Consider the following 922746-nt stretch of genomic DNA (forward strand, 5'->3'; position numbering starts at 1 on the left):
CGCGTCTGATCGGGTCGGCTGCGAGAGGCAGTGCCGGATAACAGCCAGTTTGCGTCGTCGGGTTCGGTTGCTCAGATAACCAAAATGGCGAATACGCATAAAGCCTTTGGGCAGAATATGCTTCAGGAACCGCCGCACGAACTCTTGTCCCTCCAGCCATTGGGTCTTGATCCGGGAGTCATCGCGGTAATCCTTATATCGGAACAAGATCCGGTCACCATCCATAGACAATAAACGCCCATTACTGATGGCGATTCGGTGCGTGTAGCGAGCCAGATAATCCACCACACTATCAGCCTGGTTCAGGCAGTGCCGGGTGTAGACAACCCACTCTTGTTGCATCAGGCCGTTGAGCACGTCATCAACTTCACCACTTCGGGTAACCCGGTGCAGGTCTCCGGCGTTCTCAGAGGTTCTCAGCAACGACACCATTCGCCCGCGAAAACGCCGGGATAAGGCCCGCACTGGGAATAGGTAGTCGTTTTTGGTTTTGTGCCAGTCGCCGGTGTCGGTCAACACCCCGCCGGGAACCAGGCAGTGCACGTGAACATGACGACTCAGGTTCTGCCCCCAGGTGTGAAGCACCGCTGTCATGCCCAGCTCGCCGCCAAGGTGCCGGGTGTTGCGCCCAAACTGGCTGAGCGTATCCCACGCCGCTGCGAACAAGCAGCGATAGATCACCTCGGGATGGATCTGAACCCAGCCGTTCAAGGTATGGGGTAGCGTAAACACCAGATGGAAGTAAGGCACCGGCAACAACAGGGATCGCTGCCGTGCGCTCCATTGTTCCGTCGCACGCCCCTGACATTGCGGGCAATGCCGATCCCGGCAGCCGTAATAGCAGATAGAACGGGCCTCGCAATGATCACAACGCATCTCCATACCGCCCATGCGGGCGGTTCGGCAAGCCGTTAGCCGAGCGCAGACCTTGCGACGGTGACTGTCCAATGACTGACCCGGAAGGAATCGTTGCAGAATACTCTGGACGCTCAGTGTGGCTGTCATCCTGCACCTCCGAGACCCGCGATCAGGTCTGCAGGACCACGGTTCTGAGGTGTTGCCCCTGGCAACCAATGCAAATAACGCTGGGTACTGCGCAGATCGCTATGACCCAGGAGTCGTTGCAACTCATGGAGAGGAACGCCCTGTTCTAACTGATGGGTGGCATAGGCGTGGCGCAGGGCATGAATACCTCCGCACTTCTGAATGCCGCTGACGCGCTTGGCCTGGTGGTACACCTTCTGGGGTGTGGTGATATGAAGATGCTTGTCTGGCAGCAATTCACTGGGAAATAGCCAGGGCATGGGTCGACAGGTCCGCCAATACTGACGAAGCACCTGGAGCAATCCGGGGGCCAGGGGCACCATCCGGTCCTTGGCTCCCTTACCTTGAGCAACTCGAAGCAGGTGACGCTCACCATCAACATCCTTCACCTGCAACGCCACCGCTTCACTGACGCGCAAACCGCAACCGTAGGTGATGGACAGTAAGGCACGATGCTTGGGGTTGGAGACCGCGGACAGTATACGAGCGACCTCCTGTCGGGTCAGCAGTTCCGGAATGCGCTGAGGGCGCTTGGGTAAGACCAGTGTCACATCGAAGTGCGCCCAGTGCAGCACCTGCAAATACAGAAATCGAATGCCATGCAAATAGACGCGACAACTGGCCGGTGACAGGGAACGCTCCTGAACCAGATAGTTGAAATAGGCTTGTAAGTCATCGACCTTCAGCTGATCGGGCGAACGCCGATAATAACGGGCCAGCGCAGTGACGACATACAGATAGCTGTGCTGGGTTCGGGGGGAAAAGCCATGTTGGCACATGGCCTGGATCATGGTCTGACGTAGGGGTGTCATGACGGATTCTCCTCTTCTGAATAGCCCACTTGGGCTAATCAAAAGTATCCGTCAGTCCTCCCAGCTTCGCAGGAAATGTGCGGGCGAAATCGCTACCGCGAAGCGGTTTAGTTCAACAAGGATTGGATAGCATGACGACTCTATCTTTTATGCCTCTGAAACAAGGGGCTGTGGTGGATTCCGGGCATCGTTTTGATGCCAGTCGCCACTGGGCCGCCTCCCTCACACTGGGGTTCTGTGCCCGCGCAGACGGTGATGTCAGCATCACCCGCATGACGACAGCTCGCCACTATGGCCCCCTGCGGGTTCAACGGCCGTTTTATCCTGAAGGACGTGATGGCTGCTGCCACGTTTATCTTTTACACCCGCCAGGCGGCGTAGCCAGTGGGGATTCGCTCAATATAGATGTCAATGTCGGGGAGGGGGCTCACACCCTGTTAACTACACCCGCCGCGAACAAACTTTATAGAGCCGACAGCAACGGTGTCGCCTGGAGCCAGCACACCCAGCTTAAAGTGGCTAATGGTGGGACGTTGGAGTGGCTGCCCCAGGAAACTCTGGCTTTTGATGGCTCCCGAGGTGAGCAAACTCTCATTATTGATCTGCAAGACAACGCCAAATGCCTGGGCTGGGAGATTCTCGGCCTTGGTCGCCCGGCGAGCGAATTGCCGTTTGCAAGCGGCTATCTGGAGCAAGGCTTTAAACTCACCCGAAATGGCCGGCCGCTGTGGCTGGAACGCCAACGCATTGATCCTGGCCATCCGCGGTTTACCGGCAAATGGGGCCAAGGCGGCGCCACGGTTCACGCCACCATGTGGGCGGTAGGGCTGAGCGATCCTGAAGAAGCTGTTCAAGCGCTGCGAGAGCACATGCAGGCGTCCAGTCACTGGGCTGTTACCTGTCGTCGCGGAGTGATTTTGCTGCGCTATCTGGGCACTGAACGTAATCAGGTGTGGGATCTGTTTCAGCAGGCGCGGGATCTGCTCCGGCCGCGCCTTACAGGCCACAAGGCTATTGTACCGAGGATCTGGCTGACCTGACTGCTCATGCTGAAGCTGTCGTACGGGTACAGGCCACTAACACAATAATATCGACAACAACGGAGTTAGTGATGGAATTAGCACCAAGAGATAAAGACAAACTGCTGCTGTTCACCGCTGGCCTGCTCGCTGAACGCCGTAAGGAAAAAGGCCTCAAATTAAACTACCCGGAATCAGTCGCGCTGATCAGTTGCGCCATTATGGAAGGTGCCCGCGAAGGTCGTACTGTGGCGGATATGATGAGTGCCGGCCGCGAAATACTGACCCGTGACGATGTGATGGAAGGCGTTGCCGAGATGGTTCAGTCCGTTCAGGTAGAAGCAACCTTCCCCGACGGTACCAAACTGGTCACCGTCCATAACCCCATTGTGTGAGGAGGCACGCCATGATTCCTGGTGAATATCAGTTGAAGAGCGAAGACATTGAGCTGTGCGTGGGGCGGGAAAGTATTTCTATGAGCGTCGCCAACACCGGCGACCGCCCAATACAGGTCGGCTCCCATTATCACTTTGCAGAAACCAACCCCGCTTTACGTCTGGACCGAAAAAAAGCATACGGCTATCGCCTCGCCATCGCAGCGGGTACAGCGATTCGTTTTGAACCTGGCCAGACCCGCGAAGTGACATTGATACCCTATGTAGGTTTGCGCCGCATCTACGGTTTTCGTGGCGAAGTGATGGGCCCTTTGGATAAGAACCCGAACGAGGGAGCAAAATCATGAAGATTTCCCGGCAAGCTTATTCAGACATGTACGGCCCTACCACCGGCGACCGTATTCGCCTGGGTGATACGGAGCTGTGGATCGAAATCGAAAAGGATCACACCCATTACGGCGAAGAGGTGATGTTCGGTGGCGGAAAGGTTATTCGCGATGGCATGGGCCAAAGCCAGCGCTGTGATGATGCCGTAATGGATACGGTGATCACCAATGCGATTGTTATTGATTGGTGGGGCATAGTTAAGGCCGATGTGGGGCTGAAAAACGGTCGCATTGCCGCCATCGGCAAAGCCGGTAACCCCGACATCCAGCCCGATATTGACATAGTTATTGGTGCCGGCACTGAAATCATCGCCGGAGAAGGCCAGATACTTACCGCGGGCGCTGTCGACACTCACGTTCACTATATTTGCCCGCAGCAGGTTGATGAGGCCTTGATGAGCGGTCTTACCACCATGATTGGCGGCGGTACCGGGCCGGCAACGGGTTCCGTTGCGACCACCCACACTCCTGGCCCATGGCACTTGGGTAAAATGATGCAGGCGGTGGATGACCTGCCTATCAATATAGGTTTTCTCGGTAAAGGCAGCGCCAGTACGCCAGAAGCGCTGGAGCAGCAGGTGAAAGCCGGAGCCATGAGCCTGAAAATCCATGAGGATTGGGGCGCTGCGCCGGCCTCGATCAGCAATGCACTGGATGTAGCGGATCGCTACGATATACAGATTGCCATCCATGCCGACAGCCTGAACGAGTCCGGTTTTGTCGAGGACACCCTGGCTGCCTTCAAAGACCGTTGTATTCACACTTACCACACAGAAGGTGCAGGCGGTGGCCACGCGCCCGACATTATCGTTGCCTGCAGCCTGCCTAACGTGCTGCCGTCGTCTACCAACCCGACCCGGCCATATACCATCAACACTGTTGATGAGCATCTCGACATGTTGATGGAGTGCCATAACCTGGACCCCAACATCCCGGAAGACGTGGCTTTTGCGGATTCCCGTATTCGTCGTGAAACCATCGCCGCTGAAGACATTCTCCACGACATCGGCGTGATCTCCATGATCTCGTCAGACTCCCAGGCCATGGGTCGCATTGGTGAAGTGGTCTGCCGCACCTGGCAAACCGCCCACAAAATGCGGGTTCAGCGAGGCTTGCTGCCGGAGGATCAGGAACGCGGTACCGATAATTTTCGAGTGAAGCGTTATATCGCCAAATACACCATCAACCCAGCCATTACTCACGGTGTTGGCCATGAGGTTGGCTCTGTGGAAGTGGGTAAGTTGGCGGACCTTGTGCTTTGGAAACCCGCCTTCTTCGGCGTTAAGCCATCGATCATCCTCAAGGGTGGCATGATTGCAGGCGCGGCCATGGGCGATCCCAACGCTGCCATCTCCACGCCACAACCCGTGCATTACCGGCGCATGTTTGGGGCTTTGGGCAGGGCGGCCGCAGCCACCCGAATGACCTTTGTAAGCCAGGCGGCAATGAACACAGGGCTGGAAGAAAAACTGGGTCTGAAGAGCCCGCTGGTGGCTGTTAAAAACGTCCGCCAGATGCGCAAGAGCGATATGAAGTTGAATAGCGCCTACCCAAAACTGACGGTTGATCCGCAAACTTATGAAGTTCATGCAGACGGCGAGTTACTGACCTGTGAACCCCTCACAGAAGTGCCACTGGCTCAGCGCTATCACCTGTTTTAACCGTTTGTAAGGACATCAAAATGCTTGAGTTAACACAAAGGCTGGATGGCAGTTCTGAAGGAGAGATCTACGACACTCTGACCCTGCCATACGAATTACGCATCCGGGGTCGGTTACGGGCCAAGACCGATAAGGGGCGCGACGTGGGATTGTTCCTTGATCGTGGTCCTGTGCTGCGTCATGGAGATCTGTTGCGCTCCAGTGGTGGCGAGACAGTTCGTGTTTGTGCTGCTGATGAGTCGGTCACAACCGCCTATATTGAAAATGGATTGCCTTTGGCGCGTCTGTGCTACCACCTTGGCAACCGCCATGTAACGCTTGCCTTGGGTGTTGAGGCAGACGGGCGCCACTGGGTCAGGTTTCCGCCAGATCACGTGCTGGAAGAGCTGGCCCAGCTGTTGGGGGCAAGCCTGGAGCACCATCTGGCGCCCTTTGATCCTGAGTCCGGTGCTTATGCCCATGCGGGGCGCGAGCACTCACATGGTCACGGGCACTCCCATAGCCATTCTCACCGTCACGACCATTCCCATGGTCATAGCCATGATGAAGAGCATAACCATGCACACTGACAGCCAGCCCACCGTGCCGAGCGACTTGGCGTTGCTTGGGTTGATGCAACTGGTCAGCCCGGCTTTACCTATAGGAGCTTTTGCCTGGTCGCAAGGCCTGGAAAGCGCCTTTGAAATGGGTTGGGTTCGAAACGAAGAGGAGTTGGGCGAGTGGTTGGAAGGCGTTCTTGAGGATGGCTTGAGCCGGTGCGAGTTGCCGGTGCTATGCAGGCTACACAACTGTTGGGCCAAGGGTGATAGCCGCGGACTTGCATACTGGAACGATTGGTTGAATGCCAGCCGGGAAACCGCCGAATTGAGTGACGAAGGAACGCGGTTAGGGCTGGCATTGCTTCGCCTGCTGACCAGTTTGAAGCTTGAGCCGCAGGCTGACCAGCTGCCGGAAGAGCCGGATTACGTGACGGTGTTTGCCTGGACGGCTTTCCAGCGACAAGTGCCAGTGCGCCATAGCATGCTCGGGTTTGTGTGGGGGTGGCTTGAAAATCAGCTCGCCGTTGCCTGTAAGGCAATGCCTTTGGGGCACACTGCAGCGCAACGCCTGAACGAACAGCTACGCCCGAAACTGGTGGCGGCGGTTGAAAGCGCACTGTCGCTACCTGACCAACAAATGGGCCCCATTCTGCCAGGGCTGGCGCTTGGCAGTGCCCAGCATGAAACCCAATATTCAAGACTATTCCGAAGCTGATTGCTTTGAGTACACAGAGGGACAAACAACGATGAAACATTGTTTACGAGTAGGCGTTGGTGGGCCGGTAGGTTCCGGAAAAACGGCCCTGTTGCGGCAGCTGTGCAGTGCTTTGAAAGATCACTACGACATAGCGGTAGTCACCAACGACATCTACACCCGTGAAGATGCCGACTTCCTGCTGAAACACGAGGCGCTGCCTGCAGACCGTATTTTGGGGGTAGAAACCGGGGGGTGCCCGCACACGGCTATCCGTGAAGATGCGTCCATGAACCTGGCGGCCATTGATGACCTACAGGCGCGCCATCCAAATCTGGAGCTTGTATTGGTGGAATCTGGTGGCGACAACCTCGCAGCTACGTTCAGCCCGGAGCTGTCGGATTTGACCCTGTACGTTATCGATGTTGCGGCTGGCGACAAAATTCCACGCAAAGGCGGCCCCGGCATCACGAAGTCAGACCTGCTGATCATCAACAAGATCGACATCGCTGAATACGTACATGCTTCGCTGGATGTGATGGAGCGGGATTCCAGAAAAATGCGAGGTGATCGTCCCTTCGTATTCACCAATCTGTACGACGGTGTTGGCCTTGAAGAGATAATCAGCTTCATTCTGAAACAGGGCATGCTGCCCGAACGTCGACCTGAAAAACTCACCGATACCGCCTGAGTGCACACAAGCCTGACAATAAACGCAGAGAATAGACGGAGAGTACTATGACCAGAATAACCAAGTTGCTGATGACCGTTGGCTTGATGTTGACTGCTACCCTCGCTGTGGCGCACACGGGTGAGGCTAACCACACCCATAGCGGTTTTCTCAGCGGATTGTTGCACCCGATGTTGGGCATAGACCATTTGTTGGCCATGGCCGCCATTGGTTTCTGGAGCGTTCGACAGAACCGGGTCATGAAAAACGCAATACCGTTATTTGTAGTGGGAGGCATGGTGTTGGGCGCAGCTATCGCCTGGGGTGGTGTTAGCCTGGTGGGTGTGGAAACCGGCATTGCCATGTCGGTGCTCCTGGCCGGAGTGCTGATTGCCACCATGGCAAAACTGCCAACGGCTGTCGGGGGCGCTTTGGTTGCTCTGTTCATGATCACCCACGGTTATGCGCACGGCACTGAAATGGCTGCAGGCTCCAGTTTGGTGGCATACATGGCCGGCTTCGTTGTGGCTACTCTGGCGATTACCTTTGTGGGGCGTGGTTTGGGAACCTTGATGTTGAAGGCCGATAACCGTGTTACCCGTGCATTGGGTGGAGTGGTTGCTGTTGTAGGCGGTGTTTTGGCTGCAGGCTGATGTCTTTGGATAGTTAAAGCATTCCAGCCACACTAAAAAGCCCGCCGGGGATATCCTCGGCGGGCTTTTTTTGTCTGCGGTTTAGCTGGGCGCTTTAAGGGTTCTTGATGTATGCGCCTTTGCGCAGGTAGAACCACCAGTTAACGACCAGGCACAAAGCGTAGAACACTGCGAACCCGTACATAGCCACTTCCGGAGTGCCCGCCTGAATCTGCTGACCTAGCAGCTTGGGCGCAATAAAGGCACCGTAGGCGGCTATGGCGCTGGTCCAGCCAAGTACCGGGCCCTTCTGCTGCTGGTTAAAGATATAACCAATGCTGCGGAAGGTAGAGCCGTTGCCGATGCCGCTGGCCGCGAACATCACAATGAACAGGATCAGGAACAGGGCAAAGTAGCTGTTGGGGTCGGTGGAGTTGTAGGCCAGCATCATCACATAGCCAGTCGCTACAGAGGCCACCACCATTACCACCGAGATGATCTGGGTAACGATAGAGCCACCGAACTTGTCGGAAATCCAGCCACCTACAGGGCGAATCAGAGCGCCTACAAAGGGTCCCATCCAGGCCCAGGTCAGTGCGCTCGGTGCATTCGGGTTAACAACGCGGGTTACAGTGCCGTCGGCAGCCACTTCCATCATGTTGCCGAAGATAACGCCTATAGACAGTGGCAGCGCAGCAGAGAAGCCAATGAACGAGCCAAAGGTCAGAATGTACAGCACGGTCATCGACCAGGTGTGCTTGTTGCTGAAAATGGCAAACTGGTTCTTGATGTTGGGCTTGATGTCGCCGGGGATCAGACGCAGAAGAACCACAGTCAGAATGATGGTTAGCGGCAGGGCCAGCCACATGTTCATTACTGTGAGGGCCCAGACACCGATTACCGAGGTGAGAATGCCCACACCGTAGAGACCAAGTATTTTGCTGAAGGCAGACACAGGGTTGCCCGGGTTAGGGGTAACGACCTTGAGGTTGTTCATGCCAAACCAGCCGGCAAAGGCCAGGGGAATGAGGAATACCAGCCAGATAAAGCCGGCGTTCTGGATCCAGGTGTCGGTGCCGGCTTCAATACGGCCGATGAGGGTTCCGCTTGGACTTTGCAGTTGCATAGGGTCGCCGGCCAGGACTCCGAATATGCCGACTGTCATCACCAAAGGGATCAGAACCTGCATGGTGGTAACGCCAAAGTTACCGAGGCCCGCATTCATGCCAAGACCATAGCCTTGCTTGCTTTTGGGGTAGAAGGAGCTGATGTTGCTCATAGAGCAGGCAAAGTTGCCGCCACCGATGCCCGAGAGCAGGGCAAGAGCCTGGAACACGATGAATGGAGTATCGGGATTCATCAGTGCAATACCGGTGCCCGCAGCGGGTATCATGAGCAGCGCAGTGGTCAGAAAGATGGTGTTGCGGCCACCGGCAATCTTGATCATGAACGATGCCGGGATCCGCAGAGTAGCACCGGACAAGCCGGCAATCGCCGAAAGAGTGAAAAGCTGTTCAATGGTGAAGTCAAAGCCCAGGTTTTTCATCTGGGTTGTGATCATTCCCCACATCAGCCAGACGGCAAAGCCCATCAACAGACTGGGTATGGATATCCACAGGTTACGGGAGGCAATACGTTTGCCTTCCTTTTCCCAGAATTCATCATTTTCGACATCCCAGTGCTCGATGTCGGCGTTGGTTTTAGCCATAAGAATACTCCTCGGTTAGCCTGCCCGGTGCCGCATGGGGCGCGGTTTGCGGGCTTCTTGTTACCATTGTGCAAAGTGATGCACCTGACTAATCATGATATTAGTCAAGGAAAAAAATTTGGCAGCGAGGTGTGCCGGGACGCTTGATGCCCGATGCTGGAATTGGCGTTATTAATCTATATAAATCATGTGGATACAGCGGTGATATCACCAAGTAGGTAGCCATTTCGGGCAAAAGCGCAGGAGAGGTAGCCATTCATTTCCTGCGGTTTTTGGAATGTTTTGCAAGAAACAGGAGCCTGAGGGTGATCCATAGATAAGCCAGCGCCCAAGTGCCGGCAGATAGCCAAAGCAGTGTTGGCGCACTAAAGGGGGAGCTGCCTGCAATAAAGCGGCTAATGGCGGCGATAGCCAGAAGTGCCGCAATAGGGAAAACCTCGCTGGCGGGCGGCGGTTTTCGGTGGCTTCTTTGCCAGGCCAGCCGAAGCATTATGCTTGTAGACAAGGTTCCCAGTGCCCCAATAGTAATCAGGTGCAGGGCGGCTGCTGGCAACCAGCCCTGCATGAGAGCAATGCCTGTGCATAGAGCGCCAATGGCTAGCCACATGTAACCCAGGGCCAAAACCAGTAAATCAGCGCGTTCAAGGCAGTGCCAAAGCTTCCAGCGCAAGGTGCGAATGGCGATCAGCGCGGCAGCAGCAATGAGCAAACTGCCGGTTAGCAGATTTGCGGCTGGAAATGCCATGAGAAAAATGGAACTCCCTAGTACGAGGATTAATAAACCCTCAATTCGCGGTTGAACCCGCGCTTCCAGAGGTATGCCCTTTTTCTCCAAGGTGCCTGCAACCGCTGGTGCAATGAGTCGCCCTCCCATGAAGGTCATTAACAACAGCAGCCCAACAATGGCGGATTGCATAAGCGGGATTGGGCCAGGTAACCAGGCCGCGATCGGGGAATACAGGGAGGAAGAAAACCAGAATGCGAGCGCCAGCAGGCAGATCAGCAGAATCAGCGGCCCGACCATTTTGTTTCGCCATTTTTTCGCAGCGCTGAAGCGAGGCACCACGTGCCAGGCAAGCAATAGAGCGAATGCAGGGCCCAAAATCTCAGCCAGAAGGCTGTGAGGCTGGAAAATCCAGCTCAGCCTTGCAGCCAACCACAGACCAAACAGCGGATAAAGCAGAGTGGCAGACTGTGGACCCAGTGTGTAACCCGCAACCAGCGCCAGAGCAAAGCCGAAAATTAATTCATGGCCATGCCCGGAACCAAGCAATCCAGCGGGCCAGCCAGTACCTGACCAAACTGCCCACACAGTCAGCGGAACGGCAAGTGCAGCCAGTAAGCTTGCCGCCGGGAAAAACAACCAGAAGGCCTGAGACTTGTGTTTTCGTATGTTAGTTGAGTTGTTCAAGGTCATCCCGGCTAATTGACGGTTCAGGGAAAGGCGCCTAAAAAGAATAAGTAAAAGCCATCATAATATTGCAAAAGCTGTCCCGTGAGGCAACTCCGCCCACTCGAGAGCAAGGAGGTTCACCATGAATGTTTCAAACCTGTTAAAACTCCCGTTTTCCAGCAATGGGGGGTGGGCTGAACTTCAGGATAGGCAGATCTCCATACCAGTTCTTGCCTGGTTTGTTGTTGTGCCCATGTCGCTCATACCGCCTGTGATGTTGTATTACGCTGGCACTCACTACGGCAACGACTTCATTGCCGGCTTCGGAGACAAGGAATGGCGCTTTATTACCACCATTCTCTTTCTGGCGGAGCTACTGACGTTTTTTGTGATGGGCTGGCTGATACACAGTGTGGTTGAAGGTCATAAGCTGGAAATCAGTTACAACGACGCCTATTTGCTTGCGGCGATTGCGCCCTTGCCACTATGGCTATCGTCACTGGCGCTACTTGTGCCTGTGGTTATGGTTAGTGTGCTGGCGGTGCTGGTTGCAATGGCACTGTCCTGCACCCTTGTGTATCAGGGCATGAGATCCTTGTGCCACCGCAGTCCTGGCGATGTTATCAGTATGTCCGTTGCCTACACCGTAATGGCAGCGTCCCTGCTGGCATGGGGAGTATTGATGGCGCTGGTTTGGGCATATTGATTCAGTCGCGGTAAATCATTTGGCCTGTGGGGCTGTAAAAAGCCCCGCGTGGTCAACAAACTTTCCTCGTGCTCCATTTATCATTTCGTGCTTCATGGTGTCGGGAATCGACATCTTCTCGACGTTTTGCGGATTAACGGCAACCCCGATCAGTTCGCCCTTGGCAAGGAACTGCCCGGTCTTCGCATTTCGAAACTCCGTGGTTAGCTCAAACGACGTGTTGCCCACATGGGTGACGTTGACTGATATTTCCAAGGTGTCGCGATAGCGAGCCGGAGCCTGCCATTCAATGGTCAGCTTGACCACCTGATAGTCAAAACTGCTCTCCAGATCTGGCAACTCAGCGCCCACAATGTACAGGAACTCAGTGGCTGCCAGTTCAATGTAATCCCCGTAGCGGGCATTGAAAACCACAAGCTGAGCGTCGCATTCGCTATACCGAACCTGCATGAAATACCTGAACGGCTTGTCTTCAGAAGGCTTTTGCTCAGGTGTCTCCAGTGTTTTTGTCATTGTCGCTTTCCTTGTTCCTGCAAAAATGTGCTTACCAGGTATCGATCATCGGCCTGCGCCGGCCCTGCCTTGGCCCCGCTTTCTTCGCAGACTTGAGCCCCCGAATAATCCAGCTTCGGGTTTCGAGGGGGTCAATTACCGCGTCAATTTCCAGCGATACCGCCATGCTCAGGGCTTTACCCTGCTCATAGTGCTTGGCGACCAGCTTATCAAATAGAGCTTTTTGCGCGGCCTCGTCGCCAGCCTTCGCAAGTTCATTCTTGTACCCCAGGCGTACTGCACCTTCCAGCCCCATGCCTCCAAACTCCCCGGTGGGCCAAGCCACGGTGAAGAAAGGGTTGTGGAAGGAGCCTGCGGCCATGCCCATAGCGCCAAGCCCATAGCCTTTGCGCAGCACAACGGTGAACAGGGGAATCTGCAGGCTGGCTGCCGTCACAAACAGGCGGCTGGTATGACGAACCAGTCCGGATTTCTCGGCCTCTGGCCCGACCATGAAGCCCGGGGTGTCGCACAAGCTCACCAGTGGCACATCGAAGGCATCGCACAGCTGCATAAACCGTGCGGCTTTGTCTGAACCATTGGCATCAATGGCGCCGCCAAGGTGTCTTGGGTCGTTGGCCATGATTCCCACGGGCCTGCCTTCAATGCGGGCAAAGGCCGTGACCATGCCGGAGGCGAAGTCTGGCCTTAGCTCAAGGTAGCTGTCGGTATCGGCCAGGGTGCGAATCAATGCACGAATGTCGTAGGAGCGCAGGCGGTTTTCCGGAATGCTTGAACGTAACAGGCGTTGGTCGTCGCATTGCCAATCAGCGGTGGCTCCCTGGAAATAGGACATGAGCTTGCGGGCTACCTGAGCGGCCTCTTGCTCGTTCTCTACCAGACAATCCACCACACCGTTGGCCACCTGCACAGACATGGGGCCAACATCCTCTGGCGCAAATACACCCAGGCCACCACCTTCAATCATTGCCGGGCCTGCCATGCCCAGGCTCGCGTTGCGGGTGGCGATAAGCAAGTCACTGGAACCGGCGAATACCGCGTTCCCGGCAAAGCAGCGGCCAGACACTATGGCAATGCGTGGCGCCAAAGCGCTTAACCTTGCGTATTGCAGAAAGCTGGGTGTGTGCAGGCCAGCGATCAGGGTTGCGTCATCGGTATCACCGGGTCGTCCGCCACCACCTTCTGTGAAGAAAATGACCGGCAGATGTTGCTCTTCCGCCACATGCAGAATCCGGTCAGTCTTGCGGTGGTTCATGGTGCCTTGGGTACCGGCAAGCACAGTGTAATCGTACGCCAGCACCGCACAGCGAGCCTGGTCTTCGCTGAAACTGTCACCGTTCACCGCGCCCACGCCCGTTACCAAACCGTCGGCCGGTGTGGATTGCATCAACTCCTCTGCTGACCGACGCTTGCGCTGGGCGGCGAAGGTGAGGGCACCGTATTCCATGAAACTGCCCGGGTCGCAGATATTGGCAACGTTTTCCCGTGCCGATAGCATGCCCCGCTTGTGGCGCTTGGCCATTACTTCCGGGCGGGCTTCATCCTGAGTCAACCGGTGACGCTCAAAGGACTCTGCCAGATCCGGGCGTATGTGGTTCAGGTCGACCGCTTTCTCGGTCGTTTCTGTGTTTTGGGTTCCCTCGCCAGGTTCGATATAGGCAATTGCCTGACCTTCGCTCACGTAGTCGCCATGTTCAAGTGGAAGGCTATGAACACTGCCTGAAACAGACGCTTGTATCTCATGCTCCATTTTCATGGCTTCAATAATGGCGAGGGTTTGGCCTTTGTGTACGTTTTCCCCTACCGCCACCAGAGATTTGATTAACTGCCCTTGCATGGGAGCTGAGGCAGCCTCTGTACCTTCCGGCGCCTCTGTTCCGGGCGTGGTGCTCTCGGTTTTTTGTGCCGGCCCAGTGGAGGAAAACAGGCGAGGATGCTCCTGCTCGCACTTGGCAACCAGCGCCGCCATCTGGTCGTCCACATAACGGGTATACACGCGGTTATCCGCAACATCGGATTGGGACAGCAAAGCCTGCAAGAAACTGATGTTTGTTCTGACACCTTCAACCCGGAACTGGCACAGTGCCCGGTAGGCTTTTCTTACCGATTGGGCGTAATCCTGTGAGCGGCTGTGCACGATAACCTTGGCTAACAGGGAGTCGAAATTAGGGTTGGTGGTGTACCCGTTGTAGCCGTAGGTGTCGACCCGAACACCCGGGCCGCCGGGTGGTTCGAATACGCTCAGCGTGCCGCCGCTTGGGCGGGTAACTCCGCTGGCGTCCAGGGACTCCATGTTGATACGACACTGAATGGCAAATCCGTTTGGTGCAGGGATATCGGCTTGTTGTAGCTGAAGACTCTGGAGGCTGGCTCCGCCAAGCACAGCAATCTGCGCCTGAACCAGATCAATTCCGGTGATTTCTTCGGTAATGGTGTGTTCTACCTGAAGCCTGGGGTTGGCCTCCATGAAGTAGAAGTCAGAGCCGTTTGCGTCCACCAGAAATTCAAAGGTACCAAGGCCTGCGTAGTTTGCTTCCTGTGCCAGGCGTAAAGCCGCTTCCAGAAGTCGATTTCGGGTGGCTTCGGAAAGCGTGGGGCTTGGAGCAATTTCAATCAGCTTCTGGTTGCGCCGCTGCAGGCTGCACTCACGCTCCCATAGGTGTACGGCGTTTCCAAGGCCATCGCCCAACACCTGCACTTCGATATGGCGGGCCCGCTCAATGAGTTGTTCAACGTACAGATCGTCGTCGCCGAAAGCGGCTTTGGCTTCACGGGCACAGGCGTGGAAATTGGCTTCAATATCATCGCCGGGCTGAACAATGCGCATGCCCCGGCCACCGCCGCCGGATATGGCTTTGATCACAGCTGAGGCATTGCCATTTTGGTTGGCAATGAACGCTTTAACCTCCTCGAGAGAGGTGCGGCCTTGAGTGCCGGGTGTAATGGGCACGCCACAACTCTGGGCAAGGTGCCGTGCTGCTGCCTTATCCCCAAGCTGTTCAAGCGTGCTGGCATCCGGGCCGATAAACGTAATGCCTTGTTGCACGCAGCGGCGGGCCAGTTCCGGATTCTCGCTCAAAAAGCCATACCCAGGGTGCAGGGCATCGGCTCCTGCCTCAATCGCGGCTGCTATGATCGCCTCAATATCCAGATAGGCTCTAGCACCTTTACCGGGCAGCTTGATAGCCTGATTCGCATGCTGGATATGCAGGGATTCGCTGTCGTCTTCAGAGTAGACAGCAACACACTCCAGCCCCATGTCCCCGGCTGCTCTGGCGATTCGAATGGCGACTTCGCCACGGTTGGCGATCAGTAGCTTGTTGAATTTCACTCACGCACCTTTTTGTTCTGATTGCTTTGTTCTGTGATTACCCGTTGACCCGCGGTTGTCTGGGCTTTGAGATAATCGACATAAATGAATGTGGATTCAATGCATCAGAAGAGTAGCACGCTTATTAATCGCTGCCATCATGTAGCGTAAGGAAGTACACCAAAATAAATGGCACTGAAATGACAGGCACTGCCGCCGATTACGAACAGGTGCCAAACCGCATGCATATAGGGAATGCGATCGGCCAGGTAAAAGGCAACACCAGCGGTGTAAACAATGCCGCCAGCAATAGTGAGGGTTAGTGCGGTTTCGTTCAGGCTTGCCACCAGATCTGAGGAGGCAAACGTGATGAGCCAACCCATGGCGATGTAGATGCCCACCCGTACCAGCTTGAAGCGATTGGCAAAGATGACTTTCAAGACCACGCCGGTAATGGCCAGCGACCATATTATTGCAAACAGTGTCCAGCCGACGGTTCCGCGCATGTTTACCAGAAGAAATGGGGTATAGGTGCCCGCAATCAGCAGGAAAATGGCGCAGTGGTCGAGGGTTTTGAAGGCTTTTTTCAGCTCAGGCCGGCGTGCGCCATGGTATAGGGCGGAGGCCATATACAATAGAATCAAGGATGCGCCGAATATGCTGAAGCTGACAATTTTCCAGGTGTCGTGTAACTGCGTGGCGCCAATGATCAGTGCGATGGTGCCTATGACGCTGAGCAATGCGCCAATACTGTGAGTGGCGCTGTTCAGCCATTCCTCTATTCGTTTATGGGCAGGTTGGCAGGGGAGTTGTGGCGTATTCATTGGGGCAAAGTCCGTGTTGTATCGTCGCAACACGGTACTTCAGCGTACACCTGTACGCAATGACTGACGGTAGCGGTTTTGTGAGCTGGCCGTCAGTACTTTATGGCACCGGTTTTAAGCCGGGAGAAGGTTGCAGGTACAACGCCCAGCCATGAGGCAAGCTGGTTGTCTGGCACGCGCTTTACCAGCTCCGGGTACTCTTCGAGTAGTAATTGATAGCGCTCTTTGGCCGACATGGTGTGCTTGCGGAACTCCCGCATGCTGGCAAGCTCTGCCAGTTCTTCTGTGAGTGCCATTGCGAACTTTGGCCAGATTCCGTCACCGTGAGAGTGAATTGCAGCTCGGAAAGCTGCAAAGTCGGCGACCCATACGGTGGCTGGTGTGACAGTGGTGAGGCAAAGGGTGTTGCGCACTGTGCGACTGCGGCCAAACACAGGCCAGACCATATCGCCTTCAGTAAAAAAGTGGTGTATCGCTACCTTGCCACTGGGCGCTTCTCTGAACAGGCGCATGATGCCGTGCTGAATCAGGTATACGTTGGCCCAAGGGGTGTCGTGCTTTTCCATTTGTGCTTCGGCGTCGACTCGGCGCTGATGAAACAATCGCGTGAGGTCACTCAAAAACCTGGCCTCAGGGGTGTCCTGCTTTTCGGTTACACGTATCCCGAACACTCGGCTCAGACCGTTGAGCAAGGCCGTTGACTGCGGCGCTGTCCCGTACTGAACGATGTCTGGATTACTTTCTCCAAGCATGCAGGGGGAGGAGGACAGTTTTGGATTTGTGTTGCGGATCATTGCGTAGTCGCCATTGGAATATGTGTCAATTATCCTAACAGAGAGAGGCTACAGGAAATGACTTAAATCATTAAGGCTTTTTCATTCACTCGATAAGCAAGCCTCTCGGGGTGACACCCTGTTACCGCAAATCCACTACTTTACTGGCAGCCGACCTGTCTGTCGTCAGTATCTACTATAATAGGCATGATCGATTGCACTGCACCGGTTGATTGTCGAACCTCCGAAAGGCGTTGGAAATATGAAAAAGCTCCCCCTCAAGATCAAGCTGTATGCTCTGGTCATTGGCTTGCTGCTGCTAATGGGTATCAGCATGGTGATGACTGCGCAGTTGTCACTCCGTCAAATGGAGAACCGCCTGGCCCTGGAAACCGGCACACTGGTGCAGGGGATAGTAATGGACCGCCTGTTAGCAACGGCAGGTGAGTATGGCGAGCAGGTGAGTGGCAAGTTCAATTCAGCGTTCAAAGTGCCGGGGGTGGTGAGAAACATAATCGAGGAAAATATAGCGGCGGATAACTCCGACCGGATCAGCCGCAGTGCACTGTCTGATGCCGTGCGTTCGGTGCTGATTGCAGAGGAGGACCTGAGCACAATCTACGCCCAGTTTGAGCCTGACGGGTACGATGGCCAGGATCGCTATTTCACCGGGGGGGTTGAGGAGCACAGTACAGATATAGGCACATTGGAAATCTACTATTTTCGTGACCGTATGGGGGATATCAAGCTTGAGCAGGTTGATGATCCCAACGAGAAGTATGACGACACATTGAACGAGTTTGGCTTGCGTGAAGCAGAGTGGTATTTCTGCCCGATGGAAACGAAGTCCAGCTGCATTATGGAGCCATACAATTACCAGATCGAAGACGGCTACACCAAGCTCGTCACCACGCTGGTGGTGCCCGTGATGGCAGGCGGCAACTTTGCCGGTGTTGTGGGTGTAGATATCAATCTTGATACATTGCAGGAAACTGTGAAAACAGTAAGTGAGCAGCTTTACGGTGGGCAGTCGCGAGTCACTCTGCTGAGCGAGAGGGGCCTGATAGTGGCAGCGAGCCATTATGGCAATGCTCTGGCCAGGCCTCTGGCGGAGGTAATGCCCGGGTTGGCGGGGGAAATGGCCGAGTTGCACCGCACGGATGGTCGTTATGATGATGGCGAAACCTTGGCCGTTTCTTACCCGGTTCGGGTCGCCGATACTGGCAAAGAGTGGTCTTTGCTGATCGAGCTGCCAAGAGCTGCAGCATTGGCAGAACTCACAGAGATCACCGCACTGCTCTCAGCTGAGGTTTCAGCAACAGCCCAACGACAGTTGCTGGTGGGCATTGTCGTATCAGTATTATCGGTATTGATGCTGATCGTGATGGTGCGCTCGGTAACCCGGCCGTTGGATGAAATTCGTGACCGGATGAATAACCTCAGCAGTGCCGAAGGTGACCTCACCCATGAGCTTGATATTGATACCCATGCTGAATTGATTGAGCTTGCCAGCGGCTTTAATGCCTTCACTTCGCGCCTGCGGGAGATGATCAATGATCTGAAGGCCGTGAATGCTCGTGTGCATCAGCAGGCATCAGATGTTGGTACTGTTGCACGGGAGACAGAGGAAAATACCGAACGGCAACACCGTGAGGTGGATAGCGTGGTTGCTGCAATGAATGAAATGTCAGCAGCGGCCAGTGAGGTTGCGGGCTTTGCCAGTGAGTCTGCCGAAAACGCCCGCCAGGCTCGGGATGGAATTGGCTTTACTCAGGCTACGCTTGGTTCTGCCGTTGAGGGGGTTAGTGCCCTGGCCAGCGATATGGGCGAGGCCAGTGAGGCGATTGGCCATGTTGCCAATCGCAGTGATGAGATTAACCGTATTCTTGAAGTGATTCGGGGCATTGCTGAACAGACTAACCTCTTGGCACTTAATGCCGCCATTGAGGCTGCCCGGGCTGGCGAGCAAGGCCGGGGATTTGCTGTGGTAGCAGATGAAGTCCGCACCCTGGCATCACGTACCCGGGAGTCAACCGATGAAATCAGCCAGATGATTGAGGGTCTGCAGCAGGAGGTACGCCAGACAGTCTCGGTCATCGATGCTGGTGTTGACCGCGCCAGCATGGCCGTCGATGGGACCCGTGAGGCAGGCCACTCGCTGGCAGCCGTAGTCGATCGTATTGGAACCATCGTGGAACATGTTACCCAGGTGGCGACTGCAGCCGAAGAGCAAAGTTCGGTCAGCGAGGAAATTAACCGCAATCTGACGGCCATTGGTGATGCAGCCAGCGATCTGCGCGAGCTCGCCCATCAGGCGCGGAGCAGCGGCGAGTCCCTTGATGAAGAAGTTAAAATACTCGATAGCGAACTGAGCCGGCTGAAAACCTGAGCCGGCTCAGCTGATGCCTCTAACCTAGTGGCTGGTGCCTTCCTCGTAGTTGATTTTGTTCCATACGTTGTACTTTCCCGATGGCTTGTTCATCGGGATTCGCTTTTCTTCCTCCAGGGTTTCGGCGTCATAGACAATAACGGCTCCGTCTTCGTCCCAGATGCTCAGCAGCAGTTTTTTACCGTAGCGGTCGAACTCAACATGTGCCGCTACTTTGCCGGGAGCTGGCTGGAGGGTTTTTACGATCTCCAGAGTTTGTTTGTCGATCACATGAACTTTGTCTTTGTTTGGCCCGAAGAAGACGTCTACCCATGCGTAGCGTGAGTTTTCGTGGCTGCGCATGAAGAAGCCGGGGCCTGCCGTTTCCAGAGTTTTGATTACCTTCCAGGTGTCCATGTCGATGATGGAAACAGCGCTGGAGCGGAAGTGCGGAGTGGCCATTACCCGGGTGCCCTGATAGTCCCAGGTAATGCCGGAGCCCAAGTGAGGCATGCCAGGCAGGGGCAGGTCGGCGGTGGTTTTGCCGGTGTCCATGTTGATTACCAAACCGTGCTTGCCATCGCGGGCTGCACCAATGAGATGCTGGTAACCCGGGTCGAAGAAAAAGTCATCAAGCCAGGTATCGGTTTGCATTCTGCGCACTTTGGCTTTGTCGTTTTCTACGGTGATCTCCCAGGCTTCCGGAATGTCTTTCAGCGCAGCGATAAAGCTATTCCGGGGTGGAGCGGCGTAAACGGCGCTTACCCGAGAGCTTTCTTTTGCATCGTTCTCAACGGGGATGATTTCCAGCAGGTCAAGGTTGTCTGCATCGAACAGCACCAGCGTGTGGGGCAGGTAGTTGGCCGCCATTATGTGGCCACCATCAGCGGAGACAGCAATGTTACGCATGTTGATGCCAGCGCGGATTTCTGCGACTACTTTGAGGTTGTAGAGGTCGTATTTGGTAATCCAGCCATCCCGTGAGCCGAAGTATACATAGCGGCCATCGGGGCTGTACTTTGGGCCACCGTGCAGGGCATAGCGGCTGGCAAAACGATGGATGGGTTCCATGCTATCGCCGTCGAGCAGAGTCACGTGGTGGTCGCCGATCTCCACTACGAGGAACAGGTTCATCATGTCGGCTTCATAAGCCGGCTTGTCAGGGAGCGAGCCCGCCGGGTGAGGCAGCAGGTGGCTGGCGGCAATTTCGCTTTTGCCCCATACGGGCTCCTGCTCTGGTGGCTGATAGATATATTCAGCCAGAGCGGTAATGGATTCCTCGTTCAGCACGTCGGCGAACCCAAGCATTTGAGTGGCGGGCCGGCCGTTGCGAATGGCGTCCTCAGCCTGGTCTTTTTTCAGGCGAGAGAGATTGTCCGGCAGCAAGGCCGGGCCCATGCCGCCAAGTCTGTCGCTGCCATGGCAGCTTGCGCAGTGTTGTTGATACAGGGCTTCTGTTGTCTGTTCGCTTGTGTTTGCGTTAGTCAAGGGCGAGGCCAGCAGGCCTGCAGTCAGCATCAGGGTTTTCAGAGTCTGTTGCATCGAGTTTCCAGTTTGGAGCATTGGTAATGTCTTCAGGCCCGTTTCGTTTATGCTGGCCGCTGCGTAGCGGTGGCAGCGGCCGAACCAACTAACGCGCTGTTCCAGCCTGCCTGGCCCGGTTGTGCGAGCTTTTCTGCCAGCTGCACAACCTCGCCAACAATAATCAGCGTGGGCGGCTGAAAGCCTTCCATTTTGATGGTTTCTTCCAGGTTTTTAAGCGTGGTCACGGTCATGTGCTGTTGCGGGGTTGTGCCACGTTCCACCAGAGCCACAGGGCATTCTCCGGACAGGCCGTTGGCCATCAACTCGCGCACAATGGTGGGTGCGTTATGCAGGCCCATGTAGAACACGCGAGTCTGGTTTGGTGCCGCCAGAACCTTCCAGTTCAGATCCAGAGCATGGTCCGCTTTGCGGTGGCCAGTTACGAATGTGACGCTTTGAGCGTAGTCCCGATGTGTGAGAGGAATGCCACAGTATGAGGCACAGCCGGCTGCAGAGGTAATGCCCGGCACAACCAGAAAATCTATGTCGTTATCCACCAGAAACTCGGCTTCTTCACCGCCGCGGCCAAAGATATACGGGTCGCCGCCTTTCAGTCGTACAACGCGGCGTTGCTTTACCGCCAGCTGCACCAGAAGTTCGTTGGTATCTTCCTGGGCAACGTAGTGGCAGCCGCTGGCTTTACCCACGTGGATTCGCTCGGCGGCCGGGTTAACCAGTTCCATAATCTGTGGCGACACCAGTCGGTCGTAAACGATGGCGTCGGCCTGCTGGATCAGCATCAGGGCTCTGAGGGTCAGCAGACCGGGATCGCCCGGGCCGGCACCTACAATGGCGACCTCACCGGCTCGGAAGGGCTGTTCCGCCAGCTGGAATTCCACCAGGCACTTCTTTCTCTGGCTGATTGTCATGCTGCGTTCCTTACAGATTGTTGACTGGAATTTCGACCACCGGGGTGGCGACGCGCCTGGGCATATCAATTATTCCAATCTCTTCATTGGTGAGGTAACAGCCGGGGTCTTCCTCCCAGAAATCACCGGAAACGTTGTAGGCCCTTACCCGGGTGTTGCCGTTACAGATGGCGAGATACTTGCACTCTGCACAACGACCTTTCACTGGTCTTGGTTTTTGCCGGAAGCCCAGCATTAATTCGTCGCTGGCCTCGGACCAGATTCGCGAAAAAGGTTTCTCACGTACATTGCCCAGGTTGTAGTCCCACCAGAAGGTGTCCGGATGCACCACACCCAGGTTGTCTATGTTGGAAACGTTCTGGCCTGAGGAATTACCACCCCAGTTAACCAGCCGCTGTTCCAGAGCGGGTACCTGATCAGGATAGTGTTCAGCCGCCCACTGGAGCAGGAAAGGGCCGTCGGCATCGTTGTTGCCGGTTACGTATTCCCGCTCGATACCGCGCTTCAATTCGTCGTGGCAGTGGTTGAACAGCAGGTTCATGGCATCACGGGTCATGTCATACCAGGCATCGCGCTTGCGGTTACGACCGCCCCGGCCGGAGTAGTTCAGGTGCGAGAGATAGAACTTGTCGATGTCGTGCTCGTCCAGCATTTTGAGCATGTCTGGCAGCTGAACGGCGTTATCCTGTGTGAGAGTGAAACGCAGGCCTACTTTGATGCCAACATCCTTGCACAGCTTGACGGCCTTCATGGAGGCGGCGAATGCGCCTTTTTTCTGGCGGAATTCGTCGTGAGTTTCTTCCAGGCCATCAATGCTAATGCCCACGTAATCGTAGCCGGCATCAGCAATCTGCTGAATGTTGTCCTCGGTAATCAGAGTGCCGTTGCTGGACAGGCCTACGTAAAAGCCCATGTCTTTAGCCCGGCGTGAAATGTCGAAAATATCGGGGCGCATCAGAGGTTCGCCCCCTGAAAGGATTAACACCGGAACGCCAAAGGACTTGAGGTCGTCCATAACGGTATAGACCTCATCAGTGCTCAGCTCTCCCTTGAAGTCGATATCCGCAGAGATCGAATAGCAGTGCTTGCAGGTGAGATTGCAGCGGCGGATCAGATTCCAGATCACCACGGGGCCGGAGGGCTTGGGGATGGCTCTCACCGGGGCCGGATTCATCAGGCTTTTGATGTAGCGGGTCATTCTGAACATGGTGCTTCCCCTTGCGTTATTTGCGCAGCCGCAGGCCGGTTTTTTTCAGGATGGCCGAGCTGTAAAGAATGGTGTGCTGGCGGCAGTCATCGCCCAGCACGGCACGAATTTGTGCGGCTTTGTCTTCCACCTCTTCCCGTGTGGTGCCGTGCACCATGGCAAACAGGTTGAATGACCAGTAAGGCAGGTGGCGTGGCCTGCGGTAACAATGGCTCACGAAAGGTAGTTCACCAACGGCAGTGCCGAGTTCTGCAATGCGGTCATCCGCAACGTCCCACACCGTCATGCCGTTGTAGCGATAACCCAGGCGATAGTGATCAGGCACTGCAGCGACACGGCGTATTACGCCGGCCTGTTGCATAGCCTGAAAGCGAGCAAGTACCTCGTCGGCATCCATGTCCAGTTGCTTGCCCAATTCAGCCCAGGGATCGGAGACCAGAGGCAGGCCGGCTTGAGTGGCGAGGATCAGCTCGCGGTCGCGTTCGGATATTGCAAAGCCGTTTGGTGCTGCGGCTTCAGACAGGGAAGTGGAGGTGGACATGGAACTCCTGCTCCTTTGGCATGTTGTAAACCGGGTGGCCGGTTGTGTCTTCTATGGCGCTGATGGTGCTGGCAATGGCGCTTTGGGTTTCGGTTGCCAGTACGAACCACATGTTCAGGTCGTGCTCACGGCGGTAGTTGTGGGCCACCTCATCAAAGCTGTTTACCTGCTCGGTAACCCGCTCAAAATCCGCTTCTGGAATGCGCATGGCGGCCAGTGTGAGTGCGCCGCCCATTTCGCCAGCGTGGAACATGGGGCCAAAGCGAGTCAGTACGCCGTCAGAAAGTAGTTTTTTTACCGTATCGAGGATTTGTTGCTCGCTGAGTTTCAGCTCATCTGCAACGGCTGCAAAAGGGTTGCGAACAAGTGGTAAGCCGTGCTGTAAACGGTTGATCAGAACTTTTTCAATCGGGGTCAGGTCTGCAACCGGGGCCTGGCGCCGGGATTCAGTCGTGGCTGACATAACGACCTCCTCGCTGGCGGTAGGCTTTGTTGCTGAACAACACCGCATATTGAATGTGCTGAAGGTTGTGGCCAGCAATCAGACTGTCCAGTTGTGCCAGCACGCGTTCACGGTTGGTGCCGTGAATCATGCAGAACAGATTGTAGGGCCAGTCCGGGAGTCGCCTTGGGCGTTGATAGCACAGGGTGATAAAAGGCACGTCGGCCATGGCTTTACCCAACGCCTGCACTTGCTCGTCAGGGATGTCCCAGACCACCATGGCATTTGCGGTGTAGCCCAGGGTGCGGTGCTTCACGACCAGCCCCAAGCGTTTGATCAGACCATTGCTTTGCCATTGGGTAATGGCATCCATCACTTCCTGTTCGGAAAGGCCGGTGCGCTCTGCAAGGACGCGATAGGGGCGAGGTACAAGTGGTAGCCCCTGTTCGAGTTGCTGCCTGAGCCGCAGTAGTCCCCAGGCGCTAACTTTGGTCGCGTCTGAATCCGGGGAGTCCATGGGCAGGTAATCGGCCGAAAAAAGTTGGCTCATGACAAGGCCTCCCAGTCGATATCGAAGCCCAGGTCAATGTGGTAACCCTCAACCATGGGTAGGCGAAGCATGGGCAATTTCAATTCCTTTTCCAGTTCGTCGAGATGCTCTTCCAGAAGCTCGTTATCCGGTGCAGTCATGACAAACCAGAGGTTGTAGGTGTGCTCCCGGGCGTAATTGTGATTCACCCCGGGAGCACGATTTATGCGGGCGGCCACCAGGTCCATTTGCTCCTCAGGAGCCGCCACGGCAGCCAGCAGGCTTGCGCCCGCCTGGCTGTGTTCAAACACCGGACCGACCCGGCTGAGCACCTTTTGATCCTGGAGGGCAGACAGCCGCTGGATTACCTCCTCTTCGGTCAGGCCCAGGGTTCGGCCCATTTCCTCGTAGGGGCGTTCACAGACTGGCAGGCTACGCTGGTAGCTGTCGATCAATTGTCTGTCTGCCGCATCCAGTCTCATCATTGTGCTCCTTCAGGCCGGGGCCGGGATCAGTACACGTCGTGCTGAGTGTTGTAAGTATTAAACTTACCGGTCGGGGTGACCATGTAGTCGCCCTTGATAACCTTCTTCAGCTTGCGTGTTTTGTCATCGACTACAACAATCGCGGAGTTCTTGTCCTGGGTATTCCAGACAGAGAACCAGACTTCGTCGCCCGCCCTGTTGTATTCCGGCTGTACCACACGCTTGGGACCTTCACCCAGTTCAGCCCATTCGGCAATCGGCAGCACTTTGTAGCCCGCATCAAAGTTGTTGATGTCGAATACGGCGATGCTCTGGCTTACAGATTCCGCCGGGTTCAGGGCAGTGTCTACCCACAGGTTGGTGGACTTCGGATGGGTTTTCACAAACAGTGAGCCGCCGCCCTGGCCATTAACGGTGCGAACTACTTTCCAGGCTTTGTCGGGGTGGCCTTCGGGGTCGGTACCGATCATCTGGATGGTTGGATCACCCAGGTGGGACGTTGCCCAGACAGGACCGTGGTCCGGGTCTACAAAGTTGGCGCCACGGCCCGGGTGAGGAATCTTACCCACATCGATAAGCGCTTCAAGGTTACGGTCCTTGGCATCAACAACCGCAATTTTGTCGGAGTTGTTAGCTGCCGTCATGAAGTAACGCATGCTGGCATCCCAGCCGCCATCGTGCAGGAATTGTGCGGCATCAATGGAGGTGATGCTCATGTTGTCCAGATCTTCGTAGTTGGCCAGCAAAATTTTGCCGGTTTCTTTTACGTTGATGATGAACTCCGGGTGCTCGTGGGAAGCCACGATGGCGGCAACTCGTGGCTCAGGATGATATTCCTGCTCGCCTACGGTCATGCCCCGGGTGCTTACAATTTTCTTGGGCTCCAGGGTGTTGCCATCCATGATCACGAACTGCGGCGGCCAGTAAGTGCCTGCAATAGCAAGCTTGTCTTCCCAGCCCTTGTACTTGGAGGTTTCAACAGAGCGTGCCTCCATGCCCACTTTAATTTTGGCAACGGTTTGTGGCTCTTCCATCCACAGGTCGATCATGTTGATCAGAGCGTCACGACCAATAACCATTACATAGCGGCCTGAGGCAGACATCCGGGAGATGTGTACCGCGTAACCGGTATCGATGATTTTTACGATTTCCTTGGAGTCGCCGTCGATCAGCGCAATCTGGCCGGCATCACGCAAGGTAACGCTGAAGATGTTCTCCAGGTCCAGATCGTTCATCTGCTTCTTGGGGCGATCCTCTGGTGGCACGATCACTTCCCAGGTTTTCTTCATGTCAGCCAGGCTGAATTCGGGAGGCATGGGTGGCTCGTGCATGATGTACTTGGCCATCAGTTCCACGGTTGCTTCGTCAAAGTCACCCGAGGTCAGCCAGTTCGGCATGCCGGCAGGGGAGCCGTAGCTGATGAACGCTTTCAGGTAATCGATTCCGCGCTCCTGGGTGATATCGGGAGTCAGCGGCTTGCCGGTGGCGCCTTTACGCAGCACACCGTGGCAACCAGCGCAGCGCTCGAAGTAGATCTGCTTGGCTTGTTCAAATTCTGCGTCAGAAAGATCCGGGGCCCCGGGTGTACGGACTGTCTTCGCAGACGCCGCGTCGATAGGGCTGGCGGTTCCTTCGTAGGCGGTTACAGCAGGATCGGGATTCTTTGGGGCGGCGTTTGCGGACATCACGCCGAAAGACGCTACAGCCACGGCAATTGCCAGTGGTTTCAGAAATGGGTTGGTTGCTCTCATCAGGGTCTCTCCTTGGATTTAAGAGTAGTGCTAGGTTTCTCTTCTTTACTCCGATGAACATTGATTTAAGTCAGGCCGTTTTAAAATATCCAGTGAGTACCCACCCATGGGTATAACCAAAGAGTGGTTGTGGAGGGAGCTGTTTTTAACCAATATCAAAGATGTGTTTGAGAAGCGGCACCACCATATTAAAAGCCCGCTACAGATTCATGGGAGAGCACAAGTTGTGAAGGGTTCCAAAACAAGGAATGCCAGGCGACATAACGGATTCAAAGGTGTATTTTTCATGATACTTTGCGCGCCGTTGTCGCTGCCGGCAGGAACTTTGCCAAAGTCGATGTCCGATGTGGCGGAGCTTGAAAACTTTGTGATTCAGGATTGTGGCTCCTGCCATGGGTTGGCTCTTAAAGGAGGATTGGGCCCGCCGCTACGCCCTGAAAATCTTGACCACCTTCCAGAGGCAGCCATCGCGGCAATAATCCGTGAAGGCATCCCTGGCACGGCCATGCCGCCCTGGAAACCACTCCTCACGCCTGCCGATATTGAATGGATCAGTCATCAGTTAAAGACCGGTAAACTGGTCTCGCCCTGACAATTTGTTTGGAGGAATAGCCCGATGCTATGGATAACCCGCTGTGCGAAGCGCGTGTTTTTACTGTCATTTTTGGCGATGCTGGTGAGTGGTTGCCAGGTTTTTTCCGGCTCTGAGGAGACGGGTGACGGTTTGATGGGTACCGGCGATCTGGGCCTGATTATCGAGCGCGCCACCGGCTCATTGCTGGTTGTAAACACCACCAGTCACAGCGTGATCAATCGTATCGAAGGGCTGGGGGATCTCTCCCATGCATCAGTGGTGTATTCGCGGGATGCTCGTTACGGCTTCGTGTTTGGCCGCGACGGTGGTCTCACCAAAGTGGACCTGCTCACTCAGTCCATTGTTGGCCGGGTCATCCAGTCCGGTAACAGCATTGGTGGCGCTATCTCACAGGATGGTCGATACGTTGCCGTGTCGAATTACGAGCCGGGTGGAGTAAAGGTTTTTGACAGCAAAACCCTGGAGCTGGTGGCTGATATCCCTGCTACCTACACCCGGCAAAATGGTGAAGCCGCCCAATCAAAAACGGTCGGGTTGGTAGATGCACCGGGTAATCGTTTTGTGTTCAGCCTGTTCGATGCGGGAGAAATCTGGATTCTGGACATGCCGGATGGCGCTGAAAACAGCAAGCCTGAAGTGACCCGTTTCGATGCCGGAAAAGCCCCTTACGATTCCATGATCACGCCAGATGGGCGCTTTTACATTGCGGGGCTGTTTGGAGAAGACGGCCTGTCCATGTTGGACCTGTGGGATACCGATGCCGGTGTGACTGAGATCTTGCCCAATTACGGTAAAGGCGAACAACAGCTTCCTGTGTACAAAATGCCTCACCTTGAAGGCTGGACGGTGGCTGATGGGCGGGCGTTCGTACCGGCAGTCGGTCATCACCAGGTGCTGGTGGCGGATATGAACGATTGGTCGCTGGTGGATAAAATCCCGGTGCAGGGACAGCCGGTTTTTGTAATGGCCAGCCCCGATAATCGCAGAATATGGGTGAGTTTTGCGCACCCGAAAAACGATGTGGTTCAGGTAATTGATTCCCAGACCCGGAAAATAATCCGCACACTGGAGCCGGGCAAGGCAGTGCTTCACATGGAGTTTACCCCGAGGGGAGAGGAAGTCTGGGTGTCGTCCAGAGACAGTAACCGGGTAACGGTATACAGCACCCACACATTGGAGCCTGTTGCCGAACTGGAAGCACAAAAGCCCAGTGGGATTTTCTTTACCAGCAGAGCCCATGTGCTTGGATTATAGGCGCACAGGAGCTGTCGCGTTTACGGCGCTTCTGCTCGCCATGCCTGTGGCCCAGGCGGCAAGAGAGGCGCGGGTGGTGCTGACGATTGATTCGGTTACCCAGGTAACAGACGTTGCGCGCTACCGCCTTGGCCAGCATCTGGCTAAGCAGGGATGCCAGGCCGATATTCGTTTTAACCGCGACCCCGATAAAGCAGCACTGGTGTTCAGCTTGTCCGGCGAAGGCAATCCGGGGGCAGCTGCACTAATCGCAAACAACCGCGATGGCGACTGGGCCAGGCCGGTCTGGATTACGCGCAAAACCGCAGGTGTTCGGTCGATTTCTGAGCTAAAGGATCGGGACTTGGCCACGGTTGCGGGGGAGGATCCTTTTGCATCGAAACTGCCGCTTGCCGCCCTGGGAGCTGCCGGAATATATCCGCCGCAAGAGAAGATCTACGAAGCTGGGAATTACAGTTCAGCGCTGAGCTTGCTGTTGCATAACAACACCCATGCAGCGGTGTCCGAAGCAGGGTTTGCCGGGCAGTTTCTTACCAGCCGGGATCTCGAGATTCTCTGGCTCGGCAGCCCGGTAAAAACAGTGGGCTGGTATCGGGGTAAAGGTTGGAGTGAGCAGGCACAGAACTGTGAAGAGGCCCTCAGCCGGCTGAGTCGAACGGATGACAAACAGGCGTTTTCGGTTTTTCCTGAATGGGTTCATGGCTTTGCCAGAACCGACAATCAGTAACAGAGGATTGTGATACATGACGTTTTACCAGCCAGTTGGTAATGAAATAGAGTTGTTCCAGGCGGCAGCCGACAACGGTTTGCCGGTTCTGATCAAAGGCCCCACAGGCTGCGGTAAAACCCGGTTTGTTCGCTACATGGCGGAGAAGCTTAACCGGCCGGTTTATACCGTAGCCTGCCACGACGACCTGACCGCAGCCGACCTGGTCGGGCGGCACCTGATCGGCCCTGAAGGCACCTATTGGCAAGACGGCCCCCTGACTCGAGCCGTTCGTGAAGGCGGCATTTGTTACCTCGATGAAGTGGTTGAAGCCCGAAAGGACACTACAGTCGTTCTGCACCCGCTGGCGGATGACCGCCGGGAATTGCCCATAGAGCGCACCGGGGAACTGCTCACCGCAGCACCCGGCTTTATGCTGGTGGTCTCTTACAACCCGGGTTATCAGAGCCTGCTCAAAGGCATGAAGCCCAGCACGCGTCAGAGATTCGTGTCCTTGCGATTTGATTACCCCGCAGAAGAGGCGGAACAAACCATCGTGGCGGAAGAGTCTGGATGCGACCGCGATCTTGCCAAACAGCTCGTGAGCCTCGCCACAGCCCTGCGCAACCTTAAGGATCACGATCTCGAAGAGGCCGCATCAACCCGGCTGCTGATACACACAGCCTTATTGATACGCGCTGGCCTGCCAGCGGCAGAAGCATGCCGTGCAGGCATGATCGAACCATTGTCAGACGACGAAGCAACAGTTATTTCATTGATGGAGGTGGTATATGCAGTATTCGGGCGCCCGGAAGAAACCCGCTAGCGGGGCGGTTGTACCTGTAGTCTGGTATTTGCTGAACTTGTTGGCAACGCCGGTTATAGGTTTCCTGGTTTTGCTCTGGCTGTTTCTTAACAGTTCAGGAACAAATGAACTTCGCAGGGCTCATACCCGTGCGGCTATGTTCATGTCGCTGCTTGGCTTTATTCTGATCAGCTCCGGGATAGTTATTAGCTGGGTTTTCATTGGCGATGTGGGCCACTTCGGTACCTTTGCTCTGGTATGGGCAATCGCGCTTCACACAGGGTTTGTATTGTGGGGGATGATTTCTCTGGCACAGGCTATGTCTGAGAAGATGCCTTACTTTCCCGCCAAGTGGCTCTAGTCTGATAGATGGGAGGTAGCCCCGGGGCAGAGGCCCTCCCAAAACACGCTGTGAATACGTCCGTGTACGCTTGCCTCCGCCATCCCTGGCTCCGCACAGTTTGGGAGGGCCTCTGCCCCGGAGCTTATCGGGCTATTGCGGTGCCTGCCTTCTTCTTTATGGGGTGTTAGGTTTTTCTGGGATTATGTGATGGTATGAAATCCCGCAACCGCAACAATGACCACCGGCGCCCAGGACTGGGCAATCAGTCTCCAGCCGCGCGGTGCATGCTTCATTTCCATGAAGTGATCTACCAGCAACATGGCTTTCACAATCACCATTCCAAAAACCAGCCAGGCCAGAAACTCGGGGCCTATACCAGCCTTTAGAGCAATCACCGGCAAGGCCGTGCAAATCATCAGTGCAAAATAGACAGTCAGCATCCCAAGCCCTCCCTAGGCCAGTACGTAAATCATCGGAAACAACACCAGCCACACCAGATCCACCATGTGCCAGTATGAAGCACCGGACTCCATGCCATTCATATCCGAACCGTCGTAGTCACCGTTGCCGACTTTAACCGCTAGAACAACCAGAATGACCTGCCCCAGAATGACGTGCATGAAGTGAAAAAACGTCAGAAAAAAGTAGAACATGAAGAAAGTATCTGTACCCAGGTTATAGCCTTGGCTGTACAGGTTCACGTACTCGTACATTTTGCCCACGGTGTAAATGCAGGAAACTGCAACAGCAAGCCAAAGCCGCCATTGAGTTCCAGATCGCCTGTGGCGAAGTTGATGAACAGCGGTTGCGACGAAATAGCTGGCGGTAATCAGCGCAGCGGTATTCAGCAGCCCAACTAGAGGATGCAGAACTTCGCGGCCAGCGTGAAACGTCGCCGGGTCCATGCTACGTGCAACCGCAAAACCGATGAACATGATGCCGAATACCGCCAGTTCGGCGAAAATAAAGATCCACACCGCTATGTCACCAGGAAGTTGGCGAGTATTGGGGTCTGGAGAAAGGTTCTGGTTCGTCATATTGCTCATGTCGCTCTTATCATTGCGTCAGGTTCAGATAGAGTTTAGGAAGCTGCAATTGCAACTGTGCCGGGTCGCGGATGACTACGAAGTTGCTGCTGCCGAATACATAGGGCAGGTATTCGCTGGCCTCGTCATCAATGGTGACGCAGAAGGGGGTCAGCCCGGCTCTTTGCGCTTCCTGCACCGCCATGCGTGTATCTTCCACGCCGTAACGCCCTTCGTAGATGTCCAGATCGTTAGGCTTGCCATCGGTCAGCAGCAACAGGATTTTCTGATGCTCATGGCGCGTCTCCAGTAGTTTGGTAGCCTGGCGAATGGCGGCGCCCATGCGGGTATAGAACCCCGGTTCCAATGCCTGAATACGGCCCCGAATGGTGCTGGTATAGGGCTCGTCAAAGCTTTTCAGATGGTGGAATCGCACATGGTCGCGACGCCGGGATGAAAACGCGAACAGCGCAAAGGGGTCGCGACTTGCCTGTAAGGCTTCACTGAGCAGTTGCAGGCCGTCACGGGCAACGTCGATAACGCGCTGCTGGTTGTTAATGTAGGTTTCGGTCGAGAGCGATATGTCTGCCAGTACCAGACAGGCAAGGTCGCGCTGGCTTTGCTGGCAGCGGCGGAACAGCTTTTGATCGATAATGCCTTGGCCGCGCCGGTGTTGCACTTCCCTCTCTAGGCAAGCATCAAGATCCAGTTCATCTCCGTCCAATTGCCGTTTTTGCCATTGCTTGAGTGGCTTCAGGGCGCTGAATTGGCGCTGTAGGCGCTTTGCTGGCCGGCGTAATGCTTCGGGAAGCTCCGCAGGTACCGCGTCCTTGGCTAACAAGGGCTGGAGACAGCAGAAGGCTTCACGATAGCTTTGGCTTCGCCAGTCCCATTCCGGCAGGTGAATGCCAGGGCCGAGGCGCAAATCGTCGTGTTCTTCCGAGGGCAAATCCAGATCAAACTTGATCGCAGACGAGGCTTCTTTGCGGTCGTTGGATACGGAAATCATGTCCATATCATTGGCAACGGCTTCGGCATCTTCTTCGTCGGTATCGTCGCCTGCCCGGTCAACCGGTATAAATTCAGTCCAGGAGAACAGGCTTTCCAGCCGGAAAATCATCAGGCCCTGGTCGCGGTCAAAAGCCTCTACCCGCTCTGCCTGCTTGCGCTTGTTCTTTTTGGTAAGGCCGCCCGGGCTGGATTGAGTGTCCTCATCTCCGGTTACCTGACCGCTGGCTTTTCCTTGTTCCAGAGCCGGGTACAACCAGAGGATAACAGGCCAGGGGTCGGTGTCGGCAGATGGCAGGGCAGGGACACTGCCCGGGTGAATCAGTGCCTGGCAGATAGCCTGTTCGCGGATGGCTTCCGGATCAGTCAGGCTGTCCGGGTCAGGGCGCCAGTACAGAACGTGTTTGACCAGACGCTGGTATACATTTTCCAGGCCTGGCCAACGTGAGAGAACATCCTGTACCAGAGCCTGGTTTCCGGTAAACCAATCACTGTCCGCCGGGGGCGGGGTGGCCGCAAGCGCAGCCAGCCAGATATAGAGATCCCGGTTTAACTGCTTCGATGGGAAGCGTGCAACTTTTTCAGGCAGGCGCAGGTTTTGGTCGTCCCGCCATGCCAGTTCAAATTTACGATGTGTTCCTGCAAGCTTGTGCAAAAATTTACGGCGCAGGCGAAAGTGCCGGGGCTCTGCGGTCACCAGGCTTAACGCCGGATCGCCTCCAAAGGCACGGAACACAATGCCCAAACTGCGGGCTTCGTCTTTCAGGTAAACGGCGTGCTCGGGGAATTCCCCCAGAGCCTGGCGAGTAATGTACTCATGCCATTTGTAGCCGACCCACTCTTCCATTTCGAGTTCCTTTTAGGCCCGCGTGCTGACAGGTTTGCTGTCGCGTCGGGGGGCGGTGGTTAATTGGCGAACAGGAATCAGAATTGTTTGCCGGCTGGGCTCGCCTGGCTGCCATTGCAGCAGACTGCCCTCCGGATTATTTTTTTGCACCTCACGGCAAGCGCTCACGCATTGCAGGCACTGGGTGCAGGAGAATTTTGCGCGCTTGTGGCTGCGGGTGGGCAGCCGCATGGGGCAGGCTTCGTCGCAGGCCTTGGTGCAGTCGCGACAGGCCGCGGCGCGGGTAGTATCAAAAGTAACCAACTGCCCACGACCGTGAGTCATCCAGGCAATACTCTGTACCACACCGAAGGCGCAGCCATATTTGCAAAACAGATGGCGCGCGAACAGGAAATCCAGGGTAAACACCAGGGTTGCTATGGCCAGAAAAATAGCGGGGTAAAACGCCAGATTACCTGTCACCAGGTCTGTATATAATGGAATGGGCGGCAGCAGGTAAGAAAGCATCGCCAAAGCCCAGGAGAAGCCAATCAGGCCGCACACCAGCGTTAGGCCAGCCCAATGTATAACCTTGCCACGACGGCCTTTTTTTAAGGCTTCCCAGAGTGTCGGGCGGCCGGTAATGCGGGTCATCAAGTCGTTGATGGTTTCCACCACAGAAAAATGTGGGCACAGCCAACCGCAGTAAATACGGCCCCATTTCCAGGCAACCCAAAGCACAAGGGGAACCAGAACAAGAATGGGGAGGATAAACCACAGTAGAACCTGGCTGGCGACGTCCGCAGGCGAACTTTGCGCCACCCAGTCGAGATTCAGATTGAACGAAAGCGGAAAGCCAAGCACTACAAATCGGGCTTCCGTTAAGTCGTAGCGAAAAATGTTCAGAACCGGTGCCAGCAGGAACAGCCCAAAAAACGCAGCGCGAGTGATCAGGCGCTTGTTCTGGAGTGTGTCTTTGGGGTTTGCTTGCTGCACGGTCACAGGTCAGTTCCAGGGTAGACAGGGCCGGAAACAAGTTCCGGCCCTGTGGGTTAGACGGACGCTGATTTACGCGTCCTGAATGGCAGCGCCTCGAACTTCTTCGTCAAAAGACGCTTGTCCCTTGATAAAGAAACTACCGAAGTACACCACCAGACCGGCCATGAAGAAGCAGCCGGCAATCATACGCGCCCAGTAGAAGAGTGCGATGTTGTCCTGGGTAGCCATGAATGACAGGGCTTCGCCGCTATCCGGTATGCGTTGCAACCAGATTTGCAGGATGCCGGCACCGGTCAGGAACAGGGTGATGAACACCATGGAGATGGTCATCAGCCAGAAGCCCCACATTTCCACAACCTGGGCAGTATTGCTGTTGCCGTATGGTCGGCCGCGCATGATCGGCACAGCGTAGGAAATGATGGTAAGCACAATCATCACATAGGCGCCGTAGAAGGCCATGTGGCCGTGGGCCGCTGTTAGCTGGGTACCGTGGGTGTAATAGTTGATCGGTGCCAGTGTGTGCAGGAAGCCCCATACGCCTGCGCCGAGGAATGCCATTACCGCAGTACCCATGGCCCAGAGAATGGCTGCCTTGTTTGGGTGATTACGCTTGCGCCGGTTAATCATGGTGAAGGCAAACAGCACCATCATGAAGAACGGCAGGGGTTCCAGAGCGGAGAACACAGAGCCCAACCACAACCAGTATTCAGGTGGCCCAATCCAGAAGAAGTGGTGACCTGTGCCGATGATGCCGGTAATCAGCGCCATGGCAATGATCACGTACAGCCACTTCTCGATGACTTCCCGGTCTACCCCGGTGAGTTTGATCAGTACGTAAGCCAGAATGGCTGCCATGATCAATTCCCACACGCCTTCAACCCACAGGTGTACCACAAACCACCAGAAGTACTTGTCTGTGGTCAGGTTGCTTGGGTTGTAGAAGGAGAAGAGCCAGAGTACTGCCAAACCAATCAGGCCTGTAATCAACACAATGTTGACCACGGTTTTACGGCCTTTCAGGGCAGTCATCATGATATTGAACAGGAACCCGACCACCACCAGGGCTATGCCTACCTTGGTAATCGTTGGCTGCTCAAGGAACTCCCGGCCCATGGTTGGCAACAGCTTGTTCATGGTGATGTCTGCCAAAGTGGCGTAATCCACAAACAGATAACCAAGAATGGTCAGCGTGCCGGCAACGGCAAACACCCAGAACAGAATCCAGGCAAGCAGCGGGCTGTAAAGCTCGGTTTGTGCTTCTTCCGGCACCAGGTAGTAGGTTGCCCCCATAAAACCGAACAGCAACCACACAATCAGCAGGTTGGTGTGAACCATCCGCGCAACGTTGAAAGGGATTTCCGGAAACAGGAAATCGCCCACCACATATTGCATGCCCAGCACCAGACCGAACACGATCTGACCGGCGAAGAGTACCAAAGCAAAGATGAAGTAGGGCATGGCGACCCGTTGAGACTCGTATTTCATGTTTTCTCCCTTACCCTTCGATGTTGGGTGGCCAGCCGTTGTCGTCGATCTTGGATGTCCACTCGAGGAACGAGGACAGATCGTTGATTTCCTGGTCGGTCAGTTTGAAATTGGGCATTTGCCGGCGACCGGGTATGTTGGTGGGCATAGCGTTCATCCAGGCATTCATGTATGCCTTGAAGACTTCGCTATCAGCCGCGCCACGACGGTCAAATACGTTGGCAAGTTCCGGTGCAAAGTACGCACCTTCACCCATGAGGGAGTGGCAGCCGACGCAGTTGTTGTTTTCCCAGACGTGTTTGCCTCTTACAACCTCTTCGGTAAGTTGATCCCTGTTATCCCTTTCGGGCATTGCCCGCGATTGGGTGTCAAAAGTCAGAACCAGAAACAAAAGGATGAAGAATGTACTTCCTCCCAGATATATGTTTCTGGCCATGCTTTTGGTAAAGCGTTCGGCCATTGGTCTCTCTCCTTGGTCGTTGTGGAATACCTGACTGCCTTACTAGGATATAAAGATGTATTAGCAATGCTGTTGATGATTATCAATCATGGCTGAAAATCACACTACTGTGCAGGGGAGTTACCTCCTGAGGGGTAGGTGATAGACTGCCCAACCTGTTTTTTTTGAACCCGAATGCCCGGAGCCTTTATGGCCGCAGCACTGGCGCTGTTTATCAAGCTTATTCCGCTTTATGTCACCGTTGCCCTTGGTTGGGTGGCCGGCCGTTATCTGGAGGCGAGCGGCAAACATATTGCGGGCATCATGCTCTACATTGTTACGCCTTCTGTGGTTTTCTCCGGCGTGATGGCGGCACCGCTTTCGCCCGAAGTGATCTTTCTGCCGTTTTTGGTGTTCGGATTTGCGTCGGTACTGGCGCTTGCCCATTTAAAACTGGCGCGGCGGGTATTGACTGATGGCAGTGCCGGCATGATTCCCCTGTGTGTTGCCTCGGGGAATACGGGGTACTTTGGTGTGCCGGTCGCGCTGCTGTTGTTCGGGGAAGAAGGGCTGGCGATTTATATTGTGTGCATGCTGGGCGTCACCCTGTTTGAAAGTTCGGTGGGGTATTACCTGGCCGCACGGGGCCGGCATGACCTGAAAGATTCTCTTTTGCGAGTTGCCAAACTGCCTTCGGTATACGCCTTTTTGGCGGCTGTACTGCTTAACCTTTCGGATGTCGGTATTCCTGAGGTGTTCGTGCCGCTGTTCGATAACCTGCGCGGCGCCTACAGCATACTGGGCATGATGATTATTGGCATGAGCATCAGCAGCTTCCGGGGGCTGGCTGGTAATATACGGTTTACTGCCCTGGCATTTTTCGGCAAGTTTGTAGCCTGGCCATTATTGGCAACGGTGTTCTGGTGGCTGGACTCCCAGTTTTTGGGCGTTTACGAACCGGCAGTGCACAAGGCGATATTTCTGATCTCCATTACGCCGATAGCAGCCAACACCGTTGTTATAGCTACCTTGTTGGACACTTCTCCGAGGCAAGCAGCAGGCACGGTTATGCTATCGACGCTTTTTGCGCTGGTGTTTATCCCGGTGATGATTTCGCTGGCGTTCTGAACAGCATCTCCGCCAGGATCGACAGCAGGCCTGCAATGGCACCGGTGAGCGCACCAAGCCAGTGCGCCTGGAGAATCACACGTCCACCGATTAAGGGATTTACCATTTCTTGTGTGTAGAAGGTGTCCTCCAACGCCAGTTTCAACACTACAAACCCCAGCACCAACAGGCTCCACCGCTGCTCTGAGCGCAGGTTAAAGAGCGCTGTAAATACCAATAACCCGTGCAGACACCCCGAAAAGCCCCGATACCAGAGCAGATCCGGCGCCAGCCACACAAGACCAAGGGATATAACAAGCGGCGAGACAAGCAAATAACCAACCCACTCAATCAAAGGTGGGTGGCGCTTGAACAGCAAGCAGATGACCATCAACCCGGAGAGGTTAAGTGCCAGGTGCCCAATACCAAGATGAACCCAGTGGCCGGTTGCCAGCCTCCAGTATTCGGTGCTAGAGAGACCGCTGCGAGACCACTCGAACAATGTTGGCGGCAAACATGCGCTTGCACCCAGCACGAAGGCCAGCACTACAAAGCGCCGCCAGCAGGGGAGCGGCAGAATTCGGGACACAGTTGTCATATACACATAACGTTACGCAACCTTCATAGCAGGTCAATCGAGTATTGGTTAAATTCCTGATGATCCTTTCAAAACCGGGTTTTACCATGTCTATCAAGTTTATACCTATTGTTGCGTCCGCTATTTTTATGGCGTTCTTGCCTGTGATGTCATCGGCCGCCCAGTCTGAAATCGTCCAATCTGTCTGGATTGATGGCCACAGCTATGACGCACAACTGGATAGAAACCTGCGCTTTGGTGCCACTGAAGGTGAGCACTACGAAGGCCGCTTCCCTGAAGACCCGGACAGCTGGGTGCGTATTTCCCGACTGGATAGCGGCTGGGAAGGTTTGGCCTATGCGTTCGGGCGTATGCATACCATTGGCGGCAATGAAAAGCCTGCTACGTTCAGCTTCAGTCAGATTGGTGAACTCCCGCAATGCGGTATGGACCATCTTCATGGCCAGTCACTGATTACGCCTGAAAGCCTGATCGGCCCTGCAATGGCTCAAGCCGTATCTGCCAACTACGATACGCTTTGTGCGGACAAGGTTGATGGTGTCTGCCTGATGCTGGAACTAGAGCTGGCGTTTGATCTGCAGTTTCAGGAGCGCTTTGCCAAGCCGAGCGAGCAGGCCGGGGCCATCATGAATATGGTGGAGGGCTTCTATAAGGATCAGTTCGGAATTGTGTTTGATACCTTGTCACTGACGTTTCTCGATAATGCCCAGGACGATGTGTTCAGCAAAACAACAGTAGCGGAAGATTTGCTCTCGGATGTCAGCGACAAACGCGATGCTGGTGCCCTTGATTTTCTGAAAAGTGACCGGTCCATTTTCCACTTTGTCAGTGGCAGGGACTTCAATGGTGGCACCGCCGGGATGGCTTGGGTTGGCTCGCTCTGCGGTACCGGACGCTATGCAACCGGTGTTACCAATGCATTTGACAGCAACGCCATCACCGCGCTGGTGGTTGCCCACGAAATTGGCCATAACCTCGGTGCAAGGCATGATGGCCAGGATGGAGAAGGCGCGGCGTGCCAGTCCGGCCAGTACATTATGGGCCCGAGCATCAGTGCCAATGCGAACAGTTTTTCACGCTGCTCATACGATTCCGTGACCCGGAAAATCTCCACACTGGGAGCTATTGAACGGTGCTTTAATTTCCCGGCCGATGTGTCACTTTTGGCAGTCGGTGGTAACCCGTCAGAAGTCGCTCAGAAAGCCCCGTTCCAGGCAAACTTCCGGATTGACTATCAGGATGCAGGCATTGAAAAGGCGGACCGCATTGCCGTTGGTGGCGTGATTGGAGAGGGTAATGGTCGCCTGATCGGGGTCAGCCTCGGCAGGACTGCGTGCACTTTAACGGGGTCGACCGACAAGGCTGACGGCTTCAGTTGCCCCGAGGCGGCAGCAAAGACAGGTCTCACGCTAAGCGTTCAAGCCGAAGCCGGTACCAGCACTACATTCGACCTGCTGCAGAGCGTAACGCTGATAAGCGACAGTGGCGAAGTGAAAGACATTCTGCCGCAGAACAATGAACTGGTGACCCGGATTGTGCTTGCCGAAGTTGAGCCCCGTGCGCCTGAAGAGCCAGGCAATGAAGGCACTCAGCCTTCAGCGCCAGATGTGCCAGCGAGTAGCAGTTCGAGATCTGACAGTGGCGGCGGTGGCGCTATCAGCCTGGCCTGGTTGCTGATGGGCGTGATTGCAGTGGCCGCTCGTCGGAGGCGCTTTATATGATGCGGGGGCTGCAAGGGAAAACGCGCTGCCTGTGGGCGCTCCTGCTGAGTTTAGTGCTTGTAGGGTGCGGCACAACTGTGCCCGACGCCCCTGCCGGAAATACAACAAACGGACCAGAAACCCTTGATCAGGCTCAGGCGCTTTGGAGCGACAAAGGCATCGCTGATTATCAGGTTACGATTCAGAAAACCTGCTTCTGCCCGGTGGATCTGCTTCAGCCCATCCGCGTCACCGTTGTCGACGGCGAGATGGTTGATTTAAAAGGTCTTGAGCAGCCTATCCGGGATCAGAGCCAGTTTGATGCCAGCCGGCTGACTATCGCCGGACTATTCGAATTCATCGAACGGTCGGAGCAGCGGGGCGTTCACAAGCTGAACGTAGATTACGACGCCCGTTACGGTTTTCCACTGCGCATCGATTACGACGGGCACGAAATGATTGCCGATGACGAGTACCAGTACGAACTATCGGACTTCCAGGCTAGCGCGCCCCGCTGAAGCTTGTTTCGAATCAGCAATGTCTTGCCGGGCATGGCGCGTTACGCTAACCCCGGCGGTTATCGCCAAAGTACCCATAATGGCGGCCACAACAAGATCCGGCCAGGCGCTGGCGGTGCCAAACACACCCAGCGCGGCGGCCATAACAGCCAGGTTGCTGATGGCATCGTTTCTGCTGCATAGCCATACCGAGCGCATATCAGAATCACCATCCCGGAATTTGAAAAGTATTAATGCAACGCAGAGGTTGGCGACCAAAGCCAGCAGGCCAATAGACCCCATGGTAAAGGGTTCGGGGATGGTTCCTTGTTGCACCACCCAAAGCGCGCGTACCCAGACAACCGTGCCGAACAAGGCCATGGTAATGCCCTTGACCAAAGCCGCGCGACCCCGCCAGAGCATGCCCATGGAAAGAACAGAAAGCGAAAGAATATAGTTGGCGCTATCGCCAAAGAAGTCGATGGCGTCTGCCATCAATGACACAGAACCCGATTGCAGGCTGGCAACACCTTCCACGAAAAACATGGCGAGATTCACCCACAGAGCAATCCAGAGTGCCCGACGAAAGCCGGGGGCTGGGGATTTCAGTTCTGGTCCGGAGCAGCTGCATGCCATAAACACCTCCATTGATAGGCAGGCTTGTATTGAAAGCCCTGTAGTTACTACAGGGTCAACCCCCTTGCGGCAGCTTTTACGGAATCTCAGGTTTTGCCGGGCCTGTGGGTTCCGGGCACATGGTTCTCATGGTCGGCCCGCTCTTTGCGCGGCACGTCCAGTTCGGTGCTACTGAGCCCTCCCATAATTCCGCACTCCTGAACAGTGCCGGCATCCGAGCAGGCTTTTTGAAGTTGCTGCAAGGTTTTCTCAAGGTTAGACAGTTCCTTCAAACGCTCCCGAACATGGCTGAGGTGGCTGGCCAGAAGCGAATCCACTTGTTGGCAATCTGCCTCGGGGTTTTCAGAAAGCCGGATCAGTTCACGAATCTCGTCCTGGGCCATATCAAGATTGCGGCAGCGCTTTATGAACAGGAGGCGGTCCAGATGTGCGGTACGATAAGCACGGTAGCCGCTGGGGTCCCGCTCCGGTTTCGGCAGCAGACCGATTTTTTCGTAGTACCGGATGGTTTCCACGGCAACAGATGAGTGTTTGGATATCTCACCGATCTTCATTGTTTTGGCACTTCCTGATTATTATTGACGTGGTGCGTGACGGGGTGGCTCTGTAATCGTTATGGTAAAAGACAACCCTATCATTTGTGAACTTTCACAGGGAGGCTTACCTTGCTGGAGCGGCTGCAACGCTTGCTTGGATTGCAGACAATACCTGGCGTGTTTTTTACGTCCGCAGGGGTGGCTGCATTGTTTGTTGCGCTTGCCATACCGTTTGACCAGGCCGTTGCGAACACCTTCGGAACCCTGACTGGCTGGGTTGCGCAAAACCTTGGCTGGTTCTACATACTCTCGGTTACCTCGCTTTTACTGTTTCTGCTCGGGCTGGCGGTTAGCCGCTATGGTTCTATTCGCCTGGGCGCTGATGATTCCCGGCCGGACTACTCCAACCTCACCTGGTTCACCATGCTGTTTGCTGCAGGCATAGGCACCATTCTGATGTTCTGGGGCGTGGCCGAGCCGGTTTCCCACTTCGCCAAACCGCCGTTCGAGGGAGTGATTGCTGGCAGTGAGCGCGCAGCCAGCGACGCCATGACCATAGCTCTGTATCACTTCGGCCTGCACACCTGGACCATATTCGCCATGCCCGGCCTGGCGATTGCGTACTTTGCCTACCGGCACAACCTGCCCATGCGTATCAGCAGCTTGTTCTACCCATTGTTGGGCGACCGGATATACGGGCCCCTGGGTTGGACGGTGGATGTGATTGCGGTGCTGGGTACCTTGTTTGGTGTGGCGACGTCTCTTGGGCTTGGCACCTTGCAGCTCAACAGCGGTTTGTCCTACCTGTTTGGCACACCTTCCACAGGATGGGTTCAGGTGCTGCTGATTACAGTGATTACCAGCATCGCCGCCACCTCTGTGGCGCTGGGTCTGGACAAGGGGGTGCGCCGTTTATCCCAGATCAACATTGTGTTGGCTTTGCTGCTTGTTTTGTTTGTGCTGGTGGTGGGGCCTACGGTATTCATTGCGGAGGGTATGGTTCAGAGCATTGGTGACTACTTTGATGCCTTACCCTGGCTCGCGTTCTGGACGCAAACCTTCGCCGAATCCGACTGGCAGCGGCAGTGGACTCTGTTTTATTGGGCCTGGACGATTACCTGGGCACCTTATGTGGGCATTTTTATTGCCCGGATTTCCCGGGGCAGAACCATTCGCGAGTTTGTGGCCGGCGTACTCTTCGCACCAACCATTTTTACCCTGGTGTGGTTCGGGGTGTTTGGCCTCTCTGCCATAAACGTAGAAATGAGCGGTGAGGTGGGATTGTACGAGCAGGTACAACAAGACCCATCTGTGGCCATATTCGCCTTCCTCGAAGCTTTTCCACTGGCGGAACTTGCCTCGTTATTGAGTATCATCATTATCGTTATTTTCTTCACCACCTCATCAGATTCGGCGTCTCTGGTGATTGACATGCTCACGCGTAGAGAGGATCAGCCCTCTTTGGTGCGCCAAAGGATTTTCTGGGCCGCAGCCCAAGGTGTGATTGCCGCAACCCTGCTGTTGGCCGGCGGCCTGGATGCGCTGCAGAATGTAATTACCTCGTTGGGGCTGCCGTTCTGTGTGTTGCTTATTTTTATGGCTGTGTCGCTATTCCGGGCTTTGAGAGCCGATCATCGCGGATATTCCGTGAGTGAACTTGTGCAGGGGCGTGTTTTCCCGGAAGTGGAAGGCACTGCTGTGCGAAAAGAGGAGGGTCAGAATGTACCGTAAAATACTGTTGGCCATTGACTATGAAGACGATGGCGAAGGCAAGCGGGCTCTGGAAGAGGGCGTCAGGTTGATGGGTGAAGACAGTGAGCTGCACCTGGCAACCATATTCAACCCGGGTGGTGCTGGCTTTTTTCCCCATGTAACCACAGATGCTCCGGAAGATCGGGAAAACGAGGTGAGGGAGAGTCTCAGCCTCTTGGCACGCAAGTACCTGCCCATGAAGCACAGCGCCAGCCTGCACGTTGTGGCCGGTACGCCGGGTGAGAAATTGTTGGCGCTGGCGGCAAATATTGGTGCTGACCTGATTGTTCTGGTGTCCAAAGGCGCCAGTAGCCGCTGGCCGATGCGCCGGGCTACGGTTGAATATGTTGCGGTTAACGCATGCTGCGCGGTACTTATCCTTCCGTCTCTGATAAAAGCGCCGGAAGAGGCCGAAGATAAGACCTGAGCCGGTTCACGTCTTATCCGGTTTTTGGTGGCTTAACACCCCGAAGCGTTCGGGCAGCCGGTAACCGCGCGCTCCCATTGAATGGTCACATGCTGGATATTGAAGTCGTGATTCAGCATGTGAGTGGCCTGTTTGATCACCTGATCGTCATCTGCGGAGTCGGGCTTTATCAGGTGCACGGTCAACGCGTTTTCTGTGGTGCTGAGTGCCCAGATATGCAGGTGATGGGCTGATTCCACGCCGGGCAGAGCCTGCAGCTTCTCAAGTACCTCAGCCGGATTGATACTCTTGGGTACGGCGTCTACGGCAAGGCTCAGGGAGTCTTTCAGTAACCGCCAGGTGCCGATAAAAATCACAACAGCAATAACCAGACTGACCACGGGATCAATCCAGCGCACATCGGTGAACAGAATAACCACCCCGGCAATCACCACACCTGCCGACACCAGCGTATCCGCTGCCATGTGCAGGAATGCACCCCGAATGTTCAGGTCGCCTTCCTGGCCCTTGAGAAACAGCAACATGGTCACGCCGTTAATCAGCACGCCGATGCTGGCCACAATAATGATGGTCAGGCCTGCCACTTCGGCGGGCTCGTTGAACCGGCGAATGGCTTCCCAGGCGATGCCACCAACGGCGGCGATCAGAAACAGGGCGTTGAATAGCGCGGCCAGAATGGTGGTTTTCTTGAGGCCATAAGTATTGCGGTCTGTGGCTTTGCGGCTGGCCAGCCAGCTGGCAACCCAGGCCATAACCAGCCCCAGAACGTCACTCAGGTTATGACCTGCATCGGCGAGCAGAGCCAGAGAGCCCGACAGCACACCGTAAACGGCTTCAATGATCACGAACCCGAGGTTGAGAACGACCGCTATGGCAAACGCCCGGTTGTGGGTGTCAAAGTGGTCTGCATGGCTGTGACCGTGACTATGGCTATGATTGTGCATAAGCGGGCTCTGAACCAATGAAGTGGATTTGTGTCAGTAAAAACCCTGTAGCTAATACAGGGTCAAGCCACATTGGAACGGCTTTTGTATATTTGGTCAATATGGCGTTAACTGATCGGCGGCAATCACAGGATTCTGAATAGCCAAAGGATTGTTTATGGATCGCTTGAGTGAACATGTGGCAGCACCCTCGGTACTGATCTTTGACTGGCATGGGACTCTGGTAGACACCCACGATGCCATGTTCAGCGCGATGGAAGACATGCTGCCGCAACTGGAAGAATTGGGGCTGGTGGACCAACTGCTACCGGAAGAGCAGTGCCGCACTGAAGACGATGCCCGGCTGGTGCGCTACATTCGCATATTCCGGCGTTTGCACCCGCGTATTCTGGCTGAGCGGCGCGTATCGAGAACGGATATTTTCAATGCGATTTTTGGCGACAATACAGCGGCCAAACTGATAGCCCACCAGGCCTACAACCAGGCGTACCGGCGCTATTTCGGGCAGGTTCGGCCGTTTCAGCCGGGTGCTTACGAATACCTGTCGGCACTGAAAGCCATGGGCATCCGTTTGGCCGTGGCCACCAACCGAAACCGGGAATTCTTCGATAAGGAGCTGAAAACCGTTGACGAGGGGCGTTGGCAGGATCTGTTTGAGGTGGCAGTGTGTGCTGACGATGTTACGGAATACAAACCTGACCCCCAGGTGATTCACTCCATACTGGAACAAATGAACCTCCCGGCAAACGGGCGTGCCTGGTATGTGGGCGATAGCTACGTGGATATGCTGACTGCACACCGTGCCGGGATTTCCGGCGTTTTTTATAACGGTGCCCAATGGGAGGCGAACCGTATTCGAAGCTGGTTTACCCGCCGGGACGAGCCCGTGGCGGTTCTGGACAGTTTTGAAGAATTGATGGATCTGCTGGCGCTGATTGAGCGGGATGAACCTGAGCAATTCCTGCAACTGCCAGCAGAAGTGCGGCCGGCTCCCTTCCCGCCACCGGAGCGCCCGGAACCCCGCATAGAGCCAGACTGGCACCCCGCAGTGGTCAAGCTTATACGGCCCGAAGTGATCCTTTTTGATTGGCATGCCACTCTAGTGGACACCCTCGATGCCATGTACCACGCAGTGGATGACATGTTCCCGGATTTTCACAAGCTCGGGTTGATGGAGCGCATGGTCGCCCCTGAAGACAGTAAAACACCAGAAGATGCGCGATTGGTGGCCTATGTGCGCGAGTTTGCCAAACTTCACCCCAAGGTAAAGGCCGACCGCAAGATCTCCCGTACGGATATTTTTGAAGTGCTCTTCGGTGACGATCAGGAAGCAAAGCAGATCGCTCACAAGGCGTTCAATCACCATTACCGCAATCACTACGGCACCGTAAAAGCCTTTGAGGCTAAAGTGCGGGCAGTGCTGGAAGGTTTGCGCCGCCTGAACATTCAGGTGGGCGTGATTACCAATCGGGACCGGGAGTTTTTCGAGCACGAACTGGCGGCTGTTGAGGATACCGGCTGGGTGGAGCTGTTTGATGTGGACGTTTGCGGCGATGACACGCCCCTGCGCAAACCCCACCCGGATCAGCTCTTGCTGGCGGTGCAAAAGCTGGATTACCCGCCCGACCCCAGCGTCTGGTACGTGGGTGACAGCACCACCGATGTGATTGCCGCCAAACGTGCGGGCATGACTTCCGTATTTTTCAACGGCGCCCAGTGGGATTTGCCTTGGCTGAACCGCATATTCCCGGGTACCCACAAGCACCCGGACAAGCCGGATGTGGTGGTAAATGATTTCTCGGAGTTCTGGGCGCTGGTTTTGGCGTGCGAAGTTGGGCCGCCTTGATGCCTCGGCTTAAAGCTCTTCAATGTGCTTTAGCAGGTAATCGGCCCGTTTGAGCAGGGCTTCTCGCTTTTCCGGTTTCTGTTTATCCCAATTGCGGTACATCATGCCCATACGCGGATTACCCTCGAAATCCGCCCGGTGCCGATCGATGAAATGCCAATACAGGGAATTGAATGGGCAGGCGTCGGGCTCGGTGCTTTTACTGACCTTGTAGTGGCAATTGGCACAGTGGTCAGACATGCGTTGAATGTACTTGCCGCTGGCGGCGTAGGGTTTTGAGCCAAGGTAGCCACCGTCGGCATGCATCACCATGCCCAGTACGTTGGGCAACTCTACCCAGTCATACGCATCCGCATAGACGGCCAGGTACCAGTCGCAGATTTCATCCGGCGTTATGCCTGCCAGCAGTGCGAAGTTGCCGGTCACCATCAGTCTCTGGATGTGATGGGCGTAGGCGTTGCGCCGGGTTGCATCTATGGCCTTGTGCATGCAGCGCATTTTTGTCTCGCCGGTCCAGTAAAACCAGGGCAGGGCGCGGGTGTTACCAAGGCGGTTTTCCTGCGCGTAGCCGGGCATGTGCAGCCAATAGATTCCCCGAACGAACTCGCGCCAGCCAAGAATCTGGCGGATAAAGCCCTCTACTGCATTGATTGGTGCTTGCCCGGCGTACCAGGCTCTTGCGGCGGCTTCGCATACAGCAAGAGGATCGAGCAGACCGCAGTTGATGTAGGGCGAGAGAATCGAGTGGAATAACCAGTCCTCGGTGTCAGACATGGCATCCTGGTAATCGCCAAAGCAGGGCAGGGCGAACTCGATAAAGTAATTCAGGGCTTCCTGCGCATCCTCTGGCGTGACCGCAAAGTGAAAACCCTCGGTGACTCCAAAGTGGTCGGGGAAGTGCTGCTCCACCAGATCAATTACCTCCCGGGTTATGGCATCCGGCTCTATTCTGAAGGGCGCGGGCGCGGGTGGTTTGCCGGTCCATTTGCGCCGGTTGTCGGCATCGAAGTTCCAGTTGCCGCCTTCCGGTTTGCCGTCTGGATTCATCAACAGCCCGGTCTTGCGGCGCATTTCCCGGTAAAAGAACTCCATGCGTAACTGTTTGCGACCTTCGGCCCAGTCTGCGAACTCGTGTTTGCTGGCAATAAAACGTGTGTCGGCGCGGATCTCCACCGGCACGCCGAGGCGCTCCTGCCACTGGCTGATCTGCTCATGCAAGCGCCATTCGCCGCATTCGGTTGTGATTATCTTGTCCGGGCGCAAATCTTCAAGCAGGGAAGACACAACACCTTCAAGGCTTTGATGTTGGTTGTCCGGATGATAGTGCTGGTAATGAATCTGCCAGCCGTCTTGCTCCAGCCGCTTTGCGAAATGGCGCATGGCACTGAACAGCAGAACCAGTTTCTTCTTGTGGTGATTGGTGTAACTGGCCTCTTCGTGAACCTCTGCCATCACAAGGGTGTCGCAGTTCGGATCAGCCCCTTCAAGGGCGCTGATATCGTTTGCCAGCTGATCACCAAGAATCAGAATGAGGTTGGCCATGAGGTTATGCGCTCCGGTTTTTGGCTTGTTTTCCCTGAAAGTCGCTGGGACTGTTAACCCATAGTAGGTAGCCAGAATACGCACTAGGCACAAGGGTGGTTCAGGTTCCAAGCTGTTAAAATCCAGTCTACGGTCGACCAATAGTCGTCGAAATGACTCGCATCAAGATGCGCTCAGCCTGCCTCGCCTAGAATGCGTCGCTCTCCGGCTGGCACCACACATCACAGGCTTAGAGCTTTTATTATGACTTCCAGACCCGCACCGAAAACTGCTGAATCCACCCTTCCGGAATTCATGTGGGATGATGCGCTGATCAAGCGTTACGATCTCAGTGGTCCGCGCTATACATCGTATCCGACGGCTGTGGAGTTTGATCAGAATTACCCGGTTGAGCAGATGATAGAAGCGGCCGCTCGCAGCAAGGCCAGCAACCGACCGCTGTCGCTGTACACGCACCTGCCATTTTGTGCGCACCTTTGTTACTACTGCGCCTGCAACAAGGTGATTACCAAGAAGCGTGACAAGGCCATGCCCTATGTTGAGCGTGTTCTTAAAGAAGCGGCGATGCAGTCGAAGCTGTTTGGTGCGGATCGCCCGGTAAAGCAGCTGCACTGGGGTGGTGGAACACCCACATTTTTACCCAGGGATGTGATGCAGGAACTGATGGGTGGGTACGCAGAGCTATTCAATCTGCAAAGCGGTGCCGAGCACGATTACAGTGTGGAAATTGACCCGCGTGAGGTGGATCAGGACACCCTGCCAACCCTTTGGGAGCTTGGCTTTAACCGAATCAGTCTCGGGGTTCAGGATGTCAATCCGGAGGTTCAGAAGGCGGTTAATCGCATACAGCCCCGGGAAATGACCGAGGCGGTGTTGAAGGAAGCCCGGCGCCTTGGCTTCGGTTCCATTAACCTGGATCTGATCTACGGTTTGCCTCACCAGACTCCGGAAAGCTTTTCAGAAACCCTGGAAGCGGTGCTCGAAATGTCGCCAGACAGGCTGTCTGTGTTCAGTTACGCGCACCTGCCAGATCGTTTTTATCCGCAAACCCGAATCAAGGGCGATACGCTGCCAACGCCCCAGCAAAAGCTGACTATATTGCACAATACCATCAACCGCCTGCTTGAGGCTGGTTACGAATACATCGGCATGGATCACTTTGCCAAGCCGGACGACAGCCTGGCGGTGGCTCAGCGTGCCGGCCGGTTGCACAGGAACTTCCAGGGTTACACCACCCACTCGGACTGCGATCTGGTTTCTCTGGGGGTGTCGGCCATCGGTCAGACAGACGATGCCTACTTCCAGAACAACCACGATCTGCCTGCCTGGGAAGCGTCTATCGATGCTGGCCAACTGGCGATCACCAAGGGCGTGAACCTGAGCCGTGACGATCGTTTGCGGCGTTGGGTGATTGGGCAACTGATTTGCCAGTTCCGCCTGGATCGCCAACAGTTTGCTGCTGAGTGGCAGGAGGATTTTGACAGTTATTTTGCGGATGAACTTGCCCGCCTGAGGCCGATGATTGTCGATGAGCTCATTGGCGATAATGGTCAGATTTTGCAGGTAGAGCCTGCCGGCCGTCTGTTGATTCGCGCCATCTGCCAGATTTTTGATCTGTACCGCAAAGAGGGCGCGAGCCAGCGGTTTTCCCGCATCATCTGATTTTTTTGATTTGCACCACCCCGGGGCCGTTCTGCGCCCCGGTGAAATTGTTATGACCTCTAAACACTGGACTCTTTCCTGTATATCGAGTAACTTCTAGTGCTTCCTTTCAGATGAAACGCTCTGGATTAAAGGCTTTGCGCTTGTAGTAATTCTTTTGTGACCCTCCTTTCTGGTCTAAAAACAGCCGCCGCCAGATCAATTCAGGGCAGAAGAGGCTGTAATTGCAATGACGACTAAACAAATTTCAAAGCTCTATATTCACTTCCGCTTTCTTTAGCGACCCTCATGCCTTGGCGAATTAGCATCGCCGCTGTTCGCTGACACCCCATGGTGTTCTCGTAATTTCCATTTTCCGCGCTTTGCGGTCTTTCTGAATGCTTGTGCCCCAAGTAATCGAATGCGTGTGTTCGCACACTGTTCAGCTGGCACTGCGGTAGTAAAGAGGTTTTGGTTTGAACGAAAGTGGCTTTGTTCAGTTCTCAATACTGACAATCATGATTTTGCTGGTCAGCTTTTATGGCGGCACCTATCTGCTCACCCTGCTGATTCGCAAAAAAGAAGAAGATACTTCCGGCTTTATGGTTGCGGGCCATAACGTAGGTTTTGGCATGGGCGCTGCCAGTATGACTGCAACATGGATATGGGCAGCATCCTTCTATGCGGCGGCAACCTCGGGCTACACCTATGGTGTGTCCGGGCCGATACATTACGGCTTTTGGGGCGCGTTGATGATTCTGTTCATCTACCCGTTTGGCCGGCGTTTCCGCAAGCTGGCGCCTAATGGCCATACTCTTGGTGAGCTCATTCATGCCCGCCATGGATCGTCCAGCCAATTGATCCTGGCCGGCTCCAACATTCTGGGCAGTATTATCAGCCTGATGGTGAACTTCACCGCTGCGGGCGCTTTGGTATCAGTGCTTTCGCCTCTGTCGTTCCAGACGGGCGTGGTGGTTGCCGGGGTTGGCGTGCTCAGCTACACACTCACATCAGGCTTCCGGGCCTCCGTGTTTACAGACTTTGCACAGCTTGTCGCGTTGATGGCTATTACCGTGGTGATCATTCCCGCCGTACTGTTTGCTGTTGGCGGGCCATCCGCAATGGTCGATGGCATGAAGAACCTGACGAATCAGCAGGCTGACTTCTTTTCTGTCGATGCGATTATGAATCAGGGCGCGCCTTTCTTTGTGGCGGTGCTTGCCTATGCCATTGGTAACCAGACCATCTCCCAGCGCTTGTTTGCGGTGCGGGAAAAGCACATCAAGCGCACCTTTGTTACCGCAACACTTGGCTACGGAGCCATCGTTATCGGCCTTGGCATGATTGGGTTGATGGCATTAACGGTCGGAGTGGAGCCGGTAAACGGCAACATGAACAACCTGATTCCGCAGATGGTGTCCACCTACTTGCCGCCGGTATTCGTTGGACTGTTCTTTGTGTTGGTGATTGGAGCCTTGTCGTCCACCGCCGATTCGGATTTGTCTGCCTTGTCGACCATTGTGATGGCCGATATTTATGGCAAAAACATCGCCGGGGATAATCCCAATCCTAAAACAATGCTGCTGATTGGTCGCTCCACCATGATTGTGGCAACCGTGGCCGGTTTGATTTTCGCCAGCTTTTCACTGGATATTCTGGTGATGCTGGTGTTCGTTGGTGCGCTTTGGGGTGCCATTGTATTCCCGGTCATTATCAGCTGCTACTGGGACAGGGTAACCAACGCGGCATTTACATGGTCGGTTGTTGTCGCCATGGCCCTGTTCTGCATCGCCCGCTTTCAGCTGCTGGAAATGACCGGAGCGACGGTACTCTTCTTTGAAATATTGGCCTCGGTTGGCGGCGCGGTTGTGTTCGGGCTGATGGCGTTTGGCTTCTTTGGCCGCGTGGTGGGCCTGGTTGTCGGGGCTGTCTCCGGCGTGATCTTGCTGATCTATGCAACAGGCTTTCTGCGGGATTACATGGTTCTTACGGCGTCCCTGACAGCCTACGGTGCCAGCGCCATCGTATGCACCGCAATGACATTACGTAATAAAGAGAGATTTGATTTTGACCTGATCAAGCAGCGCGTTGGCAGCTATGACGCGCCTGCTGCTGAAGAAGAAAATGAATCCACAATGATCCCACAAGGAGCACGTTCATGAGTGAACTCGTCTATGGAACTTATATTCTGGTTTGGCCGGCACTGACCCTGGGAGTACTGGCCGTGATTTGCAGTGCGGTTATCAAAGATGCCGTGCATGCCCGCAAGTCTGATCGTAATGTGGTTTGACCTGAGAATCGCGGGAGCTTGAGGGCTCCCGCTTTTGTTTATCTGGCCTTTACCCCCTCAGGCCACTGAAACCTTGAACTCATTGGCCAGATCCTGAAGTTGCCGGGCCAGTCGAGCCTGTTCGCCGGTAACATGGGATATTTCCTGGGAGCCGGTAAGTGTGAGTATGGCTACCTCGCTGACGGCTTCCATGCTACCTGCCAGCTCGCGGGTAACGGCAACCTGCTCTTCTGATGCAGCGGCTATTTGTGTGGCCATACCGGATATGTTGTTAACATCGCTGAGAATGGCGGCAAATGCACGTTCCAGCTCCGAAGATTGCTCGCTGGTTTCATGGGCCAGTTTATGACTGGTAGTAATAGATCTGCTGGCATTTTCGGTGATCACCCTGAAACCGTTCACAATGTCTTCAATCTGTGTAGTAGAATCGTGAGTTTGGCGAGCCAGTGTTCGAACCTCATCTGCCACTACAGCAAATCCCCGCCCGTGCTCGCCTGCTCGGGCAGCCTCAATGGCGGCATTCAAGGCCAGTAAGTTAGTCTGATCTGCGACCTTTCGGATAACATCCACAACCTCCACAATGCTGCTGCTCCTGTTCTCCAGCTCTTCTATAACATCGTTTACATCATTAACAGAGCTGGCCAGCGAACGAATGCGGCTTACACTGCCTTTTAGCACTTCTTCCCCGGTTCGGCTTTGATCCATGACGTTGGTGGCGGCATCTGCTACTTGCTGGGTATTCTGGGAGATTTGCTCAGAGGTGGCAGACATTTCTTCAGTGGCGGCGGCAACCTGCTCAATCTGCTCCTGTTGAGTCTTGGTTTGCATGGCATTCTGATTAGCGGTTGAGCTGGTTTCCTCGGTGGCTGTTGCAAGCTGCACACTGGCCTTGTCGATATGCTGAAGAGCGCTGCCAAATCTGCTGAAAAGTTCGTTAATTGCCCTCCCGATGTTGCCCACTTCATCTTTGCTCGAAATGTGTATTTTCTGAGTCAGGTCCTTGTTGTCCATGGCAAACCGAACACCTTCGAGGAGGCTGTTGACCTGCCGGTTAATCACACTGACCATCAGCAATATCAGAGCAAAAACGATAATAATTGCGGCCGCTGCGATAGCTGATTCCACAACCAGCTGATTTCGGGCATTTGCTGCAGCAGCCTCTGCTGCAGAAAAGGTTCGCTCCAGCAGGGTCTTGCGGAATTCGTTGAGGTTGCCCAGTCGGTCAGTTGTGATATCGAACCACTCTGCAGAATCCAGGGCATACATGCCCGAGGGGCTACTGAACAGCGTGTCCCGTTTCTCTTGCAGGTTGCGGCTCTCTTCGGAAGATGGAAGGTTGTTTAATGCCGTCAGCAGCTCGGGCTCGGATATAAGCATAGCGCCTGCTTCCCGCACAAAAGCTTCCTGATGGCCCTCAAACCCCGCAATTCTCTGAATGGAAGGAAGGTCAAAGTCGCCGCTACTTATGAGTGCTGCACCAGTTGCCCGCTCTTTACCTGCTGCTTCCGCAGCTTCGGCCAAAGCATAGTATGCATTGATGTCGCGGGTGAGCGCCGGGTCAGTTGAGCGGGAAATAATCAGTGGGATCCTGCTAATCAACCCATTAATCAGTTGAGTGTACTGCTGGCCGGCTTCGAGCCCGCTCAGGGAGCCCCTGTCGACCTGATTGCGAAGGCTCGCAAGGCCAGTCAGCCCCTGTGCTACATCCTGAATACTGCTGGTGAGTTCAGCCTCAAAGCTGACTTCCTGCTGGAGGGTCGCAAGCCCTGAGTTGTAGCCAGCTCTGCGCTCGTCTGTTTCTCTGCGCTGGCTTGTCAGTTCCTGCAAAGCGCGCTTGGCGGCATCGCTGTCTGAGCCGGCCGAAAGCACAACGGCAGAGCGCCCACGTTCTTTCTGAAGCGATTCAATCAAAGGGTCGCCGATATCCGCGAGCTGGACCAGGGAGCGTAGTTGACGCATATCGCTCAGTTGCCCGGCATTCAGTGCGATGCTGTCGATCGCAAAATAGATGATTACCAGTAAGGCAGGCACTACTAGCGTGGTGAGCTTACCTCGCATGGACAAGTTGTTGATGATGTTTTTCATCGGGATCACCCTTGTGTGTGAATGGCGCCTATTGTGATCAAGTGTAGTCGCTCTCACCATTGGCGATACGAGGTATTTTGGGGGTAGGTATATGCAGGTAACTCTATGTTTTTTAATGTTAAGTGCCAGATATCACGAAGGAATATCCGGCAATACGTAATGGTGCGTGGAGTACCTCTTGGTGAGTAGGCGCAGTGGTCGTTCCGGGTATCTTTGATTCTGCTGATAAAGGTCAATGCCCCGGAAGTCCCTCCCGCGTATGGTCTTTGCAAACTTTACAGGGGGAGTGTCCATGGAACTTGTTTGTCCGGCCGGTAGCTTGCCGGCATTGAAAGCAGCGATGGATAACGGCGCCGATGCGGTGTATCTCGGGTTCAAAGACAGCACCAATGCCCGCCAGTTTGCAGGACTCAACTTTAACGACAAGCGTGCAGGTGAGGGGATTGAGTACGCCCACAGCAAAGGCGCGAGAGTGTTCTGTGCCATCAACACCTACCCGCAGCCGGACGGCTGGGAAACCTGGAAGTTTGCCGTTGACCGTGCTGCCGCCTTGGGCGTGGATGCGATTATCCTGGCCGATATGGGGCTGTTGGAGTATGCCGCCAACAAACACCCGCAGGTACACCGGCACCTTTCGGTGCAGGGCTCGGCCACCAGTTACGAGGCCCTGCGCTTCTATAAGGACAATTTTGATATCCGCCGCGCCGTGTTGCCTCGCGTGCTGTCTATAGATCAGGTACGCGGTGTCGCAAAACACAGCCCGGTAGAGCTGGAAGTGTTTGCCTTTGGCAGCTTGTGCATCATGGCAGAGGGGCGGTGCTACCTGTCCTCCTACCTTACCGACGAATCCCCTAATACCCGTGGTGCCTGCTCACCGGCCAAGGCTGTGCGCTGGCAGGAAACCCCGAACGGTCTGGAATCCCGTCTTAACGACGTGCTGATTGATCGCTATGGCAAAGGCGAATCTGCGGGCTACCCAACATTGTGCAAAGGTCGTTTTGAGGTGGAGGGCAGCGTTTACCATGCTATTGAGGAGCCGGTTAGCCTTAATACCCTGGATTTGCTGCCAGAGCTGAAAAAGCTGGGCGTCAGTGCAGTGAAAATTGAAGGCCGCCAGCGTAGCCCGTCTTATATTGCGGACGTAGCTCGCACCTGGCGACAAGCGCTGGACAGGCTGGGCTCGGGCAATGGGGACTTCCATGTGGACCCCGCCTGGAATAGCACCTTGGCGGGTTTGTCGGAAGGTGGCTTGACCACCATCGGCGCCTACCACCGCAAATGGAAATAAGGCTGAGCAACCCATGATGAAACTTTCTCTGGGCCCGATCCTCTGGTTCTGGTCCAAGCAGTCCGTGTTTGATTTTTACGCCAATGCCGCTGAATGGCCGGTTGATACTGTGTACCTGGGGGAAACCGTCTGTTCCCGCCGCCGCGAGCTGAGGCTGGCTGATTGGCTGGAGATTGCCGGTGTGCTCAAGGAGTCTGGTAAGCAAGTGGTGCTTTCTACACAAACCCTGATCGAATCGGAGGCAGACCTGCGGGCGTTGCGCAAAATTTGTAGCCAGCAGGACTATCTGATCGAGGCAAACGATCAAAGTGCACTGCAACTGGCCACCCAGAACAATCTGCCGTTTGTGACCGGCCCTTCGATGAACATCTACAACAGCGCAACCCTTAAGCTATTGGCAAAGCAGGGGCTGAAGGGGTGGAGCTTGCCCGTCGAGTTGGGCCAGGACACCTTGCAGCAATTGATTGCCGAGCTAAAAGCGGAAGGGCTGGATTTGCCCGCGGAAGTCTTTGCCTGGGGCTTTCTGCCTCTGGCCTGGTCATCCCGCTGCTTTACTGCCAGGCACTACAATCTGCCTAAAGATAATTGCGAATTTCGCTGTCTGCAGCACCCGGATGGGTTGGAGTTGCGCTCCCGGGAATCCCAGGAGCTGTTTCGCCTGAACGGGACCTCCACCTTGTCTGGCTCGCGCTACGACCTGATGCGGGAAATGCCGGGCATGGAGCGAATGGGTGTGGCGACTGTGCGTCTGAGCCCGGAACACGAGGGTATGGAAGAGGTTGTTCGCCGTTTTGATCAGGTTCGCCGCGGAGAGATACCCGCGACCGACCCATTACAGCTGGTAGAAGCGCCACCTTGTAATGGGTACTGGTACGGCAAGCCAGGCATGGACCAGGTCTCATCCTCCAGCCTTTAACGATAAGGGGTAGATCATTTGAGCGTCAGATTGACCAAGTTCAGCCACGGTGCTGGCTGCGGCTGCAAGATTGCCCCCGATGTACTTGACCGGATTCTTCACACCAAGGTTCCGGAGCGGCCCGATGCCCGGCTGCTGGTGGGTAACGAGAGTCGGGATGATGCAGCTGTTGCGGATATTGGTAATGGCACAGGGATTATCAGCACCACGGATTTCTTTATGCCTGTGGTGGATGAGCCCTACGATTTTGGCCGCATTGCCGCTGCCAATGCCATCAGCGACGTTTACGCCATGGGAGGGCGCCCGATCATGGCCATTGCCATTTTAGGGTGGCCGGTGGCCACATTGGCACCGGAGATTGCCGGGCAGGTGATCGACGGCGCTCGAGCCGTCTGTGCCGAGGCCGGCATCACCCTGGCGGGAGGTCATAGCATCGACTCGCCGGAGCCTATCTTCGGGCTTGCGGTGACCGGGCAGGTGGCCACAAACCGCATTATTCGCAACAACACGGCTCAAACAGGGGATTTGTTGTACCTCACCAAGCCCCTGGGTGTGGGCATTCTGACCAGCGCCTTGAAGAAGGAGCGGATTACTCCGGCGGATTTGGCCACAGCCGTTGAAACCATGGCGACCCTGAACAAAGCCGGCGAGGTTTTTGCGGAGCTGGCTGGCGTAAGCGCGATGACCGATGTCACAGGGTTCGGGCTTGCCGGTCACTTGTTGGAAGTTTGCCGTGGCAGCAACCTGTGCGCTCGTATCAATCGCAAGGCGGTACCGGTTCTGCCGAATGTACAGCGCTACATTGAAGAGGGTTGTATCCCGGGCGGCACCTATCGCAATGCTGCGGCCTTTGCCGGGGAAATTGCCGACATGGCCGATGCAGACACCCTGATATTCTGTGACCCTCAAACCAGTGGTGGGCTGCTTGTTACTGTGGCCCCGGCGGAGTCACCGGCTTTTGAGAGTCGTGCCCGGGATCTGGGTTTGACGCTAATGCCCATAGGGGAGTTGCATGCAGCGGGCGCTCAGGAACAAACGATAGCGATTAGTGAGTAGTGAGTAGCCAGAAAGCTATTCACTAATCACCGGCCCAAATAGCCGCCTTTCCCAATCCTCAACCTTGCCGGTTTCCAGCCGTTTTTGTGCCAGCCCGCGCAGGTTAGGGGTGAGCTGTTTCAGCTCAGCCATGTCTTTCAGGGCCGTTCGCTCCAGTGTGGAATCGTACAGCAGCGATAGTATCCGGCTCAGAGGCCATTCGGGGTTTGGCCGTTGGTCGAGAGTCAGGGTGTCACCCCGGTGAATGATCCCTGGCTGCAATACCCGGTAATACCACCCGGTTCTCAGGCTGCTTTGCAGTCGCTGGGACATATCCGGAATGCCAAAGCGCAGATTCAGTCGCCAGCAGGGCTGACGCGGCTGGGATACCTGAACAATAGCCTCCCCAATCCTGAAAACATCGCCGGAACAGACATCGGTTTCGGTAAACCCTTCGGTGACAAGGTTTTCACCAAAGGCACCCGGTTGGCAATGTCCGGAAGCGGGCTCAGGAAGCAACTGCCGTAACCGGTTGTAGTGTTCTGATGCAAAGTGATGCAAGGCCTTTTCCGGCCCGCCATGGTGGTGTTTGTCACCTTGGTGGTCGTCGCTCAGGCCGTTTGTATTGAGGTAGGCCGAGCCAACTTCTTGCTTGTAGATACCGCTGAGGGTGGCGGTATCGGCCAATGTCTTGAGGCTGCCGATTCGGAGCTGTCGGATCACAACACTTTTTTCCATTTGGGTTCTCCAAAATCTCCCGAATCGGAATCACATCACCAGATTGACAGCATGGCGCCGCTACCCAAAATCAGTGAGCCTCCCACCTCAGCCACAATCAATGCCACCATAAAGCCGTGGACGATCCAGGACGGTAAGTTTATGGCTCCCAGTCGGTGGGGCTTGCGTAGCTGGTTACTGGTATCCCGCAGAAAACCATGGATGATATAGGTGCCAATAGCAAAGGCAAAAAAGCCCAATGCGCACACGGCGGCCAGTGTGTTCAGCCAATCCGGGTACACACTGTGGCTGGCAAGCCAACCCAGTAACATGGCCGCGAAGCTGTACATGAGGGAGCTGCGGTGGGCTATGTCCACATACCGGGGCGCTGCGGCCTTCGGACTATTGGCCATGCACCAGTATTTCCAGATGCCTGTCAGTAGCCCTGTCATAAAGAATACAAAGGCCGCTGTAAGGCTGAGTTTTTCAGCCAGGGTCATTATTTGAATGTTGTCCATCCGTGCGCTCACTGTGTGAATCCGTGCAGGATTCTGTGTTTAGGTTCTGTGTGTCTGTTGTTGAACCATCGCACAGGGTCGCATGGGTTTGATATGGCTCCAGTAACAGAGGGCGTCAGAATAAATGCAACTTCGGGAGTTTGAAATCCCACTCCAGGCTGTCCAGCAGATTTTTCAGCCCCAGGCCCAATTCAGTATCACCCTCAACTACCAAGCGTCTTTGAAAGAATAGTTGGTCAGGGTCTTGCCGGCGCTCCGCGAGGGTTTTGAAAGCCAGAAGGGAGCCTCTTATGGTAGCTTCGCCCGGGCCGTCCAGTACCCGGAGCCTGCCCGCCCAGTACCCGATGGTAATCCCGGGGTGGCCGCCATTTACTTCCAGGCGGATACGGCGACCTTCAAAATCGTCAAATTCACCATCTGCAATGGCCTCAGCAAAAAAACGATTCAGAGGTGCTTCGGCAACCAGTTGCTTTATGGGAATCGGGATCGAGCGATCAATGGCGCCGAGCAAGGGAAATGGCGATGGGAGATATTCAGAAAGCAATGCCAGAGAATCGCTGATCAGTGGTTTGGGAGGGAGGGGCAGGGTAATAGACACGGGCAGGGCCATAATCAACTCCGGGCAGTGAATTCAGACTGCCCAGAGTAACCAAAATGCACCGTGTTTGATTTGATATAGCTCAGCCCTTGTGCAGACCTTCTTCTACGGCCCATACGGCGACCTCTACCCGGGAGCGCAGACTGAGCTTTTTAAGCAGGTGCTTTACGTGCACTTTTACCGTGCCGTCACTGATATCCAGTTTGCGGCCAATCATCTTGTTGGAAAGGCCTTCTGCGATAAGCCGAAGAATGTCCTTTTCCCGGGGGGTCAGGCTGTCGAAGTCCGGGCGCGAGGCCTGTTGGGGCTTGTTGGAGCGCAGGGCCTCAGCAAGCAGTGTGGTCAGCCTGTCGCTGATGACCATCTTCCCCAAGGCCGCCTGGCGCAACTGGGCAATCATGTCTTCCGGTTCCATGTCTTTCAGAAGGTAGCCGTCGGCACCGGCACGCAGAGCAGCGACTACGTCATCTTCCTGGTCAGACACCGTAAACATCACGATGCGCGAGCTCACATTCAGTTCCCGCAGTTTTTTCAGGGCGTCAATGCCGCTTACTTCCGGCATGTTGAGGTCCATCAGAATCAAGTCGGGTTCGAGCTCGGTTGCCAGCTGTATGCCGTCGGCGGCATTGCTCGCCTCGCCGGCTACTACCATGTCCCCTTCCATTTCGACGAGCTGTTTGATGCCTTGGCGCAACAATGGGTGGTCGTCGATCAGCAATATGCTGGCGGGTGTGTCTGACGCTACATCGGGCATGGTACTTCGCTTCCTCTCTCTTGATTGCATGGCGGCTCATGTGAATTGCCGCTTTTTTTTGATATTCAGGCGCTCGGTGCTTCGGTGGGAATCAGGTGCCGGCTTTTCGGAACGAATGTCAGGATTACCTCAACGCCACCGCTTTCGTGGTTTTGTACCACAACCTGCCCCCCGAGAGTACGGGCACGGTCCTGCATGATGATCAGCCCGTAATGGTTGACTGGCTGACCGTCCTCCGGCAAGCCCTTACCATTGTCTCGTATTTTTGCCTTTACCTGGGGCGACTCAAATAGTATGTCCACGCTAACTTCTGTGGCGTCTGCATGTTTAACCGCGTTGGCCAGGCCCTCACGCACAATTTGCAGTGTGTGTATTTCCTCGTTGGGCGACAGGGCTTGGGGAGGTAGATTGTAATTCAACCCTACGGGTTTCCCCAAACGCGTTGAAAACTCCTCAATGGTTTTGCGCAGAGCTGTGAGTAGATCGGGGGTGTCCAGCTTTAGCCGGAAGGTGGCCAGCAATTCCCTTAGCTGGCGATAGGCACTGTTCAGCCCCGTGCTCAGCTCGTCCAGAATGGCCTCGTGGGCGTTTTTCTGGTCGCCCTCAATGTTCAGCCTGCGCATGCGGGCTACCTGCATTTTCAGATAGGACAGCGATTGTGCCAAAGAATCGTGGAGCTCCCGGGCGATGACGGTGCGCTCCTCGGCCAGTGTGAGCTGTTGCTCTTCGTTAATCTGACGTTCAAGGAAAATGGCGGTTGCCAGTTGGTCGCTAAGCGTTTCCAGCAGGCGCCGAGCGGTGTCCGAAAGCCCGGTTTCTACAGGGTACCACACCTCCAAAGTGCCGAGGAGTTTGCCGGGTGTACGTATGGGCAATAGCAACCTGCGCCCATCGTTATCTTCTATCGGAAGCTCGTCGTAGATTTCCGGTGTAACCAGACAAGCGTTGCAGTGGTGGTCACGGCAATAGAAAGGGCGGTCTGTTGAGGCGGTAGTAACAACCTGCACAGGCTCTGCAGCTTCTTTGTCGTGAAGGTAAAGCCGAATTGGTCCTATATCCAGGAGCTGTTCCAGCTCTTGCAACATGGGCACTGCGCCGCTGCACAGATCATGGTTGGCAAACAGGTTGCGGCTGGCAGTATGGAGCAATTGGAGGGCCGCATGGCTTTTTTCCAGTTCATCGGTTTTGCTGCGAGCGCGCTCTTCAAGTTCATAATAGGTGAGGGCGAGTTCGCTGCTCATCTGATCAAACGCGCTGCCCAGCTGTGCCAGTTCGTCGCTTCCCTTCATGTTGGCCTTCTGGGTGAAGTCTTGCTCACCAACAGCCCCCGCAATGTTCACCAGCTTGCGCAGGGGTTTAAGCACTCTGTTACGCAGGTCAACAAACAGGGCAACAATAATGAGGATGGAAAAGGCCAGGCTGATGATCTGGATAAGGTGTAACAGGCCAATTCGCGCTTCGGTGCGTCGTTCAAGCATGCTGACGAGTTGGTTTACGGAGCTTACATAGGTTTCCGTAGCCAGAAGCATCTCGGCGCTCACAGGTGCCCCCTGTGGGTGTGCTTCCAGGCCGGGGCGCAGGGTTTGCTCCCAATAGCTGCGGATGGTTTGATACTGTTTTGCCAGAGGGTGATCTTCAGCAGCAGGAATAGAGCGAACGATATTGCGGTCGTTAAGGCCGAGTTCGTACCGGGATGTCAGGCTCTGAATGCTGTTTTCGCTGGCTTCGCCTTCGCCCGGGCTGGCAACGTGAGACAACAGCCGGAACGCACCCATACGCAGAGCGCCCGCCAGATTAATAGCAGTTGCGTTCCCTTCGATGCTTTTTGAAACCGCCAGCGTCGTAGCCATGCTGACAATAGAGGTCAGCACAACAGCGCACACTACGATAGCAATCCGGTTAACAAGAGGGCTTCTGGATTTCATTCAGTCTCATCTTGACAGTCGCCGGGCTTGAATACCTCCTTGAGGATAGTCAATTACCCCAATGGTTGGTATCCCATCATAGTCTTTGACCTGTCTCAGGGCAAAAGCTGACACTGAAAGACGGTGTGAATAGTGGCTCAAAAAGGCGCTGTAGGATGGGGTCAGAGGCGGATCAGGAAGACGGACGGCTGGCATCACTTGCCGTTGTTTTGCCGCTTGCAGTAACAGGCTTTGTTATTGCGGCTGGCTGCTGGACGCTGTTTGCGGTGGCTGGAATACATCTGAGAGCCGAACTCAGCCTTGGCAATCTTCAGTTTGGCCTGCTGCTCGCCATGCCAATGGCGGTTAGCGCTTTGCTTGCCGTACCCGCTGGGCTCGCCGCCCGGAAATTTGGTGCCCGGCGCATAATGCTTATTTGTCTTGCCGGGCTTGCGGCCTGCATGGTGGTTTTGCTTACCACAAATACCTTCATTGGTTATCTGCTTGCGGCGGGTGGGCTGGGGCTTGCCGGTGGGTTCTACAGTGCCGGGCTGCAGTTTGTAACCAGCAACTGCCAGCCCATGAGGCTTGGCCTTGTCCTGGGGGTGTTTGGTGCTGGCGTTACCGGTGCCGGGTTTACCTATTACCTCGTGCCCCTTTTTCATGATGCCTTCTCCTGGCATGGCGTTCCTCTGGCTTATCTGATTGTGCTCGTGTTAGTGCTGGCTCTGTTGCTATTGCTTACCGATCCGGAGGACGCGGCTGCAGATCCGCAAACAGAAACCTCCCTGAAAGTGTTGTTCCGGTACCTCAATCAGCAGGGGATGTGGCAGCTGGTCGCCTATTTTGGTGTGGTAGCCGGAAGTTTTTTTGCGTTGGCTTTGTGGCTTCCGGATTACCTTTCCTCACAGTTTGGGCTTCAGGCCGGGTCGGGTGCCAGGCTGGCGCAGTGGTTCATCATACCGGGGGCTCTGGCGCAGATTCTGGGCGGGGGGCTGTCTGATCGCTATGGCAGCCCTAACGTTATTAGCCGGTCGCTCTTTATTGGCCTGGTAGCACTGGTGGTGTTGTCTTACCCGCCCATGACGCTATTCATTCGAGGTGTGGAGGCAACCATCAGGGTTGAGTTTGCGCTACCCATGAATATTGAAAGAATCTTTGTGGTGGTGCTCGGAGTGGCGCTTGGAAGTGCCATGGGCAGTTTGCAGAGAATGGTGATTATTGAGAGTCGCCAGAATGCTGCATTTGTTGCCGGATTACTGCTGGTCGGCGCCTGCTCAGTGGCTTTTTTGTTGCCGGTTATTTTTGGTGCGGTGAACCACTGGTTGGGGGTTCGCAGTGCCGTATTCATGATCGTGTTTGTTCTGCTTTGTGTTTGCCAATTCATGTTTGCCCGCTTTAACCGCCGCCACGAACGTAACGCACTTCTCCATCCGGGGATATAGCAGCTATACCTCCTCGGTGGTAGAGCAGGGTTATGTAGTAGTAACCACGCAGATTTCAGGGTTTTTCTCCCACACAATGGTTCCAATTCGGAAAAACGATCCGCAGACGGGTTGATGGAGAGAGAGACCATGAGTCATTTGATCGATAAGCTGAGCTACTTCAGTAAAAAGCGCGAGTCCTTCGCGAACGGCCACGGCGAAACCCACGACGTAAACCGCGACTGGGAAGACAGCTACCGCCAACGTTGGCAGCACGATAAAATCGTTCGCTCCACCCACGGCGTAAACTGCACAGGCTCCTGTAGCTGGAAGATCTACGTCAAGAATGGATTGGTGACCTGGGAAACCCAGCAAACCGACTACCCCCGCACCCGTCCGGACCTGCCTAACCATGAGCCCCGTGGTTGCCCTCGTGGTGCCAGTTATTCCTGGTACATGTACAGCGCTAACCGTCTGAAGTACCCACTGATGCGCAAGCATCTGATGAAGCTTTGGCGTGCGGCACGCATGCAGTTCAATGACCCGGTTGAAGCCTGGGCGTCCATTGTTGAAGACCCGAAAAAAACTGCAGAGTACAAACCCCGTCGTGGTATGGGCGGATTTGTGCGTTCCAGCTGGGACGAAGTTAACGAACTGATTGGCGCAGCAAACGTTTACACGGCCAAGAAGGTTGGCCCGGATCGTATTATTGGCTTCTCTCCAATTCCTGCCATGTCGATGGTTTCCTACGCGGCCGGTAGTCGTTATCTGTCGATGATCGGCGGCGTGTGTTTGAGTTTCTATGACTGGTACTGCGATTTGCCGCCGGCTTCTCCGCAAGTGTGGGGTGAGCAGACCGACGTTCCTGAATCTGCAGACTGGTACAACTCGGGCTACATCATTGCCTGGGGTTCCAACGTGCCTCAAACCCGTACTCCGGACGCCCACTTCTTTACCGAAGTGCGCTACAAGGGCACCAAAACTGTTGCCATTACTCCGGATTACGCCGAAGTCTCCAAGCTGTCTGATGAGTGGCTGAATCCCAAGCAGGGTACAGATGCGGCTCTGGGTATAGCTATGGGGCATGTCATCCTCAAAGAGTTCCACCTCGACAACCCCAGTGAGTATTTCACCGATTACGTGCGTCGCTACACCGACATGCCGTACCTGGTAAAGCTCGACAAAATGGAAGATGGCCGTTACGTACCTGGCCGGTTCCTGCGCGCCAGTGATCTGGTGGGTGGTCTGGGTGAAGAGAACAACCCCGAGTGGAAAACCATTGCCATTGATGAAGCCAGCAACCAGCTGACCGCGCCTAACGGCTCTATCGGCTATCGCTGGGGCGAAAAGGGCAAGTGGAACCTGAAGCAAACTGCCAAAACTGAAGATGTCAGCCTGCAACTGTCCCTGGTTGAAAAGCATGACGAAGTGGTTGATGTAGCTTTCCCGTACTTTGGCGGCATCAAGCATGACCACTTCAAGTCCGTTGAAATCAGCGACACTCTGACTCACAAGTTGGGTAGCCGCAAAATAGAGTTGGCCGATGGTGGCGAAGCTCTCGTGGTTACCGTGTACGACCTGATGATGGCCAACTACGGCATCAGCCGTGGCTTGGGCGAAGACGACGGCGCAACCTCCTACGATGAAATCAAGCCGTACACTCCGGCCTGGCAGGAGAAGATCACCGGCGTACCCGCTGAAAAAGTGATTCGTATTGCCCGTGAATTTGGTGAGAACGCCCATAAAACCAAAGGCCGTTCCATGATCATTGTTGGTGCCGGTATGAACCACTGGTATCACATGGACATGAACTACCGCGCGCTAATCAACATGTTGGTTATGTGTGGCTGTATCGGCCAGAGCGGTGGTGGCTGGGCTCACTACGTAGGCCAGGAAAAGCTGCGCCCGCAGACTGGCTGGCAGCCGCTGGCATTTGGTCTGGATTGGCAGCGTCCACCACGTCAGATGAACGGTACCTCGTTCTTCTACGCCCATTCCGGGCAGTGGCGCTACGAGAAGCTGGATGTGAGCGAGATTCTGTCGCCTCTGGCCGACAAGTCCAAGTTCGGTGGAAGCCTGATCGACTACAACGTGCGTGCCGAGCGCATGGGGTGGTTGCCATCTGCGCCACAGCTTAATCGCAACCCGCTGACCATAGCAGCAGAAGCTGAAAAAGCCGGTATGGATGTGCCTGCCTACGTGACGCAGTCCATGAAGGACGGTTCACTGGCCTTTGCATCGGAAGATCCGGAAGCGCCTGAGAACCACCCGCGCAACATGTTTATCTGGCGCTCCAACCTGCTGGGCTCTTCCGGTAAGGGTCACGAGTACATGCTCAAGTACCTGCTGGGTACCACCAGTGGGCTGCAGGGCAAAGATCTCGGACACAATGGCGGCATGAAGCCAGAGGAAGTGAAGTGGCGTGACGAGGCTCCTGAAGGCAAGCTGGACCTGTTGGTTACACTCGACTTCCGCATGTCTACCACCTGCCTGTATTCAGACATAGTTCTGCCTACCGCTACCTGGTACGAAAAGAACGATCTGAACACATCAGATATGCACCCGTTCATCCACCCGCTGACCGCTGCGACCGATCCCGCGTGGGAATCCCGCAGTGACTGGGAAATCTACAAAGGCATCGCCAAGTCCTTCTCCAAGGCGGCGGAAGGCCATCTGGGTGTTGAGAAAGACGTGGTTACCCTGCCGCTGATGCACGATGCCGCAGCCGAGCTGGGCCAGCCGTTCGATGTTAAAGACTGGAAAAAAGGCGAGTGTGAGCTGATTCCGGGCAAAACAGCGCCGAGTTTCATCACCGTGGAGCGGGATTACCCGAATACCTACGCGCGCTTTACCTCCCTTGGGCCTTTGATGGACAAGCTGGGTAACGGCGGTAAGGGGATTAACTGGAACACCGAAAAAGAAGTGAAGTTCCTGGGTGAGCTGAACTACAAGCACATCGACGGAGCGAACGCAGGCCGTCCGAAAATTGAAAGTGCCATTGATGCAGCAGAAGTGATTCTGACGCTGGCTCCGGAAACCAACGGCCATGTGGCGGTTAAAGCCTGGGCTGCGTTGTCGGAGTTTACCGGTCTGGACCACAGCCACCTGGCGGTGGGCAAGGAGCACGAGGCGATTCGTTTCCGCGACATAGTCGCTCAGCCGCGCAAGATCATCTCCAGCCCCACATGGTCTGGTCTGGAAGACGATCACGTGTCCTACAACGCTGGTTACACCAACGTGCATGAGCTGATCCCCTGGCGCACGCTGACAGGCCGTCAGCAGTTCTACCTGGATCACGAGTGGATGCGTGCCTTTGGTGAAAGCTTGCTGGTGTACCGTCCGCCCATCAATACCAAAGCGGCTGCACCTCTGCTGAATGCCAAGCCTAACGGCAACCCTGAGAAAGCGTTGAACTTCCTGACGCCGCACCAGAAGTGGGGCATTCACAGCACATACAGCGATAACCTGATGATGCTTACCCTGTCTCGCGGTGGCCCCATTGTGTGGCTGAGTGAAGACGATGCCCGCGATGTGGGTGTGGAAGACAACGACTGGGTAGAAGTGTTCAACGCCAACGGTGCTATTGCAGCCCGGGCGGTGGTGAGCCAGCGGGTTATGCCGGGCATGATGATGATGTACCACGCTCAGGAGCGGATTGTGAACATTCCGGGCTCTGAAGTTACCGGTACCCGCGGCGGTATCCACAACTCAGTAACCCGGGCCTGCCCGAAGCCCACTCATATGATTGGTGGCTACGCGCAGTTCTCTTACGGCTTTAACTACTACGGAACCGTGGGTTCCAACCGCGACGAGTTTGTGGTGGTGCGCAAAATGAAAAACGTTGATTGGCTTGACGGCGAAGGCAACGACACTGTTCAGGAGGCTGTAAAATGAAGATCCGTTCCCAAGTAGGCATGGTGCTGAACCTGGACAAGTGCATCGGTTGCCATACCTGTTCAGTGACTTGTAAAAACGTGTGGACCAGTCGTGAAGGCATGGAATACGCCTGGTTCAACAACGTAGAAACCAAACCCGGCATTGGTTACCCGAAAGAGTGGGAAAACCAGGACAAGTGGAAAGGCGGCTGGATGCGTGATGCCAGTGGCAAAATCCGCCCGCGCATTGGCGGTAAGTTCCGGGTACTGGCGAACATTTTCGCTAACCCGGACCTGCCGGAAATTGACGATTACTACGAGCCGTTTGATTTCGATTATCAGCACCTGCACACCGCAGGCGACAGCAAGCACCAGCCGGTTGCACGGCCACGTTCGCTGATCTCCGGCAAGCGCATGCAGAAAATCGAGTGGGGCCCGAACTGGGAAGAAATCCTGGGTACTGAATTTGCCAAGCGTCGTAAGGATAAAAACTTCGACCAGATTCAAGCCGACATTTACGGTCAGTTTGAAAGCACATTCATGATGTATCTGCCGCGTCTGTGCGAGCACTGTCTGAACCCTACCTGTGTGGCAAGCTGCCCAAGTGGCGCTATCTACAAGCGGGAAGAAGACGGCATCGTACTGATCGATCAGGACAAGTGCCGTGGCTGGCGGATGTGTGTATCCGGCTGCCCGTACAAGAAGATCTACTTCAACTGGAAAACCGGTAAGTCTGAAAAGTGCATTTTCTGCTACCCGCGGATTGAAGCTGGTATGCCGACCGTGTGCTCCGAGACCTGCGTAGGCCGTATTCGCTACCTGGGTGTGCTGCTTTACGATGCCGACCGCATTGAAGAAGTGGCCAGCACTCCGGGCGAGCATGAGCTTTACGAAAAGCAGCTTGAGATCTTCCTGGATCCGAACGATCCGAAAGTCATTGAGCAGGCCACGAAAGACGGCATACCAATGAACGTAATCCAGGCGGCTCAGCGCAGCCCGGTATACAAGATGGCAGTGGACTGGAAGCTGGCTCTGCCACTGCACCCGGAATACCGCACTCTGCCGATGGTTTGGTACGTTCCGCCACTAAGCCCGATCCAGTCTGCAGCTGAAGCTGGCAAGGTTGAGTTTGACGGCATACTGCCGAAGATCGAAAGCCTGCGTATCCCGGTGAAGTATCTGGCCAACCTGCTTACCGCGGGTGACGAGAAGCCGATAGTGCGTGCGCTCAAGCGCATCATGGCCATGCGCCTGTACAAGCGCGCAGAAACCGTCGATGGCGTTGAAGATCTGCGTGCATTGGAGGAGGTCGGCCTGACCAAGGCTCAAGCCGATGAAATGTACCGTTATCTGGCTATTGCGGATTACGAGGACCGTTTCGTGATTCCCACCAGCCATCGTGAACTGGCGAAGGAAGCCTTCCCGGATGCACACGGTGAGCGCGGTGGTTGCGGCTTCAGCTTCGGCGACGGTTGCAGCGGTGGTGACAGTGAATTCAGCATGTTTGGTGGTCGTAAAAACACTACCTCCATGGTGCAGAAGCTGACCACGGTGAAGCAAGTCGACCCCAAACAGCTGCAGAAGTAAGGAGGCCGCATGAAATTATTGAAAGTACTGGCACGAATTCTGGAGTATCCCTCCGCTGAACTTCAGGCCTCCAAAGACGCCATGGTTGCTGCTGTCCTGGAGGACAGCAGGCTGCCACGGAAAAACAAGGAGCAATTGCTCGAGTGTATTGACCGCTTGTGTGAGGGTAATCTGCTGGACCTTGAAGAAGCCTATACGGGCACCTTCGATAAGGGCCGCGCCACCTCGCTGTTGTTGTTTGAGCACGTGCACGGAGAATCCCGTGACCGTGGCCAGGCGATGGTTGATCTGATGGAGCAATATCGCGCCAACGGGCTGGAAATCGATGCCAAGGAATTGCCGGATTACCTTCCGCTGTTTCTGGAGTATCTGTCGACGCGGCCTTGGGAAGAAATCCAGAACTGGCTGGAAGACATCCACCACATTCTGGGTCTTCTGGGCGAACGTCTGTATCAGCGCGAAAGTATGTATCACGTAGCCATGGACTCGTTGCTGGAACTGTCCGGACGTAAAACAGACCGTCAGGAACTGGCACAACTCGTGGCCTCGGAAGAGCGTGACGATACAGCGGAAGCGCTGGACAAGGTCTGGGAAGAAGAAATGGTGAAGTTTGTGGATGACCAGGGCAGTTCCTGCAATACAGGTGGTGTTGTTGGCCAGCGCCGCCGTGAGATGGAGCAGACCCAAACCATTCACCTCAGTGATCATCTGATGACGGATGTAACGCCCGCTCAGGCGCGTGCTGCCGCGAGAGACGCCTGAAGGCGCAAGAGGAGACCAAGATGATGTCTTATCTGAATACACTGCTTTTCGGAATTTATCCGTACATCGCTCTGGTAGTGATGGTTGTAGGTACCTGGGCGCGGTATGACCACGGCCAGTTCACCTGGAAGGCTCACTCCACCCAGATGTTGAGCAAGAAAAACATGGTAATGGCCAGCGTGCTATTCCACGTGGGCATATTGGTGATTTTCTTTGGCCACCTGGTTGGCCTGTTAACTCCGCACTTTATGTACGAGCCGTTCATGACCGCAGGCACCAAACAGGTGTTGGCAATTGTGGTTGGCGGTATTGCAGGTGTGATGTGCCTGGTAGGGGGCGCCATGCTGGCCTATCGCCGGCTGACCGATCCCAGGGTCAAGGCCAGCAGTACCTTCGCTGACAACATGATCATCATCATACTGGTCGTTCAGGTTGTGCTGGGTTTGTTGACTATCTTCCCGACACTGGGCCACCTTGATGGCGGCACCATGCTGCAACTGGCAGGCTGGGCGCAGGCAATATTCACCTTCCAGGGTGGCGCTGCAGACTACGTGGCTGGCGTACATTGGATTTACAAGCTTCATATGTTCCTGGGCTTGACGATCTTTGTACTCTTCCCGTTCACCCGTCTGGTGCACATGTTGAGTGTGCCGCTGGAGTACTTCGGCCGGAAATACCAGGTTGTGCGCAAGCGGGCGTAAGAGATAAAGCGCTTCCTCTCCCCTCTCCCCTCGCGGGAGAGGGGCTGGGGGAGAGGGGGTAGCCCCACTGAAAACATATACGGAGACCTACCATGCAACTTATCCCCACCGGTGAACCCGAAAAACCCAGAAACCAGTTTCCGCCAGTGTATGTGGGTGAAACCCTGATATCTGAAGAGGATATTGCCAGGGAAATGCAGCACCACCCGGCAGAAGAAGTTGCCGAAGCCTGGCACGAAGCTGCCAAGAGTCTTGTTATTCGCGAACTTCTGTTACAGCAGGCCCAAACGCTGAAGCTACCAGAAGAGCTGGATGAAGAGGCCATGATTGCCCGGGTGCTGGAGCAGGAACTGGATGTGCCGGAACCCAGCGAAGCCGACTGTGAGCGCTTCCATGCAGCCAATCCCGGGCGCTTCCGTAGCCCGACCCTGATGGCAGTGAGCCACATACTGCTGGCTGCAGCGCCGGACGATGTGCAGGAGCGTATGCGTCAGGAAGAAATCGGGCAGCAGTTACTGACTTCGCTGATCGAAGGCCGCGCCCAGTTTGCGCCGCTGGCCAAGCAGTACTCTGCGTGTGAATCCCGTCACCAGGGTGGTAGCCTCGGGCAGATAAGCAAGGGGCAGACCGTAGAAGAGTTTGAGCGGCCAGTACTGACGCTCAAAGAGGGCCTGAACCCGGAATTGATCGAAAGCCGGTACGGCTGGCACATTGTGAGAGTCGATCAACGTATTGATGGCGAACAGCTGCCGTACGAGCATGTAAAACCGCAAATTCGTCAGTACCTCAGTGAAAGTGTGACCCGCCGTGCGTTTCGCCAGTATTTGCAGGTTCTGGCCGTCGAGACTGGCGTTGAGGGTGTGGACCTTGAGCTGCCTGACTCACCCTTGATGCAGTAATTAAAAACATGAACACGGGCGTTTTTCTGGAAAATAGGTAGCAATGCGAAATATTGCGTTAAGTCAATTATTGCCAAGTATCCGTGATACTACCCCCATGGGGGGAGCGATTTTTCAGGAGTATCCTCCTATTATCTAAAACATGATTTTGAATGCATGATTTGAAAGGGGATAAATCAATGATAGCTGCGCAATCTGCACAAACCCGCTACGCCAAACCTGTTGTGTTGGCGGTCAATGAGTTCACCAGCGGTGAAAGTGGACTGCAGCCAATGCGCAGCCACGCCCTGTTTAACACGCTCAGCGACGAAGACTTTGAAAATCTCGTACTGCAATCCCGCCGCCTTCGCCTGGGGCACCACCAACTGCTTTACCGGCAGGATATGCCGGCCCACCATTTCTTCTTTGTGGTATCCGGGCGCTTGCGCTTGTATCGGCTGGATTCCTCCGGCATTGACCGCACTCTTGACAGCATTGCCCCTGGCGACTGCTTTGCAGAAGTGATGATTTATGCCGATCCGGCCCGCTATGCCTGCTACGCTGAGGCATTGAAATCCAGTGAAGTTCTGATGATTCCGGTGAAAGCCTATCAGGACCTGCTTGAGAGCAAGCCGGAGTATGCCAATGCAGCCCTGCGTCACTACGCCAAGCGCGCTGTTTCCCGGTTTCACGATCTTGAGATTATGACGGTTCAAAACGCCCGTGATCGTTTGATCCGATACCTGATCGACTTGCTGCCCAATGGTGTTTCCGAGGGGGGAGAGGTGGAATTGCCTTTGCCAAAGTGTCTGGTTGCGTCCAGGCTTGCCATGCAACCGGAAACCTTTTCGCGGATTTTGGCAGATTTGAAGTCCAACGGACTGGTGCGCGTAAACCGGAGCAAACTGTTTATCTCCGACCCCAAGCGATTGATCGAAATCAGTCAGTAGAAAATCGAAAGGATATTGTCTTCATGATTAGCAGTTACAGTGATTTGATCAAAACAGCAAAAAGCGAACACGAGCCCCAGCGCCTTTTGTTTGTTTTTTGTCGGGCGGAACTGCCAGATGATGCATCTGCAGACGAAAAAGCCGCGTTCGAGCGAGGCGAGGGCGGCGCGCTTACGCCTGTTATCTGCGTAGACAAAGCACTGGAAGAGGTTTTGGAGTTTGCAGCACTGGTTGAAGAGTCGGAAGGCACGGGCCAGTCATGGGACGTGGTATTCGTTGCGGCCATGTCGGGCAGAGGGGGCACACCTCCATCTACCGATGAAGCCCAGCAGCCACTGACCATGATGGTTGAGTCTATTCGTTTGGGACATGTCAGCAATTACCTTCCGTTGGATAAGAGTGGGAACGCGGTTAGCCTCGGTTGATCTGACTCGTTGTTTTCCCATTCATTGCAAACAGTATCCATAAAGAGGTATTTGTTTTATCTGACAATCACTTAGGCTGTTTGATTCAGGCATAAGTGATTCGTTGGTTTCGTCGGGAGCTTGTTTTGAACGTTATTTTCCGCAGTGTCTTTTGTTTCTTTGTCCTGTTTCTGGCGACCATGCCGATGGCTCAGGCCGAGCCGCTCAGCCAGTATGAGCCAATCTCCGGTCGACAGGTCATCCAAGCGGCCTTCCCCGAAGTAACCCGGTTTGAACCACGGGAAGGCAACCGAGCCATTCAAGAGCTGTACGCCGATGACGAGCTGAAAGGTTATGCCTATCAGTCTCTTGATTTTGTCCAGACTCCTGCCTATTCCGGCAAGCCACTCAATGCCATGGTGGTGCTGGATACCGAAGGCACTATCCGCTTTGCCAAAGTGATTCACCATGATGAGCCCATACTTCTTGTGGGTATTCCCGAAAGCAAAATGCACGCTTTTACCGATCAGTACACCGGCTTGAAGGCAGATCAGCGGGTCACTGTTGGTGGCACCTCTACTGAGCGCAAGATTGCTGTTGATGGCCTATCCGGTGCCACAGTAACGGTTATGGTAATCAACGAAGTCATAATGCGAACTGCCCATCGGGTGGGTGTCGAGCTTGGGCTTGTAGAAGGCAGTGGCACCAAGCGTCCGCCAACGGCCGAGGTTATCAAAGACGGTTTTGTGCCTCGCACTTGGGAAGAGTTGACCGGCGACGGCTCAATTCGCCGCATGTTGCTCAGCAAGGGTCAGGTAGATGACTCCTTCAAGGGCACCGAGGCGGAAGGCGTTGAAATTGCAGCTCCTGGTGAGCGTGATGAGCCGCTGATTGATCTGTATGCGACCTACCTGGATACACCTGTAATTGGCCGGAACCTGCTGGGCGAAAAACAGTATGACTGGTTGATGTCTGAGTTGAAGGAAGGCGAGCAGGCGATTGCCGTAATGGCTAACGGCGAGTATTCCTTCAAGGGTTCAGGCTATGTGCGCGGGGGTATATTCGACCGCGTTCAGATTCGTCAGTACGGCGATACCTTCAACTTCCGCGACCTCGACTTTTTCCGCCTCAGCGATGTTTACGCAGCGGGCATGCCCAGCTTCAAGGAAATGGCGATTTTCATTATTCGCCAGCAGCACAACTTTGACCCGGGCGCGCCCTGGACTCTGGAGCTGACTGTAAAGCGTCAGACGGGCCCTCTGGACAGTGAGTTTCAGGTCTTTCCACTCGAATTCCAGCTGCCGGACCAGTATTACACCCGTGCAGAGCCTGTCCTTACCGAAGAGGAATGGCTGGAGTCTCAGCCACTGTGGGTTCAGGTTTGGTATCAGCGCCAGTTCCAGGTAATCGTTCTGGGCATCGGAATTGGTGTGCTGTTACTGATTCTGTTCTTCCAGGACTGGCTGGTGAAAAAGCCAAAGATCACCCGTTGGATTCGCCACGCATTTCTTACCTACACCCTGTTCTTCATTGGTTGGTATGCGCTGGGCCAGTTGTCCATCGTTAACGTGTTGGCGTTTGTGCACAGTCTGGTCAGCGGCTTCACCTGGGAAACCTTCCTGATTGATCCGATTATCTTTGTGCTCTGGGCTGCCGTGGCTGGCATCGTGCTGCTATGGGGACGTGCTGTTTATTGCGGTTGGCTGTGCCCATTCGGAGCCTTGCAGGAACTGATCAACGAGATTGCACGGTTCTTGAAAATACCTCAGTACACCGTGCCCTGGCCCATCCATGAGCGCTTGTGGGCGTTGAAGTACATCATTCTGCTGGTGCTGTTCGGGGTGTCTCTGGACTCCCTGGCGACGGCTGAGAAAATGGCAGAGATCGAACCCTTCAAAACTGCGATCACCCTGCATTTTGATCGTAGCTGGCCCTTCGTGACTTACGCGCTGCTCCTGCTGGTGGTGAATATTTTCACCCGCAAGGTCTTCTGCCGCTATATGTGTCCGCTGGGAGCTGCGCTTGCACTGCCAACCAAGTTGCGCGTTTTCGACTGGCTGAAGCGTCGTAAGGAATGTGGCAACCCCTGCCAGCTGTGTGCCAAGGAATGTGAAGTTCAGGCTATTCATCCTGACGGCACCATCAACTATCAGGAATGTCATTACTGTCTGGATTGCCAGATGACTTATTTCGATGACCATAAATGTCCTCCGCTTATCGTTAAGCGTCGTGGCAAGCGTCGTGGTCATAACGCACCGGGCCACCCGGAGGGAATTCCAGTGGTGCAGGTGACGTAGCAGTGTAAAACCAAAAAAAAGAGAAACAGAAATAGAACCGCCATTACCAATAACGGAGTTCAATGCTATGAAAAAGAAAGATGAGTTAGGAACCGAGGTTGCCGAAAATGGCGAAAGTGGGCTAAGCCGTCGCCGTTTCCTGGGAGCGACTGCACTGGCTGGTGCAGTGGGTGCTGCTGGCCTGGGTGGCGCTGTAATGACTCGTGAGTCTTTTGCTGCTGCAGCGAAGGAAGCCCAGAACAAGATCCACGTTGGGCCAGGCGAGCTGGACGAATACTACGGATTCTGGAGCGGTGGTCACCAGGGCGAGGTTCGTGTTCTTGGCGTTCCCTCCATGCGTGAAATCATGCGGATCCCCGTATTCAACGTTGATTCAGCTACAGGCTGGGGTATCACCAACGAAAGTAAGGATATTCTGGGCCGCGACAAAACCTACCTGAACGGCGATTGTCACCACCCGCACGTTTCCATGACCGACGGTCGTTACGATGGCAAATACCTGTTCATCAACGATAAAGCCAACACTCGTGTAGCGCGTATCCGTCTGGATATCATGAAGTGCGACAAGATTACTCACATTCCGAACGTGCAGGCTATTCACGGTTTGCGCCTGCAGAAAGTGCCGCACACCAAGTATGTGTTCTGCAACGCAGAATATATGATTCCGCATCCCAACGATGGTAGCGATTTCTCCATGGAGAACAGCTACACCATGTTTAACGCACTGGATGCGGAAACCATGGAAGTCGCCTGGCAGGTAATTGTAGACGGCAACCTGGACAACACCGACGCCGATTACACTGGCAAATATGCGGCTTCTACCTGCTATAACTCCGAGAAAGCCACGGATCTGGCCGGTACCATGCGTAACGACCGCGACTGGGTAGTTGTGTTCAACATTGAACGCATTGAGGAAGCCGTCAAGAATGGCGATTTCAAGACCCTGGGCGACTCTAAAGTTCCAGTGGTTGATGGCCGTGGCAAATCCAGGCTGACCCGTTACATTCCTGTGCCAAAGAATCCGCACGGCGTTAACACCTCACCAGATGGCAAGTACTTCATTGCCGCCGGTAAGTTGTCGCCAACCTGCTCGGTGATTGCCATCGACAAGCTGGACGATGTGTTTGATGACAAGATTGAACTTCGTGACGTGATTGTTGCCGAGCCAGAGTTGGGTCTTGGGCCTCTGCATACTACCTACGATGGCCGTGGTAACGCATACACCACGCTATTTATCGACAGTCAGGTAGCCAAGTGGAACATTGCAGATGCCATCAAGCACTACAATGGTGAAAAGGTGAACTACCTGCGCCAGAAGCTGGATGTGCATTATCAGCCAGGCCATAACCATGCGTCTCTGACGGAATCCCGCGATGCCGATGGCAAGTGGCTGGTTGTGTTGTCGAAGTTCTCGAAGGACCGTTTCCTGCCGGTTGGCCCTCTGCACCCGGAGAACGATCAGTTGATCGATATTTCTGGCGAGGAAATGAAGCTGGTTCACGATGGTCCTGCGTTCGCAGAGCCACACGACTGTATTCTGGTTCGTCGTGATCAGATCAAGACCAAGAAGGTATACACTCGCGACGATCCGTATTTCGCCGGTGCTCGTGCTCAGGCAGAGAAAGATGGCGTTACGCTGGAGTCTGACAACAAGGTGATTCGCGACGGTAACAAGGTTCGCGTATACATGACGTCGGTTGCACCTATGTTTGGCTTGAATGAGTTCAAGGTAAAACAGGGCGACGAGGTGACTGTGTATGTTACCAACCAGGATACCATTGAGGATGTGACTCACGGTTTCTGTATGGTAAACCACGGCGTGAGCATGGAGATCAGCCCTCAGCAGACGTCTTCGGTGACCTTTGTTGCGGATAGACCGGGCGTTCATTGGTACTACTGCAACTGGTTCTGTCACGCTCTGCACATGGAGATGACTGGCCGGATGTTGGTAGAGAAGGCCTGATTTAGCTATGAAATCCGGGGCCCTGTGACGGGCTCCGGTTTTTCTGACTTTGGAGTAGCAAGACACTGGAAGAGCGCTTTTCAAAACACGCTGTGGATACGTCCGTGTACGCTTGGCTGCGCCCTTTAGCGCTAATGCTCCTGCGTCGCGCTAAAGGTCCTGGGCAAGCCGTCCATGGCTTGCCCGTGAAGTGCTTCGCACTCCACCCATGGCTCCGCACAGTTTTGAAAAGCGCTCTTCCAGTCCCTTGCCCGAATTTGGCAGTCGCTCTTAGTTCGAGAACTTATTTAATGCACCACAATTTGCGTTTAGGGGTGGCCCTGACAGTCGCCGTGCTATCGCTGACCGCGCAGGCTGATATTCAGCAACAGCTGGATGCTCTGCAGCCTGGCGCTACCTTTGAACTCCCTTCTGAAATCCTTCCCCCTATGGCCATTCGGGTGCCGGGGGTGACTGTGGCTTGCCGCCCGGAAACACTGATTGATGGTGGCGGTGCGGGCAATGCGGTGGTGATTGAGGCAGAGGATGTAACCCTTTCAGGGTGCCGTATCCGTAACTGGGGTACGGACTTGAACCAACTTAATGCAGGCGTTTTCGTAAAGCGAGAGGCCCGTGGCGCGACGGTGGAGAACAGCGATCTGCAGGGTACGGCGTTTGGTATCTGGCTGGATGCGGCGCCAGATGCGACGGTGAGGAACAATACGATTTGTGGCGATGCGAGAGTTCGCCCGAACGATCGGGGTAATGGTATCCATCTGTTCAATACCACCGGTGCGCTGATTGAAGGTAATGATATTCGCCAGACCCGGGATGCGATTTATATTGAGACGGCGAACAAGAACAGGATTCGCAATAACACCATGGCGGATTTGCGTTACGGGATTCACTACATGTATTCCATGGACAACCTCCTGGAAGGCAATGTGACCCAAGGCACTCGAACCGGTTATGCGTTGATGCAGAGTAAGCGTCTAACGGTGATCAATAACCGTTCCGAGAACGATGAGAGTTACGGCATTCTGATGAACTTTATTACCCAGTCGGTGCTGCGGGGGAATGTGGTTTCAGGGGTGTCTCAAGGCCAGACTGCCGGGGTGTCAGTTTCCGGGGCAGAGGGTAAGGCCGTTTTCATTTATAACTCTTTGTACAATACCTTCGAAAATAATGTGTTTCGGGACAGCGGTGTAGGCATTCACCTGACCGCAGGCTCGGAAGACAATCACGTTTTCCGTAATGCGTTTATCAACAATCAGCGCCAGGTCAAATATGTAGCGCTGCGCACCCAGGAGTGGTCGAAGGACGGTGTGGGCAATTTCTGGAGTGATTACCTGGGCTGGGATCGTAACCAGGATGGCATTGGTGATGTGCCTTATGAGCCCAACGATAATGTTGATCGTCTGTTATGGACCTACCCTGAAGCAAAAATCCTGATGTTCAGTCCAGCGGTGGATACGCTGCGTTGGGTTCAGGAAGCGTTTCCTGTTGTTAAGGCCGCGGGTGTCAAAGATTCTCACCCCTTGATGAGCCCCCCAAAATTGTTGGAGCCGGAGTCCTGATGAGCTGTTTTCGTCTTGAGAATGTGAGCTACCGGTATGATAAAGCGCTGGTGCTGAATGGCGTTGATCTGCGCCTTGAGCCCGGAGAGATCCTCGGGTTGTTTGGCCACAATGGCGCTGGCAAAACCACCAGCATCAAGCTGATTCTGGGGTTGATGACGCCGTCCCAAGGTAAGGTATCTGTGCTTGGTGGCGAAGCGGGCGATCCTAAAATCAGCCAGTACATCGGCTACTTGCCTGAAAATGTCATGTTCTACCCGCAGCTGACTGGTCGCGAAATCCTGGCGCATTTTGCACGCCTGAAAGGCGCTAATCTGCGCCAGGTTCCTGAGTTGCTGGGGCAGGTGGGGTTGGATGATGCCATGGATGCACGGGTCAAAACCTATTCCAAAGGCATGCGCCAGCGCCTGGGCCTTGCTCAGGCTTTGCTTGGAAAGCCGCGTCTGCTGATGCTGGATGAACCTACGGTAGGCCTCGACCCTATTGCTACCGCTGACCTTTACCGTTTGTTGCGCACGCTGCGGGATGATGGAACGGGCATTGTTTTGTGCTCCCACGTACTTCCGGGTGTAGAGCCTTATATTGATAGGGCCGCGATTCTGACCGATGGCAGTCTGAAGGCGGCGGGAGACCTTGCTTCACTGCGCAGGCAGGCCAACATGGCCACAACGCTGTCTATTGAGCCCGAAGGCACTGTGGCAGCGCTGGAAACGGTTGTGAATGATGCCAAGGCTTCTGCGGGGTTGATGATGCGACACGAAAATGGGCGGCTTCACGTGGATGTTCGGCCCGCCGAGAAGATGGACTTGGTGAAAGCGTTAATGGAATCGGGCCAGGTGCGTGATCTGGGTATTTACGAGCCGACTCTGGAGGATGTGTACGTGCACTTTATCGGGTCTGGTGGCCTTGCTCATCGAGGAGGCGCCCAATGAACAGCATTTGGACCATTGCGCGTAAAGAGTTAAGCGACAGCCTGCGCAACCGTTGGCTGATCGCCATTGCATTAGTGTTTGCTACCCTTGCGGTGGGCATTGCCTGGTTTGGTGCAGCGGCTTCCGGGCAGGTGGGTTATGCGTCTACCCCTGCAACCATCGCCAGCCTGGCGAGCCTGGGTATCTTCCTGATCCCGCTCATTGCTCTGTTACTCGCCTACGACGCCATTGTGGGTGAGGAAGAGGGCGGCACGCTTCTGTTGTTGATGACCTACCCACTAAGCCGTGGGCAGCTGTTGTTCGGTAAGTTTCTGGGGCACGGGCTGACATTGGCTCTGGCTACCTTGATAGGGTTTGGCGTAGCGGGTGTTGCCATTGCCATACTGGTAAAAGACGTTGCCGTTGGTGCGCTGGCTGTCGCCATGCTGCGCTTTATTATTTCTACCACTCTGCTGGGTTGGAGCTTCATTGCGCTGGCGTATGTGGTTAGTGTGCGGGTCAGTGAGAAGCCCATTGCCGCTGGATTGGCCTTGGCGATCTGGTTCTTTTTTGTGCTTATTTTCGATTTATTGTTGCTGGGCATGCTGGTCGCCAGCCAGGGCGAGTTCAACCCGGAGTTGTTGCCATGGCTTCTGCTGCTCAACCCGACCGACATATACCGTTTGCTGAACATAGTTACTTTTAGTGATAGCACTCAGCTTAGCGGTGTTCTTAGTCTTGGCTCTGATTTGCCCATTGGCCCGAACGGGCTTTGGCTGGCACTGGTTCTTTGGTTTGTTATTCCTTTAGCCGGCGCCTGGGCACTGTTCCGTGGCCGCCGTATCTGATTCACGTAACCACACTATGGCTAAAACACTATGGAGAGCTCCATGAAGTTTGCTCAATTAAAATCCCTGCCGTTATTGTTGATGTTCGCATTGCTTTTGGTGGGATGCTCGGGCGAAGCAGATAAGGTTGTCGAAAAGCCTGCGCCAGTGCACATTGAATCCGGTGACGAGTGCCACGTATGCGGCATGGCTATAACCCGTTTCCCAGGGCCCAAGGGCGAGGTTATTACCGAGAAAGAGCAAACCGTTCACAAGTTCTGCTCCACTCGCGACATGTTTGCCTGGGTACTGCAGCCAGAGAACGTTATGCGCAAGCATACTCTCTACGTTCACGACATGAGCCAAACCGAATGGGCCAGCCCTGACGACACGGCGTTGATCGATGCCCGTGAAGCGGTTTACGTAATTGGTTCAGAACGCAAAGGTGCCATGGGCCAGACTATGGCGTCCTTCTCTACAGAGGCGGCCGCCCATGATTTCATGAAGGAATACGGTGGTGAAATGCTGCGCTACGACGCAATCACCCTCGAGCATCTCAATACTGAGATGCCCATGGGTGATATGCACGGTGACATGCATAGCGATATGCATGGGGAGATGAAGCACTAAGGCCTAAGGCCGGACTTTTCTCCAAAGAGCCCGTCCTACAATCCTCACCTTGTCCCGGGTCGCCATTCTGCCAAGGTTGGTTTTTACCACGCCTTTGGTGAACCGGGTCGATTTGGAATAGTCGATGCGCACGTCTACAAGAACCGGCCGCCCGGCGGCCGACTTCAGCAGTGCGATCTCCAGGCTGTCAGAAGTATCCTCATTTCCCGCCATTGAAACAAACTCCACGCCAACGGCTTTGGCAAATGCCTCGTAGTCCATTGCGCCAAGTACAGTGCAGGTCTTCTGGTTGTACGGAATTTGCTGTGCCTGGGCGATTTGCGACAACTCGCCATCGTTGAACACAAAAATCATCACTCCGACGCCAAGGCGCGCAGCGGTTACCAGTTCCATGCCAGTCATCAGTAAAGCCCCGTCGCCTACAATGCCGACTACCTGGCGCTTTGGGTTTGCCAGCTTTGCACCGATAGCACCAGGAACGCAGTAGCCCATGGCGTTGAAATCGCTGGGAGACATGTAGTTCCGTGCGCCCAATATGGGCAATAGCTCGGCCACCAGGAAGGTATGGTTACCATCGTCGGCGACGACAATTGCATCGTCATCAAGGCGTTCGCGCAGGTGGCTGAAAAACAGCTCCGGGTTTACCCGGTCGCCGCTGTCGTGGTCCCGCCACTCTTTCTTGTAGGCGGCTTTGTCTTGGGCAATCTGCTCGCGAATTCCTGTGTTGGCTGCAGTGGGCTGCAAGATTTTTACCGCTTTCAGAAGCGCGGGCAGTGTAACCCTCGCATCTCCCTCGATGGTATGGCTGGCCGGGTAGTTGGCGCTGAATACCTCAGGGTTGATGTCCATGTGAACCAGGGTTTCTGGCGGGTTAATGCCATAGCTTCCGGTGGGGATTTCCGAGAACCGGGTTCCTATAGCTAACAGGCAATCTATCTTTGCGAAAGCATTGGTTGCTGCGGGAACCGCGTAATTACCCATGCCCATCCCGGTGTGCAGAGGGTGGTTGCCCGGGAAGGCGCTAAGGCCCTGAAGGGTTGTTGAAACGGGTGCATCCAGCAGTTCTGCCAGCTCGATCAGCTCAGCCTGTGCATCAACCGAACCCCAACCTGCGAAAATTCCCGGTTGCTTTGCTTGCACCAGTGCCTGGGCTGCTGCATCAACCAGCGACTGCTCTGGCTGCTTTGGTTCGGGTGGCGCCTTGTAAAGAGGCATGTCATCCACGTCGCCCAAAAAATTGCTTATGTTGACCGGGATTTCGATAAAGACCGGCCCGGGCTCGCCGCCCATGGCTATGTCGTAGGCTTCGTAAAGGGTAGGGATGATTTCCCGGTGGCTGGCAATGCGCCAGGTCTTTTTGGTGATCGGTTTGAGCAGAGCGTGCTGATCCATCTCATGGAGTTGGTATCTGTGTCCGGATTCTGAATGGATTCCACCGGAAATGATCATCATGGGGATGCCATCGATACCCGCTTCACCAATGCCGCTGGCAGCGTGGGTAACACCTGCCGCCGGTACGATCAGCATGGTGCCAAGTTCGGCACCGGTGCGGCTGATGGCATCGGCCATGAAGGCTCCACCACACTCATGGGTGACAAGGGTTGGCTCAATGCTTTCTGAGCGGTTCAGTTCATCATAGATTTCGGTGGTGTGAACGCCTGGGATGCCGAATGTGCGACGTATGCCGAGCTGTTCCAACGCATGGCGAACGAGAGTCGCGCCAGTTTTCTTCATGGGTATGCCCTGATAATTATTATTGTGGGTTAGCAGTGCTTTGCATGGTTTGGCGGGGAGCGTGACTAATACCGGAGGGGATCACCCTCCGGTCATATTCATGAAGCGCAGGATCTGCACATCGCCGTTGCTGGAGAAGTGATGACGCTCCGGCTTCAGGTCCATGGAGTCTATGATGGTTTGCCGCAGTTTGTCATCGGTCACCGGGTGGCCCCGAAGTACCCGGCGAAGGTCTACAGAATGCTCGTTACCCAGGCATAGAAGTAATCGGCCTTCAACGGTTACCCGCACCCGATTGCAAGTGGAGCAAAAGTTGTGGGAGTGGGGCGAAATGAAGCCTACCTTGATTGGGCTGTCTGACATTCGGTAATAGCGAGCGGGGCCGCCTGAGTCTTCAGGGGTTGGCATCAGGTCGTGGTGTTGGCGAACAATGTCGCGCACCTCATCACTGGTGCACAGTGCCTGCCCGCGATCGTGCTCGGAAATCTCGCCCAAAGGCATTTCTTCGATAAAGGTAATGTCGACGTTTTTCTTCCGGGCAAACTCGATCAAATCCGGAACTTCGTGATCATTCCCGCCTTTCATTACAACGGTGTTCAGCTTGATGCCTTTAAAGCCGGCGTCTTTTGCAGCGTCTATGCCCTCCAGTACCCGCGACAGTTTGCCGGTGCGCGTAATGCTTGCGAATTTTTCCGGGTCCAGAGAGTCCAGGCTGATATTCAGTCGCTTCAGGCCCGCTTTGCGCAGAGGTTCTGCCATGGTGGGCAGCTGGCTGCCATTGGTGGTCATGGCGAAATCACGCAGGCCGTAGGTGCCTATCTCCCGAACCAGCTCAATAATGTCTTTGCGAACCAGAGGCTCGCCACCTGTAAGACGGATTTTTTCCGTGCCCAGGGATACAAATGTTTTGGCAACCCGGGCAATCTCCTCAAGCGTCAGAACCTGTTGCCGGGGGAGAAAAGTCATCTCCTCTGCCATGCAATAAACGCAGCGGAAGTCGCAGCGGTCGGTAACGGACAGGCGTACGTAGTTGACGGTTCTGCCAAAACGGTCTGTCAGCTTGCTGTTGGGCATTGGTTTCTTTCCTGTAACTGCTGAATGCGCTTACGGATTGAGTATAGCTCCAGTATCGCAGAATCAAACCCCTAATCAGATACCCCTCGCGGGGTAAGCCTGGCAGCTCAGTTTAATGGCAAGCATTGTGCGGGTCTTTTTGATCCGGTCAGAAAATGATTGATTTTTGACCGTAACATTACTATAAAATACATGTTAATGGCTGGCGGCGTAAGCCAGAAAATATTTTGCTGGGGGATAGAATGGAAAAACTGCTGTTTCGAGCCAATAGTGCGATGGTGTGGTCTCTGATTGGGTTGGTTGCCACAGTCTTGATGGCGTATCCGCTGGCAGGCCGGTTTCCCATGATGATTCAAGTCCTGGCCCATGTGGGGACCTTGTTGTTTGCCGTTGGTATCAAAATATCCTACGTCGCACGGCTCGTGTTTTTAAGCCGCTTGGGGAGACCTGTTCACTGATTAGCGATAGAATAGGTGAAAGATTGAACAGTGCTGAGGGTCCCGCTATGACCGTGCGATCCGGAAAGACCGGTTTCAGGGTTCTTGCGTACATATCCATAGGGTTAGCCGCAATCGGGGTGGTCTTGCCATTGTTGCCGACCACGCCCTTTGTGCTGCTGGCGGCCTTTTTTGCGAGCAAGGGCTCCCCCGCTTTTGCCAGCTGGCTTGAAGAGCATCCGTCTTTTGGTCCTGCTATCAGGGATTGGCGCCGGAATAGGGTTATACCCTTAAGGGCCAAAGTTCTCGCATGTGGCATGATGTTGCTGAGCTGGGGAATTTTGTTCGCGATGGGCGCTGCCACTGTGGTTTTGGCCATCTCGGGAACTTTCCTCGCGGGTGTAGCGTCTTATTTGCTTACCAGACCCTCGTACTGACCGCTTTCACAGAATAACCGGAGTGTTGAATGCACATTACCCGTTACACCGATTACTCGCTTCGCGTGTTGATTTATCTTACGGTGCAGGGTGATCGCCTGACAACGATCCAGGAAATTGCAGACAGCTACGACATTTCCAAAAACCATCTGATGAAGGTCGTGCACCAGCTTAACAAGAAGGGTTACATTGAAACGGTGCGTGGGAAAAAAGGTGGTATGAGATTGCACAGGGCGCCTGAAGACATCAACGTGGGTGTGCTGGTGCGTGACACAGAGCATGACCTCAGTCTTGTTGAGTGTTACTCCTCTAAAAACACCTGCAAAATCTCCCCGGTTTGTGGTCTTAAACCCATATTTGGGGAGGCCTTGCAGGCGTTCCTCTCGGTGCTCGATAAGTACACGCTGAAAGACATCATGAATGAGCAGCATCAACCGCAATTATTAAGACTGCTTCAGATCGCCTGATATCCCCTTTTTGCTTTTCCATTCCCGGCCTGTTTCAGGCCGGTTGGCTCTCAAGCCTCATGCGCAAACGGTCCGGTAACGAGTACTTCAGTATTCTTTTTACGACCGTGCCGTATTGGTGCCTGAAACTACCGGTGTTGTAGCGGATGCCATGCTTGCGGCAGACGCTCTGAACCCTTTCGGAAACCTCGGGGTACCGGTGTGCTGGCAGGTCCGGGAAAACGTGATGCTCTATCTGATAACTCAAGTGCCCGCTAAGCAGGTGTATAAGTTTGTTGCCGGTGAAGTTTGACGAGCCGGTAAGCTGGCGCAGATACCAGTGCCCCTTGCTTTCATTCTCGCAGTCTTTCTCATCAAAGGTTTCAGCGTCCTCCGTAAAGTGGCCGCAGAAAATCACCGTGGACGACCACAGATTGCGCATCAGGTTGGCGCCAAGGTTTCCGGCCAGCACGATGGGCGCCACAGGAAAGGTAATGAGCGGAAAGAACACATAATCCTTGAAGGCTTGACGCCCACCTTTGTGAAGCGCGTCTTTCAAAAACGGAAGCTTGTCGCGCAGGCGAATCTCGCCGCGCCTTACCCGCTCAAACTCCAGTTCATGCAAGCCAACGCCCCACTGGAAGAACACGCTGAGCATCACATAGCTTAAAAACTGCAGGCTGTGGGCCGGATGCCATTGTTCGTCATCACTCAGGCGCAGCAGTGCATAGCCGTAGTCCCGATCCTTGCCGATGATGTTGGTGTAGGTGTGGTGTTCGTAATTGTGCGTGCGGCGCCAGGAGTCGGATGAACAGGCGGTGTCCCACTCGTAGGTTTGAGAATGCAGAGAGGGGTCGTTTATCCAGTCATACTGGCCGTGCATCACGTTATGGCCAATTTCCATGTTCTCTATGATTTTGGAAAGGCCCAGCGAGACCGTTGCCGCCACAAAAACGGGTGGGATAAAACCGAACGGCATCATTACCCGGCCACCCACTTCGAGGGCGCGGTGCAAGCGAATTACGCGGCGAATGTAATTGGCGTCACGCTCTCCCAGATCCGCGACGATTTCATCGCGGATGCTGTTCAGATCTTGTGCCAATTCCTGGAGCTGGTCTTCGGTCATCTGTGACATGGGGTTGCTCCTTAAATCTCGATGGTGACAGGGCCATGGGGGATGGATATGCAAAGCTGAACGCTCTCTTCCCCTGGCCCGGAAGCCTTGCCTGTGAGCCGGTTAATCACTGTGCCGCTGGTTTTGCGGCAGCTGCATTGGTGGCATATGCCCATACGACAGCCGTGGCGGGGCGAAAGACCGGACGCCTCTGCGATTTCCAGAAGACTGGCGTCGCCCTCAGAACTGGCTTCCAGATTGCTCTTTCCAAACTGAACCTTGCCGCCAAGAACCTGGTTCGCAAGGTCGGCATTCAGTGCCGGCGCTGCGGTGGAAAAAAAGGTGCTGTGGATGTCTTTTTTGCGTATGCCATGCTCGTGCAATTGCTTGTTGGCCAGGTCCATCAGTCCCTTGGGGCCGCACAGGTAGACCTGCCTTGCTTTGAGCCCGGGCACAGTGCTCAGGTCCTGGCTTTTTAAGTACCGGGGTTTGTCGCTTTCATCCGTCGCGATGATTCTCAAAGTCAGCGCGCTGTAGCGGCGTTCAAGAGCATGCAAACGCTCGGCGGCAATGATGTCCTGCTGGGTGCGCACGAAATAGAGCAGAGTGACCGGTGCCCGGAAATCCTGAGCTGCCATAGTTTCCAGATGGCTTAAAACGGGCGTAATCCCGCTACCGCCGGCAATAAAGAGCACAGGCTGCGGGGGTTCTGGCAGCAGGAAATCGCCGAAGGCCTCGCCCAGTCCCAGCACCTGACCCTCACTCAGGTTGTCGTGCAGCCAGTTGGTTACCAGGCCGCCCGGCAGACGTTTGATGGTCAAGGTGACAAGCCCTTGTTTGGCCCACAACTCCGGAGAACTTGAAAGACTGAAGGTGCGGGTGCGCTGAACGCCATCAATCTCAACGCAAATGTTTACGTGTTGGCCCGCTTGAAAACCCGCCCAGCGTGCGGCAGGTTTCAGTGTAAATGTGCGGGTATCAGAGGTTTCCTGAATTACTTGCTCAACCCTTGCGAGGGTTTGCCCCTGCACCAGCATGGGGTTGAGTGTCTCAAGCAATGGATCGAAGAAGGCAGCCGGATCATTCCGGTTAAAAAGCTGCCTTCCTAGCCAGTGCAGAGCTCGTGTTTGGGGAATTCTTGCCGGCATGATGCTTTCTCCTTATGCGGCCTGACTAATGTGTACACTTGTTTACATGTTGTGTACGACTGTACACATGGACTTTCGGGCGCACAATGGAGATGGTTTCTTTGGCGCAATATGACAAGTATCCGGTGTTTTAAAGTCCTCGTCTGTGTACACTTGTGACTTGGACTCAATGATAACGGCAGTATGGGCAGGTGATGTCGGAACGAAAAAGGCGCAAGCCCGGTGAAACCCGTGACAAGCTGATGAGTGCGGTGCTTACATTGGTGGGCAAGGGCAGGCATTTTGCCAGTCTTGGTATTCGTGAGGTGACCCGCCAGGCTGGCGTGGTGCCCACATCTTTTTACCGGCACTTCCGCAATATGGACGATCTCGGGCTGCAGCTGGTTGATGAGCTTGGACTAGTCCTGCGCCGAATGATGCGGGAGGCGCGGGAAAACGTGCTTCAGGCGGACAAGCTGATTGAAGAGTCGGTGGGGATTTTTGTCAGTCACGCCCAGGCAAACCGCAGCTTTTTTCTGTTTATGGCGCAGGGGCTAGCCGGTGAAAGTCGGGCTATTCAGGACGGTATTCGCAGTGAAATGCGGTATTTTGCCAGTGAGCTGGCGAACGATTTGCGGCGTCTGAAAATGGCGGATCATCTTTCAGATGGCGATCTGGATATGACCTGTGATCTGGTAGTTCGCAGTGTGGCCTTCAGCCTTACAGATCTGATCGGTGTGTCGGCAGAAGACGAGTATCAGGTAGAGCAAATAAGGAAGCGAACATGCCGCTTCCTTCAGCTTATCTTTGTGGGTGCGGCCCACTGGAACAACCCGCAGCCCTGAACACAGGGCTGCCTGCGGTCAAGGCTTCGTGCTTTTGCTGACCCGTGCTTTTTTCGGTTTGCGCTTGGGCGGAAGAATCAACTTCTCCAGTTCATCCAAAGCTTCTCCTGTGTACACCGCAAGCTTCTGCATGCTGGGCAGGGTATCCCGGCATCCGGTAAACCCGAAGTTCAACGATCCCGCGTAGCTCAGGCAGGTAATGTTCAGTGCGCCGCCATGGGCAATCAACGAAACCGGATACATGGCTTCCAGTTTGGCACCCTCGTAATACAAGGGTTCCTGAGGGCCGGGTACGTTCGAGATGGTAACGTTGAACACTGGGCGCATACGGCCGCCAAGGCCTGATAGAAGCTGCAGAATATAAGGCGACATCAGCAGCATGGTGTACTGGGTGAGGGCGCTCTTTGGCAGCTTTTGCAGGTGTTCTTTTGCTTGATGGGTGGATGTCTTGATGTTCTGCAAACGAGTAAGTGGATCGGATTCGTTTGTGGCCAGAGATGCGATCATAAAGCTGATTGCCGTGCCCGTGCCCTGATCATCTGCAGGCCGTATGTTTACGGGAATGCCTGCTGTAAGAGCGGTATTTGGCAGATCACCCTGCTCCATCAGAAAGCGCCGAAGTGCCGTGCCGCATAGATAAAGAACGATGTCGTTCAGGGATGACTTGGATATGTGGGCCAGATCTTTCAGGCGGTCAAGCTGGTAGTGCTGCGTGGCGAAGCGACGCTGGCCTGTTACCCGGTGGTTGATCTTGGATACCGGCCCGGCAAAGGGTGCAGTAAGGCCGGTCTCCGGGTGGCGAGCAGACTGCATGAGACGGTTACCCGCACGCAGCAGCGTGGGTGCCATATCAGCCTGCAGTTTGACCGCCCCCAATGCCTGAGAAAAAATGGCGGGAACACTTTGCCTGGTCTCGCTCTTGCGGGGTTTGAGCCTTTCTGGCCGCATAGCCCAAGGCGGCAACATGCCTCGCTCACCAGGGTCTTTGCTCAAAACCCGCTGGAGTAAACGCACGCCACTGATACCATCAATCATTGAGTGGTGCATTTTGGTGTAAAGCGCAAAGCGGTTGTTTTCCAAACCTTCAATAACGTGGCATTCCCAGAGCGGGCGAGCGAAATCAAGAGGGTTGGAGTGCAGGCGCGATACCAGAACGCCGAGTTCCCTTTCGCCGCCAGGTTTTGGCAGGGCTGAGTGGCGTACGTGGTAGTCAAGATCGAGATTCTTATCGCGTATCCAGGCCGGTGCAATTAGCCGGCCGATCGCGCCTGACCAGGCAAGTTTTGTACACCAGGGGGGCGCAATTTCCCCGGTTTCCTTCATGCTGCGCACCATATCGCGAAGGAAGGTGTCAGGAGCACCCTCCGGTAGCGAAAAGATCAGCATGTTACCGACATGCATTGGTGTGTCTTCAGACTCTACAGCGAGCCACGAGGCATCCAGTGTTCCCAGGCGTTTCATTCCTTGCGCACCTCTGCCCAATTGGGGGCTTGAAAGTTGGACTTTGAAAAGTTGGACTTTTAGTTGTTGCTTGCAAGTATACGGGTTGCAGACCCTACAGACGATCACCTGGATGAAAAAAAGTAAGAATGGATCACAAGCTGTTCGAGGCTTTTGTTACATTCATGCTCCCGAAAGTGAAACGCTTGTGATAGGTTCACAGTATTGGATTAATAAAAACAACAACATCGGAGGCGCTGTGGAATCCAGCCCCCTTATCTCAGCCGGACTGCCAATCGCTCTGTTTATTATTATGATCGGTATAGGCATGACCCTCACCCTTCGTGATTTTCGCCAGGTGGCCGTTTACCCCAAAGGCATGGTTGTGGGCACAGTCGCGCAGATTGTATTAATGCCCATTATTGCCTTTGCGTTGGCGTCATTACTGGCACTGCCGCCCGCCATCGCGGTGGGGTTGATTATTATTGCCGCCTGCCCCGGTGGAACCACCTCCAACCTGTTTGTACTGCTTGCCCGGGGTAATATCGCCCTCTCCATTGTGCTGACCGTCAGCGCCAGCCTGATTACCATTATTACTCTGCCACTGATCACCAATATGGCTCTTCAGTTTTACATGGGTACCGAAGAGGACATTACGCTGCCGGTAGGGAAAACCATTGGCATGCTGGTTGGTATTGTTCTGTTGCCGGTGGCGATAGGTATGCTGGTGCGTTCTCGCAAACCTGAAGTGGCGCGCAAGGCAGAGAGTATTGTGAGTGTGTTTGGCGGCATTGTGCTGGCGGTGCTGATTGTGGCGCTTGTCTACGGAACGCGGGATCAGATCTGGAAGCTGCTGGCGCAAGCGGGACCGGCAACGCTGTTGCTGAACGGGGCGGGCATTTTTATCGGTTTGCTCGCCGGCCGTGCAGCCAGCCTGACGCAGCGGGAATCCCTGGCGGTGGCGGTGGAACTGGGAGTTAAGAATGGAACGATTGGCCTGATGGTCACGCTCACTCTGCTGGAGTCCAGCACTATGTCCATTCCGGCAGCGGTCTACGGCGTGCTCATGTTCCCGATCGGATTTTTGCTGGCTATGTATGGTCGGCGCGTTATCCCCAAAACCACGGCGGGCCTTGGGGAGTAGGAGCTGCCGGCGCTCCCTCGCCGGCGATGATCAGGTAATTACTTCCGGCCGTCTTTATCTATTTTGGTAGGCTCCAGACTGCCATTGCGGAAATCGATTTCCAACTCATACCCGTCGGCATTATCACCTTCCACTTCAATATCGCCTTTGGCGTTGATGCTGATTTCCTCAATCCGGCTCATGCCCTGATTCATACTGGCATCAATGTAATCAGATACTTCGGCGGCAGACAGGCCCCAGGGGCCATCTGTACGCTTGCGGCGCTCTTCTTTTTTAATGGTGCCATCGCTGCTTACATCCAGCTCGACAAACCACTCCCCATCTACCCAGCCTTCGATTTCCATGCTGCCATCATCGTTGCGGTCATCTTCCAGTTCAATGCTGTGAAAGTGGGAAATACCATAGTCTGAACCGATCTGGATGGCGCGTTTGGCGTCGTCAATGGTTCCGGATGCAAAGGCCAGTGGTGCGGCAACAAGGCTGGCGGCAAGTACAGATGCGATAAGTTTTTTCATAGTGTTACTCCTGACTCGTTGGTTGCAATGTGTCTTTCAATCGTCTTTTCAGTGCTTGTGGCAATGCGCCCGAGGCAAGCTGGCTGATGCAGGGCTTCCTGAGCGTTGAGTGCATCTTAAGTAACGCCTGCTTGCAGGAGGGTGAGTGTTTCGTTCATGGTTCATTCATGTTGGCTCTGACAGAATGAACCCATGAAAAAACTGCCCTGCTATCTTCTGAAGCTGATCATCCCCACCGCTGCGTTTATTGTTGCGGCGTTTGCCATTGCCTTGTGCCTGACCCTTCCCATGCCAGCCTCCGCAGATGAAGACTGGCGCAAACTCCATGAAGAGGTGCAGGCCGGCCGCATAAAGCCCTTGGGTGATATTCTGGACAGCCTGCTGCGCGACTGGGATGGCCAGGTGATTGATGTGGAGTTTGAGGAAGACGATGGCCGGCGGATCTACGAAATCGAACTGCTGGGCACACAAGGCCAGGTGGTGGAGTTTGAAGTGGACGCAGTAACCGGTGAGCTGATCGGCATTGAGGGCAAAAACATCAAGGGAATGAAGCGCCAATGAAAATTTTACTGGTAGAGGATGATCAACCGCTGGCACAGGGGCTTGCCGCTTCACTTGAGGATGCCGGCTTGCTGGTGGAGATCGCAGGAGACGGCCGTACCGCGGATTTTCTGATCACTACCGAGCGCTACGACGCAGTGATTCTGGATCTCGGGCTACCCGATGGCAACGGCGCTCAATGGTTGTCCGGATGGCGCGAACAGGGCATTGAGTTGCCGGTTCTGATTCTGACCGCGCGTGAACGCTGGTCAGACAAAGCCGCAGGTTTTTCTGCGGGCGCCGATGACTACGTCACCAAACCGTTTGAAACGGCCGAAATCCTGTTCCGGTTGCGAGCCCTGGTGCGCCGGGCCCATGGCCACGCCCACCCGGTTATCCGCATAGGAGATATTTCTCTGGATACACACAGTGCACAGGTTACCCGTGCCGGAATGCCGGTATCCCTGACGGCTCAGGAATTCCGGCTGCTTTCCCATCTTGTACATGCCGCGCCTCGCGTGGTCAGCCGTGCGGAGTTAACCGAGCATGTGTATGACGGCGACACAGAGCCTGATTCCAATGTGATTGATGTTCAAGTCAGCCGCCTGCGGCGAAAACTGGGCAGCCGGAGTATTGAAACCTTGCGCGGCCAGGGCTACCGGATGGTTTCGGATAACACGGCATCATGATATCGGCAGACAAGCTGCGCCGTCTTCCAATAGCCACACGAATGCTGGCGTCGGCACTGGTGCTGACTGTGCTGATACTGCCGGCTGCCGGCGCTCTGTTGTCGTGGAATTTCAGGGAGGCGGTGAATACCGCCTTCAATGAACGACTTGAAAGCCTGCTCAATGTGGTCATTGCCGGCGTCAGTTATGATGTTCGGCAAGACACTCTGGTGACCAACAGACAGCTGGGTGATTCCCGTTTTGATCGTGTGTTTTCGGGCTGGTACTGGCAAGTGCGTGATGAGGGTGAGCGGGTGCTTACTTCCCGCTCGCTATGGGATCAACGGCTGGCCATTTCTCATGAGCCTGGCATGGCCTTTCGAACCATCATCGGGCCCAGAGATAAACAGCTCCGGTTGCTGGAGCGCGATATACGCCTTCCCAACCTTGATGAGGTTTTACATGTGCAGGTGGCCGCCAGCCTGGATGAAGTCGAAGCACAGGTTGCGAGGTTTCAGACCTTACTGTGGTTGTCGTTGGCGACACTGGGCGGTCTTCTTATTGTGCTGACCGGATTGCAGATCCGCTGGGGACTGGCGCCTCTGCGCCGGATTGAACAAAGCCTGAAAGCGGTAGAACAGGGTCGCCAACCAGCCATTGAGACGAACCTGCCCAGAGAGTTGGCACGGCTGGCGGACGCGATCAATACCGTGCTGGATAGAGATCAGCGCCTGATGGAGCGGGGTAGAACAGCTGCCGGTAATCTGGCTCACGCCCTGAAAACTCCGGTCGCGGTACTGGGCACTCTGGCAGAGCGCTTGCCCCAGGAGCAGCAACAGGCCATGGCTGCGGAACTTAAACGCCTGGATGAGGCTGTAAGGCACCATCTTGCCCGTGCTTCCGCAGCAGGGCCGGTCGCACTGGGAGCGGAACAGGAACTCATTGTCGTACTCAAGCCCGTGGTTGAGGGTGTTCGGCGCCTAGCGGGCAGGCGCGGCCTGGAGTTTCATAGCGAGTTGAACTCAGGGCTCAGGGTGCGGATTGATGCCCAGGACTTGCAGGAAATTGTCGGAAATCTGCTGGAAAATGCGATCAACTGGGCTAAAAGTTTCATAAATTTGACCGGCACCGTTGAAGGGGGCTGGCTGGTGCTCAGCGTTTCAGACGACGGGCCTGGCATGTCTCCGGAAACCCGCCAGCAGGCTCTGAGCCGTGGTGGCAAGCTGGATGAAGCAAAGTCCGGTTCCGGGCTGGGGCTATCGATAGTTACTGAATTGGTGGAGTTGCACGGCGGCGAGCTCCGGCTGGATGACAGCCCCGAAGGCGGCTTGCGAGCCGAAGTGATTCTGCCCCTGGCCCAGCTGCGCTCAGGGGGTTAACGGCGGCGGGTGCGGGCAATGGTACTCATCTAATACCCTACCTTCGTCGACACTTTCGAGATGCACATCAAAGCCCCAGAGCCTGTGTGCATGCCGCAGCACCTCTTCTGTATCTTTGCCCAGAGGCACTCTGTCCACCGGCACATGCCTGAGCATCAGTGAGCGGTCGCCCCGTAAATCCACGTTCCACACCTGAATATTGGGTTCCCGGTAACTGAGGTTGTACTGGCGTGCCAGTTTCTCCCGCAATTCCCGGTAGCCTGGCTCGTCGTGAATGGCCGTTACCTTGTAGTTGTCTTCCATATCGTCATCCTCAATGGCAAACAGCCTCAAGTCCCGCATCACTTTGGGCGAAAGGAACTGCTGGATAAAACTCTCATCCTTGAAGTTGGCCATGGCAAAGTGCAGGGTTTTCACCCAGTCCGTGCCGGCGATGTCGGGGAACCATTCGCGATCCTCATGGGTGGGTGTTTCGCAGATTCGGCGCAGATCGGTGAAGATCGAAAAGCCAAGAGTGTAAGGGTTGATGCCGGAGTACCAGGGGCTATTGAATGGTGGCTGGTACACCACCGCTGTGTGGCTCTGCAGGAACTCCAGCATGAAGCCATCGGTTACCAGACCTTTCTCGTACATTCTGTTCAGCAAGGTGTAATGCCAGAAGGTAGCCCAGCCTTCGTTCATCACCTGGGTCTGGCGCTGTGGATAGAAGTACTGAGCCAGCTTGCGCACAATCCGGATAATCTCCCGTTGCCAGGTTTCCAGTAGCGGGGCATTTTTCTCGATGAAGTACAGCAGGTTTTCCTGAGGCTCCTCCGGGTAGCGTTTTTTGCGCTTTACCGGGTCTTCATCCTCGCTCATTTTTGGAATGGTGCGCCACAGATCATTCACCCTCCGTTGCAGGTATTCTTCCCGCTCTTCCTGGCGCTGGGCTTCCCTGGCGGCAGAAATGGGTGCAGGTCGCTTGTAACGGTCAACGCCGTGGTTCATTAACGCGTGGCAGGAATCCAGTATTTGCTCAACTGCATCCACGCCATAGCGCTCTTCGCATTCGGATACATAATTCCGGGCAAACACCAGGTAATCAATAATGGCACTGGCGTCTGTCCAGGTGCGGAACAGGTAATTGCCTTTGAAGAAGGAGTTGTGGCCATAGCAGGCATGGGCGATGACCAGTGCCTGCATGGGCAGAGTGTTTTCTTCCATCAGGTAGGCAATGCAGGGGTTGGAGTTGATGACTATTTCATAGGCCAGCCCCATCTGCCCGCGCTGGTAGCCTTTGGAGGTGCTGAGAAACTGCTTGCCGAAGGACCAATGATTGTAGCCAACCGGCATGCCAACCGAGCTGTAGGCATCCATCATTTGCTCGGCGCTGATTACTTCAACCTGATTGGGGTAGGTGTCCAGGCCGAACTCGGCAGCGCACTTGGCGATTTCTTCATCGTACTGCCGAATCAGATCGAAGGTCCATTCCGAGCCAGTGGAGATGGGCTTGCGAGTGGCCGGGCTGTCATTGCCTGGCGCATTGGGGCGGTCTATTGCATCGCTCATGCCGCTTTCCTCTCAAACAACCGACGGAAAACCGGGTAGATCTCGCTCGGGTCGGCAATTTGCTGCTGGGCAAAGCTCCCCGGAAATTGCTCCTGTACCCGCTCGTATTCGTGCCAGAGCATCTGGTGATCCTGGGGCGTAATCTCCACATAGGCAAAGTACTGCACCAGGGGCAGAATGCGGTCAGTTAAAAGCTTGCCGCAGATGGGGGAGTCGTCGTTCCAGTTGTCGCCATCGGAGGCCTGGGCTGCATAGATATTCCACTCTGCAGGCGAGTAGCGGGAGTCGATGATCTTGTGCATCAACTTCAAAGCACTGGATACAATGGTGCCACCGGTTTCCCGGGAATAGAAAAACTCCTCTTCATCCACTTCCTTGGCGCTGGTGTGGTGGCGGATAAACACCACATCGATTTTCTTGTAGTTCTTTTTCAGGAACAGGTACAGAAGGATGAAAAACCGTTTGGCGGTATCCTTGTGCATCTGGGTCATGGAACCGGACACATCCATCAGGCAGAACATGACGGCGCTGGTGGCCGGTTTGTGCTGCTTCAGGTGCTGTCGGTAGCGCAGGTCGATTTCATCAATGAAGGGGATGCGTTTTACATTGGCTTTCAGCCGGGCAATTTCGTCCTCAAGCACCCGGATTTGATCATCGTGGCTGAAGGCTGCATCCAGATCGGCAGGCGCGCTTTTGAGGTCCGCGAGTTGGGCCTCAAGTTCACGAATTTTCTTCTTGCGTGCGCCACCCAGACCCAACCGGCGAGCATGGGCACCGCGCAGTGACCGGATAACGTCGAGCTTGGCGGGTACGCCTTGGGTGCTGAACCCGGAACGCACATAATTGAAGGACTCGGTATCCTTGAGCTGCTTTCGGACAAGGTTCGGGAGTTCCAGATCATCGAAAAGGAAGTTCAGAAACTCGTCCTGGGTAATCTGGAAGGCAAATTCATCCATGCCTTCGCCATCTGGGCTGGCATTGCCTTGCCCCTGACCCTGGCCGCCACCACCTTCGGGCTTGGGCAACAGGTCTCCCGTTACAAAATCCCGGTTGCCCGGGTGAACCATCTCGCGATGACCACCCTGGCCGTGATGAAACACCGGCTCATCAATGTCCCGCGTGGGAATACTGACGCTCTCCCCCCGTTCTATGTCGGTGATTGAGCGCCGGTGCACCGCATCCGAAACCGCCTTCTTGATGTGATGCCGGTAGCGGCGCAAAAACCGCTCCCGGTTCACCGCACTCTTGTTCTTGCCATTCAGTCGTCGGTCGACAATGTGGGTCATACCCATAATTCACACTCCACTTACACGTTCGGGGCAAAAGCTGCAGGCCGGTTGTGCCCGGCCATACTGCCCTGCTAGTGCGACTTGCGAACTCGCAGGTACCATTCTGCAAGCAGGCGCACCTGCTTCTCGGTGTAGCCCCGATCGACCATACGTTCGACGAACTGCTTGTGCTTGCTCTGATCCTCCTGGCTGGCTTTGGGATTGAATGAAATAACCGGCAGCAGGTCTTCGGTGTTGGAGAACATCTTCTTCTCGATCACGCTGCGGAGTTTTTCATAACTGAGCCAGGACGGGTTCTCACCCTGATTATTGGCTCGTGCCCGCAGCACAAAGTTGACCACCTCGTTGCGGAAATCCTTTGGGTTGCTGATGCCCGCCGGCTTTTCGATTTTTTCCAGTTCCTCGTTGATAGAAGAGCGGTCGAGAATTTCACCGGTTTCAGGATCCCGGAACTCCTGATCCTGAATCCACAGGTCGGCATAGGTTACATAGCGGTCGAAAAGGTTCTGGCCGTATTCGCTGTAGCTTTCCAGATAAGCGGTCTGGATTTCCTTACCGATAAACTGAACGTAGTGGGGAGCCAGGAATTCCTTGATGAAGCGCAGGTAGCGCTCCTGAACTTCTGGCGCAAATTGCTCCTGTTCAATCTGCTTCTCAATTACATACAGCAGATGAACCGGGTTGGCGGCCACTTCGGTGGTGTCAAAGTTGAACACCTTGGAGAGAATCTTGAACGCAAACCGGGTAGAGAGGCCGTCCATGCCTTCGTTTACGCCTGCAGCATCCCGGTATTCCTGAATGGATTTGGCTTTGGGGTCTGTGTCTTTAATGTTCTGGCCATCGTAAACCCGCATCTTGGAGAAGATGCTGGAGTTCTCCGGCTCCTTGATGCGGGAGAACACAGAGAACTGCGCCAGCATGTCCAGAGTATCCGGTGCGCAGGGCGAGCCGGCAAGGGAACTGTTTTTCAGCAGCTTCTTGTAGATCTCCACTTCTTCCGTAACCCGCACACAGTAAGGCACCTTGACGATATACACCCGGTCAAGAAACGCCTCGTTGTGCTTGTTGTTGCGGAAGGTTTGCCACTCCGACTCGTTGGAGTGAGCCAGAATAACGCCATCGAATGGCACCGAACCCATGCCTTCGGTGGTGTTGTAGTTGCCCTCCTGAGTTGCGGTTAACAGTGGGTGCAGTACTTTGATGGGCGCTTTGAACATCTCCACAAATTCCATCAGCCCCTGGTTGGCTTTGCACAAGCCGCCACTGAAGCTGTAGGCATCGGGATCATCCTGGGAGTAATCCTCCAGCATGCGGATGTTCACCTTGCCCACCAGGGCAGAAATGTCCTGGTTGTTGTCGTCTCCCGGTTCGGTTTTGGATACGCCAATCTGGTCCAGCACAGAAGGGTATTTCTTTACCACGCGGAACTTACTGATATCGCCGCCAAACTCGTGCAGGCGTTTCACTGCCCAGGGGGACATGATGTTCTTGGTGTAGCGTGTTGGGATCCCGTACTCTTCTTCCAGGATGGCCGCGTCTTCTGCCGGATCAAAAAGCCCCAGGGGGGATTCGTTTACCGGGGAGCCTTTGATGGCGTAGAAGGGCACCTTCTGCATCAGGTATTTGAGCTTTTCCGCCAGTGATGATTTACCGCCACCAACCGGTCCCAGCAGGTAAAGGATCTGTTTCTTTTCTTCCAGGCCCTGAGCTGCGTGCCGGTAGAACGACACGATGTTTTCTACGGCTTCTTCCATGCCATAGAATTCGGAAAACTCCGGGTATCGCTTGATGATTTTGTTGGAAAAGATGCGCGACAGACGTGGGTCGCGGGACGTATCGACAAACTCAGGTTCGCCGATGGCGATCAGTAGTCGTTCTGCGGCCGATGCATAGGCCGTTGGGTCTTTCTTGCAGATCTCGAGATATTCCTCGAGGCTGTATTCTTCTTCCTGGGTGCTCTCATACCGGTTTTTAAACTGCTGCAGTATGCTCATGGGTAGCCCCTCGCTCGCGGTTCTTTAGCTTCTAATGCACGCAATATCCCCGTTGGGTTTACGGTCGCCATGGTGGCGATTCGTTTTGGTTATGGGTGGCTGGAATCATCCGTTCTGGCCGGCCGCGATCTGTGTCGGGTTTCGGCCTGCTCTGTCTGAGCTTAGTCCACGGTCACGAGGTTGGACAGGGAGCAAATGGTTAAGGTTCATTAAATTATGTTATTGCCATGGCCTCAGCCTCAGCGTTTGGTAAGCTGGAAAACACTCTCCGTAGCGCTGGCAAGGCCTTTGCGTTTGGTGAATGGATTGTCGCTGGCAAGAGTGTTGGTAAGAACACGCTTGATGTCATAGTCAGCGCTGTAGAGCTCGTGAACTTCATCGTCGCTAACGTTGAATGGCGGCCCGGTGATTTTTGCGTTGTAGTCCAGAGTAATGAGCAGAATGCGTGTGCCGTCGGGGATGACGGCCGTAAGATGATCCACATAAGGCTTGCGCATCGACTGGGGCAAGGCGATCAAGGCGGCGCGGTCATATACCAGATGTATGTGTCGCAGATCATCTGGCACCAGTTGAAAGAAATCACCGCACCAGAGTTGCAGGCTGCCGTGCTCGAAGGTGGTAAATGGCTCGCTTGGGTGCACCATGGCTTTCTCGCCAGCCTCAGCAAAGAAATCCTTGCAGGCGATTTCGCTCAGCTCCACGCCGATGACCGGGTGCCCGCGATCATGTAGCCACCACATATCGTGAGCTTTGCCGCACAAGGGCACCAAAACACCCTCTGTGCCGCCGCCAGAGAGTTCGGGCCAATGGTCGTACAGGTATTTGTTGACGGAACCTTCGTGGAAGCCGATTTCTTTTTTGCTCCAGCGTTCGTGCCAAAAGTCATGTTCCATGGTTGCTGCTCCCTTACTTGGACGTTTGATTCAGTCTACCCTAATCTTTGCGCATATTGACGAAGGACAAACCTATGAAAGCCGTGTTTCTTGATGCCACTACGCTTGGCAACGATGTCGATTTGACCCCCATTGAGCAGGTTGCCGGCGGCATAGTGAAACATGCCGCGACAGCGCCGGGTGAAGTGCTTGAGCGAATTAGGGGCTTCGATACGGTGCTGGTGAACAAGGTGGTACTTACCCGGGCGCATATCGAACAATGCCCGGAGCTGAAAACCATTGCTGTTGTAGCTACCGGGCTGAACAACGTTGACCTGAAGGCGGCAAAAGATCACGGCGTTCGGGTGCTGAATGTCACGAATTACGGGCGCTCAACCGTGGCGCAGCACACCATGGCACTGATGCTGGCGCTGGCAACACGCCTGCTGGATTATGACCGGGATGTGAGGGCAGGGCGCTGGGGCAAAAGCGACATGTTTTGCCTGATGGATCACCCGATCCTGGAACTGGAAGGCCGAACCCTCGGTATTATTGGCTATGGCGATCTGGGCCAAGGCGTTGCTGAGCGGGCCAAAGCCTTTGGTATGAAAATATTACTCGGTGCCAGGCCCGGGCAGCCGGCGGGGGAGACAGATGGCTACCCGCGGATTCCCCTCGATGAATTGCTGTCGCAAGTAGACGTGCTCTCGTTGCACTGCCTGCTCACCGACGAAACCCGAAATTTGATTGGCGCTCGAGAGTTGCAGATGATGAAGCCCGATGCCCTGCTGATTAATACCAGCCGCGGAGGTTTGGTGGATGAACAGGCGCTGGCCGATGCACTTCGTAATGGCGTGATCGGCGGCGCCGGGTTTGATGTGCTGACAGAGGAGCCGCCACAAAATGGTAATCCCTTACTCGCCGATGGAATTCCGAATCTGATTGTTACACCGCACTCGGCTTGGGCCAGTCGCGAAGCGCGGCAGCGGATTGTGGAAATTACCGCGCATAATCTTGCATCGGTTTCTTGAAGGATCATAAGGCGGGGGAGCAACAGAGAGTGGCAGGGGATATGGTTTGCAGGGTATGACGGTTTGATAAAACCTTGGTGTGCAGTTTTTGTAGTTGTTGCGGCGGCCATGCTTTCAGGGTGTTCGACAGCGCAGCATCGCGACCAGCTAGCCTTGTTCAACTCAGCCTATGCTGCCGGGGACTACGACTCTGCACTGAAGGCGGTGAGCTTTAGCCAACCCGAAAACAAGCCAGTTGATTCCGGGGCGCACCTGCTCGAATTGCTGCATCAGGGCGAAATGTACCGTTTGACTGATCGCAACAGTGAGTCTGTGAAGGCTTATGATCTGGCTGAAGACGGAATGAAAAACCTCGACACGGCGGGACTGTTTGAAAACACCGTGGAAGGCTTGATGGCCGTGATGGTTAACGACTCCGAGCGCGACTACAAAGCGCTGATGTCTGAGGCGGTTCTCGTCAACACATACAAAGCACTGGCGTTCCTGGCTGAGGGCAACAATGACTATGCCAGAGTGGAATTTAACAGAGCCAATGATCGTACCCGGCGCGCCGTTGAATTTTTTCGCAAGGAAATCGCGGAGCAGCAAGCCGTTCTGAAAAGTGAGGCTCAGAGCGGCAACAGAAAAGCCTCTATGGTGCAAAGCAGTCTCGGGAGCAGGGAATTCCAGTCAGCAGTCCATAATCGCTACGGTTCATCGTCGACCTGGTCTGTGTTCCCTGAATTTATTGTACCCGCAAGCACTTGGCTACACGGCATCTATTTTCTGGCCAATGCCGAAGGCGGTGCTGACTATGAGCGTGCCGCCACCTCACTCAAGCGGGTGGCAGAAATGAGCCCGCAAAGCGCGGCGCTGCGGGCTGATGCAGACTTGGCAACCGGCCTTGCCTCCGGCACTCAGAACCTTGCAGCCTTGCCATCACAGGTGTGGGTTGTGTATGAAAACGGGTTGGGCCCGGTTTTGAGAGAGTCGCGCCTTGATGTGCCTCTGATATTGCTTCATGGCAACCAGCAAGTACCGGCCTATTTTGGAATTGCGTTGCCTGAATACGCCGAACGTCCCGCTATACCCGGTAGTATTGGTGTGTCAAACGCCTCTGGCCAAGTGGCAACAACGGAACGAATCTCGGATATGGGCAAGGTGTTTCGTACTGAAATGAAAGAGCGCTTTCCGGGGGTGTTGGCCCGGGCCGTTACATCGGCGATTGGCAAGGCAGTTCTTCAAAAGGAAGCCGCTGATCAGTTCGGCCCGATAGGCCAGCTTTTCGCGACCGTATTGACTGTTGCAACAACCCAGGCGGATCTGCGCAGTTGGCAAGCCCTGCCTAACCATTGGCAGGCTGCTCGCATCGACCGCCCGGACGATGGGCACCTGACACTGCTGGGTCATCGGGGTGAGGTGTTGGGTAACCTGGACGTTCCACAACAGCCCTTCACCCTGGTGTATGTTAAACGACCGACCGCTCAGGCACCGGCAACAGTGATAATCATGGATTTGCAGGGTAAAACGAATGCGACTTTTGCACGCTTTCCCGAGTAGCATGAACCTTCACGGGTTTCACAGATCAAGTAATCAATACACCAGAAAAGCAGGATGTTCGTTATGAAATCGTTATTCTTGGCCAGCTTGCTGGTTCTTGGTTTGGTGGGCTGCGCTTCTCAGCCAGAAACCAACACTACAATGATCGACCGTCAGGAGCTGAGGGTCGATCCTGAAGTGGTCTATGCCGCAGACGTAACAGAACTCTTCAAATCGAGACTGACACTGCCTGATGGCAGCAGCCTCCTGCAGGTGCAGTTTGCTGTGGAAGCGAGATCAGATACAGAGCTGGCTTGGAAGGTTACCTGGTTCGATGACCTTGGCAGGGTGGTGAAGGGTGTTGGCGAGAGCTACCGCCAGGCGACGTTGCTAACTGGCCAGCCCCGCTATTTTAAAGCGACCGCTCCGCATTCCCGAGCCACCAGTTTCCAGTTACATCTTCGTGAACCTAAATAAGAAGGAAAGCCCAATGTTGATACGTGCCCTTGCCATTTCTGTCGGTATTGCTGTTCTGGCCGGCTGTGCCGCGCCCACCCGCTATATTGACCCGGCTGCAGACGATGGTCCTGTGGCAATGACCATGGATTACCGGGACTTTGAAAAAGCGGCAACCGACGCTGTAGAAGATATGCTTTCCAGCGGTGCCGTGAACAACCCGGACGGCAGCCGTTACATCATGGTGGTAAGCCGCATAACCAACGACACCATGCAGCGCATTGATACCGACCAGCTCACCAAGAAAATCCGCGTATCACTGCTGCGCTCAGGCAAGGTTGTGACTACCACCGCTGTTGGTCTCAACGGTGCTGAAGATGAAATGAATATGAAGGCGCGAGAGCTGCGAGATTCCGAGGAGTTTGATCAATCTGCCGTGCAGCGCAAAGGCACGCTCCAGGCGCCCGACCTGAGCCTTTCAGGAAAGATTCTCCAGCGTAATCACAAGGTAGGAAAAGAACAACAGGTTGAGTATTACATCCAGCTGTCTTTGACAGAGCTGGCATCCGGCCTGGCCATTTGGGAAGGTGAAACCCCTATCATCAAACGGGGGTCTGACAAGTCGGTTACCTGGTAAAAGCAGGCGGGGGTGCCCGCCTGCTTTAAGCTCAGAACTGGTAGCCAACGCTTAAAGAGGTACCGATCTGGGTCATGCCCAGTTCAATTTCCTGGCCGGGGCCCATGGGGTTATCGCCCCGGACGTTTTTACGTGGTGAGTAAAATGCCATGCCGGACACTTCCAGGCTTTCGCTGAAGTGATGGGTGAAGCCGCCGGTGAAGTGCCACTCCTGAACGCCCGGTGCAAGGATATTAAATAGTACTTCCTCATCGGGAATCGGTTGTTTGCCGTAGCTGACACCGGCGCGCCAGGTTTGAGCTGCGTCTTGCTGCCACTGCCACCCCAGTTTGACGATGGTCATGTCGTCCCAGCCAAAGCCGGCACCCTGATCGTCACCCAGTTGAGCTTGCATCAGATTAGGCATCATCGGGTTGCCGACGCTGTTGATGTCGCTGTAACGGATGTGCTGAACATCCAGCAGAAGCCAGTGGTTTTGAATGCCAGACCATGCAACGCCTGCGTTGAACATTTGTGGAATATCGAAACCACCTTGCTCGGCAAACAGGCCTTCGTATTTGCTGAACTCTTCCATTTCGATAATCGTGCGCCAGCTAGCCCCAGCGCGAAGAGTTTCTGTTACTTGCCCCTGCCAGCCAATTTGAAGGCCATAGCCCCAGGCATCATCGGTGCCGTTGTTGGTTAATGCGTTCGGGTTGGAGGAGAAGCCCGAAAAATTGCGCAAACCTTCGGCCTTGAAGCGCTGGTAGGCAATCAGTGGTGAAATGCCCAAAGCTTGCCCTTCAGAGAACTCCCAGGACCAGGTGGGCGCAATGAAAACCTGCTCCAGATTTACTCCGGTTTTACCCCCTCCAAACGTCCCGCCATTATCACCAGAGTATTCGGTGTTCATGCCGCCATTGGCAAATATAGACAGACCCAGGCTGTGGCCGTTGTCCAGATCACGGTTATAGCCGAAGTGAGGAATGAAAAAGGCTTTGTTCTCACTGGATACAGCACCTGGCGCCAGATAGAAGGTCTGCGCTGTATTGGGGGCACCACCTTCAACTGTGTAGCTCCGGCGAGGAGAGAAAATTTCCAGCCCACCGTCTGATCTGCTGCCAACAAACGCCATGCCTGCCGGGTTGGTCGCCGCTGCCAGGCTGTCTTGTGATAACGCCGAACCTGCGCCTGCCATACCAGCGCTGATGGTTCCGTAGCCATGGCTGAAGTAGCCGTTGGTTGCGAGAACGGTGGTTGGGAGAGTTGCGAGAGCTATAGCTCCTAAAGCAGATTTGATGCGCATGTAAAGACCCGGTTGGTTAAGCGACATATCTAAGGTAGGCGTCTTTTTACAGAATTGTTGTTATAAGGGGAGGTGAAAAATGATGATATGGTTATATCGAATTGAGTGCCTCGCAAAAAGCTGTTAATCAGTCATACTTGAGCGGTATCGGATATCTAGCTGATAATCTGAACAAAACAGGAACAACAGGATCTAAAGTGGCCTCCTTCCAATTCAAAGAACGACTCCAGGCAGCAGAGACATGGATTCTTGCAAACCCGAATCCGCCGCAAACCTGGCCCTGGACCCTGTTATACAAGGCCGGGCGTTCCATTTATGCCCTCATACGTGATGTCGTCAACGGCCAGTTAACCCTGCACGCCATGAGCCTGGTATACACCACACTGCTGAGTATTGTGCCGCTGTTGGCGTTGAGTTTTTCGGTGCTGAAAGCGCTTGGTGTGCATCAGCGCATGGAGCCTTTCCTGTTTCAGTTTTTTCAGCCTATGGGGCCTGAAGGCGTTGAAATGGCAGAGCGCATACTGGGCTTCGTAGACAACATGAAGGTGGGAGTGCTGGGCTCTGTGGGTCTTGCGTTACTGGTGTACACCGTGGTGTCGCTGGTTCAGAAAATAGAGCGGTCATTCAACATGATCTGGCGGGTGCCAGAGATGCGCTCCGTGGCCCAGAGGTTCAGTAACTACCTGAGCGTTATCATGGTTGGGCCTCTGTTAATGGTATCGGCTATTGGCGTAAGTGCGACGATTTTTTCTTCGTCTTTTGTGCAGACGCTGATTGCCATTGAGCCATTTGGCTCAGTGATTCTTGTGCTCAGCCGCTTTACGCCGTTCTTTCTTGTGGTGGGCGCCTTCACCTTTGTATACGTGTTTATGCCCAATACCCGCGTAAAGCTGCGGTATGCGTTTATTGGTGGTCTGGTTGCCGGGGTTTCCTGGCAGGCTGGCGGAATGCTGTTTGCGTCGTTTGTCGCAGGCTCAGCCAAGTATGCCGCAATATATTCCAGCTTTGCGATCGGCATTATCATGCTGACCTGGATATACCTGAACTGGATGATTCTGCTTTTGGGCGCCAGCCTCGCGTTCTATTTGCAAAACCCGGGTTCGGTTGCCAAGCGCAGTCATGTTCAACTGTCTCCAGAGCTTCAGGAAAAAATTGCTTTGGCCATGATGTGGCTGGTGGCTCGCCCCTTCAGTGAGGGCAGTACAGCACCGCAGCAGGAGGTTCTGGAGCAATCCTTACGAGTGCCAGGAGAAGTTACGCGAGGAGTAAGTGACAAGCTGATTCGTGCCGGCATACTCACGCTTGCCGGCCGCCAGGGTGATCAGTTGGTGCCGGGGCGGGCGCTGGATCTTATTACGGTGGGAGATGTGCTGAAGGCCGTTCGCCACGACGAGGATCGCGTGGTGGACCGGCTGCCTCCGGTGTTCCCCCCTGAGTTGCTCAAAGGAGAGCGGGAGAATGAATCTACTACGTTTGCCGCCTTGCTGAAAAATGCCCCTGGCGCAGAGGCTAACCGCGAGCGCCAGCGCTGAGAGCGGCCTTCAAAGCTACCCGTACGCGGCCTGTCTGTTCTGTATCAAGGCTTACGATTTTCTCGAGGTCTTCCTCGGGCAGGTTGCGCTGGTGGGCATGACGTAATACTTCTCGGCTGCCTATCACCATGCCATCCACCAGGGTTGTACCTTCCCGAGCGGGCGCCGGGCGTTCTGCAGACATAAGGTACGCATGGTATTTGGGCGGAAGCCCCCACTCACTGGCAATCACCTGCGAAGCCACCCACTGATAGCGTGCCAGAGCTGTGCGAACCAGTACCACGTTTGGCTCTCCAGCCCCAGGCTGAGCCTTGCATATCTGCTGAAGCTCTCTACGGAGGGTGATATAGGATAATGCCGGTAGCAGGCCGACGGTGAAGCAGGCGCTTGCGTCCTCCCCACGAAGCTTTGCTATAAATTCTGCTGCACGGGCACACGTAAGGCCCCATTGCCAGGCACGCTGGGCAAACAGTGCTTCCCGGCTATTTCGGGCTGCCATCATAGGGCGCATAACAGCTGCTGAAATCACATTCCGGATGCCATCAATACCAAGGATGAACACGGCCTGGTCGACAGACTCAATGGTGTGATCGCCGGTGCGGAAATAAGGGCTGTTGGCAATCTGCAGTATCTGATTGGTTAAAGAGGGGTCTCCCAGAATAATCTGGCTCAGCTTCTGCCGATCGCCAGACTCGTCCGAGAGGGCTCTCATAAGCATGGGGAGCGTCATGGGCTGCCGTGGCAGCTCTTCCATCTTTTTGTTCGTGAGGCGGTGTTCCAGCTCTTGCAAGGCGCGTTCAGATAATGACTGCTCATCCCGTAGCCTTGCGGGGCCGGTGTCGAGTAACCAGCAGAAGAGATTTTCTTCAAGCTGCATTGTCAGGCTTTGTGCGTCTTCGGCTGATTCGGCAGGCTCAGTAGTTTTCGCAGGATTGAACAGTCGCGCCTCAGGAGCCGGAGGAGGTGAGGGTTGCTCAGTTTTAAAAAAATCTGCTACCCAGGAAAAAAAGCCTGGCATCCGTTGCCTCCGAATGAATCAGTCGTGAAACTGTACGTGCCTGTAACTTGCAGTATAGGGGGCCGTCGCTGCATTGCACAGGCTAAACCTTTGCTGCCAGTAAACTATTTACACCAGCGCTCCACCGAATACAAAAATGAGCTGGCAGACACCTGCCGCACACCCTAGCATTGCGCCTACAAGAATCAGCTTGATTTCATCTTCCTGGAAGCAGGGGCGAAGCAAATCCTGAAACTCCTCGGAGGAGAGGGCAATCATTCGCTCCACCATAATTGCTTCAACAGCACGGGCACGGTCAGTCTCAAACATCGGGTTGCTGAAAGATGTTTTTGATATTTCAATAGCCTTTTCGCCCACCTGGTTTTTCAGAGTAGCAAAACCGGTTGGACCAAAAGCCATTTGGGTCAGAGCTTTGCCCATGCCAGCGGTTTCATCAACCAGCGGCTTGATATGCTTTTTAACCATATTGCGGGCGCGATCACCTTTTGGGCCCTCCATTATGGCTTCAATGATATTGCCAACCGTTAGAATCTCGTGAGTGATAATGTGGCAGAAAGAATGGGCCACCTCAGGTTGCCGCTTGAGGAACAGCCCCTGAATCTTGAAAGGGCCGACCTTTTTGGCATGCAGAGGCCGGAAGATCACGTTCAGGGCGATCCAGTTGGTGGCCCAGCCCACCATCAAGCCGAAGAAAGGCAGTACCCACCAGCTTTGATAAAAGTACCAGACAGCCATCTGAATAAGGCCGAACAGGAAGCCGAAATAGAGACCGGAATTCACAATAAAGCGAAACTCTGCGTCGCCACACTCCAGGAAAATGCGGTTCAGCAATTGCTTGTCGGCCGTCAGTTTCTCAATGGTCATGGTTTTGATATCAAGCAGGTCTTCTACGTTGTTGGCGATATCGTCGACCAGGTTGTCTACCAGTTGCGGTGCAGATTTGCGCACCCGGTCGTAGACCATTTTCCGGGCAGAAGCGGGGAGGTTTTCCCAGAACGTCGGGTACTCCCGCAGCATCATTTCGTCCACATACTCTTCGATGCGGGGCTCTACCGATTGGACAATATGAGCCGCGAGTATTTTAGGGTCAATCTGTTCAAAAATCTCCCGCACGGTGCCGATTTTGGAAATAGTGGCGTCTACGGCGATGGCGGCCATTTTACCGGCTTTGGAGGGAATGATGCCCTGCCAGCCCAGCAGAGGGGGCTTGCCAACAAACTCTAGCGGAAAGAAGGTCATTTTGATGGCAAGCCAGTTAGTGATCCAGCCAATCAGGGCAGCAATAATGGGAATACTGAGGTATTGCCAGAATTCGGGGTTGCTAAACAGGTTTGTCATCCGGAGGTTGCACTCGCTTTTTTGTTTATGTCTGCGGGCAGAAGCATGTTTGGAAGGTGCGCGGCTGTCAATGACCTGAGAGCCCTCCCGGGATGGCGGAATGATCTAGCCTGCCATGTCACCCCATAACCACTGACACAAAGCCATGGCGGCAACGGGTGCGGTTTCTGTTCTCAGCACTCTCGGACCGAGAGCCACAGGCAAAAACCCTTCCTTCTCCGCTTGGGCAATTTCATCGGCGGTGAGACCGCCCTCGGGCCCAATCATCAAGGCTACGCTGTCAGGCTTGGCCATAGAGCTCAGTGATTGTTCAGTGCGGTGGTGCAGCACCAGCCGCAAATCGCAGCTACGACTGTGCTCCAGCCATTGCGCTACGGTCATAACCGGCAGGATTTCCGGTATACGAGCACGACCGCATTGTTCGGCAGCGCTTATGGCAATTGACTGCCATTGGCGCAAACGCTTGTCTTCCCGGTCGCCTTTAAGCTTTACCTCACAGCGCTCAGTAGTGAGCGGCACGATTCGGGATACGCCCATTTCTACCGCTTTTTGAATGGCATAATCCATGCGGTCACCCTTCGACAAAGTCTGACCAAGGGTGATTAACAGGGGGGATTCAGTAAGGTTGGCTTCGGGCGCAGCGACTAGCACTTCAACACGCTTCTTGCTCGCTTCCGTAATAGTGGCAGGGTAATCCTGGCCATCCCCGTTGAAGAGTCTCAAAGCTTGCCCTGGCTGCATGCGCAGCACCCGGCCGACATGCTGGGCAGCGTTCTCATCCAGATCTGCATGAGAGCCTTCGCTCAAAGGCGAGTCGGTATAAATTCTGGGGATGCGCATGTGTGTACCTTGATCAGTCCCTAACAGCTATATCGATACCTTCGGTCGCAACCTGGGCCAGATGGCGTATCTGATCTTCAGTAATGACGTAAGGCGGCATGAAGTAAACCACATTACCCAGGGGGCGAAGCAAGGCCTGGCGGGTGAGAGAGTGCTGATACACACGAACACCCCGGCGCTCCTGCCAGGGGAAGGGTGTTTTCGAGGCTCTGTCTTTCACCATCTCAATTGCCAGAGTCATTCCGTGCTGGCGGATATCCCCAACATTCGGGTGATCAGCCAGGTGAGCTACGGAATCAGCCATGCAAGCCGAAAGTCTGCGGTTGTTCTCAATCACGTTATCATCCCGGAAGATGCCCAGAGTGGCCAGTGCCACGGCGCAGCCGATGGGGTTGCCGGTGTAGCTGTGGCTGTGCAGAAAGGCCTTCAGGGTTTCGTAATCATCGTAAAAGGCGTTGTAAACCGTATCGGTGGTCAGCACAACGGAGAGTGGCAGATAACCAGCCGTCAGGCCTTTGGAAAGGCACATGAAATCCGGGGTGATGCCAGATTGCTCACAGGCAAACATGGTGCCGGTGCGGCCAAAGCCCACCGCAATTTCATCTGCAATCAAATGCACGCCGTAGCGGTCACAGGCTTCACGTAGCTTAGTGTGGTAAATCGGATGGTGCATGCGCATGCCGCCGGCGCACTGGATCAGCGGTTCCACCACAACGGCACAGATTTCTTCGTGCTTTTCTTCCAGCAGTTTTTCCATGGCTTCAAACTGACGCAGGGCATAGGCCTCGTCGGTTTCGCCTTCTTCCTTGTTGTAGGCGTCGGGTGAGGACGCGGTCAGCACTTCCATCAGCAATGGCTGATAGGTGTCCTTGTACAAAGCCACGTCGCCCAGTGCCAAGGCACCCAGGGTTTCACCGTGATAACTGTTGCTCAAATTCACAAAATTCTTTTTGCCGGGTTTTCCCAGGTTCTTCCAGTAATGGAAGCTCATCTTGAGCGCAGCCTCGATGGCCGATGATCCGTTGTCAGCGTAGAAGCATTTGTTCAGCCCTTCGGGGGTTACTTCGATAAGCTGTTCAGACAAATTGACCACAGGCTCGTGGGTAAAGCCCGCCAGAATGACATGCTCCAGCTCATTGATTTGCTTGTTGATGGCTGCGTTTATTCTGGGGTTCGCATGGCCGAAGAGGTTAACCCACCAGGAGCTGACTGCGTCGATAAACCGGTTGTTTTCAAAGTCCTCCAGCCAAACACCTTCGCCTCGTTTGATGGGCACCAGGGGCAAGGTTTCGTGGTCTTTCATCTGTGTGCAGGGGTGCCATACAGATTTGAGGCCGCGGGCGACGAGGTCGGCATTGCGCATAGAGAGTCTCCGGTAAGGCGATGGTTCTGAACTGTTAATGTGGCGGCTGTTAACCTCGGGTGATAATACAGTTAACAGCGGCGACTGACTACTATGCCAATACCCATCGACCGGATGGCCAATGCACCCACCTGGCTGCCCCCTGACAATTCCTGCACAATAAAACAGAGGCGCATATACGATGGAAGTTCAACTGACCCACCCCTACCAGGCCGGCATTGAGCGAGTGCTTGGGGCTTTCTTTAACGAGGATCATATCCTTGAGAAAAACGCTTTGTTGGGCTCCCGTAATGTGCGTGTCGCAGAGTTGGAAAAAGGCGAGACTACGGCAAAGCTGGTTATTGAACGGCAGATGACAACTTCCATGGAGGTGCCAGGTTTTCTTTCCCACTTCCACCGTGAATGGAACCAGGTGCGGCAAGAAGAGCACTGGTTTCGTAAAAGTGACGGCGAATGGCATTGCGAATTTCGTGTGCACATTGAAGGCGTGCCGGCAAAAATCAAAGGCATGATGAGGCTGGAAGGCTCAGATGATGCCTGTACCAATCATGTGACCCTGAGTGTGCGCTGCGATGTGCCGCTGGTGGGTAAGAAGATCGCAGCATTTCTGAGAGACGACTCACACGCCAAAATAGAGCGTGAGTATGCAACCATACTACAGCTGCTATAATGCCCTCTCACGGATGAATACAACGCAATGGATGCGACATGAGCAAAGCAGTTGTTCTTCTCGGAGACTTGGGTTCTGATCACCAGGGCTTCCCGCCTACGCCGGTGCTTGCCGGCTCCCCCGATGTACTGATTGATGGCAAACCAGTTGCCCGAGTGGGCGATCCGCTGGCGCCACACTCCAAACCGAAACATCCTCCACACCCCCGCGCCATTGCTGCGGGGTCTGGCACTGTGCTGATCAATGGCATTCCCGCGGCAGTGACTGGTGGTGCTATTACCTGTGGCGGCGTGACGATTGGGTCCGGGTCGGTGATTATTGGCAGCTAATACAGGTTCGGAGTGCTCAAAGGTTTTCTGTAACGCTCACAACTAAGCCCTCATGTTCGAGGGCTTAGTTGGTGTAGAGCTAATAAAAACGCCTTTGCTGTCAGCGCACCAGCACCCTGGAGAGAAACGCCTGAGTCCGTTCGTTCTGGGGGTTATCAAACACGTCGTCTGGCTTGCCTTCTTCCACAATCTGGCCTTCGTGAATGTAGATCACGCGGTCGGCCACTTCGCGGGCGAAACCCATTTCGTGAGTGACCACCATCATGGTCATGCCTTCTTTTGCCAGTTCACGCATTACGTCGAGCACTTCACCGATCATTTCCGGGTCCAGCGCCGAGGTGGGCTCGTCGAACAGCATCAGGCGTGGTTCCATGGCCAAGGCGCGGGCGATAGCAACTCGCTGTTGCTGACCACCGGAGAGGTGGCTGGGGAATTTGTCAGCCTGGCTGCCAATGCCCACACGTTCCAGTAGGCGCTCAGCTGTAGCGTTGGCAACCACCTCAGATATGTTCTTTACTTTCTGGGGGGCCAGCATGATGTTCTTCTTCACTGTGAGGTGAGGGAACAGGTTGAACTGCTGGAACACCATGCCCACTTCTTTACGGATTTCTGCAAGAACCTGCTGATTGCCGCCTTTCGGAGCAAGCGCCTGGCCGTCTACTTCCAGGTGGCCGGATTCAAACTCTTCAAGGCCATTCACGCAGCGGATGAGCGTGGATTTGCCGGAACCACTGGCGCCGATAATGACCACCACTTCGCCTTGCTCTACTGATAAGTCGATATCTTTAAGGACATGCAGCTTGCCGAAGTACTTGTTCATGCCCTTCATTTGCACAATATGATTCATGGGTCAGGTTCCTTCAGACAGAGGCCAGTCCGCGCCGTTCAACCAGGCGGAGAATCAGGGACAGCGAGAGGGTGATGGCCAGATACATAATCGCGACCACAAAATACACCTCAAAGGCAGTGAAGGTGCTGGCAATGTACACCTGGCCCTGACGAACAAGTTCGCCCACGCCAATAACCGAGAACAAGGAAGTGTCCTTGATGCTCACAATGGCCTGGTTTCCAAGCGGCGGAATCATGCGCCGGAAGGCTTGTGGCCAGATGATTGACCAGAATGTCTGAGTGCGGGACAAGCCCAGAGAAAGCCCGGCTTCTGCCTGGCCTTTGTCGATGGACTGAACGCCACCGCGTACCACTTCAGAAATGTAAGCGCCCGAGTTCAGCGCAATCGCAGCAATGCCCGCAGTAAGAGGATCGATAGGGCCTCCGATCAGATCTGGCAGGCCGTAAAAAATAAACAGAACCTGAACAAGAATCGGGGTGCCTCGGAAGATTTCGATATAGGCCGTTGCGGGCCATTTCAGAAACCATTTTTTATTGATGCTCAGCAAGCCAAAAATGATGCCCAAGGCAAAGCCGATCAACAGGCCGCCAAAGGAAATCATTAAAGTGTAGGGAACCCCCTTGAGAAGGAAGGGAATAGAATTGATGGCTGCTTGCCAGTCGAATTGGAACTGGGAATCCACAGTGTGCGTCTCCGCAGGGGTTGGGGTCAGAAGTCGCCGGAGCACTTAGCCCCGGCGCTACACATCAAAGAGCCTGGCGGCCCTTTAGCCTTTACTTGCCTTCCGGCATTGGGCCAAACCACTTTTCGTAAATGGTTTTGTAGGTTCCGTCTTCTTTCATTGAAGCGAGGGCCTCGTTAACCGCACCCACCCACTTGCTACCGTCTTTCAGCGCTATGCCGTACTGCTGGCCTTCGTACAGTTTGCCAACGGTTTTAACTTTGCCTTTACCCTTGGTGCTGGCGAAGTAGCCAACGTTCGGGGCGTCGTAGAACACTGCGTCTACCGCACCAGACATCAGTGCCATATACATATCTGAGCTGCCCGGATAGGGGGTAACGCCGTTGTTCTTATCCAGATTTTTCTTCAGGAAGTCGTAACTGGTGCTGCCAATCTTGGAACCGATTTTCAGGCCTTCAAGGTCGGTGATTTCTTTTACTTTATCGTTGTTCTGACGAACCAGAATCCGCAAACCGGAGTCATAGTAAGGGTCGGAGAAATCAACGATCTTTTCACGCTCGTCGGTAATGGTAATGCCGGCTATGGCGATATCCACGTTGCCTGTTTGCAAGGCAGGAATTATGCCGTTGAAGTCCATGGTGTTGAGCTTGTAATCAAAGCCCGCACGCTTGGAGACTTCAGCAATAATTTCCATGTCAAAACCGATCATTTCACCGGTTTCCTGGTCCAGCATCTCAAACGGAACAAAACTGGGGTCGGTAGCCACTCGCAAGGTTTCAGCGCTTAGGGTGCTAGCTGCGATGGTAAGGGCCAGGCCTGTACCCAGAGTTTTCAGCCATTTCGTGCTCATGCTTTCTCCTTTCGTTCTTATTGGGGCTCCATTTGCCGGATAAGGCAAGCCGGAAGGTTCACTGTTGATGACCGTGCCGCCCGGGGAGCATTAGTGGAACTGCATCACGTACACTCTAGACTATGACTCAGGTGAACGCCGGAAATCAAATGCTTGGGGAGGAAAACTCCCTCTCCGCGAACGGGAGAGGGGTGGAGCGAAAGGTGGGCGGGAAACCTCAGAAAGAGATTCTCTCCCGCTCACTGATACCCAGATTTTTCCAGATACTGATGCTTGGCTCAGCCTGGTTCAGGGTATAGAAGTGCAACCCCGGGGCGCCGGCTTTCAACAGCTTCTCGCACATATCTGTGATCACTTCCTCACCGAACTTGCGGATGCTGGCAGTGTCGTCGCCATAGGCTTCAAGCTGCTTGCGAATCCAGCGCGGAATTTCAGCGCCGCACATATCAGAGAAACGCACCAGGCTTGAGAAATTCACGATGGGCATAATGCCGGGTACCACAGGAATGGTAACTCCGAGCTTTTCCAGCCGATCGATGAAGTAGAAATAGCTCTCCGGGTTGAAGAAGTACTGAGTAATGGCGCTGTTGGCGCCAGCCTCTACCTTGCGGGCAAAGTTCTTCAGATCTTCTTCAGCATTTCGTGCCTGCGGATGAAACTCCGGGTAGGCCGCTACTTCCAGGTTGAAGTGATCACCGCTGTGCTCACGGATAAACTCAACCAACTCGTTGGCGTAGCGCATCTCGCCGGATGCACCCATACCGGAAGGCATGTCACCCCGAAGGGCGACAATCCGGTTGATGCCGTTCTCTTTATACACATCCAGCAGTTCCGCAATTTCTGCCCGCGTACCACCGACGCAGGAGAGATGTGGTGCTGTTGAAATGCCCTGCTTGTGCAGGTCGAGCACGGTTTCAATGGTGCGGTCCCGGGTGGAACCGCCCGCACCGAAGGTGACCGAGAAAAAGTCCGGATTCACCTCTGCTAGTTGATCGCGAACAACCTGAAGCTTTTCCTTGCCCAAGTCGGTCTTGGGCGGGAAAAACTCAAAGCTGAAGCGGCGTTTGAATTGTTTCTGGGATTGCATCTTGTTACCCGATTAGTACTTGTAGCTTTCTGGCTTGTACGGGCCTTCGACCGGTACACCAATGTACTGCGCCTGCTCCGGAGTCATCTTGGTGATTACGCCACCAAAGCCTTCAACCATGGCGAGGGCAACTTCTTCGTCCAGCTTCTTCGGCAGAACCTGAACATAGATGCCTTTAGTGCGGGCCTCTTCCGGCAGGTCTGCGAACTTGCGCTCGAACAGGTACATCTGCGCCAGAACCTGGTTGGCAAAAGAGCCATCCATGATGCGTGAAGGGTGGCCCGTCGCGTTGCCCAGGTTTACCAGGCGGCCTTCGGAGAGCAGAATCAGGTGGTCGTTTACAGCCTTGTCACGGTAGATCACGTGAACCTGAGGCTTAACTTCGTCCCATTCCCAGTTCTTGCGCATGAACGCAGTATCGATTTCGTTATCGAAGTGACCGATGTTGCACACAACCGCGCCGGACTTCAGAGCCTTGAGCATGTGTGCATCGCACACGTTCATGTTGCCCGTGGTGGTTACCAGAATGTCGGTGTTTTGCAGCAGGGCTTTGTCGACACCTGCTTCGGTGCCGGTGTTAATGCCGTTGATGTACGGGGAAACAACCTCGTAGCCATCCATACAAGCCTGCATGGCGCAGATGGGATCAGCTTCAGTTACCTTAACGATCATGCCTTCCTGACGCAGTGAAGCAGCAGAGCCTTTGCCCACATCGCCGTAACCGATTACCAGCGCCTTTTTGCCGGCCAGCAGGTGGTCAGTACCACGCTTGATGGCATCGTTCAGGCTGTGGCGGCAGCCATACTTGTTGTCGTTCTTGGACTTGGTAACGGCATCGTTCACGTTAATGGCCGGAACTTTCAAGGTGCCGTCGCGCAGCATTTCCTGCAGACGGTGTACGCCAGTGGTGGTTTCTTCGGTAACACCGTGGCAGTTGGCCAGGATTTCCGGATATTTTTCATGGAGCAGAGCAGTCAGGTCGCCGCCGTCGTCCAGAATCATGTTGGGTTCCCAGCCTTCTACGTCGGCACCGATGGTGCGCTCAAGGCACCATTCGTATTCTTCGTCGGTCTCGCCTTTCCAGGCAAACACAGGGATGTTCTGGGCAGCAATGGCTGCAGCCGCCTGATCCTGTGTGGAGAAGATGTTGCATGATGACCAGCGAACGCCAGCGCCCAGCTCGATCAGTGTTTCGATCAGCACGGCTGTCTGGATGGTCATGTGGATGCAGCCCATGATGTTGGCGCCTTTCAGCGGCTGCTCAGCTTTGTACTTTTCGCGCAGAGCCATCAGGGCTGGCATTTCGCCTTCGGCAATTTTGATTTCTTTGCGGCCCCAATCGGCCAGGTTGATATCGCGGACTTTGTAGTCGTTGAAGCTGCTCATTGGTGTTCTCCAGTCAGTTCGGTTTAGGCGCATGAAAAGATTCATACGCCTGAAAATTGTTTAGATACCAGCAGCGTCTTTAAGAGCTGCTGCGCGATCTGTCTTTTCCCACGGGAAGGTGGTGAACGTCTTGCCCGCAACAGTTACTTCTTCCGGTTCGCGACCGAAGTGGCCGTAGGCTGCGGTAGCCCGGTACATGGGGTGCAGCAGGTCTAGCATGTTGGTGATGGCATAAGGACGCAGATCGAAGTGCTGGCGTACCAGTTCGATGATCTTGTCGTCGCCGATTTTGCCGGTGCCGAAGGTGTTTACGGAGATAGACGTTGGCTGTGCCACGCCGATGGCGTAGGACACCTGAATCTCACACTTGTCGGCCAAGCCGGCGGCGACGATGTTTTTGGCAACGTAGCGGCCAGCGTAAGCGGCAGAGCGATCAACCTTCGAGGGGTCTTTGCCGGAGAAGGCGCCGCCACCGTGGCGGGCCATGCCACCGTAGGTGTCTACGATGATCTTACGGCCGGTCAGGCCGCAGTCGCCAACCGGGCCACCGATAACGAATTTGCCAGTCGGGTTGATGTGGAATTGGGTGCCTTTGTGCAGCAATTCTGCAGGCAGCACGTTCTTTACGATCAATTCCATTACGGCTTCTTTCAGATCCGCCTGGCTAACGTCCGGGTCGTGCTGGGTTGAGAGAACAACCGCATCAATACCCACCACCTTGCCGTTTTCGTAGCGGCAGGTTACCTGGCTCTTTGCATCCGGGCGCAGCCAAGGCAACACGCCGTTTTTGCGGGCTTCGGCCTGGCGTTCTACCAAACGGTGAGCAAAGGTGATCGGTGCAGGCATCAGCACTTCGGTTTCGTTGCTGGCGTAGCCAAACATCAGACCCTGGTCGCCCGCGCCCTGATCTTCCGGCTTCTGGCGGTCAACGCCCTGGGCGATATCAACAGACTGTTTGCCGATGATGTTGATGATGCCGCAGGTGTCGGCGTCGAAGCCTACGTCTGAGGAGGTGTAGCCGATGTCTTTGATTACGCCACGAACCAGGTCTTCCAGATCAACCCAGGCGCTTGTGGTGATTTCACCGCCTACGATCGCAACGCCGGTTTTTACCATCGTCTCGCACGCAACGCGGGCGTGAGGATCTTCTATAAGAATAGAATCCAGAACCGCATCGGAGATTTGGTCGGCCAGTTTATCCGGGTGGCCTTCAGAGACCGATTCGGAGGTGAAGATGTTGTAGTCAGACATAGCGTTGCTCCTTTGTGAGCGTTTCGAAATCTTGCCGGTGGCCGCTGCAGGGGCCGGCTGAGTTATTTGTTTTGGTTCGAGGTGTAGGTACTACTACTTACACCAATATCAAAGTTTTTTGATATTCCGTGCCAGAGGCCGGAATCTCAGGGTTTGATGCGTATTCGCTTATCGCAGCGGTAACTGGGTTTTCCAGAATTCCCTCACCTGAATCTGGAAGCCGTTTCGTAAGCCGATAAAAAGCTGCTCACCGGCCTTCAAGCCTGCTGCGGTAGCCCATGCGGTCAGCTCTTCTGGCTCGAAACCAAGCCACAGGTCGCCGCAGTTTTCTTTTGCCCAAATCTGATCGTGCCGGCACAGGTCGCTGATCATCAGACAGCCGCCGTTATTCATCAGGGCTGCCGCATCCAGAAAAATGTCTGCCGGGCTGGGTACGTGGTGCAGCACCATGTTGGCCACTACAAGATCAAACGCATCCCCTCGAGCTAACAATGTGTCGGTAACACCTTCAATCAAATCAATATTGTTCAAATGCTCGTCAATGCAGGTGCGCGTTGCCTTGGCGAGCATGTCCCGGCTGTTATCCAGGGCCACAACGTGGTCACACAGCTCCGACAGCACCGGCAGAAAGCCGCCTTCGCCGGGGCCGATTTCCAAGGCTGTTTGCCAGTGTTTCTTCTTCGTCCGCTTGCGGATCATGTCTGCTACAGGCACGGCATACAGGTCGAACGCGGCAATCAGCTCCTGCTGCTCCCGGAACTGCTCCGAATGCCGCGAAAAGAACGCCTGTGACTGGTCTGCTCGCTGATCACGAATGGACTCAATTTTCTCCTGCAGCTGCGCGGGTAAAGGCGCGCGGTCTACTGCTTCAAAAATCTGACGAATGGTCAGGTCTGTTGGCTTGTCGTTGTCCAGATGCAGCGGGCGACGGTAAAAAATCGCGTTGCCTTCACGCTGCGGCTCAACCAGGCCGGCCTTATGCATCACCTTCAGGTGATGGCTCATGCCGGATTGGCGCATATCGAACAGCTGGCTCAACTCCAGCACACCAAATGTGTCCCGGCGCAGCACTCGCAGTATCTCCAGCCGCAACGGGTCGCCGCTTGCCTTGAAGATCGGGGCAAGAACGTCCACGGAGGATATTTGGTGAGAGTGCGTGCTTAAAGTTGTCATGGTTGCGGAGTGTAAGGGGGTTGGGGCGCTCAATCAATAGGCATATCAAAATTTTTTGATATAGATTTATCATTCTTTGAAATCAGTCTCTTTCGGTAATTCCCAACCGAATAACCCGAGATAAGGCGTACGCCGATTTGCCCCGGCACACCCTAATCGGCGAAAATACGCGCCTTATTTTTAAGCAGCTTTTTATTGCCCTTTGAAAAGCACTGGTTTGTTACTTACTTCCTTGAAAAACATTGGAGAAACGTAAATGCCCTCTCGTAAAGATCTCGCCAACGCCGTTCGCGCGCTGAGCATGGATGCGGTTCAGAAAGCCAAATCCGGCCACCCGGGAGCGCCCATGGGTATGGCGGATATCGCCGAGGTGCTGTGGAACGATTACTTGAGCCACAACCCGGCTAATCCTGAGTGGGCCAACCGCGACCGCTTTGTGCTCTCCAACGGCCATGGCTCCATGCTGCAGTATTCACTGTTGCACCTGAGCGGTTACGACGTTTCTATTGAAGACATCAAAAACTTCCGGCAGCTGCACTCTAAAACTCCAGGCCACCCGGAATATGGTTACACCCCGGGCGTAGAAACCACCACCGGCCCACTGGGGCAGGGCCTGGCCAACGCTGTAGGCTTCGCGCTAGCAGAGAAAACCCTCGCAGCACAGTTCAACCGCCCTGGCCATAATGTTGTTGACCACTACACCTACACCTTTGTGGGCGATGGCTGCCTGATGGAAGGTATTTCTCACGAAGTTGCCTCGCTGGCCGGAACCCTGGGCCTTGGCAAGCTGATCTGCATCTACGACGACAATGGCATATCCATTGATGGCAAAGTTGATGGCTGGTTCACCGACAACACGCCGGCACGTTTCGCAGCCTACGGCTGGCAGGTACTTGCGGGTGTTGATGGCCACGATGCCGATGCCATCAGCTCCGCCATGGAAGTGGCTCGCTCCACTACCGACAGGCCTACGCTGATTTGCTGCAAAACCGTTATCGGTTTTGGTTCCCCCAACAAGCAGGGCAGCGAATCTTCCCACGGCGCGCCTCTGGGTGACGACGAAATTGCACTGACCCGCGAAGCACTGGGCTGGGCTCACGGGCCGTTTGAAGTTCCAGCTGATATCTACGCTGCATGGGACGCCAAAGAAAAAGGCGCCAAGGCTGAAAGCGACTGGAATAAAACTTTCGCAGCCTATGAAAAAGCCGAGCCAGAGCTGGCGGCCGAGCTGAAGCGCCGCATGGCGGGTGATCTGCCAGCCGACTTCTCTGAAAAAGCCCAGGCGTACATTCAGGAATGTCAGGACAAGAGCGAAACCATTGCCAGCCGTAAGGCTTCCCTGAACACCCTGAACGCATACGGCCCAATGCTGCCGGAACTGCTGGGCGGCTCTGCCGACCTGGCTGGCTCTAACCTCACTATCTGGGGCGGCACTAAAGGTGTCACTAAAGAAGACGCCAGCGGCAACTACATCTATTACGGCGTTCGCGAGTTCGGCATGGCGGCCATCATGAACGGTGTTGCCCTGCACGGTGGCTTCGTGCCCTACGGCGCAACCTTCCTGATCTTCATGGAATACTGCCGCAACGCCGTGCGCATGGCCGCACTGATGAAGCAGCGCGCCATCTATGTATTCACCCACGACTCCATCGGTCTTGGCGAAGACGGCCCAACACACCAGCCGATCGAGCAGCTGGCCAGCCTGCGCACCACGCCGAACATGAGCACCTGGCGCCCGGCCGACGCAGTAGAATCTGCCGTAGCCTGGAAAGCCGCTCTTGAGCGTAAAGATGGCCCCAGTGCTTTGATCTTCTCCCGTCAGAACCTGCCAGCTCAGGCTCGTGATGCGCAGCAGTTGGCAGACGTAGCCAAGGGCGCTTACGTGCTGTCTGACAGCGAAGGCACCCCGGATCTCATCTTCATCGCTACTGGCTCTGAAGTAGGCCTGGCGCAAGATGCTGCAGCCAAACTGCGTGAGCAGGGCAAAAAGGTACGTGTTGTTTCCATGCCATCTACCGATGTATTCGATGCCCAGAGCGCCGAGTACAAGCAACAGGTGCTGCCACTGGAAGTGACCAACCGCATTGCTATCGAAGCTGCGATTGCGGATTACTGGTACAAGTATGTTGGCCTGGACGGTCGCATTGTGGGCATGACCACCTTCGGTGAATCGGCACCCGCCGGCGAGCTGTTCAAGGAGTTCGGCTTTACCGTAGAGAACATCCTGGAAGTGTCTGCAGAGCTGCTGGACGCCTGATGACAGACTCCGTGCCCTTTCGTATTGCGATCAACGGGTATGGCCGTATTGGCCAGTGCGTGTTGCGTGCCCTGTACGAAAACGGTTTTCGCGATCACCTGCAGGTGGTCGCGATTAACGAGCTTTCTGATATCGACACCATTGCACATCTGACCCGCTACGATTCCACCCATGGCCGGTTTACCGGAAGCCTGGCAGTGCAGGGGCAGGATTTGATCATGAACGGTGATCCTATCCGCATACTGCGCCATGCAGACCCAGCAGAACTGCCTTGGAAAGAGCTGGATATCGATCTGGTGCTGGAGTGCTCTGGTTCCTATTCAGACCGGGCGACGGCTGAATTGCACCTTCAGGCAGGTGCCAAGCGGCTGCTATTCTCCCAGCCAGCAGAGTCAGACGTCGACCGCACCGTGGTTTTTGGCATTAACGAAATGGAAATCACCGCAGACGACCGCATAGTGGCCGCAGGTTCCTGCACCACCAACTGCCTGGTACCGGTGATAACCGTATTGGATAAAGCCTTTGGCGTGGAGCAGGGCAGCACCACCACCATTCACGCCGCCATGAACGACCAGCCGGTGATAGATGCCTACCACCAGCAGGATTTGCGGCTTACCCGCAGCGCGTTGCACAACATAGTGCCGGTGGATACCGGGCTGGCGCGGGGCGTAGAGCGCCTGCTTCCGCACATGGAAGGCCGCTTCAGCTCTGTGGCCTTGCGCGTGCCCACCATGAACGTGTCTGCCATCGACATGGTGTTCAACGTGCGCGAAGCCACCGACGTACCCTCGGTAAACCGTGTATTGAAGGATGCCGCCGATGGCCCCCTGAAAGGCATCCTCGGGCACACCGACGAATTGCTGGCCAGCTCCGACTTCAACCATGATTCCCACTCCGGTGTAGTAGATGGCGGCCAAACCCGCGTAACCCGGGGCACCATGGTGAAAGTGTTATGCTGGTTTGATAACGAATGGGGATTTGCCAGCCGCATGCTGGATGTAAGCCAAAGCTGGCTGTCCCGGCTTTAAACTCTTTGCCAATTAATTGAATTAACGGAACCCAGATCATGGCCATTAAGAAAATGACCGACCTGAACCTCGCTGGCAAGCGGGTTCTGATCCGCGAAGACCTCAACGTGCCGGTAAAGAACGGCGTGATTTCCAGCGATGCCCGCATCCGCGCCTCCCTGCCCACCATCAAGGCAGCCAGAGACGCTGGCGCCAAAGTGATGGTGATGTCGCACCTGGGCCGCCCGGAAGAAGGCGTGTACGACGAAGCCTCCTCCCTCAAGCCAGTTGCAGACCACCTCACCAAAGCCCTGGGCCAGGAAGTACGCCTGATTAAAAATTACCTCGGCGGAGTTGAAGTGGCCGACGGCGAAGTGGTTCTGTTTGAAAACGTACGCTTCAACAAAGGCGAAAAGAAAGACGACGAAACCCTGGCCAAGCAATACGCGGCCCTGTGTGATGTTTACGTGATGGACGCCTTCGGCACAGCCCACCGCGCCCAGGCATCCACCCACGGTGTTGCACGCTTTGCACCGGAAGCCTGTGCTGGCCCATTGCTGGCGGCAGAGCTGGAAGCCCTGGGCAAAGCCCTGGATAACCCGGCCAAGCCTGTAGTCGCGATAGTTGGTGGCGCAAAAGTATCCACCAAGCTCGACGTACTCAACGCGCTGGAAAAAGTGTGTGACCAGATCATCGTAGGTGGCGGTATTGCCAACACCTTCCTGGCCGCAGCCGGCCACCCGGTAGGCAAATCCCTGTGCGAGCACGACCTGCTGGATACCGCCAGAGACATAGCTTCCCGCGTTAACATCCCGCTGCCGGTAGACGTAGTGGTTGCCAGTGAGTTTTCTGAAAACGCCACTGCAACCATCCGGAACATCGCAGACGTTACCGAAGACGACATGATTCTCGATGCTGGCCCGCAAACCGCTGCTCAGTTCGCCGAGTTGCTCAAGAACGCCAAAACCATTCTGTGGAATGGCCCGGTAGGCGTGTTCGAGTTTGAGCAGTTTGGAAACGGCACCAAAACCCTGGCCGAAGCCATCGCCGAAAGCGATGCCTTCTCACTGGCCGGTGGCGGAGACACAGTGGCTGCCGTTGACAAATACGGCATAGCTGACAAGATCTCGTATATTTCCACCGGTGGTGGCGCCTTCCTGGAGTTTGTGGAAGGCAAAGTGCTGCCAGCCGTAGCCGTACTGGAAGAGCGCGGCGCGTAAAAAGTTCTGACCAGATTTCAAACTAATGTGTAACTAAGGAGACAACCAAATGGCCCTGATTTCGCTGCGGCAACTGCTGGATCACGCCGCCGAGCACGGTTACGGTGTGCCAGCCTTTAACGTAAACAACCTGGAACAGATGCGCGCCATCATGGAAGCCGCCGACAAAACCGATTCCCCGGTTATTGTTCAGGCCTCTGCCGGTGCCCGCAAATATGCCGGAGCCCCCTTCCTGCGCCACCTGATCCTTGCGGCTATTGAAGAATGGCCACACATCCCGGTGGTAATGCATCAGGACCACGGCACCAGCCCCGCAGTGTGCCAGCGCTCCATTCAGCTGGGCTTCAGCTCCGTAATGATGGACGGCTCACTGGGTGAAGACGGCAAAACCCCTATGGATTACGACTACAACGTAGACGTAACCCGCCGCACCGTAGAAATGGCCCACGCCTGTGGCGTTTCTGTAGAAGGCGAGCTGGGTTGCCTTGGCTCTCTGGAAACCGGCCAGGCCGGTGAAGAAGACGGCATCGGCGCCGAAGGCACCCTGGACATGGATCAGATGCTCACCGACCCGGAAGAAGCCGCCGACTTCGTGAAGAAAACCCACGTAGACGCACTGGCCATTGCCATCGGCACCAGCCACGGCGCCTACAAGTTCACCCGCCCACCCACGGGCGACATTCTGGCCATCAACCAGATCAAAGCCATCCACGCCCGCATTCCAGATACCCACCTGGTAATGCACGGCTCCAGCTCCGTACCCCAGGAGTGGCTGAAAGTAATCAACGAATTCGGTGGCGAGATTCCCGAAACCTACGGTGTACCGGTTGAGGAAATTGTAGAAGGCATCAAGCACGGTGTGCGTAAAGTAAACATCGACACCGACCTGCGCCTTGCAAGCACCGGCGCAGTACGCCGCTTCATGGCCCAGAACCCAGCCGAATTCGACCCACGCAAATTCCTGCAGGCCACCATGGTTGCCATGACAGACATCTGCGTAGCTCGTTACGAAGCCTTCGGCTGTGCTGGTCAGGCCAGCAAGATCAAGCCCGTCAACCTGGAGCTGATGTATCAGCGCTATGAGTCTGGTGAGCTGGACCCGAAAGTTAAGTAAGCTGCTTTGAAACAGCCCCGGGTGTCTTGCCTGGGGCTGTGCTATACCCTCCAGACCCCCTCTCGTTAACACCCGCATTCTAGAATTAACTAAATTTTGCAAAAGCCGAAGGTAAATTGCCGCGATATAGTCTAATGTAACCAGCTATTCGTAATGGACGCGCTTGCTAGTTAAGGATAACGGCCGATGACCTCTTTAGTACGACTCCAGATTCTCGATTTCAATTCCGGGTACTTCGCCTCATTTAAGCCTATTGGGCACAGCTATGTCTGTGGCTGCTGCACTGCTGTTTGAAAGAAAACTTAGAGCGGCTATATGAATCAGCAGTCGAGTGTGAAGAAGTGGCTTCATCTACAACACGCACTTGTCTTAATAATCTCGATGCTAAAATGCCTTAATCCCAGAAGCTGGCAATAAATTAGGTGTTTGGTAGCGAAGTTGCGTTAAATATTATCTTTTAGTTTATGAGGCTTTCTGCTGTTTATCGAAAATGAAATGTAATTGCTTTGTTTTCTATGTTCTACACGTCATGTACAACGAAAAAAATCATCAACCATAAACTCATAAAGGAGTTGAAATGAGCAGTAAAGCAATAGAGAAGTTTGGATCAGCTTACGAATATGCAGGATTTTGGGTCAGGGTTGGAGCATCATTGATTGACGGGATTATTATTTTATGTATTACAGTTCCCATTTTGTACATGATTTACGGGGACTCATATTTCTATTCTGATGATTTTATATTGGGTGGCGCTGATTTTTTAGTATCCTATGTGCTGCCTTTTGTCGCGACAGTGTTGTTTTGGGTGTATAAGTCAGCAACGCCAGGAAAAATGGCGGTAAAAGCTATTGTCGTTGATGCTCGGACTGGAAATAGCCCTACAGCTCAACAGTCGGTTATTCGCTATATTGGATATGTTGTTTCTACCATTCCTTTATTTTTGGGTTTGTTCTGGGTGGCCTGGGATAGCAAGAAGCAGGGTTGGCACGACAAAATGGCAGGTACCGTCGTGATCCGCCCAAAGAACAGAGGCGTTCAAAGTGTTGAGTTTACAGAAAGCTAAGAACTAGCTTATATCAATCAAGCCGGGATGGAGCATATTAGCTGCGATTCCTTTTGGTAGAAGACATACCGCAACCATCGGACTTTGCCCTGATATTGAGAACGTAATATCGAATGTGCACCTACCACCAGCCAACAGTACGCCCCACTGTCGCCTGGCCAATAAAACCGGGGGCATAAAAAGGGAATTTAAATGAACTGGTATCTGGAAGTCTTGAAAAAATACGCCGTATTCAACGGCAGAGCGAGAAGATCGGAATATTGGTGGTTTGTCTTGTTCAATATCATCATCAGTCTTGCTCTTGGAGCAATTGATGGGGTTACTGGAACATTTAGCCAAGCAGCCGGGTTGGGCTTGCTTGGCGGGCTATACACACTGGCCGTATTGCTCCCCAGCCTAGCGGTAACCGTGCGCAGGCTTCATGACACTGGCCGGAGTGGCTGGTGGTTTCTGATTATGTTTGTTCCGCTTATCGGTGCAATCGTGCTACTGGTGTTTATGCTTCTGGACAGTAAACCTGGGCAAAACCAGTACGGCGCGAATCCAAAGGCGGTAACCGCCTGATAGTGCAGTTCAGGGGCGGGTGCGCGCATGTGCACCCGTCCTCTGAACAGTCAAAGGGGGAATTATGGAGTTAGCGGTTTTAATCGCGACCGGCTTGCTGGTCGCGGCTACCTTATTACCGTTGTCGCGCCATCCCCATTGGTTTGTAAGGGGAATGGATTTCCCCCGCCTGCAGCTTGCGGTCATCGCAGCAGTATTAATCCTGATTCAAGTCCTGCTCCTGGATCATGCAAAAGCGCAGACCTGGATTCTTGTGAGTGCCACAGCGGTTTGTCTGGCTTGGCAGCTGTGGTGGGTGCTGCCATATACCGTTTTCTGGCGAGCGGAAGTTAAAGCAGAAAAATCCCCCAGCCCGGATCGCAAACTAAGTATTCTCACGGCCAATGTACTAACACCCAACAAGCAAGCCGATGCCTTGCTGCGGTTGGTCAACCAATACAAACCGGATGTACTGGTAACGTTGGAGTCTGACGCCTGGTGGCAGGGTCATCTCGATACCCTGCAACAGGACATGCCCTACAGCATGAAATGTCCTCTGGATAACCTGTACGGCATGCATGTGTACTCCCGCTTGTAGCTTGATGAAACAGAAATATCCTACCTCGTTGAAGAGGGCATCCCTTCAATGCACGCCTTGCTCAAGCTGCGAACGGGCGACCAGGTGCGTGTGCATTTTCTTCATCCTGCGCCACCAAGCCCCACTGAGAATCCCGAATCCGCCGAACGGGATGCCGAGCTGGTGATTGTTGCCCGAACCATCGTAGACAGCGACCAGCCTGTAATCGTGACAGGGGATCTTAACGACGTGGCCTGGTCAGCGACCACACGTTTGTTTCGCAAGCTCAGCGGGCTGCTGGACCCGCGGGTAGGGCGCGGCATGTTCAACACCTTTCACGCCAAATACCTGTTTCTTCGCTGGCCACTGGATCACCTGTTCCATAGTCACCATTTCACCGTGAGTTCGATCAAGCGCTTGCCCTACTTTGGTTCAGATCATTTTGGGCTGTTCACAGAGTTGTCGTTCCGCCCTGTGCGGGGTAAAGATCAGGAAGGGGTGAGGGCCGATGCTGATGACGAGTCCTGGGCTAACTCTATTGCTGACGAACAGGATGTCGATTCGAAGGATGTACCTGCGCCGGGTGAATAGACAATAATACGATTCCTGCTGTTGGTGCGCCCTGGAGGCTTCCGGCGCTTGTCATTAGGAGCACTCGAAAGTGAATCAACCCAAAAACATTGATTCCGTAGTTGAGCTGCAAGGCGACCTTGCACGCAAACACAAAGCCTATGTGCCCACTGAGGCGGAAGCAACCAAAGCGTTGGTCGCTCAGGATTTCGAAACCCTGCAGAAAAACGGCTATGTGATTATCGAAGGGTTGCTCAGTGATTCAGAACTGGAATCAATCCGTGCGGAAGCCTCGCCGCTGCTGAATAAGCCCGGCCGCAATAATTTTGAGGGTGTGAAAACACAGCGGGTTTACAATGTTCTGGAGCAAACCCGGGTTATTGATTCCCTTGCCGTTCACCCGAGAATTACCGGCCTTCTGAATCGGCTTTTTCAGCCAAACTATCTGCTTAGCCAGGCTCAAATCATCAATATCTTGCCTGGAGAAGCCGCCCAACCGCTGCATTATGATGATGGCTTCTATCCCATACCCCGCCCACGCAAGCCCCTTGGTGCCGCTACGGTATGGGCGATTGATGAGTTCACAGAAGATAATGGTGCAACGGTTCTCATCCCGGAAAGCCATCTGCTTGGCCAGGAGATAGTCACCGATCGCAGCAAAACCATTCCAGCCGTTATGCCTGCGGGGTCGGTTGTTTTCTTTCTCGGTACAACTTGGCACGGTGGGGGTAGCAACCAGTCAGCATCATCACGCCTGGCGGTTACGTGCCAGTACTGCGAGCCATGGCTTCGCCCGCAGGAAAATTTCTTTCTGGAATTAAGCCAGGAAACCTTGGCCGCCATTCCTGAACAGCTACTGAGTATGGTTGGCTATTCGATTCATCCGCCTTTTATGGGCATGGTGAATGGTATGCATCCCAAGCGTACTTTGAGTGGTAAGACAAAAGGCAGCTAACACAGCGCTTTGTCTTATTCCTGCAACAGCCCCGTCATTTTCCTTCCGTATGCTGCCCTCTCGATTTGAGCAGCAACGGAGAGTGAAGCATGAGCAAGCAGTTCCTTTACGTGATGATGCTGGCGGCCATTGCCGGCCTCGCCGGGTGTAACAGCGATTCAAACAGCGGCGGTGTTGATTCACCAATAATCAAACCAGACCCGACGCCTGATCCGGAGCCAGATCCAGAGCCGGAACCCAATCCTAAAGTGTTGTTGGAGGAAAACTTTGAAGCCGTGGCCGACGGCAAGCTGCCCGAAGGTTGGGTAGCCATGAGCGGCACGGAGGATATGTTTTACACCAACAATGGCAGCCTGTTTGTAGACGGTCGGGGAAACAACTACACCCCCGTCAGCCTGAAATTGCCCGAGACGCTTCAGGATAAAAGCAACTACCGCATTGATGTTGTGTTTACGATTCAGGAAGCAAACACCAACACTCGCTGGGTTGGTTTCCAGTATCGCGTAGGCATGGGTGTCGAGCCCTACTATCAAATGGCGATTCGCCAGAAAGCCACTGCTGAAAACGGTACAGAGCATGCGCTACGCAACCAGGGCGAGTGGGCGATTGTAGACAAACAACGGTATTCAGAAAACATTGCGTCGGACCAGATGTACACCGCCACAATCGTTGCCCATGGCGATCGGGTTCAGCACTTCCTGAATGGGCAGTTGATGCAGGATTCTGAATTGGACAGCCAGTTTGCCCAAGGGGGTGTGGCTTTCCAGGCGGCCGGTAGTCTTCTTCGGGTTGATGAAGTGACCGTGACCGAGCAATTAACAGCACTGCCGCCATTGTCGCCGATGGCTGAAGTAGCAGAGCTGGATACTGGCGCTTCCATGGCTCCGAGCATTGCTACCGCAGTGCCGACCCTGGCTGAACTGGCGCTAGAGCCGTCCCTCCCGATTTTCTTGAAGCTCGACGACCAGTTGATGCTGACGACCGAAGACGGCGGCAGTTTGGGATATTTGGACAGCCTTCTTGAAGGTGAGCAGTTCAACGCGCTGCCGATGTTTTATGTGACCTCTCAGACCGCCGTGGATGCGCTGGTTCCTGTGGTAGAGAAGCATCAGCTGTTCGACATCACCTTGGTATCAAACAGTGCAGAGCTTTTGCGGGATGCACGGGTAAAAATGCCGATGATTCGCGCGGCGATGGATTTCACGGGTGCGGGCCTGACAACGGCTCCGGCAGATCTTTTGAGCATCACGCAGGAAACCAATCGGGCTAAAGCCAAGATTGCGATACTGCCGGCGCCTCTGCTGGATAAAGCCTCTGTGATATACCTTCAGAACCGTCTGGTATCTGTTTGGGGCAGTCTGGTAGCGCCAACCAACGAGCAAACCACTGACGTGCTATTGGCCGGTGTGAATGGCTTGGTGACGGATACACCCGAGCAGGCCCAAGAGTTCCTGGCCAAACTGCCGGAAAACACCCTGTTGAGAAAGCCGCTGATCGTGGGTCACCGAGGTGTGCCATCACTGGTGGCAGAAAACACCGTGGCTGGCGCTGTGAAAGCCGCCGAGTTGGGAGCGGATGCGGTTGAATCCGATATCTACCTCACCAAGGACAACCACATTGTCGTGATACACGATGGCACCGTGGATAGGACCACCGACGGCACAGGGCCGGTTGAGGAAAAAACGCTGGATGAACTGAAAGCGCTGACGGTGGAAGGCGCACACGATGTGCCGACAATGGACGAGTTCTTTACTGCCTTGAAAGGTAAAGAGGTGGTTCACTTCATCGAGATAAAGAGCGGCAAGCTTGAGATAGTGGAGTACCTGAAGCAGGCAATCGATCGCAATGACGTTTGGGACCAGGTTATCGTAATTTCATTCAACTCCGATCAGTTGCTGAAGTTGCAAGAAGTGATGCCCGGCGTCTCCGGTGGTTTCCTGACCGGCTTTGCTACCGACAGCAATATGACGAAAAACCTGCGCCAGATCCTGAAAGCGACGCAGCTGTATTCGTCTACGTTCAACCCTTCCTATAAAAACCTGTCGCCGTCGGTTATGGAGGCTTCCAGGCACCGTGGCACAACTTTCTGGCCCTGGACGTTCCGGGATCAAACCGAGGCAGAAAGCTACTACCTTGCGGGCACCCATGGCATGACGACGGATTACGCCCAGTGGTTTAGTGATTACCCCGTAAGCGTTGATCCGGTGGTGGGTAACATTAATGTAGCAGCCAATGTTGGCGTGGCAGTGGATGTGACCCTGACCACGCAGCTGGGTGAAACTCAGGCGGCTGAAGCAAATCGCTTCATTGTGCTGACCAGCTCGGTGGACTACACCAACGATGGTGCTTCGCTTATGTTTACAGCGCCCGGCACGGCGACCCTTCTTCCCGTGTATGAATACACGCTGGGCAACGGAGCGGCTTATCGCGTGATTGGCGCGCGTGTGGCAGTAACCATCAACTAAAATGAGTCTTGGGTAGCACCAAGCGATTTTTACTACCTTAAAGGCACGGGGCATACTCCCCGTGCCTTTTTTGTTGGCTTGAGCAAGGCTTGTCAGGCAACCGGCCGCTTTCTCTTTAGTTCCCGGGTCGATTGGCGTTACGCTATTCCTGTGTGGCAAGAAAAAGGCAGCTAACCAATGGTGAAATTAAAGTATGAGCAATGAACAAACGAATAACCCTCTGCACGGCATTACGCTGGAGCAAGTCGTAACACGGCTGCAAGAACATTATGGCTGGGACGGGCTGGCTCAGCGGATCAACATCAATTGCTTCAAAAGCGATCCTTCGATTAAGTCATCGCTGAAGTTTTTGCGCAAAACCCAGTGGGCCAGGGATAAGGTTGAGGGTTTGTATATTTCAACGTTTGCTTGAGGCTGGCGCCGCGAAGGCATACGTTATTCGTTATCAGGTATATGTCATGTCGAAAAAAGTAGTCATGTTTGAGTACGAGAAAGAAACTAAAAACAGTGTGCGCTATAAGGAGGTACCTGATGAAGGCACGGCTCCTATTGTGGGCACTTTGTATGTGCAGAAATGGTTCGCGGGCAGCAGTAAGACGATTGAGATAACGATTGATAAAAAGGACTAGTACGGCACAGATTCAGGCCAACCAAGGTTCTTTGCAATAGGCTTAAGGGGGGCAAGCCGTGAAAGAGACCGGTAAAATCAACTATGTGGAAATGCCGTCACGAGACCTTGACGCCACAAAGAAATTTTTTGGTGATGCATTCGGGTGGGCGTTTATCGACTATGGCCCTGAGTACGTTGCAATTCAGAACGCGGGTCTGGATGGCGGATTCTTTAAATCAGACCATGTGGCGACGACCAGCAACGGAAGTGTGTTGGTGGTTCTTTATAGTAGCGATCTGGAAGCTACGCTCGAAAAAGTGAAGCAGGCTGGAGGGAAGGTTGTTCTGGATATTTTCACTTTCCCCGGTGGTCGCCGTTTTCATTTTAGTGATCCGAGTGGCAATGAATATGCCGTTTGGTCAGAGCCAGGTGCTTAACAAGTCCGAGCGAGTCGGTAACGCTAAGAAAACAATAACACACCTTTTTGATGGCCCGGAACTGGCCGTTTATGAATAAGCGCAAGGAGCGAAATATGAAAAATGAAATGGTTTATGCCATGACTGAGAGCTTTGAGGGCCATGCCCAGAAGACTGAAAATGGCGTTGAGTACTGGCTGGCCAGGGATCTCCAGCAACTGCTAGGTTATAGCGAGTGGCGTAATTTTTTGTCCACTATCACCAAGGCAAAAACGGCCTGTGAAATATCAGGGCATGATATCGGTAACCATTTTGTTGACGTCAACAAAATGGTCGAACTAGGCTCAGGTAGCCAGCGTGAGATAAATGACATCATGCTGACTCGCTACGCCTGTTATCTGATCGCCCAGAATGGCGATCCCAGAAAGCAGGAAATTGCCTTCGCACAAACCTACTTCGCCATGCAAACCCGCAAGGCCGAGCAAATCGAGCAGCGCCTGCTGGAAGCCGAGCGTGTCTCAGCCCGCAAGAAACTGTCCGCAACAGAAAAAGAGTTATCCTATGTGATCTACGAACAAACCGGAGGCAACCAGAACTTCGCCCTGATCCGCAGCAAGGGTGATACTGCTCTGTTCGGTAAAAATACCAAATCCATGAAAGCCCATTGGCAGGTGCCGGATAACCGCCCGCTGGCAGATTTTGCGCCTACTATTATCCTGAAGGCCAAAGACTTCGCCACCGAGATCACAATTCACAACGCCCGCGAAAAGGCCATGAGTCGCGAACCGGAGATCTCGCAAGAGCACGTTACCAACAATGAGGCTGTGCGCCAGACCCTGCTCAGCCGAGGCATTCGCCCGGAAGCCCTGCCACCAGGGGAAGATGTAAAAAAGGTTGAGCGACGTCTGACATCGGCCCAAAAGAAAGCGATTAAAAACCCCGACGGGCTGGAGGAAGAGTAAGCATTGAAAAACACAGCTAAATTATCGGAGTGCAGGAAATACCGTTTCGCCCTGTGGCGAACATGGGATGAATCGAAACCCTATGTGATGTTTGTTGGGCTCAACCCATCCACTGCGGATGAGACAACTGACGACCCAACACTAATCCGATGCATCAACTATGCGAAAGCATGGGGTTTTGGTGGTGTGTGCATGGCCAACATTTTTGCGTTTCGTGCCACTGCGCCAAATGATATGAAGGCCGCAAAGGATCCGATAGGCTCTGAGAATAACGAGTGGCTAATAAAGCTGTCTGGCGATGCGGGTTTGGTTGTGGCTGCGTGGGGAAATGATGGTTCATTTCTGGGCCGTTCTGATCAGGTGAAGGGGCTTCTGCCGAACCTGCACTGTTTGAAGTTGAACAAGTCAGGTGAGCCAGCGCACCCGCTGTATCAAAAAGCGGATAGAAAGCCCGTGCCAATGAGTGATTAAAAACCGCGATTTATAGCGGTTCTCCGAGGAGATGTGACTTTGCGCTTGCGAATACTGTCTGATTTGCACGTTGAGTGTTTTCAGGAAGGTCGTGAACTGCCTGAGGTGGCTGCGGATGTGGTTATCCTGGCCGGTGATATCCACCGCACAACGGAAGGCCTGGCGTGGGCGGCAGAGCGGTTTGGTGAGCAGGAGATTATCTACGTTGCGGGTAATCATGAGTTCTACGGAACCAGCATGCCCGAGGCCCGTGAAGCATTGCGTGCCGAAGCCCAGCGACTAGGGATTCACCTGCTAGATAACGATACGGTAGATATTGATGGCGTGCGGTTTCACGGCACCACACTATGGACAGATTTTGCTTTGTATTCTGGTCAACCTAACGATGATCCAGTGGGCACCCGTCAGCGCGCCCAGGCGTTCATGCCGGATTTTCGAATTATCCAGCAGCCAGCAGGTGAGGTGTTTACGGTTGATGAGAGCCAGAGGTTGCATGCCGAAGCCATCGCCTGGCTTGAGGCAGAATTAAGCGAGCCTGTGCCCGGGCCGCGAGTGGTGGTTAGCCACCATGCACCCTTGCCAGAGTGTATACCGCCCAAGTACCAGGGCGACTCCCTGTCGCCAGCTTTTGCTTCGAACTTGCGGGCGCTGATGGGGAGGATGGATCTGTGGGTTCACGGCCATGTTCATGAGCCCGTTGATTTGCAGGTTGAAGGTACCCGCGTATTCGCCAACCCGGGAGCTTATCCCAGAGAATATGACCCACCGCTGTTTGCTGCAGACAGAATTATCGAGGTGTGAGTGCATAACCGGTCTTATGGCATCACGGCTTTGATTTATGCCATTCAACTATTCCCATAAACCAGTATCATGAATGCTTCATTTAAAGGTTGAGTGAATATCATGACAGCAGATTTGAATAGTCGGCACGGATTGAACCCTGCGCACAGTGAATTGGTAGAGGCGTGCAAAGTTATTGAGCCATGCAAAGCCCTCGATATGGGCTGCTCCAACGGGCGTAACGCCTTATACCTGAGCCAGCTTGGTTTTGATGTGACGGCCGTGGACAACAACCCTGGCGCTATCAGCATGCTGCAGCAAATTGTCAGCAAAGAGGGGATCGCCAATGTTGAGGCGAGGGTATACGACATCAATAACGCCGAGCTTGGGGCGGATTATGGGCTGATTGCCTGCACTGTCACCTTGATGTTTCTCGATCCGGCCCGTGTGGGTGCAGTGATTGCTGACATGCAGAAGCGCACTCTGCCCGGTGGCTATAATCTGATTGTTTGCGCCATGAATACCCCGGAATACCCATGTCCCGTTCCCTTCCCGTTTACCCTTGAGTCGGGGCAGCTGAGAACAGCTTATGAGGGATGGGAGCTGGTTAAGTACAACGAGGATCTGGGCACCATGCATAATGGTGCCCAGTTGCAGTTTGCTACCATGTTGGCGCGGAAACCTGGTTAGATGCAGTGATCGCTTATCAAAAACAACTGCTCATGATAGTTGCCACTGGCTGGATCTCGGCCGCAGGCGCCAATGACGCTTGTCTGGCGTCTGCCCAGTCTGACCTGGAGCGTCTGTACTGCGAGGTTGTCGAACTTGGAGGCGGTGCAGGGCTTCCTTCTATGGTGGATTTCAAACGCAATGACCCAAAGGTGCAGGCGCTGTTGTTACGGCAGCCTGCCAAGCGTTTGAGCCTTACACTGCCTGAGGTTTCGGCCGGGCGTGAATCTGAATCCAAGCCCGCACGCAAGCCAGCGGCGGCCGAACCGCAGCGGGAACCGGCGAAGGAGTCCGTCTCTGAACCGTCGGTTGCCCAAGGCTTGGCGGATTGCCAATTGAGGGGAGAGCTGATTCAGTGCCCGAATACGGCATTCAAGTTAGCAGGAAATCGCACGCTGGCATCACTGGAAGATGGTGTTCTGGAGCCGGGTAACCGCCTGGGAATCGTGCCTTTCAACGGCGCCCGTAGTGATGATGAGGCCGTGCGATCCTACCTTTCAACAGCTTATGATCGTTACATCCCCAAAATGCTGGCCATTGGTCTTGGCGCAAACACCATGAGCTTCACGGCATTTCATAACGCCTTTCACACCCTTGAAAGCGGCGGCGTGGATTTCTCCGAGCGTATGGAGAAGACCTACGAGTTGCTCAAGCAGGATCGAAAAACTTTGGGCGTGAAAGCTCGCTATCACGATGAACTGCCTGAAAACCTGGCTCAGTGTGTGACCATCGATCGCAGTATCATTGTGTGTGACAACGTCGGGACCAACTGGGTGTTTGTTCGCACAAAGTAGAGCGTGGTTTACAGCTTTTTGTAGCGCCGTTCTGGCCGGCCGATGCTGCCATAGCTGACTTCGGCCACAACGGTGCCTGTGCCTGTCATGTATTCCAGATAACGCCTGGCAGTTGTGCGGGATGCGCCCATGGCGTTGCCCACTTCTTCAGCGCTCCAGGGCTTGCCGCCGGCAATCAATTCGCGAATCTTGTCCAGGGTTATAACATCAATGCCTTTTGGCAGGCGGTGATTGTGATCCTGGTTTGTGTCGCCGGAATTGCGAGGGAGTATGGCGTCTACTTCATCCTGCCCCAGGTGTTTTAGTGCGGACAGGCGCGCAAGATGGTCGCGAAACCGGTTGATGGCTTCTTCCAGGCGCTCGAATACCAGTGGCTTCAGAATGTAGTCAAACACGCCCCCGCGCAGGGCAGTGCGTAGTGTTTCCACTTCTTTGGCGGCGGTGATCAGAATGATATCGGTGCTGTTGTCGCTGGCGCGCAGTTCGCGCAATAAATCCAGCCCGCTGCCGTCGGGAAAATACACGTCCAGCAATATCAAATCAGGTTGCAGCACTTCAGCCTGTTCCCGGGCATCGGCCAGGGTATGGGCTATGCCGCACAGCTCCACCTGATCCAGGCGCTGAACAAAGCGGCGCTGGATTTCTGCAATCTGGCGGTCGTCTTCGGCGATCAGCAGTCGGATGGGGGGCACGATGGGCTCCTGCCTGTTGGTTTTTTGGGTAAGTATAGAGTGAAGCGACTGCCACCAGCCACGCTCAGGTTTTCCACCGTAATCGAGCCGCCCCAGCTATCCAGAAACTTGCGTACCAAATGTAGCCCAAATCCGTGCTCATGGCCGGCTTTGCTGGTTACGCCCTTCTCGAAAATCTGGTTTTGCAGTTCCGGTGCGACACCGGGGCCTTGATCCTCCACTTCAAAAATCAGCTCCTGGCCAAGATCTGTCATAGACAACTGTACTCTGCCGTTTGGGCCAGTGTGGCGGCGGGTGGCTTCCAGTGCGTTATCAATCAGGTTGCCAAGTACGCTGACCAGCTGATCGCGGGGCAGGTTGTCTGGCAGGTCGGTCATCTGGCTGTCCGGGTCTATGTCCAGATGCAGGCCCATTTCCCGCGCCCGGTTATGTTTGCCCAGCAGGCAGCCGGCAATGATGGGGTCTGGTACGGCCTCCAGCAGCAGGTGAATCAACGCCTGATGACTACTCACTTCGCTGCCGATAAGCCCCAGCGCATCGTTGTAGGCGCCCAGTTGAATCAATCCGGCAATGGTGTGCAGTTTGTTGGAGTATTCGTGCGTCTGGCTACGCAGAGTGTCGGCGTATTGCTGGATGTGGGTGAGTTGCTGGCTAACGTGGTCCAGCTCGTTGCGCAGGCGGAAGCTGGCCACTACCCCGATAATGTCGTCGCCCTGGCGCATGGGCAGTCTGTTGACCACCATCTGCTTGTTGCGAAGCCATACCTCGCGATCGAAATCCGGTATGCCACTGCTCAATACCGACATCAGGTCGCTTTCGGGGAGTATGTCCAGAATGGGGCGGCCGGCTACGGGCGTGTCCTCATCCAGGCCCAGGGTGGTCAGTGCGGCCAGGTTAACGGTGGTTATAATGCCGTCGCGATTGATGGCAATAATGCCCTCACGCACCGATTGCAGTGTGGCATCCCGCTCCTGGAACAGGCCGGCAATTTCTTCCGGCTCCAAACCAAAAATTGCACGCTTGAAGCGGCTGGCAATCACCACCGCCGCGAGAATACTTATCAGCAACACCACGCCTAGTACGCCGTACAGTATGAAGTTGTAGTGCTGCACAGTGGCCTCTACCTGGGCCACGCTGTACCCCACTGACACTATCCCGATGATGGCGCCATTAGTGGGGTCAAGTACCGGGGCTTTGCCGCGCATGGACTCGCCCAGATTCCCCATGGCGCGGGCAATATAGCCTTCGCCCTCCACCAGGGCCTTGTGGCCGTAGTCGCCATCATCGTCGGCCATGGAGTGGCCAATGCGGGCGGGGGAAGGGTGGGCCAGACGGATGGCATCGTGGTCGCCAATAACAATAAACAGGGCTTCGTTGGTGGTGGCAAGCGTGTGGGTGAGGGTGTTCAGGTCTTCAACGTTGCGTTGCTGAATGCCGTTGATAATCGCAGGGCTTGCGGCGATGGTTTTAGCCACCATCAAGGCGCGCTGGCCAATCTCGTTATACAGGGATTCGCTGAGGTAGTAGCCGGCAAACAGCCCAATAAGCAAGGTTTGCAACACGCTCACCAGGCCCAGGGTGAGAATCATGCGGGTTTTGAGCTTTGTGCGTCGCTTTGCAGGCATAGGCTTTATTCAGAGTCGTCTATTGGCGGCAGGGTTCAGGGTAAATCACCCTAACGGGCTTTGCCCGTGAACTTTATGAACAAAAAGCACAGTAGTTTTTTTAAGTGAGTTACGCTCGCAAACTTCAGCAAATACGGATTGCCTTCTAGTCTGTTTATTGAAACAACAACGAGGTGATCAATATGTTTTTCAAAACAACAATAGCATTTGCAGCAGCGGCTGCGTTCAGTATGTCTGCCATGGCCTGGGAGCCCAGCGGAAAAGTTGAGTGTCTGGCACCGGCTGACCCCGGCGGCGGTTGGGATTTTACCTGCCGCAGTGTGGGTAAGGTTATGCAGGAGCTGGACCTGGTAAGTGGTTCAGTACAAACCGTGAACATGGCGGGCGCAGGTGGCGGTGTTGCTTATGCCCACACCGTAAGTAAGCGTAAAAACGACGACAAACTGATTGTTGCGGCCTCTACCGCTACTACCACCCGGCTGGCTCAAAAGCAGTTCCCGGGGATGGATGCCTCCATGGTTAAGTGGGTTGGCGCTTTGGGCGCAGACTACGGCATTATCGCGGTAAGCAAAAACTCAAAATATGAAAACCTGAACCAGCTGATGGATGCGGTGAAAGAGAATCCGCGATCAGTCAAATTCGCTGGCGGCAGTGCCCGTGGCGGCTGGGATCACCTCAAGGTGCTCATAGCAGCAAAGGCTGCAGGTGCTGAGAAACTGCCTTCTATTCCTTACCTGTCGTACAACAACGGTGGCGAAGCCATGACACAAGTGGTTGGCGGCCAGGTGGACGCATTCACGGGTGACGTATCCGAAGCCACTGGCTTTATGGAATCCGGTGATTTGCGCGTGCTGGCGGTGCTGTCAGAAGAGCGCCTGCCGGGCAAGTTCGGCGACATTCCTACCGCTCGTGAGCAGGGCATTGATGCCCTCGGCCCTAACTGGCGCGGATTTTACATGCCAAAAGACACCTCCGCAGAAGCGCAGCAGTATTGGGTAGACGCAGTCGACACCCTTTACGCCAGCGATGAGTGGAAGGCGGTCATGAAAAATAACGGCTTGATTTCATTCCACCCGAAAGCCGGTGAGTTTGAAAGCTTTGTAACCAACCAGGTGCAGGACATTGAAACCCTGTCCCGGGAAATTGGTCTACTGAAATGACTGGCCTGGGCGACCGTATTCTGGGCTTGTGCCTGTTGGTGCTGGCGGTTGCCTATGGCTGGGTGGCGCAACAGTGGCCTGAACCCTTCGGTGGTACCGAGGGGGTAGGGCCGGAAACCTTCCCCACCATGCTGGCCGTTGTGCTGGTGGTGGGGAGCCTGTACCTGATGATCAAGCCGGATGCCGATACCCAGTGGCCTGTTGGGAAAACAGCCCTGGAGTTGGTGGTTTCGATCATTGTGCTGGTGGTTTACGCGCTGCTGCTTGAGCCATTGGGCTTTGTTATCTCCACTACCCTGGCGGTTGGCACTTTGAGCTGGCGCATGGGGGCACCTGCTAAATCAGCGTTTGCAATTGGGCTGCTCAGTGCCGTTGTGGTGTTCGGGTTGTTTAACTATGGCTTGTCTCTGAGCCTGCCCACTGGCTTGCTGGGAGGCTTTTAACCATGGAAACACTTGGCTTTCTGATGGACGGGTTTGCGGTGGCGTTAACGCCGTACAACCTGATGTTTGCGCTCTTTGGTGCCTTCGTGGGCACCCTGATTGGCTGCCTGCCAGGCCTGGGCCCGGCGAATGGTGTGGCCATTCTGATACCTCTTGCCTTTACCTTGGGCTTGCCGCCTGAAACGGCAATGATTCTGCTCACATCGGTTTATGCGGGTGCCATGTACGGCGGCCGGATTTCATCGATCCTGCTGAATATCCCGGGCGATGAGCCAGCCATGATGACCTGCCTTGATGGCTACCCCATGGCGAAAAAAGGCCGTGCGGCAGATGCCTTGGCAATCTCGGCGATTGCCTCCTTTGCGGGCAGTCTGATCGGGACCTTGGGGCTGATCATGCTGGCGCCAGTGCTGGCGCGCTTTGCGCTGACCTTTGGGCCGGCGGAATACTTCGCGCTGTTCTTGCTCGCCTTCGCTACGCTGGGAGGCATAACCGGCAAGAACCCGATGAAGACGGTGATTGCAGCTGCGCTGGGCATCATGATTTCCACAGTGGGAATCGATATCTCTACCGGCACCCAGAGGTACACCGGGGGCGTGCTGGAGCTGTATGAGGGCATCGATTTCATTTTGGCGATTGTGGGTCTGTTTGCCATATCCGAGCTTCTGTTTTTTGTAGAAGCACGCATGGGCAAAGGCCGTAGCAAAGTGAATATGGGCAAGCTGACGCTGACCTTCAAAGAGATTGTATCGACAATTCCCACTCAGCTGCGTGGTGGTGTGCTCGGCTTTATTGCCGGAGTTCTGCCAGGCGCGGGGGCCTCATTGGGAAGCTTTATAAGCTACACCCTTGAGAAGTCGGTGCTCGGCAAAAAAGGCCGCTTTGGAGAAGGTGATATTCGTGGTGTAGTGGCGCCGGAAGCCGGTAACAATGGTGCCGCGTCGGGTGCCTTGGTACCCATGCTAACCTTGGGTGTACCCGGAAGTGGTACTACAGCAGTATTGCTGGCGATGTTGATTTCCCTCAATATTACGCCTGGGCCTCTGATGTTCACCCAGAATGCGGATATTGTGTGGGGTGTAATCGCCGCACTGCTGATTGGTAACGTATTGCTGCTGATACTGAACATTCCGATGATCGGAGTGTTTGTAAGGCTGCTGTCCGTACCGCCTATGTACCTGCTGCCAATCGTCACCATGGTGGCGTTTGTAGGTATCTACTCCATCAGCCACAGCACCTTTGATCTGTACTTCATGATTCTGTTTGGTGTTGGCGGTTATGTTCTGCGAAAGCTGGAAATTCCTTTGGTTCCCATTATTCTGGGCCTGTTGTTAGGGCCCGAAATGGAAAAGAACCTGGGCCATGCGCTGATTCTGTCTGACGGTGATTGGACCACACTCTGGTCGAGCCCCCTGTCGATAGGATTGTGGCTGGTAGCCGGACTTGGTTTGGTGTTGCCGACATTGGTTGGGCCGATTCTGCGCCGCCGCATGCGCAATGCGATAAAGGAAGGGCCTGTTAGCGATTAAGCGCCAAGGTCAGCCGTTTCGGCGGGTATTATGAAAGATGTGCACCGGGCTTTGCCCGGTGTTTTTATTTATCGAAGCACAGGAAGTTATGTCAGACTTTTCTCTAATCCAGTATGCCCTGGTCGCACTGATTTTTATCTGGAGCGGGTTCGTGCGCTCTGGCCTGGGCTTTGGCGGAGCGGTGCTGTCGCTGCCGTTCCTGTTGCTGGTGAAAGACGACCCGCTAATCTTCCTGCCCATCATTGCGGTGCACCTGCTGTTTTTCTCATCTTTGACCATCTGGATGAACAATCGCAAAAGTCGCACCGGCAAAACCGGTGATGGTAGCCAAAAGCTGACCGGGTTCGGGCCAGATGCAGCCGCAAAAGCACCCGAAGGCACGGTTGATTGGTCCTACCTCTGGCGGATGCTGGGCATCATGCTGGTGCCCAAATTGATTGGCGTGTTCGGCCTGTTTACGCTGCCCCCACATGTACTGAGCGCGATTATTTTCGTCATTGTCGCGATCTACTCTGTGTCGTACATCATCAACCGACCTTTCCGCAGCAGAAGTAAAACCGTGGATGTGATCTTGCTGATGGCCGGTGGTTATATCAGCGGCACCTCGCTGATCGGTGCACCGCTGATTATTGCAGTTGCGTCCCAGCACGTTGCGCGGGAGAAGCTGCGAGATACCTTGTTTGGCCTGTGGTTTATTCTGGTGTTGATCAAGCTGGCGGCATTCATCTGGGTTGGGCTTGATCTGCAGTTAATCCACCACCTTTGGTTACTGCCGTGTGCTGCGGTGGGGCATGTGATCGGGCTACGTTTTCACGAGCGTATTCTGAAGGCGGAAACACCGGTGTTTTTCCGCATGCTGGGGGTGGTGCTGTTGGTGGTCAGTAGTGTGGGTATGGTTAGCGCGTTTTTGTGATGCCCAAGGCGTCAACGTTAATCAGGCCATTGCCAGGCTGGTGCGTCCAATAACCCCTGGCCCACAACAACCGTTTCACCCAGTTCCTTGTTCAGGGCAATCGAGTTGCAGTCACCATCCCTTTCCAGCGTTGCCACTAACCGTGGTGCGTGGGAAACCACCCAAACCTGAGTCTCCCGCGAGGCGCGGATAATCAATCTGCCCAGTGCGGGAAGCAGGTCCGGGTGCAGGCTGGTTTCCGGCTCGTTCAGCACCAACAGGGAAGGGGGCCGGGGTGTAAGCAATGCAGCTACCAACAGAAGGTAGCGCAGCGTTCCGTCAGAAAGTTCTGCCTGGTTCAGCGGCCGCAACAGACCATCCTGCAGGAACTCCAGAACAAAGCGATTACCTGAGCCTGCAGAAAAGTTTATCGTGGCTCCGGGAAACGCATCCTCAATCGCGTGATACAACGCCTGGCGGTCGCCTATCTCATGGATGGTTCGCAGGGCGGCAACCAGGCTATGGCCATCATGGTCGAGCACGGGGGTTCGCGTGCCTATCTGTGGCGTACGAATGGCGGACTGGGGATCAGTTCTGAACTGATCGTAGAAGCGCCAGTTGCGGATAGTTTGTCGCACCGCGTGCACTTCTGGCACAGCCACCGGGTCGCTGATTTCGTTGAGGATGCTTTCATAAGAATTGAGGTGGGCGTTATACACCTCCCATTTTCGGCCGGAGCGTACTTTTACTACAGGCCCAACGCGGTCGATCAGGCAGCTGCTGGGCCGGCACACATCGCCCACCCAAATGCATTCACGCTTTATTTCCGGGTCGAACTGAAACATGGACGGGTCTTGGTAGCCGGCAAAACCCTGTGGTGCTGGCATTCCCAATGATATGGCATAACTGAACTCTTCACCCGCAAAGCCCAGTCTCAGGCGTGAGTTGTGTTTTCGTGCAGAGCCTTGAACAGGTGCGGAGCCTTCTCTCATGGCGCTGGTAAAGTTGTCAGGCCCGGCCCAGAAGGTGTATTCCAGCCCGCCTTCCTGTGCGATCGACGAAATCAGGTTTCCTTTCGCTGCTTCTGCAAGCAAACGCAGCGATTTGTACAGGTTGGATTTGCCGCAACCGTTTGCGCCCGTAACCACATTAAGGCCCGCCAAAGGCGCAACAATGCCCTTCAGGCTGCGGTAGTTTGATACTGCGAATGCATTGATCATGCTCACGAGCTCATCCCCTTTCGCCCCAGCTTTTCCAGCGCCATTAGCGTATCTGTGTATTTCACCAGCCGGTTCAAATAGTCCGGTGACAGCCTCTGCATTTCAGCCATTGCCAGGCTCACCAGGCGGTGGGCATTCATGGGGCCGGCATCTTCAGGAGCCTGTTCGATGGCGTGGCGAACACGGTCCTGGAGGGCTTGCTCGCCACGGTCCGCCGATGCTCTGGTCATGGCTTTAAGTGGCTGACGGGGATTGGCGGCTGCAGCGCGCTGGGGCGCTTCTGAGCCTTCTTCGGGCGCTCCAAACACCAGCTGTTCAAGCGTCGACCGGGGTTGTGTTTGAGGTGCACTCTGGGTTTGATTGAGCTTGTCCAGCAGAGCTGAGAGCGGCGAAGGGGCAAGGGTTTCAATGGCTTGTGTCGACTGCTGGGGTACTTCGAATCGTGTTTTGTAGTCGGCGACTGCCTGTTCCAGCTTCTGCCAGTGTGGGGTGTGCTGCAGGCCTTTTGCTTCCAGACGCAGTGCCAGAGCTTCAAGATAGCGAAAGCCAACCGGGTTCATCTGGTCGGCTCCGGAGTTTCGAAGGTCTTCCAGTTGTGGGTGCATGGCCTTGGCTTCAGCTATCGCATTCATCCGTTGCCAGCCTCCGCTTCAGCGTTTGCAGGTGCTTGAGGCGCCAGAGGTACGGTGCTGATTTCTACCCGCCGATTCTGAGCACGGGATTCTGCATCAATATTGGGCACCGCCGGATGGTGCGGGCCAAAGGCGGCGGCGAATACCCGGTCGTTGGGCAGGCCAAGTTCTATTAATGTTCGGGTGACTGTGAGTGCCCTTTGTGCAGACAGCCCCCAGTTGTCCTGGTACCGGTTGCCGCTGTGCATGGGCAGGTCATCGGTGAAGCCGCTGATCATCAGCAGTTCCTGGTGCTGAGTCAGATAGGTTTGCAGCGGGGTAATGAGGGCTTCCAATACTTCCACACCGTCGGCTTGCAGCTGATCCGAGTTCAGCTCAAACAGCACGTTGCCACTGATGCCGATGCGGCCATTGTGAAAGGTCACCAGGCCTTTGGTGAGCGGATCTTCCAGTGCTTGCTCCAGGGCAATGCGTCGCTGTTCTTCGGCTTCCCGCTTGGCTTTTTCTTCCTCAAGGGATTGGCTGAGTTCCAGTTGAACGCCAATCACCCACACCAGTATCAGCACCAGAATACCCACCAGTGCAGCCATCAGGTCTGAGAATATTGCCCAGATAGGAGTGGACTGCTGTTCACCGTCTTCCAGATATTCCATCAACTGGCTCCGCTGGTCTCGGTGTGATTTGCGATCAGAGCCGAAGCCGCATCAATCACATCTTTCTGGGAACTCACAGAGAGGTCGATGACTTCTCGGGCCTGGGCAACGTAATACGCCAGTTGTTCATCGTGGCGCTTGCCGGCTCCATCCAGTGCTTTCTGAATGTTGGCCAGGCTTTCCTGAAGCTGAGTGTTAGACGCGCTGAACAGCTCCACTGCGGCAAGGAAGGATTCGCTGAGGGCGCCGACTTCCTGGCTGCTGCCGGTGATGTCTTCGCCCAGTTTGCCGAGTTGCTGGCTTTGTTCCTGAATCAGCACATTGAAGCGTTCACTTATGCCTGTGAGGGTTTCACCTGCGCCGCTGATAAGAGAATCCACCGCCTCGCGCTGACTGTCTGCATTGTTGCGCTGGGATTCCAGAAGGCTGTCCAGCTCCTGAACCAGCCGCTGACGCTCTTCCAGCAGCTGGTTTTCCCGTTCGCTGTTGCGGGCCATTTCGCCTTGCAGTTGCGAGATCACCCGTGCGGCGGCTTTGGGGGTTTCCGACGCGGTTTCTATCAGGCGGGTCATGGGGGCTTCCAGGCCTGCGCCCAATTCGGTCAGGTGTTTGGTGACGGTTGCTTCCAGCTGGGCCAGGCGTTCATTGGCCGCGTCGCCTCGGGTTGCTTCTTGCTCATGCAGTTGAGAAAGCTGCTCGCTGATACGGGTGATGAGAGCATCCAGGCCTTGTTGCTGATTGGTGGTAAGCTTGGCGCTTTCTTCACGGAAGTGGGATTGGTATTCCTGCAAGGTATTCTGCAGAGCTTTGCTGTGTTCAGCCGAGGCTTGTTGCTGAGCCAGAAGATTTTGCTGCCAGTTATTACCTGCTTCCTGTGTGGTTTTCTGGAAGCTATCTGTGAGTTCAGCAAGCTGCTGCTCGGTGGTGGCAGACCAGTCTTCCTGGAGCTTTCCGGCGCTGGACTGCAGAGTTGTCATGGCTTCGGTAACGATCGGCTCTATGCGCTCAGCGGCCAGGCGGCTGCTCGATTCCAGAGCTTTCTCAAGAGACTCGGCCACAGACGTTGCCAGGGTCTGGTAGTGACCGCCAACGGTGGTGTGGAACTCTTGCTGATTTCGGGTAAGGGATTGCTCAAGCTGCTGCCCTAGCTGCTCCATGCGGGCGGTCATGGATTCCATGGCAGTTGCCAGTTGGGGCAGGGCTTCTGCTTGGGATTCCAGTGCTTTGAACGCCTGTTGGCGCTGATAGTCTGTCGACAGGTGGTGTAACCGCTGGCGCAGAGTCTTATCCAGCTGGCGGGATACCTGTAAGAGTTCCCGGCGGCTGAGGGTGGAGGCCAGCCCCAACATTGCGGACGCTGCCACACCGGCAATGGAGGTGCCGAAGGCCAAGCTCAGCCCGGCAATCGGGGCGGCCAGAGCGCTGCGAATCACACTGAGTTCGGTGCTGCCATCCAATGCAGATGCCGCGCCGCTCAAGGTCACAATCATGCCGGCAAAGGTGCCTAGCAGGCCAAGCATAACCAATAGGCCAACCAGGTAGGGCGTAAACTGCGGGCTTGGCAGTGCAGCAAAATGCCCATCAATGCGCCTCTGTACTGCAAACTGAACTTGCTCCGGCAGGCCGGAGAGCCAGCTTGTCAGTTGCTCGCGGCTTTCCGGTGTGGTGCCCAGCTTCTGTTGCAGTTTTCGGGTTGTGCTCCGGAACCCCATCAACTCAACAAACCCCAGCGTGTAGACCGCCGCAATGATGACCGTTACGGACAGCGCCAGCAGGTCAGAGCCTAAAAAGCGCTGGCCAATCCAGGCCGTTACCGCCAGGCCTATGGCAAAAGCGAAAAAGAAGAAAAGTCTGCTCATGGAGAATCCATTACCTCGTTGTGGCAGGCCTCAAGTAATCCCAGTACTGGCTCCAGCCGAACATCCAGTTCAGCGAGTAAAAGATTCTGCGCTTCTTCGCAGTAACGGTGGAGCCAATCATCCGGCGCAATGCCGGTTTCGTGGGAGGGATCAGAGGTTGTTTGTTCTGCGGGAGACAGCGCGTGAAATCGCTGCTCCAATACTTTGGAAATATGAGAGAAACACTGGCTGGTGTACCCGGTCATTGCCTGGTCGAAGGTTGAATCCAGCTCTGCCAGCCTGGCCAGATTCTGGTTGTGATCCTTCATCGCTTTTCGGGTTTTGTCGCGAAGCTGACGGCTGGCGGCGATCACTCTGCGTTGCAGGGTTAGCCAGCTATTCAAATACAGTTCAAAATCCACATTATCCGTTGGCTCAATTTCATCGCCGTACTTGGAGATTTTTCGAACGAGTGCTGTGCGAGTGGTGGCCAGTTCCTTAATGATTCGTTCAAAAGCTGGCCCTTGATCCATGCCCGGATGGCGGGTTCGAAAAGCAATCGCGGAATCCAGAACAAGGGTGTCTGAAAGCCCAAACAGTCGCCCCAGTCGTTCGCCACAACAGGGCAGCGGGCCGTCAGCAAGCGGCGCCCCGGATTGGGCTAGCAGCTGCAGCAGCCTTGGTGGTGAAACCCCGGCAGAATGTGAGGGTGATTGAGTCATCAAATAATCGCGCACAGGTTGGGTAACAGGAAAATCCCGGGCTTTCTGGGGCGACTATTCTAAAGGGTATGGGAGGTGATTGATAATGACTGAATTGCCAGAAATATATGCCCGAACAGACTATGCCCGGGCATATATGCAGTGCTAACCGATCAGCGCTTGGCCATCAGTGCTTCAAGTTCATCGGCGCCGCCAACCAGCTGGCCGTCGATAAATACTTGCGGGGTTGTGCCTTTGCCGGTCACTGCCTGCAGGGTGCTGTAAGACAAGCCGCCACTGCCCAGCTTGATCTCTTCATACTTGTAACCCTTGCTCTGTAGCAGCGATTTGGCGCGCGTACAGTGCGGGCACCCGGGCTTTGTGAATACTGTTACCCGTGCCGGCAGGGTTGCATCCGGCTTGATGTAGTTGAGCATTGTGTCGGCATCGGACACTTCAAACGGGTCGCCAGGCCTGTCTGGCTCTATGAACATCTTTTCAATGGTGCCGTCTTTCACCAGCATGGAATAGCGCCAGCTGCGGTCACCAAACCCGATGGCGCTTTTGCTGACCAGCATGCCCATCTCACGGGAGAAGTCGCCGTTGCCGTCTGGAATGAATTCGATGTTGTCGGCGTGCTGGTCTTCAGCCCATGCCTGCATGACGAATGGGTCGTTCACCGACAGGCAAATTACACGATCTACGCCCAGCGTTTTGAATACCGGTGCCAGTTCGTTGTATCGCGGTAAATGAGTGCTTGAACAGGTTGGTGTAAACGCGCCCGGCAAGGCGAACACAATCACCGTTTGTCCGTTGAATAACTCGTCGCTGGTTACCGATGTCCACTCGTTATCACGACGAATGGGAAACGTAACCTGGGGGACTTTTTTACCTTCCGATGAACTTAACATTTAAAACTCCTTGGAGTTCGTGGGTTATTTGTTCGAAAGGGAAACTGTATCGCAATCAAACCTTTCTGGACACAGGAGATTGCCAGAGCCAAGTATAAAGTCGAGAGCCCCTTCGTAAGTCAGTTCAGCCCATACTGCCGGGGCCGTTCAAACCGGTAAAATCCTTCCTCTTCTTCCCGGGCGATGGTCGGCGCAGCCATTCCGAAGTGCTTCTCGCGCAATTCGTTGAGTGCTGTTTTGAGCGCTTCCCCAGACAGGCGCTGGTTTAGAGCGTCCCGTTCGGTGGTGTAGACTTCGCCCTTCTGCCATTTGTCTTCCCGGACCTGATCCTGTTCGGCCATCCGTGCCACGGCGCCTTCGGAAAAGCCTAGTTGGAGTCTGAGGCTGTTAATGGCTTGCTGGCGTTGGTTCGGGGGCAAGTTTTTGAGTTTGGTTTGCACGCTTTCCAGGCTGAAAAGAGCATGCCCCAAGGCGCCAGAACCTGCGAACTGGAAACCCAGGTCTCCGCCGTAAACCTCTTCTGCATTGGTTTTCAACTGGTGTGCCAGCTCTGTTAGCTGCAGTTCACTGGCTTCATTCAGGTGTGTCATTTTTTGCTGGAAGACCTGTGACTTCTCTTCCAGATAGGACTTTTCTTCCCCCCATATCTGGCTTGCTATAGCCCCGAAGAGGGCTTCCCGCTGTTGCCAGAGCTCCATTTCCTGTTGAAAAACAGGGAGTGCATGCAGGCGCAGCTCGTTGTTATCCAGCCACGTGTTATAGCGGTCGAGGTTGGCCATGAGGGCTATGATTTGGTTATGTAGTTCTGGAAATGCCGTTTCTATCGCACGCTCAAACAGTTGGGCGCCAGCGTTGGGGTACTGTTCCAGCAAGGCTCGTCGTTCGTTATACAAACGAGCTTGAGTGGCGGGCTCGGCTATGGAGTCTCCATAACTTTCCAGATATTGCACAGCCAATTTTATAGCCAACTGTGATGAATCTTTTGCCGCGGGATCTTCAAGTGAGTGTTCTGAGTTGGCGCTGTGTCCGGTTCCATTCGTTATCTGATGCACCTGTTCATCTGATTGATGAAGGAGCATGTAGCCACCGATTGCACCAACGGCGACGATGACGGTAAGAAGGCCATAGCGTGTCTTTGAGCTCATTGTTTTGCCTTTGAAGCATGGTGGCCGCGAATGCGGCCACCAAATTCCAGTTACTGTTAGAGCAGAGGTTGAAGCTTGGGCCAGATCAGATCTGCAATTTTTGTTGAACCGCTGTCTGCGGGGTGAATGCCGTCGAAAATAATGTCTTTGTCACTGATGACCGGGCGGGTATCAACAAAGGTGCAGTCGAGCACGGAGTTCTTGCACGCACGGGCCAGAGTGGCATTGCCGTAATCGATGGCTTCTTTCATGTCTTTCAGGCGGAATAGCCCGTTTTTGGTGTAGTAGTACCCTACAAAAATGCCCTTCCGGACACCGGCTGCCGCCATTTCATTTAGGAAATCTACGCCTTCAACGTAAGTGTTATCAATAATGTCGATACACTTCTGGCTCAGTCTTCCGAAGCGATACCACGGCGTTTTGCAGCTGTTCGAGTTGAACATGATCGCGGGGATCAGAAGGTCGTTACCGCCGCCATCACCTACCACTATGTCGATGTTCGGGTCGTCAGAGACCGCCTCGCGAAACTGGTTAGGAATGGAAGGTGCAATCAGCTCTCCGCTAAGCTCGGCACCAGATACGGTGTAGCGTCGGAAGGTTTCACCTGCTTTTGATTCAAGCTGATTCTGTATCTCGCCAGACAGGGCGAAGATTGAGTCACCAACAAAAACCACCTGGTTGTTGTCTGCATCCGTCACCTTGTCGTTGCTGAGCAGGTAGCCCAACTCACTGCAGCCGGTGAATAGAAACGCGACACAGACCACAACGGCAGCCCGAAGATGGGCGGCGCGGCTTGGTACCGAGACTGCGGCTCGTTTTTTAATATTGTTATCCATTATTGCAACTCCGTTTGTAAGGGAAGTACTTTTTTCTTTTGGTACTGCAATATGGATAGTGGCTTGTAGTGGGGGTTTATAGAAACGGAAAAACGCGGTTTGGCTTGTCCTAAGCGGCCAGTTGCAAGCCACTGTGAGCGGGGTCACATTGGATTCCAAACGGACTATTAACCTTTGTGTAAAAGGCGGTGGTGGTCAGCCTGCAATTGAGCCGGGGTGACCACCACTTCAAGGCTTTTTAAGACAATATAACCAAATGGTTTGGCAGTTCATCTTTCTGGTGGGTGGCAGGTACCTTGGCTTTCAGGTGCTTTCCACAGTCTTCAATGCAGGAAATGAAGCCCGTCAGTGTCTCGCCCTGTTTTACTTGCTTGGTGAATGCCGCAATGATGTCTTCCCAGGCGTCGTTGCCTATTCTTTCCGATATGCCCCGATCTACCAGAATCTCAACGTAGCGCTCGGCTTCAGAGACGAAAATCAGCATGCCAGTGGCGCCTGCGGTGTGGTGCAGGTTCTGTTCCAGAAACTGACGCCGGGCCAGGTTTGACGCACGCCAATAGCCTACGGATCGGGGGATCAGCCGCCTGTTGATACCGGGTATCCGGAACACCAGACTGAGCAGGGCAAACACGCCCCATTGGCTGAGGAGGAGTACATCTGCCGACAGCCAGCTGGTAAGGTAATTAATAATACCGGGCACCAAAAGCGCAATGATCCCGGCCCAGAGCAGGGGGATATATGCGTAATTGTCGGCCTGGGCGGTTAGCACCGTTACCACTTCTGCGTCGGTTTCACGCTCAACTGCGGTGATAGCGGCCGCCACTTGTTCCTGTTCCTGCTTGCTTAGTAATGTCATGGGGTATCACTGTTTGTTGGGTTGAAGGTTGCCTTTCCGATGCGTGCTTGATCGCTACCAGCCACCAGATGCCCCTCCGCCGCCGAAGCCTCCGCCCCCGCCGCCAAAACCACCTCCACCGAAACCGCCACCACGGCCACCCATGCTGGCGCCTAGCAGTGCACCACCTACCAGAGCTGCGCCTGAACGGCCGCCTTGGCCGCGGCCACCACCCATGAAGAAAATGACAGCCATAATGAATAGGAAAAACATCAACACCGTTTTCGGGTTGGGTTTTTCCTGGGGGCCGCTTCCGGTTCTGGCCGGCGCAGCCAGGGGCTCGCCGCCAAGAACTTGCACCATGGCGGCAGCGCCATTGGCAATGCCTTGTTCGAACTGACCTTGCTTGAAATCGGGGGCGATTATCCGGTTGATAATGGTGGCTGAAGCCGCATCAGTAAGTCGTCCTTCAAGGCCATAGCCCACTTCTATCCGAATCCTGCGTTCCTGCTTGGCAACGATCAGCAGAGCGCCATTGTCCTCACCTTGCTGGCCTATGCCCCAGTGACGGCCTAGCTGGTAGCCATAGTCTTCTATGCCAAAACCCTGAAGATCCGGCACGGTGACGACCACAACCTGCTCTGTGGTGCTTTGCTCGTGGGCCTCAAGCATTTGGGCTATCCGGCTTTCGGTAGCCGGGCTCAGCAGTTCCGCCTTATCCACCACTCGGCCTGTCAGTTCCGGAAATTCTGGTGCAGATTGTGCCAGAGCCGCTGATATCGGCAATATGATCAGGGCCAGTATGACCACAACGGGGCGGATAAAGGCGTAAGGCAAAGAGTGCCGCGAAGAGAATTGCATTTAAAACGTCACCTTGGGCGCTTCGTGGGCATTGTCGGCCGTAGCCTTGAAGTTTTCACGCACCTCCATTTCGCTATAGAGAATGCTGTGCCAGATTTTACCGGGGAAGGTCCGAATCTCGGTGTTGTAGCGCTCTACCGATTGGATGAAATCACGCCGGGCTACAGCGATGCGGTTTTCGGTGCCTTCAAGCTGCGACTGCAGCGCGAGAAAGTTCTGGTTCGATTTCAAATCCGGATAACGCTCAGAAACCGCCATTAACCGGCTCAGTGCGCTGCTAAGCTCGCCTTGTGCTTGTTGAAATTGCTGAAGCTTTTGAGGGTCGTTCAGGATGCTTTCATCAACTTGAATGGATGTTGCCTTGGAGCGCGCCTCAATAACCGCCGTGAGAGTTTCCTTCTCCTGAGCAGCAAAGCCTTTCACTGTTTCCACCAGGTTAGGTACCAGATCTGCCCGGCGTTGATACTGGTTTTCAACCTGCGACCAGGCGGACTTAACTTTTTCATCGTAGGTGGGAATGTTGTTGATGCCGCAGCCGGTTAGCAGAAACGCCAGCATGAGCAAGGTTATGAGTTGCCGCATCGAACGCATGGGTGTGTATGTTGGCTGTGTTTGCATGGTGTAAGAGTTCCCTGATGATGACCAATGCCCCCGAACCAAGGGCTGTTAATGGTAGAAAGGGTCTCACACTCAGCCATTTCAAAACAGCCTGCTAGACTATCAATACTGATATCCGGTTGGCTGTTTAAGATCATACTGGTTGAGAGCTGGGTAGCCATTGAGCCATCTTCCTTCTTTCGTTTGTTCCGCGTATGTTGGAGCGAAATGTATCTGCCGGTCAGCTGGCCGGTAAAGGCGCACCGGGTTCATCCCAGGCATTGATATAAGGAAGGGTGCCATGCAAGGGGTAAGCTGCCCGCATAAAGTTATAACTCCGGGCTTGCAGGAAATTTACAAACGCACTGTTAACCAGATTGGCTGGGTGGTCATCGCCATCGCTGCTTTGGTTGTGGTGTCGTGGGTTTTCGATATTGAGGCAGGAAAACGCATACTGCCGGCCTTTGAGTCCATGAAGTTTAATACCGCACTTTGCTTTCTCGCCTGTGGACTGATTTTTCAATGTAAAGCGATCTTTGGCCGCGCCTCGCGCGGAGACTACATTGTTGCTCTGCTGGCGGTTTTTATACTCCTGATATCGGGGGTGACGCTTCTCGAATATCTAATGGGATGGCAACTGGGCATCGATGAGGTTCTGGTTAAAGACCCTGAAACGCCGCCTGGCGAATGGCCCGGGCGCATGTCTGCTGCCACCGCATTATGCTTCAGTGTGATAGGTGTCGCCTGGCTGGCTACAGTGCTAACGGTTCGCTACGCCACGCTGATTTTGCAGACCCTGGCGCTGGCGGTAATCATGGTCAGTGGAGCAGTGCTGGTCGGCTATGCTTTTGGTGTGCAAAAGTTCAGACTCTTTATTTTCTCCACCATGGCCTTGCACACATCTTTGCTGTTAGTGCTCTGCGGTGCCGGCATGCTGTTCGCCCGGCCAGATGATGGCCTGGTGCGTTCTGTCACAAGTTCCTACATTGGTGGGCGGTCTCTGCGCCGGCTAATGCCGTTCATTATCGTCACACCGGTAATAACCGGCTGGCTAAGCATGCAGGGAGTAGTGGCGGACTACTATTCGCCTGCGTTCGGCTTCGCACTGAGTAGTCTCTCCAGCATTCTGGTGCTTGGCTTTATTGGCTGGCGTGGGGCGGAAGCCCTGAACCGCGAAGAAGCACGATTTCGCTCGACTATAGATGCATCTCCTGTAGCCACGATCATGATCGATGACAGTGGCATCATCCAAATGGCCAACAAGCTTGCGCACACTCTGTTCCTCTACCCGGCAGGCGAGCTATTAGGCCGGTCAGTAGAACAGTTGGTTCCTGAAGAGGCTCGTAAGGGACATGAGGGGTATCGCCATGACTACGAGCGCAGACCCGAGGCGCGAATGATGGGGGCGGGTCGAGATCTGTTTGCTCTGCGCAAGGATGGCACAGAGTTCCCGGCTGAAATTGCGTTGAACCCTGTGCAAACGGCTGATGGGCGCTATGTATTGGCTGCGATTGTTGATATCACTGAGCGAGTGGAGGCCAAGCGTAAGCTTTTGCGCCTGAACCGCATCCACAAAGTTCTTAGCGGAATCAACACACTGATCGTGCGTGTTGAAAGCTGTGATGCACTCTATGAAGAAGCTACACGCATTACCGTTGAAGAGGGTGATTTGCCAGCCGCACTTGTAGTGCAGCAAGACAGGGTAACGGGCAGATGCGACATTCTGTATGCGCACGCCGCCGATAAACGGCTTCAGGCGCGGCGGTTGTCTAACTTTGAGATCAATACCATTAGCGAATGCCTGAATAATCATCGGGTCGCTATTCGTAGTGATGTGGCAGAGCATTGCGACAGTGTTGATTGTGACGGGCTGGCTGGCCTTGGTGTGCGGGCGTTGGGAGCCTTCCCGTTGACAGCCAGGGATAGTGCTCAAGGCGTGGCGTTAGTGCTTTATCGGGATGAGCCGTTTTCTTTTGATGAAGTGGAAATGAAACTTCTTCATGAGGTTGCGGGTGATATCGCATTCGCGATCAACAACCTGGAAAAAAGTCGGCAACTGGAGTACCTGACACACTTCGATAGTGTGACGGCTCTTCCGAACCGTCTTTTGCTGACCGATCGATTGCAACAAGCCCAGTTTCAGGCCGATAGCCATCAGGGCATGCTTAGTATTTTGTATGTAAACATCGACCGCTTTAAACAGATCAATGACAGCCTTGGGCACACTGGCGGTGATGATGTGCTTCGGGAAGTAGCGAAACGGATAGGCGAATGCGTTAGCAAGGCCGATACCGTATCCCGCTGGGGTGCTGATGAGTTTATCGTTTTGCTACCAGGCCAGAGTGCCGCAGAGGTATCGGATGTTGCTAAATGCATAGTGGGTGAGTTGCACTCAGTTATCGTGATGGACGAGGGCCGGGAACTCTTTGTCTCATGCAGTATGGGCATTGCAGAATACCCGCGTAGCGGGACGGATATGGATGCGGTAATCAATAGCGCCCGAAGTGCCATGGTGGCTATCAAGGCACAAGGTGGCAATGATTATCAGCACTTCGACCCCGTGAGCGACAATACCTCCGGTGATGGGCTGGCGCTGGAAACATCATTAAGGCATGCCTTGGACCGTAACCAGTTCTTGCTGCATTATCAGCAGCAGATTGATATTGCCACCGGGCAGGTTGTGGGACTGGAAGCCCTTCTGCGCTGGAATCACCCGACCGAAGGCATGATAGCTCCAGACCGCTTTATCCCTCTGGCTGAGAAAACAGGGCTAATTGTTCCTGTTGGTGAGTGGGTGTTGCGGGAAGCCTGCCGTCAGGGAGCCGCTGGCCCCGGATTGAAAATGGCGGTGAATCTCTCCGCCCGGCAGTTTCACCAGAAAAACCTCGTGGGTGTTATCAAACAGATCCTGGAAGAAACCGGCATGCAGCCGGCAAACCTGGAATTGGAGATCACCGAGAGCGCTCTTCTATACGACGTAGAGTCGGCCATAGAGATAATGACAGAGCTGGCTGGTTTGGGGCTGAGCATTTCCCTGGATGATTTTGGTACGGGGTACTCAAGCCTGAGTTATCTCAAACGCTTCCCTATAGATACCCTCAAGATTGACAAGTCCTTTATTGCCGAAGTAACAACAGATCCAGGCAGCAAAGTGATCGTTAACACCATCATCGCCATGGCTCATGCACTGGAGCTCAAAGTTATTGCTGAAGGTGTGGAAACCGAGGAGCAGTTGGCACTGCTGTATGAGCGTGGCTGCGACCAGGCCCAAGGCTACCTGTTTGCCAGGCCGTTGCCATACGATGAGGCGATAAACGCAGGGCGGTCTTGAAAGAAATGCCCTCAAGCCTGGATTTAAGATTTCATCCGGGGCTCCGGGAAATAGACCAGGGGGCTAAAGATGCGTATTCCGCACCATCCTGGGTAGGCCACCATAGCCGCCACGCCTTCGGGTTTGTCTGGGGTGTTGCTCGTGATCAGAGGCTGTGGTTCAGTCGACTCTGTGAGAGGGGCATACTCATTTGTCACGACAGATAGAACCGCCGAATAGCATCCAGCAATCGGTCGACATCCTGGCGGTTCACATCCAGGTGCGTCACGAAGCGAATGGGGCTGCCTGCCGTGATCAGAATGTTCTGTTTAGCCAGGAAGTCACGCAGTTGCTCGGCTCTGTTGGATCGGCAGCGGGCGTAGACGATATTGGTCTGGGTGCTCGCGGGGTTGATCTCCAGCTGCGGGATTCCGGCAAGTCCTGCGCTGAGGTATTCGGCGTTTTCGTGATCGTCAAACAGCCGCTGTGGTCCTTTTTCCAGAGCAATTCGAGCGGCAGCGGCTAGTATGCCCGCCTGGCGCATGCCGCCACCCACCATTTTACGCAGCCGGGTTGCCCGTTCAATAAAGGCTTTTGAACCCAGCAGCAACGAACCAACAGGCGCGCCCAGCCCTTTTGAGAGGCAAACACTGACCGAATCATAGTGTCTGGTTATCTCGGTGACATCACAGTTGGATTTCACCGCAGCATTGAACACTCGGGCGCCGTCCAGGTGCAGCAACAGATTATGGTCGTCGCAAAAGGTGCGGGCCTGGCGCTGATAGTCCAGCGACAACACTTTGCCACCAATGGTGTTTTCCAGTGAGAGCAGGCGGGTAGAAGCGAAATGGATGTCGTCGGCCTTGATGGCGGCCCTGGCTTTTTCGAGGTTGATGCTGCCGTCGGGCTCGTTTTCGATGGGTTGCGGTTGAACGCTGCCAAGCACGGCAGCGCCACCGCCTTCATAACGATAGTTGTGCGCAGACTGACCGCAAAGGTATTCATCGCCCCGGCCGCAATGGCTCATGATCGCGAGCAGATTGGCCTGGGTGCCGGTGGCGGTAAACAGTGCTGATTCGAAGCCCAGCCGTTCGGCGGCATAGGCCTGTAAGCTGTTAACGGTTGGGTCGTCACCATAGACGTCGTCGCCCACCTCGGCGCTCGCCATGGCTTCGCGCATTTCAGAGGTAGGGCGGGTAACGGTATCGCTACGGAAATCGATCATGAGGGCGCCTTTGCTACGGCTTGGGTGACGACGGGAAAGCGCGGATAGTTTTTCCTTCTGGCGTGCTCAATAGCAATTCGCCGTGATCGCCAAAGCGCGCCTGGTTCACATTCATCAGCAGCTTCAAGAAAGATTCTTCCTGATTCATCAGCGCCGGTGCACAGGCCATTCGGGTCGATGCCATGTTGTCGCCAACAGTCAATGTGGATCCGTTGAGTTGGTATTCGCCGCTGTAACGATTGCAGGATGAACTGCCGCCCACCCGATTGTCTTCCATGAATATAATGCTGACACGGGAGCTGTCGATAATGCCGTTGCCGCCAATGTCCTCAACAATCCACTCGCCGCCACGGACCAGATTGTCCGTTGTCACATCACTATCGGCGGCCTCTGGTGTATTTGCGCAGGCACTTAGAATAATTGCGGAGCTGACGGCACTAGCGGCTAGAAAATTTTTTAATTTCATTAGATTGCCCTGTCTTTGGATGAACTTGATGGCACCATATTATCGTGCTGGCCAAGCTTATGGTGAATTCTTGCCAAACCGTCATAAGCGGCCTTGTTTCAGACCATTCTTGTGAATACGTTCAGGCGCACAGTATATCGCTAGACACTTTGTTTTTTTGACACCCCATAACCACTGCGCTAATTTCAAGATTCTATTAAATGGGCAGCAATTACATGGGCGATTCTCCTCAATCACAGCTGGAAGCTGAAAGAGAAAAGAACAGATTGCTGTCTGACATTGTTAACGCGATTCCAGAGCCTATCCTAGCCAAAGATTGGGATGGCAACTTTGTTTTTGTAAACAGTTATGTAGCCAAGCTGTATGGCACCACTCCAGAAGAAATGATTGGTAAAGAGGACTCTTTTTTTACCGGTAACAAGGAGCAGGGCAAGTTTTTCAAAGAGAATGTCCAGAGCGTTATGCGGCGCTTTGAGCCTGAAACTGTTTATGAAGACTCTACTGATAGCAATACCGGCGAAATCCGTCATTTCCAGTCTCTGAAAATCCCTTTCAAAAACAGCAATGGTGAGCTGAACATTGCTGTTATTGCGCAAGACATCACCGAAATAACCGAATTAAAAAACCTGGCTGAGTTTAACTCCAAGCGGCTGGAGCATGTATTAGCGGTCTCCCGGGAAGGAATGTGGGACTGGAACACGAAAACCAACGAGGTGTTGTTCAGCGAAGGCTGGGAAAAAATAACAGGTGTTCATCGTTCAAAAGCTTCATTTTCAGACTTCATGGCCCGTGTAGTTGAAGAAGATAAACAACGCGTTGCTGACGCGCTTCAGGCGCTGTTAGAGAATAACATCCCTTACGATATCGAGTTTCGATTCAAGCGCCCCGATGGCGAGGTGATATGGCTCTGGGACCGCGGAAGCATTGTAGAGTGTGATGAAGACGGTAAGCCTTTACTGCTGGTTGGCATTATTCAGGATGTTACCCAACAAAAGATAGATCAAGCCAAAATAGAATCACTGGCATTTTATGACCCGCTTACCAAGCTTCCAAACCGTGCTCTTTTGAGTGACAGGTTGGGCTTGGCACTTGATCGCTGCAAGCGCTCCGGAAAATGTGGGGCAGTATTTTTTGTAGATCTGGATAACTTTAAAAATCTGAATGACACCTATGGGCACCAGGCGGGGGATGATTTGCTGGTGGTGCTGGGGGCCAGGCTCAACGCCTTGGTGCGTGGCGATGATACGGTTGCCAGGTTTGGCGGTGATGAATTTGTGATTGTTCTGAATGATCTGGACACTGATCCGCGTAAGGCAGCGATAAAAGCAAAACTCATTGCCCAGGATATTCGATCTTCTATTGGTAAAAACGTCAGCATCAAACTGAATAATAACCGCCCCGCAATTGAATACTCAGTTACAGCAAGTATCGGGATCACCATTTTTGAGCCAGATCTGAGGCAGGCTTCCGAGCTGCTGCAGTTAGCTGATCTGGCTCTGTACCAGGCCAAGAGCAGTGGTCGTGATGACTATGCAGTGTTTGATCCGGTCATACAGGGCGAAATTGAAAAGACTGTGCGCTTGGAAAAAGAGTTGCGGCACTCGTTGATTCAGGGTGATTTTGTTTTGCACTATCAGCCTCAGTTCGACGTAGACCAACATCTGGTAGCTGCTGAGGCTCTGATTCGTTGGGTTCATCCCGAACGCGGGTTGCTCGGCCCGATAGAGTTTATCTCTGTCGTTGAAGGCTCGAACCTCATTACACCGATGGGTGAATGGGTGCTGACAGAAGCATGCAGGCAGCTAAAGGAATGGGAATCCGATTCACGATATCAACATTTGCGCGTATCTATTAACACCAGCGCCAAGCAGGTCTGGTCTGGGGATTTCGTATCGAATGTGAAAAGGATTGTTTCAGATTCCGGTATTGATCGCTCCAAGCTGAGGTTGGAAATTACCGAGACGGTTTTGCTGGGTGACACCAGCGACGTCATCGGAAAGCTCAATGAGTTGGTAGACTTCGGATTGTCGTTCTCGCTGGATGATTTTGGGACCGGCTATTCATCTCCGAGTTACCTCAAGCACCTGCCCATCAGCGAACTGAAGGTTGACCACTCTTTCACACGAGGCTTGCTTGATGATGAGATGGATCTGGTTATGGTTAAATCCATCATCGGTTTAGGCCAGAATTTTGGTATTAGTGTTGTGGCTGAGGGTGTAGAAAAAGAAGCTCACCTGGATGTGCTCAAAGGATTGGGCTGTGACCTCTATCAAGGATACTATTTCAGTCATCCTGTCCCGGTTTCAGAGTTCGTTGCTCTTTTTGATGGTAAGCCCTGGACCCATAGCATCGACTGGTCGCAGTAGTTGCTGGAGTCGGTGCTTATGCTGGTTATAATGGCGTACTTTTAACCATTGCAGAGAACCCTATGCCAATTGAAAAGAACCAGGTGGTCTTGTTTCACTACAGTGTTAGTGATGAGCAGGGCAATATTGTAGAAAGCTCCCGTGACGGTCAGCCAAACGCCTACCTGCATGGCCATGGTGGAATTATCCAAGGCTTGGAAGAGGCTTTGGAAGGCCGCGAGGCTGGCGATACCTTCAGCGTTACCATCCCTCCTGAAAAAGCCTATGGGCCGCGTAAGGCCGATGCCATTCAGCGGGTACCGGTCAAGCATTTGATCGGAGCCAAGCGCTGGAAAAAGGGCATGGTCGCCCAGGTGCAAACCGAGCAGGGCCGGCGCCATGTGGTTGTCGCCAAGGTCGGCCTCAAGTTTGCCGATGTGGACACAAACCATCCGATGGCGGGTAAAACCCTTACCTTTGATATCGAAATCATCGAGGTACGCGCTGCTGATCCGGAAGAGTTAGCGCACGGCCACGCCCATGGCCCCGGCGGCCATCACTGACGGGTTCGGCCAGTCGCTTTGCCTGGAGCGGGAAATGATTAAGCCTAGCTGTTACAGCTGCCGGAAGAGGTTTGAGCCAGCTGCGCTCAGGGTTTCATACTCGAAAAACTACTGCGAGAGTTGCGGCGTGGGCCTTTTTGGTGGGGATTACTTCACGTTTACCGAAAAACCTGCCCCAACTACCCGGAAAAGTATGGAAGTGCATACCATCGTGCTTCTTTTGGTGGTTGCAGGTTTGTGCGCGTGGTTTTTGGGGCGCTGAATCTGTCCCGTTTTTTTAGATTTTCAGTCTCACCAGTCGGTAACGTGTAGTGTTTAAAAGGTTAAGGCAAGCCGTGTATCCAGTCTTCGTGTTTTTCCTCTTTGTACTTGTTGCGAGCCCCGGTTATGCACAAATCTATAAATGGGTGGATGAAAACGGGAAGGTTCATTTCAGCGATCGAAAAGACCACCGCATTGAGCAGGAAGAGGTTAGGGTTAAGCCTGGCGTGTCGAAATGGTCGCGCTTTGATATCGACATTAAGACCGTAAATGTTGAACTGACTGACGAGGAGAATCAGCAGATTGTTGATGGTGTAAACAATGTTTACGAGTTTTTTGATCGCGTTATGTCCTTTGATATGTACAGGACAGTGCCAGTCAATATCCTGATTTTCAAAGGTAAGGCTGAATACCAGAACTACCTGATTCAAAACAACAGGGGCAACTCGATTGCCTCGTATGGCCTGTATATACCCTCTGAACACCAGATTGTAGTCTATATACGGGAAGACAGGAGTTTCACCTTCAAGACCATCAAACACGAGGTGAGTCATGCGGTTGTCGACACCATCATTCCCTATGCGCCAGCCTGGTTAAATGAGGGGCTCGCTGAGCAGATGGAAATGCTGGAGAGGGATGGCTCAGGTTTGTATTTTGAGCGTCACCCGGAAAACCAGTGGGTTGTTGCCCGAGCCCGTGAACAGGGCCGCCTGGCAGATATTGAGCAGTTTTTGAAACTGCCCAGCGACAAGTGGCGGCATTCAGATGCGTCTGGAAGCGGCAGTCTCAGGGCTCAGTCGGGCCAGTTTGTCTACTTCCTGCTCTCGACACCTACCAGGCGTAACTTTGTAGTGCGGCTGATGCACAACTTCAACAGGGGGGATCGCACCCTTTCCTACTACCTTGTGGATGACAATTACCTCGGTGGTGTAAACATGCTGAGTTCGGATTGGAACCGGTGGTTGTTTGACCAGGGTGAATGGAATATCAGGCTTTAGTCTTCTGCTGTTATTGCTGAGTTTTAGGCATTATTCGGGTCTGGTTGCGGCTTTTTGTCGCTTTAGCTCGTAGTTTTTTGAAGGAGTCTTTGATTATGAGCAGTATTCCTACTGCCTTACAGGATATGGCGGCCCCGGACGGGGTTTGCTACGGCTGCGGGAGTGCCCACCCTGACGGCCTCAAGCTTAAGAGCTATTGGCACGAGGATGGCGTTCACGTGGTGTGCACGCACACGCCGGACCCGAAATTCAACGGTTGGCCGGAACTTGTTTATGGTGGTTTTCTGGCCATGCTTGTGGACTGTCATTCCAACTGGACGGCTATGGCCCATCACTATCGTGCCGAGGGCCGTGAGCCGGGCAGCCTGCCCCGTGTTGATTGCGTTACTGGCAAACTCGGTCTTACCTTTATCAAACCAACTCCAATGGGCGTGGAGTTAACCCTCAAAGCGAGAGTGGAGGGCGAGGTGGGCCGCAAGAGCCGAGTGATTTGTGAGATCTGGGCAGGTGACACCCTTACGGTGAGTGCGGATTCGATTTTTGTTCGGGTAGACTCTGAGCAATTGCAATCTCAGGCTCACGGTCGCGCTTAAAGATATTGGGGGCAGGTTAAAGTGAATGCTCCTTTTCAGCTGCGGTCGTACCAGCAGGAAGCCGTTGATGCCACCTTGAGGCATTTTCGGAAGTCTGATGAATCTGCCGTTATTGTGCTGCCAACCGGTGCGGGTAAAAGCCTGGTTATCGCCGAGTTGGCCCGCCTTGCCCGGCGTAGAATTCTGGTTTTGACTCATGTGAAAGAGCTTGTTGAGCAGAATCACGCCAAATACCAGAGTTACGGGTTAACGGGCGGTATCTTCTCCGCCGGGCTGAAGCGCAAGGAAAACTTGCACCAGGTCACCTTCGCCAGTGTGCAGTCCGTATCGGCCAACCTGGATCAGTTCAGAAATGAATACTCACTGATCATCATCGATGAGTGCCATCGGGTTAGCGATGATGACAGCAGTCAATATCAAACAATTATCGACCTGCTACGACAACAGAACACGTCCCTTAAAGTACTTGGGCTGACCGCCACACCCTATCGCTTGGCCATGGGCTGGATCTATCGCTATCACTACCGGGGCTTTGTTCGCAGTGAGCAGGATAAGCCTTTTGTGCATTGCATCTACGAACTGCCGTTGAGCTATATGATTAACCGTGGGTATCTCACCAAACCCCAGTTGGTTGATGCGGCGGTAACCCAATACGATTTCTCCACCTTGTCTCAGAACCGCTTCGGCGAGTACGCGGAGAAAGACGTTAATCAACTGTTGAGCAAACATCAGCGCGTAACCCGCGCCATTATCGAGCAGGTAATGGAGCTGGCTGCTGAGCGCAAGGCAGTGATGATCTTTGCGGCAACGGTGGATCATGCAAAGGAAATCACCGGCTATCTCCCGGAGCAGCAAACGGCTTTGATTACAGGCGCTACCGATCAGGATGAACGGGATTCCCTGATTCAGCGCTTCAAGCAGCAGCAGTTAAAGTATCTGGTGAATGTCTCCGTTCTCACCACCGGCTTTGATGCGCCCCATGTGGACTTTATTGCCATTCTTCGTCCTACCCAGTCGGTGAGTTTGTATCAGCAGATTGTGGGGCGCGGTCTTCGTCTGGACGAGGGTAAGCAGAATTGCCTGGTGATAGATTACGCCGGCAATAATATGAATCTCCATCATCCGGAAGTGGGGGAGAAGAAACCGAATCCCGATAGCGAGCCAGTGCAGGTATTCTGCCCTGGCTGCGGGTTTGCCAATGTTTTCTGGGGTAAAACAGACAGTGACGGCCATGTGATCGAGCACTACGGCCGCCGTTGTCAGGGGTTGCTGGAGCCAGCAGAAGAGGATGAGCCTGGAGTGCGGAACGGACGCCCTGAACAGTGCGACTACAGGTTCCGTTTCAAGGAATGCCCACACTGCAACGCCGAAAATGATATTGCGGCTCGCAATTGTCACCACTGCAAAAAAGCCATTATCGACCCGGACGATCAGCTAAAAGATGCCCTGAAACTGAAAGATGCCATGGTGATTCGTTGCGCTGGAATCACCATGAGTGGCGCGGGCACCAAACTGAAAATCACCTATCACAGCGAAGACGGGGAAGAGCTTAGCGAGTCGTTTGATTTCAGCAAGCCGGCGCAACGTAGCGTCTTTAACAGGCTGTTTGGCCGGCGTTTAGCGAATGGCCAAGCTCCACGCGAGTTTGGCAGGATTGATGAGGTGCTTGAGATGCAGGCTTTGATGCCTGCACCGGATTTCGTTATTGCCCGCAAACAGAAGCACTTCTGGCAGGTGCAGGAGCGGATCTTTGATTATCAGGGGGGCTATCGCAAGGCGTACTAGGCGCAGAACCCAAGGGCCTATTCCTCATAAATCATCTTGCGGGTCATGCCGCCGTCGATCACGAAGTTCTGGCCCGTCACAAAGCCGGCTTCGGGTGAGATAAGGTAAGCCACCATGGCCGCTACGTCGTCGGGTGTGCCGACGCGGCCGCTGGGGTGCTGATTATGGTCAGAGGCCGATAGGGGCTGTGTCCGGATCCGCGATTCCCGCATTACTGACCATTGCGTGCCCACCCCATTTCACGGCTTCGGCCTCTGCATCCCGGTCCAACACTACAACGCGCCAGCCCTTGTTCAGGAAGTAGGCGGCGATACCCTTGCCAATGCCTTGGGCACCGCCGGTTACGAGGATGACCGGGAGTTGCTGTGTCATGTGTCTTGTTTCCTTGCGATCAGAAATTGGAACTACTGTTGGTGATATCGGCAGACGCTGTTTGGGGTATCCTCTTTGAGCTATGCTGCGGCCCGGCGCGCTGATCGCCACGCAGATTCTTCGACATAAAACGGGCTGAAAAGGTGATGAGTAATGATTAATACCAAGATATACAAGTCCGTCCATAGCTTGGCTGAAAAGCTGATGGAAGCCGACAAAAACGATGATAAAGCTACTTTTGATTCGCTCTATGCAGAACTGAAATCTGTATGCACCGATAACGAAAATACCGATAAAGACCACCCGGAACAATGGGAAACGCTTGCCGACTTTACAGAAGACTTGGAAGAAGCTTTGGCAGGCTACGACAAGGCCATGGAAAAAGCCGTGGCAATCAAGGCAAAAGATCATATGTCGTCGATCGCATTTTCCATGGCCACCTTGCAAATTGAATTGGGCCAAACGGATGCCGCTATCAAAAACCTTCAGGAGGCAAAAGTTAACGCGAATAAAATTGACGATAAGGAACTTAAAGCAGACATAGATAATCTGCTTGAAACGCTCCGGGTTGACGAATAACTAAAGTAGACCCGATTTGATCATGCCGAATGAGTGGTGCATTGAACCGAAAATCGCACATTCCCGAATGATAAAGGAAAAGGTACGCTGAGGTTCTACTAAACAGGCCTCCCTTTTTATCTTCAGGACGATATTTTTTATGTTAGGTACATTTAGCCTGGTAACCCCAACCGAGATTCTGTTTGGGCGTGGTTTCATCGACCAGTTGAACGACAGGGCAGCAAAGCTTGGTTCGCGAGCATTGATTGTTCATGGCAAAAACCCGGGCAGGCTCTCGGTGGTGTTTAAGTCACTCACGTCTATCGATATCGTCCAGACGCTGACCATTGAAAAAGAGCCTGATTTGAACACTCTTACGGCCGCCATTGACCAAGGTAAATCACTGGGGGTTGATCTGGTGCTGGGGATTGGTGGTGGTTCGGTCATGGATTCAGCAAAGGTGCTTGCGGCCATGCTGCCAAGCCACACGGATCTGTTAAGCCATCTGGAGGTGGTGGGAAGCGGGCTGCCTTTATCCGCCAGGCGCCTGCCGTTGATACTTGTGCCAACCACCTCGGGCACCGGCGCAGAGGTAACTCGAAATGCGGTTATCGACGTGGTCGAGGCCCAGCGTAAGGTGAGCCTGAGGGATAACCAGTTGCTCCCGGATCTTGCGCTGGTAGACCCGGCGCTCACCGATAATTGCCCCAAACAAGTTAGCCTTTACTCAGGTTTGGATGCGGTCACCCAGGTTATTGAGCCCTACCTTTCATCACGATCAAATCTGTTCACCGATATGTTGTGCAAAGAGGCGATTCCGAAGGGGCTTCTTGCTTTGAAGCAACTGATGGAAGGGGAGTCCAAAGGCGCTCGTGATGCTTTGGCTCAGGTAAGTCTCTTTGGTGGGCTCGCTCTTGCGAACTCCGGGTTGGGAGTTGTGCATGGCATTGCTGGCCCGCTAGGCAGTTTGTGCGGTGCACCCCACGGAGCCATCTGCGGTGCTCTATTGCCTGCGGGCATTGCAGCGAACCGCGATAACGTAGTCGAGGCTGGTCATAAAGCTCGTGTCGATGACGTAATTCGCTGGATTGCTGAAGTGTTTGAGGTATCGGAAGGTCAGGCTCTGCAGTATTTTCGTGAGTGGATTGCTCAGAATGGCTTGCCGGGACTGGCGTCTATTGGTGTGACGGAAGAGCACATACTCTCAGCGACACAAGCTGCCGTCGGAGCCTCGTCCATGAAGGCCAATCCTGTTGTGCTACCAACAGAAATCATAGAAAACGTGATGCGTCAGTCGCTTTAGGAGCAAACCGCCCAGGCTCAAAATCCAGCTTCAGCAACTCCTGAAGCATGCTGTAGCTAAGGCCCCAGATACAGTAATCCTGATACCGACAGCAGGGCATTTTTACGGTGCCAAGCGGGGTGCGCCAAGGGAGTTTGCTTTGATTTTCTTTGGCGGCGAGGTATTTGAGGGATATCCACACCATCTGTGCCACTTCGTGATTAGGCGACTCTGTTTGCGGTCCCTGCCACTCGTAAACATAGGGGGTGACGATCATTGGCCGCCAGCGGCTGTGCTGGCGGGTAATCAGGTCTGACAGTCTGAATTGAAAGCGACCGTGATTGGCCAGATCGACACCGGTTTCTTCCAGGGTTTCCCGTTCGGCCGCCGCCCTTGGCGATGGGTCTGCCGGTTCCATACGGCCCCCGGGAAAGGCCATGTCGCCAGACCAGGGATCTCCCTTCCGGCGGGCCCGCTGGATGAACAACAGCTCCGTTTCACCGTCTTCAGTTTGCCGGTAAATCAAAGCAACGGACGCTCGCGCAAGGCGGCGTCTGAAAGGGATCTTTTGGGGGCGGAGGGTCAATGATCGATTCCACAACGCCCTCAGTCGTAGCAAGGTTAGCTACTCAGCTTGCAGGCGCCCAAAGACTCTGCAGCTGCCCCAGCAATGAAGACCCAACGCCTTGGTCCCCCAGGAAGCCCATAACTATTGGAACAAATTGCTGAATCATGGCGCTGTCCATGCCCAGGGCTGAGAAGGCCGATTGCACCCCGTCCATAGATGAAATACCAGAGAGCAGCCCTTGGCTCATGCCGCCAGCCCCGAGCAAGCTGGTTAGCCCCGGCGCCTTGTTTGTGATAGCGCTCATGGCGTCAGCACCCAGATCATTTTTCGCCAGTTGCAGTAAAGCACTGGTGCCGCCAACAGCTTGAGTTTCAGTGACACCGAGTTGGTCTTCCAGCAGCCCGAGCAGTTGCTGCGCTTCAGCACTGGCTTCGTTGGTGGCGGACAGTGCCTGGGTGCCACTGGCAATGGTGTCGTTCAGGCTGAAAGCGCCAGCGGTCGGTGCTAGCAGGTAGATGCTGGAAACAAAAAGGAATTTTTTCAGGATGTCGTTCATTGTCGGGGCCTGTGGAGAGTGTACTTCAAATGTCTGTTTTTATATTGGGGTGAAGGGGCAGAATAAAAGTGCCGCACTAAAAGACAGATCTACTTTTCCCGGTTGGCTATCCAGAAAACCGGGCATTGATTCTTCACTAGATCTGCCCTTTTGCATAATGCAAACTTACAGCCCTTAATCCATGCAGCAGGAGACCGGTAATGTCTGAGTTATCACTCAAAGAACAGCTAAGCAACGCAGTAAAAGACGCAATGCGAAATAAGGACAAAACTCGGCTCGTTACGCTGCGTATGGCACAAGCCGCAATCAAGCAGATTGAAATTGATGAGCGCCGCGATCTGAATGACGACGACGTTCTGAAGGTGTTGGATAAAATGCTCAAGCAGCGCCGCGACTCTGCCAGTCAATACGATAACGCCGGCCGCAAGGAGTTGGGTGACATCGAACGAGCGGAAATGGCGATCATCGAGGAATTCATGCCGGTTGCTCTTACTGAGGATGAGCTGGATGAGCTGATCCGTGAGGCAATCAGCTCGGTCGATGCCAAAGGCATGCAAGACATGGGTTCAGTGATGGGTGCGCTGCGCCCTCAAGTAGTCGGCCGTGTTGATATGGGCCACTTGGGTAAAAAGGTGAGGGCGGCGCTGGGGGCTTAACTTTCCGTCAGGCGAAGTCGTATTCTCCGCCCTTTTCAAGGGCAGCCTGGTAAGCCGGCCTGGCGTGCATGCGCTCAACCCAGGCAGTGATGTGAGGCCGGTTCTTGCCTGTGATTCCTCTGGCGACTGAGGCTTCCAGTGGAAAACTCATCTGGATATCTGCGGCGCTGAGTTCATTCCCAAGAAACCAGACGTTTTTCGCCAGGTGGGCTTCAACAAAGTCCAGGTGAGTTTTAATCATGGGGCCGATGAAAACCTCATTGGTTTTATCGGCAATGCCTTTTGCCACAGGTTTGATAAAAAATGGCATAGGACTGGTTTTTACCTTTTCAAAAACCAGTCGCATCACCAGTGGTGGCATCAGTGAGCCTTCGGCGTAATGCATCCAGTAGGTGTAATCCAGCCACGCCTGACCGCCGGTTTCTGGCAGCATGGTGTCTTTACCATAGGTGTGTGCCAGATACTCAATAATAGCGCCAGACTCCGCCACCACCAGGTTGCCGTCAGTGATCACCGGTGATTTACCCAGCGGGTGTATTTTTTTGAGGCTTGCCGGCGCCAACATGGTTTTGGCATCACGCACGTAGCGCTGGATCTCGTAAGGCACTCCCAGTTCTTCCAGCATCCAGAGAATGCGTTGTGAACGAGAGTTGTTGAGGTGGTGGACTGTGATCATGGGGAAACTCCGTTAGCTTCAAGCGATAGGCAGGTTAACAGAGTAGTCTGTATATACGTTTTTGGATCACCCCTGCTGTGTAAAAGTCTAGACTCGGTTACGCATGGCCAATAGGTGGCTTTTGAGATCTTTGATAATCTCGGGCACTTTCAGAGGGAGTAGCTTTCTGATGCCTTTGAAAAGATACATAAAAACATTTGCCCGTTTGTACCAGAGCACCCGCTGAATCTTCTTTTTCATCGGGTGGTAGCCTTCCATGTAAAGCTCTTGCACATGTTTGGCATTGTTGGTGAGGCTGTAACCGCTTAAATCCAGCGGCACCACAATGTCCGCCTTTTTAAGTTGCTCGCGAGTATTAAAGTCGATCGCAATATTGATGGCGTTGCTGATCACATCGAAGGTGTCTTCCGGCTTCTGGTACTGGCTGACATGGCTCAGATCAATGGCCACGGTGATACCCGCGCCCATTTTGGCCAAAGGAGAAATCGGAACGTTTTCAACCAGCCCACCGTCTACCAGAATCCGTCCACCTACTTCCATTGGAACAAACAAGCCTGGTACGGCCATGGACGCACAAACAGCGTCTGCCAGATTTCCTGACCTGAATATCAACTGCTTGCCGGTTTCGATATCCGTTGCACAGATTGCGAGAGGGATATTGGCGTCTTCAATGAGGCAGTCCCCCAGATCCCGCTCGATCATCTCGCGAATGGCTTGCGTACTGAACAGACCTCCGCGTTCAAAGGTAAAGTTCAGGATCTTTGAAAGATTTAGCGTTGAACCAATGGAAAGTATGGATTCCACCGGGCGACCAAAGGCGTAATAGCTGGCAACCAGGGCACCTACACTGGTACCTGAAATGCAGTGAATCCGGATGCCCTCTTCTTCAAACGCTTTCAGAACACCAATGTGAGCAATGCCTTTGGCAGCGCCGCCCCCGAGAGCCAGGCCGATACGGGTGTTAAAGGGGTTGAGCTTCATGCAGGGGGCCTGTTGAGATGTTCGTTCGGATTAGATTCTAACAGACTTAACCGGGCGTTCAGCAACGGCCAAACTGGACAGTGCCAGGATCAAATGAGCATTATGGTGTAAGTATGAGTTTTTCTACCACTTTTGGGCTTTTGGCTGGCTCAGACAATTGACAGGACCCCGCTATGAAAAAAATGAGCATCGATATCATTTCCGACATCGCTTGTCCCTGGTGTGCCATTGGCTATGCTCGCCTGGAGCGCGCCATGGGCCAGTTGGCACCAGAGTATGAGTTTGAGGTTCAGTGGCGCGCATTTGAATTGAACCCGGATAGCAGCGGAGATGGTGAGCCCATTTTGCCGGCGCTCGCCCGTAAGTATGGGCGGAGCGAAGATGAGTTGCGCGCCACTCAGAACCAGATGATGACGGTCGCGAAGGATCTTGGCCTTAACTTTGAGAAGATTCAGGAACGCCTGGTTTGCAATACTTTTGATGCCCATCGGCTAGTGAAATGGGCGGGTGAGCAGGGACAGCACACGGGTATGAAGAAGGCACTGTTCGAAGCTTATTTTGGCAGGGCAGAGAATGTGACTGATCACGACGTTCTCCTCAAATGTGTTGAGGCACTTGGGCTGGACGTGACGGAAGCCAGGAAGGTGCTCGATTCAGAACAATACGCCCGAGTTGTGCGCGAGGAAGAAGCCAGGTATCAGAAGGCGGGTGTTTCAGCTGTGCCTGCGTACATTATCAATGGCCAATACCTTATCTCAGGCGCCCAAGAGCCAGACACTCTGGTGCAGGCGCTGCAGGAAATTGGCACCTCGACCGAGTGACGCAAAGCCCGCTCAGCGCGGGCCGCGGACCAGATAGCTCAGTGGGTGCAGTACCAGCCAGACCAGCAAGGCAACACCCAAGGCTGCGGCTATGAGTGCGAGCCAGTCAACAATTGAGGTCACGAAGCCCAGTTGCGAGTGTGTCAGCATCGGCAACCACCAAACCGCTGAAAGGCCTGCCAGCAATGCGACGATCATGGCAGGCTTACAATGGTGAGCTTTGGTTCGGTAGCTGCGTAATCTGGCAACTAACTGAACCGCTATCAGTACCGCCAGGATAATCAGTATTAGCGCCACAAAGGGTTGGATGGCGTGTGACAGAACAGCGAAAATGCCAGCAAGCGAAAATGACATGATTGATCTCCTTAAACACGGCCTTCGAGCATGGCGTAGTAAGCTGGCTGCAGCAGGTAGTCTTTAAGCACCCAGGCTGACCAGGATTCTTCTTTCGGATCGATGAACGAGAAAGAAGGTAGAAATTCCATGTTGTTGTCGTAGCCAAACTCCACAAGCATCGCTTTGCCTATGTCGGTAATCAGCGGGCATGAGGTATAGCCGTTATGGCGTGCGTTCAGCGGCTTTTCCTGCAGATACGCCACAATATTCGCCTCTACTACGGGTGCCTGTGCTTTAACGCTTGCCGCAGTTTTGTTGATCGGGGCGCCTATTACATCGCCTATGCCAAACACCTCCGGGTAGCGGTTGTGTTGCAGGGTGTGGATGTCGGTATCAAGCCACTCACCCTTAAAAGCACCTTCCTGGGCAATCAGGTCGCTGTCTTTCACGAAGTCAGGTGCGCTCATGGGTGGCACGACATGGATGAAGTCATAATCCCGCACCTCGGTATCGCCATTCGGGGAAGTGAATTCAGCTTTTTTCGCCCCTGCGTCGATGGCCGTGAGGTGCTGTAAATGATGGCGGGTTATGTTTTCCTGATCGAAGCGTTGCTTCAGGAAATCGTTGATCCAGGGCTGGCTGAACATACCGCCGCCGCCGGTGAAGTAGTCCAGATCAAAACGCTCACGGGTGCTTTCCGCTTTGATTCGGGAAAGGGTCGTAAACGTCATCTTGATGGGAGCACCCGCGCATTTAATGGCAGTTTGGGGCGAGGTAAATATACCTTGGCCACCACCTTGTGCCAGCCAGGTATCAATAGCCTTGCGGGTACGGCCTGCGGCATCAAGGCTGGCGTAGACGCAGCCTATGCCATTTCTGCCAACTAGCTTGGGTGACATTCCATCTATCAACTGGTAGTTGAGTTGCAATCCCGTTGCTACCACGAGTACGTCGTATTCCAGGGTACTGGAATCAGCAAGAGTTATGCGACGCAGATCAGCGTTGATGCCCGCCGCCTGCCCCTTTACCCAGTCGACTCCGGTGGGAAGAAACTGGGCATTAGGTTTTAGTGTTCGTTCGGCTTCCCAAACGCCAGACGCGACAAGCGTCCAGCCAGGCTGGTAGTTATGCAGGTCACTGGGTTCCACAACAGTGATAGTGGCACCGCTCAGGCGCCGGGAGAGGCGGTTGGCCATGCTCAAACCGGCGGCTCCGCTACCCAGGATGACAATGCGGGCCCGAGTTGAAATGGTGTTGGCGAATACGCTGGAGAGCGGTAAAAGACTCGCAGCACCAGCACCCAACCCTAGTTTGAGCAGTTGGCGGCGCCCAGGGCTTGGAGGGGGTAACTGAAGACGGGACATGGAAACCTCCAGCGATAGATTGTTGTCTTCTCAACCTATCACAAGGGGCTGGAACTAAACGCTCATCAGGCTGCGGCAAATTGTCTCATGGCATGAGCGGAGGTGAAGAGAGCAGAGCAGAGCAGAGCAGGCGGCTTTCAGCCTGGCTTTAGGGTTTTCGTGAGGAAGTCTTCAAACGCTCTGACGGGCAGCGGGCGGGAGAAGAGATAACCCTGCCCGTAGTCACACCCAATTTCCAGCAACAGTTGGCGCTGCGCCTGGGTTTCGACGCCTTCTGCGATGACGTTCAGGCCGAGCCTGTGAGCCATAATGACTATGGCCTCTGAAAGCACCAGATCATTTTGATCCGTTTCAAGGTTTTGAATAAAAGACTGATCAATCTTGAGGTAATCGATGTCAAACCGCTTCAGGTAGGACAGCGCAGAGTAGCCAACGCCAAAGTCATCGATGGCCACTTGTATCCCTGCATCCCGGAAGCGGAGTAGCTTTTCTTTAACGTCATCACTGGCATTCAGTAGCAGGCCTTCGGTGATTTCCATGCTCAGGTGTTTTGCATCCAGCTCGAGTGTTTTCAGGTAATCCAGCCAGTCTGAGATGTTCAGGGCGTTACTTTGAAACTGTATCGGTGACATGTTCACGGACACCTGAATACCGGTACCGAACAAATCACACCAGCGCTTTGCCTGGAAGCCAGCTTCCCGAAATACCCAGTCGCCGATCCCGACGATTAATCCGGTCTCTTCCGCCAATGGGATAAACTCGGCCGGGCTAATCATTCCGTGTTTCGGGTGATTCCAGCGAATCAGAGCTTCTGCCCTGCTGGCCTTGCCCGTTGCGAGATCAACGATGGGCTGGAAATGAAGTTCGAACTGCCCGTTTTCGACAGCCGAGCGCATGTCATTGATTAGCAACAGCCGCTTTCGAGCTTCATCGTGCAGGGACTGTGTGAAATAACTCAGGCGGTTTCGCCCTGATGTTTTCGAAGCATACATGGCCTGATCGGCGTTACTGATTAGCTGATCAACATTTGAAGCGTCGTCGGGGCAAAAGGTAATGCCAATGCTGGCCTGGACATAGATGGACTCTCCATTGAAGGTGTATGGCTCCGCCAGCGCACTGATGATTTGCTCGGCCACTTTTTCGCCATCGGTCGTGTTTGTGAGCCGGGGAAGGATAACAGTGAACTCGTCGCCGCCCATGCGGGCCACGGTATCTGAGTCTCTCACACAATCGCTGATACGCCCTGCGGCTTTTATCAGCAGTTGGTCGCCCACCGGGTGTCCCAGGGAATCATTAACATCTTTGAAACGGTCAAGATCAATAAACAATAATGCCAGCAGTGAACCGTGGCTTAGAGAGGCCCGGATTTCCTGTTCCAGTCGATCCTGAAACATGTAGCGGTTGGGCAGGTTGGTCAGGAAGTCGTAGTTTGCCTGGCGCCAAACCAGTTCGTCGGTGCGAACCTTGTCGGTTATATCAGAACCCATAATGACATGACGCTGGATATCACCTTTGTCATTGTGAATCACACTTACAGTGAGCCACGAGGGAAAGGCTTCGCCGTTTTTACGACGATTCCAGACCTCACCCTGCCAAAAGCCTTTCAGGGCGACATTTTCCCATATGGTCTGGTAGAAATCGGCGCTGTGACGACCGGAATGAAGAACAGATGTGTCTCTACCTCGAAGGTCGTCAAAGGTGTAACCGGTTATCCGGGTAAACGCGGGGTTGAGTGCCGTAATCCTGTTGCTGGCATCGGTAACCAGTAGAGCTTCTGCCGTGTTTTTGTAGATGGATGAGGCAAGGTGGAGTTCTTCTTCTGCATGAAACCTCTCGATGGCAATACTGACCAGATTTGCCGCCCTCTCAATCAGTACAATTTCCTGTTCATCAGGGGTGCTCGGTTGAGTGCGATAAATGGCAAAAGTGCCTAAGACCTTGCCTGATGACGAATGAATGGGCTCCGACCAGCAGGATTCCAGCCCAGCTGAGGCCGCCAGATCTTTAAAGTTTGCCCAGTAAGGGTGGGAGGCGATGTTTTCGACAACAACGCGCTCTCCCGTATAGGCTGCGGTTCCGCAGGACCCAACGCCCATGCCGATCTCAACGCCACTGATAGCCTTGGAGAAAAAGCCCGGCAAGCTCGGGGCAGAGCCACTCAGGAGGTGTTTTCCTTCGTCGTCCATGAGAAGAATCGAGCACATGGAATTGGAGAGAATGGATTCGGCTGATGCAATAACCTGCGCCAGAATTTCTTCCAAAGAGCCGCCTTTGGCAACCAGTTCCGGGGTTTCCTGCCGCATTTGTTCGCGGCGCTCTGCCATCTTCCGGGATGTGATGTCTTCGATGAGCGACACCACGTATGCAAAGCTGTGGTCAGTATTTCGAATAGCGCGCAAGGAAAGATGAGTGTCGATGGAGTTACCGGATTTATGGATAAACCGTCTTTCAACCGATCGCTCATCCACTGTGCCGTCAATCAGTTGCTGATACTGAGCCTGGCCAATTTCCAGGTCTTCAGGATGAATCAGGTCAGTCCACTTTGCCGTCAGAAGCTCCTGTTCTGTATAGCCGAGCATGTCACACAGCGCCTGATTTACTTCTATCCAGCCTCTATCCGGGCTGGTAGTCGCCATCCCGAACATTGAACGTTCGAAATATGCCCGGAAATGTTGTTCACTGATACGGAGCGCTTCCACCGCATCGCGGCGCTGCCTTTCCCGATCAAGGTTGCCGAGAGCGAAGGTGATGTCGCGGGCAAGTTCGTTGAATAGATCAGTGATTTCGTCGTCAAAAAAGTCTTTTGCAAGGTGATAAACCGTAAACACTGCAAAAGGTTTTTCATTCCTCTGGATGGGGAAGCTGCCGCTGCTACCCCAGCGATGATGGCCTGAATGTTCGAGCGAGAATGCTGATCCCGGGTTGTTCGCCCAGTCATTGGTTACTACGGAGTGATTGTTGCAATAAGCGGCTGCTGAAGGGTCGGGGGGGCTGATGTGCCTGGTTGTACTGAAGTGTTCAAACTCTCCGGATAATCCGTTTCGGCACCATAGCTTTCTACCGGGACAATGCGCTTTGATTCCGGATCATAAACCCCAATCCAGGCCATGCTTATGCCGGCGAAATCGACAGCCGATCTGCAGGCGAGCGGGAACAGCTCTTCCTCGCCACCCATTCGATTGATGGCCTGGTTCATTTCACTCAGAGCCCGGTATAAACCAGTCAGTCTGTAAATGTGCGCATTCTCCGATGCGCCCACGGTCACATTGCTTGTGTCCGGGCGTGTGTTTTCTGGATTGGCCTCGTTATCCGGTGGTGTAGTCAAAGGGCTACTCGCTGTGGCCAGGACTTGATCATTAGTCGTTTCAAGAGTGTTCAGTCTTTTTGTGCAAAGTTCAAGATAATTGCAGGGTAAATTATTATTGTATTTTGGCAGCACGCAAGAGCGTGCTGCAGATTCTCGCTGAGTGGTGCAATAATCGAGACATCAGACAGATAAAGGCGGCTACCCCATGACAGATACAAGGCAGATTGCCGGTCTCGCACCGGATCGACTTCTCAATATTGAGCGCCACCTCGACCGCCGCTATATCCAGCCCGGCAAGTTGCCAGGGGCGCTGACACTGGTAGCCCGAAGGGGAGAGGTGGCCTATGTAAAGCCCCAGGGGCTGATGGATGTGGAGCGTAACAAGCCAGTCTGTCGGGATACTATTTTCCGCATTTACTCCATGACCAAGCCGATTACGTCTATCGCCATGATGCAGCTTTATGAGCAAGGGCGATTTTTGCTGGACGATCCAGTGCACAAGTACATTCCAGCCTGGAAGAATCGGCGAGTTTATAAAAGCGGCGTCTATCCTCATTTTTTGACTGTGCCCGCAACCAGCACCATGACGATTCGCGATCTTTTTACCCATATGTCTGGCCTGACTTACGGGTTTATGAATCGCACTAACGTGGATGCCGCCTATCGCGAGCTGGGGCTTGATGGCAGTCGGGATCTGACAATGGAAGCCCTGGTCAATCAACTGGCAGAACTCCCTCTTGAATTCTCGCCGGGCACTGCCTGGAACTATTCCGTCAGCACCGATGTGCTGGGCTATCTGGTGCAGTTGCTGGCGGATCAGCCTTTTGATGAGTACCTGCGCGAGAATGTTCTTGATCCCTTGGACATGCCCGATACGGGCTTTCACGTGCGTGACAATCAGCTTGATCGATTTGCTGCCTGCTACCAGTTCCAGCCAGGTGACCAACTCAAACTGCAGGACGATCCGGAAACATCGCCTTTCAGGCGTGAGGGACGGCTTCTGTCTGGCGGTGGTGGGCTGGTTTCCACCATTGATGATTATTTCCATTTTGCCCAAGCCCTTTGTCAGGGTGGGGAGTTCCGGGGGCGGCGGATTATTGGTCGCAAAACCCTGGAGTTCATGCGCAGCAACCACCTGCCGGGCAATCAGGACCTGCCAAGCTTTGCCGTCGGCTCGTTCAGCGAAGCACCTTATGCCGGAACGGGTTTTGGTCTTGGCTTTTCGGTAAAAACCGATGTCGCAAAGTCCCATGCAAACGGATCGGTCGGCGAATTCGGCTGGGGTGGATTGGCGAGCACCAGCTTTTTTGTAGACCCGGTTGAAGAGTTGGTGATGATTTTCATGACGCAACTGATCCCCTCATCGACCTACCCAATCCGGCAGGAGTTGCGGGCGATGGTAAATGGAGCGCTGGTATGATTAGCAGAGGAGTCAAGGCCCCGGAATTAACCGTGGCCGGCTGGCTGAATACAGACGAACCCTTGCAGCTGGAAAAATTGCGGGGGCAGGTGGTTGTGCTGCATGCGTTCCAGATGCTGTGCCCGGGCTGTGTGACCCACGGCCTGCCACAAGCCGCCGCGATTCATGAACTGTATCGCAGTGATGAAGTACAGGTGATTGGCCTGCATTCAGTGTTCGAGCATCACCATGTGATGACGCCCGATGCGCTCAAGGTGTTTGTTCACGAGTATCGACTGAAATTTCCCATAGCCATTGATTTGCCGTCAGACTCGGGGCCTGTTCCTGTGATGATGCAAAAGCTCAACCTGCAGGGCACACCGTCGCTGGTGTTGATTGATAAGGACGGCACTATCCGCTTTACTCAGCTGGGACGGGTAAATGATATGCAGGTGGGTAATATGATTGGGCGGCTGTTGGCATAAGAGTGGTCGCAGTGAACCATGGAGATGGTATGAAAGCTGGTGTAAATGCTGTGATCAAAACAGAAAAGCTGCCCATCAAATTGTGGCTTGATGAAGGCCAGATGGAGGAGGGTGCGCTGGAACAGGCACGCAACCTTGCCAACCTGCCTTTTGCCTTCAGTCATATTGCCATTATGCCCGACACTCACCAAGGGTATGGCATGCCGATTGGTGCCGTTCTTGCCACTTAGGGCGCCATCATACCCAACGCTGTTGGTGTCGATATCGGCTGTGGTATGTGCGCTTTACGAACCAGCCTGACAGATATCGCAACAGACGACCTGAAAGAGGTCATCAAAATCATCCGCGATACCGTACCCGTGGGCTTCAATCATCACACTGAGCGCCAAGACGAAGCCTGGATGCCCGAGAGAAAGGGCGAGCTTCCCATTGTCGCACAAGAGTACGAAAGCGCCTTGTATCAGATTGGCACTCTGGGAAGCGGCAACCACTTCATAGAAATACAGAAGGGATCGGATGGCTATATCTGGATTATGGTCCACTCCGGCTCTCGCAACCTCGGTTTCACAGTCGCCAATCATTACGACGATGTGGCGCAGCGCCTGAATCGGGACGCTGGCGAGGATGTATCCCGGGGCTTGGCCTTCCTCCCGGAATCATCAGAGTATTTTGATCTGTATTGGCGCGAAATGAACTACTGCCTTGAATTTGCGCTTGCCAACAGAAAACTCATGATGGAGCGGGTCGAGGCAGCTTTCATGGAGGTTCTGCCCGAGGTGGAGTTTGCCGATTTCATCAACAAGCCCCATAACTTCGCTTCTGAAGAAGAACACTTTGGTGAGACAGTTATCGTGCACCGCAAAGGTGCGACACGGGCCCGAAAAGGCGAGTGGGGCATGATTCCGGGATCGCAGGGCACCCGTTCGTTTCTGGTAAAAGGCAAAGGGGAGCCAATGTCCTTCGAATCCTGCTCCCATGGCGCTGGCAGAATCATGAGTCGGTCACAAGCCCGCAAAACGCTTGATCTGAAAGAGGAAGTAAAGGCCCTCAAGGATCGCGGGATCTTGCATGCTATTCGCAATCGTAAAGATCTGGATGAGGCGCCTGGTTCATATAAGGATATTGATGAAGTGATGAGAAATCAGACCGGCCTTGTTGAAGTGCAAATCGAACTGCGCCCATTGGCGGTCGTCAAAGGTTAGCTCCCCTTTTCAGCAGCACCTGACTGGTCATGGATAATACCGACGCGACATTTACCTCCGTCTGCTATATTGAAGTAACTGGCTCTTGTTAATTAAGTTACTGAAAATTGGGAGATTAAGATGGATCGACTAAAAGGTAAGGTCGCTATTGTTACTGGTGCAGCCCAAGGAATGGGAGCGTCCCACGCCCGTGTTTTTATAAGAGAGGGCGCAAGAGTTGTTTTGACCGATTTGAATGAAGACAAGGGGCAGGCCCTCGCATCGGAACTGGGCAAAAATGCTCTGTTCGTGAAGCAGAATGTAACCAGCGAGTCGGATTGGGCAGAGGTTGTCAGAGCAACCGAGGAACACTTTGGACCAGTTGATATCCTGGTGAATAATGCCGGCATAACAATGGCGAAATCCCTTTTGGATACATCTCTGGAAGATTACCGCCGCATTCTGGATATTAACCAGGTATCTGTGTTCTTGGGGATGAAAATGGTTGTTCCCTCAATGCAAAAGGCAGGCGGTGGCTCTATCGTCAATGTGTCTTCAATAAATGGTTTGGTGGGCGGAGCCATTGGTTATACGGATTCCAAGTTTGCTGTCCGTGGTATGACTAAAGCTGCTGCCCTGGAGTGCGCATCCTTTGGAATCAGAGTGAATTCTGTGCACCCGGGCGTAATTGAAACTCCGATGATTATGCAGGGCGATACAAAAGCGGCTGTTGAAGAATTTGCGAAGTCTATTCCCTTAAAACGCTTGGCCAAGTCTGAAGAAGTCTCAAGCCTGGTACTGTATTTGGCATCAGATGAGTCAAGCTACTCCACAGGCTCTGAGTTTGTAGTGGATGGCGGGGTAACCGCTCAGTAAAGATCCGAATGGATTGTTCGAACTGGTACGGGCGACCCCGCCCGGCCAGCGTTTTGAACTTGCAGGAGGTTTTTATATGTACTACGTAGACATGCCAAGCGCCAAGGAAATTGGTGATCTCAACCTGGTTCGCACTGATGCGGCCATCTCGATTTACCTGCCGACCACGCCGCTCAGTCGTGAAGTTGAAGCCAGCCGAATCAATCTCGGCAACCTGGTGAAAAAAGCGTTGGGTCAACTGGAAGCCAAAGGCCTTGATAAGCGACGCATTGCGCTGTTACAGGAACAGTTTGACGATTTGGCGGCCGATCTGGATTTCTGGAGCCATCAGGCAAACAGTCTGGCGATTCTCGCTACGCCGGAGTCACTGCATACCTACCGGATGGCCAACAAGCTAAAAGATATCGTTGAGGTATCTGATCGTTTCCATCTAAAGCCATTGCTGCGCGCGGTTACTTTCCCGCATACGGCACATATCCTCGCCCTTTCCGAGAATGCGGTGAGACTGATCGAAGTGTCAGCAGACTTACCGGCGAGAGAAGTTACCGTGGCGGACATGCCGGAAGATCTCACAGCCGTAGTGGGTGATGCGACCATCAAGAATTACACAGGTACCGGACACAGGCATGGCGCCCAGGAGCACGGCTCTTATCTGGCGCGCTATGTGCGCAGGATTAACAGTGTGTTGCGCCCCGTGCTTATGCGCTCGGACCGTCCGCTCATTCTGGCCGCTGCAAAACCGCTGGAGGCACTGTTTCGCTCTTTGAGTGCCATTCCGGCCCTGCCTGATGCCATTGCTGGTAACCCTGAACACTTGAGCAATGCGGAGTTGGCAGCAGCTGCAAGGCCAGTATTGGATGCCCACTATGCAGGTCAGATAAAGGATTTCCACCGCTTGTTTGAGGAGCGTGCCGGGCAGAACCGATCAACCACGGACATCTCCGATGCAGCCCGGTTGGCAACGTTTGGTGGAATCGACCGTTTGCTCATTGATATCGACAGTGTGGTCGATGGCTTTGTTGATGATGAAACCGGTGAAGTTGATTTTGGCTCTCACGAAGACGCCACCAGCTATGGGATAATTGACGAAATTGCTGGCCGGGCACTTCGTTCAGGTGCCAAGGTGATGGCAGTGCGTAAGGACGATATTCCGGGCCGCCACGATCTGGCGGTAATTTCACGCTATCCGATTTGATGTTTTTATGAAGGATGTTTCGACAACCCGGGTTGCAGCGTTGCAGGTAGACACTCGCATAGGTGACACGCAGTACAACCTGACACGCTGTAAGGCCTTGGTTGAAGAGGCCTGCCAGGCTGGAGCCCAGTGGATTGCATTGCCGGAGTTCTTTAATACCGGCGTGTCCTGGCAGCCCTCACTTGTTAGCGCAATTGAGGGTGAAAACGGCCCCTCTGCACACTTACTGCAAACTCTTTCCTCCCGGCACAACCTTGTGCTGGGAGGTTCTTTTTTGTGTCGGCTAAAGGATGGCAGTGTACGCAACCGATACCAGTGTTATAACCGCGGTGAGCTAGTCGGGTATCACGACAAGGATTATCCAACCATGTGGGAGAGCGCCTTTTACGAAGGCGGTGATGCCGGAGATACTGGTGAGCTTGGTGTAATCGATGGTGTTCGAGTAGGCACGGCCGTGTGTTGGGAGTTTTTGCGTACAGCAACCTCCAGGCGTTTGCGAGGCAAGGTGGACGCCATCATTGGTGGCTCCCATTGGTGGAGCATTCCTGAAAACTGGCCGATCATCTATTCATGGCTGGAGCCAGCCAATCGTGAGAATAGCCTGAAAACAGTGCAAGACACCGCTCGCCTTGTGGGGGCGCCGGTTATTCATGGGTCGCACTGTAACGACTTCAGCTGCCCCATGCCGGGGTTACCCTTAACTTATCGCGGGCATCTCGAAGGCCAGGCCGCCGTTATTGATGGCCATGGCAAGCTTATTGCCCACCGAACATACGAGCAAGGCCCGGGGGTTGTGCTAGCTGACATCTGTATGCAGGCAGTTGAGCCTGCGGAGCCAGTACCTGATCGCTTCTGGTTGCGTCGGCGTGGGCTGATCCCGGCATTTTCATGGCATCTGCACGGAATGCTGGGGCGCCGCTGGTACCGGCAGCACGTTAAAGGCGGGCAACCCCATTCCTGACAACCTTTCCCCCTACGCTGCCTATCAGAAAGCACTGGCTTCCGGATTTAAAAACGACCCTGCCCAGGACCGGGCCGCCGTGAGTTTGCAGCGCTGCTATGAGCAGTTGCAGGCAGGTGAGCCCAATATTCTGGGTGTGTATCTTTGGGGGCCGGTGGGGCGCGGCAAAACCTGGTTGATGGATCGCTTCTATCAGGCCTTAACCGTGCCTGCCCGGAGGCAGCACTTCCACCATTTTATGCGCTGGGTGCATCAGCGCCTGTTTCAGTTGACCGGGCAGGAGGATCCTCTTCGTCTGCTCGCACAGGAATTGGCTGAAGAAACCCGGGTATTGTGCTTTGACGAGCTGTTTGTCAGCGATATAGGTGATGCGGTGTTGCTTGGAGGTCTGTTTCAGCATCTCTTTGCGCAAGGTTTGGTGCTGGTGGCTACGTCCAACCAGCCGCCCGACGATTTGTATAAGGATGGCTTTAACCGTGAGCGCTTGCTGCCTGCCATTGAGGCAATCAAGAAGCATGTGCAGGTGCTGAGTGTTGACGGAGGTGAAGACCACCGCCTCCATCCCGGAGAACTTCAGCAACGCTATTGGGTTAACCAGCCCCAGGCTCTGGAAGCGGCATTCATGGAGTTGCTGGGTGAGAATGAGCCGCCCATCAAAGAGCCTGTTGTTCTTGGGCACCGCGAGATCGAGGTAGTGCTGCGCAGTGAGCATCTGTTGTGGTGTCGTTATGACGATCTGTGCGAAGAGAAACTGGCATCCCAGGATTTTATCGATCTGTGTGATCGGTTCTCCCACGTCTTTTTAAGTGAGGTTCCACAGCTCGCCGGAGGCACTCTGCAAGCCGCCATTGCTCGTGGCACCGAAGATGGTGTAACCCAGGTAACGGCTGGGGATCGCAAGCTGGCTGCACTAACGCACCAGGATGATGGTGCACGACGATTCATCGCTTTGGTCGACGAATGTTACGACCGGGGCGTTCCGCTGTATCTTGATGCTGCTGTGCCTTTGGAGGAACTCTATAGCCAAGGGGCGCTCGCTTTTCCGTTCCGGCGCACATTGAGTCGCCTGACAGAAATGCAGCTGGAGCGTTTTGGCCAGTGAGGGAAATCTGCCAGACTGTGTTAAATTTAAAGACACAACAAAACGCATAACTGCCAACCTCCTCGGAACGCAAATAGTCATGCTCAGCGGTAGCCCATGAGAAAGAAAAGCGATAAAGGGCAAAGCGCCAGTCCGGTTGCTATGGCGAGCGACCAATATCTAAAAATTGTTGTGGACAGCACGCCCAATATGATGGGCTATTGGGGCGCTGATCTACGCTGCCGCTATGCCAATAATGCCTTCAGCGAGTGGTATGGAATACCGCCAAACGACGTGATTGGCATGCGCTTTCAGGATTTGGTCAGCGAGCAGCTGTATGCGCTGAATGAACCTCATATCCGATCCGTACTGGCTGGCCAACCCCAGCGTTTTGAGCGCACCCTCAAGAAGGCAGATGGCAGCCTTGGCCATATCATTGGCCACTATATTCCTGATTTTGATGGCGCGGGCGAGGTTAAAGGATTTTCCATTCAGGCCAGTGAAGTCACGGTACTCAAGGAGGTTGAGGCGAAACTCAAACTGGCAGCCTGTGTGTTCGAGAGCATGCCGGATGGGGTCCTGATTACTGATGTGCATGGAACCATCTTGTCTGTAAACCCGGGTTTTATTGAAATTACGGGCTATACAGCTGAAGAAGCTGTTGGCCAGACGCCTCACATTCTGCAGTCAAAACGTCACGACCAGGCCTTTTATGCCGCCATGTGGGAGGCGATAAAGGCAGATGGACGCTGGCATGGGGAAGTATGGAATCGCCGCAAAGATGGCGAGCTTTACCTGCAGCGCATGACGATTAGCATGGTGCCCGATACAACTGGTGAACCCATACGCTATGTGTCTGTATTCAGTGACATTACTGCGCTTTGGCGCAAAGATGAGCACATCAAACATCTGGCTTTTCACGACGCCTTGACAGACCTGCCGAATCGCACGTTGCTGATAGATCGAATCGATCAAAAGCTACTCCATGCTGAAAGGGACAAGAACCATTTTGCGTTGATGTTTCTGGATCTTGACGGGTTTAAGCTGGTTAACGATCAGCTTGGGCACAACGCGGGCGACGACCTGTTAAAAGATGTCGCCAAAAAGCTGCTTGCGCTGGTCCGTAGGTCCGATACCGTGGCCCGTGTTGGCGGTGATGAGTTCATATTTATCCTCAACAGCCCACAGCAAGAAAGTGAAATCTCCGATGTTGCCAGCCGGATTGTCAGCTCAATCAGTGCACCGATAGAGGTTCAAGGAAAGACATTCCAGATAGGTGTGTCCATAGGGGTTGCCATTTTCCCTGCGGATGGCCACACGGCTATAGATCTCATCAGAAATGCCGATACCGCCATGTATGCCGCCAAAAGCATGGGCAGGAACAATATTCGTTTCTTTTCCATGGGCTGATCGAACGAGCTTTTACTCCTATGACCTTATATTTCATTCAGGCATTTATCTATCTCCTGGCAGCCGTAATCGCAGTGCCATTAGCAAAACGCTTTGGTTTGGGGTCGGTACTGGGTTATCTGGTTGCTGGCGTGATGATTGGTCCGGTTATGGGGCTCGTGGGGCAGGAAACCAGCACCATTCAGCATTTTGCCGAATTTGGCGTTGTGATGATGTTGTTCCTGATTGGAATGGAGATTGACCCAAAGGCACTTTGGGCCATGAGAGTGCGCCTTTTGGGGCTTGGCGGTCTGCAGGTGCTACTGACGGCAGCAGCTGGCATGGCTGTGGCCTGGTGGCTTGGGCTTCCTTGGCAGACAGCGTTGACGGTGGGTCTTATTTTCTCAGTGTCGTCGACAGCCATTGTGCTGCAAACCCTCGAAGAGAAGGGTTTGTCGAAGACCGAAGGTGGGCGCAATGCTTTTTCAGTATTGCTGTTCCAGGACATTGCGGTAATTCCCATGCTGGCCTTGATCCCGCTTCTGGCGTTGTCCGGCCTGAAGGGTGATACCGGCACTTCGTTGGACACTGATGCTGGCCTTAGCCTGGTGGCTGGGTTGCCGGGCTGGGCGCATGCTCTGGTTGTTGTGGCTGCCGTTGCTGCGGTTATTGTTGGCGGTTACTACCTGAGCCGCCCGCTATTTCGTTATGTGGTGAAGTCCGGGATGCGTGAGGTGTTCACCGCCACGGCATTGATGCTGGTTATTGGTATTGCGGCACTCATGAGTGTTGTAAACCTCTCGCCGGCCCTGGGTGCCTTTCTGGCTGGAGTGGTGCTGGCCAATAGCGAGTTTCGCCATGAGCTGGAAGCCAATATCGAACCGTTCAAGGGCTTGTTGCTGGGTCTGTTCTTTATCACTGTGGGAGCAGGAATCAACTTCGAAGTGTTAGCTGCAGAATGGGGCACCGTTGTTTCTCTGGGCGTGGCCGTAATTGCCATCAAGGCACTTATCCTGCTTCTGCTTGCACAAATATTCGGAATTCGCAGCAGCAACGGCTGGTTGTTTACGCTCGGGTTGGCGCAGGCGGGTGAATTCGGGTTTGTGTTACTCACCTATAGCGTGCAAAACCATGTGATTCCGCCAGATATTTCTCAGGTTCTCTCGCTGGTAGTTGCGCTTTCCATGTTCCTTACGCCCTTGCTGTTTATCGTGTACGACCGCATTGTACTGCCACGGTACAGACGCTCCAGTAACAATGAACAGGACGCAGACACCATAGATGAGCAAGCTCCTGTGATTGTGGCCGGGGTAGGGCGGTTCGGGCAGATTGTCTGCCGGTTGCTGCGGGCTAACAATGTTCCCATTGTGGTGCTCGATCACGAACTTGAACAGATTGAAAATGTTCGCCAGATCAACATGAAGAGTTTTTTTGGCGATGCCAGTCGCCCGGATTTGCTGGAAAAAGCCGGTATCGAACAGGCGCGCTTGTTAGTGGTGGCAATTGATGACAGGGATCGCGCGGTGCAGATGGTAGAGCATGTAAAAAAGTATTTCCCGGGAGTCTGGGTGCTGGCCCGCGCTTTTGATCGCGGCCACGGATATCAGCTTCGGGTAGCGGGTGCTGATGATGTGATGAGCGAGACTTACTATTCTGCTCTGGAGCTTGGTGGTCATGCTCTTACGGCTATGGGGGTGCACCCGATGCGAGCCAAGCAGATGACCTGGGCATTTGTGGAAAATGAAAAGGCCCACGAAGCTGAGTTATTTGAGGCATGGAAAGAAATCGAGCAGGGGATTAACTTCAGCCCGCGCTACGGTGAGTTGTTCATGAAGCTTGAAGAGGCGTTAAGCAATACCATGCACCGGGATTGGCAGGCGCCAAAGCCTGAGGATGTCCCGGTCTGGGTCCCGCCTGAACATCACTGATTAACGCTTGAAGCTTTGGCCTATTTGGGCCGGTGCATCTGAAACTTGTTCGCAGCGCCAACGGTAAAGTAGTCTGCTGGCCCTCCGCCACGCATGACCGGTTCTGCGGCAGCGGTATCGTAAATACCATTTATCAGCAGATGCTGTGCGATATGCACGCCGACCACTTCACCGAATACCATCCAGGTTTCGACTTTTTCGCCATCGACACCGGCAAGCTGAACCACCTGAGTGACCCGGCATTCAAGAGATACCGGGCTTTCTGCCACACGAGGCACCGAGATAATCCTGGAAGGCTTTGGCGTGAGGCCGGAAAGCGCAAACTCATCCACTTCCGGCCCGACAGCCGCGCAGCTCTGGTTCATGGCTTCGCTTAGCTGAAGGGTAACCAGGTTCCAGCAAAACTCGCGGGTATCTTCAGCATTACGGACAGAGTCCTTGTAACCGATGCTGGAAAAACCGACGATGGGCGGATGGTAGTTGAAGGCGTTGAAAAAGCTGTAGGGTGCAAGATTTAGCACTCCATCACGGCTCCTGGACGATATCCAGCCTATGGGGCGCGGTGCTACCAGAGCGTTGAATGGGTCATGAGCAAGGCCGTGCCCGTTAGATGGTTCGTAGAAGTGAATTTTATCGGGCATAAAATGCTCCTGAGAAATGGCATGCCGGTAATATACGCTCACTGCCGCATGCTTGCGAAACCTGACAATACACATCACCAAAGGAACCTTCGTGATGTCCTCTTCCACATCCGATTTCAATCGGTTGCCCGCCCTTGTCGCGATTGCTATCGGGATTGCAATCTGGTTTATCCCAACGCCGGAAGGCGTTTCGGCTCAGGGCTGGCTTATGCTGGCCATATTTGTAGCAACGATTGCAGCCATTATCGGCAAGGCCATGCCTATTGGCGCCATTTCAATTGTTGCAATTACGGTCGTGGCCGTTAGCGGCGTTACCAGCGACAACCCCGGCACGTCGATGCGCAATGCCTTGGGCAGCTTCAGTAATTCGCTGATCTGGTTGATAGCCATAGCCATCATGATTTCCCGGGGGTTGATAAAAACCGGGTTGGGCGAGCGTATTGGCTACTATTTTATTGCCGTTTTTGGCAAAAGAACCCTTGGTATTGGTTACGGACTGGCCCTTTCGGAATTGGTGATCGCACCGGTTACGCCCAGCAATACCGCAAGGGGGGGCGCGATTATTCACCCGATCATGTTGTCCATTGCTCAGAGCTATGGCTGTACGCCAGACAAGGAAAATACCAATAAGATTGGCAAGTACCTGGCATTGGTCAATTACCACGGCAATCCCATCACTTCCGCAATGTTTATTACTGCTACTGCGCCCAACCCGCTGACGGTCAAGTTGATTGCCGATGCTACCGGTTCTGCAATCAGCCTGAGCTGGACAACCTGGGCGCTGGCCATGTTGCTGCCTGGCCTCGTCGCCATCGCGTTAATGCCCCTGGTTATCTATCTGATGTACCCTCCAGAGATCAAGGCCACTCCCGACGCAGTCAGTTTCGCCCGGGAGCGCTTGGCGAGGCTCGGTAAATTGACCCGCGATGAAGGCATAATGCTGGGGGTTTTTGTTATTTTGCTGTTGCTGTGGGCAGACATACCGGCCTTGATTTTCGGTGCCGCGTTCAAGCTGAACGCAACCACCACTGCTTTCGTGGGGCTGTCGATTCTTTTGGTCACCGGCGTATTGAACTGGAAGGATGCGCTATCTGAAAAGAGCGCCTGGGATACGCTGGTCTGGTTTGGTGCTTTGGTGATGATGGCCACCCAGTTGAACGAACTGGGTGTTATTGCGTGGTTCTCTGAGGAAATTCAGGAGGGCATAGTCAGCACCGGCCTGGCTTGGCCGGCCTCTACCGCGATTCTGGTTCTGGTGTTTCTGTATTCCCACTACTTTTTTGCCAGCACCACGGCTCATATCACTGCCATGATGGGGGCCTTTCTGGTGGTTGGCCTGGGCCTCGGCGCGCCGCCCATGGCCTTTGTTCTGATGATGGCTGCTACTTCCTCCATCATGATGACCCTGACCCATTACGCTACTGGTACATCACCGGTTATATTCGGTTCCGGTTATGTGAGCCTGAGCGAATGGTGGAAAGCCGGGTTCGTAATGAGCCTGGTGAATCTGACCATCTGGGTGGTGGTTGGCGGGCTTTGGTGGAAACTGCTGGGGTACTGGTGAGTTGGCTACAATGAAATTTCCGATCGTTACCGTAACCCTGGTTTCAGCAGCGCTGCTATTCGTTTTGTGGGATCAAACCCGCGAGCAACCACAAGCTGTTGATGCCAGCCGGTTTACCAACCTTCAGGCGAATCCCGTAAAACTCAGCACAACCGTGGATTGGCTGATTACCCAGCTGCCTTCGCTGTGTGAGCAAGCGACAGGCAAGGCTGAGGGAACTGACGCCAACGCCAGCTGTGTTAAGCAGGCAAAAACACGCACCTCAACATGCCGGCGTAGCATTTACGACGGCTTTCCGAGCGTTGTAGCGTCAGAGGCCGCTTTTCGGGATGTGTCGATTACGCTGATTAACTGCCTTGTTCAGGATGCGTCACCTTAGCACCACCGGCACTCGGTGGTATCCACCCACTGGCGCCACTTCCCGTTCTGGTGGCTCGCCTGGCACCAAATCTATTGCCTGTACTGATGTGAGTATGGTTTGCAGCGCGATGCGCAATTCCCAGGTCGCTAGCAGTCTGCCTGGGCACACGTGCTTGCCGGCTCCATAGAGCAGGTTATTTGCTGCGTTGCCTTGAGGATCAAACCGGCTGTTGTCGAAGACAGATTCATCGCGGTTGGCGGAGGTCCAGTTCAGTTTTACCCGGGCGCCGGCGGGGATATCCCGGCCACCGATATGAACGGGGCAGGTGGTTACTCTCCGGTTGGATACAAACGGGTTGTCGAGGCGAAGTATTTCATCGATGATCGCTTCTGCTTCTGTATTGGAAGCTCCTCGTATCCTCTCAACAAGATCGGGTTGTTGGGCCAGGTGGGCGATGAGTACGCCAACACACAGAGCGATCGAACCCAGATCTCCGCCTGTCCAGTTGCGCAGAATTGATACCAGTTCTGGCTCTGTCAGTGGGCGCCCATTTACCGTCTCGCGGCACAATCTTGTAGTCAGATCGTCCGGGGCGCTTGCACCGGCAGCACGCCGCGGCTGGATAACCGAACGAATAATCTCATCAAACTGTTCGGCTACTTCTGCCATTAATGTATTGTCGCCAGAGCGGGTAGCGGCATGGTTTTCCTTCATCCAGGCCAGCAGTTTTGGTTCCAGTTCTGCAGGCCATCCCAGCCAGGCGCACTGGGCACGAACGGCAAACACGGCACCTATGTCATTTACGGCGTCCAGCACTTTACCTTTGGGCAGCTCTGCTACCAACTGATGTGCGACGCGTGTGAAAACCGGAACGAATGGCTCCACCGCTTCCCGGGTAAGATATCGCTCGATCACGTTTCGGTAGAGCGTGTGTTCCTCTCCATCAAGCCCGTTCGGAACTTGCAGGTAGCGAGACACCTGGCTGGAAAATCGCTCATGATCCAGAGCAGCGGCCAAAACGTCGGCATGCCTTAGCAGCACCCATTCGCCTTTGATGTTTCGCACGACAGGATGTTTGGGGCGCAGTTCATCGGTGTAGGCCCTCAAATCACGGCCAGCTGCGGACAAATCATCCGGCATGTGGTCTGTCATATTGACTCCTTTTCCATCAACAATAGCTTGCCTGATCAGCATACCCGCAATTGCTCAAATCAAAAATGCGAAAGGACAAGAGCAGCCAGGCGCTGCGCCAATTGCAGGAAACCTGCGTGGGCTAACGGCCAAAATTATCACTGTGTTTGCAGGAGTGACTTCAGTGCCAATACAGCCGCTTTGATTTCGCACTCGCTGGCGCTGGCAAAGCCCATCACCAGACCGCTTCTCGTGTCCTCCCCGATAAAATGAACGCTCAAGGGTGTGCTGCCAAACCCTTTGGCTCTGAGTTGTTGGCTGATGTCGGCGTCGTCGAAGTCGCCCTCCAGAACCAGGTGCATGCCGGCACTCTCCGCTACAGGCGTTACCAACCCATCCAGTTGCTCTAGCACAAGCTTTTGGAAGTACGTCCATTTCTCCTTGTAGAGCTGCCGCATGCGGCGCAGGTGGCGGGTGAACTGCCCGCTTGTAATGAATTCCGCAATGGTCGCCTGGGTGAGCAGCGGTGTTTCACCGCCGGTAACCCGTTTGGCCCACAGGAACGCCTCCACCATGGATTCGGGCACAACCAGATAGCCAACTCGCAAGCCGGGAAGCAGGGTTTTACTGAAGCTGCCAACGTACAAAACGGGGGTGTTGTCGAAGAGCCCCTGAATGGCGGCGAAGGGTTTGTTGTGGAAGTGGAATTCGCTGTCGTAGTCGTCTTCTACAATCCAGGTCTGATTACACTGTGCCCACTGAACCAGGGCCATACGCTGCGCAATATCCAGAATTCCGCCCATGGGATATTGGTGGGTAGGTGTGCAAAACAACAATTTGGCTGAGCCCATATCCGCAAGTGCCTCCACATCCAGCACCTGGCCTTTCAAGGGCACGGGCAATAACGGATTGCCATAACGCCCCAGGGCATAACGGGCGCCGCGATAGCCTGGGTTCTCACAGAAAACGCGGTCACCAACTTGAAGCAGTACATCTGCAATCAAAGACAGTGCCTGCTGCGCACCGTTGGTAATGATGATTTGATGCTCATGGCAGCGCACCCCGCGAGACTCCCGCACATAGTCTGCGACAGCTTGCCTCAGAGGTTGGTAGCCTTGAATGCAGTCGTACCCTCTGAGCAGTCTGCGGCTTTCCTGATGATGCAGGATCCGGTTCCAGCTGCGGATCGGGAAGGCGTCCAGATCTGGCAGGCCCGGCTGGAAGGGCAGGTTGGCGTCTTCCCCTAGTCGCATACTGTGTCTCGGCACGATGGGTAGCGGTGGCAACGGCTCAGCATTGCATGGTAAGTGCGAGACCGCCTGGTCGGGCTTGTTCAGGCTGGCGCGGATGTCATCGTTAACGAACACCCCTTTGCCCGGACGGCTCAGCAGAAAGCCTTCTGATTTAAGCTGGTCGTAAACCGCATTCACGGTGTTTCTGCTCACCCCGATATCTGTTGCCAGCTGCCTGCTTGATGGCAGTTGGCTGCCGGGAAGGTAGCGCTGGTCTATGATGCGTTGGGACAGTTGTCGATAGAGCTGTTGTTGCAACGGTGTGGCTGAATCCAGCTGAATATCGTTTATCACTTTAACTGGCCCTATTGAAAATCATAATGTGGATCTTTTGATGGTATCAGATGTTTTCTTTAATAGCGGGGTACTTAACGAAAGGAACCTGTGATGTCTTTGAAGGAAACCGACCCAGCCGCAATGTCTTCCCTTTCCTGTTGCCCGCGCAGCCGGGTGAAGCGCGCTACGAAACGTGCGAGCTATGAGCGCTCGGAAGCTTACGCTCTGATCGACCGCTTAAAGACGGCCCATGTTGGGTTTGTGGAGGAGGGGGAGCCCAGAATTATCCCGCTTACGGCCTGGCGCCTGGGGGATGATCTTTATCTCCATAGCTTGAACGGTGGTCGCTTGTGCAAGCAGCTGGAATCCGGTGCGCAGCTTTGTATTTCGTTTGCGGTAACCGAGGAGTGGGTGATGAGTAAATCGGCCTATCACCATAGCGCAAACTACTCATCGCTGGTGCTGTTCGGAAAGGCCCGGCGAGTGCTGGATGAGGCGGCATTCGACGAGGCGTTCAAGGCTATTATCAACCAGCTTTCGCCGGGGCGATGGGATCAGGTTCGCGCGCCCAGTGTTAAAGAGCGTAAAGCCACCGCGCTGTTTCGTGTGCCCATTGAAGAGGGAGCTTTCAAAAGCCGAACCGGTGGGCCTAACGAGGAGCCGGAAGATATGGCGCTGCCTGTATGGCATGGCACGCAGGCGGTTTAAGTTTCAGTATTTCTCTAATCCGCTATATAACCTGTCTTGCAAGCATGCTAAAAGATGGCCGTCTCGGTGGCGGCCTTGCTCAAGAGCGAATAGCCCCTCTATTAATTCATCAGGGTTTCAGCATGTCTGACAAGTTTTTCTTCAAAGGCCGGCAGGATGCACGGCAGCATCATACGGCCTATGGCGGCTTCAAAACCAACGCCAGTCAAAAAAGCGGAAGCAAGAAGTTTCCTCTGCAGCTGGTTGTAACCAGCGAGGCGCGCAAGCAAGAGGTTGAGGCGCTGGTGGCAGAAGCGCAGCTGCATGCGAACATTACCATCGATTCCCGCGAAGGTGCTGTCGAATCCATAGCCGAGCTTACCGCTATCCTGAATAAGGGTGGTACCGTAACTCAGCCCAAGATGCCGTCTCGGAATGATCCCTGCAGTTGCGGCAGTGGGAAAAAGTTCAAAAAGTGCTGTGCCTGATACACAGATAACTTTAGCTACCGAAAAAGGAGTGCCCATGCTTATTTGTGGTGTTGAGCTCAGTGGAAGCGACGCCGTTGTGTGTTTGCTGAGTCTGGATGGTGGGCAGTTCACCCTGCCTGAGAGCAATGTTCGCAGGATCACCCTGAAGAAGAACCACACTCGCAGGGATCTGCAGGAATTTCAGGCGTCTTTTGCGAAATTTCTGGCAGAGCACGATGTGAAAAAAGTGGCTATCAAAGAGCGCATGCCCAAAGGCAAGTTTGCCGGTGGTGCCATCAGTTTCAAAATGGAAGCGGCTCTTCAGTTGATGCCAGAGGCGGATGTTGAGGTGGAACTGCTTTCATCTGCAACCATCAAAGCGACACTGTCTGCCAAGCCGATGCCCATTCCTTTTGCAGCGACGGGATTGAAGGTGTTCCAGGAAGCCGCATTTGTTGCGGCTTATGTAGGGCATCTGGCGAAGTAACCAGGTTCTTTATACTTCGCCGGATGCTTCAGGCAATTACTGTGCAGTTGTAACGTACTTCAGAATCTCGACCACCTGCTCGGGAGTTTGCGCCCACGCCATGGCGGATGCGTCTACTTCTTTCAGCGGGTGAATAATGTCGTCGTTGTGAAGAGTAACGTAGGGCGTGCCCATAGCCGCGCAGAAGCCGGCATCAAAGGCTGCGTTCCATTGCTTGTACTTGTCACCAAAACGAATCACTGCCAAATCGCATTGTTCCAACAGGGTTTTGGTGCGAATGCCGTTTACCTTGGATGACTGGTGATCACGCCAGAATGCCACTTCCGGCTTGCCCAGCATGTCGCCGGCTGCATCGCTGGCTTCGTGGTTGGTAACAGGCGCAGTAAATTCCACCGGCAACCCGGCAGCTTCTGCCCCAGCCTGAATTTGTTCACGCCAATCAGTGTGAATTTCGCCAGAGAGATACACAGTCCAGATCATGGAGTTCTCCTAAGTAAAATGGGTAGGGGTGGGTTTGAATCTGCGAGACCCTATCATAGCCCAGCGCTCTACAGAATCTCAGCCCGGTTAATCCCTATCGTCATCGGTTACTTTCGCCAGCTCGGCTCGGGTCTTCAGCCGCCCCTCGCGGCGAATCTCGGCGTTCTCAAAACGCTGTCGCTGTTTAGCGGTTTCCGGAATAACGGCAGGAACATCTGCGGGCCTGTCGTTCTCGTCGAGGGCTACGAAGGTGAAAAAGGCAGAGAGGATATGTCGTGTTTCGCCGGTGTAACTGTTCTCCGCCACAACCTTGGCGCCGATTTCCATAGATGAGCCCCAACTGCGATTCAGAGCTAAACTGAACAGCAAGGTATCGTTGCCTTTCGCCGGGGCGCGGAAGTGGATGGAGTCCACCGCTGCGGTCACACAAACACAGGTTGAATGACGCTCGGCAACCACCAGAGCCAGGCGGTCGCATTTTGCCATGATCATTCCGCCGAATACGGTTTCGTGGGAGTTCATGTCATTGGGGAAAACCTTGTACACGTGCTTCTCAATGGCAGAAGCAGATACGGGCTTGGATGGCTTGTCAGGCATAAGATCCTTTCTCGATAATGGTATTAAGCTAAGGTTTATAGTGAGGCTATTCATAAGGGTACTACACCCTCTACGAAAGCGCGGGGCTGAGCTTGTATTTCCAGCGTTTGCGCCAATCATATATAACCAGAGAACAACGTTTAATCAGATGCGAGGAGTTCAATGGACTTCAAAGACTATTACGCCGTGCTTGGTGTGAGCGAGTCTGCCTCCCCCGAGGAAATCAAAAAATCCTACCGGAAACTGGCCCGGAAATATCACCCGGATGTCAGTAAAGAAGACAACGCCGACGAGAAGTTCAAAGATCTTGGCGAAGCCTACGAAGTACTGAAAGACCCGGAAAAGCGCGCGGAGTACGACCAGCTGCGAAAATACGGCGCGCAGGCCGATGGCTCTTTCCAGCCACCTCCCGGTTGGCAGAGTGCCTCGGGGTTTGGTGGTGGTGGATACACTGATGCCGACTCCCGACAGTTCAGCGATTTTTTTGAGCAGATGTTTGGCGGTGGGCCTGGCCCTGGTGCTGGAGGTTTCCGGCAGAACATGCGCATGCGTGGTGAGGACGTTCATGCACGGTTGGCGCTGTTCCTTGAGGAAGTGTTTAATGGAACCGAAAAGCAGGTTTCCTTTGCAGTGCATGAAGCCGACGAGCATGGCCGTGTTATAGCGCGACAGAAAACACTGAATGTAAAAATCCCCGCCGGAATGCGCGAAGGGCAGCATTTGCGCCTGAAAGGCCAAGGGTCCCCTGGCTTTGGTGGTGCAGCACCTGGTGACTTGCTGATAGAGATTGAATTGGCTCCGCACCCACTGTTCAGCGTTGAGGGGCGGGATGTTGTTGTAACTGTGCCGGTGGCACCATGGGAAGCGGCGCTCGGTGCTACAATCACTGTGCCCACTGTAGGCTCAAAGGTGAATGTGAAAGTGCCCAAGGGAACCTCCTCGGGGCGAAAGCTCCGCCTGAAAGGCAAGGGGCTGCCAGGCAAGCATCCGGGCGATCAGATTATTATTCTGCAGATTGTGATACCGGAACAGCATTCTGCAGAGGCTGAAAAGCTATACGAGCAGCTTGCCGAGGCGGAAAAAGCATTCAACCCACGCAGCAAACTCCATCTGTGAAGGGGAGAGTAAAGGATGAGTGATAGAAGCAGTATTCTGACTGTTGAAGTAATGGACTCCGATGGCAGCACCTTTACCCTTCACGAAGTGTGCGAGCGAGGTGAGTGTCACGCTGAGTTTGTCATCAAACTGGTGAGCTACGGCATTATTGCGCCGGTGGAGCCAGCGGCAGAGGCGCGCCAATGGCTGTTTGATGTGGCGGCACTCGCCCGGCTGCATAAAGCCAGGCGTTTGCAGCGTGATCTGAAGATGAACCTGCCGGGCCTTGCGATGTCACTGGAACTCCTTGATGAGGTTCAGGAGATGCGACGCGAAGTAGAGCGCCTCAGCCGACAGTTGCAGCAGCTGACGGAGGAATAGTGTGGCGCGTTTATAAACTCTGGATTACCGGTTTTCGTCGAGAGCCCTGATCTCGGCGTAAATCCTTTCTGCCTCCTCTGTCAGGGTGCCATGGCTCCTTAAGTCCCCATTGCGCTGCGCATGCAGCGCTTTGGTCAACTTGGCTTCATACGCTTTCTGCAGCTTTTTCCTCGGATCACCTTTTAAAAAACCCAGCATTTTCCCGTCTCGCTTTTCTGGTTCGTGGTCATAACTTTACGCAGATTCTGTCTGAAAGTTCATAAATTATCCGTGTCTGTTGCTGGACAAAATTGATTAGTGGGATTAAATTCCCAATTATAAATTTGGGAAAATAATCCCATTAATTGATTGGGCGATTGAAAATTGATTGCCAGAGCCTATAAGCAGCCCGGAGAAGTACGATGAAACACAACTTATTAGCGACCGCCGTAAAGTTAGCTCTGACCGGAGCCCTCGCGGGCTCACTTGCAGCCTGCGGTGGTAGCTCAGGCGGCTCGGATTCTGCCGGCGTATCATCCGGCACCAGTGTTGGCCCGGTTTCCGGCTTTGGAAGCGTATTCGTAAATGGAACAAAGTTCAGTACCGATGGCACTGTTAAGAGCAATGACGGCATTGAGCGTGAAGATCAGCTAGAGAAGGGCATGATCCTGAAAGTTCGGGGTGATTGGAGCGGCCATGGTGAGGGTAAAGCAAGAACTGTCTCCTACGATGACACCTTGCGTGGACCGGTTACCTCTATGACCTGGGATGCTGCTAGTCGCACAGGTAAAATCGTAATGCTTGGTCAGACGGTCGTTGTGGATGGCCGCACGGTATTTCGGGGCGCAACGCCGGGCTTTCTGGAAAGTAACGCCACCGGGTATCGGGTTCGCATTAGTGGCTGGCGCACCGCAGAAGGTGAATTCCGCGCAAGTTTTGTGGGCGCAAGGGCCGATGGTGTGGAATTTGATGGCGCCAATGATGTTGAAATAGAAGGGGTTGTGAAAGATCTCGATACATCTGCTCAAACCTTCACCATCAACGGCTTTTTAATCGACTACGAGCGTGCGAAGCCGGAAGACGGTTTCGCTTTGGAAGATCTGGCCAACGGCATGGTTGTGGAAGTAGAAGGTGCCTTATCTGCTGATAATAAAACGCTTCTGGCAACTGAAATTAGTGATGAAAGCGATTGGCTTGGCGGTGAAGATGACGACGTAGAGATTTCCGGTGAACTTTATGACTACGACGAAGCAGGCCAGCTGTTCTACATCAACGGCGTGTTGGTGCAGATAACCACCAACGCCGAGTTTGACGATATTCGCAAATCCGACCTGAAAAACGGTGTGCACGTGGAGGTTGAGGGCGAGTACCGCGATGGCGTTTTGTATGCTGAGGAAATCGAAGGCCAGGAAGCAGATGTTGAGCTTGAAGGTTTTGTTGAGTCCATCGATCTTGAGAATGAAACACTCATGGTCAGTGGGGTGAAGGTTCAGCTCACCACCAGCACTCTGATCGACGAAGGCGATGACAACGAACGGCGCAGTCGGGTTCGGGATATTCAAAGCTTCAAGGCAGGGGATTTTCTGGAAGTGGAAGGCTACCAGCGCAGCGACGATGGCGGCTATCTGGAAGCAGTGAGCGTGAAGTATGAAAGTGGAGACCCAAGTGGCTGCGCAGAACTGGAAGCCCGTGTCTCTGTGACTGATCCGGGTTCAATCCGCGTTATGAACCTGGAAATTCTACCAGGCGCATACAGCCTTGCTGGTTTGGATCTCGATGAAGAGGTTGAGCTTGAGTATTGCCCAACAGGCGCTGGCGAGTACGATTTGAGCGGCAGCCCTGAGCAGTAGGTCCCCAACTGTGTTTCTGGCTATTAGCGCCAATATGGGAATATAATCCCAACCATGAGCGAGTCCAATACCAACCCATTGCACCAGGCCCTGTTCCGCATTCTGCGACCTCTTGCGAGGTTGCTGCTGCGGAACGGAATTCCATTTGGTGAGTTCGCCGAGCTGGTCAAGCGAGCCTATGTGGAAGCGGCACTGGAGGACTTCCCCGGTGATCGGCGCAAACCTACCGACTCCGGGGCGGCTGTTATGACGGGGTTGACGCGCAAAGAAGTTAAGCGCCAGCGAGAGATTCTTGCGGGCCAGCACATAGGAAAATCCGACGTGCTGCACGCTAATCGTGCTTCTCGCGTTGTGTCTGGCTGGGTGCACGATGCTCTATTTCAGAGTCCTTCCGGAGAGCCAGCTATACTTACCTTTGACGGGGCGTTGAGTTTCAGCGAACTGGCAAAAAAGTACAGTGGAGATATGCCGCCACGTTCTGTACTGGATGAGCTGTTAAGGGTTGGTGTGGTGTCTGTAGATAGCGATACCGGTAAGCTCGCACTGATGAAAAGAGCCTATGTGCCCGCTGGAGATAGCCAGGAAATGCTCCAGATCTTTGGTGAGGATGTATCAGATCTTATAGCGACAATAGACCATAACCTGGTCTGCGATGCTGGCAGGCAGCGGCCGTTGTTCCAGCGCACACTGACGTATAACAACATTCCACCGGAAGTTATGGAAGCGTGGCGCAGCCACGCGGCGGAGCAATCCCAGAAACTGCTGGAGCAGTTGGACTCCTGGCTGGGGCCAAAAGACCGGGATGTCACGGGCAGCCAGACGGCCGCCTCACCCCAGGATTCTTACAGAACGGGCATCAGTATTTTCTATTTCGAAGAAGCTACTGCTGCAGAAACATCCCCACTCGGCTCCAAAAGAGAGAAAGTACTATGAAATCCGGCAGCCAGCCAAAGTTTGTGAGTCGCTGGGAACCTACCGAGCTTGCCAGCACCCTGTTGTCTGCTCCAAGCCGCGAAGTTGTTAGACATTGGATCAGTGAGATTGGGTTTCTTGATGAAAACCTGCACCCGGTTCTTTTGTCGATGAATGATCAGAAAGAACCGTCGTTGGACCAGCTTGTCCAGGCGGTTAATCCCGGTTTTTCCACTTCTGTGGTTCTAAACGAACTGCTGCGCAAAGGCGTGGTTGAGCAGTTGGAGAACGGGCAAATCTTGCTAAGGCGCAGCACCTATATACACGATGTGCCCAGCTTTGAGGTTTCACCCGGGGTTAGGCGCCGAAAGCACAGATCCGACGGCAGCGCGGGACGCCGGCACAGCGATGATTTTTGATTTGGGGACCCAAAATATGATGCCGCGGGCCTATCCTACATGGTGAGCACAATGAAACTGATATCCCGAAAACGTCCTTTGACTGCACTCGCGACGGTCCTGCTTCTAGGCCTTTTTTCAGCCTGTGGTGGTGAATCTCAGGTAGCAGATGGGGGCATTCGTGGCACCGGGTCGAGCGTGGGACCGGTATCGGGGTTTGGCAGTGTTTTTGTGAATGGGGTCGAGTTTTTTACGGATTCAATTCTTAACGAGAAAGTAGAAAGTAACGATGGGATTGATACAGAAGGCGATCTCAACGAAGGCATGATTCTCCGAATCGAAGGGCAGTGGCGCATCGACGGCACCGGTGCAGCGGATTCCATGGAGTATGACGACACCTTGCGCGGTGACCTGTCCAACTTGGTCCGTGGCGCGCCTGGAGAGCCAGTCAGGTTTGAAATATACGGACAACAAGTTGTCGCAGACAGGCAAACCGTCTTGAAAGGAAGGACGCTTGCAACCTTGGCCAACAATGATTTTGTACGAGTCAGTGCCTGGCGGCAGCCAGATGGCAGATACCGTGCCAGCTATATTGGCTTCAACCCAGTGTTTTACGGTGCTGACCCTATAGAACTCGAAGGCCCGGTTGATGCGGGTTCTGTTGAAGCTGACCAGTTCACTATGAACGGTGCTGTGATCAAGTTTGGTGATGACAGCTTTGCGGAAGGAATATCAGCTGAAGATCTGAAGCCTGGTGCCTATTTTGAAGTGGAAGGGTACAAAGAGTTGGCGGGAGGCGCGATTGTCGCGACACGAATCCAGCTTGATGATTTCCGCCGCTATCGCCCGGTAGGTGAAGATATTGAGATAGCCGGTCCTGTGTCATCAGATTACAACAGAACCGACAATACGTTCGGACTGAACGGTTTGACGATCCAGGTAACGAGCGCTACAGAGCTGGATGATATAACTCTCGATGACCTCAAGGCTGGCTTGCTTGTGCAAGTTGAAGGCGAGTTTGTTTCGGGTGATCTGGTTCGGGCCACGGAGATCGAAGTCCGGGATGGCGATGCGGAAGTCTCCGGGACTATAACGGCCAATGATGTAAATGTGGGCCAGGACAGCCTCACTGTGGGTGGCGTGCGTGTTCAAATAACCTCAAGGACCATCATTACCGATGACAGTTCTGGCGACAGATTAACGATCTACAAACTTTTGGGACCTGATGCTGATCACGGTGCACAGTTTGTAGAGGTTGAGGTGACAGGTCTCCAAAAAAAGGATGATCAAGGTGCGGTGTATATTGAGGCCTTGCAGATAGAGAGAGAACTCTCGGACGAGCCGGGTTTAGAATATGAGCTTGAAGGTACGCTGGCTGCACTGGCTAAAAAAGACCTCTCCACTTCGATCATAACCGTTCTGGGTGTGCGAATAGAGGTAGATAGTGACATATTGCCTTATGAGAATTTGGAGGAGTACCTGCGAGAGAATGTGTCGGTTTTGCTCGAAGTAGAGTACATAAGAAACGACCTTGACCAGTACGAAGCGCTCAGTGTGGAGCTGGATTGATACCGACCAGCTTAACCCTCTGCAACAAATCCCTGCATAAAGAAGTCCCCCTTTGTCGCGTGCTTTGCTACAACTAGTATAAAGAAGCATTCAGATTACAAAAAGAACAGTTACCCCGATTGCCGGGGTAGCAGGTTGGGGGATTGTTTTATGGCCTCTCGTTTCCTGAAAAACCTGATCTCCAGCAGGTTGTTTCGGCCAGTTTTTATTGTGCTCGTGTTTGCCGGTCTGGCTCAGGTTTTTATCAGTCAATGGCTGATCACAGACCAGGTTGAACGCTTGATAAGCACTGCCAGTTCAGCACTTGAAGCCAGCAGCGATCAGCTCAGCGAGTCCTTTGGAACTACCCGCGATGATGTTCGGCTGCGCTTGCAAACCATGCGTGAGGAAAGTGTCAGGGAGCTGGCTGAAGAGCTTACGCTCAAGCAAAGCCAGCAGCAGGAGCGCGTGGCCGAGAATGTTCGCACTGCGGTTATGGCAGAAGCGCAAGGGTTGGCAGACGTGCTGGCGGCGGTCGCTGCACCCTTGATCTGGGACAGGGATATTCCGCGGTTGACCGATCTTGTGGAACTGGCAGACGCACGGGAGTCTGTGCTCTTCGCGATCTATTTTGATCAGTACGGTGAGCGCCTGACCCGCTACGTTGACCGTACTGACGAGCGGGTGCTCGCGTTGATGGAACAAGGGGAAGGGGGCGGCGCGGCCAATAGGGTGCTGGACGCTGCAAGCCGTGACTCGAATGTTGTCATTATAACGGCAGATATCAAGCCAAAAGGCTCATCAATTGGGCAGCTGAAGATCGGGTTGTCACTGGATGGTATTAATCGCGACCTGACGGATTTAAAAGAAGAGTTCAGTGCCGCCCTTGCGAGCAGTATTGATGCGTCAAGGCAAACCCTTGAAACTGAAACCGATCAGGTTAATCAGCGCCTTCAGCAACAGCTGACAGAAATTGGAGCTGCAACTCAATCTCATATCAGCAAGACAGTTGATGCCCTCCGCCTCGAAGCGGCAGGCTTGTCGTCGAGCCTTTCATGGGTTGCTGTTAGCTCCATGGTTATTCTTTTGATTTTGGTGGCAGCGGTCCTTGGAGGTAGTGTGTTGCCCAGGGTTCTGCGCCTGAATTCGGCCATCCGCGGCATTGCCGATGGCGAGGCGGATCTCACTCGGCGGGTTAACCTGAAAGGCAATGATGAGCTGACGGAGATGGCTCGAGGTGTTAATCAGTTTATCACCCGCATTCAGGGGCTGGTTACCGATGTTAAAAACTCTGCTGAGAACGCTGCCGGGAAAGCCCGGGCACAGGGTGAGGTCAGCCGGGATGCGGTTGCCGCAGTCAGTACACAGCAGCAGGAAGTTGTGGACGTATCAGAAACCATGGCGGCCATGTCCCACAGCATTGGAGGTGTTGCACAGAACATTCAGGAAGTGGCTGGCGCAGTGCAAAGTGTTAGCACAGAGAGTGATGCAACCGCGGCTATCTCGCGGGATGTCCTGAAGCGCCTCGATGATGTCGTGCTCAATGTACAGAAGGCCGTAGAAGCGGTCAGTGCACTGGATAAACAAAGTACACAAATTACCTCGGTTTTGTCGGTAATCGGAGCTATTGCAGAGCAGACAAACTTGCTGGCGCTTAACGCGGCGATAGAGGCTGCCAGAGCAGGCGAGTCCGGCCGTGGGTTTGCCGTTGTTGCTGATGAAGTAAGAACCCTGGCAAGCCGCACACAGGCTTCCACCACCGAGATTGAAGCCATCATTGCGCAACTGCAACTGGGCAGCAAACAGGCTGTTTCGGTGATTGGCACCGTATCAGAGGAGGTTGTGGAATCGTCTGCAGAGTTCCGCCGTGCAGATGAGCATTTTGAACAGATCAATCAGTTGCTCAGCAGCTTGCAGAAGCAAGCATTGAGCATTGCCTCGGTGGCCGAGCAAGAAGGCCGGCAGGCACAAAGGGTAAGTGTAAGCGTTGAAGGTATTGCGCACTCGGCTGAGGTGACCGTGGAGGCCATCCAGCGTTCAGATAAGGCCAGCCATGAAATCAGTGAGCTGCTGGTGGCTCTTCAGCGCAATGCATCCCAGTTCCGTGTTTAACGGAACCGGGGCATTTGCAGTGATACCTTAAGTGCAAAGCCGCGCACGGGCACTCTGATATTCCTGCTTCAACTTTGATACCAGAGCCTCCACGCTGACCACATCGTTAATCTGGCTCACACCTTGGCCGGCGGACCAAACGGTCTTCCAGGCTTTGGCTTCATCATCCATTGGTTTCAGTTTTTCACCGTAATTGATTTCGCCCGCCTGGTTTAGTTGGGCCATATCGAATCCGGCAGCTTCCAGACTTTGCCTCATGAAACTGGCAGGAACGCCAGATACCGCTGGCGTATGAATGATGTCACTGGATTCAGATTCGATAATCATGTTGCGGTAGGCATCTTCCGCTCGGGATTCAGTGGTGTTGATAAAACGCGTGCCCATATAGGCCAGGTCTGCACCCAAGGCTTGAGCTGCCAAAATATCTTCACCATGGGTGAGCCCGCCAGCCAGCAAAATAGTGCCATCAAACACTTCGCGGATTTCGTGAACCAGCACAAACGGGTTGATTGTGCCCGCATGCCCGCCAGCGCCGGCGGATACGGCAATAACACCGTCCACGCCGGCCTCGGCTGCTTTGCGAGCATGCTTTTGGTTGGTTACATCGTGGAACACTACACCACCATAGCTATGCACGGCTTCTACCACCTGGCTGGCGGCCCCTAGTGACGTAATGATGATGGGCACCTGATGCTTGACGCAAAGTTCCAGATCTGCCAGCCAGCGGGGGTTGGAGCGATGTACGATCAGGTTGACAGCATAAGGCGCAATATTGGCTTCCGGGTGTGCTTCTTTCAGTTTGCCAAGACCCTCGTTCATCTTGATCAGCCACTCTTCAAAGCCTTCACTTGTGCGCTGGTTCAGGGCCGGGAAGCTCCCAACAATGCCCTCCCGACAGCATGCAAGTGCCAACTCAGGTCCAGAAATAAGAAACATGGGAGCTGCAATCAGTGGCAAGCTTAAAGAATCTGCGCGAAAGGCTGGAAGTGGCATGAGATCTCCTTAATTTGTATTGGAACTTATGTAGGATATAGAGGATCTTAGCCTGCCTGAGCGATTGTGGGAATGTTCGCCTGCTAACAATTATCAGGTTACCTCTGCAAAATAAAAGGAGTCAAAAATGGGTGAAGCAAAACGTCGTAAAGAAACCGGTGCACCGCCACCCCGGCAAGCCCAGTCGAAAAAACCTCTGGTGATCGTGGTGAGCGTGTTGGTTCTCGCTGCTATTGTTATCGGCGCTTTTTTCCTGACCGCCGCCCCGACACCCTCATCTGATGAGTTGCCGGTTGCCGCACCAAATGCAGAGGCCTTCCCGGCGGACCTGGACCAGTACGGTGTTTCCGTTGGTGCTGCCGAGGCGCCAGTGGTTGTGCGGGAGTTTGCAGATTACCAATGCCCGGCTTGTGGCCTTTTTGCCTCAGCCAGCAAGCGCTTGAAGCAGGAATATGTAGAGGCAGGGAAAGTTCGCTTCGTGTATTTCGATCTGCCCTTGCAACAGCACCAGAATGCATTCCCGGCAGCGCAGGCTGCCCGCTGTGCTGGCGACCAAGGTGCATATTGGGAAATGCACGAACGCCTTTATGGTTCGCAAACGGAATGGAGTGGGTCGAATGACCCGGTCGCCACATTTACCCGTTACGGCAAGGATTTGGGCCTGGAGGAACGTCGCTTTCGCCGCTGCATGACCACAGAACTGCACAGAGAAGCTGTTGAAGCCAGCCGTCGTGTTGCCATGCAGTTGCAGGTGACAAGCACGCCAACCGTTCTTGTGGATAACATTCGCCTTACCCGTCCGGGTTGGGGCCAGCTTTCGGCGATTGTTGAGCGTGAGCTCTCCAGCGCTGGAAAGTAACTGCCTATGCTGGCTTCGGCCAGCCCTGACTTGAACAAAAGCCTGAGTGGGTTAGAATCTGCGCCCTCTCTGGCTTTAACCTTCCAGATAAAACAAACCGATGCTCCGGATTTACGATCCGGCCTGCAGGAGATATCCCCATGAGCAACAGCGTTGTTGTGTGCGCGCTCTATAAGTTCGCCGTTCTGAATGATTACAAAACCCTTCGCCAACCACTGCTGGATATCATGCAGTCCAACGGTGTGCACGGCACCTTGTTGCTGGCCCGTGAAGGCATCAACGGCACCATTGCCGGGAGCCGAAGCGGGATCGATGCCGTACAGGCATGGTTGAACGCGGATGAACGTTTTGATGGAATTGATTACAAAGAGTCCTTCGTAGATATCCAGCCATTCAAACGTACCAAGGTGAAACTCAAAAAAGAGATTGTCACCATGGGCGTCGATGGTATTGACCCCAAGCGCATTGTGGGTACTTACGTTGAGCCCGCGGAATGGAACGCGTTGATCTCAGACCCGGACGTGCTTCTTGTTGATACCCGTAACCAGTACGAAGTTGAAATTGGCACCTTCGAGCACGCCATTAACCCCGCCACGGATACGTTTCGTGAATTTCCCGAATACGTAAAACAAAACCTCGACCCTGCGAAACATAAAAAAGTCGCCATGTTCTGTACCGGCGGCATTCGTTGTGAAAAGTCCACGGCTTACCTGAGAGAGCAAGGCTTTGAAGAGGTTTATCACCTTAAAGGCGGCATCCTGAAGTATCTGGAAGAAGTGCCAGAAGAGCAGAGCCTGTGGAAAGGTGAATGTTTTGTATTTGACGACAGGGTTACGGTCAATCATCGTTTGGAGCGCGGCGGCTATGACCAGTGTCATGCCTGCCGGCGGCCAATCACCGAGGCTGATAAGGAACACCCGAGCTATGCGCAGGGTGTGAGCTGCCATAGGTGTATTGATTCCCTGAGTGAAGAGCAGAAGGCGCGCTTCGCGGAGCGAGAGCTTCAGATGCGACTGGCCGAGGCCCGGGGAGAGGCACATGTGGGTGGAGATGCCGCCCGTGTTATTGCTGAACGTAAAGCGCGCAAGAAATCAGAACGTGAGCGCCAGGCCCAAAAAAGCTTGAAAGGTGAGCGTCAGAACGCCCCCGCTCGTTAATATTAGTTCATGCGCTTGAACCGACTATTCAAGGAGCTTTCATGAGTTTTAAGAAAACCGTTGCCATCATCGCCATCACAGCTGCACCACTGGCCTACGGCCAGGATGCCAAAAACTGGGAAGGCGAGGCAGAGCTCGGTGTACTTATGACTTCTGGTAATACTGAAGAAACCAATATTAACGGGCGCCTGGGGCTCGTGCATGAGGTAGTAGACTGGCGCAATATTGCTGATTTCAGTTCCAACTACTCTGAATCTCAAAATGACACCACCGGCGCCGATCAAACCACAGCCGAGAAGTATAAAGCGGCTCTGGAAACCAACTATAAGTTTGATGAAAGCCAGTATTGGTTTCTGCGCGGCACATACGAGAAAGACCGCTTTTCAGGGTATGATTTTGAATCCACCGCTACCACCGGTTATGGAAACCGTATTTGGCAGCGGGGCGAACGCTCGTTCCTTGATCTCTCAGCGGGTGCTGGTTACCGCTACAACAAGCTGGAAGTCGTGAATTCTGACGGTGAAGATGTTGAAAAAGAAGCGATTGCGCGGCTTGCGGCCCAATTCAACTACGCCCTTTCAGAAAATGCGTTGTTTCATCAGAAGCTGAGTACGGAAATCGGATTAGATGAGAACAACGTGATCAGTCAGTCAGAGACCGCCATCAAGGCTAACCTGGTGGGTAACCTGTCGATGAAGGCAGCCTATCGGTGGAAGCATGTTTCTCACCCCCCAGCGGGTGCAGAGTCCACGGATACCGAAACTGCGATCACCTTGCTCTACGGTTTCTGAGGCTGGCCCCGCCTGTGCTACACCTTGTTTCTGAGCCCCAGCTCATCCGGGTAGGGGCTCAGGTACTGCTGCAGTAACAGGTAATCGGCCGGTTCCCTGCGCTGCGCCATTCTCAGCAGTGTCATGGGGACAATGAGCGGCACTTCGCCGCGACCGTAGGCTTCAATTTGCTCGATCAGAACCTTGCGATCCTCGCCCTCCATTGCATCCCTCAGATACCCCATCAGGTGCTGCATCACGTTTATATGTGAGCCGCGACTTACTTTTCGGGTCATGGCTTCCATAAAGCCCTGGATATAGCGGTTGGCAATAGTTTCCAAAGCATCTGATTTAAGGTCGCTCAACATGGGACCGAGTTGCCGGTAGATCTTTTCCGAGTGCGCAAGTAGCTGGAACTTGTGGCGGGTATGGAACTCGATCAGCGCTTTTGCGGTGAGGTTTTCGCCGGCAACATTTTGCATCCAGTCGTCATAGGCAAATACCCGCTCAATGAAGTTTTCCCGCAGCGCGTCATCATTCAGCCGGCCTTCTTCTTCAACTGGCATCAGCGGGTATGCGCGCATCAGTGCTTCGGCGAACATTCCTTGCCCATCACGTCGCACTACCTGGCCTTCCGGGTTGTGAACTTTGATGCGCGCCATGCCGCAGCTAGGGGATTTGGCCATCAGAATGTAACCGCGCAAATTGGCCAGTTCTGGCATGATCCCGCTGGTGAAGTCCTGCATGGCACCGGTGTGGTCAGCAGTGCCTTTGGTTTCTGTCAGGCGCATGCCTTCCGGGTATTCGCGCAGATGAATGGCGGGGCGGGGGACACCCAGGCCAGCCTCCAGTTCAGGACAAATTGGACGGAAATCAAAATGCCGTGACAGCACCTCAGTGCAATAGCGGGAATGCTTGTGGCCACCATCATGACGGACTTCTTTGCCTAACAGGCACGTGCTGATACCTACAGGGATGCCGCTCATGCATTTCTCCGTTTTAGTTGACGCTTCTCGCTGACTGCCAAAGTGGTAGCGTAGATCTCGCGAACATTCGAGGCAAATTGTTCAACGGAAAAGTCTTTCGAAAATGCCAGAGCTTGCTCTGAAAGAGTGTTTCTCAATTCCTCATCCTCCAGCAATTGTTTTACCTGAGCACACCATAGATCTTGCCTTTCGGGAGTTTTGAAGCCATTTATACCGTGTCGCACAACGTCGTCGATACCACTGGAACGCACCGCAACCACAGGCAAACCAGCAGCCATAGCCTCCAGAATGACCATGCCCTGAGTTTCAGATTTGGAGGCAAACAAAAAGGCGTCACCCAAACGATACCACGTTGCCATTTTCTCCGGCGGCACGGCACCAACCAAAGTGATCTGATCTTCCAGTCCCAGTTCTTGAATTTTGTTTTGCAGGCGCTCTTTTTGGTGGCCTTCGCCGATCATCAGAAAGTGAAAGGGTTTGGTCGACTCCTGATGTAGCCTGCCGATGGATTCGATCATGAAATCGATGTTTTTCTCGTTCGATAATCGCGACACGCTGATGAAAACCGTTTCGTTTTTAAGGTTCAGAGCCTGTCGGAGTTCTGTGATCTCCTCATCCGCTACCGCTTGAAACCGGGTGTACTCAATGCCCGTAGGCTGCACAAAGGTGGGTGTTTTCACCCCAATCATCCGCAGATACTCCTCAGTGGAATAGGTGGGTACGATAACGCCATCGCATTTATTGGCGAAGCGTTTGATAAGAGCGTGAGATATCAGGTTGCGGAAAATAAGCCCCGGCAAGGGTACGAAGTGGGCGTAGTGCTCAAGCCGGGTGTGGTAGGTATAAATGGCTGGCACCTTAAGACGGCGCGCCATGAATAACCCGAGCGAGCCCAGCCAGAAAGGGTGGTGCAGGTGGATTATATCTGGATGAAAGGCGCGCACACGTTTGCGGATACGACCAAGAAATATGTTTGCCAGGCGGAACTCCCGCTTCTCCCCCATGGCAAGCAATGAAGGTACCCGCAGCGTATGTTCTTCTACAGCGGGTTGATCTTTGTAACGCGGTGCGACTACCAGAAGCTTGTCGCCAAGCTGCTCCAGCCCCTTTTTTAGTCGTGCAATGGAAATAGGCACACCGCCGATGAAGGGTAGATAGTTATTGGTGAACATGGCCACCCTTAATGGTTTGTTCAGCCAGGGAGTGGGGTCCAGGTTGTAGTCGGGGTAGTAGTCCTTGCCAATGAAAATCATGGCGTAGAGTTTGATGGTGATGGCGGCAAACACTGCCACTATAAGAATGAAATTAAGGTAGCCGGCATAGAACAGTGAATACACAAAGAACCAGAGGCTTTCGAGCTGTTTGAGTATAGGGTGCTGGCCAACTTCCAGTTTCCGGAGCGTGTGGCTGACTTCGCCCGCAGGGCTGACGCTGACGTGCACGTAGTGATAAAAGCTGGTGTTGTTGTTCAGTATTAAGCCACCGGCTCCCCCTGTGGTGACGAACAGCGTGTTGCCCAACTGTTTTTCTGAATACAGCGAGAGGTTGGAGGAGAACACGAATTTAATGTTGTGTTTTTCAACCATCTTCAGGAGTGCATCCCTGAACTCCGGCGGCTGAAGATAATCTTCGGGCTGATCGAGCAAGACATCTTCTTCGGGCTTTAATAGCGGGTGACCAATAAACAGGATTCGTGCCTTTGAGGCGTCTTGGTTCAGGAGGTCTTCCAGCCAACGCACCTGCCATTCCCAGGGTGTCTTTCCAGTGCTGTCGAGAAAGATAAGCCGGCTGTTGCCCACCTGAATGCTATAGAAGTGCGGACCAAAGTGGTCATAAAAACGGAAGCTGCCAAAGTTGTTGAATTCATGGGCGCCGAATGTGAGGAGGTAGGGAATGTCGAGATGGCTGAGACTTCCATAGAGCGCGCGATACTTGTCCTCGCCGCCGCCGCTTACTGCGTTGCCGGCAGAAACCAGAAAGTCCGTTCCCGAGGCGTTTAGCTCCGGAATAATGCGATCTTCGAAAACCCCGACAGAGTTGTTGATGTTTCCCAGCACAGCAAAACTGAAGGCTTGGTCGGTTGTGACTTTGCGCTGAATATGTTCCACCTGGGTAGTATGCACGCCCGCAAAATCTTCCAGAAATACGTTCAGGTAGGTTTTGTAACCCAAGAGAAGAATGACGGTCAGCAGGCAGAGATAGAATAGTAACTTGAGTGGATTTCGAAACATTATCCGGATTTCCTGCGGCGTTTAATGAGTTCTTTTTGCAGCACGGCCAGGCCGATGAACATGCCGAGATAGATAGTCAGCAGGCGCCAACTCACAATAACCAGAATCAGATGGTTTCCTGAGAGAATGCCGCTGAAGAAACTTCCGAATACACCTTCTGAAACGCCCGATGCGCCCGGGGTTGGTGAGAAATACATTATAAATGTTGTCACAACCAGCAGCCCCAGCGACATCAGGTAGTCGACATCGTAACCCAGGCTATGAATCAGCAGAGCAGGGAAACTGAACAGGCTCAGCAGGAATATGGCTGTAAATAGAACGGAAAGCATTACAAAGAGCGGCCTGCCCTGGAGGTAGTCACCAAAGCTGTGGGAAAAGCGCAGCATCTCTCGCTTAGCCTTGAACTGCCAGTGCATATGGCGGGTATCGGTTAAGAGTTTCCAGCGGTTAAGAGCCCTGAGTAGTCCGCTGAGCGGCCCGATAAGCCAGCGTGTTCGGAACAGCAAAATGACGAAAAAGCCCAGATATATAAGGATGAATATTGCTAATGCCAGACCCAGATCACCCGTGATGCTCTGGCCGTTAAATGCATCCAGAGTCAGCAGAAAGACAGGCGTTAGGGAGAAAATGAAAAGCACTGCCAGCACGGTTCTGATGGTGGTTGCAGCCGTGGCTCTGCCTACCGGCACCCCATGGCGATGCAGATACCATATCTGAGCGAAGCCACCACCGGTGGCCATAGGCGTGACGTTGGAAAAGAGCAAGTTGATAAAAACCAGACGGAAAATAACGGGAAAGGATAAATCGTGGCCGAGCGCACGCAGCGTGAAATGCAAACGTAAGCCATCAGAAACGAAATATACCAGCATCAACCCAGTGAGTGCGGTCAGCGTTTGTGGTGCAATCAACCGGGTATCGAAACTGATGTTCTGCCCTGCGAACTGATCGTACACAGCGAAAAGCCCTGCCGCCGTGAGCGCGATGAAGAGCAGGCTGAACAGTGCGAGGCGTTTTGCAGAAGCTGGATGCTGATCGTTGGTATTAATGTGGTCGTTCATGGACTGCCCGTCAAAGATGGACGGGCAGTTTACAAGACTCTAGTGACCGTAAACCATCATGGTGGTATCTGTAATGGCGAAATCGGTGAAACTAACGCTGCCAATACTGGCCTGGCCCACTTTGAATATGGGCATGTCGATATCAGCCCGGAATTCGACGTCGTGAATCGAAAGGCCGTCTTTTCCAGTAGCGGCGCTGGTGCCCCGGGAGATTTTTGCCGTTGCGCTCGCCATTCCGAAGTGGCCCAGCGTGTCGTTGCCGCGCCGGTTATGAATTTGCAGGCCTTCAATTCTCACGGCTGCAAAGTTAAACAGGAAGATTAAATCCGCTGCTTCCCAGTTCAGGCTGCCGTTGGTTACTTCAAAGTGGGTGTCCAGTTGTAATTCCGCTCCGGATACTTGGTTGCCATTGGCCAGAGTGCGGGTAGTAGCACTATCGTTTCGGATAACCAGATCTGTAGGGCCTACATAGCCTTGCAGTAATACATCAGAAAACAGAGTGGCAGAGCCCTCTGTGCCAGTGGTTGTGAGGCTTCCTACGGCGAGCTCAAAATCTATCGCTTGAAGGTAGTCGGTCAGGCTGGTTTCGGCGCCGTAGTTGGTTGCACCCAAGTGAATAACCAGATCGCCGCTATTGAATTGCTTGCCAAACTCGCCGTTTACGGAATATTTCGCCAAAGCATCTGCTACATCGGGATCGCTGGTACTAAGGAGCCCGGCATTTGCCCGGCGTGCTATCTCTGAGAAGCCGTGCTCAAGAACTTCACCTGTGCCAGCAATATCCACTGTTAGCTTCAGGTTATCCAGTGTGGTGTCGTTGTGCCCGGAAAGTCGCATGTTGTTCACACTCAGTGTGCCTTCATCCGTCCACGACAGGCGATCAATGTTGATTTTGGTTTCCAGCTCAATGGTAATGCCGGCCTGGCCTGATACACCCGACAGTGTGCTGTCATCCAATGGCTGAAATTCGGCCATGGCAGTAGAGGGTAGGGAAAGTGCAAGCACCCAGAATGAAAGCGCTGTTGATCGCGTGGTGCGGCGACAGGTGTGCGGATGAATCATGACGGCCCCGGCTTCATGGTTTGATTTGTTGTTGTTAGCAGGGAGTCTTTCTCAGACTCCCGGGCCGCAGGGGACAGCATAACCAATGCAGCGGGAATAAAGTTTTGTTACATGTTGTTACGATAAGTGGGGGGCAGCGATATGTCTGTGCGTTTGGTCACAGTTGGTGGGTTAGCTTGGAGTATGGACAGCCCAGCAGACAGGCCTATTCAAAACACGCTGTGAATACCTCCCTGTACGCTCGGCTCCGCCATCCATGGCTCCGCACGGTTTTGAATAGGCCTGCCTGCTGAACTGCCGCCTCTAACTGGAGCTCAGGGCCCTTTGAATCATTACTTTCTGGTGCTCCGCAAACTCCCGAATAAGAGTTTGAGCCTGCTCCACATCCCGCGCTAGAACAGCCTGCGGGAGGCGGGTGAAAAAGTGGCTTGTCTGGGTTAAACCGTGGCGATAACGTTCGGCACTCAAATAGTACGCGCGACTGACCGCTGGCTTGAAGTTTGAAAGAGCCTCAGTGAGATACGTGTTGCCTACTAAATCACAGCAAGCCTCCATCACCTCAAAGCTGGCTTCCACCACTGCCGTAATGTCTGCCGAGGGCGCTCGCATTTGCTCCACCGCTTGAGTAACCACGGCCAGTACTCGCTCCCGGTCACTTTCTTGCCAGCGTTCGCACAGCCGTGCCGCAAGCATCATTAGCAAATGCATGTAAACGTCGTATAGCTCAGACGCATGATTAGCATCAAGCTTCGAGGCAGATGCGCCTTTTCTGGGGGTGATTTCTACAAGGTGCCAGCGCTCAAGGGTATACAGAGCCTCTTTCACGGACGCGCGGCTGACTTTTAGCTCAGTAGCCAGTGTGGCCTCCTGGATGCGCTTACCAGGCTGGATCTGCCCGGTCATGATGCGCTCTGCCAGGTAGTTGGCAATCTGCTCCGCCAGAGTATTAGGCACCTTGAAATCCATACAGGTTCTCTTACCACAATCTGAAGGCTGGCAGTCCGGAAACAGACACGAAACCAGCGGGATAGGTTATGGGCGCAAGTTTAACATAGCTTGAACGCCGCTTTTCATCTGCGTTGCAGGATAACCACCCCTTGAAATTGTGCAGAAGAGGACACAGATATAGCCCTTGAATTTTCGATAGCTAAAAAGGGAAGCCCCATGCCCAAGCACTTTGAACAAGCCCCCGGATTATATGAAGAGCCCGTTCCGGAAACGGAAGGCTACGTATTTAACCAAACCATGCTGCGCATCAAAGATCCAGAGCGCTCAATGGACTTCTATACCCGTGTGCTGGGAATGCGGTTGGTGCGTAAGCTCGATTTCCCGGAAATGAAGTTTACGCTCTATTTTCTTGCCTACCTTGATGACCGCCAAGCCAACTATGTGCCTGCAGACGATGGGCATCGAACCACTTACACGTTCGGGCGCGAGGCGATGCTGGAGTTGACCCACAATTGGGGAACTGAAAACGACGCGGACTTTGCCTACCACAACGGCAACGATCAGCCGCAGGGTTTTGGCCACATTGGTATTGCAGTGCCAGACGTCTACGCGGCAGCCGAGCGCTTCGAGAAGTTGGGGGTTGATTTCGTCAAGAAGCCCGACGATGGCAAGATGAAAGGCCTGGCCTTTATCAAGGACCCCGATGGCTACTGGATTGAGATTCTGCAGCCCAACATGCTGGAGAAACAGCGCAAGAACAACTGATCAGGCTGAAGTGCCGGTGTCGTCGTTCGTGACGGCACCGGATTTCCCGCCATAGCGCGAAGCCACAATCACCGCGGCGGTGAGTATGAACGCGCCTGCAATGCCAACCGGCCCCAGAACCTCTTCCAGAAAGATCCACGCGAGCAAGGCGACAAACAAAGGTTCCAGCGTAACGATGATGCTGGAAAGTGTGGCCGGAGTTGTTTTCATGCCGGCAAAGAAGCTCACATAGCCGATGCAGGTGGGTACAATCCCGATAACCGCAACCATCAGCCAATGCCGCAGTTTCAGTTCTTCAAGCCCTTCAAAGCCACCGCTGAGCAGCACCAAGGGCAGCAGAATGAGCGCTGCTGTGAAAAAGCATATAAATGCCGTGGTGAAAACTGGCGTGCCAGTGGAGCTGTATCGGCTTGTAAGCGTGAAACCGGTGTACACAAGCGCTGCCAGAAGCGCCATGAGAATACCCGCAAGACGCAGAGTACCGCTGGTATCCATGTCGCTGATCACCAGCATGAAGGTGCCGATCACTGCGGTGATCAACGCCATAATGGTGATCAGGCTTGGTTTTTCTCCCAGTAAGGGCGCAGCTAATAATGCGACCAGTATCGGGGGCAGACACAGGGCTATCAGTGTGGCGATACCTGCGCCGGTGAGATCCACGGCCAGTAGGTAGCTGCCCTGGTAAATGGCCTGGAAGAGCCCGAGTGCTGCCAGTGGCGCGAGGGACTTCAGACTTAATTGCCGCAGTGAACTGCCTGGAGCATTGGGGCCGATTTTATGAAGCTGTCGCTGCTCCCTGCGCATCAGCATCCAGAAAAACGGCAATGCCACAGCCAGCCTGAGAAAGGCCAGGGTGGTGGCTTGTAGGTCGGTCTCGGTGAACAGGAATTTGGCGACGATTCCCGTGGTCGCCCAGAGCAGGGCAGCCAGGGCGATTAACAGGGCACCTCGAATCATTCTATAACCAGCACAATAAGTTCTTTGGGGCCGTGAACACCGTAAGCCAGAGTTTGCTCAATGTCAGCGGTTTTGGATGGCCCGGAGACTAGCAGAGCGTTTGTGGGCATGCCAGCTGCCCAGTTCTGAGCGAGCATCGCCTCATGGAAGGTTGTGTAGAGTTCTGAGGCTTCCAGTACTGCAATATGGATAGGCGGCACCAGGCTCATCAAGCGGGGTTCGTCCGGTGTTGGCCACAGGATCAATGTTCCCGTTTCGGCAATTCCGCCCCGGGTGGACGTGATGCCTGCATCGACTTCGTTGAACAGGTGGGGCTGCCAGCTTTCGATGGGTTCGTCGTAAATCAGAAGCTCTGGCAAATAATCCTGCTTCGATTCACGCAGTGCCCGACCAATCTGGTGTTCTGCCGGGATCAGCAGATTGCGCACTCCACGAGAGGAAAGCGCACTGGCAAGCTGGGCTATCCAGGAGTCCTGTGTGCACCTGAGTACTTCACCATGTACGGATTCAATGGTTTTCTGAAACTGATCGATTCGCTCAGGCACTGATGATGCCGGTTGTCGCATGACTGAGAAGTCACACTCTGGAACACTCAGTTCGCCCCCGCTACGGTTACGGTTACGCAGGCGTTGTAAAATGGTGTCTCGGGAGCTCATTCACCGCGCTCCTTCATTCTTTCATGGAGAGTTTTGTTGGCGAGCTTTGGGGCTGTGCGATATTTTGTCCAATCGCCAAGCTTTCCGGGTTGCAGTTTGCGCAGGCGCGCAGCCACAGCTGTGCCGAACCGATAAACGCCAGGCCGTGCATGCATCCAGCTCCAGCCTTTCCATATCAATGCTTCCAGAGTGCCGCGTTTTGCGCCATGGCCGCGCACTTTGGCGGGGTTCAGTTTGTCGCCATCTACAGATTCCTGGCGCAGTCGTACCAGTAAATCCGGGATCGGAATCTTAACCGGGCACACTTCACCGCAGGCACCACACAGGCTTGAAGCCGTTGGTAGGTGCCTGCCTTCATCCAGGCCAATCAGATGCGGCATCAGAATCTTGCCGATGGGGCCGGGGTAGGTGGTGCCATAAGTATGACCACCCACGCGGGTATATACCGGGCAGTGGTTCATGCAGGCGCCGCAGCGAATGCAACGCAGGGTGTCCAGTAGCTGATCATCCTGATAGATAGTTGAGCGGCCGTTATCCACCAGTACGAGGTGAACTTCTTCCGGGCCGTCCAGCTCATCTGGCTTGCGCGGGCCGGAGATCATATTGAAGTAGGTGGTGATGTGTTGCCCGGTAGCGGACCGGGTTAGCAGGGCGAGTAGTGGAACCACGTCTTCCAGGTTGCCCACGACTTTCTCTATGCCAGTAACGGCAATGTGACATGGCGGTACCGTGGTGGTCATGCGGCCGTTGCCTTCATTCTCCACCAGGCAAAGGGTGCCGGTTTCGGCCACCGCGAAATTAACGCCAGACACGCCCACATCGGCATTCATAAACTTTTCACGCAACTGCTGGCGGGCGCTGGCGGTGAGATATTCCACATCATTGGAAAGGTCGGTGCCGGTTTTCTCATGCATCAGCTCGGAAATTTCACCGGTGTTCTTGTGAATCGCAGGCATGATGATATGAGAGGGTGTTTCGTCGGCAAGCTGAACAATATATTCACCCAGATCCGATTCCAGGGCTTCAATACCGCGCTCTTCGAGGTAATGATTAAGCTCCATCTCCTCGGACACCATGGATTTGCCTTTGATCACCGTCTTGGCGTTTCTGGCGACACAGATATTGCGCACAATCCGGCAGGCTTCGTCGCTATCAATGGCCCAGTGCACTTTGACGCCGTTTTCGGTGAGCTTTGCCTCAAGTTGTTCAAGCAGGTCAGGCAGGTTGGCCAGTGCCCTTAGGCGGATGTTGGCGCCAAGCTCTCTCAGGGCTTCCAGATCCATGCCCTCAAAGGCATTTTTACGCTTGCTGATTAACCCATCCATCGCCTTACGGAAGTTCTGGCGAATTTTAGGGTCGGCAATCGCTGCACGGGCTCGGGGGTGAAATTCTTTCACATCAATGTGATGTGAGTTTTCTGAAGGCGTTTGGCTCATGACTTGCCCCCTTTGCCCGAGTCTGTGCGTTCCCAAAGAAAACTCAAAATATGTTGGCCAGCCAGGGGCTTGCGATTCTTCTCTGCGTACCCGGCAATATTCATAAGGCAGCCACAATCCGTTGTCACAAACTCACTTGCGCCTGTATCGGTGAGGGTGTCTACCTTCTCGCTGACCATGGCCCCGGAAATTTCCGGGTGGCGCACGGCAAAGGTGCCACCAAAACCACAGCACTCTTCTGCCCGCACCTGCTCAACCAGGTTTACGTTGGAGAGCTGACCAAGAAGCTTTGGCCCAACCTCCGCAATACCCATCTCCCGACGAGCCGAGCAGGACGTATGCATGGCAAGGGTAGTGGGTTGGCCTAAGTCCCGGAGCTTTATGTGACAAACGTTCAAAAGGAAATCCGTCAGCTCCCAGGTTCTGGCGGCAATTTCAGAAGCTTTCGCCTCCTGGCCGGTGTGCTTGAACAGGTCTGGGTAATGCTTTCGAATCATTCCGCCACAGGACCCGGAGGGTACAACGATGGGCCAGTTTTCCGGGAATAGATCGAGCTGAGCTTTGGCGACTACCCGAGCCTCATCATGGTACCCGGAAGTGTACGCCGGTTGGCCGCAGCAGGTTTGATCTTCGGGAAAGCAGACCTTGATGCCTTCACGCTCGAGCAATTGTATGCCGGCCATTCCCGCGTCCGGGTAGAACATGTCTATCAGGCAGGTTGCGTAAAAATAGACGTGGGTTGGTTTTGGCGGGTATACCTTGATGGGATCTACCATGACGTGCCACTCGAGCTGGTTAGCGTTGTTGTTATCCAGCAATCATAGAGTGGTGGCCGGGCCCTTGCCAGACGACTTTTGTGTAAGCAGATATTGAGGGGAGAGCGGGGGGTGAACAAACGGCGGCTGAAGGCCGCCGTCTGGAACGCTATAGCGCGGAGCTTACTTTACAGTTAACCGCTCAGCGTTCTTTTCAACAGTGCGTGCGCCAATGCCTTTAACCTTGGACAGTTCCTCTGGTGTTTGGAACGGGCCGTTGGTGTCACGATACGCAACTATGGCTTCGGCCTTGCTTGCGCCAATACCGTCGAGGCTGGCGAGAGTTGCTGCGTCTGCGCTATTGATGTTAATAGTTGGCTGGTCTGCATAGGCAAATCCGGTTGCCAGGCTGAACAACAGTACGAGTGTGGCGAAAAAAGAGGTGTGCTTCATGCAAATGACTCCTGAGAATAACGAGTGTTGTTATGAATGTGAGTCAGGGTGCAATGCAGCAAAAGCAGGTGTTCTGGCTTATTACGGGGAAAGATTAAAGTGCGAAGAAAGTTGGGATAAATTGCTTTAAAAGTGCAGTGCACGGACAAGGACTACATTCCATGTAATCCTCTGTACCGTGGCTGACCCCCGCCTGTTCCTTCAGGCTGCACTCTTCCTGAGCGCTTCATCCCTGGTCGTCCTTGAAAGCCCCTATCCTTTGGGCAGTTCCAAATCCTTTTGACCGTTCAATATCCCTTTGATCGTCCCAAATCCATTTGGGCGCTCCAACTCCGTGGAGTACTCATTCCCTGTGCCAACGTTCCTTGCTGGCTTGTCATCCCTGACACTGCCTATTGTAGCGAGGAGGTATTTGTGGGCCACGGGAGATTGGCTCATTGGCTTGTGAGACATTTCCTACAGGGCGCGTAGGTTCGAGCCATATTGAGGAAAACGATATGTTATAGCGAGTGCCCCAAAAGCCCCAGAACGCCAAGAGTAATCAGATAGCCTGCAACGATATAGTTGAGCAAACGGGGAAATACCAGAACGCCAATGCCTGCCCCTAAACTGATGAGCGGGGCGAGTTCCAGGTGAATGGTCATAACTGTCCTCAATAACTATTTTTTAAAGAATGAAAGAAATCCACCGGCGGCGATCAGCGCGGCACCACCGATGAGATACCACATGGTGTCGTCAGTAAAACGCCCGGTAAGCGTTTCACTTATCTGGTCGCCAACAGATTGGGTTGATTGATAACCAAAAAACAGCAGCGCGATGCCTACTACGAGCAAAACGATACCAACGAGTTTCGAACTTCCCATGTCATTATCCTTATCTGTGTGAGTTTCTGACTCGTGCTGAAAGCTTGGCACCGAATGTTTACATCAGCAACTCTCGCCGAGAGTGTTCGTGTAGGCGGAGATTTTAAATAGACTTGTGAATTATGTAATCATGGCGAACAGGTTTTTTTATCAACCATTTCGGAGTAAACAGCAATGTCTGACAGAACTATCTGGATTACCGGCGCATCCTCAGGCATTGGCGAGGCGCTGGCTGCCCGATTTGCACAGGAGGGTGCCAACCTTGTGCTTTCTGCTCGTCGTGAAAGTGAGTTAGCTCGAGTAGCGCAGCGTTGCCGAAATAAAGGCTTAAGCGCTGATCAGGTTCTGGTTCTACCTCTGGATGTCACAGATTGGGATGCCTTACCAGGTGCGGTACAAACAGTGCTCGACCAGTTTGGCCAAATTGACCTGTTGATCAACAATGCCGGTGTATCCCAGCGTTCGCTGTGTGTGGATACAGATATGTCGGTATACCGCCAGTTGCTGGACGTGGACGTGTTGGGGCAGAGTGCTCTTACCAAGGCGGTGTTGCCTCACATGCTTGCGCGTGGTGCCGGCCATATTGCTGTAACAGCCAGTGTGGCTGGCAAGGTTGGTGCACCTCTGCGCACTGGCTATTGCGCCGCCAAGCATGCAGTTATGGGCTTCTTCGACTCTTTACGGACAGAAGTAGAAGGCCAGGGCATTCATATTTCCACAATCGTGCCTGGCTTTATCCGAACGGACATTGCCCGCAGTGCGCTGGACGGTGATGGCAAAACCTCAGATATGGAAGATGAAGATATCATCAATGGTATGGATGTGACCGACTGTGCTGAGGTGGTGGTTAAGGGCTTGAACAGCAAAAAACGTGAGATCGCGGTAGGTAAAGGCAAGGAAATGGCGGCCCTCTGGGTCAAGCGGCTCTCGCCGGAGCTGTTGTTCCGGCTTGCCAGAGCGCCCAGGTAGCCGCCTCGCAAACTGCGCAGTTCTAAAACAGCCCCATCTGGGGCTGTTTTTCATTGAACCGGACGGCTTCTAATCCGTCCACACGCTCGCTTAAAAGCTCTGTCCATAGTTCGGTGAGGGCAAGCGCGTCGCCAATATCCGGCATGTGCAGGAAAAACCATGGGCGCCGATTATCCTCAATCCATGTGGCTACGCGCTCAACCCAGGGCGCCAGAAAACGGCGGTTGGCTTCCAGGTTCGGGTGACCGATGTAGCGAATGACCGGTGCTGCATCGCCGGGAAGCAGGTGCACAGGCACTTGGGGTTTCTTGCGTTGGGCTTCAATTGTGATGTCGTTATCCGGCACCGCTGAAAATAGTGCCCGGGTATCCATACACACCCGCGCGATGTTGCGCTCACGAAGACCCCGGTTTAGTGCTTTTTCGGCCTCGCCCTTGCTGAAAAACGCACTATGCCTCACTTCTACGGCGCACCTTAACGGGGCAGGGAGTGCATCAATAAATTGCCAGAGATTATTCAGGTGCATTGGGCCAAAGGCGGCTGGAAGTTGCAGTAGAAAAGGGCCGAGCACATCTTCCAGTGGCGCAACAATGTTCAGGAAGTCTCGCATGTCTGCGTCTCCGCCAGATAACAGCCGGTCGTGGGTGATGGCGCGGGGAAATTTGAGCAGAAAGCGAAAGTCGTCTGGCACCTGAAAACGCCATTGCTGGCATTGTTCCTGACTGGGTGTCGCGTAAAAGGTTGTATTGCCCTCAACACAGTTAAATACTTGGCTGTAACGGCGCAGCGGGCTCGTATCTGGCGGCAGCAGACTGTTCCAGGCGGTGTGTTGCCACTGAGGGCAGCCAAGGAAGTAGGGGAGTGCCATTGTCAGTGGTTCCGGGGGCTAAGGCTTGAAAGTTGCCTTATAGCTTACCGTATCCGGATTGGCGATGCCGCCTGCCGCTCAGCGCAGCCACCAAAAGGCTCAAGGCACGGAACAGCACCATCAGCACTGGCGCCAGCAACCATAGCAGCCAGCTGCCGATATAGAGCGCAGGGATCAGTAGCAGCAACCAACCGGCGAACTGAACGGCCAATACCGGGTACCCGAGTACATCCGCCACACCTGCCAATAGGTCATTTATCAGACTGGGGTGGGTAATAACGAGGTAGCCCGCACCGACAGCCAGGGGCCATTTGGCATACCGGGCGCTGTTTAGCACCATTTTCCCGCTGCGGGTAACCCGTGCGGCCAAAGCGGCGGAGCGAGTGCCCCGGCTTGCACTCTTTGTGGTGACGGCTGCAACACGGCCAGCCTGGAGCACTTTGACTGCACTGGCAAAGATCAGCATGTCCACCGAAGCCCACCCAACGTCGCTGGCTGTGATCTCAGTTCCAGAGCGGTAGTTTCGCTCCAGATCACGAATGCCGCTGGCAAAAAACTGATTCAGCCCTTCAAGCACCCTTTCGGTGCCTATCCATTGAGTCTTGCCTTGGTTATCGACAATAAACTGGCCAAGAAAATCGTGGCCTTCACTTTCAATAAAGTTGACGGCATACCAGCCTCGTTCTTCCGGCGTGAGATCTTTGCGCTCGTTGGATGCTTGGGTGTCGGGCTCCGGTAACTCTTTTGGTGCCGGAGTGCCGGCAAAGTAGCGTTTGGCAGCCTGGTACTGACGAGATGCTTTATTGATCCATTCAATGGTGCTGATGGGCTGGCTTACAAAGTGCTGAATGGGGGGCAAAACATCTTCACCGTAGCGCCGCAGAATATCCCTGAACCCCTGCTCTTCAGCGTAAAGCGGAAACAGGTTCCGAGCCATCTCAGGGTAGCGCATGAAGGCAGCCTGAGCCTTTAAAAGCAGGAGAGGGTCATCGGACATATCCAGCAGTATTGCCTGAATCTCAACTGTTTCCTGATCAATGCCGGGAAAGTCGCCGAGTACGTCTGCGGCATGAAGGTTAATCAGCTTATGCTCAATGGGCACAGGCTTGGCGATAGTGGTAAAAATCGCCGCCATAAGCAGAGCCATTGCAAAAATCAGGAGCAGTTTTTTCAAAGAATCTCTCGCGGGCTTCGGATGTTTATACCTACCAGTCTAGCGTGAACTCAGAGAGTTGGATTTGCTGCTTATCTGCTATCGTAATCAGAATGCTACCGCGCTGATGCCAACTTCCGGATTTAGTGTAAATGACTAGAATGAAATCGTTTGTGCTGCCAACACTTGCGCTGGTGATATTGTCGACCAGTTTCTGGTACAGCTCTGGCTGGCTGCAGCTCTGTGCTGGCCTGGCGCTATTTCTGTTTGGTATGCAATGCCTTGAAGAAGGCTTGAAGGAGCTTGCGGGGGGGCGGCTGGAACAGCTTCTGGAACGCAGCACGGCTACCCCGTTCAAAGGTTTGATGTTCGGTGTGGGCGGCACGATGATTCTGCAATCCACCACCTTGATGTCCCTCTTGACCATTGCCTTCATTAGTACCGGGCTGATTCATCTGGCGGGTGGTATCTCCATTCTTCTGGGTATTAATCTGGGAACCAGCGGAGGCATCTGGCTGCTTGCTGCAGCGGGCCAGAACTTCAGTCTGAGCCCTCTGGCATTGCCGTTGCTGGTATTTGGCGTGCTCGCCGGCTTCAGCTCCCCGAAAGGCAAGGCATTTGGCCGCATCGTGTTGGGCATTGCCTTTATCTTTCTGGGTATCGACCAGATCAAAAACGGGTTCAGCGAATTTGGCGGTGCTATTGATTTTGCCGGCTCCGTAGACAGCAGCTTTCTCGTTCAGCTCAGCTTTGTTGCGATCGGCTTGCTGTTAACGGCCGTTTTGCAGTCCAGTCACGCTACCTTAATGCTGGTTCTGGCTGCGCTGGCAGGCGGGCAGATAGAGCTTTGGCAGGGTATTGCTATCGCAATTGGTGGCAACATTGGCAGTAGCGTGACCACTGCCATTGTGGGTTGGCTGGGGGGCAATCGCAGTGGCCAGCGGCTTGCCTTGGTGCATGCCTTGTTCAATATCCTAACAGGCGTGGTTACCTTCCTGCTTTTGTCGCCACTCACCTGGCTATCCCAAATGCTGATGGCCGTGTTTGGCGCTGGAGAAAATACGCTCTTGCAACTGGCCATGTTTCAGACCCTGTTCAACGTAATTGGTGTGCTGCTGTTCTGGCCTTGGCAAAAACAGCTGGAGCGCGGGTTGCGCAGAGTATTGCCTGACAAGGCAGAGCCAGCAGTTTTGATTACCGATGCTACCACTGGCCCGCGCAACCCTGTGGAACAGCGGGAACTGCCTGAAAGCCACGCACGCTACCTGAACGAAGCCGCGCTGGCCTCTGTTGATACGGCCTCCCGGGCGGTAGTCCAGGAATTGCAGCACCTTGGGCGACTTAGCCTTGAGGTGATCTGCCATGCGCTGTACCAGCCTGTAGAGCAATTGATCTCCCGCGAAGTGGATGAGGCGCGCTTGGATGCGAGGCCGGATGAGTCTGAGGGGCTGGATACCGAGGACCTTTATCGGCGCCATATCAAAGTGGTCTATTCCGATCTGCTGGGTTTTATGAGCCGGCTGGACACCACGAAAGAAGAGGAGCACCAGCAATTCTGGATGACCTGCCAGATGACAGCTCTACAGCTGGTAGATGTAGTGAAAGATGCAAAGGCACTGCAGAAAAACCTAGGTCGATATCTGCGCGATGAGCGCTCGCTTGCGCACGAACATTACATGGAACTGCGCCGGCACCTGTTGTGGGTGTTAAGGCAGGTGCGTGAGGTCAGCAGGCTGGAGGTTCCTGATGAAGTTTGGCGCAACCGGTTGGACTGGGTGGATAGCGAAGCCGCAAAGTTTGATGCTGGTTTTCGGCACAGAATTTTCACGGATGTGCGCAAAGGCCAGCTCAATAACCTGCAAGCCAGCTCGCTCATGCACGACCTTGGCTATTCCGTACGCATAACGCAAAGCTTCCGAAACGTGTTGCAGTTGGGGCTTGCGGATGGGAATGAGCTGCTGCGGGAAGTGCGCAGGCTGGGCAATGATGATGATTTGCCGCTTATCAGGATGTAAGCGGCTATCGTGCAGGATTTTACAGTAATTTGACGGTATAATTCTGCGCGCAGTTTGAGCGCCCCAAGGTAGGGGCGCTGCATGCCAAACCTCAACGCTTAAAAAGGAAGATATCGTTGAAGACTCTGAATGTAATCAAATACGTTTTTGCCATTGTTGGTGCCGCCATGCTGGTCGGCGCCTTTGCTTTGTACACCAACACCACATCATTTTTGGAACGTTCCGAAACCGCACAGGGCACCGTCGTTGAGCTAATACGCTCGCGCTCCAGTGACTCCACCAGTTACTTCCCTGTTGTTCAATTCAGGGCCGCCGGCGGTCGCGAAATTGAGTTTCAGTCTAACTCGGGTTCTAACCCGCCTTCATACAACCGGGGCGAACAGGTAACCGTGTTTTATGAGCCTGCTAACCCTGAAGACGCCATGATCGATGGATTCTTCTCTCTGTGGGGTGCCGCTTTAATCATTGGTGGCATAGGCTCAGTGTTCGGGCTGATTGGCGTTGGAATAATCGCTTTTGGCGTGATGAAAAGCCGCTCAAAAGCCTATCTTCAGAAAAACGGTGTCCAGATCCACGCGTCGCTTCAAGGGGTAGAGCAAAACACCAGTCTGACGGTAAATGGCCGCAATCCGTTCAGGATTGTATGCCAGTGGCAGCACCCGCAAACTCGTGAACTTCATGTGTTTCGTAGCGATAATTTATGGTTTGATCCGACCGATCACGTTGACCAGGAGAAAGTTCCGGTGTTGGTAGACGAAGGCAATTTGAAGAAGTATTGGGTGGACACTTCGTTTTTGCCTAAGTTGGCGGGGTGATTAGGAAGGGATTTATTTGTCGGGCGCCCTGCGAGTGATTGCGGGGCAAGTCATTGCAAGGAGCATCCATGCGGTACGTTTTACTTTTTGTCGCAATAGTTCTGACTTCAGGCTGTACATCGGTGACCAGCGAGACATTGAGCGAATTCGAGATAAATGCGATACAGGCCCGTGTTGAGGAGCGCCATCCGGATTTGTCGCGGTCACAGCAAAAGGCTGTCACAGACTTAGTGGTTCGCGCCTTGGATAACATGGTTTTTGTTGAGGGTGGAAGTTTTATGATGGGCGAGTTTGGCTGGCCCTGTGAACCTGCCTCTGAACAGTTATGCAATATTGATATCTGGCCCCACAATGACTATCTCCACAAAGTGACCCTCGACGACTATTACCTTTCAAAATACGAAACAAGCTTGGGTGACTTCGACTTGTACCGGGAAGTCATGGGCCGTGAGCCTTATGCGCCCGAGCTGCGTGCTCGCGAGGATCGGCAACATTTGTTTCAATCCAATTTGCCTGCCTGGACCAAGACTTGGCAAGAAGCCAAAGACTATTGCTTGTGGATAGGGAAGTTGGCTGAACGATCTGTTTCTTTGCCGACTGAAGCTCAGTGGGAATTCGCTGCCCGAAATAGGGGCGAGAAGGTTCGCTTTGCTACAAATAATGGCGAGTGGCTTCCTGGAGAGAATGCTCCCCCTAACGATGGGATGCGGCGTCTGTATCCTGTGGATAGTTTTCCGCCAAACCCGTTGGGTATACACCACATGACATCTAATAGCGCCGAGTGGGTTGGTGATTGGTATTCGGAAACCTATTATGAAAGTAGTCCAGAGCTAAATCCATCAGGCCCAAAAATAGGGGAGAAAAAGGTTATTCGCTCAGGAGGTTATCGCACTGGAGCCTCTAGCAAGACGACTATCCTCAGAGATAGCCGTCCTCCAATTGGATCAAACTATTACGAAGCCCAAGGTTTTAGGTGTGGGCTTCGTTAGGCTAGATACTGATCCTGACTTTTCTGGAGCATCGCGATGCGCGTAACTAGACGCTCGGATTTCTGATGAATGGGTATTGGCGTCCATGCCAGTTTCAATGACTTTTTTGTAGGCTTGACTGCTAAGTCAGTCATTATCCATTTGTGGAACTGAGAAAGTTGGTTGTCCGAGAGCCCGTCGTCCAATATTGACGAGAGCTTTCTCAAGCTATTCATCGGATTTACTTTTTTTCCGTCCTCTGACATGTGTTCGAGCGTTTCGAAAAATTTGCGCCAAGTAGCGATTTGTGAAACTAGGATCAGGAGGGCCTTTTCTTGATCCTCTTCCCAACTGTCGATAAAAGTATCGCAGAGTGTCGACATCATCATCCCTAAGGTTTCCGGTGGAAGTTGATGATATGGCAAACCGTTAAACGTCATATCTTCTAAATAATCCTTGTTTTTTGCTTCTTTTAGAATCTGAGAAGCGAGCTTTTCAGCAGCAGATTTTTTATTCGCACGTGCTGCCCAAATTCGCGAGAAATCTTCTACAGGACTAACCAATAAATCGGTTATAGTTTTTGTTTGATCGGAAAGAGCCAAGAATAGCGATTGCGCCCACTGTGTGAAGAGTTCAGCTTGAATATTGGATAAAAAGTGATAATCCGCTTCCGCTAATACTTCGAAAACAGTTTTCGCAAGAGTCCAAACCTTGTCAGCTCCTATTTCTGATCCAAAAGAGCCGCTGGCACCGGGGCCGAATACCAAGCGCCCTTTGCAGATAAGAATTATTTTGTTTTGCTCTGCTCTGAGTTGAAAATCAAAGCCTGCCCCAGCGCCAAGCGCCAGAGTTCCACCAGCTGATATCTTGAATAAGTCCTTCCAGTCAGCATTGTTTTTATACCGTTCACTGGGGTGCACCCAGCTAAACATCCCGCCCACTGAGCCCCCAGCTTCCGCGCCGGCAAAGGCGTTGCCTGTTACGGCAAGGCCCGCGGTCGGGCTAGCTTCTATTTTTTTCTTGTCAGACAGCAGGAACGAGGCGGCGCCCGTAGAAAGCCTGGCGCTTGCTTCGCCACTCACTCTTCCGCCAGCGAAACAATTCAGGGTAATCTCACCAGAGAATCGAAAGGCCCCAAAGGCCATGTCCGTCAGCTCACCGTTTCGGTTTTTATAGGTGAATCGGCAGTCCCAACCATTCTCATGTGGGACAAATACCTCGGCAAGTTTCACCTCGGCTTCCAGCAGCGCCATAGACGCGCTCGCTTTGGTGCCTATATCGATCTCCCCGGTGCTGAGATCGAAGGCATTTACACCGGCGCTTGCCTGCATTGCAAAGCGCATGAGATGTGCTTCAGCGCTGACTTGGAAATTATTTTCGACAGGGCTTTCGTCATCGTCGCCGGATGACCACGTCAGTTTCGAGTGTTCTTCGCCGAGTAAATAGTGCTGGTCGCTGGTTTCTGCAAATGTTATCTCGATGTTACCCACAAGACTTTTCGCTGCATCTGCAGAAATGCCTTCTAAAATTTGGCCGGCTAGAATAGAGCCTGTCCCAGATTTGTTTTTCAGTGCATTAGCTATAGCGCGGGTTTTCTTAACGTACCGAACCGACGCGTAAGTTGTCACCAGCCTTTGATACGCTTCTCGCCGAATGTAATGCCATCGTCCGGGGCGGCTGACGATCATCACTTCAATTACACCGGTTTCGTTGCGCGTACTTCGGCTTGCTTCAAAACCATAGTCATTGGTGTTTCCATGGGAGGCTAGAAAATCCGATGACTTTACTCCGTTACCCTTCACCCCACTGGAGGCGCTACCTTCCTCAAGTTGACTTACTAAAAAGCGCCGCTCTTCGCGCAGCATGGCCAAGCGCTTCTCTTTGGCCGTAGTTTCAACTTCTTCCCGCTTCTGCGCATCGTCGCTGATATAGGACATCAAGTAGTCAGAATCGTAATCGTTGTACCACTTGATTTGTTCATCTATCGCAGCAATTTGTGAGCTGATCTGTGAAGCTTTGTTTGCATTATCGCCTTCGCGTTCATCGGGAGATGGCGCGATTACGCCCATTTTTTCGGCTTTTTGCATCCACCGACGTTTGGGGCTCTTCTCACTAGACTGTGGGTCATGGTGAGCGTTTTGAGCTTCTTTAAACTCTGCCATTAGCCCATCAACGAGTTCGACTTCTTGTAAAAGTTCTTTAGCCGCACTCTCTGGCAGGGCTACGCACCATTCGTCATCACTTGCTCCTGTGACGTGAATGATTTCGGTGTACTCTACTGAGCACTCCGTGCAACTGGCTTGGCCTTTGGATTTATTATTGGTGGAGCGAGGTGCGCGCATGGCTTTAGAGCCATTTACCTTAGCTGAATCCCCATTCGCAGGGATTTTTAGCTCCCAGCCAATCTGAATGTGATCCTTGTTGGTGATCTGTGGATTGATGGCCTGCAGTTCTGCAATAGATGTTTGATGCTGCACAGCAATGGCAGAGAGAGTGTCTCCGCTTTGGACTCTATAGGTTGTTTGCATAAACGCTCTCCATAACACTCTCCATCAAGCTTTCCATAGCAACCAGGCGATCCGTAGTGAGGAGCTCTTCATTGGAAAATACAGTGTGAACGGGCTCGGTAAGATAGAACTCTTTCCCGTATTGAATGGCCATTCTCAGCCAGCGTTCCAGTAGCTCCGCATTAGCAAAGCCAGCGTTCTGTGCAGTATGCAGGGTATCGAAAACCCAACGTTCAGGTGCTTTGGGCTCAGGCAGAGAGTCAGTGTAGTAGGTGGCATACCCGCATGCCTCGCCAGCGAGCCAGTAAAGCTCTGAGCCCTGCAGTTCGAGTTGCGAAACCAATGCCTCCTCAAGGCCGATTTCCATGCTGCTGGCGCCTTTTTTTGGCATTGCTTGGCGCCAGTTATGGGCGTCATGCCACCACCAATGAGTGCCAGCGGATAGCAATTTTTGGGACCTTTGATCGGCCAGAACACACAGCAGTGGGCCAAACATTCGGGGTTCATGGAACCGCAGAAGCTGCCCGGACCCGGGGTTGGATTCTGTTAACCAGTGAGATAGGTGTTCACGGAGCTCATCCACAGGGATATCCGATTTAAACACGATACCTTGCGACGAGGATTCAAGCCGGGAGCTCAGCTGCGCGCGAAAACTCGCGGCGTTTCTGAGATCCACAAGTACCGGGCCATTGTCCCATTCGGCCTGCCAATTGGTGCCTTCGAAGAGACTCCACCACTGGATCGGCTCATTTGTCATGCCCGCATAAATCTCCTCAAGAAGCTTGTCTGAGCTTGCGAGATCCAATACAGCGAAATCATAGTCGCTGGGTTTGGCGGCCCGTGGGGCTCTAGTTTCAAGTGTGTTGATGTAGTGCGCAGCGTCCATGCTCATCAAACTCGCAAGCAGTTACAGTTAATGCCCCTTCCCGGGCACCTTGTTTCAATAACGGTGCTTTGCCGCTATTCGCAGAAGCCAATGACCACCGAGGCTCTTCAGATGCATTTGTCCGCTGAGATGTCTCCGCTAAAGGGTTAGTCGCATTATCTGGTTGCGTATGATCCGCAATTATCGCCGGCTTTTGGGGTTTCTTAGCCCCAGCCGAACTCCCACTCCCCGGCCCACCCCCAGAATTAATCCTAACCAACGGCCCCGAAATCGTCACACCACTAGGATCCACCTTCACAAAGCTCCCGCCGGCCTTGAGCGTCACTTCCGCCCCCGCCTCGATAACAATCTTCATCCCCGCTTTGTGATGAATCTCATTCCCCGCTTCCACAAGCTGGGCTTTGCCGAGTTTGCTGTGGTGGCTGCCGTTAACGGTGAGGCTGTAGTCGCCGCCGATCCTTTCCCGGTGTTCTCCGTCTACCGTTGAGTGGTCGTTGGCTTTCACCTGGCTGAAGCGATCGTTTTCGACCGTCAGGTGGCTGTCGTTTTTGATGACTTCGGTGCGGTTGTTTTCGGTGAGCAGGTCCAGGTCTTTTTGAGCGTGGACGTAGATCTGCTCTTTATCTGCTTCATCTTCAAACCGCAGTTCGTTGCTGCCTTCGCCCTTGTGGGTCTGGGTTTTCAGGGTGGTGCGGGTTTTATGCTCGGGCAGCGAGTAGGGCGATGTATTGGTGGCGTGGTGTGTCCGTCCCGTGATGATGGGCTGATCCGGGTCACCATCCAGGAAGGAGACGATCACTTCGTGGCCGATTCTTGGCAGGGCCATGAACCCATATTGCCCACCGGCCCAGCCCTGGCTTACGCGCAGCCAGGCGCTGCTGTGTTCGTTATTTTCGGAGTAGCGATCCCAGGGGAAGCGTACTTTTACCCGCCCGTATTCATCACAGTGGATTTCCTCCCCTTCAGGGCCGGTGACTATGGCTATCTGCGGGCCGTCCATCAGCGGGCGGTGTTCGCACAATGGCCGCCAGGTTTTGCTGGCGGGAACAGCACTGAACAGGTTGTGGTAGGTGGTTGGTCCGGTGCCACCTTCTTCTGCCAGTGCCTGGGGCTGTTGGCCGGTGTGTGTGACGGCGGTCAGCAGCCAGTCGCGGTTTAGTCTGGCGCTGTCGTGGTTGGTGAGCTCCACTTTGGCACCGCAGGTGAAATCCGGGCGATTGCTTTCGCCATTGGCTGTGTTGGCGTCGTTTCTGAGGGCGTCCAGCTTTGCCTCGGTAAAGGGCTGGCCGCTGGCATCGGCCTTGAATCGCCCCGGGTAATCGAAGTGCTGGTAATCCTGCCGTTGGTTCTCAGCGGAAGCCGCGCTTTCGTGCATCAGCCCATAGGCGGGGTTTTTGAAGGTGTAGTCTTTGGTGGCTACCGAGGCGGCACGAACCCGCTCTTCGTAGCGGAACCGGAACACGGCGGGTTGTTTGGTGCTGCCGCCGGCTTTGCCGTTGTATTCGGCAGGCTGCAGCCTTGGTGCGTCGCCGTGGTGGTCGGCAATCATCAGGCCGGACTGTTCTGTTCCATCCACGCTTCCGTGTTGGTAGCGGTAGTGCCAGCCTTCTTCGGCGGCCAGGCGTTCGATAAAGGCCAGGTCGCTTTCCCGGTGCTGTACACAGTATTCCCGTTCCTGGGGGGCGCGCTTGAGAACAAGTACCGAGTCTACAATGCCTCGTTCCTCCAGCAGGGTGCGCACGATGGTGTCTGTGGTTTGGGTCTGGAAAATGCGGCTGTTGTGCATTAAGCCCAAGCGCCACAGGGGCGGCTGGATAATCAGTTCGTAGCAAGTGCGGCGATGGCCAGTGTCGCCCCGGGCAAACTCGTTTACCACACCTGTGAAGCGGCGTAGGGGCATGCTGTCCTGCCAAACCATCAGATCTATGGATTGCTCCAGAACTTCTGTAGCCTGGAGGTCAGGGTCAGCGCTTGCCAATATCAGGCGGCCATGAAAAAGCTTCGATAACCCTTCGGTAAGCGCAAAGCTGACAACAGAAAATACGTCTGGGGGAAGCTCACCGACACGCACGGTGAACTGCAATCCGTTTGCCTGAGGCATATCTTCAATCCTTGAAGGTATGTTTATCTGGAGATAAATGTGAGCCGAAACTTACCAGTGCTAGCCTTTAAAATCCAGTAACCAAGCTACGCTTTCACACAAACAAAGATCGCATTCCCCGAAGTGCCATCCCAGGGCACGATCTTTTCATAGTCGTGCTCAAGAATATGCACATCAAAGTTAGGCTTTAGAATATTCTCCAGCTCTTCGAAATTCACTGCCACCATAGGATGCTCGTCGTCCCATGATTGAGTGACGCTGCCGGTGGCTTTCGTGATGCTCAGCTTGAGGCCTTGCTTATCGCCTTCGCCACGGTAATGCCATGCAGAGCTGAAGGAGAACAGGCTGTCCCCCTGAGTAACGGTATGCCGCTCAAATAATCTGTTATCAATCTTGTCTTTATCAACGGAATTGAAGCAAAACACGCCACCGGGTTTTAAAGCTCGATGTGCACTGGCAATGCATTGCTTCAGGTTTTCGATGTCACCGCTGTAGTGGATGGAGTACAAGAAGCAGGTGATCAAATCCAGCGGTTCATCCACCTGAAAGTCGCACATATCCCCTAATGAAAATTGGGCCTCGGGGCACCGGGCCTTCGCTTGCTCCAACATGGGCTGGTTTATATCCAGACCATTGCTTTGATACCCGAAGTCAATGAAGTGGCGCACGTGGGGCCCGGTTCCGCAGGCCAGGTCCAGATGAGTGTTGCCGTCATTCCCAAACAGCTGATGCAACCTGCGCACGCCGTGGCTTTGGGCGTGGTAGTTAATATCCGCACACATCAGGTCGTAATAGGCGGATAAATCGGTATACAGGTAATTGGAGGACATGGCGGCCTGATGGTATTAGAAGCTATTAGCTGGAACAGTGTGTGGCGGCGCATCGTAAACCAATCTGCTGTGTTTGCGAAGCGGATAAATGGGTGGCTTGGAGCTAGCTCGCCTCCGTAGCTTCCAGCCTTGGATTTCGGGGGTAATAACGTTCTGGTAACCGCTCGATGTAAGGGAAAAAGCGCGCGTCTTTGTATGGCATTTTCATAAAGCCGGATACGCCCAGCCCGGTAATCTGATCCACGGCGGCAAGGATTTCATCCAGCCGTTGGCGGAATTCATCTTCCTTCTCCGGATCCAGCAGTCGGTACTGGCTGTGGATTTTGAGGTGAAGTGGTAAGGCCTCAAAGATAATCATGCCGGTATGGCGGATGCTATTGAGTGCTTCGAGGGATTTGATGATGGGGTCGGGTAATACAAGAAATTCCTCCGGATCTGGCCCGTCCTCAAAGTAGGAGTGTATTCGTGAGCGATCTTCCACTTCCGGGGCCGAGCTTACCTGATACGGAAGCCGCATTTTTGGTGGCGCTATGAAGGGTTGGTCCTGTTCTTCCCGCTCAATATGCAAAGTGTCCCGGGCGTTGAACAGACAGCTTTTGAAGATGCCTTGGCGATAGATAGCCTGAGCCAGGTTCACCATGTTGTTCACAGCAGTGGTAAAGGATGTGCGTAGCTCAGGGTCGTGCAGGTTCAGGGAAGTATCGACGTAAACGCCGTCGGGCTCCCAGCGAACTGCGAGCCCGCCCTCTACCGGATAACGGCCCAACCGGCTGACAGCGGCCAGGAAAGCTTTTTCAGTGTCCCCCATGCCTTGCATGAAGTTTTTGTAGTAGCGATCCAACTGTACGTCGTCTACATCACTCAGCGACTGGTCCGAACCCTCTTGGCGCAAGAAAGCCTTTCGGGAGCTGTAAACTACGGTGTCGATTTCTCGATCTGAAATACGTGTCCAGATGGGCACCAATGGCGTAGGAGGCGGTTCCGGTAAATCAATCATCACTGTGCGCGCCATACGCGGCATCTCGTTCAGGTAATGATCGCCGGCTCGCATGCGCATGGCTGGATCCGGGTCCAGCATCCCATCGAGCATGCGGGCAAATTCCATGGGTAAGCCAAGAGATGTTGCGGGTATGGCCAGATGGCCAAAGCGGCAAGACTGCCCAGAGGCCAGAGCATAAAGCGTGGCCGCCGCGCCTTGTTCATCAAATCGTGGTGATGAGAGCCCGCCGTAGAGTTGCTCTTCACCAATAAAGTACACATCGCCCAAACGGGCATTGGTTTGTTGCAGGTTGTCGGACATCAGCTCCATTACGCTGGGGCTGAGGAACTGCTGGTTAGCATCCAGTTGAGCGAAGACCGAGGAGCCCCAGTCGATCAGGGCGATGTTCTCGGTTTCTGCATCAAACACCAGATTGGACGGTTTGATATCTCCGTGCACAATTGGGCGCCTCCCGCTATCGGTTTCACGTCGCAGATTGCGCAGAATGTCGGCTAATTGATCGGCAATGCGGATGATCAGGCGCGGGCTCAGGCGGCCTTGCCGGAGAGAGACCTCTTCCAGATTAAAGCCCGGTGCGCGCTCCATCACCAGAATCGGTTGGCTGCCAGCGCGGTGGTAGGCAACCAGGGCGGGCACCCGGGGGTGCTCCACCTGTTCCAGAATATAGGCTTCGTCTTCCAGCCGGTCATGCAGGTGCTGGGGTAGGGTGATGCGGGTGAACTTGAATACATGCTCAAGGTCCCGCGCACCCTCCAGCGGCAACCGGCCGGCAAAGACAAAGCCAAAGGCGCCCTTGCCAATCATTGCTATGTCCGCGTAGCCCATTTGCCTGAGCTGATCTGTGCACAGCTCAACCCAGTTTTTCAGCTTCTTGGCATCGTCGTGACTGAGCAGATAAATCGACTGCTCTTCCGGGATGTAGAATTGCTGAAGCTGGGCCTGTTGCGGCATCGGCAATGATTGGTTCGGCGGCGCCATACCTGTCAGCTCATGTGCAGAAGCATGGATTGTGGTGACTCCAGATAGCTTTTCCACAGGTTATTGAAACGGGCAATGGTGCCGCCATCAATAATGCGGTGGTCGCCCGCCCAGCTGACGGTCATGATGGAGCGTTCTACCACTTGCCCATTGGTATCAAATCTTGGCAGTTTCTGGGTGCGCCCCAAAGCCACGATTGCCACTTCCGGAGCATTGATAATGGGTGAGGCGTAAGTGCCGCCCAGTGCACCAATGTTGGAAATGGTAATGGTGCCGCCTTTGAGATCCGCCTGGCTAACCCTGCCTTCTCTGGCAGATTCGGTGAGGCGGGTGACTTCGTCGGCTATCTCCAGCAGAGTGAGCTGGCCCACGTTTTTCACGTTGGGTACGAGCAGTCCTATTTTGCTGTCCACGGCCATGCCGATGTTGCACTGTGGCTGGTAGTGGATTTCGGTTACATCCTCATTGATCTGGCTATTGAGTATTGGATACTCACGAACGGCCAGTGCAATAGCCTTCATGATGAACGGCATGAGCGTGAGGCGGGAACCACGTGCTTCGGCTTCTGGCTTGAGCTGCTGGCGCAGGGCGAGCAATTCCGTCACATCAATGTCTTCACTGAAGTTGAAGTGGGGAATGGTGGAGGCCGATGCCACCATGCGTTTGGCCATGACAGCCTGCATGCCTTTGATGGGCTCTATGCGGACTTCCTGGTTTTGCGCTTCAGCTCTTGGACTACTGCCTGCTGAGACGAATGAGCCGCCGGATGCAGGTTGCTCCAAATGGGACAGCACATCGGCTTTGAGTACGCGGCCATCCTTGCCCGATCCCTGAATATTCTCCAACGCCAGGTCGTTCTCGCGAACCAAGCGGCGCACCGCTGGGCTGGCGGGCGTCCGCTCACCGTCTTTCCGCGCTGAAGGAGCGGCTGAGGCGACAGTTTCGGCGCGATCAGGGCTTTTCTCAGGTTCCGCTTGCCTGGCCTCTGGTTCGGCGTGTTTGCCTTCGTCGCTGGCTTTGGGTTGTTCTCCCGAAGCTTCACCGCTTTCATCCACCAGTTCAAACAGCGGCGCATGCACCTTGGCTATATCGCCTTCCTTCCAGTACAGGCGTGTTACCCGCCCTGCATAGGGGGCAGGTATTTCCACCAGCGCCTTGTCGGTCATTACTTCTGCAACCGGCTGATCTTCTTCGATCAGATCGCCTTCACTTACCAGCCATTTGACCAGCTCACATTCCACGATACCTTCGCCGATATCGGGCAGTATAAAATCGCTCATAATTGTTCTCCTGTCCGGATATCTGCTTAGAATTCGACGCTTTCCCGAATGGCCTCATAGACCTTCAGGTGGTTGGGGAAGTGCTCTTTTTCGAGCACCAGCGGGAAGGGGGTGTCCATCCCGGTCACCCGAGCGATCGGCGATTCCAGATAGAGGAAGCAGCGTTCCTGAATGGTGGCGGCAATCTCGCCCGCAAAACCACCCGTAAGCGGCGCTTCGTGAGTGATCACCAGGCGCCCGGTTTTAAGCACCGATTCGGCAACGGTGTCCACATCCCAGGGCAGGATGGTGCGCAAATCAATCACTTCGCAGGAGAAGCCGTCTTTTTCTGCCATTTCGACGGCTTTATCGATGACTTCCATTTGAGCACCCCAGCCCAATACCGTTACATCGGTGCCTTCCTTGAGAACTTCGGCTTCGCCCAGTGGTAATTGGTATTCCCCCTCAGGCACCTCGCCAACAGAGGCTCGATACAAGCGTTTTGGCTCAAAGAAGATCGTCGGGTTGGGGTCATTGATGGAGGCCAGCAACAGCCCTTTCGCTTGGTGCGGGTTGCGTGGCACCACAATCTTCAAGCCTGGAGTGTGGGCGAAGTAGGCTTCTGGTGACTGGGAGTGGTACAAGCCGCCGGCAATTCCGCCGCCGTAGGGCGTGCGAATGGTCATGTTGCCCACATTGAACAGGTTGCCCGAGCGGTACCGGAACTTGGCGGACTCGTTAACAATCTGATCAAAGGCCGGGAATATGTAATCGGCGAACTGAATCTCGGCTACCGGGAAGGAGCCCTGAGCGGCCAGCCCGTTGGCGAAGCCGATAATGCCTTGCTCCACCAGAGGCGTGTTGAAGCAGCGATCTTTACCGTATTTCTGTTGCAGGTTGCTGGTGGCCCGGAAAACACCGCCAAAGACACCCACATCTTCACCAAAGCACAACACCTTGTCGTTCGCAGCCATCGCCAGATCAAGGGCGTCGTTGATGGCTTGTAGCATGTTCATTTTAGCCATGTTATGCCCCTCCCTGAACGTGGATAGCCGACTTGGGATACTCATCGGGATATTTGCGAATGTGTGCCTTCAGTTTTTCAAACTGCGCGTTCAGCAGCGGGGGCACTTCGTCGTAAACATCCGTTACCAGGGTTTCCAAAGGAGGAGGGGGGAGCTTTTGGGCTCGCTTCATGGTTTCCAGCACTTCACGGCGCATACGTTCCTGCAGCTCTTTTTCTTCGCTCTCGCTCCACCATTTTTTCCTGGTGAGCCAGTTTTGCATGCGCAAGATAGGATCTTTTTCACGCCACACGGCCTCTTCATCTTTGCTGCGGTAGCCGGAGGGATCATCGGATGAGGAATGCGCCGCCAGGCGATAGGTCATGGCTTCGATGAGTACCGGGCGGTTCTCTTCCACGGCCAGTTTGCGGGCGGCTTCGGTGGCCTGATAAACGGCCAGTATGTCGTTGCCGTCGACACGAATGGTATCCATTTTATAGCCGAACCCACGAGGCGCTATGCCGTCGGCGGCAAACTGTTCATTCGCGGGGGTGGAAATGGCGTAACCATTGTTACGGCAGAAGAAAATAGCGGGCACACGGTGTACGGCGGCCATGTTAAGGCCCGCGTGGAAGTCGCCTTCCGAAGCTGCGCCCTCACCAAAGTAAACAATGGTGCAATGGCCGTCGCCGGCCATTTTCTGGCCATAGGCATAGCCGGTTGCCTGGGGGATCTGAGTGGCAAGGGGGGATGAAACAGTCATGTAATTGAGTTTGCTGGAACCATAATGAACCGGCATCTGGCGGCCTTTGCCGTAGTCCCGCTCATTACCGAACAGCTGGTTCATGAACTCATCAATAGTGAAGCCGCGATAGGCCAAAGCACCTTGCTCACGGTACTGGGCCATGATCATGTCAGCGTCGTTCAGGGCCGCAGCGCTGCCGATAACGGAAGCCTCTTCACCGGTGCATTGCATGTAGAAGCTTAGGCGGCCTTGTCGTTGGGCGCCCAGCATGCGTTCATCCAGAATGCGGGTGGTGACCATGGCGCGGTAAATTCGTAGCGCTTTGTCTTTGTCGATGACAGGCGCTTTGCTGCCTTTGTAGAGCGAGCCGTCCTGTTTCAGGAGTTTGAGTGTCGGAATGTGATATTCCGAGCCGTCTGTAAAGACAGGGGTGTAAACGGATTTGTACTTTGTTGTTGTCATAATCCTCTTCCTGGGGTGATGGCTTGAGGAACAAAATGCCCCTTGTGGGGGCCTCGTTAAGTTATGGAGCCTTGTTCTATTTGCCGGTGATTTTCCAGAGTATAGAACGCATTGAGCAACCCTGCCGGTGTTGCAATATGGCTCTTATTGCCAGTTCGCCCGGTTTGGATAAAACCGGATTAAACAGGACAAAGTTGACCTTAACGTAAAGTGCGAGCTTTGGGTAGTGTCCTTTACGGGTGAGCTATTGCTTCAGAGAAGTTAGACTGCACACTGCACCAGCGACTCGCGCTGCACCAGATGGAAACTTCGAAAGGATAAAGGGATTTGGAAGCAATGCTCATTTTGCTTGGCGTGGGCCTGGCACTGTTCATACCCGTGGGCTCTGTTCTGGGCTTCATGGCTTTTCAGCAGCGGAATGCACACTCTGCACGCATTGAATCCCTGGGTCAGGAGGTCTCGGAGCTGCGCCGGGAAATTGAGATTCTCCGAAGCTCTGGTGGATCAAATAAGCAACAGCCAGACGGTCCTCTGCCTGCAGCCGAAGGCTTGGCCTATGTCCAGCCGCCGGCGCCAGAGCCTGCACCGGTTCCTGTTGCAGCGAAGACTGAATGGGCCGAAGAGCCTGGCGTTGAGGCAGGTGATTGGCTGGATTCAGTTGCACCGGGTCGTGATTATTCAGGCATCAAAAAGGCCCTGAAAGAAAACTGGATGGTCTGGCTGGGTGGCCTGAGTGTGGCTCTGGCGGGGATATTCATGGTCAGCCACTCCATCAGCGCCGGGCTGATTGGCCCTGTACAGCAACTGTTGCTCGCTCTGGTTACGGGCCTTGCCCTGCACGCAGGCGCGGAATACCTGCGCAGGCGGCACATGAGCACAGATCAGGTGTTTGCCGCCTTGGCGGGCGGGGGCAGTATCACGCTATACGCCGCATTGCTTGCCGGTGTTCACCACTACCAGCTAATCAGCCCGGTTGTCGGGTTAATCCTGCTTGCGGCTGTGTCTCTGGCTACCATGGCTTTGGCTCTGGTGCATGGCCCACTGCTAGCCATTATGGGGCTGAGTGGCGCCTATATCGTGCCTTTGCTTATTGGTGGCGAGGACGGCAGCGTCGCCTTTGTGCTCTCGTACAGCTTTCTGATTACGATCAGTTCGCTGCTATTAATGCGTTACGTTTTCCGTGATTGGCTCTGGTACGCCACACTGGCCGGTGCCTTGCTTTGGTGGGCAGCCACCGTGGCTGCAGCCCCTGCTGAGTTGGCAACGGCGATGTATTTGGCCGCCTTGTTTGTTGCTTTTGCATTCTTGCCGGGCGAAGAGCAGGCCGCACCTTCACGTTTGCGTGAGGCGCTTCTACCGCTGTTGGCGATTTGGGGTATTTCGATTGCACATCAATCTGTTGATAACCCGTCGTTGTGGAGTTGGCTGCTCATTCTGCCGGTCGCATCCCTGATTCCTCAGAGCCGGGGTACGCTGTGGTTTTTGCCTTGGGGTGCCGTGTTAGCCAGTGCTGCCGGTTGGCTGCTGTATATGGGCCGAATGGAGGGCGATCTGTTTTTCCTGATGCAGATTCCCCTGGCGCAGCAAGCGGGTTTTGTCAGCTACCTGATTGCCGCTGCCATCACCACCACTGGTTTGGGCCTCTGGCTGTGGGGGCGCTATGCCGACCAGCGGCGATGGGCCTCGTTAACCCTGCTTTCGCCGCTGGTATGGCTGGTGCTTGGCTGGCTGTTGCTGCAAGGCTATGGCGAAACATCGGTTGTGTGGGCGGTCGCCACCTTGGTACTTGGCGCAGTTTACGGCGTTCTGGCCTGGCGTATGGAAGGGCTGGCTCGCTATGGGAACGGCGTGGTCTGGGCCTTGATGGCGGCGCACGTCAGTTACTCACTGGCCACAGTGATGGCCTTCCGTGAAGCATCACTCACCCTGGCCTTATCGGTTCAGTTCGTCAGCCTTACCTGGCTGGCTCGGCGCTATCAGATGCCGGAGCTGTACCTGTTACTGAAGGGCGTATTGGCGCTGGTGGTTGCGCGGCTCACTTTCAATCCATGGATACAAGGTTACGATGCCAGCGTGCACTGGACGCTATGGACCTATGGTGGTGCTACATTGCTGGCGGCGGTTGCTACCAGGCTTTCAGAGAAAGGCCATTCGATTCGCCCCTGGCTGGAAGGCGCAACCCTGCACTTGCTGGTGCTGTTCCTGGGCGCGGAGTTGCGTTACTGGCTGTACGATGGCGACATTTTTGTTCACGAATACAGCTTGATCGAAGCAACCATGAATACGCTGCTTTGGGGCGCGCTCAGTGTGACTTATGCTTTCCGGGCAAAGTCCAGTCAGTCATTGGCCTGGCTCTACCGGTTGTTCTCATGGGTTCTGCTGGCGCTCTCCGCCCTCAGCTACCTCATGCTGCTCACTTTGCATAACCCCTGGTGGAGTGGCAGTTTCATTGGCAGCACGCCCATCTTCAATATGCTGTTACCTGCTTTTGGTGGCCCGGTACTGCTGGCTCTTGTTATCAGCCGGTTCCCGCAGATTGCACCCAAGCTCTGGTCAATGTGTGTCGCAGGGGCAGGGTTTCTTTTATTCACTGCTCTGGAAATTCGCCAGCTCTGGCAGGGTAGCGATATGGCCTTGTGGCATGGCATGACCGAGGGCGAGCTGTATACCTATTCGGTAGTCGGCATGCTTTACGCCATAGTGGCAATCCTCTACTCCACTGTTTATTCCGCAAAAAGCACCCATATCATCTTGTACAAGGTGGGCATGGCTTTGCTGGGGATTGTGATCGGCAAGATTTTCCTGATCGATATGGCCGGCCTGCAAGGGTTCTGGCGAGTTGCGGCCTTTATGGGTTTGGGGCTCGCTCTCTTGGGCCTTGCATGGATGTACCGAAAAGCTCAGGGAGTTAACCCTGAGCCTGATTCATTAAACAGAGATTCAGATTTATGAATAGCGAAGAGCTAGCCAGCGTACTCGAAATGGATGGTGAAGAGAGATACGACTACTTCCTGAGCGAAGTATTGGAAGAGCGGGAGATCTGGATACTCGTTAATTCGGAGAGCCGCTTCCTGTCCATAGTGTCGGAGGATGACGGTGTAGCACATTTGCCGGTTTGGCCCAGCTCCGAATTTGCCGTTGAATATGCCAAGGGCGCAGATGGTTTGACCCCGAAAAGTATCTCGCTGCCAGATTTCTTCAAGAAATGGGTACCTGGATTATCGAAAGACGGCCTGCAAGTGGGCGTATTCCCGGGGGCCGATAAAACTCTGTGGATAACAGAAGCAGATGAGCTGAAAAAAGACCTGCAAGATGAACTGTCCAGTTTCTGATGTATAGATAGCCAAACTGACATTATAAGTGTGATGAGGTGAATGCATGACTGACGATCTTAAACATGTTGTTTGTCCACATTGCGACAAGTTGAACCGTGTGCCGGCTGAGCGGCTGGCATCTGGCGGTAACTGTGGAGCCTGCAAGCAGCCATTATGGCCGGGCGAAGTGCTTGAGCTGACGGGGCAAAATTTTGCTCCCCACACCGGGCGCAGCGATGTGCCTGTACTGGTAGATTTCTGGGCAAGTTGGTGTGGCCCCTGCAAAATGATGGCACCCCAGTTTGAGCAGGCGGCTCAGGGCTGGAAGGGCAAAGTACGTTTTGCCAAGCTCAATACCGAAGAGCACCCGGCACCGGCAGGTCAGTACAATATTCGCAGCATCCCTACCTTGATACTGTTCCGCAATGGCCGCGAGCTTGCACGGCAAAGTGGTGCAATGAACCAGGGCCAGATTGATCAGTGGTTGAAGAGTAACGGTTGCTGAAGATGGGTGGCAGCATGAGGGTGATTGATAGTGAAGACGCACTGGTAGAGCTTGTTAATACGAGTTCTGCAGCCCTTGTGCTGTACGGTGGTGCAAGCTGTGGCGTGTGCCAGTCGGTGAAACCACAGCTGGAGCGCATGGCCAGGGAGGAATTTCCTGAGCTGATTATGGCGTATGTAGATTGCCAGGCGTCTGCACCAGTGTGTGCCTCGCGGGGCATTTTTTCACTGCCAGTCATTCACCTCTGGTTTCAGGGGCAACGCTTCGCCGAGTTTTCCAGAGTCTTCTCTATGGGCGATGTGCGTTCGGCGTTAGAGCGTCCATATTGTTTGACGATTCAACAAGATATCGCTGAGCAGTAAATGATCTGATCAGTTAACGGTCATGTTTGTCGAACGCCCGTTTTAACTGGCCTGAGCAGGCTTGTCCCGCGCCTTTTCACAAAGTTATCCACAGATTTTGTGGGTATACTTAAAACTATGTCAGCTTCTCGGTAAATGACTGCGTTCATTTGAATTCAGAGGGGCTCTTATGGATGTTATTGGCCGCTCGGACACAGTCGCCAAAAGGGTCTATGCTGATTTTGATTACCAGAAATCGGCTTGGATTTACGACCGGAGCCAACTCAAGGTGCGCCGTATCGAAGCGCATGGCCATTATTACCTGCCCCAGACAGGAAGAAACTACATATGACATCGGATCAGTCCTGGAAAGAAAAATATTTTCATGAGCTGGAGTCTGTAAAGCATAGAGAAGAGCGCTGGAAGATCGAGCGCAATGCACTTGAGCGCATGCTGGTGTGCATCAGCCTGGCCTCTGAAGGACAGACGCAGGAGCTGGATCGCTTGCTTGCCAGAGTCCGATCTGACCTCCTCAAGAACAGCGTTGATGTAACTATCTGGGAAGATTTGCAGGCACAGATCGATCGTCAGGTTGCTCAGTTGGATGCTGCTGCTCCCCGTACTTCCAGAAACCGCAGCGAGCCATCTACCGGAACTGCCACTGAAGTAGAAAATAGGCAGCGACTTTTGATCGCCCGGCGTGTTGGACATCTGATTGGTCAGCTGCTCAGCCAGGTTTCTTTAGAGGCGGAAGCAGAGACGCATGCAAGGAATTTGCAAAGATCGCTTCTGACCAGTGACAGCTGGGAAGAGTTGAGGGAAGGGCTAAACCAGGTGGCAGATCTGGTGATAGCAGCAGTCACCCGTGGCCAGCGCGAATTCGAGAGCTTCCTGAAGCGTCTGGATGAGCGACTCGAGGCGCTGAAGCAGCATTTTTCGGTTCAGTCGAGTGCTCAAACCGGCCGTCAGGCAGCTGCAGAAGCCCTTGAGCGGGAAATTCGTGAAGAGATCGAGCTGGTTAGCCGGCATATCGAAGCCAGTGATGATCTGCAGGAATTGAAAGATTCAGTTGGCCGCCATCTGGAAGGTATCGGCATGGTAGTTAGTCGGTTCCAGGCTCAGGAATCCGAACGGGAAAAAGCGCTATCCCAAGAGCTGGCGGCAATGCGTGAGAAGGTGGCTCTGATGGAGGCCTACTCGGGTCAGATGCAGGGCCAGGTTCGTAAGGAACGCGAGCGTGCCATGACGGACCAGCTTACCCAACTTCCCAATCGTGAAGCATGGCGAGAAAGGATGGCCTTTGAGCTGAATCGCTGGCAGCGCTATCAGTATCCACTGACACTCAGCATTCTTGATATAGATTTGTTCAAACGCGTGAACGACTCATATGGCCACAAGGCTGGCGACAAAGTGCTTCAGGTCGTAGCCCGGGAGATAAAAAAACGCGTGCGCACCACCGATTTTGCGGCCCGCTTTGGTGGCGAGGAGTTTGTCGTACTGTTTCCGGAAACGCTTCCCGACGAGGCACATGCTGTGCTGGATAAAATTCGAGCCCATGTCAGTGCTTTGCCATTTCATTTTGGCGGGGAGCGGCTGACGATTACGTTCTCTGGTGGTCTGGCGGGCTTTGGCCCCGATGATACCGAAGAAATGGTGTTTAACCGAGCCGACCGGGCACTCTATCTTGCCAAGGATAGTGGCCGGAATTGCATCAAGGTCGGCTAGCTAAGGAGTATTTTATGGGCGTACTGCTAACAATACTTGCCGTTTTGTTCATTGCGTTGATTATTATTCTGCCTTTGGTCGAGAAATATGCGCCAAAAGACGAAACGGGAAACTATGGCAACATAACGCGTTTTATCTTTCCGCTGGTGGCGCTCTTGATCGTTGCCCAAATGGTTCGGTACTACTTTTCCTGAGAGCATTTTTGGGCCCGGCCTCGTCAGTCTTCTTTACACATTCTTCAAAGCCAGTTGGGCCGATAGGGCGCAAGTCCTCGCCTCTACCAGAGAATTAATCTTCCGGAACGAATATCGCATGCATCAATGCAGGATCAGCCTGAAAGGATGCACGACTCATGAGCCAGTTCCACCCCATTATCTACGTTCGTGGCTACGCCATGACCGCCAGCGAAATTGCCGATACCGTTTCCATGCCCTATATGGGCTTCAATCTGGGCGCGACCAAAGTGCGTCAATCCTGGGACGGAAGTATTTATAAACAGGTCTTCGAATCGCCCATGATGCGCCTGATGAAAGACTACGGCTACACAGATGCGTTTTCCGATGGTGCCGAGGTCGACCGCGACATCACGCCTAAAACCGTTGTTATATACCGCTACTACGATCAGGCAGACCGGGATTTCGGCGAAGGAAAGCCACTTTCAATTCCCGCGGCAGCTCTGCAATTGGGTGATTTGATTCTGAATATCCGCGACCAGCTATGCGGCGACGATATGGATCGCCGGGCAGAGTTCCGGGTGAATCTGGTGGCGCACTCCATGGGTGGCCTGGTGTGTCGGTGTCTTTTACAGAATGGTGGAATCAGCAGCCCGGCCGTTCGGCAGATAGTGGACAAGGTGTTTACCTATGCCACCCCGCACAATGGTATTGAAATGGCCGGTATCAACGTGCCGGCGTTTCTCGGGCTTTGGGATATCAACAACTTCAACCGGTCAGTCATGGCAGACTATCTTGGGTTTGACGGCAAGCCTTCCAGAGTGGATTCCCTGGATGGCAAATTCGATCCGGACCGGTTTTTCTGCCTGGTGGGAACAAACCAGCAAGACTATGGTGCCGCCAAAGGCGTGTCCAAGTGGCTTGCGGGCAAGATGAGCGATGGGCTGGTTGCGATCGAGAATGCGGCCGTTCAGGGTGCGCCCAGAGCTTTTGTATATCGCAGCCACAGCGGCCCCTACGGCATTGTTAACTCCGAAGACGGCTATCAGAACCTGGTACGCTTTCTGTTTGGTGATGTGCGCGTAGACGGGGTGATGAATGTGGAATCCTTGCCACTGCCGCCTTCGGTAGAAAAGGCCAGAAAAGAAGGTCGTCGGGTTCGCGCCTCCTATTATTTTGAAGCGACTGTTTCCCCCCGGGGCGCTCGCAGTTTTAGGCTTACAGAAAGGCGTAAAGAAACCTTCAGCGCAGTATTGCGAAAATTCGACGAGATGATGAAACCAAAGCGGGCAGGGCTGGACTCTGCGCGTTCTCCAATGCTGTTCTCCGCATTTCTCGATAGTTCAAAAATTACGGTTGATCGGGGTCGAACCATGGTGATGACTGTCGAGCTTGCCGTTTCTGCCACCGATTATTTTGTAGATGGAGCCCCTTGGACAGAGCACCGGGTGGAAGGGGAATACCTGTATCGGGATACACTCACGTTGAAAATGACGCCCACTGAAGACGGATGGAATCTGCGTTATGTCACCACGGATGAACAGTGGAGCGAGCGCGGTGGCAGTAAGGCCGAGCAGGATGGTGACAACTATCTGATCCCCCTGGCGTCAAAGAAGGGTTTCAAGGCCCAATTGCAGGTGAAACTCCGGCGTAGAAGCTGACAAATCAGACAAGAAACGGGTTCCTGGTGAATAATGATTTGTGGCTGCAGGCATAAGCTGGCAAAGTTCTGCGAAATCAGACCTATCTCCACCAAGAGGAAACGCCGGTGACCGACCTAGTAAGCTACTCACTCAATGACGGTGTTGCGACCGTAGTACTCAACAACGGCAAGGTGAATGCCCTGAGCCATGAAGTGTTTGAACAGTTGCACAAAGCTCTCGATCAGGCAGAACAGGATAAAGCAGTGGTTATCCTGACCGGGCAACCTGGTATTTTCTCCGGCGGCTACGATCTGAAAGAAATGCAAAAGGGCATGAAGGAAGCCGCTGCCCTGGTGACTGTTGGCTCAAAGTTCACCCGCCGTCTGGCCGCATTTCCGTATCCGATTATCGGAGCATGCAGCGGCCATGCACTTGCAAAAGCAGCGTTTGTTCTGCTCTCTGTAGATTACCGTGTAGGTGTTGAGGGCAGTTTCAAGCTGGGACTGAACGAAGTGGCTATCGGCATGACCATGCACAATGCAGGTATCGAGATTGCCCGCCACCGTCTGGCGCCAGCACATTTTTACCGGTCGGTGATCAATGCAGAAATATACAGCCCTGAAGGCGCTGTAGTTGCAGGATACCTGGATGAAGTGGTTGCTCCGGAACAGCTTATGAGCCGAGCGAATGAACTCGCCCAGGGCTTCCGTAAACTGAACATGAGAGCCCACGCCCAAACCAAGGTGAAAACCAAAGCGGGTTATCTTGAGTTGCTGGATCGCAGCATCGAGATGGATGCGCAGAGTCTCGGCCTTAACGGTTAAACCGCCAATCTTGCGGGGCTAGCTCGGGGCCAGCTCTCCAGGATCCACTCTGTAGAAGTCCCGAAGCAGATCATACACTGCCGGCTGTTGTTCTTTCAGGTGTTGCGGTTGCTGATAGAAGGTTTCTGTCAGCACAGCAAAGAACTCAGCCGGCTTTGTTGCGCCATAAGGATCGAGCCAACTTGTGCTCCGATGCATGAGCGAGTGCCTTAGGTTGTTAAAGGCAGTGGTCATAATCTCCTGCCATTCTTTTGCTTGCTCGCCACCAAGAGGCGGAGCGCCGTCTGCAGAGCCATCCAGGTAATCAAGCTGGTGGGCAAATTCGTGAAGAATTACATTGTGCTCGCTGCCCGCACGCATAGCCCCGCTTTCACACTCTGACCAAGCTAACACTACCTGGCCTAGTGAGGATGCTTCTCCGGCCCTGATCTGATCGCTCACGCCAACCACCATGCCATCACGCTCGGATGCCTGCACCCGGTATACATCCGGGTATACAAGGATGCTGCGAACGTCATCAAAATCCCCATATGAGCGCTTCACCGTGAGAAGGCATGCGTGCCCGGCAATGGCTACCCGAACGCGATCGTCTATTTCAAATCCGTCGCATCCGTAAAAGTTCTTTTCTGCGATGAAGAGCTGAACCTGATCCCTTAGAGTTTTCTGCAGCGGTGTTGGCAATTGGCGATACAGGGGTACCGTTGTTTGGAGGTGTTTTCGCCAGGCTTTTGGGAAGGGCTGTTTCAGCTCTCTTTCACGTCGCCAGGTGCGGTAGAAGAACAGATAGAAAACAGCCAGTGCAATGAGAGCTGCGGAGAATAGTGCAAATACAGATGCTGACGACATGTTCTTAAGCTCGCTTCGTGCGTATGTGCCGGCTGTTTGCTGTAATCTCAAACCATTCGTGTTTGGCAGAGCAAATTCAGGCTGCGGAGAAATCATCACGTTGCTAGCATACGCTAGTTGGCTGATAGCTTGAATCGCACCTATCATCAGACACTTGATTGCAAAAAAACGATGGCAGAGCAGCAGCAATAGGGATGACATGCTTCACGAGATGAGTATTGGTGGGATGTTGTTTAGTCCGTTTGTGGTGCTGGTGCCTTTTGCGTTTGTTATGGCGGCCATCACCCGGGGCGTTTTGCACTATACAGGCCTGCGCACCTACATCTGGAAGAAAGCCTGGTTCGACGTGGCAACGTTCGTCTGCTGGTTGGCTGCTATTGTTTATCTGTTTGCGAATTAAAGGGCTCTCATGGGAAGGCTAGGGCGTATAGGACTGACATTGCTTGTGGTGGCTGCGGCGGTTGTTGCCGGAACCTGGGTATGGGATCACTATCTCTATTCGCCCTGGACACGGGACGGGCGAATTCGCGCAGACGTCATCACGATCGCTCCCGATGTGTCGGGCTGGGTAACCGAGTTGAGCGTTAAAAATAACCGACTTGTGAATAAGGGTGACCCTCTGTTCACAATTGACGACACTCGTTACCGGGCAAAATTTGCCGAGAGCAATGCGCGGCTTGCTCAAGAGCGTACGGGTTGGGACTTGGCCAGGCATCAGTATGAGCGCCGGCAGCGCATGGCTGACCTTCAGTCTATCAGTGAGGAAAGTCTTGAGGCTTATCGTATTCGTGCCGAGGCGGCGAAGGCCAGCTACCAGCTTGCACAAGCGGAACTTGATACGGCCAGAATCGACTTGGAGCGAACACAAGTGCTGGCGCCGGAAAGCGGTATCGTGAATAACCTCAGCCTGCGGCGAGGCAACTATGTGGCCCGGGGGGAGGCGGTTTTATCGCTTATCAACAATGACTCCTTTTATGTGACAGGGTATTTTGAAGAGACCAAGTTGCAGCAAGTGCATGTTGGGCAAAAGGCCCGAATTACTCTGCTTTCTGGCGGGGAAAAGCTGAGTGGTGAAGTGGTCAGCATTACCCGCGGAATTGCAGATTCAAACACCACCAGCGACAGCCTTATGTTGCCGAAAGTGCAGGCAGCGTTTAACTGGGTGCGGCTGGCTCAGCGTATACCTGTTGATATTGCACTTGACCCATTCCCTGACAATCTCAATATCAGTGCGGGCATGACGGTTTCCATCTATCTGGAAACAGACACGGAAAACACTCCGGAAGAAGAGTAGCAACGTGGCATCCCTGGCGCTCCCACAACTTGCGACACAACTCTTTACCCCAAACCGGCGCACGGTGATATTCGCCCTGAAAGGGGTCATATCCATGGCGCTGGCGTTGTTTGTATCCATGTATTTGCAGCTTGATCGGCCCTACTGGGCGGTGGTGTCTGCTGTCTTTCTGCAGATTCGCCCCGAGAGCGGATTGGTGATTGAAAAAGCCCTGTGCCAGATTTCCGGATCAGTGGTCGGTGGCGGCGCGGGGATTTTAATACTGGCGCTGTTTATGCCATACCCGTTGCTGGCGCTTGCGTGCCTCACTCTCTGGATAGGCCTCAACTCTGCAGCCTCGTCTATGGTGCATAACGCCAACTTTATCTACGCCTTTGCCATGTCGGGAATGACGGCTGGCCTTGTTGTAATTATGGTTGTGGCGGACCCCAATGCGAACGATGGCCGTGCGGTCTTTGATATTGCCCAGTCCCGTATCAGCGAAATCAGCGTGGGGGCCCTCTGTGCCATGTTGGTCAGCCGGCTGTTGTGGCCGGTCACAGTCAAGGAAAGCCTTCGAAATCACGCCCGGAATGTCATCAACAAAACGCTTGAATACCTCTCGCTGGAGCTGGACCCTAAGAGTACCCATGAACAGCGCCACCAGCATGCGGATGAGATTCTGGAAACGCTGATTGTACTGAACGATGACTCCAGTGCAGTGGCCTATGAAGGGCCCGAAGGGCCGGGACGCAGCCGGGCAGCACATCTGTTAGTTAACAAGGTGATGTCGCTGCTTGCGGTCACACAGATAATGGGGCGCTTTCCCCGCAACCATCCGGAACTGGTTTCGCCCGCGTTTGGTGTACTGCTCAAGGATATGCGGATGTTGTTCATTGCTATTGCAGAGGCGCCCAGTTACGAAGAATCCTACAACCAGGCTCAGGAACTCAGGCGCGCGCTTCTGGAGCACAAGGCGGCCTATGTAAACGAATCTGCCATCGTTATACGCCTCACCCAAACCGCAGTGGAATTGGTGGCGGACCTGGTTATGGTACTGCGAGCGTATAATGCGCTGGAAAATCGCGACCAGACACTGCTCAAAGCGTCCAAGCTGAAAACCCACAGGGATCCCCTGATAGGCGTAGTAAATGGCTTCAGGACAGCTGTGGTGTTCGCAATTGGGGCAGGGGTGTGGATGAGCACAGGTAGCCCTGCAGCCATAATGCTGATGATCATGCCGGTTGTGTTTTCTATTGTGTTTGCCCGGTTTTCACTGGCGGTGTTGATTAACATGCTGCGGCGCCTGTTACTCAGTGTGGTGGTGGCGATTCCCGTGGCACTGGTTTATGGGTTGGGGTTGCTTGCCAAAAGCAGTGGGGATTTCGAGATATTGGTGCTGGTGCTTGCCGGCCCATTTTTCATCGGCCTGCTTGCCCTTGCCGAACGCCCGACCCTGCCTTATGGCTTAGGCATTTGTATCCCCTTCACGCTTATTGTTCAGCCTGGCAACCACATGGCATTCAATGCCGATGCAGCCACCAGCAATGCTCTGGGGCTGTTTGTGGGAATCAGCATTCTCTACTGGGTGTTCAAGCTGATCACCCCGTTGGATGGGCAGTTCATGCAGCGGCGATTGCTGAAAGCAACCGCCCGCGACCTGACCAGCATTGATTATCAAAATCGGCCGGAGAACTGGCTTAACGGGCGTATGGGGGAGCGCCTGTTGCGGTTAGCCAATTACGATCAAGGGTCGGGTAACCCCAGTCGCCATATGACAGACCTGGGCTTCACCGGTCTGAACATAGGCCACATGTCCATTCGCCTGAGGAGGCGCATCGAGAACCATCGAAGTGCCGAGGTAGATGCGAAACTCGCCGAGTGGCAGCAGGTACTTGCAGATACCTACCTTGTGAGTTCCCAAGGAAAAAAGAACCCCCGGTTCAGAGAGGTGAGTGCGGAACTGTTGGCGGCGATCCACTCGGCCAGGGAACCCGATGCACAAACGTCAACCGTTGAGGGCATGTTCGAGCGTATAGCGCTGACCTTTGAACGAACCGCCAAAGGTATTGCCGAAACCAAAAGCCAGAGTGTTTAGCCATCCGATGAAGGAGTGCTGCCGTGTCACGGTCAGAACAGTTTGCCAGCGATAATTACAGTGGTGTTTGTCCGCAGGCATGGAAGGCCATGGAAGCGGCAAACCGGGTAGACGAACCAGCCTACGGTGAGGACAGTTGGACACAGCGGGCGGCCGATGGTTTGCGATCTTTGTTTGATACAGATTGCGATGTCTACTTTGTATTTAACGGTACGGCTGCCAACTCGTTGGCATTGGCGTCCATAGGGCAATCCTTCCATAGCGTGATCTGCCATGAGTTGGCGCATATTGAAACTGATGAGTGCGGCGGGCCGGAATACGCCTCCAATGGTGCCAAGCTATTACTGGGGCAGGGCGAAAACGGAAAGCTGACCCCCGAAAGCATTGAGCACCTGGTGACCAAACGCACAGACATTCACTACCCCAAACCCAAGGCACTAAGCCTCACTCAGGCAACGGAAGTGGGCACAATCTACACCCCGGATGAGCTTCGGGAGATCCGCATGCTGGCGGATCAATACAAGCTGAATATCCACATGGACGGTGCACGCTTTGCGAATGCGGTGGCGGCGCTGGATGTGCATCCGTCAGAAATCACCTGGAAGGTGGGTGTTGATGTGCTGTGTTTCTCCGGGACCAAGAATGGTTTGGCCCTTGGCGAAGCGGTGGTTTTCTTTAACAAGGCACTGGCCGAGGACTTTGAATGGCGCTGCAAGCAGGCAGGGCAGCTGGCCTCCAAAATGCGGTATATCTCTGCGCCCTGGTGTGGTTTGCTGGAGAACAACGTGTGGCTGGACAATGCCCGCCATGCGAATGCCAGTGCGAAAAGGCTGGCTGACGGGCTGGCGGGGTTGCCGGGCATCAAGCTCCGCTACCCACGGCAAATAAATGCTGTTTTTGTAGAAATGCCCGAGCCTTTGCAGGCGGCTTTGCGGGCAAAAGGGTGGCGCTTCTACAACTTTATCGGAGGTTGTGCTCGTCTCATGTGTTCCTGGGCCACTACCCCGGCAGTGGTTGATCAGTTTCTGGCGGATGTGCGGCAACTGCAGGCGTAGGTCTGTGGTTTACCCGCCGGACGATTTCCACCACAATCGGCGCCATCCCCGATAAGGAGCTCATACTATGCTGTACTCATCAACCTCACCCAAGGCGATCTGATGAGAGCCCTCTTTAATAAATATCTGAATTCCTCACTCATTCTTCGCGTAAGCATAGCGCTGGTGCTGGGCGTGGCCGTGGGCCTGATCGGTGGCCAGCAAGCAGCTGATTGGCTGGCGCCTTTCGGGGAGCTTCTGCTGCGTCTGCTCAAGTTTCTTATTGTGCCTATCGTACTGTTCACGCTTATGGTTGGCATCAATCAAGCCAATATTGGCAGCATGGGCCGGGTTGGGCGGAAGCTGTTCGGGTTTTACGTGATGACTTCAGCCTTGGCCATTGTGGTCGGTTTGGTGGTGGCAACTCTGCTTGAGCCGGGAAGCGGCATTGCTCTGGACGAAAACGCTGAAGTAAACGTACCGGACAACCCCGGGTTTGTGAGTGTGCTGCTGAGAATTGTGCCCGACAATATTTTTACGGCGTTCACCGAGCTGAACCTTTTGGGAATCATCTTCACTGCCATTGTGTTTGGCATTGCGCTCCTGAAGCTGCGAGAGAGTGAGGCACATGCAGAGCTTGGCGAGCATCTTTATAAAGTTGTTGAAGGGCTTAACGAGATCACTTTGAAGGTCATGGCTGGCGTACTTCAGTACGTCCCCATCGGTGTATTCGCGATTGTAGCCAAGACGGCGGGTGAGCAGGGTATATCTACCATATTGGCTCTGGGCGATATGGTGATGGTGCTTTATATTGCGCTGGCTGTGCATCTGGTTGTTTACTGCATTTTGATGCGGTTTTATGGCGTGGGTATTCGCGAGTTTTTCCGGGCAGCTCGCACACCTATGGCTACGGCGTTCGCCACTCAGAGCAGTTCCGGTACGCTACCACTGACGCTGGATGCTGCAAGACGTCTGGGCATACCCAAGCGAATTTACGGTTTCAGTCTGCCGCTGGGTGCCACCATAAATATGGATGGGGCAGCAATCCGTATCGCGATTTCTGCGGTGTTTGCGGCCAATGTGGTTGGTATTCCTCTGGATCTGGTGACCATGGCTGAAATAGTGTTCATTGGCACGCTTACGTCTATTGGTACAGCGGGAGTTCCCGGCGCAGGCATCGTAATGATTGCCACAGTTTTTGCCCAAGTGGGTTTGCCAATTGAAACTGTCGCACTCCTGGTATCCATTGATGCGCTGGTTGGCATGGGCGCGACCGGGCTGAACGTGACCGGAGATCTGGTTGGAACGGCAATTGTTGCCCGTAGTGAAAACAAATACCAGGGTGATCCAGCTTCTTCAGGAAAGGAATCTGCTGCCTGAGCAAGGTCGGACCTGTTGATGTGATAGAGTACCTTTCAGGCTTTCTTTATGACTGGAGGGCACTTATGAGTAAGTCGCAAAGTAAACTGATTGTTTTCTATGACGGCTCATGTCCCGTTTGTGTCAGGGATCGACGCTGGTATGAAAAGCTGGCAGGAAGAACCGGAGACTCAGTTGAATGGCTGGATATCACCGGCCGTGATGAGGAACTACGCCAGCAGGGGGTAGACCCCTACAAGGCGCTCCGCGAGCTGCATGTAAAAGATGATCAGGGTGAAATTCACCGTGAGATGGATGCCTACATACTGCTTATGTCGCGAGTTTTTTTGCTGAAACCTTTGGCATGGCTAATTTCCTTACCCTTGATCCGGCCTACGCTGGCGAGGCTGTATCATTCATGGGTTGGGCGTCGCCTTGGTGAGCGCGCCTGAATCCATTTCAGAGGTTTTTATGGCTCGCTTTGAGTTGCTAGGCACTGCAATTATTCCCGGTAAGGGCACCCAGTTGCGGCTACTGCAGCGCAACGATGAATTCTCTATCCGCATTGCCGGCACAAGCGGTGAGCTGATGAACACTCGCTTGCACGGTTCTGAAGATGCTTTGGCAACTCTGGCCTGTGAGCGTATTACAGACCATCCCGCACCAAAAGTGCTTATAGGCGGGCTTGGTATGGGCTTCACCCTCGCAGCGGCCTTGCAGTCGCTGGGTGACGCCGCAGAAGTCACCGTTGCCGAACTGGTGCCGGAGGTAGAGCAGTGGAATCTTGGCCCTTTGGGCAGCGCTTCTGGGTATCCGCTCAAAGACCCTCGTGCCAAGGTGCATATTGGTGATGTGGTGCAGCTTATCAAGGCTTCACCTGCCAGTTACGATGCCATCTTGCTGGATATCGACAATGGCCCTGAGGGATTGACGCAAAAAGAAAATGACTGGTTGTATTCAGCAGCTGGCATTGCCGCAGCACAAGAAGCACTGCGGCCGGAGGGAATTCTGGCTTATTGGTCAGCCGGGCAGGACCCTGCATTTACCGAGCGCCTGAAGCGCGCCGGGCTTTCGGCAGAGGCAGTAACCGTGCGCGCCCACCGTCCTGGCAAAGGCGCAAAGCATGTTATCTGGCTTGCCTGGTGAATGACTGGACGACGAGAACTAGTCCTCGTCGTCCAGTTGCATGCGCTCTAATCGATCTCTTTCTTCTTCTTTGGCGGCTTCAATTACAGCCATAAGCTCTTCTACATCAGCGCTGGCGGTGTCGTGCTCGAAGCATCCCGTCAGTTTGCTGTCGGGCTGCAAATCTCCACGCTCGTAAAGCGCCCAGATTTCTTTGCCATAATCGGTCACAAGCAGATCGGGGGCGAACTTGGCAAAATAGCGGCGCATGTTATCTACATCCCGCTCCAGCATGCGCTCGGCGTTGTTGTTGCCTGCTGCGTTAACCGCCTGGGGAAGATCAATAATCACCGGGCCATTACTGTCGACCAGCACGTTGAATTCTGACAGGTCACCGTGGATAAGCCCGGCACTCAGCATCCGCACAATCTCTTCAATAATCCGGCCGTGGTAGTCCCTTGCTTCTTCCGCAGTGAGGGTTACGTCGTCCAGTCGTGGAGCCGCTTTGCCGTCAGCATCGGCAATCAGTTCCATCAGCAACACGCCGTCTACAAAGCCTTTTGGTTCCGGAACGCGCACGCCGGCTTCCGCAAGCCGGTACAGGGCATCCACTTCGGCGTTAAGCCATGCGTCTTCCTGTTCTTTCTGGCCGTAGCGTGTCTTTTTGCTCATGGCCCGTGCCCGGCGGGTGTTGCGCACCTTTCTGCCTTCCTGATACTCAACGGCCTGCTTGAAGCTTCGCTTTTTTGCTTCCTTGAATACCTTGGCACAGCGCACTTCCTCGCCACACCGCACCACGTAAACCTGTGCCTCTTTCCCGCTCATAAGCTGGTAAAGCACTTCGTCCACCAGGCCGTCGTCGACCAAGGGTTGCAATCTCTTGGGTACTTTCATAACACCTTTCAGTTTAGCCGTCAGCGTGCCGACCATGCGCGGTGCGTTGGCCTGAAGACAGGCCAGAGCAAAGATGCTGGTCACAATGGTGCATAGCTTACATCAAATTGCTATTTCTTATAGGAATCTGGTTGTAGCCTCAAGAAGCTTTTAGCTGAATGGCCTATAGTATCGGCTTGCCCTGTATCGGCAGGGCACGTCTGAGGGTAGAATTACCGGGTGTAAAGCACGCCGGCTTTTGCCCGGTATGGATGCGTTTCGAGATTGTTTTGGAGCTTTAAAAGATGCCTAGAGCAAGTGAAATCAAGAAAAACTCTGCAGTTGAATACGAAGGTCGGGTTTATTTCGTCAAGGATATTGAGCGCTCTGTTCCGCAGGGCCGTGCTGGCGGCAGTCTCTACCGCATGCGTATGTACGATGTGGTAACAGGTAACAAGATCGACGAGACGTTCAAAGACAGCGACATGCTGAACCTTGCTGACCTTGTGCGCAGGCCAGCTACCTTTTCCTATTCCGATGGCGATGAATATGTCTTCATGGATAGCGAAGACTTTACCCAGTACAGCCTGAACCGGGAAGCCATTGCTGATGAACTGCTGTATATCGATGAAGACACTCAGGGAATCATGGTGATTCTGGTGAGTGAAGCGCCGGTAGCTCTGGCTTTGCCGCCAATTGTTGAAATGGATATCGAGGAAACAGATCCCTCAGTTAAAGGTGGATCAGCCACGGCTCGTACCAAGCCAGCAAGAATGGCAACGGGCCTGGTTGTCCAGGTTCCTGAGCATATCTCCACGGGCGATCGCATCAAGATCAACGTGGAAGAGCGGAAGTTTTTGAGCCGCGCTTAAGCACTTCAGCAGGCCGGCAAAAGATGCCGGCCTGTTTTCTTATTGCCCCGAAGCCTCATAAAAAGCCCGGCTTTTTGCGTAAACGGGCGCCATATCCACCATCACAAATCCCGCCACCGGCTCATACAGAGAAAACCTATAGTTTTCTCCCAGGGGCAGGCTTGCCCAATACTCGAAAATACCACTTTTGCGCTGATCGATGTCTGGAAAACTGGCATGCTCAAAGTATCCGGATTCGGTCATTTGGTAGGTGATTTCGACCGGCGCCTGGGAAGCAATAAGCGTGTACCTCTGCAAACCCGGGTAGATTGCAGCAGCGGTGATTAAACCTGACAGGATAGCGAGTCCGAGATGCTCTGCCCGCGGCGCACCTTTCCCTAGCCGAATACCCAAAGCTCCCGCCAGAAGACCACCAGCAACGAAGGGCCAGATTGGCATGTCCCCGACAACCAGATAGTTGGTTAGCATCAGGTAGTCGACGAGTGCGTATGCGCCCAGACCAGCTAATAAAGCCATCTGTATCACCATGCCTTTGTGCTGCATTAAATTGAAATGGCCAGCCAGTGGCCCGGTACTTTCTGCGGGGGTTGATGTGAAGCTGACGCCTTTCGCTGCCAGGGAGAGAGCCTGAACAAGAGGCGCCTCAATAAGCAGCGCCTCTACCTTGGTTCGGGATTTTCCAAAGACAGAACCAAAGCCCATGCGGTGATCCGGACCACCCTCTATCAAAAAGTTATAAGGCTGCAGGCGGTAGGTTTTTTCGCGGGTGACGATGCTAAGTCTCGATTGTTGAATTGCCTGGCCAATGTTCCGGATTCCCGTAACGGGCGTCAGCTCCACGCTTTCGATGGCGCCTAATAGAATGCGGTGGGTGCCAGTGGTCAGCCCCATAAAGCCAAGACCGGTTAGCTTGGGTATATGAATAGCCAGGCTCTCGTTATTCAGAATCAAGCGAACTCTGCGATTGGCCAGCATGGCGATACATACTACGCCAAGTACCAGGCCGAAGAGCTGCACCTCAATATCGACCTCACCCTCTGCGTTCAGGTATAGCTGGGTAAGGTCTAATTCACTGGGGTTTGGGAGATTCAGCACTACGAAGGCGGTCGCCAGAAAAGCCAGAACAAGCCCTGCAATGATGATGGGAATGCCGTTCTTGATAATGCCGGCGGAATACCGGAAGCGTTGTGTCGCCATCGATTGCTATCATCCCTGAATCGTAAATTGGACCGTTATAATAAACAGTAATCTGATTGAAAACCGAGATGTTTTTCCCTTAAGCGAGGGAGCCAGCTTGATGCTATGGTATGGGTATATTTCATTCGGAGCTGCAATCAGATATGCCAATATCGGTAGGCGCGAAACATTACGTTCTGATGCTGATTCCCAGCCTGCTGGGCGATATTGAAAAGCTGGGGCTGCGTAGAATTATCCGCACTTCTGACTTCTCGGAGCAGAAGGTCACGGCTCTTTATTTCGAGTTTGTGTCCATCAAACGGGTTCTTCCCGATAACCCCGAATCCATTGAACCCGCCATTTGGGAGCACTTGCTCCACTGCGTGCGGGTGATGAGTTCACTGGTAAATCTGGCCACAACTGAAGATCTGGAGCGAGCCCGGGAAATGGCGGTTCGCCGATATTACCCCCACGCCAAAGAGAAGCTGAAAAACGAATACGAACAGATGCGAAGCGAAGGCAAGGTGGACTTCCGGCTTGCCGGCATACTGCGACAGGGCGATTTGCCAGAAAACTCCGGGCAGGTGTGCATGGAGGCAATCAGGCGTGAGCGGCAGCAGCGTGTCGAATCCATAAAATGCCTTGGCGTAGAGCATTTAACCTACAACGAAGCCTTTGTTGTGGAATCTGCCAAGGCCCACGTAATGTCTCGAATCGACGAAGCTCCTGAAGATTTCGGTACTCTCGATTTGGTTATCCGCCTTCTGGATCTATTGCGGCTGGTGCTTGTTCTCGAGTCTCGCTCGCCTGGTGGCGCCAGCGCCGTATCCTCCAACTTTACAGTGGGGAACATAGTGCTGGGTATTGGTAATGCGATGTATCGCGGTGAGCTGGGCCTGACAGTGTCGGCGCTGGGCTTGGCCAGGGTCAACAAGTAGGACGCTCAGAGCCCGGCATCCTTCACATTCTCCATCACCACAAAGGTGCTGGTTTGCAGCACATGGGGCAGGGCTGAAATTTGTTCTCCCAATACCTGCCGGTACTCCGCCATGTTGCGTGTACGCACCTTCATCAGGTAATCAAAGTTGGCAGCAATCATGTGGCATTGCTCAATGGCGGCTATTTTTTTTACGGCGGTATTGAACGCCTTTAACGCCTCACTGCTGGTGTCGTTCAGCGTAACCTGAGCGAAGGCGATATGGCTTTGCCCCAGCTTGGTCTGGTTCACCAGCACGGTGTAGCCAGTAATGAACCCCTGCTCTTCAAGCCGCCGCATGCGTACCTGACATGGGGTTTTGGATAAGCCTACTTTCGACGCAAGCTCTGTAACCGTAATTCGCGCATTCTTCTGCAGCTCACGAATGATGGAATGATCTATTCGATCCAGCTCGTTCATGTTGTTCTGTCCTGTACAAGCGTAAATCCGCGACTTTTGGGCAAGTCTCGAACAAGGGCACTATGCTGTAGGCTATAAATGCCATATGCCGCAAGGGTTTTGGGTAGTTTTAAACTGGTGTGCATGGTCGATTCGGCTGAAATTGTAATTCATGGCAGAGAATTAATACATTTATGAAGGTCAATATGGCCATATTGGCGGGTCTTTACGGCGCTTACAGTCAAACAGTCTATGCTGTTGTCGGTAGAATGCGGTAAAGACAAACAACTGAGAGGGTACAACTATGATATCGCAGCAATCATTGGCTCCCGAGCTAGCCAACTGCCGGCAGGCGGTTCGCGACTACTATCTCGAGGACGAGTACAAAGTCATCCACGAGATGATTGCTGACGCTCAGTTGTCTGAAGCCGATCGCAAAATGATTTCTGCCCGTGCGGCTGATTTGGTACGCAGTGTTCGTAAGAGCGCGAAATCCACCATCATGGAAAAGTTCCTTGCGGAATACGGCCTCACTACCAAAGAGGGTGTAGCCCTTATGTGTCTGGCAGAGGCGCTGTTACGGGTGCCGGACAACACAACCATTAATGCGCTTATTGAAGACAAGATTACCTCTGGCAACTGGGGCGCTCATGTAGGTAAAGCCACCTCGGCATTTATTAACTCCACTACTGTTGCGCTGTTGATGACCAGTAACCTGCTGAAGGATTCTGATCGACATACGGTGGGCGACACTCTGCGCAAGTTGGTCAAGCGGCTAGGTGAACCGGTTGTTCGGACGGTTGCCGGCCAGGCCATGAAGGAAATGGGGCGCCAGTTTGTGTTGGGTCGCGACATTGAAGAAGCTCAGAGCGAAGCGGAATCCTACATGGCGAAGGGGTACACCTACTCCTACGACATGCTTGGTGAGGCCGCGCGTACAGACGCCGATGCCCGTCGCTACTACGAATCATACTCACGAGCCATCGATAGCATTGCCAAAAACTGTAAAGGCGATGTGCGTAAAAACCCCGGTATCTCGGTCAAGCTTTCTGCGCTGCTGGCCCGTTACGAATATGGCCAAAAAGAGCGGGTAATGAATGAGCTGGTTCCCCGTGCCTTGGAGTTGGCCAAAAAGGCGGCCGCAGCCAACATGGGCTTTAATATTGATGCTGAGGAACAGGACAGGCTGGACCTTTCTCTGGATGTTATTGAAGCAATAATGTCTGATCCCACGCTGGCAAATTGGGAAGGCTTTGGTGTTGTGGTTCAAGCTTTTGCCAAACGAGCTGCCCACACGCTTGATTGGTTATATGCACTCTCTGAAAAACTTGATCGCCGCATCATGGTGCGTTTGGTGAAAGGCGCCTACTGGGATGCGGAAATCAAGCGTGCCCAGGTGATGGGCCTGACGGATTTCCCCGTGTTCACACGTAAAGCTTGCAGTGACGTTGCCTACATTGCCTGCGCCAAAAAACTGGTGGGAATGAGTGACCGCATTTATTCGCAGTTCGCTACCCATAACGCCCACTCTGTGTCGGCTGTTCGTGAGTTGGCCAGCTCGGCGGGTCTTAAGAACTATGAGTTCCAGCGCCTGCACGGCATGGGTGAATCTCTGCACAACCAGGTTCTCAGCGAAAGTGGCGTGCCCTGCAGAATCTATGCGCCGGTAGGCAAACACAGCGATCTGCTCGCTTATCTCGTGCGCCGGCTTCTTGAGAATGGCGCAAACAGCTCCTTTGTTAACCAGATTGTAGATACCAGCATTACCCCCGAAGAAATTGCGAGGGACCCGATTGATGTGGTCCAGAAGCTTGGGAAAAATCTGTCCAGCCAGGCAATTTTACGCCCAACGGAATTGTTCGGAGCCAAACGTCGCAACTCAAAAGGTTGGGATATAACCGACCCGGTGACCGTTGCCCGTATTAATGACGGTCGCGGAGCATTCCGCACCCATCTATGGGTGGGTGGCCCGCTGATTGCGGCTGACACTACTGGCACAGAGGTGCTGGAGGTCAAAAACCCGGCTAACCCGGAAGATCTGGTTGGGCACATTACCCATGCCAATGAGGCTGATGTTAACGCTGCCATTGCAGCGGCTGAGCAAGGCTTTACTGGTTGGTCGGCCACATCTGCGGAAGATCGCGCTGCGTGTGTGCGCAAAGTAGGTGACTTGCTGGAAGAAAACGCGCACGAACTGTTTGCGCTGACGACCCGGGAAGCCGGTAAATCATTGCTGGATGGTGTTGCTGAAATTCGCGAGGCAGTGGATTTTGCTCAGTTCTACGCTAACGAGGGACTTCGCAATAAAGATAATGGCGAAGCTCGTGGCATTATTTGCTGCATCTCGCCCTGGAACTTCCCTGTGGCCATCTTCGCAGGGCAGGTTCTTGCAAACCTGGCGGCAGGTAACGTAGTCGTTGCCAAACCAGCGGAGCAAACATCGCTGTTGGCGGTTCGTGTGGTTGAAATGATGTACGAAGCCGGCATTCCAAGAGATGCTATTCAGCTTCTTCCTGGCACGGGTGCTACCGTGGGTACGGCCCTCACGTCTGATTCCAGAGTTGCAGGCGTCTGCTTTACTGGTTCCACTGCAACCGCGCAGCGCATCAATAAAGTGATGACGGAAAACATGGCGCCGGACGCACCGCTGGTGGCGGAAACCGGAGGCCTTAACGCCATGATTGTGGATTCAACAGCGCTGCCGGAACAGGTGGTTCGTGATGTTCTGGCATCGTCGTTCCAGAGTGCTGGCCAGCGCTGCTCCGCACTGCGCATGCTGTATGTGCAGAAGGACATAGCCGACAACCTGCTGGAGATGCTCTACGGCGCTATGGAAGAATTGGGTATAGGCGATCCCTGGGCGCTTTCTACCGATGTAGGGCCGGTTATTGATGAGGCTGCCCGCAAGAAAATTATAGATCACTGCGATAAATTTGAGCGCGAAGGCCGCATGCTGAAAAAACTTCCGGTGCCTGAAAAGGGCCTGTATGTTTCACCGGCTGTGCTCAGAGTCAGCGGGATCGAAGAGCTTGAAGAAGAAATCTTCGGTCCGATCCTGCACGTGGCTACATTTGAAGCCAAAGATATCGACAAGGTTGTCGATGCCATAAACGCCAAAGGCTATGGGCTGACATTTGGCATCCACAGCCGGGTTGATAACCGTGTTGATCAGATTGTCGCGCGCATCAAGGTTGGCAATACCTACGTTAACCGTAACCAGATTGGCGCAATTGTTGGCTCCCAGCCATTTGGGGGCGAAGGTCTTTCCGGAACCGGCCCCAAAGCCGGCGGTCCACAGTACGTTCGACGCTTCCTGAAAGGTGCCAATGTTGAACGCCCGGCAGAGCCAGGTGCGAAAACCATTGATGGTAAGAAACTGGATGGTCTGGTCAGCAGTCTGGGCAAGCTTTCCGTTGCTGCTCCGAAAGCCAGAATTGAGGCCATGGAACCCATTTTCGGTAAGTTGCCAGAGCCTCTGGATGCCTACCCGGAAGAGCTGCCAGGGCCAACCGGGGAGCTTAACCGCCTTTCCAATCACGCCCGTGGAACCGTTCTGTGTTTGGGGCCAGACAAGGAAACGGCATTGGCACAAGCTGCCATGGCACTGTCACAGGGCAACAAGGTGGTGGTCATTGCCCCAGGTGTTGAAGATGTTGTGGCTCGTGCCGCTCCGGCCGGGTTGCCGTTAGTGGGCGTTGACGGGCTTCTGGATCCGGAAGTGCTGGTAAACGCTGTTGGCTTTGAGGCGGTTGTGAGCTGTGCCAATCAGGCTCTGTTGCGCAAGTATCGCCAGGCTCTGGCCAAGCGCGATGGCGCATTGATCCCTCTGATCACCGAGCACACACTCGATCAGCGTTTTGTGATTGAGCGTCACCTTTGCGTGGATACAACCGCAGCCGGTGGCAACGCCAGCCTGATTGCGGCGTCTGAGTAAACTCAGGATGGGGCCGGAAGCTCTCAGGGAGGGGGCTTCCGGTGATCTGATCAATTACTGGCATAGCGCTCGCGTAATATGCCGACCCGCTCAACGTAAGCCTTGGTTTCAGCATAGGGAGGAACCCCTCCGTAACGGCTTACGGCACCTGGGCCGGCATTATATGCCGCAGTGGCTAACCTGGTATCACCCTTAAAGCGTTCCAACATTTTTGCGAGGTAGGTAACACCACCGCGGATGTTATCTGCTGCCACCATGGCATTCTGCACGCCCACCTCCAGAGCTGTGCCTGGCATCAATTGCATAAGCCCTTGGGCACCCACGGGTGAGATTGCCTTTTCATTGAACGCAGACTCCGCATGAATCACCGCACGCACCAGTGCCGGGTCAACACCATATTCTTTAGCAGCTGTTTTGATTTCTGTTTCGTAGCGACCAGCGAACAGTGGGGTAGTGCGCCAGTTCACATGAGAATCCGGGTCGCAGGCGTAGCAGTGGAACCTGATAACATCGAAATCTGCCACTGAAGGCCGGGTACTGGTGTAGGCAACGACGCCATTGTCGTCTGTGTAGCGGAATACAGTTTCGCTTTTGCTTGAAGCTCGCCCGGGGCTGTTACTTTTTACGTTGGTAAACTCAACTCTTCCATCCGGATGCACAATACGCTTGATGGAGTCTGCTGCAACGGGTGCAGAGAGCCAGATTAAAGCGATAAGTGCGGGTAGGATGCATTGTTTGGGGCTTATCATCAGCTGCTCACGGAAAGCGTAATCAGTAATCTTACTGTTCGTTATATTAAATCAGGCAGATTAAAGATTATACGGCGCTACCGGGCAGAAATGATATTAAGTCTTGTCGGTGAAATGTTACCGGAAGAGGCAGAAAGCCCGGGCGTGCTGCAGTTGCCCGGGCCGAAACTCTGATCAGATTCATCCGGAATGCTAGATCTTTGGTCCCCGCCCGCGAACAGCATTGGCAACAAGAGAGATCACCAGAAGTATGAGAAAGATAAAGAACAGAATTTTTGCAATACCTGCCGCTGTACCCGCGATACCCCCAAAACCAAGGACACCGGCAATAATGGCTATGGTGAGACAGATTACAGCCCAATAAAGCATAATCATTCCTCTTTGTTTGGCTTCCACTTAAAAGTGACACAGGTTTGGGGGAGGCACAAATATCAAGCAGCGGCAGAATCCTTTCTGTGTGCTTTTTACCTATATTTTCCGGGTTCAAAGTTATGTTTTTATTGATTTAAACAGGGTTTGTTGCCGGCTCATTAAGCTTTTATAAGATAAGCTGGCCGTCGGGATATTGTTATGGTGGCGCTACTGCTATTCTTTATGAACCGGGTCCTGGAGTAATTTATGACTTTGAAACACAGTGTCGGTGCTTTGCTTGTTACAGCTTCCTTTATGCTTGTGGGGCCTCTCCATGCTGAACCAGCAGATTCAACCGTTGATGAGCTCAAGCGAGAAACCCGGGAGCTTGGCGAAACGCTACAGAAATATGGTGCCGACCAGAAGGACCAAGCGGAAGACTCCATAAATCGAGCACTGACTGCGCTCGACGAACGAATTGCAGAACTGGAGGAAGAGCTTTCAGAAAACTGGGACGACATGAGCAGCGTCGCGCGCGAACGCTCACAGGAGAGTTTGGCCTCCTTGCGTGAGCAGCGTGAGCGGGTGCAAGCCTGGTATAACGAACTCAAAGCCAGTTCGGCATCGGCATGGGAGCGAGCTAAAAAAGGTTTCTCCGATGCCTATGATGCACTTTCCGAGCAGTGGAGTGAAACTGAGCGGGATTTGACCCTTGATCAGGAAAAACGTAATCAAAGCATCTGACCACTAAACCAGACAAGGAAATACCATGCCATTTTCTCCAGACACTATTGCCGAGCTAAATCTGTTGTCGCAGTTTGAATCCTCTTCTGGGCAGGCTGGAATCAAGGTTCACAAAAGCGGTGCCTCACCCGAGACCGTGCAGGCAGCGGAGCGTCTGTTTGCCAAAGGCCTGATAACGCGGGATGACGGAGGCTACCTCACTCCTATGGGTAGTGAGGCAGTCGAGCTGACACAGAAACTGCAGTCTATCCTCACGACATAACCGCCTCTGGCTGATCCCTCAATGCCACCTGTAATGGTGGCATTGCTGGGTGCCTGTATCTGTTTTGTATACGAACCAGGCTCTAGACTGAACGTTGTTCCAGATACCTGACCCCGGCAGCTGTTTATGCGCTCTTTCTTTTATTCGTTTTTTGTACCTGCCCTGTTTGTTTGGCTGTGGAGCACGGGCTTTATCGGCGCAAAATACGGCCTGCCCTATGCCGAGCCGTTCACCCTCCTGCTTATCCGCATGCTTCTCACTCTGGGTTTGCTTATGGTGCTGGCAGGCCTCCTCAAAGCCCGCTGGCCTGGCTGGCGCTCGGCTGGGCACCTTGCTGTTACAGGTCTGCTGGTCCACGGCTGCTATCTTGGCGGTGTGTACTATGCCATTCAGGATGGTATGCCCTCCGGAATAGTGTCGCTGGTGGTGGGTTTGCAGCCGCTGGTTACCGCGGGTGTCGCGGTTTTTGTATTGAAAGAAGCCATTTCATGGCGGCAGTGGCTGGGTTTGGGGCTTGGCTTGGTGGGTGTCACTCTGGTTTTGCTGGAAAAGTTTGGCGGAGCAGGCAACCCGGGAGCAGCATTTCCATTGTGGACACTGATATGGGCCCTGCTGGCGTTGGCCGGAATTTCACTGGGTACGGTGTATCAGAAACGCCACGGCACTGGTGCAGACTTGGTGACTGGCACCCTCATTCAATACGGCGCCGCAGCCTTGTTTTTTGCCGCTGGCGCGCTGCTTCTGGAAACCCGTGAAGTAGTCTGGTCGTTGCAACTCCAACTTTCTATGGCCTGGCTGGTTTTGGGGGTTTCTATTGGCGCGATTCTGCTTTTGATGTGGTTGATTCGCCAGGGTGCTGCTTCCCAGGTGGCAAGCCTGTTCTATCTCGTGCCCCCGGTAACCGCTCTGGAAGCCTTTTGGCTGTTTGATGAGCGCCTGGGCGTATTGGCCATTACCGGAGGAATCATTTCCATTACGGGCGTTGCTCTGGTGGTTTCGCAGAAACGCCCCGGTTAAGGGGCGCTCTGACGGGGCCTAGGTGCACCGGTTATGCCGTTTGTCCGCTTATAACGCGGAGTACCTGAATTATCTCGCTTTTATTCAGGTATTTGGGCACGGCGTAGGTTCCGTGAGCTTCTTTCATGGCAGCTTGCGCCATGACGTTAAAGTGCTTCTCATCAATACCCTTCACCTCACGGGCTATGGGCAAGGTTGCAAGTAGCGTATTAACACGCTGGATCAACTTGTCGGTTGCCAGTGAATCTTCCTCTGCATCTGTGGCAAGGCCACACAGTCTGGCCAATTTTGCCATCCGGGTTTTTGCGCTGTGCCTGTTTACCTCAAGAATGTGCGGTAGAACAATGGCGTTGGCCCGGCCGTGAGGAACGCCATATTGGGTACCAAGCTGGTGAGCAATGGCGTGCACGTAGCCCAGACCCGTTTTGTTCAGTGCCATGCCACCGTAGTTTGCAGCCAGAGCCATGGCGTCACGGGCTTCGTAGTCTTGTCCGTTTTCGCAGGCCTTTTCCAGGTATTTGAATACGAGTTTCACGCCGGCACCGGAGTACAGCTCGGTTTCAGGTGATGAGAAATCACTGATCCAGGATTCCAGGCAGTGGGTTAGCGCATCAATGCCCGTGTCTGCGGTTACCGACTTGGGCATGCCGGCCATGATTTCGGGATCCAGCGCGGCCGCCAAAGGGACCACCTTTGGCTCGATCACGAGATGTTTTACGTGAGTGGTTTCATCCGATATAACCGCCCCTATAGTGACTTCTGAGCCGGTACCTGCGGTAGTGGGAATAACAAATAGTGGCAGAGATGACTTTCGAGCTTTGAGAATGCCAACCAGCTCTCTGGGTGTTTTGTTGTTCGTGGCTGCCAGTGCCATCACTTTTGCAGCGTCAATAGAAGAACCTCCCCCAATAGCCAATACAGCGTCACAGCCATTTTGCTGAAGTACTTCCAGACCCTGTTCTACAACCAGAAATCCCGGGTCTGGTGTTACACCGCTGAACACAACCGTTTTAATCCCCAGCTTGTTCAGGTGCTCCTCAATTGGACTGATAACGCCAAGCTGAAAGAGCACGTCATCTGTCACAAGCAGAACCCGCTTGAAGTCGAAGTGCGCCATGTGATCAGCCAGCCTTAGCCGGGATTGCGCCCCCAGAAACATGTTGGGAGTCTGGCTTGGAATGAGTTTTGTTATTAGCTTCAGGGCTGCAAGTTGCGCTTTGGAGCGCACTGGCGTGATCAGGTCTGTAATCATTGCAGGTTTCCGGATAGTGATGTTTAGTTCAGTGGCTAACTATAGTCGGACAATATAGCAGTTGGAAGAAGTTCCTGTGTCCGTATGGTAACGACCACAATGGCATGTATGAGGTATCTTTGGTGGTTTAAGGTTTCAGGAGCTTTTTGATGTTGTTAAAGCGAGTGTGATGCTATGACTCATTGGCTGGTAGCAAATCCTGGCGCAGGCAATGGCCAGAAAGGGCGGGAGTTCTGGCGTGAAAGGCTTGCGAGCGCAGGTATTACAGGCCCGGAGTGTTGTGATCTTCAGGATAAGAGTTGGACTGCGCAGGTACAACCTGGCGACATAGTGATGGTGGCCGGAGGTGATGGATCAGTTAATGCCGTTGCCCAGATATGCCTGGAACACAAAGCAGTGCTTGCGGTGTTGCCGTCTGGTACAGCCAATGATTTCGCCCGAAACCTGGCCCTGCCGGAAGACCCTGCCGCTGTGTGTGAGCTTGTTCAGCGAGGGGTCACGCAAAAAGTGGATGTGGCAGAATTTGGAGATGGGATTTTTCTCAATGTCGCGCACATTGGCCTGGGAACGGTAGCAGCCCGGGAAGCGGAAGGTGCAGCCAAAAAATTCTTTGGTCGTTTCAGCTATGGCGTGGCTTTGTTGAAGCAGGTGAGTGCCAAGCGCGGTTTTCATGCGGAAATATCATGCGACAAGGCGTTTGTGCGGGGTCGCTGGTTGTCGATTGCTGTGTCCAGCGGCGCATTTTTTGGGGGCGGGAATGAGATTCCGCAAGCAACAGCGGATGACGGGCTACTTGATATTATTGCGGTGAAGCCACGCCCTTTGCTGCAGTTGCTGCTTACCTTCCTGCTGGTGCGACTGAGTGGAAAGTCTCCTGATCGCACCAGCACGGTGGTGCACCTGAAGGGCAAGCGCTGCGATATTTATACGTCAAAACCGAAAATCGTTACGGTGGACGGAGATGAAGCGGGAAAAACACCGCTTCACGTTGTATGTCGTAAACACTGTCTCCGGGTGATCGGCGCATCCGTAGTGCGTACAGGTGAGGCTGGAAAAGTTGCGAGCGGGGGTGTAAATGGCTCGTAAATCACTCTCGAAGCGACTGTTTCGTAGCGTTGCATGGGTATTGGTTACGCTGGTACTGCTGTTTCTGTCGGTGCTGCTCTTGTTCCGGTATGTGAATCCACCCACCTCGGCGTTCATGCTTGGTTACAGCTTTGCTCATCCGCACAAAGAAGTGCAGCAGCAATGGGTTAGTTTTTCGGACATCTCGCCCTGGATGCCACTTGCGGTGGTGGCCAGCGAGGATCAGCGGTTTCCCGATCATTGGGGTGTTGATTTTGTCGCGATTCGCAAAGCCTTGGCTGAGTATCATGCAGGTGACGGGCTCAGGGGCGCCAGTACCATCACACAGCAAACCGCAAAAAACCTGTTTCTATGGAATGGCCGAAGTTTTGTCCGTAAAACTCTGGAGGCCGGGCTTGCACTCGCGGTTGACGGGCTTTGGCCAAAGCGCCGAATTCTTGAGGTGTATTTGAATATAGCCGAGTTTGGTCCCGGAATTTACGGCGTTGAGGCTGCGAGCAAGGCGTATTTCGGTATATCTGCCCGGCAGTTATCGGCCAGCCAGTCTGCACGGCTGGCTGCCATTTTGCCTAATCCGAAAGTGTTGAGTGTGACCTCGCCGTCGCCCTATGTGCGGGATCGTATTTTCTGGATTAGGGGGCAAATGGATCAGCTATCCGGGCTACACTACCTGAAGGATTTGTAGAGCATTCGCAAAATAAAGAGAACTTTATGAAAGTGTTATTGCTGGGTGCCACCGGATTGACCGGTGGATTGGTTCTCACTGGCCTTTTGGCCCGTGACGAGGTTGAACTGGTGGTAGTGCCTGTTCGGAAAGCGCTGGAATCTGTTCACGGCAAGCTGCAGCAGCAGGAAATGGATTTTGACCGCATGGCAGACCATGCTGAGCTTTTTAAGGTGGATGTCATTATCTGTTGCCTGGGCACGACCATTAAAAAGGCAGGCTCTCAGGAACAATTCAGAAAGGTAGATTACGATTACTGCCTGGAAGCAGCTGAACTTGGGCGTGCAGGTGGTGCTGGTGCGTTCATCTTGATGTCTGCTATTGGATCGTCATCTTCTTCAACAATTTTCTACAACCGGGTTAAAGGCGAACTGGAAGATGCAGTGAAAGGCCTTGGTTACCCTTATTTGTCGATATATCACCCTAGCCTGCTGCTGGGCGACAGGCCGGATCACCGTTTGGGAGAAGCCATAGGTGCCAAGGCTATGCCGCTGATTAACCGCATGTTGTTGGGGCCGTTGGAAAAGTACCGGGCAATCGAGGCACAAACCGTTGCATCTGCCATGGTTAACGAGGCCTGCAGCCTGGCTGCCAAACCGGTTGCCGAGCAGGTTGTTCAGGTTCGCCAGTATGAGGATATTGTTGCGCTGGCAGGCGCCTCAGCCCAGGGTGACATCCAGGAACATCATCACCACAAAACCGATTAGCAGTGCGAAGGTGGTCTGGGCCTTGTAGCGGCTTCGATGGGTTTCGGGAATGATTTCGTTGCTGATAATGAACAGCATGGCACCGGCGGCGAAACCCAGAGTCCAGGGCATTATCGGTTCTGCCAGCGACACCAGTGCAGCACCGAACAGACCACCGATAGGTTCGGCCAATCCTGTTAAAAGAGCGATAGTAAAGGCGCGAACTCGCGAGTATTGGATGGCAATCAGCGAAAATGCAACGGCAAGGCCTTCCGGAATATTCTGAATGCCAATGCCCAGTGCCAGGACATAACCGTTGCGCACATCGCCCCCTGCAAAACCAACACCTACCGCCATGCCTTCGGGAAAGTTGTGCAACGTAATAGCGATAATGAACAACCATATTCGGCGAATATGGGCTGCATCAGGCCCCTCTGGCCCGAGATTAAAATGCTCATGGGGCAAGTTCTGGTGGAGGTAGTACAGAGCTCCAGCACCCGAAAGAACGCCGAATATTACAAGCAGTGCAGCCGCCCATGTTGAGCCCAGCAGCACTTCTCCGTATTCCAGCCCGGGGATCAACAATGAAAAAACGGAGGCCGCGAGCATTACGCCTGCAGCACCCGCCAGCATGCAGTCCTGCAGGCGGGTAGAGAGATCTTTAACGAAGAATACAGCCAGGGCTCCGATGCCGGTTGCCAGCCCCGCTAATAAGCTGGCCAGTGCACCAAGCCAAACGATGTTGATATCGGCAGTCATGAAAACCGGATGCTCCGGGCCAGTGCTATGCCTTGTGAACCTCGTTTGAAATTAGTCAAATCATCAGTCCGTTTCGTAGTTGGGGTTTTTCGACCGCGACAGTGTGGGTTCACAGCCAACAATTTGCCTCGCCTGCCTGTGTGCATGGAGATACCAGCGTTGCCCGGGTTTGGTAAAGGTATTCCGGGTTATCTGAAAATCGGTTGTTTCCATGGTGGCGGGTATTGGCGAGCCATCGGCGTGACGATATACACAGCTCACGCTGAGGGTGGCGGGTTCAGCCGTTGGTAATTCTATGAAGCCATCATCCCGAATCTTTGGCGTATTGCCGTCCACGCTGATGATTTTAAGGCAAGGGCCGTAGTGAACCCTGCCGTGCTCCTTCAGGTATTCGCTCAGGCAGTGCTGGGCACTCAGTAAAACCCTACTATGGCTTACTGCTCCCGTGCTTTCGGGCATGCTCTTACTTTTTTGACCGGCAGCCGGGCTTGCATCTGGCAATGACTGGCATCCAGCCAACACAAGAAAACAGGCCAGCAAAAGCGTGACGACAGGCTTCATTGATACTCCTTGTTGCATTGAACAAATGGAATTGTTCGGGAACAAGGGCTTAGTTTAGCTTAGCTATCCCGCTGGTACACGGGTGGATATTTCAGCTTTTAAATCCCGGCATTGGTGCTTTCGAAGATCTTGTCGGCAGATGCCGCAACAAATCCGCTGTAAAGGGTGCCGTTGGGCTTCTTGTAACGAAGTGCGAACTCATAGAAGCAGCTGGGAATCGTCATTTCACGGTCGCTGAACTGAACAGGAACCCGGTCGGCCATTGTGGATGACTGTTCAAGCAACTCTTCAGGAGAACCCTTCACTTCACCACCGGCCGCATTCACTGCAAAACCCTTGTCCTTCAGGAGCTGGTTAATATCAGTAACTGTTTCAAAGTTAGTCAGGTGGTTAACACTTACCGTGAAGTGATTTGCCCGGTAACCCCAGGCCCCGAGCCAGGCTGCATATTCGCTCTCTTCGAGCAGTTGGCGGTAAGTGCTGGAATCCAGATCCCAATGCCGCCCTGAGTACAGAAAGTTGTCTGCCGTAACCTTATCGTCTGTTATCCCGTCCACCAGCTGTGAGGCAATAGCCTGAAGTTCTGGTGAGCACTGCTCTGTCAGCAACTCTGAAATAAACACCTTCGGAGCTTCGGGGTCTGCGTGCTCGTAATGCCGGGCATAAAGCTTCTTGCCTTCGAAGTGGTATTCGCCGCCTTCCCGGTACCCTAAGGCCAGGAAATGCGCTGCGAGAGTATCCAGCCCAACTGGCTTCAGGTTGAAGGTTCTCAGGGCGATATGATCATTGATGATTGCTTGGCCTTCTTCGGCACCCAGAATGCGGTGGATCTTCGCGGCCGATGGTGTGACAGCTCTATAGTCCTGCCAGAGATTTTCGAACAAGGCGTTGCGATCAGTATGCATAGCTTAACTCCGTAGCCGTAATTCTGTTTCGTGCCGTCGACGTCGCATGGTTTAAAGGCAAAATGCGCGAGAGGTCGCCGTTCTCAAGGCAAAGTTTGGTCGCCAGCGAGCGGGAAATAATCTGTGTATCTGAATACTCGGACACCTCGGATGTGACGGTTGCCCGAAAATTTGCTGTTTCTGTATTTGCAATCAGCGTTGGTTCGTTGTGGCGGTGGTTGGTGCGGCCAAATGGCGTATTTGTCCCTGCCAGATAATCATCCACCCTTACGCTGTGTGCAGAGGAAGACCTGACGCTTCGTATCTCTGCCAGGGCACATTCCACGGTTGGACCCGCATCAAACAGGTCTATCAACCCTTTGTGCTTGAAACCCTCTGCCTCCAGTATCTGTAAGGCTGGCCGGGTGTTGTTGTGTACCTGGCTAAGTACAGCTCGGGCCTCCGGGCTCATAAGGCAGGTATAGAGAGGGTGAGAGGGCATCAGTTCATCAATAAAATCTGTGTAGCCCGCACCAATAAGCTGGGTTGCCTGGCTAAACTCCATGTCCACAAAGTGCGCTTTTAGCCAGTCCCAGAAGGGGGAGCGACCGGCAGCATCAGAAACCCCGCGCATTTCGGCAATGACCTTGTGCGAGAAGCGCTCCGGGTGAAGAGCCATAAACAGAAAGCGCACCCGGGAGAGCAGTTTGCCCGCATTGGCCCGGCGAAACTCAGGGCGCAAATAAAGAGAGCAAATCTCGGAATAGCCTGTGTAGTGGTTGCAGCGGGTGAGGGTTTCCACACTCTTGCGAACATCAAGGTCCCGTGAGTGATGGGTTACTGTGTTGCGCCGGAAGTGGTAAAGCGGCTGGGTATGCCCGGTGTTTGCCTCAATACCACTGGTGCCGAGGATGTCGCCAGTGGCCTCATCTTCCAGTACAAACAGGTAGTGCTCATCACCAGGGTTATGCACGTCACGCTCGAAGCTTGCTATGGAGTGGGCAATTTTTTGTGACAAAGCGTCCCTGTTTGGCATTAGGGATGTAAACCCCGGGCCAGACTCTTCGGCTATCTGGTAGAGCGTATCCAGATCTTTGTCTGCAATTGGGCGAATAATCATGGGCTGAAACCTGGCGTTGTTTCGAAACAGTATGCATTTGGACTTTGCCGGTTTGTAGGTGCATTTTGTCCGGAATGAGCTATGCTCTTGTCAAAATAACGCGATCGGTTATCAAAATGATCAATAGCAAAGACCAAAAACTGCTTATGCTGCTTCGCCAGAATGCCCGAGTCAGCATCACAGACCTGGCGAAGGCTTTACAGTTGTCCCGCTCAACGGTGCAAAGCCGGATCTCCCGGTTAGAAGCCAGTGGCGTGATAGCTGGGTATGCGGTGCAACTGGGGGGCGCGTTTTCTTCCAGCCAAGTGGAAGCCCATGTGTCTATCAAGGTGGCTCAAAAATTAACGGCGCGAACGAACAAGGCTCTTGAGGGCATTAGCCAGGTGTCGCAGTTGTTTTCGGTTAGCGGAGAATACGATCTCATAGCAATCGTTCAGGCTCAGTCTCTTGAGGAGCTGAGCGCAGTGTTGGACGAGATTGGCAATCTCGATGGGGTTGAGCGCACTAACTCAGCCGTGGTGCTGGAAACCCGCTTCCGGCGTTAGGCGCATTTCACAACCTTTGGGATAGTGGGTTTTCAGGCGCCCAGCATCCCTGCGAAAGCACTGTAGAGGAAAGCGGCTGAGCCAAGAAGGATAAGTCCCCAAGCAGGAAAGATCAGGATAGAGCGATTCGTTGACTGCCTCATGGCGGTCTCCTCTGAGGGGTAGAGTTCGATAAGCTTCGATTTTCACTTTAGACCAATCTTGACGAATGTCACACAAAAAATAACCAGCTTCGTTGGCGCGAAACAGAGTATGGGGTGGATTTAGTCAATAAGGCGGGTATTTAATGCCATTGAGCTCTCGCCAAATACCGCTAATATTTGTGAATTCCAGTGGAAGTGCATTAGAGTGAATCCTAATTCACATGTTGGGCGGAATTCGTCACCGATAACAATAATCAGGAGTTTTTCATGGCAGTGGATCCCCGCAAGCTGACTTCTTTGCACTGTTTGTACTATTGGGCCGAGAAAAGCCCGGAACGGACATACCTCACTCAGCCCTATCCCGATGGGACTGTTGAGGATATTAACTGGAAACAGGCTGCGGACCAGGTTTCACGCATGGCCGCCCATCTCAACAGCCTTGAACTCCCTGAGCGCAGTAATATTGCCGTCCTCGGCAAAAACAGTGCGCACTGGATATTGTCGGATCTCGCTATTTGGGCCGCCGGGCATGTTTCAGTGCCGTTGTATCCCACGCTTAATGGGGACGCTGCTGCCTATGTTCTTGAACACTCAAAGGCAAAATTGCTGTTCCTGGGGAAGCTGGATGGCACCGCAGATGGCTGGAACGATATAAAAGGGCACATTCCTTCTGATCTCCCAATCATCTCCCTGCCTATGTCGCCGCGGGATGATACGCCCAAGTGGATTGACGTCATTGCCAGGCACGAGCCAGCGGCACCAAAGTTACCGAGCCAGGATGCACTTGCTACGATTGTTTACACCTCGGGCAGTACTGGCCGCCCTAAAGGAGTAATGCATAATTTTGGATCCATGATGTCTGTGGCCGACGGTTTGCAGCAGATGTTCACGGTGACCTCTGAGGATCGAATGCTGTCATACCTTCCGTTGGCTCACGTGGCGGAGCGAGCGGCGGTTGAAACGCAATCCCTGTATTTTGGCTTTCATACCTATTTCGCCGATAACCTGGACACCTTTCAGCAGGATCTTCAGCGTGCCCGGCCAACACTGTTCTTCTCTGTGCCGCGGCTGTGGATGAAGTTTTATCTTGGGGTGAATGCCAAACTGCCTCCCAAAAAGCAAAAGCTGTTATTCAGCATCCCGTTTGTGCGTTCCGTTGTGAAAAAGAAGGTGCTTAAACAGTTGGGGCTGGATCATTGCCGGGCTGCACTGACGGGGGCAGCACCTTTGTCGGAAGAGATTATTTTGTGGTATCGCAACCTTGGTCTGGAGTTGCTTGAAGTTTATGGTATGACAGAAAATTTCGGATACTCCCATGCCAGTCGGCCCGGACGAGCCAGGATAGGTTGGGTAGGCGAGGCCAATCCGGGTGTTGAGCACCGCATTGGCGAAGGGGGTGAACTGGAGGTGAAAAGCCCGGGAATGATGATGGGCTACTACCAAAACGAAGAGAAAACCCGCGAGGATGTTACCGCTGATGGTTTTCTCAAAACCGGTGATATGGGTGAGATTGATGCAAGCGGCTATCTGAAAATTACCGGCCGGGTAAAAGACCTGTTCAAAACCTCAAAAGGTAAATACGTTGTGCCGGTTCCTATCGAGAACCGGTTTAACCATCCTTCGGTGGAAGTAGTCTGTGTAGCCGGTGCCAACCAGCCTCAACCTTGCCTGATGATACTTCTGTCAGAGGACGTTCGGGAGGCGCTTTCAAATGGAATGGACCGGGCAGAGCTTGAGCAGGAGTTGCTGAAAGAACTGGGCGCAGTAAACGAAGAATGCGAAGCCCACGAAAAAATATCCTTCGTTGTGGTTGTGAAGGAGCCTTGGACCATGGAGAACGGAATGCTCACGCCAACCATGAAGATCAAGCGGAACGTAATCGAGGACACTTACAACCGCAAAATGGACAGTTGGTTTGAGCAGAAAAGGAAAGTGGTTTGGGAATTATGATCGGGTAATGCAAAACGCCGGTGGCTCTGGAATCAGCACCACCGGCGTTTTCAGTTTGGCTACTTGCTTCAGAGCTGCGCTATATGGTGCAGCTCTTTACGTTGGCCTGACTGGAATTAGTGACCGCCTTGCATCTGAACGATATCGGGCGTTGCTTCTGCAGCCTTACGGTTGAATGACCGCAGCTTGCGGCTCATGAACTGGACCGCCATCTTCGCTGCCGCACGTGTGTGTTGGCTTCTCACTTCAGCACCATTGTGGAGGATGCTGGATGGTAGCGGTTTAACGGTTGCCATATGTCTTTGTGCCATAGCGACTTCCTCCTTTTGGTGAGTTGCTATTTGTGATTGGTTAAAAACTATTAACCTGAATTTACATTGAATTGTAAGGGTATTTTTTTGCAGCGTAAATACGTTAAACTCCGTACTCATGTTGCAAATATGCAGTAGCTATGGACTGGGATTATCTTCGATATATACACGCTCTGGCAATAGGCGGAACCCTCGCGAAGGCCGGAGAATTACTGGGCGTGCATCAAACTACCGTTTTGCGCCGACTCGACCAGATGGAAGAGACGTTGGGCGTACAGTTTTTTGAGCGCAACCGGGATGGGCTTCAGCTGACACCAGTGGGGGAAACCGCTTTCCGTAATGCGGAAAAACTGTCAGTAGAAATGGAAAATCTTGAGCGCAAGCTGGTTGGACAGGATGCCGCGCCTGTGGGCAAAGTACGGCTGGCGGCGGAAGACACGATGATGAGCGAGTTGCTCGGGTCGGTTCTGGCTGAACTGGTGCGTGAGTTTCCCGACATTGAACTGGAAGTGCTCACCGATAACGACGTTACTAATCTTACCCACAGGGAAGCAGATCTCACCCTGCGTCCCGAGAACAAACCCCAGGCAACACTGGAGGGTGAGCGCATAGCGGCCATTGAATCGGCGGTATACGGCTCTGCCAGTTATTGTCGGCGCCACCGTAATATGGATATTGAAAACCAGCCAGAAGACTGCCTCTGGATTATTCCGGATGACACCTTTAGCCACCTGGCAACCGGTCGGTGGTACCGCAAGCACCTTAAGCATGCCACGTCGGTCATCCGCTGCAATAGCTTGCACGCCATGCATGCGCTGGCGCGGTCAGGCGCTGGTCTTGCAGTTTTGCCCTGTTATTTGGGGGAAGGCACCAAAGAGCTTCGCCGTTTGTCAGATCCGCTGGAAGGCGAAAGTGTCGACCTGTGGGTGCACGTAAGCCAGGACACTCAGCAAATGGCGAGAATTCGAATTGTGAAAGAGTTTCTGGTGGACAGGCTGCGAGCTCAGGCCTCGGCAATCGAGTTCAACCCGACACCCTGATCACCGGAGCGTTTGCGCTCAGCCACAGAATGGCCAGAACTGGTACCAGCGCCAGCACTGGAACTCCTTTTCGCAGGATTTGAGTTGGTTGTCGTACCGGAAAGCCCTTGACTGCACCCGAGATGCCAAGGCTGTAATAGACGGCTTGCGGGCAAACGTTTTGCGGGCGTAGCCGCCGCGGCCTTCGTGGTATGCCAGGTAGAGCAGGCGTGGACTATGGAAGGGGATGCCGAGCTGCCGATGGGAGAGGTGGTTGTACCATCCCACAAAATCCAGCGCGTACTCCATATCAGTCCGTACGGTAAACAAACCATCGCCATTGGCGGCAAGGTATTCACCCCAAGCCGGGTCCAGGGCCTGCGCGTAACCATAGGCGGTGGTTGGCCGGGTCCAGGGAATGAAGCCCCACAAGCGAGTTCTGGGTGGCCGGGCGTGGCTGCGGAACGATGACTCGTAGTACACGAAAGCCATCTGGGTAGCGATGGGGGTTCCCCAGCGTTCCTGGGAGTCCTTTGCGTAGTCGTACCAAACCGTATGCTCACGAAAGATCTCGCACAGATCGTTCGGGTTCACGGGAGGTTCCGGGGCGAGCAAGCTGAAACGCAGTGTTGCCCAGGTGCCGATGATCAAGCCCAGAACCGGAAGCCCGTACCATTTCACGCGAGATCGCCACCGATCACGACGTGTCTGGCGCTTTCTTTTGCGTGTGCGTGACCGCGTCCAGAGCTTTCCTACCAAACTGTCATCTCCGGAACCCATGGATTGCTTGCTCAGGGGAGGGTGTGCGTGTCATAAACGCAGCATCCACCAAACAGGATGATAGTTAAATGAAGCTTGGTACCCTAGTTAAACCTCTTTTAATCACCGGCCTGATTATCGCTGGCCCTGCCATGGCCGCGCCCAGTGCGCAGCAGGTGCTGGCAGCATCGCCTGTCGATGACATTGTTGAACGCTACCCGGCCATGATGAGCGAAGGCATTCGCGAAGGCTTGAAGCGCAGCCCGCAGCTGCCTCCCATGGTTGCTGACACCATTGGATACGTTGTCAGCAACAGCTTTCGTGCGGCGGATATAGAGCAGCAAATAGTGAAAAACCTGGAGCGCGACCTCTCCGGGAAGCAGCTTGAAGCAGTGGAAGGCTGGTACAAGACACCGGTGGCCCGGAAAATCTCGGCTGTGGAAATTGCAGCTTCAGACCCGGCTGCCTGGCAACAGATGCAGGCCAAGGCTGCGGAGCTTGGTAAAAAGTACAAAGGCACGGATCGTGCCCGGATGTTCGAGCGCTTTGATCGGGCAGCCCGCGCAACCGAAAGTGCTGTAGACACCACCATTGCCGTGCAGCTTGGATTGGCAACGGCCATGGCTGCGTTCAGCCCTGACTCAGCAAACTACGATGAGCTTAAACGGAAGATAGAGAACCAGCGCAATGCTATAAGGGGTGTGGTTGAACAGCAGATATACGACAGCTATTTGCACACTTATGAAAAAATAAGCATGCAGGAGATGGGGCTGTATATCGACTTTCTGGAAAGCGGGCCGGGTTCTGCATTTTCAAAAACCGTCACCCAGAGTATCCAGCAGGCTATTACCGATCCGATTGAGTCTATCGGCAACCAGATGGCGAGATTTCTCGCTCCGCAAAAGTAAAGACCGCATGGGAGAGGCTGGCTCCGAAAGTATTCAGGAGCCAGCTTGCAGGCATTCCGGGTTGCTTAGCTGCGGCTGGTTACTTCCAACAGGTGGTAGCCAAACTGGGTCTTGACCGGCCCAAGAACCTTGTTGATTTCACCGCTGAACACAACCTTGTCGAACTCCGGAACCATCTGGCCTGGGCCAAATGAACCCAAGTCGCCGCCGTTACGGCCAGACGGGCAAGAAGAGTGCTGTTTCGCTACTTCCGCGAAATCCTTGCCACCTTCAATTTCTTTCTTCAGCTCTTCGCATTTCGCTTCGCTGTCTACCAGAATGTGGCGTGCAGTTGCCTGTGTCATGAAAACGTTCCTTAAATAAAATGAATGGGTAACTCTGAAAAGGAATGCTGCCTTTCCCCCGCGCTCTAGGCAAGCCCTTTTTATGCGTGTTTCTGCGGCCTCACGGTTACCATCGCAAACCTGTACAATGCCGGCTTTATTTAGCCGGTGCTGCGCTGGCCCTTACTTCTATAGGTTTGTTTCTTGATCTCTACTGCCAATATCACCATGCAATTCGGGGCTAAGCCCCTATTTGAAAATGTTTCCGCAAAGTTCGGTAACGGCAACCGCTATGGCTTGATCGGGGCCAACGGCTGCGGTAAATCCACCCTGATGAAGATTCTCGGTGGTGACCTGGAACCGTCTGCCGGCCAGGTTATGCTGGAGCCGAATGTTCGTCTGGGTAAGCTGAGGCAGGATCAGTTTGCCTACGAGACCTGCTCCGTCATGGACACAGTCATCATGGGCCATGAAGAACTGTGGAACGTCAAAAAAGAGCGTGACCGCATCTATTCGCTGGCCGAGATGAGCGAAGAAGACGGTATGGCGGTGGCGGATCTGGAAGTTCAGTTCGCGGAAATGGACGGCTACACCGCCGAATCCCGCGCCGGTGAACTGCTTTTGGGACTGGATATTCCACTGGAACAGCACGAAGGGCCGATGAGCAGCCTGGCCCCTGGCTGGAAGCTACGAGTATTGCTGGCCCAGGCTCTGTTTTCTGACCCAGACGTGCTGTTGCTGGACGAGCCCACCAACCACCTGGACATTAACACCATCCGCTGGCTGGAAAACATTCTGGTGGCTCGCAGCAGCACCATGATCATCATTTCTCACGACCGTCACTTCCTGAACAGCGTGTGCACCCACATGGCCGACCTGGACTATGGCGAGTTGAGGCTGTTCCCGGGCAACTACGATGAATACATGACCGCGGCCACTCAGGCTCGCGAGCGCATGCTATCGGATAACGCGAAGAAGAAAGCACAGATTGCGGAACTGCAGCAGTTCGTTAGCCGCTTCTCTGCCAACGCATCCAAAGCAAAGCAGGCCACTTCCCGCGCCCGTCAGATCGACAAGATTCAGTTGGATGAAGTAAAGCCTTCAAGCCGCGTTAGTCCGTTTATCCGTTTTGAACAGGGCAAAAAGCTGCATCGCCAGGCAGTCACCATCCGGGATCTGACCAAAGGTTTTGATGGCAATACGCTATTCAACAAGCTGAACCTGCAAGTAGAAGCCGGCGAGCGCGTGGCCATCATTGGCCCTAACGGTATTGGTAAAACCACTTTGTTGCAGTGCCTTGCAGGTGCTTACGAGCCGGACAGCGGCGAAGTGAAATGGACGGACAGCGCCGAAGTGGGTTATTACGCCCAGGACCATACGGATGATTTTGCTGACGACGACACCCTGTCGGAATGGATGGCGCAGTGGACTACCGGTGGCGAGCAGCTGGTTCGTGGCACTCTCGGGCGCATGCTGTTCTCTGGAGACGACATTGGTAAGTCGGTGCGGGTGATTTCCGGTGGTGAGCAGGGGCGCATGCTGTTCGGCAAGCTGATTCTGCAAAAGCCCAACGTAATGCTGCTGGATGAGCCCACTAACCACCTGGATATGGAGTCTATCGAGGCGCTAAACCTCGCGCTGGAGAACTATCCCGGTACACTGATTTTCGTGAGCCACGACCGTGAATTTGTGTCTTCCTTGGCCACTCGGATTATTGAGTTGACGCCTGAGGGGATTACGGACTTTAGTGGGACTTATGATGATTATCTTCGTAGCCAAGGTCATCTTTAAAAACTACTGATACTGCGGGGGCTGGGCAGACGGGCAGGGCGGGCCAAAAAACGCTGTGGATACGTCCGTGTACGCTTGGCTCCGCCCTTTAGCGCTTATTGCTCCTGCGTCGCGCTAAAGGTCCTGGGCAAGCCGTCCATGGCTTGCCCGTGAAGTGCTTCGCACTCCACCCATGGCTCCGCACATTTTTGGCCCGCCCTGCCCGTCTACCCGATCTGAACTTTACAGGTTGGATCAACAACAAGAGGAATTTTGTGTGAGCGAAGGAACCGTAATTCAGGCGACCCGGAAATGGGTCGAAGATGTTGTTGTTGGTTACAACCTATGCCCGTTTGCCAAGCGCGAGCTGGTCAGGGATCGGGTTCGGTTTGTGGTATCCGAGGCTGATAACGAGGACTCACTCCTCCAGGCCCTGCAAACAGAACTCCTGCGTTTGGACGATGAGCCGGAAATTGAAACCACTCTTCTTATTCATCCTCACGTACTGCAGGACTTTGCGGACTACAACGAATTTTTGGGTGCTGCAGACGGGTTACTGACCTATCTGGATATGGAAGGCATCTACCAGATCGCCAGCTTCCACCCGGAATATCAGTTTGCAGGCACTGAATCGAATGATGCAGAGAACTACACCAACAGATCTCCGTACCCCATGCTTCACCTGTTGCGCGAAGCTAGCCTGGAATCTGCGATTGATAACCATCCGGATGTGGATGGCATACCGCCGCGAAATATCGAACTGATGAACCAACTCGGCGCACAAAAAATGCGGGATATCCTTGCAGGCTGTTTGAAAGCGCAAGATAAAATCGCGGACTAGATAACGAATTGGCGGTCTCCCCTCTATAAAGGCGCTGTAAGGAATACAGGGGAGTAGATCAATAAGCCAGTGGGAACCCCCTCCCAAAAATGTGCGGAGCCATGGATGGCGGAGCCAAGCGTACATGGACGTATTCACAGCGTTTTTTGGGAGGGGGTTCCCACTGGCGTTTGCACTAAACTGCCAAATCAGTGCAAGTCTGAGCCAAGCACCCAGTCAAGATAAAAAGAGGCACCAAAGTGGCAAGACTGTTCGAGCAAATCGATAGCCAACCCTCCGAAATCGGCGAAATCACACTCCGCCGCCGCCGCATCCCCGCACTGGGTGATCGAGATATCTACGAAGTAAAACTCGGCGAAGAATTTCTCATGTCCAGCATGTTTGTAGACGCCGAAGTCGCACTCTCAGACCTCGGGCTGAACGAAATCGAAGGGGATAACCTCAGCGTCGTCGTAGGCGGCTTAGGGCTTGGATATACCGCCGTAGCTGCACTCAAACATGAGCGAGTAGGGGAACTGCTGATTGTTGAATACCTCGAGCCAGTCATCCGTTGGCATCAGCAAGAATACGTGCCCCTTGGGAAGGACATCAACGCCGATGCTCGCAGTCGATACATCCACGGAAGCTTCTTTGACCTCGCCATTGCCGAACCTGCAAGCGGTGGCTTCGATCCCCAAGCGCCCGGCAAAGAATTTGATGCGATACTTCTGGATATCGACCACTCGCCCCGCGCGCTGCTGAATGCCTCCAACGCCAGCTTCTACACCACCGAAAATATCAGCCTGATGGCCAGGCAACTCAAACCTCGTGGTATCTTTGCCATGTGGTCCAATGAAGGCGAAGACGTCGTATTCATGGACGTGTTGCGAGAAGTATTCACCGACGTTGCCTGCCATGTGGTGAGCTTCTACAACCCGTTCCAGAACAGAGAGTCGTTCAACACCGTATACGTGGCCCGCAAACCGGGCTGAATCAGCCGGCGAGTGTAAAGGAGAGCGTCTGCCAATGAGGACCTACCGAACCCGACCCTTCAGCTCGAACCAACGCCTCCCGGATCTTGAAACGCCGCCGGTTTTACATGAGCCGGAACAGGCCGGTGAGTTGTTGGCAGAGTTTATTCATTGCCACCCCAGGCTGATGATTTTGACTGGGGCTGGCGTAAGCACAGATTCCGGCATTCCCGATTACCGCGATGGCGACGGAGCCTGGAAGCGCAAGCAACCAGTTCAGCACCGTGAGTTCATGGAAAGCTATGAAACTCGCCAGCGTTATTGGGGGCGTAGCTTGATTGGCTGGCCGGTGATCCGCAATGCAAAGCCTAACCCCTCCCACTTCCATATCGCAGAGCTGGAAATGCGCAATCATTCCAGCCTCGTGGTCACCCAGAATGTAGACCGCCTGCATCAAAAAGCCGGTACACAGGGCGTAAGCGATTTGCATGGCCGTGCCGATGAAGTGCTTTGTATGAGCTGTGGCTACCGGTGCTCCCGGGAAGAAGTACACGAACGCTGCGCTGAGCTTAATCCGACCTTTCAAGACTACAAAGCGGAAGCTGCTCCAGATGGCGATGCCGATTTGAACGTGGATTTCTCCGGTTTTCGCCTCGCAGATTGTCCAAGGTGCAGCGGTATACTCAAACCAGATGTCGTGTTTTTTGGTGACTTTGTACCGAAGCAAAGAGTGGATTTGGCGAAGGATACGCTCAAGGCGAGTGATGGATTGCTGGTGATTGGATCTTCGTTGATGGTCTATTCCGGGTTTCGCTTTTGCCGCTACGCCAAAGAGTTGGGCAAACCGATAGCCACCCTGAATCTCGGCAGGACACGAGCAGAAGCATTGGCGGAACTGAAACTGAATGCAAGAATCGGGGAGACCCTCAGGGCCTCCCTTGATCACCTATAAGATCAGACGTTGCTTACGCACCCACCAGGTTGTAAACAAACACTGTTCCCACAGCCACCGGCGTAATGAAACGCACAGTAATGAACCACAGATTGAACATGGGCTTGGAGAGCGCCAGCTCCTCTTCCATGGCCTTGCGAGACATGATCCAGCCAGCAAATACCGCAACCAGCAAGCCACCCAAAGGCAACATAATGTTGGCTGTGAAGAAGTCCAGCAGGTCAAAGATCGTTTTGCCCTCCAACATGGTGATCCATCCCAAAGGCGCAAAGCCTGACCACAGGTTAAGGGAAAGGATCGATGCAATGCCCAGAGCCCAGCACACAAAGCCTGCACCCAGCGCACTGGTGGTGCGGTTCATGCCTTTTTGTTCTTCCAGCCACTCCACAATGGGCTCCAGTAGCGAAATGCCTGAAGTCCAAGCGGCAAAGATCAGCAGTATAAAGAACAGGGTTCCGAACAGGCTGCCCATAGGCATTTGACCAAAGGCCAGCGGCAGAGTCTGGAAGATCAGGCCTGGGCCAGCGCCCGGCTCGAGGCCGTTGGCGAAAACAATCGGGAAAATAGCCAGTCCAGCCAGCAATGCCACGCCGGTATCGATAATACACACGGCAATGGATGTTTTGGCGATGGAAATGTCTTTTGGCAGGTAAGAGCCGTAAGCCATCATTACTGCCATACCCAGGCTTAGAGTAAAGAAAGCGTGCCCCAGTGCTACCAGTACACCGGCGGTAGTGAGTTTGGAAAAGTCTGGTTGAAACAGGAAGCTTACCGCCCGCCCAAACTCGCCTGTGGTCATGGCATAGCCAACAACGGCAAGCAGCAGAAGGAAGAGGGCAGGCATCAGAATGCTGACAGCCCGTTCAAGCCCGGCGCGAACGCCCTTGGCCACCACAAGCACCACCAGGGCCATGAACAGTGAGTGCCACATTAGCAGTGTTATTGGGTCTGCCAGAAGGCTGGAAAAAAGCTCGCCAATGGCCTCTGCCGATTGGCCGGTGAATTGCCCGCTGGCGGCAGAGCCTACATAGGATACTGCCCAGCCTCCAATCACAGAATAAAACGAAAGAATCAGGAAACCGGCAATAACACCGATTGCACCAACGGCTCGCCAGGAAGGGTTAATCCCTTGCTGTTTGGCGATCTGTTTGAGGCTGTTCACCGGGCTTCGGCCACCACGCCGGCCAATTAGCACCTCAGCCATCATAATTGGAAGGCCTATGGCTGCGATGCACAGCAGATAAACCAATACGAACGCGCCACCGCCGTTTTCACCGGTGACATACGGGAATTTCCAGATGTTACCCAGGCCTACGGCAGAGCCCGTGGCCGCGAGAATAAAAGCAAACCGTGAAGACCAGAGCCCACGGCCGGCGTTCGATCCTTCCGTTGCCGCAGAGCTGGGTGCGTTTGATACAGACATGATTGTCTCCTGCCAGATACTTGTTTTTGTTTGGAAGATCCGGGGCCTGGAGTAGCTCAAGGCCCCGTGAAAATATGTCTATGATTATTCAGCGCCGGCTAGCTGTTCGCTCTGTGCTTGAGCTGCGCCTGCGCGTTTCCGGAAGCGTTCCTCTGCCAGAGTGTTGGCAACTGTTCCGGTTGGAATACCGCTGCTATCAGAGCGTTTGAATATCTCTGAAAGAGTTCGGCCGATGCCTTCAACATGTGCGCGCACTTCTTCTGAGGTGCCCCCGGTGCGCTCATAAAACACATCGATAATGCCGCCCGCATTGATCACGAAATCCGGTGCGTAGAGGATGTTTCGGTCTTTCACAGCCTGGTCGTGATCCGGGCGCTGCAGCAGATTGTTGGCGGCTCCTGCAATCACCGTTGCTTTCAGGCGGGGGATACTGTCGTCGTTCAACACAGCACCCATGGCGCAGGGCGCGATTACATCGACCGGCAGGAATAGAATGTCCTCGGCGCTTGCAGCATGGGCACCGAGTTCACCTACGGCACGCTGCATGTTTTCTTGGTGAATGTCATACACCCAAAGCTCTGCACCGGCCTCTTTCAAATGTTGAGCCAGGCGGAAACCCACGTTGCCCACACCTTGAATGGCAACCTTCAAGCCTGCCAGGTCCTCACGGCCGAGCTTATGTTTTACCGCAGCCTTCAGGCCAACAAATACCCCATAGGCTGTAGTTGGAGAAGGGTCACCGTTGCTGGGCTGGCCATCAAATCCCATGTGCTCAACAATGCCGGCAACATGTTTGGTATGCCGTGCCATGACCTTGAGATCGGGCACGCTGGTGCCAGAATCTTCGGCGGCAATGTATTGGCCACCAAGCCCTTCCAGATGTTTGCCCATGGCTTCCAGTAAGGCTTCACTTTTTTGCTTGCGCGGGTCGCCAATAATGACGGATTTGCCGCCGCCGAGATCAAGATTGGCAAGCGCAGACTTGTAAGTCATGCCCCGCGAAAGGCGCAGCACATCACGCAGTGCTTCTTCATCACTGGCATAGGGAAACATCCTGCAACCGCCAAGAGCTGGGCCGCGGGAGGTGTTGTGTATGGCAACAATGGCTTTGAGCCCGGTTTCGGGATCGCAGAAAAAAGACAGATGTTCGTGGTTATCAAATTCGGGATGGCTGAATACAGTCATTGGATCACCTCTCTTCCTTGGCCCGAGTGGGCGTTATGCTGCGGAAATAAAAGGCGATTATCTTAACAGGTAGGAACAAATGTGCACTGCACAAGACGTCTCGAAGACGTGCTGATATTAGCATGTTGAAATCCTCTCCACCTGGCCGGATCTCGGCGGCAGTGGCAGTGTTGTTTTTGTCGTCCAGCTTGTGGCCGGCGTTTTGATTTCAGTTGCTCGAAATTCCCATTGGGGATAGCCCTTGTGGGGTCGAGCTAGATGTAACCTAATCGGTGTAAACGAGGAGGTCAATTGTAAAAATAGCATTGCGTGCAGATATTGGCATTTGGGTATTAGTTGCATTTGTAAAACTTGTTGGCAGATCAATAACTCACGTCTGCGGAAACTACTGATACGCGTGAGAAGGAAATTTCCTTAGCTTGCTTAGATGAAAACAGAGCAATATTCCTACCAGTTCCAACCCGCGAAGGTTCGCTCCGAACTTATTCGGATGTTCCCTATTTCGCTGTTTGTGGTGGCATTCGGTGCGGCATTTGGCCTTGCTGCAGTGCAAAAGGGATTGGGCCCCATCGAATCATTGCTGATGAGCACTATGGTTTTCGCCGGTGCCTCGCAGTTCGCTGCGATCGATATGTGGGGTGCTGAAGTTTCCGTTATTCCCGTCATGATCGTAGTGTTCGCCATCAACTCCCGCCATTTGTTGATGGGCGCCTCGCTCTACCCCATGTTGAAAGATGTATCCCCGGCAAAGCGCTATGGGATTTTGCTGCTCCTCACCGATGCCAACTGGGCTGTATCTGCTCAGGAATACCAAAGCGGCAGGCGTAACCTTGAGGTGATTCTTGGAGGCGGCCTTGTGCTTTGGCTCGCCTGGATTGTTGGCACTTGGCTAGGTGTTTATTTTGGAGGGCTTTTGCAGGATCCGAAAAGCCTGGGTATGGACATGGTGTTGGGCTGTTTTCTGTTGGCAATGGCGCTGGGAGGTAAAAAGAACCCCCGCGTGCTGGTGGCCTGGACGCTGGCAGCCGTTGCTTCACTTGTAGCTTGGAAATGGCTGCCGGCCAACACCCATGTGGTCGCTGGTGCTCTCGCTGGTGGTGTCGTAGGGTACTTTTGGCTTGAAAAAAAGCCGGGAGATGAGCCTGATGGGGAGGAGCCAGCATGACCATCGAAACTACCACAGGCGGTGTTCTTGTACTGATCCTGATGATGACGGTGGTTACCCTGGCAACCCGCTTCGGGGGCGTGTTTATCATGTCCTTTGTGCGGATAAGCCCCCGTATTGAAAGCTTCATCAATACCATGGCCAGTTCGGTACTCATCGCCATTATTGTTCCCATGGCGTTTGGTGGTGATGCGGGCGCAATTGCGGCGCTGTCGGTTACTGCCATTACCGTGCTTCTTCTCAAAAAGCCGCTGCCAGCAATTGCTGCGGGTATTCTTGCGGCAGCTATAGTGCGGTATATGTTTTAGGTTTTAATAAGGTAGCCTGCAAAATAGTAGTTTGCGCAAAAATTACTCAAGTTCAGTTTGTCTCAGCCGATAGGCGGTTAGATAAACAAAGAACTCAGAGGTAAACCGGCGCCATGATCGTATCCAGTCAAATTTCCTTTCTTCAGGGAAACTCCCGTCAGGAAACGGCGTTCAGCCAGAGCCAGCTACGGATTAACCAGCAACCCCTATCCAGCAATTCTGCAGAAGGGCAGGGAGGGGGCAGGCAGCTCAACATCACGCGCGATGCGGCTTACCGCTACAACAGCCAGGAGCGTCTCGGGTTTACGAGTTCCAGCGCCGTTACCGGTGGTGATCGTAATGCGGTTTACTCCAGTGCCGAATTGGTGGAGAAAACCACAGACTTATTCCTCCGTGGTCAGCAGGCCATCAGTGTTGGCCGTGCTGCCCTGAGTGGTGATTCTGCGGCACAGACAAGCGGCAGCGTGACTGTTGAGGCGAACCGCTACATGTTCTATTCGCAAAGTGAAACCCGGTCGTTTGCTTCTAGCGGAAGCATTTCGCTGGAGAACGGCGAAACTATCGATTTCACGCTGTCACTCCGCCAGTCGCAATCCCGAACCTATGAATATTCTGAAAGCTTGCGGATCGAAGAGCGGCCAATGACTGACCCGCTGGTGATCAATTTCGGCAGTACCACCGCACAGCTCACCGATACTTTGTTCGAGTTCGATATGGAAGGAAACGGGAAAACTGCGCAGTTCGCTACCCTCGGCAGTGGCAGTGGTTATCTTGTGTTCGACCGGAATGGTAACGGCGAAGTGGATGATGGTACGGAGTTGTTTGGACCACAAAGTGGTTCCGGCTTCAGCGAACTTGCCAAGTTTGATGACGACGGCAACCAGTGGATTGATGCCAACGACGAAGTGTTTTCGTCTCTGTCTGTATGGGTACAAGCCGCCGATGGCTCCCAGGCCTTGAAGTCTCTTGCGGAAGTGGGCGTGCAAGCGTTGTACGTGGGCAGTGCGGAAGACAGTTTTACCCTTACGAACCGGCAGGGGATTCCCTTGGGGCAGATACAGGCTTCAGGCATTTACCTGACAACGGATGGGGAAGTGCGCACACTCGAAGAACTTACCCTGGCTGAGCAGAATACTGCAGAGATACCTTCTGCAGTTCAGCGCATTAACAGTAGCGGCGACGCTGTAGCAGGTGGCGAAGGGGTTGGCGAAATTGGCGGGCTCGCGGGTGCCCGGATTGAAGCCATTCGTGGCGCTCTGGAAAAGCTCAATGAGATCCGGGAAAAGCAAAGAAGCTTTATCGAAGAGACCAGGAATTTAGGGAAATCCGACTCACCTCTGGACGAGTACATGAGCATCATTGATCGGCTGCGCATGGAGTTGCTGAACAGCCAGAATGAGAAGCAGCAGGCGGCAAGCCGGTACCTGGAGTTTGCCAAGCCCTGATCTGGCGTGGGTGTTACTTCTTGCGTTTGTGGTTGAACGTGTTGGGATTGCTTGGTAGCTGGATTTTCGGATTAACCTGTTTAAGAGCGTTGTATAAGTTTTTTCGGGAAAAGGGGTAGTTCATGCACAGTTGGTGGACCTCCCCGTTTTCCATGCGCACGTTTATGTTGGTCATATAACCTGATCCGATATTCAGCTTGTGCTCGATAGCTACAATATCTCGAGGACTGATTCTGAAACACCACTCCCTGAAAGCAGGGTGGTGGCTATAGAACTCCTTTTCCGTTACGTAGATTTCGAATTTGTCCCTTCTTTTCAGCAGCCAGGCCAGAATTACGGCCAACACGATTGCCACAGCAACAGCTCCTTTCTCAACCACATCGTATATTTTTTCGAAGTCTGGCTGGTCTCTGAAGAAGTGTTGAAACAGATAAAGAATGACGGGTATCGCCAGTATATTGAGCGCAACGCTTATGGCTTGTCGGGTTTGGCTTTTTTTGTAGTGAAATAGCATGGGCGAGTCTCGTTGTTACCGTTTAAAAGCAGTTTTCCTGACTGGAACGAACATTAACCTTCAAGTCAAAAGTTATGGGCCACTAATTCACGGAGATTTTCCGTTATCGATGAGTGTCACATGCAAATGGCTGTCAATCAGTCAACAAGCCTTCCCAGGTTACTTCGCCAGTAATGACATCGACAAAAGCCTGTGCGCTGAACCCCGCCGGATAAAGGGTTCGCGGCTCTGGTTCGGTTTCCGTATCCAGTGGCTGGAGGTAATGCTTCTGGTCTTTCAGTGCGAACTCCAGGACTTCACGGGATACGATCCGGAAATTATCTATCGACTCACCATCGCATTCGATCGAGGTATCAACGATCCAGGAATGAAGCGTAAGCTCACGATCAGTTGAAGGCAATTTCAGTGCCTCTTTTAGTGATGCATCAGGATGCCGCAGCAGTATCGTCTCCAGTGCATGTCGCTTGCGCCTCAGCTGTCTGGCGGCCTTACGTAGGGTGTTGGTCCGATGCATCCATACTTCATGTTTTGAAGAGCGGATGAATCCGGACTTTACTTCGAGCAACAGGATCACGCCGTCAAGGTGGCAAATCAGATCTATTTCACCTGCATCATCACCGTTTCTAACGGGTGGCTGGTATCCCACCACCACGCTAAAACCTTGGCTGCGTAGTGCCTCTGCCAAACGATTTTCAACACGTGCAGTTTCGTTGCGCAGTTCCGGCCTGCGGACACCAACCCGGCGCAGTGTGTTGATGGCGGCAACCAGATTGTTTTGCTGACCTACAACCCAGGGAAACTGAAAGCTGTAACGACCTATTTTGTGAAACGGCTGTTCATGTAGCTTCGGAGCGGGGGCATGGGGGTTACTTTTCATCTGAGCCGAAAGTTGGCGTAGATCTACAGTCCAGAACGCGAGAATCGCTTTAGCCGCCGCTGGGCTACCTTTTGGAAGCGCACGACTAACTGTCCAGCTACGTATCCGCCTGATTTTCTCAGGGAGTTCTGACCAGGTCATGGGGAAACGGTTTTCACCTGCGAGCATCCCTTCAAAAGCCAGAGCCCCTAGTGCGGAAATAGTAGAATCTGTGTGACTGCGAAAGCGGCGGTAAGGTTCTAAAAACGATGCTGAAAAAAAGGCGGAAGATAATTCACTGGCCAGCAAAACCTGGTGCAAGTCCACCTCAGCTCCATCTTCAAGCGCTATCTTGTCGCTAAAACCAAAGACAGTCTGCATGATAAGCCTTCCGCGAATAGCCTTGATCCAGGCCAGTTGGTTGGCTTCATGGTTTTCAGGATTGCCAATGGCTGATCCAGCCATTCCACTGGCGACAAACTCATCAACAGCCCTGCGTAACCAGTAATGCCATAGCAGCAGTGTTTTTTCTTCTGTTTGTTGCCAACGACAAGCGTTATCAGGATAGGCTCTGAATGTCACAGGATGACCAGGCTTCCATTGATACTGCACTTCGTTATCGAAACTGAAGGCGTCAACAGTGGCCTCATAATCGAGCCGTTCTTTCATTGCTGAGACAAGGACAGCTACGGATTCCAGATTAGTAATGCATTTCTCTTTTGATGCAGCCCCAGGAAAAAGCAAAGGAGAGAGGTGGTGTTTGAGGGACTTGCCAAGCGTTTTCTCCGTCAACTGAAAGTCGCGCTCACTGCAGTGCAGCAATTTGAGATGAATAATGCGCTCGTAAACAGCCCACTCCTGCTGTGTATCGTGGTCACCTTTATCCAGTGATGAGTAAGCCAGAATGCTGAGATAGGAAAGCAAATCGAGCAGGGAGAGAGGCTTCAAGCGCTTTTCAGCTTCCTCTATCAGTTGGTCGAAAGGTTCGAACTGCTTCAGCAATAGGTCGCACACGCTGAAGAAGTCGCTCCAGTCAGGCCCAGATGTGGAACTCTTCAAGTGATTTAGAACCTTGGAGTCAGTCCGGGTGAACAGCTTTGAGTGCCGGATTGCCCAGCGCAATATTTCAGGATTGCTTTGTGCAAGGTGGTCAAGCAGAGAGTTGTCGATCTCATCCAGCACCCACAGTACTTGAGACAGCCCAACACTTGGGAGTTTTGCGTCTTTCAATACTGAGGGGTGCCACCAGAAATCCAAGCATAAAAGCGCTGCAGCCCGCTCGCGCCTGGAATATTTGCCTGCGGGCTTACCATCCAGGAAGTCATGTAAGCATTCATCTGCAGATGCTGCGTTACCCAGTGTTGCCGCGTAGAACGACCATCGTGCTTCATAATAAGGCGTGCAAGGGGAGGCATCCATCATGCGTGGGGCGAATCCGTAATCTGCTTTGGGCACAGGTTGGGCCAGTGAGTTTTTTGAACTGTACCATCGTTTTGCCTCTCGTCGCAGTAGATCCCTTCCCCCCTCCCCACCCCCCCCCTCGCGTCCAGGCTTGCTGAGTAGCCCACCTGCTGCACGGCATTTAGAAAGACCCAGCGAGAAAGTCAGTGACTCAACGTCGCCGTTGTTGGCACCTGAGTCACTGCGGCGTATCACTCAGACGAGGGTTGTCAGATGTGTATCGCTTTAATGTGGAATAGCAGCAGCTGAATTGTTGATCTGGCAATCATTTTTCTGAACGGGCGATAGTTTCAGATTGTGGCATTTAGCGTTTCCCGCTATTGTCACGCCTGAATTATTAACAAATGTTTACGCTGCGGAGCCTGCCCGGACATGCTTGATTACATTGCACTCGGCATCCTGATTTTTGCCGCCATTACCGTTTTTTACGGCATCATCGTAATTCACGATATCCCCTATGACATAGCTGAAAAGCGACGCCACCCCCACGCCGATGCCATTCATGTAGCCGGGTGGATCAGCTTGTTAACACTGCATATTATTTGGCCCTTTTTGTGGATATGGGCAACTCTCTACAGAGAGGACAGGGGCTGGGGCTTTAACAAGCATGCGGGGGTAGTGCAGCCCGAACCGGAAACCGATAAAGACAGCACAACGGATGCATCCATTGCCGAGATCAAAGCTCAAATGTCCAAATTGAGCGTTCAAGTTGCGCAGTTACAGCAAACTGTTAACCAGTTGGCGGGAGATGAAGGCTAATGGATCTTTTATTAATTCTTACCTATACCGCGCTGTGCATTGCCATTTTCAAGATATTCAAAATCCCGTTGAATAAGTGGACGGTGCCTACTGCGGTTCTGGGTGGTGTTGTTTTGATTGGCGGGCTGATATTCAGCATGAATTACAACCACCCGTTTTCTGAAACAAGCCGCGACTACTTTGTCACTACGCCAATCGTACCAACGGTTAGTGGCCGGGTAATCGAAGTCAAAGTTCAGGGTGGGGTGAAGGTAAACAAAGACGACGTGCTTTTCGTGATCGATCCGGAGCCCTTTCAGTTCAAGGTTGATTCGATACGCGCACAATTGAAATCTGCAAGGATTGATCAGAAACGTGCGTTGGAGTTGGTGAAGCGTGGCGCCGGCAGTCAGCGGGCAGCTGATCTGGCCACTGCGCAAGCAGATACACTGCAAGCCCAGCTCGCCGAGGCAGAGTTTAATCTAAGCGAGACCGTTGTGCGGGCACCAACTGACGGCTACGTAGCGCAGTTGGCCCTGAGGCCCGGAATGATGGCAGTCTCTCTGCCATTGCGGCCTGTAATGGTATTTGTGCATGCTGAAGATCTGTACTTTGTTGGCTGGTATCGCCAGAACAGCTTGTTGCGCCTGCAGGCGGGCAATGAGGCAGAAGTGGCCCTGAACGGTCTGCCCGGTCAGGTGTTTACGGGGAGAGTGAAAAGCGTTTTGCCCGCACTGGCAGAGGGCCAGATTCAGGCAAGCGGTAACTTGATCAACCCGCTGGCGGCTATTTTTCCGGGGCGCATACCCGTATTGATTGAAATTACAGATCCGGATTTTCAGCAATATGTGGGCACTGTGCCAGGTGGCGCCTTTGGGCAAAGCGCGGTTTATACCGATCATTTTCACCATGTGGCAATCATGCGGAAAATATTGTTGCGAATGTCGTCCTGGGTTAACTACTTGTTCCCCTTCCATTAGACTTCTGTTGGCTAACCCGTGTCGCTTGAAATGATGTTCTATCAGGCGGCATTGGCGCCTTCAATATCGGGTTTCAGTTTTTCATATAGTGCTGAATCTCCTTGAATACACGGTCCATAAACTGTTGATCGAGGGGTAACAGGTGCCCGCTTTCAGGCAGTATGCTCAGTGAGGCATCGGGTATTTGCTGAGCCATGTGCTGCGCGAACTCCACAGGGACAAAGGTATCTTTCCCTCCCTGGTAGATGTGCACCGGCACCTGAATGTTTGTCAGGCTGAAAGGCCAGGCAGCCCACTGCACTTCGAGATCCTGAATCACACCTTTCACGCCCTGTACCAGCGCTTCCTGCTGGTTGCGGACAAAGAGTTCAGAGCGCGTCTTGTCATTAAGTAAGGCCTGATCTGCAGGGGCCATCTCGGCTTCTGCCACAGCCATATAAACGCCAGGTAAAGTCAGGTCCGCCCAACGGGCTACTTTGAGTGCCTGTTTGAACAATACGGGATGCTCTTCTGACAGCTTAGGGCCATGCAATCCGTATTCGCTCATTGCCTGTCGGGCTTTATTGTACTCGCCGAAGTTGGTATACCCGGATATCGAGATAGCAAATCGAACACGCCGGGGTAAATAGTAGGCGGTCGCCAACACAGGCGGGCCGCCGCTGGACCAGCCCATTAAGCCAAACCCATCCAGCCCCTTTTCATCTGCAAGTTTTTCGATATCCGCAGCAAAGTCCAGCAGGCCATAATCCGGGACAAAGCTGGATGCCCCGATTCCAGGTCGGTCCATAACAATCAAGCGGATCCCGTAATCTTTGGCTTTGGCATCCAAAAACAGCAATTCCAGGCGTGAGCCCGGGTTTCCGTGGGCATAAAATACGGGAAAGCCCTGCGGGTCTCCGCGCTCAAGCCATGCAACACGGCGCGTGTTCCAGATTGAAAACCGGGGGGCTCCGTCATCGGGCTGTTGCACTTCCATGACCACCCGATCAGCCTTTGTGGATGCGCAACCGGGTAGCACTACCCACAACGGCATTGAAACCAATAGAAACAGTATCCGGGACACACTGATTACCTCGTATAGACCAGCCTTTATTGTAGTTGTTGCGGAGTCGTTCTGCTTTCTGCTTTCTGCTTCGCAGGTATTTGTTACTGACAACCGCTGTCGTATTGCCGGTACGGTAGCGCCGTTTTAGCCTCCTCGAAATACCCCATAACCTGCTCTGCTTCCTCTCGGGTAAATGCATCAATGGCGTCACGAAAGCCCGGATGTGCGATTCCGTGCCATGAGTGGGTGATCACTGGCTCGAACCCCCGTACCAGTTTGTGCTCCCCTTGCGCACCTGCATCAAAGGTTTTCAGGCCCAGCTTGATGGCCAGTTCAATGCCCTGGTAATAACAGGTCTCAAAATGCAGATGGTTGTATTCCTCCAGGCAGCCCCAGTAACGGCCGTAGAGCGTATCCTGGCCGGTTAGAAACAAGGCACCCGCAATCATCTCTCGGTCTTTTATCGCCATGATCACATGCAGGTGCTCAGGCATGGTTTCACGCATCTGCTCAAAGAACTGCCGGGTAAGGTAAGGCTGCTGCCCACGTTTCAGGTAGGTGGCCTGATAGAAAACATAAAAGGCAGCAAGAACCTGGTCAGATATGTCCTGGCTATGAAATCTTGCGAAGGTGATGCTCTGCTCGGCCACCTGGCGGCGTTCCTTACGGATGGATTTACGTTTTCGGGAGGTGAGTTTGCCCAGAAAGTCGTCAAAGCATGCATAGCCGTTGTTGTGCCAATGGAACTGGCAGCCTATGCGGTGCAGCTGAGTTTCGTGCTGGAGTAGTTGCTGGTCTTGTGCGTTCGGAAACAACAGGTGCCAGGAGTGAGCGCCAAGTTTGGCTATGAGTGTGTCAAGAAGGTCGTGAATACCTTGGGCATAGAGAGCACTGCGCAGATGTGGGTCAAGGAGTAACCGTGGCCCTTGGGACGGTGTAAATGGAACAGCGATCAGGAGTTTCGGATAATAGCTCATGCCGTAGCGTCGGTACGCATCGGCCCAGGCCCAGTCAAACACGTACTCGCCCATGGAGTGGGTTTTCAGGTATGCGGGCGCGACTCCGGCAATGTCACCATTCATCCGGAATACGAGATGGCAAGGCTTCCAGCCAGTTTTTTCGCTGGTGCACTGGGAGGCTTCCAGTGCCTCAAAAAACTCATACCGGAGGAACGGGTTATTGGTGCCTGCCAGCCGCGCCCAGGTTTCTCTGGGGATGTCGGACAGGGCGTGACTGGCCTCAAGTGTTATAGAAGAAACTGCAGGTTCTGACATGGTTGGGGCGTACTCCTTGATCGCTCCCGATACCTTACGCCAAAACCCGGCTTGTGATCACTTCTTAGGGTTATCGCAGCGCTTTTTCATCTTGTCCTGCATTTTCTTCATGCGTTTTTCGTTCTTCTGGCGATTTTCCTCATGAATTTCGTTCCAGATTACGCGCTGCTCGTCGGTTAGCTTCAGGCGTTCAGCCATGGCTTCGCGCCGCTCGGCCATCTCAGCCAGCCGTTCTGCATGGTTGAAGCGCCCTTTGCCTTCGCGCATGTTTTCGCACATTTCAGTCATGTCCCGCTGATTACCGCGTTGGCCATCACCGTAGTTTCCGGATGAGTTGCTCGCCATCAAAGCCGGGCTGGCGGCAAAAAGAGCGGAGGCCAGAATGCTGGCGGCGATGATAGATGATTTACGTTTGCTCATGATGATTCCTCACATGGTTGGCCGCGTTGCGGCAGAAGGTTGATTCATTAACCGCTATGGTACGGCATGGCTTGGTAAACGAGCGTCAATGCTATGTAAAGGTTCTGCAAAGGAACCTGAGCCTGAGACGGCAGGCCTCGGGGGGCGTGTTAGACTTCGGCTAATATATCTTGTCCTGATTGAATTGGCTGAACCGGGTAGAGAAGAGCGATGCAGAACAGAGTGCTGTTGGTAGAAGATGACGACGAACTTCGTGAGCTGCTTGCCCGCTATTTGAGCGGTCAGGGGTTCACTGTGCGTGAGGCCGCCAATGGTAAGGACGGCTTGACGCTGGCGCTTGGGCAGCACTGCGATATTGTTGTGCTGGATATTATGCTACCGGATATCAGTGGGCTGGAGGTGCTGCGAGAGCTGCGCTCTCAAACGCACCTGCCAGTGGTGTTGCTGACGGCCCGCGGTGATGAGACAGACCGGATTGTCGGGTTTGAGGTGGGTGCCGATGATTACATTCCCAAACCCTGTAACCCCCGTGAGCTTGTGGCCCGGCTTCATGCCATTCTGCGCCGGGTTGCCTGGGATCAGAAGGCCGGCGTTAAGGCAGAACAGAATTATGGTGATTTGCGCCTTGAATCGGATCACCGACGCATTTACCAGAACGATGAGCCCCTTGATCTAACGGCCACCGAGTACGAAATTCTGCAGGTGTTGCTGGCTCATGCTGGCAGTGTAGTGCGCAAGACAGACCTTATGCAGTGGGCGCTGGGGCGTCGCCTCGAAGCTTTCGACCGGACACTGGATATGCACATCAGCAATCTACGCAAGAAACTGGGCAGTGATGATCCTCCCCGGATAGAGACGGTGCGTGGTCTCGGCTACAGCTATCGGGTGGTCGAATGAAACGTCGGCTTATGGTGCCTTTGTTCTGGCGGATCTTTTTGCTGATCTGGCTGGCCATGGCTGTAACAGTGGTTGTGAGCAACCTGGCTTCTCGCGTGTTGCTGGATCGTGAGAGGGCAGCCATTGAGCGGCAACTTGAGTTGCGGGACCTTGGGCTTGAGGTGTCTGCCATACAGGAAGCCCGCGGGCGCCGGGAAGCCCACCGGTTTCTGCGCGCACAGGGCGATGAGCTTGGCCTGCACCTTATGATGATCAGCGCGGGCGACGACAACCGTTTGCCCTCGGCCATTCGCTCACGCATGGAATCAGGTTGGTATCGACAGAAACCCGCAATCGTAGACGTTGGCAACGGGGACAGGCTGATTGCCTGGCCGAAAATGCATGAAGAGGGGTGGCTGGAGCCGCGGGTTTTCCGGTTTTTGGAAATGGGCCTCGCGTTCATTCTGATTACCCTCGCTTGCTGGTTAATTGCCCGTTTTGTGTCGCGGCCAATGCGGCATATGGAATCTACAGCTCAGGCCATTGCCGGTGGCAACACTGAATTAAGGGTGGATGAACACATCGCAGCCCGGCGGGACGAAGTGGGCCAGTTGGCGACGGCGTTTAATGCCATGACGGATCAGCTTTGCACCCTGCTGGATCGGCAGAAGCATCTTTTAAGGGATATTTCCCATGACTTGCGAACGCCACTGGCGCGCCAGCGGATAGCTATTGAGTTGGCAAGCGAAGGCGGTGTCGAGGAAGAGCTGATGGCCAGTATCCTGCGCCAAAACGAGCGCCTGGATACTATGACCGGTCAAATACTGACGCTGTACCGGGTTACAGAACAGGGGGGTAGCATCGCGCGGGAGCCGTTGCGTCCGGTGGACCTTCTGAATCAGGTTTTGCGGGATTCGGCCGATTATGCCGAGCATCATCGCGTGGCGTGCAAGCTGGATTCAATGCCAGAAAGCACCGGGGTGACTGTGCTGGGTGATGCCGGTCTGTTACAGCGGGCATTTGACAACATTCTGCAGAACGCTCTGGATTACACCCCTCCGGGCAAGAATGTTCATGTGGCTTTGGGCTTGTCGGCAGGCTGGATAAGCCTGACGATTGAGGATGAGGGGCCGGGTGTTGCAGAAGACATTCTCGAGCACCTGTTTGAGCCGTTTTTTCGCGCGGACAAATCCAGGGGAGGCCAGGGATGGGGGTTGGGGCTGGCAATTGCCAAAGACATAATTCTTGCCCATGACGGCGAAATTACCGCACATAATAGTGAGCGTGGCGGTTTGCAGGTTGTTGCTCGCTTGCCCGTATTTGCGGCGGATTAATCAAAACACAGGCAGCTCCATGAAAAAAGATTATCCCGTTCCTGCTGGCTACCTAGAGCGCGAAACGGAAATCAAAAAAAGCCGCTTTATTGCCCGGATTGCGCCTGTGGCTTCCCGGGATGAAGTGAAGACCTGGCTGGAGAAAGCGCACCAGGATCACCCCGATGCCCGTCACATCTGCTGGGCTTATCAGATAGGCCGTCCGGGTTCTGCAGCAGAAGCCGCCATGAATGATGACGGCGAGCCTTCCGGTACCGCAGGCAAGCCGATCCTGAGCGTGATACAGCACAAGGATATGGGTGACGTGCTGGTTATGGTGATACGGTATTTTGGTGGCATAAAACTCGGCGCAGGAGGCCTTGTTAGGGCCTATGCGGGAGCCGCTGAGAGTGTGCTCTCCGAAGTGGGCAGGGTCTTTCACAAGCCGGTCAGGCCGGTTAACGTTGTCATGGGCTTTGCGGATGAACAGCCGCTTCGGCACTGGTGTGATGTCAATTCTGTGGAACTGGGCGCGGTTACCTATGGTGCATCTGTGACCGCGCGGGTCCTTGTTCCGGAAGATCAGGCTGATGCCTTCAGCGCCTTTTGTGATGCGCATAAACTGGATTACAGTTTCGAAACATGAATCGGCAAAAAATGCATCGGACAAGTGTCTTGCGCGTATACTGACACCAGGATTCCAAGAAACTAGGGGGTAAACAATGGCTCGTATTCTGGTGGCAGCACTGGTGACACTGTTAATAACCGGGTGTGCCAGTAATGTGGTGACTGATTACAACTCAGCCGCGGTATTTGGCAATTATTCAACCTGGGCTTTCATGCCCGATACCGGTAAAACGTCATTTATTTCACTCGATGGAAGCCGTGTGCAGAATGCAGTTGAGCGAGAGTTGAATATTAAATCCATGCGCAAGGTGGCGGAGCCGGAAGCAGATCTTCTGGTTAGCTGGCGGATTGTGGAAGAGGACCGCCTTGAGCAATCTGGCGTGGGTGTGGGTTTAGGCTTTGGTACTGGTAACTTTGGCTGGGGAATTTCGTCACCACCACCGGTGCGTGAAGTAAAAGAAGGCAAGCTGGTGGTTGAATTGGTAGATACAAGTTCGAAGGAGGTTGTCTGGCGTGCATCCAGCCGTCGTTACCTCAATGAACAGCAGTCCCCTGAAAAGCGCGGAAAACTCATTGATGAAGTGGTTGCCGAGATGTTCACCAAGTATCCTCCTGATCTGGACTAAAATATACAGGGCGCCTATGGAGGCAAAAGCTTCAAGGGCCCGGGCATAGGGAGGACAAATGGCAAAGCAATCAACAGGCGGGCTGGTATTTTCAACCGAGCAGGGGCGGATGTGCCCTGAATGCCGTAACCCGGTTTCGGACTGTACTTGCCGTCAGGCTCAGCGCCCTGAAGGTGATGGCGTTGTAAGGGTGAGTCGTGAAACCAAAGGGCGCAAAGGCAAAGGTGTTACTCTGGTTACCGGTATCCCCATGGATGACAAAGACCTTAAAGCCTACGCAAAGGTGCTTAAAGCCAAGTGTGGCACTGGCGGCACCGTTAAAGACGGCGTAGTAGAGATTCAGGGTGATCATCGCGATTTGCTTGTGCCCCTTCTGGAACAGAAAGGCTGGGTTGTTAAACGTTCAGGTGGCTAACCGGAGAATGGCATGCACATAGTGGTTTTAGGCGCAGGTGTTGTTGGTATAACTACTGCCTGGTTTCTGCAGAAGCAGGGGCATCAGGTAACGGTGATAGACCGGCAGAGCCAGGCAGGGCTTGAAACCAGTTATGCAAACGGTGGGCAAATCTCCGTTTCCCACGCTGAGCCTTGGGCGAATCCCTCGGCGCCTTTAAAGGTACTGAGATGGCTGTTTAAAGCCGATGCGCCTCTCTTGTTTCGGCCAAGGATGGATCCAGCACAATGGCGCTGGGCGCTGTCTTTTCTGACTGAGTGCACTTCTGCAAAAGCGGCCCATAATATTCGCCAGATGGTGAATCTTGGTACCTACAGCCGGAGCCAGCTTCAGGCTTTGCGCCAGGAGCAGGGGCTTGAGTATGATCAGGTCACGAAAGGCATACTGCACTTTTATACCAATCAGGCGGAATTTGATGGGGCCCTCGAACCAACGCGTATCATGCGAGAACTGGGGTGTGATCGGCAGGTTATCGATGCAAAGAAAGCCGTAGAGATTGAACCGGGGCTCAAGCACATACAGGACCAAATAGCGGGCGCAACCTACACGCTGGAAGATGAATCTGGTGACGCGCGCAAGTTTACTCAAGGACTGGCCGAGCGATGCCGGGAAGTGGGCGTTGAATTCTGCTATCACACCGACATTCTTGGATTTGAACGAATGGGAGAGCGTATTCTCGGAGTTCATGTGCTGAAAGACGGTCACCACCAGACCATGAGGGCAGATGCCTATGTTCTGAGCTTGGGAAGTTTCAGTGCAGTGCTTGCTCGCCAGCTTGGGTTGAGCTTGAACATTTATCCCGCGAAAGGCTATTCCATAACTGTACCGGTGAAAAACGAAGAGGCTGCCTTCAGTGTGAGCCTCACTGATGACGAGTACAAGCTGGTATATTCACGCCTCGGTGACCGCATTCGCGTTGCGGGAACTGCCGAACTGAGCGGTTATACCCGCACCCTTAATTACACACGCTGCCGTGCAATTGTGCGAAGAACCGCAGAGATAATGCCCGAAGCCGGTTACTGGGATCAGGCTGAGTTCTGGACAGGTCTGCGGCCAGCAACACCCTCCAATGTGCCCTATGTGGGCAAAAGCCACTTCGCCAATTTGTATTTGAATACCGGCCACGGCACCTTGGGCTGGACTCATTCCTGTGGCTCGGCGGCCGCACTGGCAGATATTGTTGATGGCCGGAAGCCAGAAGTGGACTTCAGCTTTTCAGGGGTTTAGCGTTTCTTTCTGACGTATAGAACCTTGTTAACCCGGGCGACCAGTTCGCCCTTCTCATCAATAATATCTACATCCCACTGGGGGAGAAATTTGTCGCCACCTGAAGTGGCAGTGCGAATTTCCTCCAGGCGCTCGTCTGTCAGCTCAAAGTGCGCTGTTACCTTGCCTTTACCGGGGCGAATAAAATCGATGCAGGCTGATTTATCCCAAACTATGTAGTCTTTCCCCAGGTTGTTCATCAACAGCAACATATACATGGGATCGACCATGCTGTAGAGCGAACCACCAAAGTGCGTGCCCACGTAGTTGGTGTTGTACCAATGCAGATTCATCTCTACTGATGCTGTGCGGTAGTCATCCGCAATGTGAGTTACTTTGACCCCGGCGCCCGCATAGGGGCCGTATACGTTCATTATTTTACGCACGCCATTTGGGCTGGAAATCCAGTTGCGGAGCTTCGACATCATGATGCTAGAACTCTGTTTTAAGCGGTAAGTTGAGAACGAGTTAAGGCAGGGGATTATACGGAGAAAAACAAAAATGGCCCGCAGGAAAACCTGGCGGGCCATTTGGATCTTGAATCAGATTACTGCAGTTGATCGCGAATCAGTTTTTTGTTGATCTTGCCAACACTGGTTTTTGGTATGTCTTCAACAAAATCCATCTGCTCGGGTATTGCCCACTTGTTGATTTCACCGCTCTCAACATGTTTCTGCAGGTGACTCTGAATATCTTTCAGGGTTGCCTGTACACCTGGCTTCAAGGTGATGAGTGCGTAGGGCCGCTCCCCCCACTTCTCATCCGGAATGCCAACAACGGCAGCCCCAGCCACAGCCGGGTGTTGGCTGATGAGGCTTTCCAGATCGAGGGAAGACAACCATTCACCGCCTGTTTTAATCACATCCTTGATGCGATCCTTGATGGTGAGCGTGTTGTTCGGCTCCATGGAAGCAACGTCTCCCGTATGCAGCCAGCCGCCTTTCCACAGTTCTTCGCCTTTGACAGGCTCTTTAAAGTAGCTCTGGGTAAGCCAGGGAGCCCGGGCAACTATCTCACCTTGGGCGATGCCATCGTGGGCCACCGGGTTGCCCTTAGGGTCAACAATTTCCAGTTCCACCATGGGAACGGCAATACCTGTTTTAATCCGCTTGGCTGTTTGCTGCTCCAGTGGCAGTTCAAGGTCTTCTGGCTTCAGGTGGGTTGCGCTGAGAAGAGGGCAGGTTTCGGACATGCCATAGCCGGTGTACATGCGAATACCCAGCTTGGCCGCTGCATCGCACAAACCCTTGGTCATTGCGCTGCCACCAATCAATACCTGCCAGTTACTCAGGTCTGCTGTTTTGATGGATTCTGTGGCCATCAGCATTTGCATAATAGTTGGAACACAATGGGAGAAAGACACCTTGTGCTCTTTGATCAGATCAACCAACAGTTCTGGCTCATAGCGGCCAGGGTATACCTGCTTGATGCCCATCATGGTGGCAGCGTAAGGAACGCCCCAGGCGTGAACATGGAACATGGGGGTTACCGGCATATAAACAGACGAGGAGCGCATCAGTGGCGCTTCGTCGTAGGCGGCAAGCGTTCCGGTCATTGCCAGAGTATGGAGCACCAGTTGCCGGTGGCTAAAGAAAACACCCTTGGGGTTACCGGTAGTGCCAGAGGTGTAAAAGGTGGTTGCTACGCTGTTCTCATCGAAATCCGGGAAGTCGAACTCTGTGGCCGCGCTGGCTAACAGTGCTTCATATTCGCCAGCGGTGTCGAGTTTTGTGGATTTGGCCGTTTTTTCATCGCTAAGCTGGATGTAGGTCTTAACGGTCGTGATTTCGCTTTGTAACCCTTCCAGAATTGGCAGGAAGTCATCATGCACCAAAACCACATCGTCCTCTGCGTGGTTCATTGTGTAAACAATCTGATCGGGGGACAAACGCACGTTGATGGTGTGCAGGATGGCGCCGATCATGGGAATGGCAAAAAAACATTCAAGATAGCGAGGTGTGTCCCAGTCCATAACCGCTACGGTATCACCTGGTTTTACGCCCGCATCGGTGAGGACATTGGCCAAGCGATTAATGCGTTCGACAAGGTCTGTGTAGGTGTACTTGCTATGGTTGGCGTACACAATTTCCTGGTCAGGCGAGTACCTTGGTCCTGAAAGCAGTAACTGCTTAATCAGAAGCGGGTATTGATAGGCATTTTCAGCAGCAGGTAAAACTCGTGTCTTTGCCATATGTCGAATCCTTTTTCCCTGTTTTTAGTGTTGTCTGAGAAGTTGGGTCAATCTGACATAAATTATTAAAAATCGGAAGCTTACAAGGGTTTTCAAGCTCTGTGCTTATTGCTCCCAGGGTTTGCCCTCTGTGCCCTCCATTGTCTTAACGCCTATGTGCATCGCAGCTTTAGCCAGCATGTTGGCGCTAACCGGGGCCGTCATAAACAAAAACACAGTAATCAGAACTTCTGAAATGCCAATGCCCTCGCCAATGGCTGTGAAGTAGATAACCGAGCTGAGCATGATAGCGCCAACGCCCACCGTGGTGGCCTTGGTTGGTCCGTGTAGCCGGGTGTAAAAGTCTGGTAGCCGTGCCAGGCCAATTGCGCCGATCAGAGTGAAAACACCACCGAAAAGCAGCAAGGCCGAGATAGCATATTCTGCAAAAGGGCTCATAAATTATCTCCGGTTTTACTCAATTACGCTGCCACGCTTGAGGTATTTGGCCATGGCTACGGTGCTGACAAACCCCATAACCGCGATCAGCAAAGCAGACTCAAGGTACATGCGGGTGCTCAGAGTGATGCCCAGCAGGATAATCAAGGCAATGGCGTTGATATAGAGCGTATCAATCGCCAGCACGCGATCCGGCTCATCTGGCCCTATGACCAAACGGTACACGTTAAGCAGCGCGGCCAGGGTCACCATGGCGATGGTCAGGTACAGGGCAGTAGTGATCATTTGAACATCTCCATCAGCGGCTTTTCGTAGCTGTTGTAAATGGCGTCAATAACCTCCTGATCACTACCTGCGTCCAGCGCATGGATCAGCAGCGTCTGGTTGTCATCGCTGACGTCTGCGCTGACTGTTCCGGGAGTGAGTGAAATCGTACTGGCAAGAATGGATATGGCCAGTGGGTGATCAAGCGTCAGGGGATAGCTGATAAAAGCCGGTCTTGGCGTGCGGGGGCTGAGAATCAGCCAGGCCACAGAAAAACTCGCCACCACAATATCCTTCAGAACACGCAGAATGTAACCCGGCATGCGCCAGGTTTTCACAAACGCCGGGCGTTCCGGCCAGAATCCGTGAGTTATCTGGGGAATTATCCAGGCCAGAATAAGGCCCAGCACAACACTGCCGCCGGATACGCCATCGCTGAGTATCTGCCAGGTGATGAACAGAATCAGGCTCAGCCAGGGTTGAGGAAAGCTTAGGCGATCAAACATCAGTTTATCTCCCCCACCAATGGGTTCTGAGGAATATGCACAGGCGTCTGCAGGATGTTGATATAGCCCTGATTATCGTACACCTGCTCTGCAGTCGCGCGAGTGAAGTCGCTCAGGGGACCCGCTAAAACCACGATCAGCATTGTAAGGCAGGTCAGGATGCCGGTAGAGATAGCAACTCTGTTGTTCATGGGTTCCGGGGTTTCCAGATGGCCATCTATATTCCACCAGAAAACGATACTGCCCGCACGGCTGTAAGCAATAAGCGTTAGGAAACCACCAATCAGCAACACACCCCATAGCCAAGCCATTTCTGCACCGGGCTCTACAGATTGAAGGATCAGCAGCTTGCCGAAAAAGCCACTCAAAGGCGGTAGGCCGGCAGCGGCTACAGCACCGATAAGGAACAGCACACTCAGGAAGGTTCTGTGGTGCATTTTGGGTGCAGTCACTATGCTGTCACCTGCCGCGCCTCTTTGGCTTGCGACCAGTTCGGACACAAGAAAAAGGGCGGCAACCGTCCAGGTTGTGCTCACCAGATAGAATAGAGCGGCTGAGAGCCCAGCTTCAGAGCCCAGGGCGATGGGGGCAAGCAAAGTCCCTACGGAAATAATCACCTGCCAGGCGACCAGTGTTTTCAGATTGTCAGCGCCTAAAGCACCAATGACACCCATGCTCAAGGTAACCAGTGCCAGAGGGAAGAGCCAGTCCATGCCAAGGTTGGCAAGTTCGCCGGCATCATCCCCGAACATCAGCGGGTAAATTCTTACAATGGCGTAAATGCCCACCTTGGTCATGACAGCAAAAAGGGCTGCGACGGGGGCCGTTGCTCTGGCGTAAGCTTTTGGCAACCAGAAACACAATGGAAGGATGGCTGCTTTCAGGCCGAAAACAACCAGCAACATCATGCCACCGGCCTTCACAAGGTTCAGGTTGTTGCCCGTCACCTGTGGGATTTTTACCGCCAGATCCGCCATGTTCAAAGTGCCGGTTACACTGTAAATCATACCTACGCTGATCAGGAACAGGGCAGAACCGGCCAGGTTCAGAACAACGTAATGAAGCCCGGCCACTGTGCGCGAGGAGCCTCCGCCGTGCATGAGCAATCCGTAGGAGGCAATCAGCAGAACCTCAAAGGCAACAAACAGGTTGAATAGATCGCCGGTGAGAAAGGCAATGTTCAGGCCCATCAACTGGAACAGAAACAATCCATGGAACTGGCGGTTGCCTTCATCTGCGCCGCCGCTCGCGTAAATGTGGCAGAACAGGCCGAGAACCGCGGTTAGCACCAGCATCAAGGCTGCCAACCTGTCGAGCACCAGAACTATGCCGAAGGGTGGCTGCCAGTTGCCGAATGCATAAACGCGGTAGCTGCCATCGGTGGCAAGCGCCAACAAAACAACTGCGGAAACAAGCATTAACACTGTCGTGGCAATGGCCAAGGTGCGGCGCAAGCTGATAGGGGCATAGCCCATAAATACTTGCAGAATACCGCCGAGCAGAGGAATCAGAATAGGAGCGATAAGCCAGTGAGTCATTTACCGCTTACCTCTTGCTCAAGTTTTGAAGGTGGTGGGGCAGTCTCGCGCCGACCATCTACATGGTCGTTTTCGTTGTCTGCCAGATTGCGCAGTGACAAAACAACCAGAAACGCAGTCATGGCAAAGCCAATGACGATGGCCGTGAGCACCAGTGCCTGTGGTAAAGGGTCTGAATAGCTCGCGGCTGTTCCGATGACGGGTTGCTGGCCTGTGGCGAGCCGCCCGGAGGCGAACAGGAACAGGTTTACACCATAGGAGAGCAGTGTCAGCCCCATGATCACAGGGAAGGTGCGAGCGCGAAGCAGCAGGTAGACGCCCGAAGTCGTTAAGGCACCGATGGCCAGTGCAAATAACAGTTCCATTACGCGCCCTCCATTTTGCTTTTAATGGCTGAGTGAGGCGACAGCCGACCGATGCTGACCAGGGCCAGCAAGGTTGCGCCAATCACTGCCAGATAAACACCCAGATCAAACACCAAGGCTGAGGCAACTTCGAATTTGCCCACCACAGGCCAGTTGATATAGCCAAATGTAGTGGTCAGGAACGGATAGCCAAACGCCAGGCTGCCGGCACCCGCTATGGTGGCAAACAGTAAACCGAGGCCAATTACGTTGTGGTATCTGAATGGAATGCGATCCTCGGTCCACACCATGCCGCTGGCTATATACTGGAGAATTAGCGCTACGGAGGTAATAAGACCAGCAATAAAGCCGCCCCCAGGCAGGTTGTGCCCACGCAGGAAGATATAGGCAGACACCATCAGCGCCAGCGGCAGCATGGGACGGGCCACTTGCCGCAACATCAGCGGGTAGTGATCCCGTGTCCAGGCATGCCCCAACCCGTCTCCCGGAGGGGGAGTCAGTGCTGTGTTTTTCAACATGGCGTAGATGCCGAGCGCCGCAATAGCCAGCACCGTAATCTCGCCCAAGGTATCGAAGCCACGGAAGTCGACCAGGATTACGTTAACGACGTTGGTTCCACCACCGCCGGGTTTGCTGTTCTCCAGGAAGAACTCTGAAATGGAGCTGAAGGGCTGAGTCAGCATGGTCAGGGTGATCAGGGTCATGCCGGTACCTGCAGCCAGTGCAATCAGGATATCGCGGATGCGCTGGCCTTTAGAGCTTTCAATGGGGGTCCAGGAGGGCATGTAGTATAGCGCCAGCATCAGCAGGACAATGGTCACAACCTCCACAGAGAGCTGCGTCATGGCCAGATCTGGTGCGGAGAAGCGTGCAAACCCCAAGGCCACAACCAGGCCTACCACGCTCAGGAGTACGAGTGCGTAAAAGCGTTCCCGGTGCCAGGTTGCTGTTGCCAGGGCGGATACGATCAGCACGCTGGCGGCAGTGCCCGTGGGCCAATCCACAGGGCTAAGCCCATTCTCGCCAATATAAAAGCCATTCTCCGCAAGCGGCATTATGGCTACCGCAATAACGCTGACCACCAGAAGCAGGGCATAGCGTTGCAATGAGCCGTTTTCAAGCCACCCGGTAAAGCTATGAGCCATGTCTTCAATCTTCGAGACCACAAACTCGAATACCGCCTTGCCATCGACTTCCCGAAGCTGAGCATGGAAGTCGAAAAAGCGCTGGCGCTGGGTGTACATCAGCAGGCCACCAAAGAAAGCGAGGAAACTCATCAGCAGTGGCAGGTTAAAGCCATGAAGGATCGCCAGTTGATAGTCTGGTACTTCACCGCCAAGGGTTGCTGAAGCTGCGGAATACAGCAGAGGCCCAACGGAGATAGTCGGGAACACACCAACCATGATGCAGGCAAACACAAGAATCTCCACTGGGAACTTCATGTAGCGGGGAGGCTCGTGGGGCGGGAATTTGGGTAGATCTACCGGCTTACCGTTGAAGAATACGTCGTGGACAAAGCGGGCCGAATAGGCAACGGCAAAAATACCCGCCAGGGTTGCAACAATCGGTGGCACCCAGGCCCAGAGGCCAGGCAGGTTGAGCTGCAGGGACTCGGCAAAGAACATTTCCTTACTGAGGAAACCGTTCAGCAAAGGAACACCCGCCATGGAAGAGGCTGCCACCATGGCGAGGGTGGCGGTATGGGGCATATAACGCCAAAGCCCGTTGATTCGCCGCATATCGCGGGTGCCTGTTTCATGGTCGATGATACCTGCGGCCATGAACAGCGAAGCCTTGAAGGTGGCATGGTTGATTACATGGAATATAGCGGCAACCGCAGCCAGTTGAGTGCCCATGCCCAACAGCAGCGTAATCAGGCCCAGATGACTAACTGTTGAATAGGCAAGCAAGCCTTTCAAATCGTGTTTGAACATGGCGATATAAGCGCCAAGAAGCAATGTGGCCATGCCGGTGAAACTGACCATATAGAACCATTGCTCGGTTCCCGCCAAAGCCGGATACAGGCGCGCCATCAGGAAGATGCCCGCTTTTACCATGGTGGCCGAATGCAGGTAAGCAGAGATAGGTGTGGGCGCCTGCATGGCATGAGGCAACCAGAAATGAAACGGGAACTGGGCAGATTTGGTAAAAGCGCCAAGCAAAACCAGAGTCAGGGCTACGGGATACAGCGAATGGGATTTGATGAGATCGCCTGCGGCAAGCACATCATCCAGTTCAAAACTGCCAACAATATTGCCGATAAGCAGAATGCCGGCCAGCAGGGCCAACCCGCCGCCGCCGGTTATCGCCAGAGCCATCCGGGCACCACGCCGAGCATCCTGCTTATGGGTCCAGAAGCTGATCAGCAGGAAAGAGGTCAGGCTGGTGAGTTCCCAGAAGATCAGCATCAACAGCAGGTTGCCAGAAAGCACAATGCCCAGCATGGAACCTTTGAAGCACAGAAGCAGGGAGTAGAACTTGGCTACGTTCTCCTTGGCGCTCAGGTAATAGTGCGAGTAGATGATAACCAGCAGGCCGATGATCAGTATCAGCAGTGCGAACAGAAGCGCAAGACCATCAAGGCGAAAGCTGAAGGAGAGCCCGAGTGCCGGCAGCCACTCGTATGTGTGAAGCACCGTGCCACCTGCTGAAAGAACAGACCAGTGGGGGAACAGTGCCGCCAGCGCAATCAGTGCCGGGACGGATGATGCTATTGCGATAGCCGTTCGCCCGCCCTGGGCAAATAAGGGCGCCGCAATGGCCCCCAGAAACGGCAGTAATACAACTAGCGGTAGCGACATCGCAGCCTCGTTAGCGATTTTCTTTTTATGAATGAAATTGGTTTATGAGCTTGAGTCTAGACGCCCATCGGTCACCCTGCACAGGTCGCATGGAGGCGATGTGGTTGGGCAGCGGGAGTTGGATCAGCGAAAGGCTGGTGGATCCGGGAAGTAGGGTAAACGCCCACGATGCCGCGCGATGTCAGCGGTGAGAGGGGGGCGATTGGTCTGCTTGCAGCCGACGGACCTTGCGGTCATGGTTGCTCCGTTAGTAAAACCTGGCCATTGATAATACGTGCCCGGGCTCGCAGGTCAAGTCGACTTGTGATCAATCAATTGGAGTCTGGATGCTTTTATGTGACGTGGAGGGACACAGTCAGACCCTGTTTTGCGATCTTTATTTGCCAAAGAAACGTTATTTGGCGGATTTGAGCGCGTTGAAAATGGCTTCGGCCTCCGCCTCCAGAACCATGCTGCGCAAGCTATCGCCCTGATGGGACGCCTTCTCGATCTGTGCAAGCTTCATGGTGTACAGCCTGCTGAGAACTTCAGTCCGGGTTTGTTGAGCCGGTGCGTTCATGGCGCGTTTCTCCCACATGACACCTGTCAGTATAGTTTACGGAAACACTCGGCCGGTGGCCGCTTGAGTCATCTGATGCATAACCTGGGCCAAGCAGTCAGCACACTATCTGCCGAATCGGGACCGGTAGGCACCAGGAGCCAGCCCGGTTTGTTTGCGAAACAGACGGCTGAACGAGCTGACATCTTCGTAGCCCACCAGCCGGGTAATGTCCTCCACAGGCAAGCGAGAGTTTTCCAGATGGCTGCGGGCAGCCTCTAGTCTTATAGATTGCAGGTAGCTTTTGGGCGTTTCGCCGGTGGCTACCTTGAATCGCCGCATCAGCGAGCGGGTAGTCAGGCCACTGAAAGCGGCAAGGGACTGCAGGTTAATGTCTTCGCCGTAGTTTTCCTCCAGCCAGCTTTGCAGTTTGAGGATTACTGAGTCTGAATGGTAACGCTTGGCTTGAAGTGCGCTATAGGGTGCCTGGCTGTTACGCCCGGCATCGATCACAAACGCCTTCGCCAGTTCCCGGGCGACCTGAGCGCCTGCGCGACGCTCTATAAGGTGCACACCCAAATCCCACCAAGCCATGCCACCACCTGCACAGGCAATGTGGCCATCTACTGTTACGAGCTTTTCGGGGTTCAGATTTACTTGCGGGTAGCTCTGGCGAAACCTGTCACTGAAGCCCCAGTGGGTGGTGGCCTCTTTATTGTTGAGCAAGCCCGCCTCAGCCAGCAGAAAAGCCCCGGTGCAGTTACTCGCTAACTGAACCTGCCCGGCGCTATTCGGGTTCGGGACACTGAACTGGCCAAGCCAGGTAACCAGTTCCGGATTTGACGCCAGCACCTGATCAATCGGTGCACCGATGGTCGGCACGATCACCAGATCGGCACTCTCTGCATCCAGATCTTCCCAACTTCCATCCGAAACCAAAGTGATGCCGTTAATACACCGGCAGTGATCGCCGTTGCGCGTTAGTAGCTGAGTAGTGAAGTGTGGTTCAGGTTGCTCACCATGAATCCGCGCCCAGGTAACGCCAGCCAAGCGAAATAAATCGATCACACCTGTGATGGCACTGGCTAAAGCACCATCAAATCCAATAATTGAAACCTTTTGCACGAATTCTCCCGGCCGAACGACTGAGTCAGGGCGAAGCAGTACCACCATCACCCGGGAGCCAAAGCTCATAGGTATTTGGCAGTATTGGCCATGATTATGTCATAAATGCCGGTTCCCAGAAAAACCCGGTTGTGAGAGCCTGTACACAATTAAAGAAATGCTCCAGCCAATTACCAGGAAGCTGCATAAATGACCGACACTCTGATAGATCGCCGCGATCTGGCGTTCCAACTCTACGAAGTTCTCGATACCGAAAGCCTGCTCAGCCGCGACCGGTTCAACGAGCACAACCGCGATACCTTCGATGCCGTTATCGAAACCGCCGATAAAATGGCCAGAGAGAAGTTTGCCAATCACAACAGCGCGGCTGACAAAGACGAGCCAAAGTTCGTTAATGGCCAGGTGGAAATGCTGCCTGAAGTAAAAGAGGCCTTCGATGCCTACGCCGAAGCCGGGTTTATTGCGGGGCGCTACGATTACGAGCTGGGCGGCATGCAGCTCCCTGAAACCGTTATGGCCGCCTGTAACGGTTTCTTCACAGCCGCTAACCCGGGTACGGCAGGTTATCCGTTCCTGACCACAGCCGCTGCAAACCTTATCCGCGTGTTTGGCAACGAATCACAGAAAGCCAGTTTCCTGCCCAACATGCTCAGCGGCCGTTATAGCGGAACCATGGCTCTGACCGAACCCCATGCCGGGTCGTCGCTGGCGGACATTCGCACGTCAGCCACGCCAACGGACGATGGCCATTACCTGATCAAAGGCGCAAAAATCTATATATCCGGTGGTGAGCAAAGCATCACTGAGAACATCGTTCACATGGTGCTCGCCAAAATCAAAGGCGCACCGGCCGGAGTAAAAGGCATTTCCCTGTTTATCGTTCCCAAGTTCCGGGTAGATAGTGAAGGTAATCCCGCCGACCGCAATGGCGTAAGCCTGGCAGGCCTGATACATAAACTCGGGTACCGAGGCACTACTTCTACGGCGCTTAGTTTTGGTGACGATGCGCCTTGCCACGGTTATCTGGTGGGTGAACCCCATCAGGGTCTGAAGTACATGTTTCAGATGATGAACGAAGCCCGCGTAGGTGTAGGCTTTGGTGCAGCGGTGATTGGCTATCGTGGTTACATGCACAGCCTGGAATACGCCAAGGACCGTCTGCAGGGCCGCAAGGCTTCTGAAAAGAACCCGGAAAGCCCGCAAGTGCCGATTATTGATCACGCAGATGTGCGCCGTATGCTGCTGGCCCAGAAAGCCTATAGCGAAGGTGCAGTCGCACTTTGCCTGTATGGCGCGCGTCTGATGGACGATCAGCACACCCACCCGGATGAACAGAAGCGTATTGAAGCTGGCAAGTTGCTCGACTTACTCACGCCGGTCATCAAAACCTGGCCCTCCGAACATGGCCCGAAGGCTAACGACCTGGCGATTCAGGTCTACGGCGGTGCCGGTTACACCCGCGAGTACCCGGTGGAACAGTGCTGGCGCGACAATCGCCTGAACCCGATCCACGAAGGCACCACTGGCATTCAAGGGCTGGACTTATTGGGCCGTAAGATCTGGCAAGACCAAAGCCATGGCTTGCAGTTGCTGATGCAGGAAATGCAGGTCGACTTGGAAGCCGCGACCACCGATCGCTGTCAACAATGGGCGCTGTCGTTAAGCGAAACATTGCAGCAGGCAGTCAAGGTTACTCAAAGCCTGGGTAAGTCCCTGATGAGTGGCGAAGTGGACAAAACCCTTGCTAATGTCTCCTGCTATTTGCACCTGTTCGGTCACATCATCGTGGCCTGGATGTGGTTGCGTCAGGCTAATGCTGCGGCACAAGCGCTGGCTTCTGCTAACAGCGACGACGAGCGGAATTTCTACCAGGGCAAATTGCAGGCCGCTCAGTACTTCTTCCACTGGGAACTGCCGACGGTGGCTCAGGACTTGGTGCTGTTGCGGAATATGGATGACACTTGCCTCAATATGAAAGCGGAGTGGTTCTAGGTTTCGGTGTCCGCACCACCCATCTAAGCGCCAAGCTATTGAAGTACGCTGCCAAGAGCTCTTGAACTACTTATAAATGGTGATACTTATGTCTTTGGTTAAGGTAACGAAGAAAAATCACATCCTGCTCATAGGGCTAAACCGCCCCGAAAAAATGAACGCCATGAACCGCGCCATGTACCACGAAATCGCTGCGGCTTATTACCAGTTGGAGCACGACGACGATTTGAGAGTGGGGCTGATGTATGCCGAAGGCGATCACTTCACCAGCGGCCTGCAGCTGGATGATTGGGCAGGTGTGTTTTCAAACGGTGAGGGAATAGAACCGGCTGATGGTGAGCTGGATCCGTTCCATATAACCGGCGACGGCCTCAGCAAACCCGTGGTGTTCGCTGCCCAGGGCATTTGTTTTACCTGCGGTGTGGAAATGATGCTGAACACAGACGTTCGCGTAGCAGCGAAAGGAACCCGCTTTGCTCAGTTGGAAGTCAAACGCGGCATCTTCGCCTGCGGTGGCGCGACTATCCGCCTGCAACGGGAAATCGGGTGGGGCAACGCTCAGCGTTATTTGCTCACCGGTGATGAATGGACCGCCGAACAAGCTTACGAGTGGGGCTTGATACAGGAACTGGTTGAGCCGGGCGAGCAGTTCAACGCTGCACTGGCAATCGCCGAGAAGATCGCCAGTGCTGCGCCTCTGGGTGTGCGCGGCAGCCTGAAATCCTCCAAAATCGCCGTAAGCGAAGGCGAGGAAGCAGCAAAACAGCGCTTGTTCCCGGATCTGCAACCAGTCATGGCCAGCGAGGATGTGAAAGAAGGTATTCAGTCTTTCCTCGAACGGCGAGATGCAGTGTTCAAAGGAAAATAAGGCAGATAGCAGGGGCTTGAAGCTGCCGGTGGGCTCTGTCTCCCAAGACTGTCGGCAGCATGGATGCTGCCGTCAAGCGTACAGGGATGTATTCACAGCGTGTCTTGGGAGACAGAGCCCACCGGCGGCCCACTCCAGAGTCTGAAAACTAGGCAGCCTTCTCCGAAGCCGAACCAGAAGCTTCCTCCCGCCGCGCCGCAGCCTTGGCAGCCACCTCAGCAGCATAATCCGCATACTTGGTCATCAACTCCGACTTACGATCCGGGTCCCAGTTGATCTTGCCCAGATCACCCTCGTAGTGATCGATCACCCGCTTATCCATGGTCTCGTACCACCACTGCGGCACATAAGCCGGCATTAGCATCGATGCATAGCCACCAGGTAACTGCGGAGCATTCTCGAAGTGACGCAAAGCCTGATAACTGCGCTGTGGGTGAGCGTGGTGATCAGAGTGACGCTGCAACTGATACAAGAACAGGTTCGTCACAATGTGATTACTGTTCCAGCTGTGCTCCGGCTGAGTGCGCACATACTTCCCATTCTTGTCTTTCTGACGCAGCAACCCGTAGTGCTCAATGTAGTTCACACTCTCCAACAAGCTCGCACCATAAACTGCCTGAGCCGCAAGAAACGGAACCGCACGAGGGCCACACAGCAAAGTTGTTGCACCAAAGAAACCCGCGCTCATGGCCCAGCCCTGCAGTAACTCGTTGTCCAGAGACCAGAAGCTCTTATTTTTGCGAGCCAGACGCGCCTTCTCAATCTCCACCGCAGACTTCATGCCGCCCAACACCGTGCGCGGCAAAAACTTCCAGAAACTCTCACCCATGCGGCTGCTCGCAGGGTCTTCCGGCGTTGCCACGCGCTTGTGGTGGCCAAAATTATGCTCAACCACAAAATGCGTATAGCCCGTGGGTGCCAGCGCGGCCATAGCCATCAGCTTGTTGAGCTTATTGGATTTGTGGCCCAACTCGTGCGCGGTGTTAATGCCAACACCATTGATTGCGCCTACTGTCAGAGTCAGGCCGATCTTGTCCTCTATGGGCGTCTTCTTGCGGCTGGCAAGCCAGGCGCCCATAACAGTCATTGCATATTGGGTAGGGATAAATGCCTTAACAATACGGTTGTAATACTTGTCTTGCTCCAGCGAACTGACCGCTGATTCGGGTGGGTTACTCTGGTCCTCACCTATGGCGCGATCCAGCGCGGGAATAACTCCATGTACCAACGCCGGCCCTGTCCAAGCCAGAAACTTGAGCTTTTTAGGTGCTATCGCATAGCCGGTTAGGGCGGCCAGGCCTATGCCGGGCAGAGCAGGGCCCAGTAGCCAGAGATAGCGCTTTGGGTCTTTCCACTTTCCAGCGTCAGGGGTTTTGACATTCATGGTGTTTCTCCGTTGCGGTGCATATGCCTTAAATTTATGTCGGACAATGTTGCAATGCAACAAAGTGGCGTGATGAATGGGAGGTTGGCCCAGAATGACAATGTGCGCTGCAGGCAAGTCGCCAGGCCAAGGACGGATTCCTCACACCGTTTGGGAGTGGTTGCTTAAACAAAGAGTAATCAGCAGGTAATTGTGTGGCGCCGGTCATGGCCGTACTCTGTGCAGGGTTACAAATGTTTACCAACAGAGGGATATGTTATGAATAAATTTACTCTCAGCGCTCTTCTTATGTTTTTGACTTTAGGTCTGGCTGCCTGCAGTTCCGATGACAACGAAGGAGCTGATTTTGAGAAGGCCGCGGACAACGCTGGAGAAATTGTGGAAGACGCGGGCAATTCTGTGGAAGAGACCTATGAAGAAGCTACGGGTCAGGATGAAGGCGTAATCGGCGAAATGAAGGAAGGTGCCGAGAATGTCGGTGATGAAATGGGTGAAGCCGCAGAAGAAGCTGGCGATGCCATGGAAGAAGGCTATGACGACATGACTAAGTAATCATGTCTCAACTCTGGCGCGTAACACCTGCGCCGGAGTGTTTCAGCCAAAGCTCATCAGAACCGTTAGTCTTTGTCAGAAAAGATTAACGGTTCTGTCGTTTTACTGTCTCCGCATTGTCATCTGCCCCACCGACACTGTCCTCTCGATAACCCCCGTTTGTTGTACACAGCGAGAGACTGAGAGAGACAAAATATGGCCAAGCACGACCTTGATTCCAATTACCTGGATCCCGACTACGAACCCGTTGTAAACCACTCAGGCAACAGCGCATTCCAGGACGTACTGGCTGCACGTATGCAGAGACGCACATTGATGAAAGGCGGTGTTGGCGCGGCACTGGCCAGCATTATGGGTTTCGGGATTGCGGGTTGTGGAAGTGACAGCGATAGCGATGACCGCAGCAATGGGGGCAATGGAAGTGCAGGCCCGGGTGAAGGCAGTGCAACGGAATTGGGCTTCGCAGCGATACCCGTTTCCTCAGCAAACAAGGTTGTAGTGCCAGCCGGCTACTCCACCAAAGCCTTTTTGCCCTGGGGCACACCAATCACCGGCTCTTATCCTGCATTTCGGGCAGACGCGTCCAACTCCGGAGCGGATCAGGAACAACAAGTAGGCATGCATCACGATGGCCTGCACTTTTTCCCGATTGATTTTAAGACTGGCGGTAACTCTTCCGATGAAGGGCTGCTGGTGATGAACCATGAGTACATAAATCAGGCTGCCCTTCACCCCGATGGCCCCACCTATAACGCAAATGGAATGCGACCTGCCGATGAGGTACGCAAGGAAGTGGCTGCTCACGGTGTCTCGGTGGTTCATATCAAAAAAGACAGCACAGGTGACTGGGACATAGTCTTCGGAAGCCCCTTCAACCGCCGGGTTACGGGCAACACCGAGATGGATATTCGTGGCCCTCTTCGGGGCTACCAGAAGCTCTCGACCCGTTTCAGCAAGAACGGCACCCAAACCCGGGGCACGCTGAACAACTGCTCTATGGGCCCGACACCTTGGGGAACCTATCTGGCAGCAGAGGAAAACTGGCACGGCTATTTCGCCAATAGCTCCCAAACCAAGCCTCGGGAACAGACCCGCCATGGCGTTGGTGGTGCAAGCCGCTACGATTGGGAGTTTGCTGAGGGCGGGGATGATCAATACGTGCGCTTCAACATTACCCCCACGGCCCAAAGTGCTGAAGACGATTATCGCAACGAAGCCAACACCTATGGCTACATGGTAGAAATTGACCCATTCACGCCGGAGAGCAAGCCCCAGAAGCGCACTGCCCTTGGCCGTTTCGGCCATGAAGGTGTGATCTTTGCGCCGGTAGAGGAAGGTAAGCCGGTTGTGTGCTACTCCGGTGATGATTCCCGCTTCGAGTACATCTACAAGTTTGTATCTTCGCGGCCCTACTATGCAGCAACCGCCAGTGGCTACTTGCTGGATGAGGGAACTCTGTACGTTGCGCGTTATAACGAAGACGGCTCTGGCGATTGGCTGCCTTTGTCACTTGACGATGCAGGCTTCGCGGCCAGTGTTGAGGCAGCGCAAGGCTCGTTGGTTGGAAATGTCCAGTTTGACGGATTCGAGAACCAGGCAGATGTGCTCCTGAATACCCGGCTCGCAGCCGATATTGCCGGTGCGACGCCAATGGATCGCCCGGAGTGGGGAGCGGTAGATCCTAATACAGGTGAGGTCTATTTCACCCTGACCAATAACTCCCGGCGCACTGAGGAGCAGGTAAACGCTGCGAACCCCAGGGCAGAAAACCGCTCCGGTCATATCATTCGCTGGCGTGAAGGCGGTGATGATTTTGCTGCAACAGAGTTCCAGTGGGATATTTTCGTGTTTGCCGGAGAGCAGGGGACAGAAACGGTTGTCGATGGAGATGTCGCTGTGTCACTGACCGATGACAATATCTTCAACAGCCCGGATGGCTTGTGGTTTGACTACAATGGCCGCCTCTGGATTCAAACCGATGGTTCCGACGCCCCGCCGTATCAGAACAACATGATGCTGGCGGCTAACCCTGAAACCCGTGATATCCGTCGTTTCTTCGTGGGCCCGCAAGGTTGCGAGGTGACCGGGGTTGTAACTACGCCGGATGTTAAAACCATGTTCGTGAACATTCAGCATCCAGCCAGGGACTGGCCCTTCGGTAACGAAGGCGATCACCCACGGGATGCGACCGTAATAGTGGTCCGTGATGATAAGGGCGTGATTGGCGCCTGAGCTGTATAGAGTCAGGTAAAACCGAAAACCTGATCGCCTGAGCAAAAAGGCGCATCGGGTTTTCGGTTTTTTCGTTTAAGAAATGCTCAATGTGGCCGATGCCTTAATCAACTAAACTAGACCGAACTATGAGTTATCAAACCGTTTCAATTCCTTAGACTCTAAATTGGCCGGATAACTGTGTACCTATCAGAAATAATAACAACGTCGAGGTTTTTATGGGGTTGCTTGATCGTGCAGCGGTATTTTGGGGGGTCGCAATCGCCATTATTCTTGCGGTTGTCAGTGTTTTGGTGGCGCCCTTGTTAGGTCTGGATCCTGCATCTCTCTCTATAGGGCTGGTTGTCGGCCTTGTTGCCGCCACTGCCTATCTGGTTGTGCGGGTTTTGGCTCCAGTGGATCGCGGTTTGGAAGGCCTGAACAAGGGAGCTCTGGAAGAGAATCACCCGGTGAGAGCCCGGTGTGAGCAACTGCTTGCTAATGCTCAAACAGGCAGGACTTTGGCGCAAGCCCTTTCTGGTAATGCTGATAAAAACGCGATCTCTGCCGCGCAAGTATCTTACGCGGCCGACCAGCTCAAATTGCGACTGGATTTGCAGGTGCAGGAAACCGCACAGATGGCAGAGTATGCCGGTCAGATTACTGAAACGGTAAGAGAGTCTTCGCAGCAGGCTACAGAAGCGGCCACTATGGCGCTGCAAAATCGTGAAGCCAGCACGGAAGGGCGTCAAGCGCTCACCAGTGCTATCGATAGCATACGCCTGGTGCATCAGCAGTCCGGTGAAAACCTGCGTCTGATTCAGGAGCTGAACGACAAGTCCAACAAAATTCAGGGCGTAACCAGCACTATTCAAGGCATCGCGGAACAGACTAACTTGCTGGCACTCAACGCAGCCATTGAAGCGGCTCGTGCGGGCGATCAGGGACGTGGCTTTGCGGTGGTTGCGGATGAAGTCCGTCAATTAGCTGGTCGCACAGCTCAGGCGACGGGCGAAGTAGCGGAAACGCTGCAGGAAATCCGTTCCGATACAGCTTTAATTGTCACCCGTATAGAAAATCTTGCCCGCAGCGTTGAAGAGGGATTGGTGTCTGTGGAAAGTGTTGGCGAGCGGCTGGATCAGATACGCGATCAGTCCGATCGGGTTCAACAGCAGATTGCCCGTATTGCAGAGATAGATCAGAACAACGAACTCAGCCTGGGTCATGTATTCACGGCTATTGAAACCGTTCGTGATCAGATCTCTGAAAGTGACACCAGCGTTGCTTCGCTTGCAGAGCAGGCTGCAACACTGATGGAGCTTGCGGAAGTCGCCAATGCAGCGTTTGCGATGAATAGTGATTCCAGCTACCACAGGTTCTTCTACGACCAGGCCCGCGCTGGTGCCAGTCAGATCGGCCAGATTTTTGAGCAAGCGGTACGTGATGGCAAGCTGACAGAAAATGCTCTGTTTGATTCGGCGAGAAAGCCGATCCCTGGCACTCAACCTGCAAAGTATTCAAGCAGCTTCGATGCCTTTACCGATCAGTTTTTGCCACAGGTGCAGGAAGCGGTGAAGAGTTCCCATCCCGCATTGGTGTTTGCGATTGCTGCGGCCCCGGATGGCTATGTGCCTACCCATAATCGTGAGTTTGCTCATGCACCTACCGGAGATGCAGCTACGGATTTGATGCGCAGCCGCAGCAAGCGACTATTTAACGACCGCACAGGAATACGCTGTGGCAGCCATACCGAAGACATGCTGCTGCAAACCTACCGGCGCGACACTGGCGAAGTCATGCACGATCTTTCTGTTCCGGTATACGTGAACGGGCGGCACTGGGGCGGATTCCGGCTTGGGTACCGTCCGGATAATCACTGATCCAATGAGCGTCAAATCGGTTCCGGCGCCTGTGATAAGCTTTCAGTTCATATCGATAAAGGAGAAGTGCCTTGGCTGACCCGGAATATATTCCTGCTGGTGAAGATGAGCTGGCGCGCCGATCGGATCCCGCACGCAATCTTGCGGTGGTTGTTTACATCCTTCAGGGGTTGTCGTTTTTTCTGGGGGGTATCACCGGTTTGGTGGGCGTCATTATCAATTACGTGAAGCTCGATGATGTTCGTAACACCTGGGTGGAGCCGCATTTCCGCTGGCAGATCAGAACCTTCTGGCTGGGCTTGTTGTGGACAGTTATTGGAGTGGTGACCAGCTTTATTATTGTCGGCTGGTTTATTCTTATGGGTACCGCCATTTGGGTGATATTTCGCATCGTGAAAGGTGCCCTGGCACTGAATGACGGCAAGGCACCCATCTAGCGATTTTTCGTGAACGACCAAGCGGCTGGTGTATCAGCCGCTGGTTACCTCTTTCAGACGAATTGCACTCAGGGTTCCGGCCAGCCCCATCAACCCAAGCACTACGATCACTGCAGCGTTGGAAATCAGCGACAAGAGTGCGGTTAGTCCTCCGGTAGCAAGCAGCAAAAACCCGATCACGGTATTGCTCACAGCCGTGTAGTCTGTGCGTTTGTTGCCTCCAGCCATATCCACCAAATAGGTTTTCCGGCCCAGTCTCACGCCTGCGTGGGCAATGCTGAGTGCGAAAAATGCCACCGGGTAAAACCAGCCGTTGCCTACACCAGTGCCTGCAAACATGGCAGTTAGCCCTACGGACAAGCACACAGCACTGGCGATTGCCGCACCACGAATCATCACCCGTCGGCTGGAGGTGTCTGCCATCCACCCCCAGAAACTGGCGGATACGGAGCTGGCCAGGCTGCTTGCCAGAAGGAACACGCCAAGCATTAAACCTGTATCCGATTCTTTTTGAGCCAGCACCACAAAATAGGGCGATGCCAGAGCCGAGCACAGCAAGAGAGCGCGGGTAATCACAAAGTTACGGAAGGGCGCGTCATCCCTCAGTAATGACAAGCTTTTGAACGCTTCGGTAAGGGCGTTACCACCACCGTCGGTTTCACCTTCGTGCTCTTCAACGCCTGCAAACAGAATTCCCGCAATCACCCAGAGCGCAGCTGCCAGCAAAAGTAGCAGACTATAAAATGCGATGGTCGGGTCGCCCTGATCCCTGAACAAAATCACCGTCAACAGAACCGTCGCTGTGCCACCGATAGTGGCTGCAAGGCCGGAGAGCCTGCCTCTGCGGGTTTTCGGAATGCACTTTCCCTGAACATCTTTCATGGCCACGGAGCAGAACCCCCGAGACAGGGAGAATACAATCAGCGCAGCGACAATGCCGCCGCCGGCTGTATAGCCCTCAAGAAACCAGACGCAAGCAGCCATGGCAGTCACGCTGATGGCCTGTCCAAAGCTGCCAAGTGTCCAGAACCATTTGCGCACCGGTTTGCGGCGAACCCAAGCTGCAATCATCATTTGGGGAACCATAGAGCCTGATTCCCGAATGGGAACGAGCCAGGCCACCAGAGCCGGCGCGCCAATGGCGCTCATTAGCCAGGCAAGCACGGTTTTCGGGCTGATTAACAAGTCGCCCAGCTTGGTCAGTACGTTGGCTGCCAGAATCAGGAAGAAGTTGCGTGGCACCACATTGCAGGCTTCGGCTGGGATGTCTTTGCATACCCGGGCGTCTTCTTCGTTGGCGATCAGGCTGTATAGCCGGTCGACAGGTCGTTCGAAGAGCCCGTTACCTGTCTGGTCGCCCGCGTTGGAAGAGGAGTTTTTCTGAATTGGTGTTTGTTGCTGGGACAAGCCGCTGCCCTCCGTAAAATGGATAGCCAAGGATACCAGCCGGGCCGGCACCCCAGTACCCCGGAATGCAGATTAGCGATGGTTCATACCAGATGATGATCCCACTGAACCGGCATGCTGGCAATTTCTTCCGCCGGTTTTCCCTTGCCCATGCGAACCAGCTTGCCGCGGCCTGAAGATACTAAAAAGTCTCCCCCGGCCAAAGCTTCAACACCGGCACAGTCCGGGATGGCAGCCTTTTCAATTACTTTCCCGGAGCGACTGTTGAAGATTAACGCTGTCCCACCTATCGGGGAGGCGATGGCAACCAGGTCGTTTTCAGGGTGAGCCACTATGCTGGCGATGTAATTACCCAGCTCCCGGTGAGTGGCCGCACCAAAGTCGATCTCTTCGTAGCGTCCGTTGCGGTAACGCGCAACCAGTGGCGGCAGCTCATGAGCTGGCCCCTGATATTGGTAGGCGGCATAAACAGTGCCGTCTTGAGCAACATCCACATGCCGGGTACTGAGTTGATGGTGTGACGGCTGGAACCGGGCGAGAATGTCGCCGGAGAGCCTGTCCATCATCAACAGCGCTGGCTTCATAGTGGGCAGGTTGAGCTTGATGCGGTCGTAATCCGGGTGGGTAAGAATGCCGCCCAACCCAACGACCAGTGTTTGGCCGTCCGGGTGCATAGTGATCTGATGCGGGCCTATGCCGTTCAGCTCAAAGGTATCCACCCGTCGATAATGTTGATGGCTATCGTAAACTGCGATAATGCCCTCTCCGGGCTCATAGCGGTTAACGGGAGCGTACAAATAACGACCGTCTGGTGAGAATACACCATGGCCTACAAAATGCTCGCCTTTGGCCGCTTCAATGCGGTGCAGCCGATCGCCTGATTCGCTATTGAAAACATAGAAAGCCCAGCCTGGCCGACGCTCAAAGAACACCACTTGTGCGGTATTCGGTCGGTTACAGCCACTGTGGCAGCGAGAGCCTACCGGGGATTGCCATAGCATCTTGCCATCTGGCGCTATGGCGCTTACCGCAAAACGGTTGTCTTGCAGACCTATAGCGCCGGTGTATTGCTGAGGGCTCTGGTTACCCGCTTTGCGGGGCAGCAGGGTGCAGCCGGAAAGGCTGATGGCAGCGCTACCAGTGAGGGCGGATTTAATGAAGCTTCGGCGAGTCAGTTCAGGCATGGACCTCTCCTCAGTCTCCGTCGCTGGAATTAAAGCCACGCACCACGCCAAGCTCAACGGCTGCACGGTCATTTACCAGTGACGTCAGCTGAGTGATGTCGATATATAGGCTTTGCAGCAATTTGTATCCGTTATCGTCAGCCAGTAAGGGTGCCATCGGGCGGTCGAGTTCCGGAAAGTTAGCCAGCACTTCGTCGAACTGCTGTGCGATCTGCTCGGCGAGATCGGGCTGTTTCCGATCTGTGAGGAGTTTAGAGAAGGCTGGCAGGAAACTCTGTTTGAGTCCCTGAACACTGGCGCCCATGGCAGCAAGGCTGGCTTCGCTTCGCCAGGCATCGGCGCTGTAAACTGAGCGTTTACCGTTACCGCGCAGGCCCATTGGCGTAGCCAGGCGCCGCTCCTCAAGAATCTCCAGCCCGGCCATGGCAGAGCGTATAGTTGTATCTGTGTACTGATCACTGCCAAGGTAGTTGCTCTGAAAACCCTGCCAGTCATTTGCCAAGGATTGGCCGTTGTCGGCGATATGTCGGGTTACTGCAAGCAATAGTTTACAGCTGCGCCCGGCTGGCAGTGCTTCTTCGCCGTTAGCGAAGGCCTGGTCGTACAGCAAATACTCCGCCATTGGGAAGCCCTGCACGGCGACGCCGGATTCACTGACTTTTTCAGGTGTGATCGGCGCTTCGTCTTTAAGCAGGTAGGAAGCCTTGCGGGCCACGAGGTTTTTCGGATCCGGCCAGAACTGGAATTGCCAGGCGCGATTTCCCTGCTCTACCGGGCCAAAATCCACAAAACGAACCTGTTGCCAGGCCAGAAATGCCTCCAGCCAGGCCTGCTTTGTCTGCTCAAGCCCTTCCGGCGAGGGGGCCTGACAATAGCTCGCCGCCTGGCTGGACAGAGCTTGGCCTTGTGTCGCCAGGTTCTGATAACCCGTGAGAACGTCGCTGTGCCATTGCTTTCGGTATTCAATAGTTTGGCTATCTGCATTATTGGCCGTTGCCGCCGCCAGCGGAGAAACGGCCACCGATGAGGCGAGTAAGAAGGTCAGTGCCAGTCGCGTCATGTCGGGCTCCATTATAGAGAAGTCAGAAAATCGATCAGTGCCTGTCGGTCTTCGGCGCTGAACCCGGTGTAAAGCGCCACCGCCGGAGCCGCTTCTCCTCCGTGCCACAGGATGGCCTCTTCCAGAGTGCGCGCTCGGCCATCATGTAAAAAGCCGGCTTGCGGATTAACGATTTGCGCCAGACCAATGCCCCAGAGTGGCTGTGTGCGCCATTCGTTGCCGTTTGCCAGAAACTCATCGCGGCCATCGGCAAGGGCAGGGCCCATATCGTGCAGCAGCATGTCGGTATAGGGCCAGATAGTCTGCTTGCTCAAATCAGGGCGTTCCGGGTCTGTTCCTGTGACATGTCGGGGGGTGTGACACCCGGCGCATCCGGTTTCGTTAAATAGCTGCGCACCCTTCTGGACTGCGGGATCTTCCATGTTGCGTCGAGCGGGTACGGCCAGGCTCTTTGCATAGAAGGTGACAAAGTTTGCGATCTTGTCGCTCACTTCCGGCTGGCCACCGTCGGGAAAGCGGTCACATTCCTGTTCAGGCGTGCAGTCAGTAGATGGCTTCAGGCTGGAAGTTAGCCCCATATCGCCGGCAAAGGCGCCCATGCTTTGCTGGTGTACATTGGGCTCGGCTGCTTTCCAGCCAAAACGGCCGGGCACTGTCTGTTTGGTTTCCAGATCCCACACCAGATTAAGCTTGCCGGAAATGCCATCGCCATTCTCATCCTGCGGGTCGGCCAGGGCTTCCAGGTCGGCGATCGGAATCGCTTCGAGCAGCCCCATGCCAATCATAGGCGGCGCGACCCGAGGGGAAATCAGAAGATCTTCGGGCAGAGGACCGTAGTTGGGGTTCTCTATCCGGTAAACCGGCTCTCTCAGATCCACTATGGTGCCGTCAGCCAAGGTCTTTGTTACCGGGTTCCATGTAAGCACCATATCGGCTTCAGGCTTTGCACCGGGCAGGGCAGCGGTTTGCAGTTGGCTGCCGTACACCGGCGCCGGCTTAAAACCCTGGGTAAGCAGAATATCTGCGTCTACTCCCGGGTCGGCTGGAACCGCCAGGCGCAAGAACAGGGACACAGCTGTTTCATCAGCAGCGGGCGGGTGGCCGCGACCATCTTTGATATGGCAGCCTTGGCAGGAGTTGGTGTTGAATAAAGGGCCTAGTCCATCCCGCGCGGTGGTGCTGGCCGGCGCTTCAACCCAGGGGTTACGGAAAAAGCTGTTACCAACGCTGAAGTCCAGGCGCTTGGTCATGGAAAGATTGCCTTGGGGTAGGGAGTAGGCGTTGGTGTCGAACTGCTCAACCGTGCCATCGCCGCCGGTATTGGGGGAGTCCTGCAACGGAAAGCCCGCATGGGAGGCGGCGTGAATGGGTAGGCCGATACCGAAAATCAGCAGCCCCGTGATGAGTTGTGTTCTGGTCATTAATTTGTTCCACATAATTGAATAAGCCATGGAAAATCCGCTCTTCTCAAAGCGGGCTTTCCATGGCTATATCGTGTTCCTTGATAACCCGGGGCCGCGCTCGCCCCCGGGTATCGTTTTCTTTCCTGTTTACTTTCAGAAAGAGTGGCCTGCGTCGTCTGGCGAAAGAGCTTCAAGGCCAAGCTGCCGAGCTGCTTGCTCAATGGAGCCGGTTTGCTCTACCAATGCCATAATCGCGCCATTCACAATGCTTGCTCCTTCTGCATTTCCTGGTGCAATCATCATATCAAAGGGCATGGGGTTCTGGCTTGATTCGGCCTTGGCCTTCATCATTCCCAGTGCGCTCATGGATGCCTCAAGCTGGGCATTCAGGCGGGCGTCCAGGTCAGGGTTGGTTTGCGCTACCAGATCGGACAACGAAGGGCCAGATACCAGACTGCCGTCTACACGACGGTAGTTGCCGGTATAGACGTTCTGAATGCCCTGGCCATTATAGTAGTGGGAGTTGTGGGTGTTATCACTGAAGCAGTCGTGCTCGTCTTCGTATGAGTTAGCTTCAAGGGCCACCTTCATGCGCTCACCAGCCAGCTCACCCAGGGACAGAGAGCCCATGCCGAACAGCATTTTTTGCACGCCTTCGTCGGCATCCGCGGCCATAAGCTGGCTGCGATAATTGTCAGAGGCACCTGGTGCCCACTGTGCAACCATCCACTCCAGATCAGACACCAGAAGGTCGGTTACCGCGTCGAGGTATTCACCCCGGCGGTCGCAGTTGCCGTTGGTGCAGTCGGCACCGGCTGCATAATCAGTTACTGGCCGCTCGCCACTGCCAGGATCAAATCCGTGCAGATCTTGTCCCCACAACAAAAATTCAATGGCGTGATAGCCGGTGGCCACGTTTGCTTCCGAACCACCAATCTCATTCAGGTTAGCAAGCAGCTCTGGCGTGAGGTTTGTTACATCGAGGGTTTCGCCGCCAACATTGATGCTTTTGCTGCCAATAATATTGGCGGTTGCGCCAGCATTGCCGAGCTCATATTGGTAATCGTCGGCCTGAACGTAGTCGATCAGCCCTTCATCCAGAGGCCAGGCGTTCAGTTGGCCTTCCCAGTCATCCACAATCGCGTTGCCGAAGCGGAACACTTCTGTTTGCTGGTAGGGCACACGAGCTGCGAGCCAAGCTTCCTTGGCCGCTTTCATGTTGGCTTCAGTAGGGTCGGAAATTAATCGGTCGGTAGCCTTGTTCAGTGCCTTGGCAGTAATCAGGGCGTCTTCATATCCGGCATGCGCTACGTCGGCATAGTGCTCTACAACCGACATTTTGGTGGCTGGTTGGGAGTCTGCTGCCTCTGGTGAGGTGGTGTTGGCGCAGCCAGCACCTGTTGTGGCGGCAACAGCGAGCGCAAGAGTGGCCGGTCGAAAAAGTGTCTTCATTGAGGACTCCGGGATTTTAGAAATGAGCATGGTAATAGGAGTTATTATCGTTCGCAATTATGTTTGTTGAGGCTTTTCAGCGCAAGAGTGTTCTGGCGTTTTTTAGCGTGGCCTGGTCAAAAAAAGCGTGATATCAAATTTTAATGATAATCATTTGCAAATACGATTTGTGATGCTAGATTCTGATTTGAACGTGCTCTTATATCAGGGGAAAAAGTATGAGCGGATCAGTGGTTAGGCTAGCAGGCTCTTCAAAGAGTGTTTTCTCAGCGTGGCAGTCGCTTCGTAAGTCGGTTGATAAAACCAGCGTTGTCGCTGGGCAACCTGAGAGCTGCGGTTCTGGCCAGCCACCTCCCAACACTAGCCGTTCTGGCTGACATCCGGCTGCACCGCGCCGCTTCTTCTGTCTTGCTTGGCTCGAGAGCGCTTTTTCCAGCGCTCTCTTGCACTGGGAGTGCGCGCTCGGGCTTAATAGCTTCTGTTTATCGGGAGCTGATTTATGTTGAGTTATCTTCACGCCTTTCATGCCGGGAACTTTGCTGATGTTCAGAAGCACGGGGCGTTAACACTTGCCCTGTCTATGATGCAGGCGAAGCCTTCCGCTATTGCTTGTTTTGATACCCACGCTGGTAGCGCCATTTATGACCTCAAGAGCGACCGCGCACGGAAAACTGCGGAAGCGGACCTGGGCGTACAAAAATTGTGGGCAAGCCGGAACAGCTTATCTTCCGGAGATTGGCAGTCGGTTTTGAAAGTGTTGTCCCGGTTCAATGCGGGAGAGGGGGCGTTAACGGTTTATCCCGGCTCCCCAGCCTGGTTTCGCCAGTTTTTGCGCCCTGGCGATTCGCTGACAGCATTTGAGCTACACCCCACGGAAAGTAGCCAACTCGCCGGTTGGGCCGCTGACCAAAATGTTCGGGTGATGCATGAAGATGGTCTGAAAGGGCTGTTGAGGCAATTGCCGCCGGCACAACCCAGGCTGATGGCTTTGATTGATCCCTCCTATGAAATCAAATCCGAATATTCCGATGTTGCTGCGACGCTGCAGAAAGCATGGCAGAAGTGCCGACACGGTGTTTATCTTGTGTGGTATCCCGTGCTTACCAGTGGTCTGCAAGCTACTTTGAAGCAAGCTGTGAAAGACAGCCCACTGCGCAAAGTCTGGTGCAGTGAAGTACACCTGAAAACACCCCCGGAGCGAGGCATGACAGGTTCCGGCATGCTGGTTGTTAATCCACCATGGGGGTTTGAAGACCGTTTTTCTGCCATGATTGAGGATATTGCAGGCGAGTCTGCGCTGGGCCTTTCCCACGAACACGGCTGGTTGGTGCCTGAATAAGCAGGTTAGCCGCTGGTCATGCAGGAGCTGTTTTTTTGAAGGATACAATCAACGATAAATCGGCGGACACTTGTCTTCCTGGAGGATTAATTTCCGCTGATCAATGGACATTGCCTCAAACATCGGTGCGGCGTTCACTAAAAGACGCTATTCAGTATGCCCTCTCTCAACTGCAGGCCGGGGTTTCACAAGCTGAAGATCCGTTTGAAAGCATGGACGATCTGCCAGAACTGTCCGGTATTCAAAAAAAGCGATTGGCTCCGGAGCCGGATTATGGCCGTCAGGCAGAAGCTATAGCCAGCGGCGTGCAACAAGCGCGTTCCGAGGGCTCTCTGAGTCGGGAAGTTGTGTGCCTGGTGGCACCCCCTTTTTCTGGTTTGCAGCAGTCGCTCGCCCGGTTTGAAGAACTCGCAGAGCCTGGGTTACTTGATGGAAGTGGTGAAAAATGGCGCATCATTGGGCCGCCGGATACCCTGTCATTTAGTGCCAAGGAAGCCTGTGATTGGTGGGATGAACAGGATCTGTCGACCCCATGGGTAATTACGGAGCTTGCGGATTTCTGGCTGCGGAGTTTGTCAGGGCTGGTTCTGGTGAAGGAGTTGTTTCGCAGAATTGCCATTGGTGAAACAGGCGCAGGCATTTTGGGTTGCTCAAGTTGGTGTTGGCGATACTGGGGACAATATCTTGAGAACGCCCAGATGTCGCCCTGGACTCCCGCGCCCATGGACGCCGAGCGCCTTGGCGTCTGGTTTACTTATCTGGCTTCGGGAAAAGGCAGGTCTGAGATAGTTGCAAGAATGACCGGCGATGGCCTCTACGTGCTGCCTTTGGCTGAAAAAGACAAAACTAAAAGCAATAAAAAACGCAAATACAGTTCTTTCTTGCGCGACCTGGCCGCTACATCACGCGGTAATCCCGGTGTGGCTTTGGCAATCTGGCAGAGATCCCTGCGGGCCAAGCCGGATGACGAGGCGAAGCTGGATGAGGCTGATGAAAAAACTGAAAAACAGAGCCGGGCTGCGGATTGCTGGGTTGTTCCGCTAGGTAAGCTAAGCCTGCCAAGCATGCCCCAAAGCAAGGAGAGTGTGACCGGGTTTATTCTGCATGGATTGTTGTTGCACAACGGTCTTGATATGTCCTCCCTGGAGTTGGTTACCGGTGTGTCCACCTACGAATTGAGTTTGGTGTTATCACGGTTAAAGCGTGCAGAGTTGGCGGCCTGTGATGAGACTGATGGGCGCTGGCAAGTCACAGCTATCGGGTATCCCACCGTCAGGCGGCATTTGCAGGGTTGGGGTTTTCCGCTTGATCAATTCTAGGAGTTGTTATGATCGATGATCTTGGAATCAAGTCTGCTTTTGCCTCTATAACCAGTCAGGCGCTGTTAAAGGCGTTACTCGTTATCATTATTGCGTCTCTTGTCATAGTGGCGGTGCAGAAGGTGCTTCCCCGGGTTGCAGAGAAGCTGGGTGGTAAACCGCGCCTATACCTTTTGGCTTCTGTTCCTTTACTCAGATTGCTGATTATTTTCGCCACGATCACGGTTGTAGTTCCGATTTTGGTAGAACCGTCGTTCGAAAATATGGTGGCTATTTTCGGGGCGCTTGCCCTGGCGCTTGGCTTTGCTTTCAAGGATTACGCCAACAGCCTGATCGCCGGTATTGTTACTTTGTACGAAATGCCTTACCGGCCAGGTGACTGGATTGAGGTCGATGGCCAATACGGCGTAGTACGAGCCATCAATACGCGGGCTGCCGAGATTGTTACACCTGACGATACGGTAGTGATCATTCCTCACAATAAGCTGTGGAATTCCCTGATTGCCAACGGAAACGACGGCACAGATAACCTGATGTGCACGGCAGACTTTTATCTGGAGGCTAATCATGATGTCAGTCAGGTTCGTGATTTGCTTCGGGATGTAGCGTTTACCAGCCCGCGAACCAAAACCTGGCAGCCAGTGCTGGTGATTGTGTTTAATAAGCCTTGGGGCATGCACTACCGGGTGAAGGCCTACCCGTTTGATCCTAAAGAGCAGTTCCAGTTTGTATCCGAGCTTACAGCTCGAGGTTCTGCAGAGCTGGCACGGCAAAATGTGAAATTTGTCTCTGTGCCGGTTGTGGCAGATTGAGTTGAGGCATGGTGGCTAGGCAAATCAAAAAGCCCCGCTTGGCGGGGCTAAACTGACGAACAGTTTGTCTGGATTTGACCCGCGCTTACATCAGCGCGTCAACACGGTTACGGATCTTTGGCTCGCTGCTGTAGGCGGTTGCAATGGCATTATAGGTTGGGATATCCATTCCTGAATCCTCAATGACCGATACCATTTGATCGTTAGCTTCCATCTGCAGTTTCTGAGCTTCCTGCTGGGAGTCCGCTGATTCAATTTTGTCTATGTACTCTTCACGCACTTCTGAAATGCCTTCCTGCGCTTCAATAAACTTTTTCAGCTCGGCGTCGTTGTAATGGGTGTTCTGCGTACCTGCAGCTGCAGGGTTTGAGTAACCTTCTGAGCCTCCGGTGGCTACAGGGTTCTGCTCAGCCATTGTGGGCGCTGCTGCCAGTAGGGCAATGGATGCGGTAATGGATACGAGTAGCTTGTTCATATTCATAATCGACTTCTCCTGTTTGATTTGCGTTCACCAAAGACATATCAAGCCTCGTGCCAGTTTCTGTATATTTTATTTATTGTTTATAAATCATAGGTTTATAGTTTTCTGTGGTTAATCCTGCGTAATGAAGGTTGAGACGAAATGTCACATGTGGCAGAAGAGTGTGGCATTTATGTAGTTGGAGCTTGAATGAAACCGTCTCTCAGAAGCGCCGGCCAAGTATTTGGGTCAATACAACTCACCCTGGTGTTGAGCATTGTCGTCCCCTTGCTGGTCATCAGTGGCCTTGCCATATATCTAGGGTTTGGGGCTGTAGAAAAAGCTCTGAACGACCGCTTGCAGGAAGATCTGGAGCTGGTGGCCCGAGCTGCCAGCGGCCCCCTTTCCCGAGCCATGCAGGAAAACGATGAGTTGGTTATAGGCGACTCTCTGAGATCAATATTCCGGATTGGTCGCGTGTCCGGTGCATCGGTTTTCGATAAAGGCGGAGCCCGGATTGCCAGTCTCGGCCTGGCAGATACAGATGTAGGGAACAGCGCCAGCGCTGAGCAGGTCATTAACAGTGGCGAGCTTGGCGGGGCCTTTCGGCGGGTAGATGGGCAATCTGTATTCTCGCACTTTACGCCTCTGGTGGCCGACGATGGCCGAATACAGGGGTTGCTGCAAATCACCCGCAAGCGTAGTGATTTTCATGAGTTGCTGGCCTCAAGCCGCCTTTGGGCTGTGTCTATCTGGTCTGCGCTTGCGATAACAATCATCCTGGTGGTTGTGCTTGGGCACTATGGAACCGTCGGCCGCCATGTCAGTCGCCTGTTAAGCGCTATGAGTGAGCTGGCACCCGGCAACTGGCAGTTTGACGCGGAACCATCTGGCCCCCGCGAGCTGCGGCAGATATATGGTGGTGTTCGGGACATGGGCCAGCGCATGGCTCGGGCAGAAGAGGAAATACAGCAGCGTGTGATCACAGAGCGTCAACTTGCCGAGCGCCTGGAATATCAGGAAAAGATTGCCATGATCGGGCGAGTGGCGGGCGGGGTTGCCCACGAGCTTGGCGCACCCTTGAACGTGATTCAGGGGCGCGCAAACATTCTGGCTCGCCATGACCTCACGGATGAACAGCGACGGCAACTGGATGATATCGGTTACCAGGTGGGGCGAATGACCACCATCATTCAGCAGCTTTTGGATTGCTTCCGCCATGTGCCGGATTCAAGGCGGCCGATCAGCCTCAATGCTGTCCTCAAAGATGTACTGGACCGCGCCGGTGAAGATGAGAAGTGCCATGGGAAGCGCCTGCTAAGCCGAGGGCTTGAAGTGGGTGCCTGGATCAGGGCAGAACCTGTGAGGTTGGAGTTGGCCTGTTTGAATGTAGTGCGCAACGCCTGCCAGGCTGCTCGCGCTGAGGTGGCTTTGTCGCTGCACCGTTATGATAGCGAGTGGGAGGTGCGGGTTGAGGATGATGGACCAGGCATAGCCACTGAGAAAAGAGACGCAGTGTTTGAACCGTTTTACAGTACCCGGCCGGCTGGGGAAGGCACGGGGCTTGGGCTGGCGATGGTCAGCAGTATTCTTAAAGAGCACAGTGGCCGGATTGAAATCGGAAACAGTGAATCGGGAGGATGCAGAATGAGCCTGTACTGGCCAGTGGAGACGGGGGTATGAGCCAATTCAAAGCAAGGATTTTGCTCCTGGAAGACGACGCCAGCCTGGGGCTGTTATTGAGTGAGGAGCTTGCGCTGGATGGCTATAGCGTGAGCCGCGCCGGAACAGTAAGTGAAGCTTGCGGAATGCTCAGTGCAGAAACACCCGACCTGGTGGTATCAGATCTGCGCCTGCCAGATGGCGATGGGCTGGAGCTACTCAAGGCAGCTCAGGCTGAAGGTCTCAGCTTGCCCTTTATTATCATTACAGCTTTCGGGACAGTTGATCAGGCCGTTGAGGCATTGCAAGCAGGCGCAGACGATTTTCTCACCAAGCCTTTATCTACTGATCATCTGCGCCTGAAAATACGGCGATTACTCACGCAGGCCGATCTCACAAAACAGCTGAAGCAGTTTCTTGCACACAGTAACACCGATGAATCCCTCGGCCTGATTGGTGAGCATGAAAGCATGGTGCGGCTTAGGTCTGAAATTCGCCAGATTGCCCGCAGTGATGCTGCGGTTTTGATATGCGGCGAAAGCGGAACCGGCAAGGAACTGGTGGCGAGGGCCATTCACCGTGTCAGCGAGCGGAACGCCAAGCCTTTTGTGGCGGTGAATTGTGCGGGTATACCGGCAGAGCTCATGGAAAGTGAGTTTTTCGGCCACGAGGCCGGTGCCTTTACCGGGGCGCGCCAGGCTCGGAAAGGTCTGTTTACAGAGGCTCACGGTGGCACTTTGTTGCTGGATGAGATTGGCGAGATGCCTCTGGCCTTGCAGGCAAAGCTATTGCGTGTGTTGCAGGAAGGCATGGTAAAACCGGTGGGCTCGGATCAGGAAGAGCCCGTGGATGTACGAATTCTGGCCGCCACCCACGTGGATCTGTTGAAAGCTGTGAGTGAGGGAAGCTTCCGGGAAGACCTCTATTATCGGTTGGAGACTCTGAGCCTGCGCATTCCGGCGTTGCGTGAGCGAGGTGATGATGTTGACCTGCTTGCAATGCACTTTCTCCGTGAAGCTGCCCGCCGACATCAGCGCGGATTTCTGAAGCTCAGCCAGGTAAGCTCCCGCACTCTTATGGATTACCCGTTTCCGGGCAATGTCCGTGAACTGGCCAGTGCGATCGAGAGGGCGGTGACCTTCTGTGAAGGCGACACCATCCAGCCCGATCATCTGCCAGAACGAGTCCGCAAACGCCAGGGGATTGCCACCACCTCACAGGCCGCGCTTAGCGTCGACAGCATTTCGCAATGGCCAACACTCGACGCCCTCCAGCAAGATTATGTAACTGAGGTGATGAAGGCGGTGGGAGGCAACAAACGCCGAGCTGCTCAAATTCTGGGTATAAACCGGCGCACCTTGTACAGATGGCTGGCGGCAGGTGAACCGGGCCTTGAAGCAAGCGATGAGAGCGGCGCGGTGAGAAGTGGCGCAAAAATACCGAAAGGAGATGTGCAGTGAAAGATCAGAAAACAGCCATGATGTACGGGCTGGGCACTGTGTTGCTCTGGTCTACCGTTGCCACAGCATTCAAACTGGCCTTGGCAGACTTGGCACCCGTGCAAATGTTGCTGGTTGCTTGCTCGGCGTCTGTGGTGGTTATGGCGATCATCCTGATGTTGCAAAAGCGCTGGCATCTGGTGTTTTCGTTACAGAAAAAACAATACATACAATCGTTTGGCATGGGGCTGATAAACCCTTGTTTGTATTATTTCTTTCTTTTTGGCGCATTTGACCGGCTGCCCGCGCAAGAAGCTCAGCCGTTAAATTACACTTGGGCGCTGGTTTTGGCATATTTGTCAGTGCCGTTTCTGGGCCATCGCCTGCGCAGGCTGGATATAGTCGCGGGCCTGGTGTGCTATGCGGGCGTTGTGGTGATTGCCACCCGTGGGGCTGTTACCACTTTGAGTTTCTCAGACCCAATCGGGGTTGCTCTGGCCATAGGCAGCACTCTTGTGTGGGCGTCCTATTGGATTATTGCTACCCGAGATACCCGGGACCCTGTGGTTGGTCTGTTCCTCAACTTTCTGTTCGGGCTCCCTGTTATAGCTTTGATCTGTTGGTGGACAGAAGGACTGTCCCTGCCGGTTTCCGGTTCTCTGGTTGCGGCCCTGTACGTGGGCATATTCGAGATGGGCATCGCCTTCGTGCTTTGGTCTTACGCCATGAAAAAGGCAGAAAACACCTCCAGAGTGAGTAACCTGATCTTTATTTCGCCGTTTCTGTCACTGGTATTCATCTATTTTATTCTGGGCGAACAGATTCTGCCGTCCACATATATTGGCCTGGTGTTGATTATGGCGGGTCTTTGGCTACAGCAAAAAAAAGTGAAAGAGCGAGAGCAGGGGCTGGCAGATGGCCAATGACTGGTTTGTCTATATGGTGCGCACGGCCCGCGGCGCGCTCTATACGGGCATAACCACAGATGTGCCTCGTCGCTTTGCCGAACACCAGGCCGGTGCGCCAAAAGGCGCGAGGAGCCTGAGAGGCAAAGGTCCGCTGGAGTTGGTGCTCAGCTTGCCAGCGGGTGATCGCAGCCGGGCATCCAAGCTGGAGTGGCACATTAAACAGTGGCCAAGGCAGCGTAAGGAGGCGCTCGTTCAGGGTAAGGTCAGTCTGCCAGATGCGCTTTGATATGCTTGCCAGCGGCCTGCACTGCAGCGGAGGCTCGTTTTAGCTGGCCGCTATGCACCTGGAATACGTGCCAGAGGCTGTTGAACACCTCAAACTGGGTAACTACTCCCGCATTCCTTGCAGCATCAGCCAAGCGTTCCGCATCGTTGAGCAGAATTTCCTGACTACCAGCCTGTATCAGCAGAGGGGGTAAGCCCTCAAAGTTACCAAAAACCGGGGATATAAGAGGGTTGGTCAAGGGCTCTTGTCCGGCGTATAGCCTGGCTGCTTTTTCTGTCCAGCGTGCCTGAAGTACAGGTTCGCATTCAGGGGAATACAGGTTTTTTTGGGTCAAATCTGTCCAGGGTGAAAAAACCGTAATTGAAGAGGGGAGCGGTTGATTACTTTCACGCAGACGCATGGCCAAGGCGATAGCGAGTCCGCCGCCGGCTGAATCGCCTGCTATGGCAATCTGCCCAGGTGAATACCCTTCGGTAATCAACGCCTGCCAGGCCGCTTCTGCATCGTCCAACGCTGCAGGGTATGGGTTCTCAGGAGCAAGCCGGTATTCTGGTGCAACCACCATACAGCCAGTGGCTTTGGCCAGGTGTCCGGTAAGGCCCTTGTGAGTGGTTGCAGAGCCGATAATATAACCGCCGCCGTGCAGGTACAGCACTGCGCCACGAGTGACTTTTCCGACAGAGCTTCTGATTGTTGAGAGCCCTGCCAGAGTGCCTGTCTGAAAGCGGCAGTCACGAGGTGGAACAGAGGTTCGGTAGGCTTGGCTAATCAAAGTACGCTGAACTGAAACCGGAATCGCCGGGTGAAGGGCTGGCCTGACCAAACGAGTCACGGTTTGGCGGAGCGCGGTCTCAATTAGGTGTTGCAACATCTGTGTTATACCCCCGCTATGGGTTAGGATTGTGCATCATAATTCGTATTATCTATTCATGACAGGCGTTTAACTCTACGTGTACTGGAAAACAGATACCATAGAAATACCAGACTGGGATCGCAGCTCTCTTTTAAAGAGGCTGGAGCCTTTTGATCCGGGTGGGCGGGAAGAACTCAGTGACGAGATGGTGGCCTACTGCCGCTTTTATGGCCTTGATCTCTGGGTAGAGCACCCCGAAGTTGCCTACCATCAAGGCTATGTGACGGCCGGCGAGCATGAAGTTATGGTGCACTATTTCCGGCTGCCGGAGTCTCAGGCAAAACGGGGTACAGTATTCATTCTGCACGGCTATTTTGATCACGTTGGTTTATATAGCCAGTTGATTGATCGCTGCCTTGGGGCCGGATTTGATGTGCTGACCTATGATCAGCCGGGGCATGGGCTTTCCAGTGGCACACCTGCAGCTATCGGCAGTTTTCTGGAATATCAGGGGGTTTTGTCAGAAGTTCTGGCCCATGTCAGGGATAAAATCCGCGGGCCCTGGTTTGCGGTCGGGCAGAGTACGGGAGGGGCCATATTGATTGACTATCTTCTGTCTAACCACCACTCCACAGAGACATCGGAGTTCCGAAAGGTGGTTTTGTTGGCGCCCCTGGTGCGTCCTGCCGGATGGCTTGGCGCCAAAGTGCTGCACACGCTGGTTAAGCCATTTATGACCCGGTGGCAGCGTGTATTTGCAGCGAATAGCGGTAATACCCGCTTTTTACGCTTTCTGCGTGAGCATGACCCGCTGCAGGCAAGGGCCGTTCACGTTGATTGGGTGAGCGCGCTACGAACATGGATACCGCACATTGAATCGGCTCGCCCGGTGAACTTTCCGGTTACGGTTGTTCAGGGCGAAAAAGATCAGACCGTAGACTGGCAACACAATCTGAGAATCATCCGCAACAAGTTTGCAGCGGTTGAGGAAGTGAGAATAGCCGACGGGCGTCATCATTTGGTGAACGAAGCCAAAGATCTTCAGGCAACCGTGTTCAATACAATTATTGATACGTTTGAGCATTCAGCAGCAGGCGCTCCTGATAGCTTCTGAGGCCATAAGGAAAGGGCTCTGGAGTATGAAAAATTCTCGCTGAGAAGCGTCTGTAAAAAAATCGCGACAGGAGATATGTATGAAAAAAACGATGCTTGCACTAGCAGTGACCACCATGGGCCTTGCCGGCTGCATGACATATGACCCTTACACCGATGAAGAAAAAACCTCGAATGCCACCAAAGGTAGCATTGTTGGGGCCATCGGCGGAGCTGCAATAGGCGCTGCAACCTCAAGCAAAAGCGACCGCGGCAAGGGTGCGTTGATTGGTGCAGCAGGCGGAGCCGCGGTTGGTGGTGGTATTGGCTATTATATGGATCGACAGGAAGCAGAGCTGAGGCACAAGCTGAAAGGCACCGGCGTTCGGGTTGTTCGCAACGGCGATCAGATTGAATTGGTGATGCCCGGTAACATTACCTTTGAGCTGAACCAGACGTCTATCCGCCCTGGCTTTACCGACACTCTTGAATCTGTGGCTCTGGTTTTAAAAGAGTTCGATAAAACCACTATTCAGATAGAGGGTCACACGGACAGCACTGGCGGAGATAGCTACAACCAGCTGCTCAGTGAGCGCCGCGCCGGTTCTGTACGGGATTTCTTGCTGAATCAGGGTATTCAGCCCAATCGTACCCGCGCAGTGGGCTATGGTGAGCGTTACCCTATTGCATCCAATGACACGGCAGCTGGTCGAGAGCAAAACCGTCGTGTAGAGCTGACTCTGGTTCCGCGGCAGTAATCAGCTAGTGGCAAGAGTTCCGGTTTATCCGGGCATAAAAAAACCGGAGCACTTGCTCCGGTTTTTTTATGCTGGTGCCTGTTAGAACAGCACGCGGGCACGAATGGTGCCTTTAACCTGGAGCAGTTTCTCCAGGGCTAGTTCTCCGTAGGCCTTGTCTACGTCAATAACCACGTAACCTATGTCTTCTTTGGTCTGCAGATACTGCCCGCAAACGTTAATGTCGTTGTCGGAGAATACCTGGTTGATTTCAGACATAACGCCTGGCACGTTCTCGTGAATGTGCAGCAAACGATGCTGGTTCGGGTGTGACGGCAGCGCAACTTCCGGGAAGTTAACAGACGACACTGAGGTGCCGTTATCGCTGTACATTGCCAGCTTCTCAGCCACTTCACGACCAATGTTTTCCTGAGCCTCGATGGTGGAGCCACCTACGTGCGGAGTAAGAATTACGTTGTCGAACTCGCGCAGCGGGGAAACAAATTCCTCGTCGTTCGATTTGGGCTCAACCGGGAAAACGTCAACTGCTGCACCCAGCAACTTGCCGCTTCTCAGGGAGTCGGCAAGCGCATCAATATCAACAACCGTACCCCTTGAGGCGTTCATCAGGATAGAGCCAGGCTTCATTTGCGCCAGTTGCTCGGCCTTGAACATATACTTGGTGGCCGGCGTTTCAGGAACGTGCAGGCTTACAACATCGGAAATGTTGAGCAGTTCTTGCAAACTGCCTACTTGAGTGGCGTTACCAATAGGCAGCTTGGAAACCACATCATAGAAGTAAACATCCATACCCAAGCCTTCAGCCAGAACGCTGAACTGGGTACCTATGTTGCCGTAACCGATGATGCCCAGCTTTTTGCCGCGAATTTCGTAGCTGTCCTTTGCTGACTTCTGCCACTCACCGCGATGCGCCTTGGCGCTCTTTTCGGGTACGCCGCGGAGCAGGAGAATAGCCTGCGCCAGAACCAGTTCAGCAACACTGCGAGTGTTGGAAAAAGGTGCGTTGAAAACCGCAATGCCACGACGGGTAGCCGCTTGCAGGTCTACCTGGTTGGTACCAATACAGAAACAACCCACAGCAACCAGTTTCTTGGCTGCTTCAAAAACCTTGGCAGTCAACTGGGTGCGCGAGCGAAGGCCTACAAAGTGCGCATCGGCAATCTTCTCAATCAGGTCTTCCTCGGCCAGAGAGTGACTGAGGTACTCAATGTTGGTGTAACCTGCAGCATTCAGGGTATCCAGTGCGGACTGGTGCACGCCTTCCAGCAGCAGAATTCGGATTTTGCTCTTTTCGAGAGACGTCGTTGACATGGGCTTTGCTTCCGAACCTTTCGTGGCATGAAATCACCTGCAGCCAGTGATCGTCGGGGCTGGCTCACAGAACAGGAGCGGTATGATACCATAAAAGCAACTTTTCACAGCGCGCCGGTTCGTCTGGATCAACTGAACTGAAAACTATTTATTCTGCATGACCGGCCCAACCCTGACGAGACTGAAGCATTCATGAACTCTGAACAGATCATTGCCTCCCTGAAAGAGCTGTTAGCCACCGGTGACGCACCCGGTAAGATTTTGACTGACCCGGCTGATCTGGAGAGTTACGGCAAGGATTGGACGCGTATATACGCGCCGAATCCCATAGCTATTGCTCTCCCGAAAACCACAGAACAGGTTCAAGCGTTGGTGAAGTTTGCCAACGAAAACCGCATTGCGCTGGTTCCGTCTGGTGGGCGGACTGGCTTGAGTGCTGGTGCGGTAGCTGCCAATGGGGAAGTGGTTGTTGCCTTCGATAACATGAATCAGATCCTGGACTTCAGTGCCAGCGACCGACTGGTTCGTTGCCAGGCAGGTGTTGTAACGGAGCAACTGCAGAATTTTGCTGAAGAGAACAATCTTTACTACCCGGTGGATTTTGCATCAGCGGGCTCCAGCCAGCTTGGCGGTAACATCTCTACCAACGCAGGCGGCATAAAGGTTATCCGCTATGGCATGAGTCGCGACTGGGTTGCTGGGCTGAAAGTGGTCACAGGCAAGGGTGATATCCTCGAGCTAAACAAGGATCTGGAAAAGAACAACACAGGCTACGATCTGCGCCATTTGTTCATCGGCGCCGAAGGCACGTTGGGCTTTATTACTGAAGCCACCATGAAGCTAACGCGCCAGCCCGACAACCTCACTGTGCTGGTGCTTGGGCTTAACGACCTGGGTAACACCATGGACGTGCTCAAAGCTTTCCAGGGTGGGCTGGATCTGACGGCTTATGAGTTTTTCTCCCACGAAGCCATGGGGCACGTTTTGGCCCACGGCCAAGTGCAGGCGCCGTTTGAAACCGAAGCACCTTATTATGCATTGCTGGAATTTGAAGCCACTTCGGATCAGGTAATGGACGACGCCATGAGCCTGTTTGAGCAGTGCATGGAAAACGGCTGGGTACTGGACGGCGTCATCAGCCAGAGCGAAACCCAGGCTCAGAACCTATGGCAGCTACGTGAGCGCATTTCTGAATCCATAGCACCACGCACCCCATACAAGAACGACATTTCGGTAGTGGTTTCAAAAGTGCCGGAATTCCTGCAGGAAATTGACGCATTAGTGGCGGAGCAGTATCCGGACTTTGAAATCATCTGGTTCGGCCATATTGGCGATGGCAACCTGCACCTCAACATCCTGAAGCCTGAAGACATGGCAAAAGAAGACTTCTTTGAAAAATGCCAGCAGGTGAACAAGTGGGTATTTGAAATCGTCGAAAAATACCAGGGCAGCGTCTCCGCCGAACACGGCGTAGGCATGACCAAAAAGCCCTACCTGCAATACACCCGCAGCGAGGCGGAGATTGCGTACCTGAGAGGGATCAAGCAGGTGTTCGACCCTAACGGCATCATTAACCCCGGCAAGATATTCGACTAATGCAACGGCATATCGTAGTTCTCACCGGCGCTGGCATCAGCGCCGAAAGTGGTCTCTCCACCTTCCGCGATAACGGCGGGCTATGGGAGCAGCACAGCGTATACGATGTTGCCACCCCCGAAGCCTTCGCCCGAAACAAGGAATTGGTACTGCGCTTCTACAACGAACGCCGCCGCCAACTCGCCAAGGTTCAGCCAAACCGCGCCCACACATTGCTGGGTGAGCTGGAACAGCGTCACCGGGTAACCATCGTCACCCAAAACGTAGATGACCTGCACGAACGCGGTGGCTCCAGCAACGTAATTCACCTCCATGGCGAACTCACCAAAGCCCGCAGCTCGGTTAATCCGGACCTGGTTTACGACATAGGCTACCGTGACATAGAACTTGGCGAGACCTGTGAATATGGGGAGCAACTACGCCCGCACATCGTCTGGTTCGGCGAAGACGTCCCCATGCTACAAGCAGCGGCTGACATAGTTCGCACCGCAGACGACCTGCTGATCGTCGGTACATCACTACAGGTATACCCGGCTGCAGGACTGATTCACGAAGTGGAACGAGACGTGCCGATTACGGTGGTAGATCCCGGCGAAACCGCAGGAGTTTCCCGTGCAAGGGTTATCAGAAAAGGTGCAGGAGAGGGCGTTGCAGAATGGGCAGCGAACTTTTTAGCCAGATAAGCAAGGGGAGCGTCAGCCTTCGACGTGTTGAGAGGTACGGCTGAGGGAACTCCAGGGTACAGCAGGCTTTGGCGGCATGTGACTCCCAAAACTGTGCGGAGCCATGGATGGCGGAGCCAAGCGTACACGGATGTATTCACAGCGTGTTTTGGGAGCCGTATCCCGCCAAGGCCGTCAGCACCAGATTAACCGGCTAGGGTGAGGGCGGCTCGGCAAGATACTTACGAAGCTCCTCCCCAAAAGCCGCCTGAACCCCCAGGCGCTTCAGCATCCAATAATGCCCCGCAATCATCCGATCAATAAAAATACTCTCAACCGGCGGCTTGAACGAATCCAGATACTTGAACACTGTACTCGTCTTCGCCGCCACACTCTTGTGAATACTCGACTCACCAAAATCATAAGGCTGCTCGGAATCAAACGGCACCACAAGAATATCCCGCCACATCGCGTAGTAGGCTTCATCAATAGCCGGCTGGCTCCCAACCCGCGCACCCAAATCAATCAGATAAGAATCCAGCGCCTTATAGTCCTCAGCCAGCGCCGCCGTAACCGCATTACGGTAAGCTTCAACAATCTCCGGCTTCAGCTTCTTAACACAGCCAAAATCGTACATCACAACGCTGCCATCCGGCCGATAGGCAAAATTCCCCGCGTGTGGATCGCCATGAATGCACTGAAAGCGGAATAACTGATCCGCCATGATCTTAAACATACGATGGCCTATCAGATTGATCGTAGCCTGATCATAGCGCTCCGGGGTCACCTCACTCACATGATCGCCTTCCTCCAGAATCAGAGTAAGTACATGGCGGGTTGAGTGACTGGGAATTACGGAAGGAATAACCACCCACGGATCGTTTTTGTGAAACTCGCGGAACAGCGCAATATTGCGGGCCTCATTCTCATAATCCAGCTCTTCCCGCAGACGCTCGCGAATCTCTTTGAACAACTGATCGACCGACTCTTTCGGCATTTTCAGCAGACCGCCAAGCTTCAGCGCCAGCCGAAGTTGTTTCAGGTCTGAATCGCAGGATTCGTCCACGCCCGGGTACTGCACCTTCACAATCACATCCGTGCCGTCATGCAGGCGGGCTCGATGCACCTGGCCAATGGAGGCTGCAGCGTAGGGCTTTTCCTGAAGGTACTCAAACAACTCGCCAACCGGCTTGCCCAGTTCGGTCTCTATCTGTTCAAGGATAATCTCAAACGGCATGGGGGGCGCTTCTTTCTGCAGTTTCTGAAGCGCATCAGAGAACTCACGGGGCAGGAAATCCTGGGTCTGGGAGGCAATTTGCCCCACCTTCATGGCGGCACCTTTCATTTCACCGAGCGTGTCGGTAATGCGGTTGGCCATGCGGGTGTAGCTTTCACTGCGGGCACCTTCGTCGTTTTCGCCGCTGAACAGACTGCGTGCTTTCTGGCCGGCATACTGACCCGCCACCGAGGCAGTCATGCCAGCAAGTTTGAAGAAACGACCACTGCGTGAGGTAACCGGTTTTTTTGCCATGCCTGACTATACGTACTCTTTATAAAGAAAGATTGTGTCAGCCAACGTTAACCACTTTGGTGGAAACGGACAACTGATCTTCCAGTTGTAGCGCCAGTGTTTGCCCTGAGCGTAAAGGACCAACGCCCTTGGGTGTTCCCGTCAGCACTACGTCGCCGGGCAGTAGCGTGAAGTGACGGCTTATATGGGCAATCAGCGGAATGATCGGGAACAGCATGTCCCGGGAGTCACCGCTTTGCTGGCGCTGCTCGTCAATATTCAGACTGAAGGTGATGTGGTCGTTGCGGAAGAGGTCTGCCGCTACAAAAGGAGACAGAGGGCAGGCGCCATCAAAAGCTTTGGCTCGTTCCCAAGGGTGTCCTTTTTCTTTAAGCTGGTTTTGCAGATCCCGAAGGGTCAAATCCAGTGCCAGACCATAACCGAGAATGGCCGCCTGGGCTTCGCTGGCAGATGCATTGGTCAAGGGTTTGCCGATCAGCACCGCCAATTCAGTTTCGAAGTGCACCTCGCCATGACTGGCCGGGAATTCAAGAGGGCGTGTGACATGGGCTGCCGAGGTGGCGGGTTTGATGAACAACAGGGGTTCAGAAGGCACCGGGTTATTGAGTTCTTTCGCGTGCTCCGCGTAATTGCGGCCAACGCAAACAATCTTACCCAATGGCAGGTGCACCGGAGTGCCGTCTTTCCAGTGGTGCTGATAAGAATCCATGACGACCTCCCGGTGCTCTTGCAAAAATAGGGGCTAAGTCTCTATTCGCCCTCAAACGAGCATACAGTATAGACCTTGAGGCCCTCTTCCTGCAGCTTGGCAGATCCGCCAAGATCGGGTAAGTCGATCATGGCAGCCACTTCGATAATTTCAGCACCAATACGGCGAATCAACCTGCTGGCGGCGAGCATGGTGCCACCGGTGGCGATCAGATCGTCCACCAGTATCACTTTGTCACCGGGTTTGAACGCATCCTGGTGTAGCTCAACTGAAGCGGTTCCATATTCCAGCTCGTAGTCTTCCACCAGGGTGTCGAACGGCAGTTTGCCTTTCTTGCGTACCAGTACCAATGAGGCGTTTAGTTCATACGCTAACGCCGAACCGATGATGAATCCGCGGGCATCCACCGCAGCCACAGCATCAATATCGTGGCCATGGTAGCGGTGTACGAACGCATCAATCAGCTTTCGGAATGCAGTTTTATCCTGCAGAACCGTGGTTATATCCCGGAAGTCGACGCCGGGCTTTGGCCAGTTTGGCACTGTGCGGATGGCTTGCTTGATGCTTTGGGCAAAGTAATCCATAAAAAGTCAGGCTCTCATACTGGGCGCAGTTTAACCTGCGTCCAGAAACATGAATTTCAGGATGAAAACAAAAGAGATCACAATAACGCTCACATTCAGGTCAGACCAGCGTCCACTCAGAGCCTTGATCACTGCGTAAGTAATAAAGCCTAGCGCAATGCCGTTAGCGATTGAGAATGTCAGCGGCATTACCAGAGCGGTAACCACAGCTGGCGCTGCATCAGTGATGTCGTCCCAGTCTATCAGCTTGAGGCCGCCGGTCATCAGCACAGCAACGTAAAGCAGTGCGGGTGCTGTGGCATAGGCCGGAATAATGCTCGCGATGGGTGCCAGCAGCAGACACGCCAGAAACAGCAGCGCCACAACCACAGCAGTCAGGCCGGTGCGCCCACCCGCAGAAATACCTGCAGTGGACTCAATGTAACTGGTGGTGGTTGAGGTGCCGAGGGCGGCGCCAGACATGGTTGCGACAGAGTCCGACATAAGGGCACGGCCCAGGCGCGGTAGCTTGCCATCTTTATCCAACAGGCCGCCGCGCTGTGCTGCACCGATCAGCGTGCCCGACGTATCGAACAGATCGACAAACAGGAAAGCGAACACAATGCTGATCATGCCAACGTTCAACGCGCCTGCGATGTCCATTTTCATGAACGTGGGTGCAAGGCTTGGTGGGGCGGAGACAAAGCCATTGTATTCCACCATACCGAGCATCATCGCAATGGCAGTGACCGCAATAATGCCAATCATCACCGAACCGGTTATGCGGCGGAATGAAAGTGCACAGATCAGGACAAAACCGCCAAAAAACAGAAGGCTCTCGGCAGACTTCAGTTCGCCCAAACCAACCAGAGTGGCGGGGTGGTCTACCACGATGCCAGCATTCTTGAGAGCGATCAGTGCCAGGAAGAAACCGATACCGGCTGAAATCCCGAAGCGCAAGGACAGGGGAATGCTGTTGATGATCCATTCGCGGATTTTGAAAATACTCAACAGGAAGAAGATCAGGCCGGAGAGGAACACCGCACCCAGTGCGACTTCCCAGCTATACCCGAGACTGCCTACAACAGTGAAGGCGAAAAAGGCGTTCAGCCCCATGCCCGGAGCCAGGGCAATCGGGTAGTTTGCCCACAGGCCCATGATCAGGGTGCCGATAGCAGCTGCGAGACAGGTTGCTACAAATACCGCACCATAATCCATTCCGGTGGTGGACAGCATGTCCGGGTTGACCACGATAATGTACGCCATGGTCAGGAAGGTGGTGATGCCCGCTACCAGTTCTTTACGAACGTTGGTGCCGTGGGCCTGAAGTTGGAACAGTCGTTCGAGCATGACGGGTGTCTGCCTCTCAGGATGCCAGTGAGTAGGGTGTGGGAGTCTGTTAAGAGCGAAAAACAGTCGATAATCGAAAAAACATGCGTGAAAAAACGGTAATCTTACCGGTTGAGGGTTGCCACGCCAAGTGATGATTAGAGGGCCCGTGATTACAGGCTCTGGCTATCAACTTTGTACAGGATCTCGCTGCAAGCGGATATCGAAACGCACTGCCGCCATCCGGACAATAACGATAAACAGCAAGCCAATGGTCAGTGACAGCGTTTCGCTTGCAAGAGCCCACTGGCACAGGAAATAAAGCCAGCAGCCGGCAAACGAAATAGACGCGTAGATTTGATCTTTACGGAAAATAAAGGGCACCTCATTACAGAGAGTGTCGCGCAGTGCACCCCCAAAGGTGCCAGTCATTACCCCGAGCAATGAAGCGATAAACCATGAGTGCCCCAGATCGAGAGCCAGCTGCGCTCCCAGTATCGAGAAAGTGCCAAGCCCGATGGCGTCTGGAAACACGATCCAGGACTCGCGAATACGTTCTGAACGCTTCCAGTAGCTGAATACAATTGCCATGGCAAGAATCAGGATGGGCTGCTCTTCGTGCTTGATCCAGTAAACCGGATGGTTGTCCATGATGAGATCGCGCAGGGTGCCGCCGCCCAGGGCGGTGATAAATCCGATGGTAAACACCCCGACTGGATCCATATTTTTGGACCTGGCAACGACCATGCCTGAGATGGCAAAGGCGATAATTCCAATCATTTCAAGCAGGTAGATTATATCTGGCATGATGAGCCCTGAGAGGAGGCCGGGTGGTTTTAAAATAGTTCGAGTCAGGAACGCGAAGGATAGCGGAAAACCATAAGTGATTCATCTTCAGGCCAGCGTCTTTGGTATACAGGGTATAAGCTGTGTTTATTGTGATGGATAAAGGTTCTTTATTTGCTTCATGGCGAGAGTCTGTTTAGCTTGGCGTCATTCAATAAAAACAGGTTTCATCAAAAGGAGTCCCCCATGAAAGCAATTCTCTGTAAAGAATATGGCCCAGCGGATACCTTGGTTATTGAAGATGTTCCCAGCCCGGAAGCCAAAGGCCGTGGTGTTAAGGTTCGAGTGCAAGCGGCGGGGCTCAATTTTCCTGACACGCTTATTATCGAGGGCAAATACCAGCTCAAGCCCACCATGCCGTTTTCCCCGGGCGGAGAGTTGTCGGGTGAAGTGATTGCGGTGGGAGATAAGGTAACCCGCTTCAAGGTTGGTGACAGGGTTGCTGGCCTCACGGGCTATGGTGCTTTTGCTGAAGAAGTTATTGTGCCTGAGCATAACTTGTTGCCAATCCCGGAAGGTATGAGCGACGAGAAAGCCGCTGGCTTCACCATGGTGTATGGCACGTCTTATTACGCTCTCAAACAGCGCGCAAACATCCAGCCAGGCGAAACCCTTCTGGTTCTGGGTGCCAGCGGAGGCGTAGGCCTGGCCACTGTGGAATTGGGTAAGGCGATGGGTGCACGTGTGATTGCGGCTGCCAGTTCAGCGGAGAAGCTGGAAGTGGCTAAGGCGGCGGGTGCGGATGAGTTGATCAACTACACCGAAGAGTCTCTGAAAGACGCTGTAAAGCGTCTGACCAGCAGCAAGGGCGTGGATGTGATCTACGATCCGGTTGGTGGTGATTTCACCGAGCAGGCTCTGAGAGCCATGGCCTGGAACGGTCGCCACCTGATCATCGGCTTCGCTGCCGGCGATATTCCCAAAATCCCTGCGAATCTGACGCTGTTGAAGGGTTGTTCGGTTGTTGGGGTGTTCTGGGGCAGCTTTACCCAGCGCGAGCCGGAGGCGAGTGCCCAGAACATGATGGAGTTGATGAAGCTCTATGCTGAAGGCAAAATCGATCCAAAGATCAGTGAAGTCTTCGAGTTTGAGGATTATGCCAAGGCATTGGGTGCTCTGTCTGAGCGGCGGGCTACCGGGAAGGTAGTGCTTAAGGTTGGCTCTTGAGTTGCCTGGGCGCTAAGGACTATTGCACCAAACTCTGAAAGCCATGCAGGACGGGTCTTCCCAAAAATGTAGAGGGCCAAGGACGGCCCGAAACAAGTGCACACGGATGTGCTCGTAGCGGATTTTGGGAAGACCCGTCCTGCATGGCTAACCCCGATCTAAAAGGCTAGGGCCGTAACCAGCAGGCCACAAAACGGTCAGAAACTAAACTGCCCACCATCAATATCCGCTACCAGTTCGGGAGTCAGCAGCGTGTAGCGCTCAGTTTTAGGAAGCCACGCATAAATCGCTTCATCTGAACGGTTCAGCGCATAGCCGGCCTTTTGAATATCCACTTTGCGGTACTTGAAGGTGCCCGTTTTCTCGATAGCATCAGTCACCCGCACGAATACCGGAACCGCATAAGCAGGCAGGTTTGCTCGCATATAGTCCAGCAACTTGTTGATATCGAAGCTGGACTTGTCCGGAACCAGAGTCACCATGCCGGCCTTGCCGTTGGTTTTCGGGATTTCCACACCATAGACAATGGCTTCTTCCACCATGCCAGAGCCATCGATGATGTTTTCCACCTCGTTGGTCGAAACGTTCTCGCCTTTCCAGCGGAAGGTGTCTCCCATTCGATCCACAAATTGTAGATGCCCACAACCAATCGACTTCAGAACATCACCCGTGTTGAACCAGGAATCGCCTTTTTTGAATGCATCCCGAATAAGGGATTTTTCGGTGGCTTCTTTCTGGGTGTAGCCTTCAAACGTCCATTTCTTTGTATTCTCACCGATAAGCAGGCCTGGTTGGCCTTTTTCGGCTTCTTCCAGTGTTCCCTTCTCGTTGCGAATCGGGTCGCGGGTGCCATCGTGGAATTTCACCAGTTTGTACGGCGCAGTAGACAGGCCGACGGTGTTATCCAGATTGAAGAAGTTACTGAAGCCGATGTTGCCTTCACTGGAGGCGTAGAGTTCCGACACGGTTTCAATGCCAAAACGGTCTTTGAACTCATTCCATATGGAAGGCCGTAAACCATTGCCCAGCATTTTGGTCAGGCGGTGGTTGCGATCCTGATCACTTGGCGGGTGATTCAGCAAGTAGCGGCAGAGTTCGCCAATGTAGCCGAAGGCTGTAGCATCATAGCGGCGCACGTCGTCCCAGAAGGCGCTGGCTGAAAACTTGCGGCGCAGGGCGAAGGCGGAGCCGCCTGCCAGGGCGGCACTCCAGCACACCACCAGACCAGTACCATGGTACAAGGGCAGGGTGCAGTAGAAGACGTCGTCCGGCGTCATTGAAAGCGCCATCATTCCAAAGCCGCCGTACGCTTTCACGAACTTGGTGTGCGATCCGGGTGCGGCCTTGGGCAGGCCGGTTGTACCGGAGGTAAACAGGTAAATGGCTGTATCTCCGGTTCTGGGTGGGTCGCTCAGCTCCGGGTTGTTGCTGTTAAAGGTGCTCACCTGCTGTGCCATGTTGGCGTAGCCAGTGGGCGCATCACCGAAGGCATTGAGGGTATTGGTGTCAGCAAGGAACAGATGGGGCGCGGGGTGATCAAACTGAACGCCTGCTTTGATGTCATCAAATGCAGGCACCAACTCTTCACCAACCACAATCATTTTCGGTTTGATCAGATTGATGCTGTGTTCCAGCACCTTTCCTCTTTGGGAGGAGTTCAGCATGGCACAGGCAACGCCAATCTTGGCTGCGCCTGTGACTACTGCCAGAATTTCCGGGCGATTCTCCAGGAAAACTGCAATTGAATCGCCCTTGCTCAACCCCTGAGCCAGAAAGTAAGCCGCGATGCGGTTGGACCAGGCGTTGAACTCGCCCCAGGTGGTGCTGCGGTCCTCAAACAACACTGCCGGCCTATCGCGATGCTTTTCGGCATTTTTTTCAACGAGAGTTCCGAGGGTGAGAGGTTTGCTCGCATCCTTCACTGAGTAGTAGTAATAGCCTTTGGCAATTGCCGGGAGTCGTTTGAAGACTCCCGGCAGGCTGCGCATTAGATCCATCCCAGTAATTTTATCTTGGCTCATGGTCTTTCCGTCAGGTGTTATTATAAGTTTGGGCTAGTCCAGGTAGAGGTCTGGCAACAACGGCTTGTCGTTGGCCTCATAACGGTAGCCTTCAAAATCGGTTACGCCGTCCTGGCGCAGCACGTCTTCGTCGATCAGGTTTTGCCCTGTCATCTCTTCAATAGAGTGATTCAGGATGCTAACCGCAGCATCTGCCATGATCTCGGGAGTCCGGCCTTGGGCCATCATTTGCGCTCCGCCCGCTTCATGCTCAATGGCCGCGGTCGAGATAAGCGTTTTCGGCCAAAGCGTGTTAACGGCTATACCGTAGCGTTTGAATTCCTGAGCCATACCGATGCTGATCATGGTCATGGCATATTTTGTAGAGGTGTATGGCCCAAACTGAGCAAACCACTTTGGGTCAAGGTTCAGCGGCGGTGACATGCTAAGAATGTGGGCACGCCTGGATTTTTTTAGCCAGGGTAGAGCGGCCTGACTGCATGCAAGCACAGCACGGGCATTCACTTGGTGCAAGAGATCGAAGCGGCTTACCTTCAGGTTTTCTACACCAGTCAGGCGAATGGCGCCGGCGTTGTTGATCAGGGCGTCAATGCCGCCAAAGTGTTCAGCAGCTTCATCTATACGCTGCTTGATCTGATCTTCATCGCGTACGTCGAGTACCAACGGCAGTGCCTGGCCACCGGCTGCACGAACTTCTTCGGCTACGGTGTGGATGGTGCCTGGTAGCTTGGGATGAGGTGTGTCTGACTTTGCAGCAATAACAACGTTCGCGCCCTGGCGTGCACAGGCAAGGGCGATGGCACGGCCGATGCCCCGGCTGGCGCCGGTAATAAATACGGTTTGGTTTTTCAATGTGTTCACTGTTTGCTCTCCTGTTCGGATGCTTCGCCGGTGGTCACTTCCACCAACAATTGATTACGCTTAACCTGATCACCTTTGGTGGTCAGCACCTGAGCAACGACACCGTCACAATCGGCTTTGACCGGGTGTTCCATCTTCATGGCTTCCAATATAACCAGGGTGTCGCCCTGACTAACGGCTTGGCCAGGCTCTACCAGGACGTCGATAATGGCACCGTCCATTGAGGCCTGAATGCGCCCACTACCGGCACCATTCGCACCTGCCGCAGGCTGGTGAGTGAGATCAGTGACCGACCACGACTCTCCGAACGCCTGCAAATATAGGGAATCCCCGTCGCGGTGATATTGGCAACGCTGACGAATGCCGTTGTCGATAATGCATAAGATGCCATTTTTCATGCTGGTAACGACTAGCTCATGTCTTTGGTCGCCCAGGCGGCAGGACAGGTTGTTACCGCTACTCTGCACCAGCAGTTCTAGCGCTTCGTCACCGACGGCCAACTTCATTGGTGTGTTAGTGGCGGGTGCGTTGCTCCAGGCTTTGGCTCCGGATACATCGTGCGCCAATACGCAAGCTGCAATGGCAAGCTGGCGGATGTTCAGCTTCACTGGCTGCAGTGAGGGATCGTTACTGAATGCCCGCTGCAGGAATGCCGTAGTTGCTTCACCAGCACCAAAGGTGCTGTCAGCAATGATGCGGCCGAGGAAATACCGGTTGGTGGTGACGCCAAATACGGTTGTATCTTCCAGGGCGCGAATCAGGCGGCGGCGTGCTTCGTCGCGGTTTTCACCCCAGGCGATGACTTTTGCCAGCATGGGGTCGTAGTGCGGCGTAACTTCATCGCCGGAGCGCACGCCTGTGTCATACCGCAGGCCTTCGCCTTCTGCAGGCTGAAAAACATGCAGGGGGCCCGTCTGCGGCGTGAAACCGTTGGATGGGTCTTCCGCGTACAGCCTGACTTCGATGGCGTGGCCGTTCAATTTGATGTCATTCTGAGCCAGCGGCAAGGGCAGGCCTTCGGCAACGGTAAGCTGCCAGGCGACCAGATCCTGCCCGGTGATCAGTTCTGTAACCGGGTGCTCTACCTGCAGGCGGGTGTTCATTTCCAGGAAGTAGAAGTTACGGTCTTTATCGACGAGGAATTCGACGGTGCCTGCGCCTTCGTAATTACAGGCCAGCGCCGCTTTAACGGCAGCTTCGCCCATGGCGGCCCGGAGTTCCGGGGTCACGAAGGGGGAGGGTGCTTCTTCAACGACTTTCTGGTGGCGACGCTGTACGGAGCAGTCCCGCTCGCCGAGGTATACGGCATTGCCGTGCTGGTCGGCGAACACCTGAATTTCTACGTGGCGGGGTTCGATTACTGCTCTTTCGAGTATGAGTTCGTCATCGCCGAAGGCTTGCTTGGATTCGGAACGTGCCCGTTTGATGTTGTCGGCCAGTTCGGATTCGCTGTGCACCAGGCGCATGCCTCGGCCACCGCCGCCGGCAGAGGCTTTAATCATCAGCGGATAGCCGATGTCGGCTGCGGCAGCAATGAGTTCGTCGTCGCTGGCGTTGTCGCCTTCATATCCTGGAACAACCGGCACGCCGGCTTTTTGCATGGCGATTTTAGAGCGTCGCTTGCTGCCCATGAGTTCGATGGCGGCCGCCGGGGGGCCTACGAATACGATGCCAGCTTCTTTACAGGCTTCTGAAAAGCCTGAGTTCTCGGAGAGAAAACCGTAACCCGGGTGGATGCAGTCGGCGCCTGTTTTGCGGGCGGCATCGAGTATGGCGTCGGCGTTCAGGTAAGACGCGGATACTTGGGCCGGCCCTATGCAAACGGCTTCGTCTGCCAGTTCGGTGTGCATGGCATTGGCGTCAGCCTCGGAGTATACGGCGACGGTGCGGTATCCGAGGGCTTTGGCGGTGCGAATAACGCGTACTGCGATTTCGCCCCGGTTGGCTATCAGTAACTTTTTTAGCATTGTGCTGGTCTCTTGATTTCGTGCCAGTTCGCGCTTGGGTGCGGGGGAGTTTTCAGAAAACCGCTACGAGCACATCCATGTGCGCTTGTTTCGGGCCATCCATGGCCCTCTACATTTTCTGAAAACTCCCCCGCACCCAAGCGCTCCCTCATCATTCGGTCGTGTCTGCCCAAGCTGGTGGACGCTTCTGCATGAATGCCATAGTGCCTTCGTTGCCTTCACCGCCTCTAACGGCTGCGGCGAACATTTCGGCCGCGCTGTCGAGTAACCCGCTCATGGATTCGTGCCCAACCCGGTGAAGCAGGGCTTTGGTTTGAGCTGTAGCGTTTGGCGCACAGTTGCGAACGCGCTCAATAGCGTGAGCCAGCATGTCTTCCAGCTCGACGTCTGATGATGCGACCTGGTGAACAATGCCCAGTGCGCAGGCTTCTTCAGCGCCGATTCTCAAGCCGAGTAGGGAAAGTCGGCGAGCCTGGGTAAGGCCGATTCTTTCTACTACAAACGGGGCAATTTGCGCCGGGAGGATGCCGAGGGAGGTTTCCGGCATGCCGAATTTGGCTGTGGGTCCTGCAATAGCAACGTCGGATACACAGGCCAGACCAAATCCGCCGCCCATTACCGCACCTTCGGTGATGGCGATGACGACTTTGGAGGATTCGTTCACTTGCTGAATCATCGCCCCAAAGGCGCGGTTCAGAACATAGAAGGGATCAGCCTCGCCTTCGCCGGTTTTCTGGCTGCGGGCACCGGCCAGGTCTTTGATGTCACCGCCAGCGCAGAAGTGGCCGCCGGAACCGCGGATGACCACGGCGCGGATGCTGGAATCAGATTCTACTTCGGTAAAGATTGTGGACAGCTCTGCCACCATTTGCAGGCTCATGGCATTCCGGGAGTCTGGTCGGTTGATGGTGACGTGCAGGGCTGGCCCCTGTTTTTCCAGAAGTAGTGTTTCGCAATGAGGCAAGGTTTCCATAAAACGACTCCACGAACATTATTTTGGGGCCGGTAGCCCGGTTGAACTCTTCAGGACCGTTGAGGGCCAGGGATGGCCCGATCGAGCCCTACAGGGACATACCACGGGTGTGTCCTGAAGAGTTCAACCCGGCTGCCGGTCAGGCGCCAGATTTCAGCCTTTGCGCTTGCCAGGCAAGGTGCCCATAAATTTGCAAATGATTCCCAGCATGATTTCATCGGCACCGCCGCCGATAGACACCAGACGAACATCACGGAATGCACGGGATGCCGGGTTGTCCCACATGAAGCCGTTGCCCCCCCAGTACTGCAGGCAGCTGTCGGTCACTTCACGGCCCAGGCGGCCGGCCTTCAGCTTGGCCATGGAGGCGAGTTTGGTTACTTCTTTGCCTTCAATGTGCAGCTCGCAGGCTTTGTACGTCAGGGCGCGCAGGGCCTCTACTTCTGTCTGCAGCTCGGCCAGGCGGAAGTGAATAACCTGGTTGTCGATCAGTGGCGTTCCGAAGGTTTTGCGCTCGCGGCAGTATTCAATGGTCTGGTCGATGCAGTTTTCCAACGCTTTGATAACGTTGGCGGCGCCCCACATGCGTTCTTCCTGGAACTGGAGCATCTGCATCATGAAGCCAGTGCCCTCGGCGCCAATGCGGTTACGCTGGGGAACACGAACATCGTCAAAGAAGATCTGGGCAGTTTCCGAGGAGCGCATACCCAGCTTGTTCAGGTGCGGGCTCATGGTAATGCCCGGGGAATTCATGGGTACGATGATCAGTGATTTGTTCTTGTGCGGTTTGTCGTCGCTGGTGTTGGCCAGCAAGCAAATGAAATCCGCCTGGGGGCTGTTGGTGATCCACATTTTGGAGCCGTTGATGATGTAATCATCGCCGTCTTTCTTGGCTGTGGTTTTCAGGCCAGCCACGTCAGAACCAGCACCTACTTCACTGACGCCAATGCAGCCGATCATGTCGCCGGTAATGGCCGGAGCCAGAAAGCTGCGCTTCAGTTCGTCTGAGCCAAAGCGGGCGATTGCAGGTGTGCACATGTCGGTCTGCACACCAATTGCCAGAGGTACGCCGCCACAGTTGGCCATGCCCAGCTCTTCCGCGGCAACCAGGTTGTAGCTGTAATCCAGCCCCATGCCGCCGTATTCCTCAGGCTTCTGAATACCCAGAAGACCAAGGTCACCCAATTTCTTGAATATTTCCCGAATGGGGAAGTGGCCGGCCTCTTCCCACTCGTCGCAATGTGGGTTGATTTCCTTTTGCACGAAATCGCGGACGGTTTTTCTCAGAGCTTCGTGTTCGGCTGTAAATTTCACGGTGTTATTCTCCTGCTGTTTTTTGGTTCGTGCTTTCGTTCGTTTGAAGCACGTTTTCTATCTTTTGATTACCAGTATGTCGTCAGTCTGGATTAGCGCCCGATCAGAGCCGCGCTACGCCAAAGGTGTTGGGCCGGAGCTGGCGCGCATCGGCTTCCCGGAACATGTCGAGTACCAGTGCCACCACTCTGCGGGTATCCCGTGGATCAATCAGGCCGTCATCCCATAAGCGGGCTGTACCGAACAGGGCTGTTGAACCATCTTCCAGTTTTTTGGCAGTGGCTTGCTCCAGGAAATCGAGGGTTTTGGGATCGGGCTCTATGCCGCTGCGGCGTTGTTTGTCTTCCGCAACAATGCGCATCACCTTGCCAGCCTGGGCTGGGCCCATAACGGCGGTTCGGCTGTTGGGCCAGGCGAAGATAAAGCGGGGATCAAGGCCGCGACCACACATGGCGTAGTTGCCGGCACCGTAGGAGCCGCCGATCACCACGGCGACTTTAGGCACGCGGCAGTTGGCAACAGCCTGAATCATTTTCGACCCATGCTTGATGATGCCGTTTTGTTCGGAGTGTGTGCCCACCATGAAGCCAGTGGTGTTATGCAAAAACAGCAGCGGTGTGCCTGCCTGATCGCACAACTGAATGAACTGTGCCGCCTTGGCACTGCCGGCTGGAGTGATCGGGCCGTTGTTGCCAATGATTCCGACAGCGTGTCCTTCTATGCGGATGGTGCCGCATACTGTCTGGCTGTCGAATTCATTTTTGAAGTCCATAAACCTGGAGCCGTCACCAATGCGCGCCAGAATCTCACGCACGTCGTAGGGCTTTTTGGAGTCTGAGGGGATAACGCCTAGCAGCTCTTCTGCAGGATAAAGAGGTTCATCCCATGTCAGCTCGCGCTTTGGCGGGAGATGTTCGTTCCAGGGCAGGGCTTCCAGGATATTCCGGGCCTGACGGATGCCGTCTGCGTCGTCTTCAGCCAGGTATTCAGCTGTTCCTGCGACCTGTGCGTGCATTTCTGCACCACCAAGCTCTTCGTCATCTGCTATTTCACCGGTTGCAGCTTTTAGCAACGGAGGGCCGGCCAGGAACATTTTGGCCTTACCGCGGATAGCAATTACATAATCAGATAAGCCAGGCTGGTAGGCGCCGCCGGCAGTGGCGTTGCCGTGTACTACGGTGACCTGAGGAATGCCAGCAGCGGACATGCGGGCTTGGTTGGCGAAGCCCCGTGCGCCCTGCACAAAGATATCCGTAGCGTAGTTCAGGTTGGCGCCACCGCTCTCGGAAAGTGAGACAACCGGCAGTTTGTTCTCTTTCGCGATCTGCTGCAGGCGCAGGGTTTTATCCAGGCCTGCTGGCGTAATAGTGCCACCTTTGATGGCGCTGTTGCTGGCGAGAATCAGGCAGCGGATACCGCTAACGGTCCCTATGCCTGCAATGATGCCGCCGCCAGCCATGCTGCCGTCCTTGTCATCGTGCATTTTGTAGCCGGCCAGAGAACACAGCTCCAGGAACGGTGTGCCGCGATCCAGCAAGCGGTTGATGCGATCCCGGGGCAGGAGTTTTCCGCGCTTGGTAAACTTTTCCCGTGCTGCTTCTGCCAGGTCGAGAACTTTTTGTTCTACATCACGGAAGGTCCGGATGTGTTCTTCCATAGCCTCGGTGTTACCACGGAATTCATCCGATTGCGGGTTAACGCTGGTTTCCAGTGTTTGCATAAACGTATCCTCAATCCTCGCTGAGCACTTTGGGCGTTACAGCCCGGTGGAAGCCATTGAAGGGCTCATTGTTTTTTGCTTTGGGCAGGGGCCATATCCGGGAACCTTGGGATGCCGCACCGTCTATACGCAGGCAGTCGCCGCTGATGAAGGAGGCGCCGGGGCTCAGCAGGAAGCAGATTGCCGCACTGATTTCAGATTCAGTACCCATCCGCTTGATGGGGACATTATCGCCAAGGCTGCGAATCCATTGCTTCATGTGTTCGGGATAGTTATCCATGCCGCTGGAAGCGATCCAGCCTGGTGCTACCGCATTCACCCGAACGCCAGAGGTGCCCCATTCCACGGCGGCTGTCTGGGTGAAGTTCACCATGCCAGCCCGTGCTGCACCTGAGTGCCCCATGCCGGGCATGCCGCCCCACATATCTGCCACAATGTTTACGATGGAACCGCCGGTCTTTGATAGCGCCTGGGTGTAGGCCTCTCGCGCCATCAAAAAGCCGCCAGTAAGGTTAGTGCGAACAACTGTTTCCCAGCCTTTCTGGTTGATTCCTGCCAGAGGAGAGGGGAACTGGCCGCCAGCGTTATTGACTACGCCGTTTAGGCCGCCATGCTCTTCAATAATCGCTTTTACCGTGGCTTTAACGGATTCTTCTTCACGGATGTCGCACACGTGAGCTGAGGCAATGCCACCGTCTTCAAGTATCTCTGCTTTTACAGCTTCAACTTTTTCGACTTTGCGCCCGACAAGCGCCACTTTGGCGCCCAGAGATGCGAGTTCGTGGGCCGTGCAGCGGCCGATGCCGGAACCGCCACCTGTTACGATAAAAGTCTGGCCCTTGAATAGGTCTGGGCGGAAAACCGATTGATAGCTCATAACTCCAAATCCTTCTTAACTGTTCAGGAGGCCGCTAGACCGGCAGGAACGGGCACCGGAAATTCCAGCAACTGCTGAGCAAACGCTTTGCCCTGCGGATCAATGCGCAGGCTGGCAACGCCACCACCACCCAAACTGTGCTCCAGCAGGAAGTTGAATGCGTGGAGCCCGGGTAGGGTCCAGCGAGTAACCTTGCCGCTTTCCGGGTTCAGCGTGTGTTCCATCCATTCGGCCACGGCTTCTTCGCTCAGCGCGGCTGCAATAAAAGGAACGAACTCGGGCTTGCGAGCAATAACGCCAATGTTGCTGTGGTCACCTTTATCGCCGCTGCGTGCCCAAGCCAAGTCAATCAGGGGCACAGTGGTATCGGTTGCCGACGCGGCTTGAATCGGGGCTTGATCCTTGATCATGCCGGGCTGGAAGCCGCCCGCGGTATCTATGGAAACGGGGGTTACCTCGCCGTTCAGGTCAACAGAGACGGCAACGTCGCTCTTGGGAACCAGGCAGGAATAGAGCCGGATTTTTGGCCAAACGGATGGGCGCCCACCCACAATGCCGGTCAGGCCCGGGGCCATGCCGGTGGCGGCTTGCGCGATTTCTCGGGAGAACAGCACCAGCGCGCCTTTCTTTGGGTGGGCAGCGCTGATTTTAACGATGATTTCCCGGCTGCCATGGCCGCGACCTTGCTTACCGTATGTGGTTTCCGTGCCCAGCAGTTCGACACTGGTTTCGGTGTAGTCACCCAGGCCGCGCTCCTGGAACAGGCGAGAGGTTTTGGTGAGGATGGCGTCGGCTACCGCTTGGGCTTTTTCAGGAGCGTCAATGCCAGCAAGCAGGAAGGTTGCTGTGCATTTGAAGCCATCGGGCCAGGTGCCAGATACCTTGTAGCTGTCGGTGGGTGGCAAGCCGCGGGCGCCTCGAACGGTTACACGGTCAGGCCCGCTTTCTATGAGCTCAACATCCGTAAAGTCGCAGGTTACATCGGGCAGTAAATAGGCGCGGGGATCGCCAATTTCGTAAACCAGTTGCTCAGCAACGGTGCCACGACTTACCAGGCCTCCAGTGCCTTCCGGCTTGGTAACAACGAACTCGCCGTTTGCGCTAACTTCAGCAATGGGGAAGCCCATATCGGCGAATCCATCAGCAACGTCTTCCCAGTCGGTAAAATTGCCGCCGGTAGATTGCGCTCCGCACTCCAATAAGTGACCGGCGAGACTGGCTTGCGCCAGTTTGTCGTAGTCTTTCCAGTCCCAGCCGAACTCGTGAACCAGAGGCGCAAGCACCAAAGCACTGTCGACCACACGGCCAGTAAGAACAATGTCTGCACCCTGGTCCAGGGCAGCTGCCAAACCAGATGCGCCAAGGTAAGCGTTCAGGCTAACCATCATTGCGGGCATAGGTGCACCGGTAGCCATTTCGGTGATGCCAGCTTTGCTCAGGGCCTGTTTCTGGGGAAGCAGGTCATCCCCGAGTACCAGGGCAATTTTCATGTCTACACCGGCTTTTTCGCACAGGGCTTGCAAGGCATCACGACAGGCTACCGGGTTCACGCCACCAGCATTGCTCAGTACGCGAATTCCTTTCTCTTTGATGTCGGCCAAAAGCGGCCCCATAACAGTTTCAACAAAATCCCGCGCATAGCCCTGACTTGGGTCTTTCATCTTCTGGCCCGCCATGATCGACATGGTGACCTCGGCCAAATAGTCGGAGACCAGGTAATCAATATTACCTTTGTGAACCAGTTGCGCTGCGGCCGTTTCAGTGTCGCCCCAGAAAGCGGAGGAACAGCCGATCCGGATAGTCTTCGGTGAATTCGTCATGTCTGTGCATCCTGTAGCTGTGTTGCCGTGAATACCAAGAATATGTGCCGGCAACTGTTGAACCGTTGACAAGACGATACCAAGCAAGCGCTTGGTTTGTAAACAGGCAAATCTAAGGTAGAATGCAGATTCTTTGTAAAGCCGCTGGATACGCCCGTGAATCAAGAAAAAATACTTCAGTCACTCATCGCCGATAACCTGGTGTCAGCATCAGACAGTGCCCGCGGACGGCTGCTTCGGGAAGCCGCGCGTTTGTTCCGCGAAAAAGGTTATGAACGCACCACTGTGAGAGACCTTGCCGCTGCGGTGGGTATTCAGTCGGGAAGCCTTTTTCATCACTTCCGTACCAAAGAAGAAATTCTTAAAGCAGTGATGGTTGAAACGATCAGGCTGAACACCGCCGTGATGCAAGCAGCCATGAGTAAGGCGACATCCAATCGGGAGAAGCTGAGGGCGCTCATAAGCGCAGAGCTGGAATCTATTAATGGCCAGACCGGGGAGGCGATGGCCGTTCTGGTATTCGAGTGGCGCAGTTTGTCTGAAGCTTCCCGGGCAGAGGTGCTGAAGCTTCGCGACATATACGAAGCTTTGTGGCTGGACGTGCTACGTGGGCTTAAAGAAGAGGGTGCGCTTAAAGCGGATCCTTTTGTGGTGCGCCGTATGCTAACCGGCGCACTGAGCTGGACCGTAACCTGGTATCGACCGGATCGTGGCGGCTTGACCCAGGATGGTTTAACCGATCAAGTGGTGGCAATGCTTGGCTTGAGCTAGCGGCTGGATCGGCAGATTCTAGTGAGAGCATGCATTTTGTCAGTAAATTAATTTCAGGATGCATGCGAAGGTTCGTTTTCGAAGTTATTGTTTTAAGTCAAAAAATCTCATCAAACAGCGGTCCGGATCAGGCCATTGGCCTGATCAGCATGGGCAGGCCGGCAAACGAGCCATTTTTGTAGGACAGCTTTCAACGCACTCTTGCTCCCGGAATGACAGAACCAACTGTCTTCCTCATAGATAAAAACAAAGCAGAGCAGAGTGACTTAATCATGTCCATATTGGCAACGTATGCAGGTCGTCTTGTGGCGGCGCGCAACAAACTGGCTTTACTGGCAACGGTAGTATTGTTTGCAGGGTGTTCGGCAAACCCCATACACAAAGTCACTGGGACTGTGCTGGCGAATTACGCTGAGAGTGAAGCCACTCCTTACGTTATGCAAATGTCCGACCCGAAAATGGCGTGTGCTCTTGGGGAGGGTGTTGACCCCCTGATCTACTCCTTTTCGCGGATCAATGATGCGCCGGATACCAGTGGATCGTTGCTGATGCTGTTGGCGGCCAACTGCATGGAATACCGTGCCTGGGAAGCCGAGCTTGATTACCTGCGGGCAGATTATGAAGGTAATGTGCCTCAAGCCAAAGACGCCCGTGAACGAGCCAAGCGCTTTTACGCACTCACCGCAGAGCGTCGGTTGATCGCCTTCCAAAGAGCCATGGCGGCCTACGATTTTGATCCTGCCAAAGAACCCCTTGAATGTCCGTTTCTGTTCAGTGAGCAAGACGAGATTACCTTTCTGCTTGGATTGCTGACCGGGTTGCAAGCGGTTGTAAATGATGCCAACTCAGGTGCGCGTGCGGGAATACCGCGCAATATAGCCCCTCAGGCAGAGCGCGCGGCAACCTGTATTGATAACGAAAAAACAGGTGGGTTGCCCAACGCCGTTCGCGCCATGGTTTGGCTGTTGCTGCCAGACACCCGTCCAGAACTCTCCCCCGACCCCTGGAAAGTGCTCGAAAACAGTTCTGCTATGGGCGTGAAAGCAGGTATGCGTGCGTCAATGGCACTTGAGGCTGTTGCTGCAGAAACCTTCGGACGCACAGATGTTCTGGCTGACGTGATTCACCGTTTTGCGGAAGCTGACGACACCATTGAGGTGTGGGAAAAGTATCGCCTGGCTGATTTTGTGGCTGAATACATTATCCAGTTTTCGTCAGACAAATACTGGACGGCTGAATATGGCTACCGTACACCGCAGGCGTTCTTCGGAAAAATGAGCTCTGAACAAAATAACGAAAACATTGAGACTATGAGCCTGGACGGCTTGCTCTGAACGGGCAGCTCCAGCGCATGTGCTCGATCGCTTATTGAACTCACTATAAACATAAGAATGAATCGGAGATTGTTATGATCCGCAAATCCCTTACAGCCCTGACACTCGCTGCCATCACACCCATCGCCTCGGCCCAAACCGTAAAAATGTGTGTTTTCGATGTGATTGGTGCGAACGGTGATATGTTCAATATGGTTAAGGACTATGCGCTGGAGATGAAGTCTCACGGTGTGGATTTCGACCTGAAGCCCTATACCGATGAGGGTGTTGCTGTAGGCGACTTCAACGCCGGCCAGTGTGATGCAGTTGCTGCCACAGACATTCGCACCCGACCATTTAACCGCTTTACGGGAACCGTTAGCGCTGTTGGTGCAATCCCCAGCTATGATGATCTTAAAACCCTTCTGGCGACATTGGCGCAAGCTAAAGCGGCACCGCTTATGAAGCAGGATGGTTATGAAGTTTTGGGCATTGTGCCCGCCGGTGCAGGGTATTTGTTTGTTAACGACCGCAGCATGGATACTGCAGGCGATCTGGCGGGCAAGCGTATGGCGACTTTGGACTATCAGAAAGACGCAATACACATGGTGAACTTTATTAAAGCCACGGTTGTGCCTTCAGATATCACCAATTTTGCCGGTAAGTTCAACAATGGTTCGGTTGACACAGCTTACGCACCTGCATTTGCCTATGAGGCGCTTGAACTCTACAAAGGCATTGGCAAAAAGGGTGGCATTGTGGATTACCCATTGGCGCAGCTCACTATTCAGGTGATTGCTCGCGAGGGTGTTCTTGATGATGCAACGGCGCAGGCATCCCGCCAGGTAGCCTGGGATATGTACCCGCAAGCCATGAATCTGATTAGCCGGCAGGAAGCTGCCATTCCTGAAGATAAGTGGGTTCGCATTTCTGAAAAAGATGTTGAAGGTTACCAGGAAATGTTTCGCCAGAACCGCATCGAAATGCGCGATGGTTTGAACGGTGCACCGGATGTATACCACCCGAAAATGCTGAGTCTGCTGAGCAAGATTCGCTGTTCCAGCAATCCATCTGCTTCGGAATGCACCTCGGAAAACCGGGAATAACAGGGCGGGATTGGCATGAACTGGCAAGCATTAACTGCCCCTGCCGCAAGAGCCCTGTACCCCGTGCATAAAGTGCACGGGGCCATACTGCTCTTGCTGCTATTTGTGACCCTTCTTCTGGGAATGGGCAACTCCCTCCATTCCCGCCTGCTGTGGGTTGGTGAGCAGACATGGCCGAATTATTATCTGCTGAATCCGGATGCAGTAGAGCCCTCCTGTCGTATGGAAATGGATGTCGAGGCAGAAGTCCGCAAGAGGGTAGATGCTTATAAGCCAGATCCGGACGATCTGTTTGATTCCCCACCTAACCCCCAGGCTATCCGCACATCGCTGGAGCGAAATCTGGCGCTTTGCGCGGAGAGCCATGCTGCGTACCAGAACAATCTTGAGCACGCTACGCCCGCGTTGGGCGTATTCAAAACGGTTGAGCAGGGCTTGGCATCTTTCCTGCTGGATAATATTGAGCTGACCAAATATCTGTTCATCGCAATTTTTGCGATGGCAGCAGCTGTGGCAGCTCTGGATGCCGATCATATTGCACTGCGACTTCCCAGAAACCGCTCAGAGTGGCGCTTGAGTCAGGGCGTGCAGTTCCTGGTGAACGGTATGATGGTGTTCTCCATGGATGCGTATCTGGGCCGCCTCGCCAGCTCGCCCGGGGCTGAGTCTACAGCCACGTTACAGCACGCCTGGACGGGCGTGTTTGGCCTGTTCATGGTGATCAATGCTCTGCGCTTTCTGAAAGTGCCCGAGCACATAAGAGCGGGTGGGCTGACGCTGTCTTCGGGGTTGGTCGTGCCGCTGTATTGCACCATGGGCCTGATTGCGATGGGCTACTTTTTCTTTGTAGATGGCTATGCGTCTGGGCTCGCTATCTACTTCGGCATGATGTCCAACCTGTCTTCGATGTTTATCAACATCGGTCTCTATGTTCTGGTGGGTATGGTTCTGAAACAGACTCGCTTGCCAGAGTTGCTGTTGAACGTAATCAAGCCGTACAACTTGCCGGCACCCATGCTGGCTTCAGTCATTATCTTTGCGACGGCCTTTCCGACCGCTTTTACCGGCGCATCCGGTATTTTCATTCTTGCCGTTGGTGGCGTGGTTTACGATGAGTTGCGCCGGGCAGGTGCAGGGCGGCAACTGGCACTCGCGACCACGGCCATGTCGGGAAGCCTGGGCGTTGTACTGAATCCCTGCTTGCTGATTGTTGTGGTTGCGGCCCTGAACAAGGAGGTTACCACCACCGAAATGTACGATTGGGGCTTCTGGGTGTTCATTATGTCTGCTTCTTTGTTCTCAATCATCGTATGTAAAACGGAAGGCAACTGGCGGCCTCGCCCGGCTCCGGGTGCTTTCAGGGCCTCGTTGCAACAGCTCAAACCCCTGATGCCCTATGTGGCCCTGGCTGTGGCTGTCATATTCACCATTTATGTGGTTCTGGGGTTGTCGTTCAACGAGTACAGTGCGCCAATGATCCTGCCGTTGGTGATGCTTGCGCTGGTATTCCTGGATGCCGATAGCAGCAGTCGTGAAGACAACGAGTCCCGCATACAGGCATTCTGGGGACGAAGCTGCGCGGCAGCCAGTGATTCGGCCGTGCACATTGGTGCTCTGCTGGCCTTGATCGGTTTCTCTATTTGCCTTGGAGGCATTCTTGAGCGGTCTGACATTGTTCATACTCTGTTCCCGGAGCATCTGACCAGTCCATGGCTTGCGATGCTCGTGATTGTGCTTCTGTTGACGGTCATCGGCATGGTGATGGACCCATTTGGTGCCGTCATACTGGTGTCGGCAACCGTTGCACAACCGGCGATACAGTTGGGTATTGACCCATTGCACTTCTGGATTGTTTGCCTGGTAGCATTTGAGCTGGGGTATCTCAGCCCGCCAGTGGCTCTGAACCACTTGCTTACCCGACAGGTTGTCGGGGAGAGCGAAGTGTTGGCAGCGGAGCGTGTTGGTTCTTTCTGGCATCGCTACGAGCGATTACTGTTGCCTATAGCCGTAATGGGGCCGACGCTGCTGTTGGTAGCGTTTGTTCCAATGTTGTTTTACGCCCTGTAGATCGAGTTGGGAAACCCCGCTCTGAATTCGAACTACAATGAGAGGAAGCATGTCTCATTGAATTGCGATTTGGAGCGGGCGTTATGGTTTATAGAGCTAATAGGATTGCTACCGCTTTGGCGCTCTCGCTAATCCTTGGCGCCTGTGGAGGATCATCTCCCTCTGGTGAAAGCGGAGATGGAGGCAGCGATGTATTGCTTCCGCCGGCGAGGATTGTTTTAGCTGGCACCATAGGTGTTGAGGCCAACACACGGGTTGACGCTGACACTGCAGATGGCCTCGTTCTTGGCGAACTCCCGTTGACGGAGCCCCAGCTGCTGCCTGCCTCCTTTATTCTCGCTGGGTATGTAAGCTTTAGGGACGAGTCCCGCGGCACCAATAGTCCTTTTGATGATTTCCCGAAGGACCCGGAGGATCAGTTTCGGGTGCCATTTGAGCCGGGAGAGCGTTTGTCACTGCGCACCTTCAGTGAGATGGCTGGCGGGCCTCTGGTAACACTGGCGCTACGCCGTCTGGATGGGACAGAGCTGGAATCGCAGACAACGGACCCGATTAACAAGATGTTTTCTGCCAGCGTCAGTCTGCCAGCCACGGAGGAGGCGGGCGACTATCTTGTGGTGGTTTCTGCAGATGATTTTGACCCTCCGCCAGTCCGTTATGTACTTTCGAAAACAGCCGGTGCGCAGTCTTTGGCATTGAACCTTGACTGGCCCAGGCACGCCTTTGTTCCAGGAAGAGCTGTTGTTGCCATGGCTGATTATGCAGGCACACCCATGTCTGCATCTAACCAGATTGCGGGCAATGTAATCCGGGCACTGGATCATCAGCACTGGCTGGTGACTATGCCCGCCAGTCGTATGTCCAGGCAATCAGCAAACGAACAGAATACTCTTGACTGGATTGATACGCTGAGACAACAGCCCGGAGTTGTGAGTGCGACACCTGACTATATAGTGTCGGCTCAAAGCCCCATGAATGAGCCGCTATATCCCAAACAGTGGCATTATGACCTGATCAATTTGCCTGCTGCATGGCAGCTTGTTCCCGGTGGAGGCGCCGGCGTTAAAGTGGCGGTGCTTGATACTGGGCTGTTCAGAGACGGGCTGGGCTGGCACCCGGATATAGCAGCCAATGTTGTTACCCTGATACCTGCCGGAGCAGACTTCGTATCAGCAGAATTCGACAATGATGTCCCGCCCGGCCGGGATGGTGACCCGAGGGATCCAGGCAATGCTGCGGGTAACAACGTGTTTCATGGGACTCACGTCGCAGGCACGGTCGTTGCCAATGCCACGAACCAGCTCGGTGGAACGGGCGTAGCCTTTGGCGCCGAACTGCTTCCAGTCAGGGTTTTGGGGGAAGGTGGTATAGGATCATCCACGGACCTGATTGATGCGATCCGCTGGGTTGGTTCTGGCACACCGGTGAAGGCAGACATCATTAATTTAAGTCTTGGCGGTTTGCCCGAAATACCCGCGTTGCAGAACGCTATTGATGAAGTTGTCGCTAATGGCGTGATTGTGGTGGCTGCGGCTGGCAACCAGGCAAGCTCTTCCCCAGCCTATCCAGCTGCTGCGGAAGGTGTGTTTTCTGTAAGCGCAGTGGATGCTGGTGGCAGCCTCGCCGGTTACTCCAATTTTGGCCCCTGGATTGATCTTGCAGCTCCCGGAGGCGATGTGCGCAGGGATGCAAACCTAGATGGCTTGGCTGATCTGGTTATCAGCTCCAGTGCTAGTCTTGGCCCCGACGGGTTTGAGCCGGATTATACAGGGCTGCAGGGTACTTCTATGGCGGCTCCGCATGTTGCGGGTGTTTTTGCCCTCATGAAGAGCCTCAAGCCAGATCTCAATACTGGAACATTGGTTTCCTGGCTTGCAGGAGGTCAGCTCACCACGCCTGTTCCCGGCGGCAGGTCAGGTGCCCTCGGGTACGGCACTATCGATTCGGCCAAGGCGGTATTGGCCGCCATCGATAATCCCTCTGTTACCATACTGTCCGCATCGCCTGCGGCAATCAGCCTGTCGTCGGAAACAAGGCTATCTCAGACTGTTGAGTTGCAGGTGCTGGGTGACCAAACCAATAATCTGGTGATTAATCCGACCATAGCGAGCCCGGCATGGCTTGATGTGACCCTTTCGGCGGTGCGGCCATTTTCAATTACAGTGACGCTTAATGAGCAGGCACTCGAAGAGGATGTTCCGGTACGCACCAGTCTGGAGGTGAACTACACAACCGATAGCACCAGAGTTCTTCACATTCCTGTGGTGGCTGAGCTGGTAACGGATGAAAATGCACGCAATGCGGGAAGGCACTTTGTATTGCTGGTATACACTGAGCCCAATGAACAAGGTCAGCTTGAAGCCGCTGCTCAGGTTTCCATGACTGCCGTAAATGGAACCTATCAGTTTGGTTTTCGTCTGAATGACGGAACGCAGGGCGCAAGCTTTGCGGATGTGCCCCCAGGCGATTACTATCTGGTCGCAGGCTCAGATCTGGATAATGACGGTATTATTTGCCAGTCGGGAGAGGCATGTGCAGAGTACCCGGTCACCGGCATGCGAGAGGTGATTACTGTCGATGAGAATACCGATCTGAAGGATATCCGTATGGCGACAGGCTATTTTCGCCCAACTATTTCCACAGCAACACCTGATGTACTGCCTCGTCCCGGATTTACCGGTTACAAACTGAAAATGCCACATTCGCATGGCGTGGCTGCACCCAAAAAAATCGGAGTTGAACGTTGATAGCAGTATTCAGAAAGGTGCTGACAGGAGCGCCGTTGGTTACTTTGCTGACAGGGTATTTGTTGGCTGCGGGATGTGCATCTTCAGACGTTATTGAAACGGGGCCCGATGAGCTTTTGGCTCGGCAGGTTATCCAGTCCGCCCATTGCGGCCTGAGTGGCCCCGGACTGGCCTATGTTCAGACCCCCGAACGATTACAGCAGTTACTCGATCTGCCGGCTCAGAATATAGCCGTCCAGCAGCTGCGACAGGTGGACCTTGAAAAGGAACATCTGCTGTTTATTACCTTGGGCGAAAAGCCAACGGGCGGCTACAGTGTCAGCCTGGTTTCGGCGAATGCTGAGGGCACCGGAAGCCCGCTACGGCTTGCTGTTGCCGCTCGCTCTCCGGCGCCGGGAACCATGACCACTCAGGTTATTACGTCGGCCTGTGTGGTGGTGGCGGTTCCAGCGCATGACTGGCCGGAAATCCGGGTGTCAGGCATTCGGGACAAGGATTTGGTTTTAGCGCCCTGAGACGGCTTTTTCTGCAATATTTATCGGCGTTTCGTCCAGCGCCGGTAAACCCTTCAAGAACTCAAGAAGTAGAACCGCTAAAGCAGGGTATAGATCGCTAACGGTACTAACCTTCTCGCAGCGCGCCGCAAATGCAGGCAGCCAGTTCAGCAGCTCTTCTTCAATAAAGGCTTTTATCTGATCCAGAGTAGGCCCGGATTCGGGCTTTTCTGCTTTGTTCAGAAAGGCGTCGAATCCTTCACCCAGATATTCAAGCATCACTGATAGGTGGTCGGATGGCTCCCGGAAGTCTGCCGAAACTTCTTGCTGGCTTGCGGCCAGCCGTTCCTGCATGCGTTCCTGTGGCTCAGCAAAAAACCGATTGCCCTCAGAGCTGTAAAAAGACGCATAAGGAGGGGCGCTGTTTTGCCCATCCATCAGGAACATGGCGGCGAAATCTGCCGCCAGTTCCAATCGCGAGTGTGATAGCAGAGTAAGGCCGGTAAATGCGTTGCGTAGCCGTTGAACGGTACTGGCAAGCCCCGGCAGCTCTGCCAGCGAGGAGAGGACGGCATCGCCTTCCCCCCGTTGGTACGCCAGTAACTGCTCCTGGGTCAGCTCGACCGCAAACAGGCCGGCAAACCAGTTGCAGAGCGCAGGATGGCGCCAGTCTGCATTCATACTTCGACCTCAATAGGGCCGCCAAACGAGGTGACTGCCGGTGCAGCTCCCTTGAACTTCTCCATATCAACCAGGCAAGTATTGGCACTAGTGGCTTGGGACAACCGTGAGGTGCCTATGTCCATGGTCAGGGTGTTGGGGTCGCCGTATGTGTCCAGTGAACCGATACTGGCATCTTCCGGGCCGTACCACGCGCCTTCCTGAATACGGATTACGCCGGGCGGGAAGTTGTCGGAGACTACTGCGCCAGCCAGCAATTGGCCACGGTCGTTGAACACGCGCACCAGATCGCCGTCTGCTATGCCTCGGGCTTTTGCATCTTCCGGGCCCATAAATACGGGTTCACGCCCCTGAACAGTATAAGTGGCACGGAACTCTTCCGATTCGCACATTTGTGAGTGCAGGCGGTTGTCCGGATGCACTGATTGCAGCCACAAGGGGAACTTGTCAGAGCCCGGGCCACCGTGTGATCTCTCGGCTTTCTCCATCCAGCTGGGATAGGCCTTGCAGTCGTCATAGCCGTAGCGGCCGATTTTTCGGCTACTGATTTCAATAAAACCGGAAGGAGTACCCAGCGCGTTCAGTTCCGGGTCTTCCCGGAAATCGGCGTGCCGCACCCAAGGCTTGCCAGCCCCAAAGTCGACATAGCCAGCTTCCCAGAACTCTTCGAATTCCGGCATCTTGAAGCCGGCTTTCTGGTTTTCATCCCGGCAGGCATTGTATAGATGGCGCAGCCACTGACCTTCGTCCATGCTGCGACGGTATTCTTCATGGCGACCAAAGCGGCGGCAGAGTTCTGTGAATATGTCGAAATCCGTGCGCGAATGGAACAAAGGGTCCACCAGCTTATGCATGGCCAGCAGGCCGCGGTTGCTGTAGGAGCCGTAAATGTCGATATCGTTGCGTTCAAACTGTGTACATGCGGGCAACACCAAATCCGAGAAGCGGCAGGTGGCGTTCCACGCAAAATCGATGGTAACCGCAGTCTCCAGCTTGCGATAAGCCTTCTTCATGCGGTTTCGATCCTGATGGCGATGCCATGGGTTACAACCACTGAAGACCACCATACGAATTTCGGGGTAGGTGACTTCGCTGCCGTTGTATTCGATTTTCTCTCCCGGAGACAGAATGCTGTCAACCCAACGCGCAATCGGAATGGTGCTGCTTGCACCTTTGTAATCCATGCTTGGGTGTTTGGGCTCTTTACCCGCATCAATGTTGCGCGGGAAGGCTCCTGGCGCACTGGCACCCGAGGCAGATACCCCGATTGAGCTGTAGTGGTGGGCGTAGCTGATGCCGCCGCCTGGCAAGCCAATCTGGCCGAGCATGGTGGCGATAACAGCACCCATCCAGTAAGGCTGCTCGCCATGCTGTTGACGCTGAACCGCCCAGCCAAAGAGAAGCTGTGTGCGATCCGAAGCCAGCAGGCGGGCAAACTCACGAATTTTGTCTTCATCTATCCCGCAAATGGCTGACGCCCAGGCCGGGGTTTTCTCAACCTTGTCGTCGGTTTCGCCCATCACATAGTCAATGAAGTCTTTGAAGCCCAGCGCGTAGGTTTCGATGAACTTCTTGTCGTAGAGGTTTTCAGTATACAAAGTGTGGGCGATGCCCAGCATGAAGGGTACGTCGGTCATCGGATTGACGTATAGCTGCTCGCAGCCCAGATAGTTTTGGGTTTTGGAGCGAACCGGGTCGACGCTGATTACACGGATACTACCGTCGGCAACTTTGCCTTTCAGTTGTTCCAGATACTCGTAGGATTCGTGGGTTTCGCAGTTCCAGCCAACCTGCAGGTTTTTGACCGGGTCATTGGCCCACAGAATGATGGTTTTACTGTTATCCAGAATCAGCGGCCAGGATGTGCCCTGGCTGTAAACTTCAGTAGAGCCTAAAACATAGGGCAGAATGCCCTGGGCAGCGCCGGTGGAGTAGTCACCAATTGTTGCGACTGAGTTACCATGCATGCCGAGGGCTCGAGCCATGTGGTTACCGCAGCTGTGCACCTGTCCGGTCTGACGCCATCCGGTGGAGTGGTGCAGGGCAGCCGGGCCGTGGGTGGTTTGCACCCGCTCCAGCTCTTCATAAAACAGATCCAGGGCTTCGTCCCAGGTCAGTCGCACAAAGCGGTTGTCGCCACGCTGAGTGCGGTCGCTGTTCTCGCGATTCTTCAGCCAGTCGATCCGGGCCATGGGGTATCGAATGCGGGAAGGGTTGTAGATAACACCCATCACGCCTTTGATCATCTCAGTCGGGTACTTGTCCTGCTCAAACGGCTTGATTTCAGCAACCTTGCCGCCTTTCACCAGTGCCTTGATGGCGCCCCAGTGTGAGCCGGTGGTTTTCCAGGACCCCTCAGCAGATACGGCAGCTTCGGCTGCCCGCATTAACAGGCCCGGGCCGAGCATGGCCCCTGCTGATACGGAGGCCAGTCCTTGCATAAATTGTCTGCGTGTAATCGCCATGGTATGCCTCAAAAGTCAGTGTGCGTTCTCAGCAAAATCGGAAGAGTGCAGCTGCAGGTACTTCAGTACCAGCGCTTGGGTCTCTGCGTTCATATTGGTGAAACCGACCATGCCAGAGAACATTGCTGGCCAGGTGTTGGCGTCAAAATGTGCAGGTGCGGGCTCGCCATGGCAAACGCTGCAGCCATCGGAATATGTCTGGTCAGCATAGCCCCAGAGCGCATCACGATCCGGAAGAAGACCGCCCTTTTTCGCCCACAAGGTAATGTCTGCCTGCTCCCAGGAGAGGCCTGTTAAATCGTCCACTTTGTTTTCGCCCACATCGAAACGGGCGTCGTCAGTGGCAACATCTTTTTCGAGAACCGCACTGGCTACGTTAAGACCGAAGCCTTCGTACATGATGCGGCCGAAACCTTTCTGTTTGCGCCATCCAGACACCTGAACTTCCAGAGCATCACCTTTGGTGCTAATCAGGTTTACAGACGAGGCAGGATCTAGGTAGCCAGCCAGGTTCTGTAGTTCGGGGTCTGTGTAAAGATCAACTGATGTGACCGTGTAATAGGTTTCTCCGGTTGACAGGCGCGCGCCAGCTGCCTGCTCCATCAAGCGTGCAAGTGCCGGGTCAACTCCGGTGTTCATCTCTTTGGGCAAATTGTGCGCAATACCTTTGTGGCAATCGAGGCAGCTTTGGTTGCGTTCAGCAGCGGGCTTCATGAAACGGCGGGCTTCGTCGCCCATCTTGTCCCAGTCCATGCTGTCGTAATCGTGACAGTTGCGGCATTCCAGCGAATTGTTGGCCGAAAACCTGGCCCACTCATGCTGGGCAAGCTCCAGGCGTTTGGCTTCGAACTTTTCGGGGGTGTTGATGGTGCCAAAGATGGCGCCCCACACCTCTTTACTGGCTTGCATTTTCCGCGCAATCTTATCTGTCCAGTTGTGCGGAACATGGCAATCAGGGCAGGTAGCGCGAACCCCCGTTCGGTTTTCATAGTGCACAGTGTCCTTCAGCTCTTCATAAACGTTGTCTTTCATTTCATGACAACTGATGCAAAAGGCTTCGGTGTTGGTTACCTCCAGAGCTGTGTTGAAGCCGCCCCAAAAGATAATACCGGCAACGAAACCAGTAATGATGACCAGCCCCAAGCTGATGTGGACTGGCGGGCGGTTGAGAATTCGCCAAAAGGATTTTATGCGCTTTAACATGAGGTTCTGCCCGAGTCAGATTTTTGTAGTTTGTAACCGAAGTGGTTGGCGGTTTGATTCATGGGTGGCCAGGGGGACCGAAGAACATTTGTCCAATCCAAACAGCAAAACCATAGCCACCCACAACGGCAACGGAGGTTGCTGGCAGGATTACAAAAGTCACCATTAATAGAGCCCGCCACTCCCGGGCTTTGGTTATTGGTGCACCATCTTCATCGGTCGTTGCCGAAGTAACAGGCTGATCGCCCATGACCATACTCCCTCTATATTATTTATATGCTCTTTCAATTCTGCGCTTATAACAGGGGAGTGTAGTTGATATTTGTCATTTATTCGCCGTGATTGTTGAGTCGTGACTGTTTCACCAAAGTATGGCCTTGGTGCAGGAACCGCAATCAGCCGTTGATCTTTGGCCGCGAATCCATAAGCTATGGGAACGAATTTTTCTTCCTGCGGAGTCACGTCCAGCCTATGAGTGAGCAACAATACAACGCCGATGCCATTGAAGTACTGAGTGGCCTGGATCCAGTGCGTAAGCGCCCTGGTATGTATACAGACACCAGTCGCCCGAATCACCTGGCCCAGGAAGTCATCGATAACAGTGTGGATGAAGCTCTGGCTGGCCACGCTCGCCGCATCGATGTGGTGCTTTATACCGACGGATCCTTGAGTGTTGAAGACGATGGCCGGGGTATGCCGGTTGACCTTCACAAGGAAGAAGGGCTGTCCGGGGTTGAGTTGATCCTGACACGGTTACATGCAGGCGGTAAGTTCTCCCAGGGTAACTACAACTTTTCAGGTGGCTTGCACGGTGTTGGGGTGTCGGTAGTTAACGCACTGTCAAAACATCTTGAAATCAGCGTAAAACGCGATGGCCAACTCCACCACATGACCTTTGCCAATGGCGAGAAGGCCACTGAGCTGGAAGTTATCGACACAGTTGGTAAGCGAAATACAGGCACACGCATAAAATTCACGCCGGATACAAAGTATTTCGACAGCCCGAATTTTTCTGTGAGCCGCCTGCGCCATAACCTGCGTGCCAAAGCGGTGCTTTGCCCTAGCCTGACAGTAACCTTTACGCAGGAAAAAACTGGCGAAAAAGATGAGTGGTTCTACGAGGAGGGGCTTCGTGATTATCTACGCTCTGCCTTGGTAGATGTAGAGGTGGTTCCTCTGGAACCCTTTATCGGGAGTTTTTCCAGTAAGAATGAAGCGGTTGACTGGGCTATTCAGTGGCTTCCGGAAGGCGGCGAAGCGGTCATGGAAAGTTATGTAAACCTGATTCCAACCATTCAGGGAGGCACCCATGTAAACGGCCTGCGTACCGGGCTGCTCGAAGCCATGCGGGAATTTTGCGAGTTCCGCAGTTTGCTGCCAAGGGGCGTCAAGCTCTCTCCCGAGGATATCTGGGAAAAAGCGGCTTACGTGCTTTCCTTCAAGATGCAAGAACCGCAGTTTTCGGGGCAGACCAAAGAGCGTTTGTCGTCGCGGGAGGCTGCAGGTTTCATTTCCGGTGTAGTCAAGGATGCCTTCAGCTTATGGCTGAACCAACATACTGATGTGGCTGAAGTGCTGGCGGAGTTGTTTATTAGCAATGCCCAGCGCAGGCTAAAGGCCAGCAAGAAGGTGGCCCGTAAAAGAGTAACATCCGGCCCGGCTTTACCGGGAAAGCTGGCGGACTGCTCTGGTGGTGATACCGCTCGCTCTGAACTGTTTCTGGTTGAAGGGGATTCTGCTGGAGGCTCTGCAAAACAGGCCCGCGATCGTGAGTTTCAGGCGGTGATGCCATTGCGCGGTAAAATCCTGAATACTTGGGAAGTAGATTCCAGCGAAATTCTGGCTTCCCAGGAGATCCACGACATTGCTGTCGCCATAGGCGTAGACCCCAACTCGGATCAGCTTGGGGGCCTGCGTTATAACAAAATCTGCATTCTTGCGGATGCTGACTCTGATGGCCTGCACATCGCAACCTTGTTGTGCGCTCTGTTCCTCAAGCATTTCAGGCCCGTTGTTGCTGCAGGCCATGTGTTTGTCGCCATGCCACCGCTTTACCGTGTGGATCTTGGTAAGGAAACTTTTTATGCCCTCGACGAGCATGAGAAACAAGGAATACTGGATCGTATTGAAGCCGAGAAGCGCAAAGGCAAGATTTCGGTAACCCGCTTTAAAGGGCTGGGTGAAATGAACCCGTTGCAACTCCGCGAAACCACCATGGCACCCGATACTCGTCGTCTGGTTATGCTGACCATTGAAGAGGGTGACGACACAGACAGCCGAATGGACATGCTTCTGGGCAAGAAGCGGGCGTCAGATCGGAGAGCCTGGCTGGAGGCCTACGGCAACATGGCGGATGTCGGGGGTTAGTCGATCGATATTCTATTTGGACCTATAAAAAGACATCGTTATTCTTTTTAATTTGTCTTGAGGCTCGTTATCCTGCCGGTTTTATGATCGGGAAATACCGTAATGGACTGGCAGGGATGGTTTGCGCTCGGCATGGCCGGCGCCGCGCTTATACTTATGAGCTCAGGACGCTATGCGCCCCACCTGGTTCTGATGGTTGTGCTTATTGCGCTCAGTGCCAGTGGCATTATTTCGGCTGGTCAGGCCCTTTCGGGGTTTAGTAATACAGGCCTGATCACTGTTGTAGCTCTATTTGTGGTGGCAGCAGGTATTCATCATTCTGGTGGGGTCGATTTACTGGTCCGGCACCTGCTCCGAAACCCCAAAACTGTTCGCTCAGCGCAAGCGCGCATCACTCTGCCGGTTGCACTGCTGAGCGGCTTCCTCAACAACACCCCCGTTGTGGCAACCATGATTCCGGCGGTTCATGCCTGGTCCAGAAAGATCGGCATCGCGCCCTCCAAACTGATGATCCCCCTTAGCTATTCCGCCATCCTTGGTGGCACGCTCACCATGATTGGCACCAGCACCAACCTGGTCGTTAACGGCCAGTACGAACAACTCACGGGTGGCCCCGGGCTGTCCATTTTTTCGATCACCGCGGTTGGTTTGCCTGTGGCAATTCTGGGTATTGCCGCAATCCTTCTGTTCATGCCTCGCGCTCTTCCAAATCGTGAAGATCGGCACAAATTTGGCTCCATGAGGGAGTTCACTCTCGAGGTGGCGGTTGCCATTGATGGGCCACTGGTTGGTAAAACGGTAGGTGAGGCGGGCCTGAGGGAGCTGGACCGGCTCTATTTGGTTGAGATAGAGCGTGATGGCAGCGTAGTGACTGCGGTGCCATCCGAAGAGCGCCTGTGTGGTGGCGATCGCCTTGTATTTGCGGGGGATACCCAGGCAATCTCCGATCTGCTTCGGATTAACGGTATTGTGCCTTCAGAGCACGCAGATGAGCCCAGCTTGAGTCAGCATCGCGCTGAACGCTGTCTGATGGAGGCGGCCCTGTCTCCGCAATCAGAAGTGCTGGGATTGACCATTCGTGATGCGCGGTTCCGGGAGCGCTACGGGGCGGTAGTTTTGGCTGTTGCCCGGGGTGGTGCCCGAGTATCAGGGAATCTGGGTAATATTCAGCTCAAGCCCGGCGACGTGTTGTTACTGGAGGCCCGGCCCGCGTTTGTAAGTCGCCAGCGTTACAACAAGGATTTTCTGCTTATTAACGACCTGGAAACCGAGGCGCCCAGACACAATCGTGCCTGGCTGTCCTGGGGGATCCTGGTTGTGCTGGTGGGGCTGGCAGCTTGCGGTGTTCTCAGCATGCTGAATGCCGCGTTACTGGGCGCAGCGCTGATGATTATGACTGGCTGTTGCTCTGTAGGGCAGGCACAGAAGTCCGTGGACGTTCCGGTGGTGCTTACTATTGCGGCTTCCTTTGCACTGGGTGCTGCATTGCAGGAGACCGGAGCAGCCACATTCCTCGCTGGAGCGATTCTCGGCCTGAGCAAAGGGCATGTTTTACTGGCTCTGTTTCTGGTTTATTGTTCGGTATCGGTGCTTACAGAGGTGATCACTAATAACGCAGCAGCTGTATTGGTCATTCCGGTGGTGCTATCAATGACCAATACGATGGGAGTTGCGGCTGAGCCTTTTGTGATTGCGGTAATGATGGCAGCTTCGGCCAGCTTCGCCACGCCTTTGGGGTATCAAACCAATATGATGGTGTTCGGCCCCGGGGGGTATCGGTTCGGGGACTTTGTGCGTGTTGGTTTGCCGATGAATGTGTTTATTGGGCTGGTGTCTGTGGCGGTGATTGCGATGGTGTACGGAGTCAGCCCGGGTTAATGGTCGTTACTGCGGGGCGTTGGCCAGAATATCGCAGCAAAGCACCCTCTGCTTGTCGTGATGAGTGAAGCACAATGACAGGGTGACGCACATATAAGCGCCGGTTACACAAAGATAGGGAGCGGTAACGTGGAGTTTGCCAGGCTGAGCCAGCGCCTGGCGAAGATACTGTTGCCTGTACCAGTCTGCCTTGCTGGTGCTTTCCAGCGGCTTGAAGCGCGGATCCAGCCCCCGGCTTCCTGTATCCGATATCAGTGTATCTTCTATCTGAACCCCTTGACTATCTGCCAGGTAACAGCGTGATACCGGGCCGTGATTCAGCAAATCCCTGCACGCTTGTGCCATACAGGTGTCAGCCTGCAGCAATTTGGTGGCGTTTTGAAAATCGTTCCAGAAGAAGTCTGCCAAATAACGGGTCGGGTCCTGGGTGATTTGATGTCTTGCTTTGTAGTCCTGCAGCAGTTGATCGAAATCCGTCGGTGCATTAGAAAGGCTGGCCAGATCTGTACTAGGCCGGCAGAAGTAGAATCCCTGAACAAAGTCCACGCCAGCATCGATAGCAATCATCGCCTGATCGCTGGTCTCAACACCTTCCAATAATACCAGGCACCCGGATTGATGCAGCAGCGAAACAATGCCGTTCAGAATCTGTCGTGCCTTATGATCTTCAGTGGCTCGCGTCAGTAATTTACGATCCAGCTTTACTATGTCGGGTGACAAGTTCCAGATTCGTTCAAAATTCGAGTGTCCAGCGCCAAAGTCGTCAATGGCTGTAAGACAGCCAAGCTCACGATAGTAGGCAACGGTGTCGCGTAGACGATCTGCGTCGTCTGTTGGCTGTTCAACAATCTCGATGACGATCCGGTGGGGTGGGAGCTTCGTTTTTGCCAGCAGGTTGCCAAAAAAAGAATCTGCTTGGCTGCCGCTGGTTACAGCCCGGGGAGAAACGTTCAGGAACAGCCAGTTAAGCTGGTCTTCGATGCCGCTGTAATTCTGCATATGCAGGTATCGGCAAAGCCGGTCAAGCAGAAGGTTTTCTGCATCAGACGATGGAAGTTCAAAGAGGTGTATGGGCAGAACGTTCGAGAGGTCCGGGTCCTGCGCCCGTATCAGCGCTTCGTAGCCAATGGTTCGCTTGTGAGAAATGCTGTAGATCGGCTGGAGGGCCGTTCTCAAGGTAAGTCCGCGAAAGCCCGCTGTCCAGGAATCGCCATCTCTGCGGAGCATCGGTGATATCAGATCAACCTCGGGATCCGCCAGCGTTTCCGGGATTGCTTCAGGCTGCATAGTGTATTTTGAATCATTGAACGAATACATCAGGTGCTACTGTAAAATCGCACTTGAACGATCACTGACCAGTGTTGGCTATGAACTGGAAAAGCCAGAGTAAACTGATAGTTGGAGGGAGGTTGCCAAAAAAAGAATGGCATTACCACTGTTTCATGAATAAATTTGAAACAGGTTGTAAGCTTTGTGGAGTCTGCACTGTTTAGCGGTGGTTTTGGCGGCTCTTTAAGACAAGAACCGCCAAATAATCAGTTGTTGCTCGGGATTACAACAGATTCGTCGAATTCAAGTTCCATGTCGTGTTCTCCATGATCAATGTAGCCCCCGAAGGGGTGTTTCAAATGTGGAGTAAGTGTAGTTGATACAAGGAATTCGACAATGCGTACAATCCGAACGCGACCAAAGTCAAGACTTTTTTAAAGTGGATTTGGCTTGATCAAAATTTCTGATGATGGGGCGCAAAACATTCCGATTTCATTTGAGGGTGCTGCTTCCTATACTTTAGCTCTCAAACGTTCAGTGTGGATAAGGAGGCCCTGGTTGCTATGCAAATAAGAAATACACCCGCCGGTTATGGTTGGCTAGCCATAGTTGCTCACTGGCTTGTTGCTGTGGCAGTGCTGGGTTTGTTTGCTCTTGGTTTCTGGATGGTTGACTTGTCCTACTATGACGAGTGGTATCGACGCGGTCCGGACATTCACAGAAGTGTGGGTATTTTACTGTTTGCTCTGGTGATATTTCGGTTGCTTTGGCGGTTATTCACCCCATCACCGGAATCAATTCCTGCGCACAAGCGTTGGGAGGTTCTGAGTGCTCGTGCCGCTCACGGTCTATTGTATGTCCTGATATTTGTCGCCATGGTGAGCGGCTATCTGATTTCAACCGCTGATGGTTCATCCATCAGCGTATTTGGCTGGTTTGAAGTGCCATCCGTCACCGGCCAAATTAAAGGGCTGGAGGATACCGCCGGGTTGGTGCACTACTGGAGTACCTGGGCATTGGTTGGCCTGGCTGCTTTGCACGCCGCTGGTGCGTTGAAGCACCATTTCATAGACCGGGACGAAACCTTGCGTCGGATGTTGGTTCCGGCGCGTGGGGATGATTGAACATTTCTGTTTACTTAAGAGGAGAATATTATGAGGAAATTATTGCTCGCATCTGCTGTTTCCATGGCGCTGGTGGGAAGTGTTCAGGCTAATGAAGCCAGCGGAACCTATGCGTTTGACGTAGAAGGTGCCCATCAGTTCATCACGTTCAAAATCTCCCATTTAGGCTACAGCTGGCTCTATGGGCGCTTCAACGATTTTGATGGCCAGTTTGTTTACGATGCAGAAAATCCTGAAAACAGCACCGTAAACGTAACCATTGATACAGCCAGTCTGGACTCCAACCATGCCGAACGCGACAAGCATTTGCGGGGCAAGGATTTCCTGAACGTGAGCAAGTTTCCGCAAGCGACCTTCAAAAGTAAGCGAGTGATCGTTGATGAAGACGGTGAGGCGGATGTTGTGGGTGATTTTACACTTCACGGTGTAACCCGCGAAGTAACCCTGGATGTGGAAATGCTGGGTCACGGCAAGGACCCCTGGGGTGGCTACCGCATGGGATTTGAGGCAGAAACCGAGCTGCGGCTTGAAGATTTTGGTATCCCTGCAAGCCTTGGCGAAGCCTCCGAGACTGTAGAAATTACTATCTCGATTGAAGGCGTTCGCCAGTAAATTGCGGGCTTGCCCCTGCCAGGGCAGGTTTCGGGGTTAAACCCGGAACCTGCCTGTTTGTTTCTCCAGTTCTCGTGCGTAACCGTCAAGTGACTGGCTGATGTTGTCAATGTCTTTTGATCGCGTCGCGCTTTCGGATGCCAAGTCGTTAATTTCTGTGATGCTGCGGTTAATCTCGTCAACCACCTGAGTTTGCTCTTCGGTTGCTGAGGCAACGCTGGTGTTCATGTCGGTGATTCTGGTCATTGCTTCGAGGATAGCATTTAACTGATGCTCGGCTTCCGATGCCAGTTTTACGGTTTCTGTTGCTTCCCGGCTTCCGGTTTCCATCACTGACACGATATCGGCAACGCCGGTTTGCAGTGCCTCAATCATAGCCTGAATGTCCTCTGTGGATTGTTGCGTGCGCTTTGCCAGGGTGCGAACTTCATCTGCAACCACTGCAAATCCACGCCCCTGATCGCCCGCTCGGGCAGCCTCAATGGCTGCGTTCAAAGCCAGCAAGTTTGTCTGTTCCGCAATGCCCCGGATTACGTCGAGTACCGAGGCAATATTGTCGGAGTCATCGGAGAGTTTGCGAATAACATCTACCGCTTTGGTGATTTGCGCTGACAGGCGACGAACCTGATCTGAAGACTTTCGGATAATGTCTGCGCTGGTATTGCCTTTGTTCTCTGCCTCTCTTGTGACATCGGCAGCCAAAGATGCATTGCCGGCCACCTCTTCTATAGCACTTTGCATTTCGTTTATGGCCGTCGCAACCATCGAAATGGCACCGGTTTGCTGGCTTACACCTTCATTGTTGTCGTTTGAGGCCTGACGCAGACTGTCTGCGCCCTGACTCAGTTCTATGGTCAGTTGTTGTATCGATGCCACCATGGACTGGAGGTTTTCCAGAACCTGATTGAAGCTCCTCGCCAAGGCGCCGAGATCGTCGTCCGTTTCGACAGGAATGCGGTGGGTCAGATCGCCTTCGCCTTGCGCGATGTTGTCCAGATGCTCCCTGAGCGTTGATATAGAGCGGATGATCATCCTCAGGACGACAATGAACAGCGCGATGCTGCCTGCAATTGCGATAACGGTAATTGTGAGAATTGCCACGGAGCTATTCTGGCCCTCATTCGATACAGCCAGTGCGCTTGCCTGAGCTTGATCATCTGCATGAGCGCCGACTTGGTCAAAATAGTTGCGGAGGGCTTCGAAGTGCCTGGTGGTTTCCGTTGCTGCAAGGCTTCTGGCTTTTTCCGGCTGGTCTTCTGCGGCCAGTTTGATGACGCTGCGTGCCGATTGCTCCCACTTCTTGAATGCAGTGTCAAAGCCCTGCTCAATGGCGGATACGCCCGTGCCTTCAAGTTGCTCCACGGTTTTCTCAAAACGCTCTCTGGCCTGGCCAGCATTTTCGTTAAACGCCGTAAGAAATCGGGAACCATCTTCGTTGTTGATTCTGGCGTCCACATACGACATTTGAGCCACCAGAGCCTGATAGAGGTCGCGATCTCCATTCAGGATGCGGCTAACGGATGTCAGGTAGGTATCGGCTATTCGTTCCGTACCCGAGACGAGGTTGCGAGTGGTACTAACGCTAAATAACCCTATAAAAATAAGGGCAATAGCGGTGGTGGCGAAAGGGAGGGCGATTTTTGAGCGTAGCCCGAAGCGATTGCCGGTGGTCATAGTGAGCTCTTGTGTCTGCTGATGATTTATTCAAATCATAGCAGCGCTGAGCCGGGTGTCAGGGTTTAATTGAGATGCAGATTGGGATAGATCGAGCTTTCAGGGGGTCAGGCGTCGGAATGCAGGCTTTGGTGTGGGTTTGCTGGTGCTTCCTGGTCGGTGCTGCAAGAACGGCAAAGGTGGCGTTGACGCCAGAACTGAGCAGCAAAAATAACAAGTCCTATAAGCAGGCCAGCCCAAAGGTAGGGTGCAGGAACCTGAAAGCTGCCACTGATTGCAAACTCAACAAGGAGCATCAGTACAACGGCTAATGCCGCATTTACTATCGCCGTAGTCAGCGCTTGCCCGCAGGCCTTTAGATTGGGTTTCATAGTGTTCCGCTTGTTTGAAGGGAAAACGGTCTTCTATTCATCAGTGGTTAGGAGCATACGGTGCACCTTACAGACTCTCCATGCGGGAATTCCGCTATTGGAAGGGGCCAGATAAGACGCGCAAGAGCTGTTCTGGCCAATATATCTGCAGGTTGTTGGTGTATCAGCTCTGCGCTCCATATAATGTCCCACTGCACCGGCCCCGTGATTATTCCGGGTGCACAGGGTAGCATCACGAACGTATTTCAAATCAGGCAATACAGGCAACAAAAGAGGCATCCATGCCAGAGTTTCAGACCACGGATGAAGGCTTTGAGCGGGTATCACTCAGGGATTACACCGAAAAAGCCTATCTCGACTACTCCATGTACGTCATTCTTGACCGCGCGCTTCCCAATGTCGGGGATGGGCTGAAGCCGGTTCAGCGGCGCATCATTTACGCCATGTCAGAGCTGGGCCTCAAATCTACCTCAAAATACAAGAAGTCGGCCCGAACCGTGGGTGATGTTCTTGGTAAGTTCCACCCCCACGGAGATAGCGCCTGTTATGAAGCCATGGTGCTCATGGCTCAACCCTTCTCCTATCGCTATCCGCTTGTGGACGGCCAAGGTAACTGGGGTGCGCCAGATGATCCCAAATCCTTTGCTGCCATGCGCTATACAGAATCCCGGTTGGCGCGCTTCTCTGATCTGTTGCTGACAGAGCTAGGCCACGGAACCGTAGACTGGGTGCCAAACTTTGACGGCACCATGGACGAGCCCTCAGTGTTGCCTGCAAGGCTGCCCCACGTGCTGCTTAACGGCACTACCGGCATCGCAGTGGGCATGGCGACAGACATACCGCCCCATAACGTAAGGGAAGTCACCGCGGCCTGTATCCGGCTACTGGATGAGCCCGACGCGACAGTTGACCAACTGTGCGAGCATGTTAAAGGGCCGGATTTCCCGACTAATGCGGAGATCATCACACCTCGCAAAGATCTGCTTCAGATGTACGAGACCGGCCGTGGCTCCTTGCGCATGCGTGCCCGTTGGGTGCGGGAGACTGGAGAGATTGTGGTAACGGATCTGCCACACCAGGTTTCGGGAAATCGTGTTCTCGAGCAGATTGCCCACCAGATGCAAACCAAAAAGTTGCCCATGGTGGCGGATCTCCGTGATGAATCGGACCATGAAAACCCGACCCGGCTGGTAATTGTGCCGCGATCGAACCGTGTGGATCTCGACGGGCTCATGGCGCACCTGTTTGCCAGCACAGATCTTGAAAAAACCTATCGCGTGAATATCAATGTGATCGGTAATGATGGCCGCCCTGGTGTGAAGGGTCTGCACCAGATGCTTACGGAGTGGCTGGCGTTTCGGCGTACCACGGTGACCCGTCGATTGCAGCACCGCCTCGATAAGGTTCTGGCGCGTTTGCACATTCTTGAAGGCCTGTTGATTGCCTACCTGAATATTGATGAAGTCATTCACATTATCCGCACGGAAGATAAGCCCAAATTAGTGTTTATGGAGCGGTTCGGGCTTTCTTCGGAGCAGGCCGAATCTATCCTTGAGCTGAAGTTGCGGCACCTGGCGAAACTTGAGGAAATGAAAATCCGCGGCGAGCAGGACGAGTTGGCCGCGGAGCGAGATGAGCTCCAGTCCATTCTGGGCTCCGAAACCCGCTTGAGTGATCTGATCAAAAGCGAGCTGCTGGCGGATGCTGAAGAATATGGCGACGATCGTCGTTCACCCATTGTTCAGCGTGAAGAGGCCAAGGCGTTCAGTGAGAATGATCTGGTTTCCAATGATCCGGTTACCGTTGTGCTGTCTGATAAAGGCTGGGTGCGGGCGGCCAAAGGCCATGATATAGATCCTGATGGGCTGAGCTACAAATCCGGAGACGGTTTTGCTCTGGCTGCCCGAGGGCGCAATAACCAGCAGACTATTTTCATCGACTCTACAGGCCGGGCTTATTCATTGATGGCCCATAGCCTGCCGTCGGCGCGAGGGCAGGGCGAACCGCTTACGGGGAGGATCAATCCACCGTCGGGGGCCAGTTTCTCAGGTCTCTTGATGGGTGACCCGGCTCGCAAGGCGTTGCTGGTGACCGACGGTGGTTACGGCTTTGTGACGTCATTGAACGATATGATCAGTAAAAACCGGAACGGCAAGGCAGTAGTCAGTGTGCCAAAGGGCGCGAAAATTATGCCGCCGGTGGTCATACCGGCGACCGACAAAAAGCTCTATCTGGGGGCAATCTCCAATGAGGGCAGAATGCTTGTGTTCCCTCTCAGTGAGCTACCGGAACTGAGTAAAGGTAAGGGCAACAAGATTATCAGCATCCCCTCCGCACGGGTGCAGAACCGCGAGGAGTATGTCGTAGCTGTAGCTGTGTTCGCCGAGGATGATCAGCTGGAAATTCGGGCGGGCAAGCGCAAGATGGGGCTGCAGTTTGCCGATCTTGAGCACTATATTGGGGAGCGCGGCCGGCGCGGGCACAAGTTGCCCCGTGGCTTGCAGCGTGTTGATGCGATTGAGGTTATCCCTTCGGCCGCCCGGGCAAAGGAAGAAGAAAGCTCCAAGTTGGAGAGTTCTGAAAATGGAGATTTCCAACCGTGAGTGAACTCGTTCTGATAAACGTATCCGGGCGCGACAAGCCCGGCCTTACGTCGGAGATTACCGGCATCATGGGCCGCTACGACGTTCGGATTCTCGACATAGGGCAGGCGGTGATTCACGATCACCTGACCTGGGGCATTCTCATAGAGATTCCCGACGAGTCCAAATCCTCCCCTGTAATCCGTGATTTGTTATTCCGCTTTCACGCGCTGGACCTTCAGGTGAGGTTTGCTCCGATCACTATTGAGGAATATCAGAACTGGGCGGAGGGCCGTAATCGAGCCTGTTATATCGTTACTTTGCTTTCACGGGACATCAAGGCTGAGCAGATCGCCAGAGTGTCTGCCATTACTGCCCGGCATGGATTGAACATTGATAATATTTCCAGGCTGTCGGCCAGGCCGTCACTTAACACCTCCAGCGACGGGATCGCCTGCGTAGAGTTCTCGGTTCGAGGCACGCCGTCAGATCTTGAGCAGCTCAGAGCAGATTTTCTGCATATAGCAGGCGAGATGAATGTGGATATCGCATTCCAGGAAGATTCTATCTTCCGCCGCAATCGCCGCCTGGTGGTGTTTGATATGGACTCCACGCTTATTGAAGCTGAAGTGATCGACGAGTTGGCAGTGGAGGCGGGTGTTGGTGAGCAGGTTGCAGAGATCACCGAGCGTGCCATGCAGGGTGAGCTGGATTTTAGCCAGAGCTTTGCTGAACGTCTTGCGTTACTGAAGGGCCTGGATGAATCTGTGTTGGAGCGGGTTGCCAGCAGGTTGAAGATGACGGAAGGTGCGGAGCATCTGATCCGGAGCCTGAAAGCCTTGGGCTACCGTACTGCAATTCTCTCCGGTGGCTTTACCTATTTCGCCAGGCACCTGCAGAACAAGCTGGGCATTGATTATATCTACGCCAATGAGCTGGAGATCCGGGATGGCAAGGTAACCGGTGAGGTTTCCGGCCAGATTGTCGATGGCAAGCGCAAGGCAGAGCTTTTACTGGAAATTGCGGGTAAAGAACACATTTCCCGGGAGCAGGTGATTGCAGTGGGAGATGGCGCCAACGACCTGCCCATGTTGAGCCAGGCTGGCTTGGGCGTTGCCTTTCGGGCTAAACCCCTGGTTAAGGAGTCTGCCCGGCATGCTATTTCAACGCTTGGTCTGGACGCTATTCTCTATCTGATAGGCTTCCGTGAAAGTGAAACCAACCAGGGGTTGAAGAACGCCGGCCTGTGAGCCGGCATTCTTCAGGCTCAGTGATCCCCGAAGTCGTAATTCATCTCGGCGGCGGGAGCTTGCAGGTAGTAGCCCTGAATGTAGTTCACTCCTGCCTGCCATAGAGTAGCAAGAACGCTGGCATTCTCTACCAGAGGGATAATGGTGAGTTTGCCAGCGCTTTGCAGGCTCTGTACCAATTCCTTCATCTGCTCCTTGGCTTTGTCGCTCTTCTGCAGTTCTTCCGTAAAAGACCCATCTATTTTTACGTAATCCGCATTTATGTGTTTCAGCGTAAGGAACGGATCCAGTGCGCAACCGAACTGGGCAATGGAAACCTTGCAGTGGAGTTCGTGCAGAGCTTTAGTTAGCTCCTTGGCGTGCTTCGTGTGGTTGTTTGCGTCGCCTTCGCGGATCTGGAAAACAAGCGAATCGCCCGGCAAACGGGCTGCCTTCAGTGCCACACTCAGCCAGGGTGTAAAGGTCTTGTCTTGCAGGGTTTCCGCCGTCACGTTTAGGAACATGCGGGTATCCTTGCCTTTTGCTCGGTGGGTGGCCAGCTGCTTTACAGACTGCAAGATAACCCATCGGTCAATTTTGATGGCAGTGTCGCTTGGCCCCATGGGAGGCAAGAAATCGTAGGGCGAGACTTCTTTCTCATCTTTGTCGAGCATTCGAACGAAAGCTTCGTAATGTTCTTCGCCTTCACCGCGAAGGTTGATAATTGGCTGGAACATGAGACGGAACCTGTCTTCATCCAATGCCTTCAGGATCGCATCAATCGAGTTGCTGTCATCCAGCGCTTCATGATCCACCGGGTTGTAAACCCCGATGCCATTGCCCTGAGAGTGACCTTCCTGCTTACGTACATCGGAAGAGGCAATGTGTGCCCGGGCCAGAAGCTCTTCGGTCTTGGGTGAGTTTTCAGTGATGGATGCAATGCCAATGCTGACAGTCAGGGGAACCGTGCGGCCGTTTATATCGAAGAGGTGCTCATCTATAGCTTTGCGAATCTGCTCACACCGAGCGATCATCGATTTTTCATCGCAGGGCAGGCACAGTAGTCCGAACGCGTCATCGCTCAGGCGTGCCAGCATGAGGTCATCCCCTGCCTGTTGCCTCAGGAGGCCTGCCAGATCTCCAAGCAGTAGATCTGCACCGGAAATGCCCACATCGCTTTTCATGGACATGAAATTGTCGAGAGCAATATAGGCCAGTGCGCCGGTTTCATTGTCTTTGCCGGCTTTGGCAATCGCCTGTTCGAGCTCTTTCATGAGGTATTGGCGATTATACAGCCCTGTAAGAAGGTCCTGGCTGCTGATCTCCCGCAGCTTCTCTTCAAGCTCGGCGTCGCTATGTTCAGGCTGCAAAACGATCTGAGTGCAGGCTTCGCCGTCGTAGGTTGCAGCAGACACTGACATGGTGACATTCAGTTCGTGGTCGTCACTGCGCCTGGTTGTGCAGTTTAGCGCCAAGCCATCCTCGCCATTCTCTGCAAAAGACTTCATGAAGGATCGGTAGTCTGCCTGGCTCTCGGGTGTCAGGGTATCCAGAACAGGGACGCACATCAGGTCATCAATGTCGTCGTAGCCGAGAAATTCCAGATAAGACTGGTTGGCATAAATATGCATGCCATCGTTGATGTAGGCGATGGCGTCTTTAGAGCTTTCCAGAAGAAGTTGGCAACGTTGCTCTGCTTCGCGCAGATGTGACTCCAACGCTCGGCGGCGGCGGCGGTCTTCAAGTGCTTTCAGTTCGCGTTTGACCGTGAGCACCAGAAGGTCGCTGTGCTCGAACTTTACCGTTCCCTGGGCGCCGGCCTTCATTACAGTAACTGTTCTTTCCCGGCTTTCCTCTTCTGTCAGAAACAGGCAAGGGATGTCTTTGTCCATGCGCTTTATCATGGCCAGAGCGGCATCTGCCGTGAACTCCTGCTCCAGATCACGGGCCAATAGCAGATCCCAGTTGCCACTTTTGAGGGCTTCTTCCAGATCCTCTTCAGATGTAACGCGGTGTGCTCTTGTGGCTTTACCTGCGTTTCTCAGCAGACTGATCAGGGACTCTGCATCGTTCTGTGAAGGGTCGAGAATCAGGAGGTGTACGGTCGGGTTCTGTTTCTGCATTCCTTAGGCGTCTCGTCATACAAGTTGGCGGGGCCGGCCACGGCAGAGGAGTGCTCTACCCTAGATACAGTATCTGATTGGAAACTGTGAGCTGGTGCTGCGAGACCGGACTGTCACTATCGCTATCGCTGAATGATGCAGGGGTTGCGGCTTAATAACAAGTCTCCGGCGGAATGCCGGGTATCCCACCGGAGAAGATCATAGCGAAGGCCACAAAGAATCAAAATCATCTTCACTGGCGCCTGCCGGCGACGAGGTGCTGGTAGGCGTGGGTGTTATGCTATTTTTCTGCAGTTTAAGTTCAAACTGGCTGATACTGCCAGTTGAAGATACTTTTTTAATTAACTGCCCCTGATCTTCCCGGCCATCGTGCAGCATGGATACCCGGCTGCCGGGCTGAAAAGGCAATCTGGGAGTAATCAGGGTAGCGGCCTGGTTGACCACGCTGATCTCAGGTAAGAGAAGTCCGCGAAGATACTCGCTGCTGTTTCCAACCTTCTGGATCAAGCGAACACCACAGGGTGAGCCACTGGGTGCCAACAGTTCAATGCCGATCTGGGTTCCGTGGTTCTTGACCTGCCGAATCCAGCGAACCACCGCTATGCTCCAGGGGTGTGAGCGCTGTTCCCGAACACCAAGTATCTCTCCGGCTTGCATGGAGGGCGGAACGCTTGCCTCCCATGAAACGCAATAGCCACCAGGACTGGTATTTACCAATAATGTAGAGTGGGACTTTGGTCGGTTTTTATCGGTGGTGGGCGTAGGAGTATTTCCAAAACTGCCCCGAAAGTTGATTGGCGTGTCGGCTGCGTGCAGGTGCTCATCGCTTGGCGCCACATCATGAGCGCTACCCCAGGCATCTTCACGCTTGCGGGATTTGCGGATGAAAACGTTCTCTTCATCCTCAGGGCCGTTGTCATTGCCGGTTACGAACTCTGTAAACGACTTTTCGCCTGCAATGAAATAGTGAGCCGCGGTCAGCCCTACACACACCTCGAGTGTTCCCTGGCTGGCAATCCGATTGAAGTTTCTCTTTGCCAAAATACCCAGAGCCTGGCTCAGGTGCGTGAGGAGTGTTTCGTTCACGTTGCCCGGAATCTTCAGCGTGTCCGGGGCAGGCTGCTGGCGGAGCCTCGCATCCAGGCTCGCGGAAATCATGGTCGCCAGTTCTCTGGTGTCGAAACCGAAGCTTTCGTCGCCAGGTTTGTGCTCAAGCAGGCTTCTGTAAACCGGGGAGTTATCCCGCTCCAGGTTCACAACAAAAAGGCTGTCTTCGCCAATGTTGGTTCCACACTGAGAGTGCGCTGTCCAGCCCTCAAACAGGTCGTAGGCTTGAAGTAGCTCGGTTTGCCTGAGCTGGTTTGGCCTGGCGCAACCGAGAAGAAGCAAGCGCTTGTAGCTGTCTGCGACTGTGCTGGCTGGTCTTAGTTTCAGGGTGCTGTCTTCTACTGCCATTTCGGTGAGCTTGTTGCGATGAGCAAACCGGAACATGCGATGGCACTCAAGCCAGCTTTGAGCCGGGCTGGGGCAGTAGAGCTGGTGTGAGCGCAAAATGGTCGAGGCAAGTTCAGACGTCGCCCGATGAATGGCTGTTGCAATCAACTTACGGTTTTTATCAAGCCCGCCCTCGTCCAGAGCTTCGAGAAGGCAGAGTTTGTAGCCGCCGGCGAGGTGCAGTTGAAGTGCCTGAGACAGATTGGCAATTTTGCGCTGCTTCTCAGGCAGGGCGATTGCGAGCCCCAAATAATGGCGTGATAGCTCATTGCACACGAAATGAATCTTGTCACGAACCAGCTCAAGAAACTGAAGGCGTTGCTGGGGCGCAAGAAACAGGTGGTTCAGCTCGATGATCGCGTGATAGAGCTGGCGTGACACTTCGCCAATATTGGCCATAGGGAGCTGGTCAATCCAGGCTTTGAAGGCCTTGGGCGTAGTATCGCAGAACGACAGACTTGCCGTTTTCTGCTCGGGAACACGGAGATCGGGTTTGAGGATCGTGCCTTCCATGAATATGCGCCAATATCAGGACAAGGTTTGGTAATACGGCTCCGCTCAACCTTTGCAGCGATAACTGCTGTAATGCGTCGATTGATCAGAAAAACGCCGTAAATACATATTTCTACAATTCAGACAGTACTGGACTTTAAAATAGCAAACTAGTGCAAGAAAGCTAGAAAATCACATGTTGACAATATTTGACATCTTAATTTTGACAGGTTCAGTCTTGTGGCCTCAACGGCCATCGACAAACAGATCAATGGGTGTTTTTGCAGGCTTTCCCGGGACTTCACGAACCAGTCTTGGTACCAGAAAGCCGGGTAGCCTGGAGAGTAGGTCCTTAACCAGTAATCTGGCTTCTTCATCCGTAACATCAAAATGCTGTGCGCCAGCAACCGGATCAAACGCATGAAGGTAGTAGGGCATAATGCCCGCGTCAAATAGTGTTTCGCTCAGGTTCTCCAACACTTCCGCATCATCGTTGACTCCCCTGAGAATAACGCTCTGGTTTAGCAGAGTTACGCCGGCTGCGCGAAGATAACCCATGGCGCGCCGGGTTGGCTGATTGATTTCTGCCGGGTGGTTAATGTGCAAGACCATCACAACTTGCACCGGCGTATTGCTGATCCACTTAAGCAGTGCATCACACACACGCTGCGGTATGACGACAGGAAGACGGGTGTGAATGCGGATGCGGCGAATGTGAGGGATGCTGCTGATCGCGGAAGCCCACTGGGACAGCAGTTGATCGTTAACCGCGAGAGGATCTCCGCCGCTGAAAATTATTTCATTGATTTCCGGGCTTGCCGCAAGCGTATCCAGGACCTGTTGCCGATCAGCAGGGCTCAGGCGCTGTTCGCCATAAGGGAAGTGCCGACGGAAACAGTAGCGACAGTTGATAGCACACTGCCCCGTTACCATCAGTAGGGCACGGCTGCGGTACTTGCGGATGAGGCCTGTTGTCTGGATGGCCCCGTCTTCCTGCAGTGGGTCGGTAACGAAACCCTGCGCTGCACTTGTCTCAGCGTGGAGTGGCAGAACTTGCCGCAGTAGCGGATCTGCCGGGTTGCCTTTTTCCATTCGATCCAGAAACGGCTCAGGCACCCTTAGCTGAAATAGTTGGTGCCCAGCCTCAGCACCTGCCAGCCATTTATCAGCGGGCAGGCGCAGGCGCGACAGTAATTCCTGCGGTGAAGTGATCGAGTCGGAAAGCAGCTGTTGCCAGCTCCGATTATCATCTCCTGAAAGCCGGGCTTCTATAGAGGTAGGGGTTCGCTGTATCATAGAGGCCTTTGAAAATTAAACAGCATTTTGGCAGGTGGACATTTCATGGCTTCATATTCTACCAACGAATTTCGCGGCGGTCTTAAAGTATTGCTGGATGGCGACCCCTGCATTATCGTCGAGAACGAAATTGTAAAGCCCGGTAAGGGGCAGGCGTTTAACCGGGTCAAGCTACGCAACCTGATGACCAACCGCGTGTGGGATCGCACCTTCAAGTCTGGCGAAAGCCTCGAAGCGGCCGACGTTATGGATCAGGATATGGAATATCTCTACACCGATGGAGAATTCTGGCACTTCATGCTCACCGATGGCTCCTTCGAGCAATACGCTGCAGATGCAAAAGCTGTGGGCGACACTATCAAGTGGCTCAAAGAGCAAGACGTCTACACGGTTACTCTCTATAACGGCGCGCCGCTGACTGTCACTCCGCCAAACTTTGTTGAGCTGGAAGTGGTTGAGACTGACCCGGGCATGAAAGGTGATACAGCGCAGGGCGGCTCCAAGCCCGCAACCTTGTCTACTGGCGCAGTTGTGAGCGTTCCCCTGTTCATCACCATCGGCGAAGTGCTGAAAGTGGACACCCGTTCCGGTGAGTACATGAACCGGGTGAAAAGCTGATTCCTACATGAAAAATCAGCCTGATTGGCAGCCCACTGCCTCCCGGGCAGCCTTGAAAAGCCGCGCACAACAATCAGCCTTTGTGCGCGGCTTTTTTGCCCAGCGCGATGTATTGGAAGTTGAAACCCCCATACTGGGCCGCTGCGGCGTAACCGAGCCCAACCTTGATGGCGTATTTGCGCAGATAGATGCACAGGGTATAAAGGGCGGCTGGCTACAGACCTCCCCCGAGTACCACATGAAGCGCCTGCTCGCCGCAGATTCGGGTGCTATCTACCAGATCTCAAAAGTCTTTCGAAACGGCGAACGCGGCAGCCGCCATAACCCTGAATTCTCCATGCTGGAATGGTACCGCACAGGCTTTGATGACAAGGCCCTTATGGCAGAAGTCGCCGACCTTGTATGCGGTTGGCTGCAATGCCCCAGACCACAGGTGCTAAGCTACCGCAAAGCAATGATCACCTGGGCCGGAATCGACCCCTTTGTGGTATCAAAAAACGACCTGCACCAGCGTTGCCGTGAGTGGCTAGAGCCCGAACAACTGGAAGACCTCAGCCGTGACGGCTGCCTCGACCTGCTAATGAGCTTCGCCGTCGAGCCCAACTTGGGCACTGAAGCACCCGTATTCATAAACCAATACCCGTCTTCACAAGCCTCCCTGGCCAGACTCTCCAGCGTAGACGGCTTCGACGTTGCTCACCGCTTCGAGCTTTACATCGACGGCATCGAGTTATGCAACGGCTACTGGGAGCTCACCCACCCAGACGAACAACGCGCCCGCTTTGAGGCAGACAACCGTTTGCGAATCGCTAATGGGAAGCCTGAAATGGAGATCGATGAAGCCTTTCTGGCGGCAATAGAACACGGCTTGCCAGACTGCGCTGGCGTGGCTCTAGGGCTTGATCGTCTGCTGATGTTAAAAGTGGGAGCCCGCAACATAGCAGACGTCTTGGCATTCCCACTAGAGAGGGCTTGAGAGCTCCCCCAATGCCTCGCCCATGCGAACCACTTTCTCCGCTGCCTGATCCGCATTCCAGTGAACACTGCCCTTAGGCATAACCATTACCACCGTAGAGCCCAAACGGAAACGCCCCATTTCCTCGCCTTTGGCAAACGAAATCGCACTCTCACCCTCATAGGCAATCGTTGTAACGCCACTGCTATTTGGTGCCACAATCCCTGCCCAAGGCGTCTCCACACTTCCCACAATCATTGCGCCCACAAGCACCAGCGCCATGGGGCCGGCTGCCGTATCAAACATACACACAACCCTCTCATTTCGCGCAAACAGATTAGGCACATTCTCCGCAGTCACCGGATTTACCGAAAAAAGCTTACCGGGAACATAAACCATCTCCCGGAGCGTACCTGCCATAGGCATGTGAATGCGGTGATAGTCCTTGGGCGAAAGATAGATAGTAGAAAATTCGCCGCCGTGGAAAGGCTCTGCCCGCTGGGTATCGCCTCCCAGCAGTTCCAGCAGGCTGAAAGATTGCCCCTTCGCCTGGAAAACCCGATCGCCGGCTATTTGGCCAATCTGGCTGATGGCGCCATCTACCGGGCTTACAAAAGTGTTCTCGCCTCCGGCAACCGGACGCAGGCCAGGTTTGAGTGCGCGGGTGAAAAATGCATTAAAGCTCGGGTAGGCGGTTGGGTCCTGCTCCACGGCTTCGCTCATATCCACACCATAGCGCTTCACAAACCACTTGATTACCCGGTTTTTGAGCGCAGGATTGCGATCATTATCCGCCAGGCGGCCTGCAGCGCGGGAAAGCGCAAGCTGCGGAGTGACGTATTGACTCAGAATAAACAGCTTGTCGAACATTTAATTGAGATCCTCTGTGCTCAAAGGCGCGAAGTTTAACAAATACTGCTGCAAGAGTGTTGAGCAGGAGGTTGCATGTATAGAAATTGTTTCATGGCTTCGCGGATACTGCAGAGGCTTGCTATCATCAGACCATAAAAGCCGCGATCGACATCGGCGCTAGCCTGTAACCACAATATAAAGGCGTACGTCTTACCCATGCTACTTATTATCGGCTCAATCATCGTTATCGCCAGCGTTCTTGGTGGCTACGTTCTTCATGGCGGCAACCTGATGGTGCTTTGGCAGCCCACTGAGCTGCTCATTATCTTCGGTGCAGCCCTCGGCTCATTTATCATTGCCAATCCGCTGCACACCGTGAAGGAAGTGTTTGCTGGCATTATGCGCTTGCTGACAGGTTCCCCATTCAACAAATCCTACTACATGGATTTACTGAGTTTGCTCTACGAGGTTTTTGATAAATCCCGCAAGCAGGGGGTTATGTCTATCGAAGAAGATATTGATAACCCTGAATCCAGCGCGATATTCAGCCGTTACCCGGCCATTATGAAATCAAAAGCCTTGCTCGACTTTATCACAGACTATCTCCGCATCATCAGCGCCGGAAACATGGCTACCCATGAGCTGGAGGGTATGATGGAGAACGAGATTGACAGTCGCCAGCACGAGCTTGAAGAGCCGGCCCATGCCGTAAATAAAATTGCGGACGCCTTGCCCGGTCTGGGTATTGTGGCGGCTGTGCTTGGTATTGTGATCACCATGAATTTTCTGAGTGAAGGCCCCGAGCGCATAGGTTTGAGTGTGGCAGCGGCATTGGTGGGCACCTTCCTTGGTATCTGGATGGGCTATGGCTTTGTCGGGCCAACCTCTATCGCCATGGAGCATGCTGCAAAATACGAACTCAAAGCTTACGAGTGCGTCAAATCTGCCATCGTTGCGACGGTCTCCGGACAGGCCCCTCAAATGGCCATCGAGTTTGGTCGAAAAGCATTACCTACGGATAAGCGACCTGGGTTTCAGGAACTGAACGACCATGTGCGTGCAAAATAACGCAGGCTGAGCCCGGAGTATATTTGTGGAACAGCAGCCGATAATCATCAAACGCAAAAAAGTCATCGCCGCGGGCCACCATGGTGGCTCCTGGAAAGTGGCATTTGCCGACTTCGCAACGGCGATGATGGCTTTCTTTCTTGTGCTCTGGCTCACCGCAACTGCATCGCCAGAGCAGATAAAAGCAGTGGAAGGCTATTTTCGCGACCCCGTCGGTTTTACGGAAGGTGGTACGCCCAACCCTGTAGACCTCGGAGGCAGTGCGTCTGTTGTCAATGAAACCAGTCAGGATATTGCGCCAGACGCCATGGAGATTGCAGATGAGGTGGTTGATACCTTGTCAGAAACCCTTGAGCAGCGTCGCATGGAGGAGTTGTTTCAGGAGTTGAAACAGCGAATTGAAGAGAACGAAACCCTGAGGGAGTTCAAGGACCAGCTGCTGATTGATATCACGGATGAAGGGCTGCGGATCCAGATTGTGGATCGCTCTGGACGCCCCATGTTCGACATCGGCAGGGCCGAACTGAAGTACTACTCACAGGAAATTCTGTTCGAGTTGGCCAAAACCCTCGGAGCCGTAGACAACAAGCTCAGTATCACTGGCCATACCGATGCCACCCCCTTCGGTGGGCGCCCTGGCTACACCAACTGGGAACTCTCGGCGGACCGAGCCAACACAGCTCGCCGGGCCTTGGTTGCCGGTGGCGTTCGAGCCCAACAGATTGCCCGGGTAGTGGGGCTGAGTGATTCCGTACTGTTTGACCAAGACGAGCCCACCGCGCCGGTAAATCGCCGGATTTCCATCATCGTACTTAACAAGAAAACCGTGAGTAGCATTCACAGCAGTGCCAGCGCCAAAGGGGCACCTCTGATTGACCTCACGGTTCCTTCGGAAGACGAGCAGAAAAAAGCCATGGAAAAATTGGAAAGTGGCGACTGGCAGAAGGAAAGAGAAGAGCCTGCTCCGGGCGAACTAAACTGGTAGATCGCCCTGTATCAGAGAGTCAGTCGACTTTTAATCCCCGCGATTGCTGCTCAGCCATATCCTGCAGAATACGATGAAAGCTACGGCGGCGTTCAGGGCTGAGTTTTCCGGATTCTGCAGCCCCATCGATGGCACACCCCGGATCACCCATGTGCCTGCAATTGCGGAACTTGCAGTAACCGATCACCTCACGAATCTCCCGAAACCCGTATTCAATTTCCTGCGGCGTCATGTGCCAGAGGCCGAACTCCCGAATACCCGGAGAATCGATCAGATCACCACCCATTGGCAGATGGAACAGCTTCGCTGTAGTGGTGGTGTGAACGCCCTTGCCGGTGCTCTCAGAAACCGCTCCCACACGAATCGCCTCGTCGGGCATCAGTGTTTGAATAATCGACGACTTACCAACACCTGACTGACCCACGAATGCACTGGTTTTACCCTTAACCAGCGCTTCAACCTCCGGCGAAGGCGCGCCATCGAACTGCATGGCAGACGTGCGCACAATTTCATAACCCAAAGCCGCATAACGCGCCAGCAGAGCATCAATCTGCTCCCGGTTTTGATCGGTGATCAAATCCGTCTTGTTCAGCAGAATCACCGCTGGAATATCCGTAATCTCAGAGGCAACCAGATACCGGTCAATCAAATTGTCGTGGGGCTCCGGCTCTGGTGCAATCACCAGAATAATATGATCAATATTCGCCGCGACCGGCTTCACCGCACCAAAGTTATCCGGCCGCTGCAGCAAATTATCACGCTCGCAGCGGGCAACAATCACCCCGGTTTCATTCTTGCCTGGCCGCCAAACCACCCGATCACCCGTCACCAGGCTGTCGATATTCGCCCGAACGAAACAACGTACAACATCGCCTTTGCGCTCACCTTCCAGCGCCTCAACATCCAGCTGTTGCCCATAGTGAGCAATAATCAGCCCTTCCTGCTCAGGCCCCAGCTCACCTGCATCGGCCTGCGCCTGAACTGACTTTTCTTTACGAGCTGCGCGTGCTGCCCGCTCCTCCTGAATCTTTTTGATCCGGAATTGCTGTTGCTTGTTCAGTTGCCGTTTTGCCATAAGGTCTCTGTTAACACGGATGTAAGTAGTGACGTTGCTATGCCATCATACGGCATTGCTAGTTCTTTACGGTATAGCACCGAATTTTGGGGCAGGGTTGTTTACTGCTTTCCAGGAATGTCGGCGGCCAAGGACGGCCGCCGACAAGCGCACATGGATGTGCTCGTAGCGGTTCCCGGTAGGTAGAAGGCAGCTCCACCTACCACCGATGTTTGATGAATAATGAGGAAAAAAGAATGTCAGCAGGCAACCACCTGGTTTGGATCGATCTGGAAATGACCGGCCTTGATCCGGAAAAAGAACGCATCATCGAAATGGCCACCATCATCACCGATTCCGAACTGAACCTGGTGGCTGAAGGCCCAGTCATCGCAATACACCAGCCCGACAGCCTGCTCGATGCCATGGACGAATGGTGCACCCGCACCCACGGCGAAAGCGGCCTCGCCAAGCGCGTTCAGGAAAGCAAAATCTCAGAAGCCGAAGCCGAGCAACAAACCATCGCCTTCCTGAAAGAATACATGGAAAAAGGCCAGTCCCCCCTGTGCGGCAACAGCATAGGCCAGGACCGCCGCTTCCTCGTGAAATACATGCCAGAGCTGGAAGACTTCTTCCATTACCGCAACCTCGACGTCTCCACCGTAAAAGAGCTGGCCCGCCGCTGGCGCCCAGACGTACTCGAAGGTGTGAAAAAGAAAGGCAGCCACCTGGCACTCGACGACATCCGCGACTCCATCGAAGAGCTGCGCCACTACCGCGAGCACTTCTTCAAGCTATAAACCGTGCCGGGCCAACGCCCACCGAACATGCTCGCGGACCATCTCGGAAGAGTGGTCTGCGCGCTGTTTAAGCGCCTCAATCACCGGAATCGTCGAAGGCGCATTACCCAGCCCAACTGCCAGATTGCGCAGCCAGCCCTCATATCCCGTGCGGCGAATAGCCGACCCCTCGGTACGCTTCAAAAACTCCTCTTCAGTCCACAAAAACAGCTCCGCTAACGAACTGTTATTCAAACCATGCCTGGGCTGAAAATCATCTTCCTGGGTCGGCTTCTTGAACTTCTGCCAAGGACACACCAACTGGCAGTCATCACAACCAAACACCCGATTGCCCATGGGCGCGCGCAATTCTTCCGGAATACTGCCCTTGAGCTCAATGGTGAGATAGCTAATGCAGCGCCGGGCATCCAGTACACGAGCGCCCACGAACGCATCGGTAGGGCACATTTCGAGGCAGGCAGAGCAGCTGCCACAGTGATCGGTTTCAAAGGCTGGGTCTACCGGCAGTGGCGCACTGGTGAATATTTCTCCCAGAAAAAAGAAAGAGCCCGCCTTCGGATGAATTAGCATGTTGTTCTTACCGATCCAGCCAAGCCCCGCTCTTTGCGCGAGTGCTCGCTCCAGTACGGGAGCGCTATCTACAAAGGCTCTGTGGTCATAGCCGCTTACCGCATCGTCAATCTTCTTCGCCAGAGTTGCCAGCCGCTTCCGGATCAGCTTGTGGTAGTCACGGCCAAGCGCATAGCGAGTTATATAGGCCCCTTCCCGGTTAGTAAGTGCTTCTTTCGGGCTGTCTGGCGTGGGCATGTAATCCATGCGTACAGAGATAACGCGGGTAGTTCCTGGCACCAATGACTTCGGGGTATAGCGCTTGTCCCCGTGGTGGCCCATGTATTCCATTTCTCCCTGATAGCCTTTTTCGAGCCAATCCTGCAGGCGTTGGGCATGCTCACCGGTATCTGCTGTTGTAATGCCAGCATCGGAGAACCCGAGTTCTTTTGCCCATTGCCGGATAAGTGGTGGTAAATCAGCCAGTTCCGGCACTGGGGAAATGTCCTTGCCTGTTGTGCTCATAAGTACCACTGATGTGTCCGCCATGCCGAAGCCGGGGGTACAGATATTTAATTTGATTAAGTTATGACCTTTTCCGCGGTTTTGCTATGCTTTACAGATAGCTGGCCAATTTTCTTAAACCGGTTTCTGTAACGGGAGCAAAGGCTCATGCCACAGCACGCTGGAGGCAGTTTATCAGATGCGCTGTTTTCCGCCGATTCTGTGCGCCGTATTGATCAGTATGTTATTGAACAGTTGGGTGTTGATGGGTTTGACTTGATGCAGTCGGCCGCCCATGCAGCCTTCCACAGGCTGGCTTTGCGCTGGCCCGGGGTGGAGCCCTTACTGGTTTTGTGCGGTGCAGGAAATAACGGCGGTGATGGCTACCTGATAGCGGCAAACGCCCTGCGGGACGGTATGGCTGTGCATTGTGTTGCGGTTGCTCCTACCGGGAAACTGAGTGGGGATGCTCGCAAGGCCTGGCAAAAAGCGGTAGCGGATGGCGTGGAAGTTCGGGAGTTGGCAGATATTGGCGACGCCGAGCTGGGAGCTCTGTTTGAGCGCTCCGGGCTTGTTGTTGATGCCATGTTAGGTACTGGTGCTTCCGGCGCCCCCAGAGAGCCCATTTCCGGCATTATTGCTCGCACCAACGCGTCCGGGCTCCCGGTTTTGGCAGTGGATGTACCTTCTGGCCTGAATGCCACAACCGGCGCCGCCAAAGGCGAAGTGGTTCAAGCTGCGATGACTGTTACGTTTATCGCCCGCAAGTTGGGGCTATACACTGGGCAGGGCCCTTCAGTTTGTGGTGGTGTGGTGTTTGAGCCATTGGGTACAGACACGAACGCCGGAGAAACACCGGTGGCGAGGCTTCAGAACTGGGGCTCTGTGCAGAATTGGTTGCCCGGGCGCCGGGCGAATGCCCACAAAGGGCAGTTTGGGCATGTTCTGATAGTGGCAGGCGATCGAGGCTTTGGCGGTGCAGGTATATTGGCAGCCGAAGCTGCTGCTCGCTCCGGAGCAGGGTTGGTTTCATTGGCGACGCGTCCTGAGCATGTAACTGCAGCGCTGGCGCGCTGCCCGTCGGTTATGGTCCACGGCGTGATACATGGCTCGGAGTTGCCTTCGTTGCTGGCAGCAGCAACCGTTGTGGTTTGTGGGCCGGGAATGGGACAAAGCGCCTGGGGCCAACAGATGCTGCAGCAGGTTGTAGAAAGCGGAAAGCCACGAGTTCTGGATGCAGATGCACTAAACCTGCTCTCAAAGCGAGTGGCTGTGCCGGCTAATAATCAGATTCTGACGCCGCACCCGGGTGAGGCCGCCAGGCTGCTGAATTGTCTGGTGCCGGAGATAGAAGCGGATCGCCTGGCTGCGACCCACAGGCTGCAGTCCATTTATGGCGGAGTGGTTTTGCTCAAGGGTGCAGGTACGGTTATCGCCTCTGGCGAGGGGGCGGCAGATGTGGCCATTGGGAGCAACCCTGGCATGGCCACGGGAGGCATGGGCGATGTGCTATCGGGAGTTATTGGTGCGCTGTATGCCCAAACGCCTGAGTTGCCGGCGCAAGCTGCCGCAATGGGTGCTGTCGTCCACCTTGAGGCCGCAACCAGAGCATCAGTGAAAAAGGGGTATATGGGATTGATACCCACGGACGTAATCGATGTCTTGCCGCAGGTTTTCCGGGAAGCAGAGCCGGGCGCTGGCTGCGACAAGGGGGATGAATGACTGTTTTTGGGAACGAGCGCCGTTTTTTTCTGGACGGTGAGGCCGAAACCGAGGGCTTGGGTCGCGAACTCGCCCGCTTGGCGAAAGAGTCGGGCCAGGGGGTGATTATATTCCTGGAGGGTGACCTGGGCATGGGTAAAACCACGCTCAGTCGCGGAGTTATTCAGGCGCTTGGGCACGAGGGTGCGGTGAAAAGCCCCACCTATACGTTGGTTGAGCCATACGAAGATTTGACCCCTCCTGCTTATCATTTCGATCTTTACCGGTTGGGCGATCCGGAAGAGCTGGAATACATGGGCATCCGGGATTATTTTACAGGTCAGAGTGTTTGCCTTATTGAATGGTCTGAGCGTGGCGAAGGCATGCTTCCAGAGCCCGATCTCGAAATCCAACTTGAGTACCAGGGCGAAGGGCGGTCGGCAGTGATTCGGGCACGCTCCGAGCTGGGTGCGTCACTATTGAATGAACTGGAACTGATTGGGCCGGACCATTAACGGCCGAAACTGGACAGCAGAATAAACAGGCTCGCTGCATGAAAAGACATACGCTTACGATAAACGCAATGGTGGCCCTGGCGTCCATTTGCCTGCTGGTGGCATCCCTGCATGTACAGGCCGGTGCCCAGGTAGAAGGTATTCGTATCTGGCCAGCTCCGGATCACACGCGTTTGGTGCTGGATACCGAAGGCAAGGTTGAACACAACATGTTTGCGCTGAGCAACCCTTCGCGGCTGGTTATTGATCTCAAAAACACCCGGCTGAAAACAGATTTCGACAAGCTCGACCTGGCCGGTAGCCCAATCCGCCGCATTCGAAGTGCACCACGCAACGGTACCGACCTGAGAGTGGTTCTTGATTTGGCTAACGACATCAAACCCAGAAGCTTCCAGCTTGAGCCCAACCAGCAGTATGGCCATCGTCTGGTGCTGGATTTGATCGACGAGAGTGGCAGTCGCCTGGATAAAGCGACCCAGCCAACGGTCACTCACGACTCAGCGGGCAAGCGCGATGTGATTGTGGTTATTGATGCAGGCCACGGCGGGGAAGACCCGGGTGCTATTGGCCCCAGAGGTACCAGGGAAAAAGATGTGGTGCTGAAAATGGCCCTTATTCTCAAGGATATGATCGATAAACAGCCAGGCTACAGCGCCAAGCTGACACGTACTGGTGATTATTATATCGGCTTGAGGAATCGCACTATTCTGGCTCGCAAGTATAGTGCTGATCTATTTGTATCCGTACATGCTGATGCCTTCCGCACGCCGCAGCCCAAAGGTGCTTCTGTGTTTGCCTTGTCTCAGCGCGGTGCCACCAGTGAGACAGCACGCTGGTTGGCTCAGAGTGAAAATCGTTCTGATTTGATTGGAGGTACCGGTGGTGTGTCGCTCGACGGCCGGGATGACATGCTGGCGGGTGTTCTGCTAGATCTTTCCATGACCGCCAGCATCAATGCGAGCCTGGGTGTGGGAAGCTCCATACTGGGCGAGCTCAATGGTGTAACGCACCTGCATAAGCCCGGTGTGGAGCAGGCGGCGTTTGCGGTTCTCAAATCCCCGGACATTCCTTCCATACTTGTAGAGGCGGGCTTCATCTCCAACCCCCAGGAAGAGAAAAACCTGTCTACAGACTGGTACCGCAAGAAGCTCGCTGGGGCCATAGTTAAAGGCATTAATCAGTATTTCCAGAAAACGCCTCCGCCAGGCACCTTGCTGGCCTGGCAGAAGCAGAATGGCCAGGGCAGTGGGCGCATAAGCCAATACCGGGTGCGAAGTGGCGACACCTTGTCGGGGGTGGCACGTGACAACCAGACAACGGTTAGTGAGTTGATGCAGTTTAACGGCCTGAGGGATGACCGTGTTATGGTGGGCCAAACCATTCGTATCCCTTCATCCTGAACAAGAGGTTGTCCCGAAACATGCCCTCCATCCGATTACTCTCGCCGCGGCTGGCAAACCAGATTGCTGCCGGCGAGGTGGTTGAGCGCCCTGCATCTGTTGTCAAAGAACTGGTTGAAAACGCACTCGACGCTGGTGCAGGCCGCGTTGAGGTTGAGGTCGAGCAGGGCGGTGTAAAACTGATCCGGGTTCGTGATGACGGCTACGGGATTGCTGAAAGCGACCTGCCTTTGGCGTTGAGCCGCCACGCCACCAGTAAAATAGCCAGTCTTGATGATCTGGAATCCGTGGCATCTCTCGGGTTTCGTGGCGAAGCCCTGGCCAGTATCAGCTCCGTATCGCGGCTTGCACTGACTTCGCGTACACAAGAGCGTGAAGCTGCGTCCAGGGTGGAAGTTGAAGGGCGAGATATGGACGCCCGGATTTCACCAGCGGCCCATCCTGTTGGTACCACGGTTGAAGTACGGGATCTGTTTTTCAATACGCCGGCCCGGCGAAAATTCCTGCGTACAGAAAAAACAGAATTCAATCACGTGGAAGAGTGTGTGCGCCGCCAGGCCCTTAGCCGGTTTGATGCGGGTTTTACCCTGCGCCATAACCAGCGGGTTGTTCACAACCTTCGCCCAGCGGATTCTGTGCTCGACAAAGAGCGTCGCATTGCGGCCCTTTGTGGGCAGAAGTTTATCGATAGTGCGGTAGTAATTGATGCCGAAGCCACTGGTTTACGCCTTTGGGGTTGGGTCGCTTTACCTACGTTTTCCCGCAGTCAGGCTGATTTGCAGTATTTCTTTGTAAATGGCCGTGTAATTCGTGATCGCCTCGTTGCCCATGCGGTGCGTCAGGCATACCGGGATGTGCTTTACAACAACCGCCATCCTGCGTTTGTTCTTTATCTTGAAGTCGACCCCGCTACTGTTGATGTAAACGTGCACCCGACCAAGCATGAAGTGCGCTTCCGAGATGGTCGCCTGGTGCACGATTTTATCTTTCGTACACTGCACAAAGCCTTGGCCGACGTGCGGCCCGATGACCATTTTCGGGGCGCAGTGGCGCAGTCATTTGGTCGTGAAACGGCTGGGCAAGGCGAGGCAGCCAGTGCTGGCTCAGGGTATGGATCGCAACAACCCTGGACTGGACAGCCTGCGGTTCCGTCAGTAGGCGAGCATGCGCCAGCGTCCGGGTTTGGAGGCCAGTCAGCGCCTCAGCAGGAATGGCGAGCCAGTGACCAGATGGCCTTCTATAAGTCTCTTGGTGGCGGCGGTGTCAGTGGCCCGCAAGAGTCAGTGTCGTTTGGTGGCACGGCAGTTGCCCCCTTGGATCAGCCCGGCAGTCTGGACAGTAACGAAGAGCCGCCCCTGGGATATGCTATTGCCCAGTTGCACGGTATTTATATTCTGGCTCAGAGCAGTGCCGGAATGATTGTTGTGGATATGCATGCAGCCCATGAGCGCATTACCTACGAACGAATGAAGCGAGCGCTGGCTGAGCAGGATCTGAAGAGCCAGCCATTACTGGTGCCCTTATCTATTGCGGTGAGCCAGAAAGAAGCCGCCCTGGCCGAAACCCACGGCGATAATTTGCAGCAGTTGGGCTTGCAGATTGAGCGTATCGGGCCAGAAACACTGGCCATCAGGCAGGTGCCGGCGCTTCTGCGAGGCGCTGATACAGAACAACTTGTGAGAGATGTGCTGTCTGATCTGATCGAGCACGGTCAGAGTGACCGTGTTGAAGCAGTTACTCATGAGTTGCTTGGCACCATGGCCTGTCACGGTTCGGTGCGAGCCAATCGGCAGCTGACGGTTCCGGAAATGAACTCTCTGCTACGGGATATGGAAGCGACAGAGCGCAGTGGTCAGTGTAACCACGGGCGACCCACCTGGACGCTGGTTACGCTTGGGGAGTTGGACAAGCTGTTTCTGCGAGGGCGCTAGATTGTCTTTACTGGACTCATCCAATACGCCTGAGGTTTCAAAGCCGCCCGCTATCTTTCTGATGGGCCCGACAGCCTCGGGTAAGACCGACTTGGCTATGGCGCTTTGTGATCAGTTGCCTTGCGACATTATCAGTGTTGACTCCGCTATGATCTACAGGGGGATGGATATAGGTACAGCCAAGCCCTCAGCGGAGGAGTTGGCCCGTGCCCCTCATCGGTTGATAGATATCTGTGATCCGGCCGACACCTACTCTGCTGCTGATTTTCGCAGGGATGCGCTGGTTGAAATGGATCGAATTTCTCGCGCGGGTCGTATACCCCTGCTGGTAGGCGGTACCATGATGTATTTCAAGGCGTTATTGCATGGTATGTCAGGGCTGCCTTCTGCCAGTCCGCAACTTCGCAAAGCCCTTGAGGCTGAGGCAGAGCGGCTTGGATGGTCTGCGCTGCATGAAGAGCTGGAGGCCCGCGATCCGGTAGCCGCCAAACTGATTCATCCGAATAACCGGCAGCGCCTTTTGCGCGCCCTGGAAGTTATACGCCTGACTGGCAAGCCAATTTCAGCTTTTTGGGAGGCCGACACCCGCCAGCAGTCACAACAGGATGCAAGTCGGGAAGGCATTGAGGATTACACCTACTATACTCAATGGCAGGCAGACGAAACTTCATCGCTTCCGTATACTGTTACGCAGCTTGCCATGGCGCCCCCTGAGAGGGGTGTGCTTCACGACAGGATACAGAAGCGCTTCCTCAAGATGCTTGAGTTGGGGTTTCTGGATGAAGTTCGGGCCTTGATGGCCAGAGGTGATTTGCACCCGGAACTTCCTTCCATGCGCTGTGTCGGATACCGCCAGGCACTGAATTATCTGAGCGGTAGCGATGATTATGACGCATTTGTAAGCAAAGGCGTTGCGGCCACCCGGCAGTTGGCCAAACGGCAGCTTACATGGCTTCGAAAGTGGTCTGATTTGAATTGGCTGGACAGCGAAGACGGATTTATCGTTGAAGCAGCCTTGAAAACGGTGCGAGACCACACCACATTTAACACTCAATAATGACGATCTGCATTTACTAAAAACAGGAGAACACACATGTCAAAAGGGCACTCGTTACAAGACCCTTACCTCAATGCCTTACGCAAGGAACGCATTCCGGTTTCCATCTTTTTGGTTAACGGTATCAAACTGCAAGGGCAGGTAGAGTCTTTTGACCAATTTGTGATTTTGCTGAAAAATACTGTCAGCCAGATGGTCTACAAGCACGCGATTTCTACCGTTGTACCTGCCCGGAACGTTCGCCTTCCCCAGCAAAACCCAGCGGGAGAGGATGAAGCTGAAGACTGATTTGTCCGGGTTTCCGGTGTTGCCACCCGCGTTCCTGACGAGCCTCTGGGTTCCGAGGGCCGCGGGTGTTTGTTTTTATAATTCTGATAAACCGATACTAGCGGAGTTGATGCCCATTGTTTGATCGCCCGGATGTAGGTGAGCGAGCGATACTCGTCCACATCGAATTTTCTTCTCATGACGGTAGTGAAGACCCCGAAGAATTCCGGGAGCTTGTGAGTTCTGCCGGAGTTGAAGCGGTTGGAATTGTAACCGGCACCCGTAAGCAGCCAAGCCCCAGGTTTTTTGTGGGAGAAGGCAAGCTTGAAGAAATTCGGGATGCAGTAACTCTGCATGAGGCCGACGTTGTGCTGTTCAACCACGCGCTCAGCCCCAGCCAGGAGCGAAATGTTGAGCGAGAACTCAAATGCCGGGTGCTGGATCGCACAGGTGTCATTCTTGATATTTTTGCCCAGCGCGCCCGTACCCACGAGGGTAAGCTGCAGGTAGAGTTGGCCCAGCTCGACCACATGTCAACGCGACTGATCCGAGGCTGGACGCACCTTGAGCGCCAGGGTGGCGGAATTGGTCTTCGGGGTCCGGGGGAAACCCAGCTCGAAACCGACCGCAGACTATTGCGTGAACGAATGAAGTCCATCCACAAACGACTCGAAAAGGTTCGCAAACAGCGTAACCAGGGTCGGCGCGCTCGCAAGCGTGCTGATATTCCAACGGTGTCGTTGGTCGGCTACACCAACGCCGGCAAATCTACCCTTTTTAACCGGATTACCACATCGACCGTTTACGCTGCGGATAAGTTGTTCGCAACCCTCGATCCCACTATACGGCGATTGGAACTTCCTGATATCGGGCCGGTCGTAATGGCGGATACTGTAGGCTTTATCCGGCATTTGCCCCATAAGCTGGTTGAAGCATTCCGTGCGACTCTGGAAGAAACCACCGAAGCCACTATTTTGCTGCATATTGTTGATAGCCACGACAGTCGCCGCGATGAAAATATTGAGCAGGTAGAAACGGTGCTGGCGGAAATTGGTGCCGATGAGATACCTGTTCTGCAGGTATTCAATAAAATCGACTTGCTGGACGATTTTGTGCCGAGGGTTGAGCGCAATGAGGACGGTGTGCCCGTGCGTGCATGGGTATCAGCGGTTACGGGTGAGGGCCTGGATGGTCTGTATGATGCCATTGTAGAGCGCCTGGCTGAAGATGTTGTTCACCATTTTGTTTTGCTCGGGCCTGCCGATGGCAAGCTCAGGGCACTCTTGCACGAAGCTGGATCGGTGCTGAGTGAAGATCACCGCGAAACCGGGGAGACAGTACTTGAAATCCGGCTGCAACACCGGGACTGGAAGCAGCTGCTGAGCCGCGCAGGAATGAGTGAAGAAACGGTGCGCCTGGATGAAGGGCGCGCCTGAAACCATTGCAGCTATTGCCGGGACGAAGATAAATCCCTAGTATTTGCAGCCATTCGATATCTTAGGAACTTGGAGAGCACTATGGCCTGGAATGAACCGGGTGGAAACCGCAACGATAAAGACCCCTGGGGAACTGGTGGTCGTCGCGGCAATGATCAGGGGCCACCAGACCTCGATGAGGCGCTGAAGAAGGGTCTCGACAAGCTGAATAAAATGCTGGGCGGCAAGGGCAAAAAGTCCGGTGGCGACAGCGGCAGCGGTGGTTCAGGCAACGGGGGCGGCTTTGGAGCCGTTCTTGCGCTGGCAGCCATTCTTGTTGTGGGTTATGTCGTGTTTCAGTCGTTCTATACGGTAAACGAACAGGAGCGCGCGGTGGTGTTGAGGTTTGGAGAATTCTCCAAAACCGAAAACCCTGGTCTGAGGTTCAAGGTGCCGTTGATTGATGATGTAACCAAGGTTCTGGTTACAAGCGTTAGAACCGCCCAGTCCAGTGGCCAGATGCTGACTCAGGATGAAAACCTGGTTACTGTTGATTTGCAGGTGCAGTATCGTGTTGGCGACGCCCGCGATTATGTATTGAACGTCCGTGATTCCAACCAGGCTTTGGCATTTGCGACAGACAGTGCGCTTCGCCACGAGGTGGGCAGTTCCTCTCTGGATGACGTGCTGACAGAAGGTCGTGCCGAATTGGCCGTGCGTGTTGAGCAGCGGCTGCAGGGCTTTTTGCAGGAATATGGCACCGGTCTTGAGATAGTTCGGGTTAACGTTGAAAGTACACAGCCGCCTGCAGCAGTGCAGGACGCCTTCCGTGAAGTTCAGCGCGCCCGTGAAGATGAACAGCGTGTTAAGGAAGAAGCAGAAACATACCGCAACAAGGTTGTTCCTGAAGCCCGCGGTCAGGCTCAGCGTATGATTGAAGAGGCGAGTGCTTACAAGCAGGAAGTTATTGAGCGCGCTCGTGGTGAGACTGCACGTTTCCTCGAGTTGTTGGCTGTGTACCAGATGGCTCCAGAAGTTACTCGTGAGCGTATGTATCTGCAAACCCTGGAAACGGTGTTGTCCAATAGCAGCAAAATCCTTGTGGACACCGAAAGTAGCGGCAATATGATGTATTTACCGCTGGACCGCCTTACCCAGGGCGCGTCTTCAAGAAGTGGCAGCCAAACCTCTGGAAACGGCGGGCAGGCAGATATTCAGGCAGTCACTGACCAGGTGATTCAAGAACTGCGAACCAGGCAAGACACTAATACGCGGAGGAGCAGATAATCATGGGACCTAAAAGTGTAGTGGGTCTTGCAGGCGCTCTTATCGTTGTCCTGCTGGTACTGTCGAGTGTTTTTATCATTCCGGAAACCCACCGTGGGGTTATGCTGAGGTTTGGTGAGTTGGTTGAGACCGACATCAAAGCTGGCATTCACTTCAAGGTGCCGGTTATCGATCAGGTTCGGGAGTTTGATATCCGCGTGCTGACCATGGATCTGCCATCACGGCAGTATCTGACGGTTGAAAAGAAGCCGCTGGATGTTACCTCCTACATCGCCTGGAAAATCCGCGACGTGGATCAGTTCTACCGGGCCACCGGTGGGGATGAGTTCCGTGCTCAATCGCTGTTGTTGTCCCGGGTGGATAATGGCCTGCGAGATGAGTTTGGTGTTCGCACCATGCATGAGGTGGTTTCAGGTCAGCGTGACCAGCTAATGCATAACCTGCGTGACCGGGTTAACGAAACATCCGTTAAGGAATTCGGCATTGATGTGAAAGATATTCGTGTCAAGGCGATCGAGTTCCCGGGGCAGGTCAGTGAAAACGTTTATCGCCGGATGGCGACAGAGCGTGAGAAGCTGGCCCAGGAATTCCGTTCACGGGGACGTGAGTTGGCTGAAGGTATTCGCGCAGACGCAGACCGTCAGAAAACAGTTACTCTGGCAGAGGCATTTGCATCCGCTGAAGAAACCCGAGGTGAAGGAGACGGTGAGGCTGCACGAATCTACGCAGATGCATACGGCTCTAACCCTGAGTTCTACAGCTTCTATCGTAGTCTTCAGGCCTACCGGAATACCTTCTCCGGTAAAGACGACCTGATGGTTATTGATGCGAAAAGCGACTTCATGAGATTCCTGAAGGACTCAAAGGGCGGAAGCTAAGCCCCGCCTTCAGACCGAAAAACCGGAATGCCCAGGTATTCCGGTTTTTTTGTGTCTGCCAACAGTGTAAAATCCCTCAGGTTTTGGTTCGGGTTTTTCTGGCCTGAATGTCACCTTAAAAACCTGCGCGCTTATTCTGTATTAAATACAGGGGTGTGCGGGATGGACAACGGAATCTCATGACAGTATCTGATCGCTGGTTACTGCCGGACGGAGTGGAGGATATCTTGCCGCCACTGGCCGGACAGATAGAATCCCTGCGCCGGGATGTAATGGATACCTGCCAGCGTTGGGGCTACCAACTGGTAATCCCACCGCTTATTGAATACGTCGAATCCCTGCTTACCGGAACCGGACACGATCTGGAGCTGCAAACCTTCAAGCTGACTGATCAGCTGACAGGACGCATGATGGGTGTTCGGGCCGATATGACTCCCCAGGCGGCGCGCATCGACGCCCATACTCTGGGGCAGGAAGGGATCACACGCCTGTGTTATGCCGGGCATGTGCTGCATACCCGTCCCAAACATATGCTCGCCAGCCGCACGCCTATTCAAGCTGGCTGCGAGTTATTCGGTAGCGCCTCTGAATCTGCGGATCTGGAAGTCATCAGCCTGATGCTCGAAGCGCTTCGGGTTGCCGGATTGTCCCGAGTTCACCTGGATTTGGCTCATGTTGCGATCTACGAAAGCCTGATAGGTGAAGCCGAGTTCGATCGCACCACAAGTGCAGCGGTTTTCGACGCCATGGGCCGTAAGTCGGTACCGGAGTTAGACCGACTTCTGGGTGACTGCCCGGAGGGCTCTGCCGGCGCCCGCCTTCGGGAGCTTGCTCGTGTCAGTGGTGGTGCAGAAGCATTAACAGAAGCACACAGAATCCTCAGCGGTGCTTCTGATAACCTGAACGCTGCGCTGGAACAATTGGGGCGCGTAGCTGAGATGCTCCAGAGAGACTTTCCGGAAGTCAGCTTCGGGTTCGATTTCTGTGAGTTGCGTGGCTATAACTATCACACGGGTTTGGTGTTCGCAGCCTACGTGCCGGGTCACGGTGACTCTATTGGCAAGGGTGGCCGATACGATGCCATTGGCAGTGATTTTGGGCGCGCTCGTCCCGCCACTGGCTTCAGCCTTGATATAAGGGCTCTGGTGTCATTGGGTACGCGCCCGATCAATCACCGGAAAGCCGTATGGGCGCCTGCAGAAGAAGACTCAGAGTTGGAGCAGGCGATATCGGAACTGCGCAAAACAGATACCGTCATCCGGGCACTGCCGGAAGACACAAAGGCAGATCCCTCTACCCGGGGATGTGACCGGAAGCTGGTAAAACAGGGTGATCGTTGGGTCGTACAGGGGCTGGGTTGATCCCGGCAGGCTGCTACGAACACATGAAGGTACATTTGCCAAATTTGCAAGACGCACGCCTTATCGTGTGCGCATTGAGAGAGAATCATGGGTAAAAACGTTGTTGTGCTGGGCACCCAGTGGGGTGATGAAGGCAAGGGTAAGATCGTCGATTTGTTGACTGAAAAAGTTGCAGCGGTGGTTCGTTTTCAGGGAGGCCACAACGCCGGCCACACCCTGGTTATCGACGGCAAGAAAACGGCTTTACACCTGATTCCCTCCGGCATTCTCCGGCAGAACGTTCAGTGCCTGATTGGTAATGGTGTTGTGGTATCGCCGGAAGCCTTGCTGAAAGAAGTTCGGGGGCTGGAAGCATCTGGCGTAGATGTTCGTGATCGCCTTCGTATCAGCCTTGCTTGCCCGATTATTCTGCGCACCCACGTGCGCATTGATCAAGCCCGTGAGCGTGCCAAAGGTAATGACAAGATTGGCACCACTGGCCGGGGTATCGGGCCTGCGTACGAAGACAAGGTTTCTCGTCGTGGTGTTCGCCTGGGTGATCTGCACAACCCGGAAGACTTCGAAGAGAAGCTGCGGGAACTCATGACCTATCACAACTTTGTGCTGACAGAGTATTTCAAGGAAGAAGCCGAGGATATAGATGCGGCTCTGAAAGAGTTGCTGGAAATGGGCAAGGAAATCCTGCCTATGGCCGCTGACGTAACAGACTTGCTTCACGGCTATCGCAAGCGTGGTCAGGACATCATGTTCGAAGGCGCCCAGGGCTCCTTGCTGGACATAGATCTGGGCACCTATCCATTTGTGACATCCTCCAATACCACCGCAGGTGGCACGGCAACGGGTTCCGGTTTTGGCCCGCTGTATCTGGACTATGTTCTGGGTATTACCAAGGCCTACACCACGCGTGTTGGTGCAGGTCCCTTCCCCACGGAACTGTTTGACGAAACGGGTCAGCACCTGGCGGTTAAAGGCAATGAGGTCGGCACCACAACCGGCCGCTCCCGCCGTTGCGGATGGTTTGATGCAGTCGCTGTGCACCACGCAATCGAGATCAATAGCGTGTCGGGTATCTGCCTGACCAAGCTGGACGTTCTGGATGGTCTGGAAACCGTTAAAGTCTGTGTAGGCTATAAAACACCAGAAGGTGAAATGAGTCGCCCACCTATCGGGTGTGACAGTTACAAGGATATTGAGCCAGTCTACGTTGAGTTGCCAGGTTGGAGCGAAAGCACCTTCGGGCTAACCAAGCTGGAGCAGTTGCCGGAAAACGCCAGAGCGTACATCAAGTTCCTGGAGGAGCAGATTGATGCGCCGATCGATATCATTTCTACCGGCCCCGATCGGATTGAAACCATTACCCTGCGTCATCCGTTTGATGAGTAAGTGGTAAGAGATTGAGAAAAACCGCCCTGCCTTGATTGGTACGGCGGTTTTTTATTATCAGGGTTTCTCGGCAACAATGGTGGCGCGCTTGGGGCCGGGGTAGCCTTCAATGGTTTTCGTGGGGTCTTCCGGATCGAGAAAATCCTGAAGGGAATTGAAACGCATCCAGTCTGTGCTTCTTTGTTCATCCGTGGTGGTTTCAGATAAGTCCACAACCCGGGCGTTGCGAAAGCCGGCCCGGTCCAGCCACCTGAGCAGGGTGTCGCAGCTGGGCAAAAACCACACGTTGCGCATCTGCCCATAGCGGTCTTCCGGCATCAGGCTATAGCCTTCTGGCCCATCCACAACCAGGGTTTCCAGTACCAGTTCACCACCCTGGCGCAGCGTGCCTTTGAGCTCCAGAAGATGGTCGAGAGGCGACCGACGGTGGTAGAGAACACCCATGGAGAAGGTGGTGTCGAAGCTTTCAAGCCCTTCTGGCAGATCTTCCAGGCGTATGGGAAGCAGATCTATAGGCGCTTCGCCCACATAGCGCTTCACGCTGAGGAACTGGAACATGAACAGAAGGCCGGGATCGATACCGATTACCCGCTTTGCACCTTCACCCAGCATGCGCCAGCAGTGATAGCCTGAGCCGCAGCCAACATCGAGAATGCGCCGCCCGGAAAGGTCTGAAATATAGGGTGAAACCCTGTCCCACTTCCAGTCAGAGCGCCATTCGGTGTCGATATGAGTGCCGAAGAAGTCGAACGGCCCTTTGCGCCAGGGCATAAGGCCCCGCAGCCCGTTTTCCAGTGCCTGCTGCTGGCCTGAATCCAGGCTCGCCGGGGACGCGATCTTTATCGCAGAAGCGTTGAGCTCCGAGGTTGTGCCGGGAACATCAGGAAGGCTGTTCATCGCTGACTGCCAGCGTCCCAGATCACCGTGGGGGGAATCGTCAAAACGTTGTGCCAGCTGAGATTTGATGATCTCTGCCCAGTTGCCTTCACCTGTGTTTTCGAGCTCTGAAAGTAGCGGCCCGAAATAGCTGCGCCAGTCAAAATGCGCCATGATCTGTCTGCCCTGCGAGTTTGTTCAGTCGGCCTTGATGGCCAGCATGGATACGAAGTTAAAGCACTGGTACCAAACCAGCACGCGATCAAAACCGGACTCCTTCAGGCGCTGCGTGTGGGCGCTTAGTGTTTCCGGGATCAAAACCTGTTCAATAGCGCTGCGCTTTTGACTGATTTCCAGGTCGGAGTAGCCGTTGGCGCGCTTGAACTCGTGGTGCAGGCGGGTTTGCGTGTCTTGTTCGTCTTCTGATTCAAAGCGGATTTTTTCCGAGAGAATCAGTACGCCGCCGGGCCTCGTGGCCTTTGCGATGCGGCTTAGCAGGGCGCTGCGCTCTTCGGGGGGGACGAATTGCAGCGTGAAGTTCAGCGTTGTAACAGAGGCATCTGACAGCTCGGTGTCCTGAATGTTTTCGCAGCGCAGGCTAACAGGCAGTGAGTGATCGTCGAGCGCGATGTAGTGCTCGCAGCGCTCGATCATGGCCGCGGAATTATCAATACCCACCAGAGTGCAGTCGCCAAAAGGGATGCCGTGGCGCATGGCCAGTGTTGAGGCGCCAAGGGAGCAGCCCAGGTCATAACAGTTGGAGCCTGCTTGAGCGTACTGCTCGGTAATGACTTCGATCATGGGGATAATGGTGGTGTAGCCAGGTACAGAGCGCCGAATCATATCCGGGAAAACACGGGCTACCGCCGCATCGAAACGAAAATCCTCCGGCTGCCGTTCTGTTGCGAACAGGCGGTCCGTGAGGGTTTCTGTTGGTCGGTCAGACTTACTCATTGCCCGCCTCCAGGGCTGGGCGGGAGCAGCGCACGCCGCGTTTCTTGTAATCCACAAGGATGCCCCGGAAAGCTGGATCAGTGTCGGCCGCGATAGCCATGTAGCCATTCTCGCAAACTGCGTGGAGTTCCGAGGATTTCGGAGACATGCGGAAAGTTTCGCCTGGTTTGACATGAATCGCCTGGAATTCCCCCAGCGGCACATGATCCTTGTTGTCGGAATGGGTAATTTTTCCGGTCAGTTCCAGTACCAATACGGTGCCGACAATGGCGATCAGGGCGGTCACGAAAAGACTGCGGATACTGTAGTTGGCCTCGTTCTGGCTCATGCCTACCTCATTTTTAATGTGAGTGAGCGGTCAATATTGACCGGGGAGTGTAATGGAGGGCGCCTGCAGTGCTCCCAACTGTTCTCTCAAGGACAAGATCTGATCTGACCAGAACCTGGGCTGGCCAAACCAGGGGAAAAAGCGTGGAAATGCAGGGTCATCCCAGCGTTTCGCAAGCCAGGCGCAGTGGCTGATCTGGCGATAGCACCGCAAAGGCTCAACAAGGTGTCGTTCCCGCCGATTGAAATCGCGGAAGGTTTCATAGCCTTCCAGTAATTCGCCCAACTGGGCACCGCGCTCGTGATCGTCGCCGTTCAGGAGCAGCCACATATCCTGCATGGCGGGCCCGGAGCGACAGTCGTCCAGATCCACAAACAGCATCTGCTCGTCCCTGCACAATATGTTTCCGGCGTGGCAATCGCCGTGCAGGCGAACACTTTCAACCTCACCGGCATCTTCAATACGGGCGCGGCAGTATGTCAACAGGTCTGGAATCAGGCTGTCCCATGCGGGCCTGAGGTCTTTCGGGATCCAGTCTCCTTCCAGCAAAAGTTGGTTGCTTGTCTCAATGCCTTCCATGGGCGATAAGGCCACACGATGACGAAAGGGCTTGAGGGCACCAATGTTGTGGATCTGTCCCAGCCACTGACCCAACCTGTAGAGAGTGTCAGTAACGCTGGTGTCTGGTGCTTGCCCTCCCCGCTGGTTAAATGCGGCGAACATGAAGTCACCATGTTTGCCGAGAGTGTCACCGGAAGGCATCACCAGTGGCGCCACAACGGGAATATCGGCGGCCAGCAGCTCACGGGTGTATTCATGTTCTTCCCGCACTTGCTCTTCTGTCCAGCGTCCGGGGCGATAGAACTTGGCGATTACCGGGGCGCCTTCGTCCAACCCCACCTGGTACACCCGGTTTTCATAGCTGTTCAGGGCAAACAGTCGACCACTTACCGCAAAACCGGCATCTTCCATTGCATCCAGAATCGCATCCGGGGTCAGGGCTTCGTATGGATGGGCTGAAACGTTCATCATAAGGCGAGGCCAGGCTGGTAAATGTTGGGCCCAAGTATACCTGCTTGGACGCGCTCCCGTAATGCGAGTGCGGGATGTTCCTATGGGTTCCGGCATGCCGGGGATTGGGTTAACGTAAACGGTCTTGGTTCCCATTTTCGGGAAAGGTTAGTTTACAGGCAGCGGGGGCGGTCGGTGGAAAACGGTGTTCTGGAAGTGGATACCCTGGTAATCGGGGCTGGAGTGGTTGGCCTCGCCGTGGCCAGGGCGCTGGCGCAAGCCGGGTGCGAGGTGATTGTGCTGGAGGCAGGGGATCATTTCGGCGAGGGCATATCTTCCCGTAATAGCGAGGTGATTCATGCGGGAATCTACTATCCGGAAAGCTCCCTTAAAGCTCGGCTGTGTGTTGAAGGACGAAAGCAACTCTACGAATACTGCGAGAGTCATAAAGTCGGGTATCGAAAGTGCGGAAAGTGGATTATTTCTACCAGCGAGGCACAAAATAAAGGTCTTGAAGGTATTCAGGCCCAAGGCATCGCCAACGGTGCTCCTTTGGAGTTGTGGGATGGTCCAACCCTTGCCCGACAGTTGCCATATGTTCGCAGCAGTGCCGGGCTATGGTCGCCGGAAACCGGCATAGTGGATACTCATGGCCTGATGCTAGCGCTCTTGGGCGAATTGGAGGATGCGGGTGGTTCGCTGGTGCTGCGTTCCCCGGTTGAGCGCATAGAGTCAGAGGGAGGTGCGCATGTTTTATGGGTCGGGGGGGCTGAGCCATTAAGGGTGAAGGCGCGAACCCTTGTTAATGCTGCAGGCTTGGGTGCGGTGCCGCTCACCGGGAGTTGGAAGGGGCTTCCCGATTCCCGGAAACCGGTGCAATGGTTCGCCCGGGGAGTCTATTTCAGTTACGGCGGTCGTCATCCTTTCAGCAATCTGATTTATCCGGTTCCCGAGCCGGGTGGGCTGGGTGTTCATCTCACCCTCGATCTTGCCGGCCAGGCACGCTTTGGACCGGATGTAGAATGGATAGAAAGGGAGGATTACGGTGTCGATCCTGAGCGGGTGCATTCCTTTGTGGCGGGCATACGGCAGTGGTGGCCTGGTATCGAGCCTGAGCGACTTCAGCCTGCGTATGCGGGCATACGACCCAAGTTGAAAAACGCAGAGGGCGGTTTTTTTGATTTCAGGATTGATGGCCCCCAGGAGCACGGCATCCCGGGGCTGGTAAACCTGTTTGGTATTGAGTCGCCGGGGCTGACATCCTGTTTGGCCATTGCAGGTCTGGTGAAGGACAAATTGGCGTAACAGCCAGGAGGTTCTATCCCGGCGTTCTGGCCAGGGCCCAAACCTGAATCTCTGTTGCGCCCGCATCCCGTAGCGCAGACGCGAGCACCCTTGCAGTTGCTCCTGTAGTGACCACGTCATCCACGATGGCGATCCGTTCTGGTACCTTCGCACAGACTTCAAATACGCCATGCAGGTTTTTCAGCCTGGCCTCTCTGCTCAGTCCACGCTGAGCCTGCACTTTTCGAACCCGGCGGACGATCCCTGCACTAACCGGTATATCGAGGGCGGCCCCCAGTTGTTCAGCTATATCCCGGGCCTGATTGAATCCGCGCTCACGGCGGCGCGAAGAAAGCATAGGTGAGGGGATTAGCAAGTGCGGCTTTATATGGTTCTGATCCCGAAATACAGACTCAACATAGCTCGTAAAGCCCGCAATCAGAGGTCGGGCAAATTTATGCTGCCGGTTGTATTTGTATCGGCTGATCATGCCATCAACCGGATACTGGTAGCGCCAGGGTATGTATGAGTGAGCAAAGGCAGGTGGTGATATCAGGCAGTCGCTGCAAACCAGTTCGTTCCCCGCGTGCGACATTGGTAGGGCGCAGTAACGACAATGCCACTGGTTAACCGGAAGATCGGCCTGGCAAAAAACGCATAAACCATTGTAGGCATTAGAAGAAAGGCAACCAACACAGCGGCCTTTGGTTTTGTCGCTGTTAACCTTCGCCAAGTTTAAGGTTGACAGCCAGCTCAGTCCCTTTATCATCTGATTCATCCGTAAACCCAGAGACCGAAAAAGGTTAACAGGACTTCTGCATGACTGCCACCGCATTACGCCACGATTGGACGCTTCAGGAAGCACGCTCACTTTTCGAGCTTCCATTTAACGATTTGTTGTTCCGCGCCCAGACGGTGCATCGACAGAATTTTGATCCCAATGAAGTGCAGGTAAGCACCCTTTTGTCTATCAAGACAGGCGCTTGCCCTGAAGACTGTAAATACTGCCCTCAGAGCGGTCATTACAATACTGGGCTGGAAAAAGAAAAGCTGCTGGAGCTGGAAAAGGTTGTAGCAGAAGCCCGCGCCGCGCGAGACAAAGGCGCATCACGCTTTTGCATGGGCGCTGCATGGCGTAGCCCGACGGTTAAGGATATGCCGTATGTTCTGGATATGGTTCGTGAGGTGAAATCTCTGGGCCTGGAAACCTGCATGACGTTGGGCATGTTGAAGCCTGAGCAGGCGGCAGAGCTGGCGGAAGCCGGTCTGGATTATTACAACCATAATCTGGATACCTCCGAGAAGTACTACAGCCATATTATTACTACCCGCACCTATCAGGACCGCCTGGATACGCTGGAAAACGTGCGTAACGCCGGTATGAAAGTATGCTGTGGCGGCATTATGGGTATGGGTGAAGATGAGGATGATCGGGTTGGCATGCTGGTTCAACTGGCGAACCTTCCGCAGCACCCTGAAAGTGTGCCAGTGAATATGCTGGTGAAGGTGAAGGGAACCCCCATGGAGAATGTGGAGGATCTGGATCCGTTTGAGTTTATTCGTGTTCTTGCGGTGGCTCGTATCATGATGCCGGCCTCCCATGTGCGTTTGTCTGCGGGCCGGGAGACGATGAATGAGCAGATGCAGGCGCTGTGCTTTTTGGCTGGAGCGAATTCGATTTTTTATGGCGAGAAGTTGTTGACCACTTCGAATCCGGAGGCGGATGCAGATATGGCGTTGTTCCGGCGCTTGGGTATTCGGCCGGAGAAGCGGGAGCAGTGTGCTTCTGAGGCGAAGGATGAAGAGGCGATTGTCGACGCTTTGGAGTATGAGGCTAATCGGCACTTGTTTTATGATGCTACTCGGGAAATTGCTTAAACAAACACCGAGTAGGCGGCGGGTGGGGGCTTCTTCTCGGGATACGCTACGAGCACATCCATGTGCGCTTGTTTCGGGCCGTCCTTGGCCCTCTACAATCCCGAGAAGAAGCCCCCACCCGCCGCTCATAGTTCTCAGTTGCCTACCGCTCAATCATTTCCAAGCCAATAAATATATACGTTGGTCATTTTTCTGGATGCTTATTCGTGCGTGACTTCACAGCTGAACTGAAACAACGAAAACAGGCTGGGCTATATAGAACGCGCCGGCATATTTCTGGCCCTCAGCAGCCGGTTTTAACTGCTGATGGTAAGCGGTTACTTTCGTTTTGCAGCAACGACTACCTTGGCCTTGCTAATCATCCCTCCAATCTTGAAGCCCTCAGGGATGCCTTGCCCAAAACGGGGCTGGGCGGTGCGGCTTCTCATTTAGTTTGCGGGCACCACGAGGCGCATCACTTGTTGGAAGAACGTCTCGCAGCGTTTACCGGGCGTAGTTCTGCGTTGTTTTTCTCTACCGGTTATATGGCCAATCTGGGGGTGATTTCTGCGCTGGCAGGGCGTGGGGATACGGTTTTTTCGGATCGGTTGAATCATGCTTCCATTATTGATGGCTGTATTCTGAGCCGGGCGAAGGTGCGTCGGTATGGCCATGGGGATGGAGGGTCGCTTGCGGCCATGCTGGCTGAGACGTCGGGCCACAAGCTGGTGGTAACAGACGGTGTGTTCAGTATGGATGGCGATGTGGCGCCGCTGCGGGAACTGGCGGCGGTGTGTCGCGAGCACGGTGCGTTGCTGGTGGTGGATGATGCCCACGGTTTTGGGGTGCTTGGGCCGCGCGGGCAGGGGAGCGTGGCGGAGTTTGGTTTGTCTGAGGAAGATGTGCCGGTTCTTATTGGCACTCTGGGCAAGGCAGCAGGCACCAGTGGTGCGTTTGTAGCAGGGCCGGAGGTGTTGATGGACTATTTGGTGCAGAAGGCTCGTACCTATATTTACACCACGGCTATGCCTCCGGCGCTGGCTTTAGCCACTTTGAACAGTATTGATTTAATCGAGCATGGTGGTGAGCGGCGAACCCATTTGCAGAGTTTAATTGCCCGGTTCCGGCAAGAGGCCACAGCTTTGGGTTACACGCTCATGCCCTCGAGCACGCCTATTCAGCCCATTATGGTGGGGGATAACTGGGCTGCTCTGGCGCTGAGTCAGGCCCTTGAAGAGCGGGGGTTGCTGGTGACGGCCATTCGTCCGCCAACGGTGCCAGCCGGTGAGGCGCGGTTGCGGGTTACTTTTAGCGCGGCTCATTCCCATGAGGATCTGGATAGCCTGATACAGGGGCTGGCGGATTGTCGGCACTTGCTGGTTGGCGAGGGTGTTGCGGTATGAGTTTTCCGCGAGAGGGCGGGCGCCTTGTTGTCGTTGGAGGCTGGGGTGTGCGTGCAGAGATGTTGGAGGCTGTATACCGGTCCTGGCCGGGCACGGTTGAGGTGGTGTCTCTGAATAACGACCTCATAGCACGCTGCGGTTCGGTGGCGGATGTGGCCGACGAGCTTCTGGCTCGTTATCCCGAGCCCTCCGTCTGGATGGGGTGGTCTCTCGGTGCGCAGGTTGTTATGGCTGCCGCGAGCCGGAATGCTGGGGCGGTGTCTGCAGCGATTACGCTTGCAGGGTTCCCGAAGTTTATTGCAGACGAACGCTGGCTTAATGGCATGTCTGAGGAAGAGTTTGGAGTGTTCAGTCGAGGGTTGAGCCGCGAACCTGAGCGCTACTGGATGCACTTTCTGATGCTTATGATAAGTGGCTCAGCTGGCGCTCCTGCTGAGCGTCAACGCCTCAAACCCTGGCTTGGTCAGGGTGCGCCGGTATCACCCTCTAATTTGATTAAGAGTCTTAAGTGGCTGGAGCGAAGTGATCAACGCCTGTTGTGGTCCCGTGTAAATGTTCCCGTTCTTCATATAACCGGGCCATGTGACCAGGTAGTGGCGACCTGGGTTGGCGCTTTGGAAACTCAGCCATCGTCCATCGAGATCAGCATTCCCGGTATGGCTCATTGGCCAGGCGGTGTGTTTGCAGATGAATGCAGAGTGGTGATTGAGCAATTTCTGGAATCCGCCAATGGTATGGTGTTATGAGCTCTCTTGCGATGACTGCTTCCTGCCCTGCAAGTAAGGGTGATATAGCCCGGGAGTTCGGTAAGGCCCGAGCTACCTATGAGAGCGCGTCCCGGTTGCAACGGCTTATGGGCAACGTGATGCTCGAGAGGCTGGAAGGCCAAGCTGATCCAAATTGCGTTCGCGTTCTGGACCTTGGCTGTGGCACCGGCTGGTTTACCCGCAAGTTGGCCAATCTCACGCCCCCAGGGAGCGTGACAGGTATGGATCTTTCGCCCGGCATGATCGAGCACTCGATTGCACACAGCCCAGCTGAAGTTACATGGCTGGTAGCAGATGCTGAGGCTATTCCGTTGCCCGACCAAAGTTGTGATCTGATCTTCAGTAATCTCATGATCCAGTGGTGTGCAACACCAGCCAAGGTTCTTCAAGAGTGTCGGCGGGTGCTCAGGCCTGGAGGTAAATTGATGATCTCAACCCTCCTGGAAGGAACCTTGAAGGAATTGGATCAAGCCTGGCAGAAAGCGGACCCCGGTCAGAGTCATATCAACCGGTTTGAAACGGCTGCGGCGTTCAAACGCTCAGTGTTCGATGAGTTGCCTGGGGCGCATGTTGAAGCGCACACTTTGCTTCTACCCTATGCTTCGCCCCTCACGCTCGCAGCGGAGCTGAAGCAATTGGGTGCGGGCTACAAGCATGCCGGCAGACGCCAAACAGCAACAGCACCCGGCCGCTTTCGTGCCATGTGCCAGCATTACCCCACAGCCCCGGAGGGCGGAGTTGTGGCAAGCTATGAGGCAGCCTGGGTTTACTGGTCATGCCCTGATTCCAATAGCAAAACACTGATTGATTAAAGGGTAGGTTGACTGGCTTTTATGGCTAAAAAAACATTTTTTGTGACAGGAACAGATACCGGCGTTGGCAAGACCATGGTGTCTGCTGCAATTCTGGAAGCCGCCAAAGCGGCCGGCAAGCGCACCTTGGGTATGAAGCCTATTGCCTCGGGCTGTGATAACACACCTGAGGGGTTGCGGAATGACGATGCGCTGATGCTCCAGCGCGCGGCCACGGAAGCTCTCACTTACGATCTTGTGAACCCCATCGCTCTGGAGCCGGCCATAGCGCCCCATGTGGCAGCCGCGCAAGCCGGACGAGTTGTAACGGCTGAACGGTTGGTTGGCTTCTGCCGTGGCATGCAGATGCGGCCAGCGGATCTTTTGCTCATTGAAGGTGCCGGTGGCTGGCGAGTGCCGCTGAATGACCGGGAAACCTACTCGGCGGTGCCTCGGGAGTTGGGGGTGCCTGTGATTTTAGTGGTTTCGCTAAAGCTGGGATGTATTAATCATGCATTGTTAACAGCAGAAGCAATTCTTAATGATGGGTTGGTGTTGGCTGGATGGGTCGCGAACCGAGCTGAACCCGTTGCAATGAGCTGTGAGCAGGAAACCCTGAGCTATTTGACAGAGCAACTCCCGGTCCCTTGTCTTGGAGTAATGCCCTGGATTGTGACTGCCAATCCCAAAACCTTGAGTGAGTATCTCAACATTGATTCATTGTTTGAAAATTGATCAATAATATGGCCTAATGGTGTCAATTAATGGTCACGGGAAACCGCAGTCATGATCAATAATACACTCGCAATTGGTATGCAAGGCATTCAGGACGGCATGTACGGCATGGAAAACGCCGCCCGAAAAATCGCCCGTGCCGGTGTTGATGGCCCTCAAGGTAGCGCCGAAACCGGAAGCAGCCTGATTGAACCGATCATCGACCTCAAGCTATACGAACGCAGCGTTGAGGCGTCAGCACAGGTGGTAAAAGTTGCTGATGAAACCCTTGGTACTCTGCTCGACATAATGGTCTGAGCACTGTTTCCGTGAGCCCACTTTCTTCGCTCCCTCCGATATCAAGCTACTCTAGCAGGAGTGGCTCTGGCAGCGCCTCGGCTGCCGAGTCGTCTGGCCCTTTATCGAATTCGACCTATAACCCTCTCGCCCCGGCCGTCCGTGAATCACGCAATACTGGCAAAGCAAATGGTGAGGCGCCTGCAGAAACCGGCAGTCAATCTGTTCGTGCGGCCGATGAAAACCAGGCTGTGGGCGCAAACCGCAAGCCTGCAGAAGCTGATGCCTCTGATAAAAAAGTCGGTGGTCTGGATGAGGCGGAGCTGAAAGAGCTAACCGAACTTAAAGCTCGTGACCGTGAAGTGCGCGCTCATGAAGCTGCACATCAGGCAGTTGGCGGTCAGTATGCGGGAGCCATGTCGCTTTCCTATCAGCGGGGGCCGGATGGGGCCCAGTACGCGGTGGGTGGTGAAGTATCGATTGATATGTCTCCCGTCAACGGCGATCCTCAGGCAACCATCGAGAAAATGCGGGTCGTGCGTTCAGCGGCGATGGCTCCGGCAGAGCCCTCTGGCCAGGATCGTGCTGTAGCCGCTCAGGCGATGCAGGTTATGCTGCAGGCTCAGTCAGAGCTTGCCCTGGAGCAGGAATCCTCGGAGTCCGGCGCAGAAAAGCCTGTGAAGGAAAGTGAGGATGCATCATCTGATTCCGGGCAGGTTGAAGGTTCCCGGGGTGATACCTCCGAGTCATTGCCCAGGGCCGCTCAACTGGCCAGAAATGCCTATCAGGATATTGCAGGGTTCGGGCCAGAGCGAGCCTCCCCAGGGGATGGGTTTCTACCCATTTCGGTCTGAATTTATCATCTGTTAGCCTGCTATTAACGTGGGCGCCCACCACTACTCTTCCTGGAATGCCAGAATCAATACGGGGCCCTGTAAACGCCGGTGCGTGTTGAGTTTTTGGGTAGGGTTTGAGCCGTTCCCGTCTACTTTGGTGACCAAACTCTACACAAATTATTCACCCGGCTATTGACAATTCTGTGCCTCTAAACGTATGTTTCAAACAAGTGTTTAATTAATGCTGCAGCGCATCTTGTTGCAGTGTCTGAGCAAACCCAAGGCCGCGAGCTGTTATTACTTTTTCAGCCAAGACCGAAAACCGAGGTGGTTTAAATGCCTGAGTACAAAGCGCCCCTGCGTGATATCAAATTCGTAATGAACGAGCTGCTCGACAGCGAGACCCACTACGCCAATCTGGAAGGGGCTGAAGACGCAACTCCGGATATGGTTGATGCCATTATCCAGGAAGGTGCAAAGTTTGCTGAACAGGTACTGTCACCGCTGAACCCGGTAGGCGACAGAGAAGGCTGCATATGGAGCGAAGATGGTGTTAAAACACCGACTGGCTTCAAAGAAGCTTATGACAAGTATGTTGAAGGCGGCTGGCCTTCACTGGCGGCTGATCCCAATTACGGCGGTCAGGGCCTGCCCGATTCTCTGGGCATCGTGATGAGCGAGTTGAACGGTACCGCTAACTGGTCATGGGGCATGTACCCTGGTCTGAGCCATGGCGCTATCAACACCGTTGAAGCGCACGGTACCGAAGAGCAGAAACAAACCTATCTCACCAAAATGATCAGCGGTGAGTGGACGGGCACTATGTGCCTGACAGAAGCCCACTGCGGCTCGGATCTGGGTACTCTGCGTACCAAGGCAGAGCCTAATGCAGACGGCTCTTACAGCATTACCGGCACCAAGATTTTCATCTCTGCCGGCGAACATGACATGACCGACAATATCATTCACATCGTTCTGGCTCGTCTGCCGGGCGCACCTGAAGGTACCAAGGGCATCTCATTGTTCATCGTACCCAAGTGCCTGCCTGCAGAAGACGGATCTGCTGGTGAGCGTAACGCAGTATCCTGTGGCTCTATTGAGCACAAAATGGGTATCCACGGTAATGCTACCTGTGTCATGAACTTTGACGGCGCCAAGGGTTGGCTGATCGGGCCTGAGAACCGCGGCCTGAACTGCATGTTTACCTTCATGAACGTAGCCCGTATCGGTACTGCTATTCAGGGCTTGGGTGCTGCAGAAATGGGCTTCCAGGGATCCCTGGCATACGCCAAAGATCGTCTGGCCATGCGCTCACTGAGTGGCCCCAAAAATCCGGAAGGCTATGCCGACCCGATTATTGTGCACCCGGATGTGCGTCGTATGCTGCTGACTCAGAAAGCCGTTGCAGAAGGCGCCCGTGCACTGATCTACCTGACTGCACAGAAGGCGGACCTCGTTGGACGTGGCAAAACAGACGAAGAGCGTAAAGAAGCAGACGAAGCGCTGGGCTTCCTGACCCCGATCGCCAAGGCTTTCCTGACCGAAATCGGTTACGAAGCAGCGAACCTGGGTATGCAGGTATTTGGTGGTCACGGTTTTATCTCCGAGTGGGGCATGGAGCAGAACGTGCGTGATGCCCGTATTGGCATGATCTACGAAGGCACCACTGGTATTCAGGCGCTTGACCTGCTGGGCCGTAAGGTTCTGATGACCCAGGGCGAGTCTCTGAAGGGCTTTACCAAGCAGGTTCACACCTTCTGCAAGGAAAATGCCGACAACGAGCAGCTGAAACAGTTTGTCGAGCCGCTTGCGGCGATCAACAAGGAGTGGGGCGATCTGACCATGAAAGTGGGCATGGCTGCCATGAAGAACCGTGAAGAAGTTGGTGCTGCATCGGTTGATTATCTGATGTACTCCGGCTACGCAGTCTTTGCATACCTGTGGGCCCGCATGGCCAAGATTGCCCAGGACAAGCTGGATGCGGGTACAAGCGAAGAAGCCTTCTACAAGGCCAAGCTGCAGACTGCACGCTTCTACTTCACCCGTATGCTGCCGCGTACCAAGACGCACGCTGTAACCATGCTGGCCGGAGCTGACACTCTGCTGGATATGCCGGAAGAAGCTTTCGCGTTCTGATTTACCAGGGCGTTTAAGGTTAACCGGTAACAAAAAGCCCGTGCTCTCAGGAGCCGGGCTTTTTTCATGAGTTGCGGTTGATTTTGGGGTAGAATACCTGCCCCTAAAACATGAGAAGGTCGGACACCCGGCCCTGGCAGGCGACTTGGCTTTTCTGATTTAGCCGCTTGCACCGACAGATTGATTGTGGAACCTGGAGAGTTTAAATGGCCGATTATCAGGCGCCTTTGCGCGACATGCGTTTTGTATTGAACGAAGTATTTGATGCCCCTGCGCTATGGGCATCCCTGCCAAAAGTAGCAGAGAACGTTGATCCGGAAACTGCCGATGCGATTCTTGAAGAGGCCGGCAAAATTACCAGTGGTGTGCTTGCGCCACTAAACCGCGAAGCGGACGAGCAGGGCAGCCAGTGGAACAACGGCGAAGTAACCTCACCGGATGGCTTTAAAGAAGCCTACCAGACTATTGTTGAGGGTGGCTGGAATGGCCTTGGTGGCAACACTGAGTTTGGCGGCATGGGTATGCCTAAAACTCTGGTGGCACAATTTGAAGAGATGATGCAGGGCGCAAACATGTCGTTCGGCTTGGCGCCAATGCTGACCGCCGGTGCTTGCTTGGCACTGGATGCGCACGGTAGCCAGGAGCTGAAAGAAAAGTATTTGCCCAATATGTACTCGGGTGTTTGGGCAGGCGCCATGGATCTGACAGAACCTCATGCAGGAACAGACCTGGGCATTATCCGCAGCAAGGCTGAACCCAATGGCGACGGCTCCTTTAACGTGACAGGCACCAAGATTTTTATTACTTGGGGCGAGCACGACATGGCTGAAAACATTATTCACTTGGTGCTTGCCAAGCTGCCAGATGCTCCGAAAGGGCCAAAAGGCATTTCGCTGTTCCTTGTTCCCAAGTTCATGGTGAACGACGACGGGTCCTTGGGTGAGCGTAACAGCTTCAGCTGTGGTTCCATCGAGAAAAAGATGGGCATCAAAGGCTCCGCTACCTGCGTCATGAACTTTGACGGTGCTAAAGGCTGGCTTGTAGGTGAGGAGAACAAAGGGCTGAACGCCATGTTCACCATGATGAACTACGAGCGTTTGGGCGTGGGTATCCAGGGCATCGGTGCAGCAGAGGCTTCCCTGCAGAATGCAGTGGAATATGCCAAGGATCGTATCCAGAGCCGTGCGCCTACTGGAGCACAGCAGCCGGAAAAAGCAGCAGACCCTATTCTGGTGCACCCGGACGTTCGACGCATGTTGCTCACCATGAAGAGCTATGTCGAAGGCGGCCGTGCTTTTTCTACCTATGTGGCGCAGTGGCTGGACATTTCCAAGTATGCCGACGCTGCAGAAGTGGATCGCCGTAAGCATGCTGAAGGCATGGTTGCACTGCTTACACCGGTTGCAAAAGCGTTCCTGACCGACCGTGGCCTGGAAGCCTGTATTCTGGGTCAGCAGGTGTTTGGTGGTCACGGCTTCATTCGTGAATGGGGTCAGGAGCAATTGGTTCGTGACTGCCGGATTACCCAGATCTACGAAGGCACTAACGGTATCCAGGCGCTGGACCTGATGGGCCGTAAGGTGGTTGGTAGCCAGGGCAAACTGTATGAGCTTTTTGCGGAAGATGTCGCTGCCTTCATCGAAGAGAACAGCAGTGAAGAAAGTCTACGCCCTTACCTTGAGCCACTTGCGGCAGCGTTCGAGCGTTTGTCTGACGTGACCGAGCACGTTATCAAGCAGGCTTCGGATAATCCTGATGCCGTTGGCGCAGCCTCAGTGGACTATCTCGATCTGTTCGGGATGACTGCTGTGGGTTATATGTGGGCACGTATTGTGAAGGCTGCAGCACCGAAGGCTGGCGATGACACATCTGGTTTCTATAGTGGCAAGCTGAAAACAGCGCGTTTCTATTATGATCGCCTGTTGCCGAAAACCGTTTCTCTTGCGGAAAGTATTCGCAGCGGAAGTGACTCTATGATGGCGCATACCGCCGATGAGTTTTGATTACTGAAAGCAGGAAGGTGAGGCGGCTCTTCAGATGACGCCTCTGAGTAAATAAAAAAAGCAGGCCTCAGTGCCTGCTTTTTTTTATTTAAAGACGTTCCATTCGGCTTGGATCAGTGATGTAGGGGTTCTCATTGCCCTGAATCTCCGCTATCCGCTTATGCCGGGAGAGCTCCCTGTCGTCTGGTGGATCTGCCCGGTTCCAGCCCTGGAATACCTGGGCAGACCCTAACCAGGGAAGGCCGTAGGTGCCAACCATGTAGCCCATGCTCCGGGCGACATCGCCTTTCACTTTTGGAGGCGGCTCAAAGAAAACGCTGCTCTCCCGTATGCCACAATCGTCTTCCTTGATCAGGGCCCCAAGCTCTTCGTAGCGGGCATTGCGGCGCCGAAGTTCTGTGCGGTTCCGTACTGGAACCATGTTATGAAGGTCGGAGGCAATCTGACGGTAACGGTTGTCTTGCTCGCATTGGCGAGTTGTGCCGCAGGAAAGGGCGTTGCGGATGTCCGCGAGTGGGTAAATATAGCCTTGAGTCAGCATGAAACCTTTGGTGGAAAACTGCTCATCGCAGAAAAACGACTTGCCGCCATCTGCATACAGATTTCCCCAGAACTGTTCCTCGATGACGGTCTTCGGGTCGCTGAAACGGGTGTTTTGACCAATGACGAAGGTTGCAGTCAGCAGGAGCACCGATGTGCTAAGAAGAAGAAAAATCTTTTTCATATGTCATTAATACCTCTCAGTGTCGGTAAGCGCCTTTTAAAATAATGACGCTCAGCTCACTTATATAGGAATATGACATAAGTTCCCCTAGCACAAGGGGCCTTACCGTAAACAATTGTAGCTATGTGTTAACGGTTTAACATTTTCACATAATTTTATCGCGAATGTTCTGGTAGCTTGATCTCAGATCGTCGCCCAGCTTTTTGACAGTTTGCCGCGCTTCCTGAGATGCGCCGCTGGCTTCATCCATTACTTGGTCAAAGCGCGATTTGAATTTATCCCATTCCTCTTCCAGTTCGTCGAACTCATCTTTTACTTCCTGGCGAGCAAGGTGTAGTTGAACGCGCGCTTCGTCACGGTACTGTTTAATCTTGTCTGAAAGGGTTTTAAGATCTTCTTGAAAGCCCATGGCAGGTACCTTTTTGAATGGTTGGTAAACCTACCATGCGCCCGGTGGCAGGAACCTTCAAGTGGGGGAGGTGCGGGAAGGCTCAATTTAACGATTGGACTTGACCCATGTCAGAATCTGGCGTTCAAAAGTGCCGACATATCGCGCAGGTAGTGCCAAGGGGAAAGCTCGTCAAAGCCTTTCGCAGCGCGGTCAATCTGGCTGCAGAGCTTCAGAGCTTCGTGTAATTGCATGGCGTTTAATCGCCTGGCTGCTTGCTCTAACGCTCGCGCTCGTTGTGGCTGGAAAACACCGCGCTTTTTAAAGAACGCGGAGGGGGTCTCAGCTCTGTTCTCGCCTGTTTTAAGTTCGAGAAGCAGGTTGATATCACGGGTTAATACCGCCAATAGGCCAAGGGGGTTTTCACCCTCCTGCTGCAGCACGCCAATTACTTTTCCGGCATGGGATGCACGACCACTGAGCAGTTCGGTCACCAGTTCAAATCCGTTAAAGCGGGAGCTGTCCTGAACGGCCCGCTCTATGGTTTGTTCATCAATAGTGTCGCCATTGGTCAGGAGGGCTAGCCGGTCCAGTTCCTGGCTGGCTGCCAGCAGGTTCCCCTCCAGCCTCTCTGCCAGCATCGTAAGGGCTCCCCGTGTCAGGTTTAGCCCCTGCTTTTTGGCTCGCTGCTGAAGCCATCCAGGGAATTTGTCCGCGTCTACTGGCCACACCGGCACATGGACACCCTTGGTTTGAAGCTCCTTATACCACTTGCGCCGGGTTTCTGCGGCGTCCAGGCGAGTGCTGATCAGTAGAACGATAATGTCTTCAGGCGGATTTGCAAGGACCTGCTCGAGAACCGTTCGACCATCTCCCAGCTTTCCCGTGGGCAGGCGGATTTCGATTCGGCGCCGATCAGAGAACAGGGACATGGCACTGAATTCATCGGCTACCATGTTCCAGTCAAGCTGTTGATCAGCATGGAAAGTCAGGCGATCGATGAACCCGGCTTCTTTGGCTGCACTTCGGATCTGATCACAGCATTCCTGAACCAGCAGGGGCTCGTCTCCTGAGACCAGATAAACCGGTGCCAGGCCTTTTTGGAGCAGCTGTGTTAGTTGGCCTGGATTGGTTTTCATGGTTTGCCAGATTGCGAGCCGGGCGGAGTAGGGGAGCTTTGGTAATTATTCCGGATTTCCTGCAACCGTTTTTCGGTAATTGGTGCAAGGCGGAAGATAATCTGTTGCGCCAGGCGATCGCTCAGCTGTTGCTGCAGGTTCTCTTCCTCTCGCTGTTTGGCGAGCACGTTGGTCTCATCGTACCTGTAGCTCTCAGTCGTTGTGAGGCGCGTGCTGGCGATGACTGGAATGCCATTGCTGCTGACAAGTTCGAGGTCGACGGACTGCCTGAGTGTATATTCAGCAGCAGCCGCTTGAACGGTAATGGCGGAAGCGCGGCGATCCTGTGCAAAGTCACTGATTTTGAGCCGGTAATTTGCGCTCTGCCCTGTCGCCAACTCAATGCCACCCAGTTCAAGCTGTTCCCGGGTGGACTGGCAAAGGGAGGCAGGCACTGGCGATTCGCACACCAGTTCAAGAGGCTCGAGTGCTGATGAAACTGGCGGCGCACCCCGCAGATGAAAGCCGCAGGCACTCAGGCTGATAGCCATAGCGCTTGCGGCAATCAGCCTTGCAGTGTCTGTCTTCAGGGTGCGGAGCCACATATCAATTAGCGACCACGTTGACCAGTTTGCCAGGAACAACAATAACTTTGCGAACTGTGGCGCCTTCGATAAAGCGAATAACATTTTCATTTTTCAGTGCTTCGGCTTCCAGGTCGGCCGAATTGATGTCGGCGGGCACGTCAACTTTTGCGCGCACTTTGCCGTTAACCTGAAGAACCACCTGAATCTGGCTTCTAACCATGGCAGATTCATCGGCTACCGGCCAGGTTGCATCAACAACCGGGTTGCTATGGCCCAAGGCATGCCAAAGGGTATGGCAAATGTGAGGCACGATCGGTGCGAGCATTACCACTGCTGTTTCCAGCGCTTCCTGGCGAACAGCACGGGTTTGGGGCTCGTCGTTGTTCAAGCGGCTGACATCGTTCAGCAATTCCATTACTGCAGCAATGGCGGTGTTGAACGTCAGGCGGCGGCTGATGTCGTCACTCACCTTGGTAATGGTTTCATGGGTTTTGCGGCGCAAGTCCTTCTGGGCATCATTCAGGGCGCCAGGATCGATGGCCGGTGCTGCTCCACCGGCAACCTGCTCGTTCACCAGGCGCCACAGACGCTTGAGGAAGCGATGGGCGCCGTCTACAGCGCTATCAGACCATTCAAGGGACTGTTCTGGCGGGGCTGCAAACATCATGAACAGGCGGACAGTGTCAGCACCATGGGCATCAATAATAGACTGTGGGTCTATGCCGTTGTTTTTCGATTTGGACATCTTGGTTACGCCACCGGCGATAACAGGTTGCCCATCTTCCTTATGCACCGCGCCAATGGCGTGGCCTTTTTCATCCCGCTCCACAACGACATCTGCGGGCGAAATCCAGACCTTGCCGCCCTTGTCGTCTTCACGGTAGTAGGTGTCTGCCAGGACCATGCCTTGGGTCAGCAGTTGCTTGAAAGGCTCTGAACTGTTTACCAGGCCAACATCCCGCAGGAGCTTGTGGAAGAAACGCGCGTACAGCAGGTGCAGGATGGCGTGCTCTATACCGCCGATATACTGATCTACTGGCAGCCAGTAGTTTGCCGCCGCCGGGTCGAGCATGCCTTTGTCGTAATTCGGGCTGCAGAAACGGGCGTAATACCAGGACGACTCCATGAAGGTGTCGAAGGTATCGGTTTCAAGCGTTGCAGGCTGCCCGTTGAAAGAGGTTTTTGCCCACTCGGGATCGGCCTTGAGAGGAGACAGAACACCATCCATCTCGACATTTTCCGGTAGCCGAACCGGCAACTGGTCATCGGGTACCGGGCGCTGGGTGCCGTCTTCCATAGTCATCATAGGGATGGGAGCACCCCAGTATCGCTGGCGTGAAACACCCCAGTCACGGAGGCGGTAGTTGACCGTGCGCTTGCCAATCCCCTTGTCTTCCAGGTGCTCAGCAATGGCATCAAAGGCTTCGTCACTGGTGAGGCCGCTGTATTTCCCGGACGAAACCAGTACGCCCTTTTCTGTGAAAGCCTTTTCCTGAACGTCAATTTCGCGGCCATCAGTGGCAGCAATTACCTGTTTGACGGGTAGGCGATACTTGAGGGCAAACTCGTGGTCTCGCTCATCATGGCCGGGTACTGCCATCAGTGCGCCAGTGCCGTAATCGGTGAGCACAAAGTTGGCGATCCAAACCGGAATTTCTTCTTGGGTCAGCGGATGGATAGCTTTGAATCCGGTATCAACACCTTTCTTTTCCATGGTGGCCATTTCGGCCTCAGCAATCTTGCTGTTGCGGCACTCATCCACAAATGTGGCTACGTCTGTATGCCGCTCTGCGGCTGCTTTGGCCAGCGGATGCTCTGCGGCTACGGCCATGTAGCTCACGCCCATCAGGGTATCGGGGCGGGTAGTGTAAACCGTGAGACCGTCTTCGCTGTCTTTCAGCGGGAAGGTCAGCTCGGTGCCCACGGATTTACCGATCCAGTTGCGTTGCATGGTCTTGACCTGCTCAGGCCAGCCATCGAGATCGTCCATGTCGTTCAGCAGTTCTTCGGCATAATCGGTAATGCGGATAAACCACTGGGGAATTTTTTTCTGCTCAACGAGAGCGCCTGAACGCCAGCCGCGGCCATCAACCACCTGCTCATTCGCAAGAACGGTCTGGTCCACTGGGTCCCAGTTCACGGTGGACATTTTCTTGTACACCAGGCCTTTTTCGTAAAGGCGAGCGAAGAACCACTGTTCCCAGCGATAGTAATCCGGCTTGCAGGTAGCCAGCTCGCGGCTCCAGTCGTAACCGAAGCCCAGCTGTTTGAGCTGGTTTTTCATGTATTCGATGTTGGCGTAAGTCCACTTGGCCGGTGCCGTTTTGTTGGCAATGGCTGCGTTCTCTGCAGGGAGACCAAACGCGTCCCAGCCCATGGGCTGCATAACGTTCTTGCCTTGCATGCGCTGGTAGCGGGAGATCACGTCGCCGATGGTGTAGTTGCGTACGTGCCCCATGTGCAGCTTGCCGCTGGGGTAGGGGAACATGGACAGGCAGTAGTATTTGGGTTTGTCCGGGTCTTCCCTGACTTCAAAGGTTTTGTTCTCGTCCCAGAAGGTGCGCGCATTGTGTTCAACGTCACGGGGATTGTAGTGCTCGTCCATACCTGCCATTACCAAAGTTACCCTGTATAAAAATGATGTGCGGAGCGGCCGGACATTCTAACGCACACAAGGCGTAACAGGTAGTCTGCCAAAAACCGAATACTGTGCCATGATGTTTAATATGGCGAAGGTCGCCAGCCGGTGGGTCTCCCCGGAACACGCCGTAAATACGTCCATGTAGGCTTGACTGCAGCATCCATGCTGCAGACAGTTCCAGGGAGACCCACCGGCTGACGCCCCGCAAATTATGAGGAGTTCTCAATGACTGAGCCTGAAAGAAGCCATTTATCCGGAAAAGCTCTCGAGGTATACGACCGCATGCTTGAGCGGGTGCAGACTCGTTTGAAAGCTATACAGGAAACCTCGCTGGACACCTTGGAAGAAGAGGTGGAGAAGGCAATAGAAGTTGAGCAAGAACTGGAGGAAATGACCAAGGACGAAATCAGCCTCCTTGGCACCTACCTTCAGAGAGATCTGGAGCATCTCCTGAACTTTGTAGATGAAACCGGGGAGGGGCTTGCGGAATGGTTGCAGCTCGATTTGTCATTGCTGGAACAGCAGTTGACCGAGCGCTTGTTGTCGGTTGCCGACCAAACATTGGTCGATACCGTTGCGCTGCGACAGAAACTTGAAAGCCGTGATGCGGGGCAGTACATCGCTGGTGAAGTAGCAACTGCAGGCATGTTCCAGTGCCTGAACTGCGAGCACATGCTGTGCCTCACATCTACCAGCCATCTGGAGCCTTGTGAAGCCTGTGGTTCACAATACTACAAGCGGGTTACCAGTCACTGGCCGCGGAAAGAAAGCTGATAACTAGTGTTTTGCAGGATAAGCAGACTAGCTAGGCGGCTCTTTCAGGGTTCGGGGCAACCGAGGGCGGGCAGATTTTCAAAACCGTGCGGAGCCATGGATGGCGGAGCCGAGCCTACATGGACGTACTTGTGGCGTGTTTTGAAAATCTGCCCGCCCTTGGTTGCTTGCTCCCAAGTTACAACAATGACGGAGTCAACTTTTTGGAATAACCCGCTCACGAACAAACACAATCAGAATCAGCGCCAGCGTCAGAACCGGCCAGGAAGCCGCAACCATATAAGGCGTGCTACCGCTGGCCTTGAACACCTCACCAGTCAGAACAGCCCGCTCGAACTGCGGAATACGCGCCGTAATCTGCCCCTTGTTATCAATGATCGCCGTAACCCCATTGTTGGTGCCGCGAATCATATAACGCCCGGTTTCCAGAGCCCGCATGCGCGCAATCTGCAAATGCTGCAACGGCCCCACAGAATCCCCGAACCAACCATCGTTACTGATCGTCAGCAACAAATCCGAATTGACCGCATTGCGCGCAAGAAAGTCAGGATAAGCCACCTCATAACAAATAAACGGCATCACCTTCGTACCATTGGCGTTTAAAGGCGACTGGTTTTTCGGACCACGGGTAAAGCTCGACATGGGTAAATCAAAAAAGCCGATCAACCCCCGAAGAACCCCCTCAAGAGGGACATATTCGCCAAAGGGCACAAGCTTCTGCTTGTGATAAATACCTTCGCCGTTGCCCATGGCCATAATGCTGTTGTGGTAGGTAAAGCCACCAGCGCGCTCGCTGAAACCGTACCAGGGAATGCCTGTTATCAGCGTACTGTTTTCCCCGAGATTCTCTTCAATGTGATCAATGATTTTCCCCGCCTGATCCTGGGGAATGGGGATTGCCGTCTCCGGCCACAGAATCAGATCAACATCCCAGTAAGGCTCCGTCATGCCCAGATAGGCTACGATCTGGTCTTTCAGAAACTCCGGGTCCCACTTGATCAACTGCGGAATGTTGCCCTGCATGGCAGCCACAGATGTGGGCTCCGAACTGATGTCTGTCCATTCGACCCGGTTCAGTGCCGGGGCCGCCAACCACGGGATCAGCGTTATAACAGCAACAATGCCGGCGCTGGTATGGCGCTGCCTGGTTAATAGCCAGCCCGCACCAAAAATAGCGGCGCCGCTGGCAGTGATCAAAAAGGTAAGGCCGTGAACGCCAATTATCGGCGCCATCCCTGCCAGAGGCCCATCAGTATGGGCTGTACCAAGGTATAGCCATGGGAAACCGGTTAACAGCCAGCCACGAAGCCAGTCCCCGAGAATCCAGATGGCAGGGAACAGGATGAGGCGTCGTACGGCACTGGCCTTAGCCAGCTTGCCCCAGAACCAGAATGCGAGAGCCGGAAACAACGCCAGCACCGCCACAAAGGCAGCAGTGAGCAAAACTGAAACCGGTATGGACGTATTGCCGAATTCACTAATGCTGATATAAACCCATGTGGCCCCAGAGCCAAACAGACCAAGGCCCGCCAGCAAGCCCGCAAAGAAAAGCTTCCTCGCCGGCAGTGGAATGCAGACCAGCAGAATCATTAGTGCAGAAATTGGCCCAAGCCACCACAAATGGAAAGGCGAGAAGGTTAGGGTTTGCAAAGCGCCGGCAACAAAAAGGGTTGCCGCGCTATACCAGCGGTTGGAAAGCAATGAAAGGGCTGGGGCAGAAGAGGGTGTTAAATGCTCATGGCTCACTACGGGTTACCTGTAACAGACGGATGACACGGTTATCGGCGTTGGCTATGGTAAAGCGCAAGCCGCCAAATTCAACCGTTTCGCCTCGTCTGGGCAGGTGACCGAATTCCTTTAGTACGACGCCGCCAATGGTATCGAACTCTTCTTCATCAAAACCGGTGTTAAAAAATTCATTGAAGTCGTCGACTGGCGTCACTGCCTTCACGGCATGGGAGCCATCACCTCTAGCCTTGATGTGGGTTTCTTCGTCAAAATCGTGTTCGTCTTCAATTTCCCCGACGATTTGTTCGAGTACGTCTTCAATGGTTACCAAACCGGCCGTACCGCCGTATTCATCCACGACGATGGCCATGTGATTACGGTTTTCCTTGAACTGTTTAAGTAACTGGTTCAGCCGTTTGCTCTCTGGAACAAACGTAGGCGGGCGCAGTAGCTCGCGAACATGAGACCAGTCCATATCATCATCAAGGGCCAGTGGCAGAAGATCTTTGGCGAGAAGGACACCGATGACATCATCCTGGCTGTCGCCAATAACCGGGAAGCGGCTGTGGGCAGACCGGATAACCTCGCCAAGATATTCTTTCGGGTCTTGAGAGGCGCGAACGGTAACCATCTGGGAACGCGGGATCATTATTTCATCCACCCGCATGTCCACCACTTGCATGGCACCTTCGATGATGCTCATGGCATCTGCATCGATTATTTCCTGGGATTCAGCGCTTCTAAGGACTTCCAGAACATCTTCGATGGTCTCTGGTCCGCTGGAGAAGGCGTGTGATATACGCTCCAGCCAAGACTTGTTGGAGCCTTGACTGCGACTCGACTGGTCGTCGCTCATGAGTCTTTTACCGTTTCCTCTGCTTCGTAGGGATTGCCGAACCCAAACTGTGCCAGCAATCGAATTTCCAGGGCCTCCATGGCCTCTGCCTCTTCGTCGTCAATATGGTCATAGCCTTGAAGGTGCAGCATGCCATGAACCACCATGTGTGCCCAATGGGTTGAGGGCTCTTTATGCTGGTCTCTGGCCTCATTTTCAACGACCGGAGCGCAAATAACGAGATCTCCTGCCAATGGCACCGTTATACCGGCTGGCGCTTCAAATGGAAAGGACAACACATTCGTGGGTTTGTCCTTGCCCCGGTACTGGTGGTTCAGTGCCTGGCTTTCCTCAATATCGACAATACGAATCGTGACCTCGGATGGCTCCTCCCCCAGCCAGGCAGCCTGGGCCCACGCTTGAAACAGGGATTCTGCAGGTACACCCGGCCCTTCGAACACGTTTTGAAAATCAACCGTCAGCTCGCTCACTGTGCGCGGCCGCTCCCTTTGCTGTTGCCTTCATCAAGTGAATCGTAGGCTTCCACAATTCGCTGAACCAGAGGGTGACGGACAACATCCTTGGCTTCAAAGCGCGTGAAGCTGATGCCAGTAACGTTTCTCAAAACGCCTGCGGCATGAATCAGCCCTGAATTCTGGCCCTTGGGCAAATCCACTTGGGTGGTATCACCAGTAATCACAGCAGTGGAGCCAAAGCCGATTCGCGTCAGGAACATTTTCATCTGCTCGCGGGTGGTGTTCTGGCTTTCATCCAGAATAATAAACGAGTTATTCAGAGTACGGCCACGCATGAAGGCCAGCGGCGCAATCTCGATCACACTTTTCTCAATCAACCGGGTGACATTCTCAAACCCGAGCATTTCATAGAGTGCGTCGTACAGAGGGCGTAGGTAGGGATCCACCTTCTGAGCCAGATCTCCCGGCAGAAAGCCAAGCTTTTCGCCAGCTTCAACTGCCGGGCGAACCAGAAGAATCCGCTTCACTTGCTCGTCTTTCAGGGCTTCTACTGCACATGCTACAGCGAGCCAGGTCTTACCTGTGCCCGCGGGCCCGATGCCAAAGTTGATGTCGTGGGAGCGTATGCTGTGCACATACTTCTGCTGATTCGCACCGCGGGGTTTGGCTGTGAGCTTGGGGGTTTTGATGATGGTGACTGAGCCGTCGAAAGGAATTTCTTCTGGCAGTCTCTCAAGCCCGGTTTCGCGAATGTACAGGTGCACGGTATCCGGAGAAATGTCTTCGGTGGCCTCGGTTTCCCGGTACAGGTATCTGATCACTTCCACCGCAGCGGCGACGTTTTCAGTAGCACCTTCAACCCGGAAGTGATGGCCTCGGCGGGTGACGGATACTTGCAGGCGCCGTTCGATGTGTTTCAAATTCTCATCAAACTGTCCGCAAAGGGTGGTTAGCCTGCGCAGGTCTGCCGGGTGTAGATCGAATTGTCTGGAATCGTTGGTGTTCAAATTTTCTCCGTTTTTACTCCCTTTTTTTGGGAGTACGCAAATCTGGCTTTGGTGCGTTCGAGGCGGAGCGGGGACCCCTTCCCAAAAAGCGCCCGTGAATACGTCCATGTAGGGCTCGGTCGGGCCATCCTTGGCCCTCCACGTTTTTGGGAAGGGCTCCCCGCTCCGCCCCTATTCAAACTATGTGCTGGCCGAAAATTTAAAAACAAGTAATCGGTAGCAATTTGATGGTTTGGTGACTTAAATCTGATATCAGGTCAGCTATGTGGAACAGTTTTTTGCATGCCGCACTGAACTACGCCGAGAGTGGTGGTGGCTTCCTCCCAAAAATGTCTTCGGCCAAGGAAGGCCGAAGACAAGCGCACATGGATGTGCTCGTAGCGTTTTTTGGGAGGAAGCCACCACCGCTCTCATACTCCGGGCTTCAATCACATGGGAGCCGAAGCTCAATAAAGCACCGAATCCACAGGTAAACCACGAAGAGAGTTGGCGTAAGCCTCAACTATCTCAACGTCGATGAAGTGCCCAACAATCCCCGGATTCTCATGCCGGAAATTCACAATCCGGTTGTTCTCCGTGCGCCCGGAATACTCACCAGGGTCCTTCTTCGATAGCCCGGTTACCAGAATGCGCTGAGTGGAACCCACCATCTTGCGGCTGATGTCCATCACCGTCTGATTGATCCGATCCTGAAGGATTTTCAGGCGCTGTTTCTTAACTTCCATCGGCGTTTCATCAGGCAAATCCGATGCCGGCGTACCCGGGCGGGCGCTGTAAACAAAGCTGAAGGACATATCGAAACCGATATCGTTGATCAGCTTCATGGTGTCTTCGAAGTCTTTCTCGGTTTCACCCGGGAAGCCAATGATAAAGTCTGAAGAAAAGCTGATATCCGGACGAATCTTGCGCAGGCGACGAAGCTTGGATTTGTACTCCAGGGCCGTATGGCCGCGCTTCATGGCGGCCAGAATGCGATCCGAGCCGCTTTGTACCGGCAGGTGCAAGTGGCTGACCAGCTCGGGCACCTGTTCGTAAACCTCAATCATTGCATCAGTAAATTCAACCGGATGCGAGGTGGTGTAGCGGATGCGATCAATGCCGTCGATGGTGGCGATCAGGGTAATCAATTCCGCCAAATCCATTACGTCGCCATCGTGAGTCTCGCCACGATAGGCGTTTACGTTCTGGCCTAGAAGATTCACTTCCCGCACGCCCTGGCTGGCCAGGTGCGCAACTTCGGCAATCACGTCGTCTGCCGGACGGCTGACTTCTTCGCCTCGGGTGTAGGGAACTACGCAGAAGGTGCAGTATTTGCTGCAACCTTCCATGATGGAAACAAAGGCGGACGGGCCATCGGCACCGGGGTCCGGCAGGTTGTCGAACTTTTCGATTTCCGGGAAGCTCACATCCACCACGCCTACGCCGTTACCTTTCACGCGCACTTCGGTAATCATATCCGGCAGGCGGTGCAGGGTTTGCGGGCCGAAGACCATGTCGACATAAGGCGCCCGGTCAAGAATGGCCTGGCCTTCCTGGCTGGCAACGCAGCCGCCCACGCCGATGATCAGCTCTGGCTTGTTCGCTTTGAGCTTTTTCCAGCGACCCAGCTGGTGGAACACTTTTTCCTGGGCTTTTTCACGGATGGAGCAGGTGTTCAGCAGCAGGATATCTGCGTCTTCAGGCGTTTCGGTCATTTCTACCGCTTCGCCGGTTTTAAGCAGGTCGGCCATGCGGGATGAATCGTATTCGTTCATCTGGCAACCGTGGGTTTTGATGTACAGCTTTTTGGCCATGGGTCTCAACACAACTGGATGTATTTGGCGCCCGGAACAGAAACTGTCCAGATTGCGCGCTGATAAAGGAGAACTGGGTATTATAACGGGGTGATCAATCTGCAACCAGTGTTGTCTCGGTAATCTGCCAGTTTTGCTGTGGTATTATTCCGGCGTTTAAGTTTCGGAGTCAGAAGCGATTGGTGCAGGGCTCTCCAAAAAGCGCCCGTGAATACGTCCATGTAGGGCTCGGTCGGGCCATCCTTGGCCCTCCACGTTTTTGGAGAGCCCTGCACCAATCGCTTCGTCGAGCTTCGGTGGATTAATCTCTTACTACAAACTTCACAAGACTATGACTCCAGAGCGCCTTGCCCGCATCAAACAGGTTTTGAACACCCGGCAGCCGGACCTGACAGTCCTGACCGACCAGGTTCACAAACCAAGAAACCTCTCCGCCATACTGAGAACCTGCGACGCCTTCGGGCTAGCCAACATGCACGTGGTGTGGCCAAAAGAGGGCTTCCGGGCCTTCCGGAAAACCGCCGGCGGCAGTTTCAAATGGGTAACACCTCACACCCACCGCACCATGGACGAGGCCATAGCGCATCTGAAAGGGCAGGGCCAAAAGATTTACGCCGCGCAGCTTTCGGACAGGGCGATTGATTACCGATCTGCAGACTTCACCGTGCCCTGCACAGTGATTATGGGCAACGAAGTGGACGGTGTCAGTGCAGAAGCGGCGGAGCAGGCGGATGAGCACATCGTTATTCCCATGATGGGCATGGTGGAATCCCTCAACGTATCCGCAGCCTGTGCCATCATCCTCTCCGAAGCCCAAAGGCAGCGCAAAGAGGCCGGCTTGTTCGATAATCGGCGCATACCGGATGAAGAATACAACCGCCTACTCTTCAGTTGGTGCCAGCCCGTCGTTAAGCGCTACTGCGACGACCGAAACCTGCCATACCCGCCCATTGATCACGAAACCGGTGAGTTAATCGACGGAGTAGGCTGGATGCAGGAAGTAAGGGTGCAGAGAGCAAATCGCCCCCGCTGGAATGAAGAAGACCCAGTAGAAGCCAGCTAACGTAAACTCCTTTTGCCCAGATCGGCCCGTGGCGTGGTGAAGCTTTTCTGCCGGAAAAAGATGTCTGAGCGCAGCGAGTTATTTTTCCAGAAGAAAAGCTTCACCGCGCCGCGGAGCGAGCCCCCAAAGCGGCAGGCCGCAAATGGATCAGTCCTCGCGATTCTCCAAATACCGCTCCAACTGCTCCCGCAAAGCCTTAGGCAGGCGAGTAATCGTCAGCGCATCCTTGTCGCGATCATAGTAAATCGCCTGATTCACCAAATCGGAAGAAAACGAAACACTCATACCACCGCCAGAGCCCGCAATCCGCACCAGCTTCTTCACCTTCCGATGATCCGGGTGCAGCACGCCGCTCTCGGGCATCTCCGCAGACTTACTGGCAAACTCCTTGAAACGCCCGGGCTCATCCTCATCCAGATAGCCAGACAACGCTTCAATAGCCACCGGCTCACCCAAAGCATGCTGCTCTTTGCAGAACTCATAAGCCCGCGTGCGAACTTCGCCAGCCTTCTCAGGCTCTGAAGACTTTGCAAACGCCTCCACCGCATCCAGAAACGTCAGCGTTTCCTTTTCAACATCGATCTGGTTGGTGAAACCACACAGCCGGATAAACAGCTCCCCCGGTTCACCCGTGCCCCGGGCATGCACCAACGTAAGATAGTTCTCAGCCGCGTTATCACCCAGCCAGTCATCCAGCTCAACCCGCATGGCAAGATTCAGGCGGGACGTGCTCAGCACATCCGTTGTATCCAGAGCCTGATTACCATCGAAGCGCAGAGCGCCGTCGCTTTCCAGAATCATCACGTAAACCACATCGGAATCTGCCAAGGCCTCGTGAACAACCACAAGTTGCCCCACAAACTCCTCCTGGCAGCTCGTAAGCAGCTCCTGCCACTGGCCAAATACCCGATCTGTGAACGAGGCAAAACTCTGCTTGTCCTCCAGATAATCCTTCAGCCAACTGCTGAACGGGCTCTCACCAATATCTTCTGAAAACCGCCCGTACTTCTTGCCAGGCTTGCTGTTAAACAACCGCTTCATCTGCTTGTGCAGGCCCTCGTAGTCGCCACCCGGCTCCTGCAGCGCCTCACCACTTTGCAGGCGGGCAGGCTGCCCCGGCTGATACTGACTGGAAAACGCGGTGCGCAGATGCTTAATAGCCATAAACAGATAATCCCGAATAAAGAAACAAAAAAGCCCCGAAGGAAACCTTCAGGGCCAAAGATTCTGCCACGGACAACAAATACATTCACGACTAAAAAAGGAGACTGGTAACAAAACGTGATAGCCGTGGGGCGGGGTGTCTTTTCTGGCAGGAAAAAGATGTCTGAGCGAAGCGAGTTGTTTTTCCAGAAGAAAAGACACCCCGCCCCGCGGCAAACACCTTTTAACCAGTCCTGTCCTTAAACCCGCTTGTTGCGAACCAACTCCTGCACTAGTGATGCAGCGACATCAGAAACTTCGTCAGTGCTATCAGCTGCTATGGAAACATTGGCGATGTCAGTGCCAAGATTCACAGCAATCGCTACCAGTCCATAGGCAGTTAGCAGTTGTGCTGTGCGGCGACGGTCGTCGGCATCACCAGCATTGTCTTCGCTCAAAATTACCGAAGTTTTTCCCTGGTCGAACAGCGCTCGTTCAACAGCCAAGGCAAGGGCATGGGCCTGTTTACCGGAGCAACCGATAATCATCGGCTTTTGCGCAAGCCTGCGTTCACGTTCCTCTGGGCTCACGGGCTCAAGAGTGCCTGCAGTATCTGCCAAGCCATCAATCATGCCGGCACCAACTGTCACGTTGGTAAGTCGATCGATCACAATAAAGCTGCCGGTGGCGTGATTACGCTGATAGGCATCAAACGCGATTGGCTGACTCAGGGTGAGATCACACAGGCCAATTTCATTCACCTGCAACAGGGCAGGATTGGCGTGCTGTTCCAGCGTGTTCACGTCGGTCTGATAGTGAATCTTCCGAACCGTGCCGGAGGTGAAGGTTGGGCCCAACTTGATGTCGTACAGGCGACCGGTATGCAAAGGCGCATCCGCCATCCACACGATGTTGGCCTTAAAACGGTTGCCCACTTCCGGCTCGTCTTCCGGTTTTACCAGCATGTCGCCACGGCTAACATCAATTTCATCGGTCAGTGTCAGCGTAACCGCCTGATCAATATAAGCTTCTTCCAGATTGCCATCAAACGTCACAACTTCCTTGACGGTACTGGTGCGCCGCGAGGGCAGGGCCATCACTTTGTCACCCGGGCGAATCACGCCTGAGGCGATGGTGCCACAGAAGCCACGGAAGTTGAGGTTGGGTCGGGTGACGTATTGCACGGGGAACCGGAAGTGCTCCAGGTTCTTGTCGCGGTTTACTTCTACCGTTTCCAGAATATCCATTAGTGGCTGGCCGTTGAACCAGGGCGTGTTCTCGCTGCGGTTGACGACGTTATCGCCTTCCAGCGCCGAGATCGGTACAAATCGGATGTCTTTCAGTCCCAACTTTGCGGCGAACGAGAGATAGTCCTCTCTGATTTCGTTGAAACGATCTTCACTGAAATCCACCAGATCCATCTTGTTCACCGCCACTACGATATGGCGGATGCCCAGCAGCGATGCGATAAATGAGTGTCTGCGAGTCTGGGTCAGCACGCCACGGCGGGCGTCGATCATCAGAATGGCAACCTGAGCGGTAGATGCACCGGTGGCCATGTTGCGGGTGTACTGCTCGTGCCCCGGTGTGTCGGCAATGATGAACTTGCGCTTATCGGTAGAAAAATAGCGATAGGCAACATCAATAGTAATGCCTTGCTCGCGCTCGGCCTGCAAACCATCCACCAGCAGGGCAAGATCCAGCTTTTCGCCTGTGGTGCCCATTTTGGCACTGTCGGTTTTCAGGCTGGCCATGTGATCTTCGTAGATCATTTTGGTGTCGTGGAGCAAGCGGCCTATGAGGGTGCTCTTGCCGTCGTCTACGCTGCCGCAGGTGAGCAGGCGCAACAGTTCCTTGTTCTCGTGCTGCTTCAGGTAAGCCTGGATATCGTCGGCAATAAGATCAGATTGATGTGACATATCAGAAGTACCCTTCGCGCTTTTTCTGTTCCATGGAGCCTGCCGAATCGTGATCAATCACGCGGCCCTGACGTTCTGAGCTGGTGGCCAACAGCATCTCCTGAATAATTTCGGGCAATGTATCTGCTTCAGATTCAATCGCGCCGGTGAGCGGGTAGCACCCGAGAGTGCGGAAGCGGATGGACTTCATCATCGGCTTTTCGCCCTCTTTCAGTGGCATGCGTTCGTCGTCCACCATTATCAGGGAGCCGTCGCGCTCTACAACCGGGCGCACGGCTGAGTAGTAGAGGGGGACGATTTCAATGTTTTCCAGATAGATGTATTGCCAGATATCCAGTTCAGTCCAGTTGGACAGCGGGAATACGCGGATGCTTTCGCCCTTGTTCACCTTGCCGTTATAGGTGTTCCAGAGTTCCGGGCGCTGGTTTTTAGGGTCCCAGCGGTGGTATTCGTCCCGGAAGGAATAAACCCGCTCTTTGGCGCGGGATTTCTCTTCATCCCGGCGAGCGCCACCGAAGGCAGCATCAAATCCGTATTTGTTCAGAGCCTGCTTCAGGGCCTGGGTTTTCATCACATCGGTATGCTTTGCACTGCCGTGGGTAAACGGCCCTATACCCTGTTCAACGCCATCCTGATTGGTATGTACGATCAGGTCCAGGCCGTATTCCTTTACCTTGCGCTCCCGGAAATCAATCATGTCCCGGAATTTCCAGGTGGTATCCACATGCATCAAAGGGAAAGGCATTTTCCCGGGGTAAAAGGCTTTGCGGGCGAGGTGCAGCATTACCGCGGAGTCCTTGCCGATGGAGTAGAGCATCACCGGGTTATCAAACTCGGCAGCCACTTCGCGGATGATGTGGATGCTTTCCGCTTCCAGTTGTTTCAGATGCGTAAGGTTGTATGTGGTCATGATAATCCGTTGCCGCAGCGGGCCTTGAGGGCGTGCTAATAGAATGGCAACTATATCAGAGGCGATATGGCTATAAGAAGTGTTGCGCTTAGAGTTTTAAGTTATAAAAATATAGCGCTTAAAAGAGTCCTGCTGTGATCAATCGTTTGGATTCCGGCCCAGGGCAGGAAAGTTGTTCTGGATCAGGCGGGTTTTAGCGTATCGGCCAGAAGTTTCCGAACATACCTGTCAACGTAGTCAAACCCGTTCCCCTCGAAATCGGCAAATTGAATGCCCAACTGAAATTCATCTCGGGCCATTCTGCGCAGGTGAACAATATGCCCTTTGGCTAAAATCGATACCGGTTGGGTTGCAACAACAGGCACAGAAAAGCGGGCCTTCACGTCAATCCAGTTTCCCGGGGTGGGGGCTCTCAGGCGTGGTATCAGCTGGCCAGCAGCTTCCTGATTGCAAAAAACCATAACGCCTGTGCGAGACAGATTGGAGATTTTGCAGGTGAGCTGGCAACCATCCGGCTTCTCGATAACGATGTCACTTTCAACATCTACACGTTGCTGGTTGCGCAGGTTTGGTTTGACTGTGGCTGCTTTCATGGGCACTCGTATTAGCCGTTCGTGGTGGCACTGCTGGGTATGCTTGGGTTCAAATAATGTTTCAGAACAACGTGTAACCTACAAAAATTGTAGTTGTTTATTTTCTGATCAGCAACTTGAGTGTCGCACATTGTGGCAGATTTTTAATTTATTTGTGAACAAGGGTTCACAAATTTGATTAAGATCAGAATTGTTTCGCTTATCAGATCGCTCGGCTTTTGCTGCAGAAGAGCCCCTTACTGGTGTAAAATTCCCGGCTCTATTCACTTGCATACTCCCGGCGCTCATTCCTGTGCGGCCGCCGAGTGCCAGGATTCCTGAAACGATTTATGACAGAAAAAGCCGAAAACACAGTAGCCGGAAACGGCAAAGTTGGATTCATCAGTCTGGGTTGCCCCAAGGCCCTGGTGGATTCCGAGCGCATACTCACCCAGCTTCGGCTGGATGGCTACGACGTGGTGCCCACGTACAATGATGCGGATATTGTTGTGGTTAACACCTGCGGCTTTATTGATGCGGCCAAACAGGAATCCCTGGATGCCATAGGTGAGGCCATCAAGGAAAACGGCAAAGTGATTGTCACCGGCTGCATGGGCGTGGAAGCTGAAAAAATCCGTGAAACCCATCCGGGGGTGCTGGCGGTTTCTGGCCCTCACGCCTACGAGGAAGTGGTGGGTGCAGTGCATCAGTATGTACCGCCGACCCGTGCGCACGATCCGTTTACTGATCTGGTTCCACCCCAGGGCATCAAGCTGACGCCACGGCACTATGCATATCTCAAGATTTCTGAAGGCTGCAACCATCGTTGCACCTTCTGCATTATTCCATCCATGCGGGGCGACCTGGTGAGCCGGCCTATCGGCGATGTGATGGATGAAGCTCAACGGCTGGTTGATGCTGGGGTTAAAGAATTGCTGGTGATATCCCAGGATACTTCGGCCTATGGTGTAGACACCAAGTACCGTACCGGCTTCTGGCAGGGGCGTCCGCTGAAAACGAAAATGCAGTCATTGTGCGAAGCGTTGGGGGAGATGGGTGTTTGGGTGCGCCTGCATTATGTTTACCCATATCCGCACGTAGATGACATCATCCCACTGATGGCTGAAGGCAAGATTCTGCCGTATCTGGATATTCCCTTCCAGCACGCCAGCCCGAAAGTGCTGAAGGCCATGAAGCGCCCGGCCCACGACAGCAAAACCCTGGATCGTATCCGCAAATGGCGGGAAATCTGCCCGGAACTCACCATCCGCTCCACCTTTATTGTGGGCTTCCCGGGTGAGACGGAAGAAGACTTCCAGTACCTGCTGGATTGGCTGGATGAGGCGCAGTTGGATCGAGTGGGTGCCTTTACTTACAGTGCGGTAGAGGGTGCCAAGGCCAACGAGATTGAGGGTGCGGTGCCTGAGGAAGTGAAAGAAGAGCGTTTGGCCCGTTTTATGACAAAGCAGGCAGAAATATCAGCCGCACGTTTGCAGGCGAAGATTGGCACCACCATTGATGTGTTGATTGATGAGGTAGATGAGGAGGGGGCTATTGGCCGCTCCAAGGCTGATGCCCCAGAGATTGATGGCATGGTGTATCTGAACGACGCAACCGACCTGAAACCCGGTCAGATAGTGAAAGCACTTGTTGAACATGCCGATGAGCATGATCTATGGGCAGTTCTGGTGTGAACTAAGCGAAATCAAAAAGGCCCCGACATGTTCGGGGCCTTTTTGATGGTGGTTGGCGATTAATCGCTGATCTTGGCGATATAATCCGCATAATACTGATCGAAGCTCTTGAATTCCAAGCTGTCTCGACCGCAGCAGCGAATGCTCCCTGATTTTATGTCATATACCCAGCCGTGCACTTCGATTTTACCCGTGGCCAGCTTTGCCGCCACTACCGGGTGTGTGCGCAGGTGCTGTACCTGTTGCTGAACGTTTTCCTCAATGGCTTCGTTAAGGTACTTGCTGTCCAGACACTCCTCGGTGCCAATGTTGTGCCGCTCACGGACGATCTCCATGGCTGAGCGGCAATGCCCCAGCCACTCCTTGACGTGGGGCAAGCCTTTCAGGGCCGGTATGTCCAAGGCGCCTTTAATGGCGCCGCAGTCTGTGTGGCCACATACAATAATGTGGCGAACACCCAGAACCGCAACAGCGTATTCGATGGACGCCGTCATACTTCCGGTTTCATTGCTGTGCGGAGGGATAACGTTGCCGGCGTTTCGACAAATAAACAGGTCGCCCGGGTGGGAGCCTGTAAGCATATTCGGGTCTATGCGTGAGTCCGAACAGGTTACAAACAGCACGTCGGGGTTCTGGTGGTTGGCCAGAGCGCCAAACAGGTCTTTGTGCTCCGGATAAACGTTTTTGTGAAAGTTCAGTACGCCGCGAACAATGTGATCCATGTTGCCTCCTTATGCCGATCAGGCAATTTCGATGAGTACTTCACCCGGAGTGACCCGGTCGCCCTTGCTAACGTGAACCGCCTGCACGGTGCCATCTACACTCGAATGAATTTCAGTTTCCATTTTCATGGCTTCGGTAATCAGAACTGCCTGGCCAGCGGTCACAGATTCCCCTTCCTTCACCAGCACGTCCACAACATTTCCAGGCATGGCTGTACTGACGTGGCCGGGATCGGTAGCTCGTTTGCGGCCTTTGCCACCAGCCTCTGCCACGTATTCATTCAAGGGTTCGAACACCACTTCCTCTGGCATGCCATCCAGCGACAAGTATAGCTTGCGCTTGCCGGGCCCCGTTGTGCCAACGCCGGTGACTGCAACCTCGTAGGTTTCGCCATGTACGTCGATGCGGAACTCAGTGGCAACACCTGTGCCCAAACGGCTTTGTCCGGTTTGTTCAACAGGCAGCAACTCCTCCGGCTTGAGAGTGCCGTCCTTGCGCTGCTGCAAAAACTCCCGGCCCAGGTCCGGGAACATGGCGTATGTGAGCACATCTTCTTCGCAGCTGGCCAGACTACCAATGTCCTCTCGTAATTTATCCAGCTCAGGATCGATCAGGTCAGCAGGCCGGCCATCATTGACTGCTTCATTGCCAATGGCCTTGTTGCGAACCTCCGCACTTACCTCTGCGGGCGGTTGGCCGTAGCCACCTTGCAGGTAACGTTTTACTTCGTTGGTGATGGTTTTGTAGCGTTGCCCGGCCAGAACGTTATAAACCGCCTGGGTGCCAACAATCTGGGACGTGGGTGTCACCAACGGCGGATAGCCGAGATCCTTGCGCATCCTGGGTATTTCATCGAATACCTCGTTGATCTTATCGAGAGCATTCTGTTCCTTCAGTTGATTGGCCAGGTTAGACATCATGCCGCCCGGAACCTGGTTGATCTGCACCGAGACATCTTCCCGGGTGAACTCGCTTTCGAACTGGTGATATTTCTTTCGGATTTCGTGAAAGTAATCGGCAATCTCGCTGAGCTTCTCCAGATCCAGGCCGGTGTCGTACTCTGTGCCTTTCAGGGCTGCGACCTGGGACTCTGTCGCCGGGTGGCTGGTGCCGCTGGCGAACGCCGAAATGGCGGTATCAATCCGGTCGGCGCCGGCTTCGATCGCTTTGAGCTGACACATTGGGGCAAGCCCCGCAGTAGAGTGGCTGTGAACCACTAATGGCAGGTCAACGGCAGATTTGATTGCCTTAACCAGTTCAAACGTCGCGTAGGGGGTCAGCAATCCCGCCATGTCCTTGATGGCAATTGAGTCAGCACCCATGGCTTTGAGTTCTTCCGCCTGTTTCACGAACAGCGCAGGCGTGTGTACCGGGCTGGTGGTGTAACAAATGGTTCCCTGGGCGTGCTTGCCAGCTTTCTTCACGGCTTTCATGGCGGTTTCAAGGTTGCGAAGATCATTCAGCGCATCAAACACCCGGAACACATCAATGCCATTGTCTGCTGCTTTCTGTACAAAGGCCTCAACCACATCGTCGGCATAATGCCGGTATCCCAAAAGATTCTGGCCTCGTAAGAGCATTTGCAGGCGGGTATTTGGTAAAGCCTTGCGCAGCTGGCGCAGGCGCTCCCATGGGTCTTCTTTCAGGAACCGCACGCAGGCATCAAAGGTGGCGCCGCCCCAGACTTCCAAAGACCAGTAGCCTACTTGATCCAGCTTGTCGCAGATTGGCAGCATGTCTGCAGTGCGCATGCGGGTGGCGATAAGGGATTGGTGCGCATCACGAAGGATTACGTCGGTAACTTCAATCTTTTTTGCGTTGCTCATGTTCAGTCTCCTGTGGATTACCAGCCAGCATGGGCTGCGATGGTGGCGGCAATCGCCAGTGCCACGGCACTGGGGTGGCGTTTCTTGGAGTAGTTCAACAGTTCCGGATGGCTGGGTACGAAACTGGTGTCGAACTTGCCCGCGCGGAAATCCGGATGATCCAGAATCTGCTGGTAATAATTGGCGGTGGTTTTGATGCCATGCAGGCGCATGTCGTCGAGTGCACGTTTGCCCCGTGCGATTACCTCGTCCCAAGTCAGTGCCCACACAACCAGTTTCAGGCACATGGAGTCGTAGTAGGGCGGGATTTCGTAGCCGGTGTAGATGGCGGTATCCACCCGCACACCCGGGCCGCCAGGGGCGTAGTAATGGGTGATGCGGCCAAAGCTGGGCAAGAAGTCGTTCTTCGGGTCTTCAGCATTAATGCGAAACTGCAGCGCATAACCCCGAAACTGAATGTCCTCCTGCCGATAGCTTAAAGGCAAGCCCGAAGCGATCCGCAGTTGCTCCCGCACAATGTCCACACCGGTAATGGCTTCAGTAATGGTGTGTTCCACCTGCACGCGGGTATTCATTTCCATGAAGTAGACTTCGTTGCCCGTAAGCAGGAACTCCACCGTGCCGGCGTTCTCATAGTTCACGGCTTTCGCCGCGCGCACCGCCAGATCGCCTATGTACTGGCGCTGTTCCGGAGTCAGCTGTGGGCTGGGGGCGATCTCGATCAGTTTCTGATTGCGACGTTGTATCGAGCAGTCCCGCTCAAACAGATGGATGGCATCGCCCTGGCTGTCTGCCAGTATCTGCACCTCAATGTGGCGGGGATTCACGATGCACTTTTCCATAAACACTTCGGCCGAGCCGAAGGCCTTGGTCGCCTCGGAAATGACTCGCGGGTACTGGGTTTTCAGCTCTTGCGGTGAATCGCACCGGCGAATGCCACGGCCACCGCCACCCGATGTGGCTTTCAGCATCACCGGATAACCGATGTTGCTGGCCAATTCCAGAGCTTCCTCAAGGCTGTCCAGATTGCCTTCCGAGCCCGGAGTAATTGGTATCCCTGCGGCCCGCATGCTGTCGCGGGCCTGGGTTTTGTCGCCCATGCCGTGGATAACGCTGGATTTCGGACCAATAAAGGCCACGCCTTTCTGCTCGCACAGACGTGCAAAGTTGGCATTTTCTGACAAAAAGCCGTAGCCCGGATGAATGGCGTCACAGCCGGTTTCTATCGCCAGGTTCACGATGCGAGCCGGGTCGAGATAGCCTGCCAGCGGATCGTCACCAAGAGAATAGGATTCATCGGCTCGCTTAACATGTAAGCCGTAACGATCCGGTTCGGTATAGATAGCCACCGACCGTATCCCCATCTCTGCACAGGCCCGCACGATGCGGACAGCAATCTCGCCACGATTGGCGATTAACACTTTCTTCAGCATGGGAAGTTCCTCATTGCTTCGTCCCGAATGAAGGTTGGGGAAGAATAACGAGGATGACTGATCAGTAAAAATTGATATTATTTCGCTTAAGTATAATAGATAACTTATGGGTAGAGTCGATGAAGGAGGGTTTATGCCGCTCAGTATCCAGAAACTGGCGAACCGGCTGACGTTTAGGCAGTTGCAGGTGTTCAAGGCCGTCTACGATTTGAAAAGCTACAGCAAGGCAGGAGACCTGCTGGGTTTAACCCAGCCAGCCGTCAGCAGTCAGGTGCGACACCTGGAGCAGGCACTAAACATGCCCATGTTCGAATACATAGGCCGCAAACTCTATTGCACAGCTGCTGGAGAAGAAATGGCCGCCTGCGTGCGTTCAGTATTCGGCGAGCTTGCCGACATGCAGAACCGCCTGGCGGCTCTGGAAGGGCGTGTAGCAGGGGATTTGCGATTAGTTGCGGTGAGCACCGCACAGTACGTGGTGCCCTATCTGTTAGGTTCGTTCTTGCAGTTGAACCCTCAGGTGAACATATCCGTTGCCGTAGTCAACCGCGCAACAGCTTTAGAGCGGTTAAACCAAAATAACGACGATCTGGTAATCATGGGCATGGTGCCGCAGGATCGCCCACTAACTTCACTGCCATTCCTGGACAACGAACTCATCCCCATAGTCCCGGCCGGCCACCCGTTGCTCGACCAAAAATCAGTCAGCGCAGAGACATTCCTGAACAGCAACCTCCTCACCAGAGAACCCGGCTCGGGCAGCCGACTGGCACTGGAAGTCTATTGCCAACAACACCACCTGAAAATAGCGCCCGCGATGGAGCTAGGCTCCAACGATGCGGTTAAACACGCTGTGCTGGCAGGCTTGGGTGTCGCGGTTGTACCCAAACTGAGTGTGTTATCAGAACTCGCCTTGGGCACTTTGACAGCGCTTGATATTACCGATTTCCCGCTGCGCAGAAGCTGGTGTCTTGTCTATCCGCAAGCACGTTACCCAACACCCGTTATGAAGGCCTTTATAGACTACGTTCAGCAGAATATCGCGCAATTCGAGCGATTGTTTCGGAGGCTGGCTGCAAATTGAGCTTGGTGTAGATCAAGAAGTCGAAGTGGTGGTTCTTAAGAGATATCCCGGATTCAGGTCGGGTGGGTTCAATACCCCTTCCCAAAAATCTCGGAGGCCAAGGACGGCCGGAGAGAAGCGCACATGGATGTGCTCGTAGCGGTTTTTGGGAAGGGGTATTGAACCCACCCCTCCCCATAACCAGGAAGCTAGGGCCAGAGCCAGATACCCCGGCCCAAGCCTCAAGCCCAACTCAATCAACCGCCAAGCTTCCGAACAAGAATCTCATTAAACAGCTTAGGATTACCCTGACCTTTGGAAGCCTTCATCAAAGGCCCCATAAAGCCACCCAGCATCTTCTTCTGCTTCTTCGGATCGCCTTCCTCCTGATACTGAGCAACCTGATCCGGCATCCCCGCCAGAACCTCATCCACCATCGCCTCCAGCGCGCCAGTATCCGAAACCTGCTTCAGCCCCTGAGCCTCAATAACCGCATCGGCATTGTCTCCACTGCCACTCCACAGAGCCTCAAACACCTTCTTGGCACCAGACGACGACACAGTATTATCAGCAATCCGCGCCACCAATTGGCCCAACTGCGCACCAGTAATAGGTGCCTGAACAACCGTCTTGTCTTCCGCATTCAAACGCGCAGAAAACTCACCCAGTACCCAGTTCGCGGCCAGCTTTGCATCTTTGCCATGGCTGGCGGTTTCTTCAAAAAATGCCGCCATGCGCGCATCGTCGCTAAGCAAGCGAGCATCGTAATCGTTGAGGCCGTATTGCTCCTTGAAGCGCGCTTTGCGCTCGTCTGGCAGCTCGGGCAACAACTTACGGGCGCCCTCAATGAAATCATCGTCGATAACCACAGGCAGCAGGTCTGGGCAAGGGAAGTAGCGGTAGTCATTGGCCTCTTCCTTGCTGCGCATGGAGCGGGATTCGCCACGTTCGCCGTTGTACAGTCGGGTTTCCTGGATGATACGGCCGCCGTCTTCCAGAATATCCATCTGCCGCTCCACTTCATGGGCAATGGCCTGCTCCATAAAACGGAAAGAGTTCAGGTTCTTGGTTTCCGTGCGGGTGCCCAGTTCATTCGAGCCTTTTGGCTTGAGTGAAATGTTCACATCAAAGCGCAGAGAACCCTGGCTCATGTCACCGTCACAAATGCCCAGAGAAGACACCAGGCCGTGCAGCTTCTTGGCGAAGGCCACAGCTTCTTCCGCACTGTTCATATCCGGCTCGGTCACCACCTCAATTAAAGGCGTGCCGGCACGGTTCAGGTCGATGCCCGTCATGCCATGAAAGTCTTCGTGCAGAGATTTGCCAGCATCTTCTTCCAGATGCGCATGGTGAATCCGTACACGCTTGGTGCTGCCATCTGCCAGATCAATATCCACATAGCCGGGGCCGACAATAGGGTGGTCCAGCTGTGTAGTCTGATACCCCTTGGGCAGATCCGGGTAAAAATAGTTTTTACGATCGAACACAGAGCGTCGGCCGATTTCTGCGTTTACCGCCAAACCGAACATCACGGCATAACGGAACGCCTGCTCATTTGGTACGGGCAGGGTGCCCGGCATAGCCAGATCAACGGCGCTGGCCTGAGTGTTGGGCTCGGCACCGAACGCAGTGCTGGAGCCGGAAAAAATCTTGGTTTTGGTGGCAAGCTGAACATGAATTTCCAGCCCGATCACAATATCCCACTGCATAGTCGTTCTCCTGATTCGGGCTTACTGGGGAAGCTTCTGGTGCCAATCGGTAACTTGCTGGAACTGATGGGCCGCATTCAGCAGGCGAGCCTCTTCAAAGTAGTTCCCGATAATCTGCAAGCCAACAGGCAGGCCATCAACGAAACCCGCAGGTACCGACATGGCTGGAACACCCGCAAGGTTTACGGCAATGGTGAAGATATCTTCCAGGTACATGGTTACCGGATCGTTTGTGTTCGCGCCTTGCACAAAAGCAGGAGAGGGCGATACCGGGCTCATCAGCACATCCACTTCTTTGAAGGCATTGATGAAATCCTGCTGAATCAGGCGGCGAACCTTCTGGGCTTTGAGATAGTAGGCATCAAAATAGCCGGCTGAAAGTGCGTAAGTGCCAACCAGAATCCGACGCTTCACCTCGTCCCCGAAACCTTCAGCCCGGGTGCGGGTATAGAGATCGTTCAGATCCTGCGGGTTCTCGCAGCGATAGCCGTAACGCACCCCATCAAAGCGGGACAGGTTGGCTGAGGCCTCTGCTGGTGCAATAACGTAGTAGGCAGCAATTGCCAGCTTGGCGTGGGGCAGCGACACCTCTTTTACGGTGGCCCCCAGCTTTTCGTATTCCTTCACCGCATTGCGAACCTGCTGCTCCATCGCGGGGCTCAACTGGTCGGAGAAGTACTCTTTGGGAAGACCGACGCGAAGGCCTTTCAGCGGCTCGTTCAGAGTGGCTGTGTAATCCGGCACAGCACGATCAACCGATGTTGAATCCTTCGGGTCAAAACCAGCCATCACATTCAGCATCAAGGCGTTGTCTTCTGCCGTGCGAGCCATGGTGCCGCCCTGGTCCAGGCTGGAGGCAAAGGCAATCATGCCGTAGCGAGACACGCGTCCGTAGGTGGGCTTCAAGCCTGTAATACCGCATAGGGCTGCCGGTTGGCGAATAGATCCACCGGTATCTGTAGCCGTTGCTGCCGGCACCAAACGAGCGGCGATAGCTGCTGCGGAACCACCGGAAGAACCACCGGGTACGCGCTTGTCACCACTGCTCAACCCCCAGGGGTTGGTCACTGAGCCAAAAAAGCTGGATTCGTTGGAGGAGCCCATGGCGAACTCGTCCATATTGGTTTTACCCAGGCACACAGCACCGGCCGCGCGGAAGTTTGCGGTTACTGTTGCATCGTAGGGTGGCACAAAGTTGGCCAGCATTTTTGAGCCGGCCGTGGTTGCCACACCATTGGTACAGAAGATGTCTTTGTGGGCAAAGGGCACGCCCGTCCAAACGCTGGCCTTGCCTGCTGCACGCTGCTCATCAGCGGTTTTGGCATCGGCTAGGGCCTGGTCTTCGGTTACGGTAATAAAACTGTTGTACAGCTTGTCTTCGGCTTTAATACGATCGAGGAACTCACGGGTCAGTTCCACGCTTGAAATCTTGCCGCTTTCCAACTCACGGGAAAGCTCTGCTACGGATTTATTATGCATGTTCAATCCTGTTCGAGGGCTGATAGAGGGCTTCGTCAGATCACTCAATAACGCGAGGAACGAGGTAAAGGCCGTCTTCAGTGGCTGGCGCGATTGCCTGAAAGGCTTCCCTTTGATTGGTCTCGGTTACCTCGTCTGTACGCAAACGCTGCACAGCATCCAGAGGGTGAGACAAAGGCTCTATATTTGCGGTGTCGGCTGCGCTGAGCTCGTCGACAAGATTCAGGATGTTGCCCAGATCGCTCTCCAGCGCCGAAATCTGCGCTTCGTCTACGCGGATACGGGCAAGAACGGCGACTTTTTCTATGTCTTCACGGGAAATGGACACGAATTGCCTCCCAGATAAATGAAATGTCGGTAATAAAGGACACTCTCTCTAAAAAGAGTGTTGCACCGAGTTATGGGGTCATTCGGGGAGCGCTTTTCAAAACTGTAGAGGGCCATGGACGGCCCGAAACAAGCGCACATGGATGTGCTTGTAGCGTGTTTTGAAAAGCGTTCCCCGAATGGCCTTGCACCCAGACCAAAAATACGAGGGCACATGTTAACAGATTCCAACACATGCGGCAGAGGCCAAAGTATGGCTAAAATGCGAGAATAACAGGGTCTGAAGCCCGATGCCGCCTTGCCTGCTGGGGGGGTCACTGATAAAGTTGCCGCATCTTTCTGCAACCGCAACTCTCAGGTTGAAACTACACGAATGTTGATTAAAAGACTCCGAGGCTTATTCTCCAGCGACCTGTCCATTGATCTGGGCACCGCCAACACCCTTATTTTCGTGCGTGACCGCGGGATTGTGCTGAACGAGCCGTCCGTAGTAGCCATTCGTACCACCAACTCCCAGAAAACGGTTGCCGCCGTCGGTGCCGAGGCGAAACGCATGCTGGGTCGTACACCTGGCAACATCACTGCTATTCGGCCCATGAAAGACGGCGTTATCGCCGATTTCGTGGTGACTGAAAAAATGCTCCAGCACTTCATCCACAAAGTGCATGAGAACAGCTTTATCACCCCAAGCCCGCGGGTTCTGGTGTGTGTGCCCAGCAAATCGACCCAGGTAGAGCGCAAAGCCATTCGCGAGTCGGCTCTGGGTGCCGGTGCACGGGAGGTGTTTCTGATTGAAGAGCCCATGGCCGCTGCAATAGGCGCAGGGCTTCCGGTTGAAGAAGCCAGTGGCTCAATGATTGTAGATATCGGTGGGGGTACTTCAGAAATCGCCATTATCTCCCTGAATGGCATTGTATATGCCGATTCAGTCAGGGTTGGCGGTGACAAGTTTGATGAAGCCATTGTTACCTACGTGCGCCGCAATTACGGCAGTCTGATTGGTGACACGACTGCCGAGCGTATCAAACACGAAATTGGCTGTGCATACGAAGGCCTTGAAATTCTCGAAATTGACGTGCGTGGCCGTAACCTGGCCGAAGGTGTGCCCCGTGCTTTCACACTTAACAGTGAGGAAATTCTGGACGCTCTTCAGGAATCCCTGGCACAAATAGTACAGACAGTTAAAAGTGCATTGGAGCAGTCTCCGCCAGAGCTGGCGTCAGATATTGCTGAGCGTGGCATCGTGCTTACTGGTGGTGGTGCTCTGTTACGTGGGCTGGACAAGCTGATCAGTGAAGAAACCGGGTTGCCGGTAATCATCGCAGAAGATCCGCTAACCTGTGTTGCCCGTGGTGGTGGCAAGGCGCTGGAGGTTATTGACCGGGGTGGCATTGGAATGTTCTCCCAGGAGGGATAATCCTTTGGGGAGGGATCGCCATTAAAACCATTTTTGTTCAGGGGCCAGCACCAGGCCTCCGGCTTCTGCTTGTTGTATTGGTATCGGCGGCGTTAATCGTGGCCGACCAGCAGTTTGACCGTGTTACTCCTGTTCGCAGTACGCTGGCAACCGGCCTGACGCCGGTTTACTGGCTTGGCAACGCGCCCTATCAATTCAGCGACTGGGTTGCCGGCCTGTTTACCACCCGGGAAGATGTTAAACAGGAAAACGAAGATCTCAAAGCCCGGCTCCTTATCCTCGAGCGTAGGGCCCTCAAATACGCCGCACTGGCATCTGAAAACAATGAACTTCGCCGCTTGATGAACTCCTCCGAACTTCTGGATGACAGGGTAATAGTCAGCGAAGTTGTGGGCGTATCGCCAGATCCCTATTCCCATGAAATTATTATCAATAAAGGCCGTAGTGATGACCTGCAAGTGGGGCAGGCCATTCTGGATGCCCATGGCCTGATGGGACAGGTGGTTCAGACCAGTCAAATTGCCTCTCGTGTGCTTCTCGTTTCGGATAGTAGTCATGCGGTACCCGTTGAGGTTGTGCGCAACGGGCTGCGCGCAATCCTTTTGGGTACCGGCGATTCAGGCACTCTGGATCTGGTGCACGTGCCAGATACGGCAGATATCCGTGAGGGCGATCTTCTGGTGAGCTCCGGTCTCGGCGGGCGTTTCCCCAGAGGGTACCCGGTTGCCGAGGTAAGTCTGATCAAAAAGGAGCCTGGGGAGCCTTTTGTTACCATTCGGGCCCGACCCAAGGCACAGCTTAATCAGAGCCGCCTGGTGTTGGTTGTCTTCCCGCCCAAAAGCGAACGCGAGCCAGAAACAGGTGATGAGGTGCCTTCCGATATCCCGGCAATGGACGCGGTTCAAGGGGGGCAAGACTGATGTTATCTGTCATCAGTTATCCGGTATTTGTGCTGTCTGTGGTCGCGTCACTGGTATTGAGCATTTCTCTCTTTCCCTCGGGCTGGTTTGAGTTTCGTCCGGAATGGTTAGGTCTGGTGGTGTTTTACTGGACCTTCCGCGCACCTGCGCAGTTCGGCGTATTGCTCGCGTGGTGTCTGGGCCTGTTGCTGGACGTTCTGGAGGCAACCCCGCTGGGTGTTAATGCCCTTGGCATGGGATTGATTGCGTTTCTGGTGCTGACCATCCACCAGCGGCTGCGGATGTACCCCATGCCACAGCAATGTCTGATGGTTTTTCTTTTGTTGGGTATTAACCAGATGCTGGTGCACTTTCTCAAGCAGATGTTCGGGGGCGAGGATGCAGGCTTCAGTTATCTTTGGCCAGCGATAACCAGCGCTTTGATATGGCCGGTGTTCTGCATACTGCTGGACAACATTAACCGGAAACTGGGCTAGCCATGACATCCATTATTCTCGCCTCTGCATCGCCACGCCGTTCGGAGTTGCTCACGCAGATAGGCATCCCCTTTTCGGCGCAGCCGGCCAACATCGACGAAACACCGAGAGCTTCTGAAGCCCCCGGTGATTATGTGGAGCGGCTAGCCCGGGAGAAAGCACTTGCGGTTTCTGCCCATTTTCCCGGGAAGTGGGTTATTGGCTCGGACACGTCTGTCGTTCTGGATGGCGCTATTCTGGGCAAACCATCAAATGAAGCCGATGCCCAAGCCATGCTGGGGATGTTGTCTGGTAAAACTCATCAGGTAATGACAGGCGTTGCGCTGGCCAAGGATGATGGCTGTGACTCCACGCTGGTTATTACGGAAGTTACCTTTCGGGTGCTCTCGAGGACTGAGATTGCAGCCTATGCAGCTTCAGGCGAGCCCATGGACAAGGCCGGAGGTTATGGAATTCAGGGCCTGGGTGGTATTTTTGTGAAGGAACTCAAAGGGAGTTACAGTGCGGTTGTTGGCCTGCCATTGCAGGAAACAGCCGCCTTGCTGGCGGATGCCGGTGGCCCTGTCTGGAAGCACTGGATGAGTAGTCAGGAGAGCCAATCATGAGCGAAGAAATCCTGATCAACGTAACACCGGTTGAAACCCGGGTCGCGCTGGTTGAGAACGGAATGCTGCAGGAAGCCTACATTGAGCGTGCCAGCCGCAAAGGCATTGTCGGTAACATATACAAAGGCAAGGTTGTGCGCGTGCTCCCCGGCATGGAGGCGGCATTTGTAGATATAGGATTGGAGCGGGCGGCCTTTATCCATGCTTCCGATGTGGTCTCCAGCCAGGCCAGTGCAGTAGTTCCCGGCGATGGACCTAAACCCGTTCCAGATATCCGCACTTTGCTGCGGGAAGGTCAGTCGCTGGTTGTTCAGGTCACCAAGGACCCCATCGGCACAAAAGGTGCCCGGCTTACCACTCAACTTTCCATACCCTCGCGTTATCTGGTGTTCATGCCCGACGTCAGCCATGTGGGTATTTCCCAGCGAATCGAAGATGAAACCGAGCGTAACCGCTTGAAAGCCATTGTTGAGCAGGGCGCCGAAGCGCACCCGGATGTGCAGGGCGGGTACATCATTCGAACGGCAGCGGAAGCCGCGTCAGAAGAAGAGTTGCTTGCAGATATGAACTATCTGCACCACCTTAGCCAGTCGATACATGAGCGGATTGAGAAGGTTCAGGCGCCGGCCGCCGTTTATAAGGACCTGCCCCTGTTTATCCGCACCATCCGTGATCTTATTCGGCCACAGACAGAAAAAGTGCGCATCGACAGCCGCGAGAGCCACCAGCGAGTTATGGAGTTTGTTGACGAGTTTGTGACTGAGTTTGCCGATAAGGTGGAGTATTACCCCGGAGAGCGGCCTATTTTTGATCTTTACTCGGTAGAAGACGAGATTCAAAAAGCACTGAGCCGCAAAGTACAGCTGAAGTCTGGTGGCTATGTGATCATTGACCAGACTGAAGCAATGACCACCATAGATATCAACACCGGTGCCTTCGTGGGGCATCGTAATCTTGAAGAGACCATTTTCAAGACCAACCTTGAAGCTGCACGGGCAATCAGCCGCCAACTGCGCCTGCGCAATCTGGGTGGCATCATCATCATCGATTTTATCGACATGGAAGATGTTGAGCATCAGCGCCAGGTACACCGGATGCTGGAAAAAATGCTCGAGCGGGATCATGCCAAAACCAAAATCACTGGCGTGTCTGAGCTGGGCCTGGTGGAAATGACCCGAAAGCGAACCACAGAAAGCCTCGGCCAGGTTCTGTGCGAACCATGCCCTATATGCGATGGCAGAGGTTTTCTGAAAACCAGCGAGACAGTTTGCTTCGAAATTTTCCGGGAGATCCTGCGGATAAACCGTGCCTACGATGCAGAAAGCTATCTGGTGATGGCGTCCCAAAGCGTAGTCGATCGCCTTGTTGATGAGGAGTCAGACAACGTAGCGGATCTCGAAACCTTTATCGCCAAGACCGTTCGCTTCCAGGTAGAGCCGTTTTACAGCCAGGAACAGTACGATGTTGTTTTGCTCTGACTCCGGGGCGATACACCGGCGCCGAGGATAGCAGGCGATGAATTCCCTGAAGACGTCCTCCGAGAGTCAGCCTGGCCGCTTGATGGCGCTGCTTGCCAATGCGGTATGGTGGCTGATACTGGTTGTGCTGGTGCTGCTGGCTCTCTATGCCGGCATAGGTAGGCAACTTACCCAAAACGTGGATTCTTTCCGGGACGAGCTTTCTCAAGAGCTTTCTGCCCGTCTGGGCCACGACGTGAGTATTGGTAGTCTGTCTTCGCGCTGGTTCTGGCTCGATCCCTCCTTTACCGCACAAGACATAGAAGTCACCAATCCGGACTCCGGTGACCGGGTTGTAAGCCTGCAGCATTTGACCATTCGCTTTGATGCGGTTGCATCGTTGATGCGTTTCAGAATTGTATTCGAGGATTTTGAAGCTGACGGGCTTGAGTTAACACTGAACCAGCAGGGCAGTGGTGAAGTGGGTGTGCGGGGGGCTGATATTCCGGAGCCCCTGAACAATCGTTTCCGGGACTGGCTCAGAATTTCCGGGAAATGGTTGTCGGACCCTTACATAAAAGTTACCCGTGTGAACCTGGGTATTCGCGACAACCAGGGCCAACTCCGCTTTCTCGATATTCCCCAGCTTGATCTGATGTATCAGCAAGGTTTGTTCCGGGCATCTGGCAGAGCTATGCGGTCCGCGACTACTCAACAGCTGGCCAGTTTTACCCTTGTAGGAAAACAGTTCTTCCGTGGTGATTTCAGTGGTCAGCTCTATCTCAGCGTAGATTCCGGGCGCTTGTTTGATGGACTGATAGATGAATACCAGTGGCGAGATATTCGTGTGGAAGGCTTTGATCTGGGTGGTGAGGCATGGCTAACCTTCCGCAAAGGAGTTTTGCAACAGGTCAGCGGCACCGTAAGAACACCCTACTTGCAACTGGGCGTTGCCGGGGAGTCGCTGGCACCACTGGAAGACATTCGTGCCCGTTTTGGCTGGCGCCGGCACCATGCTGTGATGGTGAACCCGGAGGAGAGCGGTGATCGGCCAGAGACTATTGGCGAGTGGCATCTGAAACAGCTCGCCTGGACCTGGAACGGGGACCAGGTACCGCCCTTCAGCTTGAGGCTGGTTCCAGAGCCACAGGGTATTACCATCACCGCCGATGCCATGCCTTTGCGCCCGCTTCGACGCCTGACAGGCACTCTGCCTTTATTGCCGCCAGTGGCCAGTGACGCTTTGGAGAACTATCGTCCTTCAGGGTTTCTGGATGGTGTGACAATCCGTGTTCCGGGGAGTGACGACAATAGCTTTGAATTCTCCGGGCGGCTCCGGGATGTTGGCGCGGCTGCCTATGGTGGTGCGCCAGCCGTGCGCGGAGTGAACGGTTTTATATATGTTGACCAGAGTACTGGCTACGTTCGGGCTCGCGCGGGCGCCCGCCCGGTGACTCTTTCTTTCCCGGAACTGTTCAGCAGTGAGTGGTCCCTGCCAGAATTCTTCGCGACAGTAGCCTGGCGTATGGATGGGCCAGTCACCCGTGTTTATGCAGACGATATTCGCATGAGTTATGGCAGTGGCACCCAGTTGAACGGCGCTTTCGATTTGAAACTGGATCAGGAGGGTGAGGACAATCTCGGTCTCCGTGTTGGTGTCGAGAATGGCGAAGCCTCCATGCTGGCCGCTTTTGTTCCTGAGAAGATCGTGGATGCTGGGCTCTATGAGTGGTTGACTACGTCAATAACAAAGGCAGACATAACGTCTGGTGTCTACTATGGCCATGGCCAAATCGGTAAAGATGCGCCCTCGGGCTCGTTTGTTTCCTCCATGTGGTATGAATTTGATAACGCCAGTGTTCGCTATGATAGCCAGTGGCCAGAGGTGACCGGCGCGCGCGGGCGTGTTGATATACAAAACGGGGATACGCTGGTTCATCTGGAGGCGGGAACCACTGGCGGCTTGGCGATAGATCCGAGCACTGTCGCCGTGATTCCGGAGGAGGAAGGCGCGCTTGTGCAGGTGAATGTTTCTGCGCCTGTGGCGGCAGATTCCATCAGCTATTGGCTGGCCAACAGTCCTTTTGGCGCCATGGTTGGGTCTGAGGCTGCAAAGCTGCAGTACGGCGGCGATTACAAACTCGATCTGTCGATAGATTTGCCTCTCAAGGACGATGCATCACCCTTGGTTGAAGCTAATGTCCGCACCGGTAATGGCTCGATAGCCTATCCTGGCACGGACCTGCTTTGGGACAGGATTACAGGAGCGTTGACGTACCATTCAACAAAGGGTTTTTCCGGAGCGCCCTTGAGTGCCCACTTTCTGGACGAGCCAGTCAAGGTGGCGTTTAGTCAGCCCGACACGCCGCAGGCACTGCGGATTGAGCAAACTGGAACGTTATCTGTAGCCAAAGCGTTTAGTCAGGCGGGGCTTGTAGATTCCCGGAAAGTGAGTAGTAGCGGCTCTGGTGGCAGCCAGTATGGCCTTAAAGGCGAGTTTGACTACTCTGCCCGGCTGGATGTTATAGCGGCAAGCCCCCCAAGAATAACGCTTCGTTCCAGTCTTGAAGGGCTTTCTGTCGACTGGCCAGACCCCTTTTCAAAAAAGGCAGGTGAGGCCGCGCCGCTCCTGGCGGAGATAGATACCGGAAACGAGCAAGGTTTGGGTATTTCAGGAACCTGGGAGAATCGCGCTACCTTCGATCTTTTATTGAAGAACTCCGGTGTTGAGCTGACCTTTGGTGAACTCTATCTTGGGGAACAGATCCTCAGAAACATAGAGCTGGAGGCTTTTGATCTTGGCGACCGCTGGGTTTTGAGTACGCAGTCAGAGCGGGCGGTTGGCCGGATTGATATCCCGAATGATAATAGTCTTGTAACTGCTGATTTTGCAGTGGTGCAGCTGGTTCGGGACGAGACTGCAGCCAGGGATGCGCCAGAACTCTTGACCATAGAGCAGCAACTTGAAGCCTTCCGCGCAATGGATATGGAGAGCTGGCCAGATGTAGATGTTGCCATATCCAATTTGCGCCTTAACGATGACAGCTTGGGGCGTTGGTCTTTTCAGCTTCGGCCTGAGCGTCAGAAGCTCAACATCCATGGCATTGAAGGCCACCTGAAGTCCATTACACTGCAGGGCGATATGACCTGGAGTGTTGTAAATAATCGGGAAACCAGTCAGTTTTCGGGTTCTGTCACGGGGGGAGCGCTGGCGGACCTGGATGGGCTTTTCGATACCGAAATACCTTTATCGAACAAGCAAGCCAACATTGAGCTCGATCTGGAATGGCCAGGGCGCCCTGATGAATTTGACCTGGCAAGTCTCAGCGGAAACGTCAGCTTTCGCCTTGATGATGGCGTAATTCTGGAGAGCAACAATAGTGCGCAGGTGTTCAGGATATTCAACCTGCTCAACTCCGACACGCTGTGGCGCAGGCTTAAACTGGATTTTTCGGATTTATACAAGCGTGGTGTCGCCTTCGATGCAATCTCAGGCAAAGCGCTTCTGGAAGATGGCTTGCTGACGATGGATCCGGAATTGCAGGTGGTTGGCCCTTCAGGAGCATTCAAACTCAGCGGAAGCACTAATCTGGCGGACGAGGTGTTCGATATGCGTCTGGTTGTGGTTCTGCCGCTCACCCAGAACCTGCCTCTGGCTGCATTACTGATGGGTGCCGGTGCACCCATTGGTGGAGCACTATTCGTTTTGGATAAGGTGCTGGGAGACCCGCTCAGCAGGCTCACCAGCGCCACCTACAATGTGACCGGCCCCTGGGATGAGCCTAAAGTCGATTTGCGCAGTGTGTTTGACACAGGCAAGTAGCCTGGGCCGATGCCACCATCAGGCTTCAGCTTCGTCAACGCACTCCCGCAAGTAGCGGAACAGCTTGCGGGCTTGCCCGGTGTTTTTCTGCTTTTCCAGGTCTTTGCGGGCATTGCGAACAAGATTGCGCAAATGCTGTATGTCGGCACCAGGACAGTAGTTGAAGAATTCTCCGGCAACCGAGTCGCCCTCGGCAATCATCCGGTCGCGCCAGCGCTCAGCCAGGTGGTGGCGACGAGTATGCTCTTCACTTCCCGAATCGAACGCATCAATAGCTCGCTCAACTGCTTCCGGGTCATCTTCCTGCCGGATAATCTTGCCAATATACTGCAGGTGGCGGCGCTTGGCTTCGTTTTGCTTGATTCTGCGAGACTCTTCAATGGCACGTCTCAGAGTGTCGCTAATGGTTAGCGTATCAAGCTGTTCGTTGCTCAGGTCCAGCATGCGCTTGCCAATGCCCTGAAGCGCATGCATTTCCCGCTTGAGTTGGGACTTGCTTGGGCCCGAGTATTGCGGAGCCTCGTCTTCGTGGTCGTCGATCATGTTTTCATCCAGGTTTTTCGGTTCACGCGTAAAAAATAGTCGCCAGGCCAAGAAATGACATGAAACCGACCACATCTGTGACGGTTGTCAGTATAACGCTGCCTGCCAGTGCCGGGTCGATGTCACGGGATTTCAGGAACAGCGGTAATACGGTACCCACCAGCGCGGCGGCAACCAGGTTAATAATCAGAGCAGCAGCAATAATGGCGCCTATTAACAAATCCTGAAACCAGGCGGTTGCTGCGGCGGCTACCACGCCGGCCCAAAGTATGCCGTTGAGAATACCGGAAAGAAACTCCCGGTTCAGCAACCAGCCCACATTGGTCCCGCTGATCTGCCCGACTGCCATGCCCCGGATAACCAGGGTGAGGGTCTGGCTACCAGCGATTCCGCCCATGCTGGCTACTATGGGCATGAGCACAGCCAGGGCAACCACCTTTTCGATGGTGTCTTCGAACAGGCCAATAACGCCAGAAGCGATGAAAGCGGTGATCAGGTTTACACCCAGCCAGATTGCCCTGCGCCGTGTGGTTTTCCAGACCGGAGCAAATGTGTCTTCATCATCATCCAGACCGGCCATACTCATCAGTGAATGATCTGCATCCTCACGGATAACATCTACCACGTCATCGATGGTGATCCGGCCCAGTAGATGGCCTTCCTGGTTTACAACCGGCGCAGAAATAAGGTCGTAACGTTCAAACAGGGTGGCCACCTTGGTATCTGAGAGCGCGACGGGAATCGGCTCTATATCTGTATCCATAACCTCCCGAACAGTTGCCGCCTGGTTTGAAACAAGCATCTTGGTTATTGGCAGCATCCCGATAAATTCATCGCGCCGGCTCACTACAATCAGGCTGTCGGTCATCGGGGGCAGCGCCCGGTGCCGACGCAGATAACGCAATACCACATCAATGCTGATATCAGGACGCACGGTAATGGTGTCCGTGTTCATCAGGCCGCCGGCGGTGTCTTCCGGGTAGGACAGGACTTCCTCAACCCGTTGGCGATCCTGCTCGTCCATGGTGTCCAGAACTTCCTGGATCACCTTGTCTGGCAGTTGTTGCAGAAGGTCGGCGAGATCGTCGGACTCGAAGTCCTCAATAATATCGGCCAGTTCCTGGGCGTTCAGTCGGCTCAGATACTCTGCGCGTATGTCCTCGTTAAGGTACTGGAGAACATCGCCTTCGAGCTGTTTGTCTACCAGGTTCCAGAGCAAGGCACGCTGGCGTGGTGGTGATGATTCAAGCAAGTGCGCGATATCACTGGGGCTAAGGCCACCATTGAGAATACGGGCAACCTGTTTCAGCGCACCACTGTCCAGCGCTTCGCTCAGTGAGCGGAGGCGTTGGCGGGCTTGGCTTTTTTCCAGAATATCGGACATGAATCACCTGCAGTCAGAAAACGCCTGCATTATAACGGAGTTAGCCGCAGCACGTGAGAAAGAGTTACAGGGATACGCCAGGAAAAATGGGCAGTTGAGGCAATTAAGAGTGGCTTACTCGCCTTCGCCAAAATAGTCATTGATCAATTCTGAGAGGGCTTCTATAGCTTTTTCTTCATCCGGGCCGTCGGCCACCAGTTCAACCTCTGTGCCTTTGCTGGCAGCGAGCATCATTACATGCATGATGTTTTTGGCATCCACTTCGCGCCCTTTGCCGCAGATTCTCACGGAGCTGTCGAACTGCGAAGCCGTGGCCACCAGCTTGGCAGTGGCGCGGGCATGAAGTCCAAGCTTGTTGATGATGACAATGGGGTGGCGTATCACAGCAGGTCAGATCTCTTTCCGGGCCTGCAGGTGAGGCAGTTCGGCATGGCGTACCTGCACATTGCTGCAGGATTTGCGGAAGTGCCTCCCCAGCTGTTCGCAGATATACACTGAGCGGTGCTGGCCGCCGGTGCAACCAATAGAAATGGTCATGTAGCTGCGGTTACTGTCCGCAAAAGATGGAATCCAGCTTTCCAGAAACCCGATCAAATCGTTTACCATCTTGCTGCTGTCAGGCTCAGCCTCGAGAAATTCGATAACAGGCTGATCAAGTCCGGTAAACTTGCGCAAACTATGGTCCCAGTAGGGATTGGGCAGGCAGCGCACATCGAATACATAATCAGAGTCCAGCGGCACACCGTGCTTGAATCCGAAAGACTGGAAAAGTAGCGCGAGTTCCTGGTCTTTGCGGCCGGCAACCCGTTGCTTCACCATGTCCCGTAGCTCATACATCGACAGCCCTTTGGTGTTGATGTGCAAATCCGCGAGTTTTGAAAGTGGCTCAAGCAGCTCTTTTTCGTTGCTGATAGCCTCTCTAAGGGAGGTTTTGTCGTCGCTCAGGGGGTGCTTGCGCCGGGTGGCGTGAAACCGTTGCAGGAGAGACTGCTCATCGGCATCCAGGTAGATAACCTCAACCTGAATATCATCTCGCCGGAGCTTGCGATGAATCTCTTCGAAATTGGCCAGCTCGCCAGAGAGGTTTCGGGCATCAATGCTGACGGCCATTTTATCCAGCCGCCCCGGTGCTGGCTGGTTTGCGGCTTCCCGTGTCAGGGGGAACAGCAACCCGATTGGCAGGTTATCAATGCAGTAGTATCCCAGGTCTTCCAGTACGTGCAGAGCGGTACTCTTGCCGGAACCTGACCGGCCACTGACAATGATCAGTTTCATAGTGAAATAACCTGTTGCCCGAATGGATGTCAGCCGCTTGTGGCGGTCATGCGTTGGAACAGTGTTTGTGCATCTTCACACTGTCGGAGAGCGTCGCAGAATGAGCGCTCGTTAAATTTTTCAGCGAGCTGGCTAAGCAGCTCAAGATGCTCGCTGGTGGCTTCTTTGGGCACAATAAGTGCGAACAGAAGGTCCACTGGCTGGTTGTCTATAGCGTCGAATTCGACAGCTTCTTCCAGAGTCATCAGCACGCCGATAACCTGCTCAAGGCCTTCGAGGCGACAATGGGGAATGGCTATCCCCTGGCCAATTCCAGTGCTGCCAAGCCGCTCCCGGGCAATCAGATTATTGAAGATCTGACTTTCGTTGACCGAATCGTTGTGCTCCCGAATCTGCTCGGCAATGGTCTCCAGAACCCGCTTTTTACTTGATGCGGGAACATTGCACAGAGTCAGCTCCGGCACAAGGATGTTGTCTATTGTCAGAGTTGTGTCGCTCATGAATCGACCGCGCTTCCGTGAAAAAAGCTGCGACGCGTAGTTCGCGTCGCAGCTTGATTAGATGACATGCCTGAAAACACTCGCCTAGCGGGCGGTGTGTCCCTGCATCCTGTCTACAGTCTTTTCTTTATGCTTGAGGATCTGACGATCAAGCTTGTCGACGAGTCCGTCGATGGCTGCGTACATATCCTCATTTTCCGCCTTTGCGTGAATCTCACCACCAACCACGTGGAGCGTCGCATCTGCAATCTGCCGAACCTTATCTACTTCCAATGTTACCTGGCAGTTACTGATGTGGTCGAAGTGCCGCTCGAGTCGTTCAAACTTCTCGGCTACATAGTCTTTCAGAGCGGGTGTCAGCTCTACGTGACGGCCTGAAATGTTGAGTTGCATAGACGTCTCCTGTTGTCATCCTTTCCGGCTCAGGGAGCCGGTCTGAGTGCTGGCGCATGGCTGCACCAGCGAAAACCATTTGCTGCGCCGGATTTAAACCAGTCGCTTGCGTTCATTTGAGGGCGGAATGTTCATGGCTTCGCGGTATTTTGCAACAGTGCGTCGCGCCACTTTGATTCCTTCTTCTCCCAGCATGGCTGCAATTTTGTTATCACTCAACGGCTTTTTCGGTGTTTCTGCAGCAATGAGCTTTTTGATCATTGCCCGAATGGCTGTTGATGAGCATTCTCCGCCCTCATCGGTACTGACGTGGCTGGAGAAAAAATATTTCAGCTCGAAAACGCCCCTCGGTGTATGCATGTATTTCTGCGTAGTCACACGGGAAATGGTCGATTCGTGCATTTCCACAAGCTGGGCAATATCCGACAGGATCAGCGGTTTCATCGCTTCTTCACCGTGATCCAGAAAACCCTGCTGATATTCAACAATCCGGGTTGCTACCTTCAGCAGTGTTTCGTTGCGGCTTTGGAGGCTCTTGATGAACCATTTTGCTTCCTGAAGCTGGTCGCGCAGATAGGTGTTGTCTGCGCTGCTATCCGCACGTTTTATTAATGAAGCATAGCTGGCATTCACGCGTATGCGCGGCGCAATTTCCGGATTCAGCTCAACACGCCAGCGGTCATTGTGTTTGCGCACGATAACATCGGGAATCACGTAGTCCGGCTCTGTGCGATCAATGATGTCACCGGGGCGCGGGTTGAGGCTGGTAATCAGTGCCAGCACATCGCGCAACTGGTCTTCCTTAAGGCGGCTGCGGCGAAGCAGTTGGGCGTAATCACGGTTGCCCAGCAGGTTTATATAATGTGTGATTACCAGCTTTGCCTGGGCAAGCCAGGGTGTCTCTGGTGGCAATTGGTTGAGTTGAATCAGCAGGCAATCCTGGAGATCTCGCGCAAACACCCCGGGAGGATCGAAGAACTGCAGCCGGCGCAGCACTGCTTCGACTTCATCCATCTCCAGGGGGTCGTCATCCGTATCGTTCGTCAGGCCGCTGTAGATCTCTTCCAGAGGGCTTGTGAGGTAGCCCTGCTCGTCAACGGCGTCCATAAGAGCGTGAGCAATGGCCTGATCCCGCTCGCCAAAGGGAGTGAGGTTCAATTGCCACTCAAGATGGTCCCGAAGGGTTTCACTAGGGGAATTGCGGGTCTCGAAATCGTGGTCGCTTTCGTCTTCGTTGCGCGCTGCAGGAGCAGGGGCGGACTGATAGATGTCGTCCCACGCGGTATCTACGGGCAGGTCGTCCGGAATCGTGTCGGGTATTTCATTTTCGGTTTGCCAGTCGGGGCCGTTCTCGCTTTCATCCCAGTCAGAACTGGATGAATCGGGGGCTGTCTCTGAACTGGTGTCGTTTGAGGTGTTGTCCTTGTCCTGCTCGTTATCCGCAGTGGATGTGTCGATTTGATCGTCATCATCCTGGGATTCCAGCAGTGGATTGGATTCCAGCGCTTGCTGGATTTCCTGCTGGAGGTCGAGGGTTGATAGCTGTAGAAGCCTGATCGCCTGTTGCAGCTGGGGCGTCATGGTCAGGCTTTGACCCAGCTTTAATTGTAATGAGGCTTTCATAACCATCGCTCAGGATCCGTCACTTATACCCGCTCTGAATTTCTTGCTACGGCTAAAAATTCTTTATGTGTCGGCCACTTGCCGCCATTAAAAGTTATCCTAGCAAGTTCTCTGCCGAGTTTACTTGCTCCGGGTCAGCAAAACAATCGAGCGGGCATGCCGTCATACCGAAAACATGGCTTAGAGTCGGAATTCGTTGCCAAGATAAACCTCTTTTACTTGCTGGTTGGCCAGGATGGTTTCGGCATTTCCAGAAGCAATAATGTGCCCGCCAGATACGATGTAAGCGTTCTCGCAGATATCCAGAGTTTCCCGCACGTTGTGGTCGGTGATCAGCACACCAATGCCCTTGTCCCGGAGATGGCGGATAATCTGTTTGATATCGCTGACAGAAATGGGGTCTACCCCGGCAAAGGGCTCGTCCAGAAGAATGAAGGCGGGCTCCATGGCCAGGGCGCGGGCAATCTCCACCCGGCGCCTTTCCCCTCCAGAAAGAGCCATGCCCACACTGTCACGGATGTGGGTGATATGGAATTCTTCCAGCAATTGCTCAACTTTTTCCAGACGCTCGGCTCGGCTCAGGTTCTTGCGGGTTTCCAGAATTGCCATGATGTTGTCGCGCACTGATAGTTTGCGGAACACGGAAGCCTCCTGAGGCAGGTAACCAATGCCTTTGCGCGCCCGACCATGCATGGGTAGGGGGGTGATGTCCTGGCTATCGATGGTGATACGGCCATTATCTGCGTTCACCAGCCCGACTATCATGTAAAAACAGGTGGTTTTGCCAGCTCCGTTTGGCCCCAGAAGGCCAACGATTTCACCGCTGCGAATTTCAAGCGACACATCGATGACGACTTTCTTTTGCTTATAGCTTTTTGCCAGGTTACTCGCTCTGAGGACTGCCATCGGATTCCTGTTTACTGTAATCAGCTGTTATTGGGTGGAGTCTGTGCTGTTGCCTCGGGGCTGGATAACCATCTCTACCCGTCCGGGGCCGGCTCCGGTATCCTCGCCGCCTTCCGCCGTAACCACTCGTTGTTCAGTGTCGTAATGAATGATATCGCCGCGAAATACGTTGCCATTCTGCTCAATCACCGCTTCACGTTCAAAGGTGAGCTGTTTGTCAGTGGCAGACCAGGTAATGTTTTTTGCTTTGGCATCGGTTTCGCCCTCACCGCTGGTAACGGGCTGCTGATAGCGGGCAGGAGAGCCGCTGGCCTCGATGCGGTTAAGGCCGTCGGCGCTGCGATAGAGAACCACACGTTCAGCGGACAAGCGGGTTTTACCCTGGGCCAGTTCAACCGCACCTGTGTAGATGGCAATGCCTTTGCCATCGTCCAGGCGAGCGCTGTCGGCGCTCACGGTAATGGGCTGGTCGGAGTCAAGGTCAAAGGCTGTCGCTGAATTCATAAGGCCTGCCGCGAGAACGGTGGCAAGAAGCCTGCGCACAGAATTATTTAACGGTTTCATAGCGTCCTTCCACCTGGGAATTCAGTTCCAGAATGCGTTCGTTGATCCACGCTTTCATGCCCTTTGCCCGAGTTGTGCCAAGGGTGTCGGTGATTGTTACCGGGTCATCGGTATAAACCATGCCCTGCTTGTTATCCAGCGTAAGGCTTTCGGTGTTCAGTGTTGCCTCCCGGTCGCCAATTGTTCGCACCACCCGAACGTTTCCCGCAAGGTTGAGCAGGTCATCGTTCTGGCGCAGGGTGCCATTCTCGGCATTCAAAATCCACGGGCCTTCTCCGGTAGCGCCAAACAGTTCAGCGCTGGGCGACTCCATTGCAGCCAGGTTGCCTTCTTCGAATTGCTCTATCCGCGGGCTTGTAAATACAATTTTGCGCTGGCCGCTCTCATCGTAAGAAGTGTAGTTGCCGTTAATCACGAATCCGTCAGGCTCTGTTTCGCCACGGAGCTGCCTGGCATCACTGTAGCTGCTGAGCGGGGGCTCATCGCTTTGCCACAGCAGAAATGCGGTTGCTACTATGGTTATGGCGAGCCCGAGCATGCGCAGCCGAGGCCTGTTTGCCAAGGCCAGTCTTGAGAGCAAGCTGCTTTTTGCGCTCTCTTCCATTTTTATGACTCCAGGTAAGGCGTCAGTGTAGCGTTCAGGTGCCCCCCGGCTGTCAGCAGGAGGTCACACAATTCCCGCACAGCGCCACTGCCTCCTGTCGCGTGTGTGCAGTAATCCGCGTGCTCCTTAACCAGCCAGTACCCATTGGGCACCGTAACGCCGAGGCCTGCGTAGCGAATGGCGGGCAAATCTGGTAAGTCGTCGCCCATATAGGCAATGTTTTCCGGCGCGATGCCCAGAGTGCTGACCAGCTCCTGCAGCGCGATTTTCTTGTCTTCCCGGCCCTGCATCAGGTACGTGATTTTCAGGTCGTTCATGCGCTTTTCGGTCAGTGGCGAACTGCGACCGGTAATGACGGCTACGGTGATTCCCGCGGCCATCAGTTGCTTCAGCCCCAGCCCATCGAGAATATTGAACCCTTTGAGTTCATCACCGTTTGCGCTGAAGTAGATTTTGCCATCACTCATGATGCCATCAACATCCAGGGCAACGAGCTTGATGCCTGCAGCTTTCCTCAGCAGGGATTCCGGCCAGAGTTTTTGCAGTGGGCTTTTCAGTTCGTCCATCATGATGCCTTTAATTTGTTCTTTAGATCACGCCAGCGCGAAGAAGGTCATGCATATTGATTGCACCAACCAGGGCGCCGTCTGCATCGGTTACCGGCAGGGCACTGATTTTAAGGCCTTCCATCACGTTAAGCGCTTCTGCCGCCAGTTGGTCTGGCTGGATGGTTCTGCCGTTGCGTGTCATCACGTCTCGAATAGGGGTGACGTGTACATCTATAGATTTATCCAAAGTGCGGCGCAGGTCCCCATCGGTGAAAATGCCCGTCATGGTGCCATTGGGATTCACCACTGTGGTCATGCCAAGTCCCTTACGGGAAATTTCAAGCAAGGCTCCGCTCAATGTCGTGTCTTCATCGACGATGGGTATACGATCGCCGGTGTGCATTATGTCAGACACCCTGAGCAGCAGCTTGCGGCCAAGGCTGCCGCCGGGGTGGGAGAATGCAAAATCTTCTGCGCTGAAGCCCCGCGCCTCCAGCAAGGCAACGGCTAGTGCATCGCCCATGACCAGTGTTGCGGTTGTGCTGGAAGTGGGTGCCAAACCGAGTGGGCAAGCTTCTGTCTCAACGCTGACATCCAGATTTGCGACGGCTTCTTTTGCGAGGGTAGATGCGGGGTTTCCCGTCATGCTGATCAGGGGGGCGCCCATGCGTTTGATCAAAGGCAAAATGGTAACCACTTCGCTGGTATTGCCGCTGTTTGAAATGGCAATAACCACGTCCTGGCTGGTAATCATGCCCATATCGCCGTGGCTGGCTTCGCCCGGGTGAACAAAAAACGAGGGTGTTCCGGTGCTTGCCAGGGTGGCTGCGATCTTGTGGCCTATGTGGCCCGATTTGCCCATGCCGGTTACGACTACCCGGCCTTTGCAGGCCATGATGACTTCGCAGGCACGTATAAAGTGATCATCAATGCGGTGTTCAAGAGCGCTGATGGCATCTCTTTCTATTCGGATAGCCTGAAGTGCGGGAGTACGGAAATCGTATGTTCTCTTTTCAGTCATCGGGCTAAAAACCTGCTTTTTCGTTGGCATTGTTCGTATGAAAAGACTTGGTGCTATCTATGTGAAAATAGAAGGGTGCGATCAGATTAGCGGAGTATAACATTTCCCGCGAGCTGATCAGTCTGGTTACCGTAAGTTAAACCGACTGGTCAGTAAAACTGATCATTGCTATCAATTCATTTTGGGAACCATTGATTGAGCTTGAGGGCTCCTTGACATAATGTAGCCGCTCCCTGAAGGCATAACGGTCAGGCGTTGAGAGCTTAGGCTGCGGGGTGAAGGCTAAAAGCTATGGGCTGAAAGGTAAGGAATATGGGGTTGGACTCGTACATTACATTGAAGGACGTTGTGTTTTCGCGTTCTGATCGCCGCATTTTTAATGGTGTGTCCGTGGAGATTCCCCGGGGGAAAATCACCGCTGTTATGGGGCCTAGTGGCAGTGGTAAAACCACATTGCTTCGCTTGGTTGGTGGCCAGCTCCGGCCGGATTCAGGCAGCATTATTGTAGATGGCCAACCGATCGGTGAGCTTCGCCGGAAGGAGCTTTACAAGTTCCGGGAAAAAATGGGCATGCTGTTCCAGAGTGGTGCGCTGTTTACTGATTTGAGTGTCTACGAGAACGTGGCGTTCCCTATGCGAGTGCACACCAAACTGCCGGAAGACATGATTAACGACATAGTGTTGATGAAACTGGAGGCAGTTGGCCTGCGCGGCGCCCGCAAGCTCATGCCCTCTGAGCTTTCCGGCGGTATGAATAGGCGCGTGGCTCTTGCTCGCAGTATTGCTCTGGACCCGGAGCTTATCATGTATGACGAGCCCTTCGCCGGGCAAGACCCTATCGGCATGGGCGTTCTGGTGAAACTGATTCGTGATCTGAACAGCTCCATGGGGCTCACCAGTGTCCTTGTGTCCCATGATGTTCAGGAGTCCCTGAGCATTTGTCATTACGCATGCATTATTGCAGACGGTAAAGTGATTGGGGCTGGCACGCCCTCCGAATTGCAGGATCACCCGTCTGAGCAGGTACAACAGTTTTTGAATGGGCATCCGGATGGCCCTGTGCCATTCCATTACCCATCTTCAGCGGCAACTGAAGATTTCGGGCTTGCAGGAGGTGTCTCTTGATCGACAGAATTGCTTCCTTCGGGCGCAGTGGGACAGACCTTGTTGTTTCCATAGGTCGCGCTGGTCGTTTTCTGGCGGGGGTGCTGTCAGGCGTTCCGCGCCCGATAACCGGCTTTCCTCTATTGATGAAGCAGCTGTACTCTGTTGGTGTGCTGTCGCTTGCGATCATAGTGGTTTCTGGTTTGTTTATCGGTATGGTGCTGGGCCTGCAGGGTTATACCATACTCAGTGATTTTGGCTCCGAAGCCGCCATCGGCCAGATGATTGCGCTTACCTTGGTACGTGAACTCGGGCCTGTAGTAACTGCGTTGCTGTTTGCCGGGCGTGCCGGTTCGGCGCTGACCGCTGAAATTGGCCTGATGAAGGCAACAGAGCAGCTTTCCAGCATGGAAATGATGGGCGTAGACCCCTTGCGACGGGTAATTGCCCCCCGGCTCTGGGCTGGTTTTATCGCTATGCCGGTACTGGCTATCATCTTTTCCATGGTGGGTATCTGGGGTGGAATGCTGGTAGGCGTTGAGTGGCTTGGTGTTTTTGAAGGCTCCTACTGGGGCAACATGCAGGCGTCTGTCGATTTCTGGGACGACGTAGTGAATGGCATCATCAAAAGCGTTGTTTTCGGTTTTGTATGCGCCTGGATTGCGGTTTACCAAGGTTATGATTGTGTGCCCACATCTGCAGGAATCAGCTCAGCTACCACCAAAACCGTGGTCTACTCTTCGCTGGCTGTTCTGGGGCTGGATTTTGTGCTGACTGCCGTAATGTTCGGCAACTTCTGATCAACGATTGACGAGATAACACCGGGAGCCGGTAATGACACAAAGAACAACGGACATCACAGTTGGCCTGTTTATGCTGGCTGGATTGGCAGCGCTGCTGTTTCTGGCACTTCAGGTAAGTGGGCTGTCCCCCAAATCTGCCAAAAGCACCTACACCATATACGCGGATTTTAACGACACCGGCGGTATTACGCCCCGCGGTAGGGTTTCCATGGCGGGTGTAACCGTTGGAAGCATTGATTCGATCACCCTGAACAAGGAAACCTTCCAGGCGCGGGTGGCCATGTCCATCCATGGCGACGTGAACAATATCCCGGCCGATAGCGCAGCAGTAATACGCACATCCGGACTGCTGGGTGAGCAGTATATTGATATATCTATCGGTGGTGATATGGAGTCACTTCAGCCGGGTGATACCTTCTATTCCACCCAGTCGGCCATGAATATTGAACGGCTGATCAGCAATTTTGCATCTGGCAAATAATCCAGATGAGAGACAGAGCAGGAGAAGCCCGATGATTGCGTTAACACAGCGATTTTTTCTCGCCTTTACACTGATGGCGCTTTGTGTGGCATCGGTTCAGGCGGGCCCGGAAGACGACTTGCAGCAATATGTCGATGAAAACACGCAGAAGTTAGTGAGAAAGCTGACCTCTGAGCGGGGTCTCTATGAGCGTGATCCTGAAGCTTTTTATCAGAATATGGACGATGCGCTGGAAGACTTCGTGGACTTCCGTCGGATCGCAGCCCGGGTAATGGGGCGTTATGCGCGACAGGCAACGCCTGAGCAGCGGAACGAGTTTGTGGTCAAATTCAAGCGCAGCCTGTTTGATAGCTACGCGCAGGCGCTGATGAGCGCTGACAACTTCGAGATCAAGGTGCGGGGCGCTACGATTAACCCCGGGGACGACAACCGGGCGTCTGTGGCCATGGAAGTGATTACCGCTTCAGGCAACCGCCATTCAGTTACCTATTCCATGTACCGCAAGGACGAAGGCAGCAACTGGATGATGGAAAACGTGATCGTTGAAGGAGTTAATATCGGCCTTTCCTTCCGTGACCGCTTTACCCAGGAAATGGAAGCCAATCGCGGACAGGTCGAGATTGTTATTGATGGTTGGAGCGATGCGGTGAAATCCCTCAACCTGGAAGATGAAGTGAATAAATCATGAGCCCGGAAACACCGGCAGTTCGGCTGGAGGCAGGCGCGCTGTTTGTCTCCGGCGCGATTGATGCCCACAATGTTGCCGCCCTTCGGGCTGAAGGCGAGGGATTGATTGTTGGCGTCAGAGATAGCGTGGTGGTGGACCTTTCGGGCTTATCCACTACTCACAGCGTTATTCTCTCCATGCTACTTTGCTGGAGCAGGCTGGCAGAAAAACAGGGGGTTTCTTTGACGTATACCGGAGCTCCCGACCGCCTCGTGTCTCTTGCCGCTTTGAGCAGCCTCGCAGATTGGTTACAATCGCGCCCCTGATTTCATAAATACCTGAGGAATTACTATGGACGCCACCGAAGTCACCAAGTTGGTCGAAGAAGCACTGCCCGGTTGTGAGGTGCAGGTACAGATCGACGGTAACCATTATATGGTGGTCGTTATAGGTGACGTTTTTGAAGGCCTGTCGAGCATCAAGCGGCAGCAGCTGATCAATAAAGCGCTATTCCAACAAATTATGGATGGCACTATTCACGCTCTTCACCCGAAACCCTTTACCCCGGCTGAATGGGCTGCGCGCAAAGGCTGAGCCTCTCGCACACAACAGGATTACTATTGTGGACAAACTTCTAATCCGGGGCCGTAAGCCTCTGGACGGCGAGATCCGGATCTCCGGCGCCAAAAACGCTGCGCTTCCTATTCTTGCCGCAACCCTGCTGGCAGATGAGCCGGTTACCGTTGGTAACCTGCCGCATCTGCATGACGTGACTACCATGATCGAGCTGCTAGGCCGCATGGGTGTGGATTTGATGATTGATGAGAAGATGAGCGTGGAGATTCACGCCAATACCATCAAGCATTTTCATGCGCCTTATGAGCTTGTTAAAACCATGCGCGCCTCCATTTTGGTGCTGGGGCCATTGGTCGCGCACTTTGGTGAAGCGGAAGTGTCTCTGCCAGGCGGCTGTGCCATTGGTAGCCGCCCGGTAAACCTGCATATTCAGGGCCTCGAACAAATGGGCGCGGATATAAAGGTTGAGAATGGCTACATTCGTGCGAAAACGAATGGTCGTCTAAAAGGCGCACACATCTTCATGGACGTGGTGACGGTAACCGGCACCGAAAACCTGTTGATGGCCGCAACCCTCGCAGATGGCAAAACCATCCTCGAAAATGCGGCTCGCGAACCGGAAGTGGTTGACCTGGCGGAGTGTCTTATTGCCATGGGTGCGAAAATCACCGGGCACGGCACTTCAACCATTGAAATTGAAGGCGTTGAGCGCCTGCATGGTTGCCACTACAACGTACTGCCAGACCGTATCGAAACCGGAACCTATCTGGTAGCAGCGGCAGCCACCGGCGGCCGGGTGAAGCTGAAAGATACTCGTGCAGATTTGTTGGACGCAGTACTGCTCAAGCTGGAAGAAGCTGGCGCCTACATCACCTCCGGCCCCGATTGGATCGAGCTGGACATGAAAGGCAAGCGCCCGAAGGCGGTTAATATTCGCACAGCGCCTTACCCGGCTTTTCCGACCGATATGCAGGCTCAGTTTGCCGCTATGAACGCAGTGTCAGAAGGCACGGGTACCATCATCGAGACGGTGTTCGAGAATCGCTTCATGCACCTGCAGGAACTGACCCGCATGGGTGCTGACATCACGCTGGAAGGCAATGCCGCGATTATAAAAGGCGTTGATCACCTGACGGGTGCTCCGGTTATGGCAACGGACTTGCGAGCCTCTGCCAGCCTTGTTATCGCAGGCTTGATGGCAGAGGGAGATACGATTATTGATCGTATCTACCATATTGATCGCGGGTACGAGTGCATTGAAGAGAAGCTGCAACTGCTCGGCGCCAGCATCCGCCGCTTGCCAGCGTGACAGACATAAACGGGAAACCGGAAGGACGCATGACAGATTCCATCACCATCGCCCTGTCGAAGGGGCGAATCCTGGAAGAAACCCTGCCACTGCTGGCAGAAGCCGGGATTGAGCTGATTGACGATATCAAGAAATCCCGGAAACTGGTGTTCCCCACCACAGATCCGGATGTGCGTGTGCTCATTCTCCGCGCCACCGATGTGCCTACCTATGTGCAGTACGGTGGTGCTGATTTGGGTGTGACAGGGAAAGATGTGCTGATGGAGCATGGCGGCGGAGGGCTCTACGAGCCTCTGGATTTGAATATTGCCCGTTGCCGGCTGATGACCGCAGGGCCCAAAGGCGAAAAGCCGCCGGTAGGGCGTATCCGTGTAGCGACCAAGTTCGTCAACATGGCCCGTCGGTATTACGCTACGCAAGGTCGACAAGCCGATATCATCAAGCTTTACGGTGCGATGGAGTTGGCGCCGATTCTCGGGCTGGCAGATGAGATCGTCGATATTGTGGACACGGGTAATACCTTGAAGGCCAATGGTCTGGAAGCCCGCGAACTGATTGATCACATCAGCACAAGGCTCGTGGTTAACCGAGCTTCCATGAAAATGAAGCACCAGCAAATTAACCCCATTATTGAAAAGATGGCCGCCGCCGTCGAAAAACGCAGATAAAGTTCATAATCCAAAGCAGGATTTGAGAAATGACCGTTAACATCAAACGATTGAACGCTTCCCAGTCAGACTTTGACAGTCAGTTGGCCACGCTTTTGGCATGGGACGACAGTGTTGATCATCAGGTGAACGAGTCGGTACGTCACATCCTGCATGAGGTTAAAACCCGTGGTGACAAGGCTGTTCTTGAGTTTACGGAGAAGTTTGATCGGCTGAATGTTGCTAGCGTTGCAGAGCTGGAAATGAGTCAGGCTCGTTTACGGCAAGCCTTGAAAACAATTCCAGAAGATCAACGCGTGGCATTGCAGCAAGCAGCTGATCGTGTTCGGGATTACCACGAGCGTCAGGATCAGAAGTCCTGGCAGTATCAGGACGAAGACGGCACGGTGCTGGGCCAGAAGGTTACGCCATTGGATCGCGCCGGGTTATATGTGCCTGGTGGCAAGGCTGCCTATCCGTCTTCCGTGCTGATGAACGCCATTCCCGCGAAAGTAGCGGGCGTAGCAGAAGTTATCATGGTAGTGCCTACCCCGGATGGCGTGGTGAATGATCTGGTGCTGGCTGCTGCGGCGATAGCAGGCGTTGACCGTGTATTTACGGTGGGTGGCGCTCAAGCCGTTGGCGCGCTGGCCTACGGCACGGAAACCATCCCGGCGGTCGACAAAATCGTTGGCCCCGGCAACATATACGTAGCCACGGCTAAACGCGAAGTCTTCGGCACCGTCGGCATCGACATGATCGCGGGCCCCTCGGAAATCCTCGTGATTTGCGACGGCAAAACCGATCCCGACTGGATCGCCATGGATTTGTTCTCCCAGGCCGAACACGACGAACAAGCCCAGTCCATACTGATCAGCCCGGACGCAGACTTCCTCAACGCTGTAGAAACCAGCATCAACAAGCTGCTCCCCACTATGGAGCGCGCCGACATCATCCGCACCTCCATGACTGACCGCGCAGCGCTGATTCACGTTGCAGACCTGAGCGAAGCCGCAAAAGTCTCCAACCGCATAGCGCCTGAACACCTGGAGCTATCCGTAGAAAACCCGGAAGCCCTGCTGGAAGAAATCCGCCACGCCGGCGCTATCTTCATGGGCCGATACACCGCCGAAGCTCTGGGCGATTACTGCGCTGGGCCGAACCACGTATTACCGACAAGTGGCACCGCCAGGTTCTCCTCGCCGCTGGGTGTTTACGACTTCCAGAAGCGTTCATCCATCATCGGTTTCAGCGCCAAGGGCGCCGACCGGATGGGGCGAGTCGCGTCGGTGTTGGCTAGAGGCGAGGGGCTTACTGCCCATGCACGCTCAGCTGAGTATCGGATTAAGAACGATTAGTTTTGGTCAGTTTCAAAATGACCCGAAATGCATGAATATATCACCTTAATCTGCAGGCAGTTGGGACAGTATTTGCTCCGGGAATGTCGGAGGCCATGGACGGCCGGAGACAAGCGCACATGGATGTGCTCGTAGCGGTTCCCGGAGCAAATGCTGTCCCAGCTGCCGTCTCCATTGGAGCAAAAAAATGAGTAAATTCTGGAGCCCCCTGGTCAAGAGCCTGGTTCCTTATGTACCAGGCGAACAACCCAAAATGGCCAACCTGGTAAAACTGAATACCAACGAAAACCCATTTGGCCCATCGCCAAAGGTAATTGAGGCCATCCAATCTGAACTCAATGACAGCCTGCGCCTATACCCGGATCCCGAAGGCGAAAGCCTGCGCCAGACCATCGCCGGCTATCACAACGTAAAGCCCGAGCAAGTCTTTTTAGGCAATGGCTCCGATGAAGTCCTGGCCCACATATTCTACGCACTGTTCCAGCACGGCCAGCCCGTGCTCTTCCCGGATGTAACTTACAGCTTCTACCCCGTGTACTGTGGCCTTTACAACATCGAAGGCAAAACAGTACCCCTGACAGACAGCTTTGAAATCAACCCGGAAGACTACAAACAGCCTAACGGTGGAATCATCTTCCCCAACCCCAACGCGCCTACTGGCCGTTACCTTGGGTTGGAGCATGTGGAGGCCATCCTTCAGGCTAACTCCGAACGTGTTGTTGTAGTTGATGAAGCCTATGTGGACTTTGGCGGCGAATCTGCCATCAAATTTGTGAATCAGTATCCCAACCTGCTGGTTTGTCAAACCCTCTCCAAAGCCCGCTCTTTGGCTGGTTTGCGGGTAGGCTTTGCCATCGGCCATCCGGACTTGATTGACGCACTTAATCGCGTTAAAGACAGCTTTAACAGCTACCCACTAGACAGGCTGGCACAGGCGGGAGCACAAGCTGCTTATGAAGATCATGAGTGGTTCCAGAAGTCCTGCGAGGGTGTTATCTCTGAGCGGGAGCGCGTAACCAAGAGTTTGGAAAGCCTGGATTTTGAAGTTTTGCCCTCCAAGGCCAACTTCGTTTTTGCCCGCCACAAAGAAAGATCCGGCGGAAGCTTGGCAAAAGAATTGAGAGAGAAGGGAATAATCGTTCGTCATTTCAACAAGCCTAGAATCAGCGAGTTTTTGCGAATTACCATTGGTACTCCCGAGCAAAATGATGCGCTAATTGCCGGCCTTAAATCTCTGTAAATGACTGAAGTCTGATCAAGGCTGGCAGAGTGAGGGGGAGTTCCGGGAATGTCGTAGGCCAAGGACGGCCGGAGACAAGCGCACATGGATGTGCTCGTAGCGGTTCCCGGAACTCCCCCTCACTCTGCCAGCCGGAAACTCCAGTGCCTAAACCAAATGAGGATAAAGCATGGCAACCCGTGACAGCATTCTCGCCAAGCTCAACGAATGGCTGAAGCCAAACGAATTCCAGGACTACTGCCCCAACGGCCTGCAGGTCGAAGGCAAAAGTGAGATCAGCACCATCGTCACTGGCGTTACTGCCTCTCGCGATCTCATCGAAGCCGCCATAGCCGCAAACGCAGATATGTTGATTGTTCACCACGGCTACTTCTGGAAAGGTGAAGATCAAGCCATCCGGGGCATGAAGCGTGAACGCCTGAAGCGCCTTCTGGATAACGACATCAACCTGCTGGCCTACCACCTCCCATTGGACGACCATCCGGAATACGGCAACAACCGACAGTTAGCGGATATCCTCGGTATTGAAAACCCAAGGCCGTTAAACGGTCTGGTTTGGGAAGGTGAGCTCAATGAGCCAATGAGCCCGGAAAAATTCAGCCAGCACATCGCAAGAGCGCTACACCGGGAACCCCTGCGAGTCGGTAACGGCAAAGCAGAAATCAAACGGGTAGGGTGGTGTACAGGTGCTGCGCAAGAATTCATCAACATAGCAATTGATGCAGGCCTCGATGCCTACATCAGTGGTGAAATCTCCGAGCCGACTACGCACACGGCTCGGGAGTGTGGTATTCACTATTACGCCGCCGGCCACCATGCAACAGAGAGATATGGTGTCAAAGCACTGGGGGCGGCACTAGAAAAAGAATTCGGGATCAAGCACCGCTTCATTGATTGCGATAATCCGGTATAACAAAGCGGAGCAAACTATTAGCGGCAGCAGGCGAAATCAAGCCTCTGCCGACTTGCCACCCTTCTTGAGCCCGAAGTCTTCAGACAAGGTTCCGGATGTCTTTGGCGCGTAATCCCTGGGAGGCTCAGCACCATCTTCGCTGACTTCCTCGAGGCGCTTGCGAGAGGTTTCCTCCGCCAGTTCAGCCATCCACTCTTCATCGTTACACAGGCGGTTGGCTCCGCGGGCCATGTGCTGGTTTACATCACGGTAGGCATCGTTAAAGCGGCGTAGCAAGTGAGCTGACTCCATAAAATGCTCGTTCACCTGTGCCTGGTAGCGAGTGTACTCGTTACGCACTTCTTCGGCCTGCTGCTCAGCACGGCGCTGCCGAAGCGTGGAACCTTGCCCCGAGCGGCCAAAAATCGCTCCGATGACAATGCCAACAATCAATGCGGCAATCGCTGCCAGAATCAGGTTTGTCATATGATATCTCGTCCTGTTGCCTTAAAAATGAGCAAATCCATAGAGGGCAGTATAGCGCCCGCAGCTTCATCAGCCCATGCCTGAATACTGCGCCAATCGTCGTATTGCCCGGCGGGTCTTCCGCGTGGCGAAAAAAACGCAGATGCGCGATAATACGCCGCCCAAAATCAACGATCTGACCCCGGGATTTCCTGATGACAGCCTCTACGCCTTCTTTAGTCACCGCAAACCAGACACCATGGCAGCGTTACCAAGCGGATCTTGAGCGCCCGGAGTTTTTAAAGGACGCGGCGCAGGCGGATGCGGTTCAACGTCTTCAGTTACTCTACGATAAACTGGTGGAAGCGGAAAGCGAACGTGGCAAAGCGGTAACAAAATTGCGGCGCAAGTTGAAAAAAGGCCGGGAGGAGCCCGTTAAGGGGCTATATTTTTGGGGTGGCGTTGGCCGTGGTAAAACCTACCTGATGGACACCTTTTTTGAGTCGTTGCCATTCCAGCGTAAGATGCGAGTGCATTTTCACCGCTTTATGCAGCGAGTTCACCAAGAGCTGAAAAACTTCAAAGGCGAGAAAAATCCACTGGATCTGGTTGCAAAAAAGTTCGCCAATGAAACCCGCGTAATCTGTTTTGATGAGTTTTTTGTTTCTGATATCGGCGATGCAATGATCCTGGCGACGCTAATGGACGGCCTGTTCAAGCGGGGCGTTACTCTGGTGTGCACCTCCAACATAGTGCCCGATGGCCTCTACAAAGACGGCTTGCAGAGAGCCCGCTTTCTTCCTGCTATAGCGCTTGTGAATAAATATACTGATGTGGTGAACGTCGACGGCGGTGTGGATTATCGTTTGCGGACTCTGGAGCAGGCGGAGCTCTACCACTCACCCCTGGGTGAAGAGGCAGATGCCAGCTTGCGTAAGAGCTTTGATGCACTGGCGGTAGAGGCGGGCAAGCACAGTAAATCCATGGAGATCAACGGCCGTAAAATCCCCGCGCAGGCTCATGCTGACGATGTGGTCTGGTTTGATTTCAAAGATGTGTGCGACGGCCCGCGCAGCCAGAATGATTACATAGAAATGGCGCGTCAGTTTCACGCCATCATCGTGAGCAATGTACCTGTGCTTGGGGGTGACAAAGATGATCAGTCCCGGCGTTTTGTGAACATGATTGACGAGTTCTATGACCGCAACGTGAAAGTCATCATTTCTGCAGCTGCCCCCATTACCGAACTCTACTCCGGTGGCCGACTGAGCTTTGAGTTTGAGCGAACGGAATCCCGTCTTCTGGAAATGCAGTCACAGGAATATCTCGAAGCTCCGCATAAGCCCTAGACCAGCGAAAATCCATCAAAAGCAAAGTGGTTGCATCTACGAATGTTGTCTATAGTGAAGGCGTGCGAGTAAACCCGGCGCCGATCGGGGCGGTGAGCAGGTAGTAAGAGCAAAATCATACTTTTGACTGATCAAAGCACTGGACAGCGTTAGCTATAGTGCTTACATCACGAGCACTGTGCATGAAGCCTCCAATACATCGTGAATACCAATAATCAGAGCAGCGACTCAGAACAACAATGGAGTAGCCTTCCAATGACAAGAAAAACACACCAATGGCAGCGTTGGACAAAATTACCGCTTGCCGTGGCAGTTGCAGCCGGCTTTTCGGGCCAGGCATCTGCTTACTCGTTCTATGTTGGGGATGTGGAAGCCCAGATTAACACCACACTATCTGCTGGTGTCGGTTGGCGTACCCAAGATCGGGACGTGCGGCTGATTGCCCAGGGTAACCTTGGTCCAAGTTACGCGCCTGGTGGAGCGAACGAGAACATAGGTGCATCAACGAACAACTATGATGATGGCAACCTGAACTTTGAGAAGGGCGACACCTACTCCAAGATCGTAAAAGGAAACAGTGAGCTGTTCCTTGATTACGCCGTTGATAGCCAATATCTGACCCGTGTCGGTGGCTTGGTGCGTGCTCGTTACTGGTATGATTTCGAGTTGAAGGATGAGGGGCGTGCGACCGACTACGTGGGGCAGCGACGCGAACTCAACAGTGCAGCAAAAGGCAACGCATCGGGCGGTGAGCTTCTCGATGCGTACGTGTTTACCAACTGGTACCTTGGCGATGTTCCCCTGAGTGTGCGTTACGGTAAGCAGGTAGTGAGCTGGGGTGAGAGTACCTTTATCCAGGGCGGTATCAACACCATCAACCCCATTGACGTGCCCGCATTTCGTGCGCCCGGCTCTGAGCTGAAAGATGCTCTCCTGCCTGTTGAAATGTTCTACATGTCTGCCGGTATCACAGAGAACATCACTCTGGAGACTTTCATACAGACAGATTGGGCGCCTGTTCGCCCGGATGACTGCGGCACTTTCTTCTCTACCAACGACTTTACATCTGATGGTTGTGGCCCGGTGCTACTTGCAGGTCAGCTGCCTGATTCCCAAGCCTATGCTCAGGGTTTTATTGCGCCACGCCTGGGTGACGAAGAAGCGGACTCAAAAGATCAGTTCGGTATTGCCATGCGCTGGTATGTCCCGGCGCTGAACGACTCTGAGCTCGGCTTTTATTACATCAAGTACAACAGCCGCCTCCCATACGTAAGCGGAACTGTAAATGATGGTAACAGCCCATTCCCGTCGTACTTTATTGAGTACCCGGAAAACATTGACCTTTATGGTATCAGTATCAACACCAACACCCCGGGTGGCTGGTCGCTTGGTGCTGAATATTCCTACCGCGATAATATGCCGCTGCAGTGGAACGCCTTTGAGCTGATTTACGCTGGCTTGCAGAAGCGTGGGCCGAACGGAGAGGTTCTGGGCAAGCTGGAAGATCAGCGCCGCGAGGAGCTGGGAACGCTGACTCCAGGAATGAAAGTGTCCGGTAACGATCGCTTTGGCGTATCTCAGGCACAGTTCACGCTGATCAAGTTCTTTGACCAGATTATGGGTGCCAGCCGAATGTCTTTGATTGCTGAATTCGGTGCCACCTATGTGCACGACCTTCCAAGCTATGATGAGGCGCGGTACGGCCGTTCGGGCACCTTCGGTATTGGTACGCTACCTTTATCCACAGGTGATATTTGTAAGGGCGAAGGTGGTCCTGCTGAAAACATCAATACTAACTATTGTAATAACGACGGGTTCACAACCGACTTCTCCTGGGGCTACCGTTCCCGTCTGGTTTGGAGCTACCCGAACGTCTTTGCCGGTATCAACCTGTCACCACAGTTGGCGTGGAGCCACGACGTGAAGGGCTACGCCCCTTCGCCTGGCGGTAGCTTTAATGAAGGCAACAAGGCTATTGGTCTGTCTGTTGAAGCTGTATACCAAAACAAGATTACCGGTGAAATCGGTTACACAAACTTTTTCGGTGGCAAGCCGTATAACGAGTTGACTGATCGGGATTTCGTGAGTGCCAGCGTTTCCTACTCATTCTGAACCGTCAAAAATTCGTTTAACGAGGTAATTTAAATGAAACTAAACAAGAAATTACTGGCCACAGGTGTACTGGCGGCGAGTCTCGTTGCTGGTCAGGCTTGGGGTGCGGTTTCTGCAGGGGAAGCAGCCAAGCTGGGTGACTCTCTGACGCCTATGGGCGCTGAGCAAGCAGGTAATGGTGGTGAAATTCCAGCGTGGGACGGCGGTCTTACCACCCCACCAGCAGGCTATAAAGGCGACGGAATTTATGTAAACCCGTTCCCTGACGAAAAACCAAAGTTCACCATTAATCAGAGCAACGTCGCGGAATACGCTGACAAACTGTCTCCCGGGCAGGTTGCGATGATTAAACAATATCCGGATTACGTGCTTCCGGTATACGAAACGCACCGTACTGCTGCTTATCCAAAAGCAATCATGGATGAGACTATCGAAAATGCGACTCGGTCGGAACTGATCAAAGACGGCAACGGTCTGGGTGAGTATCAGAACGCAACGCCGTTTCCGATTCCGCAGAATGGCCTGGAAGTATACTGGAACCATATCACCCGCTATCGTGGTGGCTCGGTGCAGCGTAACGTCGGGCAGGCTACGCCTACCGTTAATGGCGCCTACTCTATCGTAAAGTTTCAGGACGAACTGACCTGGCGTACCCATTTGTCAGATTACGCCCCTGACAAAGATGCTAACGTGCTGTTCTACTTCAAGCAGGCAATCACCGGGCCAGCCCGGTTGGCCGGCAACGTACTTCTGGTTCACGAAACTCTCGATCAGGTAGCTGAGCCACGTCGCGCATGGGTATACAACGCAGGACAGCGCCGCGTTCGCCGTGCACCTCAGGTAGCTTACGACGGACCAGGTACAGCGGCAGATGGCATGCGGACATCGGATAACTTCGATATGTTCAACGGTGCTCCTGATCGTTACAACTGGGAGTTGGTCGGTAAAAAGGAAATGTACATCCCGTATAACTCCTACAAACTGGTTGATCGCAATCTCACGTATGACCAGATCATCAAGCCGGGTCATATCAACCAGGAGCTGACACGTTACGAACTTCACCGGGTTTGGCATGTAAAAGCCACATTGAAAGAGGGCGAGCGCCACATCTATGCTCAGCGTGACCTCTACATTGATGAAGATACCTGGCAGGCTGTGGTTGTCGACCATTACGATGGTCGTGGGGAGCTCTGGCGAGTCGCAGAAGCTCACTCCATGCAGTTTTACGACAAAGCTGTTCCCTGGTATGCAGTCGAAACCCTCTATGATCTTCTGTCCGGCCGCTATCTGGTCAACGGTCTGACAAACGAGGAGACTAACCCATACCAGTTTGGCGTACAGCGCCAGTCCAGAGATTACACGCCCGCGGCACTGCGTCGTGCAGGTACCTAAAGGGTAGGTGTAGATTGTTCATAAACGGCGGGCCTTTGGCCCGCCGTTTTTGTTTTTGCGTTCAAAAACTGCCGCCAGATAGATGTCTTTAACGTCAAAACTTTGCAGCCAGCCCCTCAATTGGTTTAACCTCCGTATAACACTAAAGGCGTATCCGGGGCAGCGTTTGAAATCATTTAATGACGGCTATGCAGCCAATGACGAGTTCCAGTCTGCAAACAGCGGGCTTCAGCGAGGTGAGCTTGTACGGGATTTGCTCAGGCAGAGACTGCAGGCACCGGTTGTGCCGGCGCACTCTTTGGCACGTCCGAATCTCGCGGCACTGGTTTCCGATGCATTAACATCCCGTGGCGTGCTTTTTGTTGACGCCCCATGTGGCTATGGCAAATCCCATACGGTTGCGATGGGCATTCAAGCTGCGGGCATTCCAGAGGAAAACGTTCGTTGGTTGCAGCTGAATAGTCAGGACAACGCGCCGACCCGTTTTCTGGGCTTGTTGTCTGTGGCGCTGGATATACCCGAATCTTGCGAAAGTGGCCTGCAGGGGAGCACTACCTTTCCTGACGTTCTCGCCTTAATGCTTTTAGCGCTCAAAAAAGCACCAGAACAGAAGCGCTTTGTGCTCGTTCTTGATGGTTTGCACCAGATTACGAACCCTGCCGTTATTGCCCTGCTTCAGCAGTTGGTGGCTGATATCCCGTCAAATTATTCGGTGGTTATGCTTTCACGGCAGGCCTTGCCTTATGAAACGCACCCGCTGGAACTTGAAAACCGTTTCACTCGTATCGGAGCGGAAAAGCTCGAATTCAGCCGAAGTGAAACCTTTGAGTTTTTCAAGGAAATATTGAGCGATCAACAGCTGACCAGTGTGGCCATTGATCATCTATATGACTTGACGGAAGGTTGGCCCACACCTCTTGCCCTCTATCGCCGGGATATCCTGCATAGTTCAGAGAGACACTCGGTTTCTGAGACGCCGGGTGTAGAACGTTTTTTGAAGGAGTCCGTGCTGGGCAGTTTGTCGCATGGCCAGTTGAGATCGTTAAGGGCGATTTCAGAACTGGGGCTGTGCTCAGACGAATTGCTTTTGGCCTTGGAGCCACTTATTCCGGGCGGACTGCTGCTTCCATCCGAGGCGTGTGAACGCGGCCTCCCGGTAAAGATCATGTCGGGTTGGGGGCGCTGGTATCGAATCAACCCATTATTGATGGAATGGCTGAAAGCCCCGGTGATGGCGGGCTATACCGACAGAATGCTGGCCGCCAGCCAGTGGTTTAGCTCTCGTAATCAGTTTCCCGAGGCGTTGAAATACTCATTGTTGGCCGGAGATGTAGAAGAGATTATCCGGATCGCCTCTGAAGGTTCTGAAGCTCTTCTACTTGGGCAGGATACTGCCTCATTGCTACGTTTACGTAAGAGCCTTCCAGCGCCCCTTCTTGAGCGCAGCGCGCGGCTAAGGATAGTGTATAGCTGGGTGCATGCCATTGGTGGTCAGTTCAGGCAGGCGAGGTCGCTGCTCGACGGTATGGAGGCGCAGAGTAGTCAGGAATATGAGGCACGGATCTGTGCGCTCAGGGCGTTTATTCTGCGTGGGGAAGGGCAGGTTGCTCCAGCTCTGGAGATGGCCGACAGGGCCTTGTCTGGTGGAGAGTTGTCACCTCAGGGACAGTTGGTCACACAAATGGTTCGGGCCAGTGCGCTGTGCGCATCTGGACGATTCCCGGAAGCGAGGGAGGCGAACCGGGCAGCATCTCGCCTGGCGAGGGAGGCCGGCGACCCGGGTTCAGAGGCTCTCTCAGTATATGCCCATGCCCGAATTGAGCTTGGAAAGGGCGCGCTCAAACATGCTGAGCAGTTGCTTCGAACCGGCCTGGACACGGTTATTCAGGAGCAGGCTCGCCCTGCGCGGATCGGTGAAACAAGGCTGCAGTTGAACCTGGTGCTGGTGCTCTGGCACCAAGGACGTGATGCGGAAGCGGATCGCCTGTTGGTAACTTGTGGTCGCCATGCTGAGCAGTCACGGGATCTTGGCTTGCTATTGGCAATGGCCATACGAGTGTTGATGTGCCGGTCTCAAGATCGATTGGAAGATGCTTTCGTATGGATAGGGCGTGCTGAGCGAACTATGCATGCCTGGCATGTGGATGAGTCTCTCTACGTGCCAGTGCTCGAAGCCCTCAAAGCCAGTTGCTGGCTGGCTCAGAATCAACTGGATAGTGTCGCTCAGGCTCTCGCGAGATTGCAGCCATACCGGGATGCTGGCTGTGTGCCGGAACTCTTCCCCATGATGCCAGGGCTACTCGATTGTTTGCAGGTGCGCCTGGATCTTGCCCGGGGCGAAACGGTAAGGGCTCGTGAAACGCTTGCAAGCACCCGCAAGCGTTATGAAGAGGCCATTCCTTGGGGGGTTGATCTCCATATGCGGTTGCTGGAAGCCATTTTGATCAGTGAAGACAAGGGCCCGGCTGCCGCACAAAAAATAATAGCGAATGTGGTGTCCGAAGCCGAAAAAGAGCACTTTATAAGCCCGTTTGCAGAGCTAAAGCTGGAGCTGAGTGAGTTGATGGCAAAGGCATATGGGCAGTTGCCAAGCTCTCCCTTTCGGGATGCGTTAGGACGTCTGTTTGGTATATCCGGGATTGAGCTGCCTGCTTCGCTTGCCGAGCCTATCAGCGATCGGGAGCAGGTGGTGCTGGAGCTGATTGCCAAGGGGTTATCGAATCAGGAGATTGCAGACAAGCTGCATATCTCTCTGCACACCGTGAAAACTCACGCCCGCCGCATAAACGCCAAGCTGGAAGTTCGCTCCCGCACCCAGGCAACAGTTCGCGCCCGGGAGTTGGGTTTGCTGTAATGTGCTTGCTGCATAGCGGCTCAGATGCCGCTATGCTTTTCATTTTTCAGGGTTTCGATAAGGGCATCTTTTTCGGCCCATAGTTCACTTACCCAGCGCTGAAACTCCACCCGGGTTTCCCGATTGCCCTCATAATCCATTCCGAGAAACTGTGGTGGAATCTCCCGAATCCTGATATCAATGATGATTCGTTCGATGCGCCCGGACAGGTAATCCCAAATACCGATGCGCTGCTCACCGGTGCCCGGGTACACGATTGTTACATCCAGCATGGTATGCAGCATTTCACCCATGGCGCCCAGAACAAAGGCTGTGCCGCCAGCACGGGGTTTGAGAAGGTGCTTGTAGGGAGAATTCTGGCGTTCATGCTTGGCAGGCGTAAAACGGGTGCCTTCCATAAAATTGAAAATGGTTACCGGTGTATAACGGAACTTCTCGCACGCTGCCTCAGTAGCCGCAATATCTTTCCCCTTCAGTTCAGGATTCTTGGCAATTTGCTCTTTCGTGTGCCTGTGCATGAACGGGAAGTCCAATGCCCACCAGGCAATGCCCAGCAGCGGCACCCAAATAAGCTCTTTTTTCAAAAAGAACTTGAGAAGTGGAATCCTGCTATTGAGCACGTACTGAATGGCCGGTATATCGGCCCAACTCTGGTGGTTGCAGGTAACAAAGTACCAGTGTTTCTGGCTGAGATGCTGCGCGCCCCGTATATCCCACTCAATCTTGTGCAGACTATCCATCACCAGATTGTTGAAGCCAATCCAAACCCGGGCAATGGTGTTGAGAACGACCGTGCAGCCCTTACGAATGGGGGTTATGGGAAGCACCAGTTTCAGTAGTGCAAACAGCATCAGGAAGGGGAAAAGTATAAGAGTGCTCAGCACTACAAGAAGAGCCGCCAAGGTTCCCTTTAGCGGCGCAGGTAGAAAATAAAACATTCGGAAACGTCTCTGTTTGTCAGAAGGTTCGTGGTGTTTAGCCCTCGGCCGACAAGCCAGTGCCTTGGCCGGGCAGTAATGTTTTCTCGGTGCTTGCTGAGGCAAGAACCTTCAGGTGCGATGGGCTGCGGTCGCTCAGAATTTTACGGAATTCGCTATCGTAAAACTCTAGATTGTTATAACGGATCATCGAGCGTATTTCATCAACATATTCCTCGCCACGTTCGGAATAACTGATGAGCCCTCGGGCAAGGGCAAGCCCTGAGAGAGGATCGCCCGCTTCCCGGTCATCAAGGCGGGTGTCACGAAGCCCTTTGTAGCTCCCATGTCGGTTCAGGTTCTGGATATAAGCCCGAACCGAATGGTAGGGCGAGGCGAAGGTTGCCACCTCATGGTTGGCGCCCTCAGCGCGACTCAGTGGCACAAGGCCGCAGCCTTTGGAAAAGCACCACTGGCCAAACAGATTATTACCGCGCAAAGCAAAGCGTGAAGTGCCCCAAGCGGATTCATTGGCAGCCTGTGCGAGAATCAGGGAAGGCGGGATAACATCCAGACGCTTTCTGAGCAGGGCAAATTGCTCAGGGCTGCCGGGCTCTTCGTCCACGCGTAACCGCATAGCCTGGGCTGCGAGCCAGGCATGTTCCTTTTTGGACAAGACATTCTTCTGGGAGAGGTTATCGAGATAATCCCGTTCAATGAGGATGCGGGAATTGGCAAGTACTATACGAGGATAGAGAAATGAAAAGAAAGCGACTTTCTTTTCAGTGGTATCACTATAGCCGGAAAAGTCCGGTAGATCTGCGCGTGCCCACTCAGGCAGGGGGGGGAGCGAACTGAGTGCAGGTTCGGAGCCAGAATTGTCACTACTGACTGAAGTGTCCGGGGGGGAGTGCATACCTCCCGCGATGGCAAAAGCCATCATGGGAATAGCCAGCATTAGAGAGCGCATTGCGGGAAACATAAAACCTCTCGTCACAATCTGTTTTTATGCCCGTTAAGCGTATACGCATCGAGCTATGTGTGCACAATTATAACAGGTTGTACGAGCAGGGTTATCCGTCGGTTCATGGCAACTTGGTTGCGAGCAGGAGGCCGCGACGCTCTTCTCCGTTGAGATTGCTTTGATACAGCAAGAAAAACTGGTTCTGATCGGCCGTTACAAAGCCTTTGAGAGACAGGCCTCCTGCGCTGAAACTCACTTGCCCGTTACCACCATCGGCATAGGTCAGCAGGGGCGTAGTCAGTTGGACAGCTGCCGGTGTTGAGATAGTTTCGCTGTCCACGGAGTGCAGTACTTCAAAGGTATTGCTGCTCAGGCTTGCAGTGCTGCCAGAAAGCTCCAGGGTGCCATTATCCAGATGAATCAGCCTGTTGAAGTCATTCTCCATGCCCATGATAAAACCTTGAACCCTGTAACGACCTGAGGTTGGGGCAGCGGTAGGGGTTTTCTCAGCCGCAATGAGCAGGCCGTCGCCAATAACAGCGCCCCCGGATGAAGCGGCGTTAACCAGATTAAACGCCAGTAAAGAGCCATCCGGCACGCTGGCACCCACACCCAGATCTGGTTGGCCAAAGGCACCCGCAGGATTGTTAACATCGAGATTAAGCCGGCCGATGTTCTTGTCTCCGGTGCTTAGGCGAGCAGTGCGGGAGCTGAGGGTCCAGTTGTCAGCGCGGCTGCCTGTACTGCCTACCGATACCCCGCCGGAGCTGTCACGGTTCAGTGTGGTATAGCTCTGAAATTGAGCAATGGTGCTGATATCTGAGCCTGCGGTAACCTGCCAAGAGCCAGTTCCCGATTCAATCTGCAGTGGTGACGCGGAGCCTGCTGAAAATCGGGTCGCCAGGTAGAGCATGTTGTAATCACGATTGTTCAGAATGCTTGCGTCAAAACCTTCTTTCCTCAGAAGGTTAAGTTCAAGTGCTGAAACATAGTGGGCCTCCAGCTCATCCTTTCGCGCCAGCTTACCTTGTTCAGATTCGAGTTTGATGGCTTTGCCAGCGCTGAAATAGCCAGCTAACGCGCGATCAGGGCCGGTGTTGGTGCCGTTGGCCGCGCCGATATACGCGTTCATATAGTAGGGGTTACGAGTCCAGCCAATGACCCTGGAACTGTCGCGGCCGGTGATGCTTTGATAAAGCGCGCGAATGGCCAGCAATCGAGTATCGCTGTCCAATGTGGCTCCGCCGGGGGAGGCCGAATGAGTATTCAGGTCCCAAGTCTCAGGCCCGCGCTCAAAGAACGCATTGCCTTTCTGATGGATCAGTGTTTTTCTGTCATACGGAATTTGCGCGGCAAGAGAAGTGACTTTGATACCAATAAAATCGAGGCTTGCCAGTGTTGATCCCGGGTAACTATAGGTTTGGGAGCTGGTAGGTTCTTCCCGTCCCATGCGAATGCCCCACTGGCCAGATCCTGCCAGGCTGCTTTCCAGAAATGTTTGCCCCAACTCCATACCCAAGAAGACCGAGTTGTAGTCTGCTGAGCTTGCTGAAATCTCACTTACAGATTGATCATCCAGAAGCGGATAGTTCGCCGCTGAGTTTATGTAACTGACAAAGTCTGCTCGTTGGGATAGCAGGTTCAGTGCGCCTGCGATGCTGGCACCGGTTGGAATGTCAATTTCAAAATCGTGCACCTGGTCTGCCAGAGCCGGCCATACGAGTTTATTCAGACACAAAGTGTCGCTGGCATCATCCGCACAGTCCAGGAGGCGCTGGAATTCCCCGGGGGAGTAGTTTGGAAGCGTGTTGAGCAGCAGGTACTCTGAGAAAGGATTAACCTTGATATCACGATCGTCATCGGCTGCCAGGGATCGCAGAGTGGTGTCGCCATACCGGGCTTCGATGACAACGTCTGGTGACAAGGGTTGCCCGTTCTCGAACTTGATAATCGTGTAGCCTTCATCATCTTTGCGAGTGCTATATGCCGTGGAGCCAATATACTTGAGGTTTCTGTCTATTTGGTACGCGCGAACACTATCCGGCTGAACAATACGCAGATTGCGCCGCGTTGGCTCGCCATCTGGCGCGAGGTTACCGGGAAGCTCCATAGTGATGCGGACTTCACCATAGTTGAGCCCGCTGTTGTTGTTTGAATCACCGGTACTGCCCGGGCTGAAATCATTTGCCGGGTTTTTCACAGCAGCAAAGGAATTTGGCTTGTTACGGGCTCCATCTATTGCAGACTCACCGCCGCAGGCGGCTATTAGCGTCACCGTCGAAACAAGAAGAATTCCCAGTGTCAGTCGCATATCTGGCTGCCCATGCTTTAGCTGTATTGGAGTTGTTGGCGATATCTGTGACATCGAAAACGCCGATAATCAGTGTAGCAGTGCAGTGGAAGGGAAAGCGTGAGGGGGGGCACGAAACAGGCGCCCGGGGACAGGTGCCTGTTGCAGATAGCGGGATAGCTTTAGAAGAAGATCTTCATGCCAACCAGAACGCCTTCGTCCAGGTTGATGTCGCCTCGGTATGGCGCGTCCAGCTCGGTATTAAGGTAGCGGTAACCGGCAAACAGCTCCGCGTTGCGGATAACACGGTAGTTGGCACGCAGCTCCAGACTGGTCATCTCTTCCGAGTCACCAAATGAAAGAATTCGCGGAGCGTAGTGCAAACCACCGGTGAACGACAGGCCAGGAGCATCAGGAATGTTCACGGTGGCAAAACCACCCAGGCCTACTGCGCCACCATCAAGGCGGTCGTCATCCCAGCCGATTGCGCGTAATCCGATACCTGCGGTTGTAGGCAGGTTACCCAGTGCAGTGCGGCCCTGGGCGTGAAAATCCACGTTGCCAATATGGCGGCTGCCTTCGTGGTAGGTATAACCGGCACCCAGCTGAATATCGTTATTATTTCCGAAAAAGTTAACCTGCCCTTTCACGGAATCGTTAGTCAGGCTCAGATCCATATCGGCTGCCAGCACTGGAGCAGCGAACAGAGACAGAGCCAACATGGAAATACGGGATACTTTCATTCTTTTACCTTCTGGATTGCGGTGCGAGTAATAGGTGCGAATGGTAACGGGCTACCTGCCGTACCACAACTTACAAGCATGTAAGAGGGTAGATAGAAACGCGATAGCTTATCTGAGCGATTCAGTGGCGTGTTGTTTCGCCGCCCTGGTCAAGATCGTCGGGTGACGCCGTTTCTGCCGGCACCCGGTATTCCTCATTGGCCCAAGCACCAAAATCGATCAACTTGCAGCGCTCTGAGCAGAATGGGCGCCAGGGGCTGGCTTCTGTCCATTCAACGGATTTTTTACAGGTGGGGCAGTTTACGTTCATGTGAGCCTTTCTAATCGTTAATTGAATATGCTTTAGCGCCTGGCTGCCTTGGCTTATTAAATGCTTGCGCGTTACACAGGGGCCTTTTGAGGGGCCCCATGGGCATATTGTTCCAGTACTGCCCGCAACATTTCAATGTTGACAGGCTTTGCAACAAAAGAATCCATGCCTGCACGGCGGCAACGCTCCTCATCTTCTTCCATTGCGCTGGCAGTGAGTGCCACTACTGGCACACGACTGCGTTTATGGGTCGTCTCCCATACTCGCAGGCGCCGGGTGGCTTCAAAACCGTCGACATTAGGCATTATGCAATCCATGAAAATGAGATCGAATGGATGCCACTGCCAAAGGCTGGATGCTGCTTCGCCATCGTTGGCTGTCATTACATCGCAGCCTAATTTCTCCAGAAGCCTGCGGGTCAGCGTGCGGTTGACCGGGTTATCCTCTACGAGCAGAACCTTCATGCTGCGGGACCAAAGCTCACGGCGTTTTTCAGTGTCGCCGTTAGCCTGCAGGGAAAAACGGGTGAGGAAGGGCCGCTCATCCTTGGCAGAATCCTCAAAAATCTGGTTAAGAATTGGTGTGAGGCAGGACTCTCTTAAGGATTTACTGAGAAATGCATCCGCCCCGGCCTGCCGGAAGTGTTCGGCATCTCCCCGTTGAGGGTTTGAGGACAGAATGAGAAGGCGCATGTCAGACCAGAGCGCATTGCCTCGAATTTGCCGGCATAACAAATCGCTGTCCATGTCTGGCAAAAAGCCATCCAGAATAATGGCATCAAAAGGCTCCTGGCTATCGAATGCCAAACGCAATGAAGTCAGGGCTTCCCCAGCAGATTTTACAGCCTCGATGTGGACCTCGTGGCGCGATAGCATCTCAAGCGTGATCTTGCGGGACAGCTCATAGGAGTCCGCCACCAGCACCCGCTTCCCCTTAACCATGCGTGCATCCGGGCGCACCCTGGACGTGCTTTCGGGAGCGGTAGGAAGGGACAGTTCAACCCAGAAAGTAGAGCCTTCACCAGGTCGGCTTTCCACATCCAGAGAGCCTTCCATTAAAGTGACAAGTTGGCGGCAAATTGTCAGTCCCAACCCGGCACCTGGCAGTTGGCGCTGGAATCGCTGGCCAAGCTGAACATAGGGTTCGTAGACCAGTGGAAGATCTTCCGGGTTGATGCCGATGCCGGTATCTTCCACTGCCAGACGCAAGCGAACCTTGTCTTCTCGACGACCAAGAACCTCAATGCTGATCAGCACATGGCCTGAATCTGTAAACTTGATGGCGTTGGATACCAGATTTAACAGCACTTGCCGAATGCGCGCCGGGTCGCCGCGCAGAGCCCAGGGCAGCTCTTCATCAATGCGCAATTCCAGGGCCAGCCCCTTCTCCCGGGCGCGTTCGCCAAGCATGTGCACCAGGTCGTTCAGAGTTTCCCGAAGATCAAAAGGAATGTCTTCAAGCTCCAGTTTCTGAGCTTCCATACTGGAGATGTCCAGAAGGTCGTTGATGATGGATGAGAGGCCTTCTGAGGCACTGAGCAGGGTTTGAACGTATTCTCGTTGATCCGGATCGAGCGGTGTATCGGTAAGCAGGTTGGCGTAGCCAAGCACCGATTGCAGAGGCGTTCGCAGTTCATGGCTTACATTGGCCAGAAACTGGTTTTTTGCCCGGTTGGCCCGAATTGCTTCATCTCGCTCACTCTGAGACTGGATGGTGGATTGCCGGAGTGAGCGGGTATCTTCCAGAATTTGCAGACGCATCTTGTTCAATGCGAATTCGAGCTCCGACAGTTCATCCGGGTTCCTGCGTGCTTTGCGTTTGAGGTGCAGGGGGTCTACTAATGCATCCAGATTAAGCCGCGCTGCGTAGTCCGCCATGGTTTCCAAATGGCGGGAAAGCGTAAGACGAACGATCACCATCAGTCCAAGGGTGCCCAGCATCACCACGATCGATTGAAACAGCAGATTTATCAGGGCGCTGTTTCGAAGCTCTGAATAGACCTGTTCGACGGACGAAGTGATGGTCAGGGTGCCCATGTCTTCCGAACCCCGGTAGGTAGAGCGGTTAAAGACCAGAGGGAAAGTTTGTGAAATTACCCGGCCCTCAGGATAGCTGCCGGTGGTGAACTGCTCTCCGGTAGAGGTCACAACCCTGGCGTAGTGAATTGCTTCCACCGCCCGCATATCGTCCAGGCTGTTGGCAACCTCGCTGAAGTTCATCAGCCAGATATTGTTGCTCATGCCCCCGGAGACCAGACCTGCGGCCCGCTTTTGCGTTTCTTGCAGGTCTGATTTTCGGCGCTCAAACTCACCAATCATTTGTGCGCCGGTAGCAACCAGAGAAATAACAAAGCTGAACAGCAACACATACACGAGCAGCCGCATTGCGAGCGGCCGAATACCCATGCGCGTGAAAAACCGTTTTGAAGGCAAGGCACAAATTCCCTGTGTCGACTACAAAATTATGTGCAGAAGTTTAACAGACAGTCAGCACTTCGACACGCTTCCATGAATTGGCATTCACAAACCGGAATCGAACGTTCAGATCATAGAGGTGCGCACCGTAAATACGCTCCTCATCGCGGCCTCGGCGAAAAGAGGGGCGAGGGTCGTAGCTAACCACATCGTTAATCAGCAGTTTCAGGTCCGGATACTGCTCTGCCGACAGGCTCGCCAACTGTTTTTCCGCCTCTGGCAGGAATATAACGTCCAGTTGCTCAGTGGGTGCTGTTTCAGCCCAGCCGAGGCCGGCTTCCGGAACCGAGTCGGCAAAGGGCAGGTATGGCTTTATATCCAGAATTGGCGTGCCTTCAATCAGGTCGTGGTCACTTATCTGCAGCGCCAATCGGCCATCCTTGTGCACTAACCCCTCGTTACGCACTACCGAGAGCCCCAGACTGTTTGGCCGGAAAGGCGAGCGACTGGCAAATACCCCCACCTTTCGGTTACCACCCAGGCGAGGGGGTCGAACTACGGGTCGCCACTCTGCACGCACGGCTTCGTGAAACTGAAAGATAAGCCAAAGATGGCTGGCGGTCTCCAGGCCCCGGAAGGCATCTTCTCGGTCATAGGGCGCCTGGATAATCAGGTCAGCTCTGGCGTATCGCGTCAGCCCCGGCTGACGGGGGACACCGAATTTGTCTTTGAAGCAGGAGCGAGTGATGGCAACAGGGGTGAGTGCCAGTGCATCTTGGGCGGGTATGGCGTGGTGTCTGGGCATAGGGCCTAGTTCATGAAGTCTGGATTGATGCTGCCGGTAAAGTACATTTCCACCCGGAAAAGAATGGAGCCTTGATCTTTAAAGTTCTTCTCCCGCGGAAAGGTTAGCGCGGGGATGAGATCTGCAAACAGCCAGTCGCTGTGGAGTCGGTAGCGCCAGGTGAGATCGGCAAAGGCGGAGGTCGTGCGCCAGTTTGGCTGGCTCTCGCCAAGTACGCCTACCCGCGGAGTCAGTATTGAGCGGCTGTTGATCCGTTTGCTGGTACTGAATGTTTGGCCGGCTACAAATTTACGGTCGCTGTGAACCCACTCCAGCTCAGAGGATGACCAGAACCGCCACCCCATGCCTAAATTCCGACTCGCACCAAGCCAGGAGCGAGCGCCCCAGCCATCCTGATGGTAATAGTAAAACCGCTGCTGGGCCCTTAGCCCCCATTCGTCACCCGCCTGCCAATATTTCTCTGCCGTTGCTCGCCAGAATGCATCAGGCGGGAAGCGTAGCCGCACACCCACATCGTTTGACAGGTTGATGGATTCCCCAATCTGGGACAAATACCGAAGGGCCCCTGTGCTGGTGCCTGAGGTGCGTTCTGTTGCTGTGAGCTGGCGGTCGCGCTGGCGCTCTTCGAGTGGAATAAGTTCATCGCTTTCGCTTTCGATGACAAGGCGCAGTTTGCGCTTGGTGGTCGGAACATCCAACCGGAACCGAACTTCTGGCTCAAACTGAAACACATTGCCATATTCAGATTCGGTGGCAATGCCAATGCGCAAGTAGCTGTCGTTTAAAGGCAACCTGCTGGGTTCACCGGAAAGGGTTCGGTCTGCCCACTGCCCAAAAGCCTGAACTTTGGGGCTCTGAAGGCGTTCCTGGCGTAAAATAAAGTTGCTGAAATCCAGCCAGTAGGAATCCAGCGGCTCAGCCCAGCGCTCATCCGAATTAAATGTGTAAAAAGACAGAGGTAGCTTTTCCGACGACAGGATATCTGTAATGGGGTGCTCGTGCGCTTCAAGCGTATCTTCGATACCACTTGCGCTTGTGCTGTACAGGACGGTTTGCGTGGCGAATAACCAAGTAAATACCAAGCCGCGGCATTCAACCAAAGTCCACCATGAACGACTCATGTAATGCCCGAACCTCGGCTGCAATGCTGTTTAAAGGCTGGTTATTATCAATTACTGCATCTGCGCGGGCAAGCCGCTGTTCACGTGGCATCTGAGCGGCAATAATGCGCTCCACTTGCTGTCGGGAATTGGTGTCCCGCCCCATGGTGCGCTCTATCTGAACCTCTACCGGTACATCCACTACCAGTACCTGCTCCACCAGTTGATGCTGGTCGGTTTCCAGCAGTAAGGGCGACACCAGCAGAACATAGGGCAGACTGTAGTTCTGCGGGTTGTTGAGTTGGTGAATCAGCTCTTCACGAATAGTCGGGTGTAGCAGGTTTTCCAGCCAGATGCGCTGCTCGGGCTGCTCGAACACAATGTGCCGAAGGCGTGCCCGGTCCAAAGCCCCATCATCGGTGAGAATATCTTCCCCGAAGTGATCGGCGATTGCCGCCAGCGCGGGGGTTCCCGGTTCAACCACTTCCCGTGCCACATCATCTGCATCCACCCAGTGTACGCCCAGGTTTCCAAACTGCCGCGCAACTGTGGATTTGCCGGAGCCAATACCACCTGTTAACCCTAAAATAACCATGCGATCAGTCAAGCTCGTTAAACCCCCAGCAATTGATACCAGAATTGCTGAATCTCAGTGCCAAACCACAAACACAACAGGCCTGCCGCGGCAAGGTATGGGCCAAACGGAATCGGTACTTCGCGCCCGTGTTCTTTAAAGACCATCAAACTGATGCCTACTACAGCACCAACAGCTGACGACAGCAGAATGACTGCCGGTAGCAGCTCCCACCCCAGCCAAGCACCCAGAGCTGCTAGCAGCTTGAAATCCCCGTGGCCCATGCCTTCCTTGCCGGTTGCCAACTTGAACAACCAATACACAGACCACAACGAAAGATAACCAACAACCGCCCCAAGAAATGCGCTGTTAAAATCGCCCAGATACCCGAAATAACTCAACATCAGCCCGAGCCACATCAAGGGCAGGGTAATGCTGTCTGGTAATAGCTGGGTGTCGAAATCGATCACGGTAAGAGCAATCAGCGCCCAAACCAGCAGGAGCGCCAACAAGGTTGATTCCGAAGGGCCGCCGATCACTACCGTGATCACCGAAAACAACGCCGTAACCGCTTCTATGATCGGGTAACGGGCTGAAATGTGGGTTTTACACCCACTGCACTTGCCGCCAAGAAGCAGGTAGCTGATAACGGGGATGTTCTCCCAGGCACGAATCCTGTGCCCGCAGGAAGGGCAGGTGGAGGCAGGGCGGGAGAGTGTTACCGGCTCTTCCTGCTTGCGCTCGCCCTCCGGCAACTCCAAAAACGCCTCGCACTGACAGCGCCATTCCTGCTGCATCATTTTTGGCAGGCGCAGGATGACCACGTTAAGGAAGCTGCCGATGCAGAGGGAGACGAGTGTAACGGTTAGGTAAAGGAGCCAAGGGGTTGAGAGAAATATATCAAGTGTAGCCATTCCATTGCTCAAGTTTGTTTGTATTGCTCCCCTCTCCCTTTGCGGGAGAGGGCCGGGGTGGTCCGACGTATCGGATAAGGGCCTTAACCCACAACCTGCCCCATCTGAAATATTGGCAGGTACATGGCAATAATCAAACCACCCACCAGCACACCCAGCACAGCCATAATCATCGGCTCCATCAGCGCAGTCAGGTTGTCCACCATGTCATCAACTACGGCCTCATAGTGCACGGCAACCTTCTCTAGCATCTCGTCCAGGTTACCGGACTCTTCGCCAATAGCCGTTAACTGCACAGCCATAACAGGAAATACATCCTGCTGCCTCATGGAAGCCTGCAATTGAGTACCACTAGAAACATCAGCCTTTATGCGCTGAATCGCATCCCGGTAAATCGCATTGCCCGTGGCTCCGGCCACCGAATCCAGTGCATCTACAAGCGGAACGCCCGCCGCAAATGTGGTAGACAAAACCCGGCCGAATTTGGCCACTGCTGATTTATCAAGAATCTCTCCAACCACCGGAAGCTTCAGAATGTATTTGTCTACAATATCCGAGAATTTCTGCGACCGGCTCTTGGCTTCCTTGAATAGAAAGATAGTGCCTACTATTCCCAAAAGCACCACAAACCACCAAGACTGCATCCATTCCGATAACCTCACTACCATCTGTGTAAATACGGGTAGTTCAGCTCCGAAACCCTGGAACAGGCTTTCAAATTGAGGAACGACTTTCACCAGAAGAATGGCCGTAACAATAATTGCGACGGTAACAACTGCTATCGGGTAGGTCATTGCTTTTTTAACTTTCTTCTTGAGAAGTTCTGTTTTTTCAAGATAAAGAGCAATACGGTCCAACATTGCCTCAAGCGCACCGGCCTTCTCCCCAGAGTCCACCAAGTTGCAGTAGAGATTATCGAAGTGTTTGGGGTGCTTGCGAAGGGACGCGGCGAAACTGGTGCCGGAAGAAATGTCATTTCGAATAGACATTACCAGTTCCTGCAGGCCCTTGTTCTCAAGTCCATCAGCAACTATATCGAAGCTTTGCACCAAGGGTACACCTGCCTTCATCATCGTCGCGAGTTGACGAGTAAGCATAGCGATATCGAAAGGTGTGATTTTCTTGCTGCCACCAAACAAAGGCTTTGGCTTCTTCTTTACTTTATCTGGAATGATACCCTGTTTACGGAGTTGGGCTTTAACCAAAGCCAAGCTGGAACCGGCAAGCTCACCCTTGGATTTGTTGCCCTTCCGATCTTTGCCTTCCCAGACATACGATTCCAGTTTTTGCGATTTTTCTGACATGCTTAATCCTTCGTCACGCGGTTGGCTTCCTCAAGACTCGTCACGCCCTCAATCACCTTTCTAAGTGCGGACTGGCGTAAATTTCGGAAGCCTTCAGCCTCTGCCTGCTTTGCAATTTTAATGGAGCTGGCCTCTTCCATAATCATGCTGGCCAACTTCTCAGTTACCTTGACCACCTCATAAATACCGACGCGGCCTTTATATCCATTAGTGCATTTATCACAGCCTTTTGGGTGGTACAACGTGAAGCCTGTATCAATTTGTTCCTCTGTGAACCCTTCGGTCAAAAGCAGGTCTTTAGGTACTTCTCCAGGCTGTTTGCAGGTACTGCACAGCCGCCTGCCGAGCCGCTGGGCAATTATCAGGCTGACCGACGTTGCAATGTTAAAAGCGGGTACGCCCATGTTCATCATTCGTGTGAGCGTTTCCGCAGCACTGTTGGTATGCAAGGTAGAAAGAACCAGGTGTCCTGTTTGTGCAGCCTTGATTGCAATGTTGGCAGTTTCAAGATCCCGGATCTCACCTACCATGATTACGTCGGGATCCTGGCGCAGGAATGCTCGCAGCGCCTCAGCAAAGCCCAGGCCAACACGGGTGTTCACGTTTACCTGGTTAATGCCTTCCAAGTTGATCTCAGCGGGGTCCTCTGCTGTTGAGATATTGATATCTGGTGTGTTGAGTATGTTCAGGCCGGTGTAGAGGGATACAGTTTTGCCGGAGCCTGTTGGCCCTGTGACCAATATCATCCCTTGTGGTTGCGATAGTGCATCCATAAACAGTTGCTTCTGGTCGTCCTCGTAACCAAGAACATCAATGCCTAGCTTCGCCTGGCTGGGGTCCAGAATCCGCAACACTATTTTTTCGCCCCAAAGCGTAGGCAGGGTGTTCACCCGGAAATCTATCGCCTTGGTTTTGGATAGCTTCATCTTGATGCGGCCATCCTGAGGAACGCGTCGCTCTGAGATGTCCAGCTGCGCCATGATCTTTACGCGAGCAGAAATTTTTGGGGCCAGCTTAATGGAAGGGCGGGACACCTCTTTCAAAATGCCATCGGTTCTATAACGAACCCGGTAGGTCTTCTCATAAGGCTCAAAGTGAACATCGGATGCGCCACCACGGATGGCGTCCAGCAGCATCTTGTTTACATACTTAACGATGGGCGCGTCATCGACATCGCTGGCAGTAACTGCGCCATCGTCTTCCTGCTCGCCGCCCTCGGTTTCCACGCCCTCAAGGTCTGCGTCATCCAGGTCTCCCATAGATGTGTCTTGGGAGTCCAGATATTTGTCAATGGCCTCCCGTAGCTTTGCGTCATCCACCAGGATTGCATCTGTACTCAGGCCAGTATTGAACTTTATTTCGTCTAGAGCTTGGATATTGGTGGGGTCAGACACTGCAATAAAGAGGCGATTACCTCGTTTGTAAAGGGGAAGCGCGTTGTGCTTCCGTATTAGCTTCTCGTCAACCACACCGTCCGGCATCATTTCAGGGAGAAAGGATGAAAGATCCAGAACAGAAACACCGAACTCCATGGCGGCGGAGAATGCGAGCTTGGCGCTATCCGCCAGTTTGTTCTGGGTGAGGTAGGTGATTAGTGGGATGCGGTTTTGCGAAGCCTGTACAAAGGCATCCTTGGCGGTTGCCTCGTCAAGAAGACCGTCTTCCACAAAACGCCGGGCCAGTCCGGTGAGGGTGATGTTGCTTTTGTTAGTAGCCATAAACTGAGTAAAGAATGCCGCCTAAGTGATTGAAAAGGAATTTTCATCGAGTGCAGAGAGTTTAGATGGCTGTTCTGGGTTTGGAAAGGTGTGCTGTCGAATCTGGGTTGGTAATTCGAGTTGGGTTTCTGAGTACAGGTGGAAACGAGAATAGAGGGCGAGTGACAAATATTGTCAGCGAATGACAGGGAGCGGCTCTCTGGTTGTCGCGATGACGTGTCGCTTTATAGAGGTGTATGATCTCTAGGTGGTTGATTATAATAGCCTGACCTTCTTCAGTGGTGAGTTGGCACGGCGAGTGCTTTGAATCTCTCAGGCTCAAAAAACCGGTTGCGGGGCAAAGCTCCACCGGCCCCGGGCCATGTAGAGTTTCTTAACGACAAATGCAGAGGTCGAATATGAAGAACATGAAAATCAATCACGCCCAGAAGGGTTTCACGCTGATCGAACTGATGATCGTTGTTGCGATCATTGGTATTTTGGCTGCAATCGCTATTCCTCAGTATCAGGATTACATCGCTCGTTCACAGGTTTCCCGCGTGATGAGTGAGACTGGCTCTATTCGTACAGCGGTGGAAAACTGCATGATGAACGGAATCTCAGAGACTGATTGTGAGTTTGGTTGGAGTAATAGCAATCTTCTTGGTGTAAGGGATTTGCAGGGCGGCGCGAACGCTGGCTTGGATGCTACCATTGACTCAGCCAACAACACTGCGAACCTGACAGCTACCTTCGGTGGAAATGCGTCCTCAGCAATTAGTGGCGATACGCTGCAGTGGAATCGCGATGATACTGGCTCTTGGACATGCTCAACTGATGTTGAAGTTAAGTACCGTCCTGCAGGTTGCTCAAGCTCATCATAATTGATTTTATGGACTAATGTTGTTAAAGCCCCTTTTTAGGGGCTTTTTTGTGACATGCCTTTTAAACAAAATATGCGTCTTGTGCGTAGTAGATGGTAGCGATGATGCTTAGAAAATCTAACGAGTCATGGAGTTGGCCTCAATTTATTTGGGCTATACTGCTGATTGTACTGCCAAATGCTGCGATGTATATTTTCGCAAATATGTATAGCCTTGAGCGGCCATATATTAATGTTGATTATGCGCTAGTGATGCTAATCATTCTTGCAAATCAACGTTTAGCGGGCGCGATTGCACTGGTTTTTGCGTTTTTCTTTGACGTCCTTGCTTTGATGGGCCAAATATTTCCCATCTTACGCTTCTCAGATATGCCATATATGGCCAAATTTATAGGGGTGGCACCCTCAGGGTATAAGGTTGGTGCCATTTTTTTGTGTTTTATCCTTATTGTTTTTGTTTTTTTGTTCCTGTTTCGGAATTCTGATAGGAAAAGGCTTGAGTTCCTAGCTTGCGCAAACTTGTTCATATTTGCTTATGCTGTCAGTGCTATTTTTGGATCCGAGAGAGCGAGTCAGGTCTGGCATAGTAAGGCGCGTTCGATCGTGTCTAGCCAAGTTGTATTTGGGTTTGATAGCCGGCGGACGGGTTTTGTTGACTCATTATATGTTGAAGGGGATATTTTCTCTGGAGTTACTTTGCCTAGCGCTACAAAGCCTTGGTTTGATGATATTTTAAATCTTGAGGATAAAGTGCTTCTTATTGTTAATGAGTCTTGGGGAGTTACTAGTCAACGTATCCAGTCTGCTGTCCTTTCTCCACTGCTGGAGTCCACTGAAGAGATATTTGATTGGGAGCAGGGGGAGTTGACTTTTAACGGCATGACTGTGAAGGGCGAGATTCGAGAGCTTTGTCAAAAAGATTTACTACACTTTAGCTTTAAGGGGCACGAGGAAAAGCTGAAGGACTGCATGCCAAATCGATTAAGAGAGTTAGGGTATGAAACGCATTCATTTCATGGCGCGGCTGGCTTAATGTACGATCGGGCAAAATGGTATCCGGATATAGGTTTTGAGAATTTGACATTCCTTGAGAGCTATATTTGGCCTAACAGGTGCTACTCATTTCCAGGAGCGTGTGATGTCGATCTGGCAAATTATGTGACCAGCACCTACGCTTCTGATAATAAGATTTTCGGCTATTGGTTAACGCTTAATACACATCATTCCTATGATTTGCGAGATCTTTCCGTTGGCGTGTTGCACTGTGAAGAGATAGGAGTGGACTCTGATACTGAAGTATGCAGGAATCTTAAGCTGCAGAATCAGTTCTTTAAAAGTGTGGCCAAAGTTGTAAGTAGCCCTAATATGAGCGGAACACGAGTTATAATTGTGTCAGATCATGAGCCTCGAATATCTAATCAAGCCGAAATGGAGAAATATTTCGAGATCGGAAAAATACCGTGGGTGAGTTTTCAGGTCAGGTGATTGTAGCGGTGAAAAAGAAATCTTGTTTTAAAGACTTGGTCGCCATAATAGTATTAGTTTCAGTGTTGGCTGTGGTGTCCCATTTGGTAATCACAAACCCAATGGGCCCTTCCCGCTTGTTATACTATCTTCAGGCGCCAGTCGTTCAGTGGAAAGTCAAGTGTAGTGTTGGCGCGCCGGAGTGGATGTCGAAGATTCAACGCTATGCCTCCCTAAATATGGGCGCAGCTGCTAGTCAGTTGGCTTATATAGGGCCTGGTGGCGATCAACACCACTGTGAGAGTGGTTGGAAAGACAAAATCTGGGGCGATGAATCATTAGATGCAAAGGTGCGTTTCCGTTTTGCCAGTACCACCAAAACGGTCACTGCGATCGCGGTTTTGAACCTCATAAACCAGAATAAGGTATCGCTGGATGACACAATAGTTGACATTCTTGAGTTAAGGCAAACCCTCAAAGATCCGAGAGTGGGTAATATAACCATTGAGCACTTGCTATCTCATAGAGCAGGTTGGGATCGCGAGCGCACGCAGGATGTCATGTTTCTTAGGAACATAAAGCCGTGGTGCCCTTCAAGTCCCGAAAAACTATCGGACACTAGTCTGCTTTATAATCCGGGTGAAATGGAGGCATACTCTAATCTTGGTTACTGTTTGCTGGGACTTGCTATAGAAAAGGTTAGTGGGAAAACGTATAGGGACTACATTCGCGATTCTTTCGAGATGAATAACACAACATTAGAGTTTATTGATGGGCCTTATATGCTTGATGAAGTTTCTTACGATTTTCGTCACGAGGAATTTTATGGTGTGAACTATTATAAAGCCTTCGACTTTCAGGCACTTTCTTCCTCTGCAGGCCTTTCAGGTAATGCTCTAGATTTGGCAAAACTAGTGAGTGCATCTCTTAGTATTGGGCCGATTACCATCCTGAATGGTGATATGAGTAGTGGGTGCAACTCTGCCAATATTCAGGAGTGCTATGGTTATGGCGTATACCGATACCAACCGAATGATAAAGACATTCCGCTGTACATTCACGGTGGTAATTTGCCTGGAGCTAGTTCAGTAATTGTCGTTACTCCAGATGGAAGTGTACTTGTTTGGCTTGGAGCTGGTTCGCCGAGGCCGGGTAGTAAGGTGTTGCCGTCATTCTATAACTTTATTAGGGAGAGTGCGTTTGCTGACTAGTGAATTTCTTGCGCAGACGCAAAGTATTTTTCTACGCGATTTCATAATGACACGGCTTTATTTTGAGAGGAAATGCTTATGAGTATTTTTTTTGCTGTTTTTGCTGTTTTAGGTGTTTGGTGTGGTTCTGTATAGCCCAAAGCGTAGTTTGACTTTTGCGTCCATACAGCACCTTATTGGGTACTGGGTATTTGTTTTTTTGGTTGCATTTGCTCCATTTCTCACGGTGTATAATAATTCTGTTCAGATCAACAATCTAGTTTCGGTTGTTCAGTGCTTTTTGTTTTTGATGTTTTTTCCGCAGTCTGTGGCTAGTATTAAGTCGATTATTTTTGAAAAGGGGAATGCTCTTCTTTCTTTTTTTATATTGTCTTTTGTTTTTGTTATTCTTGTTTCTTCGGTTTTAAATCGTACTCTTTCTTCATCCGTCGCCTATCTTTCTCATATTCTTTTTTTCTTCACGGCAGTTTTTTTCTTATCAGCATGTTCGGAAAATTATGCAAGATTGCTAAGGTGGAAAATTTTATCCGTGTTTAGTGTTTGCATAATTTTTTTTGTTTTTCGTTTTTTGGATAAAGTGGAATTCTATGAGACGGTTTTTAGATATCCGCCTATATATAGGCATCTTCGTCATCTTAATTATGACTTGATGCTGGCTGTAGGTGCTTGCTTTTTTTTGCTATGTTCTGGCCGAATTCGTGAATTAAGCTTTTATTCACTAGTAAGTTTGTTCGTTTTAATATCCTTGTGGAGTGGTGGTAGGGGGCAGTTGCTCGCTTTCGTTGTGTTTTTAGTACTTCTGAGTGTTACTGGTGGGGGGAGGGAATCTCTTGTTACATTAATTATTGCAGTTTTAATGACTTTCCTCATTTGGGTTTCGGGAGATTCGAGATTTATGCTTGGGCAACTAGAAAGGACATTATACTTCACTAATATTAATGGTGTTTCATCGGGTCGGTTAAATATATGGAAGGATACTTGGCTTGAAATTATGAGTGGAGGATGGTTTGGGCACGGGGCCGACCAGTTTAGAATTTTTTATGACAGCTGGATTGTTCACCCTCATAACGCAGCACTACAGTTTATGTTTGAATATGGCGTGGCTGGTCTTTTATTATTTGTTTCATTTATATTATGGACTGCTTCGGTTTGTCTGAAATCGGTGTTCGCCTCAAGATTAAAAGGTGACGTGGCCGTTACTGCTGCACTTATACTTGCGATGTACGCTTATAGTATGGTGGACGGGATTTTTTACCATGCAATACCATTTTCGTTCATGGTGCTTTTGTCTGCTGGTTTGTTTGTTAAATTGAGTAAAAAGAAGGCCTTGGCGCAACTCCCATAGCTCGTGTTACGAAGATTTCTGTGCAGTGCAGTGAGGGTGGCAGGTGTAGTAGTGGTGCGAACTTCCCTGCGGGGCTCCTGGTTCCGTCAAGGGCTGCCGCGGTAATTAGTAATTTTGCAACATCAATGTGTTACATTTGAAGTGTGCTGATGATGTCTTATACAACAGATTGCCTACTACTCAGTCCACGCCCGTCCACATGCGTCGACCTACTCCCACCTTCCCCCTCCATCTGCACACTAATCCTCGGCGCCGCGACATCAATATACCGCTCTTCCATCTTCCGCTTGAGCAACAAGTTAAACGCCCGAGAAACATCCCATTGGTACTCCGGCTTCGTCCGCATCCGCATCCTAAGCACCGGGCAGCCTTCTTCAAACGCATGTATCCCCTGCATTTCAAGCGGCGACCAGATCAGCCATCGCATATCCGGCAGTGTGCGCAGTTCTTCGGCAGTTTCTGTCATCAGCAGTATGGCGTCATCAATGGGCAGTTCCCGGGGAATGCGAATCTTGATCAGTGCGATGCCAAATTGCCGCGACATGTTGTGAATGGAGCTGATTTTGCTGAAGGTGATGTGATGCACCACCCCTTCAAGGTCCCGCAAGCGCACGGTGCGTAGGTTGAAGCCTTCTACGGTGCCCATGAAGCCGTTGATTTCCACGAAGTCCCCAACCGACATGGAGTCCTCAACCACTATAAACAGGCCAGTGATCAAATCCTGAACCAGTGTTTGCGCACCAAAACCCACGGCAAGGCCGATGATACCGGCACCGGCGAGTAGGGGGGTTACATCAACGCCCAGGGTGGAAAGGCTCACCAAGGTAGCGATGATCAGAATGGTGATCAGCAGGGTGTTCCGGGCAATCGGGAGAATGGTTTGGGCTCTGGCCGGGTTGATGCGCTTATTGCGATCGCCCCCGCGCATGGCTCTTTCGAGCAGCTCGTCTACAAATATCCAGGTCAGCTTTGCTACGAGCAAAATAAAGGTCACGCCCAGCAGGCTTCCCGCCACACCCTTGCTCACTGAAGGTTTTCCACCAACGCCGAACAAAGACAAACCCCAGATTTGCAGGATTAACTCGAAAAATAACAACCATGCGGAGGCTTGAATTAAGTTGTAACCAAAGCGCACCAGCCTGCGGCTAAAAATGCTCAGTGCCTGGTGTTTGGGGCGGTTTTCTTGAATGCCAATCAGCCCTTGCAGAGCGAGTGTCAACGCGAGTAGCAAGGCGCAGATCATAGCTTTACCCAAGGCTGCATCCGCTTCGCCACCGTTAACAAACACCGCCACCACCGAGGCGCTGATGGCCACAAGCATGGGTATATGCCAAAGCCTGGCCAGCAGGGCAGTGACTTCGCGCCCTACACCTTGGTCTTTGCGCTGCTTGTAGGGCCGATTTCTGATCAGGTGGGTGACCGGGCGCCGATTCCTCACAATCAGGAAAAAGCTGAGTAATGCGGCGACAACACTGAAAACCAGTGCAAGCGCACTGGCCAGTTCCGTTCCGAGTTGGTCGGTCAGTTCGGTGGTGCTCAAGGAATCTTCAAGAGCAAACAACACGCCGATTATAAAAAGTGGCAAGAGCATGCGCCGGCGCAGAATCATAACGGCTGTGAGGCGGTGGCCGTTGGAGAAAATGGAAATCATTACATCGAAAAGCGAGGTCAGCGCCCGGGCACTCAAGCCTGCGTAAGCCAAAATAAGAATCGTTGTTTGAGCATCATCCGACATGCCGAATGTGGGTAACCCGGCCAGCAGCGCGGTGAAAGTGAGCAGCCAGGGTAAAATCCGCCTTACAAAATGAGCGATGAGCATCCAGGGGCGTGGGTGCCTTGGCATTTGCAGTGGCCATCCGCGCCATGAGAAAAACATGCGAACCAGGCGCGACAAGCCCCACAGTGCGGCTATCCATGCAATCAGCCCAGCGGTGATCTCTACCAGAACGCGGTAGGACGCACCGGTCAGTAACTTTTTTGCCGCGCTGTAGGCATTGCGAAAATGTGTTTTCCAGATGGAGAGAGGGGTTTCTGCTGTGCTGTCACCGTTGGTGGCTTCATCAAAAAACACAGCAAGGGCGCCCAACAAGCCCTCACCACCGGAAGTGCTTTTGCCTGTTTGCAAAGATTCTGCGTGCAATCCCTGTTGAATGGATTTGAGCTGTTGTACCAGCGCCTCACGGCTTTCGTCGTCTTGTAGCGCCTGAATGGCTACCTCTAACGATGCTTCAAGCTCCTCGGGTGAGGCCTCGTCTTTATCCGATTGTCCTGAAAATCCAGGAATTCCAGGAAGTGTGAAGGGCTGTGCCTGAGTTGCCCCAACGACAGCAAGCAAGAAAAAGCCAAAAACCAGCGCGGTTAACCTCAAATCTCTACCTCTTCAAACAAATCGGGTACCTCGGCATCCCATCCGAATTTTTCACTGATGCGCTTACGCATAATGTCGCTGGCTAACATTTCGCCATGGGTAACATACACTTTCTCGGGATCAAGCGCGCCCTGCTCAAGCCATTGCAGGAGTTCATTGTAGTCACCGTGAGCTGAGAGCGAGCCCATATTGTGGATCTCGGCCTTTACTGGCCAGTAATCACCGTGAATCTTTACCGACTCCACGCCGGCGACCAGCCTGTCACCACGGGTTCCCGGAGCCTGAAACCCGGCAAATACCACGCTGTTTCGATAATTTGGAAGTAGAGTTTTGAGGTGGTGAAGCACCCGGCCACCGCTGGCCATGCCGCTGGCAGACACAATAATGCAGGGGTAGCGCACTGAATCCAGCTTGATGGATTCATCAACCGTGCGAACGAACTCGGTGTGACTATCAATCATCTCGCATTGGCAGGCGCTCAGCTTGTGCTCTTTGTGATGTTTGCAAAAAATCTCTGTGGCCTTGATGGCCATGGGGCTGTTGAGAAATACTGGCAGCTTGGGAATGCGCCCCTCTCTCATGATCTTGTGAATAAGGTAAAGCAGCAGTTGCGCCCGCCCTACCGCAAATGATGGAATCAGCACGATGCCGCCGCGGCTAACGGTGCGAGCGATGATCTCTACCAATTCGGTTTCCGGGTCGGTTTCCTCGTGCAACCTGTCGCCGTAGGTGGATTCGCACACAAGCACGTCGGCTTTCTTTATGGGCTCTGGTGGCCTCATGATCGGGTCGTTCTGTCGACCCACGTCCCCACTGAATACTACTGAGCGGCCGTGAGCCTTGTGATGAACATGCACGCAAGCCGATCCCAAAATGTGCCCGGCAGGGGTAAAAGTCACCTCAAAACCCTTCACCGGTTCAAACGTTTCGTGGTAATGAAAAGGCTCAAAGTGTTTCAGGGCTTCCCAGGCATCCTTCACGGTAAAAAGTGGTTCGGGATTTTCGTGCCGAGAGAATTTTTTGCGGAAGGCGTACTTGGCATCTTCTTCCTGCAGGTAGCCCGCATCCGGAAGTAATACTTTGCATAAATCGTGCGTGCCCTGAGTGCAGTAAACCTTGCCTTTGAAACCATGTTTCACCAGGGCAGGCAGGTAGCCTGAGTGGTCGATGTGAGCATGGGTGAGGACCACAGCATCGATTGTGCTGGGATCCACGGGAAACTTGGCCCAGTTTCTCCTGCGTAGGGTTCTAACGCCCTGATACATGCCGCAGTCAACCAAGACCCGGTGTTTATCGTCTGATAACAGATAGCGCGAACCCGTTACCGTACCGGTGCCGCCGAGGAAGCGAAGTTTCATAACAGAAGGCCTTATGGTTGGTCAGGGTGAAATGCGCCTGAAGATTTTCCTTTCAGATTGCCTGAAAGTGCAACGGCAGAAAAGCCCGGATACGGCCGGCGCCCAATATTTGCTACTATTCGCCAATACCGCATGACTATCAGTGACGCAGGATGCCGGCAATGCAATACAGCTCAATACTCCCGGAAGTGATCAAAGTGGCGGATGAGGCCAGCACCAGAGTGCTCCACATCTATCAGTCGGATTTTAAGGTGAGCTACAAGGAAGACGAGTCGCCCATCACCGCAGCGGATGTTGCGAGCCATGAGGTCATTGTAAAGGGCTTGCGAGATATCAGTCAGAGCATTCCTGTTCTCTCGGAAGAGGGTACCCAAGCGCCATGGGAGGAGCGTCGGCACTGGCGCCGGTTCTGGTTGGTTGACCCCATTGATGGTACCAAAGAGTTCACCCAGCGTACCGGTGAGTTTACGGTGAATATCGCGCTGATTGAAGACGGCGAGCCGGTGTTGGGCGTGGTCACTGCCCCGGCGTTAAAAGAGGCGTTTTGGGGAATAAAGGGCGAGGGCGCTCATAAGCGGGACCGAACAGGCCGGGAGCATCGCATCAGGGTGGCAGAGTTGCCCGATACCATCCGTGTGGTCGCCAGCAAGAACCACATGAATGATGAAACTCGCGACTTTATCAGAGCGCTTGGGCCCCACAAAACACTTCAGGCGGGCAGCTCCCTCAAATTCTGCAGAATCGCCGAAGGCCACGCAGATCTTTACCCGCGCATGGGGCCTACCAGCGAGTGGGATACGGCCGCAGCTCATGCGGTATTGCTTGCAGCAGGGGGTAGTGTGAACACACTGGATGGCACAGCGTTGCGCTATGGCAAGGAGGATGTGCTTAACCCTTATTTCATTGCAGCGGGAAACTGGTACATTCCCCGCCCATGACTTGGTACGCACTTCAACACAAGCCCGCCCAGGGCGATCGCGCTTTGGCGCACCTGCAGAATCAGGATATCGCCTGCTTCTACCCGAAAGTACCGGTAGAAAAAATCAAAGCCGGCAAACGCATCCAAAAGCTGGAACCTTTATTTCCCGGATACCTGTTTATTAATCTGGAGCAGACAGACCCTGCGTGGGCGAAGCTGCGCTCTACCCGTGGCGTGCTGCGGGTTGTGAGTTTTGCCAACAAGCCAGCAACCATTACTGATGAAGTGATCCAGCAGGTTAAGGATGGCCTCGATTCTGTGCAACAACAGGGTGGGCTCAAGCCCGGCGAGGCGGTTCAGCTGAGCGAAGGGCCATTTGAGGGGATTAGTGCTGTGTTTCAGGCGTATGATGGGGAAGAGCGGGCAATTGTGTTGATTGATTTTATGCAGATGCAGCAGCGGGTGAAGGTGCCGGTGGCGACGCTCAGAGTCTGAGGGCCAAAATGCCTGCCCCTCCCTCGCAAGACAAGAGGCTCAGTAAAACCTTTAAACTAGTTGCATGTTTAACTCTTTAACAATTCTTAACTACGGCAAGTCCCTGAATTCAAAAGCGTCAGACTTATTGGCACTTGCTAGTCTCATACGATGACGTAAAATCGCCACGCTTCAGACATGGAATATTCACACACTGACAGGGATTTTGTTGGGGCTAGATTTCTCGCCTGTGGTTTAACCCCTGTCATTGCTGGCAATTTATATCTATGACCTTAAAACACTGAACCCTGGTCGGTGGGGCGGTAGCGTGTTGAATGGTAGGGAATAAAGCGAATGAGTGAGTTGTCTCACACAAAGGCTACTTTTGATGAGCTGCGCAGTAGGCGGAATAAGGGGTTCCCCTTTGCCGTTCGGGCAAGTGGCGGAGTTGAATTTGCGTTTTGGCTGCAGTGGGTTGTAGCGACAGTCGTCCAGTGTTCAGTGCTAATATTTCTTGGTATCGGGAAGTTAGATGGCGATTTGGCATCACACTACCGGTTATTGGCGCTATTCTCTTCTCTACTAGCGATTCCTGTATTTGCCCTTTTTCGTGCTTATAGCATCCGCAATGGGTATTTGGTTGGTGTGGCGCGAGTCCTTGCGTCTTGGGGTACACTTATTGCGTTGCTCATGTTTATTGCGTTTGCCACCAAAACAAGTGACACATACTCTCGTGAGGTTGTTTTGCAATGGATCCTGATTGGATTTGCTTTTCAGGCGTTAGCTTTCGTCCCATTGCACAAGGTGTTGCGCCGTATGGACAGGTTGCACCGTTTTGCGAACGCTTCCGTTATAGTCGGCTGCGGCGATCTTGCACTCACGTTAGCCGTTAAACTTCGGCACGAGAGAGGAGAAGCGATGATTGGGTTGGTTTGTCTCGATGGCGACCAGCCAGATAACGAGAGGCCCCATACGCCATATTTCCCGACGTTAGGTGTTGTTAGCCAGCTCCGATCAGTTATTAGTGAAAATAGTGTTAGCAGGGTCTACATAGCGCTACCAGCCAGGGAAACAGATCAGATCGAAGGGTTGTACGTTGATCTTTTGGACGCGAACGTAGACGTTGTTTGGGTGCCAGACTTTGCCAACCTCAAGCTGCTCAATCACAGCATCCACAACCTTGGCGGATTGCCCGCAATAAACCTCAATGAGAGCCCCCTCACTTCTTATCCGGGCGGAGCATTTCTCAAGTCCCTGATGGATAGAGCACTTGCCCTCATCGGACTCCTGGTGTTGAGCCCATTAATGCTCTGTGTTGCTGCATCCATCAAACTAACCTCTCCCGGCCCCGTGCTCTTCAGGCAGAAGCGACATGGCTGGAATGGGCACATTATTGAGGTTTTAAAGTTTCGTTCTATGCGAGTGCATGATGACAGCCATGCGCGACAGGCAAAAAAAGACGATCCTCGCGTCACACCTGTTGGCCGGTTTTTAAGGCGGTCCTCTATTGATGAACTTCCGCAGCTGTTCAATGTTTTGAAAGGTGATATGTCACTGGTAGGGCCGCGGCCACACGCCGTTGCTCACAACGACTATTATTCCGATAAAATTATTGCGTATATGGCAAGGCACCGAATCAAGCCCGGAATTACAGGTTTAGCTCAGATCAGCGGCTGCCGAGGTGAAACAGAAACAATCGACAAGATGCAAAAGCGAGTGGAGCTGGATCTCGATTATATCAATCACTGGAGCTTGTGGTTGGATATCAAAATTCTTATAAAAACACCGCTGACTCTCGTCTCTAAAGATATTTATTGATTATGAATTCTCGTCCTTTTTATATCCGCCGGCTAATAACGGTTGTTGTTGCAAGCGTGATTGTAACAGTGCCTCTAATCGTGTCTGCGGCGCCATGGCTTGGGCCGGGTGATGTGCGTGCACGTCACGCAGTGCAAAAACTGTCTGACCGTGGCCACATAGAGGGAACGACGACAACCTGGCCAATTATGTGGGCCGACCTTGCTGAGAACACAAGCGCTGTTAGAGATTCGACTGTCGCATCTCAGCGGGCATATCTTGGTTTCGAGCGTAGCGAGCAGGCAAAAAATGGGTTTCGGGCAGAGCTTGAAATTGAAGGGGCAACTGATCCGGCGTTTTTACGAGGGTTTGATAGTCTTCCCAAGGAAGAAGGTCAGCTAACTGCCACTCTGCAGTGGCAGGGTGAGTCGTGGGCTGTAGGTTTATCACCTTCTGGCGTATCCGACCCAATGGATAGTAAAGAATTCCGGCTTGATGGCAGTTACATAGCCACAACAGCAGGCAACTGGGTGCTCGGTGTTGGTGCTATTGAACGCTGGTGGGGGCCAGGTTGGCAGTCCAGTATGATTCTTTCGAATAACGCAAGGCCCGTGCCGTCGATATGGGTTGATAGAAAAGCCAGCCTGCCTCCTGAGACTAAGTGGCTATCCTGGATAGGCCCCTGGAAATTCACTGCCTTTCTCGGGCAGCTTGAAAAGGAGCGTGTGATTCCTGATGCCAGGCTGATTGGCATGAGATTTAGTTTCAGGCCGATGGACCGACTGGAGGTCGGGCTCTCACGCGTGATTATGTACGGTGGTGAAGGGCGGCCAGACGGAATTTCTACGCTGTGGGATGCCCTTATTGGCAAAGATAATATAACGGAAGGACAAACCGCAGATGATGATGCAAGTAATCAGATAGCCACGATTGATGCTCGCTACGGCTTCCCCGTGGGGGATCAAAGCATGGGGCTATACGCTCAGATGATGGGCGAAGACGAAGCGGGCTACCTCCCTTCTCGAAAGTCTTGGTTATTCGGCATTGATGGGACAACGCATTTAATCGGCTCTGACCAGCAGTGGTTCCTTGAATTCACAAACACACTGGCTGAGGATTTGCTGGGGGATCCGAGGCCGAATTATGCATACAACCACTTTAATTACAGCACGGGCTACCAGTATCGCGGTCGTGCGCTTGGCTCCACCTTCGATGCAGACTCCGAAGCGCTATCTTTGGGGCTACTTAATTTCCTGCCGGATGGCAGCAATCTCACAGCCACGCTAACATTTGCCAATCTCAATAAAGACGGTGGAGACCGCGTAAGCCAGCCGAATGAGAAGGTGTTTTACAGCGTGCCGGATGGAGCACAGAAAGTTACCATCGCAAATCTCGGTTACGGCAGCCAACTGCTTGGTGGGTGGCTTGATCTCAACATGCAACTTGCAGACAAAAATATTTTACTTTTAGGCGGGGAAAAGGACCGAGTGTCGCTCTCTGCATCTTGGAAGTATCGCTTCTAATTCAAATTATACAGCCTCGGATTGAAAACTGTGACGGTAAAAAAGCTCCTTGTTACCCTAGCCCTTATGTTGCCTTTGGCCAGCTACGGACAATCAATAACGCCTGCCCAGATAGAGCAGTTCAAGCAGTTGCCAAGAGCTCAGCAGGAATCCTTGGCCCGACAATATGGTGTGGATCTGGAAAGCCTCAGTGGCGCCAGCAACCGAGCGCAGCGTCCTCAGCAAGTAACAGTTGTTGAGCCGGTTTCCAGCATTACGGACGAAGAGCGGGACGAAGCTCGTGATCAAAAGCAGCAGGAAGATGATCAGGCTGAGAAAAATGGTGGCCTCAAACCCTACGGCTACGACCTCTTCGCTGGCAGCCCCACAACCTTCGCGCCAGTGACAGAAATTCCCATACCTTCCAATTACACCCTTGGGCCTGGCGATGTCCTGCGCATGCAACTTTGGGGTAAAGAAAACCAGAATCTGGAATTGCCCATCAGCAGAGATGGCACCATCAGCTTCCCCCAGTCAGGCCCCATGAGTGTTGCAGGCCTGAGTTTTGATGAGGTACGAGAACAAATCCGAAAGCGGGTCTCTGAGCAGTACATTGGAGTTGAGGCAAGCGTTTCGCTTGGCGAACTCCGCAGCATGCGCGTATTTGTGCTCGGTGAAGCCAGAAACCCAGGTTCCTACAGCGTTAGCTCTCTCACCACCATAACAAACGCGCTGTATGTCTCTGGCGGAATCAAGCAAAACGGCTCACTCCGCAACGTGCAGCACAAGCGAAATGGCAAACTCGTGGGTACGCTCGATCTGTACGACCTTCTCATGAAAGGCGACAGCTCCGCCGATAACCGCCTGCAGCCCGGTGACGTAATCTTCATACCGCCCGTGGGCAAGCGTGCCGGAATAGATGGAGAGGTCTATCGCCCAGCCCTGTATGAACTCAAGAATAATAGTACGCTGGCCGACCTGATCGGCATGGCTGGTGGCAATACGCCACAAGCTTACCTGCAGCGCATCAATATCGAACGCACCAACGAAGACTTTCTGCGCATCATCGCGGAGGCGGACTACACGACCACGGAAGGCAAACAGGTGCGTATAAAGGCTGGCGACACGGTGCGCATTCCGCCGATCTCAGACATTACTGGTCAGTATGTCGAAGTTAAGGGCGCTGCCACCCGACCCGGTAAGTTTGCCTGGGTGCCGGGTATGAGAGTTAGTTCCCTGATACGAAACCTCGAAGCAGATCTGATGCCTTCGGCCGACAAGCGATACGCGGCTATCGTGCGAGTTGACGAAGAAAGCGACAACATCTCAGTACTTAACCTCCGGCTGAGAGAGGCTGTCCAACAAAAAGGTAATGAATTCGACCTCTTTCTTGAAGAAAAAGATCGAATACTGATTTTCTCCGATGCAGGAAAAGTAAAGGGTGGTGAAGAGGGGCAGGACTTCACCCGCGAAAGCCTGTTTGTGCCTGTATTGCAGCGCCTGAAAGCACAAGCAAATCCTGCTAACCCACAGCAAACCATCCAAATTACTGGCCCGGTTCGCTACCCTGGCGAATACCCCATGCCGGCCACCCGTAACCTCGCGGACGCTATTTTCGTAGCAGGAGGGCTGCGAGACTCTGCCTCCTTGTATCAAGCGGAAGTCGCCCGGTACACCACCGATGAAAGCGGTATTGGGCAAACCAGAATACTGAACGTTAATCTGGTTGACGCCCTGGCGGGGCAAATTAAGTTGGCTTTGGAAAGCCGTGACAGAATTCTGATCAAGTCCATTCCAGACTTCGCAAAAACGAGAACTGTCGAGTTGAAGGGCGAGGTTCGCTACCCCGGCACTTACACATTCCGTGATGGTGAAACTCTCAAAGAAGTGCTGGAGCGAGCGGGAGGGCTGACCACCAATGCCTTCCCGAAAGGCGCAGTTTTTTCTAGGGAAAAACTGCGCCAGCTGGAAGCGCAGCGCCTTAGGGAGGCTGAGGAGCGCCTGCAGGGTGATCTGCTTGGAGTGCAATTAGAAGGTGATGGCTTTAGCGGCCAGAGTGCAGACCGGACCAAGCAGGTGCAGGGCCTGCTTGAAGAGGTGCAGAGCAGTAAGCCGGTAGGTCGCCTGGTTATAAACCTTGAGAACGTGTTGAATAGTGCTGACTACCAATCTATTCGCTTGCAGGACGGTGACAGCCTTACGGTACCAATTATTCCGCAGTCAGTATCTGTATTCGGTGAGGTTCAGTTCCCAACCAGTCACCTTCACCACGCTGCACTTACCGTGGATGATTATCTTGAACGCTCTGGCGGGCCAACACGCCAGGCAGACGAAAGCCGCGTGTATGTGGTGAAAGCGAACGGGGCCGTGATGCTACCGGAGAAAAGCCGTTGGTTTGGCGGCCGGAGCCAACAGTTGGAGCCCGGTGATACCGTTATTATGCCGATTGATGTTGACCGGCTGAATCAGCTTGAGCTCTGGACTAACGTGAGCCAGATTGTTTACCAGATGGCGCTTGGTGCTGCGGCAGTAGGGAATTTGTGATGAGCTCGAATGCGGCACAGCAAACTTATTATCCGGATGATGAAATCGACCTACGGGAACTTTTTGCTACTCTTTGGCGAGGGAAGTGGGTAATTGTTCTTTTCACCGTGGTGTTCGCCTTCGCTGGAGTAGCTTACGCACTCTACAAGCCCAACATCTACCAGTCCAGCGTGCTGGTTGCGCCGGCTCAAGAAGAGGGTGGAGGCTTGAGCGGGTTAGCCGGCCAATTTGGTGGTCTGGCGAGCCTGGCGGGAATCAATCTGAGCGGCGGGGGTTCCAATCAAACAGTTATCGCTAAAGAAGTACTGCAATCACGAGCTTTTCTGACGGCATTCTTTCATCGCCATAATATGGAAGTGCCACTCATGGCCATTAAAGGCTGGAACGAAGATAGCGGTGAGTGGGTATACGACCGCAGCGAATACAATCCGGAAGCCTCTGAATGGCTTTTAGATAGCGATGGAAAAAGCTACAAGCCCTCAGACTGGGATATGGTAGAAGCATTCAGAGAAGAGCATTTTAGTATAAGCGAAGCCAAAGACACCGGCATTATTACTGTCAGTGTGAAACATTACTCCCCGGTTATGGCAAAAAAATGGGCAGAAAACCTGGTGAAAGACATCAATGAACATATGCGCAAGCAAGATGTAGAAGAAGCCGAGGCCCGTATTGCCTATCTAGAGGAAAAGCTTAGCGAAACCAACATTTCAGGGATGCAACAGGTGTTCTATCAGCTGATAGAAAGTGAAACCCGAACGGTTATGCTGGCAAATGCGCAACGAGAATACGTGTTTAAAACCGTTGATCCTGCGGTGGTAGCGGAAGAAAAGTCGGAACCCAAACGAGCGTTGATCTGCGTAATTGCAACGCTTCTTGGTGGCATGCTCGGTGTTTTTGTTGTGTTCATAAGAGCTTTCGTCGCCAATGGGCAGAAGCCGGAAGTAAAGGCCGACAAGCGCATTACCACTAGCACTGCGGTTTAATGAAGCACCTCCTTATCAGGCTGATAAATCTTGGTCTGCGGGGCACGACCTTGGTCAGCAAGTTTCTGCTGATTTTTATGCTGGCGCGATATTTGGAGCCTGCAGAACTGGGCCTTTATGGGCTACTAACGGTCACCATTGGCTACTCGTTGTACTTTTTGGGTTTCGATTTTTATATCTTCACAACACGTGAGGTGCTGAAAGCAAAACCAGAGCAGCGCGGCCGACTACTCAAAAGCCAACTGGCACTTAGTCTTATTTTGTACGCCGTGTTTTTACCATTAACGGCTGGATTGTTCGGGCTTGGGCTGCTCCCTTGGTGGCTTTTCCCCTGGTTTTTGTCATTGCTTGTTTTGGAGCATGTTACGCAAGAACTGAATCGTTTGTTGGTAGCCCTGCAAAGACAACTGGTTGCAAGTTGGATATTGTTTTTCAGAGCCGGGGCTTGGTGCTTGGCCGTTGTCGGCGTAATGTTTTTGAATGAGAACAGCCAGCAACTGCAAACTGTCTTGGTAGGCTGGATTGTGGGCAGTAGCATAGGGTTAGTAATTGGTGTGACAGTGTTGTGGCGAACCCGTATGGGTGGATGGCAATTGACGGTTGATTGGAAATGGCTCAAGCAAGGCTTGAGAATCGCACTACCAATGTTAGTTGCAACCCTTGCATTACGCGGAATCTATACAGTGGACAGGTACTGGTTTGAGGCGTTGGCAGGCCTCGACGCGCTGGGTGCATACGTGCTTTTCATAGGTATGTGCACTGCGCTGCTGGGATTTATGGATGCTGGTGTGTTTACTTTCCTGTATCCCGCCATGATTGCGGCGAATGCCAATAATAATTCAGCGGAGTTTCGCCGCAAATACCGGCAGCTCGCATGGCAAACTTTTGCACTCACCGGATTGTTTTCGCTCTGCGCCTGGTTAGTTATTACCCCCCTGTTGGAGTGGCTTGGCAGGCCGCTGTATCTTGAGAAAATTGAGTTGTTTGGTTGGCTACTGCTGGCCACCGGGCTTTTCGTAGTGGGCATGATCCCCCACTATGGCCTTTATGCCAGGGGGAAAGACAAGGCATTGATTACAGCGCATATTGCTGGCTTTTTGGTGTTCCTGCTCAGTACCGCGATCGTCTCGCCCTTTATGGCAGAGATGGCAGTACCCTTGGGTCTGATATTCGCTTTTGTTTTTATATTGGCTTGGAAAACCCTGCAGTTCTACCGATTAACACCCGCCGACTGGCGGTGATACCATTCATCTATACAGTAAAACCCAGAGAAAGTGACTATGCTCGAAAACTCCACCATCCTTGTTACCGGCGGCACAGGCTCCTTTGGCCACAAGTTCATACCAATGACCCTGGCAAAATACAATCCAAAGAAAATCATCGTATTTTCCCGGGATGAAATGAAACAGTGGGAAATGGCCAAGCTGTTCCAAGGTGACGATCGCCTGCGCTTTTTTATTGGCGATGTGCGCGACAGAGAGCGCTTATATCGAGCTCTGGATGGTGTGGATTACGTAGTGCATGCTGCAGCTACGAAAATTGTGCCCACTGCCGAATACAATCCTTTCGAATGCGTGAAAACCAACATCCACGGTGCCATGAACCTGATCGATGCCGCTATCGATAAAGGCATCAAGGGTGTAGTTGCGCTCTCTACCGACAAGGCCAGTAGCCCCATCAACCTGTACGGAGCCACCAAGCTGGCCTCCGACAAACTGTTCGTGGCAGGCAACTCCTACGCCGGTGGCCATCAAACCAAGTTTTCCGTAGTTCGCTATGGCAACGTAATGGGTTCCCGTGGATCCGTCATCCCGTTCTTTATGTCCATCAAAGACAAAGGTGTGCTTCCAATCACCGATCCCCGCATGACCCGTTTTATGATCAGTTTGGAAGAGGGGGTGGATCTGGTATGGCACGCGTTCGAAGACATGGTGGGTGGCGAGATCTACGTTAAAAAGATCCCATCCATGAAGGTAACCGATCTGGCCCGTGTGGTGGCGCCAAATGCTGAGCAAGAAGTTGTGGGTATCCGCCCTGGAGAAAAGCTGCACGAACAAATGATTGGCGCAGAAGACTCTCACTTCACCTACGAGTACCCCGAGCACTTCAAGATTCTGCCGAATATTAACGATTGGGGTACCTGCGAGAACCGAATCAAAGATGGTAAGCGGGTTTCTGAGGGGTTCATCTACGCCAGCGACAATAACACGGAGTGGATGTCAGACGAGGATTTGCAGAGCTGGATCAGTAGTAACTACAGTGAAATCGGTAAAATTTGACCATGATTCCCTACGGCAAGCAGGATATAAATCAAGCTGATATCGATGCGGTATTGGGCGTACTGAGGTCAGATTTCCTGACCCAGGGCCCCAAGGTACCCGCGTTTGAACAAGTTGTTGCCAGCCATGTGGGCGCAGAACACGCCTTGGCCGTTAACAGCGCGACCTCTGCGCTGCACATTGCCTGCCTGGCACTTGGCCTGGGGCAGGGGGATTGGCTGTGGACTACGCCTGTTACCTTTGTAGCCTCTGCTAACTGCGGCCTCTATTGCGGGGCAAAGGTAGACTTTGTGGATATTGATCCAGAAACCTACAACCTTTGCCCACGGGCTCTCGAGGTAAAGCTTGAGCGTGCAGCCAAGGAAAAATGCTTGCCCAAGGTTGTGGTAGTTGTACATCTGTGTGGCCAGCCCTGCAACATGGAAGCTATTGGCATATTGGCAAAGAAATACGGCTTCAAGGTAATCGAAGACGCATCCCACGCAATCGGCGGCAAATACCAGGGTGAGTTTATCGGTAATTGTCGTTACAGCGACATAACGGTATTCAGTTTTCATCCGGTTAAAATCGTAACCACTGCAGAAGGCGGTATGGCGGTTACAAATGACGCAAATCTGGCCGACAAAATGAACCTGTTGCGCAGTCACGGAATTACTCGAGAGCCGACCCACATGACGCAGGAGCCTGATGGCCCTTGGTATTATCAACAAGTGGATCTCGGGTTCAATTACCGGATGACGGAGTTACAGGCTGCCTTGGGTGTAAGTCAGATGGAACGGCTGGATGCATTTGTCGCCCGAAGGCACCAACTGGCGACACGCTATGACCGGCTTTTGGTCGATTTGCCTATTTTATTGCCTTGGCAACACCCAGATAGCTACTCCGGCCTGCATCTCTACGTAATTCGCCTGAAGCTGGGTAGCATCCGCAGAAGCCACCGTGAAGTCTTTGAGTCCCTACGGGAACAGGGCATCGGCGTGAACCTGCACTATATTCCTGTACACACACAGCCCTACTATCAAGCCATGGGGTTCCAGGCGGAGGATTTCCCACAATCCATGGCGTACTATCAGGAAGCTATCAGCTTGCCCATGTTCCAGGGCCTGACGGAAAATCAGCAGGATGACGTGGTTTCAGCGCTCCGCAATGCGCTGGCTGGAGAATGACAATGAGCACAGTAGCCATCATTCCTGCCCGCGGTGGCAGCAAGCGAATCCCCCGCAAAAACATCAAGGAATTCTGTGGCAAGCCAATGATTGGGTGGTCTATCGAGGCCGCACAAAAAAGTGGCTGCTTTGACAGAGTCATTGTCTCTACAGATGACGCGGAAATCGCCGAAGTTGCCAAGCAGTACGGGGCTGAGATTCCCTTTATGCGCCCAGCCCAACTGTCGGACGATCACACTGGAACCATCCCTGTTATTCGCCACGCACTCGAAAGCTTGGGAGAAAATGGTAGCCTGGTATCGCAGGCATGCTGTTTATACGCGACCGCCCCCTTTGTATCACCGGAAGACTTAAAGCGGGGCCACGCTTTGCTCAAAAGCGAAGCCTGCAGTTACGCCTTCTCTGTGACCAGCTATGCGTTTCCCATACAGCGGGCGATTCGCATAACGGGAGAAGGGCGCGTAGCCATGTTCAACCCTGAACACTTTCAGAGCCGGTCTCAGGATCTGGAAGAGGCCTGGCACGATGCCGGCCAGTTCTACTGGGGTACCGCACAAGCCTGGCAGGAAGAGCGGCCCATTTTTTCAGCAGAAGCCATACCAATAGTGCTGCCGAGGCACCGAGTTCAGGATATTGACACACCAGAAGACTGGCAACGCGCAGAATGGCTGTTTAAGGCCCTGCAAGCACCAGGCGCAGAGTAATGCGAATCGCTTTCCGTGCAGACGCCTCAATCCAGATCGGCACTGGCCACGTTATGCGCTGCCTTACGCTGGCGGAGGCCTTGCGTAATCAAGGACACCAGTGTGTATTCATTTGTCGAGACCACCCGGGCCACCTCAGAGAGTTGATTGCGCAAAAGGGATTTGAGATGCACCTGTTGAGCAAACCAAGGCAGTTCGAACTAAATACCAACGACGGTGCTGCATTGGCACACGCTGACTGGCTAGGGGCTACATGGCAGCATGATGCAGAACACACTCTGAAAGTGCTGTCCGGAGCAAACACTGACTGGCTTGTGGTGGATCATTATGCTCTGGATGTGCGCTGGGAAAGTCGGATCGCCAAGCATGTCAATAAAGTGATGGTCATTGATGACATTGCAGACAGACAGCATGAATGTGATTTGCTGCTGGATCAGAATCTTGGTCGAAAGCCGGAAGATTACGACACCCTGATACCAGAAGCATGCAAATGCCTCATCGGCCCTCGCTATGCCCTGCTAAGGCCTGAATTTAGGAAGCTCAGGGCGCATAGCCTGGAGCGAAGGCAAACCCCCAAGCTCGAACGCATACTGATCACGTTGGGTGGTGTGGATCGCGACAACGTTACAGGCCAAGTGCTGCAAGCCTTGGAACAAACCCAGTTACCACCAGAAACGGAACTGGACATTGTGATGGGCGCATCAGCTCCCGGCCTGGAGGCGGTTCGCCTCCAGGCCGAAACATTGCCTTTTAAAGCTACCGTGAGTGTGAACGTTTCGGACATGGCTGAACGCATGTGCCTGGCGGACCTTTGCATCGGTGCTGCGGGAAGCACCTCCTGGGAGCGCTGCTGCCTTGGATTACCGTCTATCATGATTGTGCTCGCCGAGAATCAGCGAGGAATCGGGCAAGCGCTGGAGCAAAGCGGCGCCGCATACCTGGTTGAGAGGGAAGATATTTTGGAGAGTCTTGGCAGCTTTCTGAACGAGTTGATATCCACCGGAAGCGCGCTGGTAAACCTCTCCAACCAAGCAAAAATGATCTGTGACGGCCAAGGCAGTTCGCGCCTGGTGGCAGAATTTTGTAGGGACACCAGTACATGAACATCACCATACTCTGTAGCAGCCCGGACCACCCGGTTACCGCCTTCCTGGAGCGGTGGGCCAGTGAAAAGGAGGGTCAGCACCAGGTACACCTGGTTCGCAAGCGCAGTGAGTTGGCGGGAGGAGATATTCTGTTCTTGGTCTCCTGTTCGGAGATCATCAAGGCCGAACACAGGGCTCTGTACAAGCACACGTTGGTTTTGCACGCGAGCGATTTGCCCAGAGGACGCGGCTGGAGCCCGCACATATGGGAGGTTGTTAATGGTGCGAAATGCATCACGTTAAGCCTGCTGGAAGCGGAAGATAAAGTTGACAGTGGGCGGATATGGCTGAAGCGAGCGATATCAGTCGACAAGACCGACTTGTGGTATGACGTGAACCAAAAACTCTTTCAGGCAGAAATCGACCTGATCAATGAAGCCGTCGAAAATTGTGGGCAAATACAGCCCTATACTCAGGACGCAGATATAACTCCCACATATTACGAGCGCCGCACACCTGCCGATAGCGAGCTGAACCCTAAAATATCCATCGCTGAACAGTTTGACCTGATGCGCATGTGCGACCCTGAACGCTATCCTGCCTGGTTTGAACATCTGGGGCAGAAATACAAGATCAGTCTGGAGAAAGTGGATCATGAAGAAAATTGAAATCGCTGGTCGTCCCATTGGCAACGATTATGAGCCATACATAATTGCTGAAATGTCTGCTAACCATAATGGCAACATCGAAACGGCTTTCCGGATTATTGAAGAAGCAAAGAAGGCCGGCGCAGACGCTATCAAAATCCAGACCTACACGCCAGACACCATCACCCTGAACTCCGATCTGCCAGATTTTCAGATTAAAGGTGGATTGTGGGACGGCAAAACCCTGTACGAGCTTTACGAATGGGCTCACACTCCATGGGACTGGCATAAACCCATGTTTGAGCATGCGCGCAGACTTGGTATTACCATGTTCAGCTCACCGTTCGACACCACCGCAGTCGACCTTCTGGAAGACCTGAATGCCCCAGCCTATAAGATCGCATCCTTTGAGGCTGTCGATCTACCGCTAATCCGCTATGCAGCAGCCACTGGCAAACCAATGATAATCTCCACTGGTATGGCGGACTCAGAAGAAATCGAAGAGGCCATCGCAGCGGCCAGAGAAGGCGGTTGCAAAGAATTGGCTATTCTGCATTGCGTGAGCGGCTATCCTGCACCTCCCGAGGATTACAACCTGCGCACCATACCGGACATGATGGAGCGCTTTGGGTTGGTAACCGGGCTTTCTGACCATACACTTGATAACACCACGGCGATTGCAAGTGTGGTGCTGGGCGCGTCACTTATTGAAAAGCACTTTACACTGGATAGAAACGGTGGCGGTCCGGATGATAGCTTTTCATTGGAGCCATCCGGCCTCGTAGCCCTTTGCAGAGACAGCAAAACCGCATGGAAGGCCCTGGGTAGTATCGATTACGGGCGTAAATCCAGTGAGCAGGGGAATGTGCAGTTTCGGCGTTCATTGTACTTCGTCAAAGATATGAAGGTGGGCGAAGTGGTGAGTGAAGAAGCGATCCGCAGCGTAAGGCCCGGATACGGGTTGGCACCCAAAGAGTTTGGGAAGCTTGTTGGGAGTACATTACGAAGGGATGTAAAGGCCAATACGCGGGTTGAAAAGAATCTTTTCATAGTTAAAGCTTGAAAAAGTTGAAAGCGCCTACAGCGTTATATTTGCGAGGAGTGATATCTTCCCAAAGATGTTGACCTGATTTTTCCACTTTTAGAAGCGACGAAGAGTGTTGAGCCTACCTAGTAGTAGGCTGAGGTTATACGGTACATTTAGCTATATATTAAGAAAGTTGAATGGGCCATTATTTGTGAATCTAGAAAGCCTGATATTTTGGTCGCTGCGAAAAAATGAGCAAGCATTTTCAGTTTATGATTTACAGCTAGCTTGTTTCGAATCATAACAGTAAGGGTTATATTCCATTCCCACTTGAGCTCATCGATATAGTCAGAACGCTCTTACTTGTTGCTATGTAAGATGCCGCGATTCTTGTGGCTATCAGCTGGTAATTTGCAAGTCTCAGAAATTATTAAACTGTTTTAGATCGCTTGGGTCATTTAAGGGCCTAAGCTAAGTAGGCAACTGGATCGACGCTTGAAGATTTCATCAGGTTACCTAATTTACTGTGTCAATCTTGCACGATAGAAAGCTAATGGTCTCTTAAAATGAGAAAAGTGTTCATCTGCCTAACACCTCTTCACGTTTTGTGGAGTATTTCCGCGCATGATTTACATGCCGATGACTTTATAATTGTTGTCGATCATTCGGGATCGATAAATAAATTCTCTAGTCTTGTTGAAGCAAACTTGTTGTGCAAAGTCTTTTATTACGATGCGTCAAATAAAGTTTTTGTTTTAAGGGATGTGGTGAATAGCTATTTTAATTTGAGAAGTCCGTTGCTATCTATTATAAATCAATGCTCAATTGGTTCTGAGTTTGTTTTGTATTTGTACAATGATAGGCCTTTTGAGGTCCAATTCTTAGCCCAACATTTACAATACGCAGAATGTGCTTATGTTGAAGATGGCAGTGCGCCATACAATGATCACTGGTTGAAGTTTGGGGCTTCGCATAGATTGCTGTCATTAATATTTGATTTTTATGATCCGATTAACGTTCTCGGCACCTCAAAATATATTGAAAAATCTTTCTTTAGCTACCCTTCTTTGGTTCGCAACGAAAATAAAAAATATCCTCGAGTTAATATAAAAATGGATATAGCCAGACTAAGATTTTTTCGACAATATCTTCCGGCTGTGAGTGTTGACAATAATGAGTGTATTGTGTTTATTTTGATGTCCGAAGATAAGGATAAAGAATATTATATAAGTTTATTGAAAGATTTAATTATTGCCGGTATTTTAGAAATGGCTGATTATGTTAGTGTGTTCAAAATGCATCCATTGTCAAGGCAGGTGCGTGATAAGGACAAACAAGTCGATAATATACCTAAGTATTTTCCAGCTGAAATTTTCCCTATGGTTAACCCCAGTGTCACTTGTGTAATAGGTAACGGCTCCACTGCTTTGCAGAATATTAAAATATTGTTTCCAAGTGTTCTTGTTATTAACGCGATAAGCGGCAAAAAATCGATATATGATGATGCTCTAGAGAGGATGGGGGTTTTTAGTTTTTTTGTAAAGTAAATGCAAGCAATGTTTTCGATTTGTAGTGTTTATGTATTTGAAGCAGTTTAAACATACTTTGTGATTTTTTTCATTTGGAAGTTAATGGTGTTTTATAATAATAGGCAGGGACTTCAGGTTTCAGATTTTTTTGCGATATTTTTATTTTTATCTTCAATATCTGCTGCATTTGGAATAGTTTTTAGAAGTAATCAACTTCCAACAAACTACATATCGGAAATGTTTTTATTCGCTTGGGTTTTTGTTCTTTTTTATACTAAGAGAATGCAGGTTTCAAAAAGAAGCTTGAGTATCTCAATATTAATATATCTTTGTTATTTGCCGATAAGTGTGTCGTTTTCGTTTCACAATGATTTATATTATTCTGCGAAGGCAATGTTCTATGCAATTGCAGGAGTCCTGATTTATTTTTGCTCAGATCGAGCGGCTAAAAAAAGTTCAGAGTTTGATGTTATTTTGGGTTTTAAGGCGTTTCAGTTTGGTTTGTTTTTGACGTTAATAATTTGGCTTGTGAACGGTGATTTGGTTGAAAATGCAATGCTTCTCCGTCATACCTCGATCGCGTTATCTTATAATGATGCAGGGTTTATGGCTTTAATGCTTATAATTGTTTCCACTATCATGACGCATGGAAGGAGGTTGAATGTATTGATAGCTTTTCTGTTTTTTGGGGTTTCTCTTCTCGTTTTGATTAAGGGGTTAAATAAAAGTTCAATAGTTTTTATGTTTTTATTCTTTGCCATCTATTTTTTTGAATTTCGATTAAGTATAAAGTCGTTTTTCTTGATTTTTTTAGTAATTCTTGCTCTGATACTGTTTTTGGTAATTTTTTCTGATGCTTTAGAACCTCTTTTTAGTCAAAAGAGTAGTGTTGCATCTCTAACGACTCTTACAGGCAGAACCTTCATCTGGGGGCTCACTCTAGATTCAATTAATACGTGGTCTAAACTGATTTTCGGCCATGGGTATGGTTCGGCTGAAGTGTTCTTCCGTGATTATGTGTTCACAGAGCTAAATTACGCGCATGCTCACAACGCGGTGATTCAGTCATTATTCGAGATAGGCATGTTGGGTAGTTTTTTTGTGCACTTGATTATTTTTTATAATATTAAACATTCATTATATCTCGTGAAGTTAATGGGTAATAAAACGGTTATTCCGAATATTTTTTTGTGGCTCAACCTTTCCCTTCTGTTTAGAGGTTTGACAGAGCCTAGTTACGTTCAGGTTGGCAGCTTTGCCTCTTATCTTATTATTATGTCTTTTGTTTTCCTACGAGTATGTCCTTTCCTGGTATTTGGGGAAAGGGTTAAAAGTAAAATGCCTTGATATACCAGTGACTCGCGACTTAAAAAAGTCAATGACGTTGCAGTGAGATAAAGGTGAATTTATATGATTAAGATGTTTTTTCTTTTGCAGTTGCCGCCACCTCTGCATGGTGCTTCAGTTGTTAATTCCTCTTTAATCGAAAGCCAATATGTTCGTTCAGAATTCGAAATAGATCATGTGGATATATCGCCCGCCCTAACAATGTCGGATTTGGAGAAGTTGACTTTACGCAAGCTCGTTAGAGTTGTAGTAATTATTTTTCGTTCAATAATAAAATATAATGAGTTTAAGCCAAGTATTGTCTATCTAACGCTTAGTCCTCGAGGCTTCGCTTTCTACAAAGACAGTTTTCTTGCACTGCTTCTTAAATTTTGTGGTGCAAATATGGTTTTCCACATGCATGGCAAAGGCATAGCAAAAATTGTCGATCGCTCCAGTGTGAAAAAATGGTTTTATAAGTGTGTCTTCAAGAATGTTGATATCATCCATCTCAGCCCCACTCTATTTTCTGATGTTGATAGCGTCAGGGATCAGTCTAGGTTAATCATAGCAGTGCCTAATGGTGTAGCAGATCCCGGGTATGTGGTTCGGGAACTGGACACTCGAATGAACTTTTTATATTTGTCGAATATGGTGAGGTCGAAAGGGCCAGATACTGCTGCCAAGGCGGTGACGCTTCTACCTGCGTCGCTTAAAGGTCGTGTCAGTATGTCGTTTGTAGGGGCGCCTACTGATTCCGAATTCATGGAGGAGTTTGAGAAGACTGTTGCTGCGGAAAAGGATGCGAGTATGAGATTTGAAGGGCCGAAATACGGAGCCGAAAAAGAGCAGGCGCTCGCTGCTGCAAATGTGTTTGTGCTTCCCACTAAGTTTCCGAATGAGTGCTTTCCTCTGTCTATATTGGAGGCTATGGCCGCGGGGCTTGCTGTAATTGCGAGTGACGAGGGTGCTATCGCTGATATTGTCGAGGATGGTATAAGCGGTTTCGTATTGTCAGAGGCTACTCCAGAAGCTGTACGTGATAAAATGGAAATTTATATTAACAATCCACAGTTGGCGCGCATGCACGGCGAAGCCGGGCGTCGTTTGTTTGAAGAAAAATATACTCATAATAAATTTGAAGAAAATTTCATTAACGCGATGACTCATATAATTCAAACCCGGAACGTCAATGATTAAGTGTATATGCAAAGATGAAATGCCACATGGGATTTATGAGGTACCGATAGAACCTGATAAGCCCTTCCAAAGGCAAGATGTAAGAAAACTATGGTTTTTTTTGCTTCGCGAAGGGGTCAGACCCACCCTTGAAAAGGTATTTGCACGAATTAGGCAACAAAAAAGAGCTCTTCACCAGACAGTTGCTGTCAGGGTGGGGTATTGTAACGGAATTTCATTTGATGGCGGTCAGAATTTCTATTTTTCAGACCTACCTCAGTCGCATTGGGCTTCTCCATTTTCATACGACATTCTGGCGCAGTCGGATGAAGAAAAAGGCTGCTCGAAAAACCCGGTTGTAAATGCACTCTACGTTCTTGGGTTTGGGAATTATGCGCAAACTTACACCAAGCTACTCCATGAGAAGCTTCGAGGCCGCTATCTACTGGATTATAACCATTCCATCCTAAACGATTACGCTGATAAATTTGATTTTTTTGGCAATAATATTAAGACACTTCTCCCTGTTTGGGCCATTGATACGAACCCAGTGGCTGTCGTCGCGTCCTATCACTCGGATCACGCTCGGCAAGCCTATAGGCTTTTCAAATCCAACCCAGAGGGCTTTATATTTATAGAAAAGCCGCCGCTTGTAGATATTTCAGAGTTGGATCTATTTCGCGAGATGTATTCAAATAATGCGCGAATTAATATAGGCTTTAATAGGCGGTTTTCACCACTTGCCCGGCGGTTGCGAAATGAATTGAGCGAGTCCGCTCCGAAGTTTATAAATATTTCTGTCAATGAAGTAAAAATCAATCCCAGTCATTGGTATTTTTGGCCAAATCAGGGTACTCGAATTACTGGCAACGCCTGTCACTGGATTGATATGTGTCAATGGTTCGTCAACACAAAACCTACGCATCTTAACTTATTATCGTCCTGTGCTGATAAAGACGATTGTGTGCTCGCTATCTCGTATCAAGACGGATCGCTGGCTTCAATATTTTTGTCAGATAAGGGTAATAGTTTACGTGGAGTTCAGGAGAGCATCAAAGTTAAGCAAGATGGACAGACGTTTGTGCTGAATGATATGACTGAGCTGTTTACGTTAAAAAAGTCTGGCGCTAGCAAGCGAATCATACGTTTAAAGAGAGATAAGGGGCATAGGCGGATGTACGATAATTTTTTAAATGATGTTCAGAAAGGTAGAATTTCAAACCAGTACCCGTTGGAAGATCTCGAGTTTGTTAGTAGGGTAATGGCTGAGTTTTCCGATATGCTTGAAAGAAATGTAAAAACTCGTAAATTAGAATGGGATTAGATCATTGAAACAGGTTACTCAAACTCTTCGCACCGGTGTTGTAAATGTTAATGAGGTACCGATTCCTACATTAAACGACAAGTTTGTTTTGGTTCAAAACCACGCTTCGGTCATAAGTGCTGGGACAGAGAAAACCAAGATCGATATGGGCAAAAAGAGCCTACTGCAGAAAGCTAAAGCTCGTCCGGATCTGGTAAAACAAGTTGTTGGTAAGGTTAGGGCAGAGGGTTTGAGAAAAACGCTGCAAACCGTGAATTCGCGGCTGGATGCACCATCGCCTCTTGGCTATAGCTGCGTCGGTACAGTAGTGGCTGCGGGTGGCTTGGTTGCAGGAATACAACCTGGCGATCGTGTGGCTTGTGGCGGCGCAGATTACGCTAACCATGCAGAGTTTGTGGCTGTACCCAAAAACCTGGCTGTTAAAGTACCCGCGAATGTTACTGACGACGAGGCGGCGTTTACGACCGTCGGCTCTATCGCGCTGCAGGGCGTGCGCCTTTCACAGCCAGAACTTGGTGAAACATTTTTGGTGGTCGGTCTTGGCTTGTTGGGACAAATAGCAGTTCAGCTGCTTCGTGCAAATGGCTGCAAAGTAGTTGGTACTGACCTAGACCCAGCTCTGGTAGCGCGCTCTGAATCATTCGGTGCGATAGGTGTGCCGCCGGGTGCAGATGTGACTAGGCTTTGCCAATCGGTAACAGGCGGCCATGGGGTAGATGGAGTGGTAGTTTGTGCTGGTAGCTCCAGCAACACCATCATAGAAATGTGCGGTGCTGCTACCAGAGAGAAGGGGCGTGTTGTGGTAGTTGGTGCGGTTCGAATGGATATTCCGCGCGAGGATTATTTCAAGAAAGAGATCAGTGTCATCATTTCCCGCTCTTATGGTCCTGGCAGGTATGATCCTTTTTATGAAGAAAACGGCAATGACTACCCCCTAGCCTACGTGCGCTTCACCGAACAACGGAACATGGAGACGTTCCTCAGTCTTGTTTCACAAGACAAGATTGATATTAAAAGCCTGATTACTCATCGATTCCCGGTGGACGACGCAGCAAAAGCCTATGCCCTGATCGAAGGGGATAAGACCGAGCCTTACCTCGGAATATTGCTTCAATATGATCCCAAGCCTTTTGACCCAGCGGAATCTTCGCGAATTGCCCTTACTCCGGCCAAAGTGTCAGGAGAGAAGGTGAAGCTCTCTTTTTACGGTGCAGGGAATTATGCAACGGCCAGCCTGTTGCCACCCCTTCAGTCCAGCGGAAAAGTCAGTTTCAGTGGTTTGGTAACCGCGAGCGGACGCTCTGCCCAAGGAGTTGCCAAGCAATTTGGCTTCGGCTTCTGTGCCGGCAGCTTTAAGGATCTCTTGGAGTGCGATACGGATGCAATCCTGATCGCTACCCGACATAACACCCACGGTGTTGCTGTCCGGGATGCTCTGCGGGCCCGTAAACACGTGTATGTAGAAAAGCCGATGGGGATGTCTGTATCGGAATTGGCCGACATTCATGAAGCCTATTCAGAATGTGGTCAAGCTCAGGTTATGGTCGGGTTCAATCGGCGGTTTGCGCCGGCTACCCAACAGGCGGTCGGGCATTTCTCTGGTATTAAAAGCCCGCTTGTTGTGAATATTCGAATCAATGCCGGCCCTATTCCGGGTGACCATTGGATTCAGGATCCGGAAATCGGCGGCGGGCGCATGATAGGTGAGGGTTGCCATTTCATAGATCTTGCCTCAGCTCTGGTTGGTAGTAACGTCAAGACTGTCTATGCAGTTGGTACTAGCAAAGCGGAAAAGTCGGCGCTGCTTAACGATAATCTTTGTCTGTCGCTCACCTTCGAGAATGGCAGTGCAGCCAACATTACGTACACGGCTGATGGCTCCAAGGCGATGGCAAAGGAGTATGTTGAAGTTTTTGGTGGAGGACGTTCCGCGCAGATTCATGACTTCAAGGAAGTTGTGTTGTTCACTGGCGATACTGGTATCAAGCGCAATAAGTTGGGCGTGCAGGATAAAGGCCAGAAAGTCATGATCGCCGCATGGCTGGATGGCCTGAAGCGTGGAGAGTCCTGTGTCGATTACGAGTGCTTGATGGCAACCAGTCTGGCAACGGTTATGGCGGTAGAGTCGCTGGCTTGCGGCATGCCAATGAAAGTCGATCTCTCCGTGCTTTCCCCACACTGAGCAAAAGGACATCCGGGGGCAACAGGCCTCCGTCATAACTATGGATTCACTCGCTTTGCTCAATTCACGTTTGCTAGACAATCTGCGCGTGCAAGACTTCGCAGGTTTCGACCCCTTCGATTCGCTAAACAGCCGGCTCCTCTCGGCTACGCCGCTGTACCGAAACAACTTTATACGGTTAGCTTGGCTGCAGTTGGGTAAACGCTCACCGGTCAATTTGCGCCCCTTCCTGGGCGTGCCCAAGAAGCGCAATCCCAAAGGTATCGCGCTGGTTATTTCCGGGTTGGTTAATGACTATCACCGCACTGGTGAGAATCATTTTCTGGTTGAGGCCAATGAACTTTCGGGTTGGTTGTTGGCTGAGCGGAGTAATGTCCAGGAGTGGGGCTACAGTTGCTGGGGTTATCATTTTGATTGGCAGGCTCGGGCTTTCTATGTGCCTGCGGGCAAGCCAAACATTATTACCACGTGCTACGTGGCTCGTGCATTGTTTGATTTGGGCAAGGTAACGGGGGATCAATCCCTGATCGATGTTTCGCTGGATGCAGCGCGATTCATTTCCAGGCATTTGTACACCGAAGCGGATGGTCGTAGCTTCTATGCCTATATCCCCGGTGAATCAGCGTTTGTTCACAACGCCAGTCTGTGGGGCGCCGCATGGTGTGGCTTTGCAGGGAGAACGCTTGGTGATGAGGCTTTAGTTGAACAAGCTCTGCGTGTTGCCCGCCAGTCTGCCCAGGAGCAGGTTAAAGACGGTTCCTGGGTTTACGGCGAAAGGCACCATCATAAGTTTAAAGACGGCTTCCACACGGGTTATAACCTGGAAGCACTGTGCATCTTACGTGATGCACTGCAGACCAACGAATTTGATGAATGCATCGCCAAGGGTTACCAGTATTATGTGGAGACCTTTTTCGAGACTGACGGCACAGCAAAATACTACGATAATTCGGTTTATCCGCTGGATATGCACAGCTTCGCTCAAGCAATTTTTACGCTCTTGAAAGTTGGTGGCACAGCGGCGGACGTGGAACTGTGCGAAAGGGTTGTGCAGCGGGCGATAGACCTGATGTATAGGCCATCCACAGGGCTTTTTATCTACCAGAAAACCCGTCATTTCACGAATCGTATCAATTATATGCGCTGGACACAGGCTTGGGCCTACTGCTCCTTTGCATTCTACAATCGTTTTCGAGTTGAGTTAGACAATGCACAGGATTGAAATGCTGGGCTGCCCTATGGACGTGGGCACGATGAGCGAGACCGTTACCGCAATAGATAATGCTTTAACCAGCGAACAATTTACCCAGCACGTGGTAGTAAACGTTGCCAAGTTGGTCAATATGCGCAAAGACCCTGAGCTTGATGCCTCGGTTCGTGAATGCGACATCATCAATATTGATGGTATGGGCGTTGTGTTAGGTGCCCGCCTGTTGGGCCATGATGTGCCTGAACGAGTTGCCGGCGTCGATCTTTTTCATGAGCTGCTGGTGATGAGTTCGAAGCAGGGGTACTCGGTGTTTTTACTTGGGGCCAAGGAAGAAGTGGTTTCGGAAACTGCCCGCCGTGTTCAGACCCAGTATCCCGATTTGAAGCTGGCCGGTTACCATCATGGTTATTTCTGGGATGATGAGGAGGTGATGGTTGAACGCATTCGCGCTTCCGGCGCGCAATTGCTGTTCGTGGCCATTACGTCTCCCAAAAAAGAAAACTTCATCAATAAGTGGCGTGATCAGCTAGGCGTCAGCTTTGTGATGGGTGTGGGTGGCACCTTTGATGTGGTGGCTGGTAAGGTTCAGCGTGCACCTGAATGGATGCAAAATTCCGGGCTGGAGTGGTTTTATCGAGTCCTCCAGGAGCCGGGCCGTATGTGGAAACGCTACCTCATTACCAACTCCGTGTTTGCGTGGTTGCTGCTTCGAGAAAAGCTCAAGCGCAAAGGCTGAGTGTTCCCTTCTTTTTTTGTCGTCTTTCCCCTTTACGTTTTCTTTAGTTAGTAAGGAGTCTCCCTAAATGGAGTTCAACCGAATCTCTGTGGTTGGTCTTGGTTATATTGGTCTACCCACGGCAGCGGTGATTGCCTCCCGGCGCCGAGAAGTGATTGGCCTGGACGTTAGCCCGAAGGTTGTGGATACCATCAACCGCGGTGATATCCACATTGTCGAGCCAGATCTGGACATGATTGTCCACGCTGCCGTAAAGGAAGGTTATTTAAGGGCAACATTAACACCGGAGGCGGCAGATGCCTTTCTGATTGCGGTGCCCACGCCATTCAAGGCTGAAAACGGTAAAGAACACGTGCCGGATTTGAAGTACATTGAGGCGGCAGCAAGAGCTATAGCGCCGGTCCTGGCAAAAGGGAATCTGGTTATTCTTGAGTCCACCTCTCCGGTAGGTGCTACTGAGCGGTTGGCTGAGTGGCTGGCTGAAGCCCGTCCTGATCTGGTGTTCCCGCAAGGAGGAGGCGAGGCGTCAGATATCCGGGTTGCCCATTGTCCTGAGAGGGTGCTGCCAGGGCATGTTATTCGGGAACTGGTTTCAAACGACCGGGTTATCGGTGGGATGACACCAAAATGCTCGGACGCAGCGGCTGAACTCTATGGTTTGTTTGTTGAGGGGGAGTGTGTGCGCACCACCGCTCGCACGGCCGAAATGGCGAAGCTTACCGAGAACAGCTTCCGGGATGTGAATATTGCGTTTGCCAACGAGTTATCGCTGATTTGTGACAAGCTTGATATTGATGTTTGGGAGCTGATTGAGTTGGCCAACAGGCACCCACGAGTGAATATTCTAAAACCCGGCCCCGGAGTTGGCGGGCACTGCATAGCGGTGGATCCTTGGTTTATCGTGAGTGAGGCGCCTGAGCAAGCGCGGCTGATTCGCACTGCTCGGGAAGTAAATGACAGCAAGCCTGGTTGGGTGGTGGATAAAGTACGCACGGCTGTTGGCGCCTATCTTCTGGAGCATCCGGACAAGTCAGCCAGGGATGTGTCTGTTGCATGCTACGGCCTGGCGTTTAAGCCGGATATTGATGACTTGAGAGAGAGCCCGGCGTTGAATATTGCGGTCGAGCTCAAAAAAAATCTGACGGGTGAATTGTTTCTCGTTGAGCCAAATATTAAATCCGTACCTGATGCGCTAGCCGGGTGCCAACTATTGGACGTTAACGAGGCTAAACTAAAGGCCGATATTTGTTTGATTCTGGTTGCTCATAAGCAGTTCCGAGAGCTGGATTTCACCATGAAGCCAGCAGGCTGTGTAATTGATGTTGTTGCCAGCGGCCGAGTCTGACGGGCTCGGGGCATTTCAATAGGGTTTGAATATGAAAGTTATGACGGTATTTGGCACTCGCCCTGAAGCGATCAAAATGGCTCCGCTGGTTTTGGCTCTCCAGCAAGACGAGCGCTTTGAGGCGCAGCTTTGCGTGACCGCTCAGCATCGGGAGATGCTGGATCAGGTGTTGGATTTGTTTGGGCTGGACCCGGATTTCGATTTGGACATCATGAAGCCGAATCAGGACCTAACGGATGTGACAAGCGGAATTCTACAGGGCATGCGGTCCGTATTGGCTAGTGCCAAGCCGGATATCGTTTTGGTTCACGGCGACACTGCAACCACCTTTGCCGCCTCATTGGCCGCCTACTTTCAGCAGATTCCGGTAGGGCATGTTGAGGCAGGGCTGCGTACGGGGAATTTATATTCACCGTGGCCTGAAGAAGGCAACCGGAAGCTGACTGGCGCTCTGGCTAATATTCATTTTGCACCCACAGATCTGTCTGCACAGAATTTGGCAAAAGAAGGTGTCTCTAGCGACCAGGTAACAGTTACGGGCAATACTGTTATCGATGCACTGTTAGAGGTTGTCGCGCGAATCGATGGCGATAGTTCGCTGAGTCAGGAGCTTGCGGTGCAGTTTTCATTTCTCAAGCCTGAGCGCAGGATGATACTGGTTACTGGTCATAGGCGTGAAAGTTTTGGTGGTGGGTTCGAGCGCATTTGTGAGGCTTTGGCCCGAACCGCGCAGCAATATCCCAGTGTGGATGTCGTATACCCGATGCACCTGAACCCCAATGTGCGGGAACCGGTCAACAGGCTGTTGAATAAACTCCCCAACGTTCACTTGATCGAGCCCCTGGATTACTTGCCGTTTGTCTATCTGATGAATCGCTCTCATCTCATTTTGACCGATTCCGGAGGCATTCAGGAGGAAGCTCCTTCCCTTGGTAAGCCCGTGCTAGTGATGCGCGATACTACAGAGCGTCCCGAAGCGGTATCAGCTGGTACTGTTGAGTTGGTAGGTACGGATGTGGAACGAATCTGTGCTCGTATAGATGCTCTTTTGACCGACGAGTCGCTTTATCAGGCAATGGCGCTTGCGCACAATCCTTATGGTGATGGGAGTGCTAGCTTAAGGATTCTTGATGCTTTGGAAAGATATATGTAGTGGACTGTTAACCCCTAACATTAATTTTAAAGAGGTTCTGGTTAAGTCTCAAAATCAGTGATAATAAGGTCATCGTCAACCTCACAGGGTTCGTTGCCACCATGGATCAGATCGCCTTATCCGAAGCCGAGTGCCAGTACAAGAAGCGCAAAGCTCGTCGCGAGATCTTTCTGGAGCGGACGGACAAGCTGATTCCCTGGAAGCAGTTGGAGAAGAAGGTAGCCCGATATTACCCGAAGGGCCAGACTGGTCGGCCCCCCCTACCCGTTGCCCACCATGCTGCGAGTTCACTGCATGCAGTTGTTTTATAGCCTCAGCGACCCGGCCATGGAAGACGCCCTGTACGAGATCGAATCCATGCGTCACTTTGCTGGCCTGAAATTGGACCGCCTGCCGGATGAAACCACCATCCTCTAATTCCGGCATTTCTTGGAGCACCATGATTTTGGCAAGGTGTCGTTCAAGGAAGTCAACAAGCATTTGGAGTAAAATGGCCAGATGCTGCGTGAAGGCAGCATTGTGGATGCCACGATCATTTCTGCCCCAAGCCCCACCAAGAATGAGAGCGGCCAGCGCGATCCGGAAATGCACCAGACCAGAAAAGGCAAATAGTATTACTTTGGCATGAAGATGCACATCGGTGTAGATGACACGCTCGCCCTGATCCACAGAATCGATACCACGGCAGCCAACGTCCATGACATCGTGCAGGCTGGCAACATTCTCCAAGACGACGAGCAGCGTGTGTTCGGTGAAGCCGGTTATCCTGGAATTCAAAAGCGGGATGAGCATAAAGATCGTAAAAACGTGCCCTGGTTCATTGCTAAGCGTCCTGGCTCTCGTAAGACGCTGGACGACCGCAAGTTGAAAGCTGAAAGCCTCAATGCTAGCGCCCGGGCCAAGGTGGAGCATTCATTCCGGTACTTCAAACAAGTTTTTGGCTATAGCAAAGACCGCTATCGTGGCCGGGCTAAAAGCAGTAACCGACTGCACTTGCTGGCCGCGTTCAACAACCTGCTGATGGGTGAGAAATACATACTGGCGTAGGGCCAGTGTGCCTGTTTTCCGCCAAAATGGCGGGAAGCGGGCAAAAAACAAACAAATGAAGGGAGTAATGACGCCCGAGTGACGGTAGAATGTTTTTTTTGAGTTGAAAAGCGATTCAGCGACAAATCAGGCGTTAATCAAGCCGCTCCCTAGAAAGCGGTTAGGCTTCAAGCCTCTGCTGGTAGTGCTTGTGGATCTGATCAGCCGTACCCAGAAAACGTCATCAGGCGTTTGTTAAACTGAGTGTTTCACTTGTGGTTGGATGCCGCTGAGTTTGAGGCGATTTAAAATATCACATAATATAGGGATAGTTTAAGTGCCATCTCCTGAACCATTTCTCGTAGAGCTAACAGCGGCTCTAGTCAAATGCCGAAAGTTATTCCTGTCTGTTTTTATTACTGTGCTCATACTGGGTATTGGGTTTCAGTTAGTTGCTGCACCCAAATATCAGTACGTCACTCTCATTAAGTTGGCTCAAAGTGGTGATGGGGCGTTTTTAACATCTGGCGAGGGTGTTATTGCTTCGATTGAAAACCACTGGTTGCCGCAGGTCACTCGCGCGTTTCAAGAGGATAGGGGCAAATGGCCCGAGGTTAAGCTTCGTAGTAGAAATGTCAGTACCGGTTATGTGCAAATATTGAGTATTGGGGCGGCCCATGATGTGGCTGAAGTTGAATGGCTTCACAAAAACCTGGCGGACAAGATTTTGGCTGGCCAGTTGTCTTTCGAGCGCAGAGCCAGAGCCCGGCTGGAGGCCCAGCTTGCTGCTGCCAAGGAACTCGTTGACGCGCCGGGAAATGTCAGCAGTAACTCAGGTTCTTCCGACTCACGTTTTTTCGAGACCCTTATTTCACTAGAGGGCAAACTGGCTGGAATGCAAGCCGCTGAGGCTTTGGTGGTTGCCCAGCGAAAAGATGAGATTGTTGGGTTAGGGTTGGTGCCACGCCTTGCCTTGATGTTTTTGTTTGCTTTTGTGAGCGCTTTGAGTGCGGTGTTGGTTTATCGCTTCATTCAGCGAGTTGAAAGGTTGGTTAGCAACCAGGAAAAGCAGGCATGAACCGGCGCGCCGGCAAGTAACATGGCATATCGGCCCGGTTATGCGTGGTTGCTGCTACCACTGCTTGCAGTGCTTGGAGCCTTTTTTTACGCGGGCGGAGTGTTTGGTAGGTATTTTTGGGGTTACTTGGGGCTTATGCACTTGTGGGTGCTCTTGTTTACCCTGGGTTTCGGCATTGTTATTGCGTTGTTTCCAGCACAACAAAAGCCTGCTCCCGAATCTGCAATACCCGAAGGTGTCTTCTGGGATAGTGTGCTTTTGTTATTAGGCGCGCTTGCCATTTCTGCGCTTTTTTATGATCGATATTTCTTGCGAGGTATCGATTATCTGTCGGTTGGTGTTGCAAAAGGCAGAGCGCTACTCAATCAAGGTGGCCACGAGAGCTCAGCTTTTAGTGTTTTGGGTAACTTCTTTCTGTATTCCTACCTTTTCCCTCTTATAGGCGCAATTATTATGTGGGAGGAAAGGAATAGCAGGGTGCGGTTGGCGATCATTGGGGTGGCACTGCTTGAGTTAGTGGCTGTTACCTATGTAATGGGTGGGAGAACTGCAATTCTGCTGACTATAGTGGTGTGCCTTGGCAGTGTTGTTGTGCGTGGTTTTCTTGGGAAAAGGCACAAGCCAGCAAGTTTGAATTACTCAAAGCTCTTAGTGCTAGGTGCGGTGTCACTTGTAGCATTTTCCGTGTTTTTTTTGTTTCGTAGCCGCGCTTTTGGCGATGGTAGCTCTTTGTCTTATTACACGAATATTTGTGGTCATTTAACCAGCGGTACCCTGTTAAAGTGTGATTTTGGTGTGTATTCAGGGCCCTGGAGTGATCTCGCTAACTATCTTCATCTCACTCTTCTTTACGGTTCTCACGGTACTTGGTTAACGGAGGACATTGTGCAATCGGGCATAAGCGTTGGCTGGATTACCCCCCAGGGTTTATTCGCCGTGTTTTTCGAGAGGCTAGGCATGGAGCCACCCCCCGCTGCCTTCGAAGGGTTTTGGGTGCCGGCCTCGGCTTCGTTGATCAACGACTTCGGTCTTGCCGGTATGCTATGCTTCGCTGTTGCTTTCGGGATGCTCACGGGGGTTGTGGCAGGCTACCTCAGATCAGGCCGAATAAATGTTGCCGCTTATGCCTTGGTGTTTGCAATTTCATTCTGGTTTTTGTCGTTTTTGATATTCCCCACGAATATTCCTGGGTTTGTGCTTTCGGTATGTTTAGGGGTGTTCTTATGGGGCGCACAATTGGTTTTTACGATGATGAGAGCACTAATTTCTGAGAGATATCCATGAAGATAGGCCTTGCCAATCTTTTTTCGTTCAGACCACATGTTGAGCATCTTGAGTTTATGGCTCAGCTTCTTGAAAAAGAAGGCCATGAAGTCGTTTTTCTAACCTGTGATTCGGCTGTTGCTACCTGTTATACCCGGGAACTCAGGGGGCGCTCTCGTGTCCGAGAGTGTGCCCAGTGCATCGTAGGCGGTGTCAGGAGTTTTAGATCCCATGGGGTCTCGGCGATTGGCAAACAGTCCGCAAATCTTACAGAAGCAGAGCTTGATAAGTTGGCGCTCTCAAGTTCTGCAACGCTTACCCGAACGGAATCTGAGCGCGAGTGGGATGAGCCTGAAGTACAGGGCATCCGTAAGCGTTTAGCCGGCCCGATCAACCAAGTCTATCAAAGCACTCGTGACTGGATAATCAACGAGGGTATTGAGGGGGTGATCTGTTTTAATGGCCGAATGGACTTACCCCGGGCATTAACCTACGCCTGCGAGCAGCTTGGCGTGCCATACATTACCCATGAGCGAACCTGGTTTGGTGATGGGATTCAGTTGATCCCAAATGGTAACTGTCTCTCGTTGGCGGCACTCGGTGAGTTGGTTAGGGAATTTGATGATAAACCTCTGACTGCTTCTCAGGCGTCCCACGCTGGCAAGCTGATCGGCGACCGGTTTTTGCAGAAAAATTCTTTGGAGTGGAGGCTTTACAATAAAAGCCCTGAACCCGCACCTTGGCCGTTAAAAACTCCTGGCAAGCGTGTTCTTGTGCTGCCAAGTAGTAAGAATGAATTTGCTGGCCACGATGAGTGGCGTACGGAGTGGGCAGACAATACTGAAGCTCTGGACGATTTCTTCGAAGCATACAATATAGAGTCAGGCCAGGTTGTGCTGCGTTGCCACCCTAATTGGGCGGAAACTATTGGCAGTGTAAAAGGAAACCGCTCATTGGACCTGTACACTGAATGGGCTTCTTTGCGTGGGATTCATTGCATCCGCAGTGAGGAGAAAGCCAATACTTACGATCTGATTCAGCAGGCAGATATCGTGGTTATGAATGGTGGAAGCTCTGCTGTTGAAGCTGGAGCCTGTGGTAAACAGGTTGTCTGCTTGGGTCCCTCAACTTATCAGGAAGCCGGGTTTGTACATGTGTTTAGATCCCGAGAGGAATTGCGTGCGGGTAACGGTGAATTAAACTTGGACCCGGAGCTTGTACGCAGGAAAACCCTGCGTTTTCTCTATTTAAGATCTCATCGGTTTCCACAGTTTGTGCCCTACGTAAAGGCCGTTGAAACGACCAGGTATCGTTACCTTCAGGGTGCGAGTGGAGAAGTATTGATTCGGATGTTAGAAAACGGGCAGATACCGCCCGACGACCCGGAATATTCAGAGAGCGAGACGAGTGAAAATGAAGTGCTGCAAGCTTTAGAAAAGTCAGATTGGTCGAAACTGGCCGATTACCAGGCACCAGAGGCTGTAGGAACACCTTTTGAAATCAACAGAAGATCCGGCCTGAATTGGATTGATGGGTTCAGGGCGAAATTTGCCAGAGGAGATCGGGTCGGATGACTGGTGGCCAACCCAAGGTGTCAGTAGTGATGCCTGCTTACAACGCAAGTAACTATATCGAGGCGACAATTAGCTCAGTTCTTAAACAGTCTATATCGGACTGGGAATTGATTGTTGTTGATGATTGCTCAACCGACGATACCCGTGACAAGGTCATTGCTCTTGCTGAGAATGACCCGCGCATTCGCTTGATCGCACTTGATAAGAATTTTGGTGGCCCTGCTGGGCCGAGAAATATGGGGGTTCGAGCTGCTCGGTCTGACTTTGTAGCGTTTCTTGATTCTGACGATATATGGCACCCGGAAAAACTCCGAATTCAGCTTGCGTCTGCGGGGAATGAGTCCTCAGTGTTTATCTGTAGCTCAATGGTGGACTTTTCGGATGAGCTCAGCTTGCAGTTCGCTCCGATTAACAACGTTGCCAGTGAGAAGATCTCATATAGGCGACAGTCTGTGCGAGCACAGATTCCAACATCCAGTGTATTAATTTCAAAAGCTTTGTTGTTGAAGGCGCCTTTCGAAGAAAGTGCTGCTTACAAAGCAGTAGAGGACTATCACTGTTGGCTTCGTATTCTTCAGTCTGTTGGTTATTGCCTGAAGCTGAAAGCGCCACTGCTATATTATCGAAAGAGTGAAGGGCAGATTTCCGGCTCCAAGGTTATGATGATGAAGAAGGTGCTGATGGTACACCGGGAGTTTCCAGGGCGCTCACTTCTGACCGCATATGTGTTTACGCTCACTCATGTGTTGGGTGGTTTGTATTTTAGATTTTTGAAGAAAGGGATGTGATATGCGAATTCTGGTAACCGGAGGCGCCGGCTTTCTTGGGTCCCACCTGTGTGAGCGCTTGCTCTCTGAGGGGCATGATGTGCTGTGTGTCGACAATTTTTTTACTGGCCGAAAACGTAATATCGCGCACCTTATGAGCAACCCCTACTTTGAGGTGATGCGACACGATGTTACTTTTCCGCTTTATGTAGAAGTTGACCAAATTTATAACCTCGCTTGTCCTGCCTCGCCGGTGCATTACCAGCATGACCCGGTTCAGACAACCAAGACCAGCGTGCACGGTGCAATTAATATGCTGGGCCTCGCAAAGCGGCTAGGGGCTCGTATATTTCAAGCCTCCACCAGTGAGGTTTATGGTGATCCAGAGGTTCATCCTCAGCCGGAGAGCTATTGGGGTAAGGTAAACCCTATAGGTATACGCTCGTGCTATGACGAAGGAAAGCGATGCGCTGAAACGCTCTTTTTCGACTACTACCGTCAACACAACCTGTCCATCAAGGTTGCCAGGATCTTTAATACTTACGGTCCGCGCATGCACCCGAATGATGGGCGGGTTGTGAGTAACTTTGTTGTTCAGGCCCTTAGGAATGAGGATATTACGATCTATGGAGAGGGGCAGCAAACCAGGAGTTTCTGCTATTCCGATGATCTGATAGACGGGTTCGTGCGCCTTATGAATTCTCCGGAAGAGCTTACCGGCCCCGTGAATTTGGGGAATCCTAATGAGTTCACAATCCTTGAGCTGGCCGAGAAGGTGATTGAGCTTACTGGATCAGCGTCAAAGCTAATATTCAAACCTTTGCCAGAGGATGACCCAAAGCAGCGGCAGCCGGATATATCGCTGGCTACCGAAAAGCTGGATTGGGCTCCAAGTGTGGAGCTTGCCGAGGGATTGAACAAGACAATCGCCTATTTTGATGAATTGCTAAAAACGTCGGATATATATTAATCCATGGCTGGAAGAAGGGTTCTGGTCACTGGTGCGTCTGGCTTCATAGGGAAAGAACTGTGCAGAGTGCTGGTTGCAAGGGGTAATCAGGTTACCGGCGTTGTGCGTTCTGCGGTAAAGCTCCCGGTCACGGATGTTCAGTACCTTGTTCAGGATTTGGAAAAGCCGTTCGACGCAACCTCCCTCACTAAGGATGTCGATGCGATTGTACATCTTGCAGGCATTGCTCACGGAAAGGAGTCTACCGAGGGCGATATTTCCGATGTCTTTGTTAAGGGCAATGTAGAGCCAACGAAACGATTGGCGGAAGCTGCAGCAGCTAATGGCATTCAAAGATTTGTCCACCTTAGTTCGATAGGTGTGCATGGCGATCGAACAAATGAAAGCCCAATCACTGAATGTAGTGCAGAACGCCCTCATTCAGATTATGCGTTTTCTAAGCTCCGGTCTGAAAAAACTTTGATCGGCGAGCTGGCAGGATCACAAACAAGCTTTTCAATAATTCGGCCCACGCTGGTATACGGGCATGATGCACCCGGCAATTTTGGGAAGTTGGTGGGGATGTGTCGAAAACGCATTCCTTTGCCATTTCGGGATGTGAATAATAAACGTAGCCTGGTTTCCCTGGACAGTTTGGTTAAGCTGATTATTTTGTGTATTGAACTACCTGAAGCCGAGAACGAGATATTTGTGGCAGCCGACCAGAATCCTGTTACTACTGAAGAAATAGTGCGTAGCTTGCGCGAAGGTGTGGACCTGAGGCCTGCCTTGTTTAAAGTGCCCGTTTCCTTCCTGCAGCTTGGCTGCACTCTTATAGGCAAAGACTCGCTTTTCCAGCAACTGTTTGGAAACCTTGAAGTTGATGCAACAAAAGCTTCAAAAATGTTGGGTTGGGAGCGCGAAGCTGTAACGACGAAGGTGTTGCAATCGATTGGAAAGGAGTCCTGCAAATGCTGATTCGCATGCTAGACATTGGGCTTTCTTTCATGGGATTGCTGTTGAGTTTGCCGATAATGCTTTTGTTGTTAATCATTGGTTTTTTTGACACTGGTTCTCCGCTGTTTATTCAAAAGCGAGTTGGTCGCAACAAGAGAGCTTTCTCTCTCGTAAAGTTTAGAACGATGGAGGTAACAGCGGCCTCTGTGGCGACACACTTGGCAAACGCATCAGAAATTACCCGGTTTGGTCGTTTTTTGCGAAAAACCAAGTTAGATGAACTGCCGCAACTTTGGAATGTTCTCATTGGCGATATGAGTATGGTTGGCCCGCGCCCCTGCCTCTTCAATCAGGAAGAGCTTATTGAAGAGCGTGAACGGCGTGGTGTACTCGGCCTTCGTCCAGGAATTACCGGTTTAGCGCAGGTGAGTGGAATTGATATGTCTACCCCAAAACTGCTGGCTGAAACAGACGCCAGGATGCAGCAAAATTTCAACTTGGTTTCTTATTTCAAATACATCCTGATGACAGTGTTGGGGAAAGGTTCAGGAGATCGTGTGCCGACCAAGGATTGATCGACTATTTATGTACAAAATCTTCAGCACTCCCAACGATGTGTCTCGTTACGCCGCACAGCACCTCGCGGCGCAGATTCAATCCAATCCATGTGTGCGTTTGGGGTTGGCCACTGGGAGTACCATGGAGCCGGTTTATGCATGCTTGGTAGAGAGCCTGCGCAAAACACCTGTGAGCTTATCACGGCTAACGACGTTTAATCTGGATGAATACATCGGCCTGGATGCGGGGCATGTGCAAAGTTATTCTTATTACATGCGTCAGCATTTGTTTGACAAGCTGAACATTCCGGAGGACAGATTGAATTTGCCGGATGGCATGGCTGACGATGTTGAACGCGCTTGCCGAGCATACTCTGAAGCCATTCAATTGGCTGGTGGGCTCGATTTTCAGCTTTTGGGCGTGGGCTCAAACGGCCATATTGGTTTTAATGAACCTTACACTTGCTTTTCAAGCCGAACCCATGTGATTGAGTTAACTGCGCAAACACGGATGGACAATGGGCGCTTTTTTGCGGATGCCAAGGAAGTGCCTACTCATGCGATGACCATGGGGATTCAGGATATCCTGGAGGCCAAAGAGGTTATGCTTCTGGCCACGGGGCCCGGTAAAGCGGCGATAATGGCGGATTTGTTCCATAGTAAAATAGATGAAGCTATACCGGCATCTGCGCTGAAACAGCACAAGAATGTAACCTTTGTGCTGGATGCAGAGGCAGCTGCGCTCTTGCCGGATGAAATAGTTAATTCGGTGAGGATGCAGCTATGATTAAACAGCTCCTTGATTTGCCGCGCCTGTATAAGCGCCTGGTCTCCCTCGCGGTAGATACGATAGCCCTTTCTTTTGCTTTGTGGGCAGCTTTTGCGCTTCGGTTAGAGAGTAGTGGTTGGTTGCCCGATCACGAGCAATTTTTGGTCATGGCTCTTACTGTTGTTCTCACCTTAGGTAGTTTCATTCGTTTGGGGCTTTATCGCGCTGTTATTCGATATATGAGCGATCGAGCTTTGCTGACAATAATAATGGGCGTTGGTTTTTCTGCACTGGTACTGATAGTTTCGGGTTATTTGTTTCATGCCTTTATTCCTCGCTCGGTACCATTAATTTACGCTGCCCTTGCATTTATTTTTGTGGGTGGAAGCAGAATGAGTGTGCGCATGCTTGTGCAATACTCGATGAACCGTGGTAAACAGTGGGTTGCAATAGTGGGCACGGGGGAAACCGGGGCTCAACTTGCTAAAGCGTTACAGCAAGGCACTGAATATCATCCTGTCGTATTCATAGGTTTGTCGCAAGCTAGTCAAAAAGTTTCGATTGCTGGGTTGCCCGTATTCCCTTTGAGTCGTCTGGATAAGGCTATTAAAATCCATGGCGTAAATCGTCTGCTTCTTGCTCTTGATTCTGATGAAAGTGTGGATCGCCGCAAACTTCTTAACCAGCTGGAAACATTGAAACTACCAGTCCAAACCGTTCCCTCCATGAGCGAGCTGGTAGCCGGTCAGGCCCGAATAAACGACATCCGCGATCTGGAGCTTGAAGACTTGCTGGGCCGGGACCCAGTGCGCCCGGATAACGCACAGGTAGCGGCTAGCCTATATGGCAAAGCGGTAATGGTTACCGGAGCAGGCGGCTCCATTGGCTCCGAGCTTTGCCGCCAGATTATTCACCATCGCCCTCGGGTTTTGGTGTTGTTTGAGCAATCCGAGTTCTCCTTGTACGCCATCGAGCGCGAGTTGCAGGCTATCAATCGTATTGACGGGCTGGATGTTGAGATTCATCCCCTCTTGGGCAGTGTGGTTCACCGCCGCCGTTGCGAGATGGTGATGCGCAGTTTTGGTATTCAAACTGTGTACCACGCAGCTGCCTACAAACATGTGCCTTTGGTTGAACACAATGTGATTGAAGGCGTTCAGAACAACGTATTCGGCACTTTGCATGCAGCAGAGGCTGCAATTGCGACCGGGGTTGAGCGTTTTGTTCTGATTTCCACCGACAAGGCGGTTCGCCCAACGAATGTGATGGGTGCCAGCAAGCGGATGGCGGAGTTGGTGCTGCAGGGGTTGGCGCAGCGCCAGAGCAAAACAATTTTCTCCATGGTTCGGTTTGGGAATGTATTGGGGTCGTCCGGCTCTGTGGTGCCCCTGTTCCGCGATCAGATTCGCGACGGTGGGCCTATTACGGTTACCCACAAGGATATTATCCGCTACTTCATGACCATTCCGGAGGCCAGCCAATTGGTATTGCAGGCGGGCAGTATGGGCCGTGGGGGCGAGGTGTTTGTGCTGGATATGGGTGAGCCGGTGAAAATTGCTGATCTGGCTCGTAAGATGATTCACCTGATGGGGCTTATGGAGAAAACACCGGAGCAGCCTGAGGGTGATATTGAAGTTGTGTTTACTGGGTTGCGCCCCGGTGAAAAGCTCTATGAGGAACTGCTGATTGGCGACGACCCTCAGGGCACTTCACACCCTCGTATTATGATGGCCCGAGAGGTATCCATGCTCTGGGAGGAGCTGGAGGCCGTGCTCAATAAATTGTCCCGTGCCAGCCAGGATTTTGATTGCCGTTTGATTGTCGACACCCTGAAAAAAGCGCCGACTGGCTTTGCGCCCAATGGCGATGTGGCGGATTTGGTGTGGTGCAATGGCAAACAGATTGGACCGCTGGATGGGGAGAGCACCGGAAAGGTTCATCGTTTGCCTGTTCAGTAAAATGTACGACAAGGATTGTTGAGCATGATAGATATAACCCACCACGGCGCCACCTCTGGCGTTACTGGCTCCTGCCACGAGCTTACTCTTGGCACCAAGCAAAACACCTCCGCTGGTATCCTTATCGACTGCGGTCTCTTTCAGGGGCAAGAGAAAGCCGAGGGTGCCAGCGCATCTGATCTCTCCGTCGATTTCCCCATTGAGCATATCCGTGCCCTGGTTGTAACCCATGTGCACATCGATCATGTAGGCCGTATTCCGTATCTATTAGCGGCGGGGTTTGAGGGGCCAATTATTTGTTCCGAGCCTTCCGCCATCATGCTTCCGGAAATTCTGGAAGACGCGCTGAAGATCGGCTTCACCCGAGACAAGCAGTTGATTGAGCGAGTGCTCGGGCTGATTCGTTCCCGGCTTGTGCCTGTGCCTTATGGAAAGTGGCATGAGGTATTTGCAGAATCGGGCTGTTCTCTTTCGGTACGATTGCAGCGAGCGGGGCACATTCTGGGCTCGGCCTATGTTGAGTGTGATGCAGTTTCAGGTGATGAGCGCGAGCGGATAGTATTCAGTGGTGACTTGGGTGCGCCCCATGCGCCTTTGTTGCAGGAACCTGCCTCACCTGAGCGGGCAGATCGCCTGGTGATTGAAAGCACCTACGGTGATAAGGACCACGAGAGCCGGGAAACTCGGCGTTATCGCTTGAAGGCCATTCTGGAGCGGGCTTTGGCGGATGGTGGCACGGTTTTGATTCCAGCGTTCAGTATTGGCCGTACCCAGGAGTTGCTATACGAAATTGAGGGGCTGATACACGAGTTTGGAAATGACTGTGTAACTGATGGACTGGCCTGGAGTGATTTGGAAATTGTTGTGGATTCACCCCTGGCGGCGGAGTTCACTGGTATTTATCGTCAGTTAAAGCCATTCTGGAATGCAGAGGCGGCTGATCTGCTTCGGCAGGGCCGGCACCCGCTCTCGTTTGAGCAGCTAACTGTGATTAATTCCCACGAGAATCATTTAAACGCAGTGGACTATCTTGCCCGCTCCCATCGCCCCTGTGTAGTGCTGGCGGGTTCTGGTATGTGTGCTGGGGGCAGGGTGGTTAATTACTTGAAGGCTATGCTTGGTGAAGCCAGAAACGATGTGTTGTTTGTGGGTTATCAGGCAGCGGGCACACCCGGGCGGGATATTCTTACTTATGGCCCCCGTGGCGGTTGGGTGGAGCTGGATGGTGAGCGGTTTGATATACGGGCAAGCGTTCACCAAGTGGGTGGTTACTCAGCACATGCTGGCCAATCGGATTTGATTCGCTTTATTGAAGGTATTCCCGGTAAACCTGCTGAGATTCGTATTGTGCATGGTGATGCATCTGCAAAACAGGTGCTTAAGCAGCGCCTTGAGTACCTGAATTATCCAAGTGTTTTGATACCAGATTAAATGTACATCAAATCTATATTGCGATGTATTAACGGTTATTAAATGAATAGTCTTTGCCATATATAAATCTATGACTTATTATGCCTCTGTATTTTGGCAAGCCCTTAAGCTTGCGTTTGAATTGACGCGGTTTAAGTTCTGGAGCCCACAGAAACTATAAGGTTTTATTTCCATGGCAAAGATTAACGATTACTATCAGAAAAAGCAGCTAATGGAACAGCTTGCAAACGAGATCAACCAGCTGGAGCAGGACCAGTCTCTGAAGCGCGAACTGGCCTTTGAAAGCAGCATTCGTGAGCTCATGGAAGAGTACGACAAGTCGCCGAAGCATGTGCTCCGGATTTTGGCCGCGATTGATCCTTCTATCGCGACCGAAAAAGCACAAGGCAGCACTGGCACTCGTGCCAAGCGCCCCATGAAAACCTACACCAATCCGCACACTGGTGAAGTGGTTAAGACTCGTGGCGGCAATCACAAAACGCTTAACGAGTGGCGTAAAAAGCACGGTAAAGAAGCGGTGCAGAGCTGGCAGCAAGACTGATCAGCCAGAGATATAAAAAAGGGGCCGGATGATTATTCATTCGGCCCCTTTTTGTTTGCACTAATTGATGATTCTACTGTTATCCCTAATCTGGCGAATCAAGGTTTTCGTAAACAATAACCCGGTTTCTGCCGCCTTTCTTTGCTGCATACAGAGCTTCATCTGCCTGCTGCATCCAGGTCATGTGATTTTCCGGGCTGCCACTTAATTGCGAGATTCCCACGCTTACTGTGTATCTGATGGGGGCCACACTGGTTTGCACAATGCTCTGTTCGATACTCTCCCGAATTCGCTCACATATAATGCGGGCCCCTTCGGCATCGGTTTCTGGCAATATAATGCCAAACTCTTCACCACCATAGCGGCCAATACTATCGGATGATCGCAGGCATTCTCTCGCTGTTCTCGCGGTGTGTTTGATCACCTCATCCCCAGCCAGGTGGCCATGGGCATCGTTTACCTTTTTAAAGAAGTCTATATCAAACATTACAAGGCAAGTTGATTGGCCATAGCGGCGGAAGCGCTCAAACTCCGCATCCACCAGGTTCTCCCAGGTACCGCGATTCAGCAACCCGGTTAATCGGTCGGTCATGCTGAGTTTGGCCAGCTGCTCATTCGCTTGTTCCAGGGCGCGTTTGCCGGTGGCTATATCGGTTACGTCGTACACCATGATGCAAATCTTCTCCACCTGCCCGGTGCTGCCTGAAAGCGGGCTGATGGTGAGGTTCTGGAACATATAATCTTCCGTTCCGGTAATAGGGCGGGTATTGCGAAACTGGAACAGGTAAGGCCGTTGCTCCCAAGACGTGAAGGCGCGGGTGTTAAGCAATGTTACGGCATCTACCTTGCGTTTCAGCCAGGCTTCCGGAATGTCGGGGAACAGCTCGAAAATCAACTGATTGCGTGTTTTGCTGGCAGTAATACCACTGTGGTTTTCCATAAAGCCGTTCCAGGCTTGTACACGAAAGTCCAAATCCAGCACCACAAGGCCAACCTCAACGGATTCCAGCATATCCACCAGCCAGTGGAAGGATTGGGCTTCAAGTTCGTTTATGGCCATGGTTAGTCCGCCAGGTATTGGAGACGTTGCTCAAGGAAGGGCACAGAATCTTCCGTAAGCAGCACCAGCATGTCGCACTGAATGTTCCTGTCTTCCAGGGTGTAACTGATCTCAATACACAGGAGTTGCTCCTCCCGGGAGTTCTGGTGCTCAAGCAAATCTGTGATCTGCCGGTGTTGCCCAAGCACGCTGGGATGGCTGAGGCTGAGTTCGAGATCCAGTTGATCACCTATGCCCTTGAGAAAGGCGCCAAACAGAATGCTCGACATATCCATCAGCACTTCCACGTTTACCGATTCACCTTCAATGCTCTCGTAATGGAGCAAATCCGCCATTTCACGAAAACTTGCATCAGCGAATAGCAGAAGCGCCTCCCCGGCAACCCCGGCACCGGTGAAACCTTGGCATACGGCGGAATAGGTGTCGCTGTCGTGGGCCGCAGAAATAGCCATGTGAAGCTCGGAGTTGGCAATAAAGGCCACCTTGGGGATGGGCTGATTGACAAAGACTCGCAACAGTCGGGCGAGCAAGTCTGACGAACGCCCCATGGCGACGTTGGCGATTTCCTGCAGGTAGTCGTTCAGTGAAACTGAAATTTCCCGGGTTTGCGAGATATCGTCGGGTGTGAGGGTGCCATCGCTAAGCGCGGTGTTCTCAAGCTCCCCAGGACGGTAGAACCCGTATTCGGCGAGCAGGCTGAGGACAATCCCCATGTCTGTGGGCTTCTTTATGAAATCGATTGCGCCAAGTTTGCGCACCCGTTCCCGTGCTTCGGGTTGAATGTCACCAGAAACCACGATCGTCATGATGGGCAGGTCTTCCGCCTGAATATGCTCGAGGACCTGATAACCGTCCATTTCAGGCATATTCAGATCAAGAAACATCAGGTCGGCTTCGCCTGCGCGCAGCTTTCCTAGCGCTTCTACACCGTTATTCGCAAAAAGGATGGTGTCGGCCAGCCCGGCAGGGAGCGCGCGGGCCATTTGTTTTCTGGCTAGGGCGGAATCATCGCAGATAAGAATGCGGGTGGTCATGATTGTGCCCGGAAACGATTGAATAAATATCCATTGATTATAGCATTGCGCCAAAATATGTACACGTAAACGACACCTTTTAGCTGCTTCAAATTGATGAAATGTAATGAATTGTTATTCAGGTTTGTGACTGAGCACACTTCATTGGCCTTGGGGCCTCCGATATAGTGGCGTTTCGGCAATTAAATAAAGATGTAAATTGCAAGTATAGGCTGTCTGCCTGCAGCGGTAAAATCGAAACTGACAGTGATTGACCCGATTAAGAGAGGCTATGTTATGGATTATCACGCGTATGGATGCGTCGCCCTCCTTAGTTTAAGCCTAGGTATTGTGCCTGTTGCCCAAGCTGAACTGGACCCCATTTCTGAATCTGCGATGGGAGATATAACAGGGCAGGCGTTTATGAAGATTGTGAACAACACCGGCACGAATCACGAATATACCCGCATGACCCTGAATATGGATGTGGAAACCCGGGTGAATATTGATGATGTGCAGCTTGGCCAGATTGGCGGTGGTGCGGATTTTTCCGGGCAGCATGTAGCCCTGGGCCATATTGCCCGTACTGATGGTGAGCAGTTCAATGGCGTTACCTATAATGCAGGCGACGCCATTCCCTTCGAAGCCCAGAAACCTTATATAGAATTAGCTGAAGATGGCGCTGGCCTGGCTGGCTTCCGCATGGGTTTTGAACAAGCTCGCGGATCGGTTTCATCCCATACCACCAGCTTTAGTGGTGATATAGGTATAAAAATTAGCGATTCCGGCCAAGTGTACGACGCTATGCTGTTTGGTGGCGTAGGTGGTGCAGCAACGAACAATCGCGCTACCCACATAGGCCTTGCCCCCAGCAGCCCGGGCCAGGCGGCGGGCTGTAATGTTGATGGCGCCCTGGCCAACTGTGCGCCGTTAACCAACCTGCGATCCATAATTGTTGGTGAAGATACAGGCGCCACTGACGGAACTGTTGGTTTTACCGACGGCTTCTTCATCGGCTTTCAGCGGGATGACAATATGGAATGGCAAAGTCTTGATGGACTGAACACGATCAATGTTGGCAAAGGTGTGTTCATTAATTTGCCCACTAACATGACCGTCGATCTGCAAAATCTCACCGGTGCGGGCATTGACCGCTTGCGTACCCATCAGGTCGACATGGGTACTAACCTGTTTTGATTTTGCTAGACTCCTGAACCTAATGATTCACAAGGCAGGAGTCTTCCATTGATCCGCTCTTTTTACTGGCACGATTACGAAACCTTTGGTGTAGACCCGGTGCACGACCGGCCCTCTCAGTTTGCCGGTGTGCGAACCGATGCGGACCTTAATATTATTGAAGACCCGCTGGTTATTTACTGCAAACCCACCGACGACTACCTGCCATCACCCCAAGCCTGCCTGATTACCGGCATTACGCCGCAAAAGGCGATGGAAGAAGGCTATCCGGAAACCGAATTCATCGGCCAGATAAATGAAGCTTTCAGCCAGCCGGGCACCTGCGTAGTGGGCTACAACAGCTTGCGGTTTGATGATGAAGTAACCCGCCATACCCTGTACCGCAACCTGCGAGACCCTTATGCCCGGGAATGGCAGAACGGCAATTCCCGCTGGGACATTATAGATATGGTGCGGCTGACCTATGCACTGCGCCCGGAAGGCATTAATTGGCCCCGCAAGGAAGACGGCAGCCCCAGCTTCAAGCTTGAAGAGCTCACTGTCGCCAACGGCATTGCCCACGAAGCTGCCCACGATGCCATGTCGGATGTGGAAGCAACCCTTGCGGTAGCCAAGCTGATTCGGGAAAAGCAGCCAAAGCTGTTTGATTTTGTTCTGAAAAATAAAGACAAACACTCCGCCCGCGCCATGCTGGATACGGTAGCCATGAAACCCGTATTCCACATCTCCGCCAAATACCCCGCCACCCGCGGCTGTTGCGCCATGGTTGCGCCGGTTGCAGATCATCCCAGCAACAAAAACCTGGTGATTGTGTATGACCTGCGGGAAGACCCGAGCGAACTGATCAACGCCACACCGGAGCAAATTCGAGAGCGGGTGTTTACCTCCCAGGCCGAGTTGGGCGACCAAAAACGCTTCCCACTAAAAGGCGTGCAACTGAACAAGTGCCCGGTATTGGCGCCTGCGAACATGCTCACCACGCTTTCCGCGGAGCGCCTGCAAGCACTCGAACTGGACGGTGACACCCTTCGAGCCAACCTTGCCCTGCTGAGAAAAGCTCCAGGATTGGCGCAGCGAATTGCAGAAGCCTTCGATCAGCCCCATCAAGGCGACCTGACAGACCCGGATGAACAACTCTACGCAGGTGGCTTTATATCCCCGGCCGACCGCAGTGAGTTGAACCGGGTGCTGCAAACGCCGCCGGAGTTGTTGGTGGAGGAAAGCTTCAACTTTAAAGATGAACGGTTGCAGGAACTGCTCTTCCGCTACCGCGCTCGGAACTATCCGGATTTACTAACCAGTGAAGAAGCTGAGCGATGGGAGCAATTTCGAACCCAGCGTTTGATGGCACCGAAAAAAGGTTGGCTGTCACTTGAGGCATTTGGGCTTGAATTACAACGGCTGGCCAGCGACCCGGAACTGACGCCGCAGAAACAGCAGGTGTTGGAGGATTTGCATTTGTATGGGGAATCTTTGATTCCTTATATTTAAAGGATGTTGGCCCTGCGGGCCGCCGCAGTAATGCACCCGCTCCCCCGGCCCCTCTCCCTTGAAGGGAGAGGGGAGCTACACACCGGAAGCCTAAGGTATATAGCCGATGCCCGGGGATTGCATCAACGCTAGCAGGCAGTGCAGTAAAAGCCCCTCTCCCCCTGCGGGAGAGGGGTTGGGGAGAGGGGGTATTCTTCACCACCCAAGCCAAGGACGGCCCAATGAACCAAGCTCAATTCGCCAAACACCTCCGCCAAAACATGACCGACGCGGAAAAGCTCCTCTGGTTTCATCTGCGAGCCTATCGCCTCAATGGCAAGCGCTTCCGGCGTCAGCAACCACTCGGGCCTTACATCGTCGATTTCGTGCATTTTGGCTCAAGGGTGATTGTTGAGGCCGATGGTGGGCAGCATAATGATTCCGAGAGTGACAAGGAAAGGGATGCTTGGCTGCGCTCTCAGGGGTTCAAGGTGCTGAGATTTTGGAATCATGAGATTTTGACGCAGGTTGATGTGGTGCTTTCTGTGATTTATGACGAATTGGAGAGGAGAGAGGGGGTTGCAGGAGAATAAGATAGGGGAGTTGGCACCGGTAGGCCGCCGCTTTTAAAGCTCCCTCTCCCCCGGCCCCTCTCCCGTGAAGGGAGAGGGGAGCAACTCCCCAAGCCAGAGGCATATAGCCAAACCCTAAGGCCAGTGCAGTAATAGCCCCTCACCCCTTGCGGGAGAGGGGTTGGGGAGAGGGGCAGTCCGACGCTTCGGGAGGGGGTAGCGCCCCCTACCTTCTCCTCTGAAAATACACACTTAAATTCTGCCCCATCACACTCTGTACTTCACTCCCTAGAGCCTCTGCCTGAATCTGGGTTTGAACAGGCTTGGTTGCCAAGCTGTGGCCATCCTCGTCACGGGCTTTGATCAGCTTCCATTCCACCTCGTTGCTTACCATCGCCATCAGATCTTTCAGCTGAGCCTCATCCTGTGGCTGGAACCAGCGGTCGCGGCAGCCGCCCAGGCTGTAAAAATCGTCTTCCTGGGTGAGTGACTGCCAGGTAGCATCTTGCCGGTTGGTGAACACCATTCGGCGAAGCTGACGCAAGGTAGAACGAGTTGGTTGTAACCTGTGCTCGGCAATCAGTTTCCGCATCTGCTTGTCGCCGGTTGTTTGCTCAGCGATGGAGGTGTGCAGGTGCACAACGGCGCCAGAACCGGCTGCGTTGTTTACCAGAGCGGCCAGAGAAAGTTCCGTCATAGCCGGGGAGGGCAGGCGGCCCACTTCAACCCAGTGCACTTGATGACCGTCGGCCACAAACCGCTGGGCGATGGACCAGGGCCAGAACACAATATTGCTGATCTCGGATTCGGCAGCCATGCGGGTGGCTTTGGCGATGTTGGCCAGAGACTCATCTACCGCGATCACCTCCACATCGGCCAGATAGCTGGCCAGTTCCATAGCACGCTGACCAGATTGCGCGCCACAGACCATTATGCGCAAGGTGTCTGGCAGCTTGTCTGTAGCCAAGCCCAGCTCTGTGGCCATCAGTGACTTCAAGCTGCTTTCCGCGCGATAAGCCAGTTTCGACCAGGCGGGCCAAGCTTGAGGCACATCGGTTTTATCCAGGCACAGCTCTTCTGCCTTCTCATCAAAACACTGTTTGATGCCTTCCTCTTCGGCGCGGTGGTAGTAGCTGGCGGCTAGAACCGGCTGAAGTGCCAAGGGCCAATCCACCAGATTCCACTGCCCGAGCTGGACCGCAAAATCCTGATGAAACAAAGCACCGTACATGGCGCTGATCATCAGCGAGCCAATCAAGGCTTCCTGAGAGTCACCCATTACGATTTGGGCTTGAAGGCTGTCATTCACCGCAGCCACCAGCCGTTCCTCATCATCCTCCGCGGCCAGCGCGTAGCCGGTGCGGTCTGCGTATTGCGCTATGGCGAGGGCGAGCTGTTGGAGTTCATCACGAAGCTCAACGGTTTGCGCAACCTCCGCCAGAATCGCGCGGCGTAGCATCACAACCAGTTCTTCCACAGCAGGGTCTGGCATGAGTGTTTTTTGCAGCGCCAGGATCAGCAGTTCGTCTGTGCTGGCGGCATCCAGGAAAATCTCAGCCTGCGGGTTATCCAGATCGTATTGCTGGCGAATGATCGCCCCCACAAAACGCCCGATCTCCTGATGGGGTAAACCATCGTGGCTAAGCAGAGCAATCGCATCCAACGCCAGGTTGCTGTCCGCCTTGCTTACCGCAAGATGCTGCGCGCAAGAGAGCATGCCGCTGTATACCGAATCCCACTCGGCGCCGGTTTCCAGCAGCTTGCGGTAATGCAGGTAGGCCACATCAAATTGCCCCTGCAGCCGCTTGGCATGGGCCACACCGCAGAAAGCGGCGGCGGATTGCCGGTCGCAGTCCAGGGCTTTCAGGAAGTGCTGCTCTGCCAGAGCAGGGCGCTCGGTTTTCAAGGCCCAATAGCCAAGGTTGGCGTATTGCTGCACCTGCCCCGGCTGGGCATTCAAGCTGGCGGTGAAGAGGGTGTGAGCTTTCTCAAGCTGCCCGTCGTCCATCTCAACACGCCCTAGCAAACCCAGGGCAACTGCATTGCCCGGCTCAAGCGCAACCGCCTCATTCAAGTATCCACGGCATTCCTGCCGGGCCTTCAGGCGCTCGATGTGGCTTAACCCGCCGCTGTTAGACTCGCCATAAGCAAGGTTGGCCTGCAGAAGCAGACGAGCCGCCTGTGCTTGCTGGGAATGGGATTCCTGAATGTGATGTTTGGCTTGCATGGGATACCTCATTTACCTGCCGCTAGGTTTAAAAATTGCGGCAAAGGCCTGCAGTTTTTGGTTGTTTGCTGTGCTTTAGGGGAGGTGTTGCGAAAGGTGTGCCAGTTTTTTTAGTGGCTTCCAAACATCTCGCTGCTCGATTTATACGAAGGTTGGCTAAATGTGAAAGGTGGAGGCGAGGTAGGTTACCTGTTAGTTTGTACATACAACTGTAAGTACAGGGATGTGTAATGTGTTTCGAGTGGGATAATTGAAAAGGCCACCAGACGAGAGGTGAAATTGTATGAGCAAAACATCTAAAACAGATTGGAAACGGTTGGCCGAAATAGAAGATGAAGCGATCGACACCAGTGATATTGCAGAGCTGGATGATGAATTCTTTAAAAAAGCCGAGCTTCGAGTGCCAGCAAAGCAACCAGTGACCCTGCGGATTGATGAAGACGTGCTGGTGTGGCTCAAGGCGCAAGGAAAGGGGTATCAGACCAGAATTAATAAGCTGCTTAGGCAGTATATGGAAAGCCAGGTTGCAAGGCCGTGATATCAGTGCCTTTGGCGGCTCGCATAAGTTAGGGGTGAATAAAACTTAGTCCTTTTTAGTGAGCTTAGTGGCCCTGCGTGAGAGGTATTCGGCAATCTCCTCGCCAACGCCAAGGGTGGTGGTGCGCCCTTCAGCCACATCTTGCAGACCTTCAGCTACGGCATCCCGTAAAACCAGAAGCTTCTGTTGGTGCTGCAATTCCTGCTCTTCAACCAAACGAAGACCTTCCCGAAGAACCTCGCTGGCATTCTGGTAGCGGCCAGCTTTAACAAGTGTACCTACCAGCTGTTCCTGGTGATCGGTTAAAACAATGTTTCTCGTTGCCATGTTAAGGCCTTCGATTTGCTGGTTGGCATATAATGCCATCGGCTGAAATGCGTGCCAAGGGGTGTTTAATATTCAAATCGGCAGTTGAAAGAAACAGGAGTTATCAATTGTGATAACCTCTGCTAAGGAAGGGCAGTGGAATGAAATGGACGATTCAATTTTACGCAGGCGTGGAGAGAGACATTCTTTCAATGCCACCAAAGATTCAGGCGCGGATGATCAGGCTCTTGGAAATGATAATTCCGAAAAAGGAATTGGAGTTAGCGCTGAACAGATTGCGGGAGGTTAAATCGTCATGAGTTTGGCATCACTAAAGCAGAAAGCGTTGCAGGATGAAATGGTTCGCACTGAATATGAAAAGCTGGCGGACGAGTTTGACTTGGTGAATCAATTGATCACCATTCGAACCAGTGCAGGCTTAACTCAGGAAGTTCTGGCGAGGCGAATCGGGACTGCAAAAGGTAATATTTCAAGGCTCGAGCGAGGAAAGGGTAACCCGAGTTGGGCGACACTGAAAAAATATGCCAACGCCTGCGGCTACCAAGTGAAGCTGCAAACGGTTTCCAGCAGCATGAACTCACCAAGCACAGTGAACGAATAATTCCATACAGATAAAACGCAAAAAGCCCGACTCGGAAAATCCGAATCGGGCTTTTTCGTGCTGGGCTATTAACCCTGCAACAACTGCAACACCTGCTGCGGCCGAGCATTGGCCTGGGCTAATACCGAGAGGCCAGCCTGCTGGAGCACCTGGGTGCGGGCCAGTTCGGCGGATTCTGCTGCGAAGTCGGCATCGCGGATTCGGCTATTGGAAGCCGAAAGGTTTTCTGAGGTTGTGGCCAGGTTCGCGATCGTGGACTCGAAGCGGTTTTGGACAGCGCCGAGCTCTGCGCGGAAGCCGTTTATGGTGTCGATGGCGTAGTCGACAGCAATCATAGCGCGGTCGGCCCCTTCACGCGTGGATACGTCGATAAAGTCAGCTGATAGAGCGTCAACCTCGGGGTTACCGTCCACAGAGATCGATATGTCGTTGCCGCTAACGCCGTCGATATTCAGCGCTTCAATGCCTACTTCAAATGGTGCACCAAACTGAGACGAGAGAATGATGTTGCGATTACTCGCATCCAGGTTTGCATTTACGCCAGTGCGATTTGACTCCGAGTTTACCTTTGCAACAATATCGTTGATTGATGCTGCCTCTCTTACTTCAATAGCAACGGTTTCACCTGTTTCCGGGTTTGTGACGGTCACATCAAATGTGATTTTGCCCCCGCCTGCGAAATATTCATCCACGGTTGTGGAATTAGTCGCGGCACTGACGGTGACTGCGGATGGGGTTGCAAAGGTGCCAAAATCTAGCTCGTAGCCCTCTCCAAGGCTGTTTCCGATTACTACGGCACCTGAAGCTGTGTCGGGTTCGATGGTCACGCCTTTGATGTCCGGGTTGTTGCGCACTTGCTCTTGGAACTGAGCTAGGAATTCTTCGCGATTGACCGCGTTTTCAATCCGCACTGAGCCGATAACGGTTTGGTCTGTACCTGTACCCAGCGTAATTTCTATTTCACCCGTTATAGGCGCTGTAAAGTCCAGGGTGACACCGCTTGATATAGTGGGATCGAGCGCCAGATCTGAGAATAGTTGCGATTGATCAATGATCGCGCCAATTTGACTACCCCTGGTATCAAGTCCACTAACACCGATTGTTTCACCGGTATTGGCGCCCACCTGGAAGGTTTGAGTCTGAAATGTGCCATCCAAAACTTTCAGTCCGTTGAATGATGTTTGGGAGGCTATACGATTAATCTCTTCAAGGCGCTGCTGTACTTCTTGGTTTAGAGCCTGCCTGTCTGAGATGCTGTTGGTTGCGTTGGCCGACTGCACAGCAAGCTCTCGAATTCTTTGCAGGTTGTTCGTAACCTCATCCAATGCACCTTCTGCAGTTTGTGCCAAGGAGATACCATCGTTGGCGTTTCGTTGTGCCATATTCAAGCCGGTGATCTGAGACTGAAAACGCTCAGAAATGGCTAAGCCCGCCGCATCGTCTTTCGCGGAGTTGATTCGCAAACCTGATGACAAGCGTTGTAAGGCGACGTTGGCATCGGCTTGCGAGTTGTTTAGGTTTCGTTGCGCGTTCAGCGACGCGATGTTGGTGTTGATGACCTGAGGCATTGTCAGTACTCCTGCTCAAAGTGCCGAAAACCCGTAGTACGAGCTCGTCGGACTAAAAATCGTTAGATTGCCGTTTGGTATAGATAAAGCCAGGAACGTGCCAGTTTTCTTGGTTGTGTCTTAAGATATTGATAATTATGGCTATAAATATGGCCGCGTGAGGCGATCGAGAAACCTGCGACAGAATTCTGACGCAGGTTCGGGGAAAGAGCTTGCCGGTTCTGGTTCGTCATCTGTGTGAGATTGCCGCAAGGCTGTGGCAGAATCAGCCTATCCTTTTCAGGGTCTTTCAAGACTTGCACCTTGCCTCCGGAGTAATTCATGGCGAAGAAACGTAAATCGCAGGTACAGCAACCTCAGGATGACAGCAAAGTATTCATGCAACGGTTGCAGAAGAATTTGGAGTTCTTCAAAAAGCGCCGACCTGAGATATACAGGCTTCTTGCCAGCATGGAACTGCAGCGGGTTGAGTTGGTTGTAACCCCAGGTAAAGATGATGTGGATATGATGGCCAATGGGAAATCCTGCTATCACGGGCTGGCTAGAGAGTATTCGCTTGAAGAAGTAGAAAGGGTTTTAAGCGAGAATCCGGAGAGCAAGAGAATCCGCACCTTTTCCCCGCCGTGGGTGGCCTCTTATCAAAAAGAGAACTTTGCAGATCAGATTTTGCGAAATATTGTTGAAAAAAGCCCAGTTAAACCATCGAATTTCAAAGGTTACATTCGCGGGAACGTTTTTCCATCAATGGTATTTCTGGGTTGTGGGCTGGGATACCATATTGACGCGCTTACGAAGAAGGCTTCAATTATCAATGGAATCATTATTGAGCGGGAGCCGGAAAAGTTTGCTGTGAGTTTGTATACCGTTGATTGGGAGGAAATCTGTTCACGATTTTCTCGGAAAGGGTTTTCTCTTACTTTCGCTGTTGGTAAAGCTGATCAACCGGAGCAAATTCGTCGCTTGGTTAGCCAGTATATGAATAGAGATGTTCCTTTCTATCCATTTTTTTCGACCTACTATAATCACCTGGCAGATGTCGATTTGGCAAAGGCAGTAATGGAAAACGCAAAAGATTTGGCAGTGGTTGCTGCGAACTGGTCGAACTACGACAACGAGTTAATGCGACTTTCCAACACTGCTCACAACATTCGGCGAGGGGGGAGGTATTTGCCGCGGCCGGACTCACTCGTGCAGAGTAAGCCTTTGGTGGTCGTTGGAAGTGGGCCCTCCTTGGATAAGCGGGTAGAAATCCTCAAAAAAGTTCGTGATCAAGTTGTTGTTGTTAGTGCTGGTACAGCGTTGCGCCCGCTTCTGGCCCACGGCGTAAAGCCAGACTACCACGTGGAACTGGACCCATCTTATTTAATTTATCAGCTTTTGTCCGACGTTGGAGGCGATAAGATTCGAGATATACCTCTTTTAGCAGTAAATGAGGTCAACCCATTTGTGCCTACTTTGTTTGATAAAGTTTTTTATTATTTTAAAGCTGATAACACTCAACCAGCGCTTTTGGGGCTGTCGCATCAGTCTTTTGCGAACTGCAATCCTACCGTCACCAATGCTGCTTTGTCGATTGGCTATTCGCTTGGCTTCAGAACTATCTATCTATTCGGTACGGATTACGGTTTCGAAGACGCGGATAAAGACCATTCAAGTAAATCTGTTTATGGGGATGATACCGACTCCGCCATTGCGCAGGAGATTCAGAAGCGAGTGCAATCTGTCGTCAACAAGCGGCGCGTATTCAAAACGCCGTCAGTGGACGGCGGTACGGTATTAACACGTAATGATTACTACTCAGCTAAGCGTTCAGTGGAGGAGTTGATTTACAGATTGAAAACTTCGGGAGCGCCACCCGAAATATTTAATTGTGCGGATGGTGCCCTTATCGAGGGGGCTAGTTGGCTGCAGGAGCATGAGTTTCTTGATCGGTTTGTGGAATGCAATACGGATACCTTTTTTGATGCTTTGCAAACTTTTGAGAGTCTCTCAAAATCACTTGATACCAGTACTTTTGACACTGCCCTGGTGGAAGTGCAAAAAGATCTGGAGCGCGAGAGTTGGCATTTCACCAAAATGATTAAGACCGCCAGGCTTAAAGGGCGCAGGGATCTGTGTACCTTGGTTAACGATTTCCGTGAGCAACAGAGCTCAGTTCGCCCGCTTCGCGGCAAACGGGAGGTCAGTGGTGCTCAGCTCATGACCCACCAGTTGCTTAAAGGCTCATTGCAGCATTTTCTGTACGTGGGTATTTGCCATGGGATGGCTTGTGAGGATGGGGAAGATCTGGAACGCTTCATGGGAGTGTGGGAGAAAGGCTTTCTTGAATTTCTGGCAACGGTACCGACTCACTATGCGAGAGTAATGATTGAACAACGGATTTTGGAAGGCGACCCTTGGGCGCGGCGATTTATCGGTGATAGGGATCCGGAGTTTTTGGGAAAAGAGGGTTTTGTAGGGGTTAAGCAGGACTGAAACACTTTGTTACATATTTGAGGGGAAATTATCTAAAGAACCTCACTGAGGTGCCGTTAAGTTGATTAACAGGGCGGCGCCCGTATCAAGTCGGAGCCTAGCCTTCATCAAGCAAGACTAAAATAGCTTTAAAGGGGAAGCATTATGGCTCTCGGTATCAACACTAACGTTGCCTCACTCTCAGCTCAGAATCAGCTGAATAAATCTCAAGGCATGAATGACCAGGCGCTGGAGCGGCTGTCCTCTGGCCTCCGAATTAATTCCGCCAAGGACGATGCAGCCGGTCTGGCAATATCTTCTCGTTTTCAGTCGCAGATCTCCGGTCTGAATGTAGCGACACGAAACGCAAATGATGGCATTTCTCTTGCGCAAACCACAGAAGGCGCGCTGGATGAGATTACCAACAACTTGCAGCGCATTCGGGAGTTGTCTGTTCAGGCAGCTAACGGCAGCAATAGTGCCTCTGACCGCGAGGCTCTTAACGACGAAGTTCAGCAACGGATCGCGGAGATTGACAGAATTTCCGGGCAAACAGCATTTAACGGTTTGAAAGTATTGGATGGCAGTTTTGGGCAGCAAAGCTTTCAAGTCGGTGCGAATGCCGGCGAAACAATTTCTATCAATATCCTGAACGGGACTCGTGAAAATCAAATAGGTGATATCGCTACCTCTAGCGGCTCGAACTTGGACGTTGCTTCTGATTTGTCCGGGCGCGCTCTAGCTATCGCTATTGGTGAAGGTGATGGTAAGGCGGTTTCGATCGAGATTGGAGGTATTGCGTCTGGTGTTGCCGAACTGGGCCTCTCAGCAACAAGCGGAAACTTCGCGCAATTTGCCGCAGATAAAATCAATGCGGCCGGCATAGGTGGGCTTTATGCTGAAGTAGTTAAAGATAGTAGCGGAGATTCGGAAATAAAACTTTCGGCATCGGATGATTTGCGGTTCGCTGATTTTTCCGGGATTGGTTCTGCCACTGCAGGTTCACTTGATTCCACGACACTGGTCTCTGCTAGCCAGGGAAGTCTGGTTGACCTTGATATCTCTGATGTGCAGGGAGCAAATAATGCCATTTTGCGCGTTGATGCGGCTCTGGGAAATGTCAACGAACTTCGAGGGCAGCTTGGTGCAGTACAAAACCGCTTCGAGTCCACTATCGCCAACCTGAGTACGTCTGTAGAGAACCTCAGTGCCTCAAATAGTCGAATTTTGGATGCCGACTTCGCCTCAGAAACCGCCAATCTGGCCAAGTCTCAGGTACTGCAGCAGGCCGGTATCTCCGTACTGGCCCAGGCGAACGCCCGCCCTCAGCAGGTCCTGTCCCTCCTGCAGTAAGGGATTAGCGGTAACAGCCGGAGCCTTCGGGTTCCGGTTTTACGCCGTTTGAGTATAGCGAGGTAAAGCTATGAATGACGTTAACCTGAACAGTCCGGATTTAAAGCTGGTGCGCTATGGTGCCCAGGCTCCGGCCAAGGCACTGTCGTCATCTCAGGCCGAGGGCAGAAAAGCCCCTGACCTTGCTGCTTCATCTACTGGTACTCGCCAGGTTCAGAGCGCTCAAGTTGCCAGCGAACCCTCCAAAGCCGAAAGGCTGCAGGAGCGCAGCGAAGCGCAACGAGAAGAGCTGGGCAAGGCGGTGAGTAAGCTGAATGATTTTGTTCAGAATGTGCAACGGGATCTTCAGTTTGAGGTGGATAACGAATCGGGGCAAACCATCGTGAAGGTGGTTGACCAGTCTACCCAGAAAGTGATTCGCCAGATGCCGGATGAAGTAGCATTGAGGTTGGCAGAAAAATTGCAGCAGGATGAACCGCTGACGTTGTTCAACATTAAAGTGTAAAAGCTTGCCGCTTTTGCGCGATTGAGAATAACGGTATTTCAGCACCGCCACTCCGAAAGGGGCCGGCGGTGTTCTGGTTTATGGGTAGGTGAATTTAGCGGTAAAGTTTTGCCGTTCGTTGCCGATAAACTATACAGTATAGAAATTCGCTCCCATGAGGATGCAGGGTTATGGCAGGTATATCATCGTTAGGCGTTGGATCCGGGGTTCTAACCTCCGATTTGGTTGATCAGTTGGTGGCGGCAGAACGCAGGCCCACTGATGTTCGGCTGGATCAGAAAACAGAACGTACTGAGGCGCTGATTTCGGCTTACGGCATGCTGCGTAGCGCCGTTACAGAGCTGCGGCTGCCAATGCGACAGCTTGGTTCTGCGGATGCGATGAAGTCATTCTCTGCTACGTCATCCGGTAGCAATATGGAAGTCTCGGTTGATGCCGGTAAGGCAGCCAGGGGCTCGTACAGTGTGGATGTGGTTGGTCTTGCTGAGTCGCAAGCACTGGCGAGTACCGAAACCTTTGCCGATCGCGACGCCACAAGTGTTGGCCGGGGCACCATTACCCTTCAGGTGGGCGATAAAACCACTGAGATTACCATTGATTCCAGCAACGATACCCTTCAGGGCTTGGCAAATGCCATTAATGAAGCCAATGGTGGTGTGTCTGCTGGCGTAATTGATACAGGTAGCGGATACCGGCTTACGCTTTCCGCCGATGAAACCGGTACAGCCAATGCAGTGAAAATTACGGCTACGGAAGATGCCGGTGCTGAGGGGCTTGCAAGCTTTGCTTTTGACCCTGCAGATGCAGCAGCCAATCCCAAGATGGAGCAAACCATTACCGCTGCCGATGCGCAGATGAAGATTAATGGTGTACTGATTACCCGTTCCACGAACACCGTAGAAAACGTTGTAGATGGACTGACGTTTAACCTGAAAGAGACTGGCCAATCCACAGTTAAGGTTGAGCAGGACACGGCCAAGGTGGCAGAGCGTGTTCAGGCGTTTGTAGATAAGTTCAATGAGCTGCAAGGCACAATCAGAGAGCTTTCGACGTTTAATAGCGACACTGGTCAGGGCAGTATTCTGACGGGCGACTCTACCGTTCGTAATATCCAGAATCAGCTGAAAAGTGTGCTAACGAGCATTATTCCTGGGCTCGAAAACGCCAGCGTGCGCAGTTTGGCGGATGTGGGGATAGGTTCTGACTTCCGTACAGGTGAGCTGCAGTTTGATAGCCAAAAGTTTCAGCAGAAGCTGCGTGAAAACCCCGATGATGTGACTGCGCTGTTTGCAGAGCAGGGCAGAACGACAGATTCCCAGGTAGAGTTTGTTCGCACTGGCTCAAACACGGTGCCGGGTGGTTACGATATCAATGTTACCCAGATGGCGACTCGCGGTAGTTTGAATTTTGCTCCGGTTGCCTCGATTGATGTGGCAGCGGATAGCAGCTTTACCTTCCAGATAGATGGTGAAACCAGTGCGACTGTTTCGATTGCTGCTGGTACCTATTCGGGTGCGGATTTTGCCACAGCTATTCAAACTGCTTTGGCGGATAACCCGGCGCTTAAAGCAGCAGACCGTTCTGTTCAGGTGGCATACGATGCTACTGAGGGGCTTACATTTACGTCAAACCGTTTTGGTAGTGACTCGAACGTGAGCCTTACAGGCCTGGCGAATGTTACAGGCTTGAGTACAAGCACGGGTACTGCCGGGCTGGATGTTAAAGGTACGATTAATGGCCAAGTAGCAGAAGGCGACGGTCAAGTGTTGTACCTGGCAAACAGTGGCAGTAACAAAGCTGCCGGATTGCAGGTGCGTATTACTGGCGGTGATGTGGGTAGTCGGGGTGCAGTCAACTTCATTGAAGGTGTTAGTGAGCGTGCTGTTGATGCCATTACCAGCATTCTTGGCGCCGAAGGTGCACTGAGTTCTCGTACCGAGTCGCTGAACCGAGACTTGGAACGAATTCAGGAAGATCGCATCAAGCTGGATTTGAAGATTGAAAGCTATCAGGCGCGGCTTGTGGCGCAGTTCAGCACCGCAGACTCGCTGATTGCTCAGCTCAACAACACCCGAGATTACGTGACCCAGCAGCTTGAAGCCCTGGCACCACAGAACAACCGTAAGTAACGAGGTTTACGATGAAAGGCTTAAAAGCGTACCAACAGGTAAACACCCAGACCAGCATCACCGATGCTGATCCGCACAAGCTGATCCAGTTGCTATACAACGGTGCGCTGGAGCGGATTAACATGGCCAAAGCGCGTATGCAGGCCAAGGATTACGCTGGCAAGGGGCAGTTGATTGGCAAAGCCATTGAAATCATCGGCGGCCTTAAAAGCTTTCTGGATTTTGAAAAAGGCGGCGACTTAGCTGCGCGCCTCGAAGGTTTGTACGACTACATGGAGCGTACCCTTCTGGAGGCCAGTGCCAAGAACGATATGGCCAAGTTGGATGAAGTTGCAGATCTGCTGCGCTCAATCAAAGATGGTTGGGATGGCATTCGCGAAGAGGCGGTATCTAAGTCAGCTCAGGTTGGTTGATTTGCCTCGCCTCTAGTTGATCGCTTCTTTCTAAGCGCCCTTCTCCTGCTAAAGGTGAAGGGCGTGAGTGCTCGCCCCTAATAGCCAACTCCCCCGCACTCCCGTACAATACGCCCCTTCTTTTCAATACATCCATTCTGTTCAGTCTGGAGCACAAATATGTCTGATATCAAAAAGGTAGTTCTGGCCTATTCTGGCGGCCTGGATACCTCCGTTATTGTTCGGTGGTTGCAAGATACTTATAACTGTGACGTGGTCACTTTTACCGCCGACATCGGCCAGGGTGAGGAAGTTGAGCCGGCGCGTGCGAAAGCAGAAGCCTTGGGCGTGAAGGAAATATACATCGAGGACCTGCGCGAGGAGTTTGTGCGCGATTACGTGTTCCCGATGTTCCGTGCCAATACGGTTTATGAAGGCGAGTACCTGCTGGGTACATCCATCGCTCGCCCGCTGATTGCCAAGCGTTTGATTGATATTGCCAACAAAACAGGTGCAGATGCGATTTCCCACGGCGCGACGGGTAAGGGTAATGACCAGGTTCGTTTCGAGCTGGGTGCTTATGCGCTCAAGCCGGGTGTTAAGGTTATCGCGCCTTGGCGTGAGTGGGATCTGAACTCCCGTGAGAAGCTGTTGGCATACTGTGCTGAGCGCAATATTCAGGTCGACATGAAGAAAGGCAAATCGCCTTACTCCATGGATGCCAACCTGCTGCACATTTCTTACGAAGGCATGAATCTGGAAGATCCTTGGTCAGAAGCTGAGGATGATATGTGGCGCTGGAGTGTGTCTCCGGAAGCAGCACCAGACAAGCCCACCTACATCGAACTGACCTACCGCAAGGGCGACATTGTTGCCATTGATGGTGTCGAGATGAAGGCTCACGAAGTGCTGGAAAACCTGAACAAGGTTGCTGGCGCTAACGGTATTGGCCGTTTGGATATTGTTGAGAACCGCTACGTGGGCATGAAGTCCCGTGGCTGTTACGAAACACCGGGCGGCACCATTATGCTGCGTGCGCACCGTGCTATCGAGTCCATCACTCTGGATCGCGAAGTGGCGCACCTTAAAGACAGCCTGATGCCGCGCTATGCGTCTGTTATCTACAACGGTTACTGGTGGTCCCCGGAGCGTGAAGCTCTGCAGGCATTGATCGACCAGACTCAGGAATACGTGAACGGTGTTGTTCGCCTGAAGCTTTACAAGGGCAACGTGGATGTTGTTGGCCGTAAGTCTGAGGATTCTCTGTTCGATGAAACCATCGCGACCTTCGAGGAAGATCACGGTGCATACGATCAGAAAGATGCAGAAGGGTTCATCAAGCTGAACGCTTTGCGCCTGCGGATTGCCGCTGGCAAAGGCCGTAAGCTCTAAAAAACTGACTCTTAGCCTGACCAAGGCCGGTGCAGCCGCCCAGAAAACGCCCGTAAATACGTCCCTGTAGGGCTCGGTCGCGCCATCCCTGGCGCTCCACGTTTCTGGGCGGCTGCACCGGCCTTGGTCGTTCTGAGTTGAGAGTCTGCCTTTGATTGCCAACACTCGCTGGGAGTTCGACTTCCTATTGTGCGATACTCGTTATAGAAAGGCGGTTCCAGCAGGAGGCATGATGGAAAACAGGGTTCAGCAGGTGATCAAAAAGCTTGAGCATCTTCCGTCAGATAGGCTATCGGAAGTCGAAGACTTCATTGACTTTTTGAGCCAGAAAGATCGTGAACATCGTATGCGCAAGGATTTCGCGCAGGGAGCAGAGGCTTCTTTCCAAAAGGTATGGGATAACGAAGATGATTCAGCCTACGACGAGTTATAAGTTTGGGGATGTGGTGCTTGTTGGCTTTCCCTTTACTAGCCTTAAAGCGACGAAAAAGCGCCCAGCAGTAATTCTCAGTTCTGCCTCATATCAAGCATACCGTCCTGATGTAGTTCTACTGGCGATAACCAGCCAGATTCGAGATCCTCTGACTTTTGGCGAAGCTTTGATTGCTGACTGGAAACAGGCAGGTTTAATCAAGCCGTCTGTATTCAAGCCCCTGATCGCGACAGTTGAGCAAGAGATTGTTTGTAAAAAGATGGGCTCTCTCGGTGCCAATGATCAGTTGAGGCTTAAAGAGTTACTTCAGAATGTACTGGAACTTGCTTGATGTAGACAAGCAGAGTCAGGCTCAGGCTTATGTTTTAGCGTCGAGCTTGGCAGCCAGCCAGTTAGGCCGTAGCCGGGACCACCTCCCAGAAACGTGAAGCGCCAGGGATGGCGCGACCGAGCCCTACAGGGAAGTATTTACGGGCGTTTTCTGGGAGGTGGTCCCGGCTACGGGCGTTTACGCTCAGCTAGCAGGCTCCGATTGCCGAAACTCGCCAGGCGTCTTCCCCGCCACCGCTTTGAATTTCCGGTGAAACGAAGTAGTTTCGCTGTACCCCAGTCTTAACGCGATATCCGGAATGCTCATGTCACTGTTCAGCAAATAATCTTCCGCCATTTTCTGGCGAACTTCATCCAGCAACTTCTGATAAGAAACCCCTTCCTGGCTTAGCTTTCGCTGCAGGGTTCTGCTCGTTATTCCTAAATCTTCCGCCACCATGTCTTGCCGGGTTATGCCGTGCATCAGTTGTTTCTGAATGCTGTGCTTTACCTGCGATGTCAGGTCGGTGTCTGTATCCAGCGATGCGAGCTGGGTGAGGGCGTGGGCTTCCAGGGTTTTTCGTAGCATGGGGTCTGGCTGTCGCAGGCGGGTTTCCAGTAGTTCCTTTTTGAGGCTGATGGAATCCACGTCAGCACCAAACTGCACAGGGCAGTTCCAACGATTCAGGTAGGCTTGTTCGAGCTCACTGCCGGGTGATTGTCGCATCAGGCGCACATGGGTGGGGGAAGCCGCCTCATCATCAGCTAGCCACCGAGCGTAGTTGATCCAGGAGGCAAACACGTTGTCGATAACCTGTGGTCGCACAACCGGGTCGTTGTAGTTGCAGTTCCAAATGAGCTTTATGGAATCCTTATCCATGGCCAGTGCGGTTGTGCCCATGTCGCCTACGAGCTTTTCAAAGGGCGCAATGCGGGCTACTGCTTCCCCCAGGGTTACGCAACTCATGGTGATGTAGCCCAGCACGCTGTAGGAGCCTGGCTGCACAAAATCGCCGGTTTCCAGCCCGAGTATGGGGTTGCTGGTGAGTTCGCAGAGTAAAAGAATGAAGTGCTGAAACTGGTCGCCGTTTATCCGGCCATCGTCAGAACCCAGAATGGCGGGGTCAAGGCCTGCTTTAGTGAACAGCGCAGAGGTGTCGGCACCAATGGATTCGGCGGCGCGCACATACTGGCGCAGGGCAGCAACGGAGGCAGTTCCTAGGTTTGTCATGATGGGTTTGTCACGATTACAGCACGGTTGTTTATAGGTGTTATCGGGGGAGTATAACGAAACTTGTGCTGAACAACTTAAACGAATGGTTTGCGGGGAGCAAAAAACAAAAAGGCCAGCAAAAGAGCTGGCCTAAAGAGAGAGAACAAACGAAAGTGCCTGAAAAATTCGTTAATTCGGTGGATTCCCATTTGACGGCGGAGGTACAACACGGCTCCTCCGCCATGGGGGATACTGCTTAAATCCACAATCTCAGAATAGGGCTTTCGCTTGCCTGTGTCTGTGCGTGATGTGTGTCTCAGTGTTACATATTGTTCCCGGCTCAGGCGTTTGCACCTATCTCCGGCACAGTTTCAGTAAAGCGCCTTGTTTCGTAGGCATCTACAAGGCCGTGTACAGCCGCTTGTTCCATATCCCGAATGGAAGGCGTGCCGTTTTGAGCATCGGCTTTGCACAGCACCATGCCGGCCTCAACTGAAATATACCCGGCCGTTGTTTTCAGGGCTTTGTGGTTAATGCCATCGAATACCCGGCGAAAGGCTGTGGTGGTGCAATGGTCGCTGTTCGGGAAATAGGCAATCAGGGCGAACTGGTTGTCGCCTACACGGCAGAGAACATCAATAGGGCGAATAAGCGTGCTCAGCCTGCGCGCAATGCCAACCGCCAGTTCAGACATTACAGTGGGCGGGTGTTTGCGCTTCAAATCCTGCCAGTTGCGAATGCCGCAAAGCACGTAGGCTGAGGTGCCACCCCGGGATTCTGCGTGCCGAAGCATTTTGGTGAGGCGGTCACGCCCGTAACGGTTGTTGCAAAGCCCGGTTTCCAAATCAATAACATTGCTGGATTCCAGTTCGCGATTGTTATCGATGAGCAATGCATTGGCACGCAGCAACGTGTTCTGGCGATCCGCCATGCGGTCTGCAGCAAAAACCCGGGGGATCAGTTGCTTGGTCATGTCGGATTTGTAAATGAAGTCATCCACGCCCCGGTCGAACGCTAACGCCAGGGCTTCAACGCTTTCCCGGGCGGTCAGGAGGATTACATAGGTGTAGTGATTGGTTTGTTCGTCCAGCTGGCGTACCTTGTCGGTTAGTTGCAACCCGTCCATTTCAGGCATTAACCAGTCGGCAATCAGTACACTCACCGCGCGCTGTTCCATCAGCTTCAGGGCCGCAGGGGCATTGTTGGCTATGCGTACGTCGCGATATCCGGCATTTCGCAGAGTTCGGCCAACCACCATACTGCTGAATTTCGCGTCGTCTACTACGAGGATAGGGAGATCCAGATTCGGCATTGTTACCTACTTTTACCAGTCCATTGTCAGATGCGGGGATTTCCGGGGCTTGGTATGCTTGGCCCTTAATTTCAAGCAACGAGTATACTCGCTACAGCTCCTGGAGAATAACGATCATGCCTTCTTTTGACATTGTTTCTGAAATTGATATGCACGAAGTGACCAATGCGGTGGACAAAGCCAAGAAAGATCTGGGTAATCGCTGGGATTTTAAAAATGTAGATGCGGATATCGAGATGGATGATAAGGGCGTAAGTGTGAGTGCTGAGCAGGAATTTCAGCTTGAGCAGTTGATCGACATTCTGCGCATGGCGTTTGCCAGCCGCGATATTGATGGTCGTGCACTTGCAGAGAACGGTGAAAGCAAATCCGGCAAACTGATCAAGCAGCATTTTGTGCTGAAACAGGGCCTTGAAACCGATATGGCAAAAAAGATCGTGAAGCTGATCAAAGAGGCCAAGTTGAAAGTGCAATCCAGCATTCAGGGTGACAAAGTGCGGGTAACCGGCAAGAAGCGGGACGATCTGCAAACCGCGATAGCCCTGCTGCGTGAGACCGAATTAGACGTACCCCTGCAGTTCAATAATTTCCGCGACTGATTCGGAGGCTCCACCATTTCAACCGGCACCCGTCTGGATTTGATCCGGGACACGCTACACACCTATACGCGCTGGCAGGTCATTGCCCTGCTATTTCTCGGCTTTTCGGCCGGGTTGCCGTTTTTGCTGGTTTTCTCTACGTTGAACGCCCGGCTTGCCGATGTGGGTGTAGAAACGGCCACTATTGGCTTTTTCAGTTGGCTAGGGATTACCTATTCCATCAAGGTATTTTGGGCGCCGGTTGTGGATCGGCTGAAACTGCCGGTGCTGGACAGGTTGCTGGGCAAGCGCCGGAGCTGGATACTGTTCGCGCAAGCTGGTATCGCCACGGGCTTGTACCTGATGGCCCATGTGGATGCCATTGCGGTTCCGGAAACCATGGCATTGTGCGGCTTGTTGGTGGCGTTTTCCTCTGCCACCCAGGATGTAGCCATCGATGCCTACCGCATTGAGATCGCCGAAGAGCGGTTGCAGGCGGCGCTGGCAGCAACCTATATTTTCGGGTATCGGCTGGCGCTTTTAGTGGCAGGCGCTGGGGCTCTGTATCTTGCGGAGTTCTGGTCTTGGCAGGTGTCCTATGAGGTTATGGCTGCGTTGGTGGGGGTGGGGGCCATAACGGTGTTGATTGTGAAGGAGCCGGCGGTGAATCACTTCTCAGCCGCCCAGGATATTGCCCACAAGATTGAGCAGGAAGCGGCAAAGCGAACTCACCTCAGCCCTCGAATAGCCCGTTTCGCTGGTTGGTTTTATGCTGCTGTGGCGGGGCCTTTTTTGGATTTCTTTCGCCGTTATAAAGAGCTTTCCATTGCGATTCTGTTGATGGTGGCGGTGTACCGTATTTCCGATATTGCCATGGGTGTGATGGCCAACCCCTTCTATTTGAATTTTATGGGCTTCAGCAAAACCCAGGTTGCAGATGTCACGAAAATTTTCGGATTTTTTATGACCATTGCAGGGTCTCTGGCTGGTGGTGTTCTGGTTGTGCGTTATGGTACGAGAAAAATTCTGCTGGCGGGGGCCATACTCACGGCCAGTACGAATCTTTTGTTCGTGTTTCTGGCGCAGTATCCGCCCAATCTGGCAACCCTGGCGGTTGTGGTGAGTGCCGATAATCTCAGCGGTGGTATTGCCAATGTGGCGTTGATTGCCTGGCTTTCCAGTATGACAAGTGCGTCGTTCACCGCTACGCAGTATGCGCTGTTCAGCTCTTTGATGACCCTCCCCGGAAAATTCCTGGGCGGATTCTCGGGGATGGTTGTGGCGGGCTATGGTTATGCGGAGTTCTTTCTTATAGCCGGTTTGATGGGCATTCCCGCCATTCTTCTGGCTATGTTTCTGATTCGGCAGGGTGAGAGGCTGGATGCCCTGGCGCCCGACCATTCGGGTGACGACGGCCCGGAAACCGCCCACACGGCAAGCGGGTAAGCCCATGGAACCTGGAAAAGACCAGAAAATCTGGCAAGTTGTTATGGCAATACCGGCCGGGAAGGTTGCAAGCTATGGGCAAGTAGCGGAAATGGCCGGCCTTGGGCGCCAGGCACGCTATATTGGCCGCGCACTTGGCAAACTCCCCCAAGGCCATTCAGTGCCCTGGTATCGTGTTATCCGCAGTAATGGGCAAATTGCTTTCCCCGAAGGCTCGGAAATCTACCGGGAGCAGGTCAGTCGGCTGGAGGCCGAGGGCGTGGAAGTGGTGAATGGCCGAGTGGCTATGCGCAGGTTTCGGTGGCAATAAGAGCCAGAACAAGCCTCGCTCTTATTGCGCCGGTTTTGACTGGGTCAGGTTACAGCCTCAGAGCACCATCCACTTCGATCATACGGCCAGACAAATAGTCGTTTTCAAAGATGAATGCTGCCGTTGAGGCAATTTCTTCCGGCTTCCCCATACGCTTCAGTGGGATACCTGCGGTCATTTTCTCCAGTGCTTCCGGTTTCATGGAGGCGGTCATTTCTGTTTCGATGAAGCCAGGTGCAATACCCATGCAGCGAATGCCGTGGCGGGCGAGTTCTTTAGCCCATACTGGTACCAGCGCAGACACGCCGGCTTTGGCTGCAGAGTAATTGCTTTGCCCCATGTTGCCGGCGCGGGAAATGGAGGCGATGTTGATGATGGCGCCTTTGCTGCCAGTCTGGATCATCTGTGTGGCGGCTTCACGGCCACACAGGAAAACACCTGTAAGATTAACGTCGATAACCGATTGCCACTGGGATAGCTCCATGCGCTTGGTAATCTCGCCATCTTTGGTTTTCAACAGCAGGCCATCTCTCAATATGCCAGCGTTGTTAACAAGGCCGTTCAGTTGGCCGAAGTCTTTTGCAATGGCTGCAAAGGTTGCTTCTACTTCGTCTTCTTTGGCTACGTTGCACAAATAGATTTTTGCTTCAGAGCCTGCCGCTTTGCAGGCGGCTGCTGCTTCTTCCAGTTTATCCTGGGCAAGGTCAATCAGTGCCAGTTTCGCACCTTTGGCTGCCAGATATTCTGCCATTGCACGGCCAAGGCCCTGGCCGCCGCCGGTAATTGCTATAACGGAATCTTGAAGTTTCATGTTTCGCCCTAAATATAGATAACAGATGTAATCAAAAGGGCTGCGAGTATACCAGACCTTGGAATACCCAAACCCGCAACACGAGAGCCTGATGCCTATATTTTTGTTTATTTTTATTGTCATGCCGATCGCTGAAATGGCGGTACTTATTCAGGTTGGCAGCGTTATTGGTGTGTTCAATACCATCGGTTTCGTATTGCTTACTGCCGTAGTTGGCGCCTGGCTGCTTCGGCAGCAAGGGCTGGCAACTCTGTTAAAGGCCAATCAGCGCCTGAACAGCGGTGAGTTGCCGGCTAAAGAAGTGGCCGAGGGATTGATTTTGGCGGTTGGCGGCGTACTTTTACTCACCCCGGGGTTTATAACCGATGCGGTCGGCTTTTTATGCCTTCTGCCATTCAGCAGGCACTGGCTCGCCGCTCAAGCCCTGAAGCGTATGGTGGCGACCAATACAAGTGGTGGGTTTTATTTTCGCGCTGGCGGTGGGCAGAACCCATTCGGTCAGGACCCCTTTGGTGACTCCGGCAATCCCTTCGGACGGCAACGCCCCTTCGACCGCGACAATAACCGCGACATTATTGAAGGGGAATACTCTGATGAGACCGAAACCAACCATGACCGCCTCGATAAAAAGTGAAAAATTTATCCGGGCAGGTGTTGAAAACCCCCACACCAGCCCCACATAGGAATCACAAGTTAGCCGCAGGCTGATACTTGCTGGAAAACAGCAGGTTACAAGCCGGGCAATTTTGTCGGGTTGCATCTGCAATCCGGCCATCAACAGCAAATGTCATTGCCACATAAATCTGACTAATTGGAGAAACCGAGCAATGAAGATTCGTCCGCTACACGATCGTGTCGTTGTACGCCGTAAAGAAGAAGAAGAGAAAACTGCAGGCGGCATTGTGCTGCCGGGTAATGCAAAAGAAAAGCCGTCTCAGGGTGAGGTAATTGCCGTGGGTAATGGTCGCATTCTGGAAAATGGCGAGACTCGTGCGCTGGCAGTCAAAGCGGGTGACACCGTGGTTTTTGGCCAATACGCCGGCAACACCGTAAAGATCGACGGTGAAGAGCTGCTCATCATGAGCGAAAGCGACATTTACGGCGTGCTTGAGTGATCGCTGAAGCAATTCGCACGAACAGTCACTAACTCGATTGATTCAACGAATTCGGTTTAACGAACAGGAATAGAACACATGTCAGCAAAAGAAGTTAAATTCGGTGATAGCGCCCGTAAGCGCATGGTTGCAGGCGTCAACGTCCTTGCAGACGCGGTTCGGGTAACTCTGGGTCCCAAGGGTCGTAACGTGGTTCTGGAGAAGTCCTTCGGCGCTCCTGTTATCACTAAAGACGGCGTATCGGTTGCCAAAGAGATCGAACTGAAAGACAAGTTCGAAAACATGGGCGCCCAAATGGTGAAGGAAGTTGCTTCCCAGGCTAACGAAACAGCTGGTGACGGTACTACTACCGCAACGGTTCTGGCTCAGGCCATCGTTAATGAAGGCGTTAAGTCTGTTACCGCCGGCATGAACCCGATGGATCTGAAGCGCGGCATCGACAAGGCTACTGCACAAGCGGTAATGGCTATTAGTGAAATGGCCAAGCCCTGCGACGACAGCCGCAGCATTGCACAGGTAGGCACCATCTCTGCTAACGGCGATGAGACCATTGGTCAGCTGATTGCTGACGCTATGGAAAAAGTTGGCAAAGAAGGCGTTATTACGGTTGAAGAAGGCCGTGGCCTGGATGATGAGCTGGACGTAGTAGAAGGCATGCAGTTCGATCGCGGCTTCCTGTCTCCGTACTTCATCAACAACCAGGACAACATGTCTGTTGAACTGGACGACCCGTACATGCTGTTGGTCGACAAGAAGATTTCCAACATCCGTGAGCTGCTCCCGGTGCTGGAAGCTGTTGCCAAAGCAGGCAAGCCGCTGATGATCATCGCTGAAGACATCGAAGGCGAAGCCCTGGCAACTCTGGTTGTGAACAACATGCGTGGCATTGTTAAAGTCGCCGCTGTTAAAGCGCCTGGCTTTGGTGATCGTCGTAAGGAAATGCTGCAGGATATCGCCATTCTGACCGGTGGTACTGTGATTTCTGAAGAAGTTGGCCTGAGCCTTGAGAACACCACTCTTGATGATCTCGGCACAGCCAAGCGCGTAAACCTGACCAAAGAAAATACCACCATCATTGACGGTGCTGGTGCACAGGCTGATATCGAAGCCCGTGTGGAGCAGGTGCGTAAGCAGATTGAAGACAGCTCTTCAGACTACGACAAAGAGAAGCTTCAGGAGCGTGTGGCCAAGCTGGCTGGCGGTGTAGCCGTCATCAAGGTGGGCGCTGGTTCTGAAGTGGAAATGAAAGAGAAGAAGGCTCGCGTTGAAGACGCCCTTCACTCTACCCGTGCCGCGGTTGAAGAAGGCATTGTACCGGGTGGCGGTGTAACTCTGATCCGCGCTATTGCTGCGCTGGATAATGTTGATGCCATCAACGAAGAGCAAAAAGCCGGTGTGAACATCCTGCGCCGTGCCATGGAAGCGCCTCTGCGTCAGATCGTTTCCAACGCTGGCGGTGAGTCTTCTGTAGTGGTTGGCAAGGTTCGCGAAGGTAAAGGCTCCTTTGGCTACAACGCTGCTACTGAAGAGTACGGCGACATGCTGGAAATGGGTATCCTGGATCCTGCCAAAGTAACCCGCTCTGCGCTGCAGGCTGCGGCATCCATAGCTTCTCTAATTATCACCACCGAGGCGATGGTTGCAGATGAGCCGGATGACGGTAAAGCTGGCGGCGGTATGCCAGACATGGGCGGAATGGGTGGAATGGGAGGTATGGGCGGCATGATGTAATGCCGGTCATAACTTGCTGATTCCGACTGCGTCTCAAATATAAAGACGTGGCCTGATCTGCCTTTCAAAACCCCGCGCCGGTTCACACTGGTGCGGGGTTTTTGTTTTTTTGTCATGAACTTGAACAGAGCGTTTGTTAGACTCGGCAACCGGTCAACTGTCTGTGTGCAACCGAATGAGTGACGCTGAATCCAAATCTTTTCTCCGCCCCGGCAAACTTGTACTGCTTGTGTTGCTTGGGCTTTTCGTTTATCTCGGTGCACTGATTGTTTTTGTTCCTGCCGGTTGGGTATGGCACAAGGCGTCGCCCCATGTTTTATTGCCGGCTCAGGTGCAAGTGCTGCAGGTATCGGGTCGGGTGTGGGATGGCGCAGCCAGGTTAGCTGTTGCCGGTTTCCCCTTGCGTGTTGAGTGGCAGCTGGGATGGCCGTCTGTTACCCGGTTGGAGCAGCCAGTACGGATTTCTGTGGCGTCACTGCAATCTGAGGTTTCGGGTGATATAGCCATAGGATGGCCCGCAAATGCCCGGCTGAATGCGCGAGGCACTATTGCAGTTGCTGAGTTCGAAGAATTGATTCAGCGCAGCGGCGGCGCAATGATTGAGGGCGATGTGAGTATTGATCGCCTGGTTCTTGAATGGGCGGATGACCGCATTATTCGTGCGGATGGTCTCGGACGGTGGGCTGGCGGTAGCGTAAGCTGGCCCATGGGTGATCAAACCGGGCAGGCAAAGTTCCCGCCCATGCAGGCTACTATGGATACGACTAGTGGTGGTGTGGCCTTGGTGATCGCGGAGCAGGCGGGGAGTGGCCCGGCGGCGGATGCCAGTATTCTCTGGAGCGGGATGATGGAGTTGCGAGTCTACAAACGCATGATAGATCTCGCTGGCCAGCCCTGGCCAGACTCAGCCAGCCCCGATGATATTGTGTTTCGTGTCAGGCAGCCGCTGTTGCCGGGGGCGCGTTGATGGTTGCAATGCCGGCTCCGGACACCCAGCGCCGAATTGCCCAAACGCTGGCTAACCTGCTGCTTGTGTGGCTGGTAGTTTATATGGGTGTTGCCATGGCAAATGTTACCTGGCTGTTTGCGTGGCAGGATAAGCCAGTTGTGGCTATGCCTGCAGGCAGTTCATCTGGTGCCCAGGCTTTTGCTCGGTCAGGTGGTTTCTCAATGGCCGGTTATGAGTTTTTTGGTCGGGCTGAAACTCCAGGCGAGGTAGCTGAAGCGGTTAAACGCTCGGCACCGGAAACCGGTTTGAGGCTCAGGCTTGAAGGCGTTCTGGTAGGGCAGCGCCTGGAAGACTCGGGTGCTATAGTGGCCGGGAGTAACGGTGAAACCGCGTGGTACCGTGTGGGCGATATGCTGCCGGGCAATGCAGAGCTGGCTGAGGTGGAACCGGGTCGAATCCTGATTCGCCGTGGCGGGCGGTACGAGTCGCTCACGTTTGAGGAAGATGATGTTTCCACAATGGTTGCAGAGGTGGCACAGGTACCTGCAGAATCATCACCGGAAGCATTTCTTGAGAACGCAAAGCAGCAGCTGGACAGTGCAGGCGCGGCAGCGCTGACTCCATACGGACTTAAGCCAGTGGATGAGTCTGGTGGCGCGGGCTACGTGTATGATGGCTCCAACGCAATGTTGAACGCAGTGAATCTCAAAGCGGGCGATGTGATTACTGCTATCAACGGGCAGCGCCTGGGTGATGTGCAGCAGGATCGTTCGCTGCTGGAAAGCTGGCGTGGCCAAGCCAGTCTGGATATAGAAATTGAACGTGACGGGTCTATTCTCAACATCAGTTATGCCATACCTGAGCAGTGGCGCTGACCGGGTTCATCGATACAGGACGAAATCGCCAGATGTATAACTACAAGACCAATTTTTTGCGGGCCTTGGCTCTGCTTATATTACTTCCCCTGATGTCGGTGGCGCACGGCCAGGATGAAACATGGAGGTTGAACCTTAAAGACGCGGATATCCGCGCTTTTGTTACTCAGGTGGCCGATATAACCGGGTACAGTTTTGTGGTGGATCCGCGGGTGAAGGGCAAGGTGACGGTTCTTTCCAGCGCGCCCATGAACAAGGAACAAATATACGATCTGTTCCTTGCAGTGTTGAACGTGCACGGCTTCACGGCCATTCCCGGTGAAGAAGTCATCAAGGTTGTGCAGCAGGTAGATGCCAAGCAATCCGCTGAAGTTCTCGGTCGATTCTCAAATATTCCCTCCGAACAGCTTATTACCCGTGTTATCCAGATTGATAATGCCAGTGCGCTGGAACTGGTACCTATTCTCCGGCCACTGGTGGCAAAGTATGGCCATCTGGCTGGTGTCGCGGCAGCCAATGCTCTGATTATCAGTGACCACGCATCCAACATTCAGCGTATGGAACAGATTGTTCGGGAGTTGGATAGCCCCTCCAAGTACGAGGTGGAGGTTATCAAGCTCAAGGAAGCCTGGGTTGGGGATATGGTGACTCTTTTGCAGGAGTTGGCGCCAGACGAGTTGGGTCGGGCAGGTAATGACAGCGCCGCAAGAAAATACAGTGTTACCGCTGATGAGCGCAGTAATCGCTTGATTCTCAGGGGTGATGAATCTTTCCGGAGCAAAATGCGTGGTTTGATTTCGCAGTTGGACCAGCCCTCCGCCAGCGGCGGAGCAACCAAGGTTATTCGCCTTAAACATGCTGACGCAAAAAGCCTTACGGAACTGCTGAAAGGTGTGATGGGTGAGCTATCCAAAGAGGGCTCAGGAGGAGCGGCCGGTGGTGGTGCCAGCAGCAAGCCCCAAGGCAGCTTTGCGGTATTTGCTGATGAGGGCCTCAACGCACTGGTGGTTCGTGGTGAGCCTTCGTTGATGCAAGAAGCGGAAGAGATTGTCGCAGCACTGGATGTACGTCGTGCTCAGGTGATGATTGAGGCCGCGATTGTGGAGATTAGTGATGAGCTGGGCCAGGACCTAGGCGTTCAGCTAGCGGTGGGTGATGAGTCCCGGGGCTCGACTCCGGTAATGGGCACAAACTTTGGCAACGTGGGTCGAAGCCTGGGGGATGTGCTCAGCGCCATACTGACGGAGTCTGTCATTACACCGGCGGTAGGAGGTGTTACCGTTGGTGCTGGCCAGAGAAATGAAAACGGTGTGAGCTGGGGTGTTCTTTTGCAGGCGCTCTCCACCTCTGCAGCGGCCAACCTGCTCTCGACACCGAGCATCATTACCCTGGATAACCAGGAATCGGAAATTATTGTGGGCCAGAACGTTCCTTTCCGCACGGGCCAGTCTACGGTGACGGGTGATGGCACTACCAACCCGTTTACCACCATTGAACGCAGGGATATAGGCCTCACCCTAAGGGTAACACCAACCATCAGTGCTGATGGCCTTGTGCGACTTGTGGTGGAGCAGACAACGGAAAGCGTTGCCGACAGTATTGAAGATGCATCAGACATTGTAACCAACAAGCGCGAGATCAAGACAACTGTGCTGGCGGATGATGGTGAAACCATTGTGCTGGGTGGTCTTACCCGCGATGACTATCTGGTTAACAAAAGTAAGGTGCCTTTCCTTGGCGATATTCCTTACCTCGGCAGGCTGTTTTCATCAGAGTCTGAGCGCCGGGTAAAGCGCAATCTGCTGGTGTTCTTGCGGCCCAAGATCATGCTTGGCAAGGCTGAGGCTGTTGAGGCTACATCGGAGAAGTTCAATAAACTCTGGAAGGTAAACCTCGATATTCGCAACAAGCTTGGCTTGCCAGAAATTAACGCTAGCCCGAGTGTGGATATTCTGTTCAATCAGGAGGAGCGGGTTCTTCGGTAAACCGGCTTCTCCTTACACCACCATTGGCGGCATCGGGCAGTCCATCTGATCCGCCACAAGCCTCATGAGTTCGTACTCTCTCGGTTCAATCACCCCGTCATAGGTGATGCAGTGGCCACAGGCGTCAATAATTGCGGGCTTTAATAGCGCTGAGAGCCCGTTAAGAGCTTTGAGTGCTTCCTGCAAATCGCGCATGCTTACCTTGGCAAGTATTGGGTACTCCGAATCCCCGTTGTTGGCAAATCCGGCCATAGCCTCAAGATACAAGGCGTTAACTTCCTCCTGTGTACTGTCTGATCCAGCCCGGGCCATAAGACTCAGAAGTCTTTGCAGTGCGGGCATGACGGCCTTGTAGCTGCGGTAACGCACCGGGATTACCCGAGCTGAATCCACCCCGAGATGGCGGGAGAGAAAGCTGGTAAGAGCCAGCTCGAACAGGGTGACCCGATTATCTGCCTTTACCTGCATCCTCACACACCGGATCAACTCGGCACGCTCTTCAGGGTCCAGTTTTCTCAGAGCTGGCATTGCGAGTTCCAGGGCCGGAAAGCGAATTGCTTCACCGATTTTCTGGAGCGTCGGAACGAGTTTTGCGAGCAGTTCAGGCTGTGGGCCAAACAGTGAGTTATCAGGAAGCAGGGCAAGGCGTTCAGACTGTTCTTTCTGGTTCAGGTCACTGATAAGCAGGGCATAACAGAGCTGAATAGCGCCCGCCCGGGTATAAAGCAAACCGCGAAAGGTTGAGGGCAAGCGTTGCAGCAGTTTGACCGCAAAGTCTTCCCCTTCCGGGCTGATGGTGCCGACTCTCTCTGACAGTTTTTGCATGCTGGCCGCCGGAGTAGGCGTGTGAGTGGCAATTGCAGAGCCCGACAGGGATGTTCGTCTGCCGGAGGCAGTGCCATAAAGGTCTGTAGCGGCGCTGGCAAAACCGGATGCGCCAGCTGGCTGCTGGCTCGTGGTTGCGGAGCGCAGGTCATCGCCTGATTCCGTATCGCGCAGGCGGCTTTTGAGCCGGGCCATAAGCCCCGGCTGAATTGCGTGTATGCGTTGGTCGATAGGCGGGTGAGAGGCAAGCAAAGAGGAGAACTTCATGCGCGTAGCTTCGCCAAAGCACATGTGGTTCATGTCACTGGCGTGGCCAGTGGTATCCAGGTAACTGCCTCGAAGCCCGATCTTGAAAAGAGCCCCGCCAATCCCGTCCGGATTGCGGGTGAACTGCACAGATGATGCATCTGCAAGGGTTTCCCGCTGGCGCGACACTGCGGCCTGAATAAGGCGGCCAAAAAATACGCCCACATAGCCGATGACAAACAGGGCTATGCCGATAATGCCCATGGCCGCCTGGGCCCGGCCATCCCGGTTACGGCCTGTGGTTCGTCCGCCGCTATAGAACGATGAACGAAGCAGGAAGCCGCCGATTTGCCCAATCATCAAGATGCCGGACAGCAAAGCGATAAGGCGAACGTTCAGGCGCATGTCACCGTTAAAAATGTGGCTGAATTCGTGTCCCACAACGCCCTGGAGCTCATCTCTGGTTAGTTGTGTGATAGATCCGTGAGTTACTACCATGACGGCGGAACCGGGGGTGTAGCCTGCTACAAAGGCGTTGATGCCTGTCTCGTTGTCCATAATGTAGAGTTCGGGCACAGGCACCCCGCTGGCAATGGCCATTTCTTCTACAATATTGCGTAGCTTTCGCTCGTCGCTGTCGCGGGTATCCGGGTCGATAGGCCGTGCACCAACCATTTTGGCAACGCGGCTTCCACCACCGGCAAGATCTACCCACCGCACGAGGGACCCCACGCATATGAGAAGCACCACTGCTGAAGCGGTAATCATGCCGTGGCTGGAAAGCAGCCAGTGGTGAAAGGGTTGGCCCGAGGTCTCACTGCGGGTTACGAAATAACCTACCAGACACACAGCCAGGGTAATCAGTATTACTGCTGTCAGAAACAGGAACACCAGCAGACTGGTATTGCGCCGGGCACTTGCCTGGCGCTGGAAAAAACCGGGATGAGCCATGGTTCAGAGACTCAGAAGGCTACTTTGGGAACCTGGCGGGCCTCAGGAGACTCAAGCTCAAGCTGGGAGGTTTCCTTGAAGGCGAACATGCCGGCAATTACGTTGTTGGGGAATTGCTCGCGGAAGATGTTGTAGCTCATTACACCATCGTTATAGGCCTGGCGGGCGAAGGACACCCGGTTTTCTGTGCTGGAAAGCTCTTCCATCAACTGCTGAATGGTCTCGTTGGCTTTCAGGTCCGGGTAGTTTTCGGCTACGGCGTAAAAATTCGCCAGTGCTTTGGTGAGCAGGTTCTCAGCACCGCCAAGGCGTTGGATTTTGGTGCCATCACCGGGATCTCTGGCAGCATCTTTCTGGGCGCTTACCGCATTGTTTCTTGCTTCCATCACCTGGGTGAGCGTTGATTTTTCATGCACGAGGTAGGCTTTGGCTGCTTCTACCAGGTTGGGAATCAGATCGTGCCTGCGCTGGAGTTGCACATCAATCTGCGCAAATGCGTTTTTGAATTGGTTGCGCAAGGAAACCAGGCGGTTATATATAGAAACCAGATAAATTACGGCAACGGCAATAACAATCAGGCCAATAATGGTAGTTCCCATGGCAACTCCTCAGATGTAATGAATCATGCGTCATTTTCGACGGTTTTCTGGTGAAATTCCTGCACAAAAGCCTCAAAGTCTGCAGGGCGCAAGGGCTTGCTGAAGAAATAACCCTGCGCCAGCTTGCAGCCACGCTGGGTGAGGTAGTACTCCTGCTCTGCCGTTTCGACACCTTCTGCAACAACTGTCAGGTTGAGGCTTCTTCCCAGGTCAATGATGGTGTTAGTGATGCGGGTATCTTCTTCATTAACCAGCAGGTCACGAATGAACTGCTTATCAATTTTGAGGTGCTGTACCGGCATCTTCTTGAGATAGGTAAGGGACGAATAACCGGTTCCGAAGTCGTCTACTGCAATGCTGATACCAGCGCGGTTAAGCGTGTGAAGCTTGGCTACTGCATCTGCAAGGTTGGTCATAAAACTGGTTTCGGTAACTTCCAGTTCCAGGCGGCCGGCGGGAATGTCATGGCGCTTCAGGGTGCCCAGAATATCATCAACAATACGATCCTGGCGTAGCTGCACCGCAGACAGGTTTACGGCAATGCGTAAAGGCAAGCCTTTGTCTGCCCACAACCTGGCTTGTAGGCAGGCCTGTTCAAGGACCCACTGGCCAATTTCGACAATAGAGCCGTTGTTTTCTGCGACGGGTATGAAGTAATCCGGTGGCACCAGCCCGCGAACAGGGTGATCCCAGCGGAGGAGGGCTTCGGCCCCAATCACTCGCTTGGTTTCAAGGTTCACTTGGGGCTGATAAACAAGGTACAGCTGGTTAAGCGCCAAGGCCTCTGACAAATCTTTCTCCAGCTGTTTGCGGTCGCGGATTTCCTGGTCGATGCTGGCAACGTAAAACTGAAAGTGATCCCGGCCTTTCTGTTTGGCCAGTATCATGGTTTGTTCTGCACTTTGCAGCAGCCGATCGGGCTGGATGGCATCGGAGGGATAAAGCGCAATGCCCAAGGTTGCTGTCATAGAGATGCTTTGGCCTTCGAGGCCCATGGTTTCGCTGACAGTGGCGAGGATTGCTTCCGCGGTATCTGCAGCTTGAAAGCCGTCTTTCAGACCCTTTTCGGTGATGACAAACTGGTCGCCACCGAGACGCGCGATGGTAAAGCGTGATCCGCTAAGTGTACTTATCAACCTGTCTGCGACAGTTTGCAGGGTGAAATCCCCAGTGCGAAAGCCACATTGATCGTTGATGGATTTGAAGTCGTCGATGCCGCAAACAATCACAGATAATAATGTGTTGTTGTGTTTGGATTCTTCAATGTCGGCCTTTAACAGTTCCATAAAACTGTCCCGGCTCAGTAGCCCGGTAAGCTGGTCGTAGCGGGCAAGCCTGCTCACCTTGTCTTCGGCTTCACGGTGACGCTTCTGGCTGTCACCAATGGCAATGAGCAGCGTGTTGGTAGCACTGACCCAGAGCCCGAGCTCATCTTTCTCGTGGCCGGTTGGTGTAACGACCAGGCGGTCGTCCGGGTGTTCGGGGTTCACTTGTTTAACTGAGTCTACGATGCGCAACAATGGGCGAGTCAGAAGCATGTAGAAAACGAAGTACAGCACCATGCCAAGAATAACAGCGGTAGCCACTACAGAAGTGAACGTGATCATGGCACGGCTCAGCCACATATGGGCCGAGGGCACAGTATCGTAGTGAACTACAAAGTGGCCGTACACGGTGCCAGGGTCGCCGCTACGGGTAAGTACTGTGGTGAACTGGCGTCTGGAGTCGAAGATCGCGTTTATTAATGGGTTGAACGCACTATCAGCTTTTGGCCGTTCACGGCTGCTAAGCGGTTCCCCATTGGTGTGAAGAATCTGGGCTAGCAGTACCGCTTCCCGGGCAAACAGGCCATCGACGACCTGGCTGGCCAAGTCGGCATCGATACTGAACACCGCTTGTGTGGCTGCATCTCTAACCATGGCAATGGTTTGCTGGGCCTGGTTATCCAGGTCAGCAGATACGCGCTGTGCATCCAGTACCACTTGTATGGCACTTACGATCACACCACTAACCAGCGCGACGGCAAGTATCCACCGAAGGATGCGGTAGCCAAGGCGGTTTTCGACCTCAAAGGATTTCTGCATTCAGACCCGTCTTTAGCATTGTTCGTCAGGCGCCCGTAAACTTAAAGCCGCGGAATGTCGGTAAACGGGTCTATACCCTTGCCGACAATGCGGATTATGGTTCAGGTTAAACCACACTGCATAGAGTATGGGTGATTATTTCAAATACTTCAGAATCCTGACGTTTTTATTTGTAAGTGTGACTGATTCTCCCACAAAAAACGCCCGCTGCAAGCGGGCGTTTTTTAGTCAGTCACTGCCGACTGCAACCTGAAATCCAGCCAGAGTAATCAGGCCAGATTTTCGTTCACGAAATCCCAGTTGATCAGATTCCAGAACGCGGCCAGGTAGTTCGGGCGGGAGTTGCGATAGTCGATGTAATATGCGTGCTCCCACACGTCAACAGTCAGTACTGGCTTGTCTGCGCTGGTCAGCGGTGTTTCCGCATTGCTGGTGTTGGCAATAGCAACACTGCCGTCTGCTTTTTTGACCAGCCATGTCCAGCCAGAACCGAAGTTTTTGGCGGCATTGTCATTAAATTCTTTTTTGAAGTTCTCGAATGAGCCGAACGCCTTTTCGATTGCTTCTTTTGCCGCACCTTTGGGTTCGCCGCCGCCGTTCGGGCTCAGGCAGTTCCAATAGAAAGTGTGGTTCCACACTTGTGCAGCGTTGTTGAACAATGGGCCACTGGCGCTTTTGATAATGTCTTCGAGTGATTTGTTGGCGTTGTCCGTACCTTCAACCAGACCGTTCAGGTTGGTTACGTAAGTGTTGTGGTGCTTGCCGTAATGATACTCGAGCGTTTCAGCAGAGATGTGTGGTTCCAGTGCGTTTTTTTCGTAAGGTAGTGCTGGAAGTTCAAATGCCATGAGGTCGTTCTCCCTGGTCTCTCTGTTTATGGTGTGTGTCTCGAACCTTATATGGGGTCGATTTGATCGATATCAACCCCTAAGGCGATTCATTCTTTACGGTTGCTGATAAGTGAGCTGTTGAATTCAGGGCTGCCAGGCAGAAATTGCACGCAGTTTCTGACCCGCCAAACCAGCTCTTCATAACTGTCCGCAAGAACATTAACGTGGCCTAGCTTGCGCCCGGGCCGCTCACCTTTGTTGTAAAGATGCACATGAGCGTAAGGGAGTTCCAGCAGACGTTCAACATCTCCGTGTTCTCCGATGATGTTAATCATGCAGCTTAGGCCTCGGGGCTCAACGCTGCCTAGTGGGTGCCCGCTTACGGCCCGGATGTGGTTCTCAAACTGGCTGGTCATTGCGCCTTCAATAGTCCAGTGCCCTGAGTTGTGAACCCGGGGTGCCATCTCATTGGCCACCAGCCCGTTGGCTGTTTCAAACAGTTCCAGGGTAAGTACACCTACGTACCCCAGCTCGTTCAACAATGCCTTTATATACCGCTCGGCATCTTCCTGAACGTGTTTTTCCAGTTTCGGTGCGGGGGCGATGGCGTAGCGCAAGATCCCTTCGTGGTGAACGTTTTCTGAAATCGGGTAGAAGGCCAGCTGGCCATCCTCACCGCGCACAGCAATGATAGAAACTTCGCGGCTGAACTCTACAAATTTTTCGACCATCAGCCGTGGGTGCCCGATGCTTTCCCAAGCGGCTTCTGCATCTTCCGGGCTTTTCAGAACGGCCTGGCCTTTGCCGTCATATCCTTCGGTGTTGGATTTGGCAACAACCGGGCAACCCAGACTTTCCGCAGCGGCTTTCAGGGATTCAGCGCTGTCGGCAATTTTCCATTGGGGGGTTGGGATGCCAAGCTCGCCGAACAGTGTTTTTTCGGCTTCGCGATTCTGGCAAATCTGGAGGGCGCGGGGGCAGGGGTGGACTGGCTTTTCTTTTGCCAGTGCTTCTGCGACCTCGACCGGAAGGTGTTCAAATTCGTAGGTTACGCGATCTACCCGTGAGAGAAAGTCGTCTAGGTATTTGCCTTCGCGATCAATGATAACTTCACCCAAACCAGCGCTGGGGCTGCCGGACATGTCATAGAAAACAAAGGTTTTGGCCAGCGGATATCCGGCGAGGGCAAGCATTCTTCCCAGTTGGCCGGCACCTAATACACCAATTCTCATTTGTGTTCTCCTGCCGCTGTCGGGCATTGATCAAAGTTTGGGGGAGTGGGCGGGCAGGGCTTTCCAAAACTGTGCGGAGCCATGGATGGCGGAGCCAAGCGTACATGGATGTATTCACAGCGTGTTTTGGAAAGTCCTGCCCGCACGCTCCTGCACAGTTTTGGAAAGCCTTGCCCCAGCCGCGCAATCTGAACTGGTCAGTGGGCTCACTGATCTTGCGGATCAGGGTTGTCCAGGATTGTTTGGGTCTGTGTTGCCCGGAACTCGTCTACCGTTTTTCTCACATCGGCATCAAAGGTGCCAATAATTTGTGCGGCCAGTAAACCGGCATTGGTGGCACCGGCGTTGCCGATGGCCAGGGTGCCTACAGCAATGCCGCCTGGCATTTGCACGATGGAGAGTAGCGAATCAAGGCCGCTGAGTGCTTTGGACTGAACGGGCACGCCCAGTACGGGTAAAGAGGTCTGCGATGCGACCATGCCGGGCAGGTGAGCTGCGCCGCCGGCGCCCGCAATGATGACTTTCAGGCCGCGGTCGGAGGCGCTTTTCGCGTAGTCGAAAAGGAGATCCGGGGTGCGGTGGGCTGAGACGACTTTGGTTTCATAGGCTACGCCGAGTTTTTCGAGCATGTTGGCGGCGTGTTCCATGGTGGGCCAGTCGGATTTGGAGCCCATGATAAGACCTACAAGCGGCTGCATACGCAACTGTCCTGTGATAATTGGAAAGCCGGACATTGTATGTTTTGGCTATCTGCCATGCAAGGAAGGTCTTTGGGTGCATGGTACGGCAGGGGCTTCTTTTCCAGGAACCGCTACAAGCACGTCCCTGTGCGCTTGTCTCCGGCCGTCCATGGCCTACGACATTCCTGGAAAAGAAGCCCCTACCGTACCCCGATCCCTGGCGTGGGAACGTATAACTCATACCTTTTGGTTTCTTCATTTCAACCCTTTGGCAGGTGCATGTATTATCAGGGCCAGTTAAATGAATCGCCCATACCCAGGAGTAGTAATGGAACCCATCCGTCCAGATGACGATGAGCTCAGAGCTGAACGACCTATCGGCACGCCGGAAAAAAAAGCGCCTGCCCAGAAGAAGCCGAAATCTTCAGGCGAGAGTGTTGGTAAGAGTGGAAGCAAAAGCGCAGGGGGTAATCCCAAGCCACCGAAGCAAGCCAGGAGCGCCAGTAATGGCGGCGGTAGCGGTCGGTCTGGGTTGGCTGTTTTATGGCTATTGGTGATTGCGGTGGCTGTTGCATCTGTGGCGGGATGGTATTCCCAGAATCAGCGGCTTCAGGTTTTGGAGGCGCAGTTGGAAGAGGCAGACTACTGGGCGCGGCAGAGTAAGTTGGCGTTGGCGCGGTTTGAGGGAGATCTTTCAGAGACAGGAGAGACTCTGGCAGAGAGCGGCGCGTCTTTGGCTGAGAATCTGGAGGCCCAGAAGAAGCAGTTGGATGCAGCGGATAGTGAAATACGGAAGCTTTGGGTTATCGCAAACGAGCGAAACAAAAAGCAGTTGGAAGATCATCAAAACCGGATTGCTGCGGTAGAAACCAGGCTTACTGAAAACCAGAAAGCATTGGCCGATACGAGCGCTACGGTTGAGAAGGTTCGGGTGTCGCTTGGTGCTGATGTGGCCGCGTTAGCGAAGCAAACAGAAACGTCCCTGGCCGTGTTGGAGGCTGCAAATCGTCAGGCAACAGAGCAGTTGACCACGCTGTCTAAGCAGTTGGCGGATGTTGACCAGGTTGTTGAGCAGCGGGTACGGCGTTTTGAGCAGGAGCAGAAGCTTGGGATCAGCGGCATAGAAGGGCGCTTGTCTGTCCTTGAGAAGAAGTTGGCCGGGCTTTCCAGTAAAGACGGTGAGCAGGCCCTCAGGAATGAGTTGGCGGCGATCAAGAGGGATGTGCAGGCGATTGATTCGTCCCGTGCGCAACTTACGTCGCGGCTTGTAAGGTTGTCAGAAGAGGTTAATCAGCTTCGTAGCCAGGTGTCCGGCCAGTAGTAGCTAATCTGGAATATACCCGAGTGGCGCCGCACTGGTAGTGGGCGCCCACTTTCGTAACATTTTGTTATCCATCTCTTGCGGTACCTCTCATTTATACCGCGTGGCAGTTGCTATGATCGGGCAACTCACCAAAGGATGAAGAGTTAACAAAAATGAAAACCCCTGTGTCTTTTCTTGAGCCGTTCAATCTGCGTTCGTTTTCCTTCCATGTGCTGTTAATTGCATCGATGTTGTCTGTATCCGGGTGCACTATTTACCAGTCTATCGGGAAAAGCACCGGGTCGTTTTTGCACCCGGTGTCTGGCCATGATTTCGTGCATATTGATAACGACGACTGGGATCGCAAGCACGCCGTATTGTATTTTTATCGTACTCACTCCGAATGGGCCGACGATGAAATTGAAGCCCCCAGTGTTTACGTTGACGATTCACACTATTTTAATATCCGAAACGATAGCTATACCTGGCTGGTGGTCAGCCCCGGTGAGCGCCATGTTGCCATGCGCAGGCCGCTACTGGGGCTGGAGGGGCTAAACTCGTTCAGTCTTAGCCTGATTGCCGATGCCACATTTACTGTCGAGCCGGGCGGTATTTATTATTTGCGGTACAACGAACTCTCTGAGCCCACGCAGGCCCATCCCGAACTGGATCCTGAGCACCCACTTGCCCAGGGTGACCTTCGCCTGGTTACACGGGAATACGCGATGCAGGAGGGGGAAATAGTCTCGACTCGTTTCCTGAATAGTGATTTGCTGGCGCCTAACCACGCGGCAGCATCTATTGTGGAAGACAATGAAGATGCCGACTACGAGCGGCGCATGGCGCTTTTGGAAGAAGAGCGTGAGCTGGAGTTGGAGCGGCTGGAGCGTGAAGGGCTTTATAAGCCAGCGCCCTGGTACTGGCCGTTTGGTGGTGCACCATCGGTTCCGTTGGAGTCAGACCAGAAGATGGAGCAGTTGGAGCAGGAGTACGCCCAACTGGAGTTGGAGCGCAAACGTCGTAAGGAGGAAAATTCCAGTGGTTGGTGGTTTTTCTAGGGTTTCCGGAAAAAGATTTGACACCGCCGAACAAATGCTTAAAATGCGCCTCTCACTTGGTTGAGCAATGAAGTCTGTTCGCAGGCAATATCATCAAATTCAAGTGAGTGCCTTTGAAAGGTGACTGAAGTGGGTGGTTAGCTCAGCTGGGAGAGCATCGCCCTTACAAGGCGAGGGTCACTGGTTCGATCCCAGTACCACCCACCACTTTCTTTCAAGGCAAGTATCGGGCTCTTGAGTTCGGTACACGATTCAGGCTTAATGCCGGATCAATGCGGAGCGGTAGTTCAGTTGGTTAGAATACCGGCCTGTCACGCCGGGGGTCGCGGGTTCGAGTCCCGTCCGCTCCGCCACTCTTTCTGGGTGGTTAGCTCAGCTGGGAGAGCATCGCCCTTACAAGGCGAGGGTCACTGGTTCGATCCCAGTACCACCCACCAGATACTAAAAAGGGCAAGTCCAATGGACTTGCCCTTTTTTTTACTTCCCGATCAGTGATTGACCGCACACCCGAACAACGTTCCCGTTCACACCACCAGATGCAGGGCTGCAGTACCAGGCAATGGTTTCAGCTACGTCGACAGGCTGACCGCCTTGAGAAAGGCTGTTCATGCGCCGACCGGCTTCGCGCAGGGTCATAGGCATGGCGGCTGTCATCTGGGTTTCAATGAACCCAGGAGCGACCACGTTGATGGTGACCCCGTTCTTTACCTGCTTTGCCATGGCCTCCACATAGCCAATCACGCCGGATTTCGCAGCTGAATAGTTTGTCTGCCCAAAGTTCCCTGCAATGCCGCTGATAGACGAGATGCAAACAATACGGCCATTTTCTTTAAGCAGGTCGCGGCCCATGAGTTCGTCGTTGATATGTTCTTCAGCTGTCAGGTTAACGTCGATGGTCATGTCCCAGAAGTGTTCAGGCATATTCCCCAGAGTCTTGTCACGGGTGATGCCGGCGTTGTGAATAACCAGATCTACGCCACCAAAGTGCTTCTCAATAAAGTTTGCGATTTTTGCCGGAGCATCTGCCGCGGTGATGTCGCAGGCCAGAGCTTTGCCCTTGATGGCGTTGGTAACTTTTTCGAGCTCTTCCATCGCGGGCTCAATGTCCAGCCCGATCACCGTGGCGCCATCCCGGGACAGGGTCTGTGCAATAGATGCGCCAATACCCCTTGAAGCGCCCGTTACCAGTGCAACTTTGCCGGCCAGTGGCGCAACCGGGTTTGTAGTGGGCGTGCCGGTGGTTTTGCCGATACGAACTACCTGACCAGAAACATACGCGGACCGTGCAGACAGGAAGAATCGCAGGCTGGATTCCAGTTGCTTTTCGGCATTGGGTGCAATCCAGAGCAAGTTGGCGGTGGCGCCTTTCTTGCCGATTTCTTTACCTACGGCGCGAGTGAAGCCTTCCAGGGCTTGCTGTGCTGCAGCCTGAGGTGCTTTGCGGCAAGTTGCAGGGTCTTGGCCTATGACAACAACCCGTGCATTGGCGGCAAGCTTTTTGATGGTGGGGTGGAAAAAATCGTAAAGAGCGCGAAGGTCGTCAGGACCTTTCAGGCCAGTGGCGTCGAATACCAGTGCCGAGAATTTTGTTGTGTTTTCTGAAGCCAGATCCAGAGCCTTGGCTTTATTGCCAGCTTTGGATGAATCTTCCAGTGACACTTTGCCGCTGGCATGGTGCAGTGTGGCTGCACTGGCACCCAGCACGCCGCCAATGACCGCTATGGCTTTGCCGCCGTTGCCTGCGCCAACCAGCACGTCACCTTCAATAAACGGCTGATCTGCGCGCTTGAGGCGCTTCAGTGGCACAGGTGATGGCAGGCCAAGGGTTTGTGCGGCAGTTTTGCCTACGGGTGTGTTTACGAGTTTGAGATAGATGTCAGACATGGCTTCGTCCTTGCGTTGGTGAGATGTGTGGAGCATGTTGATGCACAGAGTAATGAATCCGCCAGCCATGTGATTGACTCAACGCTTGTACGGCATTGTCATGCCTGCCAATGAGACAGCTGCAGTTAGCGCTAAACTGGCGTTCCTATATTGCTTATCTTGAGTGTAGGGGCATGAAGAAGGAGCCTTCCAAAACACGCTGTGAATACGTCCGTGTTCGCTCGGCTCCGCCATCCCTGGCTCCGCACGGTTTTGGAAGGCTCCTTCTTCATGCCCTCTTACTCCGGAACTAAATTAACGAAAGGATAGCATCATGGCACAGGCTCAAAAGTCCAACCAGAAGAAACCAGCAGCGGCTAAAGCCGCAGAAAAGGGCGCGAACGGCGTTCGTCGCGTCGCGATTCTTGGCGGCAACCGGGTTCCTTTTGCTCGCTCTAACACTGTTTACAGCAAGATCAGCAATCAGGAGCTGTTGACGTCTGCCCTGCGCGGTCTGGTGGACCGCTTCGACCTTCAGGGCAAGCGCCTTGGTGAGGTTGTAGCAGGTGCTGTTATGAAGCACTCCCGGGACTTCAACCTGACCCGGGAAGCGACACTTAGCTGTGGGCTTGCACCGGAAACACCGGCTTATGATATTCAACAGGCCTGTGGCACAGGTTTGGAATCGGCCATTCTTGTGGCTAACAAAATCGCTCTCGGCCAGATTGAGTGTGGTATTGCAGGTGGTACCGATACAACCTCTGATGCGCCTATTGGTGTAAGTGAAGGCCTGCGGGAAATTCTGCTGGACCTGAACCGTGCCAAGACTAACGGTGACAGGTTGAAGATTCTCAGCCGCATACGCCCCAGCCACCTGAAGCCGGATATCCCGCAAAATGGCGAGCCCCGCACAGGCATGTCCATGGGTGCCCACGCCCAGGTTACGGCTCATGAATGGTCAATCCCAAGGGATGAGCAGGATTTGCTGGCATGGGAAAGTCATCAGAAGCTGCTCAAAGCCTATGAAGAAGGCTTCTTTGATGATCTGATGACGCCGCTTGCGGGTCTTGAGAGAGACAATATCCTGCGCCCGGACACCACGCTGGAAAAGCTGGCAACTCTTAAGCCGGCATTCGATCGCGAGAATGGCACCCTGACCGCTGCGAATAGCACGGCTTTAACGGACGGCGCTTCCTGCGTGCTTCTGGCCAGCGAGGAGTGGGCGAAAGCCAACAACTTTGAAGTAAAGGCCTGGCTGACGTTCTCTGAGGTGGCCGCCGTTGACTTTGTGGACAAAAAAGAAGGCTTGCTGATGGCTCCGGCATACGCCGTGCCCCGGCTTCTAGAAAAAGCAGGTATTACGCTGCAGGATTTTGACTTCTACGAAATCCACGAAGCCTTTGCCGCTCAGGTTCTTTCAACCCTCAAGGCGTGGGAAGATCCTGCGTTTTGTAAAGACAAGCTAGGCTTGGATAAGCCTCTGGGCAGCATCGACCGCGCTAAACTGAACGTGAAAGGCAGCAGCCTCGCCACTGGCCACCCATTTGCCGCCACGGGTGGACGCATTGTGGCTACGCTCGCCAAGATTCTGGAAGAGAAAGGCAGTGGCCGGGGGCTGATTTCAATCTGCGCAGCCGGTGGTCAGGGCGTAACGGCCATTCTGGAGCGATAAGTTGCCCGAAAGTCGGAATAGTCTTTGACAGACCGGCTTCGGCTCCGTAGTATGCGCGCCACGGTGATCGAGAGACCACCAACCAGTTTGATGCGGGGTGGAGCAGTCTGGTAGCTCGTCGGGCTCATAACCCGAAGGTCGTAGGTTCGAATCCTGCCCCCGCTACCATATAAAAAAGGCAGATCAGTTACTCACTGATCTGCCTTTTTTCGTTTTGACTCTTTGAATTACCCCTGCGGCGGTCCGCCTTAACGGGCTTTGTGTGCAATATCTCCCTCTCGACCTCTGAGCATGTAGTCAAAGTAAAACGGAGGCAGCGCACGCTTCTTCACTTGCCAGTAGAAGGCAGATTCTTTGAAGGGGCTCAGGGGCAGGGTGGGTGTTACCTTCCCGCCATACACAAACTCCGCAAGCATCACCTTTCCATAGCCTGTGACGATGGGGCAGGAGGTGTAGCCGTCGTAACTTGCCTTCAGTTGCCCGTTCGCCAGTTGAGCCAGAATGTTGGTGGCCGCTACTGGCGACTGCTTGCGGACGGCAGCCGCTGTTTTTGACGTTGGCAACGAACTGCAATCCCCCAGACTGAACACATTGGGAAAGCGCACATGCTGCAGTGAGTGCTGGTCTACATCTACCCAGCCATCGGCATTCGCCAGTGGGCTGGCTTTTACAAAGTCGGGGGCGCACTGTGGTGGCGTTACATGTAGTAGATCAAAGCGTTCTGTTATTTCCCGGGCTTCTCCCTCGCCATCGGTAAAGCGGAATGTGGCTTCTTTCGTGTCGCCATTCACAGCAACCAAATTGTGGTTCATCAAAAGACCGATGTTGTGCCTGCGAGCCACCTTTTCCAGGTGCGGGACAAAGTCCGGCACGCTGAAAAGGGCGCCGCCTGCGGCGTAAAACCTCAATTCACTCTGCCCGGCTATCTGATTTTTGCGGAAGTAGTCTGCGGCCAGATAAGCAATTTTTTGGGGTGCGCCGGCGCACTTGATTGGGGCCGGAGGTTGCGTGAAGAAGGCTTTGCCGCCACGGAACTGTTTGATGCATTGCCACGTGTATTCTGCCACTGAGGGGGCATAGTTGCTGCATACGCCATTGTGCCCCAAAGTTTCCCGCAAGCCCTCTACTTTATCCCAGTCCAGCTTCAGGCCAAGCGTGACGACCAGAATGTCGTACCCAAAGGAGCGGCCATCATCAAGAATAATCCGGTTCTGTTCCGGTTGAAGCTCCTGTGCAGCAGCTCTTATCCAACGTGCGCCTTTCGGGAGGGTTTGCGCTTGGGGGCGAGCCGTTTTGGCCAGAGAATATGCACCGCCACCCACAAGTGTGAGAGCTGGTTGATAGTAGTGCACATCGCCTGGTTCAACGATGGCGACATCCAGACCAGGGCGTTGTCGAAGCAGCGATGCGGCAACACTGGTGCCAGCAGCACCGGCGCCGATAATGACTACTTGGTGGGTGTGTAAAGATGCACTCTGTGACATTGCTGATACTCCTTGAGGGAGCCTGCTGAGAAGCCCCTTGTGCATGAGAAAAGTGGTATCAGCTTAAAAGTATTTCGATATTCTATGAAATGATTAAGGTCATTTCGGTTAGAGCTATTTTGCATATCTTTAATGTATATAAAAAACAGCTAATTAGCCCATATATCGAATATATCGATTTGTTTGTCCTGTCTATTTCATTTTGTCGCTTATTTAGTGATTCCTAGAGTAGTGGCGGTTTCAACAGGTTTGGTTGAAACCGGTAATTTATTTACGGCCCACACGGATCATCCAACATGACGACAGATCTGAAATCATCTCCCCTCTCTGCGAATCAGCAGGCGCGGTTGGCAGAGCTTCTTGACGGCATAGGTGAAGGTCAGCTTTTCTGGCTGGCTGGATTTCTGGCCGGGAAGTGCTCGGGTGGCTCCGCAAACGCGCCCGTGTCTGCAACCCCTGAACTGACCGTTTTATTCGGCTCGCAAACCGGTAATGCAGAGGAGCTTGCACAGCGACTGGCCGCCCGTGCTTTGGACAGAGGCGTATCCGCCAAAGCGATAGATATGGCTGACTACAAGCCCAAGCAATTGAAGAATGAACAGTACCTGGCGGTGCTGGCATCTACCCATGGGGAGGGCGATCCACCAGACAATGCGTTGGATTTGCATGAGTTTCTGCATGGTAAAAAAGCGCCGAAGCTGGATGGCCTCCGCTACAGTGTTCTGTCGTTGGGAGATTCCAGTTACGAGCATTTTTGCAAAACCGGTCAGGATTTCGATAACAAGCTTGCGGCTCTGGGCGCAACGGCTTTGGCTGAGCGTGTGGATTGCGATGTGGATTATGAGGATCAAGCTGAAGATTGGATCAACCGGGTACTGGAAACCATTGCCAGTGAGGCAGGAGCGAGTCAGCCTGCGGCTAATAGCCCGATTGCGGCAGCGCAGCGACCAATCTCGACCTTTAGCCGGAAGAATCCTTATCCGGCGACTATTCTCACCAATCAATTACTCAGTGGCCGAGGTTCCGATAAGGAGGTGAGGCACATTGAGTTGTCACTGGAGGATTCCGGGCTTGTTTATAAACCCGGTGATGCGGTGGGTGTATACCCGGAAAACAACCCCGCCCTGGTTAACAATTTGTTGAGTGCCTTGGGCTTTGATGGTGAGCAGCGTGTGTTCGTGGAGGAGAGCGATATTCCGCTGCGGGAGGCCCTGGCTTTCTACCGGGAAATCACCCTGCTTACACCGCCGCTAATGAAGCATTGGGCAGATCGGGTGGAGAGTGATGCGCTAAAGGCTTTGGTGGCAGATAGGGCTGAAATGAAGGCGTGGACAGAAGGGCGTGACCTTCTGGATCTGGTTCAAGCTTGGCCCATAGCCGGACTTGAACCACAAACGCTGGTTGACCTGTTGCGCAAGCTGCCCCCAAGGCTCTACTCCATCAGTTCCAGCCAAGCCGCCGTGGAAGATGAAGTACATATCACCGTGGCCGCCGTGCGCTATGCCAGCCATGGTCGAAATCGTGAGGGTGTTGCATCTGTCTGGCTATCTGAGCGGATGAGTGAAGGCGCCAAGCTACGAGTCTATATCGATCCCAACACGAAGTTTGCCCTGCCGGATGACAGCAAGCCGGTGATCATGATTGGCCCGGGCACCGGCGTAGCGCCCTTCCGTGCCTTCCTGCAGGAGCGGGAAGAACGGGAGGCGGAAGGTGAAAACTGGTTGTTCTTTGGTGATCGTCGGTTTCGCAGTGATTTTCTCTACCAATCGGAATGGCTCAAGTGGCGACGTGATGGCCTGCTTACAAGGCTGGATGTGGCTTTCTCCCGGGATCAGGCTGAAAAACGCTATGTGCAACATTGCCTGAAGGAAAACAGCGCCGAGGTATGGGCCTGGCTGCAGCGCGGCGCCAGTCTGTATGTGTGCGGCGATGCCGACAAAATGGCCCCGGATGTGCACCAGGTATTGCTGGATATTGCCAGTGAGCAGGGAGGGCTGAATCCGAAGCAGGCTGAGGATTACCTGCGCCAGTTAAACCGGGATAAACGTTACCAGCGGGATGTGTACTGATGAGTGAAAAATTGCCTGAAGCCGAAGTGATCAAGCGGGAAAGTAACTATCTGCGTGGAACCATTCTGGAAGGGCTGGCGGATCGTACCACCGGTGCCTTGCCGGAAGACGACACCAAGCTGACCAAATTTCACGGTTCATACCAGCAGGATCACCGGGAAGTCCGGGATGAACGCCGGCGCCAGAAGCTTGAGCCGCTGTATCAGTTTATGGTGCGTTTGCGTTTGCCCGGGGGTGTTCTGACCACGGATCAGTGGTTGGGCCTGGATAAAATCGCCGACGAGTGTGCGGATTCTACCTTGCGCCTGACGACACGCCAAACGTTCCAGTTCCACGGCGTATTCAAGGAGCAGATGCAGCCGTTCATGCAGAAAATCCATGCTTTGGGACTGGACAGTCGTGGAGCCTGTGGCGATGTGAATCGTAACGTGATCAGCAACGTAAACCCTCATCAGTCGCAGCTGCACGGAGAAATTCATGAACTCTCTCTGGCAATCAGTGAACGGTTGCGCTGGCGCTCGGCAGCTTATGCCGAGATCTGGCTAGGGGAAGAGTGCGTCCAGAAACTGGGCGAGGAAGAGGAGCCTTTCTACGGATACAAATATCTTCCCCGCAAGTTCAAAATTGCGCTGGCGATTCCCCCGGAAAACGACTGCGACGTATTTGCTAACGATATCGGGCTGATCGCTATTGTTGAAGATGGCCAGATTCGTGGGTTCAACGTGGTCGTTGGTGGAGGAATGGGGCTTACCTATGGCGATCCGGCCACCTATCCGCGCCTGGCTACAATGGCGGGCTATGTTGCGAAAGAGCAGATTGTGGATGCGTGCGAAGCAATCTGTGCCATTCAACGGGATTTCGGTGACCGTACCAACCGCGCCCATGCTCGATTCAAGTACACCATTGATGATTACGGCATGGACTGGTTCCGTGAGCGTTTTGAGGAATACCACAAGCACGCCTTTGAAAAACCGCGCTCGTTCAGCTTGAGCCACAACGGCGACCGGTTTGGCTGGGTTGAGGGCGAAGATGGTAACCAGCACCTTACGCTGCTTATTCCTACCGGTCGGGTGGCCGATACTGAAAGCGGGCTTTTGCGAACGGCATTGCGAAAGATTGCAGAAGCGCACAACGGCAGCTTCAGGATTACCTGCAATCAAAATCTGGTGATCGCCAACGTCGCACCTGAGAAAAAAGCAGCAGTGGATGCCATCGTAGAGGAATACAAGCTGGATGCCGGCAATCGCAGTTCACCCCTGCGCCAGAACTCCATGGCGTGTGTTGCTCTGCCAACCTGTGGCTTGGCGATGGCAGAATCCGAGCGCTTTCTGCCGGACTTTGTGACCCGGGTTGAAAGAACCATGGCAGAAGAGGGGCTGGAACCAGATGCCATTAACCTGAGGATTACCGGTTGCCCGAACGGCTGCGCACGGCCATATTTGGGAGAGATTGCACTGACTGGCAAGGCGCCAGGCAAATACAATCTCTATCTGGGGGCGGATTTCTCAGGCCAGCGTATGAACAGGCTTTACCGTGAGAATATTGATACAGACACCATACTGGACGAGTTGCGCCCCCTGTTCCGCGCCTATCAGCAAAAGCGGAATGCCCGGGAGCGGTTTGGTGATTTTCTGGTCAGAGTTGGTATTGTGGAGCAGGAGCGCACGCCGGCTATGTTGCATCAACCATTGAAATGAACCGGGTTGTTCGAAAGGAGCATTATGAGCGACGCAGAAACCAGAGAGTGGGAGCGTCTTGCCTTTGTAGCGGGGCGGGATGGTGTGCCTGCTGCATTGGCATTTGCTCAGCAAGGTTACCGGCAATACAGTGCAGCGATTCGTGAAGCGGAATCGGGTGGCAATCAATACGGTGCTGCGTATCGAGACAGCTTGAATGCGTCGCTTGCCGTTTATCAGTCCTATATTGCAAAGAATGAGTAAGCAATAACAAACCTCTGTATAACACGGCCAAAGTTGGCGGCATTATTCAGAGGTTCGCAGAGAGAATATTACTTGGCTATTGGGCGTTAAAACCCGTTCGGAATCTCGAACCCGGCCAGCCCGGCCTCTTCAAGCAAGCGTGCGAAACCAATGGTGGTAAGGTCCATCCCCGGTGCTCCAATCACTTGCACATTAAACGGCAGTCCTTCGCTGGTCCGGCCTATGGGAACGGACGTGGCTGGTAATCCGAGAAGCGTGGCGAACGCAATCCAGCAAAACTGATCCATGTAAGCGCGGGGTTGCCCAGCAACGGTAATACGACGTTTGAACACGGGGTTGGAATGATCATGCCGGATAGCCGCCGTGGGTGTTATGGGCGTCAGAAGCACATCTACTTCCTGGAACAGGGTTTCGATCTCTGCTCGCATCTTCTCCCGCGCCTCGCTCATGGCCATCCATTGATAGGAGGGCTGGTTTGCACCACGGCCATATTCACCAATGAAGGGTGTCATGGGGCCAAAGAAAGTAAGCCACTTTTCCAGTCGGGCAATCCATTTAAGCTGGCGGCGCTGGGCAGGTTTTAGCGAAGTGCTTAGTAGGCTACCCAGCAGATTGAAGTAGGCAGGTAGTGTGTGCTCAAGGTTCAACAGGGGGTGCTTTGCTTCTGATACAAGAGCGCCTTTGTCTGCAAGCTGTTTGCCTAGTGCCCGGTAGCCGTCGGTCAGTTCCTGTTCTACCGGGCACAAGCTGTCTTCCAGCCATAGCCCCACCCGTGCCTGTTTCAGGGTTTTCAGGCGTGAGGGCGCCATTTCCAGCTGCCAGCACCGGCTGTCAACTGGCTTGGGACCGGCAATTACCTTTAATAAAAGTTCGAGATCCTTCGCGTTCCGGGCGAGAGGGCCACCCTCTGCCAGATCCGGTTGCGATTGCGTGCCTGGCGGCCCGGGAATGTGTCCGCGAAATGACACCAGTGAGCGCGACGGTTTATGCCCGAATACGCCGCAAAAGTGCGCTGGAATGCGAATCGAGCCCGCCAGATCGCTGCCCACCTCCAGCGGTGTCATCCCCGCCGCCAAGGCTGCAGCCGCGCCACCTGAAGAGCCGCCCGGGGTGTGGGCAGGGTTATACGGGTTGTTGGTTACGCCAAACAGCTTGTTGTAGCTTTGCAGATCGGTCGCGTATACAGGCACGTTGGTTTTACCCAGAATAATAGCCCCGGCATCTTCCAGTCGTTGCACTACATCGGCATGGCGCTCAGGCTTGTGATCGCGCAGCGCGCTGGCGCCGGCAGTGCATGTCATCCCGGCCACTTCCCAGGTGTCCTTTATGGTGAGGGGAAGTCCGTGCAAGGGGCCGACTGCTGCGCCAGATGCTCGCTTCTGGTCGGCTTTCCGCGCCTGCTCAAGCACGCGAGCTTCGTCGAGAGTAACAATGGCGTTCACCACCGGGTTGTGCTCGCGGATTCTTGCGAGCAGTTCCGTCACAAGCTTCTCGCTGCTCAGGGTGCCAGCTTCAAGTTGTGCCAGCAGCTCATGGGCCGGCTGATAATGCAGTACATCCATAGTGCGTCTCTTATTATGTTAGGGGAGCTGCTCTCGCCAGCGTTTGACTTTGACCTGGCCTTTGATGGCATCGATGATTTCGACAATCAGCGCGATCAGTGCCTCATTTCTTGCTTCAACGCTGTCTGCTTCTCCTGGCCCGCGAATAAAGGCGTTCACGATATCTTCAATAAACGCATGGTTTGCAGAAGAGGCCAGGTCTTCCAGAATCTGCTGGATAACGTTGGCTACAATATCGCCCACTGCATCTTCAAGGGTTTCCTGAATGGTTGAGCCTACTATTGGCAGGTATTTGAGCCGTGACAGTTCCACATTTTGTTTCAGCGCATGGTCAACCCGGTCCTCAAGGTAATTTCTCAATGCTCCGCGGTTGGGGACGTAACCTTCCTTTGCAGCCTGAGCAACCCGCTGGGAGATCCATCCGGACAGCATCTCCCGCCGTGGGTACAGGATATCGTTCTGGACCTTTTCAAAAAGCGGAGAGCCCAGAGTTATTTCGTGCTGCACACCACTCAGCACCTTGGTTACGATACGGTCTGAAAGCTCTTCCATGAACGCTTCATAGTAGAAATTGAAGAAGCGGTAAATTCCGGTGCTGGTAACATCGATGATCTTGTGCTGATGCAAGCGGTGCACAATAGACACGATTCGCAAAATTCTCAGGAATCGCAGGCTACCTACAGGTATACAGCCCACCAGATCATACCAGTGGATAAAGGGGTAAAAGTACCAGCGGTCGTACACTTTGGCCTTGATTTCATAGGCCCAGCGCAGAGAAAATTCGGCCAGGAAGACTGCGACGAACATGGCATCATAAAAAATGAAGTTTTCGTGAATAGGGTGGTAGGCGGCCTGAAAGGCCGGAAGGTGTTCCTTCAGCGCATTCTGGATAGCAATGAAGCTATAGACAGAATCCCAGATAATAAACGCGAGGTTGATGATGATCAGGCCCAGCATCAGGAAATCGATAATCAACCAGGTAGTCTGGTGGCTGGATTTCAGGTTCTCGCGGTTAATTTTCAGCATTCGCTGGTATCCGTCCTCTATGGTCTAATAACGTTCTCTGGTATTTCGACAGGTTAGCGCATTTGCACTGGGCCGACGACTTGTCTGAGCGCGTATTAACTTGACCACCCGTCGTTAAACTCTCACGCTTGAGCGATAATCACTTCCGTTACAAGCAACACTGAAACAGCCGGATGCTATCACTTGATCACATTTTGAAATCGGGACCGATCCGGCTGCTGGGCCTGCTGCTTTTGCTGTGGTCTTCCACGGGCCTTGCCCAACAGGTTGAGGTTCGTGTCAAAGGTGACTATCCCGGTCTTAAGGAAAATGCTGAAGCTTTCATTGGTGAGGTGGAGGGCCGCAGTGCAGGCAATCTTCGACGCTATGCATCTACGGCGGTTGGTCAGGCCAGCAAAGGGTTGCGAGCCTTAGGCTATTACAGCCCGGTTGTGGATTGGCAGGTGGAAGAGGGCGACTCTGAAGAAACAGCCAGGCTGATCCTGGAAATAACACCTGGCGACCCGGTGCGTATCAAGTCCCGCATTGTTGAGATCCGCGGTGCTGCCGCGACCGACTCGCGCTTTACCGACAACTTGCCTGTGCATCCAGCGGAAGGCGATGTGCTGAATCATGGCGACTACAGCAACCTTCGGAATACCCTGCAAACACGTGCCAGGCGCAGGGGCTACTTTGATGGCCGGCTTGTTACCCGCAGTCTTGAGGTGGACCCCGAGGCCCTGGAGGCCAACATTACGCTGGTGTTCGAAAGCGGCGACCGGTATCGGCTGGGAGCGGTTACCTTTGAAGAAGGGCACTGGTTTGAAACTGACCTCCTGCACGATTTTGTTACGTTTGAACCGGGCATTCCGTACCACGCAGATGAAATAGCAAAGCTGAACAGCGATCTGCTCAGTAGTGGTTATTTCTCCGGCGTAGACATTGATGCCTCACCCTCCAGCGCAGAAGATGGCGTTATACCCGTTCGTATCAGTCTGACCCGGCGGGATGGCCGCTCCATTTCCACTGGCCTTGGCTTTTCCACAGACGTTGGGCCGCGTTTTCGGGCTACATGGCGGGAGCACTGGATCAATCCCATGGGGCACACGCGCGGAGCAGAAACAGAGCTCTCCGAGCCAAGGCAAAATCTGAGTACCTGGTATGAGCTGCCTCTGGATCCGCCGATGACGGATCTCATCCGTTTTACGGCAGGTTATCAGCGCGAAGATATCGAAAACATCGAATCAGAGTTACTGACGTTTGGGCAGCAATGGCAGCACCAGCTGGATAATGAATGGTTGCAGGTGCTGTCTTTGAACTGGGAGGGGGAGCGCTTTAATATTATTGGTGATGAGCAGGGAACAAGTACGTTGCTGCTTCCGGGGCTTGGCTATTCCAAGTTACACGTCAACTCGCCGCTGGACCCCAGCAAGGGTTATCGTTTGCAGATTAACGTAACCGGCTCCCACAGGGCGGCTCTTTCCAGTGTGGATATTCTGCATGTGAATGCTATTGCCAAAGGCTTGTTCACATTTGCGGGAAAACATCGCTTTTTATCAAGGCTTCAGATTGGTGGTGTGGGGACCAACCGGTTTGAAGATGTGCCGCCCTCCTTGCGTTTCTTCGCCGGTGGTGACCAAAGTGTTCGCGGTTATGGTTACCAGACTCTCTCGCCAGAGAACGAAAACGGCGTTCCGGTGGGCGGGCGTTATACGCTTGTGGGCAGTGCTGAATACCAGTATCAGTTTGCCCAAAAGTGGCGTGTCGCTCTTTTTGCTGACCATGGCAACGCAGTTAATGACCTGTTTGATCCTCTTGCCAGCGGGGTCGGTGCTGGCATTCGCTGGATCAGCCCCTTGGGGCCTTTGCGCCTGGATCTTGCCAAAGGTCTGAATCCTGAGTTTGGCGGCGAGTGGCGGGTTCACTTCTCGATGGGGCCAGAGTTGTGACGGAGTTGGACAAGGGCAATAGCATTGCTGACGCACCATCAAAATCCCGGCGCACGCGCACGGGGCGCCTTCGATTCTGGCTATTACTAATTCTGGGTTTACTTGTTTTTCTTCCAGTCGTTTTATGCGCTGCCGTTTTGTTGGCGCTGCGCTCAGAAACAGGTACAGCCTGGGTGATTGATCAGGTTCCCGGGCTTGAGGCAGTGAACGACCATGGCTCGCTGTTCGGAACCTGGCAGGCAGACCGAATCAAGTGGCGCGGCTATGGGGTGGATGTGACGGTTGAAGCCCCTTTCATAGACTGGTCACCCTCCTGTCTTTTTGATCTGCAAGTGTGTCTTGAAACCCTTCACCTGGAACGACTGGACGTTAATGTGCAGCCTTCAGACGACCAGCAAGGCTCCCCGGATGACATCAGCTTGCCGAGGCTTGAGCTACCGCTCGCCCTCAGCGTTAGTGATGTAAGGCTAGGCACGTTCACCCTTAATGGCAGCAAAGTTTGGGACAGGTTTGAACTTGACTCCAAGGGCTCCGGGTCTGACTGGATGCTGGAACGGGTTTACTACAAACGGGACGATTACATAGTGGAGGCTTCCGGGCGCGTTGAAACGCGGCGGGACTGGCCAGTAAATCTTGAGGTTAATGCGTCACTGCCGCCGCCCTTTGGCGCCGACTGGATGATTGATCTGGCACTCTCTGGCAGCGTGCGGGATCTTGCACTGGCGGGGCAGAGCCGAGGTTATCTGAATGCTTCACTGGAGGGGAAAGTGGAGCCTTTGGCAGCCAGTTTGCCAGCGCGTTTACGGGTAACCTCTGAATCTTTTCGTGCGGTGGAGGCTCAGCCAGACACCCTGGTGCTGAAGAACTGGTTTGCTGAGGCCCGAGGCAGCTTGCAGAGCGGTTTCAAGACTAATGGGGCGGCCATATTGCCAGGTACCGGTGGGCCCATTGAGTTGACGCTGGCGGGATTGGTTACAACCAATGGTGCCAAGGATATACGGCTGGAACTGTCTGCAGGCAATCAGGGCGTGGAGGGCGAGGCAGACAACTTGCCCCGAAATGTCATAGTGACCGGCAGTACCCGATGGCAAGGCGGCTTGAGTGCAGAAGCAGACATACAGCTACGGCAGTTTCCCTGGTATTCGTTGATTGCTGATCTGGAAGAGCCGCCGATTGATTTACGCATGCTGAACGGAAGCGTCTCATGGCGGGATGGGCGTTATCAGGCGAATCTCACTGCAGAAGTGGATAGCCCCCAGGGCAGTTCAGAGTTAGCAGCGGCGGTTGATGGCGATACTACCCAGGCTCGTCTGACCGAGCTCTCTGCGATTACCGATGCAGGATCACTTTCCGGTGAGGGGACGGTCAAGTTTTCCGGGCCTTTGAGTTGGCGGGCGGCTTTGGAGTTGGAGAACTTTAATCCGGGCTACTGGGTGCCAATGCTGGATGCAGACCTCAGCGGTGGTGTTACTACAGAAGGGCAACTTACAGACGGCCCTATTCCCGATATGAAAGCCGGCTGGGACTTGTCGGGGCAATGGCGCTCCAGCCCCGCTGTGATAGCTGGCCGCCTTGATACTTCAAGCGGTGACTGGGATGTTCCTGCACTGAAACTGGCTGTTGGTGATAATCGGGTTGAGGGTAGTGGTCGATGGGGGACACAGTTAAAAGCCAGCCTTAACCTTATGCTGACGGAGCCGGGGAAAATTATGCCGGGCCTAGGCGGGCAGGCTGATCTTCAGCTACGGCTTTCGGGCAGCCCTGATAGCCCGCGAGGAACCTTGACGGCCAGTGCAACTGAATTGCGCTGGCAAGACCTGCTGGTTGTTGAGATTCTGGATGTAAACGCCCAGTTGGAGCAGGGGTTCCGTCTTAACGCCGAGTTACAGGGTAAAGGCATTACCGCCGGTGGCCAAACCATTGAGTCGTTAATCGTCAGGGCGCAAGGCACTCAGGGGAATCATACAGTTGCGCTCGATGTTCAACATGACGAAGCAAGATTGCAGCTGGATTTTCAGGGCGCAGCGGGTGAAGCATGGACAAGCTGGCAGGGCGAGTTGGCAAGAGGTGTGATTGATGTGCCTGAGCAGGAGCAGAGCTGGGAACTTGGGGCCCCCGCCGGGCTTGTATACGGAGAGAGCGGCGAGCTTCGTTTTGCTGCCCACTGCTGGAACTGGCAGCAAAGCTCTGTTTGTGCTGATGATCAAACCCTGCTGCCAGTGCCTAGCATCGCCTACCGGATTGACAGCTTCCCGGCCACGGCTCTGGCCCCGATTCTGCCAGAGACGTTGCGCTGGCATTCCAGCATTAATGGTGAGATTGCCTTTACCTCTAACGATTCAGGTCCCGACGGGCGGATAGCGCTGGATGCTGGCGAAGGCCGTTTCGAAATACTGCTGGATAGTGAGTGGGAAACCTTGACTTACACAACTCTGACGACGGAGTTGGAGCTGAAACCTGAACAGGCAGACCTCGCTGTGCGACTGTCGGGGCCGGAGCTTGGCAAACTCTCGGTGGATGTGAGTCTGGACCCCATGGACGAAGACCGGCCGGTTGAAGGCAAGTTCAAACTGGACGGTCTCGATATTGCCCTGGCCGGCTTGTTTAGCGGGCTTGAGGAGATTTCTGGAGAGGTTAACGGTGAGGGAACCATTTCCGGCCCCCTCATGAAGCCTGCAGTGAGGGGCGAGATAACATTGAGCAACGGGCGGGTGGTGGATCCACGTTTACCGATCCCCATGGAGGAAGTCATTGTCAGTGTGGAGCTCAACGGCTATTCCGCTGATATTCGCGGCCGGATTCATAGCAATCCCCGCAGTGAAGCAATCATTGAGGGAGAGGTCGACTGGCAGGGAGCTCCCGGTGGTCAAATTCGCATTACCGGGGAACGGCTACCCTTTAGTCTTGAACCCTACGCTCACGTGGAAGTGGTGCCAGATCTGACTATCGCATTCCGTGACAGTGCACTGAGTGTGGAAGGCCGGCTTGAGGTGCCCCGCGGGAGTATCGAAATCAAAGGCCTGCCTGATCAGGCGGTGTCCGTATCTGAAGACGAAGTGATTGTAGGTGTGGAGCAGGAAGAGCCTCTTATCCGCTCGCTGGATATGGATGTGACGGTTGTGGTCGGTGAGGATCAGGTAACCTTTGCGGCATTCGGGGTGACCGGCGATCTGGAAGGCTCTTTGCGGATCAATAACGACATGGATACCAGAGGCACACTGCAACTGGTTAATGGTCGATATGAGGCCTTTGGGCAGGAGCTTGAGCTGCGCAGGGCGCGATTGCTGTTTGTCGGCAGCCTGGTCCAGCCGTATCTCGATATTGAAGCTGTCCGTCAAGTGGATTCTGTGGTGGCAGGGATTCGGTTAAGCGGCCCGGTGCAGGCGCCCGTAACCGAAGTGTTCTCAAACCCCTCCATGCCGCAAGCAGAGGCGCTGTCTTATGTCATTCTTGGTCGGGCGCCCGGTGGGCAGGGTGATGATGGTCAGATGAGTCGTGCTGCTATTTCACTTGGCCTGACCCAGGTAAACAAGGTGACAGGGCAAATCGGTGAGGAGTTCGGCATTCGTCAGTTGACTCTGGAAGCAGAGGGCAGTGGCGACCAAACGTCGGTAGTAGCCAGTGGGTACCTGACTGATGAACTCAGTATCCGTTATGGGGTCGGAATTTTCGAACCGATCAGCACAGTAGCGCTGCGATATGATCTGGGTAAGTACTTTTACCTAGAGGCAGCCAGCGGGCTGGCTGCATCTCTGGATATCTTCTACACCCGGGATTTTTAAACTCTGTCAGGCCTGTCAGTTGCAGCGGACGCTCAATGAGCTGGAGCAGTTTGGCTCAATCGGGCCAGCTTGACGGTTAAGGCTGCCTCCAGAAACTGACCAAAGATGCGCCTGTGCCCGGCATGGTAAAGCAGGTATTCAGGGTGCCACTGAAGCCCCATAAGCCATTGCCCCTGGGTGCTTTCAATGGCCTGAACAAACAGGTCGTTATCCACCGCGGTCACCTTCAGGTTTTTTCCAAGCTGTTTTATGGCCTGGCTGTGTATGCGGTTTGCGCCTATTACCGGCGCTCTCATAACCTGCCCCAGCAAGCTTGTTGCGACAAGTCGTACGGTTTGCATCGGCAGCAATAAAGGGCGGTGTCTGGTGTTTACCCTTAAGGGGGTAACGTTCTGGCACAGGGAGCCACCGTGGAATATGTTGATGAACTGCGCCCCTCTGCAAATACCCAGTACCGGGATTCCTATTGCTTCTGCTTGTTCGAGGAGCAGTTGGTCTGTGGTGTCCCGTGCTTTGTCATACTTGGCGCTTACCTGCGGCTGCTGGCCATAACGCTCAGGATGCACGTGGGTACCCCCGGAAAGCACCAGTCCGTCAAGCAGAGACACATCCACCCTGGCACCAGGGCGTATGTAGTAGGTATGCGCACCCTTCAGGCGAAGTGCCAGGCTAATCAAGCGTTGGGCAAAACGTTTTCGAGCCGGGCCGCTGATGCCTATCGTCAGCCCGGGCAGGCTGTCGTCAGGTTCGATGTGTTCAGACATAGCCTTTGCTTTCGAGCCAGTGTGTAGAGGTTTCCAGCCAGCTTGTGGTCAGATTGCGTATGCTGATTTTACGGCTGTCCATGAACAGGGCGCGAAGTTCTCTCAAATCCTCAGCGTGGTTGGCCAGTTGCTCAACCACGACCCAGTCATTCCAGACAGTGGAGAAATGCCAGTCAGGGTTATCTATGTCGCAGTCCGGAAGTCTGTAATGCAAGGTTGGCCGGCTTTTGATGCGGGGGTCTTCAACGTATTCGTCGAGCAGGGGTTTGTCGAGATGAGCAAACAGGGGCAGTAGATCAAGGGCTCGGTTACGAGTAGGGTTGGATTCCAGGTAATCCACCATCATTTGCCGCTGATCTGGTGCGTAGTTGTCCTCAATCAACAGGTCGGTGTACTTGCTGCTCCACGGCTCAATGTAGGGGGTGAACTTTCTGCTGATATCCAGTTGATGGCGAGCTTTTAGCCAATCATATAGCACTGCAAACGCCTGATAATAGCGCACAAGTGTTGTCGGCTTGAGGTCTGGCAGCTCAGGATTAAGCTGTAAGCCGAACGCAAAGTAGATCGCGTTTCTGCTGCCCAATGCACCCGCTTCCCGGAGTTCGTCGACCAGAGTCTCAATCTGGTGCAGGTCTGAAAAAGCCATGGGCGGACTTACAATTTCCAGCGGCACAATCAATTCAGCCGCTGCGTCTATAACCTCCATTGCCTGCCCGCCAAGTTCCCGAATGGGTTGGGGAAGCCGCTCGTCTGCAAGATCCAGATCTTTGATCGGGTCGGAATCCAGTTCAATGATGAAACTGCCCAAGGGGGTTTCAAGCGTGCTCACATAGCGGGACTGCGGTTTTGCAACGCCGCCCAACAACTCCCCGGCCAGGTCAACTAACTCCTGATATCCCAACCCGGACAATTCAATCTCCACACCCACCCTGCGCTCTTTCCCGTCGGCGGTTTTGACTACGTCTGGCATGTTCAAGGTGATGGTTTTATTCATGGTTCTCTCTGAGGCGGAGTGTGAAGTTTTTCACTCTATCACACTACCAAAGCACTACCAGTCAGGGAGCTGCAAGAAAATAACCTGAGCGGCTTTACACTGGATAAAACACTGTATATAGTCAAATCACTGTATAAAAAGACAGGATGGTTGGATTACTGTATACACCATCACATATAAGACCCGGCTTGTATAAGCCCTGCATGCAGCAAGCGGAGCAGCGAAACAATGAAGCTGACAGCAAGACAAACCCAGGTACTGGAAATTATTCGTCGATCTGTTGACGAAACCGGCTATCCACCTACACGTGCAGAAATTGCGACAGAGATGGGTTTCCGTTCTGCGAATGCGGCGGAAGAGCACTTGCGTGCATTGGCGCGTAAGGGTGCCATCGAAATGGTTCCGGGTGCCAGCAGGGGTATCCGGTTGCCTGAAGTTGCCGAAGACCCCGGTTTGCCGGTTATTGGTCAGGTAGCGGCGGGCAGTCCGATTCTGGCCCAGGAGCACGTTGAAGACCATTGCACGCTCAAGCCAGAGTTTTTCTCGCCTTCTGCTGACTATCTGCTTCGTGTCAGGGGTATGAGCATGAAAGATATCGGGATTCTGGATGGCGACTTGCTTGCTGTGCACAGCACTCAGGATGTTCGAAATGGCCAGGTGGTTGTAGCCCGGGTGGGTGATGAAGTGACTGTGAAACGCTTTAGGAAAGAAGGTTCGAAAGTCTATCTGATCGCTGAAAATGAAGAGTTTGCGCCGATAGAAATCGATTTGAAAGAGCAGGAATTGTTTATTGAAGGGCTGGGTGTGGGTGTTATCCGGCGTTCCGATCTGCACTGATCGGGCCAGCATAACCACAGACGCATTGTAAAGGCGGGTAAATATATGGAACAGCTAAGCTTTAATCAGAATATTGCGTGGCAGCAGAGCGTTATGCCTGGCCTGGTACCGGAATACACAGCCCCGAAGCAGCGCACGGTTATCCGGACGCGGCGCAAGCCTGATGTGGAAAGTCCTGCGCCGGCTGGAAATGTAACGGAAATCATTCTGCCGGAGGGGCAGGTAGAGAACTTTCAACTGCTATTGCCAATGCTGACTCAGCTGAACCAGGAGAAGCGCTGGTTGGCGTGGATAGACCCGCCCCAGGCGCTGGTGAGTAAGTGGCAAAAGATGCACGGTATCATTACCGGTGAACTGCTGGTTTTGCGTTCTACTGCTGAGTACCCGGCTCGTCAGCTTGCTGAGATAGCACTAAGCGCGGGTACCTGTCATGCGGTGGTTATGTGGACGGGGAAGCTGGGTAAAACAGCATTTGCTTCCTTGCAGGAAGCGGCTGCTAAAGGCAACAGCCACGGGGTCGTTCTCAGGCAGCGTTGAGTCCGGTCTTAATGCAGTGTGTATGCGGGCTGGGCGTCTGAAACGTCCAGTTCGTCGTCTTCCCAGTCAATGTCGTGAGACACAGTCCCGGCAGCTTCTATACCCGCCGCAATCATGGCTTTGGCCACAGACATATCCCGATCTCCCATCATTTCACGGGCTTCATCCGAAAATGAAATTTTGACTAATGGCGCGCTGTCGTCGTCGATGCGGCGAAGGGCATAATCGCCGTTGTTCAGTTGTACAATTTCGAAAAACGATGGTGACATTTCAATAACCTTTTAATGTTGAGAACCTGTAAGTGTGTATTGGGAGGGATTACCACTCGCCGTGTTGCGCTTCCAGGTTGTCGGTAAACTGTTTTATGGCTTTCAGAGTTTTTCTGAGAGCTTGGGCTGATCGGTCTGGCCCGGTTTCTGCTGAGACGGCAATAATGTTTTCTGAGTTAACCGTCTTCCGTGTCGCTGGTGGGTTGTTCTGAGCAGTCTCGAGCTGATCAAGGTGGCTCCACCAGCTTCTGCTGTCCCGTTCAAGAGTTGTAAGAAGCTCTATTTCCGTGGCCTCATCGCCAATAAGATTGGCCAGTTCCGCGAGGGACAAAGGCCTATTCGGGCGTTTCTGGTAAAGCCTGGCAATCATTGCCAGTAATAATTGTTTCGCTCTCAGCAGCAGTTCGATAGAGCCTTGTGTTGCTGCTTCCTGCTGCAGTTTTTGCGTTGGCGCCGAGCTTCCTGTAGCAGCCGCTTGAGCCGCGACATCAAGTAACGTGCTGGCAAGAAACAATTTTTGTGAAACCAGCGAATACCATTGAGAAGCCATCGAGCGCTCACCTTAATTAATCCGCCATTCTACCATTTTGGTTTGCAGATTTCTTTATCCCCCTGCAGACTTGGTCCCAAGTGACAATAAAACACAATTAATGACTTGAAACGGGCGTTTGAATTTGGCAAAAAGCATGCTTCGTCTTGGGTTATTGGTTTGTCTGGAGGGGTAAGGAATGCGGAGCCGATTAGTCGCATGTATGGCAGTTCTTTTGGTTGGGTATACCGGCCAGGTGCTGTCAGCAGTAACGGTAGCTGAAGCAGAACGGCTAAAACGGGATTTGACGCCGGTTGGTGCTGAGCGGGCAAGCAATGCCTCCGGTAGCATTCCCGAGTGGACCGGCGGGCTGAGTGAGGCGCCTGCTAACTGGCGTAAGGGCCAGGTTGAGATAGACCCATTTCCCCAAGACGAAACCTTGTTCGTAATCACTGCGAGCAACATGCACCTCTACAAAGACAGGCTCTCTGAAGGCTCCATTAAAATGCTGAGCCAGTACGGCCCGAATTTCTTTATGCCGGTTTACCAGACTCGCCGTACAGCAGCATTTCCTGAGAATGTGTACGAGAAATACTATGAGAATGCGCTGACTGCGGAGGTGCTGGATAACGGTAATGGCGTGCGCAACACTATTATGACAAGCCCGTTTCCCATTCCGAAAACCGGGCTTGAAGTGATGTGGAACCACATTTTGCGGTATCGCGGTGAAGAGGTATCCTTCCGGAGTGCCTCTGCAACGCCCCAGGTGGATGGCTCCTACAACCCTGTAGTTAATCACTACGACTACTACTTCCCTTACAGCAAGGAAGGGGCGGTGCTTGCTGATATAGATAACAAAATCTTCTATCTCAAGACCGATACAATTTCACCTTCTACCTTGGCTGGAACAATCACACTGGTGCATGAAACCCTCGATCAGGTGCGCTCGCCGCGGCTGGCTTGGCGTTATGACGCCGGATCCCGACGCCTGAGGCGCTCGCCGAACCTGGCGTATGAAACAGACTTGCCGAACTCTTCTTCTCTGCGCTCGGTCGATCAGAAAGATATGTATAACGGTGCGCCCAACCAGTACGACTGGGAGTTGAAGGGTAAGCGGGAAATGTTTGTTCCCTACAATGCTTACAAACTGCATGATGAGTCTGTCAAGCCGGGTGATGTCATCCGTGCCGGGCATATCAATCAGGAGCTGACCCGCTACGAACTGCACCGGGTATGGGTAGTCGAGGCAACTCGCCGCACCGGCATCAAGCACATTTATGACCGTCGTGTTTTCTATGTGGATGAAGACAGTTGGCAAATCCTGATGTCCGAAGAGTATGACGAGGCGGGCAATTTGTGGCGTGTTTCCGAGGCCCACAACATCAGTTATTACCAGGTGCCAGTATTCTGGACTACCATGGAAATGACCTACGACCTCAAGGCGAAGCGTTATTATGTTGATGGTTTGAACAATAACTATCCCGCTTATAATTTCGAGCCCGGGTTCCGGGGCAGCGAATTTACGGCTTCCTCAGCAAGGCGAGACGCTCGCCGCTGATTTCAGTGTAAACGGTTGAGTTGCTGGCGCTAGCCAGCGGCTTGACCGGGTCGCCCGTATTCTATCCCTTATTTCCAGGAGAACAGGTTATGGCCGACCCTCAGAATCCCCCTTCTTCAGAACTCCAGGCCTACCTGGATAGATTCGATCAGCTTATGGCAGACCTGGGTCACGCACTCGCAGACCAGGATTGGGATGCCCTGGTGCGGCTTAACGAGCAGGTAAAGCCTACAATAGAACCCCTGATGGCCTCGCTGGAAGCCGGGAAGGCCGATCCGGAACTGGTTCGCACTCGGCTTGAAGAGTTGCGCCAGTTTATGGACGCAGCGGGTGAGGGTGCCACCCGAGCCAAGGCTGAAGCGGAACAGGCTCTGAAAGGTGTGAATCGAAACCGCAGTGCTGCCAAAGCCTATCACAACGTTTCAACAACCCAGCCAAAATAGCGTCATAAAATTGACTCTTCTGTGTTTACAGTCTTAAATACCGCACATATCCCCCAAAGAGATGTTTGTGAATGTCCAAAAATAACAAGGTGCTGGTGCTGAGTGAGGACGAGTCGAGGCGTCGGGATCTGGCGACTATTCTGGAGTTCGTCGGCGAGGAGCAGGTTTTAGCAGGCGACGAAGCCTTGGCGCTCCTTGAATCTGGCGATGCAGAAAGTTTGGCGGACATTTCGGTTGTCGTGGTAAACGGGGAAGACCCGAATATCGTCAGCACAATCGAAAAAGTGTGTAAGGCAGTGCAGGGCGTGCCTTTCCTCATGGTTGGCGACCCTTTACTCAAAGGTCTTGCGGAGACAGATGCCTCACGCGTTATTGCCCGTATGGAATGGCCGCTTAATTACACCAAGTTTGTTGACTCCCTGTACCGTGCGCAAATCTACAGCGATCAGTTCCGGCGTTCCAAAGAGCGTGGTGAGCAGCGGGGGCTGCAGCTGTTCCGCAGCCTGGTTGGTACCAGTCGCAAGGTGCAGCAAGTACGCCAGCTGATGGAGCAAGTGGCCGATAAGGACGTGAGCGTGCTGATTACCGGGCCGTCTGGTACCGGTAAAGAAGTTGTTGCCAGAAATCTCCATTACTACTCATCTCGCCGTGACAAGCCATTTGTGCCTGTAAACTGTGGTGCCATTCCGGCGGAGCTGCTGGAGAGTGAGCTTTTCGGCCATGAGAAAGGCGCATTTACCGGTGCCATTACGGCGCGGGTCGGGCGTTTTGAGATGGCGGAAGGTGGCACCCTGTTTTTGGATGAAATCGGCGATATGCCCCTTAACATGCAGGTGAAAATACTCCGCGTTTTGCAGGAGCGTACATTCGAGCGTGTTGGCAGTAACCGTACTATTTCTGCCGATGTTCGTGTGATTGCTGCAACCCACAAGAACCTTGAGGATATGATCGAAACCGGTGAGTTCCGGGAAGATCTGTATTACCGGCTGAACGTGTTCCCCATTGAGGTGCCGTCATTGCGGGATCGGGTGGAGGATATTCCGCTGCTGATTAATGAGCTGATTTCCCGCATGGAGAAAGAGAAGCGCGGTTCTTTACGAATGAATTCGGCGGCGATCATGAGTCTGTGCCGGCACGACTGGCCGGGTAACGTACGGGAGCTTGCGAACCTGGTAGAGCGGCTGGCGATTATGCACCCATACTCGGTAATCGGTGTGCAGGAGTTGCCCAAGAAGTTCCGGTATGTGGATGACTTTGATGAGAACCGGCCCGTTGAGGATTCGGGCATGCCGTCTGGCATTCCCGGGTTGGTAGGGCTGGATGCTCCTGCTTTGTTGCCGGTGAATGGCATTGATCTCAAGGATTATTTGTCGAACCTTGAGCGGCAGTTAATTCAGCAGGCATTGGATGAAGCTGGCGGGGTGGTTGCTCGGGCGGCGGAGAAACTCAGGGTTCGGCGTACTACGTTGGTTGAGAAGGTTCGGAAGTATGGGCTTCGGGAGGAGGAGTCTGAGGAGTCCTGAGTAGCCTTCTTTTTTCTTGTGACAATAAGACGTCAAAGGTTTTCGGCCTTTGGCGTTTTCTCGTTTCTGGACGACGTAAACCCGTCGTTCACCTTTCTTCGGTTAATCCTGTTCATTGATTTATATGATAAAATCCTAGTTGGCACGAAGCTCGCTTTGTAATCTGCAAACGAATCATCCGAAGGGTGTGGCCCGGTGTGACGGGTTAATCGGGAGTCAGGTTATGAGTCAGGCACAGTTTGTCATTCAGTCGGTGGAGCATGAGGCCCAGGCCAATGCGGCGGCGGATGCTAACGATAAGGTTAGGGCGTTGTTTCCGCAGCAGGATGATGAGGCGGTGGATTCTGCGCTGGAGATGTTTAACCAGATGTCGCGGCAGATTACCGATTCATATCGCACGCTGGAGTCGCGGGTTAACCAGTTGTCTGGCGAATTGAGCCAGGAGTCTCTGCAGCGTCAGCAGGAGCTGGAAGAGAAGGAGCAGTTGGCTGATCGGCTTTCTACTCTTTTGAAAGCTCTGCCAGCGGGTGTGGTGGTTCTGGACAGTCAGGGTGTGGTGTCCCAGAGTAATCCGGCAGCGGCTGCGTTGTTGGGTGAGCCTTTGGACGGTGAGCGCTGGGTGGATGTGATTCGCCGTTGTTTCTCGCCACGCCGGGATGATGGTCACGAGGTGTCTTTGAAAGATGGGCGCCGGGTGAGCATTGAAATTCGTACCATGGAAAACCAGCCAGGGCAGCTGATTCTGCTGACCGATCAGACAGAAACCCGTCATCTGCAATCACAGCTTGCTCACGCACAGCGGCTTTCCGCCATGGGCAAGATGGTTGCGTCGCTTGCGCACCAGATTCGTACCCCTTTGTCTGCGGCTATTCTCTATGGCGGTCACTTAACCCAGGATGATCTGGATGAGGAGATGCGCCAGCGTTGTGCATCCCGCTTGATGTCAAGGCTTACCCACCTGGAGCAGCAGGTGCGGGATATGTTGATTTTTGCCCGGGGCGAAACCCGGTTGGCGGAGGAGCTTTCTGCCGCAACACTGGTTTCGGCTCTGGAATCTGCACTGGATGGAATCAAGCCAGCATCCGGTTCGGATGTGATGCTAAAGAATGATGTGCCAGCGGATTGTCGGTTGATGTGTAACCGGGATGCGTTGGTGGGCGCCTGTACCAATCTGGTGAATAACAGTCTTGAAGCGGGTGCAACCGCCGTAGCTGTTCAGGTTACTTTGGACGCGGGCGAGCTACTGATTCGTGTTCTGGATAACGGCCCGGGCTTTGCCAAAGCGGAAGCTGGCAGGCTTGCAGAAGCTTTTTACACAACGAAATCTCACGGCACCGGGCTTGGCCTGGCGGTTGTGCAGGCCGTTGTCAAAGCGCATCAAGGGCAGTTTTCTATTGATTCGCCAGAGCAGGGCGGTGCTGTTGCAACTCTGCGTCTGCCGCTTTTGCGTAGCCCTTCCCGTAACCTTTCTCGTAAGACCGTTTAATCGGAGGCAACCATGGCCAAGGCCCAGATACTGATTGTTGAAGATGACCGTGACCTGCGGGAGGCGCTGGTAACCACTCTGGAGCTGGCAAAGTTCCGCGTGCGCGAAGCTTCCAATGCCCATGAGGCGCTGGTGCGTCTGGCAGAGGCGCCAGTCGATATGGTGGTCAGCGATGTAAACATGCCCGGCCTCTCCGGCCATGAATTGCTGGGAGAGGTGCAGCGGCTGTACCCGGGCTTGCCGATGATGCTGATCACAGCCTACGGCCAAATTAGCCACGCGGTTTCTGCCATGCAATCCGGTGCAGTGGATTATTTGGTGAAACCATTCGAGCCCAAGGTGTTGGTTGATGCCGTTACCAAGGTAGTCGGCGGCAGTCGCCCGAAGTCTGGCGATGAGCCAGTAGCTGAAGACCCCGCCAGTAAGCGCATATTTCAACTGGCAGCCAAGGTGGCTGGCAGTGATTCTACGGTGATGATTTCCGGCGAGAGCGGTACCGGTAAAGAAGTGCTGGCCAGGTACATCCATCAGCAGTCGCCCCGGGCGGAACAGCCGTTTGTGGCTATTAACTGCGCGGCTATTCCCGAGAACATGCTTGAAGCGATTCTGTTCGGCCATGAAAAAGGTGCCTTTACCGGTGCGATTGCATCAGCCCCAGGTAAATTTGAACAAGCTAATGGCGGAACGATTTTACTGGATGAAGTGTCAGAGATGGATCCGGCTCTGCAATCCAAATTGCTTCGTGTTCTGCAAGAGCGGGAAGTGGAGCGGGTAGGCGGGCGCAAAACCATCTCCCTGGATGTGCGCGTAATTGCGACCACCAACCGGGATCTGGCAGATTTTGTGCGGGAAGGCCGGTTCCGGGAAGACCTTTACTATCGGTTGAGTGTATTCCCTATGCATTGGCAGCCATTGAGGGAGCGCCCTCTGGATATATTGCCCATGGCAACCTATTTGCTGAAGAAGCACTGTCGCAAGATGAAACTGACCGGCATCAGCTTTGCTGCGGATGCCCGCAACGCTCTGGTTCAACACAGCTGGCCTGGCAACGTGCGGGAGCTGGATAATGCCATCCAGCGCTCTCTGGTTCTGCATCAGGGTAACGTGATTCACGCGGGCGACCTGTGTCTCGATATGGGCACAAGCGGACGCTTCGATGGCCACGCGGTTGCATCAGCAGCCCCGGCAACGGTTGCAGCTGGTATTGAAGAATCTTTTCCACAACATCAGGGGCAGCCTGCTTCGGCAGCATTTCCATCACGAGTCCATGAAACAGACGACCCCGCCCCTGCCATGGTTGAAGCGGGGACCTTGGGAGATGATCTGCGCCAGCAAGAGTTTCGTATCATCATCCAGACGCTAAAAAGTGAGCGGGGTCGCCGCAACAGGGCGGCGGAACAGTTGGGTATCAGCCCCAGAACACTGAGATACAAGTTGGCTCAGATGCGCGATGCCGGAATAGACCTGGATGCTGAGCTGGCTATGGCGTAAAACCGAATTATCGTAGTACCCCTTCATTCGGCACCCTATGGGTGCCTTTTTTATGGCTGCGTGCCTCATACTGTTCAATTTCACACCAGTTCTCTGCAGGCCCCATTTCGCGGTGTTGTAGGTGACCTGTCCTTGCTGTGTTAACAATCTTATCCACAGGTATTGTGGGTAATTTAATTCTGTCAAAACTCTGTCGCTGTGGAACGTCTGTCTTTAGTTGGCGCTCATAACATTATGTAAATTAAGGGTAAAGTAATCCTGGCCTGACCATTGCTTAGACTTAATCAATACAGTTAGATCAGCAAGCCAGCCCCTGTCGGGGTGGTGTCAGGAGAAAGTTATGGTTCAGCGTGCCGACATCAACAGTGTTCTTTCCGATATCCGCGCACTGCGTTCGCAAATGAATCAGAACCAGCGTGTTGACCAGGATTTATCAGTACGTGGCCGTATTGATGGGCCGCGACAGGTTGATCAAACCCAGGAGACTAGCAGCTTCGGTAACATGCTGAGCAAGGCCGTTAACAATGTGAACGAGGTTCAGCAGGAAGCCAATTCATTGCGTACGGCCTACGATATGGGCGACCCCACTGTGGATATTACCCGAGTGATGATTGCAGCCCAGAAATCTACGGTGTCTTTTGAGGCCTTAACCCAGGTGCGTAACCGGGTGGTCAGGGCGTACGAAGACATCATGAATATGCCAATCTGATAACGGAGCACAGACATGGCCAGCGTTCCCGCAGAAACAGTCCCGAATATGCCAGCCACGCAGGGTGGCGGTGGCTCCGAAAGCAGCAGTGACTTGTTTATGGGCTTTAACCGCCTGAACCTGCTGCGACAGGTTGGCCTTATGGTGGGGCTTGCTGCCAGTGTTGCACTGGGCCTCGCAGTTGTACTTTGGGCGCAGGAGCCGAACTATCAGCCAGTGGTGGGGGATTTGTCTGCGTACAACCCTCAGGACGTAACCGCCATTCTCGACAGTAATGGTATCGATTATAAAATGGATACGCGCACTGGTGCTCTGCTGGTGCCTTCCGAGCAGGTATATACAGCCCGGCTTAAATTGGCGGCCGAGGGCGTTACAGATCAAAAAACCATGGGTTACGAACTGCTCGACAAAGATCGTGGCCTGGGTACCTCCCAGTTTATGGAAACGGTCAGCTACCGTCGTGGCCTTGAGGGAGAACTGGCGCGCACCATCAGCAGTATGCGTGGCGTGCGCGCTGCCAGGGTTCACTTGGCTATACCCGAGCGTTCTGTATTTGTGCGGGATGCCCGTGATCCTACCGCCTCGGTGTTTCTGGAAGTTTTTGCAGGGCGCCGTCCGGAGCAGGAACAGATTGCAGCGATCGTCAATCTGGTAGCCGGCAGTATTCCAATGATGAACAAGGACCATGTCACGGTTGTTGATCAGAACGGGAATTTACTGACTGGTAAAACCACTCGCGGCGATGGCGAGCGCATGCAGGATCAATACGAGTACACCTCGCGCCTGGAAGAGCGTCTTACGCGCCGCGTTGCCTCTTTAATCGCACCTATTGTTGGCGAAGGCCGGTACCGGGCCGAAGTCTCTGCAGATCTGGATTTTTCCTCAGTTGAGCAGGCAGAGGAGCTGTTTAATCCGGAGCAGCAAGCTGTGCGCAGTGAGCGCGATTTAACAGAGCAGCGCGTTGCCGGATTTAACGGTGGTGTGCCGGGTGCTCTGTCTAATCAGCCTCCCGCTAACGCCACAGTGCCTGAACAGGTTAATGCTCAAGCGGGCGCTGCAGAGGATGGAGTACCAGCGCAGCCGCCAGTGAATGTGCGCAAGGAAACAACACGAAATTATGAGATGGACCGTACGGTCAGTTACACGCGGCAGGAGTTGGGGCGCGTAAGGCGTGTAACGGTAGCACTGGCTGTTGACGACATGAAAGTGGTCAATCCGGATACCGGCGCGGTAACCTATGAAGCCTGGCCCGAGCAGGAATTGCAGCGCCTGAGCATGCTTGTGCGGGATGCTGTAGGCTATTCTGCTGCACGGGGTGACAGTGTAACTGTAATGAATACAGCGTTTGCCCCGGAAGAAGCTTACGAGTTTGAAACTCCCGGGTTCTGGGAACAGCCCTGGTTTTGGGATCTCATGAAGCAGGTTTTGGCTGGTCTGGTGATATTGGTATTGGTGCTAGGCCTGTTGCGTCCAACATTGAAGAGCCTGTCTGGTGGCGCTCAGCGTGCCCGGAGTGGGGATTCCGATTTGGATGGTTATGATGACGAGGGTGGAAACGATGCTTTGCGACAAGCATTGACCTCGCAGGACGACTTGCTTTTGCCGGGCGCGACAGACAGCTATGATAGACAACTGAATGCTCTTAAAGGCCTGATTGCCGAAGATCCGGCGAGGGTTTCTCAGGTGATGCGCCAGTGGGTGAATGTTGATGACTGATCAATCCGGAGCGCCAGGTGCTGATGCACCTAAAGCGCCTCAGAGGAAAATTCCTCGGGTAGAGCAGGCGGCGATTCTGCTGATGTCTCTGGGCGAGGCAGATGCTGCTGAAGTGCTCAAGCATATGGGGCCCAAAGAGGTCCAGCGGGTAGGTGTTGCCATGGCTCAGATGAAGGATGTGAGCAAAGGCGATGTAACCTATGTGCTCAATCAGTTTGTGGATGCAGTGGGTGGCCAGACCGGGCTTGGCGTTGGCAATGATGATTATATTCGCGCCATGCTGACACAGGCTCTTGGTGACGATAAAGCTGCGAGCCTGATTGATCGCATTCTTATCGGTGGCAATACCACCGGCCTGGACACGCTTAAATGGATGGAGCCAAGAGCTGTCGGTGATATTATCCGCTATGAGCACCCGCAGATTCAGGCCATAGTTATCTCCTACCTTGATCCGGACCAGGCTGCCGAAATATTGGCAACCCTGGATGAAAAGGTACGTCTCGACGTAATGATGCGGGTGGCTTCGCTCGAAAGTATTCAGCCCCAGGCCCTGCAAGAACTAAACGATATTCTGGAAAAGCAGTTCTCCGGCGGGTCGGCGGCCCAGACCAGTCGCATAGGCGGCATAAAGCGCGCGGCGGACATTATGAACTTTATGGATCGCAGTATTGAAGGCAGTCTGCTGGATTCCATCAAGGATATGGACCCGGACCTCGCCACAACAATCGAAGACCTTATGTTTGTGTTTGATAACCTCAAGGATATTGATGACCGGGGTATTCAGGCGTTGCTGCGAGAAGTGTCTTCAGAAGTGCTGGTTGTTGCCCTCAAGGGCGCTGATGACGCAGTGCAGGAAAAAATATTCAAGAACATGTCCAAGCGTGCAGCCGAGCTGCTGCAGGACGATCTGGAAGCGAAAGGCCCTGTGCGGGTGAGCGAAGTGGAATCCGCTCAGAAAGACATTATTAACATTGCCCGTCGCATGGCCGAAGCGGGAGAAATCACGCTGGGCGGCGCGGGTGAAGAAATGATGTGATGAAAGACTCCTCCAAAGATCCTGTTAAAGACCTCAGTCGCATTCCCAAAGAGGAACTTACCGCCTATGAGCGGTGGGAACTCCCGTTGCTCGATGCCCGTGGCAACGAGGTTGCCCGTGTGGAAGAGCGTAACGTAAAGCCATTGACCGCCGGTGATATCGTCGAAATTCGCCAGGCTGCGCATGATGATGGCTTTAACGAAGGGCGAGGGCAGGGATTGCAGGAGGGTCGTGCTGAGGGTTATGAGCAGGGCCACAAAGAAGGCCTTGAAGCCGGGCTTGCCGAAGGGAGAGAACGGGGCCAGAGCGAGGGTTATGACGAAACCCGCAAGGAAGTCAGCGCAAGCCTGGATCGCCTTGAACAATTACTGGGGGAGTTGCTGGTGCCTATCGGTCGGCACCAGGATGAAATTGAAACTTCTTTGCTGAACCTCACCATGGTGCTTGCCCGGGCCGTTGTTTACCGCGAACTGACTATCGACTCTTCACAGATACGCAAGGTGGTGCGCCGAGCCATGGAAGCCTTGCCCACCACGGCGGAAAATGTTCGGATTTATGTGCATCCGGATGATCACAGCGCCGTTGTTGAAGTGGCTGGGCGTTTTGAAGCGACAGCCTCTGTTGTAGAGGATGACAAGGTATTGCCTGGCGGCTGTCGGGTTGAAACCCGCAATAGTCTCGTCGACTTTACCGTCGAAAAACGCTTTCAGCGCGCTGTTCAGAGCATGTTGGAGCCTCAGGTCGGCAATGGTGAAAGCGGCGAACCTGAAGAATTGGGCGCGCTGATGGATGATCTGACAGACTTTCAGCGAGATGTACTGAGCTCTCCGGAAGAAAAAACAAGCGAAGAGGCTACTGAGGGCAGTATGCCCCCCGAAGATAAACCTGTCGAAGGCGAGCCTGATGACATCCTCCCTGGCTGACCGCCTCGATCGATATCAGGCTTATCTCCGCTCAGATCTGGAGCCTGAGCTTTCAGGTCGCCTGACCAGAATGGTTGGGCTAACGCTGGAATGTGTCGGCTGCCCGATGGTGGTGGGCGACAGGTGTGTGATAAAAGGCGAAGGTGGCGGCACGGTTGAGGCGGAAGTGGTGGGGTTTGAGGATGATAAAGTCTACCTCATGCCTTTGACTGCCATTGAAGGGCTTAAGCCGGGCGCAAGAGTGGTTCGGTTATCCTCTGCCAGCCGTGTGCCTGTTGGCCCTCTTATGCTGGGCCGTGTGGTGGATGGCAGTGGCGAGCCCCTTGATGGCAAAGGGCCATTGCAGGCTGAAGCCCGAGTGCCTCTTACCGGCGATATTATCAACCCTCTTAACCGCGCTCCTGTACGCCAATCCATGGATGTGGGCATCCGGGCCATTAATGCCTTGCTGACCGTTGGTCAGGGGCAGCGTTTGGGCCTGTTTGCGGGCAGTGGTGTTGGTAAGAGTATGTTGTTGGGCATGATGACCCGGTTTACCGACGCCGATATCACCGTTGTGGGCCTGATTGGTGAGCGGGGCCGGGAAGTTAAAGAATTTATTGAGGATATTCTGGGTGAAGAAGGCCTGGCGCGGTCGGTTGTGGTTGCCTCCCCGGCTGATGATTCGCCTCTGATGCGATTGCGTGCGGCCATGCTGACTACCCGCATTGCAGAGTACTACCGGGATCAAGGCAAGCGCGTGCTGCTGTTGATGGATTCGCTCACACGGTACGCTCAGGCCCAGCGCGAGATTGCATTGGCGGTTGGGGAGCCACCTGCGACCAAAGGCTATCCGCCTTCTGTGTTCGCCAAACTACCGCAACTGGTGGAGCGAACGGGCAATGGCTTACCCGGAGGCGGCTCCATTACTGCATTTTATACCGTATTGACCGAAGGCGACGATCAGCAGGACCCCATTGCAGATGCAGCCCGGGCGATACTGGACGGTCACATTGTGCTGTCCCGAAGGCTTGCGGAAGAGGGCCACTACCCCGCCATCGACGTTGAAGCTTCCATCAGTCGGGTTATGCCACAAGTAACAGAAACCGAGCATTTTGCTCGGTCCCAGCGGTTTAAACAGGTTTATTCCCGTTACCAGCAGGCCCGCGATCTGATCAGTGTTGGTGCATACGTGAAGGGTTCTGACCCGGAAACCGATTTTGCCATTACTCATATCAGCAATATGCGCCAATTCCTGCAGCAGGACCTTAACGAGCGCGCTTCCTTGCCTGAAAGTATTGAGGGCTTGCTGTCGGTCGTTCCGGAGAGGCGTTCACCGGAGCGCCGTAAATCTGCCGCTCTTGATCCAACGGCCGGTACCAATAGAGGTGCTGAATAATGCTGCGCTCAAAACGCCTCGCGGTTGTGCTCACTCTTGAAGAGCGAAAGGAGAAGGAAGCGCTCGAATTGATGGGCAAGGCTCGCGAAGTGGTTGAGCAGCACAGTGAACAGGTGGCAAAGCTCAACCGCTACCAGCAGGAATACCGGGATCAGATTCGAGAAAGCCAGCATGGCGTGGTGCAGGTAAATCGCTTGCAGGCCTGGCAGGCATTTATTGCCCAGCTTGATCAGGTTATCCTGCAGCAGCAAAAACAGCTTACCCAGGCTGAAGCAGTGTTTGAGGCCCGCAGGCGAGAGTGGCAACAAGCCTGGGAGCGCCGTCGAGGAATGGAAAAATACATTGAAACCTGTCGCCAGCAAGAAAGCAGGGCACAGGATGTTCAGGAACAGAAGCTTGCGGATGAGGCTGCTGGCCGGGCTTTTGCTCGTCGCAGTCGTTGATGCTTGCGCTGAATCATTCTTCACTTCATGCAAACTGGCAGCGCTGCGCTATCCTTGTATAAACACGGGGCGCCTGAACAGAGGCTGCCGGATGTTTTAATAAATACCACCGGAGGTTTATGCGGATGCCAATTGAGACCCACCGCAGTCACGATGGACGATCCCTGACCATCAAGATAGAAGGCCGCTTTGATTTCAGTACTCACCAGGCCTTTCGTGATGCCTATGAACATGGTGGGCGGGATGTTAGTGGCTACGTTGTGGATTTGTCAGACGCAACCTATCTCGATAGTTCTGCGCTGGGTATGCTGCTTCTGCTCCGGGATCATGCGGGCGGAGACAGTGCCGATATTGTCATTCAGAACTGCAACAACGATGTCCGCAAGATACTGACCATCTCCAACTTTGAGCAACTGTTCACCATTCGGTGATCCCTCAGATCACTGGAACCTGTCATGGATGAATCTGCACCTCTCAAAATTCTCATTGCAGACGACAGCGACAGTGACCGCCTGATACTGAAAACCTTATTGAAGCGCTTGGGCCACATGGTGGTCGATGCGGCCAATGGCCACGAGGCAGTGGCACTCTTTCAGTCGGAAACGCCGGATATTGTCTTGCTGGATGCACTCATGCCTTCAATGGACGGCATGGAGGCTGCCCGACATATCAAGAAACTTGCGGGTGAGCGTCTGGTGCCGCTGATCTTTATTACCTCTCTGACCGAGCCCGAGGACCTGGCAGGGTGCCTTGAAGCCGGAGGGGATGGATTTCTCAGCAAACCCTATAACCGGGTGATGATCAAAGCCAAGGTCAATGCGTTCAACCGGATGCGCCTGATGCACCAGGCGCTGTCTGATCAGCGAGACCTGATGCATGAGCGAAACCGGCAGTTGCTGAAAGAGCAACACATAGCCCGAGGGGTTTTTGATAATGTCGCTCATACCGGTTGCCTGAATGCGCCTAATATTCGTTTCCATGCATCCCCCTTATCAGTGTTCAGTGGCGATGTACTGTTTGCCTCACCCCGGCCGGCCGGTGGAATGCTTGTATTTGCGGGAGATTTTACCGGCCATGGATTACCTGCAGCGATAGGCGCTATGCCCGTAGCTGAGTCCTTTTATGGCATGGCGGGAAAGGGCTTTAATGGTGCCGATATCCTCAGGGAAATAAACCAGAAGCTGGTCCGGATTCTCCCGAAAGATATGTTCTGCTGCGGCGCTATGGTGGAAGTAGACTTTGCTCTGAATCAGTTAAATATCTGGAATGGCGGCTTGCCTGACATGTGGCTGATGCGGTCGCCAACTGAGCGTTACAGCCTGCCTTCGCGTCACTTGCCTCTGGGAATTCTGGGTCCGGACCAGTTTAAGGCAGACATGGAAACTGTGAGGTCGCGGCCAGGCGACCGTTTGCTCTTGATGACCGATGGTGTGCTGGAATGCTCTGATAGCGAGGGGCAGCTCTTTGGTGAGCAGGGCGTTCGTAGGGCTATAGAAAATGCTGGCCTTAGCAGGCACCCGTTTGATGCACTTATGAGCGAAATACAGCGGTTTACCGGGCAGCACAAGTTTGGCGACGATCTAACGCTTTGTTGTCTGGAAATGGTTGATGAAGCAGGTCAGGCGGCTTTGCCTGATGCCGTTGAGCTGTCGACCCTGGCTGGGCCAACGCAGTGGCGTTGTGATTACGAACTCCAGGGGAGTACGCTTGGAGAGTTTAACCCTCTGCCACTACTCCTGCATATCTGTATGGAAGTGCCCGGGTTACGGCGAAGGAGCGGAGAAGTTTATACACTGCTTTCAGAGCTGTACAATAATGCGCTTGAGCACGGTGTACTTCAGCTTCCATCGGAATGGAAATATACACCAGAGGGCTTTGACCGATACTATTCCGAACGGGCCAAACGTCTAAGCCGGGTAGATGGTCACTATATACGGTTCAGTTTTCATCACGATTTGACGGCTTTGGGGGGGCGTTTGCGTGTTGTCTGCGAGGACAGCGGCGAGGGCTTCGATTTCCAGAACCATCCCGTTCTGCAAGCCACAGAGATGGCTCAGAGTGGTCCCCGCTACGGCGGCAGGGGCTTGGCATTAATAAAACGGCTGGCGAAAACCGTCCAGTTTGATAAGAAAGGGAGCCGGGTAGACGTTGTCTATGAATGGTTCTTTTAATAATAACCTTTAACAGGAACAAGGGAGTTGGTCATGGTTGATAAGCCACACCTTGATGAAGAAGCTCTGGCAGAGCTTCAGGATGTAATGGAAGATGAATTCGAAACACTGATTAACACCTACCTGAGCGATTCGAGAGATAGAATCGAAAGCCTGAAAAAAGCCATAAGTGACGGAGATGCCGAGGCTTTGGCCCATACCGCCCACAGCTTTAAGGGCAGTTGTATCAATATTGGAGCACCGCGTCTTGGAGCTCTCTGCCGGGAAGTTGAGAAAGCCGGACAGGACGGGCGCCTGAGTGATGTTCAGCCCGTTCTGGATACCATAGACGCAGAGTTTCAGCGGGTGACGGATGCCCTGCACACGCTGATGGCCGGGGGCGCGGAATAGTCTGCTGAACCGGTAATGGAGCCAAAGGCTGTAGGCTGGCACCGCTTTTGCAGTTATCCGGGTATGAGCCTGATAAACCGCCTTTAGGCGGATTGAATCAGGCATCCAGGGTTCAAAAGCGGCAAGAGGTTGCCATGACTCAGATGGTTCTTCCCCAGACTCCCGCACCAGGGATGCAGAATGATGCCGGTGCTTCGAAAGCCGGATCAGCTCGCGACAGTGTGGGTGGCGAAAGCCGGTATGATTCTGTTTCCCGCACGGAGCAGAAGCGACTGGATCGCCAACAGGCCCAGCGTAACGACGATAACAAACAAACCGAAGCCAGAAACGCCCGGAAAGCAGACAGTGAGCCGACTGCGAATCAGGCCCAGCCTTCCGGAAAGCCCGGCGCGCCAGCAAAAGCTGACAAGACGGCCGCAGCAGACGAAACGGCTGTGGCTGGTATGAGTGTTGACGGAGCGAACGCAGAAATAGCGCCAGAGATGGAAGCGCTGGCTATTCCCCTGACGTTTGCAGAGTTGCAGGCGCTGCTGGTGCCGACAACAGGGCAGGCTGCGGTGGCAGGCGGATTACCTGCGAATAATCCAGCTGCAGTAGCGCCGGGCGCCCAGTTGTTTGCAGGTCTTGCCGGAGTCAAACCTGAACAGACTGCCACACAGTTGTCCGATTCAGTGATGCCCTTGGCCGGTAAATCGGCCAGTTCAATTGACCCCTCTGCGCTGCTGACCGGAACCCGTTTCGAATCGGCAGTTGAACTGGTTTCCCAGCAAAACGCCAACAACGCTGCCGGCAAGCTGGCGGCAGACGCGCAGGTGCCTCTGAGGAGTTACGCAACATCGGTTGATGTGCCCGTAAATCATGCAGAATGGGGCGACAAACTCATGGGCAAGCTCAGTTGGCTCACAGCCAAAAACCTGTCGGTGGCTGAGATTCACCTGACGCCTCCTGACATGGGGCCAATGGAGGTTCGGGTTCGGGTTCAGAATGACCAGGCCAACATCACTGTACATGCAGCAAACCCCGTTGTTCGGGAACAGTTGGAACTTCATTCCCACCGGCTCCGTGACATGCTGGGCGAGCAAGGGCTTTCCCTGGCTCAATTTGACGTGTCGGATAACTCTCGGAACTCGTCTGGAGAACAGAATACAGGTGACGGGGATGGCTCATCGACCGGGTCTGGCACAACACTGTCAGCGGCAGAAAGCGGTGACGAAGGGGGGCAAGCTGGCAGTCTTGACCTGAACTGGAATGGCGCCATCGATGTATTTGCCTGAGCACCAGCACTAAATACTGAACGCTGTTCGCCAATCCGCTTTGCCCCACACCTCTCGCAAGGCTAAACTGCGGGACTGAACGGAGGGCAGGGCGTTCTGGCCCGCTCCTTGCAAACAAATATACAAACGTCTTGGGCATAAGAGTTCATTGACGGATTTCTGGCGAAAAACACTATGGCAGAAAACAGCACAGCTGAGGCAGCACCGGCCAAAAAAAGTAAACTGAAACTGATCATTTTGCTGGTGATCGTAGTGATACTGGCGATTGCGTTATCCGTTGCAGGAACCCTGTGGTTTCTCGGTGGCACTATACCCGGAATGGGGGGCGACGCCGCCAGTGAGGACAGTACGGTAACGGAAGAACCCTTTACACCCAGTGTTTATCTGGAGATCGAAAAAGCTCTGGTAACAACGGTTCAGGGAGAGGGGCGCCAGCGTTATGTGCAGGTGTATGTGTCGCTGGAATCTCTGGGCCCTCAGGCTCTGGCTGCGGCCAAACTGCATATGCCCTTGATTCGTAGCCAGTTGGTGATGGTGCTTGGCAGTAGCAGCTTTGCCGAGTTGCAAACGCCGGAAGGGCGGAAAAACCTCGCAGACAGCATGCTGGATACGGTTAATCAGGTTTTGGAACAGGAAGGCGAACCCACCATCACCAGGGTGTTGTTCAGAAACTTCGTCGTTCAATAGTTAGCGCAACAGAGCCCCTACATGGGCACAGGTTTTCAGCGGCAGGACTAGGTATGCAGGATTTACTGTCACAGGATGAAATTGATGCGCTCCTTCACGGCGTAGATGAAGGTGACATCGATACCTATGAAGAAAGCGACGAAACCGGCGTAAAGTCCTACGACCTCTCCAGTCAGGATCGTATCGTCCGGGGCCGGATGCCGACGCTGGAAATGATAAACGAGCGCTTTGCCCGCTACACTCGTATCAGCCTGTTTAACTTGCTGCGCCGAAATGCGGATGTTTCCACCGGCGGCGTTCAGATCATGAAGTTTGGCGAGTACATACACACTCTGTATGTGCCCACTAGTTTGAATCTCTGCAAGGTACGTCCGCTGCGGGGAACATCCCTGTTTGTTCTGGATGCAAAGCTTGTATTCAAACTGGTTGATAACTTTTTCGGTGGTGAGGGGCGGCATGCCAAGATCGAAGGCCGCGAGTTCACGCCAACAGAAAATCGCATTGTCCAGATGGTCCTCAACCAGGTTTTTCAGGACATGCAGGAAGCCTGGCAAGCGGTTATCAAAATAGATTTTGAATACCTCAGCTCCGAAGTAAACCCTGCCATGGCCAATATTGTGAGCCCCAGCGAGGTTGTGGTGGTTAGCACTTTCCACATCGAACTTGATGGCGGCGGTGGTGAGCTACACTTTGCCTTACCTTATTCAATGATTGAGCCTATACGTGACGTGCTCGATTCCGGTGTGCAAAGCGACGTTGACGACGTGGATGAGCGCTGGGTCAGTGCCATGCAGGAGGACATCAAAGAGGTGGAGGTTCCAATAAACACCACTGTCTGCAGGCGTCGGATTTCCCTGAGGGAAGTCGCCAAGCTGAAGGCTGGCGATATTATACCGGTAGAGGTGCCTGAGCATCTGACAGTTACCGCCAATGGTATTCCTATTTACAAGGCAACCATGGGAACTCGAGACGGCAAGCTGGCGTTGAGAATTCATGAGCGGGCGGAACGCCCAAAGGTAAAAAAACAATCGAAGGTAGGACGCAATGGCTGACGATAAGAAAGAAGGTCAGGAGCTGAGCGAGGACGAAAAGCTGGCTGCCGAATGGGAAGCAGCCATGGAAGAGTCCGGTGATGAAGGCTCTGAAGAGTCCACGGAAGATGAGTGGGCCCAAGCTATGGAAGAGGCCGGGGAGACTGGGGCCGGTAAAGCCGCCGATAGCAGCGTTCGCGCAGCCCCTATGGAAGAGTTTGACGAAAGCAGCATGGCGACCAAGGGCAGCGCTACGCCGCCGGATCTGGATGTGATTCTCGATATACCTGTCAGCATCTCCATGGAGGTCGGGAATACCCAGATACCCATTCGCAACTTGCTGCAGCTGAACCAGGGTTCGGTGATCGAGCTGGATCGGCTGGCAGGTGAGCCATTGGATGTGTTGGTAAACGGAACCCTCATTGCCCACGGCGAAGTGGTTATGGTCAACGAAAAATTCGGCATCCGCCTGACCGATGTGATCAGCCCGGGCGAACGCATCAAGCGGCTGCAGAAATAGTATGTGGATTAAAGCGGCGGTAGCCTCGCTACTCCTGTTGGCGTTACCCGCCATTGCGGAAGAAACTGCTGAGGCCATAAAAAGCGCACCGGCAAAAGTGGCAGGCAACGCTCCGGATACCTTGGGCACGTTACTTAGCCTGGGTGTCGGCTTGTTGGCTGTCATAGCCGTTATTTACGGTTGCGCCTGGATTATTCGCAGAATGAATGGCATGACGGGCATGAATAACAATGCCATCAAGGTTGTCTCCGTAATGGCCATTGGCGCCCGCGAGCGCATCGCGCTGATTGAGGTGGGCGGCCAGCAGATTTTACTGGGGATCACCCCGTCAGCGATACGAACGCTTCAGGTTTTTGAAGAACCGGTTGTGGATGCAGGTAAAGCAACTTCCGGAGACTTCGCCAAACGGCTGCAGGGCATGATTGGCAAATCCTGGACGGCTCCGAGCAAGGAATGACGGATTCTATGATGGTGGCCGCACTCAAACGACACATTCCATTTTTAGTTGTACTTGCAGGTATGTTCTGGGCCCCGTTGGCGGCTGCAGACTTGCCTGGTATTCCCGCATTCACGGTTCAGCCCGGCGAGGGTGAAGGTGTTGAGGAATACTCGGTAACCTTGCAGATTCTGGCGCTGATGACCGCGCTGACCTTCTTGCCTGCCATGCTCATGATGATGACATCCTTCACTCGCATCATCGTGGTGTTTGCAATCTTGCGCCAGGCTCTGGGGCTGCAGGCGACACCTTCAAACCAGATACTGCTTGGCCTTGCGCTGTTTCTCAGTATTTTTATCATGAAGCCCGTGCTTGAAGAGGCTAATCGCGTGGGACTGCAACCCTACCTTCAGGAGGAAGTAACTTCCCTGGAAGCAGTGGAGTTGGCCAGTAAGCCGTTCAAGGAATTCATGCTGGGGCAAACCCGGGAAGATGATTTGGCGCTGTTCATGCGCATTGCCGACGTTCAGTACGATACTGCGCAGGATGTTTCATTCTGGATTCTGATGCCGGCCTTTGTAACCAGCGAGTTGAAAACAGCCTTCCAGATAGGATTTATACTGTTTATTCCGTTTCTTATTCTCGACATGGTCGTCGCCAGTGTTTTGATGGCCATGGGTATGATGATGTTGTCACCCATCATCATCTCGCTGCCGTTCAAGATTATGCTGTTTGTTCTTGTAGACGGCTGGGCCCTCATTATGGGAACCCTCGCAGCCAGTTACGGGATATAGGCCGGCTATGAGAGACAGGAGAGAAGCATGACTCCGGAAACCGTTATCGACATCATCCGTGAAGCCTTGTGGATGATCGTGCTGTTCGCGTCCGTCATTATCGGGCCTGGGTTGGTTATTGGTCTGGTTGTGAGTACCTTTCAGGCCGCTACACAGATCAACGAGCAAACCCTGAGCTTCCTGCCACGCCTGCTGGTAACACTTATAGTTATCATTGTTTTGGGGCCCTGGTTACTAACCAAGCTTCTGGATCATGCACACCGGCTGATCTCCAGCATTCCCTACCTGATCGGCTGATCCATGACCCCCATGGAACTCAGTGCAGACATGCTCGGCCAGTGGGTTGGGCAACATCTTTGGCCATTGTTCCGATTGGCCAGCTTTCTGATGGTCATCCCCATTTTCGGTACCCAGCTGGTTCCCGCCCGCGTGCGCTTGGGGCTTGCGTTGTTAATGACTATTCTGATCGTGCCGATGATTCCGGAAGTACCAAAGGTTGAAGCACTGAGTGCGGATGCCGTTGTTATTACGCTCCAGCAAATTCTGATCGGTGTAGGCATGGGGTTTGCGCTAACTGCACTCTGGCAGCTGTTTGTTGTTGCCGGCCAGATGATCGCCATGCAAATGGGCCTGGGCTTCGCCTCCATGGTCGACCCGGCCAACGGCGTAAACGTACCTGTACTCGCCCAAATCTACACCATTACCATTACTCTGCTGTTCCTGGCCATGAACGGTCACCTGGTGGCGTTTGAGGTGTTTATAGAAAGTTTCCGAATCATGCCCATCGGCATGGAGGGCCTGGGCCAGGTAGGTGTTTGGGAGTTGGCGCACCGCATAAGCTGGATGTTTGCCTCTGCCATGCTGCTGGCGTTGCCGGCGGTAACGGCCGTTCTTATTGTCAGCATTTCCTTCGGCGTAATGACCCGGGCTGCGCCGCAAATGAACATCTTCGCACTTGGCTTTCCGATTGGCCTGATTTTTGGATTGTTTGCCATATGGGTGCTGCATGCCAACTTTCTGCCGCACTTTCAGAACTACACTGAGCAAACCTTTGAGTTCATGCGGGGCCTGCAAGGGCAACCCTAACTGATACGCCAAGAGTTCTAGTATGGCTGAAGAAAACGACAACAGTCAGGAAAAAACCGAAGAGGCCACCCCCCGAAGGCTTGAGAAAGCCAGGGAGGATGGCCAGACTGCCCGATCCAAAGAGCTGGCCACCATGGCTGTTCTGATCGCCGGTGCCGGTGGTCTGTTGATGTTTGGCGCCCACTTGGGAGCTGCGTTGGAGGCCATCATGCGTGATGCTTTCACGCTGGAGCGCTCTGCAGTATTTGACACCCGGCACATGAGCCTTCAGCTGATGGCCTCGGCTAAAGAAGCTGCATGGGCGCTTTCCCCGATTCTTGTAATTCTTCTGATTGCCGCTATAGCCGGATCCATCGGCATTGGTGGTTTGTTATTCAGCGGTAAAGCGATAGCCCCTAAACTGAATCGCATGGATCCCATCAAGGGTTTGGGACGCATGTTCTCTGCCCGCTCCCTTATCGAGTTGGTTAAAGCTATCGCTAAAGTGGGCCTGGTAATGGCCTTGGCTGTGCTCATTCTGAATGTTCGCACGGAAGATTTACTCTCCATCGCCAATGAGCCGGCAGTGCCCGCCATGGAGCACGTGCTCTGGACCTTGGGTTGGAGTTTTTTCCTGCTCTCATGCGCCACCATCATCATTGCCATGATCGACGTGCCATTCCAGATTTTCGATCACCAGAAAAAGCTGCGAATGACCAAGCAGGAAATCAAAGACGAATATAAGGATTCTGAAGGCAAGCCCGAGGTTAAAGGCAAAATTCGCCAACTCCAGCGAGAAATGGCCCAGCGCCGCATGATGCAGGATGTGCCGACGGCCGACGTGGTCATCACCAACCCGACTCACTATGCAGTAGCGTTGAAATACGATCCGGACTCCATGGGTGCGCCAATGGTGGTCGCCAAGGGCAATGACCAAACGGCCTTCAAAATCATGGAAATCGCCCGCGAGCACAAAGTCGAAATCCTCCGCACGCCCCCGCTTACTCGTGCGGTTTACCACAACAGCGACATAGGCGACGAAATCCCCGATGGCCTCTACATGGCCATAGCTCAGGTTCTGGCTTATGTGTTCCAGCTCCGGCAGTTCCGCAAGGGGCGAGGGCCCAAGCCTGGGATGCCTGACTTGCCGATTCCTTCCGATTTGCGGCGGGATATTTAGCCGGCCGGCTTGGGCTCCTAGCCTGCTAGCTTTGGTGGGGGAGTGGTGGTGGGTGGCCTTTCCAGGACTGTCGGTGGCCATGGACGGCCACCGTCAAGCCCCCATGGATGGGCTCGTAGCGGTTTTTGGGAGGCAGCCCCGCATGGCGGCAAGCACCAAAGTCGGCAGGCTACAAAAGAGGAGGGTAGGTACAAGGAGGAAGAGCCACCACCAGTGCCCGAAGGCACCAGTGGGACAATAATTAACGCTGAGGTCAGTCTTCTTTGTGCTCGTAAATCGCCTTACCCCATGCTTCACGGCTACCCGGAAGAATCAGGTTCAGGATGATGGCCGCTACCGCACACAGGGCGATACCTTCCAGGTGGCCCAACACCATCCCGCCGATGCCGAACACCAGGGTTACGCCTACGATAACCAGATTCCGGGCCTGGGATAGATCAACTTGATGGCGGATCAGCGTGCTCATGCCAACCACGGCAATAGAGCCGAACAGCAAGCACAGAATGCCACCCATTACCGGTACCGGAATAGTCTGCAGAACCGCACCGAATTTGCCCACGAAGGCCAGCACGATCGCAGTGCAGGCCGCCCACCACATCACCTTCGGGTTGAAATTACGGGTCAGCATCACAGCGCCGGTGACTTCCGAATAAGTGGTGTTTGGAGGCCCGCCAAATAAAGCTGCAGCACTGGTAGCCAGGCCGTCGCCTAACAAAGTGCGGTGCAGGCCGGGCTTTTCCAGATAGTTTTTGCGGGTCACATTGCCAATCGCCAGAATATCCCCGATGTGCTCGATGGCCGGAGCAATGGCCACGGGAATCATGAACAAAATCGCACCCCAGCTAAATGCGGGTGCCACAAAGTTGGGAACCGCAAACCAGGGCGCCTGCTGGATAGGCGCGGTATCAACAATGCCTGCGAAAGCAGACAGCACGTACCCGACAATCACACCAAACATGATCGGAATCAGGCGGAAGATACCCTTTGCCCAAACCGAGGCGACAATGGTCACAACCAACGAAATCATCGCAATCCAAAGGGCTGTAACCTCCGGAATCAATTGGACGGCGCCATCGCCAGTGCGACCGGATGCCATGTGCACTGCAACCGGCGCCAGGCCAAGACCGATCACCATAATCACCGGGCCAATCACCACCGGGGGTAGGAGGCGGGTCACAAAGCCGGTTCCTCGCAGCTTTATGGCGCCACTGAGAATAATGTAGAGAATGCCCGCCGCCATCAGGCCGCCCAGAGTTTCCTCAAGGCCGAACTTGCCTTTGGAAGCAATAACCGGCGCGATAAACGCGAAAGACGAGGCCAGAAAGATTGGAATCTGGCCACCGGTCACAATATGGAAAATCAGAGTGCCCACGCCGGCCGTAAAGAGTGCGACGTTTGGGTCGAGGCCGGTGATCAGAGGCATCAGAACCAGCGCACCAAATGCTACGAGGAGCATCTGTGAGCCGGCAATTGCCTGCTTCCAGGTTGAATCCGTGGAGTGGTCTTGCATGATCAGCTGTCCTTTTGCTTGGTGCCGAAGATTTTGTCACCGGCATCGCCAAGCCCGGGCAGGATGTAACCCTTCTCGTTCAGGCCGTCGTCTATAGAGGCAGTGTAAATGGATACATCCGGGTGCTTGTCCAGAACCTTCTTGATGCCCTCCGGTGCCGCCACCAGCACCAGGGCGCGAATTTCGGTGCTTCCGGCTTTCTTGAGCACGTCGATGGTGGAAATCATCGAGCCACCCGTCGCCACCATAGGATCAACAATCAGAGCCATGCGCTGATCCAGTTCGCCCACCAGTTTTTCCAAGTAGGTGTTGGCTTCCAGAGTTTCTTCGTTGCGGATCTGGCCCACCACGCTCACCCGGGCAACCGGAATCAAGCTGAGAACGCCGTCCAGCATGCCGAGCCCGGCTCGCAAGATAGGGACGATGGTGATTTTTTTGCCTTGAATTTGCTCCACAGTCACCGGGCCGGCCCAGCCGTCGATGGTTTTTTCCTGCAGGCTGAAATCCTTGGTGGCTTCATAGGTCAGCAAGGCCCCGACTTCCTGAGCCAGTTCACGAAAGTTTTTGGTGCTGATCTCGGCGCGGCGCATCAGGCCGAGTTTGTGTCTGATCAGGGGGTGTCTTACCTCGTGGACTGGCATGGGCTCACCTGTTTTCTGGGTCTGGGGATAAAGGGTTGAGTGTTGCAATTTGTGGCGCAAGGATACCGCATCTTACAGAGTGAGTCAGGCACCAGAAGTCAGCTCGTGAATGAAATTCTGTGCGGGCTGGTACGGATCTTGCGGTAACAGAGTGAAAGACACTTTGGCGTCAGAATCTCGACCCTGAAAACGCCTTCAGAATCAGTAAATCGGAGAAGTTTAGGGCATGGACAGAGCTTTAGTCCTCAGTAACGTCAAATCCCTGACGCAGGGCAACCTAGGCGTACCCATTATGTTGATGGGCTTGCTGGGCATGATGATATTGCCTGTGCCGGCTTTTTTGCTGGACGTTTTCTTCACGTTCAACATTACGCTTTCCATTGTCATTCTGCTGGTGTGCGTATACGCGCTTCGGCCCATGGAATTTGCGTCCTTCCCAACGGTACTGCTGGTTGCAACGCTTTTGCGCCTGGCGCTGAACGTTGCGTCTACCCGAATTGTTTTGCTGGAAGGGCATGAAGGCGGCGATGCCGCAGGTAAGGTTATTGAATCCTTCGGGGCGGTTCTGATCGGTGGCAACTACGCGGTTGGACTCGTGGTGTTCGCCATTCTGATGATCATCAACTTCCTGGTGGTAACCAAGGGTGCCGGCCGGGTGTCGGAGGTGAGCGCACGCTTCACTCTGGATGCCATGCCTGGCAAGCAGATGGCCATTGATGCCGACCTGAACGCAGGCCTGGTTAACCAGGATGAAGCAAAACACCGTCGCGAAGAGATTGCCCAGGAGGCGGATTTCTACGGCTCCATGGACGGTGCCTCCAAGTTTGTTAAAGGTGATGCAGTTGCTGGTCTGCTGATTCTGGCCATCAACATAGTTGGCGGTGTTGCGATTGGCATGATCCAGCACGGCCTCGATTTCGGGCTTGCCATGGAGCGCTATGCACTGCTCACCATTGGTGATGGCCTGGTTGCCCAGATTCCCTCACTGCTCCTCTCTACTTCCGCAGCCATCATGGTTACCCGCGTTACCTCCAGCCAGGATATGGGCGGGCAGATTCTTCAGCAGATGTTCAGTGCGCCAAAAGCCTTGGCGATTGCTGCCGGCATTCTGATACTGCTTGGTTTGATTCCTGGCATGCCCCACGTTGCCTTCCTGGGGCTTGGAGGGCTTGCAGCGGGAAGCGCTTGGTATATCTGGAAAAAAGATCGCCAGACAGTGGAAGAAGGAGGCATGTTCCCCAGCCGCGGAGGCGCGGGTGTTGTGTCAGGCTCTGGTGGGCGAGACTTGCCGCTGGCTGGTGATGCGGGTGGTGATCCGGTGCGTCAGCTACCTGCTCCGGGCGAAACCCGTGAGTTGGGTTGGGATGACGTAGCCACGGTAGATATTGTCGGGCTGGAAGTGGGCTACCGGCTAATCCCACTGGTTGATAGAACCCAGGGCGGTCAGTTGCTCAGCCGTATAAAAGGCGTGCGTAAAAAGTTGTCCCAGGACTTGGGATTCCTGATGCCCTCCGTGCATATTCGCGACAACCTGGATCTCATGCCGAACGTGTACCGCATCACGTTGATGGGGGTGACCATCGCGGAGGCGGAAATTCACCCTGACCGCGAACTGGCAATTGATCCGGGGCAGGTGTTCGGAAAAATCGAAGGTATAGAAGGCAAGGATCCTGCCTTTGGTCTGGATGCGAGCTGGATTGAGCCTGAGAAGAAAGACCAGGCGCAGACGCTAGGCTATACCGTGGTGGATGCCAGTACAGTTGTTGCAACCCATTTGAACCAGGTTCTGCAAAAGCATGCGCACGAACTGTTGGGGCACGAAGAGGTGCAGAAGTGGCTGGATCAGCTGGAGAAGGCTTCACCCAAGCTGGCAGAGGAGTTGGTGCCCACCACTGTGTCTATCAGCCTTCTGCTGAAAGTGCTGCAGAACCTGCTCAAAGAAGAAGTCCCCATCCGGGATATGCGCTCCATTGCCGAATCCATGGTGAACGTGCATCCGAAGAGCCAGGACCCCAAGTTGCTGACCACGGTAGCGCGTCAGTCTCTGCGCAGGATGATTATCCAGAGTATCTGCGGTAACGATTCAGAAATACCGGTTATTACCCTGGATCCCGATTTGGAACAGTTGTTGCTTAAGTCTGTTCAGCAGAGTCAACAATCTGGCGGACTGGAAGATATAGGCATGGTTCTGGAGCCGAATATGGTGGAGAAGCTGCAGCGCTCATTGCAAGACAGCGTGCAGCGTCAGGAAATGCTGGGTAAGCCGGCCATCCTGCTGGTATCCGGGCCCTTGCGGCCGGTGCTCGCCAAGTTTGCCAGTTACGGTGTGGAGCGGCTGCATGTGCTCTCCTACCAGGAAATACCCGATAACAAACAGATTACGATCGTGGCGTCCGTGGGCCAATAAGCTGGCGGATGAAAGCACGGGTAACGCAGATAACGCGTGGCCGTTGGAGGATGCAATATCATGAAAGTTAAACGTTTTTTTGCCAAAAGCATGGCTGAAGCTCTGAAGCAGGTCAGTGAGCAGATGGGGCCAGATGCTGTCATCCTTTCCAATCGCCGTGTAGACGGCGGCATCGAGATCGTAACCGCGTTGGACTACGACGAAAATATGGCGCGCCAGAGCTTGGGCGCAGAGGCCAGTGAGGCCACTAACGGAGCCCGCCTTGCAGAGATGCAGGCAGAGCGTCATCGTCGGCTGGAGGATGAGCTGAGTCGCTCTCGCTCCCGTATTCGCGACGTGCGTGAAAGCCGAGCTGCAAGGGGGCAGGGTTACGCTGATGCATCCTTTGCAGAGTTGCACAGGGCCGCGAGTGAAGATTTTGCAGAGCCAGTCTCTCAAAGCGCTGGTAACGAAAATTATTCTGATGAGCTCGCCCGCATGCGTGCAGAAATAAACTCCTTGCGGGATCTGATGAGTGGCCAGCGTGGTGAGCCGGAGAAGCCCGGCATCAACGCGGTCCAGCAGCGTCTTGCAGAGCGGCTCCAGGAATTTGGTCTTGGTAATGATCTGGCGAGCTCGCTCTCCCGCCGCCATAAAGGTGGCAAGCTGGAAGATGGTTGGAAACAGTCCCTGAAAATGCTTGTTGCGGGCGTGCGTACTCCCAATCAGGAGTGGCTTGATGAAGGTGGTGTATATGCACTGGTTGGCCCTACAGGTTCGGGCAAGACTACCACCATCGGCAAACTGGCAGCGCGTTATGTGTTGAAACACGGCGCCGATTCTATTGCACTGGTTACGACAGACCGGTACCGGGTTGCGGCCCATGAACAGCTTTTCGTGTTTGGTCGTATACTGAATGTGCCGGTGCGCGTGGTGGATGAAAGCAACACCCTTGATGATATTCTTGATGAGCTCTCAGACCGGCACCTGGTGCTGATCGATACGGCTGGGCTAACCAGTACAGACAGAGGCTATCAGGAACAATTGGCAGAATTGGCCCGTAGCCATCACAGCATCCGGACGCACCTGGTTGTTTCGGCAACCAGCCAGCCGCGTATTATGAAATCCGTCTGGCATTGCTATAAGATGGCAGGTCTTACAGGCTGCGTGATGACGAAGATTGACGAAGCCCTGACTCTGGGCGAATCTTTGGGCTTTGTGATGGAAACCGGGCTGCCGGTTGCCTACTACACTGATGGGCAAAAGATCCCGGGGGATCTGCATCATGCTGAAGCCGTTCCGCTCGTACGCTTGGGAGTCGAGCGTCTGAAAATGCTTCAGCAACAGGCGGCGGCAGAGAAAATGCCTGATACAGAGCGCCCGCGGGAAATCGCATGAGGCTGTGAAAATCTGAGTTGTATCCGGTTATGAACCATATCCGGTTAATCCTGGCGAGAGATTATAAACAGTATGAGCAAAGCACATCCGGTACAGGTGATCGCGGTTTCCGGCGGCAAGGGCGGGGTCGGCAAGAGTAACATTTCAGTTAATCTTGGCATCGCTCTGGCGCAAAAAGGCAGGCGCGTTGTGCTGCTTGATGCCGATCTTGGCCTGGGGAATCTTGATGTGCTGCTCGGGGTAACCGCCAATCGTACCTTGCAGGACGTGTTGGCAGGAGAGTGTGACCTCAGAGACGTTCTGGTAAATGGTCCGGGCGGGATTAAAATCGTTCCGGCATCTTCCGGAACCCAGCGCATGACCCAGCTCAGCCCCATGGAGCATGCTGGCCTGATTAACGCATTCAGCGAGTTGGGCGATCAAATTGATGTGCTGATTATCGATACGGCGGCCGGTATTTCCGAGTCTGTTGTGAGCTTTTTGCGGGCCTCGCAAGAACTGTTGCTGGTGGTGTGCGATGAGCCCACATCCATCACAGATGCTTACGCTCTGATTAAACTGATGAACCGTGATTACGGTACCAACCGCTTCCGCATTCTCGCCAATCAGGTGAGCAGTGAGCAGGAAGGCCGCCATTTGTTTGAAAAAATAACCCGGGTAACCGAACGATTTCTCGATGTGGCACTACAATATGTGGGTATGGTGCCTTACGACGAAGCTGTGAAGAAAGCGGTTCAGCGCCAGAAAGCAGTGCTGGATGCATACCCCCGAGCCAAAGCGTCGCTTGCGATCAAGGCACTGGCTGACAAGGTAGAAAGCTGGCCACTGCCTTCATCACCCCGCGGACACCTGGAATTTTTTGTGGAGCGGCTCGTCGAAGTCTGAAACGGATCCCGTAAAAAATAAAACCGGATGCATGACATTGGCGAAAAACCTGGGAATTTATCATCAGGCTGGTGTGAAAAGTCCCTCGGACCTCATAGAGACTCACGCCCCCCTGGTAAAGAAAATCGCACTTCATCTTTTAGCGCGGCTACCGGCCTCGGTGCAGCTCGACGACCTGATGCAGGCGGGTATGATCGGGTTGCTGGAGGCCGCCCAGCGCTATAGTTCAACCAAGGGCGCAACCTTTGAAACCTATGCCGGAATTCGCATCCGAGGGTCTATGGTGGATGAAATCCGCAAAGGCGACTGGGTGCCGCGCTCTGTTCACCGAAACGCTCGTCGGGTTGCCCGTGCAATCAAGGAAGTAGAAGACCGGGAGGGCCGTGAAGCCCAGGACTTTGAAGTGGCGGAAGAGCTCGATATGTCTCTTTCCGAATATCATGCCACTCTGGCCGATGCTAACAGCGGACGGCTTTTTAGTCTTGATGAGCTCAATGAATCCGGTGAGCTGCCGATAGAAGAAACAGAGGCCCGGGATAATCCGCTGGATGATCTCACATCTGATTCTTTCCGCAGCAGCCTTGCGGCGGAGATTGAGCTGCTTCCGGAGCGGGAAAAGCTAGTACTGAGCCTGTATTACACGGAGGAACTGAACCTCAAAGAGATTGGCGCTGTTTTGGGTGTAAGCGAAAGCAGGGTCAGTCAGATTCACAGTCAGGCCGCGTTGAGATTGCGTGGAAGACTTTCCGAGTGGCGCCTTGAGGAACACAGCTAGGCGTGGCTTGAGACTTCAGGGTTCTGATGAAGTGTAGTATTTGGTAACCGATGCTTTACAAGCGCGATAAAGATCAGACAATACATGGTTAAATCAGCGGCCTGCTACACTTTAAGCGCAAAGGTCAAAACGAATTCCGGGTCTTAATAACTGGAGGTCCCTTTGGACAAAAATATGAAAATTCTCATTGTGGATGATTTCTCCACAATGCGACGGATCATCAAAAACCTGCTCCGTGATCTTGGCTTCACCAACACCGATGAAGCGGACGACGGAAATACAGCTTTGCCTATGTTGAAAAGCGGTAAGTACGACTTCCTTGTGACAGATTGGAACATGCCGGGAATGTCTGGCTTTGATCTGTTGAAGGCAGTGCGGGCAGATGAAAACCTGAAAACCCTTCCTGTTTTGATGGTTACCGCCGAAGCCAAGCGCGACCAGATTGTTGCAGCGGCTCAGGCTGGCGTGAATGGGTACGTAGTAAAACCGTTCACTGCTGCCGTTCTAAAAGAAAAAATCGAGAAGATTTTTGAACGAATTCAGTAACCGGAAATTGGATGGGTCGTATGAGCGATAAAAAAAAGATCCATCGGGATCTTGAGCCAGAAGTGACCGAAAAGCTCCGGCACCAGGCAGCAGAGCTCGCCCAAAGTGTGGAAGGCGGCGATTATGCCCGAGCGATGAACCTGATTAACGAGTTAAGCGAAGTCAGGGATCAGAGCCTTTATCGTGAAGTTGGCCGTTTGACACGAACGCTTCATGAGGCAATCCGCAACTTCCAGATTGATCCGCGCAGCCAGGAACAAAAAGAGGTGCTGTCTTTGATGACAGACGCATCCGACAGACTGGCGTACGTTGTTCAAATGACAGGTCAGGCTGCCAATCGCACTATGGACCTGGTTGAAGAGAGCATGCCTCTCGCCCAGACACTCCGTGAAGAAGCCTCGTCATTGAGCGAAGAATGGCAGCGGTTGCGGCGCCGGGAAATGCAGCCGGCTGAGTTTCGTGAACTTTATGGCCGTATAGATACCTTTTTTCTTAGCGTTACCAATGATGCGGACACACTTTACAGCAGTCTTTCCGAAATTCTGCTGGCGCAGGATTTTCAGGATCTGACGGGCCAGGTAATACAGCGGGTGACGGCTTTGGTGAAGGAGGTTGAGGAACAGATGCTCAGCCTGGTGGTTATGGCGAGCCACGTTGATCAGCTTACCGGCACAGTACACCAGATTGAAAATCAGGAAGTCTCCGCCGAACAGGGCGTAGGGCCGCAAATGAAGGCTGAAGAACGCGAAGATGTAGTCTCGGGACAAAATGACGTAGACGATCTGTTATCCAGTCTCGGTTTCTGAACAGAAGAGGTTAGCCCATGGCGTTTGATGCCGATGATGAGATCCTGCAAGACTTCCTGGTAGAGGCCGGGGAGATTCTTGAGAAGCTGTCGGAACAGCTTGTTGATCTTGAGCAACATCCAGACGACAGTGATCTGCTCAACGCCATATTTCGTGGATTCCATACCGTAAAGGGTGGTGCAGGCTTTTTGCAGCTTGACGCTTTGGTTAACTGCTGCCACTCCGCCGAGAACGTGTTCGATATACTGCGCAACCATAAACGCGCGGTGGATTCCGAGCTGATGGACGTTGTGCTGGAAGCTTTGGATCATGTGAATGCCATGTTCGAGCAAGTGCGTAACAGGGAAGAGCTGACGCCTGCGCCGGACGAACTGATTGCGGCACTGGATGCTCTTGCACTGCCCCAGGTTGCTGGCGAGCCGGTGAGCAACCAGTCTGTAGACGTTCCTGCTGCCCCTGAAAGCGATCAGGATGGTGGCGATATTACCGATGAAGAGTTTGAACAATTGCTGGATGCGTTGCATGGCGATGCTCCCGTAACTGGCGCCTCCGATAGCTCCGCACCCGACCAATCCCCAGCCAACAGCAGCGGCTCAGCTGATGAAATTACAGATGATGAGTTTGAAGCCCTGCTTGATGAGCTGCATGGCAAAGGCAAGTTTGCCGCGAAACCACCCGCAGATGATGCCCAGACGACAGGTGGTGCCGGCCCTGAAAAGGGCGGTGATGGTGAGCTGATCACTGACGACGAATTTGAAAAACTGCTCGACGAGCTGCATGGCAAAGGTGGCAGCCCAACCACCGGTGGCTCCGGGCCAGCGCCAGCGAAGTCGCCGCAGCCGAAAGCCGAGCCTGCGAAAGTTGTGCCTGAAAAAGCGCCAGCCAGTAAACCGGCCTCTCCAAGAGAGCCGGCTCCAGTGGCAGAAACCACTGTGCGTGTCGATACCAAACGCCTCGATGACATCATGAACATGGTGGGCGAGTTGGTACTGGTGCGAAACCGGCTCCAGAGACTTGGCTCCGACAGTGAAGACGAGCACATGCACAAGGCGGTATCAAGCCTTGATGTAGTGACCACAGATCTGCAGGCTGCAGTCATGCAAACTCGCATGCAGCCGATCAAGAAAGTATTCGGTCGCTTTCCGCGGGTTGTTCGCGATCTCGCCCGGGGCATGAAGAAAGAAGTGAATCTGGTGATGATTGGCGAAGACACCGATCTCGACAAAAACCTTGTTGAGGCCCTATCGGATCCCCTTGTTCACCTGGTGCGAAATTCTGTTGACCACGGTATCGAAACGCCAGATGTGCGTGAAAAGGCTGGCAAGCCCCGGCAGGGCACCGTCACCCTCTCTGCCGAGCAGGAAGGGGATCATATCCTCCTGTCTATCGATGATGATGGTGCAGGTATGGACCCGGAAGTGCTACGCCGCAAAGCCGTGGAGAAAGGGATTTACGATCAGGACGCTGCCGATCGCCTCACGGATACAGAGTGTTTCAACCTGATTTTTGCCGCCGGGTTTTCGACGAAAGAGCAGATTTCTGATGTGTCCGGCCGCGGTGTGGGCATGGATGTGGTGAAAACCAAAATAAATCAGCTCAACGGTCAGCTCAGCATTGTTTCTGCCTTGGGCAAGGGTTCTCGCATCATCATCAAGGTGCCCCTGACTTTGGCGATTATGCCCACCTTGATGATCAAGCTTGGTGATCAGTCTTTTGCTCTGCCGCTGGTGAATGTGGTGGAGATATTCCATTTGAATCTGACACGTACCAATGTAGTAGATGGCCGTGAGTGCATTGTTGTGCGGGACAAGGTGTTCCCGCTTTTCCATATAAAGCGCTGGCTGGTGAAAGGGTCTAATGCCGTAACAGGTCCCGAAAGTGGGCATGTTGTGATCGTTGCCATGGGCACCAGTAAGGTTGGGTTTGTTGTTGACCAGCTCGTCGGTCAGGAAGAGGTGGTTATCAAACCTCTCGGACGAGGATTGCAAGGCACACCGGGTATGGCAGGAGCAACAATTACCGGTGATGGCCGTATCGCACTGATTATCGATGTTCCTAGCTTGCTGCAGCATTACAGCTGAGGTTGTCACTGGCAGGCTCAAGGCTTTATGGAACAAAGCATTTTGGTAGGAGAAACGGATGACAGTTTCTGTCCTGGTCGTTGACGATTCAGGTTTCTTTCGCAAGCGACTAACAGAGATACTCACCTCGTCGGGCCAGATCCGCGTGGTGGGTGTTGCAGCCAACGGCCGGGAAGGTGTTGAGCTGGCGGAATCCCTGCGCCCGGATGTTATTACCATGGATTACGAAATGCCGATTATGGACGGTATTTCGGCGGTGCGAGAAATCATGCAAAAGCACCCGATACCGGTGCTTATGTTTTCCTCACTCACCTACGAAGGCGCCAGGATAACACTGGATGCGCTGGAAGCCGGGGCAGTGGATTTCCTGCCCAAAAACTTCGAGGAAATCGCGCGGGATGGCAGCCAGCTGCAAAAAATCCTGATTGATCGCGTGCTTGATGTCGCCCGCAGTCGACCGGCCGGCCGAGCGCAGCCAACTTCACCTTCTCCCAGAACAGCCCCACAACCTGCGCCTATGGCACCGGCCAGGCCCGCAGCGCCGGGGCGACCTGTGATGCCCGGTCGCCAGGCTGCTCAGTCTCTGCAGGATGAAACGCCCAAGCGAACGTCACGAAAAAGCCCTGCACGACACTTTTCCGTTGTGGCTATTGGCACTTCAACCGGCGGGCCAGTAGCACTTCAACGAGTACTTTCGGCCTTGCCGGCCAGTTTTCCATCACCGATTGTGCTGGTGCAACACATGCCAGCGAGCTTCACGCCGGCTTTTGCTGAGCGCCTTAACAAACTGTGCAAGATAGAAGTCCGGCAAGCAGAAGACGGCGATATCCTTCGCCCCGGTTTGGCATTGCTTGCCCCCGGCGGGAAACAGATGATGATCGAAAACCGCGGCGGCCAGCCCCGGGTTCGTATTTTGCCAGGGGACGAACGCCTGAATTACCGGCCTTGTGTGGACGTTACCTTTGGTTCTCTTGCCCGTGCTTTTCCCGGGAAGACCCTCGGTGTCATCCTCACGGGAATGGGGTCTGACGGGAAAGAGGGATGCCGAATGATGAAGCAAAGTGGCTCACCCATCTGGTCTCAGGATGAAAAAACGTCGGTGATTTACGGTATGCCCATGGCGGTTGCCAAAGCCGGCTTGAGTGATGAGATTCTGCCGTTGGACGAAATAGGCCCCAGACTGCTTGAGGGCGTTTGCTGATGGATATACTCAGCCTGCTCGGTGTCGTTCTGGCTTTTGCCGCTATTCTTGGCGGCAACCTGCTTGAAGGCGGAGCACTGAGCTCACTGTTTAATGGCCCGGCAGCCATCATCGTGATTGGCGGTACCCTGGCTGCGACCATTCTCCAAACCTCCTGGCCGGTGTTGAAACGGGCTGCCGCGCAGGCGCGGTGGGTGTTTGTTCCTCCGTTTATCAGTATTGAGGATGGTATTGGCAAGGTAATCGATTGGAGTGTGAAGGCCAGGAAGCAGGGCCTTTTGGGGCTTGAAGGGCTGGCGGAAAATGAGCCGGAAACCTTTGCGCGCAAAGGCCTTCAGTTACTGGTGGATGGTGCAGAAACCGAAACAATTCGCAGCATCATGGAAATAGATCTGGATTGCCGTGAGCAGCGAAATCTTGAGTCCGCTCGAGTGTTTGAGGCTATGGGAGGCTATTCACCGACTATCGGCATTATTGGCGCTGTTATGGGGCTGATCCAGGTGATGACCAACCTTGAAGACCCAGCATCCCTCGGCAGCGGAATTGCCACCGCCTTTGTGGCAACCATCTACGGTGTGGCGCTGGCCAACCTGCTGTTTTTCCCGGTAGCCAATAAACTGCGTGGGCTGGTCAAGGAACGTTCACGATACGAAGACATGATGATTGATGGTCTTATTGCCATCGCAGAGGGTGAGAACCCCAAATCCATTGAATTGCGGCTGCGGGGCTTTCTGCAGTAAGCAAAACCGGTTTCTATTATGCGGCGTCGCAGGCAACCTCAGGATGACTTGCACAACAAAGAGCGTTGGCTGATTTCCTATGCGGATTTCATAACCCTGTTGTTTGCTTTTTTTGTGGTGATGTACTCGGTCTCATCGGTAAATGAGGGCAAGTACAAGGTACTCTCAGAGACATTTACAGGCGTTTTTAACGCTCCTCAGCGCTCCTTTCAGCCCATTGAAATTGGTGACCAGCCTCCACGCCCGGAAGTTCAGCCCTCGGAGGCTGTAATTCCCCCGGCGGTAACAGAGGCCCCCAGAAACTCAGAGCAGGATACACAGGCCCGCACAGAGGCTTTGCGCACCATGGCAGATCAGTTGGCTATGGAGTTTGACGAATTGATCGATCGTGGGGTGGTTACCCTTGAAACCAACGATCGGTGGCTTTCGCTTAATTTGCCGGATAGCCTGCTTTTCGGTAGTGGTGATGCGGAGCCCCACTATGATGCATTTGATGTGATGGACAAAGTTGCGCGGGTTCTCAGGAACCGGGACAACGCAGTGAAGGTTGAGGGCTTCACCGATAATCAACCCATTCGCACCCCGCGTTTCCCTTCGAACTGGGAACTATCTGCGGCGCGTGCGGCGGCGGTTGTCCGCATGTTAAGCATGGAAGGTATCGAGCCTGAACGACTGGCTGCGATTGGTTACGGGGAGTATCAGCCTTTGGCTCGAAATGACACCGAGGAAGGCCGTCGTCGTAATCGACGGGTAGTGCTGCTTATTTCCCGTGATGCCAGCATCCGGGGCGTTATGCGCCAGGGTATTTAAACTCGATTACTGTCTGGCACGGTTTCTGTATATCTCCACCCGAATACATTCAGGCGGCAACCGGCTGCCGGCATGCAACTCATTCAAGTTACATGAAAACTGGCCGATAAACCGGGATACATCTCGGTTTTCAGTTGATCGCAACACAGTCGTTTTGGAGTGAAAACGTGCGAATCTGGGCAATAGCCAATCAGAAGGGTGGCGTGGGTAAAACCACCTCGGTAGTCGCTTTAGGCGGCTTGCTGGCGGAGCGTGGCAAGCGCGTTCTGATGGTTGACCTTGACCCTCATGGTTCGCTGACCAGTTGGTTCGGGTACGATCCGGATACCATCGCCCACAGTCTTTTCGATCTGTTTCAGCATCAGGGCAAGGTGCCTGAGGGGCTTCCAGCTCAGCTTATTACAGAAACCAGTTGCCCCGGGTTGGATCTTTTGCCCGCAAGTACCGCGCTGGCGACCCTGGAGCGCCGAATGGTGGGCGCCGAAGGTATGGGGCTGGTTGTTTCCCGGGCGCTTACCCAGCTGTGGGACGATTATGATTACGTTCTTCTGGATAACACGCCTTCTCTCGGCGTGCTGATGGTCAATGCACTGGCAGCTGCACAGCACCTGATTATTCCTGTACAAACCGAGTACCTGGCCATCAAAGGTCTTGAGAGGATGTTGCATACGCTGCAGATGATCATGCGCTCCCAGAAGAATCAACTGCCTTACACGATTGTGCCCACCATGTTCGATCGCCGTACCCAGGCCTCAATGCAAAGCCTTAATCTGCTGCGTAAAACCTACCAGGACAACCTTTGGCGCTTTGCTGTGCCCGTCGATACAAAATTCCGCGACGCCAGTCAGGCCGGCATAATTCCCTCAAAGCTGGAAGCCCAGACGCATGGCGTTCGGGCGTACCGGCATTTACTGGACGATTTGCTGGCCAAGACAGGCGCGCAGAAGGAGCGTCAGCATGGCTGACGAGAAATTGACAAAGCTCGCCGATCCAGCCAGCGCGATTGCCAGTTATCTGGACGAACTGCTGCACACAGCTACGAACACTGCGCGGCATGAAGAGCTGGCTGAGCCAAAACCAGCCGTAAAAGCCCCAGTCAAAAAGCGGGTGATAGCGCCTGAGCCAGCGCCCGTTCTGGCACCGGCACCCTTGGTGGCGTCACAACCGGTGCAGGTCCGGGAAGCGGCCCCAGCGGTGGCCTCCACGCCAGAACGTGCGCCAGGGAAAGAAGCACCAGTAGCACGCCCGGATTGGTCAGAGCGCCCATTCGAGTGCCTGATCTTCACAGTGGCTGGGTTGCAACTCGCGGTGCCTTTGGTGCTATTGGGTGCTATATATCAGATTGAAGAGAGTATTCGGCCCATTCCCGGTAGCCCCCGTTGGTACATGGGTATTCGTATGGGTGCCCATCAGAATCTCAGGGTTGTGGACACGGCTGAGTGGATTATGGCCGGGCGAGTGCCTGCGAATGCCCGGGATAATTATCGTTTTGTTATTCGCCTGGATAACAGCGAATGGGGTTTGGCATGCGATAATGTAGCCCAGTCATTCACTCTGAGCCCGGATGATGTGCGCTGGCGCACGGCCCGCAGCAAGCGGCCCTGGTTGGCTGGCACAGTAATTGAGCAGATGTGTGCTCTGGTTGATGTCCGTACCATGGCGGATTTGTTGGTGCGTGCGGAGCGAGAGCAGCATCTTGATCTGAGTTGACGACCTTGATATGAGTTGACGACTCTTCCGGTTACCGAACGAAACCTTGCCGTACTGGCACGGTTTGTGCCCTTAACTATAGTATTGGGCACTGATGATGTTTTTTTGACGATCAGGCTGCCCGCCCGGGTAAGCCGAACAGGAGAAACTGGTTATGGCATCCCCGAGCGGACCGCAAAAACAGGCCAAAGACGATCAGGTACTGCAGTATGTGACCTTCCGGCTGGATAACGAGACCTATGGTCTGGATGTTATGCAGATTCAGGAAGTGCTGAGATACACGGAGATTGCGCCGGTGCCAGGCGCTCCGGACTATGTGCTCGGTATTATCAACCTGCGGGGCAACGTGGTGACAGTCATCGACACCCGTCGCCGTTTCGGATTGGCAGATGCAGAAATGACAGACGCCACCCGAATAGTAGTGATGGAATCTGCCGACCAGGTGATGGGTATTCTGGTGGATTCAGTGGCCGAGGTTGTGTACCTGAAAGCCAGTGAAATTGAGACTGCACCGAACGTGGGTAATGATGAAAGTGCCAGATTTATCCAGGGTGTATGTAATAAGGGTGGTGAACTGATCATATTGGTCGAGTTCGACAAAATGCTGTCAGACCACGAATGGGCAGAGATCGCAGGGCTGTAAACCGGCGCACTACCGGCCAGACCTGATGATGGATGCCTCAAGTGGCTAATAACCGGAGACGTCCATCATGTTTACTGAAATTCCTTCCTATCTTCCCTGGGCGCTGACTGCTGTAGCGATTTCACTGGTTTTTGCTCAGGGCGTTATGCTTGGGCGCCAGAACCGGCAGCTGAAAGCCACACTCAAGGAGCGCTGCGATATCCTCGGCAGAGAGTTGCATGCTACTGCCAGTGGCAGCATGGGTGTGGGCCAGCGCCTTGTGGCCTGTGAACGGCAATTGCATGAGCTGCGAATAACCATGGATGAGATGCGCCAGAACGACCCTCTGAGAATATCTTACGATGAGGCTTCACGGCTGGTTGATCTTGGTGCCGATATCGACGATCTTATGAACACATGCGGAATATCCCGTCCCGAGGCCGAACTGGTATCAGCACTGAAAAAACGTCAGGCGGCCTGAAACCAAGCTGTTACGGACGCTTTTGAATGAACAAAGTCTATTCAAGGGGCCGAGAGGCCCTTCTTGCCGTTTCCCGCACTGATTTTGTTACCGGCTCGGATCTGATCCCCTCTATAACCGGGCACTCCATTCCCCGCCATGAAACCGTTGCTCATATCCTGTCTATCATGCCCGAGGTTATGCCTGCGGACACTGTTATGCATGTGGGTGGCGGTTCCGGCTACCTTGCTGCTGTGCTTTCACGCCTTGCTCATCGTGTTATTTATATCGAAAAAAATCCGAGCGTTGCAGAAGCTGCGAGAGACCGGTTTTTCCGGCTGGGCATGAATAATGTGGATGTTCTCGCCCAATCGGCCGAGAGCGAACTGGATCTCGATCAACCCTGCAATCTTGTGTTGTGCACCACCTTTATGAGCGAGCACGACACCTTGAAGCAATACCTGTGCGAAGGCGGCAATCTCATTTGTCTTGAGGGTAAGGCCGGGCCGGTGCCAAGTATGGCCATGTATGTGAAACGCGCCGATAAGCTGGAGCGGGTTCGCACTCTGGGCTGGGTAGACTTTAATCGTAACTCGGAACAGATTCTTATCGATCTGGGCATGGTGGATGAGCGCATTCTGACTAAGGCCAAAGCCCAGGCGGCGACAGAAAACTGCCGCGTGCTGGATGTCTTGCGTCGCACCTTGAATATTGAGGAACGCGAGCTCTATCGCTCTCTGGCTCAGCAGCGGGGAATGGTTTTCGCTGAGGCTGATGCGCTTTTACCCGCTTTGAAAGATGAACTGTTCCAGCGCTTCTCTCGCACCTTCCTCGACTTGTCCCGGATTATCCCGGTGGCTCAGACAAACGAAAAGGTGACGTTTGTTACCGATGATCCGGATGCACGCACTGATCAATTGGAGCGCATGAGCCCGGATCACACCATAGAATGCTGGTTGGTTACGCCCACCGATTTCCGGCGGATTTGGTCAGCATTGGACCTGTCGGCTAAAGGTAACCGGTTTGCTGCAGACCAGGCGGTGTTGTCCACCACAGGTGCGGGTAGTGGTAACAAGCGTGATACTTCGCTGGGTCAGGAAACCGGTACCGATCATGTCAGCCCCTATCTGGTGTCGGTGTACGAGGCGATTCTACTGGATGCCGTCAGTGAAAAAGCCAGTGATATTCATATTGAACAGTACGGTGAGCGGGTAAGGATTCGTTTGCGGGTAGACGGCGACCTGAGGGATTTGGGCCAGTACCAGATTACACCCCGTGAGCTCAAAGGTGTCATTAACGTCATCAAATTGCGGGCTGAACTCAATATTGCTGAACGCAGGCTCCCCCAGGGCGGACGTTCCCGGTTGCAGTTGGGTGGTATGGCCTACGATTTGCGGGTGCAGACTCAGCCCTCATTGCATGGTGAGCATGCGGTTATCCGCTTGTTACCCCAGACCGGCCGCGCCATGACCATTGCCGAACTGGGCATGTCGCCAATGATAGGCTCACATTATGAGCGCCTGCTGGATAACCCAGCGGGTCTGGTTCTGGTGGTTGGCCCTACAGGGTCAGGCAAGTCCACAACGCTTTATGCTGGCCTGCAAACCCTTGCAGACGATGGACGACGTAAGGTGATTACGGTGGAGGACCCCATTGAGTACTCCATCGATAATGTTCAGCAAACCCCGGTTCGAAGCGAAATCGGCTTTAACTTTGCGGATGCGATGCGGGCTTTTGTTCGTCAGGATCCCGATATCATCATGGTTGGAGAGATCCGCGATAAAGAAACCGCTCTGGAAGCCATTCGCGCATCCCAAACTGGCCACGTGGTGCTTTCCACGTTGCACAGTAATGATGCGGTGGATTCCCTGCAGCGATTGTACGATTTAGGCATTCATCCGAACTCCATCGCCGGTGAATTGTTGGCGGTCATTGCCCAGCGCCTTGCCAAACGCATCTGCAAACATTGCCGTCGGCCAGCGACACCAGACCCGGTTATTCTTGAGGAGGTATTTCCCAACGGCGCACCGGATGATTTTCGTTGTTTTGAAGGTGCCGGCTGCGACAAGTGTGGGGGGCGCGGCACCCGGGGCAGGCTGGCCATCGTGGAGTATATGGAGGTGGATTCGGATATCCGCAATGCCATATCCAGCCAGCCACCCATTGGTGAATTGCGTTGGCGGGCGTTGGATTCCGGCCTGGTGACCATGCGCGACAGTGCATTGGACCATGTTATTGAGGGTGTCATTCCCATGTCTGAGCTGCCACGCATTCTGCCCCAGGAGCGTATGGCGCCGGAAGTCCGTGGTGGTCGCAGGAGTACGTTATGAGCGCAGCTAATCAGCAGAAGAAAGCCGCGCAACGGGTGCCGGCCGAAGTGGTTTTTCACGACGAACTGGAGCGCATAGCTGCCATGGATCTTGGGCCCATACCGCCAGGTTGGCGTATGTCGCCGAGGGCAGTTGAGAAGTTTGTGCTGGGCGATGAAAGCCTGGGCATTGAGTGCAAGTTTGTGGCGGATCGCGCCATGGTTACCCGTATCATCATTTCCTTGTGCACTAACCGGGGCTGTTTGCTGGTTGGCGAGCCGGGTACGGCCAAGTCCTGGCTTTCTGAATTGCTCACGGCGGCCATTTCAGGGGATTCTACTCTGGCTTTACAAGGTGGAGCGATCACTCAGGTTGGGCAGCTTCTGTATAGTTGGAACGACGCCATCCTTGCGACCAAAGGCCCTTGTTTCGAGGCGCTGGTGCCGAGCCCGCTAATGCGCGCCATGATGGAAGGTCGGTTGGTACGGTTTGAGGAAATCGCCCGTTGCCCGCAGTCGCTGCAAGATGCGCTGTTGTCGGTTTTGTCCGACCGGATTGTTGTCATTCCAGAAATTCCCGGAGACGATGGTGTGATACTGGCCCGGGATGGGTTTAACCTGATAGCTACCTCTAACAGCGTTGATGCTGGCGTGAATGAGATGAGTGCTGCTCTCAAGCGCAGGCTGGATTTTGAGGAAATCCGGCCAATCAGGAATCTGCCGGATGAAATAGGCATTGTTCTGAGGGAGGTGAATAAAGCCAACAAGCGGGCGGGGATCAACGTGGACCTGGACCAGGCTGTTATTGAGGTGCTGGTTACTATGTTTCACGAGCTTCGCAATGGCCAAACCATGGATGGAAGGAGTACGGATCGCCTGGCGGGCGCAGCACTTTCAACCGCTGAAGCGGTGTCAGTTGCTCACGCGGCAAGCCTGAATGCCTGGTATTACGGCGGCGGAAACATGACGGTAGAGCAACTGATGCATCACATCATCGGTTCGGCACTTAAGGATCATCCGGACGACCGCCGGCGCCTCAAGCACTACTTCGAGACAGCTATTGCACCCCGTAAGGGTGAGGTCTGGGCTCAGGTCTGGGCTCTGCGCTCACTCATCCATTGATGGCTCAGAGTTGTCCCGGCCGGCATCTTCGGGCGTGCGGCCGCGTATGTGAAAGGCAAAGGCAAGAATTTCTGCAATAACCCGGTAAAGATTCTCGGGGATTTCGTCATTCAGAGACAGGCGCGCGAGAATGCCGGCTAACTCGGCGTTTTCATAAAGGGGTACGTTGTTCTCTCTGGCTATCCTGATAATTTCATCGGCCAGTTCGTAAGTGCCTGTGGCCGTGATGGTCGGGGCTTTTTCGCCGTCGTATTTCAGTGCAACGGCGGCGCTGGCTGATTGGCCCTGATTTTTCTCTTTCATGCTCGGGTATCCACCAGTCTGTGTTCCAGCTTGGTTGTCGGGTACGAAGGGCTGCCACGACGGCATTCCAGATCGGTCACTTCCAGCCCCAGTTCCACAAGGCTGCGCCTCAGAAGCGGCAATTCTTCGTTCACCTGCTTTAGCGTTTCCTGTTTTTCTGCCCACACCCGCGCACTGACTTCCTGCTGGCGCAGGGAAACCTCAAAGTTCAGCGCCCCGGCCAGCTCCAGATCAATGGCAAGATTCAGGCGCCATTCGCTGATGGCAGCGCGTTTTTCGTTACGGCCCTTGGCTGAAGACTCTTCCTTGTACTGTTCCAGGCGCAGTTGTGCCAGCTTGGGCTCGTTCTGGGGCGTTACCCAGGGTAAGTCCATAAGCAGGGTAGAGGTGGGTGCGGGCGTGTCACCGCCGCCCCGGGCTGTCAGGATTTGGCTGTGGAGCTGGTTAACTGTAATCCGGTTCAGCATGCCTGCTAACATGCGCAAAGTCTGGCCCACGGATGTGGGCTCGGAACTCGCTGCTGGTACCACGGCTTGCGGGAATTGCAGCGGCGCCTGAACCAGGCTCGGGCTTGCCAAGGGCATAAGACGGTTGAAGGAGGTTGCGGGATTGCCGCCTTGCTCTGCCAGCAGGCTCGTGATCATTCGTCCTATGGCAAGCTTGAGATCGGGCAGTGCGGGCGAGGGTGTTTGGGTCAGGCGGGATTCTGCAAACAGCCCACTCTCGGCTATCCATTGCCGGATTTGCTGTACGCTGTTGTTCTGATTGCCAGCACCGGGTGCCAGGGTGTTGCTTGCAGGCAGTCTTGCAAGGAGCGTTTCAATAGCCAGGCGCGCCGCTTCCGGCAGAGGCTGCAGGCCTCGGGCTGTGGGCAGTTGTCCTGGCTTCAGTTCAGGCACCAAACCCCGGTTCAGGGCAGTCATCAGTTTTGCCAGACCGCTGTCCAGGCTTTGCTGCCAAAGCATCCGTTGCGCCAGAGCCTTGGTGATGGCGGCTTCCGGGGTTGCTGCCAGTTTGCCCATTAATTGCAGCTCGTTACCGGCCCGCATCACTTTTACCCAATCCCCTGGCGTTAGTTCCGTTGCACCAATGGCCGCATTAACCTGTAACGGCTTGCCTCGTACCTCCAGCATCACTTCGGCACTGCCGCTGCCCTGGCGGTTAATGACTTCTGCCACCCGAGCCAGTATGGTCTCCCGGTTTGCGAGCTGAATCTGATCCAGTTGCTGTCGGGCAGACAGCGCTATGGTTTCCCGGCCTGGCTGCGAGGCTTCATTGGTTTGCGTCGGCCTGGGTGTTGCCGGTGCCGGAGGGGTTGGGGACTGTTGGCCGCTGGGTAGTTTCATCGCTGCTGACTTGATACCAGACAAGAGTAATCTGTTAGCGCTTTCGTTATAATACGCCGCGCTGGCAACTATTGTCGTGAATACACCCGATGCAATGATGCATCGTCCTGATTACGGGGCCCTGATGTCCGAGCCGTTACCCTTGATTCCCGAACCACTACTACAGGCTGTTAACCTGCAGTGTGAGCGGGACAAGCGGATACTTTTCCGTGAGTTATCCTTTTCCATACTGCCCGGTACTGTAACCCGTGTCGAGGGTCCAAATGGCTCTGGTAAAACAACCCTGCTAAGAATTCTGGCTGGCCTGAATGATGCCTGGACAGGTGATTTAAGGTGGTGTGGGGCGCCGGTGGCAAACCATCGCGAAGAGTTTCTCCGCAACATGCTGTATCTCGGGCATCGTCCGGGTATCAAGCCTTTGCTTACTCCTCTGGAAAACTTACGTGCATTAATGGCAGGTCGCAGGCCTGTGTCTGATTCGGCATTAAGCCAGGCCCTGCAAGGCACTGGCCTCGCTGGGTATGAAAACGTACCCTGCCGTAATTTGTCTGCCGGCCAGCAGCGCCGAGTTGCACTGGCACGGCTGTTAATTGCCGATGAACCCCTATGGCTTCTTGATGAGGTGTTTACCGCCATTGATTCGGACGGTGTGGCAGCTATTGAGGGCCTTTTGCAACAGCGAGCTGCGGAAGGGGGTGCCGTGTTGGTGACTACTCACCATGAATTGGCGCTGCCGGGTATGCACAGGCTGTTGCTTGGCAAGGGAGGCATGACCGATGAACGCTGAAGTCCGCCCCACAGTGCAGTTGGCCAGTAGCAGTGTTAGTGCTCTGGCTGCCATGAAAGGTGTGTTTGCCCGGGATATGAAGGTGGCATTTCGGCAACGTCAGGATCTGCTTAACCCTCTACTATTTTTTATTATGGTTGTTACGCTATTTCCTCTTGGTGTTAGCCCGGAGGTGTCATTCCTCAGCCAAGCGGGCGCCGGTATACTGTGGGTGGCAGCCCTGCTTTCTGTGTTGCTGTCACTGGATCATCTGTTTCGTCATGATTTTGATGATGGCACACTGGAACAGCTTGTGCTTCAGCCCCAGCCGCTGTTTCTTCTTGTTTTGGCTAAAACCATGGCGCACTGGATGCTGACAGGCTTGCCCTTGGTCATTTTAGCACCCGTTCTTGGTGTTATGGTTCATCTCGACGGGAACTCTATTGCTGTTTTGTGTCTAACGCTGCTGATTGGTACGCCGGTACTGAGTTTGATTGGCGCTATTGGTGCTGCGTTAACGCTGGGGTTGCGGTCGGCAGGTGTGCTCTTGTCCCTGTTGATCATTCCGCTGTACATTCCGGTGCTGATATTCGGCACAGGCACAGTTGCGGCAGCAGCTGAGGGTGCGGCTGTCGGAGCATACCTGGCTTTGATGGGTGCTTTCCTGATGTTGGCGCTGACACTGGCGCCGTTTGCAGCAGCAGCAGCGCTGAAAATCAGCATGTCGAACGGGTAAAACAAGGTAAACGGTAGGACGGTGACCATCTGATGTGGCAATTTTTTCACAAACTGGGTTCCCCAAAATGGTTTTTCGGGATATCCACCCGGTTCATGCCCTGGCTGTTGGCTGGCGGCCTACTGCTGTTAATGGCAGGCGTGGTTTGGGGGCTGGCATTTGCGCCCAAGGATTATCTTCAGGGTAATAGTTACCGCATCATTTTCATCCATGTGCCGACCGCATTTATGGCGCAATCGATCTACATAATGATGGCGTCTGCAGCCCTTGTAACTCTGGTTTGGCGCATGAAGCTTGCCGATGTGTTCGTCAAGGCGGTTGCTCCGGTGGGGCTGGTGCTGACCTTTCTGGCGCTCTTTACCGGAGCAGTCTGGGGCAAACCAACCTGGGGCACCTGGTGGATCTGGGATGCCCGGCTTACCTCCATGTTGATTCTGCTTTTCCTGTATGGCGGTGTTATCGCACTGGATCGAGCTATCAATGATGAAAAATCGGCAGCCCGTGCGGTCGCTGTGCTTGTGCTGGTAGGGGTAGTGAATATCCCCATTATCAAATACTCCGTAGACTGGTGGAATACACTGCACCAGCCCGCGACGTTCAAGCTCACAGAAAAGCCGTCCATGCCGGCGGAAATGTGGGTGCCGCTTCTGCTATCAGTGCTGGGCCTGTACCTGATTTTCGGCTGGCTCGCCTGTGTTCGTATGCAGACGGAAATTTTGTCCCGGGAGCAACGCACCCGGTGGGTGAAAGAATTCGTATTGAAAGGACGGGGCTGAGCCATGGCATTTGATTCTTTTTCTGCCTTTATCTCTATGGAGGGCCACGGCCCATATGTATGGGCCTGTTACGCTGTATTTTTCGTGCTGATGGCGGTGATGATGGTCGGCTCGGTGCGAAGCAGGACGGCTGTTATTGAATCCTGCCGTCGTGGTTATGAGTTTCAGGCCGACAAGGGTAAAGTGGCCACGGCTTCGACATCTTCTGCGTCCTTCGCGCGCGTAAACGTTTCCCAAGACTGACTGACAGGTATGTAAATGCACCCGATCCGTAAAAAACGGCTGACCATTGTACTGTTTCTGCTGGCAGGACTATCCGTTGCAGTGGCACTGACAACCTATGCGTTGCGTCAGAACATCAACTTGTTCTACGACCCAAGCCAGATCTCTGCGGGTGAGGCCCCTGTTGATGTGCGAATCCGCGCAGGCGGCATGGTTGAAGAGGGTTCGGTTGTGCGGGACCCGGAAAGCCTGAAGGTGGAGTTTCTGGTCACCGATTACAGCGCTTCTGTTCCGGTGGAGTACGTCGGAATTCTGCCTGACCTGTTCGCAGAGGGGCAGGGCATCGTCGCCATGGGCAGGCTCAACGCCGAGGGCCGTTTTGTGGCGGATCAGGTTCTGGCCAAGCATGATGAAAACTACATGCCTCCGGAAGTTGCCGGAGCCCTGGAAAAGGCTTCAAATGCGGAGGCCAAGTCGGCGGCTGAAAGTACCAAACCGGCAACCTACTAAACACCCTACAACCAATAGCCTGATTCCTGGAGAGCTTTGATGTATCCCGAACTCGGACAGCTTGCACTGATACTGGCGCTGATTCTGGCAGTGCTTCTGTCGGTTGTACCCCTGGTTGGCTCACTCACTGGCCGGGACAGCCTTCAGGCCTTTGCCAGGCCGCTGACCACCGGCATGTTTGTGTTTGTCGGGCTGGCGTTTGTGGTGCTGACCCATGCCTTCCTGACGGATGACTTCTCCGTGGCCTACGTGGCCAACAACAGCAACAGTATGCTGCCCTGGTATTACAAATTCAGCGCAGTGTGGGGTGGCCATGAAGGCTCACTGCTCCTGTGGATATTGATGCTGACCGGCTGGACCATGGCTGTTGCCATTTTCAGTCGCCGTTTGCCGGCGGTGATGATCTCCCAGGTATTATCCGTGCTCGGCATGGTGAGTGTTGGCTTCCTGCTCTTTATCGTCGTGACCTCGAACCCCTTTGATCGCTTGCTCCCCAACGTGCCGGCTGATGGTGCAGACTTGAACCCCTTGTTGCAGGACTTCGGTCTGATCGTGCACCCGCCCATGTTGTACATGGGCTACGTTGGCTTTGCGGTCGCTTTTGCATTCGCCATTGCGGCATTGATTAACGGTCGTCTGGATGCCGCATGGGCCAGATGGTCCCGGCCCTGGACAACCGTTGCCTGGGCTTTCCTTTCTATTGGTATCGCGCTCGGAAGCTGGTGGGCTTACTACGAGCTTGGCTGGGGCGGTTGGTGGTTCTGGGATCCGGTCGAAAACGCTTCCCTGTTGCCATGGTTGTCGGGTACCGCACTGATGCACTCGTTGGCAGTGACCGAAAAACGCGGTGTTTTCAAAAGCTGGACAGTACTGCTAGCCATTGTGACCTTCTCACTTAGCCTGCTGGGTACATTTCTGGTTCGGTCTGGCGTGCTTACCTCGGTGCATGCATTTGCATCTGACCCGGAGCGCGGCACCTTTTTGTTGGCATTGCTGGCACTAACCATCCTGGCCAGCCTGATGCTCTATGCGTTCCGGGCGCCGGTGGTTCATGTGCGCTCCCGTTACGGCTCTCTGTCGCGGGAAATATTCCTGTTGCTGAATAACGTACTGTTGGTTGCTGCAACCTTGCTGGTGGCAGTTGGCACACTTTACCCACTGGTTCTGGACTTCTTTGAACTGGGCAAGATTTCTATTGGTGAACCTTTCTTCAATCTGACGTTCAGCCCGCTGGCTGTGGCGACAGGCCTTCTGCTTGGCGTTGGCACCTTTTCCCGCTGGAAGAAAACCGATGCCGGTTGGCTCGCGCGCAAACTCTTGTGGCCGTTGGCGGTCAGTGTGTTGCTTAGTACGGCGGTCATGATCGTGTATGGCGGATTCAAGCCTTGGGCGTTCCTTGGCGTATTTACAGCCGTATGGGTAACCACTGCAACTTTCTGGGATCTTTGGGACAAGTCTTCATCGAAAAAGGGGCGAATTCATGGTCTCAAACGGCAGTCCCGCAGTTACTACGGCATGGTACTTGGTCACCTGGGCCTCGCTCTCACCATGGCAGGCGCAACGGTGGTGTCGAACTATGGTATTGAGCGCGATGTGCGCATGGTGCCGGGAGATGTAGCTGAGGTTGGGGATTACCAATTCCTGTTTGTGGATATAGGTGAGCGCCGTGGACGGAATTTTACTGCGCAATACGGTACGTTCGAGATCATGCTGGATGGCAAGCGTATCGCTGAACTGCACCCTGAAAAGCGCCAGTACGCGGTTGGCATGAGCGTTATGACAGAAGCGGATATTGATGCCGGTCTGTTCCGGGATATATTTGTGGCTGTCGGTGAACGTATTTCAGACAACGCCTGGGCTATTCGCCTGCAGTATAAGCCGTTGATCCGCTGGCTCTGGCTTGGCGCTTTGTTTATGGCCGCAGGTGGTTTCCTGGCCATCTCGGATCGCCGTTACCGGATACGCGAACGGGCGACTGAAAGCCGAGCGTCCTCTGCACCATCGTCGCCAGCGCAGCCGGGCTCTCAGGGCGCAGCCGGAGCGGTTTCATGAAGCGGTTTTTACTGTTCCTGCCGTTGCTGGTAGCCATCATAGTGGGTGCATTCCTGTTTGCCGGTATCGGTAAAGATCCCACCAAGCTGGATTCCGCCCTGGTTGGAAAGCCGGTTCCGGTATTCAGTCTCAAAAGCCTCAAGCAACCTGAGGCGACCCTTGATGAGAGCCTGTTCCAGGGTGAGGTTACCCTGTTGAATGTGTGGGGTACCTGGTGCCCTGCATGCCGGGACGAGCATGCTGATCTGATGTGGTTGGCGCAGGAAAGGAAGGTTCCAATTATCGGCTTGAACTACAAAGACAACAGAGATGACGCTTTGGTCTGGCTGGACAGGTTGGGCGATCCATACCGTACAGTGATCTATGACCCAAAAGGCACTCTGGGTTTTGATCTGGGTGTTTATGGCGCGCCAGAAACCTTTGTTATTGATGCATCCGGTGTTGTGCGTTATCGCCATGTAGGTGTGGTCAACGTCGAGGTGTGGGAACAGATCCTGTTGCCAGTGATTACTAAAGCGCGGGGGAATGGCTGATGCTCCGTATTATGTGTTTCCTGCTGGCTATTCTTGCATCCGGCATAACCTCTGCAGATGTTTCTGCTGTGTATGGTTTTGACAGCCGCAGTGAAGAGCAACGCTACCAGAATTTGATTGCAGAACTGCGCTGCCCCAAATGCCAGAACCAGAACATTGCGGATTCAAATTCCCCCATTTCCAAGGATATGAGAAATGCGGTTTATCAAATGATGCAGGAGGGGGCCAGCAATGATGAAATTGTTGAGTCTCTGGTAGGCCGCTTTGGTGAGTTTGTGAAATACAAGCCTGATCTGGACAGTCGAACCTTCGTTCTCTGGGCAACGCCTGCAATAGCCGTTTTGGGTGGTTTGCTGGTGGTGGCCGGGGTGGTTGTTCGTTCTCGTCGGGCGGGCACAGCAGCGCCAGCACTCAGTGCAGACGAGCAGGCCCGTATTGAAAAAATGCTTGCGGAAAAAAATCGTAACGGCAAGGCCTGAATAGCACTTAGTTCAAACGCCTGGCTTCGTAGCTGTACGCACCGTTTTATTCATTTTGAACCTGTGATGATATTTCCATGACCCAAACTTTCTGGATTGCCGCAACGGTACTGATCATTCTTGCCCTGGCATTTGTAATCTACCCAGTGATGTTCCACCGCCGGGGCGACCGGCAGCAGACGGATCTCAGAAACCAGAACCTGATGGCATATCGCAGCCGCATGGCTGAGTTGGAAAAAGAGCATCAAGCTGGAATTATTGACGAGGAAACATACCAGCAATTGCGCGATGAACTTGCCGGAGCCATGTTGGATGATGTGCCTGAGAACGAAGCTCCGGCAAAAAGTATTCCCGGTCGCAAGGCCGCGATGGCAGTGGGTTTGGTTTCAATACTCCTGATCCCCGCAGCCACGGTTGTACTTTATGACGAGTGGGGGGCTCTGGACAGCGTGGAAGCGTATATAGCCATGCAGGAATTGGGTGGTTCAGACGAAGCCCGAGCAGCGCAGATGGACACGCTCACAGAACAGTTGCGTGAGCGGTTGGAAGCAAGCCCCGACAACCCGGACGGATGGGCTATGTTGGGCCAAACCTATATGCGCCTGGAGCGCTATGAAGATGCTGCCTGGGCATTCCGGCAGCTGGCGGATAGTGTGAAGTCGGATGATGGATCCCGGGCAGTTGCTCTGGGGCTGTCTGCGCAAGCACTGTTTTTCCGCAGTCAGGGTGCCATGACCGATAAGGTCACCGCCACAATTGAAGAAGCAAGGTCACTGAACCCCGACGAAGTTAATTCCTTGGGCTTACTGGGTATTCACTCCTTCAGTCAGGGCGACTATCGGGAAGCTATCCAATATTGGGAACGCATTCAGGCAGTCGCACCAGACCACCCGCAGTTGGGCGCCATTCAGGGTGGCATTAAAGAAGCTTACACTCGGCTTGGGGAGCAGCCACCAGCACAGGAACCGGCTTTTGCTGCAGCGGATGATAGCGCTCAGGGAATGGGCGTAACTGTGAGCGTAAGCCTCGATGAAGCATTCAAGCAGGATATTCCTGAAGACACTACCTTGTTTATTTTTGCCCGTGCAGCGAATGTTCAAAGCGGCCCCCCGCTGGCCGTTGTCAGGTTGACCGCAAGCGCTTTGCCCGTTGATATCCGGTTGGATGACCGATATGCGATGACGCCGGAGGCAGTGATCTCAGGTGTGGAAGAAGTGGCTGTAACGGCGCGCCTGACACGTTCTGGCAGCATCAACGCACAAGCAGGTGACTGGCAGGGCAGTACTGATACACCCATTACGGTTACCAAAGAGCAGGGCGCACCGGTATCCATAGTGATCAATAAGCAGTTGACCGGAAGTTAACCGGAACGTCTCCCGCCGAGCCGGCAGGTACCGGCCCGGTGAGTGTTCAAACTGATTTCAGTTGTTGCCACGTTACCCCTCACAATGAAAGGCCGGCGGGGTAAAGTGGCGGCAAGTCAGTTTCCTGCTTAGATCTGTTTTTCTGTTGTCTTGCTTGCCGGAGCGCCGCAACCAGAGGCTCCCCGTCCCACTGTTCACTGCTGTTTCCATCACCGGAACGATCCTGGCTGAACAGATGCGCCTGTAGTGCGCTCAGCTCCTTGTCAAGATCCGGTGTCTGAACTACCCGGAAAACGTCTCCGGCAGAGCGGAAGTCGTGCCCTGGCCAGTGCAAATTTGACCAGTGAACAAACAGCCCCGGCGTGGATGCCCGACCATCTTTTGCCGCATTAAGCATCTGCTCAAACGCATTGCGTTCACTTTCGCTTTCCTCAGAGACGCTATTGGCAGGCGCATCGGCAGCCAGTCTGCGGGTTCGCCACCAGGCCAACATTGTCAGAACCCAAATACCCGCAAGTGCAAGACTGACCCATTGCCAGAATGCGTTGTCTGCTGCTGCACCGGTGCTGACAGATTGATTCGCATCGCCAGTGGCAGGTGGTGAGCCTTGGCTTGACGTGGAGCCTCCAACAGCCGCTGGTGACGCGTCAGATGCAACCACGTTCAGGGTTTGTGCAGGGATAACAGCAACTTTCTCACTGTCGGATTCTGTATCCCACCAGGGAATACGCACCGCCGGAAGGCTCAGTTTTCCGGATTCCACGGGAACCAGAGCGCTGGTTTGAGTGAGGGTCGAGACAATGCCGTCGGGGCCCACGTTAGTGTTTCGCTGTGGCTCTTCCGGATAGCTTCGAAGCCCGTCAGGCGCAGAATCAGGTAGGGGGGGCAGCGCTTCTGAGGGCAGTCCTGCAGCTTGCAGGCTTAGTGTGCGGGTGAGATTGTCGCCGGTCTTCAGATTCAAGGTAGGTGGCATGCCAGCCTCTCTGAGAGTGAGGCTGGTGGCCGGTAACCAGGTTGCGCCGCTGAACTCTGCTGGTACATCTTTTACAGGCACTTCAAACAAGGAGGCACTGTCCCGCAGGAACCGAAGAGAGCCGTCGGCATCTCTGGCCTGACCTTCAAAACGAATGGGAGGCAGATTCATTACGCCGGGTTTTTGTGGAAACAGGGCGTAGCGCCGCTCCACAACCCGGTAGCGTACGCCGTCGCGGTCGCTGGAATACTCCCGTTGTTTGCCGAGGCTTTCGATGATCGCGTTTGGGTGCTGCGGATCGGATAGCTCACCACGGATAAGGTTGCCCTGGAAGAACAGCCTCACTGTCAGGATCAGCTGTTCCTGAACATAGACTTCGGCTTTATCAGCCGTCAGCTCAATGAAACTCCCTCGATTCGTGCCAGTCTGGTCAGGGGGCGTACCGCCAACAACCTCGATGACCACCGGTTTGGATTTTGAGTCTTTGAAACTCAGTGGGGGTATGGTGAGTTTTCCGGTTGATTTGGGTGCAAGCTGGTAGGTCCAGGTTATTTCTCCCACCATGTCGCTGTTTATTGTGCGAATGCTGTAGCGCTGGTTGCGGGCGAGTATCTCGAAATCACGTTCCACCTTTTCGATATCTGGCGAGGGCAAGTTCGATAGATCAAAATCAAACAGGTTGCTCAGGCTGATATCTATCTCTGTGCTGCCCTTGACGGTAAGCGTCAGCACTTCGCCTTCGTAAAGGCGGGTTCTGTCTGGCTCTACGCTGAGTTCGCCGGCCTGCGCACCAAGCCCGAATACCATAAGAACTGCCAGCCAGATTGCCGGAATATTCAGCTGTTTTACCATGGTGTGTCGCCCTCATCCGATGGTGTCTGACGCTCCTGATACTGTTGCAGGAATTTTCGTTGTAAAAGCCCGCCCGGATTGTCTGGTACCCGGCGAAGGGATTGCTCCTGGCTTTGGGTCAGGGGCGTTTCAGAGGTGGGCGCGGGTGCCTCGACTTCCTGATCGCCGGGTTCTGTCTCCGTGGCCTGCGCGCTTGAATCCTGGTTTTCTGATGCGTCGCCTGTTTGCTGCTCGCCAGGTTCATCCTGATTACCGCTCTGCTCTTGGTCTTCGCCTCCGTTTTCGGACTGTTCAGGTTCCTGGTCCGAGTTCTGTGGCTGATCCTGATTTTCGTTGTCACCGGATGAGTCTGAGGGGTTCCCCTGTTGCTGGCCATCGTTCTGGCTGGAATCCGAAGGGTTCTGGTTGTCTTCGCCCTGGTCCTGATCGGATTGTTTCTCCTGCTGTTTGAGCAGATCCTCAACAATCTGACGGTTTACCCGCGCATCTTCCATGTCTGGTTTGCGGGCTAGTGCGCTGTCGTAGGCCTCAATAGCTTCCTTTAGTTTGCCGGCCCGGGCGAGAGCGTTGCCACGATTGTAATCCCCGAGGGTAGTGTCCAGGCCGGAGAAAACTTTGGCGGCTTCCTCATAGCGCTCGGCCCTGTAAAGAGCTGCCCCCCGCCATTCCGGTAACGTGAGAATCCTGGCCGCTGCAGTTGGATCTTCCCGTATCAATTCCGCGGCCCTTTGATCTTCACGCTGCCACAGGCTGCCCCAATCCATGGCTTGGGCTGGTTGTGGCAGAGCGGGCAGGACAATCAGTGCTATGGCGGTAAAAGCGCCGCGGCGCCAGCCCAGTAATAACAATGGTAAGGCCAGCCACAGCAGCCAGTATCCGTCGTCTTGCCAGCGGTTTACTGTGAGCCCGGTGGTGGAGTCTTGCCACTCGTCGGATTCCGCAGGGCTGAGATTCAGGGCTGCTATGTCGGTGTCATCCAACGTCATTTCATGGCTGCTACCACCATTGTTTCGGGCGAGTTCCGCGAGCATGTCCGGGTCGGTGCGAGTTATGACGATGCTGCCGTTATCGCGGATAAACCCCCGCCTTGCAAGCGGGATGGGGCCGCCATCGCGGGTGCCGGCGGCCAGCGTGCTGAGGGTATAGTCACTACCCTTTAGCGCAGTGCGGATAGGCTCGCGGTAGCGATCTGGAACCTCATCGGTAATCAACAGAATGCGACCCATGCCCGGAGCACCTTGTTCCAAAAGTGCGCGGGCTCTGGCAACTGCAAGATCCGAACGGTTGCCCTGAACCGGCATGATCACAGGATCGAGTACGTTGAGCATGCCAGTGACTGTGTTGATGTCGTCGGTGAGAGGCGTGACAACGTGAGCATCGCCGGAGTACACAATCAGCCCGGTGAGACTGCCTTCCCGAACGGCGAGTATGTCGCGGATTTTGCGCTTTGCCCGGGTTAGGCGGTCCGGTTCCAGATCGGTGGCCAGCATGGACAGCGATAAGTCGAGCACAACCACCAGGCTGTCCCCCGGCTTTTTCAGGGGTGTCGGCGCCTCACGCCAGGCTGGCCCGGCGAGGGCAATAGCGAGGATAACCAGTGCGCTGATTGCTGGCAGGAGCTTTGATTTTCCTTTGCCTTCAGCTCCGCCATAACGCCGGATAACCGGGGCCAAAAGCTGCTCGGGGATCAGGCCTGACCAGCCACTGTCGCCGGAGCTCCGGCGCGCCAAAACAATGTACAACAAAGGCGCAAGGAGTAGCAGCAGAAGCCAGAGAGGGCGGATGAAGTGGAAGTCAGCCATGGGTCGCATCTCCTTCCGCAGCCTGCCGGACATTGCCCTGCCAGGTCCTGATTCGTCTGAACATAAGGAGGCCTAGCCAGAGAACGACCGCCATGCCCGCAGGCCAGAAAAAGAGATCGGTAACCGGGCGGTAGGTTTTGCCATCCAGTTCAATGGGTTCAAGCTGGTTGATGGTTTCGTAAATCAATTCCAGCTCGGGCAGGCTGCGGGCACGAAAATACTCGCCGCCAGTTTGCTGGGCCATGCGTGTCAGCAGATCCTCGTCCAGATCTCTTGAAGGGTTTACCCGGCGGGAGCCCAGCAAACCACGGCGGATCATCGACTCGGCACCAATACCGATTGTATAAAGGCGAACGCCTGCAGCCGCCGCTATTTCCGTGGCTTTGTCCGGAGTGATTTGGCCGGCGGTATTGGCGCCATCAGTCAGCAATACCACCACTCGTTGTTGTTGAGGGCGCTCTCTGAGGCGCTTTGTAGCCAGGCCGACAGCGTCGCCGATGGCTGTTGCCCGCCCGGCCATACCGATGCCGGATTCCTGCAACAGGGTTTCCAGTGTTTCCAGGTCAAAGGTCAAAGGCGCCTGCACATAAGGCTCCGTGCCAAACAGTATCAGGCCCAGCCTGTCTCCTTCACGGCGGGCAATAAAGTCGTTCAGCACTCTTTTAACGGCCTGTAAGCGGTTGATGCTGCGGCCCTGAATGATCATGTCCTGCTCTTCCATACTGGGCGAAATGTCCACCACCAGCATAAGGTCGCGCCCGGACACGGGCATTTGCACCTGTTCACCGACATGCTGTGGCCGTGCCAGTGCCAGTACCAGCAGCGCCCAGGCCAGAAACAGCACCAGGGTTTGCCAGCGGGGCGCGCCATTGCCCTGTCGAGTAACCCCCGGCAGCTCCGAGAGCCAGTGGCCAACGGGGAAAACCGGGGCGTCCACTGTGTGGGTGGCGGGCTTCTTCCATTGCAACAGCAGGGGCACAAGAATCAGTAGTAGTACCCAGGGGTAAGTGAGGCTCAGCATTTTTGCGCCTCCAGCCAAATACGGGCGAATTCCAAAGCCTGTGCGGGTTCGGCCGTCGGCTCCGGTTGCCAGGCACTGTTTATCAAAGCATCGACAACAGGGCGATGGGCTATTCGTCCTTCAGGGAGGTGGCGAATCAGGCATTCTGCCCATTGCTCGCCTGTCTGGGCTTCAGGGTTTTCGCCCGGATAACGCGCCCGCGCCACACGCTTGAGCAGCGCATTGAGTTCCGTGAACCACAGTGGCTCTTTAACGGCCGAGCGCTCCAGAATAGCCAGTTCGGCCTTTGCAAGCCTCAGCCAGCGGTTTCGGCGGTGGCGACGAATAACTGCCCAGACCAAAGCGACCAAAGCAAAAAGCAGGAGGAAGCCCAGAACCCACCAGCCCGGCGCCGGTGGCCAGAAGCCGCCGGTTATTGGCAAGTGAATATCTCGCAGTTGGCTCAGGGGATCGTCGGGTGTCATCCGATTCGCCCTCCCGGCCCGAGTATGGATTTAAGGCTCACTGCAGGTGATTCATGGGTTGAAACATTAGACGCCCATACGCCCGATAAACGGAAGCACTCTTCAAGCCTGGCCTCGTGGTGAGCGATCTTTTCATGCCAGGCCTGCTGAAAGCTGCTGTTGGATGCATCAAACCAGACAGGGCCTTCAGTACCGGCAACTGCGAAGCGACCGCTTTGGGGCAGTTCAAGCTCCAGGGGGTCCACAACGCGCAATGCGCTGACACTGTTGTGGCGAGCCAGAGCAGCGAGCAGTGACGGGGTGTTGTCCGAGATGCCAAGGAAATCACTGATCACGAAGATTCGACTGCCCGTATGGGCAACACGTCGGGCTTCTGCGAGCGCCGTATCGAGGGTGGTTTCTGATGCGGCGCTTTCTATGGATGTGTGCTGCTGGCTGGCGAGGGTGTCCAGCAACCTTAATACGGATTTTTTTCGCCGGGCCGGGCGCTGAACGTTCAAGGTACTGCCGTTAAACACAATGCCGCCTACCTGATCACCAGCCATAAGCGCCAGCCAGGCAAGAATGGCGGCAAGCTGAGCGCAGCGCACCTGCTTGAAGGCTCCGGTGCTGGCGAAGAACAGAGTGGGGCCCAGATCGCATATCAGCAGTACCGGTCGTTCGCGCTCTTCCTCGTACAGTTTTGTGTGGGGAGCCTGGCGACGGGCGGTTACACGCCAGTCAATGCTGCGGATATCGTCCCCTGGCTGGTAAAGCCGCACCTCCGCAAAGGCCATTCCACGACCACGCTGTGCAGAGCGCTGGAGCCCAGCCTGGCGTGCTCTTGCAGGGCGCGCTGAAGGCAGCTTCAAGGCCCGGGCATCTGCTTGCAGGCGAATGAGTGCCTGCAAGTTTATGCGGGTTGTTGCATCACTGGCGCGTACATCCATGGCCAGCCTCAGGCGCTCACGGGTACGCGGTCTATCAGGCGCTGTATCACTGTGTCTGCCGTTACGCCTTCCGCCTCGGCTTCAAAGGTCAGCAGGATTCGGTGCCGGAGCACATCGAAGGCAACCGCTCGAATATCGTCGGGTGTTACGTAATCCCTGCCGTTGAGCCACGCAATGGCACGGGAGCAGCGGTCGAGTGCAATAGTGCCCCGGGGGCTGGCGCCAAATGCTGTCCAACGGGCCAGTTCCGCGTCCAGAACGCCTGGGTCTCTGGTGGCGAGCACCAAAGCAAGAAGGTACTGCTCAACCGGTTCAGCCATATAGATGTCGGCAACCTCAGCGCGGGCTTCGAAAACCTGGTCTGCGGTCAGTCGAACTTCTGAGGCGGCCTGGCCCTGTTTGTAATCATTTCTGGCCAGATGAAGAATGGCTTGCTCGGCCTGTGCCGACGGGTACCCGATGACCACGTGCATCAAAAAGCGATCAAGCTGGGCCTCTGGCAAGGGGTAAGTGCCTTCCTGCTCGATGGGGTTCTGGGTCGCCATCACCATGAACAGGCGGTCCAGAGGGAAGGTGCGCATGCCCACACTGACCTGGCGCTCGCCCATGGCCTCAAGCAGGGCAGACTGAACTTTTGCCGGTGCCCGGTTGATTTCGTCTGCCAGTACCAGGTTGTGGAAAATTGGCCCGCGCTGGAATTCGAACAACCCGGTTTCTGCCCGGTAAATCTCGCTGCCGGTTACATCTGATGGCAACAAATCCGGGGTGAACTGAATGCGGTGGAAATCTCCCGTGAGATGGTCTGCCAGGGCTTTTATCGCGGTGGTTTTTGCCAGCCCCGGAGCACCCTCTACCAGAAGGTGCCCATCGGCAAGCAATGCAATAAGAAGACGGTCGACCAGCTTTTCCTGGCCTATGATCCTTTTGGCTAACTGTGCCCGTAGTTCACCGAACGTATGCTGTAACGACATAGGAAGTGATTGCTCTCGTGCGTAAGTAGTTGCCGCAGTTTTGGTGTCTGACCGGCAAAAATCAAGGGTTTGACTATGCTTATCTCACGATATCCCTATTACGTTTATTTCACACTATCTGAGGTCGCCCATGAATGCGCTGACAGTGGCAAGCAAAGATCAGTTTTTCGAACTTTTGGCTGAAGAGTTTTCCAGGAAACTTGCCAAAGCCGAAGCCAAGAAAATCAGCGAATTTGTAAAGCAGCATTACGCCCATATTCCTCTGGAAGAACTTCTTGAGCGGCGACTCTCAGACACTTACGGCGCTGCAATGGCCGCTTGGCAGTTTATGCAGAAGCGTGGTGCAGAAGAGGCGCCTGTGGCTGTCTTCAACCCGGATCTGGAAAGTGATGGCTGGCAGTCTACCCATACCGTTGTGTTTATTTTGCACCCGAATATCCCGTTCCTGATTGATTCCCTGCGTATTGCGATTAACCAGCGGGAAATTGCGACTCACTCCATTCAGCACTCCATTCTCAATCTGGAGCGGGACAAATCAGGAAACCTCGAAAACTTGCTGGCGCCCAAGAAAACCGATGCGGGCTCTGCGTATGAAGCGCTTATCGTTCTTGAAATTGCCAGGCACAGCAACCCCAAGGATCTCAAGGACCTGGAGCAGGCACTGAAGGCTGTCCTCCACGAAGTGAGCATTGCCGTTTCGGATTTTCCGGTTGTTACCGAGAAGGTTAACCAGATTATTAAAGAGCTGGATAACACCACCGCAGTGATTAGCAGTGAGCAGAAGGAAGAGGCGCAAGCCTTTCTGAAGTGGCTGATAAGTGATCACTTTACGTTTCTTGGCTACGACGAGTATGACTTTGCCAAGGAAAAGTCAGGCATGGTGGTGCGCAGAGTTGAGAAATCCGAGCTGGGCATACTCCGTGTAAACAACGAGCGGCCGGAGCAGGTTCGTCTTGACGAGTTACCTCAACGCACGCGCCACGAAATGACGCGGGCGGATGATATTATCATTTTCGCAAAATCGGCCCAGCGCTCACGGGTTCACCGCCCCGCCTATCCGGACTATATCGCCGTAAAGAAGTTCAACAAGAAGGGCGAGGTGGTTGGCGAGCGCCGGTTCCTGGGGCTGTACACCTCTCGTGCTTATAACGAGCGGCCAGATGAGATTCCACTGCTCAAGCGCAAGTTTCAGAGCGTGATGAAAGGCTCCGGGTTCCTGAGGGCAGATTACGCCGGTAAGGAGCTTGAGCAGATTCTCACCCTCTATCCTCGGGACGAGCTGTTCCAGATTGCCGAAGATGAACTGCTGCACGTGGCAAAGAACATCCTGTATATACAGGAGCGCCATCGTATTGAGCTGTTTATGCGTGAAGACGTGTACGGCCAGTTTGTTACTTGTCTGGCGTTTTTCCCGCGGGACATTTACAACACTGAACTTCGCCTGAAGGTGGAGCAGGTGCTGCTTGATCAGCTTGGTGCTGAAGACATTGAATTTGTGACGCATTTTTCCGAGTCTGTATTGGCACGTGTGCAGTTCACCATTCGCGTGCCTCAGGTTGAAAACCGCAAATTGCCACTGGCAGAGATCCGGGAAAAGGTCATCGAGTTAGCCCAGTCCTGGCGCGATGGCCTATCCGTGGCTCTCAGTGAAGCCTTTGGGGAAGAAGAAGGTAATGAGCTACATCGCCTGTGGGCGAGTGGTTTCCCCGCAAGTTACACCGAGATGTTCTCGCCGCGCCGTGCCGCTATTGATATTGAGCATATAGCGGCAGCTTCTACCGGTAATGACCTGGCAATGAGCTTTTACCGGGCGCTTGAAGAAGACGAAAGCACCTTGCACTTCAAACTGTTTTATCCTGACCAGCCCTTGCCGCTGTCTGACGTAATGCCCATTTTCGACAACCTGGGCTTCCGTGTTCTGGGTGAGCATCCGTTCGAAGTGACCGATCGGAACAATAAAACCGTATGGATTCACGATTTCACTCTGTATGCCCATGGTGGCAAGGCGGTGGACATTCATCGGATACGGCCCATTTTCGAGGAGCTGTTCCATCGGGTGTGGTATGGAGAGGCAGAGAACGATGCCTTTAACCGTATGCTCATCACGTCGTACATGAGCTGGCGGGAGATTGCCCTGTTGCGCACCTATGCGCGCTACATGCGACAGATCCGTTTTTCCAATAGTCAGACTTTTATTTCCAATACCCTGGTGAATCACGTTGAGCTCACCCGGATTCTGCTGGAATACTTTGAGGTGCGGTTCAATCCGGATCGCTTCCAGAGTGAGGTGAAGTGTCAGGCGGCTCAACAGAAGCTGGAAATAGAATTCAACGCCGGGCTGGAAGAAGTGGATAACCTCAGTGAAGATCGGGTGCTCCGTCTTTACCTCGAACTGATGCAGGCCACGCTTCGTACCAACTACTACCAGCTTGGTGAAGAAGGTCAGCCCAAGCCCTATATCAGTGTGAAGTTTGATCCTTCCGGCATTTCGGACATGCCTCTGCCTGTGCCTGTGTACGAGATATTTGTTTACTCGCCGCGTGTTGAGGGCGTTCACCTGCGTGGTGGCAAGGTTGCCCGCGGCGGTTTGCGTTGGTCAGATCGTTTTGAGGATTACCGTACGGAAGTTCTAGGTCTGGTGAAGGCGCAGCAGGTAAAGAACGCTGTCATTGTGCCAGTGGGCGCCAAAGGCGGCTTTGTTGCCAAGCGCCTGCCGGATTCTTCCGATCGCGAGGCATTCCAGGCCGAAGGCATTGCAGCCTACAAAACGTTTATCCGGGGCTTGCTGGATATTACCGACAACCTGGTTGATGCCAAAATCCAGCCGCCGGAGCGTGTGGTTCGCCACGACTCGGATGATCACTACCTGGTTGTTGCCGCAGATAAAGGCACGGCTACATTCTCTGATATCGCGAATGGCCTGGCGGCGGAATACAACTTCTGGATGGCAGATGCCTTCGCGTCCGGTGGCAGCAATGGTTACGACCACAAGAAAATGGGCATTACGGCGCGGGGCGCCTGGGTGTCTGTTGAGCGTCACTTCCGCGAGCTGGGCATTAACCCTGCAGAAGATGAGTTTACCGCTATTGGTATTGGCGACATGGCCGGAGACGTATTCGGCAACGGCATGTTGAACTCTGAGAAAACCCGGCTGGTGGCCGCGTTTAACCATATTCACATTTTCGTGGATCCGACACCCGATGCAGCCAAGAGCTACAACGAGCGCAAGCGGCTGTTCGAGAAGCCGCGCTCGGCCTGGACGGATTACGACACCAAGCTTATTTCCAAAGGCGGTGGTGTATTTAATCGCAATGCAAAATCCATCGCCATAAGCCCGGAAATCAAGAAACTCCTGGATATCAATTCAGACCGTGTGCCCCCGAATATGCTGATTTCCCACATTCTGAAGGCTCGGGTTGATTTGCTCTGGGTAGGTGGCATCGGCACCTACATCAAGGGCAGCACAGAGTCCCATAGCGATGTTGGTGACAAGGGTAACGATGGCGTGCGCATCAATGGTGGCGATGTGCGCTGCAAGATTATAGGTGAGGGTGGCAACCTGGGTATGACCCAGCTTGGGCGCATTGATTATGCCCTGACGGGCGGGAAGTTGAATACAGACTTTATTGATAACTCTGGCGGGGTCGACTGCTCAGACCACGAAGTTAACATGAAGATCCTGCTCAATCGTGCCGTAGCAATGGGAGATCTTACGTTTAAACAGCGCAACGTCATGCTGGAAGAGATGACAGACGATGTGACCGCGCTGGTTCTAAAGAACAACTACCGGCAAACCCAGGCCATCAGTATTGCCAACGAGGACGCAGCCACGCGCCTTGAGGAATACCGCAGGCTGATGAACACCTTTGAAAGCGAAGGCAAGCTAAACCGGAGTCTGGAGTTCCTGCCTGATGACGACACGCTGTCTGAGCGCAAACTGAAAAATAAAGGGCTGACCCGGCCCGAACTGTCGGTTCTTATTTCCTATGTGAAAGGCGATCTGAAGCAGACGTTGATCGACAGCAGCCTGCCAGATAACCCCTTGCTTGCCCGTGAAATGTACAAGGTTTTTCCCCGGGATATGAACCAGAATTTCTCCAAGGAGTTGGGTGAACACCAACTGCGCCGGGAAATTATTGCCACACAGATTGCCAACGATATGGTCAACCACATGGGCATTACGTTTGTGGAGCGGTTGAACCAATCCACCGGCGCAGACGCCGCATCTATCGCGTTGGCATGGTTGATTACCCGGGATGTTTTCCGGATCGATAACTGGTGGGACAAGATTGAAGCGCTGGATTTTCACATTTCGGCTCAGTTACAGATGAAACTGATGCAGGATCTGATGCGCTTGATGCGCCGCTCCGTGCGCTGGCTGTTGCGGAATCGCCGTGCGGAACTGAGTATTCAGAACCATATGGAGCGTTTCGCCGACAGTGTTTGGGCGATCACGTCTGGCTTGCCTGAATATCTGGGAGAGTATGCCAGCAGCGAGTGGGCAAAGCGTAATGAGGCGCTCGTTAGTGAAGGGGTGCCGGCGGAACTGGCCTCTGTGCTGGCTGGTACCAGTTATCTGTATTCATCCCTTGGTATTATCGAGGCACAGGAAACCACAGGCATGCCGCTTAAAACCGTCGCTAACCTGTACTATGAATTAGGCGACAGGCTTGACCTGAACTGGTTTGCTACCGCTATTGCAAACCTCAAGCCTGGGTCCCACTGGCAGGCACTGGCGAGGGAGAGCTTCCGGGAGGATATGGATTGGCAGCAGCGGGCATTGACCACTGGCGTACTTCGTCTGGCTGGAAAGCCGGAGGAATTGCCTGCATGCGTAGATGCCTGGCTGGAACGGCATGAGTCGCTGATCGAACGCTGGAAATCCATGCTGCAGGAGCTCAAGGGCGTGAGGGAGCCAGAGTACGCCATGTTCTCTGTGGCACTGCGCGAATTGCTGGATCTGGCGCAGAGTACGCTGCATCAATCACAAAGCGAGAGCTAGCTCAAAAAGGCTGCCCGACATGACTCAGATAAACTGAGTGTTGCGTTGGAGCCGTGATTCCCGTTCAATCACGACCGGGAATCACGAAACGGAGCCTGTTAATGGGCCAGCTTGACCATCTTCTTGAAAAAAACCGGGCCTGGGCAGATGCCATCAGAGCCGATGATCCGCAGTTCTTTCATCGCCTCTCGAATCAACAGGCGCCGGAATACCTGTGGATTGGCTGCGCTGACAGCCGGGTGCCGGCCAACCAGATTGTGGATATGCCTCCGGGTGAGCTTTTTGTGCACCGGAACGTTGCTAACGTCGTCGTCCATACCGATTTCAACTGCCTGTCGGTTTTGCAGTTCGCCGTAGAGGTGTTGAAGGTCAAGCATGTGCTTGTGGTTGGACATTATGGCTGCGGCGGCATCAAGACGGCTCTGCGTAATGAAGGCTTTGGTCTCATAGGTAACTGGCTGAGGCATGTGCAGGATATTCGGGATCGTCATCAGTCTGTACTCAGTGCCTGTAGTAACGAGAATGATCAGGCTGATCGGCTGTGCGAACTGAATGTTATTGAGCAGGTTGGGCATGTGTGCCAGAACAGCATTGTTCAGGAAGCCTGGAAGCGCGGCCAACGGCTGAACGTTCACGGCTTCGTGTACGATTTGGCAGACGGCATACTCCGGGATATGGGGTTATCTGTTTCCGGGGCTCAGGACTGGGAACAGATCAAACAGAACAGTCTGGATGAGCTGGTATTGCGCCCTGTGCGCTCGGGTCGTCAGAAAAAAGTCTAGTATTCATCGCAAAACGGCATCATTCGATTCATGCAGAGTATAACTGGCTCCGGCTTACCTAATTCCCATCAGGCATTGCTTAAAAACCAGCATCTGTTATCCGGCCGGCTGGCTTTGTTGGGTATTTCATCGGCACATTTGCTGCCAGCGCTCCCTTGTAGCGGCCTTGCCATGAGCGAGCACGCGGGTGTTTTCCGCGCGCTGGAGCGCCATGATGGCTGGCAGGCTGCCTTTGGTTATGACGATCCGGCGCTGGCTGACAGCAGCTATGACAGCATCGTGGTGTTTTTGCCAAAAGCCCGTGCCGAGTTGGAAATGCGCCTTGCGCTGGCCCGCTCCCTGGCGGCAGACAATGCACGATTGATACTGGTCGGGGAGAAAAAAGAAGGCATAGCGGGTGCCATCAAACAGCTTAAAGCCGTTGCGCCCCGGGCATCAAAGGCAGACAGCGCACGCCATTGTCAGGTCTGGTGTGCAGATTCGATTGAGCCGGTTCCCGGGTTCCGGGTTCAGGACTGGTTGAGCTGGAGCACCGTTGAGTGTTCGGGAATCTCCATTGACGTTGCGGGGTTACCCGGGATATTCAGTCATGATGACCTCGACAAGGGAACACGCATGCTGCTGGAAACTCTGGCAGAACAGCCCATGCAGGCACACAGGCTGCTCGATTTTGCCTGTGGTGCGGGTGTCATTGGAGCATGGATTCAAGCCTGGCAAGCAGCAAAGCAAACCCCTGTTGCCAGTATCGATGGCGTGGACGTCCAATCTCAGGCGGTTATCTGTGCAAGGGAAACCTACCAACGCAACTGCGCCGAGGGCAGCATTGTCGCTTCTGACGGCCTGGCCGGGGTTGACGGCCTCTGGCCCGGAGTTATCAGTAACCCTCCCTTCCACACCGGTGTAAAAACCGACACCTCCATGACAGAACAGTTTCTTCAGGATGTGAAGCGGCAGTTGCAGCCAGGTGGCGAATTACGATTGGTGGCAAACAGTTTTCTGCCCTACGAAGCGTTGATCAAACGATATATAGGCAGAGTTGAGCGCCTGCGCGAAGACGGGCGCTTTACCGTTTACCGTGCTTTCCGGGGCCAATAACGAAAAAAGCCCCTGGGGTGAGGGGCAAAAGGTTCGCTTCCATAAAAAAAGGAGCTAACCGAGAATGAGTTTGAGAAAAGCCCTCGTGATGAAAGCCTTCCTAAAAGTGAACAAAACGAACAATAGGGTTAATTTCTAGAGTAATCAGCCTAAAATGGCTGCTTTACATGAATTCCCTCTGGATGCCTGATATGACAACCGCTGTGCTGGAATTTCCCGGTGGTCGCCTGACCCTCAATCGCCCCGGCACCAATGATCCGAGCCTGCGAGCCTGGAGCTCTGCCGACGAGCTGCTCCTGCAGGAAGCTTTCGAGCATTTGGCAATCGCGCCTGACTCGCGGGTTCTGGTTGTTGATGATCAATACGGCGCCCTGACCCTGGGTCTGTCTCCATTTTCGCCTGATGTAGTTGCTGATAGCGCCCAGCTAGGCTCTGCATTGGCCTTGAATGCCGCTCTGAACCCCGCTTGTGCCGCTCCAGAACGTGTTTTCAGCTGGTTACAGCCGCCTGTTGGTACCTATGACCTGATTCTGCTGAAGATTCCCCGTGAAACCGACTATCTGGATTGGTTGTTGCGTTGGTCCAATGGTGCGCTCAAGCAAGCCGGGGTCATATTGGCGGCCGGGATGATCAAGCATCTTCCGGATCGCAGTGTGGATGTATTTGCCAGAACGGTGAATGTTGAGAAAGTAAGTCGGGCGGTGAAGAAAGCCCGGTTAATTACCTGTAGCCAAGGTGAGGCCAGTCTGGATAATTGGCCTGGAATCTGGAAAGGGTATGACCTGGAAGCGCCTGGCGCCCGCGCTAATGCCATGCCAGCCGTATTCGCCCGGGAGAAGCTGGATATAGGCACTCGGCTGATGTTGCCCCACCTGAAGCCTGCCATCGAATCCTGCCGTCCTTGCGCCCGTGTACTGGATCTGGCCTGCGGAAACGGCGTGCTTGGGCTGAGTGTGTTGGCTATTCGGGCCGATATTGAGATGACATTCAGTGATGTGTCCAGCCAGGCCGTGTTGAGTGCTCGCAGCAATGTAGAGACTGCATATCCTGATGCCAAGGCATCATTCCTGCACGCGGATGGCATTAGCGGCGAGCAGGGGTTATTTGATCGAATCCTGCTGAATCCGCCGTTTCATGAAGGCGGCGTGGTGGGTGACCATATCGCCTTGAGGTTGTTTGAGCAGGCGGCGCAGAATCTGTCTGATACTGGCCGCTTGATCATGGTGGGGAATCGGCACCTGGGTTACCACAAAAGTTTGCGCCGATACTTTTCGCAAGTGCGGCAACTCGATGCCAACCCCAAATTTGTTGTCTTCGAAGCCTGGCGTGGTTGAGCCTAAGGCTTTACCGGGGTGAAGCTGGTCGGTCATAACCCAGGCGCGCCAGCGTATCCACGATGGTTTGTGTCTGGCTGTCGATCTCGATATTGACCGTCATGCCTTCTTCTATGTCACCAAAGGTTGTGGCCCGCAGGGTTTCAGGTATCAGGTGAACGTTGAACCGATTGCCGTCTACCTCGCCAATGGTCAGGCTGGCGCCGTTGATGGCGATATAGCCTTTCGGGAAAATGTAGCGCGCCCATTGAGTCGGAACTTCAAACCATAGGGTTACATTGTTTTCCGGCCGCAGAATCTCAACAACTTTGGCTGTTGTATGTATGTGCCCCGAAAGCAGGTGGCCCCCGATCTCATCCCCGATACGCGCTGCCCGTTCAAAATTAACCGATTGCCCTGGCGCCAGGTTGCCGAGCGTTGTCAGCCTGAGAGTTTCCTGCATGGCATCAAAAAACAGCGTGTTTCCGGTTTGTTTGGTAACTGTGAGACAAGTGCCGTTGATTGCGACAGAGGCACCAATGGTGACCCCTTCTGTGCTGTTATCCGGCAAGCGGATAGCGAAGGTGCTTAGCCCGGTTGCTGCGGTAACGTCTTCCACAACAGCAATACCTTGAACAATACCTGTGAACATAGCAGACCTCATTGGGGAGCAGAGTGCGGCATAGGAGGGGAAGGATAACGACCGAGATTGCTGTTGCCAAGCTTGAGTGTTTTCGCTGAGCGTTTCGCCTGCCAAATGTGCGGCTCAAGATATATCGGGTGCTGTCGATACCCTCTAATAAGACCTGCCGCCAGAGGGAGGCTCTTTAACGAATTGGAAAAATTGCGATGGCTCAGAATCAGACCGCTGCAGAGGTACGAACGGGAACGGCTCAGGGAGCTGTATTAAGACCCGGGCGTGCGGCTGACCCTGTGCCGGATAAGGCTGCGTTAGCTGCAAACCAGAATACTCAGCAAGATAGTGCCAGTGTTTCTAAAAGCGTCAGCCGTGGTGATGCAGGGAGCGGCGTAAAAGAAGAACCAGGAAAGGGTGAAGAGCAGGCAGATAAAGAGCCGGACGTTGGTGCTGAAAGCCCTGAGCAGACCAAGCCCATGTTGGCGGAATCACGCCAGCGAAAGCTAAGATTGATGCTGCGCCAGTGTGATCGCGTGCTGCTGATGGATTTTGAGTTGCTGGCGATGAATGATTGGCCTGACAATTTCAGCGTTGCAACGGCGCGTCGGAGCCGGGATTTGTGGGTTTTCAGTGCGCTGGTGGCTGCAGTTGTGTTTCTCAGCGGGTTGACAGGCATTGTGCCTGCGTGGGTTGCGGGCGGCGGGTTTGGTGCCTTTATTATTATTGTGCTGCTGGGTATTCCGGTGGTTCGTCGCGTTTATACATCTGCGCCTTCCTATCTGGATTTGCTGCTCAAGCGCCAGCGCCTGATGCGGGATGCGCGAAAGCACGCAGAACACCTTGAAGGCAAAGAGGGATTGATCTGGCAGTGTGCCCGCATGGCGGACTATAACCCCGCTCTGAAAAACACCCGATTCAGCAACCTTTTGCGTCTGTCGGAACAGAAAGCGCTACCTCGGGCTCTGTCCCGTCGTGAGCATGTGAGGCTCTACCTGATTTATCTGCTTGAAGCGGAGAAGGCGTATAGCCGGGTTCAGGCTGCATTTTTGGAGGGCAACCAGGAGGCAATAGACGAAGGTTGGCAGGCAGCCGTGGCACAGCCCGAGGACAGAACTTGACATAAATGTGCTTCAAACGTATGTTTCAAACAGACGTTTGCTAGAGGCACTGAAAACAAAATGGCCCAGTCAGATACTGTTGACCGAATTCTGGATGCTGCAGAAGAGCTGTTCGCTGAGCGTGGTTTTTCAGAGACGTCCCTGCGTATGATTACCAGCAAGGCAAAAGTAAACCTTGCCGCTGTTAATTACCACTTTGGCTCAAAAAACGCACTTATACATGCGGTTTTTGGACGCTTTCTTACCCCATTCTCTGCAACGCTTGAAAAGGCATTTGATGAGTTGGAATTGCGTTGCGACGGCAAGCCACCAACCCTGAATCAAACCCTGTGGGTTCTCACAGAAAGTGCCGTACGCATGCCTCAGCGCAATGAAAAGGGTATTTCAATCTTTATGCGTCTGCTTGGGCTGGCCTATACCCAGTCGCAAGGGCATTTGCGCAAATTCCTGGAGCAGGAATACAGTGAGCCCTTCAGCCGTTTCATGCGGCTTCTCAAAGAAGCAACCCCACAGCTTTCTGCTGTAGATCGATACTGGCGTATTCAGTTTATGCTGGGTGCGACGGCCTTTACCATGTCCAGTAGCGATGCGTTACAGGACATCCTGCGTAACAAACTGGGTGTGGACACTACGGTTCAGGAGATTGCTGCGCGCCTGGTGCCCTTCCTTGCCGCCGGCATGCAAGCTCAGGATACCCTGCTGACTCCCCGGGTTGAAAACAAGATCCCGGTTGCCTGAGCTGCACCCTCTCGGTTAGGCTTCCCTCTGAATTCCAGAGGGAGCCAATATCGTTGTGAGCCACCACAACCGCAGTGCCTGTTCGATTGACATCTGCCTGGACGACCAGACGCTTATGCTGCGTGATGAGTGCGGTGTCGCCATTGCCTGTTACCCGGTGTCTACTGCCCTTAATGGTGCGGGCGAGCGGGATGGCAGCGGTTGCACTCCGAGAGGGGAGCACTACATCCGCGCCATGATTGGTGCCGGGCTGCCTCAAGATACAGTATTTCGTGCCCGCCGCCCTACAGGGGAAATCTACAGCGCCGAGCTAGCGGCTGCCAACCCTGGCAGAGACTGGATACTGAGCCGCATTCTCTGGCTTTGTGGCCTGGAGTCAGGCAGGAATCGTGGTGCTGGTGTCGATACCTTTCGCCGCTTTATATACATACATGGCACCCCGGATACAGAGCCAATGGGATTGGCGTTGTCTCATGGCTGTGTCCGTATGCGCAACGCGGATGTCATTGAGCTGTTTGGCTATGCCCACACGGGCATGCCAGTTACTATCCGCTGAACCCGAATTAACAAGATTGATTAGAGGATTCCGATGATCGGAGAAATGATGTCCACGCTTAATGGCTGGATCGCGAACTTTGGTGTCCTGTCTGAGGCATGGCGCGTGAGCATTGTGGTGTTCGCGCTGGTGTTCGGTACGGCTACGATTGCCTATGTTGCCAGCCATATTATTGGAGCACTGGAAAGCAGGTTCTCCAAAACCAACAACATCTGGGATGACGCCCTGTTGCATGCCACCCGTGCACCGGTAGTGGCATTTGTGTGGCTGCAGGGAATCTACTGGGCTGCGGAGGTGGCGCATCACTACTCATCCGCAGAGATATTCAAGGCCAACGGAATCCTGCTGCAGGTCGGCTTCATTTTCATTTTTGTCTGGGCGTTGCTCAGAATGATCAAAGAGCTGGAGAACATCGTTGTCTCTCCGGTAAAAATGAAAAAGCCGATGGATTACACCACGGTTAACGCTATCAGTAAGCTTTCCCGAGCTGTTGTCATTATTACGGCTGTGCTGATCAGCTTGCAGTCTTTGGGTTATAGCCTTTCAGGTGTGCTTGCTTTTGGTGGAGTGGGTGGTATTGCTGTGGGCTTTGCGGCCAAGGATCTGTTGGCAAACTTCTTCGGGGGGTTCATTGTTCATCTCGACAGACCGTTCAAGGTAGGCGACTGGATTCGCTCTCCCGATCGTAAAATCGAGGGCACGGTTGAACACATCGGCTGGAGGGTAACCACTATCCGGACGTTTGATAAGCGCCCCCTGTATGTCCCCAATGCAACTTTTACAACCATCGCAGTAGAAAACCCCTCGCGAATGACCAACCGGCGTATTTCCGAGACCATTGGTATCCGTTATGCCGATGTCAGCCAGATGGCTACCATTGTTTCAGATATCCGCTCAATGCTTGAAAAGCACGAGGATATTGACGGTAAACAAACGTTGATTGTTAATTTTCTGGCGTTTAGCCATTCGTCTCTGGATATCATGGTGTACGCTTTTACCAAAACGACCCAGTGGGTTCGTTTCCACGAAGTCAAGCAAGATGTGCTCCTGAAAATCAGCGACGTAATCGAGAGTCATGGTGGCCAGGTGGCCTTCCCGACTCAAACCATCCATTTTGGTGATGAAGGCAGGCTGCCCGGGCAGAGCAAAGATCGGGATGCGCAATCTGAGAGTGAGGATGCGCGCACTGAAAAAGGCGACGCACAGCGTGTATCCCGCAACCAGGACAGTAGCAGGCGTGATCGCAATCGCCGCCACGATACCCAGGCCGGTGATGTGGGCGAGCAATCCCTTGATGCAGGAGATGGAGACTGATGTCTGACGGTGGTGGAGTAGTCGGTATTATTGGTGGTACAGGCCTGACAACTCTTTCGGGCCTGGAAATCACCGGAACACGCACGCGTGAGACGCCTTGGGGGTCACCTTCATCTGTGCTGACTGATGGGCACCTTGATGGTCAGCCGGTGGTATTTTTATCCAGACACGGTAACCCTCACAGGATACCGCCCCATCAAGTGAACTACCGGGCCAACATAAAGGCACTATACGATGCGGGTGTGCGCACGGTTATCGGCGTAAATGCGGTCGGCGGGATACATCCGGATATGGGGCCTGCCTGCGTGGTCATCCCTGACCAGATTATCGATTACACCTGGGGCAGGGCAGGGACCTTTTTTGAGGGTGATCTGGAGCAGGTAACTCACATCGACTTCACCTGGCCATACGATCAGGAAGCCCGGAATATAATGATGCAAGCGGCAAAGGTGCACGGTGTGCCGTTTGCCGGCTTTGGTGTTTATGGTGCAACCCAGGGCCCAAGGCTGGAAACAGCCGCTGAAATACGGCGCATGGAGCGGGATGGGTGTGATCTGGTTGGAATGACCGGTATGCCTGAAGCCGCGTTGGCTGCTGAGCTGTGCATGCGCTATGTGTGCCTGGGCCTGGTGGTTAACTGGGCTGCCGGGAAGACAGAGCAGATTATTACCATGGCCGAGATTGAAGCGGCCATCGATCAGGGAATGTCTGGCGTCAGACGCATTCTTGAAGTCTCGATGGCCGGCCTCGGTAAGCTTAAGGTGTTGCCTCAATCTTCTTGAAGAACACCAGAACGCCGATGGTGGGGGAATCCAGAAAGTGGATTTCCTCGCTTCGCATCCTGCGGGTTTCGCGTATCCATGTAAGCAGTTCCAGTGGTACTTCAGGCTGAAGCGCCAGGCCTGTGCCTGTCGCAACCGGCATGGCGTCCGTTCCCGCGCCCTCTGGCAAGCTGTTCACGCTTTGGGGCTCGCCGGTGTTGACCGCCTCGGTTGCAGAGGCGGCAATTTTCCCTTGCTGCCAATGATTCAAATGAACCGCAACGTGCAGATAGCGCTGCCGGTCGATGGTAATATGCCCTTCAATTGCTCTCTGGCCGGCCTGTTCCAGCCAGTCTCCTATCTCAACACGCAACGGTTGGCCTTTGTAGTCTGGCGGGAACGCTTCATACCAGCCTGCTGACATGAGCACGCGATAATGCCCGCTTCTTTCTAGCCGGTTTGCTGCATTTCCCAAGTGCAATTCGTTGCGGTTAACGAGTTTCAGGGAGGAAGTGGTGGCACCGCCAGAGCCCACACTGTAAAGAGTTTCAGTGGTTTCCACCGGTGCATCTACTTTGCGTGTTGCCATGTGCTCATTTACTGCACCTGGTTCGATGATGCGTTCCAGAATCACAAACTCGGCCCGGTAATAGTCGTTGGGCGTTTGCTGGGCATGGCTTGCCAGTGAAATGGCTGCCAGAACGGCCGTCAGTAGTGTGTGTGCCCAAAGCCGGCACAAGCGGTTACCATCAGTCTGCAAGAGAATGCTCCAGTTTTGTTCAAGCCTGTGTATCCAGGCAATAATCAGGCGGTCGCCGCGTTTTTTGCGGGCAGTAGTTCGCCCAACATTGCGGAAATGCCGTCGAGTTTACCACTGGTTGAGGTGTCCTTCAGCCGAAAACGGAAGCTGTTGGCACCTTCAAGGCGATAGGCGTCCGGCGCGGATTGCATTTTCTTAATCAGCACAAGCGGGTCTACGGGGGTAGAGTTGCCAAACTCAAGGCGAGCCCACTCCTTGCCAGCGTCTACCTTCACTATGCCCAGCGCTTCGGCCTGGAGCCGTAGCTCGGTTTGTCGTATCAGGTTTTTTGCCGGTTCCGGTAATAATCCGAAGCGATCAATCATCTCAACCTGAAGTTCTTTTAATCCATCGCGGTCTTTCACGCTGGCAATGCGCTTGTAGAGCATGAGCCGGTTATGAACATCAGGCAAATAATCTTCCGGAATCAGTGCGGGTATGCGCAGGTTCATCTCCGTGCCGTGGCTCAAGGGCAGTTCGGCATTGGGTGTGCGGCCTTCCCGAATAGCTTTCACGGCTTCGTCCAGCAGCTGCATATACAATGTGAAGCCAATGCTCTCTATTTGACCGCTCTGCTCATCGCCCAGCAACTCGCCCGCACCGCGAATCTCCAGGTCGTGAGTTGCCAGCATAAAGCCGGCGCCAAGATCCTGAGCTTCGGAAATGGCTTCCAGTCGCTTTTTGGCATCCGCACTTATAGCTTTTGGTGGCGGGGTCAGCAGGTAAGCGTAGGCCTGGTGGTGAGAGCGGCCAACCCGGCCACGGAGCTGGTGCAGCTGTGCCAGGCCGAATTTATCTGCCCGCTCAATAATAATGGTGTTGGCGCTGGGAATGTCGATGCCGGTCTCGATAATGGTGGTGCACACCAGCACGTTGAAGCGCTTGTGGTAAAAATCCGACATGATGTTTTCGAGTTGTCTCTCTCGCATCTGGCCATGGGCAACACCCACTCGGGCCTCCGGGACCAGGCGCCGTAAATCCTCGGCGGTTTTTTCAATGCTGGACACATCGTTGTGCAGAACATAAACCTGGCCACCCCGGAGAACTTCGCGCAGGATCGCCTCCTTAACCATGGCGTCGTCGCGCTGGCGCACAAAGGTTTTCACTGACAGGCGCCGTGCGGGCGGGGTGGCAATGATAGACAGGTCACGCAAGTGCCCCATGGCCATGTTAAGGGTTCTGGGAATGGGTGTTGCTGTAAGGTTCAGCATGTCCACTTCGGCGCGAAGCGCTTTTAGCTTTTCTTTCTGCCCTACGCCGAAGCGGTGCTCTTCATCAATAATCACCAGCCCAAGATTCTTGAACTTGATGTCGCCCTGAAGCAGTTTGTGGGTGCCTATGACAATATCGGCCTTTCCATTCTCAATGGCTTCCATGGCTTTGTTGGTTTGGGTTGCGCTGCGGAAACGGCTCAGCAATTCAACAGTGACCGGGGTGTCGGAGAAGCGGTCGCGGAATGAATCATAGTGCTGTTGGGCCAGCAGGGTTGTGGGTACCAGCACCGCCACCTGCTTTCCAGACCAGGTGGCCATGAAAGCCGCGCGCATGGCGACTTCGGTTTTGCCGAAGCCGACATCTCCACACACCAGTCTGTCCATGGGCTTTTCATTGGTCATGTCTTCGAAGACAGCTTCGATGGCCATCTGCTGATCCGGTGTTTCCTCAAAAGGGAAGCCGGCTGCAAACGCGCGGTAGGCTTCTTTCGGATCTTCAAAGGCGAAGCCTTTACGGGCTTCGCGCCGAGCGTATACATCCAGAAGCTCTGCTGCCGTGTCACGGATTTTTTCGAGGGCTTTCTGTTTGGCTGTGCTCCAGCGCTCAGTGCCCAGTTTGTGCAGTGGGGCATGCTCTGCATCTGCTCCAGCGTAGCGGGATATCAGGTGCAGGCTGGATACTGGTACATAAAGCTTTGAGCCGCCAGCGTATTCGAGCATCAGAAATTCGCTGGCTTCCCCTTCAACTGTAATGGTTTCAAGGCCAAGGTAGCGGCCAACGCCGTGATCAATGTGTACAACCGGAGCGCCGGTGCGTAGTTCCGACAGGTCACGGTAGCCGTCGTCATTCGCTTCTGTCGGTTTGTCCCGGCGGCGACGTTGTAGTACTCGTTCGCCGAACAGGGCCGTTTCGGTGATCAGCGCAAGATGCTGCTCAGGCAGTACCAGTCCTTGTTCCATCGGAGCGACGGTGATGCCCAGGGTGGATTTCTTATCGGCCAGGAAGTCCTGCCAGCTTTCAAAGGCTTGCAGTCGCAGTTGGTGCTCTCCCAGGTTATCTATCAAGGCTTCGCGTCGCCCGGATGATTCGGCGCAAATCAACACTCGCCCGGCAAAGTCCTTGATGAAACGCTTCAGGCGGCCGGCAGGGTCTGCCGCTCGCGCATTCATGGCGATTTCCGGTAGCGCTTCGCTGTGGCAATTGACGGCGCCACTGCCTTCCGCCACTTCCGGGGTCATGGTTACCCGCGGGAAGGCTTTGAGGTGGCCAAACAGTTCATCAGTCAGCAAAAACAGCTTGCCAGGCGGAAGGATCGGGCGATGCCTGTCGTGCCGGCGCTCCTCGTAGCGATTGCGGGTTTCCGAATCAAAGTGACTAACCGCTTCGTTCAGCCCTTCAGCAGTAAACACCTGTGTGGTGGTCGGCAGGTAATCGAACAGGGTGGCTGTTTGGTCGAAAAACAGCGGCAAATAGTATTCGATGCCCGGCGGTGTGATGCCGTTGCTCACGTCCTGGTAAACGGGGGACTCTTTGTCTGCATTCGGGAACTGCTCGAACCAGCGGCCACGGAATGCAGAGCGGGCTTCTTTGTGCCATGGGAACTCATAGGCAGGCAGAAGCTCGATGCGTTCAATCCGGTCAATGGAACGCTGGGTTTCCGGGTCGAACGTGCGGAGGGTTTCGACTTCGTTATCGAACAGGTCGATCCGGTAGGGCAGGTTGGAGCCCATGGGGAATATATCTAGAATCGAGCCGCGAACCGCGTACTCACCATGTTCGTAAACGTTTTCGGCATGCCGATAGCCCGCAGTAGCCAGTTGGAGGCGCCAGTTGTCCAGATCCAGGGACTGTCCGGTTTCCAGTAACAGTGTGTTGCCCTGCAGGTAGCTGACAGGTGGCAGTCGGTGCATCAGAGTTCGGGCAGGCACCACAATAAGCCCGTGCTGCGTGCTTGGCAGGCGGTGCAGGGTGCGAATACGCCGTGACGTTATATCCTGATGCGGTGAAAACAGATCGTAGGGCAGGGTTTCCCAATCAGGCAGAGACAGCAACTCCAGGCCGTCCTCTGTCACCGTGGCGCCGTCTTCCTCCGGTGGCAAACCCAGAAAGAAACGCATGGATTGCTCCAGCCGGATAGCTTCGGCCGTGCTGCGGGTGATGACCAGGGTAAGCCCTTTGTGTGCCCTGGCGCTCTCACAGATAGCAAGAGCGCTGCTGCTGCCATGCAACTGTCCCCAGGTGCGATGATCGGCCGGTTTTTCAGGAAAAGACGGCGCAATCAGTGTTTGCGGCGAAGCGGAAGTCGGGGCACCTTGATTCATGGGCAGTCGTGTTCTCCTGCTGTGGGGGTTGGGGAGCCGGTGAGGCGGCTATTCTAACGCCGCTAGATGCCAGTGTCATGGCGGTAAGTCTAAGAGGTTCGTGCCAGTTCGTATTTGCCGTTAGCCTGTTTAAGTTGGATAATGCCCGACCTGAATTATTCCACGTGTGAAACAGGGGTCCCTACCGTGAGCCACGAACAGACGAACCAGTGCCTATCCAACTGGATGGACAGAGAATCCAAGGCGGAAGCTATGATTCCGCTGATCGGTCGCCTTTACCGCAAGAACAACGTTGTTACCTCGGTATATGGTCGCGCCATTATCAACCAGTCAGTTATTGATATTATCCGCGCCCACAGATATGTGCGTCAGGTAGAAAATAACGAGCTATCTGTAAACGATACCTTGCCCATCCTGCAGATTATGGATCAGATGGAACTTGGGCGTGCGCACGTTGATATTGGCAAGCTGGCTGTAAAGTTTAAAGAGCAGGGCGGTGATCTGGCCGAATTTTTGCAAAATGAAATTGGATCAGTGGCTGGTCAGTATTCTGCGCAATCGGAAGAAGACGCCAGTAATGGCACCAAAGATGTTGTGCTATACGGCTTTGGCCGTATCGGTCGCCTGCTTGCCCGCATTCTGATTGAAAAGGCAGGTGGCGGTAATAACCTTCGTTTGCGTGCCATTGTGGTCCGTCAAGGCGGTGCCGAGAACGATCTTGAAAAGCGTGCCAGCCTTCTGCGTCGTGATTCCGTCCATGGTCCCTTCAATGGCACCATTCGCGTTGATGCAGAGCAGTCTGCACTGATTGCCAACGGCAACTTCATCAAAGTTATCTACTCAAACGGTCCAGATCAGGTGGATTACACCCAGCATGGCATCAATAACGCCATTGTTGTGGATAACACTGGTATTTGGCGTGATGAAGAAGGTCTTGGTTTGCACCTGAAGTCCAAGGGCGTTAGCCGCGTAATTCTGACGGCGCCGGGCAAAGGCGACATCAAGAATATCGTTTATGGCATCAACAACGACTGGATCACTGACGACGACAAGATCCTGTCGGCAGCCTCTTGTACCACTAATGCCATCACGCCAGTACTGAAGGCGATTTACGACGAATACGGCATTGAAGATGGTCACGTTGAGACTGTTCACTCCTACACCAACGACCAGAACCTGATTGATAACTACCATAAAGGCAGCCGCCGTGGCCGCAGTGCTGCACTGAACATGGTAATTACCGAGACAGGCGCTGCAAAAGCGGTTTCCAAGGCTCTTCCTGAGCTGAAAGGCAAGCTCACCGGTAACGCGATTCGTGTTCCTACCCCGAACGTATCCATGGCAATTTTGAACCTCAATCTCAAGAAAGAGGTTGATGTGGAAACGGTAAACGACTATCTGCGTGAGATGGCTTTGCACTCAGAGCTGCAGAAGCAAATCGATTTCGTGAACTCGCCGGAAGTTGTATCGACCGACTTTGTTGGCTCGCGGCATGCCGGTATTGTTGATGCCCAGGCCACGATTGCCGGGGGTAAGCGCTTGATTCTGTACGTTTGGTACGATAACGAGTTTGGTTATAGTGCTCAGGTAATCCGCGTGGTTAATCAGATGGCGGGTATTAACTACCCCATCTTTCCGAAACGCTCACGCGACTGATGGAAGGCGTCTGAGTTGGCGTTGACAGTTCCACGAGCCCGGTGTCGAAAGTCGCCGGGTTTTTTTTGTTAACGATGGCGGGTTGCTGTGGGTTTACAATCCCGTACAAACCCGTTCTCGTTTCAGGTGGAAATAGCTTGCCTTAAACTCTATAATTGGCGCGAATTTGGGTATGTCTGGCTCCCTGTTTCTCAACTTGTTCTGGGCCGCTGGTGTCAGGCAATACGAATCCACAAAATAGTTTCTGATGATTGGATGAGGCTAATGATTAAGATCAAAAAAGGCCTGGATCTTCCCATCAGCGGCGCTCCCGAACAGACCATTACAGACGGTAAGCCAATTCGCCATGTGGCGTTAATTGGTTTCGACTACATCGGCATGAAGCCGACGATGGCTGTTAAAGAAGGAGATCGTGTCAAGCGCGGTACGCTGCTGTTCACGGACAAGAAGACCGAAGGCGTTCGTTATACATCACCTGCTGCTGGTGTGGTGAAAGAACTCAATCGCGGTGAGCGACGGGTATTCCAGTCAATTGTCATCGAGATTGATGGCGATGAGGCTGAGACCTTTGCCAGCTACAAAGCTGCGGACCTTGCGGGTCTTGAGCGTCAGCAGGTGGTCGACAATCTGGTTGAGTCCGGCTTGTGGGCGGCCCTGAAAACGCGCCCTTACAGCAAGGTGCCAGCAATCGATTCCGCACCTCACTCTATTTTTGTCTCCGTTATGGACACCAACCCGTTGGCTGCAGATCCCACGGTGGTGATCGCCGAGAATGCAGCGGCCTTCGAAAACGGCCTGACCATTCTGAGCCGCCTGACTTCGGGCAAAGTGTTTGTCACTGGCCGGCCTGGCTCCAATGTTTCTGTTCCCAAATCAGATCAGATCGACGTTCAACAGTTTGATGGCATACACCCAGCTGGCAATGTTGGTACCCATATTCATCACCTTGATCCGGTTTCTGCCACCAAGACGGTCTGGGCAGTTAACTACCAGGACGTGATCGATATCGGCCTCTTGTTCACCACCGGTGAGCTGAATGTTAGCCGCGTCGTTGCTCTTGGCGGCCCCAAGGCATTGAAGCCGCGTTTGGTGCGTACTCGTATTGGCGCAAGCCTTGCGGAACTTGTTGATGGCGAAACACCTACCGGTTGTGAAGTCCGCGCGATTTCCGGCTCTGTATTTGGCGGACGTCGTGGAGACGGCCCTGTTGCCTATCTTGGCCGCTTCGCAAACCAGGTATCCCTGCTCGAGGAAGGCCGCAAGCGGCATTTCCTTGGCTGGTTGACCCCGGGCGCCAACAAGTTCTCGGTTCTTAACATCTACCTGTCCAAGTTTCTGGGTGGCAAGAAGTTTGACTTCACAACCACTACTAACGGTAGTGAGCGTGCCATGGTTCCAGTGGGTTCCTACGAGAGGGTGATGCCCCTGGATATTTTGCCGACTCAGTTGTTGCGTGCACTGATTGTAGGCGATACGGAAATGGCTCAGAAGCTCGGCGCTCTGGAGTTGGAAGAAGAAGATCTGGCGCTGTGCACCTTTGTGTGCCCGGGTAAATATGAATACGGTCCGATTCTCCGCGAGAATCTGACCCGAATCGAAATCGAGGGCTAACACAATGTCTATCAGACAGTTTCTCGATGGAATCGAGCATCACTTTGAACAGGGTGGCAAGTACGAGCGCTGGTATGCTCTATACGAAGCAGCCGATACTATTTTCTATACGCCCAGCTCAGTAACGGGTACAACCTCACACGTGCGCGATGGTGTAGACCTGAAGCGCATAATGATCACCGTTTGGTTGTGCGCCTTCCCGGCAATGTTCTTCGGCATGTGGAATATTGGTTTCCAGGCCAACAACTTCCTGGCTTCCAATCCTGATGCGCTGATCGCCGACGGCGGATTGCGCACTGCCTTTATCCAGGCTCTTGCGGTAACCGGAGCGGGTGCCGGCATTTGGGATAACTTCGTATATGGAATGGCCTACTTCATTCCGGTTTACGCGGTGACCTTTATCGTTGGTGGTTTCTGGGAAGTGCTGTTTGCTACCGTGCGTCGTCACGAAGTAAACGAAGGCTTCTTTGTAACCTCTATCCTGTTTGCACTGATCTGCCCGCCCTCGATTCCTCTTTGGCAGGTAGCCTTGGGTATTACCTTCGGTGTTGTGATTGGTAAGGAAGTGTTTGGCGGTACTGGCAAAAACTTCCTCAACCCGGCACTGACCGGTCGTGCCTTCCTGTACTTTGCCTATCCTGCGCAAATCTCTGGCGACACCGTGTGGACGGCTGTTGATGGTTTCAGTGGCGCAACTGCACTGAGCTGGGCTGCAAGTGGTGGCCTGGAAGCGCTGGAAGCAAACATTGGCTGGATGAATGCCTTTGTTGGCAACATTCAGGGCTCAATGGGTGAAACGTCTACCATCGCCGTGATGATTGGTGGTTTGGCACTTGTCGCGATGCGCATTGCAAGCTACCGAATTGTTGGTGGTGTGTTGATTGGCATGATCGGCACAGCTGTTCTCATGAACGTTATCGGCTCCGAAACCAACCCCATGTTCTCGGTTCCAGCTCACTGGCACCTTGTAATGGGTGGCTTTGCCTTCGGCATGATGTTTATGGCAACCGACCCTGTTTCAGCCGCCATGACCAACACCGGCCGCTGGTGCTTCGGTATTCTGGTAGGTGTGATGACCATTCTGATTCGGGTTGTTAACCCGGCGTTCCCGGAAGGCATTATGCTGGCGATACTGTTCGCCAACCTTTTCGCGCCGCTGATGGATCACTATGTGGTTCAGGCAAACGTTAAACGGAGGCTCGCTCGTGGCTAAGCCTAAAGAAACTGTCTCCAGAACGCTGCTTGTCGCTCTGGTACTGAGTATCGTGTTCTCCGTAGTGGTATCAACCGCTGCGGTAATGCTTCGCCCAGCCCAGATCAAGAACCAGAATCTGGACATCAAGACCAATATTCTGGCGGCGGCGGGTATGCTACCAAGTGGAGCAAGCGCCGATGAAATCGAAAGCGTTTTCTCCCAGTTTGATGTGCGCCTGGTCGATCTGGATACCGGTGATTATGTAGAGCCGTCTTTCGTGGATGTAAATGATCCAATGAAATACGACATGTACAAAGCCGCCTCAGACCCAAAGATGTCAACCAAGATTCCGTCGTCTGAAGACAAGGCTGGTATCAAGCGTCGCCCTAACATTGCCAAGGTATACACCTTGAGCGAAAACGGGGAAATGAAGCGAGTGGTATTGCCGATTCACGGCTATGGCCTCTGGTCTACACTGTATGGCTTTGTGTCTCTTGAAGGCGATCTGAACACTATTGAAGGCCTTGGCTTCTACGCCCATGCAGAAACACCTGGTTTGGGCGGTGAAGTGGATAACCCGCGCTGGAAATCCCAGTGGGTTGGCAAAGAGCTTTACGGTGAGGATAAAACCGAGCCCCAGATCCGCCTGATGAAGGGTGGCGTAAGCGCCAACGCAGCCGATAAAGAGCACAAGGTTGATGCGCTTTCCGGTGCAACACTGACCAGTCGCGGCGTTGAGCACTTGGTCAATTACTGGATGGGTGACCGGGGTTACGCACCGTTCCTCAAGAAACTTCGTGAAGGGGAGGCCTGATCATGTCTGAAATGACCGCCAAACAGGTTCTTTTCGAACCGATATTCAGTAACAACCCCATCGGGCTGCAGATCCTTGGTATCTGTTCTGCACTTGCCGTAACTACCAGCATGAACGTAACCATTGTTATGTGCCTGTCGGTTATTGCTGTTACCGCATTTTCCAACCTGGCTGTATCGCTGGTGCGTACACAGATACCGGGCAGCATCCGGATCATCGTGCAGATGACCATTATTGCTTCTCTGGTTATCGTGGTTGATCAGATCCTGAAGGCCTATGCCTATGAAATCAGCAAGCAATTATCGGTATTCGTTGGACTGATCATTACCAACTGTATCGTTATGGGTCGTGCCGAAGGCTTCGCCATGAAAAATGGCCCCTGGTTGAGTTTTCTCGACGGTGTCGGTAACGGCATGGGCTACTCGATCATGCTGCTGTTCGTGGCATTTTTCCGTGAATTGCTGGGTGCCGGGTCGCTCTTTGGCGTAACCCTGCTGACACCGGTTAACGAAGGCGGCTGGTATATCACCAACGGCCTGCTTCTGTTGCCGCCAAGTGCCTTCTTTATCATTGGCCTGGCTATCTGGGGGTTGCGTACCTGGATGCCGGAGCAAGTTGAAGAAGAGGACTACAAAATGTCCCGCCACACCCATAAGGAGGCCTTCTGATGGAACACTATATCAGTCTGCTCCTCAAAGCCGTTTTCATTGAGAACATGGCACTCGCGTTCTTCCTGGGCATGTGTACGTTCCTTGCCATTTCCAAGAAGATTGAAGCGGCGACAGGACTTGGTATTGCTGTGGTGGTGGTTCTCACCCTGACAGTTCCAGCTAACAACCTGATCTACAACAACATCCTGCGTGAGGGCGCGTTGTCCTGGGCTGGCTTGCCTGATGTGGATCTGAGCTTCCTTGGATTGATCACCTACATCGGTGTTATCGCGGCCATCGTTCAGATCATGGAAATGATTCTGGATAAATACATCCCGGCACTTTACTCCGCATTGGGCGTGTTCCTGCCGTTGATTACGGTGAACTGCGCCATCATGGGTGCTGCACTGTTCATGGTAGAGCGTGATTATACGTTCAGCGAAAGTGTGGTTTATGGCTTTGGTGCGGGTGTGGGCTGGGCTTTGGCCATCGTTGCTCTGGCAGGTATCCGTGAAAAGCTGAAGTACAGCGACGTTCCAGACGGGCTCCGTGGCCTGGGCATCACCTTCATTACTGTTGGTTTGATGTCCCTTGGCTTTATGTCCTTCTCAGGGATTTCCCTGTAATTCACCCGGTGATTCGGTTTAACGAAAAGGCGAGACCATGTATACAGAAATAATACTCGGCGTGGTCATGTTCACCGTTATCGTTCTGGCGCTTGTCGCGATCATCCTCGCGGCAAGATCCAAACTGGTAAGCACCGGTGAAGTGACTATCGAAATCAATGACGATCCGGAACATACCGTGAAAACGGAAGCCGGTGACAAACTACTGGGCACCTTGGCGGGCAGTGGGATTTTCCTGTCGTCTGCCTGCGGTGGCGGCGGTACCTGTGCACAGTGCAAGTGTAAGGTTCTTGAAGGCGGCGGCGCGATGCTCGCTACTGAGAAGACCCACTTCACTAACCGTGAAGAAAAAGAAGGTTGGCGCTTGTCGTGTCAGGTTCCGGTTAAGCAGGATATGAAGATTGAAGTGCCGGAAGAGTTTTTCGGCGTCAAGAAGTGGGAGTGCGAGGTTGTCTCCAACCATAACGTTGCCACCTTCATCAAAGAGCTGGTGCTCAAGTTGCCGGAAGGCGAGGAAGTTGACTTCCGTGCCGGTGGTTATGTACAGCTGGAGTGTGCTCCTTACGAAATCGACTTCAAGGATTTCGATATCGAGAAGGAATTCCATGGTGATTGGGATAAGCACGACATCTGGCGCTACAAGGCCATCAATAGGGAAGATACTGTTCGCGCATACTCCATGGCAAATTACCCGGAAGAGAAGGGTGTTCTCAAGTTCAATATCCGTATTGCCACACCACCTCCGGGAACTGATCACCCGCCGGGCATCATGTCCAGCTATGTGTTCAACCTCAAGCCGGGTGACAAGGTAACAGTAATGGGGCCGTTTGGTGAGTTCTTCGCCAAGAAAACAGATGCTGAAATGGTGTTTGTTGGTGGTGGTGCCGGTATGGCGCCAATGCGTTCCCACATTTTCGACCAGCTGAAGCGTTTGAACTCCAAGCGTAAGATCAGCTTCTGGTACGGCGCTCGTAGTGTTCGCGAGATGTTCTACGTGGAAGACTTCGACATGCTTGCCAAAGAGAACGATAACTTCGAGTGGCACGTTGCTCTTTCAGACGCACAGCCTGAGGACAACTGGGAAGGCCCAACGGGCTTTATCCACAACGTACTCTACGAAAACTATCTGAAGGACCATCCTGCTCCGGAAGATTGTGAGTACTACATGTGTGGGCCCCCAATGATGAACGCATCTGTAATCAAGCTGCTGAAGGATATGGGTGTAGAAGAAGAAAACATTATGCTGGATGACTTCGGAGGTTAAACCTTTCACATGACATCCAGTATCTTTGAACCCGCCCGGGCGGCCTTTACCAGCATCATGATGATGCTGGTACTGGTGGCCCTGGCGGGTTGCTCGTTTCAGTCAGATGAAGAAATCTGGGAGATCTCAGGGCCTGTGTTTGGCACCAGCTACCACATTAGTGTGGTTTTGCCGGAGGATCACCAGCGGCTTGAAGCATTGGCACAAGGCATTGAAGAAGCGCTCGACGGAGTTGATGCGTCCATGTCGACCTGGAGGGGCGACTCCGAGCTGTCAAAGCTTAACCGCCTTGAAGATCAATCGGATTGGACCCCGGTATCTGGCCCACTTTTTGAAGTGCTGTCCCGGTCGGCAGAGATTTCACGCCTGACTGAGGGTGCCTTCGATATAACTATCGGGCCAGTGGTCAATCTTTGGGGCTTCGGGCCCGATGCACGGCCTGTAGAGGTTCCTTCTGACGAGGAATTGGCACGAGCTCTGGCGTCAACGGGTTTTGAAACCCTTTCGCTGCGGGCAGATCCGCCTGCTGTAAGGGCTTCCTCGCCTCAGTATATCGACCTGTCTGCCATCGCTAAAGGCTATGGGGTAGACGTGGTGGCTCGTTACCTTGATAGTGAGGGCATAAAGGCTTATCTCGTAGAGATAGGTGGGGAAGTGCGCACTCAGGGGAAAAAGCCGGATGGCAGTGTATGGCGGCTTGCCATTGAGCAACCTGCAGAGGGTGAGGGGCATACCGTAAACCGTATTGTTACTCTGCCTTCAAAGGCGATGGCAACTTCCGGTGACTATCGTAACTATTACGAATCGGAAGGGCGTCGTTTATCCCATACAATAGACCCTGAAACTGGACAGCCGATTTCGCATAACCTGGCTTCTGTCACGGTGATTGCTGAAGACAGCATGACGGCAGATGCGCTGGCCACCGGTTTCACAGTGATGGGGTATGCCCGGGCAAGTGCGCTCGCAACGCGGGAGAATATTCCTGCCTATTTTATTATCCGGACAGAAAGCGGATTTGAGTCCCACCAGACTCCGGCGTTTTCTTCCTACGTTACTCAGTAAGGGGAGGGCAACATGGGTACCTTTCTTTTGGTTTTGTTAATAGTGGTTTTGCTGGTGGCCGGTATGTCCGTTGGTGTTATTTTCGGGCGCAAGCCAATCAGCGGTACTTGCGGCGGTATTGGCGCACTTGGGATCAGTTCATCCTGTGATATTTGCGGTGGCAACACCCAAAAGTGTGAGGAAGAAAACCAGCGTGTGGCGTCTGAAGCGGTAGCGGCGGATGACCTGGCTTACGATGCTTCCAAGGCTGGCCGGAAGTAGCAGCCGCCTGCAGAGTTTGAATAATTACAACTACTTTTCACGACGTAGATAAGGAGTCACTGCGCGCATGGCAGAACATCATTACGACGTCGTCGTTATCGGTGCGGGACCTTCAGGTGAAGGTGCGGCAATGAATGCGACGAAGCATGGCAAGCGTGTTGCTATCGTTGAAGACAAGCCTACAGTGGGAGGCAACTGCACCCATTGGGGTACGATTCCTTCCAAGGCTTTGCGTCACTCGGTCAAGCAGATCATTACCTTCAACACCAACCAGATGTTCCGGGACATCGGTGAGCCTCGCTGGTTCTCATTTCCCCGGGTACTGCAAAGTGCACAGAAGGTAATTGGTAAGCAGGTAAAGCTCAGAACCCAGTTCTATTCCCGTAACCGGGTAGATTTGATCAATGGGCGCGCATCGTTTCTGGACAAGAACCGGCTGGAAGTTCGCGGTAACAAGTCGGTCGAAACCCTGCATTTCAAACAGGTTGTTATTGCTACTGGCTCGCGCCCGTATTTGCCGCCCGATTTGGACTTCCGCCATCACCGGATATACAACTCAGACACCATTCTTAATCTTTCCCATACACCTCGCACGCTGATTATTTATGGCGCCGGTGTTATTGGCTCTGAATACGCATCTATCTTCGCGGGCCTGGGTGTGAAGGTTGACCTGATCAACCCGGGTAGCCGTTTGTTGTCGTTCCTCGATGACGAAATCTCCGATGCGCTGAGCTATCACCTCCGCAATAACGGTGTTCTGGTGCGCCACAATGAGGAATACGACTCTGTTGATGGTGACGACCACGGTGTGGTTCTTTCGCTGAAATCGGGTAAGAAAATCCGCGCAGATGCATTTCTCTGGTGTAACGGCCGAAGTGGCAACACTGATAGCCTGGGGCTTGAGAACATTGGCTTAACGCCAAATAGTCGGGGCCAGTTGGCAGTAGATGAACACTACCGAACCGAGGTGGATAACATCTATGCAGCAGGCGACGTGATTGGTTGGCCAAGCCTTGCAAGTGCAGCGTATGATCAGGGCCGTTCTGCTTCTTCAGACATCGTTAATGATGACTATTTCCGGTTTGTGACGGATGTGCCAACGGGCATCTATACGATTCCCGAAATTAGCTCTGTGGGTAAAACCGAGCGTGAATTGACGGAAGCCAAAGTGCCTTATGAAGTGGGCCAGGCTTTCTTCAAGGATCTTGCCCGGGCGCAGATTACTGGTGAAGCTGTGGGGATGCTGAAAATCCTGTTCCACCGTGAAACCCGACAAATTCTGGGTATACACTGCTTTGGCGACCAGGCTGCCGAGATTGTCCACATCGGCCAGGCCATCATGAATCAGGAAGGTGAGGCCAACTCACTGAACTACTTTATCAACACCACCTTTAATTACCCGACCATGGCAGAAGCCTATCGGGTGGCGGCGTTGAATGGTCTGAACCGGATCTTCTGACCGGTTCAGAATCAGTCGGCGGGTAATACTATATTATCCGCCTGCTTGTTTTCATTGCGTTCAGGTAGCGACAGGGAAGAGCGTGCGCGGTTATCGAAGAACATGCGTGTGCTTGTTGGGTAATCTGTGATAACGCTGTCTATGCCCATCGCTTCGAGCCGAAGCATGTCCTGGATGCTATTTACGGTCCAGCAGGATACGTGCATTTCTCTGCGACGTGCATTTTCCACGAGTTGTGGTGAGCACAGCTTCCAGTTGATGCATAAATATTCGCAGCCCAACCTTGCAGCCAGCCCAATTGGCCTGGGAAAGCGCCGCTCTGCTACCAGCCCCGTGCGAATGCGCTTGTTCCTTCTGCGAATTTCCTTCAGAAACCAGGTGTCTGCCGAGGTTATCGCAGCCGTTTGGTAGAGATTCCGGTGTTGAATGATCTCGGTTAGCCGATTGCAGAGGATATTCAGCCTCGCGCGACTGTCTGACTTTACTTCAAGCTGCAGATGTTCAAGATCCTGAAACTGATCCAACAAATCTTCAAGCGAAGGGATACCCGCTGGGGAGGGCCATGGGCTTGTGTTATTGCGAGCGTCCATTGCGGCAAGTTCCGCAGCGGTATATTGGGCTACTTCGCCTTTCTGGTCGGTGGTACGGTCGACTGTCAGATCATGCACCAATACCGGCTTCCCATCTTTGGAAAGTACTAAATCCAGCTCAAAATGCCTTACACCCTGCCGGTAGGCGTGCCTGAATCCGGGCAGGGTATTTTCGGGGGCCTCACCTTTAGCCCCCCGGTGTCCGTAGACGATCATTCCGGTGCGTTACCTTTTAAACGTTGGTAAATGGCCTGGCGCTTTTTCCAGGTGTCGTGGCACAGATGTATATCTTCAAGGTAGGCAGGTAGTTCGTTCATAAGCAGTGCCTGAGGCCCGTCGACCAGGGCTTTCTCCGGTTTCGGGTGGAAGTCCACGAGCACCATGTTGGCCCCTGCAACCACGCCTTGGGCCGTCGCGTGCATGACATCGAGGATGCCGTCCGGGGCTTTTTCCCGGGTGCCCACAGAATGGGACGGGTCGACACAGACCGGCATGCGCGTGAGCCGCTTGACCGCGGGCACATGGGCGAAATCCACCATGTTGCGGTGCGGCTGGCCGGCTTCGGTTTTCATGCCGCGCAAACAGAAAATAACGTTTGCATTGCCTTCACTGGCGAGATATTCCGCAGCATTCAGGGACTCGTTCAGGGTAATGCCAAAGCCGCGCTTGAGCAGAACCGGATAAGTGCTTTGCCGGCCAATGGCTTTCAGTAATTCGAAGTTCTGGGTGTTCCGGGTGCCTACCTGAAGCATGACGCCCGTGGGCCGTCCGAGCTTTTCAAGGCAAGTATCAATTTCTTCAATGTGGCTTTCATGGGTGATTTCCATGGCCACCACTTTGATGCCGTGTTTGCCGGCTTTTTCAAATACCCAGGGCAGACAGCCCTTGCCATGCCCCTGGAACGAATACGGGTTGGTCCGCGGCTTGTAGGCACCCATGCGGGTGCACACCTGGCCATTTTCTTCCAGAGCTTTCAGCATCATCTCAACGTGTTCTGGAATGTCGACGGCGCAGAGCCCTGCGAAAATATTAAGATTCGACTGGTTGAAGTCGACACCGTTGTAGCTGAAACCTGTTTGTCGGTTGTCGTCCCGGTGGCGGCCAAGAATCCGGTAGTCCTCGGAAATTCGGATAGCACGCTCAACAGCTGGTAGGGCTTCGATATCTTCTTTATCCAGCGGCTTGGTATCGCCCAACAGGTATATTTCTGTCAACCGCTGGCTGACGCCCTGAATCTCATGTACCCGCACGGTCACGCCTGGCAGGTGTTCCAGATATTGCATTGTCTGCCGATAGGCGTCGCTATCCAGAGGCGTATTGGGGTGAAGTATGGCTAGCATGCTGTCTCCTAAGTGGTGTTCAGGCTAAGAGCGTGCGCTCTCCGCCCGGTGCCGTGCCTGCATGAATTCCCGGTGATTAAGATGCAGTAAGTCAGCGATACGGCGAATAAGGTGTTCTTCGTATTTGTCGATGCGATCATCAGCAAGGGCAACATGCCAGATGTTCTCCAGCAGTGATTGCTTGGCATCCTGATCCAGCGCCTCGTTAATTTGCCCGGTAAACTCGTAAAGAGACGTGGCGTCCTCTGCCTGATTCAGCGCAGTGCGCAGGATGTCTTCCGCTTCTTCGCGGGTCAGATTATGAGCTCTTATGGCGCAGTCAATGATCGCCTGGAGTTCTCGCTCATCTTGCTCGCTATCCACCCGTGAAAGCTGAACCATCAACGCGGTCGCAGCAATCGCGAGCTGATGTTCATCGGGTTTATGATGCTCCGTTTCCGGTGCACTAAACAGCTTTTTAAGGCTCTCAATCATAATCTGACGCAGCTATTTGGGTGGATTAAAAATACACTGGATTCAGGCTGCTTTAGAGGCAAGCTGGCGAACCCGGTTTTCCAATTCAATCTGGTCAATGGTAAAGCGACGAATGCCGTCTGCCAGTTTTTCAGTGGCCATAGCATCTTCGTTGGACTCCCACCGGAAGCGCTTTTCATCCAGAACCCCGAAACCGTCCGTTGAAGAAGCATTGCTGGCTGAAAGCTTGCGCTCCAGGCTGCCATTGTCGTTCTTCAGTTCCTGCAGTAGCGTTGGGCTGATAGTAAGCCGGTCGCAGCCGGCGAGCATCTCGATTTCACCAATATTACGGAAACTGGCACCCATAACCACAGTGCTGTAACCATTTGCCTTGTAGTAATTGTAAATTCGGGCGACGGAGAGTACGCCGGGGTCTTCGGCCGCAGGGAAGTGGTCGCGACCGCTGTTTGCGAGGTGCCAGTCGAGAATGCGACCAACAAATGGTGAAATCAGAAAGGCGCCGGCCTGTGCACAGGCAGCGGCCTGAACAAAAGAGAACAGGAGTGTAAGGTTGCAACGAATACCTTCCTGTTCAAGTATCTCCGCAGCGCGGATGCCCTCCCAGGTGGCTGCAATTTTGATCAGAACCCGGTTGGTATCTACGCCTTGCTGATCATATAGCTCTATCAGGCGGCGGGCCCGTTTGAGCGTGGCCTCGGTATCAAACGACAAACGTGCATCAACTTCTGTAGAAACCACCCCTGGTATCAAGCTGAGAATTTCCTGGCCTGCCAGAATAGCGAGCATATCCGTAGCCAGAGTTAACTGCTCTGCATCGGAGCCACCCTGTTTACGGGCTATGGCTACGGCGCGCTCAAGCATTGGTCGATAAGCATCCGAAGCCGCCGCTTTCAGCAACAATGAAGGGTTTGTGGTCGCATCTTCAGGGCGCCATTGGGCAATAGCACCAATATCGCCGGTATCTGCCACTACCGTGGTCATGGTTTTCAGTTGGTCGAGCTTGTTGGTCATTCGTGTAGTCGTCCCGGTTGATATTTTTATCAGCACATCCAAATCCCGGATGCGGGTAATGCTTCTACAATAACGGGCTGTAAAGGCAGGAACAAGACAGCAAAAGGTAAGGTTGCGGTCAGGATTCAGGAACCTTCTCGAGAGCCACCTGAATCACCTCCAGACCCGCGCCCGGTTTGTGGGCATTTTCGCTGATGTAGCGGCGGAACTGACGGCCACCGGGCATACCATGGAAGAGCCCCAGGAAATGCCGGGACATGTGGCCAAGGAATACACCGCGCTCCAGTTCGCTCTGAATAAACGGGTACATGGCTCTAAGTGCACCGTGGCGATTCGTAGCAGGGGGCTTGGCGCCAAAGAACTCCGAGTCCACGCCCGCCAGAAGCCAGGGGTTGTGGTAAGCCTCACGGCCGAGCATTACGCCATCTGTATGTTTCAGGTGCTCATTACATTCTTCAAAGGTTTTTATGCCGCCATTGATGATGATCTCAAGGTGCGGGTATTTTTGCTTCAGGCGGTACACCCAGGCGTATTTCAGCGGTGGAACATCCCGGTTTTCCTTTGGACTGAGCCCTTCAAGAATCGCGATGCGTGCATGAACAATAAACGTGCGACAGCCGGCGGCCGCCACTTTCTCAACAAACTCACAAAGGTCTTCCCAGGACTCCCGGCCGTTAATGCCAATGCGATGTTTTACCGTAACCGGAAGGCGGGTAGCTTCAATCATCGCCCGAACGGCCTCTGCCACTTTATCTGGATGCCCCATCAGGCAGGCGCCAATCATATTGTTCTGAACCCGGTCGCTGGGGCAGCCAACGTTCAGGTTTACTTCGCTAAAGCCGAACTGCTCTGCAAGCCGTGCACAGTGCGCCAGCTCCCCCGCATCACTGCCTCCAAGCTGGAGTGCCAGAGGGTATTCCGCAGGGTCGTGGCGCAAAAACCGCTCTGTATCCCCATGAATCAACGCGCCTGTGGTGACCATCTCGGTATAAAGCAGGGTGTGCCGGCTTAGCAGGCGAGCGAGGTATCGGTAGTGCGGCGTGGTCCAATCCATCATCGGCGCGACGCAAAAGCGCCGGGATGGCTCAAGCCCAGTGTTTTCAAGGGTTGAGAGGTGGTTTTGGAGGTTTTCTGAAGCTGCGTTTTTGATCATTTATTGCTCAATTCTGCCCGTTTTTAGGGTCTCGGTGCTACAAGAGTGCTACAGACTCGGGCTTGTAGCACCCAAATCTGGCCCCGTGTTTGGCCAACCTTCAAAGCAAAGCTCGTGGCCTGAACGATACGTTCAAACGGGCTATTCGAATTGCCGATTCTATCAGGAAAACTATTTAGCCGGTGTATTGGGTTGGTATCGCCCTATGCGTAAAAGCCGATGGGCTCCTGATGTCGTCAAAAAAGTACGTTTGCCGTCACAAATGCTGTTTTCCGACGAATATCCTTTGGTTAGGAACAGGCCGTTGGTCCTGGTAGTCGTTTGTTGGGAGGGGGCGTAACGCATGGCATCAATCACGGCTAGAAAGCGCGCTGATGGCAGCAAAGCCTATCGCGCAGATGTGAGGGTCAAACGTGACGGCAAAGTTGTGTATCAGGAGAGCCGAACCTTTGATCGAAAAGCCTTGGCCAAGGACTGGAGTAGTCGTCGGGAGCTTGAACTCCAGGAGCCTGGGGCGCTCCTTCGCATACAGCACCGGGGCGTTACGGTTGAGAATCTGATTGACCGATATCTTGATGAGTTTGGACGTGGCTTTGGTCGCAGCAAACGCCATCATTTGGAGTACTTGAAAACATTCGATATTGCGGAGATGGATGCGATCGAGCTGACTACACAGCAAATTGTTGCCCACGTTGTTAATCGCGGAAAACCGGATGCGCAAGGAAAGCGTGTTCAACCACAGACGATTAACAATGACCTCATCTGGCTTCGGTCGGTATTCAAAACCGCTCGTTCAGCCTGGGGCATACCCGCCGCCCTGGAACCGCTAAATGATGCTTCTGAAACATGTAGGCGAGAACGGCTAGTGGGGAAGTCCAAGAAGCGGGATCGACGGCCTACGCTTGAAGAACTTAATCGCCTCCTGGAGTACGCCGCCAAGCCCTCAGGAAAGCGCTCTATTCCAATAGCCGATATTGTTTTGTTTGCGTTATTTTCTTCTCGACGCCAAAGCGAAATTTGTCGCCTCGAATGGGCGAGTCTCGATTATCGCAATCGAAGCGTAGTTGTTTCTGATATGAAAAGCCCGACCGGTGCGGAAGGCAATAACCGGGTTGTTTACCTTACGGAGGAGGCTTGGGCGATCATTCAGAGACAGCCAAAAATCGATAAACGTATTTTCCCCAGTAACTCAAAATCGATTGGCACTCGCTTTCATGCTTATTGCCAGTTTTTGGGGATCAAAGACCTGCGGTTTCACGATCTTCGGCATGAGTGCATTAGTTGGCTGTTTGAGCTTGGGTGGGAGATTCCCCGCGTTGCCTCTGTTTCAGGTCACCAAAGCTGGGCAATGCTCCAGCGCTACACGCACATTAGCCGGCAGGAATCACATGATAAATACGAGGGTTGGCCATGGCGGCCTGCTATTCCCAATCGGGATTAGCCATGCAAAGCGCTGTCTCAAGCGCGCAAAAAACACTGTTTACCGCCACTTGAAACCATCTGTTGTCGATAAGCTGTGAATACAGTGATGGATAGGGAGTTTATTATGAACCGGGTTTCGACTTATTTTGCATTAATGGCAGAGTACGGTGAGCCAGTGGTCACATTGGCAACTATCTGCGAAAAATACTTTGGCTTATCGCCTGTGAAAGCGTCGGTTCGGGCCGGGCGGCATGCCTTGCCTATACCCGTTTGGCGGGGTGGGTCACAAAAGTCCACATGGCTGGTCAGCCTGGAGGATTTGGCCGAGTTTATTGATCGCCAGCGAGAGCTTGCTAGGGAGGAATGGCAGCAAGTGAATGCTTAGCAGTAAATTGAGAGCTGCAACCGATCTGTATTCGTGGTTAAAGGGGGCGTTACTCTTAGTAATGGCGCTTTTTTGATGTTGACGGGCGATGGATAGTTGGTAGGTTAAAGTGAATATCATGTCCGTCACATCAGGAGCTCTATTTTGTCCAGCACCGCTGTTCGCTATCTCACCATGTTACGCATGGTGCCTCGGTATCCTAAATCAATAACAACAACCGAACTCGTGCAGCGACTGGAAGAGCAAGGTTTTTCAGTCACCATGCGCTCAATACAGCGTGACCTGGAAAAACTGAGTGCAGATTTCCCGCTGCTGGTAGACGAGAGCGCAAGGCCCTTTCAGTGGTCGTTCGATCGAGAGGCCACCATGGATATCATCCCGGCGCTGGACCTCCCGGCGGCACTGACATTTGAACTGGCCAGGGCTTACCTTACGCCAATGCTCCCGCCCAGGGCGCTGTCCCACCTGCAGCCACACTTTAATGAAGCGCACCGAACTTTGTCGCGAGAGCGCAATCCTCTGGGCCAATGGCCGAACCATGTACGCGTTATCAATCGCGGCTTATCCGGCAATCGCCCAGCAATTGATGCAGATGTGTTGGAAACGGTTACTGAGGCTTTGTTGCGTGAATACCAATGCAAGCTCACATACCAAGCTAGGAGCTGGCCGGAGCCAGAGGAAATTATCGTTCACCCATTCGGTTTGATCTTCAGGGATCCGAATGTGTATCTGATTGGAACTATCGAGGGTAGGGAATGCATACGCCAGTTGGTGCTGCATAGGGCAACAGCGGGAGAGCTGGTAGAGCAGCCAGTGGAGCGCGAGGAAGATTTCGATCTGGATCTATACATACGCTCAGGTGCCATGGGCATACTGAAATCCAATAAGCCAGTGTTCCTCAGGCTTCGGTGCGACAAACCAGCACTGAACCATTTGATTGAATCTCCACTGGGTTTTGATCAGATCACCAGCGAGATAGATGACAGCACTTTTGAAATATCCGTGACGGTAGGAGATACCCAAGACCTGCGATGGTGGTTAACGGCGCAGGCAATTCATTGCGATATTCTTGAGCCAAAGTGGCTGCGCAGTGAAATCGAACAAACTCTGGAAAAGGGACTGGAGCGTGTGGGTCGTCATAGTACAGAGTAGTTAAAGAGTCTGTATGCATGGGACAAAGTGGGCAGATGAGACTTATCTGGTCCGCTTTGCCGCAAGTTAATCTGCAGCCAGAATTTCAGCATTTCCTATTGGTTTCAAATCGTTCGTACCACGGACTGGCTCGCAGACTAGTGGTGCGGGAATGTGTGTTTGCATTAGAGCTTGAAACGCCTCCACTTGATGGAAGTCTGGATCCAACCAAAGATCAAAGTCCTTAGGGCGAAGCATCAGCGGTATGCTCTTTGGATGAATATGGCTAAATCTAGGGTGGGGTGGAAGTGTAATAACGGTAAACGAATTTACCTGCTCTTCACCGAAGTGCCACGATTGCCACAGGCCGGCCAAGGCAGTGGCTTCATTCAGAGGATGAATGTTGTAGACCTGCTTGCCTTGCCATTCATGGAAGGCGCTTACTGGAACGATGCAGCGCTTCGACGGGTACACTTTCTTCCAGAGAGGGCTGCTGGTTAGTCGATCACTTCGGGCATTGAAGGTATGGAATTTGGGGTTAGGGCGGTAACCAAAGCCTTCAGGCCTGGGTTCAATCAGTAACGACCAAATGCCCGGCAGTAGATATCGATCGTCGGCCGCCTCTATTACAAATTCACCAGTACCTCCTGGCGGCACGTTGTGCTGAAACCTCGGAGCTATGCCGGGCAAGCCGAGCTGCTCCATGAGAGATCTGATTTCAGGCGAATCTGTAACATTGTATCGGCCGCACATAGAAGCCTCACGAATAGGCGCAAATCTAAAGTGGGATTGAGGTCGCTATAAACAATTGCTAGAGTAGCGCACTCTTTGGGGAGTAGCCTGCTTCCGATAGTCGGAAGAGTTCGTATCAACATACTTGGCCACATGCCATGGTGCGAACACCCTTCGGTTGGCGAGACCATCGATATATTCATGCCTGAGGTCGGGCGTGTGGATATGTCGTGGACTCAATATGCCCGGCCGGAGTGACGTGATGAACCCAGTAGCCCTTCTTTTGCTTGCCTTTGCTATGTCTACAGATGCCTTTGCTGCTGCAGTCGGCAAGGGAGCAAGCCTTAAAAACCCCCGTTTTTCCGAAGCCCTAAGAATGGGATTAATTTTCGGATCAATTGAAGCCGTAACCCCCTTGATAGGTTGGCTGATTGGCAAGACGGCATCCTCTTACGTTGATTCATGGGCCCACTGGATCGCGTTCGCTCTACTAGTGGCTCTGGGCTTACACATGATCTACGAAAGTGTCAGACCCGGTGCGGAGGATATAGAAAAACCTTCTAGGCACTCCTTTCTCAAAATCTCTTTGACTGCATTTGGCACCAGCATTGATGCCCTGGCTGTCGGGGTGGGGCTAGCCTTTATTGATGTAAATATCTGGGCTGCTGCAGCACTGATTGGGATTGCTACTACCTCCATGGTGACGCTGGGAGTGATGTTAGGGCGGACTGTCGGCTCCGTATTGGGTAATAGAGCGGAAGCCTTTGGTGGACTTACGCTGATTGGGGTAGGTGGATGGATATTGTTGAGCCACTTTTAACGCACGAGACGAGATAGAGCTTACCCTGCTTTTAATACTGGCCTTAGGTATGTGCAAACCAAAGTTCAGGGTTCCGGATATGTTCAAACCAAACTTTGAGGCTCTGGGAGTATTTAAATCAAACTTGGGGGGGGCACTGAGTCCACAATCCGGTAGATTCCTGTTGGTTTGGGGTGAATTCTCTGCACATAGCTAAGGCACGAATAGGGATATGTGCGAACCAAACGCACTGAATCGATGGGTGTGCAAGTACTCGTTATCGCATCGAACATGAGATGGATGCAGTCAAACCCGATTTTCAGTCCAAATTTGGACTAAGTATCGTAACGGTCCGGCAAACCCATATTGAGCCTGGCGCCGAAGCCTTCAAGATAGTGTCCACTTATTCTTTAGTGGACACTATCTATGAGCAATGTAAGCGTAACCCGCCCTTACCGGAAACGCCGTCGACACGCTCCGGAATTTAAAGCTCGGCTGGAGGCCGAGTGCTACAGACCCAGAATTTCTGTTTTCCCGTATTGCCCTGGGTAATGACCTCAACGCCAACCAACTTCGGCGTTGGCACGTGTCGTTCAGGTGTTTGGTTCAGCCCGACCCCATTGTGCGTACCTGTTCACCAACAAATGGGGTAACCGAATGAAAGTGCTGATCCATGACGGCTTAGGCATCTGGCCCTGTGCCCATTGATAACAACTGGGTGGAAAACCAGATCTGTCCTTGGGCGCTGGGTCGCACCAACTAGAGGTTCGCCGGTTCATTGCGAAGTGGCCAACACGCTGCGGCGGTCATGACTCCAGTCAGCGAAGCTGAATGGGCACGGTCGCTATGTCTATCTAAAGCATGTACTGACCCTCCCGGCGACGCAGAAGAACAATTCCATCGACGAGCTATTACCACAGAACTGGGAACAGGCTAATTGTGGTAATCTTTCGTAAGCGGCGTCATGGGACGGTTTCTACCGACAAGCAAAGGCCTTTGGAGAATCAATGCAACTCGAATTATGGCTTATATATCTGATCACTTGTGTTGGATTGTCACTTTCCCCTGGCCCGAACGGACTTCTTGCCCTCACACATGGTGCTCTCCATGGTAACCGAAAGACTCTTTTCACCATTTTAGGTGGAGCGGCTGGGTTCACGGTCGTTATTGCGCTGTGCATGTTCGGAATTGGAGCCCTCATCAAATCCTCCCTGATCTGGTTAACCATTCTGAAATGGATTGGTGGTATTTATCTTGTCTGGCTTGGTATCCAGGTCTGGCGTTCTCCCCCTATTGAGCCGACGACACATATCGAGTCGAAAGCAGTCAATGGCAGGTGGCTCTTTCGCCAGGGCCTGCTCGCGTCTTTAACTAACCCAAAAGCGCTGCTGTTCTTCAGCGCCTTCCTGCCCCAATTTATTGATCCAGACCGTGGCCTGGTGCTTCAGTTTATCGTGCTAGCGTTAACATTCGTGGTGACGGAATGTTTTGTTGAATACTTTCTGGCGACGTCAGCAAGCAGAATCCGGCACTGGCTGCGCAATATCGGTAAAGCCTTCAATAGGGTCTGTGGTGGCATATTCATTGCCATTGGAGCGGCTCTCCCGCTGCGCACCTGAAGAGTGGCGACAGATAGTCTGTACCCATAGCTTAAATTTTGAAGCTATGAATATGCTATGCGGTTGGCCTGAGGTCCGTGAGAAAACGTCCGAGTAGGGTAAGCTGCCAGCAATCACACCTTGCTAATGCTCGCCGGCGACCAGTTGTGCGGTAGCAATTCATCAATAGCTTTTTTCTGCGTCGTTAGTTTCGTCAGAACATCTTTTAGGTAGGCATACGGATCGTGCCCGTTGAGTTTCGGGGATAGGATTAATGTCATCACTGCGTCAGCGCTGTCCAGCGTTTGAGACTGTAGTCCAAGGCTCTGGCCGTGCCGGAGCAGATCAGAGTCCACCATTATGGCCTAATATTCCGAGACCCAAACGTCTACCTCACTGGAACCATTGAGGGCAGGGAAGGTGTTCGCCAGTTAGTCTTTCATAGGCCTACAACGGGAGAGATCATCGAAGAACCGGTAGAGCGCCCCGAAGACTTTGACCTAGACCTGTACATTCATTCGGGTGCCAAGGGTATTCTGAAATCCGATACGCCGCTTTTCCTGAAGTTACGCTGCGACAAACCTGCGTTGAATCGCCTATGGGTTTTGATCAGATTACCCGTGAGATTGACGGCAGTAGCTTTGAAATTTCTGTGACAGTGGGTGATACCCAGGACATGCGATGGTGGATTCAAAGTCGTATTTGTCAGGTGTAAACCCGTGCTGGGCAAGAACGGTTTTAAAGTCGTGCATGGTGACTCCTTCGGTGATTGGCTTGCCGTATTCATTGCCAAGTCATCGAGGAGTTGTTGATACTGTAACCTGAGGTTGCGACAAATCTGTTCCCAGAGATTCCGCAGCTCTCTATCCGGGATAATCCGCTTCAAAATACTTCTCTCATGGTTTTTTCCTCGCCACTCCAAAGGACTCCTCGCTGATCAACAATGCTAGTGCATGGATAAATAGTGGCAGGCAGGCGCTTTGGCTGGCAGTTCGTCATTGCCTGGGAGCCCTATGCACAATAATAGACGCACCTCTAATGGAAGTGCCGCCACCTGATGTATCAGTCGCCAGAGTTCATGGTTTGAGCGGTCGTCATGATCGTCAGGTTCAGCTGAGCCGACAACCCAATGACCGGCTATGGAGTGGCAAAGCCCGTTATCCGATAGCTCGACAAGCTTATTTAGATTGGCGTTTAACTGTTGAACAACTTTTGCTCCATCGGTACCGCCCAGATCAACACACCAAAAAATCGCTTTTAGTTCATCAAGGAAATCCTGTGCTTCCAAAGGTTCATTGGAATTCTGAGTGTATTTGAACAGCTCTTCGAGTTCGTAGGTTAAGTCAGGGTCAAACCAACCCTCTGGCAGGTGCGCGTCCTGAAGGTTCTGTAGTGGCGCCATAGCAGCTCCCACTGACAAGTATGGATCTTGGCCTATCGCCGTAATCGCTCTGGTTATGAGCCTTTTTATTTGAGCGGTTTGATTGTCGATAGCCTGTTTGATCCGCGAGACTTCCCAGTCAGATAGCTTCACTTTTTCTTGTGGGAATGAGATCGATACGTAATTGTGATTCATAGCCTGACTCCGGGTTTTGGGTGTGTTGGGTATGACCATCTCACGGGGCTCTTCATCTGCAAGTGGTCAAAAGGCAGATTTTCATTAATTTTTTGAAAGGGGCGACAATGGGAAGGTAGTGCAAGCTGTGATCGCCAGACAATCGAGTTTTGGGGCAGATTCTCTGCACATACCTGACGAGTACCTGGGGTATGTGCAAACCAAATGTAACCATCCCCGAAGCTATTCGGTGACCATCCGAGATTGAAAAATGGTCCCTGAGAGCGAAGGACGGGCCAGCCATCAGTTCAATTTTGAACTGAACACTGGGTAACAGCGCGGGAGTTTTTGGCGACCCTGCGCTTGAGCTTTGGGACAGATTCTCTGAAGATGCTGAAATAGTGACTTTGGGTATGTGCAAACCAAAGATCAGGCTCCCGGGGTATGTTCAAACCAAACCGGTAGGTACAGAACCCGCAATTCGGCAGATTCCTGCTGGTTTTGGGCAAATTCTCTGCACATAGCTAAGGCATGTATAGCGATATGTGCAAACCAAAAGCTCTGAATCGATTGGTGTGCAAGTACTCGGTATCGCCTGGAACATGAAGTTGGGCCCGGAGCCTTGAGTGATATTGATCAAACAATGCTTGCGCTTTTGAAATGTTGAGGGACTGCTTTTTTCAAAAGGATTGGATTGGTTCTAAGCAAAAGCGAACATCGAGTCACGGCGTTCTTCCGCAGCCTCCAGCCTCATCACAGCCATTTCATCCAGTATGATTGGCAGAGCAAATTATAGACGCTGAATGATTACATGGCAGAGATGGCCATGCTCAGCTAAGCTGTTGTTTTATAGATTTATGTGCAGCGTGATTGATGGTTCGAAGGCAGTAATAATGACGCAGTCAAATTTCTTCAATAATAAGGCGCGCTGCCTAATTGCTGTTAGGCTTCAGAACTAAGGCACATCCTGCCATGGCAGAGTTGATAGAATTTGAGACCGAACGGCTGTTTTTGCGGCAATGGCAAGAAAGCGATTTCAAGTCGTTTGCCACGCTGAACGCCGATCCAAAGGTCATGGAGTACTTTCCCGAACCGCTGAGTGGCCAAGCAAGTACTGAGATGGCGGAGAAAATTCACTCACTCATAAAGCAGCGCGGTTGGGGGTTCTGGGCCGTTGAGGTCAAGGATGCCGAGCCGTTTATTGGTTTTTGTGGGCTACACGTACCCACGGCAACGCTGCCTTTTTCTCCGTGTGTCGAGATTGGTTGGCGGTTATCGTCAGCTCACTGGGGGAAAGGCTATGCATCAGAGGCCGCTCGTGGTGCGCTGGGTGTTGCGTTTCAACATTTAGAGCTTCCTGAGATTGTCTCCTTTACCACGGTTGGCAATCAGCGCTCGCGTCGAGTCATGGAGCGAATAGGCATGAAGTACAGTGGCGAGTTTGAGCACCCCAGCTTGCCCAAAGGAAGCTTGTTGCGGTCTCATGTACTTTACCGGTTACGACGAGAACAGTGGGACGCAAAAGCCTAACCAGTGCAGGCACGGCGACGCCTACTACATTGCGCCTTCGGCTCCATTTCGCAGGCGCGCATGCTGCAAGCGTTAAGCACAAGGAAGGCTCATGCACGCAAACATAGCCCGCTACGGAATAATTTTGAACACGGAAAATTTCGAGGAGTGCGTGGCGTTCTATCGAGACCTCTTTGGATTGCGTCAGCTATTCGAGAAAAAGGAGGGTGACTTCAAGCTCACCTGTCTCGAGTACGGGAATGGCTATTTGATGGTCGAGCAAGGAGGCAAGGCGAAGAATGGCGTTAAGTCACCGACAGAGGGCAGCTTCAAACTGCGCTTTAATGTCGAGGATTTGGGGGAGGCCCTGGCGGAAATAAGGGCATGGGGTATCCAAGCTGAAATCCAGGAAAGTTCTTGGGGCCGGACTATCAACATCAGCGACCCCGATGGCAACCGCGTAGGTGTCAGAGATGAAGCTGGCTTCGCCCACCAGATCAATGCTTAACAAGTCAATTAAGTTCGTTCCCGGCCTGACGGCCGTCCACCGGACGCCCTAGACGGGCGCCGCTTATTATTGGCGTTAAGTGGTGATTCTTCTCAAGACGGGGGCGGTTATGCGCTGTGATGCACAATTTCACAATGAGATTTTTCAATGAAAACGTGTATCCAGTGCGGCGCAGAAGTGGATTTTTTAGTGGATACATTTACTCTTTACCAAGTGAGCGGGACTCGCTACCTATATTGCGCAGCCTGTCAAAATCCTTTGGAGCCGTACATTAGCCCTGAGGATGTAGACCACCTTAGGGAGCAACTAGATACATGCCAAGAAAGATTAAAACGATCCCATAAAATTTGGCTTTCCTTGTTGGCCATTGGCTTTGCTGCGATATGTTTTTTTGTGGGGAGCTAGTAGCGAGTAATATTCACGCCTAAAACAAATCACTTAACCAGTCGCTGTAGTCCGTTCCCGGCCCGAGGGCCGTCTGTAACCATCCCCTAAAATCAGTGCACGCACATTTAGATTTCTCCAGACTCGGCTTTGACCTGAAGGTTCGCTTTGCGACCTTTGCGGTCATTGTAAAAGTCTCTACTCAAAACCTCGATTATTTTCTGGGGGGATTGCACCACCAGGAGAAGTTGTCAGTTACATATTAAGTCGCAGATTTCGCCTTTCGTTGGCGTTAAAGTGACTTTTTAGGCTGCATGACAGATCAAGGGGCTAATTTTCCAATTCCCTGTTTGGTTTTCGCAGGTTGTGTGCTCACCAGTCGTTGTCCATGCCTCCAGACCCCATAGTGTCGTCGAATAGCGAGTCAGTGCTGGTGTCAAAAGCAGAGGACATGGCGTCGTGATTGTTTGAACCAAATAGGTTGCCGCCAACGTCTATACCGAACATGCCCTCTTCAACCATCGGTAGTCCCGTTGCGGGGTTTGTATATATGGGTTCCGAAATCCATTGGTGATCTATCGATGTCCCTGGGCTGCTGTCATCAATAAATAAGTCGTTACTAAAACCATCGTTGTGCTGCAGGCTGGAAATGCCCGTAGTGCCAGTTTCATCGGGTTGTGTCAGCCAAGTTGACTGTTGAAACCGGTCAGAGCTTGCACTGCCTTCAGATGAGCCGCTTTCTGAACCGGCAAGAGCCAACCCAATCAAAGCACCGACGATACCGGCTGCTGGGCCGAACTGACTGCCGATAAGTCCGCCCGCGATAAAAAAGATGATATAGGCCATGGTTTTGCATCCTCGTGGTTGTGAGTAACAAGCTTAACCCAACGAGCAAAATCACCTAATCAGGTGGGGAGGGGTACAGAAGCATCGTAGCCTCCATAGCGAAGTCGCCACTAAGTCGTCCGAAGTACTGTGGCCTTCCGGCCATTGCATGGCCATATCGTTGGAACCATGATTGTTTAATTCGTAATTCAACAAGAACCTGGATCACCCAATGACTCAATCGTCCCTGTCCCAATCCCTGAAATTGCCCTGCGGTGCCGTCTTGCCTAACCGTATCGCCAAAGCCGCGATGACCGAGGGCCTATCAGATAAATATTTGAACGCCACGCAAAAGCACGAAACACTCTATCGGCGATGGTCCGATGGTGGAGCGGGGCTGCTGATTACTGGCAACGTGATGATTGATCAGCGCGTTCTGGAACGACCTGGCAACGTAGCAATTGATCCTGAGATGGCAGACGGCGAGCCTGAGGGTATGGCGAGGCTGAAGGCTTGGGCAAAGGCGGGTACCCGGAATGGCAATCACTTGTGGATGCAGATCTCCCATGCCGGTCGACAGTCGCCTCGGTATGTCACCACGCGCCCGATGGGACCCTCGGCCGTTCAACTTTCGCTGCTTGGGAATTACGCCCGCCCGCGGGCTCTGTCCGAGTCAGAAATCCTCGATTTTATCCAGCGCTTTGCCAACGTTGCCCGGATTGCCAAGAAAGCCGGTTTCACTGGCGTTCAGGTGCATGGGGCTCATGGTTATCTGTTGTCTTCATTTCTATCTCCGGCGACCAACCAACGCAATGATCGCTGGGGTGGGTCTCTGGAAAACCGCGCCCGTTTCCTACTGGAAGCGGTTCGGGCGACTCGGGCGGCTGTGGGACCGGACTTTCCTGTGTCGGTTAAGCTTAATTCGGATGATTTCCGTAAGGGTGGATTCAGCCTCGACGAATGTGTGAGTGTGGTGCATTGGCTCAATGAAGAGGGGATCGATCTGTTGGAGGTCTCCGGCGGTACCTATGAACAACCGCGGCTCCTCGGTTACAGCGGCAATTCGGATACTGCAAGCGACGGTCCGGTCCTGCGGGAGAGTACTCGTAAGCGAGAGGCTTATTTCCTGGATTATGCCCAGAAAATCCGTGAGGTCTGCAATTGTCCGTTGATGGTTACTGGTGGTTTCCGCACGCGGGCGTTCATGGAAGAGGTGGTGGCAAGCGGCGAAACCGATGTGATTGGCCTTGGCCGGCCACTCTGTACAGACCCGGATACGCCCAAAGCTTTGCTCGAGGGGCGCATCGACAAGACGGTTTGCCATGAGGAACAGGTCAAGCTTGCCCAGAAGGGGTTCTTCTCACCAACCAGCCCACTGATGCCGATAAAAGTGGTTAATGTGCTGGGTGGCCAGGCCTGGTACTACCAGCAGCTGTTTCGCCTAGCAAATGATGCTGAAGCCGATCCTGATATGGGCATTCTGAGAGCCATCGGCGCCTATCTGGTTGATGAACTCAGCCAAGCACGGAGAGTAAAAAATGCCCGTCGGCATTCTTTAGCAGTGTCCGAAGATAACTGAACTTTCTGTTCGGACGGCTGGAGCGGCCCAACAGTCTCCGAGCAGTTCGCACTATAAGTTTCAGCAAAGCTTGGTCGTTTTATACGCGGTTATACATGGCGCCGATAAATTATACGCGGAACCAATAATCGAACCTGTTTTGGAGTATCCGCTTGCAAACTGTGGTGGCAGCAGAATCCGCTGGGGTGATACCCAGGATCTGCGATGGTGGCTAACGGCCCAAGCTGTCCATTGCGATATTCTGGAGCCAAAGTCGCTTCGCAGTGAAATCGAAAGCACCGTGGAAAAGGGGCTGGAGCGTGTTGGTCGTCACAGTACAGAGTAGTTAAAGACTCTGTATGCCTGGGACAGAGTGGGTTGTCCTTCTGGCAGTCCAATCACTACGGAGAGTCTGACTCTACCGGGTCGATTGTTTTATCTGTTTGCGGGCTTCACTGTAAGCAATGTCCCAGCTCTCATCAGAGGTCGGCATTCCATTCGATCCAAGGGGCTGCACACCAAGTTTTTTACGACGTTCGTTCCCTTTTTTAGTGTAGTCAGCATTCATAGGGTTAATCCCGCATCTTCGATCCGCTGCTCTCTATCCGGGGTAATCCGCTTCAAAATCCTTTTCTCATGGTTTTTCCTCGCCACTCCAAAGGGCTCCTCGCTGATCAACAATGCTAGTGCATGGATAAATAGTGGCAGGCAGGCGCTTTGGCTGGCAGTTCGTCATTGCCTGGGAGCCCTAGGCACAGTAATAGACGCACCTCTAATGGAAGCGCCGCCACCTGGTGTATCAGTCGCCAGAGTTCATGGTTGGAACGGTCGTCATGATCGTCAGGCTCAGCTGAGCCGACAACCCAATAGCCGGCTATGGAGTGGCAGAGCCCGTTAACCGATAGCTCGACAAGCTTATTCAGTTTGGCGTTTAACTGTTGAACAATTGCTGCCCCATCCGTCCCATCCAGATCAACACACCAAAAAATCGCTTTTAGTTCATCAAGGAAATCCTGTGCTTCCAAAGGTTCATTGGAATTCTGAGTGTATTTGAACAGCTCTTCGAGTTCGTAGGTTAAGTCGGGGTCAAACCAACCCTCTGGCAGATGCGCGTCCTGAAGGTTCTGTAGTGGCTTCATAGCTGCTTCCGCTAACGAGTATCCATTTTGGTCTATCTCCGTAATCGCTCTGGTTATGAGCTTTTCTATTTGAGCGGTTTGATTGTCGATAGCCTGTTTGATCCGCGAGACTTCCCAGTCAGATAGCTTCACTTTTTGTTGCGGGAATGAGATCGATACGTAGTTGTGATTCATAGCGTGACTCCGGGTTTTGGTTGTGTTGGCTATGACCATCTCATGGGGCTCTTCATCTGCAAGTGGTCAAAAGGCAGATTTTCATTAATTTTTTGAAAGGGGCGACAATGGGAAGGTAGTGCAAGCTGTGATCGCCAGACAATCGAGTTTTGGGGCAGATTCTCTGCACATACCTGACGAGTACCTGGGGTATGTGCAAACCAAATGTAACCATCCCCGAGGCTATACGGTAGCCATCCGAGATTAAAAAAATGGATCATGAGGGCGGGGCCGAAGCCTTGAGTGATACTGGTCAAACAATGCTTGCGCTTTTGAAATGTTGAGGGACTGCTCTTATAAAAGGATTGGACTGGTTTTTAAACAAAAGCGGACATTCGCGCCCTGCCGACGTCCGTCTGCTTTCGATTAAGCTGGCAATAGATAACTGGACCGAGAACGACTGAATCTAAAGTGATTACTCTGGCAAGGTGGTGTTGCCACCCTCGAGTCTTCAGGTTTGATGAGATGCAATTACCTCTTCGATTGCATTCACGACAGCCTGGCAATTTTTTATATCCAGAGCGTCCGGGTGGGGCGACCCAAAGCGGCCCTCGTCGTTATCAAAGTACCGGCCCGACGCGCCGGAGAACTCCTCGGACAGCGCTGCGCGCACCAGTACATCTGCACCAATCGACAGGCTATTACCTGCAATGCCAAAGCCTTCCTTGACCATTTTTGAGCCCAGCAGGGAGCCAGGGTTTACGGCCACGAAGATGTGACCGCTGGAGCTATCAGCTTCCGCCAGGGCTTTGGTCCACATGGTTAACGCAAGCTTGCTCTGGGCGTAGGCGGCCATGTCGTCCATAAACCGTTTCTTGCCAACAAGAGCATCCCGCTCCACCGGCGATTGCGCCGCAGAAGACAAGTTGACGATCCTTGCGTCGGGGGCAAGTATGGGCAACAGGCGTTGCGTCAGCATATAAGGCGCCACTGTGTTCACCACAAACCGGACGTCCAGCCCGTCTCGCGTCACTGTGTCAGGCGTCTTCAGCACACCGGCATTGTTGATAAGGACGTCCAACTGATCGTGTGCGAGTGCAATGGATGCCGCCAGTTGTTTTACCTCAGCCAGCCGGGACAGGTCGGCCGTGTAGGTGTAGACCTGCCCGGCGCTGCCGCTATCAGCCAATTCCCGCTCTAAGGCTTCCAGTTTTTCCCGGTTACGGCCGTGCAACAACAGAGTATGGCCCTCCGCGTAAAGGCGCTTGGCCGTTTCCAGGCCGATACCGTCAGTGGCGCCGGTGATCAGAATTTTCTTTGTCATGTCCGCTTCCTTAATCCGGTGATTGTTGATGAGGGGATTAGGGCTCAGATCTCCACAACCACCTTACCAATAGCCTGACCACTGGTCAGGCGATCATAGGCCTTGCCTACTTCATTGAGGCTGAAGGTCTGCTCATCAAGCAGGGGCTTAACGCCACCCTGGTCCACAATGTCCGCCAATTGCCGAAGAATGTCGCCATGGGCTTCCCGGTGATGGTTGTGCAGCATAGGAATCAGCATGAAGATCACATGAATCGACAAGCCCTTGAAGTGGGCGGTTGTCAGGTCAAGCTCCACCATGGACACGGTGGTGCTCACTTGACCGTTCAGAGCCGCAGCTTCAAAGCTGTTGGCCATGTTATTGCCACCCACGGAATCAAAAACCACGTCGAAACCAGCGCCCGAAGTATGCGCCTGAACATAATCGCTCACGGCTTCCGTTTTGTAGTTGATGGGGGTAGCGCCGTAGCCATCGACAATGTCGAACGCCTTGTCACCACTGGCCGTTGCAAACACCGTGGCGCCGGAATGCTTGGCCAACTGAACGGCTACATGGCCGACGCCGCCGGTTCCGCCGTGAACGAGGACCTTTTGCCCGGCCTTTACGCCTGCTCTCTGCAACCCTTCAAATGCTGTGATACCGACCAGCGGCAGTGCGGCTGCTTCACGCATCGATAGGCTCTTAGGTTTGAGGGCAATCAGTCTTGAGTCGGCCGACATGTATTCCGCCAAAGCGCCTTGGAGATCGGAAAGGCCTCCGGCGCAGCCATAAACCTCATCGCCGATGGCAAAATCGGTCACACCTTCCCCTACCGCCGAGATGGTGCCGGCGAAGTCCATGCCCAGCACTGCGGGTAGGGGTGGTGCGAACGGGAGGTCCACGCCCATCTGGCGAATCATGGTGTCGACGGTGTTAATGCTGGACGCAGCAACACGAACGATGACCTGACCGGGTTGCGCGGTGGGTGCGGCAATATCTGCTTGCTCAAAAACTGCTTGTTCACCGTACTGATTGAGAACCATTGCTTTCATCGTGTGCCTCCAATCCATTCGTTGCGTCGTTAAAGCCTCTAGTCACCACATTACGGGTTCGCTAAATCTAGATAAATGACCAATAATCGTATTCAGAATTCGTAAAATGGATATAAAGCCGTGGACACCGAAGGAATCAAGCTGTTTGTACTGGCCGCAGATATGCTGAACATTAGTGCCGCTGGTCGGGAGCTGGGCATGCCGCCGGCGGTAGCCAGTGCGCGGCTGGCCAAGCTAGAGAAGGCTGTCGGAGCGGATCTTCTGCGGCGTTCAACGCGGAAAGTGGCGCTCTCCACCGAAGGTGCGGAGTTTTTGCCGTTCGCGAGGGAAATTCTGGCTCAAGAGAGTGCCGCACTGGCGGCAATGGGCTTTGGTGCTGAAAATGTGGCAGGGACGCTGCGATTCACCGCGTCCAGCACGTTTGCACAACAATACATTGTGCCTTTGGTACCAGAGTTTCTGGAGCGGTATCCGGGGATTAATCTGGACCTGCGGTTATCCGATATGGAACTGGATCTGATTCAGGGTAGTTTCGATCTGGCGCTGAGGGACTCGGTGTTACCAGACAGCAACTTGAAAGCGAGGAAGCTGGCGGACGATCGGCGGGTTTTCTGCGCCGCTCCGGAGTATCTGGCGAAATGGGGCACGCCCGAGCATCCCAGCGATCTGTACGCCCATCAACTGATGGCCTTCAAGTCCCAAACTCTGATCAAGCTCACTGGTCCGAATGGCGAACAAGCTCAGTTCAATCCGCGCATGCCGGGCAGTCGGCTAATTATGGATGACGGTTTGAGCTACAAAATAGCAACCATGAACGGGGCGGGGATTGCCATCCATTCTCGGTGGAGTGTTCACAGTGAATTGGCAGCCGGCCATTTGGTACAGGTGCTTCCAGACTACCAAATGGATGTAGAACCGGCGCTCTGGCTGGTTTATCCGAAATCCAATGTGCTGACCCCGAAGGTTCGGGTATTCATCGATTTTTTAGTGGACCGGATAGGCAAGGAACCGCCTTGGCTCTGAACAGAGCCTTTCAAGCGCAAGTTTGAATGTTCGCTTTGCGACCTTTGCGAACACCGTAAAAGACTCTACTCAAAACCTCGTTTGTGATGGCAATGTTACTACCTAAGCTAGTTTCCAAAAACCATTGAACCACTGCAGTATGTACTCGCTCAGCTTGTAGCCGTATAGCATGTAATAAATCTTACATGCTATGTAGCGTGTAAATTATATTGACGACCTTGGCATTAGCTCATCACCACACGACTGGCAACTCACCCCAGGCTGTCGTATACGCCGGCGACAAATGCCCCCTGCGCATTGCATAGACTGCCGGCCCGGCTTCTCTTGCCATGTACACCTTGGCGCGTGTTTTTCGATTAATCTCATCCATCACAGACATCAGGCGTTCCGATCGGCCACTCTCTGAGGGGTTTATGGCGGCGGTTTCGAACAAGTCGTCTTGCACGCCACTTGCATCCGTTAACTCGCCGAGCATCACGCCAGATTTCGAATATTCGTAGCCGTCACGGTAGATAGAGCGAAGCAGGTTCAGGGCGTGTTGCACGATTACCCTGGAATCTTGGGAGGCCTTAACCAGTCGAACACTGGCACTTTGAGAGTACTGCGGAACCGTTGTTTTGAATGGGTTTGTACGAATGAACACCATTAGCTCGCCAGCATACTGGCCACCACCTCTGAGCTTTTCAGTCGCTCTCGCTGCAAAGTGCGTTACGGCCTCTTCCAGATTCGCGAGGGAATGTATGGGCTGCCCAAAAGACCGGGAGCACATAATCTGCTTTTTCGGTGGGGGAGCATCTTCCCAAGGTAGGCAGGGCACACCGTTTAACTCTCGTGCTGTACGTTCCAGGACAACAGAGAATCGTTGTCTTAGCGTGCTCAAGTCTGCATCGGCCAGCTGTATCGCTGTAACAATGTTCATGGCCTGAAGCTTCTCCGAGATTTTTCGCCCCACGCCCCAGATCTCCCCAACGGGCACTCGAGCTAAAAGCCTTCTTTGTCTTGCTGGATCAGACAGGTCGACCACGCCACCGGTTGCTGGATATTTCTTGGCTGCGTAGTTGGCGAGCTTGGCAAGGGTTCGAGTAGGCGCAATGCCCACACACACCGGAAGACCCACATTCTGGTACACGGTGTCTTTTACCTGTCGACCGAAGTTCTCATAGGACATTAGGCGTTCCAAGCCAGTGAGATCTAGAAAGGCTTCGTCGATGGAGTACACATCCACCCTCGGAGCCATAGCTTCCAGCGTCATCATCACACGATGGCTCATGTCCCCGTACAAAGTGTAATTGGATGAGAATAGCTGGATACCGTGTTGCCGAATCTCCTGCTTGATGTGATGTACCGGCACCCCCATTTTAATGCCAAGCGCTTTGGCTTCCTTGGAGCGCGCCACAACACAGCCATCGTTATTGGATAGAACGACGATCGGCGTATGGCGTAAGTCTGGCCGGAACAGCTTCTCGCATGAGGCGTAGAAATTGTTGCAGTCCACCAGGGCAAAGACAGGCTGCTTCATCCGGCTTTCGCCTGTTCCCGATACAAGGCCGCACCTAGCGAAGCAAAATAGTCTTGAAACGCGTCGTTAATACGCTGGCGATGCGCGCTCCTTGGGTAAAGGCCTGCTTTAGCTTCGTCAGAGTAAACGGTACCGCGCACCAGAAACGAGTTGTTGGGTGTGCTGTCTTCGATAAACGCCTCAAAAGCCCGAGCGCAGAGCTCTTCGGGTTTTGCGTAATACAGTACCTTCAGTTGCTCGTCGGCTTCCTTGGATGCCTGAAACAGGGGGCTAGGCGCTGTTCCATCTTCGGTTAGTAAAATGGTTTTAAAGCAGTTTCTGAGTAACTCGTTTAATGGGTGTTCTTTCTGTTTGGCACCACCGAGCCAACCACTGGAGGCAAAGCCAAACTTCCCTAAACTCCGGAAGGCTCTGTTGCCCATGTAATGATCAAGCGCATGAAACCACTCATGGGCCAGGCTGCCAGCACCAGCGTTCTTGGCGAGGGCCAGTTGGCGAGTCGCGGGAATATAGTGAGCGGATACCCCCGGCCGGCCTCCAATGCCGTACTGCATGCTTAGAGATCCACGAAGGGAGATGAGGTTCTCGGGTCCCTGCAGAATTGTCATAAGATCACAAAGAGCCCGATAAAAGCGGTCAGCCGCGCGGTCTCGCTCTTCTGGCGTCACCCAGCGGCCAACTTCGATGCTTCGGAAGTCGAACCGTCGTCGTACCGTAACAAAGGAAATGGGATGAGAGGTCGTCATGAATTTCCTCCGCGCTTGAGCGATCGAACCACATTGGTAACAACACCAAACACCTCCATCACCATATCGCCTTCAATCGTAATGGGCTGGTAAGCCGGGTTTCTGGGCAAAAGACGAACCGGAGGAGGGCTGAGGTGCAGTTGTTTAACGGTCATTTCAGACTCCAGGCTGGCAATGATGATGTCGCCGTGTTGGGCTCGCAGGGAGCGGTCAACCACCAGTACATCGTTTGGGTAGATGCCGGCGTCCACCATGGATTCACCTTGTACCCGCACGAAAAAAGTAGCGGCCGGATGCTGAATACACAGCTCATTCAGATCCAGGGTTTTCTCAACGTAATCCTCGGCAGGGGATGGAAAACCCGCTGATACGCGTTCCAAGAAAAAGGGAATACCAAATTGAGAGAACGACTTATGGTCGCCTAGAAGAGTGACGGGCATATTACACCTAGATACTGTTTGCATATACAGTATTCTGGTGTGATTTCACTGTTGGGTCAATTCTTGAAACAAAAAACGAAGCCTTGGCGGGCGTGAAAGTGCCCCCAAGGCTTCGATGTTCTGATAGAACGTTTGTCACTCTGGCTGTAACTGGCGCTCTGCTTCTGCGAGTGCGATTTCCCATGTGTCGTTGGCAGTGGGCAGTCCATTCTCTTCAAGCGGGGATACTCCTTCCTTCTTCCGCTTGGTGGTCACTCGCTCAATGTATTCTTTACTCATCGGGTTGATTCCGCTGGCACGATCGCTCGCATCCGCGATGGAGTCGTAATAGTGGTCGTACTCCTCTGGGAATCGTTCTATATGGATCTTACGGGCGCGCTCGTAAATGCTGGCTTGGAGTGTTTCTTGCTGGTCTAGCTCAGCAATTTCGGCATGTGTTTTACCCGCACGAGCGTTTTGGCGTGCACGGGTTTCTTCGGTTTTATATCGATTCATCGTGCGTTCCTCTTTTGATCGTAAACAGGAAAGTCATCGCGTTGTGCTGACTCATGGTCAGAATCTCGAACGTGGCGGTATCCGCAGTCTGGTTGAGGTTGATGATTTGTAGCACCGGGTTGGAGTAACGAAGCTCCCTGAACCATTGCTGGTAGAAGTAGGCGATAGCGGCGGTTAAATCCCCGGTTCTCGTAACCAGCTCACAGCGCAGCATCGCATCGGGCGTGCACAGTTGTTCATGGATACTTGAATCGGTGGTGAACACCGGGTCGTCATGGATGAGCACGTTAAAAATCTCGTGCTGAAAACCCAAAGCAGTGGCAGCGAAATCGTAGGAGTAGGGCAGGAACCCGTGTTCAACCAGAATTTCGGAAAAGGCAGATGCAGTCAAAGTAAGTCACCTTTGATGATTGGCTTGCCTGATGTTTTCCGAAGTGAGAACAGAATCTAACAGAGGCGTGCGACAAACAGTGTCGCGATCACGGTGTTTCAACCCAGCGTCGAATGTAATCCATGGCCCGAGTCGGCGGATTGGCGTTTCGGCTCCCGCGCACCTCACTCACGATCCAGCGATTGTTCTGATAGGCCAACGAAATCGTTAGCCGTTCCGGATGAATCATGCGGTAGATGAACACCTCGCGATCGGCCACGCGCTGGTCATAACTACCAACACAGTGCCGCATGGCCACACCTTCTTCCAGCAGTTCAAGCCAAGAGGTGAGGGGCTCGATACCCTCGATGGCAGGAATAGGCGCCGCCGGATATTCGCCGTGCCGTTGTTCGAGCGCAGCAGCTTGGGCTTTCCGTTTTCCTTCAGAGCCCAAATTGTTGAACCAGCCTACCAAACGGTCGTGCAGATCTTGCAAAGCGTCACGCGATCTCACATGCCTAAGGCGTTGCACATTCCCTTCCGCCATCGTCAGCGTGTCTCGAATCATCCGGCACAGCCAGGTAATGTCCAAAGCCGATGATTGGCTATCAACCAGATACAACATTCCTGGCCAAAGCGGTTGCCGCTGGCGCCGCAGAAACCGTAGATGGTTCAAGTGCAGATTCGGGTAGTGCCGAAGCAGTTCGATAAATTCGGTGCAGCGAAGCGTTTTCACCACATCTTTCAGCTCCCAAGGAAGCAGTGGAGAAAGCTCAATACGGTTCACCAGTTTCACCAGAGACTTGCTGGCGGGTAGGTCGGCCTTTTCAAGAATGCTGGTTCGCTTCAACGCTAATAGCTCTTCGAATTCGTCAAGCGTGAGCGACTGGCCGCGGGCATAGTCTACGAGCAGGATAAATAAAAGGGGAGAGCTTTCAGCCAGTTCGCAGGCTGCGCTGGAAGCGGCACAGGCTTGGGCCAGCTCAAAATCCATCGCCGGCATCAAGCGAGTGACCTTAAGAACCGAGTCAGGAATACCATCAGACACCCGCCTTCCGGAGTCGTCTTCCAGAGTGAACAGTGGTAAGCCTGGAGCTTCCAGAAAACGCCCCTCAGCCAAAACCGAGTCATCGGTTTGACTGAACCAATGTAGCGGCCGGGATGAGTCCCAGGTTTCCACGGTGAGCTGGATGCTGTAATTGAGTACGGAGCTCAAATCGAACATGACCGTGTTGTGTGAGCGTTGCTTTTCCGAAGTGGTCATCGTGTTGTCCCCCTTACCAAATCTCACCGATTGCAGAATACAGCCGATAGTGGATTTTTATCTTATTAGATGTTCGCGACACTATCTGTCGCATGCCTGTTGCACAATACTCCTATCGAAAAGGAGGGCGCTATGACACTAAACGTCACGACAGAACAACTATCCCAAGCCCTGTTCCAAACCGACCCCGCCAATACCTGCTGTAAAGAAAACGACTGTTTTGATGAATACGACTACGTTGCGGAGGCAATCGTAGAGCGGCTGATGGAGGGCAAGAGTCTGGAAAAGGCTTTAACCGAGTGCTTCTCGGAATGGTTTTTCGGCGGAGAAAGCTTCGACACAGAACGGTTAACTCCGACTCTCAAATTACTCAGGGAGGAAAAATGATGCTGCATACCTTCAAAGTAGATGGGCTGATCTATGAACTGGCTATAAGTAGTAGCTACGCAATTCACCTAGCCATTATCGGGGGCGCTTCCCCTTCATTCCAACCAGCGTATGACCCTTTCGATTGGGAATACACCCCCTTCATAACAGCGGATATAGGCGCTTCGCGCTACCCCATTACCGTGTTGCGCACAGTGCTTCGGAGATTGGTTCATTGGGTTGGACAGACACGCCCGCCGATGTTCAGCTTCTCAGCCGAGACGGATAAACGAAAACGAATATACCGCAGGGTGGCTTCGTATCTGACTCAGCGATTCCCATATCAGGTAGTGGAGGAGGGGTCTGTTTTTTACTTTTACCGACTGAAAACGGCGCAATAGGACTGAGCCGTGTAAATCCCGCCACATGAATACCTGGAATTACTCAAGGAGGCGTAATGATCGATAACTTTAAAACCGATTTAATAGTGCGTGCCGCCGCCATCCCACCCGAAGAAATCCTTAAAGCTATGGGGTACTCAAACCCCACTTCCGCGAACGCAGAGCGATTGCAAACCGTGCTGGAAAGCCCGGATTTCGGGTTGAGCGATGGCGGTTTCGATTTCAAATTCAGCAGTGAAGGTTTTCTAAGAGCGCTGTGCACCGTGGTGGGCATGGAAATGTCCCTGGCAGACCAAAGAATCACCCGCCTGAAAAAGCAGGTTGAGGAGGAAAGGGCTGCCTTCAAACCCTACCTTTGGGTAGACACGGGCTTCAAGCGTAAAGGTCAGCCTCTTTTTGCGCTGTCGGTGTGCGAGCACCAGCGCTACCTGCATTTTAAAAAAGGTTTCTGGCGATTGACGCTCGACAAACAGCTTGGCCGTGCACAGTGTATGGTTCGGGAGCATGTATATGAAACCGGCGGAACCCTTGGAATCTGGGGTGAAATCAAGCAGTATCGGTTCTATTACAAAAAGAACGCAGCCTACTTGTTAGCCCGCAACGGTGAATTAATAGGGAAATGTGAGGGATCAGAACCCAGCAAGGCCACGGGAAACAAGGCCTTTAATCTGATTACTTAGGCAACACGCACAGCCTCGCATTAACGGATGAAGGAAGCAGTATCCATGTATGACCTGATTGGCGATATTCACGGCCACGCCAGTGAACTTAAAGCCTTGTTGACCAAAATGGACTATCGAGTAATCGATGGAGTTTGGCAGCACCCCGAACGCAAAGTGATTTTCCTGGGTGATTTTGTAGATCGCGGCCCCGAGCAGGTTGAAACTGTTCAGATTGCCCGGGGTATGGTTGAGAACGACCATGCCTTGGCGGTTATGGGTAACCACGAATTCAATGCCGTCGCCTGGGCCACGCCAGACCCGCAAAACCCCGGTGAGTACCTTCGCCCCCACATCGAAAAAAACCACAAACAACATAGAGCTTTCTTGGAGCAGGTAGGTGAGGGCAGTGAGCTACACCACAGCATGCTTGATTGGTTTAAAACGCTACCGCTGTATTTAGACCTGCCGGAGTTTCGGGTTGTGCATGCCTGCTGGCATCCGAAGTATCTGGAAATTGCCGATAAATACACGAATGCCCAGAACCAGTTATTACCAGAGGCCTGGGAAGCCAGTGCCCGAGAAGGTAGTGAAGCCTATGAGGCCATTGAAACCTTACTAAAAGGGCTGGAAATACCCCTGGAGAATGACCACTACTTTCTGGACAAGGATGGCAATAAGCGTACCGATATACGAACCAAGTGGTGGGAGACAGAAAGCCTAACCTACCGGGATTTGGCGATGGTACCTGGTTCAGAGATTGAGAAAATCCCGCATGACCCTGTAGAAGCTCATATCCTCCCTGGCTATGACGGTAAGAAACCAGTGTTTGTGGGGCATTACTGGATGAAGGGCGAGCCAGCTCCTTTGAGTGAGCATGTTGCTTGTCTGGATTACAGTGTGGCCGGAGATCGAGGTGGGAAACTTTGTGCCTACCGGTTGGGGGCAGAAGCGAAACTTCAGAAAGAGAACTTCGTATGGGTTTATCGTTGCTGATTTTCTAAGCGCTAGATAGTGGCCATCTTGAGGTTAGGTTTTCGGTGTTAAGGGTATGATGCGCTACCTGGCAGCACAGTAACTTGGCCTCTTTTGGAGCCCTTGAAGTCCAGCGAGGTGTTCCAGTTGTTGATTACACACACTTAATAGCCCATAGCTTCCCGCTAATTTGGAGAAGTTTCGCAATGGGATTTTGGCGGCAACTTATCCAGATTAATAACGTATGGGTAACAGGCATCTCCAGGAACCGCCTCTTTCAAACTTATGGAATGGGGCGTCAGCTATGCAAGTCAGATAGGTATGTGTAGCGCTTGGAAAGTGCTCCAGGGCGGTTATGTCGTTGTCTTGGAGATGTACCCTTGCCGATTTGCTATGCAGGTCCATCAAGGTTCCATCAGTACAAGCTTACACGGCCCGCAGTTCTTCAAACTCGCTTTTGGGCAACCACTCGATTGTAATGTCGTTCCCGCGTATTTTTACAACACCCTGACTAGCGTATGGTTTATCGTACTTGGCGCGATAAATCAGCAAGGTATCCAGCAACTCCATCAAATGCGTTTTGAAGCCGGAGTTTTTCAAGACATCATGATCGGCTTCCTCGAACAGCCAACGAGCATGATCAAGACGGTTATCATCGGAGTCACTCAGAAAAAACACCTGCCCCTCAGCGCTGCTCCCTGTCAGGTACTGTTCTGCGAGTTGGTTGAGTCGGGCTTGGTCAAAATTGGCGTCATAGCTCATGTTTTTTCCTTATGATGCAGTTGTGCCATCAGCACAATCCAAGGTAGTTAAAAGTTGGTTCAGAGTGTGTCGTTGTGGACTATTAGAAAAATCGGCAAGGTGAATGATGCCCTGATACTCAAGGGGCTCAGCGTATGTCAGAACCCGAGGGAACACATGCTTTGCTAATTTCGTTGGCTTTGAAAGTGTTAGCGCTGGCAGCAGGTTATCTAAAGAACGCTCAGCTGTCTCTGTTAGCAAGCAGCCCACGTGCAGCATTTTACTTCCGTAAAACAGCATAAGAACTGCTTGTGTGGCGTATGGCCCGGCCTCCAAGCGATAGAACGCGCCCCGATTGCGTGTACCGTTACCCGGTCGGAAAAAGTTGAATCTGGGCGTGTACAGAAGGCTGGCAGTATTATTTTGATAAGCGTTATGGACGAAGGGATTCAGCAACTCAGCGTTTTCCGAGCCGATTCTGGTCATTGCACCTTTGCTAACTAACGGCTCGAGGAAGGCCTCCAGCTTGCTGGTTAATGCTTGTTCAAGCCAACTGGCGTGTATGCTTGGTAGTTCTTTGGTCAGCTGTAGTGCTTGCTCATGGTGTCGTTTTCCTTGGGCAATACCCTCATCGAGAACGTCTTTCAGGGTTTTCACTTTGCTCACATACTCCTTTGTCGCTCGTTCTACTACAGCCTGATAATCCTGCAACGCCCACGCGATATTAGATTGTCGCTCCACCGCTTGAGTGCATGAATCCAGCCAAGCATGAATACTGTTTTGCTGGGTGTGTCTTCGGTAGCTGAGATTTTGATAGTGAGCGACTGGCTGCCTGTTGGCGTTGAGCAAACGCCTAGTCTGCTGGCAAACCATCAGGTCACCCAAACCGAAATCGGAAGGGCTCTGTCGGTTTTTGGTCAGATAGATAAACAGGGTGTCGTCTGCCTGTTCGGGGTTCGTGGCACCAACAGCCTTAAGATAGCGCGCTACCTGCCGTTTTTGATCTTGGGCGCTGAGTTTGTTTTCGATAACAATCTGACGTTTGCCGTCAGTTATCCACAGATCAATCTGGTCTTGTTGACCATCCGGGCAATGTTCTTTCAACACAGTTACGGAGGAAAAATCTAACAACCAGTCCTGCCGCCCGATTGCTTCCAAAAAGAGTTCAAGAAATCGCGTTCCCTGATAATGTTTTCCCTTTGGGTTCAACAATGAATAAATAAACCGGGTATGCAGCCGAACTTCGTCATTTACCGACAGAACTGAGCTAAGCAGATTGAAATCATTCAATCCCTGTTGTTTTTGTGCTGCTTGATCGCCTTCAAACCTATCCAGCGCAGCGAAGAGCTCTTTCCATGAATCCATGGTGCGCCTTACGCTTCTTTAACGTCCGGTTTTAGTTGGTCTTTTATCAAACCTTACCCCCCACGCCTTTAAATTTTTCAACAAAGCTAGCAATCTTTTCAAATACACTTTGTTTTTTGGTTAAGTACTGCGGGTTAAGCGGGCTCATCTTGGGTAAAATGGAGTTTAATTCGGTACCAGCGTCGCTGGCGTACTCACGTTTCAGTGATACGCTGATGTAGCGTCTGGCTTGTTCCGCGTTCAAACTCTCTTCGTTAATCAAGGCTTCGGCTTCACGTTGCTGTTCTGCTTGGGCAAATTCGAAGAAAGCTTCAATTACACTGGCCTTGTCGCCAATATCATCCAGATTGGTTTTGTTAATGAAATCGACCACCAGGCTTTCTTTGGCACGGTTACCTAGGCTAGCGCGAATCACGCGGCGCACTTCATCCACCAAGTCTTCTTTATTCTTGTGTTTTTTGTTGTGCTCGAAAATCAGCTCCAGAATGTAATCGAGGTTAATCTCCTGCGATTTCAGCAGGTCGACCTCAAACACCACATCATCCCAGTCTATATTTGACTGGTCCTTCGCGTCGGCGGCTTTCTGGCGACGCTGCCAGTCGCGAATGTCGTTGTAGGTTGAGCGGTAGTCCTGCACTTTGCGCTCGGCAGGCAGGCGTATGGTTTGTAGCTCTGCTAGCTTTTCATCGTCTAAATAGTGCTCGGTTTTAAAGGCTTCAACCGCTTCAGGGTCGCTCATGTCCACATTTTGCAGCGCCTTCAAGCTGGCGAATTCATCGTAGTTTTGCAGAATGTTCTCAACGCGCAAATACTCACCAAACAGCTTGGCAAAGTCTTTTTTGTCGCTTTCTTTTTCAATGGCAGACGGGTCTGGAAACTTCTGCTCTAGTTCATTCACCACAGCCATAAAACCACGTCGTGCTTCACCGCTAACAATATCCGTAAAGCCTTCCATGTATTCTTTATAACTTTTTTCCAGCACCACGTTTTTGGTGTTTTTGTCACCAAACAGGGTAATGGCATCAATGGTGGCCTTTTCTAGGTCACGGAAGGTGACGATATTGCCAAAGGTTTTAGTGGCATCATAAATACGATTAGTACGTGAAAAGGCCTGCATCAAGCCGTGGTACCGCAAGTTTTTGTCCACAAACAAGGTATTGAGTGTGGGCGCATCAAAGCCAGTAAGGAACATGCCCACCACAATCAGCAGGTCAACTTCCTGCGATTTAACCCGTTTGGCCAAATCGCGGTAGTAGTTTTGAAAGCCGTTGCTATCCACACTAAAGCTGGTTTTAAAGAAAGCGTTGTAGTCACCAATCGCCGCACTCAAAAACTCTTTGGCACTGCTGTTCATGGCCGACACCTCAAAGCTTTCGTCGGCAATGTCGCCAATGGCGTCTTGCTCTTCGTTGGCAGCAAACGAGAATATCGTGGCAATCCGCAAAGGCTTTTCAGCGTCTTTTTGCAGTTGGTTGAGTGTTTCGTAGTACAGCTTGGCGGCATCCACACTGCTCACAGCAAACATGGCATTAAAGCCTTGATTATTGCTTTGCAGGCGGTGGGTTTTTTGGCGAAAGGTTTTAAGAACATAGTCCGATATTTCGCGAATCCGCTCAGGATGCAATAAGGCTTGTTTGTTCTCTAGCGCGCTGAGCTTGGCTTCATCTTGCTCCGTTTCCACCGCTTTAAACTGAGGGCGCACATCGTTGTAATCCACCTTAAACTTCAGCACCTTTTCGTCACGAATCGCGTCGGTAATCACATAAGAGTGCAATTCCCGGCCAAACACGCTGGCGGTGGTTTCTGCCCCCAAAGCGTTTTGTGGGAAAATCGGCGTGCCGGTAAAACCAAACTGGTAATAGCGTTTAAATTTCTTTTGCAGGTTTTTCTGCGCCTCACCAAACTGGCTGCGATGGCATTCATCAAAAATAAACACCACCTGCTTATTATAAATGGGCAGGCTCGCCTCGCCCTTAATCAAGTTATTCAGCTTCTGAATGGTGGTGACGACAATCTTGTTATCGTCTTTATCCAGGTTGCGCCTGAGACCAGCGGTGCTGTCAGAACCATTCACGCTGTCGGGTGAGAAACGTTGGTACTCCTTCATGGTCTGATAGTCGAGGTCTTTACGGTCGACCACAAAAAACACCTTGTCGATAAATTCCAGCTCGGTAGCCAAACGCGCCGCTTTAAAGCTGGTCAGGGTTTTGCCTGAGCCTGTGGTGTGCCATATATACCCACCACCGTCTGTGGTGCTCCACTTTTTGCTTTCAAAGGCGCTGTTAATCTTCCACAAAATACGTTCGGTGGCAGCAATCTGGTAGGGGCGCATCACCAGCAGGGTACCGCTCACGTCAAACACCGAGTAATGCAGCAACACGTTCAGCAAGGTGTTCTTTTGAAAGAAGGTCGCGGTAAAATCTTTAAGGTCTTTTATCAGGCTGTTGTTGGCCTTGGCCCAGTGCATGCTGAAATCAAAGCTGTTTTTATTGCGCTTCGTGGTGTTGGCAAAATAACGCGTATCGGTGCCGTTAGAAATCACAAACAACTGCAAAAATTTATACAAAGAATTGTCGCTGTTAAAACTCTCTTTGCTGTAGCGGTGTACTTGGTTAAAGGCCTCACGAATGGCTACACCACGTTTTTTAAGCTCAATATGCACCAGCGGCAAACCATTCACTAGGATGGTCACATCGTAGCGGTTAGCGTGGCTGCCAGTTTGCTCAAACTGCTTAATCACCTGCAACTTGTTGCGGGTGATGTTGCTTTTATCGACTAGGTAAATATTTTGAATACGGCCATCGTCAAAAACAAAATCCAGAATATAGTCGTCGTGAATTTTGCGTGTTTTATCCGTGATGCTATCGCTAGGTTTATCGAGGTAAGTTTCAACAAAGCGCGCCCACTCACTTTCTGAGAAGTTCACCTTGTTCAATGCTTGCAACTGCACTCGCACATTGGCCAGCATGGCTTGTGGGTTGTTTAAAGCCGGCAGGTATTCATAGCCTTGGTTGACCAAATCCCGAACCAGCTCGCGCTCCAAATCGTCTTCGCTTTGGTAGCTTTCGGCCACTTGATGTTGTTTGGTGTATTTATCTAATACAATAAAATTGTTCGATTCGGCGATGGCTTTGTATTCAGTCACGCTTATTCATCCTGTTTGTTATCGAGTTGCGTCTGTGCTTTGTTATTCCATGCTGGCCGATTCAAGCCACCTTTTGCGCATCGGGCTTAGGGAAGCTCAGCAGCAAGTCGCGGTAGTATTCATACTGCTGTTGGCGCAGCTCGATTTCGCGGGGTAAGCCTTCGGTGATGGAATTGGTTAGCGTGTCGAATTTATCGAGGATAGATACGATACGGGCTTGCTCTTCTTTACTAGGAACAGGAACTAGGTACTCTAAAATTCTTGGCTTGCTGCCTCGTGGCATTTTCGCACCTTTGGCATGCTGCATGTTGTACTCAAAAAAATTATCATCAGCCAGTACCTGATATAAATATCTTGGTATAACTGCTGAGTCTGTAAGGTGCACTACTAAAACATCACCATTTGTTCCACCGTCACGATCAGCATGCCATATCTTCTTTAGGTAGGGTCGAATATTGCCAATTAAAATGTCGTTATAGCTATAACCAGTTGAGTTACCTTCAGTTGGCACATGGTCAGAATCTGTCTTTCCTGCCCGATTTTGTAGAAGGTTATTTACACCGACATAGTTAGATTTATCCAACACCTCATAGCTAACGCGTTTGTTTGAATATTCAGCAATCTCACCCAACATCTTCCACTCCACTTCGTCTTCGTCAAAACTCAGCAACTGGTCGCGGTAGTGGTTGTATTGTTGTTGACGTAGGTTAAGCTCGGCGGTCAGCTCGGCGGTCAGCTCGGCGGTCATGGCGGTAAATGCGTCTAAAATACGGACGATCTCGGCCTGTATCTCCAGCGATTTTTTAGGGTTGTCTGGACAGGGAATGGGGATCAGTAATTTTTCTTTCAAATTATTTGAGCTCAAGTTAGGTTGAGCGCCACCACCGGCTAGCACATAGAGAAATGAAGATTTAGTAAGTAAGAAGTGGTATAAGTAACGATTATTGAGAATGTCTTTTCTCGGCTCAAACTTACCAACACGCTGATTGAGATACGCTGTTTGGTCGGCATCATAATAACCAATCTTTCCAGTTGTCGCGCCGGACATAGCAATCAAAACATCGCCTTTAACAATCGAGTAGTTTAAAGGATTTCCACTTGTGTAATCAGCAGGATTGAAGTATTTCACGTCAGATAAACATACATTTCTGCCGTCTACATTCGTGATACGAATAATAGGTAAACCTTCTTCCTTAAATAAGCTACTTTTGAATGCAAATCCGTTTTTAAAGTCACAAACATCTCCCAGTGACCTCCATTCGACCTCAACCCCATCTAGTAGCTGTTCTAAAAAGCGCGATACGTTTGGCTGGCTCATGCTTCACCTCCTGCCATCTCTGCACCCTCTATCTCAGAGACAATGGCATCAATCTCAGTGCGCAGTTGGGTGATCTTAGCCACGGTGGTTTCAAGCTCGGCATTCAGCACTTTGATGTCGATTTTCTCGCGGGTGTCTTCGGCTTCTACATAGCTGGATACCGACAGGTTGTAGTCGTTGTCAGCAATGGTTTCAACCAGTACCGTTTGAGCAAAGTGGTCGATGTTTTCTTTGCTATCAAACACCGCCAAAATTTTATCGATGTGCTCATCGGTGAGGGTGTTGGTGTTGGTTTCTTTTTTAAACAGTAGGCTTGCATCAATAAACTGAATATTGGTGTCGGCTTTGTTTTTTGCCAGCACCAAAATAGTCACGGCAATGGTGGTGCCAAAAAACAGGTTGGGCGCTAGTGAAATCACGGTTTCAACGTAGTTGTTATCGACCAAGTATTGGCGGATTTTCTTCTCTGCACCGCCGCGGTAAAAAATACCCGGAAAGCACACAATCGCCGCACGGCCCTTGCTGGAAAGATAATTAAGCGCATGCAGCACAAAGGCAAAGTCGGCCTTAGATTTAGGCGCTAAAACACCGGCAGGGGCAAAACGTTCATCGTTAATTAAGGTTGGGTCGTCGCTGCCAATCCATTTAACCGAGTAAGGCGGGTTAGAGACAATGGCATCAAAGGGTTTTTCATCACCAAAGTGAGGATTGGTTAGCGTATCTCCCAGCTTAATATCAAATTTGTCGTAGTTGATGTTGTGCAAAAACATGTTCATGCGGGCTAGGTTGAAAGTGGTGTGGTTGATTTCCTGACCAAAGTAGCCTTCTTCAATGTTATGCGCATTCATGTGCTTTCTGGCTTGCATCAGCAATGAGCCTGAGCCACAGGCGGGGTCGTACACTTTATTCACGCTGCTTTGCCCGTGAATGGCCAGCTGGCCAATCAGCTTGGATACATGCTGCGGGGTAAAAAACTCACCGCCCGATTTACCGGCGTTGGCGGCGTAGTTAGAGATTAAAAACTCGTATGCATCGCCGAACAGGTCTATTTGGTTATCTTCAAAGCTGCCAAACTCTAACCCTGCCACTCCCTTTAATACATGAGCTAAGCGGGTGTTTTTGTCTTTAACCGTGTTACCTAAACGGTTGCTGGTGGTGTCGAAATCGGCAAACAGGCCTTTAATATCGCCCTCTGAGGGGTAACCGCTGGCCGAGGCTTCAATAGCCGAAAAAATAGCAGCCAAATCGGTGTTTAGGCTTTCGTTGGTGTTAGCGGTTTTTGCCACATTGGAAAATAACTGGCTGGGGTAAATAAAGTAGCCTTTGGTTTTCACCGCATCGACTTTAATCTCGGGGTTGATGACGCTATCTGGCAACTCGGCGTAGTTCACGCTGTCGTCACCGGCTTCGATATAGGCGCAGAAGTTTTCACTGATAAAACGATAAAACAGCGTGCCCAGTACGTACTGCTTAAAATCCCAACCATCTACCGAGCCTCGCACATCGTTGGCAATGGCCCATATTTGGCGTTGTAAGGCGGCGCGTTGTTGAGTACTGGTCATGCGTGTTTCCTATTTCATTCATTCAACGAGTGTAAGGGCGGCCAATGAACAGCTTTTAGGCCACCGCTATGTTTTTTCTTGGGTCAGTTCCAACAGGCCACCTACCTGGCATTCAAGCAACTGGCATAAGGTTTCAGGAGCGTACAAATCCACTTTGGCGCCGTTTCTTTGAAAGTAGAGTGATAGTGGCGCGGCTTAGCCCGGTTGCTCTGGCAACATCGGCTATGCGCATCTTGCGCTCTACCATCATGCGGGCGAGATGGCAGCGGATCATGATTGTGTCTCTTGATTTTGGCATTGCAAATAAATTTAAAGCATACCAAAAATCTATTATTTGCCTATTGTTTTGCAAGCTAAAATACGCGATTAAGTAGGGTATGGCCATGCTGTTTTTAAGCGAGTGCTTGGCTATAGCAGCTTTCAACATGACCACCACAAAAACCGCACAGCAGCCGAGAGTGCCACGATGCCTCGAACCACTAGGGGTAGCGAGTTCCTTTCATCACGGTACCCACCCATATCTACAAAGTCATGCACGCAGAGCAGCGCGATGGATAGGCAAAGAGGTACTGGAACTATCAAGAACACGAAAATCAATAAGCTTTCCTTGGGCGCAGTTTGCCAGGTACGCGCCTTTCGATGACTGCTAATCTCACTGTTTGGTGCACTATACAAAAAGTCTGCGACATACAGAGTCGCTTCCCATGCAGGCAGCTATGTCAAATTTATCTGCATGTTGGTGAAAGCGGCTCAAGTCTTGGAATGTGGTCTGAAATAAAGCAATATTGGTTTTATAAAAAAGTGCAGCCTACTTGTTAGCCTGCAATGATGTATTAATAGGGAAATGTTAGGGATCAGTACCGAGCGAGGCCAAGGGAAATGAGGCTTCGAGTCTGATCATTTTCGCACCATGCGATGCCTGGCATGAATAGACGAAGGAAGCGGTAACCATGTGTCACGTGAGTGGCGATATCTATGGCCATGTCAGTGAGCTTTCCAGTGGTTCCACTGTTCAGGCATTTCTATTCCAGCAAAACCTTCCATTTAACTTGGCTAAAAACCTAAATCGGAGAATAGCCCTGTCGGTACGAATTCTGTTTGTCTGTGTGTTTTCCATGGTCAGTAAGGTCAATACAAAGTGAATGCAAGGAGCATCAAGTGAAGTCTAACGTATTCGTGAAAGTAGGTTTGGCACTCGCAATTTCTGGAACCCTGGTTGGGTGTGGGGGAAGTGGGGGCGGAAGTGGAGAGGGGGCTTCTGACTCCCCAGCTACGGCCCCACTGCAAGTTGATCCTAAAAACTATGATGGTACGCCTGTATCCTTTCGCAAATCTTCGGACTTTGTGGTTGCCAGCGCCGCGTATAGCGACACCTTGGATATGCAGGATTGGTTGGCCGATGTTGAGTATCAGCTAGAGCAGTACCGTTACGGTGCTGGGTATGGTGATACTACTGCTGAGCACTGCCTTGAGGAAAACGGCAATCTGTTTGTCAGGGAAGAGTACTCGGATACTCGCGAATATATTGAGTACGAGTTTGTAAATTGCTTGGTGCCAGGCTATGCAGAACCACTTCGGTTGAACGGTACCTTGGTTTACGACGAAACCTCTAACGCTGCTGGCACACGTTTTCAGAGCAAAGAGACCTTTGATATACGCGGTAAATTTGAAACAGATAATCGGCCTCTTGCGATTGTTGGAAGCATGAATTTGGATGCCAGCTTCCTTGATGAGAACAACGCCACCTTTTCTATCTCGTCGCCAGCGATGGAGTATCTGATTGGCGATCAGTACCTAGCACTGCAAGGAATGCGCATGCGAGGGACGGAAAAAGGCGAACTGTTCACCATTGATTTGCAAGCCAAGCTTATTTCGTCGGGTATGGGGGGGTATCTGAATCTCTCTACACCGACTGCGGTTGAGGAATTTGAATACGAAAGTTGCCCCAGGAAAGGCCACGTTGTGGTTAGCGGTGACGGCAAAATCGAAGCACGCTATGGCACGAGCACTGGGCGTGGTCACGGTATCGAAATACTGCTGAATGGCAGTGAAGTGGAATACTCCGATTCCTGTGATGTTGGGTTTTCGGGAGTGGGTGGGGGTGGCTCTAGCTCGACACCTATAACGAACGGCAACAGGGATGGCGCTGAGGTCGGAACAGCTGTTGGGAATTCGGGGGTGGACTCATCTGCTCCCCCAGAGGAATCGAGCTCGTCTGAGCCAGTTTGATCCGTCGTAAACTGTGTGGGCGGCTAACAAAAGGCTCGTTACTCAGAGCCAGTCGCCCTTCTGAAAACTGGTGCATTTGATAGGGAATCATGATCAATAACAAAGGACAATCTCTCGAGCTCTTCTTCATCGATGGCAAACCGGACGGCATGCTGACCGCTGAAGTGTTCAACTGGACCGGTCACGTGCTTATGGCGCCTCGAACACGCATAGGCGCAGCGTTAAAAAGGCCGACAGCCAGTTACACCGGCGTTTACCTCTTGCTTGGTGAGGATGATGAAGGCCCTCTGGCTTACATCGGCGAAGGCGAGGATATTGGCGACAGAATAAAAAGCCATGACACCTCTAAAGATTGGTGGACTTCGGTTGTGCTAATTACCACTGCGGGTAACAACCTCAACAAGGCCCATGCCAAGTACCTGGAGTCCAGGCTTGTTGAGGAGGCTCGTAAGGCAGGGAAGATCCGTTTGGATAATGGCAACACGCCTCCACGCTCTTCTCTGAGTGAGTCCGCTCAAGCCAACATGGAAAGTTTTCTTGAATATCTGATGATGGTGCTTCCTGCACTGCGAATTGATAGCTTTCTTGCCCAAACCCGCCCGCAAGCGAGAGCCAGCATGGGATCAGCCGTATCTGATGATGATCTAGACATCGTTTTTGAGCTTCGAACGCCCAAGCACGGCATCGATGCCAAAGCCGTGCTCACAGAAGGGGAGTTTGTGGTGCTGGCAGGCTCCAGGGTCAGCCCTGAATGGCGGGGAAAAACTACTCATCACACCGGATACAGCAAGCTGCACGGGGAGTTGGTGGCAGGCGGTGTGATAAGGCCAGAAGGTGAGCTGAGTGTGTTTTCTGAGAACTATGCGTTTAGAAGCCCTAGTGCAGCTGCCGCAGTTGTGAACGGCAGACCGACCAACGGAACAACCGAATGGCGGCTTCCAGAAGGTAAAACATATAAAGCCTGGGAGAAAGAAAAGCTGGAGCAGGATGAGGGCGCATGATGGCGCCTCTTCCTGTCACCTTTCGTTCATGAAGCTCCAAACCTTTTTGACAGAATACGATGATTCCCTGTCCGGGGATTCCTTCATCGACCCCCTCGGCCAGCTGGTCATTTGGTCGGCTTATGGCCAGAAGATATTTCGAAACAGAGTAAATTCTGTTTCTAATGATGTTCGGAATTTTACGCTGAACCTGTTCCATCATGGTGTGATTCGGTCACTCATACACGATGGAGAGTTCGAGGTTACTCCTACTCTTGCCAGTGCTCTTGGGCCAAAAGAAAGCCTGCCATTTATCCACGCATGTCTTATACACCTGGAGAACATCTATACCTACGCAATGGTCAAACAGCCAGAAGCGGATGGTATCGATACCTTAGGTATTTTGGGTGGGAGCGTAGCGCGAGCGAAACTCAGTGATGACGCAATCAGCGGCAATCCACAGCTGATTTTCACCGACAAGCCCGACGGCCATCTGCTGGTTCGTCAACTGGGATTGGGAGTCAGTGGTCGATATAAAACACCCTTTGTTGAGATGGGATTCTTTGATCAAGGTTATCGGTACTTTGGTCAAGCAGCGGAGGAACGATGGAGCGCTTTTGAGGAGTTGTTGAACAATAGCGATTTGCTCCGCAATTGTTTCACTGAAGCAAAGAGATACCTCGTTACGCTGACAGGCGCATCACAGAAAGTGCAGGTGCCACTTGTTCAGCACCTTTCCGAGATACCAGCAGAATTAACGCAGGTTTACCGAAACGCATTCACTACTGGTGCAAAAGTTGGCGCTGAAACCCGGGAGTTCTGGTTATCTGTAACTGGGTTGAATGAGGGGGCAGCTGGGGCCTTGTTGCAAGTTATGCGAAAGAGGCTTGCCGAGGGTAAGTTGGATGAGAGCAACCCTGAAAAACTCAACCCTGAACTCGTTGTTGAGGATGCCGTACAAGCCCTCAATCCGAGTGACGCCGAACGAAGAAAATTGACCAATATCCAATTGATTGAACCTTTGCTGGCCGAAGTGGATTTGTTGTTCTCGGTGGCCAGAAGTAAAAAAGTGCAGCCACTGTCTGAGATCCGGAAAAAATGGGAAGCGCTGAATCGTTCAGACTCTACCTTGCCTCAGTGTGCCGAGTTGATCAGAAGTAATCCGGAGGTTTTAGAAGGGTTTCATGGTACCGGGCGGTTCAGGCTTGAAAAGCTACTGGACGTTGCGCGGCTTGAATCATTAGAACAGCAGCTCAAAGCTTTGCTTGAGTATCATTCAGCCGTCATGAAGCAGAGAGGTCAGCTTCGCTGGGTTGAGGTTTTCCGTGATCAAGAAGTCCACAACCATGGTCGCACGGTAACGCTCCCTGCTACAGGTAACAGGCCTTTTGGTTCTTGGGTGAACTCCTATTATCTGCACCAATTTAACTATTTGGTAAGCGGGTACTACGGAGCCGAGCAATGAAACTGCTCACCGCATTCCGAAACCAGGTCGACGCTGTAGGGGATATTCAGCGTGTCTGGTTCACTAGCTTCGTAGTCAATGTTGAGTTTATTGAAACCTACCTACTACCCGTAATTCTGGGAATGGATACTCCCAAGATCAGAATGGATTATGAAGGTATGCAGCAGGTACTCAGTGAACGAGGGATTGATTTTCATGTTTTCTGCGATAAGCGTTATATCGAACCTGATCAGAATAAGCGTACTGCGCTACCTATTCACGGTGTTACCCCCGAACTATTGCCGCCAAATGGCCCCGTGAGCTTTTCTAAAGACAGCCTTTTCCACCCCAAGGTTATTTATATCCAAGGCGATAAGGGTGCAGTGCTGGGCACTGGCAGTGCGAATCTGACGGTGGATGGGTGGGGGCGGAACCAGGAGGTTTTCTCTTTCACCCGGGTAGTGGGTACACAGCTTGCGGAATCGGTTAAGAGCTTTTTTGAGCCTATCTTTGTTAGTGTCCGTGAGCCGTTTCCTGAGGACTTTCCTGTGTTAGGTGAGGGCGCGGAGCAAGGGGAAACGTTCTGCCATAGTTTGGCTGGCCCGCCATTTCTCGACCGGCTGTTTGAGAATAGGCCGAACGAGCTGGCCGTATGGTCACCTTATTTTTCCACCGATCTCGGTAAGTATGTCCAGCTACTTCAAAGCTTCATCGATAAACCGAATTTGAAGGTACAGCTGGTACCTGATCGAGTAGAGAATCAGTATTTTCGCACTGAGTGGAGCGAAGGTGTAGCCAGTCTTCATCAGAGTGGCGTGCTGGCATTTTACCAAAGCCCGATCGAGCGAGATTATCGAAGTTCCATGACCCACGCGAAGCTATGGAAAACCACGGATAGATTAGCCATTGGTTCTTGGAATTTTACCCAGCCAGGAAGCAACCTGGCCCTAGAGGGCAGGGCGTCAAGCTCTAACGTGGAGGCTGGGTTTATCTATAGTGATGCTTCACCCTTAGCCTGCTATGTTGGGAAAGAGCTGCCGTTTGCTGAAGGGTTGTTTGCCTCACCGGAACAAATGGAACAAGAAAGTCTTCGAGTGCCAGAGCTGCCCCCTTTTGATTTGAAGGTGGTTTTTGATTGGCAGATGGAACGCTACTTTATTTCTGGGGCCTGGATAGGCAAGGGTGCCCCGGAAGAAGGACTTCAACTCGAGTTGCCAGACTTACCACATCGTGTAGAGCTTAAATGGGAGTTTGGCACCGATGGCCAGTCCTTTATCCTGAGGGATTTGGTTTTGCCGGTGTCAGCAACGAAAGAGCTGTTGAAGGCACACAGCTTTGAGGTGCTTCGTGGATTGGAGACGCTCGCTAGAGGCTTGATTATAGAGCGGCGCTCAGTGTACCGAAGAGCACAGCAATATGAGAATTTACGGGGTCTTCTCGATGCACTGGTGCTTACCTCCGGGAACCCACCGGCCGACGATGTAGGCTACAGAGTACGAGAGGATGAAGGCGGCGAGACGCTTGTGGATGGTCTCAGAGAAGAGGGTGAGACCTTCGTTGCTGGCCAAGAGGGTCAATCAACGGACATCAGCTATTTCCGGTTGTTTTCTGCTTGTCATCATTACGCAGAACTTATCGAACATTGTCGTGACCAAAAAGAACTCGAGTACTGGGCCTTTATTCGGCCGGGATGCCTTCAGGAACTGGTAGAGAAAACACAACATCGTATTGGAATAACGGATTCACCAACGTTGTTCAACTGGTTTCTCTCGCAAGAGGTTAATCAACTGTGTGAGGTTGCATATACCCGATGGAAGAGTTTGTCACTAAATGAGTCACGTGAAACGTCGGAACGGTGGCGGGCGTTGAAGACTGATCAGCTGGCTTTGCCTTCCACCTTGAGCAAAAAATACCAGGCTTGGCTGGCCAAGGAATACCAGCGCCGAAGCGGTGACAAGGAAAAAGTATGACCGTTAGTGATTGGGGCCACTTATACCCGGAAATGGTTTCGGAATGGATCAACTTTAACCGTGACCAAAAGGATTGGCGCTATTCCAAGGATGAGCGCCAATCCATGCCTGCGAAACAAACCGAAGGGGTCGCCTATCTTTGGAATGTTTTAGCTGAAAAGCGAGTGGCATTGCTGGCGGATGAAGTTGGCATGGGTAAGACCTTCCAGGCGTTGGGTGTTGCGGCACTTCTTTGGAAAATGAAACCCAATGCCCGTGTTTTGGTGATGGCTCCGAACAGAGACCTTTGCCTACATTGGCGGCGAGAATTCAACGAGCTGGTTCGTACGCATTACAGGGTTGCAGATCATACCGTCAAGAACAGTGTTGATGGAGGTCCGGTTCCTAGTATTGAAATTTGCAAGTCACTCGAGGACCTTGCTGCTGCGGTAAATAGAGGTGTGTCTCATTTCTATTTGACGACTATTCACTCCCTGAGTGGATTGTTACGTAGTTCAGATGATCTTCAGGGCAACCCCGAAGAGCTGGCTGCAGAGATCGCTCAAGACATCCATACAAGTATAAAAAACGCGCTTGGCCCCGGTGGTTTCGATTTGGTGATTGTGGATGAGGCCCACTATTTTAGAAATATCCATGGCGGTTCACAGCGAGTGGCAGCAGCTCGAGCGTTTTTTGGCACGGAAGCTAGCCCGCTTTCAAAGCGAGCATTGCTGTTGACGGCGACACCTAGCCATACGCGACTGTCTGATGTTGCAAGTGTCTTCAGCTACTTCCTACCACTCGATGATTGGCCGACTGAAGCAGAACGTGCCAGTTATCTCCTCAATACCCATGGGTTACGGCGCATGCGCCTGATGGAGGGTAATAAGAAGCTTTTTAGTAAGCGCCACTATCGTCACGAAAAGCCCATGCCCGCGACGTTTGCTGGGCAGCCGGAAGCTGAGGGCTTTTTTGCTTTGTATCAAAAGGGGCTGGTTGCAGAGCTGAATAAAAAGAATGAAACGAAAAGCCTTATGTATGGCTATCTGGAAGGTTTTGAGTCGGTTGGTCGTGATCTAACTCGGGAATCGCCGATAAGTAGTCCGAGCGAATCAGATAGTGGTGAGTCGAGCAAAGCCGGTGACTATTCGAGCGCTCATGATACAAACCTCCTTATGGGACTGACCGACAGTTACTATAAGGCTTTTGGGCGCTTTCCTGAGCATCCGAAATACGGGCGCCTGATTGAAGCATGTGTTCCTTCAAATAAGGAATTGCTCAGCTCCCCGTTGAGTGACCTGAAACATCTTATTTTCGTTCGTAGAATTCCATCCGTGAGGGAACTCACCCAGCGCATGAATGAGCGTTATGATGAGTTACTGGGTGAAATGCTGTTTTCAGCTTGGGGTGAGTCCTTCAAGGGCCAAGATGGGCTACCAAGGCTCAAAGATCTTACTCGGGTTGAGTACCAAAAATTTGTGGAAAGCCGTGGCGATGAGAGCGCCCAAGACCAAGCTGAGGCTGTTGAGACAGATGCAGAGGATGCCGATGGGGAAGACGAGGATTATCTTGCATCACGGGTTGCTCAGCTATTTGTAGTCAAAAAGGGGGAGGTGGGAGGCCAGACAGACTGCGCGAACGTGCGGCTGCGCTTCACAAAGCCAGAGAGCCTGTTTTCACTCTTTTTGGAACCAGCGAGTGATTATCTGGCTGCTGGGTACACAAGTTTTTACAGCGATTCGGAACGAAAGAGAGCTAATTATGGCGCAGCCGCTCGATATGAGCGTTTTTTGGGTTGGAATCGGCCGTCAGATTTTCGAGAGGCTGTGGGTGATAGCGCGGCGCCAGCAACTCCGTACGACGAGCAACTTTATACATGCTGGTCGTTAGTGTTGAAGGAATTGCCATCCGAGCTTCAAGAAAAGTTGCATAGGTGGGCCAAGCATCAAAAAGCCGTTGCGGAGAATTTCGCGAACTATTTAAAAGCGGGGTTCTTGCACGCGAGCCCGGTCATCGTCGAGCTGTATGGATGGTTCGTGGAATATCGGCGAAAGGGCCGGAAATCGCGCGTGCAGGAGTGGTACTGGGGCTTTTTTGAGTTTGTTCGAGAGGAAAAAATCAAAGGATCATTGTTGCTGCGTTACTTTGTCGCTGCCTTGGAAACCTTCGAGGCACTGTGCGGTAAAATCGTCGATCACAGGGTTGATGATTGGCGCCAAGAGTGGTCTAGCCTTAAAAGCCTTACCAGTCCGGCTTGGTTCGCCAGCGGTGAAAACAATAGTGCCCGCCAACGTTTGATACTTGGTTTCAATAGTCCATTTTATCCGAATGTGCTGGTGTCTACCTCCGTGTTCCAGGAAGGGGTAAATCTCCACCTGAACTGCCATCAGGTGCATCATTACGGGATTTCTGGCTCACCGGGTTCCAATGAACAAAGAGTTGGGCGAGTTGACCGTTTGTTTGGGTGCGTCAATAAACGGCTTGAATCTGGTGATGGTGAGCTAAGTATCCTCTTTCCATATTTGGAAAGCTCTGTGGATGAAGACCAGGTTGCTTCGTTTATTGAACGAAAGCACCGAGTGGAAGAGCGCATGGATGCTTGCCTTCAAACCAAGTTCGATTCTGAGTTTCGTGCGACCTCAAACTTAGACTGGGTGCAATTTCTCAGAAAGCCACTGATGCATACTAATGAGCCCGTAGACGATCCCTATCCAGCAAAATTCGACTTGTCTAGCGCATCTGGTGCTCAATATGAGGCTCAGTTAACTCATGCCTTCGAGGACATTGTTCAGACTCTACGCTCTCATTTGGAGAGCATCTGTGCCCCTTCAGGTGACCAGGTCATTGAGGCGAAGTCGAGCCAGAACTCTCCCAAGCCCCTTTTCATTATTGATCCGCTAGTTGAAAGAGGTGAGGCCATCAGGCATCAGCCTGTTTTTGCAACGCTGGGCTTCTCACCCCGGTTCTCTGCACTCGTTCCTGAAACGGCATACATCTTCAGTTTTGCATCACCGATCGTAAATGCAGATGGTTTCAAAGACATTCCGCTTGAGGAGCTGCAACTGCATATTGATGAACTAAGTGCTGTGTATCCGCTAGTTAGAGTTGCTATCGACGAAGGTGCAGGAAACAGCCATTTTTATCTTAGTACTCGAGTGAACTTTCCTCTGTTCGTGCGCCATGGGAAATTGCAGTGGTTGTCGTTGCACGAAATCCGTATGGGGCTTGAGAGTATTAAGCAGTTTTCAGATGAGCTTGAGGTAAGGCTTATGGACAACCAGGATCTCACTCTCGAAGAGGTTGATACCAAAAAGATCTCCGGCCCCCGGCCGTTACCTGATTCATATACTCACAGCACGACTCAAAAGAGTCGGCAGTCAACCTGGAGAAATATAGAAACGGTTCAGGGATGTGTTGAGCAGTTGATCGTTCCAGTTTCAGACGAGTTACTGCTCTCATTATCAGAGCAGGCAGGGACCAGGGTTAAATGTTCGGATCCGGTGCTAAGGCTTTTGAGGCTTAATAATCGTTTCCCATTCGTTAACTTTCGAAGCAGTGTCTGTGGGGAGCCTCAAGCCCAGCTCAATTTTCCAGCAGGTGATTTTCAGGAGGAAGAACGGACTTTGCTTGAAGAATGGTTTTATTACGTGGTTTCGAGTTACTAGAGAAAGGGTTTAAGAACGATGCCTTTACAAAACCGAGTTGAACCATCCGGAACAATCGTAAAGACCAGCGCCAGAGGCAGCTTAATGGGTAACCGGGGCGTTCTGAATAACAAAGACAAAGAGCTGACGCGCACGTTTAAAATCAAGCCATGGATTACCTGCGCTTTGGAGTTTAAGGGGCGTCAACGTGAATTGATGTCGCCAGGCGGGTACACAGAACTGTTCTTTCTCGACGAAGTAACGGCTTTTGCTGCAGGTCACCGGCCCTGCGCTGAAGGCCGTCGGGCTCGCTATAACGAATTTCGCGATGCTTGGGGTAACGCCAATCAGCCTAAAGAGGAATTAAAGATTCGCGCGCCCGGTATCTTGAGGAGATAAGTTAATGGTTTTAAAGCTGCCTCGTAGTTCCCAAATCGAAAATATGGATTTTTGATTTATTCATTGATATATAATGACTTTATTCTCCTTTATTTTTATAGAGGTCTTTAATAATTGGAGGCTTTGGTGGCTTGGAGGAACGCCCCAGTTGTTCCCAGAGAAAGCCTAGGGCGTAGTAGTAGTCTCTTGTATAAGAGGGACTATAATTTTTTTCATTAAAGAAAGTTTTGACATGTCTTTTGCCTATTTGAGCAGGTGGACAACCGCAATATTTAATGAATAGTTTTACTTTTCGAACTTCCTCTGCTCGACCAGACTTTCCGCCTTTTTTTTGGTAATTGGAAAGCCGAAGATAGAGGGCGTCTAGACTATTAAATTTATTTGACATTTCTATGCTTTCCTATATAGGAGTTAGTGATATTTAAGCGCGCATGACCCAGCTCCTTAGATATGATTTTACGCGCTTTATTATCAAGCTCTTTGGAGGCGAACCCACCAAGAACCGGCGCTGGTTCCCCAGTAATGGTTTCATATCTATTACATGCGTAGACGGCTCTAAGGTCTCTAATCGATGCTATGCTGAATTTTTTCAGGTTAGATATCGTTTTATGGATTTCGTTATCTAAGAAGTTTTTCCAGCTTAGATCCTTGGGTATTAATGAAAAATGATCGCCTTGAAGAGCAGCGCCTGCCTGTAGAATTGCTATTTGCTCATCTGGATTGGTTATTGTGATGCTGCGAGGCCTGCCTCCTTTTGTCCCAACGTGTAAATCGATAGATATGCCCGATTCTGTTTGCTTCAGTGCTTGTTGGTAATTTAGCAAGCAAGCCTCTTTCTCTCTTAGACCCATGGACCTTGCCGCACGAACAATTACTGCACCTCGTACTAAACCAACCCTGTTGAGCTGTTCCAGGGATTCCTCAAATTGCTCTTCGTTGAGACCTGACGGGGCAACCATTCTAATGTTACACCTGCGCGAAATTTCACAGTCTCGCGTAGGGCTCACCGAGCTCCAATCGCCCTGCCGAAGCGTTTTCATCGTAGTATTAACTGCGGATACTAGGTTTTGCGCATAAGCTGGTTTGTTCTGAGTTAGGTGTTTGCCGAACTCAATAACCATCTCCCGAGTGATAGATTTTTGCTTGAGCGGGTATGATCGTTCAATTAAAAAATCCACGAAAATGCGCCAACGATCAATCAGTGTTCCGTATGACGAATACGAAAGTGTTTTTTCAGCGACTCGTGCTTTTAGTGCGCATCTTGCAGCGGCAACTAGAGACTGCTTTTGTTTATTCATAAATGTGTCTCGACTAAGGAAAATATAGAAAATGTAATATGCCGGCACCCCGTTAAAACTATGTATGTTGAGTGTTGGTTGAAGACCGTCTTCAGCTACGGCCGGCATAGCCGTCAGATATCGAATTTAATCGTTGGGGATTTCGTAGCGCTTGGCCGGGGTGAGGCAATGCTGGCATGGTTCATTGACCATGAGAGCTCCGGCGCCCCTGCGAGGATTTTTTTCCTTGCAAGCATTTCACTGACCGAGAAATGTATCCCTTTTTACTGGAGGAACTGACTTTTAGTAGGATTTCGTAGGAAAGGCCTACTAATTCAGATCCAGTAAGTGTTTGATAAATGGCAGTTTTGTGTTTATAACAAAAAAGCGTCTCTGTTAAGGATTTTGTTTTTTAAAAAAATCGCCGGTAGTTTCGAGTTCAATTTTTCACTCGATTCTAGGGATTTATATTGATGAGTGCCTGGGAGTTGATGCTCCTAGGTGGTTTGCGGTATGCCCTGCCAAGAAAACTTGGTGGGAGGGATTTTTCTTTTGTGATTGCTGTTTGAGCGCTTCGTACGATCAGCTAACTAAATACTAAATGCGCCCAGCTAGCGCATTAGCATCTTTAAGTTGCTGACATCACCTTAAATACTAAAGTCGTTTATCGGTCATGGCAAGTGTTTTTTTTAAAAATACATTTGCATGTCGCATGCGACTAGTTAAGTGCGACGAACGAACAACTATGAGTTAATTGTGTCTAAAATGCTCTCGATTAATTGAGTTCTGGCTTATTGTGCGCACATAGACGTCGCTTGCGACGAGTAATCAAAATATATGGTGTAATGAACTCGAATAGAAAAGCAGTTTGTTAGTGGAGTGCAAAAGTAGAATTCAGGCAACCATAGTCAGTTAGTGGTTTTATTTTGCACTTCCTCTGGGCTTCCTACGCCCCAGAGTTACGTAAACAGCGAGAAGTCGACCTCAATCTCTCGGTTATAGTCGTCGATCACATGCAGGAGCCGATAATTACGTTCATCACTCAGCTGGTCGTGCATTAAACCCATCAACCAACTGTGATTTTTGGCTTCCGGTACAGACAGCGGCTGCGCATTTCGCGCACAAGGCGCCTATCCATGCCACCGAACTTTGAGCGCCATTTAAAAAGCTCGCACTGCTAATGCCGTCTTGACGGCAAAGCTCTGGAATGGGTGCGCCATTTTCAGATTGCTTCAGGATCAACAAGGTTAGGCAGTCGGAAAACCGTGAATTTTCCGCAGAATCTCCCTGCGTGTAGCTTACGGAAAATTCTACTTCTGATTACCGCTGTATTTCGGGGGGCGGCCATAGTAAATGACGAGTTAGTGATAAAAAAAGTCAATTTGACGTCATAAGTAGCCCTATGGACTGCTGTAATCTTTATAGAGACTCAGGCGCTTTCAGCAACCAGTAATATTAATGGTGGGAACATATGAGTCGATTTTTTTGGTTGTGCTAATGGTTTGCGTCAAATATACCAACGTAAATAATGTTACAGTGAGGCGTTATTGTGAAATTGAATCGTGAGATCCAGATATATAAAGACGATGAGGGTAGAAAAACCTACGTTGCACCTAGAAATTCAGAAATAGCGATTAAAATCTATATTTTTGAAACTTTACTGAAAGACTCTTTCTCAGATCCATTTCTGGTTGAAGAACGTGATATGAATAGTCGGTCTGAAATGGAATGGAATGGACATATTATAAAGTTATCTCTAGGGCGTTATTTCGATGATAATGAGCTTAAAGAATTAAAAAGGGCTATAGTGCCATATCTTGTTGTTGCTAAACGGGGATACGAATACAAGGGGGCGGAAACAAAGGCGAAGTTTAGTGAAAAAGCCCAGCTTGCAATTGAAGACATTCATTTTATTGGATCTAATTTGTTTATTCCACAATTCAGTGAGCCAAGCGAACCTTATGAAATATTTATGGAGGATCCAGAAGAACAAGGGGTAACTGCAAATGATTCAATAGATGTTTTATTTGAGTATGCAGTATCAATATCAAGACAAACTATACCGTATATGCATATTTATGACGCCTATCATGACCTACTTGATTTTCGTCATTATTTTAGAGGTGGTGAATATTACTCCGCGGCTGAGGAATAACATCTGGATTTCTAGTGGCTGCCCCGCCGGCAGAAGCCGAGGCGAACTTCTATCAGCACCAAACCGGTCAGGCCATAGCGGCCTGACTTAAACGAAATGGTCTCTACAAAACCCGGTGCGATTCATATAGGTTATTAATATTATTAAGGAGACTCTGGATAAATCTCCTTAATCAGCGACAATACGGCCATCGTCAACCGCATAGGATTCGTTGTCCCCATGGATTAAATCACCTTCTCCGAAGCCGAGTACCAGACCAAGAAGAGTAAGACCCGCCGCGAGATCTTTCTGGAACGGATGGACAAGCTGATTCCGTGGAAGCAGTTGGAGAAGAAGGTAGCCCGATACTATCCTAAGGGTCAGACTGGCCGGCCACCGTATCCGCTGCCGACCATGCTGCGAGTCCACTGCATGCAGCAGTTCTATAACCTAAGCCATCCTGCCATGGAAGATGCATTGTATGAGATCGAGTCCATGCGGCACTTCGCTGGCCTGAAGCTGGACCGCCTGTCGGACGAAACTACCATTCTTAAGTTCCGTCATTTCCTGGAACGCCATGGCCTTGGCAAGACGTTTTGCTAAGAGGTGAACAAGCACTTGGAGAAAGATGGTTCGATGCTGCGTGAAGGCAGCATTGTGGATGCCAGCATTATTTCGGCATGAAGATGCACATTGGCGTTGATGACACGCTCGGACTGATCCACAGCATCGACACGACGGCCGCCAACGTCCACGACATTGTGCTCGCCGGCAACCTTCTTCATGGAGACGAGCAGCGCGTGTTCGGTGATGCCGGCTATCTTGGCATTCAAAAGCGGGTGAGCATATAAAGATCGCCAAAATCTATCGTGGTTCATTGCCAAACGCCCCGGCTGTCGGAAGAAACGGGACGCCCGTAAACTGAAAGCCGAGAAGCTCAAAGCCAGCGCCCGGGCCAAAGTGGAACACCCGTTCCGGTACATCAAACAGGTTTTTGGCTACAGCAAAGTTCGCTATCGCGGCTTGGCCAAAAATAGTGCCCGGCTGCATTTGCTGGCCGCATTCACCAACTTACTGATCGGTGAAAAATATTTACTGGCGTAGGGCCAGTGCGCCCGAATTTCGCCGAAATGGCGGAAAACGGGCAAAAAACGAACAAACAGAGGGGGGGGATTACGCCCAAATCGACTTTGAATCGCTTTTTTCGAGATGAAAAGCGATTCCGCGATAAATCAGGCGTTAATCAGACCCTCCCTAATAGTTTCTTGAATACCCGGTGCGATTCGTCGCAGTGATTAATAATATCAACTATTTTCTGTTAGCTTTAGCCGCCTTTTTTGTTTTTTCATAAAGAAATTTTAAAAATGTATGTCTGTTGAATGAGCTTGAGGAGTTAACGTTAATAAGTCCGATTTTTTTCATGTTTAATCCTGCTTTTTCAAGAATGTCGAGAGTGTCTCTTATTTCCCTGCACTGTATACGTAACTTTTCCGCACGCTGCTCTATCCCCCAACAAACCTTAAATTCGTCTTCGCTAGCGGAGGCTCTCCATAAAGCAGATTCTGAGTAACTGAATTTTTGTCGACTTCGAATTCTCAGCCTTTCCCACTTCGGATATCTAGCTCCTGGCCGCCCATGATTTTTGGTTTCGTACCAGTACAGTGAGGGTAACGATTTGTCCCGAGTAATTAGGCGCAGTGCAAGGGTGCTACTTAGACCAAAATTGTTCTTTTTTCCGGTGCTCATGAGGTACGAGCGGACTTGTTCAGCCTCATTGGCCAGTTCGGCCATTTCCCTATGAACGCGCAGGATTCTCGTCATTGCAGCCCACTGCAGCGCATCGAGAAGCTCGATAGCTTCAAAGTCTTGTAGGTGTTTGTTACAGAACCCCGTATTTACTGGTATTAGTAATGACATCATTAGTCCTTCTGTGGTTTCTTTCCTATAGGTTATCTAAGGTTTTCAGCAGTAGATGACGTGAAAGTGACTTTTTTATGCACATTAAGGGGGGGGCACCGATTAACGGGATAAAAAGGCAGTGGCTAGTTCAGTCGCAATTGACCCTTAGTGTATTCGCCAGCGCTTGGAAGTTCCTCGATTTGTGTAAGTATGGGGTTCAGGTCTGAAGCTCTTTCACCTATGCTGAAGAGGAAAAAAGTAATGAAATAAAAACAAAAAAGACTATTGCGTGCTAAATCTGATCTTTTTTTATGCCTAATGAAAAGTACCTTGTGTGCCGCGGTATTAGCCGTTTTTTCGGGTTGCTAAATGAGGACAGTAATGCCTGGTCGAGTTTTGACGCAATAAGCACATTTGTATTTCCGATACTAACAATGAAGTTGGCGGCTACTCTGATTGTCACTGCAGGAGGATGTACCCATTGCACAGCTAATAAAAGCGTGGCCTTTTGATAAGCTGCTCTGAAGCGATAGACCTCAAAGACATATTACTTTTTGGCATCAGCCCAATATGCCCCGGTTTGTCTTGCCGAGGGTAGCCTAGCGATCGAAACGTGGGGAGTCTTGAACTCACATGGCGTACAGGGGAAGGATCCGAGATACCAGCGTTCCGCTAGAGCGTTTGCCCTTACGTCTTTTGCGCTGCCGGCGCTGATCCGCGCTGTAGGATTTAAGCCGGCCCAATATCACATTGGGTGAGTTGACCACTACAAGAGCGGGAAGGAATGGTGGCGAGAACATGGGGCGGACAATGGCCATTTTCCGGCCCCAGGGACGACATTTCGCGCCTTGCGTGTGTTTGCGACGGGTTATCTAGCTCGCTGCGCTCTTTGCCAAGGCGGGCGGATGTGTCGACTTTCTATCTGGTCGCTACCGACTGGTTTTCGCAGACTTTCCGCTCGCAGAGACGGCAAGCGCTCTCTGGAGGGCATTTTTTCGCCTGCCTGAGCAGCAGCGCGGTCGATCGTTTCGAGCACATAACCTAGGTAGCTAGCTGAACACAGGTAAGCGTCCGGTAGGCTCAAGATGAGTTTACCGGACGTTTACGATGCATAGGACTCATGACAACCCTATTATTCTCCTCTTTGATCTAAAAGCATCGGGCAAACGCTAATTGCACAAAGGTCTCAACTGCTATTCACTTTTGTGTTCTGTGCATAGAATCCGCTCTAGAGAGTATTTTCCTACAGAGTTCAGCCCCCTCGAAGACCTAATCAATAGTCGTCGTTATTGATTCAACGCTAAACGATGAATGGCGGAAATAGAGCACTTTTTGACGATTAATGTTAATCGCAAACTGCTTGGCACTGCCAAGATGATTGCATCGGTGCGTTAACGACACCAAACAACAATAATGATTCGTGAGGATTTCATGTCTGAAACACGCCTATTGAGCGCTGGCGAAGCGTTGGTAAAACTTCTTGAAAACCAAGGTGTTGACACTGTATTTGGTGTGCCTGGCGTACATACTCTAGAGCTTTATCGTGGGCTACCCGGCAGATCGATTCGTCATGTGCTGTCCCGTCATGAACAGGGCGCTGGATTTATGGCTGATGGGTATGCTCGCATGACTGGCAAACCCGGTGTCTGTTTTGTTATCAGCGGGCCTGGTCTAACTAACGCCTCCACAGCTATTGGCCAAGCGTACGCCGACTCTGTACCTATGCTGGTGATTAGCAGTGTGAACCCGGTTGAAACGCTGGGTCAGGGTTGGGGTGAGCTGCATGAAACTCAAGATCAGCGGGCAATTACTGCTCCGTTGACCGCCTTCAGTGCTACCGCTTATTCGAGCGAAGATATTCCTCATTTGATTGCCCGTGCTTTCAGTGTTTTTAAGAGTGAGCGGCCACGCCCTGTTCATATCGAAATTCCAATGGATGTATTGTCGGCACCGGTTCAGCGTGACTGGACCCAGCCTTCAGCCGTTGTAGCGAGACGCCCTGGGGCTAATCGTGAAGACGTAGTATCTGCTGCACAAAAGCTGCAGGGGGCGCAGCAGCCTGTGATTGTTGTTGGTGGCGGTGCCTTGGGTTGTGGCACTGATATTGAACGTCTAGCGGATCAACTAGGTGCGGCAGTTTTTAGTACAGTTGCCGCTAAAGGATTGCTCTCGCAATCACACCCGTTGAATGGTGGTTCTGTGCTCTGTCTGGAGCAGGGGTGGCAGTTTGTTGAGAACGCAGATGTGGTGCTGGCTATCGGAACCGAGTTAGCGTCTACAGATTTGTGGCGGGATAAGCTCGATCTTCGCGGCCAGTTGATTCGCGTTGATCTTGACCCTCGCAAAATGCACGACCGTCATCCTGCCGCGCAAGCAATCTTGGCGGATGCGTCGTCTTTTACACAACAGTTGTTGGGCGAGATTGGCACCGGCGAGGCAAGTTCGAAACGCCACCAGGTTATCTCCCGGCTCAGTGAATTGCGTGCTGAAGTTATTGCGAGCTATGACGTACTGACACGCAAGCATACACAAGTGTTAGACGTGCTTCGCCAAGAGCTACCGGAAGATGCCTTCATTGTTACTGACATGACGCAGATTGCCTATACAGGCAACCATTACTATCCAGTAGAGCATTCAAGGACTTGGCTACACCCGGTGGGCTTTGGAACTCTTGGCTATGCACTGCCTGCAGCAATTGGGGCGAAAATAGCGGAGCCCACGCGTGTAGGGGTAGTTCTGGCTGGCGACGGTGGTTTTCTCTACACCTTGCAGGAGCTAGCGACAGCTGTTGAAGAGTTGGACAGCCCGTTAATTGTACTGGTGTGGAATAACGACAGCCTAGGCCAAATTCGTGACGATATGGTTGCCCTCGATATCCCTCCTATTGGAGTCTCTCCAAGCAATCCTGACTATCTCAAAATCGCTGAGGGTTTTGGCTGTCAGGTTAGTCGGCCGAAGACGCTAGCGGAGTTGCCCGGAATGCTAGCAGTTGCAATGGAGTTTGGTGGTGTGACGTTCGTTGAAGTGCATGAGGCTATTGTGTGAGTCGGCTGGTGAGCCACGTTGGAGAATCAGCATGATGGAGTTTATCGAACAGATTAGAGCAATCGTCGGGGAGAAAGGTGTGCTTACTGGTGACGATGTTCGTAGCCGGCCCAGCACTTACTGGAACCATCAGCCGATGCAGGCTGCCGCTATTGTGCGTCCAGCTTCAGTTGCCGAGGTTTCAGCCTGCATGCGCCAGTGCCATGAGCATGGAATCACAGTGGTACCGCTTGGGGGTAATACCGGTCTGGTAGAAGGCACAGCCTGTGAGCCTGACCAAATAATGCTCTCACTGGAACGCATGAACACCATTGAACAAGTGGATGAAGTGAGCCGCACCGTCGTGGTGCAGGCAGGTACCATTTTGCAAACCGTTCAGGCAAAGGTGAGTGAACATCAGCTGATGCTCCCGGTTGATCTAGGTGCTCGGGGCAGTTGCACCATTGGAGGCATGATTGCTACTAACGCAGGCGGCTTTGGAGTGCTGCGCTACGGCATGATGCGCGAGCGGGTTTTGGGTCTGGAGGCGGTGTTAGCAGATGGAACTGTAGTCTCTTCTATGAACGGGTATCTGAAAAACAACACCGGATATGACCTTAAGCAATTGTTTATAGGTAGTGAAGGAACTCTAGGTGTCGTAACCCGGGCAGTGCTGCGCTTAGAGGAGCATCAAACCGCAGAGACCACGGCGCTGATCGCCTTGCATTCGTATAGCCAAGTTACCCAACTGCTGAAGCATCTTGACCGAGCGTTGAGTGGCAGCCTCAGTGCTTTTGAAGTGATGTGGGGCGACTTCTTTGCTCTCAATACCGGAGAGCATTCTAAGCTGGAATCCCCATTTGCAGCGAGCTACCCCTTTTATGTGCTGGTCGAATGCCAGGGAAATCAAGCGGATGAGTTGCGCCAGCGCTTTGAGTTAGCTCTTGAGCACGCATTTGAGAATGCCTTGTTGGAAGATGCGGTGATTGCCCAGTCGGCAGGGGAGCGGGCGTCACTGTGGGCCATCCGGGAAATTTCCGAGCCAGAAGAGCGTTTTTTTGAAATAACGATTGGCTTTGACGTCAGCCTGTCGATCGCGGATATGGATTCCTATGTCAGCAAGGTGCAAGGCGGGCTAGCACAACTTGCGAGCGACGCGACTTTGCTGGTCTTCGGTCATCTGGCCGACGGTAATCTGCACCTGACTGTCGGGCTACACACACCGGTTGACCGGGAAGCCATCGAGCATCTGATTTACGAAGGGTTAAAAGAATACGGTGGCGCGATCTCGGCGGAACATGGCGTTGGGCTGGAGAAGAAGGCCTATCTAGCCATCAGCCGGCAGCCGGCAGAGCTGGCATTAATGCGTCAAATCAAAGCCACGCTGGACCCGCAAAACCGATTGAACCCGGGGAAAATTTTCGACTAATGCCACGAACGCCTGATGAATGAGCAAGCATCATACGCACCGATAACAATAAATGAGGGTGATTGAGTGCAATATCTAACGCAGTTATTTATACGTGGTGAATGGGTTGAACCTGCCAGACAAGGCACTTTGGACGTAATTAACCCTGCCACCGAAGACGTTATTTCCGAAGTGGCCGCTGCAACAGAAGAGGATGTTGAGTTGGCGGTGGCGGCTGCCCGAAAGGCTTTGCCAGAGTGGCGCCGTCTCACTGGAACACAGCGTGGTAAATATTTGCGTGAGTTTGCATCGGCGGTGCAGCAACGCAAGTCGAGACTGGCGGGGTTGCAGTCACGGAATAATGGCAAGACTTTGGTCGAGTCTGAATATGATATGGATGCCGTCAGCGCCTGCTTTAATTATTATGCCGATTTAGCCGAACAGTTAGACCTACGCCAGAACCAGCCAGTGACATTACCGAGTTCGGCATTTAAGTCGCATACCCGGTTCGAACCGGCAGGCGTTGTGGGGTTAATTGTACCTTGGAACTATCCCCTGATGACTGCCAGCTGGAAGCTGGCACCCGCATTAGCAGCGGGGTGCACAGCGGTGCTTAAGCCGTCCGAAATTACCCCATTAATAGAGCTGGAATTGGGCGCGATCGCGCAAGAAATTGGTTTGCCTGCCGGTGTGCTAAACATAGTTACGGGAACAGGTCCGGATGTGGGGGCGCCCCTTTGCGCTCACCCTGGTATCGACAAATTATCGTTCACAGGAAGTACCCCTACTGGAACGAAAATCATGGAGACCGCCGCACAAAGTGTGAAAGGCGTGAGCCTGGAGCTTGGCGGAAAATCCCCGATTCTCGTTTTTGACGACGCCGATATTGATGATGCCGTGGAATGGATTTGCGGCGGTATCTTCGCCAATGCCGGTCAGATGTGTTCCGCGACCTCGCGCTTGCTAGTTCAGCAGAGTATTTATCCCAAGCTGATGAAAGCATTGCTTACAGCCGTTGCTGATATTCGGGTGGGCGACCCGTTCAATGCCGAAGTGACCATGGGCGCGCTCACCAGTCGGCAGCAGTACGACAAGGTGTTGACTGCGATTGCAGAAGGAAAGCGCAGTGGTGCAACGTTGGCCGCCGGCGGTGAACCAGTTCCTGGACTTGAGCGAGGTTACTTCGTGCAGCCCACAGTCTTCACTGATGTACCTCTGAACAGTTCCCTTTGGCGCGATGAGATTTTCGGACCAGTACTGGCCATAAGGACATTTGAAAGTGAAACCGAAGCAGTGGAATTGGCCAATGACAGTTGCTATGGCCTGATTGCGAGTCTAGTGACTAGCGATGAGGCTCGCATTCAGAGGGTATCTGAGGCACTCGAAGCGGGGCATATATTTGTTAATGGCCACCAAGAATTGTTTGTTGAAACCTCCTGGGGTGGATTTAAAAAGAGTGGGATCGGCAGAGAGCTCGGTCCCTGGGGGTTGGATGAGTTTCTTGAAGTCAAACATATAACCCGGGGCGTCAAGCCAGGGTTGTAGTCGAGATTTCCAATTGATAATTCAAATAATAATTGAGGTGCTCTATGAACGTTAAAAACAACAACCTAGTGGATAAAAACGGACAGCCGTTTACTCGTCGCAACTTCCTAAAACTGGGAGCAGCGGCAGGTGTTGTCAGTGCCGGACTTGCAATGGGTTTGCCCTCAACCAGTTGGGCTGCAGCTGGGCAACCAAAGAAGGGTGGCACACTGAGGCTCGGGCTGGCGGGTGGCAATACCACAGACTCCTTAGATCCCGGCAGTTGGAGTGACACCTTTACCTTTGTCGGTTTCTCAGCTGTTTACAACACGCTGGTCGAAATCGATGTTGATGGCAGCGCCATTCCCGAGTTAGCAGAATCCTGGAGCTATTCATCCGATGCCCGGGTATGGACATTTAAGCTTCGTTCTGGTGTGGAATTCCACAACGGTAAATCCCTGACTGCTGCAGATGTACTTGCTTCCATCAACCATCATTTGCGAGCTGACTCCACGTCTGCGGCAAAAACCGTACTCAGCGAAGTGCAGACCGTAAGCTCACCAGACCCCAGTACTGTGGTGATTGAGCTTAAGGCGGGCAACGCCGACTTTGCATACATTATGGCGGACTACCACCTGGCCATCATGCCTGCGAAAGGTGAAGCGCTCGACTGGCAGGCGGGTGTCGGCACTGGCGGATACACCATAAAGAATTTTGAGCCCGGTGTGCGGATGATGCTGGATCGCAATCCGAACTATTGGAAGCCCGGGCGTGCGCATTTCGATCATGCTGAATTGTTAGGTATCACGGACGGTGCAGCACGGGTAAATGCGCTGGTCACCGGCGAAGTTGATGTTATCAATAAGGTTGACGTGAAAACGGTTGCGCTGTTGAAGCGCAATCCGAAGCTGGTGATTGAAGAGACCAAGGGTGCGCAGCACTTTACATTCCCAATGCTGTGTAACAGTGCTGAGTTTAAAGACAACAATGTGCGCCTGGCGATGAAGCACTCGATTGACCGTCAAGCTATTCTGGATAAGATTTTACGCGGCTATGGTTCGGTGGGTAATGATCATCCGATACAGCCTAACAGCCGTTTCTTCAATCAAGATCTGGCTCAACGGCCTTACGATCCTGATAAAGGTCGTTTCTATCTGCGCAAAGCCGGCCTGGATAGCTTCAAGATCAAACTCCACGCGTCAGAAGCTGCCTATACCGGGGCAGTTGATGCGTCGGTAATGTTCAAAGAGCACGCCCGCAGTGCCGGTATTGATATTGACGTGGCACGTGAACCGTCAGATGGATACTGGTCCAGCGTATGGATGCGTCAGCCTTTGACCACCTCTTTTTTCTACAGCAGCCTGACCGCTGATCGCATGTTCAGCCTCGGCTACGCCAAGTCTGCAGCCTGGAACGAAACGTTCTGGGCGAATGAGCGCTTTAACCAACTGCTGACGCAGGCGCGAGGTGAGCTAGATGAGGGTTTAAGGCAGGAAATGTATAACGACATGCAGCAGTTGTGCAGCGATGATGGTGGTTCGATCATACCAGTCTTTGCCAGCTCAGTAGCAGCGAGATCGACCCGAGTCACCCACGGTGGCACTACAGCACCTTTTGGTGAACTGGATGGTTTGCGCGTGATCGAACGCTGGTGGCAGGCCTGAGCCTTAGGCTCAGCCTCTACCAGTCCCTCGCTGCGCACAGGAGTTAGAACATGCTTAGCATTATTAGGTTGTTGTCCCAGCGGGTCGCATTAGGTCTGCTGTCATTATTTGCGGTCTCGGTCATTATCTTTTTGGCGGTCGAAATGTTGCCAGGGGATTTGGCTGAGGCCATGTTGGGTCAGTCAGCCACTGCTGACACTGTCGCGGCCTTCCGAGCTCAGCTGGGGCTGGATCAGCCGCCGTTGCAGCGGTTTATTGGTTGGATGGGGGGCATCTTGCAAGGGGACTTCGGTGTCTCGCTCGCTAACGGTCGGGAGATTGGTGAGTTGGTGTCCACGAGGTTAGGCAATACCTTGCGCCTCGCTGGACTAGCTGCACTGATCTCGGTACCCGTGGCAGTCTTGTTAGGAATGCTTGCCGCGTTATACCGCAACTCCTGGTTTGACCGTATGCTCAATACCACTGCCCTAAGCACGGTATCGTTCCCGGAGTTTTTTGTAGCTTATATCCTAATTCTGGTGTTTTCAGTACAGCTAGGCTGGTTGCCCAGTATAGCTAATATCACACCAGAGGATTCGTGGCTGACGGTTCTGGAGCGCTCAATGCTACCCGTTATTACTCTGAGCCTGGTTGTTATTGCCCAGATGATGCGGATGACCCGCGCCGCACTGATTAATTTGTTGTCTAGTCCCTACATTGAAATGGCACGGCTTAAAGGGATCAAAAAGTCCCGCATTATTTATTACCACGCCCTGCCCAATGCCCTAGCGCCAATCATTACCGTTGTCGCCCTGAACTTAGCGTACTTAGTGGTGGGTGTGGTGGTTGTTGAAGTGGTGTTTGTCTATCCCGGGCTGGGGCAGTTGCTGGTCGATTCGGTGGCCAAGCGAGATATTCCGGTGGTGCAGGCTTGTAGCTTGATCTTTGCGGTGACCTACATTGCATTGAATACCTCGGCCGACGTGCTCGCTATTGCCACCGATCCACGCCTAATGCATCCGAGGAGCTAGTCATGAAAACAATAGCGAAACATGTTTGGCAGGCACCATTGAGCGCGCAGTTCGGTTTGGCGGTCATTGTCCTTTATATCTTTGTTGCGGTTTTTGCGCCCACGTTGGCGCCTTATGGTGAAACCGAAGTGGTCGGCGAAGGCTTTGCGCCTTGGAATGGCGAGCATTGGCTAGGTACGGATAATCTAGGACGTGATATGTATAGCCGGCTACTTTATGGCGCACGCAATACTGTAGGTATAGCATTTGTCACTACTGCATTGGCTTTTTTGATTGGCGGGCTTGCAGGACTGGTGGCTGCGGTTAAGGGTGGCTGGGTTGATCAAGGGTTGTCGCGGATCGTGGATGTGTTGATGGCCATCCCTCAGCTAATCTTCGCGCTATTAATTCTGAGCGTGGTGGGGACCACTGTAACGTCGCTGATACTGGTGATCGCATTGCTTGATGCCACCAGAGTGTTTCGGTTAGCAAGGTCGGTGGCGATGGGGGTGGTTACCCTAGACTTTGTCGAAGCTGCCAGGTTGCGCGGTGAGGGGATGTGGTGGCTGATCACGCGTGAAGTACTCCCTAACACTATTGCGCCGTTGATTGCCGAGTTCGGGTTACGGTTCTGTTTTGTGTTCCTGTTCATCAGTGCGTTGTCATTCCTAGGTTTGGGTATTAAACCACCTACGGCCGACTGGGGAAGCATGGTGCGAGATAACGCTATTCTGATTACCTTTGGTGATATCTCTCCATTGTTGCCAGCCGCAGCGGTTGCCATATTGACCGTAGGCGTGAACTTCGTTGTGGACTGGATGTTGCACAAATCGAGCGGACTGAAAGGGTGATATGCATGAATACGAAGACGAATAACGACAATAAAGACGTTCTGCTTGAAATTCGTGACCTCCGGATCGCCGGCCACTGTGATGATGAGTGGCACGAGATTGTCAAAGGTATAGATCTGACATTACATCGGGGTGAAATTCTTGGGTTGATTGGAGAGTCTGGTGCCGGGAAATCCACCCTTGGCCTGGCAGCCATGGGGTATTGCAAGGATGGCTGCAAAATCACCGGCGGAGAGATTCTCTTCGATGATAAAGATCTGGCTCGTTGCAGCGAGGAAGAACTGCGTAAGTTGCGGGGTGTGCGTATCGCTTACGTGGCACAGAGCGCTGCAGCGTCTTTTAACCCATCTCATCGGCTGATTGACCAGCACGTGGAGGCGGCGCTACAGCATGGGGTCAGCGATAAGGCGAAGGCTCGAGCCGAGGCCATTGAGCTGTATCGCAGCTTGAATATGCCCGATCCTGAACATATAGGTGAACGCTACCCGCATCAGGTTTCTGGTGGGCAACTGCAGCGGGCGATGACAGCAATGGCCATGGCCTGTCGTCCGGATATCATCGTATTTGACGAGCCGACGACGGCGCTGGATGTAACGACCCAGATTGAGGTGTTGGCCTCCATTCGTGCAGTTGTGGAAAAATTCGGTACCGCTGCGCTTTATATTTCCCATGATCTGGCCGTAGTTGCACAAATGGCTGACCGCATCATGGTACTGCGCCACGGCAAGCTGGTGGAAGAAGCCGAAACTCGAAAAATGCTGGCTGCGCCTGAGGAAGCATATACTCAATCGCTTTGGGCCGTGCGGTTGTTCAGCACAAACCAGAAAGCACAGCCTGAAACTGAAGTGCCGCTGGTAGAGGTGCGCAATGTCTCAGCCGGCTATGGTGCCAAGCAGATCCTTGAGGACGTATCGTTCAACGTCTACAAGGGGCAAACGGTGGCAGTTATTGGCGAATCGGGCAGTGGTAAGAGCACGACGGCCCGAGTGATCAGCGGTTTGCTGACACCAAGTACGGGCTCCGTACTTTACAACGGTGAAGAGCTGCCAGGGGATTATCGCAAGCGCCCCAGGGAGATGCTGCGCAAGGTACAGATGATTTATCAGATTCCTGACACGGCGATCAACCCCCGCCAGACCATCGGGGACATCATCGGTCGGCCGATGAAGTTTTACCATGGCCACAAGGATGCGGTTGTGCGCAGGAAGGTAAAAGAACTGCTGGCGCTTGTTGAGTTGGAACCCGATAGGTACATAGACCGGCGCCCATCAGAGCTGTCGGGTGGGCAAAAACAGCGCATCTGTATTGCCAGGGCGCTTGCCGCCGAGCCGGATTTCATCATTTGCGATGAGGTAACCTCGGCGCTGGATCAACTGGTTGCGGAAGGCATACTGAAGTTGCTAACCCGGATACAGGAGAAATTCGGCGTGTCTTACCTGTTTATTACTCACGATGTAGCTACTGTGCGGGCCATTGCTGATCAAATTGTGGTTATGCAGCAGGGCAGGGTGGTCGATAACGGTAGCCGGGAAGCTATCTTTACGCCGCCCCATCAGGAGTACACAGATTTATTGCTTTCGTCAGAGCCGGAAATGGATCCGGATTGGTTGGATGGCATTCTTGGCCGCCGGGCAATGGCCAGCGCAGGCTAGTTAGATAGAAACCTTAACGTAAACACTCCAAAGGCTGCCGCTCTGGCAGCCTTTCGTTTTAATCCCCCCCTCCCTAGCAAAAGCACCATCATCAAAGCCCATGACGGGTGGTTCCAACAGTGTAGGGCTGGATCATGAAAAAACGGCGCGTTGTCGCCATCATCTGTCGTTTTTTGGGAATTGGGCATAAGGGTTAGTAAGTAACACTAGGGCTTGTGCTGGTTAGACCCTTACGGACGTTGTTCCAAAGGGCTCTACTGGCAAAAAGGCGAAATAAAGCAAAAACAAGAGTCCAAAGCCGGAGTGACCTTACCCATGTTATCAGCACGATTCCTGCGACCTAAATCCATTGCTGTGTTTGGTGGACGAGAAGCCAAAAAAGTAATTGAGCAATGCGAGGCTGTCGGCTTCACCGGAGAAATCTGGCCGGTTCATCCTAAGCACGAGGAAATTCTAGGGCGTAAAGCCTATCGCTCAGTGGCTGAGTTGCCCGGTAGCCCGGATGCTGCGTATATAGCGGTGAACCGTGACTTGAGTATTCAGATTGTCGGTGAACTGGCGGCCCGGGACTCAGGCGGTGCCGTGTGCTACGCCACCGGGTTCTCTGAAGCCGGGGAGCAGGGTAAAGCGCTTGAGCAGAGTCTGTTGCGGGCCGCCGGCAACATGCCGTTGATGGGGCCGAATTGCTATGGCTTCCTGAACTACATTCAGGGCGCGATGATGTGGCCGGATCAGCAGGGTGGACGCCGGGTAGAGCGCGGTGTTGCCTTCATCACTATGTCCAGCAATATTGCCTTTAACCTCACTATGCAGCGTCGGGGACTGCCAGTGTCCTACCTGGTGTCTTTGGGCAACCGTCTTAAGTTCGACCTTCACGATGCAATAAGCACCTTTGCAGAACAAGATGAAGTGTCGGCGATTGGCTTGTATGTCGAAGGGATTTCCGATCCACGGGCGTTTCAGCGGGCCGCTGATATTGCGCGCCAATACGGTAAGCCTATTGTCGCGCTGAAATCCGGCCACTCGGAAATTGCCAGTCAGGTGGTGATGTCCCACACCGCTGCCCTGAGTGGTTCTGATTCATTGATCGACGCGTTATTTGAACGCGCCGGAGTTGCGCGGGTTAACTCCCTCGAAACCCTGGTTGAAACCCTGAAGTTACTGCATGTTCATGGACCCCTTGGAGGTGTGCGCATTGGCGCGATGAGCACTTCCGGAGGGGATATGTCAATAATGGCTGATGCGATCAGCGAGACACCATTGACCTTACCACCGATCTCAGACAGCGGCGTTCTGGCTCTGAAGCGTGTTGTGCATGAGCGCATGGCGATCGCTAATCCATTGGACTACCAGCTGTTTGATTGGGGTAACCGGGACGGGTTGTTGCGCACCTACGAAACTTTTATGAATGAAGGCTTCGACTTGACCATCAGCATGCTGGATCTCCCCAGAGAGGATCGCTGCGACGCGTCGGATTGGGAGAGTGCGGAGCAAGCCATTATTGAAGCGGCTCAAAACCTGAAATACCCCACTGCAGTGATGTCGACTATGTCGGACAACCTACCGGAAGCACTGGCTCTGCGAATGATTGATCGGGGAATAGTGCCGCTTTGTGGCGTTCAGGCAGCTGTCCCCGCGGTTGCTGCAGCAGCTCGTATAGGCCAGCTTTGGGCGCGGAAGGAGCCAACGCAATTGATACTTTCAGGTACACAGGTTGAGCTGGTTGGTGAACACCTTATTGATGAAGCGCGCGCCAAAGAAGTGCTGTCTGCATATGGCTTGAGCGTGCCTCAATCCCGAGTGGTGTCGAAAGTCGAAGACGGTATTGCCGCAGCTCAAGAGCTTGGCTATCCAGTGGTCGTCAAAGCTCTGGGCATCGCCCATAAAACCGATGTTGGCGGTGTCCGCTTGAACCTGACACAGCCCGCTGACGTGGCAGACGCTGTAGAGCACATGTTGACCATGGGTCGTACCGTGCTGATTGAACGAATGGTGTCCGGGAGCGTCGCAGAACTCATTGTTGGTGTGAGTCGGGATGAACAGTTCGGTTTGCACCTGGTGGTCGGTGCTGGCGGCATTCTGGTTGAGCTGCTTAAGGATAGCAGGCCATTGTTATTGCCGACCAACCGCACAGAGGTGGAGAAGGCACTACGTTCATTGCAGGCGGCCAGCTTGTTGACCGGTTTCCGTGGGCGATCGGAGGCCGACCTAGAGGCTGTGATAGATGCTGTTATGGCCGTCGCGGTATTTGCTGAGGACCATGTTGAATCTCTGATTGAACTCGACGTTAACCCATTGATGGTCTTGCCGGAAGGGCAGGGGGTGGTGGCTGCTGATGCGCTGATCCGGTTTGTTCCCGGGCATCACCAAACCACTCAAGCTGCTCACCTGGCTTCGGCTGTGGATGTTGTTACTGAATAACCAACCATGTTTGCACATAACAAAAAGGAAAAGATATATGTCTGAATATCTCCACGCTGTCCGCAATGGTGAAATCTTTGAAATTACTCTGGATAAACCCAAAGGCAATGCTGTCAGCGCAGAGCTGAGCCGTGAAATGGGCAAGCTGTTCGCGGAATTCCGTGATGATCCGTCGCTCCGGGTGGCCATTCTTACCGGCGCCGGGGAGAAGTTTTTCTGCGGCGGCTGGGATTTGAGTTCGGTCGCCGACGGCGAAGAGTTCATCGGCGACTTTGGCGAAGGGGGATTCGGTGGTTTTATCGAGCTGCCAAATCTTAACAAGCCAGTTATTTGTGCGATTAATGGTTATGCGATTGGAGCAGGTTTTGAAATGTTGCTGCGGTCGGACTTCGTAGTAGCGGATGAGAGCGCGCAGTTCTGGTTGCCTGAGGCGCAACTGGGCGTCGCCCCAGACGTAGCAAGCTTTTTGCTGCCAAAAATACTTCCACGGCAAAAGGCGTTTGCCATTCTGATGACTGCACAGCGATTGTCTGCGCAGGAACTATTGGATCTTGGTTTGGTGAACAAGGTGGTGCCTAAGGGCGGTGCTATGGCTGCTGCCCGGGAGTTGGCTCATGAATTGATCAAGGCTGCGCCTCTTTCTTTGGCGGCGATTAAAGAAGCCACTGAAAAAACAGAAGGTTTGACCTTCGCAGAAAGCTACGCCGCCCTTCGCTCGAAAGCGTGGCCAGCGTTTATGGAAATGCTAGAAAGCGAGGATGCCCAAGAGGGTGCCAAAGCATTTCTTGAAGGCCGCGCCCCTGAGTGGACCGGACAATAACAAATTTCTGATTGGGAGAAGACCATGAATTTTCAGTTGACTGAAGAGCAAGACATGCTGGTGCGGACCACCGCCGCGTTTGTCGAAAAAGAACTGCTGCCCCATGAAGATGCCGTTGAAGCCAGCGGCGAGGTGAGTCCGGAGCTTGCTGAAACCATCAAACAGAAGGCTCTAGAGGCTGGTCTCTATGCGTTTAATATGCCGGAATCGGTGGGCGGGCTTGGCATTGATCACGTCTCCCAAGCGCTGATCGAGCGGGAGTTGGCCAAGGTGTCCTGGGCACTGCAGGTGTTTGTCGCCCGACCGAGCAATATCCTGATGGCCTGCCGAGATGAGCAGATTAACGATTATCTGATGCCTTGTGTGCGTGGCGAAAAGACAGACTGCTTTGCACTCACTGAGCCGGGCGCTGGTTCGGATGCCGCAGGCATCACCACTCGGGCGCGTCAGGACGGCGACAGTTTCGTGATCAATGGCGGGAAACACTTCATCAGCCACGCCGGTGAGGCTGACTTTGCCATTGTGTTCGCGGTGACGGGTACTGATAACTCGTCAGGACGCCCGCGCAACCAGGTCACCGCGTTCCTGGTGGATAAAGGCACGCCGGGCTTTACCGTGCGACGTGGCCCCATCTGTGTCAGCAACCGGGGTTATCACCAGTATGAAATGTTTTTTGATGATTGCCTGGTGCATGCATCCAAGGTGCTGGGCGAAGTAGGCAAGGGCTGGGATGTCGCCAATGCTTGGCTGACGGCTGGGCGGGTCATGGTGGCGGCGCACTGCGTTGGGCAGGCACAGCGTGCGCAGGCGCTGGCAACGCAATGGGCCGCTGACAGAAAGCAATTCGGCAAGGCGATCGGTGCCAATCAGGGCGTCTCCTTCAAGCTGGCCGACATGGTGACGGAGATTCACGCGGCTGAGCTGATGACCTTGCACGCCGCCTGGAAGATGGACCAGGGCACCATGACCGATGGCGATGCCGGCATGGCCAAACTGTTTGCCAGTGAAATGCTGGGGCGGGTAACCGATGAGGCCGTACAGATCTACGGCGGCATGGGCTTAATGAATGAAACGGTGGTGGAACGGTTGTGGCGGAATGCGCGAATCGAGCGGATCTGGGAAGGTACCTCGGAAATTCAGCGCCATATTATTTCCAAGGAACTGTTGCGGGCTCACGCCTAATAACCCGTTTCACCCGAATGACGATCTATATCGGGCCAGTGGCCAACAGCCGTATTAGCGAATTTGTAGCAGGAGCAAAAAAACATGTTTAAGACACGGATTACCGAATTGTTCGGAGTGGAGCATCCGGTCCTTCAGGGCGGCATGCAGCGGGTGTCCACGGCAGAGCTGGTTTCGGCCGTTGCCAACGCGGGCGCCATGGGGTTTCTTACCGCGCTGACACAGCCAACGCCCGAGGCCTTGGCAAAGGAAATCGCCCGCACCCAATCAATGACCGATAAGCCGTTTGGCGTAAACCTGACGATCTTGCCCACGCTGACACCGCCTCCCTATGCGGAATATGCGCAGGTAATCATTGATTCCGGTGTTAAATTCGTCGAAACAGCGGGGCGCAGCCCGGAGCCGTTCATGGCCGGTTTCAAGGCCGCCGGCATCAAGGTTGTCCATAAGTGCACCTCGGTGCGTCATGCGCTGAAGGCTCAAGCGGTGGGCTGCGATGCGGTGATCATTGATGGGTTTGAGGCCGCGGGACATCCGGGAGAAGATGATATTCCATCCCTGGTGTTAGTGCCGAGCGCGGTGGATGCCCTCGACATTCCCGTTGTTGCCTGTGGAGGCTTCAGTGATGGTCGGGGCCTGGTCGCAGCCTTGGCCATGGGCGCCGAGGGCATGAGCATGGGTACTCGCTTTTTATGCACGGTGGAGGCACCCGTGCACCAGAACCTGAAAGAGAAGCTGGTGGCAAGCAGCGAGTTGGATACCCAGCTTATTTTCCGTAAATTCCGCAACACCGCGCGGGTCCACCGCAATACCATTGCCGAAGAAGTGGCGAAAATTGAGCGCATGGAAGGCACTGAGTTTGCGGATGTAGCGGAATTGGTGTCCGGAAAGCGTGGCGCCGTAGTTCTGGAAACCGGCGATATGGAGCAGGGAATTTGGTGGGCTGGAATGTCTCAGGGCCTGATCCACGACATTCCAACGGTTGACGAGTTAGTCCAGCGCATTGTGGCCGATGCGACTGAAATTGTCCGCGGGCGCTTGGCCGGACTAACAAGCGCCTGATCCGAACAGCTATGAACTGTTGTCGTGACCTTTGCCCCTTCGGGGGCTTTTTTGTTGCTAATTCGAAGTCGTGGTGCGCAGCTTATGCTGCTTACGGTCTGCAGATGGAGTGCAGTTATAGATGGCGCGATAATTACGTATGAGTGCAGCAGAGGAGTTAAAACCACTACGCACAGCAATTTGAGTAATGCTGAAACTGGTTTCTCGCAATAGTCGCCGAGCGGCTGCAACACGTAGCAGCGTATAGTGACGGGCAGGAGTTGTTTCTAAAATTTCACGAAACTCCCGCTCCAGTTGTCTCTGGGACGTACCTACCTTTTTAGCAAGATCCGACATTGCTATTGGTGATTCAATGTTTGTTTCCATTACTTTAATCGCTTTGGCCAAGCGGGGTGCCCGGACGTCAAGCCGTGCGGAGGTGAATTCCCGTTGCTGGCTGCTTCCAGGGCGCTCTATGTCGAAAATCAAAAACTCTGCAACAGCAATAGCTAATTGCTCGCTATGATGCTGACGAATCACTTCCAGTATCAGATCCATTGCCGTGCTGGCACCGCCGTTTGTAATCCGATCCCGGTCTATAACATAACGATCGGCGCACACTTTGATTGCAGGAAAGGCCTCTTGAAACACCTCAAGCTCTGCCCAGTGAATGGTGGCTCGATAGCCATTCAGCAAACCCGCTCTTGCAAGAACAAACGGACCTGCATCCAAACCTGCGATTTGCGCGGCATAAGGCTTTAGGGTTTTAAGTTGTTGGATCAACTCTGGGGTGATGTAAGACTCATAGTTGTAACTGGCAAGAATAAAAAGAATATCCAGTGGTGCCGTGTCTGGAATGTTGGCAAGGCTCTTGTTTACAGGAAATGTCAGGCCACTTGTGCTTGAAACACTGCGCCCATCAAGCGAAAACAAGTGCCATTTGGCGACCGGCTGATCAGATAGATCATTCGCGGCTCTAAGAGGCTCAATCAGGTTAGAAAAACACAGATTGCTGAATTCTGGCAGCAGGAGGATGCCGTAGTTTTTGATCATGACATTGCTAACCCGAACTATGTTGTTGAATCCACTCGCAACTATCGCCTAGTTTACGCTGCTAGACACATAAAAGATTGTAAGGGGCTTGCTCCAGATTTGTTAATAGCTTGCGCAGTCAATGAATGCCTAATCTTTGATGGCTGCATAGACCACCAGCTCAACCAGCATTTCTTCTCGAGCAAGGCCGGCTATTACCAGCGCAGCACGGTTTGGATAAGGCTTCTCGAAGTACTCTGCGTAGATTCTATTAACAACCGGCAGGTGTGATCTGTCGGTGACATAAATCAAAACCTGTGTGACATCCGTTAGGTTTGCATTTGCGCATTCTAGTGTGTGGCGCAAGTTTTCCATGGTCTGGCGAGTTTGGGCTTCAATACCGCCGTCAACAACTTTCCCTTGGTCATCAATAGGGATTTGCGCAGTAAACAGTATCCCGTTACCAATGGTTGCCCACTCAAGCGGTGAGGGGGACGCGTACAAATCTGTTTTTACTGTTTTAATCATTGTTGCTCTTCCTTAGGTGGGTTTTGGTTAGCGTTCAGCACCAGCCAGCCGCCTTTCCACAGCGCTGACGAGGTTGAATCCAATGTGTCTAATTGGCTCAGGTGGCATCCAGCTAGGTACGCCCATGAGTTGGTTTACGTTTAAGCAGGGTTGGCCGGAAGCAAGATTGGCCAACTGCTGTCCCAGAAGTGTTCCCTTTAAAATACCTACACCGTTACATCCAATGGAGGCGAAGAGCCCTTTTTTAAGCTGGCCCCAAAGCGGGGCACCGTTTGCCGTAAGTGACGTGGTTCCGCCCCACCACTCCTCCAAACCATAGCTGCTCAGTTCAGGGAAGCGGCTTAACAGGCTTTGTTCAAGATAGTGCCGTGTGGAGTCATTGCCTTCCCGCTCGTAGCCGTAAAAGCCGCGTATTAGAAGTCTTCCATCGTCGGTGGTTCTTAGGGTGGAGCCAAGACGGTGGGCAGGTAGTAATCCCCATTGCCCTTCTGGTGCCAAGGCAGCGAATAAATCGGCTGGCAATTTTGGGGTGATTCCTGCATAGGTGAATATTTTGACGCTATAGGCATTGCCAAACCCCAGAGAGGCGGCAAAGGCATTGTTTGCCAGAAATACCTTTGGAGCTTGTATGGAGCCTTCGGGTGTTGTGGCCAGCCAGCCAGATGAGGTTTGGGAGAGGTGAACAGCTGGGCTTTGCTCATACAATTTAATGGTTGCAGGAAGGCTTCGTGCAAGATTTGAGATCAGTGCATAGGGGTTAACCAAGCTATTGCCTGGCAAACTAAGCCCAGCACGGTAATAGCTGCTGCCTGTCATTGACCTTAATCGCTCCGCACCCATCCACTCGAAAGGTTGGCCGCTTTTTTCAAGGAAGGTCGCTAAGGCTGATAAATTTCGCATGCCCCGATCTGTAGCTGCGCCTTTAAAAATTTTAGAGTTTGCCGTGACGGCTCCCGTATAGCCTATGTCACGCATGGCATCCTGCGTGGCCTGATAATGTCGGTAGAGAACCCCGGCAGCCTCAGGGGTGGCACCAGTGAAGGCGTGTTCGAGAACAAATCCCGAATTGCGGCCGGGGGAGCCTGCTCCAATGGTTTCCGCCTCTAAAACTCTGATATCACTATTTGGCTCTAACTTTGCGAGCTGGCGGGCTATGCCGATGCCAGTATAGCCAGCGCCGACAATGATTGCGTCGCAGGTTTGATATCCTGTAAGGCGAGGGTGTTTCAGGGACAGCTCAGACGGCTCATTCCAACCGCATGCGCGTTTATAATCAGGGTAGGGGGAGCTGCTTGTGTTCATCGTGGCTAGACTCTTTTTATCTGGGGTTTTCCAGCGGGTCGAAAAGGTTGTGGCTGATTGCTCTGGCACTGGCCAGAAGTGATTTCGTAAGGTGATCGTAATGTTCGTCGGACAACCTGGAACGCCGCAGGCAACAACTTAATGCGGCGATCGGTGTCTGGTTATTTCCGAAAACAGGGACAGCTACACCCGTAAATTCGGGAGGGTCAGTGCCTTCCACTCCGCAGGTGCTTTCTAGATGTCGGCAGTTGACGATCGCTTCCTGCACGCGCCCGCGCGTAATTCCCTTTGGACGTAGAAACGGCACTTCGTTGTGGTCAAGGATTTGTTTCTGCTCTTGCTTACTCATAAAACTAAGGATGGCGATTGACGCTTGCCCGATTCCGAAGGGAATACGGTCTCCCTTTTGGCGAGTGTAGCTTCGCGCTGGGTGTTGCCCATCAGCGATATCTAGACATAACACGTGGAAACCGTCAGGGATCATAAGAAAAAAGCTGTCACCTAAATTCTCTGCCATATCCAGTAGGTGCATGTGCGCGAACTTATCTAGGGCGGCGCGAGTCAGCTCGCTCCAGCTCAAGAGTTCCGGGCCGGGGTAGACAGGCCCACGACTAAGAGGTTGCCTAACAAGACGTAGATCTTTTAGGGCGCGAACCAAGCGATATACTGTTGGCGCGCTGAGGCCTGTTGAATTGGTGAGTTCGGCAATGGAGAGGCCGTGTTGCCCAGCTCTTATCACAAGTCGAAGCAGTGAGTAACTCCTGTCCAAAGTCTGAATTCCGCTTTCATACATACCAGTATTGCCCTTTTCGATTTCTCTGCCTGCTTCTAGTGTAACTGTACCCCTTCCTGTTCATTTTGGCTTATCGCAAAGTGAGAAATGTACCAAAATTTTACTGTAAAATTTCATATATAAACTTGATCTTCGCATATGGATAAAGCGTGGCGTTAGGGTGTTTAAATCTCGGTATCTATATGCTTATATGATCGAATCTTGAATTAGGGTTAAAGAGTATGGTCACGTTCAAGCCAGCATCAGAGTGGCGCGGAAGGGTAGATAGTGAGGAAGGGGTTGGTGCAACACGGTGGCATCAGAAGGTGTCGCTAGCGCCAAATTTACCCTTTGGACGAAACGCTGGAATACTTGGCTTCGCGTGCGACGCGGGTGTCCTTAGAAATAAGGGGCGCCCCGGCGCTGCTGCTGGGCCTGATGCTCTTCGGCGTCAGTTGGGGGGCTTGGCCTGGCACGGTGGTGATGACCTGTCGGTCACTGATCTTGGTACGGTCGAGGTCAGGGGTGACGCACTTGAACAGGGTCAAGAAGAGTTGGCGGCAAAAGTTGCTGAAGCACTTACGTCCGTGAGTCGCTTGTTGGTTGTCGGCGGGGGACACGAGACAGCTTGGGGGAGTTTTTCGGGTCTAGCAAAGGTGTACGACCCGACCACCACAAGAATTGGCATTATCAATCTAGATGCCCATTTTGATCTTCGCATGAAGGGGGAGCAGGGTGCATCGTCGGGGACGCCCTTCACACAAATAGCTGAGCACTGCGGGCAAGGTTTTTTTCATTACTGCTGCTTGGGTCTTGCTCGGACGAGTAATACCTCCTCATTGTTCGATCGTGCCCGTGCTATGGGTGTTAGTTATCGTGAAGATAGAGATATGAGGGTGGCAGATATTCCGGACGTTATAAAACAAGTCCGGGAATTTAGCCAAGGTTTGGACATGCTCTACCTGACCATCGACTTGGACGTGCTCCCTCATTATCAGGCACCTGGTGTTAGTGCTCCAGCGGCACGAGGTGTTGCGTTGGAAGTTGTGCAAGCTGTGATAGATGAAGTGCAGAAAATCGCTAAGACATTACCTTACGGCATGCCACTGGTAGAGATTTGCGAGTTAAATCCTGAATTTGATGAATCCGGCGTTACCGCTAAAACAGCGGCTTTGCTGGCCGACACATTGCTGTGTCAAAACTGCCGCTCGTAACGCGGTATCCCTAAGCTAAAACAGTAAAGGAAGTGAAAACAATGAAAAAACTGAAAACAATGCTTATGACTGCTGTCTTGGGAGCGGGTCTTGCAGCCGGAGCTGCTCAGGCGCAGGAGCGAGTGTTTTTCGGTATTGCTACCGGTGGCACTGGCGGTACCTACTATCCGCTTGGCGGCATGCTCGCTCAGGTCATCTCCAACAACGCCGAATTGGAAGGAAAGAAGCTGTCAGCAACGGCTGAGACCGGAAATGCTTCGGTTGCCAATGCCGGCCTGCTTGGGCGTGGAGATATAGAGTCAGCTTTTGTTGCAGCCGACATACTTGATGCAGCCTATAGGGGACAAAATCAGTTTGAAGGAAAGGCTCAGAAGAACCTACGAGCCTTGGGGGCTCTGTATCCTGAGGCAGTTCAGTTGGTGGCGCAGCCCGGGCTTAGTTCATTTAAAGACCTGAAAGGTCACTCTATTAGTTCAGGGTCACCAGGCTCAGGCCAGTGGCAACTGCTAGGGGACTTGCTGGTAGCTCACGGTATGACCCGTGACGATGTGACTGAGGATTACTCATCCTTCTCCCAGTCTGCAGAGAAGATCAAAGACGGTAACCTTGACGCCTCCTTGATCACTGCGGGATCACCAACCGCATCGATCCTGGAGCTTTCTAATGGACATGATATCAACATCATTCCGCTGACCGGCGAGCCGATCAAAAAGCTCCAAGAAACCCAGCCATATTATGCCTCTACGACTTTGCCAGGCGGCACTTATAAAGGCGTAGATAACGATGTTGAAACCATTGCCGTAAGGGCTATCTGGGCAACCCACGCTGATCTGCCTGATGATATAGCCTATGCAGTTACCAAGGCGCTTTACGAAAACACCGATACCTTGGCCAAGGTTCACGTTAAGGGTAAGGAAATTACTCCTGAAAGCGCGCTTGAGTCTGTCTCAATCCCTCTGCATCCAGGTGCAGCGAAGTATTTCCGTGAAAAGGGCATCATTGAATAAGCTAGCCCTGCTGCTGGCCGGGGCCTTTGCCCTGGCTGGCAATCTGCAAGCTGCAGGTCTTGAAATTAGCTATTACCGTGAAGGCAAGTTGCTTGCTTGCGTTTCTCTCGAGGACAAGGAGTTTGAACTTTCGTTCATCCACTCCGTGTCTCTTACGCCTGTCAAGGACTACTACCAACTGGTTGAATCCCCGGCTGGCGAACTGACGATTAACCAAACAGCAGAAGTTTTCATCGCCCATGGGCAAGGGCTGCCCTCACTGGTGAACGAACCAGATGCGAAGTCTTTCAAGCGCAGGAATGGCAAGTTCATTCTGGAAATGGATCGCGGTATAGGGCAGCTGATTGTTCGCACAGATCAGCGCTTTGAAAACAGATTGTACGTAGGAAACAGAAACATCAATTTGAACCAATGGCCGGACGGCGGGCTGCTGATTACTCCGGTCTCTAACTGCCAACCATAACTCAGAGTGAACGGGTATGAGCAACTCGAACAGCCAAGCGGACAACCGTTCTACGTCCAGCGGGCCTGAAATGCATCAAGCTGATCTTGATGAGCTGATTAAAAAATTTGATAACGAATCGAATTTTCGAGACTTGAAAGGAACTCTCAAAACACTAGTGACCATTACCTGTGTGGTTCTGAGTGTTTTCCATATTTATACGGCGGGATTTGGCCTACTCAACGAGATCACCCACCGTAACGTGCACATGGCCTTTATCATGGGGCTGCTTTTTATTGTGTTCCCGCGGCGGCCACCAAAGTACTTTAAACTAAATATAGTATTGAGTCTTGCCTACGGAGCTTTCTACGTTTTGATTGCCCATCAACTAGTTCAAGCTCTGGCTAGTGATATTCCAGCTTGGTGGGGATGGATGATCTACGGATTTGCCGGCTTTATGGCTCTGTCAGCTTTGCCTGTAGCTGCAATTGCAAATCGGAATAAACCCAGCTGGCTTGACTGGCCGTTAGTGCTGGCCGGTGCTGGTTTCTCTGCCTACTTGATTGTTTTCTTCAAAGACATCTTCATCGTTAATATCGGCTTCCCGAAAGCGTTTGACTACCTAATGGGCGGTATGGCGGTAATGCTGGTGGTTGAGGGTGCTCGGCGAACAATGGGAGAGTCGCTGTCCATAATTGGGGTTTTAGCACTGCTGTATGCCATGTTTGGCCCGTATTTGCCGGGTGTTATGGCTCATAGAGGCTACGACATTATTCGCCTGGTTGAGCATCTGTATTTAGGTACCGAGGGTATCTACGGCATCGCCATTGGTGTTGTCGCTACGTATGTATTCCACTTTGTGCTCTTTGGTGTTCTGGCGCAGGCTTCTGGTCTAGGCCAACTTTTCATTGAGCTGGCAACCCTGGTTGCGGGCCGCTATTCCGGTGGACCTGCCAAGGTATCTGTAGTTTCCTCCGGGTTCTTTGGCATGATTTCCGGTTCGCCGGTGGCTAATACCGTTACCACCGGGGCATTTACAATACCGATGATGAAAAAGTATGGCTTTAGTGGCCGCTTTGCCGCAGCGACAGAAGCTGCCTCTTCGTGTGGTGGTCAGATTACGCCGCCGATCATGGGCGCGTCTGCGTTTGTTATGGCAGAAATGTTAGGAGTACCATATAGCGAGCTGATTCTGGTTGCCATCATACCGGCTGCTTTTCACTACTTGGCAACCTTGTGTATGGTGCATTTTGAGGCTCGCCGATTGAACCTCAAAGGAATTCCCGAAGAGCAAATTCCTCGTTTCTCTTCAGTGCTAGCGAAACACTGGCATCAAGTAATTCCGCTAGTGGTGATGGTAACGCTTCTGCTAATGCAGTTTACCCCATTCTTGGCCGCGTTCTGGGGGATCATCCTGACCATTGTCTGCTCATACATCCCTCTTGTGCTCAGGCCAATAGGCTTTACTAAGCTAGATCATGAAAGCACTCTGACACCGAGACGTTTGATCGATGGTCTTGAAGAGGGGGCTAAACAGTCCATCGCCATTACTGCAGCTTGCGCCTGCGTTGGCTTTCTACTTGGTGTGACAACATTGACTGGTTTAGGGTTTAAGTTTTCTGGTGCTGTTGTCGGTTTGGCTAGTGACTTTGGCAGTACGCTGGCAGCCTTCATACCCTTCGATCTAGTGACAGAAGGGAGTTTGACACTATTCATCGCTCTGATATTGGTCGCATTGGCCTGTATTCTGATGGGTGCTGGGATACCAACCACGCCTACCTACATTATCCTGGCGGCCATTGTTGCTCCGGCGCTGGACGATTTTGGTATTGCCTTGTTAGCCTCTCATTTCTTCATCTTCTACTACGGAGTGCTGGCGGATGTGACCCCGCCGGTAGCCTTGGCTGCGTATGCGGGGGCGGGGATTTCTGGGTCTGACCCGATGAAAACTGGTGTCACCGCATTCCGGTTGTCTATGGGTAAGGCGCTTGTGCCATTGATGTTCATCTACGCGCCAAGCCTATTATTTCTCAACTTCACATGGTTCGAGTTCTCGCTTGCAATGCTCAGTGGCATCTTATGCATTGTAGCCTTGTCTGCGGCGTATATTGGATTCTTCAGTGCACCGATATCGAAGGTTGAGAAAACCTTGCTAAGCCTTGCAGGCTTGTCTCTGGTTGGTAACAATCCTTGGCTGATCCTGATTGCCAGTGCAGTAGTTTTAGCGATCCTTGGCAGGAATTACAGGGTAGGCCACGCTCATCCAGTGATTGAAACAGCATAGGAAGCATACCTCTTGAGTGAAAAGGACTATACCGCGCCGGCTTTGCAGAAGGGTCTCCTCATTCTGGAAATGTTTGATAGTAATTGTCGAACATTAAGTCAGGTTGAAATGGCTCAACACCTTGGCGTTAGCACGAGCTCTTTATACAGAATCGTGCAGACTCTCACGTCAATGGGTTATCTGAACAAGATCGGGACGAACACCTATACGCTGGGCACTCAAGTGGTTTCTCGTGGATTCAGCTACCTCGCCAGTCGAGAGATTGTTGAGGTAGCTGCGCCTTTCGTCACCAGGCTACGCGACAGTACGTCGCTTTCAAGTCATGTTGGCATTCGAGATGGCACAGAAGTGCTCTATGTCTATCGAGCTCTAGCTTTGCAAAGGGTTTCGGTAAACGTGCCCGTGGGCACTCGTTTTCCATTGCACACAACCGCTATGGGTCGGGCACTCCTGACGGGGATGTCACCAGTTGAGTTGCAGAACCTGTTTCAGGGACAGCGCTTAGATGGCTATCCTCGGCCAGCACCACAGTCAATGCCAGAGTTGATGGCGCTCTGCGAAAAAGAGCGCGCCCAAGGGTGGACTCGCCATTATTCAGATCATTCGACGGCACTGGCCATTCCTATCCGAAACTTTACTGGGCAGGTTATAGCGGCCATTAACATTTCTGGGCCAGACCCTGTAATGAACGCAGATGGGGTCAGAGAAACTTTGCTTTCTGAATTGAAGCATACTGCTGCAGAGGTCATGCGCCAGGTTGGCGGTATATAATGCGCGTAGTTGAACTCGGGTAATACTTTACAATCTGCTCGGCTGCTTTTTTGCAACTTCATACCCCTTGTTTTTGCTCTCACCCTGGCACTATGCGTGGTGCTGCCAACTAATCCAAGTAACACGCTGCACAACTTGCTCCCATCAAGGTTTAAGCGTAAATCAATCAGCACAAAATAGTTGATTAAGGTCTTGCGGCTGGTTGGCTGAGAACTGTTGTATTTTGGCATGAGCAGCACAGCTAGCATGCCAGTCATGCCGTATAGGCTCCCGTGGTGCTCGAGAGGAAGTTGGATGGCGCAATGTAAATCCTATCGGACTGCCTGTGTAACCATCCCCTAACTGACTTATCTATGTCGTCATCGCCGAGTCGCGCTGAAAGATTTCATGTGGGCGTCAATTCGCCAGCGCTTGGTGGTTTTGCGATTTGTGTAAGTATAGGTTTTCAGGCCTGTGAGTCTGATTACCAAACTTGAGAGGAGCACGAGTGATGAAAGCAAAACTACAAAAACTGATGACCGAAAAATCGGACTTTTTTAAGAGCCTAGCGAAAGCTATGTTGACCGCGATGGGACTGGCGATTCTTTTTGGGTGGATAGCGGGGGACGGAAATGCTTGGGGAAGCTTTGACTCAATAAGTTCCGTTGTTCTGCAAATGCTCAAAACGAAATTTGGGCTCGCGTTGTTTGCAACAGCAGGTGGCTGCCTCGCTGCGGAGTTAGTAAAAACAGCGCCATTTTGGGAGGAATTGAAATGAAGACTCTGTTAAGCAGCGAAATGAGAGTACTGGATGACAGAACATTGCTAAACCAGTCCTCCAATAGTGCTACATCATCGCATTTCTCACGTTTTAAACTGTGTTTTCAGAAGGTTACGTGGCTATCGATCCAATCCATCATCGGCGCGACGCAAAAGCGCCGGGATGGCTCTGGCCCGAGGTTTTCAGGAGTTCCTGAGGTGTTTTCTGAAGGGATGGTATGGATCATTTTTTACTCAACGCTGCCCGTTTATGGTCGCAACTCGAAGGTCGGCTTCCAGGCTGAAGGGTTCAATCGAAGGGACCACTTAAAGAGGGCAATTCTATCAGGAAACCGGCTTGGATGGCTTGTTGGGGACAACCAGTGTTACACCTGGGTTAAATGGTTGTGTTGGCTAAGCAGAATGTTGGTTGTCAGGGCTGCCACGGCCCGAGTGAAAAGCATGTGGATTGGGCAAGAGAGCAGGGGCAAGACCAGGTAGAAAAGGCCGGCCCTGCTGAGGGTATGGGCCTGCTGGTTGATTTTGGCGGGATGGCCCCTGGCAAGGTGGTCGAAGCCTGTGCCTATTGCCACAGCCGCCGCCAGAGCATTCAGGACGGGCAACATGCACACGAGGGCTATTTGGACAAAGCCTTGCCAGCGGTGCTGATGCCAGACATGTACCATGCTGATGGCCAAATTCAGGGCGAGGTGTATGTTTACGGCTCGTTTACTCAGAGCAAAATGGCGAAAGCGGGCGTTACCTGCCTGGATTGCCACGACCCACACACCACAAACCTGAAAATTGAGGGCAACGGTTTGTGTCTGCAATGCCACAATCCGGCTCCGCCCGAGCGATTTCCTACCCTTAAAGCATCGAATTACAACCTTGCGGAACATCACAAGCACCCGGAAAGCTCAGAGGGTGCGCAGTGTGTGAATTGCCACATGACCGATGAAACTTACATGATGGTTGATCCACGGCGAGATCACAGCTTCCGTATACCCAGGCCGGATTTGTCGATCACTTCCGGTAGCCCGAACGCCTGCAACAGATGCCACGAAGACAAATCTGCCCAGTGGGCCCTGGGCATTCTGAAAAAGTGGTACCCCGATAGTAAGAAGCCAGAGCACTTGGCAGATACTCTGCAGGCTTTCCGTGCCGGCGAAACGGATGCCATGAGCCGGTTGGGGCTTCTGATCAGGAAGACCAGCGAGCCCGCGATAGCGCGAGCAACCGCAGCAGAACACCTGAGCACCTTCGGTGGTGATTCAAGATTCTTTCTGCGTTCCGGGCTGTTTGATAAGGAGCCGCTTGTGCGCGCCTATTCTGCAGGAGCCTTTGCTCAGATACCGGTTGGCGATAACTTGAAAGTACTGGTGTCGCTGCTTGGTGCTGACCAGCCCAAGGCGGTTCAGGATCAGGCACTTTCAGCACTGGCTGGCGCAGATTTGAGCGGGTTGTCTGAGGCAGAGCGAAAGCGCTTTGATGAATTGAATTCGGATTATCAAAAGCGTCTCGAAAGCCTGTCTGCACTTTCCGGGTCCCGCTTTAATTGGGCAAATTATTTGCGGCGCTCCGGGAAAACAGACGAGGCGATCGCGCAGTATCAGAAATCACTTGAGCTGGATGCGACCTTCTCACCTGCCCGTGTGGCTCTGGCCACGCTGGCCAGTCAGGTTGGCAAGCAGGCGCTGGCAATGGAAACATTGCGCGCCGGGAGCCAGTCTGAACAAATACCTGACACCGACCGAGGGTACCTGGCCTACCTGTTATCGTTGGTTTTGGTGGAGGAAGGCCAGGACGCGGAGGCACTTCGCAGCTTTGAGTTGGCGTTAAAGCTTAACCCCGAGAACCCACGGGTTGCCTACAACTACGGGTTGATTCTGGTTCGCCAACAACAGTGGGCGCAGGCTGAGCGCGTGCTTGGGGCAGGCTTGCAGGCCCACCCCTCGGATTACAATGTGCTCAACGCCCTGGTGCATTTGCACCTGCAGAAGGGAGAGCTAAAGCAGTCTCTCGGGTTCGCCAGGAAAATGTTGGAGCTGTACCCGGATGACTCATACAGCCGCAATGTGGTGCAAAGGTTGGAACATGCTACTTCCAGGTAAGGTGCAAGTCACCCCGTAGAAACAGCAACGCATCTCTGGTCGTTTGCTCCGGTAGTTCCTCCATGGGGATATGCCCTGCGGTGGGGTAGACAATCAGCCTCGCCTTCGGGATATCTGCCATCCATTTGTCTGCAAGCTCCAGGGGAACCCGGGCTTCGATCATTTTCAGGGTTATAACGTACTGAGGCTTTGCGCCCGGGCGCAGGTTCATATGTACGTAGTGCATGTAATCCTCTTCGCGCACACGGCTTGAGTCGCCGTAAATCCAGGAAACGTTGAGAGCAACCATCCAGGCCGGTTGAATGTAGTTACCAACAAACGCGACGGGAGGGAAGGTGCCGAGGCTGAGTATCCAGGGAGTGTCTTGCGGGTAGCCGAAGGGGTCCAGAAGAATAAGCATATCGACCCGGCCAGGATTTTGGGCTGCATATCGTGCGGCAATGTAACCGCCTAGCGAGTTCCCTGCGAGCGACACGCTTCTCAAGTTCAACTTGTTCACGAATTTCTCGAAGGTAGCGGGAGCGTGCTCTTCGTCGAAATCATCCAGCTTGGGTGGCCCGCCGGTCAGGCCAAAGCCCGGCATATCCAGCGCAATTACACGGTGAGTTTTTGAGAGTTCGTCTTTCCAGGCATCCCAGGTTTGCAGAGACGAAAAGATTCCGTGCATCAGGATGATGGTGTTGCCTTGGCCGCGGTCCTGATAGTGAATGTTGTAGCCATTCACCTTTACGAATTTCGAGTATTCGTTGGTATATCGCTTTGCCAGATCCTCCATGTCCATGCTGATCAATCCACCCCAGTGGCTTAGGGTAGGCGCTGCCTTCATGGATGCGCCTATGGCTGAGCAGCCAGAAAGGGTAACAACCAGCAGCGGGAGAGCAAGCAGTGGAAACAGGCGGGAGTTCTTGAAATGAGGGGTGAGTATTGGTTCTTCCAGCGTTATAGAATCTTGACGCTAGCCTCGCAGTAAGCAGAGGTTAAACCATTGACGCAATTGACCTGAACTCTGGGGTAATTTATGTCATACCTTCCTAACCTATTGACTGTAAATGGAAGGCTGTGCTCCGTGGCCGCGTGAGGTACTGTTCAGTCTGTGCGCTCGGTCACAATAGGGTGTGAGATGCAACATTCGCCACCCCAAACGGAATATGCACCATAGGAATATCCCCGGCATCAGATTCCAGGTGAAATCGTTGGTCATCAAAGAACATATGAGGCTTGAGCACGTTCAAAATACGGTCTTTCTTCATTCCGCCCAGGAAGAAAACCTCATTGGCGTCCACGCCCCAATGTTCCAGCGTTGTAATCACCCGCTCATGGGAGGGGGCATTGCGGGCAGTCACAATGGCTGTTCGCAGTATTCGCTTATAAGCCGGGTCGTCCGTTAGGGCCTGGTCTTCCAGCTTTTGCAGGTGTGAAAGCTTGCGGAACAAATCCGCCAGCGGGCCGGGGCTGTGGGGGATTTGCGAGCGGGAGGTTTCGTGTTCCTGAAAGTCTTCCAGCGAGCCGGCCTTTTAGACCCGCTCTGAAGCGTCATCCGCAATCACGCCATCAAAATCGAACGCTATACGAAGCTCTGTATCCGCTTCATCATCCACCACCTTGCTTGGCAGCACAGTGCCAGCCGCATAGCCGTAGTCGATCGCTTGGGATACATCGCCAGCGTTCGCAGACAAGAACAGCGAGGCATTGAATGCCGGAATGTAGGCGTAGGGTGATTTGCCCTCGAGAAATGCCGCGCGGGTAATATCCAGGCCATGGTGATGAATGGAGTGGAATACCCGTTTGCCTGTGATCACAGAGTTTCGCGAGAGTAATACCACTTCAACCGGGCACTGCTCTGGGAACTTCTGGTTTATGCTCAAAAACCGCCTCACGAAAGGGAAGGCAACGCCTTTGCGTAAAGGCTTGTCCAGGTTGGCTTCCTGGTGTTTCCGGTAGGCCTTTTCCCCCTGCTCACGAAATACACGGTCAGACTTCGACAAATCAAACAGGGCGCTTGAGGCCACCGCGATCACGAGTTTGTCTTCTATGGGGTAGGGCATGGGCAAAAGGTTCCTTGCTGGTTAGCGTCAGGATTCAGCTTTTTTGGCGCTCTCATAGCTTGGCAACAGCGGCGCAAACACCTTCTCCCATAACACCTCATAACGCTTTCTTCAGGTCGTTAAATTTATCTTTAACGAATGCCAGAACTGCCGGGCAGTCGTATTTGCCCCAGCTCAGTTTGTCGCTTTTGCTGTCTTTTACATGGCCATTTACCGATAGCCCCATGCCTTCATAATCAAAGGTCAGGGCGTGGAAGCCCTGGGTGTTTAGCCAGCGGGCGAAGTCGTCGTACAAGTACTGGGCTACGCCGGTTGCCGGCGCAAGCACGCAAATACCCCGCACCTCGGCACTGTCGGCTGTAAATAGCCGCGCTGTCAGGTTGTGGCCGGCTTCTGTGGCAACACTATGGCTATCTGGCTGGTTCATTACTACTTCTCGTAGACTGATTATTTAAAGCTTGGGCGCAATAGTGCTGAAAATGAAGCCATTTTGGCAAATCAAGTTGGGACATTCGTATTTGGGTAGCCTTTGTAGAACCATGAGTTATGCTCATTTGGTGCATGCGGACTATTTAAAGAAGGGAATTGTTTAAATGAGACGTAAACGCTCAACGCCATTAGATGATGAGCACCGCAGCCCCGAGAATTGTTCGGCTGACCTCCGCGCCCGAATCCTGAGCAATGCGCCTTATTTCCGAGGGTTACCGGCGCAGGCAATTGAGGCGGTGAACAGCCTGTTTCGAAGTGTGGATTATCCCGTTGGTGCCGCTCTCTATCATGAAGGCGACTCGGCAGAGGCGCTTTTTCTGGTTGCTCACGGCAGGGTGAAGCTTCTTCAGCACAGCGCTTCCGGGAACGAGGTTGTGCTTGATCTGCTGGGGCAGGGTGATCCTTTTGGTGGGCTGGCGACGCTTGGCCAGCGCCGCTATCCACAAACAGCGGTGGCGCAGACCGCCTGCTGCGTGCTGACTATTACGACAGCAGACTTCCGGCATTTAATTCGCACCTATCCAGAAGTGGCCCTCAGTGCTCTCGACGGTGTTGCCCGTGATCTGGAGGCTGCACACGATGTGATTCGGTCGCTCAGCACGCTTCCGGTGGAGGCGCGTATCGCACAGGTCCTGATTGATCTTGCAGATCGGCTGGGGGAGGGCGATGAGTCTGGCATTCTGATTCAATCCCCACTCTCACAACAGGATCTTGCGGCTATGGTTGCTTCAACAGCGGCCACAGTAAGCCGTGTTATTTCCAACCTGCGCCGCCATGGTTACGTTGAAACCGGGAGGCAGTGGATACGAATACGCGATCGAGAAGCCCTTGTGCGTTTGTTTGAAGGGGCTGGCGAAGCCGGTTAATTGTTGAGATTTTCGTATAAATAACAATTATTTGGAGTAACTTGTTCCAGCACATGTAAATGCCTGCCTTAAACATTCATCCTGTATGCATCGAACGTAAACAGACAGGAGAATGACAATGAAAATGAAAATTATCCTACGTAGTGACGAACTGAACTGCCCACCCTGTGTGCCCAAGATAGAGAAAGCCCTGGCCCAGGTTGCAGGTGTAACCCGTGCCAAAGTGCACTTTTCCACTGGGCGTATCGAGGTTGAGTACGACCCTGAGCAGGTAAAAACCGACCAGTTGGTTTCTGCGGTGAATAAAGTGGGTTATGAGGCACGCGTTAGCGCATTTTAAGTTGAGGCCGGAGGCGGGTTATACGCCTGCCTCCGGCTCAATGATGAGGTAATGAATCATGGAATTTATCAAGAAGTTGTCTCAGTGGCGCCGCTTGTGGAATTCACCTGCGAGTCGGCGTGGCATGGTTGTGCTGGTGTCAGGTGTTGCAGGTGTTGGGGGCGTTGCCAGTAACTTCCTCGGCGGGTCTGCAGGCCTCACGAGCGCACTCTGGTTGTTTGCAGCAGCGGTTGCAGGTACAGAGATTGCGTTGCGGGCTTTTGCAGCCCTGCGCGCCCGCACGATCAGTATTGAACTGCTGGTAACTATCGCGGCTATCGGCGCGCTGTTTATCGGTGAGTACTGGGAGTCTGCCGCTGTAACCTTCCTGTTTGTGCTAGGGGGTTATCTGGAGGCGCGTACTCTGTCTCGCACCCGATCGGCGCTTAAGGATCTGTTGGCGCTGGCACCTACCGAAGTTACGGTGCTTCGTGATGGTGAAGAGTTCACTTTAGCGCCCCATGAGGTTGTAAAAGGCGATATGGTAATCGTTCGCCCCGGTGGGCGTTTGGGAGTGGATGGTGTCATCCTGAGCGGCCAGGCTGCCATAGATGAGAGCGCAATTACCGGCGAGCCGGTTCCTGCCCAGAAACAGAGTGGTGACACTGTGTTTGCCGGTACTGTAAGCCATGATGGCTATTTGCAGGTTCGTGCCGAAGGTGTGGGTGCGGATACTACTTTGGCGCGCATTATCCAGCGTGTTGAAGAGGCACAGGAAGCCAAGGCACCCACTCAGCGGATGATTGAGCGTTTTGCGAGTTGGTATACCCCGGCAATTATTGTGATGGCCATTGGTGCTTATCTGATCACAAAGGATGTTGCGCTTGCGCTGACTCTGCTTGTGATTGCTTGCCCGGGTGCGCTGGTTATCTCTACACCGATTTCTGTGATTGCAGGCATTGGCAGGGCGGCTTGCGGCGGAATTCTTATTAAAGGTGGCGAATACCTGGAGACTGCCGGCCGAATCCGCGCGGTTGCTTTCGACAAAACGGGAACACTGACGGAAGGGCGCCCGGAAGTACTCACAGCTACTCCCTTGGCTGGAATTCCAGCACTCCCAGGCATGGCAGGCGAAGATTCGCCTCGCACTCGGTTGTTGCAGTGGGCGGCGCTGGCAGAAAGCGGTTCTGAGCACCCATTAGGACGTGCTGTTGAGCGCGCATTGCCAGAGGGTTATGTAGGCCCGCGTGTAGATCAGTTTGAAACTGCGCCGGGTGGTGGTATCAGTGCCCAGTGGCAGAGCCAGAAAATAGAGATTGGCAGCCCGGTTTGGCTTGAGGAGCGGGTTAACGAATGGCCGGAAGCCGCACGCATAGCATTGGAGGAGATTCGTGAGCGTGGCGAAACGGTAGCAGCCGTGTCGGTTGATGGCGTGCTTGTTGGCTTGCTTGGATTCGCTGACAAGTTGCGCCCGGAAGCTGCCGCTGCATTGCAGCACCTGCGCGATATCGGTGTGAGGCGTTTGGTGATGCTAACCGGCGATCACCTCGCCAGTGCCCAGCGTATCGCTCGTGAAGTAGGGATTGATGAAGTTCAGGCAGGGCTTTTACCTGAGCAGAAACTTGAAGCAATCCAGGCAATACAGCGAGAAACCGGTGCAACTGCTATGGTTGGAGATGGAATTAACGATGCGCCTGCGCTGGCAACTGCAGATATTGGCATAGCCATGGGCGTTGCTGGAACGGACGTAGCGATTGAAAGTGCCGATATAGCACTGATGGCGGATGATTTAGGCAAGATAGGCGAAGCGATCGGGCTGGCGAGAGCCACCCTGAACAATATAAGGCAGAACGTAGTCATCGCACTGCTTACTGTGTTTGGCCTCTTGGCTGGAGTTTTCGCTAACGAGGTTCACATGGCAGGCGGTATGTTCATCCACCAGATCTCAGTGTTGGTGGTGGTCATCAACGGCATGCGCCTGATGAAGGCTCGCCCGGCGCGGAGGCAAAAGTCTGCTCCCGCAGTGGGGCAGGAGGTACGGTTAGCTTAGTATTCCGGTTGCCGGGGAGGGTAATGCCTTCTCCGGTTTTTTGTATTGCAAAGCTTCTGTCCTTGGCCTGTACTGGTAATCTGATAACTAACGATTCAATATGGTCTTAGAAAACATAGCTATAATACGAGCTACCATCATGAGGAGGTTTACATATGGCGACCCTTAACCAAATACGCCACGACCATGCCAACATGGCCCGGTTGCTACACGTACTCTTGCTCAGGCATGAATCCCTGACCCAGGGTGATCGCCCGGATTTTCATCTTATTAGAGAGGTTGTGGATTACATCCTCGAATACATGGAAAGCTTTGTTAAGCCTCTTGAAAGGCTATACAGCGAGCACCTGGTGGCTAAAAAGTTCAAAGAGGGTGAGGTAGGTCAAAGGCTCGCTGATGATTACCAAGCCTTGCGGGAGCGTCTGAACCTGCTCTCAGAAAACATCGACATGATTCTTCTGGATGCCGTAGTACCCATGGATCGCTTTGCCGATGATCTGAAGGCTTATCTTGATGCTCACCTTGCCTATCTGCGGGCCGAGCGTGAGCTACTATTCCCATTCTTCCGTGAAAAATTGTCTCAGGAAGAGCAAAAAAGCCTGCTCAAGATGTTGCCAGAAGGAGCGCAAGCTAACCTGGCACGTCTCAAAGAAGATTATCCTGAGCTGTACGAGGAGTTTAAAGAAGCCCCTTCCCCGTTTTCCTGATTGCCTCGATATCGAAATGGTGCGCTCTGGCCTTCATGGTTTCGACATGTACGTGTCGGGTGTTTAAATTGAGCTTCTCTGCGGCAGTAGAGAGGCTTTTTTGTATCAGTTCATAGGCTTCATCTTCATCTTCTGGCAATACTGATAGCATGAGTCCCATGATGGGTTCCCTGTGTACCCGACCTTCATACAGCTTTTTGAACTGGGAACCATCCTCTGCCCAGAAGCCAGTGAGAGTGTTTTCGTCAGTCGAACTGAGTAGTGTGGCCCCTCCGAATCGCTTGGACAGGAGACTGGAGATATATTCACCAGCAGCATTCATTTTGTCAGGCTCGACAGAGAACAGAACGAGAAAGCGTATGCGGATGTTGTCAGTCATCAATTAGTCACCTGATTTAGGTAAGAAACTATCGCTTTGCGATGTAAATATAAATAAAAATCACCATCAGCAGTAACGATGACAGGGCAATGGCACCGTTGGGTGGCATCCAGAGAAAAACATCCAACAACCCCGGAAAGTCATCTTTTGGAAGGCTTCTGGAAGCTGTGGTGAGAGAGATAAAAAGCTCCACTAAGGCCACGCCACCAATCCCGGCCAGTATCAGCTCTACGGTTTTGTCTACGCGAGATTTGCGGGCAGCTAGCAACCGGGCAATGCGCGAACGGATCAGGTCAGTTCGCTCCAGGGCGCTTTGAATCAGCCCATCAAGCTTCCATGCTGCACAGCTATCGTTCACTATCGCGGCTCTGTCACCCTGAACACCCACTCGCGCTTCGTTGAATTCGAGTCTTGAGAACTCGAGATGGTCAAGGCTTTGGGTAATATCCGCCATCAGGCGGTTCAATTCACCATTTCTTGTTCGTTGCGCGCCAAGCAGATCGGTTAGCTGTGAATAACTTGATTTCAGAATCCTGCTGTAGATTGCCAGTATGGCGTTGTAGTACTGGCATAGGGAAAGGCCTCGAAACCAGTCATCACGGCTGGCCTCTGCGTCTTCGCTAATGACAAGAACGTTGCCGGAACCAACGTGGTGCCGCTTTTGCCTGAGATCATCAATGGTGCCGGGAAAGGAGACCCGCTGGCGGAGAGTGTCCCCTGTGGGGCTGTCGAATTTTTCGGGCTTTATAATTATGCTGCGCCCAGTCCAAAGTACGTGGCTCTCCGGCGCTGTGGGTTCTTTGAAGTGTATGTCTTTGAACACAGTCAGTTTATTTGGGTTCCTGAGTAGCTGGTCAGGAGCTGATCTGCTCTTTCCGAAGCGGCGGTCGAATTCTTTACAGTAAGTTTGGAAAATTGGGTAGAGCAGCGTTTTGTGTATGTAGCCAGCCCCATCAGACAGTGTTTTATCGAGACTGCCTGAGGCTGTCAGTTCATCCAGGATGGCATCATCCACGCTGATGACTACGTCCAGCCTTAGAAGTGCCACAGTGTCGTCATACAAAAATAGCTGGCAGGTTTCGATCTCTCCTCGCCAGTCCTCAACGAGGCGTCTGAGGTTGCTGGAATGAGCAACGCAGTCTGTTGTATCGATGTTGTAGCAGTCGAAGGGCAGAAAGAATTTCGGAAGGCTGTCATGGGCCAGGGTTCCGTAGCCGTTAGCCCAAGGCCAGTCAATACGGCTCAAGGCCTCCGACGGGGGTAGCAGGTGCTGATTTGCTCCTTGCGAGGTATCTGGTAAATGTTCCGGAGTGCTGGCAGCTCGCTGTTCACTGTAGGCACTGATGGGAGAGCGAATTGGCGAGAGAGTCGCAATCCGTAAAGTAGTTATATTGTTCATTTTAAGCCTGACAGCGTTTAGTTGAGTGTTTGTTCATCGGTGGACAGGTGATTGCGTATGAGCTCGGCAAGCTGTTTTACCGGCTCTGAAGGCCGCCCCGGTGGCCTGTGCAGGGCGATATCTACAGACTGCAGGGGTGGCATGCCGTTTCGTTCATCCAGCACCCGCAGTTGTGGTGTTAGCATGTTGCGGGTTACCACAGCTACGGCAAGGCCTGCTGCGACAACGGGCATCAGGCCCGTCATGGATTGGCTGGAGTAAGCCATTCGCCAATCCCGGCCTGCACTGGCAAGAGCTTGCTCTGCAGCATCGCGGAACACATCTGCTCCGGGTGAGTATAACGCCAGAGGTATCGGGTCCAGCAAAGATGGCTGTGCTGTGGCACCGACGGCCCACATCAGCGGTTCCCGCCGTATAACCTCACCCCCTGGAGATCTGGCCTGCCTGGTGACGACCGCCAAATCCATGCTTCCTGCCTGCACCTGCTTTACCAACTCGACGCTTGATCTGCAGGTAACCTGCAATTGCACCGCGGGAAACTGCCGGTTGAAGTGGGACAATACCGACGTTAGAAGAAAGGCATAATCTTCTGGTATACCAAGGTTCACCTCGCCGGATATCTGCTGTTGCTGTACGTCGTCAAGCGCCTCATTATTTAGCTCCAGCATTTTGCGAGCGTAACCCACGAGTTTTTGTCCTTCCGGAGTAAACCTTATCCGCCGTCCGTCCTTCTCATGGAGCGGAACCCCAATAGCAGCCTCTAAACGGTTTAATTGCATACTGACAGTGGATTGGGTGTAGGCCAGTCGTTCTGCCGCCGCTGTTACTGTGCCGGTGTCTGCGATGGTCACCAGGGTCAGCAGCATGTTCAGATCCAGGATGCGATTTCTCAATCAATCAATTCCTGTGATGGGATGTATCAAAAAGCATCGTTTTTGTGATGTTATTGGATTGTATAGCATGTCAGTGTCGAATCAAATTCACTAACCTTGTAAGGAGTCACGACGGTGCATGCGATAATCAGTCCTTCACGCCCACTTTACGTCAGTATCATTGCCGCCCTTTTTGCCGTTGTGCTCTGGGCTGGCGCGCCCTTGTTAGTGGATCTGGCCAGTTCGGTTCCGCCTTTTCAGCTCACAACCATTGCTCTGCTTAGTGCAGCTGTTGTTGCGTTACCCGCGAGTATTCGCAAGCGCCGCAGGCGCAGTGATCGGGAACCGCAGGCGCAGCTAACGTTCAGGTGGAAGCTCGCAATCTATGGCTTGTTGCCTGCCCTGATACTGGGTGCAATAGGGGGCTACCTGACAGGCGTTGGTCTGGCACCGACAGCGGAGGCAGCGTTGATTACCTACACTTGGCCGATCATGTTCATTGTGATCAGTCAGTGGCTGTTTCATCGCCGGATACCGATTCCAGTGCTGTGTGGGGCGCTTATTGCTTTTTCCGGTGCTGCGATGTTGTTGTCACCGGGAGCAGGAACTGAAGGTTACACACAGTATGTGTTGGGATATGCCTTGGCGTTGATGGCGGCTTGCTGCTGGGCACTTTATTCCTGGATTTGCCAGGCCGCGCCGGTTGCGGTTGCGCCAATAATGCCCAGGTTGTTCTTGCTGGCAGCTGCTGGCGCAACCATTGCAGACATGCTCACCGGCACTGCTTTCGGGCTGCCCACCGGCCTGGCTCTTGTTGCTGGCATTGGTTTGGGCGTTGGGCCATACGGGCTCGCCATGCTGGCGTGGGATATAGCGCTTCGTAGTGGTCCGGCAGCGTTGGTTGGTAGCTTGGCTTATGGCGTGCCGGTATTGGCGGCAGCCTTTCTGGTGATTGCTGGGGTTGCAGCTCCGGACTGGCGTTTGCCGCTTGCAGCTGCGCTGGTTGTTGCGGGGTCATTTGTGGCGACAATGAAACCCCGCCAGGCGTATATTGCTGTCAGTCCAGATTAATTGGTATCCCAGGAAATAAACGCCCATTTGAAGCCGTCGCCTCCGCGCTTGGCGCGCTTCGAATCAGCCAGGTACCAAGCTTCTGCTCGTTGCTTTTCTGAATCGCTGAGTGTGCCAAGGGAAAGCTCGGCTTTGGTGACAAAATCCTCAACATTGGCGGTACCCGCCAGGCGCCCATTGGCCTCAATATAGTCCAGGCGGGGGTGCCGCCCCATCTGATACAGAATGTTCAGGATATAAATGTAGTCCGGAATGGATCGCACTTCTCTTCCCAAGGCTTCGATCAGCCCGCGATCTATAAAACTGCCGCCCACCAGGTTGGTCAGGCAGACTCTCTTGTTGGCAGTTCTATCAAGTTTTTGCAGCGCATCGGTCATGTCCATAACGGTGGTCGAGCGAGAAGCAACAACCAGATCACATTTTGGTGTTTCTTCCCAGCTGTCCTCCCAAGCGCGCTGAATTGTGCGAATGTTTGTAATGCCTTGCTTGCGCGCATTGCTCTCGAAGGCTTGCAGCATTCCAATGCTGTAGTCCATGCCAATAACCTGGTGCATTTTTGCAGCCAGCGCTAATCCGATAGCGCCTGTGCCGCACCCCATATCCAGCACGGTGCTGCAGTCACTGGTATTGGTTAGCTCTATAAATGCCTGGGTGTAATGGCTGTCGCTTGGCCGCTTCTGCATCTCTAGAGCCCGTGCGTCCCAGGCACTGGCAGGTTTTTCCTTGCCGCCAGCCAGTGCCATCTGGTCGCGATAAAGTTGTCCGAAATCGATACCGGTTAATAACATAGAGCCGTTCCTGAAATTTAGTGCCTTGAATAACAAACCTGCTGACCACTCAGTTTCCCGGCCTATTCTATAGTATTGCCGGGGAGCCATGAGGCCGCTCTGAAATGCAGATGCAAACGTAATAGAATACGGTCGGTGGATTTCCCTGTTCTACTGTCCGGTGATGTATTAACAGACCAACGCTCAAAACTATTCTGAGAGGGCCGGCTGATGATGCCGGCCAAAACTTCATGGTGGTTTGTGTGTCACTCACATTCTGCTTTGTTGTGTACTCAATGCTGCTAGTGACGGTTCCGGTATATAGCCTGGAACTGGGCGCCTCTCCTTTAATGCTGGGCGTTATTCTCAGTTCTCAGTATCTGCTGCCTTTTTTATTGGCCATTCCTTTGGGAGGATTGGTTACGCGCCATGGCGGAAGGGTAACCCTGGTGATTGGCGCATTTGTGATGGTTGCAGGCTTGCTACTGATGCAGGCAGTGCCGGGTTACTATGGGCTAATAGGTGGTCAGCTATTAATCGGGCTGGCGCATTTGCAGATGGTATTGTCTGCCCAAACTATTATTTCCTCCCTGGCCACTGGGCCAAAACTTGAAGGCTATTTCGGCTGGTATTCCACGTGGCTGTCTGGTGGGCAGGTGGTTGGGCCTTTAATCGCCGGGGGCTGGATTCAGTGGGCTGGAGGTGTGGGCAATCTGTTTTTGGTGATGGCCGGGATTGCTTTGCTCGGGGGGCTATCAGGCCTCGCACTCACGGGTGATGCCACTCGGGGCGTGCGGGTTACTCGCAAACTGACTGGTTTTCGCGCACAAGCTTCGCTGGCTCGGAGCAATACTGGCGTTCAAGTATCAATCGCCATTACCTTGGCTGGTATGTTTACCCTGGGCGTATTCGGCAGTTATCTGCCGGTGTACCTTGATAGCCTGGAAATGAGCGCGGTGATGATTGGCATACTGGTAAGTATCAGGGCAGGGGTTTCTATGGTGATCCGACCGTTCATACCAAGGATTATCTTTGCCGTAGGAGGTCGAGGCAGGGCCACCACGCTGGCCCTTGGTGTTATCACTGTAGGGTTAGCAGGTTTAGGTTTCGCCACCAGTGCACCCTCCATTGCTGTTTTGGCGGTCCTTGTGGGGTTAGGTGGAGGCCTCACACAGCCGCTTTCGATGGTGGTTCTGGCCGAAAGTGTTGGTTCAGAGCAGCGATCTGGTGCCCTGGGTATGCGCTTGATGGTGAACAGGGCCGTTCATTTTGCAGCGCCACTGCTGTTTGGGGCGGTGCTGGGTATAAGTGGCTTTGCTTTGTCGTTTGGACTCTCAGGGCTATTGGTTGCTTTGGTTGCTGTCTGTCTGGTGCGGTTGCAGGCACGAGAGTCAGTTGACGATAATATAACCAATTGATCTTAATGTTTTCGCAGTGCCTGCCGTTAGCCATTACACATAAGCCCTTGCAGGAGGTTAAGGTTATGGTAGCGCCAATCATTGGTCGCGGGCCGGATGTGACCGGTCGAGTGAACACGAGCCCCACCGAAGCCAGGCCAGCAAATCGTGTAGCCGCCGAGGCTCGAATCGAAAAGCAGGCAACTATTCGTACACCTGCAGATGCTATTAATGTGATGCGGGCACGTATGGAGCAGCGGCTTCAGGAAGCCATGGGCGGCCAGAACAAAGCCGTGTCCGGGGCGGACAAGTACGCAGCACAGGCGCAGCCACCTACCGCTTCGGATGTTGCCAGTGTGATCCTCGGATTTGTCCAGAACCGACTGCAAGCAGAAGCAGACGGTGGTGCAGATTTGGAGAAGCTTACAGATTTGATGTCCCAGGCCCGCGCGGGTATCGAGAAAGGTTATGCTGAAGCACGAGAACAGATAGTCGCTTTGGGTATGATGAACGACACCCTGGGTGCGGAAATCGATGAAGGCTTCAATCTTATTCAGGACGGCTTGCTGAATTTGGAAAAGCTGTTTTTGGGCAAAGAGCCTGGCGCGGATAATTCCACCGAGACTGGTTAATCGGCACTCGGTTTTTTTGCAAGTCCCTTCGTTTCCTGGGCTTTGTTCAGCATGGCAGAAGACTCTACTTCTCTGCCTTGTTTGGACAAGGCTTCAGCCAGATTATTCCAGCCAGCACTAATATCAGGAAATTGTTCGGTCATGGCGCGGTAGTATTTTTCCGCTTCTGACCAATGGCCTTGCTGGTAGGCCAGATTACCCAAACCAAGCAAGGCTGCAGGTTGATCGGGCCAGGTTTTGGCGGCGGTGCTGTAGGCAAGTTTTGCAGCGTTTGTTTGCTGGGTCGTTTCCAGATCGTGGGCTGCCATCAGGAATTCCAACGGCTCCGCCGTCGCAGGCAACCGATCTGGCGGCAGCATTACCCGTGCCCATCGCTCCGAGCGATCCCAGGTTGCCATAAAAGCGCTGGCGGGCAGGCGGTAATTCTCTTCTGTTCCGGAATGCAGTATCAGCACTTCCTTTTTGCTGTCGTAGCCAATTACCACGGCAAAGTGCCATTGCGGCCACCATCCAAAACGAAGGTTCTGCAAAACCAGAACCGGGTGCCCAGCTTCAACTTCCTTTAGCACAACGTCCAATTCCGGCTTCAGCGGATAAACCAGCATGCCGTATTGGCGAGCCGCTGCCACCATCTCGACCTGCAACGCGCCTTTGCGCTCAGGCAGGTAGACTTTGCTTACCAATTCATCGGGCGTTGCCTGCACATCCTGGGCGTTGAGCATCATCGCAAGAGAAGCAGGGCCACACTGATACAGCTCTTGAGGATGAAAGGGTACGTTGGTAAGCGTGGCTTTTTCGTAGGCATCGGGCCATCTTGGTTGGCTGGCGCAGCCTGAGAGGATAACCCCCAGGAGCGCCACCAATAGTAGCCGGGCCGAATGTGGCCGGAAAGTATGCATGGAGGTGATGTTTAGCGAATGCAGTTAATAAACGGGAAGATATCCGTTGCACACAGCATGTCTGTAATAATGAAAACCAGCAGGAACAGTACGATTATTCCTACAACTCCTTCACCAGTCGGTGCTTCGGCAAGCTGCTGTTTAAAGTCTGCAAGCTCAGAGGGGGTGAGGCTTTGAATTCTCTCTCGTACTTCCTGTTCGCCCACGCCCATGCTGGCAAGCGCGCCTTTTACGTCTTCGCGCTCCAGCATGCTCATCAGAGCTTCTCGGTCGATATCAGCCCTTTGTTCAGTCAAGAGTTCGCCGGTACCAACAATGTTGGCAGAGGCAGGAATTGCCCACATAGAGCTCAGTATCATTACCAACGCCATAATGGCGGAAACGGACTGGGTGTAGGATCTTATGGCTTGCATCAGGCTGCTCCTGCTAGTTGTTGCTTTGGATATTGATTCTGGATCAGTCAGAGCATAAGTGTAAGCATTTGCGCGCCATTTGCCGTTAAAACCAGATTAACATGCATTAACTTCCGGTTTAGATTTGGTGACGAACAAGCATTGTCTTGATCCGGCCAATTTGCTTCATGGGGTTGAGCCCCTTCGGGCAATAAGCTGTGCAGTTACCAATTCCCCTGCAGCGAAATACGCTGAACGGGTCCTCCAGCTTTGCCAGGCGCTCAGTCGTTGCTGTGTCTCGCGAATCCAGTAAAAACCGGTGGGCTTGTAGCAACCCCGCTGGTCCCACGTATTTTTCCGGGTTCCACCACCAGGAGGGGCAGGCGGATGAGCAGCAGGCGCACAGAATGCATTCGTACAAACCATCCAGTTTTGCACGATCTTCCGGGCTTTGGAGTCGCTCGATCGCGGGTCGCGGTTGGTCGTTTATTAACCAGGGCTGAATGCTTTTGTATTGTTTGAAAAACAGGGATTGGTCTACCACCAAATCACGGATAACTGGCATGCCGGGGAGTGGCCGGATGACCAGTTTGGACGACTTGCCAAGAACATCGGCCACCCGGGTAATGCAGCCAAGCCCATTGCGGCCATTAATGTTAAGGCCATCCGAGCCGCACACACCCTCACGGCAGGAGCGGCGGAAAGAAAGCGTGGGATCGACCGTTTTCAGGTACTCAAGAACGTCCAGTACCATGCGGTTGCGGTAACTGGCATCCACTTCCACATCCTGCACATAGGGCGTGTTGTCAGTTTCCGGGTTGTAGCGATAGAGTTGGACGGTGATAGTTTCCATTGCGTTATCCCTCGTTGCCTCGCTGAAGCGCGAAGGGCCAACTGCCGGTTAAGCGCGCTCCAAGTGATGTTAACGTCCAAAGTTCTAGCAGAGGCAGGTAGCTTTCACCTACGGATATATCAATTTGTACGACTCGGGAATGATCCAGCGCATTGCGGTTGTCTATGTTATTCATTTTAGTGGTGATGATGAAAAGAATGGCCGCAATTTAGTCTATGCTTAGGGCAGTTCCTATCAAACAAGTTTGGGCTCTTGATCATGTCTGAAGCAGACGCTGCCGTTTTCGAAATTTTCCCATGGAACCGGAATTTTGAAACGGGCATTGAAACAATTGATGAGCAGCACAAGGTGCTTGTTGAAATAGTTAACAGGCTTGCCTGGCATTTCGCATCCAGCAACTCCGAGCTTGAAGTTAGCCATGTTCTCGATGAGTTGCTTTCTTATGCCGCTTACCATTTCAAGGCTGAGGAGGAAATCTGGAAAGCTACTCTCGGTGAGCAGGAAATGGTGCAAAACCACCACGATGGCCATCAACTGTTCTTCGTTCAGATCCAGATGTTTCGCTCCAGTGATGAGCCAGGGGAGAAAGTCATGAGCGATTTGTTCTCCTACCTGACCCGATGGCTGGCATTTCATATTCTGGAGTCTGATCGCCGAATGGCTCTCACCATCAAAGCGGTGGAGCGAGGTGTTCCTTTATCAGAAGCCAAAAATGAAGTTGATAGCGAACTGAGCGGTGCGGTGTCTGTGATGGTTTCGGCCTTGTTGGAAATCTACGAAAAGCTGGCTGCCAGTGCCATGCAATTGATGCGTGAAAAAATGGCGCGGCTCAGAGCTGAGGATGAACTCGCTCGCTTGCATCACGACAACCTTAATTCCGCACTCGAGAAACAAGCGTCAGAGCATGCAGAGCAGTTGCAGTTTCTCGCGTATTCGGATCCTGTTACAGGGCTGATGAATCGTAATGGAATACTCCGGGAGATCCGGCATGTTATGCAGCAGGAACATCTGCCGGCAGAATCCTTCGCTGTGATCTCTATTGATCTGGATAATTTTCACAAAGTGAACGCCCGCTTTGGCGAAGAATCTGCCGACCGACTGCTTGGCTTGCTGGCCCGGCGCTGGAAGGATGCAATTGGCAAAGCTGGGAAACTCGCGCGGATCAGTGGAGACGAATTTGTTGTGCTTTTGGCCGATAGCGGAAAAGTAGAAGCCCAGCTAAAGGCATTGAGACTAACAGCAGAGCAGCCGTTCATGCTTGATGGTGGCAGTGTGAGCATGGCATTCACCGCTGGTGTTGTCCGATTTCCCCATCACGGCGCGGATGATGGGGATACGCTTTTGCGGCAGGCTGACCACACGCTGTTTCGCGCCAAACAGGAACAAAAAGGTGAGTGGCTGTTTCTGGATGCCGACGCACAGCGCCAGTCAGTTGAGCGCCAGCGGCTTTTGGCGGACATTCGTGCCGGGCTTGCAGGCGATCAGTTCAGGTTGCTCTATCAACCCAAGGTCTGTCTTAGAACTGGCGGAGTAATAGGTGTTGAGGCGCTGATTCGGTGGGAGCACCCGGAAAAAGGTACCTTGAGCCCAATGCAATTTTTGCCAGCATTGGAGTATCACCCACTGATGATCAGCATAGGTGAGTGGGTTATTAGCCAGGCGCTCAGGCAAATGACGGTTTGGGATAGTGAAGGCTTGGCTTTGGATGTGGGTGTGAATATTGCTGCGGTACATCTCCAGCACCCGGATTTTGCAACCAGGTTGGCCGGGGCGCTGGCCAGATACCCACATGTTGCGCCGCAAAGACTGGATCTGGAAATACTTGAAACAGCTGCTCTTGGTGAGCTTGATAAGGCAGGCAGTATTATTCGGGAATGCGAAAGCCTTGGGGTAACCTTTTCATTGGACGATTTTGGTACCGGCTACTCTTCACTTTCGTACCTCAAAAAGCTACCTGTCAGAACCCTGAAAATAGACCAGGGCTTTGTAAGCAGTGCATTGTTGAATGGTGACGATAGAGCAATCCTCAAAGGCATAATTGGCCTTTCTCATGCGTTCGACAAAAAGTTGGTGGCGGAGGGGGTAGAAACCATGGAACACGGGAAGCTTCTGATTCGCCTTGGTTGCTATCATGCTCAGGGCTACGCCATTGCCAGACCCATGAAACCAGAGAAAATAGCAGCCTGGAAAAAACAGTGGCGGCCTTATCCTGAATGGTCTGCCGGAGAATACGTAAAATAATGATTACGCCTGCAAATACAATGGATAACCGCAAGATCGCGGAAGCGCGACTGCCGCGAATGATGTTCGATTACTTTGACGGTGGTGCCTTTTCGGAGCAGACCCTCAGGGAAAATGCGGGGGATTTCCAAAAGCTGCACTTCCGCCAACGAGTCATGCGGGACGTGTCTGCTGCCTCTGCTGCTACACGAATACTGGGCCAGGATACCTCTTTACCACTGGCTCTTGCGCCAGTTGGTCTGGCCGGCATGCTCGCCCGCAGGGGAGAGGTTCAGGTAGCACGGGCAGCGAAGAAAGCTGGCGTGCCCTTTTGCCTCAGCACCGTGTCCATTTGTTCGCTGGAAGAGGTTGCCGCGGCAGCCACTGCGGCTAACTGGTTTCAACTGTATGTTTTGAAGGACAGGGGCTACTCGGAAGCCTTGCTTGATCGTGCACACAAAGCCGGATACTCAACTCTGGTGTTTACAGTGGATCTTCCCAAACTTGGCGTACGTTATAGAGATATACGTAACGGCATGAATGGCGGCCTCTCGTCTTGGGGCAAGATACAAAAGCTGTCTGATTTGCTTTCCCATCCCCTATGGCTTTGGGATGTTGCCATCAAGGGCAAACCTCTAACGTTTGGCAACCTGTCTGATGCCGTGCCCTCGGGCCGCAATCCTGAAGATTTCAAAGCATGGGTAGACCAGCAGTTTGATGCGTCGGTTACCTGGAAGGATCTCGAATGGGTACGCCAGCACTGGTCGGGCAAACTGGTTATCAAAGGGATTATGGATCCTGACGATGCCCGTTCGGCGGTAGATGTTGGTGCCGATGGCATTGTTGTTTCCAACCATGGTGGGAGACAACTGGATGGTGCGCCGTCAACCATCTCGGCGCTGCCCGCCATCGTAGAAGCCGTGTCCGGAAAAACCGAGATTCTGTTTGATGGCGGTATACAGTCTGGTCAGGATGTTGTGCGGGCGCTTTGCCTTGGCGCGAACGCTTGCCTGGTGGGGCGTGCATGGGCTTATGCACTGGCAGCCGGCGGTGAGGCGGCAGTCGTACGAATGCTGGACAACTTCCGCTATGAGGTTGAGTTGACTCTTGCACTGCTGGGCAAAACTTCGGTAGAACAGTTAAACCCGGATGATATTGTTTGAGCGACAAACGGAGGCTTGCTGATGGATATTCGAATCAAGAGAGCTTACGAAGACGCCGCACGTTCTGACGGCCCGCGCATTCTGGTCGACAGGATGTGGCCCCGTGGCGTTGCCAAGGAAGATGCTGATCTCGAGGCCTGGCTAAAAGGGCTGGCGCCTTCCACTGAGCTGCGAAAGTGGTTTGATCACGACCCTGAGAAGTGGAAAGAGTTTCGCCAGCGTTACCTGAAGGAGCTGAAAGCCTCGAAGGAGGGAGACACGGCCGACGCTCTGAAGGAACTGCAGGCGATTCTAAAAGAGCACAAGCGCATAACCCTGGTGTTCGCCGCAAAGGATACAGAGCACAATAACGCTGTAGCCCTTCGCGACTTTCTGGATAACGGCGATTTATAGCGTGCCAAGGGCCTGCTGAAGGTCTGCTATCAGGTCTTCTGCATCCTCAAGCCCAACAGATAGCCGCAGCATACTGTCGCTTATGCCACGGCGTTCCCGTTCCTCCTGACTGATTCCATAATGGCTTGTGGCGCAGGGCTGGGAAACCAGGCTTTCCACGCCACCCAAACTGGTGGCCAGCAAGAAAACCTGCAAGTTGTCGGCAGCTTTTACCGCCTGTTCCCGATCCCCTTTGATCTCTATCGTCAACACACCACCAAATCCGTCCATTTGTTGCTTGGCCAGGTTGTGGCCCGGGAAGTCTGGCAAACCCGGATAGAGCACTCGTTTTATGGCCGGATGGCCTTCCATCGCGCGGGCAACCGCCAATGCGTTCTCATTGTGTTGCTTTACCCGCAGGGGCAGGGTTCTGAGGCTGCGAGAGAGTAGAGCAGCGGTTTCTGGTGCGAGAATCTGGCCGAGGTTTTTGCGCCACTGGGCTATGGGCTTTATTCGTTCCGCAGAGGCCATGACTGCGCCTGCTGTAATATCGCTGTGCCCACCAAGGAATTTACTTGCGCTGTGAAGGCTCAAGTCTGCCCCCAGGTTTAACGGCCGTTGGTTCACCGGCGATGCAAAGGTATTGTCTACTGCAAGCAGGGCGCCCTTGGCATGGGCTTGCTGCGCCAGCTGCTGAATGTCCAGTATGCTCAACGTCGGATTGGCCGGCGATTCGCAGTACACCAACATGCCGGGTTTGCTCAGGGCGCTGGCCAGTTGATCGGGTTCATGTCGTAACAGGAAGGTAACGGGAAGGCCCAGAGGTTCCATGTGCTTGGTCAGCAGTTCCTGTGTACCGCCGTAGAGGTCGCCAACGCATACAATGCCGTTTCGACCATAGGCAAACAGGGTTGCCGAGATGGCGGCCATCCCCGAGGCGAAGGCTAGCGCATCTTCTGTCTCCTCAAGGCTGGCCAGGCCTTGTTCCAGCTCCTGGATGGATGGGTTGCTTCCCCAGCGAGTGTACAGATTACCCGGCGCACGGCCTGCAATGACCTCTTGGAGCGCTGCTGTATCCGGAAACCGGTAGGTAGTGGTGTTGTAAATCGGCGAGTAGGGACTGCCAAAGCCATCCTTGTGGCGGCGGTTATGGATGATTCGAGTTGCCTTACCGTGCTCTGAATCTTTGTGCATGGGCTGTCCCTTAAGCTGGCTAAAGTTATAAAAGTAATTTCGCAGTGTAGAGGGAATTATTCTCGCAGGCATGGCTCGCGCTGACTACCGGGGCAGATGACCGTAGGCATAGAGCACTATAGAAATAACCACTTCGGGACGGGTTATTGGTCATCTGATATGCTCGGCTGTTTCCCGGTACCAAGTTCGGGATAGATGCTTATTTTTCAGTTTTTGATGCTGGAGTATTCGGTATGCCGGTTATGGTTCAGGCGCTTGTGCCTGTTTTTGCGCTGATTGTTTTAGGGCACCTGTTCAGGCGCTGGGCATTTCCTTCGATTGAATTCTGGCCTCAGGCTGAGCGCTTTACCTACTACGTACTTTTTCCCGCCATGCTGGTGTTCAAACTTGGGCAGGCTCGTTTACCCGCCTCCGCCTATGGTGACACTGCCTTGCTTATCGCGTCCATGCTGCTGGCGATGACGTTGCTTTTGGTGGTTGTGCAGTTCTTCTGGCGCTGGAATGGGCCGGTTTTTTCTTCGGTGTACCAGGGAGCTATCCGGTTTAATTCCTATGTCGCGCTAGCGGCGGGGGGCATGCTACTTGGCGATGATGGTTTGTCCCTCACGGCTATTGCCGTTGCCGTCATGGTGCCGCTGATTAATTTGCTGTGCATTCTTATGTTTTCGATTGTCACATCCGACGGCCCGGCACGGCTAGCGCCGGTAGTGCGTGCCATTGCGTCAAATCCGTTGATTATAGGGTCAGTTCTTGGGGTGATTTGGAGCTTTTTCGAGATTGGCTTTCATCCGCTTCTCGCTGGAACACTTGAGCCGCTAAGCAATCTGGCCTTGCCTATGGGGCTGATGACTGTTGGCGCAGGGCTTCAGCTAAAAGCCCTGCGAGGCGCTTCCGTGCCTTTCGTAGTGTCGTCTGTTTTAAAGTTGTTGCTGTTCCCGTTTATGGCCGCAGGCTTGGCCCTTCTGTTGGGCCTTGATGGCACCCTGGTGCAAGTAGCGATACTGCTGGCCACTCTGCCAACAGCGACCTCGGCCTATATCCTGGCGCGCCAGTTGGGCGGCGATGCACCCTTGATGGCGGGTATCATCAGTGGCCAGACACTTCTGGCCATGGTGTCTATTCCTTTAATGCTCAGCATTCTCTGGTAGGCACTTGAGCACGGCATCGGCAATGCTTTGCTGGAAGGCCACATAACCCTCCGGAGTTGCGGTTATGTTTGTAGCCAGTGGGTCCCAGGTGCTGAATGTCACATCCAGCCCGGCGGTGATGGAACGCCACCACTGCCGGTTGAATTGGGGCTCCGTTAGCAGGCAGGGATGATTTGCACGGCGCAGGCTGCTCTGAACCTCAGCTATGTGTCTGGCTCCCGGCGATAGTTCGGGGTTGAGTGTTAGCACACCCTCTACATTCAGGTTGTAGTGCTCTGCGAACCGTGTGAAGGCGATGTGGTATGCAAACAGGCTGGTATCCCGCAAGGGCTCCAGTTGCTTCCGGATTTGCTGCTCTTTGGCTGTCAGTGATGCTCTGAATGCTTCCAGGTTGGCATCGAGGGCAGGCTTGTCTGCCATGTTCCGTTGGGCCAGGGTATCTCGGATTGTTTCTGCCATGGTTAGCGCCATGTGTGGGTCCACCCAGATATGAGGGTCTTCACCATCTCCATGGTCATGTCCGTGGCTGTGTTCATCGTGGCTATCTGCACTGGCAGCGTGCTCGCTGTCTTCATCGTGTTCCATGAGTGTGGTCGAGCGTCCGCCAAATTCGCTGCCCGTCAGCAGGCGATTCAGAAACGTCTCCATTTTGGGCCCTACCCAGAAAATCACATCGGAATCTTCCAGTACCCTGCGCTTTGACGGTGTCATCGAATAGTTGTGAGGGCTGGCGCCTGGCGGCACCAGTGTATTTACCTGCATATCTTCCGTGGCTATCGCGCGCACCAGAAGTTCCAGTGGCTTGATGGAAGTGAGAATGCGAGTGTCGGCAAGCGTGTTGTCGGAATAGAGCAGGGTGCTGGTTGTCAGTGTTAGAGCCAGGGCTATGATTTGGATGCGCATGTTAGGTCTGAATCCTGGTGCGTGTTGGTAATGTTATAATGTAACACCGCTAGTGGTGCCATCGCAAAATCTTGTTGTGTCTCAAAGCGTGAGCGCAATGATACGATTTGCACTCATGCGAAATAATGCCCGGGCCGGTATAATACCGGGCTAATCAAACGGCCACCGATTTTCAGGAAGGTTCCATGACTGTACGTACCCGAATTGCCCCATCACCCACCGGTGACCCACATGTTGGTACCGCCTACGTGGCCCTGTTTAACCTGTGTTTTGCCCGGCAGCACGGTGGCAAGTTTATCCTGCGCATTGAAGATACCGACCAGGCACGTAGTACGGCAGAATCCGAGCAGGATATTCTCAAGGCTCTGCGCTGGCTCGGCCTCAACTGGGATGAAGGTCCCGATGTGGGCGGCCCCCATGGTCCTTATCGTCAGTCAGAGCGCAAGCACTCTTATGCTCAGTACGCCGAAGATCTGGTGACAGCTGGCCATGCGTTCTATTGTTTTCGCACGCCTGAAGAGCTGGATGCCATTCGAGAAGATCGCAAGGCGCAAGGCCTGAACCCGGGTATCAAGGGAAACCTTGAGTTGTCCCAGGAAGAGATCAAGCGTCGCCTGGATGCGGGTGAATCCTATGTTATCCGCATGAAAGTGCCCGACGAAGGTGTTTGCGAAATTGATGACATGCTCAGGGGCACCATTGAAATCGATTGGGCACAGGTGGATTGCCAAATCCTGCTGAAATCCGATGGCATGCCGACGTATCACTTGGCGAACGTGGTTGATGACCATCTGATGGAAATTACCCACGTACTGCGTGGCGAAGAGTGGATTAATTCTGCGCCCAAGCACAAGTTGCTGTACGAGTATTTTGGCTGGGATATGCCGGTACTTTGTCATCTGCCGCTGCTGCGCAACCCGGATAAGAGCAAGCTGTCAAAACGCAAAAACCCCACCAGCATTAACTTTTACGAGCGCATGGGCTTTTTGCCGGAAGCGGTAACCAATTACCTTGGCCGTATGGGCTGGTCCATGCCGGATGAGCGTGAAAAGTTCACCCTGGATGAGATGATCGGGAATTTCGACATCCAGCGCGTTTCCCTTGGCGGCCCGGTGTTTGATGTTGAGAAGTTACGTTGGCTCAACGGCCAGTGGCTGCGCGACGAGCTCACAGAAGACCAGTTTGTGGAGCGCATGAGCCAGTGGTGGTTCAACAAGGATTCGCTCAAGGCAATGGTGCCCCATATCCAGGGTAGGGCAGAGGTGTTCTCCGATGTGGCGCCCATGGCCCAGTTTATGTTTTCTGGCATGCTGGATTTGAAGCCTGAGAACTTTGCCCACAACAAACTGGAAGAATCTCAGATCAAACGGGTATTGCAGTTCACTCTGTGGAAGCTGGAGGCTCAACGTCACTGGAGCAAGGACACCATTTTCGCAGATATCAAATTCCTGGCGAAAGCCATGGATCTGAAAATGGGCGATTTCATGTTTTCTGTGTTTGTGGCTATTGCTGGTACCCCGAACTCCTGGTCTGTTATGGATTCCATGGATATGTTGGGCCCGGATATGACTCGCGCCCGCTTGCGCCAAGCTCTGGAAGTGCTCGGTGGTTTCTCCAAGAAAGAAACCAAGAAAGTGGAGAAAGAGTACGCGGCTTTGGGCGCTTAATGACCAGATTGACCAAGAAATGAGCGCAATGAACAAGGAAGTTCAGAAAAGTTGAAAAAAGTGGGGCGAAAGGTTGACGACCATGGGGTGGATCCTTAATATACGCATCCGTTGGGGCCATAGCTCAGCTGGGAGAGCGCAACACTGGCAGTGTTGAGGTCGACGGTTCGATCCCGTCTGGCTCCACCAATTTTCTAGTCCCCTTCGTCTAGTGGCCTAGGACTCCGCCCTTTCACGGCGGCAACAGGGGTTCGAACCCCCTAGGGGACGCCAATACGGCTTGACGGTTTAGTCCACCGGATAGCCATCAAAAAAACCGCCTTCGGGCGGTTTTTTTGTGCCTGAAGAAAAAGCTGAAGGCTAATACAGAAACTATGGTGGCAAGCAGGGAGAGTGTGCTCCCAAAACTGTGTGTTGCCAGGGATGGCAACACCAAGCCCCCATGGATGGGTTCACGGCGTGTTTTGGGAGCACACTCTCCCTGCTTGTCAGTGCTCGGAGTAGGCAGTGTTAGCGGGAAGCTATGGCACCTTTACCAACACCTTCGTAGGCTTTCACAAGAATCGTGTCAGATGGGAATTTGGCTTTCAGCTCGTCTGCAATGTGAGCGGCAATGAATTCCACAGTCGTATCTGTGTTCATCATATAAACCCGCGCCTCGGGCAGGGTCAGGGCAAACTCACCCTGATTGGACTCATATTCGAAGGTTATGTACGCCACGCCGGCGTCAACATGGCGACGTACGACATCTTCCTCAGAGCCCACATAAATATCCTGCCATAACTTGGCCCAAGAGCGTTCCAGCTCCTCATCACGCTTGCCATTGCGGTCTATCCGAATAGGTGAGCGGTGACCATGGGCGATGCGCTGGCAGTTGCCCAGGTGCTTTTTAAGGCCATGCACGTAGTGATAATAAGCTCCTTCAAGTTCCTCTTCCCGCAGGTTGATCTGCACTGAAGTGACATTCGAAGGTAGAACAGCCAGCAATTCACGTTCGAGCAGAGCGGCGACAGCCGATGGCATAACCCGGTCTGCAGAAAGCCATACAACGGCTTCGTCGGGGGAGCGATGGATAATGTGACTGCCATCGGCAAGTGCCCAGGTGAAGGTGTCAGGCGTATCCTGATTCCAGGAGAGGCCTTCGTAGCCACGGGGTATCACAAGCCTGTGATCCACGCGCTCATCGATGATGCGCTTTATAGTGCGCTTCACATTGCTGAAATCGAATACCATGCCCTGTTCATCAAGCTCGCCCCCCAGCACCACGTCGGCAATCCAGCTTTCCCCGACTAATCCACGGGCGGGATCCAGGTAAGCGAAATCAATAACGGTGAGGTTGTCTACAAACAGATGGTTCATTAAATTTCCGGGCGGGTATAGTTGATTGATGGGGGGATTCTAGCAAAAATCCCTGAGTGAGTGTCTTGTCGAGCTAATGCCTTGAATCGTTGCTCGCCACTCTTTTCGTGTTCATTGCTTTATCAGGAGCGACATCATAACTGCCTCTCGCCATGACTTCGATCAGGATTTTCCGGCACTTGTGCTCGCAGCCGGGGCTTCCAGCCGGTTTGGTCGCCCCAAGGCTCTATTAAAGGTGAGCGGCGAACAGGGGCGAGGTCACATTCTGCTGGATAACGCCATCGGGCAAGCCAGGTTGCTTAGCCGGGATGTGCGTGTTGCCTGCGGGGCCTGGTATCCGTTGATTCGTTTTCGCTGCAGCCAGCAGCCCTCCAGCTGGGTGCCTGTGCCTGATTGGCATGAAGGCATGGCCGCTTCCCTGGTAGCGGGCATCCGAAGTTTGGGGCCGAGGGCCAGGGGAGTGTTTGTGTTGGTGGTGGATCAGCCGCTGTTAGACAGAGACGCCCTTCAAGCGTTTGGTGAAGCTGTGAGATGTTTTCCGAAGACGCCAGCGGCCGCAGATTATGGCCGGCGCCCAGGTGTGCCAGCCTATCTGCCGCGGTGGCTTTGGCCAGACGTGCTGACCCTTGAGGGTGATCGAGGTGCAGGGGGGCTGTTGGCAGAAGCCAATGCGACGCGAATGGATATTCCGGGTGTCCATGACGACATAGACACCCCGGAAGATTGGGCGAGAATCAGGGAGGTGCTTAGCCGAAGAGCCCTGCAAGCCAGGCAATACCCAGACTGAATACCCCGAGGCTAACAGCCAGTCCGACGGTGTAGATTCGGGATGAAGCAGAACGTTGCTGCGCTACAAACAAGTCAATTGTGCGCTGAGCTATGTCTTCAGCAGTCTCACGGGAGATTTCGTGAGCTTGCTGGATGGCTTCAGATTGCAGTGTTTGCCAAAACTCCGTATCAATGGTTTGTACGCTGGTAATATGGTCCTTCAGTTCTGCCATGTGGTTTGCAGTAAAACCAGAGTTGCGTGAGAGGTCCTTTTTAAGGTCGGCAAGTTCCCGGCCCAGATTTAGATTTACCTCAGCCGCGACTTCATCGCTCAGATTTCGGGTCCGCTCTTCTATCATTGCTCTCATGGCGCCCAGGCGATCTTCAATGATGCTTTCCTGCTTGCCCCTTGACTCATCCAGCGCGCGCTTGAGATTGTCAAACTGCTCATCAAACAGTGAGCTGAGCAATTCATGCAGATTGCTATTAACCTGGCCATGGGCTGCAGAGCGGGCAATCTGTTCAATCAGATCGCTTGTGAGCGGTACGGTGCTGGATGTCTTCTTGCCATTGAGGGCAGACTCAAGATCGGACCGCTCGGCTGACAATTCCAGCGATCCGCCTTGGGTAACTCCAATAGCCAGGTCGTCTTGTTCTGCTTCCTGTATCGGTGCGAGAGGGAGGGATCCAGCTTTCAGATCAATGGCCAGTTGCTCAAGCACCATGCCAAGGCCGTCTGGTTGAGTGGGCTTGGTAAGGATGTTGTAGACCCCGAAGTTTTTCGCCTCTTTGGTGAAAGATGACGACTTCTGAGACGTGCACATAATGATTGGTATGCCCGCGGTGTTCGGATTGCTCTTGATGGCCTTTGTGGCTTCCACGCCGTTCATGCCAGGCATCAGGTGATCCATGAAGATGACGTCCGGATGTTCGTTGCTGTCCAGAAAGTCCAGGGCTTCTTCGGCTGAGCCTGCCATGTTGACATGCATGTCACGGCTTTCCAGCAGTTTGCTCAGGGCAAACCTGGCTACCTTGGAGTCGTCCACCAGAAGAGCATTCTTGATCGCCATCCTTACTACCTCAAGCTGTTACTTCAATCGCGTTGTTTATCGGGCTGGTTTTACTATTAAAGCTACCAGCCTTCGAGTTTCGGGCACTGTGTGGCCCTGTAGCTTTTGTCCCGATAACACACGCCGGGCTCTGTCGTTCTGGCAGTGAATATCTCACCTGCCGCCGTGGTCAGGCGAACCTGCCCATAGGGTTCACCGTGGCGGAATGTCGCCTCGATGGAGCTGCCATTCGGGTTGCGCAGCAAACCATTTCCGTGGAACTTGCCTTCAATATACTCGCCTTCGTATTTCTTGCCATTGGCAAAAACTTCCGAGCCACGGCCATGGAAGGTGCCATTTGAAAAATCGCCTTCGTAGTGACGGCCATCCGGGTAGGTGAGGGTGCCACGCCCGTGAAAGTCGCTGTTGCGAAACCCTCCGACATACAGCATGCCGTCTGCTGTTGTCAGGGAACCGTGGCCGTTGAGCCGACCCTGTGACCACTCCCCGGTGAGGATGTCACCATTGGCAAGGGTGAGAGTACCTTGGCCCTGGAACGAATCGTCGGCAAATTGCCCGGTATAGCGTGAGCCATCGGCGTCGCGCCATGCGCCTTCACCCGAACGCTTGCCATTTTCCCAGTCACCCTCATAGCGAGTGCCATCCGGGTACCAGGCTGTGCCCGAGCCGTGGAAAGCGCCATCTGCAAATTGACCTTCGTATTTCAGGCCGTCTTTGTCTTCATAGGTTCCGTCGCCGGTCTTTATGCCACCTCGCCAATTCCCGTTCTGGTAATTAACGGTGGTGTAGGCTTCAAGTTTGCCTACGAGGGTCAACTCGTTGCCAGCATCGAGGGCAACGCTTTGCTGCCAGGGGCGGAACCCGTCCTTTTTGATGGTGATGTCGTATTTGCCTGGGGCCAGTTCAAGGTCCAGTCGCGTTGGGCCGTATTCCTTGCCGTTGATTTCAACCCGGTCGCCAGCCACGTTAGAGCGCAGTGTAAGGGTGCCGGTTGTCGGGGCAGGTGACTGTTCTGGCACAGCCTTGGCGGTATATGTGGCCATTGCTGCTGGCGGTTCCGCAGAGGCAAGCATGACCGCCTCATCCGGAAGGTCGGGAATATTGAATTGCTCGGCGCTCGCCGGCTGTTCCATCGGGAGTGTTTCTGCTTCAACCGGTGCTTCTGCAACAGTTTCAATTGCTGGTGCTGGTGCTGGTGCTGGAGCTTCGACGAGCACTTGTGGGCTTTGTGTTACCGCTGGTTTGTTTGCGGGCTTCGGTAGAGTCACATTTTGCGCGGGTTGCAGAGGCGCGGCCGCAATTGGCATTTCGCTCCGAACAGAAGCAAAGCCAGCTGTTACCAGAAGCATAAGAGCCAGGGCATTCAAAAACAAAAGTGGTCTGAAATCGACCATGGCGGAACCTCTTAATCCTGCATTCTACAAATTCGCGAGCAAGTTCATCTTACCCAGCGAGAGCGGCGTTATGTAACAGAAAGTGTCTGAACTTGGCCAGAATGCTGGCCAAATCACACTTTGGACGGAAGCTGGTCATGGTTGAGCTGTTCCCAGGCTCTCATGTAGACATCGGCTTCATATTCGTAGGGTGATTTGAACGGTGTCAGAACAAAATCAAACATAAGGAAGAAAAAGCCTACCGATGCCCAGGCGATGGTCAGGGTGCTGAGTGTTGTAGCCTGAACCTCCGGGTTGCTGCTCACAAAATCCTGGAGCAGCGGGATCAAGTCTGACGCCATCACTACAGGATTGAAGCTGGACAGCACCAACGGTATCCAGAAGGCCATAAATATGGGGAAGAAACCGAACGACCAAAGCAGGCGGCGCGCCAGGTAGATAGCCACCTCGCGCCAGAAGCGCTGGCGCACCTCGGGGGACTTGCGAATGCGCTCCAGGTACCGGCGGCGTTCTGCCCAATAGGCTGCGACTTCGGGAGCCTGGGCGGTTTTTGTGGGGCCTGAAAGTGTGCTCATGATCCAGGGAGCTACCTTATAGCTAGGGTGACGGATACAGGATAACTGATACTACGTGTTACCCTGTCATTCTCCAATTGTTTAACGACAGGAATAGTTTGAATGGCTGCAGTGATCGATAACGCAATCCACCCGGCTTTTGAGAAGCTTCGCAGTCACCGGATTGACACGCTTAATCTTGATGTTGAAGAGTATCGTCATATAAAAACCGGTGCCCGTCATCTCCACCTGGCGGCGGATAATGATGAAAACGTGTTTTTTGTGGCGTTAAGAACCTTCCCCATGGATTCTACCGGCGTTGCCCATATTCTTGAACATACGGCACTGTGCGGCAGTGAGCGCTACCCGGTTCGCGATCCGTTTTTCATGATGATTCGCCGCTCCCTGAATACCTTCATGAATGCGTTCACCAGCAGCGACTGGACGGCTTACCCTTTTGCCAGCATGAACCGAAAGGATTTTGACAACCTATTGTCGGTTTATCTGGATTCAGTATTTTTCTCTAAACTGGATCCCTTGGATTTTGCTCAGGAAGGGCATCGGCTGGAGTTTGAAAAGCCCGATGATCCCAGCACCGAGTTGGTATACAAAGGCGTTGTCTACAACGAAATGAAAGGTGCCATGAGTTCGGCAACCTCACAGCTCTGGCAGAATCTGAGTAGTCACCTTTTCCCGACAACGACCTATCATTACAACAGTGGCGGCGAGCCGGATCACATTGTTGATCTGAGCTATGACGACCTCATCCGCTTCTATAAGCATCACTACCACCCAAGTAACGCCATTTTTGCCACTTACGGCAACATTCCGGCCCATGAACACCACGAACGCTTCGAAGAGCTGGCTCTCAAGCGGTTCGACAAGCTGGATATCAAACTGCCAGTGCGCGATGAAAAGCGAATGTATGCGCCGGTCCGTGTAGAGCAGGGCTACGGCGTTACCGAGGGTGAAGACACCACCGGTAAAACTCATATCGTTATGGGGTGGCTGCTTGGTCACAGCTTTGATCTGCAGGAAAACCTGGAAGGCCATTTGTTGTCCGCCGTGCTGCTCGAAAATAGCGCCTCTCCTCTGATGCGTGCGTTGGAAACCACGGATATCGGTCATGCACCTTCACCCATGTGCGGGTTGGAGGATTCCAACAGAGAAATGACGTTTATTTGCGGCATTGAAGGAAGTGAGCCGGAGAAGCTCAAAGATCTGGAAGCCTTGATCGAGACAACGCTTGAGAAAGTGGTTGAGGAAGGCGTTAGCGAGGAGCGCCTGGAAGCGATTCTTCATCAACTGGAATTGCATCAGCGCGAAATTGCAGGAGACAGCTTCCCTTATGGCCTTCAATTGATCATGAGTGCTATAGCCCCCATGGTTCATGGTGGCGACCCGGTTGAGCTGCTTGATCTGGAGCCTGTTCTGGCCGTTTTGCGTGAGAAAATTCGCGACCCGCAATACATCCCGGACCTGATTCGTCGCAAGTTGATCAACAACCCGCACCGGGTAACGCTCACTTTGCGGCCAGATGACAAGTTGGATGGGCGCCGTCAGCAGGCCATTCGTGAGGCCCTGGCGAAACGCAAGGCAGAACTCACCAGCGAAGAGGTTATGCAGATTGTTGAGCGTGCCAAAGCGCTGGAAGAGCGGCAGATGCGTAAGGATGATGACTCCATACTGCCAAAGGTTGATCTCACGGATGTACCGCTGCAAATGCCCGAGCCGGAAGCACGGTTTGACGGGGATATTTCAGCAACGGTTTATGCGCGGGGAACCAACGGGCTGATTTATCAGCAGGTTGTGTTGCCACTGCCTGATTTGACGGAAGATGAGCTGTTGCTCCTGCCGTATTATGGTGCCTTGATTTCAGAAGTTGGCTGCGGTGAGCTGGATTATCTTCAGATGCAGGACCGAATTTCGGCAGAATCCGGTGGAATTGGTGCCTCTTTCAGTACCAAGGGGCGCATTGATGATGTTCAAAACCTCTCTGGCTATATGATCTTCAGCGGCAAAGCGCTGGCCCGCAACCGAATGGCTCTGACGAAGCTGCTCCGTGATGTGTACACCAGCGCCCGCTTTGATGAAAAAGACCGTATTCGGGAGATTATTGCCCAGATTCGCGCGCGTCGAGAGCAGTCGGTAACCGGCAGTGGCCACGCTTTGGCCATGGGTGCAGCGTCCCAGGGTATGGGGCCTGGCGCCTGGTTGAGTTTCCGTCTTGGGGGGTTGGCTGGTATTCGCGGTACCAAGGAGCTGGATCAGTCCCTGAAAGATCCCGCGGAACTTGCTGCTTTTTGCCAGAAGCTGGCTAGCCTGCATGACAGGATTCGCCAGCAGGCTCGCGAGTTCCTTGTCATTGGTGAGGAAGAGCAGCTTCCTGCGCTGATCGACGATCTGAAATCCTGCTGGCAGGGCGATGAGGGGGTAGAGTCATCCAGCTGGACAATGGAGCCTGTGAATTTCGTAACACGCGAAGCCTGGCTGACCTCTACTCAGGTAAACTTCTGCGCCCGTGCATACAGCACCGTGCCGATCGATCACCCCGATGCAGCGGCACTTACTGTGCTGGGTGGTTTCCTGCGCAATGGTTACCTGCACAGGGCTATTCGGGAGAAGGGTGGTGCCTACGGCGGCGGCGCCTCCCAGGACAGCGTGAATGGCACCTTCCGCTTTTTCTCATACCGGGATCCGCGCCTGTCAGAAACCCTTGAAGACTTCGACAAGGCACTGGTATGGCTTCAGGAGACTGAGCATGAGTATCAGGAGTTGGAAGAATCCATTCTCGGAGTGATCGGCCAGCTAGATCGCCCGCGCTCTCCAGCGGGTGCTGCGCGACATGCGTTCCACAACAAGCTGTTTGGTCGCAGTGCTGAGCAGCGCGCACGCTTCCGCGAGCGGGTGCTGTCAGTGACGCTTGAAGATCTCAAACGGGTTGCGACAACCTGGCTGCAGCCTGCAAAGGCCAGTACAGCAGTAGTGACGGGTTCTGAAAACCGGGCTTTAGCTGAAGGCTTGGGGCTGGAAATTCAGGAGCTGTAAGTTGCAGGCAGGCAGGTCGGTAACGGCCTGCCTGCTAAAAATCGGTAGGCCAGATTTCAGCGATTTCTCTTGAGCCCCGTAGTAACCATGATGCGAGTCGAAATTTCCTCCACGGAATAGGCTGTCGTGTTCAGGTACGGAATGCGCTCCCTCCGGTACATAAGCTCTATTTCTTCGATTTCGTGCATGCATTGCTGGATGGACGCGTAGCGAGAGTTTGGTCGCCGTTCATTCCGGATGGTGGCCAGTCTTTCCGGCTCAATGGTCAGCCCGAATATTTTTTCCTTGTGAGGCCGCAGAGCAGTGGGCATCTGCTGATCTGAAAGATCGTCTTCGGTGATCGGATAGTTGGCGGCTTTCACGCCATATTGGAGCGCCAGGTAGAGGCAGGTTGGGGTTTTGCCACTACGGGAGGCACCAACCAGAATCAGATCTGCTTCATCGTAATGTCGTGTGCGCGCACCGTCATCGTTGTCCAGGGCAAAGTTCACCGCAGCGATACGGCGCTCATAAACACCTTCGTTATTAATCGAATGGGATTTGCCCACAGAATAAGACGAAGACGACTGCAGCTCATTTTCCAGCGGCCCCAGAAAGGTCCCGAAAATATCCACCATGAAGCCCTGGGCATCTGAAATGATTTCCCGGATAGAACTATCAAGAATTGTGTCAAAGACCAGTGGGCGGGCACCGTCGGTTTCAGCTGCACTGTTAATGCGTTTGACCATGTCCCGCGCTTTTTCAACATCGTCGATATAAGGTACGGTGACGCGCTCGAAATCAATTTTACCGAATTGGGCCAAAAGACTGTGTCCAAGGGCCTCGGCGGTGATGCCGGTACCGTCAGAAATAAAGAAGGCTGTACGTTTCATGATGTTTTTCCGGCTCCGTTGGCGCAGGGTTGTCAGGGCGAATCTGGCAGGGTGGCACCGGAAAGCAGCATGCACTTTCTCGGGAGCTCCCTAGGTAAATTCCGAAGGTTACAGTATCATACACGGCAAGTTCGAGACTCCGCAGTGGTTGTTGTCCGCTTTTTACGCTTGCTACCGCTGGCCCGGTTTATTCTTTAGTTACACAGATTCAAGGGAGACACGCTTTGGAAGATTACATAATCTGGTTTGATCACCTGGGAATGTCCGATGTTGACCGGGTTGGCGGGAAAAACGCTTCCCTCGGTGAAATGATCAGTAATCTCGCCAATGCTGGTGTAACCGTTCCCGGCGGTTTTGCCACCACTGCACATGCATACCGTGAGTTTCTGGCTAAAGATGGCCTGAAGGACAAGATCGATAGCCTCCTTGATGATCTTGATATCAATGACGTGAACGAACTTGCCCGTGTGGGCGCGAAGATACGTCAGTGGATTATTGACACACCTTTCCCTGAGGCCCTGGACGTTGCGCTGAAAGAAGCCTACAGCCAAATACTTAACGGCAACGATAAGATGGCCGTGGCTGTGCGTTCTTCTGCAACTGCAGAGGACCTGCCAGATGCTTCGTTTGCAGGGCAGCAGGAAACTTTCCTGAACGTAGTTGGCCTGGAGCAGGTTCGCACGTCGGTGAAAGAAGTGTTTGCTTCTCTGTTTAACGATCGTGCGATTTCCTACCGCGTTCATCACGGTTTTGATCACAAGCTTGTTGCCTTGTCTGCCGGCATCCAGAAAATGGTCCGCAGTGAAACTGCGTCCAGTGGTGTTATGTTTACATTGGATACGGAGTCAGGCTTCCGTGGTGTAGTGTTTATCACCGGTTCTTATGGTCTGGGTGAGACTGTTGTTCAGGGCGCGGTTAACCCTGATGAGTTCTATGTGCATAAACCCACTCTGGCGTCTGGCAAGCCCGCTGTGTTGCGCCGGAATCTGGGTAGCAAGGCCATAAAAATGGTTTATCACTCAGATCCAGCCAGTGGCCAGTTGGTGGAAACCGTTAAAGTTGACCCGGAAGAGCGCGGCCGTTTCTGTATCACAGACTCGGAAGTTGAAGAGTTGGCCAGGCAGGCCATGATCATCGAGGAGCACTATCAGCGGCCCATGGATATTGAATGGGCTAAAGATGGCGATGACGGCAAGATCTACATTGTGCAAGCTCGTCCGGAAACCGTTAAAAGTAGGGCGTCTGCCAATGTTATGGAGCGTTACCTGCTCAATGAAACCGGCACAGTGTTGGTGGAAGGTCGGAGTATCGGCCACAAGATTGGCGCAGGCCCGGTCAAGATTATTACCAGCATCAAGGAAATGGATCGAGTTCAGGACGGCGATGTTCTGGTAACGGATATGACAGATCCCGACTGGGAACCAGTGATGAAGCGGGCATCTGCAATTATCACTGATCGTGGTGGCCGTACTTGCCATGCTGCGATCATTGCCCGTGAACTGGGCATTCCAGCGGTTGTTGGTTGTGGCGATGCCACCGAGATTCTGAATGACGGCCAGGAAGTCACCGTGTCTTGTGCAGAAGGTGATACCGGTCTGATCTACGAAGGCGCTCTGGATTTTGAGCTGCGTGAAAATACCGTAGATTCCATGCCGAATATCCCGTTCAAGATCATGATGAACGTGGGTAACCCGGATCGTGCCTTTGATTTCCAGTCGCTGCCTAACGAAGGCGTTGGCCTGGCGCGCCTTGAGTTCATTATTAACCGTATGATTGGTGTGCACCCCAAGGCGCTGCTGAACTTTGAGGGTTTGCCAAGGGATATCAAGCAGACGGTAGAAAAGCGTATCTCTGGCTACAGCTCCCCGGTCGATTTCTACGTGGACAAGCTTGTTGAAGGGATTTCCACCCTGGCCGCCGCATTTTCGCCGAAGAAGGTCATAGTGCGCCTGTCTGACTTCAAATCCAACGAGTATGCCAACCTGATCGGCGGCACCCTGTACGAGCCAGATGAAGAAAACCCGATGCTGGGTTTCCGTGGAGCTTCCCGCTATATCTCTGAAACCTTCCGTGACTGTTTCGAGTTGGAGTGCCGTGCACTGAAGAGGGTGCGCAATGAAATGGGCCTGACTAACGTAGAGATCATGGTGCCCTTCGTGCGTACCGTGGGTGAGGCTGAGCAAGTGGTCAAGTTGTTGGCTGAAAATGGTCTTAAGCGTGGCGAGAACGGCCTACGGGTGATCATGATGTGCGAACTGCCGGGCAACGCGTTGCTGGCAGACAAGTTCCTTGAGCACTTTGATGGTTTCTCTATCGGCTCCAATGACCTGACCCAGCTTACTCTTGGTCTGGATCGTGACTCGGGTATTATTGCGCACCTGTTCGACGAGCGGGACGAGGCCGTCAAGATACTTCTGTCCAACGCTATTCAGGCGTGTAAAAAGGCAAATAAGTACATTGGCATCTGTGGCCAGGGACCATCTGACCATCCTGATCTCGCAAAATGGTTGATGGATCAGGGTATTGATACCGTATCTCTTAACCCGGATTCGGTTCTGGATACCTGGTTCTTCCTGGCAGACGAAAAAATCGACTGACTTTTTCTGCATTTACTTTGGCAATTAAGGAGAGCGACAAGGTGGCAACGATTATTACCCCGGACTTGTGTGATGAATTTCCGGAAGTTGAGGTGGCAGCACCTGGCTTTAATAACTATGGCGGAGTAAAGGCCTTCGGTGGTGAAATCGTCACCGTAAAGTGCTTTGAAGATAACTCTGTGGTTAAAGAGCAGGTTGGCCTGCCAGGCAAGGGTCGTGTGATGGTAGTAGACGGTGGCGGCTCAATGCGCCATGCGTTGCTGGGCGATATGCTGGCAGAGAAAGCCGCCAGTAATGGCTGGGCAGGCTTGATCATATACGGCTGTGTGCGGGATGTAGATGAGATTGGAAAGACGGATCTGGGGGTGCAAGCGCTGGCTACCTATCCCCGGAAAAGTGAAAAGCGCGGTCTCGGCGACCTGGATGTACCGGTAACATTCCACGGAGTGACCTTCCGCCCAGGCCACTACGTGTATGCTGACAACAACGGTATCATCGTGTCAGAGAAACCCCTGGTATAGAGCCAGGGGAGTGCGCCTAGCGGGTGACTTCGCTGATGTTGGCTCCCAACAGAAAGCCGTCACCCTCAGGCTCGCACCGTGTCACTTCGCAAATGGTTTCGAGTGGAGGAAACTGGTCACTATTCGGATGAAGTACAGTGCTCAACTCTTCCCCTACTGCAACCGGGTTTTTTACTAGTAGCTGCATCCCCGTGGCACTGAGATCTCTGCAAGTGCCTGCGAAGGTATTTCCTTTGCTGTCAGTGATTTCTATTTCTGACTCGACCTGCATGCGATGAAAATCGCGCTTCTCCGAATAGTCCTTCATATAATTCACGCCCAGTTGTCTGTTTTTCTTGTGGGTTTGAGCATTGGTATGAGCAGAGCCAGAAGAACGCCGCCCAACACAAGGCCAGCACCAACCAGCATGAAATCAGATTCTTTGCCAGCTTCCAGTCGCTCGTTTTCGGCGGTCAATACTTCCAGATCATTGCGCAGCTTCTGATTCTCCTCCAGTAGTTCACGATTTCGACGTACCAGGTTGATCGAATCTGACGCTATGCTTTTGATGCGTCTGAGTTCCTGTTGCAGCTCCTCTGTCTGGGTAGACAGGGTTGATTCTGCCGTACTCAATGTGTCCCGTTCATTGGACACGTCCTTCAATTGCCCTTTCAGCGAAGCTAACTCGCTTTGTGCCTGCTCAAGCTGACGGCTGACGCTTTTCAATCTGTCCGCTGCGATGGGCGTTTCACTGAGATATTGGGTGGAGACCCAGCCATCATTACCTTTTGGCGTACGTACTCGAGTATAGCCGGTATCCGAAACTTCGATAACTTCCAAAGCTGTGCCGCTGGGTACGGCGTTTTCAATGATGCGGTATTGGGTGCCGGCACCGGAGCGAACAGGTAGGTAGAGTTGATCGTCAACCCAGACGGTTTTCGCCTGAGCCATAGCGATGGATGACAATACAAAAAACGCACTGATGGCAAGGCGAAAAAGCGTCACTGGCAAGGTTCCCACAATGTTCGGTTTAAAAACTCGTTAATTTCAAAGCCGCAATTTTGTCACAGATATGCGGTGGTTCAAGCGAGCTGTCATTACAATAAGCTCATGGAGCTCTCGATCAATAGCATTAAGGCAGAACTACTTTAAACGGTTTAACCGTTACTTTGTTGTAAACACCTGCATCCATATAGGGGTCGCTAGCCGCCCACGCCTCAGCCGCGGCAAGGGAGTCAAATTCCGCTACAACGAGACTGCCTGAGAAACCGGCATCACCCGGATCTGGTGTGTCGATGGCAGGGTGCGGCCCTGCAATGAGAAGTCGCCCTTCTTTTTTCAGTTGTTGCAGGCGCTCGATATGAGCAGGTCGTGCACTCTTGCGCAGAGTAAGGCTGTTATCGACGTCTTCACTGATAATGGCGTAGTACATGGGGTCTCCGGTTCCTTGGGGGCCGTGTAAAGTGATGCATGGAGTTGTGGGGCTGGTACACTGTAGGCTCCGGTTAGCATAGTCAGATATGAGCCTCTGTTGCCATTCACTCCGTTATTTATTTCATTTGGGAATTTTTGTGACTATACCGCAAGACCCTGTTTTGTGCATTGATCTGCATTGCCACAGTACCGCGTCAGACGGGGCTCTTTCACCAGGTGAGCTATTAGCTCGCGCTGCTGAGAAACATGTTACCCATCTCGCTCTTACGGATCACGATACGATTAGCGGTCTTGCAGAGGCACAGGCTGCAGCGGAAGCCGCTGGAGTGGTGCTGATTTCCGGTATTGAACTTTCCTGTTTGTGGCGGAGTCGAACGATACACATCGTTGGTTTGGACTTTGACGTCAACAATAGCGAATTCATTTCTGCGTTGGAGCAGCAAAACCGTAACCGTTGGGCCAGAGCGGCGATGATTGCCGAGCGTCTGAGCAAGCTTGCCATTCCGGATTTGCTTGATCGTGCCACTACTGAGGCTGGCGGAGATGTGCCTGGCCGACCACATTTTGCACGGGTCATGGTGGAGTCAGGCGTGGTGAAGAATGCAGCGCAGGCGTTCAAGCGCTACCTGGGCGCGGGTAAAGTTGGTGATGTGAAGGCCTACTGGCCAGAATTGCAGGAAGTTGTGCAATGGATTAATGCAGCAGGTGGGATTGCGGTGCTTGCTCACCCGAGAAAATATCAACTTACTGCAACGAAATTGCGTGAGTTGACGGCGGATTTTCGCCGGGCCGGGGGGCGGTCCATTGAAGTGAGTACGTCGGGGCAGTCCAGCGGTGATCTCGGGTTTTTGGCAGAGTTGTGTATGCGGGAGAAGCTTCTGGCGTCTCAGGGCAGCGATTTCCATTTTCCTGGCGCGCCCTGGTGTGAGCTAGGGCGGATTATGAAAATGCCAGACGGGCTGGAGCCGGTCTGGCATCATTTCAAGCAGATTCCTGGTGCTAGCGCACCGGTTTAATCCGGTGCGTGGAACAGCAGGTAAAGATCAGTCAGCGAGTCGGGGATAGCATCTGCCATCTGGCCTGACAATTTTTCGCTGCTACGAACGTTCTGGAAATCTTCATCATCAAACAGTCCTGACAGTGTCAGCATGGGCACCATCAGATCGGCTGTTTCCTCTTCGCTCGCGGCATCCAGCCACTCATCTTCATGCTCCAGGAAGGTGTCCACAAAGCCCGCACACCAGTTTTCCAGTGCGTTCATCGGGTCACCATCCTCCGGTTCCGGAAGCTCAATAGCCTGGCCCATATCGAGGGCTTTGATCATGTCTCCCGCCAGTTGCGTAACGCACTGGCGGAAGGTCTCCGGAATTCCGCCGCCGGGTGTGTCATCGGTGCCAGTTACGAGCCGGAAAACGGTTTCCACACTCAGTTTGGCAGGCCCGACGACGCTGGCGCAGACCACGCCGTGAAAGCCGAAAAAGTCCAGGGCATCATCACCCCAGGGTTCCGCGAACAGTATGTCTTCCAGCGCTTCGATGTCGGAATTGGACAGCATTGGTTAGTTACCCTCGAGTTTTTTGGCTGCTTCGGCCGCTCGTTGACGCTTGCGCACTTCACGAGGATCGTTGTATGCGCGCCCAGGGGTTACTGGAATGCCAGTATCCTCAGCCGGCTTGTCTGCGGCTTCCGGAGCTGGAGCGCTCTGTTCTGTCGCTGGCTTATCTGCCGGAACTTTCTCTACAGGCTTTTCCGCTGCAGGAGCTTTTGCTCTGCTTCTGGCGGGCGCTGATCTTGGCTTCCTGGTCGGCGCAGCTTCGTTTTCAGCAACAATAGTCTCTGCCTTTGCAGGGGGTGTTTCTTTGGTCTGCCTGGCTGAAGACTCTTCTGTTTTAGCGGAAGGCTCCTCTGCAGCTTTAGCCGGGGATTCCTTAGCCGCTGTAGCTGACGGTGCTTTGTCCTCTTCTGCCAAGGGTGCGGCAGCTTCTTTGCCAGCAGCAGCTGAAGGTTTCTGCTCGGCTGCTGCAGCAGGTTTCTGCTCCAGCTCAGTTGAGGGCTTGTTTGCAGACTCCGGAGCGCGCTCGCTAACGCTCTGAACCTCAGGCTCTTTGGCCTTTGGGGCAGGGGGTGCTTTGCTTGCTTCGGTTGTTGCGACAGGCGCATCAGATTTTGGCGTGGCAACAGGCGCCTCCGGCTTTTCAGCTGCTGAGTCTTTAGCTGGCGCGTGAGGCTTTTGTGCCTGCTCAGGTTTTTGCTGAGTCTCGGTGCTGGCCTCAGCAGGAGCTGGATTTGCCTTGTGCGTAATAGCCTTCTGCTCAGGCTGCTTTTGCTCGCTTTGCTGAGCTACTGGCACATTGGCAGTAGCCTGGGCCGTGCTCTTTTCAGATATCGCTGCGGCGGCTGGCTTCACGTTAGTGTTGTCACTGGCTGCTTCTGGCTGAGTGTCCTTCTGATGCCGCTCATTGCGGGTGCTCTTGCGGGCAGCCGGAGTAGATACCGGGGTCTCGGAGGGTGAACCGTCCCGATTACGGGGGCGGCGTGGCTTGCGACGGGTATCGTCAGAACCGGATTTTTCAGCAGCAGCCTTTTGTGGGGCTTCCTGCTGAGTCGTGTCTTTTTGATCGCCGTTATTTTTAGCATCACGCTGAGGGCGGTTACGGTTTTGACCACGGTTCTGGCCATCCTTGCGGTTGTCCCGACGATTGTCTCCGCCGCGGCTTTCACCATTTTTGCTTTCAGAACCTTTGTTGTCACTGTCATTAGCCTGACGGCTCTGGTTGGGGCGGCTCTGGTCGTCATTTCGGTTGCGGCCGCGCGAGCGGTTATCGTCACCGCGGTTTGGCTGACTGCTGCTTTGACGGCGCTCGTTAGGTTTGCGGTTGGTTCCGCCGGTATTCTGACTATCGCGGGCAACACGAGTTTTACGGCGATCTTGCCGTGCCTGGTTGCGCTGATCTTCGCGGCTAGCGTTCGCCTTGGCGTTGCCACTGGCTTCGCTTTGATGCTCTTCCTCACCACTAAAGAAGCACGCAATCTTGCGGCCAATTCTGCGGAACAGGCCGTCGTCCTGCTCGGCTGGTGCCTGGGGTGCAGCTTGCTGGGCTGCGGCCGTCGGAGCGGGTGCTCTTGGGCGGATAGCTCTTACGGCAGCCTGTTCGCGAACAGGCTTGTCTGCGGCAGGTGCTTCAAAGACTTCTTCTTCGCGCTCACTGTATTCCTGAGCTACCTGGTGGCTTGAAATGTGCTCGGGAGTGGTTTCGTCGTCGCGCATGCGCAAAATTTCAAAGTGCGGCGTTTCCATGTGAGGAACCGGCACGATAACAATGTTCACTTCCTGGCTGGCTTCAATGTCTGCAAGCTGTTTGCGCTTTTCGTTAAGCAGGAAGGTGGCCACAGAAACCGGCACTATGGCCCGGACTTCTCCGGTCTTGTCTTTTGATGACTCTTCGTAGATCAGGCGCATGATGCTTAGCGCCAGAGATTCGATACCGCGGATGGTGCCTTGGCCTTCGCAGCGTGGGCAGACTTCACTGCGGGTTTCTCCCAGGGAAGGGCGTAACCGTTGGCGCGACATTTCCAGCAGGCCGAAGCGTGAGATCTTGCCTACCTGAACACGGGCCCGGTCGATTTCCAAGGCTTCGCGCATTTTTTGCTCAACTTCGCGCTGGTGTCTGGCCGGCGTCATGTCGATAAAGTCGATAACGATCAGGCCGCCCATATCCCGCAAACGGAGTTGGCGTGCGATTTCTTCGGCTGCTTCCAGGTTTGTCTGATAAGCCGTCTCTTCTATATCCTGGCCCTTGGTGGCGCGGGATGAGTTGATGTCGATGGAAACCAGAGCTTCTGTCGGGTCGATAACAATAGACCCGCCCGAGGGAAGTTTTACTTCGCGCTGGAACGCGGTCTCAATCTGGCCTTCAATCTGATACCGGCTGAACAGCGGAATTTCATCCTTGTACAGCTTGATCTTGTTTTCGAACGTAGGCATTACTGCGCGGACAAAGTTAAGTACATCCTCGTAAACGCCTTCCGAGTCGATCAATACCTCGCCGATATCCTGGCGGAGATAGTCGCGAACGGCGCGGATGATAACGTTGCTTTCCTGGTGAATAAGGAAGGGCGCTTTGCGCTCACCGGCCGCCTGAGTGATGGCTTCCCAGAATTGCACGAGGTAGTCGAGATCCCACTGGAGCTCTTCAGACGTGCGCCCGATGCCTGCAGTGCGCACGATAATGCCCATGGACTTGGGCACTTGAACGCTGTTCATGGCGTCTTTTAGCTGTGCGCGCTCTTCACCCTCAATGCGCCGGGAAATTCCGCCTGCGCGTGGGTTGTTGGGCATCAGAACAAGATAGCGACCAGCAAGGGAGATAAATGTTGTTAGGGCAGCGCCTTTGTTACCGCGCTCTTCTTTATCAACCTGAACAATAACTTCCTGACCTTCGGCAACCACTTCCTTGATATTCACCTTGCCTTCGATCTGGCCTGGTGACTTTTTGAAGTAATCCCGGGAGATTTCCTTGAGAGGAAGAAAACCGTGGCGGTCGGCGCCAAAGTCCACAAATGCAGCTTCGAGGCTAGGCTCTACTCGGGTAATGCGCCCTTTGTAGATGTTGGCTTTTTTCTGCTCGCGGGAGCTGGATTCGATATCGAGGTCAAACAGACGCTGGCCGTCAACCAGGGCGACGCGCAACTCTTCTGGGTGAGTTGCATTGATGAGCATTCTTTTCATGGAAAGTGGTTATTCCTGTCAGTAAAATTTGACAGAAAACCGTAGGGCGTCGCATCTGCGAAGCAGGGATATGCGTGCCGCTGGCCCTGTTACATCAGGGGGGTGAGCGGCGGACAGACGGATCATTCCCTTCCGGGGTATGACCCTGTTGATCTGAGACCACCGCCGACAATCCGCCTGCCTGATGGCAGAGAGGTGTCATGTAGGGTTCGTATCTGTTGACGCATATAATCCGTTTTCAAGTTCACACAAGTGCCTGGGTCTCACGTCGTATTCGTAAGCTGGACGGCCCGGCCTTGCGTGGCAGTGATTCTTCGCGATATCGCCCGGCGGTTTTCCGCGCGGTTTCAGTTTTTCCGGTGTCAGCTCACCGTTTCTTTTTACGGGTCTGTCCTGACACTCCGGAAGCATTTCTTACGCCGTGCCCGATAGTGATTGGGCGTCCGACGTTCAAACTCTTGAATAGTGTCGGTATACTCTTCTGCCGCTCCGGCTTCTGACTAGAGTAGGTCAGGCCGTAGACAAACGACAGATCACGCCGGAATATAACAGTATTCACAGAACCGTTCAATCCTGCTTGTATCGCCAGTTATACCACCCGTTAAAGGAACCTTATGTCCCGCAAAATTGCTACCGGAAAGCCCGCTAAATCCCGGGCGAGAAAACCGGCGCCTCATCCGGTGTCTCGCGAAGACAGCAAGCATGCAGGCCCTGGCCGGGAGGCAGTGCAGCAGGGTGTTGTATGGGTGACGGTGGATGAGGATAACCATGGGCAGCGTCTGGATAATTTTCTATTGGCGCAGCTTCGCGGTGTGCCCAGAAGTATTATTTATCGGATTGTGCGCAAAGGCGAGGTGCGGATTAATAAAGGCAGGGTTAAGCCAGATACTCGCCTTGTAACGGGCGATCAGGTGCGCATACCACCAGTTATACGTAAGGAGAAAGCGCCGCAGGCGGCTCCTGGTAGCCGGGTGCAGAGCGTGGTCGAAGCAGCCATCGTGTTTGAAAATGACCAGATGCTGGTGGTTAACAAGCCATCTGGAATAGCGGTGCATGGTGGCAGTGGCCTCAGTTTCGGGCTAATAGAGGTGTTGCGGTCCGCTCGCCCGGAAGCGCGTTTTCTTGAGTTGGTGCATCGCTTGGACAGGGACACTTCCGGGTTGGTTATGGTTGCCAAAAAGCGCTCTGCATTGCGTTTTCTGCAGGACGAACTCCGGCAAAGGCGCATCCGCAAGCAATACCATGCGTTGGTGGCCGGAGATTGGCCAAGTAAGCTGAATCGGGTTGATGAGCCGTTGTTGCGCTATGAAATGCCTAATGGAGAGCGGCGGGTCAGGGTGGATCAGGCTGGCAAGGCCTCTTTGACGACCTTTCGTTGCCTGGCGCGTTATACAGGATATACCCTGGTGGAGGCCTCGCCAATTACTGGTCGGACCCATCAGATTCGTGTGCACAGTTTGTGTGCCGGTCATCCAATAGCGGGGGATGACAAGTATATGGATGATGTAAGTCTCAAAGCGTTTCGGGCAGTTGGTGGGCAGCGTTTAATGTTGCACGCCCGGGCTCTCGAGCTTTCCCTGCCTGTTACCGGGGAGATGGTGCGGTTTGAGGCCCCTTATGATGATGTATTCAGTCACGTACTTGGCAGGCTTGATGTGCGTGCGACGGGAGCAGAGTAATGGATGTGAAAGTGGTGATTTTCGACTGGGACGGTACCTTGGTGGATTCCGTAGATCATATTGCCGATAGCCTGCACCAGGCTGCCACGGATCTTGGGTTCCCTGCGCTGGAGAGGGAGGCATACCGTGACATTATAGGTCTGGGTATGGTCGAGGCGCTGGAGAAGTTGTACCCGGGGCTGAGTCACGAAGAGATAACGAGTATACGGGAGGGGTACGCCAATTATTTTTTCCGTAAGGTAACAACACCACAGAATCTTTTTGAGGGGATGGGGGAGGTTGTACTGAATCTCCAGCAATCTGGCCGCGGGTGCTCGGTGGCAACCGGTAAGAGCCGCAGGGGTTTGGATCCGGCGCTGGTTTCCAGTGGGCTGGGGCCGCATTTCGATATTACCCGCTGCGCTGATGAAACCCGATCCAAGCCGGATCCGCGCATGCTTGAAGAGATTCTTCTGTTTTACGGTATCAAGCCTGCCGAGGCCGTCATGATCGGGGATACCCGTTATGATCTGGAGATGGCCCAAAGGATTGGTATGCCGTCTATTGGTGTTGAGTGGGGGGTGCATAAGCGCGACGTGCTTGGTGGTTATGCGCCTCACGCTATCGTAGATACTGTGGCGGACCTTCGCGACGTGCTTGGTTTGTAGCCAGCCTTGGTAAATTTGTCTATAGCAGGAAATGTGCATGAGTGACTGGGATTCCGATAAAACGGCTGAGTGGGGTGACAAACCTGCTGAGCAAGGTGCATTGCGACGCAAGCCAAATCTGCCGCCAGAGACTGGGCGTGACTGGAAGTTGATAGAAAAACTGGTTATGTCGTTACAGTCCGAGCAGCGCCGTAGCCGGCGGTGGGGTATTTTTTTCAAGTTCCTTACCTTTGCTTATTTGTTTGCGCTGCTGGCTATTGTCTGGTCGCCACTCGGCGGCGGCCTTGAGGCAACAACCAGCGAGCACACGGCAGTTGTTGAAATTAACGGGCCAATTTCTGCAGATGAGATTGCCAGTGCCGACAACATTGTTGGTTCATTGCGTTCAGCGTTTGAGCAGGAAAATGCTCTGGCGGTGATATTGCGCATTAATAGCCCGGGAGGTAGTCCTGTTCAGTCCGGCTATATTTATGATGAGATCAAACGGCTGAGGGGCGAATATCCCGAGAAGAAGGTCTATGCGGTGATCTCGGATATCGGTGCATCCGGTGCTTACTATATTGCAGCTGCGGCTGATGAAATTTACGCAAACCGCGCCAGCCTCGTTGGGTCTATTGGTGTGGTTGCCGGTGGTTTCGGGTTTACAGGTGCTATGGATAAGTTGGGGGTTGAGCGCAGGCTTTATACCTCAGGTGATAACAAAGCGTTTCTGGACCCATTCTCCCCCGAGCAAGAGGGGGAGGTGGTCTTCTGGCAAAGCGTGCTCGAGAATACCCATCAGCAATTTATAGCGGCCGTAAAAAAAGGGCGTGGTGACCGTCTTGCAGATGATGAACGGCTGTTTAGTGGATTGGTTTGGAGTGGAGAGCAGGCGCTGGAGCTTGGGCTGATTGATGGGTTGGGCAGTACGTCTTATGTGGCCAGGGAGATTGTCGGTCAGGAAGAGTTGGTCGATTACAGCCGCCGTAAGGGCGCCTTGCGGGATCTAGTGGATCAGCTTGGCGTCTCCTTGGGACACGGAGTCGCTTCGCAGCTCGTAGAGTCCCGACTGGAGTTGCGTTAGTGGCGGGGGGGGGCTACCGGGATTCCAATAACGGATTTCTCCCCCATGCTATCAGCATTTCATTGAGTGCGATCAGTGGAAGGCCGACTAGGCTGTTCGGGTCTCTGCCTTGCAGTTCCCTGAACAGCGTTATTCCCATGCCCTCCATTTTGAAGCTACCTGCGCAGTCGTAAGGTTCTTCTTTGCGCAGGTACGCATCGATTTCTTTGGCCGACAGTTCGCGGAAATGCACGGTAAACTGCTCGCAGGCGATTTGCAGGTTTCCGGAATCGGAGTCCAGAAGAGCAAGCCCGGTGTGGAAATTGACGCTTTTGTTGCTGCACTGCTCCAGTTGCCGAAATGCAGTTGAGTAATTTCCGGGTTTACTTAGCAGGGCTCCGCTGGGTAAGGCGGCAACTTGATCTGATCCAATAATCCAGTGGCTCGGATATATGGGTGCCAGGGCTCTGGATTTGCTTTCGGCCAGGCGCCTGGCCAAAGCCGCCGGATCTTCTCCTGGCGCTGGCGATTCGTTAATATTCGGGCTTGCGCAGGTGAAGGGCAGCCTCAGTCGAGCTAAAAGCTCCCGGCGATAGGGAGAAGAAGACGCCAGCAGTAGGTGTTTTTGGGGCATGATAAGGGCGCTCCTTCAATAATTTCGGCCAATTTTCGTGCCCGTATCGTAGAATACACCTACGAAAACGGAAAGCCCTTGGCAAAAGCGGACGAAGTCTTTGACAGCAGCGAGCTTCGCCCCTAGAATTGCGCGCCTATGTCAAATGCGTCTAGTGCCGAATTACCAAAGATAGTCGACCCATACAAGTTGGCGGAGCACAACAGCGTGCTGGAGGGAGAAATTCCTCTCAGTGCATTGTCTCGTTTCCGTGAAGCTGTTTTTGGGTTTGAAGATGGCGCTGTCTGTCGCGTGAAACTGTCCTTCTACAAGGATAGTGAGCGTCGCCGCATCGTCTCGGGTGAGTTGGAAGTTCCGGTCAATCTGGAATGCCAGCGCTGCATGGGGCCTATGAAGTCCGTGTTGGTTTCCCGGTTCGTTCTTGGGCTGGTGACCAGCGATGAACAGGCGCAGGGGTTGCCAAAGGACCTTGAGCCTTTTCTGACTGATGATTTCAGTGCGGATTTATGGTCGATGACAGAGGACGAGTTGCTGTTGGTTTTGGCACCGTATCCTCTTCATGATCGCGGCGAATGCCCGGCTAACGAAGATCTGAAAGCCTATGAGCCAGATGGATCTTCAGCAAAGCCTGAGAAGAAGGCAGGCGATAACCCGTTCAGTGTGCTGGCGGGGCTCAAGAATACAAAGCATTAATCAGGGCGTGGGCAACCATATTGGGTGCCGGCGCAATTAAACGAACACACGTTATTCGTAACCCTATTCAAGTAAAGTTTACGTTAACAGGTCAGGAGTAGAACCATGGCTGTACAGAAGAACCGTAAGACTCGTTCCAAGCGTGGCATGCGTCGTGCCCACGATGCCCTGAGCCCTGCAGCTCTGAGCACTGATTCAACAACTGGTGAAGTTCATCGCCGTCACCACGTATCTCCAGACGGATTTTACCGTGGCAAGCAGGTAATCGAAGCTAACGACGAGTAATCTCGTTGTATAGCCGCGCAAACCTCAATCGAGTGGGCAAGCGGTGAATCCGGTTACCATAGCGGTTGACGCCATGAGTGGCGATCGAGGTCCGGCAGTTGTAGTTGCTGCGGCCCTCGAAGCGGTGTGTGAAAACAAAGCCTTGAGTTTCATCCTGGTGGGAATCCGGAGTGAACTTGAGGCTTTGTTGCGTGAGGGGCACCCACGAATCCGTATTGTCGAAGCTGCAGACATTGTGCGCATGAATGAGCGCCCATCCCATGCGTTGCGGCACAAGAAAAACTCGTCCATGGCTATTGCTCTCAGGCTGGTACGTGATGGCGAAGCTCAGGGGTGTGTCAGTGCAGGTAATACCGGTGCCTTGATGGCATTTGGTCGCTCCATTATACGTATGTATCCGGGTATTGAGCGTCCTGCTATAACCAAGCTTATCCCTTCGCTACGGGGGCGCTGTCACGTTCTCGATCTTGGCGCCAACGTAGATTCCAGCGCAGAGAATCTTTATCAATACGCCCTGATGGGCTCGCTTATGGCGTCGGCAATCTGCAGTCAGGGTGAGCCGCGGGTGGCACTGCTGAATGTTGGCGAGGAAGAGATAAAAGGTAACGAGCAGGTTCGCCTTGCCTCTCACATGCTCGCCCAATGTGACTCCATTAACTACATTGGCTACGTGGAAGGCAGTGATCTGTTTCGCGATGTTGCGGATGTAGTGGTATGTGATGGGTTTGTGGGTAATATTGCGCTGAAAACCGGCGAAGGTGTGGCCGGGTTGCTCATAGAGCTTATGGAGCAGGCCTTTACTCGCACTCTTTACGGCCGCTTTGTAGGTCTTCTTGCGCGTCCTATCATCGGCAGGCTTCTTCGGCTGATGGATCCCTCCCGGCACAACGGCGCCAGCCTTCTTGGTCTTCAGGGCGTGGTTATAAAGAGCCACGGCAACGCCAATGAGCGCGCTATGCTTGCGGCCATTCGCCAGGCCGTCCTTGAGGTCGAGCTCGAGGTGCCCAGGCGCATCAATGAGCGCCTGGATGATTTGATGCTTTGATTGGTCAGGGCCTTTTGGCTCCCTGATGCAGAGCTTGCTTGAAATCATTTGGTTTGTTCGCGCAAAATCCAGCCAACTTGTACTATTGGCTAATCTCCTGAAACTCCCAATGACGATAAGATCCCGCTTATGAAATCAGCCTTTATATTCCCCGGACAGGGTTCCCAGTCGGTTGGCATGTTGTCCATCGCCGCCGAATCTTGGCCCATGATCAACAAAACCTTTGCAGAAGCCTCCAATGTGCTTGGCTACGACCTGTGGCACCTTTGCCAGAAGGGCCCTGCAGAAGAGCTCAACCAGACCATGATTACCCAGCCAGCACTGCTGACTGCAAGCGTCGCACTATGGCGTGAGTGGTTTGTTGCCGGTGGGCCGCGACCCGATTTTCTGGCGGGGCATAGTCTGGGTGAGTACAGTGCGCTTGTGGCTGCTGAAAGCCTCGATTTTGTCGAAGCTGTGAAACTGGTGCGCCTGCGTGGTGAACTCATGCAAGAGGCTGTTCCTGCCGGTGAAGGCAAAATGGCTGCTATTCTTGGTTTGGAAGATGCCGAAGTTGTTGCAGCCTGTGAAGAGGCAGCTAATGGCGATGTAGTGGCGGCAGTTAATTTTAACGCACCTGGGCAGGTTGTTATCGCCGGCTCAGTTGCAGCTGTTGATCGGGCCATTGAAGCTTGTAAAGCCAGGGGCGCGCGCAAGGCTATGCCATTGCCGGTCAGTGTCCCTTCGCACTGTGCATTGATGAAGGGCGCGGCTGAAGAGTTGGGGCAGGCTCTGGATGAAGTTCGTTTTAGTGATGCTGTCATCCCGGTTATACAGAATGTTAACGCAGCAGCGGTTACAGATTCAGCTACACTAAAGGCAAATCTGTTGAAGCAGTTGTATTCTCCGGTATTGTGGACAGATTCAGTCCGCACGCTGGTGGGGAATGACGTTAAGGTTGCCTTGGAGTGCGGCACTGGCAAAGTGCTTGCCGGGCTAGCCAAGCGAATTGACCGGGGGCTTGCCGTATACGGCATCGAAGACCCCGAGGCTTTGTCTGCTGCGCTTGCGGCATTTGAACCGTCTTGATGTAAAGGGAGTTGTGCATGTCTCTGGAAGGTAAAACAGCACTGGTAACCGGTGCTACTCGCGGAATTGGAAAAGCTATCGCCCTGGCGCTCGCAAAGCAGGGTGCTGAGGTTGTAGGCACAGCCACAACCGCAGAGGGAGCTGCAACCATTACCGAAAACCTCCAGGCGGCTGGTGCAAGCGGCTATGGCATAGTGATGGACGTAGCAGATGCCGAAAGCATTGAAGCTGGCCTTAAAGAGATAGCCAGTAAATCTTCGGTACCCCTTATTTTGGTTAATAATGCTGGTATAACCCGTGATAACCTGCTGATGCGGTTAAAAGATGATGATTGGGCGGCAGTGCTCGAAACTAACCTCTCAAGCGTGTTCCGCACCACCAAAGCTTTACTGCGAGGCATGGCAAAGGCACGTTGGGGGCGCGTTATCAACGTGAGTTCAGTGGTTGCCAGTATGGGTAACGCAGGGCAGTCTAATTATTGTGCAGCAAAAGCGGGTGTTGAGGGTTTTACCCGCAGCCTGGCGAAGGAAATGTCGAATCGTGGTATCACAGCTAATTGCGTGGCGCCGGGATTTATTGACACAGATATGACAAAAAAACTGGACGACAAGCAACGTGAGGCTATGCTGGAAATCATACCCGCGGGTCGTTTGGGGGAGCCGGAAGAGGTGGCAGCGCTTGTTGCTTTCCTGGCATCGGATGTTGCCGGTTACGTGACTGGGGAAACCATTCATGTAAACGGTGGAATGTACATGGGATAAGCTCCAGTTTTGGAGCTCGTGCGCAACTCATTGTCGCGCAACATGTTTAACCGGATCCCTGCTTGTTTGCAGGTAGGGTTTACACTAAACTGGCAGCACTTGAGTTGCTTGGTAGATACACAAAGTGAGGACATTATGAGTACAGTTGAAGAGCGCGTTAAGAAGATCGTTTGTGAACAGTTGGGCGTTAAAGAGTCCGAAGTTCAGAACTCATCTTCTTTTGTAGAGGATCTTGGCGCTGACTCACTGGACACCGTTGAGCTGGTGATGGCACTGGAAGAGGAATTTGAAACTGAAATTCCTGATGAAGAAGCCGAGAAGCTGGCCAGTGTTCAGGACGCGATCGACTACATCGTCGCGCATACCTGATACTCTGAATTTTAGTTAGCCAGGCTTAAAGCCGTCCTTGTTATTCTGTGAAGGACGGCTTTTTTATTGCCTGAAAATGACCCGGGGTTCGGGTTCATTCAGTAACACTGACCCATGAAATGATCAGGTGAACGCAGTTATGAGTAAACGACGGGTTGTTATCACTGGCATGGGAATGTTGTCTCCGCTAGGAAACGATGTGGCGACTTCCTGGGAGGCTATTCTGGCCGGGCGCAGCGGAATCGGCTTAATCGACCGTTTTGATGCGTCCGGGTATGGCACCCGTATTGGTGGTGCAATCAAAAATCTGGATCTGGAGTCGTATCTTTCGACAAAAGATGCCAGAAAGCTGGATGCGTTTATTCACTACGGTCTGATTGCAGCTCAGCAAGCTGTCGATGACAGCGGGCTTGCAGATTATGAAGCCTTGGATCGGGACCGGGTTGGTATTGCTATCGGTTCAGGCATTGGCGGGCTTGAGTATATCGAAAAGAACGTGCTGACCATGGAGAAGTCTGGCCCCCGCAAGGTGTCGCCGTTCTTTGTTCCTGCGTCGGTAATCAACATGATCTCTGGCAATGCCGCCATTCGCTTCGGGTACCGAGGCCCGAATATTGCCATTGTAACCGCCTGTACTACCGGCACCCATAACATTGGATACGCTGCTCGCACCATTGCCTACGGCGATGCCGATGTCATGCTTGCAGGTGGTTCTGAAATGGCAACAACGCGCACAGGCGTTGCAGCCTTCTCGTCAGCTCGCGCACTTTCAACCCGCAATGACGAGGCGGAAAAGGCGAGTCGCCCCTGGGATCGGGATCGTGACGGGTTCGTGCTGAGTGACGGTGCCGGGGTTCTGGTAATGGAAGAGCTTGAGCATGCCAAAAAACGCGGCGCGACGATTTACGGCGAGCTGGTGGGTTTTGGCATGAGCGACGATGCCCACCACATAACAGCGCCACCAGAAGATGGTGAGGGCGCAGCCCGGTCAATGAGCAATGCGTTACGAGACGCAGGCCTGAAGCCGGAAGATGTCGACTACATAAATGCCCACGGGACTTCAACGCAGGTGGGCGATGTAGCAGAAATTGCAGCAGCCAAGCGTGTGTTTGGTGTGCACGTTAGCCGACTGGCAATGAGCAGTACAAAATCCATGACGGGGCATTTGCTCGGTGCGGCAGGCGCTGTTGAGGCTATCTTTTCGTTGCTTGCTATACGTGATGGCGTGCTGCCGCCGACAATTAATCTGGATAACCCGGATGAAGGTTGCGACCTGGACTTGGTGCCTAACACTTGCCGCAAGTCTGATGTTCGCGTGGTTTTGTCCAACTCGTTTGGCTTTGGTGGAACCAATGGCACTCTGATTATGCGCCGCTACGAAGGCTAAGCGGCCCATGTTCAATCTGTTCTGGGCGGATGAAAGCGGGTTCCCCGCGGGTGACCGCGGTGCTTTATACGGTGATGGCCTGTTTGAGACCATAAGGATGCATGGTGACCGGGGGGTGCTTTTATCTCGCCACCTCGATCGAATGGTCCGTGATGCAGGTCGGCTGGGTATTCCCATTGCGCTTACGGATCTTCGCAAAGTCTGTACCGCAGCCACTGGTCGCTACCTGGATCGCTTCAGCAAAAAAGACAACGATAGGGGCTGGGTACTCAAGCTGACCCTTACCAGGGGGGAAGGTGGCCGCGGGTACCAGCCAAGCTCCGGAATTCGGCCTAACCTTATGGTGTCTGTTGGCCCAATGCCTGCACTACCGGCAAGCTCAGGTGTTACCGCTGACTTTTCCCGGATACCGCTTACCGTTAACCCCCTGCTTACTGGCATCAAATCCCTGAACCGTCTTGAGCAGGTTATGGCTGCCAGAGAAATTGAGGGGGAGGTGTATGAAGTTATTATGGCTGACAGTGCCGGTAATCTGGTTGAGGGTACTCGTACCAACTTGCTACTTAAGGTGGCTGATGGCTGGGTAACACCACCATTAAAAAGCCTTGCCGTAGCCGGTATCATGCGACAGTGGATGCTGGAGCGATTGCGTGCGCGGGGAGAGACCGTCTTTGAGCGCTCGGTGAGCATTGCAGATGTTATGGGCTCTCACTGTCAGGGGCTCTTCTTTCTGAACAGCGTTGTAGGAGCAGTTCCGGTACGCAGGCTTGCAGGCCAGGATTTGCCTGTAGATGACGGAGTTGCGACAATCTTTAATCCTCTCGAATTGTTGGAATAATTCATTTGCTCAAGAAACTTTTAATTGCAGGAATTTGCGCTGCCGTGCTCGTGGCTGCAGGCACAGGATTGTGGGTCTGGCAGGGGCTGGGATCCTTATCCAAACCCGTTGCTATGGAAGAGCCGATGCTGTTTGATGTTCCGGCTGGCACAGCATTCAGTGATGTTGCCAGGCAGTTAAAGTCTCGCGGGTTGGTCGAAGATAGCCTGTGGGTAAGAGTGTTCGGCCGGCTGTATCCGGATAAGGCCAGAATCAAAGCCGGAGAATATGAGTTTGTCAGCGGCATGAGCGCTACAGCCATGCTCGAAAAAATGGTTGCGGGTGATACCAAACATTGGTCTGTTCAATTTATTGAAGGCTGGACGTTCCAGGACATGCGTGCGGCTTTGGCAGCTACGGATCGTCTTAAGAAACTCACATCCGAGTGGTCAGATGCGCAGATTATGGAAGCCGTTGGTGCAGAGGGTGAGCACCCTGAAGGACGGTTTTTCCCGGACACATACCTGTTTACAAGTAGTGAATCGGATCTTGACCTGCTCAAGCGTTCGTATCGGCGCATGGAGGCCGTTCTTGCGGAGGAATGGGAAGGCAGGGCGGAAGGCCTGCCATACGATAGCGCTTATGAAGCTCTGATTATGGCCTCAATTGTAGAGCGGGAGACCGGCGCGCCCCATGAACGGGGTCAGGTGGCGGGTGTGTTCGTTCGCCGCCTGCAGAAAGGCATGCGATTGCAGACGGATCCTACCGTCATTTATGGTATGGGCGACAAGTACAAGGGCCGTATTGGAAGCCGGGATCTACGCACTCACACGCCCTACAACACATATCGTATCAATGGGTTACCGCCAACACCTATTGCTTTACCAGGTCGTGAGGCCATACATGCATCCCTGCACCCAGGCTCCGGCACGGCTCTGTATTTTGTGGCTCGTGGCGATGGTACCCACAAGTTTTCCAATACACTGGCGGAACACCAGAAGGCAGTTCGCGCGTTTCAGCTCAATCGTCGATCGGATTACCGGTCTTCACCTGCTCCTGACAAGGATGAGAAAGAATGACTGTTCGTGGTCGGTTTATTACCTTCGAGGGAACCGAGGGAGTGGGCAAGTCTACCCAGATTGCCAACGCTGCTGAAACCCTGAAAGAACTTGGCATTGATTGTGTTGTGACCCGTGAGCCGGGCGGAACGCCCATGGCTGAGTCGATTCGAGAGTTGTTGTTGGCGCCGCGGGATGAGTCTGTAAACGAGCTCACTGAACTGTTGTTGATGTTCGCAGCCCGTGCACAACACTTGCACACGCTTATTCTTCCAGCTCTTGAGCGGGGGCAGTGGGTCCTTTGTGATCGCTTTACCGATGCAACTTTTGCCTACCAGGGCGGAGGACGAGGTGTTCCAAGCGAACGGATTGCCTTGTTGGAAAACCTGGTGCAGGGGGATGTGCGCCCGGATCAGGTGGTTCTATTGGATGCGCCCGTTGAAACCGGTATGACCCGCGCGAGGAAGCGGGGGCAGTTGGACCGTTTTGAACAGGAGGCTGTGGCCTTTTTCCAGCGTATTCGTGATACCTACCTGGCTCGCGCCAAAGCTGCGCCATCTCGCTACAGTGTTGTGAACGCGGCAGACTCATTAGAGCAGGTTAGTGCCCATATCCGCGAACTTATGTGCAAGTTCCAATCAGATCTGCTTTAATTGAGTCACATTCTCACTTGAAGGTTCCGGTCGCGTCTATGTTGGATGCCCGTCTACTCAAACTGCCGATAGCATCTCACCAGCATCGCCATGAGCATCACCAGATAGTGATAGGTGTTCAGGGTGAGGCAGACTTGAGTGTTGACGGTACCGGATCTCATCTGGACACCTGGAAGGCATGCCTCGTTCCGACGGAGGCCAGGCACGACTACTGCGGTGATCATCAGAATCATGTGATGGTCATCAATCTCGATCCCTCAACCCCTGCTATTTCCACGCCGAACCATGCGGACTATGAGCGCATGGTTCGTGTGTTCGAAAAACCCCGCACCATTCACATGGATAGCCGTTTGCAGGGATTGGTTCAGTTTGCGGCCGGCGAGTTTGATCGGTCACCCGGAAATCAGGCAATGCATGGCCATCTCGCGGCCAGTATTCTCTATTGTATGGCTGACAGAGTGGTAGATCAGAGGGTGGGTCCGTCGCACCGCCACAGTCTGAGCCCGGATGCCATGCACCGTTATGTTCGGGCAAACCTGCACAGGAAAATAAGGGTGCAGGATCTGGCCAGTGAGGCCTGCTTGAGTGTGAGCCGGTTTCATGAGGTATTTCGAGAGGTGGTGGGAACTACGCCTCACCAGTTCTTGTTGGAGGCCCGCCTGGATCAAGCCATCAAACTGCTGGCTTCGACACCCCTTTCCGTCTCTGAAATCAGCTACCGGGTTGGCTTCTCGTCCCAGAGTGCATTGACCAATGCACTGCGCAAACATAAGGGAACCACCCCTACAAAACTGCAAGTTCGTGATAACGTTGCCTGATTTAATCTGAAATGACCGCATTCCCGTAGAATTCCACAAAATTATCGTAGGATTTTGTAAGCCGATAATACGTAGTAATACTAGGCTGGTTGCGTCAAATCACATCCTGACGATCTGTTGCTTGGTTTGGTCGCTAATTGGCAATACTTAACTATAGTTAAGCCTGAGTATGCGATTCGGTGTTTCGCTCAGATTCGTAAGGCATACCAGTAAACAAGAAGAACGACACAGTTGGCAGGCGCTCGCGCCAGAGCTGTGCTTTGCGAGCGGATATAGTCCGACTCATTAAACCGGAGGAATTCCATGGCTATTGGTGTTTGGATTAGTCTATTTGCTTATTTTGCAGTGATGATTGGCATTGGCCTTTTTGCGATGCGCACATCCACTTCTTCATCAGAAGATTACATGCTGGGTGGCAGGGGACTCAGCCCAAAGGTAGCGGCGTTATCGGCTGGTGCCTCCGATATGAGCGGATGGTTGCTTCTGGGTCTCCCCGGTGCGATGTACGTATCGGGTCTTGCTTCGGCATGGATTGGCGTTGGTCTGTTTGTAGGTGCGTTTCTTAACTGGGTTATTGTTGCTCCCAGGTTGCGTTCACAAACGGTCTCTTACGGCAACGCGCTTACCATTCCGGCTTTTCTGGCCAATCGTTTTCCCACGCAGGCATTGCCACTAAGAACCGTTGCGGCGATTGTTATTGTTGTGTTTTTCTCGGTTTACACAGCCTCAGGCCTGGTAGCAGGTGGCAAGCTGTTTGAAAGTGCATTTGCCGGAATTTTCAATTTTGGCGGCATGGGTGATTACGGTGTGGGTATCGTCATAACGCTGGGTGTTGTACTTGCTTATACAGTGGTTGGCGGGTTCCTGGCTGTGAGCATGACCGACTTTGTTCAGGGTTGCATCATGATGGTTGCGCTGGTTCTCATGCCAGCGGTGGTTCTGTTTGGCGAAGGCGGTGGCGGCTTTGCCCAGGCGACAGCCACGCTGAATGAGGTAGACCCAACCCTGCTGTCCTGGACAGAAGGGCTGACCTTTGTAGGATGGCTTTCGGCGGTAACCTGGGGCTTGGGCTATTTTGGCCAGCCGCACATCATTGTTCGCTTTATGGCAATCCGTTCCGTGAAAGAAGTGCCGACTGCTCGAAATATCGGTATGTCCTGGATGGCTATTTCCCTGATAGGAGCGATTGGCCTTGGTATTTTCGGTCGTGCCTACGCAGTGCGTAATGGCATGCAAATTGATGATCCGGAAACCATCTTCATCATTCTCGCAGACTTGCTGTTCCACCCGCTAATTACGGGCTTCCTGTATGCAGCTTTGTTGGCCGCAGTAATGAGCACCATCTCCAGCCAGCTTTTGGTAGCGTCTTCGTCACTGACTGAGGACTTTTATCGCTTGTTCCTGCGCAAAGAGGCTGGTGACCGCGAGTGCGTAAACGTAGGCCGGGTATGTGTAGTGCTTGTAGGCCTTGTGGCTGCAGTTATTGCTTCTGATCCCAACTCAAACGTTCTGAGCTTGGTTGGTAACGCATGGGCGGGCTTCGGTTCGGCGTTTGGGCCTCTGATCATTCTTGCGCTTGTCTGGCCTCGCACTAATGGTGCTGGCGCACTGGCCGGTATGATTGCCGGTGCGGGTACGGCAATGATCTGGGTATCTCTGGGCTACAACTCAGAGTTCATGGGTGGCCCGGGCGTCTACGAAATCATGCCTGGTTTCGCAGCCTCCCTCATTGCTATCGTAGTAGTGAGTCTTGCTACCTCCGACGCCAATGAGTATCAGGCAGAACAGCACAGCTAATACCTCTTGGGTGAGGCATTATAAGTACGCAAAAAGGGGCCCCGCCGGGGCCCTTTTTTATTGTCTGTTTGCCTCTGCGAACTGGTAGATTCAAGAGTGGGAAGCTATCTTTACTCAGTGATATTTCTCGGATGAAGCAAAAATAATGATAAAACAGGAGTCGTTCCATGAGTAAGAACAGGGTTTTGAGATATGCCTCAGGGCTGCTGGCGGCGGCCGTAGTGTCTGTTTCAAGTGGTGTACAGGCTGAAGGCAACTATGTGATGGGCACAGCAACGACGGGAGGAACTTACTATCCCGTGGGTGTTGCGATTTCCACACTGATCAAAGTGAAGCTTGAACCCAAGACTAACATATCGGTTTCGGCCATAAGTTCAGCTGGTTCCGCTGAGAACTTGAAGCTTATGGATGAAAACCAGATCCAGTTTGGCATTCTTCAGGGGCTATACGGAGCTTATGCCTGGAACGGAACAGGGCCGGTTAACAAGCCTTATAAAGATCTGCGTTCAGTATCAATGCTATGGCAGAACGTGGAGCACTTTGTAGTAACCAAGGGCATCGCCAAAACCGGCACAATCGAAGATATGAAAAACCTGTATGGAGAAAGCTTCTCCATAGGCGCGAGAAACTCGGGAACCGAAGGTTCTGGTCGCTTTATTCTGGGCAAGGTTGGCATTGATCTGGAAAAAGTAAACCTCGCATACCAAGGCTATGGGCCCAGTGCAGATGCCCTGCAGAATGGCAATATCGATGGCATGAATATACCGGCGGGTGTGCCAGCGGCGGCGGTAACAAGAGCCTATGCCAATATGGGTGACAAAATTACCACCCTTAACTTTACGCCAGATCAGGTTGCCAGGGTCAACAGTGACTTTGAGCTGTGGACACCTTATACCATCCCTGCGGGGACCTATCCCAAGCAGGCTAAGGATATCAATACCATTGCCCAGCCTAATATCCTGGCAGTTCGTGATGATGTCTCCGAGCAGGATGTCTATGAGATTACGAAAACTATCTACGAAAATCTGCCATTCCTGAATAACATCCATCAGGCAACGAAAGCTATGGCGCTCGAGAAGGCCATTGCAGGCCTGCCAATGCCACTTCATCCCGGTGCTGCCCGTTTCTATAAAGAGCAGGGTTTGACCATTCCTGAACGCTTGCTCGCTCAGTAATGGTGACTGGCAAAACAGAAGGCGAAACCGTCATTGTGGTTCGCGATGAAAGTGTTAGCGAGGCGAGTGAGCGAGTAGATCACTGGTTGCTTGGGCCAGTGATTTTCTGGCTCGCCATCGCCACGGCGCTGATTCATCTGTATTTCAATACGGTTTCGACCCTTTCTGAGCTGTGGAGTTCTGCTCTTCACTTCGGCCTTTTCGGGTTGATCTGCACTTTGACCACGCCTATGTTCAAAGCCCGAACAGTTGGCGGCAAGAGGCTGGCGCTTGGAGGCGATATTCTGCTGGGGCTTACTGCGCTGGTCTGTGCTTTCTACCTGATTTTCTTTGAAGACGATCTGTACCAACGGGGATTCAATTTTTCTACCGGCGACTGGGTTTTCTCAGTCGTGTCGGTGGCATTGATACTTGAGTTGGCGCGGCGCACGGTTGGCTGGTTTATTCCCGTGCTGTGTATTGTTGCTCTGACCTACGTAGCTTGGTGGGGCCAATATGTTGATGGCATCTTTAATTTCCCCGGGCTTTCCTGGGAGACTGTTCTGTATCGCTCATATATCGGCGGCCAGGGAATGCTGGGTTCCATCGCCCGGATTTCATGGACCTACGTATTCATGTTCATTTTGTTCGGTGCCTTTCTGGTGAAATCCGGGGCAGGGGACTTTATTATCGAATTGGCCCGCTGTGCGGCAGGGCGTTTCGTGGGTGGTCCTGGGTTTGTGGCAGTATTCGCCTCTGGTCTCATGGGCTCAGTCTCAGGATCCAGTGTTGCCAATACGGTTTCTACAGGCGTCATTACCATCCCCTTGATGCGCAAAGCCGGCTTTCCCGCGCGTTTTGCTGCTGGTGTTGAAGCAGCCGCTTCAACCGGTGGGCAACTGATGCCGCCTGTGATGGGTGCAGGTGCTTTTATCATGGCTTCCTACACCCAGGTTTCCTATCTCACCATCATTGCAGTTGCTGCACTCCCGGCGCTTCTTTATTTTATCTCGGTGGCCATGTTTGTGCGTATCGAGGCCAAGCGCAGCCATGCTGACAAACTGGAAGATGCTGCTGCGCCTGCGCTAAAGGAGGTCTTGAAAGGTGGCTGGCATTTTCTTTTGCCACTGGTCGTTCTAGTGGCTGCGCTGGTTTACGGCTTTACGCCAACTTATGCTGCAGGTATAGCGATATTGTCGGTTATCGTCGCCTCCTGGCTGTCGAAGAGTCCCATGGGATTAAGGGATATTCTCGATGCGTTGGCGATGGGTACACGGAACATCACTACCACTGCAATTCTCCTGATTACAGTCGGCCTCATTGTGATGGTCGTTTCAACCACCGGCATCGGCAATACGTTTTCGTTGATGATTACCGATTGGGCAGGCGGGAGCCTGTTGATAACTATACTTCTGGTGGCGCTGGCCTCGCTGATACTGGGGATGGGGTTACCCGTAACGGCAGCGTACATTGTTCTTGCCACGCTCTCGGCACCGGCAATATACAGCCTGATCGCTCAAAGTCAGCTGCTGGAGTTGATGGTAAGCGGAAACCTTCCTGAACAGGCTAAAGCAATCTTCATGCTTGCCGCACCAGATAAGCTGCCTTTGCTGGATGGGCCTATGGATGTCACGACTGCGAAACAGATGCTCGCACTGGTGCCGGATACCTTCAGTAGCCAACTCCTTGAGCAGGCTTTATCGCCGGAAACACTTTCCATGCTGCTGGTGGCTGCGCACATGGTCATCTTCTGGCTTTCCCAGGATTCCAACGTTACACCTCCGGTTTGCCTTACAGCTTTTGCTGCTGCTGCTATTGCCGGAACGCCACAGATGCGCACCGGGTTTACTGCCTGGAAGCTGGCAAAGGGGCTTTACATTGTGCCGCTTCTGTTTGCCTACTCACCACTGATTACCGGCGATTTTACCGAGATGATCCAGGTATTCTGTTTTGCCTTGTTCGGCATTTACGCCATTATTGCCGGTCTCGAAGGCTTCTTGGAGCACAAGCTTAATCTGCTGGTTCGCGCGTTGATGTTTCCGCTTGGAGCCTTGATGCTTTGGCCTCATGGGCAGTTACTGATCGATGGAGCAGGGCTAATCATATTTATCGCGGTTCTGGTGTGGAGCAGTCGTTATGGAAAACGACTCAGCGGCGATTACTCGGGCAATAACGAAGGAAGTGCGAACGCTGCATGAGCATCACAGACGTTATTGCATTACTGGCACTAGGCGGTATTGCCGGGTTCATCAATGTGCTTTCGGCAGGCGGGTCAATGCTTACGTTGCCGTTGCTGATGTTTCTTGGGCTTCCTCCTCAGGTTGCAAATGGTACCAACCGGGTAGCAATCGTTCTGCAAAGCACAACCGCTGTGGCAGGCTTTCGCCGCATGGGTCACGGTAATCTCCGTGTTAGCTTGCACCTTGCAGTACCGGCGGTTCTTGGATCTCTACTGGGTGCCTGGGTAGCAACATGGGTGCCAGACGTGATATTCGAATGGGTGCTGATTCTTGCCATGATTTTCGCTTCGGCATTCATGCTGTTGCCTCAACCCCGGCTGGAAACCAACCCGCTGACTGTAAACAGGCTTGGTCCTGTGATTTACATGGCTATGTTTCTGATTGGTGTATATGGCGGCTTTATTCAGGTGGGTGTAGGGGCTCTGTTTATAGTGGTTTTATATCGGTTGCTGCGCATTGATCTACGCCAGGTCAATGTTTTCAAGGTGTCTATTATTCTGCTTTACACAGTTCCCGCATTGATGATTTTCGCCTTTAACGGGCAAGTACGCTGGGGTATGGGGTTGGTTCTGGCACTAGGCAATATTACTGGGGCATTTGTAGCCGTTAAGGTGAATCTGAGCAATGAGGGCGCTAAATGGGTGAAGTGGATTACCCTTGTGATGGCAGCGGCGATTCTGATCCGGTTGATTGTTTACTGATCACACTCTGGCGGTAGGAGATAGAGCAATGAAGGCGATGGTTATCGAGCAGTTTGGCGGCCCCGAGGTGTTTGTCGAACGGGAAGTGGAGGCGCCTGAGCCGTCGGCTGGGCAGGTTCGAATCAAGGTGGTGGCTTCCAGTATTAACCCTATTGAAACCAAAATACGCTCAGGGTTTGTAAAGGCCGGGCCTGAGATGCCGGCAATCCTGAACGGTGATGTGTCTGGTGTTATAGACAAAATTGGCCCGGGAGTGTCCTCTTTTGCTGTGGGTGATGAGGTATTTGGGTGCGCAGGTGGAACTAAGGGCTGGCCTGGCGCACTCGCAGACTTCATGGTGGCCGATGCCCGGTTGCTCGCAAAGCGCACGCCAGCTATGAAATTGCCTCTGGCTGAGTGTGCTGCAGTACCGCTAGTGTTTTTGACCGCTTGGGCAGCCCTTGTTGAACGAGCGCAAATCCAGGCTGGCGAGCATGTGCTGATTCATGCTGGCACGGGTGGGGTGGGGCATGTTGCCATTCAGATCGCCAAGCACTTTGGGGCGCGAGTGGCTACAACTGTATCTACCCCGGAAAAAGCTGCGTTGGCAAAGAAGCTGGGTGCTGACGACATTATTCTTTACCGTGAAGAGTCTGTAGAGGGTTACAAGCAGCGGTTGACTCAGGGGCGGGGTTTCAGCCTGGTCTTCGATACTGTGGGTAGAGAGAACGTGGATCGGGCAATCGAGGCAACTGCAATTTCGGGGCGTCTCTGTTCCATTAATACTCGCTCCACCCATGATCTAAGCCTGATGCATGCCAAAGGCCTGACGCTACATGTGATTTTTCGTTCTATTCCCTTGCTGCATGGAATTGGAATGGATGATCAGCCGCGTCTTGTTTCCGCCATGAGCGATATGTTGGAACAGGGAGCGCTACAGCCGCTGCTCGACAAGGAGCGGTACTCGTTTACCAATGTGGGTGATGCCCATCGTCGTCTTGAATCCGGGCTCGCCATAGGCAAGATACTCCTGCTGCGATAACCCGCGTTACTTTTCAGCATCCACAAAAAAACGCCAACCCGAGGGTTGGCGTTTTCGTAGATCTAAACCTTGAAGCTTAATGCTTAAGCGACAGTCGCTTCAGCAGCCTTCTTGGTGTAGTTCTCCATCTGATCAAAGTTCAGATACTTGTAGATCTCTGCAGACATGCTGTCCAGATCCTTGGCGTATTCCATGTACTCCTCAGGAGTTGGAAGTTTACCCAGAATCGCGCCCACAGCCGCCAGTTCCGCAGAGGTCAGGTACACGTTGGCACCATCACCCAAACGGTTCGGGAAGTTACGGGTAGAGGTAGACAGAACGGTAGACTTGGGAGCTACACGCGCCTGGTTACCCATGCACAGGGAGCAGCCCGGCATCTCGGTGCGAACACCGGCGGTACCGTAGATGTTGAAGTAACCTTCTTCCATCAACTGCGCCTGATCCATCTTGGTAGGTGGAGACATCCACAGACGGGTGTTCAAGCCGCCTTTATGCTGCTCAAGCAATTTACCAGCGGCACGGAAGTGGCCGATGTTGGTCATGCAAGACCCGATGAACACTTCGTCTACCTTGTCGCCGGCCACTTCGGACAGGAACCTGGCATCGTCAGGATCGTTCGGGCAGCAAACGATTGGCTCTTTGATGTCAGCCAGATCGATTTCAACGACGTGAGCGTACTCAGCGTCTTTGTCAGCACGCATCAGCTTAGGATCAGCAAGCCATGCTTCCATCTGCTGGGCACGACGCTCCAGAGTACGGGCATCGCCGTAACCTTCAGCAATCATCCAGCGCAGCATGGTGATGTTAGAGCGCAGGTACTCAGCAACAGACTCTTCAGACAGGTTGATAGTACAACCAGCAGCAGAGCGCTCAGCAGAAGCATCGGACAGTTCGAAGGCTTGCTCTACCGTCAGGTGCTCAAGACCTTCGATTTCCAGGATACGACCAGAGAATTCGTTGATTTTGCCTTTCTTCTCAACAGTCAGCATGCCTTGCTTGATGCCGTACAGCGGAATAGCGTGTACCAGATCGCGCAGGGTGATACCTGGCTGCATTTCGCCTTTGAAGCGAACCAGAACAGACTCAGGCATGTCCAGTGGCATAACACCGGTAGCCGCAGCAAACGCAACCAGACCAGAACCGGCCGGGAAGGAGATGCCCATCGGGAAACGGGTGTGAGAGTCACCACCAGTACCAACAGTGTCAGGCAGCAGCATGCGGTTCAACCAGGAATGGATGATACCGTCGCCTGGGCGCAGGGATACACCACCGCGGTTGCGGATAAAGTCTGGCATGGTGTGCTGCATTTCAACGTCAACCGGCTTTGGGTAAGCCGCAGTGTGACAGAAAGACTGCATAACCAGATCAGCCTGGAAGCCTAAGCAAGCCAAATCCTTCAGTTCGTCACGGGTCATAGGACCAGTGGTGTCCTGAGAGCCCACAGTAGTCATGTGAGGCTCACAGTAGGTGCCAGGGCGAACGCCTTGGCCTTCTTCCAGTCCACACGCCTTACCAACCATCTTCTGACCCAGGGTGAAGCCCTTGGTGCCAGCAGCAGGATCGTTAGGCAGACGGAACAGATCAGTCGCGCCCAGACCCAGAGCAGTACGTGCCTTGGCAGTCAAACCACGACCGATGATCAGAGGGATACGGCCGCCAGCCTGAACTTCGTCCAGAATAACGTCAGACTTGAACTTGAACTCGGAGATGGTCTCGCCAGCTTCGTTCAGGATCTTGCCTTCGTATGGGCGGATTTCGATAACGTCGCCCATGTTCATGTTGTCTACGGGTGCTTCGAATACCAAAGCGCCGGCATCTTCCATAGTGTTGAAGAAGATCGGGGCAACCTTGTTACCGATACATACACCGCCAGCGCGCTTGTTGGGAACGCCCGGGATGTCGTCACCGAAGAACCAAAGTACAGAGTTGGTGGCAGACTTACGTGAGGAACCGGTACCAACCACGTCGCCAACAAATGCAACAGGGAAACCTTTGGCCTTGATTTCGTCAATCTGGCTCATTGGGCCAGTTACGCCAGGCTCTTCCGGCTTCAGGCCATCGCGTTCCATTTTATAGGCAGCGCGGGCATGCAGCGGGATGTCAGGGCGTGACCATGCATCCGGTGCAGGAGACAGGTCGTCAGTGTTGGTTTCGCCGGTAACCTTGAAAACCACCATCTTGGTGCTTTCAGGAACCTTGTCTTTCTTGGTGAACCACTCAGCGTTGGCCCAGGACTCAACAACAGACTTGGCCACGGCATTGCCTGCATCCATTTTGTCTTTAACGTCGTTGAATGCGTCAAACATCAGCAGAGTGTGCTTCAGCTGTTCGCCAGCCAGTTCGGCCAGATCGCTGTCGTCGAGCAGGTCTACCAGAGTTTCAATGTTGTAGCCGCCTTGCATCATGCCCAGCAGTTGAACGGCTTTGGGCTTGTCCAGCAGGGGAGATTCGGCGTCGCCTTTAACAATGGCGGTCAGGAACGCAGCTTTTACGTATGCGGCTTCATCTACGCCCGGTGGAATGCGGTTTTCCAGCAGGTCAACCAGGGTTTCTTCTTCGCCTGCGGGCGGATTTTTCAGCAACTCAACCAGAGCCGCTGTCTGTTCAGCGTTCAGTGGCTTGGGGGGAATATTCAGAGCCGCACGTTCTGCAACGTGTTCACGGTAGGCTTCTAACACGATTTGAACCCTCATCAGTTGGTATGTCCCGCGCCTTTAGCACACGCCTGGCGGGAGTTTTATGGCGGATGGACTTTAAGTTGGCGCTGTATTCTATAGGAAAGCACCTATAAAGTTAAGCTGGCCAGAGGTCGGAGAACACTGATAGCTGCGCTATAATCGCCCACCCTTTGAATTGACGCTGTTGCTTCCCATGACCCAGAAAACTGATTCCATAACCAAAGCCCTGCAGGATATTCACGATTTTCTGCCCTGTGTTACACCCAAACAGTGGATTGATAACGCATTAGCCAATCAGGACCTGATGCTGATTGATCACGCCCATTGCGAGAAAAAGGCCGCATCAACGGCGCTAAGCCTTATGTATCGCTATGTGGACAACAGCGACTTACTCAACAAAATGTCCCGACTGGCCAGAGAAGAGTTGCGTCATTTCGAACAGGTTCTGGCCATTATTGATAAACGCAGCATCGCATACTGCCACCTTACTCCTGCGCGCTATGCCGCCGGTCTGCGTAAAGAGGTGCGCACGGATGATCCGGGGCGGCTGGTGGATGTGATGATTGTGGGCGCTATCATCGAAGCCCGCTCATGCGAGCGCTTTGCGGCACTGGTACCGTTTCTTGATGATGAGCTTGCAGATTTTTATGGCAGCTTGCTCAAGTCAGAAGCGCGCCACTACAGGGATTACCTGGCACTTGCCGTGCAGGCCAATAAGGGCCCCGTTGATGAGCGGCTTGCGGATTTCATCGCGATTGAAAAGCAACTCATACTCGAGCCGGATACAGAGTTTCGGTTCCACAGTGGGCCCATAGCCTGAAAATCAGGTCAGCGCGCGGCACAACTTGATCCAGGCATCGATACCGGCGCTGCGGTACTTCTGTTTGTGCAGGATGAAGTAGAACTGTCGTTCAAAGCTTCGGTGCTCGGGTGTTTTCAAGGGCACCAGGCTACCGCGCCTGAAGGCATCTTCCAGAACCACCTCCGACAGGCAACCTATGCCCAGGTCGGCCTCCACAGCACGCTTGATCGCTTCTGTGTGCTCCAGTTCGAGCAGCACGTTCATATCTGGCAACAGGCCATGCATTCCACGCTCAAAACTCTGCCGGGTCCCGGAGCCTTGTTCTCTCATGATCCAGGTAGCGCCTCTAAGATCGTCGTCGGTCAGCGCCTCTTTTTTGGCGAGCGGGTGGGTTGGTGAGCAGAACACAACCAGTTGGTCTCCGCGCCAGGGCAAAACTTCAAGCTCAGAAGATTGCAACTCGCCTTCAATGAGGCCGATGTCCAGTTCGAAATCCTTGACCCTGCGCACGATCGTGCTGGTATTGGCTACTTCCAGCGCAACCCGGGGCCGGGTAGGGGTATTCATGTATTGGGCCATAACGCCAACGGCCAGATAGTTACCTATAGTTAAGGTGGCTCCAACTTTAAGAGCGCCTATTTCAGAGTTTTTGCTGAAAGCTTGTTCCAGCTCTGTTGCCTGAGCGAGAACAGCTTCTACTTTTGGTCGATAGAGTCGCCCGAGCTCATTCAGTTGCAGGCGTTTGCCAACGCGGTCGAACAGCTGGATGTCGAACTGGTTTTCCAGCTCCTTGAGCGCACTGCTGGCAGCAGATTGAGACATCGCCAGCGATTCCGCGGCCCGGGTAATGTTCTGAAAGTGTGCAGCAGCCAGGAAGACTTCAAGTTGCCTGAAACTGTATTTCATAACAAAGCACTCTAAATCGATGTAACCGAATAGGGTTATGGGAATATCCCATTTCATCGATAGGTTAATGGTGGGTTAGACTTTAGGCAATTCCTATTTTTACATTCTCCGCCGATAGCGAATCAAACGGGTAAGGGGCTTTAATGAGTAACCTGATAAAAGAAACAGTAACCAGTGTACATCACTGGAACGACACCCTGTTTAGCTTCAAAACCAGTCGCGATCCCGGGTTTCGTTTCAAGAACGGCCATTTTGTGATGATTGGTCTGGAGTCTGAAGGCAAGCCTTTAATGCGCGCCTACAGCATTGCCAGTGCGAACTATGAAGAGGAGCTGGAGTTCTTCTCAATCAAGGTTCAGGACGGCCCGTTGACATCCCGCCTGCAGAAAATTCAGGTGGGTGATGAGATTCTCGTTAGCCGTAAGCCTACGGGAACCCTGGTCCTTGACAATCTGTTACCGGGAAAAAATCTCTGGCTGATCAGCACAGGTACCGGGCTTGCGCCATTCATGAGCATCATCAAAGATCCTGAGATTTACGAAGCGTTTGACAAGGTAATCCTGACCCACGGCGTGAGATATGTGTCAGAGCTTGCATATCAGCAGGAAATTGAAGCGCTTCCGGAAAACGAGTTCTTTGGTGAGATGGTTAAAGGTAAGCTGGAATACTACCCAACGGTTACCCGTGAGCCTTTCCGCAATGAGGGCAGGCTTACCCGTGCTATGCAGAGCGGCAAGATAACCAGTGAGTTTAGCTTGCCCGAGCTGAATCTTGAAGATGATCGGTTCATGATTTGTGGAAGTCCAAGCATGCTTAAGGACACCTGCTCCATTCTTGATGAAATGGGTTTCAAGGAAGCTCGGGGTGGCGATTTAGGTCACTACGTGATTGAACGGGCATTTGTGGAGAAGTAAGACAGCAGTGCGTTAGCAGAATGCCAGAAAGCGGCAAACGCTTTGTGGCATCAGTGTGCAAGCAGGACGGGAGTGCTATTTCCATCCTGCTTGTTTTCAAAATGCCCTCCGTCATGTTGGGTGCTCAAAATTGAAGCGGTTAATCAGATCGCGACCCCCCCCAGCTTTGTTTCCAGATATTCTTCAATGCCCTCTTGGGCACCCTCCCGGCCAAGGCCGCTATTTTTCATGCCACCAAAGGGGGCTGCTGCGCTGGTTGGGTTGATGTCATTAATGCCAATAATGCCGAAATCCAGAGCCTCAAATGCGCGCATAGCTGTCGCCATGTTGTTGCTGTAGATGTAAGCCGCCAATCCAAACTCGGTGTCGTTGGCCATAGCAATCACATCATCTTCTGAGCGATAGGTGATAACAGGAGCGACTGGGCCAAAGGTTTCTTCCCGGTAGATTTTCATTGCCGGGGTTACGCCGGAGAGTACGGTTGGCGCGTAGAAGTAACCGTTTGAGAGGCCATTTTCTGTCAAGCGTTGCCCCCCGGTTTCTACCTTTGCTCCCTGAGCAACTGCGTCTTGAACCTGGCTATCGACTTTTTGGAGGGCCTGTTCATTGATTAACGGGCCGACACCAATGCCTTCTGACATGCCATTACCGGCTATCAGGCGATTTGCCCGACTGGTCAGCTCTGCAATAAAAGGTTTCAGGTGGTCTTCGTGCACAAATATCCGGTTAGGGCTAATGCAGGCCTGGCCGGTATTAAGGAATTTTACCAGAGACAGCCCTTTGGCAGCGTGAACGGGATCGGCATCGGGGAATACAATGGCAGGCGCATGGCCGCCAAGTTCCATAGACACTCGCTTCATGTTTGCTGCTGCCAGCCCGTTCAGCTTTTTGCCAACCGGGGTGGAGCCTGTGAAGGTCAGTTTGCGGACTCTTGGGTCTGTGCAAAAAGCATCGCCTACCCGAGATGGGTCCTGCACGGTGAGCATATTGACAACACCGGGCGGAAAGCCTGCTTCGGCGAAAATCTCCATCATGGCCTTGGCGCACAAAGGGGTGCTTTCAGCAGGTTTCAGGATTACGGTGCAGCCGGCCGCTAACGCAGGTGCAAGCTTGCGGGTAATCATGGAAATAGGGTAGTTCCAGGGCGTAATTGCACCAACTACACCGACTGGAGACTTCTGAACAAGAAAGCGCTGGTTTTCGCGGGCAGAAGGTATGCTTTGCCCGTATATGCGCTTGGCTTCTTCAGCAAACCACAGCAGGAAGTCTGCGCCGTACTGTACTTCATTGAGTGATGCTTTCAGGGGTTTTCCCTGTTCGCGAGTCATCAGTTCAGCCAGTTCACGCTTCTGCCGGATCATCAGTTCCCAAGCCCGGTAAAGTAGCTGGGAACGGTAATAAGCGGTAGTTTTCTTCCATTCCTTAAAGGCACAATCTGCGGCCGCGATGGCCGTCTCGATGTCCTGGTCCGTGCAGTTGGGCACATGCCCGATGATCTCGCCCGTTGCCGGGTTCGCCACCGAGAGCTCAGGGCGCCCGGTTAACCATTCTCCGTTGATGTACATGAGGCTTTGGCTCCTGACTGAATTAAAACTCTGTCTCCGGCAGCGCCATAATGGCGTCGTCGCCGGATCGTATCGCGCTCAGGTGCGCTGAACAGCGCGGCAAAATATAATCAATGAAAAAGTTGGTTGTCGCCAACTTGTTGGCCGCAAATGTACCTTGTTCAGCATGATCGTTGGCTGCGGCAGTGGCAGCTTTTAACATCAACCAACCTGCGGTCACTGTGGAGCTCAGCATAAGGTAGTCGAAGGCAACGGCACCAGTAAACTGGTCATCATCACTCCGCTCCAGCACCACTCTGGTCGCATCTTCAAGGAAGGCCAGTGCTTGGTCAAATTTAGCCTGGCGCGCGGCTGTCAGCACATAATTGCTTTGCAGAGGGCCAGTGAGAGGGCGCATGTCGTCAATCAACTCAGCCATAGCCCGGCCCTGATCACGAACTGTTTTCCGGCCAATCAGGTCCAGTGCCTGAATGCCATTGGTACCTTCATAAATCGGCAGAATGCGGGCATCACGATAGTGCTGTGCAGCGCCTGTCTCTTCGATAAATCCCATGCCGCCATAGCACTGGATGCCCAGAAAGGTTACTTCCTGGGCGATTTCTGTGCACCAGCCCTTAACCAGTGGTGTCAGCAGGTCAACTCGACGCTTATAACGAGCCCTGATGTCATCTGGCAGGTTCTCCGCATTGGCGTAATCGACGGCCACACAGCCGGTGTAGGCGAGTCCGCGCGCTGCTTCGGTCAAGGTTCTCATGATCATCAGCATTCGGCGCACGTCCGGGTGCTTGATGATAGGTGACACACCTTGTTCGCCCGGCGCCGTACCCTGAGTGCGCTCCAGGGTATAGTCCCGCGCTTGCTGATAAGCGCGCTCGGAAATGGACACGCCTTGCAAACCAACGGTCAGGCGGGCGTTATTCATCATTGTAAACATGCAGGCCAAACCACGATTTTCCTCGCCCACCAAATAACCGATGGCGCCTTCATTGTCGCCAAAACTCATTACGCAGGTGGGGCTGGCGTGGATGCCGAGTTTGTGTTCCAGCGAGACCGCCTGGCAGTCGTTTCTTTCGCCGGGCTCTCCGGAAGCATTCGGGAGATATTTGGGTACGGCAAACAGTGAAATACCTTTTACCCCTGGAGGGGCATCAGGCAGGCGAGCAAGCACAAGGTGGATTATGTTCTCCGCCATGTCGTGCTCACCCCAAGTGATGAAAATCTTTTGACCTTTTATCCGGTAAACATCGCCATCCGGACGGGCCTGAGTCCGAATGCCCGATAAATCCGAGCCAGACTGGGGTTCGGTAAGATTCATGGTTCCGGTCCATTGCCCGGAAATCATTTTCGGCAGCATCTGTTGTTTCAGCAGATCGCTGGCATTCTCTGAAAGCGCTTCAACCGCGCCCTGAGACAACAACGGACAGAGCCCCCACGCCATGTTTGCGGCGTGCCACATTTCCTGCACAGGAATGGCCAGTGAGAAAGGCAAGCCTTGGCCACCAAACTCCGGGTCAAACTGCAGGCTGGCCCAACCACTCTCGGCATACTGCTGGTACGCTTCACGGAAGCCGTCAGGCGTGACCACATTGTGGTTCGAATCCAGGCGCACACCGGTTTGGTCTCCGGTGACGTTGGTTGGCGCGATGACGGAACTGGCAAAACGCGCGGCTTCTTCAAGAATGGCTGCAACGACATCCTCGGAGGCGTCTTCATAACCGCAGGCTTTGGCCATTTCTGAAAACCCTGCGACGTTCTGCAGGGTGAACGCCATCTCGCGGGTGGGTGCTCTGAACGCTGTCATGGTGTGCTCCCTTAGCTCATGTACTGGCCGCCGTTGACCGACATGTTGGTGCCGGTCACGAAGCTTGCTTCATCAGCTGTCAGATAAGCGACGGCCCTTGCGATGTCTTCAGGCTTGCCAAGGTGGCCAACAGGAATTCCCGCAACAATGTTGTTCAGCACTTTTTCAGGCACCTGGCGAACCATCGGGGTGTCGATATAGCCAGGGGAAACCGAGTTGGCTGTTACACCCTTTCTGGCGCCTTCCTGGGCAATCGACTTGGTAAATCCGTAAATGCCTGCTTTGGTGGCGGCATAGTTGCTCTGGCCAAACTGGCCTTTCTCACCGTTCAGAGACGAAATGTTGACGATACGTCCAAAGCCGCGCTCGCACATGTTTTCGAACACTTGCTGGCACATGTTGAACATGGAGGTCAGGTTCACATTGATGACCTGATTCCACTGCTCTGGCTGCATTCTCTTTAGAGGCGCGTCGTTAGTGATACCGGCGTTGTTGACCAGAATGTCGATGGGGCCCAGATCCTGCTCGACAGCAGCGACGAATGCTTTACAGCCTTCAAAGTCAGTTACATCCAGCGGGTAAATAGCCACATCAACACCGTCTTCACGCAGGCTGGCCTGCCAGTCTTTTGCCTTTGCCGTGAACTCTTCACCGGGTAGGTGAGTGCCCACCACTTTGCGGCCCTGAGCTGCTAGCGCTTTACACATGGCGGTACCCAGACCACCGGCGGCTCCGGTAACAACTGCGATACGATTAGTCATGGTGTTCTCCTTACGTTTACGGGTGGTTTATCTCAAAAGTTTCTTGATATTCGATGACTGGGAAATGATTCCCTGTGAGGTGTACTGATTGCTGCGTTGTACGATTTTCGGGAGCTCATACAGATAGTTCACCATCAATCCGGCTGACTGCTTCAGACCTTTATCCGAGGTGTCAGCCATCCAGTTGAGCCGCGCGAGCTGGGCGCCATTGCTCAGATGAAAGTTCGCTACGGGATCGTTTGCACGTGATGTGCCGGGCTTGGTCGAGCTCAGATAGGCAGCAGCAAGTTTCAGGATGGCTTCTTGTTGGGTGCCGGTGGTGTCCCCCTTGCTTGCCAGCACTGGATCACGTGGCGGCGGCGTGCTGAGCCACTGCTCACCGCCAGGTAGCTGCATGAGCTGGTCGGCTGGAGTGTTTTCAAGCCAGCGGCGGAAACCGGGAATAGGTGACAAAGTGGCGAACTGCTTAAGCTGAGGGAACTCGACCTGTAGCTTGCTGACCACTTGCTTGATCAGGAAGTTACCGAAGCTGATGCCCGCCAAGCCTTGTTGGGCGTTGGAAATTGAGTAGAAAATGGCAGTGTCGGCTTTGTCGATGTCCTCAGTTGGCGCGTGCTCGTCCAGAAGCCTTTGAACGTTGTCGGCAAGACCATTCACCAAAGCCACCTCTACAAAAATCAGTGGTTCGTCTGGCATATTGGGATGAATAAAGGCGAAACAGCGGCGATCGAAATCCAGTCGGTTTTTGAGGTCGCTCCAGCTCTTGATGGCGTGTACAGCTTCATATGCGATTAGCTTTTCGAGCATTGCGCCGCTGGAGTTCCAGCTGATCTCTTCCAGTTGGAGCAAGCCGATGTCGAACCAGGTGGCCAGCAAATCGCGTAGATCCGTTTCCAGTGGCCTCAGTTGCGGATAATCTTTGCGCAGCCTGAGCAGCTCCTCCCGCATATCTACCAGGAATTTGACGCCGGAAGGTACCCCATTGAATTGCTTCAGAAGCGCCGTTCGGCTTGGTATCAGAGCCTTGCGTAAGGATTGCGCGGCTTCTGTTTTTTCGTTGGGCTTGGCGTTGTGCCATTGATCGATAGCACTCTCTACGGTCATCTCGTTAACGCCGTAATGCTCTGCAAGCAAACCCAGAAAGCGAGTTCTTCCTGTTGTGGTCAGTTTCAGATAGGCGCGGCCCAACAAGGCTGCCCGTTTGCGAGCTTCTACCTGACCGCCATTCTCGGAGAGGCAGTCGTCTATCCACTCCTTAACGATAGCAATATCAGCTTCCGGGAGGTCTTCCGCAATGCTCAGGATGTCTGAGCCACGACGGCCTACGGATTCCAGTCCGCCTGAAACCAGCTTCTTGAAGGCCCTTTCAAAAATGCTTACGGGTTGCCTCTGCATAACCTCGACTCCCTTGGTACAAAGCGGTGTTGTCTTTATTGAAGAGGGAAGGCTACCAGAGCATTTTGAAAAAACCAAGTAAAAGTACTTGGTTTGGTGCATATAAACCAGTAATGTAGTGGTCGAATGGTTCAATATGAGGAAGCACAATGCAAGAATTACACGGTTACTATCTGGAAGATCTGGAAGTTGGAATGGAGGCGTTCTACGCCAAGACTATTACGGAAGCTGATGTGGTGTTGTTCGCAGGTATTAGTGGTGACGACAACCCGGTACATATAAATGCCGAGTATGCGAAGACCACGCCGTTTAAAGAGCGGATCGTTCACGGCATGTTCAGTGCCGCGCTGATTTCCGCCGTATTGGGCACGCGCTTGCCTGGCCCGGGTGCGATCTATATAGATCAGCAAATCAAGTTTAAAGCGCCGGTTCATATTGGCGATACGGTGGTTGCGTCTGCAAAAGTTATTGAAATAAACGAAGAGCGCCGCCGAGTGAAGTTGGAAACCATCTGCAAGGTGGGAGAGAAAGTTGTTGCGGAAGGTGTCGCCACCAATATGGTCGATCGCCGACCGGCCTAAATCTGGAGACTGTTATGTTAATGGATAAAGAGAAGTCCATCGTTGCCGTGATTGATGTTCAGGCCCGGCTATTAGGTGGCGTGCATGAAGCTGATAAGCTGGTGAATAACTGCAGTTGGTTGGTTCGTCTGGCAAAACTGCTGGACGTGCCGGTGGTGGGCTCAGAGCAATACCCCGATGGACTGGGGCCTACTGAAGAAGGTTTGCGTGAACTGGTGGGCCCGGCCAATATATACGGCAAAGCTCACTTTTCTTGCATTGATGACCCCGGGTTCGAAAATGCCTTTCGAACGCACGATCGCAAACAGGTTGTTTTGTGCGGCATGGAATCTCAAGCTTGCGTGATGCAGTCGGCGATCAGGTTGCTTGAGAAGGGGTTGGAGGTATTTGTGGTAGCGGATGCCATTTCGGCCCGCAACCCATACGACACCGAAGTAGCCCTACGACGGATGGAGCAAGCCGGAGCCAGAATTGTCACAAAAGAAATGGTCGGGTTCGAGTGGATACGGCGTTCTGATGCGGCTCAATTCAAGACCTTCAGTAAAGAGTTCCTGCGCTAGTAAGTCACGGGGCCCTGATGCAGTGTGGCTAAGGGCCCCGGAGACAGTCAGAATAGGGTTCGACAAGGCAACCCGAGTTCCGAGAACCCGTTACCCATGAAAAAACGTACCCCATGAAAAATCGCACCCCGGAAGAGGGGCTTACCGCCCTGACTGACGACGCTGAGCGCAACCGTTTGCTGGCGGAGATGGCTGAGCAGTCTACAGACATGATTTCGCGCCACACACCGGAAGACTGGCTGTTTATATATGCCTCTCCCGCGGTTACGCATTTGCTGGGCTACACGGTAGAAGAAATTGTTGGGATCTCGGCATACGATCTCTACCACCCGGATGATGTTGAAGACTTCCGCTTACGGGCACCCACGGTAAGTTATGATCGGGGTTTGTACACTCATACCTATCGCTTTCGCTGTAAAGATGGACACTACATCTGGTTGGAAAGTACCAGCCGGACCATTCGAGACCCGGAGACCAACGATATTCGGGAAATACTGGTGGTGTCTCGGGATGCAACCCACCGGATCATGGCAGATAAAGCAAGCCGCCGTTTGGCGCGGGTGCTGGAGAGCACTCAGGACCTGGTTATATTTGCGAATCTGGATTTTACCGTTTCGCACCTGAATGAAGCTGCCCGGAAGGCTCTTGAAATGGAGTGCACGGATTACAGCTCATTTCCGCTCTCGTGGCTTGTGACCGAAAAGGGCCTTGCCACGTTGATGGATGAAGGCTTTCCAGCAGCAGAGGAAACAGGAAGTTGGCGTGGAGAGCTAACGATGCAAAACCTGAATGCGTCTCGCATACCGGTCATGCTAGAGCTCCTGGCTCACCGATCCTTGCATGGGGATATCGAGTATTTTTCACTGGTCGCTCACGATCTTACCGAGAAAAAGGCCGCCGAAGACCAACTCAAGCAGTATCAGGCTGAAATTGATCACGCCAGCCGGTTGGTAACTATGGGGGAGCTGGCTTCAAGCCTGGCCCATGAGCTTAACCAACCACTCTCCGCTATGGTGAATTATTTGCGGGGCATCGAGAGACGCTTTGCGGACAAGCCCACGCTCTCATGGAGCGATGTGGAATTGCCGATTACTCGAAGTATCCGTACGGCGTTGAGGGCAGGTGAGATCATCCATCGGATGATGGATTTCACGAGAAAGCAGGAGCCAGTCGTTACTCGCCTCAATTTACCGGATTTGATTGGTGAGATGATCAACTTCTGCGAGAGCACGGCTGAAAGGCACAACGTGTCCGTAGTTTTTGAGCCCGATTTGAATTTGCCAGAAGTTAAAGGTGATCGGGTGCAGTTGGAGCAGGTAGTGTTGAACTTGATCGTGAATGCTGTAGAGGCGAGTGCTTCTACTGATCGTGAGGACGCTGCCATTGTGCATGTCAGAGTCGTACCTCATGAGAGCGGGCAGCTGAGAGTGGAAGTTGAGGATCAGGGGCGGGGTATTTCCGAGGTGGATATGTCCCGTCTTTTTGATCGCTTTTTCTCAACCAAAGAGACCGGGCTTGGAATGGGGCTGGCCATCAGTCGTTCATTGGTAGAGAATCTTGGTGGCGAGCTCTGGGCGGAAAACCTCCATACTGGCGGCGCACGTTTTTCATTTACTCTCAATATTGCTGACTGATTATTCATGACCTCAAATAACGACGCACAAACAGTTTTCGTAATTGATGATGACACCGACGTTAGAGATTCATTGAAGTGGTTGCTGGAGTCTGTAGGGCTCAATGTTCAGACCTACGAGAATGCCATGACGTTCTTTGAAACTTTCGATGTTGGCGCCAGTGGTTGTATTGTAATGGATGTGCGGATGCCCGGCTTGAGCGGTATTAATGCCCAGAAAAAACTGCCGGAATACAATATTGAGCTGCCGGTAATCATGATTTCGGCCCACGGTAATGTGGATATGGCAGTGACCGCCCTGACCCAGGGAGCCATTACATTTATTGAAAAGCCATTTGATGACCAAACCCTGATTGATCATGTGCATAATGCATTGGAAAAAGATCGGGCTCGTTCTGTTTATCGCCGCTCCCAGTCGCGTATAAGAGACTGTTACGACCGGTTGACTCGAAGAGAGCGTCAGGTACTGGAGTTGATCGTTAAGGGGTTGTCTAACCAGGAAGCGGCGGATGAACTCGGTATTAACAGAAAAACAGTGGAAGGCCACCGGGCTAATATGACCGCAAAAATGAAAGTAGATTCGTTTGCGGAACTGGTACAGGTAGCCATAGCGCTAGGATTGGTACAGGGTATTACAAGCTTGTAAATCCAACAGCACAGCGGGTCAAAGCCTAGCGAGGATTTGTCTGGCAGCGTCCGGTAACCTGATCGGTTTTTGGGTGATATCGTCAACGCAAACAATCACTGTCTCGGCCGTTGCGCAACACACGCCATTCTGAAAAACTCCCTGATATAGCTGTATCGAACTGTTGCCGACACGTGTGACGGCCGTTCCAATATCCACAACTCCTGGCCAACGAATCTCGGCGCGCAGTTGCAGATTCAGATTGACGATTACGAAGGAGGTGCCAGCAGATGCGAGTGGTGCTTCCGAATCGTAGATCAGCTCAACTCGCCCTGTTTCAATAAACGTTGAAAATACCGCATTGTTCACATGACCCTGACGATCTGTGTCTGCGTAGCGCAGCTTGTCATAGGTGCGAAGCGGAAACTGTTCCAGATTCCAATTTTCGTGCATGCCATCTGTCATTCTTGATCCTCTCCTCATTCAGGCTAGCGGGTTCGGAGCATTGCGTACGGCATTGAGTATGTCAAATTCCCTTTCACCTTCCTCCTTTACATCCAGTTTTAGCACAGCTGCATACGCCATATTTTGTATGGTTCGGGTGCATACCTGGCAAGCCAAGTAATAATGCTTAATTAAATTTAAACAAACCGAGTACAAGTACTTGCTTTTGGTCTATGCTGTCCTTTCCTAATAATAAAATGAAGAGGGCTCGAATCATGACATCTGGGCACGCGAAAAATGGAACGCTCACTAGCAGCCATTGGGGCACCTATCGAGTTCATGCGGAGAACGGAAGCATTACCGCTCTGGAAGGGTTTGAGCGGGATGAAGACCCGTCGCTCATAGGACAAGGTATTGTAGATGTTCTTGACGGACCGACGCGTATCAAAAAACCCATGGTCCGGCGCGGATGGCTCGAGCATGGGCCAGGAAATACAGAGGGTGCCAGGGGGGCTGATGAGTTTGTTGAGGTGTCTTGGTCTAAAGCAATCAAGCTGGTGGTAGAAGAACTAAATCGAGTTCGCGACCGTTACGGTAACCGGGCTATTTATGGTGGCTCCTATGGCTGGTCCAGCGCAGGCCGTTTTCATCATGCCCAGAGCCAGTTAAAGAGGTTTCTTAACTCGGTTGGGGGCTACACCTATTCATTGAACACATACAGCTATGCAGCGGCTGAAGTCACTTTGCCTCATGTGCTTGGAGACTTTTATTCCATGGTCAACGGCGCAACCAGTTGGGACGTTATCAAGGAGCATTCCAGCTTGTTTGTGGCGTTTGGTGGGGCGCCCGCCAAGAATGGCCAGGTGACCAATGGAGGTGTAGGCCGCCATGTACAGAAGCAGGGCATGCTGGATGCAGCTTCAAATGGGGTAAAGGTCGTTAATGTTAGCCCGTTACGCTCAGATGTTCTTGATGAAATGGGTGCAGACTGGATCCCTGTTTACCCAGGCAGTGATGTGGCACTTCTTCTTGGTATTGCACACACCCTCCATACTGAAAAGCTGGCAGATACCGAGTTTCTATCTACCTATACCGTGGGCTATGAACGTTTCCGGCAGTATTTCATGGGCGAGACCGATGGTGTCGTTAAAGACTGCTCTTGGGCCGAGCTCAAGACGGGAATACCTGCTGCACGTATCCGGGATTTGGCGAGGGATATGGCTCGCCAACGCACAATGATTTCTGTGAGCTGGTCTCTTACGCGACAGGACAATGGAGAGCAACCCTACTGGGCAGCAATCGCGGTCGCTTCCATGTTGGGGCAGTTGGGCCTGCCTGGTGGTGGTATAGGTTTTGGTTACAGTGCCATGAACGCTATTGGTGCTAACTATGAGGGCATTCCCGGTGCGTCTCTACCTCAGGGAAAGAATCCGATAAAAAGCTTTATTCCCGTCGCTAGAGTTACAGATCTACTGCTTAACCCTGGTAAGCAGTTTGAATACAACGGAATGACTGGAACCTATCCAGAGATCAAGCTGGTTTACTGGGCGGGGGGGAATCCTTTTCATCACCATCAGGATCTCGTTCGCATGAGGAAGGCGTGGCAGAAGCCCGACACGGTTATTGTTCATGAATGGTGCTGGAATGCTCAAGCCAAACACGCAGATATAGTTCTGCCCGCAGCGACTTTTCTGGAGCGTAACGATATCGCCTCATCCAGCCGGGACCCTTTCCTTGTGTACATGCAAAAAGCCGCAGAGCCGGTAGGCCAAAGCCTGACAGACTATGAGATTTTCAGTGCGCTGGCGGAAGAGCTTGGTGCACGTGAAGCCTTCACAGAAGGTCGCGACGAAGAGCAGTGGTTGCAGGTAATTTATGATGAAACGCGGCAGAAGGCGGGTGCTAGAGGTATCAATCTACCAACCTTTGAAGAATTCAAAGCAAAAGGATGGTTTGAAAATGAGATGCCGAAAGAACCCCAGGTTTTGATGAAAGCCTTTCGTGAGAACCCTGAGGCGAATGCTCTCGGAACGCCAAGCGGAAAAATAGAGATCTTCTCCGAGACTGTCGCAGGCTTTGGTTATGAGGAGTGTCCGGGTTTTCCATTTTGGAATGACCCCAAAGAATGGTTGGGACAGCAAGCCTCTGAATACCCGTTGCATCTGGTTTCAAACCAGCCGAAAAACAAGCTGCACTCTCAATTGGATCACGGTTCACATAGCCGAAAATCAAAGATAAATGGGCGAGAGCCGGTGGTTATTCACCCGGATGATGCCAAGGCCAGGAATATCGTAGACGGTAGCCTGGTTCGCCTCTTCAATGGCCGTGGTGCCTGTCTATGCTCTGCCGTGGTTAGCGATGAAGTGCGCCCGAGAGTGTTACAGCTGAGCACGGGGGCCTGGTTTGATCCGCCACAACTTGCATCTACGGAAGTATCGTGCCGGCACGGTAACCCGAATGTTCTTACCCGGGATGAAGGAACATCCCGCCTAGCTCAGGGACCGAGTGCACTGTCATGCCTCGTGGAAATTGAATTGTTTAGCGGGGAAGCGTCGGATATGCCGATGGGTGCTTTTTCACCGCCCGTGATCCGTAGCGAGCCTGTTGTGGGCTCATAGACCCCCTGTTTATTAGCTGCATAACACACCTGTTCAGGAAAAATATGTATGTCCCATTCGAAGGCATTCGAAAAATAAGGGTTTTGCCTTTTATATCGAGTAAATACCCTTGATTGGCCGGGTATTTATTATTAGTATTCGGGTTGAGATAGTTTCTTTCCTATGCATTTCGAAATTCAATTGGATGGAGAACAACAACAATGTCCTTAAAAAAGAGATCAACTGGCGGAGAGCAGCCGTCAGCGCTGGGAGCTCTAAACCTCCGTGTACCATTTGTTCATTACAAAATAGAGATTCCGGATATTCTGCAGGGTGCGATTTTGTGTGTCGTTCCGCTGAGTATTACGGCATTGATGACCTCTGTTCTGGGGATTCCATTTGAAATTGCGGTTGCTTTTGTTCTCCTCAACAACATTCTTTATCTGGTACACACGCATTTCGGTGACCCAACGGTTGCAGGTTGGATTACAGCCGGGATTCCCTTGTATGTAGCCTTCTTGTCGAGCTACCCAGAGGGGGATGCCAGAATACTGGCGTTAATTGCCTTACAGCTAACCGTCTCAGCTATTTTTCTTGGTCTCGGGGTGTTCAAGGGAGCAGATGCGTTGGTGCGGAAAATGCCTGCGTCACTGAAATCCGGCATTCTGATTGGTGCGGGTATTTCCGCCATTATGGGTGAATTTGGCGCAGATGGCCGTGTATGGACGATGCCGATTACCATCTTGACCGGCGCCGTACTGGGTTTTTTCATGTTGTTTTCGGAAACAGCAAGTCCACTTCGTGCCCGGTACGGCTTCTTTCGTTTTGTAGCCCAATACGGCATAGCGGTGCCTTTCCTGATCGCCTATGTTCTCGGCATTATTATTGGAGAGGTTGATGCGCCTGTTATCGAGTGGGGCTTCACCACCATTCCCTTGGGTACGATTGTACGAGAGTACAGTGTGTTCGGGCTGGGGATGCCGCCCCTACAGTACTTCCTTGATGCAATCCCGCTTGCGCTGGCGGCTTACATTATTGCATTTGGCGACATCCTGGTTATGGACTCGTTATTCAAGAATGCCGACGCTGTTCGCAAGGATGAAAAGTTGGTTTTTAGCCCGCGGCGGAACAGCATAATCGTAGGTATTCGCAACTTGGTGCATGGGATATTTGCGCCCTTCATCAGTCTATCTGGCCCGGCATGGACAGGTGGCCAAGCGCTTGTGATCAACCGCTACATGAACAACCCTCGCTCGGTTATGGACAGCTATTGGGGCGGTGCAACCAGTCTGTATTGGGGTATGACGATAGCTGTTGTGCTGGTGCCTGTGGTGACACTTTTCAAACCTGGGCTGAATATCGGCATGGCGCTGACGCTATTGATACAGGGCTATCTGTGCGGGTACCTGGCAATCGAAATGCTGGATCGCCAGACCAATCTTGAGCGTGGCATCGCTGTTATTGTCGGATCAGTGCTTGCGGTGCAGGGCGCAGCCTGGGGGCTTGGTGTTGGCCTTGTGCTCTGGTTTTTCCTGGAGAAGAACTGGTTTGCAGATGCCTACGTTGCAACACATCACGGTCACGATGAAGAGTTGGCAGATGATCCAGTAACCGATCAACGTTAGTTGATTGCGACAAAACTTGTTCTAAAGATCAACTAAAGGTTTTACATAATGGAAAACATGTTTGAGCTCGGGCTCGATAAAACAGAAGCTAGCTACACGCCACTCACACCAATTTCTTTTATCCAGAGAACGGCCCTGGCGCACCCAACCCGCACCGCGGTTATCCACGGCAGTATCAGTCGGACATGGGCGGAAACCTATCAGCGCTGCCTGAAGATGGCATCTGCCCTGCGCAAGCTTGGTGTGCGAAAAGGGGACACAGTCGCAGCACTGCTGCCAAACATTCCGGAAATGCTCGAATTGCATTTTGCGGTTCCAATGATCGGAGCCGTTCTGAACGCCCAGAACACCCGGCTTGATTCCAAAACCATGACCTTTATGCTCAACCATGGGCGTGCAAAAGTGTTTTTTACTGACACGGAGTACAGTGACCGGTCCCGTGATGCTCTTGTCGGATGTGATGCCAAGCCGATTGTTATTGATGTTGATGACCCTAATTTCGCTGGCGGCGAACTGATCGGCAAGATGACCTACGATGCATTGCTGGCGACGGGTGATGATGATTTCGCGTGGGATATGCCTGACGATGAATGGCAGGCGATTGCTTTAAACTACACTTCGGGCACTACCGGAAACCCCAAAGGTGTGGTTTATCATCATCGTGGCGCGCACTTGAATGCCTTGAGCAATATCATCGGTTTTGGGTTGCCATCAGGTGCGGTTTATCTCTGGACGCTGCCGATGTTTCATTGTAACGGTTGGTGTTATCCATGGGCGGTAACCGCTGTAGCAGGCACTCATGTGTGCCTGCGCTCTCCACAACCGAAGCCAATATACGATGCCATCGCCGAGCACGGGGTAACTCATCTTTGCGCGGCACCGGTTGTGTTGAATATGCTTATCAACGCCCCCGAAGAATATAAAAAGCCGTTCAGCCAGCATGTAACCGCAGCTACCGGTGGTGCTGCACCTCCAGCCGCAACGATTGCAGCTATGGAATCCATGGGGGTGAAAGTAGTGCACCTGTATGGCTTGACAGAAACCTATGGCCCCAGCTTGATCTGTGAGTTCCAGGATGAGTGGCATTCTCTGGATGCCAAGGGCAAAGCGGCGAAAATGGCTCGGCAGGGGATACTGTCATTGTCCATGGCGGAAATGATGGTGGCAGATCCCGTGACTCTCATGCCAGTTGAACAGAACGGCAAAGCGATTGGTGAGCTTTTTGTTCGGGGTAACTCGGTTATGAAGGGATACCTGAACAACCCGGAAGAAACCACTAAATCCTTCAGCGGAGGCTGGTTCCATACCGGAGATTTGGGGGTATGGCACACTGATGGATACGTGGAGATAAAAGATCGCTCCAAAGATATCATTATTTCTGGCGGAGAGAATATTTCGACTCTTGAGGTGGAAAGCACGCTCTACGATCATCCTGCAGTGCTGGAAGCAGCTGTTGTTGCCGCACCCGATGATCACTGGGGTGAAATCCCCTGCGCGTTTATCACTTTGAAAACCGGCAATGACCACCTCACAGCAGCGGACATTGAGACTTATTGCCGGGCAAATCTCGCAGGTTTCAAGGTGCCCAAGAAAATTGTCTTTATGGACGATTTGCCGAAAACATCGACGGGGAAGCTGCAAAAGCATGTGCTGCGGGGACAGCTCACCGGTTAAAGGTTTTATTGTCCTAACATAGAAATGATGTTTCCCCGGCTAATGCCGGGGTTTTTTATAAATGCGCGCAGAAAAAGTCCATAGCTGGCATGTTCAGTCATCTGGTGCTCGCGCTGTTATATTGAAAATAATCTCTTCATACTGCTGGTCTGTTTTCATTGGTGAGGGGACATGATTTGTCTAGGGCGCTTGGGTGGCTGTGTTTGTTGGCAATGGTGGGGTTGTCAGGTTGTGATTCCAAAAACAATTCTGGAAGTGCCAGTGTCGTAACGGATGTTATGGTCAAAGAGATTGGCATGGATTCAGAGGAGTCTTTCAGCGACATCTCTCTCGCCCTCAAGCCCGCACAGCTAGACTGGGTTGGCCAAAAGATTTTTCAGAACGAGTGTGCCGGCAAGTACGAGTGCCTTGTTCACTGGAACGAATCGGAGGCGTTCCCTTCGCTGGGTATTGGCCACTTTATCTGGTACCCGGAAGGAGTTACCGAGCGATTCGTTGAAAGCTTCCCCGCTCTTTATGAGTATATGGAGCAGCGCCAGCGCAACATTCCTGAATGGTTGCGGGAGCTCGAGCCTTTTGATGCTCCCTGGCCAGATCGGGAAACCTTCCTTAAAGTCTCCGACTCCCCCGAAATAGCAGAGCTGAGGGAGTTTCTGGCGGGAACTCAGGGAATTCAGGCTGAGTTTATCTTTCGCCGGGCAAAGGAATCGCTGGTGAAAATAATTGAGGCCGCGCCTGACGAGCGTCAGGCAGATGTGAAGCGGCATATACAGACGCTCAGCCAAACCCCGGGCGGCGTTTACGCGATTATGGATTACGTGAACTTCAAGGGGGAGGGATTATCTGCAGATGAACGCTACAACGGTGAAGGTTGGGGGTTGTTGCAGGTTTTACTGGCTATGCCTGCTGAGGCGGCCCCGAGCACGTTAGACGAGTTTCGTGAGGCGGCGGGCGATGTGCTCACGCGCCGCGCCCAAAACGCAGCAAACCCGGTCGAGCGGGATCGCTGGCTGGCCGGCTGGTTAAAGCGCCTGGAAACCTATCGGGAACCCGTCGATATGCATTCAGTTCCCGGCGTATCCAGCTGATATGAACAGCCTGCCTTAGTCTTTCTTTTGTGGTTCAGGAAGAGTGCGGACATGAATGTCCCGTTGTGGGAAGGGGATGTTTATTCCGGCTTCCATCAAGGCCCTTGTGATTGCTGCGTGTATTTCATGGGACAGCGGCATGATGTCCAGAAGGTCTTTCACAAACACCCGCACTTCAAAGTTGATACTGCTGTCCGCCAGGCCAACACAGAAAACGGCGGGGGCAGGCTCGTCTACCACCCGGGCATTGTCATGGGCCACCTTGGTGAGTATCTCCTGAACCTTGTCCACATCGGTGCCATAAGCGACGCCCACACGAAGTATCACGCGGGTAATAGGATCGGAGAGCGTCCAGTTAGTAAGATCCTGGGTAACGAAGGTTTTGTTGGGAATAATCTGTTCTTTCCGGTCCCAGTCCACTAGCGTTGTAGCGCGAATTCGTATGCGTGACACTGTGCCGGTTATGCCGTCAATGGTCACCGTATCACCTACCCGGATAGGGCGTTCGAACAGGAGAATAATGCCGGAAACAAAGTTGGCAACAATCTCCTGCAGCCCGAAACCAAGGCCCACCCCGAGGGCGGCAACCAGCCACTGGAGTTTGGACCACTGAACGCCTATCACGCCAAGACAGATCACCACGCCCATTAGCACGAGAATGTAGGTGGTAATGGTTGTGATGGCGTAGCCAGCGCCCGGTTCGAGATTCATGCGGCTCAGTATGGTTACCTCCATTGTTCCCGGAAGGTTCTTTGCGGCAAGCACGGTACCGGTGGCCACCAGCAAGGCAAGCAGAGCATCTGCAAGTGTGATTGGAAGCGGATCGCCGCCCTGGAGGTCTGTGGCAATCGTCCACAAGGTAATGTCATTGAACAGTTGCAGTGCAGGAATAACGCTGGCCCAAAGGAACAGCAGACCTGTGATTGCGAACGCTGAGACAAGGATTCTCAGCAGGGCGGAACTTTGCTGGCTAATATCCTTGAGGTCCATCTCGGGCATGTCCAGGTTTTGAAGTATGCCTTCGCCCAAGGTGTCGGCAGCCTCTCTGGCTTCTGCTGCCCTGCGTTCAGCCGCTCTCTGCTCTCTGAGGCGCTCAAGGGTGAGCCGGCGCTCACGCACCGAGAGGCCCCTCAGGCCTACGTAGTAGACCAGCGTGTTAAAGGCGAGCCAGCAGATTGTTATAAACAGGTTGCGCTCGAGTTGCAGGGCTGTGTAGTGGTAGCCAATGAGGGATGCCGCCGCCAATACGAGCGGAGCGGCTACGGCGGTCACATGAAAGATTTGTAAAAAGTTGCTGTGGGGTTTTCCGGTTCGCACCGCTTTCATGATGCGCTGTGCGAAAACTGCCAGCACGATGGACACCAGGGTGAAAAGCAGGCGGCCGAGGCTGTCGTCAAATTGGGCACCATCAGGTGTGGAGTTCGTTGATGTGGTTATTATCGCCACAGGAATAACAGACACCATGAGGATGGGCAGTTCGCGACGTATCACCACCAAGGTGTTGGTGTTCCAGTGAAAATGGCTTTCTCCCAGCCCCTGTTTGCGGGCAACGTTGCGAACAAATGCAAGCAAAAGCATTATGAAGGCAGCGGCTGTGAAGCCTTTCGAGAGTGCCGAGTAAAAGGCATTGCCCTCCATCAGTATCAGCGCCAGCAGGGAAAACAACAACACGCCCGGCACCGCCAGTAAAAGGCTGTTAGCCAGTGCCTGAAGGGTAAATGTAGTTCGGTCATGGCCAACGTTACCGATATGGCGGCTGTTTTCCATGAGGTTTTTCAGAATGGCTTTGCGTTTCACCAGCAAAACGATGAGTAGCAGCGCGACAAGCCCAATGCGGATGCCGCGCTCTTTCACTGACTGGGTAAGGGCCTCGACTAATGCATCAGGGCTCAATTGTGAGATGAACCATTCGGCGGATTTGTATAATTCTCCGGCGGTTTCTGCGCTGACAGCCGCTGCGCTGGGAAGCCAGAAAAGCCTTTGCTGCAGGAGTTCCTGATATTCCAGAACCTGTTCTTGCAGGGTGGAAACAGTGCTGTAATATTCGTTGAGCACATCAATGTGTTCGGTAACAGCTTCGTGCAGTTCACGGAGTAGTTCAGAACGGCGGGTCCGCAGTTGTCCGCGGGCATCGTCGCCTGGTTCGGCAATGGCTTCAAACTCCTCCAGCCTCAGTTGCTCTTCTCTTGCTGAAGCAAGCTTGTCCTCGATGCCTTCAATCAAATCGCTGGCAATACTTTGTCTTTGCAGGCGTTCAAGCCTTTGCCTTAGCAGGTTGGCATAGCTTGCCGTCAGATTAAGCCCCGCTTTCTCCAGCCTCAGTTCAAAGCTCTTATACTCATCTTGAAGGCGGGTCAAAATGGATTCCGCATATGCTAGCCGACCCCGGCTCTCCCTTACCGCGATCTGGCGCTGAGTGAGTGAGGACTGCAGGGCTCGTACCTGCTCCAGAATGTCAGAGTTAACCACGTCGGGTAACTTTATCTCTGGCGGTGATTCTGTACCTGCGTCAAGCTCAGGTTGCACGGCAGGCCGCGATTCTTCTGGTTGCTCTGCGGTTTGGTTGCTTTGTCCTGATGCTGTGTTTGATTGCTTGTTGGCGGTCTCCGATTCTTCGGCCCAGGCTGGCAGGTGCAAGGCGCAGAGTAACAAGAGGCCGGCCAAGCATGGTGCCAGAGCTGCATAGCGGGTAAGACGTTGCTTCATATTATGCACTCCTTGCATGGACGGCACTCGAGAGTGAGCCCTGAATTATAAGGCAACTGTGCGCCTCAGGAGTTTGAGAGCGGCATCTTTTTCAACTCTGGCTTTTGCCCAGGTTGCACAGCCAGCCACCAGACGTGCTTGTCCCAGTCGCCCAGAACGATCCGCTGTGCGGCCTTACCGTTTACTTCCAGGGAGTGTTCGGCAGGTCTATGGGTATGCCCATGAATCAGTTGCGGCACATCATGGGCTTCCATAATGCGCACCACCTCCTCTGGGGTCACGTCCATAATATCTTCTGCTTTGCCCTGATTTGAGGCCATGCTCATTTCCCTCAGTTGGCGCGCCATTTGTTGGCGATCTTTGAGAGGACGAGCCAGAATCATCTTTTGCATTTGCGGATTGCGCATTTTTGCACGGAATTTCTGGTATTCCACGTCGGCTGTGCAAAGGCTGTCACCATGCATCAGCAGGGTAGGGGTGCCATAGAGGTCAATGAGCGTGGGATCATCCAGCAGGGTGGCGCCTGCTCGCTCACAAAAATCCTCGCCTAGCAGAAAATCCCGGTTGCCGTGCATCAGAAAAACACGAGTGCCCCTGTCGCTCAGGGCGCGCAGTGCAGCTGCAGCCTGCTCTTGCAGAGGCGTGCGTTCATCATCACCAATCCAGGCCTCAAAGAAATCGCCGAGTATGTAGAGCTGCTCTGCGCCAGGCGCCTTTTCTTCGAGAAAGCGAAGAAACGCCCCGGTAATATCAGGGCGTGACTCCTCCATGTGCAGATCGGAAATAAACAGCGTTGTCACGCTGCGCCTCCATCCTCGATAACGCTGGCTTTCTCAATGACCACATCCTCATAGGGGACGTCTTGATGGCCCGCGTTCATGGTGGTGCGCACGGCACGAATAGCGTTAACCGTTTCCATGCCCTCTACTACTTTGCCAAATACGCAATAGCCCCAGCCTTCGGTCGTTTTGGCCGAGTGGTCCAGAAATCCGTTGTCTTCCACGTTGATGAAAAACTGTGCGGAGGCGGAATGTGGATCCATGGTGCGGGCCATGGCAACCGTGCCTTTCATGTTGCTCAGGCCGTTATCGGCTTCGTTTTTGATGGGCTCGCGAGTTTTACGCGCAGCCATACCTGGCTCAAAGCCGCCGCCCTGGACCATGAAGTTGCTGATAACGCGGTGAAAAATAAGGCCATCATAAAAACCTTCACGAACATATTGCTCAAAGTTTTTTGCGGTTTCAGGGGCTTTTTCGTAATCCAGTTCGAGCTTGATATCGCCGTGATTGGTTGTCAGCAGAATCATCAGGGGTTCCTGTTCATTGAGTTAGAATCGGGTAAAGCCGGTATTGTACGCAAGAGTTTCCGGTGATGCATGAGTCCGGCCCGGATTTATGAGTATAATAGACGGTTTACGACCCACTTCTTTTGACAGAGATTGTATGAGCGCCGAGCCGAAGAAAGCCCATAACTTTATTCAGAACCTGATTGAAGACGCCCTTGCCAAAGGCGAGCATACCGGTCAGGTGGTTACCCGTTTCCCGCCGGAGCCAAATGGATATCTGCACGTTGGTCATGCGAAATCCATTTGTCTTAACTTTGGCATTGCCGATACGTTTTCTGGTGTGTGTAACCTGCGGTTTGACGACACCAATCCGGAAAAGGAGAGTCAGGAGTACATCGATGCCATCAAGGAAGATGTTGAGTGGCTTGGTTACACCTGGAATGGGGATGTGCGTTATGCCTCTGATTATTTTGATGCTCTCTACCATTTTGCCGAGGAGTTGATCGAAAAAGGCAAGGCGTATGTGTGCGCGCTTACGGCAGAGGAAATGGCCGAGTACCGCGGCACTCTGACAGAGCCGGGTAAAAACAGCCCTTATCGCGACCGGCCTGTCGAAGAAAGCCTGAAGCTATTCCGGGAGATGCGAGACGGAAAGTTCGAAAACGGTGAGCTGGTGTTGCGGGCGAAGATTGATATGGCTTCTCCGAACATCAATATGCGCGATCCTATTCTTTACCGCATTCGTTTCGCAGAACACCACCAGACAGGTAACAAGTGGTGCATCTACCCGATGTACGATTACACGCACCCAATTTCTGATGCCATGGAGGGGATTACTCACTCTCTGTGCACACTCGAATTTGAAGACCACCGCCCCCTCTATGAGTGGGTGCTGGAAAACATCACTGCGCCATGCCAGCCACGGCAGATCGAGTTCGCTCGCCTGAACCTGAACTACACCATTACCAGCAAGCGTAAGCTCAAGCGCCTGGTTGACGAGAATCTGGTGGACGGCTGGAATGACCCGCGTATGCCGACTATTTCGGGTATGCGTCGCCGGGGGTATACGCCGGAATCTCTGCGTGCCTTCTGTGACATGATCGGCGTTAACAAGGCTGGCGGAACAGTGGATGTGGGGATGCTTGAGTTCGCTATCCGAGAGGATTTGAACGCCCGCTCCCCCCGTGCCATGTGCGTAATGCGCCCACTGAAAGTGACGCTGACCAATTACCCGGCTGACAAGACCGAAACTCTATCCCTGCCTGTACATCCTCAGAATCCGGGTATGGGGCAGCGTGAAGTGACCTGGAGTCAGACCCTGTTTATCGATCGGGAAGACTTTGTGGAAGAGGCGCCGCGCAAGTGGAAGCGCCTGGCGCCGGAGCAGGCGGTTCGCCTTCGCGGCGGCTATGTGATGACCTGCAAAGAAGTTGTTCGGGACTCCAGTGGCGAAATTGTTGAGCTCCGCTGTGAATACGATCCAGCTACTTTGGGTGTTAACCCTGAAGGTTATAAGCCTAACGGTGTTATTCACTGGGTATCTGAGGCCGACAGCGTAGATTGCGACATTAACCTGTACGACAGGTTGTTCAACCACGAATTCCCGGACAGCGACAAGGAAGGCGACTTCCTGGACCACGTGAACCCGCAATCGCTGGTGGTTCTGAAAGGAGCACGGGCAGAGAAGGGCTTGGCAACGCCGCTTACAGACCTGCCATACCAGTTTGAGCGGGAAGGTTATTTCTTCTGTGATCAGGAGCTGACAGCCAAGGCCGGTAAGCCGGTATTCAATCGTACAGTTACCTTGCGGGATTCCTGGGGTAAATAAGGATAAGCATTCGGGAGACCAGCTTTGATCAGGATTTATAATACGCTCACCCAGCAAAAAGAAACCTTTACGCCGATTGAGCCTGGAAAGGTTCGTATGTACGTGTGCGGGATGACCGTTTACGACTACTGCCATCTGGGTCATGCCCGGGTGTTGGTGGCATTTGATGTGATCACACGTTACATGCGCAGCCGTGGCTACGATGTAACCTATGTGCGAAATATCACCGATATTGACGACAAGATTCTTCGCAGGGCAGAGGAAAACGGCGAGCCGTTTACCGAACTGACCGAGCGCATGATTGCGGCCATGCATGAGGATGAGGCGCGCCTTGGCGTGCTGTCACCCAGCGAAGAGCCAAGGGCTACGGATTATATTGCTGAGATCATTGCCATGATCAGTACGCTGATTGAATCCGATCATGCCTATGCTGCAGCTAACGGTGATGTTTATTTTTCCGTAGAGTCTTTTGAGAACTACGGAAAACTCAGCAAGAAAAAGCTCGAAGACCTGCTGGCAGGTGCGCGCATTGATGTGCAGGAAGCCAAGCGAAGCCCTGCTGATTTTGCGCTTTGGAAAGCCGCAGGCGAAGGCGAGGTTAGTTGGCCCTCGCCATGGGGGAATGGGCGTCCGGGCTGGCACATTGAGTGCTCCGCCATGTCTACCCATTGCCTGGGTAATACCTTCGATATTCATGGAGGCGGGCCAGACTTGCTGTTCCCTCACCATGAAAACGAAATTGCCCAGTCTGAGTGCGCTACCGGGCACACTTTCGTAAACACCTGGATGCACGCGGGAGCTATCCGCGTGAACAAGGAAAAGATGTCCAAATCCTTGGGCAATTTTTTCACGATTCGGGAGATACTGGAAACCTATCCGCCTGAAGTGGTGCGCTTCTTTCTGGTGTCCAGCCACTACCGCAGTCAGGTTGATTACTCTGAAGACAATCTTGCTGAAGCAGGGCGCTCTCTGGCCCGGTTATACCATGCACTGCGTGGTGTAGAACCCATGAGCTCAAACGATGTGCCTGACACTGAGCAGGATCGGCGCTTCGTAGAGTTGATGAATGACGACTTCAACTGCCCTGGTGCGATATCGGTTTTACACGCGTTGGCTAATGACATAAATCAACACCGTCGTGAAGGTCGTGAAGACGATGCTAGGAAAGCGGCAACTGTGATGATCAGGCTTGGCGATGTTCTTGGGATCTTGCAGCAAAACCCGGATGCCTTCTTTCAGGCTGATTCCGGCGGAGAGCTGACGGCAGAAGACATTGAAGCGAAAATTCAGGCCCGTGCTGACGCCCGCAAGTCTAAAGATTTTGCCGGTGCCGACCGCATTCGTGACGAGCTGGCAGAGCAGGGTATTATTCTGGACGACTCCCGCGAGGGAACAAGTTGGCGGCGTAGTTAACGCTGATACCAAGGTCGCGTTGTACTCAGGGAAATGACCTTATAGGGAACTTCCCGTATAATGCGCCCTTCGATTTTTCGAGCCCGGCTGCTGAACGGCTGCCGGGACAGGGCTAACCCACTGAGGCTAATTAACGATGACAGATCGCGTACAACTCGGCGGCATTCAGGTCGCAAAGAACTTGTATGACTTCGTAACTAACGAAGCAATTCCGGGCACTGGGCTGGATGCAGATAAATTCTGGGCGGAGTTCGACAAGATCGTAAACGATCTGGCGCCGAGAAATCGTGAGCTGCTGGCCAAGCGCGGTGCCATCCAGGAAAAGCTGAACAGCTGGAACAGCGAGCACAAGGGCCAAAAGCTCGATATGGCCGCTTACAAAAGCTTTCTGAAAGAAATTGGTTACCTGGTAGAAGAGCCTGCAGATTTCCGCATATCTACTGCGAATGTTGATCCTGAAGTTGCAACCATGGCCGGCCCGCAGTTGGTAGTGCCAATCATGAATGCCCGCTTTGCACTGAACGCTGCAAACGCACGCTGGGGCAGCCTTTATGATGCACTTTACGGTACCGATGCCATTTCCGAAGAGAACGGTGCTGAAAAAGGCCGTGGCTACAACCCGGTTCGCGGTGCCAAGGTTATCGAATTTGCACGTAACCTGTTGGATAGCTCTGCGCCCTTGGTGGCAGGCAGTCATAAAGATGCAGCTCTTTACCAGATAGCTGACGGCAAGCTTGTAGTCAAGTTGCAAAATGGCGAAGTAACCGGCCTTAAAGACGAGTCTGGATTTGTTGGTTACACAGGTGCGGCCGATGCGCCTACCGGCGTTCTGCTGGTTAAGAATGGTATGCACTTCGAAATCCAGATTGATGCCAGCCACCCGATTGGCAAGGACGACGGAGCTCACGTTAAAGACGTACTGATGGAGTCTGCACTGACCACCATCATGGACTGCGAAGACTCTGTTGCTGCAGTAGATGCCGATGATAAAACTCTGGCGTACAGCAACTGGCTGGGCCTGATGAAAGGCGATCTTGAAGAAACCTTCGAGAAAGGTGGTGAGCGCCTCACCCGTAAAATGAATCCGGATCGCGAATACACTGCAGCCGACGGTAGCCAAATCAAACTGAAAGGCCGCAGCCTGATGTTCGTTCGTAACGTTGGCCACCTGATGACCAACCCGGCTATTTTGCTGAAAGACGGCAGTGAAGTGCCCGAGGGGTTGATGGACGGTATTCTTACTTCCCTGATCGCTATTCACGACCTGAAGGGCAGCGGCAAGTTCCAGAACACCGCAACCGGCTCTGTGTACATTGTCAAGCCGAAGATGCACGGCCCTGAAGAGGTTGCGTTTACCAACGAATTCTTTGGTCGTGTTGAAGATGCTCTGGGCCTGCCGCGCTTCACTCTGAAAGTCGGCATCATGGACGAAGAGCGTCGTACCACCGTCAACCTGAAAGCCTGTATCCACGCAGCCAAAGAGCGCGCGGTGTTCATTAACACTGGCTTCCTGGATCGTACCGGTGATGAAATGCACACCTCAATGGAGCTTGGTCCGTTCATTCGCAAGGGTGAAATGAAGCAGGCAGCATGGATTGGCGCATATGAGCAGTGGAACGTAGATGTAGGTCTGGAGACAGGCTTCCGTGGCGTTGCACAGATCGGTAAAGGTATGTGGGCAATGCCAGACCTGATGGCGGCTATGCTTGAGCAAAAGATTGGTCATCCGAAATCTGGTGCCAACACTGCTTGGGTTCCTTCGCCAACGGCAGCGACCCTGCATGCGACTCACTATCACCAGGTATCTGTTGCTGATATTCAGAAAGAGCTGGAAAGCCGTGCTCGGGCTAGCCTCGACGACATTCTCACTGTGCCGGTAATGGAAGATCCTTCCAAACTGACAGCGACAGACATCCAGCAGGAGTTGGACAACAATGCTCAGGGTATTCTGGGTTACGTTGTGCGCTGGATTGATAGCGGTGTGGGTTGCTCCAAGGTGCCCGATATCAACGATATCGGCCTGATGGAAGACCGCGCGACTCTGCGTATTTCATCCCAGCACCTGGCTAACTGGCTGTACCACGGTATTTGCACCGACGCGCAGGTTGAAGAAACCATGAAGCGTATGGCGCAGGTTGTGGACAAGCAGAATGCCAATGACCCAAGCTACCGCCCTATGGCGCCTGACTTTGCTGACAGCATTGCGTTCCAGGCCGCTATGGATCTGGTTCTCAAGGGTCGCGAGCAGCCAAGCGGTTACACTGAGCCGCTGCTGCACGCATACCGCCTCAAGGCAAAGCAGAAGTTCGGCCAGTAAGTTCGGCTGACACAAAAAAACCCGCTTCGGCGGGTTTTTTTGTGCTTGATGATCAGGAGAGTTAGTGATCAGTCTTTATGCAGCTCATTTGCAGCATACAAGGTGTTTTGCAGCAGGGTAGCGATTGTCATCGGGCCCACACCGCCGGGTACCGGTGTGATGTAAGCTGCGCGGGCAGCGGCGGGTTCGAAGTCAACGTCGCCTTGCAGTCTGCCGTTATCCATACGGTTGATGCCGACGTCAATCACAGTTGCGCCTGGCTTTATCCACTCGCCCTTGATCAGCCCGGGTTTGCCTGCGGCAGCAATTAAAATATCCGCTTCACGAACGAACTTTTCCAAATCTGGCGTGAAGCGGTGGCATACAGTGGTGGTGGCGCCCTTGAGTAGCAATTCCATGGTCATGGGGCGGCCTACAATGTTTGAAGCGCCTACAATCACCGCGTGCTGCCCTTTATAGGGGGTGTTGATGCTATCCAGCAGGGTAATCACGCCAGCGGGTGTGCAGGGCCTTAAAGCAGGTTTGCGCTGCATCAGGCGGCCTATATTGTATGGGTGAAAGCCGTCGACATCTTTATCTGGGCGGATTTTTAATAAAATCGGGTCTGCGTCCAGATGGCTGGGTAGAGGCAACTGAACAAGGATGCCGTCCACCGCAGGGTTTTCGTTCAGTTCATCAACCAAAGCTTCCAGGGCTTGCTGGGATGTATCTGCGGGCAGGTCGTAGGAAAGGGACAGGATGCCCGCTGCATCGCAGGCTTTCCGTTTATTACCTACATATACCTCGGAAGCCGGATCGTTGCCCACCAGTACTACTGCCAGGCCGGGCGCGCGGAGCCCTTTGCGGGTTCGGGCTTCTACGCCGGCTGCAACTTGTTGTCGTACTCCGGCGGCGATTTCTTTTCCGTTGATCAGTTTGGCGCTCATGTTTCGTCTTGTCGGTTGGCTTTTGGAAATAAAAGGGGCAGTATTGTCGCACGCTTGTCGTCTAACTCCAATTAGGGGTGCTCTGTGCATTATTGCAGCAGAGAATAGGGGGGGAGCGTGAAAAATACTGATTTAAAGGATAATTTTCATTTCCTTGTTGACGAAGCGGATTGGCGACGGTAATATGCGCGCCAACTTTGCTGAAGCAAGAGTTGATCAGTTTGAACGGGGTATAGCGCAGTCTGGTAGCGCGCCTGCTTTGGGAGCAGGATGTCGGGAGTTCGAATCTCTCTACCCCGACCACTTTTCTTCATGTTCAGCTAGACCAACGGTCAAGCGCCCGTAGCTCAGCTGGATAGAGCATCGGCCTTCTAAGCCGAGGGTCGCAGGTTCGAGTCCTGCCGGGCGCGCCATTAACGCCGTCGGCTTGATCGAAACCGAACTGCAGGCAAAGTTAACAGGTATAGAGTTAAAGATTGCATGCTGAGTGGTTAGGCAGCAGCTAATCGAAATTACCGAAGATACCGAAAGGTATGTCCCGATGTGGTGGACGTAGCTCAGTTGGTAGAGCTCAGGATTGTGACTCCTGCGGTCGAGGGTTCGATCCCCTTCGTCCACCCCACTTTTCAAAGTAATGAAATCCGCATTTGCAAAGTGTGTTAACGCCGTAATAGCTGTAGCTGTCAGGTTTCAGCAATTAAACGATACGGCAACGCGGTACAGGTTTAAGAATTCCGGGTTGTGGCGAAATTGGTAGACGCGCCAGATTTAGGTTCTGGTTCCGAGAGGAGTGGGAGTTCGATTCTCCCCAACCCGACCACCTTGAAAAGGCTCTTGGAGATAATCTGAGGGCCTTTTTTTATTGTTCTTTCCCCTTTATTTTGCAGTTTTCGTCCCAAACTCCTGCCTAACAAGTGCCGCTGGCGTCACGATCCCTGAAACTACCTTTGGGAGATGATTCTCTCGTCAGGGTAAACCGTGATAAACTATCGGCTTTTAATTTTGGGTCATTTCCGGGAATTTACTCTGAAATGGTCTTTTAGTTTTAATTTCATTCACATACCGAACCTGAATTTTGAGGATCTTCCATGCAAGTGTCTGTAGAAACGACCTCCAACATCGAGCGTCGCATGACGATTGGTGTGCCCGCCCAGGAAATTGAACAGGCGGTTCAGAAACGCCTGCAGGAAACTGCGCGTACAGTGCGCCTGAATGGTTTCCGTCCAGGGAAGGTGCCCATGAGCGTGGTCAAGCGTCGTTTCGGTGACAGCGTTCGCCAGGAAATCGTTGGCGAAATCATGCGCGATAACTACATCAAGGCCTTGCAGGAGCAGGATATTAATCCGGCTGGCTGGCCCAAGCTTGAGCCAAAAACCATGGAAGCGGGTAAGGACCTCGAGTTTGTTGCCATTTTCGAAGTGCTTCCTGAAATTGAACTGGGTGACCTGAGCAAAGTCTCAATCGAGAAGATGACCTCTGAAATCACCGACAAGGATATCGACACTATGGTCGATAACCTGCGTCGTCAGCAGGCCACTATGAAGTCCGTAAAGCGTAAGTCCAAGAACAAGGACGTGCTGACTATCGATTTCAAAGGTTTCATCGACGGTGAAGAGTTTGATGGTGGCGCGGCGGAAGGCCATAAGCTGACCCTGGGTTCTGACCAGATGATTCCTGGCTTCGAGAAAGCCATCGTTGGCGGTAAGGCCGGTGAAGAGCTTGAGATCGAAGTGACGTTCCCTGAGGACTACCACAACGAAGATTTAAAAGGTAAGCCTGCGAAGTTTGAAATCAAGATTCATGAGGTTGAAGAGCCTCAGCTGCCTGAGCTGAATGCCGAGTTCTTTACCAAGTTTGGTATCGAGGCGGAAGACGAAGCTGCATTCCGTGAAGAAGTTAAAAAGAACATGGAGCGCGAGCTGAAACAGGCTGTGTCCAACAAGGTCAAGAATGACGTAGTAGATGGGCTGCTTGAATCAACCGAGTTTGATATTCCGGCCGCACTGACCGATCAGGAAATCGATCGCTTGCGTCAGGATGCTGTCCAGCGCTTTGGCGGACAGGTTGATTTCCAGCAGCTGCCCAAGGAAATTTTCCAGGAGCAGGCGGAGCGTCGTGTGAAGACCGGTCTGTTGTTCCAGGAAGTTGTAAAGGCAAACGACCTGAAAGTCGATGCGGCCAAGGTTGACGAAAAGATCCAGGAAATCGCGTCAACGTATGAACAACCAGATGAAGTCATTGCGCACTTCAACGGTAATCCGGAGCAGAAGAGCCAGATCGAATCTTCAGTTCTGGAAGACCAGGTTGTTGACTATGTTCTCTCTCAGGCTAATGTCAAAGAGAAGAAGGTCAAGTACGAAGAAGCCATTCAGGCAGGGCAGCCCCAGCGCTGAGGTTGGCGGCGTAACAGCACCGGAGCCGGAAATGCTTCTGGCTCCTCGCTGGCCGAATGAAATTAACAGCCGGCATGTCCGGCTGTTTTCATCTAGGCTTGAGGCTGGCAAAGTAACAGACGCAAAAGCTGAAGATGCTGTGGTTTTAAGCCACGCCCCATTTATCCATAAGGAGTTCAGGCGAATCATGATGCAGAAACCAATCGATGGTCTCGCAATGGATACCAGGTCCGCCCTGGTGCCGATGGTTATCGAGCAGACCGCCCGTGGGGAACGCTCGTTTGATATTTACTCTCGTCTGCTAAAGGAACGGGTGATCTTCATGGTTGGGCAGGTGGAAGACCACATGGCTAACCTGATCGTGGCGCAACTTCTGTTCCTGGAATCTGAAAACCCGGATAAAGACATCCATCTGTACATCAACAGCCCCGGTGGCTCTGTGACAGCTGGCATGTCAATTTACGATACCATGCAGTTTATCAAGCCAGATGTTTCAACTCTTTGTGTAGGCCAGGCTGCGAGTATGGGCGCTTTCCTTCTTGCGGGTGGCGCTGCAGGTAAGCGTGCATGCCTACCCAATTCCCGAGTCATGATTCATCAGCCTCTGGGAGGCTATCAGGGCCAGGCGACAGATATCGAAATACATACCCGCGAGATTCTGAAAATCCGGCATACACTTAATTCCATACTGGCTCATCACACAGGCCAGGATCTGGAAACCATCGCCCGGGACACAGATCGCGATAACTTTATGGATCCGACACAGGCTAAAGAGTACGGGTTGATAGACTCGATACTTGATAAGCGCGTGCCGAATAAATAATACTGGCAGTAATTGCATCACCCTGGCCGGCGTTTGCTGTTTATCTGGCGCGCCGGCAAAACGAGATCAGAGGTATTTCAATGGCAGATGAAAGAAACGGCAGAGGCGACGATAACGGCAAGTTGCTCTACTGCTCGTTTTGTGGAAAGAGCCAGCATGAAGTCCGTAAGCTCATTGCAGGGCCTTCGGTGTTCATCTGCGACGAGTGTGTCGACCTGTGCAACGATATTATCCGTGAAGAAATTCAGGAAAACGCACAGGAGGAGCCGAGTGATCGCCTTCCGACGCCGGCTGAAATCCGCAATACGCTTGATGAATATGTCATTGGCCAGGATCGAGCCAAGGTTGTACTCGCGGTAGCGGTTTATAACCACTACAAGCGCCTTCGTTATGGTGAAGGCAAAGGCGATGTGGAGCTTGGCAAAAGTAACATTCTGCTGATTGGCCCTACGGGTAGCGGTAAAACATTGCTGGCGGAAACGCTGGCACGCATGCTTAATGTTCCCTTTACCATTGCCGATGCCACAACGCTTACGGAAGCGGGCTACGTGGGTGAAGACGTTGAGAATATCATCCAGAAATTGCTTCAGAAGTGCGATTACGATGTGGACAAGGCCCAGCGCGGCATTGTCTATATTGATGAAATCGACAAGATTTCACGCAAGTCTGATAATCCCTCCATTACCCGTGATGTGTCGGGCGAAGGCGTTCAGCAGGCTTTGCTGAAGCTGATAGAGGGCACGGTTGCCTCTGTGCCGCCCCAGGGTGGCCGCAAACATCCACAGCAGGAGTTCTTGCAGGTCGATACCAGCAACATGCTGTTTATCTGCGGTGGCGCCTTTGCAGGCCTGGATAAAGTCATCCGTGACCGTACTGAAAAAAGTAGCATCGGTTTCTCGGCAGCGGTTGCCAGTCGGGAAGAGACTAAAAATACCGGTGATGTGATCAAGCACGTCGAAACAGAGGATCTGGTCAAATACGGCCTGATTCCCGAGTTTGTAGGGCGCTTGCCTGTCATAGCTACCTTGACAGAGCTGGATGAAGAAGCACTTGTGCAGATTCTCACAGAGCCGAAAAACTCTCTGACCAAGCAGTATCAAAAGCTGTTTGACATGGAGGGCGTGGAGCTGGATTTCCGGGATGACGCACTGCGCGCGGTTGCGAGCAAGGCTCTGGAGCGTAAAACGGGCGCCCGGGGTCTCAGATCTATCATGGAAGCTACGTTGCTCGACACCATGTATCAGATTCCTTCGGAGCACGATATCTCCAAGGTTGTGATTGATGAAAGCGTGATCAAGGGCGATTCCGAGCCCTTCAAGATCTACGCGAATAATGATCATGCCAAAGCCGTACCTGATGATTGACCAGATCTGCAGGGCCGGGTTGATCAAACAACCTGAAGAAATCTGAAAAAGGGGCGGAAACGCCCCTTTTTTAATGGTTTGTATCAACAGGCATAGTGTTGTGCTGTTTGGTAAAAAGATTGCAATTTCAGAGGTCGCCCCAATGAAGGGTGGTATGCTGAATGAAACACAGTCAGAGGATTCCTTATGACCCGGATACCCCAAGATATCGTGCAAGACTACCCGCTGCTTCCCCTTAGGGACGTAGTGGTGTTTCCGCACATGGTGGTCCCCCTGTTTGTGGGCCGCGAGAAATCCATCCAGGCTCTTGAAGCCGCAATGGAAGGGAGCAAGGAAATCCTCCTGGTGGCCCAGCGAGATGCTTCCACCGATGAGCCTGGCCCCGATGACGTCTTTGAAATGGGTACGCTGGCAACCGTATTGCAAATGCTGCGTCTCCCGGATGGTACCGTGAAAGTACTGGTTGAGGGCAACGCCCGGGCCGCTATCAGTAACGTTTCAGAAGCCGAGTATTTATCCGGTGGCGCTACGCTGCTCGAGGAAGAGAGTCTTCCTGAGCGCGAAGAAGACGTACTTATGAAGACCCTCACAGAAGAGTTTGAAAAGTACGTAAAGCTGTCCCGGAAAGTGCCTTCAGAGGTCTCCAGCGCCCTGACGGGTATCGAAGAGCTGGAGCGTCTTGCCGACACCATGGCGGCTCATCTGGAAATGCGTATCCCGGAAAAACAGGAACTGCTCGAAGCCCTCGATATTCGCCTCCGTGTAGAGCTTCTGCTTGGCAAGCTGGATGGCGAAATTGATCTTATTGAAGTTGAAAAGCGCATTCGCGGCCGCGTAAAAAAGCAAATGGAGCGCAGTCAGCGCGAGTATTACCTCAATGAGCAGATGAAGGCTATCCAGAAAGAAATGGGTAACCTTGGAGAGGGCAATAACGATTTTGAGGAGCTTGAGCAGAAGCTTGAAGAGGCAGGGCTGCCGGAAGAGGCTCGCAAAAAGACAGAATCGGAGCTGAATAAGCTGAAAATGATGTCGCCCATGTCTGCTGAGGCTACAGTAGTACGTGGCTATATCGACTGGATGCTGGCAGTACCCTGGAAAAAGCGCAGTCGGGTGCGTCACGACATTGAAAAAGCGCGGGAGATTCTTGATCAGGATCACTACGGCCTTGAAGAGGTCAAGAAGCGCATTCTTGAATACCTCGCAGTGCAGAGCCGCGTGAAAAAGGTAAAGGGGCCTGTGCTTTGTCTGGTGGGCCCTCCTGGTGTTGGTAAGACCTCCCTTGGGCAGTCCATCGCCCGTGCCACCAACCGCAAGTACACGCGAATGGCCTTGGGTGGTGTGCGGGATGAAGCCGAAATTCGCGGCCACCGCAAAACTTACATAGGCGCATTGCCGGGTAAGTTGCTGCAAAAACTGGCCAAAGTCGGTGTTAAAAACCCTCTGTTCCTGTTTGACGAAATTGACAAGATGGGTATGGATCACCGTGGCGACCCGGCGTCGGCATTGCTGGAAGTGCTGGATCCGGAGCAGAATCACACGTTTAACGATCATTATCTGGAAGTGGACTACGACCTTTCCGATGTCATGTTCGTGTGTACCTCCAACTCCATGAACATCCCTTCTGCATTGCTTGACCGCATGGAAGTTATCCGGATTCCGGGTTACACCGAGGATGAAAAGGTCAACATTGCGCTGCGCTACCTGTTGCCCAAGCAGATCAAAGCCAACGGATTGCGTAAGGATGAACTCACGCTGCGTGAGGATACCTTGCGAGATATAGTTCGCTATTACACCCGTGAAGCCGGTGTTCGTGGGCTTGAGCGTGAAATTGCCAAGATCTGCCGCAAAGTAGTGCGCGAGCACGTGGAAGCCAACGACAAAGCGGTTATCACGATCGAGCCCGACATGCTTGAGAGCTATTCGGGTGTCCGGAAGTTCAATTATGGGCTGGCGGAAGAAACCAATCAGATAGGTCAGGTGACAGGTCTTGCCTGGACCCAGGTAGGTGGTGAATTACTTACAATTGAGTGTGCTCTCACCCCAGGTAAGGGCCGAGTTGTCAAAACCGGTTCGCTTGGGGATGTGATGCAGGAATCAATCCAGACGGCGCTCACGGTTGTCAGAAGTCGTGCAGCGGGTTTGGGTATTGCAGATGATTTCCATGAAAAACACGATTTGCACGTTCACGTGCCTGAAGGTGCAACGCCCAAAGATGGGCCGAGTGCCGGTATCGGGATGTGCACAGCGTTGGTTTCTGCATTAACCAAAATCCCGGTGCGTGCAGACGTCGCCATGACCGGTGAGATTACTCTTCGCGGTCGGGTTTTGCCTATTGGCGGGCTCAAGGAAAAGCTCCTTGCGGCGCATCGTGGCGGCATCAAGACCATTGTGATTCCTGATGAAAATGTTCGCGATCTCAAAGAGATACCGGATAATATAAAGGAATCGCTGGAGATAATTCCGGTTAAATGGATTGATGAGGTATTGGACATTGCGCTGGCTTATGCACCCGAGCCGCACACGGCCAGTTCGCCGTCAGAAAAGGGCTCAGGTAAACCCCGTGATGACGAAAGTGACAGTGCAGAGCGCATAAATACGCATTAAACCCGACATGAGTTGTTGACACGCCGGAGAACCCATTGGTATAACTGTTTCGCCGTGAAGCAGCCAATACCAAGGGCTCCCGCGCAGTGTGTACCTATTCCAAACACCGGTTGAATGCCGAAAGGAATAAGAAAACCGAAGAATGGAATTCTCCGACCGCTTGTGCGATAGTCGAGAACGTCCAAGAAAAAACAATCCAACCGAGAACATCTTCAACCTGAAAGCGAAGGGGTTTAGTGTGAACAAGTCCGAACTTATCGATGCAATTGCAGAATCAGCAGATATTTCCAAAGCCGCCGCTGGCCGTGCTCTGGACGCAATGACCAACTCTATTACCGGTGCCCTTAAAAGCGGCGATCAGGTAACTCTGATCGGTTTTGGTACATTCTCTGTTAAAGACCGTGCAGCACGCACTGGTCGTAACCCGCAGACGGGTGCCGAGATCAAGATCGCGGCTTCCAAAGTGCCTGGGTTCAAAGCAGGTAAGGCCCTGAAAGACGCCGTTAAGTAACGGTTCTTTCTCCGGTGGCTCCGGTAAAACGGAGTCGCCAAGAAGAATTCAAGGCGCATTCCAACAGGGTGCGCCTTTTTACGTTAAGAGCACCGGCAGCAGATTTTGATAGCGCCGCCAGAATATAAAAACTGCACGACCTTAACAGGGGTTCGGGAGAAACATGCTTCAAGATATACGGGAAAATTCCCAAGGAACGATTGCCAAGATCATCATCGGTCTGTTGGTCGTGTCCCTCTCCATCTGGGGAATGGACGCCATTGTTGGCGGCTTCTCCGGCGAGCCGGAAGTGGCAACAGTTAACGGTGAGGATATTACCGAGCGGGATTTCCTTCGGGTAGTTCAGTTGGAAAGCCAGCGTCGTCTGGCCGCTATGGAGCGTCCTGACCCTGCCTTGCTGAATGAAGATCAGATTCGTAAAGATGTGCTTGATTCGCTGATTCAGGAACAGGTTCTTATCCAGGATGCCGACGCTCAGGGCCTTGCGCTCAGCGATGCCGACATTGATGCCTTGATTACCCAAATGCCCCAGTTTCAGGTAGAAGGGCAATTCAACCGTGATCGTTTTGTGGCTTCTGTGCGCAATCTGGGCATGGGTGTTGGCGAGTTCCGTGAAGCCATGCGCAAGCAGTATGTGGTCAACCAGATTCGTGCGGGTATTATGCAAAGTGGCTTGGTCGCCAACGAGAATGCCGCGCAACTGTTGCGGATTCAGAACCAGACCCGGAGTTTCCGTATTCTTCAGATTCCTGCAACTGCCGTTTCTGGTGATATCGAGATTACAGATGCAGACATAGAATCCTTCTATGAGGGTAACAGTGCCGCATTCCAGCAGCCGGAACAGGTGGATGCTGCATATATAACTTTGTCCCTGGGCTCCATGGCCGAAAAAGTTGAGATTAGCCAGAAAGATCTGGAGGCTTACTACGAGCAGAGGTCCGGCGACCTGGCCCGTGAGGAGCGTCGTGCCTCCCATATTCTGATTGAGGATGGTGCTGATGCCGAGCAGACTCTCGCATCGATCAAAGAGCGCCTGAGGGCTGGTGAGAGCTTTGAGGAGCTGGCGAAAGAATTCTCTGTAGACACCGTTTCTGCGAAGGAAGGTGGTGATCTGGGCTATGCGGGCCGCGGCGTTTATGATGAAGCCTTCGAAGAAGCCTTGTTTTCCCTTGAAAAAGGCGCTGTATCCGATCCAGTGAAAACCACTTTTGGTGTGCATTTGATCCGCCTGGATGATGTTCGTCGGTCAGAAGTTCCATCATTGGCAGAGTTGGAGCAGCAGCTTCGCAGCGAACTTGCCCGTGAGCGTGCGCAGGAAAAGTATGCAGAGGTGCGTGCAGAACTGGCGGATTCAGCCTATGCGGCAGATGATCTTGCCGGCCCTGCGAAGGAGCTGGGGTTAGAGATTCGTGAGGCTACTGGAGTCACCAAAAATGGTGGGCAGGCGCCGTTTGACCACGCAGGGCTCGTTCGCCAGTTGTTCTCGGAAGATGTTCTTGAGGGTGGCTATAACACCGAGCTGATCGATGTGGGTGACAATGTCTCCGTTGTAGCCCGCGTGAGAGAGTACCGTGAAGCCCAGAAGCTCGCTCTGGAAGACGTTCGAGAGGATATACGCAGAACTCTAGAGGCACGCCAAACGCGGAAGCTGCTGAATGAGCGTGCAAATGCCATCATTGCCGGCCTTGAAGAGGGCAAGACGCTGGATGCTTTTGATGTTGGTGACTGGGAGCAATTTGAGGAGCAGGCGCGTAATGCTGCGGGTGTCGATCCGCAGGTTGTACAGGCCGCATTCTCCCTGGCTCGGCCTTCTGAGGAATTGCCAAGTTATGGCTCTGCGATGACTCAGAGCGCAGTTGTTGTAGTCGCTCTGGATGCGGTCAACGAAGGCAGTGCAGAGGACAACAGTGCTGATCTGGATCAACTGCGTACTTTCCTGGCCTCACTGGAAGGTCAGCGTGAATACGCGGCTTACCAGCAGTTCCTGAGAAACACCGCAGAAGTATCCCGACCCTAGGTTGAGGCAGGCAATAAAAAAAACCCGGACAATTTGCCCGGGTTTTTTTATTGCCTGAAACATAGTGGCGGCGTTCAGTCCGGGGTTGACGGAAGTCGCGTCGGCATAAGGCTGTCTTTAATTTTCTTTAGATGCCCAAGAAAGTCTGCGCCACGTTTGAGTGTAACGCCGGTAGCGAGGATATCGATAACGGTAAGATGGATAATTCTGGATGACATGGGCATATACACCTCAATGTCCTCCGGAGCTGTTATTTCCAGCGTGGTTGTGCAAACTTCCGCTAGCGGAGAGTTAGGGGTTGTAATGCCAATAACGGCTGCGCCGTTGTCCCGGGCGATACGGGCAATCTCCACCGTTTCTTTGGTGCGTCCAGTGTAGGAGATCATCACAATGACATCCCCTACACTTGCGCCGGCCGCGACCATTCGTTGCATCAGTGCGTCGTCATAAGACATCACCGGAATGTTAAACCGAAAAAACTTGTGCTGCGCGTCCAGCGCCACTGATGCGGAACCGCCCATGCCGAAAAAGTTAATCTGTTTGGCTTGAATCAGATAATCAATAGCCGTTGCCAAAGCGCGGGGGTCCAGAGCCTGTCGGGCTTTTTCCAGGTTAGCCATGGTACTTAGCATGATTTTGTCGGCAAATTCTGCAACGGTGTCGTCAGGCTCAATGTTCTGGCCTATATAGGGTGTGCCTGTGGCAATGCTCTGTGCAAGGCGGATCTTGAAGTCCGGGAAGCCTGTTGCAGAGAAGCCCCGGCAAAACCGGTTGACGGTGGGCTCGCTGACGTTTGAAGCTCTGGCCAAAGCTGCAATGCTGTAGCGTGTGGCTGCACTGGGATCGCGCAGGATTGCCTCTGCCACCTTACGTTCCGATTTGTTCAGAGTTTCCAGTCTGGACTGGATGACCTCCAGAAGATTGTCGTCACGATGCGCCCGGTTTTCGGCCATCAAAGCTGCTCCCTGAATTCTGGATGAAATTATTTTGAATATTGGGTGATTATACCGAAATTTTAGCGCATTTGGGGTAGTAAACGTATCAATCTCCGGAAAGCCTCTTGGCTTAATTCGGGCCAGATGCCATTATTTAGATAAAATTACTACATTTAAAACAACGGACAGGGCGCTTGTTAATGCCTGACTCACCGGAGAGAAGTGTTTAATGGCCAACAGAATCACTACCCGTTGCGACATAATGCTATTTGGTGCTATGGGTGACTTGGCTCAGCGTAAGCTGTTTCCGGCATTCTACCAGCTTGAAAGAGCCGGGCTGCTGGCCGATGGCAGCAGAATACTTGCGATTGCTCGCAGAGAGCTTGATACGGCAGCGGTTCGTAAGCATTTGATGGAAAGGCTTGAGAAGTATGTGAAGCCAGAGGAGTTTGAGCGCCCGGTAGCTGAAACGTTTCTGCGGCGTGTTGAGTACCAGATTCTGGACTTTCACGATGAGGAGGGATTTGGTGTGCTTAACAGTTGGCGCACCGAGTATGACAATCAGCTCATCGTTTACCTGGCAAGCCCCCCCTCCATGTATGGTGTTATCGCCCGCAATCTCAGTTCTGCCAGTTGCTGTACCGAAAACACCCGCGTGGTGGTTGAGAAGCCCATTGGCCATGACCTTGAATCCTCCCGAGTGATCAACGATGAACTTGGCGCAGTGTATAGCGAGAGCCAGCTGTTTCGGATCGATCACTACCTGGGAAAGGAAACTGTTCAGAACCTGATAGCTTTGCGCTTTGCCAATAATCTGTTTGCTTCCCAGTGGGATCAGAACCATATTTCCCATGTTGAAATAACGGTTGCCGAGAGTGTTGGCATTGAAGGGCGGTGGGGGTACTTTGACAAGGCCGGGCAAATCCGCGACATGATCCAGAATCACATGTTGCAGTTGTTGTGCCTGATTGCCATGGACCCACCTGCTGACTTGTCTGCTGACAGTATCCGTGATGAGAAGGTTAAAGTGCTCAAGGCCCTGCGCTCTATCACTCCGGACATGATGGATACCTGCGTGGTACGGGGCCAATACGCAGCGGGCGCCAGCACCGGAAAGCCGGTTCCGGGTTACTTGGAGGAGGAAGGCGCCAACAACAGGAGCGAAACAGAAACCTTTGTGGCGCTGAAAGTGGAAATCGACAACTGGCGCTGGTCAGGCGTGCCGTTCTATATCCGCACTGGCAAGCGCCTTCCGGAAAAGCTGTCGCAGATTATTATTCACTTCAAACCGGCTCCCCATTACATTTTTGATCCGGACCAGAGGCATCTTGCAAACAATAAGTTGATTATACGGTTGCAGCCAGATGAGGGGATGTCCCTTAAAATTCTCACCAAGGATCAGGGGCTGCATAAAGGCATGCGCCTGCGCCAGGGCCCGCTGGAACTGACGTTCTCAGAAACTTTTGAAGCAGAGCGTATTCCCGACGCTTATGAGCGGCTTCTTTGGGAAGTCATGAAAGGTAACCAGTACCTGTTCGTGCGTCGGGATGAAGTAGAGCATGCGTGGCGCTGGGTTGATCGGATTATCCAGAATTGGAATGACGGTGGTGACCCACCGAAGCGATACGCTTCGGGAACCTGGGGGCCTGTGGCCTCCATTGCAATGATCACGCGGGATGGAAGGAGCTGGTATGAAGATGCCTGAACTGGATTTGCCCCAAGGTATAGAAGCTCGGTTCGGAGCGACGCCTCAGCAAGTTGCAGCGCAGCTTGCCGATACAGTTGCCGGATTCCTGCAAGCTCGCCTTGAAATTGCACCACGTGCGAGCCTGGCAGTTTCTGGTGGCTCCACTCCCTTGCCATTTTTTCAGGCCTTGTCGCACAGGGAGCTGGATTGGGGCAGGGTGGATATATTGCTGGTGGATGAACGCTGGGTTGAAGAAACCGATGACGCCAGCAATACCCGGCTGGTCAAAGCAAACTTGCTGCAGAATAACGCAGCAGCAGCCAGGTTTTTTTCTCTCAAGCAGAAGGGTGATACACCGGAAGACGGCTTGGCCGCAGCTAATGCTGAGCTTGTTAAGCTCACGCGCCCTCTGGATGTACTGATTCTTGGGATGGGCAATGATGGCCATACCGCATCGCTATTTCCTGATGCTCCGGAGCTTGCCCATGCAATGAGCCTGGAAAGCCGGGAAACCTTGGCTGCGATGACGCCATCTTCCCAGGCACATCAGCGCATCACGCTCACCTATGCCTTTATGCATAGGGCTCGTTTTGTTGCGCTGCACCTAAAGGGCGACGACAAACTGGACACCTTGAAGAAAGCACTGAGCGAGCCCAGCCGCATGTTAGCGATGCCCGTTCGTGGATTCCTGAAGCCGGGGCTCCAGGTCTTCTGGAGCCCCTGAGCCTTTCCTGGCCCATCATAAGCCCCTTTGGAGAGAACCATGAACCTTGTGTCCGACTTTCACCGCGACCGCATCAGATCTGTTTTGGCAGCGTCTCAGCTCATGCCGGTGATCACCATCAAGCATCTTGATGATGCGGTGCCGCTTTGTCAGGCGCTCTTTGATGGGGGTATTCGGGTAATGGAAATAACCTTGCGCACGGAGCATGGGGTTGAGGCGATAAAACAGGTACGGGAAGCCCTGCCGGATGCGTGGGTTGGTGCAGGCACCGTCACCTGCGTTGATCAGTACCGCAAAGCTGAAACAGCAGGCGCTCAGTTTGTTGTCACTCCGGGCGTTACAAAAGCGCTTCTGGATTTTGCGTTAACGTCTGAAGCACCTCTTTTGCCGGGTGTTTCAACGGCCTCCGAATTGCTGCTTGGCTATGGCCTGGGTTACCGGGAGTTCAAGTTCTTTCCTGCAGAAGTGGCGGGTGGTCCACGTGCCTTGAAGGCGTTTGGAGGTCCGTTTCCGGATGCGGTTTTTTGCCCAACCGGCGGTGTTCGTCGTGAAACAGCCAAGGATTACCTGGCCTTGGGCAACGTACTCACGGTAGGGGGTAGCTGGCTGACGCCAGAGGATGTTGTAGCCAGGAAGGATTGGGCTCAGGTAACCGAAATTGCCCGAGCCAGTCTCTCTGATATCAGCTGATATCAGAGCCCACCCTGACGATCTTCATGGCATTGGTGCCACCTTGGGCATTTACATAATCACCCTTGGTGATTACCACCAAATCGCCCACATTGACCACTTTTCTATCCAGTAGTTCTGCAATCGCCCGAGCATTGGTTTGCTCTGGGGGAATCGTCTCTGAATCAAATGGAATTGTCTGAACACCGCGGTACATGACAACCCGGTGTTGTGTGGAATGGTGCCTTGAATAGGCAAAAATTGGCAAACTGGACTTTATGCGCGACATCAAACGCGGGGTTGCGCCTGTTTCTGTCATGCAGATGATCGCTGCCACGCCAGTAAGATGGTTGGCGGCATACATGGCCGACAAGGCTACAGCCTCATCTATCTGTTCCATGCTTTCATGCATGCGGTGCTTCGACTGATGCATTGTGGGATGTCTTTCTGCACCCAGACATATGCGTTCCATAGCCTCGACCGCTTCTACCGGGTAATCACCGACGGCAGTTTCTGCGGATAGCATGACCGCGTCTGTGTAATCCATAACGGCGTTTGCAACATCCGACACCTCAGCCCTCGTCGGCATGGGGTTGGTGATCATGGACTCCATCATTTGTGTTGCGGTAATCACCGCACGGTTAAGCACACGGGCTCGTGAGATAATGTGTTTTTGCACGCCCACCAACTCGGCATCGCCAATTTCTACGGCGAGATCGCCCCGCGCCACCATAACGGCATCGGATGCTTCGATCACGGAGTCCAGAGCATCCACATTGTGTGCCAACTCAGCCCGTTCAATTTTTGCAACCAGTCCAGCGGTTGATCCGGCTTCCTTGAGCAGTTTGCGGGCTGTGTGCATATCGTCAGCTGTGCGGACAAATGAGACCGCAACATAATCGGCACCCATGCGGGCTGCTGTGACTATATCCTGTTTGTCTTTTTCGGTAAGCGCATCAGCAGAGAGCCCGCCACCACGCTTGTTCAGGCCTTTGTTGTTCGACAGTGGCCCGCCAATCAGAACTGTTGATGTGATGCTGTGCCCATCAACAGATTTCACTTCCATCTCGATGCGGCCGTCGTCCAGAACCAGTATGTCGCCCGGTTCAACATCGTCGATCAGTTGTTCATAGTCGATACCCACGCGCTCATCCGTGCCGGCTTCTTTGTCCATTGAGGTGTCCAGAACAAATGTTTGCCCAGCCTGCAGGGTGACCTTGTTTTCAGCAAAGCGGGCGATCCGAAGTTTCGGGCCCTGAAGGTCGGCGAGTAAAGCTACGAACCGTCCTTGAGCTGCGGCCGCTTCACGCACCCTGCGGGCACGTTCAAGATGCTCATCCGCGCTGCCATGGGAAAAGTTTAGTCGGGTAACATCGACTCCGGCACGGATGATGGCAGCCAGGGATTCTGGAGAATCTGTGGCAGGGCCTAGGGTGGCGACAATCTTGGTACGCCTGAGCATATATAATGTCCCTTGCTTGTTCGGGTTAATGTTGTTCAAGTTTGTGTTTGTTCCGGAGTGGTCGCCTTTATTGGCTGGCCTCCATCAGTGCGAGAGCATTGTCCAGCATCCGGTTTGAGAATCCCCACTCATTATCGTACCAAGCCATGACTTTTACATGACAGCCAAGAACGCGAGTGTGGTTTGCGTCGAAAATGCTGGATAGGGCATTGTGGTTGAAATCGATGCTGACCAGTTTCTCGACGTTGTAGCCTAGTACCGGATTGGATTCAGCAGCGGCCTTTACCGCAGCATTTACTTCTTCAATGGAGGTTTCCCGGCTTGCGATAAACCCGAAATCGACCAGCGACACGTTGATTGTTGGCACTCGCACTGCCAGGCCGTCAAGCTTTCCATCCAGCTCGGGAATGATTTTCCCGATGGCTGCTGCGGCGCCGGTTTTGGTCGGGATCATCGACTGGGTTGCGGAGCGGGCGCGGTAGAGATCAGTATGGTACACATCGCTTAAATTCTGATCGTTCGTATAAGAATGTATGGTTGTCATTAGCCCGCTTTCGATGCCTATCGCTTTATGTAGCGCATCGGCAACCGGTGCCAGGCAGTTGGTGGTGCAGGACGCACTGGAAATAATAGTGTGCTGTGCCGTGAGTGTGTTGTGGTTTACACCATAAACAATCATGGCATCGGCATCCGAGCTTGGTGCCGAGATAATAACCTTGCGGGCGCCGGCTTTGATGTGGGCTTCTGCCTTATCACGCTTTGTGAATAGTCCGGTGCACTCCAAAACAAGGTCAACATTCAGTTCGCCCCAGGGCAGATCTTCCGGGTTGCGAATGGCGGTGATAGCAATCCGGTCGCCATTTACGCTGATAGATTCGGCATCGTGGCTGACTTCTGCATTAAAACGCCCGTGAACACTGTCATACTTGAGCAGGTGGGCATTGGTTTCCGCGTCGCCAAGGTCGTTGATTGCAACTACATGGAGTCGGTTGCGGTAGTCATTTTCATAAAGTGCGCGGAGGATGTTGCGGCCAATCCGTCCAAAACCATTAATTGCGATACGAATTGTCATATTCTGGATCCTGATCTGGATGTTTTGTTCGATTCTTGCTCGAACTTTGTTGTTAATGTAGTAAATGTAGCAAAATAATGTTCGGTTATGAAAGTCATAGTGATGAATGGCGTAAAAAGAAGGTAAAATTACGTACTATTGAGTGTAGTTGCATAACTGGCAGATATTGGAGCTTCAAAATGCATCCGACGGTTCAAAAAGTTACCCAGCGAATTATCGACCGCAGCCGCGCCTCTCGAGAGGATTACCTTGGCCGGATGAATGAGCTTAAAGCACAGTCGCCGCATCGGGGCGCGCTCTCCTGCAGTAATCTTGCCCATGGCTTTGCTGCTTGTGGCCAAAGCGATAAAGACACGTTGAAGCTAATGAACAAAGCCAATGTGGCCATGGTTTCTGCTTATAACGACATGCTTTCAGCGCATCAGCCATACGCGGGTTTTCCTGATGTTATTCGTGAGGCGGCCCACGGCATGGGGTCTGTGGCCCAGTTTGCGGGTGGCACACCCGCCATGTGCGATGGCGTTACTCAAGGCCAGCCCGGTATGGAGCTCAGCCTGTTCTCTCGGGACACTATCGCCATGAGCACAGCGGTAGCTCTGAGCCACAACATGTTCGATGCCACATTATTACTGGGTGTTTGCGACAAAATTGTTCCCGGACTAATGATCGGGGCGCTCAGTTTTGGGTGCCTGCCCACCATCCTTGTTCCAGCCGGCCCTATGCCTTCTGGCCTTCCGAATAAAGAAAAACAGCGTATCCGGCAACTGTATGCCGAGGGAAAGATTGGCAAAGAGGAGTTGCTCGAGGCAGAGAGCAAGTCCTACCACAGTCCAGGCACCTGCACCTTTTATGGCACGGCCAACAGCAACCAGTTACTGGTTGAGGTTATGGGGCTGCATTTACCCGGGGCGGCCTTTGTTCACCCGAACACGCCGTTGCGGGATCAGCTGACCCGTGCCGCAACCGAGCAAGTGATCCGTCTATCCAGGCCCCAGGGGGGAGAGCTTGGCTTGGGTGATATGGTTGATGAGAAAAGTATTGTGAATGCGCTGGTTGCGCTTCTGGTAACGGGAGGCTCCACCAACCATACGCTGCATTGGGTGGCGATTGCCCGCGCTGCCGGCATTATTATCGACTGGGATGATTACGCCGATCTTTCCTCCGCAGTGCCATCCATGACTCGCATCTACCCCAATGGCGAAGAAGATGTGAATACCTTCCACGAAGCAGGTGGCACACCATTCCTGATTCGGGAACTGCTTGATAACGGGCTCTTGCATAACGATGTGGAGACGGTTGTAGGGCGAGGGCTGGAACGCTATACCCAAATGCCAACATTGGAATCTGGCAAGTTGGTCTGGCAGCCATTTATTGGAAAAAGCCTGCGTCCGGACGTGCTAAGCACTGCATCTGAGCCTTTTGCGCCAGACGGTGGGCTCAAGGTGTTGCACGGCAACCTGGGGCGGGGCGTGATCAAGGTTTCTGCGGTTGCGGCAGAACACCACAGAGTCGAAGCGCCCGCTGTGGTGTTCAATGATCAGAATGAATTGAAAGCGGCGTTCGATGCGGGCGAACTGGATAAAGATTGCGTTGTTGTCGTGCGCTTTCAGGGCCCAAGATCCAATGGCATGCCGGAACTGCACAAGCTGACGCCGTATCTCGGCGTGTTACAGGATAGAGGGTTCAAGGTTGCCTTGGTTACGGACGGCCGAATGTCTGGAGCGTCAGGCAAGGTTCCTGCTGCAATTCACGTATACCCGGAAGCTCTCGAAGGTGGGGCGCTTGCCCGGGTTAAAGATGGTGACACCATATGCCTGGATGCTGATAAGGGCACCCTGGAAATCCTTTTGGAGGAAAGGGCGTTCGCAAGCCGGGAACCGGTAAAACCTGACTTGTCAGCGTATCAGAAGGGCTTTGGTCGCGAGTTGTTTGGCTGGATGCGGCGTGCGGTCAGCACGCCGGAAGAAGGTGCCAGTGTGTTCGGAGATCAGCTGCCATAAGGGTGTAAGGAGGCTGATCCCCCATTGCTCACAGGTAGTGAATCAAGGTGTCTTGATCGAACCTGTACTGTTGGTTGTAGACGCCGTTCTCAGCTCGGCGTCCTGCGGCCAACACCATGGTGACCAGCCCTTTGCGGGGCAGTTTTAGCAATTTGCGCACGCGGCACTCGTCAAATCCTTCCATGGGGCAAGAGTCGTAACCGTGTGCACGAAGTGCGAGCATCAGGTTCTGGGCCGCCAAAGCTGTGGATTTGGTTGCCCATACTTTCATTTCGTTCACTGAGTAGGGGCCACGGGGAACAGGGCGGGTCAGCCCTACAGCCAGTCCCAGGGACTTCTTGGCCACTCCCAGGACACCAAATGGCCCTTGGTTGTAATGAATAGGTGCGATTTTTTTGTAGTACTTTTCAACAATACCAGGCAGCTTTTCATCTTTTGGCCATTCTTCCAGCGCGAGGCGAGCGTGCTTTCTCCAGGTGTCTGGGCGCGCAACAATTGCAATCAATACGGGGGCGGTGGTCGCAGCATTCTGTCCCAGGCAGGCTTCAGCAAGTTTGCTTCGTAACTCGGGTGTTCTGACAACAAAAAACTCCCAAGGCTGCAGATTGCTGGAGTTTGGTGCCAGTGTGGCCAGCTCCAGGCAGTCCTCAAGTACCGCATCGGGGATGGGTTCATCTGTGAAGCGCCGGATAGAGCGGCGGCTACGAACGACCTTGCGAAACTCCTCAATATCAATTTCTGGTAGGGGTAGGGGGCTTGCTTTTGCGTTCATTATTAATACCTGGTGGTGTTGCGGCGAGCGATTCAGGCTGCTTGCCGCCTTGGATTTTGAGCTCTATGGTTACGGGAAATCGATTCTTATGCAATCGCCGGAGTGATTTGGAATCTATGATGGATAAACTTGCCCACCTGTCTTTTGAAGAGCTGGTGCAACAGGTGCGCGCCTGCAATCTGTGCGCAGACTTCTTGCCGCTGGGGCCGCGGCCAGTTGTGCAGTTGTCTCCGGAGTCCAGAATTCTTGTGGTGGGGCAGGCACCTGGAAGGCGTGTTCACGAAACAGGCGTGCCGTTCAACGATCCAAGCGGTGACCGGTTGCGGCAATGGATGGGGATTACGCGGGAAGATTTTTACGATGACCGAAAGCTGGCCATTTTGCCCATGGGGTTCTGTTACCCTGGAACCGGGAAATCCGGTGATCTGCCGCCAAGGCCGGAATGCGCACCAGCATGGCGTAGCGCATTGCTTGAGCGTTTGCCCAGCATCGCGCTGACGTTGGTGATAGGGCAGTACGCCCATGCCTGGCATTTAACCGGTGCAAAGAAATCTGTTACAGAAAACGTCCGGAACTGGCAGCATTTCTGGCCAGAAGTGCTGCCGATGCCTCATCCAAGCCCGCGCAATAACCTCTGGTTGCGCCGGAATCCCTGGTTTGAATCTGAGGTGATTCCGGAGCTTCAGGAACGGATATCCCAACTTCTATAAGTTTTTCTCAAGGTACGCATCAAGCACTTCAACCTCACTAATTGACGCATAGAGCCCCTGTTTGGTTCTGCGCCAAAGGATGTCCTCTGAAGTCATTGCCCACTCGTGTTTTACAAGGTGCTGAACCTCTTTCTCATACAGGTTGCCGGTAAAGAGTTGGCCTAGCTCCTCCATAGAGGTGCATCCCTGCAGGAGTTCGCGGGAAGCTGTGCCGTAAGTTCTCACATAACGGCTAATAATGTCGTCAGCCAACCAGGGGAAATTCTGCTTGAGTTCTGCTGCAAGGCTATCCTTGGTGGCAAAATCACCGCCAGGCAAAACTGCGGTTTTCGTCCAGCGGCCACCGGCTTCCGGAAAGAAATGACAAAGCTTGTTGGTTGCGACCTCGGCAAGCTTTCGGTAGGTGGTTATTTTGCCGCCGAAAACTGAAATCAAAGGCGCCTTGCCTTTTGCCTGGTCAATCTCAAACGAGTAGTCGCGGGAGGCCTTTTGGGCATTTTCTTCTTCACCGTCCATAAGTGGCCGGACACCGGAGTAAGACCAGACCACATCTGAGGGTTCCAGCTGCCTGACAAAGTGCGCATTTACAATCTTCAGCAGGTAGTCTGTCTCTTCCGGAGAAATTTTGGCATCTTTGGGGTCGCCTTCGTATTCAACATCCGTGGTGCCCACCAGAGAGAATTGATCTTCGTATGGGATCACAAACACGATGCGCTCATCTTCGTTCTGGAGAATGTAGGCTTCCTGATCCTGGTTGAGCTTGGGCACAACAATATGGCTGCCTTTAACCATTCGTATTGCTTTGGGCGCTGGCATGGAGAGAGTTTCTCCAAACAGCTTGCTTACCCAGGGGCCTGACGCGTTAACAATAACCCTGGCTGAAACGGTTTTCTCTTCTTCGCTGACCATATCGCGTAGGGTAACGGTCCAGTTTTTGTCTCCACGCACTGCATTCACGCACTTGGTTCGGGTGAGAATGGTTGCACCCGACTCCTGTGCCTTTTTCGCAGTAAGAATGACCAATCTTGCGTCATCAACCCAACCGTCGGAGTACTCAAACCCTTTGGTGATGTCTGGCTTTAATGGCCCTGACTTATCAAAGCGGATTGAACGTGACCCGGGCAGCATTTCACGTTTGGCCAGGTGGTCATAAAGGAACAAGCCTGTACGTATCATCCAGGCTGGTCTCAAGTGAGGGCGATGGGGAAGCCGAAAGCGCATTGGCCACATGATATGGGGCGAGTTCTTGAGCAGTGACTCGCGCTCAGCCAGGGCTTTTTGTACGAGCCGGAACTCATAGTGCTCCAGATAACGAAGCCCGCCGTGAATGAGCTTGCTGCTGTTCGAGGAGGTTGCAGATGCCAGGTCGTTCATTTCACAGAGCAGCACCTTGAGGTTGCGGCCAGCCGCGTCCATCGCTATTCCTGTGCCATTAACGCCGCCGCCAACCACGACAACATCGTACTGTTCATGCCCCATAGTCATTGCTAGTCATCTCCTGATGCTAAGGGAAAAGGCGCCATTTTGAGGTGCTGAAAGCGAACTTTTCTGAAGCGAAAAAGGTTATTTAAGTAGTATGCGAAAGACTTATGTTTTCGTAAAGGAAAATATAGAAAATAAACGAAGATTCTGATGGGTGTTAAAGTGAAGCTGACGACTCAATGCCTGGCGCTAATCAAACAATGTGGAGTTTGATGCTGTTCTCTTTCAGAATCCGGGAGATTTCGGCAGGTGGTTTTTGGTCGGTAAATACATGATCTGCCTGGGATATATTGCCAAGCCTTACCATTGCATTTCGGCCAAACTTGGAATGGTCGGCGGCGAGTAGAACCTGATTGGAATTGGCGATAATAGCCTGCGCCACCCGAACTTCGCGGTAGTCAAAATCAAGCAGGGAGCCATCGTTGTGGATACCGCTGATTCCGATGATGCCGAAGTCCATTTTGAATTGATTGATAAAGTCGCGGGTTGCCTCGCCAACAATGCCGCCATCTCGACTTCTGACCTCTCCGCCGGCAATGATCACATGAAAATCCTCTTTGGCAGAGAGGATGGAGGCAACGTGAAGATTATTGGTTACAACCTGCAGGTTGTTCTTCTGGAGCAGGGCTTTGGCGATGGTCTCAGTGGTGGTACCAATATTGATGAACATTGAGGAATTGTCGGGGATCATTGCAACCATGGCTTCGGCAATGCGTTCCTTGGCTTCCAGATCCATGATTTTTCGAGCATGGTAGGAGGTGTTCATTGTGCTGGAATCGATTCCGGCCCCACCATGATGCCGGCGTAGCTTGTTCTCTTTGGCGAGTTCGTTCAGATCCCGGCGGATGGTTTGGGGGGTTACCTTGAATTGGTCTACCAGCTGCTCGGTGGTTACAAAGCCGTTCTGTTGGATCAGCTCAATAATCAGATCCTGTCGCCGCCGCTGTGCCATTCAAAAAGCCTCCACCCTGCCGTTGTTCTTATGCGAAATAATGAGCAATTATAAATTCATGTAGAGTAAAGTTTAGTCCTTTTGAGCGTTTTATACAGTATTTAGAGCCACTTATCTGTTCGTTGGCAGATGATGTTCGCGAAATCTCTTGGCAATCATATTCAAAAAAGTAAACATACGAACAAATAAGAAAGCGAGGACGAAATAGCGATGAGCCAGTACCTGCTATCCATTGATCAGGGCACCACCAGTTCCCGGGCCATACTGTTTGATTTGAAGGGCAACATACACGCCGTACGCCAGCGGGAATTCACTCAGTATTTTCCAGACAGTGGGTGGGTTGAACACGATCCAGAGGATATCTGGTCAACTGTCACTCAGACCTGCAACGAGGTTATGGCGGAGGAGTGCGGAGTTGATGACGAGGTTGTTGCGGTAGGTATTACCAATCAGCGGGAAACCACCATTGTTTGGGACAGGAAAACAGGCAAACCGGTTTACAACGCGATTGTGTGGCAGGACCGCCGAACTGCTTCCTATTGTAAGTCCCTCAAGAGCGCGAGCCGAGAACCCGCAGTCCACAGTAAAACCGGCCTGTTGATCGATCCCTATTTTTCTGCAACCAAAATTCGCTGGATTCTTGATAATGTTCCTGGTGCCCGTGAACGTGCAGAGCGGGGGGAGCTGGCTTTTGGAACGATCGACACGTTTCTTTTGTGGCGTCTGACTGGCGGGCGAGTACACAAAACCGACGCCACTAACGCAAGCCGAACCCTGCTGTTCAACATCCACACCCAACAGTGGGACCCGGAGTTGCTTGAGCTGTTCAACATTCCTGAATCCCTGCTGCCCGAGGTGCTGGATTCCGCTGACGACTTTGGTGAGATCACAGAGTGTGAAGCCCTCAATGGGGTGTCGGTGCTTGGTGTGGCGGGCGACCAGCAGGCAGCCCTGTTCGGCCAAACCTGTTTCGATGTAGGAATGGCAAAAAGCACCTATGGCACCGGGTGTTTCCTCATGCTCAATACTGGTGACAAGGCATTGAAATCTGAGCACCGGCTGTTAACAACAGTAGCCTACCGCTTGAATGGCAAGCCTACCTACGCCATGGAGGGCAGCATTTTTGTGGCAGGCGCAGCGATTCAGTGGTTGCGCGATGGCCTGCAATTGATCGAGAACGCCTGCGACACAGAGCCATTGGCAAAGGATACGCCAGTAGATCATGGTGTTTATCTTGTGCCTGCCTTTACCGGGCTTGGGGCGCCTTATTGGGACCCAAATGCCCGGGGGGCGATTTTTGGTTTGACCAGAGATACGGGCATAAAAGAAATCGTGACCGCAGGGCTGCAATCTGTGTGCTACCAAACCAAAGACTTGCAGAAGGCCATGGAAAAAGACGGCATGCGCCCGATTACTCTGCGGGTTGATGGCGGCATGGTGGCGAATAATTGGGTGCTTCAGTTCCTTGCAGACATTCTGGGCGCGAGGGTCGATAGACCATCCGTTATAGAAACAACAGCTTTGGGTGTGGCGTATTTGGCAGGGCTCAAGGCAGGTGTTTATGAATCACTCGATGAGCTTTCGGATCTTTGGCGGTGTGACCGCAGCTTTGAGCCCATCATGACAAAACAAAAACGCGATGAGCTGTATGAAGGATGGATTCATGCCGTTCAGAAACTCTAACCAGATCCATTGAGATCAGCAGACATAGCCGGGAGTAGGGGGTTAACGAACCCCCAACTCCCGTAGTCGTTTGTAGAGTGTGTTCCGACTGATCGAAAGCTCTCTGGCAGCGCTGGACACGTTACCTTTACACCTGTGATAAACCTGCAGTATGTAGGCATGGCTATTACGCTCATCGCCCTCCCGCCGGTTTGGAATTATAGCTGGCTCAGGCTTGAAGCCGTTTGAGTGCTCGGAATCTGAAACTTCGTCTGGGGGTGTTATGCCGCCGTACTCAGCGAGAAAATCTGCAGGCAAGTGCCAAATTTGCACGTCCTCGCTATCAGCCAAGGCGATAGCTACTTTCAAAACGTTTACCAGCTGACGGATGTTGCCTGGCCAGCGGTGGTTTTCCAGCGTTGACAATAATTGAGGCGCTAAATATTCGCTTTGGCCCGAGTCCCGATGTTGCTGATAGATATGCTGAATCAGGCTTCGTATATCTTTGCGATGCCTCAACGCCGGCAATTCTACAGACAGGCCGTTGATCCGATAATAAAGGTCAGCCCGGAACTGCCCGGATTCTATGCTGGATAGCGGGGAGCGATTGGTTGCTGTGATCAGCCAAATATCAACCATAATGCTCTCTGTTGCGCCCACCGGCGTAACCACCCGTTCCTGTAATACCCTAAGCAGTCTTGATTGGGCGGAAACCGGCATTTCGCCAATCTCATCGAGAAACAAAATGCCTTTGTGAGCATTGCGGATCAAGCCAAGGGAGCCTTTAGCCCGTGCGCCTGTAAATGCTCCTGGCTCGTAACCAAACAGCTCTGACTCCACAAGTTCTGGCGGTATAGCTGCGCAGTTGACGGCAACCAGCGGTTGATCTTTTCGGTTCGAAGCCTTGTGCAACGCATTCACCAGCACTTCTTTTCCTACACCTGTCTCACCCGTTATCAGAACCGGAACGCCCCGCTCCAGGACTTTCAAACTTTGCTCGGCACATCGGCGTACGGAGGCGTCACCGTATTCGAGGTTGGAAAAGCTTGCCTGCTTATCAGGGAAAGTGGAGTGCTGCACACCTGCTAACGTCTCAGCAGGCGCTGTTCGGATTGTTGAGGGCCGTTTTACAAGGGCGCTGAGCCGGACCTTACTTTTGGTTTTCAGCTGTAATGGAGCTTGTTCCGGGTGGCCAAGAATGCCACTGCGATCGGTAGTGAACAGTTCATCAAGCATGACATTCTTTGTTTGAGTGCCCAGTAGTTGGTCGGCTCGCCGATTGCTGGCGACAACCTGGCCTGAATCATTGCATACGAGGATCCCAGACCAGGGACTATCAAAGTTATCGGCGGTCGTATTGAGTATGATTTGAAAGAAGTCAGCCTCAAACTGGCGATTGAGCAGCCGGTTTTCAACGGATTGAGCAAGCAGACGAACCATACCGAGAGTGTGATCCTGTGGCAGGTAGGCATCACTGAACACGCTCAGCACACCAGCAAGCTCTTTTTTTGAATCGAATATGGGAGCAGCTGAAGCTATGAGGCTTCTGTGTACCTTCAGGAAATGTTCGCTCCTTTGTACCTGTACCGCCCGCCCGGTTGCTATGGCCGTTCCTATGGCATTGGTGCCGCACAGTTGTTCCTGCCAGTTGGCGCCTTGCTGAAACCAGGGCTTTAACCGGGATTCAGTGGTGCGCTGGTCTCCCCAGCGTTTCAGTATCCTGCCTTTCTGGTCCGCCAGAAGAATCAGGCAGCGACTGCTGGAAAGTACGTTCCGGTAATAGGGAAGCACCTCAGCCTCTGAGCTGGCGATGAGTTCACCATACTGGCACGTTAAATCTTGCAGCTGCTCGCTGCTGAGTGTTGGCTGAATTGGTTCGCCTTCGTGGTCGAGGCCAATGGCAATACAGCGCTGCCAGGAATCAGAAATGTCCGTTCGATTTGACGTGTATGTGCTCTTCTTCATCAGACTACATCCCTGTGTTCGCTTTCTTGTTTTTGGAGATGCCTTGGGAAGCATGTGTTCAGTTGATGTGCGAGAACTGTTCAATAATCTGTTTAACAGTTGTTCACGTCAATGCTTTTTTTGAACAAATTGTTTCCAAGCGAACATTGCTGTTTTCGAATGGGAAACCAGGGTGTTTTTGAGCTTTATATATAAAAACAATAACTTGGAGTTATATTCTGGGCGGATAGGTAAAAACTGGTATGCGATTTGCGTTCATGCTCGCAAACATTAAGTTTCCGGGTGTTCGTTTTATATCCGGTCGCGCTTTAATAAGAATAACAAGGAAAGCTTATGTCCTTAACGCTGGAGAACCTCTCCCGCACGGTCGACGGTGTCGATTACGTTCGGGATGCCAACCTCACTTTTGAGGCGGGATCTTTCAATGTTCTGCTTGGCCGGACACTAGCCGGTAAAACCTCAATGATGCGCCTGATGGCCGGCCTTGATAAGCCGACGAAGGGGCGTGTGCTCTACAAGGGGGAAGATGTTACCGGGCAGAGTGTGCAGCGCCGGAACATTTCGATGATCTACCAACAGTTCATCAATTACCCCACGCTCACCGTTTACGAAAACATCGCATCACCGCTACGCCTTGCCAAAATGTCAGGGTCCGAAATTGATCGCCGGGTGAAAGAAACCGCGTCAATGCTGCGGATCGAACCTCTGCTTAAACGTTACCCTCTTGAACTTTCCGGCGGCCAGCAACAGCGCACGGCCATGGCGCGAGCACTGGTAAAAGATGCAACGCTGGTGCTGTTCGATGAACCCCTGGTGAACCTTGATTACAAGCTGAGGGAAGAGCTTCGTGCAGAGCTGCGGGATTTGTTTCGAGAGCGTCAATGCATTGCAGTTTACGCAACCACGGAAGCCAATGAGGCTTTGGCGTTGGGTGGCACCACAACTCTGTTGCATGAGGGTGGCGTTGTTCAGAGCGGGCCTGTTATGGATGTTTATCGTTCACCCGTTAACACCCTCGCGGCACAGTTGTTCAGTGAGCCGCCCATGAACATCATCCGTGGCCGTGTAAGCGATACCGAAGTGACCTTCGATGAGTATTCACACCACGCATTAACTCAGGAGTTGGCAAGGTTGGCCCCGGGCGACTATTGGTTCGGGATTCGGCCCAGCCACATAGCGCTGGTGCCTGCCAATGATGATGACCTTGAGATGTCTATGGAGGTTGCTCTCAGCGAGATCAGTGGCTCTGAAACCTTCATGCATGTTGAGAACAGCCATTTCGAGATGGTGTTGCAGTTGATGGGTGTTCATCAATATCACACTGGCGCGCCGCTCAAGGTGTACTTGCCAGTGAACAAACTGTTTGTATTCGACAGTAATGAGCAGCTGGTGCACACACCAACACGGGTTTCAGGAGGTGCAAACTGATGGCTGAAATTCAACTGAAATCTTTGGCGCACAGTTACAGCGCAAACCCATCGGGCCCCGGTGATTACGCTATCCGACAGCTGGATCATGTGTGGCACAAGGGCGGAGCTTACGCGCTGCTTGGGCCATCGGGTTGTGGCAAAAGCACCATGCTGAACATTATCTCCGGGTTGGTTCAGCCCTCTGAAGGGGAGGTGCTGTTTGATGGCAAGCGGGTGAACGAGCTTTCACCCCGAGACAGAAATATCGCCCAGGTGTTTCAGTTCCCTGTGGTCTACGACTCGATGACTGTATTCGAGAATCTGGCGTTTCCCCTCAAGAACAACAAGGTGCCTGCTGCAAAGATCAAAACCCGCGTGCAGGAAATTGCAGAGGTTCTTGAAATTGAGGACAAACTGCACAAGAAGGCGAAGAACCTGACGGCTGATGAAAAACAGAAGGTTTCCATGGGCCGTGGTTTGGTGAGGGAAGATGTCTCCGCCATTTTGTTTGATGAACCTTTGACGGTTATCGATCCTCAGCTCAAGTGGAAGTTGCGTAGAAAGCTCAAGCAGATTCACGAGCAGTTCGATATCACCATGGTGTACGTCACCCACGATCAGCTTGAGGCATCTACCTTCGCCGACAGAATTGCCGTGATGTTCGACGGGCAGGTGGTGCAATTCGGCACACCCACGGAGCTGTTCGAAGCACCCAACCACACGTTTGTCGGCTACTTCATCGGTAGCCCAGGCATGAATATTCTGGAGGTTGAAAGATGCCAGGGGGGCGTTCGGTTTGATTCAACTGAACTGCGCCTCGAACCCTGGCAGTCAGAGATTCTCGGGGGCATGAAATCCGACAACCTGAAGATTGGTATCCGGCCCGAGTTTATCGAAATCTCCCCGGTAATGTCCGATGACACCTACGCCGCTGAAGTGCGAGATGTGGAGGATCTTGGTACCTACAAGATTGTGACGGTGAAACTCGGCGAACAGCAGATGAAAGTGCGCCAGAGTGAAGAGTTTGATGCCGGCATTGGTAGCCAGGTAAATCTCCTGTTCCCGGGGCAGTGGCTAATGCTTTATGTGGATGAATTCCTGGTACAGGAGCAACAGTGATGGACAAGATCCCGGATAACAGAGCCTGGTGGCTCGTCCTGCCGGTTTTCCTGCTCGTAGCCTTTTCGGCACTCGTACCACTTATGACGGTGGTGAACTATTCCGTTCAGGATATTTTTGGCCCGGGCCAAGCCTACTACGTTGGCACGGAGTGGTTTAAAGAAGTTCTGACGGATCAACGATTGCAGGATTCATTAATCCGACAGTTTGCCTTCTCCGGCGCGGTATTGTTGATTCAGATTCCGTTGGGTATTGGTGTTGCGCTTATGATGCCCAAGTCTGGAATCAAGGGGTCACTTTGTCTCATTCTGGTTGCTATTCCGCTACTTATTCCCTGGAACGTTGTAGGGACTATCTGGCAAATATTTGCCCGGGGCGATATCGGATTATTTGGCTGGGCGGTGAACCAGGCCGGCATCGATTACAACTACACGGGGGATACGGTAGATGCCTGGCTGACCGTCCTTCTTATGGATGTTTGGCACTGGACACCTCTGGTTGCTCTGTTGTGCTACTCAGGATTGAGGGCTATTCCCGAGGCCTTTTACCAAGCCGCTGAAATTGATCGTGCTTCCAAGTGGGCAGTGTTTCGTTATATCCAGCTCCCGCGCCTCAAGAGCGTATTGATCATTGCTGTGCTGTTGCGGTTTATGGACAGCTTCATGATCTATATCGAACCCTTTGTGCTCACTGGCGGTGGCCCGGGAAGCTCGACGACCTTCCTTAGCCAGACCCTTACAACCATGGCAATAGGGCAGTTTGATCTCGGGCGTGCAGCGGCATTCTCGTTGATCTACTTCCTGATCGTATTGCTGATTTCCTGGTTATTCTTCACAGCCATTACTCACGCCGATAAAGAAAAATAAGGAGAGTGTGATGAGGCAAACAGGCTATAAAAACATCGGGATCACCATATATATCCTGCTCCTTCTTACGCCGGTTTACTGGCTGCTGAACATGTCGTTCAAAACCAACCGTGAAATTCTGGGGGGGCTCACGTTATGGCCGCAGAATTTCACGTTTGATAACTATGCGGTGATCTTTACAGACCCCAGCTGGTATAACGGCTACCTCAACTCAATGGCGTATGTGTCTATCAACGTGGTGATTACCTTGTTGGTTGCTTTGCCTGCGGCCTACGCCTTCAGCCGGTACAAGTTTCTGGGGGATAAGCATCTGTTCTTCTGGTTGCTCAGCAACCGGATGGCGCCGCCGGCGGTTTTCCTGCTGCCATTCTTTCAGCTGTATTCATCTATCGGGCTTTTCGATACCCACATTGCCGTTGCCTTGGCCCACTGTTTATTCAACGTGCCCTTGGCGGTTTGGATTCTTGAGGGGTTCATGAAGGGTGTTCCTCGTGAATACGATGAGATGGCTTATATCGATGGCTACAGCTTTCCGAAGTTCTTCATAAAGGTGTTTTTGCCGATGATTCGCTCAGGCATCGGTGTAACGGCCTTCTTTGCCTTCATGTTCTCGTGGGTTGAGTTGCTTCTGGCCAGAACACTGACCTCTGTGGATGCTCAGCCAATTGGCGCAATCATGACTCGTACGATAGGGGCGAGTGGTATTGATTGGGGTGTGCTGGCCGCGGCTGGCGTTCTAACAATAATCCCAGGCTTGCTGGTTATCTGGTTCGTTCGTAACCATGTGGCTAAAGGCTTCGCTCTCGGGCGCGTTTAAGGAGAAAGCAAATGATTGCCTGGATGAATTGGACCCCTACGGTCATCGTGTTTTTTGCAGTTATTGCAATGATTCTTGCGGTAATGACCGTTTACGAAATCGTATCTCCCTGCATAGAGCGCAAAGGCTTTTTACCAATAGAGACAACGCGCGGAGACCGGTTATTTATTGGTTTGCTTTCCGCAGCCTACATACACCTCACCTTCCTTGCGGTTAGTGACATCACTTTGTGGGTTGCGTTGGCTGTGTCTGTTGTCTGGCTTCTGGTTTTGCTGCGATGGGGCTAGGAAGGCGACCGAACAGGGGGCAATAAACGCACCCCGAATAAACGTGCTCAAATGTTGTAAAGGATTCGAAACCGAACTATTTTTTCACCAGGAACGAAAGTGATGAGTGTTTGGTTTTCGAAAAGGCAAGGCTAGAGGTAACAAGCGCTGTAACAAGCCAAAACCGGAGCGAAGGCTTTCTTCGCCCCATTCATAATAAAGATGACGAGGTTGGGTATGTTTAAAAACAATAAATATCCTAAGACCCTACTGCTTGGCGCTGCAATTGGTGCTGTCAGTTTGGGCCTGAGCCTGCAGGCCAGTGCTGATCAGTACTCGGATGCGGCTGAAAAGTGGGTAAACGACTCGTTCAAACGGTCTACCCTTACCAAAGAACAGCAGATGGAAGAGATGGCTTGGTTCACCAAAGCTGCGGAGCCTTTCCGTGGCATGGAAATCAATGTTGTTTCAGAAACCATTGCAACACATGAATACGAATCCAGCGTGCTGGCCAAGGCCTTCACCGACATTACCGGCATCAAGCTTACCCATACCCTGATTCAGGAAGGGGATGTTATCGAGAAGCTGCAAACCCAGATGCAGTCGGGGCGCAACATCTATGATGGCTACGTGAATGACTCTGACTTGATTGGTACTCACGTCAGGTACGGTAAGGTTGTAGCGGTTGAAGATATTATGAAGGGTGAAGGCAAGGACCTAACCCTGCCAACGCTGGATCTTGATGATTTCATCGGCCTTGATTTCACCACCGGCCCTGATGGCAAACTTTACCAACTGCCAACTCAGCAGTTTGCAAACCTGTATTGGTTTCGCGCTGACTGGTTTGAGCGTGCAGATCTGAAAAAGCAGTTCAAGGAACTCTACGGCTATGACTTGGGTGTTCCTGTTAACTGGTCGGCCTACGAAGACATTGCAGAGTTCTTCTCGGTTCACGTTAAAGAGATAGACGGCAAAAAAGTATACGGCCACATGGACTACGGCAAGAAGGACCCCTCCCTGGGATGGCGCTTCACCGATGCGTGGTTCTCCATGGCGGGTGCTGGCGACAAAGGCCTGCCTAACGGTTTACCTGTAGATGAATGGGGCGTTCGGGTAGAGGATTGCCACCCTGTTGGTTCTGATGTTTCCCGCGGTGGTGCTACAAACAGCCCTGCTGCAGTTTACGCGACTGAGAAGTATGTGGAATGGATGGGCAAGTATGCGCCGCCAGAGGCTACGGGGATGACCTTCTCCGAATCTGGCCCCGTACCTGCACAAGGCAATGTAGCCCAGCAGATTTTCTGGTACACAGCTTTTACTGCCAGCATGATCGAAGAGGGTCTGCCAGTTGTAAACGAGGAAGGTTTACCCAAGTGGCGCATGGCACCTTCACCACGTGGCCCATACTGGGAAGAGGGCATGAAACTGGGCTATCAGGACGTTGGTTCCTGGACGTTCCTGAACTCGACACCTGAAAAACGTCGCTTGGCGGCATGGCTTTACGCACAGTTCACCGTGTCGAAAACGGTGTCCCTTGAAAAGCTTGTGGCAGGTCTGACCCCGATTCGCGATTCCGATATTAACTCGGACGTGATGACGGAAATGGCACCTAAGCTGGGCGGCCTGGTTGAATTCTACCGCAGCCCTGCACGTGTTCAGTGGACGCCTACCGGCACCAACATTCCCGACTACCCGAAGATGGCTCAGCTGTGGTGGCAGTATGTTGCACAGGCAGCCAGTGGCGAAGCCACAGCGCAGGAAGCGCTTGATGGTTTGGCAAAGGCTCAGGATCGGGTTATGGAGCGGCTACAGAGAGCCAATGTTCTGACCACCTGCGCTCCAAAGCTGAACGAGCCGCGTGATCCGCAGTACTGGTTCGATCAGCCTGGCGCACCCAAGCCCAAACTGGCGAATGAAAAAGTGCAGGGTCAAACTGTACCTTATGATGAGCTGATTAAAACCTGGGAAGATGCTCGCAAGAGCTGAGCCCGGTAGTAGGTTGTAGTAACTTGCCGGGCACTGTCATTCAGGCGGTGCCCGGCAAGCTGTTTTATCCCTTCTCTTATAAAAAATTGCACGATTGCCTTCTCACTGACATGATCCCTAATACGCTTGCTTGAACTCACGAGTACCGCAATACCGGATGAGCCCATGCTGAGGAGTTTTTCATGACGGCCAAGAACGCCCAGGACGAAACCATCCAATGGCAAACCGGCCACTGTTACCTCGGCGAGGTTCTGGTTGCATGCACGCCTCGTGGCGTATGTGCTGTTTTGCTGGGAGACACAGCTGACGAATTGGTTGAAGACCTGGCTCAACGTTTCCCCCGTGCCGAACTCATCCATGCAAACGATTTTCGGGCCCCCTGGTTTACCGAGGTAATGAACTACCTGATCGACAGCCGAAAACCACTCTCTGTAGAGCTTGATGTTCGAGGCACGGATTTTCAATGTAGAGTCTGGCAGGCACTGCAACAGATTCCTTCTGGGTGCTCGTCCAGCTATGGCGATATCGCCCAGCAATTAGGTCTGCCCAGCGCCTCGAGAGCTGTCGCAGGTGCCTGTGCAGCCAACCCGCTGGCGGTGGTTGTTCCATGCCATCGAGTTTTACGTGGTGATGGCAGCCTTTCTGGATATCGCTGGGGTGTTAAGCGCAAACAAGCCGTATTGAGCCACGAACAGGGACTGTCTGATCGGTGATGCCTAAAAACTGTTTCAATCCCTTCAATATCCTTGAATTTATCGGTTTGAATCCTTCTTTATTTCTTCTTTTTGTATTTCTGGTGCCTTCGGTGGCTCAGGCAAAGTGGTTCCGTTACACAGATACGGCTATGACGACACCGGTGGAGCTTGAGTTTTGGGCTGATGAGAAAAGCGTTGCTGATGCAATCGCGAAAGATGTTCTGGCGGTGTTCCACCAAGTAGACAGGGACATGAGCCGGTACCGGGAGGACTCCGAACTCTCTGGCCTTAACCTTAAAGCAGCGGATGACCCAGTGCAGGTAAGCACCGGCCTGTTTGAGGTTTTGAAGAAAGCGGAAGAAGTAGCTGTTCTTAGCGGTGGTGCTTTTGATATCAGCTTTGGGTCTGTCGGTTACTTGTACGACTACCGGGAGCGCAAGCAGCCAAGCGAGGAGGCACTTCAGGCCAGGCTTGGCCATATTAATCATCAGGACATTGTTCTGGATGATAAGGCGCAAACAGTCTTCTTTCGCCAGAAAGGCTTGTTGATCGATTTGGGAGGTATTGCCAAAGGTTACGCAGTGGATCTTGGTATAGAGCATCTGAAATCAGCCGGCGTGCGCCATGCACGGCTCAGTGCGGGTGGTGATTTGCGCTTGCTAGGCGATAAGCGCGGCCGGCCTTGGCTTGTGGGTGTTCGTGACCCCCGCTCAGAAAATCGCAATGTGGTGGTGTTGCCGCTTGCCGATCTCGCTATTTCCACATCCGGTGATTACGAACGCTTTTTTATTGATGATCAGGGCGAGCGTGTGCACCACATACTTTCCCCCGGTACAGGGAAATCCGTGCGAGGTGTGCAGAGCGTTACCATTATTGGTGACGATGCGCTGACAACCGATGGCTTGTCTACGGCTGTATTTGTGCTGGGCCCGAAAAAGGGTCTGGAGATGATTGAGAAGTTGCCGGGTATTGATGCGATCATCATTGATGATCAGAGAATGATGCACTTTACGGAGGGGTTGGCACCCCCGGAATCGTGAAGGGGATGCCGGGGCTGATTATTCAGAGCACAATCATCGAATTCAGATTGTGCGCGCCGGTCAGGTTATAGGCTCCAGCGCAATTAGCCGGTCCTGACTCGCTGGGTTGCCCAAACCATGACCCTCAAACCTTGAGGCAAAATCTCCTTGTTCTCCGTGCAATGCCATGTAATTCAGCAACACAGTCTGCACCAGTTGGTTTACGTTGTTTGCAGCGGGGCTGGAAGCTGTTTCCACAGATGCATCGCCCCGCATGAAGCCAATCTGGTTGCGAATCGGGGTAGGGCGGCCGTTAGGATTGTAAACCAGGAAGAATGACGCCGCGGTCTGCTGGTTATCGCCTGTCCACACGCCTTTGCCCCTGCCATCTTCTGAGTCGTCCAGGGTGCCATTGCTGGACACTGAGCCATCACTGAATACATACAGCATCAACGGTTTGTTCATTCTAGCCGCGTATTCCAGGCAGGCGCCCATGCAGCGGCCAGCCAGTAAGTCCCGGCGTTCTCCAGTTGCGCGCTCGCCAGTGTGGTAGTCATAGCCACCCATGGTGATGGTGCCAGCGCCGGCATAGCCGTTTACCGCTAACTTCATTACGGATGCTGTTTTCTGGAACTCCCGGTTAGCCCTGAATTCCTCCTCAGTGAAAATTCCAGTAGCCCCGACAATGTGCTCATCTATGGCGGGGTCAAGAATTGCCGGGTCGCCATAGGTGTCGACCACATCGGCGCTCTTGGCATAGCCGCACCGCACCAGCTTACGAATATCATTTTCGGCATCTGTGCCGAGGCCGGTGCTCACGCGGTTCATTTTAGCGTCACTGATACGCTGAACGGCTTCCATCACAGAAACCGCATCCGCCTGATTCAGTATGGAGGTCAGGTCGCCCACATCCACCAATCCAATTGCATCGGATGGGCGGTCGATTTTTGTAGGCCGAACTTTCGGATCAATGAGGTTCATAGGCGCCATGGAGTTGCCCCCTGATTCCGTGCTTTGCGAACCGATCAGGGAGAGCAGGGAGCCGTTGGCGCCGGCTTTATAGATACCGTACATGGGGTTGTGCGGGTTGTTGCCGGTGTCGTTTTCCGAGCGGGCAGCAATGATCGCGCCGTTGATCTGTGCGCGGGTCATCATGCTTGTACTTTGCTGGATACCCCGCAAAAAACCGCTGTCTGAGTGGAACGCCAGCCCGAGTTCTGTGTTCACAAACGCCGGATCGTTCGGAAGCATGTCACCTGGTACACCCAGTTTGCTGTATCCCGCCGTGCTAAGAAAATCCATCTGCCCACCAGATTTGCCCATCAGCACATTGGAGCCCGCAATGCTGGCACCGCCGGCCAAATCAAAACAAATAAACGGGATTTTTCCTGCACCTGCGATACCGATGCCACATTCTGCTTTTATTTGTTCAGACAACTCGGCAGCTACCGTTCGGGGGTTAGCGAACAGGCCGAGCATTGAAGTGCCAACAACCGTTGCAGTGCCGGCCCTGAAACCTTGAGCAATGAATTCCCTGCGAGTCCGTGGTCGCCCGTGGTCGTTATGGAAGAGAGGCTCGCCATTGGCCAGAGGCCGTTTAAGGGGTTTGCGTATAAACATGAGCGTAGTCCTCTACTGAACCAGGGTGGTGGCGCTGCCAAGAACAGCGGCACAACTTGCTTTAACGATGGTTTCGGTGCGGTCAGCCGGGCAAGTGTCGCCACCACACAGGGCGAGCTGGTCTATCAGACCGCCCACTTCAGTTTGAATGGTCGCTGTGCTGGGCTGGGAGCCCAGATTGTCACCCACAAACCGGGCTAACAGAGGCCCGGTAATCAGGCTTTCGCCGCCATGCTCAAAGGCTGTTGCGGCTGGTGCCGAGAAATCAAAGCCCGGGAAAAAGTCCTGCCTTCTTTGAACATCGGATACCAGCACATCACAGTACTGAATCGCCACCTGGGTAATGGCCATCTGGTGGGATGAAAGAAAGCCCTCAATATTCTCCACCGTGGGCAATTGCTGTTTCACGGTTTTGAAGGTATCCGCAACCGCTGGAGTGGTGCTTGGGATATCTGTCATGCGAGCCATGGACTCATTAATTTCATCAAAAGTCTTCATCCCGATGTCGGATGGGCGTTCCAGGATTGTTGGTGCAACGGTTCCGGTTAACGGCGGTTCGGTGCGTGAGAAGGTGCTGCTGCCAAGACGGTCAAATGTTAGGAAGAACTCGTCACTATCCGGGCCGTTTTCCAGTGCGATGATAGTGCCTAGCCGAGATAAGGGCTGGCCTTTGCCTGGCTCATAGGCGTTGCTGTCCAGAGTCACTTTAAGGTTGGCCCAAGCCTGGCCGACAGTGGCTTCTTTGCCGTTGATACCCAGGCGCATACCCTCAAGCGCAATACCGGATGGCTCAGCCGTTTCATCAAGGCTGATAAAGAACGGCTCGGTGAAGCGATAGCTGTAGTTATCGAATACGCTTACATCGAAAACGATAAAGCTTTCAGGTACATCGATAAGGTGGGAAACACCAAACAGCAGATAGAACTTCTGGCCTACACCCACATCGTAGTTTGTTTTGACCTGTTCTGATGTTAGTGCCCGGTTATGGAAGGCGACCATGCGAATGACACCTTGCCATGGAGAACGGCCATCCGTCTCGTTCCCAAGAACGAGCGCAAAGCTGTCGTCCCAATCGGAAAACAGGCCAGGGTCGTCCGGGTCGAGATCGCCGGAGTGCTCGCCGTTGACATAGATCTGCCGCCCAGTGCCAGGGCTATAGTTCACGACAACGTGCTGAAGAGTGGCCTGCAGGAGTTGGTCACCATCTTGAGTAGCGAACGGAGTGTTTTCATCGCTGGTGGTGCTGCGATGGAGCACTTCGTACCGTTGCAGGGTCTGGCTCAGTGTTACGTTCCGGGCAGTGGAGGAGCCAGAGTAGGTAATGATTCTTGCATCCTCCTGGGTAATGTTCCCCGGCGCGACCCAGGCTTCGATGGCATATTCACCGGACCCTGTCAGCAAGCTATGCAGTTTGCTGCTGCTGGCGGTCGAACCTTGCGCTTTGCCGGCGGGTATTGCAGGGGCACTTTCCGGCTTGACTTCGGGGCCTATATTGATTCCCCAGCCCAGTACCCAGTCAACGTTGCCGCTGAGAGTAAGATCGAGCGGTGTGGAGACGCCGCTGGTGTCGTAGGCGATCTGACCCTGGCCAGATTGGAATTCATACAGCGCAACAATATTGTCCTCAAAGCGCCCGCCAGAATTGGCGAGAAGGCCGTCTGAATCCAGTACCAGTGCCCTGCTGGCTACCAGAGCAGGATCGACCGGCTCGGGTGATAATGGCTCTGCGAACTGTTCAATAGCCATCTGCATCATGCCAGCAGACCAGTCGCAATCTGTCTCACCTCCATTTGCCCAGCAGTTGTGGAAATCTCTTCTCAGGCGGACTACAAAACGGGAATTTTCCGGCGAGTTCAGGTCTATCCTGCTTTGGGATTGTTGGTAGGCGATATCTACATTATCGCTGGCAACGTAAGGTGTTTGGCCACCGTCGCCATGGCATTCGGCGCAGTAGGTTCTCAATACTGGATAAACGGTGCTTCCGAAGGCGCTGCTGCCTTCCGGGAAAGCGATGGTTGAGCCAGGCGATTTGAGCACCGGCGCTTGAAGCTCCACCGTTTTCACAGAGCCCTCAGCTCCATCAGCCCACTTCGAAATATAGGTGGTCAGAATATTCCCGCAGACGACGTCACTGCCTGTCCAGCAGTTATGGCCACCGGCTACTTTGGTCACCATTCTGGATTGGGAGGGTGCAGTGAGATCTACAATGGTTCTAGCTTGGGCGTAGGCGCTGTTGATGTTGTTCTGGTCAACAAATGTGGGCGACTGGCCGCCTGCACCGTGGCAGGAGCCACAGCGATTGTCCTGCACAAGGTTGTCCCAGACATTCAGTTTAAAACTCTGTATATCAGCGGTAGCCGGTGCGGGGCCGCTGTAGCTAATGCTATTTGATCCAGAAGATGTATTTGGCAGCGCCTCTGTGGACTCGCCACCACAGGCGCTGAGGAAGAGGGTGAACACTATCAGTAGTGCAATAGGTGCTGCGGAGCGGAGTTGGTTTGATCCGGGGAGCGTTAGTGTTTTCATCAGGCGTTACTCCCCCGCACAGTAAACAGCAGATTCGGCAAACACCTGCTTCAGATTGAAGTTATGGGACCTGAAACTCGACACCATCGTCTCGACCTGAGTATGGTCTTCGCTGGTGGAGGGCGGTCTGAGGCACACGTTCGTGAATACTTTCTTTACCTGGCATTCTGCGAAGGCGCCGGAACGGGCCCACTCTTCACCAAGACTTTTTGCACCGTGACCCGAACCGGGCAAGCTCCCATCCCAATCTAGCCGCCGGTTGGTGCCCTGGCGCCAGTAGTTATCCCATTTGTCGTCCGGCGTGACATACCCCGGGGCAAAGGTGGTGGAGTTGATGAGGTACTTGCCCTGCACCCGTGACTGAGTCTCCGGGTCATTAACGGTGTTGTAAACGAGTCTTCCAAGCATTCCATCAGGATCACTGTCCGGGTTGTATTCGTAATCGTAGTAGGCAAAAGCCTGGGTCATCGGGTCCATCCCCGTATGGCAGCCCACGCAGTTGTTCAGGAACACACGGCTATCGCCACCCGGGCTTCGTGAAACGTCCTGGCGAATTCTGTCCGGCGGAAGGTTTACGTCGGCTACCTGTTCCAGATCCCGGCACATGTGGTTGATCAGGGTAAATCGGAACATGGCGCGATTAGTACCAGCGCTGAAGAAGGCTCTGGCCGCTGCGCGGGAGGTTATTACGCCGGCGGTGGCATCGGTGGGCAGGCCCGTGACGGATGACTGGCTCAGGCCCCGGAAGTTTTGTTTGTCGGAAAGGTCGTGGCCAAGTTTCTCGATCATCTCATAGTGATCGTTGTTTGAGTTGGAATAGGTTGGTACATCGTTCCAGGTGCCAACGTACAAGATGTCGTCGTACAGAACCCTGCGAAAATCTGCATCATCTCGCACCAGACCGATCACTGTAGCGGTGTAATCGTTCAAGGGAACAAACGGCGTCATCGCCTCATTGGTCCAGGGAGCCGCAAAGTTTTTCAACGTTACATTATAAAACGCCCGATCTTCCATTGCGGTAAAGGCAGCGTTGAGCGCTCTGTTGGCCTCAATCTCCCGCGTCATATCATCAAGCCTGGAGGCAGACGGAGGTACGCCCGCAATCCTGTCATGAATGCGCTTGGCCTGTTCCCGCGGTCCGGCGCTGGCTGTGCAAGTAAATGTGGCGGTAAGCAAAATCAGCAGTGACATACTGCATGCCTTGAATGCGCTGGCGTGCATTCGCTCGTTGGCTTTCATGTCGCTGTCCTCGGTGGTCTTGGCTGGGGCACAATAGGCCAATTTGACAATTGTTAATAGTTTATACTTGCAATTAGCATCGGATTTGTGGGGCGCTCCACGTAATTACATTTACTTACGTAAAGCTCCTAGAGATACATGGATGCCCAGACTTAATTTATGTCACGAATTCACTGTTTCAGTGCGTTGACACTGTTTTCAAGGGACTAGGCGCGTGCCTCACAAATCCAACAAAACCATCCGCTTGCTGGTCTTTTCAGGCCTGTTGGGAGCACTTTCTGGCTGTTTGCCAAGTGCGGGCAGCCAACAAGCTGACCCTGTTGTGGTCGAGAACCCGGTACTTTTTGTTAAGCGGCCACTGTTGTTTGATATCAATAGCGGAGCACTGATTGGGGACAATCTTGCCGATCCGTCGGGGTTTCGCCCAGGCGCCCGCTTGTTTGTGAAAGCCAGTGCATCCATTGACGCCCCCGCTGTTGATGTGTCTTCCCGGGCTTTTTCCGGTTCACAGTATCGCGATGATGCGGGCCGTTTGTTGTATGACGTAAAAGACCTGCATGTTTCCCACGATGGCAACCGTGCACTGTTTGCCATGCGTGCACCGGAAATTGAAGGTGCCGATGAAGAAGATCAGCCCACCTGGAATATTTGGGAATACGATCGTGTAGCGGATGTGCTCCGCAGAATCATAACCTCTGACGTAACCGCCAAGGCCGGTCAAGACGTTGCTCCAGCCTACTTGCCAGACGGTCGCATAGTGTTCTCATCCACTCGCCAGCGGGCTTCCAAAGCCATTTTGCTGGACGAGGGAAAAGGGCAGTTTTCTGGCCTGGATGAAAACCGGAATGCACCTGCATTCGTTCTCCACACAATGGATGACGAAGGCGACAACATTCAGCAAATTACCTTTAACCAGAGTCACGACCTTGACCCGCTGGTCACCGATGAAGGGTTTATCGTATTCAGCCGCTGGGATAACGCCGGCCAGACCAGTAATAATGGCGTCAATCTCTATCGGGTGAACCCGGACGGTACAGGGCTCAGCTACCTTTACGGCCGGCATTCCCACGACTCTGTTCCCGGAGCGCGCAATGTTCAGTACCTGAAAGCCCGGAAAACCGATTCAAACTCTGTACTGGTGCAATTACGCCCCTTTGAGAGCAACGATTACGCTTCTGCACCGGCTGAGGTAGATATCAATAACTATGTGGAAGCAGGCTTGCGCATTGACGGTACTGAAGGTAACGGCGGGCAGCGCTCGCTAATTCCGGGAATCCGGCTTGATGGTCAACTGTCGCTTGATGGACGTTACGGCTCTATTTCACCTCTTATGGACGGAACCGGAAGGTATCTCGTTAGTTGGACACCCTGTCGCCTCAGTGAGAGAACATCCGGCCGCATTGTGAACTGCACGGAAGAACGCCTGGACTCTGATGCCTATGTACCTGCGCCGCCGGTATACGGGCTATGGCTGCTAGACGTGGCAAGCGGAACTCAGAGGCCAGTGGTGGAGCCTTCAGAGGGTGAGCAGTTTGATGAAGCCATGCTTATGCGAGAGCGGTCACTGGAAGGGTTTATTCCCGACGATCAACCCATGGGAGATGCCGCAACGCTGGCAGATGAAGGCTACGGAATCCTGCACATTCGCAGTGTTTACGACATGGACGGTGTAGATAGAGCGCCCAACGGTATCGCAATAACCGCCAACCCTTTGCTTACCCCAGTGGCAGATCGACCGGCGCGGTTCCTCAGGCTTGAGAAGCCCGTGTCGATGCCCGATGAAAACGTGAAAGATTTTGATAACAGTGCCTTTGGCCGCAGCCGTGGGCAGCTAATGCGCGAAATTCTGGGGTATGTGCCCATAGAGCCCGATGGTTCGGTAAAGGTTGCTGTACCGGCCAACGTCGCCTTTGCGATCAGCGTGCTCGATGCCCAAGGCCGCAGAACCGGAAATCGCCATCAGAACTGGTTATCGGTTCGCCCCGGCGAAACGCTGGCATGCCAGGGGTGTCACGAATCTGGTTCTCCTGTTTCCCACGGCCGCCCGGATGCTGGCCCAGAGCCAGTGTGGAGTGGGGCAAGCACGACAGGCTTGCCGTTCCCGGGTACGGATCCGTCACTATATGCAGATATGGGGGACACCATGGCGGAAGTCTATGCACGGACACAGAATCTCCGCCGGCCACTACCAGACCCGATATACAGAGATGATGAGTGGGTGGATCTTTCCAGCAGCTTAGAAGACCGCTCACTGGCCTATGAAAATCTGCAGACGCCACCGCCCGTTTCAGGTGCGTGTGCAAATGCCTGGACCGCTAACTGCCGAGCAGTGATCAATTACGAAACCCACATTCATCCGCTTTGGAGTCTGGACCGGACGGAGGTTGATGGTAGTGGTCAGGTGATCGATAACACGTGTATCTCATGCCATGCTAACAGTGCTGCAGAGGGATCCGTTGCTGCTGCGCACTTGGATCTCACTGACGGGCCTTCAGATATCAACCCGCGGCACTTCAAGTCTTACCACGAACTGCTTTCTCCAGACAATGAGCAGGAGTTTAAGGGTGGTGGCTTTCCTGATCGCACAGTGGAGGAAGTTCTGAGGGATGAGAATGGTGACCCTGCTCTGGATGAGAACGGTAACCCGCAAATAATTTTTGTGCGATTCCCCGTCAGGGCGAGTATGTCCGTCAACGGCGCCGTGGCCAGCACCAGGTTCCAGAATGTGCTTGGTCCCGGTGGAGACCATGAAGGCTTCTTGTCTCCCGCCGAACTTCGCCTCATAGCAGAGTGGCTGGACATAGGCGCCCAGTATTACAACAACCCGTTTGACGCTCCAGACAATTAATCAGGACCTGACGCCACAACCATGCCCATTGTCATTCTGTTACTGATGCTCTGTTTACCCGGGATGACCTGGGCGGGCTGGCTGTGGGGAGACGATGAGCCGGAACAACGGGTGCGGGTCGTTGAGCCGTTTGTGGTCTGGCGTACTGGTCCTGCAGTGGGCTACCCGGTGTTTCATAGCAGCGAGAAAGGCGAATGGTTAACCCTGCTGCAACGCAAAACCGGCTGGATGAAAGTACGGGACAAGAAAGGCCGGGAAGGCTGGGTGGCTGTTGCCGCCATTGCACAAACTCAAGACGCAACCGGTGAAAACGTCAATCTCAGCGTGCCGGATATGAAGGCGTTCAGTGACCGCAAGTTTGAAGCCGGAATCCTGATGGGGGAGTTTGAAGGCAGCCCCGTAACCGCAGGCTACGGAGGCTACTGGTTTACGCCTAACCTCGCCGCAGAATTGTGGGGCTCACAGGTACTGGGCAGCGCCTCGGAAATACTTATGGTGAACGCCAATATAGTCCACCAGCCGTTTCCCCACTGGAGAGTGTCACCGTATTTCACCCTTGGTGTAGGTCATATATGGGTAGATCCCAAAGCAACACTGGCTGTGCCAGAGGAGCGTGATAACACGGTAGGCCATGCTGGACTGGGACTGCGGGCTTATATCACCGAGCGTTACTTTATCCGGGCCGAGTTCAAGGACTACAAAGTCTTTACCAGCCGATCAACCAACGAAGAAGCGACAGAATGGAAAATCGGACTAAGCATCTTTTTCTGACCGGGTTTTGCCTGGCACAGGTCATGGCGTTTGCACCTCAGGTATTCGCGCAGGAGCGTGATGATTGGCCTTTGATCGAGCCTGATGTAAAACCTGTGCCAGTTAATGAGGCGCTGATCGATACTGAGAACTTCGAGATCGGCGCCTTTCTGGGCGTGATCAATATTGAAGATTTTGAGTCGTCGTTTATTTATGGCGGCAAGCTCACCTATCACCTGAGTGAAACCTTCTTTTTTGAGGCAGGAATAGGTTTTGCGGAAGGTGGCCAGACCAGTTTTGAAAACCTGGCGGGCAACGTGCAGGTGCTGACTGACAGTGAGCGTGAGTACCGCTATTACAACATCAATCTGGGCTATAACCTTCTGCCGGGCCAAGCATTTTTTAGCGAGAACTACGCATTTAATACCAATTTCTATCTGATTGCCGGCGCGGGCGCCACGGATTTTGGCGGCGATACCCGCTTTACCTTCAACGCTGGAGCAGGTTATCAGGTTTTACTCACAGACAGCCTTGCCATAGATATCGGCGTGCGCCAGCACTACTACCGCATTGATGTGGTCGGTGCCGAGAAAACCTCCATGAACACTGAAATCCGTACCGGATTGTCGGTGTTTTTCTGAACACAGGAGCCATTTGAATGAACAACCCGGTTACAACCATAGCTCTGGCCCTTGCTTTATCCGGCGCTGCAATGAGCGTACAGGCAGATGCCATCAATGTTCCGGCTCCGGACTTCACTCTGGAGAGCCGAACGGGAGACAACATCCGGTTGGAAGATCACCGCGGTGAGGTGGTCATGCTCAATTTTTGGGCTTCCTGGTGCGGCCCCTGCCGTCAGGAAATGCCTCTGATGGATGACATTTACAGCCGCTATCAGGATTTGGGCTTCACCATCCTTGCGGTGAATGTGGATGAGAACCGCGATGAGGCTTTGCGTTTTCTGGAAAAGGTGCCGGTGGATTATCCCATTTTGTACGATCCGGAAAGCTCGGTGAGCAAGCTTTACGAGGTGCCGGCCATGCCCACAACCGTGATGATCGATCGCGATGGCAACGCCCGCTACATTCATTACGGCTACAAGCCGGGCTACGAAGTTGAGTACGAAGCCCAGATAAGAGAACTGGTGCGAGAGTGATTCCCGAGCGGGTAAGCGTTATGCGCAAACTTAACATCATCACACCCTTGATATTGGCACTGCTGCTTTCAGTAACGGCTGGGTGCAGCTCTGTAGAGCCATGGGTTAAACCTTATGAGCGGGATCGCCTGGCCGATCCGATCATGAGCCTGAGCCGCCATGGCAAAGCAGACTCCTACATCAATCACGTGTATCAGGCGAGGGAGTCTGCCCGCGGGGCGGAAGGTGGCGCAGGAGGTGGCTGTGGTTGTAACTGAGCGCGCTCCTGTGGCCTGGCTGTTCCTCCTGTTAATGGTGGTGTCTTCGTTCGCCCATTCAGCAACCTTGCCAGTGGATAACGTGGACTTGTTCTATCACCGGTACGACGGCGGCGGCATGGTGATTGATGGCCCTGTAGTGCTTGCGCGTAAAAGTGTTGGGCCACAGGTGTCTGTATCCGGGCAATATTACGTGGATATGGTATCGGCGGCCTCGGTCGATGTTTTGGCCACTGCCAGCGCTTATAAAGAAGAGCGTACCGAATACACGCTGGGCGTTGATTACCTGTATGACCGGGCGATTATGAGTCTGGGGTTTACCAACAGTTCAGAAAACGATTACGAAGCCAGTACCCTGTATTTCGCTGTGAGCCAGGAGTTCTTTGGTGGAATGTCCACTGTCACCCTTGGGTATGCGGCCGGCTGGGATGAGGTTGGCAAGCTTGGTAATGACAACTTCAGTGAAGATGCAGATCGCCGAAACTACCAGTTAGGGTTTAGCCAGGTGCTAACCCGTAACTTGCTGGTTGGGCTTGATCTGGAAGTGGTCACAGACGAAGGCTTCCTGCAGAACCCCTACCGCCAGAACCGCTATCTTGACCCCAATGATGCCACCGCCTATCTGTACCAGCCTGAGCGTTATCCCGAAACCCGCACCAGTACCGCGGTGGCCGCTCGAGCCATGTACCACCTGCCGTATCGAGCCTCTATCCGGGGTGAATATCGATACTTCTCAGACACCTGGGGTATTAACGCACACACAGTGCAACTGGGTTACGTGCACGCACTGAATCAACATTGGTCGCTGGAGGGTTCGGTGCGCTACTACACCCAGGGCGAGGCGGATTTCTACAGCGACCTATACGCCTATGAAAACTCACAGACCCATCTGGCTAGAGACAAAGAAATGAGCTCTTTCTCGGGCACAACCTTTGGAGCCGGCGCAGTTTATGAGTGGAAGCAGACATCCTTGCCCGGTATCAAACGGCTTCAGTTCAGCCTGCTCCTGGATTGGCTGGATTTCGATTACGACAACTTCCGGGATGTGACTGCTCCGGGCAATTATCTACCGGGCCAAGAGCCACTTTATTCATTCGATGCCCTGGTTACCCGAGCATCGCTGATTCTCGAATACTGAGTTTGCAGGAAACCTGACTATGACGGATTCACTCAAGACCCTGGTTGCCGGCCTGCTGGTTGCACTCATGTTGTTTATGAGTGGGAGCCTGCTTGCGGAAACGGACCCGGCAGAAGACAGTAAAGCGGTTGCAGAACGTGTTCAGGATCTCAAAAAGAAAGTGATTCGCTTGAACCGGGATCTTTTTATTCTGGAAGAAGACCTGCTGTTCCCGGCCAGCACACAGTTTGCAGTGTTTCTCAGCGTTGATGCGGGCAAGTTCCTGCAGTTGGATGCGGTAAAGCTGAAGGTGAACGGCGATATTGTCGCCTCCCACCTCTACACCGAGCGCCAGGCCACAGCCCTTGAGCGTGGCGGCATGCAGCGTTTGTACATCGGTAACCTAAAAACCGGAACCCACGAAGTGACGGCTTTCGTGGAGGGCATCGGACCGAACAACCGCGCCTACAAACAGGCAGCAACCCTGGCGTTTGAAAAAGGCACGGATACAGCCGCCCTGGAGATTCGCATTGAGGATCGGTCGTCGGATTACCAACCCATGGTTTCCATAGTGGAGTGGGAGTGAAACGACCCTTGGTATTCAGCTCAAAGCCGAATAAAGCCGGATCAGGCACACGCCTGGGTGCGGTAGCCGCCGGCTGCCTGGCACTATTACTCAGTGTGCCCGCTGTATTTGCTGAAGAGTCGCCAGAGCGGGCCAGAGATCTTGCCTATGGCTGGGCGTTATACAACTACCACCAAGGCGAGGCGTTAGAGGCGCTCACCCTTCTGAATGTGGCTCGTGAGCGCGGTGGAATCCGCGGGCACGGCGATTATCCGGAGCTGGTCGAAGGCGGGCTAATGCTCTCTTACGGCATGACTCGCGAAGCCCGTGAGCTCTTTATCCGATTGCTTGAAGATGAACACGGCCGCTCCCGCGTCACCCTTGCACCTGAAGTGCGCAGCCAGGCCTGGTTTTATCTGGGCAAGGTTTTTTACCTTGAAGGTGATTACCAACTGGCCTACGAAAATCTTCAGCGGGTTGATTCTAGCGTGCTGGAGGAAGCCGACTCAGAGTTATACGCAGAATGGGGTTACCTCAGAGCGCAACTGGCCATGATGTCTGAGGGGTTCCGCGGTGATCCGGACGAACAGACCGGGGGGCAGCATTCTGGCCCTTGGGCACACTACCTGAACTATAACCTGGCCATGGCCGAGATTGCCGACGATGATTTCACGGCAGCAGAACAAAGCCTGCGAGAACTCATTGAGGCTATGCAGCGCAAGGCACCCAAAGACGAACTGATTTCCGAGCACCAGGCCTTGCTTGATAAAAGCCGGCTCTCCCTTGCCCGTCTATATCTCAGAGATGCCAGGTTTGATGAGGCGTTAGTGCTGCTCGGAGCCATGCCTTTGGATGGTGTGTTTGCTGACCGAGCTCTATTTGATTATGCCGTCGCGGCTGCTGGTCAGGGCGAGATGCAAAGGGCATTGGACGCGCTGGATGCACTCTCCCAAAGAGAATTGTTTTTACCCTGGAGAGAGCAGGTTCCCTACGCTCGTGGCTATGTGCTCGAACAGATGAACCAGCCACGTGAGGCCTTGCAAGCATTTACCCAGGCCGCAGAACACTACGAAAACCGCGGTGAAGAGCTGACTGCAGCCCGGCAAGCACTGACCGAAGAAAGCCTCATGGCACGTTTGAATTTTCTTCGGGACAGCGATGAGATTATTACCGACTCCTACGGCCGCCTTAGGGTAACGCCTGCTGATTTCGGGCTTTCTGAAGTGCTCGCAACGGAACCATTCCAGCAGGCTCTGGGGGAACTCAATGAGCTTTACCGGATGCAAGCATTGCTGGCGCAGCGGGAACAACAGCTCGGCACCTTTGAAACCATGCTGGAAACACGCCGGGTGCAACGAGCGCGCCGAAGCCAGGAAGCAGGTATTGAACTAGAGCAGCAACAGCCGGATGAGTGGATAGAAGCCCAGAATGCGTTTCGGGCAAACATTGAGGCCGCCCTTGCCGAAGAAGATGCTGAATTCTTCATGACAACGGAACAGAAAGCCTTGAAAGCCCGATTGGGCAAGGTCGCGGCTACGCTTGCTCAGCTTCCGGACGACCAGCGC

At 53.3% G+C, this 922746-nt stretch carries 825 protein-coding genes, 10 tRNA genes, 11 pseudogenes and 1 riboswitch (1 of these 847 only partly in view); of the genes and pseudogenes, 506 read left to right on the top strand and 340 right to left on the bottom strand.

Annotation, left to right across the window (positions count from 1 at the left end; all coding sequences use genetic code 11):
- The coding region (locus tag FFI61_RS00005; RefSeq protein WP_200368847.1) for an IS91 family transposase at positions 1-1005 on the bottom strand (1005 nt) is incomplete at its 3' end.
- Positions 1002-1856, bottom strand: coding sequence for a tyrosine-type recombinase/integrase (locus tag FFI61_RS00010; protein ID WP_200368848.1), 855 nt, complete (start codon positions 1854-1856; stop codon positions 1002-1004). The genes FFI61_RS00010 and FFI61_RS00005, both read right to left, overlap by 4 nt.
- A gap of 131 nt (positions 1857-1987) precedes the next feature.
- Between FFI61_RS00010 and FFI61_RS00015 the strand changes: the two genes are divergently transcribed.
- The 8 genes from FFI61_RS00015 (at position 1988) to FFI61_RS00050 (ending at position 7873) form a co-directional block, all read left to right on the top strand.
- Complete coding sequence (locus FFI61_RS00015; RefSeq protein WP_200202877.1) at positions 1988-2896, top strand: urease accessory protein UreD; 909 nt, start codon at positions 1988-1990, stop codon at positions 2894-2896.
- A 71-nt stretch (positions 2897-2967) separates the two neighbouring features.
- Positions 2968-3270 carry an urease subunit gamma gene (gene ureA / locus FFI61_RS00020; protein WP_100638258.1) on the top strand — a complete coding sequence of 101 codons (303 nt, stop codon included), beginning with the start codon at positions 2968-2970 and terminating at the stop codon, positions 3268-3270.
- 11 nt (positions 3271-3281) lie between these two features.
- Positions 3282-3617: an urease subunit beta gene (locus FFI61_RS00025; protein ID WP_200202876.1), complete on the top strand. Its 336-nt coding sequence runs from the start codon at positions 3282-3284 to the stop codon at positions 3615-3617.
- The gene (ureC, locus tag FFI61_RS00030; protein ID WP_200368849.1) at positions 3614-5317 is read left to right on the top strand and encodes an urease subunit alpha; all 1704 of its coding nucleotides are present in this window, start codon (positions 3614-3616) and stop codon (positions 5315-5317) included. The genes FFI61_RS00025 and ureC overlap by 4 nt, the downstream gene beginning before the upstream one ends.
- 20 nt (positions 5318-5337) lie before the next feature.
- Positions 5338-5886, top strand: a complete 549-nt coding sequence (gene ureE / locus FFI61_RS00035) for an urease accessory protein UreE (protein ID WP_200202874.1) — start codon at positions 5338-5340, stop codon at positions 5884-5886.
- Positions 5876-6571, top strand: coding sequence for an urease accessory protein UreF (locus FFI61_RS00040; protein ID WP_200369570.1), 696 nt, complete (start codon positions 5876-5878; stop codon positions 6569-6571). Before ureE ends, FFI61_RS00040 begins: the two co-directional genes overlap by 11 nt.
- A 31-nt stretch (positions 6572-6602) precedes the next feature.
- Positions 6603-7241: an urease accessory protein UreG gene (gene ureG / locus FFI61_RS00045; protein ID WP_200203125.1), complete on the top strand. Its 639-nt coding sequence runs from the start codon at positions 6603-6605 to the stop codon at positions 7239-7241.
- Between the two features lie 47 nt (positions 7242-7288).
- Positions 7289-7873, top strand: coding sequence for a HupE/UreJ family protein (locus FFI61_RS00050; protein ID WP_200368850.1), 585 nt, complete (start codon positions 7289-7291; stop codon positions 7871-7873).
- 94 nt (positions 7874-7967) lie between these two features.
- On the opposite strand, the gene FFI61_RS00055 is transcribed toward FFI61_RS00050, so the two are convergent.
- Entirely contained in the window at positions 7968-9560 is a 1593-nt protein-coding gene (locus tag FFI61_RS00055; protein ID WP_200202872.1) for an antiporter, read from the bottom strand.
- A gap of 256 nt (positions 9561-9816) precedes the next feature.
- Positions 9817-10977, bottom strand: coding sequence for an NnrS family protein (locus FFI61_RS00060; protein ID WP_200368851.1), 1161 nt, complete (start codon positions 10975-10977; stop codon positions 9817-9819).
- A 118-nt stretch (positions 10978-11095) separates the two neighbouring features.
- Here FFI61_RS00060 and FFI61_RS00065 point away from each other — a divergent pair, with 118 nt between their 5' ends.
- A complete protein-coding gene (locus FFI61_RS00065) occupies positions 11096-11659 on the top strand; it encodes a Yip1 family protein (protein WP_200202870.1) in 564 nt (187 codons plus the stop codon).
- A gap of 15 nt (positions 11660-11674) precedes the next feature.
- Here the strand turns inward: FFI61_RS00065 and FFI61_RS00070 are convergent, their stop codons facing one another.
- The 4 genes from FFI61_RS00070 to FFI61_RS00085 form a co-directional block, all read right to left on the bottom strand.
- Complete coding sequence (locus tag FFI61_RS00070) at positions 11675-12172, bottom strand: acyl-CoA thioesterase (protein WP_200202869.1); 498 nt, start codon at positions 12170-12172, stop codon at positions 11675-11677.
- Positions 12173-12203: 31 nt separating this feature from the next.
- Positions 12204-15503: a carboxyl transferase domain-containing protein gene (locus FFI61_RS00075; protein WP_200368852.1), complete on the bottom strand. Its 3300-nt coding sequence runs from the start codon at positions 15501-15503 to the stop codon at positions 12204-12206.
- Between the two features lie 137 nt (positions 15504-15640).
- Entirely contained in the window at positions 15641-16306 is a 666-nt protein-coding gene (gene trhA / locus FFI61_RS00080; RefSeq protein ID WP_200202867.1) for a PAQR family membrane homeostasis protein TrhA, read from the bottom strand.
- A 92-nt stretch (positions 16307-16398) separates the two neighbouring features.
- Positions 16399-17100: a Crp/Fnr family transcriptional regulator gene (locus FFI61_RS00085; protein ID WP_200202866.1), complete on the bottom strand. Its 702-nt coding sequence runs from the start codon at positions 17098-17100 to the stop codon at positions 16399-16401.
- Positions 17101-17341: 241 nt separating this feature from the next.
- Here FFI61_RS00085 and FFI61_RS00090 point away from each other — a divergent pair, with 241 nt between their 5' ends.
- Complete coding sequence (locus FFI61_RS00090; RefSeq protein ID WP_200368853.1) at positions 17342-19468, top strand: methyl-accepting chemotaxis protein; 2127 nt, start codon at positions 17342-17344, stop codon at positions 19466-19468.
- A 24-nt stretch (positions 19469-19492) separates the two neighbouring features.
- On the opposite strand, the gene FFI61_RS00095 is transcribed toward FFI61_RS00090, so the two are convergent.
- From FFI61_RS00095 to FFI61_RS00130, 8 genes are read right to left on the bottom strand one after another with little or no spacing between them, the layout of a single operon-like run.
- Positions 19493-20989 (bottom strand): nitrite reductase, encoded by a 1497-nt coding sequence (locus tag FFI61_RS00095; protein WP_200368854.1) that lies wholly within the window; start codon positions 20987-20989, stop codon positions 19493-19495.
- 47 nt (positions 20990-21036) lie between these two features.
- Positions 21037-21900 (bottom strand): uroporphyrinogen-III C-methyltransferase, encoded by an 864-nt coding sequence (cobA, locus tag FFI61_RS00100; protein WP_200202863.1) that lies wholly within the window; start codon positions 21898-21900, stop codon positions 21037-21039.
- Positions 21901-21910: 10 nt separating this feature from the next.
- Positions 21911-23107, bottom strand: a complete 1197-nt coding sequence (gene nirJ, locus FFI61_RS00105; protein WP_200368855.1) for a heme d1 biosynthesis radical SAM protein NirJ — start codon at positions 23105-23107, stop codon at positions 21911-21913.
- A gap of 16 nt (positions 23108-23123) precedes the next feature.
- Positions 23124-23648 carry an Lrp/AsnC family transcriptional regulator gene (locus FFI61_RS00110; RefSeq protein WP_200202861.1) on the bottom strand — a complete coding sequence of 175 codons (525 nt, stop codon included), beginning with the start codon at positions 23646-23648 and terminating at the stop codon, positions 23124-23126.
- Entirely contained in the window at positions 23623-24066 is a 444-nt protein-coding gene (locus FFI61_RS00115) for an Lrp/AsnC family transcriptional regulator (RefSeq protein WP_227714614.1), read from the bottom strand. The genes FFI61_RS00110 and FFI61_RS00115 overlap by 26 nt, the downstream gene beginning before the upstream one ends.
- A 28-nt stretch (positions 24067-24094) precedes the next feature.
- Positions 24095-24607: an AsnC family protein gene (locus FFI61_RS00120; protein ID WP_200369571.1), complete on the bottom strand. Its 513-nt coding sequence runs from the start codon at positions 24605-24607 to the stop codon at positions 24095-24097.
- A 29-nt stretch (positions 24608-24636) separates the two neighbouring features.
- On the bottom strand, positions 24637-25101 hold the full coding sequence (locus FFI61_RS00125) for an AsnC family transcriptional regulator (protein WP_200203120.1): 465 nt from the start codon (positions 25099-25101) through the stop codon (positions 24637-24639).
- Positions 25102-25130: 29 nt separating this feature from the next.
- A complete protein-coding gene (locus tag FFI61_RS00130; RefSeq protein ID WP_413785009.1) occupies positions 25131-26789 on the bottom strand; it encodes a cytochrome D1 domain-containing protein in 1659 nt (552 codons plus the stop codon).
- Between the two features lie 352 nt (positions 26790-27141).
- Between FFI61_RS00130 and FFI61_RS00135 the strand changes: the two genes are divergently transcribed.
- The 5 genes from FFI61_RS00135 (at position 27142) to FFI61_RS00155 (ending at position 30576) form a co-directional block, all read left to right on the top strand.
- Positions 27142-27447, top strand: coding sequence for a c-type cytochrome (locus tag FFI61_RS00135; RefSeq protein ID WP_200368856.1), 306 nt, complete (start codon positions 27142-27144; stop codon positions 27445-27447).
- A gap of 78 nt (positions 27448-27525) precedes the next feature.
- Complete coding sequence (locus FFI61_RS00140) at positions 27526-28704, top strand: cytochrome D1 domain-containing protein (protein ID WP_200369572.1); 1179 nt, start codon at positions 27526-27528, stop codon at positions 28702-28704.
- Complete coding sequence (locus tag FFI61_RS00145) at positions 28688-29431, top strand: PhnD/SsuA/transferrin family substrate-binding protein (RefSeq protein ID WP_200368857.1); 744 nt, start codon at positions 28688-28690, stop codon at positions 29429-29431. The genes FFI61_RS00140 and FFI61_RS00145 overlap by 17 nt, the downstream gene beginning before the upstream one ends.
- A 16-nt stretch (positions 29432-29447) precedes the next feature.
- Positions 29448-30236 carry a CbbQ/NirQ/NorQ/GpvN family protein gene (locus tag FFI61_RS00150; RefSeq protein ID WP_200202857.1) on the top strand — a complete coding sequence of 263 codons (789 nt, stop codon included), beginning with the start codon at positions 29448-29450 and terminating at the stop codon, positions 30234-30236.
- The gene (locus tag FFI61_RS00155) at positions 30202-30576 is read left to right on the top strand and encodes a hypothetical protein (RefSeq protein WP_200202856.1); all 375 of its coding nucleotides are present in this window, start codon (positions 30202-30204) and stop codon (positions 30574-30576) included. The genes FFI61_RS00150 and FFI61_RS00155 overlap by 35 nt, the downstream gene beginning before the upstream one ends.
- A gap of 182 nt (positions 30577-30758) precedes the next feature.
- Here the strand turns inward: FFI61_RS00155 and FFI61_RS00160 are convergent, their stop codons facing one another.
- The 6 genes from FFI61_RS00160 to FFI61_RS00185 form a co-directional block, all read right to left on the bottom strand.
- A complete protein-coding gene (locus FFI61_RS00160) occupies positions 30759-30998 on the bottom strand; it encodes a cytochrome C oxidase subunit IV family protein (RefSeq protein ID WP_200202855.1) in 240 nt (79 codons plus the stop codon).
- 12 nt (positions 30999-31010) lie between these two features.
- Complete coding sequence (locus tag FFI61_RS00165) at positions 31011-31604, bottom strand: cytochrome c oxidase subunit 3 (protein WP_227714522.1); 594 nt, start codon at positions 31602-31604, stop codon at positions 31011-31013.
- A 10-nt stretch (positions 31605-31614) separates the two neighbouring features.
- Positions 31615-33438, bottom strand: a complete 1824-nt coding sequence (locus FFI61_RS00170; RefSeq protein WP_200368858.1) for a nitric oxide reductase activation protein NorD — start codon at positions 33436-33438, stop codon at positions 31615-31617.
- Between the two features lie 12 nt (positions 33439-33450).
- Positions 33451-34419 (bottom strand): 4Fe-4S binding protein, encoded by a 969-nt coding sequence (locus tag FFI61_RS00175; RefSeq protein WP_200202853.1) that lies wholly within the window; start codon positions 34417-34419, stop codon positions 33451-33453.
- A 66-nt stretch (positions 34420-34485) separates the two neighbouring features.
- Entirely contained in the window at positions 34486-35901 is a 1416-nt protein-coding gene (locus FFI61_RS00180; RefSeq protein WP_200202852.1) for a cbb3-type cytochrome c oxidase subunit I, read from the bottom strand.
- 10 nt (positions 35902-35911) lie between these two features.
- Entirely contained in the window at positions 35912-36361 is a 450-nt protein-coding gene (locus FFI61_RS00185; protein WP_200202851.1) for a c-type cytochrome, read from the bottom strand.
- Between the two features lie 189 nt (positions 36362-36550).
- Between FFI61_RS00185 and FFI61_RS00190 the strand changes: the two genes are divergently transcribed.
- Entirely contained in the window at positions 36551-37468 is a 918-nt protein-coding gene (locus tag FFI61_RS00190; RefSeq protein ID WP_200368859.1) for an AEC family transporter, read from the top strand.
- Here the strand turns inward: FFI61_RS00190 and rrtA are convergent.
- Positions 37437-38045 (bottom strand): rhombosortase, encoded by a 609-nt coding sequence (gene rrtA, locus FFI61_RS00195; RefSeq protein ID WP_200368860.1) that lies wholly within the window; start codon positions 38043-38045, stop codon positions 37437-37439. The two genes, FFI61_RS00190 and rrtA, sit on opposite strands and share 32 nt — an antisense overlap.
- 86 nt (positions 38046-38131) lie before the next feature.
- Between rrtA and FFI61_RS00200 the strand changes: the two genes are divergently transcribed.
- Together FFI61_RS00200 and FFI61_RS00205 are read left to right on the top strand one after the other, a co-directional pair.
- The gene (locus tag FFI61_RS00200; RefSeq protein WP_200368861.1) at positions 38132-39766 is read left to right on the top strand and encodes a M12 family metallo-peptidase; all 1635 of its coding nucleotides are present in this window, start codon (positions 38132-38134) and stop codon (positions 39764-39766) included.
- A 77-nt stretch (positions 39767-39843) separates the two neighbouring features.
- On the top strand, positions 39844-40263 hold the full coding sequence (locus tag FFI61_RS00205) for a DUF6174 domain-containing protein (RefSeq protein ID WP_200368862.1): 420 nt from the start codon (positions 39844-39846) through the stop codon (positions 40261-40263).
- On the opposite strand, the gene FFI61_RS00210 is transcribed toward FFI61_RS00205, so the two are convergent.
- Positions 40231-40878, bottom strand: a complete 648-nt coding sequence (locus tag FFI61_RS00210; protein WP_200368863.1) for a cation transporter — start codon at positions 40876-40878, stop codon at positions 40231-40233. The genes FFI61_RS00205 and FFI61_RS00210 overlap by 33 nt on opposite strands.
- Before the next feature lie 86 nt (positions 40879-40964).
- Positions 40965-41432, bottom strand: coding sequence for a Cd(II)/Pb(II)-responsive transcriptional regulator (gene cadR / locus FFI61_RS00215; RefSeq protein WP_200368864.1), 468 nt, complete (start codon positions 41430-41432; stop codon positions 40965-40967).
- A gap of 111 nt (positions 41433-41543) precedes the next feature.
- On the opposite strand from cadR, the gene FFI61_RS00220 reads away from it, so the two are divergent.
- Complete coding sequence (locus tag FFI61_RS00220; RefSeq protein ID WP_200368865.1) at positions 41544-43145, top strand: BCCT family transporter; 1602 nt, start codon at positions 41544-41546, stop codon at positions 43143-43145.
- Positions 43135-43593: a universal stress protein gene (locus FFI61_RS00225; protein ID WP_200368866.1), complete on the top strand. Its 459-nt coding sequence runs from the start codon at positions 43135-43137 to the stop codon at positions 43591-43593. The genes FFI61_RS00220 and FFI61_RS00225 overlap by 11 nt, the downstream gene beginning before the upstream one ends.
- A 32-nt stretch (positions 43594-43625) precedes the next feature.
- On the opposite strand, the gene FFI61_RS00230 is transcribed toward FFI61_RS00225, so the two are convergent.
- Entirely contained in the window at positions 43626-44537 is a 912-nt protein-coding gene (locus tag FFI61_RS00230; RefSeq protein ID WP_200368867.1) for a cation diffusion facilitator family transporter, read from the bottom strand.
- Between the two features lie 157 nt (positions 44538-44694).
- On the opposite strand from FFI61_RS00230, the gene FFI61_RS00235 reads away from it, so the two are divergent.
- Positions 44695-46383: an HAD family hydrolase gene (locus FFI61_RS00235; RefSeq protein ID WP_200368868.1), complete on the top strand. Its 1689-nt coding sequence runs from the start codon at positions 44695-44697 to the stop codon at positions 46381-46383.
- Positions 46384-46392: 9 nt separating this feature from the next.
- On the opposite strand, the gene FFI61_RS00240 is transcribed toward FFI61_RS00235, so the two are convergent.
- On the bottom strand, positions 46393-47925 hold the full coding sequence (locus tag FFI61_RS00240; RefSeq protein WP_200368869.1) for a cryptochrome/photolyase family protein: 1533 nt from the start codon (positions 47923-47925) through the stop codon (positions 46393-46395).
- 243 nt (positions 47926-48168) lie between these two features.
- On the opposite strand from FFI61_RS00240, the gene hemN reads away from it, so the two are divergent.
- The 3 genes from hemN (at position 48169) to FFI61_RS17675 (ending at position 51856) form a co-directional block, all read left to right on the top strand.
- Positions 48169-49587, top strand: coding sequence for an oxygen-independent coproporphyrinogen III oxidase (gene hemN / locus FFI61_RS00245; protein WP_200368870.1), 1419 nt, complete (start codon positions 48169-48171; stop codon positions 49585-49587).
- 455 nt (positions 49588-50042) lie between these two features.
- On the top strand, positions 50043-51728 hold the full coding sequence (locus tag FFI61_RS00250; protein ID WP_200368871.1) for a sodium:solute symporter family protein: 1686 nt from the start codon (positions 50043-50045) through the stop codon (positions 51726-51728).
- Positions 51725-51856 carry a putative transporter small subunit gene (locus tag FFI61_RS17675; protein ID WP_227714523.1) on the top strand — a complete coding sequence of 44 codons (132 nt, stop codon included), beginning with the start codon at positions 51725-51727 and terminating at the stop codon, positions 51854-51856. The genes FFI61_RS00250 and FFI61_RS17675 overlap by 4 nt, the downstream gene beginning before the upstream one ends.
- Before the next feature lie 57 nt (positions 51857-51913).
- On the opposite strand, the gene FFI61_RS00255 is transcribed toward FFI61_RS17675, so the two are convergent.
- On the bottom strand, positions 51914-53941 hold the full coding sequence (locus FFI61_RS00255) for a methyl-accepting chemotaxis protein (RefSeq protein WP_227714524.1): 2028 nt from the start codon (positions 53939-53941) through the stop codon (positions 51914-51916).
- A 292-nt stretch (positions 53942-54233) separates the two neighbouring features.
- On the opposite strand from FFI61_RS00255, the gene ubiU reads away from it, so the two are divergent.
- The 3 genes from ubiU to selD are packed head-to-tail and all read left to right on the top strand — an operon-like array spanning position 54234 to position 57201.
- Positions 54234-55229 carry a ubiquinone anaerobic biosynthesis protein UbiU gene (gene ubiU / locus FFI61_RS00260; protein ID WP_200368872.1) on the top strand — a complete coding sequence of 332 codons (996 nt, stop codon included), beginning with the start codon at positions 54234-54236 and terminating at the stop codon, positions 55227-55229.
- Positions 55230-55242: 13 nt separating this feature from the next.
- A complete protein-coding gene (locus FFI61_RS00265) occupies positions 55243-56145 on the top strand; it encodes a U32 family peptidase (RefSeq protein ID WP_200368873.1) in 903 nt (300 codons plus the stop codon).
- An 18-nt stretch (positions 56146-56163) separates the two neighbouring features.
- Positions 56164-57201 carry a selenide, water dikinase SelD gene (gene selD, locus FFI61_RS00270; protein ID WP_200368874.1) on the top strand — a complete coding sequence of 346 codons (1038 nt, stop codon included), beginning with the start codon at positions 56164-56166 and terminating at the stop codon, positions 57199-57201.
- A 15-nt stretch (positions 57202-57216) separates the two neighbouring features.
- Here the strand turns inward: selD and FFI61_RS00275 are convergent, their stop codons facing one another.
- The 5 genes from FFI61_RS00275 to FFI61_RS00295 form a co-directional block, all read right to left on the bottom strand.
- On the bottom strand, positions 57217-57918 hold the full coding sequence (locus FFI61_RS00275) for an MOSC domain-containing protein (protein ID WP_200202840.1): 702 nt from the start codon (positions 57916-57918) through the stop codon (positions 57217-57219).
- A 35-nt stretch (positions 57919-57953) separates the two neighbouring features.
- Positions 57954-58427 (bottom strand): hypothetical protein, encoded by a 474-nt coding sequence (locus FFI61_RS00280; RefSeq protein ID WP_227714525.1) that lies wholly within the window; start codon positions 58425-58427, stop codon positions 57954-57956.
- A 103-nt stretch (positions 58428-58530) separates the two neighbouring features.
- Positions 58531-59025, bottom strand: coding sequence for a ubiquinone anaerobic biosynthesis accessory factor UbiT (ubiT, locus tag FFI61_RS00285; protein WP_200202839.1), 495 nt, complete (start codon positions 59023-59025; stop codon positions 58531-58533).
- Between the two features lie 70 nt (positions 59026-59095).
- Positions 59096-59767, bottom strand: a complete 672-nt coding sequence (gene narL, locus FFI61_RS00290) for a two-component system response regulator NarL (protein ID WP_200368875.1) — start codon at positions 59765-59767, stop codon at positions 59096-59098.
- A 65-nt stretch (positions 59768-59832) separates the two neighbouring features.
- Positions 59833-61692 carry a histidine kinase gene (locus FFI61_RS00295; RefSeq protein WP_200368876.1) on the bottom strand — a complete coding sequence of 620 codons (1860 nt, stop codon included), beginning with the start codon at positions 61690-61692 and terminating at the stop codon, positions 59833-59835.
- Positions 61693-61847: 155 nt separating this feature from the next.
- Here FFI61_RS00295 and FFI61_RS00300 point away from each other — a divergent pair, with 155 nt between their 5' ends.
- The 14 genes from FFI61_RS00300 to FFI61_RS00365 all read left to right on the top strand — a co-directional run bounded on the left by FFI61_RS00300 (position 61848) and on the right by FFI61_RS00365 (position 80436).
- Positions 61848-63116, top strand: coding sequence for an MFS transporter (locus FFI61_RS00300; protein WP_200368877.1), 1269 nt, complete (start codon positions 61848-61850; stop codon positions 63114-63116).
- Positions 63117-63245: 129 nt separating this feature from the next.
- Positions 63246-66989 carry a nitrate reductase subunit alpha gene (locus FFI61_RS00305; protein WP_200368878.1) on the top strand — a complete coding sequence of 1248 codons (3744 nt, stop codon included), beginning with the start codon at positions 63246-63248 and terminating at the stop codon, positions 66987-66989.
- On the top strand, positions 66986-68557 hold the full coding sequence (narH, locus tag FFI61_RS00310; RefSeq protein WP_200368879.1) for a nitrate reductase subunit beta: 1572 nt from the start codon (positions 66986-66988) through the stop codon (positions 68555-68557). Before FFI61_RS00305 ends, narH begins: the two co-directional genes overlap by 4 nt.
- A 9-nt stretch (positions 68558-68566) precedes the next feature.
- Positions 68567-69319 (top strand): nitrate reductase molybdenum cofactor assembly chaperone, encoded by a 753-nt coding sequence (gene narJ, locus FFI61_RS00315; protein ID WP_200368880.1) that lies wholly within the window; start codon positions 68567-68569, stop codon positions 69317-69319.
- A gap of 23 nt (positions 69320-69342) precedes the next feature.
- On the top strand, positions 69343-70020 hold the full coding sequence (narI, locus tag FFI61_RS00320; protein ID WP_200369575.1) for a respiratory nitrate reductase subunit gamma: 678 nt from the start codon (positions 69343-69345) through the stop codon (positions 70018-70020).
- 92 nt (positions 70021-70112) lie between these two features.
- Entirely contained in the window at positions 70113-70919 is an 807-nt protein-coding gene (locus tag FFI61_RS00325) for a peptidylprolyl isomerase (protein ID WP_200368881.1), read from the top strand.
- A gap of 179 nt (positions 70920-71098) precedes the next feature.
- The gene (locus FFI61_RS00330) at positions 71099-71848 is read left to right on the top strand and encodes a Crp/Fnr family transcriptional regulator (RefSeq protein ID WP_200202831.1); all 750 of its coding nucleotides are present in this window, start codon (positions 71099-71101) and stop codon (positions 71846-71848) included.
- 23 nt (positions 71849-71871) lie between these two features.
- Positions 71872-72273 carry a ribonucleotide reductase subunit alpha gene (locus FFI61_RS00335; RefSeq protein ID WP_200202830.1) on the top strand — a complete coding sequence of 134 codons (402 nt, stop codon included), beginning with the start codon at positions 71872-71874 and terminating at the stop codon, positions 72271-72273.
- Positions 72274-72452: 179 nt separating this feature from the next.
- Positions 72453-74549 carry a transcriptional regulator NosR gene (gene nosR / locus FFI61_RS00340; protein WP_200203104.1) on the top strand — a complete coding sequence of 699 codons (2097 nt, stop codon included), beginning with the start codon at positions 72453-72455 and terminating at the stop codon, positions 74547-74549.
- Positions 74550-74616: 67 nt separating this feature from the next.
- The gene (gene nosZ / locus FFI61_RS00345; protein ID WP_200368882.1) at positions 74617-76512 is read left to right on the top strand and encodes a TAT-dependent nitrous-oxide reductase; all 1896 of its coding nucleotides are present in this window, start codon (positions 74617-74619) and stop codon (positions 76510-76512) included.
- Between the two features lie 290 nt (positions 76513-76802).
- On the top strand, positions 76803-78068 hold the full coding sequence (locus FFI61_RS00350; RefSeq protein ID WP_200368883.1) for a nitrous oxide reductase family maturation protein NosD: 1266 nt from the start codon (positions 76803-76805) through the stop codon (positions 78066-78068).
- On the top strand, positions 78068-79000 hold the full coding sequence (locus FFI61_RS00355; RefSeq protein WP_200202827.1) for an ATP-binding cassette domain-containing protein: 933 nt from the start codon (positions 78068-78070) through the stop codon (positions 78998-79000). Before FFI61_RS00350 ends, FFI61_RS00355 begins: the two co-directional genes overlap by 1 nt.
- Positions 78997-79827, top strand: coding sequence for an ABC transporter permease (locus tag FFI61_RS00360; RefSeq protein WP_200202826.1), 831 nt, complete (start codon positions 78997-78999; stop codon positions 79825-79827). The genes FFI61_RS00355 and FFI61_RS00360 overlap by 4 nt, the downstream gene beginning before the upstream one ends.
- Before the next feature lie 42 nt (positions 79828-79869).
- A complete protein-coding gene (locus FFI61_RS00365) occupies positions 79870-80436 on the top strand; it encodes a nitrous oxide reductase accessory protein NosL (RefSeq protein ID WP_200368884.1) in 567 nt (188 codons plus the stop codon).
- Positions 80437-80439: 3 nt separating this feature from the next.
- On the opposite strand, the gene FFI61_RS00370 is transcribed toward FFI61_RS00365, so the two are convergent.
- Both FFI61_RS00370 and moaA read right to left on the bottom strand, forming a co-directional pair.
- A complete protein-coding gene (locus FFI61_RS00370; protein WP_200368885.1) occupies positions 80440-82170 on the bottom strand; it encodes a thiamine pyrophosphate-binding protein in 1731 nt (576 codons plus the stop codon).
- Positions 82171-82251: 81 nt separating this feature from the next.
- A complete protein-coding gene (moaA, locus tag FFI61_RS00375; protein ID WP_200202823.1) occupies positions 82252-83244 on the bottom strand; it encodes a GTP 3',8-cyclase MoaA in 993 nt (330 codons plus the stop codon).
- A 242-nt stretch (positions 83245-83486) separates the two neighbouring features.
- Between moaA and FFI61_RS00380 the strand changes: the two genes are divergently transcribed.
- Genes FFI61_RS00380 through FFI61_RS00390 form a run of 3 tightly spaced genes read left to right on the top strand, consistent with a single transcriptional unit; the run spans position 83487 to position 84585 of the window.
- Positions 83487-83702, top strand: a complete 216-nt coding sequence (locus FFI61_RS00380) for a hypothetical protein (protein ID WP_200368886.1) — start codon at positions 83487-83489, stop codon at positions 83700-83702.
- A gap of 47 nt (positions 83703-83749) precedes the next feature.
- The gene (locus tag FFI61_RS00385; protein ID WP_200202821.1) at positions 83750-84118 is read left to right on the top strand and encodes a YbaN family protein; all 369 of its coding nucleotides are present in this window, start codon (positions 83750-83752) and stop codon (positions 84116-84118) included.
- A gap of 29 nt (positions 84119-84147) precedes the next feature.
- The gene (locus FFI61_RS00390; protein WP_200202820.1) at positions 84148-84585 is read left to right on the top strand and encodes an RrF2 family transcriptional regulator; all 438 of its coding nucleotides are present in this window, start codon (positions 84148-84150) and stop codon (positions 84583-84585) included.
- A 34-nt stretch (positions 84586-84619) separates the two neighbouring features.
- Here the strand turns inward: FFI61_RS00390 and FFI61_RS00395 are convergent, their stop codons facing one another.
- A complete protein-coding gene (locus FFI61_RS00395; protein ID WP_200368887.1) occupies positions 84620-85699 on the bottom strand; it encodes a fatty acid desaturase family protein in 1080 nt (359 codons plus the stop codon).
- An 11-nt stretch (positions 85700-85710) separates the two neighbouring features.
- Entirely contained in the window at positions 85711-86826 is a 1116-nt protein-coding gene (locus FFI61_RS00400) for a ferredoxin reductase (protein ID WP_200368888.1), read from the bottom strand.
- Positions 86827-87020: 194 nt separating this feature from the next.
- Here FFI61_RS00400 and FFI61_RS00405 point away from each other — a divergent pair, with 194 nt between their 5' ends.
- Positions 87021-87650 carry a TetR family transcriptional regulator gene (locus FFI61_RS00405; RefSeq protein ID WP_200202817.1) on the top strand — a complete coding sequence of 210 codons (630 nt, stop codon included), beginning with the start codon at positions 87021-87023 and terminating at the stop codon, positions 87648-87650.
- 18 nt (positions 87651-87668) lie between these two features.
- Here the strand turns inward: FFI61_RS00405 and FFI61_RS00410 are convergent, their stop codons facing one another.
- Positions 87669-89111 (bottom strand): WS/DGAT/MGAT family O-acyltransferase, encoded by a 1443-nt coding sequence (locus FFI61_RS00410; RefSeq protein WP_200368889.1) that lies wholly within the window; start codon positions 89109-89111, stop codon positions 87669-87671.
- A gap of 238 nt (positions 89112-89349) precedes the next feature.
- Here FFI61_RS00410 and FFI61_RS00415 point away from each other — a divergent pair, with 238 nt between their 5' ends.
- On the top strand, positions 89350-90234 hold the full coding sequence (locus tag FFI61_RS00415) for a bile acid:sodium symporter family protein (RefSeq protein WP_200202815.1): 885 nt from the start codon (positions 89350-89352) through the stop codon (positions 90232-90234).
- 38 nt (positions 90235-90272) lie between these two features.
- Here the strand turns inward: FFI61_RS00415 and FFI61_RS00420 are convergent, their stop codons facing one another.
- Positions 90273-90749: a hypothetical protein gene (locus FFI61_RS00420; protein WP_200368890.1), complete on the bottom strand. Its 477-nt coding sequence runs from the start codon at positions 90747-90749 to the stop codon at positions 90273-90275.
- Positions 90750-90941: 192 nt separating this feature from the next.
- Here FFI61_RS00420 and FFI61_RS00425 point away from each other — a divergent pair, with 192 nt between their 5' ends.
- From FFI61_RS00425 to FFI61_RS00435, 3 genes are read left to right on the top strand one after another with little or no spacing between them, the layout of a single operon-like run.
- Positions 90942-91310 carry a PepSY domain-containing protein gene (locus FFI61_RS00425; protein ID WP_200368891.1) on the top strand — a complete coding sequence of 123 codons (369 nt, stop codon included), beginning with the start codon at positions 90942-90944 and terminating at the stop codon, positions 91308-91310.
- Positions 91307-91978, top strand: a complete 672-nt coding sequence (locus tag FFI61_RS00430) for a response regulator transcription factor (protein WP_200368892.1) — start codon at positions 91307-91309, stop codon at positions 91976-91978. The genes FFI61_RS00425 and FFI61_RS00430 overlap by 4 nt, the downstream gene beginning before the upstream one ends.
- Positions 91975-93336 (top strand): sensor histidine kinase, encoded by a 1362-nt coding sequence (locus tag FFI61_RS00435; RefSeq protein WP_200368893.1) that lies wholly within the window; start codon positions 91975-91977, stop codon positions 93334-93336. Before FFI61_RS00430 ends, FFI61_RS00435 begins: the two co-directional genes overlap by 4 nt.
- Here FFI61_RS00435 and FFI61_RS00440 read toward each other — a convergent pair.
- The 4 genes from FFI61_RS00440 to tmpT form a co-directional block, all read right to left on the bottom strand.
- A complete protein-coding gene (locus FFI61_RS00440) occupies positions 93325-94884 on the bottom strand; it encodes a SpoVR family protein (protein ID WP_200368894.1) in 1560 nt (519 codons plus the stop codon). The two genes, FFI61_RS00435 and FFI61_RS00440, sit on opposite strands and share 12 nt — an antisense overlap.
- Positions 94881-96176 (bottom strand): YeaH/YhbH family protein, encoded by a 1296-nt coding sequence (locus tag FFI61_RS00445; protein WP_200202809.1) that lies wholly within the window; start codon positions 96174-96176, stop codon positions 94881-94883. Before FFI61_RS00445 ends, FFI61_RS00440 begins: the two co-directional genes overlap by 4 nt.
- Positions 96177-96244: 68 nt before the next feature.
- Positions 96245-98167, bottom strand: a complete 1923-nt coding sequence (locus tag FFI61_RS00450) for a PrkA family serine protein kinase (protein WP_200368895.1) — start codon at positions 98165-98167, stop codon at positions 96245-96247.
- A 239-nt stretch (positions 98168-98406) separates the two neighbouring features.
- Positions 98407-99060 (bottom strand): thiopurine S-methyltransferase, encoded by a 654-nt coding sequence (gene tmpT, locus FFI61_RS00455; protein WP_200368896.1) that lies wholly within the window; start codon positions 99058-99060, stop codon positions 98407-98409.
- A 74-nt stretch (positions 99061-99134) separates the two neighbouring features.
- Here tmpT and FFI61_RS00460 point away from each other — a divergent pair, with 74 nt between their 5' ends.
- The 4 genes from FFI61_RS00460 (at position 99135) to lpoB (ending at position 102681) form a co-directional block, all read left to right on the top strand.
- Complete coding sequence (locus FFI61_RS00460; protein ID WP_200368897.1) at positions 99135-100070, top strand: D-2-hydroxyacid dehydrogenase; 936 nt, start codon at positions 99135-99137, stop codon at positions 100068-100070.
- A 63-nt stretch (positions 100071-100133) separates the two neighbouring features.
- Complete coding sequence (locus FFI61_RS00465) at positions 100134-101609, top strand: COG3014 family protein (RefSeq protein WP_227714527.1); 1476 nt, start codon at positions 100134-100136, stop codon at positions 101607-101609.
- A 63-nt stretch (positions 101610-101672) separates the two neighbouring features.
- Entirely contained in the window at positions 101673-102065 is a 393-nt protein-coding gene (locus FFI61_RS00470) for a DUF1425 domain-containing protein (RefSeq protein ID WP_227714528.1), read from the top strand.
- Between the two features lie 13 nt (positions 102066-102078).
- A complete protein-coding gene (gene lpoB / locus FFI61_RS00475; RefSeq protein ID WP_200368899.1) occupies positions 102079-102681 on the top strand; it encodes a penicillin-binding protein activator LpoB in 603 nt (200 codons plus the stop codon).
- Positions 102682-102712: 31 nt separating this feature from the next.
- Here lpoB and FFI61_RS00480 read toward each other — a convergent pair whose 3' ends face one another.
- The gene (locus tag FFI61_RS00480; RefSeq protein ID WP_200202803.1) at positions 102713-103966 is read right to left on the bottom strand and encodes an OmpP1/FadL family transporter; all 1254 of its coding nucleotides are present in this window, start codon (positions 103964-103966) and stop codon (positions 102713-102715) included.
- Positions 103967-104163: 197 nt separating this feature from the next.
- Here FFI61_RS00480 and FFI61_RS00485 point away from each other — a divergent pair, with 197 nt between their 5' ends.
- The gene (locus FFI61_RS00485; RefSeq protein ID WP_200368900.1) at positions 104164-105498 is read left to right on the top strand and encodes a YihY/virulence factor BrkB family protein; all 1335 of its coding nucleotides are present in this window, start codon (positions 104164-104166) and stop codon (positions 105496-105498) included.
- On the opposite strand, the gene FFI61_RS00490 is transcribed toward FFI61_RS00485, so the two are convergent.
- The 4 genes from FFI61_RS00490 to FFI61_RS00505 all read right to left on the bottom strand — a co-directional run bounded on the left by FFI61_RS00490 (position 105476) and on the right by FFI61_RS00505 (position 110057).
- A complete protein-coding gene (locus FFI61_RS00490; RefSeq protein ID WP_200368901.1) occupies positions 105476-106516 on the bottom strand; it encodes an HDOD domain-containing protein in 1041 nt (346 codons plus the stop codon). The genes FFI61_RS00485 and FFI61_RS00490 overlap by 23 nt on opposite strands.
- A 108-nt stretch (positions 106517-106624) precedes the next feature.
- Positions 106625-107854, bottom strand: coding sequence for a DUF445 domain-containing protein (locus tag FFI61_RS00495; RefSeq protein WP_200202800.1), 1230 nt, complete (start codon positions 107852-107854; stop codon positions 106625-106627).
- Positions 107855-107959: 105 nt separating this feature from the next.
- Positions 107960-108694, bottom strand: a complete 735-nt coding sequence (locus FFI61_RS00500; RefSeq protein ID WP_200202799.1) for a 16S rRNA (uracil(1498)-N(3))-methyltransferase — start codon at positions 108692-108694, stop codon at positions 107960-107962.
- 13 nt (positions 108695-108707) lie between these two features.
- Positions 108708-110057: an adenosylmethionine--8-amino-7-oxononanoate transaminase gene (locus tag FFI61_RS00505; RefSeq protein ID WP_200368902.1), complete on the bottom strand. Its 1350-nt coding sequence runs from the start codon at positions 110055-110057 to the stop codon at positions 108708-108710.
- 181 nt (positions 110058-110238) lie between these two features.
- On the opposite strand from FFI61_RS00505, the gene FFI61_RS00510 reads away from it, so the two are divergent.
- Both FFI61_RS00510 and FFI61_RS00515 read left to right on the top strand, forming a co-directional pair.
- On the top strand, positions 110239-110727 hold the full coding sequence (locus FFI61_RS00510; RefSeq protein WP_200368903.1) for a DUF2505 domain-containing protein: 489 nt from the start codon (positions 110239-110241) through the stop codon (positions 110725-110727).
- 38 nt (positions 110728-110765) lie between these two features.
- Positions 110766-111056, top strand: a complete 291-nt coding sequence (locus tag FFI61_RS00515) for a type VI secretion system PAAR protein (RefSeq protein ID WP_200368904.1) — start codon at positions 110766-110768, stop codon at positions 111054-111056.
- Between the two features lie 100 nt (positions 111057-111156).
- Here the strand turns inward: FFI61_RS00515 and FFI61_RS00520 are convergent, their stop codons facing one another.
- The 7 genes from FFI61_RS00520 to FFI61_RS00550 form a co-directional block, all read right to left on the bottom strand.
- The gene (locus FFI61_RS00520; protein WP_200368905.1) at positions 111157-111903 is read right to left on the bottom strand and encodes an amino acid ABC transporter ATP-binding protein; all 747 of its coding nucleotides are present in this window, start codon (positions 111901-111903) and stop codon (positions 111157-111159) included.
- Positions 111904-111916: 13 nt separating this feature from the next.
- On the bottom strand, positions 111917-112588 hold the full coding sequence (locus FFI61_RS00525; RefSeq protein ID WP_200368906.1) for an amino acid ABC transporter permease: 672 nt from the start codon (positions 112586-112588) through the stop codon (positions 111917-111919).
- A 91-nt stretch (positions 112589-112679) separates the two neighbouring features.
- Positions 112680-113438, bottom strand: a complete 759-nt coding sequence (locus FFI61_RS00530; protein ID WP_200368907.1) for a transporter substrate-binding domain-containing protein — start codon at positions 113436-113438, stop codon at positions 112680-112682.
- A 217-nt stretch (positions 113439-113655) separates the two neighbouring features.
- Complete coding sequence (gene metF / locus FFI61_RS00535) at positions 113656-114525, bottom strand: methylenetetrahydrofolate reductase [NAD(P)H] (RefSeq protein ID WP_200368908.1); 870 nt, start codon at positions 114523-114525, stop codon at positions 113656-113658.
- 12 nt (positions 114526-114537) lie between these two features.
- Positions 114538-115911: an adenosylhomocysteinase gene (gene ahcY / locus FFI61_RS00540; protein ID WP_200368909.1), complete on the bottom strand. Its 1374-nt coding sequence runs from the start codon at positions 115909-115911 to the stop codon at positions 114538-114540.
- A gap of 60 nt (positions 115912-115971) precedes the next feature.
- Positions 115972-117162 (bottom strand): methionine adenosyltransferase, encoded by a 1191-nt coding sequence (metK, locus tag FFI61_RS00545; RefSeq protein ID WP_200368910.1) that lies wholly within the window; start codon positions 117160-117162, stop codon positions 115972-115974.
- 168 nt (positions 117163-117330) lie between these two features.
- Positions 117331-118335: a metalloregulator ArsR/SmtB family transcription factor gene (locus FFI61_RS00550; RefSeq protein WP_200368911.1), complete on the bottom strand. Its 1005-nt coding sequence runs from the start codon at positions 118333-118335 to the stop codon at positions 117331-117333.
- A 256-nt stretch (positions 118336-118591) separates the two neighbouring features.
- On the opposite strand from FFI61_RS00550, the gene tkt reads away from it, so the two are divergent.
- From tkt to FFI61_RS00635, 17 genes and pseudogenes are all read left to right on the top strand, one after another.
- The gene (gene tkt, locus FFI61_RS00555; RefSeq protein ID WP_200368912.1) at positions 118592-120592 is read left to right on the top strand and encodes a transketolase; all 2001 of its coding nucleotides are present in this window, start codon (positions 118592-118594) and stop codon (positions 120590-120592) included.
- Positions 120592-121620, top strand: coding sequence for a type I glyceraldehyde-3-phosphate dehydrogenase (locus FFI61_RS00560; protein WP_200368913.1), 1029 nt, complete (start codon positions 120592-120594; stop codon positions 121618-121620). The genes tkt and FFI61_RS00560 overlap by 1 nt, the downstream gene beginning before the upstream one ends.
- Positions 121621-121658: 38 nt before the next feature.
- Positions 121659-122819, top strand: a complete 1161-nt coding sequence (locus tag FFI61_RS00565) for a phosphoglycerate kinase (RefSeq protein WP_200368914.1) — start codon at positions 121659-121661, stop codon at positions 122817-122819.
- 49 nt (positions 122820-122868) lie between these two features.
- A complete protein-coding gene (fba, locus tag FFI61_RS00570) occupies positions 122869-123933 on the top strand; it encodes a class II fructose-bisphosphate aldolase (RefSeq protein ID WP_200368915.1) in 1065 nt (354 codons plus the stop codon).
- Between the two features lie 577 nt (positions 123934-124510).
- Positions 124511-124996 carry an RDD family protein gene (locus FFI61_RS00575; protein WP_200368916.1) on the top strand — a complete coding sequence of 162 codons (486 nt, stop codon included), beginning with the start codon at positions 124511-124513 and terminating at the stop codon, positions 124994-124996.
- 192 nt (positions 124997-125188) lie between these two features.
- Positions 125189-125560: a DUF805 domain-containing protein gene (locus FFI61_RS00580; RefSeq protein ID WP_200205119.1), complete on the top strand. Its 372-nt coding sequence runs from the start codon at positions 125189-125191 to the stop codon at positions 125558-125560.
- Between the two features lie 154 nt (positions 125561-125714).
- Positions 125715-126707 (top strand): annotated as a pseudogene (locus FFI61_RS18035) (endonuclease/exonuclease/phosphatase family protein).
- A gap of 70 nt (positions 126708-126777) precedes the next feature.
- Complete coding sequence (locus FFI61_RS00590; RefSeq protein ID WP_200368917.1) at positions 126778-127641, top strand: phytanoyl-CoA dioxygenase family protein; 864 nt, start codon at positions 126778-126780, stop codon at positions 127639-127641.
- A gap of 89 nt (positions 127642-127730) precedes the next feature.
- Positions 127731-130106, top strand: a complete 2376-nt coding sequence (locus FFI61_RS00595; protein ID WP_200368918.1) for a glycerophosphodiester phosphodiesterase family protein — start codon at positions 127731-127733, stop codon at positions 130104-130106.
- Between the two features lie 193 nt (positions 130107-130299).
- Positions 130300-130518: a VF530 family DNA-binding protein gene (locus FFI61_RS00600; protein WP_200368919.1), complete on the top strand. Its 219-nt coding sequence runs from the start codon at positions 130300-130302 to the stop codon at positions 130516-130518.
- 46 nt (positions 130519-130564) lie between these two features.
- Positions 130565-130735, top strand: coding sequence for a hypothetical protein (locus FFI61_RS00605; RefSeq protein WP_200205108.1), 171 nt, complete (start codon positions 130565-130567; stop codon positions 130733-130735).
- Positions 130736-130793: 58 nt separating this feature from the next.
- A complete protein-coding gene (locus tag FFI61_RS00610; RefSeq protein WP_200368920.1) occupies positions 130794-131153 on the top strand; it encodes a VOC family protein in 360 nt (119 codons plus the stop codon).
- A 95-nt stretch (positions 131154-131248) separates the two neighbouring features.
- Positions 131249-132094: a DNA damage-inducible protein D gene (gene dinD, locus FFI61_RS00615; RefSeq protein ID WP_200368921.1), complete on the top strand. Its 846-nt coding sequence runs from the start codon at positions 131249-131251 to the stop codon at positions 132092-132094.
- A 3-nt stretch (positions 132095-132097) separates the two neighbouring features.
- Positions 132098-132565 (top strand): DUF1643 domain-containing protein, encoded by a 468-nt coding sequence (locus FFI61_RS00620; protein ID WP_200205106.1) that lies wholly within the window; start codon positions 132098-132100, stop codon positions 132563-132565.
- A gap of 39 nt (positions 132566-132604) precedes the next feature.
- Complete coding sequence (locus FFI61_RS00625) at positions 132605-133366, top strand: metallophosphoesterase family protein (RefSeq protein WP_200205105.1); 762 nt, start codon at positions 132605-132607, stop codon at positions 133364-133366.
- A gap of 102 nt (positions 133367-133468) precedes the next feature.
- Positions 133469-134035 (top strand): tellurite resistance methyltransferase TehB, encoded by a 567-nt coding sequence (gene tehB / locus FFI61_RS00630; RefSeq protein WP_200368922.1) that lies wholly within the window; start codon positions 133469-133471, stop codon positions 134033-134035.
- Between the two features lie 5 nt (positions 134036-134040).
- Complete coding sequence (locus FFI61_RS00635) at positions 134041-134868, top strand: hypothetical protein (RefSeq protein ID WP_227714533.1); 828 nt, start codon at positions 134041-134043, stop codon at positions 134866-134868.
- Positions 134869-134876: 8 nt separating this feature from the next.
- Here FFI61_RS00635 and FFI61_RS00640 read toward each other — a convergent pair whose 3' ends face one another.
- Entirely contained in the window at positions 134877-135560 is a 684-nt protein-coding gene (locus FFI61_RS00640; protein WP_200368923.1) for a response regulator, read from the bottom strand.
- A complete protein-coding gene (locus FFI61_RS00645) occupies positions 135539-137185 on the bottom strand; it encodes a sensor histidine kinase (RefSeq protein WP_200368924.1) in 1647 nt (548 codons plus the stop codon). The genes FFI61_RS00640 and FFI61_RS00645 overlap by 22 nt, the downstream gene beginning before the upstream one ends.
- Before the next feature lie 182 nt (positions 137186-137367).
- Between FFI61_RS00645 and FFI61_RS00650 the strand changes: the two genes are divergently transcribed.
- From FFI61_RS00650 to FFI61_RS00665, 4 genes are all read left to right on the top strand, one after another.
- Entirely contained in the window at positions 137368-138345 is a 978-nt protein-coding gene (locus tag FFI61_RS00650) for a Bug family tripartite tricarboxylate transporter substrate binding protein (RefSeq protein WP_200205101.1), read from the top strand.
- Positions 138342-138788, top strand: coding sequence for a tripartite tricarboxylate transporter TctB family protein (locus FFI61_RS00655; RefSeq protein WP_200368925.1), 447 nt, complete (start codon positions 138342-138344; stop codon positions 138786-138788). Before FFI61_RS00650 ends, FFI61_RS00655 begins: the two co-directional genes overlap by 4 nt.
- 2 nt (positions 138789-138790) lie before the next feature.
- A complete protein-coding gene (locus FFI61_RS00660; RefSeq protein ID WP_200205099.1) occupies positions 138791-140317 on the top strand; it encodes a tripartite tricarboxylate transporter permease in 1527 nt (508 codons plus the stop codon).
- 88 nt (positions 140318-140405) lie between these two features.
- The gene (locus FFI61_RS00665; protein ID WP_200368926.1) at positions 140406-141230 is read left to right on the top strand and encodes a sulfite exporter TauE/SafE family protein; all 825 of its coding nucleotides are present in this window, start codon (positions 140406-140408) and stop codon (positions 141228-141230) included.
- 17 nt (positions 141231-141247) lie between these two features.
- Here the strand turns inward: FFI61_RS00665 and FFI61_RS00670 are convergent, their stop codons facing one another.
- The 11 genes from FFI61_RS00670 to FFI61_RS00720 form a co-directional block, all read right to left on the bottom strand.
- Entirely contained in the window at positions 141248-142429 is a 1182-nt protein-coding gene (locus FFI61_RS00670; RefSeq protein ID WP_200369577.1) for an AAA family ATPase, read from the bottom strand.
- A 2-nt stretch (positions 142430-142431) separates the two neighbouring features.
- Positions 142432-143061: a DUF2894 domain-containing protein gene (locus tag FFI61_RS00675; protein WP_200368927.1), complete on the bottom strand. Its 630-nt coding sequence runs from the start codon at positions 143059-143061 to the stop codon at positions 142432-142434.
- On the bottom strand, positions 143058-143714 hold the full coding sequence (locus FFI61_RS00680) for an OmpA family protein (RefSeq protein WP_200368928.1): 657 nt from the start codon (positions 143712-143714) through the stop codon (positions 143058-143060). Before FFI61_RS00680 ends, FFI61_RS00675 begins: the two co-directional genes overlap by 4 nt.
- A complete protein-coding gene (locus FFI61_RS00685; RefSeq protein WP_200368929.1) occupies positions 143714-145573 on the bottom strand; it encodes a DUF802 domain-containing protein in 1860 nt (619 codons plus the stop codon). Before FFI61_RS00685 ends, FFI61_RS00680 begins: the two co-directional genes overlap by 1 nt.
- Positions 145570-146274, bottom strand: a complete 705-nt coding sequence (locus FFI61_RS00690; protein ID WP_200368930.1) for a DUF3348 family protein — start codon at positions 146272-146274, stop codon at positions 145570-145572. The genes FFI61_RS00685 and FFI61_RS00690 overlap by 4 nt, the downstream gene beginning before the upstream one ends.
- Positions 146275-146426: 152 nt before the next feature.
- Entirely contained in the window at positions 146427-147164 is a 738-nt protein-coding gene (locus FFI61_RS00695; RefSeq protein WP_200368931.1) for a glutathione peroxidase, read from the bottom strand.
- A gap of 119 nt (positions 147165-147283) precedes the next feature.
- Positions 147284-148309: a hypothetical protein gene (locus tag FFI61_RS00700; RefSeq protein ID WP_200368932.1), complete on the bottom strand. Its 1026-nt coding sequence runs from the start codon at positions 148307-148309 to the stop codon at positions 147284-147286.
- Positions 148310-148365: 56 nt separating this feature from the next.
- Positions 148366-149145 (bottom strand): SGNH/GDSL hydrolase family protein, encoded by a 780-nt coding sequence (locus FFI61_RS00705; RefSeq protein WP_227714534.1) that lies wholly within the window; start codon positions 149143-149145, stop codon positions 148366-148368.
- Positions 149146-149383: 238 nt separating this feature from the next.
- Positions 149384-150001 carry a TPM domain-containing protein gene (locus tag FFI61_RS00710; protein WP_200368933.1) on the bottom strand — a complete coding sequence of 206 codons (618 nt, stop codon included), beginning with the start codon at positions 149999-150001 and terminating at the stop codon, positions 149384-149386.
- A 54-nt stretch (positions 150002-150055) separates the two neighbouring features.
- Positions 150056-150841 (bottom strand): TPM domain-containing protein, encoded by a 786-nt coding sequence (locus FFI61_RS00715; protein ID WP_200368934.1) that lies wholly within the window; start codon positions 150839-150841, stop codon positions 150056-150058.
- Positions 150842-151432: a LemA family protein gene (locus tag FFI61_RS00720; protein ID WP_265092089.1), complete on the bottom strand. Its 591-nt coding sequence runs from the start codon at positions 151430-151432 to the stop codon at positions 150842-150844. It abuts the gene before it with no gap.
- A gap of 307 nt (positions 151433-151739) precedes the next feature.
- On the opposite strand from FFI61_RS00720, the gene FFI61_RS00725 reads away from it, so the two are divergent.
- Complete coding sequence (locus FFI61_RS00725) at positions 151740-154769, top strand: EAL domain-containing protein (protein ID WP_200368936.1); 3030 nt, start codon at positions 151740-151742, stop codon at positions 154767-154769.
- A 193-nt stretch (positions 154770-154962) separates the two neighbouring features.
- Here the strand turns inward: FFI61_RS00725 and ltaE are convergent, their stop codons facing one another.
- Both ltaE and FFI61_RS00735 read right to left on the bottom strand, forming a co-directional pair.
- Positions 154963-155973, bottom strand: a complete 1011-nt coding sequence (ltaE, locus tag FFI61_RS00730; protein ID WP_200368937.1) for a low-specificity L-threonine aldolase — start codon at positions 155971-155973, stop codon at positions 154963-154965.
- A 13-nt stretch (positions 155974-155986) separates the two neighbouring features.
- Positions 155987-156439 carry an META domain-containing protein gene (locus FFI61_RS00735; RefSeq protein WP_200368938.1) on the bottom strand — a complete coding sequence of 151 codons (453 nt, stop codon included), beginning with the start codon at positions 156437-156439 and terminating at the stop codon, positions 155987-155989.
- A gap of 200 nt (positions 156440-156639) precedes the next feature.
- Here FFI61_RS00735 and FFI61_RS00740 point away from each other — a divergent pair, with 200 nt between their 5' ends.
- The 5 genes from FFI61_RS00740 (at position 156640) to FFI61_RS00760 (ending at position 162984) form a co-directional block, all read left to right on the top strand.
- On the top strand, positions 156640-158805 hold the full coding sequence (locus FFI61_RS00740; protein ID WP_200368939.1) for an EAL domain-containing protein: 2166 nt from the start codon (positions 156640-156642) through the stop codon (positions 158803-158805).
- A gap of 62 nt (positions 158806-158867) precedes the next feature.
- Complete coding sequence (locus FFI61_RS00745; RefSeq protein ID WP_200205079.1) at positions 158868-159347, top strand: FKBP-type peptidyl-prolyl cis-trans isomerase; 480 nt, start codon at positions 158868-158870, stop codon at positions 159345-159347.
- Between the two features lie 335 nt (positions 159348-159682).
- Positions 159683-160606, top strand: coding sequence for a DUF4124 domain-containing protein (locus FFI61_RS00750; protein ID WP_200368940.1), 924 nt, complete (start codon positions 159683-159685; stop codon positions 160604-160606).
- A 95-nt stretch (positions 160607-160701) separates the two neighbouring features.
- On the top strand, positions 160702-161199 hold the full coding sequence (locus FFI61_RS00755) for a PaaI family thioesterase (protein ID WP_200368941.1): 498 nt from the start codon (positions 160702-160704) through the stop codon (positions 161197-161199).
- Between the two features lie 21 nt (positions 161200-161220).
- Positions 161221-162984, top strand: a complete 1764-nt coding sequence (locus tag FFI61_RS00760) for a DEAD/DEAH box helicase family protein (protein WP_200368942.1) — start codon at positions 161221-161223, stop codon at positions 162982-162984.
- 17 nt (positions 162985-163001) lie between these two features.
- Here FFI61_RS00760 and FFI61_RS17690 read toward each other — a convergent pair.
- A pseudogene (locus FFI61_RS17690) lies at positions 163002-163178 on the bottom strand (SDR family oxidoreductase); the annotation flags it as partial.
- A complete protein-coding gene (locus FFI61_RS18005; protein WP_320159547.1) occupies positions 163153-163542 on the bottom strand; it encodes an SDR family NAD(P)-dependent oxidoreductase in 390 nt (129 codons plus the stop codon). The gene FFI61_RS18005 and the pseudogene FFI61_RS17690, both read right to left, overlap by 26 nt.
- Here FFI61_RS18005 and FFI61_RS00770 point away from each other — a divergent pair.
- Entirely contained in the window at positions 163510-163935 is a 426-nt protein-coding gene (locus FFI61_RS00770; RefSeq protein ID WP_200368943.1) for a tetratricopeptide repeat protein, read from the top strand. The two genes, FFI61_RS18005 and FFI61_RS00770, sit on opposite strands and share 33 nt — an antisense overlap.
- Positions 163936-164074: 139 nt before the next feature.
- Positions 164075-165217, top strand: coding sequence for an iron-containing alcohol dehydrogenase (locus FFI61_RS00775; RefSeq protein ID WP_200368944.1), 1143 nt, complete (start codon positions 164075-164077; stop codon positions 165215-165217).
- Here the strand turns inward: FFI61_RS00775 and FFI61_RS00780 are convergent.
- Positions 165186-165782 carry an NUDIX hydrolase gene (locus FFI61_RS00780; protein WP_200368945.1) on the bottom strand — a complete coding sequence of 199 codons (597 nt, stop codon included), beginning with the start codon at positions 165780-165782 and terminating at the stop codon, positions 165186-165188. The genes FFI61_RS00775 and FFI61_RS00780 overlap by 32 nt on opposite strands.
- A gap of 43 nt (positions 165783-165825) precedes the next feature.
- Entirely contained in the window at positions 165826-166320 is a 495-nt protein-coding gene (locus FFI61_RS00785) for a DUF2780 domain-containing protein (RefSeq protein WP_200368946.1), read from the bottom strand.
- A 200-nt stretch (positions 166321-166520) separates the two neighbouring features.
- On the opposite strand from FFI61_RS00785, the gene FFI61_RS00790 reads away from it, so the two are divergent.
- Positions 166521-166976 carry a GatB/YqeY domain-containing protein gene (locus FFI61_RS00790; RefSeq protein ID WP_200368947.1) on the top strand — a complete coding sequence of 152 codons (456 nt, stop codon included), beginning with the start codon at positions 166521-166523 and terminating at the stop codon, positions 166974-166976.
- A gap of 7 nt (positions 166977-166983) precedes the next feature.
- On the opposite strand, the gene FFI61_RS00795 is transcribed toward FFI61_RS00790, so the two are convergent.
- A complete protein-coding gene (locus FFI61_RS00795) occupies positions 166984-167652 on the bottom strand; it encodes a glutathione S-transferase family protein (RefSeq protein ID WP_200368948.1) in 669 nt (222 codons plus the stop codon).
- Positions 167653-167739: 87 nt separating this feature from the next.
- Positions 167740-168633 carry a patatin-like phospholipase family protein gene (locus tag FFI61_RS00800; RefSeq protein WP_200368949.1) on the bottom strand — a complete coding sequence of 298 codons (894 nt, stop codon included), beginning with the start codon at positions 168631-168633 and terminating at the stop codon, positions 167740-167742.
- A 173-nt stretch (positions 168634-168806) separates the two neighbouring features.
- On the opposite strand from FFI61_RS00800, the gene FFI61_RS00805 reads away from it, so the two are divergent.
- Entirely contained in the window at positions 168807-169454 is a 648-nt protein-coding gene (locus FFI61_RS00805) for a DsbA family oxidoreductase (RefSeq protein WP_200368950.1), read from the top strand.
- A gap of 12 nt (positions 169455-169466) precedes the next feature.
- On the opposite strand, the gene FFI61_RS00810 is transcribed toward FFI61_RS00805, so the two are convergent.
- The 4 genes from FFI61_RS00810 to FFI61_RS00825 form a co-directional block, all read right to left on the bottom strand.
- The gene (locus FFI61_RS00810) at positions 169467-169808 is read right to left on the bottom strand and encodes a DUF5368 family protein (RefSeq protein WP_200368951.1); all 342 of its coding nucleotides are present in this window, start codon (positions 169806-169808) and stop codon (positions 169467-169469) included.
- An 11-nt stretch (positions 169809-169819) separates the two neighbouring features.
- A complete protein-coding gene (locus tag FFI61_RS00815) occupies positions 169820-171154 on the bottom strand; it encodes an FAD-dependent oxidoreductase (RefSeq protein WP_200368952.1) in 1335 nt (444 codons plus the stop codon).
- Between the two features lie 137 nt (positions 171155-171291).
- Entirely contained in the window at positions 171292-174150 is a 2859-nt protein-coding gene (locus FFI61_RS00820) for an EAL domain-containing protein (protein ID WP_320159559.1), read from the bottom strand.
- The gene (locus tag FFI61_RS00825) at positions 174099-174593 is read right to left on the bottom strand and encodes a GAF domain-containing protein (RefSeq protein ID WP_227714535.1); all 495 of its coding nucleotides are present in this window, start codon (positions 174591-174593) and stop codon (positions 174099-174101) included. The genes FFI61_RS00820 and FFI61_RS00825 overlap by 52 nt, the downstream gene beginning before the upstream one ends.
- A gap of 73 nt (positions 174594-174666) precedes the next feature.
- Between FFI61_RS00825 and FFI61_RS00830 the strand changes: the two genes are divergently transcribed.
- The 9 genes and pseudogenes from FFI61_RS00830 (at position 174667) to FFI61_RS00875 (ending at position 184956) form a co-directional block, all read left to right on the top strand.
- The gene (locus FFI61_RS00830; protein WP_200368955.1) at positions 174667-175881 is read left to right on the top strand and encodes a serine hydrolase domain-containing protein; all 1215 of its coding nucleotides are present in this window, start codon (positions 174667-174669) and stop codon (positions 175879-175881) included.
- Positions 175878-176345, top strand: a complete 468-nt coding sequence (locus tag FFI61_RS00835; RefSeq protein ID WP_200202759.1) for a redoxin family protein — start codon at positions 175878-175880, stop codon at positions 176343-176345. The genes FFI61_RS00830 and FFI61_RS00835 overlap by 4 nt, the downstream gene beginning before the upstream one ends.
- Before the next feature lie 101 nt (positions 176346-176446).
- Positions 176447-177547 (top strand): annotated as a pseudogene (locus FFI61_RS00845) (RtcB family protein).
- Positions 177548-177667: 120 nt separating this feature from the next.
- Positions 177668-178402: a glucose 1-dehydrogenase gene (locus FFI61_RS00850; RefSeq protein WP_200368957.1), complete on the top strand. Its 735-nt coding sequence runs from the start codon at positions 177668-177670 to the stop codon at positions 178400-178402.
- 76 nt (positions 178403-178478) lie between these two features.
- On the top strand, positions 178479-179597 hold the full coding sequence (locus FFI61_RS00855) for a hypothetical protein (protein WP_200368958.1): 1119 nt from the start codon (positions 178479-178481) through the stop codon (positions 179595-179597).
- A gap of 7 nt (positions 179598-179604) precedes the next feature.
- Positions 179605-180558: a carbon-nitrogen hydrolase family protein gene (locus FFI61_RS00860; RefSeq protein ID WP_200202755.1), complete on the top strand. Its 954-nt coding sequence runs from the start codon at positions 179605-179607 to the stop codon at positions 180556-180558.
- Complete coding sequence (zapE, locus tag FFI61_RS00865) at positions 180551-181660, top strand: cell division protein ZapE (protein ID WP_200202793.1); 1110 nt, start codon at positions 180551-180553, stop codon at positions 181658-181660. The genes FFI61_RS00860 and zapE (FFI61_RS00865) overlap by 8 nt, the downstream gene beginning before the upstream one ends.
- A gap of 96 nt (positions 181661-181756) precedes the next feature.
- On the top strand, positions 181757-183049 hold the full coding sequence (locus FFI61_RS00870; RefSeq protein WP_200368959.1) for a diguanylate cyclase domain-containing protein: 1293 nt from the start codon (positions 181757-181759) through the stop codon (positions 183047-183049).
- Between the two features lie 20 nt (positions 183050-183069).
- A complete protein-coding gene (locus FFI61_RS00875) occupies positions 183070-184956 on the top strand; it encodes a monovalent cation:proton antiporter-2 (CPA2) family protein (protein ID WP_200202753.1) in 1887 nt (628 codons plus the stop codon).
- Between the two features lie 20 nt (positions 184957-184976).
- Here FFI61_RS00875 and FFI61_RS00880 read toward each other — a convergent pair whose 3' ends face one another.
- A complete protein-coding gene (locus FFI61_RS00880; protein ID WP_200368960.1) occupies positions 184977-185597 on the bottom strand; it encodes a flavin reductase family protein in 621 nt (206 codons plus the stop codon).
- Between the two features lie 94 nt (positions 185598-185691).
- On the opposite strand from FFI61_RS00880, the gene FFI61_RS00885 reads away from it, so the two are divergent.
- Both FFI61_RS00885 and FFI61_RS00890 read left to right on the top strand, forming a co-directional pair.
- The gene (locus tag FFI61_RS00885; protein ID WP_200368961.1) at positions 185692-187161 is read left to right on the top strand and encodes an anion permease; all 1470 of its coding nucleotides are present in this window, start codon (positions 185692-185694) and stop codon (positions 187159-187161) included.
- 10 nt (positions 187162-187171) lie between these two features.
- Positions 187172-187540, top strand: coding sequence for a hypothetical protein (locus FFI61_RS00890; RefSeq protein ID WP_200368962.1), 369 nt, complete (start codon positions 187172-187174; stop codon positions 187538-187540).
- Here FFI61_RS00890 and FFI61_RS00895 read toward each other — a convergent pair.
- Both FFI61_RS00895 and FFI61_RS00900 read right to left on the bottom strand, forming a co-directional pair.
- Positions 187532-188674: a cytochrome P450 gene (locus tag FFI61_RS00895; protein ID WP_200368963.1), complete on the bottom strand. Its 1143-nt coding sequence runs from the start codon at positions 188672-188674 to the stop codon at positions 187532-187534. The genes FFI61_RS00890 and FFI61_RS00895 overlap by 9 nt on opposite strands.
- A 137-nt stretch (positions 188675-188811) precedes the next feature.
- Entirely contained in the window at positions 188812-190239 is a 1428-nt protein-coding gene (locus FFI61_RS00900) for a PLP-dependent aminotransferase family protein (RefSeq protein WP_200368964.1), read from the bottom strand.
- 93 nt (positions 190240-190332) lie between these two features.
- Here FFI61_RS00900 and FFI61_RS00905 point away from each other — a divergent pair, with 93 nt between their 5' ends.
- From FFI61_RS00905 to FFI61_RS00915, 3 genes are all read left to right on the top strand, one after another.
- Positions 190333-190929, top strand: coding sequence for a pyridoxamine 5'-phosphate oxidase family protein (locus FFI61_RS00905; RefSeq protein ID WP_200368965.1), 597 nt, complete (start codon positions 190333-190335; stop codon positions 190927-190929).
- 122 nt (positions 190930-191051) lie between these two features.
- Positions 191052-191396 carry a PBPRA1643 family SWIM/SEC-C metal-binding motif protein gene (locus FFI61_RS00910; RefSeq protein ID WP_200202746.1) on the top strand — a complete coding sequence of 115 codons (345 nt, stop codon included), beginning with the start codon at positions 191052-191054 and terminating at the stop codon, positions 191394-191396.
- A gap of 37 nt (positions 191397-191433) precedes the next feature.
- Positions 191434-191865 carry a DUF3010 family protein gene (locus tag FFI61_RS00915; protein WP_200368966.1) on the top strand — a complete coding sequence of 144 codons (432 nt, stop codon included), beginning with the start codon at positions 191434-191436 and terminating at the stop codon, positions 191863-191865.
- A 36-nt stretch (positions 191866-191901) separates the two neighbouring features.
- Here the strand turns inward: FFI61_RS00915 and FFI61_RS00920 are convergent, their stop codons facing one another.
- Both FFI61_RS00920 and FFI61_RS00925 read right to left on the bottom strand, forming a co-directional pair.
- Positions 191902-192345, bottom strand: a complete 444-nt coding sequence (locus FFI61_RS00920) for a YtoQ family protein (RefSeq protein WP_144775306.1) — start codon at positions 192343-192345, stop codon at positions 191902-191904.
- A gap of 87 nt (positions 192346-192432) precedes the next feature.
- Positions 192433-192942, bottom strand: coding sequence for an acyl-CoA thioesterase (locus tag FFI61_RS00925; protein ID WP_200202744.1), 510 nt, complete (start codon positions 192940-192942; stop codon positions 192433-192435).
- Between the two features lie 162 nt (positions 192943-193104).
- On the opposite strand from FFI61_RS00925, the gene FFI61_RS00930 reads away from it, so the two are divergent.
- Both FFI61_RS00930 and FFI61_RS00935 read left to right on the top strand, forming a co-directional pair.
- Complete coding sequence (locus FFI61_RS00930; RefSeq protein ID WP_200202743.1) at positions 193105-194058, top strand: DnaJ C-terminal domain-containing protein; 954 nt, start codon at positions 193105-193107, stop codon at positions 194056-194058.
- Between the two features lie 15 nt (positions 194059-194073).
- Positions 194074-194418: a chaperone modulator CbpM gene (locus tag FFI61_RS00935; RefSeq protein WP_200202742.1), complete on the top strand. Its 345-nt coding sequence runs from the start codon at positions 194074-194076 to the stop codon at positions 194416-194418.
- 24 nt (positions 194419-194442) lie between these two features.
- Here FFI61_RS00935 and FFI61_RS00940 read toward each other — a convergent pair whose 3' ends face one another.
- On the bottom strand, positions 194443-194616 hold the full coding sequence (locus tag FFI61_RS00940) for a DUF6435 family protein (RefSeq protein ID WP_200202741.1): 174 nt from the start codon (positions 194614-194616) through the stop codon (positions 194443-194445).
- A 203-nt stretch (positions 194617-194819) separates the two neighbouring features.
- Here FFI61_RS00940 and FFI61_RS00945 point away from each other — a divergent pair, with 203 nt between their 5' ends.
- The 5 genes from FFI61_RS00945 (at position 194820) to FFI61_RS00965 (ending at position 201217) form a co-directional block, all read left to right on the top strand.
- The gene (locus FFI61_RS00945) at positions 194820-196247 is read left to right on the top strand and encodes a DUF5666 domain-containing protein (RefSeq protein WP_200368967.1); all 1428 of its coding nucleotides are present in this window, start codon (positions 194820-194822) and stop codon (positions 196245-196247) included.
- Positions 196248-196301: 54 nt separating this feature from the next.
- On the top strand, positions 196302-197180 hold the full coding sequence (locus FFI61_RS00950; RefSeq protein WP_200202739.1) for a DUF6502 family protein: 879 nt from the start codon (positions 196302-196304) through the stop codon (positions 197178-197180).
- Positions 197177-197578, top strand: a complete 402-nt coding sequence (locus FFI61_RS00955) for a DUF6502 family protein (protein WP_200202738.1) — start codon at positions 197177-197179, stop codon at positions 197576-197578. Before FFI61_RS00950 ends, FFI61_RS00955 begins: the two co-directional genes overlap by 4 nt.
- A 51-nt stretch (positions 197579-197629) precedes the next feature.
- Positions 197630-199126 carry a DUF5666 domain-containing protein gene (locus FFI61_RS00960; protein ID WP_200368968.1) on the top strand — a complete coding sequence of 499 codons (1497 nt, stop codon included), beginning with the start codon at positions 197630-197632 and terminating at the stop codon, positions 199124-199126.
- Positions 199127-199276: 150 nt separating this feature from the next.
- On the top strand, positions 199277-201217 hold the full coding sequence (locus tag FFI61_RS00965; protein WP_200368969.1) for a methyl-accepting chemotaxis protein: 1941 nt from the start codon (positions 199277-199279) through the stop codon (positions 201215-201217).
- 27 nt (positions 201218-201244) lie between these two features.
- Here the strand turns inward: FFI61_RS00965 and FFI61_RS00970 are convergent, their stop codons facing one another.
- Positions 201245-202210, bottom strand: coding sequence for an NAD(P)H-dependent flavin oxidoreductase (locus FFI61_RS00970; RefSeq protein WP_200368970.1), 966 nt, complete (start codon positions 202208-202210; stop codon positions 201245-201247).
- A gap of 127 nt (positions 202211-202337) precedes the next feature.
- Between FFI61_RS00970 and FFI61_RS00975 the strand changes: the two genes are divergently transcribed.
- The 3 genes from FFI61_RS00975 to FFI61_RS00985 all read left to right on the top strand — a co-directional run bounded on the left by FFI61_RS00975 (position 202338) and on the right by FFI61_RS00985 (position 205017).
- Positions 202338-203069 carry a DsbA family protein gene (locus FFI61_RS00975; RefSeq protein WP_200368971.1) on the top strand — a complete coding sequence of 244 codons (732 nt, stop codon included), beginning with the start codon at positions 202338-202340 and terminating at the stop codon, positions 203067-203069.
- 140 nt (positions 203070-203209) lie between these two features.
- Entirely contained in the window at positions 203210-204226 is a 1017-nt protein-coding gene (locus FFI61_RS00980; protein ID WP_200368972.1) for a rhodanese-related sulfurtransferase, read from the top strand.
- A gap of 41 nt (positions 204227-204267) precedes the next feature.
- The gene (locus FFI61_RS00985) at positions 204268-205017 is read left to right on the top strand and encodes a YdiY family protein (protein ID WP_200202732.1); all 750 of its coding nucleotides are present in this window, start codon (positions 204268-204270) and stop codon (positions 205015-205017) included.
- Between the two features lie 17 nt (positions 205018-205034).
- Here FFI61_RS00985 and FFI61_RS00990 read toward each other — a convergent pair whose 3' ends face one another.
- The 5 genes from FFI61_RS00990 to FFI61_RS01010 all read right to left on the bottom strand — a co-directional run bounded on the left by FFI61_RS00990 (position 205035) and on the right by FFI61_RS01010 (position 211299).
- Positions 205035-205982 (bottom strand): YbgA family protein, encoded by a 948-nt coding sequence (locus FFI61_RS00990; protein ID WP_200368973.1) that lies wholly within the window; start codon positions 205980-205982, stop codon positions 205035-205037.
- Positions 205979-208216 carry a glycosyltransferase gene (locus FFI61_RS00995; protein WP_200369580.1) on the bottom strand — a complete coding sequence of 746 codons (2238 nt, stop codon included), beginning with the start codon at positions 208214-208216 and terminating at the stop codon, positions 205979-205981. The genes FFI61_RS00990 and FFI61_RS00995 overlap by 4 nt, the downstream gene beginning before the upstream one ends.
- Entirely contained in the window at positions 208213-209271 is a 1059-nt protein-coding gene (locus FFI61_RS01000; protein ID WP_200368974.1) for a lysylphosphatidylglycerol synthase transmembrane domain-containing protein, read from the bottom strand. Before FFI61_RS01000 ends, FFI61_RS00995 begins: the two co-directional genes overlap by 4 nt.
- A 39-nt stretch (positions 209272-209310) precedes the next feature.
- Positions 209311-210333, bottom strand: coding sequence for a DUF6160 family protein (locus tag FFI61_RS01005; protein ID WP_227714537.1), 1023 nt, complete (start codon positions 210331-210333; stop codon positions 209311-209313).
- A 303-nt stretch (positions 210334-210636) separates the two neighbouring features.
- Positions 210637-211299: a GntR family transcriptional regulator gene (locus FFI61_RS01010; RefSeq protein WP_200202729.1), complete on the bottom strand. Its 663-nt coding sequence runs from the start codon at positions 211297-211299 to the stop codon at positions 210637-210639.
- Between the two features lie 198 nt (positions 211300-211497).
- Between FFI61_RS01010 and gloA the strand changes: the two genes are divergently transcribed.
- A complete protein-coding gene (gloA, locus tag FFI61_RS01015) occupies positions 211498-212046 on the top strand; it encodes a lactoylglutathione lyase (protein WP_200368975.1) in 549 nt (182 codons plus the stop codon).
- Here the strand turns inward: gloA and FFI61_RS01020 are convergent, their stop codons facing one another.
- From FFI61_RS01020 to FFI61_RS01050, 7 genes are all read right to left on the bottom strand, one after another.
- Positions 212047-213003: a DMT family transporter gene (locus FFI61_RS01020; RefSeq protein WP_200368976.1), complete on the bottom strand. Its 957-nt coding sequence runs from the start codon at positions 213001-213003 to the stop codon at positions 212047-212049. It lies immediately after the preceding gene.
- Positions 213000-213659, bottom strand: coding sequence for a LutC/YkgG family protein (locus tag FFI61_RS01025; RefSeq protein WP_200368977.1), 660 nt, complete (start codon positions 213657-213659; stop codon positions 213000-213002). Before FFI61_RS01025 ends, FFI61_RS01020 begins: the two co-directional genes overlap by 4 nt.
- Positions 213656-215095 carry a LutB/LldF family L-lactate oxidation iron-sulfur protein gene (locus tag FFI61_RS01030; RefSeq protein WP_200202725.1) on the bottom strand — a complete coding sequence of 480 codons (1440 nt, stop codon included), beginning with the start codon at positions 215093-215095 and terminating at the stop codon, positions 213656-213658. The genes FFI61_RS01025 and FFI61_RS01030 overlap by 4 nt, the downstream gene beginning before the upstream one ends.
- Complete coding sequence (locus tag FFI61_RS01035; protein WP_200202724.1) at positions 215092-215871, bottom strand: (Fe-S)-binding protein; 780 nt, start codon at positions 215869-215871, stop codon at positions 215092-215094. Before FFI61_RS01035 ends, FFI61_RS01030 begins: the two co-directional genes overlap by 4 nt.
- A gap of 162 nt (positions 215872-216033) precedes the next feature.
- A complete protein-coding gene (locus FFI61_RS01040; RefSeq protein WP_200202723.1) occupies positions 216034-216303 on the bottom strand; it encodes a ComEA family DNA-binding protein in 270 nt (89 codons plus the stop codon).
- 500 nt (positions 216304-216803) lie between these two features.
- Positions 216804-216947, bottom strand: a complete 144-nt coding sequence (locus FFI61_RS01045) for a DUF3096 domain-containing protein (RefSeq protein ID WP_100638438.1) — start codon at positions 216945-216947, stop codon at positions 216804-216806.
- A gap of 15 nt (positions 216948-216962) precedes the next feature.
- Complete coding sequence (locus tag FFI61_RS01050) at positions 216963-217166, bottom strand: DUF3185 family protein (protein ID WP_200202722.1); 204 nt, start codon at positions 217164-217166, stop codon at positions 216963-216965.
- 174 nt (positions 217167-217340) lie between these two features.
- Between FFI61_RS01050 and FFI61_RS01055 the strand changes: the two genes are divergently transcribed.
- On the top strand, positions 217341-218135 hold the full coding sequence (locus FFI61_RS01055) for an SDR family oxidoreductase (RefSeq protein ID WP_200368978.1): 795 nt from the start codon (positions 217341-217343) through the stop codon (positions 218133-218135).
- A 22-nt stretch (positions 218136-218157) separates the two neighbouring features.
- On the opposite strand, the gene FFI61_RS01060 is transcribed toward FFI61_RS01055, so the two are convergent.
- On the bottom strand, positions 218158-219003 hold the full coding sequence (locus FFI61_RS01060) for a DUF72 domain-containing protein (RefSeq protein WP_200368979.1): 846 nt from the start codon (positions 219001-219003) through the stop codon (positions 218158-218160).
- A gap of 37 nt (positions 219004-219040) precedes the next feature.
- Positions 219041-220177: a hypothetical protein gene (locus FFI61_RS01065; RefSeq protein ID WP_200368980.1), complete on the bottom strand. Its 1137-nt coding sequence runs from the start codon at positions 220175-220177 to the stop codon at positions 219041-219043.
- 140 nt (positions 220178-220317) lie between these two features.
- Between FFI61_RS01065 and FFI61_RS01070 the strand changes: the two genes are divergently transcribed.
- The 3 genes from FFI61_RS01070 (at position 220318) to FFI61_RS01080 (ending at position 223975) form a co-directional block, all read left to right on the top strand.
- On the top strand, positions 220318-222171 hold the full coding sequence (locus tag FFI61_RS01070) for a Na/Pi cotransporter family protein (RefSeq protein ID WP_227714628.1): 1854 nt from the start codon (positions 220318-220320) through the stop codon (positions 222169-222171).
- Positions 222172-222287: 116 nt separating this feature from the next.
- A complete protein-coding gene (locus FFI61_RS01075) occupies positions 222288-222986 on the top strand; it encodes a DUF3592 domain-containing protein (protein WP_200368982.1) in 699 nt (232 codons plus the stop codon).
- Between the two features lie 68 nt (positions 222987-223054).
- A complete protein-coding gene (locus FFI61_RS01080) occupies positions 223055-223975 on the top strand; it encodes a formylglycine-generating enzyme family protein (protein WP_200368983.1) in 921 nt (306 codons plus the stop codon).
- Here FFI61_RS01080 and FFI61_RS01085 read toward each other — a convergent pair.
- The 8 genes from FFI61_RS01085 to FFI61_RS01120 all read right to left on the bottom strand — a co-directional run bounded on the left by FFI61_RS01085 (position 223972) and on the right by FFI61_RS01120 (position 235726).
- Positions 223972-226482 (bottom strand): LysM peptidoglycan-binding domain-containing protein, encoded by a 2511-nt coding sequence (locus tag FFI61_RS01085; RefSeq protein WP_200368984.1) that lies wholly within the window; start codon positions 226480-226482, stop codon positions 223972-223974. The two genes, FFI61_RS01080 and FFI61_RS01085, sit on opposite strands and share 4 nt — an antisense overlap.
- Positions 226466-227353, bottom strand: coding sequence for a DUF4123 domain-containing protein (locus FFI61_RS01090; protein WP_200368985.1), 888 nt, complete (start codon positions 227351-227353; stop codon positions 226466-226468). The genes FFI61_RS01085 and FFI61_RS01090 overlap by 17 nt, the downstream gene beginning before the upstream one ends.
- Positions 227316-229448 carry a type VI secretion system Vgr family protein gene (locus FFI61_RS01095; RefSeq protein ID WP_200368986.1) on the bottom strand — a complete coding sequence of 711 codons (2133 nt, stop codon included), beginning with the start codon at positions 229446-229448 and terminating at the stop codon, positions 227316-227318. Before FFI61_RS01095 ends, FFI61_RS01090 begins: the two co-directional genes overlap by 38 nt.
- Before the next feature lie 86 nt (positions 229449-229534).
- On the bottom strand, positions 229535-230278 hold the full coding sequence (locus tag FFI61_RS01100; protein WP_200368987.1) for a class I SAM-dependent DNA methyltransferase: 744 nt from the start codon (positions 230276-230278) through the stop codon (positions 229535-229537).
- A 103-nt stretch (positions 230279-230381) separates the two neighbouring features.
- Positions 230382-232229: a protein kinase domain-containing protein gene (locus tag FFI61_RS01105; RefSeq protein ID WP_200369581.1), complete on the bottom strand. Its 1848-nt coding sequence runs from the start codon at positions 232227-232229 to the stop codon at positions 230382-230384.
- 32 nt (positions 232230-232261) lie between these two features.
- Complete coding sequence (locus FFI61_RS01110; protein ID WP_200368988.1) at positions 232262-233536, bottom strand: 2-oxo acid dehydrogenase subunit E2; 1275 nt, start codon at positions 233534-233536, stop codon at positions 232262-232264.
- A gap of 26 nt (positions 233537-233562) precedes the next feature.
- Positions 233563-234540, bottom strand: a complete 978-nt coding sequence (locus tag FFI61_RS01115) for an alpha-ketoacid dehydrogenase subunit beta (RefSeq protein WP_200368989.1) — start codon at positions 234538-234540, stop codon at positions 233563-233565.
- A 1-nt stretch (position 234541) separates the two neighbouring features.
- Positions 234542-235726, bottom strand: coding sequence for a thiamine pyrophosphate-dependent dehydrogenase E1 component subunit alpha (locus FFI61_RS01120; protein ID WP_200202705.1), 1185 nt, complete (start codon positions 235724-235726; stop codon positions 234542-234544).
- A gap of 336 nt (positions 235727-236062) precedes the next feature.
- Between FFI61_RS01120 and FFI61_RS01125 the strand changes: the two genes are divergently transcribed.
- The 9 genes from FFI61_RS01125 to FFI61_RS01165 all read left to right on the top strand — a co-directional run bounded on the left by FFI61_RS01125 (position 236063) and on the right by FFI61_RS01165 (position 244251).
- Complete coding sequence (locus FFI61_RS01125) at positions 236063-238678, top strand: DUF2339 domain-containing protein (protein ID WP_227714629.1); 2616 nt, start codon at positions 236063-236065, stop codon at positions 238676-238678.
- Positions 238675-239058: a DUF2750 domain-containing protein gene (locus FFI61_RS01130; RefSeq protein WP_200202703.1), complete on the top strand. Its 384-nt coding sequence runs from the start codon at positions 238675-238677 to the stop codon at positions 239056-239058. The genes FFI61_RS01125 and FFI61_RS01130 overlap by 4 nt, the downstream gene beginning before the upstream one ends.
- A gap of 46 nt (positions 239059-239104) precedes the next feature.
- Positions 239105-239545, top strand: a complete 441-nt coding sequence (gene trxC, locus FFI61_RS01135; protein ID WP_200202702.1) for a thioredoxin TrxC — start codon at positions 239105-239107, stop codon at positions 239543-239545.
- A gap of 2 nt (positions 239546-239547) precedes the next feature.
- Positions 239548-239907 carry a thioredoxin family protein gene (locus FFI61_RS01140; protein WP_227714539.1) on the top strand — a complete coding sequence of 120 codons (360 nt, stop codon included), beginning with the start codon at positions 239548-239550 and terminating at the stop codon, positions 239905-239907.
- Positions 239908-240076: 169 nt separating this feature from the next.
- Positions 240077-240238, top strand: a complete 162-nt coding sequence (locus FFI61_RS01145) for a hypothetical protein (protein ID WP_200368991.1) — start codon at positions 240077-240079, stop codon at positions 240236-240238.
- Positions 240235-241611: a GGDEF domain-containing protein gene (locus FFI61_RS01150; protein WP_200368992.1), complete on the top strand. Its 1377-nt coding sequence runs from the start codon at positions 240235-240237 to the stop codon at positions 241609-241611. Before FFI61_RS01145 ends, FFI61_RS01150 begins: the two co-directional genes overlap by 4 nt.
- Before the next feature lie 14 nt (positions 241612-241625).
- Positions 241626-241805 carry a hypothetical protein gene (locus FFI61_RS01155; RefSeq protein WP_200368993.1) on the top strand — a complete coding sequence of 60 codons (180 nt, stop codon included), beginning with the start codon at positions 241626-241628 and terminating at the stop codon, positions 241803-241805.
- 158 nt (positions 241806-241963) lie between these two features.
- Positions 241964-243445, top strand: coding sequence for an esterase/lipase family protein (locus FFI61_RS01160; RefSeq protein ID WP_200368994.1), 1482 nt, complete (start codon positions 241964-241966; stop codon positions 243443-243445).
- 107 nt (positions 243446-243552) lie between these two features.
- Positions 243553-244251, top strand: coding sequence for a crotonase/enoyl-CoA hydratase family protein (locus FFI61_RS01165; protein ID WP_200368995.1), 699 nt, complete (start codon positions 243553-243555; stop codon positions 244249-244251).
- Positions 244252-244269: 18 nt separating this feature from the next.
- Here FFI61_RS01165 and FFI61_RS01170 read toward each other — a convergent pair whose 3' ends face one another.
- A complete protein-coding gene (locus FFI61_RS01170) occupies positions 244270-245097 on the bottom strand; it encodes a M90 family metallopeptidase (RefSeq protein WP_200368996.1) in 828 nt (275 codons plus the stop codon).
- Between the two features lie 199 nt (positions 245098-245296).
- Here FFI61_RS01170 and FFI61_RS01175 point away from each other — a divergent pair, with 199 nt between their 5' ends.
- The 7 genes from FFI61_RS01175 to FFI61_RS01205 all read left to right on the top strand — a co-directional run bounded on the left by FFI61_RS01175 (position 245297) and on the right by FFI61_RS01205 (position 252007).
- On the top strand, positions 245297-245497 hold the full coding sequence (locus FFI61_RS01175; protein ID WP_200202696.1) for a DUF1656 domain-containing protein: 201 nt from the start codon (positions 245297-245299) through the stop codon (positions 245495-245497).
- 9 nt (positions 245498-245506) lie between these two features.
- A complete protein-coding gene (locus tag FFI61_RS01180; RefSeq protein ID WP_200202695.1) occupies positions 245507-246391 on the top strand; it encodes an HlyD family secretion protein in 885 nt (294 codons plus the stop codon).
- A 4-nt stretch (positions 246392-246395) separates the two neighbouring features.
- Positions 246396-248468 (top strand): FUSC family protein, encoded by a 2073-nt coding sequence (locus FFI61_RS01185; protein ID WP_320159548.1) that lies wholly within the window; start codon positions 246396-246398, stop codon positions 248466-248468.
- A gap of 23 nt (positions 248469-248491) precedes the next feature.
- The gene (locus tag FFI61_RS01190; protein WP_200368997.1) at positions 248492-249523 is read left to right on the top strand and encodes a threonine aldolase family protein; all 1032 of its coding nucleotides are present in this window, start codon (positions 248492-248494) and stop codon (positions 249521-249523) included.
- A 102-nt stretch (positions 249524-249625) separates the two neighbouring features.
- Entirely contained in the window at positions 249626-250882 is a 1257-nt protein-coding gene (locus tag FFI61_RS01195) for a dicarboxylate/amino acid:cation symporter (protein WP_200368998.1), read from the top strand.
- A gap of 65 nt (positions 250883-250947) precedes the next feature.
- Positions 250948-251313, top strand: coding sequence for a thiol-disulfide oxidoreductase DCC family protein (locus tag FFI61_RS01200; protein WP_200202692.1), 366 nt, complete (start codon positions 250948-250950; stop codon positions 251311-251313).
- A 19-nt stretch (positions 251314-251332) separates the two neighbouring features.
- Entirely contained in the window at positions 251333-252007 is a 675-nt protein-coding gene (locus tag FFI61_RS01205; protein ID WP_200369583.1) for a spermidine synthase, read from the top strand.
- A gap of 18 nt (positions 252008-252025) precedes the next feature.
- Here the strand turns inward: FFI61_RS01205 and FFI61_RS01210 are convergent, their stop codons facing one another.
- Positions 252026-252880, bottom strand: a complete 855-nt coding sequence (locus tag FFI61_RS01210) for a PA4780 family RIO1-like protein kinase (RefSeq protein ID WP_200369584.1) — start codon at positions 252878-252880, stop codon at positions 252026-252028.
- Positions 252881-253164: 284 nt separating this feature from the next.
- On the opposite strand from FFI61_RS01210, the gene yeiP reads away from it, so the two are divergent.
- Positions 253165-253731, top strand: coding sequence for an elongation factor P-like protein YeiP (yeiP, locus tag FFI61_RS01215; protein WP_200368999.1), 567 nt, complete (start codon positions 253165-253167; stop codon positions 253729-253731).
- A 39-nt stretch (positions 253732-253770) separates the two neighbouring features.
- On the opposite strand, the gene FFI61_RS01220 is transcribed toward yeiP, so the two are convergent.
- On the bottom strand, positions 253771-254928 hold the full coding sequence (locus FFI61_RS01220; RefSeq protein WP_200369000.1) for a hypothetical protein: 1158 nt from the start codon (positions 254926-254928) through the stop codon (positions 253771-253773).
- 143 nt (positions 254929-255071) lie between these two features.
- Between FFI61_RS01220 and FFI61_RS01225 the strand changes: the two genes are divergently transcribed.
- Positions 255072-255845, top strand: coding sequence for a hypothetical protein (locus tag FFI61_RS01225; RefSeq protein ID WP_200369001.1), 774 nt, complete (start codon positions 255072-255074; stop codon positions 255843-255845).
- 5 nt (positions 255846-255850) lie between these two features.
- Here the strand turns inward: FFI61_RS01225 and FFI61_RS01230 are convergent, their stop codons facing one another.
- Positions 255851-256303: a winged helix-turn-helix transcriptional regulator gene (locus FFI61_RS01230; RefSeq protein ID WP_200369002.1), complete on the bottom strand. Its 453-nt coding sequence runs from the start codon at positions 256301-256303 to the stop codon at positions 255851-255853.
- Between the two features lie 283 nt (positions 256304-256586).
- Between FFI61_RS01230 and putA the strand changes: the two genes are divergently transcribed.
- Complete coding sequence (putA, locus tag FFI61_RS01235; protein ID WP_200369003.1) at positions 256587-260216, top strand: bifunctional proline dehydrogenase/L-glutamate gamma-semialdehyde dehydrogenase PutA; 3630 nt, start codon at positions 256587-256589, stop codon at positions 260214-260216.
- Positions 260217-260266: 50 nt separating this feature from the next.
- On the opposite strand, the gene FFI61_RS01240 is transcribed toward putA, so the two are convergent.
- Together FFI61_RS01240 and FFI61_RS01245 are read right to left on the bottom strand one after the other, a co-directional pair.
- A complete protein-coding gene (locus FFI61_RS01240; protein WP_200369004.1) occupies positions 260267-260965 on the bottom strand; it encodes a lytic transglycosylase domain-containing protein in 699 nt (232 codons plus the stop codon).
- A 192-nt stretch (positions 260966-261157) separates the two neighbouring features.
- Complete coding sequence (locus FFI61_RS01245) at positions 261158-261334, bottom strand: DUF1328 domain-containing protein (protein WP_200369005.1); 177 nt, start codon at positions 261332-261334, stop codon at positions 261158-261160.
- Positions 261335-261583: 249 nt separating this feature from the next.
- Here FFI61_RS01245 and FFI61_RS01250 point away from each other — a divergent pair, with 249 nt between their 5' ends.
- The 3 genes from FFI61_RS01250 (at position 261584) to FFI61_RS01260 (ending at position 263339) form a co-directional block, all read left to right on the top strand.
- Positions 261584-262060 carry a hypothetical protein gene (locus tag FFI61_RS01250; protein WP_200202683.1) on the top strand — a complete coding sequence of 159 codons (477 nt, stop codon included), beginning with the start codon at positions 261584-261586 and terminating at the stop codon, positions 262058-262060.
- 25 nt (positions 262061-262085) lie between these two features.
- A complete protein-coding gene (locus tag FFI61_RS01255) occupies positions 262086-262322 on the top strand; it encodes a TIGR02647 family protein (protein WP_200202682.1) in 237 nt (78 codons plus the stop codon).
- A gap of 126 nt (positions 262323-262448) precedes the next feature.
- A complete protein-coding gene (locus FFI61_RS01260) occupies positions 262449-263339 on the top strand; it encodes a DMT family transporter (RefSeq protein WP_200369006.1) in 891 nt (296 codons plus the stop codon).
- Positions 263340-263370: 31 nt separating this feature from the next.
- Here FFI61_RS01260 and FFI61_RS01265 read toward each other — a convergent pair whose 3' ends face one another.
- Positions 263371-264591, bottom strand: coding sequence for an iron-containing alcohol dehydrogenase (locus FFI61_RS01265; protein WP_200369007.1), 1221 nt, complete (start codon positions 264589-264591; stop codon positions 263371-263373).
- A gap of 174 nt (positions 264592-264765) precedes the next feature.
- On the opposite strand from FFI61_RS01265, the gene FFI61_RS01270 reads away from it, so the two are divergent.
- The 3 genes from FFI61_RS01270 to FFI61_RS01280 are packed head-to-tail and all read left to right on the top strand — an operon-like array spanning position 264766 to position 267108.
- Complete coding sequence (locus FFI61_RS01270) at positions 264766-265677, top strand: diacylglycerol/lipid kinase family protein (RefSeq protein ID WP_200369008.1); 912 nt, start codon at positions 264766-264768, stop codon at positions 265675-265677.
- Positions 265667-266362, top strand: a complete 696-nt coding sequence (gene mtgA, locus FFI61_RS01275) for a monofunctional biosynthetic peptidoglycan transglycosylase (RefSeq protein ID WP_200369009.1) — start codon at positions 265667-265669, stop codon at positions 266360-266362. Before FFI61_RS01270 ends, mtgA begins: the two co-directional genes overlap by 11 nt.
- Before the next feature lie 26 nt (positions 266363-266388).
- Positions 266389-267108 (top strand): NAD(P)H-binding protein, encoded by a 720-nt coding sequence (locus tag FFI61_RS01280; protein ID WP_200202677.1) that lies wholly within the window; start codon positions 266389-266391, stop codon positions 267106-267108.
- Here FFI61_RS01280 and FFI61_RS01285 read toward each other — a convergent pair.
- The 4 genes from FFI61_RS01285 to astA form a co-directional block, all read right to left on the bottom strand.
- Complete coding sequence (locus FFI61_RS01285; protein ID WP_200369010.1) at positions 267061-267846, bottom strand: ZIP family metal transporter; 786 nt, start codon at positions 267844-267846, stop codon at positions 267061-267063. The genes FFI61_RS01280 and FFI61_RS01285 overlap by 48 nt on opposite strands.
- Positions 267847-267909: 63 nt before the next feature.
- Positions 267910-268407, bottom strand: coding sequence for a hypothetical protein (locus FFI61_RS01290; protein WP_200369011.1), 498 nt, complete (start codon positions 268405-268407; stop codon positions 267910-267912).
- 98 nt (positions 268408-268505) lie between these two features.
- The gene (locus tag FFI61_RS01295) at positions 268506-269312 is read right to left on the bottom strand and encodes a DUF1338 domain-containing protein (protein ID WP_200202674.1); all 807 of its coding nucleotides are present in this window, start codon (positions 269310-269312) and stop codon (positions 268506-268508) included.
- Positions 269302-270411 (bottom strand): arginine N-succinyltransferase, encoded by a 1110-nt coding sequence (gene astA, locus FFI61_RS01300; RefSeq protein WP_200369012.1) that lies wholly within the window; start codon positions 270409-270411, stop codon positions 269302-269304. Before astA ends, FFI61_RS01295 begins: the two co-directional genes overlap by 11 nt.
- Before the next feature lie 116 nt (positions 270412-270527).
- Here astA and FFI61_RS01305 point away from each other — a divergent pair, with 116 nt between their 5' ends.
- A complete protein-coding gene (locus FFI61_RS01305; RefSeq protein WP_200202672.1) occupies positions 270528-270956 on the top strand; it encodes an Lrp/AsnC family transcriptional regulator in 429 nt (142 codons plus the stop codon).
- A 410-nt stretch (positions 270957-271366) separates the two neighbouring features.
- Positions 271367-273049, top strand: coding sequence for an AMP-binding protein (locus FFI61_RS01310; protein WP_200202671.1), 1683 nt, complete (start codon positions 271367-271369; stop codon positions 273047-273049).
- Positions 273050-273165: 116 nt separating this feature from the next.
- Here FFI61_RS01310 and FFI61_RS01315 read toward each other — a convergent pair whose 3' ends face one another.
- Positions 273166-273360, bottom strand: a complete 195-nt coding sequence (locus FFI61_RS01315; protein ID WP_200369013.1) for a hypothetical protein — start codon at positions 273358-273360, stop codon at positions 273166-273168.
- A 140-nt stretch (positions 273361-273500) separates the two neighbouring features.
- On the opposite strand from FFI61_RS01315, the gene FFI61_RS01320 reads away from it, so the two are divergent.
- Positions 273501-274400 (top strand): LysR family transcriptional regulator, encoded by a 900-nt coding sequence (locus FFI61_RS01320; RefSeq protein ID WP_200369014.1) that lies wholly within the window; start codon positions 273501-273503, stop codon positions 274398-274400.
- Positions 274401-274418: 18 nt separating this feature from the next.
- Here FFI61_RS01320 and FFI61_RS01325 read toward each other — a convergent pair whose 3' ends face one another.
- Positions 274419-275060: a lysozyme-like domain containing protein gene (locus FFI61_RS01325; RefSeq protein WP_200202668.1), complete on the bottom strand. Its 642-nt coding sequence runs from the start codon at positions 275058-275060 to the stop codon at positions 274419-274421.
- 167 nt (positions 275061-275227) lie between these two features.
- Here FFI61_RS01325 and FFI61_RS01330 point away from each other — a divergent pair, with 167 nt between their 5' ends.
- Complete coding sequence (locus tag FFI61_RS01330) at positions 275228-276046, top strand: DUF2059 domain-containing protein (RefSeq protein WP_200369015.1); 819 nt, start codon at positions 275228-275230, stop codon at positions 276044-276046.
- Positions 276047-276111: 65 nt separating this feature from the next.
- Here FFI61_RS01330 and FFI61_RS01335 read toward each other — a convergent pair whose 3' ends face one another.
- Positions 276112-276390 (bottom strand): peptidylprolyl isomerase, encoded by a 279-nt coding sequence (locus tag FFI61_RS01335; protein WP_200202666.1) that lies wholly within the window; start codon positions 276388-276390, stop codon positions 276112-276114.
- A 183-nt stretch (positions 276391-276573) separates the two neighbouring features.
- Here FFI61_RS01335 and FFI61_RS01340 point away from each other — a divergent pair, with 183 nt between their 5' ends.
- The 4 genes from FFI61_RS01340 to FFI61_RS01355 all read left to right on the top strand — a co-directional run bounded on the left by FFI61_RS01340 (position 276574) and on the right by FFI61_RS01355 (position 280882).
- Positions 276574-278160: an ABC-F family ATPase gene (locus FFI61_RS01340; protein ID WP_200202665.1), complete on the top strand. Its 1587-nt coding sequence runs from the start codon at positions 276574-276576 to the stop codon at positions 278158-278160.
- 256 nt (positions 278161-278416) lie between these two features.
- Complete coding sequence (locus FFI61_RS01345; protein ID WP_200369016.1) at positions 278417-278980, top strand: DUF1415 domain-containing protein; 564 nt, start codon at positions 278417-278419, stop codon at positions 278978-278980.
- Between the two features lie 239 nt (positions 278981-279219).
- Positions 279220-279951, top strand: coding sequence for a spermidine synthase (locus FFI61_RS01350; protein ID WP_200369017.1), 732 nt, complete (start codon positions 279220-279222; stop codon positions 279949-279951).
- 34 nt (positions 279952-279985) lie between these two features.
- The gene (locus tag FFI61_RS01355) at positions 279986-280882 is read left to right on the top strand and encodes an NAD-dependent protein deacetylase (protein WP_200369018.1); all 897 of its coding nucleotides are present in this window, start codon (positions 279986-279988) and stop codon (positions 280880-280882) included.
- A gap of 13 nt (positions 280883-280895) precedes the next feature.
- On the opposite strand, the gene FFI61_RS01360 is transcribed toward FFI61_RS01355, so the two are convergent.
- Together FFI61_RS01360 and FFI61_RS01365 are read right to left on the bottom strand one after the other, a co-directional pair.
- Positions 280896-282305, bottom strand: a complete 1410-nt coding sequence (locus FFI61_RS01360) for a sodium-dependent transporter (RefSeq protein ID WP_200369019.1) — start codon at positions 282303-282305, stop codon at positions 280896-280898.
- Between the two features lie 84 nt (positions 282306-282389).
- Positions 282390-283490: a Leu/Phe/Val dehydrogenase gene (locus FFI61_RS01365; protein WP_200202660.1), complete on the bottom strand. Its 1101-nt coding sequence runs from the start codon at positions 283488-283490 to the stop codon at positions 282390-282392.
- Positions 283491-283917: 427 nt separating this feature from the next.
- Here FFI61_RS01365 and FFI61_RS01370 point away from each other — a divergent pair, with 427 nt between their 5' ends.
- The 3 genes from FFI61_RS01370 (at position 283918) to FFI61_RS01380 (ending at position 286408) form a co-directional block, all read left to right on the top strand.
- A complete protein-coding gene (locus FFI61_RS01370; RefSeq protein WP_200202659.1) occupies positions 283918-284655 on the top strand; it encodes an AzlC family ABC transporter permease in 738 nt (245 codons plus the stop codon).
- Complete coding sequence (locus tag FFI61_RS01375) at positions 284652-284963, top strand: AzlD family protein (protein ID WP_200202658.1); 312 nt, start codon at positions 284652-284654, stop codon at positions 284961-284963. The genes FFI61_RS01370 and FFI61_RS01375 overlap by 4 nt, the downstream gene beginning before the upstream one ends.
- A gap of 113 nt (positions 284964-285076) precedes the next feature.
- Positions 285077-286408, top strand: a complete 1332-nt coding sequence (locus FFI61_RS01380; RefSeq protein WP_200369020.1) for a hypothetical protein — start codon at positions 285077-285079, stop codon at positions 286406-286408.
- Between the two features lie 13 nt (positions 286409-286421).
- Here FFI61_RS01380 and FFI61_RS01385 read toward each other — a convergent pair whose 3' ends face one another.
- Positions 286422-286922, bottom strand: a complete 501-nt coding sequence (locus FFI61_RS01385) for a hypothetical protein (RefSeq protein WP_200369021.1) — start codon at positions 286920-286922, stop codon at positions 286422-286424.
- Between the two features lie 133 nt (positions 286923-287055).
- A complete protein-coding gene (locus FFI61_RS01390; RefSeq protein WP_200369022.1) occupies positions 287056-289233 on the bottom strand; it encodes a nuclease-related domain-containing protein in 2178 nt (725 codons plus the stop codon).
- Between the two features lie 378 nt (positions 289234-289611).
- Here FFI61_RS01390 and FFI61_RS01395 point away from each other — a divergent pair, with 378 nt between their 5' ends.
- Positions 289612-289998 carry a DUF3302 domain-containing protein gene (locus FFI61_RS01395; RefSeq protein ID WP_200202654.1) on the top strand — a complete coding sequence of 129 codons (387 nt, stop codon included), beginning with the start codon at positions 289612-289614 and terminating at the stop codon, positions 289996-289998.
- The gene (locus FFI61_RS01400) at positions 289998-290957 is read left to right on the top strand and encodes an HlyD family secretion protein (RefSeq protein ID WP_200202653.1); all 960 of its coding nucleotides are present in this window, start codon (positions 289998-290000) and stop codon (positions 290955-290957) included. Before FFI61_RS01395 ends, FFI61_RS01400 begins: the two co-directional genes overlap by 1 nt.
- Before the next feature lie 73 nt (positions 290958-291030).
- Here the strand turns inward: FFI61_RS01400 and FFI61_RS01405 are convergent, their stop codons facing one another.
- From FFI61_RS01405 to FFI61_RS01415, 3 genes are all read right to left on the bottom strand, one after another.
- The gene (locus FFI61_RS01405) at positions 291031-292020 is read right to left on the bottom strand and encodes an alpha/beta fold hydrolase (protein WP_200202652.1); all 990 of its coding nucleotides are present in this window, start codon (positions 292018-292020) and stop codon (positions 291031-291033) included.
- 83 nt (positions 292021-292103) lie between these two features.
- On the bottom strand, positions 292104-293276 hold the full coding sequence (locus tag FFI61_RS01410) for a GNAT family N-acetyltransferase (RefSeq protein ID WP_200369023.1): 1173 nt from the start codon (positions 293274-293276) through the stop codon (positions 292104-292106).
- A gap of 57 nt (positions 293277-293333) precedes the next feature.
- A complete protein-coding gene (locus FFI61_RS01415) occupies positions 293334-293696 on the bottom strand; it encodes a Spy/CpxP family protein refolding chaperone (protein ID WP_200202650.1) in 363 nt (120 codons plus the stop codon).
- Between the two features lie 210 nt (positions 293697-293906).
- Here FFI61_RS01415 and FFI61_RS01420 point away from each other — a divergent pair, with 210 nt between their 5' ends.
- From FFI61_RS01420 to FFI61_RS01445, 6 genes are all read left to right on the top strand, one after another.
- Positions 293907-294593 (top strand): response regulator transcription factor, encoded by a 687-nt coding sequence (locus tag FFI61_RS01420; RefSeq protein ID WP_200369024.1) that lies wholly within the window; start codon positions 293907-293909, stop codon positions 294591-294593.
- A complete protein-coding gene (locus tag FFI61_RS01425; protein WP_200202648.1) occupies positions 294590-295906 on the top strand; it encodes a sensor histidine kinase in 1317 nt (438 codons plus the stop codon). Before FFI61_RS01420 ends, FFI61_RS01425 begins: the two co-directional genes overlap by 4 nt.
- 19 nt (positions 295907-295925) lie before the next feature.
- Positions 295926-296531, top strand: a complete 606-nt coding sequence (locus FFI61_RS01430) for a YigZ family protein (protein WP_200202647.1) — start codon at positions 295926-295928, stop codon at positions 296529-296531.
- Positions 296532-296607: 76 nt separating this feature from the next.
- Positions 296608-297138 (top strand): DUF4136 domain-containing protein, encoded by a 531-nt coding sequence (locus FFI61_RS01435; RefSeq protein WP_200369025.1) that lies wholly within the window; start codon positions 296608-296610, stop codon positions 297136-297138.
- A gap of 58 nt (positions 297139-297196) precedes the next feature.
- Entirely contained in the window at positions 297197-297553 is a 357-nt protein-coding gene (locus FFI61_RS01440; RefSeq protein ID WP_200202645.1) for a translation initiation factor Sui1, read from the top strand.
- 12 nt (positions 297554-297565) lie between these two features.
- Entirely contained in the window at positions 297566-298819 is a 1254-nt protein-coding gene (locus FFI61_RS01445; RefSeq protein ID WP_200369026.1) for a D-amino acid dehydrogenase, read from the top strand.
- Here FFI61_RS01445 and FFI61_RS01450 read toward each other — a convergent pair.
- The 10 genes from FFI61_RS01450 to FFI61_RS01495 form a co-directional block, all read right to left on the bottom strand.
- Entirely contained in the window at positions 298816-299286 is a 471-nt protein-coding gene (locus FFI61_RS01450) for a DUF4442 domain-containing protein (protein WP_200202643.1), read from the bottom strand. The genes FFI61_RS01445 and FFI61_RS01450 overlap by 4 nt on opposite strands.
- 119 nt (positions 299287-299405) lie before the next feature.
- The gene (locus FFI61_RS01455) at positions 299406-301049 is read right to left on the bottom strand and encodes a fatty acid--CoA ligase (RefSeq protein WP_200202642.1); all 1644 of its coding nucleotides are present in this window, start codon (positions 301047-301049) and stop codon (positions 299406-299408) included.
- Positions 301050-301154: 105 nt separating this feature from the next.
- The gene (locus FFI61_RS01460) at positions 301155-301487 is read right to left on the bottom strand and encodes a Na+/H+ antiporter subunit G (RefSeq protein WP_200202641.1); all 333 of its coding nucleotides are present in this window, start codon (positions 301485-301487) and stop codon (positions 301155-301157) included.
- A gap of 15 nt (positions 301488-301502) precedes the next feature.
- A complete protein-coding gene (locus FFI61_RS01465) occupies positions 301503-301772 on the bottom strand; it encodes a K+/H+ antiporter subunit F (protein ID WP_200202640.1) in 270 nt (89 codons plus the stop codon).
- A complete protein-coding gene (locus FFI61_RS01470; RefSeq protein WP_200202639.1) occupies positions 301769-302257 on the bottom strand; it encodes a Na+/H+ antiporter subunit E in 489 nt (162 codons plus the stop codon). Before FFI61_RS01470 ends, FFI61_RS01465 begins: the two co-directional genes overlap by 4 nt.
- Positions 302257-303795: a monovalent cation/H+ antiporter subunit D gene (locus tag FFI61_RS01475; protein WP_200369027.1), complete on the bottom strand. Its 1539-nt coding sequence runs from the start codon at positions 303793-303795 to the stop codon at positions 302257-302259. Before FFI61_RS01475 ends, FFI61_RS01470 begins: the two co-directional genes overlap by 1 nt.
- A complete protein-coding gene (locus tag FFI61_RS01480) occupies positions 303792-304160 on the bottom strand; it encodes a Na+/H+ antiporter subunit C (protein WP_200202637.1) in 369 nt (122 codons plus the stop codon). Before FFI61_RS01480 ends, FFI61_RS01475 begins: the two co-directional genes overlap by 4 nt.
- Positions 304160-306961, bottom strand: a complete 2802-nt coding sequence (locus FFI61_RS01485; RefSeq protein ID WP_200369028.1) for a monovalent cation/H+ antiporter subunit A — start codon at positions 306959-306961, stop codon at positions 304160-304162. Before FFI61_RS01485 ends, FFI61_RS01480 begins: the two co-directional genes overlap by 1 nt.
- Positions 306962-307355: 394 nt before the next feature.
- The gene (locus FFI61_RS01490) at positions 307356-307538 is read right to left on the bottom strand and encodes a hypothetical protein (protein ID WP_200369627.1); all 183 of its coding nucleotides are present in this window, start codon (positions 307536-307538) and stop codon (positions 307356-307358) included.
- Positions 307539-307625: 87 nt separating this feature from the next.
- Positions 307626-308624 (bottom strand): GlxA family transcriptional regulator, encoded by a 999-nt coding sequence (locus tag FFI61_RS01495; protein ID WP_200369029.1) that lies wholly within the window; start codon positions 308622-308624, stop codon positions 307626-307628.
- Positions 308625-308813: 189 nt separating this feature from the next.
- On the opposite strand from FFI61_RS01495, the gene FFI61_RS01500 reads away from it, so the two are divergent.
- Complete coding sequence (locus tag FFI61_RS01500) at positions 308814-310616, top strand: acyl-CoA dehydrogenase (protein ID WP_200369030.1); 1803 nt, start codon at positions 308814-308816, stop codon at positions 310614-310616.
- A gap of 88 nt (positions 310617-310704) precedes the next feature.
- Positions 310705-311484, top strand: coding sequence for a crotonase/enoyl-CoA hydratase family protein (locus FFI61_RS01505; RefSeq protein WP_200369031.1), 780 nt, complete (start codon positions 310705-310707; stop codon positions 311482-311484).
- A 148-nt stretch (positions 311485-311632) separates the two neighbouring features.
- On the opposite strand, the gene FFI61_RS01510 is transcribed toward FFI61_RS01505, so the two are convergent.
- Positions 311633-312868 carry an alkane 1-monooxygenase gene (locus tag FFI61_RS01510; RefSeq protein WP_227714543.1) on the bottom strand — a complete coding sequence of 412 codons (1236 nt, stop codon included), beginning with the start codon at positions 312866-312868 and terminating at the stop codon, positions 311633-311635.
- A gap of 258 nt (positions 312869-313126) precedes the next feature.
- On the opposite strand from FFI61_RS01510, the gene FFI61_RS01515 reads away from it, so the two are divergent.
- From FFI61_RS01515 to FFI61_RS01530, 4 genes are all read left to right on the top strand, one after another.
- Positions 313127-313420, top strand: coding sequence for a hypothetical protein (locus FFI61_RS01515; RefSeq protein ID WP_200202631.1), 294 nt, complete (start codon positions 313127-313129; stop codon positions 313418-313420).
- Positions 313421-313615: 195 nt separating this feature from the next.
- Complete coding sequence (locus FFI61_RS01520; RefSeq protein ID WP_200369032.1) at positions 313616-315652, top strand: PhoX family protein; 2037 nt, start codon at positions 313616-313618, stop codon at positions 315650-315652.
- A gap of 218 nt (positions 315653-315870) precedes the next feature.
- The gene (locus FFI61_RS01525; protein ID WP_200369033.1) at positions 315871-317511 is read left to right on the top strand and encodes a methyl-accepting chemotaxis protein; all 1641 of its coding nucleotides are present in this window, start codon (positions 315871-315873) and stop codon (positions 317509-317511) included.
- Between the two features lie 71 nt (positions 317512-317582).
- Positions 317583-317948 carry a DUF4870 family protein gene (locus FFI61_RS01530; RefSeq protein ID WP_200369034.1) on the top strand — a complete coding sequence of 122 codons (366 nt, stop codon included), beginning with the start codon at positions 317583-317585 and terminating at the stop codon, positions 317946-317948.
- Positions 317949-317981: 33 nt separating this feature from the next.
- On the opposite strand, the gene FFI61_RS01535 is transcribed toward FFI61_RS01530, so the two are convergent.
- From FFI61_RS01535 to FFI61_RS01555, 5 genes are all read right to left on the bottom strand, one after another.
- Complete coding sequence (locus FFI61_RS01535) at positions 317982-319253, bottom strand: MFS transporter (protein WP_265091916.1); 1272 nt, start codon at positions 319251-319253, stop codon at positions 317982-317984.
- Between the two features lie 185 nt (positions 319254-319438).
- A complete protein-coding gene (locus tag FFI61_RS01540; protein ID WP_200369035.1) occupies positions 319439-320539 on the bottom strand; it encodes a DUF1513 domain-containing protein in 1101 nt (366 codons plus the stop codon).
- A gap of 10 nt (positions 320540-320549) precedes the next feature.
- Positions 320550-321599, bottom strand: coding sequence for an imelysin family protein (locus tag FFI61_RS01545; protein ID WP_227714545.1), 1050 nt, complete (start codon positions 321597-321599; stop codon positions 320550-320552).
- Positions 321600-321610: 11 nt separating this feature from the next.
- Positions 321611-323020 carry a di-heme oxidoredictase family protein gene (locus FFI61_RS01550; protein WP_200202625.1) on the bottom strand — a complete coding sequence of 470 codons (1410 nt, stop codon included), beginning with the start codon at positions 323018-323020 and terminating at the stop codon, positions 321611-321613.
- A 135-nt stretch (positions 323021-323155) separates the two neighbouring features.
- On the bottom strand, positions 323156-324454 hold the full coding sequence (locus tag FFI61_RS01555) for an imelysin family protein (protein WP_200369036.1): 1299 nt from the start codon (positions 324452-324454) through the stop codon (positions 323156-323158).
- A 499-nt stretch (positions 324455-324953) separates the two neighbouring features.
- Here FFI61_RS01555 and FFI61_RS01560 point away from each other — a divergent pair, with 499 nt between their 5' ends.
- Genes FFI61_RS01560 through FFI61_RS01570 form a run of 3 tightly spaced genes read left to right on the top strand, consistent with a single transcriptional unit; the run spans position 324954 to position 327924 of the window.
- Entirely contained in the window at positions 324954-325793 is an 840-nt protein-coding gene (locus FFI61_RS01560; RefSeq protein ID WP_200369037.1) for a 23S rRNA (adenine(2030)-N(6))-methyltransferase RlmJ, read from the top strand.
- Positions 325794-325828: 35 nt separating this feature from the next.
- Entirely contained in the window at positions 325829-327112 is a 1284-nt protein-coding gene (locus FFI61_RS01565) for a hypothetical protein (protein WP_227714546.1), read from the top strand.
- Between the two features lie 8 nt (positions 327113-327120).
- Positions 327121-327924 carry a mechanosensitive ion channel family protein gene (locus tag FFI61_RS01570; RefSeq protein WP_227714547.1) on the top strand — a complete coding sequence of 268 codons (804 nt, stop codon included), beginning with the start codon at positions 327121-327123 and terminating at the stop codon, positions 327922-327924.
- Between the two features lie 85 nt (positions 327925-328009).
- Here the strand turns inward: FFI61_RS01570 and FFI61_RS01575 are convergent, their stop codons facing one another.
- Entirely contained in the window at positions 328010-328405 is a 396-nt protein-coding gene (locus tag FFI61_RS01575; RefSeq protein WP_227714548.1) for a DUF4168 domain-containing protein, read from the bottom strand.
- Positions 328406-328594: 189 nt separating this feature from the next.
- Between FFI61_RS01575 and FFI61_RS01580 the strand changes: the two genes are divergently transcribed.
- The 4 genes from FFI61_RS01580 to FFI61_RS01595 are packed head-to-tail and all read left to right on the top strand — an operon-like array spanning position 328595 to position 332679.
- Entirely contained in the window at positions 328595-330067 is a 1473-nt protein-coding gene (locus FFI61_RS01580) for an ATP-binding protein (protein WP_200369038.1), read from the top strand.
- Complete coding sequence (locus tag FFI61_RS01585; protein ID WP_200202621.1) at positions 330064-331506, top strand: sigma 54-interacting transcriptional regulator; 1443 nt, start codon at positions 330064-330066, stop codon at positions 331504-331506. The genes FFI61_RS01580 and FFI61_RS01585 overlap by 4 nt, the downstream gene beginning before the upstream one ends.
- Complete coding sequence (locus FFI61_RS01590) at positions 331503-332411, top strand: DMT family transporter (protein ID WP_200369039.1); 909 nt, start codon at positions 331503-331505, stop codon at positions 332409-332411. The genes FFI61_RS01585 and FFI61_RS01590 overlap by 4 nt, the downstream gene beginning before the upstream one ends.
- Complete coding sequence (locus tag FFI61_RS01595; RefSeq protein ID WP_200202619.1) at positions 332401-332679, top strand: GIY-YIG nuclease family protein; 279 nt, start codon at positions 332401-332403, stop codon at positions 332677-332679. The genes FFI61_RS01590 and FFI61_RS01595 overlap by 11 nt, the downstream gene beginning before the upstream one ends.
- Here the strand turns inward: FFI61_RS01595 and FFI61_RS01600 are convergent.
- Positions 332657-333550, bottom strand: a complete 894-nt coding sequence (locus tag FFI61_RS01600) for an alpha/beta hydrolase (protein ID WP_200369040.1) — start codon at positions 333548-333550, stop codon at positions 332657-332659. The genes FFI61_RS01595 and FFI61_RS01600 overlap by 23 nt on opposite strands.
- Before the next feature lie 79 nt (positions 333551-333629).
- Between FFI61_RS01600 and FFI61_RS01605 the strand changes: the two genes are divergently transcribed.
- Positions 333630-334646 (top strand): alpha/beta hydrolase, encoded by a 1017-nt coding sequence (locus FFI61_RS01605; protein ID WP_200369041.1) that lies wholly within the window; start codon positions 333630-333632, stop codon positions 334644-334646.
- 79 nt (positions 334647-334725) lie between these two features.
- Positions 334726-335382, top strand: a complete 657-nt coding sequence (locus FFI61_RS01610) for an OmpA family protein (RefSeq protein ID WP_200369042.1) — start codon at positions 334726-334728, stop codon at positions 335380-335382.
- Between the two features lie 81 nt (positions 335383-335463).
- Here the strand turns inward: FFI61_RS01610 and serA are convergent, their stop codons facing one another.
- Positions 335464-336693 carry a phosphoglycerate dehydrogenase gene (gene serA, locus FFI61_RS01615; RefSeq protein ID WP_200369043.1) on the bottom strand — a complete coding sequence of 410 codons (1230 nt, stop codon included), beginning with the start codon at positions 336691-336693 and terminating at the stop codon, positions 335464-335466.
- Between the two features lie 192 nt (positions 336694-336885).
- Between serA and FFI61_RS01620 the strand changes: the two genes are divergently transcribed.
- Entirely contained in the window at positions 336886-338289 is a 1404-nt protein-coding gene (locus FFI61_RS01620) for an FAD-binding oxidoreductase (RefSeq protein ID WP_200369044.1), read from the top strand.
- The gene (locus tag FFI61_RS01625) at positions 338289-338972 is read left to right on the top strand and encodes an SIR2 family NAD-dependent protein deacylase (RefSeq protein WP_200369045.1); all 684 of its coding nucleotides are present in this window, start codon (positions 338289-338291) and stop codon (positions 338970-338972) included. Before FFI61_RS01620 ends, FFI61_RS01625 begins: the two co-directional genes overlap by 1 nt.
- A 193-nt stretch (positions 338973-339165) precedes the next feature.
- Here the strand turns inward: FFI61_RS01625 and FFI61_RS01630 are convergent, their stop codons facing one another.
- The 5 genes from FFI61_RS01630 to FFI61_RS01650 form a co-directional block, all read right to left on the bottom strand.
- The gene (locus FFI61_RS01630) at positions 339166-340482 is read right to left on the bottom strand and encodes an ABC1 kinase family protein (RefSeq protein ID WP_200369046.1); all 1317 of its coding nucleotides are present in this window, start codon (positions 340480-340482) and stop codon (positions 339166-339168) included.
- A 37-nt stretch (positions 340483-340519) separates the two neighbouring features.
- On the bottom strand, positions 340520-341191 hold the full coding sequence (locus FFI61_RS01635; RefSeq protein ID WP_200369047.1) for a fumarylacetoacetate hydrolase family protein: 672 nt from the start codon (positions 341189-341191) through the stop codon (positions 340520-340522).
- A 41-nt stretch (positions 341192-341232) separates the two neighbouring features.
- Positions 341233-341775, bottom strand: coding sequence for an adenine phosphoribosyltransferase (locus tag FFI61_RS01640; protein ID WP_200202610.1), 543 nt, complete (start codon positions 341773-341775; stop codon positions 341233-341235).
- Between the two features lie 30 nt (positions 341776-341805).
- On the bottom strand, positions 341806-343104 hold the full coding sequence (locus tag FFI61_RS01645) for an NCS2 family permease (protein WP_200202609.1): 1299 nt from the start codon (positions 343102-343104) through the stop codon (positions 341806-341808).
- 168 nt (positions 343105-343272) lie between these two features.
- The gene (locus FFI61_RS01650) at positions 343273-343890 is read right to left on the bottom strand and encodes a trimeric intracellular cation channel family protein (protein WP_200202608.1); all 618 of its coding nucleotides are present in this window, start codon (positions 343888-343890) and stop codon (positions 343273-343275) included.
- A 225-nt stretch (positions 343891-344115) separates the two neighbouring features.
- Between FFI61_RS01650 and FFI61_RS01655 the strand changes: the two genes are divergently transcribed.
- Positions 344116-345096 carry an NADPH:quinone oxidoreductase family protein gene (locus tag FFI61_RS01655; protein ID WP_200369048.1) on the top strand — a complete coding sequence of 327 codons (981 nt, stop codon included), beginning with the start codon at positions 344116-344118 and terminating at the stop codon, positions 345094-345096.
- Positions 345097-345293: 197 nt separating this feature from the next.
- Here the strand turns inward: FFI61_RS01655 and FFI61_RS01660 are convergent, their stop codons facing one another.
- From FFI61_RS01660 to FFI61_RS01695, 8 genes are all read right to left on the bottom strand, one after another.
- Complete coding sequence (locus FFI61_RS01660) at positions 345294-347117, bottom strand: long-chain-acyl-CoA synthetase (RefSeq protein WP_200369049.1); 1824 nt, start codon at positions 347115-347117, stop codon at positions 345294-345296.
- A 33-nt stretch (positions 347118-347150) separates the two neighbouring features.
- Positions 347151-347978: an SDR family oxidoreductase gene (locus FFI61_RS01665; protein ID WP_200202605.1), complete on the bottom strand. Its 828-nt coding sequence runs from the start codon at positions 347976-347978 to the stop codon at positions 347151-347153.
- Positions 347975-349945 (bottom strand): acetyl/propionyl/methylcrotonyl-CoA carboxylase subunit alpha, encoded by a 1971-nt coding sequence (locus FFI61_RS01670; RefSeq protein ID WP_200369050.1) that lies wholly within the window; start codon positions 349943-349945, stop codon positions 347975-347977. Before FFI61_RS01670 ends, FFI61_RS01665 begins: the two co-directional genes overlap by 4 nt.
- A gap of 151 nt (positions 349946-350096) precedes the next feature.
- Entirely contained in the window at positions 350097-350918 is an 822-nt protein-coding gene (locus FFI61_RS01675) for an enoyl-CoA hydratase/isomerase family protein (RefSeq protein ID WP_200369051.1), read from the bottom strand.
- Between the two features lie 153 nt (positions 350919-351071).
- Positions 351072-352232, bottom strand: coding sequence for an acyl-CoA dehydrogenase family protein (locus tag FFI61_RS01680; protein ID WP_200369052.1), 1161 nt, complete (start codon positions 352230-352232; stop codon positions 351072-351074).
- Positions 352233-352335: 103 nt separating this feature from the next.
- Positions 352336-353952, bottom strand: a complete 1617-nt coding sequence (locus FFI61_RS01685; RefSeq protein ID WP_200202601.1) for an acyl-CoA carboxylase subunit beta — start codon at positions 353950-353952, stop codon at positions 352336-352338.
- Between the two features lie 10 nt (positions 353953-353962).
- Positions 353963-354829, bottom strand: coding sequence for an SDR family oxidoreductase (locus FFI61_RS01690; protein ID WP_200202600.1), 867 nt, complete (start codon positions 354827-354829; stop codon positions 353963-353965).
- A 23-nt stretch (positions 354830-354852) separates the two neighbouring features.
- Positions 354853-356649 carry an acyclic terpene utilization AtuA family protein gene (locus FFI61_RS01695; RefSeq protein ID WP_200202599.1) on the bottom strand — a complete coding sequence of 599 codons (1797 nt, stop codon included), beginning with the start codon at positions 356647-356649 and terminating at the stop codon, positions 354853-354855.
- Between the two features lie 156 nt (positions 356650-356805).
- Here FFI61_RS01695 and FFI61_RS01700 point away from each other — a divergent pair, with 156 nt between their 5' ends.
- The 6 genes from FFI61_RS01700 (at position 356806) to FFI61_RS01725 (ending at position 365168) form a co-directional block, all read left to right on the top strand.
- Positions 356806-357420 (top strand): TetR/AcrR family transcriptional regulator, encoded by a 615-nt coding sequence (locus tag FFI61_RS01700; RefSeq protein ID WP_200369053.1) that lies wholly within the window; start codon positions 356806-356808, stop codon positions 357418-357420.
- A gap of 272 nt (positions 357421-357692) precedes the next feature.
- Positions 357693-358754 (top strand): hypothetical protein, encoded by a 1062-nt coding sequence (locus tag FFI61_RS01705; protein WP_200369054.1) that lies wholly within the window; start codon positions 357693-357695, stop codon positions 358752-358754.
- Between the two features lie 74 nt (positions 358755-358828).
- The gene (locus FFI61_RS01710; RefSeq protein WP_200369055.1) at positions 358829-359839 is read left to right on the top strand and encodes a putative solute-binding protein; all 1011 of its coding nucleotides are present in this window, start codon (positions 358829-358831) and stop codon (positions 359837-359839) included.
- A gap of 15 nt (positions 359840-359854) precedes the next feature.
- Positions 359855-361906, top strand: a complete 2052-nt coding sequence (locus FFI61_RS01715) for a TRAP transporter large permease subunit (protein WP_200369056.1) — start codon at positions 359855-359857, stop codon at positions 361904-361906.
- An 83-nt stretch (positions 361907-361989) separates the two neighbouring features.
- Positions 361990-364653 carry a S8 family serine peptidase gene (locus FFI61_RS01720; RefSeq protein ID WP_200369057.1) on the top strand — a complete coding sequence of 888 codons (2664 nt, stop codon included), beginning with the start codon at positions 361990-361992 and terminating at the stop codon, positions 364651-364653.
- Positions 364650-365168 carry a protease complex subunit PrcB family protein gene (locus FFI61_RS01725; RefSeq protein WP_200369058.1) on the top strand — a complete coding sequence of 173 codons (519 nt, stop codon included), beginning with the start codon at positions 364650-364652 and terminating at the stop codon, positions 365166-365168. The genes FFI61_RS01720 and FFI61_RS01725 overlap by 4 nt, the downstream gene beginning before the upstream one ends.
- Here FFI61_RS01725 and torD read toward each other — a convergent pair.
- From torD to FFI61_RS01745, 4 genes are read right to left on the bottom strand one after another with little or no spacing between them, the layout of a single operon-like run.
- Positions 365157-365828, bottom strand: a complete 672-nt coding sequence (gene torD, locus FFI61_RS01730; protein WP_200369059.1) for a molecular chaperone TorD — start codon at positions 365826-365828, stop codon at positions 365157-365159. The genes FFI61_RS01725 and torD overlap by 12 nt on opposite strands.
- Positions 365825-368293 (bottom strand): trimethylamine-N-oxide reductase TorA, encoded by a 2469-nt coding sequence (gene torA, locus FFI61_RS01735; protein WP_200369060.1) that lies wholly within the window; start codon positions 368291-368293, stop codon positions 365825-365827. Before torA ends, torD begins: the two co-directional genes overlap by 4 nt.
- A gap of 15 nt (positions 368294-368308) precedes the next feature.
- Positions 368309-369496, bottom strand: coding sequence for a pentaheme c-type cytochrome TorC (torC, locus tag FFI61_RS01740; protein WP_200202590.1), 1188 nt, complete (start codon positions 369494-369496; stop codon positions 368309-368311).
- A gap of 58 nt (positions 369497-369554) precedes the next feature.
- Positions 369555-369746, bottom strand: a complete 192-nt coding sequence (locus tag FFI61_RS01745; protein WP_200202589.1) for a periplasmic nitrate reductase, NapE protein — start codon at positions 369744-369746, stop codon at positions 369555-369557.
- Positions 369747-369967: 221 nt separating this feature from the next.
- Here FFI61_RS01745 and parE point away from each other — a divergent pair, with 221 nt between their 5' ends.
- Both parE and FFI61_RS01755 read left to right on the top strand, forming a co-directional pair.
- A complete protein-coding gene (parE, locus tag FFI61_RS01750; RefSeq protein ID WP_200202588.1) occupies positions 369968-371863 on the top strand; it encodes a DNA topoisomerase IV subunit B in 1896 nt (631 codons plus the stop codon).
- A 102-nt stretch (positions 371864-371965) separates the two neighbouring features.
- On the top strand, positions 371966-373741 hold the full coding sequence (locus FFI61_RS01755) for an SLC13 family permease (RefSeq protein ID WP_200202587.1): 1776 nt from the start codon (positions 371966-371968) through the stop codon (positions 373739-373741).
- Positions 373742-373747: 6 nt separating this feature from the next.
- Here FFI61_RS01755 and FFI61_RS01760 read toward each other — a convergent pair whose 3' ends face one another.
- Positions 373748-375028, bottom strand: a complete 1281-nt coding sequence (locus FFI61_RS01760) for an EAL domain-containing protein (RefSeq protein ID WP_227714549.1) — start codon at positions 375026-375028, stop codon at positions 373748-373750.
- Between the two features lie 545 nt (positions 375029-375573).
- Between FFI61_RS01760 and FFI61_RS01765 the strand changes: the two genes are divergently transcribed.
- Together FFI61_RS01765 and FFI61_RS01770 are read left to right on the top strand one after the other, a co-directional pair.
- The gene (locus FFI61_RS01765; RefSeq protein WP_200202586.1) at positions 375574-376134 is read left to right on the top strand and encodes a cytochrome b; all 561 of its coding nucleotides are present in this window, start codon (positions 375574-375576) and stop codon (positions 376132-376134) included.
- Positions 376135-376164: 30 nt separating this feature from the next.
- Complete coding sequence (locus FFI61_RS01770; protein WP_200202585.1) at positions 376165-376746, top strand: YceI family protein; 582 nt, start codon at positions 376165-376167, stop codon at positions 376744-376746.
- A gap of 36 nt (positions 376747-376782) precedes the next feature.
- On the opposite strand, the gene FFI61_RS01775 is transcribed toward FFI61_RS01770, so the two are convergent.
- Positions 376783-378420, bottom strand: coding sequence for a methyl-accepting chemotaxis protein (locus FFI61_RS01775; RefSeq protein ID WP_200202780.1), 1638 nt, complete (start codon positions 378418-378420; stop codon positions 376783-376785).
- A 107-nt stretch (positions 378421-378527) separates the two neighbouring features.
- On the bottom strand, positions 378528-378791 hold the full coding sequence (locus tag FFI61_RS01780; RefSeq protein ID WP_200202584.1) for a hypothetical protein: 264 nt from the start codon (positions 378789-378791) through the stop codon (positions 378528-378530).
- Between the two features lie 281 nt (positions 378792-379072).
- Between FFI61_RS01780 and parC the strand changes: the two genes are divergently transcribed.
- Together parC and serB are read left to right on the top strand one after the other, a co-directional pair.
- Entirely contained in the window at positions 379073-381394 is a 2322-nt protein-coding gene (gene parC, locus FFI61_RS01785) for a DNA topoisomerase IV subunit A (RefSeq protein ID WP_200369061.1), read from the top strand.
- Positions 381391-382623: a phosphoserine phosphatase SerB gene (serB, locus tag FFI61_RS01790; RefSeq protein WP_200202582.1), complete on the top strand. Its 1233-nt coding sequence runs from the start codon at positions 381391-381393 to the stop codon at positions 382621-382623. The genes parC and serB overlap by 4 nt, the downstream gene beginning before the upstream one ends.
- A 17-nt stretch (positions 382624-382640) precedes the next feature.
- Here the strand turns inward: serB and FFI61_RS01795 are convergent, their stop codons facing one another.
- The 3 genes from FFI61_RS01795 to epmB all read right to left on the bottom strand — a co-directional run bounded on the left by FFI61_RS01795 (position 382641) and on the right by epmB (position 388007).
- Complete coding sequence (locus FFI61_RS01795) at positions 382641-384725, bottom strand: EAL domain-containing protein (protein ID WP_200202581.1); 2085 nt, start codon at positions 384723-384725, stop codon at positions 382641-382643.
- A gap of 198 nt (positions 384726-384923) precedes the next feature.
- Positions 384924-386732 carry a GTPase gene (locus tag FFI61_RS01800; protein WP_200369062.1) on the bottom strand — a complete coding sequence of 603 codons (1809 nt, stop codon included), beginning with the start codon at positions 386730-386732 and terminating at the stop codon, positions 384924-384926.
- 225 nt (positions 386733-386957) lie between these two features.
- Entirely contained in the window at positions 386958-388007 is a 1050-nt protein-coding gene (gene epmB / locus FFI61_RS01805; RefSeq protein ID WP_200369063.1) for an EF-P beta-lysylation protein EpmB, read from the bottom strand.
- Between the two features lie 45 nt (positions 388008-388052).
- Here epmB and efp point away from each other — a divergent pair, with 45 nt between their 5' ends.
- Together efp and epmA are read left to right on the top strand one after the other, a co-directional pair.
- A complete protein-coding gene (gene efp / locus FFI61_RS01810; protein ID WP_200202578.1) occupies positions 388053-388625 on the top strand; it encodes an elongation factor P in 573 nt (190 codons plus the stop codon).
- A 7-nt stretch (positions 388626-388632) separates the two neighbouring features.
- Positions 388633-389601, top strand: coding sequence for an EF-P lysine aminoacylase EpmA (epmA, locus tag FFI61_RS01815; protein ID WP_200369064.1), 969 nt, complete (start codon positions 388633-388635; stop codon positions 389599-389601).
- On the opposite strand, the gene asd is transcribed toward epmA, so the two are convergent.
- A complete protein-coding gene (gene asd / locus FFI61_RS01820; protein WP_200369065.1) occupies positions 389587-390450 on the bottom strand; it encodes an archaetidylserine decarboxylase in 864 nt (287 codons plus the stop codon). The genes epmA and asd overlap by 15 nt on opposite strands.
- A gap of 198 nt (positions 390451-390648) precedes the next feature.
- Between asd and motA the strand changes: the two genes are divergently transcribed.
- Positions 390649-391500, top strand: coding sequence for a flagellar motor stator protein MotA (motA, locus tag FFI61_RS01825; RefSeq protein ID WP_200202575.1), 852 nt, complete (start codon positions 390649-390651; stop codon positions 391498-391500).
- Positions 391501-391525: 25 nt separating this feature from the next.
- Positions 391526-392485, top strand: a complete 960-nt coding sequence (gene motB / locus FFI61_RS01830) for a flagellar motor protein MotB (RefSeq protein ID WP_200202574.1) — start codon at positions 391526-391528, stop codon at positions 392483-392485.
- Positions 392486-392504: 19 nt separating this feature from the next.
- On the opposite strand, the gene rsgA is transcribed toward motB, so the two are convergent.
- Positions 392505-393560: a small ribosomal subunit biogenesis GTPase RsgA gene (rsgA, locus tag FFI61_RS01835; RefSeq protein ID WP_200202573.1), complete on the bottom strand. Its 1056-nt coding sequence runs from the start codon at positions 393558-393560 to the stop codon at positions 392505-392507.
- A 236-nt stretch (positions 393561-393796) separates the two neighbouring features.
- Here rsgA and orn point away from each other — a divergent pair, with 236 nt between their 5' ends.
- Positions 393797-394339 carry an oligoribonuclease gene (orn, locus tag FFI61_RS01840; protein ID WP_200369066.1) on the top strand — a complete coding sequence of 181 codons (543 nt, stop codon included), beginning with the start codon at positions 393797-393799 and terminating at the stop codon, positions 394337-394339.
- On the opposite strand, the gene queG is transcribed toward orn, so the two are convergent.
- Complete coding sequence (gene queG, locus FFI61_RS01845; RefSeq protein ID WP_200369586.1) at positions 394334-395413, bottom strand: tRNA epoxyqueuosine(34) reductase QueG; 1080 nt, start codon at positions 395411-395413, stop codon at positions 394334-394336. The two genes, orn and queG, sit on opposite strands and share 6 nt — an antisense overlap.
- A 147-nt stretch (positions 395414-395560) precedes the next feature.
- On the opposite strand from queG, the gene FFI61_RS01850 reads away from it, so the two are divergent.
- From FFI61_RS01850 to FFI61_RS01900, 11 genes are all read left to right on the top strand, one after another.
- Entirely contained in the window at positions 395561-397114 is a 1554-nt protein-coding gene (locus FFI61_RS01850; RefSeq protein WP_200202571.1) for an NAD(P)H-hydrate dehydratase, read from the top strand.
- A complete protein-coding gene (tsaE, locus tag FFI61_RS01855) occupies positions 397111-397608 on the top strand; it encodes a tRNA (adenosine(37)-N6)-threonylcarbamoyltransferase complex ATPase subunit type 1 TsaE (RefSeq protein WP_200369067.1) in 498 nt (165 codons plus the stop codon). The genes FFI61_RS01850 and tsaE overlap by 4 nt, the downstream gene beginning before the upstream one ends.
- A 68-nt stretch (positions 397609-397676) precedes the next feature.
- Complete coding sequence (locus FFI61_RS01860; RefSeq protein ID WP_200202778.1) at positions 397677-399008, top strand: N-acetylmuramoyl-L-alanine amidase; 1332 nt, start codon at positions 397677-397679, stop codon at positions 399006-399008.
- 20 nt (positions 399009-399028) lie between these two features.
- The gene (gene mutL / locus FFI61_RS01865) at positions 399029-400939 is read left to right on the top strand and encodes a DNA mismatch repair endonuclease MutL (RefSeq protein ID WP_200369068.1); all 1911 of its coding nucleotides are present in this window, start codon (positions 399029-399031) and stop codon (positions 400937-400939) included.
- 61 nt (positions 400940-401000) lie between these two features.
- Positions 401001-401996, top strand: a complete 996-nt coding sequence (gene miaA, locus FFI61_RS01870) for a tRNA (adenosine(37)-N6)-dimethylallyltransferase MiaA (RefSeq protein ID WP_227714639.1) — start codon at positions 401001-401003, stop codon at positions 401994-401996.
- A 36-nt stretch (positions 401997-402032) separates the two neighbouring features.
- Positions 402033-402284 carry an RNA chaperone Hfq gene (gene hfq / locus FFI61_RS01875; RefSeq protein WP_200202567.1) on the top strand — a complete coding sequence of 84 codons (252 nt, stop codon included), beginning with the start codon at positions 402033-402035 and terminating at the stop codon, positions 402282-402284.
- Positions 402285-402400: 116 nt separating this feature from the next.
- Positions 402401-403699, top strand: a complete 1299-nt coding sequence (gene hflX / locus FFI61_RS01880; protein WP_200202566.1) for a ribosome rescue GTPase HflX — start codon at positions 402401-402403, stop codon at positions 403697-403699.
- Between the two features lie 81 nt (positions 403700-403780).
- Entirely contained in the window at positions 403781-404965 is a 1185-nt protein-coding gene (gene hflK, locus FFI61_RS01885) for an FtsH protease activity modulator HflK (RefSeq protein ID WP_200202565.1), read from the top strand.
- Positions 404966-404967: 2 nt separating this feature from the next.
- Complete coding sequence (gene hflC, locus FFI61_RS01890; RefSeq protein ID WP_200202564.1) at positions 404968-405843, top strand: protease modulator HflC; 876 nt, start codon at positions 404968-404970, stop codon at positions 405841-405843.
- A gap of 179 nt (positions 405844-406022) precedes the next feature.
- The gene (locus FFI61_RS01895; protein ID WP_200202563.1) at positions 406023-407204 is read left to right on the top strand and encodes an ATP phosphoribosyltransferase regulatory subunit; all 1182 of its coding nucleotides are present in this window, start codon (positions 406023-406025) and stop codon (positions 407202-407204) included.
- 87 nt (positions 407205-407291) lie between these two features.
- Positions 407292-408587: an adenylosuccinate synthase gene (locus tag FFI61_RS01900; protein ID WP_200202562.1), complete on the top strand. Its 1296-nt coding sequence runs from the start codon at positions 407292-407294 to the stop codon at positions 408585-408587.
- Between the two features lie 57 nt (positions 408588-408644).
- Here FFI61_RS01900 and cmoB read toward each other — a convergent pair whose 3' ends face one another.
- The 4 genes from cmoB to FFI61_RS01920 are packed head-to-tail and all read right to left on the bottom strand — an operon-like array spanning position 408645 to position 411777.
- A complete protein-coding gene (cmoB, locus tag FFI61_RS01905; RefSeq protein WP_200369069.1) occupies positions 408645-409637 on the bottom strand; it encodes a tRNA 5-methoxyuridine(34)/uridine 5-oxyacetic acid(34) synthase CmoB in 993 nt (330 codons plus the stop codon).
- Positions 409638-409661: 24 nt separating this feature from the next.
- The gene (gene cmoA / locus FFI61_RS01910) at positions 409662-410417 is read right to left on the bottom strand and encodes a carboxy-S-adenosyl-L-methionine synthase CmoA (protein WP_200202560.1); all 756 of its coding nucleotides are present in this window, start codon (positions 410415-410417) and stop codon (positions 409662-409664) included.
- On the bottom strand, positions 410410-410745 hold the full coding sequence (locus tag FFI61_RS01915) for a kinase (protein ID WP_200369070.1): 336 nt from the start codon (positions 410743-410745) through the stop codon (positions 410410-410412). The genes cmoA and FFI61_RS01915 overlap by 8 nt, the downstream gene beginning before the upstream one ends.
- A gap of 30 nt (positions 410746-410775) precedes the next feature.
- Positions 410776-411777 (bottom strand): serine/threonine protein kinase, encoded by a 1002-nt coding sequence (locus FFI61_RS01920; RefSeq protein WP_200202558.1) that lies wholly within the window; start codon positions 411775-411777, stop codon positions 410776-410778.
- A gap of 174 nt (positions 411778-411951) precedes the next feature.
- Here FFI61_RS01920 and FFI61_RS01925 point away from each other — a divergent pair, with 174 nt between their 5' ends.
- Positions 411952-413061, top strand: coding sequence for an NAD(P)/FAD-dependent oxidoreductase (locus FFI61_RS01925; RefSeq protein ID WP_320159549.1), 1110 nt, complete (start codon positions 411952-411954; stop codon positions 413059-413061).
- Positions 413062-413074: 13 nt separating this feature from the next.
- Here the strand turns inward: FFI61_RS01925 and FFI61_RS01930 are convergent, their stop codons facing one another.
- Complete coding sequence (locus tag FFI61_RS01930) at positions 413075-413635, bottom strand: ComF family protein (RefSeq protein ID WP_227714550.1); 561 nt, start codon at positions 413633-413635, stop codon at positions 413075-413077.
- A 224-nt stretch (positions 413636-413859) separates the two neighbouring features.
- On the opposite strand from FFI61_RS01930, the gene bioB reads away from it, so the two are divergent.
- The 9 genes from bioB to FFI61_RS01975 all read left to right on the top strand — a co-directional run bounded on the left by bioB (position 413860) and on the right by FFI61_RS01975 (position 423844).
- Complete coding sequence (bioB, locus tag FFI61_RS01935; protein ID WP_200369073.1) at positions 413860-414918, top strand: biotin synthase BioB; 1059 nt, start codon at positions 413860-413862, stop codon at positions 414916-414918.
- Positions 414919-415124: 206 nt separating this feature from the next.
- The gene (gene bioF, locus FFI61_RS01940; RefSeq protein ID WP_200369074.1) at positions 415125-416300 is read left to right on the top strand and encodes an 8-amino-7-oxononanoate synthase; all 1176 of its coding nucleotides are present in this window, start codon (positions 415125-415127) and stop codon (positions 416298-416300) included.
- Positions 416297-417046: an alpha/beta fold hydrolase gene (locus FFI61_RS01945; RefSeq protein ID WP_200369075.1), complete on the top strand. Its 750-nt coding sequence runs from the start codon at positions 416297-416299 to the stop codon at positions 417044-417046. The genes bioF and FFI61_RS01945 overlap by 4 nt, the downstream gene beginning before the upstream one ends.
- A complete protein-coding gene (gene bioC, locus FFI61_RS01950) occupies positions 417043-417879 on the top strand; it encodes a malonyl-ACP O-methyltransferase BioC (protein ID WP_200369076.1) in 837 nt (278 codons plus the stop codon). The genes FFI61_RS01945 and bioC overlap by 4 nt, the downstream gene beginning before the upstream one ends.
- Positions 417880-417900: 21 nt before the next feature.
- On the top strand, positions 417901-418593 hold the full coding sequence (bioD, locus tag FFI61_RS01955; RefSeq protein WP_200369077.1) for a dethiobiotin synthase: 693 nt from the start codon (positions 417901-417903) through the stop codon (positions 418591-418593).
- Positions 418594-418644: 51 nt separating this feature from the next.
- Positions 418645-418890 carry a flagellar biosynthesis protein FlgE gene (locus FFI61_RS01960; protein ID WP_200202550.1) on the top strand — a complete coding sequence of 82 codons (246 nt, stop codon included), beginning with the start codon at positions 418645-418647 and terminating at the stop codon, positions 418888-418890.
- An 11-nt stretch (positions 418891-418901) separates the two neighbouring features.
- Positions 418902-419723 (top strand): putative metalloprotease CJM1_0395 family protein, encoded by an 822-nt coding sequence (locus FFI61_RS01965; protein ID WP_320159550.1) that lies wholly within the window; start codon positions 418902-418904, stop codon positions 419721-419723.
- A 318-nt stretch (positions 419724-420041) separates the two neighbouring features.
- Positions 420042-421841 (top strand): acyl-CoA dehydrogenase C-terminal domain-containing protein, encoded by a 1800-nt coding sequence (locus FFI61_RS01970; protein ID WP_200202549.1) that lies wholly within the window; start codon positions 420042-420044, stop codon positions 421839-421841.
- 206 nt (positions 421842-422047) lie between these two features.
- A complete protein-coding gene (locus FFI61_RS01975) occupies positions 422048-423844 on the top strand; it encodes an acyl-CoA dehydrogenase C-terminal domain-containing protein (RefSeq protein ID WP_200202548.1) in 1797 nt (598 codons plus the stop codon).
- Between the two features lie 88 nt (positions 423845-423932).
- Here FFI61_RS01975 and FFI61_RS01980 read toward each other — a convergent pair whose 3' ends face one another.
- From FFI61_RS01980 to leuS, 5 genes are all read right to left on the bottom strand, one after another.
- Positions 423933-424568: an endonuclease gene (locus FFI61_RS01980; RefSeq protein ID WP_200369078.1), complete on the bottom strand. Its 636-nt coding sequence runs from the start codon at positions 424566-424568 to the stop codon at positions 423933-423935.
- 145 nt (positions 424569-424713) lie between these two features.
- Positions 424714-424977 (bottom strand): hypothetical protein, encoded by a 264-nt coding sequence (locus tag FFI61_RS01985; RefSeq protein ID WP_200369079.1) that lies wholly within the window; start codon positions 424975-424977, stop codon positions 424714-424716.
- 110 nt (positions 424978-425087) lie between these two features.
- Positions 425088-426095, bottom strand: a complete 1008-nt coding sequence (gene holA, locus FFI61_RS01990) for a DNA polymerase III subunit delta (protein WP_200369080.1) — start codon at positions 426093-426095, stop codon at positions 425088-425090.
- Positions 426092-426679, bottom strand: a complete 588-nt coding sequence (lptE, locus tag FFI61_RS01995) for an LPS assembly lipoprotein LptE (RefSeq protein ID WP_200369081.1) — start codon at positions 426677-426679, stop codon at positions 426092-426094. The genes holA and lptE overlap by 4 nt, the downstream gene beginning before the upstream one ends.
- 1 nt (position 426680) lies before the next feature.
- Positions 426681-429266: a leucine--tRNA ligase gene (gene leuS, locus FFI61_RS02000; protein ID WP_200369588.1), complete on the bottom strand. Its 2586-nt coding sequence runs from the start codon at positions 429264-429266 to the stop codon at positions 426681-426683.
- A 261-nt stretch (positions 429267-429527) separates the two neighbouring features.
- Between leuS and FFI61_RS02005 the strand changes: the two genes are divergently transcribed.
- A complete protein-coding gene (locus FFI61_RS02005; protein WP_200202543.1) occupies positions 429528-430076 on the top strand; it encodes a zinc ribbon-containing protein in 549 nt (182 codons plus the stop codon).
- A gap of 195 nt (positions 430077-430271) precedes the next feature.
- On the opposite strand, the gene lnt is transcribed toward FFI61_RS02005, so the two are convergent.
- From lnt to miaB, 5 genes are all read right to left on the bottom strand, one after another.
- Entirely contained in the window at positions 430272-431822 is a 1551-nt protein-coding gene (gene lnt, locus FFI61_RS02010; RefSeq protein ID WP_200369082.1) for an apolipoprotein N-acyltransferase, read from the bottom strand.
- The gene (locus FFI61_RS02015; RefSeq protein WP_200202541.1) at positions 431812-432660 is read right to left on the bottom strand and encodes an HlyC/CorC family transporter; all 849 of its coding nucleotides are present in this window, start codon (positions 432658-432660) and stop codon (positions 431812-431814) included. The genes lnt and FFI61_RS02015 overlap by 11 nt, the downstream gene beginning before the upstream one ends.
- A complete protein-coding gene (ybeY, locus tag FFI61_RS02020; protein WP_200369083.1) occupies positions 432657-433130 on the bottom strand; it encodes an rRNA maturation RNase YbeY in 474 nt (157 codons plus the stop codon). Before ybeY ends, FFI61_RS02015 begins: the two co-directional genes overlap by 4 nt.
- Positions 433127-434122, bottom strand: coding sequence for a PhoH family protein (locus FFI61_RS02025; protein WP_227714551.1), 996 nt, complete (start codon positions 434120-434122; stop codon positions 433127-433129). The genes ybeY and FFI61_RS02025 overlap by 4 nt, the downstream gene beginning before the upstream one ends.
- 446 nt (positions 434123-434568) lie before the next feature.
- Positions 434569-435915 (bottom strand): tRNA (N6-isopentenyl adenosine(37)-C2)-methylthiotransferase MiaB, encoded by a 1347-nt coding sequence (miaB, locus tag FFI61_RS02030; protein ID WP_200369085.1) that lies wholly within the window; start codon positions 435913-435915, stop codon positions 434569-434571.
- Positions 435916-436246: 331 nt separating this feature from the next.
- On the opposite strand from miaB, the gene trmH reads away from it, so the two are divergent.
- Positions 436247-436978: a tRNA (guanosine(18)-2'-O)-methyltransferase TrmH gene (gene trmH / locus FFI61_RS02035; RefSeq protein WP_200369086.1), complete on the top strand. Its 732-nt coding sequence runs from the start codon at positions 436247-436249 to the stop codon at positions 436976-436978.
- Positions 436979-437125: 147 nt separating this feature from the next.
- Here trmH and FFI61_RS02040 read toward each other — a convergent pair whose 3' ends face one another.
- From FFI61_RS02040 to FFI61_RS02055, 4 genes are all read right to left on the bottom strand, one after another.
- Complete coding sequence (locus tag FFI61_RS02040; protein WP_200202536.1) at positions 437126-438142, bottom strand: nucleoid-associated protein; 1017 nt, start codon at positions 438140-438142, stop codon at positions 437126-437128.
- A gap of 239 nt (positions 438143-438381) precedes the next feature.
- Positions 438382-440040 (bottom strand): sulfate adenylyltransferase subunit CysN, encoded by a 1659-nt coding sequence (gene cysN, locus FFI61_RS02045; protein ID WP_200202535.1) that lies wholly within the window; start codon positions 440038-440040, stop codon positions 438382-438384.
- A gap of 1 nt (position 440041) precedes the next feature.
- Entirely contained in the window at positions 440042-440950 is a 909-nt protein-coding gene (gene cysD / locus FFI61_RS02050; RefSeq protein WP_200202534.1) for a sulfate adenylyltransferase subunit CysD, read from the bottom strand.
- A gap of 182 nt (positions 440951-441132) precedes the next feature.
- The gene (locus FFI61_RS02055; RefSeq protein ID WP_200202533.1) at positions 441133-441543 is read right to left on the bottom strand and encodes a PilZ domain-containing protein; all 411 of its coding nucleotides are present in this window, start codon (positions 441541-441543) and stop codon (positions 441133-441135) included.
- Between the two features lie 329 nt (positions 441544-441872).
- Here FFI61_RS02055 and rimO point away from each other — a divergent pair, with 329 nt between their 5' ends.
- Positions 441873-443216 (top strand): 30S ribosomal protein S12 methylthiotransferase RimO, encoded by a 1344-nt coding sequence (gene rimO / locus FFI61_RS02060; RefSeq protein WP_200202532.1) that lies wholly within the window; start codon positions 441873-441875, stop codon positions 443214-443216.
- Positions 443217-443275: 59 nt separating this feature from the next.
- Here the strand turns inward: rimO and FFI61_RS02065 are convergent, their stop codons facing one another.
- Genes FFI61_RS02065 through FFI61_RS02075 form a run of 3 tightly spaced genes read right to left on the bottom strand, consistent with a single transcriptional unit; the run spans position 443276 to position 447198 of the window.
- On the bottom strand, positions 443276-443938 hold the full coding sequence (locus FFI61_RS02065) for a carbonic anhydrase (protein ID WP_200369087.1): 663 nt from the start codon (positions 443936-443938) through the stop codon (positions 443276-443278).
- A gap of 18 nt (positions 443939-443956) precedes the next feature.
- A complete protein-coding gene (gene oadA, locus FFI61_RS02070; RefSeq protein WP_200369088.1) occupies positions 443957-445765 on the bottom strand; it encodes a sodium-extruding oxaloacetate decarboxylase subunit alpha in 1809 nt (602 codons plus the stop codon).
- Positions 445766-445782: 17 nt separating this feature from the next.
- Positions 445783-447198, bottom strand: coding sequence for an acetyl-CoA carboxylase biotin carboxylase subunit (locus FFI61_RS02075; RefSeq protein ID WP_200369089.1), 1416 nt, complete (start codon positions 447196-447198; stop codon positions 445783-445785).
- A gap of 133 nt (positions 447199-447331) precedes the next feature.
- Between FFI61_RS02075 and FFI61_RS02080 the strand changes: the two genes are divergently transcribed.
- Positions 447332-448282 carry a LysR family transcriptional regulator gene (locus FFI61_RS02080; protein WP_200369090.1) on the top strand — a complete coding sequence of 317 codons (951 nt, stop codon included), beginning with the start codon at positions 447332-447334 and terminating at the stop codon, positions 448280-448282.
- 236 nt (positions 448283-448518) lie between these two features.
- Here FFI61_RS02080 and gatB read toward each other — a convergent pair whose 3' ends face one another.
- From gatB to gatC, 3 genes are read right to left on the bottom strand one after another with little or no spacing between them, the layout of a single operon-like run.
- A complete protein-coding gene (gene gatB, locus FFI61_RS02085; protein WP_320159561.1) occupies positions 448519-449985 on the bottom strand; it encodes an Asp-tRNA(Asn)/Glu-tRNA(Gln) amidotransferase subunit GatB in 1467 nt (488 codons plus the stop codon).
- 6 nt (positions 449986-449991) lie between these two features.
- Complete coding sequence (gene gatA, locus FFI61_RS02090; protein ID WP_200369092.1) at positions 449992-451449, bottom strand: Asp-tRNA(Asn)/Glu-tRNA(Gln) amidotransferase subunit GatA; 1458 nt, start codon at positions 451447-451449, stop codon at positions 449992-449994.
- Positions 451450-451489: 40 nt separating this feature from the next.
- The gene (gene gatC / locus FFI61_RS02095; protein WP_200369093.1) at positions 451490-451777 is read right to left on the bottom strand and encodes an Asp-tRNA(Asn)/Glu-tRNA(Gln) amidotransferase subunit GatC; all 288 of its coding nucleotides are present in this window, start codon (positions 451775-451777) and stop codon (positions 451490-451492) included.
- Positions 451778-452152: 375 nt separating this feature from the next.
- Between gatC and FFI61_RS02100 the strand changes: the two genes are divergently transcribed.
- From FFI61_RS02100 to FFI61_RS02125, 6 genes are read left to right on the top strand one after another with little or no spacing between them, the layout of a single operon-like run.
- Positions 452153-453193 (top strand): rod shape-determining protein, encoded by a 1041-nt coding sequence (locus tag FFI61_RS02100; protein ID WP_200202776.1) that lies wholly within the window; start codon positions 452153-452155, stop codon positions 453191-453193.
- Positions 453194-453222: 29 nt separating this feature from the next.
- Positions 453223-454113: a rod shape-determining protein MreC gene (mreC, locus tag FFI61_RS02105; RefSeq protein ID WP_200202775.1), complete on the top strand. Its 891-nt coding sequence runs from the start codon at positions 453223-453225 to the stop codon at positions 454111-454113.
- Positions 454113-454589, top strand: a complete 477-nt coding sequence (gene mreD / locus FFI61_RS02110; RefSeq protein WP_200369094.1) for a rod shape-determining protein MreD — start codon at positions 454113-454115, stop codon at positions 454587-454589. The genes mreC and mreD overlap by 1 nt, the downstream gene beginning before the upstream one ends.
- 2 nt (positions 454590-454591) lie before the next feature.
- Positions 454592-455194, top strand: a complete 603-nt coding sequence (locus tag FFI61_RS02115) for a Maf family protein (protein WP_200369095.1) — start codon at positions 454592-454594, stop codon at positions 455192-455194.
- Entirely contained in the window at positions 455191-456672 is a 1482-nt protein-coding gene (gene rng / locus FFI61_RS02120) for a ribonuclease G (protein ID WP_200202522.1), read from the top strand. Before FFI61_RS02115 ends, rng begins: the two co-directional genes overlap by 4 nt.
- 37 nt (positions 456673-456709) lie before the next feature.
- Positions 456710-460474, top strand: coding sequence for a YhdP family protein (locus FFI61_RS02125; RefSeq protein ID WP_200369096.1), 3765 nt, complete (start codon positions 456710-456712; stop codon positions 460472-460474).
- Positions 460475-460492: 18 nt separating this feature from the next.
- Here FFI61_RS02125 and yjgA read toward each other — a convergent pair whose 3' ends face one another.
- From yjgA to FFI61_RS02185, 12 genes are all read right to left on the bottom strand, one after another.
- The gene (yjgA, locus tag FFI61_RS02130; protein WP_200202774.1) at positions 460493-461014 is read right to left on the bottom strand and encodes a ribosome biogenesis factor YjgA; all 522 of its coding nucleotides are present in this window, start codon (positions 461012-461014) and stop codon (positions 460493-460495) included.
- 25 nt (positions 461015-461039) lie between these two features.
- Positions 461040-462401, bottom strand: coding sequence for a magnesium transporter (gene mgtE / locus FFI61_RS02135; protein WP_200202520.1), 1362 nt, complete (start codon positions 462399-462401; stop codon positions 461040-461042).
- Between the two features lie 114 nt (positions 462402-462515).
- Complete coding sequence (locus tag FFI61_RS02140; RefSeq protein WP_200202519.1) at positions 462516-462785, bottom strand: HPr family phosphocarrier protein; 270 nt, start codon at positions 462783-462785, stop codon at positions 462516-462518.
- 6 nt (positions 462786-462791) lie between these two features.
- Positions 462792-463676 (bottom strand): RNase adapter RapZ, encoded by an 885-nt coding sequence (gene rapZ / locus FFI61_RS02145; protein ID WP_200369097.1) that lies wholly within the window; start codon positions 463674-463676, stop codon positions 462792-462794.
- Positions 463677-463705: 29 nt separating this feature from the next.
- The gene (gene ptsN, locus FFI61_RS02150) at positions 463706-464176 is read right to left on the bottom strand and encodes a PTS IIA-like nitrogen regulatory protein PtsN (protein WP_200202517.1); all 471 of its coding nucleotides are present in this window, start codon (positions 464174-464176) and stop codon (positions 463706-463708) included.
- 84 nt (positions 464177-464260) lie between these two features.
- Complete coding sequence (gene hpf / locus FFI61_RS02155; protein WP_200202516.1) at positions 464261-464569, bottom strand: ribosome hibernation promoting factor; 309 nt, start codon at positions 464567-464569, stop codon at positions 464261-464263.
- 93 nt (positions 464570-464662) lie between these two features.
- Complete coding sequence (locus FFI61_RS02160) at positions 464663-466198, bottom strand: RNA polymerase factor sigma-54 (RefSeq protein WP_265091908.1); 1536 nt, start codon at positions 466196-466198, stop codon at positions 464663-464665.
- A gap of 174 nt (positions 466199-466372) precedes the next feature.
- On the bottom strand, positions 466373-467098 hold the full coding sequence (gene lptB, locus FFI61_RS02165; protein WP_200369098.1) for an LPS export ABC transporter ATP-binding protein: 726 nt from the start codon (positions 467096-467098) through the stop codon (positions 466373-466375).
- Positions 467099-467125: 27 nt separating this feature from the next.
- Entirely contained in the window at positions 467126-467662 is a 537-nt protein-coding gene (gene lptA / locus FFI61_RS02170) for a lipopolysaccharide transport periplasmic protein LptA (protein ID WP_200202513.1), read from the bottom strand.
- Entirely contained in the window at positions 467646-468266 is a 621-nt protein-coding gene (gene lptC / locus FFI61_RS02175) for an LPS export ABC transporter periplasmic protein LptC (protein ID WP_200202512.1), read from the bottom strand. Before lptC ends, lptA begins: the two co-directional genes overlap by 17 nt.
- 2 nt (positions 468267-468268) lie before the next feature.
- A complete protein-coding gene (locus FFI61_RS02180; protein WP_200369099.1) occupies positions 468269-468832 on the bottom strand; it encodes a KdsC family phosphatase in 564 nt (187 codons plus the stop codon).
- A gap of 22 nt (positions 468833-468854) precedes the next feature.
- Positions 468855-469835 (bottom strand): KpsF/GutQ family sugar-phosphate isomerase, encoded by a 981-nt coding sequence (locus tag FFI61_RS02185; RefSeq protein ID WP_200369100.1) that lies wholly within the window; start codon positions 469833-469835, stop codon positions 468855-468857.
- A gap of 312 nt (positions 469836-470147) precedes the next feature.
- Here FFI61_RS02185 and FFI61_RS02190 point away from each other — a divergent pair, with 312 nt between their 5' ends.
- The 11 genes from FFI61_RS02190 to FFI61_RS02240 all read left to right on the top strand — a co-directional run bounded on the left by FFI61_RS02190 (position 470148) and on the right by FFI61_RS02240 (position 478933).
- Positions 470148-470960: an ABC transporter ATP-binding protein gene (locus tag FFI61_RS02190; RefSeq protein WP_200202509.1), complete on the top strand. Its 813-nt coding sequence runs from the start codon at positions 470148-470150 to the stop codon at positions 470958-470960.
- The gene (mlaE, locus tag FFI61_RS02195; protein ID WP_200369101.1) at positions 470957-471739 is read left to right on the top strand and encodes a lipid asymmetry maintenance ABC transporter permease subunit MlaE; all 783 of its coding nucleotides are present in this window, start codon (positions 470957-470959) and stop codon (positions 471737-471739) included. The genes FFI61_RS02190 and mlaE overlap by 4 nt, the downstream gene beginning before the upstream one ends.
- A gap of 34 nt (positions 471740-471773) precedes the next feature.
- Positions 471774-472223, top strand: a complete 450-nt coding sequence (gene mlaD / locus FFI61_RS02200; protein WP_200202507.1) for an outer membrane lipid asymmetry maintenance protein MlaD — start codon at positions 471774-471776, stop codon at positions 472221-472223.
- A gap of 31 nt (positions 472224-472254) precedes the next feature.
- Positions 472255-472911 (top strand): phospholipid-binding protein MlaC, encoded by a 657-nt coding sequence (locus FFI61_RS02205; protein ID WP_200369102.1) that lies wholly within the window; start codon positions 472255-472257, stop codon positions 472909-472911.
- Entirely contained in the window at positions 472908-473216 is a 309-nt protein-coding gene (locus tag FFI61_RS02210) for a lipid asymmetry maintenance protein MlaB (protein WP_200369103.1), read from the top strand. The genes FFI61_RS02205 and FFI61_RS02210 overlap by 4 nt, the downstream gene beginning before the upstream one ends.
- 25 nt (positions 473217-473241) lie before the next feature.
- Positions 473242-473484, top strand: a complete 243-nt coding sequence (locus tag FFI61_RS02215) for a BolA family protein (protein WP_200202504.1) — start codon at positions 473242-473244, stop codon at positions 473482-473484.
- 28 nt (positions 473485-473512) lie between these two features.
- Entirely contained in the window at positions 473513-474775 is a 1263-nt protein-coding gene (gene murA, locus FFI61_RS02220) for a UDP-N-acetylglucosamine 1-carboxyvinyltransferase (protein ID WP_200369104.1), read from the top strand.
- A 29-nt stretch (positions 474776-474804) separates the two neighbouring features.
- Positions 474805-475443 carry an ATP phosphoribosyltransferase gene (gene hisG / locus FFI61_RS02225; protein ID WP_200202502.1) on the top strand — a complete coding sequence of 213 codons (639 nt, stop codon included), beginning with the start codon at positions 474805-474807 and terminating at the stop codon, positions 475441-475443.
- Positions 475444-475472: 29 nt separating this feature from the next.
- On the top strand, positions 475473-476780 hold the full coding sequence (gene hisD / locus FFI61_RS02230) for a histidinol dehydrogenase (RefSeq protein WP_200369105.1): 1308 nt from the start codon (positions 475473-475475) through the stop codon (positions 476778-476780).
- A 187-nt stretch (positions 476781-476967) separates the two neighbouring features.
- The gene (gene hisC, locus FFI61_RS02235; RefSeq protein WP_200369106.1) at positions 476968-478020 is read left to right on the top strand and encodes a histidinol-phosphate transaminase; all 1053 of its coding nucleotides are present in this window, start codon (positions 476968-476970) and stop codon (positions 478018-478020) included.
- A gap of 169 nt (positions 478021-478189) precedes the next feature.
- Positions 478190-478933, top strand: coding sequence for a Nif3-like dinuclear metal center hexameric protein (locus FFI61_RS02240; protein ID WP_200369107.1), 744 nt, complete (start codon positions 478190-478192; stop codon positions 478931-478933).
- Positions 478934-478969: 36 nt separating this feature from the next.
- Here the strand turns inward: FFI61_RS02240 and FFI61_RS02245 are convergent, their stop codons facing one another.
- Entirely contained in the window at positions 478970-479398 is a 429-nt protein-coding gene (locus FFI61_RS02245; RefSeq protein ID WP_200202498.1) for a YhcB family protein, read from the bottom strand.
- 194 nt (positions 479399-479592) lie between these two features.
- On the opposite strand from FFI61_RS02245, the gene zapE (FFI61_RS02250) reads away from it, so the two are divergent.
- The 4 genes from zapE (FFI61_RS02250) to FFI61_RS02265 all read left to right on the top strand — a co-directional run bounded on the left by zapE (FFI61_RS02250) (position 479593) and on the right by FFI61_RS02265 (position 487084).
- Positions 479593-480726, top strand: coding sequence for a cell division protein ZapE (gene zapE, locus FFI61_RS02250; protein ID WP_200369108.1), 1134 nt, complete (start codon positions 479593-479595; stop codon positions 480724-480726).
- A gap of 255 nt (positions 480727-480981) precedes the next feature.
- On the top strand, positions 480982-482838 hold the full coding sequence (locus tag FFI61_RS02255) for a DUF1302 domain-containing protein (protein ID WP_200369109.1): 1857 nt from the start codon (positions 480982-480984) through the stop codon (positions 482836-482838).
- A gap of 33 nt (positions 482839-482871) precedes the next feature.
- Positions 482872-484230, top strand: coding sequence for a DUF1329 domain-containing protein (locus tag FFI61_RS02260; RefSeq protein WP_200369110.1), 1359 nt, complete (start codon positions 482872-482874; stop codon positions 484228-484230).
- Positions 484231-484396: 166 nt separating this feature from the next.
- Positions 484397-487084 (top strand): LuxR C-terminal-related transcriptional regulator, encoded by a 2688-nt coding sequence (locus FFI61_RS02265; protein ID WP_200202494.1) that lies wholly within the window; start codon positions 484397-484399, stop codon positions 487082-487084.
- Positions 487085-487104: 20 nt separating this feature from the next.
- Here the strand turns inward: FFI61_RS02265 and FFI61_RS02270 are convergent, their stop codons facing one another.
- The 12 genes from FFI61_RS02270 to pilB form a co-directional block, all read right to left on the bottom strand.
- A complete protein-coding gene (locus tag FFI61_RS02270; RefSeq protein WP_200369111.1) occupies positions 487105-488022 on the bottom strand; it encodes an acyltransferase in 918 nt (305 codons plus the stop codon).
- 37 nt (positions 488023-488059) lie between these two features.
- Positions 488060-488983, bottom strand: coding sequence for a glucosaminidase domain-containing protein (locus FFI61_RS02275; RefSeq protein WP_200369112.1), 924 nt, complete (start codon positions 488981-488983; stop codon positions 488060-488062).
- 103 nt (positions 488984-489086) lie between these two features.
- Complete coding sequence (locus FFI61_RS02280; RefSeq protein ID WP_227714553.1) at positions 489087-491330, bottom strand: hypothetical protein; 2244 nt, start codon at positions 491328-491330, stop codon at positions 489087-489089.
- A gap of 107 nt (positions 491331-491437) precedes the next feature.
- Complete coding sequence (locus FFI61_RS02285; RefSeq protein ID WP_200202490.1) at positions 491438-491998, bottom strand: YfaZ family outer membrane protein; 561 nt, start codon at positions 491996-491998, stop codon at positions 491438-491440.
- A 121-nt stretch (positions 491999-492119) separates the two neighbouring features.
- Positions 492120-492308, bottom strand: coding sequence for a DNA gyrase inhibitor YacG (gene yacG / locus FFI61_RS02290; RefSeq protein WP_200202489.1), 189 nt, complete (start codon positions 492306-492308; stop codon positions 492120-492122).
- 71 nt (positions 492309-492379) lie between these two features.
- Positions 492380-494740, bottom strand: a complete 2361-nt coding sequence (locus FFI61_RS02295; protein ID WP_200369113.1) for a response regulator — start codon at positions 494738-494740, stop codon at positions 492380-492382.
- A 43-nt stretch (positions 494741-494783) separates the two neighbouring features.
- The gene (gene tsaA / locus FFI61_RS02300; protein WP_200369114.1) at positions 494784-495527 is read right to left on the bottom strand and encodes a tRNA (N6-threonylcarbamoyladenosine(37)-N6)-methyltransferase TrmO; all 744 of its coding nucleotides are present in this window, start codon (positions 495525-495527) and stop codon (positions 494784-494786) included.
- Between the two features lie 5 nt (positions 495528-495532).
- Positions 495533-496648 carry a hypothetical protein gene (locus tag FFI61_RS02305; protein ID WP_227714554.1) on the bottom strand — a complete coding sequence of 372 codons (1116 nt, stop codon included), beginning with the start codon at positions 496646-496648 and terminating at the stop codon, positions 495533-495535.
- Positions 496620-497222 carry a dephospho-CoA kinase gene (gene coaE / locus FFI61_RS02310; RefSeq protein WP_200369591.1) on the bottom strand — a complete coding sequence of 201 codons (603 nt, stop codon included), beginning with the start codon at positions 497220-497222 and terminating at the stop codon, positions 496620-496622. Before coaE ends, FFI61_RS02305 begins: the two co-directional genes overlap by 29 nt.
- Before the next feature lie 17 nt (positions 497223-497239).
- Complete coding sequence (locus FFI61_RS02315) at positions 497240-498115, bottom strand: prepilin peptidase (protein ID WP_200369115.1); 876 nt, start codon at positions 498113-498115, stop codon at positions 497240-497242.
- A gap of 83 nt (positions 498116-498198) precedes the next feature.
- The gene (locus FFI61_RS02320; protein WP_200369116.1) at positions 498199-499419 is read right to left on the bottom strand and encodes a type II secretion system F family protein; all 1221 of its coding nucleotides are present in this window, start codon (positions 499417-499419) and stop codon (positions 498199-498201) included.
- 2 nt (positions 499420-499421) lie between these two features.
- Positions 499422-501137: a type IV-A pilus assembly ATPase PilB gene (pilB, locus tag FFI61_RS02325; RefSeq protein WP_200369117.1), complete on the bottom strand. Its 1716-nt coding sequence runs from the start codon at positions 501135-501137 to the stop codon at positions 499422-499424.
- 407 nt (positions 501138-501544) lie between these two features.
- On the opposite strand from pilB, the gene FFI61_RS02330 reads away from it, so the two are divergent.
- The 4 genes from FFI61_RS02330 to FFI61_RS02345 all read left to right on the top strand — a co-directional run bounded on the left by FFI61_RS02330 (position 501545) and on the right by FFI61_RS02345 (position 506019).
- Positions 501545-502000, top strand: a complete 456-nt coding sequence (locus tag FFI61_RS02330; protein ID WP_227714651.1) for a pilin — start codon at positions 501545-501547, stop codon at positions 501998-502000.
- A 104-nt stretch (positions 502001-502104) separates the two neighbouring features.
- The gene (locus FFI61_RS02335; protein WP_227714555.1) at positions 502105-503484 is read left to right on the top strand and encodes a sulfatase-like hydrolase/transferase; all 1380 of its coding nucleotides are present in this window, start codon (positions 502105-502107) and stop codon (positions 503482-503484) included.
- Positions 503460-504674: a serine hydrolase domain-containing protein gene (locus tag FFI61_RS02340; protein ID WP_200369120.1), complete on the top strand. Its 1215-nt coding sequence runs from the start codon at positions 503460-503462 to the stop codon at positions 504672-504674. The genes FFI61_RS02335 and FFI61_RS02340 overlap by 25 nt, the downstream gene beginning before the upstream one ends.
- A 307-nt stretch (positions 504675-504981) precedes the next feature.
- Complete coding sequence (locus FFI61_RS02345) at positions 504982-506019, top strand: O-antigen ligase family protein (RefSeq protein ID WP_200369121.1); 1038 nt, start codon at positions 504982-504984, stop codon at positions 506017-506019.
- Between the two features lie 157 nt (positions 506020-506176).
- Here the strand turns inward: FFI61_RS02345 and FFI61_RS02350 are convergent, their stop codons facing one another.
- Together FFI61_RS02350 and FFI61_RS02355 are read right to left on the bottom strand one after the other, a co-directional pair.
- Complete coding sequence (locus FFI61_RS02350; RefSeq protein ID WP_200369122.1) at positions 506177-508387, bottom strand: mechanosensitive ion channel domain-containing protein; 2211 nt, start codon at positions 508385-508387, stop codon at positions 506177-506179.
- Positions 508384-509745, bottom strand: coding sequence for an MBL fold metallo-hydrolase (locus tag FFI61_RS02355; protein ID WP_200369123.1), 1362 nt, complete (start codon positions 509743-509745; stop codon positions 508384-508386). The genes FFI61_RS02350 and FFI61_RS02355 overlap by 4 nt, the downstream gene beginning before the upstream one ends.
- Positions 509746-509906: 161 nt before the next feature.
- Between FFI61_RS02355 and cysQ the strand changes: the two genes are divergently transcribed.
- The 34 genes and pseudogenes from cysQ (at position 509907) to FFI61_RS02525 (ending at position 549726) form a co-directional block, all read left to right on the top strand.
- Positions 509907-510683: a 3'(2'),5'-bisphosphate nucleotidase CysQ gene (cysQ, locus tag FFI61_RS02360; RefSeq protein WP_200369124.1), complete on the top strand. Its 777-nt coding sequence runs from the start codon at positions 509907-509909 to the stop codon at positions 510681-510683.
- Positions 510680-511159: a transcription/translation regulatory transformer protein RfaH gene (rfaH, locus tag FFI61_RS02365; RefSeq protein ID WP_200369125.1), complete on the top strand. Its 480-nt coding sequence runs from the start codon at positions 510680-510682 to the stop codon at positions 511157-511159. Before cysQ ends, rfaH begins: the two co-directional genes overlap by 4 nt.
- 333 nt (positions 511160-511492) lie before the next feature.
- Positions 511493-512956, top strand: coding sequence for an undecaprenyl-phosphate glucose phosphotransferase (locus FFI61_RS02370; RefSeq protein ID WP_200369126.1), 1464 nt, complete (start codon positions 511493-511495; stop codon positions 512954-512956).
- A 2-nt stretch (positions 512957-512958) separates the two neighbouring features.
- Complete coding sequence (locus FFI61_RS02375) at positions 512959-514458, top strand: capsule assembly Wzi family protein (protein ID WP_200369127.1); 1500 nt, start codon at positions 512959-512961, stop codon at positions 514456-514458.
- 30 nt (positions 514459-514488) lie between these two features.
- Entirely contained in the window at positions 514489-516981 is a 2493-nt protein-coding gene (locus tag FFI61_RS02380) for an SLBB domain-containing protein (RefSeq protein WP_200369128.1), read from the top strand.
- A complete protein-coding gene (locus FFI61_RS02385) occupies positions 516981-517964 on the top strand; it encodes a Wzz/FepE/Etk N-terminal domain-containing protein (RefSeq protein WP_200369129.1) in 984 nt (327 codons plus the stop codon). Before FFI61_RS02380 ends, FFI61_RS02385 begins: the two co-directional genes overlap by 1 nt.
- Positions 517964-519205 carry a lipopolysaccharide biosynthesis protein gene (locus FFI61_RS02390; RefSeq protein WP_200369130.1) on the top strand — a complete coding sequence of 414 codons (1242 nt, stop codon included), beginning with the start codon at positions 517964-517966 and terminating at the stop codon, positions 519203-519205. The genes FFI61_RS02385 and FFI61_RS02390 overlap by 1 nt, the downstream gene beginning before the upstream one ends.
- 39 nt (positions 519206-519244) lie before the next feature.
- Positions 519245-520243: a UDP-N-acetylglucosamine 4,6-dehydratase (inverting) gene (gene pseB / locus FFI61_RS02395; RefSeq protein ID WP_200369131.1), complete on the top strand. Its 999-nt coding sequence runs from the start codon at positions 519245-519247 to the stop codon at positions 520241-520243.
- 2 nt (positions 520244-520245) lie between these two features.
- A complete protein-coding gene (gene pseC / locus FFI61_RS02400; RefSeq protein WP_200369132.1) occupies positions 520246-521409 on the top strand; it encodes a UDP-4-amino-4,6-dideoxy-N-acetyl-beta-L-altrosamine transaminase in 1164 nt (387 codons plus the stop codon).
- On the top strand, positions 521406-522113 hold the full coding sequence (pseF, locus tag FFI61_RS02405; RefSeq protein ID WP_200369133.1) for a pseudaminic acid cytidylyltransferase: 708 nt from the start codon (positions 521406-521408) through the stop codon (positions 522111-522113). The genes pseC and pseF overlap by 4 nt, the downstream gene beginning before the upstream one ends.
- Complete coding sequence (pseG, locus tag FFI61_RS02410; RefSeq protein WP_200369134.1) at positions 522113-523216, top strand: UDP-2,4-diacetamido-2,4,6-trideoxy-beta-L-altropyranose hydrolase; 1104 nt, start codon at positions 522113-522115, stop codon at positions 523214-523216. The genes pseF and pseG overlap by 1 nt, the downstream gene beginning before the upstream one ends.
- On the top strand, positions 523213-523866 hold the full coding sequence (locus FFI61_RS02415; RefSeq protein ID WP_200369135.1) for a formyltransferase family protein: 654 nt from the start codon (positions 523213-523215) through the stop codon (positions 523864-523866). The genes pseG and FFI61_RS02415 overlap by 4 nt, the downstream gene beginning before the upstream one ends.
- Positions 523853-524908 carry a pseudaminic acid synthase gene (pseI, locus tag FFI61_RS02420; RefSeq protein WP_200369136.1) on the top strand — a complete coding sequence of 352 codons (1056 nt, stop codon included), beginning with the start codon at positions 523853-523855 and terminating at the stop codon, positions 524906-524908. The genes FFI61_RS02415 and pseI overlap by 14 nt, the downstream gene beginning before the upstream one ends.
- Positions 524909-525438: 530 nt before the next feature.
- Entirely contained in the window at positions 525439-526419 is a 981-nt protein-coding gene (locus FFI61_RS02425; RefSeq protein ID WP_200369137.1) for a hypothetical protein, read from the top strand.
- Positions 526420-526503: 84 nt separating this feature from the next.
- On the top strand, positions 526504-527748 hold the full coding sequence (locus tag FFI61_RS02430; protein ID WP_200369138.1) for an O-antigen ligase family protein: 1245 nt from the start codon (positions 526504-526506) through the stop codon (positions 527746-527748).
- Positions 527749-527811: 63 nt separating this feature from the next.
- Complete coding sequence (locus tag FFI61_RS02435; RefSeq protein WP_200369139.1) at positions 527812-528927, top strand: glycosyltransferase family 4 protein; 1116 nt, start codon at positions 527812-527814, stop codon at positions 528925-528927.
- Entirely contained in the window at positions 528920-530230 is a 1311-nt protein-coding gene (locus FFI61_RS02440; RefSeq protein WP_200369140.1) for a hypothetical protein, read from the top strand. Before FFI61_RS02435 ends, FFI61_RS02440 begins: the two co-directional genes overlap by 8 nt.
- 145 nt (positions 530231-530375) lie before the next feature.
- A complete protein-coding gene (locus tag FFI61_RS02445; RefSeq protein ID WP_200369141.1) occupies positions 530376-532412 on the top strand; it encodes a bi-domain-containing oxidoreductase in 2037 nt (678 codons plus the stop codon).
- Between the two features lie 55 nt (positions 532413-532467).
- Positions 532468-533634, top strand: coding sequence for a hypothetical protein (locus FFI61_RS02450; protein WP_227714557.1), 1167 nt, complete (start codon positions 532468-532470; stop codon positions 533632-533634).
- Positions 533621-534358, top strand: a complete 738-nt coding sequence (locus tag FFI61_RS02455) for a WecB/TagA/CpsF family glycosyltransferase (protein WP_200369142.1) — start codon at positions 533621-533623, stop codon at positions 534356-534358. Before FFI61_RS02450 ends, FFI61_RS02455 begins: the two co-directional genes overlap by 14 nt.
- 67 nt (positions 534359-534425) lie before the next feature.
- Positions 534426-535703 carry a UDP-N-acetyl-D-mannosamine dehydrogenase gene (gene wecC, locus FFI61_RS02460; protein WP_200369143.1) on the top strand — a complete coding sequence of 426 codons (1278 nt, stop codon included), beginning with the start codon at positions 534426-534428 and terminating at the stop codon, positions 535701-535703.
- Between the two features lie 31 nt (positions 535704-535734).
- The gene (gene wecB, locus FFI61_RS02465) at positions 535735-536856 is read left to right on the top strand and encodes a non-hydrolyzing UDP-N-acetylglucosamine 2-epimerase (protein WP_200369144.1); all 1122 of its coding nucleotides are present in this window, start codon (positions 535735-535737) and stop codon (positions 536854-536856) included.
- Between the two features lie 101 nt (positions 536857-536957).
- A pseudogene (locus FFI61_RS02470) lies at positions 536958-537903 on the top strand (IS5 family transposase).
- 316 nt (positions 537904-538219) lie between these two features.
- Positions 538220-538960: a Wzz/FepE/Etk N-terminal domain-containing protein gene (locus tag FFI61_RS02475; protein ID WP_200369145.1), complete on the top strand. Its 741-nt coding sequence runs from the start codon at positions 538220-538222 to the stop codon at positions 538958-538960.
- 21 nt (positions 538961-538981) lie between these two features.
- Entirely contained in the window at positions 538982-540244 is a 1263-nt protein-coding gene (locus FFI61_RS02480; RefSeq protein WP_200369146.1) for a hypothetical protein, read from the top strand.
- A 491-nt stretch (positions 540245-540735) separates the two neighbouring features.
- Complete coding sequence (locus tag FFI61_RS02485) at positions 540736-541797, top strand: capsule biosynthesis protein (RefSeq protein ID WP_227714558.1); 1062 nt, start codon at positions 540736-540738, stop codon at positions 541795-541797.
- Positions 541794-542585, top strand: a complete 792-nt coding sequence (locus FFI61_RS02490; protein WP_200369148.1) for a glycosyltransferase family 2 protein — start codon at positions 541794-541796, stop codon at positions 542583-542585. The genes FFI61_RS02485 and FFI61_RS02490 overlap by 4 nt, the downstream gene beginning before the upstream one ends.
- 1 nt (position 542586) lies before the next feature.
- The gene (locus tag FFI61_RS02495; RefSeq protein WP_200369149.1) at positions 542587-543534 is read left to right on the top strand and encodes a UDP-glucuronic acid decarboxylase family protein; all 948 of its coding nucleotides are present in this window, start codon (positions 542587-542589) and stop codon (positions 543532-543534) included.
- 3 nt (positions 543535-543537) lie between these two features.
- Positions 543538-544491, top strand: coding sequence for an NAD-dependent epimerase/dehydratase family protein (locus tag FFI61_RS02500; protein WP_200369150.1), 954 nt, complete (start codon positions 543538-543540; stop codon positions 544489-544491).
- Positions 544488-545045, top strand: a complete 558-nt coding sequence (locus FFI61_RS02505; protein WP_227714658.1) for a sugar transferase — start codon at positions 544488-544490, stop codon at positions 545043-545045. The genes FFI61_RS02500 and FFI61_RS02505 overlap by 4 nt, the downstream gene beginning before the upstream one ends.
- Positions 545046-545055: 10 nt before the next feature.
- Complete coding sequence (gene nagB / locus FFI61_RS02510) at positions 545056-545814, top strand: glucosamine-6-phosphate deaminase (RefSeq protein ID WP_200369152.1); 759 nt, start codon at positions 545056-545058, stop codon at positions 545812-545814.
- Positions 545811-547754 (top strand): nucleoside-diphosphate sugar epimerase/dehydratase, encoded by a 1944-nt coding sequence (locus tag FFI61_RS02515; protein ID WP_200369153.1) that lies wholly within the window; start codon positions 545811-545813, stop codon positions 547752-547754. The genes nagB and FFI61_RS02515 overlap by 4 nt, the downstream gene beginning before the upstream one ends.
- A gap of 24 nt (positions 547755-547778) precedes the next feature.
- A complete protein-coding gene (locus FFI61_RS02520; protein ID WP_200369154.1) occupies positions 547779-549185 on the top strand; it encodes an MBL fold metallo-hydrolase RNA specificity domain-containing protein in 1407 nt (468 codons plus the stop codon).
- Between the two features lie 172 nt (positions 549186-549357).
- Positions 549358-549726 carry a histone-like nucleoid-structuring protein, MvaT/MvaU family gene (locus FFI61_RS02525; RefSeq protein WP_200201231.1) on the top strand — a complete coding sequence of 123 codons (369 nt, stop codon included), beginning with the start codon at positions 549358-549360 and terminating at the stop codon, positions 549724-549726.
- 85 nt (positions 549727-549811) lie between these two features.
- Here FFI61_RS02525 and FFI61_RS02530 read toward each other — a convergent pair whose 3' ends face one another.
- Both FFI61_RS02530 and FFI61_RS02535 read right to left on the bottom strand, forming a co-directional pair.
- Positions 549812-550786: a GGDEF domain-containing protein gene (locus FFI61_RS02530; RefSeq protein ID WP_200201230.1), complete on the bottom strand. Its 975-nt coding sequence runs from the start codon at positions 550784-550786 to the stop codon at positions 549812-549814.
- A gap of 2 nt (positions 550787-550788) precedes the next feature.
- Positions 550789-551820 (bottom strand): response regulator, encoded by a 1032-nt coding sequence (locus FFI61_RS02535; protein ID WP_200369155.1) that lies wholly within the window; start codon positions 551818-551820, stop codon positions 550789-550791.
- Between the two features lie 402 nt (positions 551821-552222).
- On the opposite strand from FFI61_RS02535, the gene FFI61_RS02540 reads away from it, so the two are divergent.
- From FFI61_RS02540 to FFI61_RS02550, 3 genes are all read left to right on the top strand, one after another.
- Positions 552223-552996 carry a hypothetical protein gene (locus FFI61_RS02540; RefSeq protein WP_227714559.1) on the top strand — a complete coding sequence of 258 codons (774 nt, stop codon included), beginning with the start codon at positions 552223-552225 and terminating at the stop codon, positions 552994-552996.
- Positions 552997-553044: 48 nt separating this feature from the next.
- Positions 553045-554487, top strand: coding sequence for an exodeoxyribonuclease I (gene sbcB / locus FFI61_RS02545; protein WP_200369157.1), 1443 nt, complete (start codon positions 553045-553047; stop codon positions 554485-554487).
- A gap of 221 nt (positions 554488-554708) precedes the next feature.
- On the top strand, positions 554709-555059 hold the full coding sequence (locus FFI61_RS02550; RefSeq protein WP_200369158.1) for an endonuclease domain-containing protein: 351 nt from the start codon (positions 554709-554711) through the stop codon (positions 555057-555059).
- Positions 555060-555264: 205 nt separating this feature from the next.
- On the opposite strand, the gene FFI61_RS02555 is transcribed toward FFI61_RS02550, so the two are convergent.
- A complete protein-coding gene (locus tag FFI61_RS02555) occupies positions 555265-557265 on the bottom strand; it encodes a hypothetical protein (protein WP_200369159.1) in 2001 nt (666 codons plus the stop codon).
- A 283-nt stretch (positions 557266-557548) separates the two neighbouring features.
- Between FFI61_RS02555 and FFI61_RS02560 the strand changes: the two genes are divergently transcribed.
- On the top strand, positions 557549-557803 hold the full coding sequence (locus tag FFI61_RS02560) for a BrnA antitoxin family protein (RefSeq protein ID WP_200369160.1): 255 nt from the start codon (positions 557549-557551) through the stop codon (positions 557801-557803).
- A 45-nt stretch (positions 557804-557848) separates the two neighbouring features.
- Here FFI61_RS02560 and FFI61_RS02565 read toward each other — a convergent pair whose 3' ends face one another.
- Positions 557849-558130: a type II toxin-antitoxin system ParD family antitoxin gene (locus FFI61_RS02565; protein ID WP_200369161.1), complete on the bottom strand. Its 282-nt coding sequence runs from the start codon at positions 558128-558130 to the stop codon at positions 557849-557851.
- 295 nt (positions 558131-558425) lie between these two features.
- Between FFI61_RS02565 and FFI61_RS02570 the strand changes: the two genes are divergently transcribed.
- Positions 558426-558731, top strand: a complete 306-nt coding sequence (locus tag FFI61_RS02570; protein ID WP_200369162.1) for a helix-turn-helix domain-containing protein — start codon at positions 558426-558428, stop codon at positions 558729-558731.
- Positions 558732-558799: 68 nt separating this feature from the next.
- Here the strand turns inward: FFI61_RS02570 and FFI61_RS17910 are convergent, their stop codons facing one another.
- Positions 558800-560299, bottom strand: coding sequence for a flagellin (locus tag FFI61_RS17910; RefSeq protein WP_200369163.1), 1500 nt, complete (start codon positions 560297-560299; stop codon positions 558800-558802).
- Between the two features lie 321 nt (positions 560300-560620).
- Between FFI61_RS17910 and FFI61_RS02580 the strand changes: the two genes are divergently transcribed.
- The 8 genes from FFI61_RS02580 (at position 560621) to FFI61_RS02615 (ending at position 569288) form a co-directional block, all read left to right on the top strand.
- A complete protein-coding gene (locus FFI61_RS02580) occupies positions 560621-562774 on the top strand; it encodes a 6-hydroxymethylpterin diphosphokinase MptE-like protein (RefSeq protein WP_200369164.1) in 2154 nt (717 codons plus the stop codon).
- Between the two features lie 144 nt (positions 562775-562918).
- A complete protein-coding gene (locus tag FFI61_RS02585) occupies positions 562919-564106 on the top strand; it encodes a flagellin (RefSeq protein WP_200369165.1) in 1188 nt (395 codons plus the stop codon).
- Between the two features lie 70 nt (positions 564107-564176).
- On the top strand, positions 564177-564611 hold the full coding sequence (locus FFI61_RS02590; RefSeq protein ID WP_200369166.1) for a flagellar protein FlaG: 435 nt from the start codon (positions 564177-564179) through the stop codon (positions 564609-564611).
- A 170-nt stretch (positions 564612-564781) separates the two neighbouring features.
- Positions 564782-566740, top strand: a complete 1959-nt coding sequence (gene fliD, locus FFI61_RS02595; protein WP_200369167.1) for a flagellar filament capping protein FliD — start codon at positions 564782-564784, stop codon at positions 566738-566740.
- An 11-nt stretch (positions 566741-566751) separates the two neighbouring features.
- A complete protein-coding gene (gene fliS, locus FFI61_RS02600; RefSeq protein WP_200369168.1) occupies positions 566752-567153 on the top strand; it encodes a flagellar export chaperone FliS in 402 nt (133 codons plus the stop codon).
- Between the two features lie 159 nt (positions 567154-567312).
- Complete coding sequence (locus FFI61_RS02605; RefSeq protein WP_200369169.1) at positions 567313-568524, top strand: argininosuccinate synthase; 1212 nt, start codon at positions 567313-567315, stop codon at positions 568522-568524.
- Between the two features lie 232 nt (positions 568525-568756).
- On the top strand, positions 568757-568957 hold the full coding sequence (locus FFI61_RS02610) for a DUF2281 domain-containing protein (RefSeq protein WP_200369170.1): 201 nt from the start codon (positions 568757-568759) through the stop codon (positions 568955-568957).
- Positions 568932-569288: a type II toxin-antitoxin system PemK/MazF family toxin gene (locus FFI61_RS02615; protein WP_200369171.1), complete on the top strand. Its 357-nt coding sequence runs from the start codon at positions 568932-568934 to the stop codon at positions 569286-569288. The genes FFI61_RS02610 and FFI61_RS02615 overlap by 26 nt, the downstream gene beginning before the upstream one ends.
- Positions 569289-569471: 183 nt before the next feature.
- Here the strand turns inward: FFI61_RS02615 and FFI61_RS02620 are convergent, their stop codons facing one another.
- The gene (locus FFI61_RS02620) at positions 569472-570497 is read right to left on the bottom strand and encodes an AraC family transcriptional regulator (RefSeq protein ID WP_200369172.1); all 1026 of its coding nucleotides are present in this window, start codon (positions 570495-570497) and stop codon (positions 569472-569474) included.
- 322 nt (positions 570498-570819) lie between these two features.
- On the bottom strand, positions 570820-571791 hold the full coding sequence (locus FFI61_RS02625) for a response regulator (RefSeq protein ID WP_200369173.1): 972 nt from the start codon (positions 571789-571791) through the stop codon (positions 570820-570822).
- Between the two features lie 116 nt (positions 571792-571907).
- Here FFI61_RS02625 and FFI61_RS02630 point away from each other — a divergent pair, with 116 nt between their 5' ends.
- From FFI61_RS02630 to FFI61_RS02640, 3 genes are read left to right on the top strand one after another with little or no spacing between them, the layout of a single operon-like run.
- Positions 571908-572390, top strand: coding sequence for a YajQ family cyclic di-GMP-binding protein (locus tag FFI61_RS02630; protein ID WP_200369174.1), 483 nt, complete (start codon positions 571908-571910; stop codon positions 572388-572390).
- A gap of 39 nt (positions 572391-572429) precedes the next feature.
- Positions 572430-573815 (top strand): AmpG family muropeptide MFS transporter, encoded by a 1386-nt coding sequence (locus FFI61_RS02635; protein ID WP_227714560.1) that lies wholly within the window; start codon positions 572430-572432, stop codon positions 573813-573815.
- Between the two features lie 4 nt (positions 573816-573819).
- Positions 573820-574125, top strand: a complete 306-nt coding sequence (locus tag FFI61_RS02640) for an MGMT family protein (RefSeq protein ID WP_200369175.1) — start codon at positions 573820-573822, stop codon at positions 574123-574125.
- A gap of 49 nt (positions 574126-574174) precedes the next feature.
- Here FFI61_RS02640 and FFI61_RS02645 read toward each other — a convergent pair whose 3' ends face one another.
- The gene (locus tag FFI61_RS02645; protein WP_200201203.1) at positions 574175-574936 is read right to left on the bottom strand and encodes an SDR family oxidoreductase; all 762 of its coding nucleotides are present in this window, start codon (positions 574934-574936) and stop codon (positions 574175-574177) included.
- Positions 574937-575027: 91 nt separating this feature from the next.
- Between FFI61_RS02645 and FFI61_RS02650 the strand changes: the two genes are divergently transcribed.
- From FFI61_RS02650 to gspD, 6 genes are all read left to right on the top strand, one after another.
- A complete protein-coding gene (locus tag FFI61_RS02650; protein WP_200369176.1) occupies positions 575028-575570 on the top strand; it encodes an FxsA family protein in 543 nt (180 codons plus the stop codon).
- Between the two features lie 193 nt (positions 575571-575763).
- Positions 575764-576051, top strand: coding sequence for a co-chaperone GroES (gene groES, locus FFI61_RS02655; protein ID WP_100639400.1), 288 nt, complete (start codon positions 575764-575766; stop codon positions 576049-576051).
- A 78-nt stretch (positions 576052-576129) separates the two neighbouring features.
- Positions 576130-577782, top strand: coding sequence for a chaperonin GroEL (gene groL / locus FFI61_RS02660; protein WP_200369177.1), 1653 nt, complete (start codon positions 576130-576132; stop codon positions 577780-577782).
- Positions 577783-577957: 175 nt separating this feature from the next.
- Complete coding sequence (gene gspN / locus FFI61_RS02665; protein ID WP_200369178.1) at positions 577958-578749, top strand: type II secretion system protein N; 792 nt, start codon at positions 577958-577960, stop codon at positions 578747-578749.
- Complete coding sequence (locus FFI61_RS02670) at positions 578749-579606, top strand: type II secretion system protein N (protein ID WP_200369179.1); 858 nt, start codon at positions 578749-578751, stop codon at positions 579604-579606. Before gspN ends, FFI61_RS02670 begins: the two co-directional genes overlap by 1 nt.
- Before the next feature lie 32 nt (positions 579607-579638).
- Positions 579639-581591 carry a type II secretion system secretin GspD gene (gene gspD / locus FFI61_RS02675; RefSeq protein ID WP_200369180.1) on the top strand — a complete coding sequence of 651 codons (1953 nt, stop codon included), beginning with the start codon at positions 579639-579641 and terminating at the stop codon, positions 581589-581591.
- Positions 581592-581603: 12 nt separating this feature from the next.
- On the opposite strand, the gene FFI61_RS02680 is transcribed toward gspD, so the two are convergent.
- The 6 genes from FFI61_RS02680 to purE all read right to left on the bottom strand — a co-directional run bounded on the left by FFI61_RS02680 (position 581604) and on the right by purE (position 589056).
- Positions 581604-583613, bottom strand: coding sequence for a M48 family metalloprotease (locus tag FFI61_RS02680; RefSeq protein WP_200369181.1), 2010 nt, complete (start codon positions 583611-583613; stop codon positions 581604-581606).
- 11 nt (positions 583614-583624) lie between these two features.
- The gene (locus FFI61_RS02685) at positions 583625-584212 is read right to left on the bottom strand and encodes a LemA family protein (protein ID WP_200201196.1); all 588 of its coding nucleotides are present in this window, start codon (positions 584210-584212) and stop codon (positions 583625-583627) included.
- A 23-nt stretch (positions 584213-584235) separates the two neighbouring features.
- Positions 584236-586296 (bottom strand): putative bifunctional diguanylate cyclase/phosphodiesterase, encoded by a 2061-nt coding sequence (locus FFI61_RS02690; RefSeq protein ID WP_200369182.1) that lies wholly within the window; start codon positions 586294-586296, stop codon positions 584236-584238.
- A gap of 269 nt (positions 586297-586565) precedes the next feature.
- Positions 586566-587144: a superoxide dismutase [Fe] gene (gene sodB / locus FFI61_RS02695; RefSeq protein ID WP_200201194.1), complete on the bottom strand. Its 579-nt coding sequence runs from the start codon at positions 587142-587144 to the stop codon at positions 586566-586568.
- An 89-nt stretch (positions 587145-587233) separates the two neighbouring features.
- Positions 587234-588358: a 5-(carboxyamino)imidazole ribonucleotide synthase gene (locus tag FFI61_RS02700; RefSeq protein WP_200201193.1), complete on the bottom strand. Its 1125-nt coding sequence runs from the start codon at positions 588356-588358 to the stop codon at positions 587234-587236.
- A 206-nt stretch (positions 588359-588564) separates the two neighbouring features.
- Positions 588565-589056 carry a 5-(carboxyamino)imidazole ribonucleotide mutase gene (gene purE / locus FFI61_RS02705; RefSeq protein WP_200201192.1) on the bottom strand — a complete coding sequence of 164 codons (492 nt, stop codon included), beginning with the start codon at positions 589054-589056 and terminating at the stop codon, positions 588565-588567.
- A 310-nt stretch (positions 589057-589366) separates the two neighbouring features.
- Between purE and FFI61_RS02710 the strand changes: the two genes are divergently transcribed.
- From FFI61_RS02710 to FFI61_RS02730, 5 genes are all read left to right on the top strand, one after another.
- On the top strand, positions 589367-590359 hold the full coding sequence (locus FFI61_RS02710; RefSeq protein ID WP_200369183.1) for a hypothetical protein: 993 nt from the start codon (positions 589367-589369) through the stop codon (positions 590357-590359).
- Between the two features lie 230 nt (positions 590360-590589).
- Entirely contained in the window at positions 590590-591399 is an 810-nt protein-coding gene (locus FFI61_RS02715) for a DUF2846 domain-containing protein (RefSeq protein WP_310966016.1), read from the top strand.
- A 131-nt stretch (positions 591400-591530) separates the two neighbouring features.
- Positions 591531-591606 (top strand) — tRNA-Val (locus tag FFI61_RS02720).
- Positions 591607-591675: 69 nt separating this feature from the next.
- A tRNA-Asp gene (locus FFI61_RS02725) sits at positions 591676-591752 on the top strand.
- An 8-nt stretch (positions 591753-591760) separates the two neighbouring features.
- Positions 591761-591836, top strand: a tRNA-Val gene (locus FFI61_RS02730).
- Between the two features lie 40 nt (positions 591837-591876).
- On the opposite strand, the gene FFI61_RS02735 is transcribed toward FFI61_RS02730, so the two are convergent.
- Positions 591877-593283 carry a 3-oxoacyl-ACP reductase gene (locus FFI61_RS02735; protein ID WP_200369185.1) on the bottom strand — a complete coding sequence of 469 codons (1407 nt, stop codon included), beginning with the start codon at positions 593281-593283 and terminating at the stop codon, positions 591877-591879.
- A gap of 313 nt (positions 593284-593596) precedes the next feature.
- Between FFI61_RS02735 and FFI61_RS02740 the strand changes: the two genes are divergently transcribed.
- Both FFI61_RS02740 and FFI61_RS02745 read left to right on the top strand, forming a co-directional pair.
- Positions 593597-594934 carry an acetyl-CoA C-acetyltransferase gene (locus tag FFI61_RS02740; RefSeq protein ID WP_200369186.1) on the top strand — a complete coding sequence of 446 codons (1338 nt, stop codon included), beginning with the start codon at positions 593597-593599 and terminating at the stop codon, positions 594932-594934.
- Between the two features lie 91 nt (positions 594935-595025).
- Positions 595026-595102: transfer RNA gene (locus FFI61_RS02745), tRNA-Met, on the top strand.
- A gap of 80 nt (positions 595103-595182) precedes the next feature.
- On the opposite strand, the gene FFI61_RS02750 is transcribed toward FFI61_RS02745, so the two are convergent.
- Positions 595183-596418, bottom strand: coding sequence for an FAD/NAD(P)-binding oxidoreductase (locus FFI61_RS02750; protein WP_200369187.1), 1236 nt, complete (start codon positions 596416-596418; stop codon positions 595183-595185).
- A gap of 296 nt (positions 596419-596714) precedes the next feature.
- On the opposite strand from FFI61_RS02750, the gene FFI61_RS02755 reads away from it, so the two are divergent.
- Genes FFI61_RS02755 through FFI61_RS02765 form a run of 3 tightly spaced genes read left to right on the top strand, consistent with a single transcriptional unit; the run spans position 596715 to position 600427 of the window.
- Positions 596715-598487 (top strand): assimilatory sulfite reductase (NADPH) flavoprotein subunit, encoded by a 1773-nt coding sequence (locus tag FFI61_RS02755; RefSeq protein ID WP_200369188.1) that lies wholly within the window; start codon positions 596715-596717, stop codon positions 598485-598487.
- Positions 598487-600184 carry an NADPH-dependent assimilatory sulfite reductase hemoprotein subunit gene (locus FFI61_RS02760; protein WP_227714562.1) on the top strand — a complete coding sequence of 566 codons (1698 nt, stop codon included), beginning with the start codon at positions 598487-598489 and terminating at the stop codon, positions 600182-600184. The genes FFI61_RS02755 and FFI61_RS02760 overlap by 1 nt, the downstream gene beginning before the upstream one ends.
- A gap of 24 nt (positions 600185-600208) precedes the next feature.
- Positions 600209-600427, top strand: coding sequence for a hypothetical protein (locus FFI61_RS02765; protein WP_200369189.1), 219 nt, complete (start codon positions 600209-600211; stop codon positions 600425-600427).
- An 86-nt stretch (positions 600428-600513) separates the two neighbouring features.
- On the opposite strand, the gene FFI61_RS02770 is transcribed toward FFI61_RS02765, so the two are convergent.
- Both FFI61_RS02770 and FFI61_RS02775 read right to left on the bottom strand, forming a co-directional pair.
- Positions 600514-601989 carry an amidase gene (locus tag FFI61_RS02770; protein WP_200369190.1) on the bottom strand — a complete coding sequence of 492 codons (1476 nt, stop codon included), beginning with the start codon at positions 601987-601989 and terminating at the stop codon, positions 600514-600516.
- An 18-nt stretch (positions 601990-602007) separates the two neighbouring features.
- Positions 602008-603015: a hypothetical protein gene (locus FFI61_RS02775; RefSeq protein ID WP_200369191.1), complete on the bottom strand. Its 1008-nt coding sequence runs from the start codon at positions 603013-603015 to the stop codon at positions 602008-602010.
- Between the two features lie 194 nt (positions 603016-603209).
- Here FFI61_RS02775 and FFI61_RS02780 point away from each other — a divergent pair, with 194 nt between their 5' ends.
- Positions 603210-604943 carry an autotransporter assembly complex protein TamA gene (locus tag FFI61_RS02780; RefSeq protein ID WP_227714563.1) on the top strand — a complete coding sequence of 578 codons (1734 nt, stop codon included), beginning with the start codon at positions 603210-603212 and terminating at the stop codon, positions 604941-604943.
- Positions 604940-608725 (top strand): translocation/assembly module TamB domain-containing protein, encoded by a 3786-nt coding sequence (locus FFI61_RS02785; RefSeq protein ID WP_320159552.1) that lies wholly within the window; start codon positions 604940-604942, stop codon positions 608723-608725. The genes FFI61_RS02780 and FFI61_RS02785 overlap by 4 nt, the downstream gene beginning before the upstream one ends.
- Positions 608726-608757: 32 nt before the next feature.
- Here the strand turns inward: FFI61_RS02785 and FFI61_RS02790 are convergent, their stop codons facing one another.
- Together FFI61_RS02790 and FFI61_RS02795 are read right to left on the bottom strand one after the other, a co-directional pair.
- On the bottom strand, positions 608758-609489 hold the full coding sequence (locus FFI61_RS02790; protein WP_200201183.1) for a gamma-glutamyl-gamma-aminobutyrate hydrolase family protein: 732 nt from the start codon (positions 609487-609489) through the stop codon (positions 608758-608760).
- Positions 609482-610483 (bottom strand): amidoligase family protein, encoded by a 1002-nt coding sequence (locus tag FFI61_RS02795; RefSeq protein WP_227714564.1) that lies wholly within the window; start codon positions 610481-610483, stop codon positions 609482-609484. Before FFI61_RS02795 ends, FFI61_RS02790 begins: the two co-directional genes overlap by 8 nt.
- 228 nt (positions 610484-610711) lie before the next feature.
- Between FFI61_RS02795 and lexA the strand changes: the two genes are divergently transcribed.
- Together lexA and FFI61_RS02805 are read left to right on the top strand one after the other, a co-directional pair.
- Positions 610712-611320: a transcriptional repressor LexA gene (gene lexA, locus FFI61_RS02800; RefSeq protein WP_200201182.1), complete on the top strand. Its 609-nt coding sequence runs from the start codon at positions 610712-610714 to the stop codon at positions 611318-611320.
- Between the two features lie 45 nt (positions 611321-611365).
- On the top strand, positions 611366-611857 hold the full coding sequence (locus tag FFI61_RS02805; RefSeq protein WP_200201181.1) for a cell division inhibitor SulA: 492 nt from the start codon (positions 611366-611368) through the stop codon (positions 611855-611857).
- Positions 611858-611865: 8 nt separating this feature from the next.
- Here the strand turns inward: FFI61_RS02805 and FFI61_RS02810 are convergent, their stop codons facing one another.
- Both FFI61_RS02810 and FFI61_RS02815 read right to left on the bottom strand, forming a co-directional pair.
- Positions 611866-612126, bottom strand: a complete 261-nt coding sequence (locus FFI61_RS02810; protein ID WP_200201180.1) for a hypothetical protein — start codon at positions 612124-612126, stop codon at positions 611866-611868.
- 49 nt (positions 612127-612175) lie between these two features.
- A complete protein-coding gene (locus FFI61_RS02815) occupies positions 612176-612676 on the bottom strand; it encodes a DUF6586 family protein (protein ID WP_200369193.1) in 501 nt (166 codons plus the stop codon).
- A 178-nt stretch (positions 612677-612854) separates the two neighbouring features.
- Between FFI61_RS02815 and FFI61_RS02820 the strand changes: the two genes are divergently transcribed.
- The 23 genes from FFI61_RS02820 (at position 612855) to flhB (ending at position 634909) form a co-directional block, all read left to right on the top strand.
- Entirely contained in the window at positions 612855-614213 is a 1359-nt protein-coding gene (locus FFI61_RS02820; protein ID WP_200201178.1) for a DUF1329 domain-containing protein, read from the top strand.
- Between the two features lie 89 nt (positions 614214-614302).
- Positions 614303-614656: a hypothetical protein gene (locus tag FFI61_RS02825; protein WP_227714566.1), complete on the top strand. Its 354-nt coding sequence runs from the start codon at positions 614303-614305 to the stop codon at positions 614654-614656.
- A gap of 71 nt (positions 614657-614727) precedes the next feature.
- Positions 614728-616179, top strand: coding sequence for a sigma-54 dependent transcriptional regulator (locus tag FFI61_RS02830; RefSeq protein ID WP_200369194.1), 1452 nt, complete (start codon positions 614728-614730; stop codon positions 616177-616179).
- Positions 616180-616402: 223 nt separating this feature from the next.
- Positions 616403-617665, top strand: a complete 1263-nt coding sequence (locus tag FFI61_RS02835; RefSeq protein WP_200201175.1) for a sensor histidine kinase — start codon at positions 616403-616405, stop codon at positions 617663-617665.
- 12 nt (positions 617666-617677) lie between these two features.
- Positions 617678-619156, top strand: coding sequence for a sigma-54-dependent transcriptional regulator (locus FFI61_RS02840; protein WP_200369195.1), 1479 nt, complete (start codon positions 617678-617680; stop codon positions 619154-619156).
- 340 nt (positions 619157-619496) lie between these two features.
- Positions 619497-619865: a flagellar hook-basal body complex protein FliE gene (fliE, locus tag FFI61_RS02845; RefSeq protein ID WP_200201173.1), complete on the top strand. Its 369-nt coding sequence runs from the start codon at positions 619497-619499 to the stop codon at positions 619863-619865.
- A 15-nt stretch (positions 619866-619880) separates the two neighbouring features.
- Positions 619881-621581, top strand: coding sequence for a flagellar basal-body MS-ring/collar protein FliF (gene fliF / locus FFI61_RS02850; RefSeq protein WP_200369196.1), 1701 nt, complete (start codon positions 619881-619883; stop codon positions 621579-621581).
- Entirely contained in the window at positions 621574-622617 is a 1044-nt protein-coding gene (gene fliG, locus FFI61_RS02855) for a flagellar motor switch protein FliG (RefSeq protein ID WP_200201171.1), read from the top strand. The genes fliF and fliG overlap by 8 nt, the downstream gene beginning before the upstream one ends.
- Entirely contained in the window at positions 622617-623540 is a 924-nt protein-coding gene (locus FFI61_RS02860) for a flagellar assembly protein FliH (protein ID WP_200369197.1), read from the top strand. The genes fliG and FFI61_RS02860 overlap by 1 nt, the downstream gene beginning before the upstream one ends.
- Positions 623521-624918: a flagellar protein export ATPase FliI gene (gene fliI, locus FFI61_RS02865; protein ID WP_200201169.1), complete on the top strand. Its 1398-nt coding sequence runs from the start codon at positions 623521-623523 to the stop codon at positions 624916-624918. Before FFI61_RS02860 ends, fliI begins: the two co-directional genes overlap by 20 nt.
- On the top strand, positions 624918-625361 hold the full coding sequence (fliJ, locus tag FFI61_RS02870; protein WP_200201168.1) for a flagellar export protein FliJ: 444 nt from the start codon (positions 624918-624920) through the stop codon (positions 625359-625361). Before fliI ends, fliJ begins: the two co-directional genes overlap by 1 nt.
- Before the next feature lie 125 nt (positions 625362-625486).
- A complete protein-coding gene (locus FFI61_RS02875; protein ID WP_200201167.1) occupies positions 625487-625792 on the top strand; it encodes an STAS domain-containing protein in 306 nt (101 codons plus the stop codon).
- A 24-nt stretch (positions 625793-625816) separates the two neighbouring features.
- On the top strand, positions 625817-627532 hold the full coding sequence (locus tag FFI61_RS02880; RefSeq protein ID WP_200201166.1) for a fused response regulator/phosphatase: 1716 nt from the start codon (positions 625817-625819) through the stop codon (positions 627530-627532).
- 33 nt (positions 627533-627565) lie between these two features.
- The gene (locus FFI61_RS02885; protein ID WP_200201164.1) at positions 627566-627922 is read left to right on the top strand and encodes an Hpt domain-containing protein; all 357 of its coding nucleotides are present in this window, start codon (positions 627566-627568) and stop codon (positions 627920-627922) included.
- 134 nt (positions 627923-628056) lie between these two features.
- Positions 628057-629196 carry a flagellar hook-length control protein FliK gene (locus FFI61_RS02890; RefSeq protein WP_200369198.1) on the top strand — a complete coding sequence of 380 codons (1140 nt, stop codon included), beginning with the start codon at positions 628057-628059 and terminating at the stop codon, positions 629194-629196.
- Positions 629197-629370: 174 nt separating this feature from the next.
- Positions 629371-629883, top strand: a complete 513-nt coding sequence (gene fliL, locus FFI61_RS02895) for a flagellar basal body-associated protein FliL (protein ID WP_200369199.1) — start codon at positions 629371-629373, stop codon at positions 629881-629883.
- A 53-nt stretch (positions 629884-629936) separates the two neighbouring features.
- Positions 629937-630935, top strand: a complete 999-nt coding sequence (fliM, locus tag FFI61_RS02900) for a flagellar motor switch protein FliM (RefSeq protein WP_200201158.1) — start codon at positions 629937-629939, stop codon at positions 630933-630935.
- Complete coding sequence (gene fliN, locus FFI61_RS02905; protein ID WP_200201157.1) at positions 630928-631434, top strand: flagellar motor switch protein FliN; 507 nt, start codon at positions 630928-630930, stop codon at positions 631432-631434. The genes fliM and fliN overlap by 8 nt, the downstream gene beginning before the upstream one ends.
- A 1-nt stretch (position 631435) precedes the next feature.
- On the top strand, positions 631436-631891 hold the full coding sequence (gene fliO / locus FFI61_RS02910; protein WP_200201156.1) for a flagellar biosynthetic protein FliO: 456 nt from the start codon (positions 631436-631438) through the stop codon (positions 631889-631891).
- 8 nt (positions 631892-631899) lie between these two features.
- Positions 631900-632664: a flagellar type III secretion system pore protein FliP gene (gene fliP, locus FFI61_RS02915; RefSeq protein ID WP_265092097.1), complete on the top strand. Its 765-nt coding sequence runs from the start codon at positions 631900-631902 to the stop codon at positions 632662-632664.
- Positions 632665-632691: 27 nt separating this feature from the next.
- Positions 632692-632961, top strand: a complete 270-nt coding sequence (fliQ, locus tag FFI61_RS02920; protein WP_071267679.1) for a flagellar biosynthesis protein FliQ — start codon at positions 632692-632694, stop codon at positions 632959-632961.
- A 3-nt stretch (positions 632962-632964) separates the two neighbouring features.
- Positions 632965-633750: a flagellar biosynthetic protein FliR gene (fliR, locus tag FFI61_RS02925; RefSeq protein WP_200201155.1), complete on the top strand. Its 786-nt coding sequence runs from the start codon at positions 632965-632967 to the stop codon at positions 633748-633750.
- Positions 633751-633772: 22 nt separating this feature from the next.
- Entirely contained in the window at positions 633773-634909 is a 1137-nt protein-coding gene (gene flhB, locus FFI61_RS02930) for a flagellar biosynthesis protein FlhB (protein WP_200201154.1), read from the top strand.
- A 253-nt stretch (positions 634910-635162) separates the two neighbouring features.
- Here flhB and FFI61_RS02935 read toward each other — a convergent pair whose 3' ends face one another.
- Together FFI61_RS02935 and upp are read right to left on the bottom strand one after the other, a co-directional pair.
- A complete protein-coding gene (locus FFI61_RS02935) occupies positions 635163-636419 on the bottom strand; it encodes a uracil-xanthine permease family protein (protein WP_200369200.1) in 1257 nt (418 codons plus the stop codon).
- Between the two features lie 2 nt (positions 636420-636421).
- Positions 636422-637060 (bottom strand): uracil phosphoribosyltransferase, encoded by a 639-nt coding sequence (gene upp, locus FFI61_RS02940; RefSeq protein ID WP_200369201.1) that lies wholly within the window; start codon positions 637058-637060, stop codon positions 636422-636424.
- A 226-nt stretch (positions 637061-637286) separates the two neighbouring features.
- Between upp and flhA the strand changes: the two genes are divergently transcribed.
- From flhA to FFI61_RS03020, 16 genes are all read left to right on the top strand, one after another.
- Positions 637287-639467, top strand: a complete 2181-nt coding sequence (gene flhA, locus FFI61_RS02945; RefSeq protein ID WP_200369202.1) for a flagellar biosynthesis protein FlhA — start codon at positions 637287-637289, stop codon at positions 639465-639467.
- Positions 639468-639527: 60 nt separating this feature from the next.
- Entirely contained in the window at positions 639528-640844 is a 1317-nt protein-coding gene (gene flhF / locus FFI61_RS02950; protein ID WP_200369203.1) for a flagellar biosynthesis protein FlhF, read from the top strand.
- A gap of 72 nt (positions 640845-640916) precedes the next feature.
- The gene (locus tag FFI61_RS02955) at positions 640917-641729 is read left to right on the top strand and encodes a MinD/ParA family protein (RefSeq protein ID WP_200201149.1); all 813 of its coding nucleotides are present in this window, start codon (positions 640917-640919) and stop codon (positions 641727-641729) included.
- Between the two features lie 31 nt (positions 641730-641760).
- On the top strand, positions 641761-642504 hold the full coding sequence (locus tag FFI61_RS02960; protein ID WP_200201148.1) for an RNA polymerase sigma factor FliA: 744 nt from the start codon (positions 641761-641763) through the stop codon (positions 642502-642504).
- A gap of 162 nt (positions 642505-642666) precedes the next feature.
- Complete coding sequence (gene cheY / locus FFI61_RS02965) at positions 642667-643050, top strand: chemotaxis response regulator CheY (RefSeq protein WP_008173086.1); 384 nt, start codon at positions 642667-642669, stop codon at positions 643048-643050.
- A gap of 20 nt (positions 643051-643070) precedes the next feature.
- Positions 643071-643856, top strand: a complete 786-nt coding sequence (locus FFI61_RS02970; RefSeq protein WP_200201147.1) for a protein phosphatase CheZ — start codon at positions 643071-643073, stop codon at positions 643854-643856.
- Positions 643857-643873: 17 nt separating this feature from the next.
- Positions 643874-645937, top strand: a complete 2064-nt coding sequence (locus FFI61_RS02975) for a chemotaxis protein CheA (protein WP_200369204.1) — start codon at positions 643874-643876, stop codon at positions 645935-645937.
- Between the two features lie 58 nt (positions 645938-645995).
- Positions 645996-647138 (top strand): protein-glutamate methylesterase/protein-glutamine glutaminase, encoded by a 1143-nt coding sequence (locus FFI61_RS02980; protein ID WP_200369205.1) that lies wholly within the window; start codon positions 645996-645998, stop codon positions 647136-647138.
- On the top strand, positions 647138-647878 hold the full coding sequence (locus tag FFI61_RS02985; protein ID WP_200369206.1) for a flagellar motor protein: 741 nt from the start codon (positions 647138-647140) through the stop codon (positions 647876-647878). Before FFI61_RS02980 ends, FFI61_RS02985 begins: the two co-directional genes overlap by 1 nt.
- Positions 647879-647896: 18 nt before the next feature.
- On the top strand, positions 647897-648688 hold the full coding sequence (gene motD, locus FFI61_RS02990) for a flagellar motor protein MotD (RefSeq protein WP_200201143.1): 792 nt from the start codon (positions 647897-647899) through the stop codon (positions 648686-648688).
- Positions 648689-648855: 167 nt separating this feature from the next.
- Positions 648856-649653: a ParA family protein gene (locus FFI61_RS02995; protein ID WP_200201142.1), complete on the top strand. Its 798-nt coding sequence runs from the start codon at positions 648856-648858 to the stop codon at positions 649651-649653.
- Positions 649646-650398, top strand: a complete 753-nt coding sequence (locus FFI61_RS03000; protein WP_200369207.1) for a chemotaxis protein CheW — start codon at positions 649646-649648, stop codon at positions 650396-650398. The genes FFI61_RS02995 and FFI61_RS03000 overlap by 8 nt, the downstream gene beginning before the upstream one ends.
- Before the next feature lie 154 nt (positions 650399-650552).
- Entirely contained in the window at positions 650553-651041 is a 489-nt protein-coding gene (locus FFI61_RS03005; protein WP_200201140.1) for a chemotaxis protein CheW, read from the top strand.
- Between the two features lie 67 nt (positions 651042-651108).
- Positions 651109-651501, top strand: coding sequence for a DUF2802 domain-containing protein (locus tag FFI61_RS03010; RefSeq protein ID WP_200201139.1), 393 nt, complete (start codon positions 651109-651111; stop codon positions 651499-651501).
- A 26-nt stretch (positions 651502-651527) separates the two neighbouring features.
- Positions 651528-653810: an ATPase, T2SS/T4P/T4SS family gene (locus FFI61_RS03015; protein WP_200369208.1), complete on the top strand. Its 2283-nt coding sequence runs from the start codon at positions 651528-651530 to the stop codon at positions 653808-653810.
- On the top strand, positions 653807-654910 hold the full coding sequence (locus tag FFI61_RS03020; RefSeq protein WP_200201137.1) for an ATP-binding protein: 1104 nt from the start codon (positions 653807-653809) through the stop codon (positions 654908-654910). The genes FFI61_RS03015 and FFI61_RS03020 overlap by 4 nt, the downstream gene beginning before the upstream one ends.
- On the opposite strand, the gene FFI61_RS03025 is transcribed toward FFI61_RS03020, so the two are convergent.
- A complete protein-coding gene (locus FFI61_RS03025; RefSeq protein WP_200369209.1) occupies positions 654896-655213 on the bottom strand; it encodes an EscU/YscU/HrcU family type III secretion system export apparatus switch protein in 318 nt (105 codons plus the stop codon). The two genes, FFI61_RS03020 and FFI61_RS03025, sit on opposite strands and share 15 nt — an antisense overlap.
- On the bottom strand, positions 655210-656559 hold the full coding sequence (locus FFI61_RS03030; RefSeq protein ID WP_200369210.1) for a flagellar hook-length control protein FliK: 1350 nt from the start codon (positions 656557-656559) through the stop codon (positions 655210-655212). Before FFI61_RS03030 ends, FFI61_RS03025 begins: the two co-directional genes overlap by 4 nt.
- Before the next feature lie 124 nt (positions 656560-656683).
- Here FFI61_RS03030 and ccmA point away from each other — a divergent pair, with 124 nt between their 5' ends.
- From ccmA to ccmI, 9 genes are all read left to right on the top strand, one after another.
- Positions 656684-657346, top strand: coding sequence for a cytochrome c biogenesis heme-transporting ATPase CcmA (gene ccmA / locus FFI61_RS03035; protein ID WP_227714567.1), 663 nt, complete (start codon positions 656684-656686; stop codon positions 657344-657346).
- Entirely contained in the window at positions 657336-658061 is a 726-nt protein-coding gene (gene ccmB, locus FFI61_RS03040; protein ID WP_200369211.1) for a heme exporter protein CcmB, read from the top strand. The genes ccmA and ccmB overlap by 11 nt, the downstream gene beginning before the upstream one ends.
- Positions 658062-658093: 32 nt before the next feature.
- Positions 658094-658837 (top strand): heme ABC transporter permease CcmC, encoded by a 744-nt coding sequence (gene ccmC, locus FFI61_RS03045; protein ID WP_200369212.1) that lies wholly within the window; start codon positions 658094-658096, stop codon positions 658835-658837.
- A 3-nt stretch (positions 658838-658840) separates the two neighbouring features.
- Complete coding sequence (gene ccmD, locus FFI61_RS03050) at positions 658841-659080, top strand: heme exporter protein CcmD (RefSeq protein WP_200369213.1); 240 nt, start codon at positions 658841-658843, stop codon at positions 659078-659080.
- A 15-nt stretch (positions 659081-659095) separates the two neighbouring features.
- Complete coding sequence (gene ccmE / locus FFI61_RS03055; protein WP_200369214.1) at positions 659096-659569, top strand: cytochrome c maturation protein CcmE; 474 nt, start codon at positions 659096-659098, stop codon at positions 659567-659569.
- A gap of 39 nt (positions 659570-659608) precedes the next feature.
- Positions 659609-661621: a heme lyase CcmF/NrfE family subunit gene (locus FFI61_RS03060; protein ID WP_200369215.1), complete on the top strand. Its 2013-nt coding sequence runs from the start codon at positions 659609-659611 to the stop codon at positions 661619-661621.
- The gene (locus tag FFI61_RS03065; protein ID WP_200369216.1) at positions 661618-662154 is read left to right on the top strand and encodes a DsbE family thiol:disulfide interchange protein; all 537 of its coding nucleotides are present in this window, start codon (positions 661618-661620) and stop codon (positions 662152-662154) included. Before FFI61_RS03060 ends, FFI61_RS03065 begins: the two co-directional genes overlap by 4 nt.
- Positions 662154-662633 carry a cytochrome c-type biogenesis protein gene (locus FFI61_RS03070; RefSeq protein WP_200201128.1) on the top strand — a complete coding sequence of 160 codons (480 nt, stop codon included), beginning with the start codon at positions 662154-662156 and terminating at the stop codon, positions 662631-662633. The genes FFI61_RS03065 and FFI61_RS03070 overlap by 1 nt, the downstream gene beginning before the upstream one ends.
- Positions 662634-662710: 77 nt before the next feature.
- Positions 662711-663997, top strand: a complete 1287-nt coding sequence (gene ccmI / locus FFI61_RS03075) for a c-type cytochrome biogenesis protein CcmI (protein ID WP_200201127.1) — start codon at positions 662711-662713, stop codon at positions 663995-663997.
- 79 nt (positions 663998-664076) lie between these two features.
- Here the strand turns inward: ccmI and FFI61_RS03080 are convergent, their stop codons facing one another.
- Genes FFI61_RS03080 through FFI61_RS03105 form a run of 6 tightly spaced genes read right to left on the bottom strand, consistent with a single transcriptional unit; the run spans position 664077 to position 671009 of the window.
- A complete protein-coding gene (locus FFI61_RS03080) occupies positions 664077-665822 on the bottom strand; it encodes a BatD family protein (RefSeq protein WP_200201126.1) in 1746 nt (581 codons plus the stop codon).
- The gene (locus FFI61_RS03085; RefSeq protein WP_200369217.1) at positions 665816-667624 is read right to left on the bottom strand and encodes a VWA domain-containing protein; all 1809 of its coding nucleotides are present in this window, start codon (positions 667622-667624) and stop codon (positions 665816-665818) included. Before FFI61_RS03085 ends, FFI61_RS03080 begins: the two co-directional genes overlap by 7 nt.
- A complete protein-coding gene (locus tag FFI61_RS03090; protein ID WP_200369218.1) occupies positions 667617-668645 on the bottom strand; it encodes a vWA domain-containing protein in 1029 nt (342 codons plus the stop codon). The genes FFI61_RS03085 and FFI61_RS03090 overlap by 8 nt, the downstream gene beginning before the upstream one ends.
- Positions 668639-669109, bottom strand: a complete 471-nt coding sequence (locus FFI61_RS03095) for a DUF4381 domain-containing protein (protein WP_200369219.1) — start codon at positions 669107-669109, stop codon at positions 668639-668641. The genes FFI61_RS03090 and FFI61_RS03095 overlap by 7 nt, the downstream gene beginning before the upstream one ends.
- Positions 669106-670038: a DUF58 domain-containing protein gene (locus tag FFI61_RS03100; protein ID WP_200369220.1), complete on the bottom strand. Its 933-nt coding sequence runs from the start codon at positions 670036-670038 to the stop codon at positions 669106-669108. Before FFI61_RS03100 ends, FFI61_RS03095 begins: the two co-directional genes overlap by 4 nt.
- Before the next feature lie 8 nt (positions 670039-670046).
- Positions 670047-671009 (bottom strand): AAA family ATPase, encoded by a 963-nt coding sequence (locus FFI61_RS03105; RefSeq protein ID WP_200369221.1) that lies wholly within the window; start codon positions 671007-671009, stop codon positions 670047-670049.
- 130 nt (positions 671010-671139) lie between these two features.
- Between FFI61_RS03105 and FFI61_RS03110 the strand changes: the two genes are divergently transcribed.
- From FFI61_RS03110 to FFI61_RS03125, 4 genes are all read left to right on the top strand, one after another.
- Positions 671140-676011 (top strand): NAD-glutamate dehydrogenase, encoded by a 4872-nt coding sequence (locus tag FFI61_RS03110; protein WP_200369222.1) that lies wholly within the window; start codon positions 671140-671142, stop codon positions 676009-676011.
- A 101-nt stretch (positions 676012-676112) separates the two neighbouring features.
- On the top strand, positions 676113-676793 hold the full coding sequence (gene can, locus FFI61_RS03115) for a carbonate dehydratase (protein WP_200369223.1): 681 nt from the start codon (positions 676113-676115) through the stop codon (positions 676791-676793).
- A 30-nt stretch (positions 676794-676823) separates the two neighbouring features.
- Positions 676824-677888 (top strand): class I SAM-dependent methyltransferase, encoded by a 1065-nt coding sequence (locus FFI61_RS03120; RefSeq protein WP_200369224.1) that lies wholly within the window; start codon positions 676824-676826, stop codon positions 677886-677888.
- A gap of 191 nt (positions 677889-678079) precedes the next feature.
- Complete coding sequence (locus tag FFI61_RS03125; protein WP_200369225.1) at positions 678080-679222, top strand: class I SAM-dependent methyltransferase; 1143 nt, start codon at positions 678080-678082, stop codon at positions 679220-679222.
- Between the two features lie 10 nt (positions 679223-679232).
- Here the strand turns inward: FFI61_RS03125 and FFI61_RS03130 are convergent, their stop codons facing one another.
- On the bottom strand, positions 679233-679853 hold the full coding sequence (locus FFI61_RS03130; RefSeq protein ID WP_200369226.1) for a riboflavin synthase subunit alpha: 621 nt from the start codon (positions 679851-679853) through the stop codon (positions 679233-679235).
- A gap of 197 nt (positions 679854-680050) precedes the next feature.
- Between FFI61_RS03130 and FFI61_RS03135 the strand changes: the two genes are divergently transcribed.
- From FFI61_RS03135 to FFI61_RS03155, 5 genes are read left to right on the top strand one after another with little or no spacing between them, the layout of a single operon-like run.
- Positions 680051-680956 (top strand): hypothetical protein, encoded by a 906-nt coding sequence (locus tag FFI61_RS03135; protein ID WP_200369227.1) that lies wholly within the window; start codon positions 680051-680053, stop codon positions 680954-680956.
- Positions 680957-681016: 60 nt separating this feature from the next.
- Positions 681017-681694: a TetR/AcrR family transcriptional regulator gene (locus tag FFI61_RS03140; RefSeq protein ID WP_200369228.1), complete on the top strand. Its 678-nt coding sequence runs from the start codon at positions 681017-681019 to the stop codon at positions 681692-681694.
- Between the two features lie 55 nt (positions 681695-681749).
- Complete coding sequence (locus FFI61_RS03145) at positions 681750-682250, top strand: L,D-transpeptidase (protein WP_200369229.1); 501 nt, start codon at positions 681750-681752, stop codon at positions 682248-682250.
- Positions 682251-682283: 33 nt separating this feature from the next.
- The gene (locus tag FFI61_RS03150; RefSeq protein ID WP_200369230.1) at positions 682284-683564 is read left to right on the top strand and encodes a mechanosensitive ion channel family protein; all 1281 of its coding nucleotides are present in this window, start codon (positions 682284-682286) and stop codon (positions 683562-683564) included.
- Complete coding sequence (locus FFI61_RS03155; RefSeq protein ID WP_200369231.1) at positions 683564-684346, top strand: S-methyl-5'-thioinosine phosphorylase; 783 nt, start codon at positions 683564-683566, stop codon at positions 684344-684346. The genes FFI61_RS03150 and FFI61_RS03155 overlap by 1 nt, the downstream gene beginning before the upstream one ends.
- Here FFI61_RS03155 and FFI61_RS03160 read toward each other — a convergent pair.
- Both FFI61_RS03160 and mfd read right to left on the bottom strand, forming a co-directional pair.
- Positions 684321-685085: a CsiV family protein gene (locus tag FFI61_RS03160; RefSeq protein WP_200369232.1), complete on the bottom strand. Its 765-nt coding sequence runs from the start codon at positions 685083-685085 to the stop codon at positions 684321-684323. The genes FFI61_RS03155 and FFI61_RS03160 overlap by 26 nt on opposite strands.
- 44 nt (positions 685086-685129) lie before the next feature.
- Complete coding sequence (mfd, locus tag FFI61_RS03165; RefSeq protein WP_200369233.1) at positions 685130-688660, bottom strand: transcription-repair coupling factor; 3531 nt, start codon at positions 688658-688660, stop codon at positions 685130-685132.
- A gap of 186 nt (positions 688661-688846) precedes the next feature.
- On the opposite strand from mfd, the gene FFI61_RS03170 reads away from it, so the two are divergent.
- The 10 genes from FFI61_RS03170 to sthA all read left to right on the top strand — a co-directional run bounded on the left by FFI61_RS03170 (position 688847) and on the right by sthA (position 699258).
- Positions 688847-690316: a glyceraldehyde-3-phosphate dehydrogenase gene (locus FFI61_RS03170; RefSeq protein ID WP_200369234.1), complete on the top strand. Its 1470-nt coding sequence runs from the start codon at positions 688847-688849 to the stop codon at positions 690314-690316.
- A gap of 264 nt (positions 690317-690580) precedes the next feature.
- The gene (locus tag FFI61_RS03175; protein WP_200369235.1) at positions 690581-691927 is read left to right on the top strand and encodes a Na(+)-translocating NADH-quinone reductase subunit A; all 1347 of its coding nucleotides are present in this window, start codon (positions 690581-690583) and stop codon (positions 691925-691927) included.
- Between the two features lie 4 nt (positions 691928-691931).
- Positions 691932-693140, top strand: coding sequence for an NADH:ubiquinone reductase (Na(+)-transporting) subunit B (locus FFI61_RS03180; protein WP_200201106.1), 1209 nt, complete (start codon positions 691932-691934; stop codon positions 693138-693140).
- Positions 693133-693936 carry a Na(+)-translocating NADH-quinone reductase subunit C gene (locus tag FFI61_RS03185; protein ID WP_200369236.1) on the top strand — a complete coding sequence of 268 codons (804 nt, stop codon included), beginning with the start codon at positions 693133-693135 and terminating at the stop codon, positions 693934-693936. The genes FFI61_RS03180 and FFI61_RS03185 overlap by 8 nt, the downstream gene beginning before the upstream one ends.
- A gap of 2 nt (positions 693937-693938) precedes the next feature.
- The gene (locus FFI61_RS03190) at positions 693939-694604 is read left to right on the top strand and encodes an NADH:ubiquinone reductase (Na(+)-transporting) subunit D (protein ID WP_200369237.1); all 666 of its coding nucleotides are present in this window, start codon (positions 693939-693941) and stop codon (positions 694602-694604) included.
- On the top strand, positions 694604-695212 hold the full coding sequence (gene nqrE, locus FFI61_RS03195) for an NADH:ubiquinone reductase (Na(+)-transporting) subunit E (RefSeq protein ID WP_200369238.1): 609 nt from the start codon (positions 694604-694606) through the stop codon (positions 695210-695212). Before FFI61_RS03190 ends, nqrE begins: the two co-directional genes overlap by 1 nt.
- Positions 695213-695249: 37 nt before the next feature.
- Positions 695250-696476 (top strand): NADH:ubiquinone reductase (Na(+)-transporting) subunit F, encoded by a 1227-nt coding sequence (nqrF, locus tag FFI61_RS03200; RefSeq protein ID WP_200369239.1) that lies wholly within the window; start codon positions 695250-695252, stop codon positions 696474-696476.
- A gap of 9 nt (positions 696477-696485) precedes the next feature.
- Positions 696486-697538 (top strand): FAD:protein FMN transferase, encoded by a 1053-nt coding sequence (locus FFI61_RS03205; protein WP_200369240.1) that lies wholly within the window; start codon positions 696486-696488, stop codon positions 697536-697538.
- Between the two features lie 12 nt (positions 697539-697550).
- Entirely contained in the window at positions 697551-697799 is a 249-nt protein-coding gene (gene nqrM / locus FFI61_RS03210) for a (Na+)-NQR maturation NqrM (protein ID WP_200369241.1), read from the top strand.
- 67 nt (positions 697800-697866) lie between these two features.
- The gene (sthA, locus tag FFI61_RS03215) at positions 697867-699258 is read left to right on the top strand and encodes a Si-specific NAD(P)(+) transhydrogenase (protein WP_200369242.1); all 1392 of its coding nucleotides are present in this window, start codon (positions 697867-697869) and stop codon (positions 699256-699258) included.
- 11 nt (positions 699259-699269) lie between these two features.
- On the opposite strand, the gene FFI61_RS03220 is transcribed toward sthA, so the two are convergent.
- From FFI61_RS03220 to dusA, 5 genes are all read right to left on the bottom strand, one after another.
- Positions 699270-700064 (bottom strand): glycerophosphodiester phosphodiesterase, encoded by a 795-nt coding sequence (locus tag FFI61_RS03220; RefSeq protein ID WP_200369243.1) that lies wholly within the window; start codon positions 700062-700064, stop codon positions 699270-699272.
- A complete protein-coding gene (locus FFI61_RS03225; protein WP_200369244.1) occupies positions 700061-701188 on the bottom strand; it encodes a 3-deoxy-7-phosphoheptulonate synthase in 1128 nt (375 codons plus the stop codon). Before FFI61_RS03225 ends, FFI61_RS03220 begins: the two co-directional genes overlap by 4 nt.
- A 24-nt stretch (positions 701189-701212) precedes the next feature.
- Positions 701213-701662, bottom strand: coding sequence for a TerB family tellurite resistance protein (locus FFI61_RS03230; RefSeq protein ID WP_200369245.1), 450 nt, complete (start codon positions 701660-701662; stop codon positions 701213-701215).
- A 42-nt stretch (positions 701663-701704) separates the two neighbouring features.
- Positions 701705-702673 carry a transaldolase gene (gene tal, locus FFI61_RS03235; RefSeq protein WP_200369246.1) on the bottom strand — a complete coding sequence of 323 codons (969 nt, stop codon included), beginning with the start codon at positions 702671-702673 and terminating at the stop codon, positions 701705-701707.
- 118 nt (positions 702674-702791) lie between these two features.
- Positions 702792-703826 (bottom strand): tRNA dihydrouridine(20/20a) synthase DusA, encoded by a 1035-nt coding sequence (gene dusA, locus FFI61_RS03240; protein WP_200369247.1) that lies wholly within the window; start codon positions 703824-703826, stop codon positions 702792-702794.
- Between the two features lie 343 nt (positions 703827-704169).
- On the opposite strand from dusA, the gene FFI61_RS03245 reads away from it, so the two are divergent.
- From FFI61_RS03245 to FFI61_RS03255, 3 genes are all read left to right on the top strand, one after another.
- Positions 704170-705267: a tyrosine-type recombinase/integrase gene (locus FFI61_RS03245; RefSeq protein ID WP_200369248.1), complete on the top strand. Its 1098-nt coding sequence runs from the start codon at positions 704170-704172 to the stop codon at positions 705265-705267.
- Positions 705268-705372: 105 nt separating this feature from the next.
- Entirely contained in the window at positions 705373-705633 is a 261-nt protein-coding gene (locus FFI61_RS03250; RefSeq protein WP_200369249.1) for a pyocin activator PrtN family protein, read from the top strand.
- 144 nt (positions 705634-705777) lie between these two features.
- Positions 705778-706785, top strand: coding sequence for a helix-turn-helix transcriptional regulator (locus tag FFI61_RS03255; RefSeq protein WP_200369250.1), 1008 nt, complete (start codon positions 705778-705780; stop codon positions 706783-706785).
- Positions 706786-706851: 66 nt separating this feature from the next.
- On the opposite strand, the gene FFI61_RS03260 is transcribed toward FFI61_RS03255, so the two are convergent.
- The gene (locus tag FFI61_RS03260; protein WP_200369251.1) at positions 706852-707517 is read right to left on the bottom strand and encodes an SOS response-associated peptidase; all 666 of its coding nucleotides are present in this window, start codon (positions 707515-707517) and stop codon (positions 706852-706854) included.
- Between the two features lie 65 nt (positions 707518-707582).
- Positions 707583-707757, top strand: a riboswitch (yybP-ykoY riboswitch).
- Position 707758: 1 nt separating this feature from the next.
- Here FFI61_RS03260 and mntP point away from each other — a divergent pair.
- The 3 genes and pseudogenes from mntP (at position 707759) to FFI61_RS03280 (ending at position 709914) form a co-directional block, all read left to right on the top strand.
- Positions 707759-708316, top strand: coding sequence for a manganese efflux pump MntP (gene mntP, locus FFI61_RS03265; protein WP_200369252.1), 558 nt, complete (start codon positions 707759-707761; stop codon positions 708314-708316).
- A 670-nt stretch (positions 708317-708986) separates the two neighbouring features.
- A pseudogene (locus FFI61_RS03275) lies at positions 708987-709251 on the top strand (transposase domain-containing protein); the annotation flags it as partial.
- 51 nt (positions 709252-709302) lie between these two features.
- The gene (locus FFI61_RS03280; RefSeq protein ID WP_200369254.1) at positions 709303-709914 is read left to right on the top strand and encodes a LysE family translocator; all 612 of its coding nucleotides are present in this window, start codon (positions 709303-709305) and stop codon (positions 709912-709914) included.
- A gap of 113 nt (positions 709915-710027) precedes the next feature.
- Here the strand turns inward: FFI61_RS03280 and FFI61_RS03285 are convergent.
- A pseudogene (locus FFI61_RS03285) lies at positions 710028-710186 on the bottom strand (transposase domain-containing protein); the annotation flags it as partial.
- A 39-nt stretch (positions 710187-710225) separates the two neighbouring features.
- Here FFI61_RS03285 and FFI61_RS03290 point away from each other — a divergent pair.
- On the top strand, positions 710226-710549 hold the full coding sequence (locus tag FFI61_RS03290) for a WYL domain-containing protein (RefSeq protein ID WP_320159553.1): 324 nt from the start codon (positions 710226-710228) through the stop codon (positions 710547-710549).
- Between the two features lie 290 nt (positions 710550-710839).
- Here the strand turns inward: FFI61_RS03290 and FFI61_RS03295 are convergent, their stop codons facing one another.
- Complete coding sequence (locus FFI61_RS03295) at positions 710840-711469, bottom strand: hypothetical protein (protein WP_200369255.1); 630 nt, start codon at positions 711467-711469, stop codon at positions 710840-710842.
- A 951-nt stretch (positions 711470-712420) separates the two neighbouring features.
- Here FFI61_RS03295 and FFI61_RS03300 point away from each other — a divergent pair.
- Positions 712421-712978, top strand: a complete 558-nt coding sequence (locus FFI61_RS03300; RefSeq protein ID WP_200369256.1) for a GNAT family N-acetyltransferase — start codon at positions 712421-712423, stop codon at positions 712976-712978.
- Positions 712979-713069: 91 nt separating this feature from the next.
- Positions 713070-713465: a VOC family protein gene (locus FFI61_RS03305; protein WP_200369257.1), complete on the top strand. Its 396-nt coding sequence runs from the start codon at positions 713070-713072 to the stop codon at positions 713463-713465.
- Between the two features lie 756 nt (positions 713466-714221).
- Here FFI61_RS03305 and FFI61_RS03310 read toward each other — a convergent pair.
- Entirely contained in the window at positions 714222-714695 is a 474-nt protein-coding gene (locus FFI61_RS03310; RefSeq protein WP_200369258.1) for a hypothetical protein, read from the bottom strand.
- Between the two features lie 211 nt (positions 714696-714906).
- On the opposite strand from FFI61_RS03310, the gene FFI61_RS03315 reads away from it, so the two are divergent.
- Both FFI61_RS03315 and FFI61_RS03320 read left to right on the top strand, forming a co-directional pair.
- The gene (locus tag FFI61_RS03315) at positions 714907-716253 is read left to right on the top strand and encodes an NADH:flavin oxidoreductase/NADH oxidase family protein (protein ID WP_200369259.1); all 1347 of its coding nucleotides are present in this window, start codon (positions 714907-714909) and stop codon (positions 716251-716253) included.
- Between the two features lie 139 nt (positions 716254-716392).
- Positions 716393-716578 carry a WYL domain-containing protein gene (locus FFI61_RS03320; RefSeq protein ID WP_227714570.1) on the top strand — a complete coding sequence of 62 codons (186 nt, stop codon included), beginning with the start codon at positions 716393-716395 and terminating at the stop codon, positions 716576-716578.
- 72 nt (positions 716579-716650) lie between these two features.
- Here FFI61_RS03320 and FFI61_RS03325 read toward each other — a convergent pair whose 3' ends face one another.
- The 4 genes from FFI61_RS03325 to FFI61_RS03340 all read right to left on the bottom strand — a co-directional run bounded on the left by FFI61_RS03325 (position 716651) and on the right by FFI61_RS03340 (position 719879).
- Complete coding sequence (locus FFI61_RS03325; RefSeq protein ID WP_200369260.1) at positions 716651-716800, bottom strand: hypothetical protein; 150 nt, start codon at positions 716798-716800, stop codon at positions 716651-716653.
- Positions 716801-716915: 115 nt separating this feature from the next.
- On the bottom strand, positions 716916-717545 hold the full coding sequence (locus FFI61_RS03330; RefSeq protein ID WP_200369261.1) for a hypothetical protein: 630 nt from the start codon (positions 717543-717545) through the stop codon (positions 716916-716918).
- A 490-nt stretch (positions 717546-718035) separates the two neighbouring features.
- Positions 718036-718848: an SDR family NAD(P)-dependent oxidoreductase gene (locus tag FFI61_RS03335; protein ID WP_200369262.1), complete on the bottom strand. Its 813-nt coding sequence runs from the start codon at positions 718846-718848 to the stop codon at positions 718036-718038.
- A 44-nt stretch (positions 718849-718892) separates the two neighbouring features.
- Positions 718893-719879, bottom strand: a complete 987-nt coding sequence (locus tag FFI61_RS03340; RefSeq protein ID WP_200369263.1) for a zinc-dependent alcohol dehydrogenase family protein — start codon at positions 719877-719879, stop codon at positions 718893-718895.
- Positions 719880-719999: 120 nt separating this feature from the next.
- On the opposite strand from FFI61_RS03340, the gene FFI61_RS03345 reads away from it, so the two are divergent.
- A complete protein-coding gene (locus FFI61_RS03345) occupies positions 720000-720902 on the top strand; it encodes a LysR family transcriptional regulator (RefSeq protein WP_200369264.1) in 903 nt (300 codons plus the stop codon).
- Positions 720903-721134: 232 nt separating this feature from the next.
- On the opposite strand, the gene umuC is transcribed toward FFI61_RS03345, so the two are convergent.
- The 6 genes from umuC to FFI61_RS03375 form a co-directional block, all read right to left on the bottom strand.
- Entirely contained in the window at positions 721135-722421 is a 1287-nt protein-coding gene (gene umuC, locus FFI61_RS03350) for a translesion error-prone DNA polymerase V subunit UmuC (RefSeq protein WP_200369265.1), read from the bottom strand.
- Entirely contained in the window at positions 722418-723167 is a 750-nt protein-coding gene (locus tag FFI61_RS03355) for a CLCA_X family protein (protein ID WP_200369266.1), read from the bottom strand. Before FFI61_RS03355 ends, umuC begins: the two co-directional genes overlap by 4 nt.
- Positions 723164-723607, bottom strand: coding sequence for a LexA family protein (locus FFI61_RS03360; protein ID WP_200369267.1), 444 nt, complete (start codon positions 723605-723607; stop codon positions 723164-723166). Before FFI61_RS03360 ends, FFI61_RS03355 begins: the two co-directional genes overlap by 4 nt.
- A 135-nt stretch (positions 723608-723742) precedes the next feature.
- Positions 723743-724102 carry a hypothetical protein gene (locus FFI61_RS03365; RefSeq protein ID WP_227714571.1) on the bottom strand — a complete coding sequence of 120 codons (360 nt, stop codon included), beginning with the start codon at positions 724100-724102 and terminating at the stop codon, positions 723743-723745.
- Positions 724089-724493: a hypothetical protein gene (locus FFI61_RS03370; protein ID WP_200369268.1), complete on the bottom strand. Its 405-nt coding sequence runs from the start codon at positions 724491-724493 to the stop codon at positions 724089-724091. The genes FFI61_RS03365 and FFI61_RS03370 overlap by 14 nt, the downstream gene beginning before the upstream one ends.
- Positions 724494-724581: 88 nt before the next feature.
- Positions 724582-725736: a PcfJ domain-containing protein gene (locus tag FFI61_RS03375; protein WP_200369269.1), complete on the bottom strand. Its 1155-nt coding sequence runs from the start codon at positions 725734-725736 to the stop codon at positions 724582-724584.
- A gap of 132 nt (positions 725737-725868) precedes the next feature.
- On the opposite strand from FFI61_RS03375, the gene FFI61_RS03380 reads away from it, so the two are divergent.
- The 3 genes from FFI61_RS03380 to FFI61_RS03390 all read left to right on the top strand — a co-directional run bounded on the left by FFI61_RS03380 (position 725869) and on the right by FFI61_RS03390 (position 728158).
- Complete coding sequence (locus FFI61_RS03380; RefSeq protein WP_200369270.1) at positions 725869-726123, top strand: hypothetical protein; 255 nt, start codon at positions 725869-725871, stop codon at positions 726121-726123.
- Between the two features lie 436 nt (positions 726124-726559).
- The gene (locus tag FFI61_RS03385) at positions 726560-727183 is read left to right on the top strand and encodes a hypothetical protein (RefSeq protein WP_200369271.1); all 624 of its coding nucleotides are present in this window, start codon (positions 726560-726562) and stop codon (positions 727181-727183) included.
- Positions 727184-727228: 45 nt separating this feature from the next.
- Positions 727229-728158, top strand: a complete 930-nt coding sequence (locus FFI61_RS03390) for a metallophosphoesterase (RefSeq protein ID WP_200369272.1) — start codon at positions 727229-727231, stop codon at positions 728156-728158.
- 405 nt (positions 728159-728563) lie between these two features.
- On the opposite strand, the gene FFI61_RS03395 is transcribed toward FFI61_RS03390, so the two are convergent.
- The 6 genes and pseudogenes from FFI61_RS03395 to FFI61_RS03420 all read right to left on the bottom strand — a co-directional run bounded on the left by FFI61_RS03395 (position 728564) and on the right by FFI61_RS03420 (position 736542).
- Positions 728564-728899 (bottom strand): hypothetical protein, encoded by a 336-nt coding sequence (locus FFI61_RS03395; protein WP_200369273.1) that lies wholly within the window; start codon positions 728897-728899, stop codon positions 728564-728566.
- Between the two features lie 9 nt (positions 728900-728908).
- Positions 728909-730243, bottom strand: coding sequence for a PD-(D/E)XK nuclease family protein (locus tag FFI61_RS03400; protein ID WP_200369274.1), 1335 nt, complete (start codon positions 730241-730243; stop codon positions 728909-728911).
- A gap of 46 nt (positions 730244-730289) precedes the next feature.
- The gene (locus tag FFI61_RS03405) at positions 730290-733388 is read right to left on the bottom strand and encodes a type I restriction endonuclease subunit R (protein WP_200369275.1); all 3099 of its coding nucleotides are present in this window, start codon (positions 733386-733388) and stop codon (positions 730290-730292) included.
- A gap of 61 nt (positions 733389-733449) precedes the next feature.
- Positions 733450-734706 carry a restriction endonuclease subunit S gene (locus FFI61_RS03410; RefSeq protein ID WP_200369276.1) on the bottom strand — a complete coding sequence of 419 codons (1257 nt, stop codon included), beginning with the start codon at positions 734704-734706 and terminating at the stop codon, positions 733450-733452.
- Positions 734703-736268, bottom strand: coding sequence for a type I restriction-modification system subunit M (locus FFI61_RS03415; RefSeq protein ID WP_200369277.1), 1566 nt, complete (start codon positions 736266-736268; stop codon positions 734703-734705). Before FFI61_RS03415 ends, FFI61_RS03410 begins: the two co-directional genes overlap by 4 nt.
- Before the next feature lie 66 nt (positions 736269-736334).
- Positions 736335-736542, bottom strand: a pseudogene (locus FFI61_RS03420) (helix-turn-helix domain-containing protein).
- An 884-nt stretch (positions 736543-737426) separates the two neighbouring features.
- Here FFI61_RS03420 and FFI61_RS03425 point away from each other — a divergent pair.
- The 6 genes from FFI61_RS03425 to FFI61_RS03450 all read left to right on the top strand — a co-directional run bounded on the left by FFI61_RS03425 (position 737427) and on the right by FFI61_RS03450 (position 746913).
- Positions 737427-738497, top strand: coding sequence for a hypothetical protein (locus FFI61_RS03425; RefSeq protein ID WP_200369278.1), 1071 nt, complete (start codon positions 737427-737429; stop codon positions 738495-738497).
- Positions 738498-738586: 89 nt separating this feature from the next.
- Positions 738587-739498, top strand: a complete 912-nt coding sequence (locus FFI61_RS03430) for a GIY-YIG nuclease family protein (protein ID WP_200369279.1) — start codon at positions 738587-738589, stop codon at positions 739496-739498.
- A complete protein-coding gene (locus FFI61_RS03435; protein ID WP_200369280.1) occupies positions 739485-740942 on the top strand; it encodes a hypothetical protein in 1458 nt (485 codons plus the stop codon). The genes FFI61_RS03430 and FFI61_RS03435 overlap by 14 nt, the downstream gene beginning before the upstream one ends.
- Positions 740939-742891, top strand: a complete 1953-nt coding sequence (locus tag FFI61_RS03440; protein WP_200369281.1) for a hypothetical protein — start codon at positions 740939-740941, stop codon at positions 742889-742891. The genes FFI61_RS03435 and FFI61_RS03440 overlap by 4 nt, the downstream gene beginning before the upstream one ends.
- Positions 742888-746535 carry a DEAD/DEAH box helicase gene (locus FFI61_RS03445; protein WP_200369282.1) on the top strand — a complete coding sequence of 1216 codons (3648 nt, stop codon included), beginning with the start codon at positions 742888-742890 and terminating at the stop codon, positions 746533-746535. The genes FFI61_RS03440 and FFI61_RS03445 overlap by 4 nt, the downstream gene beginning before the upstream one ends.
- Before the next feature lie 18 nt (positions 746536-746553).
- Positions 746554-746913 carry a hypothetical protein gene (locus FFI61_RS03450; protein ID WP_200369283.1) on the top strand — a complete coding sequence of 120 codons (360 nt, stop codon included), beginning with the start codon at positions 746554-746556 and terminating at the stop codon, positions 746911-746913.
- A gap of 79 nt (positions 746914-746992) precedes the next feature.
- Here the strand turns inward: FFI61_RS03450 and FFI61_RS03455 are convergent, their stop codons facing one another.
- The 3 genes and pseudogenes from FFI61_RS03455 to FFI61_RS17725 form a co-directional block, all read right to left on the bottom strand.
- Positions 746993-747301 carry a hypothetical protein gene (locus tag FFI61_RS03455; RefSeq protein WP_200369284.1) on the bottom strand — a complete coding sequence of 103 codons (309 nt, stop codon included), beginning with the start codon at positions 747299-747301 and terminating at the stop codon, positions 746993-746995.
- On the bottom strand, positions 747291-748211 hold the full coding sequence (locus FFI61_RS03460; RefSeq protein ID WP_200369285.1) for an integrase domain-containing protein: 921 nt from the start codon (positions 748209-748211) through the stop codon (positions 747291-747293). Before FFI61_RS03460 ends, FFI61_RS03455 begins: the two co-directional genes overlap by 11 nt.
- A 1087-nt stretch (positions 748212-749298) precedes the next feature.
- Positions 749299-749435 (bottom strand): annotated as a pseudogene (locus FFI61_RS17725) (transposase); the annotation flags it as partial.
- A gap of 304 nt (positions 749436-749739) precedes the next feature.
- Between FFI61_RS17725 and FFI61_RS03465 the strand changes: the two are divergent.
- Both FFI61_RS03465 and FFI61_RS03470 read left to right on the top strand, forming a co-directional pair.
- Entirely contained in the window at positions 749740-750345 is a 606-nt protein-coding gene (locus FFI61_RS03465; protein ID WP_200369286.1) for a hypothetical protein, read from the top strand.
- Between the two features lie 228 nt (positions 750346-750573).
- Positions 750574-751428: pseudogene (locus FFI61_RS03470) on the top strand (IS5 family transposase).
- Positions 751429-751632: 204 nt separating this feature from the next.
- On the opposite strand, the gene FFI61_RS03475 reads toward FFI61_RS03470, so the two are convergent.
- Positions 751633-752244 (bottom strand): hypothetical protein, encoded by a 612-nt coding sequence (locus tag FFI61_RS03475; RefSeq protein ID WP_200369287.1) that lies wholly within the window; start codon positions 752242-752244, stop codon positions 751633-751635.
- A 1410-nt stretch (positions 752245-753654) separates the two neighbouring features.
- Here FFI61_RS03475 and FFI61_RS03480 point away from each other — a divergent pair.
- From FFI61_RS03480 to FFI61_RS03530, 11 genes are all read left to right on the top strand, one after another.
- On the top strand, positions 753655-755268 hold the full coding sequence (locus tag FFI61_RS03480) for a 5-guanidino-2-oxopentanoate decarboxylase (RefSeq protein ID WP_200369288.1): 1614 nt from the start codon (positions 753655-753657) through the stop codon (positions 755266-755268).
- A 31-nt stretch (positions 755269-755299) separates the two neighbouring features.
- Positions 755300-756676 carry an FAD-binding oxidoreductase gene (locus tag FFI61_RS03485; RefSeq protein ID WP_200369289.1) on the top strand — a complete coding sequence of 459 codons (1377 nt, stop codon included), beginning with the start codon at positions 755300-755302 and terminating at the stop codon, positions 756674-756676.
- A gap of 66 nt (positions 756677-756742) precedes the next feature.
- Positions 756743-758200: an aldehyde dehydrogenase family protein gene (locus tag FFI61_RS03490; RefSeq protein ID WP_200369290.1), complete on the top strand. Its 1458-nt coding sequence runs from the start codon at positions 756743-756745 to the stop codon at positions 758198-758200.
- A 44-nt stretch (positions 758201-758244) separates the two neighbouring features.
- Entirely contained in the window at positions 758245-759843 is a 1599-nt protein-coding gene (locus FFI61_RS03495) for an ABC transporter substrate-binding protein (protein WP_200369291.1), read from the top strand.
- A 50-nt stretch (positions 759844-759893) separates the two neighbouring features.
- Entirely contained in the window at positions 759894-760853 is a 960-nt protein-coding gene (locus tag FFI61_RS03500) for an ABC transporter permease (protein ID WP_200369292.1), read from the top strand.
- 2 nt (positions 760854-760855) lie between these two features.
- Positions 760856-761683 carry an ABC transporter permease gene (locus tag FFI61_RS03505; protein ID WP_200369293.1) on the top strand — a complete coding sequence of 276 codons (828 nt, stop codon included), beginning with the start codon at positions 760856-760858 and terminating at the stop codon, positions 761681-761683.
- 5 nt (positions 761684-761688) lie between these two features.
- On the top strand, positions 761689-763335 hold the full coding sequence (locus tag FFI61_RS03510; RefSeq protein ID WP_200369294.1) for an ABC transporter ATP-binding protein: 1647 nt from the start codon (positions 761689-761691) through the stop codon (positions 763333-763335).
- A gap of 315 nt (positions 763336-763650) precedes the next feature.
- Entirely contained in the window at positions 763651-765756 is a 2106-nt protein-coding gene (locus FFI61_RS03515; RefSeq protein ID WP_200369295.1) for an acetate--CoA ligase family protein, read from the top strand.
- A 37-nt stretch (positions 765757-765793) separates the two neighbouring features.
- On the top strand, positions 765794-766576 hold the full coding sequence (locus FFI61_RS03520) for an enoyl-CoA hydratase-related protein (protein WP_200369296.1): 783 nt from the start codon (positions 765794-765796) through the stop codon (positions 766574-766576).
- A 24-nt stretch (positions 766577-766600) separates the two neighbouring features.
- Positions 766601-767758: an acyl-CoA dehydrogenase family protein gene (locus tag FFI61_RS03525; protein ID WP_200369297.1), complete on the top strand. Its 1158-nt coding sequence runs from the start codon at positions 766601-766603 to the stop codon at positions 767756-767758.
- A gap of 84 nt (positions 767759-767842) precedes the next feature.
- The gene (locus FFI61_RS03530) at positions 767843-768820 is read left to right on the top strand and encodes an NAD(P)H-dependent flavin oxidoreductase (RefSeq protein WP_200369298.1); all 978 of its coding nucleotides are present in this window, start codon (positions 767843-767845) and stop codon (positions 768818-768820) included.
- Between the two features lie 57 nt (positions 768821-768877).
- On the opposite strand, the gene FFI61_RS03535 is transcribed toward FFI61_RS03530, so the two are convergent.
- The 5 genes and pseudogenes from FFI61_RS03535 to FFI61_RS18040 all read right to left on the bottom strand — a co-directional run.
- A complete protein-coding gene (locus tag FFI61_RS03535; protein ID WP_200369299.1) occupies positions 768878-769852 on the bottom strand; it encodes a GlxA family transcriptional regulator in 975 nt (324 codons plus the stop codon).
- Between the two features lie 129 nt (positions 769853-769981).
- Positions 769982-770359: a RidA family protein gene (locus FFI61_RS03540; protein ID WP_200369300.1), complete on the bottom strand. Its 378-nt coding sequence runs from the start codon at positions 770357-770359 to the stop codon at positions 769982-769984.
- 27 nt (positions 770360-770386) lie between these two features.
- Positions 770387-771730: an NAD(P)/FAD-dependent oxidoreductase gene (locus FFI61_RS03545; RefSeq protein WP_200369301.1), complete on the bottom strand. Its 1344-nt coding sequence runs from the start codon at positions 771728-771730 to the stop codon at positions 770387-770389.
- Positions 771678-772241: an IclR family transcriptional regulator C-terminal domain-containing protein gene (locus FFI61_RS03550; protein WP_227714666.1), complete on the bottom strand. Its 564-nt coding sequence runs from the start codon at positions 772239-772241 to the stop codon at positions 771678-771680. The genes FFI61_RS03545 and FFI61_RS03550 overlap by 53 nt, the downstream gene beginning before the upstream one ends.
- 51 nt (positions 772242-772292) lie before the next feature.
- Positions 772293-772454 (bottom strand): annotated as a pseudogene (locus tag FFI61_RS18040) (helix-turn-helix domain-containing protein); the annotation flags it as partial.
- Positions 772455-772675: 221 nt separating this feature from the next.
- Here FFI61_RS18040 and hutG point away from each other — a divergent pair.
- The 7 genes from hutG (at position 772676) to FFI61_RS03585 (ending at position 781000) form a co-directional block, all read left to right on the top strand.
- Positions 772676-773647: a formimidoylglutamase gene (gene hutG / locus FFI61_RS03555; RefSeq protein ID WP_200369303.1), complete on the top strand. Its 972-nt coding sequence runs from the start codon at positions 772676-772678 to the stop codon at positions 773645-773647.
- 41 nt (positions 773648-773688) lie between these two features.
- Complete coding sequence (locus tag FFI61_RS03560; RefSeq protein WP_227714574.1) at positions 773689-774654, top strand: TAXI family TRAP transporter solute-binding subunit; 966 nt, start codon at positions 773689-773691, stop codon at positions 774652-774654.
- Positions 774647-775117: a DUF1850 domain-containing protein gene (locus FFI61_RS03565; protein ID WP_200369305.1), complete on the top strand. Its 471-nt coding sequence runs from the start codon at positions 774647-774649 to the stop codon at positions 775115-775117. The genes FFI61_RS03560 and FFI61_RS03565 overlap by 8 nt, the downstream gene beginning before the upstream one ends.
- A 16-nt stretch (positions 775118-775133) precedes the next feature.
- Positions 775134-777380: a TRAP transporter permease gene (locus tag FFI61_RS03570; protein WP_200369306.1), complete on the top strand. Its 2247-nt coding sequence runs from the start codon at positions 775134-775136 to the stop codon at positions 777378-777380.
- Between the two features lie 42 nt (positions 777381-777422).
- The gene (locus tag FFI61_RS03575) at positions 777423-778151 is read left to right on the top strand and encodes an IclR family transcriptional regulator (protein ID WP_227714667.1); all 729 of its coding nucleotides are present in this window, start codon (positions 777423-777425) and stop codon (positions 778149-778151) included.
- Between the two features lie 490 nt (positions 778152-778641).
- The gene (locus FFI61_RS03580; RefSeq protein WP_200369308.1) at positions 778642-778908 is read left to right on the top strand and encodes a hypothetical protein; all 267 of its coding nucleotides are present in this window, start codon (positions 778642-778644) and stop codon (positions 778906-778908) included.
- Positions 778909-779353: 445 nt separating this feature from the next.
- Entirely contained in the window at positions 779354-781000 is a 1647-nt protein-coding gene (locus FFI61_RS03585; RefSeq protein ID WP_200369309.1) for a tetratricopeptide repeat protein, read from the top strand.
- Here the strand turns inward: FFI61_RS03585 and FFI61_RS03590 are convergent.
- From FFI61_RS03590 to FFI61_RS03600, 3 genes and pseudogenes are all read right to left on the bottom strand, one after another.
- The gene (locus tag FFI61_RS03590) at positions 780987-781826 is read right to left on the bottom strand and encodes an alpha/beta fold hydrolase (RefSeq protein ID WP_200369310.1); all 840 of its coding nucleotides are present in this window, start codon (positions 781824-781826) and stop codon (positions 780987-780989) included. The genes FFI61_RS03585 and FFI61_RS03590 overlap by 14 nt on opposite strands.
- Positions 781827-782103: 277 nt before the next feature.
- Positions 782104-783045: pseudogene (locus FFI61_RS03595) on the bottom strand (5'-nucleotidase).
- Between the two features lie 97 nt (positions 783046-783142).
- Positions 783143-783472 (bottom strand): hypothetical protein, encoded by a 330-nt coding sequence (locus tag FFI61_RS03600; RefSeq protein ID WP_200369311.1) that lies wholly within the window; start codon positions 783470-783472, stop codon positions 783143-783145.
- 166 nt (positions 783473-783638) lie between these two features.
- Between FFI61_RS03600 and FFI61_RS03605 the strand changes: the two genes are divergently transcribed.
- The 4 genes from FFI61_RS03605 (at position 783639) to FFI61_RS03620 (ending at position 787476) form a co-directional block, all read left to right on the top strand.
- A complete protein-coding gene (locus tag FFI61_RS03605) occupies positions 783639-784400 on the top strand; it encodes a Crp/Fnr family transcriptional regulator (RefSeq protein WP_200369312.1) in 762 nt (253 codons plus the stop codon).
- Positions 784401-784518: 118 nt separating this feature from the next.
- Positions 784519-784740, top strand: coding sequence for a heavy-metal-associated domain-containing protein (locus FFI61_RS03610; RefSeq protein WP_227714575.1), 222 nt, complete (start codon positions 784519-784521; stop codon positions 784738-784740).
- A gap of 58 nt (positions 784741-784798) precedes the next feature.
- Positions 784799-786769: a heavy metal translocating P-type ATPase gene (locus tag FFI61_RS03615; RefSeq protein ID WP_200369313.1), complete on the top strand. Its 1971-nt coding sequence runs from the start codon at positions 784799-784801 to the stop codon at positions 786767-786769.
- A 155-nt stretch (positions 786770-786924) separates the two neighbouring features.
- Positions 786925-787476: a hemerythrin domain-containing protein gene (locus tag FFI61_RS03620; protein ID WP_200369314.1), complete on the top strand. Its 552-nt coding sequence runs from the start codon at positions 786925-786927 to the stop codon at positions 787474-787476.
- On the opposite strand, the gene FFI61_RS03625 is transcribed toward FFI61_RS03620, so the two are convergent.
- From FFI61_RS03625 to FFI61_RS03635, 3 genes are read right to left on the bottom strand one after another with little or no spacing between them, the layout of a single operon-like run.
- The gene (locus FFI61_RS03625; RefSeq protein ID WP_200369315.1) at positions 787448-787855 is read right to left on the bottom strand and encodes a hypothetical protein; all 408 of its coding nucleotides are present in this window, start codon (positions 787853-787855) and stop codon (positions 787448-787450) included. The two genes, FFI61_RS03620 and FFI61_RS03625, sit on opposite strands and share 29 nt — an antisense overlap.
- Before the next feature lie 28 nt (positions 787856-787883).
- Positions 787884-789254, bottom strand: a complete 1371-nt coding sequence (locus tag FFI61_RS03630; protein WP_200369316.1) for a hypothetical protein — start codon at positions 789252-789254, stop codon at positions 787884-787886.
- 17 nt (positions 789255-789271) lie between these two features.
- Entirely contained in the window at positions 789272-790147 is an 876-nt protein-coding gene (locus tag FFI61_RS03635) for a LysR substrate-binding domain-containing protein (protein ID WP_200369317.1), read from the bottom strand.
- Between the two features lie 114 nt (positions 790148-790261).
- On the opposite strand from FFI61_RS03635, the gene FFI61_RS03640 reads away from it, so the two are divergent.
- Positions 790262-791197 carry a DMT family transporter gene (locus FFI61_RS03640; protein WP_200369318.1) on the top strand — a complete coding sequence of 312 codons (936 nt, stop codon included), beginning with the start codon at positions 790262-790264 and terminating at the stop codon, positions 791195-791197.
- On the opposite strand, the gene FFI61_RS03645 is transcribed toward FFI61_RS03640, so the two are convergent.
- A complete protein-coding gene (locus FFI61_RS03645) occupies positions 791194-791985 on the bottom strand; it encodes a class I SAM-dependent methyltransferase (protein ID WP_200369319.1) in 792 nt (263 codons plus the stop codon). The genes FFI61_RS03640 and FFI61_RS03645 overlap by 4 nt on opposite strands.
- 242 nt (positions 791986-792227) lie before the next feature.
- Here FFI61_RS03645 and FFI61_RS03650 point away from each other — a divergent pair, with 242 nt between their 5' ends.
- Together FFI61_RS03650 and FFI61_RS03655 are read left to right on the top strand one after the other, a co-directional pair.
- Complete coding sequence (locus FFI61_RS03650) at positions 792228-793382, top strand: MFS transporter (protein ID WP_310965861.1); 1155 nt, start codon at positions 792228-792230, stop codon at positions 793380-793382.
- Between the two features lie 65 nt (positions 793383-793447).
- The gene (locus FFI61_RS03655; protein ID WP_200369321.1) at positions 793448-793993 is read left to right on the top strand and encodes a DUF5610 domain-containing protein; all 546 of its coding nucleotides are present in this window, start codon (positions 793448-793450) and stop codon (positions 793991-793993) included.
- Here the strand turns inward: FFI61_RS03655 and FFI61_RS03660 are convergent.
- From FFI61_RS03660 to FFI61_RS03670, 3 genes are all read right to left on the bottom strand, one after another.
- Complete coding sequence (locus tag FFI61_RS03660) at positions 793990-794853, bottom strand: PA2778 family cysteine peptidase (RefSeq protein ID WP_320159554.1); 864 nt, start codon at positions 794851-794853, stop codon at positions 793990-793992. The two genes, FFI61_RS03655 and FFI61_RS03660, sit on opposite strands and share 4 nt — an antisense overlap.
- 50 nt (positions 794854-794903) lie before the next feature.
- The gene (locus FFI61_RS03665) at positions 794904-795305 is read right to left on the bottom strand and encodes a PA2779 family protein (protein WP_200369323.1); all 402 of its coding nucleotides are present in this window, start codon (positions 795303-795305) and stop codon (positions 794904-794906) included.
- A 118-nt stretch (positions 795306-795423) separates the two neighbouring features.
- Positions 795424-796137, bottom strand: coding sequence for a succinate dehydrogenase iron-sulfur subunit (locus tag FFI61_RS03670; RefSeq protein WP_200369324.1), 714 nt, complete (start codon positions 796135-796137; stop codon positions 795424-795426).
- 258 nt (positions 796138-796395) lie between these two features.
- Between FFI61_RS03670 and FFI61_RS03675 the strand changes: the two genes are divergently transcribed.
- Genes FFI61_RS03675 through FFI61_RS03685 form a run of 3 tightly spaced genes read left to right on the top strand, consistent with a single transcriptional unit; the run spans position 796396 to position 799913 of the window.
- Positions 796396-798378, top strand: a complete 1983-nt coding sequence (locus FFI61_RS03675; RefSeq protein WP_200369325.1) for a putative bifunctional diguanylate cyclase/phosphodiesterase — start codon at positions 796396-796398, stop codon at positions 798376-798378.
- The gene (locus tag FFI61_RS03680) at positions 798378-799520 is read left to right on the top strand and encodes an L-lactate dehydrogenase (RefSeq protein WP_200369326.1); all 1143 of its coding nucleotides are present in this window, start codon (positions 798378-798380) and stop codon (positions 799518-799520) included. Before FFI61_RS03675 ends, FFI61_RS03680 begins: the two co-directional genes overlap by 1 nt.
- 21 nt (positions 799521-799541) lie before the next feature.
- The gene (locus FFI61_RS03685; protein ID WP_200369327.1) at positions 799542-799913 is read left to right on the top strand and encodes a DUF488 domain-containing protein; all 372 of its coding nucleotides are present in this window, start codon (positions 799542-799544) and stop codon (positions 799911-799913) included.
- Here the strand turns inward: FFI61_RS03685 and FFI61_RS03690 are convergent.
- The gene (locus FFI61_RS03690; RefSeq protein ID WP_200369328.1) at positions 799908-801086 is read right to left on the bottom strand and encodes a trans-sulfuration enzyme family protein; all 1179 of its coding nucleotides are present in this window, start codon (positions 801084-801086) and stop codon (positions 799908-799910) included. The genes FFI61_RS03685 and FFI61_RS03690 overlap by 6 nt on opposite strands.
- A 233-nt stretch (positions 801087-801319) precedes the next feature.
- Between FFI61_RS03690 and FFI61_RS03695 the strand changes: the two genes are divergently transcribed.
- A complete protein-coding gene (locus FFI61_RS03695; RefSeq protein WP_200201061.1) occupies positions 801320-802234 on the top strand; it encodes an AEC family transporter in 915 nt (304 codons plus the stop codon).
- Here the strand turns inward: FFI61_RS03695 and FFI61_RS03700 are convergent.
- Positions 802211-803137, bottom strand: a complete 927-nt coding sequence (locus FFI61_RS03700) for a zinc ABC transporter substrate-binding protein (protein ID WP_200369329.1) — start codon at positions 803135-803137, stop codon at positions 802211-802213. The two genes, FFI61_RS03695 and FFI61_RS03700, sit on opposite strands and share 24 nt — an antisense overlap.
- 185 nt (positions 803138-803322) lie before the next feature.
- Between FFI61_RS03700 and gltX the strand changes: the two genes are divergently transcribed.
- The 3 genes from gltX (at position 803323) to FFI61_RS03715 (ending at position 805077) form a co-directional block, all read left to right on the top strand.
- Positions 803323-804804 carry a glutamate--tRNA ligase gene (gene gltX, locus FFI61_RS03705; RefSeq protein ID WP_200201059.1) on the top strand — a complete coding sequence of 494 codons (1482 nt, stop codon included), beginning with the start codon at positions 803323-803325 and terminating at the stop codon, positions 804802-804804.
- A gap of 113 nt (positions 804805-804917) precedes the next feature.
- Positions 804918-804993, top strand: a tRNA-Ala gene (locus FFI61_RS03710).
- 8 nt (positions 804994-805001) lie between these two features.
- A tRNA-Glu gene (locus FFI61_RS03715) sits at positions 805002-805077 on the top strand.
- Positions 805078-805314: 237 nt separating this feature from the next.
- On the opposite strand, the gene FFI61_RS03720 is transcribed toward FFI61_RS03715, so the two are convergent.
- Positions 805315-806163, bottom strand: coding sequence for a 6-carboxytetrahydropterin synthase (locus FFI61_RS03720; protein WP_200201058.1), 849 nt, complete (start codon positions 806161-806163; stop codon positions 805315-805317).
- Between the two features lie 181 nt (positions 806164-806344).
- On the opposite strand from FFI61_RS03720, the gene FFI61_RS03725 reads away from it, so the two are divergent.
- Complete coding sequence (locus FFI61_RS03725) at positions 806345-806950, top strand: nucleotidyltransferase family protein (RefSeq protein ID WP_310965868.1); 606 nt, start codon at positions 806345-806347, stop codon at positions 806948-806950.
- Here the strand turns inward: FFI61_RS03725 and FFI61_RS03730 are convergent.
- From FFI61_RS03730 to FFI61_RS03740, 3 genes are all read right to left on the bottom strand, one after another.
- The gene (locus FFI61_RS03730) at positions 806910-808001 is read right to left on the bottom strand and encodes a response regulator (protein WP_200201057.1); all 1092 of its coding nucleotides are present in this window, start codon (positions 807999-808001) and stop codon (positions 806910-806912) included. The two genes, FFI61_RS03725 and FFI61_RS03730, sit on opposite strands and share 41 nt — an antisense overlap.
- 62 nt (positions 808002-808063) lie before the next feature.
- A complete protein-coding gene (locus tag FFI61_RS03735; protein ID WP_200369330.1) occupies positions 808064-809395 on the bottom strand; it encodes an MORN repeat-containing protein in 1332 nt (443 codons plus the stop codon).
- Positions 809396-809508: 113 nt separating this feature from the next.
- A complete protein-coding gene (locus FFI61_RS03740; protein ID WP_200201055.1) occupies positions 809509-809970 on the bottom strand; it encodes a hypothetical protein in 462 nt (153 codons plus the stop codon).
- 102 nt (positions 809971-810072) lie between these two features.
- On the opposite strand from FFI61_RS03740, the gene FFI61_RS03745 reads away from it, so the two are divergent.
- Positions 810073-812997 carry an insulinase family protein gene (locus FFI61_RS03745; protein WP_200369331.1) on the top strand — a complete coding sequence of 975 codons (2925 nt, stop codon included), beginning with the start codon at positions 810073-810075 and terminating at the stop codon, positions 812995-812997.
- 56 nt (positions 812998-813053) lie between these two features.
- Here FFI61_RS03745 and FFI61_RS03750 read toward each other — a convergent pair whose 3' ends face one another.
- A complete protein-coding gene (locus FFI61_RS03750; RefSeq protein WP_200369332.1) occupies positions 813054-813869 on the bottom strand; it encodes a pyruvate, water dikinase regulatory protein in 816 nt (271 codons plus the stop codon).
- A 224-nt stretch (positions 813870-814093) separates the two neighbouring features.
- On the opposite strand from FFI61_RS03750, the gene ppsA reads away from it, so the two are divergent.
- Positions 814094-816466 (top strand): phosphoenolpyruvate synthase, encoded by a 2373-nt coding sequence (ppsA, locus tag FFI61_RS03755; protein ID WP_200369333.1) that lies wholly within the window; start codon positions 814094-814096, stop codon positions 816464-816466.
- 41 nt (positions 816467-816507) lie between these two features.
- The gene (gene rraA, locus FFI61_RS03760) at positions 816508-816987 is read left to right on the top strand and encodes a ribonuclease E activity regulator RraA (protein WP_200201051.1); all 480 of its coding nucleotides are present in this window, start codon (positions 816508-816510) and stop codon (positions 816985-816987) included.
- A gap of 16 nt (positions 816988-817003) precedes the next feature.
- Here the strand turns inward: rraA and FFI61_RS03765 are convergent, their stop codons facing one another.
- From FFI61_RS03765 to FFI61_RS03775, 3 genes are all read right to left on the bottom strand, one after another.
- Positions 817004-817294, bottom strand: coding sequence for a PilZ domain-containing protein (locus tag FFI61_RS03765; RefSeq protein ID WP_200201050.1), 291 nt, complete (start codon positions 817292-817294; stop codon positions 817004-817006).
- A 5-nt stretch (positions 817295-817299) separates the two neighbouring features.
- Positions 817300-817971, bottom strand: coding sequence for a TIGR04211 family SH3 domain-containing protein (locus FFI61_RS03770; protein WP_320159555.1), 672 nt, complete (start codon positions 817969-817971; stop codon positions 817300-817302).
- A gap of 127 nt (positions 817972-818098) precedes the next feature.
- Complete coding sequence (locus tag FFI61_RS03775) at positions 818099-818398, bottom strand: YciI family protein (protein WP_200201049.1); 300 nt, start codon at positions 818396-818398, stop codon at positions 818099-818101.
- A gap of 139 nt (positions 818399-818537) precedes the next feature.
- Here FFI61_RS03775 and FFI61_RS03780 point away from each other — a divergent pair, with 139 nt between their 5' ends.
- Entirely contained in the window at positions 818538-819416 is an 879-nt protein-coding gene (locus tag FFI61_RS03780) for a PHP domain-containing protein (RefSeq protein ID WP_320159493.1), read from the top strand.
- Here FFI61_RS03780 and FFI61_RS03785 read toward each other — a convergent pair.
- Both FFI61_RS03785 and rne read right to left on the bottom strand, forming a co-directional pair.
- Entirely contained in the window at positions 819413-819955 is a 543-nt protein-coding gene (locus FFI61_RS03785; RefSeq protein ID WP_200201047.1) for a YecA family protein, read from the bottom strand. The genes FFI61_RS03780 and FFI61_RS03785 overlap by 4 nt on opposite strands.
- 3 nt (positions 819956-819958) lie before the next feature.
- Entirely contained in the window at positions 819959-823129 is a 3171-nt protein-coding gene (gene rne, locus FFI61_RS03790; protein WP_200369334.1) for a ribonuclease E, read from the bottom strand.
- Positions 823130-823743: 614 nt separating this feature from the next.
- On the opposite strand from rne, the gene rluC reads away from it, so the two are divergent.
- Genes rluC through FFI61_RS03805 form a run of 3 tightly spaced genes read left to right on the top strand, consistent with a single transcriptional unit; the run spans position 823744 to position 826518 of the window.
- Positions 823744-824808: a 23S rRNA pseudouridine(955/2504/2580) synthase RluC gene (rluC, locus tag FFI61_RS03795; RefSeq protein ID WP_200201045.1), complete on the top strand. Its 1065-nt coding sequence runs from the start codon at positions 823744-823746 to the stop codon at positions 824806-824808.
- Positions 824808-825455 (top strand): HAD family hydrolase, encoded by a 648-nt coding sequence (locus FFI61_RS03800; RefSeq protein WP_200201044.1) that lies wholly within the window; start codon positions 824808-824810, stop codon positions 825453-825455. Before rluC ends, FFI61_RS03800 begins: the two co-directional genes overlap by 1 nt.
- Before the next feature lie 37 nt (positions 825456-825492).
- Entirely contained in the window at positions 825493-826518 is a 1026-nt protein-coding gene (locus FFI61_RS03805; RefSeq protein ID WP_200201043.1) for a S49 family peptidase, read from the top strand.
- A gap of 13 nt (positions 826519-826531) precedes the next feature.
- Here the strand turns inward: FFI61_RS03805 and FFI61_RS03810 are convergent, their stop codons facing one another.
- Positions 826532-827131 carry a Maf family protein gene (locus FFI61_RS03810; RefSeq protein ID WP_200369335.1) on the bottom strand — a complete coding sequence of 200 codons (600 nt, stop codon included), beginning with the start codon at positions 827129-827131 and terminating at the stop codon, positions 826532-826534.
- Positions 827132-827269: 138 nt separating this feature from the next.
- Here FFI61_RS03810 and FFI61_RS03815 point away from each other — a divergent pair, with 138 nt between their 5' ends.
- The 16 genes from FFI61_RS03815 to FFI61_RS03890 all read left to right on the top strand — a co-directional run bounded on the left by FFI61_RS03815 (position 827270) and on the right by FFI61_RS03890 (position 842998).
- Positions 827270-827824, top strand: coding sequence for a YceD family protein (locus tag FFI61_RS03815; RefSeq protein WP_200369336.1), 555 nt, complete (start codon positions 827270-827272; stop codon positions 827822-827824).
- A 105-nt stretch (positions 827825-827929) separates the two neighbouring features.
- A complete protein-coding gene (gene rpmF, locus FFI61_RS03820) occupies positions 827930-828109 on the top strand; it encodes a 50S ribosomal protein L32 (protein WP_144776298.1) in 180 nt (59 codons plus the stop codon).
- Positions 828110-828152: 43 nt separating this feature from the next.
- Positions 828153-829154 (top strand): phosphate acyltransferase PlsX, encoded by a 1002-nt coding sequence (gene plsX / locus FFI61_RS03825; protein WP_200201040.1) that lies wholly within the window; start codon positions 828153-828155, stop codon positions 829152-829154.
- Positions 829155-829283: 129 nt separating this feature from the next.
- Positions 829284-830222 carry an ACP S-malonyltransferase gene (gene fabD, locus FFI61_RS03830; protein ID WP_200201039.1) on the top strand — a complete coding sequence of 313 codons (939 nt, stop codon included), beginning with the start codon at positions 829284-829286 and terminating at the stop codon, positions 830220-830222.
- 17 nt (positions 830223-830239) lie between these two features.
- Positions 830240-830983 carry a 3-oxoacyl-ACP reductase FabG gene (gene fabG, locus FFI61_RS03835; RefSeq protein ID WP_200369337.1) on the top strand — a complete coding sequence of 248 codons (744 nt, stop codon included), beginning with the start codon at positions 830240-830242 and terminating at the stop codon, positions 830981-830983.
- A 135-nt stretch (positions 830984-831118) separates the two neighbouring features.
- Positions 831119-831352, top strand: a complete 234-nt coding sequence (gene acpP / locus FFI61_RS03840; RefSeq protein ID WP_012136033.1) for an acyl carrier protein — start codon at positions 831119-831121, stop codon at positions 831350-831352.
- A 139-nt stretch (positions 831353-831491) separates the two neighbouring features.
- A complete protein-coding gene (gene fabF, locus FFI61_RS03845) occupies positions 831492-832739 on the top strand; it encodes a beta-ketoacyl-ACP synthase II (RefSeq protein ID WP_200369338.1) in 1248 nt (415 codons plus the stop codon).
- 7 nt (positions 832740-832746) lie between these two features.
- Positions 832747-833577, top strand: coding sequence for an aminotransferase class IV (locus FFI61_RS03850; RefSeq protein ID WP_200369339.1), 831 nt, complete (start codon positions 832747-832749; stop codon positions 833575-833577).
- 5 nt (positions 833578-833582) lie between these two features.
- On the top strand, positions 833583-834635 hold the full coding sequence (gene mltG, locus FFI61_RS03855; RefSeq protein WP_227714577.1) for an endolytic transglycosylase MltG: 1053 nt from the start codon (positions 833583-833585) through the stop codon (positions 834633-834635).
- Entirely contained in the window at positions 834632-835267 is a 636-nt protein-coding gene (tmk, locus tag FFI61_RS03860; protein ID WP_200201035.1) for a dTMP kinase, read from the top strand. Before mltG ends, tmk begins: the two co-directional genes overlap by 4 nt.
- A gap of 38 nt (positions 835268-835305) precedes the next feature.
- Entirely contained in the window at positions 835306-836085 is a 780-nt protein-coding gene (locus tag FFI61_RS03865; RefSeq protein WP_200201034.1) for an AraC family transcriptional regulator, read from the top strand.
- 303 nt (positions 836086-836388) lie between these two features.
- The gene (putP, locus tag FFI61_RS03870) at positions 836389-837882 is read left to right on the top strand and encodes a sodium/proline symporter PutP (protein ID WP_200369340.1); all 1494 of its coding nucleotides are present in this window, start codon (positions 836389-836391) and stop codon (positions 837880-837882) included.
- 167 nt (positions 837883-838049) lie between these two features.
- Positions 838050-839057, top strand: a complete 1008-nt coding sequence (locus FFI61_RS03875; protein ID WP_200201032.1) for a TAXI family TRAP transporter solute-binding subunit — start codon at positions 838050-838052, stop codon at positions 839055-839057.
- Positions 839057-841234 (top strand): TRAP transporter permease, encoded by a 2178-nt coding sequence (locus tag FFI61_RS03880; protein ID WP_200369341.1) that lies wholly within the window; start codon positions 839057-839059, stop codon positions 841232-841234. Before FFI61_RS03875 ends, FFI61_RS03880 begins: the two co-directional genes overlap by 1 nt.
- Positions 841231-841977, top strand: a complete 747-nt coding sequence (locus FFI61_RS03885) for a sulfite exporter TauE/SafE family protein (protein ID WP_200201030.1) — start codon at positions 841231-841233, stop codon at positions 841975-841977. The genes FFI61_RS03880 and FFI61_RS03885 overlap by 4 nt, the downstream gene beginning before the upstream one ends.
- 28 nt (positions 841978-842005) lie before the next feature.
- Positions 842006-842998, top strand: a complete 993-nt coding sequence (locus tag FFI61_RS03890) for a zinc-dependent alcohol dehydrogenase family protein (RefSeq protein ID WP_200201029.1) — start codon at positions 842006-842008, stop codon at positions 842996-842998.
- 83 nt (positions 842999-843081) lie between these two features.
- On the opposite strand, the gene FFI61_RS03895 is transcribed toward FFI61_RS03890, so the two are convergent.
- Entirely contained in the window at positions 843082-845676 is a 2595-nt protein-coding gene (locus FFI61_RS03895; protein WP_200201306.1) for a bifunctional aconitate hydratase 2/2-methylisocitrate dehydratase, read from the bottom strand.
- Between the two features lie 193 nt (positions 845677-845869).
- On the opposite strand from FFI61_RS03895, the gene FFI61_RS03900 reads away from it, so the two are divergent.
- The gene (locus FFI61_RS03900) at positions 845870-846496 is read left to right on the top strand and encodes a tRNA-(ms[2]io[6]A)-hydroxylase (protein WP_227714579.1); all 627 of its coding nucleotides are present in this window, start codon (positions 845870-845872) and stop codon (positions 846494-846496) included.
- 3 nt (positions 846497-846499) lie between these two features.
- Here the strand turns inward: FFI61_RS03900 and FFI61_RS03905 are convergent, their stop codons facing one another.
- A complete protein-coding gene (locus FFI61_RS03905; protein ID WP_200201028.1) occupies positions 846500-847384 on the bottom strand; it encodes a LysR substrate-binding domain-containing protein in 885 nt (294 codons plus the stop codon).
- Positions 847385-847527: 143 nt separating this feature from the next.
- On the opposite strand from FFI61_RS03905, the gene FFI61_RS03910 reads away from it, so the two are divergent.
- Complete coding sequence (locus FFI61_RS03910; protein WP_200369342.1) at positions 847528-848298, top strand: ferredoxin--NADP reductase; 771 nt, start codon at positions 847528-847530, stop codon at positions 848296-848298.
- 143 nt (positions 848299-848441) lie between these two features.
- Here the strand turns inward: FFI61_RS03910 and FFI61_RS03915 are convergent, their stop codons facing one another.
- From FFI61_RS03915 to FFI61_RS03930, 4 genes are read right to left on the bottom strand one after another with little or no spacing between them, the layout of a single operon-like run.
- Positions 848442-849863, bottom strand: coding sequence for an NAD-dependent succinate-semialdehyde dehydrogenase (locus tag FFI61_RS03915; RefSeq protein ID WP_200369343.1), 1422 nt, complete (start codon positions 849861-849863; stop codon positions 848442-848444).
- 22 nt (positions 849864-849885) lie between these two features.
- Complete coding sequence (locus FFI61_RS03920) at positions 849886-851664, bottom strand: acyl-CoA dehydrogenase (protein ID WP_200369344.1); 1779 nt, start codon at positions 851662-851664, stop codon at positions 849886-849888.
- Between the two features lie 11 nt (positions 851665-851675).
- Complete coding sequence (gene phbB / locus FFI61_RS03925) at positions 851676-852425, bottom strand: acetoacetyl-CoA reductase (protein ID WP_200369345.1); 750 nt, start codon at positions 852423-852425, stop codon at positions 851676-851678.
- Between the two features lie 27 nt (positions 852426-852452).
- Positions 852453-853820, bottom strand: a complete 1368-nt coding sequence (locus FFI61_RS03930; protein ID WP_200369346.1) for a malonyl-CoA decarboxylase — start codon at positions 853818-853820, stop codon at positions 852453-852455.
- Between the two features lie 149 nt (positions 853821-853969).
- Between FFI61_RS03930 and FFI61_RS03935 the strand changes: the two genes are divergently transcribed.
- From FFI61_RS03935 to FFI61_RS03950, 4 genes are all read left to right on the top strand, one after another.
- Positions 853970-854401: a MaoC family dehydratase gene (locus FFI61_RS03935; protein ID WP_200369347.1), complete on the top strand. Its 432-nt coding sequence runs from the start codon at positions 853970-853972 to the stop codon at positions 854399-854401.
- A gap of 14 nt (positions 854402-854415) precedes the next feature.
- Positions 854416-854961, top strand: coding sequence for a hydrolase (locus FFI61_RS03940; protein ID WP_200369348.1), 546 nt, complete (start codon positions 854416-854418; stop codon positions 854959-854961).
- Positions 854962-855074: 113 nt separating this feature from the next.
- Positions 855075-856595, top strand: coding sequence for a PAS domain-containing sensor histidine kinase (locus FFI61_RS03945; protein ID WP_200369349.1), 1521 nt, complete (start codon positions 855075-855077; stop codon positions 856593-856595).
- A gap of 6 nt (positions 856596-856601) precedes the next feature.
- Positions 856602-857240, top strand: coding sequence for a response regulator transcription factor (locus FFI61_RS03950; RefSeq protein WP_200369350.1), 639 nt, complete (start codon positions 856602-856604; stop codon positions 857238-857240).
- 18 nt (positions 857241-857258) lie between these two features.
- On the opposite strand, the gene FFI61_RS03955 is transcribed toward FFI61_RS03950, so the two are convergent.
- Positions 857259-857684 carry an acyl-CoA thioesterase gene (locus FFI61_RS03955; protein ID WP_200369351.1) on the bottom strand — a complete coding sequence of 142 codons (426 nt, stop codon included), beginning with the start codon at positions 857682-857684 and terminating at the stop codon, positions 857259-857261.
- A 254-nt stretch (positions 857685-857938) separates the two neighbouring features.
- On the opposite strand from FFI61_RS03955, the gene FFI61_RS03960 reads away from it, so the two are divergent.
- From FFI61_RS03960 to FFI61_RS03975, 4 genes are all read left to right on the top strand, one after another.
- Entirely contained in the window at positions 857939-860281 is a 2343-nt protein-coding gene (locus FFI61_RS03960; RefSeq protein WP_200369352.1) for a molybdopterin guanine dinucleotide-containing S/N-oxide reductase, read from the top strand.
- Between the two features lie 200 nt (positions 860282-860481).
- Complete coding sequence (locus FFI61_RS03965) at positions 860482-861885, top strand: hypothetical protein (protein ID WP_200369353.1); 1404 nt, start codon at positions 860482-860484, stop codon at positions 861883-861885.
- Positions 861886-861933: 48 nt separating this feature from the next.
- Positions 861934-863559, top strand: a complete 1626-nt coding sequence (locus FFI61_RS03970; protein WP_200369354.1) for an AMP-binding protein — start codon at positions 861934-861936, stop codon at positions 863557-863559.
- Between the two features lie 278 nt (positions 863560-863837).
- Positions 863838-864647, top strand: coding sequence for a hypothetical protein (locus tag FFI61_RS03975; protein WP_227714580.1), 810 nt, complete (start codon positions 863838-863840; stop codon positions 864645-864647).
- A gap of 15 nt (positions 864648-864662) precedes the next feature.
- Here FFI61_RS03975 and FFI61_RS03980 read toward each other — a convergent pair whose 3' ends face one another.
- The 3 genes from FFI61_RS03980 to FFI61_RS03990 all read right to left on the bottom strand — a co-directional run bounded on the left by FFI61_RS03980 (position 864663) and on the right by FFI61_RS03990 (position 868659).
- Positions 864663-867353: a mechanosensitive ion channel domain-containing protein gene (locus FFI61_RS03980; RefSeq protein WP_200369355.1), complete on the bottom strand. Its 2691-nt coding sequence runs from the start codon at positions 867351-867353 to the stop codon at positions 864663-864665.
- Positions 867354-867418: 65 nt separating this feature from the next.
- Complete coding sequence (locus FFI61_RS03985; protein WP_200369356.1) at positions 867419-868153, bottom strand: UDP-2,3-diacylglucosamine diphosphatase; 735 nt, start codon at positions 868151-868153, stop codon at positions 867419-867421.
- Positions 868150-868659 (bottom strand): peptidylprolyl isomerase, encoded by a 510-nt coding sequence (locus FFI61_RS03990; protein ID WP_200201023.1) that lies wholly within the window; start codon positions 868657-868659, stop codon positions 868150-868152. The genes FFI61_RS03985 and FFI61_RS03990 overlap by 4 nt, the downstream gene beginning before the upstream one ends.
- 136 nt (positions 868660-868795) lie before the next feature.
- Here FFI61_RS03990 and FFI61_RS03995 point away from each other — a divergent pair, with 136 nt between their 5' ends.
- The 3 genes from FFI61_RS03995 (at position 868796) to FFI61_RS04005 (ending at position 874196) form a co-directional block, all read left to right on the top strand.
- The gene (locus tag FFI61_RS03995) at positions 868796-870466 is read left to right on the top strand and encodes a glutamine--tRNA ligase/YqeY domain fusion protein (RefSeq protein WP_200369357.1); all 1671 of its coding nucleotides are present in this window, start codon (positions 868796-868798) and stop codon (positions 870464-870466) included.
- Positions 870467-870490: 24 nt separating this feature from the next.
- On the top strand, positions 870491-871879 hold the full coding sequence (gene cysS, locus FFI61_RS04000) for a cysteine--tRNA ligase (RefSeq protein WP_200201021.1): 1389 nt from the start codon (positions 870491-870493) through the stop codon (positions 871877-871879).
- A gap of 136 nt (positions 871880-872015) precedes the next feature.
- The gene (locus FFI61_RS04005; RefSeq protein ID WP_200369358.1) at positions 872016-874196 is read left to right on the top strand and encodes a malate synthase G; all 2181 of its coding nucleotides are present in this window, start codon (positions 872016-872018) and stop codon (positions 874194-874196) included.
- Between the two features lie 68 nt (positions 874197-874264).
- Here the strand turns inward: FFI61_RS04005 and folD are convergent, their stop codons facing one another.
- Positions 874265-875122, bottom strand: coding sequence for a bifunctional methylenetetrahydrofolate dehydrogenase/methenyltetrahydrofolate cyclohydrolase FolD (folD, locus tag FFI61_RS04010; RefSeq protein WP_200201019.1), 858 nt, complete (start codon positions 875120-875122; stop codon positions 874265-874267).
- Positions 875123-875348: 226 nt separating this feature from the next.
- Between folD and FFI61_RS04015 the strand changes: the two genes are divergently transcribed.
- The 10 genes from FFI61_RS04015 to FFI61_RS04060 all read left to right on the top strand — a co-directional run bounded on the left by FFI61_RS04015 (position 875349) and on the right by FFI61_RS04060 (position 884834).
- Positions 875349-875425, top strand: a tRNA-Pro gene (locus tag FFI61_RS04015).
- A 33-nt stretch (positions 875426-875458) separates the two neighbouring features.
- Positions 875459-875535: transfer RNA gene (locus tag FFI61_RS04020), tRNA-Arg, on the top strand.
- 133 nt (positions 875536-875668) lie between these two features.
- Positions 875669-875744, top strand: a tRNA-His gene (locus FFI61_RS04025).
- A 113-nt stretch (positions 875745-875857) separates the two neighbouring features.
- Positions 875858-875942 (top strand) — tRNA-Leu (locus FFI61_RS04030).
- A 268-nt stretch (positions 875943-876210) separates the two neighbouring features.
- Complete coding sequence (tig, locus tag FFI61_RS04035) at positions 876211-877515, top strand: trigger factor (RefSeq protein ID WP_200201018.1); 1305 nt, start codon at positions 876211-876213, stop codon at positions 877513-877515.
- 187 nt (positions 877516-877702) lie between these two features.
- Positions 877703-878338: an ATP-dependent Clp endopeptidase proteolytic subunit ClpP gene (gene clpP, locus FFI61_RS04040; RefSeq protein ID WP_200201303.1), complete on the top strand. Its 636-nt coding sequence runs from the start codon at positions 877703-877705 to the stop codon at positions 878336-878338.
- Positions 878339-878418: 80 nt separating this feature from the next.
- Positions 878419-879702, top strand: coding sequence for an ATP-dependent Clp protease ATP-binding subunit ClpX (gene clpX / locus FFI61_RS04045; protein WP_200201017.1), 1284 nt, complete (start codon positions 878419-878421; stop codon positions 879700-879702).
- Between the two features lie 186 nt (positions 879703-879888).
- Entirely contained in the window at positions 879889-882306 is a 2418-nt protein-coding gene (gene lon / locus FFI61_RS04050) for an endopeptidase La (RefSeq protein WP_200201016.1), read from the top strand.
- A gap of 238 nt (positions 882307-882544) precedes the next feature.
- Entirely contained in the window at positions 882545-882817 is a 273-nt protein-coding gene (locus tag FFI61_RS04055; protein ID WP_200201015.1) for an HU family DNA-binding protein, read from the top strand.
- 163 nt (positions 882818-882980) lie between these two features.
- Positions 882981-884834 carry a SurA N-terminal domain-containing protein gene (locus FFI61_RS04060; RefSeq protein ID WP_200369359.1) on the top strand — a complete coding sequence of 618 codons (1854 nt, stop codon included), beginning with the start codon at positions 882981-882983 and terminating at the stop codon, positions 884832-884834.
- Positions 884835-884908: 74 nt separating this feature from the next.
- Here the strand turns inward: FFI61_RS04060 and hexR are convergent, their stop codons facing one another.
- Positions 884909-885787, bottom strand: coding sequence for a transcriptional regulator HexR (gene hexR, locus FFI61_RS04065; protein WP_200201013.1), 879 nt, complete (start codon positions 885785-885787; stop codon positions 884909-884911).
- Positions 885788-885998: 211 nt separating this feature from the next.
- Between hexR and zwf the strand changes: the two genes are divergently transcribed.
- The 3 genes from zwf to FFI61_RS04080 are packed head-to-tail and all read left to right on the top strand — an operon-like array spanning position 885999 to position 888870.
- Positions 885999-887474, top strand: a complete 1476-nt coding sequence (zwf, locus tag FFI61_RS04070) for a glucose-6-phosphate dehydrogenase (RefSeq protein ID WP_200201012.1) — start codon at positions 885999-886001, stop codon at positions 887472-887474.
- Positions 887461-888180 (top strand): 6-phosphogluconolactonase, encoded by a 720-nt coding sequence (gene pgl / locus FFI61_RS04075; RefSeq protein WP_227714581.1) that lies wholly within the window; start codon positions 887461-887463, stop codon positions 888178-888180. The genes zwf and pgl overlap by 14 nt, the downstream gene beginning before the upstream one ends.
- A 39-nt stretch (positions 888181-888219) precedes the next feature.
- The gene (locus FFI61_RS04080; RefSeq protein WP_200369360.1) at positions 888220-888870 is read left to right on the top strand and encodes a bifunctional 4-hydroxy-2-oxoglutarate aldolase/2-dehydro-3-deoxy-phosphogluconate aldolase; all 651 of its coding nucleotides are present in this window, start codon (positions 888220-888222) and stop codon (positions 888868-888870) included.
- Here FFI61_RS04080 and pyk read toward each other — a convergent pair.
- The gene (pyk, locus tag FFI61_RS04085; RefSeq protein WP_200369361.1) at positions 888863-890311 is read right to left on the bottom strand and encodes a pyruvate kinase; all 1449 of its coding nucleotides are present in this window, start codon (positions 890309-890311) and stop codon (positions 888863-888865) included. The genes FFI61_RS04080 and pyk overlap by 8 nt on opposite strands.
- A 67-nt stretch (positions 890312-890378) precedes the next feature.
- Positions 890379-891383, bottom strand: coding sequence for a type I glyceraldehyde-3-phosphate dehydrogenase (gene gap / locus FFI61_RS04090; protein WP_200369362.1), 1005 nt, complete (start codon positions 891381-891383; stop codon positions 890379-890381).
- Between the two features lie 179 nt (positions 891384-891562).
- On the opposite strand from gap, the gene edd reads away from it, so the two are divergent.
- Positions 891563-893383 (top strand): phosphogluconate dehydratase, encoded by a 1821-nt coding sequence (edd, locus tag FFI61_RS04095; protein ID WP_200369363.1) that lies wholly within the window; start codon positions 891563-891565, stop codon positions 893381-893383.
- A gap of 28 nt (positions 893384-893411) precedes the next feature.
- Here edd and FFI61_RS04100 read toward each other — a convergent pair whose 3' ends face one another.
- Positions 893412-894155: a nitroreductase family protein gene (locus tag FFI61_RS04100; RefSeq protein WP_200201007.1), complete on the bottom strand. Its 744-nt coding sequence runs from the start codon at positions 894153-894155 to the stop codon at positions 893412-893414.
- A gap of 116 nt (positions 894156-894271) precedes the next feature.
- On the opposite strand from FFI61_RS04100, the gene FFI61_RS04105 reads away from it, so the two are divergent.
- Positions 894272-894865: a uracil-DNA glycosylase family protein gene (locus FFI61_RS04105; RefSeq protein ID WP_200369364.1), complete on the top strand. Its 594-nt coding sequence runs from the start codon at positions 894272-894274 to the stop codon at positions 894863-894865.
- On the opposite strand, the gene glpD is transcribed toward FFI61_RS04105, so the two are convergent.
- On the bottom strand, positions 894860-896350 hold the full coding sequence (gene glpD, locus FFI61_RS04110) for a glycerol-3-phosphate dehydrogenase (RefSeq protein ID WP_200201005.1): 1491 nt from the start codon (positions 896348-896350) through the stop codon (positions 894860-894862). The genes FFI61_RS04105 and glpD overlap by 6 nt on opposite strands.
- 190 nt (positions 896351-896540) lie before the next feature.
- Positions 896541-897299 (bottom strand): DeoR/GlpR family transcriptional regulator, encoded by a 759-nt coding sequence (locus FFI61_RS04115; RefSeq protein ID WP_200201004.1) that lies wholly within the window; start codon positions 897297-897299, stop codon positions 896541-896543.
- 210 nt (positions 897300-897509) lie between these two features.
- Here FFI61_RS04115 and glpK point away from each other — a divergent pair, with 210 nt between their 5' ends.
- Entirely contained in the window at positions 897510-898982 is a 1473-nt protein-coding gene (gene glpK, locus FFI61_RS04120; protein WP_200369365.1) for a glycerol kinase GlpK, read from the top strand.
- 42 nt (positions 898983-899024) lie between these two features.
- Here glpK and FFI61_RS04125 read toward each other — a convergent pair whose 3' ends face one another.
- Positions 899025-900926, bottom strand: coding sequence for a sigma-54-dependent Fis family transcriptional regulator (locus FFI61_RS04125; protein ID WP_200369366.1), 1902 nt, complete (start codon positions 900924-900926; stop codon positions 899025-899027).
- A 333-nt stretch (positions 900927-901259) separates the two neighbouring features.
- Between FFI61_RS04125 and FFI61_RS04130 the strand changes: the two genes are divergently transcribed.
- The 8 genes from FFI61_RS04130 to FFI61_RS04165 all read left to right on the top strand — a co-directional run bounded on the left by FFI61_RS04130 (position 901260) and on the right by FFI61_RS04165 (position 909124).
- Complete coding sequence (locus tag FFI61_RS04130) at positions 901260-902354, top strand: ABC transporter ATP-binding protein (RefSeq protein ID WP_200201001.1); 1095 nt, start codon at positions 901260-901262, stop codon at positions 902352-902354.
- Positions 902354-903454: an ABC transporter ATP-binding protein gene (locus FFI61_RS04135; RefSeq protein WP_200369367.1), complete on the top strand. Its 1101-nt coding sequence runs from the start codon at positions 902354-902356 to the stop codon at positions 903452-903454. Before FFI61_RS04130 ends, FFI61_RS04135 begins: the two co-directional genes overlap by 1 nt.
- On the top strand, positions 903454-904320 hold the full coding sequence (locus tag FFI61_RS04140) for a carbohydrate ABC transporter permease (protein ID WP_200200999.1): 867 nt from the start codon (positions 903454-903456) through the stop codon (positions 904318-904320). Before FFI61_RS04135 ends, FFI61_RS04140 begins: the two co-directional genes overlap by 1 nt.
- Before the next feature lie 10 nt (positions 904321-904330).
- A complete protein-coding gene (locus FFI61_RS04145; protein WP_200200998.1) occupies positions 904331-905137 on the top strand; it encodes a carbohydrate ABC transporter permease in 807 nt (268 codons plus the stop codon).
- A gap of 11 nt (positions 905138-905148) precedes the next feature.
- Complete coding sequence (locus FFI61_RS04150) at positions 905149-905424, top strand: DUF2160 domain-containing protein (RefSeq protein WP_200369368.1); 276 nt, start codon at positions 905149-905151, stop codon at positions 905422-905424.
- Positions 905425-905640: 216 nt separating this feature from the next.
- Positions 905641-907389 (top strand): extracellular solute-binding protein, encoded by a 1749-nt coding sequence (locus FFI61_RS04155; protein WP_200369369.1) that lies wholly within the window; start codon positions 905641-905643, stop codon positions 907387-907389.
- A gap of 182 nt (positions 907390-907571) precedes the next feature.
- Positions 907572-908102, top strand: a complete 531-nt coding sequence (locus tag FFI61_RS04160) for a methylated-DNA--[protein]-cysteine S-methyltransferase (RefSeq protein ID WP_200369370.1) — start codon at positions 907572-907574, stop codon at positions 908100-908102.
- Entirely contained in the window at positions 908102-909124 is a 1023-nt protein-coding gene (locus FFI61_RS04165; protein WP_227714582.1) for an FAD:protein FMN transferase, read from the top strand. Before FFI61_RS04160 ends, FFI61_RS04165 begins: the two co-directional genes overlap by 1 nt.
- A gap of 60 nt (positions 909125-909184) precedes the next feature.
- Here FFI61_RS04165 and FFI61_RS04170 read toward each other — a convergent pair whose 3' ends face one another.
- Genes FFI61_RS04170 through FFI61_RS04180 form a run of 3 tightly spaced genes read right to left on the bottom strand, consistent with a single transcriptional unit; the run spans position 909185 to position 914488 of the window.
- On the bottom strand, positions 909185-910723 hold the full coding sequence (locus FFI61_RS04170) for a general secretion pathway protein GspF (protein ID WP_200369371.1): 1539 nt from the start codon (positions 910721-910723) through the stop codon (positions 909185-909187).
- 12 nt (positions 910724-910735) lie between these two features.
- Positions 910736-913249, bottom strand: a complete 2514-nt coding sequence (locus FFI61_RS04175) for a LamG domain-containing protein (RefSeq protein WP_200369372.1) — start codon at positions 913247-913249, stop codon at positions 910736-910738.
- 6 nt (positions 913250-913255) lie between these two features.
- Positions 913256-914488, bottom strand: coding sequence for a hypothetical protein (locus FFI61_RS04180; protein WP_227714583.1), 1233 nt, complete (start codon positions 914486-914488; stop codon positions 913256-913258).
- 214 nt (positions 914489-914702) lie between these two features.
- Here FFI61_RS04180 and FFI61_RS17920 point away from each other — a divergent pair, with 214 nt between their 5' ends.
- The 8 genes in view from FFI61_RS17920 to FFI61_RS04220 are tightly spaced (at most 34 nt apart) and all read left to right on the top strand, a layout consistent with a single transcriptional unit that may run on beyond the window.
- Positions 914703-917336: a hypothetical protein gene (locus FFI61_RS17920; protein WP_200369373.1), complete on the top strand. Its 2634-nt coding sequence runs from the start codon at positions 914703-914705 to the stop codon at positions 917334-917336.
- Between the two features lie 21 nt (positions 917337-917357).
- Complete coding sequence (locus tag FFI61_RS04190; protein ID WP_200369374.1) at positions 917358-918107, top strand: SH3 domain-containing protein; 750 nt, start codon at positions 917358-917360, stop codon at positions 918105-918107.
- Complete coding sequence (locus tag FFI61_RS04195; RefSeq protein ID WP_200369375.1) at positions 918077-918727, top strand: outer membrane beta-barrel domain-containing protein; 651 nt, start codon at positions 918077-918079, stop codon at positions 918725-918727. Before FFI61_RS04190 ends, FFI61_RS04195 begins: the two co-directional genes overlap by 31 nt.
- 17 nt (positions 918728-918744) lie before the next feature.
- Entirely contained in the window at positions 918745-919242 is a 498-nt protein-coding gene (locus FFI61_RS04200) for a TlpA disulfide reductase family protein (RefSeq protein ID WP_200369376.1), read from the top strand.
- A 20-nt stretch (positions 919243-919262) separates the two neighbouring features.
- Positions 919263-919499 carry a DUF4266 domain-containing protein gene (locus FFI61_RS04205; protein ID WP_200369377.1) on the top strand — a complete coding sequence of 79 codons (237 nt, stop codon included), beginning with the start codon at positions 919263-919265 and terminating at the stop codon, positions 919497-919499.
- 34 nt (positions 919500-919533) lie between these two features.
- Positions 919534-920637: a DUF3570 domain-containing protein gene (locus FFI61_RS04210; protein ID WP_200369608.1), complete on the top strand. Its 1104-nt coding sequence runs from the start codon at positions 919534-919536 to the stop codon at positions 920635-920637.
- 19 nt (positions 920638-920656) lie between these two features.
- Positions 920657-921202 (top strand): AraC family transcriptional regulator, encoded by a 546-nt coding sequence (locus FFI61_RS04215; protein ID WP_200369378.1) that lies wholly within the window; start codon positions 920657-920659, stop codon positions 921200-921202.
- On the top strand, positions 921199-922746 hold the 5' portion of the coding sequence (locus FFI61_RS04220; RefSeq protein WP_227714584.1) for a tetratricopeptide repeat protein. The gene runs 417 nt beyond the window's last position; only the first 1548 of its 1965 coding nucleotides appear in the window; its start codon is at positions 921199-921201; its stop codon lies off the right edge, out of view. Before FFI61_RS04215 ends, FFI61_RS04220 begins: the two co-directional genes overlap by 4 nt.

The sequence above is a fragment of the Marinobacter sp. DY40_1A1 genome, assembly GCF_016597815.1.
Classification (GTDB): Bacteria; Pseudomonadota; Gammaproteobacteria; order Pseudomonadales; family Oleiphilaceae; genus Marinobacter; species Marinobacter xiaoshiensis.

What these genes read in the sequence shown, in the direction of transcription:
- FFI61_RS00010 (WP_200368848.1), bottom strand. Translation starts at nt 1,856, where the DNA reads ATGACACCCCTACGTCAGACCATGATCCAGGCCATGTGCCAACATGGC.
- FFI61_RS00015 (WP_200202877.1), top strand. Translation starts at nt 1,988, where the DNA reads ATGACGACTCTATCTTTTATGCCTCTGAAACAAGGGGCTGTGGTGGAT.
- ureA (WP_100638258.1), top strand. Translation starts at nt 2,968, where the DNA reads ATGGAATTAGCACCAAGAGATAAAGACAAACTGCTGCTGTTCACCGCT.
- FFI61_RS00025 (WP_200202876.1), top strand. Translation starts at nt 3,282, where the DNA reads ATGATTCCTGGTGAATATCAGTTGAAGAGCGAAGACATTGAGCTGTGC.
- ureC (WP_200368849.1), top strand. Translation starts at nt 3,614, where the DNA reads ATGAAGATTTCCCGGCAAGCTTATTCAGACATGTACGGCCCTACCACC.
- ureE (WP_200202874.1), top strand. Translation starts at nt 5,338, where the DNA reads ATGCTTGAGTTAACACAAAGGCTGGATGGCAGTTCTGAAGGAGAGATC.
- FFI61_RS00040 (WP_200369570.1), top strand. Translation starts at nt 5,876, where the DNA reads ATGCACACTGACAGCCAGCCCACCGTGCCGAGCGACTTGGCGTTGCTT.
- ureG (WP_200203125.1), top strand. Translation starts at nt 6,603, where the DNA reads ATGAAACATTGTTTACGAGTAGGCGTTGGTGGGCCGGTAGGTTCCGGA.
- FFI61_RS00050 (WP_200368850.1), top strand. Translation starts at nt 7,289, where the DNA reads ATGACCAGAATAACCAAGTTGCTGATGACCGTTGGCTTGATGTTGACT.
- FFI61_RS00055 (WP_200202872.1), bottom strand. Translation starts at nt 9,560, where the DNA reads ATGGCTAAAACCAACGCCGACATCGAGCACTGGGATGTCGAAAATGAT.
- FFI61_RS00060 (WP_200368851.1), bottom strand. Translation starts at nt 10,977, where the DNA reads ATGACCTTGAACAACTCAACTAACATACGAAAACACAAGTCTCAGGCC.
- FFI61_RS00065 (WP_200202870.1), top strand. Translation starts at nt 11,096, where the DNA reads ATGAATGTTTCAAACCTGTTAAAACTCCCGTTTTCCAGCAATGGGGGG.
- FFI61_RS00070 (WP_200202869.1), bottom strand. Translation starts at nt 12,172, where the DNA reads ATGACAAAAACACTGGAGACACCTGAGCAAAAGCCTTCTGAAGACAAG.
- trhA (WP_200202867.1), bottom strand. Translation starts at nt 16,306, where the DNA reads ATGAATACGCCACAACTCCCCTGCCAACCTGCCCATAAACGAATAGAG.
- FFI61_RS00085 (WP_200202866.1), bottom strand. Translation starts at nt 17,100, where the DNA reads ATGATCCGCAACACAAATCCAAAACTGTCCTCCTCCCCCTGCATGCTT.
- FFI61_RS00090 (WP_200368853.1), top strand. Translation starts at nt 17,342, where the DNA reads ATGAAAAAGCTCCCCCTCAAGATCAAGCTGTATGCTCTGGTCATTGGC.
- FFI61_RS00095 (WP_200368854.1), bottom strand. Translation starts at nt 20,989, where the DNA reads ATGCAACAGACTCTGAAAACCCTGATGCTGACTGCAGGCCTGCTGGCC.
- cobA (WP_200202863.1), bottom strand. Translation starts at nt 21,900, where the DNA reads ATGACAATCAGCCAGAGAAAGAAGTGCCTGGTGGAATTCCAGCTGGCG.
- nirJ (WP_200368855.1), bottom strand. Translation starts at nt 23,107, where the DNA reads ATGTTCAGAATGACCCGCTACATCAAAAGCCTGATGAATCCGGCCCCG.
- FFI61_RS00110 (WP_200202861.1), bottom strand. Translation starts at nt 23,648, where the DNA reads ATGTCCACCTCCACTTCCCTGTCTGAAGCCGCAGCACCAAACGGCTTT.
- FFI61_RS00120 (WP_200369571.1), bottom strand. Translation starts at nt 24,607, where the DNA reads ATGGACTCCCCGGATTCAGACGCGACCAAAGTTAGCGCCTGGGGACTA.
- FFI61_RS00125 (WP_200203120.1), bottom strand. Translation starts at nt 25,101, where the DNA reads ATGAGACTGGATGCGGCAGACAGACAATTGATCGACAGCTACCAGCGT.
- FFI61_RS00130 (WP_413785009.1), bottom strand. Translation starts at nt 26,789, where the DNA reads ATGTCCGCAAACGCCGCCCCAAAGAATCCCGATCCTGCTGTAACCGCC.
- FFI61_RS00135 (WP_200368856.1), top strand. Translation starts at nt 27,142, where the DNA reads ATGATACTTTGCGCGCCGTTGTCGCTGCCGGCAGGAACTTTGCCAAAG.
- FFI61_RS00140 (WP_200369572.1), top strand. Translation starts at nt 27,526, where the DNA reads ATGCTGGTGAGTGGTTGCCAGGTTTTTTCCGGCTCTGAGGAGACGGGT.
- FFI61_RS00145 (WP_200368857.1), top strand. Translation starts at nt 28,688, where the DNA reads ATGTGCTTGGATTATAGGCGCACAGGAGCTGTCGCGTTTACGGCGCTT.
- FFI61_RS00150 (WP_200202857.1), top strand. Translation starts at nt 29,448, where the DNA reads ATGACGTTTTACCAGCCAGTTGGTAATGAAATAGAGTTGTTCCAGGCG.
- FFI61_RS00155 (WP_200202856.1), top strand. Translation starts at nt 30,202, where the DNA reads ATGCAGTATTCGGGCGCCCGGAAGAAACCCGCTAGCGGGGCGGTTGTA.
- FFI61_RS00160 (WP_200202855.1), bottom strand. Translation starts at nt 30,998, where the DNA reads ATGCTGACTGTCTATTTTGCACTGATGATTTGCACGGCCTTGCCGGTG.
- FFI61_RS00165 (WP_227714522.1), bottom strand. Translation starts at nt 31,604, where the DNA reads ATGAGCAATATGACGAACCAGAACCTTTCTCCAGACCCCAATACTCGC.
- FFI61_RS00170 (WP_200368858.1), bottom strand. Translation starts at nt 33,438, where the DNA reads ATGGAAGAGTGGGTCGGCTACAAATGGCATGAGTACATTACTCGCCAG.
- FFI61_RS00180 (WP_200202852.1), bottom strand. Translation starts at nt 35,901, where the DNA reads ATGAAATACGAGTCTCAACGGGTCGCCATGCCCTACTTCATCTTTGCT.
- FFI61_RS00185 (WP_200202851.1), bottom strand. Translation starts at nt 36,361, where the DNA reads ATGGCCGAACGCTTTACCAAAAGCATGGCCAGAAACATATATCTGGGA.
- FFI61_RS00190 (WP_200368859.1), top strand. Translation starts at nt 36,551, where the DNA reads ATGGCCGCAGCACTGGCGCTGTTTATCAAGCTTATTCCGCTTTATGTC.
- rrtA (WP_200368860.1), bottom strand. Translation starts at nt 38,045, where the DNA reads ATGACAACTGTGTCCCGAATTCTGCCGCTCCCCTGCTGGCGGCGCTTT.
- FFI61_RS00200 (WP_200368861.1), top strand. Translation starts at nt 38,132, where the DNA reads ATGTCTATCAAGTTTATACCTATTGTTGCGTCCGCTATTTTTATGGCG.
- FFI61_RS00210 (WP_200368863.1), bottom strand. Translation starts at nt 40,878, where the DNA reads ATGGCATGCAGCTGCTCCGGACCAGAACTGAAATCCCCAGCCCCCGGC.
- cadR (WP_200368864.1), bottom strand. Translation starts at nt 41,432, where the DNA reads ATGAAGATCGGTGAGATATCCAAACACTCATCTGTTGCCGTGGAAACC.
- FFI61_RS00225 (WP_200368866.1), top strand. Translation starts at nt 43,135, where the DNA reads ATGTACCGTAAAATACTGTTGGCCATTGACTATGAAGACGATGGCGAA.
- FFI61_RS00230 (WP_200368867.1), bottom strand. Translation starts at nt 44,537, where the DNA reads ATGCACAATCATAGCCATAGTCACGGTCACAGCCATGCAGACCACTTT.
- FFI61_RS00235 (WP_200368868.1), top strand. Translation starts at nt 44,695, where the DNA reads ATGGATCGCTTGAGTGAACATGTGGCAGCACCCTCGGTACTGATCTTT.
- FFI61_RS00240 (WP_200368869.1), bottom strand. Translation starts at nt 47,925, where the DNA reads ATGGCCAACCTCATTCTGATTCTTGGTGATCAGCTGGCAAACGATATC.
- hemN (WP_200368870.1), top strand. Translation starts at nt 48,169, where the DNA reads ATGACTTCCAGACCCGCACCGAAAACTGCTGAATCCACCCTTCCGGAA.
- FFI61_RS17675 (WP_227714523.1), top strand. Translation starts at nt 51,725, where the DNA reads ATGAGTGAACTCGTCTATGGAACTTATATTCTGGTTTGGCCGGCACTG.
- FFI61_RS00255 (WP_227714524.1), bottom strand. Translation starts at nt 53,941, where the DNA reads ATGAAAAACATCATCAACAACTTGTCCATGCGAGGTAAGCTCACCACG.
- ubiU (WP_200368872.1), top strand. Translation starts at nt 54,234, where the DNA reads ATGGAACTTGTTTGTCCGGCCGGTAGCTTGCCGGCATTGAAAGCAGCG.
- FFI61_RS00265 (WP_200368873.1), top strand. Translation starts at nt 55,243, where the DNA reads ATGATGAAACTTTCTCTGGGCCCGATCCTCTGGTTCTGGTCCAAGCAG.
- FFI61_RS00275 (WP_200202840.1), bottom strand. Translation starts at nt 57,918, where the DNA reads ATGGAAAAAAGTGTTGTGATCCGACAGCTCCGAATCGGCAGCCTCAAG.
- ubiT (WP_200202839.1), bottom strand. Translation starts at nt 59,025, where the DNA reads ATGGCCCTGCCCGTGTCTATTACCCTGCCCCTCCCTCCCAAACCACTG.
- narL (WP_200368875.1), bottom strand. Translation starts at nt 59,767, where the DNA reads ATGCCCGATGTAGCGTCAGACACACCCGCCAGCATATTGCTGATCGAC.
- FFI61_RS00295 (WP_200368876.1), bottom strand. Translation starts at nt 61,692, where the DNA reads ATGAAATCCAGAAGCCCTCTTGTTAACCGGATTGCTATCGTAGTGTGC.
- FFI61_RS00300 (WP_200368877.1), top strand. Translation starts at nt 61,848, where the DNA reads ATGGGGTCAGAGGCGGATCAGGAAGACGGACGGCTGGCATCACTTGCC.
- FFI61_RS00305 (WP_200368878.1), top strand. Translation starts at nt 63,246, where the DNA reads ATGAGTCATTTGATCGATAAGCTGAGCTACTTCAGTAAAAAGCGCGAG.
- narH (WP_200368879.1), top strand. Translation starts at nt 66,986, where the DNA reads ATGAAGATCCGTTCCCAAGTAGGCATGGTGCTGAACCTGGACAAGTGC.
- narJ (WP_200368880.1), top strand. Translation starts at nt 68,567, where the DNA reads ATGAAATTATTGAAAGTACTGGCACGAATTCTGGAGTATCCCTCCGCT.
- narI (WP_200369575.1), top strand. Translation starts at nt 69,343, where the DNA reads ATGTCTTATCTGAATACACTGCTTTTCGGAATTTATCCGTACATCGCT.
- FFI61_RS00325 (WP_200368881.1), top strand. Translation starts at nt 70,113, where the DNA reads ATGCAACTTATCCCCACCGGTGAACCCGAAAAACCCAGAAACCAGTTT.
- FFI61_RS00330 (WP_200202831.1), top strand. Translation starts at nt 71,099, where the DNA reads ATGATAGCTGCGCAATCTGCACAAACCCGCTACGCCAAACCTGTTGTG.
- FFI61_RS00335 (WP_200202830.1), top strand. Translation starts at nt 71,872, where the DNA reads ATGATTAGCAGTTACAGTGATTTGATCAAAACAGCAAAAAGCGAACAC.
- nosR (WP_200203104.1), top strand. Translation starts at nt 72,453, where the DNA reads ATGCCGATGGCTCAGGCCGAGCCGCTCAGCCAGTATGAGCCAATCTCC.
- nosZ (WP_200368882.1), top strand. Translation starts at nt 74,617, where the DNA reads ATGAAAAAGAAAGATGAGTTAGGAACCGAGGTTGCCGAAAATGGCGAA.
- FFI61_RS00350 (WP_200368883.1), top strand. Translation starts at nt 76,803, where the DNA reads ATGCACCACAATTTGCGTTTAGGGGTGGCCCTGACAGTCGCCGTGCTA.
- FFI61_RS00355 (WP_200202827.1), top strand. Translation starts at nt 78,068, where the DNA reads ATGAGCTGTTTTCGTCTTGAGAATGTGAGCTACCGGTATGATAAAGCG.
- FFI61_RS00360 (WP_200202826.1), top strand. Translation starts at nt 78,997, where the DNA reads ATGAACAGCATTTGGACCATTGCGCGTAAAGAGTTAAGCGACAGCCTG.
- FFI61_RS00365 (WP_200368884.1), top strand. Translation starts at nt 79,870, where the DNA reads ATGAAGTTTGCTCAATTAAAATCCCTGCCGTTATTGTTGATGTTCGCA.
- FFI61_RS00370 (WP_200368885.1), bottom strand. Translation starts at nt 82,170, where the DNA reads ATGAAGAAAACTGGCGCGACTCTCGTTCGCCATGCGTTGGAACAGCTC.
- moaA (WP_200202823.1), bottom strand. Translation starts at nt 83,244, where the DNA reads ATGCCCAACAGCAAGCTGACAGACCGTTTTGGCAGAACCGTCAACTAC.
- FFI61_RS00380 (WP_200368886.1), top strand. Translation starts at nt 83,487, where the DNA reads ATGGAAAAACTGCTGTTTCGAGCCAATAGTGCGATGGTGTGGTCTCTG.
- FFI61_RS00385 (WP_200202821.1), top strand. Translation starts at nt 83,750, where the DNA reads ATGACCGTGCGATCCGGAAAGACCGGTTTCAGGGTTCTTGCGTACATA.
- FFI61_RS00390 (WP_200202820.1), top strand. Translation starts at nt 84,148, where the DNA reads ATGCACATTACCCGTTACACCGATTACTCGCTTCGCGTGTTGATTTAT.
- FFI61_RS00395 (WP_200368887.1), bottom strand. Translation starts at nt 85,699, where the DNA reads ATGTCACAGATGACCGAAGACCAGCTCCAGGAATTGGCACAAGATCTG.
- FFI61_RS00400 (WP_200368888.1), bottom strand. Translation starts at nt 86,826, where the DNA reads ATGCCGGCAAGAATTCCCCAAACACGAGCTCTGCACTGGCTAGGAAGG.
- FFI61_RS00405 (WP_200202817.1), top strand. Translation starts at nt 87,021, where the DNA reads ATGTCGGAACGAAAAAGGCGCAAGCCCGGTGAAACCCGTGACAAGCTG.
- FFI61_RS00410 (WP_200368889.1), bottom strand. Translation starts at nt 89,111, where the DNA reads ATGAAACGCCTGGGAACACTGGATGCCTCGTGGCTCGCTGTAGAGTCT.
- FFI61_RS00420 (WP_200368890.1), bottom strand. Translation starts at nt 90,749, where the DNA reads ATGAAAAAACTTATCGCATCTGTACTTGCCGCCAGCCTTGTTGCCGCA.
- FFI61_RS00425 (WP_200368891.1), top strand. Translation starts at nt 90,942, where the DNA reads ATGAAAAAACTGCCCTGCTATCTTCTGAAGCTGATCATCCCCACCGCT.
- FFI61_RS00430 (WP_200368892.1), top strand. Translation starts at nt 91,307, where the DNA reads ATGAAAATTTTACTGGTAGAGGATGATCAACCGCTGGCACAGGGGCTT.
- FFI61_RS00435 (WP_200368893.1), top strand. Translation starts at nt 91,975, where the DNA reads ATGATATCGGCAGACAAGCTGCGCCGTCTTCCAATAGCCACACGAATG.
- FFI61_RS00440 (WP_200368894.1), bottom strand. Translation starts at nt 94,884, where the DNA reads ATGAGCGATGCAATAGACCGCCCCAATGCGCCAGGCAATGACAGCCCG.
- FFI61_RS00445 (WP_200202809.1), bottom strand. Translation starts at nt 96,176, where the DNA reads ATGGGTATGACCCACATTGTCGACCGACGACTGAATGGCAAGAACAAG.
- FFI61_RS00450 (WP_200368895.1), bottom strand. Translation starts at nt 98,167, where the DNA reads ATGAGCATACTGCAGCAGTTTAAAAACCGGTATGAGAGCACCCAGGAA.
- tmpT (WP_200368896.1), bottom strand. Translation starts at nt 99,060, where the DNA reads ATGGAACATGACTTTTGGCACGAACGCTGGAGCAAAAAAGAAATCGGC.
- FFI61_RS00460 (WP_200368897.1), top strand. Translation starts at nt 99,135, where the DNA reads ATGAAAGCCGTGTTTCTTGATGCCACTACGCTTGGCAACGATGTCGAT.
- FFI61_RS00470 (WP_227714528.1), top strand. Translation starts at nt 101,673, where the DNA reads ATGAAATCGTTATTCTTGGCCAGCTTGCTGGTTCTTGGTTTGGTGGGC.
- lpoB (WP_200368899.1), top strand. Translation starts at nt 102,079, where the DNA reads ATGTTGATACGTGCCCTTGCCATTTCTGTCGGTATTGCTGTTCTGGCC.
- FFI61_RS00480 (WP_200202803.1), bottom strand. Translation starts at nt 103,966, where the DNA reads ATGCGCATCAAATCTGCTTTAGGAGCTATAGCTCTCGCAACTCTCCCA.
- FFI61_RS00490 (WP_200368901.1), bottom strand. Translation starts at nt 106,516, where the DNA reads ATGCCAGGCTTTTTTTCCTGGGTAGCAGATTTTTTTAAAACTGAGCAA.
- FFI61_RS00495 (WP_200202800.1), bottom strand. Translation starts at nt 107,854, where the DNA reads ATGACAAACCTGTTTAGCAACCCCGAATTCTGGCAATACCTCAGTATT.
- FFI61_RS00500 (WP_200202799.1), bottom strand. Translation starts at nt 108,694, where the DNA reads ATGCGCATCCCCAGAATTTATACCGACTCGCCTTTGAGCGAAGGCTCT.
- FFI61_RS00505 (WP_200368902.1), bottom strand. Translation starts at nt 110,057, where the DNA reads ATGCGCAATGCCGACCTCGTCGCCCGCGGCCTCAAATCTGTATGGCAC.
- FFI61_RS00510 (WP_200368903.1), top strand. Translation starts at nt 110,239, where the DNA reads ATGGAAGTTCAACTGACCCACCCCTACCAGGCCGGCATTGAGCGAGTG.
- FFI61_RS00515 (WP_200368904.1), top strand. Translation starts at nt 110,766, where the DNA reads ATGAGCAAAGCAGTTGTTCTTCTCGGAGACTTGGGTTCTGATCACCAG.
- FFI61_RS00520 (WP_200368905.1), bottom strand. Translation starts at nt 111,903, where the DNA reads ATGAATCATATTGTGCAAATGAAGGGCATGAACAAGTACTTCGGCAAG.
- FFI61_RS00530 (WP_200368907.1), bottom strand. Translation starts at nt 113,438, where the DNA reads ATGAGCACGAAATGGCTGAAAACTCTGGGTACAGGCCTGGCCCTTACC.
- metF (WP_200368908.1), bottom strand. Translation starts at nt 114,525, where the DNA reads ATGCAATCCCAGAAACAATTCAAACGCCGCTTCAGCTTTGAGTTTTTC.
- ahcY (WP_200368909.1), bottom strand. Translation starts at nt 115,911, where the DNA reads ATGAGCAGCTTCAACGACTACAAAGTCCGCGATATCAACCTGGCCGAT.
- metK (WP_200368910.1), bottom strand. Translation starts at nt 117,162, where the DNA reads ATGTCTGACTACAACATCTTCACCTCCGAATCGGTCTCTGAAGGCCAC.
- FFI61_RS00550 (WP_200368911.1), bottom strand. Translation starts at nt 118,335, where the DNA reads ATGACAACTTTAAGCACGCACTCTCACCAAATATCCTCCGTGGACGTT.
- tkt (WP_200368912.1), top strand. Translation starts at nt 118,592, where the DNA reads ATGCCCTCTCGTAAAGATCTCGCCAACGCCGTTCGCGCGCTGAGCATG.
- FFI61_RS00560 (WP_200368913.1), top strand. Translation starts at nt 120,592, where the DNA reads ATGACAGACTCCGTGCCCTTTCGTATTGCGATCAACGGGTATGGCCGT.
- FFI61_RS00565 (WP_200368914.1), top strand. Translation starts at nt 121,659, where the DNA reads ATGGCCATTAAGAAAATGACCGACCTGAACCTCGCTGGCAAGCGGGTT.
- fba (WP_200368915.1), top strand. Translation starts at nt 122,869, where the DNA reads ATGGCCCTGATTTCGCTGCGGCAACTGCTGGATCACGCCGCCGAGCAC.
- FFI61_RS00575 (WP_200368916.1), top strand. Translation starts at nt 124,511, where the DNA reads ATGAGCAGTAAAGCAATAGAGAAGTTTGGATCAGCTTACGAATATGCA.
- FFI61_RS00580 (WP_200205119.1), top strand. Translation starts at nt 125,189, where the DNA reads ATGAACTGGTATCTGGAAGTCTTGAAAAAATACGCCGTATTCAACGGC.
- FFI61_RS00595 (WP_200368918.1), top strand. Translation starts at nt 127,731, where the DNA reads ATGAGCAAGCAGTTCCTTTACGTGATGATGCTGGCGGCCATTGCCGGC.
- FFI61_RS00600 (WP_200368919.1), top strand. Translation starts at nt 130,300, where the DNA reads ATGAGCAATGAACAAACGAATAACCCTCTGCACGGCATTACGCTGGAG.
- FFI61_RS00605 (WP_200205108.1), top strand. Translation starts at nt 130,565, where the DNA reads ATGTCGAAAAAAGTAGTCATGTTTGAGTACGAGAAAGAAACTAAAAAC.
- dinD (WP_200368921.1), top strand. Translation starts at nt 131,249, where the DNA reads ATGAAAAATGAAATGGTTTATGCCATGACTGAGAGCTTTGAGGGCCAT.
- tehB (WP_200368922.1), top strand. Translation starts at nt 133,469, where the DNA reads ATGACAGCAGATTTGAATAGTCGGCACGGATTGAACCCTGCGCACAGT.
- FFI61_RS00645 (WP_200368924.1), bottom strand. Translation starts at nt 137,185, where the DNA reads ATGCCTGCAAAGCGACGCACAAAGCTCAAAACCCGCATGATTCTCACC.
- FFI61_RS00650 (WP_200205101.1), top strand. Translation starts at nt 137,368, where the DNA reads ATGTTTTTCAAAACAACAATAGCATTTGCAGCAGCGGCTGCGTTCAGT.
- FFI61_RS00655 (WP_200368925.1), top strand. Translation starts at nt 138,342, where the DNA reads ATGACTGGCCTGGGCGACCGTATTCTGGGCTTGTGCCTGTTGGTGCTG.
- FFI61_RS00660 (WP_200205099.1), top strand. Translation starts at nt 138,791, where the DNA reads ATGGAAACACTTGGCTTTCTGATGGACGGGTTTGCGGTGGCGTTAACG.
- FFI61_RS00665 (WP_200368926.1), top strand. Translation starts at nt 140,406, where the DNA reads ATGTCAGACTTTTCTCTAATCCAGTATGCCCTGGTCGCACTGATTTTT.
- FFI61_RS00670 (WP_200369577.1), bottom strand. Translation starts at nt 142,429, where the DNA reads ATGATCAATGCATTCGCAGTATCAAACTACCGCAGCCTGAAGGGCATT.
- FFI61_RS00675 (WP_200368927.1), bottom strand. Translation starts at nt 143,061, where the DNA reads ATGAATGCGATAGCTGAAGCCAAGGCCATGCACCCACAACTGGAAGAC.
- FFI61_RS00680 (WP_200368928.1), bottom strand. Translation starts at nt 143,714, where the DNA reads ATGGAATATCTGGAAGACGGTGAACAGCAGTCCACTCCTATCTGGGCA.
- FFI61_RS00685 (WP_200368929.1), bottom strand. Translation starts at nt 145,573, where the DNA reads ATGAGCAGACTTTTCTTCTTTTTCGCTTTTGCCATAGGCCTGGCGGTA.
- FFI61_RS00690 (WP_200368930.1), bottom strand. Translation starts at nt 146,274, where the DNA reads ATGACTCAATCACCCTCACATTCTGCCGGGGTTTCACCACCAAGGCTG.
- FFI61_RS00695 (WP_200368931.1), bottom strand. Translation starts at nt 147,164, where the DNA reads ATGTTAAGTTCATCGGAAGGTAAAAAAGTCCCCCAGGTTACGTTTCCC.
- FFI61_RS00700 (WP_200368932.1), bottom strand. Translation starts at nt 148,309, where the DNA reads ATGAGCTCAAAGACACGCTATGGCCTTCTTACCGTCATCGTCGCCGTT.
- FFI61_RS00705 (WP_227714534.1), bottom strand. Translation starts at nt 149,145, where the DNA reads ATGGATAACAATATTAAAAAACGAGCCGCAGTCTCGGTACCAAGCCGC.
- FFI61_RS00710 (WP_200368933.1), bottom strand. Translation starts at nt 150,001, where the DNA reads ATGACATTACTAAGCAAGCAGGAACAGGAACAAGTGGCGGCCGCTATC.
- FFI61_RS00715 (WP_200368934.1), bottom strand. Translation starts at nt 150,841, where the DNA reads ATGCAATTCTCTTCGCGGCACTCTTTGCCTTACGCCTTTATCCGCCCC.
- FFI61_RS00720 (WP_265092089.1), bottom strand. Translation starts at nt 151,432, where the DNA reads ATGCGTTCGATGCGGCAACTCATAACCTTGCTCATGCTGGCGTTTCTG.
- FFI61_RS00725 (WP_200368936.1), top strand. Translation starts at nt 151,740, where the DNA reads ATGCAAGGGGTAAGCTGCCCGCATAAAGTTATAACTCCGGGCTTGCAG.
- ltaE (WP_200368937.1), bottom strand. Translation starts at nt 155,973, where the DNA reads ATGATCGATTTCCGTAGCGATACCGTTACCCGCCCTACCTCTGAAATG.
- FFI61_RS00735 (WP_200368938.1), bottom strand. Translation starts at nt 156,439, where the DNA reads ATGAAATTAAAAAATTTTCTAGCCGCTAGTGCCGTCAGCTCCGCAATT.
- FFI61_RS00740 (WP_200368939.1), top strand. Translation starts at nt 156,640, where the DNA reads ATGGGCAGCAATTACATGGGCGATTCTCCTCAATCACAGCTGGAAGCT.
- FFI61_RS00745 (WP_200205079.1), top strand. Translation starts at nt 158,868, where the DNA reads ATGCCAATTGAAAAGAACCAGGTGGTCTTGTTTCACTACAGTGTTAGT.
- FFI61_RS00755 (WP_200368941.1), top strand. Translation starts at nt 160,702, where the DNA reads ATGAGCAGTATTCCTACTGCCTTACAGGATATGGCGGCCCCGGACGGG.
- FFI61_RS00770 (WP_200368943.1), top strand. Translation starts at nt 163,510, where the DNA reads ATGATTAATACCAAGATATACAAGTCCGTCCATAGCTTGGCTGAAAAG.
- FFI61_RS18005 (WP_320159547.1), bottom strand. Translation starts at nt 163,542, where the DNA reads ATGGACGGACTTGTATATCTTGGTATTAATCATTACTCATCACCTTTT.
- FFI61_RS00775 (WP_200368944.1), top strand. Translation starts at nt 164,075, where the DNA reads ATGTTAGGTACATTTAGCCTGGTAACCCCAACCGAGATTCTGTTTGGG.
- FFI61_RS00785 (WP_200368946.1), bottom strand. Translation starts at nt 166,320, where the DNA reads ATGAACGACATCCTGAAAAAATTCCTTTTTGTTTCCAGCATCTACCTG.
- FFI61_RS00790 (WP_200368947.1), top strand. Translation starts at nt 166,521, where the DNA reads ATGTCTGAGTTATCACTCAAAGAACAGCTAAGCAACGCAGTAAAAGAC.
- FFI61_RS00795 (WP_200368948.1), bottom strand. Translation starts at nt 167,652, where the DNA reads ATGATCACAGTCCACCACCTCAACAACTCTCGTTCACAACGCATTCTC.
- FFI61_RS00800 (WP_200368949.1), bottom strand. Translation starts at nt 168,633, where the DNA reads ATGAAGCTCAACCCCTTTAACACCCGTATCGGCCTGGCTCTCGGGGGC.
- FFI61_RS00805 (WP_200368950.1), top strand. Translation starts at nt 168,807, where the DNA reads ATGAAAAAAATGAGCATCGATATCATTTCCGACATCGCTTGTCCCTGG.
- FFI61_RS00810 (WP_200368951.1), bottom strand. Translation starts at nt 169,808, where the DNA reads ATGTCATTTTCGCTTGCTGGCATTTTCGCTGTTCTGTCACACGCCATC.
- FFI61_RS00815 (WP_200368952.1), bottom strand. Translation starts at nt 171,154, where the DNA reads ATGTCCCGTCTTCAGTTACCCCCTCCAAGCCCTGGGCGCCGCCAACTG.
- FFI61_RS00830 (WP_200368955.1), top strand. Translation starts at nt 174,667, where the DNA reads ATGACAGATACAAGGCAGATTGCCGGTCTCGCACCGGATCGACTTCTC.
- FFI61_RS00835 (WP_200202759.1), top strand. Translation starts at nt 175,878, where the DNA reads ATGATTAGCAGAGGAGTCAAGGCCCCGGAATTAACCGTGGCCGGCTGG.
- FFI61_RS00850 (WP_200368957.1), top strand. Translation starts at nt 177,668, where the DNA reads ATGGATCGACTAAAAGGTAAGGTCGCTATTGTTACTGGTGCAGCCCAA.
- FFI61_RS00855 (WP_200368958.1), top strand. Translation starts at nt 178,479, where the DNA reads ATGTACTACGTAGACATGCCAAGCGCCAAGGAAATTGGTGATCTCAAC.
- FFI61_RS00860 (WP_200202755.1), top strand. Translation starts at nt 179,605, where the DNA reads ATGAAGGATGTTTCGACAACCCGGGTTGCAGCGTTGCAGGTAGACACT.
- FFI61_RS00870 (WP_200368959.1), top strand. Translation starts at nt 181,757, where the DNA reads ATGAGAAAGAAAAGCGATAAAGGGCAAAGCGCCAGTCCGGTTGCTATG.
- FFI61_RS00875 (WP_200202753.1), top strand. Translation starts at nt 183,070, where the DNA reads ATGACCTTATATTTCATTCAGGCATTTATCTATCTCCTGGCAGCCGTA.
- FFI61_RS00880 (WP_200368960.1), bottom strand. Translation starts at nt 185,597, where the DNA reads ATGCCCGATAAAATTCACTTCTACGAACCATCTAACGGGCACGGCCTT.
- FFI61_RS00885 (WP_200368961.1), top strand. Translation starts at nt 185,692, where the DNA reads ATGTCCTCTTCCACATCCGATTTCAATCGGTTGCCCGCCCTTGTCGCG.
- FFI61_RS00890 (WP_200368962.1), top strand. Translation starts at nt 187,172, where the DNA reads ATGAAATTTCCGATCGTTACCGTAACCCTGGTTTCAGCAGCGCTGCTA.
- FFI61_RS00895 (WP_200368963.1), bottom strand. Translation starts at nt 188,674, where the DNA reads ATGACAGACCACATGCCGGATGATTTGTCCGCAGCTGGCCGTGATTTG.
- FFI61_RS00905 (WP_200368965.1), top strand. Translation starts at nt 190,333, where the DNA reads ATGTCTTTGAAGGAAACCGACCCAGCCGCAATGTCTTCCCTTTCCTGT.
- FFI61_RS00910 (WP_200202746.1), top strand. Translation starts at nt 191,052, where the DNA reads ATGTCTGACAAGTTTTTCTTCAAAGGCCGGCAGGATGCACGGCAGCAT.
- FFI61_RS00915 (WP_200368966.1), top strand. Translation starts at nt 191,434, where the DNA reads ATGCTTATTTGTGGTGTTGAGCTCAGTGGAAGCGACGCCGTTGTGTGT.
- FFI61_RS00920 (WP_144775306.1), bottom strand. Translation starts at nt 192,345, where the DNA reads ATGATCTGGACTGTGTATCTCTCTGGCGAAATTCACACTGATTGGCGT.
- FFI61_RS00925 (WP_200202744.1), bottom strand. Translation starts at nt 192,942, where the DNA reads ATGCCTGACAAGCCATCCAAGCCCGTATCTGCTTCTGCCATTGAGAAG.
- FFI61_RS00930 (WP_200202743.1), top strand. Translation starts at nt 193,105, where the DNA reads ATGGACTTCAAAGACTATTACGCCGTGCTTGGTGTGAGCGAGTCTGCC.
- FFI61_RS00935 (WP_200202742.1), top strand. Translation starts at nt 194,074, where the DNA reads ATGAGTGATAGAAGCAGTATTCTGACTGTTGAAGTAATGGACTCCGAT.
- FFI61_RS00940 (WP_200202741.1), bottom strand. Translation starts at nt 194,616, where the DNA reads ATGCTGGGTTTTTTAAAAGGTGATCCGAGGAAAAAGCTGCAGAAAGCG.
- FFI61_RS00945 (WP_200368967.1), top strand. Translation starts at nt 194,820, where the DNA reads ATGAAACACAACTTATTAGCGACCGCCGTAAAGTTAGCTCTGACCGGA.
- FFI61_RS00950 (WP_200202739.1), top strand. Translation starts at nt 196,302, where the DNA reads ATGAGCGAGTCCAATACCAACCCATTGCACCAGGCCCTGTTCCGCATT.
- FFI61_RS00955 (WP_200202738.1), top strand. Translation starts at nt 197,177, where the DNA reads ATGAAATCCGGCAGCCAGCCAAAGTTTGTGAGTCGCTGGGAACCTACC.
- FFI61_RS00960 (WP_200368968.1), top strand. Translation starts at nt 197,630, where the DNA reads ATGAAACTGATATCCCGAAAACGTCCTTTGACTGCACTCGCGACGGTC.
- FFI61_RS00965 (WP_200368969.1), top strand. Translation starts at nt 199,277, where the DNA reads ATGGCCTCTCGTTTCCTGAAAAACCTGATCTCCAGCAGGTTGTTTCGG.
- FFI61_RS00970 (WP_200368970.1), bottom strand. Translation starts at nt 202,210, where the DNA reads ATGCCACTTCCAGCCTTTCGCGCAGATTCTTTAAGCTTGCCACTGATT.
- FFI61_RS00975 (WP_200368971.1), top strand. Translation starts at nt 202,338, where the DNA reads ATGGGTGAAGCAAAACGTCGTAAAGAAACCGGTGCACCGCCACCCCGG.
- FFI61_RS00980 (WP_200368972.1), top strand. Translation starts at nt 203,210, where the DNA reads ATGAGCAACAGCGTTGTTGTGTGCGCGCTCTATAAGTTCGCCGTTCTG.
- FFI61_RS00985 (WP_200202732.1), top strand. Translation starts at nt 204,268, where the DNA reads ATGAGTTTTAAGAAAACCGTTGCCATCATCGCCATCACAGCTGCACCA.
- FFI61_RS00990 (WP_200368973.1), bottom strand. Translation starts at nt 205,982, where the DNA reads ATGAGCGGCATCCCTGTAGGTATCAGCACGTGCCTGTTAGGCAAAGAA.
- FFI61_RS01000 (WP_200368974.1), bottom strand. Translation starts at nt 209,271, where the DNA reads ATGAACGACCACATTAATACCAACGATCAGCATCCAGCTTCTGCAAAA.
- FFI61_RS01005 (WP_227714537.1), bottom strand. Translation starts at nt 210,333, where the DNA reads ATGATTCATCCGCACACCTGTCGCCGCACCACGCGATCAACAGCGCTT.
- FFI61_RS01010 (WP_200202729.1), bottom strand. Translation starts at nt 211,299, where the DNA reads ATGGATTTCAAGGTGCCTAATACTCTGGCGGAGCAGATTGCCAACTAC.
- gloA (WP_200368975.1), top strand. Translation starts at nt 211,498, where the DNA reads ATGCCCAAGCACTTTGAACAAGCCCCCGGATTATATGAAGAGCCCGTT.
- FFI61_RS01020 (WP_200368976.1), bottom strand. Translation starts at nt 213,003, where the DNA reads ATGATTCGAGGTGCCCTGTTAATCGCCCTGGCTGCCCTGCTCTGGGCG.
- FFI61_RS01025 (WP_200368977.1), bottom strand. Translation starts at nt 213,659, where the DNA reads ATGAGCTCCCGAGACACCATTTTACAACGCCTGCGTAACCGTAACCGT.
- FFI61_RS01030 (WP_200202725.1), bottom strand. Translation starts at nt 215,095, where the DNA reads ATGAGCCAAACGCCTTCAGAAAACTCACATCACATTGATGTGAAAGAA.
- FFI61_RS01035 (WP_200202724.1), bottom strand. Translation starts at nt 215,871, where the DNA reads ATGGTAGATCCCATCAAGGTATACCCGCCAAAACCAACCCACGTCTAT.
- FFI61_RS01040 (WP_200202723.1), bottom strand. Translation starts at nt 216,303, where the DNA reads ATGAAGCACACCTCTTTTTTCGCCACACTCGTACTGTTGTTCAGCCTG.
- FFI61_RS01045 (WP_100638438.1), bottom strand. Translation starts at nt 216,947, where the DNA reads ATGACCATTCACCTGGAACTCGCCCCGCTCATCAGTTTAGGGGCAGGC.
- FFI61_RS01050 (WP_200202722.1), bottom strand. Translation starts at nt 217,166, where the DNA reads ATGGGAAGTTCGAAACTCGTTGGTATCGTTTTGCTCGTAGTAGGCATC.
- FFI61_RS01055 (WP_200368978.1), top strand. Translation starts at nt 217,341, where the DNA reads ATGTCTGACAGAACTATCTGGATTACCGGCGCATCCTCAGGCATTGGC.
- FFI61_RS01060 (WP_200368979.1), bottom strand. Translation starts at nt 219,003, where the DNA reads ATGGCACTCCCCTACTTCCTTGGCTGCCCTCAGTGGCAACACACCGCC.
- FFI61_RS01070 (WP_227714628.1), top strand. Translation starts at nt 220,318, where the DNA reads ATGAAATCGTTTGTGCTGCCAACACTTGCGCTGGTGATATTGTCGACC.
- FFI61_RS01080 (WP_200368983.1), top strand. Translation starts at nt 223,055, where the DNA reads ATGCGGTACGTTTTACTTTTTGTCGCAATAGTTCTGACTTCAGGCTGT.
- FFI61_RS01085 (WP_200368984.1), bottom strand. Translation starts at nt 226,482, where the DNA reads ATGCAAACAACCTATAGAGTCCAAAGCGGAGACACTCTCTCTGCCATT.
- FFI61_RS01090 (WP_200368985.1), bottom strand. Translation starts at nt 227,353, where the DNA reads ATGAGCATGGACGCTGCGCACTACATCAACACACTTGAAACTAGAGCC.
- FFI61_RS01095 (WP_200368986.1), bottom strand. Translation starts at nt 229,448, where the DNA reads ATGCCTCAGGCAAACGGATTGCAGTTCACCGTGCGTGTCGGTGAGCTT.
- FFI61_RS01100 (WP_200368987.1), bottom strand. Translation starts at nt 230,278, where the DNA reads ATGTCCTCCAATTACCTGTATACCGATTTATCCGCCTATTACGACCTG.
- FFI61_RS01105 (WP_200369581.1), bottom strand. Translation starts at nt 232,229, where the DNA reads ATGCCGCAACAGGCCCAGCTTCAGCAATTCTACATCCCGGAAGAGCAG.
- FFI61_RS01110 (WP_200368988.1), bottom strand. Translation starts at nt 233,536, where the DNA reads ATGAGCGATTTTATACTGCCCGATATCGGCGAAGGTATCGTGGAATGT.
- FFI61_RS01115 (WP_200368989.1), bottom strand. Translation starts at nt 234,540, where the DNA reads ATGGCTAAAATGAACATGCTACAAGCCATCAACGACGCCCTTGATCTG.
- FFI61_RS01120 (WP_200202705.1), bottom strand. Translation starts at nt 235,726, where the DNA reads ATGACAACAACAAAGTACAAATCCGTTTACACCCCTGTCTTTACAGAC.
- FFI61_RS01125 (WP_227714629.1), top strand. Translation starts at nt 236,063, where the DNA reads ATGCTCATTTTGCTTGGCGTGGGCCTGGCACTGTTCATACCCGTGGGC.
- FFI61_RS01130 (WP_200202703.1), top strand. Translation starts at nt 238,675, where the DNA reads ATGAATAGCGAAGAGCTAGCCAGCGTACTCGAAATGGATGGTGAAGAG.
- trxC (WP_200202702.1), top strand. Translation starts at nt 239,105, where the DNA reads ATGACTGACGATCTTAAACATGTTGTTTGTCCACATTGCGACAAGTTG.
- FFI61_RS01140 (WP_227714539.1), top strand. Translation starts at nt 239,548, where the DNA reads ATGGGTGGCAGCATGAGGGTGATTGATAGTGAAGACGCACTGGTAGAG.
- FFI61_RS01145 (WP_200368991.1), top strand. Translation starts at nt 240,077, where the DNA reads ATGGATGTTATTGGCCGCTCGGACACAGTCGCCAAAAGGGTCTATGCT.
- FFI61_RS01150 (WP_200368992.1), top strand. Translation starts at nt 240,235, where the DNA reads ATGACATCGGATCAGTCCTGGAAAGAAAAATATTTTCATGAGCTGGAG.
- FFI61_RS01155 (WP_200368993.1), top strand. Translation starts at nt 241,626, where the DNA reads ATGGGCGTACTGCTAACAATACTTGCCGTTTTGTTCATTGCGTTGATT.
- FFI61_RS01160 (WP_200368994.1), top strand. Translation starts at nt 241,964, where the DNA reads ATGAGCCAGTTCCACCCCATTATCTACGTTCGTGGCTACGCCATGACC.
- FFI61_RS01170 (WP_200368996.1), bottom strand. Translation starts at nt 245,097, where the DNA reads ATGTCGTCAGCATCTGTATTTGCACTATTCTCCGCAGCTCTCATTGCA.
- FFI61_RS01175 (WP_200202696.1), top strand. Translation starts at nt 245,297, where the DNA reads ATGCTTCACGAGATGAGTATTGGTGGGATGTTGTTTAGTCCGTTTGTG.
- FFI61_RS01180 (WP_200202695.1), top strand. Translation starts at nt 245,507, where the DNA reads ATGGGAAGGCTAGGGCGTATAGGACTGACATTGCTTGTGGTGGCTGCG.
- FFI61_RS01195 (WP_200368998.1), top strand. Translation starts at nt 249,626, where the DNA reads ATGAGAGCCCTCTTTAATAAATATCTGAATTCCTCACTCATTCTTCGC.
- FFI61_RS01200 (WP_200202692.1), top strand. Translation starts at nt 250,948, where the DNA reads ATGAGTAAGTCGCAAAGTAAACTGATTGTTTTCTATGACGGCTCATGT.
- FFI61_RS01205 (WP_200369583.1), top strand. Translation starts at nt 251,333, where the DNA reads ATGGCTCGCTTTGAGTTGCTAGGCACTGCAATTATTCCCGGTAAGGGC.
- FFI61_RS01210 (WP_200369584.1), bottom strand. Translation starts at nt 252,880, where the DNA reads ATGAAAGTACCCAAGAGATTGCAACCCTTGGTCGACGACGGCCTGGTG.
- yeiP (WP_200368999.1), top strand. Translation starts at nt 253,165, where the DNA reads ATGCCTAGAGCAAGTGAAATCAAGAAAAACTCTGCAGTTGAATACGAA.
- FFI61_RS01220 (WP_200369000.1), bottom strand. Translation starts at nt 254,928, where the DNA reads ATGGCGACACAACGCTTCCGGTATTCCGCCGGCATTATCAAGAACGGC.
- FFI61_RS01225 (WP_200369001.1), top strand. Translation starts at nt 255,072, where the DNA reads ATGCCAATATCGGTAGGCGCGAAACATTACGTTCTGATGCTGATTCCC.
- FFI61_RS01230 (WP_200369002.1), bottom strand. Translation starts at nt 256,303, where the DNA reads ATGAACGAGCTGGATCGAATAGATCATTCCATCATTCGTGAGCTGCAG.
- putA (WP_200369003.1), top strand. Translation starts at nt 256,587, where the DNA reads ATGATATCGCAGCAATCATTGGCTCCCGAGCTAGCCAACTGCCGGCAG.
- FFI61_RS01240 (WP_200369004.1), bottom strand. Translation starts at nt 260,965, where the DNA reads ATGATAAGCCCCAAACAATGCATCCTACCCGCACTTATCGCTTTAATC.
- FFI61_RS01245 (WP_200369005.1), bottom strand. Translation starts at nt 261,334, where the DNA reads ATGCTTTATTGGGCTGTAATCTGTCTCACCATAGCCATTATTGCCGGT.
- FFI61_RS01250 (WP_200202683.1), top strand. Translation starts at nt 261,584, where the DNA reads ATGACTTTGAAACACAGTGTCGGTGCTTTGCTTGTTACAGCTTCCTTT.
- FFI61_RS01255 (WP_200202682.1), top strand. Translation starts at nt 262,086, where the DNA reads ATGCCATTTTCTCCAGACACTATTGCCGAGCTAAATCTGTTGTCGCAG.
- FFI61_RS01260 (WP_200369006.1), top strand. Translation starts at nt 262,449, where the DNA reads ATGCGCTCTTTCTTTTATTCGTTTTTTGTACCTGCCCTGTTTGTTTGG.
- FFI61_RS01265 (WP_200369007.1), bottom strand. Translation starts at nt 264,591, where the DNA reads ATGATTACAGACCTGATCACGCCAGTGCGCTCCAAAGCGCAACTTGCA.
- FFI61_RS01270 (WP_200369008.1), top strand. Translation starts at nt 264,766, where the DNA reads ATGACTCATTGGCTGGTAGCAAATCCTGGCGCAGGCAATGGCCAGAAA.
- mtgA (WP_200369009.1), top strand. Translation starts at nt 265,667, where the DNA reads ATGGCTCGTAAATCACTCTCGAAGCGACTGTTTCGTAGCGTTGCATGG.
- FFI61_RS01280 (WP_200202677.1), top strand. Translation starts at nt 266,389, where the DNA reads ATGAAAGTGTTATTGCTGGGTGCCACCGGATTGACCGGTGGATTGGTT.
- FFI61_RS01285 (WP_200369010.1), bottom strand. Translation starts at nt 267,846, where the DNA reads ATGACTGCCGATATCAACATCGTTTGGCTTGGTGCACTGGCCAGCTTA.
- FFI61_RS01290 (WP_200369011.1), bottom strand. Translation starts at nt 268,407, where the DNA reads ATGAAGCCTGTCGTCACGCTTTTGCTGGCCTGTTTTCTTGTGTTGGCT.
- FFI61_RS01295 (WP_200202674.1), bottom strand. Translation starts at nt 269,312, where the DNA reads ATGCATACTGATCGCAACGCCTTGTTCGAAAATCTCTGGCAGGACTAT.
- astA (WP_200369012.1), bottom strand. Translation starts at nt 270,411, where the DNA reads ATGATTATTCGCCCAATTGCAGACAAAGATCTGGATACGCTCTACCAG.
- FFI61_RS01305 (WP_200202672.1), top strand. Translation starts at nt 270,528, where the DNA reads ATGATCAATAGCAAAGACCAAAAACTGCTTATGCTGCTTCGCCAGAAT.
- FFI61_RS01310 (WP_200202671.1), top strand. Translation starts at nt 271,367, where the DNA reads ATGGCAGTGGATCCCCGCAAGCTGACTTCTTTGCACTGTTTGTACTAT.
- FFI61_RS01315 (WP_200369013.1), bottom strand. Translation starts at nt 273,360, where the DNA reads ATGGCACAAAGACATATGGCAACCGTTAAACCGCTACCATCCAGCATC.
- FFI61_RS01320 (WP_200369014.1), top strand. Translation starts at nt 273,501, where the DNA reads ATGGACTGGGATTATCTTCGATATATACACGCTCTGGCAATAGGCGGA.
- FFI61_RS01330 (WP_200369015.1), top strand. Translation starts at nt 275,228, where the DNA reads ATGAAGCTTGGTACCCTAGTTAAACCTCTTTTAATCACCGGCCTGATT.
- FFI61_RS01335 (WP_200202666.1), bottom strand. Translation starts at nt 276,390, where the DNA reads ATGACACAGGCAACTGCACGCCACATTCTGGTAGACAGCGAAGCGAAA.
- FFI61_RS01355 (WP_200369018.1), top strand. Translation starts at nt 279,986, where the DNA reads ATGAGGACCTACCGAACCCGACCCTTCAGCTCGAACCAACGCCTCCCG.
- FFI61_RS01360 (WP_200369019.1), bottom strand. Translation starts at nt 282,305, where the DNA reads ATGTCTGTATCAAACGCACCCAGCTCTGCGGCAACGGAAGGATCGAAC.
- FFI61_RS01365 (WP_200202660.1), bottom strand. Translation starts at nt 283,490, where the DNA reads ATGACTGTATTCAGCCATCCCGAATTTGATAACCACGAACATCTGTCT.
- FFI61_RS01370 (WP_200202659.1), top strand. Translation starts at nt 283,918, where the DNA reads ATGAAAACAGAGCAATATTCCTACCAGTTCCAACCCGCGAAGGTTCGC.
- FFI61_RS01375 (WP_200202658.1), top strand. Translation starts at nt 284,652, where the DNA reads ATGACCATCGAAACTACCACAGGCGGTGTTCTTGTACTGATCCTGATG.
- FFI61_RS01380 (WP_200369020.1), top strand. Translation starts at nt 285,077, where the DNA reads ATGATCGTATCCAGTCAAATTTCCTTTCTTCAGGGAAACTCCCGTCAG.
- FFI61_RS01385 (WP_200369021.1), bottom strand. Translation starts at nt 286,922, where the DNA reads ATGCTATTTCACTACAAAAAAAGCCAAACCCGACAAGCCATAAGCGTT.
- FFI61_RS01395 (WP_200202654.1), top strand. Translation starts at nt 289,612, where the DNA reads ATGCTTGATTACATTGCACTCGGCATCCTGATTTTTGCCGCCATTACC.
- FFI61_RS01400 (WP_200202653.1), top strand. Translation starts at nt 289,998, where the DNA reads ATGGATCTTTTATTAATTCTTACCTATACCGCGCTGTGCATTGCCATT.
- FFI61_RS01410 (WP_200369023.1), bottom strand. Translation starts at nt 293,276, where the DNA reads ATGTCAGAACCTGCAGTTTCTTCTATAACACTTGAGGCCAGTCACGCC.
- FFI61_RS01415 (WP_200202650.1), bottom strand. Translation starts at nt 293,696, where the DNA reads ATGAGCAAACGTAAATCATCTATCATCGCCGCCAGCATTCTGGCCTCC.
- FFI61_RS01420 (WP_200369024.1), top strand. Translation starts at nt 293,907, where the DNA reads ATGCAGAACAGAGTGCTGTTGGTAGAAGATGACGACGAACTTCGTGAG.
- FFI61_RS01425 (WP_200202648.1), top strand. Translation starts at nt 294,590, where the DNA reads ATGAAACGTCGGCTTATGGTGCCTTTGTTCTGGCGGATCTTTTTGCTG.
- FFI61_RS01430 (WP_200202647.1), top strand. Translation starts at nt 295,926, where the DNA reads ATGAAAAAAGATTATCCCGTTCCTGCTGGCTACCTAGAGCGCGAAACG.
- FFI61_RS01435 (WP_200369025.1), top strand. Translation starts at nt 296,608, where the DNA reads ATGGCTCGTATTCTGGTGGCAGCACTGGTGACACTGTTAATAACCGGG.
- FFI61_RS01440 (WP_200202645.1), top strand. Translation starts at nt 297,197, where the DNA reads ATGGCAAAGCAATCAACAGGCGGGCTGGTATTTTCAACCGAGCAGGGG.
- FFI61_RS01445 (WP_200369026.1), top strand. Translation starts at nt 297,566, where the DNA reads ATGCACATAGTGGTTTTAGGCGCAGGTGTTGTTGGTATAACTACTGCC.
- FFI61_RS01450 (WP_200202643.1), bottom strand. Translation starts at nt 299,286, where the DNA reads ATGATGTCGAAGCTCCGCAACTGGATTTCCAGCCCAAATGGCGTGCGT.
- FFI61_RS01455 (WP_200202642.1), bottom strand. Translation starts at nt 301,049, where the DNA reads ATGGCAAAGACACGAGTTTTACCTGCTGCTGAAAATGCCTATCAATAC.
- FFI61_RS01460 (WP_200202641.1), bottom strand. Translation starts at nt 301,487, where the DNA reads ATGAGCCCTTTTGCAGAATATGCTATCTCGGCCTTGCTGCTTTTCGGT.
- FFI61_RS01465 (WP_200202640.1), bottom strand. Translation starts at nt 301,772, where the DNA reads ATGATCACTACTGCCCTGTACCTGACCATCGCCATGGTGACCCTGGCC.
- FFI61_RS01470 (WP_200202639.1), bottom strand. Translation starts at nt 302,257, where the DNA reads ATGTTTGATCGCCTAAGCTTTCCTCAACCCTGGCTGAGCCTGATTCTG.
- FFI61_RS01475 (WP_200369027.1), bottom strand. Translation starts at nt 303,795, where the DNA reads ATGACTCACTGGCTTATCGCTCCTATTCTGATTCCTCTGCTCGGCGGT.
- FFI61_RS01480 (WP_200202637.1), bottom strand. Translation starts at nt 304,160, where the DNA reads ATGGAACTGTTATTTGCACTGGCCATCGGTGCCTTAACGACTTCGGGC.
- FFI61_RS01485 (WP_200369028.1), bottom strand. Translation starts at nt 306,961, where the DNA reads ATGTCGCTACCGCTAGTTGTATTACTGCCGTTTCTGGGGGCCATTGCG.
- FFI61_RS01490 (WP_200369627.1), bottom strand. Translation starts at nt 307,538, where the DNA reads ATGTGGGAGAAACGCGCCATGAACGCACCGGCTCAACAAACCCGGACT.
- FFI61_RS01500 (WP_200369030.1), top strand. Translation starts at nt 308,814, where the DNA reads ATGACCGACACTCTGATAGATCGCCGCGATCTGGCGTTCCAACTCTAC.
- FFI61_RS01505 (WP_200369031.1), top strand. Translation starts at nt 310,705, where the DNA reads ATGTCTTTGGTTAAGGTAACGAAGAAAAATCACATCCTGCTCATAGGG.
- FFI61_RS01510 (WP_227714543.1), bottom strand. Translation starts at nt 312,868, where the DNA reads ATGAATGTCAAAACCCCTGACGCTGGAAAGTGGAAAGACCCAAAGCGC.
- FFI61_RS01515 (WP_200202631.1), top strand. Translation starts at nt 313,127, where the DNA reads ATGAATAAATTTACTCTCAGCGCTCTTCTTATGTTTTTGACTTTAGGT.
- FFI61_RS01520 (WP_200369032.1), top strand. Translation starts at nt 313,616, where the DNA reads ATGGCCAAGCACGACCTTGATTCCAATTACCTGGATCCCGACTACGAA.
- FFI61_RS01525 (WP_200369033.1), top strand. Translation starts at nt 315,871, where the DNA reads ATGGGGTTGCTTGATCGTGCAGCGGTATTTTGGGGGGTCGCAATCGCC.
- FFI61_RS01540 (WP_200369035.1), bottom strand. Translation starts at nt 320,539, where the DNA reads ATGCCTGAACTGACTCGCCGAAGCTTCATTAAATCCGCCCTCACTGGT.
- FFI61_RS01545 (WP_227714545.1), bottom strand. Translation starts at nt 321,599, where the DNA reads ATGACGCGACTGGCACTGACCTTCTTACTCGCCTCATCGGTGGCCGTT.
- FFI61_RS01550 (WP_200202625.1), bottom strand. Translation starts at nt 323,020, where the DNA reads ATGACCAGAACACAACTCATCACGGGGCTGCTGATTTTCGGTATCGGC.
- FFI61_RS01555 (WP_200369036.1), bottom strand. Translation starts at nt 324,454, where the DNA reads ATGAAGACACTTTTTCGACCGGCCACTCTTGCGCTCGCTGTTGCCGCC.
- FFI61_RS01560 (WP_200369037.1), top strand. Translation starts at nt 324,954, where the DNA reads ATGTTGAGTTATCTTCACGCCTTTCATGCCGGGAACTTTGCTGATGTT.
- FFI61_RS01570 (WP_227714547.1), top strand. Translation starts at nt 327,121, where the DNA reads ATGATCGATGATCTTGGAATCAAGTCTGCTTTTGCCTCTATAACCAGT.
- FFI61_RS01575 (WP_227714548.1), bottom strand. Translation starts at nt 328,405, where the DNA reads ATGAATATGAACAAGCTACTCGTATCCATTACCGCATCCATTGCCCTA.
- FFI61_RS01580 (WP_200369038.1), top strand. Translation starts at nt 328,595, where the DNA reads ATGAAACCGTCTCTCAGAAGCGCCGGCCAAGTATTTGGGTCAATACAA.
- FFI61_RS01585 (WP_200202621.1), top strand. Translation starts at nt 330,064, where the DNA reads ATGAGCCAATTCAAAGCAAGGATTTTGCTCCTGGAAGACGACGCCAGC.
- FFI61_RS01595 (WP_200202619.1), top strand. Translation starts at nt 332,401, where the DNA reads ATGGCCAATGACTGGTTTGTCTATATGGTGCGCACGGCCCGCGGCGCG.
- FFI61_RS01600 (WP_200369040.1), bottom strand. Translation starts at nt 333,550, where the DNA reads ATGTTGCAACACCTAATTGAGACCGCGCTCCGCCAAACCGTGACTCGT.
- FFI61_RS01610 (WP_200369042.1), top strand. Translation starts at nt 334,726, where the DNA reads ATGAAAAAAACGATGCTTGCACTAGCAGTGACCACCATGGGCCTTGCC.
- serA (WP_200369043.1), bottom strand. Translation starts at nt 336,693, where the DNA reads ATGTCAACGACGTCTCTCGAAAAGAGCAAAATCCGAATTCTGCTGCTG.
- FFI61_RS01620 (WP_200369044.1), top strand. Translation starts at nt 336,886, where the DNA reads ATGAACTCTGAACAGATCATTGCCTCCCTGAAAGAGCTGTTAGCCACC.
- FFI61_RS01625 (WP_200369045.1), top strand. Translation starts at nt 338,289, where the DNA reads ATGCAACGGCATATCGTAGTTCTCACCGGCGCTGGCATCAGCGCCGAA.
- FFI61_RS01630 (WP_200369046.1), bottom strand. Translation starts at nt 340,482, where the DNA reads ATGGCAAAAAAACCGGTTACCTCACGCAGTGGTCGTTTCTTCAAACTT.
- FFI61_RS01635 (WP_200369047.1), bottom strand. Translation starts at nt 341,191, where the DNA reads ATGGATTCTTATCAGCACCACTGGAAAGACGGCACTCCGGTGCACCTG.
- FFI61_RS01640 (WP_200202610.1), bottom strand. Translation starts at nt 341,775, where the DNA reads ATGGATTACTTTGCCCAAAGCATCAAGCAAGCCATCCGCACAGTGCCA.
- FFI61_RS01645 (WP_200202609.1), bottom strand. Translation starts at nt 343,104, where the DNA reads ATGCTCGAACGACTGTTCCAACTTCAGGCCCACGGCACCAACGTTCGT.
- FFI61_RS01650 (WP_200202608.1), bottom strand. Translation starts at nt 343,890, where the DNA reads ATGCCAGATATAATCTACCTGCTTGAAATGATTGGAATTATCGCCTTT.
- FFI61_RS01655 (WP_200369048.1), top strand. Translation starts at nt 344,116, where the DNA reads ATGAAAGCAATTCTCTGTAAAGAATATGGCCCAGCGGATACCTTGGTT.
- FFI61_RS01660 (WP_200369049.1), bottom strand. Translation starts at nt 347,117, where the DNA reads ATGAGCCAAGATAAAATTACTGGGATGGATCTAATGCGCAGCCTGCCG.
- FFI61_RS01670 (WP_200369050.1), bottom strand. Translation starts at nt 349,945, where the DNA reads ATGCTAAAAAAGTTACTGATAGCCAACCGGGGCGAAATCGCAGTACGC.
- FFI61_RS01675 (WP_200369051.1), bottom strand. Translation starts at nt 350,918, where the DNA reads ATGGAAACCTTGCCTCATTGCGAAACACTACTTCTGGAAAAACAGGGG.
- FFI61_RS01685 (WP_200202601.1), bottom strand. Translation starts at nt 353,952, where the DNA reads ATGCAAACACTGGAAACCAGCGTTAACCCGCAATCGGATGAATTCCGT.
- FFI61_RS01690 (WP_200202600.1), bottom strand. Translation starts at nt 354,829, where the DNA reads ATGAGCTATCAATCGGTTTTCCGCCCAGACCTATTCAAGGGCCAGACT.
- FFI61_RS01695 (WP_200202599.1), bottom strand. Translation starts at nt 356,649, where the DNA reads ATGACGAATTCACCGAAGACTATCCGGATCGGCTGTTCCTCCGCTTTC.
- FFI61_RS01705 (WP_200369054.1), top strand. Translation starts at nt 357,693, where the DNA reads ATGTCCATATTGGCAACGTATGCAGGTCGTCTTGTGGCGGCGCGCAAC.
- FFI61_RS01710 (WP_200369055.1), top strand. Translation starts at nt 358,829, where the DNA reads ATGATCCGCAAATCCCTTACAGCCCTGACACTCGCTGCCATCACACCC.
- FFI61_RS01715 (WP_200369056.1), top strand. Translation starts at nt 359,855, where the DNA reads ATGAACTGGCAAGCATTAACTGCCCCTGCCGCAAGAGCCCTGTACCCC.
- FFI61_RS01720 (WP_200369057.1), top strand. Translation starts at nt 361,990, where the DNA reads ATGGTTTATAGAGCTAATAGGATTGCTACCGCTTTGGCGCTCTCGCTA.
- torD (WP_200369059.1), bottom strand. Translation starts at nt 365,828, where the DNA reads ATGAATGCAGACTGGCGCCATCCTGCGCTCTGCAACTGGTTTGCCGGC.
- torA (WP_200369060.1), bottom strand. Translation starts at nt 368,293, where the DNA reads ATGGCGATTACACGCAGACAATTTATGCAAGGACTGGCCTCCGTATCA.
- torC (WP_200202590.1), bottom strand. Translation starts at nt 369,496, where the DNA reads ATGTTAAAGCGCATAAAATCCTTTTGGCGAATTCTCAACCGCCCGCCA.
- FFI61_RS01745 (WP_200202589.1), bottom strand. Translation starts at nt 369,746, where the DNA reads ATGGGCGATCAGCCTGTTACTTCGGCAACGACCGATGAAGATGGTGCA.
- parE (WP_200202588.1), top strand. Translation starts at nt 369,968, where the DNA reads ATGAGTGAGCAACAATACAACGCCGATGCCATTGAAGTACTGAGTGGC.
- FFI61_RS01755 (WP_200202587.1), top strand. Translation starts at nt 371,966, where the DNA reads ATGGACTGGCAGGGATGGTTTGCGCTCGGCATGGCCGGCGCCGCGCTT.
- FFI61_RS01760 (WP_227714549.1), bottom strand. Translation starts at nt 375,028, where the DNA reads ATGCAGCCTGAAGCAATCCCGGAAACGCTGGCGGATCCCGAGGTTGAT.
- FFI61_RS01765 (WP_200202586.1), top strand. Translation starts at nt 375,574, where the DNA reads ATGCAAATAAGAAATACACCCGCCGGTTATGGTTGGCTAGCCATAGTT.
- FFI61_RS01770 (WP_200202585.1), top strand. Translation starts at nt 376,165, where the DNA reads ATGAGGAAATTATTGCTCGCATCTGCTGTTTCCATGGCGCTGGTGGGA.
- FFI61_RS01775 (WP_200202780.1), bottom strand. Translation starts at nt 378,420, where the DNA reads ATGACCACCGGCAATCGCTTCGGGCTACGCTCAAAAATCGCCCTCCCT.
- FFI61_RS01780 (WP_200202584.1), bottom strand. Translation starts at nt 378,791, where the DNA reads ATGAAACCCAATCTAAAGGCCTGCGGGCAAGCGCTGACTACGGCGATA.
- parC (WP_200369061.1), top strand. Translation starts at nt 379,073, where the DNA reads ATGCCAGAGTTTCAGACCACGGATGAAGGCTTTGAGCGGGTATCACTC.
- FFI61_RS01795 (WP_200202581.1), bottom strand. Translation starts at nt 384,725, where the DNA reads ATGCAGAAACAGAACCCGACCGTACACCTCCTGATTCTCGACCCTTCA.
- FFI61_RS01800 (WP_200369062.1), bottom strand. Translation starts at nt 386,732, where the DNA reads ATGGAAGGCACGATCCTCAAACCCGATCTCCGTGTTCCCGAGCAGAAA.
- epmB (WP_200369063.1), bottom strand. Translation starts at nt 388,007, where the DNA reads ATGATACAGCGAACCCCTACCTCTATAGAAGCCCGGCTTTCAGGAGAT.
- efp (WP_200202578.1), top strand. Translation starts at nt 388,053, where the DNA reads ATGGCTTCATATTCTACCAACGAATTTCGCGGCGGTCTTAAAGTATTG.
- epmA (WP_200369064.1), top strand. Translation starts at nt 388,633, where the DNA reads ATGAAAAATCAGCCTGATTGGCAGCCCACTGCCTCCCGGGCAGCCTTG.
- asd (WP_200369065.1), bottom strand. Translation starts at nt 390,450, where the DNA reads ATGTTCGACAAGCTGTTTATTCTGAGTCAATACGTCACTCCGCAGCTT.
- motA (WP_200202575.1), top strand. Translation starts at nt 390,649, where the DNA reads ATGCTACTTATTATCGGCTCAATCATCGTTATCGCCAGCGTTCTTGGT.
- rsgA (WP_200202573.1), bottom strand. Translation starts at nt 393,560, where the DNA reads ATGGCAAAACGGCAACTGAACAAGCAACAGCAATTCCGGATCAAAAAG.
- orn (WP_200369066.1), top strand. Translation starts at nt 393,797, where the DNA reads ATGTCAGCAGGCAACCACCTGGTTTGGATCGATCTGGAAATGACCGGC.
- queG (WP_200369586.1), bottom strand. Translation starts at nt 395,413, where the DNA reads ATGAGCACAACAGGCAAGGACATTTCCCCAGTGCCGGAACTGGCTGAT.
- FFI61_RS01850 (WP_200202571.1), top strand. Translation starts at nt 395,561, where the DNA reads ATGCCACAGCACGCTGGAGGCAGTTTATCAGATGCGCTGTTTTCCGCC.
- tsaE (WP_200369067.1), top strand. Translation starts at nt 397,111, where the DNA reads ATGACTGTTTTTGGGAACGAGCGCCGTTTTTTTCTGGACGGTGAGGCC.
- FFI61_RS01860 (WP_200202778.1), top strand. Translation starts at nt 397,677, where the DNA reads ATGGTGGCCCTGGCGTCCATTTGCCTGCTGGTGGCATCCCTGCATGTA.
- mutL (WP_200369068.1), top strand. Translation starts at nt 399,029, where the DNA reads ATGCCCTCCATCCGATTACTCTCGCCGCGGCTGGCAAACCAGATTGCT.
- miaA (WP_227714639.1), top strand. Translation starts at nt 401,001, where the DNA reads ATGGGCCCGACAGCCTCGGGTAAGACCGACTTGGCTATGGCGCTTTGT.
- hfq (WP_200202567.1), top strand. Translation starts at nt 402,033, where the DNA reads ATGTCAAAAGGGCACTCGTTACAAGACCCTTACCTCAATGCCTTACGC.
- hflK (WP_200202565.1), top strand. Translation starts at nt 403,781, where the DNA reads ATGGCCTGGAATGAACCGGGTGGAAACCGCAACGATAAAGACCCCTGG.
- hflC (WP_200202564.1), top strand. Translation starts at nt 404,968, where the DNA reads ATGGGACCTAAAAGTGTAGTGGGTCTTGCAGGCGCTCTTATCGTTGTC.
- FFI61_RS01895 (WP_200202563.1), top strand. Translation starts at nt 406,023, where the DNA reads ATGACAGTATCTGATCGCTGGTTACTGCCGGACGGAGTGGAGGATATC.
- FFI61_RS01900 (WP_200202562.1), top strand. Translation starts at nt 407,292, where the DNA reads ATGGGTAAAAACGTTGTTGTGCTGGGCACCCAGTGGGGTGATGAAGGC.
- cmoB (WP_200369069.1), bottom strand. Translation starts at nt 409,637, where the DNA reads ATGGCGCATTTTGACTGGCGCAGCTATTTCGGGCCGCTACTTTCAGAG.
- cmoA (WP_200202560.1), bottom strand. Translation starts at nt 410,417, where the DNA reads ATGAGTAAGTCTGACCGACCAACAGAAACCCTCACGGACCGCCTGTTC.
- FFI61_RS01915 (WP_200369070.1), bottom strand. Translation starts at nt 410,745, where the DNA reads ATGAGCCAGAACGAGGCCAACTACAGTATCCGCAGTCTTTTCGTGACC.
- FFI61_RS01920 (WP_200202558.1), bottom strand. Translation starts at nt 411,777, where the DNA reads ATGATGAACGTTTCAGCCCATCCATACGAAGCCCTGACCCCGGATGCG.
- FFI61_RS01930 (WP_227714550.1), bottom strand. Translation starts at nt 413,635, where the DNA reads ATGTCGCACGCGGGGAACGAACTGGTTTGCAGCGACTGCCTGATATCA.
- bioB (WP_200369073.1), top strand. Translation starts at nt 413,860, where the DNA reads ATGACTGCCACCGCATTACGCCACGATTGGACGCTTCAGGAAGCACGC.
- FFI61_RS01945 (WP_200369075.1), top strand. Translation starts at nt 416,297, where the DNA reads ATGAGTTTTCCGCGAGAGGGCGGGCGCCTTGTTGTCGTTGGAGGCTGG.
- bioC (WP_200369076.1), top strand. Translation starts at nt 417,043, where the DNA reads ATGAGCTCTCTTGCGATGACTGCTTCCTGCCCTGCAAGTAAGGGTGAT.
- bioD (WP_200369077.1), top strand. Translation starts at nt 417,901, where the DNA reads ATGGCTAAAAAAACATTTTTTGTGACAGGAACAGATACCGGCGTTGGC.
- FFI61_RS01960 (WP_200202550.1), top strand. Translation starts at nt 418,645, where the DNA reads ATGATCAATAATACACTCGCAATTGGTATGCAAGGCATTCAGGACGGC.
- FFI61_RS01970 (WP_200202549.1), top strand. Translation starts at nt 420,042, where the DNA reads ATGCCTGAGTACAAAGCGCCCCTGCGTGATATCAAATTCGTAATGAAC.
- FFI61_RS01975 (WP_200202548.1), top strand. Translation starts at nt 422,048, where the DNA reads ATGGCCGATTATCAGGCGCCTTTGCGCGACATGCGTTTTGTATTGAAC.
- FFI61_RS01980 (WP_200369078.1), bottom strand. Translation starts at nt 424,568, where the DNA reads ATGAAAAAGATTTTTCTTCTTCTTAGCACATCGGTGCTCCTGCTGACT.
- FFI61_RS01985 (WP_200369079.1), bottom strand. Translation starts at nt 424,977, where the DNA reads ATGGGCTTTCAAGAAGATCTTAAAACCCTTTCAGACAAGATTAAACAG.
- holA (WP_200369080.1), bottom strand. Translation starts at nt 426,095, where the DNA reads ATGAAAACCAATCCAGGCCAACTAACACAGCTGCTCCAAAAAGGCCTG.
- lptE (WP_200369081.1), bottom strand. Translation starts at nt 426,679, where the DNA reads ATGTGGCTCCGCACCCTGAAGACAGACACTGCAAGGCTGATTGCCGCA.
- leuS (WP_200369588.1), bottom strand. Translation starts at nt 429,266, where the DNA reads ATGGACGAGCACTACAATCCCCGTGACGTTGAACACAATGCGCGCACC.
- FFI61_RS02005 (WP_200202543.1), top strand. Translation starts at nt 429,528, where the DNA reads ATGACTGAGCCTGAAAGAAGCCATTTATCCGGAAAAGCTCTCGAGGTA.
- FFI61_RS02015 (WP_200202541.1), bottom strand. Translation starts at nt 432,660, where the DNA reads ATGAGCGACGACCAGTCGAGTCGCAGTCAAGGCTCCAACAAGTCTTGG.
- miaB (WP_200369085.1), bottom strand. Translation starts at nt 435,915, where the DNA reads ATGGCCAAAAAGCTGTACATCAAAACCCACGGTTGCCAGATGAACGAA.
- trmH (WP_200369086.1), top strand. Translation starts at nt 436,247, where the DNA reads ATGACTCCAGAGCGCCTTGCCCGCATCAAACAGGTTTTGAACACCCGG.
- FFI61_RS02040 (WP_200202536.1), bottom strand. Translation starts at nt 438,142, where the DNA reads ATGGCTATTAAGCATCTGCGCACCGCGTTTTCCAGTCAGTATCAGCCG.
- cysN (WP_200202535.1), bottom strand. Translation starts at nt 440,040, where the DNA reads ATGTCACATCAATCTGATCTTATTGCCGACGATATCCAGGCTTACCTG.
- cysD (WP_200202534.1), bottom strand. Translation starts at nt 440,950, where the DNA reads ATGACCACATACAACCTTACGCATCTGAAACAACTGGAAGCGGAAAGC.
- FFI61_RS02055 (WP_200202533.1), bottom strand. Translation starts at nt 441,543, where the DNA reads ATGAAAGCAGCCACAGTCAAACCAAACCTGCGCAACCAGCAACGTGTA.
- rimO (WP_200202532.1), top strand. Translation starts at nt 441,873, where the DNA reads ATGACAGAAAAAGCCGAAAACACAGTAGCCGGAAACGGCAAAGTTGGA.
- FFI61_RS02065 (WP_200369087.1), bottom strand. Translation starts at nt 443,938, where the DNA reads ATGGATCACATTGTTCGCGGCGTACTGAACTTTCACAAAAACGTTTAT.
- oadA (WP_200369088.1), bottom strand. Translation starts at nt 445,765, where the DNA reads ATGAGCAACGCAAAAAAGATTGAAGTTACCGACGTAATCCTTCGTGAT.
- FFI61_RS02075 (WP_200369089.1), bottom strand. Translation starts at nt 447,198, where the DNA reads ATGCTGAAGAAAGTGTTAATCGCCAATCGTGGCGAGATTGCTGTCCGC.
- FFI61_RS02080 (WP_200369090.1), top strand. Translation starts at nt 447,332, where the DNA reads ATGCCGCTCAGTATCCAGAAACTGGCGAACCGGCTGACGTTTAGGCAG.
- gatA (WP_200369092.1), bottom strand. Translation starts at nt 451,449, where the DNA reads ATGCATAATAAATCCGTAGCAGAGCTTTCCCGTGAGTTGGAAAGCGGC.
- mreD (WP_200369094.1), top strand. Translation starts at nt 454,113, where the DNA reads ATGTTATCTGTCATCAGTTATCCGGTATTTGTGCTGTCTGTGGTCGCG.
- FFI61_RS02115 (WP_200369095.1), top strand. Translation starts at nt 454,592, where the DNA reads ATGACATCCATTATTCTCGCCTCTGCATCGCCACGCCGTTCGGAGTTG.
- rng (WP_200202522.1), top strand. Translation starts at nt 455,191, where the DNA reads ATGAGCGAAGAAATCCTGATCAACGTAACACCGGTTGAAACCCGGGTC.
- FFI61_RS02125 (WP_200369096.1), top strand. Translation starts at nt 456,710, where the DNA reads ATGAATTCCCTGAAGACGTCCTCCGAGAGTCAGCCTGGCCGCTTGATG.
- mgtE (WP_200202520.1), bottom strand. Translation starts at nt 462,401, where the DNA reads ATGTCCGATATTCTGGAAAAAAGCCAAGCCCGCCAACGCCTCCGCTCA.
- rapZ (WP_200369097.1), bottom strand. Translation starts at nt 463,676, where the DNA reads ATGAAACTGATCATTGTCAGTGGCCGGTCAGGTTCCGGCAAGAGTACC.
- ptsN (WP_200202517.1), bottom strand. Translation starts at nt 464,176, where the DNA reads ATGAGCGACACAACTCTGACAATAGACAACATCCTTGTGCCGGAGCTG.
- hpf (WP_200202516.1), bottom strand. Translation starts at nt 464,569, where the DNA reads ATGCAACTCAACATTTCAGGCCGTCACGTAGAGCTGACACCCGCTCTG.
- FFI61_RS02160 (WP_265091908.1), bottom strand. Translation starts at nt 466,198, where the DNA reads ATGGTTATGAAAGCCTCATTACAATTAAAGCTGGGTCAAAGCCTGACC.
- lptB (WP_200369098.1), bottom strand. Translation starts at nt 467,098, where the DNA reads ATGGCAGTCCTCAGAGCGAGTAACCTGGCAAAAAGCTATAAGCAAAAG.
- lptA (WP_200202513.1), bottom strand. Translation starts at nt 467,662, where the DNA reads ATGAAACCGTTAAATAATTCTGTGCGCAGGCTTCTTGCCACCGTTCTC.
- lptC (WP_200202512.1), bottom strand. Translation starts at nt 468,266, where the DNA reads ATGGAAGAGAGCGCAAAAAGCAGCTTGCTCTCAAGACTGGCCTTGGCA.
- FFI61_RS02180 (WP_200369099.1), bottom strand. Translation starts at nt 468,832, where the DNA reads ATGGACGAACTGAAAAGCCCACTGCAAAAACTCTGGCCGGAATCCCTG.
- FFI61_RS02185 (WP_200369100.1), bottom strand. Translation starts at nt 469,835, where the DNA reads ATGACTGAAAAGAGAACATACGATTTCCGTACTCCCGCACTTCAGGCT.
- FFI61_RS02190 (WP_200202509.1), top strand. Translation starts at nt 470,148, where the DNA reads ATGGGGTTGGACTCGTACATTACATTGAAGGACGTTGTGTTTTCGCGT.
- mlaD (WP_200202507.1), top strand. Translation starts at nt 471,774, where the DNA reads ATGACACAAAGAACAACGGACATCACAGTTGGCCTGTTTATGCTGGCT.
- FFI61_RS02205 (WP_200369102.1), top strand. Translation starts at nt 472,255, where the DNA reads ATGATTGCGTTAACACAGCGATTTTTTCTCGCCTTTACACTGATGGCG.
- FFI61_RS02210 (WP_200369103.1), top strand. Translation starts at nt 472,908, where the DNA reads ATGAGCCCGGAAACACCGGCAGTTCGGCTGGAGGCAGGCGCGCTGTTT.
- FFI61_RS02215 (WP_200202504.1), top strand. Translation starts at nt 473,242, where the DNA reads ATGGACGCCACCGAAGTCACCAAGTTGGTCGAAGAAGCACTGCCCGGT.
- hisG (WP_200202502.1), top strand. Translation starts at nt 474,805, where the DNA reads ATGACAGATTCCATCACCATCGCCCTGTCGAAGGGGCGAATCCTGGAA.
- hisD (WP_200369105.1), top strand. Translation starts at nt 475,473, where the DNA reads ATGACCGTTAACATCAAACGATTGAACGCTTCCCAGTCAGACTTTGAC.
- hisC (WP_200369106.1), top strand. Translation starts at nt 476,968, where the DNA reads ATGAGTAAATTCTGGAGCCCCCTGGTCAAGAGCCTGGTTCCTTATGTA.
- FFI61_RS02240 (WP_200369107.1), top strand. Translation starts at nt 478,190, where the DNA reads ATGGCAACCCGTGACAGCATTCTCGCCAAGCTCAACGAATGGCTGAAG.
- FFI61_RS02245 (WP_200202498.1), bottom strand. Translation starts at nt 479,398, where the DNA reads ATGACAAACCTGATTCTGGCAGCGATTGCCGCATTGATTGTTGGCATT.
- zapE (WP_200369108.1), top strand. Translation starts at nt 479,593, where the DNA reads ATGACAGCCTCTACGCCTTCTTTAGTCACCGCAAACCAGACACCATGG.
- FFI61_RS02255 (WP_200369109.1), top strand. Translation starts at nt 480,982, where the DNA reads ATGACAAGAAAAACACACCAATGGCAGCGTTGGACAAAATTACCGCTT.
- FFI61_RS02260 (WP_200369110.1), top strand. Translation starts at nt 482,872, where the DNA reads ATGAAACTAAACAAGAAATTACTGGCCACAGGTGTACTGGCGGCGAGT.
- FFI61_RS02270 (WP_200369111.1), bottom strand. Translation starts at nt 488,022, where the DNA reads ATGTTTTATTTTCTACCTGCGCCGCTAAAGGGAACCTTGGCGGCTCTT.
- FFI61_RS02275 (WP_200369112.1), bottom strand. Translation starts at nt 488,983, where the DNA reads ATGTTTCCCGCAATGCGCTCTCTAATGCTGGCTATTCCCATGATGGCT.
- FFI61_RS02280 (WP_227714553.1), bottom strand. Translation starts at nt 491,330, where the DNA reads ATGTCACAGATATCGCCAACAACTCCAATACAGCTAAAGCATGGGCAG.
- FFI61_RS02285 (WP_200202490.1), bottom strand. Translation starts at nt 491,998, where the DNA reads ATGAAAGTATCCCGTATTTCCATGTTGGCTCTGTCTCTGTTCGCTGCT.
- yacG (WP_200202489.1), bottom strand. Translation starts at nt 492,308, where the DNA reads ATGAACGTAAACTGCCCCACCTGTAAAAAATCCGTTGAATGGACAGAA.
- tsaA (WP_200369114.1), bottom strand. Translation starts at nt 495,527, where the DNA reads ATGCCCAGACACCACGCCATACCCGCCCAAGATGCACTGGCACTCACC.
- FFI61_RS02305 (WP_227714554.1), bottom strand. Translation starts at nt 496,648, where the DNA reads ATGAGTCGTTCATGGTGGACTTTGGTTGAATGCCGCGGCTTGGTATTT.
- coaE (WP_200369591.1), bottom strand. Translation starts at nt 497,222, where the DNA reads ATGGTTATTTTAGGGTTAACAGGTGGTATTGGCTCCGGCAAATCCACA.
- FFI61_RS02315 (WP_200369115.1), bottom strand. Translation starts at nt 498,115, where the DNA reads ATGGCTACACTTGATATATTTCTCTCAACCCCTTGGCTCCTTTACCTA.
- FFI61_RS02320 (WP_200369116.1), bottom strand. Translation starts at nt 499,419, where the DNA reads ATGTCAGAAAAATCGCAAAAACTGGAATCGTATGTCTGGGAAGGCAAA.
- pilB (WP_200369117.1), bottom strand. Translation starts at nt 501,137, where the DNA reads ATGGCTACTAACAAAAGCAACATCACCCTCACCGGACTGGCCCGGCGT.
- FFI61_RS02330 (WP_227714651.1), top strand. Translation starts at nt 501,545, where the DNA reads ATGAAAATCAATCACGCCCAGAAGGGTTTCACGCTGATCGAACTGATG.
- FFI61_RS02335 (WP_227714555.1), top strand. Translation starts at nt 502,105, where the DNA reads ATGCTTAGAAAATCTAACGAGTCATGGAGTTGGCCTCAATTTATTTGG.
- FFI61_RS02355 (WP_200369123.1), bottom strand. Translation starts at nt 509,745, where the DNA reads ATGAAACTTCGCTTCCTCGGCGGCACCGGTACGGTAACGGGTTCGCGC.
- cysQ (WP_200369124.1), top strand. Translation starts at nt 509,907, where the DNA reads ATGCAATACAGCTCAATACTCCCGGAAGTGATCAAAGTGGCGGATGAG.
- rfaH (WP_200369125.1), top strand. Translation starts at nt 510,680, where the DNA reads ATGACTTGGTACGCACTTCAACACAAGCCCGCCCAGGGCGATCGCGCT.
- FFI61_RS02370 (WP_200369126.1), top strand. Translation starts at nt 511,493, where the DNA reads ATGAGTGAGTTGTCTCACACAAAGGCTACTTTTGATGAGCTGCGCAGT.
- FFI61_RS02375 (WP_200369127.1), top strand. Translation starts at nt 512,959, where the DNA reads ATGAATTCTCGTCCTTTTTATATCCGCCGGCTAATAACGGTTGTTGTT.
- FFI61_RS02385 (WP_200369129.1), top strand. Translation starts at nt 516,981, where the DNA reads ATGAGCTCGAATGCGGCACAGCAAACTTATTATCCGGATGATGAAATC.
- FFI61_RS02390 (WP_200369130.1), top strand. Translation starts at nt 517,964, where the DNA reads ATGAAGCACCTCCTTATCAGGCTGATAAATCTTGGTCTGCGGGGCACG.
- pseB (WP_200369131.1), top strand. Translation starts at nt 519,245, where the DNA reads ATGCTCGAAAACTCCACCATCCTTGTTACCGGCGGCACAGGCTCCTTT.
- pseC (WP_200369132.1), top strand. Translation starts at nt 520,246, where the DNA reads ATGATTCCCTACGGCAAGCAGGATATAAATCAAGCTGATATCGATGCG.
- pseF (WP_200369133.1), top strand. Translation starts at nt 521,406, where the DNA reads ATGACAATGAGCACAGTAGCCATCATTCCTGCCCGCGGTGGCAGCAAG.
- pseG (WP_200369134.1), top strand. Translation starts at nt 522,113, where the DNA reads ATGCGAATCGCTTTCCGTGCAGACGCCTCAATCCAGATCGGCACTGGC.
- FFI61_RS02415 (WP_200369135.1), top strand. Translation starts at nt 523,213, where the DNA reads ATGAACATCACCATACTCTGTAGCAGCCCGGACCACCCGGTTACCGCC.
- pseI (WP_200369136.1), top strand. Translation starts at nt 523,853, where the DNA reads ATGAAGAAAATTGAAATCGCTGGTCGTCCCATTGGCAACGATTATGAG.
- FFI61_RS02425 (WP_200369137.1), top strand. Translation starts at nt 525,439, where the DNA reads ATGAGAAAAGTGTTCATCTGCCTAACACCTCTTCACGTTTTGTGGAGT.
- FFI61_RS02430 (WP_200369138.1), top strand. Translation starts at nt 526,504, where the DNA reads ATGGTGTTTTATAATAATAGGCAGGGACTTCAGGTTTCAGATTTTTTT.
- FFI61_RS02435 (WP_200369139.1), top strand. Translation starts at nt 527,812, where the DNA reads ATGATTAAGATGTTTTTTCTTTTGCAGTTGCCGCCACCTCTGCATGGT.
- FFI61_RS02440 (WP_200369140.1), top strand. Translation starts at nt 528,920, where the DNA reads ATGATTAAGTGTATATGCAAAGATGAAATGCCACATGGGATTTATGAG.
- FFI61_RS02445 (WP_200369141.1), top strand. Translation starts at nt 530,376, where the DNA reads ATGGGCAAAAAGAGCCTACTGCAGAAAGCTAAAGCTCGTCCGGATCTG.
- FFI61_RS02455 (WP_200369142.1), top strand. Translation starts at nt 533,621, where the DNA reads ATGCACAGGATTGAAATGCTGGGCTGCCCTATGGACGTGGGCACGATG.
- wecC (WP_200369143.1), top strand. Translation starts at nt 534,426, where the DNA reads ATGGAGTTCAACCGAATCTCTGTGGTTGGTCTTGGTTATATTGGTCTA.
- wecB (WP_200369144.1), top strand. Translation starts at nt 535,735, where the DNA reads ATGAAAGTTATGACGGTATTTGGCACTCGCCCTGAAGCGATCAAAATG.
- FFI61_RS02480 (WP_200369146.1), top strand. Translation starts at nt 538,982, where the DNA reads ATGGCATATCGGCCCGGTTATGCGTGGTTGCTGCTACCACTGCTTGCA.
- FFI61_RS02490 (WP_200369148.1), top strand. Translation starts at nt 541,794, where the DNA reads ATGACTGGTGGCCAACCCAAGGTGTCAGTAGTGATGCCTGCTTACAAC.
- FFI61_RS02495 (WP_200369149.1), top strand. Translation starts at nt 542,587, where the DNA reads ATGCGAATTCTGGTAACCGGAGGCGCCGGCTTTCTTGGGTCCCACCTG.
- FFI61_RS02500 (WP_200369150.1), top strand. Translation starts at nt 543,538, where the DNA reads ATGGCTGGAAGAAGGGTTCTGGTCACTGGTGCGTCTGGCTTCATAGGG.
- nagB (WP_200369152.1), top strand. Translation starts at nt 545,056, where the DNA reads ATGTACAAAATCTTCAGCACTCCCAACGATGTGTCTCGTTACGCCGCA.
- FFI61_RS02515 (WP_200369153.1), top strand. Translation starts at nt 545,811, where the DNA reads ATGATTAAACAGCTCCTTGATTTGCCGCGCCTGTATAAGCGCCTGGTC.
- FFI61_RS02520 (WP_200369154.1), top strand. Translation starts at nt 547,779, where the DNA reads ATGATAGATATAACCCACCACGGCGCCACCTCTGGCGTTACTGGCTCC.
- FFI61_RS02525 (WP_200201231.1), top strand. Translation starts at nt 549,358, where the DNA reads ATGGCAAAGATTAACGATTACTATCAGAAAAAGCAGCTAATGGAACAG.
- FFI61_RS02530 (WP_200201230.1), bottom strand. Translation starts at nt 550,786, where the DNA reads ATGGCCATAAACGAACTTGAAGCCCAATCCTTCCACTGGCTGGTGGAT.
- FFI61_RS02535 (WP_200369155.1), bottom strand. Translation starts at nt 551,820, where the DNA reads ATGACCACCCGCATTCTTATCTGCGATGATTCCGCCCTAGCCAGAAAA.
- FFI61_RS02540 (WP_227714559.1), top strand. Translation starts at nt 552,223, where the DNA reads ATGAAGATTGTGAACAACACCGGCACGAATCACGAATATACCCGCATG.
- FFI61_RS02550 (WP_200369158.1), top strand. Translation starts at nt 554,709, where the DNA reads ATGAACCAAGCTCAATTCGCCAAACACCTCCGCCAAAACATGACCGAC.
- FFI61_RS02555 (WP_200369159.1), bottom strand. Translation starts at nt 557,265, where the DNA reads ATGCAAGCCAAACATCACATTCAGGAATCCCATTCCCAGCAAGCACAG.
- FFI61_RS02560 (WP_200369160.1), top strand. Translation starts at nt 557,549, where the DNA reads ATGAGCAAAACATCTAAAACAGATTGGAAACGGTTGGCCGAAATAGAA.
- FFI61_RS02565 (WP_200369161.1), bottom strand. Translation starts at nt 558,130, where the DNA reads ATGGCAACGAGAAACATTGTTTTAACCGATCACCAGGAACAGCTGGTA.
- FFI61_RS02570 (WP_200369162.1), top strand. Translation starts at nt 558,426, where the DNA reads ATGAGTTTGGCATCACTAAAGCAGAAAGCGTTGCAGGATGAAATGGTT.
- FFI61_RS17910 (WP_200369163.1), bottom strand. Translation starts at nt 560,299, where the DNA reads ATGCCTCAGGTCATCAACACCAACATCGCGTCGCTGAACGCGCAACGA.
- FFI61_RS02580 (WP_200369164.1), top strand. Translation starts at nt 560,621, where the DNA reads ATGGCGAAGAAACGTAAATCGCAGGTACAGCAACCTCAGGATGACAGC.
- FFI61_RS02585 (WP_200369165.1), top strand. Translation starts at nt 562,919, where the DNA reads ATGGCTCTCGGTATCAACACTAACGTTGCCTCACTCTCAGCTCAGAAT.
- FFI61_RS02590 (WP_200369166.1), top strand. Translation starts at nt 564,177, where the DNA reads ATGAATGACGTTAACCTGAACAGTCCGGATTTAAAGCTGGTGCGCTAT.
- fliD (WP_200369167.1), top strand. Translation starts at nt 564,782, where the DNA reads ATGGCAGGTATATCATCGTTAGGCGTTGGATCCGGGGTTCTAACCTCC.
- fliS (WP_200369168.1), top strand. Translation starts at nt 566,752, where the DNA reads ATGAAAGGCTTAAAAGCGTACCAACAGGTAAACACCCAGACCAGCATC.
- FFI61_RS02605 (WP_200369169.1), top strand. Translation starts at nt 567,313, where the DNA reads ATGTCTGATATCAAAAAGGTAGTTCTGGCCTATTCTGGCGGCCTGGAT.
- FFI61_RS02610 (WP_200369170.1), top strand. Translation starts at nt 568,757, where the DNA reads ATGGAAAACAGGGTTCAGCAGGTGATCAAAAAGCTTGAGCATCTTCCG.
- FFI61_RS02615 (WP_200369171.1), top strand. Translation starts at nt 568,932, where the DNA reads ATGATTCAGCCTACGACGAGTTATAAGTTTGGGGATGTGGTGCTTGTT.
- FFI61_RS02620 (WP_200369172.1), bottom strand. Translation starts at nt 570,497, where the DNA reads ATGACAAACCTAGGAACTGCCTCCGTTGCTGCCCTGCGCCAGTATGTG.
- FFI61_RS02625 (WP_200369173.1), bottom strand. Translation starts at nt 571,791, where the DNA reads ATGCCGAATCTGGATCTCCCTATCCTCGTAGTAGACGACGCGAAATTC.
- FFI61_RS02630 (WP_200369174.1), top strand. Translation starts at nt 571,908, where the DNA reads ATGCCTTCTTTTGACATTGTTTCTGAAATTGATATGCACGAAGTGACC.
- FFI61_RS02640 (WP_200369175.1), top strand. Translation starts at nt 573,820, where the DNA reads ATGGAACCTGGAAAAGACCAGAAAATCTGGCAAGTTGTTATGGCAATA.
- FFI61_RS02645 (WP_200201203.1), bottom strand. Translation starts at nt 574,936, where the DNA reads ATGAAACTTCAAGATTCCGTTATAGCAATTACCGGCGGCGGCCAGGGC.
- FFI61_RS02650 (WP_200369176.1), top strand. Translation starts at nt 575,028, where the DNA reads ATGCCTATATTTTTGTTTATTTTTATTGTCATGCCGATCGCTGAAATG.
- groES (WP_100639400.1), top strand. Translation starts at nt 575,764, where the DNA reads ATGAAGATTCGTCCGCTACACGATCGTGTCGTTGTACGCCGTAAAGAA.
- groL (WP_200369177.1), top strand. Translation starts at nt 576,130, where the DNA reads ATGTCAGCAAAAGAAGTTAAATTCGGTGATAGCGCCCGTAAGCGCATG.
- gspN (WP_200369178.1), top strand. Translation starts at nt 577,958, where the DNA reads ATGAGTGACGCTGAATCCAAATCTTTTCTCCGCCCCGGCAAACTTGTA.
- FFI61_RS02670 (WP_200369179.1), top strand. Translation starts at nt 578,749, where the DNA reads ATGGTTGCAATGCCGGCTCCGGACACCCAGCGCCGAATTGCCCAAACG.
- gspD (WP_200369180.1), top strand. Translation starts at nt 579,639, where the DNA reads ATGTATAACTACAAGACCAATTTTTTGCGGGCCTTGGCTCTGCTTATA.
- FFI61_RS02680 (WP_200369181.1), bottom strand. Translation starts at nt 583,613, where the DNA reads ATGGCTCATCCCGGTTTTTTCCAGCGCCAGGCAAGTGCCCGGCGCAAT.
- FFI61_RS02685 (WP_200201196.1), bottom strand. Translation starts at nt 584,212, where the DNA reads ATGGGAACTACCATTATTGGCCTGATTGTTATTGCCGTTGCCGTAATT.
- FFI61_RS02690 (WP_200369182.1), bottom strand. Translation starts at nt 586,296, where the DNA reads ATGCAGAAATCCTTTGAGGTCGAAAACCGCCTTGGCTACCGCATCCTT.
- sodB (WP_200201194.1), bottom strand. Translation starts at nt 587,144, where the DNA reads ATGGCATTTGAACTTCCAGCACTACCTTACGAAAAAAACGCACTGGAA.
- FFI61_RS02700 (WP_200201193.1), bottom strand. Translation starts at nt 588,358, where the DNA reads ATGAGAATTGGTGTATTAGGTGCCGGCCAACTGGGAAGAATGCTTGCC.
- purE (WP_200201192.1), bottom strand. Translation starts at nt 589,056, where the DNA reads ATGCAGCCGCTTGTAGGTCTTATCATGGGCTCCAAATCCGACTGGCCC.
- FFI61_RS02710 (WP_200369183.1), top strand. Translation starts at nt 589,367, where the DNA reads ATGGAACCCATCCGTCCAGATGACGATGAGCTCAGAGCTGAACGACCT.
- FFI61_RS02715 (WP_310966016.1), top strand. Translation starts at nt 590,590, where the DNA reads ATGTTGTCTGTATCCGGGTGCACTATTTACCAGTCTATCGGGAAAAGC.
- FFI61_RS02735 (WP_200369185.1), bottom strand. Translation starts at nt 593,283, where the DNA reads ATGTCTGACATCTATCTCAAACTCGTAAACACACCCGTAGGCAAAACT.
- FFI61_RS02740 (WP_200369186.1), top strand. Translation starts at nt 593,597, where the DNA reads ATGGCACAGGCTCAAAAGTCCAACCAGAAGAAACCAGCAGCGGCTAAA.
- FFI61_RS02750 (WP_200369187.1), bottom strand. Translation starts at nt 596,418, where the DNA reads ATGTCACAGAGTGCATCTTTACACACCCACCAAGTAGTCATTATCGGC.
- FFI61_RS02755 (WP_200369188.1), top strand. Translation starts at nt 596,715, where the DNA reads ATGACGACAGATCTGAAATCATCTCCCCTCTCTGCGAATCAGCAGGCG.
- FFI61_RS02760 (WP_227714562.1), top strand. Translation starts at nt 598,487, where the DNA reads ATGAGTGAAAAATTGCCTGAAGCCGAAGTGATCAAGCGGGAAAGTAAC.
- FFI61_RS02765 (WP_200369189.1), top strand. Translation starts at nt 600,209, where the DNA reads ATGAGCGACGCAGAAACCAGAGAGTGGGAGCGTCTTGCCTTTGTAGCG.
- FFI61_RS02770 (WP_200369190.1), bottom strand. Translation starts at nt 601,989, where the DNA reads ATGGATGTACTGCATTATCAGCCGGCCCATGAGCTGCTGGCACAACTT.
- FFI61_RS02775 (WP_200369191.1), bottom strand. Translation starts at nt 603,015, where the DNA reads ATGCTGAAAATTAACCGCGAGAACCTGAAATCCAGCCACCAGACTACC.
- FFI61_RS02790 (WP_200201183.1), bottom strand. Translation starts at nt 609,489, where the DNA reads ATGTCTGAACACATCGAACCTGACGACAGCCTGCCCGGGCTGACGATA.
- FFI61_RS02795 (WP_227714564.1), bottom strand. Translation starts at nt 610,483, where the DNA reads ATGAATAAAACCATCACCTTGAACATGCCAGACGTAGTCAAAACCGCC.
- lexA (WP_200201182.1), top strand. Translation starts at nt 610,712, where the DNA reads ATGAAGCTGACAGCAAGACAAACCCAGGTACTGGAAATTATTCGTCGA.
- FFI61_RS02805 (WP_200201181.1), top strand. Translation starts at nt 611,366, where the DNA reads ATGGAACAGCTAAGCTTTAATCAGAATATTGCGTGGCAGCAGAGCGTT.
- FFI61_RS02810 (WP_200201180.1), bottom strand. Translation starts at nt 612,126, where the DNA reads ATGTCACCATCGTTTTTCGAAATTGTACAACTGAACAACGGCGATTAT.
- FFI61_RS02815 (WP_200369193.1), bottom strand. Translation starts at nt 612,676, where the DNA reads ATGGCTTCTCAATGGTATTCGCTGGTTTCACAAAAATTGTTTCTTGCC.
- FFI61_RS02820 (WP_200201178.1), top strand. Translation starts at nt 612,855, where the DNA reads ATGCGGAGCCGATTAGTCGCATGTATGGCAGTTCTTTTGGTTGGGTAT.
- FFI61_RS02825 (WP_227714566.1), top strand. Translation starts at nt 614,303, where the DNA reads ATGGCCGACCCTCAGAATCCCCCTTCTTCAGAACTCCAGGCCTACCTG.
- FFI61_RS02830 (WP_200369194.1), top strand. Translation starts at nt 614,728, where the DNA reads ATGTCCAAAAATAACAAGGTGCTGGTGCTGAGTGAGGACGAGTCGAGG.
- FFI61_RS02835 (WP_200201175.1), top strand. Translation starts at nt 616,403, where the DNA reads ATGAGTCAGGCACAGTTTGTCATTCAGTCGGTGGAGCATGAGGCCCAG.
- FFI61_RS02840 (WP_200369195.1), top strand. Translation starts at nt 617,678, where the DNA reads ATGGCCAAGGCCCAGATACTGATTGTTGAAGATGACCGTGACCTGCGG.
- fliE (WP_200201173.1), top strand. Translation starts at nt 619,497, where the DNA reads ATGGTTCAGCGTGCCGACATCAACAGTGTTCTTTCCGATATCCGCGCA.
- fliF (WP_200369196.1), top strand. Translation starts at nt 619,881, where the DNA reads ATGGCCAGCGTTCCCGCAGAAACAGTCCCGAATATGCCAGCCACGCAG.
- fliG (WP_200201171.1), top strand. Translation starts at nt 621,574, where the DNA reads ATGACTGATCAATCCGGAGCGCCAGGTGCTGATGCACCTAAAGCGCCT.
- FFI61_RS02860 (WP_200369197.1), top strand. Translation starts at nt 622,617, where the DNA reads ATGAAAGACTCCTCCAAAGATCCTGTTAAAGACCTCAGTCGCATTCCC.
- fliI (WP_200201169.1), top strand. Translation starts at nt 623,521, where the DNA reads ATGACATCCTCCCTGGCTGACCGCCTCGATCGATATCAGGCTTATCTC.
- fliJ (WP_200201168.1), top strand. Translation starts at nt 624,918, where the DNA reads ATGCTGCGCTCAAAACGCCTCGCGGTTGTGCTCACTCTTGAAGAGCGA.
- FFI61_RS02875 (WP_200201167.1), top strand. Translation starts at nt 625,487, where the DNA reads ATGCCAATTGAGACCCACCGCAGTCACGATGGACGATCCCTGACCATC.
- FFI61_RS02880 (WP_200201166.1), top strand. Translation starts at nt 625,817, where the DNA reads ATGGATGAATCTGCACCTCTCAAAATTCTCATTGCAGACGACAGCGAC.
- FFI61_RS02885 (WP_200201164.1), top strand. Translation starts at nt 627,566, where the DNA reads ATGGTTGATAAGCCACACCTTGATGAAGAAGCTCTGGCAGAGCTTCAG.
- FFI61_RS02890 (WP_200369198.1), top strand. Translation starts at nt 628,057, where the DNA reads ATGACTCAGATGGTTCTTCCCCAGACTCCCGCACCAGGGATGCAGAAT.
- fliL (WP_200369199.1), top strand. Translation starts at nt 629,371, where the DNA reads ATGGCAGAAAACAGCACAGCTGAGGCAGCACCGGCCAAAAAAAGTAAA.
- fliM (WP_200201158.1), top strand. Translation starts at nt 629,937, where the DNA reads ATGCAGGATTTACTGTCACAGGATGAAATTGATGCGCTCCTTCACGGC.
- fliN (WP_200201157.1), top strand. Translation starts at nt 630,928, where the DNA reads ATGGCTGACGATAAGAAAGAAGGTCAGGAGCTGAGCGAGGACGAAAAG.
- fliO (WP_200201156.1), top strand. Translation starts at nt 631,436, where the DNA reads ATGTGGATTAAAGCGGCGGTAGCCTCGCTACTCCTGTTGGCGTTACCC.
- fliP (WP_265092097.1), top strand. Translation starts at nt 631,900, where the DNA reads ATGATGGTGGCCGCACTCAAACGACACATTCCATTTTTAGTTGTACTT.
- fliQ (WP_071267679.1), top strand. Translation starts at nt 632,692, where the DNA reads ATGACTCCGGAAACCGTTATCGACATCATCCGTGAAGCCTTGTGGATG.
- fliR (WP_200201155.1), top strand. Translation starts at nt 632,965, where the DNA reads ATGACCCCCATGGAACTCAGTGCAGACATGCTCGGCCAGTGGGTTGGG.
- flhB (WP_200201154.1), top strand. Translation starts at nt 633,773, where the DNA reads ATGGCTGAAGAAAACGACAACAGTCAGGAAAAAACCGAAGAGGCCACC.
- FFI61_RS02935 (WP_200369200.1), bottom strand. Translation starts at nt 636,419, where the DNA reads ATGCAAGACCACTCCACGGATTCAACCTGGAAGCAGGCAATTGCCGGC.
- upp (WP_200369201.1), bottom strand. Translation starts at nt 637,060, where the DNA reads ATGCCAGTCCACGAGGTAAGACACCCCCTGATCAGACACAAACTCGGC.
- flhA (WP_200369202.1), top strand. Translation starts at nt 637,287, where the DNA reads ATGGACAGAGCTTTAGTCCTCAGTAACGTCAAATCCCTGACGCAGGGC.
- flhF (WP_200369203.1), top strand. Translation starts at nt 639,528, where the DNA reads ATGAAAGTTAAACGTTTTTTTGCCAAAAGCATGGCTGAAGCTCTGAAG.
- FFI61_RS02955 (WP_200201149.1), top strand. Translation starts at nt 640,917, where the DNA reads ATGAGCAAAGCACATCCGGTACAGGTGATCGCGGTTTCCGGCGGCAAG.
- FFI61_RS02960 (WP_200201148.1), top strand. Translation starts at nt 641,761, where the DNA reads ATGACATTGGCGAAAAACCTGGGAATTTATCATCAGGCTGGTGTGAAA.
- FFI61_RS02970 (WP_200201147.1), top strand. Translation starts at nt 643,071, where the DNA reads ATGAGCGATAAAAAAAAGATCCATCGGGATCTTGAGCCAGAAGTGACC.
- FFI61_RS02975 (WP_200369204.1), top strand. Translation starts at nt 643,874, where the DNA reads ATGGCGTTTGATGCCGATGATGAGATCCTGCAAGACTTCCTGGTAGAG.
- FFI61_RS02980 (WP_200369205.1), top strand. Translation starts at nt 645,996, where the DNA reads ATGACAGTTTCTGTCCTGGTCGTTGACGATTCAGGTTTCTTTCGCAAG.
- FFI61_RS02985 (WP_200369206.1), top strand. Translation starts at nt 647,138, where the DNA reads ATGGATATACTCAGCCTGCTCGGTGTCGTTCTGGCTTTTGCCGCTATT.
- motD (WP_200201143.1), top strand. Translation starts at nt 647,897, where the DNA reads ATGCGGCGTCGCAGGCAACCTCAGGATGACTTGCACAACAAAGAGCGT.
- FFI61_RS03000 (WP_200369207.1), top strand. Translation starts at nt 649,646, where the DNA reads ATGGCTGACGAGAAATTGACAAAGCTCGCCGATCCAGCCAGCGCGATT.
- FFI61_RS03005 (WP_200201140.1), top strand. Translation starts at nt 650,553, where the DNA reads ATGGCATCCCCGAGCGGACCGCAAAAACAGGCCAAAGACGATCAGGTA.
- FFI61_RS03010 (WP_200201139.1), top strand. Translation starts at nt 651,109, where the DNA reads ATGTTTACTGAAATTCCTTCCTATCTTCCCTGGGCGCTGACTGCTGTA.
- FFI61_RS03015 (WP_200369208.1), top strand. Translation starts at nt 651,528, where the DNA reads ATGAACAAAGTCTATTCAAGGGGCCGAGAGGCCCTTCTTGCCGTTTCC.
- FFI61_RS03020 (WP_200201137.1), top strand. Translation starts at nt 653,807, where the DNA reads ATGAGCGCAGCTAATCAGCAGAAGAAAGCCGCGCAACGGGTGCCGGCC.
- FFI61_RS03025 (WP_200369209.1), bottom strand. Translation starts at nt 655,213, where the DNA reads ATGAAAGAGAAAAATCAGGGCCAATCAGCCAGCGCCGCCGTTGCACTG.
- FFI61_RS03030 (WP_200369210.1), bottom strand. Translation starts at nt 656,559, where the DNA reads ATGAAACTACCCAGCGGCCAACAGTCCCCAACCCCTCCGGCACCGGCA.
- ccmA (WP_227714567.1), top strand. Translation starts at nt 656,684, where the DNA reads ATGTCCGAGCCGTTACCCTTGATTCCCGAACCACTACTACAGGCTGTT.
- ccmB (WP_200369211.1), top strand. Translation starts at nt 657,336, where the DNA reads ATGAACGCTGAAGTCCGCCCCACAGTGCAGTTGGCCAGTAGCAGTGTT.
- ccmC (WP_200369212.1), top strand. Translation starts at nt 658,094, where the DNA reads ATGTGGCAATTTTTTCACAAACTGGGTTCCCCAAAATGGTTTTTCGGG.
- ccmD (WP_200369213.1), top strand. Translation starts at nt 658,841, where the DNA reads ATGGCATTTGATTCTTTTTCTGCCTTTATCTCTATGGAGGGCCACGGC.
- ccmE (WP_200369214.1), top strand. Translation starts at nt 659,096, where the DNA reads ATGCACCCGATCCGTAAAAAACGGCTGACCATTGTACTGTTTCTGCTG.
- FFI61_RS03060 (WP_200369215.1), top strand. Translation starts at nt 659,609, where the DNA reads ATGTATCCCGAACTCGGACAGCTTGCACTGATACTGGCGCTGATTCTG.
- FFI61_RS03065 (WP_200369216.1), top strand. Translation starts at nt 661,618, where the DNA reads ATGAAGCGGTTTTTACTGTTCCTGCCGTTGCTGGTAGCCATCATAGTG.
- FFI61_RS03070 (WP_200201128.1), top strand. Translation starts at nt 662,154, where the DNA reads ATGCTCCGTATTATGTGTTTCCTGCTGGCTATTCTTGCATCCGGCATA.
- ccmI (WP_200201127.1), top strand. Translation starts at nt 662,711, where the DNA reads ATGACCCAAACTTTCTGGATTGCCGCAACGGTACTGATCATTCTTGCC.
- FFI61_RS03080 (WP_200201126.1), bottom strand. Translation starts at nt 665,822, where the DNA reads ATGGTAAAACAGCTGAATATTCCGGCAATCTGGCTGGCAGTTCTTATG.
- FFI61_RS03085 (WP_200369217.1), bottom strand. Translation starts at nt 667,624, where the DNA reads ATGGCTGACTTCCACTTCATCCGCCCTCTCTGGCTTCTGCTGCTACTC.
- FFI61_RS03090 (WP_200369218.1), bottom strand. Translation starts at nt 668,645, where the DNA reads ATGCTGAGCCTCACTTACCCCTGGGTACTACTACTGATTCTTGTGCCC.
- FFI61_RS03095 (WP_200369219.1), bottom strand. Translation starts at nt 669,109, where the DNA reads ATGACACCCGACGATCCCCTGAGCCAACTGCGAGATATTCACTTGCCA.
- FFI61_RS03100 (WP_200369220.1), bottom strand. Translation starts at nt 670,038, where the DNA reads ATGGATGTACGCGCCAGTGATGCAACAACCCGCATAAACTTGCAGGCA.
- FFI61_RS03105 (WP_200369221.1), bottom strand. Translation starts at nt 671,009, where the DNA reads ATGTCGTTACAGCATACGTTCGGTGAACTACGGGCACAGTTAGCCAAA.
- FFI61_RS03110 (WP_200369222.1), top strand. Translation starts at nt 671,140, where the DNA reads ATGAATGCGCTGACAGTGGCAAGCAAAGATCAGTTTTTCGAACTTTTG.
- can (WP_200369223.1), top strand. Translation starts at nt 676,113, where the DNA reads ATGGGCCAGCTTGACCATCTTCTTGAAAAAAACCGGGCCTGGGCAGAT.
- FFI61_RS03120 (WP_200369224.1), top strand. Translation starts at nt 676,824, where the DNA reads ATGCAGAGTATAACTGGCTCCGGCTTACCTAATTCCCATCAGGCATTG.
- FFI61_RS03125 (WP_200369225.1), top strand. Translation starts at nt 678,080, where the DNA reads ATGACAACCGCTGTGCTGGAATTTCCCGGTGGTCGCCTGACCCTCAAT.
- FFI61_RS03130 (WP_200369226.1), bottom strand. Translation starts at nt 679,853, where the DNA reads ATGTTCACAGGTATTGTTCAAGGTATTGCTGTTGTGGAAGACGTTACC.
- FFI61_RS03135 (WP_200369227.1), top strand. Translation starts at nt 680,051, where the DNA reads ATGGCTCAGAATCAGACCGCTGCAGAGGTACGAACGGGAACGGCTCAG.
- FFI61_RS03140 (WP_200369228.1), top strand. Translation starts at nt 681,017, where the DNA reads ATGGCCCAGTCAGATACTGTTGACCGAATTCTGGATGCTGCAGAAGAG.
- FFI61_RS03150 (WP_200369230.1), top strand. Translation starts at nt 682,284, where the DNA reads ATGATCGGAGAAATGATGTCCACGCTTAATGGCTGGATCGCGAACTTT.
- FFI61_RS03155 (WP_200369231.1), top strand. Translation starts at nt 683,564, where the DNA reads ATGTCTGACGGTGGTGGAGTAGTCGGTATTATTGGTGGTACAGGCCTG.
- mfd (WP_200369233.1), bottom strand. Translation starts at nt 688,660, where the DNA reads ATGAATCAAGGTGCCCCGACTTCCGCTTCGCCGCAAACACTGATTGCG.
- FFI61_RS03175 (WP_200369235.1), top strand. Translation starts at nt 690,581, where the DNA reads ATGATTAAGATCAAAAAAGGCCTGGATCTTCCCATCAGCGGCGCTCCC.
- FFI61_RS03180 (WP_200201106.1), top strand. Translation starts at nt 691,932, where the DNA reads ATGTCTATCAGACAGTTTCTCGATGGAATCGAGCATCACTTTGAACAG.
- FFI61_RS03190 (WP_200369237.1), top strand. Translation starts at nt 693,939, where the DNA reads ATGTCTGAAATGACCGCCAAACAGGTTCTTTTCGAACCGATATTCAGT.
- nqrE (WP_200369238.1), top strand. Translation starts at nt 694,604, where the DNA reads ATGGAACACTATATCAGTCTGCTCCTCAAAGCCGTTTTCATTGAGAAC.
- nqrF (WP_200369239.1), top strand. Translation starts at nt 695,250, where the DNA reads ATGTATACAGAAATAATACTCGGCGTGGTCATGTTCACCGTTATCGTT.
- FFI61_RS03205 (WP_200369240.1), top strand. Translation starts at nt 696,486, where the DNA reads ATGACATCCAGTATCTTTGAACCCGCCCGGGCGGCCTTTACCAGCATC.
- nqrM (WP_200369241.1), top strand. Translation starts at nt 697,551, where the DNA reads ATGGGTACCTTTCTTTTGGTTTTGTTAATAGTGGTTTTGCTGGTGGCC.
- sthA (WP_200369242.1), top strand. Translation starts at nt 697,867, where the DNA reads ATGGCAGAACATCATTACGACGTCGTCGTTATCGGTGCGGGACCTTCA.
- FFI61_RS03220 (WP_200369243.1), bottom strand. Translation starts at nt 700,064, where the DNA reads ATGATCGTCTACGGACACCGGGGGGCTAAAGGTGAGGCCCCCGAAAAT.
- FFI61_RS03225 (WP_200369244.1), bottom strand. Translation starts at nt 701,188, where the DNA reads ATGCTAGCCATACTTCACCCCAATACGCCTCTGGATAGCGACGCCTAT.
- FFI61_RS03230 (WP_200369245.1), bottom strand. Translation starts at nt 701,662, where the DNA reads ATGATTGAGAGCCTTAAAAAGCTGTTTAGTGCACCGGAAACGGAGCAT.
- tal (WP_200369246.1), bottom strand. Translation starts at nt 702,673, where the DNA reads ATGACCAACAAGCTCGACCAACTGAAAACCATGACCACGGTAGTGGCA.
- dusA (WP_200369247.1), bottom strand. Translation starts at nt 703,826, where the DNA reads ATGATCAAAAACGCAGCTTCAGAAAACCTCCAAAACCACCTCTCAACC.
- FFI61_RS03245 (WP_200369248.1), top strand. Translation starts at nt 704,170, where the DNA reads ATGGCATCAATCACGGCTAGAAAGCGCGCTGATGGCAGCAAAGCCTAT.
- FFI61_RS03250 (WP_200369249.1), top strand. Translation starts at nt 705,373, where the DNA reads ATGAACCGGGTTTCGACTTATTTTGCATTAATGGCAGAGTACGGTGAG.
- FFI61_RS03260 (WP_200369251.1), bottom strand. Translation starts at nt 707,517, where the DNA reads ATGTGCGGCCGATACAATGTTACAGATTCGCCTGAAATCAGATCTCTC.
- mntP (WP_200369252.1), top strand. Translation starts at nt 707,759, where the DNA reads ATGAACCCAGTAGCCCTTCTTTTGCTTGCCTTTGCTATGTCTACAGAT.
- FFI61_RS03280 (WP_200369254.1), top strand. Translation starts at nt 709,303, where the DNA reads ATGCAACTCGAATTATGGCTTATATATCTGATCACTTGTGTTGGATTG.
- FFI61_RS03295 (WP_200369255.1), bottom strand. Translation starts at nt 711,469, where the DNA reads ATGAATCACAATTACGTATCGATCTCATTCCCACAAGAAAAAGTGAAG.
- FFI61_RS03300 (WP_200369256.1), top strand. Translation starts at nt 712,421, where the DNA reads ATGGCAGAGTTGATAGAATTTGAGACCGAACGGCTGTTTTTGCGGCAA.
- FFI61_RS03305 (WP_200369257.1), top strand. Translation starts at nt 713,070, where the DNA reads ATGCACGCAAACATAGCCCGCTACGGAATAATTTTGAACACGGAAAAT.
- FFI61_RS03310 (WP_200369258.1), bottom strand. Translation starts at nt 714,695, where the DNA reads ATGGCCTATATCATCTTTTTTATCGCGGGCGGACTTATCGGCAGTCAG.
- FFI61_RS03315 (WP_200369259.1), top strand. Translation starts at nt 714,907, where the DNA reads ATGACTCAATCGTCCCTGTCCCAATCCCTGAAATTGCCCTGCGGTGCC.
- FFI61_RS03325 (WP_200369260.1), bottom strand. Translation starts at nt 716,800, where the DNA reads ATGAATGCTGACTACACTAAAAAAGGGAACGAACGTCGTAAAAAACTT.
- FFI61_RS03330 (WP_200369261.1), bottom strand. Translation starts at nt 717,545, where the DNA reads ATGAATCACAACTACGTATCGATCTCATTCCCGCAACAAAAAGTGAAG.
- FFI61_RS03335 (WP_200369262.1), bottom strand. Translation starts at nt 718,848, where the DNA reads ATGACAAAGAAAATTCTGATCACCGGCGCCACTGACGGTATCGGCCTG.
- FFI61_RS03340 (WP_200369263.1), bottom strand. Translation starts at nt 719,879, where the DNA reads ATGAAAGCAATGGTTCTCAATCAGTACGGTGAACAAGCAGTTTTTGAG.
- umuC (WP_200369265.1), bottom strand. Translation starts at nt 722,421, where the DNA reads ATGAAGCAGCCTGTCTTTGCCCTGGTGGACTGCAACAATTTCTACGCC.
- FFI61_RS03355 (WP_200369266.1), bottom strand. Translation starts at nt 723,167, where the DNA reads ATGACGACCTCTCATCCCATTTCCTTTGTTACGGTACGACGACGGTTC.
- FFI61_RS03360 (WP_200369267.1), bottom strand. Translation starts at nt 723,607, where the DNA reads ATGCCCGTCACTCTTCTAGGCGACCATAAGTCGTTCTCTCAATTTGGT.
- FFI61_RS03365 (WP_227714571.1), bottom strand. Translation starts at nt 724,102, where the DNA reads ATGAATCGATATAAAACCGAAGAAACCCGTGCACGCCAAAACGCTCGT.
- FFI61_RS03375 (WP_200369269.1), bottom strand. Translation starts at nt 725,736, where the DNA reads ATGACCACTTCGGAAAAGCAACGCTCACACAACACGGTCATGTTCGAT.
- FFI61_RS03380 (WP_200369270.1), top strand. Translation starts at nt 725,869, where the DNA reads ATGACACTAAACGTCACGACAGAACAACTATCCCAAGCCCTGTTCCAA.
- FFI61_RS03385 (WP_200369271.1), top strand. Translation starts at nt 726,560, where the DNA reads ATGATCGATAACTTTAAAACCGATTTAATAGTGCGTGCCGCCGCCATC.
- FFI61_RS03390 (WP_200369272.1), top strand. Translation starts at nt 727,229, where the DNA reads ATGTATGACCTGATTGGCGATATTCACGGCCACGCCAGTGAACTTAAA.
- FFI61_RS03395 (WP_200369273.1), bottom strand. Translation starts at nt 728,899, where the DNA reads ATGAGCTATGACGCCAATTTTGACCAAGCCCGACTCAACCAACTCGCA.
- FFI61_RS03400 (WP_200369274.1), bottom strand. Translation starts at nt 730,243, where the DNA reads ATGGATTCATGGAAAGAGCTCTTCGCTGCGCTGGATAGGTTTGAAGGC.
- FFI61_RS03410 (WP_200369276.1), bottom strand. Translation starts at nt 734,706, where the DNA reads ATGAGCCAGCCAAACGTATCGCGCTTTTTAGAACAGCTACTAGATGGG.
- FFI61_RS03415 (WP_200369277.1), bottom strand. Translation starts at nt 736,268, where the DNA reads ATGACCAGTACTCAACAACGCGCCGCCTTACAACGCCAAATATGGGCC.
- FFI61_RS03430 (WP_200369279.1), top strand. Translation starts at nt 738,587, where the DNA reads ATGATCAATAACAAAGGACAATCTCTCGAGCTCTTCTTCATCGATGGC.
- FFI61_RS03435 (WP_200369280.1), top strand. Translation starts at nt 739,485, where the DNA reads ATGAGGGCGCATGATGGCGCCTCTTCCTGTCACCTTTCGTTCATGAAG.
- FFI61_RS03440 (WP_200369281.1), top strand. Translation starts at nt 740,939, where the DNA reads ATGAAACTGCTCACCGCATTCCGAAACCAGGTCGACGCTGTAGGGGAT.
- FFI61_RS03445 (WP_200369282.1), top strand. Translation starts at nt 742,888, where the DNA reads ATGACCGTTAGTGATTGGGGCCACTTATACCCGGAAATGGTTTCGGAA.
- FFI61_RS03450 (WP_200369283.1), top strand. Translation starts at nt 746,554, where the DNA reads ATGCCTTTACAAAACCGAGTTGAACCATCCGGAACAATCGTAAAGACC.
- FFI61_RS03455 (WP_200369284.1), bottom strand. Translation starts at nt 747,301, where the DNA reads ATGTCAAATAAATTTAATAGTCTAGACGCCCTCTATCTTCGGCTTTCC.
- FFI61_RS03460 (WP_200369285.1), bottom strand. Translation starts at nt 748,211, where the DNA reads ATGAATAAACAAAAGCAGTCTCTAGTTGCCGCTGCAAGATGCGCACTA.
- FFI61_RS03475 (WP_200369287.1), bottom strand. Translation starts at nt 752,244, where the DNA reads ATGATGTCATTACTAATACCAGTAAATACGGGGTTCTGTAACAAACAC.
- FFI61_RS03480 (WP_200369288.1), top strand. Translation starts at nt 753,655, where the DNA reads ATGTCTGAAACACGCCTATTGAGCGCTGGCGAAGCGTTGGTAAAACTT.
- FFI61_RS03485 (WP_200369289.1), top strand. Translation starts at nt 755,300, where the DNA reads ATGATGGAGTTTATCGAACAGATTAGAGCAATCGTCGGGGAGAAAGGT.
- FFI61_RS03495 (WP_200369291.1), top strand. Translation starts at nt 758,245, where the DNA reads ATGAACGTTAAAAACAACAACCTAGTGGATAAAAACGGACAGCCGTTT.
- FFI61_RS03500 (WP_200369292.1), top strand. Translation starts at nt 759,894, where the DNA reads ATGCTTAGCATTATTAGGTTGTTGTCCCAGCGGGTCGCATTAGGTCTG.
- FFI61_RS03505 (WP_200369293.1), top strand. Translation starts at nt 760,856, where the DNA reads ATGAAAACAATAGCGAAACATGTTTGGCAGGCACCATTGAGCGCGCAG.
- FFI61_RS03510 (WP_200369294.1), top strand. Translation starts at nt 761,689, where the DNA reads ATGAATACGAAGACGAATAACGACAATAAAGACGTTCTGCTTGAAATT.
- FFI61_RS03515 (WP_200369295.1), top strand. Translation starts at nt 763,651, where the DNA reads ATGTTATCAGCACGATTCCTGCGACCTAAATCCATTGCTGTGTTTGGT.
- FFI61_RS03520 (WP_200369296.1), top strand. Translation starts at nt 765,794, where the DNA reads ATGTCTGAATATCTCCACGCTGTCCGCAATGGTGAAATCTTTGAAATT.
- FFI61_RS03525 (WP_200369297.1), top strand. Translation starts at nt 766,601, where the DNA reads ATGAATTTTCAGTTGACTGAAGAGCAAGACATGCTGGTGCGGACCACC.
- FFI61_RS03530 (WP_200369298.1), top strand. Translation starts at nt 767,843, where the DNA reads ATGTTTAAGACACGGATTACCGAATTGTTCGGAGTGGAGCATCCGGTC.
- FFI61_RS03535 (WP_200369299.1), bottom strand. Translation starts at nt 769,852, where the DNA reads ATGATCAAAAACTACGGCATCCTCCTGCTGCCAGAATTCAGCAATCTG.
- FFI61_RS03540 (WP_200369300.1), bottom strand. Translation starts at nt 770,359, where the DNA reads ATGATTAAAACAGTAAAAACAGATTTGTACGCGTCCCCCTCACCGCTT.
- hutG (WP_200369303.1), top strand. Translation starts at nt 772,676, where the DNA reads ATGGTCACGTTCAAGCCAGCATCAGAGTGGCGCGGAAGGGTAGATAGT.
- FFI61_RS03560 (WP_227714574.1), top strand. Translation starts at nt 773,689, where the DNA reads ATGAAAAAACTGAAAACAATGCTTATGACTGCTGTCTTGGGAGCGGGT.
- FFI61_RS03570 (WP_200369306.1), top strand. Translation starts at nt 775,134, where the DNA reads ATGAGCAACTCGAACAGCCAAGCGGACAACCGTTCTACGTCCAGCGGG.
- FFI61_RS03580 (WP_200369308.1), top strand. Translation starts at nt 778,642, where the DNA reads ATGAAAGCAAAACTACAAAAACTGATGACCGAAAAATCGGACTTTTTT.
- FFI61_RS03590 (WP_200369310.1), bottom strand. Translation starts at nt 781,826, where the DNA reads ATGAAGGCAGCGCCTACCCTAAGCCACTGGGGTGGATTGATCAGCATG.
- FFI61_RS03600 (WP_200369311.1), bottom strand. Translation starts at nt 783,472, where the DNA reads ATGAACCAGCCAGATAGCCATAGTGTTGCCACAGAAGCCGGCCACAAC.
- FFI61_RS03605 (WP_200369312.1), top strand. Translation starts at nt 783,639, where the DNA reads ATGAGACGTAAACGCTCAACGCCATTAGATGATGAGCACCGCAGCCCC.
- FFI61_RS03610 (WP_227714575.1), top strand. Translation starts at nt 784,519, where the DNA reads ATGAAAATGAAAATTATCCTACGTAGTGACGAACTGAACTGCCCACCC.
- FFI61_RS03615 (WP_200369313.1), top strand. Translation starts at nt 784,799, where the DNA reads ATGGAATTTATCAAGAAGTTGTCTCAGTGGCGCCGCTTGTGGAATTCA.
- FFI61_RS03620 (WP_200369314.1), top strand. Translation starts at nt 786,925, where the DNA reads ATGGCGACCCTTAACCAAATACGCCACGACCATGCCAACATGGCCCGG.
- FFI61_RS03625 (WP_200369315.1), bottom strand. Translation starts at nt 787,855, where the DNA reads ATGACTGACAACATCCGCATACGCTTTCTCGTTCTGTTCTCTGTCGAG.
- FFI61_RS03630 (WP_200369316.1), bottom strand. Translation starts at nt 789,254, where the DNA reads ATGAACAATATAACTACTTTACGGATTGCGACTCTCTCGCCAATTCGC.
- FFI61_RS03645 (WP_200369319.1), bottom strand. Translation starts at nt 791,985, where the DNA reads ATGTTATTAACCGGTATCGATTTCGGACAACTTTATCGCGACCAGATG.
- FFI61_RS03655 (WP_200369321.1), top strand. Translation starts at nt 793,448, where the DNA reads ATGGTAGCGCCAATCATTGGTCGCGGGCCGGATGTGACCGGTCGAGTG.
- FFI61_RS03665 (WP_200369323.1), bottom strand. Translation starts at nt 795,305, where the DNA reads ATGCAAGCCATAAGATCCTACACCCAGTCCGTTTCCGCCATTATGGCG.
- FFI61_RS03670 (WP_200369324.1), bottom strand. Translation starts at nt 796,137, where the DNA reads ATGGAAACTATCACCGTCCAACTCTATCGCTACAACCCGGAAACTGAC.
- FFI61_RS03675 (WP_200369325.1), top strand. Translation starts at nt 796,396, where the DNA reads ATGTCTGAAGCAGACGCTGCCGTTTTCGAAATTTTCCCATGGAACCGG.
- FFI61_RS03680 (WP_200369326.1), top strand. Translation starts at nt 798,378, where the DNA reads ATGATTACGCCTGCAAATACAATGGATAACCGCAAGATCGCGGAAGCG.
- FFI61_RS03685 (WP_200369327.1), top strand. Translation starts at nt 799,542, where the DNA reads ATGGATATTCGAATCAAGAGAGCTTACGAAGACGCCGCACGTTCTGAC.
- FFI61_RS03690 (WP_200369328.1), bottom strand. Translation starts at nt 801,086, where the DNA reads ATGCACAAAGATTCAGAGCACGGTAAGGCAACTCGAATCATCCATAAC.
- FFI61_RS03695 (WP_200201061.1), top strand. Translation starts at nt 801,320, where the DNA reads ATGCCGGTTATGGTTCAGGCGCTTGTGCCTGTTTTTGCGCTGATTGTT.
- FFI61_RS03700 (WP_200369329.1), bottom strand. Translation starts at nt 803,137, where the DNA reads ATGCGCATCCAAATCATAGCCCTGGCTCTAACACTGACAACCAGCACC.
- gltX (WP_200201059.1), top strand. Translation starts at nt 803,323, where the DNA reads ATGACTGTACGTACCCGAATTGCCCCATCACCCACCGGTGACCCACAT.
- FFI61_RS03720 (WP_200201058.1), bottom strand. Translation starts at nt 806,163, where the DNA reads ATGAACCATCTGTTTGTAGACAACCTCACCGTTATTGATTTCGCTTAC.
- FFI61_RS03730 (WP_200201057.1), bottom strand. Translation starts at nt 808,001, where the DNA reads ATGGCGATCAAGAATGCTCTTCTGGTGGACGACTCCAAGGTAGCCAGG.
- FFI61_RS03735 (WP_200369330.1), bottom strand. Translation starts at nt 809,395, where the DNA reads ATGGTCGATTTCAGACCACTTTTGTTTTTGAATGCCCTGGCTCTTATG.
- FFI61_RS03740 (WP_200201055.1), bottom strand. Translation starts at nt 809,970, where the DNA reads ATGAGCACACTTTCAGGCCCCACAAAAACCGCCCAGGCTCCCGAAGTC.
- FFI61_RS03745 (WP_200369331.1), top strand. Translation starts at nt 810,073, where the DNA reads ATGGCTGCAGTGATCGATAACGCAATCCACCCGGCTTTTGAGAAGCTT.
- FFI61_RS03750 (WP_200369332.1), bottom strand. Translation starts at nt 813,869, where the DNA reads ATGAAACGTACAGCCTTCTTTATTTCTGACGGTACCGGCATCACCGCC.
- FFI61_RS03765 (WP_200201050.1), bottom strand. Translation starts at nt 817,294, where the DNA reads ATGAAGGACTATTCGGAGAAGCGCGATTTTCATCGCATGCAGGTCGAG.
- FFI61_RS03775 (WP_200201049.1), bottom strand. Translation starts at nt 818,398, where the DNA reads ATGTACTACGCCATTATCAGTGAAGACGTCGATAACAGCCTTACTCTG.
- FFI61_RS03785 (WP_200201047.1), bottom strand. Translation starts at nt 819,955, where the DNA reads ATGCTGTCCAATTCCGACATCGAAGCGCTGGAAGACATACTGTTCGCG.
- rne (WP_200369334.1), bottom strand. Translation starts at nt 823,129, where the DNA reads ATGAAAAGAATGCTCATCAATGCAACTCACCCAGAAGAGTTGCGCGTC.
- rluC (WP_200201045.1), top strand. Translation starts at nt 823,744, where the DNA reads ATGTCCCGCAAAATTGCTACCGGAAAGCCCGCTAAATCCCGGGCGAGA.
- FFI61_RS03800 (WP_200201044.1), top strand. Translation starts at nt 824,808, where the DNA reads ATGGATGTGAAAGTGGTGATTTTCGACTGGGACGGTACCTTGGTGGAT.
- FFI61_RS03805 (WP_200201043.1), top strand. Translation starts at nt 825,493, where the DNA reads ATGAGTGACTGGGATTCCGATAAAACGGCTGAGTGGGGTGACAAACCT.
- FFI61_RS03810 (WP_200369335.1), bottom strand. Translation starts at nt 827,131, where the DNA reads ATGCCCCAAAAACACCTACTGCTGGCGTCTTCTTCTCCCTATCGCCGG.
- FFI61_RS03815 (WP_200369336.1), top strand. Translation starts at nt 827,270, where the DNA reads ATGTCAAATGCGTCTAGTGCCGAATTACCAAAGATAGTCGACCCATAC.
- rpmF (WP_144776298.1), top strand. Translation starts at nt 827,930, where the DNA reads ATGGCTGTACAGAAGAACCGTAAGACTCGTTCCAAGCGTGGCATGCGT.
- fabD (WP_200201039.1), top strand. Translation starts at nt 829,284, where the DNA reads ATGAAATCAGCCTTTATATTCCCCGGACAGGGTTCCCAGTCGGTTGGC.
- fabG (WP_200369337.1), top strand. Translation starts at nt 830,240, where the DNA reads ATGTCTCTGGAAGGTAAAACAGCACTGGTAACCGGTGCTACTCGCGGA.
- acpP (WP_012136033.1), top strand. Translation starts at nt 831,119, where the DNA reads ATGAGTACAGTTGAAGAGCGCGTTAAGAAGATCGTTTGTGAACAGTTG.
- fabF (WP_200369338.1), top strand. Translation starts at nt 831,492, where the DNA reads ATGAGTAAACGACGGGTTGTTATCACTGGCATGGGAATGTTGTCTCCG.
- FFI61_RS03850 (WP_200369339.1), top strand. Translation starts at nt 832,747, where the DNA reads ATGTTCAATCTGTTCTGGGCGGATGAAAGCGGGTTCCCCGCGGGTGAC.
- tmk (WP_200201035.1), top strand. Translation starts at nt 834,632, where the DNA reads ATGACTGTTCGTGGTCGGTTTATTACCTTCGAGGGAACCGAGGGAGTG.
- FFI61_RS03865 (WP_200201034.1), top strand. Translation starts at nt 835,306, where the DNA reads ATGTTGGATGCCCGTCTACTCAAACTGCCGATAGCATCTCACCAGCAT.
- putP (WP_200369340.1), top strand. Translation starts at nt 836,389, where the DNA reads ATGGCTATTGGTGTTTGGATTAGTCTATTTGCTTATTTTGCAGTGATG.
- FFI61_RS03875 (WP_200201032.1), top strand. Translation starts at nt 838,050, where the DNA reads ATGAGTAAGAACAGGGTTTTGAGATATGCCTCAGGGCTGCTGGCGGCG.
- FFI61_RS03880 (WP_200369341.1), top strand. Translation starts at nt 839,057, where the DNA reads ATGGTGACTGGCAAAACAGAAGGCGAAACCGTCATTGTGGTTCGCGAT.
- FFI61_RS03885 (WP_200201030.1), top strand. Translation starts at nt 841,231, where the DNA reads ATGAGCATCACAGACGTTATTGCATTACTGGCACTAGGCGGTATTGCC.
- FFI61_RS03890 (WP_200201029.1), top strand. Translation starts at nt 842,006, where the DNA reads ATGAAGGCGATGGTTATCGAGCAGTTTGGCGGCCCCGAGGTGTTTGTC.
- FFI61_RS03900 (WP_227714579.1), top strand. Translation starts at nt 845,870, where the DNA reads ATGACCCAGAAAACTGATTCCATAACCAAAGCCCTGCAGGATATTCAC.
- FFI61_RS03905 (WP_200201028.1), bottom strand. Translation starts at nt 847,384, where the DNA reads ATGAAATACAGTTTCAGGCAACTTGAAGTCTTCCTGGCTGCTGCACAC.
- FFI61_RS03910 (WP_200369342.1), top strand. Translation starts at nt 847,528, where the DNA reads ATGAGTAACCTGATAAAAGAAACAGTAACCAGTGTACATCACTGGAAC.
- FFI61_RS03915 (WP_200369343.1), bottom strand. Translation starts at nt 849,863, where the DNA reads ATGTACATCAACGGAGAATGGTTAACCGGGCGCCCTGAGCTCTCGGTG.
- FFI61_RS03920 (WP_200369344.1), bottom strand. Translation starts at nt 851,664, where the DNA reads ATGACAGCGTTCAGAGCACCCACCCGCGAGATGGCGTTCACCCTGCAG.
- phbB (WP_200369345.1), bottom strand. Translation starts at nt 852,425, where the DNA reads ATGACTAATCGTATCGCAGTTGTTACCGGAGCCGCCGGTGGTCTGGGT.
- FFI61_RS03930 (WP_200369346.1), bottom strand. Translation starts at nt 853,820, where the DNA reads ATGCAGAGGCAACCCGTAAGCATTTTTGAAAGGGCCTTCAAGAAGCTG.
- FFI61_RS03935 (WP_200369347.1), top strand. Translation starts at nt 853,970, where the DNA reads ATGCAAGAATTACACGGTTACTATCTGGAAGATCTGGAAGTTGGAATG.
- FFI61_RS03940 (WP_200369348.1), top strand. Translation starts at nt 854,416, where the DNA reads ATGTTAATGGATAAAGAGAAGTCCATCGTTGCCGTGATTGATGTTCAG.
- FFI61_RS03945 (WP_200369349.1), top strand. Translation starts at nt 855,075, where the DNA reads ATGAAAAATCGCACCCCGGAAGAGGGGCTTACCGCCCTGACTGACGAC.
- FFI61_RS03950 (WP_200369350.1), top strand. Translation starts at nt 856,602, where the DNA reads ATGACCTCAAATAACGACGCACAAACAGTTTTCGTAATTGATGATGAC.
- FFI61_RS03955 (WP_200369351.1), bottom strand. Translation starts at nt 857,684, where the DNA reads ATGACAGATGGCATGCACGAAAATTGGAATCTGGAACAGTTTCCGCTT.
- FFI61_RS03960 (WP_200369352.1), top strand. Translation starts at nt 857,939, where the DNA reads ATGACATCTGGGCACGCGAAAAATGGAACGCTCACTAGCAGCCATTGG.
- FFI61_RS03965 (WP_200369353.1), top strand. Translation starts at nt 860,482, where the DNA reads ATGTCCTTAAAAAAGAGATCAACTGGCGGAGAGCAGCCGTCAGCGCTG.
- FFI61_RS03970 (WP_200369354.1), top strand. Translation starts at nt 861,934, where the DNA reads ATGGAAAACATGTTTGAGCTCGGGCTCGATAAAACAGAAGCTAGCTAC.
- FFI61_RS03975 (WP_227714580.1), top strand. Translation starts at nt 863,838, where the DNA reads ATGGTCAAAGAGATTGGCATGGATTCAGAGGAGTCTTTCAGCGACATC.
- FFI61_RS03980 (WP_200369355.1), bottom strand. Translation starts at nt 867,353, where the DNA reads ATGAAGCAACGTCTTACCCGCTATGCAGCTCTGGCACCATGCTTGGCC.
- FFI61_RS03990 (WP_200201023.1), bottom strand. Translation starts at nt 868,659, where the DNA reads ATGATTCTGCTGACAACCAATCACGGCGATATCAAGCTCGAACTGGAT.
- FFI61_RS03995 (WP_200369357.1), top strand. Translation starts at nt 868,796, where the DNA reads ATGAGCGCCGAGCCGAAGAAAGCCCATAACTTTATTCAGAACCTGATT.
- FFI61_RS04005 (WP_200369358.1), top strand. Translation starts at nt 872,016, where the DNA reads ATGACAGATCGCGTACAACTCGGCGGCATTCAGGTCGCAAAGAACTTG.
- folD (WP_200201019.1), bottom strand. Translation starts at nt 875,122, where the DNA reads ATGAGCGCCAAACTGATCAACGGAAAAGAAATCGCCGCCGGAGTACGA.
- tig (WP_200201018.1), top strand. Translation starts at nt 876,211, where the DNA reads ATGCAAGTGTCTGTAGAAACGACCTCCAACATCGAGCGTCGCATGACG.
- clpP (WP_200201303.1), top strand. Translation starts at nt 877,703, where the DNA reads ATGATGCAGAAACCAATCGATGGTCTCGCAATGGATACCAGGTCCGCC.
- clpX (WP_200201017.1), top strand. Translation starts at nt 878,419, where the DNA reads ATGGCAGATGAAAGAAACGGCAGAGGCGACGATAACGGCAAGTTGCTC.
- lon (WP_200201016.1), top strand. Translation starts at nt 879,889, where the DNA reads ATGACCCGGATACCCCAAGATATCGTGCAAGACTACCCGCTGCTTCCC.
- FFI61_RS04060 (WP_200369359.1), top strand. Translation starts at nt 882,981, where the DNA reads ATGCTTCAAGATATACGGGAAAATTCCCAAGGAACGATTGCCAAGATC.
- hexR (WP_200201013.1), bottom strand. Translation starts at nt 885,787, where the DNA reads ATGGCCGAAAACCGGGCGCATCGTGACGACAATCTTCTGGAGGTCATC.
- zwf (WP_200201012.1), top strand. Translation starts at nt 885,999, where the DNA reads ATGGCCAACAGAATCACTACCCGTTGCGACATAATGCTATTTGGTGCT.
- pgl (WP_227714581.1), top strand. Translation starts at nt 887,461, where the DNA reads ATGAAGATGCCTGAACTGGATTTGCCCCAAGGTATAGAAGCTCGGTTC.
- FFI61_RS04080 (WP_200369360.1), top strand. Translation starts at nt 888,220, where the DNA reads ATGAACCTTGTGTCCGACTTTCACCGCGACCGCATCAGATCTGTTTTG.
- pyk (WP_200369361.1), bottom strand. Translation starts at nt 890,311, where the DNA reads ATGCTCAGGCGTACCAAGATTGTCGCCACCCTAGGCCCTGCCACAGAT.
- gap (WP_200369362.1), bottom strand. Translation starts at nt 891,383, where the DNA reads ATGACAATTCGTATCGCAATTAATGGTTTTGGACGGATTGGCCGCAAC.
- edd (WP_200369363.1), top strand. Translation starts at nt 891,563, where the DNA reads ATGCATCCGACGGTTCAAAAAGTTACCCAGCGAATTATCGACCGCAGC.
- FFI61_RS04100 (WP_200201007.1), bottom strand. Translation starts at nt 894,155, where the DNA reads ATGAACGCAAAAGCAAGCCCCCTACCCCTACCAGAAATTGATATTGAG.
- FFI61_RS04105 (WP_200369364.1), top strand. Translation starts at nt 894,272, where the DNA reads ATGATGGATAAACTTGCCCACCTGTCTTTTGAAGAGCTGGTGCAACAG.
- glpD (WP_200201005.1), bottom strand. Translation starts at nt 896,350, where the DNA reads ATGACTATGGGGCATGAACAGTACGATGTTGTCGTGGTTGGCGGCGGC.
- FFI61_RS04115 (WP_200201004.1), bottom strand. Translation starts at nt 897,299, where the DNA reads ATGGCACAGCGGCGGCGACAGGATCTGATTATTGAGCTGATCCAACAG.
- glpK (WP_200369365.1), top strand. Translation starts at nt 897,510, where the DNA reads ATGAGCCAGTACCTGCTATCCATTGATCAGGGCACCACCAGTTCCCGG.
- FFI61_RS04125 (WP_200369366.1), bottom strand. Translation starts at nt 900,926, where the DNA reads ATGAAGAAGAGCACATACACGTCAAATCGAACGGACATTTCTGATTCC.
- FFI61_RS04130 (WP_200201001.1), top strand. Translation starts at nt 901,260, where the DNA reads ATGTCCTTAACGCTGGAGAACCTCTCCCGCACGGTCGACGGTGTCGAT.
- FFI61_RS04135 (WP_200369367.1), top strand. Translation starts at nt 902,354, where the DNA reads ATGGCTGAAATTCAACTGAAATCTTTGGCGCACAGTTACAGCGCAAAC.
- FFI61_RS04140 (WP_200200999.1), top strand. Translation starts at nt 903,454, where the DNA reads ATGGACAAGATCCCGGATAACAGAGCCTGGTGGCTCGTCCTGCCGGTT.
- FFI61_RS04145 (WP_200200998.1), top strand. Translation starts at nt 904,331, where the DNA reads ATGAGGCAAACAGGCTATAAAAACATCGGGATCACCATATATATCCTG.
- FFI61_RS04150 (WP_200369368.1), top strand. Translation starts at nt 905,149, where the DNA reads ATGATTGCCTGGATGAATTGGACCCCTACGGTCATCGTGTTTTTTGCA.
- FFI61_RS04155 (WP_200369369.1), top strand. Translation starts at nt 905,641, where the DNA reads ATGTTTAAAAACAATAAATATCCTAAGACCCTACTGCTTGGCGCTGCA.
- FFI61_RS04160 (WP_200369370.1), top strand. Translation starts at nt 907,572, where the DNA reads ATGACGGCCAAGAACGCCCAGGACGAAACCATCCAATGGCAAACCGGC.
- FFI61_RS04165 (WP_227714582.1), top strand. Translation starts at nt 908,102, where the DNA reads ATGCCTAAAAACTGTTTCAATCCCTTCAATATCCTTGAATTTATCGGT.
- FFI61_RS04170 (WP_200369371.1), bottom strand. Translation starts at nt 910,723, where the DNA reads ATGTTTATACGCAAACCCCTTAAACGGCCTCTGGCCAATGGCGAGCCT.
- FFI61_RS04175 (WP_200369372.1), bottom strand. Translation starts at nt 913,249, where the DNA reads ATGAAAACACTAACGCTCCCCGGATCAAACCAACTCCGCTCCGCAGCA.
- FFI61_RS04180 (WP_227714583.1), bottom strand. Translation starts at nt 914,488, where the DNA reads ATGAAAGCCAACGAGCGAATGCACGCCAGCGCATTCAAGGCATGCAGT.
- FFI61_RS04190 (WP_200369374.1), top strand. Translation starts at nt 917,358, where the DNA reads ATGCCCATTGTCATTCTGTTACTGATGCTCTGTTTACCCGGGATGACC.
- FFI61_RS04195 (WP_200369375.1), top strand. Translation starts at nt 918,077, where the DNA reads ATGGAAAATCGGACTAAGCATCTTTTTCTGACCGGGTTTTGCCTGGCA.
- FFI61_RS04200 (WP_200369376.1), top strand. Translation starts at nt 918,745, where the DNA reads ATGAACAACCCGGTTACAACCATAGCTCTGGCCCTTGCTTTATCCGGC.
- FFI61_RS04205 (WP_200369377.1), top strand. Translation starts at nt 919,263, where the DNA reads ATGCGCAAACTTAACATCATCACACCCTTGATATTGGCACTGCTGCTT.
- FFI61_RS04210 (WP_200369608.1), top strand. Translation starts at nt 919,534, where the DNA reads ATGGTGGTGTCTTCGTTCGCCCATTCAGCAACCTTGCCAGTGGATAAC.
- FFI61_RS04215 (WP_200369378.1), top strand. Translation starts at nt 920,657, where the DNA reads ATGACGGATTCACTCAAGACCCTGGTTGCCGGCCTGCTGGTTGCACTC.